927 protein-coding genes, 1 tRNA gene, 1 other RNA gene, 6 pseudogenes, 11 riboswitches and 3 other annotated features (2 of these 949 only partly in view) are annotated in these 922,746 nt (G+C 42.1%); of the genes and pseudogenes, 251 read left to right on the top strand and 684 right to left on the bottom strand.

What is annotated here, in order from left to right; translation table 11 throughout:
* Together P8596_RS13380 and P8596_RS13375 are read left to right on the top strand one after the other, a co-directional pair.
* On the top strand, positions 1 to 231 hold the 3' portion of the coding sequence (locus tag P8596_RS13380; protein WP_224519789.1) for a hypothetical protein. The gene continues 255 nt to the left of window position 1, outside the view; the window shows 231 of its 486 coding nt (coding positions 256-486); its start codon lies off the left edge, out of view; it ends in the stop codon at positions 229 to 231.
* The gene (locus tag P8596_RS13375) at positions 215 to 706 is read left to right on the top strand and encodes a hypothetical protein (protein WP_279724118.1); all 492 of its coding nucleotides are present in this window, start codon (positions 215 to 217) and stop codon (positions 704 to 706) included. Before P8596_RS13380 ends, P8596_RS13375 begins: the two co-directional genes overlap by 17 nt.
* A gap of 48 nt (positions 707 to 754) precedes the next feature.
* Here the strand turns inward: P8596_RS13375 and P8596_RS13370 are convergent, their stop codons facing one another.
* A complete protein-coding gene (locus P8596_RS13370) occupies positions 755 to 1,609 on the bottom strand; it encodes an STAS domain-containing protein (RefSeq protein ID WP_061809915.1) in 855 nt (284 codons plus the stop codon).
* A gap of 197 nt (positions 1,610 to 1,806) precedes the next feature.
* Here P8596_RS13370 and P8596_RS13365 point away from each other — a divergent pair, with 197 nt between their 5' ends.
* Positions 1,807 to 2,196 carry a thiol-disulfide oxidoreductase DCC family protein gene (locus P8596_RS13365; RefSeq protein WP_224519790.1) on the top strand — a complete coding sequence of 130 codons (390 nt, stop codon included), beginning with the start codon at positions 1,807 to 1,809 and terminating at the stop codon, positions 2,194 to 2,196.
* A 102-nt stretch (positions 2,197 to 2,298) separates the two neighbouring features.
* Here the strand turns inward: P8596_RS13365 and P8596_RS13360 are convergent, their stop codons facing one another.
* The 5 genes from P8596_RS13360 to P8596_RS13340 all read right to left on the bottom strand — a co-directional run bounded on the left by P8596_RS13360 (position 2,299) and on the right by P8596_RS13340 (position 5,296).
* Positions 2,299 to 2,706, bottom strand: coding sequence for a secondary thiamine-phosphate synthase enzyme YjbQ (locus P8596_RS13360; protein WP_034758849.1), 408 nt, complete (start codon positions 2,704 to 2,706; stop codon positions 2,299 to 2,301).
* 55 nt (positions 2,707 to 2,761) lie between these two features.
* Positions 2,762 to 3,283: a 2'-5' RNA ligase family protein gene (locus tag P8596_RS13355; protein WP_224519791.1), complete on the bottom strand. Its 522-nt coding sequence runs from the start codon at positions 3,281 to 3,283 to the stop codon at positions 2,762 to 2,764.
* A gap of 9 nt (positions 3,284 to 3,292) precedes the next feature.
* A complete protein-coding gene (locus P8596_RS13350; protein WP_224519792.1) occupies positions 3,293 to 3,586 on the bottom strand; it encodes a hypothetical protein in 294 nt (97 codons plus the stop codon).
* 47 nt (positions 3,587 to 3,633) lie between these two features.
* Positions 3,634 to 4,359 (bottom strand): LamB/YcsF family protein, encoded by a 726-nt coding sequence (locus tag P8596_RS13345; RefSeq protein WP_224519793.1) that lies wholly within the window; start codon positions 4,357 to 4,359, stop codon positions 3,634 to 3,636.
* Positions 4,360 to 5,110: 751 nt separating this feature from the next.
* Positions 5,111 to 5,296 carry a hypothetical protein gene (locus P8596_RS13340; RefSeq protein ID WP_079531878.1) on the bottom strand — a complete coding sequence of 62 codons (186 nt, stop codon included), beginning with the start codon at positions 5,294 to 5,296 and terminating at the stop codon, positions 5,111 to 5,113.
* A gap of 375 nt (positions 5,297 to 5,671) precedes the next feature.
* Here P8596_RS13340 and P8596_RS13335 point away from each other — a divergent pair, with 375 nt between their 5' ends.
* On the top strand, positions 5,672 to 6,349 hold the full coding sequence (locus P8596_RS13335) for a response regulator transcription factor (RefSeq protein WP_061809909.1): 678 nt from the start codon (positions 5,672 to 5,674) through the stop codon (positions 6,347 to 6,349).
* A complete protein-coding gene (locus P8596_RS13330) occupies positions 6,346 to 7,755 on the top strand; it encodes a HAMP domain-containing sensor histidine kinase (protein WP_079531877.1) in 1,410 nt (469 codons plus the stop codon). Before P8596_RS13335 ends, P8596_RS13330 begins: the two co-directional genes overlap by 4 nt.
* A 13-nt stretch (positions 7,756 to 7,768) precedes the next feature.
* On the opposite strand, the gene P8596_RS13325 is transcribed toward P8596_RS13330, so the two are convergent.
* A complete protein-coding gene (locus P8596_RS13325) occupies positions 7,769 to 8,281 on the bottom strand; it encodes a spore coat protein (protein ID WP_034758876.1) in 513 nt (170 codons plus the stop codon).
* A 553-nt stretch (positions 8,282 to 8,834) separates the two neighbouring features.
* On the opposite strand from P8596_RS13325, the gene P8596_RS13320 reads away from it, so the two are divergent.
* The 3 genes from P8596_RS13320 to P8596_RS13310 all read left to right on the top strand — a co-directional run bounded on the left by P8596_RS13320 (position 8,835) and on the right by P8596_RS13310 (position 13,243).
* The gene (locus tag P8596_RS13320; RefSeq protein ID WP_224519796.1) at positions 8,835 to 11,681 is read left to right on the top strand and encodes a 2-oxoglutarate dehydrogenase E1 component; all 2,847 of its coding nucleotides are present in this window, start codon (positions 8,835 to 8,837) and stop codon (positions 11,679 to 11,681) included.
* 19 nt (positions 11,682 to 11,700) lie between these two features.
* On the top strand, positions 11,701 to 12,933 hold the full coding sequence (gene odhB, locus P8596_RS13315; RefSeq protein WP_279724117.1) for a 2-oxoglutarate dehydrogenase complex dihydrolipoyllysine-residue succinyltransferase: 1,233 nt from the start codon (positions 11,701 to 11,703) through the stop codon (positions 12,931 to 12,933).
* Positions 12,934 to 13,105: 172 nt separating this feature from the next.
* Positions 13,106 to 13,243, top strand: a complete 138-nt coding sequence (locus tag P8596_RS13310; protein WP_156030008.1) for a hypothetical protein — start codon at positions 13,106 to 13,108, stop codon at positions 13,241 to 13,243.
* A 71-nt stretch (positions 13,244 to 13,314) separates the two neighbouring features.
* Here the strand turns inward: P8596_RS13310 and sda are convergent, their stop codons facing one another.
* Entirely contained in the window at positions 13,315 to 13,449 is a 135-nt protein-coding gene (gene sda / locus P8596_RS13305; RefSeq protein WP_034758885.1) for a sporulation histidine kinase inhibitor Sda, read from the bottom strand.
* 373 nt (positions 13,450 to 13,822) lie between these two features.
* On the opposite strand from sda, the gene P8596_RS13300 reads away from it, so the two are divergent.
* The 3 genes from P8596_RS13300 (at position 13,823) to P8596_RS13290 (ending at position 17,261) form a co-directional block, all read left to right on the top strand.
* On the top strand, positions 13,823 to 15,457 hold the full coding sequence (locus P8596_RS13300; protein WP_224521071.1) for an AMP-binding protein: 1,635 nt from the start codon (positions 13,823 to 13,825) through the stop codon (positions 15,455 to 15,457).
* A 192-nt stretch (positions 15,458 to 15,649) separates the two neighbouring features.
* On the top strand, positions 15,650 to 16,525 hold the full coding sequence (locus P8596_RS13295) for a gamma-glutamylcyclotransferase family protein (RefSeq protein ID WP_224519797.1): 876 nt from the start codon (positions 15,650 to 15,652) through the stop codon (positions 16,523 to 16,525).
* A 118-nt stretch (positions 16,526 to 16,643) separates the two neighbouring features.
* Positions 16,644 to 17,261 carry a DedA family protein gene (locus P8596_RS13290; protein ID WP_079531869.1) on the top strand — a complete coding sequence of 206 codons (618 nt, stop codon included), beginning with the start codon at positions 16,644 to 16,646 and terminating at the stop codon, positions 17,259 to 17,261.
* 25 nt (positions 17,262 to 17,286) lie between these two features.
* On the opposite strand, the gene P8596_RS13285 is transcribed toward P8596_RS13290, so the two are convergent.
* The gene (locus P8596_RS13285) at positions 17,287 to 17,616 is read right to left on the bottom strand and encodes a hypothetical protein (RefSeq protein WP_034758887.1); all 330 of its coding nucleotides are present in this window, start codon (positions 17,614 to 17,616) and stop codon (positions 17,287 to 17,289) included.
* A gap of 209 nt (positions 17,617 to 17,825) precedes the next feature.
* Here P8596_RS13285 and P8596_RS13280 point away from each other — a divergent pair, with 209 nt between their 5' ends.
* The 5 genes from P8596_RS13280 (at position 17,826) to P8596_RS13260 (ending at position 23,828) form a co-directional block, all read left to right on the top strand.
* Positions 17,826 to 18,029: a DUF6501 family protein gene (locus tag P8596_RS13280; RefSeq protein ID WP_079531868.1), complete on the top strand. Its 204-nt coding sequence runs from the start codon at positions 17,826 to 17,828 to the stop codon at positions 18,027 to 18,029.
* 142 nt (positions 18,030 to 18,171) lie between these two features.
* Positions 18,172 to 19,077: a GNAT family N-acetyltransferase gene (locus P8596_RS13275; RefSeq protein ID WP_224519799.1), complete on the top strand. Its 906-nt coding sequence runs from the start codon at positions 18,172 to 18,174 to the stop codon at positions 19,075 to 19,077.
* Between the two features lie 132 nt (positions 19,078 to 19,209).
* Positions 19,210 to 20,091, top strand: a complete 882-nt coding sequence (locus P8596_RS13270) for an ATP-binding protein (RefSeq protein WP_224519801.1) — start codon at positions 19,210 to 19,212, stop codon at positions 20,089 to 20,091.
* 10 nt (positions 20,092 to 20,101) lie between these two features.
* Positions 20,102 to 22,021 (top strand): vWA domain-containing protein, encoded by a 1,920-nt coding sequence (locus tag P8596_RS13265; RefSeq protein WP_224519802.1) that lies wholly within the window; start codon positions 20,102 to 20,104, stop codon positions 22,019 to 22,021.
* Positions 22,022 to 22,253: 232 nt separating this feature from the next.
* Positions 22,254 to 23,828 carry a cation:proton antiporter domain-containing protein gene (locus P8596_RS13260; protein WP_224519803.1) on the top strand — a complete coding sequence of 525 codons (1,575 nt, stop codon included), beginning with the start codon at positions 22,254 to 22,256 and terminating at the stop codon, positions 23,826 to 23,828.
* A gap of 151 nt (positions 23,829 to 23,979) precedes the next feature.
* Here P8596_RS13260 and P8596_RS13255 read toward each other — a convergent pair whose 3' ends face one another.
* The 3 genes from P8596_RS13255 to P8596_RS13245 all read right to left on the bottom strand — a co-directional run bounded on the left by P8596_RS13255 (position 23,980) and on the right by P8596_RS13245 (position 27,355).
* Positions 23,980 to 25,287, bottom strand: coding sequence for an aldehyde dehydrogenase (locus P8596_RS13255; protein ID WP_279724116.1), 1,308 nt, complete (start codon positions 25,285 to 25,287; stop codon positions 23,980 to 23,982).
* Positions 25,288 to 25,568: 281 nt separating this feature from the next.
* Entirely contained in the window at positions 25,569 to 26,711 is a 1,143-nt protein-coding gene (locus P8596_RS13250; RefSeq protein WP_279724115.1) for a toxic anion resistance protein, read from the bottom strand.
* A 14-nt stretch (positions 26,712 to 26,725) separates the two neighbouring features.
* The gene (locus P8596_RS13245) at positions 26,726 to 27,355 is read right to left on the bottom strand and encodes a 5-bromo-4-chloroindolyl phosphate hydrolysis family protein (RefSeq protein ID WP_034758906.1); all 630 of its coding nucleotides are present in this window, start codon (positions 27,353 to 27,355) and stop codon (positions 26,726 to 26,728) included.
* Positions 27,356 to 27,614: 259 nt separating this feature from the next.
* Here P8596_RS13245 and P8596_RS13240 point away from each other — a divergent pair, with 259 nt between their 5' ends.
* The gene (locus P8596_RS13240; RefSeq protein WP_254651636.1) at positions 27,615 to 28,775 is read left to right on the top strand and encodes a D-alanyl-D-alanine carboxypeptidase family protein; all 1,161 of its coding nucleotides are present in this window, start codon (positions 27,615 to 27,617) and stop codon (positions 28,773 to 28,775) included.
* 43 nt (positions 28,776 to 28,818) lie between these two features.
* Here P8596_RS13240 and yidC read toward each other — a convergent pair whose 3' ends face one another.
* From yidC to P8596_RS13225, 3 genes are all read right to left on the bottom strand, one after another.
* Positions 28,819 to 29,580, bottom strand: a complete 762-nt coding sequence (yidC, locus tag P8596_RS13235; protein ID WP_034758912.1) for a membrane protein insertase YidC — start codon at positions 29,578 to 29,580, stop codon at positions 28,819 to 28,821.
* 32 nt (positions 29,581 to 29,612) lie between these two features.
* A complete protein-coding gene (locus tag P8596_RS13230) occupies positions 29,613 to 29,894 on the bottom strand; it encodes a hypothetical protein (protein WP_254651635.1) in 282 nt (93 codons plus the stop codon).
* Between the two features lie 220 nt (positions 29,895 to 30,114).
* Positions 30,115 to 30,570 (bottom strand): cupredoxin domain-containing protein, encoded by a 456-nt coding sequence (locus P8596_RS13225; protein WP_224519809.1) that lies wholly within the window; start codon positions 30,568 to 30,570, stop codon positions 30,115 to 30,117.
* 161 nt (positions 30,571 to 30,731) lie between these two features.
* On the opposite strand from P8596_RS13225, the gene P8596_RS13220 reads away from it, so the two are divergent.
* The gene (locus tag P8596_RS13220) at positions 30,732 to 31,079 is read left to right on the top strand and encodes a DUF1033 family protein (protein ID WP_224519810.1); all 348 of its coding nucleotides are present in this window, start codon (positions 30,732 to 30,734) and stop codon (positions 31,077 to 31,079) included.
* Between the two features lie 34 nt (positions 31,080 to 31,113).
* On the opposite strand, the gene P8596_RS13215 is transcribed toward P8596_RS13220, so the two are convergent.
* From P8596_RS13215 to P8596_RS13205, 3 genes are read right to left on the bottom strand one after another with little or no spacing between them, the layout of a single operon-like run.
* Positions 31,114 to 32,253, bottom strand: coding sequence for a Ger(x)C family spore germination protein (locus tag P8596_RS13215; protein ID WP_254651634.1), 1,140 nt, complete (start codon positions 32,251 to 32,253; stop codon positions 31,114 to 31,116).
* Positions 32,250 to 33,362 carry a GerAB/ArcD/ProY family transporter gene (locus P8596_RS13210; protein ID WP_224519812.1) on the bottom strand — a complete coding sequence of 371 codons (1,113 nt, stop codon included), beginning with the start codon at positions 33,360 to 33,362 and terminating at the stop codon, positions 32,250 to 32,252. Before P8596_RS13210 ends, P8596_RS13215 begins: the two co-directional genes overlap by 4 nt.
* Positions 33,363 to 33,374: 12 nt before the next feature.
* Entirely contained in the window at positions 33,375 to 34,871 is a 1,497-nt protein-coding gene (locus P8596_RS13205) for a spore germination protein (protein ID WP_254651632.1), read from the bottom strand.
* A 162-nt stretch (positions 34,872 to 35,033) separates the two neighbouring features.
* On the opposite strand from P8596_RS13205, the gene P8596_RS13200 reads away from it, so the two are divergent.
* From P8596_RS13200 to recQ, 5 genes are all read left to right on the top strand, one after another.
* The gene (locus P8596_RS13200) at positions 35,034 to 35,165 is read left to right on the top strand and encodes a YuzL family protein (protein ID WP_094075162.1); all 132 of its coding nucleotides are present in this window, start codon (positions 35,034 to 35,036) and stop codon (positions 35,163 to 35,165) included.
* A gap of 218 nt (positions 35,166 to 35,383) precedes the next feature.
* On the top strand, positions 35,384 to 35,599 hold the full coding sequence (locus P8596_RS13195) for a cold-inducible protein YdjO-related protein (RefSeq protein WP_034758928.1): 216 nt from the start codon (positions 35,384 to 35,386) through the stop codon (positions 35,597 to 35,599).
* A 143-nt stretch (positions 35,600 to 35,742) separates the two neighbouring features.
* Positions 35,743 to 35,877 (top strand): hypothetical protein, encoded by a 135-nt coding sequence (locus tag P8596_RS13190; RefSeq protein WP_256503879.1) that lies wholly within the window; start codon positions 35,743 to 35,745, stop codon positions 35,875 to 35,877.
* A gap of 111 nt (positions 35,878 to 35,988) precedes the next feature.
* Positions 35,989 to 37,590 (top strand): amidohydrolase, encoded by a 1,602-nt coding sequence (locus P8596_RS13185; RefSeq protein WP_279724114.1) that lies wholly within the window; start codon positions 35,989 to 35,991, stop codon positions 37,588 to 37,590.
* A gap of 132 nt (positions 37,591 to 37,722) precedes the next feature.
* Positions 37,723 to 39,852 carry a DNA helicase RecQ gene (gene recQ / locus P8596_RS13180; protein ID WP_279724113.1) on the top strand — a complete coding sequence of 710 codons (2,130 nt, stop codon included), beginning with the start codon at positions 37,723 to 37,725 and terminating at the stop codon, positions 39,850 to 39,852.
* A gap of 68 nt (positions 39,853 to 39,920) precedes the next feature.
* Here recQ and P8596_RS13175 read toward each other — a convergent pair whose 3' ends face one another.
* Positions 39,921 to 41,522, bottom strand: a complete 1,602-nt coding sequence (locus P8596_RS13175; RefSeq protein ID WP_034758938.1) for an ABC-F family ATP-binding cassette domain-containing protein — start codon at positions 41,520 to 41,522, stop codon at positions 39,921 to 39,923.
* 385 nt (positions 41,523 to 41,907) lie between these two features.
* Between P8596_RS13175 and P8596_RS13170 the strand changes: the two genes are divergently transcribed.
* The 3 genes from P8596_RS13170 to P8596_RS13160 all read left to right on the top strand — a co-directional run bounded on the left by P8596_RS13170 (position 41,908) and on the right by P8596_RS13160 (position 45,109).
* On the top strand, positions 41,908 to 42,186 hold the full coding sequence (locus tag P8596_RS13170; RefSeq protein ID WP_279724112.1) for a YkvA family protein: 279 nt from the start codon (positions 41,908 to 41,910) through the stop codon (positions 42,184 to 42,186).
* Positions 42,187 to 42,324: 138 nt separating this feature from the next.
* A complete protein-coding gene (locus P8596_RS13165; RefSeq protein ID WP_279724111.1) occupies positions 42,325 to 42,753 on the top strand; it encodes a DUF4395 domain-containing protein in 429 nt (142 codons plus the stop codon).
* A gap of 424 nt (positions 42,754 to 43,177) precedes the next feature.
* Positions 43,178 to 45,109, top strand: coding sequence for an endonuclease MutS2 (locus P8596_RS13160; RefSeq protein ID WP_279724110.1), 1,932 nt, complete (start codon positions 43,178 to 43,180; stop codon positions 45,107 to 45,109).
* A 62-nt stretch (positions 45,110 to 45,171) separates the two neighbouring features.
* On the opposite strand, the gene P8596_RS13155 is transcribed toward P8596_RS13160, so the two are convergent.
* Positions 45,172 to 45,900, bottom strand: coding sequence for a ZIP family metal transporter (locus tag P8596_RS13155; RefSeq protein ID WP_224519821.1), 729 nt, complete (start codon positions 45,898 to 45,900; stop codon positions 45,172 to 45,174).
* A gap of 136 nt (positions 45,901 to 46,036) precedes the next feature.
* On the opposite strand from P8596_RS13155, the gene P8596_RS13150 reads away from it, so the two are divergent.
* Together P8596_RS13150 and P8596_RS13145 are read left to right on the top strand one after the other, a co-directional pair.
* A complete protein-coding gene (locus P8596_RS13150) occupies positions 46,037 to 46,552 on the top strand; it encodes a YhcN/YlaJ family sporulation lipoprotein (RefSeq protein ID WP_224519822.1) in 516 nt (171 codons plus the stop codon).
* Between the two features lie 115 nt (positions 46,553 to 46,667).
* A complete protein-coding gene (locus tag P8596_RS13145) occupies positions 46,668 to 47,882 on the top strand; it encodes an MFS transporter (RefSeq protein WP_279724109.1) in 1,215 nt (404 codons plus the stop codon).
* Positions 47,883 to 48,644: 762 nt separating this feature from the next.
* Here the strand turns inward: P8596_RS13145 and P8596_RS13140 are convergent.
* The gene (locus tag P8596_RS13140; protein WP_279724108.1) at positions 48,645 to 49,925 is read right to left on the bottom strand and encodes an IS110 family RNA-guided transposase; all 1,281 of its coding nucleotides are present in this window, start codon (positions 49,923 to 49,925) and stop codon (positions 48,645 to 48,647) included.
* A gap of 244 nt (positions 49,926 to 50,169) precedes the next feature.
* Positions 50,170 to 51,462, bottom strand: a complete 1,293-nt coding sequence (locus tag P8596_RS13135) for an NCS2 family permease (RefSeq protein WP_061809891.1) — start codon at positions 51,460 to 51,462, stop codon at positions 50,170 to 50,172.
* A gap of 86 nt (positions 51,463 to 51,548) precedes the next feature.
* Positions 51,549 to 51,649, bottom strand: a riboswitch (purine riboswitch).
* A 215-nt stretch (positions 51,650 to 51,864) separates the two neighbouring features.
* On the opposite strand from P8596_RS13135, the gene P8596_RS13130 reads away from it, so the two are divergent.
* Positions 51,865 to 52,722 (top strand): CvfB family protein, encoded by an 858-nt coding sequence (locus P8596_RS13130; protein ID WP_279724107.1) that lies wholly within the window; start codon positions 51,865 to 51,867, stop codon positions 52,720 to 52,722.
* Positions 52,723 to 52,775: 53 nt separating this feature from the next.
* Here the strand turns inward: P8596_RS13130 and P8596_RS13125 are convergent, their stop codons facing one another.
* Entirely contained in the window at positions 52,776 to 53,996 is a 1,221-nt protein-coding gene (locus P8596_RS13125) for an MFS transporter (RefSeq protein ID WP_279724106.1), read from the bottom strand.
* 224 nt (positions 53,997 to 54,220) lie between these two features.
* Here P8596_RS13125 and P8596_RS13120 point away from each other — a divergent pair, with 224 nt between their 5' ends.
* Positions 54,221 to 55,282, top strand: coding sequence for a C45 family autoproteolytic acyltransferase/hydrolase (locus P8596_RS13120; RefSeq protein ID WP_279724105.1), 1,062 nt, complete (start codon positions 54,221 to 54,223; stop codon positions 55,280 to 55,282).
* A 180-nt stretch (positions 55,283 to 55,462) separates the two neighbouring features.
* Here P8596_RS13120 and P8596_RS13115 read toward each other — a convergent pair whose 3' ends face one another.
* The 3 genes from P8596_RS13115 to msrA all read right to left on the bottom strand — a co-directional run bounded on the left by P8596_RS13115 (position 55,463) and on the right by msrA (position 57,409).
* Positions 55,463 to 56,578, bottom strand: coding sequence for a glycosyltransferase family 2 protein (locus P8596_RS13115; protein WP_279724104.1), 1,116 nt, complete (start codon positions 56,576 to 56,578; stop codon positions 55,463 to 55,465).
* Positions 56,579 to 56,672: 94 nt separating this feature from the next.
* Complete coding sequence (locus tag P8596_RS13110) at positions 56,673 to 56,825, bottom strand: hypothetical protein (RefSeq protein ID WP_224519829.1); 153 nt, start codon at positions 56,823 to 56,825, stop codon at positions 56,673 to 56,675.
* 53 nt (positions 56,826 to 56,878) lie between these two features.
* Positions 56,879 to 57,409, bottom strand: a complete 531-nt coding sequence (gene msrA / locus P8596_RS13105) for a peptide-methionine (S)-S-oxide reductase MsrA (protein WP_279724103.1) — start codon at positions 57,407 to 57,409, stop codon at positions 56,879 to 56,881.
* 219 nt (positions 57,410 to 57,628) lie between these two features.
* Positions 57,629 to 57,827, top strand: a riboswitch (cobalamin riboswitch).
* Positions 57,828 to 57,962: 135 nt separating this feature from the next.
* Between msrA and P8596_RS13100 the strand changes: the two genes are divergently transcribed.
* The 14 genes from P8596_RS13100 (at position 57,963) to P8596_RS13040 (ending at position 70,533) form a co-directional block, all read left to right on the top strand.
* Positions 57,963 to 58,928, top strand: a complete 966-nt coding sequence (locus P8596_RS13100) for an ABC transporter substrate-binding protein (protein WP_279724102.1) — start codon at positions 57,963 to 57,965, stop codon at positions 58,926 to 58,928.
* A complete protein-coding gene (locus P8596_RS13095) occupies positions 58,891 to 59,949 on the top strand; it encodes a FecCD family ABC transporter permease (protein ID WP_224519833.1) in 1,059 nt (352 codons plus the stop codon). The genes P8596_RS13100 and P8596_RS13095 overlap by 38 nt, the downstream gene beginning before the upstream one ends.
* A complete protein-coding gene (locus tag P8596_RS13090) occupies positions 59,946 to 61,397 on the top strand; it encodes an adenosylcobinamide amidohydrolase (protein ID WP_224519835.1) in 1,452 nt (483 codons plus the stop codon). The genes P8596_RS13095 and P8596_RS13090 overlap by 4 nt, the downstream gene beginning before the upstream one ends.
* Before the next feature lie 36 nt (positions 61,398 to 61,433).
* Positions 61,434 to 61,988, top strand: a complete 555-nt coding sequence (locus P8596_RS13085; RefSeq protein ID WP_254651618.1) for a bifunctional adenosylcobinamide kinase/adenosylcobinamide-phosphate guanylyltransferase — start codon at positions 61,434 to 61,436, stop codon at positions 61,986 to 61,988.
* Positions 61,985 to 62,773 (top strand): adenosylcobinamide-GDP ribazoletransferase, encoded by a 789-nt coding sequence (gene cobS, locus P8596_RS13080; protein WP_279724101.1) that lies wholly within the window; start codon positions 61,985 to 61,987, stop codon positions 62,771 to 62,773. The genes P8596_RS13085 and cobS overlap by 4 nt, the downstream gene beginning before the upstream one ends.
* On the top strand, positions 62,731 to 63,360 hold the full coding sequence (locus P8596_RS23905) for a histidine phosphatase family protein (RefSeq protein ID WP_481900297.1): 630 nt from the start codon (positions 62,731 to 62,733) through the stop codon (positions 63,358 to 63,360). Before cobS ends, P8596_RS23905 begins: the two co-directional genes overlap by 43 nt.
* A complete protein-coding gene (locus P8596_RS13075; protein ID WP_279724100.1) occupies positions 63,312 to 63,740 on the top strand; it encodes a bifunctional adenosylcobinamide kinase/adenosylcobinamide-phosphate guanylyltransferase in 429 nt (142 codons plus the stop codon). The genes P8596_RS23905 and P8596_RS13075 overlap by 49 nt, the downstream gene beginning before the upstream one ends.
* A 14-nt stretch (positions 63,741 to 63,754) precedes the next feature.
* Positions 63,755 to 64,342: a cob(I)yrinic acid a,c-diamide adenosyltransferase gene (locus tag P8596_RS13070; RefSeq protein WP_279724099.1), complete on the top strand. Its 588-nt coding sequence runs from the start codon at positions 63,755 to 63,757 to the stop codon at positions 64,340 to 64,342.
* On the top strand, positions 64,335 to 64,820 hold the full coding sequence (locus tag P8596_RS13065) for an ECF transporter S component (RefSeq protein WP_279724098.1): 486 nt from the start codon (positions 64,335 to 64,337) through the stop codon (positions 64,818 to 64,820). Before P8596_RS13070 ends, P8596_RS13065 begins: the two co-directional genes overlap by 8 nt.
* Positions 64,817 to 65,545 carry an ATP-binding protein gene (locus P8596_RS13060; RefSeq protein ID WP_279724097.1) on the top strand — a complete coding sequence of 243 codons (729 nt, stop codon included), beginning with the start codon at positions 64,817 to 64,819 and terminating at the stop codon, positions 65,543 to 65,545. The genes P8596_RS13065 and P8596_RS13060 overlap by 4 nt, the downstream gene beginning before the upstream one ends.
* 163 nt (positions 65,546 to 65,708) lie before the next feature.
* Positions 65,709 to 66,662 carry an LCP family protein gene (locus tag P8596_RS13055; protein ID WP_279724096.1) on the top strand — a complete coding sequence of 318 codons (954 nt, stop codon included), beginning with the start codon at positions 65,709 to 65,711 and terminating at the stop codon, positions 66,660 to 66,662.
* Positions 66,663 to 67,126: 464 nt separating this feature from the next.
* Positions 67,127 to 67,972 carry a pyrroline-5-carboxylate reductase gene (gene proC, locus P8596_RS13050; RefSeq protein ID WP_159362086.1) on the top strand — a complete coding sequence of 282 codons (846 nt, stop codon included), beginning with the start codon at positions 67,127 to 67,129 and terminating at the stop codon, positions 67,970 to 67,972.
* A gap of 121 nt (positions 67,973 to 68,093) precedes the next feature.
* On the top strand, positions 68,094 to 69,203 hold the full coding sequence (gene proB, locus P8596_RS13045) for a glutamate 5-kinase (protein ID WP_079531829.1): 1,110 nt from the start codon (positions 68,094 to 68,096) through the stop codon (positions 69,201 to 69,203).
* A gap of 67 nt (positions 69,204 to 69,270) precedes the next feature.
* Positions 69,271 to 70,533 carry a glutamate-5-semialdehyde dehydrogenase gene (locus P8596_RS13040; protein WP_279724095.1) on the top strand — a complete coding sequence of 421 codons (1,263 nt, stop codon included), beginning with the start codon at positions 69,271 to 69,273 and terminating at the stop codon, positions 70,531 to 70,533.
* A 55-nt stretch (positions 70,534 to 70,588) separates the two neighbouring features.
* On the opposite strand, the gene P8596_RS13035 is transcribed toward P8596_RS13040, so the two are convergent.
* The 8 genes from P8596_RS13035 to P8596_RS13000 form a co-directional block, all read right to left on the bottom strand.
* A complete protein-coding gene (locus P8596_RS13035) occupies positions 70,589 to 71,335 on the bottom strand; it encodes a 3'-5' exonuclease (RefSeq protein WP_229592742.1) in 747 nt (248 codons plus the stop codon).
* Positions 71,335 to 73,251, bottom strand: coding sequence for a DUF294 nucleotidyltransferase-like domain-containing protein (locus tag P8596_RS13030; RefSeq protein WP_279724094.1), 1,917 nt, complete (start codon positions 73,249 to 73,251; stop codon positions 71,335 to 71,337). The genes P8596_RS13035 and P8596_RS13030 overlap by 1 nt, the downstream gene beginning before the upstream one ends.
* A gap of 166 nt (positions 73,252 to 73,417) precedes the next feature.
* Complete coding sequence (locus P8596_RS13025) at positions 73,418 to 75,574, bottom strand: MMPL family transporter (protein WP_279724093.1); 2,157 nt, start codon at positions 75,572 to 75,574, stop codon at positions 73,418 to 73,420.
* Between the two features lie 143 nt (positions 75,575 to 75,717).
* A complete protein-coding gene (locus P8596_RS13020; RefSeq protein ID WP_279727002.1) occupies positions 75,718 to 76,254 on the bottom strand; it encodes a D-glycero-alpha-D-manno-heptose-1,7-bisphosphate 7-phosphatase in 537 nt (178 codons plus the stop codon).
* Positions 76,255 to 76,399: 145 nt separating this feature from the next.
* Complete coding sequence (locus P8596_RS13015; RefSeq protein ID WP_279724092.1) at positions 76,400 to 77,593, bottom strand: class I SAM-dependent rRNA methyltransferase; 1,194 nt, start codon at positions 77,591 to 77,593, stop codon at positions 76,400 to 76,402.
* 112 nt (positions 77,594 to 77,705) lie between these two features.
* On the bottom strand, positions 77,706 to 78,542 hold the full coding sequence (locus P8596_RS13010; RefSeq protein WP_224519854.1) for an alpha/beta hydrolase: 837 nt from the start codon (positions 78,540 to 78,542) through the stop codon (positions 77,706 to 77,708).
* A gap of 225 nt (positions 78,543 to 78,767) precedes the next feature.
* Complete coding sequence (locus P8596_RS13005) at positions 78,768 to 80,000, bottom strand: aminopeptidase (protein WP_279724091.1); 1,233 nt, start codon at positions 79,998 to 80,000, stop codon at positions 78,768 to 78,770.
* A gap of 929 nt (positions 80,001 to 80,929) precedes the next feature.
* Positions 80,930 to 82,186 (bottom strand): helix-turn-helix domain-containing protein, encoded by a 1,257-nt coding sequence (locus tag P8596_RS13000; protein ID WP_279724090.1) that lies wholly within the window; start codon positions 82,184 to 82,186, stop codon positions 80,930 to 80,932.
* A gap of 229 nt (positions 82,187 to 82,415) precedes the next feature.
* On the opposite strand from P8596_RS13000, the gene P8596_RS12995 reads away from it, so the two are divergent.
* A complete protein-coding gene (locus tag P8596_RS12995; protein WP_279724089.1) occupies positions 82,416 to 83,435 on the top strand; it encodes a threonine aldolase family protein in 1,020 nt (339 codons plus the stop codon).
* Between the two features lie 64 nt (positions 83,436 to 83,499).
* On the opposite strand, the gene P8596_RS12990 is transcribed toward P8596_RS12995, so the two are convergent.
* Positions 83,500 to 83,835, bottom strand: coding sequence for a YckD family protein (locus P8596_RS12990; RefSeq protein ID WP_254651606.1), 336 nt, complete (start codon positions 83,833 to 83,835; stop codon positions 83,500 to 83,502).
* Between the two features lie 133 nt (positions 83,836 to 83,968).
* On the opposite strand from P8596_RS12990, the gene P8596_RS12985 reads away from it, so the two are divergent.
* From P8596_RS12985 to P8596_RS12930, 12 genes are all read left to right on the top strand, one after another.
* Positions 83,969 to 84,373 carry a sporulation protein gene (locus P8596_RS12985; RefSeq protein WP_224519862.1) on the top strand — a complete coding sequence of 135 codons (405 nt, stop codon included), beginning with the start codon at positions 83,969 to 83,971 and terminating at the stop codon, positions 84,371 to 84,373.
* 204 nt (positions 84,374 to 84,577) lie between these two features.
* Positions 84,578 to 86,317, top strand: coding sequence for a carbon starvation CstA family protein (locus P8596_RS12980; RefSeq protein ID WP_034759035.1), 1,740 nt, complete (start codon positions 84,578 to 84,580; stop codon positions 86,315 to 86,317).
* A gap of 70 nt (positions 86,318 to 86,387) precedes the next feature.
* Positions 86,388 to 86,645, top strand: coding sequence for a cory-CC-star protein (locus P8596_RS12975; RefSeq protein ID WP_034760674.1), 258 nt, complete (start codon positions 86,388 to 86,390; stop codon positions 86,643 to 86,645).
* A gap of 19 nt (positions 86,646 to 86,664) precedes the next feature.
* Positions 86,665 to 87,624: an ArsA family ATPase gene (locus P8596_RS12970; protein ID WP_279724088.1), complete on the top strand. Its 960-nt coding sequence runs from the start codon at positions 86,665 to 86,667 to the stop codon at positions 87,622 to 87,624.
* Between the two features lie 131 nt (positions 87,625 to 87,755).
* A complete protein-coding gene (locus tag P8596_RS12965) occupies positions 87,756 to 89,009 on the top strand; it encodes a M24 family metallopeptidase (protein ID WP_224519865.1) in 1,254 nt (417 codons plus the stop codon).
* 182 nt (positions 89,010 to 89,191) lie between these two features.
* A complete protein-coding gene (locus tag P8596_RS12960) occupies positions 89,192 to 89,452 on the top strand; it encodes a metal-sensitive transcriptional regulator (protein WP_079531819.1) in 261 nt (86 codons plus the stop codon).
* Positions 89,453 to 89,528: 76 nt separating this feature from the next.
* Entirely contained in the window at positions 89,529 to 89,756 is a 228-nt protein-coding gene (locus tag P8596_RS12955; RefSeq protein ID WP_034759045.1) for a sulfurtransferase TusA family protein, read from the top strand.
* Positions 89,757 to 89,805: 49 nt separating this feature from the next.
* Positions 89,806 to 90,285, top strand: a complete 480-nt coding sequence (locus tag P8596_RS12950; RefSeq protein WP_034759048.1) for a DsrE/DsrF/DrsH-like family protein — start codon at positions 89,806 to 89,808, stop codon at positions 90,283 to 90,285.
* Between the two features lie 48 nt (positions 90,286 to 90,333).
* Positions 90,334 to 90,906 carry a sulfurtransferase TusA family protein gene (locus P8596_RS12945; RefSeq protein WP_229592770.1) on the top strand — a complete coding sequence of 191 codons (573 nt, stop codon included), beginning with the start codon at positions 90,334 to 90,336 and terminating at the stop codon, positions 90,904 to 90,906.
* Between the two features lie 24 nt (positions 90,907 to 90,930).
* Positions 90,931 to 92,058, top strand: coding sequence for an MBL fold metallo-hydrolase (locus P8596_RS12940; RefSeq protein WP_279724087.1), 1,128 nt, complete (start codon positions 90,931 to 90,933; stop codon positions 92,056 to 92,058).
* A gap of 78 nt (positions 92,059 to 92,136) precedes the next feature.
* Positions 92,137 to 92,913: a sulfite exporter TauE/SafE family protein gene (locus tag P8596_RS12935; RefSeq protein ID WP_279724086.1), complete on the top strand. Its 777-nt coding sequence runs from the start codon at positions 92,137 to 92,139 to the stop codon at positions 92,911 to 92,913.
* A 241-nt stretch (positions 92,914 to 93,154) separates the two neighbouring features.
* On the top strand, positions 93,155 to 94,075 hold the full coding sequence (locus P8596_RS12930) for a DUF1002 domain-containing protein (RefSeq protein ID WP_224519872.1): 921 nt from the start codon (positions 93,155 to 93,157) through the stop codon (positions 94,073 to 94,075).
* Positions 94,076 to 94,112: 37 nt separating this feature from the next.
* On the opposite strand, the gene P8596_RS12925 is transcribed toward P8596_RS12930, so the two are convergent.
* On the bottom strand, positions 94,113 to 95,516 hold the full coding sequence (locus tag P8596_RS12925; RefSeq protein ID WP_279724085.1) for a sensor histidine kinase: 1,404 nt from the start codon (positions 95,514 to 95,516) through the stop codon (positions 94,113 to 94,115).
* Positions 95,513 to 96,193, bottom strand: coding sequence for a response regulator transcription factor (locus P8596_RS12920; protein ID WP_254653770.1), 681 nt, complete (start codon positions 96,191 to 96,193; stop codon positions 95,513 to 95,515). The genes P8596_RS12925 and P8596_RS12920 overlap by 4 nt, the downstream gene beginning before the upstream one ends.
* A 236-nt stretch (positions 96,194 to 96,429) precedes the next feature.
* Between P8596_RS12920 and P8596_RS12915 the strand changes: the two genes are divergently transcribed.
* The 5 genes from P8596_RS12915 to P8596_RS12895 all read left to right on the top strand — a co-directional run bounded on the left by P8596_RS12915 (position 96,430) and on the right by P8596_RS12895 (position 99,357).
* Positions 96,430 to 96,801 (top strand): hypothetical protein, encoded by a 372-nt coding sequence (locus P8596_RS12915; protein WP_061811291.1) that lies wholly within the window; start codon positions 96,430 to 96,432, stop codon positions 96,799 to 96,801.
* 155 nt (positions 96,802 to 96,956) lie between these two features.
* A complete protein-coding gene (locus tag P8596_RS12910) occupies positions 96,957 to 97,322 on the top strand; it encodes a rhodanese-like domain-containing protein (RefSeq protein WP_224519875.1) in 366 nt (121 codons plus the stop codon).
* A 39-nt stretch (positions 97,323 to 97,361) separates the two neighbouring features.
* A complete protein-coding gene (locus P8596_RS12905; RefSeq protein WP_254651599.1) occupies positions 97,362 to 97,658 on the top strand; it encodes a rhodanese-like domain-containing protein in 297 nt (98 codons plus the stop codon).
* Between the two features lie 125 nt (positions 97,659 to 97,783).
* Positions 97,784 to 98,911: an MBL fold metallo-hydrolase gene (locus tag P8596_RS12900; protein WP_279724084.1), complete on the top strand. Its 1,128-nt coding sequence runs from the start codon at positions 97,784 to 97,786 to the stop codon at positions 98,909 to 98,911.
* 89 nt (positions 98,912 to 99,000) lie between these two features.
* Positions 99,001 to 99,357, top strand: coding sequence for a YidH family protein (locus tag P8596_RS12895; RefSeq protein ID WP_034759077.1), 357 nt, complete (start codon positions 99,001 to 99,003; stop codon positions 99,355 to 99,357).
* A gap of 43 nt (positions 99,358 to 99,400) precedes the next feature.
* On the opposite strand, the gene P8596_RS12890 is transcribed toward P8596_RS12895, so the two are convergent.
* Positions 99,401 to 99,661 (bottom strand): hypothetical protein, encoded by a 261-nt coding sequence (locus tag P8596_RS12890; protein WP_224519881.1) that lies wholly within the window; start codon positions 99,659 to 99,661, stop codon positions 99,401 to 99,403.
* Positions 99,662 to 99,830: 169 nt separating this feature from the next.
* Between P8596_RS12890 and P8596_RS12885 the strand changes: the two genes are divergently transcribed.
* On the top strand, positions 99,831 to 100,712 hold the full coding sequence (locus P8596_RS12885; protein WP_224519883.1) for an NAD(P)-dependent oxidoreductase: 882 nt from the start codon (positions 99,831 to 99,833) through the stop codon (positions 100,710 to 100,712).
* Positions 100,713 to 101,767: 1,055 nt separating this feature from the next.
* Positions 101,768 to 102,289 carry a type 1 glutamine amidotransferase domain-containing protein gene (locus P8596_RS12880; RefSeq protein ID WP_279724083.1) on the top strand — a complete coding sequence of 174 codons (522 nt, stop codon included), beginning with the start codon at positions 101,768 to 101,770 and terminating at the stop codon, positions 102,287 to 102,289.
* Between the two features lie 58 nt (positions 102,290 to 102,347).
* On the opposite strand, the gene P8596_RS12875 is transcribed toward P8596_RS12880, so the two are convergent.
* Entirely contained in the window at positions 102,348 to 102,644 is a 297-nt protein-coding gene (locus P8596_RS12875; protein WP_051758260.1) for a phage holin family protein, read from the bottom strand.
* Between the two features lie 189 nt (positions 102,645 to 102,833).
* On the opposite strand from P8596_RS12875, the gene P8596_RS12870 reads away from it, so the two are divergent.
* Both P8596_RS12870 and ssrS read left to right on the top strand, forming a co-directional pair.
* Positions 102,834 to 103,271 carry a peptidylprolyl isomerase gene (locus P8596_RS12870; protein ID WP_034759086.1) on the top strand — a complete coding sequence of 146 codons (438 nt, stop codon included), beginning with the start codon at positions 102,834 to 102,836 and terminating at the stop codon, positions 103,269 to 103,271.
* A 97-nt stretch (positions 103,272 to 103,368) separates the two neighbouring features.
* Positions 103,369 to 103,556: non-coding RNA, 6S RNA (gene ssrS / locus P8596_RS12865), on the top strand.
* Positions 103,557 to 103,805: 249 nt separating this feature from the next.
* Here ssrS and P8596_RS12860 read toward each other — a convergent pair.
* Both P8596_RS12860 and P8596_RS12855 read right to left on the bottom strand, forming a co-directional pair.
* Positions 103,806 to 104,446, bottom strand: a pseudogene (locus tag P8596_RS12860) (MtnX-like HAD-IB family phosphatase).
* Between the two features lie 141 nt (positions 104,447 to 104,587).
* Positions 104,588 to 104,884, bottom strand: a complete 297-nt coding sequence (locus P8596_RS12855) for a DUF948 domain-containing protein (RefSeq protein WP_224519888.1) — start codon at positions 104,882 to 104,884, stop codon at positions 104,588 to 104,590.
* Positions 104,885 to 105,035: 151 nt separating this feature from the next.
* Between P8596_RS12855 and P8596_RS12850 the strand changes: the two genes are divergently transcribed.
* From P8596_RS12850 to P8596_RS12835, 4 genes are all read left to right on the top strand, one after another.
* Positions 105,036 to 105,827 (top strand): HAD family hydrolase, encoded by a 792-nt coding sequence (locus P8596_RS12850; protein ID WP_279724082.1) that lies wholly within the window; start codon positions 105,036 to 105,038, stop codon positions 105,825 to 105,827.
* A 162-nt stretch (positions 105,828 to 105,989) separates the two neighbouring features.
* A complete protein-coding gene (locus P8596_RS12845; RefSeq protein ID WP_279724081.1) occupies positions 105,990 to 106,436 on the top strand; it encodes an SRPBCC family protein in 447 nt (148 codons plus the stop codon).
* A gap of 164 nt (positions 106,437 to 106,600) precedes the next feature.
* Entirely contained in the window at positions 106,601 to 109,180 is a 2,580-nt protein-coding gene (locus P8596_RS12840) for a helicase-related protein (protein WP_279724080.1), read from the top strand.
* Positions 109,181 to 109,265: 85 nt separating this feature from the next.
* Positions 109,266 to 109,985, top strand: coding sequence for a DsbA family oxidoreductase (locus P8596_RS12835; RefSeq protein WP_224519895.1), 720 nt, complete (start codon positions 109,266 to 109,268; stop codon positions 109,983 to 109,985).
* A gap of 115 nt (positions 109,986 to 110,100) precedes the next feature.
* Here the strand turns inward: P8596_RS12835 and P8596_RS12830 are convergent, their stop codons facing one another.
* On the bottom strand, positions 110,101 to 111,231 hold the full coding sequence (locus P8596_RS12830) for a CAP domain-containing protein (protein ID WP_279724079.1): 1,131 nt from the start codon (positions 111,229 to 111,231) through the stop codon (positions 110,101 to 110,103).
* 191 nt (positions 111,232 to 111,422) lie between these two features.
* Here P8596_RS12830 and speD point away from each other — a divergent pair, with 191 nt between their 5' ends.
* From speD to P8596_RS12795, 7 genes are all read left to right on the top strand, one after another.
* Complete coding sequence (gene speD / locus P8596_RS12825) at positions 111,423 to 112,235, top strand: adenosylmethionine decarboxylase (RefSeq protein WP_224519899.1); 813 nt, start codon at positions 111,423 to 111,425, stop codon at positions 112,233 to 112,235.
* Positions 112,236 to 112,384: 149 nt separating this feature from the next.
* Positions 112,385 to 113,182, top strand: a complete 798-nt coding sequence (locus tag P8596_RS12820; protein WP_224519901.1) for a TIGR00266 family protein — start codon at positions 112,385 to 112,387, stop codon at positions 113,180 to 113,182.
* A gap of 269 nt (positions 113,183 to 113,451) precedes the next feature.
* Positions 113,452 to 114,546, top strand: a complete 1,095-nt coding sequence (locus P8596_RS12815) for a PRK06851 family protein (RefSeq protein WP_254651592.1) — start codon at positions 113,452 to 113,454, stop codon at positions 114,544 to 114,546.
* A gap of 129 nt (positions 114,547 to 114,675) precedes the next feature.
* Complete coding sequence (locus P8596_RS12810) at positions 114,676 to 114,975, top strand: rhodanese-like domain-containing protein (RefSeq protein WP_224519903.1); 300 nt, start codon at positions 114,676 to 114,678, stop codon at positions 114,973 to 114,975.
* Positions 114,976 to 115,047: 72 nt separating this feature from the next.
* A complete protein-coding gene (locus tag P8596_RS12805) occupies positions 115,048 to 115,443 on the top strand; it encodes a DsrE/DsrF/DrsH-like family protein (RefSeq protein ID WP_224519904.1) in 396 nt (131 codons plus the stop codon).
* Between the two features lie 207 nt (positions 115,444 to 115,650).
* Positions 115,651 to 116,403: an exodeoxyribonuclease III gene (locus P8596_RS12800; protein WP_279724078.1), complete on the top strand. Its 753-nt coding sequence runs from the start codon at positions 115,651 to 115,653 to the stop codon at positions 116,401 to 116,403.
* Positions 116,404 to 116,446: 43 nt separating this feature from the next.
* A complete protein-coding gene (locus tag P8596_RS12795; RefSeq protein ID WP_279724077.1) occupies positions 116,447 to 117,034 on the top strand; it encodes a branched-chain amino acid aminotransferase in 588 nt (195 codons plus the stop codon).
* Between the two features lie 36 nt (positions 117,035 to 117,070).
* Here P8596_RS12795 and P8596_RS12790 read toward each other — a convergent pair whose 3' ends face one another.
* Entirely contained in the window at positions 117,071 to 117,625 is a 555-nt protein-coding gene (locus P8596_RS12790) for a hypothetical protein (RefSeq protein ID WP_279724076.1), read from the bottom strand.
* 97 nt (positions 117,626 to 117,722) lie between these two features.
* Here P8596_RS12790 and P8596_RS12785 point away from each other — a divergent pair, with 97 nt between their 5' ends.
* On the top strand, positions 117,723 to 118,637 hold the full coding sequence (locus P8596_RS12785; protein ID WP_279724075.1) for a phosphatidate cytidylyltransferase: 915 nt from the start codon (positions 117,723 to 117,725) through the stop codon (positions 118,635 to 118,637).
* 49 nt (positions 118,638 to 118,686) lie between these two features.
* Here P8596_RS12785 and P8596_RS12780 read toward each other — a convergent pair whose 3' ends face one another.
* Positions 118,687 to 118,995 (bottom strand): protein YxiS, encoded by a 309-nt coding sequence (locus P8596_RS12780; protein WP_279724074.1) that lies wholly within the window; start codon positions 118,993 to 118,995, stop codon positions 118,687 to 118,689.
* A gap of 172 nt (positions 118,996 to 119,167) precedes the next feature.
* Between P8596_RS12780 and P8596_RS12775 the strand changes: the two genes are divergently transcribed.
* From P8596_RS12775 to P8596_RS12580, 40 genes are all read left to right on the top strand, one after another.
* Positions 119,168 to 119,449 carry a DUF6509 family protein gene (locus tag P8596_RS12775; RefSeq protein ID WP_034759138.1) on the top strand — a complete coding sequence of 94 codons (282 nt, stop codon included), beginning with the start codon at positions 119,168 to 119,170 and terminating at the stop codon, positions 119,447 to 119,449.
* A 198-nt stretch (positions 119,450 to 119,647) separates the two neighbouring features.
* Positions 119,648 to 122,179 (top strand): cyanophycinase, encoded by a 2,532-nt coding sequence (locus P8596_RS12770; protein ID WP_279724073.1) that lies wholly within the window; start codon positions 119,648 to 119,650, stop codon positions 122,177 to 122,179.
* 158 nt (positions 122,180 to 122,337) lie between these two features.
* Entirely contained in the window at positions 122,338 to 122,535 is a 198-nt protein-coding gene (locus tag P8596_RS12765; RefSeq protein WP_279724072.1) for a hypothetical protein, read from the top strand.
* Positions 122,536 to 122,659: 124 nt separating this feature from the next.
* Positions 122,660 to 123,796, top strand: a complete 1,137-nt coding sequence (locus P8596_RS12760; RefSeq protein WP_224519913.1) for a sensor histidine kinase — start codon at positions 122,660 to 122,662, stop codon at positions 123,794 to 123,796.
* Positions 123,793 to 124,392, top strand: a complete 600-nt coding sequence (locus P8596_RS12755; protein WP_098354525.1) for a response regulator transcription factor — start codon at positions 123,793 to 123,795, stop codon at positions 124,390 to 124,392. The genes P8596_RS12760 and P8596_RS12755 overlap by 4 nt, the downstream gene beginning before the upstream one ends.
* Before the next feature lie 267 nt (positions 124,393 to 124,659).
* Positions 124,660 to 124,767, top strand: a riboswitch (TPP riboswitch).
* A gap of 118 nt (positions 124,768 to 124,885) precedes the next feature.
* On the top strand, positions 124,886 to 125,593 hold the full coding sequence (tenA, locus tag P8596_RS12750; RefSeq protein WP_279724071.1) for a thiaminase II: 708 nt from the start codon (positions 124,886 to 124,888) through the stop codon (positions 125,591 to 125,593).
* A complete protein-coding gene (locus P8596_RS12745) occupies positions 125,586 to 126,164 on the top strand; it encodes an ECF transporter S component (protein ID WP_279724070.1) in 579 nt (192 codons plus the stop codon). The genes tenA and P8596_RS12745 overlap by 8 nt, the downstream gene beginning before the upstream one ends.
* A gap of 14 nt (positions 126,165 to 126,178) precedes the next feature.
* Complete coding sequence (locus P8596_RS12740) at positions 126,179 to 127,606, top strand: ABC transporter ATP-binding protein (protein WP_279724069.1); 1,428 nt, start codon at positions 126,179 to 126,181, stop codon at positions 127,604 to 127,606.
* Positions 127,603 to 128,406 carry an energy-coupling factor transporter transmembrane component T family protein gene (locus tag P8596_RS12735; RefSeq protein ID WP_279724068.1) on the top strand — a complete coding sequence of 268 codons (804 nt, stop codon included), beginning with the start codon at positions 127,603 to 127,605 and terminating at the stop codon, positions 128,404 to 128,406. Before P8596_RS12740 ends, P8596_RS12735 begins: the two co-directional genes overlap by 4 nt.
* Positions 128,396 to 129,037: a thiamine phosphate synthase gene (locus tag P8596_RS12730; protein ID WP_279724067.1), complete on the top strand. Its 642-nt coding sequence runs from the start codon at positions 128,396 to 128,398 to the stop codon at positions 129,035 to 129,037. Before P8596_RS12735 ends, P8596_RS12730 begins: the two co-directional genes overlap by 11 nt.
* Positions 129,021 to 130,118, top strand: coding sequence for a glycine oxidase ThiO (gene thiO, locus P8596_RS12725; protein ID WP_279724066.1), 1,098 nt, complete (start codon positions 129,021 to 129,023; stop codon positions 130,116 to 130,118). Before P8596_RS12730 ends, thiO begins: the two co-directional genes overlap by 17 nt.
* Positions 130,119 to 130,122: 4 nt before the next feature.
* Positions 130,123 to 130,326 carry a sulfur carrier protein ThiS gene (gene thiS, locus P8596_RS12720; protein WP_034759167.1) on the top strand — a complete coding sequence of 68 codons (204 nt, stop codon included), beginning with the start codon at positions 130,123 to 130,125 and terminating at the stop codon, positions 130,324 to 130,326.
* Between the two features lies 1 nt (position 130,327).
* Positions 130,328 to 131,092, top strand: coding sequence for a thiazole synthase (locus P8596_RS12715; RefSeq protein ID WP_279724065.1), 765 nt, complete (start codon positions 130,328 to 130,330; stop codon positions 131,090 to 131,092).
* Positions 131,089 to 132,111 (top strand): thiazole biosynthesis adenylyltransferase ThiF, encoded by a 1,023-nt coding sequence (locus tag P8596_RS12710; RefSeq protein ID WP_279724064.1) that lies wholly within the window; start codon positions 131,089 to 131,091, stop codon positions 132,109 to 132,111. Before P8596_RS12715 ends, P8596_RS12710 begins: the two co-directional genes overlap by 4 nt.
* Before the next feature lie 16 nt (positions 132,112 to 132,127).
* On the top strand, positions 132,128 to 132,937 hold the full coding sequence (gene thiD / locus P8596_RS12705) for a bifunctional hydroxymethylpyrimidine kinase/phosphomethylpyrimidine kinase (protein ID WP_254651577.1): 810 nt from the start codon (positions 132,128 to 132,130) through the stop codon (positions 132,935 to 132,937).
* Entirely contained in the window at positions 132,934 to 133,578 is a 645-nt protein-coding gene (gene thiE, locus P8596_RS12700) for a thiamine phosphate synthase (RefSeq protein WP_279724063.1), read from the top strand. The genes thiD and thiE overlap by 4 nt, the downstream gene beginning before the upstream one ends.
* Before the next feature lie 104 nt (positions 133,579 to 133,682).
* Complete coding sequence (locus tag P8596_RS12695; RefSeq protein WP_279724062.1) at positions 133,683 to 135,068, top strand: L-cystine transporter; 1,386 nt, start codon at positions 133,683 to 133,685, stop codon at positions 135,066 to 135,068.
* A gap of 175 nt (positions 135,069 to 135,243) precedes the next feature.
* On the top strand, positions 135,244 to 136,017 hold the full coding sequence (locus P8596_RS12690) for an SDR family oxidoreductase (protein ID WP_254651574.1): 774 nt from the start codon (positions 135,244 to 135,246) through the stop codon (positions 136,015 to 136,017).
* Positions 136,018 to 136,050: 33 nt separating this feature from the next.
* Positions 136,051 to 137,280: an acyl-CoA dehydrogenase family protein gene (locus P8596_RS12685; RefSeq protein WP_279724061.1), complete on the top strand. Its 1,230-nt coding sequence runs from the start codon at positions 136,051 to 136,053 to the stop codon at positions 137,278 to 137,280.
* A gap of 19 nt (positions 137,281 to 137,299) precedes the next feature.
* On the top strand, positions 137,300 to 138,049 hold the full coding sequence (locus tag P8596_RS12680) for an SDR family NAD(P)-dependent oxidoreductase (RefSeq protein WP_279727001.1): 750 nt from the start codon (positions 137,300 to 137,302) through the stop codon (positions 138,047 to 138,049).
* 45 nt (positions 138,050 to 138,094) lie between these two features.
* Positions 138,095 to 139,690 carry a long-chain-fatty-acid--CoA ligase gene (locus P8596_RS12675; RefSeq protein ID WP_279724060.1) on the top strand — a complete coding sequence of 532 codons (1,596 nt, stop codon included), beginning with the start codon at positions 138,095 to 138,097 and terminating at the stop codon, positions 139,688 to 139,690.
* A 34-nt stretch (positions 139,691 to 139,724) separates the two neighbouring features.
* The gene (locus P8596_RS12670; protein WP_034759188.1) at positions 139,725 to 140,291 is read left to right on the top strand and encodes a TetR/AcrR family transcriptional regulator; all 567 of its coding nucleotides are present in this window, start codon (positions 139,725 to 139,727) and stop codon (positions 140,289 to 140,291) included.
* 77 nt (positions 140,292 to 140,368) lie between these two features.
* A complete protein-coding gene (locus P8596_RS12665; protein ID WP_061809223.1) occupies positions 140,369 to 140,785 on the top strand; it encodes an acyl-CoA thioesterase in 417 nt (138 codons plus the stop codon).
* Between the two features lie 16 nt (positions 140,786 to 140,801).
* Entirely contained in the window at positions 140,802 to 141,884 is a 1,083-nt protein-coding gene (locus tag P8596_RS12660; RefSeq protein WP_279724059.1) for a phosphotransferase family protein, read from the top strand.
* 13 nt (positions 141,885 to 141,897) lie between these two features.
* Positions 141,898 to 142,671: an enoyl-CoA hydratase/isomerase family protein gene (locus P8596_RS12655; RefSeq protein ID WP_279724058.1), complete on the top strand. Its 774-nt coding sequence runs from the start codon at positions 141,898 to 141,900 to the stop codon at positions 142,669 to 142,671.
* An 11-nt stretch (positions 142,672 to 142,682) separates the two neighbouring features.
* Complete coding sequence (locus P8596_RS12650; RefSeq protein ID WP_279724057.1) at positions 142,683 to 143,657, top strand: quinone oxidoreductase family protein; 975 nt, start codon at positions 142,683 to 142,685, stop codon at positions 143,655 to 143,657.
* 26 nt (positions 143,658 to 143,683) lie between these two features.
* Positions 143,684 to 144,859, top strand: coding sequence for an acyl-CoA dehydrogenase family protein (locus P8596_RS12645; RefSeq protein ID WP_061809227.1), 1,176 nt, complete (start codon positions 143,684 to 143,686; stop codon positions 144,857 to 144,859).
* A gap of 21 nt (positions 144,860 to 144,880) precedes the next feature.
* Positions 144,881 to 145,639, top strand: a complete 759-nt coding sequence (gene fabG, locus P8596_RS12640; RefSeq protein ID WP_254651568.1) for a 3-oxoacyl-ACP reductase FabG — start codon at positions 144,881 to 144,883, stop codon at positions 145,637 to 145,639.
* Between the two features lie 24 nt (positions 145,640 to 145,663).
* The gene (locus tag P8596_RS12635) at positions 145,664 to 146,113 is read left to right on the top strand and encodes a MaoC family dehydratase N-terminal domain-containing protein (RefSeq protein WP_224519931.1); all 450 of its coding nucleotides are present in this window, start codon (positions 145,664 to 145,666) and stop codon (positions 146,111 to 146,113) included.
* Positions 146,110 to 146,514 (top strand): MaoC/PaaZ C-terminal domain-containing protein, encoded by a 405-nt coding sequence (locus P8596_RS12630; RefSeq protein WP_224519932.1) that lies wholly within the window; start codon positions 146,110 to 146,112, stop codon positions 146,512 to 146,514. Before P8596_RS12635 ends, P8596_RS12630 begins: the two co-directional genes overlap by 4 nt.
* 165 nt (positions 146,515 to 146,679) lie before the next feature.
* Positions 146,680 to 146,785, top strand: a riboswitch (SAM riboswitch).
* 77 nt (positions 146,786 to 146,862) lie between these two features.
* Positions 146,863 to 147,018: a YezD family protein gene (locus P8596_RS12625; RefSeq protein ID WP_224519933.1), complete on the top strand. Its 156-nt coding sequence runs from the start codon at positions 146,863 to 146,865 to the stop codon at positions 147,016 to 147,018.
* A 103-nt stretch (positions 147,019 to 147,121) separates the two neighbouring features.
* On the top strand, positions 147,122 to 147,820 hold the full coding sequence (locus tag P8596_RS12620; protein ID WP_224519934.1) for a phosphoadenylyl-sulfate reductase: 699 nt from the start codon (positions 147,122 to 147,124) through the stop codon (positions 147,818 to 147,820).
* 57 nt (positions 147,821 to 147,877) lie between these two features.
* Positions 147,878 to 148,900: a sulfate permease gene (locus tag P8596_RS12615; RefSeq protein ID WP_279727000.1), complete on the top strand. Its 1,023-nt coding sequence runs from the start codon at positions 147,878 to 147,880 to the stop codon at positions 148,898 to 148,900.
* 43 nt (positions 148,901 to 148,943) lie between these two features.
* Positions 148,944 to 150,080, top strand: a complete 1,137-nt coding sequence (gene sat, locus P8596_RS12610; protein ID WP_224519935.1) for a sulfate adenylyltransferase — start codon at positions 148,944 to 148,946, stop codon at positions 150,078 to 150,080.
* A 21-nt stretch (positions 150,081 to 150,101) separates the two neighbouring features.
* On the top strand, positions 150,102 to 150,704 hold the full coding sequence (gene cysC, locus P8596_RS12605) for an adenylyl-sulfate kinase (RefSeq protein ID WP_279724056.1): 603 nt from the start codon (positions 150,102 to 150,104) through the stop codon (positions 150,702 to 150,704).
* 12 nt (positions 150,705 to 150,716) lie between these two features.
* Complete coding sequence (locus P8596_RS12600) at positions 150,717 to 152,327, top strand: nitrite/sulfite reductase (protein ID WP_279724055.1); 1,611 nt, start codon at positions 150,717 to 150,719, stop codon at positions 152,325 to 152,327.
* Positions 152,328 to 152,341: 14 nt separating this feature from the next.
* Positions 152,342 to 152,566, top strand: coding sequence for a DUF3906 family protein (locus P8596_RS12595; protein ID WP_279724054.1), 225 nt, complete (start codon positions 152,342 to 152,344; stop codon positions 152,564 to 152,566).
* A gap of 11 nt (positions 152,567 to 152,577) precedes the next feature.
* Positions 152,578 to 153,342 carry a uroporphyrinogen-III C-methyltransferase gene (gene cobA / locus P8596_RS12590; RefSeq protein WP_279724053.1) on the top strand — a complete coding sequence of 255 codons (765 nt, stop codon included), beginning with the start codon at positions 152,578 to 152,580 and terminating at the stop codon, positions 153,340 to 153,342.
* Positions 153,343 to 154,098: a sirohydrochlorin chelatase gene (locus P8596_RS12585; protein WP_279724052.1), complete on the top strand. Its 756-nt coding sequence runs from the start codon at positions 153,343 to 153,345 to the stop codon at positions 154,096 to 154,098. It begins immediately after the preceding gene.
* On the top strand, positions 154,079 to 154,648 hold the full coding sequence (locus P8596_RS12580) for a precorrin-2 dehydrogenase/sirohydrochlorin ferrochelatase family protein (RefSeq protein WP_279724051.1): 570 nt from the start codon (positions 154,079 to 154,081) through the stop codon (positions 154,646 to 154,648). Before P8596_RS12585 ends, P8596_RS12580 begins: the two co-directional genes overlap by 20 nt.
* A gap of 52 nt (positions 154,649 to 154,700) precedes the next feature.
* On the opposite strand, the gene P8596_RS12575 is transcribed toward P8596_RS12580, so the two are convergent.
* Positions 154,701 to 154,949, bottom strand: a complete 249-nt coding sequence (locus tag P8596_RS12575) for a hypothetical protein (protein WP_254651563.1) — start codon at positions 154,947 to 154,949, stop codon at positions 154,701 to 154,703.
* A 246-nt stretch (positions 154,950 to 155,195) separates the two neighbouring features.
* Positions 155,196 to 155,297, top strand: a riboswitch (purine riboswitch).
* 112 nt (positions 155,298 to 155,409) lie between these two features.
* Here P8596_RS12575 and P8596_RS12570 point away from each other — a divergent pair.
* The 3 genes from P8596_RS12570 (at position 155,410) to P8596_RS12560 (ending at position 159,026) form a co-directional block, all read left to right on the top strand.
* The gene (locus tag P8596_RS12570) at positions 155,410 to 156,000 is read left to right on the top strand and encodes a xanthine phosphoribosyltransferase (RefSeq protein ID WP_261750811.1); all 591 of its coding nucleotides are present in this window, start codon (positions 155,410 to 155,412) and stop codon (positions 155,998 to 156,000) included.
* Complete coding sequence (locus tag P8596_RS12565; protein ID WP_279724050.1) at positions 155,997 to 157,301, top strand: nucleobase:cation symporter-2 family protein; 1,305 nt, start codon at positions 155,997 to 155,999, stop codon at positions 157,299 to 157,301. Before P8596_RS12570 ends, P8596_RS12565 begins: the two co-directional genes overlap by 4 nt.
* Before the next feature lie 165 nt (positions 157,302 to 157,466).
* A complete protein-coding gene (locus P8596_RS12560; protein ID WP_279724049.1) occupies positions 157,467 to 159,026 on the top strand; it encodes a long-chain-fatty-acid--CoA ligase in 1,560 nt (519 codons plus the stop codon).
* 175 nt (positions 159,027 to 159,201) lie between these two features.
* On the opposite strand, the gene P8596_RS12555 is transcribed toward P8596_RS12560, so the two are convergent.
* Positions 159,202 to 159,738, bottom strand: a complete 537-nt coding sequence (locus P8596_RS12555) for a ribonuclease H-like YkuK family protein (RefSeq protein WP_224519945.1) — start codon at positions 159,736 to 159,738, stop codon at positions 159,202 to 159,204.
* Positions 159,739 to 159,944: 206 nt separating this feature from the next.
* Here P8596_RS12555 and P8596_RS12550 point away from each other — a divergent pair, with 206 nt between their 5' ends.
* The gene (locus P8596_RS12550; protein WP_254651559.1) at positions 159,945 to 160,916 is read left to right on the top strand and encodes an LAGLIDADG family homing endonuclease; all 972 of its coding nucleotides are present in this window, start codon (positions 159,945 to 159,947) and stop codon (positions 160,914 to 160,916) included.
* A gap of 546 nt (positions 160,917 to 161,462) precedes the next feature.
* Here the strand turns inward: P8596_RS12550 and P8596_RS12545 are convergent.
* From P8596_RS12545 to P8596_RS12500, 10 genes are all read right to left on the bottom strand, one after another.
* Positions 161,463 to 161,921: a staygreen family protein gene (locus tag P8596_RS12545; protein WP_279724048.1), complete on the bottom strand. Its 459-nt coding sequence runs from the start codon at positions 161,919 to 161,921 to the stop codon at positions 161,463 to 161,465.
* A gap of 67 nt (positions 161,922 to 161,988) precedes the next feature.
* Positions 161,989 to 162,753, bottom strand: a complete 765-nt coding sequence (locus P8596_RS12540) for a YybI family spore inner coat protein (protein WP_279724047.1) — start codon at positions 162,751 to 162,753, stop codon at positions 161,989 to 161,991.
* A 138-nt stretch (positions 162,754 to 162,891) separates the two neighbouring features.
* Entirely contained in the window at positions 162,892 to 164,316 is a 1,425-nt protein-coding gene (locus tag P8596_RS12535) for an alanine/glycine:cation symporter family protein (RefSeq protein WP_279724046.1), read from the bottom strand.
* A gap of 260 nt (positions 164,317 to 164,576) precedes the next feature.
* A complete protein-coding gene (gene parC, locus P8596_RS12530; protein WP_279724045.1) occupies positions 164,577 to 167,015 on the bottom strand; it encodes a DNA topoisomerase IV subunit A in 2,439 nt (812 codons plus the stop codon).
* A 3-nt stretch (positions 167,016 to 167,018) separates the two neighbouring features.
* Positions 167,019 to 168,989 (bottom strand): DNA topoisomerase IV subunit B, encoded by a 1,971-nt coding sequence (parE, locus tag P8596_RS12525; RefSeq protein WP_279724044.1) that lies wholly within the window; start codon positions 168,987 to 168,989, stop codon positions 167,019 to 167,021.
* A gap of 289 nt (positions 168,990 to 169,278) precedes the next feature.
* On the bottom strand, positions 169,279 to 169,686 hold the full coding sequence (locus tag P8596_RS12520) for a CoA-binding protein (RefSeq protein ID WP_224519949.1): 408 nt from the start codon (positions 169,684 to 169,686) through the stop codon (positions 169,279 to 169,281).
* Positions 169,687 to 169,888: 202 nt separating this feature from the next.
* Positions 169,889 to 170,788, bottom strand: a complete 900-nt coding sequence (locus P8596_RS12515; protein WP_279724043.1) for an ABC transporter substrate-binding protein — start codon at positions 170,786 to 170,788, stop codon at positions 169,889 to 169,891.
* Between the two features lie 24 nt (positions 170,789 to 170,812).
* Entirely contained in the window at positions 170,813 to 171,469 is a 657-nt protein-coding gene (locus P8596_RS12510) for an ABC transporter permease (RefSeq protein WP_224519951.1), read from the bottom strand.
* Positions 171,466 to 172,449, bottom strand: coding sequence for an ABC transporter ATP-binding protein (locus P8596_RS12505; RefSeq protein ID WP_224519952.1), 984 nt, complete (start codon positions 172,447 to 172,449; stop codon positions 171,466 to 171,468). Before P8596_RS12505 ends, P8596_RS12510 begins: the two co-directional genes overlap by 4 nt.
* 173 nt (positions 172,450 to 172,622) lie before the next feature.
* Positions 172,623 to 173,903 (bottom strand): purine/pyrimidine permease, encoded by a 1,281-nt coding sequence (locus tag P8596_RS12500; RefSeq protein ID WP_034759276.1) that lies wholly within the window; start codon positions 173,901 to 173,903, stop codon positions 172,623 to 172,625.
* 198 nt (positions 173,904 to 174,101) lie between these two features.
* On the opposite strand from P8596_RS12500, the gene plsY reads away from it, so the two are divergent.
* Together plsY and P8596_RS12490 are read left to right on the top strand one after the other, a co-directional pair.
* Positions 174,102 to 174,686 carry a glycerol-3-phosphate 1-O-acyltransferase PlsY gene (plsY, locus tag P8596_RS12495; RefSeq protein ID WP_224519954.1) on the top strand — a complete coding sequence of 195 codons (585 nt, stop codon included), beginning with the start codon at positions 174,102 to 174,104 and terminating at the stop codon, positions 174,684 to 174,686.
* A gap of 224 nt (positions 174,687 to 174,910) precedes the next feature.
* Positions 174,911 to 176,068, top strand: a complete 1,158-nt coding sequence (locus P8596_RS12490; RefSeq protein ID WP_224519955.1) for a CapA family protein — start codon at positions 174,911 to 174,913, stop codon at positions 176,066 to 176,068.
* Positions 176,069 to 176,132: 64 nt separating this feature from the next.
* Here P8596_RS12490 and P8596_RS12485 read toward each other — a convergent pair whose 3' ends face one another.
* On the bottom strand, positions 176,133 to 176,396 hold the full coding sequence (locus P8596_RS12485) for a hypothetical protein (RefSeq protein WP_224519956.1): 264 nt from the start codon (positions 176,394 to 176,396) through the stop codon (positions 176,133 to 176,135).
* Between the two features lie 120 nt (positions 176,397 to 176,516).
* On the opposite strand from P8596_RS12485, the gene P8596_RS12480 reads away from it, so the two are divergent.
* Entirely contained in the window at positions 176,517 to 176,807 is a 291-nt protein-coding gene (locus P8596_RS12480; protein ID WP_061809243.1) for a HesB/YadR/YfhF family protein, read from the top strand.
* A 52-nt stretch (positions 176,808 to 176,859) separates the two neighbouring features.
* On the opposite strand, the gene P8596_RS12475 is transcribed toward P8596_RS12480, so the two are convergent.
* The 7 genes from P8596_RS12475 to acnA all read right to left on the bottom strand — a co-directional run bounded on the left by P8596_RS12475 (position 176,860) and on the right by acnA (position 182,107).
* A complete protein-coding gene (locus P8596_RS12475; protein ID WP_279724042.1) occupies positions 176,860 to 177,165 on the bottom strand; it encodes a hypothetical protein in 306 nt (101 codons plus the stop codon).
* Between the two features lie 58 nt (positions 177,166 to 177,223).
* Entirely contained in the window at positions 177,224 to 177,640 is a 417-nt protein-coding gene (locus tag P8596_RS12470; RefSeq protein ID WP_034759291.1) for an acyl-CoA thioesterase, read from the bottom strand.
* Positions 177,641 to 177,820: 180 nt separating this feature from the next.
* Positions 177,821 to 178,048: a small acid-soluble spore protein Tlp gene (gene tlp, locus P8596_RS12465; protein ID WP_034759293.1), complete on the bottom strand. Its 228-nt coding sequence runs from the start codon at positions 178,046 to 178,048 to the stop codon at positions 177,821 to 177,823.
* Positions 178,049 to 178,128: 80 nt separating this feature from the next.
* On the bottom strand, positions 178,129 to 178,272 hold the full coding sequence (locus P8596_RS12460; RefSeq protein ID WP_034759295.1) for an acid-soluble spore protein N: 144 nt from the start codon (positions 178,270 to 178,272) through the stop codon (positions 178,129 to 178,131).
* Between the two features lie 104 nt (positions 178,273 to 178,376).
* Positions 178,377 to 178,523 carry an FbpB family small basic protein gene (locus P8596_RS12455; RefSeq protein ID WP_079532604.1) on the bottom strand — a complete coding sequence of 49 codons (147 nt, stop codon included), beginning with the start codon at positions 178,521 to 178,523 and terminating at the stop codon, positions 178,377 to 178,379.
* Between the two features lie 143 nt (positions 178,524 to 178,666).
* Positions 178,667 to 179,254, bottom strand: a complete 588-nt coding sequence (locus P8596_RS12450; protein ID WP_279724041.1) for a peroxiredoxin family protein — start codon at positions 179,252 to 179,254, stop codon at positions 178,667 to 178,669.
* 141 nt (positions 179,255 to 179,395) lie between these two features.
* On the bottom strand, positions 179,396 to 182,107 hold the full coding sequence (acnA, locus tag P8596_RS12445) for an aconitate hydratase AcnA (RefSeq protein WP_034759297.1): 2,712 nt from the start codon (positions 182,105 to 182,107) through the stop codon (positions 179,396 to 179,398).
* A gap of 320 nt (positions 182,108 to 182,427) precedes the next feature.
* On the opposite strand from acnA, the gene sspO reads away from it, so the two are divergent.
* Complete coding sequence (sspO, locus tag P8596_RS12440) at positions 182,428 to 182,577, top strand: small acid-soluble spore protein SspO (protein WP_034759300.1); 150 nt, start codon at positions 182,428 to 182,430, stop codon at positions 182,575 to 182,577.
* 175 nt (positions 182,578 to 182,752) lie between these two features.
* On the opposite strand, the gene P8596_RS12435 is transcribed toward sspO, so the two are convergent.
* Positions 182,753 to 183,010 (bottom strand): hypothetical protein, encoded by a 258-nt coding sequence (locus P8596_RS12435; RefSeq protein ID WP_034759302.1) that lies wholly within the window; start codon positions 183,008 to 183,010, stop codon positions 182,753 to 182,755.
* A gap of 118 nt (positions 183,011 to 183,128) precedes the next feature.
* On the opposite strand from P8596_RS12435, the gene P8596_RS12430 reads away from it, so the two are divergent.
* Positions 183,129 to 183,266: a small acid-soluble spore protein P gene (locus tag P8596_RS12430; protein WP_034759304.1), complete on the top strand. Its 138-nt coding sequence runs from the start codon at positions 183,129 to 183,131 to the stop codon at positions 183,264 to 183,266.
* 44 nt (positions 183,267 to 183,310) lie between these two features.
* Here P8596_RS12430 and selA read toward each other — a convergent pair whose 3' ends face one another.
* Positions 183,311 to 184,753, bottom strand: coding sequence for an L-seryl-tRNA(Sec) selenium transferase (gene selA / locus P8596_RS12425; RefSeq protein ID WP_279724040.1), 1,443 nt, complete (start codon positions 184,751 to 184,753; stop codon positions 183,311 to 183,313).
* A gap of 69 nt (positions 184,754 to 184,822) precedes the next feature.
* Between selA and P8596_RS12420 the strand changes: the two genes are divergently transcribed.
* Positions 184,823 to 185,215 (top strand): Hsp20/alpha crystallin family protein, encoded by a 393-nt coding sequence (locus P8596_RS12420; protein ID WP_061809248.1) that lies wholly within the window; start codon positions 184,823 to 184,825, stop codon positions 185,213 to 185,215.
* 62 nt (positions 185,216 to 185,277) lie between these two features.
* Here P8596_RS12420 and P8596_RS23840 read toward each other — a convergent pair.
* Positions 185,278 to 185,463: pseudogene (locus tag P8596_RS23840) on the bottom strand (Rdx family protein); the annotation flags it as partial.
* A 230-nt stretch (positions 185,464 to 185,693) separates the two neighbouring features.
* On the opposite strand from P8596_RS23840, the gene selD reads away from it, so the two are divergent.
* Positions 185,694 to 186,746, top strand: coding sequence for a selenide, water dikinase SelD (selD, locus tag P8596_RS12415; RefSeq protein WP_279724039.1), 1,053 nt, complete (start codon positions 185,694 to 185,696; stop codon positions 186,744 to 186,746).
* Positions 186,747 to 186,799: 53 nt separating this feature from the next.
* Here the strand turns inward: selD and P8596_RS12410 are convergent, their stop codons facing one another.
* The 6 genes and pseudogenes from P8596_RS12410 to P8596_RS12385 all read right to left on the bottom strand — a co-directional run bounded on the left by P8596_RS12410 (position 186,800) and on the right by P8596_RS12385 (position 194,254).
* Complete coding sequence (locus tag P8596_RS12410; protein ID WP_279724038.1) at positions 186,800 to 189,022, bottom strand: DEAD/DEAH box helicase; 2,223 nt, start codon at positions 189,020 to 189,022, stop codon at positions 186,800 to 186,802.
* Positions 189,023 to 189,145: 123 nt separating this feature from the next.
* Complete coding sequence (locus tag P8596_RS12405) at positions 189,146 to 189,787, bottom strand: lytic transglycosylase domain-containing protein (RefSeq protein ID WP_254651549.1); 642 nt, start codon at positions 189,785 to 189,787, stop codon at positions 189,146 to 189,148.
* 147 nt (positions 189,788 to 189,934) lie between these two features.
* Positions 189,935 to 190,015, bottom strand: a pseudogene (locus P8596_RS12400) (YjcZ family sporulation protein); the annotation flags it as partial.
* A gap of 276 nt (positions 190,016 to 190,291) precedes the next feature.
* Entirely contained in the window at positions 190,292 to 191,821 is a 1,530-nt protein-coding gene (locus tag P8596_RS12395; RefSeq protein WP_034759323.1) for a glycine betaine uptake BCCT transporter, read from the bottom strand.
* Positions 191,822 to 192,563: 742 nt separating this feature from the next.
* Entirely contained in the window at positions 192,564 to 193,136 is a 573-nt protein-coding gene (locus P8596_RS12390) for a 3D domain-containing protein (RefSeq protein WP_279724037.1), read from the bottom strand.
* A gap of 305 nt (positions 193,137 to 193,441) precedes the next feature.
* Positions 193,442 to 194,254: a 3D domain-containing protein gene (locus P8596_RS12385; protein WP_279724036.1), complete on the bottom strand. Its 813-nt coding sequence runs from the start codon at positions 194,252 to 194,254 to the stop codon at positions 193,442 to 193,444.
* 403 nt (positions 194,255 to 194,657) lie between these two features.
* On the opposite strand from P8596_RS12385, the gene P8596_RS12380 reads away from it, so the two are divergent.
* Complete coding sequence (locus P8596_RS12380) at positions 194,658 to 194,813, top strand: DUF8096 family protein (protein WP_098440347.1); 156 nt, start codon at positions 194,658 to 194,660, stop codon at positions 194,811 to 194,813.
* 48 nt (positions 194,814 to 194,861) lie between these two features.
* On the opposite strand, the gene P8596_RS12375 is transcribed toward P8596_RS12380, so the two are convergent.
* The 8 genes from P8596_RS12375 to P8596_RS12340 form a co-directional block, all read right to left on the bottom strand.
* Positions 194,862 to 196,148 carry a globin-coupled sensor protein gene (locus P8596_RS12375; protein WP_224519964.1) on the bottom strand — a complete coding sequence of 429 codons (1,287 nt, stop codon included), beginning with the start codon at positions 196,146 to 196,148 and terminating at the stop codon, positions 194,862 to 194,864.
* A 308-nt stretch (positions 196,149 to 196,456) separates the two neighbouring features.
* A complete protein-coding gene (map, locus tag P8596_RS12370) occupies positions 196,457 to 197,200 on the bottom strand; it encodes a type I methionyl aminopeptidase (RefSeq protein ID WP_224519965.1) in 744 nt (247 codons plus the stop codon).
* 163 nt (positions 197,201 to 197,363) lie between these two features.
* Entirely contained in the window at positions 197,364 to 198,050 is a 687-nt protein-coding gene (locus P8596_RS12365) for an LrgB family protein (protein ID WP_279724035.1), read from the bottom strand.
* The gene (locus P8596_RS12360) at positions 198,034 to 198,414 is read right to left on the bottom strand and encodes a CidA/LrgA family protein (RefSeq protein WP_279724034.1); all 381 of its coding nucleotides are present in this window, start codon (positions 198,412 to 198,414) and stop codon (positions 198,034 to 198,036) included. Before P8596_RS12360 ends, P8596_RS12365 begins: the two co-directional genes overlap by 17 nt.
* 110 nt (positions 198,415 to 198,524) lie before the next feature.
* Positions 198,525 to 199,178 (bottom strand): type 1 glutamine amidotransferase domain-containing protein, encoded by a 654-nt coding sequence (locus tag P8596_RS12355; RefSeq protein ID WP_371928676.1) that lies wholly within the window; start codon positions 199,176 to 199,178, stop codon positions 198,525 to 198,527.
* Positions 199,179 to 199,325: 147 nt separating this feature from the next.
* Positions 199,326 to 201,488 carry a DNA topoisomerase III gene (locus P8596_RS12350; protein WP_279724033.1) on the bottom strand — a complete coding sequence of 721 codons (2,163 nt, stop codon included), beginning with the start codon at positions 201,486 to 201,488 and terminating at the stop codon, positions 199,326 to 199,328.
* 185 nt (positions 201,489 to 201,673) lie between these two features.
* A complete protein-coding gene (locus P8596_RS12345; RefSeq protein WP_279724032.1) occupies positions 201,674 to 202,117 on the bottom strand; it encodes a DUF6376 family protein in 444 nt (147 codons plus the stop codon).
* A gap of 151 nt (positions 202,118 to 202,268) precedes the next feature.
* Positions 202,269 to 203,366, bottom strand: a complete 1,098-nt coding sequence (locus tag P8596_RS12340; RefSeq protein ID WP_279724031.1) for a M24 family metallopeptidase — start codon at positions 203,364 to 203,366, stop codon at positions 202,269 to 202,271.
* Positions 203,367 to 203,606: 240 nt separating this feature from the next.
* Here P8596_RS12340 and P8596_RS23900 point away from each other — a divergent pair, with 240 nt between their 5' ends.
* Positions 203,607 to 203,714 carry a putative holin-like toxin gene (locus tag P8596_RS23900; protein ID WP_411388011.1) on the top strand — a complete coding sequence of 36 codons (108 nt, stop codon included), beginning with the start codon at positions 203,607 to 203,609 and terminating at the stop codon, positions 203,712 to 203,714.
* Positions 203,715 to 203,941: 227 nt separating this feature from the next.
* Here the strand turns inward: P8596_RS23900 and P8596_RS12330 are convergent, their stop codons facing one another.
* From P8596_RS12330 to P8596_RS12290, 9 genes are all read right to left on the bottom strand, one after another.
* A complete protein-coding gene (locus P8596_RS12330; protein WP_082197404.1) occupies positions 203,942 to 204,385 on the bottom strand; it encodes a DUF4064 domain-containing protein in 444 nt (147 codons plus the stop codon).
* A gap of 28 nt (positions 204,386 to 204,413) precedes the next feature.
* Positions 204,414 to 204,827, bottom strand: coding sequence for an NUDIX domain-containing protein (locus tag P8596_RS12325; protein WP_079532580.1), 414 nt, complete (start codon positions 204,825 to 204,827; stop codon positions 204,414 to 204,416).
* A gap of 446 nt (positions 204,828 to 205,273) precedes the next feature.
* The gene (locus P8596_RS12320; protein WP_279724030.1) at positions 205,274 to 206,938 is read right to left on the bottom strand and encodes a glycerol-3-phosphate dehydrogenase/oxidase; all 1,665 of its coding nucleotides are present in this window, start codon (positions 206,936 to 206,938) and stop codon (positions 205,274 to 205,276) included.
* 173 nt (positions 206,939 to 207,111) lie between these two features.
* Complete coding sequence (glpK, locus tag P8596_RS12315; RefSeq protein ID WP_224519974.1) at positions 207,112 to 208,602, bottom strand: glycerol kinase GlpK; 1,491 nt, start codon at positions 208,600 to 208,602, stop codon at positions 207,112 to 207,114.
* Between the two features lie 18 nt (positions 208,603 to 208,620).
* Positions 208,621 to 209,451, bottom strand: coding sequence for an MIP/aquaporin family protein (locus P8596_RS12310; protein ID WP_061809260.1), 831 nt, complete (start codon positions 209,449 to 209,451; stop codon positions 208,621 to 208,623).
* 331 nt (positions 209,452 to 209,782) lie between these two features.
* Positions 209,783 to 210,340: a glycerol-3-phosphate responsive antiterminator gene (locus P8596_RS12305; RefSeq protein WP_034759363.1), complete on the bottom strand. Its 558-nt coding sequence runs from the start codon at positions 210,338 to 210,340 to the stop codon at positions 209,783 to 209,785.
* A 183-nt stretch (positions 210,341 to 210,523) separates the two neighbouring features.
* Positions 210,524 to 210,904: a DUF805 domain-containing protein gene (locus tag P8596_RS12300; RefSeq protein WP_034760701.1), complete on the bottom strand. Its 381-nt coding sequence runs from the start codon at positions 210,902 to 210,904 to the stop codon at positions 210,524 to 210,526.
* Positions 210,905 to 211,126: 222 nt separating this feature from the next.
* On the bottom strand, positions 211,127 to 212,368 hold the full coding sequence (locus tag P8596_RS12295; protein WP_279724029.1) for an aminopeptidase: 1,242 nt from the start codon (positions 212,366 to 212,368) through the stop codon (positions 211,127 to 211,129).
* Between the two features lie 11 nt (positions 212,369 to 212,379).
* On the bottom strand, positions 212,380 to 212,811 hold the full coding sequence (locus tag P8596_RS12290; RefSeq protein WP_279724028.1) for an HIT family protein: 432 nt from the start codon (positions 212,809 to 212,811) through the stop codon (positions 212,380 to 212,382).
* Positions 212,812 to 212,936: 125 nt separating this feature from the next.
* Between P8596_RS12290 and P8596_RS12285 the strand changes: the two genes are divergently transcribed.
* Positions 212,937 to 213,443: a GNAT family N-acetyltransferase gene (locus P8596_RS12285; protein WP_279724027.1), complete on the top strand. Its 507-nt coding sequence runs from the start codon at positions 212,937 to 212,939 to the stop codon at positions 213,441 to 213,443.
* Between the two features lie 72 nt (positions 213,444 to 213,515).
* Here P8596_RS12285 and P8596_RS12280 read toward each other — a convergent pair whose 3' ends face one another.
* From P8596_RS12280 to P8596_RS12260, 5 genes are all read right to left on the bottom strand, one after another.
* Complete coding sequence (locus tag P8596_RS12280) at positions 213,516 to 214,016, bottom strand: CBO0543 family protein (protein WP_279724026.1); 501 nt, start codon at positions 214,014 to 214,016, stop codon at positions 213,516 to 213,518.
* 89 nt (positions 214,017 to 214,105) lie between these two features.
* Entirely contained in the window at positions 214,106 to 215,134 is a 1,029-nt protein-coding gene (locus tag P8596_RS12275) for a serine hydrolase domain-containing protein (protein ID WP_279724025.1), read from the bottom strand.
* Positions 215,131 to 215,676, bottom strand: coding sequence for a GNAT family N-acetyltransferase (locus P8596_RS12270; protein ID WP_279724024.1), 546 nt, complete (start codon positions 215,674 to 215,676; stop codon positions 215,131 to 215,133). Before P8596_RS12270 ends, P8596_RS12275 begins: the two co-directional genes overlap by 4 nt.
* A 12-nt stretch (positions 215,677 to 215,688) precedes the next feature.
* Positions 215,689 to 216,609, bottom strand: coding sequence for an alpha/beta fold hydrolase (locus P8596_RS12265; protein WP_279724023.1), 921 nt, complete (start codon positions 216,607 to 216,609; stop codon positions 215,689 to 215,691).
* A 104-nt stretch (positions 216,610 to 216,713) separates the two neighbouring features.
* Positions 216,714 to 217,727, bottom strand: coding sequence for a S66 family peptidase (locus P8596_RS12260; protein ID WP_279724022.1), 1,014 nt, complete (start codon positions 217,725 to 217,727; stop codon positions 216,714 to 216,716).
* Positions 217,728 to 217,997: 270 nt separating this feature from the next.
* Here P8596_RS12260 and P8596_RS12255 point away from each other — a divergent pair, with 270 nt between their 5' ends.
* Together P8596_RS12255 and P8596_RS12250 are read left to right on the top strand one after the other, a co-directional pair.
* Positions 217,998 to 219,311, top strand: a complete 1,314-nt coding sequence (locus tag P8596_RS12255; protein WP_254651532.1) for a D-alanyl-D-alanine carboxypeptidase family protein — start codon at positions 217,998 to 218,000, stop codon at positions 219,309 to 219,311.
* A gap of 102 nt (positions 219,312 to 219,413) precedes the next feature.
* Entirely contained in the window at positions 219,414 to 219,809 is a 396-nt protein-coding gene (locus P8596_RS12250; RefSeq protein ID WP_279724021.1) for an SET domain-containing protein, read from the top strand.
* A 121-nt stretch (positions 219,810 to 219,930) separates the two neighbouring features.
* Here P8596_RS12250 and P8596_RS12245 read toward each other — a convergent pair whose 3' ends face one another.
* The 7 genes from P8596_RS12245 to P8596_RS12215 form a co-directional block, all read right to left on the bottom strand.
* Positions 219,931 to 220,752 (bottom strand): EcsC family protein, encoded by an 822-nt coding sequence (locus tag P8596_RS12245; RefSeq protein ID WP_279724020.1) that lies wholly within the window; start codon positions 220,750 to 220,752, stop codon positions 219,931 to 219,933.
* Positions 220,753 to 220,815: 63 nt separating this feature from the next.
* A complete protein-coding gene (locus tag P8596_RS12240) occupies positions 220,816 to 222,084 on the bottom strand; it encodes a hemolysin family protein (protein WP_034759390.1) in 1,269 nt (422 codons plus the stop codon).
* Between the two features lie 42 nt (positions 222,085 to 222,126).
* Positions 222,127 to 222,537, bottom strand: coding sequence for a MerR family transcriptional regulator (locus P8596_RS12235; RefSeq protein WP_279724019.1), 411 nt, complete (start codon positions 222,535 to 222,537; stop codon positions 222,127 to 222,129).
* A 168-nt stretch (positions 222,538 to 222,705) separates the two neighbouring features.
* A complete protein-coding gene (locus P8596_RS12230) occupies positions 222,706 to 223,185 on the bottom strand; it encodes a YjdJ family protein (RefSeq protein ID WP_279724018.1) in 480 nt (159 codons plus the stop codon).
* Between the two features lie 119 nt (positions 223,186 to 223,304).
* Positions 223,305 to 223,871, bottom strand: coding sequence for a nucleotidyltransferase family protein (locus P8596_RS12225; protein WP_279724017.1), 567 nt, complete (start codon positions 223,869 to 223,871; stop codon positions 223,305 to 223,307).
* 152 nt (positions 223,872 to 224,023) lie between these two features.
* Positions 224,024 to 224,188 carry a hypothetical protein gene (locus P8596_RS12220; RefSeq protein WP_279724016.1) on the bottom strand — a complete coding sequence of 55 codons (165 nt, stop codon included), beginning with the start codon at positions 224,186 to 224,188 and terminating at the stop codon, positions 224,024 to 224,026.
* An 80-nt stretch (positions 224,189 to 224,268) separates the two neighbouring features.
* Positions 224,269 to 226,401 carry a peptidoglycan D,D-transpeptidase FtsI family protein gene (locus tag P8596_RS12215; RefSeq protein ID WP_279726999.1) on the bottom strand — a complete coding sequence of 711 codons (2,133 nt, stop codon included), beginning with the start codon at positions 226,399 to 226,401 and terminating at the stop codon, positions 224,269 to 224,271.
* 366 nt (positions 226,402 to 226,767) lie between these two features.
* On the opposite strand from P8596_RS12215, the gene P8596_RS12210 reads away from it, so the two are divergent.
* Positions 226,768 to 227,148 (top strand): sporulation protein, encoded by a 381-nt coding sequence (locus P8596_RS12210; RefSeq protein WP_061809274.1) that lies wholly within the window; start codon positions 226,768 to 226,770, stop codon positions 227,146 to 227,148.
* 52 nt (positions 227,149 to 227,200) lie between these two features.
* Here P8596_RS12210 and P8596_RS12205 read toward each other — a convergent pair whose 3' ends face one another.
* From P8596_RS12205 to P8596_RS12190, 4 genes are read right to left on the bottom strand one after another with little or no spacing between them, the layout of a single operon-like run.
* Entirely contained in the window at positions 227,201 to 227,914 is a 714-nt protein-coding gene (locus P8596_RS12205) for a nucleotidyltransferase domain-containing protein (RefSeq protein ID WP_279724015.1), read from the bottom strand.
* Complete coding sequence (locus P8596_RS12200; RefSeq protein ID WP_224519991.1) at positions 227,892 to 228,656, bottom strand: HAD family hydrolase; 765 nt, start codon at positions 228,654 to 228,656, stop codon at positions 227,892 to 227,894. Before P8596_RS12200 ends, P8596_RS12205 begins: the two co-directional genes overlap by 23 nt.
* A gap of 34 nt (positions 228,657 to 228,690) precedes the next feature.
* The gene (locus tag P8596_RS12195; RefSeq protein WP_279724014.1) at positions 228,691 to 228,861 is read right to left on the bottom strand and encodes a tRNA U-34 5-methylaminomethyl-2-thiouridine biosynthesis protein; all 171 of its coding nucleotides are present in this window, start codon (positions 228,859 to 228,861) and stop codon (positions 228,691 to 228,693) included.
* A gap of 15 nt (positions 228,862 to 228,876) precedes the next feature.
* Positions 228,877 to 229,080 carry a hypothetical protein gene (locus tag P8596_RS12190; RefSeq protein WP_034759413.1) on the bottom strand — a complete coding sequence of 68 codons (204 nt, stop codon included), beginning with the start codon at positions 229,078 to 229,080 and terminating at the stop codon, positions 228,877 to 228,879.
* A gap of 222 nt (positions 229,081 to 229,302) precedes the next feature.
* On the opposite strand from P8596_RS12190, the gene safA reads away from it, so the two are divergent.
* Complete coding sequence (safA, locus tag P8596_RS12185) at positions 229,303 to 229,932, top strand: SafA/ExsA family spore coat assembly protein (protein WP_279724013.1); 630 nt, start codon at positions 229,303 to 229,305, stop codon at positions 229,930 to 229,932.
* Positions 229,933 to 229,996: 64 nt separating this feature from the next.
* Here the strand turns inward: safA and P8596_RS12180 are convergent, their stop codons facing one another.
* The 3 genes from P8596_RS12180 to P8596_RS12170 all read right to left on the bottom strand — a co-directional run bounded on the left by P8596_RS12180 (position 229,997) and on the right by P8596_RS12170 (position 231,563).
* Positions 229,997 to 230,182, bottom strand: a complete 186-nt coding sequence (locus tag P8596_RS12180) for a hypothetical protein (protein ID WP_279724012.1) — start codon at positions 230,180 to 230,182, stop codon at positions 229,997 to 229,999.
* A 121-nt stretch (positions 230,183 to 230,303) separates the two neighbouring features.
* A complete protein-coding gene (locus tag P8596_RS12175) occupies positions 230,304 to 230,939 on the bottom strand; it encodes an FMN-dependent NADH-azoreductase (RefSeq protein WP_034759423.1) in 636 nt (211 codons plus the stop codon).
* Between the two features lie 198 nt (positions 230,940 to 231,137).
* On the bottom strand, positions 231,138 to 231,563 hold the full coding sequence (locus P8596_RS12170; protein ID WP_279724011.1) for a DUF1801 domain-containing protein: 426 nt from the start codon (positions 231,561 to 231,563) through the stop codon (positions 231,138 to 231,140).
* Positions 231,564 to 231,911: 348 nt separating this feature from the next.
* On the opposite strand from P8596_RS12170, the gene P8596_RS12165 reads away from it, so the two are divergent.
* The gene (locus P8596_RS12165) at positions 231,912 to 232,046 is read left to right on the top strand and encodes an FbpB family small basic protein (protein ID WP_079532558.1); all 135 of its coding nucleotides are present in this window, start codon (positions 231,912 to 231,914) and stop codon (positions 232,044 to 232,046) included.
* A complete protein-coding gene (locus P8596_RS12160) occupies positions 232,046 to 232,432 on the top strand; it encodes a sporulation protein (RefSeq protein ID WP_229595208.1) in 387 nt (128 codons plus the stop codon). The genes P8596_RS12165 and P8596_RS12160 overlap by 1 nt, the downstream gene beginning before the upstream one ends.
* Positions 232,433 to 232,467: 35 nt before the next feature.
* Here the strand turns inward: P8596_RS12160 and P8596_RS12155 are convergent, their stop codons facing one another.
* From P8596_RS12155 to P8596_RS12115, 9 genes are all read right to left on the bottom strand, one after another.
* Positions 232,468 to 232,608 carry a hypothetical protein gene (locus tag P8596_RS12155; protein WP_156477296.1) on the bottom strand — a complete coding sequence of 47 codons (141 nt, stop codon included), beginning with the start codon at positions 232,606 to 232,608 and terminating at the stop codon, positions 232,468 to 232,470.
* A gap of 16 nt (positions 232,609 to 232,624) precedes the next feature.
* A complete protein-coding gene (locus P8596_RS12150; protein ID WP_279724010.1) occupies positions 232,625 to 233,050 on the bottom strand; it encodes a GNAT family N-acetyltransferase in 426 nt (141 codons plus the stop codon).
* A gap of 195 nt (positions 233,051 to 233,245) precedes the next feature.
* A complete protein-coding gene (locus P8596_RS12145; protein ID WP_279724009.1) occupies positions 233,246 to 233,710 on the bottom strand; it encodes a GNAT family N-acetyltransferase in 465 nt (154 codons plus the stop codon).
* 19 nt (positions 233,711 to 233,729) lie between these two features.
* The gene (locus tag P8596_RS12140; protein ID WP_279726998.1) at positions 233,730 to 234,560 is read right to left on the bottom strand and encodes an alpha/beta fold hydrolase; all 831 of its coding nucleotides are present in this window, start codon (positions 234,558 to 234,560) and stop codon (positions 233,730 to 233,732) included.
* A gap of 151 nt (positions 234,561 to 234,711) precedes the next feature.
* A complete protein-coding gene (locus P8596_RS12135) occupies positions 234,712 to 235,581 on the bottom strand; it encodes a cation diffusion facilitator family transporter (protein ID WP_279724008.1) in 870 nt (289 codons plus the stop codon).
* Positions 235,582 to 235,898: 317 nt separating this feature from the next.
* On the bottom strand, positions 235,899 to 236,450 hold the full coding sequence (locus P8596_RS12130) for an Hsp70 family protein (protein ID WP_224520001.1): 552 nt from the start codon (positions 236,448 to 236,450) through the stop codon (positions 235,899 to 235,901).
* Positions 236,451 to 236,807: 357 nt separating this feature from the next.
* The gene (locus P8596_RS12125; RefSeq protein WP_279724007.1) at positions 236,808 to 238,490 is read right to left on the bottom strand and encodes an acyl-CoA dehydrogenase family protein; all 1,683 of its coding nucleotides are present in this window, start codon (positions 238,488 to 238,490) and stop codon (positions 236,808 to 236,810) included.
* Complete coding sequence (locus P8596_RS12120) at positions 238,487 to 240,007, bottom strand: class I adenylate-forming enzyme family protein (protein WP_279724006.1); 1,521 nt, start codon at positions 240,005 to 240,007, stop codon at positions 238,487 to 238,489. The genes P8596_RS12125 and P8596_RS12120 overlap by 4 nt, the downstream gene beginning before the upstream one ends.
* Positions 240,004 to 240,429 (bottom strand): MerR family transcriptional regulator, encoded by a 426-nt coding sequence (locus tag P8596_RS12115; RefSeq protein WP_397545319.1) that lies wholly within the window; start codon positions 240,427 to 240,429, stop codon positions 240,004 to 240,006. The genes P8596_RS12120 and P8596_RS12115 overlap by 4 nt, the downstream gene beginning before the upstream one ends.
* Positions 240,430 to 240,583: 154 nt before the next feature.
* Between P8596_RS12115 and cypC the strand changes: the two genes are divergently transcribed.
* Positions 240,584 to 241,831, top strand: coding sequence for a CYP152 family fatty-acid peroxygenase CypC (cypC, locus tag P8596_RS12110; RefSeq protein ID WP_254651515.1), 1,248 nt, complete (start codon positions 240,584 to 240,586; stop codon positions 241,829 to 241,831).
* 87 nt (positions 241,832 to 241,918) lie between these two features.
* Here cypC and P8596_RS12105 read toward each other — a convergent pair whose 3' ends face one another.
* Positions 241,919 to 242,467, bottom strand: coding sequence for a 2'-5' RNA ligase family protein (locus P8596_RS12105; RefSeq protein ID WP_279724005.1), 549 nt, complete (start codon positions 242,465 to 242,467; stop codon positions 241,919 to 241,921).
* Positions 242,468 to 242,705: 238 nt separating this feature from the next.
* Between P8596_RS12105 and guaC the strand changes: the two genes are divergently transcribed.
* Positions 242,706 to 243,689, top strand: a complete 984-nt coding sequence (guaC, locus tag P8596_RS12100) for a GMP reductase (RefSeq protein WP_305882345.1) — start codon at positions 242,706 to 242,708, stop codon at positions 243,687 to 243,689.
* A gap of 50 nt (positions 243,690 to 243,739) precedes the next feature.
* On the opposite strand, the gene P8596_RS12095 is transcribed toward guaC, so the two are convergent.
* The gene (locus tag P8596_RS12095) at positions 243,740 to 244,294 is read right to left on the bottom strand and encodes an STM3941 family protein (RefSeq protein WP_224520006.1); all 555 of its coding nucleotides are present in this window, start codon (positions 244,292 to 244,294) and stop codon (positions 243,740 to 243,742) included.
* A gap of 211 nt (positions 244,295 to 244,505) precedes the next feature.
* On the opposite strand from P8596_RS12095, the gene P8596_RS12090 reads away from it, so the two are divergent.
* Together P8596_RS12090 and P8596_RS12085 are read left to right on the top strand one after the other, a co-directional pair.
* Positions 244,506 to 244,832, top strand: coding sequence for a hypothetical protein (locus P8596_RS12090; RefSeq protein WP_279724004.1), 327 nt, complete (start codon positions 244,506 to 244,508; stop codon positions 244,830 to 244,832).
* A 153-nt stretch (positions 244,833 to 244,985) separates the two neighbouring features.
* Entirely contained in the window at positions 244,986 to 245,186 is a 201-nt protein-coding gene (locus P8596_RS12085) for a twin-arginine translocase TatA/TatE family subunit (protein ID WP_254651512.1), read from the top strand.
* Between the two features lie 87 nt (positions 245,187 to 245,273).
* On the opposite strand, the gene P8596_RS12080 is transcribed toward P8596_RS12085, so the two are convergent.
* Both P8596_RS12080 and P8596_RS12075 read right to left on the bottom strand, forming a co-directional pair.
* Entirely contained in the window at positions 245,274 to 245,549 is a 276-nt protein-coding gene (locus P8596_RS12080; protein ID WP_279724003.1) for a hypothetical protein, read from the bottom strand.
* Between the two features lie 85 nt (positions 245,550 to 245,634).
* Entirely contained in the window at positions 245,635 to 248,712 is a 3,078-nt protein-coding gene (locus P8596_RS12075; protein WP_279724002.1) for a GNAT family N-acetyltransferase, read from the bottom strand.
* 256 nt (positions 248,713 to 248,968) lie between these two features.
* Here P8596_RS12075 and P8596_RS12070 point away from each other — a divergent pair, with 256 nt between their 5' ends.
* The gene (locus tag P8596_RS12070; RefSeq protein WP_397545320.1) at positions 248,969 to 249,313 is read left to right on the top strand and encodes a DUF3889 domain-containing protein; all 345 of its coding nucleotides are present in this window, start codon (positions 248,969 to 248,971) and stop codon (positions 249,311 to 249,313) included.
* A 74-nt stretch (positions 249,314 to 249,387) separates the two neighbouring features.
* On the opposite strand, the gene P8596_RS12065 is transcribed toward P8596_RS12070, so the two are convergent.
* Entirely contained in the window at positions 249,388 to 249,933 is a 546-nt protein-coding gene (locus P8596_RS12065; protein WP_224520011.1) for a helix-turn-helix domain-containing protein, read from the bottom strand.
* Positions 249,934 to 250,235: 302 nt separating this feature from the next.
* On the opposite strand from P8596_RS12065, the gene P8596_RS12060 reads away from it, so the two are divergent.
* Positions 250,236 to 251,060 carry an STAS domain-containing protein gene (locus P8596_RS12060; RefSeq protein ID WP_279724001.1) on the top strand — a complete coding sequence of 275 codons (825 nt, stop codon included), beginning with the start codon at positions 250,236 to 250,238 and terminating at the stop codon, positions 251,058 to 251,060.
* A gap of 160 nt (positions 251,061 to 251,220) precedes the next feature.
* Complete coding sequence (locus P8596_RS12055) at positions 251,221 to 252,222, top strand: DUF3231 family protein (RefSeq protein WP_279724000.1); 1,002 nt, start codon at positions 251,221 to 251,223, stop codon at positions 252,220 to 252,222.
* A 75-nt stretch (positions 252,223 to 252,297) separates the two neighbouring features.
* Here the strand turns inward: P8596_RS12055 and P8596_RS12050 are convergent, their stop codons facing one another.
* The 15 genes from P8596_RS12050 to P8596_RS11980 all read right to left on the bottom strand — a co-directional run bounded on the left by P8596_RS12050 (position 252,298) and on the right by P8596_RS11980 (position 266,399).
* Positions 252,298 to 253,086 carry a serine hydrolase gene (locus tag P8596_RS12050; protein WP_279723999.1) on the bottom strand — a complete coding sequence of 263 codons (789 nt, stop codon included), beginning with the start codon at positions 253,084 to 253,086 and terminating at the stop codon, positions 252,298 to 252,300.
* Positions 253,087 to 253,103: 17 nt separating this feature from the next.
* Positions 253,104 to 254,108 (bottom strand): ABC transporter ATP-binding protein, encoded by a 1,005-nt coding sequence (locus tag P8596_RS12045; RefSeq protein WP_279723998.1) that lies wholly within the window; start codon positions 254,106 to 254,108, stop codon positions 253,104 to 253,106.
* The gene (locus tag P8596_RS12040) at positions 254,105 to 255,028 is read right to left on the bottom strand and encodes a C40 family peptidase (protein WP_279723997.1); all 924 of its coding nucleotides are present in this window, start codon (positions 255,026 to 255,028) and stop codon (positions 254,105 to 254,107) included. The genes P8596_RS12045 and P8596_RS12040 overlap by 4 nt, the downstream gene beginning before the upstream one ends.
* Before the next feature lie 17 nt (positions 255,029 to 255,045).
* Positions 255,046 to 256,125 (bottom strand): mandelate racemase/muconate lactonizing enzyme family protein, encoded by a 1,080-nt coding sequence (locus P8596_RS12035; RefSeq protein ID WP_279723996.1) that lies wholly within the window; start codon positions 256,123 to 256,125, stop codon positions 255,046 to 255,048.
* On the bottom strand, positions 256,122 to 257,060 hold the full coding sequence (locus tag P8596_RS12030; RefSeq protein ID WP_279723995.1) for a S66 peptidase family protein: 939 nt from the start codon (positions 257,058 to 257,060) through the stop codon (positions 256,122 to 256,124). The genes P8596_RS12035 and P8596_RS12030 overlap by 4 nt, the downstream gene beginning before the upstream one ends.
* Before the next feature lie 93 nt (positions 257,061 to 257,153).
* A complete protein-coding gene (locus P8596_RS12025) occupies positions 257,154 to 258,779 on the bottom strand; it encodes a peptide ABC transporter substrate-binding protein (RefSeq protein WP_279723994.1) in 1,626 nt (541 codons plus the stop codon).
* A gap of 42 nt (positions 258,780 to 258,821) precedes the next feature.
* Entirely contained in the window at positions 258,822 to 259,835 is a 1,014-nt protein-coding gene (locus tag P8596_RS12020) for an ABC transporter ATP-binding protein (protein ID WP_279723993.1), read from the bottom strand.
* Positions 259,836 to 259,840: 5 nt separating this feature from the next.
* Positions 259,841 to 260,794, bottom strand: coding sequence for an ABC transporter permease (locus P8596_RS12015; RefSeq protein WP_279726997.1), 954 nt, complete (start codon positions 260,792 to 260,794; stop codon positions 259,841 to 259,843).
* Positions 260,794 to 261,726: an ABC transporter permease gene (locus tag P8596_RS12010; RefSeq protein ID WP_079533849.1), complete on the bottom strand. Its 933-nt coding sequence runs from the start codon at positions 261,724 to 261,726 to the stop codon at positions 260,794 to 260,796. Before P8596_RS12010 ends, P8596_RS12015 begins: the two co-directional genes overlap by 1 nt.
* A gap of 14 nt (positions 261,727 to 261,740) precedes the next feature.
* A complete protein-coding gene (locus tag P8596_RS12005) occupies positions 261,741 to 262,565 on the bottom strand; it encodes a M55 family metallopeptidase (RefSeq protein ID WP_279723992.1) in 825 nt (274 codons plus the stop codon).
* Between the two features lie 780 nt (positions 262,566 to 263,345).
* A complete protein-coding gene (locus P8596_RS12000) occupies positions 263,346 to 263,531 on the bottom strand; it encodes a hypothetical protein (protein ID WP_034759495.1) in 186 nt (61 codons plus the stop codon).
* Between the two features lie 115 nt (positions 263,532 to 263,646).
* Positions 263,647 to 264,183: a histidine phosphatase family protein gene (locus P8596_RS11995; RefSeq protein WP_279723991.1), complete on the bottom strand. Its 537-nt coding sequence runs from the start codon at positions 264,181 to 264,183 to the stop codon at positions 263,647 to 263,649.
* 19 nt (positions 264,184 to 264,202) lie between these two features.
* Positions 264,203 to 264,400, bottom strand: a complete 198-nt coding sequence (locus P8596_RS11990; RefSeq protein WP_279723990.1) for a hypothetical protein — start codon at positions 264,398 to 264,400, stop codon at positions 264,203 to 264,205.
* A gap of 92 nt (positions 264,401 to 264,492) precedes the next feature.
* The gene (locus tag P8596_RS11985; protein ID WP_279726996.1) at positions 264,493 to 265,665 is read right to left on the bottom strand and encodes a TraB/GumN family protein; all 1,173 of its coding nucleotides are present in this window, start codon (positions 265,663 to 265,665) and stop codon (positions 264,493 to 264,495) included.
* 146 nt (positions 265,666 to 265,811) lie between these two features.
* The gene (locus P8596_RS11980; RefSeq protein WP_224520022.1) at positions 265,812 to 266,399 is read right to left on the bottom strand and encodes a vWA domain-containing protein; all 588 of its coding nucleotides are present in this window, start codon (positions 266,397 to 266,399) and stop codon (positions 265,812 to 265,814) included.
* A 93-nt stretch (positions 266,400 to 266,492) separates the two neighbouring features.
* Between P8596_RS11980 and P8596_RS11975 the strand changes: the two genes are divergently transcribed.
* Positions 266,493 to 266,972, top strand: coding sequence for a hypothetical protein (locus P8596_RS11975; protein WP_279723989.1), 480 nt, complete (start codon positions 266,493 to 266,495; stop codon positions 266,970 to 266,972).
* A 37-nt stretch (positions 266,973 to 267,009) separates the two neighbouring features.
* On the opposite strand, the gene P8596_RS11970 is transcribed toward P8596_RS11975, so the two are convergent.
* The 10 genes from P8596_RS11970 to P8596_RS11925 all read right to left on the bottom strand — a co-directional run bounded on the left by P8596_RS11970 (position 267,010) and on the right by P8596_RS11925 (position 274,167).
* Entirely contained in the window at positions 267,010 to 267,699 is a 690-nt protein-coding gene (locus tag P8596_RS11970) for a DUF4145 domain-containing protein (RefSeq protein ID WP_061809293.1), read from the bottom strand.
* A 185-nt stretch (positions 267,700 to 267,884) separates the two neighbouring features.
* Positions 267,885 to 268,970 carry an NAD(P)H-dependent flavin oxidoreductase gene (locus tag P8596_RS11965; RefSeq protein WP_279723988.1) on the bottom strand — a complete coding sequence of 362 codons (1,086 nt, stop codon included), beginning with the start codon at positions 268,968 to 268,970 and terminating at the stop codon, positions 267,885 to 267,887.
* A 141-nt stretch (positions 268,971 to 269,111) separates the two neighbouring features.
* The gene (locus tag P8596_RS11960; protein WP_279726944.1) at positions 269,112 to 269,786 is read right to left on the bottom strand and encodes a serine/threonine protein kinase; all 675 of its coding nucleotides are present in this window, start codon (positions 269,784 to 269,786) and stop codon (positions 269,112 to 269,114) included.
* A 176-nt stretch (positions 269,787 to 269,962) separates the two neighbouring features.
* The gene (locus tag P8596_RS11955; RefSeq protein ID WP_279726943.1) at positions 269,963 to 271,234 is read right to left on the bottom strand and encodes an MDR family MFS transporter; all 1,272 of its coding nucleotides are present in this window, start codon (positions 271,232 to 271,234) and stop codon (positions 269,963 to 269,965) included.
* A gap of 39 nt (positions 271,235 to 271,273) precedes the next feature.
* On the bottom strand, positions 271,274 to 271,549 hold the full coding sequence (locus P8596_RS11950) for a helix-turn-helix transcriptional regulator (RefSeq protein ID WP_279726942.1): 276 nt from the start codon (positions 271,547 to 271,549) through the stop codon (positions 271,274 to 271,276).
* Positions 271,550 to 271,793: 244 nt separating this feature from the next.
* Complete coding sequence (locus P8596_RS11945) at positions 271,794 to 272,021, bottom strand: hypothetical protein (RefSeq protein ID WP_034759521.1); 228 nt, start codon at positions 272,019 to 272,021, stop codon at positions 271,794 to 271,796.
* Positions 272,022 to 272,183: 162 nt separating this feature from the next.
* Positions 272,184 to 272,846, bottom strand: coding sequence for an HAD family hydrolase (locus P8596_RS11940; protein WP_279726941.1), 663 nt, complete (start codon positions 272,844 to 272,846; stop codon positions 272,184 to 272,186).
* A 99-nt stretch (positions 272,847 to 272,945) separates the two neighbouring features.
* Positions 272,946 to 273,440: an NUDIX domain-containing protein gene (locus P8596_RS11935; RefSeq protein ID WP_279726995.1), complete on the bottom strand. Its 495-nt coding sequence runs from the start codon at positions 273,438 to 273,440 to the stop codon at positions 272,946 to 272,948.
* Between the two features lie 54 nt (positions 273,441 to 273,494).
* A complete protein-coding gene (locus tag P8596_RS11930; RefSeq protein ID WP_224520029.1) occupies positions 273,495 to 273,680 on the bottom strand; it encodes a hypothetical protein in 186 nt (61 codons plus the stop codon).
* Positions 273,681 to 273,714: 34 nt separating this feature from the next.
* Entirely contained in the window at positions 273,715 to 274,167 is a 453-nt protein-coding gene (locus tag P8596_RS11925) for an NUDIX domain-containing protein (protein ID WP_279726940.1), read from the bottom strand.
* Positions 274,168 to 274,331: 164 nt separating this feature from the next.
* On the opposite strand from P8596_RS11925, the gene P8596_RS11920 reads away from it, so the two are divergent.
* Entirely contained in the window at positions 274,332 to 275,432 is a 1,101-nt protein-coding gene (locus P8596_RS11920) for a serine hydrolase domain-containing protein (RefSeq protein ID WP_347815211.1), read from the top strand.
* 126 nt (positions 275,433 to 275,558) lie between these two features.
* Here P8596_RS11920 and P8596_RS11915 read toward each other — a convergent pair whose 3' ends face one another.
* Positions 275,559 to 275,849, bottom strand: coding sequence for a hypothetical protein (locus tag P8596_RS11915; protein WP_229595169.1), 291 nt, complete (start codon positions 275,847 to 275,849; stop codon positions 275,559 to 275,561).
* Positions 275,850 to 276,109: 260 nt separating this feature from the next.
* Between P8596_RS11915 and P8596_RS11910 the strand changes: the two genes are divergently transcribed.
* Positions 276,110 to 276,598 carry a sigma-70 family RNA polymerase sigma factor gene (locus tag P8596_RS11910; protein ID WP_079533827.1) on the top strand — a complete coding sequence of 163 codons (489 nt, stop codon included), beginning with the start codon at positions 276,110 to 276,112 and terminating at the stop codon, positions 276,596 to 276,598.
* 51 nt (positions 276,599 to 276,649) lie between these two features.
* On the opposite strand, the gene P8596_RS11905 is transcribed toward P8596_RS11910, so the two are convergent.
* From P8596_RS11905 to P8596_RS11890, 4 genes are all read right to left on the bottom strand, one after another.
* On the bottom strand, positions 276,650 to 277,147 hold the full coding sequence (locus tag P8596_RS11905) for a GNAT family N-acetyltransferase (protein WP_279726939.1): 498 nt from the start codon (positions 277,145 to 277,147) through the stop codon (positions 276,650 to 276,652).
* 123 nt (positions 277,148 to 277,270) lie between these two features.
* Complete coding sequence (locus P8596_RS11900) at positions 277,271 to 278,014, bottom strand: ABC transporter permease (RefSeq protein WP_224520034.1); 744 nt, start codon at positions 278,012 to 278,014, stop codon at positions 277,271 to 277,273.
* A 15-nt stretch (positions 278,015 to 278,029) separates the two neighbouring features.
* Positions 278,030 to 278,941, bottom strand: a complete 912-nt coding sequence (locus P8596_RS11895; RefSeq protein WP_279726938.1) for an ABC transporter ATP-binding protein — start codon at positions 278,939 to 278,941, stop codon at positions 278,030 to 278,032.
* 283 nt (positions 278,942 to 279,224) lie between these two features.
* Positions 279,225 to 279,872, bottom strand: a complete 648-nt coding sequence (locus P8596_RS11890) for a pentapeptide repeat-containing protein (RefSeq protein ID WP_279726937.1) — start codon at positions 279,870 to 279,872, stop codon at positions 279,225 to 279,227.
* Positions 279,873 to 280,085: 213 nt separating this feature from the next.
* Between P8596_RS11890 and P8596_RS11885 the strand changes: the two genes are divergently transcribed.
* Positions 280,086 to 280,592 (top strand): GNAT family N-acetyltransferase, encoded by a 507-nt coding sequence (locus P8596_RS11885; RefSeq protein ID WP_224521087.1) that lies wholly within the window; start codon positions 280,086 to 280,088, stop codon positions 280,590 to 280,592.
* Positions 280,593 to 280,698: 106 nt separating this feature from the next.
* Here P8596_RS11885 and P8596_RS11880 read toward each other — a convergent pair whose 3' ends face one another.
* From P8596_RS11880 to P8596_RS11870, 3 genes are all read right to left on the bottom strand, one after another.
* The gene (locus P8596_RS11880; RefSeq protein ID WP_279726936.1) at positions 280,699 to 281,175 is read right to left on the bottom strand and encodes an NUDIX hydrolase; all 477 of its coding nucleotides are present in this window, start codon (positions 281,173 to 281,175) and stop codon (positions 280,699 to 280,701) included.
* Between the two features lie 72 nt (positions 281,176 to 281,247).
* The gene (locus P8596_RS11875) at positions 281,248 to 281,604 is read right to left on the bottom strand and encodes a VOC family protein (RefSeq protein ID WP_279726935.1); all 357 of its coding nucleotides are present in this window, start codon (positions 281,602 to 281,604) and stop codon (positions 281,248 to 281,250) included.
* A gap of 183 nt (positions 281,605 to 281,787) precedes the next feature.
* Positions 281,788 to 282,873: a citrate synthase/methylcitrate synthase gene (locus tag P8596_RS11870; protein WP_279726934.1), complete on the bottom strand. Its 1,086-nt coding sequence runs from the start codon at positions 282,871 to 282,873 to the stop codon at positions 281,788 to 281,790.
* A gap of 112 nt (positions 282,874 to 282,985) precedes the next feature.
* On the opposite strand from P8596_RS11870, the gene P8596_RS11865 reads away from it, so the two are divergent.
* The gene (locus P8596_RS11865; RefSeq protein ID WP_061811310.1) at positions 282,986 to 283,864 is read left to right on the top strand and encodes a LysR family transcriptional regulator; all 879 of its coding nucleotides are present in this window, start codon (positions 282,986 to 282,988) and stop codon (positions 283,862 to 283,864) included.
* 50 nt (positions 283,865 to 283,914) lie between these two features.
* Here the strand turns inward: P8596_RS11865 and P8596_RS11860 are convergent, their stop codons facing one another.
* Together P8596_RS11860 and P8596_RS11855 are read right to left on the bottom strand one after the other, a co-directional pair.
* On the bottom strand, positions 283,915 to 284,619 hold the full coding sequence (locus P8596_RS11860; protein ID WP_279726933.1) for a class I SAM-dependent methyltransferase: 705 nt from the start codon (positions 284,617 to 284,619) through the stop codon (positions 283,915 to 283,917).
* 333 nt (positions 284,620 to 284,952) lie between these two features.
* The gene (locus P8596_RS11855; protein ID WP_224520042.1) at positions 284,953 to 285,477 is read right to left on the bottom strand and encodes a GNAT family N-acetyltransferase; all 525 of its coding nucleotides are present in this window, start codon (positions 285,475 to 285,477) and stop codon (positions 284,953 to 284,955) included.
* 176 nt (positions 285,478 to 285,653) lie between these two features.
* Here P8596_RS11855 and P8596_RS11850 point away from each other — a divergent pair, with 176 nt between their 5' ends.
* Both P8596_RS11850 and P8596_RS11845 read left to right on the top strand, forming a co-directional pair.
* Complete coding sequence (locus tag P8596_RS11850) at positions 285,654 to 286,205, top strand: MEDS domain-containing protein (RefSeq protein WP_279726993.1); 552 nt, start codon at positions 285,654 to 285,656, stop codon at positions 286,203 to 286,205.
* A 216-nt stretch (positions 286,206 to 286,421) separates the two neighbouring features.
* Positions 286,422 to 286,877 (top strand): hypothetical protein, encoded by a 456-nt coding sequence (locus P8596_RS11845; RefSeq protein WP_224520043.1) that lies wholly within the window; start codon positions 286,422 to 286,424, stop codon positions 286,875 to 286,877.
* 51 nt (positions 286,878 to 286,928) lie between these two features.
* Here the strand turns inward: P8596_RS11845 and P8596_RS11840 are convergent, their stop codons facing one another.
* The 4 genes from P8596_RS11840 to P8596_RS11825 all read right to left on the bottom strand — a co-directional run bounded on the left by P8596_RS11840 (position 286,929) and on the right by P8596_RS11825 (position 291,167).
* On the bottom strand, positions 286,929 to 287,303 hold the full coding sequence (locus P8596_RS11840) for a nucleotide excision repair endonuclease (RefSeq protein ID WP_224520044.1): 375 nt from the start codon (positions 287,301 to 287,303) through the stop codon (positions 286,929 to 286,931).
* A gap of 123 nt (positions 287,304 to 287,426) precedes the next feature.
* Positions 287,427 to 288,314, bottom strand: coding sequence for a diacylglycerol/lipid kinase family protein (locus P8596_RS11835; protein WP_279726932.1), 888 nt, complete (start codon positions 288,312 to 288,314; stop codon positions 287,427 to 287,429).
* Positions 288,315 to 288,440: 126 nt separating this feature from the next.
* Positions 288,441 to 290,597 (bottom strand): YhgE/Pip family protein, encoded by a 2,157-nt coding sequence (locus P8596_RS11830; RefSeq protein ID WP_279726931.1) that lies wholly within the window; start codon positions 290,595 to 290,597, stop codon positions 288,441 to 288,443.
* A 198-nt stretch (positions 290,598 to 290,795) separates the two neighbouring features.
* Positions 290,796 to 291,167, bottom strand: coding sequence for a MerR family transcriptional regulator (locus P8596_RS11825; protein WP_254651483.1), 372 nt, complete (start codon positions 291,165 to 291,167; stop codon positions 290,796 to 290,798).
* A 91-nt stretch (positions 291,168 to 291,258) separates the two neighbouring features.
* On the opposite strand from P8596_RS11825, the gene P8596_RS11820 reads away from it, so the two are divergent.
* Complete coding sequence (locus tag P8596_RS11820) at positions 291,259 to 292,020, top strand: SDR family NAD(P)-dependent oxidoreductase (protein WP_254651482.1); 762 nt, start codon at positions 291,259 to 291,261, stop codon at positions 292,018 to 292,020.
* A gap of 212 nt (positions 292,021 to 292,232) precedes the next feature.
* Positions 292,233 to 293,252 (top strand): STAS domain-containing protein, encoded by a 1,020-nt coding sequence (locus tag P8596_RS11815; protein WP_279726930.1) that lies wholly within the window; start codon positions 292,233 to 292,235, stop codon positions 293,250 to 293,252.
* A gap of 42 nt (positions 293,253 to 293,294) precedes the next feature.
* Here the strand turns inward: P8596_RS11815 and P8596_RS11810 are convergent, their stop codons facing one another.
* A complete protein-coding gene (locus P8596_RS11810; RefSeq protein ID WP_279726929.1) occupies positions 293,295 to 294,137 on the bottom strand; it encodes a nucleotidyltransferase domain-containing protein in 843 nt (280 codons plus the stop codon).
* 171 nt (positions 294,138 to 294,308) lie between these two features.
* Positions 294,309 to 295,697, bottom strand: a complete 1,389-nt coding sequence (locus P8596_RS11805) for a protoporphyrinogen oxidase (RefSeq protein WP_279726928.1) — start codon at positions 295,695 to 295,697, stop codon at positions 294,309 to 294,311.
* A gap of 205 nt (positions 295,698 to 295,902) precedes the next feature.
* A riboswitch (SAM riboswitch) is annotated at positions 295,903 to 296,010 on the top strand.
* Between the two features lie 107 nt (positions 296,011 to 296,117).
* Between P8596_RS11805 and P8596_RS11800 the strand changes: the two genes are divergently transcribed.
* Positions 296,118 to 296,333 carry a Fur-regulated basic protein FbpA gene (locus P8596_RS11800; protein WP_224520052.1) on the top strand — a complete coding sequence of 72 codons (216 nt, stop codon included), beginning with the start codon at positions 296,118 to 296,120 and terminating at the stop codon, positions 296,331 to 296,333.
* Between the two features lie 74 nt (positions 296,334 to 296,407).
* On the opposite strand, the gene spoIIP is transcribed toward P8596_RS11800, so the two are convergent.
* Together spoIIP and P8596_RS11790 are read right to left on the bottom strand one after the other, a co-directional pair.
* The gene (gene spoIIP / locus P8596_RS11795; RefSeq protein WP_254651477.1) at positions 296,408 to 297,574 is read right to left on the bottom strand and encodes a stage II sporulation protein P; all 1,167 of its coding nucleotides are present in this window, start codon (positions 297,572 to 297,574) and stop codon (positions 296,408 to 296,410) included.
* Positions 297,575 to 297,746: 172 nt separating this feature from the next.
* Positions 297,747 to 299,222, bottom strand: a complete 1,476-nt coding sequence (locus tag P8596_RS11790; protein ID WP_279726927.1) for a flavin monoamine oxidase family protein — start codon at positions 299,220 to 299,222, stop codon at positions 297,747 to 297,749.
* Between the two features lie 204 nt (positions 299,223 to 299,426).
* Here P8596_RS11790 and P8596_RS11785 point away from each other — a divergent pair, with 204 nt between their 5' ends.
* Both P8596_RS11785 and P8596_RS11780 read left to right on the top strand, forming a co-directional pair.
* Positions 299,427 to 299,663 carry a hypothetical protein gene (locus P8596_RS11785; protein ID WP_229595130.1) on the top strand — a complete coding sequence of 79 codons (237 nt, stop codon included), beginning with the start codon at positions 299,427 to 299,429 and terminating at the stop codon, positions 299,661 to 299,663.
* A 94-nt stretch (positions 299,664 to 299,757) separates the two neighbouring features.
* Positions 299,758 to 300,519, top strand: coding sequence for an AAA family ATPase (locus P8596_RS11780; protein WP_279726926.1), 762 nt, complete (start codon positions 299,758 to 299,760; stop codon positions 300,517 to 300,519).
* Positions 300,520 to 300,575: 56 nt separating this feature from the next.
* On the opposite strand, the gene P8596_RS11775 is transcribed toward P8596_RS11780, so the two are convergent.
* Positions 300,576 to 300,890, bottom strand: coding sequence for a DUF3892 domain-containing protein (locus P8596_RS11775; protein WP_229595126.1), 315 nt, complete (start codon positions 300,888 to 300,890; stop codon positions 300,576 to 300,578).
* A gap of 146 nt (positions 300,891 to 301,036) precedes the next feature.
* Positions 301,037 to 302,449: an N-acetylmuramoyl-L-alanine amidase gene (locus tag P8596_RS11770; RefSeq protein ID WP_279726925.1), complete on the bottom strand. Its 1,413-nt coding sequence runs from the start codon at positions 302,447 to 302,449 to the stop codon at positions 301,037 to 301,039.
* Positions 302,450 to 303,075: 626 nt separating this feature from the next.
* Between P8596_RS11770 and P8596_RS11765 the strand changes: the two genes are divergently transcribed.
* Positions 303,076 to 303,717: a glycosyltransferase gene (locus P8596_RS11765; protein ID WP_481900340.1), complete on the top strand. Its 642-nt coding sequence runs from the start codon at positions 303,076 to 303,078 to the stop codon at positions 303,715 to 303,717.
* A 55-nt stretch (positions 303,718 to 303,772) separates the two neighbouring features.
* Here P8596_RS11765 and P8596_RS11760 read toward each other — a convergent pair whose 3' ends face one another.
* From P8596_RS11760 to P8596_RS11750, 3 genes are all read right to left on the bottom strand, one after another.
* On the bottom strand, positions 303,773 to 304,345 hold the full coding sequence (locus P8596_RS11760) for a sugar O-acetyltransferase (protein WP_224520060.1): 573 nt from the start codon (positions 304,343 to 304,345) through the stop codon (positions 303,773 to 303,775).
* Positions 304,346 to 304,566: 221 nt separating this feature from the next.
* Positions 304,567 to 305,868 carry a M20 family metallo-hydrolase gene (locus P8596_RS11755; RefSeq protein ID WP_224521089.1) on the bottom strand — a complete coding sequence of 434 codons (1,302 nt, stop codon included), beginning with the start codon at positions 305,866 to 305,868 and terminating at the stop codon, positions 304,567 to 304,569.
* A 223-nt stretch (positions 305,869 to 306,091) separates the two neighbouring features.
* Positions 306,092 to 306,961: a sulfite exporter TauE/SafE family protein gene (locus P8596_RS11750; protein WP_254651469.1), complete on the bottom strand. Its 870-nt coding sequence runs from the start codon at positions 306,959 to 306,961 to the stop codon at positions 306,092 to 306,094.
* Positions 306,962 to 307,040: 79 nt separating this feature from the next.
* Here P8596_RS11750 and P8596_RS11745 point away from each other — a divergent pair, with 79 nt between their 5' ends.
* A complete protein-coding gene (locus P8596_RS11745; protein ID WP_279726923.1) occupies positions 307,041 to 307,883 on the top strand; it encodes a LysR family transcriptional regulator in 843 nt (280 codons plus the stop codon).
* Positions 307,884 to 307,925: 42 nt separating this feature from the next.
* Here the strand turns inward: P8596_RS11745 and P8596_RS11740 are convergent, their stop codons facing one another.
* The 10 genes from P8596_RS11740 to P8596_RS11695 form a co-directional block, all read right to left on the bottom strand.
* The gene (locus P8596_RS11740; protein WP_224520063.1) at positions 307,926 to 309,149 is read right to left on the bottom strand and encodes a dicarboxylate/amino acid:cation symporter; all 1,224 of its coding nucleotides are present in this window, start codon (positions 309,147 to 309,149) and stop codon (positions 307,926 to 307,928) included.
* A 108-nt stretch (positions 309,150 to 309,257) separates the two neighbouring features.
* The gene (gene abc-f / locus P8596_RS11735) at positions 309,258 to 310,931 is read right to left on the bottom strand and encodes a ribosomal protection-like ABC-F family protein (RefSeq protein ID WP_224520064.1); all 1,674 of its coding nucleotides are present in this window, start codon (positions 310,929 to 310,931) and stop codon (positions 309,258 to 309,260) included.
* 473 nt (positions 310,932 to 311,404) lie between these two features.
* Positions 311,405 to 312,184, bottom strand: a complete 780-nt coding sequence (locus P8596_RS11730; protein WP_279726922.1) for an SDR family oxidoreductase — start codon at positions 312,182 to 312,184, stop codon at positions 311,405 to 311,407.
* 48 nt (positions 312,185 to 312,232) lie between these two features.
* Positions 312,233 to 312,613 carry a VOC family protein gene (locus tag P8596_RS11725; RefSeq protein WP_254651466.1) on the bottom strand — a complete coding sequence of 127 codons (381 nt, stop codon included), beginning with the start codon at positions 312,611 to 312,613 and terminating at the stop codon, positions 312,233 to 312,235.
* Positions 312,614 to 312,797: 184 nt separating this feature from the next.
* Positions 312,798 to 312,980, bottom strand: coding sequence for a hypothetical protein (locus P8596_RS11720; protein WP_229595114.1), 183 nt, complete (start codon positions 312,978 to 312,980; stop codon positions 312,798 to 312,800).
* A 120-nt stretch (positions 312,981 to 313,100) separates the two neighbouring features.
* Entirely contained in the window at positions 313,101 to 313,520 is a 420-nt protein-coding gene (locus P8596_RS11715) for a GNAT family N-acetyltransferase (protein WP_224520068.1), read from the bottom strand.
* Positions 313,521 to 313,702: 182 nt separating this feature from the next.
* Entirely contained in the window at positions 313,703 to 314,632 is a 930-nt protein-coding gene (locus P8596_RS11710) for a sigma-70 family RNA polymerase sigma factor (protein ID WP_279726921.1), read from the bottom strand.
* 202 nt (positions 314,633 to 314,834) lie between these two features.
* Positions 314,835 to 315,068, bottom strand: a complete 234-nt coding sequence (locus tag P8596_RS11705; RefSeq protein WP_279726920.1) for a hypothetical protein — start codon at positions 315,066 to 315,068, stop codon at positions 314,835 to 314,837.
* 77 nt (positions 315,069 to 315,145) lie between these two features.
* Positions 315,146 to 316,303, bottom strand: a complete 1,158-nt coding sequence (locus P8596_RS11700; protein WP_224520071.1) for an ABC transporter permease — start codon at positions 316,301 to 316,303, stop codon at positions 315,146 to 315,148.
* Entirely contained in the window at positions 316,293 to 317,045 is a 753-nt protein-coding gene (locus tag P8596_RS11695) for an ABC transporter ATP-binding protein (RefSeq protein WP_034759629.1), read from the bottom strand. The genes P8596_RS11700 and P8596_RS11695 overlap by 11 nt, the downstream gene beginning before the upstream one ends.
* A gap of 165 nt (positions 317,046 to 317,210) precedes the next feature.
* On the opposite strand from P8596_RS11695, the gene P8596_RS11690 reads away from it, so the two are divergent.
* Together P8596_RS11690 and P8596_RS11685 are read left to right on the top strand one after the other, a co-directional pair.
* Positions 317,211 to 317,909 carry a LytR/AlgR family response regulator transcription factor gene (locus P8596_RS11690; RefSeq protein ID WP_279726919.1) on the top strand — a complete coding sequence of 233 codons (699 nt, stop codon included), beginning with the start codon at positions 317,211 to 317,213 and terminating at the stop codon, positions 317,907 to 317,909.
* 24 nt (positions 317,910 to 317,933) lie between these two features.
* Entirely contained in the window at positions 317,934 to 318,902 is a 969-nt protein-coding gene (locus P8596_RS11685; protein ID WP_279726992.1) for a sensor histidine kinase, read from the top strand.
* Between the two features lie 365 nt (positions 318,903 to 319,267).
* Here the strand turns inward: P8596_RS11685 and P8596_RS11680 are convergent, their stop codons facing one another.
* The 17 genes from P8596_RS11680 to P8596_RS11600 all read right to left on the bottom strand — a co-directional run bounded on the left by P8596_RS11680 (position 319,268) and on the right by P8596_RS11600 (position 333,751).
* A complete protein-coding gene (locus P8596_RS11680; RefSeq protein WP_279726918.1) occupies positions 319,268 to 319,723 on the bottom strand; it encodes a GNAT family N-acetyltransferase in 456 nt (151 codons plus the stop codon).
* A gap of 50 nt (positions 319,724 to 319,773) precedes the next feature.
* Complete coding sequence (locus P8596_RS11675) at positions 319,774 to 320,787, bottom strand: serine hydrolase domain-containing protein (protein ID WP_279726917.1); 1,014 nt, start codon at positions 320,785 to 320,787, stop codon at positions 319,774 to 319,776.
* Positions 320,762 to 321,373, bottom strand: a complete 612-nt coding sequence (locus P8596_RS11670) for a GNAT family N-acetyltransferase (protein ID WP_279726916.1) — start codon at positions 321,371 to 321,373, stop codon at positions 320,762 to 320,764. Before P8596_RS11670 ends, P8596_RS11675 begins: the two co-directional genes overlap by 26 nt.
* Positions 321,374 to 321,417: 44 nt before the next feature.
* Positions 321,418 to 321,939 carry a DinB family protein gene (locus P8596_RS11665; RefSeq protein WP_279726914.1) on the bottom strand — a complete coding sequence of 174 codons (522 nt, stop codon included), beginning with the start codon at positions 321,937 to 321,939 and terminating at the stop codon, positions 321,418 to 321,420.
* 29 nt (positions 321,940 to 321,968) lie between these two features.
* Positions 321,969 to 323,093, bottom strand: a complete 1,125-nt coding sequence (locus tag P8596_RS11660) for a metallophosphoesterase (RefSeq protein WP_279726913.1) — start codon at positions 323,091 to 323,093, stop codon at positions 321,969 to 321,971.
* Between the two features lie 25 nt (positions 323,094 to 323,118).
* The gene (locus P8596_RS11655) at positions 323,119 to 323,535 is read right to left on the bottom strand and encodes a nucleoside 2-deoxyribosyltransferase (protein ID WP_347815210.1); all 417 of its coding nucleotides are present in this window, start codon (positions 323,533 to 323,535) and stop codon (positions 323,119 to 323,121) included.
* 398 nt (positions 323,536 to 323,933) lie between these two features.
* Complete coding sequence (locus tag P8596_RS11650) at positions 323,934 to 324,635, bottom strand: DUF421 domain-containing protein (protein WP_279726912.1); 702 nt, start codon at positions 324,633 to 324,635, stop codon at positions 323,934 to 323,936.
* Between the two features lie 107 nt (positions 324,636 to 324,742).
* Complete coding sequence (locus tag P8596_RS11645; RefSeq protein ID WP_279726990.1) at positions 324,743 to 325,321, bottom strand: kinase; 579 nt, start codon at positions 325,319 to 325,321, stop codon at positions 324,743 to 324,745.
* Between the two features lie 153 nt (positions 325,322 to 325,474).
* Positions 325,475 to 327,769 carry an RNA polymerase recycling motor HelD gene (gene helD, locus P8596_RS11640; RefSeq protein ID WP_279726910.1) on the bottom strand — a complete coding sequence of 765 codons (2,295 nt, stop codon included), beginning with the start codon at positions 327,767 to 327,769 and terminating at the stop codon, positions 325,475 to 325,477.
* 220 nt (positions 327,770 to 327,989) lie between these two features.
* Positions 327,990 to 328,382: a nuclear transport factor 2 family protein gene (locus tag P8596_RS11635; protein ID WP_279726909.1), complete on the bottom strand. Its 393-nt coding sequence runs from the start codon at positions 328,380 to 328,382 to the stop codon at positions 327,990 to 327,992.
* 43 nt (positions 328,383 to 328,425) lie between these two features.
* A complete protein-coding gene (locus P8596_RS11630) occupies positions 328,426 to 328,626 on the bottom strand; it encodes a hypothetical protein (protein WP_034759644.1) in 201 nt (66 codons plus the stop codon).
* Positions 328,627 to 328,662: 36 nt separating this feature from the next.
* Positions 328,663 to 329,370 carry a M48 family metallopeptidase gene (locus P8596_RS11625; protein ID WP_279726908.1) on the bottom strand — a complete coding sequence of 236 codons (708 nt, stop codon included), beginning with the start codon at positions 329,368 to 329,370 and terminating at the stop codon, positions 328,663 to 328,665.
* Between the two features lie 3 nt (positions 329,371 to 329,373).
* Positions 329,374 to 329,874 carry a YehS family protein gene (locus tag P8596_RS11620; RefSeq protein ID WP_279726906.1) on the bottom strand — a complete coding sequence of 167 codons (501 nt, stop codon included), beginning with the start codon at positions 329,872 to 329,874 and terminating at the stop codon, positions 329,374 to 329,376.
* A 168-nt stretch (positions 329,875 to 330,042) separates the two neighbouring features.
* Positions 330,043 to 330,660, bottom strand: coding sequence for an HAD family hydrolase (locus tag P8596_RS11615; protein WP_254651456.1), 618 nt, complete (start codon positions 330,658 to 330,660; stop codon positions 330,043 to 330,045).
* A gap of 82 nt (positions 330,661 to 330,742) precedes the next feature.
* Positions 330,743 to 331,294 (bottom strand): signal peptidase I, encoded by a 552-nt coding sequence (gene lepB, locus P8596_RS11610; protein ID WP_397545321.1) that lies wholly within the window; start codon positions 331,292 to 331,294, stop codon positions 330,743 to 330,745.
* 160 nt (positions 331,295 to 331,454) lie between these two features.
* Positions 331,455 to 332,366, bottom strand: coding sequence for a cupin domain-containing protein (locus P8596_RS11605; RefSeq protein WP_279726905.1), 912 nt, complete (start codon positions 332,364 to 332,366; stop codon positions 331,455 to 331,457).
* An 80-nt stretch (positions 332,367 to 332,446) separates the two neighbouring features.
* Positions 332,447 to 333,751 (bottom strand): D-serine ammonia-lyase, encoded by a 1,305-nt coding sequence (locus tag P8596_RS11600; protein ID WP_279726904.1) that lies wholly within the window; start codon positions 333,749 to 333,751, stop codon positions 332,447 to 332,449.
* A 115-nt stretch (positions 333,752 to 333,866) separates the two neighbouring features.
* Here P8596_RS11600 and P8596_RS11595 point away from each other — a divergent pair, with 115 nt between their 5' ends.
* Positions 333,867 to 334,643 carry a putative hydro-lyase gene (locus tag P8596_RS11595; RefSeq protein WP_279726903.1) on the top strand — a complete coding sequence of 259 codons (777 nt, stop codon included), beginning with the start codon at positions 333,867 to 333,869 and terminating at the stop codon, positions 334,641 to 334,643.
* A gap of 48 nt (positions 334,644 to 334,691) precedes the next feature.
* Here P8596_RS11595 and P8596_RS11590 read toward each other — a convergent pair whose 3' ends face one another.
* From P8596_RS11590 to P8596_RS11550, 9 genes are all read right to left on the bottom strand, one after another.
* Positions 334,692 to 336,107 (bottom strand): MDR family MFS transporter, encoded by a 1,416-nt coding sequence (locus P8596_RS11590; protein ID WP_279726902.1) that lies wholly within the window; start codon positions 336,105 to 336,107, stop codon positions 334,692 to 334,694.
* A 22-nt stretch (positions 336,108 to 336,129) separates the two neighbouring features.
* The gene (locus P8596_RS11585; RefSeq protein ID WP_224520088.1) at positions 336,130 to 336,750 is read right to left on the bottom strand and encodes a TetR/AcrR family transcriptional regulator; all 621 of its coding nucleotides are present in this window, start codon (positions 336,748 to 336,750) and stop codon (positions 336,130 to 336,132) included.
* 197 nt (positions 336,751 to 336,947) lie between these two features.
* Positions 336,948 to 338,150, bottom strand: a complete 1,203-nt coding sequence (locus tag P8596_RS11580) for a glycosyltransferase family 4 protein (protein ID WP_279726901.1) — start codon at positions 338,148 to 338,150, stop codon at positions 336,948 to 336,950.
* A gap of 15 nt (positions 338,151 to 338,165) precedes the next feature.
* The gene (locus tag P8596_RS11575) at positions 338,166 to 338,903 is read right to left on the bottom strand and encodes a glycosyltransferase family 2 protein (protein ID WP_279726899.1); all 738 of its coding nucleotides are present in this window, start codon (positions 338,901 to 338,903) and stop codon (positions 338,166 to 338,168) included.
* A gap of 152 nt (positions 338,904 to 339,055) precedes the next feature.
* On the bottom strand, positions 339,056 to 339,961 hold the full coding sequence (locus P8596_RS11570) for an ABC transporter substrate-binding protein (protein ID WP_279726897.1): 906 nt from the start codon (positions 339,959 to 339,961) through the stop codon (positions 339,056 to 339,058).
* A gap of 24 nt (positions 339,962 to 339,985) precedes the next feature.
* Positions 339,986 to 340,723, bottom strand: a complete 738-nt coding sequence (locus tag P8596_RS11565) for an ABC transporter permease (RefSeq protein WP_224520092.1) — start codon at positions 340,721 to 340,723, stop codon at positions 339,986 to 339,988.
* A gap of 4 nt (positions 340,724 to 340,727) precedes the next feature.
* The gene (locus tag P8596_RS11560) at positions 340,728 to 341,720 is read right to left on the bottom strand and encodes an ABC transporter ATP-binding protein (RefSeq protein WP_224520093.1); all 993 of its coding nucleotides are present in this window, start codon (positions 341,718 to 341,720) and stop codon (positions 340,728 to 340,730) included.
* 18 nt (positions 341,721 to 341,738) lie between these two features.
* Positions 341,739 to 342,389 (bottom strand): ABC transporter permease, encoded by a 651-nt coding sequence (locus tag P8596_RS11555; RefSeq protein WP_279726895.1) that lies wholly within the window; start codon positions 342,387 to 342,389, stop codon positions 341,739 to 341,741.
* A 263-nt stretch (positions 342,390 to 342,652) separates the two neighbouring features.
* Positions 342,653 to 343,525, bottom strand: coding sequence for a TetR/AcrR family transcriptional regulator (locus tag P8596_RS11550; protein ID WP_229595090.1), 873 nt, complete (start codon positions 343,523 to 343,525; stop codon positions 342,653 to 342,655).
* A 214-nt stretch (positions 343,526 to 343,739) separates the two neighbouring features.
* Between P8596_RS11550 and P8596_RS11545 the strand changes: the two genes are divergently transcribed.
* From P8596_RS11545 to P8596_RS11535, 3 genes are all read left to right on the top strand, one after another.
* On the top strand, positions 343,740 to 346,799 hold the full coding sequence (locus tag P8596_RS11545; protein ID WP_279726894.1) for an efflux RND transporter permease subunit: 3,060 nt from the start codon (positions 343,740 to 343,742) through the stop codon (positions 346,797 to 346,799).
* Positions 346,800 to 346,992: 193 nt separating this feature from the next.
* A complete protein-coding gene (locus P8596_RS11540; protein WP_279726892.1) occupies positions 346,993 to 348,432 on the top strand; it encodes an MDR family MFS transporter in 1,440 nt (479 codons plus the stop codon).
* A gap of 854 nt (positions 348,433 to 349,286) precedes the next feature.
* A complete protein-coding gene (locus P8596_RS11535; protein WP_279726891.1) occupies positions 349,287 to 349,781 on the top strand; it encodes a DinB family protein in 495 nt (164 codons plus the stop codon).
* 58 nt (positions 349,782 to 349,839) lie between these two features.
* Here P8596_RS11535 and P8596_RS11530 read toward each other — a convergent pair whose 3' ends face one another.
* The 8 genes from P8596_RS11530 to P8596_RS11495 form a co-directional block, all read right to left on the bottom strand.
* A complete protein-coding gene (locus P8596_RS11530) occupies positions 349,840 to 350,634 on the bottom strand; it encodes an ABC transporter permease subunit (RefSeq protein WP_279726889.1) in 795 nt (264 codons plus the stop codon).
* 14 nt (positions 350,635 to 350,648) lie between these two features.
* Positions 350,649 to 351,440: an ABC transporter permease subunit gene (locus P8596_RS11525; RefSeq protein WP_279726888.1), complete on the bottom strand. Its 792-nt coding sequence runs from the start codon at positions 351,438 to 351,440 to the stop codon at positions 350,649 to 350,651.
* A 6-nt stretch (positions 351,441 to 351,446) separates the two neighbouring features.
* The gene (locus P8596_RS11520) at positions 351,447 to 352,331 is read right to left on the bottom strand and encodes an ABC transporter ATP-binding protein (protein WP_224520100.1); all 885 of its coding nucleotides are present in this window, start codon (positions 352,329 to 352,331) and stop codon (positions 351,447 to 351,449) included.
* Positions 352,332 to 352,354: 23 nt separating this feature from the next.
* On the bottom strand, positions 352,355 to 352,975 hold the full coding sequence (locus P8596_RS11515; protein WP_279726886.1) for a TetR/AcrR family transcriptional regulator: 621 nt from the start codon (positions 352,973 to 352,975) through the stop codon (positions 352,355 to 352,357).
* A 222-nt stretch (positions 352,976 to 353,197) separates the two neighbouring features.
* Positions 353,198 to 353,554: a fluoride efflux transporter CrcB gene (gene crcB / locus P8596_RS11510; protein WP_279726989.1), complete on the bottom strand. Its 357-nt coding sequence runs from the start codon at positions 353,552 to 353,554 to the stop codon at positions 353,198 to 353,200.
* 5 nt (positions 353,555 to 353,559) lie between these two features.
* The gene (crcB, locus tag P8596_RS11505) at positions 353,560 to 353,958 is read right to left on the bottom strand and encodes a fluoride efflux transporter CrcB (protein ID WP_279726885.1); all 399 of its coding nucleotides are present in this window, start codon (positions 353,956 to 353,958) and stop codon (positions 353,560 to 353,562) included.
* 153 nt (positions 353,959 to 354,111) lie between these two features.
* Positions 354,112 to 355,470: a magnesium transporter gene (gene mgtE, locus P8596_RS11500; RefSeq protein ID WP_224520103.1), complete on the bottom strand. Its 1,359-nt coding sequence runs from the start codon at positions 355,468 to 355,470 to the stop codon at positions 354,112 to 354,114.
* A gap of 120 nt (positions 355,471 to 355,590) precedes the next feature.
* On the bottom strand, positions 355,591 to 358,614 hold the full coding sequence (locus P8596_RS11495) for an SNF2 helicase associated domain-containing protein (RefSeq protein ID WP_347815209.1): 3,024 nt from the start codon (positions 358,612 to 358,614) through the stop codon (positions 355,591 to 355,593).
* 680 nt (positions 358,615 to 359,294) lie between these two features.
* Here P8596_RS11495 and P8596_RS11490 point away from each other — a divergent pair.
* The gene (locus P8596_RS11490) at positions 359,295 to 359,912 is read left to right on the top strand and encodes an acetate uptake transporter (RefSeq protein WP_224520105.1); all 618 of its coding nucleotides are present in this window, start codon (positions 359,295 to 359,297) and stop codon (positions 359,910 to 359,912) included.
* 77 nt (positions 359,913 to 359,989) lie between these two features.
* Here P8596_RS11490 and P8596_RS11485 read toward each other — a convergent pair whose 3' ends face one another.
* From P8596_RS11485 to P8596_RS11460, 6 genes are all read right to left on the bottom strand, one after another.
* The gene (locus tag P8596_RS11485) at positions 359,990 to 360,904 is read right to left on the bottom strand and encodes a ferritin family protein (protein ID WP_224520106.1); all 915 of its coding nucleotides are present in this window, start codon (positions 360,902 to 360,904) and stop codon (positions 359,990 to 359,992) included.
* Positions 360,905 to 360,975: 71 nt separating this feature from the next.
* Positions 360,976 to 361,944 carry a GNAT family N-acetyltransferase gene (locus P8596_RS11480; protein ID WP_224520107.1) on the bottom strand — a complete coding sequence of 323 codons (969 nt, stop codon included), beginning with the start codon at positions 361,942 to 361,944 and terminating at the stop codon, positions 360,976 to 360,978.
* 16 nt (positions 361,945 to 361,960) lie between these two features.
* Positions 361,961 to 362,983 (bottom strand): serine hydrolase domain-containing protein, encoded by a 1,023-nt coding sequence (locus P8596_RS11475; RefSeq protein WP_397545333.1) that lies wholly within the window; start codon positions 362,981 to 362,983, stop codon positions 361,961 to 361,963.
* A gap of 97 nt (positions 362,984 to 363,080) precedes the next feature.
* Positions 363,081 to 364,337, bottom strand: coding sequence for a tyrosine--tRNA ligase (tyrS, locus tag P8596_RS11470; RefSeq protein ID WP_224520109.1), 1,257 nt, complete (start codon positions 364,335 to 364,337; stop codon positions 363,081 to 363,083).
* Positions 364,338 to 364,459: 122 nt separating this feature from the next.
* Positions 364,460 to 364,669: a binding site (T-box leader), on the bottom strand.
* Positions 364,670 to 364,729: 60 nt separating this feature from the next.
* Complete coding sequence (locus tag P8596_RS11465) at positions 364,730 to 365,383, bottom strand: O-methyltransferase (RefSeq protein ID WP_224520110.1); 654 nt, start codon at positions 365,381 to 365,383, stop codon at positions 364,730 to 364,732.
* 66 nt (positions 365,384 to 365,449) lie between these two features.
* Positions 365,450 to 366,358: an SMP-30/gluconolactonase/LRE family protein gene (locus P8596_RS11460; RefSeq protein ID WP_224520111.1), complete on the bottom strand. Its 909-nt coding sequence runs from the start codon at positions 366,356 to 366,358 to the stop codon at positions 365,450 to 365,452.
* 184 nt (positions 366,359 to 366,542) lie between these two features.
* Between P8596_RS11460 and P8596_RS11455 the strand changes: the two are divergent.
* Positions 366,543 to 368,215 (top strand): annotated as a pseudogene (locus tag P8596_RS11455) (ribonuclease J).
* Positions 368,216 to 368,275: 60 nt separating this feature from the next.
* Here P8596_RS11455 and P8596_RS11450 read toward each other — a convergent pair.
* From P8596_RS11450 to P8596_RS11390, 13 genes are all read right to left on the bottom strand, one after another.
* Entirely contained in the window at positions 368,276 to 368,572 is a 297-nt protein-coding gene (locus P8596_RS11450; protein ID WP_034759722.1) for a putative quinol monooxygenase, read from the bottom strand.
* A 19-nt stretch (positions 368,573 to 368,591) separates the two neighbouring features.
* Complete coding sequence (locus tag P8596_RS11445; protein WP_279726881.1) at positions 368,592 to 369,227, bottom strand: nitroreductase family protein; 636 nt, start codon at positions 369,225 to 369,227, stop codon at positions 368,592 to 368,594.
* A 27-nt stretch (positions 369,228 to 369,254) separates the two neighbouring features.
* On the bottom strand, positions 369,255 to 369,689 hold the full coding sequence (locus P8596_RS11440; protein WP_061810271.1) for a MarR family winged helix-turn-helix transcriptional regulator: 435 nt from the start codon (positions 369,687 to 369,689) through the stop codon (positions 369,255 to 369,257).
* A gap of 136 nt (positions 369,690 to 369,825) precedes the next feature.
* The gene (locus tag P8596_RS11435) at positions 369,826 to 370,608 is read right to left on the bottom strand and encodes an HAD-IIB family hydrolase (RefSeq protein ID WP_224520113.1); all 783 of its coding nucleotides are present in this window, start codon (positions 370,606 to 370,608) and stop codon (positions 369,826 to 369,828) included.
* Between the two features lie 69 nt (positions 370,609 to 370,677).
* Positions 370,678 to 370,869 (bottom strand): hypothetical protein, encoded by a 192-nt coding sequence (locus P8596_RS11430; protein ID WP_034759734.1) that lies wholly within the window; start codon positions 370,867 to 370,869, stop codon positions 370,678 to 370,680.
* Positions 370,870 to 370,990: 121 nt separating this feature from the next.
* Positions 370,991 to 371,275, bottom strand: coding sequence for a hypothetical protein (locus P8596_RS11425; RefSeq protein ID WP_034759736.1), 285 nt, complete (start codon positions 371,273 to 371,275; stop codon positions 370,991 to 370,993).
* A 21-nt stretch (positions 371,276 to 371,296) separates the two neighbouring features.
* Positions 371,297 to 371,731, bottom strand: a complete 435-nt coding sequence (locus P8596_RS11420; RefSeq protein WP_224520115.1) for a hypothetical protein — start codon at positions 371,729 to 371,731, stop codon at positions 371,297 to 371,299.
* Between the two features lie 148 nt (positions 371,732 to 371,879).
* Complete coding sequence (locus P8596_RS11415) at positions 371,880 to 373,244, bottom strand: NAD(FAD)-utilizing dehydrogenase (protein WP_224520116.1); 1,365 nt, start codon at positions 373,242 to 373,244, stop codon at positions 371,880 to 371,882.
* A 111-nt stretch (positions 373,245 to 373,355) separates the two neighbouring features.
* Positions 373,356 to 374,582 carry an MFS transporter gene (locus tag P8596_RS11410; RefSeq protein WP_224520117.1) on the bottom strand — a complete coding sequence of 409 codons (1,227 nt, stop codon included), beginning with the start codon at positions 374,580 to 374,582 and terminating at the stop codon, positions 373,356 to 373,358.
* Between the two features lie 13 nt (positions 374,583 to 374,595).
* Complete coding sequence (locus P8596_RS11405) at positions 374,596 to 375,642, bottom strand: ArsR/SmtB family transcription factor (protein ID WP_279726879.1); 1,047 nt, start codon at positions 375,640 to 375,642, stop codon at positions 374,596 to 374,598.
* 158 nt (positions 375,643 to 375,800) lie between these two features.
* Entirely contained in the window at positions 375,801 to 376,871 is a 1,071-nt protein-coding gene (gene rlmN, locus P8596_RS11400) for a dual-specificity RNA methyltransferase RlmN (protein WP_034759748.1), read from the bottom strand.
* Between the two features lie 162 nt (positions 376,872 to 377,033).
* Complete coding sequence (locus P8596_RS11395; RefSeq protein ID WP_224520119.1) at positions 377,034 to 377,672, bottom strand: FusB/FusC family EF-G-binding protein; 639 nt, start codon at positions 377,670 to 377,672, stop codon at positions 377,034 to 377,036.
* A 154-nt stretch (positions 377,673 to 377,826) separates the two neighbouring features.
* On the bottom strand, positions 377,827 to 378,093 hold the full coding sequence (locus P8596_RS11390) for a CD3324 family protein (protein ID WP_224520120.1): 267 nt from the start codon (positions 378,091 to 378,093) through the stop codon (positions 377,827 to 377,829).
* 300 nt (positions 378,094 to 378,393) lie between these two features.
* Here P8596_RS11390 and P8596_RS11385 point away from each other — a divergent pair, with 300 nt between their 5' ends.
* On the top strand, positions 378,394 to 378,939 hold the full coding sequence (locus tag P8596_RS11385) for a GNAT family N-acetyltransferase (RefSeq protein WP_224520121.1): 546 nt from the start codon (positions 378,394 to 378,396) through the stop codon (positions 378,937 to 378,939).
* 182 nt (positions 378,940 to 379,121) lie between these two features.
* Here the strand turns inward: P8596_RS11385 and P8596_RS11380 are convergent, their stop codons facing one another.
* Both P8596_RS11380 and P8596_RS11375 read right to left on the bottom strand, forming a co-directional pair.
* A complete protein-coding gene (locus P8596_RS11380) occupies positions 379,122 to 379,943 on the bottom strand; it encodes an MBL fold metallo-hydrolase (protein WP_061810262.1) in 822 nt (273 codons plus the stop codon).
* Between the two features lie 82 nt (positions 379,944 to 380,025).
* On the bottom strand, positions 380,026 to 380,601 hold the full coding sequence (locus P8596_RS11375; protein WP_224520122.1) for a GNAT family N-acetyltransferase: 576 nt from the start codon (positions 380,599 to 380,601) through the stop codon (positions 380,026 to 380,028).
* 330 nt (positions 380,602 to 380,931) lie between these two features.
* Here P8596_RS11375 and P8596_RS11370 point away from each other — a divergent pair, with 330 nt between their 5' ends.
* On the top strand, positions 380,932 to 381,747 hold the full coding sequence (locus P8596_RS11370) for an STAS domain-containing protein (RefSeq protein WP_224520123.1): 816 nt from the start codon (positions 380,932 to 380,934) through the stop codon (positions 381,745 to 381,747).
* A gap of 90 nt (positions 381,748 to 381,837) precedes the next feature.
* Here P8596_RS11370 and P8596_RS11365 read toward each other — a convergent pair whose 3' ends face one another.
* From P8596_RS11365 to P8596_RS11345, 5 genes are all read right to left on the bottom strand, one after another.
* Positions 381,838 to 382,578, bottom strand: coding sequence for a class I SAM-dependent methyltransferase (locus tag P8596_RS11365; RefSeq protein ID WP_224521096.1), 741 nt, complete (start codon positions 382,576 to 382,578; stop codon positions 381,838 to 381,840).
* A 34-nt stretch (positions 382,579 to 382,612) separates the two neighbouring features.
* Entirely contained in the window at positions 382,613 to 383,287 is a 675-nt protein-coding gene (locus P8596_RS11360; RefSeq protein WP_224520124.1) for a Type 1 glutamine amidotransferase-like domain-containing protein, read from the bottom strand.
* A gap of 120 nt (positions 383,288 to 383,407) precedes the next feature.
* Positions 383,408 to 384,178: an alpha/beta hydrolase gene (locus P8596_RS11355; RefSeq protein WP_224520125.1), complete on the bottom strand. Its 771-nt coding sequence runs from the start codon at positions 384,176 to 384,178 to the stop codon at positions 383,408 to 383,410.
* Positions 384,179 to 384,350: 172 nt separating this feature from the next.
* Complete coding sequence (locus P8596_RS11350; protein WP_279726878.1) at positions 384,351 to 385,400, bottom strand: M14 family metallopeptidase; 1,050 nt, start codon at positions 385,398 to 385,400, stop codon at positions 384,351 to 384,353.
* A 262-nt stretch (positions 385,401 to 385,662) separates the two neighbouring features.
* Positions 385,663 to 387,141 carry a lipase family alpha/beta hydrolase gene (locus P8596_RS11345; protein ID WP_224520127.1) on the bottom strand — a complete coding sequence of 493 codons (1,479 nt, stop codon included), beginning with the start codon at positions 387,139 to 387,141 and terminating at the stop codon, positions 385,663 to 385,665.
* Positions 387,142 to 387,429: 288 nt separating this feature from the next.
* On the opposite strand from P8596_RS11345, the gene P8596_RS11340 reads away from it, so the two are divergent.
* Entirely contained in the window at positions 387,430 to 387,738 is a 309-nt protein-coding gene (locus P8596_RS11340) for a PadR family transcriptional regulator (RefSeq protein WP_224520128.1), read from the top strand.
* A gap of 17 nt (positions 387,739 to 387,755) precedes the next feature.
* On the top strand, positions 387,756 to 388,940 hold the full coding sequence (locus tag P8596_RS11335; protein ID WP_224520129.1) for a chromate transporter: 1,185 nt from the start codon (positions 387,756 to 387,758) through the stop codon (positions 388,938 to 388,940).
* Positions 388,941 to 389,023: 83 nt separating this feature from the next.
* Here the strand turns inward: P8596_RS11335 and pssA are convergent, their stop codons facing one another.
* Entirely contained in the window at positions 389,024 to 389,698 is a 675-nt protein-coding gene (pssA, locus tag P8596_RS11330) for a CDP-diacylglycerol--serine O-phosphatidyltransferase (RefSeq protein WP_034759788.1), read from the bottom strand.
* 208 nt (positions 389,699 to 389,906) lie between these two features.
* Here pssA and P8596_RS11325 point away from each other — a divergent pair, with 208 nt between their 5' ends.
* Entirely contained in the window at positions 389,907 to 390,353 is a 447-nt protein-coding gene (locus tag P8596_RS11325) for a DUF2062 domain-containing protein (protein ID WP_224520130.1), read from the top strand.
* A 201-nt stretch (positions 390,354 to 390,554) separates the two neighbouring features.
* Positions 390,555 to 390,779, top strand: a complete 225-nt coding sequence (locus tag P8596_RS11320) for a hypothetical protein (protein ID WP_034759793.1) — start codon at positions 390,555 to 390,557, stop codon at positions 390,777 to 390,779.
* A 50-nt stretch (positions 390,780 to 390,829) separates the two neighbouring features.
* Here the strand turns inward: P8596_RS11320 and P8596_RS11315 are convergent, their stop codons facing one another.
* From P8596_RS11315 to P8596_RS11300, 4 genes are all read right to left on the bottom strand, one after another.
* Complete coding sequence (locus P8596_RS11315; protein WP_397545322.1) at positions 390,830 to 391,249, bottom strand: GNAT family N-acetyltransferase; 420 nt, start codon at positions 391,247 to 391,249, stop codon at positions 390,830 to 390,832.
* A 68-nt stretch (positions 391,250 to 391,317) separates the two neighbouring features.
* Entirely contained in the window at positions 391,318 to 392,523 is a 1,206-nt protein-coding gene (gene thrS, locus P8596_RS11310) for a threonine--tRNA ligase (RefSeq protein WP_224520131.1), read from the bottom strand.
* Between the two features lie 602 nt (positions 392,524 to 393,125).
* A complete protein-coding gene (locus P8596_RS11305; RefSeq protein ID WP_224520132.1) occupies positions 393,126 to 393,947 on the bottom strand; it encodes an undecaprenyl-diphosphate phosphatase in 822 nt (273 codons plus the stop codon).
* A 246-nt stretch (positions 393,948 to 394,193) separates the two neighbouring features.
* A complete protein-coding gene (locus P8596_RS11300; protein ID WP_371928759.1) occupies positions 394,194 to 395,051 on the bottom strand; it encodes a YitT family protein in 858 nt (285 codons plus the stop codon).
* A 437-nt stretch (positions 395,052 to 395,488) separates the two neighbouring features.
* On the opposite strand from P8596_RS11300, the gene P8596_RS11295 reads away from it, so the two are divergent.
* A complete protein-coding gene (locus tag P8596_RS11295) occupies positions 395,489 to 396,736 on the top strand; it encodes an ATP-binding protein (protein WP_224520133.1) in 1,248 nt (415 codons plus the stop codon).
* Positions 396,737 to 396,867: 131 nt separating this feature from the next.
* Positions 396,868 to 397,215 carry a hypothetical protein gene (locus P8596_RS11290; RefSeq protein WP_224520134.1) on the top strand — a complete coding sequence of 116 codons (348 nt, stop codon included), beginning with the start codon at positions 396,868 to 396,870 and terminating at the stop codon, positions 397,213 to 397,215.
* 103 nt (positions 397,216 to 397,318) lie between these two features.
* On the opposite strand, the gene P8596_RS11285 is transcribed toward P8596_RS11290, so the two are convergent.
* The 6 genes from P8596_RS11285 to P8596_RS11260 all read right to left on the bottom strand — a co-directional run bounded on the left by P8596_RS11285 (position 397,319) and on the right by P8596_RS11260 (position 404,462).
* Complete coding sequence (locus tag P8596_RS11285; protein WP_279726877.1) at positions 397,319 to 399,172, bottom strand: LTA synthase family protein; 1,854 nt, start codon at positions 399,170 to 399,172, stop codon at positions 397,319 to 397,321.
* Entirely contained in the window at positions 399,169 to 400,779 is a 1,611-nt protein-coding gene (locus P8596_RS11280) for an aminotransferase class V-fold PLP-dependent enzyme (protein WP_279726876.1), read from the bottom strand. The genes P8596_RS11285 and P8596_RS11280 overlap by 4 nt, the downstream gene beginning before the upstream one ends.
* A gap of 11 nt (positions 400,780 to 400,790) precedes the next feature.
* The gene (locus P8596_RS11275) at positions 400,791 to 401,366 is read right to left on the bottom strand and encodes a glycerol-3-phosphate acyltransferase (protein ID WP_224520137.1); all 576 of its coding nucleotides are present in this window, start codon (positions 401,364 to 401,366) and stop codon (positions 400,791 to 400,793) included.
* A gap of 62 nt (positions 401,367 to 401,428) precedes the next feature.
* A complete protein-coding gene (locus tag P8596_RS11270; protein ID WP_279726875.1) occupies positions 401,429 to 402,187 on the bottom strand; it encodes a YwaF family protein in 759 nt (252 codons plus the stop codon).
* 221 nt (positions 402,188 to 402,408) lie between these two features.
* A complete protein-coding gene (locus P8596_RS11265; protein ID WP_224520139.1) occupies positions 402,409 to 403,203 on the bottom strand; it encodes an alpha/beta fold hydrolase in 795 nt (264 codons plus the stop codon).
* 257 nt (positions 403,204 to 403,460) lie between these two features.
* Entirely contained in the window at positions 403,461 to 404,462 is a 1,002-nt protein-coding gene (locus P8596_RS11260; protein ID WP_254651423.1) for a DUF3231 family protein, read from the bottom strand.
* 198 nt (positions 404,463 to 404,660) lie between these two features.
* Between P8596_RS11260 and P8596_RS11255 the strand changes: the two genes are divergently transcribed.
* Complete coding sequence (locus tag P8596_RS11255; protein WP_279726874.1) at positions 404,661 to 405,554, top strand: glycerophosphodiester phosphodiesterase; 894 nt, start codon at positions 404,661 to 404,663, stop codon at positions 405,552 to 405,554.
* Positions 405,555 to 405,600: 46 nt separating this feature from the next.
* Here the strand turns inward: P8596_RS11255 and P8596_RS11250 are convergent, their stop codons facing one another.
* Complete coding sequence (locus P8596_RS11250; RefSeq protein ID WP_279726872.1) at positions 405,601 to 405,897, bottom strand: TIGR04104 family putative zinc finger protein; 297 nt, start codon at positions 405,895 to 405,897, stop codon at positions 405,601 to 405,603.
* 172 nt (positions 405,898 to 406,069) lie between these two features.
* Here P8596_RS11250 and P8596_RS11245 point away from each other — a divergent pair, with 172 nt between their 5' ends.
* The gene (locus P8596_RS11245) at positions 406,070 to 406,846 is read left to right on the top strand and encodes an MBL fold metallo-hydrolase (RefSeq protein ID WP_279726871.1); all 777 of its coding nucleotides are present in this window, start codon (positions 406,070 to 406,072) and stop codon (positions 406,844 to 406,846) included.
* Between the two features lie 39 nt (positions 406,847 to 406,885).
* On the opposite strand, the gene P8596_RS11240 is transcribed toward P8596_RS11245, so the two are convergent.
* Positions 406,886 to 407,491 carry a YitT family protein gene (locus P8596_RS11240; RefSeq protein WP_279726869.1) on the bottom strand — a complete coding sequence of 202 codons (606 nt, stop codon included), beginning with the start codon at positions 407,489 to 407,491 and terminating at the stop codon, positions 406,886 to 406,888.
* A 122-nt stretch (positions 407,492 to 407,613) separates the two neighbouring features.
* Positions 407,614 to 408,684: a bifunctional transcriptional activator/DNA repair enzyme AdaA gene (locus P8596_RS11235; protein ID WP_224520145.1), complete on the bottom strand. Its 1,071-nt coding sequence runs from the start codon at positions 408,682 to 408,684 to the stop codon at positions 407,614 to 407,616.
* A gap of 191 nt (positions 408,685 to 408,875) precedes the next feature.
* On the opposite strand from P8596_RS11235, the gene P8596_RS11230 reads away from it, so the two are divergent.
* Entirely contained in the window at positions 408,876 to 409,793 is a 918-nt protein-coding gene (locus P8596_RS11230; RefSeq protein ID WP_224520146.1) for a hypothetical protein, read from the top strand.
* Positions 409,794 to 409,864: 71 nt separating this feature from the next.
* On the opposite strand, the gene P8596_RS11225 is transcribed toward P8596_RS11230, so the two are convergent.
* The 25 genes from P8596_RS11225 to P8596_RS11105 form a co-directional block, all read right to left on the bottom strand.
* Positions 409,865 to 410,470 (bottom strand): alpha/beta hydrolase, encoded by a 606-nt coding sequence (locus P8596_RS11225; protein WP_224520147.1) that lies wholly within the window; start codon positions 410,468 to 410,470, stop codon positions 409,865 to 409,867.
* Positions 410,471 to 410,483: 13 nt separating this feature from the next.
* Positions 410,484 to 411,464 (bottom strand): ring-cleaving dioxygenase, encoded by a 981-nt coding sequence (locus tag P8596_RS11220; RefSeq protein WP_224520148.1) that lies wholly within the window; start codon positions 411,462 to 411,464, stop codon positions 410,484 to 410,486.
* A gap of 179 nt (positions 411,465 to 411,643) precedes the next feature.
* Complete coding sequence (locus tag P8596_RS11215; RefSeq protein ID WP_224520149.1) at positions 411,644 to 412,486, bottom strand: STAS domain-containing protein; 843 nt, start codon at positions 412,484 to 412,486, stop codon at positions 411,644 to 411,646.
* Between the two features lie 827 nt (positions 412,487 to 413,313).
* Positions 413,314 to 416,760 (bottom strand): methionine synthase, encoded by a 3,447-nt coding sequence (gene metH, locus P8596_RS11210; RefSeq protein ID WP_279726868.1) that lies wholly within the window; start codon positions 416,758 to 416,760, stop codon positions 413,314 to 413,316.
* On the bottom strand, positions 416,741 to 418,588 hold the full coding sequence (locus P8596_RS11205) for a bifunctional homocysteine S-methyltransferase/methylenetetrahydrofolate reductase (RefSeq protein ID WP_224521099.1): 1,848 nt from the start codon (positions 418,586 to 418,588) through the stop codon (positions 416,741 to 416,743). The genes metH and P8596_RS11205 overlap by 20 nt, the downstream gene beginning before the upstream one ends.
* Positions 418,589 to 418,607: 19 nt before the next feature.
* Complete coding sequence (metC, locus tag P8596_RS11200) at positions 418,608 to 419,792, bottom strand: cystathionine beta-lyase (RefSeq protein ID WP_254651415.1); 1,185 nt, start codon at positions 419,790 to 419,792, stop codon at positions 418,608 to 418,610.
* Positions 419,785 to 420,909 carry a methionine biosynthesis PLP-dependent protein gene (locus P8596_RS11195; RefSeq protein ID WP_279726866.1) on the bottom strand — a complete coding sequence of 375 codons (1,125 nt, stop codon included), beginning with the start codon at positions 420,907 to 420,909 and terminating at the stop codon, positions 419,785 to 419,787. The genes metC and P8596_RS11195 overlap by 8 nt, the downstream gene beginning before the upstream one ends.
* Before the next feature lie 91 nt (positions 420,910 to 421,000).
* Positions 421,001 to 421,110: riboswitch (SAM riboswitch) on the bottom strand.
* A gap of 108 nt (positions 421,111 to 421,218) precedes the next feature.
* A complete protein-coding gene (locus P8596_RS11190; protein ID WP_279726864.1) occupies positions 421,219 to 422,217 on the bottom strand; it encodes a tryptophan--tRNA ligase in 999 nt (332 codons plus the stop codon).
* A 61-nt stretch (positions 422,218 to 422,278) separates the two neighbouring features.
* Positions 422,279 to 422,520 (bottom strand) — a binding site (T-box leader).
* 67 nt (positions 422,521 to 422,587) lie between these two features.
* Complete coding sequence (locus tag P8596_RS11185; protein ID WP_224520154.1) at positions 422,588 to 423,214, bottom strand: metal-dependent hydrolase; 627 nt, start codon at positions 423,212 to 423,214, stop codon at positions 422,588 to 422,590.
* A 94-nt stretch (positions 423,215 to 423,308) separates the two neighbouring features.
* Positions 423,309 to 423,935 carry an NUDIX hydrolase gene (locus P8596_RS11180; RefSeq protein ID WP_254651412.1) on the bottom strand — a complete coding sequence of 209 codons (627 nt, stop codon included), beginning with the start codon at positions 423,933 to 423,935 and terminating at the stop codon, positions 423,309 to 423,311.
* A 22-nt stretch (positions 423,936 to 423,957) separates the two neighbouring features.
* Positions 423,958 to 424,614 carry an HAD family hydrolase gene (locus P8596_RS11175; RefSeq protein ID WP_254651411.1) on the bottom strand — a complete coding sequence of 219 codons (657 nt, stop codon included), beginning with the start codon at positions 424,612 to 424,614 and terminating at the stop codon, positions 423,958 to 423,960.
* 216 nt (positions 424,615 to 424,830) lie between these two features.
* Positions 424,831 to 425,010: a hypothetical protein gene (locus P8596_RS11170; RefSeq protein WP_034759848.1), complete on the bottom strand. Its 180-nt coding sequence runs from the start codon at positions 425,008 to 425,010 to the stop codon at positions 424,831 to 424,833.
* Between the two features lie 114 nt (positions 425,011 to 425,124).
* On the bottom strand, positions 425,125 to 426,336 hold the full coding sequence (gene cls / locus P8596_RS11165; protein WP_254651410.1) for a cardiolipin synthase: 1,212 nt from the start codon (positions 426,334 to 426,336) through the stop codon (positions 425,125 to 425,127).
* Between the two features lie 130 nt (positions 426,337 to 426,466).
* On the bottom strand, positions 426,467 to 427,018 hold the full coding sequence (locus tag P8596_RS11160) for a VanZ family protein (RefSeq protein WP_229595020.1): 552 nt from the start codon (positions 427,016 to 427,018) through the stop codon (positions 426,467 to 426,469).
* 94 nt (positions 427,019 to 427,112) lie between these two features.
* Positions 427,113 to 429,002 carry a selenocysteine-specific translation elongation factor gene (gene selB, locus P8596_RS11155; RefSeq protein WP_254651409.1) on the bottom strand — a complete coding sequence of 630 codons (1,890 nt, stop codon included), beginning with the start codon at positions 429,000 to 429,002 and terminating at the stop codon, positions 427,113 to 427,115.
* A gap of 203 nt (positions 429,003 to 429,205) precedes the next feature.
* Positions 429,206 to 429,742 carry a GNAT family N-acetyltransferase gene (locus tag P8596_RS11150; RefSeq protein WP_254651407.1) on the bottom strand — a complete coding sequence of 179 codons (537 nt, stop codon included), beginning with the start codon at positions 429,740 to 429,742 and terminating at the stop codon, positions 429,206 to 429,208.
* Between the two features lie 112 nt (positions 429,743 to 429,854).
* Positions 429,855 to 430,451, bottom strand: a complete 597-nt coding sequence (locus tag P8596_RS11145) for an SCO family protein (RefSeq protein WP_254651406.1) — start codon at positions 430,449 to 430,451, stop codon at positions 429,855 to 429,857.
* A gap of 133 nt (positions 430,452 to 430,584) precedes the next feature.
* Positions 430,585 to 430,881 (bottom strand): hypothetical protein, encoded by a 297-nt coding sequence (locus P8596_RS11140; RefSeq protein WP_224520162.1) that lies wholly within the window; start codon positions 430,879 to 430,881, stop codon positions 430,585 to 430,587.
* A gap of 107 nt (positions 430,882 to 430,988) precedes the next feature.
* On the bottom strand, positions 430,989 to 432,149 hold the full coding sequence (locus P8596_RS11135) for a Ger(x)C family spore germination protein (protein ID WP_279726863.1): 1,161 nt from the start codon (positions 432,147 to 432,149) through the stop codon (positions 430,989 to 430,991).
* Entirely contained in the window at positions 432,130 to 433,608 is a 1,479-nt protein-coding gene (locus tag P8596_RS11130; RefSeq protein ID WP_254651404.1) for a spore germination protein, read from the bottom strand. The genes P8596_RS11135 and P8596_RS11130 overlap by 20 nt, the downstream gene beginning before the upstream one ends.
* Before the next feature lie 55 nt (positions 433,609 to 433,663).
* Entirely contained in the window at positions 433,664 to 434,743 is a 1,080-nt protein-coding gene (locus tag P8596_RS11125) for an endospore germination permease (RefSeq protein WP_254651403.1), read from the bottom strand.
* Between the two features lie 146 nt (positions 434,744 to 434,889).
* Entirely contained in the window at positions 434,890 to 438,024 is a 3,135-nt protein-coding gene (locus tag P8596_RS11120; RefSeq protein WP_279726862.1) for an AAA family ATPase, read from the bottom strand.
* Positions 438,021 to 439,166: an exonuclease SbcCD subunit D gene (locus P8596_RS11115; RefSeq protein WP_279726860.1), complete on the bottom strand. Its 1,146-nt coding sequence runs from the start codon at positions 439,164 to 439,166 to the stop codon at positions 438,021 to 438,023. The genes P8596_RS11120 and P8596_RS11115 overlap by 4 nt, the downstream gene beginning before the upstream one ends.
* 153 nt (positions 439,167 to 439,319) lie before the next feature.
* Complete coding sequence (locus P8596_RS11110; RefSeq protein WP_034759872.1) at positions 439,320 to 439,457, bottom strand: YvrJ family protein; 138 nt, start codon at positions 439,455 to 439,457, stop codon at positions 439,320 to 439,322.
* A gap of 135 nt (positions 439,458 to 439,592) precedes the next feature.
* Positions 439,593 to 440,117: a hypothetical protein gene (locus P8596_RS11105; protein WP_279726859.1), complete on the bottom strand. Its 525-nt coding sequence runs from the start codon at positions 440,115 to 440,117 to the stop codon at positions 439,593 to 439,595.
* Positions 440,118 to 440,412: 295 nt separating this feature from the next.
* On the opposite strand from P8596_RS11105, the gene P8596_RS11100 reads away from it, so the two are divergent.
* Positions 440,413 to 440,508: transfer RNA gene (locus tag P8596_RS11100), tRNA-Sec, on the top strand.
* Positions 440,509 to 440,573: 65 nt separating this feature from the next.
* On the opposite strand, the gene P8596_RS11095 is transcribed toward P8596_RS11100, so the two are convergent.
* Positions 440,574 to 441,896, bottom strand: a complete 1,323-nt coding sequence (locus P8596_RS11095) for an ATP-binding protein (protein WP_224520169.1) — start codon at positions 441,894 to 441,896, stop codon at positions 440,574 to 440,576.
* 197 nt (positions 441,897 to 442,093) lie between these two features.
* On the opposite strand from P8596_RS11095, the gene P8596_RS11090 reads away from it, so the two are divergent.
* A complete protein-coding gene (locus tag P8596_RS11090) occupies positions 442,094 to 442,519 on the top strand; it encodes a DUF2621 domain-containing protein (protein ID WP_034759880.1) in 426 nt (141 codons plus the stop codon).
* 151 nt (positions 442,520 to 442,670) lie between these two features.
* On the opposite strand, the gene P8596_RS11085 is transcribed toward P8596_RS11090, so the two are convergent.
* The 4 genes from P8596_RS11085 to P8596_RS11070 all read right to left on the bottom strand — a co-directional run bounded on the left by P8596_RS11085 (position 442,671) and on the right by P8596_RS11070 (position 445,109).
* Entirely contained in the window at positions 442,671 to 443,150 is a 480-nt protein-coding gene (locus P8596_RS11085) for a site-2 protease family protein (RefSeq protein ID WP_034759883.1), read from the bottom strand.
* Between the two features lie 169 nt (positions 443,151 to 443,319).
* Positions 443,320 to 443,799: a CcdC family protein gene (locus P8596_RS11080; protein ID WP_279726858.1), complete on the bottom strand. Its 480-nt coding sequence runs from the start codon at positions 443,797 to 443,799 to the stop codon at positions 443,320 to 443,322.
* Positions 443,800 to 443,919: 120 nt separating this feature from the next.
* Positions 443,920 to 444,279 (bottom strand): response regulator, encoded by a 360-nt coding sequence (locus tag P8596_RS11075; protein WP_224520171.1) that lies wholly within the window; start codon positions 444,277 to 444,279, stop codon positions 443,920 to 443,922.
* A gap of 122 nt (positions 444,280 to 444,401) precedes the next feature.
* Positions 444,402 to 445,109 (bottom strand): cytochrome c biogenesis CcdA family protein, encoded by a 708-nt coding sequence (locus P8596_RS11070; RefSeq protein WP_034759892.1) that lies wholly within the window; start codon positions 445,107 to 445,109, stop codon positions 444,402 to 444,404.
* Between the two features lie 265 nt (positions 445,110 to 445,374).
* Here P8596_RS11070 and P8596_RS11065 point away from each other — a divergent pair, with 265 nt between their 5' ends.
* Positions 445,375 to 445,554: an aspartyl-phosphate phosphatase Spo0E family protein gene (locus P8596_RS11065; RefSeq protein WP_061811297.1), complete on the top strand. Its 180-nt coding sequence runs from the start codon at positions 445,375 to 445,377 to the stop codon at positions 445,552 to 445,554.
* Between the two features lie 94 nt (positions 445,555 to 445,648).
* Here the strand turns inward: P8596_RS11065 and P8596_RS11060 are convergent, their stop codons facing one another.
* The 4 genes from P8596_RS11060 to P8596_RS11045 form a co-directional block, all read right to left on the bottom strand.
* A complete protein-coding gene (locus P8596_RS11060) occupies positions 445,649 to 447,454 on the bottom strand; it encodes an ABC transporter ATP-binding protein (RefSeq protein WP_279726857.1) in 1,806 nt (601 codons plus the stop codon).
* A 3-nt stretch (positions 447,455 to 447,457) separates the two neighbouring features.
* Positions 447,458 to 449,203 carry an ABC transporter transmembrane domain-containing protein gene (locus tag P8596_RS11055; protein ID WP_279726855.1) on the bottom strand — a complete coding sequence of 582 codons (1,746 nt, stop codon included), beginning with the start codon at positions 449,201 to 449,203 and terminating at the stop codon, positions 447,458 to 447,460.
* 148 nt (positions 449,204 to 449,351) lie between these two features.
* Positions 449,352 to 450,473 (bottom strand): CamS family sex pheromone protein, encoded by a 1,122-nt coding sequence (locus P8596_RS11050; RefSeq protein WP_224520174.1) that lies wholly within the window; start codon positions 450,471 to 450,473, stop codon positions 449,352 to 449,354.
* A gap of 406 nt (positions 450,474 to 450,879) precedes the next feature.
* Positions 450,880 to 451,077, bottom strand: a complete 198-nt coding sequence (locus P8596_RS11045) for a helix-turn-helix domain-containing protein (protein WP_279726854.1) — start codon at positions 451,075 to 451,077, stop codon at positions 450,880 to 450,882.
* A 183-nt stretch (positions 451,078 to 451,260) separates the two neighbouring features.
* Here P8596_RS11045 and P8596_RS11040 point away from each other — a divergent pair, with 183 nt between their 5' ends.
* On the top strand, positions 451,261 to 451,626 hold the full coding sequence (locus P8596_RS11040) for a hypothetical protein (RefSeq protein WP_279726852.1): 366 nt from the start codon (positions 451,261 to 451,263) through the stop codon (positions 451,624 to 451,626).
* A gap of 154 nt (positions 451,627 to 451,780) precedes the next feature.
* Here P8596_RS11040 and P8596_RS11035 read toward each other — a convergent pair whose 3' ends face one another.
* Positions 451,781 to 452,608, bottom strand: a complete 828-nt coding sequence (locus P8596_RS11035; RefSeq protein ID WP_279726851.1) for a hypothetical protein — start codon at positions 452,606 to 452,608, stop codon at positions 451,781 to 451,783.
* A gap of 383 nt (positions 452,609 to 452,991) precedes the next feature.
* Between P8596_RS11035 and P8596_RS11030 the strand changes: the two genes are divergently transcribed.
* The gene (locus P8596_RS11030; protein WP_279726849.1) at positions 452,992 to 454,107 is read left to right on the top strand and encodes a DUF4236 domain-containing protein; all 1,116 of its coding nucleotides are present in this window, start codon (positions 452,992 to 452,994) and stop codon (positions 454,105 to 454,107) included.
* Between the two features lie 156 nt (positions 454,108 to 454,263).
* On the opposite strand, the gene P8596_RS11025 is transcribed toward P8596_RS11030, so the two are convergent.
* Positions 454,264 to 454,557: a hypothetical protein gene (locus tag P8596_RS11025; RefSeq protein WP_279726847.1), complete on the bottom strand. Its 294-nt coding sequence runs from the start codon at positions 454,555 to 454,557 to the stop codon at positions 454,264 to 454,266.
* A 422-nt stretch (positions 454,558 to 454,979) separates the two neighbouring features.
* On the opposite strand from P8596_RS11025, the gene P8596_RS11020 reads away from it, so the two are divergent.
* The 4 genes from P8596_RS11020 (at position 454,980) to P8596_RS11005 (ending at position 456,014) form a co-directional block, all read left to right on the top strand.
* Positions 454,980 to 455,192, top strand: a complete 213-nt coding sequence (locus tag P8596_RS11020; RefSeq protein ID WP_279726846.1) for a helix-turn-helix transcriptional regulator — start codon at positions 454,980 to 454,982, stop codon at positions 455,190 to 455,192.
* Between the two features lie 223 nt (positions 455,193 to 455,415).
* Positions 455,416 to 455,607: a hypothetical protein gene (locus tag P8596_RS11015; protein WP_279726845.1), complete on the top strand. Its 192-nt coding sequence runs from the start codon at positions 455,416 to 455,418 to the stop codon at positions 455,605 to 455,607.
* Positions 455,597 to 455,845 carry a hypothetical protein gene (locus P8596_RS11010; RefSeq protein ID WP_279726844.1) on the top strand — a complete coding sequence of 83 codons (249 nt, stop codon included), beginning with the start codon at positions 455,597 to 455,599 and terminating at the stop codon, positions 455,843 to 455,845. The genes P8596_RS11015 and P8596_RS11010 overlap by 11 nt, the downstream gene beginning before the upstream one ends.
* 16 nt (positions 455,846 to 455,861) lie before the next feature.
* The gene (locus P8596_RS11005) at positions 455,862 to 456,014 is read left to right on the top strand and encodes a hypothetical protein (protein ID WP_279726843.1); all 153 of its coding nucleotides are present in this window, start codon (positions 455,862 to 455,864) and stop codon (positions 456,012 to 456,014) included.
* 34 nt (positions 456,015 to 456,048) lie between these two features.
* Here the strand turns inward: P8596_RS11005 and P8596_RS11000 are convergent, their stop codons facing one another.
* The 26 genes from P8596_RS11000 to P8596_RS10880 all read right to left on the bottom strand — a co-directional run bounded on the left by P8596_RS11000 (position 456,049) and on the right by P8596_RS10880 (position 477,085).
* Positions 456,049 to 457,008 carry an N-acetylmuramoyl-L-alanine amidase gene (locus P8596_RS11000; protein ID WP_279726841.1) on the bottom strand — a complete coding sequence of 320 codons (960 nt, stop codon included), beginning with the start codon at positions 457,006 to 457,008 and terminating at the stop codon, positions 456,049 to 456,051.
* The gene (locus tag P8596_RS10995) at positions 457,008 to 457,265 is read right to left on the bottom strand and encodes a hypothetical protein (protein WP_279726840.1); all 258 of its coding nucleotides are present in this window, start codon (positions 457,263 to 457,265) and stop codon (positions 457,008 to 457,010) included. The genes P8596_RS11000 and P8596_RS10995 overlap by 1 nt, the downstream gene beginning before the upstream one ends.
* Complete coding sequence (locus tag P8596_RS10990) at positions 457,266 to 457,460, bottom strand: hemolysin XhlA family protein (RefSeq protein WP_279726838.1); 195 nt, start codon at positions 457,458 to 457,460, stop codon at positions 457,266 to 457,268.
* A gap of 63 nt (positions 457,461 to 457,523) precedes the next feature.
* Positions 457,524 to 457,670 (bottom strand): hypothetical protein, encoded by a 147-nt coding sequence (locus P8596_RS10985; protein WP_279726837.1) that lies wholly within the window; start codon positions 457,668 to 457,670, stop codon positions 457,524 to 457,526.
* Positions 457,671 to 457,749: 79 nt separating this feature from the next.
* Positions 457,750 to 457,950, bottom strand: a complete 201-nt coding sequence (locus P8596_RS10980) for a hypothetical protein (RefSeq protein WP_279726836.1) — start codon at positions 457,948 to 457,950, stop codon at positions 457,750 to 457,752.
* Positions 457,947 to 458,096, bottom strand: coding sequence for a hypothetical protein (locus P8596_RS10975; protein WP_279726835.1), 150 nt, complete (start codon positions 458,094 to 458,096; stop codon positions 457,947 to 457,949). Before P8596_RS10975 ends, P8596_RS10980 begins: the two co-directional genes overlap by 4 nt.
* Positions 458,068 to 462,228, bottom strand: coding sequence for a phage tail spike protein (locus P8596_RS10970; RefSeq protein WP_279726833.1), 4,161 nt, complete (start codon positions 462,226 to 462,228; stop codon positions 458,068 to 458,070). The genes P8596_RS10975 and P8596_RS10970 overlap by 29 nt, the downstream gene beginning before the upstream one ends.
* The gene (locus P8596_RS10965) at positions 462,225 to 463,661 is read right to left on the bottom strand and encodes a distal tail protein Dit (RefSeq protein ID WP_279726832.1); all 1,437 of its coding nucleotides are present in this window, start codon (positions 463,659 to 463,661) and stop codon (positions 462,225 to 462,227) included. The genes P8596_RS10970 and P8596_RS10965 overlap by 4 nt, the downstream gene beginning before the upstream one ends.
* Complete coding sequence (locus P8596_RS10960; RefSeq protein WP_279726831.1) at positions 463,662 to 467,078, bottom strand: phage tail tape measure protein; 3,417 nt, start codon at positions 467,076 to 467,078, stop codon at positions 463,662 to 463,664. It lies immediately after the preceding gene.
* Between the two features lie 179 nt (positions 467,079 to 467,257).
* Positions 467,258 to 467,548 (bottom strand): phage tail assembly chaperone G, encoded by a 291-nt coding sequence (gene gpG / locus P8596_RS10955; protein ID WP_279726830.1) that lies wholly within the window; start codon positions 467,546 to 467,548, stop codon positions 467,258 to 467,260.
* A gap of 65 nt (positions 467,549 to 467,613) precedes the next feature.
* Positions 467,614 to 468,165 carry a major tail protein gene (locus tag P8596_RS10950; RefSeq protein WP_279726829.1) on the bottom strand — a complete coding sequence of 184 codons (552 nt, stop codon included), beginning with the start codon at positions 468,163 to 468,165 and terminating at the stop codon, positions 467,614 to 467,616.
* Between the two features lie 12 nt (positions 468,166 to 468,177).
* Entirely contained in the window at positions 468,178 to 468,510 is a 333-nt protein-coding gene (locus P8596_RS10945; RefSeq protein ID WP_279726828.1) for a hypothetical protein, read from the bottom strand.
* The gene (locus P8596_RS10940; protein ID WP_279726826.1) at positions 468,507 to 468,866 is read right to left on the bottom strand and encodes an HK97-gp10 family putative phage morphogenesis protein; all 360 of its coding nucleotides are present in this window, start codon (positions 468,864 to 468,866) and stop codon (positions 468,507 to 468,509) included. The genes P8596_RS10945 and P8596_RS10940 overlap by 4 nt, the downstream gene beginning before the upstream one ends.
* On the bottom strand, positions 468,866 to 469,204 hold the full coding sequence (locus P8596_RS10935) for a phage head closure protein (protein ID WP_279726825.1): 339 nt from the start codon (positions 469,202 to 469,204) through the stop codon (positions 468,866 to 468,868). The genes P8596_RS10940 and P8596_RS10935 overlap by 1 nt, the downstream gene beginning before the upstream one ends.
* A complete protein-coding gene (locus P8596_RS10930) occupies positions 469,201 to 469,500 on the bottom strand; it encodes a head-tail connector protein (RefSeq protein ID WP_279726824.1) in 300 nt (99 codons plus the stop codon). Before P8596_RS10930 ends, P8596_RS10935 begins: the two co-directional genes overlap by 4 nt.
* 18 nt (positions 469,501 to 469,518) lie before the next feature.
* Entirely contained in the window at positions 469,519 to 470,619 is a 1,101-nt protein-coding gene (locus tag P8596_RS10925; protein WP_279726823.1) for a phage major capsid protein, read from the bottom strand.
* 38 nt (positions 470,620 to 470,657) lie between these two features.
* Positions 470,658 to 471,362 carry a head maturation protease, ClpP-related gene (locus tag P8596_RS10920; RefSeq protein ID WP_279726821.1) on the bottom strand — a complete coding sequence of 235 codons (705 nt, stop codon included), beginning with the start codon at positions 471,360 to 471,362 and terminating at the stop codon, positions 470,658 to 470,660.
* Positions 471,343 to 472,602 (bottom strand): phage portal protein, encoded by a 1,260-nt coding sequence (locus P8596_RS10915; protein ID WP_279726820.1) that lies wholly within the window; start codon positions 472,600 to 472,602, stop codon positions 471,343 to 471,345. The genes P8596_RS10920 and P8596_RS10915 overlap by 20 nt, the downstream gene beginning before the upstream one ends.
* 20 nt (positions 472,603 to 472,622) lie before the next feature.
* Entirely contained in the window at positions 472,623 to 474,350 is a 1,728-nt protein-coding gene (locus tag P8596_RS10910) for a terminase large subunit (protein WP_279726819.1), read from the bottom strand.
* Positions 474,347 to 474,838 carry a phage terminase small subunit P27 family gene (locus P8596_RS10905; RefSeq protein ID WP_279726818.1) on the bottom strand — a complete coding sequence of 164 codons (492 nt, stop codon included), beginning with the start codon at positions 474,836 to 474,838 and terminating at the stop codon, positions 474,347 to 474,349. Before P8596_RS10905 ends, P8596_RS10910 begins: the two co-directional genes overlap by 4 nt.
* Before the next feature lie 110 nt (positions 474,839 to 474,948).
* Positions 474,949 to 475,131, bottom strand: coding sequence for an HNH endonuclease signature motif containing protein (locus P8596_RS23895; protein WP_481900339.1), 183 nt, complete (start codon positions 475,129 to 475,131; stop codon positions 474,949 to 474,951).
* Between the two features lie 188 nt (positions 475,132 to 475,319).
* Positions 475,320 to 475,745 (bottom strand): hypothetical protein, encoded by a 426-nt coding sequence (locus P8596_RS10900; protein ID WP_279726817.1) that lies wholly within the window; start codon positions 475,743 to 475,745, stop codon positions 475,320 to 475,322.
* Position 475,746: 1 nt separating this feature from the next.
* The gene (locus P8596_RS10895; RefSeq protein ID WP_279726816.1) at positions 475,747 to 475,974 is read right to left on the bottom strand and encodes a hypothetical protein; all 228 of its coding nucleotides are present in this window, start codon (positions 475,972 to 475,974) and stop codon (positions 475,747 to 475,749) included.
* Complete coding sequence (locus P8596_RS10890) at positions 475,965 to 476,291, bottom strand: hypothetical protein (RefSeq protein WP_279726815.1); 327 nt, start codon at positions 476,289 to 476,291, stop codon at positions 475,965 to 475,967. The genes P8596_RS10895 and P8596_RS10890 overlap by 10 nt, the downstream gene beginning before the upstream one ends.
* A 69-nt stretch (positions 476,292 to 476,360) precedes the next feature.
* Complete coding sequence (locus tag P8596_RS10885) at positions 476,361 to 476,771, bottom strand: hypothetical protein (RefSeq protein ID WP_279726813.1); 411 nt, start codon at positions 476,769 to 476,771, stop codon at positions 476,361 to 476,363.
* Positions 476,772 to 476,872: 101 nt separating this feature from the next.
* Complete coding sequence (locus P8596_RS10880) at positions 476,873 to 477,085, bottom strand: hypothetical protein (RefSeq protein WP_279726811.1); 213 nt, start codon at positions 477,083 to 477,085, stop codon at positions 476,873 to 476,875.
* A gap of 168 nt (positions 477,086 to 477,253) precedes the next feature.
* Here P8596_RS10880 and P8596_RS10875 point away from each other — a divergent pair, with 168 nt between their 5' ends.
* Positions 477,254 to 477,517, top strand: coding sequence for a hypothetical protein (locus tag P8596_RS10875; RefSeq protein WP_279726809.1), 264 nt, complete (start codon positions 477,254 to 477,256; stop codon positions 477,515 to 477,517).
* A gap of 88 nt (positions 477,518 to 477,605) precedes the next feature.
* Here P8596_RS10875 and P8596_RS10870 read toward each other — a convergent pair whose 3' ends face one another.
* The gene (locus P8596_RS10870; protein ID WP_279726808.1) at positions 477,606 to 477,866 is read right to left on the bottom strand and encodes a hypothetical protein; all 261 of its coding nucleotides are present in this window, start codon (positions 477,864 to 477,866) and stop codon (positions 477,606 to 477,608) included.
* Positions 477,867 to 477,963: 97 nt separating this feature from the next.
* Here P8596_RS10870 and P8596_RS10865 point away from each other — a divergent pair, with 97 nt between their 5' ends.
* Positions 477,964 to 478,209, top strand: a complete 246-nt coding sequence (locus P8596_RS10865) for a hypothetical protein (RefSeq protein ID WP_279726806.1) — start codon at positions 477,964 to 477,966, stop codon at positions 478,207 to 478,209.
* A gap of 339 nt (positions 478,210 to 478,548) precedes the next feature.
* On the opposite strand, the gene P8596_RS10860 is transcribed toward P8596_RS10865, so the two are convergent.
* The 8 genes from P8596_RS10860 to P8596_RS10825 all read right to left on the bottom strand — a co-directional run bounded on the left by P8596_RS10860 (position 478,549) and on the right by P8596_RS10825 (position 487,160).
* A complete protein-coding gene (locus P8596_RS10860) occupies positions 478,549 to 479,400 on the bottom strand; it encodes a hypothetical protein (protein ID WP_279726804.1) in 852 nt (283 codons plus the stop codon).
* A 159-nt stretch (positions 479,401 to 479,559) separates the two neighbouring features.
* Positions 479,560 to 480,084 carry a hypothetical protein gene (locus tag P8596_RS10855; protein WP_279726803.1) on the bottom strand — a complete coding sequence of 175 codons (525 nt, stop codon included), beginning with the start codon at positions 480,082 to 480,084 and terminating at the stop codon, positions 479,560 to 479,562.
* Positions 480,085 to 480,173: 89 nt separating this feature from the next.
* Positions 480,174 to 480,380 (bottom strand): hypothetical protein, encoded by a 207-nt coding sequence (locus P8596_RS10850; RefSeq protein ID WP_279726802.1) that lies wholly within the window; start codon positions 480,378 to 480,380, stop codon positions 480,174 to 480,176.
* Between the two features lie 207 nt (positions 480,381 to 480,587).
* Positions 480,588 to 481,394 carry a hypothetical protein gene (locus tag P8596_RS10845; RefSeq protein WP_279726800.1) on the bottom strand — a complete coding sequence of 269 codons (807 nt, stop codon included), beginning with the start codon at positions 481,392 to 481,394 and terminating at the stop codon, positions 480,588 to 480,590.
* Between the two features lie 488 nt (positions 481,395 to 481,882).
* The gene (locus P8596_RS10840; RefSeq protein ID WP_279726799.1) at positions 481,883 to 484,666 is read right to left on the bottom strand and encodes a hypothetical protein; all 2,784 of its coding nucleotides are present in this window, start codon (positions 484,664 to 484,666) and stop codon (positions 481,883 to 481,885) included.
* A 452-nt stretch (positions 484,667 to 485,118) separates the two neighbouring features.
* Entirely contained in the window at positions 485,119 to 485,802 is a 684-nt protein-coding gene (locus tag P8596_RS10835) for a hypothetical protein (RefSeq protein WP_279726798.1), read from the bottom strand.
* 609 nt (positions 485,803 to 486,411) lie between these two features.
* Complete coding sequence (locus P8596_RS10830) at positions 486,412 to 486,630, bottom strand: hypothetical protein (protein ID WP_279726797.1); 219 nt, start codon at positions 486,628 to 486,630, stop codon at positions 486,412 to 486,414.
* A gap of 38 nt (positions 486,631 to 486,668) precedes the next feature.
* Positions 486,669 to 487,160, bottom strand: coding sequence for a hypothetical protein (locus P8596_RS10825; RefSeq protein WP_279726795.1), 492 nt, complete (start codon positions 487,158 to 487,160; stop codon positions 486,669 to 486,671).
* A 132-nt stretch (positions 487,161 to 487,292) separates the two neighbouring features.
* Here P8596_RS10825 and P8596_RS10820 point away from each other — a divergent pair, with 132 nt between their 5' ends.
* On the top strand, positions 487,293 to 487,547 hold the full coding sequence (locus tag P8596_RS10820) for a helix-turn-helix domain-containing protein (RefSeq protein WP_279726794.1): 255 nt from the start codon (positions 487,293 to 487,295) through the stop codon (positions 487,545 to 487,547).
* Positions 487,548 to 487,920: 373 nt separating this feature from the next.
* Here the strand turns inward: P8596_RS10820 and P8596_RS10815 are convergent, their stop codons facing one another.
* The 11 genes from P8596_RS10815 to yneA all read right to left on the bottom strand — a co-directional run bounded on the left by P8596_RS10815 (position 487,921) and on the right by yneA (position 496,816).
* Positions 487,921 to 488,166 (bottom strand): hypothetical protein, encoded by a 246-nt coding sequence (locus P8596_RS10815; protein WP_279726793.1) that lies wholly within the window; start codon positions 488,164 to 488,166, stop codon positions 487,921 to 487,923.
* 36 nt (positions 488,167 to 488,202) lie between these two features.
* Positions 488,203 to 488,826, bottom strand: a complete 624-nt coding sequence (locus tag P8596_RS10810) for a DUF8453 domain-containing protein (RefSeq protein ID WP_279726792.1) — start codon at positions 488,824 to 488,826, stop codon at positions 488,203 to 488,205.
* A 480-nt stretch (positions 488,827 to 489,306) separates the two neighbouring features.
* The gene (locus P8596_RS10805; RefSeq protein WP_279726791.1) at positions 489,307 to 490,017 is read right to left on the bottom strand and encodes a hypothetical protein; all 711 of its coding nucleotides are present in this window, start codon (positions 490,015 to 490,017) and stop codon (positions 489,307 to 489,309) included.
* A 64-nt stretch (positions 490,018 to 490,081) separates the two neighbouring features.
* Positions 490,082 to 490,825, bottom strand: coding sequence for a helix-turn-helix domain-containing protein (locus P8596_RS10800; protein ID WP_279726790.1), 744 nt, complete (start codon positions 490,823 to 490,825; stop codon positions 490,082 to 490,084).
* 344 nt (positions 490,826 to 491,169) lie between these two features.
* On the bottom strand, positions 491,170 to 492,105 hold the full coding sequence (locus P8596_RS10795) for a tyrosine-type recombinase/integrase (protein ID WP_279726786.1): 936 nt from the start codon (positions 492,103 to 492,105) through the stop codon (positions 491,170 to 491,172).
* 194 nt (positions 492,106 to 492,299) lie between these two features.
* Positions 492,300 to 492,521, bottom strand: a complete 222-nt coding sequence (locus tag P8596_RS10790; protein ID WP_034759902.1) for a YneF family protein — start codon at positions 492,519 to 492,521, stop codon at positions 492,300 to 492,302.
* Between the two features lie 84 nt (positions 492,522 to 492,605).
* Positions 492,606 to 493,043 (bottom strand): sporulation inhibitor of replication protein SirA, encoded by a 438-nt coding sequence (sirA, locus tag P8596_RS10785; protein WP_034759904.1) that lies wholly within the window; start codon positions 493,041 to 493,043, stop codon positions 492,606 to 492,608.
* A 254-nt stretch (positions 493,044 to 493,297) separates the two neighbouring features.
* Positions 493,298 to 495,301: a transketolase gene (gene tkt, locus P8596_RS10780; RefSeq protein ID WP_279726784.1), complete on the bottom strand. Its 2,004-nt coding sequence runs from the start codon at positions 495,299 to 495,301 to the stop codon at positions 493,298 to 493,300.
* Between the two features lie 188 nt (positions 495,302 to 495,489).
* Positions 495,490 to 495,723: a DUF896 domain-containing protein gene (locus P8596_RS10775; protein WP_061811332.1), complete on the bottom strand. Its 234-nt coding sequence runs from the start codon at positions 495,721 to 495,723 to the stop codon at positions 495,490 to 495,492.
* A gap of 104 nt (positions 495,724 to 495,827) precedes the next feature.
* A complete protein-coding gene (locus P8596_RS10770) occupies positions 495,828 to 496,478 on the bottom strand; it encodes a YneB family resolvase-like protein (RefSeq protein ID WP_034759910.1) in 651 nt (216 codons plus the stop codon).
* 11 nt (positions 496,479 to 496,489) lie between these two features.
* Positions 496,490 to 496,816 carry a cell division suppressor protein YneA gene (yneA, locus tag P8596_RS10765; protein ID WP_279726783.1) on the bottom strand — a complete coding sequence of 109 codons (327 nt, stop codon included), beginning with the start codon at positions 496,814 to 496,816 and terminating at the stop codon, positions 496,490 to 496,492.
* A gap of 155 nt (positions 496,817 to 496,971) precedes the next feature.
* Between yneA and lexA the strand changes: the two genes are divergently transcribed.
* On the top strand, positions 496,972 to 497,592 hold the full coding sequence (gene lexA, locus P8596_RS10760) for a transcriptional repressor LexA (protein WP_034759911.1): 621 nt from the start codon (positions 496,972 to 496,974) through the stop codon (positions 497,590 to 497,592).
* A gap of 177 nt (positions 497,593 to 497,769) precedes the next feature.
* On the opposite strand, the gene glnA is transcribed toward lexA, so the two are convergent.
* The 4 genes from glnA to hflX form a co-directional block, all read right to left on the bottom strand.
* Positions 497,770 to 499,104, bottom strand: coding sequence for a type I glutamate--ammonia ligase (gene glnA / locus P8596_RS10755; protein WP_034759913.1), 1,335 nt, complete (start codon positions 499,102 to 499,104; stop codon positions 497,770 to 497,772).
* Between the two features lie 37 nt (positions 499,105 to 499,141).
* Positions 499,142 to 499,558: a MerR family transcriptional regulator gene (locus tag P8596_RS10750; RefSeq protein ID WP_034759914.1), complete on the bottom strand. Its 417-nt coding sequence runs from the start codon at positions 499,556 to 499,558 to the stop codon at positions 499,142 to 499,144.
* A gap of 148 nt (positions 499,559 to 499,706) precedes the next feature.
* Positions 499,707 to 500,975, bottom strand: a complete 1,269-nt coding sequence (locus P8596_RS10745) for a methionine gamma-lyase family protein (protein WP_034759915.1) — start codon at positions 500,973 to 500,975, stop codon at positions 499,707 to 499,709.
* A 17-nt stretch (positions 500,976 to 500,992) separates the two neighbouring features.
* On the bottom strand, positions 500,993 to 502,246 hold the full coding sequence (gene hflX, locus P8596_RS10740; RefSeq protein WP_279726781.1) for a GTPase HflX: 1,254 nt from the start codon (positions 502,244 to 502,246) through the stop codon (positions 500,993 to 500,995).
* Between the two features lie 203 nt (positions 502,247 to 502,449).
* Between hflX and P8596_RS10735 the strand changes: the two genes are divergently transcribed.
* Positions 502,450 to 503,058, top strand: coding sequence for a trimeric intracellular cation channel family protein (locus P8596_RS10735; RefSeq protein ID WP_061811329.1), 609 nt, complete (start codon positions 502,450 to 502,452; stop codon positions 503,056 to 503,058).
* A gap of 49 nt (positions 503,059 to 503,107) precedes the next feature.
* Here P8596_RS10735 and spoVK read toward each other — a convergent pair whose 3' ends face one another.
* The 5 genes from spoVK to P8596_RS10710 form a co-directional block, all read right to left on the bottom strand.
* Positions 503,108 to 504,064: a stage V sporulation protein K gene (gene spoVK / locus P8596_RS10730; RefSeq protein ID WP_061811328.1), complete on the bottom strand. Its 957-nt coding sequence runs from the start codon at positions 504,062 to 504,064 to the stop codon at positions 503,108 to 503,110.
* Positions 504,065 to 504,450: 386 nt separating this feature from the next.
* Positions 504,451 to 504,684 carry an RNA chaperone Hfq gene (hfq, locus tag P8596_RS10725; RefSeq protein ID WP_079534150.1) on the bottom strand — a complete coding sequence of 78 codons (234 nt, stop codon included), beginning with the start codon at positions 504,682 to 504,684 and terminating at the stop codon, positions 504,451 to 504,453.
* 27 nt (positions 504,685 to 504,711) lie between these two features.
* Complete coding sequence (gene miaA, locus P8596_RS10720) at positions 504,712 to 505,671, bottom strand: tRNA (adenosine(37)-N6)-dimethylallyltransferase MiaA (RefSeq protein WP_279726779.1); 960 nt, start codon at positions 505,669 to 505,671, stop codon at positions 504,712 to 504,714.
* A gap of 224 nt (positions 505,672 to 505,895) precedes the next feature.
* Positions 505,896 to 508,265, bottom strand: coding sequence for a penicillin acylase family protein (locus tag P8596_RS10715; protein WP_279726988.1), 2,370 nt, complete (start codon positions 508,263 to 508,265; stop codon positions 505,896 to 505,898).
* Positions 508,266 to 508,453: 188 nt separating this feature from the next.
* Positions 508,454 to 509,491: a class I SAM-dependent methyltransferase gene (locus tag P8596_RS10710; protein ID WP_224520181.1), complete on the bottom strand. Its 1,038-nt coding sequence runs from the start codon at positions 509,489 to 509,491 to the stop codon at positions 508,454 to 508,456.
* Between the two features lie 190 nt (positions 509,492 to 509,681).
* On the opposite strand from P8596_RS10710, the gene P8596_RS10705 reads away from it, so the two are divergent.
* Entirely contained in the window at positions 509,682 to 510,128 is a 447-nt protein-coding gene (locus tag P8596_RS10705; protein ID WP_034759932.1) for a DUF4385 domain-containing protein, read from the top strand.
* A gap of 41 nt (positions 510,129 to 510,169) precedes the next feature.
* Here the strand turns inward: P8596_RS10705 and mutL are convergent, their stop codons facing one another.
* The 4 genes from mutL to P8596_RS10685 form a co-directional block, all read right to left on the bottom strand.
* On the bottom strand, positions 510,170 to 512,035 hold the full coding sequence (gene mutL, locus P8596_RS10700; protein ID WP_224520182.1) for a DNA mismatch repair endonuclease MutL: 1,866 nt from the start codon (positions 512,033 to 512,035) through the stop codon (positions 510,170 to 510,172).
* 12 nt (positions 512,036 to 512,047) lie between these two features.
* The gene (gene mutS, locus P8596_RS10695; protein ID WP_224520183.1) at positions 512,048 to 514,669 is read right to left on the bottom strand and encodes a DNA mismatch repair protein MutS; all 2,622 of its coding nucleotides are present in this window, start codon (positions 514,667 to 514,669) and stop codon (positions 512,048 to 512,050) included.
* A 162-nt stretch (positions 514,670 to 514,831) separates the two neighbouring features.
* Positions 514,832 to 515,434: a DedA family protein gene (locus P8596_RS10690; RefSeq protein WP_224520184.1), complete on the bottom strand. Its 603-nt coding sequence runs from the start codon at positions 515,432 to 515,434 to the stop codon at positions 514,832 to 514,834.
* A gap of 132 nt (positions 515,435 to 515,566) precedes the next feature.
* On the bottom strand, positions 515,567 to 516,385 hold the full coding sequence (locus P8596_RS10685) for a hypothetical protein (protein ID WP_279726778.1): 819 nt from the start codon (positions 516,383 to 516,385) through the stop codon (positions 515,567 to 515,569).
* A gap of 131 nt (positions 516,386 to 516,516) precedes the next feature.
* Here P8596_RS10685 and P8596_RS10680 point away from each other — a divergent pair, with 131 nt between their 5' ends.
* Complete coding sequence (locus P8596_RS10680; RefSeq protein WP_254651388.1) at positions 516,517 to 517,443, top strand: VanW family protein; 927 nt, start codon at positions 516,517 to 516,519, stop codon at positions 517,441 to 517,443.
* A gap of 33 nt (positions 517,444 to 517,476) precedes the next feature.
* Here the strand turns inward: P8596_RS10680 and P8596_RS10675 are convergent, their stop codons facing one another.
* The 13 genes from P8596_RS10675 to P8596_RS10615 all read right to left on the bottom strand — a co-directional run bounded on the left by P8596_RS10675 (position 517,477) and on the right by P8596_RS10615 (position 534,164).
* Positions 517,477 to 518,832 carry an aspartate aminotransferase family protein gene (locus P8596_RS10675; RefSeq protein WP_279726777.1) on the bottom strand — a complete coding sequence of 452 codons (1,356 nt, stop codon included), beginning with the start codon at positions 518,830 to 518,832 and terminating at the stop codon, positions 517,477 to 517,479.
* Between the two features lie 21 nt (positions 518,833 to 518,853).
* Positions 518,854 to 520,320: a CoA-acylating methylmalonate-semialdehyde dehydrogenase gene (locus tag P8596_RS10670; RefSeq protein WP_279726776.1), complete on the bottom strand. Its 1,467-nt coding sequence runs from the start codon at positions 520,318 to 520,320 to the stop codon at positions 518,854 to 518,856.
* Between the two features lie 160 nt (positions 520,321 to 520,480).
* Complete coding sequence (locus P8596_RS10665; protein WP_254651386.1) at positions 520,481 to 522,082, bottom strand: PucR family transcriptional regulator; 1,602 nt, start codon at positions 522,080 to 522,082, stop codon at positions 520,481 to 520,483.
* Between the two features lie 61 nt (positions 522,083 to 522,143).
* Positions 522,144 to 522,323 carry a hypothetical protein gene (locus tag P8596_RS10660; protein WP_224520190.1) on the bottom strand — a complete coding sequence of 60 codons (180 nt, stop codon included), beginning with the start codon at positions 522,321 to 522,323 and terminating at the stop codon, positions 522,144 to 522,146.
* Between the two features lie 16 nt (positions 522,324 to 522,339).
* Entirely contained in the window at positions 522,340 to 522,549 is a 210-nt protein-coding gene (locus tag P8596_RS10655; RefSeq protein WP_034759965.1) for a hypothetical protein, read from the bottom strand.
* A gap of 44 nt (positions 522,550 to 522,593) precedes the next feature.
* Positions 522,594 to 524,066: an NCS1 family transporter gene (locus P8596_RS10650; RefSeq protein WP_034759968.1), complete on the bottom strand. Its 1,473-nt coding sequence runs from the start codon at positions 524,064 to 524,066 to the stop codon at positions 522,594 to 522,596.
* Positions 524,067 to 524,198: 132 nt separating this feature from the next.
* Positions 524,199 to 525,626, bottom strand: coding sequence for a dihydropyrimidinase (gene hydA, locus P8596_RS10645; RefSeq protein WP_279726774.1), 1,428 nt, complete (start codon positions 525,624 to 525,626; stop codon positions 524,199 to 524,201).
* A 16-nt stretch (positions 525,627 to 525,642) separates the two neighbouring features.
* Entirely contained in the window at positions 525,643 to 526,929 is a 1,287-nt protein-coding gene (gene preA / locus P8596_RS10640) for an NAD-dependent dihydropyrimidine dehydrogenase subunit PreA (RefSeq protein WP_224520192.1), read from the bottom strand.
* Between the two features lie 24 nt (positions 526,930 to 526,953).
* Positions 526,954 to 528,309, bottom strand: coding sequence for an NAD(P)-dependent oxidoreductase (locus P8596_RS10635; protein WP_279726773.1), 1,356 nt, complete (start codon positions 528,307 to 528,309; stop codon positions 526,954 to 526,956).
* Between the two features lie 71 nt (positions 528,310 to 528,380).
* On the bottom strand, positions 528,381 to 529,271 hold the full coding sequence (locus P8596_RS10630) for a nitrilase-related carbon-nitrogen hydrolase (protein WP_034759979.1): 891 nt from the start codon (positions 529,269 to 529,271) through the stop codon (positions 528,381 to 528,383).
* Positions 529,272 to 529,697: 426 nt separating this feature from the next.
* A complete protein-coding gene (locus P8596_RS10625; RefSeq protein ID WP_279726987.1) occupies positions 529,698 to 531,152 on the bottom strand; it encodes a carbon starvation CstA family protein in 1,455 nt (484 codons plus the stop codon).
* Between the two features lie 224 nt (positions 531,153 to 531,376).
* Entirely contained in the window at positions 531,377 to 531,895 is a 519-nt protein-coding gene (locus P8596_RS10620) for an ankyrin repeat domain-containing protein (RefSeq protein WP_279726771.1), read from the bottom strand.
* Between the two features lie 100 nt (positions 531,896 to 531,995).
* A complete protein-coding gene (locus P8596_RS10615; RefSeq protein ID WP_279726770.1) occupies positions 531,996 to 534,164 on the bottom strand; it encodes a DNA topoisomerase III in 2,169 nt (722 codons plus the stop codon).
* Between the two features lie 150 nt (positions 534,165 to 534,314).
* On the opposite strand from P8596_RS10615, the gene P8596_RS10610 reads away from it, so the two are divergent.
* Complete coding sequence (locus P8596_RS10610; protein WP_224520197.1) at positions 534,315 to 535,304, top strand: YeiH family protein; 990 nt, start codon at positions 534,315 to 534,317, stop codon at positions 535,302 to 535,304.
* Between the two features lie 129 nt (positions 535,305 to 535,433).
* On the opposite strand, the gene P8596_RS10605 is transcribed toward P8596_RS10610, so the two are convergent.
* The 3 genes from P8596_RS10605 to miaB all read right to left on the bottom strand — a co-directional run bounded on the left by P8596_RS10605 (position 535,434) and on the right by miaB (position 538,228).
* A complete protein-coding gene (locus tag P8596_RS10605; protein ID WP_034759992.1) occupies positions 535,434 to 535,970 on the bottom strand; it encodes an outer spore coat protein CotE in 537 nt (178 codons plus the stop codon).
* Positions 535,971 to 536,229: 259 nt separating this feature from the next.
* Complete coding sequence (locus tag P8596_RS10600) at positions 536,230 to 536,661, bottom strand: YlbF/YmcA family competence regulator (protein ID WP_034759994.1); 432 nt, start codon at positions 536,659 to 536,661, stop codon at positions 536,230 to 536,232.
* 1 nt (position 536,662) lies between these two features.
* Positions 536,663 to 538,228 (bottom strand): tRNA (N6-isopentenyl adenosine(37)-C2)-methylthiotransferase MiaB, encoded by a 1,566-nt coding sequence (gene miaB / locus P8596_RS10595; protein WP_224520198.1) that lies wholly within the window; start codon positions 538,226 to 538,228, stop codon positions 536,663 to 536,665.
* Positions 538,229 to 538,598: 370 nt separating this feature from the next.
* Between miaB and P8596_RS10590 the strand changes: the two genes are divergently transcribed.
* Complete coding sequence (locus P8596_RS10590) at positions 538,599 to 539,174, top strand: CotY/CotZ family spore coat protein (RefSeq protein WP_224520199.1); 576 nt, start codon at positions 538,599 to 538,601, stop codon at positions 539,172 to 539,174.
* Positions 539,175 to 539,219: 45 nt separating this feature from the next.
* Here P8596_RS10590 and P8596_RS10585 read toward each other — a convergent pair whose 3' ends face one another.
* Both P8596_RS10585 and P8596_RS10580 read right to left on the bottom strand, forming a co-directional pair.
* Positions 539,220 to 539,606, bottom strand: a complete 387-nt coding sequence (locus tag P8596_RS10585) for a hypothetical protein (protein WP_224520200.1) — start codon at positions 539,604 to 539,606, stop codon at positions 539,220 to 539,222.
* Between the two features lie 12 nt (positions 539,607 to 539,618).
* Positions 539,619 to 540,800 (bottom strand): ParM/StbA family protein, encoded by a 1,182-nt coding sequence (locus tag P8596_RS10580; protein WP_224520201.1) that lies wholly within the window; start codon positions 540,798 to 540,800, stop codon positions 539,619 to 539,621.
* A 228-nt stretch (positions 540,801 to 541,028) separates the two neighbouring features.
* Between P8596_RS10580 and P8596_RS10575 the strand changes: the two genes are divergently transcribed.
* The 3 genes from P8596_RS10575 to P8596_RS10565 all read left to right on the top strand — a co-directional run bounded on the left by P8596_RS10575 (position 541,029) and on the right by P8596_RS10565 (position 544,330).
* On the top strand, positions 541,029 to 541,796 hold the full coding sequence (locus tag P8596_RS10575; RefSeq protein WP_224520202.1) for a CsxC family protein: 768 nt from the start codon (positions 541,029 to 541,031) through the stop codon (positions 541,794 to 541,796).
* A gap of 197 nt (positions 541,797 to 541,993) precedes the next feature.
* Positions 541,994 to 542,749, top strand: a complete 756-nt coding sequence (locus tag P8596_RS10570; protein WP_224520203.1) for a CsxC family protein — start codon at positions 541,994 to 541,996, stop codon at positions 542,747 to 542,749.
* 45 nt (positions 542,750 to 542,794) lie between these two features.
* Complete coding sequence (locus P8596_RS10565; protein WP_224520204.1) at positions 542,795 to 544,330, top strand: hypothetical protein; 1,536 nt, start codon at positions 542,795 to 542,797, stop codon at positions 544,328 to 544,330.
* Positions 544,331 to 544,479: 149 nt separating this feature from the next.
* On the opposite strand, the gene P8596_RS10560 is transcribed toward P8596_RS10565, so the two are convergent.
* Complete coding sequence (locus tag P8596_RS10560; RefSeq protein ID WP_224520205.1) at positions 544,480 to 545,238, bottom strand: CsxC family protein; 759 nt, start codon at positions 545,236 to 545,238, stop codon at positions 544,480 to 544,482.
* Between the two features lie 322 nt (positions 545,239 to 545,560).
* Here P8596_RS10560 and P8596_RS10555 point away from each other — a divergent pair, with 322 nt between their 5' ends.
* Positions 545,561 to 546,628 (top strand): coiled-coil domain-containing protein, encoded by a 1,068-nt coding sequence (locus P8596_RS10555; protein ID WP_279726768.1) that lies wholly within the window; start codon positions 545,561 to 545,563, stop codon positions 546,626 to 546,628.
* A 41-nt stretch (positions 546,629 to 546,669) separates the two neighbouring features.
* On the opposite strand, the gene P8596_RS10550 is transcribed toward P8596_RS10555, so the two are convergent.
* Positions 546,670 to 547,872, bottom strand: a complete 1,203-nt coding sequence (locus P8596_RS10550; RefSeq protein WP_224520207.1) for a hypothetical protein — start codon at positions 547,870 to 547,872, stop codon at positions 546,670 to 546,672.
* Between the two features lie 265 nt (positions 547,873 to 548,137).
* Here P8596_RS10550 and sat (P8596_RS10545) point away from each other — a divergent pair, with 265 nt between their 5' ends.
* The 5 genes from sat (P8596_RS10545) to P8596_RS10525 all read left to right on the top strand — a co-directional run bounded on the left by sat (P8596_RS10545) (position 548,138) and on the right by P8596_RS10525 (position 553,493).
* Complete coding sequence (gene sat, locus P8596_RS10545; RefSeq protein WP_224520208.1) at positions 548,138 to 549,298, top strand: sulfate adenylyltransferase; 1,161 nt, start codon at positions 548,138 to 548,140, stop codon at positions 549,296 to 549,298.
* A 13-nt stretch (positions 549,299 to 549,311) separates the two neighbouring features.
* Positions 549,312 to 551,069, top strand: coding sequence for an SLC13 family permease (locus P8596_RS10540; protein ID WP_279726766.1), 1,758 nt, complete (start codon positions 549,312 to 549,314; stop codon positions 551,067 to 551,069).
* Between the two features lie 26 nt (positions 551,070 to 551,095).
* A complete protein-coding gene (gene cysC, locus P8596_RS10535) occupies positions 551,096 to 551,692 on the top strand; it encodes an adenylyl-sulfate kinase (protein WP_224520210.1) in 597 nt (198 codons plus the stop codon).
* A 46-nt stretch (positions 551,693 to 551,738) separates the two neighbouring features.
* Complete coding sequence (cysQ, locus tag P8596_RS10530) at positions 551,739 to 552,512, top strand: 3'(2'),5'-bisphosphate nucleotidase CysQ (protein WP_224520211.1); 774 nt, start codon at positions 551,739 to 551,741, stop codon at positions 552,510 to 552,512.
* A 99-nt stretch (positions 552,513 to 552,611) separates the two neighbouring features.
* Positions 552,612 to 553,493, top strand: coding sequence for a glycosyltransferase family 2 protein (locus tag P8596_RS10525; RefSeq protein WP_224520212.1), 882 nt, complete (start codon positions 552,612 to 552,614; stop codon positions 553,491 to 553,493).
* Positions 553,494 to 553,549: 56 nt separating this feature from the next.
* Here the strand turns inward: P8596_RS10525 and P8596_RS10520 are convergent, their stop codons facing one another.
* From P8596_RS10520 to P8596_RS10490, 7 genes are all read right to left on the bottom strand, one after another.
* On the bottom strand, positions 553,550 to 554,431 hold the full coding sequence (locus P8596_RS10520; RefSeq protein ID WP_224520213.1) for a GDP-mannose 4,6-dehydratase: 882 nt from the start codon (positions 554,429 to 554,431) through the stop codon (positions 553,550 to 553,552).
* Positions 554,428 to 555,249: a dTDP-4-dehydrorhamnose reductase family protein gene (locus P8596_RS10515; protein WP_224520214.1), complete on the bottom strand. Its 822-nt coding sequence runs from the start codon at positions 555,247 to 555,249 to the stop codon at positions 554,428 to 554,430. Before P8596_RS10515 ends, P8596_RS10520 begins: the two co-directional genes overlap by 4 nt.
* Positions 555,246 to 556,238 carry an SDR family NAD(P)-dependent oxidoreductase gene (locus P8596_RS10510; protein WP_224520215.1) on the bottom strand — a complete coding sequence of 331 codons (993 nt, stop codon included), beginning with the start codon at positions 556,236 to 556,238 and terminating at the stop codon, positions 555,246 to 555,248. Before P8596_RS10510 ends, P8596_RS10515 begins: the two co-directional genes overlap by 4 nt.
* A complete protein-coding gene (gene wecB / locus P8596_RS10505; protein ID WP_224520216.1) occupies positions 556,228 to 557,322 on the bottom strand; it encodes a non-hydrolyzing UDP-N-acetylglucosamine 2-epimerase in 1,095 nt (364 codons plus the stop codon). Before wecB ends, P8596_RS10510 begins: the two co-directional genes overlap by 11 nt.
* A gap of 117 nt (positions 557,323 to 557,439) precedes the next feature.
* Positions 557,440 to 558,252, bottom strand: a complete 813-nt coding sequence (locus P8596_RS10500; RefSeq protein WP_224520217.1) for a sulfotransferase family 2 domain-containing protein — start codon at positions 558,250 to 558,252, stop codon at positions 557,440 to 557,442.
* 231 nt (positions 558,253 to 558,483) lie between these two features.
* A complete protein-coding gene (locus P8596_RS10495; RefSeq protein WP_224520218.1) occupies positions 558,484 to 558,864 on the bottom strand; it encodes a hypothetical protein in 381 nt (126 codons plus the stop codon).
* Positions 558,865 to 558,903: 39 nt separating this feature from the next.
* Positions 558,904 to 559,374: a hypothetical protein gene (locus P8596_RS10490; protein WP_224520219.1), complete on the bottom strand. Its 471-nt coding sequence runs from the start codon at positions 559,372 to 559,374 to the stop codon at positions 558,904 to 558,906.
* 295 nt (positions 559,375 to 559,669) lie between these two features.
* Between P8596_RS10490 and P8596_RS10485 the strand changes: the two genes are divergently transcribed.
* Positions 559,670 to 560,737 (top strand): glycosyltransferase family 4 protein, encoded by a 1,068-nt coding sequence (locus P8596_RS10485; RefSeq protein WP_224520220.1) that lies wholly within the window; start codon positions 559,670 to 559,672, stop codon positions 560,735 to 560,737.
* 93 nt (positions 560,738 to 560,830) lie between these two features.
* Positions 560,831 to 561,733 (top strand): NAD-dependent epimerase/dehydratase family protein, encoded by a 903-nt coding sequence (locus P8596_RS10480; protein WP_318020900.1) that lies wholly within the window; start codon positions 560,831 to 560,833, stop codon positions 561,731 to 561,733.
* Between the two features lie 56 nt (positions 561,734 to 561,789).
* Here the strand turns inward: P8596_RS10480 and P8596_RS10475 are convergent, their stop codons facing one another.
* From P8596_RS10475 to P8596_RS10460, 4 genes are all read right to left on the bottom strand, one after another.
* Positions 561,790 to 562,491 (bottom strand): glycosyltransferase family 2 protein, encoded by a 702-nt coding sequence (locus tag P8596_RS10475; RefSeq protein ID WP_224520222.1) that lies wholly within the window; start codon positions 562,489 to 562,491, stop codon positions 561,790 to 561,792.
* 357 nt (positions 562,492 to 562,848) lie between these two features.
* The gene (locus P8596_RS10470) at positions 562,849 to 563,238 is read right to left on the bottom strand and encodes a M67 family metallopeptidase (protein WP_224521103.1); all 390 of its coding nucleotides are present in this window, start codon (positions 563,236 to 563,238) and stop codon (positions 562,849 to 562,851) included.
* Positions 563,239 to 563,403: 165 nt separating this feature from the next.
* Complete coding sequence (locus tag P8596_RS10465) at positions 563,404 to 564,438, bottom strand: coiled-coil domain-containing protein (protein ID WP_224520223.1); 1,035 nt, start codon at positions 564,436 to 564,438, stop codon at positions 563,404 to 563,406.
* 264 nt (positions 564,439 to 564,702) lie between these two features.
* Positions 564,703 to 565,875, bottom strand: a complete 1,173-nt coding sequence (locus tag P8596_RS10460; RefSeq protein ID WP_224520224.1) for a BMQ_0737 family morphogenetic spore coat protein — start codon at positions 565,873 to 565,875, stop codon at positions 564,703 to 564,705.
* 494 nt (positions 565,876 to 566,369) lie between these two features.
* Here P8596_RS10460 and P8596_RS10455 point away from each other — a divergent pair, with 494 nt between their 5' ends.
* Positions 566,370 to 567,377 (top strand): hypothetical protein, encoded by a 1,008-nt coding sequence (locus tag P8596_RS10455; protein WP_279726764.1) that lies wholly within the window; start codon positions 566,370 to 566,372, stop codon positions 567,375 to 567,377.
* A gap of 23 nt (positions 567,378 to 567,400) precedes the next feature.
* On the opposite strand, the gene P8596_RS10450 is transcribed toward P8596_RS10455, so the two are convergent.
* From P8596_RS10450 to P8596_RS09760, 138 genes are all read right to left on the bottom strand, one after another.
* On the bottom strand, positions 567,401 to 568,267 hold the full coding sequence (locus P8596_RS10450) for a 2-oxoacid:ferredoxin oxidoreductase subunit beta (RefSeq protein ID WP_224520226.1): 867 nt from the start codon (positions 568,265 to 568,267) through the stop codon (positions 567,401 to 567,403).
* Between the two features lie 3 nt (positions 568,268 to 568,270).
* Positions 568,271 to 570,013: a 2-oxoacid:acceptor oxidoreductase subunit alpha gene (locus P8596_RS10445; protein ID WP_224520227.1), complete on the bottom strand. Its 1,743-nt coding sequence runs from the start codon at positions 570,011 to 570,013 to the stop codon at positions 568,271 to 568,273.
* An 853-nt stretch (positions 570,014 to 570,866) separates the two neighbouring features.
* Entirely contained in the window at positions 570,867 to 571,790 is a 924-nt protein-coding gene (locus P8596_RS10435; RefSeq protein ID WP_279726762.1) for a dipeptidase, read from the bottom strand.
* A 101-nt stretch (positions 571,791 to 571,891) separates the two neighbouring features.
* Positions 571,892 to 572,152 carry a stage V sporulation protein SpoVS gene (gene spoVS / locus P8596_RS10430; RefSeq protein ID WP_034760060.1) on the bottom strand — a complete coding sequence of 87 codons (261 nt, stop codon included), beginning with the start codon at positions 572,150 to 572,152 and terminating at the stop codon, positions 571,892 to 571,894.
* Positions 572,153 to 572,288: 136 nt separating this feature from the next.
* Positions 572,289 to 573,092, bottom strand: a complete 804-nt coding sequence (locus P8596_RS10425) for a TIGR00282 family metallophosphoesterase (RefSeq protein WP_061809970.1) — start codon at positions 573,090 to 573,092, stop codon at positions 572,289 to 572,291.
* Positions 573,093 to 573,253: 161 nt separating this feature from the next.
* The gene (rny, locus tag P8596_RS10420) at positions 573,254 to 574,813 is read right to left on the bottom strand and encodes a ribonuclease Y (RefSeq protein WP_224520229.1); all 1,560 of its coding nucleotides are present in this window, start codon (positions 574,811 to 574,813) and stop codon (positions 573,254 to 573,256) included.
* A gap of 445 nt (positions 574,814 to 575,258) precedes the next feature.
* Complete coding sequence (gene recA / locus P8596_RS10415) at positions 575,259 to 576,296, bottom strand: recombinase RecA (RefSeq protein ID WP_034760069.1); 1,038 nt, start codon at positions 576,294 to 576,296, stop codon at positions 575,259 to 575,261.
* A gap of 197 nt (positions 576,297 to 576,493) precedes the next feature.
* Positions 576,494 to 577,729, bottom strand: coding sequence for a competence/damage-inducible protein A (locus P8596_RS10410; RefSeq protein WP_224520230.1), 1,236 nt, complete (start codon positions 577,727 to 577,729; stop codon positions 576,494 to 576,496).
* Between the two features lie 71 nt (positions 577,730 to 577,800).
* A complete protein-coding gene (gene pgsA / locus P8596_RS10405) occupies positions 577,801 to 578,379 on the bottom strand; it encodes a CDP-diacylglycerol--glycerol-3-phosphate 3-phosphatidyltransferase (RefSeq protein ID WP_034760074.1) in 579 nt (192 codons plus the stop codon).
* A gap of 81 nt (positions 578,380 to 578,460) precedes the next feature.
* Positions 578,461 to 579,360, bottom strand: coding sequence for a helix-turn-helix domain-containing protein (locus P8596_RS10400; protein WP_224520231.1), 900 nt, complete (start codon positions 579,358 to 579,360; stop codon positions 578,461 to 578,463).
* A 19-nt stretch (positions 579,361 to 579,379) separates the two neighbouring features.
* Positions 579,380 to 580,171: a DUF3388 domain-containing protein gene (locus tag P8596_RS10395; RefSeq protein WP_034760078.1), complete on the bottom strand. Its 792-nt coding sequence runs from the start codon at positions 580,169 to 580,171 to the stop codon at positions 579,380 to 579,382.
* Between the two features lie 231 nt (positions 580,172 to 580,402).
* Positions 580,403 to 580,660 carry a DUF3243 domain-containing protein gene (locus P8596_RS10390; protein ID WP_224520232.1) on the bottom strand — a complete coding sequence of 86 codons (258 nt, stop codon included), beginning with the start codon at positions 580,658 to 580,660 and terminating at the stop codon, positions 580,403 to 580,405.
* Between the two features lie 88 nt (positions 580,661 to 580,748).
* A complete protein-coding gene (gene ymfI / locus P8596_RS10385) occupies positions 580,749 to 581,465 on the bottom strand; it encodes an elongation factor P 5-aminopentanone reductase (RefSeq protein WP_224520233.1) in 717 nt (238 codons plus the stop codon).
* Positions 581,466 to 581,533: 68 nt separating this feature from the next.
* Positions 581,534 to 582,823, bottom strand: coding sequence for an EF-P 5-aminopentanol modification-associated protein YfmH (yfmH, locus tag P8596_RS10380; protein ID WP_034760085.1), 1,290 nt, complete (start codon positions 582,821 to 582,823; stop codon positions 581,534 to 581,536).
* Between the two features lie 2 nt (positions 582,824 to 582,825).
* Complete coding sequence (gene yfmF, locus P8596_RS10375) at positions 582,826 to 584,100, bottom strand: EF-P 5-aminopentanol modification-associated protein YfmF (RefSeq protein ID WP_224520234.1); 1,275 nt, start codon at positions 584,098 to 584,100, stop codon at positions 582,826 to 582,828.
* A 271-nt stretch (positions 584,101 to 584,371) separates the two neighbouring features.
* A complete protein-coding gene (locus P8596_RS10370; RefSeq protein ID WP_034760090.1) occupies positions 584,372 to 585,331 on the bottom strand; it encodes an ABC transporter permease in 960 nt (319 codons plus the stop codon).
* Positions 585,332 to 586,381, bottom strand: coding sequence for an ABC transporter permease (locus P8596_RS10365; RefSeq protein WP_034760092.1), 1,050 nt, complete (start codon positions 586,379 to 586,381; stop codon positions 585,332 to 585,334).
* Positions 586,374 to 587,909, bottom strand: coding sequence for an ABC transporter ATP-binding protein (locus P8596_RS10360; RefSeq protein WP_279726761.1), 1,536 nt, complete (start codon positions 587,907 to 587,909; stop codon positions 586,374 to 586,376). Before P8596_RS10360 ends, P8596_RS10365 begins: the two co-directional genes overlap by 8 nt.
* Positions 587,910 to 588,120: 211 nt before the next feature.
* A complete protein-coding gene (locus P8596_RS10355; RefSeq protein WP_034760098.1) occupies positions 588,121 to 589,215 on the bottom strand; it encodes a BMP family lipoprotein in 1,095 nt (364 codons plus the stop codon).
* A gap of 50 nt (positions 589,216 to 589,265) precedes the next feature.
* Positions 589,266 to 589,991: a GntR family transcriptional regulator gene (locus P8596_RS10350; RefSeq protein WP_224520236.1), complete on the bottom strand. Its 726-nt coding sequence runs from the start codon at positions 589,989 to 589,991 to the stop codon at positions 589,266 to 589,268.
* 425 nt (positions 589,992 to 590,416) lie between these two features.
* Entirely contained in the window at positions 590,417 to 592,777 is a 2,361-nt protein-coding gene (locus P8596_RS10345; protein ID WP_279726759.1) for a DNA translocase FtsK, read from the bottom strand.
* A gap of 184 nt (positions 592,778 to 592,961) precedes the next feature.
* Positions 592,962 to 593,168 carry a YlzJ-like family protein gene (locus tag P8596_RS10340; RefSeq protein WP_034760106.1) on the bottom strand — a complete coding sequence of 69 codons (207 nt, stop codon included), beginning with the start codon at positions 593,166 to 593,168 and terminating at the stop codon, positions 592,962 to 592,964.
* Positions 593,165 to 593,899, bottom strand: a complete 735-nt coding sequence (locus P8596_RS10335) for a ClpP family protease (protein WP_098441884.1) — start codon at positions 593,897 to 593,899, stop codon at positions 593,165 to 593,167. The genes P8596_RS10340 and P8596_RS10335 overlap by 4 nt, the downstream gene beginning before the upstream one ends.
* A gap of 144 nt (positions 593,900 to 594,043) precedes the next feature.
* Complete coding sequence (locus P8596_RS10330) at positions 594,044 to 595,711, bottom strand: ribonuclease J (RefSeq protein ID WP_279726986.1); 1,668 nt, start codon at positions 595,709 to 595,711, stop codon at positions 594,044 to 594,046.
* A gap of 286 nt (positions 595,712 to 595,997) precedes the next feature.
* On the bottom strand, positions 595,998 to 596,870 hold the full coding sequence (gene dapA / locus P8596_RS10325; RefSeq protein WP_397545323.1) for a 4-hydroxy-tetrahydrodipicolinate synthase: 873 nt from the start codon (positions 596,868 to 596,870) through the stop codon (positions 595,998 to 596,000).
* A 22-nt stretch (positions 596,871 to 596,892) separates the two neighbouring features.
* Positions 596,893 to 598,131, bottom strand: coding sequence for an aspartate kinase (gene dapG, locus P8596_RS10320; protein ID WP_224520240.1), 1,239 nt, complete (start codon positions 598,129 to 598,131; stop codon positions 596,893 to 596,895).
* 88 nt (positions 598,132 to 598,219) lie between these two features.
* Positions 598,220 to 599,269 carry an aspartate-semialdehyde dehydrogenase gene (asd, locus tag P8596_RS10315; protein ID WP_224521104.1) on the bottom strand — a complete coding sequence of 350 codons (1,050 nt, stop codon included), beginning with the start codon at positions 599,267 to 599,269 and terminating at the stop codon, positions 598,220 to 598,222.
* A gap of 199 nt (positions 599,270 to 599,468) precedes the next feature.
* Complete coding sequence (gene dpaB / locus P8596_RS10310; RefSeq protein WP_224520241.1) at positions 599,469 to 600,062, bottom strand: dipicolinate synthase subunit B; 594 nt, start codon at positions 600,060 to 600,062, stop codon at positions 599,469 to 599,471.
* On the bottom strand, positions 600,059 to 600,961 hold the full coding sequence (gene dpaA, locus P8596_RS10305; protein ID WP_224520242.1) for a dipicolinic acid synthetase subunit A: 903 nt from the start codon (positions 600,959 to 600,961) through the stop codon (positions 600,059 to 600,061). Before dpaA ends, dpaB begins: the two co-directional genes overlap by 4 nt.
* Before the next feature lie 169 nt (positions 600,962 to 601,130).
* Positions 601,131 to 601,364, bottom strand: a complete 234-nt coding sequence (locus P8596_RS10300) for a YlmC/YmxH family sporulation protein (RefSeq protein WP_034760116.1) — start codon at positions 601,362 to 601,364, stop codon at positions 601,131 to 601,133.
* A gap of 119 nt (positions 601,365 to 601,483) precedes the next feature.
* Positions 601,484 to 602,725 carry a M16 family metallopeptidase gene (locus P8596_RS10295; protein WP_279726757.1) on the bottom strand — a complete coding sequence of 414 codons (1,242 nt, stop codon included), beginning with the start codon at positions 602,723 to 602,725 and terminating at the stop codon, positions 601,484 to 601,486.
* 28 nt (positions 602,726 to 602,753) lie between these two features.
* Positions 602,754 to 603,758 (bottom strand): polysaccharide deacetylase family protein, encoded by a 1,005-nt coding sequence (locus P8596_RS10290; RefSeq protein WP_061809962.1) that lies wholly within the window; start codon positions 603,756 to 603,758, stop codon positions 602,754 to 602,756.
* Between the two features lie 143 nt (positions 603,759 to 603,901).
* Positions 603,902 to 606,025, bottom strand: a complete 2,124-nt coding sequence (gene pnp, locus P8596_RS10285) for a polyribonucleotide nucleotidyltransferase (RefSeq protein ID WP_061809961.1) — start codon at positions 606,023 to 606,025, stop codon at positions 603,902 to 603,904.
* Between the two features lie 347 nt (positions 606,026 to 606,372).
* Positions 606,373 to 606,642, bottom strand: a complete 270-nt coding sequence (rpsO, locus tag P8596_RS10280; RefSeq protein WP_034760125.1) for a 30S ribosomal protein S15 — start codon at positions 606,640 to 606,642, stop codon at positions 606,373 to 606,375.
* Positions 606,643 to 606,777: 135 nt separating this feature from the next.
* Positions 606,778 to 607,728 (bottom strand): bifunctional riboflavin kinase/FAD synthetase, encoded by a 951-nt coding sequence (gene ribF, locus P8596_RS10275; protein WP_224520243.1) that lies wholly within the window; start codon positions 607,726 to 607,728, stop codon positions 606,778 to 606,780.
* 18 nt (positions 607,729 to 607,746) lie between these two features.
* Complete coding sequence (truB, locus tag P8596_RS10270; RefSeq protein ID WP_224520244.1) at positions 607,747 to 608,652, bottom strand: tRNA pseudouridine(55) synthase TruB; 906 nt, start codon at positions 608,650 to 608,652, stop codon at positions 607,747 to 607,749.
* Positions 608,653 to 608,752: 100 nt separating this feature from the next.
* A complete protein-coding gene (gene rbfA, locus P8596_RS10265; protein ID WP_060669663.1) occupies positions 608,753 to 609,121 on the bottom strand; it encodes a 30S ribosome-binding factor RbfA in 369 nt (122 codons plus the stop codon).
* 53 nt (positions 609,122 to 609,174) lie between these two features.
* Complete coding sequence (locus P8596_RS10260; protein WP_061809958.1) at positions 609,175 to 609,453, bottom strand: DUF503 domain-containing protein; 279 nt, start codon at positions 609,451 to 609,453, stop codon at positions 609,175 to 609,177.
* Complete coding sequence (gene infB, locus P8596_RS10255; RefSeq protein ID WP_224520245.1) at positions 609,450 to 611,627, bottom strand: translation initiation factor IF-2; 2,178 nt, start codon at positions 611,625 to 611,627, stop codon at positions 609,450 to 609,452. Before infB ends, P8596_RS10260 begins: the two co-directional genes overlap by 4 nt.
* A 20-nt stretch (positions 611,628 to 611,647) precedes the next feature.
* Complete coding sequence (locus P8596_RS10250; protein WP_061809956.1) at positions 611,648 to 611,950, bottom strand: YlxQ family RNA-binding protein; 303 nt, start codon at positions 611,948 to 611,950, stop codon at positions 611,648 to 611,650.
* A 10-nt stretch (positions 611,951 to 611,960) separates the two neighbouring features.
* Positions 611,961 to 612,230 (bottom strand): RNase P modulator RnpM, encoded by a 270-nt coding sequence (gene rnpM / locus P8596_RS10245; RefSeq protein ID WP_034760146.1) that lies wholly within the window; start codon positions 612,228 to 612,230, stop codon positions 611,961 to 611,963.
* A 12-nt stretch (positions 612,231 to 612,242) separates the two neighbouring features.
* Positions 612,243 to 613,376: a transcription termination factor NusA gene (nusA, locus tag P8596_RS10240; protein ID WP_061809955.1), complete on the bottom strand. Its 1,134-nt coding sequence runs from the start codon at positions 613,374 to 613,376 to the stop codon at positions 612,243 to 612,245.
* Between the two features lie 35 nt (positions 613,377 to 613,411).
* Entirely contained in the window at positions 613,412 to 613,882 is a 471-nt protein-coding gene (rimP, locus tag P8596_RS10235; RefSeq protein ID WP_034760152.1) for a ribosome maturation factor RimP, read from the bottom strand.
* 187 nt (positions 613,883 to 614,069) lie between these two features.
* Positions 614,070 to 618,389 (bottom strand): PolC-type DNA polymerase III, encoded by a 4,320-nt coding sequence (locus P8596_RS10230; protein WP_159361879.1) that lies wholly within the window; start codon positions 618,387 to 618,389, stop codon positions 614,070 to 614,072.
* 100 nt (positions 618,390 to 618,489) lie between these two features.
* A complete protein-coding gene (locus P8596_RS10225; RefSeq protein WP_279726756.1) occupies positions 618,490 to 620,193 on the bottom strand; it encodes a proline--tRNA ligase in 1,704 nt (567 codons plus the stop codon).
* A gap of 143 nt (positions 620,194 to 620,336) precedes the next feature.
* On the bottom strand, positions 620,337 to 621,593 hold the full coding sequence (gene rseP / locus P8596_RS10220; RefSeq protein WP_224520246.1) for an RIP metalloprotease RseP: 1,257 nt from the start codon (positions 621,591 to 621,593) through the stop codon (positions 620,337 to 620,339).
* A 121-nt stretch (positions 621,594 to 621,714) separates the two neighbouring features.
* Positions 621,715 to 622,857: a 1-deoxy-D-xylulose-5-phosphate reductoisomerase gene (gene dxr / locus P8596_RS10215; protein ID WP_224521105.1), complete on the bottom strand. Its 1,143-nt coding sequence runs from the start codon at positions 622,855 to 622,857 to the stop codon at positions 621,715 to 621,717.
* Between the two features lie 46 nt (positions 622,858 to 622,903).
* Positions 622,904 to 623,686 (bottom strand): phosphatidate cytidylyltransferase, encoded by a 783-nt coding sequence (locus tag P8596_RS10210; protein ID WP_079531434.1) that lies wholly within the window; start codon positions 623,684 to 623,686, stop codon positions 622,904 to 622,906.
* Positions 623,686 to 624,477 (bottom strand): undecaprenyl pyrophosphate synthase, encoded by a 792-nt coding sequence (locus P8596_RS10205; protein WP_224520247.1) that lies wholly within the window; start codon positions 624,475 to 624,477, stop codon positions 623,686 to 623,688. Before P8596_RS10205 ends, P8596_RS10210 begins: the two co-directional genes overlap by 1 nt.
* Before the next feature lie 267 nt (positions 624,478 to 624,744).
* On the bottom strand, positions 624,745 to 625,302 hold the full coding sequence (gene frr / locus P8596_RS10200) for a ribosome recycling factor (RefSeq protein WP_034760171.1): 558 nt from the start codon (positions 625,300 to 625,302) through the stop codon (positions 624,745 to 624,747).
* Positions 625,302 to 626,027 carry a UMP kinase gene (pyrH, locus tag P8596_RS10195; protein ID WP_034760174.1) on the bottom strand — a complete coding sequence of 242 codons (726 nt, stop codon included), beginning with the start codon at positions 626,025 to 626,027 and terminating at the stop codon, positions 625,302 to 625,304. The genes frr and pyrH overlap by 1 nt, the downstream gene beginning before the upstream one ends.
* A gap of 88 nt (positions 626,028 to 626,115) precedes the next feature.
* On the bottom strand, positions 626,116 to 626,997 hold the full coding sequence (gene tsf, locus P8596_RS10190) for a translation elongation factor Ts (protein ID WP_224520248.1): 882 nt from the start codon (positions 626,995 to 626,997) through the stop codon (positions 626,116 to 626,118).
* A 150-nt stretch (positions 626,998 to 627,147) separates the two neighbouring features.
* Positions 627,148 to 627,855, bottom strand: a complete 708-nt coding sequence (gene rpsB, locus P8596_RS10185; RefSeq protein WP_034760179.1) for a 30S ribosomal protein S2 — start codon at positions 627,853 to 627,855, stop codon at positions 627,148 to 627,150.
* 160 nt (positions 627,856 to 628,015) lie between these two features.
* Complete coding sequence (locus tag P8596_RS10180; protein WP_279726754.1) at positions 628,016 to 628,525, bottom strand: DUF6115 domain-containing protein; 510 nt, start codon at positions 628,523 to 628,525, stop codon at positions 628,016 to 628,018.
* Positions 628,526 to 628,675: 150 nt separating this feature from the next.
* A complete protein-coding gene (locus P8596_RS10175; protein ID WP_224520250.1) occupies positions 628,676 to 629,434 on the bottom strand; it encodes a FliA/WhiG family RNA polymerase sigma factor in 759 nt (252 codons plus the stop codon).
* Positions 629,435 to 629,509: 75 nt separating this feature from the next.
* A complete protein-coding gene (locus P8596_RS10170) occupies positions 629,510 to 630,007 on the bottom strand; it encodes a chemotaxis protein CheD (protein ID WP_279726753.1) in 498 nt (165 codons plus the stop codon).
* Entirely contained in the window at positions 630,004 to 630,639 is a 636-nt protein-coding gene (locus P8596_RS10165; RefSeq protein WP_224520251.1) for a chemotaxis protein CheC, read from the bottom strand. The genes P8596_RS10170 and P8596_RS10165 overlap by 4 nt, the downstream gene beginning before the upstream one ends.
* 14 nt (positions 630,640 to 630,653) lie before the next feature.
* A complete protein-coding gene (locus tag P8596_RS10160; protein ID WP_279726751.1) occupies positions 630,654 to 631,100 on the bottom strand; it encodes a chemotaxis protein CheW in 447 nt (148 codons plus the stop codon).
* Positions 631,101 to 631,112: 12 nt separating this feature from the next.
* A complete protein-coding gene (locus P8596_RS10155) occupies positions 631,113 to 633,149 on the bottom strand; it encodes a chemotaxis protein CheA (protein WP_224520252.1) in 2,037 nt (678 codons plus the stop codon).
* Positions 633,150 to 633,164: 15 nt separating this feature from the next.
* The gene (locus tag P8596_RS10150; protein ID WP_224520253.1) at positions 633,165 to 634,241 is read right to left on the bottom strand and encodes a protein-glutamate methylesterase/protein-glutamine glutaminase; all 1,077 of its coding nucleotides are present in this window, start codon (positions 634,239 to 634,241) and stop codon (positions 633,165 to 633,167) included.
* A gap of 9 nt (positions 634,242 to 634,250) precedes the next feature.
* Positions 634,251 to 635,078 carry a MinD/ParA family protein gene (locus P8596_RS10145; protein ID WP_279726750.1) on the bottom strand — a complete coding sequence of 276 codons (828 nt, stop codon included), beginning with the start codon at positions 635,076 to 635,078 and terminating at the stop codon, positions 634,251 to 634,253.
* Between the two features lie 13 nt (positions 635,079 to 635,091).
* Positions 635,092 to 636,252, bottom strand: coding sequence for a flagellar biosynthesis GTPase FlhF (gene flhF / locus P8596_RS10140; RefSeq protein WP_224520255.1), 1,161 nt, complete (start codon positions 636,250 to 636,252; stop codon positions 635,092 to 635,094).
* Complete coding sequence (gene flhA / locus P8596_RS10135; protein ID WP_034760203.1) at positions 636,249 to 638,285, bottom strand: flagellar biosynthesis protein FlhA; 2,037 nt, start codon at positions 638,283 to 638,285, stop codon at positions 636,249 to 636,251. The genes flhF and flhA overlap by 4 nt, the downstream gene beginning before the upstream one ends.
* Before the next feature lie 18 nt (positions 638,286 to 638,303).
* A complete protein-coding gene (gene flhB / locus P8596_RS10130) occupies positions 638,304 to 639,386 on the bottom strand; it encodes a flagellar biosynthesis protein FlhB (protein WP_224520256.1) in 1,083 nt (360 codons plus the stop codon).
* Position 639,387: 1 nt separating this feature from the next.
* Positions 639,388 to 640,164, bottom strand: coding sequence for a flagellar biosynthetic protein FliR (gene fliR, locus P8596_RS10125; protein ID WP_060669711.1), 777 nt, complete (start codon positions 640,162 to 640,164; stop codon positions 639,388 to 639,390).
* A gap of 4 nt (positions 640,165 to 640,168) precedes the next feature.
* A complete protein-coding gene (gene fliQ, locus P8596_RS10120; RefSeq protein ID WP_034760208.1) occupies positions 640,169 to 640,438 on the bottom strand; it encodes a flagellar biosynthesis protein FliQ in 270 nt (89 codons plus the stop codon).
* Between the two features lie 14 nt (positions 640,439 to 640,452).
* Positions 640,453 to 641,118, bottom strand: coding sequence for a flagellar type III secretion system pore protein FliP (fliP, locus tag P8596_RS10115; RefSeq protein WP_034760209.1), 666 nt, complete (start codon positions 641,116 to 641,118; stop codon positions 640,453 to 640,455).
* Entirely contained in the window at positions 641,111 to 641,749 is a 639-nt protein-coding gene (locus P8596_RS10110; protein WP_224520257.1) for a flagellar biosynthetic protein FliO, read from the bottom strand. The genes fliP and P8596_RS10110 overlap by 8 nt, the downstream gene beginning before the upstream one ends.
* 23 nt (positions 641,750 to 641,772) lie before the next feature.
* A complete protein-coding gene (locus tag P8596_RS10105; RefSeq protein ID WP_034760212.1) occupies positions 641,773 to 642,135 on the bottom strand; it encodes a response regulator in 363 nt (120 codons plus the stop codon).
* A gap of 38 nt (positions 642,136 to 642,173) precedes the next feature.
* Complete coding sequence (gene fliY / locus P8596_RS10100; RefSeq protein ID WP_279726748.1) at positions 642,174 to 643,334, bottom strand: flagellar motor switch phosphatase FliY; 1,161 nt, start codon at positions 643,332 to 643,334, stop codon at positions 642,174 to 642,176.
* Entirely contained in the window at positions 643,327 to 644,325 is a 999-nt protein-coding gene (gene fliM / locus P8596_RS10095; RefSeq protein WP_229595508.1) for a flagellar motor switch protein FliM, read from the bottom strand. Before fliM ends, fliY begins: the two co-directional genes overlap by 8 nt.
* A gap of 28 nt (positions 644,326 to 644,353) precedes the next feature.
* On the bottom strand, positions 644,354 to 644,764 hold the full coding sequence (gene fliL, locus P8596_RS10090; protein WP_279726985.1) for a flagellar basal body-associated protein FliL: 411 nt from the start codon (positions 644,762 to 644,764) through the stop codon (positions 644,354 to 644,356).
* A gap of 11 nt (positions 644,765 to 644,775) precedes the next feature.
* Positions 644,776 to 644,991 carry a flagellar FlbD family protein gene (locus P8596_RS10085; protein ID WP_034760220.1) on the bottom strand — a complete coding sequence of 72 codons (216 nt, stop codon included), beginning with the start codon at positions 644,989 to 644,991 and terminating at the stop codon, positions 644,776 to 644,778.
* Between the two features lie 56 nt (positions 644,992 to 645,047).
* Complete coding sequence (gene flgF / locus P8596_RS10080) at positions 645,048 to 646,286, bottom strand: flagellar basal-body rod protein FlgF (protein ID WP_279726747.1); 1,239 nt, start codon at positions 646,284 to 646,286, stop codon at positions 645,048 to 645,050.
* 72 nt (positions 646,287 to 646,358) lie between these two features.
* Positions 646,359 to 646,748 (bottom strand): TIGR02530 family flagellar biosynthesis protein, encoded by a 390-nt coding sequence (locus tag P8596_RS10075; protein WP_224520261.1) that lies wholly within the window; start codon positions 646,746 to 646,748, stop codon positions 646,359 to 646,361.
* Positions 646,749 to 646,759: 11 nt separating this feature from the next.
* Entirely contained in the window at positions 646,760 to 647,389 is a 630-nt protein-coding gene (gene flgD, locus P8596_RS10070) for a flagellar hook assembly protein FlgD (RefSeq protein WP_254651327.1), read from the bottom strand.
* Between the two features lie 8 nt (positions 647,390 to 647,397).
* The gene (locus tag P8596_RS10065) at positions 647,398 to 648,663 is read right to left on the bottom strand and encodes a flagellar hook-length control protein FliK (RefSeq protein WP_279726746.1); all 1,266 of its coding nucleotides are present in this window, start codon (positions 648,661 to 648,663) and stop codon (positions 647,398 to 647,400) included.
* 31 nt (positions 648,664 to 648,694) lie between these two features.
* Positions 648,695 to 649,285 (bottom strand): MotE family protein, encoded by a 591-nt coding sequence (locus tag P8596_RS10060; protein ID WP_229595502.1) that lies wholly within the window; start codon positions 649,283 to 649,285, stop codon positions 648,695 to 648,697.
* Between the two features lie 4 nt (positions 649,286 to 649,289).
* Positions 649,290 to 649,736 carry a flagellar export protein FliJ gene (gene fliJ / locus P8596_RS10055; RefSeq protein ID WP_279726744.1) on the bottom strand — a complete coding sequence of 149 codons (447 nt, stop codon included), beginning with the start codon at positions 649,734 to 649,736 and terminating at the stop codon, positions 649,290 to 649,292.
* 5 nt (positions 649,737 to 649,741) lie between these two features.
* Positions 649,742 to 651,061 carry a flagellar protein export ATPase FliI gene (gene fliI / locus P8596_RS10050; RefSeq protein ID WP_279726742.1) on the bottom strand — a complete coding sequence of 440 codons (1,320 nt, stop codon included), beginning with the start codon at positions 651,059 to 651,061 and terminating at the stop codon, positions 649,742 to 649,744.
* On the bottom strand, positions 651,058 to 651,831 hold the full coding sequence (gene fliH, locus P8596_RS10045; protein WP_279726741.1) for a flagellar assembly protein FliH: 774 nt from the start codon (positions 651,829 to 651,831) through the stop codon (positions 651,058 to 651,060). The genes fliI and fliH overlap by 4 nt, the downstream gene beginning before the upstream one ends.
* The gene (gene fliG / locus P8596_RS10040; RefSeq protein ID WP_224520268.1) at positions 651,824 to 652,837 is read right to left on the bottom strand and encodes a flagellar motor switch protein FliG; all 1,014 of its coding nucleotides are present in this window, start codon (positions 652,835 to 652,837) and stop codon (positions 651,824 to 651,826) included. Before fliG ends, fliH begins: the two co-directional genes overlap by 8 nt.
* An 11-nt stretch (positions 652,838 to 652,848) precedes the next feature.
* Complete coding sequence (gene fliF, locus P8596_RS10035; RefSeq protein WP_254651321.1) at positions 652,849 to 654,447, bottom strand: flagellar basal-body MS-ring/collar protein FliF; 1,599 nt, start codon at positions 654,445 to 654,447, stop codon at positions 652,849 to 652,851.
* Between the two features lie 33 nt (positions 654,448 to 654,480).
* Complete coding sequence (gene fliE / locus P8596_RS10030; protein ID WP_224520270.1) at positions 654,481 to 654,786, bottom strand: flagellar hook-basal body complex protein FliE; 306 nt, start codon at positions 654,784 to 654,786, stop codon at positions 654,481 to 654,483.
* A 17-nt stretch (positions 654,787 to 654,803) separates the two neighbouring features.
* Positions 654,804 to 655,265 carry a flagellar basal body rod protein FlgC gene (gene flgC, locus P8596_RS10025; protein ID WP_279726739.1) on the bottom strand — a complete coding sequence of 154 codons (462 nt, stop codon included), beginning with the start codon at positions 655,263 to 655,265 and terminating at the stop codon, positions 654,804 to 654,806.
* Positions 655,266 to 655,267: 2 nt separating this feature from the next.
* Positions 655,268 to 655,657 (bottom strand): flagellar basal body rod protein FlgB, encoded by a 390-nt coding sequence (gene flgB / locus P8596_RS10020; protein WP_279726737.1) that lies wholly within the window; start codon positions 655,655 to 655,657, stop codon positions 655,268 to 655,270.
* A 1,294-nt stretch (positions 655,658 to 656,951) separates the two neighbouring features.
* Positions 656,952 to 657,731, bottom strand: coding sequence for a GTP-sensing pleiotropic transcriptional regulator CodY (codY, locus tag P8596_RS10015; RefSeq protein WP_034755633.1), 780 nt, complete (start codon positions 657,729 to 657,731; stop codon positions 656,952 to 656,954).
* Positions 657,732 to 657,827: 96 nt separating this feature from the next.
* Positions 657,828 to 659,240, bottom strand: coding sequence for an ATP-dependent protease ATPase subunit HslU (gene hslU / locus P8596_RS10010; protein ID WP_159363246.1), 1,413 nt, complete (start codon positions 659,238 to 659,240; stop codon positions 657,828 to 657,830).
* Between the two features lie 62 nt (positions 659,241 to 659,302).
* On the bottom strand, positions 659,303 to 659,845 hold the full coding sequence (gene hslV, locus P8596_RS10005) for an ATP-dependent protease subunit HslV (RefSeq protein ID WP_034755638.1): 543 nt from the start codon (positions 659,843 to 659,845) through the stop codon (positions 659,303 to 659,305).
* Between the two features lie 20 nt (positions 659,846 to 659,865).
* Positions 659,866 to 660,765: a tyrosine recombinase XerC gene (gene xerC, locus P8596_RS10000; protein WP_061809806.1), complete on the bottom strand. Its 900-nt coding sequence runs from the start codon at positions 660,763 to 660,765 to the stop codon at positions 659,866 to 659,868.
* A gap of 61 nt (positions 660,766 to 660,826) precedes the next feature.
* On the bottom strand, positions 660,827 to 662,125 hold the full coding sequence (gene trmFO / locus P8596_RS09995) for an FADH(2)-oxidizing methylenetetrahydrofolate--tRNA-(uracil(54)-C(5))-methyltransferase TrmFO (RefSeq protein ID WP_279726736.1): 1,299 nt from the start codon (positions 662,123 to 662,125) through the stop codon (positions 660,827 to 660,829).
* Between the two features lie 228 nt (positions 662,126 to 662,353).
* A complete protein-coding gene (topA, locus tag P8596_RS09990) occupies positions 662,354 to 664,429 on the bottom strand; it encodes a type I DNA topoisomerase (RefSeq protein ID WP_034755646.1) in 2,076 nt (691 codons plus the stop codon).
* Positions 664,430 to 664,730: 301 nt separating this feature from the next.
* On the bottom strand, positions 664,731 to 665,606 hold the full coding sequence (gene dprA, locus P8596_RS09985) for a DNA-processing protein DprA (protein WP_279726735.1): 876 nt from the start codon (positions 665,604 to 665,606) through the stop codon (positions 664,731 to 664,733).
* Between the two features lie 73 nt (positions 665,607 to 665,679).
* Positions 665,680 to 666,582: a succinate--CoA ligase subunit alpha gene (gene sucD / locus P8596_RS09980; RefSeq protein ID WP_034755649.1), complete on the bottom strand. Its 903-nt coding sequence runs from the start codon at positions 666,580 to 666,582 to the stop codon at positions 665,680 to 665,682.
* Between the two features lie 16 nt (positions 666,583 to 666,598).
* Complete coding sequence (sucC, locus tag P8596_RS09975) at positions 666,599 to 667,759, bottom strand: ADP-forming succinate--CoA ligase subunit beta (protein WP_034755652.1); 1,161 nt, start codon at positions 667,757 to 667,759, stop codon at positions 666,599 to 666,601.
* Positions 667,760 to 668,005: 246 nt separating this feature from the next.
* Positions 668,006 to 668,287 carry an EscU/YscU/HrcU family type III secretion system export apparatus switch protein gene (locus P8596_RS09970; protein WP_224520275.1) on the bottom strand — a complete coding sequence of 94 codons (282 nt, stop codon included), beginning with the start codon at positions 668,285 to 668,287 and terminating at the stop codon, positions 668,006 to 668,008.
* Positions 668,284 to 670,029, bottom strand: a complete 1,746-nt coding sequence (locus P8596_RS09965; protein WP_279726734.1) for a TP0910 N-terminal domain-containing protein — start codon at positions 670,027 to 670,029, stop codon at positions 668,284 to 668,286. Before P8596_RS09965 ends, P8596_RS09970 begins: the two co-directional genes overlap by 4 nt.
* A 50-nt stretch (positions 670,030 to 670,079) precedes the next feature.
* Positions 670,080 to 670,862, bottom strand: coding sequence for a ribonuclease HII (locus P8596_RS09960; protein WP_279726733.1), 783 nt, complete (start codon positions 670,860 to 670,862; stop codon positions 670,080 to 670,082).
* A 90-nt stretch (positions 670,863 to 670,952) separates the two neighbouring features.
* Positions 670,953 to 671,819, bottom strand: a complete 867-nt coding sequence (gene ylqF, locus P8596_RS09955) for a ribosome biogenesis GTPase YlqF (RefSeq protein ID WP_279726732.1) — start codon at positions 671,817 to 671,819, stop codon at positions 670,953 to 670,955.
* Between the two features lie 27 nt (positions 671,820 to 671,846).
* A complete protein-coding gene (gene lepB, locus P8596_RS09950; RefSeq protein WP_034755663.1) occupies positions 671,847 to 672,386 on the bottom strand; it encodes a signal peptidase I in 540 nt (179 codons plus the stop codon).
* A 175-nt stretch (positions 672,387 to 672,561) separates the two neighbouring features.
* Positions 672,562 to 672,906 carry a 50S ribosomal protein L19 gene (gene rplS / locus P8596_RS09945; RefSeq protein WP_032088854.1) on the bottom strand — a complete coding sequence of 115 codons (345 nt, stop codon included), beginning with the start codon at positions 672,904 to 672,906 and terminating at the stop codon, positions 672,562 to 672,564.
* 136 nt (positions 672,907 to 673,042) lie between these two features.
* The gene (gene trmD, locus P8596_RS09940) at positions 673,043 to 673,777 is read right to left on the bottom strand and encodes a tRNA (guanosine(37)-N1)-methyltransferase TrmD (protein WP_279726984.1); all 735 of its coding nucleotides are present in this window, start codon (positions 673,775 to 673,777) and stop codon (positions 673,043 to 673,045) included.
* Positions 673,777 to 674,292 carry a ribosome maturation factor RimM gene (gene rimM / locus P8596_RS09935; protein WP_224520280.1) on the bottom strand — a complete coding sequence of 172 codons (516 nt, stop codon included), beginning with the start codon at positions 674,290 to 674,292 and terminating at the stop codon, positions 673,777 to 673,779. Before rimM ends, trmD begins: the two co-directional genes overlap by 1 nt.
* A gap of 17 nt (positions 674,293 to 674,309) precedes the next feature.
* Entirely contained in the window at positions 674,310 to 674,696 is a 387-nt protein-coding gene (locus tag P8596_RS09930; RefSeq protein WP_224520281.1) for a YlqD family protein, read from the bottom strand.
* Between the two features lie 231 nt (positions 674,697 to 674,927).
* Complete coding sequence (locus tag P8596_RS09925; protein WP_034755686.1) at positions 674,928 to 675,161, bottom strand: KH domain-containing protein; 234 nt, start codon at positions 675,159 to 675,161, stop codon at positions 674,928 to 674,930.
* A gap of 12 nt (positions 675,162 to 675,173) precedes the next feature.
* The gene (rpsP, locus tag P8596_RS09920; protein ID WP_034755689.1) at positions 675,174 to 675,446 is read right to left on the bottom strand and encodes a 30S ribosomal protein S16; all 273 of its coding nucleotides are present in this window, start codon (positions 675,444 to 675,446) and stop codon (positions 675,174 to 675,176) included.
* 118 nt (positions 675,447 to 675,564) lie between these two features.
* Positions 675,565 to 676,908: a signal recognition particle protein gene (ffh, locus tag P8596_RS09915; protein WP_224520282.1), complete on the bottom strand. Its 1,344-nt coding sequence runs from the start codon at positions 676,906 to 676,908 to the stop codon at positions 675,565 to 675,567.
* A 12-nt stretch (positions 676,909 to 676,920) separates the two neighbouring features.
* Complete coding sequence (locus P8596_RS09910) at positions 676,921 to 677,232, bottom strand: putative DNA-binding protein (protein WP_371928757.1); 312 nt, start codon at positions 677,230 to 677,232, stop codon at positions 676,921 to 676,923.
* A 177-nt stretch (positions 677,233 to 677,409) separates the two neighbouring features.
* Positions 677,410 to 678,396, bottom strand: coding sequence for a signal recognition particle-docking protein FtsY (ftsY, locus tag P8596_RS09905; RefSeq protein WP_159361863.1), 987 nt, complete (start codon positions 678,394 to 678,396; stop codon positions 677,410 to 677,412).
* 16 nt (positions 678,397 to 678,412) lie between these two features.
* Positions 678,413 to 681,979 carry a chromosome segregation protein SMC gene (smc, locus tag P8596_RS09900; RefSeq protein ID WP_279726731.1) on the bottom strand — a complete coding sequence of 1,189 codons (3,567 nt, stop codon included), beginning with the start codon at positions 681,977 to 681,979 and terminating at the stop codon, positions 678,413 to 678,415.
* 11 nt (positions 681,980 to 681,990) lie between these two features.
* Complete coding sequence (gene rnc / locus P8596_RS09895; protein ID WP_034755710.1) at positions 681,991 to 682,737, bottom strand: ribonuclease III; 747 nt, start codon at positions 682,735 to 682,737, stop codon at positions 681,991 to 681,993.
* 192 nt (positions 682,738 to 682,929) lie between these two features.
* Complete coding sequence (acpP, locus tag P8596_RS09890) at positions 682,930 to 683,163, bottom strand: acyl carrier protein (RefSeq protein ID WP_034755712.1); 234 nt, start codon at positions 683,161 to 683,163, stop codon at positions 682,930 to 682,932.
* 94 nt (positions 683,164 to 683,257) lie between these two features.
* Positions 683,258 to 684,001, bottom strand: a complete 744-nt coding sequence (gene fabG, locus P8596_RS09885; RefSeq protein ID WP_224520284.1) for a 3-oxoacyl-[acyl-carrier-protein] reductase — start codon at positions 683,999 to 684,001, stop codon at positions 683,258 to 683,260.
* On the bottom strand, positions 684,002 to 684,946 hold the full coding sequence (gene fabD, locus P8596_RS09880; RefSeq protein WP_279726730.1) for an ACP S-malonyltransferase: 945 nt from the start codon (positions 684,944 to 684,946) through the stop codon (positions 684,002 to 684,004). It abuts the gene before it with no gap.
* Between the two features lies 1 nt (position 684,947).
* Positions 684,948 to 685,937, bottom strand: coding sequence for a phosphate acyltransferase PlsX (plsX, locus tag P8596_RS09875; RefSeq protein ID WP_279726729.1), 990 nt, complete (start codon positions 685,935 to 685,937; stop codon positions 684,948 to 684,950).
* Positions 685,938 to 686,519, bottom strand: coding sequence for a transcription factor FapR (fapR, locus tag P8596_RS09870; RefSeq protein WP_279726728.1), 582 nt, complete (start codon positions 686,517 to 686,519; stop codon positions 685,938 to 685,940).
* Between the two features lie 92 nt (positions 686,520 to 686,611).
* Positions 686,612 to 688,663 carry an ATP-dependent DNA helicase RecG gene (gene recG / locus P8596_RS09865; RefSeq protein ID WP_481900325.1) on the bottom strand — a complete coding sequence of 684 codons (2,052 nt, stop codon included), beginning with the start codon at positions 688,661 to 688,663 and terminating at the stop codon, positions 686,612 to 686,614.
* Positions 688,650 to 689,543, bottom strand: a complete 894-nt coding sequence (sdaAA, locus tag P8596_RS09860) for an L-serine ammonia-lyase, iron-sulfur-dependent, subunit alpha (protein ID WP_034755730.1) — start codon at positions 689,541 to 689,543, stop codon at positions 688,650 to 688,652. Before sdaAA ends, recG begins: the two co-directional genes overlap by 14 nt.
* A gap of 46 nt (positions 689,544 to 689,589) precedes the next feature.
* Entirely contained in the window at positions 689,590 to 690,252 is a 663-nt protein-coding gene (gene sdaAB, locus P8596_RS09855) for an L-serine ammonia-lyase, iron-sulfur-dependent subunit beta (RefSeq protein ID WP_079531476.1), read from the bottom strand.
* 96 nt (positions 690,253 to 690,348) lie between these two features.
* On the bottom strand, positions 690,349 to 692,013 hold the full coding sequence (locus P8596_RS09850; protein WP_224520289.1) for a DAK2 domain-containing protein: 1,665 nt from the start codon (positions 692,011 to 692,013) through the stop codon (positions 690,349 to 690,351).
* Between the two features lie 15 nt (positions 692,014 to 692,028).
* The gene (locus tag P8596_RS09845; RefSeq protein WP_034755738.1) at positions 692,029 to 692,391 is read right to left on the bottom strand and encodes an Asp23/Gls24 family envelope stress response protein; all 363 of its coding nucleotides are present in this window, start codon (positions 692,389 to 692,391) and stop codon (positions 692,029 to 692,031) included.
* Between the two features lie 223 nt (positions 692,392 to 692,614).
* Positions 692,615 to 692,803, bottom strand: a complete 189-nt coding sequence (rpmB, locus tag P8596_RS09840; RefSeq protein ID WP_034755741.1) for a 50S ribosomal protein L28 — start codon at positions 692,801 to 692,803, stop codon at positions 692,615 to 692,617.
* Positions 692,804 to 693,147: 344 nt separating this feature from the next.
* Entirely contained in the window at positions 693,148 to 693,228 is an 81-nt protein-coding gene (gene spoVM, locus P8596_RS09835; RefSeq protein WP_032088878.1) for a stage V sporulation protein SpoVM, read from the bottom strand.
* A 101-nt stretch (positions 693,229 to 693,329) separates the two neighbouring features.
* Positions 693,330 to 693,989 carry a thiamine diphosphokinase gene (locus P8596_RS09830; RefSeq protein WP_279726727.1) on the bottom strand — a complete coding sequence of 220 codons (660 nt, stop codon included), beginning with the start codon at positions 693,987 to 693,989 and terminating at the stop codon, positions 693,330 to 693,332.
* Between the two features lie 57 nt (positions 693,990 to 694,046).
* Positions 694,047 to 694,697: a ribulose-phosphate 3-epimerase gene (gene rpe, locus P8596_RS09825; protein ID WP_224520291.1), complete on the bottom strand. Its 651-nt coding sequence runs from the start codon at positions 694,695 to 694,697 to the stop codon at positions 694,047 to 694,049.
* Between the two features lie 2 nt (positions 694,698 to 694,699).
* Positions 694,700 to 695,581, bottom strand: coding sequence for a ribosome small subunit-dependent GTPase A (rsgA, locus tag P8596_RS09820; protein ID WP_224520292.1), 882 nt, complete (start codon positions 695,579 to 695,581; stop codon positions 694,700 to 694,702).
* 154 nt (positions 695,582 to 695,735) lie between these two features.
* Positions 695,736 to 697,733 (bottom strand): Stk1 family PASTA domain-containing Ser/Thr kinase, encoded by a 1,998-nt coding sequence (gene pknB, locus P8596_RS09815; protein ID WP_279726726.1) that lies wholly within the window; start codon positions 697,731 to 697,733, stop codon positions 695,736 to 695,738.
* A 4-nt stretch (positions 697,734 to 697,737) separates the two neighbouring features.
* On the bottom strand, positions 697,738 to 698,487 hold the full coding sequence (locus tag P8596_RS09810) for a Stp1/IreP family PP2C-type Ser/Thr phosphatase (RefSeq protein WP_034755754.1): 750 nt from the start codon (positions 698,485 to 698,487) through the stop codon (positions 697,738 to 697,740).
* 138 nt (positions 698,488 to 698,625) lie between these two features.
* Complete coding sequence (gene rsmB / locus P8596_RS09805; protein ID WP_279726725.1) at positions 698,626 to 699,963, bottom strand: 16S rRNA (cytosine(967)-C(5))-methyltransferase RsmB; 1,338 nt, start codon at positions 699,961 to 699,963, stop codon at positions 698,626 to 698,628.
* Positions 699,956 to 700,906, bottom strand: coding sequence for a methionyl-tRNA formyltransferase (gene fmt, locus P8596_RS09800; protein WP_279726724.1), 951 nt, complete (start codon positions 700,904 to 700,906; stop codon positions 699,956 to 699,958). Before fmt ends, rsmB begins: the two co-directional genes overlap by 8 nt.
* Entirely contained in the window at positions 700,906 to 701,388 is a 483-nt protein-coding gene (gene def / locus P8596_RS09795) for a peptide deformylase (RefSeq protein WP_034755763.1), read from the bottom strand. The genes fmt and def (P8596_RS09795) overlap by 1 nt, the downstream gene beginning before the upstream one ends.
* Before the next feature lie 31 nt (positions 701,389 to 701,419).
* Positions 701,420 to 703,843 carry a primosomal protein N' gene (gene priA / locus P8596_RS09790; RefSeq protein ID WP_279726723.1) on the bottom strand — a complete coding sequence of 808 codons (2,424 nt, stop codon included), beginning with the start codon at positions 703,841 to 703,843 and terminating at the stop codon, positions 701,420 to 701,422.
* On the bottom strand, positions 703,830 to 705,059 hold the full coding sequence (coaBC, locus tag P8596_RS09785; protein ID WP_034755768.1) for a bifunctional phosphopantothenoylcysteine decarboxylase/phosphopantothenate--cysteine ligase CoaBC: 1,230 nt from the start codon (positions 705,057 to 705,059) through the stop codon (positions 703,830 to 703,832). The genes priA and coaBC overlap by 14 nt, the downstream gene beginning before the upstream one ends.
* Positions 705,060 to 705,193: 134 nt before the next feature.
* Positions 705,194 to 705,415, bottom strand: a complete 222-nt coding sequence (rpoZ, locus tag P8596_RS09780; protein WP_034755771.1) for a DNA-directed RNA polymerase subunit omega — start codon at positions 705,413 to 705,415, stop codon at positions 705,194 to 705,196.
* Positions 705,416 to 706,030, bottom strand: a complete 615-nt coding sequence (gmk, locus tag P8596_RS09775; protein WP_279726722.1) for a guanylate kinase — start codon at positions 706,028 to 706,030, stop codon at positions 705,416 to 705,418.
* Positions 706,031 to 706,303 carry an extracellular matrix/biofilm regulator RemA gene (remA, locus tag P8596_RS09770; RefSeq protein WP_034755776.1) on the bottom strand — a complete coding sequence of 91 codons (273 nt, stop codon included), beginning with the start codon at positions 706,301 to 706,303 and terminating at the stop codon, positions 706,031 to 706,033.
* 56 nt (positions 706,304 to 706,359) lie between these two features.
* On the bottom strand, positions 706,360 to 707,235 hold the full coding sequence (locus P8596_RS09765) for a YicC/YloC family endoribonuclease (RefSeq protein WP_159363244.1): 876 nt from the start codon (positions 707,233 to 707,235) through the stop codon (positions 706,360 to 706,362).
* 170 nt (positions 707,236 to 707,405) lie between these two features.
* The gene (locus P8596_RS09760) at positions 707,406 to 710,087 is read right to left on the bottom strand and encodes a calcium-translocating P-type ATPase, SERCA-type (RefSeq protein WP_224520297.1); all 2,682 of its coding nucleotides are present in this window, start codon (positions 710,085 to 710,087) and stop codon (positions 707,406 to 707,408) included.
* A gap of 214 nt (positions 710,088 to 710,301) precedes the next feature.
* Between P8596_RS09760 and P8596_RS09755 the strand changes: the two genes are divergently transcribed.
* Positions 710,302 to 712,005, top strand: coding sequence for an Rqc2 family fibronectin-binding protein (locus tag P8596_RS09755; protein ID WP_279726720.1), 1,704 nt, complete (start codon positions 710,302 to 710,304; stop codon positions 712,003 to 712,005).
* A 104-nt stretch (positions 712,006 to 712,109) separates the two neighbouring features.
* Here the strand turns inward: P8596_RS09755 and pyrE are convergent, their stop codons facing one another.
* The 46 genes from pyrE to P8596_RS09525 form a co-directional block, all read right to left on the bottom strand.
* On the bottom strand, positions 712,110 to 712,733 hold the full coding sequence (pyrE, locus tag P8596_RS09750) for an orotate phosphoribosyltransferase (protein WP_061809819.1): 624 nt from the start codon (positions 712,731 to 712,733) through the stop codon (positions 712,110 to 712,112).
* Entirely contained in the window at positions 712,730 to 713,440 is a 711-nt protein-coding gene (pyrF, locus tag P8596_RS09745) for an orotidine-5'-phosphate decarboxylase (RefSeq protein ID WP_279726719.1), read from the bottom strand. Before pyrF ends, pyrE begins: the two co-directional genes overlap by 4 nt.
* A complete protein-coding gene (locus tag P8596_RS09740) occupies positions 713,412 to 714,353 on the bottom strand; it encodes a dihydroorotate dehydrogenase (protein ID WP_224520299.1) in 942 nt (313 codons plus the stop codon). Before P8596_RS09740 ends, pyrF begins: the two co-directional genes overlap by 29 nt.
* The gene (locus tag P8596_RS09735; RefSeq protein WP_224520300.1) at positions 714,350 to 715,123 is read right to left on the bottom strand and encodes a dihydroorotate dehydrogenase electron transfer subunit; all 774 of its coding nucleotides are present in this window, start codon (positions 715,121 to 715,123) and stop codon (positions 714,350 to 714,352) included. Before P8596_RS09735 ends, P8596_RS09740 begins: the two co-directional genes overlap by 4 nt.
* Positions 715,120 to 718,332 carry a carbamoyl-phosphate synthase large subunit gene (gene carB / locus P8596_RS09730; protein ID WP_279726718.1) on the bottom strand — a complete coding sequence of 1,071 codons (3,213 nt, stop codon included), beginning with the start codon at positions 718,330 to 718,332 and terminating at the stop codon, positions 715,120 to 715,122. The genes P8596_RS09735 and carB overlap by 4 nt, the downstream gene beginning before the upstream one ends.
* A complete protein-coding gene (locus P8596_RS09725) occupies positions 718,325 to 719,416 on the bottom strand; it encodes a carbamoyl phosphate synthase small subunit (RefSeq protein WP_279726717.1) in 1,092 nt (363 codons plus the stop codon). Before P8596_RS09725 ends, carB begins: the two co-directional genes overlap by 8 nt.
* Positions 719,413 to 720,699 (bottom strand): dihydroorotase, encoded by a 1,287-nt coding sequence (locus tag P8596_RS09720; protein ID WP_279726716.1) that lies wholly within the window; start codon positions 720,697 to 720,699, stop codon positions 719,413 to 719,415. Before P8596_RS09720 ends, P8596_RS09725 begins: the two co-directional genes overlap by 4 nt.
* A 16-nt stretch (positions 720,700 to 720,715) precedes the next feature.
* Positions 720,716 to 721,594: an aspartate carbamoyltransferase catalytic subunit gene (locus P8596_RS09715; RefSeq protein ID WP_279726982.1), complete on the bottom strand. Its 879-nt coding sequence runs from the start codon at positions 721,592 to 721,594 to the stop codon at positions 720,716 to 720,718.
* Positions 721,595 to 721,759: 165 nt separating this feature from the next.
* Positions 721,760 to 723,088 (bottom strand): solute carrier family 23 protein, encoded by a 1,329-nt coding sequence (locus P8596_RS09710; RefSeq protein ID WP_224520302.1) that lies wholly within the window; start codon positions 723,086 to 723,088, stop codon positions 721,760 to 721,762.
* 148 nt (positions 723,089 to 723,236) lie between these two features.
* Positions 723,237 to 723,782 carry a bifunctional pyr operon transcriptional regulator/uracil phosphoribosyltransferase PyrR gene (gene pyrR, locus P8596_RS09705; protein ID WP_034755802.1) on the bottom strand — a complete coding sequence of 182 codons (546 nt, stop codon included), beginning with the start codon at positions 723,780 to 723,782 and terminating at the stop codon, positions 723,237 to 723,239.
* Between the two features lie 194 nt (positions 723,783 to 723,976).
* A complete protein-coding gene (locus P8596_RS09700; protein ID WP_279726715.1) occupies positions 723,977 to 724,888 on the bottom strand; it encodes an RluA family pseudouridine synthase in 912 nt (303 codons plus the stop codon).
* Positions 724,860 to 725,354: a signal peptidase II gene (gene lspA, locus P8596_RS09695; RefSeq protein ID WP_224520303.1), complete on the bottom strand. Its 495-nt coding sequence runs from the start codon at positions 725,352 to 725,354 to the stop codon at positions 724,860 to 724,862. Before lspA ends, P8596_RS09700 begins: the two co-directional genes overlap by 29 nt.
* Positions 725,355 to 725,460: 106 nt before the next feature.
* Positions 725,461 to 725,742 (bottom strand): hypothetical protein, encoded by a 282-nt coding sequence (locus tag P8596_RS09690; protein ID WP_254651300.1) that lies wholly within the window; start codon positions 725,740 to 725,742, stop codon positions 725,461 to 725,463.
* A 138-nt stretch (positions 725,743 to 725,880) separates the two neighbouring features.
* Positions 725,881 to 728,652, bottom strand: a complete 2,772-nt coding sequence (ileS, locus tag P8596_RS09685) for an isoleucine--tRNA ligase (RefSeq protein ID WP_224520305.1) — start codon at positions 728,650 to 728,652, stop codon at positions 725,881 to 725,883.
* A 120-nt stretch (positions 728,653 to 728,772) separates the two neighbouring features.
* Positions 728,773 to 729,006: a binding site (T-box leader), on the bottom strand.
* 48 nt (positions 729,007 to 729,054) lie between these two features.
* The gene (locus P8596_RS09680) at positions 729,055 to 729,570 is read right to left on the bottom strand and encodes a DivIVA domain-containing protein (protein ID WP_034755815.1); all 516 of its coding nucleotides are present in this window, start codon (positions 729,568 to 729,570) and stop codon (positions 729,055 to 729,057) included.
* Positions 729,571 to 729,659: 89 nt separating this feature from the next.
* Positions 729,660 to 730,430 (bottom strand): YlmH family RNA-binding protein, encoded by a 771-nt coding sequence (locus P8596_RS09675; RefSeq protein WP_279726713.1) that lies wholly within the window; start codon positions 730,428 to 730,430, stop codon positions 729,660 to 729,662.
* A 98-nt stretch (positions 730,431 to 730,528) separates the two neighbouring features.
* The gene (locus P8596_RS09670; protein ID WP_034755819.1) at positions 730,529 to 730,792 is read right to left on the bottom strand and encodes a YggT family protein; all 264 of its coding nucleotides are present in this window, start codon (positions 730,790 to 730,792) and stop codon (positions 730,529 to 730,531) included.
* A gap of 8 nt (positions 730,793 to 730,800) precedes the next feature.
* Positions 730,801 to 731,244 (bottom strand): cell division protein SepF, encoded by a 444-nt coding sequence (locus tag P8596_RS09665; RefSeq protein WP_034755821.1) that lies wholly within the window; start codon positions 731,242 to 731,244, stop codon positions 730,801 to 730,803.
* A 16-nt stretch (positions 731,245 to 731,260) separates the two neighbouring features.
* Positions 731,261 to 731,935, bottom strand: coding sequence for a YggS family pyridoxal phosphate-dependent enzyme (locus P8596_RS09660; RefSeq protein WP_034755823.1), 675 nt, complete (start codon positions 731,933 to 731,935; stop codon positions 731,261 to 731,263).
* A 1-nt stretch (position 731,936) separates the two neighbouring features.
* On the bottom strand, positions 731,937 to 732,758 hold the full coding sequence (gene pgeF / locus P8596_RS09655; RefSeq protein WP_279726712.1) for a peptidoglycan editing factor PgeF: 822 nt from the start codon (positions 732,756 to 732,758) through the stop codon (positions 731,937 to 731,939).
* A 51-nt stretch (positions 732,759 to 732,809) separates the two neighbouring features.
* Entirely contained in the window at positions 732,810 to 733,097 is a 288-nt protein-coding gene (locus P8596_RS09650; protein ID WP_034755825.1) for a YlmC/YmxH family sporulation protein, read from the bottom strand.
* 517 nt (positions 733,098 to 733,614) lie between these two features.
* Positions 733,615 to 734,391 carry an RNA polymerase sporulation sigma factor SigG gene (sigG, locus tag P8596_RS09645; RefSeq protein WP_060669863.1) on the bottom strand — a complete coding sequence of 259 codons (777 nt, stop codon included), beginning with the start codon at positions 734,389 to 734,391 and terminating at the stop codon, positions 733,615 to 733,617.
* A gap of 199 nt (positions 734,392 to 734,590) precedes the next feature.
* On the bottom strand, positions 734,591 to 735,310 hold the full coding sequence (gene sigE, locus P8596_RS09640; RefSeq protein WP_034755828.1) for an RNA polymerase sporulation sigma factor SigE: 720 nt from the start codon (positions 735,308 to 735,310) through the stop codon (positions 734,591 to 734,593).
* A gap of 53 nt (positions 735,311 to 735,363) precedes the next feature.
* Positions 735,364 to 736,290, bottom strand: coding sequence for a sigma-E processing peptidase SpoIIGA (spoIIGA, locus tag P8596_RS09635; RefSeq protein ID WP_279726710.1), 927 nt, complete (start codon positions 736,288 to 736,290; stop codon positions 735,364 to 735,366).
* A gap of 284 nt (positions 736,291 to 736,574) precedes the next feature.
* On the bottom strand, positions 736,575 to 737,738 hold the full coding sequence (gene ftsZ / locus P8596_RS09630) for a cell division protein FtsZ (RefSeq protein WP_279726709.1): 1,164 nt from the start codon (positions 737,736 to 737,738) through the stop codon (positions 736,575 to 736,577).
* A gap of 41 nt (positions 737,739 to 737,779) precedes the next feature.
* The gene (gene ftsA / locus P8596_RS09625) at positions 737,780 to 739,078 is read right to left on the bottom strand and encodes a cell division protein FtsA (protein ID WP_061809829.1); all 1,299 of its coding nucleotides are present in this window, start codon (positions 739,076 to 739,078) and stop codon (positions 737,780 to 737,782) included.
* A 115-nt stretch (positions 739,079 to 739,193) separates the two neighbouring features.
* The gene (locus P8596_RS09620; protein ID WP_034755840.1) at positions 739,194 to 739,556 is read right to left on the bottom strand and encodes a small basic family protein; all 363 of its coding nucleotides are present in this window, start codon (positions 739,554 to 739,556) and stop codon (positions 739,194 to 739,196) included.
* 1 nt (position 739,557) lies between these two features.
* Positions 739,558 to 740,286, bottom strand: coding sequence for a DUF881 domain-containing protein (locus P8596_RS09615; protein ID WP_034755843.1), 729 nt, complete (start codon positions 740,284 to 740,286; stop codon positions 739,558 to 739,560).
* A gap of 63 nt (positions 740,287 to 740,349) precedes the next feature.
* A complete protein-coding gene (locus P8596_RS09610; RefSeq protein ID WP_034755846.1) occupies positions 740,350 to 741,060 on the bottom strand; it encodes a DUF881 domain-containing protein in 711 nt (236 codons plus the stop codon).
* The gene (locus P8596_RS09605; RefSeq protein WP_034755849.1) at positions 741,035 to 741,820 is read right to left on the bottom strand and encodes a cell division protein FtsQ/DivIB; all 786 of its coding nucleotides are present in this window, start codon (positions 741,818 to 741,820) and stop codon (positions 741,035 to 741,037) included. The genes P8596_RS09610 and P8596_RS09605 overlap by 26 nt, the downstream gene beginning before the upstream one ends.
* Before the next feature lie 632 nt (positions 741,821 to 742,452).
* Positions 742,453 to 743,553, bottom strand: a complete 1,101-nt coding sequence (spoVE, locus tag P8596_RS09600) for a stage V sporulation protein E (RefSeq protein WP_060669878.1) — start codon at positions 743,551 to 743,553, stop codon at positions 742,453 to 742,455.
* A gap of 113 nt (positions 743,554 to 743,666) precedes the next feature.
* A complete protein-coding gene (gene murD, locus P8596_RS09595) occupies positions 743,667 to 745,016 on the bottom strand; it encodes a UDP-N-acetylmuramoyl-L-alanine--D-glutamate ligase (protein ID WP_279726708.1) in 1,350 nt (449 codons plus the stop codon).
* Positions 745,017 to 745,991: a phospho-N-acetylmuramoyl-pentapeptide-transferase gene (gene mraY, locus P8596_RS09590; RefSeq protein WP_034755857.1), complete on the bottom strand. Its 975-nt coding sequence runs from the start codon at positions 745,989 to 745,991 to the stop codon at positions 745,017 to 745,019.
* 2 nt (positions 745,992 to 745,993) lie between these two features.
* Positions 745,994 to 746,314 carry a hypothetical protein gene (locus P8596_RS09585; protein ID WP_224520310.1) on the bottom strand — a complete coding sequence of 107 codons (321 nt, stop codon included), beginning with the start codon at positions 746,312 to 746,314 and terminating at the stop codon, positions 745,994 to 745,996.
* Between the two features lie 104 nt (positions 746,315 to 746,418).
* A complete protein-coding gene (locus P8596_RS09580; protein WP_279726707.1) occupies positions 746,419 to 747,879 on the bottom strand; it encodes a UDP-N-acetylmuramoyl-L-alanyl-D-glutamate--2,6-diaminopimelate ligase in 1,461 nt (486 codons plus the stop codon).
* A gap of 206 nt (positions 747,880 to 748,085) precedes the next feature.
* A complete protein-coding gene (locus P8596_RS09575) occupies positions 748,086 to 750,005 on the bottom strand; it encodes a stage V sporulation protein D (protein WP_279726706.1) in 1,920 nt (639 codons plus the stop codon).
* Positions 750,006 to 750,166: 161 nt separating this feature from the next.
* Complete coding sequence (locus tag P8596_RS09570) at positions 750,167 to 752,359, bottom strand: penicillin-binding protein (protein WP_279726705.1); 2,193 nt, start codon at positions 752,357 to 752,359, stop codon at positions 750,167 to 750,169.
* Entirely contained in the window at positions 752,359 to 752,727 is a 369-nt protein-coding gene (ftsL, locus tag P8596_RS09565; protein ID WP_224520313.1) for a cell division protein FtsL, read from the bottom strand. The genes P8596_RS09570 and ftsL overlap by 1 nt, the downstream gene beginning before the upstream one ends.
* 25 nt (positions 752,728 to 752,752) lie before the next feature.
* The gene (gene rsmH, locus P8596_RS09560; protein WP_159361839.1) at positions 752,753 to 753,688 is read right to left on the bottom strand and encodes a 16S rRNA (cytosine(1402)-N(4))-methyltransferase RsmH; all 936 of its coding nucleotides are present in this window, start codon (positions 753,686 to 753,688) and stop codon (positions 752,753 to 752,755) included.
* A gap of 38 nt (positions 753,689 to 753,726) precedes the next feature.
* Positions 753,727 to 754,158 carry a division/cell wall cluster transcriptional repressor MraZ gene (gene mraZ / locus P8596_RS09555; RefSeq protein WP_254653743.1) on the bottom strand — a complete coding sequence of 144 codons (432 nt, stop codon included), beginning with the start codon at positions 754,156 to 754,158 and terminating at the stop codon, positions 753,727 to 753,729.
* A gap of 219 nt (positions 754,159 to 754,377) precedes the next feature.
* The gene (gene bshC / locus P8596_RS09550; protein ID WP_254651294.1) at positions 754,378 to 755,997 is read right to left on the bottom strand and encodes a bacillithiol biosynthesis cysteine-adding enzyme BshC; all 1,620 of its coding nucleotides are present in this window, start codon (positions 755,995 to 755,997) and stop codon (positions 754,378 to 754,380) included.
* 88 nt (positions 755,998 to 756,085) lie between these two features.
* On the bottom strand, positions 756,086 to 756,472 hold the full coding sequence (locus P8596_RS09545; RefSeq protein ID WP_279726703.1) for a DUF3397 domain-containing protein: 387 nt from the start codon (positions 756,470 to 756,472) through the stop codon (positions 756,086 to 756,088).
* Between the two features lies 1 nt (position 756,473).
* Positions 756,474 to 757,370: a 2-dehydropantoate 2-reductase gene (locus P8596_RS09540; RefSeq protein ID WP_254651293.1), complete on the bottom strand. Its 897-nt coding sequence runs from the start codon at positions 757,368 to 757,370 to the stop codon at positions 756,474 to 756,476.
* 139 nt (positions 757,371 to 757,509) lie between these two features.
* Positions 757,510 to 759,051 carry an acyl-CoA carboxylase subunit beta gene (locus P8596_RS09535; RefSeq protein WP_034755884.1) on the bottom strand — a complete coding sequence of 514 codons (1,542 nt, stop codon included), beginning with the start codon at positions 759,049 to 759,051 and terminating at the stop codon, positions 757,510 to 757,512.
* Positions 759,052 to 759,145: 94 nt separating this feature from the next.
* Positions 759,146 to 759,361, bottom strand: a complete 216-nt coding sequence (locus P8596_RS09530; protein ID WP_034755887.1) for a biotin/lipoyl-binding carrier protein — start codon at positions 759,359 to 759,361, stop codon at positions 759,146 to 759,148.
* 62 nt (positions 759,362 to 759,423) lie between these two features.
* The gene (locus P8596_RS09525; RefSeq protein WP_254651292.1) at positions 759,424 to 760,773 is read right to left on the bottom strand and encodes an acetyl-CoA carboxylase biotin carboxylase subunit; all 1,350 of its coding nucleotides are present in this window, start codon (positions 760,771 to 760,773) and stop codon (positions 759,424 to 759,426) included.
* A gap of 232 nt (positions 760,774 to 761,005) precedes the next feature.
* Between P8596_RS09525 and P8596_RS09520 the strand changes: the two genes are divergently transcribed.
* Positions 761,006 to 761,482, top strand: coding sequence for an N-acetyltransferase (locus tag P8596_RS09520; RefSeq protein ID WP_034755893.1), 477 nt, complete (start codon positions 761,006 to 761,008; stop codon positions 761,480 to 761,482).
* Between the two features lie 48 nt (positions 761,483 to 761,530).
* Here the strand turns inward: P8596_RS09520 and P8596_RS09515 are convergent, their stop codons facing one another.
* The 4 genes from P8596_RS09515 to P8596_RS09500 all read right to left on the bottom strand — a co-directional run bounded on the left by P8596_RS09515 (position 761,531) and on the right by P8596_RS09500 (position 763,939).
* Positions 761,531 to 762,142 carry an RsfA family transcriptional regulator gene (locus P8596_RS09515; RefSeq protein WP_034755895.1) on the bottom strand — a complete coding sequence of 204 codons (612 nt, stop codon included), beginning with the start codon at positions 762,140 to 762,142 and terminating at the stop codon, positions 761,531 to 761,533.
* Between the two features lie 127 nt (positions 762,143 to 762,269).
* On the bottom strand, positions 762,270 to 763,028 hold the full coding sequence (locus tag P8596_RS09510; RefSeq protein WP_224520318.1) for an enoyl-CoA hydratase/isomerase family protein: 759 nt from the start codon (positions 763,026 to 763,028) through the stop codon (positions 762,270 to 762,272).
* A 130-nt stretch (positions 763,029 to 763,158) separates the two neighbouring features.
* Positions 763,159 to 763,332, bottom strand: coding sequence for a 50S ribosomal protein L32 (rpmF, locus tag P8596_RS09505; protein WP_034755898.1), 174 nt, complete (start codon positions 763,330 to 763,332; stop codon positions 763,159 to 763,161).
* 64 nt (positions 763,333 to 763,396) lie between these two features.
* On the bottom strand, positions 763,397 to 763,939 hold the full coding sequence (locus tag P8596_RS09500; protein WP_224520319.1) for a YceD family protein: 543 nt from the start codon (positions 763,937 to 763,939) through the stop codon (positions 763,397 to 763,399).
* Positions 763,940 to 764,343: 404 nt separating this feature from the next.
* Here P8596_RS09500 and P8596_RS09495 point away from each other — a divergent pair, with 404 nt between their 5' ends.
* Positions 764,344 to 765,579: a nucleotidyltransferase gene (locus tag P8596_RS09495; RefSeq protein WP_347815208.1), complete on the top strand. Its 1,236-nt coding sequence runs from the start codon at positions 764,344 to 764,346 to the stop codon at positions 765,577 to 765,579.
* Positions 765,580 to 765,632: 53 nt separating this feature from the next.
* Here the strand turns inward: P8596_RS09495 and P8596_RS09490 are convergent, their stop codons facing one another.
* Both P8596_RS09490 and P8596_RS09485 read right to left on the bottom strand, forming a co-directional pair.
* Entirely contained in the window at positions 765,633 to 766,676 is a 1,044-nt protein-coding gene (locus P8596_RS09490; protein WP_279726701.1) for a SepM family pheromone-processing serine protease, read from the bottom strand.
* Between the two features lie 7 nt (positions 766,677 to 766,683).
* On the bottom strand, positions 766,684 to 767,463 hold the full coding sequence (locus tag P8596_RS09485) for a patatin-like phospholipase family protein (protein WP_034755906.1): 780 nt from the start codon (positions 767,461 to 767,463) through the stop codon (positions 766,684 to 766,686).
* A 174-nt stretch (positions 767,464 to 767,637) separates the two neighbouring features.
* Here P8596_RS09485 and ylbJ point away from each other — a divergent pair, with 174 nt between their 5' ends.
* On the top strand, positions 767,638 to 768,858 hold the full coding sequence (ylbJ, locus tag P8596_RS09480; RefSeq protein ID WP_224520320.1) for a sporulation integral membrane protein YlbJ: 1,221 nt from the start codon (positions 767,638 to 767,640) through the stop codon (positions 768,856 to 768,858).
* A 78-nt stretch (positions 768,859 to 768,936) separates the two neighbouring features.
* On the opposite strand, the gene coaD is transcribed toward ylbJ, so the two are convergent.
* From coaD to P8596_RS09460, 4 genes are all read right to left on the bottom strand, one after another.
* Entirely contained in the window at positions 768,937 to 769,422 is a 486-nt protein-coding gene (gene coaD, locus P8596_RS09475) for a pantetheine-phosphate adenylyltransferase (protein WP_034755912.1), read from the bottom strand.
* A 34-nt stretch (positions 769,423 to 769,456) separates the two neighbouring features.
* Positions 769,457 to 770,011, bottom strand: a complete 555-nt coding sequence (rsmD, locus tag P8596_RS09470; protein WP_034755913.1) for a 16S rRNA (guanine(966)-N(2))-methyltransferase RsmD — start codon at positions 770,009 to 770,011, stop codon at positions 769,457 to 769,459.
* A 262-nt stretch (positions 770,012 to 770,273) separates the two neighbouring features.
* Complete coding sequence (locus P8596_RS09465) at positions 770,274 to 771,680, bottom strand: hypothetical protein (protein ID WP_279726699.1); 1,407 nt, start codon at positions 771,678 to 771,680, stop codon at positions 770,274 to 770,276.
* Between the two features lie 835 nt (positions 771,681 to 772,515).
* Positions 772,516 to 773,796, bottom strand: a complete 1,281-nt coding sequence (locus P8596_RS09460; RefSeq protein WP_279724108.1) for an IS110 family RNA-guided transposase — start codon at positions 773,794 to 773,796, stop codon at positions 772,516 to 772,518.
* Between the two features lie 317 nt (positions 773,797 to 774,113).
* Between P8596_RS09460 and P8596_RS09455 the strand changes: the two genes are divergently transcribed.
* A complete protein-coding gene (locus P8596_RS09455; RefSeq protein ID WP_224520323.1) occupies positions 774,114 to 774,503 on the top strand; it encodes a DUF7147 family protein in 390 nt (129 codons plus the stop codon).
* Positions 774,504 to 774,584: 81 nt separating this feature from the next.
* On the opposite strand, the gene P8596_RS09450 is transcribed toward P8596_RS09455, so the two are convergent.
* Positions 774,585 to 774,860, bottom strand: a complete 276-nt coding sequence (locus P8596_RS09450; RefSeq protein WP_224520324.1) for a YlbG family protein — start codon at positions 774,858 to 774,860, stop codon at positions 774,585 to 774,587.
* A gap of 135 nt (positions 774,861 to 774,995) precedes the next feature.
* Here P8596_RS09450 and P8596_RS09445 point away from each other — a divergent pair, with 135 nt between their 5' ends.
* Complete coding sequence (locus tag P8596_RS09445) at positions 774,996 to 775,310, top strand: hypothetical protein (RefSeq protein ID WP_224520325.1); 315 nt, start codon at positions 774,996 to 774,998, stop codon at positions 775,308 to 775,310.
* 67 nt (positions 775,311 to 775,377) lie between these two features.
* Here the strand turns inward: P8596_RS09445 and P8596_RS09440 are convergent, their stop codons facing one another.
* The 4 genes from P8596_RS09440 to P8596_RS09425 form a co-directional block, all read right to left on the bottom strand.
* Complete coding sequence (locus P8596_RS09440) at positions 775,378 to 775,824, bottom strand: YlbF/YmcA family competence regulator (RefSeq protein ID WP_034755927.1); 447 nt, start codon at positions 775,822 to 775,824, stop codon at positions 775,378 to 775,380.
* A 135-nt stretch (positions 775,825 to 775,959) separates the two neighbouring features.
* Positions 775,960 to 776,352, bottom strand: a complete 393-nt coding sequence (locus P8596_RS09435; RefSeq protein WP_051758155.1) for a hypothetical protein — start codon at positions 776,350 to 776,352, stop codon at positions 775,960 to 775,962.
* Between the two features lie 93 nt (positions 776,353 to 776,445).
* Complete coding sequence (locus P8596_RS09430; protein WP_224520327.1) at positions 776,446 to 776,688, bottom strand: YlbE-like family protein; 243 nt, start codon at positions 776,686 to 776,688, stop codon at positions 776,446 to 776,448.
* A gap of 10 nt (positions 776,689 to 776,698) precedes the next feature.
* A complete protein-coding gene (locus tag P8596_RS09425) occupies positions 776,699 to 777,121 on the bottom strand; it encodes a YlbD family protein (protein WP_224520328.1) in 423 nt (140 codons plus the stop codon).
* Positions 777,122 to 777,283: 162 nt separating this feature from the next.
* Between P8596_RS09425 and P8596_RS09420 the strand changes: the two genes are divergently transcribed.
* Positions 777,284 to 777,772: a PaaI family thioesterase gene (locus P8596_RS09420; protein WP_279726697.1), complete on the top strand. Its 489-nt coding sequence runs from the start codon at positions 777,284 to 777,286 to the stop codon at positions 777,770 to 777,772.
* Between the two features lie 36 nt (positions 777,773 to 777,808).
* Here the strand turns inward: P8596_RS09420 and P8596_RS09415 are convergent, their stop codons facing one another.
* Both P8596_RS09415 and P8596_RS09410 read right to left on the bottom strand, forming a co-directional pair.
* Positions 777,809 to 778,738, bottom strand: coding sequence for a CAP domain-containing protein (locus tag P8596_RS09415; RefSeq protein ID WP_279726696.1), 930 nt, complete (start codon positions 778,736 to 778,738; stop codon positions 777,809 to 777,811).
* A gap of 251 nt (positions 778,739 to 778,989) precedes the next feature.
* Entirely contained in the window at positions 778,990 to 779,523 is a 534-nt protein-coding gene (locus P8596_RS09410; protein ID WP_347815207.1) for a CBS domain-containing protein, read from the bottom strand.
* Between the two features lie 252 nt (positions 779,524 to 779,775).
* Here P8596_RS09410 and P8596_RS09405 point away from each other — a divergent pair, with 252 nt between their 5' ends.
* Positions 779,776 to 780,135 carry a YugN family protein gene (locus P8596_RS09405; RefSeq protein WP_034755941.1) on the top strand — a complete coding sequence of 120 codons (360 nt, stop codon included), beginning with the start codon at positions 779,776 to 779,778 and terminating at the stop codon, positions 780,133 to 780,135.
* Between the two features lie 194 nt (positions 780,136 to 780,329).
* Positions 780,330 to 781,388, top strand: a complete 1,059-nt coding sequence (gene ytvI / locus P8596_RS09400; RefSeq protein ID WP_034755943.1) for a sporulation integral membrane protein YtvI — start codon at positions 780,330 to 780,332, stop codon at positions 781,386 to 781,388.
* Between the two features lie 78 nt (positions 781,389 to 781,466).
* On the opposite strand, the gene P8596_RS09395 is transcribed toward ytvI, so the two are convergent.
* From P8596_RS09395 to cyoE, 7 genes are all read right to left on the bottom strand, one after another.
* Positions 781,467 to 781,928: a DUF420 domain-containing protein gene (locus tag P8596_RS09395; protein WP_034755946.1), complete on the bottom strand. Its 462-nt coding sequence runs from the start codon at positions 781,926 to 781,928 to the stop codon at positions 781,467 to 781,469.
* A 100-nt stretch (positions 781,929 to 782,028) separates the two neighbouring features.
* Positions 782,029 to 782,937, bottom strand: a complete 909-nt coding sequence (gene ctaG, locus P8596_RS09390) for a cytochrome c oxidase assembly factor CtaG (protein ID WP_279726695.1) — start codon at positions 782,935 to 782,937, stop codon at positions 782,029 to 782,031.
* A gap of 287 nt (positions 782,938 to 783,224) precedes the next feature.
* Positions 783,225 to 783,557 carry a cytochrome c oxidase subunit IVB gene (ctaF, locus tag P8596_RS09385; protein WP_034755952.1) on the bottom strand — a complete coding sequence of 111 codons (333 nt, stop codon included), beginning with the start codon at positions 783,555 to 783,557 and terminating at the stop codon, positions 783,225 to 783,227.
* A 4-nt stretch (positions 783,558 to 783,561) separates the two neighbouring features.
* Positions 783,562 to 784,191, bottom strand: a complete 630-nt coding sequence (locus P8596_RS09380; protein WP_061811140.1) for a cytochrome (ubi)quinol oxidase subunit III — start codon at positions 784,189 to 784,191, stop codon at positions 783,562 to 783,564.
* Entirely contained in the window at positions 784,191 to 786,059 is a 1,869-nt protein-coding gene (gene ctaD / locus P8596_RS09375) for a cytochrome c oxidase subunit I (protein WP_034755956.1), read from the bottom strand. The genes P8596_RS09380 and ctaD overlap by 1 nt, the downstream gene beginning before the upstream one ends.
* A 29-nt stretch (positions 786,060 to 786,088) precedes the next feature.
* Positions 786,089 to 787,165: a cytochrome c oxidase subunit II gene (gene coxB, locus P8596_RS09370; protein WP_034755959.1), complete on the bottom strand. Its 1,077-nt coding sequence runs from the start codon at positions 787,163 to 787,165 to the stop codon at positions 786,089 to 786,091.
* Between the two features lie 101 nt (positions 787,166 to 787,266).
* A complete protein-coding gene (gene cyoE, locus P8596_RS09365) occupies positions 787,267 to 788,181 on the bottom strand; it encodes a heme o synthase (protein ID WP_034755961.1) in 915 nt (304 codons plus the stop codon).
* A gap of 478 nt (positions 788,182 to 788,659) precedes the next feature.
* Here cyoE and P8596_RS09360 point away from each other — a divergent pair, with 478 nt between their 5' ends.
* Positions 788,660 to 789,577: a COX15/CtaA family protein gene (locus P8596_RS09360; RefSeq protein WP_034755964.1), complete on the top strand. Its 918-nt coding sequence runs from the start codon at positions 788,660 to 788,662 to the stop codon at positions 789,575 to 789,577.
* A 40-nt stretch (positions 789,578 to 789,617) separates the two neighbouring features.
* Here P8596_RS09360 and pyc read toward each other — a convergent pair whose 3' ends face one another.
* The 4 genes from pyc to glsA form a co-directional block, all read right to left on the bottom strand.
* Complete coding sequence (gene pyc / locus P8596_RS09355) at positions 789,618 to 793,100, bottom strand: pyruvate carboxylase (protein ID WP_279726694.1); 3,483 nt, start codon at positions 793,098 to 793,100, stop codon at positions 789,618 to 789,620.
* A 100-nt stretch (positions 793,101 to 793,200) separates the two neighbouring features.
* Positions 793,201 to 794,418 (bottom strand): FtsW/RodA/SpoVE family cell cycle protein, encoded by a 1,218-nt coding sequence (locus tag P8596_RS09350; protein ID WP_034755970.1) that lies wholly within the window; start codon positions 794,416 to 794,418, stop codon positions 793,201 to 793,203.
* A 110-nt stretch (positions 794,419 to 794,528) separates the two neighbouring features.
* Positions 794,529 to 794,810 (bottom strand): Fpa/YlaN family protein, encoded by a 282-nt coding sequence (locus P8596_RS09345; RefSeq protein WP_034755973.1) that lies wholly within the window; start codon positions 794,808 to 794,810, stop codon positions 794,529 to 794,531.
* A gap of 194 nt (positions 794,811 to 795,004) precedes the next feature.
* The gene (gene glsA / locus P8596_RS09340; protein ID WP_224520335.1) at positions 795,005 to 795,928 is read right to left on the bottom strand and encodes a glutaminase A; all 924 of its coding nucleotides are present in this window, start codon (positions 795,926 to 795,928) and stop codon (positions 795,005 to 795,007) included.
* 139 nt (positions 795,929 to 796,067) lie between these two features.
* Here glsA and P8596_RS09335 point away from each other — a divergent pair, with 139 nt between their 5' ends.
* Complete coding sequence (locus P8596_RS09335) at positions 796,068 to 796,565, top strand: peptidyl-prolyl cis-trans isomerase (protein ID WP_224520336.1); 498 nt, start codon at positions 796,068 to 796,070, stop codon at positions 796,563 to 796,565.
* A gap of 72 nt (positions 796,566 to 796,637) precedes the next feature.
* On the opposite strand, the gene P8596_RS09330 is transcribed toward P8596_RS09335, so the two are convergent.
* A complete protein-coding gene (locus P8596_RS09330; RefSeq protein ID WP_034755978.1) occupies positions 796,638 to 797,966 on the bottom strand; it encodes a PhoH family protein in 1,329 nt (442 codons plus the stop codon).
* A 178-nt stretch (positions 797,967 to 798,144) separates the two neighbouring features.
* Here P8596_RS09330 and P8596_RS09325 point away from each other — a divergent pair, with 178 nt between their 5' ends.
* Complete coding sequence (locus P8596_RS09325; RefSeq protein WP_034755981.1) at positions 798,145 to 798,747, top strand: YhcN/YlaJ family sporulation lipoprotein; 603 nt, start codon at positions 798,145 to 798,147, stop codon at positions 798,745 to 798,747.
* Positions 798,748 to 798,798: 51 nt separating this feature from the next.
* Here P8596_RS09325 and P8596_RS09320 read toward each other — a convergent pair whose 3' ends face one another.
* The gene (locus P8596_RS09320; protein ID WP_224520337.1) at positions 798,799 to 799,254 is read right to left on the bottom strand and encodes a pyridoxamine 5'-phosphate oxidase family protein; all 456 of its coding nucleotides are present in this window, start codon (positions 799,252 to 799,254) and stop codon (positions 798,799 to 798,801) included.
* Positions 799,255 to 799,427: 173 nt separating this feature from the next.
* On the opposite strand from P8596_RS09320, the gene P8596_RS09315 reads away from it, so the two are divergent.
* Both P8596_RS09315 and P8596_RS09310 read left to right on the top strand, forming a co-directional pair.
* Complete coding sequence (locus P8596_RS09315) at positions 799,428 to 799,628, top strand: YlaI family protein (RefSeq protein WP_224520338.1); 201 nt, start codon at positions 799,428 to 799,430, stop codon at positions 799,626 to 799,628.
* A gap of 37 nt (positions 799,629 to 799,665) precedes the next feature.
* Complete coding sequence (locus P8596_RS09310) at positions 799,666 to 800,058, top strand: hypothetical protein (RefSeq protein ID WP_279726692.1); 393 nt, start codon at positions 799,666 to 799,668, stop codon at positions 800,056 to 800,058.
* 44 nt (positions 800,059 to 800,102) lie between these two features.
* Here the strand turns inward: P8596_RS09310 and P8596_RS09305 are convergent, their stop codons facing one another.
* Complete coding sequence (locus tag P8596_RS09305; protein WP_034755992.1) at positions 800,103 to 800,411, bottom strand: YlaH-like family protein; 309 nt, start codon at positions 800,409 to 800,411, stop codon at positions 800,103 to 800,105.
* A gap of 23 nt (positions 800,412 to 800,434) precedes the next feature.
* Positions 800,435 to 802,273 (bottom strand): translational GTPase TypA, encoded by a 1,839-nt coding sequence (gene typA / locus P8596_RS09300; protein ID WP_098440889.1) that lies wholly within the window; start codon positions 802,271 to 802,273, stop codon positions 800,435 to 800,437.
* A gap of 288 nt (positions 802,274 to 802,561) precedes the next feature.
* Between typA and P8596_RS09295 the strand changes: the two genes are divergently transcribed.
* Positions 802,562 to 802,747: a YlaF family protein gene (locus tag P8596_RS09295; protein WP_034756006.1), complete on the top strand. Its 186-nt coding sequence runs from the start codon at positions 802,562 to 802,564 to the stop codon at positions 802,745 to 802,747.
* A 49-nt stretch (positions 802,748 to 802,796) separates the two neighbouring features.
* Here the strand turns inward: P8596_RS09295 and P8596_RS09290 are convergent, their stop codons facing one another.
* A complete protein-coding gene (locus P8596_RS09290) occupies positions 802,797 to 803,594 on the bottom strand; it encodes an inositol monophosphatase family protein (protein ID WP_224520341.1) in 798 nt (265 codons plus the stop codon).
* Between the two features lie 222 nt (positions 803,595 to 803,816).
* Positions 803,817 to 804,011: a YkzI domain-containing protein gene (locus P8596_RS09285; protein WP_034756016.1), complete on the bottom strand. Its 195-nt coding sequence runs from the start codon at positions 804,009 to 804,011 to the stop codon at positions 803,817 to 803,819.
* A 179-nt stretch (positions 804,012 to 804,190) separates the two neighbouring features.
* Here P8596_RS09285 and P8596_RS09280 point away from each other — a divergent pair, with 179 nt between their 5' ends.
* A complete protein-coding gene (locus tag P8596_RS09280) occupies positions 804,191 to 804,811 on the top strand; it encodes a YktB family protein (protein WP_279726690.1) in 621 nt (206 codons plus the stop codon).
* Positions 804,812 to 804,871: 60 nt separating this feature from the next.
* Here the strand turns inward: P8596_RS09280 and P8596_RS09275 are convergent, their stop codons facing one another.
* Together P8596_RS09275 and P8596_RS09270 are read right to left on the bottom strand one after the other, a co-directional pair.
* Complete coding sequence (locus P8596_RS09275; protein ID WP_034756022.1) at positions 804,872 to 805,144, bottom strand: UPF0223 family protein; 273 nt, start codon at positions 805,142 to 805,144, stop codon at positions 804,872 to 804,874.
* Between the two features lie 29 nt (positions 805,145 to 805,173).
* Positions 805,174 to 806,130, bottom strand: coding sequence for an NAD(P)H-dependent flavin oxidoreductase (locus tag P8596_RS09270; RefSeq protein ID WP_279726689.1), 957 nt, complete (start codon positions 806,128 to 806,130; stop codon positions 805,174 to 805,176).
* Positions 806,131 to 806,619: 489 nt separating this feature from the next.
* On the opposite strand from P8596_RS09270, the gene P8596_RS09265 reads away from it, so the two are divergent.
* Positions 806,620 to 808,089, top strand: a complete 1,470-nt coding sequence (locus tag P8596_RS09265; protein WP_279726687.1) for an aminotransferase class I/II-fold pyridoxal phosphate-dependent enzyme — start codon at positions 806,620 to 806,622, stop codon at positions 808,087 to 808,089.
* 100 nt (positions 808,090 to 808,189) lie between these two features.
* Here the strand turns inward: P8596_RS09265 and P8596_RS09260 are convergent, their stop codons facing one another.
* Both P8596_RS09260 and P8596_RS09255 read right to left on the bottom strand, forming a co-directional pair.
* The gene (locus P8596_RS09260; RefSeq protein ID WP_082051137.1) at positions 808,190 to 808,309 is read right to left on the bottom strand and encodes a GapA-binding peptide SR1P; all 120 of its coding nucleotides are present in this window, start codon (positions 808,307 to 808,309) and stop codon (positions 808,190 to 808,192) included.
* A 231-nt stretch (positions 808,310 to 808,540) separates the two neighbouring features.
* Positions 808,541 to 809,380 (bottom strand): polysaccharide deacetylase family protein, encoded by an 840-nt coding sequence (locus P8596_RS09255; protein WP_279726685.1) that lies wholly within the window; start codon positions 809,378 to 809,380, stop codon positions 808,541 to 808,543.
* Positions 809,381 to 809,984: 604 nt separating this feature from the next.
* Here P8596_RS09255 and P8596_RS09250 point away from each other — a divergent pair.
* Entirely contained in the window at positions 809,985 to 810,377 is a 393-nt protein-coding gene (locus tag P8596_RS09250) for a small peptidoglycan-associated lipoprotein (protein ID WP_279726683.1), read from the top strand.
* Between the two features lie 107 nt (positions 810,378 to 810,484).
* Here P8596_RS09250 and lpdA read toward each other — a convergent pair whose 3' ends face one another.
* The 5 genes from lpdA to P8596_RS09225 all read right to left on the bottom strand — a co-directional run bounded on the left by lpdA (position 810,485) and on the right by P8596_RS09225 (position 816,612).
* Positions 810,485 to 811,894 carry a dihydrolipoyl dehydrogenase gene (gene lpdA, locus P8596_RS09245; RefSeq protein ID WP_034756034.1) on the bottom strand — a complete coding sequence of 470 codons (1,410 nt, stop codon included), beginning with the start codon at positions 811,892 to 811,894 and terminating at the stop codon, positions 810,485 to 810,487.
* Between the two features lie 4 nt (positions 811,895 to 811,898).
* Positions 811,899 to 813,236 (bottom strand): dihydrolipoamide acetyltransferase family protein, encoded by a 1,338-nt coding sequence (locus P8596_RS09240; protein ID WP_034756037.1) that lies wholly within the window; start codon positions 813,234 to 813,236, stop codon positions 811,899 to 811,901.
* 154 nt (positions 813,237 to 813,390) lie between these two features.
* Positions 813,391 to 814,368: an alpha-ketoacid dehydrogenase subunit beta gene (locus tag P8596_RS09235; protein WP_279726682.1), complete on the bottom strand. Its 978-nt coding sequence runs from the start codon at positions 814,366 to 814,368 to the stop codon at positions 813,391 to 813,393.
* A 3-nt stretch (positions 814,369 to 814,371) separates the two neighbouring features.
* The gene (gene pdhA / locus P8596_RS09230) at positions 814,372 to 815,487 is read right to left on the bottom strand and encodes a pyruvate dehydrogenase (acetyl-transferring) E1 component subunit alpha (protein ID WP_034756042.1); all 1,116 of its coding nucleotides are present in this window, start codon (positions 815,485 to 815,487) and stop codon (positions 814,372 to 814,374) included.
* Between the two features lie 465 nt (positions 815,488 to 815,952).
* A complete protein-coding gene (locus P8596_RS09225; RefSeq protein WP_254651281.1) occupies positions 815,953 to 816,612 on the bottom strand; it encodes a YkyA family protein in 660 nt (219 codons plus the stop codon).
* 325 nt (positions 816,613 to 816,937) lie between these two features.
* Between P8596_RS09225 and def (P8596_RS09220) the strand changes: the two genes are divergently transcribed.
* Positions 816,938 to 817,492, top strand: a complete 555-nt coding sequence (gene def, locus P8596_RS09220; protein ID WP_279726681.1) for a peptide deformylase — start codon at positions 816,938 to 816,940, stop codon at positions 817,490 to 817,492.
* Positions 817,493 to 817,543: 51 nt separating this feature from the next.
* Here the strand turns inward: def (P8596_RS09220) and P8596_RS09215 are convergent, their stop codons facing one another.
* Entirely contained in the window at positions 817,544 to 818,317 is a 774-nt protein-coding gene (locus P8596_RS09215) for a Cof-type HAD-IIB family hydrolase (RefSeq protein WP_224521114.1), read from the bottom strand.
* A 647-nt stretch (positions 818,318 to 818,964) separates the two neighbouring features.
* On the opposite strand from P8596_RS09215, the gene P8596_RS09210 reads away from it, so the two are divergent.
* The gene (locus P8596_RS09210) at positions 818,965 to 819,171 is read left to right on the top strand and encodes a DNA-dependent RNA polymerase subunit epsilon (protein WP_034756052.1); all 207 of its coding nucleotides are present in this window, start codon (positions 818,965 to 818,967) and stop codon (positions 819,169 to 819,171) included.
* A 3-nt stretch (positions 819,172 to 819,174) separates the two neighbouring features.
* Positions 819,175 to 820,842: a ribonuclease J1 gene (gene rnjA, locus P8596_RS09205; RefSeq protein ID WP_079531628.1), complete on the top strand. Its 1,668-nt coding sequence runs from the start codon at positions 819,175 to 819,177 to the stop codon at positions 820,840 to 820,842.
* 45 nt (positions 820,843 to 820,887) lie between these two features.
* On the opposite strand, the gene P8596_RS09200 is transcribed toward rnjA, so the two are convergent.
* The 7 genes from P8596_RS09200 to P8596_RS09170 all read right to left on the bottom strand — a co-directional run bounded on the left by P8596_RS09200 (position 820,888) and on the right by P8596_RS09170 (position 829,184).
* Positions 820,888 to 821,547, bottom strand: a complete 660-nt coding sequence (locus P8596_RS09200; RefSeq protein WP_034756057.1) for a potassium channel family protein — start codon at positions 821,545 to 821,547, stop codon at positions 820,888 to 820,890.
* A 103-nt stretch (positions 821,548 to 821,650) separates the two neighbouring features.
* A complete protein-coding gene (locus tag P8596_RS09195) occupies positions 821,651 to 822,664 on the bottom strand; it encodes a cytochrome d ubiquinol oxidase subunit II (RefSeq protein WP_279726679.1) in 1,014 nt (337 codons plus the stop codon).
* A 60-nt stretch (positions 822,665 to 822,724) separates the two neighbouring features.
* The gene (locus P8596_RS09190) at positions 822,725 to 824,062 is read right to left on the bottom strand and encodes a cytochrome ubiquinol oxidase subunit I (RefSeq protein ID WP_279726677.1); all 1,338 of its coding nucleotides are present in this window, start codon (positions 824,060 to 824,062) and stop codon (positions 822,725 to 822,727) included.
* A 239-nt stretch (positions 824,063 to 824,301) separates the two neighbouring features.
* Entirely contained in the window at positions 824,302 to 826,125 is a 1,824-nt protein-coding gene (locus P8596_RS09185; RefSeq protein WP_254651279.1) for an ABC transporter ATP-binding protein, read from the bottom strand.
* A gap of 10 nt (positions 826,126 to 826,135) precedes the next feature.
* A complete protein-coding gene (locus P8596_RS09180; protein WP_279726675.1) occupies positions 826,136 to 827,890 on the bottom strand; it encodes an ABC transporter ATP-binding protein in 1,755 nt (584 codons plus the stop codon).
* Between the two features lie 205 nt (positions 827,891 to 828,095).
* Positions 828,096 to 828,551 carry a TlpA family protein disulfide reductase gene (locus tag P8596_RS09175; protein WP_034756071.1) on the bottom strand — a complete coding sequence of 152 codons (456 nt, stop codon included), beginning with the start codon at positions 828,549 to 828,551 and terminating at the stop codon, positions 828,096 to 828,098.
* A 90-nt stretch (positions 828,552 to 828,641) separates the two neighbouring features.
* Positions 828,642 to 829,184 carry a peroxiredoxin gene (locus P8596_RS09170; protein ID WP_034756074.1) on the bottom strand — a complete coding sequence of 181 codons (543 nt, stop codon included), beginning with the start codon at positions 829,182 to 829,184 and terminating at the stop codon, positions 828,642 to 828,644.
* 354 nt (positions 829,185 to 829,538) lie between these two features.
* Here P8596_RS09170 and P8596_RS09165 point away from each other — a divergent pair, with 354 nt between their 5' ends.
* The gene (locus P8596_RS09165) at positions 829,539 to 830,405 is read left to right on the top strand and encodes a mechanosensitive ion channel family protein (protein WP_254651276.1); all 867 of its coding nucleotides are present in this window, start codon (positions 829,539 to 829,541) and stop codon (positions 830,403 to 830,405) included.
* Positions 830,406 to 830,441: 36 nt separating this feature from the next.
* On the opposite strand, the gene P8596_RS09160 is transcribed toward P8596_RS09165, so the two are convergent.
* The 11 genes from P8596_RS09160 to P8596_RS09110 all read right to left on the bottom strand — a co-directional run bounded on the left by P8596_RS09160 (position 830,442) and on the right by P8596_RS09110 (position 845,660).
* Positions 830,442 to 833,216: a VWA domain-containing protein gene (locus P8596_RS09160; protein WP_279726674.1), complete on the bottom strand. Its 2,775-nt coding sequence runs from the start codon at positions 833,214 to 833,216 to the stop codon at positions 830,442 to 830,444.
* Positions 833,200 to 834,960 (bottom strand): vWA domain-containing protein, encoded by a 1,761-nt coding sequence (locus P8596_RS09155; RefSeq protein WP_279726672.1) that lies wholly within the window; start codon positions 834,958 to 834,960, stop codon positions 833,200 to 833,202. The genes P8596_RS09160 and P8596_RS09155 overlap by 17 nt, the downstream gene beginning before the upstream one ends.
* A gap of 9 nt (positions 834,961 to 834,969) precedes the next feature.
* The gene (locus tag P8596_RS09150; RefSeq protein WP_279726671.1) at positions 834,970 to 835,833 is read right to left on the bottom strand and encodes a DUF58 domain-containing protein; all 864 of its coding nucleotides are present in this window, start codon (positions 835,831 to 835,833) and stop codon (positions 834,970 to 834,972) included.
* Positions 835,830 to 836,831: an AAA family ATPase gene (locus tag P8596_RS09145; protein WP_279726670.1), complete on the bottom strand. Its 1,002-nt coding sequence runs from the start codon at positions 836,829 to 836,831 to the stop codon at positions 835,830 to 835,832. Before P8596_RS09145 ends, P8596_RS09150 begins: the two co-directional genes overlap by 4 nt.
* 5 nt (positions 836,832 to 836,836) lie before the next feature.
* Positions 836,837 to 838,327: a DUF8809 domain-containing protein gene (locus P8596_RS09140; RefSeq protein WP_279726668.1), complete on the bottom strand. Its 1,491-nt coding sequence runs from the start codon at positions 838,325 to 838,327 to the stop codon at positions 836,837 to 836,839.
* Positions 838,328 to 838,331: 4 nt separating this feature from the next.
* The gene (locus P8596_RS09135) at positions 838,332 to 839,183 is read right to left on the bottom strand and encodes an ABC transporter permease (protein WP_279726666.1); all 852 of its coding nucleotides are present in this window, start codon (positions 839,181 to 839,183) and stop codon (positions 838,332 to 838,334) included.
* Positions 839,180 to 840,115 carry an ABC transporter ATP-binding protein gene (locus P8596_RS09130; protein ID WP_279726664.1) on the bottom strand — a complete coding sequence of 312 codons (936 nt, stop codon included), beginning with the start codon at positions 840,113 to 840,115 and terminating at the stop codon, positions 839,180 to 839,182. Before P8596_RS09130 ends, P8596_RS09135 begins: the two co-directional genes overlap by 4 nt.
* A complete protein-coding gene (locus P8596_RS09125; protein WP_279726663.1) occupies positions 840,112 to 842,511 on the bottom strand; it encodes a DUF8725 domain-containing protein in 2,400 nt (799 codons plus the stop codon). The genes P8596_RS09130 and P8596_RS09125 overlap by 4 nt, the downstream gene beginning before the upstream one ends.
* A gap of 234 nt (positions 842,512 to 842,745) precedes the next feature.
* A complete protein-coding gene (locus P8596_RS09120) occupies positions 842,746 to 843,864 on the bottom strand; it encodes an N-acetyldiaminopimelate deacetylase (RefSeq protein WP_279726662.1) in 1,119 nt (372 codons plus the stop codon).
* A gap of 114 nt (positions 843,865 to 843,978) precedes the next feature.
* On the bottom strand, positions 843,979 to 844,686 hold the full coding sequence (dapD, locus tag P8596_RS09115) for a 2,3,4,5-tetrahydropyridine-2,6-dicarboxylate N-acetyltransferase (protein ID WP_034756098.1): 708 nt from the start codon (positions 844,684 to 844,686) through the stop codon (positions 843,979 to 843,981).
* Positions 844,687 to 844,781: 95 nt separating this feature from the next.
* Entirely contained in the window at positions 844,782 to 845,660 is an 879-nt protein-coding gene (locus P8596_RS09110) for a transcriptional regulator CcpC (RefSeq protein ID WP_034756101.1), read from the bottom strand.
* A 110-nt stretch (positions 845,661 to 845,770) separates the two neighbouring features.
* Between P8596_RS09110 and P8596_RS09105 the strand changes: the two genes are divergently transcribed.
* Positions 845,771 to 846,496, top strand: coding sequence for a sulfite exporter TauE/SafE family protein (locus P8596_RS09105; protein WP_279726660.1), 726 nt, complete (start codon positions 845,771 to 845,773; stop codon positions 846,494 to 846,496).
* Positions 846,497 to 846,627: 131 nt separating this feature from the next.
* On the opposite strand, the gene cbpB is transcribed toward P8596_RS09105, so the two are convergent.
* Together cbpB and P8596_RS09095 are read right to left on the bottom strand one after the other, a co-directional pair.
* Positions 846,628 to 847,068 carry a cyclic-di-AMP-binding protein CbpB gene (gene cbpB / locus P8596_RS09100; RefSeq protein WP_034756107.1) on the bottom strand — a complete coding sequence of 147 codons (441 nt, stop codon included), beginning with the start codon at positions 847,066 to 847,068 and terminating at the stop codon, positions 846,628 to 846,630.
* 154 nt (positions 847,069 to 847,222) lie between these two features.
* The gene (locus tag P8596_RS09095) at positions 847,223 to 847,468 is read right to left on the bottom strand and encodes a YkuJ family protein (RefSeq protein ID WP_034756109.1); all 246 of its coding nucleotides are present in this window, start codon (positions 847,466 to 847,468) and stop codon (positions 847,223 to 847,225) included.
* 155 nt (positions 847,469 to 847,623) lie between these two features.
* On the opposite strand from P8596_RS09095, the gene P8596_RS09090 reads away from it, so the two are divergent.
* Both P8596_RS09090 and P8596_RS09085 read left to right on the top strand, forming a co-directional pair.
* Positions 847,624 to 848,577 (top strand): MBL fold metallo-hydrolase, encoded by a 954-nt coding sequence (locus P8596_RS09090; protein WP_279726658.1) that lies wholly within the window; start codon positions 847,624 to 847,626, stop codon positions 848,575 to 848,577.
* On the top strand, positions 848,574 to 848,807 hold the full coding sequence (locus P8596_RS09085; RefSeq protein ID WP_224520364.1) for a glutaredoxin family protein: 234 nt from the start codon (positions 848,574 to 848,576) through the stop codon (positions 848,805 to 848,807). Before P8596_RS09090 ends, P8596_RS09085 begins: the two co-directional genes overlap by 4 nt.
* A 66-nt stretch (positions 848,808 to 848,873) precedes the next feature.
* Here P8596_RS09085 and P8596_RS09080 read toward each other — a convergent pair whose 3' ends face one another.
* From P8596_RS09080 to P8596_RS09055, 6 genes are all read right to left on the bottom strand, one after another.
* Complete coding sequence (locus P8596_RS09080; protein WP_279726656.1) at positions 848,874 to 849,380, bottom strand: DUF3993 domain-containing protein; 507 nt, start codon at positions 849,378 to 849,380, stop codon at positions 848,874 to 848,876.
* Positions 849,381 to 849,592: 212 nt separating this feature from the next.
* The gene (locus P8596_RS09075; protein WP_224520366.1) at positions 849,593 to 849,832 is read right to left on the bottom strand and encodes a hypothetical protein; all 240 of its coding nucleotides are present in this window, start codon (positions 849,830 to 849,832) and stop codon (positions 849,593 to 849,595) included.
* Between the two features lie 73 nt (positions 849,833 to 849,905).
* Complete coding sequence (locus tag P8596_RS09070; protein WP_279726655.1) at positions 849,906 to 851,129, bottom strand: EAL domain-containing protein; 1,224 nt, start codon at positions 851,127 to 851,129, stop codon at positions 849,906 to 849,908.
* Between the two features lie 160 nt (positions 851,130 to 851,289).
* Complete coding sequence (gene fadH / locus P8596_RS09065) at positions 851,290 to 852,057, bottom strand: 2,4-dienoyl-CoA reductase (protein ID WP_224520368.1); 768 nt, start codon at positions 852,055 to 852,057, stop codon at positions 851,290 to 851,292.
* Positions 852,058 to 852,177: 120 nt separating this feature from the next.
* Complete coding sequence (locus tag P8596_RS09060) at positions 852,178 to 852,396, bottom strand: hypothetical protein (RefSeq protein ID WP_098440924.1); 219 nt, start codon at positions 852,394 to 852,396, stop codon at positions 852,178 to 852,180.
* A gap of 170 nt (positions 852,397 to 852,566) precedes the next feature.
* Complete coding sequence (locus tag P8596_RS09055) at positions 852,567 to 854,657, bottom strand: sensor domain-containing protein (RefSeq protein WP_279726652.1); 2,091 nt, start codon at positions 854,655 to 854,657, stop codon at positions 852,567 to 852,569.
* Between the two features lie 213 nt (positions 854,658 to 854,870).
* Here P8596_RS09055 and P8596_RS23890 point away from each other — a divergent pair.
* Both P8596_RS23890 and P8596_RS09050 read left to right on the top strand, forming a co-directional pair.
* Positions 854,871 to 855,092: pseudogene (locus P8596_RS23890) on the top strand (hypothetical protein); the annotation flags it as partial.
* A gap of 243 nt (positions 855,093 to 855,335) precedes the next feature.
* Positions 855,336 to 855,803, top strand: coding sequence for a YkyB family protein (locus P8596_RS09050; protein WP_279726651.1), 468 nt, complete (start codon positions 855,336 to 855,338; stop codon positions 855,801 to 855,803).
* A gap of 78 nt (positions 855,804 to 855,881) precedes the next feature.
* Here the strand turns inward: P8596_RS09050 and P8596_RS09045 are convergent, their stop codons facing one another.
* Entirely contained in the window at positions 855,882 to 856,802 is a 921-nt protein-coding gene (locus P8596_RS09045; RefSeq protein WP_279726649.1) for a chemotaxis protein, read from the bottom strand.
* A gap of 117 nt (positions 856,803 to 856,919) precedes the next feature.
* Between P8596_RS09045 and P8596_RS09040 the strand changes: the two genes are divergently transcribed.
* Positions 856,920 to 857,108, top strand: a complete 189-nt coding sequence (locus P8596_RS09040; protein WP_079531651.1) for a hypothetical protein — start codon at positions 856,920 to 856,922, stop codon at positions 857,106 to 857,108.
* A 57-nt stretch (positions 857,109 to 857,165) separates the two neighbouring features.
* Here the strand turns inward: P8596_RS09040 and queE are convergent, their stop codons facing one another.
* The 4 genes from queE to corA form a co-directional block, all read right to left on the bottom strand.
* Positions 857,166 to 857,891: a 7-carboxy-7-deazaguanine synthase QueE gene (gene queE, locus P8596_RS09035; protein ID WP_279726981.1), complete on the bottom strand. Its 726-nt coding sequence runs from the start codon at positions 857,889 to 857,891 to the stop codon at positions 857,166 to 857,168.
* Entirely contained in the window at positions 857,885 to 858,319 is a 435-nt protein-coding gene (gene queD / locus P8596_RS09030) for a 6-carboxytetrahydropterin synthase QueD (protein ID WP_079531654.1), read from the bottom strand. The genes queE and queD overlap by 7 nt, the downstream gene beginning before the upstream one ends.
* On the bottom strand, positions 858,316 to 858,981 hold the full coding sequence (queC, locus tag P8596_RS09025) for a 7-cyano-7-deazaguanine synthase QueC (RefSeq protein WP_279726648.1): 666 nt from the start codon (positions 858,979 to 858,981) through the stop codon (positions 858,316 to 858,318). Before queC ends, queD begins: the two co-directional genes overlap by 4 nt.
* A 123-nt stretch (positions 858,982 to 859,104) precedes the next feature.
* Positions 859,105 to 859,149, bottom strand: a riboswitch (PreQ1 riboswitch).
* A gap of 119 nt (positions 859,150 to 859,268) precedes the next feature.
* A complete protein-coding gene (gene corA, locus P8596_RS09020) occupies positions 859,269 to 860,264 on the bottom strand; it encodes a magnesium/cobalt transporter CorA (protein WP_079531658.1) in 996 nt (331 codons plus the stop codon).
* 131 nt (positions 860,265 to 860,395) lie between these two features.
* Here corA and P8596_RS09015 point away from each other — a divergent pair, with 131 nt between their 5' ends.
* The gene (locus tag P8596_RS09015; RefSeq protein WP_279726647.1) at positions 860,396 to 861,547 is read left to right on the top strand and encodes an aminotransferase A; all 1,152 of its coding nucleotides are present in this window, start codon (positions 860,396 to 860,398) and stop codon (positions 861,545 to 861,547) included.
* 44 nt (positions 861,548 to 861,591) lie between these two features.
* Here P8596_RS09015 and P8596_RS09010 read toward each other — a convergent pair whose 3' ends face one another.
* The 13 genes from P8596_RS09010 to P8596_RS08950 all read right to left on the bottom strand — a co-directional run bounded on the left by P8596_RS09010 (position 861,592) and on the right by P8596_RS08950 (position 872,147).
* Positions 861,592 to 861,768, bottom strand: a complete 177-nt coding sequence (locus P8596_RS09010) for a hypothetical protein (protein WP_167562111.1) — start codon at positions 861,766 to 861,768, stop codon at positions 861,592 to 861,594.
* A gap of 591 nt (positions 861,769 to 862,359) precedes the next feature.
* Positions 862,360 to 864,081 carry a phosphoenolpyruvate--protein phosphotransferase gene (gene ptsP / locus P8596_RS09005; RefSeq protein ID WP_224520374.1) on the bottom strand — a complete coding sequence of 574 codons (1,722 nt, stop codon included), beginning with the start codon at positions 864,079 to 864,081 and terminating at the stop codon, positions 862,360 to 862,362.
* The gene (locus P8596_RS09000; RefSeq protein ID WP_034756145.1) at positions 864,081 to 864,347 is read right to left on the bottom strand and encodes a phosphocarrier protein HPr; all 267 of its coding nucleotides are present in this window, start codon (positions 864,345 to 864,347) and stop codon (positions 864,081 to 864,083) included. The genes ptsP and P8596_RS09000 overlap by 1 nt, the downstream gene beginning before the upstream one ends.
* Positions 864,348 to 864,663: 316 nt before the next feature.
* On the bottom strand, positions 864,664 to 864,921 hold the full coding sequence (locus P8596_RS08995) for a hypothetical protein (RefSeq protein ID WP_279726646.1): 258 nt from the start codon (positions 864,919 to 864,921) through the stop codon (positions 864,664 to 864,666).
* A gap of 72 nt (positions 864,922 to 864,993) precedes the next feature.
* Positions 864,994 to 865,776, bottom strand: coding sequence for an ABC transporter permease (locus tag P8596_RS08990; protein WP_279726645.1), 783 nt, complete (start codon positions 865,774 to 865,776; stop codon positions 864,994 to 864,996).
* 18 nt (positions 865,777 to 865,794) lie between these two features.
* Positions 865,795 to 866,409 (bottom strand): ABC transporter ATP-binding protein, encoded by a 615-nt coding sequence (locus P8596_RS08985; RefSeq protein ID WP_279726644.1) that lies wholly within the window; start codon positions 866,407 to 866,409, stop codon positions 865,795 to 865,797.
* A gap of 94 nt (positions 866,410 to 866,503) precedes the next feature.
* Positions 866,504 to 867,760 carry a hypothetical protein gene (locus P8596_RS08980; RefSeq protein ID WP_279726642.1) on the bottom strand — a complete coding sequence of 419 codons (1,257 nt, stop codon included), beginning with the start codon at positions 867,758 to 867,760 and terminating at the stop codon, positions 866,504 to 866,506.
* Positions 867,730 to 868,923 carry a DUF58 domain-containing protein gene (locus P8596_RS08975; protein ID WP_279726641.1) on the bottom strand — a complete coding sequence of 398 codons (1,194 nt, stop codon included), beginning with the start codon at positions 868,921 to 868,923 and terminating at the stop codon, positions 867,730 to 867,732. The genes P8596_RS08980 and P8596_RS08975 overlap by 31 nt, the downstream gene beginning before the upstream one ends.
* Entirely contained in the window at positions 868,923 to 869,861 is a 939-nt protein-coding gene (locus tag P8596_RS08970) for an AAA family ATPase (RefSeq protein ID WP_279726639.1), read from the bottom strand. The genes P8596_RS08975 and P8596_RS08970 overlap by 1 nt, the downstream gene beginning before the upstream one ends.
* Positions 869,862 to 870,008: 147 nt before the next feature.
* Positions 870,009 to 870,746, bottom strand: a complete 738-nt coding sequence (locus tag P8596_RS08965; protein WP_224520380.1) for an SDR family NAD(P)-dependent oxidoreductase — start codon at positions 870,744 to 870,746, stop codon at positions 870,009 to 870,011.
* 142 nt (positions 870,747 to 870,888) lie between these two features.
* Positions 870,889 to 871,068, bottom strand: coding sequence for an aspartyl-phosphate phosphatase Spo0E family protein (locus P8596_RS08960; RefSeq protein ID WP_034756166.1), 180 nt, complete (start codon positions 871,066 to 871,068; stop codon positions 870,889 to 870,891).
* Between the two features lie 98 nt (positions 871,069 to 871,166).
* Entirely contained in the window at positions 871,167 to 871,757 is a 591-nt protein-coding gene (locus tag P8596_RS08955) for a cell wall hydrolase (RefSeq protein ID WP_254653640.1), read from the bottom strand.
* 195 nt (positions 871,758 to 871,952) lie between these two features.
* Positions 871,953 to 872,147, bottom strand: coding sequence for a hypothetical protein (locus P8596_RS08950; RefSeq protein ID WP_224520383.1), 195 nt, complete (start codon positions 872,145 to 872,147; stop codon positions 871,953 to 871,955).
* Positions 872,148 to 872,313: 166 nt separating this feature from the next.
* Here P8596_RS08950 and P8596_RS08945 point away from each other — a divergent pair, with 166 nt between their 5' ends.
* Positions 872,314 to 872,493, top strand: a complete 180-nt coding sequence (locus tag P8596_RS08945; protein WP_034756175.1) for a YkvS family protein — start codon at positions 872,314 to 872,316, stop codon at positions 872,491 to 872,493.
* A gap of 133 nt (positions 872,494 to 872,626) precedes the next feature.
* Positions 872,627 to 874,012, top strand: coding sequence for a DUF2254 domain-containing protein (locus tag P8596_RS08940; RefSeq protein WP_279726638.1), 1,386 nt, complete (start codon positions 872,627 to 872,629; stop codon positions 874,010 to 874,012).
* A gap of 40 nt (positions 874,013 to 874,052) precedes the next feature.
* Here the strand turns inward: P8596_RS08940 and P8596_RS08935 are convergent, their stop codons facing one another.
* The 10 genes from P8596_RS08935 to P8596_RS08890 form a co-directional block, all read right to left on the bottom strand.
* The gene (locus tag P8596_RS08935) at positions 874,053 to 874,172 is read right to left on the bottom strand and encodes a DUF6254 family protein (RefSeq protein WP_219169248.1); all 120 of its coding nucleotides are present in this window, start codon (positions 874,170 to 874,172) and stop codon (positions 874,053 to 874,055) included.
* Between the two features lie 70 nt (positions 874,173 to 874,242).
* Positions 874,243 to 875,274: a YkvI family membrane protein gene (locus P8596_RS08930; protein ID WP_224520385.1), complete on the bottom strand. Its 1,032-nt coding sequence runs from the start codon at positions 875,272 to 875,274 to the stop codon at positions 874,243 to 874,245.
* A gap of 125 nt (positions 875,275 to 875,399) precedes the next feature.
* Complete coding sequence (locus P8596_RS08925) at positions 875,400 to 877,094, bottom strand: M3 family oligoendopeptidase (protein WP_279726637.1); 1,695 nt, start codon at positions 877,092 to 877,094, stop codon at positions 875,400 to 875,402.
* 827 nt (positions 877,095 to 877,921) lie between these two features.
* Positions 877,922 to 878,380, bottom strand: a complete 459-nt coding sequence (locus tag P8596_RS08920) for a MarR family winged helix-turn-helix transcriptional regulator (protein ID WP_481900324.1) — start codon at positions 878,378 to 878,380, stop codon at positions 877,922 to 877,924.
* Between the two features lie 234 nt (positions 878,381 to 878,614).
* Complete coding sequence (locus P8596_RS08915; RefSeq protein ID WP_079534195.1) at positions 878,615 to 878,860, bottom strand: aspartyl-phosphate phosphatase Spo0E family protein; 246 nt, start codon at positions 878,858 to 878,860, stop codon at positions 878,615 to 878,617.
* 205 nt (positions 878,861 to 879,065) lie between these two features.
* A complete protein-coding gene (locus tag P8596_RS08910; RefSeq protein ID WP_159361788.1) occupies positions 879,066 to 879,578 on the bottom strand; it encodes a 1,2-dihydroxy-3-keto-5-methylthiopentene dioxygenase in 513 nt (170 codons plus the stop codon).
* Positions 879,575 to 880,222 carry a methylthioribulose 1-phosphate dehydratase gene (locus P8596_RS08905; RefSeq protein ID WP_279726635.1) on the bottom strand — a complete coding sequence of 216 codons (648 nt, stop codon included), beginning with the start codon at positions 880,220 to 880,222 and terminating at the stop codon, positions 879,575 to 879,577. The genes P8596_RS08910 and P8596_RS08905 overlap by 4 nt, the downstream gene beginning before the upstream one ends.
* Positions 880,219 to 880,878 (bottom strand): 2-hydroxy-3-keto-5-methylthiopentenyl-1-phosphate phosphatase, encoded by a 660-nt coding sequence (locus tag P8596_RS08900; protein ID WP_279726634.1) that lies wholly within the window; start codon positions 880,876 to 880,878, stop codon positions 880,219 to 880,221. The genes P8596_RS08905 and P8596_RS08900 overlap by 4 nt, the downstream gene beginning before the upstream one ends.
* On the bottom strand, positions 880,878 to 882,089 hold the full coding sequence (locus P8596_RS08895; RefSeq protein ID WP_279726632.1) for a 2,3-diketo-5-methylthiopentyl-1-phosphate enolase: 1,212 nt from the start codon (positions 882,087 to 882,089) through the stop codon (positions 880,878 to 880,880). Before P8596_RS08895 ends, P8596_RS08900 begins: the two co-directional genes overlap by 1 nt.
* A gap of 106 nt (positions 882,090 to 882,195) precedes the next feature.
* Positions 882,196 to 882,298: riboswitch (SAM riboswitch) on the bottom strand.
* Positions 882,299 to 882,346: 48 nt separating this feature from the next.
* Positions 882,347 to 883,531 carry a pyridoxal phosphate-dependent aminotransferase gene (locus tag P8596_RS08890; protein WP_224520391.1) on the bottom strand — a complete coding sequence of 395 codons (1,185 nt, stop codon included), beginning with the start codon at positions 883,529 to 883,531 and terminating at the stop codon, positions 882,347 to 882,349.
* Positions 883,532 to 883,652: 121 nt separating this feature from the next.
* Here P8596_RS08890 and P8596_RS08885 point away from each other — a divergent pair, with 121 nt between their 5' ends.
* The 3 genes from P8596_RS08885 (at position 883,653) to mtnA (ending at position 887,054) form a co-directional block, all read left to right on the top strand.
* The gene (locus tag P8596_RS08885; protein WP_279726630.1) at positions 883,653 to 884,435 is read left to right on the top strand and encodes a carbon-nitrogen family hydrolase; all 783 of its coding nucleotides are present in this window, start codon (positions 883,653 to 883,655) and stop codon (positions 884,433 to 884,435) included.
* Between the two features lie 95 nt (positions 884,436 to 884,530).
* A riboswitch (SAM riboswitch) is annotated at positions 884,531 to 884,686 on the top strand.
* Between the two features lie 115 nt (positions 884,687 to 884,801).
* Positions 884,802 to 885,986 carry an S-methyl-5-thioribose kinase gene (gene mtnK, locus P8596_RS08880; RefSeq protein ID WP_279726629.1) on the top strand — a complete coding sequence of 395 codons (1,185 nt, stop codon included), beginning with the start codon at positions 884,802 to 884,804 and terminating at the stop codon, positions 885,984 to 885,986.
* Positions 885,987 to 886,001: 15 nt separating this feature from the next.
* Positions 886,002 to 887,054, top strand: coding sequence for an S-methyl-5-thioribose-1-phosphate isomerase (gene mtnA / locus P8596_RS08875; RefSeq protein ID WP_254653631.1), 1,053 nt, complete (start codon positions 886,002 to 886,004; stop codon positions 887,052 to 887,054).
* Positions 887,055 to 887,095: 41 nt separating this feature from the next.
* On the opposite strand, the pseudogene P8596_RS08870 reads toward mtnA, so the two are convergent.
* From P8596_RS08870 to P8596_RS08860, 3 genes and pseudogenes are all read right to left on the bottom strand, one after another.
* Positions 887,096 to 887,690 (bottom strand): annotated as a pseudogene (locus tag P8596_RS08870) (DUF2087 domain-containing protein).
* A gap of 158 nt (positions 887,691 to 887,848) precedes the next feature.
* The gene (locus P8596_RS08865) at positions 887,849 to 888,304 is read right to left on the bottom strand and encodes a methylated-DNA--[protein]-cysteine S-methyltransferase (RefSeq protein ID WP_224520396.1); all 456 of its coding nucleotides are present in this window, start codon (positions 888,302 to 888,304) and stop codon (positions 887,849 to 887,851) included.
* Between the two features lie 14 nt (positions 888,305 to 888,318).
* Positions 888,319 to 890,472: a PAS domain S-box protein gene (locus tag P8596_RS08860; RefSeq protein ID WP_224520397.1), complete on the bottom strand. Its 2,154-nt coding sequence runs from the start codon at positions 890,470 to 890,472 to the stop codon at positions 888,319 to 888,321.
* Between the two features lie 169 nt (positions 890,473 to 890,641).
* On the opposite strand from P8596_RS08860, the gene P8596_RS08855 reads away from it, so the two are divergent.
* Together P8596_RS08855 and P8596_RS08850 are read left to right on the top strand one after the other, a co-directional pair.
* Entirely contained in the window at positions 890,642 to 891,667 is a 1,026-nt protein-coding gene (locus tag P8596_RS08855; RefSeq protein WP_279726628.1) for an acyltransferase family protein, read from the top strand.
* Between the two features lie 344 nt (positions 891,668 to 892,011).
* The gene (locus P8596_RS08850) at positions 892,012 to 893,739 is read left to right on the top strand and encodes a B12-binding domain-containing radical SAM protein (RefSeq protein WP_279726626.1); all 1,728 of its coding nucleotides are present in this window, start codon (positions 892,012 to 892,014) and stop codon (positions 893,737 to 893,739) included.
* Between the two features lie 29 nt (positions 893,740 to 893,768).
* Here the strand turns inward: P8596_RS08850 and P8596_RS08845 are convergent, their stop codons facing one another.
* Both P8596_RS08845 and P8596_RS08840 read right to left on the bottom strand, forming a co-directional pair.
* Positions 893,769 to 893,894 carry a hypothetical protein gene (locus tag P8596_RS08845; protein ID WP_256504075.1) on the bottom strand — a complete coding sequence of 42 codons (126 nt, stop codon included), beginning with the start codon at positions 893,892 to 893,894 and terminating at the stop codon, positions 893,769 to 893,771.
* The gene (locus tag P8596_RS08840) at positions 893,894 to 894,052 is read right to left on the bottom strand and encodes a protein YkzP (RefSeq protein WP_034763624.1); all 159 of its coding nucleotides are present in this window, start codon (positions 894,050 to 894,052) and stop codon (positions 893,894 to 893,896) included. Before P8596_RS08840 ends, P8596_RS08845 begins: the two co-directional genes overlap by 1 nt.
* Positions 894,053 to 894,186: 134 nt before the next feature.
* Here P8596_RS08840 and P8596_RS08835 point away from each other — a divergent pair, with 134 nt between their 5' ends.
* Positions 894,187 to 894,711 (top strand): hypothetical protein, encoded by a 525-nt coding sequence (locus tag P8596_RS08835; protein ID WP_224520400.1) that lies wholly within the window; start codon positions 894,187 to 894,189, stop codon positions 894,709 to 894,711.
* 510 nt (positions 894,712 to 895,221) lie between these two features.
* Here P8596_RS08835 and P8596_RS08830 read toward each other — a convergent pair.
* Entirely contained in the window at positions 895,222 to 896,574 is a 1,353-nt protein-coding gene (locus tag P8596_RS08830) for a TrkH family potassium uptake protein (protein ID WP_279726624.1), read from the bottom strand.
* 266 nt (positions 896,575 to 896,840) lie between these two features.
* On the opposite strand from P8596_RS08830, the gene P8596_RS08825 reads away from it, so the two are divergent.
* On the top strand, positions 896,841 to 897,041 hold the full coding sequence (locus P8596_RS08825) for an alpha/beta-type small acid-soluble spore protein (protein WP_034763616.1): 201 nt from the start codon (positions 896,841 to 896,843) through the stop codon (positions 897,039 to 897,041).
* Positions 897,042 to 897,133: 92 nt separating this feature from the next.
* Here the strand turns inward: P8596_RS08825 and P8596_RS08820 are convergent, their stop codons facing one another.
* From P8596_RS08820 to P8596_RS08790, 7 genes are all read right to left on the bottom strand, one after another.
* A complete protein-coding gene (locus tag P8596_RS08820; protein WP_224520402.1) occupies positions 897,134 to 898,264 on the bottom strand; it encodes an anti-sigma factor domain-containing protein in 1,131 nt (376 codons plus the stop codon).
* Positions 898,261 to 899,016, bottom strand: a complete 756-nt coding sequence (sigI, locus tag P8596_RS08815; RefSeq protein WP_224520403.1) for an RNA polymerase sigma factor SigI — start codon at positions 899,014 to 899,016, stop codon at positions 898,261 to 898,263. Before sigI ends, P8596_RS08820 begins: the two co-directional genes overlap by 4 nt.
* A gap of 131 nt (positions 899,017 to 899,147) precedes the next feature.
* Positions 899,148 to 900,362: a DUF5667 domain-containing protein gene (locus P8596_RS08810; protein WP_279726623.1), complete on the bottom strand. Its 1,215-nt coding sequence runs from the start codon at positions 900,360 to 900,362 to the stop codon at positions 899,148 to 899,150.
* Between the two features lie 241 nt (positions 900,363 to 900,603).
* Entirely contained in the window at positions 900,604 to 901,389 is a 786-nt protein-coding gene (locus tag P8596_RS08805) for a TerC family protein (RefSeq protein WP_279726622.1), read from the bottom strand.
* A gap of 100 nt (positions 901,390 to 901,489) precedes the next feature.
* Positions 901,490 to 901,585, bottom strand: a riboswitch (yybP-ykoY riboswitch).
* Between the two features lie 61 nt (positions 901,586 to 901,646).
* A complete protein-coding gene (locus tag P8596_RS08800) occupies positions 901,647 to 902,108 on the bottom strand; it encodes a hypothetical protein (protein WP_279726621.1) in 462 nt (153 codons plus the stop codon).
* 197 nt (positions 902,109 to 902,305) lie between these two features.
* Positions 902,306 to 903,394, bottom strand: coding sequence for an SDR family oxidoreductase (locus P8596_RS08795; RefSeq protein ID WP_279726620.1), 1,089 nt, complete (start codon positions 903,392 to 903,394; stop codon positions 902,306 to 902,308).
* A gap of 122 nt (positions 903,395 to 903,516) precedes the next feature.
* The gene (locus P8596_RS08790) at positions 903,517 to 906,606 is read right to left on the bottom strand and encodes an efflux RND transporter permease subunit (protein ID WP_279726618.1); all 3,090 of its coding nucleotides are present in this window, start codon (positions 906,604 to 906,606) and stop codon (positions 903,517 to 903,519) included.
* A gap of 187 nt (positions 906,607 to 906,793) precedes the next feature.
* Here P8596_RS08790 and P8596_RS08785 point away from each other — a divergent pair, with 187 nt between their 5' ends.
* Positions 906,794 to 907,666 (top strand): hypothetical protein, encoded by an 873-nt coding sequence (locus P8596_RS08785; RefSeq protein WP_279726616.1) that lies wholly within the window; start codon positions 906,794 to 906,796, stop codon positions 907,664 to 907,666.
* A 62-nt stretch (positions 907,667 to 907,728) separates the two neighbouring features.
* On the opposite strand, the gene nhaC is transcribed toward P8596_RS08785, so the two are convergent.
* From nhaC to P8596_RS08765, 4 genes are all read right to left on the bottom strand, one after another.
* Complete coding sequence (gene nhaC, locus P8596_RS08780) at positions 907,729 to 909,138, bottom strand: Na+/H+ antiporter NhaC (protein WP_279726615.1); 1,410 nt, start codon at positions 909,136 to 909,138, stop codon at positions 907,729 to 907,731.
* Between the two features lie 502 nt (positions 909,139 to 909,640).
* Positions 909,641 to 910,672, bottom strand: a complete 1,032-nt coding sequence (locus P8596_RS08775) for an EAL domain-containing protein (protein WP_347815206.1) — start codon at positions 910,670 to 910,672, stop codon at positions 909,641 to 909,643.
* Between the two features lie 715 nt (positions 910,673 to 911,387).
* A complete protein-coding gene (locus tag P8596_RS08770; protein ID WP_079534265.1) occupies positions 911,388 to 912,956 on the bottom strand; it encodes a peptide chain release factor 3 in 1,569 nt (522 codons plus the stop codon).
* Positions 912,957 to 913,075: 119 nt separating this feature from the next.
* A complete protein-coding gene (locus tag P8596_RS08765) occupies positions 913,076 to 913,309 on the bottom strand; it encodes a YueH family protein (protein ID WP_034763588.1) in 234 nt (77 codons plus the stop codon).
* A 171-nt stretch (positions 913,310 to 913,480) separates the two neighbouring features.
* Between P8596_RS08765 and P8596_RS08760 the strand changes: the two genes are divergently transcribed.
* Complete coding sequence (locus P8596_RS08760) at positions 913,481 to 914,698, top strand: NupC/NupG family nucleoside CNT transporter (protein WP_034763586.1); 1,218 nt, start codon at positions 913,481 to 913,483, stop codon at positions 914,696 to 914,698.
* 28 nt (positions 914,699 to 914,726) lie between these two features.
* On the opposite strand, the gene P8596_RS08755 is transcribed toward P8596_RS08760, so the two are convergent.
* The 3 genes from P8596_RS08755 to P8596_RS08745 form a co-directional block, all read right to left on the bottom strand.
* A complete protein-coding gene (locus tag P8596_RS08755; protein ID WP_279726613.1) occupies positions 914,727 to 915,809 on the bottom strand; it encodes a GGDEF domain-containing protein in 1,083 nt (360 codons plus the stop codon).
* A 124-nt stretch (positions 915,810 to 915,933) separates the two neighbouring features.
* Positions 915,934 to 917,409 carry a UDP-N-acetylmuramoyl-L-alanyl-D-glutamate--2,6-diaminopimelate ligase gene (locus P8596_RS08750; RefSeq protein ID WP_224520413.1) on the bottom strand — a complete coding sequence of 492 codons (1,476 nt, stop codon included), beginning with the start codon at positions 917,407 to 917,409 and terminating at the stop codon, positions 915,934 to 915,936.
* 186 nt (positions 917,410 to 917,595) lie between these two features.
* On the bottom strand, positions 917,596 to 918,651 hold the full coding sequence (locus P8596_RS08745) for a M42 family metallopeptidase (protein WP_279726612.1): 1,056 nt from the start codon (positions 918,649 to 918,651) through the stop codon (positions 917,596 to 917,598).
* 418 nt (positions 918,652 to 919,069) lie between these two features.
* On the opposite strand from P8596_RS08745, the gene P8596_RS08740 reads away from it, so the two are divergent.
* A complete protein-coding gene (locus P8596_RS08740; RefSeq protein ID WP_224520415.1) occupies positions 919,070 to 920,461 on the top strand; it encodes a peptide MFS transporter in 1,392 nt (463 codons plus the stop codon).
* 37 nt (positions 920,462 to 920,498) lie between these two features.
* Here P8596_RS08740 and P8596_RS08735 read toward each other — a convergent pair whose 3' ends face one another.
* A complete protein-coding gene (locus P8596_RS08735; RefSeq protein ID WP_279726611.1) occupies positions 920,499 to 921,311 on the bottom strand; it encodes a YihY/virulence factor BrkB family protein in 813 nt (270 codons plus the stop codon).
* Positions 921,312 to 921,568: 257 nt separating this feature from the next.
* On the opposite strand from P8596_RS08735, the gene kynA reads away from it, so the two are divergent.
* Entirely contained in the window at positions 921,569 to 922,408 is an 840-nt protein-coding gene (gene kynA, locus P8596_RS08730; protein WP_224520417.1) for a tryptophan 2,3-dioxygenase, read from the top strand.
* 243 nt (positions 922,409 to 922,651) lie between these two features.
* On the top strand, positions 922,652 to 922,746 hold the beginning of the coding sequence (locus P8596_RS08725; RefSeq protein WP_034763568.1) for a cold-shock protein. 106 nt of this gene lie beyond the right edge of the window; 95 of the gene's 201 nt are visible here — the first part of the coding sequence; it begins with the start codon at positions 922,652 to 922,654; the stop codon falls past the right edge of the window.

Below are 922,746 nucleotides of genomic sequence, written 5' to 3'. Positions count from 1 at the left end.
TTGAATTATAATAAAAGAAGCGGAAAAATCCTTTATTATGTAAGTCTTTTGTTGTTAATAAATGTATTGGACATCCTACACGTGCATTTTCATTCTCTTTCCTATCCGGACTGGAGTCTTTTTAATACTGTCATCGTCAATGCGTTGTATTTAGTATTCTGTATTTGGTTGGGGAAGGGGCTATATTATTTCCAGAAGAAGGAGGAGGGAAGACGTGGACAGGATATATGAGAGATCCTTTGATTTAAATGAATGGTTCATCATCATTAGTCTGATCGGTCTTCTATTGCTGATATGGGTTACTCCGAAGATCTTCTCCTTTCTTGAAGGGATGAGTTATTTCGTTTATGGAATCTCGGTGGGTATGTTCTATGATCATACCATCAGCATCCCGCCATGGGACTTTTATGATGTAAACGATAGTTCCGCCTATCAGGGAATTGATTTTATCAGTTATATTATGTATGGGCCCTATAGTTATTTTTTTATTTATATCTATCGTAAATTGAGAATCAACGGAATCATGAACCTAACGTACATATTAATCTGGACCGCTTTCTCCCTCTTAATGGAGTGGTTTACAGTAAAAATCGGAATCTTCCACTTCGACAAGGGATATAAGATGTATTGGTCCATCCCTATCTACATGGCAGTTCAAAGCATTCAACTGCTAGTACATCACCAGATAAAAAAAGACTGTCGATAGCTTTTAAATAGAAAACCGGAAACCCTGCTGGCAGGATTTCCGGTTTTTTTAGACGGAGAGAACCGCTTCGTATTGAGTGAAGCCGATATCTTCCAGGGCTTTTTTCAGGCTTGAGCTTGTTTTCAGATCCTCAAAGGTAATACCGAGGTTCCCCAATGTATGAGCCACTTCTGGCCGGATACCGGTTAAGACGGATTGAACACCCATCATTTTAAGAGCATTGATGATCTGATAAATATTATGGGATACCATCGTGTCCATGATGGCAACACCGGAAATATCTATAAATAGATAGTCTAATTGCAGATCAGAGCTTTTTTTCAACGCCGTTTCCATGATGGCACTTGCTCTGTGGGTATCAATTTCCCCGATAAGTGGCAGGATCGCAATCTTCTCGGCAATGGGTACAACCGGGGCAGATAGTTCATCCATGGCAGTGTGGATGAGGGCAATCTGATCCTTTTCTTGGGTGCGGAATACTTCGTTTAGCTGGTACGCAATTTCATCAAGAATGGGATTGATTTCTTTATTGACTTGAAGCATAAGGGAGGCTGAGATTTGATCATCATTCAACTGTTCCATGAATATATCCCAAATGGCAGTACGGAACCCTGATAGGGTTTTTAGGGATTCATTGAGAGCCATTCCATTTTCAATAGCCACTTCCCCGACTTTCCCAGTCCATTCCTTTACTTTACGGGATGATTCTACTTTGTCTTCGTACAAAGATTGTCCGAGCATTTCAATTAATTGCATGCGCCATTCAGTGACTTGTTCCATTTTCAGTACCGATAACGTAAGCTGATCAGAAAATTTCTGTTCCTGGTAGCGAATGACACCCTGAGCGATTTCGGATTTATGGGAAACAATTTGTTTACCCAGATATAATAATTCGTCTCTCATTTTCTTCAGCCAACTCCTTATACTGCATGTTTATTTATTTTATTTCTAAGTAATCTCTATTAATGGTAATATAGTATACCACAGAATCTAGTAAAATTATACTTCTCTTTAAGGAGGCACAACCTGTTCGCGTCTTTTGTTTGAGTGTATGATAGTATAAGGGAATGGAAATTCGACTATGACGAAGGGTGATTTACTTGCGGATCATTTTGTTCGACGGCATATGCAATTTTTGCAATAAAAGTGTCCGGTTTATCATTAAGCGTGATGCAAAAGGGGAATTTCGCTTTGCCTCGCTACAAAGTGAGACGGGACAGAAGTTATTAGAGAAGCACAACATACCTGAAACGACGGACAGCTTCGTATTGGTTGATGGGGAGCAGGCTTCCGTTGAATCAACAGCTGCCCTGAAAGTATCTTCTAAACTGAAATGGCCATGGAAGATTTTCGCTCTGTTGCTCGTCATTCCGAAGCCTATAAGAGACAGCATATATCGTATTATTGCAAGGAATCGATACAGGTGGTTCGGGAAACAGGAATCATGCATGATTCCTTCAAAGGAGATCAGGGAACGATTCATAGAATAAGCGAAATTGTGTTGGAGAATGTGATGAGGAAAAGAATCAAACCATTAAAAAAGACCCTGGACGAGTGCCCGGGTCTATTTACCATTCAAATGGTATTATCTCTTACTCACTTTGAATCGTTTTAACGGAAACTTTTCTTCCTGAACGGGGACCATCAAATTCACAAAGGTATATTCCTTGCCATGTCCCCAATAGTAGTTCACCATCTGACACGATGACCGTCTGACTGTGGCCGACGGTACTGGTTTTCAAATGAGCAGCTGTATTTCCTTCTCCATGCAGATCAGACGAGTGGTGCCATGGGTAAAGCTCGTCTAATCGGCGAATGAAGTCGGTTTTCACATCAGGATCGGCATTCTCGTTTACCGTGATACCCGCTGTTGTGTGTAAAGACTGCACCACCACAAGACCTTCTGTCATTCCCGACCGATTAATGATATCTTGTACGTAACGAGTAATGTCGATCATTTCATCACGCTTCTTGGTATCAATGGATAATGTTTTGATCATAATTAATCCCTTCCCTTATTAGACCTATTCGTTTACATTCCACAAAGCGTCCAATTTAAAACCTGTTATCCTTAAGAGGGACACGACCGATGACGTTGGACACATCGTCTTCACCTATTTCTTCTAACGTAATTTCCTTTACAACCGTATGATAGGATTCCCTCAAATCCTTACACTTTTCAAGGGCACTGCTATATTCTTCGCTGTTTCCAGGCCGTCCAAGTGTGATGTGTGGCGAGTATGTAAAATGGGGGTTTCGATAAGGCGCAAGAATTCCTTCATACAACTGATCATGTAATTGTATAAGGAAGTCGTTGCCTTCCTTAACATTCAAGAATAAAAATTCTCCGCCGGAACCTGTCACATCCCTTAAGGTCATGGGGAATGGAGAAATATGCTCTGCTACCGACTTAATATGAACCAGGATATCAACTGAGGGGATGGAAGATTCAAAAGGGAAAACGAGGGTAATATGGGGAGGTATTTTATCCGATAGAGGGTCATACCTATGTCTGATCTCCTGGATTTTATCTACTGAATGAAATGAAGGAAAGATATGGATCGCTCTTTTCATCATGATGCTCCTTTACTGACAAGGGGATTCCTGATTTTCAATGAGTGTATACGTTGTTCGTTCGAATGATGCCCTGAAACACGTTCCTTCTTTTGTTTTATAGAGAGCCCGGTAGATTTTATCATGGCTCTTTGTGGTATGGGTCTGAATGATCCCCACAACGGTCGAACCCGGTGCCACCGTGCGAATGGAGGATTGAATAGTGTTGTGCAAAATGCTCCGCTTGTATACGTATACTACAATGACAAAAGCGATAAGGAAGATGAACATCCACCTTAACCCGTTTAATAGAAATGTCTTATTCACGGTTCAGCCCTCATCTCCCTTATAGCTTATTCTTTCAAAATACTTCCCTAACGTAACTTTTGTGATAGGCGCTTGGCCAGGGATAGTGCCGCTTCATTATCTCCATGGAGACAAATCGTGTCTGCCTGGATGGATACGGTCTTCCCATCAATAGATACCACTTCTTGTTTTTCTACCATTCGAAGCACCTGTTTTTCCACTTCGTCCCCGTCATGAAGTACAGCATGAGGAAGAGAGCGAGGAGTTAATGTACCATCGGATTGATAGGCGCGATCGGCAAATACTTCATGAGCTACGCGCAATCCTGCTTCTTCACCAGCCCTTGTAAGTTCACTTTGTGAAAGGCCGAATAGGGTGAGGGTGGGGTCAAGGTCGTAAACGGCTTCGGCAATCGCTTGAGCCAGTTTGGGATCCTTTGCAGCCATATTGTACAGTGCTCCATGTGGTTTTACATGGGATAGCGTCCCGCCTTGGGCTTTGATAAAAGCGTATAAAGCCCCTATCTGGTATTGAATGAGGGCATAGGTCTCCTCGGGGGAGATCTGCATCATTCTTCTTCCAAATCCCTGGATGTCTGGCAGCCCGGGATGGGCCCCCATTTTCACTCCATGCTTCATTGCGTTTGAAACAGTTTGTTTCATTACAAGGGGATCTCCCGCATGAAAACCGCAAGCGATATTGACGGATGTGACATAGTTCATCATTTCTTCATCTTTTCCTATCGTATATGCACCAAAACTTTCACCTAAATCACAATTTAAATCAATTTTCATTTTTTCATCCTTTCGAGCATGAGAATGTATTGTAACATTCTGAATTCTTATTCATCATATCATAAAAGTACGTCCTTTTGTTTGCTCTTTAAATAGACTTCTGGTAAACAAATGCATTTTCTCATCAAATTTTAATCTTGTTTTAATTGAGTTCACTTTTTCGGGCGTTACAATGAATCTTGCTTATGAATAAGGATTTATCACTCCCTAAACAGATTGAAAGTGGGGTAGCTTTCTAATCTGTTTAAATCTTTATTATGTAAGACCCATTCTAATTTCTTTCCTTTGAAGACAAAAGCCTTGCTGAAGCTTTTGTCTTCTTTTTTTATATTATTAGACTCTTTTAGCAAAGAATCTATATTATGCCGAAGCAAGTAGTGGTTGATTTCCGCTGCAGGTGCTCGCTTTCCGCGGGGCGTGAGTTGAGCCTCCTCGGGCGCTGCCCTGCGGGGTCTCAAGATCCAGCTACGGTGGCTAGCCCCTCGAGGTCATAAGCTAAATGGTCCAAGAAGGCAAAAGAACGCTTTCTTAGCCCATTCAGCTTATGCTTGTCGGGGCTGAGCAAGCCACCTCCGCTTTTCAGGCTTTCCCGCGTTTCCCGCAGGAGTCGAGCACCTTCCGCTCCAATCAACTATCTTTGAAAGTTTTAATACACAAAGATAACAGAGAAAGAAAATCATAGTTTTGTTGAAATAGCTACAAAAGTTCTTTTTTTAAATAAAAAAATAGACAGGGAAGATATCTTCGCCTGTCAGTGGTTTTGTTGCCCGTTATGGGGTTTTAGTTTCATTTTATAGAGCCATTCTTTCATTTTTCCTGCATTTCTTTTTCTCTCAGGCTGGTTCTCCATAATCCTGGTCCTTAAAAAGTGATAAACCAATTCTTCCGCCAGGATGATGAGGATAAAGAAAGAAACAATCACCGCGATCCAAGTCATACAATTTCCCCCTTTTGCTTCTTAACCATGTTTATGGATATATCTACCACATTATGAAGAGAATGAAACATGATCAGGAATAACAAACAGGGTAATGTAGATGATTATAATATGATTATGTAAATTGGTTCATCTCTTAATGAAAACTCACCTTTTTCTCATTTTATTTTAATGATGGAGGAGCAGAATGAAAGTAGTGATAAAAGGGAGGTTAGAACCATGTGGATTCGAATTATTCCTATTTTATTTTTCAGTTTTACCGCGTTAACATTAATGACGTATCAAGGCATTGAAATATTCCATGCCCTAAACGATTTTATTTTCAACAAAAGTAAATTAAAATAAAGGGTATTAAGATTTAGAGCAGGTGATTGTGTGAAAAGAATCTTAGTCATTGAAGATGAAAAGAATCTCTCCCGATTCATCGAATTAGAACTGAAATACGAAGGGTACGAAGTCGGCCTGGCCTATGATGGGAGAGATGGCCTGGATCAAGCCCTTAACGAAGAATGGGACATCATCCTCCTGGATCTGATGCTTCCCGGCTTAAATGGATTGGAAGTATGCAGAAGAGTCAGGCAGGTCAAAGCCATCCCGATCCTGATGATTACGGCAAGGGATAGCGTAATGGACCGTGTATCGGGGCTTGACAGCGGGGCGGATGATTATATCGTCAAACCCTTTGCCATTGAAGAGTTGTTAGCAAGGCTAAGGGCTGTGTTCAGACGCGCAGTAAAAGAGGATCCCGCTCAACAAACCTCGTTTCAATTTCGGGATATCATCGTATATAAGGAGTCCAGGCAAGTTTTTAAGCTTGAAGATGAAATTGACGTGACCAAACGGGAGTATGACCTTTTACTTGCTTTTTTAGAGAACAAGAATATTGTCCTGACCCGTGAAGTCCTCCTCAACAAAGTATGGGGATACGATACGGAAGTGGAAACGAATGTTGTGGACGTTTACGTTAGGTACTTAAGGAATAAAATAGATTCCCCAGGCGAAGAGAGTTATATCCAGACCGTACGTGGAACCGGCTATGTGATGAGGACATGAATACATTCATCAATCGACTTAAGCCTTCTTCCCTAAAGGTGAAGTGGGCATTTGCAGCCGGGTCGGCCATATTCCTTGCCTTTTTTTTGTTCAGTTTTTTTCAATATCACGCCATTAATAAATGGATGCTTGATGAAGAAGAAAGTAACTTTGGGCGGGTATTGGATGAAATTACTGTCTTCTTTAAACAGAGAGGGAACGATATCCAGCTTCAGGACATATATGATAGCCGGGACCTAATGAAACAAATAGCTGAAAAAGACCAGACCATACGGATATTGGATCATCAAGGGGAACAGGTATTGGAAATCAGGGGAGAAAATGAGTCTGCCTTTTATGTGCCCTTTCAACCTGTCAATGATAAATCTGTGGAATTGATAGAATCTGAAGGCAAGAAGATGCTCATTGGGCGTTCACCCATCAAATCGACCCGATTTAATGGGTATGTCGAAATCATACAGCCATTGAACCGGTATGCAAACATCATGAAGAATCTTTTTTGGATGATGACCATCACGGGCATCTTGGCTCTATTGATCAGTGCTGTCATTGGGTATTCTATGGCGAAAAGCTTTGTCCGCCCATTGAATAAACTTTCTGAAACAATGAGGTCCATCGAAAGAAAAGGATTTCACGAAAGAGTGGAGATTGTAAAGGCCCATGATGAAATTAGTGACTTATCCCAGATTTTCAATAAAATGATGAGTCAGATCGAAAAATCATTTCAACAGCAGCAGCAATTTGTGGAAGATGCTTCACATGAATTGAGAACCCCCATCCAGGTACTTGAAGGGCATCTTGCATTATTGAACCGTTGGGGGAAAAAAGATCCAACCATACTGGAGGAGTCTTTACAAGTATCATTAGATGAACTTGAGAGAATAAAACGCCTTGTAGGTGAATTACTGGAGCTTTCCAGAGCGGACAGGGAAAAATTCGATTTGGAAAACGCCAGGGCAAATGTACAGAAAGTAGTGGATAAAGTAATGAGGGACTTTAGGTTTCTTCATCAGGAATACACTTTTTCTTGTTTTGATGATTTAAACCAAGAAGCGTTGGTAACCATTATGCCGAGGCACCTGGAGCAGATCATGATCATCCTGTTGGATAATGCCGTGAAGTATTCTGATGAGCATTCCACTATTGAAGTGAAGCTAATGGACTCTCAGGAAGACATTATCATAGAAGTCAAGGATGAGGGGATCGGTATTCCCGAGGAAGACCTTCCGAAAATCTTTGACCGCTTCTATCGCGTGGATAAAGCAAGAAGCCGCGAGAAAGGTGGATATGGACTGGGATTGGCCATCGCTTCGAAGCTGGTCCAAAACTATGACGGGGAGATCACGGCCATTGGAAACAATCCTCACGGGACCATCATTCGACTATCCCTTAAACAAATCCATTAAATTTACAGACGTCTCAATATTTTTCTGAGACGTCTATTTCTGTGTACTGCATGTCAATGCTTTTAGGGATTTTCAGTTCAAGGATCCCATCTTTGTATTGAGCAACAGCGCCTTTTTTCTTTACGAGACAAGGGAGGGTGATCACTTGTCTTTCGTCACAGCCGGGTATGTTTTCTATGATTGCCTGATTTGACGTGTGAAAAATCTTCAGATGCTTCATCCATTCCTCATTAGGTACTTGGAAACGAATATAGATATCTTCAAAGGTTTCAAACACATTGGTAGGAATTGCGGAATTGGACCTGGGTGCTTCCTCGCGTTTCGTTTGCTGCCCCTGGTTGCCCATCGGATTCATAAAGGATTGTGCCCCATTCATCATATCATTCGGATTCATCATGCTATCCCACCCGCCAGGAAACATCTTCTTCATCATACCTTGAATATAGTTATCCATATCTTTGGGGTTCATTTGATTCATTTGATCTTTCATGTTTTTATTGAAAGGGAATAAACTCCATGGGAACATGTGAACCACCTCACTTTAAACATAATAAATAGCCCCTTTGTTTCCTTCTGGTTCTATCCTATGCATTGGGTGGGCGATGAGTTCATTTCTGGAGGTGCAAGAGGAAGGTTGGGAATGAAAAATCTTTATCTATGACTCTGATAACCTAGTACTAAACAAAAAATCGTGGAAAATAACAAAAAATATTTGGTTTTTTTAGGTAACAGTAGTAAGATGGTTTATGAAAAAAGTACCCTTACATAGGGATACAAGAAGGTGAAAGAGAAAGCGCTTAATAAAATATTATTTCAGAATAGTCGTTATTCAGAAAGGTTTTCATGTATTTTATTATGGGAATATAAGTAATATCCCCATAAGAAGTAAGGAAAACAAAATTTAAAGAAATTTGTTATAAAGACTTTATCTTACTACTGCACAGTGATAAAATGTCCTTGTAAGCGTTTTTATGTATTAAAAATTACTATTCTTGCATAATGAATACCGTTGATTGAATTGTAAGAATACATGATACCCAAATTATACTAACTGGCAAAATAGTTGGAGGTTTTTCACAATGAAAAAGCAATCTGCAAAAGGGGAACCGTGGCAATCGTTTTACGGACCAAACCTTGGTTATGTAATGGAGGTTTATGAACAATTCCTTGAAGATCCAACGGAAGTGGATCCAGAACTAAAGGAATTATTCGAACAATGGGGGCCTCCCACCGTTGAAGACGTAAAGGTGATCGCGAGCGCCCAGCACGGTGATTCATCGTTTACACTACCCGAACAGCCTACTGCCTTGAGTAAAATGGTGGCTGCGGTTAAATTAGCAGATAATATTCGTACATATGGTCACTTAGCTGCGGATATTAATCCCCTGAATGACCGGAATAAGGATACAAGAAGAATTGAACTTTCTGAGTTTAATTTAACGGAAGAAGATTTGAAACAGATACCTGTCGATTTCTTATGTCCGAATGCACCTTCTCATATTAAAGACGGTCTTCAGGCCATTCAGCACTTAAGACAGGTATACACAAATAAGCTGGCATTCGAATATGCTCATGTTCATGAGCTTGAAGAGAAAAATTGGTTAAGGGAAAAGATCGAGTCGGAATCCTATTTCATCCCGCTTTCCAAAGAGAAGAAATTGGCGTTATTGAAACGTCTTGCCCAAGTGGACGGATTTGAAAAATATGTTCATCGCACCTTTGTTGGTCAAAAGCGCTTCTCAATTGAAGGATTGGACACGATGGTTCCATTATTGGACGAGATGGTTCGTTATTCTGTTGAATCAGGTGCTAAAACCGTCAATATCGGAATGGCTCATCGAGGACGCCTGAATGTTCTGGCACATGTCATCGGGAAACCATACGAAATGATTTTTGCAGAATTCCAACACGCTCCGAGTAAGGACTTGATTCCTTCTGAGGGATCAATCGGCATTACGTTTGGATGGACGGGAGACGTTAAGTACCACTTGGGGGCAGACCGTGAAATTTCTCCACAGCAGTCACCGACAGCCCGTGCACGGGTGACGCTTGCCAACAACCCGAGTCACCTGGAAGTTGTCAGTCCGATCGTTGCAGGATACACGCGTGCAGCCCAGGAAGTACGTGAAGATAAAGGCTACCCTGAGCAGTCCCCTGAAGCATCATATGCCGTCATGATACATGGGGATGCTGCCTTCCCGGGTCAGGGTGTCGTAGCCGAAACATTAAATATGAGTCAACTTCGCGGATACAATACAGGGGGATCCATTCATCTGATCGCCAACAACATGATAGGATTCACAACTGAAAGCCGTGATTCACGTTCAACTAAGTATGCATCAGATACGGCCAAGGGCTTTGAAGTTCCGATTGTGCATGTCAATGCAGATGATCCCGAAGCATGTCTTGCTGCAGCAGTCCTTGCCTATGAATATCGTAAAACATTCGGTAAAGACTTTGTCATTGATTTAATCGGCTACAGACGTTTTGGTCATAATGAAATGGACGAACCGATGGTAACGAATCCATTGATGTATTCTGTCATTCAGAATCATCCAAACGTCAAGAAGATGTACGCTGACAAGCTCATCTCTGAGGGCATCGTAACGGATGCAGATGTAGAGAAGATGGATTCTGAAATCGAGGAAGAATTAAAAGCAGCCTATAACAAAGTACCAGCCAAAGACGATGATCCAGATACGGTCCTTGCTCCACCTGAATACGTGGCGAATGGCCTTCCGGAAATCAACACAAGCGTCGATTTCGATAAGCTGGAAGGGTTGAACAGCGAACTGCTCCAATGGCCAGAAGGCTTCAATGTGTTCAAGAAATTAGATCGTATCCTGAAGAGACGCAGCCAGGTATTCGAAGGAAAAGGGAAAATTGATTGGGCGCATGCCGAAACATTGGCTTTTGCTTCCATCCTTAAAGATGGAACGCCAATCCGACTGACCGGACAGGACTCTGAAAGGGGAACATTTGCTCAACGTCACCTGGTACTACATGATGAGAAGTCAGGTGAAGAATATATCCCGTTACACAACTTGAAGGATAGCCATGCGTCATTCGTCGTCCATAACAGTCCTCTTACCGAAACCGCCGTAGTTGGTTACGAGTATGGATACAATGTTTTCGCACCTGAAACCCTTGTCCTATGGGAAGCTCAATTCGGTGACTTCTCGAATATGGCACAAGTGATGTTTGATCAGTTCATCTCGGCGGGGCGCGCGAAATGGGGTCAAAAAACAGGTCTTGTCATGCTTCTGCCACATGGTTATGAAGGACAGGGTCCTGAACACTCCAGCGCCCGTCTGGAGCGCTTCTTACAGCTTGGCGGGGAATATAACTGGACAGTCGCCAACTGTTCAACAGCGGGTCAATACTTCCATATCCTAAGACGTCAAGCCGCTATCTTACAAAAAGAAGAAGTAAGGCCGCTTGTCATCATGACTCCAAAAAGCCTGCTGAGAAATCAGTTTGCAGCTGTAACGGCAGAAGAATTAGCCAATGGGGAATTTCATTCAGTCCTTGAGCAAAAGGGTCTTGGGGATAGCCCGGATACTGTAGAAAGAGTTGTGTTATGCAGCGGCAAGATTGCGATTGATGTAGAAGAGAAGCTTCAGGATCTCGATGATAAAGACTGGTTGCACGTTCTAAGGGTGGAAGAAATCTATCCTTTCCCTAAAGGGGATATTACAGCCATCTTAGAAAGGTATCCAAACCTTAAAGAATTGGTCTGGATCCAGGAGGAACCTAAGAATATGGGTGCATGGACATTTGCGGAACCAAGACTCCGTGACATTGCCCCTCAGGGTGTCGATGTGCATTATATCGGGCGTCGCAGGCGTTCAAGCCCATCCGAAGGAGAACCGACTGTACACAAAAAAGAACAATCCAGGATCATAAACGAAGCGTTAACCCGATAAGAAAGAGGAGGACATCACAGTGGCAGAAATTAAAGTTCCAGAATTAGCAGAATCAATTACAGAAGGTACGATTGCACAATGGCTGAAGCAGCCCGGGGATTATGTTGAGAAAGGCGAATATATCGTCGAGCTTGAAACCGATAAAGTAAACGTGGAAGTCATTTCAGAAGAAGCCGGTACAATCCAGGAGCTTAAAGCTGATGAAGGCGATACGGTTGAAGTTGGACAAGTGATTGCCATTGTAGGTGCAGGCGGAGAAGCCAATGCCACTTCAGATGCAAAGGAAGAAGCGCCTAAGAAGGAAGAGAAGACGGAAGAAGCACCAGTTGAAGAAACACCAGTCAAAGATGAGAAAAAGAATCGTCCGATCGCTTCTCCGGCAGCTCGCAAGTTAGCCCGTGAGAAAGGCATCGATCTGTCCGATGTTCCAACAGATCCACTTGGACGTGTTCGTAAACAGGACATAGAAGCCTATAGCAATAAACCTGCAGAGGCTCCTTCTAAACCTTCTGCACAGGAGAAGAAGGCTCCAGCAAAGAAAGATGATGGAAAGCCAGCGGTACGTGAGAAAATGTCTCGCCGACGTCAAACCATCGCGAAACGATTAGTCGAGGTTCAGCAGACAGCTGCCATGCTGACGACATTCAATGAAATTGATATGAGTAAAGTCATGGAGTTACGGAAACGCAAGAAGGACAAATTCTTTGATGACCATGATGTAAGACTTGGATTCATGAGTTTCTTTACTAAGGCAGTGGTAGCGGCGCTTAAGAAATTCCCTTATGTAAACGCTGAAATTGATGGGGATGAAATCGTCCTTAAGAAGTTCTACGATGTCGGCGTGGCCGTATCCACGGATGATGGATTGGTTGTACCTGTCGTACGTGACTGTGAACGAAAGAATTTCGCAGAAATTGAAGGGGAAATCATGGAACTGGCTACTAAGGCCAGAAACAATAAGTTATCCCTTGGAGACCTGCAAGGTGGGTCATTCACCATTACAAATGGTGGGGTATTCGGCTCATTACTTTCCACTCCGATCTTAAATGGACCACAGGTTGGAATTCTCGGGATGCATAAAATCCAACTTCGTCCTGTAGCCATTGATAAGGACACAATGGAGAATCGTCCGATGATGTACATTGCTTTATCATATGATCATAGAATCATTGATGGAAAAGAAGCGGTTGGATTCCTGGCAATGGTTAAAGACTTACTTGAAAACCCTGAAGATTTACTTCTTGAAGGGTAAACCACTCTGATTGAATAGTGATAGATGAATGTTTGGCTGATTCATATGACCCCTGGTGGTATATGAGTCAGCCTTTTTTTCACATATTTTAACCAAGAGCATAAAATGTGGTTAAACAAAATAAAGTTTCCTTAAGGAAAATTGTGGACAACAGCCGGAGAGGGTGGGGGAAATGAACGCTTATCACTCAAAAAAAGTGCTTCAATATTCTTATTTATTTCATAAGATCGGACTTCTGGATCACGATCAATTTAAGCAAATAGAGGAATACCATGGATTAAAAGTCATGAAAAAAGACAGACTCAAATGAACGTGAGTCTGTCATCAATATCTCAGGGGGTGAGATCGTTTGATTTTTAATTTTTTTGTTTATTTACAGCGTCAAGATTTCCTAAAAGGTTTCAATCCACGGTTACGAATTTCTTTCTTAAGAAGCGATATCCAGTCTTGATCATTCCCTTGTTTCTCAGCATCACGATAAGCTGCCACCAACTGTTCATTACTTAAGATTTTCATGACCAACCTCCCAGGAAATGTATAAAATATAGAATTTTCTATATTTTCTATTTATTCTACAGAGAAAACATTCATTTGAAAAGTGTTTTTTCATAAATTCCTTCTAAAGTTGTATTTTTAGGTGTTTTGTTGAAACTGGTTTAAAGAAGGCGCTTTTTGTCTTGTGAGACCAAGGAGGAATTGTTGGATTTTGTCGACAGGGTGAGACCGGACTATTTATCCTGTATTAGAGGTATGAAGTAATTAGTTTGAAAATTTAAATTTTTGTGATAATATACACGCATAAGGAACTGAAATGTCACCTCTTGAATCACTTACGGAAGGTTCCGGTTTATACAGGGTCATACTAAAGGGGGAATATCATTTGTCGGAGATTTTACACACTACAGTAGGGGATCTTCTCGAAGAAAAAGCACGCATTCAGCCGAACAATGAAGCGGTCGTCTATGCTGACAGGGGGTTAAGATGGTCCTATCATGAATTTAACCAATTATGCAGACAGGCCGCAAAAGGATTCATGAAACTTGGCATCAATAAAGGGGATCATATAGCCATTTGGGCATCGAACACACCTGAATGGTTAGTGAGCCAGTTCTCCACCGGTAAAATGGGTGCCGTACTGGTCACAGTGAACACAAATTATCGAAGTGCTGAATTAGAATATTTACTAAGACAATCAGATAGTCAGACGATTATTTTGATGGAAGAATTCAGAGGTGCGTCATATATTGACATGCTCTATGAAATCTGTCCGGAATTGAAATATTCTGAGCCTGGAGAGCTGAAAAGTGCCAAACTGCCTTTCTTGAAAAATGTGATTGTTCTAGGGGATAATTCCTATCCGGGTACATATAGCTGGGAGGACATCATGGAGAAAGGGAAGGAAGTGGAAGAGAATGATCTTGACGTAAGACTTTCCAGCCTATCCCCTCATGATGTCATCAATATGCAATATACGTCAGGGACGACAGGGTTTCCGAAAGGGGTCATGCTCACTCATTCCAATATCGTAAATAACGGGTATAATATCGCAGGATGCATGAGACTCGGCAATGAGGATCGTTTGTGCATTCCAGTTCCATTCTTTCATTGCTTCGGGTGCGTGCTGGGGGTCCTGGCTTGTGTTTCTGTAGGAGCCACAATGGTCCCCTTACAGGAATTCGATCCCCGTCGGGTCTTGAAGACGGTCCAGGATGAAAAGTGCACAGGCCTTCATGGAGTGCCTACCATGTTCATTTCCGAGTTGAATCTCCCGGATTTCGATCAATATGACCTATCCCATCTTCGCACAGGTATCATGGCAGGCAGTAATTGTCCGATTGAAGTGATGAAAGGGGTCATGGACAAAATGGGAGCAGATGAGATTACGATCGCCTATGGGCAGACAGAGTCATCTCCCGTGATCACCCAGACACGTACCCATGATCCGATTGAATTAAAGGTCGAAACCGTAGGGAAATCACTGCCTAATGTCGAAGTGAAAATTGTGGAGCCCGGTTCAAATCGGGAAATCCCTTATGGAGTCCAGGGAGAATTGTGTACCCGTGGATACCATGTCATGAAAGGGTACTATAAGAATGAAGAAGCGACAAGGCTTGCCATTGACGATGAAGGATGGCTTCATACGGGTGATTTAGCCGTCATGGATGAACATGGTTATTGCAGGATTACAGGTAGATTAAAAGATATGATCATTCGAGGTGGTGAGAATATTTATCCGAGAGAGATTGAAGAATTTCTTTATTCCCATCCTAAGGTCTTGGATGTACAGGTCATTGGGATTCCGGATGAGGTTTATGGTGAAGAGGTCATGGCCTGGATCATATTGAAGGAAGGACAAACTGCGACCTCTGAAGAGATCAGGGAGTATTGCACCGGAAAGATTTCACGGCATAAAATCCCAAGATATATCGAATTTACTGATGCCTACCCGATGACTGCTTCAGGAAAAATCCAAAAGTTCCGTTTAAGGGAGCAGGCGAAGCAAACCGCCATCCCCAAAAAGTAAATGAAAAATTGAAAGCGTTTCCTCTTAAAGGACATCTCTACCGTTATGGTGGAAATGTCCTTTTTTATGAATATTTGTATAAGGAAAGCAGAGGATACTGAAATTTGAAAGATCATTTGATAAAATATAATAAAGCTAGTTTAGTTGATTAACTGTAATGAAGTTATGTTAACAAGAGAAAGGGGTAACAGGGTGTACGTTTTTGTCTATGGTACGTTAAGAAGACACGAAAGTAATCATTCCTTACTAAAGGATGCTTCATTGGTCAGGGAACAAGCCTGGGTAGAAGGAATTCTATATGAAACGAATAAAGGTTATCCAGCCCTGAAAGAAGGCAATGGAACAGCCTATGGCGAAGTATATAAGATCGACTCCGACATCTTATTGAAGATCGATGAGCTTGAGGATTTTCTGGAAGATCGTGAAAAGAACCTATTTATCCGAAAACTTAAAGAAGTGGAAACAGACACCGGAACCCGGGAAGCATTTGTCTACTATTCCCAAGACAAAGCATTATTTCAAGAAGAAATTCCTTCAGGAGACTGGAAGGTTCATCAATTTCTTAAGGAAAAACCAGAAAGTACACTATATTTCGCATACGGATCCTGTATGGATGATGATCGATTTAAAAAAGCACAGGTGGATCACCATTTTAAGGATTGCCTTGGAGCGGGTGTATTGGAAGGATATACAATGAAATATCTCTTTCAGGTACATGATGGAGGCCGTGGAGATATTATTGAAGATGGAGGAACGATGGAAGGGGTTGTATATGATATCCCCAAAGAGGCTGTAGAGTACCTGTTTACAAGGGAGGGGGTCACCCCGGGTTGGTACAGGGCGGCTTTCATCGACTTACTGATAAACGGCAAAACGTATGAAGATGTACTGACCTTTATCGTAAAGGTGAAATACGATGAAACATGTCCTCCCGATCATTACGCCAGGGAAATCCTCAGGGGAAGCCTTCCACATGTAAGTCGGTCTTATCATGAAAAACTACAAAAACAGTTATTGGAAATAGGTATGACGAAAGATCAAGTGGAGAAGCTCCTTACGTTAAGTTAAGGTACGGGCGCTTCACGAATCATGAGTGGTTTTCGTCTTAATCCGATAGGGTATTTAATGAGTGACCAGGTGGGTTCAGGGAGAGACACAAAATGCATTGTGTGAAAAGAGGTGTGTGATGGACTTTTTACTTCATTTGGTCGATCAGTTTGGTTATATTGCCATGTTCCTATTCAGTTGGGTTGTGTTTGTTGGTTTACCGGTACCTAACGAACTGGCTGCCGCATTAGCCGGATATCTCTCTGAATGGAGACATTTTAATCCGTACACCTCTTTTTTGTTTATGTATAGTGGATTGATCTCCTATGGAATTTTTGCCTTCATGAATGGACGATATTTTGGCACTAAGCTAACATCCCGGATGAGGAATGGGAACAGATCCAAAAAGCTCATTGAAAACGGAGAAGCCTGGCTGAACAAATTTGGTCCATTGGCCATTTCATTCAGCTATTTTATACCCGGTATCAGGTTAGTCATGCCATATATTGCAGGGACAACAAGAGGGATCTCCTTCATGAAGTATCTTCTTTATGCCCTTCCATCAGCTTTCGTATGGGGAATCGTCTATTTTCAGATTGGACGGTACTTCCCTAAGAGCTTTCAGGTGCTGTTAGAGGAAATAAGCCTAAAAGCGGGGATCATTTTCGTCATTCTTTTTGTTACACTGATTATTTACGGACTCTTCTTCACTATGAAAAAAAAGCAACAGTTCAGCAAAGTAAGGTATCGGAAATAATAAAAGACTGATGGAGGTATTGTCATCAGCCTTGTTCATCGATCATGATTGTGAAATACTTTCCGAATATCCCTATCGCTTTAACCGTGATTCTGGAACCTTGCTCATCCTCATAGATCTTGCCGATCGTGTTAAACAGCAAGTACCCATTCTTAATATTTGATCCTGTTTCAATCAGGGTTGTATAGGAATTCCCCTCCATTTTTTTTGTGCAGGTTATGGAAGCGTGGCATTCGATATCGTATTCATTTAATAGCCAAGAGTAAAACTGTTCTTCATTCGGCCGGTGCGTGCTCATATAGAATAGTAGAAGGATGGAGAAAATCATCCCTATTCTGATTAATCCTTTTTTCACGAATATCGAACCTCTCCCAATATGTTATCTCCTATAATATACCATATAACGATTGTTCGGTGTGTCAAAATCCATAAAAAATCGACAAAAAACTATATAACGGGCGTCGGAGATCGGTTCAACAGAATTCCGGTTTAGATAGTAGTTGAACTAATGCGCCTGTAAGAATATACTAGTAGCATAGTTCCATTGAAAAGGAGGTTATCGACTTGATCCATAAAACTTGGACGGAGAATCATTCGAATAAAAAGATAAAGTGTGTACATACGGACGCAAAGAAATACACAGTTGCGAATGTCCTTACAGTTGGAAAAGAATATGAAGTGAAAAACGAATCAGAAGAATACTACTTTGTCATCGATGAAAGTGGCAAAATGGGAGGATTCTACAAAGAATACTTCGAAGAGGTCTAAACCATCCTCCAGCTGATTTTTTCCTGAACGGAAGAAATCAGCTTTTTTCATGTTAACTTAACGAAAGAAATATTCATGAACTTCATATTAATATTGCATTGTTCAAAGTGCTTGAAAATCGGGATGGATGGGGGGACGAGAAATGAAGAAATCTTTTAGTAAACGGGTGGTTACTCTACAGGACATGTCATCACTGAAAGAATTATTTATGAACTATGAACGGAAGGCATTTGGAGAAAGGCAAACGAGCGAAGAAGAAATACAAGAGATGGTGGAATCGATTCCGGAAACGGATCGCATAGGTCTTTGGCATAATGGGGAATTGGCTGCCCTCTCCATTTTGACTGAAAAAGATCATCGCCTGCCCTCTTTAATTCTTGCTAAACCAAATGAACATATGGATCATTATATAAAGGAAATGGTAAAAGAATTAGTATCATCGGCTAGAACCCGGAAAATGATGAATGGTGAAAACAAAACGATCATCTTATCTGCAAATCTTGAAGTAGAGAAAAAGACTCTCGAACAATGTGGGTTTACGGCAACCCGCTTCTGGTTTCAGATGAAAAAGGATCTTGAAGATTTGACGAATTCCTCCATTCCTTCTTCTTATCAGATAACAAGTTTCAATCCCGATACTGAAACTCATTGTCTTCATGAACTGTTCGAAGAGGTTTTTTCGGACCATTTTGATTATCACCCGACTGAATTGGAAGAATTCAAGAAGCGTTTTCTTCGTCCTACATTCGATCCTACTCTTTGGTACCTATTGAAAGAAGAAGACCATCTTATTGGATTTATCCTTTGTACTGTCAATGAAGAGACCAGGATGGGGGAAATCACTCATCTGGGTATACAGAGAAACGTGCGTCGCAGGGGACTTGCCCATCATTTACTTCATTACGCCTTCCACAAGCTGAAAGAACGCGGGATGAAAACTGCAGCCCTATCCGTAGACAGCGACAGCTACACCGATGCTACAATTGTCTATCAAAAAGCCGGCATGTATGTCTATAGGGGATTCACCAGATATGATTTGAACATATAAAAGTTTATCACACCCGGAAAAGGGTGTTTTTTTCTTGATCTGCCGAAATAATAAATGTGTGCAGACCCTTTGCAGTGTAAGCGCTATTACATGTAGAATGACTAGTATGTGAATTGGAAAGGATGTCAAAGCATGAATTTGGAAAGAGAACTACCGGAATCGGTCACTCGTATAATAAATGAAAGAAAACAAGCATTCGCTCGTACTGAGAACCACTCATTGATCGGGGAAGGGGGATATACGGCAAGTGAAGATTACATCATTGAGGACAGCATCATCTCCCTTTCCCTGGGGAAAAACCTTCTCCTTAAAGGACCTACGGGGTCTGGGAAAACAAAGCTTTCCGATACATTATCATCGATTTTTTCTCAGCCGATGCACAGTATCAACTGCTCTGTTGATCTCGATGCAGAAGCATTATTAGGATATAAAACGATCAGCGAAAAGGATGGGAAAAATACCATCGATTTCATTGAAGGACCTGTGATTCAAGCAATGAAAAATGGTCACCTGCTCTATATCGACGAAATCAATATGGCCAAACCTGAAACATTGCCGATTTTAAACGGTGTGTTGGATTATAGAAGAAGTATTACAAACCCATTTACAGGTGAAGTCGTGAAAGCTGCTCCCTCATTTGGTGTTGTAGCCGCTATCAATGAAGGGTATGTAGGTACGGTTCCGTTAAATGAGGCCCTTAAAAATCGCTTTGTCGTCATAGACGTACCTTATATTGAAGGGGATACGCTGAAGAGTGTCATTGAAAGTCAGAGTAATCTTGTGGATGACAAGCTCATCTCCCAATTTGTAAATTTGTCTTCGGATTTATTGATCCAGGTGAAAAATGGACAAATTTCAGAAGAAGCAGCATCGATCCGTGCTCTCCTTGATGCCTGTGACTTGGCTCTGTATCTCCCTGCCAAACGTGCGATACAGAGGGGAATTGTTGATAAGCTTGAAGATGAACGTGAGAAAGCGGCTATTTTGAATATAGCAGAAACCTTATTTGAATGAGGGATTTGTAATGCACCGATTTATTCAATTTAATGATGAAAATATTGATTCATTTTTAGTGATGGAAATGGCTGATCTTACAAAGACACTGTCTAAGAATGGGGATATGAACCTGAAATATGGTCCATTTTCTTATTTGGACTATAAAGAGGAAACGGTCTATGTCAGTCATTTCTGGGATCATCGAAAAAGAGATGATGAAGTCCATGGGTTGAAAAGTGATATCTACTTGAGGACCATCGGTAACCTCCATGAGACCGTGAAAGAAGATGTGATAAATTACATTGAAAAAGTAAAAAATACTTCGGTCCCCCGATTTGCAAAGCAATTATTTGTCATCGGGGAAGAGATACGATTAGAGGAAATTTGTAAATCCAAACGCCCGGGCACCAAGAAATCATTTGGCACGAGAAGAACATTATACCGTCAGCACTTTGAAGCCCAGCTTAAAGTGAATTTGACGAAAAGCGTGTTTACAGATGCTCTGTTCAATTCGGTTTACCTTCTTCTTCACGCCCAATCCCCGTTGGAACAACCGGTGAAGATCAATGAGGATATCGACCTGGCCATGCCGTTTATCCATGGCCAGATTACCCGGTTTTATGAGACCCGTCAGACGAAGGATGTCGTGAGGGTAGCTTTGGAGATTGTAGAGGTTGTGGATGAAATTGTTCAAAAAGATATGTTGAATGAATACTTCCATCTGCCTGAGGACGTCTATGAGATAGAAAAAACGTCCGGTGAAACATTTGACGATCTAAAAAGGAAAGACCCTCTGGAGAATCAGGATGTACTGGAAGAAGAAAGCACAGGGGAAGAAGAGATCATGGATGAAGAATTCCGTACATGGCACAGGGAAACAAGTGACAAAGGAGAATCATTCCTGCAGTTCGATCTGGATCAAGGTTCGCAATCCGACCTCATGGGAGAAGGTGTACGTGAAGGAGATGATGGTGATCAGGCGTTGGCAATGGTTCAAGGCTCTATGCAGGAGACAGAACGGGAGCAGTACCATGATGTGAAAGCCGAGGAGCAGGAGAGGGAAGATTCAGCAGGGGGAGAAAGTGAGTATGGAAAGGACAATCGATTCGCCATACCTCACTTTCTTACCCCGTCTGTTCCCACTTCTGAAGAAAAGCTAAAGTATAGTCAGAACAAAGCAATGGTAGCGCCGTTTCAAAAAAAGCTTCAGAAGATGATTGAGAAAACACTGGAACATAAGCGTATACAACCGCGCAGCGATCTGCATTTCGGCAGATTGAACAACAAGTTATTACGGTTCATAACAGACGATAATCCAAGACTTTTTTACAAAAAGCAGAATCCTTCCTCAGAGATAGACGCAGTGTTTTCTCTATTGGTCGATTGTTCAGGCTCCATGTATGACAAAATGGATCAGACGAAGCTCGGTATCACGTTGTTTCATGAGTCGTTAAAATCAGTCAGGGTCCCACATGAAGTCGTCGGCTTCTGGGAAGACACGAATCGTGCGTCCAAGACCAGTCAGCCGAATTACTTAAATCCTGTGCTCGATTTCTATACTTCACTGAAACCAGGCAGTGGTTCTGAAATCATGCAGCTCCAGCCGGAAGAAGACAATCGGGATGGTTTTGCGATTCGTTTGATGACAGAAAGAATTCTGATGCGGAATGAAAAACAAAAATTCCTTCTTGTTTTCTCAGATGGTGAGCCTGCAGCCATGGAGTACGAACAAAATGGAATTGTCGATACCCACGAAGCCGTTCTGGATGCAAGGAAAAAGGGAATTGAAGTTATCAACGTCTTTTTATCAAACGGTGAAATCGATGAATCCCAAAGAAAAACCATCCAAAATATTTATGGGAATTACAGCATCCTTGTTTCAGATGTGGAAGAACTCCCGGAAGTATTATTTCCTTTACTTAGAAAGCTCCTATATAAGAGTATTTAATTGATAAAATGACGACTACCAGGTTACGCTGTAGTCGTCATTTTTTTGCGTTTCCTTGTTATCCTTTTTCAATGTATGGAATGTATTTTAATATCCAAGGAAATTTCTGTATACTAAAGGAAGATGAGTGTAGGTTTCTGTTAAGAATTGGTGGGAAGATGAGTCTTGGGTAGGTTAGTAAATAAATAAGATAGGGAAATGATAATAGTGTACAAGGGAGGAGGAGACATTTATGGGAGAGCTGGATATGCATCATATTTTCGAACTCGGTCTTATATTAGTCATGATTGCAGCCGGTATTACGGCGATATCTAAGAAATTCAAGCAGCCCTATCCGATTGCCCTCGTGATCGTTGGAGCGTTGATCGGGTTATTCAATATACCTGTATTGGAGCCGCTTAAGGCTTTCATTACAGAAGGTGAAGTCTTTAATTTCGTCATTATCACCTTGTTTTTACCAGCTCTTTTGGGAGAAGCGGCATTGAAGCTACCCTATTCCCATCTAAGGGCCAATAAAGAACCGATCATCGCATTAGCTTTCGGTGGAACGTTGATTTCATTTTTAATCGTCGGTTTTTCAGCGTATTATTTCTTTGATTTCTCTATTCAGGCAGCTTTTGTATTCGGAGCCCTGATGAGTGCAACGGATCCTGTCAGTGTATTAAGCATTTTCAAGAGTGTTGGCGTTAAGAAGAGATTGGCCGTTGTGATTGAAGGCGAAAGCTTATTCAATGATGGTCTAGCTGTTGTATTATTCAATATTTCCGCCTTTTATCTTGTGTCATATATCGATGCTGGATGGGCGGGCCTTGGGAGCGGTTTGTGGGAGTTCATCAGGGTGGTCTCATTGGGACTGATCATCGGTGGTTCCCTGGGGTATGCCTTTTCGATTTTAACGAAGTACTACGATGATTATCCACTTGAAATCATTTTTAGTGTCATCCTATTTTACGGTTCCTTCCTTCTTGCGGAAAGTGTTCATGCTTCAGGAGTCATCGCCGTGGTCATTGCAGCACTGATTTTTGGGAATTTCGGCGGGAAGATCGGAATGAGTCCCACTACCAAGTTGAATATCAACAGTTTTTGGGATGTGGCAGCATTACTAGCGAATTCTTTGGTTTTCCTAATGGTCGGTCTTGAGATAACAAGGATCGACCTCCTCGAGAAATGGCCATACATATTCGCAGCCATACTTGTCGTATTAGTGGCAAGGAGTATAGCCGTTTATACAAGCTTGTCCCTTATCGGGAACTTCCCGCATATGTGGAAGCACATATTGAATTGGGGAGGATTGAAAGGATCTCTCTCGATTGCTCTTGTACTGAGTCTGCCACGGGACTTCCCAGGCAGGGAGGACGTGTTGATCCTTGGCTTTAGTGTTGTCTTATTCAGCCTGGTTGTCCAGGGACTTACCATCAAACCGTTAATCAATGTATTGGGCATTAAGCCGAAAGAGGAAGGAAATGAGGAATTCGAGAAATTACTTAGTCAGCTTCATCGTTATGAAATGGCGATATCAGAGATTCATCGTGTGAAACAAAAGCTCTACATCACTGACCCAATTTCGAAGGAGCTCATTGATACATACGAAAAAAGAATCGATATGCTGAAAGCACAATTGGATGACTTATTTGAACGCAACCCGGTTCTTAAAGAAAAACAGCTCTCTACACTTAGAAAACACGCCATGTATGCAGAATATGAGGCGGTTGCAAAGCTAGAAAAAGAAGAAATCATCAGTAGTGCCATTGCGGAGAATGAATATGACAGTATTACGGACAACATCGTGCATAACGAGGAGAAATAAATCAAATTACGTGGATAAAAGGATTTCCCGGCATAAGTAGTAAGGGACCATGGGCTCTTAAAAGATGAAGAGCCCATGGTCCCTTTATTGCTATCGAAAGAATGAATCTCCAGTCTTACCAAGATGAAGCAAAATCATAAAGGTAACATGATCATTTAAGATTCTCACGTTTCAAGATGCTCTTGAAATGTGAGAATGTATCGAAACTTGCTTTACCATGATACGCACCCATTCCGCTGGCGCCAACCCCACCAAAAGGAAGATAGTGAGATGTCATGTGGTTGATTGTATCATTGATCGCGCCGCCTCCAAATGAGATATTGGTCAATATTTCATCCTGAAGGGTTTCATTTTCAGAGAAAAGATAAAGTGCCAACGGCTTCGGACGCTTCACAATTTGATCAATCACTTCAGAAGTGTCTTCATATTCAATGATCGGGAGGATCGGTCCGAAAATTTCATCCTGCATGATCGGATCTTCCCATGAAATCGAATCAAGAATCGTCGGTTCAATGACGAGATTTTCACGGTCTGAGGCTCCACCGGTAACAATGCTCCCATTGTCCAGAAAGCTTTTCAGGCGATCAAAATGCCTTGTGCTAACAATGTGGCCAAAATCTGGGTTATGAATGATATCGTCCCCGTAACTGGCATGGATGGCTACTTTGAGTTTTTCCAACAGCTCGTTCTTTACTTCAGGATGGACGAGAACATAATCCGGAGCGACACATGTTTGACCCGCATTCGCAAATTTCCCTCTTGCAATTCGTTTCGCCGCTTCATCAATGTCCGCATCTGAATGTACAATTGTAGGACTTTTACCACCAAGTTCAAGCGTCACGGGTGTTAAATGCTTGGCTGCAGCTTCAGCCACGATTTTCCCGACACCCGTGCTTCCTGTGAAGAAAATGTAATCGAAATTTTCCTTGAGCAATGCTGTGCTTGTTTCAACTTCTCCTTCGACGACATGTAGATACTCTTCCTGGAAGTGGTCATTGATCATGCCTGCAAGCAGTCTTGAAGTGTTCGGGGTCAATTCCGATGGTTTCAGGACAGCGGTATTGCCGGCAGCGATCGCTCCAACAAGGGGTGCCACGGCAAGTTGGAATGGATAGTTCCATGGAGCGATGACAAGGATCGATCCATAGGGCTCTGGATAAATAAAGCTCTTTGCCCCTGAATGTGTATCAGGTGTTTGAACTTCCCCAGGTGACGCCCATCCAGTAAGATTCTCTAAGGTGAAGTCGATCTCACCAAGAACAAGGCTGATTTCTGCCCGCTTAGCTTCAATTTCGGACTTATTCAAATCTTCCTTTACAGCATAGATTATGTCATGTTCATGCGTTTGGATAAGATCCTTTAACTTAGTCAAAGCTTCTATCCTGAAGTTGGTATCCTTTGTAATACCAGTACGAAAGAATGTTTGCTGTTTATGGATAAGTTCTTGGTAGTTTTCCATATTAAAAACTCCTCTTCTCTTTGATGAATAGTAACACTTATGCTTTTCCCGTATTGTACCCATATACTCTTGGGAACTTTTTCTTGTGTTTCAATAAAATTGTGTGCAATTTATTGAGGTATCAATTATTTGCATGTGGAGAATGATAGTATAATCAAATCAGATATGCAAGGTATATGATTCAGGAATCGAAAGACGAAGAATATAATGCTGGGATAAATGAAAGGCCATTTCCACGATAGATTCGCAGGAATGGCCAGTGCTCATATTTATTAATTTGGTTACTTTCTGATTTCGATGAGTTTTTGTTTCAAATCATTTTCCATTGTGACCATTTCCTGTTCGGCCTGTTGTCGCTTTTGTCTGCCTTCCGCCTGGATGGCCAAGGTTTCTTCAATGGTGGAGATCAGGTTTTCCTGGGTTTTCTTGAGGGTGTCGATATCTATGATTCCCCGTTCGTTTTCTTTAGCGGTCTCGATGCTGTTTGTTTTGAGCATCTCGGAATTCTTTAATAGCAGCTCGTTAGTCGTGCGTGATACCTGCTTTTGAGCGGCTACAGCCTTCTGTTGATTCAGAAGGGTCAGGGCGATGGCGATTTGATTCTTCCAAAGAGGAATCGCTGTAAGGACAGAAGCTTGAATTTTTTCTGCCAATGCCTGATTTGTATTTTGTATCAAACGGATTTGAGGGGCGGACTGAATCGTCATTTGTCTGCTCAGCTTTAAATCATGGATTCGTTTATCCAATCGATCAAGGAACTGCATGGTATCATTGACTTCCTGGTAGATCAGCTCATCATCGGTTTCTTCTGCTTTCTTACGCAAAGAGGGGAGGAGATTGTGGTGGATTTCTTCCCGTTTGATTTCAGCAGCGGCAATATACATATTAAGGGCTTGAAAATAGTCTTTATTTTTTTCATATAAGGTTTCCAATAATCGGTTATCGTCAAGCAGGGTCTTTTTCGAATGCTCGAGTCTGACTGAAATCCGATCAATCTGAGATCCGATTTTTTGGTATTTAGAAAGCACTTCCTGTAAAGAGGATGAAACTTTTCGAAAAAGCTTTTTAAATACGCCTTTTTGTTTCGTATTAAGCTCATCGGGATTCATTTGCTCGAGCTTCTTCATTAAATCGCCTAACACGTCACCGATCGGTCCGATATCCCGTTTTTGCACATGATCCAACATCGAATGTGAGAATGTCGACAGTTGGGTCTGAGCCGCTGTTCCATATTTTAGAATGGCTTCATAGTCCTTGTAGTCGATTTGTGCTGCTAATTGTTTGGCTTTTTCCTGCTGTTCCTTTGGCAAACGGTCAAGTAACAGGGGGGACTTTGTTTGTTCGTTCACCGCAGGGATTTCTTCCCCGAACGGGTTTGAAAGCAATAAATCCAGTTCTGATTGTTCATTTCGTTGTTCCATCATAAAACCTCCGACATTTATTTGAGATCTTTTTTGTGCGATAAATGCTGATTGGCGAAATTCAGTTCAAATTGCAGGTGATCCATGTCATCAGCCAGGACTTTCTGTAAATCATTTTCCAAAGAACCTGTTAAATCGTCCAGTGTCGTACGGGTTTGCTGGAGAGACAGGAAGGTTTCTTTATTTTTACCAGGCTGGGAAGCCAGGAACGTATACTTCTCGGTAATTTCCACGACAGAATCTAAATGGTAGAAGAAGAAGGACTCAGCTGAAAAAAATCTCTTGGGTTCTTTTCTTACAAGTTGATAAATTCTTCGGCTTAATCGGTTGATCTCAAGGATTTGCTTGAAAGCTCCAAGCGATCTTACCCTTAACTGCTGACGTTGCAGCCGTTTTACCTTTTCTTTTGCTTCCTTTAAATTTCTGTTTATATATCGAAACTCCTGTCCGGAAAGACCATTTTTATTCAACCACCATTTTTTTTGAAGAGCCTTAACGACCATGAAAAAGAGTACCCCGGTACCTACACCCGATAAGAGTGTAAGAGGAAATCCCATGTCAAAGAGGAGTAAGTAAGCGATAAAACTGCTGGTCCCCATACTGAAAGAGATGACCGCCCTTAATAAAAATTGCAGAAATGTGTTCATTTCATCTACCCCTTAATAAAGATGCTTATCTTACTTACGGTTCATTGTGTAAAAGGTTTCATATTCATACTCTCATTTTAGTGGAAACGGAGGGAAAATGGAAATAAAGTATCAGTGATGGAAGAAAAATCGGGGAGATTTGTAAGGAATTAGCATCATTCTTTCAATTTCTTAACATTTATTAATGGAGTGATTATAGGAAATCTTTTTTTGGTAGAATGGGGAAGTGAGACCAATGACAAGACAGGTGTGTGGATATATGAAAAAGGTTATTGTGCTGATCTTACTTTGCTTCATAACCCCAAGTGTTTCAGCTCAACAAAATGGAGTAAAAAAACCAGGACATATTTATAGTGATTCGGCTATTATAATAGATTCTAAAACCGGGAGTATCCTGTACTCTAAAAATGGTACTAAACGAATGAACCCTGCAAGTATTACAAAAATTGCCACAGCGATTTATGCAATTCAGCATAGCGATCTCCGTGATCAGGTGAAAATCAGTGAGAAGGCAAGCCGTACCGAGGGTTCTACTGTGTATTTAGCTCCCGGTGAAACATTGAGTATGGAGCAGCTGCTTCAAGGATTGATGGTGAACTCAGGGAATGATGCCGCCGTTGCCATCGCTGAACATACAGAAGGATCTGTAAAAACGTTTGTCGATAAATTGAATCTCTTTCTTAAGGAGGAAGTGGGGGTCCGGGATACACATTTTGAAAATCCTCATGGACTTTATGGAAAAAATCATTATACAACCGCCTATGATATGGCTAAAATCACAAGCTACGCGTTACAGGATGAACAATTTAGAGAGTTATTTGATATAGACTCCCTGGACTGGAAGGCTGAAGGGTGGAATACCACCCTATATAATCATCACAAGATGGTGAAAGGGGAAATCCCCTATCCTGAAGTGACGGGAGGTAAGAATGGGTTTATAGACGAATCCCGTCACACCTTGGTGACGTCAGCGGAAAATGATAAACTTTCCATCGTGGTCGTCACGATGAAGGCACAGTCCAAAAGGGCCATTTATTCGGATACGAGGAAACTGCTTGATTATGGGTTGAATCAGTTTGAAAGGAATTATATCCCTAAAGAGACCGTATTCCAATTGGACGGCACTTCTTATGATTTGAAAAAGGATATTCCATTTACTCAGCCTGTAGACGGGAAGATCACTCAGAAGCTTGCCGCAAGTGGGGAGTTGACTCTTTATAACCAGGATCATGAAGAAATGCTGTCAACCACTTTGACACCGGTGAAAGGAACACCTGTAACCCACACCGAAGCAGTTGCTTCGAGTGAGCACAAAGGGCAGTTTTCCGAGCAACTTTTATTTTACCCGTTTATCATTTACATGGCCCTTCTATTCATTGCAGGGGTGTCCGTGTTTCGGCCAGGGTCTTTAAATAAGTAAGAGTTGAATATAGAACAAAAGGGAGCCGGCCGGCTCCCTTTTGTTATTGACTTTCCTGTTTTTCTAATGCTGGCTGCTGATGGTAAAGGGTCTTGCCGATCAGGGTCTGCAAGATGAGGAATGCGCCTCCGACCGTCCAATATAATGGAAGTGCAGCAGGTGCGTTCAGTGAAAAGATGAAGATCATGACCGGGGACAGAAGCCCCATTATTTTCATCTGTGCCTGCTGCTCTGCAGGGATGTTCATCAAGGAAACGCGTGATTGGGCCAAGTACACAACCCCGGCAATAATCGCCATGATATGGTCCGGTTGTCCAAGGTTGAACCATAGGAAAGAGTGACTGGCAATCTCTGAAGATGAACGGATGGCATAATAGAGTCCAATCAGGATGGGCGTCTGGATCAATAAAGGCAAACATCCCATATTGAGAGGATTTACACCGTTTTTTTGATAGAGCATCATCAATTCCTGCTGAAGCTTTTTCTGCTCTTCTTTATCCTTCGTTTCTTTAATCTTCTTTTGGATCGCAGACATCTCGGGTTTGATCAACGCCATTTTCCCTTTCATATCCTGCTGATTCTTATACGTTTTAAGCATAAAAGGCAGAAGAACAAGACGAATAAGAAGGGTGATCACAATAATGGCCACGCCAAAATTCCCGCCAAGGAAGGTTCCTATTTCATGGATGAGAAATGAAAATGGATTGACAAGATAATCATGAAAGAATGCCCCTTCAGTGGTAGCAGACTGGCATCCGGTCAATGTTAATAATAGTAAAACGAAAATGAATGAAATTTTTTTCAATGTTTTTCCTCCTCTGTATATATGCTTTTCTTTTACATATATACAGAAGAGGATTCTTCATCATTATCAGTATGATAGAATTGAAACTTCATACAGGTTGTAAACCAGACCCTGACAGGTAAGGCCTCATTTTCCGCAACCTCGCTGACAATGAGGTTGTTTCCTTCCAGTTTTTTATCATAATATTGTGTATAGAGATGGAATGGTGATGGACACCGATCCCAGATCAATGCCAGTATGAATAAAAATACGATACTGACATGCAAAGGACTTAAGTAAAAATCCAATAAGTCTTGTAAAATAATGTATGTCAATGGAGAAGACTCCTTTTACTATTCTAGTTGCATCCATAATAGATGAAAGAACATTTTATCACATTTACAGTATACTGCGAAACCCGGATAGAATCCATGGTAATTGTTTATACGATTTTGTGAACAATTGGTTTCATTGAAAAAAATGTATTTGAGAGCAAGTTAAAAGGTCTCTAAGTGACAAACCACTTTAGAGACCTCTCATTTCAGTGATATTCCGCTAATCGACAACGATATACGCAATCATCGGACCGTTATTCTCGATGGTTTCATGCATTTCACAAATAAGCCTGTACGTTCCTTCTTTTGAAAAAGTTACATCTACAACGGTTTCTTTCCCTTTTTTTACAGTACCTTTAATATCCGTGCCCTCGATGTAAAATGGGTGTTCCATGCCGTTCACTCCGTAAATGCGCAGTTCGACCTCTTTGCCTTTTTCCACCACAATCGTCCCGGGGTCCCAACGATATGCTTCGATTTCCTTGCCGTCGGCTGTCTTCGATTTGAATTCACCGGTTACAAGCTGAATGACTTGTTTTTCTCCTGTTTTCTCCGATAGCGACACTGTCGGGTATGAGTTTTTCGAAGATAGAGACCAAATCGTCCCGACAGTAATCACCAGGATTGTCACCAGTATGGCAATGATGGAACCTTTCTTCAAAACAATGAAATTCAAATGATTTCCCTCCTCGGTCAGAAAGCATAGTACTTTTCTATTAAACCTATGCTTGTACGGCAGGGAACTTGTCAATAATTTTATAGAGGGAAAAGTTAAATATTTTTCTTTCCGGTCCATTTTATGTACAATTTGGACATGGTAGCAAGGAGGGTGAAGCATTGAATACTACATGGAGAGTTATAACGACGAAAAGTGATGCAGAGCCATGGTGGTTCTTTGAAGGCTGGGAAAAGGATATCAGGAGAGATTGGACGTTTGATAGCAGGGAAGAAGCCGTTGAAACCTTTTTAACGGAACTGAAACGATTCAGTGAACGTTATCCAAAGGCAAAGACGAAGAAGTTTCACTCCATAGCATTCTGGGATCCGGAAGAGGTGTATTTTTGCGAAGCGTGTGATGATGATCTTCAGGTCTATTACGGTTTGGTCATCTTTGAGAACGATCAGCCGATGGAAATCAAGGATGACTTGATCATCACGGAAATCACCGATAGAATGGAACAATAGGTCTATCCGATGTTGGATAGACCTATTCCTGCTATTAATCGATAACACCTGTACGGATGATTTTGCTATTCACTTTCACATCAAAGGTAGCCTCTTTATACAGTTTGTCCCACTGCTTCCTTGTCAAATCCTCGTGTCCTCTGACACTCCTGTACTCCATTCCAAATCCAATCGGATCTGTTCCTTCCTCCTGCAGCATCAGGAGGGTATCCTTAATGTTCTCTTCAATATATTTCTCAACTTCCTCTTCAACCAATTGCAGGGCCTTTGGTTTAGACAGCTCCAATTCTTCGGTCATTTCAAGTATCCGTGACTCAAGGTTCAATTCGACCTTGAATGAAGCCCGCTCTTTTTTCTCTGTCTGGATCTTATGGGAAGATTTGATGCTGTCGATCATCAAATATACTTTGTTGTGTTCGGGGGCTGCAGGAAGGCTCGATAAGTATGGCTTGAACTTATCCAGAGGTAATTCAACCTCCACACTCCCTGCGTTGTAGTTTTCCATTAACGAACGGATGAAGAAGATCCTGTCTTTTTTAATTTCCTTAATGAACCTATCTCTGGTGAATAGTGCGAAGCCATCTACCCCGACTTTTCCATTTGCAGCCGTCAATAATGGAAGGATGGGGTCTTTACCGACGCTTCCGTAATCAGTGATGAATTCCTGCAAGGTTGGGGAAACAATCATCTCTGATTCAACGTTTTGCCTGACTAAGTTGTAAAGATAGGTCCCCCTGTTCGAAGGTTTTTCCTCCGTCTGATACCTCAATACCTCTTCAGCAGTCGTATCGGCTATCGTTAAATACACCATATTACCGATTGCGGAATCCCTTTCAAGCGTATCGACCAGGTGGGAAATCCCTCTGGCTGCCAGCTCCCGGCCATAAACAACGAGCCTCAACTGGCCGGACACAAGCTTGTGATCAGACTCCAGATTCTGTGATAACCGGATGCCTTTACTCGTTTTAGACGTGGTGGAGAGGATTTTTTCAACATCCTCCATGGCAGGGTTGAATTGATAAAGTACAAGCGTCCCCGTGATTTTGTCATCTTCAGCCTGGTCATAGCCGACGGCTGTGATCAGACCGAGCTTTTCTAAATATTTCGTTTCCACACAGCTGCTTAAGAAAACAGAGGGGAGACAGACCAAAATAAGTAACAAGACTTTATTCATAAGTCTACACCTTTTTTCCTGTTGCCGATATGTTTTAATTTAACCAGGATAAACAGGAGAGCGGGATACATGAAAGAAAGAAAAAAACTTGCAGTACCCACCTTATCCGTAATGGTATTCATTGTTATTCGTTCCTGAACGAATAGTGATAAAATCCATAGCGTGGCTGCGAAGAGATAGATGGCTTTCTTTTGAGAAAAATGAAAGACTCTCTTCATCCCCCTGGTCGCCACCCAAAAGTACAGGCATATGTTAGGGAGGATGACTAACATCCAGAAGGAGACGGCAATGAACTCAAAGCGCTCCAGGTTTGGTATCCTCAAGATTTTAAACATGGATAGAACGGGCCAGATTGTCTTTAACAAAGCGTCCTCTGAGAAAAAACCGATGCTTACAACGGTGACCACGGTGAATAAAAAGGTTGAATATCCGGTGCCGATGAGAGCGTATTTTAATACTTTTTTCTTTTCCTTTATATAAGGATAGACAAATAGCACCAAGTCAAAGCCAATGATGGTAAAGCTCGTTTTATAAGCACCCATCATGAGCTCCTTTGGAGAGGAAGTCATGACCGGCAGAAGGTGATTGAAGTCCATGAATTTAACCGGGGTGTATATCATGAATAATAGCCAAAATGCCAATATCAGACCTAAAAACGCAATTCCCACGACTACTCTGATCCCTCCAAGAACAGCATAAACAAGTAAGAAGAGGAGCAGTCCCATCAAAAGCCAAGTCGGCATTCTCGGGAAGATCCAAGCCTGCACCATCTCGATGTAATTCATCAGGATGACATAGGTCACGCCCAGATAGAAAAGGATATAGAGGATATTCATTCCTTTACTAATCCACTTACCGTATACGTCCATATGAATCCCATATAAATCTGCACTATCATAGGTTTCAAGTGTTTTAACCATGAGGAATAACACAAAGGAAACAAGAATGCCGGCAATGATCACCGATATCCAGGCATCTCTATTCGCCTCCATGTAAATGATCCTTGGTAAGCCGGCAATTCCCACCCCGGTTTGGGCAGTATGTAAAATAAACATAAGTAAAAACGCATTAAACATCAGCCGCTCTTTAGGATTCACATTGATCTCCACACATATCACCCTTTACTCATCGACGTCTTTTTTCATTTTGGCTTTTTTGATCGGGATACGTCCCTTGTCAATGGGATGATTGGATACGGGACGTTTGACTAAATACTGATATGGCATGCGGAATATGCTGTATTTCAAATCTGAAAATCTGAATGGATAGATGGGAGATAAGTAGGGTCTTCCCAATGTTGTGATCTTCAGTAAATGAATCAAGATAAAGCAAAAGCAAAACATGATTCCGACCCCGCCATATAATCCTGCCATGACGATGATTGGGAAACGTATGATCCGAACGGCAGTCCCGATGGCATAGCTGGGGGCAGTAAAGGATCCAAGCGCGGAAATCGCAATGATGATAATCAGGATATTACTGGTGAATCCCGCTTGAACGGACGCCTGTCCGATGACAATACCACCCACGATTCCCATCGTCTGTCCTACCTTGGTTGGCAACCTGGCTCCGGCTTCCCTTAATAATTCAATGATAAATTCCAATAACAAGGCTTCGAAGACAGGGGGGAAAGGCACATTCGACCGTGATTGCCCCAATGAAACTAAGAGAGCAGAAGGAATGACTTCGTAATGATACGTTAGGACGGCTACATAAGCCGGAGTCAAAAGAATAGAAAAAAAGATCGCTACAAAGCGGATGAAACGGAGAAATGTCCCCATATTCCATCTCATATAAATATCTTCTGTGGATTCGAAGAAATTTATGAACGTGGAAGGTCCGATTATCGCAGTCGGACTGCGATCCACGAGTAAAGCGATTTTACCGTGTAGAAGGGAAATGGTGCACCGGTCGGGCAGCTCTGTAGTAATGAATTGCGGGAAGAAAGTGAAAGAATTATCCTCAATCAATTGTGCAAGTACAGTTGAATCCACAATGCTGTCAATTTCAATATCTGTCATCCGTTGTCTGAACGTATTGACGTTTTCTTCCTCTGCAATGTCCTTTATATAAACCATTTGCACCTTTTTTTTCGTTCTGGATCCGACCATAAAGGTCTCGACGCATAATTTAGGATCGTTGATGTTTGAGCGAATTAAATTGAGATTCTTCGTTATGGATTCAGTGAATGAGATTTTCGGCCCAAACACCAATGATTCGGTTTCCGCCTTTTCAAGTGCCCGTGTGCCTTTATCTGCCACATCCGCTAATACCCCATGGGTATCCCCCTCTTTAAAGATATAAGCGGTCCCATTCACAAGATTATCGACTACATCAGTAATGGCATTCGTGGTTGTAAGCTTTGCAATATTAATCGTATTTTTGATCAGATGATAGTTCAGATCGTCGCTTGATTCCTCAAGTGGCCTGACAATGCTATCCTGCATGGAGGTGGGGTTAATCAAATCGTCAAAATAAGCCACTGCGATTTTTTGATCCCCTTTGGTGATGACCCTGAATACTAAGTCTTCACTGTTGCTCACCATAGCAAGTAATTCCTTGTGGAAGTCCTCGATATTAAAGCTGTGGGGGGGACCTTGATCTATACTCTTCTTCATTTCTCTTCGTTTGAACACAGACCTCAACACCCTAAAACCTTAATTTAATGATTAGATTTCCCATGTCCCCGTTTCTTACTCATTGAAAGGGCCGATTGAATTTATTTGTGATGTACATAAAATAAGAGGTTCATGGGAACGGTAGAAAGGGAGGTGATTTCGATGAGTAACAGAAAAAAGGATGCATCTAAAGCCACTCTCGGTTCTTCTCAAGTAGAAGGGCAAGGTACGACAAGCCAGGAGATGCCAGGTGGAGTAAAGGCGCCATCCTCAAGGAACAAAAAGAAAAAATGATTCGGGTCTTTCCATCTTTACATAAAGCCCATACTTTCGTGTTGATATATTAAAATGGAGTCAAGTATGGTATAATGGAAATAATCGATGCATTTTATCCGATTATTAACGTACTATTACTGACCACATACTATCTGCAGCATAAATTACCACAATCAATATTTTCCTGTTAGAAAGCATAGCAAGGAAATCCTACTTACCTTAAAGGAGGACGTTCAATGGCTTTTGGTCGTAGAAATCAAGTTGAGGAAGAAATAAAAACAGAGGAAACAAAGATTTGGGCTTGTTCCGCTGAAGATTGTAAGGGCTGGATGAGAGATAATTTCAAGAGTGAAGATACACCTAAGTGTCCGCTTTGTAAAGAAGATATGGTGACTTCCACTAAAGTATTGCAAGTGGTGGATAATCCCCATCCAACAATGAAATCATCCTGATTGAACGTAAAGAACCAATCCCCGAATTGGTTCTTTTTTCTGTCCGGATCGTAACTGTTTCAAGAATTGCGAAAAAATGATTAAACTCTTTTTTTACATTTGAATAGTATGTAATGTATTTATGTATTAAAGGAGGGAGCATCATGTCCAAGAAAGAGAAAGAAGTGAAAAGTACTACCGTTGAAAATGAGCGTAAAGAAACTGTATGGGACGGTTTTTGGAAGCTGTCCAAACCAGTTGACGAAAATAAAGAAGAAAAAACAGTAAGATGGTTCTGATTCATTGAAGAGGCTGTACATGCGACTATGCATGTACAGCTTTTTTACGTTTAATCGAATCGGGTTGAGGTATAAACAAGAGTATACCCAACTTTAAGGAGGAAGTGTCTAGTGAAGATTTCGAATGTTCGATTATATGACGGTCATGAATATACCAACCCGACTAAGAAGTATAGTGTGACGATCGAGGAGGGAAGGATAACCAGGATCAAAGAAGAAGAAAGAAAAACCGAAAACGGGGAAACGGTCGATGGGATGGAAAGAGTGCTGTCCCCGGCATTTCATGATTCACACATGCATTTTTTACGGTATGGATTAATGAAGAGGGAACTCGACCTTAGACATGTGACAAGCTGGGAAGAAATGAAAAAGGAAGTTCTTGAATATTATCCTGAAATGGAGAATGGGGATTGGGTCGTAGGAAGAGGCCTTGATGATAGTGAGTTTAAGGATCGAAATGATCTTTTGACCGGTAAAGATCTGGATGAATTGCATTTACATACGTATATGTTTTTTCTTCATCAGGACGGTCATGAATGCATTGTGAATCATAAGGTCATGGATTTGTTAAAGGATGAAGAGGAATTCAACGAAATTCCAGATGCTTTCAAAGAAACAGATGACAGCGGGGAATGGACAGGCCGTTTCAAGGATAGTGCTGTACACTTCATCAAAAATCATTTCCGGGGCAGAAGTAGTGAAGATGCCAAGGATGCAATCAAACACGGGATTCCTCATATGCTCAAGTATGGGATTACCACCATTCATACGGACGACCTGAATTTCATTGGTTCTTATGACCGGTTGTGGAATGCCTATACCGGGTTGGAAGAAGAAGGGGAATTACCGATCAGAGTATATTTACATCATTACATCTTTAAAAGACAGCATCTGCACGATTTTCTCGAGCGCCATCAAGAACGGACAGGCGAAGGAACAGAACACGTGAAAGTGGGCGCTGTAAAGATATTCCTTGATGGGACTCAACGTCTTCATACCTCGGCCATGAGGATCCCTTATAAGGACCAGCCTGATACAAACGGTATCTTGATCTATACCCAGGAAGAGTTGAATGAGTTGGTAAGGGTGGCAGGTGAAAATCGAATGCAGGTAGCCATGCATGCCATCGGTGATCAAGCGGTTGAACAGGCGATTACCGCACTCGAACAGAAAGAAGCCCGAACCGATACGTATCATCACAGGATCATCCATGCTCAAACCTTGGGGGAGGACTTACTATACCGATTGGAAAAACTCAAACCCACGATTGAAACTCAGCCTTCTTTCTTGATGGGGGAATGGGACCAAAAAGTAAAATGGGTAGGGGAGGATCTTGCTCCCTACTGCGATGCATTTAAAAGTATCGTAAATCGGGGAATCCCTTATACATTAAGCTCGGACTTGCCTATTGGTTCCATTGATCCCTTCGAGGGTATGTTTGCAGCCGTGAACAGGACCGACCTTACTGGAAATCCATCAGGTGGCTGGCAGCCCCAGGAAAAGCTGACAGTGAATGAAGCGTATAGGGGATATACATCCATGCCCACCATCATCGAATTAAATGAACCACATAATTCAGGAACCCTCTCGGAAGGAGAACGTGCAGATTTCATCCTGCTGGATCGGCATCCCATGGAGGTTTCTAGCGATGAATTAAACAACATCAGGGTTGTAGAAACATGGCATAATGGTAAGAAGGTCTATTCGTTATAAGTATTTGGAATCGCCCTCCTCAATACGGAGAGTAAGAGAGGGGCTTTTTTTGGGAACTTTGGACTTCCTATTGGCACTTCCCGTTTTCTTTAATACAATATAGGGAAAGGACATCATTTGGAGGGAAGATAGTTGATCACAGAAGCAAAAAAAGTATTAAAGCAATACTTTGGTTATGATGAATTCAGGGATGGTCAAGCAAGTATCATTCAATACATACTAGACGGAAAAAACACAGTCGGCATTATGCCCACTGGTGGTGGGAAATCACTTTGTTACCAGATTCCCGCACTGATGCTCGATGGCGTGACCCTGGTAATCTCACCCCTTATCTCCTTGATGAAGGACCAGGTGGATTCATTGGTTCATCAAGGCATTCCCGCTACCTTTATTAATAGTACCCTATCAAACAGTGAAGTAGAGAATAGAATGGAAGAGATATCATCAGGGAAATACAAGCTTGTTTATATTGCCCCAGAGCGATTGGAATCGTATGGTTTTATTCGTTTCCTGAATACCTTGCCCATTCCCCTTGTAGCTGTAGACGAAGCCCATTGCTTATCCCAATGGGGACATGATTTCAGACCCAGCTATTTAGGAATCTACAACGCAGTGAACCAGCTCCGTTCAAATCCAGCGATTCTTGCTCTTACAGCAACAGCCACTCCCCAGGTGCAATCCGATATCCTTCATCACCTGCACATTCCGGAAAAATACAAAGTATTAACTGGCTTTCAGAGGACGAACTTATTTTTCCAGGTAGTAAAAGGAGAAGATCGAAAGCGTTGGGTAGAAGGGTATGTAAAAAAGAATCAGCAGCATTCGGGTATAATCTATTGCGCGACACGCAAAGAAGTGGAAAACCTTTATCTATTTTTTGAAAAAAAAGGAGTAGCCGTCGGGAAATATCATGGCGGGCTTTCTGACATATTAAGGCAGGAACAGCAGGAAGCTTTCCTGAATGATTCCATTACGATCATGATAGCGACCAATGCGTTTGGAATGGGAATCAATAAGTCGAATGTCCGTTTCGTGATTCACTATCAAATTCCGAAGAATATGGAAGGATACTATCAAGAGGCCGGCAGGGCAGGCCGGGATGGAGTGGATAGCGAGTGTGTGTTATTGTTTTCCCCCCAGGATATCCAGACGCAGCGGTACATCATTGATCAAAATATCATCAATCCGGAATTGCATCAGAACGAAATGCAGAAATTACGTGACATGGTCGATTTTGTTCATACCGAATCCTGTTTACAGAACTACATTCTGACATATTTCGGGGAGCGCGTAGAGGAAGCCTGCGGCCATTGCAGCAATTGCCTGGATGAGAGAGAATCCGAAGATGTCACAAAGGAAGCACAAATGGTCTTATCCTGTATGATGAGGATGAATGAGAGGTTTGGAACCTCCCTTATCAGTGGAGTGTTAACGGGATCAAAGAATAAGAAAATACTTGACTGGGGATTTGACCGGTTATCCACCTATGGATTAATGAAGGATCAATCTCAGAAAGAAGTCGGACTGTTCATCGATTATTTGATTTCTGAAGGGATCATTCAGGTGGAGGGTGGCAGTTTTCCCGTTCTGAAGGTGTCATCCAAGGGAAAAGAGGTATTGATGGGAGAAAGAACCGTATCCAGAAAGGTACAGCCTACGGTTTCTGCCATTATCCCTAAGGAAGATGGTTTATTTCAGACCCTCAGAGCCCTCCGGAAATCCATTGCAGAATCAGAAGGGGTCCCGCCCTTTGTCATTTTCTCGGATAAGGCATTACAGGATATGTGTGTGAAACTGCCAAAAACCTCAGAGGAATTTCTTCAGGTAAGTGGAGTGGGGGAAAGTAAGAAGGATCGCTATGGAGAAATGTTCATAGAGGAAATCTCAGCATTCCTAGAAGAAAATCCAACACATCAGGTGGAAACAGTCAAACCTGCGCCTGCACGGAAGGTGAATCATTCTGAAACGGCATCTTATTTAATCAGCTATGCCTTATTTAAGGATCACAAAGGAATTAAAGAAATTGCGAAAGAGCGGGGTATGAGTACGGCTACGATTGAAAATCATATCATCCGTACCTATCAGGAAGGCATCCTTGATGATTGGAGCATCCTATTTACTGATGAAGAGGAGAGCCTGATTGAAGAAGCGGTTTCAAAGGTAGGGACGGACCTGTTGAAACCAATTAAAGAAGAGCTGCCGAAAGACATCAGCTATTTTCAAATCAAAGGGTACTTAGTCAAGAGCGGACAAAGCTCATAACCCTTTTCACACATAACAAAAAAAGCAGATACCGATTTTTCGGCATCTGCTTTTTTGTTTAGACCTTGTTACGCCTTCATGGCAGCTTTCATTTCCAGGAATTCATCATAGGTTGTTTCTTTATCGATGACACCGTCTTCGGTGATTTCGATAATGCGATTCGCGATTGTTTGAATGAACTGATGGTCATGGGATGCGAAAATCATTGCCCCTTTGAAGTTGATCAAACCGTTATTCAATGCCGTGATGGACTCCAAATCTAAGTGGTTGGTAGGTTCATCAAGCAGAAGGACGTTTGACCCGCTAAGCATCATCTTCGATAACATACAGCGGACTTTTTCCCCTCCGGAAAGAACACTCGGTTTCTTTAATACTTCTTCACCTGAGAATAGCATGCGACCCAGGAATCCGCGAAGGAATGTCTCACTCTCATCTTCCGGTGAGTATTGACGTAACCAGTCCACAAGGGAAGGTTCATTTCCTTCAAAGTACTTGGAGTTTTCATTCGGGAAGTAAGCTTGGGATGTCGTCACTCCCCACTTGAATGTGCCGCTATCGGGTTCCATTTCCCCGGCAAGGATTTTGAAAAGAGTGGTCTTGGCAATTTCATTTGCTCCGACAAGTGCGATTTTGTCTTCTTTATTCAGAATAAAGGAAACATTGTTCAAGACCTTTACTCCGTCAACCGTTTTTGTAAGACCTTCAACACGGAGAACATCGTTACCGATTTCACGCTCCGGCTTGAATTGTACATATGGATAACGACGTGAGCTTGGTTTGATGTCATCCAATGAAATTTTCTCCAACGATTTTTTACGTGAAGTGGCTTGTTTCGATTTAGATGCATTTGCACTGAACCGGGCAACGAATGCCTGAAGCTCTTTGATCTTTTCTTCCTTCTTCTTATTCTGATCCTGAGCCATTTTCAGAGCTAATTGACTGGATTCATACCAGAAATCATAGTTCCCGACATATACTTGGATTTTCCCGAAGTCAAGGTCGGCAATGTGCGTACATACTTTGTTTAAGAAGTGACGGTCATGTGATACAACGATCACCGTGTTCTCGAAATTGATCAAGAAGTCTTCTAACCACTGAATCGCCTGGATGTCCAAGTGGTTGGTAGGCTCATCGAGTAAAAGGACATCCGGCTTGCCGAATAGTGCTTGTGCCAGTAATACTTTTACTTTTTCTCCACCGGTCAGTTCGGACATTTGTTTCGTGTGAAGGTCTTCGTTGATTCCCAAGCCTTTTAGTAGGATGGCTGCTTCTGATTCAGCTTCCCAACCGTTAAGCTCGGCGAATTCACCTTCTAATTCCGCCGCTCTCATGCCGTCTTCATCAGAAAAATCTTCTTTCATGTAGATGGCATCTTTTTCCTGCATGACTTCATATAAACGGGTATGCCCCATTATGACAACTTTCAGCACTTCATATTCTTCATATTCGAAGTGATCCTGCTTTAAGACAGCAAGTCGCTCTCCTGACCCCATGGATACATGGCCGGTCTGTGCTTCGATTTCTCCTGAAAGAATCTTTAAGAATGTTGATTTACCAGCACCGTTTGCTCCGATAAGTCCGTAGCAATTCCCTGGATTAAACTTTATATTCACGTCTTCGAATAGCTTTCTATCACCAAAACGTAAGCTTACATCTGATACCTGAATCATATGTGAAATACCTCCTAATACTCAATCTAAAAGATTATAACACGCAAGTATGCTAAAAAGATAGAGTGTTAGCAGGAACAGTGATAAATTTACGGGGTATTTACATAAGGGGAGAGGGGATTGGAAGAAGAATAAAAGGCAACATAGTATATTATTTTTTACCAAGTGATTTTTGGCTCATTTCCCCAAGTGACACAAAGCCCCGGGCTCAAATGCATTTGAGCCCGGGGCTTTGTGTCACTTGGAGACCTTTCAGCTTTTACTGAAAGGCGAGGGAAACGTTCGTTTCCCTCGAATGAGCCAAAAATCGATGCTCTGTAGTAATTGATACTTCCAGTTGGTTTGTGTGCTATGATAACGAAAAAAACAAACAGGTGATGATGTGATGATAAGGTTTGTGAAGCGGGTGCGGTTTCTGTTTAATGTTCGTAGATCGGTTCCGTTTTTGGTTGATTTTTTTCGTTCCAGTGATGTTTCCGCGGGGAAGAAGGGTTTATCGGTGGGGTTGGTTGCATTTTATATCTGGCTGCCGTTGGACTTGATCCCGGATGTGTTCTTAGTGCTGGGGATTGTCGATGATCTGGCGGTGTTTACCTTCATACTTCAACTGATGGTAAAGATGGCTCCTCTAGAGTTACAAAAAAAATATGAGTTGAAGAAATGATCAGACGTTTCGTCCGTATAGTGAAAACCGAAACCGGCCAAAAATGGGCAGCCGGTTTCGGTTTTTTCTTTTGATTTTTTCATCTCTATCCCATACACTATAATTACACTAATTCCAATCAGAAAGGTATGAATTAATATGAGTACAGCTCCAGCCAATTCAATACCAAAACCATTAGTTCAGTTGAATCAATGGTTCATCGTAACAACTGTTGCTCTTTCATGGTTGTCCCAGATAGAATTTTTCTTGCTGCTTCCGTTCTTGGTCGGAATTTCAGCTTTACTTTTTAAGTATAATCCCGTCATGCAGGCAGGGAAGCTTTTCTTAAAGAAAGAACCTTCCGCGTATCCACCGGAAGACGCTGAGCAGCAACGTTTCAACAATATCATTGCAGTCAGCTGTCTGGGAGGCTCCATCATAAGTAGTCTGGCAGGATGGAATACGGGTGTTTATCTCTTCTCAGGAATGGTCTTTGTGGCTGCGTCCGTCGCCCTTGCAGGATTCTGCATAGGATGTTTCATCCGCTTTCAATGGAAAAGGTTCCAATATAAACGTTCATTACAGTAACCTATTGACAATAGATGGAATACGTCGTAAACTAATGTTGAATTTAAATAGTGTATACAAAGGGAGTATGAAATATGTTAGGTGTCGTTCTTAACTAACCGTGAAATGAATACGGACATTTTGCAGGCAGTGGCCTTTTAATTCAGGCTACTGAATAAGCTTATTTACCTGTGCCTTCAAAATGTAGTTAAGAACAATGGTCATAGCATACTCAACCCTTAATCAGGAGAGCTGTGTCTTTGTGCACAGCTCTTTTTTGTGCATAATTCCGCAAATGAGAACTTCTTTTCACGTAGGTGATCGGGAGGCTGTTTTGCGTTTACACGTGCGCTATTATGATGGGGAGGATTGTATACGAGTGAAGGGAGACCACGATGGACATTGTTCGTTGTGGTCTATTTTTGTATATTCGGAGGGAAATGAAATGAATGAAAAAACGTTTCAAACACTTGAGTTTAACTCAGTTAAAGAAGAATTAATGGGATTTGCTCTGACGGAAGAAGGTAAAAAGGAATTGTGGAAGTTACGGCCATCCACAAACATCCGTCAAATTGAAATGCGCCTTGATGAGGTGACAGAAGCTGTAAACATCTTAAAGAAAAGTGCCAGTGTACCTATCCACGCATTAGACGGGGTGGAGAATATCATGGGGAATCTAAATAAAGGTGTTCCCCTGAGGCAGGATCAGCTTACATGTTTATATTATTTTCTCGATGCATGTAAAAAGCTGAAAAAATATATGGAGGATAAACTATGGCTCGCACCGAGGGTTTCTTCCTATGTTTATTCCATTGAAGAGATCCCCGATCTCGGAGAGGAAATCAACCGATGCATCAGGAATGGCAGAGTCGATGATTATGCGAGTAAAGAATTGTTGAGGATTCGAAAGCAGGCGGGAATCCAGGAAGAACGGCTAAAGGATAAAGTACAATCGATTGTAAAATCGGCTAAGTATAAATCATTTCTACAAGAAGCGATTGTTAGTCAGCGGAACGGGCGATATGTCATTCCCATCAAGAAAGAATTCAGGGGGAAGATGAAAGGTGCCGTTCTGGATTCTTCAGCCTCGGGTTCAACCCTGTATATCGAGCCGGAGGAGTTGAGCAAACAACAGGATCAGCTCCTCACTCTAAAATTTGAAGAAGATCATGAAGTTGAAAATATTCTATGGACATTGACTGGAATGGTGCAATCATACGAGCCACAACTAAGACTTGCGGTTGAAACGATGGTCCACTATGATGTATTATTCGCCAAAGCAAAATATAGTCGCGCCTATGATGGAGTGAAGGCGAGTGTAAATGAAGAACAGAGGATTCACTTGATCAATGCGGTTCATCCTCTGCTCGGGAAACAGGCAGTCCCGCTATCGATCAAGATGGGGGAGGGATTTTATGCATTGGTCATCACCGGCCCCAACACCGGAGGGAAAACCGTAACCATAAAGACGGTGGGGCTCCTCACCCTCATGACCCAGTGCGGTTTGCATATTCCAGCAGCCGAGGGAAGTGAAATCAGTATATATCAACAAATACTCCTGGACATCGGGGATGGGCAGAGCCTTCAACAAAACTTGAGTACATTCAGTTCTCATATAAAAAATATCATCAATATACTAAAGGATACAAACGACCGGTCACTTGTCCTGTTGGATGAACTCGGCTCCGGTACAGATCCTATGGAGGGAATGGGTCTTGCCACGGCTATCCTGGATCAATTATATGAAAAGGGTGCCACGCTTATTGCGACTACACACTATAGTGAGATCAAACATTTTGCAGAGGAGCATGAAGGCTTTATGAATGGCAGTATGGAGTTTAACATCGACACCTTGCAGCCAACGTATAAACTGATTGTTGGTCAGGGTGGGGATAGTCAGGCATTTTCCATTGCATTGAAGCTTGGAATGCACCCAGAGATCATTGAAAAAGCACATGAAATCACCTATAAGCAGAAGAAAATATATAGGCTTGGAGAAATCGACTACAGTGAAAAAAAGGAAATGCAGAAACAAATGATCGTTAACAAGCATAAAAAAAGGAATCACGGAAAAATCCAAAAAGAAACAAGGAGCATCATCTCCTTTGCCAAAGGAGATAATGTCCAGATCTCCCCGGAAGGAGAATTTGGCATTGTCTATGAAGGCCCTGATGGTATAGGGAATTACACCGTACAGATCAAAGGGGAAAAAAGATCTGTGAGTCATAAACGGCTCCGTCTGTATGTATCCGCCAAGGAATTGTATCCAGAGGAATATGATTTCGATATTATCTTCAATAGCAAAGAAAATCGTAAAAAGGATAAGCTCATGGGAAAACGATTTGTAGAAGGCTTGACCATTGATCATGAAGAATAATTGAAGAAACGTACTCAGGGTTGAACTTGAGTACGTTTTTTTCTGATGCATGCTTCTAACATCTATGACATATGTGTCAGTACAAAGGAAAGGATGATTCCCAGGGATGAAAGGAAACCGACAATGGGTCCGCCTTCCTCATATGCTTCCGGCATCATCGTTGAAGACGCCATAGCGAGCAGCCCCCCGGCCCCGAAAGCTCCGATAATGTATGAAGTGCTTTCAGGGGCATTCTGCAGTAATGTATACCCAAGCAAAGAACTGAAGGAAGAAAGGATGACGACACTTCCCCATAAATAAAGTATTTTCTTCGTGCTGTAATGATCGAGCTTTAACCCTATACTGCTCGATAATGATTCAGGCAAATTACTGATGAATATAGCGATGATGAAGACCCATTGCATGGATTGACTTTCAATAAAGCTGACGCCGATGATGATGGATTCGGGTATCGCATCCATGATGGTACCGACATAAATGGCAAGCCCCGAGTGGCCATGGGGATTCTTCTTCGACCGTTTTCTTTCGCTTCCACCTTTTTTAGAAATGAACATTTCAAATAATGTAAAAATGAGGGCACCCAGAAGGAACATGGAAATGAGGTAAACCAAATCCGCTTTTCCTTCTGCTTCACTTAAGAGATCAAAAGTAGCGGATCCGATGATCAGGCCAGTACCTAAGGCCATAATAAACGCTACCACTTTTTTTGGTATATGAAAAAATATTGCCATGAACGCCCCGATTAAGAGGGAGAGACTGGCTACCCCTCCCCACAAAGCTGCCTGGAACAATGATCCTACCTCCCTAAATCGTTTTCATATCGAGTTTTCCCTAATGTAGTAAATGATTAAACATAAACCGATTCCTTGTATAGATCCAGGGAGCCCTGGGGAAAGTAAGACTGAATAAATTTTAGGAGGCAAAGAAATGAAAAAATATCTATTGATTACAACTATTGGATTGATGTTCATGATCACTGCTGCCGGGTGTGGCACAAGCAATAACATGAATGAAGAAGGACAGCAAATGAACAACCGTAACCTGGAGAGAGTGAACTACAAGAATGATCAGGCGAACCGGGATTATGTGAATGACGGGATGATGAGAGAAAATTACTCACTTGCTGACAGAGAAGCGGGGAAAGTGGCAGAACTTAAAGAAGTGAGAAGTGCTTATGTGCTGACGACTGATCAAAACGCATATGTTGCTGCTGTATTAGAAGACGATAAGAATGGAAATGTTTCAAAGGAATTGGAAAAGAAAATCTCGGATCAAGTGAAAAAAGAAAATGGCAGTATCAATAATGTGTACGTGTCAACAAATCCTGATTTCGTAGACCGCATGAGAGGGTATGCCGATAAAGCCAGAAATGGGAAACCGATTGAAGGATTTGGTGAAGAGATAGCCGATATGGTGAAACGAGTATTCCCGAACAGAGGATAATGCAAGTGGAAAAAGTCGAACTCAGTTTCGGCTTTTTTTATTTACCCATAGGAAATGTTCGAATGATTCAGTATACTATTTAGAGTGACGAAATAAATGGAAGGGAGAGATGGACATGGCCCAGACAGCATCCAAAACGGCCGTGAATCCTACTATATATGGAATTCTATTAGCCATCAGTTCGGGTCATTTTATCAATGACACACTCCAGGCCGTTGTACCGGCTATGTTCCCGATCATTGAGAAGTCATTGGGACTGAGTTATATGCAAATCGGCTGGATTGCCTTCTCACTCAATATGACGTCTTCTTTATTGCAGCCGGCCTTCGGGTTTTATGCCGATATACGTTCAAAGCCGTACCTGCTTCCATTGGGGATGTTGTCCAGCTTAGCAGGGTTGATTGGTTTTGCCCTCTCAGGTCATTTCATATGGATCATCGTTTCTGTATTATTTATCGGATTCGGTTCTGCCATTTTCCATCCTGAAGGATCAAGGGTGGCCTACATGGCTGCCGGAAATCGAAGGGGACTGGCTCAGTCGATCTATCAGGTGGGTGGAAATACCGGCCAGGCGCTTGCGCCGTTGATTACTGCCTTTGTCTTTGTCCCTTTTGGTCAGATAGGTGCTTTATGGTTTACGATCGTGGCCATTATTGGAGTTCTTGTCTTGTTCAGGGTCTCTAATTGGTATTCAGATCAATTGCGTTTCAATGAAAGAAGCAAGAGGAAAAAGAATGAAGAGGGAAGAAAAACCCCAATTAACCCGAAAATCAAGTGGGCGATGGTGTTTGTTGTATTCCTTGTGTTTGCAAGGTCATGGTACGGAGCAGGGTTATCAAATTATTACCAGTTTTACTTGATCGAGGACTACGGTCTTACCATTAAAAAAGCCCAGGCCTACATATTTGCCTTTATGTTTGCAGGAGTCTTGGGAACCTTCTTGGGTGGGCCGCTTGCCGATCGTTTCGGAAAGAGGAACATCATCTTCTTTTCTATGCTCGGAGCTGCACCTCTGACCCTTGCACTACCTTATTTACCGCTCTCCGTTGTCTTTCCGTTCATTTTTTGTATCGGCTTTATTTTATCGTCAAGTTTCAGTGTCATCGTGGTATATGCACAAGAACTGATGCCAAGTAAAATCGGGATGGTTTCCGGTTTGACCGTTGGATTGGCATTCGGCATGGGAGCTGTCGGAGCAGTCATCTTTGGAGGACTGGCCGATCTTTACACCATCCGATTCGTCATGATCCTATGCAGCTTCCTTCCTCTGCTCGGGATGATGACATTCTTCCTCCCATCAGATGAAGCAGTAAGAAACTTTCATAAATAACAAAAGGTTTGGACCTAACTAAATCCATGTTTTAAGACATAAAAAGGTAATTTGGTTTGGATCTCTTGTTACACCGCTGTTGATTTCCGTGCAAGACTTCGCTTTCCTCGGGCGTTCGGCTAGCCTTCTCGTCACTGACGCTCCTGCGGGGTCTTACCTATTCCGCTTTTCCCGTAGGAGTCTCCGTCTTGCACTCCAATCAACAGCTAGAACCGTTTAAATACACTTTATATGTTTTAACAAAAACAAAAATCCGAACGAATTTCGATATTCAATAAAGAATTTCGAATTCGTTCGGATTTTTTTTGCTTGTCTTTATATCTAATAGTAGGTAAAAACGCACGCTTGGAATGTTGATTGGAGCGGAAGGTGCTCGACTCCCTCGGGAAAGGTTATTATATCAGGGCTTACAACCGGTTTATTCTCTTTTAAAAATTTTTTAAATATCATATTAGATAAACGCATTCCCTTTTTTTCTTATTTGTTCAAAATAAAGGGATTTACGCTTACGCGTTGCGTTAAGAGACTGGAAGGGTCTCCCTTATATTCAGTGATGGGCACTTTTGATCTCTGCTTGTTTAGGTAGACTTACCCTCCCATATCTCCTGGCATCGAGTGCCTACATTCCTTCGTTGGGTCTTTCCCTAACGCAGAGGCCAGCGTATGCTCCTGCATGGACTGATCAGTAGATCGTCGAAAGTCGTGTATGGGCCGGCTTCTCAGTGTCTGGGTTGTAGAAGAACTACGTTCTAATTCAAATAGTTAGGCTGCTTTGAGATGAGAGAGGAAAGGCATATCTCGCATCATGCGCTCTAAATCAAAGGTCGTTTCATAATGGCTGAGTCCGTGACAAATTTGAAGTAATTTACGACACAGAATCACAAGTGCTTCTTTTTTCGTTACTGGTTTCTCGCGATCATTGCTGTAGTAGTCATAAAGTGCTCGAAACGCCGAGTTTGAGTGTAGTAAAGGGAACACTGCTTTGTACAATAAAGCTCGAAGCCTTCTTCGCCCTCGCTTAGATATTCTTTTTCTACCCTTTGATTCACCAGAAGAATTCGTTACCAGTGTTAATCCCGCGAGTTTAAATAATTGGCGTGGATCCTTGTAACGTTTGAGTGAACCTGTCTCGGAGAGTAGCTCCAATACGGTTGTTTCACTAATTCCGGGAATCGATGTTAGGTAATCAAAGTCAGGCAATTGGCGGGCAAGGGTGACAAGGTTTTCAGTAAGCTCTTGGATCTGTGATTCATACATGAATAACTGGTCAAGCAACATTCTGATTTCCATGCGTGCCATTTCAGGACTGTCTTTCAATCCTATAGACTGCTCTGCCACTTGAAGGAGTCGCTCTACTTTATTCTTTGACAGATAGCGAACACCCTTTGTCTGAAGAAAGTCAATCAGCTCTTCAGGCGAGAAGATCACAAGATCTTCTGGTAAAGGGGCATATTTTAAGATAGCTTGAGCCTGTTTTCCAAGACCTTTGATGACGGAAGCGAACTCAGGGAAGTAAAGGTCGATCCATCGTCGGATGCGGTTTTGAATAGAGGCCGATTCTTCTTTTAAACGGACTCGATAGGCCGTCCCCCGACGAAGTTCAGAATCGATTTGAGTCATTTCCCTTGGCATACTGTAATATCCTTGTGGCATCATTTTTGCGATGACCCGGGCATCTTTCAGATCATTTTTACTCTGTAGGTTATCGTCTAGCTCTTTGGTTTGTTTAACGTGAAGAGGATTGACAAGGACATATGGAATGCCATGATCTGTTAGAAAAGCTGCGAGATTCATCCAGTAATGGCCGGTAGGCTCAAAACCAATGATGACTTCCTTTTTATTATGAATACTTATTAGCTTTAGGATAGTAGCGTAAAAGCTTTCAAATCCTTGAAGGGATTGGCGAATGACAAAGCTTTTCTTGAGTTCACGTCCACGCTCATCTACGGCACAGGCGTAATGATTCCGCTTCGCTATGTCAATACCAACAACCAGTGTAGTTTCAGAAATTTGATTAATACGTTGATTTCGATTATCATGCATGTGAAGATCCTCCTTAGTTATGAGCGATTGGTTAGCACCTGCATCATAACGGAGGGTCTTTTTTTATGCAATAGATGAATTCTCACCTCACAGGAATAGCTCCTGCGGGAAACGCGGGAAAGTTGAGACCCCGCAGGGCAAAGCCCGAGGAGGCTCAACTCACGCCCCGCGGAAAGCGAGCACCTGGAGCGGAAATCAACCACTTCACGCTTGTTCAGAAGCACAAAGTTTACAAAAATAAACTTTAAGAAAAAGCAAAGTAAATGATGAATAATCCACAAAGGATGTACATGATTGGATGAACTTCCTTCCACTTTTTCAATGAAATCATCGCAAAAGGATAAAGAATGAAGCCTAATGCGATTCCCGTTGCAACACTGAAGGTTAAAGGCATCATAATAATCGTCACAAAAGAAGGAATGACCACTTCAAGTCGATTCCAATTGATATGTCTGACTTCCGTAGCCATCAATGCACCGACAATGATAAGTGCAGGGGCAGTCACTTCTGGAGTGATGACCGATAAGATGGGGGAAAAGAACAGGGCGACGGAGAAACAGATGGCAATCACGATAGACGTGAATCCGGTTCTTCCCCCGACGGCCACTCCGGCAGAGGACTCGACGAATGATGCTGTTGTTGAGGTTCCGAATATCGCTCCTGCCACTCCCGATGCAGAGTCAGCCAGGAGAGCCCGGCCAGCGTTCGGAATCTGATTATCCTTCATGATCCCTGCTTGACTGGCAACCGCAATCAAGGCACCTGCCGTATCAAAGAAAGCCACAAACAGAAAGGTAAAGATCACCGCCATGATTTCAAGAGTGAATATATCCCCTAAATGGTTGAATACCACTCCGAATGTCGGCTCGAGACTAGGGACTCCGCCAATAATGGAATGAGGCACTGAGATTTGCCCCGTGACCATCCCGATGATGGTCGTTGCAACCATCCCATAGAATATTCCGCCTTTAATTCCCTTTACCAACATCATCAGGGTAATGATAAAACCAAACACAGCAAGTAGTGTCGGAGGGGAAGAAAGGTTCCCGATCGACACAAATGTTTCAGGGTTGGCAACGACGAGTCCCGCATTTTTAAAACCTATGAATGCTACGAAAAAGCCGATGCCGCCGGCAATGGCGAATTTTAAATCCTGGGGGATGACATTGATGATTTTTTCACGGATCTTCATCACACTTAAAATCATAAAGATGATACCAGCAATAAATACTCCTGTCAGGGCGATTTCCCAGTCGACTCCCATTCCGATGCATACCGAAAACGTAAAGAACGAGTTAAGTCCCATGCTGGGGGCGATCCCGATCGGAAAGTTAGCCAGTAGACCGATTAACAGGGATCCGACAATCGCTGACAGGGCAGTGGCTGTGAATAATGCCCCTTTGTCCATTCCGGCCTGACTTAGGATGATGGGGTTCACAACCAGAATATAAGCCATTGATAGGAAAGTTGTTACACCTGCTAACGTTTCTCTTCTATAATTTGTCCCTCTTTCATCAAATTGAAAGAATGTTTTCATACATAACCCTCCGTGTAGATAAGATAAAATAAAAAAACTCCGGTGACTGAATCAACCAGAGTGTATCTACAGGATAAAATAATTCCATTGGTCTTACTTTATCTTGTAGACAAGCCATTTAAGGTAGCTGGTAGAAACGTTCAAGCCATATTCTTGAACTTATACAAGGTGCATCTATATTTGGTATAATTGAATTAGGAGAATCATAACAACTGACTATCCTCCGGTCAATGGAACCGGTAAAAGTTCGTGAATTCATTATTTTCTAAATTGATGATTTATTATTAAAAATTGCATACGCCCTATACATCATTCCTGAAAAAAGCTATATTTAGTGAATACAAACAATGAGTAGAGAAAACGTAAGTTAATACGTGAATGAATATTGGAGGAATAAATATAATGTCTTCTTTAAAACCAGGTACAGTAGAGGATTTATACGTTGATCACGAAGTGCCATACGGTTTCTTTCTAACGAATGATATCGATCGTGTACTTCTGCATCACTCTGAAATAACAGAAGAGATCCAAGAGGGAGATACGGTTAAAGTATTTCTTTATCATGATAAGGACGTGCGCTTGACGGCGACTATGAGAATCCCGAAGGTGCAGGTCGGTGCATACGGTTGGGCAGAAGTCGTCGATAAGCGGGAAGATTTAGGCGTATTTGTGAATATTGGTCTGCCCAAGGATATTTTGGTGTCATCTGATGACCTTCCGAAATTTCAGGAGCTTTGGCCGAATCCTGGCGATCAGCTGTTCCTTACCTTGAATCGTGATAAACAAGACCGTTTATACGGAAGATTGGCCACTGAAAATATCATTGAACAGGTGTCAAGAAGAGCTTCTGCTGAAATGATGAATGCTAAAGTACAGGGACGGGTGTATCGACTTCTGAGGGTAGGAACCTTCTTCTTATCTGAACAAGGATATCGATGTTTTGTTCACATGAATGAGCGTGAAGCGGAGCCAAGGCTCGGTGAACTGGTTGAAGGCAGAGTCATCGACGTGAAGGATGACGGAAACCTGAATGTTTCGTTCTTACCATTGAAGCAGGATAAAATGCTGGATGATGCTGAAGTCATCCTTGAGTATCTGGCAGTTCGGAACGGTGCGATACCATTTTGGGATAAGAGCCAGCCGGAGGAAATCAAAGATCGTTTCAATATGAGTAAAGCGGCTTTTAAAAGGGCGCTGGGAAAATTGATGAAAGAAGATAAAGTGTATCAAGAAGAGGGATGGACGTATCTTAAGAAATAATCAATCTCCACAAGAAGAAAGAGTGCTGACAGATTGTCAGCACTCTTTCACATTTAAAGGGAAGCGCTTTGTTTGATCTTTAGACTTTCCTTCGTGTTAACAGGTCTGATCGGTAAAAGGGTTCCAACCAGTGCAATAAAGGCACACCCAATGAGTACGTATGAATAGCCATTCAACGCAATCGTTGAGAGCACTCCGAACACAACAAGGTCCAAGCCCGAATCCACAATGGAAAGCAAGGAGATGGTCGTCGCCCTGACCCCGGACGGAATTAAGTCATTGCTTAATTGTGAATAAATGGGATAACGGATTGCCCGGACAAGCCTTAACAAGAAAAATGAACCTAATACAATCCATAAAGAAGATCCGAACAAGCCGGAAATAAATAACCCAGCTACCGCTGATAAACCTGAAATATTCATGAGCATCACCCTGGAAAAGCGAGCTGTCATCCAGCCGATGGAATTCGATGCGATATAGCCAAGAATGGCAGAAATGGCATAAAAGACCCCGATCAGATAGACAGGAACGCCTGCATCCTGTAAAAGCGGTTGATCAAAGTACTGGTAAACGGCACCAGCCGGAATGAAGACCAATGTTACGTTTAAAAACATCAACAATAACTGGGGTGCCTGGCGTATTACACGGATACCACTCTTTATTTGGGAAAAAGGATTTTCTTTCTGAAATGAATCAACAGACGGCTGCTTGACTGAAAGGATTAAAAATAGTTCGATAAGGTGAAAGGCCAATCCCAGTAAGATAAGCAGAGTGAATTGACTGTCCACCAGATCCTTCGCCATATAGGAACCGAAAAGGACAGCAATCAGCATACTGATAAATGAGGCTGATTGGATCTTTCCCATAGCATGGTCCATACGATTTTCTTCATTTGATTCTTTGAGTGAATCATAGATTAATGCTTCATCCGCCCCAGAAAAAAAGGTTACACTGAATCCATTGATGAAGCTGTATATGAAGAACATCCAAGGTTCATAGGCGAATAAAAGCAGTGTAATACTAAGGAACTTAAGGAAAGAACCGAATAGGAATGAATATTTTGCACCAAACCGATCTGCAAATATTCCAGTCGGTACCTCCCCGAGTAAGACGGCACCGCTCCAGAACATGAGCACAATTAAAATATCAGAAGAGGTTAGCCCTCTTTCGAAATAGAATAACGTTAATACGGGTTGAAGAAAACTGATTGTACCAAAAAAAGAAATCCAAAATAGCACCCGGATGTTATGGGTGGCAAGTGTTGAGTTTGTCATAATTTGTCTCCTGCTTCCTGTGTTTTTATATATACCGGAAGAAGGAGCGTCGTTTCATTAATTCAGAACGTTCACTCCTTCTTGAAATAGTGAAAGTGTTTTGAATGTTTTTTGCATGATATTTCCTCCTCGTATTTTATGAATCAAGTGTAGCATAACAGGGAGAAAAAGAAGAAGATATTTATTCGACATTATCCTTTATTCGCAGAAAGGGGCGTGGAACAATGAAAGAGGTTGTGGTAGACGTATTGCAGTCCAGAGGGAACTATTATGAGATTGGTGTTCGATTCGGACAGAAACTTCGGTCGTCGCCACTCTATTCTCATCATGAAAAGAGACGAAAGAAGTCATTGAGAGATTACAATGTAAAGCTGCTTGAAGTCGAGGGACTACTCCGGCAATTTGCACCCGGATTATGGGATGAATTAATTGGACTATCCCATGGTTTACAGTGGTCATTGGAAGATACCATACATGAATATTCGGGATTTCAACAGGAATGGAAGGAGTCAGGATGTTCGTCATTGGCAAAAGACGGTATATACGTGAGGAATTATGATTATCACCCGAAAACATATGAAGGCCGGCTGTTACTCGTCGAGCCGGCGGGGGGCTATGCATCTATCGGATTTTCAGGAAGGGGAATCGGACGGATTGACGGGTTGAACGAAAAAGGATTGGCTGTTGGTTTTCATTTCGTGAATCGAATAAAGCCGGGAGATGGATTCATTTGTACGACAATCGCCCGCATCCTCCTGGACACATGTAAGAATACAGACGAGGCCATCGAAGTGTTGCGCAGGCTGCCTCACCGACACAGTTTCAACTATTCTTTATATGACCAAGGTGGCAAAGCTGCTGTGGTAGAAGCTTCCCCGAGGGGAATAGGGGTGTATCACCATTCAACATTAAGTTGTACCAACCATTTTCAAATGAATCATATGAAAAAGGATAACCGACATTATTTAAAGGACTCTCAAAAAAGGCTGGACCTGTTACATTCAGTACATGAAAAGGAATTAACCATAGATGGGGCATTCAAACTGTTTAACCGGGGAGACAGCCCGATTTTCAAGAAAGCGTATGATGCTTGGGCAGGGACGATTCATACATGTATCTTTCAATGTACATCACTGAGATGCTTAATCGGCTTCGGGGAAAGTTCCGATGGATTGGTGGTGGACTTTCAGGAATGGGTCAGGGGAAGAAATATTCCCGTCCGGAAAATGTCAGGGAAGTTCGATACAAATGAGCCGTTTTTATTTATGGAAGAAGTGACGGAATAAGGGGGAACCGAGCAAATCAAGGGATTAACGGCTTATCATTCGTGGAGGACTTCCTCGGTTCTTATTAATAAAATGCGCAAATTCATAGAAATGTATGTATGATTTGTAACATTCTCAAAAATGTGGTGACTTGGCAGGTGGTGCAGGTTTATATTTATGAAGTGATATTCACTAACAGGATCATTTCATCTTCTCGTTCTTTCCTTTCTCTATATATACATAACGATCTTTCCAAGTGGTCCTTTTCCTGAAAAAGGTATTCAAAAATGAATGAATAAAGGTCGCTAGGAAAAATAGGATGTGAACCGGAAATAATAATGTCTCGAACACGCTGAAATTACCGATCCTTCTCACTAAGAAATAGAAATAACCCCCTAATAGGATGTATTGGATGATAAATAAATAGGGATATTCCCAAATCATTTCCGGTGCGTGAATGACCAGCGTAATAAGCGAAGCCATCCACAAAGAAGAAAGCCCTAGGAGTAGGATGTTTGTCGACTTAGCTCCTGAAGCGAAGCTCTTTGACCACCCGTTGAATACATCACCTATTCCTTCCCCATACATCCTCATGGAAATGGCATTCCTGCCACTTACCGCTTCTACCGATTCCCCGCATTTCTTCGCCCATTGACTCAAGGCAAAATGTTCCACCATTTCCCCTTTGATGGCTTCATGACCTCCGACTCGCTCATAAACGGCCCTCGAACATAAGAAAAATTGCCCGAAACCGCCTGAAGGCGTGCACAACCATGAAAAGAGATGGGTGATACTGGTTGAGGCAAACACCATTAAATGAAACAGCATGGAGAATGTTTCATGAAAGGATTCCATTTTATGAAACGGATGAATGGTCAATACTCCTTGACATTGTTGCATTTTATACGTTTCGCATATCTTTAACAGACCTGCTTGTTCGAGCCAGGTATCACTATCCACAAACAATAGGAATTCTCCTTTAGACTCTTTCGCTCCATTCCAGCATGCCCATGATTTTCCGTTCCATCCATTAGGCAAAGGGGGTGCATCAATTACAATTGCACCCTCGTTTAAGGCAATAGCCTTCGTTTGATCTGTTGATCCATCATTCACAACAATGACTTCCAATGGCTGTATGAACTGCATCCGAATACTGGATAAAAGCCTCTCGATCGTCTTTTCTTCATTTCTTGCAGGAATGATGATGGAACATTTCTTGACCAGATAACTATTCCGTACATGAACGGAATTCTTCACTGTCGGAATTCTCGTAAAAAGGAAAATGGTAAAGCCCAATGCGACAATCCAGAAATACATTTGTTTTCACCTTCTTTGACAAAATTCTGCTGTATCGCCATTCTAACCATAATATTTACCCATGATACGCATAGCGCGTTTTTTAGCTAATGTCTCATTGGGATGGATGGGGATCGACGGTATCTGAGTTATTTGCGTTTTCTTCCTTCTCATCAGGATAAGGGTCAAAGAAATTAACTACTTTTCCCGGTCCAGAGAATCCTATCACTTGTTCTTTATCATCTTTCGCCTTGTCGGATTTCTTCATAAAAAAACTCCTTTCTAGCCATTAGTTTGGCGAAAGAAGTTTTTTTCATGCCACTATTTGTTTTTCCAATGTCCATCTATGAATTCATCGCGCCCTGACTTTGCGCGATCTTGTTTGTATTCCTCCGGATTCGTTTTGTAGAACTTTTGATGATACTCTTCTGCCGGATAAAAGGTTGAGGCAGGAAGGACTTTGGTGACGATCGGCTTCTTGAATCGCCCGCTTCCTTCTATCGTGTTTTTTGAATCCTCAGCCAATTGTTTCTGGTGTTCATTGTGATAGAAGATAGCTGTTCGATACTGTTCACCGCGATCGTGGAATTGACCCCCGTCATCAGTCGGGTCAATCTGAGGCCAGTATAACTCCAATAGCCTTTCATAAGGAAACAGAGCGGGATCATAGGTGATCTGAACCACTTCATAATGGCCGCTGCCACCGGCTTTAATATCCTCATATGAAGGATTCTCAAGATGACCTCCAGAATATCCCGATACGACATCAATAATCCCCGGAAGCTCATCGAACGGCTTTACCATGCACCAAAAACATCCGCCTGCAAAAGTAGCGACTTCTCTATCATTCATTTAGCAAACCTCCTGTACCATATGTACTCCTCTAAAGCAGTAAAGCAATAGCTTGAACAGATTCTACCATGAAAGCTTAAAAGGAACAATCAAAATAGCTTGTCTGCTTCAGCTGTGCCGACTTTACGATTAATCGTTTTCTACAATTTTCAACAAATTCATTAAAATTCATTTCCTAACGGATGGAATTTGTGTATAATTCCTTTGTACGGAACAATTTCATACGTTACGAAATCAGGTGAAGTGTAAGATGTGAATCTTCTTAGCTTCTTAATAGGGAAGTTGGTGTAAATCCAACGCGGTCCCGCCACTGTAAATGGTAGTGAGCTGAACATTTACCACTGTGCAAACAAGCACGGGAAGGTATCAGCAAACTATGACCATGAGCCAGGAGACCTGCCTGATTTTAAGCGCACCAATTCTACGCGGATAGAAAGGTGTAATATGCATGGTTCACTTGAATATAAACCTATATGCATCTTACACAACATCTCTAGTCCACTGGAGATGTTTTTTTGTCTGTCAAAATGTTAATCAACAGGGGGAAAAAGAAATGAAACACACAGTAAAAGCCTTACTTGCATTGTTGGTAGCCATCGGATTCCTGACAGCATGCGGAACGAATGACGGGGAACAAACGAAGAAAAAGGAAACAGCAGAAGTAAACCAAAATGAATCCGGATATCCTTTATCATTGACTGACGCACTTGATAATAAAGTCACCCTGGAAGAACAACCTAAACATATCGTTTCGTTAATTCCCAGTAATACGGAGATTTTATTCGAGCTTGGGCTCAATAAGGAAATCGTCGGAGTGTCAGACTTTGATAACTTCCCGAAAGAAGCCGCCGATAAAGAGAAGATCGGTGGAATGGAGTTTAACGTAGAGAAAATCGTCAGCTTAGAGCCGGACCTGGTCCTGGCCCATGAATCCACAGCAAAGTCAGCAGAAGAAGGTTTGAATCAACTGAAAGATGCAGGGGTGAACGTATTCATCGTTCAAGACGCTAAAAGCTTTGAAGAAGTATATAACACAATTCAGGACATCGGGACACTAGTCGGTAAAAAAGGTCAGGCAGATTCCGTTGTTTCTGAAATGAAATCAGATTTAAAATCCATCCAGGAAAAAGCAAGTGAAGTAACGGAAAAGAAAAGAGTCTATGTGGAAGTTTCCCCTTCCCCTGACATTTATTCAACAGGTAAGAACACGTTCATCGATCAAATGCTATCTATGGTCAATGCTGAAAATGTCATGAGCGATCAGGAAGGCTGGGTACAGGTGAACCAGGAAGCGGTCATCTCGTCTAACCCTGATTCAATCATCACTACATATGGTTATTACAGTGAAAATCCGAAAGAACAGATAATGGGAAGAAAAGGATGGGAAGATGTAACGGCAGTTAAGAATGGGGATGTTCACGATGTCCATTCTGATTTAGTCACACGGACAGGTCCAAGATTGGTTGAAGGAGTAGAGGAAATTGCAAAGTCGATCTATCCAGAGGTATTTGCAGAATAAGATAGGGATCACATACGGATTGGCAGGGCTATTTATACTCACGGCGGTGCTTGCAGGTGTTTCGATCGGTACAATAGCCATTCCACCGATGGATATCCTATACATCGTCGGTTATAAGTGGTTCGGTTTTCAAATGCCTGATACGGTTAATCCCATGTTTGTGAACATCGTCTATACGATCCGGCTTCCAAGAGTATTGTTGGCTTTATTGGTCGGCAGCTCCTTAGCCATTGCCGGAGCTTCTTTTCAAGGGCTGTTACGCAATCCTCTGGCTGATCCCTACACATTGGGAGTGTCATCAGGTGCATCGGTCGGGGCGGTCATCACATTGTTTTTTCATTGGAGCATCCCTTTCATCGGGAAGTTTACGCTTCCCTTTTTCAGTATTGTTTGTTCGATCATCACCGTATTTCTCGTATTATGGTTCGCACAAAAGGTTGAAAGGACCATGAAGGTCGAAACCATTATACTGACAGGAATCATCTTCAGCTCGTTTCTGGGCTCGGTGATTTCCTTGATGATCGCACTCACAGGTGAGGAACTGAGGCAGATCATCGGCTGGCTTCTTGGAAGTGTATCCATGAGAGGGTGGGATTACATTGCGATCATCTTGCCTTTCTTCCTTATTGGGGTGGTGTTGCTCCTACTGAACAGCAAGGAATTGAACGGCATGAGCTTCGGGGAGGAACAGGCCCGTCATATCGGTATCTCGGTTCAAAAAAGGAAGCTGATCATTTTGATTGCCGGAAGCATCCTGACGGGGGCAGCAGTGGCCGTGTCCGGAACGATCGGATTTGTCGGCCTTGTGGTTCCTCATTTTCTACGAAGAATGATCGGACATGATCATAAGCATCTCCTTCCCCTATCAATCCTTGTAGGAGGAGGGTTCCTTGTTCTCGCCGACCTGCTTTCCAGAACGATCATCGCTCCGACCGAACTTCCGATTGGAGTGATCACCGCCTTGATCGGCGCACCGATGTTTGCTTATATTCTTTTAAAGAAAAGGGGTCTTTCATCATGATCGATGTAAACGGGGTGTCAGTAGGATACGGCGATCAAAAGATCGTGGAAGACATGAATTTTCATATTGACAAGGGAGAGTTCTTTGGAATACTTGGCCCAAATGGAAGTGGTAAAACGACGTTACTGAAAGCCATGACGGGTCTCCTTCCTTTAATGGATGGAGTGATTACCTTGAAAGGGAAGCCGCTTCATCAGTTTTCTTCGAGAGAATTGGCTACCCATGTCGCGGTATTGCCCCAGATATCGACTGAAGCATTTTCGTATCAAGTGAGGGAGACGGTGATGCTTGGAAGATATGCTCACCAGAAAGGTTTCTTTAAGGGTACGACCGACCGGGACAAAGAGATGGTGGACAAAGTGATGGAGCAGACGGGAATTTCTGCGTTTCAGAACCGATACCTGCATGAATTGTCAGGTGGTGAGCGACAACGGGTGTTCCTGGCACAGGCTCTAGCCCAGGAACCTCACATCCTCCTTCTGGATGAGCCCACTAATCATCTTGATCTTTCCTACCAGAAGTCCCTATTGGATTTGATTAAAAGTCAAACAGATCAGGGGACATTAACGGTCGTGGCCATTTTTCACGATTTGAATTTAGCTAGCCTATACTGTGACCGTTTACTCTTACTGGACCAGGGCACAACGAAACTTCTCCATCATCCGGAAGAAGTGTTGAAAGAAGAACATATCGAAGAAGTCTATCAAACAAAGGTCCAGAAACAGGCTCATCCTTTGGTGGCCAAACCTCAAATGGTAATCGTGCCTGAAGGATCCCTCACTGAAAACCTGCTATTAGATGAAAGGTATATGACATTGAACGAAGATTGCATCCTTTATTCTGCCCCTTTCCCGTTGAAGTGTATGTCCTCGGGTATTATCGGAGCGGGAATTGGTTGGTACTCTCACTTCATGAACCGACGGGTACCCGTTGATTATGACTGCCGGGATTACAAACAAGATATGAAGGAGTTTCTCATTACGAAAGAACTGGATCCGTCTTTATCTGTCGGTATGATGACGGCTCTCGATTTGTCTAACATGATATGTGAGCGTTTTGAGATGATGGGGAAATCGGTTTTCGTCATCGTGACCGCCGGTGTCGGAAATGCCATGGATGTATCAACGAGCTTTCAATATGATATTGATTCTAAACCGGGTACGATCAATACCTGGGTTTTCATTAATGGGAATTTATCTGATGAGGCCTATATCGAAGCCCTCGTCACTTCCACGGAGGCAAAGGTAAAAGCACTGAATGATATGGAAGTAAGGGACAAAAGAAACGGAAACCTTGCAACCGGAACGCCTACAGACAGCATTCTGATTGCTTCCAGTCAAAAAGGGGAGCTCGAACCATTTGCAGGACCGATCACTCCGATAGGTAAGTTGATCGGCAAAGGAGTATATGAAGTAACAAAAAAAGCCATCCAACGTTATATGGGTTAAAAAGAGGGCTTTCATCGTAAGGAGGCACATTTTCGCATGGGAAGACTTTTTTTTATAACCGGAGGGGTTAGATGCGGGAAAAGTTCCTATGCAGAAAAGCTTGCATCGGAACTGAAAACATCGAATGAGATCTTGATCTATCTTGCGTGTGGAGTGAGTACGGACCGGGAAATGGAAAACAGGATTTTAAAACACCGACTGGATCGCCGATCTTCTCATGAAAAGTGGACGACCATTGAAAGGCCACTGGCTATCGGTGATATCGTCGATACTATACCATCCAATGCCATTGTTCTATTAGATTGTCTCACGACTCTCCTGACAAACGAATTGTTCAATGGGGATATGGAGGGCGGAAGGTATGTAGAGGATAGTATCTATGAATCTGTCATTCAATTAGCAGATAGAGTAAAAGCATTACTTGTTGTAAGTAATGAATTATTTCATGATATTCCACCGAAAACAGACGAAATACTCCAATTCCAAAGGACGCTGGGAAGATTACATAGAAGATTGGTGGAGAAGTCGTATATAGCGATCGATATGATGGTTGGAATCCCGGTTATGAAGAAAGGGATTTCAATGAAATGAGATTAGTAAAGAGTCTACTCCTTAATATACAGTTTTTTACAGTACTTCCAGTACGAAAAGAATTCTCGCTTGGAAAAAGTGAAATGAGATGGATGGTACGCACATTTCCTTTATTGGGTTTATTGATCGGAATGTTTCTCTCAAGTGGTTATGTGTTACTGGCATCCTTTACACCCATGAGCTCATTGGCATTATCATTTTATATTTGGGTGATGCCTATTCTCCTTACCGGTGGAATTCATTTGGACGGTTATATGGATGCAAGCGACGCCTACTTTTCCTACCGGGATCTAAAGAAGCGTTTAGAGATCATGAAAGACCCCCGTATCGGTGCATTTGGTACCCTATCTCTAGTGGTATTGCTCTCCTCCCGCTTTTTATTTATATATGAATCCGTCCGCTATTCTGATACTGCTACGATTTGTTTGGTTCTGCTGTCGATCCCCATTTTCAGCCGTATCGTCATGGGAGTGAGTCTCATTCTTATCCCCGCTGCCCATAAATCCGGTATGGGGTATAGCTTCAGTAAAGATACGAAATGGAACGATGTTTTGTGGATGCTGGCCTCTTTGATAGGGATCGTAGTGGCAGGCGTCCTCCTGAATAGCCTTTTTCTTTATGCTGCCTTCACAATTGTAACGGCCGGATTTTGCCTGTTTGTTCACTCGAAAAGCATAAAGTGGTTTGGAGGCATGACTGGTGACACAGTCGGATCAAGTGTAGAAGGGGTGGAGTCGATTTTATGGATGACTATATGGCTATTGCTTTTATTCGACATGGTTTAACAGATGCAAATGAGAGAGGGAAATACATCGGTTGGTCAAACCCGAGCTTATCACGAAAAGGAATCGATAAGCTTAAACAGATAAAGCGATCCTACAAGCCATATGAGGGATGTTTTTCAAGCGACCTAAACCGATGTTTGGAGACCTCGCATTTTTTGTTTCCTGAAGCCTCTATCATTTCATCTCCTCTGTTAAGAGAATTACATTTTGGAAAATGGGAAGGCTTGACCTACGAGGATTTGAAGGGAAATGAAGAGTATCAGTATTGGTTAACCGATCCCTCTAAATCTCCTCCAGGAGGGGAAGGGATACATCAATTTATAAAACGAGTCGAAGTTGCCTGGGAGCAAATCAAAGGACAAATCGATTCACTTAATGGGGATCGGTACTCAGTCATAACCCATGGTGGAGTCATTCGGCACCTGTTAACTTCTCTATCCCCCAAAAGTGATCATAGATCTTTTTGGGATTGGGAGGTCTTCCACGGAAACGGATACGAATTGGGTTGGAAAACAGAAGAGGATTGGAGGGACCAGAATTGTACTTCATTACGGGAGGTTCCTTTAATGGCAAGGGCCAATGGGTAAGAAAGCATCTTGGTTTGAAGAGAAGCGACACAGAATGGGTCCGGTTATTTACAGAAGGTTTGGAAGAAGTCCATCCATCAAAGCCCATCCTCGTGTTGGAGGGGCTTGAGTATGCCGTTCGATCTGCCCTTTTACGTGGAAACCGTTACGTTAGGAAAGAATTCTTCCAACGGATGGAGGAGTTGAAGAAGTGGGAAGAAGAATATCCAGAACGAAAAGTGATCTGGATCGGATCAGAAATAGGGAAAGGAATTGTACCTATCGATCACATTTCAAGGGAATGGAGAGATGTGACGGGATGGGTTTATCAGGACCTTGCCCAAAAGTCGCATAAGGTATGGCTTGTTTGGTATGGCATGGCTACATCAATAAAAGGGTAAGGGAGGAAATAATAATGCAACTATACACAAGAACAGGAGACAAAGGACAGACAAGTTTAATCGGGGGTAGGGTCGATAAGGACGATATCAGGGTGGAAGCATACGGGACACTAGATGAAGTCAATAGTTTCGTTGGTCAGGCTATTTGTGAATTAAATCATGAGCGCTTTGACGATATCGTAAAGGACTTAGTTACAATTCAGCATGAACTCTTTGACTGCGGGGGAGATTTATCCAATGTCTCAAAAAAGAGAGGGAGCAAGCTTCAAATGGATTCCGTCCTCGCTTTGGAAGAAAAAATAGACGATTTGGTCAGAGAAGCTCCACCTCTTGAAAAATTCATACTGCCGGGTGGTGTAAAAGCTTCTGCGAGTATTCATATTGCACGGACCGTTGCGAGAAGGGCAGAGAGATGCATGGTTACCCTTTCAAAGGCAGACCCCGACTTTCCGGTAGTTTCGTTGCAATACATCAATCGATTATCAGACTACTTCTTTGCTCTGGCACGCGTGATCAATCACAGAAGCAGTGTCAAAGACGTTGAATACCTCCGCAGTGCCAACGTATTCTCTACACGTAAAATTCAGAAACACAATGAGTAGTAGTTTAAAGTCCATTTTGTTACTATCATTGTTTTTGGCTTTTGCTGCCATTGGAGGAATGGTGAAGATTCCGGCGATCATCGGGACCATTGCCCTTGACAGTATGCCGGCATTATTAATCGCTTCTTTATACAATGGAAGGAAGGGAGCGCTGGTGGCAGGGGGAGGACATATACTTTCAAGCCTGTATGCAGGTTTCCCCCTCGGTCCGCTCCATTTTCTCATTGCCGTGGAAATGGCTCTCCTTGTCTGGCTTTTCGGCTATGTATTTTCATGTGGGCATCGTGTATTGGCAGCTGCGCTTTTTCTGGTAGGGAATGGTGTATTGGCAGCTTTGCCCTTTGTTTTTATCCTGAGTCCTTCTTTTTACATCACAATCGTTCCTTCTTTATTAGTAGGGAGCTTCATCAATTTAACAATGGCTCACTTTCTTTATCCTCCTCTAGCTTCCAGATTACCAAGGGGTGAATTAGAATGATTGGAAATCGAGATGCGCTGTCCATCTCCATCACTGATAAAGATGAACTGATCATTGCCTCTGACTGCAGCGGTGGGATCGGACATAAGCCCGATGACGCCGTGCAGGTTGATTCTGAAATGGTGGGATATTTCGGTTTTCGAGTCGCGGTGATGGAATGTTTATCAGCCGGTGCCCGCCTCATGGCCGTTCAATTAATGAACTTCACAGGAGATAGCGAGTGGGAGGGGTATGCCTCGGGAGTGCGGATGGGTTTGAAGGAACTTGATATGGAGGATATTCCCCTGACGGGAAGTTCAGAATCCAATTTCAACCTAAACCAGTCTGCACTCGGTGTAACCTGTATCGGTATGAGAAGGAAGGAGCGGCACTTTCTTCCCAAAAAAGATCTTTCATATGCTCTTATCGGCATTCCTTTAGTGGGGAAAGAAGTATTAGTACACAGATCATCCATAGCCCCATTGAGTCTGTTTCATACATGCAATCACCATCCTTCCATAATCGATATTTTACCTGTAGGTTCAAAAGGTGTGCGTCATGAACTGTCTCTGCTTATTGGGAAACCGTTGAAAAGGGGAGATGTAGACTCCACGCAAGACTTGGATAAATCAAGCGGGCCCGCCACTTCATTTATCATTTCGTACAACAAGGAAGAAGAACAGAATATAAGGAAACTTACCGGTGGACATTTCCAATCTTTGACCTTATTTGACGGGAACAATTAAATACTTTTATAGATATTTGTGGTAAACTATATTCTCGGGGTGGACCGGTATGGAGAAAAGTGTTAGTTTATCCAGTATTCTGTGATTGTCAATTTCAATTGCATAGAGTACTATTTCATATTATCATCGGTTCATCATGAATGTCATAAAAGTAGGTGAAGAAATGGAGTCACGACTAGATCGAAAGACCAAGAGGAAAAAACGTGGTAGAAAAGTGATTTTGGTATTATTAATCCTTATTTTCAGTTTGATCGGTTACGCTGCTTTTCAATTTTACAGTGGTTATAAAATGGCTGGTGAAGACCAGATGCAGGAAGATTATAAATTTAATGGAGTAAAAGATGAAAACGGGAAGGTTAACGTTTTGTTATTGGGAGTCGATAGCAGGGGCGAGAAGAAATCAAGGACAGATACCATGATGCTCGCGCAAATCGATCCAAAAACGAATGAAACCAAACTCGTTTCGTTTATGAGGGATATATATGCTGAAATCCCTGGATATAAAAACTATAAGCTAAATACCGCTTTTTATTTAGGCGGACCGGAATTGCTTCGAAAGACAATCAAGCAGAACTTTGATCTTGATATTCAATACTACATGATTGTTGATTTTAAAGGTTTTGAACAGTCAGTCGACATCCTTGCACCAGAAGGAATTGAAATGGATGTTGAAAAGGCCATGTCAGAAAACATCGGTGTTTCCCTCGAACCTGGTGTCCAAAACCTGAACGGAAAGGAATTACTCGGCTATGCCAGATTCCGTCATGATGAAAATGGTGACTTTGGAAGGGTTGAAAGACAGCAAAAAGTGATTGCGGCCCTTAAAGATGAAGCCTTATCCATCGGAGGCGTAACAAAGCTTCCGAAAATGGCAGGATCCATTCAGCCATATATTCAGACGAATATGAGCAAACTGGATCAAATCTCAATCGCGAAAGATATCCTGCTCAGCAACACCAGTGACATGGACAAGCTAACCTTGCCAGTAGAAGGTTCATATACAAATGGAAGTTATAGCGGAGTGGGATCCGTTCTCGAAATAGACCTCGAAGAAAATATTCAAGCTTTAAAAGACTTCCTGAGTGGAAAAAGCCCAGACGACACTGCAAACGAATAAATCTGAAAATCCCGTTAAGCCTATGATAGCTTAACGGGATTTTTTTGCTTTTAGAATGGACTTGTTGGAACGTGCTCTCCGAACTGCGCTGACAGGGGGCAGGGCCAAAAAATCAATCTACTCCCATTCGTATCCTTAAATTATAAATTCTGATTATACGCTTTCTCAGCCAATCTAGGGCCTTCAGAAGGAATCTGAATAACATAAACGGTAATGATAACGCTTCCACTAGCTATTTCGGCTAATTCCTTACTACTTCCTATAATGCCCTTGATATCATTCCTCAGCATGTTACGATTATTAACGTTGTGAACAAAACACACGCCAATCAAGGTTTTTGGCGACCTGAAACAACTATTATCTTAATTATTTTTTCTTGATTATTACATTAAATGTACAACTAAAAACGAAATACGTGTTTTGAGAAAAACTTACTATAAAATAAGGAACGGGAGCGGATATGATTGTTAAATAATAAAACGATAGCATTTCTTGGTGCAGGTAATATGGCTGAAGCAATGATCTCAGGGACAGTACAGAGTGGCAAGATTCCAGCTGAGCAAATCATTGTTTCGAATCGAAGCAATTATGGAAGACTTCAAGAAATGAAAGCTAAATATGATATCACAGCAATTACGAAAGACGATCTGCCCTTTGATGAAATAGATATTCTCATTCTTGCCATGAAGCCAAAGGATATCGATAAGGCATTAGATTCCATCAATCATCTTGTCAGGAACGATACGGTGATCATGTCGGTACTGGCAGGGATTACGACTTCTCATATGGAAGAACAGTTACCTGGAGGTCAGCCTGTCATCCGTGTCATGCCAAATACGTCAAGTATGCTGAAGGAATCTGCAACGGCTATCAGTGCCGGAAGGTTCACTTCAAGAGAAGATATGGAGAACGCAGAAGAGTTACTATCAAGCATCGGAGAAGTATTCGTCATCGAAGAAAGCCAGATGGACATTTTCACCGGAATTGCCGGGAGCGGTCCAGCTTACTTCTACTATTTAATGGAACATATCGAAAAGACGGGTGCTGAAGCAGGATTAGACCCGAAATTGGCTCGTAAAATCGGAGCTCAAACCATTTTCGGAGCAGCCAAAATGATGCTGGAGCGAGAAGAATCACCAACTCAACTTAGAGAAAATGTAACATCCCCAAACGGTACTACGGCTGCAGGACTTGATGCATTAGCTCAGTTCGGTGGAGGTAAAGCCATCTCAGAAGCTGTTAAGGGAGCAGAAAAGCGTTCGAAAGAAATCAGCTCATCCTTACAGTCTAAAGAATTAGTCACAAGCTAATAACCCAACAAATACCAAACACCCCATATAAATTATGTTACCAACCAAACTTGAAATACAGGTCTGTCCCTGCATATAGAAAGAGGGGCAAGGGACGGACCTTATTACTAGGAGTGATTGAATGTCCCAAGATAAGAAACGTATCGTGATTAAGATTGGAAGTAGTTCATTGACAAGCTTACATGGAGAAATGAGCCGCAGGAAGCTTGAGAGACTTGTGGATGAGGTTGTCCGTTTAAAGGATGACGGTCATGAAGTCTTGCTTGTTTCATCAGGAGCAGTTGCTGCAGGTTATCGTAAATTGGGTTGCTTGACACGCCCAAGTTCGCTGCCTGAGAAACAGGCAGCAGCAGCTATTGGTCAAGGGCTATTAATCGAAGCGTATTCTGATCTATTAATTTCAAATGGATATGTGGCTTCTCAAATTCTGATCACTCGTAGTGATTTTTCTGATGAAGATCGATACAATAATGCCAGAAATACGATTAATGTCCTGCTCGAAAGAGGGATTATTCCGATTGTAAATGAAAATGATACCGTAACGATTGACCGTTTGAAGTTTGGAGATAATGACACACTATCCGCTAAAGTCGCAGCACTCGTGGATGCTGATCAACTCATCATCCTATCAGATATTGATGGGCTATATGATTCAGATCCCCGCAAAAATCCAGATGCTGAACTGCTGGAGAGTGTGACTGAAATCACGGAAGATATTGAAGACATGGCGGGAGAGCCTGGAAGCTCAGTCGGTACCGGCGGCATGAGATCAAAGATCGATGCATTCAAGATTACAATGGCATCAGGCATCCCTGCGTTCCTGGGTAAATCAGGACATTCTAACATCATTTATGATGCTGTCCAGCATACGGCTAAAGGAACCTATTTTGAATCGACGGAAGATTCGGTTAATCTCGATTCCAAAAAGCAATGGATTGCGTTCAATTCCGGTCCAGAAGGTGAAATCACCATCGATGCAGATGCGAAAGACCGTATTTTAGAGCGGAAAGAAAGTTTGACGATCGATGATATTTATACTGTGAAAGGCCGTTTTGATAAGGGTGCAGTCGTACGTATCCTGGATAACCGCAACGAGGAAATCGGTCTTGGAATGGTCAACTATCGCTCTGGTCAACTGAAGAACCCTACAAATATAAAAGCCGATGAAATCGCAGTAGAAATTGATCAGCTCGTATGCCATGTAGAAGTTCCCATTCCAGTAGGTGTTTAGTTGAACATTATTCTGTAATTGATTCATTTAAGTATATAGCTTTTCAAAATAATCAGGAGGTATTTGGATGACTTTAACTGTAGAAAAAACCGATGTGAAAAAACAGGCGATATTGGCTAAAAAAGCTTCTAAAACCTTAAGCATGCTGACAACGGAACAAAAAAATAAAGCCCTTCATATTCTTGCCGACCATCTAGAGGCATACTACGACTCCATTCTAAAACAGAACGAAAAAGACCTTGAAAGAGGCCGGGAAAAAGGATTTGAAGAGGCCTTTATGGATCGCTTATCTCTTTCTAAAGAGCGCGTTGAAGACTTTGCAAACGGTCTTCGCCAAGTGGCTGACCTGGAAGATCCGACTGGTAAAGTGGTTTCTGATTGGACCTTGGAAAATCAGCTGCAAGTTCAAAAAGTGACCGTTCCGCTCGGTGTCATCGGAATGATTTATGAAGCCCGCCCAAACGTGACGGTGGACGCTACAGGTCTTGCATTAAAATCAGGTAATGCTATCATCCTGAAAGGTGGATCGAATGCCATCACGTCAAATAAAGCCATTGTGGATGTAATGCATGAGGCGTTGGAACAAACAGATATTCCAAAAGATGCCGTACAATTCATCAACACAACAGATCGTGAGGCGACAAGTGAATTATTCACAATGAAAGAACATATTGATGTGCTGATTCCCCGTGGTGGCGGCGCATTGATCAACGCTGTCGTCAATAACGCAACGGTTCCTGTCCTCGAGACAGGTGTAGGGAATTGTCATATTTACATCGACAAGGAAGCTGAACTGGAAAAAGCATTAAACATCATCATAAATGCCAAAACGGATCGTCCGGCGGTTTGTAATGCGGCTGAAACCGTCATTCTCCATGAGAATTGGTTTGATGAACACAAGGATGCCTTTGTTGAAAAACTGAAAGAGCATAACGTTTCCATTCATGGGGACGAAAAAGTGGTTGAAGTGATCAAAGATGCTAAACTTGCAGGTGAAGAAGATTGGGCAAACGAATATTTAAGTCTTGATATTGCCGTGAAAGTGGTGTCTTCACTTGATGAAGCCGTGGATCATATTGAACAATACGGTACCAAACATTCAGAAGCGATTGTGACGGAAAACAATGAAACGGCGAAAAAGTTCATGATGCTGGTTGATGCTGCTGCTTTATATCACAATGCTTCCACACGTTTCACAGATGGAGGAGCATTAGGATTCGGTGCTGAAATTGGCATTTCAACTCAGAAGCTCCATGCAAGGGGACCGATGGGTCTTCCGGCGCTAACCACAGTGAAGTATATGATGCATGGAACCGGACAAATTCGATAATATGTAAAAACGCATGAGGTCTACTCCTCATGCGTTTTTTATATTCTTTCGACTGTCAGCCTGAATCCTGAAGCAGGAATTCATGCAATCCTCGTATTGTATGAACTTCTTGTTGATAACATAATGTCAAAAGTCGTTCGAAAATCTCGGCCGTCATGATCGCATCATTTAAAGCATGGTGGCGTGTCCGGTCTTGAATATCGAATTTCTTTATAAGAACATCCAAATAGCAGTCATCCCTGCCAAGTAAGCTATTGGCCAATGAAAAGGAATCGACAAATTCTGGATCGAAAGAAGGCAGTTCCCACTTATTTATCCTTTTTTGAAGAAAGTTAATGTCGAAGCTCGCGGGATGTGCCACCAGAATCGTCCCTTTACTGAACTCCAAAAAACGTTCCAACCCTATAGGCAGCGTCACACCATTTAAAAAATCTTTACGTCTTAGTCCCGTAAACCTCTTCGTTTCCCTGGACACTGTTTGAAGAGGGTCGATCACCTGATAGAATGTCTCGTCCCTTTGAACTTTTCCTTCTTTCAGCTTTACAGCTCCTATCGAAATGATTTCATCTCCAACTTCAGGAAAAAAACCAGTGGTTTCAAGGTCGAAAATCGTAAAGGTGCAATGGAAGAGATGCTTCTTTTGAAGAGTCGGTTTTTCTTCTTCAAATTGTTTAAGGCCACGGGAAAGTTTATGATAGGAAAGCTTTTCTTTTTCCCGCTTCACTTGATGGCGGAAGATGAATCGCTGCCATAAATAATACTTCAGTATCCGGTAGCCTACATTAATACCTATATTATCCATTAAACCACCCGGTTCCTATTGAAACTGATTTCCATCACTTGCTGCAGTCGGTTGGCAATTTGGATGGATTCTTTTAATTTTTGGCGATCCTCTTTCGAAAGGGTGCGGACATCGATGTCATTACTTAAAGGCTTTCCCTCACTAAGTTCACGCAGATTCTGTTGCGTTCTCAAGGAAAGGAGGATATGCATGGCCGTTTTAACGTTTTCGGCATCCCTTGGGTGAAAGGCTTGTAACTTTTTCAATGCCTGTACCCTTTTGATGGTGTTCACTTCTTTTATCCCATACTTTACCGAATGAATCCGGATCATATTGACGATTTGTAAGAGTCCTGACTTTTTGATATTGAATAGATGGTTTTTCGGCTTCAAGTTCACCCGGCCCAATGGACCAACGGGGAGTTTGAAACGAAGGGCATCTTTTCGTAAGAGTTGCTGCATATTCAGGGATCGTTTCGATTTTTCAGTCAGGTAATTCCGGATCTCTTCTGCGATGGAATAGTCTCCGTAAATTGGACGGAAGTCATAGAACATCGTGATGTTCTGGATTTCCTGTGCATCCATTTCGTGGAGCCACTCATCAATGGCCTTTTTCCAGTCCGTATACGACCTTTTCCATTTTTGTTCCTTGGCCATGATCCCGCCTGTACATTCAGGGAAACCACATGCAGCAAGCTTTAAATTAAGCTTCTCGGTGAAGGCCTGAAAATAGAGATCAACTTTTTTCAGGTCAGATAAATGATTATAATCATCAAGGATGATCCCATTATCCTGGTCGGTATGGAATCCCTGTTCACTGCGTCCCTGACTGCCCATGACAATGAAACAATAATTGATCGGAGCAGAACCGTAACCTTCCTGCCTCATTTCCTTTTCGCTCAATTGAATGATTTTCCGGTGGAGCCGATCATTGTAGTTTGATATCACTTCACAAATATCGAATCCAAAGCTGTCCTGTCCAAGAAGGTCTTGAATGAACTGTTGGAACGTCTCGCTCTTCACCGTAGCCAGTTCAACCAGTTCATCATTTGACACGGCCTTTTGAATTTTATAAGAAAGATCCAGATAATTCGAATCCTGAATATTGAGAAATGATGTACTGGTTAGAATTCCAACCACTACATCATTTCGAATGATAGGGACGAAATCCACTTCTTCATGTTTAAAGTAGGAGAGGGCTTCATAAGCGAAGGACTCATCCCTGATCCAAAAAGGCTTTTCCTTCATCCAGTCTTTCACCTTTTCAGCGTTACATGGATTGGTTAGATAAGACAGGATTTCCCGCTGCGTAAGGATGCCAAGCATTTTTTTATTCTGATCCACCACGACTAACCCATATGTGTCATGTTCTTTCATCTTTTTGGCTGCGGCTATGATGGTAGCATTTCCATTGATGAAAGTAGGGCTGTCCATGAGAGTATGAACTTTTGTGCGGAACAGATTGATGTTTTCATCATCGGTCTCAGTGGCTGACTTTACCTTGATTTCATCGTAAAGGGTCTTCATCCGATTGCCGATGCTTTCAAATATGATTTTTGAAAAATCATTGTTTTTGGTCATGATTTCTAAAATCCGGTCTTTCTGAATCCGGAATACCGTACAATCTTCTATTGCCTGGACTGAAAAAGTCATTTGTCCGCTCGTAAGCATGATCATGATACCAATCAAGTCACCAGGGTAATAGAAGCGGAGTGAATATTGCTTTCCGCTGGAACGATGGAGGACATTTTTGGCAAGTCCGGAGACAAGGAAGTAAATATCCAGTTCTTCCACCGTTTCATCTTCATGAAAGAGAAACTCCCCTTTCTTGAAAGTTGTGTATGTTGAACCGGAAATAATATAATCCAACTGTTCCGCTGATAGGACATCAAATGGATAGTGATCTCGAATAATATGTAGTAATTCCTGCTGGTTCATCAAATACCTCCCGTTCGTGCTGGTTCCATAGTACTTTACCATAGAATCCCCTAATTTGAAAACGATAAAACAGGCCGTCATACATAACAAGACACCCCGATATCAGGGTGTCTTGTTCAACATTCGATTTGGTTCTCTATCAGCAGCAGTTTAAATAAATCCCGGGTCAAGAGGCTTTATGGGCTTTTACAACCTGTTTTTCCTTCTTCATGAAAGGCATCCACCAGTTCCAGTCTCCAAGTAGCTTCATTAACGAAGGGACCAGTACCATTCTGACGATGGTTGCATCAATGAAAATGGCGATGGCAATCCCAACCCCGATCTGTTTGACAGGCATCACACCAGTAAAAGCGAAAGCCCCCGTTATGACAATCATGATAAGAGCTGCCGAGGTGATGATCTTACTTGTTGAAGTAAGTCCTTCAATGGTGGAACGTGTGTTGTCACCGGTTTCTTGATAAATTTCATGGATCCTGGAAATGAGGAATACCTCATAGTCCATGCTAAGGCCAAACACAAGGCTGAATACCAGTACCGGAAGCACAAGGGCAATATCCGATTCAGGGATTCCAAAGTGGCCTCCCTGGAAAATCCATACTAAAATTCCGAATGTCGATGTCAGACTGATGATGTTCATCAAAATGGCCTTCAATGGAATGATGATGGAGCGGAATGCAATCATCAGAATTAGGTAGGTAGAACCTAAAATGATGCCAAGGCATAATCCTACTTTTTGATAGATTTCATCAAAGATTTCCTGATTGAATTTCACCTGTCCCCCGAACTGGAGGGGGTGGGACCATTCTTTTTGACTCCATTTGTTCACCAGTTCCTGAGCAGCGGATGATGATGAATCCAACGATAAGTGAACTGGAATCAGCGCTTTGTCTCCCTGAATAAAACGATCCAGTGCAGGATCAATCATCTTCTTGGATTCCGGCTGCTGAATGGCACCGAATAATTTTTTCGGAGAGTCGATATTGGTGGCTTTGAAGATAGAGTCCACTGAAGTCACAGCTGATTCCTGATTGAATTCTGAAAGGAGGTCATTCAAATCCTCCAATCCATCTTTGGTCTTCCAGCCATTCTCCCGTTTGGCAATCACATAAACCGTACTGCCCTCATCTGTCTTAAACTCCTCCTGAATGGTATCCATCGCCTGACGGGATTCAAATGTAACAGGTAATGCCTCCGTATCAGGAATGGCCAGATTCATAGAGCGGACAGGCAAAATGCCGATCACTAAGACAATTAGGGCGAGGAGGGCAAGCATCACGGGCCTTTTCATGATAAACCCGGCAAATATCCTCCATTTCCCCTGGTCATTCTTCTTCTGTTTAATCAGCGTCCATTTATTTATAGACTTACCGAGGAGTAGAAGAACGGAAGGGAGGAGAGATAATGCAGATACCACTGCAAGCATGACGACAACCATGCCTCCGATGGCAATCGTCTGGAATATATCGATTTCAATAAGCATCATGGCTCCTAAACCGATGAAAACACATAATGCAGAGAAAATGATTGATTTTCCTGCCGTTTGAATAGTGGTATGGATTGCTTCCGATATGGATCTCGTAGCCAGTTCTTCACGGTAGCGGTTAATGAACAATAGAGAGAAGTCAATGCTCAGGGCAAGACCAATCATTGGGACTACATTCAGCAGGAAAACCGATAATTCCATGCTACCGCCAATCAGAGCGAGAATCCCGAATGCCGTCACGACCGTCACCACTCCAATGATGATGGGAACAAGCGAAGCAACAACCGAGCCGAATGCAAATAACAGGACAAGGAGAGCGAAAGGTAATCCTATCAATTCGGCCCGTTTCAGATCATCCTGACTGGCCATATTAATATCTGAACTAATAATGGAAGCCCCGGTCAATGATTGACCTGGATTTTCTTTTATTAGTGCTTTAACTTTTTTTGTTTCGTTGGTGATATCAGACTCATCGAAGGATAAAACGGCGTAAGCCACGTCGTCTTTCACTAATTTTTCATCTTGTAACGGTGATTGTATAGAAGAGGTGACACCCAAGTTTTCTATGCTCTCAATCGTTTTCTTAATCGATGCCTGGAACCCTTCTGGAGATTGGGAATCCTGCTTTTCCATAAGAAGCAAAATCGATGATTCGGGAAAATCAAACGAATCGGTCAATTCATCGTTCACTTTTTCAAACTGTCCGTCTGTCCTAAAACCATCACCGCCTAGTATGGTGGGTAAGTCTGTTGCAAAATAAGCGAATATTCCCGCTATCATCACCCAAAGTACAATGATCCATTTATACCATCGGGTGATCCCTTTACCGAGCAGGTTCATCTCATCACACTCCTTCATTGAAAGTCTTACAACCTGACTTTCCACTATTTCTTACGTTAAAAAAGAATCACTCATTCAGTTTAATAGGTGGAGTCAGCAGGTGCAATAACTAAATATTCGAATTGATGATAAGGGAACGATCATTAAGATCCCTTCGTGTTGAGGATGAATGTCGAAGCGCTCAATAAATCTGGAAATATGTAGTCAGCGTTATACGATGGGGAAGAGTTGCCATTTAGTAAAATCGTGGTGCATCCAGCTTTGTTGCCTGCTTCTATGTCTACATCACGATCCCCGATCATGAATGATTCAGCAAGATCAATCCTGTATTTTTCTGCCAGTTCAAAAAGCATCCCGGGTTCGGGCTTTCTGCATGAACAACCCGCATGGGGTTTGTGAGTGCAGCAGGAAACTTCCTGAATGAAACCGCCTGCTTGTTTGATTTCATGTACCATATAATCATGGATGGACTCCAGCTCATCATGGGAAAGATAGCCTAATCCAACACCACCTTGATTTGTAACGACAAAAAGAAGGAATCCGGATTGGGATAAAGCCTTTATGGCTTCGGGGGCTCCTTTCAGGAAATAAAATTGATCCGGCCGGTTCACAAAGCGGACTCTATTGGTTTTCACCTCGTTGATTACCCCATCACGGTCAAGAAAAACAGCTTTATTCATCATAAATCCTCCTTATTCGATAACTTTCATCAAGAAACACCGTGTATATGTCGCTTCTTGCGGTTTCCGAGGAAATAATGACAGAGTATTCTGTCATTTATTCTTAATCGGTAGGGACGGACCTTGGAAGGTCCGTCCCTTTCCTTTATAGTTTGCGGATAAAAACGACTTTTAAGTAGTCACTCTGCTTGTATTGACTGAGGGTTTTAAAATCTTCAGGAAGAGTGTATTCTTCGAGTATCTTATATTTCCCGTCGGTTTCCTTGAATGCTGCATCAATAAAACCTTTGAATTTTTTCATATTGAAGGTGCTGCAGTTTGTGGAAGCCACGATGATCCCGTTCTTTTCAGTGATGGCTATCGCTTCTTTCAACAAATCCTTATAATCCTTTGCAGCACTGAATGTGTGTTTTTTGGAACGGGCAAAGCTTGGTGGGTCTAATATCACCATATCGAATGAAAGCTGTTTTTTAACAGCATATTTGAAGTACTTGAAGACATCTTCCACAATGATGTCTTGAGCCTCATAATCGATTCCGTTTATGCTGAATTGTTCAATCGTTTTGCTTAAACTGCGATTTGCAAGGTCCACACTGGTGGTGTGAGAGGCACCGCCGAGAGCAGCATACACAGAGAATGCACCGGTGTAAGAGAAGGTATTCAATACCCTCTTGCCTTCTGAGTATGCGTCACGAATTCTTTTCCTTACTTCGCGTTGATCGAGAAATACTCCGACCATCGCTCCGTCATTTAAATAGATGGCAAATTGTACGCCGTTTTCTTTCACGAGGAGAGGGAAGGAAGGGCGTGTACCTTCGACAAAATCGTCTTCTTCAACGTATTTCCCTGCCTGTGCGAACCTTTTCTTCTGGTAAATACCTTTATATTCGGTTAATGCCCGTATCGATTCCACCACTTCTTCATGAAAAGAATAGGCACCCCTTGAATACCACTGAATGAGATAATATCCATCAAAGTAGTCAATGGTTACACCCCCGAAACCATCGCCTTCACCATTGAACAACCTGAATGCCGTCGTATCTTCACTATAGTAGAAGTGGAGACGTTGATTAATGGCAGCCTGGATCTTTTTATAAATGAACTCCTTGTCTATATCTTCATGTTCTTTCCAGCTCAGAAGCCAGCCAATCCCTTTATTCTGGAGTCCGTAGTACCCTTTTGCAATAAAGCGACCATCGGTATCTACAAGCTTCAGGATGTCACCGTCCTCGGCATCTTCAATCGAAGTCGTGACATTTTCATTATTTAAAAGAGGAAACCCTTTTAGAAATAGTTGTATGTATTTGGGGCTTGCTTTTACGATTTTTTCTTTCGTCATTCCACTCATCCTAACCTATTGGTTTAGTCTTGTGTAGTATAGAACGTTACGGGCGTTTACGCAACTGCATAAAAAAATCCCCTCAGGTCCGAAGAGGGGAAAGGTGTTTGAATTATTTACTCCATAAGTAATCTCCTACAAGACGATCCACTTTCATCGTTTCATGTAATCCGCTATGAGAAATCGTTGGATCATATACAATTTTGGACTGAAAAGGATTTCTTTCAAAAAATGATCGACTCTCCAGTGCACTCTGTACATTTACCACATCATCACCTGAACCAGCGATGGAAAGCACTTGTATTTCAGAAGGAATCAAATGACGATTGAGATACATTTTTTTCAACGCGCGAGAGCCAGGCTTTAAATCAATCACAGCTGCACCGGTATTGATTTGCCCATAAGACTCTTTCGTGACTCCCTGAAATGGAGTGGCAATCGTAATGAATTTATGGGTTTTTGGAACAAACGATTCTTTACTGGTATTCTCTAAATATTGGGTTGAAGCAAGGCCACCCATAGAGTGGGCGACAATATTGACAGTAGAAACATTGAATTGGTGATGCAGCAGCTTCATGGCATTTTCTAGCCAAATCGCCTGTTTATCCAAGGAAGCCCGATTGTCTTCAAAAATGACTTGAACAAGTGGGGGAGAACTCGGGTTTTTAGGGAGAGCCCCTTTGTATCTTATACTGCCGGAATCTGATACGGATATTTCCAGCGTTTTTTGACCCCATCCATGTCTATTCTCAAAACGGTCCAACATGGTCCTGAAGGAATTATATGTACCTTTGTATCCGTGCACGAAGACGGTTGGATATTTCTCCTCGGCGGTTAAAGGTTTTTCACTTGATTGGACATTCGTCGTCCGGAAAATAGTATATAAAGTGAAGAAGGCAACGATAAAGAGCCCGCTCCAGAAAAATGATCGTTTTGACTTTATTGACAAGAAAATCGCTCCTTTAAAAAGGTATACTTCTATTGTAAGGGATTCGTGAAGTATTGAATATGTTAAAAAAGAAATTTATTTGTCATATTATATGTAATTTTTACCTCATTTGGTACTATGTTTCTATTTATTCATTTTCTCTAGTCAGGAAAAGCAAGGACCATAAGAAAAAGGCTTAAATGAACATTTAAGCCTCCAACGTTATTTTGCCATTAATAGTAAAAATTAAACCCAATCACCAGCTTTGAAAATTGGTTCAATCGTGCCATCCGCCTTTTCACCGTCGATATCCAATTGTGATGAGCCGATCATGAAGTCCACATGAATCATGCTTTCGTTAAATCCAATCTCCTGTAACTGTTCACTCGTCATCGTCTTACCATCCTCTACACATACAGAAAGAGCCCTGCCCAATGCAATATGACACGAAGCATTTTCATCAAAAAGAGTGTTATTGAAAACGATATTCGTATTGGAAATTGGGGAATCGTGAGGTACCAATGCAACCTCACCCAAATAAGATGCACCTTCATCCGTTTCGAGTAAGTTCTTTAACGTTTCATAGCCTTCTTCAGCCGTGTAATCAATGACTTTCCCTTCCTTGAAGGTCAACGAGAAATTCTTGATAAGGGTGCCGCTATAATTAAGAGGCTTTGTACTCGAAACAACACCGTTCACGCCATATTTATCTGGAATTGAAAACACTTCTTCCGTCGGGAGGTTCGGGACGAATGGAATCCCTTTATCATTGGTGAATTGGGCACTGATCCATTTGGTTTTAGGGTGGAATTCGATGGTCAGGTCTGTTCCAGGTCCTTTATAATGAAGCTTTTTATAGTTCCCCTTGTTTAAACGATCGGCGTTTTTATTAAGGTTTTCGATATGCGATTCCCATAATTCGACAGTATTTTCCTGATCCGTTCTGGTGGTGTAAAAGATGTTCTCCCACAGTTTGGTAAAAGCGTCTTCTTGAGAAAGATCGGGAAAAACGGTCTGAGCCCATTCCACTGTTGGTATCGCAGCGATCAACCAGCTGATCTTTCCGCCTCCGATATAAGCTGAAAAGTCTTTCATCGCTTCTGCAGAAGTTTTGTTCAACATAGCGACACGCGTAGGGTCTGAGTCCCTTAATAGAGAAGGATTCGGGGCAGCTAAGTTCAATAATGCCACATTGTTCTCTGCCATCTCAATGTATCCTTTTGCCTTCCATTCAGGGAACGCTTTCAAGCCTTCTTCGGCAGATTTCTCCAGGCGGATCTTTTTCAATTCATCATCATAGAAATCCGTTAACACATTCAGTGCTCCTGCTTCGTATGCTTTTTCTGTTATCAGGCGGACAAACTCAAATGATGTTATAGGTGCTGATATCATCAGTTCCTGTCCCTTTTGCAGATTCAATCCGACTTCTACGATCAGATCTGCATATCGTCCTAAATTTCTCTCAAATGCTTCATTCATTTGTGAATCCCCCTTATATATGTATTCAATCATAACTATATCTCTTTTTTCAGAAAATTTCATTGAATAAGATCATTTAATTTAAATAAGACCGAGGCAGGGACTAAGGTGTTTAGTTAAAAGAAAATCCGAACGATCATTCGAGATTCTTTTTGAGAATCGAGATCGTTCGGATTTATCATTTGGATGTTTACATAAATATTGTTGCTTTTGACCCAGTGAGTAGTGGTTGATTTCCGCTTCAGGTGCTCGCTTTCCGCGGGGCTGGCGGTGAGCCTCCTCGGGCTTTGCCCTGCGGGGTCTCACCTGTCCAGCGTTTCCCGCAGGAGTCGAGCACCTTCCGCTTCAATCAACTGTCGAAGTGTAAGTCTTTCACAATAACACTGTAATGTGGAGATTGCTTCATTTCATACACTAACAGTTATTGTATTAGGGAAGTGACAGATATCCATTAATAATATAAATACTCTTTCTTATCGGATGTGAATGACTCATTCTGCTCCGAGACAACCCAAATGATCGAACATACGAAAACTACAATTTGTGTATGAATAACAAATGCTTTATTGAAATGGATCTTTTAGTTAGTATTGCTAAAGCATATTCAGAGTATATAACAGTATCTAGCTATTGATTGGAGTGCAAGACGAAGACTCCTACGGGAAAGCGGAATAGGTAAGACCCCGCAGGAGCGACAGTGACGAGGAGGCTTGCCTTCCGCCCGAGGAAAGCGAAGTCTTGCACGGAAATCTATAGCGGTGTAACAAGTGATTCCAACTAATTTTTTAAGATTATGTTTATAGTTTAGTTGAGAACGGCGGGAATTCTTCTTCATTTGAGTTAATGACTACCACACCTGAAAGGGCCATGGCGGTGAGGCTGGTGATGATCAATAATTTTCTCAGCTTTTTCATTTTTTAACCACCTCCTTATAAAGGCAGCATTTCTTCATAAATGATATTGGCTTCATTTAGATGGAATGCAGCAAGTTTGTATTTTCTAATTCTTTGATAATATTGGCCAAGGAATTTAGAATACTCAGCATATAATAGAAGAGAACCGTTTTTCTTAAAGTAAGCCAGTGCATACTCCTTCATAAAATACTCAAATCCATTAGGAAATTCATTCAGTGCAAATTGATAATAAGATAATTGATAAAATTTATCGGGATATCTTTCTTTTGAACAAAGCTCCAATCCTTTTGATAACCAGAATTGAACTTCTGAACGTTGATTCAGTTTATAATGCTCTTTGACAAGTGAAAGAATCGAATAGAGTTTTCCTTCGTCGTCAGATTCCTTTAATTCAATGCTTCTCACAAAATGCTGGATGGCTTCATCGCTTTTATTCATGAAAGATTTAAGGTATCCGAAATTTTGCTCGATTTTGGAATGCAATGACGTATACTGAATGGACTGAGAGATGAAGTTAGCCCATTCATAATGCTTTACGGCGTCCTCACCATTCCGGATTCTCCGATAGCAGATGCCCAACAATAAATGCACCTCTGCGCACCTTTTCTGGTAGTAAACCCCCTGAAAAATGGAGAGGGCTTTTTCACCGTAGTAAATCGCTAAACGATACATGTGTAAACGTGTCAGGACTAAACTGAATAGATAAAATAAATCTGCCCTTTCTTCTTCATTTACAACATTTCCAAGCACAAAGTAAGTTTCGGCTTCTTTCAACTCACCTTTGGCTTTTTCGTATTCCTTCATTAGATAGTAGTAATTTCCTTTATACTTATGAAAGTAAAATTTATGCTTGTCGGATAGGTCCTTATAATTCGTTTGAATATGGCTCAAATGACTGAAAGCTTCCGTTAGATCGCCCCTTAATAATTGAACCCGGAAGCAGAGGATTTTATAAAAAAAATGGGACGATAGATCATCGGTTTGATCAAGATCCCTTTGGATGAGCTTGTGAGTGGAACGTGCTTCATCCTCTTTATTCCAAAGCAGAGCATGATTCCACTTTTCAAGAAGCTCATTCAACTGGTTAGGGCGATCAACTGGATGATTTAACCCCAGGCGCTCGCATAGTAAATGGACGATATCATCTGATGGTGTCACTTGGTTATTTTCGAGTTTCGATAGATAAGATATTGAAATGATGCCTTTAGATAGATTTTCTTGAGTTAACTTTTGTTTGAGTCTGTGGAAACGGATCTTAGAACCAATCTTCATATGATTCTTCTCCTCTTGAAGGATATAAATTTCCAACCTATGAACCAGAATATTGAACATAATAACATAAATGAAGCCGGAAGATTTGGAATATTCCTATAATTATATTTTTTCATGGGTAGAAAGGAGGTATTTTGGTTATTTGAATGGTTTTATTTCACAATGATTCACCTATAAATATCCTTTGTTATAATAAATCTAGTAAAAGTGATAAAGGAGGATGGTCATTGTGATTGATTTACGAAGTGATACGGTAACAAAACCAACGGAGGAAATGAGAAGGGCAGCTTATGAGGCTGAAGTGGGGGATGATGTGTATGGTGAAGACCCTACTATCCTAAGGCTTGAAAAGGAAGCAGCACGTCTTCTTGGGAAAGAGGAAGCATTATTCGTCACAAGCGGGACCCAGGGGAACCAGATTGCGGTATTGACCCATACCAGACCAGGAAATGAAATTCTATTAGAAACGGATTCGCATATCTTTTACTACGAATCAGGAGCAGTTGCGGCTTTCGCAGGCGTTCAAACCCGGACGATTAAAGGGACCAATGGAGAAATGGATCCTGGTGAAATAGAAGCTGCAATTCGTACGGAAGATCAGCATTTTCCTGAAACGGGTTTGATTTGTCTGGAAAATACCCATAACCGTGCGGGAGGGGCAATCGTTTCTCCGGAAAACATGCAAGCCATTCATTCCATTGCCAGGAAGCACTCCATTCCGGTACATATTGATGGAGCCAGGCTCTTTAATGCCGTTGCCGCAAGTGGTCGTGACGTAAAGGAGTTCACGGTTCACTGTGATACCGTTCAAATTTGTTTATCGAAAGGCTTGGGTGCACCGGTAGGTTCAATCATTGCAGGTGACAAACACTTTATTAAGAAGGCTAGAAAGTGGAGAAAACGTCTTGGTGGGGGACTTAGACAAGCCGGGGTGATTGCGGCTCCAGGATTGATTGCCTTAAATAAGATGAGAGGACGTTTGTCAGAAGATCATGAGAAAGCAAGAATCCTCAAAGAAACCTTTCAAACATGTAACGGGATTGAAATCATCAATGAAGTGGATACTAATATTGTAGTGGCTGATGTATCGGGCACAGGGATGACAGCAGCACAGTTTGTAGAAGAATTAGAGAGAAAAGGAATATTGGCCGTGACGTTTGGACCGACCCTGGTCCGCTTCACGACTCATTATGATGTCTCTATGGAGGACATAGGGGAAGTGTCCCGGATACTTAAGGCTCAATTTTAGCCAATCAATTCCTGTGGCTGGTTTTAGGAAACGGAATAGGGCAGGACTTGCCCTATTTCCACCTTTATTCTTTGTGATCAAGTTGTTTTCCATGATGAGGATGAGGATGCCATCTCATCATATAACCATTTTCTTTTAGCTTTTGATGTTTTGCTTCCATCATGTTCAGCACTTTATCGCCTTGTTCTTTTGTAAAAACACCGTACTCCACGTATTTCTTCACAAGTTCTTTTTTCGTTGAATACATCTGTTCGTGCAATTTACCAAGCTCTGCTTTTTGGTCTTCTGTCAGATTCACCTTTTGTCCAGGCGCCTGACCTTGACCTTCTGCAGAGACGATGGAACTGAATCCAAGGCTGATGATGAAGGCTGCTGCAATTGAAACCACTATCTTTTTCATATTTATTTCCTCCTTCCTGAAGATTCTCTTATATTCTTTGCAGTGTATTAGAAGAATATGTAAGAGTGGACGAATCGGCAGGGGAATTGCTAGTATTAGATGGAGTAGAACCAGAATGAGGGGGTTAGGATCAATGTTAAATAAGTTTTTATCTAGTATCGGTATAGGTCATGTGAAGGTGGATACCATCGTGCACACGACAGAGATTTCACCCGGCGACCACATCAAGGGGGATGTCGTCTTAAAAGGGGGAATGGCCGATCAGCCGGTAAACGAAGTTCAACTATTACTTCTCCTAAAGTATGAACAAGATAAACAGGATAGTGATTTTTCTTATCATGAGAAGGATTTAAATACGATCACACTGGACAGCATAGGGACAATTAAGGCTGGGGAGGAAAAAAGGATTCCATTTGAATTCCCTACAAATGCCCGACACCCTAAGACGACTGACACGGAACAAACCATTTTAAGGACAACGGTGGATATACCCCAAGCCGTGGATCCCACAGATGAAGATAGTATATTCGTTCGATGATTCCAAAAAAAGGACCGATTCTCCAAATGAATCGGTCCTTTTTTGAATGTTTTAATGGATGCAGGAGTAATGAATGTCGTGACAAAGAGTACTAAGTTCTTATTGAAATCCATAAAAACCCAATGTAAAATGTAGTAAGCGCATACATTCAAAAAATTCAGACATTTAATGTGTGTAAAATCTATTGGATAAAGGAGGAATTTGATGGGAGGAATTTGGTTAGCGGTCATAGGGGGTATCGTGTTTCTGGTAGGGTATAGATATTATTCAACTCTTATTGCGGAGAGAGTGTACAGGCTCGACCCGAATTACGTGACACCCTCTCACCAGTATAAAGACGGAGTCGACTTCGTGCCGACGAATAAATTTGTTCTTTGGGGTCACCATTTCACTTCCGTTGCAGGTGCTGCTCCTATCGTAGGACCTGCTATAGCCGTGTATTGGGGATGGCTTCCCGCTTTTCTTTGGGTCATTTTCGGTACCGTGTTTGCAGCAGGTGTCCATGATTTCGGGACTTTGGTGCTGTCGGTTCGAAATAAAGGACAATCCGTTGGCTCATTAGCCAATAAGTTGATTGGAAAGAGGGCAAAAGTACTTTTTTTATTCATTATTTTAATTCTGGTGTTAATGGTGAATGCGGTTTTTGCCTGGGTCATTGCCAATTTATTCATTACGTTCCCAGCAAGTGTATTATCAGTGTTTATCCAAATTCCGCTGGCTGTCTGGATCGGATATTCCGTATACAAACGTAATGGGAGCATGTTATTGCCATCAATCGTGGCTCTCGGTGTCATGTATGCATCAGCGGTCATCGCAAGCCGGGTAGATTTTCTGCAAATCGATCTGGTCCGATATTTCGGTGGGCAGGAAGCGACTTCATTATTCGGTTTAAGCTCCACGAGCATGGCTTTCCTTGTGTGGATCGTTATTCTGATGATTTACGTGTACATAGCTTCCATTCTTCCCGTATGGAAACTATTACAGCCTCGTGATTATATCAATTCACATCAACTGATCGTGGGTCTTGGATTGCTGTATCTCGGTCTGCTGTTCACTAATCCAGAGATCACTGCACCGATGACAAATGGATCTGCAGATGTATCATGGTTCCCTTTATTATTTATTACGATTGCGTGCGGTGCGATTTCAGGTTTCCACGGACTGGTGTCATCAGGTACCTCCTCAAAGCAGCTGAACAAGGAAACAGATGCCCGCTTCGTCGGTTATTTAGGAGCGGTAGGGGAAGGGGCACTTGCCCTGATTGCCATCATTGCCTGTATTACATTTTTCCCTAATGTGGAAGAATTCCAAGCGACCTACAGTGGATTTGCAGCAGCAAGTGGAGCGGGATTGGGCGTATTCATTAAAGGTGCTGGACAACTTGCGACAGGAGTGGGGATTCCGGCGGATATTGCCGCAACGATCGTTTCCGTCATCATTGTAAGTTTCGCGGCCACAACCCTGGATTCATCTGTCCGTCTGATGCGATACATCATCTCTGAATTGGGTGAGGAGTACAAAGTACTTTCATTAACGAACGCACACGTTGCGACTACGATTGCAGTGGTTTCAAGTGCGGCTTTGACATTATTGCCTCAGGGCCCTAAAGGATTCGGATCAGGTGGATATCTCCTATGGCCTTTGTTTGGAACCTCGAATCAGTTGTTGGCAGGAATCAGTCTACTTCTGATTACCATTTGGCTCAAGCGACAGGGGAGAAATTACCTGGCTACATTGATCCCGATGTTATTTCTGATGTTTATGACGCTTTGGGCCATGATCAATCAGGTTGTCTTTGAATGGTCAGGTGCCGGGGAATCGGAAGGGAATATGCTCCTTTTCATTTTTGGAAGCATCATCTTGATCTTTACCCTGTGGATTCTCATCACAGCAGCATCTTCCCTGTCTAAAAAAGGTGATGATCCTTCTCAGTTCTCGGTGTAAGCATGGAAGTCAGGGGACTCGAATCGGGGTCCCCTTTTTAGTAGGAAGGAGGGTTCACTTGGATACAACCATGATGGACAAATTTAAAAGGGTAATGAAATTATATGATGATATGATCCGTCTTCCCCACAAAACGGAAATCGCCAGGGAGTTGAGGGACGAAGAGGATTTATTCTTATTACTGCTCTATTCGGATATGATCGGGATACCTAACCCTGTATTTTATTACACGCTGGAACTCTATCCATATATGATCGAAAAATTTCATGATTGGCATTTACGAATGGGGATGGAACATTCTCCACTGGATGGAATCAGATGCTGCTAAAATGAAAGGAGGGGAATTCATGAATGATTTACTGAATCAATCCATTCTATTTGTGGGGGGCAAAGGAGGAGTCGGAAAATCGACTACGGCATCTGCACTGGCCGTCATGTTTGCAAAGATGGGGAAGAAAACGCTGATCGTCTCAACAGATCCCGCTCATAACCTTGGGGATATATTTCACAGGGAAATTAACAGGTATGCTACTCCGTTATCGGACGATCTATGGGGGATCGAAATTGATCCAGATGCGGAAACACGTCAATACATCAACGGGGTGAAAGGGAATCTTAAAGGGATGGTAAAGTCAAATATGGTGAGTGAAGTCCACCGGCAAATTGATATGGCTTCTTCAGCACCAGGGGCTGAAGAAGCTGCCTTATTTGATCGGATCGTTTCGATCATCCTGGAAGAAGGAAATGAATATGATAAAATCATTTTCGACACAGCCCCTACAGGACACACGATCCGACTATTATCTCTACCGGAATTAATGGGAGTCTGGATGGATGGAATGCTTGAGAGAAGAAAGAAGACAAATAAAAATTATTCACAGCTTTTGAATGATGGTGAACCGGTTGAGGACCCCATTTACGATATCCTCCAAAAACGCCGGGAAAAGTTTTCGAAAGTAAGAGAGATTCTGCTTGATCGAAAAAAAACAGGTTTTATTTTCGTTCTTATACCAGAAAGACTGCCGATTCTTGAAACAGAAAAAGCGATTGAATTGATGTCCTCTCATTCACTTAATATTGGCGGGCTGATTGTGAATAAAATCCTGCCGAATCAAGCGGATGGAGAGTTCTTGCAGAAAAGAAGAGAACAGGAAAAAGTCTACTTGCATATGATGCAGGAAAGATTCACAGACCAATCACTATACGAAGTCCCTCTATTAGAAGAAGATATCTGTACGCTTTCTCATCTGGAAGGATTTGCATCCCATCTTCAGAAATCCATTTACAAAGAAGAGGGAATCTACTGATTCGGGAGGTATACATAATTAATGAGCGTGACCATTGGGGAAGTTCTTCAATGGTCATTTTTGCGTTGGGAAGGGAAAATAGATGATTTTGTCGAAAGTGTAATGATCCATAAAACAAGGGAGTCGTTCACATGGAAAGTGAGAATAAATATCTATCTGCCATTCTCCCCTTAAAAAAGAGGGAAGAAACACAAAATCGCTGGCTGTTTCATCGTCTGAATACCCTGTTACCTGCTTTAATGAAAAAACACAAGGTAGACATGTGGATCACGGCAGGGAGGGAATATAACGAAGATCCTGTCCTGAAGAGTCTATACCCTACCTCAGTTGACGGTTCGAGAAGATTGACCATCCTTGTATTTTATTTGGATGATGGCCAGCACCTAAAAAAATGGGTTTTGCATCCCAATCCGAATTTTGAGCCGTTTTATGAAAGAGCATGGAATCCGGAAGAGTGTGATCAATGGGAATGCCTTAAACGTCTTGTGGATGAGTACAATCCTGATTCAATCGCATTGAATTATTCATCGACATTTGCCGCTGCGGATGGTTTGAGTCATTCCTGTTATCAGCAGCTGAGTATGCTGTTAGATGAGCACTCACATAAATTTGTATCTGCTCAACATGTCATTGTGGATTGGCTATCGATCAGAACCACCAAGGAATTAGTGGCATACCCTGCAATTGCCGAGCTTGGGAGGATGATAGCGGAAGAAGCGTTATCCCGGAGAGTGATTCACCCTGGGATCACCACTACAGAAGATGTTGTTGACTGGATACGACAACGGGTATTGGACGCTGGTTTGGATACCTCCTTTTATCCTACTGTGGATCTGCAAAGAATGGGTTCGGTGATGGATCGATTAGAGGGAGAGATTATTCGTTTTGGAGATATCGTGCATCTGGATTTTGGCATTCGATATCTGGGCCTCGCAACGGATACCCAACAGCTTGCATATGTCCTTCATCCGGGTGAGGAGCAAGCTCCTGAAGGACTTCAATCTGCATTCCAAACCGCGTTAAGGTTCGAAGATATCATAACCGGGGAAATGAAAGTCGGAAGAACGGGGAATGAAGTATTTCAAAGAGCAATGAAAAAGGCAAGAGAGGAAGAAATCGAGGCGATGCTGTATTCACATCCACTGGGAAATCACTGTCATGAAGCCGGTGCTTTAATCGGCTTATATGATCAGCAAAGTGATATTCCCATCAAAGGCGATCTGCCCCTCACCGCCAATACCTGTTATGCACTGGAGTTCAATATAGAACAATATATTCCTGAGTGGGATCAAATCATCCCCATATATCTGGAGGAGCCGGTTGCATTCATCCAGCACCGACTGGAATATATGGCGAAAAGACAAACCACGTTTTATCTGATCTAATCAGTTTCCCTTACAGGAGAAATAAGACTGATGGCACGGAATGATTGTAATCAGTCTTATATGCCCCTGCCTAATAATGATCATTTTGAAAAAAATGTGATTCTCCCCCTTGACTTAATACCTAGTAGGGTATATTATAGTGAATGTAGCAAGAAAACAACAAGCCAACAGGAGGTGTCTTGATGGAATACAATGCACAAATTAAGAATCGAATCAAACGTGTGGAAGGGCAGCTCCGGGGTATTGTAAGAATGATGGAGCAAGGGGAAGATTGTAAAGACGTCATCACGCAGCTTTCCGCAGCCAAAACAGCTCTTGACCGATCCGTAGGTTTGATTGTCAGTATGAATCTTGTTGAGTGTGTAACAGACTCCCATGAATCCGGGGAAAGTACAGAAGCACTCGTGAAAGAAGCGGTAAATCTATTAGTGAAAAGTCGATAACGAAAAAGGTTGACATCTTTTTTTATATTGTATATTATACCCTTATGGGTATTTAAAAAACGAGGAGGAAACACACATGAACGCAGATAAAGTATTAGATGCAAAGGGACTTGCTTGTCCGATGCCAATCGTAAAAACCCGAAAGGCTATTAAAGAAATCGAATCCGGCCAAATCCTGGAGGTTCAAACAACAGATAAAGGTGCAAAAAGTGATCTTACAGCATGGGCTAAGTCTACAGGACATGAATTACTCGATTCGAATGAAGAAAATGATGTATTTACATTTTGGATAAAAAAAGGCTAAATTTTTTTGAGGGGGAATATACCCCCTGTAGTAAATAGGAGGGGACACAATGTCAGAGAGAAAAACAACCAATATTATTCTATTTAGTGGCGATTACGATAAAGCGATGGCAGCCTATATCATTGCCAACGGTGCTGCAGCATATGATCATGAAGTAACGATCTTCCATACGTTCTGGGGATTGAATGCTTTGAGAAAAGAAGAAATGGTACCCGTTAAAAAAGGATTCATGGAAAAAATGTTTGGAAAAATGATGCCTCGTGGAGCTGATAAAATGGGGTTGTCAAACATGAACTTTATGGGCATGGGTCCAAAAATGATCAAAGGTGTCATGAAAAAGCATAATGCCATGCCTCTGCCTGATTTGATCGATATGGCAAGAGAACAGGAAATTAAATTGGTTGCATGTACCATGACCATGGATCTGTTGGGGTTACACAAGGATGAATTATTGGAAGAAATCGAATACGCTGGGGTAGCAGCTTATTTGGCAGATGCCGAAAATGGAAACGTGAATTTATTCATTTAATTTTTTTTGAAAACAAATATACCCTATGAGGTAAATGGAGGTTTCTATATGAATAATCTTGAATCGAACTTCGTATTGGATGCAAAAGGACTCGCTTGTCCGATGCCGATTGTAAAAACAAAAAAAGCGATGAATAACCTGGAAGCAGGACAGGTGATTGAAATTCAGGCTACCGATAAAGGATCAAAGGCGGATCTTCAAGCATGGGCAAAGAGTTCCGGCCATGATTATCTAGGTACCATCGAAGAAGGGGACGTCCTTAAGCATTTCGTCCGAAAATCAAGCGGTGAAGAGACAGTTGAGCGTAAACACGAGGCTGTTACAGACAACGCCACACTGGCAGGGAAATTAAGCGATGAAAATGTGATCGTTCTGGATGTCCGCGAAAAAGCGGAATATGCCTTTAATCATATACCGGGGGCTGTTTCGATACCCCTAGGGGAACTTGAAAACCGTGTGAATGAACTGAATAAAGACAAAGAAGTTTATGTTGTATGCCGTACAGGAAACAGAAGTGACATGGCAGCTCAACTATTAGATGAAAAAGGATTTGCGAATGTATTCAATGTGGTTCCGGGTATGAGCGATTGGTCTGGGGATTTGGAGTCGGATATTAAATAATTCATTTTTCAGGAGGGTTAAATAATGGCTGTAAAACCAATGAATTCAAAAGAAGTAGCACAAAAAGTAATGAAAAAAGAAGAATTATTCATCTTAGATGTTCGTAACGTGGATGCATTTGAAGATTGGAAAATCGAAGGTGAAAAAGTTGAATATTTGAATATTCCTTATTTCGACCTTTTAGACGGCGTGGAAGAAATCTTGGATAAGCTGCCTGAAGATAAAGATATTCTTGTGGTTTGTGCTAAAGAAGGCTCTTCCATCATGGTTGCAGAAATGCTTTCAGATGAGGGGAAGGACGTGTCTTATCTGGAGGGTGGCATGAAGGCTTGGAGTGAACATTTAGAGCCGGTTAAGGTAGGGGACCTATCGAATGATGGAGAGCTTTATCAATTTGTGCGTCTGGGTAAAGGGTGTCTTTCCTATATGGTCGTATCAAATGGTGAAGCCGCGATTGTAGATGCCACACGTATGGCCGATGTGTTCATCGATTTCGCTAAAGCAAAAAATGTAAAGATCACTAATGTATTCGATACACACCTACATGCTGATCATATTTCTGGTGGCCGTACCATTGCAGAAAGAACCGGAGCAACGTATTGGTTACCATCCAAAGATGCTGAAGAGGTAACATTTGAATATGCGGCACTGGAAGATGGAAATAAAGTACAGATCGGAAATACAACCATCGATATTAATGCTTTATACTCACCAGGGCATACAATTGGTTCTACCTCATTCGTGATTGATGAGAAATATTTATTATCAGGTGACATTTTGTTTATTGATAGTATCGGACGCCCTGATCTTGCTGGAAAAGCAGAAGACTGGGTAGGGGACTTACGAGAAAGTCTGTACAAACGCTACAAAGATCTTTCTATGGATCTGACCGTTTTACCCGCTCACTTCATGATTATTGAAGAATTAAATGAGGACGGTTCTGTAGGTGAGAAACTTGGCACATTATATGCCAAGAATCATGGACTGAACATTGAGAGCGAAGATGAATTCAGAAGTCTTGTGTCTGAAAATCTGCCTCCCCAACCGAATGCTTATCAGGAAATACGTGAAACCAATATGGGAAAAGTGACGCCGGATGAAGAAAAGCAGCGGGAGATGGAAATCGGACCAAATCGCTGTGCTGTTCGATAATTGACGATGATGATATAAATATTTCCAATGGGAACTTGCATGAGCGGTTCCCATTTTATTAGAAGAGGAGGGCTCAAAATGGATTTGGCATTTATTTTAACTATATTTCTAATCGGCTTCGTCGGTTCTTATATATCAGGAATGGTTGGAATCGGAGGAAGTATCATTAAATATCCAATGCTTTTATATATTCCGCCTTTGTTGGGAGTAGCTACATTTTCCGCTCATGAAGTTTCCGGCATCAGTGCCGTTCAAGTATTCTTTGCAACGCTTGGCGGAGTGTGGGCATACCGAAAAGGGGGCTACCTGAATAAATCACTCATTACGTATATGGGGGTAAGTATATTAATCGGTAGTTTCATCGGTGGGTATGGATCAAAATTCATGAGTGAAGTGGGAATTAACATCGTGTATGGAATTCTTGCTCTCATTGCAGCCATCATGATGTTCATTCCTAAAAAAGGGATAGATGATGTGAAGCTGGAAGATGTTTCTTTTAATAAATGGCTCGCTGCCATACTAGCCCTCATCGTGGGAGTGGGTGCAGGTATTGTAGGTGCAGCAGGTGCCTTTCTATTAGTTCCCATCATGCTTGTTGTGCTGAAAATACCGACGAGAATGACGATTGCTTCCTCTCTTGCCATTACGTTGATTTCTTCCATCGGGTCGACTGTGGGGAAAATCACCACCGGGCAAGTGGATTACCTGCCAGCCATGATCATGGTAGTGGCAAGTCTGATTGCCTCTCCACTTGGAGCGATGGCAGGGAAGAAAATGAACACCAAGATTCTACAAATGATATTAGCACTATTGATTTTAGGAACGGCTATTAAGATCTGGATAGATATCCTTTAGAATGCTGCTTAGCACTGTATACCGTGACTCTTCTTACAGAAGAAGAATCGTGGTACATGGAGCTAAGCTTTTTTTTGTGGTAATGTATCAATGGGCCTTGTAACTTTCTGAAGGTCTCTTTCGTCTAATGAATAGATAGAAATAAGACTCTGGATGGATGAACGTATTCATGAGTAGCGGTACAATGTAAGAATGAATGTGTTCTAAGATTTTATCCATCATGAAAAAAGGGAGAATACACATGAAAAAGATTATTGGAATCATCTTACTATGTTCATTAATGGTTAGCGGACTTCAACCGGCATCGGCCGCGGATAATGATAAAGCAAGCATTAATGAAAAATTCGGACTGCCCATCGTTGTATATGGAGAAACACTCTCCAGCCAGCAAAAAAAAGAGGTTCAAAAACAATTGGGTATGGATGAGGGAACTGAAGTGGAGGAGTTTACGGCCACTGGTGAGGATCTTGTAAAATATATTGACGGAGAAAACAGGAACGCCCGCATGTTCTCTTCAGCCATGATCACCCGTAAGGAAAAGGGTGAAGGATTAAAGGTTAATATTGTGACTCCGGAGAATATTACCGAGGTTACGAATTCCATGTATTCAAATGCACTATTAACAGCGGGAGTCGAAAATGCAGTAGTGGATGTTGCCTCCCCGGTTAAGGTGAGCGGTCATTCCGCTTTAGTAGGTATTTATAAAGCGTATGATGTGAGTGGAGAGAAGCTTGATACGGTTCGGATGGAAGTGGCCAATGAAGAATTATCCGTTGCTACTGAACTCGCGAAAGAGTCAGGTATTGATAAGGAAGAAGTCAGTAAATTGTTAACCGAGATCAAAAAGGAAATTGCTGAACAAGATCCTGCGACGAAAGAGGAAGTCGAGAAGATCGTCGAAGACAAGCTCCAATCATTGAACATAGAACTAAGTCCAGAGGATCGTCAGTTGTTGATTGATCTATTTGAAAAGATGAGATCCCTTGATATAAATTTTGATAATGTTCAACAGCAGCTGGATGACTTAACGAAAGATATCCAAACCACCATTAAGGAAATTGTGAACGATGAAGGTTTTGGACAGAAAGTGTCAGATTTCTTTACCGGGTTATTAGAGGCAATTGGGAATTTCTTTAAATCAATCAAAAATTTATTTGGATAATGCGAAGATAAAAGACTGAGTCATTCGACTCAGTCTTTTATAATTCCAGCAAAGGAAACGTTAAATATACCGTCGTTCCTTTGCCTTCTTCACTTTCGATGGAGAAGGAACCTTTATGCTTATGCATGATTTCCTTGGCGATGGATAAACCAAGTCCATATCCACCGGTGTTCCTTTGCCGTGACAGATCAGATCTGTAGAATCGTTCACCTATTTGGGATAATGAGTCGCCCGGAATGCCAATCCCATGATCCTTAATCTTCACAACCGCCTTACCATCTTTCTCATAGGAGTGGATGGAGATAGAGGTCCCTTCCGGGGAATATTTCAGGGCATTGTCCAAAATATTGTAAAACACCTGCATCACTCGGTTTGGATCTCCGTTAATGATCGATTCCTCATTTAAAGTATGTTTAATATCTATATGCTTCAATTCTGCTTGTGGACGGATCAGTGTTAAAGAGTCCATAATGAATTGGGACATCACCATCGGTTCAATATCCAATGAAAATGCAGCATCTTCCAATTTATTCAATTCAAGGAGTTCCGTAATTAATTTCTGCATCCGCACCGACTCTTTTTGAATCAGGTGTAGGCTTTTTTCTATTTCTTCCGGATTTGTTTGTACCCGGTCGGTCAACGCTTTTGCATACCCTCCGATGTACGTGAGGGGAGTCCTTAGTTCATGGGCGACATTCGAAAGGAATTGTCTCTTACGATCCTCCTGGTGCTGCAAAGAGTCAACCATACTGTTGAACGTGAGTGCCAGTTCAGCCATTTCATCTTTAGTGGTGACCTCCAGACGCTCCGTAAAGTTTCCGTTGGCTACTTGATTAGAGAACCTTTGCATTTCCCTGACAGGTTTGAACAAGGAGTCCAGTGAAGACTGAATGATCAAAAAAAGCACGAAATAAAACATGACCCCTGCCAATATTAAAATGGGGATACCTTTGCTGAACACTTCCGTCATTTCAGCAAGAGGGATATAAATAAACAAATATCCCATTAACTTATCCTCATTCATAAGTGGAAAGACGGCTCCTATCACTTTCCGATTGAATTCGTCTACATATCCTTCTTTCATGACATGATTGCCCTTCGCCAATTCTTTTCTATCCATGCGGTTGATGAGGGGCTTTTGATCAATTAGAAAAGGGAAGCTCTTCCCTAATTCATCAAGGTTCTCCACAACCGAAACTTCATAGGGAGAGATGACGTTATACCAGAGGATCTTGTCCTTGATATTTCCGCTTACATCCCCATAATGATAGTGGGCAGCGGTCCTCTGCCCCTGATAAAGGAGTGAATCCTTCACGGTCCCTATATAGAGGTCTTTGTAGAGATAGTGAATGAAGAGAAACGAAAAGACAATCGTTAAAAATAGACTGCTTAACAACAGGATAGAGACTTTTTTATTGAGGGTCAGGTTTACGTTTTTCAAAGAGATCCCTCATATTTATAACCAAGTCCCCATACCGTCTCGATCAACGGCCCGTAATTTTTTAATTTCAGCCGCAATGTTTTTATATGGGTATCAACCGTTCGATCACTTCCTTCGTAATCTCTTCCCCAAACTTGATCCAGAAGTTGATCCCTTTTATATACTCGTCCCTGATTCCGTGCGAGAAATAAGAAAAGTTCATATTCCTTTAAAGTCAAACGGGGAGAATGATCACCGACGGACACGGTCCTGGATGCCAAATTAAATGTAACAGGCCCAAACCTTTCGACCATGGAACGTGTCTGTACACCATATGATCTTCTTAGAATGGTTTCAATGCGCGCCACAAGCTCATCAGCGTTGAAAGGTTTAACCATATAATCATCACTACCAAGTTTAAGCCCCTTTACCTTGTCCAGGTCATCCCCCTTGGCAGATAGGAAGATAAAGGGGATTTGACTATGATCCCTTACTTCTTCCAGCAATCGGAAACCATCCATGAACGGCATCATTATATCCACGATCATCAGATCGACATGTGTTTTATTCAATTGATCAAGAGCAGCCAAACCGTTTTCGGCTTCAATACAGAAATAATTCTCCTTGTTTAAATACAATGAGATCAGCTGTCTCATTTCCGGTTCATCATCTACAATCAGTACATTCCATTTTTTCATCATCTTCACACCCAGCCTTATGACATAAGAATTGCATCAAATTTTATTATAGAGATAAATAGTGAATTATTTGTGAGATTCCAGATTTTTTTGATTTGTATTTCTTCCAACATTTTAACATGGAAAACTTAGAGGTTGAACTTTTGCCGCTTTGTCCTATACTTTTCCGAAAACAAGGGCATTTGCCCTTCCCCTTTTTCCTTTTCATAATAGGCTAATAAAGAGGAGTGACGAACATGTATGAGAGGAGTACCATATATAGAAAGAATTTAATGCCCTTTTTTAACTCAGGCTCTTTCCCTAACCTTGGGAACGGAGGGGATTATCTCAGCGGGGCACAGGGATATGGTCCTGTGGGGGCTCAAAACACACCCTATTTTCAAGGACCTTATGCCACACCGCAAGTTTACGGTCCACAGGGTTATCCGCCGCAAGGATACCCGCAGGCGGGCTTTGGTCCTGTCCCCTATGGTCCGGCGGGTGGTTATGGGTATGGTATAAACCCAATCGGAGCAGGATTGATTGGACTGGGCTTAGGGTTTCTCGGGGGACAGCTCGTGAACACCCCGTTTAAAGGTCCCCATAAACGCTACTATTATTATTGGTAAAGTGATTAAACCGACTCATCTTATTGAGCCGGTTTTTTTATGTTTCCGTTCATATTAACAATAGATATATTCCTTGACATAATACCTATAGGGGTATAATATAGACGTAGGAAGCAAGTGGACATTGTCCATGCTTATCAAGAAATGAGGTGCTTATGTTGGAATTTTTCGGATTAATTATGTTAATCATACTTATTTATGTGTATGTATTGATCAAGAAACCAGGTAAGAATATCAAGCAAATATCTACAAGTGAATTGAAAACGACTTTACGAGATAAGAACAGGCAATTCATCGATGTACGTTCACCTGGGGAATACAATCACGGTCATATTAAACAATTTAAAAATATGCCGTTACAATCGTTACATCAAACCGCTGACACTCTAAACAAAGACAAAGAAATCATTGTCATTTGTCAAAGTGGTATGAGGAGTGCAAATGCATGCAAAATTCTTAAAAAGAAAGGATTCACCTCTGTAACGAACGTTAAGGGAGGAATGAATTCCTGGTCCCATTAAGTGTGATGAAAACCATTATGGAGAGAGAGGAATTTTAATATGAAAACGATCCTGAGCAATGAAGTGAAGCGGAGATTATCGGCGGGGGAACAAGTTAATATCATCGACGTACGGGAGCCGGCTGAAGTGCTGAATGGGAAAATCCCTACGAGTACCAATATTCCTTTAGGTCTGCTGGAATTTCGTATGAATGAATTGGATAAGAAAAAAGAGTACATCATAGTCTGTCAATCAGGGGGCAGAAGCAGCCGTGCCGTGAAGTTTCTTGCTTATCACGGCTATGAGGTCACCAACATGGAAGGCGGCATGCTTGCATGGGATGGAAAAGTTGAGTAAGCCTTTTCCTCGATTCCTTAAATTGCGTATTTCCTGAAAATGAATACCCCTATAGGTTTAAAAGTCGGATTTTAGGATAATGTAAATATGAAGAGAAATAATAAATCTAAGGGAGGAAATAGGTTATGACAACTTCAGTAAAGAATTTGACAGCAGGGGAACTCACCCAAAAAATCATGAATGGAGATAGAATGTTCATTTTGGATGTTCGTCCCAAGGACGCATTTGACGATTGGAAAGTGGAAGGGAAAAACGTGAAGATCATCAACAAACCCTTTTCAGAGTTGAAGGATAATCTTGAATCGGTTCAATCCATTTTACCAGACAATGAAGCCATTTATGTCATCTGTGCAAAAGGGAATACTTCGACTAAAACGGCTGAGATGCTTGCCGGTGCAGGAATGAATAATATCTATTCAGTTGAAGGTGGTATGCAGGCATGGAGCGAATACCTTGAACCTGTAAAAATCGGTGATGTGTCTGGGGGTGTCCTTTATCAATTCATACGGATAGGGAAAGGGTGCTTATCTTATGCGATTGTATCCAAAGGCGAGGTTGCTTTCATTGATCCAAGCCGCCTGATAGAGCCTTATAAGAAGTTCATTCAACATCACGATCTATCAGTAAAAGCAGTACTGGATACCCATCTCCATGCAGATCACATTTCCGGTGGCCGATCCTTAAGTAACGAATTTGATGCACCATATTATTTGCCACCGAAAGATGCAGAAGAAGTACAGTATACCTATAAAGAAGTCAAAGATGAAACGGGCATCAAGGTGGGTGATACAATGATCGAAGCGGTATACTCACCAGGGCATACGATCGGAAGTACCTCTTTTATTGTCGATCGGCATTATTTACTCACTGGGGACATTCTCTTTATTGATTCCATTGGTAGACCTGATTTAGCCGGTAAAGCAGAGGACTGGGTAGGGGACTTGCGGGAAACATTGTATTCAAGATATAAAAACCTTAACGATGACTTGATTGTCCTGCCAGCCCACTATATGACGATAGATGAAATGAATGATGACGGTTCAATCTCACATCGTCTGAGAGACTTATATGCTGAGAATCATGGATTGAACATAGAGGATGAAGAGGAATTCAGAAAAACAGTCACAGAAAACCTCCCTCCTCAACCAAACAGCTATGAGAAAATCCGTGAAACGAATATGGGTAAAATCAATCCTGATGAAGATGAAAAACGTGAAATGGAAACAGGCCCAAATAGATGTGCCGTGCGCTGATGAGATTCATACGTCATAAGTAAAGAAGGCAAACATCCTAACATAATGGGATGTTTGCCTGCAATGGTATAATTGAGGAAGTGAACAACATGAATGAAATAAATGAATCAAAATATATACAGCAGCACCTGGCTAATGAACGGACGTTCTTGGCTTGGATCCGTACAGCCATTGCCATAATCGGAATTGGATTTTTAACGACAAGTTTACATTTTAATTCCCTTCAAGGGAACCCTGTTCAAGACCGGATTGCCGCCGGAATAAGTGTGATTTCGATTTTCATCGGGTTTGCCATCATCATTGGCTCTACCATCAATTATTACAGGACAAGAAGACACATCAATACACAAACATTCGTGTCAGCAGATGTCTTTATCAAAATGATGACAGTAGTGGCCACCATCGTTCTTTTACTTGTGACTGTTTATTTCTTTTCATTAAATTAAATAAGCTGAACGCAAAAGGATAAATCCCTGCGTTCAGCTTATTTTAATCCTGTTTTTGTTCATTGTAGTATTGAACGGATGTCATGGCTCCTTCACTTACCATGGAGTTGTCTTCTATATTTGAAGGATCCGGATTTCCGCCTTTATCAACAGGTAGATCTTCTTTTCTTTTCTTTTTAAACTTCGTAACCAATCCTTCTTTCACATTGTGCAGCTGATTACGTTTTTCTTTCGATGATAGAATCCATCCAAGTGAACCAGCCGTAACGGTTGCACCAACAAGTAACGTTTTATTTACTTTCATATTCATTCTCCTCCATTCAAGTGATTCGTTTATTTAGTATGTTCTTTGTATTCCCGACGCACATGAATTTAAACATAGGGGAGGGGTGCCAAAATAATGAAGGAGTGGACAATCCTCTCAATATGGATGAAAATAAACATGGATGGTAGACAAAGAGAGGGTGGATGGAATGAAAAGACTGACGAAAGAGACGGTCATCGGATTTATTGGAACAGGAGTAATGGGGAAAAGTATGGCTGGTCATATTCTGGAGGCAGGATTTCCGCTGGTTATTTATAACCGCACAAAACATAAAGCCTCGGATCTCTTAGATCGTGGTGCAAAATGGGCAGACACACCAAAGGATCTAGCTGAAGCTTCAGATCTCGTGATCACGATTGTAGGTTACCCTTCAGATGTTGAAGAACTGTACCTTGGTGAGGACGGTATACTGCACCATTTAAGACAGGGATCGGTTGCCATTGATATGACCACTTCTTCACCGGCACTCGCAGATGCAATCTTTAAATCGGGGGAGGAGAAGGGCATATCGACATTGGATGCTCCCGTTTCGGGAGGGGATATCGGAGCTAAAGAAGCCAGGCTTTCCATTATGGTGGGAGGGGAAGAAAACACGTTCAATCTGGCAAAACCACTTTTGGAACTCCTGGGTACGAATGTTGTCTATCAAGGAAAACCAGGAGCGGGTCAGCATACAAAGATGTGTAACCAAATCACCATTGCTTCGAACATGATGGGAGTAAGTGAAGCATTACTTTACGCAAAGAAATCTGGCTTGGATCCAGACACTGTACTGAAAAGCATTACATCAGGGGCAGCGGGCAGCTGGTCCCTCAGTAACCTGGTTCCCCGCATGATCGAGCAGGATTATGCTCCAGGGTTTTACGTTAAACATTTTATCAAGGACCTTAAGATTGCCCTGCATTCAGCTAAAGAGATGGAACTCCGGACACCCGGTCTTGAACTTGCTCTCTCATTATATGAGCAACTTGCTGCAGAAGGCGAAGAAAATAGTGGCACTCAAGCATTAATCAAACTATTGGAAGCTTAGGATTAAAAGGCTGGGAAATATCTAAATTCATTCCCTCTAAAGATGAACATTCAAAAAAATAGTTAGGAACACTTGTTACACCGCTTTTGATTTCCTTGCAAGACTTCGCTTTTCTCGGGCGGAAGGCAAGCCTCCTCGTCACTGACGCTCCTGCGGGGTCTTCGTCTTGCACTCCAATCAAAAGCTAGATCCTGTTTTATACAGTGTATATAATTTAGCAATAATATTAAAAGTCCCGTTTCACCATGTTTGTAGTAATTCATACAAAGACTATTGTTTTCTAATGTTTGGCAATTGGGGTGGATCTTAGCAAAAGGGTCATTCACATCAGGTAAGTAAAAGTATTTATTTTATAACTCTAATCTGTTACTGAACCTAAAAGGATAAGAGTCGTTGTATGCCAATGGTGAAGCAATCTCATCGCTACACTGTTCTACACTGTTATAGTAAATCACTTACGCTTTGAAAGTTGATTGGAGTGGAAGGTGCTCGACTCCTGCGGGAAACGCTGGATAGGTGAGACCCCGCAGGGCTTTAGCCCGAGGAGGCTCACCGCCAGCCCCGCGGAAAGCGAGCACCTGGAGCGGAAATCAACCACCACTTGCTACATTAAAAGCAACAATATTTTCATAAACAGATAAATCCGAACGAATTCGATACTCAAAAAAATGAATCTCGAATGATCGTTCGGATTTTCTTTTTTACTATAGATTTTTCCGATGAAGTCAGATTCTTATTAACTACGCTATATGCCTGAAAGTAATGTCCACTTCCCTTTATATTTCAATCCAATATGGGAATAATAGGTGAGCATGCATTAATTTACTGAAAGTATGGTGATTATCTTGAAAAAAAATTCATTCAGGCAATTTTCCAGATTGATATACATATTTGGTACCATAATGACCGTGGTTGCCTTCTTTGTCTCCTATTTCCAAACGAAGACCATCATTAACGCGATAAAGAAATATAGTCCATACAATTAAGGTTATCGGTTGCAATATGGGTTGATTCCTTAGACAATAATCGTGTACATAATAGAGGAGGGAATCAAAATGAAGTTAGTCGGAAAAAAAATCATCCAATTGGTCAGTGCAGACTTCGAGGACCTGGAACTATGGTATCCGGTCCTGCGTTTGAGGGAAGAGGGAGCGACGGTTCATATTGTCGGAGAAAAGGCCAATGAGGAGTATATCGGCAAATATGGAGTGCCGATTGTTTCTGAATATGCATTTAAAGACATAAATCCGGAAAATTATGATGCCATTCTTGTTCCGGGAGGCTGGTCCCCGGATAAGCTTCGTCGGTATGAAGAGGTCATTGCCATGGTGAAATCCATGAATGAACGTAAGAAACCAATCGGCCAAATCTGCCATGCAGGATGGGTCTTGATTTCAGCGAAGATTCTTCAGGGTGTAAAAGTCACAAGCACACCTGGAATAAAGGACGACATGGAAAATGCAGGGGCTATCTGGATGAATGAACCGGTCGTGACAGACGGCCATATCGTTTCCAGTCGAAGACCACCTGATCTGCCTGATTATATGAGAGAATTCATTGACACGCTGGCTAAATAATGAAAAAGGACTGGCCGGGGGAACTCTGATCGTTCCCTGTAGGCCAGTCTTTTTTTCTTTATTTCTTCTTGTCTCTCTTATTTCGATCATTCACCCTTTCGAAAAAGGTCTGTTTGACTGATTGATGGGTGGTGATGGCAGCCCCCGTTGCGATAAATCCATTTGCGATCCCGTTAAAGTCAAATCCTAACGTCCATCCGCTCGCTCCAACACCCACCAGTAAAAGAATCCAGATGATGAGCCAGTCCGGGATATGGGGGGTCCGCTTCAAAGCATACCCAAGTACCCATAACACGGGAACGAGCACGGTGACTTGAGGATCAATGGAAATGCCGCTTAATAAGTTTTCAATCATTTGGTCCACTCCCTATAATGATAAATGACTTCTATATAGCTTATTCACACCCCCGGGAGCTTCATGACAACCAGTTACGCTGTAAGGAAAAATAAAAAGGATAGGGTACAGGCTAACCTTTAAAGTGACATGAGAAATGTTCAATGATATTATATTGATTGACCTATAATAAAAAAGGAGCTGTTTAATATGGCGAAAAAAGGATACATACAATTCCAAACAGGTGAAAAAATTGAATTTGATTTATTTCCAAATGAAGCACCTGGAACAGTGGCAAACTTCGAAAAATTGGCAAACGAAGGTTTTTACAACGGTTTAAGCTTTCACCGTGTCATCCCTGGTTTCGTAAGCCAAGGAGGATGCCCGAACGGTAACGGTATGGGTGGTCCTGGTTACACAATCAAATGTGAAACAGAAGGGAATCCGCATAAGCATGAAGAAGGTTCTTTATCAATGGCCCATGCCGGTAAAGATACAGGAGGCAGCCAATTCTTCATCGTACATGAGCCACAGCCTCACCTTAACGGCGTTCATACTGTCTTCGGAAAAGTGACTTCAGGGATCGACATCGCCAAATCAATGAAAAACGGCGACGTAATGGAGAAAGTCGAAGTATTTGATGCATAATTGTTGAGGGACGGACCTTGCTTCGTTCGCATCACTCTGAATCAACTAGAAGAAAAACAACAGTTGAAATAATTTAATTGATGTTGTATCATACTAATACAGGCTGCGTTGTTCGTAATCATAACGAAGTTTTAACCTTTAAACTGTAATAGGGAGTTTTACATCGAAGTTGGAATGTCAAGCCTCCACGACTGAGGACGACAGGAAACCTTCTGCAAACACCCACTTTGAGGAGTGGTGGTTTAAAACTTTCTTATATCACATTACGGCAACTGTGGCTCAAACCTTAGTATCTCAAGTCAGTTCCCAATCGGGGGCTGGCTTTTTTATTTTATTGCGTTAAATGCCAGCATCACCATAACAAGAACACTATTCAACCTAAAAAAGACTGAATCCAAAAATGATGGACTCAGTCTTTGTTTTTAGTATATCGAGGCCCCTCCCGTCCGTACATGGTTAAGTGTCCCGCAACAAGCGAATGTCCGGGAGAGGCAGATTAAGTGTATCATGCATGAAATAAAAGTGCAAAGTGGTTTACTTTAATACACCTCTATCTGTTAAATGACGGTCTATGTCATAGAAATCATTTACTTTAATAAATGGGGTCCCGCGTTCCTCAAGGATCCCCTGCAGTGCTTCCATGGCAAAGGTGACATCCGCCACCTCAGCCGGGTGGCTATCCGGCTCGCTATCACCGGCAAAGTAAATCGTCTCATACTCTTCTTTAAGCTCAGAAATCACTGTGGACTTGTCAATCTCATAACGCTCTGAGTAATGGGGATGATCCGGATCGATCTTCATGTGTACATTCTTTTCCATATAATAGCCTTCATTTGAGAAAACATTCACATCCGTGATTCCGTATTTTTGAAGAATATGGTGGATATAATAATCCGTTCCCGCACTGAGGATATAGAAATCCCCTCCTTGAGCCTGGACTTTACGGATGAAGGCAGTGACATGTTCATCGATTTCTAATGAATGGATATCCTCAATGATTTGAGTTTCGTCTTGATGAATCGATGAAAAGACGGTAGACAAAAAATCGATGTCCTTCATTTCACCAGCCTTCCATTTGGTAAATAAGGCCTCTCCTTCATGAAAATATTTCTCCATGACGAAATGGTTTTTGAAATGGTTCCATCGAAGTCTGAAACAAATGCCCATTTTTTCACAGCTTTTCCTCCTCGTAACGAATGTAGTCGATTGTATCATGAATACGTGGGGGGAGGAAAGGAACTCTATCAATCATAATAATATTATGTAAACTTTATGTGGAATAAAAATCACCCTGCATCAAGCAAGGTGACAGAACACTATCTTTTCATACTCTTAACAAATTCTTTTAATACTTCAGGCGTACGTTTTACCTCTTGGATGGTATCTGTAAAAGTGGACTTTTTATATTCGATATCATGTTGAATCTCTCCCTGGGTTTCCTGTAGCTGAGTTGATTCTGAAGAGATTTTTTCCATCCTCGATTGAATAGTGGCTACCCTTTGATTCATTTCATTCACAATGGGACGTGTGGTCTTGAGGGTCCTCATCAATGATACACCCAGCATAATCAGGGAAATGACAAATAAGGCAATGCTTGCATAAACGATCCACATATTGATTTCACCTCGTTTTACTCTGTTTTTAGTTATATTCCCTATTACTTTTGAAAATAACGCAATAAATTATTTTATCCTTCTGGTTTACTATTTCACATTTAGCTAGTAATCTAAATGATAAGTTGAATACGCTAAGGGAGAGATGAGAGTGATCAAAGCCATCCTGTTTGATTTAGATGACACTTTACTATGGGATTCGAAAAGCATTGAAGAAGCCTTCAAAGCAACGTGCCACTATGCACACCAGAAGGCGGGGACCGATCCAGAAGCTCTGGAGTCAAGCGTCAGGGAAGCAGCCAGGGAGCTGTATGCCACATATGATACATATGAGTTCACGCAGAATATTGGAATTAACCCTTTTGAAGGCCTTTGGGGGGATTTCCTCGATGAACATGATGAGAATTTCCTGAAGATGAAAGAAACCGTCCCTTCCTACCGCAAAGAATCATGGACCAGGGGATTGAATTCTATGGGTATCACGGATTCCGTATTTGGTGAAGAATTATCCGAGAAATTTCGACAAGAACGAAAACAAAGACCATATGTATATGAAGATACGTTCCTGGTTTTAAATGAAATGAAGGAAAACTACCAACTGTTATTATTAACGAATGGTTCCCCTCATTTACAAAATACAAAGCTCGATAAAACTCCTGAACTTCTCCCTTATTTCAAAGAAATCATCATCTCTGGGGATATCGGTAAAGGAAAACCGGATCCTGCCATGTTCCATCTTGCATTAGAGAGGCTGAAGCTTCATAAGGATGAAGTGATTATGGTTGGAGATAACTTAAACACGGATATCCTGGGGGCTTCAAGGATCGGTATCAAAACGATATGGATTAATCGACGGGGGCAAACACCACAAAAGGTTGTCCCGGATTATGAAGTGAAAGCACTGAAAGAAGTGCCCCGCATTGTCCGGAACATCATCAAATAACAAATAGAGAGGCTCCGATTTGTCGGTGCCTCTCTATTTAGTAGGTTCACCAGTCATAATGATCCATTCCCATTCATACTATTCATCAAAGTCCCGGCAACATATACGGGAAAAATGAGGTGAATGAGGTAATGATCTCATTATATAAAGGGGAGATGACTTATGGGGAATGGAATACATCAAGTGAATGTCCATGCATCGCGATCAGATGTATGGACTTTTATTCGTGATATGAATGCTTGGGCTCCACTAGTGCCCGGCTACAAGGAGCATACTATTTATTCCAATAATCAATCAACGTGGAAATTCACCGTTCATTACGGGATGGTGACAAAAAAGATCCATGTGAATGTGAGAATTACAGATTGGCAGGAACCATCTGAAGTGAAGTTCACGTTAAAGGGCGTAAATCAAAGGTTCACGGGTTCAGGATTTTTCAAAGCGGATGAAGTAGACACCTGTTTAACAAGAATGACAGGAAGCTTATCCATTGTATCCACAAGCCCTGTTGCAAAGATGCTTCAACATGCATTCGATAAAATGGTTGCCGAACTTACCAGGGATTTAACGATTGCCGTAGGAGAAGCCATTGAAAGAAGTGAAAATTGATTCGCGTCAACCTACACCTGAACTCCCAATTAGTCATGATAGAAGTTTTGCATATGTGATATAATGACTTATTTGAGCAAGTGATTTGTTAGATGGAGAAGAAATACATACACTATAAAATAAATAGTAGCGGAATCTGTATTACGATAAAAAGGGGTCTTACCATGCAAAAGCTTCACATACTTCGAGAAGAAGCAATAGAGGAAACGAAACGAAAAATCGAGGAGGATATGACACTTTTCCTGGAGAAACACGAAAAATGTCCTTCATTTCAGGATTATTTGAAGGAAAGGAGTGCTTTCTTTCATCAAATATGGCTGAATATTTGGCTTAATAAAGTAACCAATGATGTCTTGCGGAGTCATAAAAAAGCATTTTTGCGAGATAAAGGGTACGATATTGAAGGTACGGATAAAAAATTGATCAACAAATTGTTCCGGAATGAAATCAGAGAGTATCAACCTTTCCATATTTTAAACTGGATACAGGATCATCCTATATCCGAAGAAGATTGGACTAAAAGACATCGTGAAATCCGCAAAACATTTGTGAAGAATCAAGAAGAAAAAAAGAAGGCTGTCCTTCAAAAAGAGAGTCAAAAAAAGATTCTTTCTTTCATCAACCAACAAATGGACAAGATAGAGACTCATTGGTATGTGGAATTGCGATTTTTATTCGCCAATAAATGGATGAGTGATATCCGGACCAAAACCAAATTCCGATCGGTTGAACCGTATATGTTGGAAGTGAAATTAGAAGAAGAAGGACGCTATACAAAGGACTCCTTTGTCACCGTTTCCGATTTTCTTACCGAATTCACAGGTTCGATTCACAAAAAGAGTGAGCATTGGGATGGACATGTGTGGGAATATGAAACCTATTTCTATCCCTATGAACGCTTTGTCTTTTATCACACAGAGCAGGTGGTTTATCGGTCTTTATCCGAGCTTATGCCCGAAGAATTAAGGAAGGGATATGAGATGGTGTACGGCCAGGAACTTACAGAAGAAAGGCTGAGCTGGCTCAGTCACCATTTTCTCCTGACGCTGAAATCCAACTTTTTCAGCATGATTCAAGAGGAGTATATGGATGATTTATACAGACTGACAGAAATTCCTTTTGATACAGATGTTCATCTTTCATTATATGAAAAAGATCTCAAGAAGCGCGAGGAAAGAAAAGCAGCTGAACTCGCTGAATTAAAACGGAAGCAAGAGGAAGAGGCACGAATACTGGAAGAAATCTTCGGACGGGAATATAGCCCTTCGTTCAGAGGTGATATCCATTATATCCTTCATATCGGTGAAACCAACACAGGGAAAACGCATCATGCAATCAGCCGAATGAAAGAAGCCAGAAGCGGTATGTATTTGGCCCCCCTCCGTTTACTCGCTCTGGAAGTATTCGATAAATTGAATGCAGACGGCGTCCCGTGTAATCTGAAAACAGGCGAAGAAGAGAAAGAAGTTCCTTCTGCACACCATGTTTCATCAACAGTTGAAATGTTTCGTGAAAAAGATGAATATGAAGTGATCGTGATCGATGAGGCCCAAATGCTTGCCGATCAGGATAGAGGATTCTCCTGGTATCGTGCCATTACGAAGGCGAGAGCCAAAGAGGTCCATATCATCGGGAGTGAAAACGTCCGGGATCTATTGATGGGATTGGTGGGGGAAGGCAACGTCGAGATTCATCATTACAAAAGAGACATCCCCCTTGAGGTCGAATCAAAAGAATTTCAATTGAGACATGCTAAAAAAGGAGACGCAGTGGTTTGTTTTTCAAGGAAGAAAGTGTTGGATACCGCTTCAAGATTACAAAATAATGGACATAAAGTCAGCATGATCTACGGAAGTATGCCTCCTGAAACAAGGAAGAGGCAGATGATGCAGTTCATTAAAGGGAAAACGAATATGATTGTTGCGACCGATGCAATCGGGATGGGACTGAACCTGCCGATACGCAGAATCGTCTTCCTGGAAACGGATAAATTTGATGGGACGAGGAGGAGAAGGCTGACTTCACAGGAAGTTAAGCAAATTGCCGGCCGGGCAGGGAGAAAAGGAATTTACAATGAGGGGAAAGTAGCTTTCTCAAAGGATATTAAGGTGATGAAGCAGCTCCTCGAAAAGCCTGACCAAGCCCTCGAAACATTTGCCATCGCCCCAACGAGTGGTGTGTTTGAACGTTTTCAAAGACATTACCATGACATGGACACGTTCTTCTTCTTATGGGACAAGTTCAAAAGTCCATTCGGCACGGAAAAAGCGACCCTTTTTGAAGAAAGGGAACTATATGAATTAATTCGGGGAACTGAAATCGAGGCTAAACTTTCATTAAATGACCTATACGGCTTTCTCCATCTTCCTTTCTCCAAGAAGGAAACACAGTTAACGGAGCAGTGGCTCCAGTGCATGCAAGCGATTGTAGAGGGTGAAGAACTGCCTGAACCACAGTTGAAGAGTACGAACCTAGAGCAAAAAGAAGTTTCATATAAAGCTGTCGGGCTTCATCTATTATTTTTATACCGATTGGGCAGACAGACGGAAGCTTACTATTGGGAACGGATCAGGAGTGAAATTGCCGATGGTGTTCACGAAAGCCTGCGGACAGAAGTCACAAGTTTAACACAGTCGTGCAGGCAATGCGGAAAAAAACTTCCTCCGAACTTCGGTTTTCCTATCTGTGATCGCTGTCATGCTGCGAGGGTTAAAAGAAGGACGAAGGGGAAACCGCGATATTAGTGAATCGTGAGCAAATCATATGTAAGATGAAAGGTTATGTGATACGATCTAGTACGAACTGAAAACGATGATTGAGGTGGTAAGATTGAAAATTGAAGTATGGTCAGATTATGTATGTCCATTCTGCTATATAGGAAAACGTCATTTAGAGAAGGCTCTGGAGCATTTCCCTCAGAGGGATACTGTTCAAATTGAATTTAAAAGCTTTGAACTCGATCCCGGCGCTCCGGTCAACACAGAATATAGTATTCAAGAACTCCTTTCCAAAAAGTACGGAACATCTCTTGAGGAAGCTAAAAACATGACCGATGGCATGAGCCGGCAAGCAGCCTCTGTGGGACTTGATTTCCGGTTTGACTCAAGCATACCGACTAATACGTTTGATGCCCACCGCCTGACTAAATATGCGAAAACAGCAGGGAAAGAAGCAGAGATGACTGAAATCCTGTTATATGCCCACTTTACTCTTTCTAAACATATTGGTGACAAAGAAACGCTCGTGGAATTAGCGAAACAGGCTGGACTGGATGAAGCGGAGACGGTTTCCGTCCTTGAAGGCAGTGATTTCTCAGAAGAGGTTCGCCGGGATGAGGAAGAGGCGAGGCAAATCGGTGTCCAAGGTGTGCCGTTCTTTGTTATCAATCGTAAGTATGCCATTTCAGGTGCTCAACCAAGTGATGTATTTTTGAATTCCATACAAAAGGTGTGGGAAGAGGAAAATGAACCTTCAGCTCTTCAGCCCCTTGGAACGGATGGAATGGCATGTGATGAAAACGGATGTGAGATTCCTCCATCCAAGTCATGATCCTTACAGTGCACATTCAATAAACCAAAAAAACAAGCGGGAGAAAGCACCCGCTTGTTTTTTTGGTTTTCATGAAATTCCAGCGGCCATGGGCGGCAAGGCGCTGGAGATATTGTCAGTTACTATAAAAATTCTCTGTATAATAAGGCTGGGACTTTTCGTTAAAGGCTACCCCTATACCTAAATGTTCGTAGTGTGGCTGGAGGATATTTTCTCTATGACCTTTGGAATTCATCAGTCCTTCGTGGGCGAAAATCGAACTTAACTGACCGTAGGCGAGGTTTTCCCCAGCAGTGCGAAAGGCTACCTGATCTTCTTCCATGCGATCAAATGGTGACTGACCATCAAGGTTCGTGTGACTGAAATAGTCCTGTTCCACCATATCCAGACTATGTTTACGTGCTGTATCCCTCACTAGACTGTCCCATGAAAGGACATTCAGTCCTTTCTCTACACGGGTGGCATTCGTAAGGTCGAACAGTTGGAATTCAAACCCTTCTTTCAATTCAGAGCTTGCCTTGGTATAGAAGTTTTTCTTATTCGCTTCCAGGTTCCCGTCAATGATCTGGATGGCGGTGACGGTATCATTTTCATGCTTATCATAAAAGATCGTCACATAGCTCCCATCGATCTGGTACACATCCTGTTCCCCATTATTTTGCAACTGATATAATGTCAGTCCTTTCCGGATATTGGTCAGTGGCTCACCCAGTTCATTCTGTACCACCTCTTTGGAAACGCCCATCTTGATCCCTGAATCAGAGGAGAGAAGATCTTGATTGGTGAACAGTCCATTAACCTGTTGGTTTTGATCATAGGAGACCATGAAGAAGTTCCGGTAATTTTCATGATAGGCATACCATGAAACCCCGTATTCATTGCTGGATTTTCTCTTGGCATCGCCGACTTCTTCCTCGACACTTTTTTTGGAATCCCCGAGTTCAATATTATAGATAGAAAACGTTTGATCGCTTGGGACTGTTAAAGCCGGCTTCTCCACAGGGTCTTCTTTCTTCGTATCATTGGTGTTCTCGAGGTCACGGAACGACTCGTCCAGCTTTACCAGGAGCAGGTTCACTTCCTGATAGAGTTGATCAAAGGCATCCTGAACCTTAGGGTTGTTCTTCATTTCTTCGATTTTGGAGAGGACAGTGTCAAAACCTGACGCTTCCACTTTCTCTTCCCAGACGGGTTTTGATATATAGGCAACCACAATAATCATGATAAGTATAAATAATCGTCTCAAATGCTAACACTCCATTCTACCTTCCATTGTATCCAAAATAATATAGAAGTAAAAAGAGAAAGGCTACTCTCTTTGCTCAGTACCCATTCTACACCATTTTCAATCAGTTCTGCCTGTTTTAGTTTGGATGGCTCTGGGTAAGATAATTAAATAGGGTATCTTCACCATTTACATAAAGGGGGAAAATAGCAATGAAATTATCTCATGAAGAACGGATTCAACTGCATGAATTCAATAACTTAACGAAGTCGTTGAGTTTTAATATGTATGATATCTGTTATACAAAGACCCGTGAAGAACGGGAAGCCTATATTGAATACATTGATGAGCAATACAACGCCGATAGATTGACGAAAATCCTCACCCATGTTTCGGATATCATCGGGGCACATGTACTGAACGTATCGAAACAGGACTATGTTCCCCAGGGGGCAAGTGTCACCATCCTGGTATCGGAAGGGCCGATTGTCGAAGTGCCGACGGAGCATTTTGATGAATCACCCGGTCCTTTGCCTTCAACTGTGACGATGCATCTTGATAAAAGCCATATTACGGTCCATACCTACCCGGAGTATCATCCACATGAAGGGATCTCTACATTCAGGGCAGATATCGATGTTTCTACATGCGGGGAAATTTCTCCCCTGAAGGCATTGAATTATTTAATTCACTCCTTCGACACCGATATCATGACAATGGATTATCGCGTGAGAGGATTCACCAGGGATATTAATGGAAGGAAACTATTCATCGACCATGACATCAATTCCATTCAGAATTATATTCCGGAAGAAATTAAGGATGAGTATGACATGATCGATGTGAATGTCTATCCTCAAAACATCTTCCACACAAAATGTAAATTGAAAGAATTTGATTTGAACAATTACTTATTTGGCTATACAAAGGACAGACTGGAAGAGAATGAGGTCGACGAAATTACAGACAAACTAAAAATGGAAATGGATGAAATCTTTTATGGTAAGAATATTCCCCGACCGTAAAAGTAATCATTGAAACCCCCTTTGCGATCATATGCGCAAAGGGGGTTTCTTCATGATTTCTAATTATTATGAAAATGGGATTTGAGAAGGGAAATCCCTCCCTCTTGAAGAATAGGTAAATATGCATGTTTATAGAGGAGGAAAAAGGAATGAATTCACATGAAATAGAATACAAATTGCACGGGGATGATATGCAATTTGTCGAGATAGAATTAGATCCGGGAGAAAGTGCAGTGGCTGAAGCTGGTGGCATGATGATGATGGAAGATGGTATCGGTATGGAAACAATCTTTGGTGATGGCTCTCAAGGAGGCGGGACTGGAGGTTTTCTTGGGAAGCTTGTGGGAGCAGGAAAACGTATATTGACAGGGGAAAGCTTATTCATGACCGTCTTCACCAATGAGGGAATGGGAAAAAAGCATGTATCTTTCGCAGCTCCTTATCCGGGAAAAATCATTCCGGTCGATTTAAGTGAATTAGGCGGTAAAGTGATTTGTCAAAAGGATGCCTTTCTTTGTGCGGCTAAAGGAGTGTCTGTCGGAATCGATTTTCAAAAGAAATTGGGAACCGGCTTCTTTGGTGGAGAAGGTTTCATTATGCAGAAACTTGAAGGGGACGGTTTAGCCTTTCTTCATGCAGGGGGGACGATTTATAGAAGAGAGCTCCAGCCGGGGGAAGTGCTGCGGGTGGATACGGGTTGTTTAGTGGCCATGACAAAAGAAGTGGACTACAACATTGAATATGTCGGCAAAATCAAGTCGGCTTTCCTTGGTGGAGAGGGTCTGTTTTTTGCTACTGTCCGTGGACCGGGTACGGTATGGATACAGTCTCTTCCGTTCAGCCGGTTAGCGGAACGGATCTATGCAAACGCTCCAGGTGGAGGGCGTTCGACGGGTGAGGGAAGTATACTTGGTGGAATCGGGGATTTCCTAAACGGAGATGATTGATTCACGTATAATCATATAAAAGAGCATTTCCATTCGTGGAAATGCTTTTTTTTACGTGCAAGCCGCTTCCGCTTTTGTTTCATCCAGCTCCAGCGGCTAGAGGCTCGAGGTCATAAGGTGAACATGCCAAAAAGGCAAAGGGCGCCTTTCCAGCATGTTCATCTTATGCTGGTCGCCTCTGTTCAAGCCGCTTCCGCTTTAGTTGTGGGTATTCACCTATTTAGCTCCCGCTTCATATGTTTAAATAAATGATGTGAAAGGGTGATTTCATGACAGGGAAGATTCGTCATTACTATGCTGGAGGGAATACGGCAAAAGGATTCTACAGTCTATATGATTCAGTACTCGATGGATTAGAGCGGATATATATCTTAAAGGGTGGTCCTGGAACAGGTAAATCCTCATTGATGAAAACGATTGGAAAACGTTTTGAAGAAAATGGGTTAAACGTGGACTATTTACATTGTGCTTCCGATAATCAATCCATCGACGGTGTTCTCCTCCCTGAATTCGGTGTGGGGATTGTAGATGGGACAGCTCCTCATATTATTGAACCAAAAGCACCCGGTGTGATCGAAGAGTATGTGAATGTAGGAGTGGCATGGGACCGTGATGAACTGACCGGGCACAAGGAAGAAATCCTTGCCTTAAATGATCACATTGCCTCACTCTTTCAGAAAGCTTATCATACCTTTGCGTCATCCCTGAGTGCCCATGATGACATTGAAGACATCTACATTGCGAACATGGACTTCGAAAAAGCCAATGAATTGACAAACGAGTTAACTTCACTCTTTTTTGAAGAAAACAGCCTTCCTAAATCCTCCACAGTCAAACATCGGTTCTTGGGTGCCGCTACTCCTGATGGGGCAGTTGACTACATTCAGAATTTAACGGAGGATGTCGGGAAGCGCTACTTTATCAAAGGGCGAGCAGGTTCCGGAAAGTCAACGATGTTAAAGAAAATTGCTTCTGCTGCAGAAGAGAAAGGATTTGACGTAGAAGTTTATCATTGCGGATTTGACCCCAATAGTCTTGATATGCTGATCATCAGAGAAAAAGGGATCGCTATATTTGATAGCACAGCACCACATGAATATTTTCCTGATCGGGAATCAGACGAAATCATCGATATGTATGAAAGATGCATTACCGAGGGGACAGATGAAAAATATGCTGTCGATATCGAACGGACGACAAAAGCTTATAAGGATAAAATGAATGAAGCAATCTCATATCTAAAAGAAGCTAAGAAGCTTCGTGAACAACTCGAATCCATCTATATAGGGGCCATGGACTTTGCAAAGGTGAATATGATTAGAGAAGAGATCTTTCAGGAAATAAGTGAGTATATAAAGAAGTAGTGTGTAGAGGAAAGGGCCATGCGTGGTGATCATTATGTCATCACGTTTTTATTTGGTTGACAAAATACCCATGCAGGTATATTATATGTACATACAGTTATTCATATCAGAGAATTGGGAGGAATCATTATGAAAGAATTAACCGCAAAACAAGTTGAAGAATTAGTAACTGAAGGCAATCAATCTTTAAACATAATAGACGTTCGTGAAGATGAAGAAGTCGCTTCAGGAATGATTCCGGCTGCTAAACATATTCCGTTGGGTTCGATTGAAAGTCGTATGGGTGAGTTAGATAAGACGAAAGAATATATCATGGTATGCCGTTCTGGAGGAAGAAGTGGACAAGCTTCACAATTTCTTGAGAGTCAGGGGTTCAATGTCATTAATATGACAGGTGGAATGATGTCTTGGGAAGGTCCTACGAAATAATCTTCTTTATTGAAACCACATGGGTCACAACAAAAATAAGAAGAATAAAACCGAAATCTGGAGGAATGGAAAATGAGTAAAAAAGTAGCGATCATCGCAAGTAACGGTGGATTATTTGATGCGTATAAAGTATTTAATATTGCAACTGCGGCGGCAGCCACCGATCAGGAAGTAGCCATTTTCTTTACATTTGAAGGATTAAATCTTATCCATAAAGAAGGTCACAAACAGCTTCCGATGCCCGAAGGAAAAGAACACTTCCAAGAGGGATTTGCCAAGGCCAATGTACCCGGTATTCCCGAGTTAGTGGAAATGGCACAAGAGATGGGGGTTTCCTTTATTGGTTGCCAAATGACGATGGATGTAATGGGCTTGGATAAAGAAGCATTTGTGGATGGAATCGAAGTGGGTGGAGCAGTCACATTCCTTGAATTCGCAAAGGACGCAGATGTCACATTAACATTCTAATCCATTGAAATAAATCAGTATAAACGATAAAAACCATGCGGAAGCATGGTTTTTATTATGCAAAAGTTTCAACGGAAGGACATAGTTATATTGAAATAGTATTGGGTAAAACGGTATGTTATATCAGTATAATGAATAACGTGTATTGATTTTATGGTAGGATAATAAGGGATGAAAGTTATGTATAAAGGAGTTAAATAGATTACTATGAAATTAGTATCATGGAATGTAAACGGAATTAGAGCGTGTGTGAAAAAGGGGTTTTTAGATTATTTTCACAGCATAGATGCAGATATTTTCTGTCTTCAGGAAACCAAGCTTCAAGAAGGGCAAATCTCCTTGGATTTAAAGGGGTACCACCAATATTGGAATTATGCTTTACGGAAGGGATATTCAGGCACTGCCGTGTTCACTAAAAAGAAACCTATGACAGTCTCGTATGGTTTCAATCAAAATCATTTGGAACCTGAAGGGAGAATCATTACATGTGAATATGGTTCTTTTTACTTGGTGAATGTCTATACACCTAACTCGAAAAGAGATCTTTCGAGGATCAAGGAACGTCTTGAATGGGAGGATGCCTTGAGAGACTATCTCTCGGATTTGAATCTTCATAAACCGGTCATTTTTTGCGGTGATTTAAATGTTGCGCATACGGAGATTGACCTGAAAAATGATAAGTCAAACCGTGGAAATTCAGGTTTCACCGATGAAGAAAGAGGGAAAATGGGACTGTTGCTAAAAGAAGGCTTCGTCGATAGTTTTCGCTATCTATACCCTGAAAAGGATGACGCTTTCAGTTGGTGGTCCTATATGAGTAAAGTACGTGAACGAAATATCGGCTGGAGGATTGATTACTTTATCGTCTCCGAACAATTAGCCCCTTCTATAGCAAAAGCCGAAATTCACTCGGATATTCACGGAAGTGATCATTGTCCTGTATACTTGGAGTTAGAGTAGTACATAAAGGAAATATAGAAGTAATCCATGTGGAGGGAATTGAATGTTACAGAAAAGAGTACAGCAGTATGTTGATGAAATGAAAGGATCAGACATTCCTGTTCACTTGTTTAAACAAGAGAGAGACTATGTGTTGAATCACGGTTTACTGGATGCTGACGAGGTTGCCGTCCCGGAAGCGGATTCACGTTTTCGGGATGCATATATCGAGCGTTGTGATAAAGAAACCGAAGAACTGATCGGGGAAGAATCTGATGACTTTCTGGGTCAGCACATGACTTATTTGAAAGAACATAAAAACGAGTTCATTTACCTTGAATCCAAATGGTTCGCTTTGATTGGAGTGGACGCCGTTTCTGTGGAAGTGGATGACGTATTTGGTACATATGATGCGATGTTGGGGTTAAAACTGCAAAAGAAGTATCTGAGTCAGATAGAGAGTTATTTAGACGGGTCTCTTGAAGGTGAATCATCTTATGATCTGTTGTTTAATGGAGAAGATGGGTTATGGGACTTGAATTTCACTTTGAATGACCACTGTGATTTTGATGAAAGTCAGACCATGCTTACGGTTTACGAGCTTATTTATGATTTTCTATTCAACCTTCTTCAAACTGTGGATGAGTCCTAAAAGAACGATCCCTCTCGAACAAATCCGAGGGGGATTTTATTTTGCCCTTTTTTGTTTGACCGGCTCGTAATCGAACAACTTTCCTTCATAGACCAGGTGGAATTGGGGGTGCTTTCTGAAATCTTCCGGAGTGATCAGCGCAGGCAGCTTATCCCAAAGTTTGATACCGGAACGTTGAAGAATCTCTGCTACGAACTGGGAACAAAAGTAGGAGTTGCTGAATTCGACAGGCTCATTCATGGATACACCGAACACCCCAAGAATATTATAGAGGAATTTTTTGCGGCTCCTTTTAAAGACGTTTAATACCCGCTTCATTTTTTCAATATCCCTATCCGTTACCTCCAATTGATAAATTACGCAAGTGGTATGTGGATATTTGCTGTATGTTCCATGAAAGATATCCTCTCTGACAAATCCTCCATTTATGGGGTTGTTAGGATGTTTCCGGCCAAAGCTGTATAACTCGGTCAGTTCACGGTCGAAGGAAATGGACGCATGATTGTATGGGGCTTTTGTGTACTTTTTGATGGACTTTGTAAACAGGGTTCCTGTATCCGTCAGTAAAATAAAAATATATTTACTCTCCATAGCTCATTCCCTCTTTTAAAGTAGTAGAATTTCCCATATGCTTAATTATACAATAAATGCACCGTTTGAATATGGTCATTTGAGGAGGGGGATGAAAATGGATTCGGCCATTTGGACTTTATTTATTATTTTTTCAGGATTGGTCATTGTCAACGTCTTGTTTTTACAAATAAAAAGAAACCAAAGGGGAAAAGACTTCTCCGGGATATCTCTAAGAGTGAAAGCATGGTGGGGAATGTTCGTGGTATTTTGTTTGGCGACTTTATTTAATCCTGTTATATCCATGTTTTCGTTAATGGTTCTATGTTTCTTTTCCCTCAAAGAGTATTTCTCCATGATGAAGACACGGAAAGCCGACAGGCGGATATTCTTATGGGCTTATGTATCGATCCCGATTCAGTTTTACTGGATCTATATAGGATGGTATGGCATGTTCATAGTGTTTATTCCCGTTTACGTATTTCTACTGCTTCCCCTGCCCCGGCTTTTAGGAAAAGGGACACTCGGATTCCTGCGCTCCGTAAGCTCAACCCAATGGGGGATTATGCTGATGGTGTTTGGTTTAAGTCACCTCGCATATTACCAGATTGCAAGCCCTGAATATGGGGCTAATCTTGTCCTTTTCCTGGTCGTGCTAACCCAGGTGAGCGATATCGTTCAATTTGTTGTCTCCATGTATATCGGAAAGAGGAAGGTGGTTCCTACTTCAAATCCGTACATTACATGGGAAGGGTTTCTATCGGCGATGGTGGTTACAACCGGAGTGTCATATTTCTTGTATCCTTTTTTAACCCCCCTTGACATTCGATTTGGCATTCTGTCTGGGCTCATCATCAGCATCAGCGGTTTTGTTGGAAGCTTGACAATATCCGTATTGAAGCGTGACCTTCTCATCGGCAATCAAGAAAGAGTAGCTGCGCTAAAAGAAAGCTACCTCAATCGTGTCGACAGCCTCGCTTATACATCGCCCATCTTCTTTCACATCATTCGTTATTACTTTGACTTTATGTGAAAATAACAGAGGGACGGACCTTGTTAAAGGTCCGTCCCTCTATGTGAATTTATCGTTTTTCTTTCGTACGTTTGCTGATTTCTTCCGTTACTACATGAGCCAGGTCATCGTTCCCGAATAGGGATAGGACACCTAGTATAGTGGTGTCTGGAATTTCTTCAGACTCTTCTTTTGAAACGGTCAAGTCGATTCCTTGCTGCAGGGCGGGATTATCTCCCTGTTGGGGATACGCCCTTTGATAAAGTTCAGTGGGATCGAGGTCGTGATTCACACACCATTGTGCAAACACAAGGATCATCATATGTTCGTCCTTCTGATAATTCTGGATGATTTTTTCCTGCATTTCTTTAGAGTTCACTTCAAATCTCTCCTTAAACAGTAGATCTATCATTATTATAGCGGAGTTTGGGAAGGAAGCCTATTTATATCCTTTAGTGGACAGATAGGAATACATTTTTAAATGGGGGACGGAACGTGTATAATAGGTGGATAAGCAGAAACTTGTTTGATAGTGAAAGGAAGATAGATAAATGAATATTACCAATCATCATGTGGAAGAACTTAAAGACCCAACAGGGATTTTAAGTGGGGATCGTTATGAAGTGATGCTGGATGTTGAAGTACCCGAAGACGATGAACTGTATTCGGAACAGGGTATTTATATAAAAGCCATCTTTGTCCGGGACGAAAATGGAGCAAGGCTCGTACAATCTGCGATCATTGAAAGAAACACGGAGTCCTTCCTGGACTTTGAATTGGAAGAAGACGAAGAAAGGCTCCTTCTTGCTTACTGCGAAGAACATATTGCGTAAAGTGTATCGAAAGCATCATCCCCTTCATTTCTGAAGAAAGGGGATGGTGCTTTTTGTTATTGGGTAAAGTCTTGGTCACCAGAAAGATCCAATTAGAACCCATTCCTGCATTTTTGACTGATAATTCGGAGATTTCAGAGTTGGCATGAAATTTGCATGTTACCTTTATGAAAGAATGATTGGAAGGGAGAATGGTTGATGATTGGTTATTGGGGGAAAGTGAAGAAAGGAATCGTTGTATTGACTGTTTTGGCATTGATCGGGAGTATGGCTACTACTGGAATCATGGCCAAAAAGAATGAAAAGAACATTAAAGGGAACCTGGTGATTGTTGGAGGGGCATTAGGGAGCAGTAACTCGCATGTGTATGAAAAGTTCATTGAATTATCCGGAGGAAAGAAGGAAGCTAAAATAGGGATCATTCCATCCGCTTCCGGTTCTATGAAGTCTTCCGTTCAATTCAAAGAAGATTTGATCTCATATGGAGTGGATGAAAAATCCATTGAAATCCTTCCTTTTTCTTCTCATGATTTCAAAGGGACAGAAGAGGATGAAAGTAAATGGAAGAAAAACGCTGAAAATCATCACATCACCAAAAGGATAAAAAAACTCACAGGTATTTGGTTTGTCGGTGGTGACCAGCTGAAAATAACCGATACATTAATGAAAGAGAATGGGGAAAGGACAAAAGCACTGGAAGAAATATGGGGGATTTACCGGAAAGGTGCCGTACTTGGCGGGACAAGCGCCGGAGCCGCCATCATGAGTGACGTGATGATAACGGGTGGAGACAGCTTAGGGGGCCTCCGTCAGGAATTTACAACAGAGGACGTATCTAATCCGGAAGACGAATATGCACCAGTTTATATTGAGAAGGGACTGGGATTCTTTCAATGGGGCATTGTCGATCAACATTTCAATGAACGCTCCCGCCTTGGCAGGTTAGCCGCCACGGCCTTACGTTATAAAACGGCTGATGAAAAATTAGCCTATGGAATCGATGAGGATACGGCGATGGTTGTGAACAATCAGGAAGGGACCATTTCCGTATTGGGTAGATCCAATGTGACCATTGTAGATACTTCTGGCTCAACTACAACCGGAAGCGGGATTCGTGATCTTGATATCAGCTATCTCTCCCCAGGTGATAAGCTACAGGTGAAAACGAAAGAATTCACCATAGCTGAGGATAAGGTCGAAACAAAGGAATATGAATATTACAACTTTAAACCTCTTCCTGCCACCGGGGTCTTATCGTCGTATGGGACATTGCCGTACTATCTTTCATATTCGTTGGTAGACAATGAAGCGGTAGAAGAAGTATCCAGCTATCTTTATGATAGTAAAGGAAATGGATTTGAGCTTATATTCAAACAAACGGATGAAACAAATGGCTACTGGGGTTATGAGGATGGTCAAAAAGATTCTTATTCCATTCTTCATGTGAAAATGGATGTATCTCCTGTGAAAGTCAATTTTAGTGATAAAGATCGTCTACAACAAGACTTTAAGAAATCTACGCTCGACGTTCCCGAGAGTTCTTTTGATCCTGAAACAAAAGGAAGCTTGGTGATTGTCGGCGGGGCTTTAGGCAGCAGCAATGAAGAAGTTTATAATGAATTCATTAATCGTGCGGGTGAAAATGGGAAAATCGGGATCGTCCCGGCAGCAAGTTCCAGCTTGAAGTCCTCACATGCCTTTAAAGAAGATTTGACCTCATATGGAGTACAGGCGGACAACATCGATATCCTTCCTATATCCAATCATGACTTTAAAGGGACGGAAGAAAATGAAGAAGATTGGATGGACAATAAGAATGATTCTGGTCTTGCAAAACGCATCCTGGAGTATGATGGGATCTGGTTTGTGGGAGGCGATCAAACGAATATCACACAATCTTTATTGAACGAAGACGGAACGAAATCACAGGCGCTCAGCAATATGTGGGAAATTTACCGAAATGGAGCAGTTCTTGGTGGTACAAGTGCAGGAGCCGCCATCATGAGTGATGTGATGATTGCAGGCGGTGGAAGCTACGACACACTATCAAAAGGGTTTACGGAAACGTATGATGGCATGTCCCAGCAAGAAGGCGGACCCGGGTATCTTGAGCAGGGGCTTGGATTCTTCCCATATGGCATCGTTGACCAGCACTTTGATAAAAAAGCACGATTGGGACGTCTGATTGCAACGGCAGCAGTCTATGGAAAAGAAAATGAATTATCTTATGGAATCGACGAGGACACCGCAATGATCGTGGATAACGCATCCAAAACGGTTGAAGTAAAAGGAAGAGGCGGTGTATCACTAGTGGATTTAAGTCAGTCAGAGCTGTCGCCATCAACTCATACGTATAAAGATATCCGTTTATCTTGGATCACATCAGGTGATCAATACAATGTAGAATCGAAAGTATTCACAATCAGCGACCACAAAATGTCGACAAAAGACTACGAATACTACGAATATAACGCGGCACCACATACGGGAGTATTAACTCCGCACCCGGCACTTGCAAAGTACTTAAGCCATAGTCTGCTTGATAATTATGGTCAGGATGAAGTGAAAAGCTTTAGCTTTTCTCAAGATGAAGGATTTCAACTTACCTTCAGAAAAGGAAATCAGACAGAAGGCTTCTGGGGGTACCGGGACGGGAACAAAGATGATTATTCATTCCTCGAAGTTAAGATGGATATCGATCCGGTAACAGTCACGATTGAAGACAACTAATATGGGAAAACAGCCCGGGAGAAATTTGCCCGGGCTGTTTTGCTATTCCAAGATAAATATGACAATTGAACTGTATGTATATGTGATATCATCTGATATACTTGTGATAACAAAGTGCTAGCAGATGATATCACATTGATAGAATAGGAGGGCGAACCTTGTCAGATCAAGGAAGAATGCAACTTAATGTAAGGGTTGATAAAGAAACGTCGGAGAAATTGGATGAAATTGTAGAATACTATCAGCAGAACACAAAAATTGGTAGAGTCTATAAAGGTGACGTCTTAACAGACATCATTCAGAAATCCTATGAGATCATGGAGAAGCAAAAAAGAATTCAAAACCGAAAATACTAGTATTCAGACACCCCTGAAGACCAATAAATACTCAAAGGCAACATGTGAAAATCAGGTTCATATATGTCATAATATAGGAAACATATTCAAAACATTGAAAACAAAAGAGGTATTCAGCGTGCAAATGCCGAAAAAATTAATCAATATTCAAAGAGGTTCAGGTATTTCCCCCTACATATGGAGTATTATCAGCATTCTGCCATTTTACTTTATCTTTCAATCTTCTTCTACGATTGAAATTGCGGTGGGGATTTTCTTGACCATTACATTTTTTATTTCTTTACGCTTTGCTTTTCTCTCGAAGGATTGGCCGGTTTATTTATGGACATCGATATTGATTGCGATATCTATCACCATGACCATCCAGTTTAATTTTATTTATTTTGCTTTTTACATTGCTTACTATAACGGGAATATAAAAAACCGGGTTGCATTTTTGACCCTTTACATCATTCATCTAGTCCTGACGACGGCATCTATCAATTATAACTTCGTGCTGCAGGACGAATTATTCATTTCCCAGTTTCCCTTCATTCTGATTATCTGGATCAGCGTCATCCTGCTTCCATTCAATATTTATAATCGAAATAAACAGGTCCAGCTGGAAGACCAACTGGAAGATGCTAATAAGCGGATATCGGATCTTGTCAAACAGGAAGAGCGTCAGAGAATTGCCAGGGATCTGCACGATACACTTGGTCAAAAGCTTTCATTGATCGGACTGAAAAGTGATCTTGCGAGAAAATTGGTGTACAAGGATCCGGAGCAGGCCAGAAGTGAATTACAGGACGTCCAGCAAACGGCAAGAACCGCATTGAGTGAGGTCAGGACGATGGTCTCCCAGATGAGGGGGATTCGATTGAAAGATGAAATCGTCAGGATCAAGCAGCTCCTGAAGGCAGCTGAGATCGAATTCCGTATGACTGAGGACACCACCCTTCCTCAAACCTCACTCTTTTTAGAAAACATCTTAAGCATGTGCTTGAAAGAGGCTGTCACCAATGTAGTAAAACACAGCAAGGCTTCCACTTGTGAATTGATCATCGAGGAATCGGATAAAGAGATGACCATTGTGGTGAAGGATGATGGTGTGGGGATCGGGAGTGACTATACTCAGTCCAAAGGCAGTGGTCTGATCGGGATGAGAGAGCGGTTGGAATTTGTCAACGGAAGCCTTGAAATCGTTTCGGTGGATGGTACCACCTTGATCATGAGGGTTCCGAAAGTAATCAAGCAGACAGACAGGGAGGGAATGGAATGATTCGAATTGTGATTGCAGAAGATCAGCGGATGCTGTTGGGCGCATTGGGGTCTCTATTGAGCCTTGAAGATGATATGGAAGTGGTAGGAAAAGCAGGCAATGGAGAAGAAGCCATTTCCCTCGTTCATGAACTGAAGCCGGATATTTGTATCATGGATATTGAAATGCCTGAAAAAACGGGGCTTGAAGCGGCAGAGGAATTAAAAGGGGAAGATTGTAAGGTGATCATCCTTACCACTTTTGCCAGATCAGGCTACTTTCAGCGGGCATTAAAGGGTGGAGTGAAAGGGTATTTGTTGAAGGACAGTCCGAGTGAGGAACTGGCGAACTCTATCCGGCTTGTGATGGATGGTAAGCGTATCTATGCACCGGAGCTGATGGATGATGTCTACAGCGAAGAAAATCCCCTCACAGACCGTGAAAAAGAAGTACTCGAGCTCGTTGCCGATGGAAAAAACACAAAGGAAATCGCCGATGAACTAAAGCTTAAAACAGGTACTGTAAGGAACTATATCTCCACTATACTCGACAAGCTGGAAGTGAAAAACCGAATCGAAGCCATCACACAATCCAAAGAAAAAGGATGGTTTAAATAAACCGAGGGACGGACCTTTTTGAAGGTCCGTCCCCTTTTTATAACAATTCATTACATTGAATGTTTATTCATAATTAATAAGAAGAGGAAAATGGATAGACAAACTTATTTCAAAAATAATTTTCTGTAGAATTAATCATACTGAACCTCTGGCTGTCATTGAGTCCGACAGCTAATTTGAAATCGTGTTAGAATCGAGATTTACTTTTTTTAAGTTGACAACTATTTGAATCATGATACGATAACATCGAAAACAAAATTTCATAAGACGATCCACTAGGGGTGCCTTCGAAAAGGCTGAGATTAAAGTGTGACTTTAAGACCCTTTGAACCTGATCTGGTTGAGACCAGCGTAGGGAAGTGGTGTTTGACGGTCACATAGAATATAATTCTATTATTCTGATCTCAAGCCACTTTCTGTATGCTGTATGCATAATGGAAAGTGGCTTTTTTTGTTGCCCATTTCGGGTCGTCTGGAAAAGGAGCAGGAAATCATGACATTTTCAACAGCGTTACGAAACGAAGTCAACGACATTTGGGACGCAAGCTTCGATCATCCTTTCGTCAAAGGGATCGGGGATGGGACTCTCCCCATCGAGAAGTTCAAGTACTACCTCTTGCAAGATGCCTATTACCTTTCACATTTCTCGAAGGTGCAGGCGCTTGGTGCTGCAAAAGCATTGGACTTACATACCACATCACGAATGGCATCCCACGCTGTAGGAACCAATGAAGCAGAGCTTTCTCTTCATGAAAATTTCTCTAAACGTTTAGGGATCGCGGATGAAGAAAAAAAGAATTTCAAACCGGCTCCTACAGCGTACGCTTATACGTCCCATATGTATCGTTCCGCAAGATATGGGGGCTTAGCTGATATCCTGGCGGCGATCCTCCCATGTTACTGGCTCTATTATGAGATCGGGGAACGCTTGAAATCATGCACGCCGGAACAACCGGTGTATCAGGAATGGATTGAGGCATACGGTGGGGAATGGTTTAAAGAGTTAGTGGAGGAACAAATCAATCGTCTTGATGAATTGGCAGAAACAATGACCCAACACGATAAAGAAAGAATGAAAGAAAATTTCATTTTGAGCAGCATTTATGAATGGCAGTTTTGGGAGATGGCTTACACCCTTGAAAAATGGCCGTTTCAGCATGCACTGGATGCAGGGAAAGAAATGAGCGGACACCATGTCTAAATTAAAACTAACCGATGTTTTAGTGACGGTGGTCATTTCCATCATGTTCGGGGTCATTTATAAGCTTTGGGGCCCATTTTATAACTTGTTGAAGCCGATCGGGTTGCATGCAGACCAACTCATCTATGGAATGTGGTTCATGGCGGCCACAGTAGCATTCTTGATCATCCGTAAACCCGGCTTCGCCCTTTTAGCCGAAATCGCCGCTTCTTCAGGAGAGTTTCTCATGGGCTCTGAATGGGGACTCGAGGTCCTTTTATTCGGAGTCATTCAAGGGTTAATGGCAGAATCGGTTTTCTTCCTGACGAAATATAGACGCTATGATCTTTCGATTATATGTTTTGCTGCGTTCGGTTCTGCATGGGGATCCATCTTCATGGATTACATGAAAGGGTATATGGGAGATTTAGTCCTTTGGAATCTGTCATTGTTTATCTTTGCAAGATTACTGGGATCGATTGTCATCGCAGGTGCAGGATCATTTTATTTGGTCAGGGCCCTCGAGAAAACCGGAGTCACAAGTCTGGTCAGACGTGCAAGTCAGGATGATTACGATGTATTGAACCAGTAAAGGGGATGATGCTTATGCATGTCGAAAACCTTCGACTTACCTATCCCGGAACAGGGAAACGGATGTTTAATGAAGTCAGTCTTTCTATCAATGAAGGGGAGAAAGTATTGCTATTGGGTCCATCAGGATGCGGGAAGTCAACACTTTTACATGTTTTATCCGGAGTGATCCCCCGCTCCGTGGATGTTCCCATGAGGGCTGCAAAATTGGAGGTGTCTGATTCCTATGGCTATGTATTCCAAGATCCGGATTCGCAATTTTGTATGCCATTTGTGGATGAAGAATTAGCCTTTGTGCTGGAGAATTTACAGACTCCCCGTGAAGAGATGAAAGGGGAAATACAATGGCTGCTATCGGAGGTGGGACTGGAACTTGAGGATCCCCATACGAAAATCTCAACATTATCAGGAGGCATGAAGCAGAAATTGGCCATTGCTTCTGCGCTTGCCCTGAGACCCGATACCTTGTTCCTGGACGAACCGACTTCATTATTGGATGAGGAAAGTACAAAGTCTGTCTGGAAAACAATCAAAGAAATCGGTTTAGATAAGACCCTGGTGATCGTAGAGCATAAACTTGATCACGTTCTTGACATGATCGATCGAATCATTCTTTTCGATGCCGATGGAACCATTATGGCGGATGGAGCGAAAGAGTGGATCCTGAACCAAAACAAAGATTCGTTGAAGAACTTGGGTGTCTGGTACTCGGGCGCATGGGAGGAATATCTGTCATCCCGTCAGATGAGGGAGAGTCCCTCATTCGGACCTGTGATTGCAAGAATGGAGGACTTTAAAGGCTATATTCAAAAGAAAGAGAAGATTCACCTGCCCTATGCCGTGATCCGCGAAGGGGAATGGATTGCTATTACAGGAAGGAATGGTGCAGGGAAATCAACATTACTGCACAGCTTAATGAAATTCAACCGTACTAGCGGGACGTACGAATTAAACGGAGTACAGATGAAAGGGAAAAAGATTTCTCAAGAATGTGCCTTCGTTTTTCAAAATCCCGAATTACAATTTGTCACCCATTCCGTTTTTGACGAAGTGGCCTATAGTTACCGGCTAAAGGATTTGAGCGAAGAAAGCATAGAGAGAAAGGTTTATGAGCTACTCCAGCGATTCAATCTTCGTTCATGTAAGGTACAACATCCTTATTCGTTATCCGTGGGTCAAAAACGCAGACTGAGTGTTGCAGCTTCCATCGTTCCCGGTAAGGAGATTCTGTTATTGGATGAACCAACTTTCGGACAGGACGCTCACAATACATTTGAATTGCTCGAGATGCTACTTGAATTACAGTGTGAAGGCGTCACCATCTTGATGGTGACTCACGATATCAGAATCATCCAACACTATGCAACCAGGATTTGGACCGTCGAAGAAGGAAGAGTGGTTCAGGATGCGGATGTAGAAGCAGCGAGGAGTGAAGCATTATGAACATGGAAATAGCTCATAAACACACCTGGCTACATCGCATTAACCCGAGTATGAAATTGATCGTAATGGTTGCGCTTTTTCTGTTTTTACTTTTCGTTCATTACCTGAACTGGCTCGTGTATTTGACCTTGTTCACTTTCCTTTTATTGTGGTCATTCTCTGGATATTCAAAGAGGTTAGTGACGCTGATGGCCATGCCATTTTTCCTTGTCTTTCTCTCTACGGCATCCTCGATGATCATGTTTGGGAAAGGAGAGACGACGTGGTTTACCTGGGGGATGATCCATGTAACAGAGGAAAGTTTTTATAGGGGGTTTCACATTGGTTTAAGGGCATTCCTATTCGCTGTTTTAGGCCTAATGTTTGCTTTGACGACGAGACCTGTCCTCCTGTTTTATTCACTTATGCAACAATTGGGCCTTAAGCCGAAGTACGCTTATAGTTTTATGGCCGGTATAAGGCTGATCCCCATCATGATCGAAGAATTCACTACCATTCGGAATGCACTGAAAGTCAGGGGCACCCGTGAACGAACGGGCTATACGAAACTTTTCCATACCATACAGTCTTATTCCATCCCCTTGCTGGCACAAAGTATCAGGAGGGCTCACAGAATTGCAGTTGCCATGGATACGAAAGGCTTTGAGGGTGATGGGGAGAGAACCTATTTCTACAAAGTCGGATTATCGAAATTTGATGGCTATTTTATGGGGAGCATCATACTCATGGTTTCCATAAGTTACATTCTTTCTATTTATCTACCACTATTTCCGACGGGAGATGTTCGCTATGGAAATTGAAAAGAGAAGACGGCTACATGTCATTTCCACTGGTCAGCAATCAAGGGAAGTATTGGTGGAAATATCGAAAACCATCCACCCCTATATCGATATGCTTCATATCCGTGAAAAAACCTGGACAACTGCGGAGTTGATTGAAACCGTTGATGAATTAACAGCTGCTGGTATTCCGTTAAGGAAGCTGTGCATCAATGATCGTGCAGACATCGCTTGGATGAAACATGTGAGAGGAGTCCAGCTTTCGCATCATAGTGCTCCTGTTGCTCTTGTGAAGGAACGTTTTCCATCTTTGAAGGTCGGTTCATCGGTGCACAGCATGCAAGAAGCACTTTGGGCATGTGACGAAGGAGCCGATTTTCTCCTATATGGGAATATCTATGAAACAATGTCGAAACCAGGGAAGCAAGGCACAGGGATTGTCAATTTGGAAGACATCGTATTGAACATTCCCCTTCCCATTATCGCCATCGGGGGGATTACACCCGGACGGGTTGAGGACATTTTGAGAACCGGGGCTAAAGGTATCGCGGTATTATCGGGGATCTTTCTTTCAGAAGACCCTCTTGAAGCAGTACGGGCTTATTATCAGGCAATCCATAAGGAGGTGAAACAGCTTGGCGAAAGCATATGATGTGGTGATTGTTGGGGGAGGTGTGATCGGCTGCTCGATTCTGTATCAGCTTTCCAAAAGAGGAAAAAAAGGATTGCTGATTGAGAAGGAACAATTGGCATCCAGAGCCTCAAAAGCTGCAGCGGGGATGCTAGGGGTCCATACGGAGCTCAATGGGGGAAGCCCCCTCTATCGCCTGGCGCAGAAAAGCCGGAATATGTACCCTGCCCTTGCACAGGAATTAAAAGAACTAACCGGTATGGATATAGAGTATGTGGAAAATGGAATGATCAAACTGGCAAGGACAGAGGAAGAGGCACAGACGTTAGTAAGTGTTGCTTCCAAAATGGATCAGGATGAAGGGGTTGAATGGCTATCCTCTCCAAAACTATCAACCTTCGAACCTTATCTCTCTAAGCAGGCAACCGGCGGTTTGTTCATTCCGCGTGACGGGAACGTGTCGGCCGCAAAGCTGACAAAAGCACTGGGCCACGCGTCAGTCAGACTAGGGGCTGATATCAAGGAGTATACGGAAGTCCATGACTTTATTGTTAAAGGAAGCAGGATAGTGGGAGTCCAAACATCGATCTGCCCCTATTATGCATCTGAAATCATCGTTGCAGGCGGTGCGTGGAGTCAATCACTACTGGAGAGAGTCGGCTTGACACTTCACTCTTTTCCAGTTAAAGGTGAATGCTTTTCGGTGAAATACTCCAGGAAATTGGTGGAGAGGACCATTTTCACCGAGGGCTGCTACATTGTCCCAAAGGTGGGTGGCCGATTTTTAATAGGAGCAACAGAACATGCGCACACCTTTGATGAAACCATTTCCGTTAGTGGAATGATGAGTTTAATGCAGAAAGCTACAGAAATTTTACCAGACCTGATCCATGCCGATTGGGAAAGAGCCTGGTCAGGGATACGGCCTCAAACAAAAGGAGGACTGCCTGTCATCGAAAGGAGCGAAAGCTTTGAAGGGCTTTCCATTGCAACGGGCCACTACCGGAATGGCATCCTCCTTGCTCCCATAACGGGAGTCATGATGGCAGACCTGATGGAAGGCAAAGAGAATCCATTACTACATTCACACATGGGGAGTTGAGAAAGTGGAATTAAGGATTAATGGACAGCTGGTAACCGTGCCAGACACAGTCAAGACGATAGACGATCTTATACACCATTATAAATTGAAGAATCGTACAATCATGGTCGAAAAAAATCACATTATATTACGGGCATACGAGCATGAAAAGGCAACAGTTGAAAATGGAGATACCATTGAATTGGTCCAATTTGTAGGAGGCGGTTGAGATGTTGAAAATCGGAAATTATACATTTCATTCAAGATTATTGTTAGGGACAGGGAAGTATCCTGATTTTGATATACAGAAGGAAGCGGTGGAGGTTTCTGGGGCAGAGATTCTTACGTTCACGGTAAGGAGAATGAATATATTCGAGCCCAATCAACCAAACTTCCTGGAAAAGCTCGACTTGGAGAGCTACTCATTATTACCGAACACGGCTGGCGCAAAAACTGCTGGTGAAGCGGTGCGGCATGCACAGTTAGCCAGGGCATCGGGACTTTGTGACATGATTAAAGTGGAAGTAATCGGTTGTGATAAAACACTATTGCCGGACCCGGTTGAAACCCTGAAAGCAACGGAAGAACTGCTCAAAGAAGGATTTACCGTCCTCCCATATACTTCCGATGATGTGGTTCTTGCGAGAAAATTGGAAGAGTTGGGCGCACATGCCATTATGCCCGGTGCATCCCCGATCGGATCGGGGCAGGGAATTGTGAACCCCGTAAACCTCCGTTTCATTATTGAGCAGGCAAAGGTACCGGTCATCGTTGATGCTGGAATCGGATCTCCTGCTGATGCTGCTTATGCTATGGAACTGGGTGCAGATGCTGTGTTGTTGAACACGGCGGTATCACAGGCGAAAGATCCTGTTAAAATGGCCAATGCCATGAGGCTTGCAATTGAAGGTGGCCGTTTTGGATATGAAGCCGGAAGAATCCCCCGAAAGCCCTATGCTTCAGCGAGCAGCCCGAAGGAGGGGATGAGTGTTTGAATAAGGAGAGGTATTCAAGACAAATTTTATTTTCACCCATTGGAAGTGAAGGTCAGGAAAGAATAAGGGATAAACATGTACTGGTCATTGGAGCAGGAGCTTTGGGCACGGGGAACGCAGAAGTCCTCGTTCGTGCCGGAATTGGAAAGCTGACGATCGTGGACCGTGATTACGTCGAATGGAGCAATCTGCAACGACAGCAGCTCTACAATGAGGAAGATGCAAAAAGTCGACTACCGAAGGCGATCGCTGCTAAAAAGAGACTGGGGGAAATTAATTCAACAGTTGATATCGAAGCACATATTCTCGATGTCATGCCTGAAGAGTTAGTGAACTTGGCCATGGGTGCAGACCTGATCATCGATGCTACAGATAACTTTGAAACGAGGATGATCATAAATGATGTATCTCAAAAATATTCCATTCCCTGGATCTATGGAGCATGCGTGGGGAGTTATGGCATTTCATTCAGCATTCTCCCCGGTGTCACACCTTGCCTTCACTGTTTAATCGATGAAGTTCCGATAGGGGGCTTGACCTGTGATACAGCAGGAATCATCAGTCCTGCCGTCTCCCAGGTGGTCACCCATCAAACGACCGAGGCACTGAAAATGTTGGTGGAAGATTATGAATCTCTCAGCCATAGGGTCGTCTCTTTCGATTTATGGAAAAATGAACATACGTCTCTTGATGTAAGGAAGTTGAAAAAAGAAGAGTGTCCCTCGTGTGGTGTTCATCGAATGTACCCAAGTCTTCGATATGAGAATCAAACGAAAACGGCCGTCCTATGTGGACGGGATTCCGTGCAAATCCGGCCAGCGTCAAGGCACGCTGTTAATCTCTTGGACATTTCAAAAACACTTGAGAACCAGGGCAAGCAAGTGGAAAGGAATCCTTATTTGATCCGATTCAAGGTCGATTCCCTCCAAATAGTCTTATTTTATGACGGACGGGCGCTTATCCATGGAACGAAAGAAATGAAGGAAGCAAAATCAATTTATCATCGTTATTTTGGTTAATAGAGGAGTGGGACAGATGGTATATAAAGCATTGACGATTGCAGGGTCGGATAGTGGTGGTGGCGCCGGCATTCAGGCGGATCTAAAAACGTTTCAAGAGTGTCATGTCTATGGGATGTCTGCCGTAACAGCCGTGACAGCTCAAAATACAAAAGGGGTGCAGGGTGTATTTCCATCGTCGGCATCAGAAGTCTTGGAACAATTGACTTCCATTAATGAAGATTTGCCGCCCCAAGCCGTAAAAACCGGAATGTTGGTGAATGAAGAGATCATTGCTTCTGTTGCGGATTTCGCCAGCTCCTCCGGATGGGAGAAGCTTATAGTGGATCCTGTGATGATTGCCAAAGGGGGAGCTTCTTTATTAGGAGAAAAATCCATTGAAGCGTTGATCAATCGTCTGATCCCGGTTGCTTACGTCATCACACCCAATATCCCTGAAGCAGAAGCTTTAACGGGAAGAGAGATACGGGATGTTGGTGTTTGCCGGAAAGCTGCTGAGGATCTATACGGGATGGGGGCCAAACATGTGATCATTAAAGGCGGTCACCAATCACAATCTCAATCATCTTATGCGACTGACATTCTTTATGATGGGAAAGAATTCTTTGAGTTTACAAGTCCAAGAATTTCTACACCCCATACGCATGGAACGGGCTGTACGTTCTCTGCGGTCATCACGGCAGAATTGGCAAAAGGGAACACCGTCTTTGATTCAGTCCATACTGCCAAGGGATTTATTACAGCTGCCATCTCACATTCACTCGGGATCGGGAGTGGACATGGGCCAACGAATCATTGGGCCTATCATGAAGGAGTCAAACTATGAATCTTAGAGACTCCTTAAAGCTATATTTCGTGATGGGCAGTCAAAATTGTGAAAGATCTCCTGTCGATGTTTTGGAAGAAGCACTCTCGGGCGGGGTTACCATGTTTCAATTTCGGGAAAAGGGGACTCGTTGTCTGGAGGGAAAGCCCATGATGGAACTGGCTCTTGAACTCCAGCATGTATGTCAAAAGTACAGGGTTCCCTTTATTATCAATGATGATGTGGAGTTGGCTTTGACAATGGGTGCAGATGGTGTACATATAGGACAGGAGGACGAATCAATCGGAGTGGTCCGAAAGAAGTTGGGTGATAAAATACTTGGTATTTCCGCTCATAATGTGAGGGAAGCACAACTCGCTTTAGAATCGGGAGCGGATTATCTGGGTGTGGGTCCCATGTTTCAAACTACAACTAAGAATGATTGCAGACCCGTCCAAGGACCAAAGGTGATTGAATCTATGAGAAAAACGGGGATCCGTCTCCCCGTGGTCGGAATTGGAGGCATCCATTCGGGAAATGTCCATAAAGTAATGGAAGCAGGATCCGATGGTGTGGCTGTCATCTCGGCGATTTCAAAACATCCGGAGCGTACCCATACTCTCTTTCAAGGGGTTCAGGATAGTTTGTTAAAATCTTTCTAGAAAATCACCGGACAAAACAACATATCCTGCCCTCTTCTATCATACGATACAGTAGACCCCGGTCTAACTTGTATCACTATCAACGATAAGAGGGAGGGTTTAGAATGAATGTCTGGTTTGTTTTGTTGAACATTTTGGTGTTTCTTGTTCTCATTGGTGTACTATTTCATATGCAAAGAAAAAATGTTTCGTTTTCAAAACGGGTGTTTGCTGCACTCGGACTGGGAATTGTTTTCGGTCTCGGTTTACAGTGGGTGTATGAAGCAGGGGATGAAAATGTCACCCAATCGATTGAATGGTTCAATATTGTGGGAACGGGTTATATTAAGCTGCTTCAGATGATAGTCATGCCACTCGTATTCGTATCGATCCTTTCAGCCTTTTCAAAATTAAAACGATCTTCCAATCTCGGTAAAATTTCTGTATTGATCATCGGATTGCTTGTGGGGACGACTGCAGTCGCGGCTGCAGTAGGTATTGCGACAACTGCAGCATTCGACCTGGAAGCCATCCAAATTGATCAAGGAAATGCCGAAGCGGCAAGGGGTGTTCAGCTGGAGGAGAGGGCAGCGGCTTTAGAAGGCCAAAGCTATCCTCAAAAAATCCTGGAACTCCTGCCTCAGAATCCTTTCCTTGATTTAACCGGAGAAAGAGCCACGTCGACCATAGCTGTTGTAATTTTTGCAGCCTTCATCGGCATCGCCTATTTAGGGGTTCAGCGAAAGGAACCTGAAGCGGCGGAATTTTTCAAGAAAATCGTGGATTCCATCTATGCTGTCGTCATGAGAATTGTGACCCTGGTATTGAGGCTGACGCCATTCGGTGTGCTGGCCATCATGGCTAAAACAGTCGCACTGAGTGATTTCGATGCCATCATGAAACTGGGTGAATTTGTAGGGGCGTCCTATGTTGCCCTTATTATTATGTTCTTGATCCATTTAGTATTATTGACGCTTACAGGACTGAATCCGGTCACATACGTGAAAAAAGTACTTCCCGTATTGGCTTTTGCCTTTACCTCAAGATCCAGTGCAGGGACGTTGCCCCTTAATATTCAAACCCAGAAAAATAAACTGGGTGTTTCTGAAGGGATCGCCAACTTTTCGGGATCTTTCGGATTATCCATCGGGCAAAACGGATGTGCCGGCGTGTACCCGGCTATGCTTGCCGTCATGATCGCACCTACGGTTGGCATCAATCCCTTTACCCCAACATTTATTTTCACGCTCATTGCCATTGTTGCCATCAGCTCCTTCGGTGTCGCAGGAGTTGGCGGCGGTGCCACATTTGCTGCTATCCTCGTCCTTTCTGCCATGGACCTGCCGGTGGCGTTAGCGGGTCTTTTGATTTCAATCGAACCTTTAATCGACATGGGCCGGACAGCCGTTAATGTGAGTGGTGCGATGACATCTGGAATCATCACGAGTAAGGTAACGGGAGAACTGGATACGGAAACCTATAATAAAGAAATGATCGAAGCTGAAGCTTAAATGGCGGGCCGGCTCATTTTTGGTGAGTCGGCTTTTTTATTGGAAAAGGAAATTTTACATGTTTTTAAGTGTTTATGATTGAAAATTCAGACTATATTATTTACTATAGAAGTAACATACCGACCGGTTAGTATCTTGGTGTGTGAATGACTGTATGAAAGAGGGAGGCAGGAAAATGCATGTAAAGGAATTGTTTGATTTATCCGGTAAGGTGGCACTGGTGACTGGTGGAGGCAGGGGTCTTGGAAAGCAGATTGCAACCTGTTTTGCGGAAGCAGGAGCAAATGTTGTCATCTGTTCAAGAAATGTAGAAGCATGTGATGAAGTCAAAAAGAATTTAGAGGGTATGGGTGTACAAGCACTTTCCTTTCAATGTGATGTCACGGATCCGGAAGACGTCGCGAGGGTTGTGGATGAAAGCCAAAAAGCATTTGGACGAATTGACATCCTGGTGAATAACAGCGGAGCTTCATGGGGGGCTCCTGCAGAAGAAATGCCCCTCGAGGCATGGCATAAAGTCATGAACGTAAATGTGAACGGGACCTTCATTATGTCACAGGCCGTAGGAAAGCTGATGTTAGCACAGAATGAAGGGAAAATCATCAATATCGCGTCTGTAGCGGGTCTTCAAGGAACGGACCCAAGATATATGGATGCCATCGGCTATAGTACAAGTAAAGCAGCAGTCATCAACTTCACCAAGGATCTTGCCGTGAAATGGGGCTCTCGCGGAGTCCATGTTAACGCAATCGCACCAGGCTTCTTTCCGACAAAAATGTCAAAGGGGATCCTCTCCCATGCCGGGGAAGCCATTTTAGAAGGTACGCCGTTAAATCGATTCGGAAGCGAAGATGATTTAAAAGGGGCGGCTCTTTTCCTTGCTTCCCGTGCCTCTGATTTTGTAACAGGTTCGGTCCTTGTGGTGGATGGCGGCTCATCAGCGATGTAAAAAGATTACTTCTAAAAAGGAAGGTTGGATGTCATGGAGTTCTCCTATTCTCCAAAAGTACAAGAATATCAAAATAAACTCTCCCGCTTTATGGAAGAGTTCGTATACCCGAATGAATCCCTTTATGAACAGCAATTAAACAAGCAGGACACCCGATGGAGTTCAGTCCCGCCCATCATGGAAGAATTAAAAGAAGAAGCAAGGAAACAAGGGTTATGGAACTTATTTCTACCAGAAAGTGAATATGGGGCGGGATTAAGTAATGTGGAATATGCACCGCTTTGCGAAATCATGGGCAGGTCTTTGATCGGTCCGGAAGTATTCAACTGCAACGCTCCCGATACCGGTAATATGGAAGTGTTGGAGCGGTATGGAACCCCTGCCCAAAAGGAGCGATACCTGATCCCCCTCCTGAATGGTGAGATCCGCTCCTGTTTCTCGATGACGGAGCCGGAAGTCGCTTCATCCGATGCCACAAATATCAAGGCAAGCATCGTTCGGGATGGGGATGAATACGTCATCAATGCCAGGAAATGGTGGTCTTCCGGCGCTGGGGATCCCCGGTGCACTTTCTCCATCTTAATGGGGAAAACAGACCCTGATGCAAGACGACATGAGCAGCAATCGATGATCATCGTCCCATTGGACGCGGAGGGTGTGAAAATCGAACGGATGCTTCCGGTCTTTGGATACGATCATGCTCCTCATGGTCATGGAGAAATCACCTTTACCGATGTGCGGGTGCCCCTGGAAAATATGATCTGGGCGGAAGGGAAAGGTTTTGCCATTGCTCAAGGGCGATTAGGACCAGGCAGGATCCATCATTGCATGCGTTTGATCGGTGCAGCGGAAAGGGCGCTTGAAGAATTATGTAAGCGTGTTCAAAACAGGGAAGCATTCGGAAAGACGCTCTCAAGTCAGGGGGTCGTGATGGAATGGATCGCTGATTCACGTATTGAAATCGAGCAGGCTCGCCTTCTGACCATGAAAGCTGCTTATATGATGGACACCGTAGGGAATAAATTGGCCAAACAGGAAATCGCGATGATCAAGGTAGTGGCCCCTTCCATGGCGTTACGGGTGTTAGACCGGGCCATTCAGGCATTTGGGGCGGCCGGGGTATCAGGTGATCATTCGATGGCGGCACAGTGGGCGAACGCCCGTACATTACGACTTGCCGACGGACCTGATGAAGTACACCGTGCCCAACTCGCAAAATTAGAACTGAGAAAATATCAAAAAGCCTCTCCGGTAGAGAGCTAGGAAGCGAGAGTGATTGAATATGAGGCTATCGGGAATGGTTTCGATCATCACTGGAGGAGGCGGTGGAATAGGACGTGCGACCGCTTTAAGATTTTCTGAAGAAGGGGCATCAGTCGTTGTGGCAGATCTGGATGAATCTAGGGGGGAGGAAACGGTAAGACTCATCAGGGAAAAGAATGGGCATGCGATGTATGTAAGGACGAATGTCAGAGACAGTGAAAGCATGCAAGAGCTCGTACATAAAACGGTCGAGCATTTCGGAAGTTTGGACATCCTCGTTAATAATGCCGGAATCGGGCAGTCAGAGGTAAGGAGTATCGATTTAGAAGAAACAGAATGGGATGATGTCGTTGATACCAACTTAAAGAGTATATTCCTGGGGATGAAGTATAGTGTACCGGAACTTATGAAAAAAGGCGGGGTCATTGTGAACGTTTCAAGCCTTCTTGGATTGAAGGGGAGAAAATACGTATCAGCCTATAATGCTGCAAAAGGCGGAGTGGTGTTGTTGACGCAAAATGCCGCTCTGGAGTACGGAAAAGATGGAATCCGGGTAAATGCTATAGCTCCCGGTGTCATCGATACAAACATTATTGAAGGGTGGAAACAGGATGAACGGAAATGGTCGGTGATTTCTCATTCGAATGCCCTCAGGAGGATTGGAAACCCGGATGAAGTGGCTTCAGCGATCTTGTTCCTGGCATCGGATGAAGCCTCCTTTATTACCGGATCCACATTATCTGTAGATGGTGGTGGATTGATCTATTGAGACCGTGCAGTTGCATCAGAATAAAAAAATGAAAGGAATGATTTTGTGACAACTAAATCCTGGCACGTTCATTATCCTGAATCGTTCGATACTGATATACCAGCAATTGATTTCTCAATACCCCATATGCTTCAACAAACCGTATCAAGTTACCCTGAATACCCGTGTATAAGCTTCTATCAAAAGCGCATGACGTATCGTGAACTTCAAGGTGCCGTCACATTGTTTTCCTCGTCCCTCCAGCATATCGGGACGGAAAAAGGAGACCGGGTTGCCATCATGCTCCCTAACTGTCCCCAATATGTCATTTCTTATTATGGGATCCTTACCACTGGCGGAATTGTTACCCAGGTTAATCCAATGTCTGTAGAAAGGGAACTCATTCATTTACTGAATGACTCCGGGGCGGAAACGATCATTTTATTGGACCGCTTTTATCCCATTATTCAATCCATTCAAAAGGAAACCAAGGTGAAAACGATCATTGTCGTCAGCTTCCAAGGGGAGGATCATGAGACGGATTACACGTTTAATGAATTTTTGAAGCTTGGGGACGGTCGGGTTTCACCCATTTCAATAGAGCCGGAAGATGTTGCGGTTCTTCAATACACAGGAGGAACAACCGGCGTGTCCAAGGGTGTGATGCTCACTCATAGCAATATCCTTTCAAATGTCATGCAAAGTCAGCGGTTTTTTAAAGAAAGCATTCAAACAGGGGAAGAAAGAAGTCTGAGTGTAATTCCCTTCTTTCATGTATTTGGAATGAATTCATGCATGAATCTTTCCATTTATACAGCAAATGAAATGATCCTGCTGCCACGTTTTGAGCTCTCAGAAGTATTATCAACCATTAAGAGGGAGAAACCCACATTGTTCCCTGGAGTGCCGACCATGTATGTGGCGATTACGAATCATCCTTCTGCAGAAGACTATGGGATTCATTCGATCAAGCTATGTAACAGCGGCAGTGCCCCCATGCCTGTTGAACTCTTAAATCAGTTCGAGAAGAAAACAGGGGCAAAGATATTGGAAGGGTATGGTTTGTCCGAAGCCTCGCCGACGACCCATTGTAATCCCGCCTTTGCAGAAAGAAAGCCTGGAACTGTCGGAATCGGCCTCCCGTCTACAGATTATAAGGTAGTGGATATAGCGACCGGCATGAAGGAAGTACCTCCGGGAGAGATTGGAGAGCTGATCATCAAAGGTCCCCAAGTCATGAAGGGGTACTGGAATTTACCTGAAGAAACCGCCAATGCCCTTCGTGACGGATGGCTATACACAGGAGACATTGCCCGGATGGATGATGAAGGGTATGTATCGATAGTGGATCGAAAGAAAGATATGATCATTGCTTCAGGATATAACGTGTATCCCCGGGAAGTGGAAGAAGTCATCTATGAACATCCCTCTGTACAGGAAGCGGTCGTAATCGGGGTCCCTGACTCCTATCGTGGAGAAACCGTGAAAGCCGTGATTGTCCTTAAGGCTGGGGAAAAGGTGTCAGAACAGGAATTGATGGGGTTCTGTCAGGAGAATATGTCTTCATTCAAAGTCCCAAGGATTATTGAATTCCGGGATGAACTTCCAAAGACGAGTGTAGGGAAGATACTAAGAAGGGCCCTCCGGGAAAATGTGATATAATTCAGGGGATATTTGCAGATTGAGGGGACTTCATATGAAAGAAAAAATGACAGAGCAAGCAGTACGATTATTTGATCAAAAAGGCTTTACCGTCACGTCCATTCAGGATATCGTTGAATCGATCGGGGTGACAAAAGGAACATTCTACTATTACTTTTCTAGTAAAGAAGAGCTTCTAAAGGAAATTCATATGAGATATATCGATGGCTTATTGTCCAAGCAGGAAAGAATTCTGGAAGATGGGAGTAAATCTTTCCGCGAGAAACTTTTTGACATCATTCATCTTTCCATCGTGGACATCAAAGAACAAGGAGCCAGTGCCAAAGTGTTTTTCAGGGAGATGAGACACTTAAGCCATGAAAGTGTGGACCAAATCGAACCCAAGCGGGATATGTACCGATACAATATTGAAAAGCTCTTGAAAGAAGGAAGAAAGTCCGGGGATTTCCGAAACGACTTTGATGTTTCCGTTGTAGCCTTCGGTATACTCGGGATGATGAACTGGAGCTATCAATGGTATAAGCCTGACGGTGCGAAGACGGATGAAGAAATCGCAGGCACGTTTGTCGATATGGTCTTGAAAGGAATTCAAACACAATAGAGGGGAAGCGGTTTTAGCATTTCCTCTTCCTTTAACATACCGACTGGTTAGTATTTATAATGAAAGAAGGCGGATAAATGGATTCTATCACCGTAAGAAGTAGATTCTGCGAAACAGATGCACTGGGGCATATTAACAATACCACTTACTTTGTCTATTTAGAGGAAGCGCGAATTAAATTCTTTCAAACAATCGGATTCGATATGGACGTGAAGGATTGGCAGTTTATCCTGGCTTCCACCAAATGTGATTTCGTATCACAGGGTTATTTCAATCAAGAACTTGTTATCACCACCGATGTTTCCAAAATCGGATCCAAGAGTTTTCAGTTAGACCATGATATCCTGTGTGCGGAGACTCATCAACTGATCGCAAGGGGAAACGCGGTCATTGTATATTTTGACTTTCAGGAACAACGGAGCAAAGCAATCCCTGATCTATTAAAAGCTCAGTTAAACAATCATTTTCGTTCTGAAAAAACTGAATATTCTTGAATCTAGGAGGGGTAACATGGCGGAGCGAATGGAATATGAAACGGTTTCAGTCCGAAAAGGAGAAGAATTAAATAAAAGGAAATTACATGACTTCCTGGTTGAGCATTTTCCTGATCTGCAACAAGAAAAGTTGAGCATTAAACAGTTTTCTGCAGGTCACTCAAATCTAACGTATTTGCTTTCAATGGGAGAATGGGAAGGAGTTTTAAGACGTCCCCCCTTAGGGCCCGTCGCACCGAAGGCACATGATATGAAAAGAGAATTCAGGATCCTTTCAGAGATCCACCCTTTATTCGACGTTACACCAAAACCCTATGTATTCTCTGAAGATGAAGGGATAGTCGGAAGCCCATTCTTCATCATGGAACGAAAAAGGGGGGAAGTATTCGATACATCATTTCCCCCCCATCTGAATGTAACGCCTGAGGTGTGCAAGAAAATCTCGGAAGAAATGGTTTCAAGAATGGTTGAGCTTCATTCCATTGACCATACCAAAACCTCACTACATGAAATCAGTAAACCCGAACACTTTATGGAGAGACAGGTTCACGGGTGGATCAATCGCTATGAACGTGCCAAAACAAGTGAGATTCGTGATGTAAAACATCTCACACAATGGTTGATCAGAAACGTTCCGGAAAATGCTGAGTCCACGATCATTCATTATGACTTTAAATTAAACAATAGTATGTTTTCTGAAGACCTGACATCCATGGTGGGTTTATTCGATTGGGAGATGGCGACCGTCGGAGACCCCCTTGCAGATCTGGGTGTCGCCATGGGGTATTGGATCCAGCAAGATGATCCTGAATTGTTAAAGTACGGTCTCGGGAAGCCTCCAGTGACCATCATGGACGGTTTTTACAGCAGAAGAGAGTTTATTGAAAAATATGCAGAAAAAAGCGGCAGGGACGTAAATCACATTCATTTCTATTTGTCTTTTGCCTACTTTAAGCTGGCGGTTATTGTGCAGCAAATTTATTACCGTTTTAAGATGGGTCAGACAAGTGATGCCCGTTTTTCCGGGTTCGATCGGTTTGCCGAGTCTTTAATTACCCTGGGTAATCAGGCAGCATTTGATTTCAGGGAACAAATATAAGGGGATGAATAGGATGCAATCATTATTAGTCGAAATGAATGACCGGGTGTTGAATGTTACCTTGAATCGACCAGACAGCTTAAACTCATTTGATGAGAATATGCTTACCGGATTGATAGAAGCGGTAGAAGAGGCTGGGCGGAATCAGGAGATCCGGGCAATCGTGATCCGCGGTGCCGGAAGGTCATTCTCTGCTGGTGGCGACGTAAAAACGATGGGAAGTGCCACATCAGCCCAAGTCTATGAACATATCGGAATACTGAATTCATGTATCAAAGCCATCAAAACAATAGAAAAGCCGGTCATTGCCTCCGTCCATGGTTTCGCCGCAGGTGCCGGATTTAATTTAGCATTGGCATGTGATCTAATCATTGCTACAGAAACCAGTCAATTTGCACTGAGCTTCTCCAAAGTAGGGCTCATTTCGGATGGAGGGGGTTCTTATTTTCTCCCAAGGTTGATCGGCCCTCATCTTGCAAAGGAGTTCTTTTTTACCGGAGAACCTGTGTCTGCCCTGAGGATGTATGAATTAGGGGTGATTAATAGGCTGGTGCCCGCTGATCGTCTGGAAGAAAAAACATATGAGCTGGCTTCTACCCTCGCTTCGGGTCCAAGCAAAGCCTACGGCATGATGAAGAAAATGATTGATCGTTCATTCACCACTACCCTGGATGAAATACTGGAGCAGGAAAGAATCACTCAAACCCTGATGATCTCAACGGAAGATCATGTAGAAGGAGTTTCAGCGTTTAAAGAAAAAAGGACCCCCTCTTTTTCGGGGAATTAGGAGGAGTATAGATGAAAGCGATCCAATTTAGGGAGTTCGGTGGTCCTGATGTGTTGAAGAATGTGGACATTGATATGCCTTCACCCCGTGGGAGGGAGGTATTGATCAAAGTGCATGCCTCTGCTGTCAATTATGCGGATACGGCCAGGAGAGAAGGTCAATATGTGGTAAAGACCCCCCTTCCTTACATTCCCGGTGCGGAAGTCTCAGGCATCGTAACCGAAGTCGGAGAAGATGTGACCAGGATCAAAAAAGGAGACCGGGTCGTAGCGATGATGGATTCAGGCGGGTATGCAGAATATGCCATGACAGATGAACGATCCATCATCCCCCTTCCATATGGCTTGGATTTTAAAGAAGCGGCTGCAATACCTGTACAGGGACTGAGTGCGTATCATATTTTGAAAACACTTGGGAGACTCGAGCAGGGTGAGACGGTCCTCATTCATGCGGCTGCAGGTGGTGTAGGGCTCTTAGCCGTTCAACTCGCAAAGCGATTCGGTGCAGGTAAAGTGATCGCCACTGCAAGCACCGAGGAGAAGCTTCGCTTAGCAGAAGATATGGGAGCAGATGTACTGGTCAATTATACAGAGGAAGAATGGGAGAAAAAAGTTCTGGATGCTACAAGTGGAAAGGGTGTGCATCTTGCGCTGGAGATGGCAGGTGGTGACGTCTTTTACAAAACATTAAAATGCCTTGCCCACTTCGGGAGAATGATCATCTACGGTGTAGCAAGCGGGGAGCAAAGCAGATTCTATCCCTCTTCCTTAATGGAAAAGAATCAATCGGTCACCGGTTTTTTCCTTCCTCCTCTGATGAGGGACACTGAGTTGACCCAAAAAACCCTTCATGAAATCTTTCATTACGTGGCGAACGGAGATTTAAAGGTCACAGTGGGGCACGTGTTCCCATTGGAAGAAGCGGCAAAGGTCCACTCCCTCATGCAGGGAAGACAGACAGTGGGAAAAGTGATCCTGAAGCCATAATTTTATCTTATTAGGGGGGAATAAAAATGAACTTACGCTTGTCAGATGAACAAAAGATGATCCAAAAGACCATCCGGAAATTTGTAGAGAAAGAATTGATTCCTTTAGAAAATGAAGTGCTGCGAAATGAAAGGGAGGGAAAGCCCAGCCTCTCTCCGGAAAAAAAGAAAGAGCTGCAAATGAAGGCCAAGGATGCAGGTTTCTGGGGAATCAACACTCCCGAGGAATACGGAGGGGCTGATCTCGGTCAAATGATGATGGCCATCGTCTATATGGAAATCTCCAAGACCTTTGTTCCGTTCTCCTTTGGAGGATATGCGGATAACATTCTGTACTACGCCAACGATGAGCAGAAGAAAAACTATTTGATACCGACAATCAATGGAGAAAAGAAATCATGTTTTGCCATGACCGAACCCGGAGCGGGATCTGATACCCGTAATATCCGGACCACAGCCGTGAAAGACGGAAACGAATGGATATTAAATGGTGAGAAAACGTTCATTACCGGTGGAAACGAAGCAGATTTCGTCATGGTCATGGCCGTGACGGATAAAGAAAAACATCGTCGGACAGGTCGGGAAGGAGTCACTTGTTTCATCGCCGATCGAAGCATGGGCTGGAAATCCGAATATATCCATACAATGGGGGAATGGGGCCCGGCAAGTCTTTTCTTTGATGATGTAAGGGTTCCTGAAGAGAATATCCTTGGTGAAATCGATGGCGGCTACAATCTGGGATTGGAGTGGATCGGATTTGCCCGCTGGATTGTAGGGGCCCAGGCGGTGGGAGCAGCAGAACGACTTCTTCAAATGGCCATCGACTATTCGAAAGAAAGAGAAACATTTGGAAAACCTATCGCGGACCGGCAGGCGATTCAGTGGCAGATTGCGGATTCAGCCGTGGAAATTGAAGCGGCCCGCTGGCTCGTGTTAAATGCAGCATTCACACTCGATCAAGGGGAAGACAATCGTCACGTTGCGTCGATGGCCAAGCTATATGGATCCAATATGGGGAATCGGGTCGTAGATCGCGTCCTCCAGATCCATGGTGGTATGGGCTATACAAGAGAGCTGCCAATCGAACGATGGTACCGGGAGGCAAGGTTATGGCGCATTTATGATGGAACCGATGAAATTCAAAAACTGATCATTTCAAGGAATTTATTAAAAGGTCATGTGAAACTTGGGCAATTTGTATAAACAGAAATGGAGGCAGACGAAATGGGAGAGCGATTCAGAGGAAAAGTGGCTTTAGTTACAGGTGGAAGCAGAGGGATCGGCAGGGCGATTGCCGGATTACTGGCTGAAGAAGGGGCCAAGGTGGCCATCATCGACGTCAATGAGGATGCGTTGAATGAAGCGAGTGAGGTATTTAAACAATATGAATTGTATACAAAAGTGGCAAATGTCGTAGAATCCCGGGAAGTTGAAAATGCGATGAAGGAAGTATATGAATCTTTTGGTTCCCTGGACATTGTGGTGAATAATGCAGGGGTCATCAGGGATAATCTGTTATTCAAAATGACCGAAAACGATTGGGAGACGGTCATGGATGTGCATTTAAAGGGTTCATTCAATGTAGTGAAGGCAGCCCAACAATACATGGTCAAACAAAAGTACGGACGCATCATCAATATTTCATCCACCTCAGCATTGGGAAATCGCGGGCAGGCAAACTACGCAACGGCTAAAGCAGGTCTTCAAGGCTTGACGAAAACCCTTGCCATAGAACTTGGTCCATTCGGAATCACCACGAATGCTGTAGCACCGGGCTTTATTGAAACCGATATGACGAAAGAAACTGCGAAACGGATCGGGATCACTTTCGATCAATTAGTGGAAGCAAGTCTCCAGGGAATCCCTGTTGGAAGAAGCGGGACTCCTGAAGATATTGCAAATGCCGTCGCTTTTTTTGCAGATGAAAAATCTTCATTCGTCAATGGTCAGGTTCTCTACGTTGCTGGAGGGCCGAAAGCCTGAATAAAGAAGAAAGAGGTGAAGAATATGTTTGAATCCTATATCGGAAAGAGGTCTACTTCCACCCGGAATGCAGTGGAAAGAGGAGCGGTTCGGAAATTTGCAGACGCCATTGGCGATCCCCATCCCTTTTATGTGGATGAAGATGCCGGGAAGTCCTCCTCTTATGGGGGGAACATTGCCCCTCCCACCTTTCCGAGAGTGTTCGACTATGGTTCGATCGAAGGCTTTCATTTACCGAATGATGGGTTGATTCACGGTGAACAATCCTTTCATTATGAAAGACCTTTGAAGGTAGGGGAAACGATTCAATGTTATACGGAAATAAAAAACTATTATGAACGGGAAGGTACCGGGGGGAAACTGGGATTCCTTGTCATCGAAGATGTCGGGGAAGATTCTCGTGGGGAAAGAATCTTCACTTCCCAGGCGATTGTCATTATTACAGAAGAAGTCAGAAAGAGGTTGAGTAAATGACAATACTACAATCATTCGGAATAGGAGATACACTCCCCCCGGTTGAACTCGCTCCGGTCACGAGGATGGACCTGATCAAATACGCAGGAGCTTCCGGAGACTACAATCCGATACACACCATCGATGATGAAGCCTTGAAGCTGGGTCTTCCAGGAATCATCGCTCATGGAATGTGGACGATGGGCAATGTGTCCAAACTTTTCAGCCCACACTATGAGGAAGGCTTTATCCAGGATTACTCGGTACGATTTAAAGGGATGGTCATGTTACATGATGTGGTGACATTACGGGCAGAATTGACGGACAAACAGGAAAACCTCCTTCATTTTAAGGTTTTAGCCACAAACCAAGCCGGGAAGAACGTAATTGAGGGTAACGTCGCGTTTAGGGTCCTTGAATAGTTGCGCAATGCTTTATGAAAAATTGTCGTAGAACCACCCCCAATCGAATAAACATGTATGGAATGATGTTTGAATAAAATAAGACAAAAGACATAAATCCGATCGAAAAACTCGGGTTGACTTCTGCTGTAATTGTGATATTATTTAGAATATTAAAATGAATAACTCTTATCCAGAGTGGTGGAGGGATCTGGCCCTGCGAAGCCCAGCAACCTACGTATTGTAAGGTGCTAATTCCAGCAAAATGTGAAGTCATTTTGGAAGATAAGGTAACCTTACCTGAACAACTTTCCAAAATGGGAAGTTGTTTTTTTCTGATCTGGATAAGAAGAAAATTGGGGGTATCATGTGAAAAAAGAGAAGAACCAGCATGTACAGTTTGACTTGGTAGCAGAGAAAATCCAGTCCATGCTTGAAACCATGAGCTTTGGTTCAATCACGATTATCGTACAGGATGGAAAAGTCATTCAATTAGAGAAAAATGAGAAAGTCCGAATAAAATAAGCTGACTAGACAAACTAGAGGCGCGTAGCAAAAATATAGGGACTCCTTATATTTTGTTACCGCCTCTTTTTCTTTGGATAAGCGTCAGGGAATGGGGTGTACTATGTTAACGTATCAGACTTGGAAACAGCCATCCATGGAATTTGAAGTGGATCCTGTCTATAAAGGAGCGCTTAACGTCCTGAAATGGACATATGATCATTATGGTGACGAGGTTGTATATGCGTGCAGTTTCGGGATAGAAGGCATTGTGCTTATCGATCTCATATCCAAGGTGAAACCGCAGGCAACCATTGTATTCCTTGATACAGGGGTTCATTTCAAGGAAACGTATGAAATCATCGAGAAAGTGAAGAAGGCGTATCCCGAGTTGACCATCCATATGAAAAAGCCTCAGTTGACCCTCAAGGAGCAGGCAGAGGCATATGGGGATAAGTTATGGGAAACCAAACCAAACCAATGCTGTCAAATTCGGAAGCTTGACCCGTTAAAAGAAACATTATCCAAGGGGCACGCATGGATTTCAGGATTAAGGAGGGAACAATCCCCAACAAGACAACATGTTGAATTCATCAATAAAGATGACAAATTTCAATCCGTTAAAATCTGTCCGCTGATTCACTGGACGTGGAAGGAGATCTGGCGTTATACCCATAAGCATAATCTTTCTTATAACCCCCTTCACGATCAAGGGTATCCGAGCATTGGCTGCTTCCATTGCACCACACCGGCTATTGATGTCAATGATCTTCGCTCCGGAAGATGGAAAGGAAAAGGAAAGACAGAATGCGGTCTCCATTAGATAGGGTGACGGGATTTGCTTGAAATCTCGGCCCTTCTGATCAGCTTGTTCTTCGCCATGAACATTGGTGCCAGCGGAGCGGCAGCGTCAATGGGAGTGGCATATGGTGCAGGCGCAATAAAAAACATCCGGACAGCGCTATGGATATGCGCGGCAGGTGTCCTGAGTGGAGCGGTTCTGGGTGGTGGAGAGGTTGTAAAGACAATCAGTTCTGGGATCATCCCACAGAATCTATTGTCGATAAAGGTCGTTCTCATTATTTTGTTATCCGCAACGATTTCATTGTTTCTTGCGAATGTGATCGGCATTCCGCTATCTACGAGTGAAGTAACGGTTGGCGCGGTTGTAGGAGTCGGGGTAGCTTATCAGGTTCTGTATGTAAAATCACTTATTACGATCATGTCTTTCTGGGTGATCGTCCCTGTCATCGCCTTTTTCGTAACATGGCTTGCGGGATTGGGTTTAGTTCAGCTTGAAAAGCGGGGGTATCATTTTGATAAACAGTGGCTTGCTTATCTGTTGATCATCGCTGGATTCTTTGAAGCTTTCTCAGCAGGCATGAATAATGTTGCCAATGCCGTTGGTCCTTTGGTGGGGGCAGGGCTGATATCACCTTCACGTGGAATCTTGATTGGTGGTGCATTTGTTGCACTGGGAGCTGTTTTACTGGGAAAGAAAGTAGTCGAAACAAACGGCAAGAAAATTACGCAATATTCTAAAGCTGAAGGAATTGTCATTTCCTCAACAGGAGCCTTCCTCGTCATCTTGAGCTCTCTGTATGGATTGCCGATCCCTCTGACACAGGTTACGTCCTCTTCCATTATTGGTTTGGGTGTATCTAAAAACGGCAAGCACATGCTGCAAAAGAAAATCGTCAAAAAAATCGTCAAAATCTGGGTGGTCTCCCCTTTGATTTCACTCAGTATTTCATACTTTTTGGTCAAATTGTTGATCGATAGTGATCTGTACTCAATTGTTGTACCGATAAGCGTCATTATTGCCACAGTAGGTGCGTTGTCCCTGATGAGGGTCATTCATGAGGAAAGACGGTCTGTCCACGAAGAAGGAGGAGGCATTTGATTTTAATCCCGATTAAACAAATATGTTAAGGAGGATATTTTACATGAGTTTACAGCCACACGGAGGAGTACTGGTCCAATCTTATTTACCTGAAAAATCCTATAAGGACATCGTACACGAATTGCCACTGGACGACATCGCATTGAGTGACCTGGAACTGATTGCAATCGGTGCTTACAGTCCCTTAGAAGGATTCTTGTCCAATCGGGATTATCAGACCGTGGTGGAATCATTACGGCTTGAGAGCGGATGTGTATGGAGCATTCCCATCACTTTGCCCATCGATAAGGAGCAGGCTGGTTTTGTACAGATAGGGAAAAGGAGCAGACTGGTCTATAAAGGAGTAACATACGGGGTTATCGACGTAGAGGATATCTACGAACCTGACAAATATAAAGAAGCCCTTCTTGTCTATGGAACGACGGACGGGGAACATCCCGGAGTAAAGAAGCTATTCGAGCGCGGTGATGTGTATGTCGGAGGTAAGATTACACTAGTGAAAAGGCTCTCCAAGCCTTTCAGGGAGTATACCTTCGATCCAGTTGAAACACGTAAAAGGTTCAATGATAAGGGATGGAGAACGATTGTTGGTTTCCAGACAAGAAACCCTGTTCACAGGGCGCATGAATACATTCAGAAAACGGCTTTGGAAACGGTGGATGCCTTATTTTTAAATCCGCTGGTGGGTGAAACGAAAGCGGATGATATTTCTGCTGAAATCCGGATGAAGAGCTATGACGTTCTCCTGAGGAACTATTACCCGAAAGACCGTGTATTTCTCGGCGTCTTTCCTGCTGCTATGAGATATGCAGGGCCTAGAGAAGCCATTTTTCATGCGTTAGTGAGAAAAAATTATGGATGTACTCACTTCATTGTCGGGAGGGATCATGCAGGGGTTGGTGATTATTATGGAACCTATGATGCCCAAAAGATTTTTGATCAGTTTACGGAAGAAGAGATCGGGATTACCCCTCTTCGCTTCGAACATAGCTTCTATTGTGAGAAATGTGAGGGGATGGCGACGACAAAAACCTGTCCCCATGGAAAAGAGCATCACGTCATCCTATCCGGAACAAAAGTAAGGGGAATGCTGAGGAACGGGGAAGTCCCTCCTTCAACATTCAGTCGTCCAGAGGTCATTGATGTATTGATCAAGGGTCTCAAACAAGAATCCAAATAATCGGCCGGGGAGGAAGATAGCTTGAGTGAAAAACAAGAAAACATTGTATGGCATGAATCAACAATCACCAAGCAGCATAGAAGGAAAAAGAATGGTCATCAAAGTTTCATTCTCTGGTTCACAGGATTATCCGCTTCAGGTAAATCGACAGTGGCGAATGCACTTGCTGCCTCCCTTTTTAATCAGGGAAAGCAGGTGTACGTTCTGGATGGAGATAACGTCCGTCATGGATTGAATCAGGATTTGGGCTTTAACGAGGACGACCGTAAAGAAAACATCAGACGGATAGGTGAAGTGTCGAAACTTTTCATTGATAGCGGTCAAATTGTGCTCACCGCGTTTATATCACCTTTCAGAAAAGACCGGGATCTTGTGAGAAGCCTGGTCGGCCCTGAAGAATTCCTGGAAATATACGTACATTGTTCCCTGGAGGAATGTGAAAAGCGGGATCCAAAAGGGCTGTATAAAAAAGCCCGTAAACAAGAAATCACCCATTTCACGGGAATCAGTGCTCCGTATGAAGAACCGGAAAATCCGGAAATCGTCCTGGATACAGAAAAGAACTCAATTGAACAATGTGTAGAAATTCTTTTGACGGAATTAAAGCAAAGACAATTGATATAAGGAGAGGAAATCATGGCATATAAGAAAGCTTGGGAGTCAAATGAAAAATTGAACAAAACGGAACAATGGAAGCTTGAAAAAGATGGTTTGAAGATTTTCGATGATATTCCGTATTATGCAGAAAACGGATTCTCATCCATCCCGAAAGAAGAATGGGATAAATTCAAATGGGCAGGACTTTACCTTCAAAGACCAAAGGAAGACGGGTATTTCATGATGAGGGTCAATGTCCCTTCCGGCATATTATCGTACGATCAGGCAAGGGAGCTTGCTTCCATCTGTAAGGAATACGGCAGGGGTGTGTATGATATCACTACCCGCCAGGCCATCCAGTTCCACTGGTTGAAGATTGAACAAATCCCTGATATCTTCAAGCGTCTGGAAAAAGTCGGATTGTCTTCTGCAGGGGCATGTGGGGATATCACACGTAACATCGTCGGAAACCCTCTTGCTGGCATCGATCCGGATGAACTCTTTGACACAAGAGCCGTTGTGAAGGAAGTCTATGACTTTTTCCAGCATAACGAAGACTTTTCAAATTTACCGAGAAAGTATAAAGTCGCGATTTCCGCCAATCTCAATAATGCAGCGAATGCCGAAATCAACTGTGTTTCTTTCCTTCCGGCGAAAAAGCAGATAGACGGGAAAGAGAAGAACGGATTTCACCTGAAGGTCGGAGGTGGTTTGTCTTCGAGACCTCTTCTGGCACAAGAATTGGACGTATTCGTCCTTCCCCATCAGGTGAAAGACGTAACGATTGCCCTTACGACCATTTTTCGCGACTACGGATATCGTGAAAAACGGCATTTAGCCCGTTTGAAATTCTTAATGGCCGACTGGGGGCCTGAGAAGTTCAAGAAAAAACTGCTGGAGTATGTAGAGCTTCTTCCGGCAGGGACAGACGCAGTGAAAGGATGGAACGCTGGATACTTCTACGGGGTCCACCCACAGAAACAGGAAGGACTTAATTACGTGGGGCTGAATGTTCCTGTCGGCAGGCTGAACTCCGATGAAGTGTTCGAGCTTGCAAGGATCTCAAAGAAATATGGAAATGGTGAACTCAGAAACTGTAATTCTCAGAATCTCATCATTCCGAATATCCCCGATGAGCATGTGGATGCTTTGCTTAACGAAAAGATCTTTGACCGGATTTCAACGAGCCCTTTATCTTTCATCGGGTACTCTGTATCGTGCACAGGAATCGAATATTGCAATCTTGCTTTGGTAGAGACAAAGGAGCGGATGAGACAGATCGCCAATGACTTGGATCAGGAATTGACGTTGGATGTCCCAGTGAGGATCCATATGGTGGGTTGCCCCAATTCATGCGGTCAGCGACAAATTGCAGACATCGGTCTCCAGGGGATCAAAATGAGGACGAAAGATAAGAAAATGATCGAAGCCTTTGAAATCTATGTAGGGGGTACCCTTCAGGACGGCGGGAAATTGAATGAAAAGCTGAAAGGGAAAGTGGAAGCCGCCAATCTGTCCGAAGTCGTCAAGCAACTCTTGATTCATTTCAAACAAACAAAGGAACAAGGGGAAACGTTCTTTGACTATATCAACCGAGTCGGTACCACTCCTCTTCAGGAATCGTTGGATCAACTGCTGCAGGAAGCATAAGGAGGCAATGAGAGATGAATTTATATCGATTTGAAGTCACTGCCCATGATTTAGTCACGATTGTCGTCATAGCAGCTGATACAGATGAGAAAGCTTTTGACCTGGTTGAGATCGAACTTGAGAAGTATTTCTTGAAAAAGCCGGATGTCAGGGATATCTCCCTTTATGAAAAAAAGAGAATCCGCGGAAATGGTGCAGGATTTGTCCTGCACGAACAGGAAACCATCATTACATCCTGAGGAGGGAAACAATGGGAAAGGTATATTTAGTCGGAGCGGGACCCGGAGATCCGGAACTGATCACGGTAAAAGCGCTGAAATCCATACAAAAAGCAGACGTCATTCTTTATGATCGCCTGGTGAACAAGGAACTTCTCACATACGCGAAGAAAGGGGCAGATTTGATCTACTGTGGAAAACTGCCAAACTATCATACGATGAAACAAGACACGATCAATCATTTTCTGGTACGCTACGCGGCAAGCGGAAAAGTGGTGGTCAGGTTAAAGGGGGGAGATCCCTTTGTATTCGGAAGAGGCGGTGAAGAAGCGGAAGCATGCGCGAAAAAAGGGATTCCTTTTGAAATCATTCCGGGTATCACGTCAGGAATCGCAGCCGCTGCCTATGCAGGGATACCCGTCACTCACAGGGATGCAAGCTCAAGCGTTGCATTTGTGACGGGGCATAAACAAAACAATCAACTTGAAGATGAAAAATGGGAAGGCTTATCGAAAGGAATCGATACCCTGGCCATCTATATGGGAGTCAGCAACCTCCCTTATATCAGAGAAAAGCTCATACAATATGGCAAATCCAAGCATACCCCTGTGGCACTTGTTCACTGGGGGACGACAGAAGTGCAAAAGACCGTTACAGGGACCCTTGATACGATCATTGATATCGTGAAAGAGGAAAAAATAGAAAATCCAAGTATGATCATCGTAGGCGAAGTGGTACGGTACCGTGAGAAAATTCAATGGTTTGAAAAGAAAATGATCATGAGCGAGGCTTTATAGATGAAACGTGCGGTATTGTATGTGTGCCATGGCAGTCGTTTGGTGAAAGCCCGTGAAGAAGCTGTTGCCTTCATCAAGCGATGTCAGAAACATGTCGAGGCGGATATTCAGGAAATAAGCTTCCTTGAACTTGCCAGCCCTTCCATTGTAGAAGGATTCCGTTCATGCGTAGACAGAGGGGCCACTCACCTGACTGTCGTACCGCTCCTTCTTCTGACGGCGGTCCATGCCAAGAAGGATATCCCTGATGAAATCCAAAGATGCATGGGGTTATATCCTCATATCAAGGTGAAATACGGACGTCCAATCGGCGTACACGAACGGATGGTCGAAAGTGTCATTAATAAAATCGAGGAGTCTGCCCCACTTCATTCATCAACATCGGTCATCCTAATAGGAAGGGGGAGTTCAGATCCGGATGTCAAGAGGGATTTCGGTGCACTAGCTGAGCATGTCCATCGAAAAACAGCGATAAGCGAAGTAAGAACATGCTATTTAACGGCAGCCTCACCGAGCTTTACAGAGACTCTGGAGTCCTTAAAAAATACAGAGGGAAACGTTGTCTTCGTGCCTTATCTCCTATTCACCGGGTTATTGATGAAAGGGATCGAGAAAGAAATCAGCAGAACCCATAATCAACATATCCTCCTGGCGAACTATTTAGGGTATGACCCTCTTGTGGAGCAGGCATTTCTGGACCGGGTAAATGAATCTCTGTGGGTCAAAGGAGAAGACTATGCTGCCAATCATGATTGATGTGAAGGATAAGCAAGTGACGATTATAGGTGGAGGAAAAGTGGCGCGTCGTAAGCTCTCTATATTTCTTGAGCAGGGAGCAAATATTACCATCATCAGTCCTGAAGTGGTCGATGAGATCAGAGTACTACATGAAGAGAAGAAAATAGTCTGGATCAAGAGAGAAGTGCTGGAAGATGATGTAAATGAAGCGTTCATCGTCATCGCTGCCACGAATAAGCGATCGGTGAACGAGCAGGTGAAAAAGTACTCCGACAGAAATCAGCTTCTATGTGTAGTGGACGATGGGGATTGTGGAAATATGCAGATGGTCTCCTTTACACAAAAAGGGACTTTCACCATTGCTGTTTCTACAGGCGGTGCTAGTCCATTCTTAGCAAAGAAGCTTACGAATCAACTGTCTCAATCATTTGATGATTCCTTCATTGAGAAGCTTGCAATCATTTCATCTGAGAGAAAGGATATCAAAGCATCGGATTTACCTGAATGGGAAAAAAGAAAGCTGTTAAGAGAACTTTCGTATAAGCTTGAGGTAATGGAAAATGAGTAAAGCATGGGGAGTATAGTTTCCCCATGCTTTACTCATTTGTCATCTATGAAGATTATGATCCGCCCTCTACAAGGCTCTGATTTATTTTTTGCTGATTCAAATGTACAAGCTCACTTAATCCTAAGAAAAACATCGTTGCTCCCAAAGAAAGAAGATATAGCAGCCAAATGGCAGATGTCATATCCTCGATCCCGAAAATACCGGATTTAGAAACATCCAATTTCATTGCGGTAATACTACCGGCAAAAAATAAAAACCATGCAAATACTTTAAGACCTATGGCAACGGCATTTTGTTTCATAAAATCCCTCCTGTTTTCCAATAAAGATGAAAAAATCACTACATAATATGATTATAGTTCTGACCATTGAAGATATGACTTTTTATCTATTTTATCAATGAGATATTTTCTGAACCTATTTCCCTTTGTAAAGGGAATCGTTAGAAAACACTTCTTTTTTCACGAACATTTAACTTTGAATTTGTTTTAATGTTAGGAAATGAGTCTTTACAAAAGGATAAGTTGACGGTATACTAACCACTATCAAAACAATCTTACTTTTTCACTCATATAATAGCGGGGATATGGCCCGCAAGTTTCTACCGGATTACCGTAAATGGTCCGACTATGGGTGAGCAATGATAGGTGCGTCTTTATGGACGCTCTTTGCCTAACCCAAAGGTCATTGTCTCACTCTGATGTGAGCACAATATCCTTTGGGTTTTTTAGTATCTACAACAGGTAAAGGAGCGGTTCATACATGAATGTATTAAAAAATAAGATCAAAGCGGAGGGTGTCGTCCTTTCAGAAACGGTATTAAAGGTCGATTCATTCCTTAATCATCAAGTGGATCCGGAACTGATGATGGAAATTGGAAAAGAATTTGCGCATCGTTTCAAAGAGGAAGGAATTACGAAGATACTGACCATTGAATCGTCAGGGATCGCCCCAGGTGTGATGGCTGCCCTTTACTTGAATGTTCCACTTGTCTTTGCACGAAAAAAGAAATCGTTGACGCTTACAGAGGGAGTTCTTACTTCAAAGGTGTATTCATTCACAAAGCAAGAAGAAAATACCATTTCCATCTCGAGGGAGTACATACAAAAAAATGATCGAGTCTTATTGATCGATGATTTCCTGGCAAACGGGCAGGCAGCATTGGGGTTGATCGACTTAGTGAAACAGGCGGAAGCGGTTGTCGCCGGAATCGGGATAGTCATTGAAAAGTCATTTCAAAATGGCGGGAAAATCGTTCGGGATACTGGCTATAGAGTGGAATCTTTAGCTGAAATAGAGTCCCTTGAAAACGGAGAAGTACAATTTAAGGAAGAGGAGGCGACTGTATCATGAAGAATCAGCCTCTTAAACTGGCTTCACTTGGTATCCAGCATGTTCTTGCCATGTATGCAGGTGCGGTCATTGTCCCCTTGATCGTCGGAGGGGCCCTTGGACTTTCGGGAGAACAGCTTACGTATCTTGTATCCATCGATATTTTTATGTGTGGAATCGCGACCCTGCTGCAAGTGTGGAGTAATCGATTCTTCGGGATCGGACTACCGGTTGTTCTCGGATGTACGTTCACCGCAGTCGGCCCTATGATCGCGATTGGAGGTCAATATGGGATCTCAGCCATCTATGGATCGATTCTCGTTTCAGGTCTTTTCGTCATTGTGATCAGTAAATATTTTGGGAAGCTTGTCCGCTTTTTCCCGCCAGTCGTGACGGGTTCTGTCGTGACGATTATTGGAATCACACTGATCCCTGTTGCCATGAATAATATGGCAGGCGGTCAGGGAAGTGCCGATTTTGGTTCATTGGAAAATTTGTCATTAGCATTTGGAACGTTGGTATTCATATTATTCTTATATAAATTCTTTACAGGTTTTGTCCGCTCAGTATCCATTTTACTCGGACTGATGGCAGGAACGGTTGTCGCTTTCGTTCTCGGAAAAGTCGATTTCAGTGCTGTTGGCGATGCTTCGTGGTTTCATATGGCTAAACCATTCTACTTCGGGATGCCGACCTTTGAAATAACAGCCATCCTCACGATGATTCTTGTAGCCATGGTCAGCCTGGTAGAGTCAACGGGCGTGTATTTCGCCCTTGGGGATATCACTGATAAAAAGATTTCAGAAGAAGATTTAGCAAAAGGGTATCGTGCAGAAGGACTGGCCATCGTCCTCGGTGGATTATTCAATGCATTTCCGTATACGGCGTATTCTCAGAATGTCGGATTGGTTCAGCTTTCGGGTGTGAAGCGGAATAATGTGATATATGCAACGGGTGCTTTCCTTGTGATCCTTGGTTTGGTCCCAAAAATCGGTGCACTTACCACTGTGATTCCTGCTTCCGTATTGGGAGGTGCGATGGTCGCCATGTTCGGTATGGTGGTCGCGTACGGAATTAAAATGCTGAGTCACGTGAATTTTGCTTCACAGGAGAACCTATTGATCATCGCGTGTTCTGTAGGAATGGGACTTGGGGTAACGGCTGTCCCTGAATTGTTTGCTCAAATGCCAACAAGCATCCGCATCTTGACGGATAACGGAATCGTGGCCGGCAGTTTAACCGCGATTGGGCTGAATATCTTTTTTAATGTGTTATCTAAACGTAAGTTGAATGTTGTGGTGAGGGAGCAAAAAGCTTCATAATTTTGATAAAACCGTCATTTCTATTCCATTTAGAGATGACGGTTTTTTCTTCATGTTATATTTCTGAATTATCTGATATCAAGGAGGGGAAAAGGACACCGGTCACGAACATTATGGGTAGGGAATGTGTCAGAATGGAACACCTTACTTAGAAGGAGGAAGAAAATGTACGCAACCACTGGATCTATTTTTGACCAAACGGTAATGAAATTCCGCAATAAGGAGGCAATCGTAGAAGAGAAGACTGGTAAACGGTTGACCTTTGGGGAGTGGCAGGATGAAGTACATCGTGTGGCCAATGCCCTCTTGGAAGCAGGCGTAAGGAAAGGGGACCGGGTTTCTACTTATCTATTCAATACATTGGAGTTAGCCAATGTCTATTTTGCATGCGGGAAAATCGGTGCCGTGATCAATCCGATAAACTTCCGGCTGAAAGGGAAGGAAATACACTTTATATTGGAAGATGCAGAACCTAAGGTCGTACTGTTTGAAGAAGCTCTTTCCCAACCGATTGATGGGATATCCAAGAACTTTCCTCGGACCCTTTTTTGGTATGTGGGGGACAACACGCCAGCATTTGCTCAAAGCTATCATGAGGTAGTGAGTCCTTGTTCCACGGCACTTGCTGATTTTTCAGTAGAAGACACGGACATATATGCCATCATGTACACGAGCGGTACCACCGGCAGACCAAAAGGAGTGCTCCACAGACACCGGGATATGGCGGAGCAAAGCTTGATTTGTACATCGGTTATGGGGCTTACACCAAATGATATCGGACTTGTGACAGCGCCCATGTTCCATTGTGCCGAACTTCATTGTTGTTTCCTTCCACGGGTACAAGCGGGAGCGAAAAATATCATCGTTCATCAGTTCAATCCCCAGACGGTATTGGAGGTCATACAACGTGAGAAAGTCACCAATCTTTTCGCGGCACCGACCATGTGGAATATGCTTCTCCAGCATGGGGTGGAGGAGTATGATACATCATCACTCCGGGTCGGTCTCTACGGGGCTGCCCCAATGGCACCTGTTCTTGTCAGGGCTCTACAAGAAACAATGAATGTGGACCTGATCCAGGCGTATGGTCAGACGGAAATGGGGCCAGCGGTTACGTTCCTGCTACAGGATGAACAGCTGACGAAGGCTGGTTCCGCCGGTCGTGCCGCTTATAACCATGAAATACGAGTGGTAAGACCCAATGAGAACGTTCCTTCTGATCCTGACGATATGTGTAAACCCGGTGAAGTCGGGGAAATCATTGTCAGGGGCTCATGCACGATGCTTGAATACTTTAACCGAAAGGAAGCGACGGAAAAAGCGTTGTATAAAGGCTGGTACCACTCCAGTGACTTAGGTTTCATGGATGAGGAAGGATACTTGTATGTGGCCGACAGGGTAGATGATATGGTGATTACAGGAGGGGAGAACGTCTATCCCCGTGAGGTAGAGGACGCCCTCCATGTTCATGAAGATGTGTTGGATGTCGCCGTCCTCGGTCAGCCTGATGAAACATGGGGAGAGCAGGTTTTGGCAGTAGTGGTATCGAAAAATCCTTCTCTTTCATCGGGGGATCTAGATTTATTTTTGAAGAATGGTGATCTGTTGGCAGATTATAAGAGGCCACGGGAATATGTATTTGTGAATGAGCTTCCACGTAATGCAAGTGGGAAAATTCAAAAGTTCCTGCTGAGGGAAAATTTTAAACACCAGGAAAAACAATGATAAAGGGCTGTCGAATCGAAATGGAACGTATGTTCTTTTTGGGAAGATAAGCATATAGGGTAGAAAACAAGAGATATATGAAGAATTTTAAAGATAATGAAATTCAAAACGCCTGGAAATACTTTTCCAGGCGTTTTGTTATGAGGGTTTGAAGAAGTGAGGGAGGATAGATGGCTCATTTTGTATAACGGTTGGCATAGCTCGAAGCCACGAAAGCATCAGGTTTAATCTTCGGTTCCACACCAGTGGCTTCCATCCTTGAAACCATCTCTTTTACAAACTTACTCGTTTTATTCTGCTTCCCATTTCCGATGTCAATATGCCCCTCCATAGTAAACGAGGCTCCGGCATAAATGTAAGGAAGGACGATATCGATTAACTGAGTTTTTCTTTCCTCAGTAAACAACGAAACAATTTCTTCGGATAATGATAACTCGTATGAGATCCGCTCATGCAATTGCAGCATTCTTCTTGGGATTATCAGTTTTCTTATACATGCCCACACACCTTTTCCTTCATTTAAGATGACAATTCCTGTTATGAAGGTCGTATGTGAGTGATGAACTTGAGAATCAGTCCCAACCATTAATCGATAGTGGCCGTTTGGCTCTGATTGCATGAATTTCACAATATGTTCAAAGACCTGGTCAAATGACATCCCGATTTCCTGTAGATTTTGAAATGAAAAGTGATGATGTTTACCGTTTTTCATCTTTTCAATCACAGCTTTCTTAACCGATTTGTGAGTGTAAGGTGTAGATTTTATCTATATTCTATGATGAGAATTTATTTAGTGTGAGATGATTACCTATGATTATGATTTTACCTAAGTCTATAAATATTTTGAGTTTCTATCTTTGATAATAGAACGTTTGTTCGGTAAAATAGAGGTACATATGAATAAAGGTGGTGCTTTATATGACTAGAAATAAGAAATGCACCCTAGAAAAATCTGAAATTATAAAGATGTATGAAGAAGGTGAAAGAACAGCTGAAATTGCCCGGAGAGCGAATGTATCCGCCCGTTATATCAATTCAGTATTACAAAAGAATAAAGTGGTCAGAAACCCACACGGGAGCTGGAAACGAAAATACAGGGTTAATGAGGATTACTTTAAGACCTGGAGCAACAACATGGCCTATATACTCGGGTTTTTTGCTGCAGACGGGTATATCAGCAGCAGCAATCATACGGTTTGTTTTTCTCAAAAGGATCCCGATATACTAGAGCAGATTCGGGAGGAACTTCAGTCAAATCATCCATTAGTGATGAATAATACGGATGTATATACACTTATTATTGGGAGCAAGGTTATGAAATATGACTTGATGAACCTGCACGGAATGACCAGTGACAAATCAAATGCACTTCAGATACCGGAAATTCCAGAAAAGTATTTGAGTCATTTTGTGAGAGGGTACTTTGATGGGGATGGGAATGTGAACTATGAAGGGTATACGGTAACCTTCGTGGGCAATTCCTTAGGCTTTCTGTTATCTTTGAAGTCAGTATTTGACCTGAGAGGCTTCACAACAAAACTGAAGTTAGTCAGAAATCATTACAGACTATTCATTGTGAGTAGATTATCATTAAAAATGTTTGCTGATTGGATCTACAGAGAAAAAGAAATATATTTAGAACGGAAGTATTCAGAATTTGAAAAGGAATCTTTAGAAGCTACAGAACTTATCAATAAAATCAGTATGGCGAAAACAATTTTAGAAAAAAAGAAGAACTTCTTAGAGTTGTATAGCCATTGTATTGATGTAAATAAAGCATGTAATGGAATTGGAATAGATCTAAAAACATTGGATATATGGTTAAGGAATGATTTAGAATTCGAGGACCAATTCAATCTGATTAAAAAGGTGGTAAGAGACTTCACTTAATAATAGTGAAGTTTTTTTATTTCATTTACTAAGCAGGTGAATTTACGCTAAGCAGGTGAATTTACGCAATGTCATTTTTCTAGTTACCATAATGTAAATTATAGGAACCTAAATAAAATCACTCATTTCAGTCTCGTATCACAAGTATACTGTTTATAATGAGACAGAAGAAAAAATAAGGATGATCAATCATGATTATCTGTAATTTGTTATATCGTTATCAAATGTTTCAATCCTATCAGTAGTTATCTGGCTATAAATCCAAAGCAAGTTATAAAGAATCAATTCTTATCACCATTCAAATGCTATTATCTGACTCTTTAAGTTTCCAATCGAAATATTTAAGCATTCTTGTTATTTTAATGTTCCTTTCCTAATTACTGGATTCTGTCTATTCAGCTACTTTAGTTTACATAATATCGGAGTGACGATTCATACTCCCCATATGATTTTTCGTCCAATAATCGATCACATTTCCTGATTCGATGGTAATTCCCACTATAAAAAAAGCATAAAGAGTCTCTCGGTCCTCTCTATGCTTATGCATTATTTAATGAGATATTGTCTTGGTGTTCCGAAATAAAGCGTTTGCTGATATTCAGGGAATATGGATTCAAAACAGATGATAATGGGTGCATCAAGAAGCCATGGATAATACGTGTAAAAGCCTTTATCCCCGTTTACCATTGCTGCGAGGGCCAGTGGCAGCTCCTTCTTAAAGATCATGAATCGTACATTGGAAAGCTGCTGATCGAATTCCCCCCCACTGATATATACAGTCCCGGTCAGCGTATATTGACCGAGATTCCGTCTCCATTCTCCCAACACTTCGTCCCTCATGGTCATATTGATCTTTTCAAGATCATAGCGGCAGCCGATACTTAAGTATAGTTCGCCTGTCGTATCGGAATGGGTTAACGTGTACTTCCTGTTATCAATGGGATTAAAGACGGACGCAGGCGGCAGATATTGAACCGTTAACTTTTCAGGCTTAAATTCACTCATGCATAAGCCTCCTTTACAGTAATGGGCTTACTACAGAGTATGACGTTTGCCTAGAAACGGTTCTCTTTCAATTTTCTTTCCACTTGATTTTGATCAACTTCCATTCACCTTTTTCATAATACCAATAAGAAGTGGCTGTACCGATACCATCAGCATGGTAGGCACCACTGATTTGCTGATATCCCTTCAGCCCTTTTCCGCGTTTCCCAAGGATTTTGACCGGTTCGAAAAACGCATACGGTCCCACCATTAATTCCATAGGTTCATTTAGATTGCCGTCGGTATAAATTCCCAGTCTTTCGTATTCCTCTTTCCGATCGCTTAAATCCACTGTGTAGGATTGGTTTGTATCCACAAACGTAATGGATGCCTTGTATTGATCTTCAAATTGAGCTTGAATCGTAATGGGCTCAGGCAATCCGATATTGACGAGCTTATTGTCGGCCAATGTATCGAGAGCCATATTGTATAGGCCGCCGCTGCCACCTGTTGCAGCTGAATACAGCATATCCTTAATACCATCATGATTTAGATCGACAAATTGAATTTTCGGTTCATAACCACCCTCATAATCAATCCGGATGTCGCTTCCCTTGGACGTCTTGATATCCGCCCAAATTTGTTTGAGAAACAGGGCATCAGGAGAAAAAGGAATCGCTTTGAGTGTGATCGTATCTTTCTTACCATCACCGGTTACATCTTTTTTATATACTTTTAAAGTCATTTCATTTACTGGTTGTTTTTCCATCGGTTCAGTGGAATAGTTCCCGGCAATGGCATGGAGCGACATAATAAAAAAGGCACCGAATGCAAATAGTAATTCTTTTCTCATGATTCTCTCTCCTCAGTGGAAAATTATTCATCATTATTTTCTCCAGAGAAGGTAATTCTATGTAATCAATATCCATCTTATTATTCCTTTTACATAATAAGAAAAAGACCGGCCCCTATTCAGGCCGGTCCATTCTTGCTATTGTTGTTCTCTTACTTCAGGCTTTGCTTCCCAGCTTTCAATGCCCTTTAACCCACTAATCGAATCAGAGTAGAAAACAGGATCTTTCCCCTGCCTTTTTTGCTCTCTATAATCCCTTAATGCAGCAATGGCAATCTTGGCTAGTAATGTAATGGCAATCAAGTTGATGATGGCCATCAGACCCATGAATAAATCGGCTAAGCTCCATACGATATCGAGTTTCACAACGGCTCCGAATATCACCATGCCAAGAACAGCGATTCGATAGATAAACAGGGAGACCGGACTGTATTTAATGAATTCGATATTGGTTTCCCCGTAATAGTAGTTTCCGATGATTGAACTGAAAGCGAACAGGAATATGGCGACAGCGACAAAGGTATCCGCCCATGCACCCACATGGAAGCTCAAAGCTGCCTGAGTCAGTTGAATGCCATCGATCCCGGTTGTATATTGATCGGATAAGATGATCATGAAGGCAGTTGCCGTACAGATCAGTAACGTATCTGTGAAGACACCCAGCGTTTGGATCAATCCTTGTTTAACAGGGTGCGTAACCCCTGCAGAAGCCGCTGCGTTAGGTGCACTACCCATACCCGCTTCATTCGAGAATAATCCACGCTTGATTCCCATCATGATGGCTGCTCCTACTCCGCCGCTTGCTACTTCTCGAATACCGAATGCATTCTCAAAGATGACCACAAACATGTCTGGAAGCATGGTGATGTTGGTGACCAGAATATAGAAAGCAAGGATCAGATAAAGAACGGCCATGATCGGAACGACGATTTGAGTGACACTCGCGATCCGCTTGACACCACCGAAAATGACGAGTGCAGTTAGCACTGCCAGAATGATGCCGACTGTCATTCGATCGAATGAATAGGCTTCTTCCATAGCAAGTGATATGGTATTGGATTGGACAGAGTTAAATACAAGACCAAAACAGAAGGTGATGATGATGGCAAACAGAATCCCCATCCAACGAGCATTTAGTCCTTTTTCCATGTAGTAAGCAGGCCCACCACGATAACCGTCCTTTCCGTCTTTCACTTTGTAGATCTGAGCGAGTGTACTTTCCACGAAACTGGTTGCTCCACCGAGTAAGGCGATCAGCCACATCCAGAACACAGCTCCTGGCCCTCCGCCTGCGATCGCTGTTGCCACACCGGCAAGGTTACCGGTACCGACTCGCGAAGCCGTACTGATGGTGAATGCCTGGAAAGAAGAAATCCCTCGTTTTCCTTCTGAAGAAATGGTCGTTTTATCCGTTAATAGTCTCCCCATTTCTCCTAAATAACGGAACTGTGCGAATCGTGTGCGTAGCGAGAAATATAATCCGAGTCCGATTAATGCCACGATTAGTATGTATGACCACATATAATCATTCAAGGTGCCTACGATACTTGTTAATAACTCCATAAATGTTCCCCCTAGTTGTTTTATTTTTACAAATAATGGTTGGGCCATTGTATGTTTACCCATTCAGACATTGTTTTAATCTATCAAAAAAAAGGTTTTTCTTCAACAGATAGATTCATATTTTTGAAATAATATGAATTGTAGTACAATCCAATACCGGCATTGTACTACAATATTGAATGAATATACATTCAATATTCATCCTTACCCTTATGATGGAAAAAAGCGACCAGAAATAATTCTGGTCGCTTTTTGAATGTCTATTCTTTTACTTCGGATGTACGGGATTCTGCCCAGGTTTCACAAACGGAGCCGCTCTCCCCTTCATCAATCACAAATGAACCATTTGAATAGCGGTCATTTGGTCGAAGGTCTGAAACATTTACCTCTTCTGCTTTCCCTTTAGTTGTTAGTAGCCCTACTTTATCTGTATCTTTCACTGCTTCTATGCTCACTACACGATGAGGATTGGATTTCAATTCCCGAAGCATAATGACTCCGCGTTTAGCACGTGACGTTTTTTCGAATTCCGCCAGTTTCATTTTCTTCACGGCCCCACGCTGCGTAGCCAGGAAAATGAAGTCTTTCGCTGGGTCTCTTATGATCTTACCGGATACGACAAAGTCGTCATCCTTGAGGTTGACCCCTTTCACTCCCGCTGCCCTTGGTCCGACGATGTTCACATCTTCTTCTGCGAACCAAAGGCCGTAGCTTAAGTGCGTGGCAATGAAAACATCATGTGATCCATCTGTTATATGGACATCAACGAGCTCATCGTCACCTTTAAGATTGATTCCCACCAGCGGACGGGAATATCGTTGTGCTTTATATTGAGGCAGCTCTGACCTCTTGATCATACCGTTCTTGGTGACAAACAGTAAGTAGTGCGACGGATCAAATTCCTTAATCGGAATCGCTTTAAGAACCTGCTCATCCCGGTCGATCGGGACAATATTCCCTACATGCTGACCTAGATCCTTCCATCTGATATCCGGAAGCTCATGGACAGGGCAATAAATATAGTTCCCTTTGTTTGTAAATACGAGAAGGACATCTGTCGTATTCATTTCATATTGTCCCAGGAGCCTGTCTGTTTCTTTCATGGCAAGATCCTGACCATTCGATGCAGAATAAGAACGAAGGCTGGTTCGTTTCATATATCCATCCCGGGTCACGGTGACCATGACATCTTCACTGGCAATCAGCACTTCCAGATTGATTTTGATTTCTTCGATTTTTTCCTCGATTTGAGTTCGTCTGGAGTCAGCAAATTGCTTTTTGATGGCTTTTAGTTCTTTTTTGATCACACTGTAAAGTTTGCTTTCACTTTCCAGTATTGCCGTAAGTTCTTCGATCGTTTTCGCCAATTCTTCCGCTTCTGCTTGAAGGGCGGTAATGTCTGTATTCGTCAAACGATAAAGCTGCAAGCTGACTATCGCTTCAGACTGTGCTTCTGTAAACTGGAACTTCTGAATTAAGTTATCCTTTGCATCACGCTTATCCTTTGAAGCCCGGATAGTTGCAATCACCTGATCCAATATAGACAGTGCTTTCATAAGACCTTCAACGATATGCTGGCGGTCCTTTGCTTTAGTTAGATCATGCCTGGTCCGGTTGGTCACCACTTCTTTTTGATGCTGTATGTAAGCATCGAGCAGTTCACGTAATCCCATCAACTTAGGACGTCTATTATGTATGGCAACCATATTGAAGTTATAGGTGATTTGAAGATCACTGTTTTTATACAGGTAGTTTAAGACACCTGATGCATCCGCATCTTTTTTCAGTTCAATGACGATGCGCATCCCATCGCGATCCGTTTCATCGCGGACTTCTGCAATCCCTTCCACTTTTCGGTCCACACGGAATTCATCCATCTTTTTGACGAGATTGGCTTTATTGATTTCATAAGGGATTTCCGTAATGACGATCTGTTGTTTGCTGCCACGGATATTTTCGATATCTGCTTTCCCTCTGACGACAACCTTTCCTTTTCCGGTTTCATAGGCTTTCCGGATGCCATCAACCCCTTGGATGATGCCCCCTGTCGGGAAGTCCGGTCCTTTTAAGACCGTCATAAGGTCATCGACTGTACTCTCAGGCTTGACCATCCGCATGATGGCTGCATCAATCACTTCACCGAGGTGATGAGGCGGGATATCCGTTGCATAACCTGCCGAAATACCGGTGGAACCGTTGACGAGTAAGTTCGGGAACCGTGACGGCAAAACAGTCGGTTCACTTGATGTATCATCGAAGTTCGGAACAAACTCCACGGTTTTTTTATCGATGTCACGAAGAAGCTCCATGGATATCGCAGAAAGACGGGCTTCAGTGTAACGCATCGCTGCCGGCGGATCTCCGTCCACGCTCCCGTTGTTCCCATGCATTTCAACCAGGTAGTTACGTACCTTCCACGTTTGACTCATCCGTACCATGGCATCATACACAGATGTATCACCATGGGGATGATAGTTACCAATAACGTTACCGACGGTTTTCGCTGATTTCCGGAACCCTTTCTCCTGAGTGTTCCCATCCACATACATGGCGTAAAGAATACGCCTTTGTACCGGTTTCAATCCATCACGTGCATCCGGTAAAGCACGCTCCTGGATGATGTATTTACTATAACGTCCAAATCGGTCGCCAAGCACCTCTTCCAGAGGTAAGTCTTGATATCTTTCTACAGTTGTCATTGATTACCCCTCCTCTCGGACCGTAATGTTTTCGTTTTCGAGAATGCTTCCGTCTTCTTCCAATCCAAAGGCTACATTGCTTTCAATCCATTTACGGCGAGGTTCTACTTTGTCACCCATAAGAGTGGTCACACGGCGTTCTGCTCGTGCAGCATCATCAATGCGTACCCGGATCAACGCCCGTGTTTCGGGGTCCATCGTCGTCTCCCACAGTTGATCTGCGTTCATCTCTCCAAGACCTTTATAACGCTGGATCATATATCCTTTACCCACTTTGGAGATGGCCCCTTGAAGCTCATCATCCGTCCATGCATATTCAAGTTTCTGTTTCTTTCCGGTTCCCTTGCTCACTTTGTACAGGGGTGGAAGGGCGATATACACTTTTCCTGCTTCTAACAATGGTTTCATATACCGGTAAAAGAAGGTCAGTAAGAGTACCTGTATATGCGCTCCATCCGTGTCCGCATCGGTCATGATGACAATCTTGTCATAATTGATGTCGTCCACATTGAATTCAGGACCGACTCCACCGCCTATGGCATGGATGATCGTGTTGATTTCTTCATTTTTGAAGATGTCCTGAAGTTTGGCTTTTTCCGTATTGATGACTTTTCCCCGAAGTGGAAGAATCGCCTGGAATTTGCGGTCGCGTCCTTGTTTTGCAGAACCTCCTGCTGAATCTCCCTCTACCAGATAAAGTTCGTTACGCTGGGGGTTTCTGGATTGGGCCGGTGTTAACTTACCGGATAGGACGGTTTCAGAACGCTTCCGCTTCTTTCCATTTCGTGCATCTTCCCTTGCTTTACGTGCCGCTTCACGGGCCTGGGCCGCTTTAATGGATTTCTTGATAAGAAGGGAACTCGTATCAGGGTTCTCTTCTAAGAAATAGAGAAGATGTTCTGACACGACTGCATCAACGGCTGATCGTGCTTCGCTTGTCCCCAGTTTCCCTTTTGTCTGCCCTTCGAATTGAAGAAGATGTTCTGGTATACGTACAGAAACGATACTCGCCAGTCCTTCACGAATGTCGGTCCCTTCAAGATTTTTATCCCTGTCCTTTAAAATCCCCGCTTTACGGGCGTACTCATTAAAGACACGGGTCATGGCCGTCTTCGCGCCGGCTTCGTGGGTTCCTCCGTCTTTAGTACGGACATTGTTTACAAAGGATAATATGTTCTCTGAAAATCCATCATTGAATTGAAAAGAAAACTCCACTTCAATCGTATGATGTTCCCCTTCAAAGAAGGCTACGTTATGAAGGACGTCTTTTTCTTCGTTCAAGTATTGAACAAATGCCTGGATCCCGCTTTCGAAATGAAAGACTTCTTTCTGATCATGACGTTCATCAATGATTTCGATTTTTAACCCTTTTAACAGGAATGCAGATTCCCGCAGGCGTTCACATAGTGTTTCGTAATTATAAGTGGTATTACTGAAAATCTCGGGATCGGGTTTGAAATGGATACATGTGCCTGATTTTTTGGTCTTTCCGATCTTTTCGAGGGTGGTTTCAGGCTTACCGCCATTAGTGAAACGCTGTTCATATTTCATGCCATCCCGTTCGATCGTGACGACAAGCCACTCGGACAGTGCATTTACAACAGAAGCCCCTACACCATGGAGTCCACCACTTGTTTTATAGCCTCCCTGCCCGAATTTCCCTCCTGCATGAAGAACAGTCAGAATAACTTCAGGTGTCGGCTTCCCGAGCTTATGCATTCCTGTCGGCATACCCCGGCCTTTATCTTGTACTGAAATGCTATTATCTTTATGTATCGTAACAATAATCTCATTCCCGAAGCCTGCTAATGCTTCATCCACTGAGTTATCGACAATTTCGTATACTAAATGATGCAAGCCTCTTGAATCGGTAGAGCCTATATACATACCAGGTCTCTTACGAACGGCTTCTAAGCCTTCTAATACTTGAATGGCATCATCATTGTAATCCATGGTCTTATTCTGGTTGGCCACGAACATTCCCCTTTCAAAACTTCTCTAACCGTAATAGTGTGGTTCTTGTAAGCTATTATTGGTTATGTCTCTATTAACTATAACACAAGAACATCTGTTCGTTTACCTGTTTTGATCAATCTCTAAGGTAAACCACTATTGCTTATTGTAGCGTTTTATTTGATTTTCGCAAATGGATTTTCCGTGAACCCCTTAAAATATGTCCTGTTTCCACAGGATTATTCCCATTGTCAATGTGAGGTCTGGACGAAAAAAACAAGCGGTCAGAGCCGCTTGTTACGAGTGAGGATTATTTGGTTAAAGCATGTTCAACCTTAATACAGCGATCCATAATGACTGTATACCCACGTTCCTTTAAAAAGCGATATGCCTCTTCATTCATGACACCAAGTTGCGCCCAAAATACGTTTGAATCGATCTGGTCGAATTCTTCCGCGATTTCAGGTAAAAATTCTGAGCGGCGAAATACATTGACGATATCAACAGGTCCTTCGATCTCCTTCAGGGTGGATACAGCCTTTACACCCAATGCCGACTCGATGGTAGGGTTAACGGGAATGATCTCATATCCCTGGTCCTGCATGGCTTTAGACACCATATAGGATGTCCGTTCAGGATTATCACTTAAACCAATGACGGCGATGCGTTTTGATTGTTTCAGGATGTTTCCAATTTCTTGTCGTGATGGATTTTCCATGGTTGTTTACCACTCCTTCATTGATCCTTAACGATAAATGCTTGCACTGTTTCTTAAGTCCTATTCTTCTTTTATACCATATTTCCCTTTAATTTTTCAAAATTTTATAAAATTATCTAAATAAAAGGAAGTGTCAAGAGAAAGGTCAGGGAGCGTTTTTGCCATCCCTGCACCTTCTTCCCCATTGACACTCCCGTTTTACTTACTTATTGATCAAGCCTTTGGATATTAGGAATTCACGTGCGACATCTTTGGGATCTTGTTTATCCATATCCACTTTAGCATTCATTTCGCTCATTTCTTCTTCCGAGATTTTGCCTGATAATTCATTCAACACTTTCTTTACTTCAGGATGCTCTTTCAGTACTTCTTGACGAATGATCGGCGCAGCATCGTATGGTGGGAAGAATCCTTTATCATCTTCTGTCGTTTTTAACTTATAACGCTGAATCCGTCCATCGGTTGTAAAAGCAGGAATAATGTCAACATCCCCGTTCTTAACGGCTTCATACATAATGTTCGGGTCAAAGCTTTTCTTTTCTTTGAATTCGAATCCATATGCTTCACTGAAGGCATCGTATCCGTCCCCTTCGCGTTCATAGAACTGGTGGGGTGCACCGAAGCTCAAGTCTTTGGAAAGTGGCACGATATCTGAGAAAGTCTTTGCATCGAAGTCCTGATCCCCGGTATAAGCAAGCGTATACGTATTTTCAAAGCCAAGTGGCTTCAACCAGGTGACATCGAACTTTTTCTCATAGCCTTTACGCACTTGTGAAAGGATTTCATCTGCTGAAGCGCCTTCTTTTGCTTGTTCTTTCAAGACCGCTTCAAGGCCGGTACCTGTATATTCCACATAGACATCAATGTCGCCTTTTTCAAGGGCTGGTGTGAGAATCGATACTTCCCCTAACCCTTCTTCGACTTTTATATCAAGATCTGTCTTTTCTTTGAGAAGTTCAGCCATCATTTGCGTAAGGATGAACTGCTCTGTCCACATCTTTCCTGAAACGGTGATGGTATCTTTATCCCCGCCATTTCCGCACCCTGCGATGAGGATGGATAATACAGTGAGTATGATAAAACCTTGTAATTTCTTTTTCATTCTTACTCTCCTTTGGATATTGCTTTATTTTCGTGCTTTCAGTCCTTTAGGTGTGGTCAATTTCTCCAGGATTTTTAATATGAAATCAAAACCTAATGCAAGGAGTGCCGCTGGGATGGCCCCGGCAAGGACCAGTGCATTATTCCATGTGGAAAGTCCTCGGTAGATAAGGTCTCCAAGTCCCCCTGCACCTACAAAGGTGGCAAGTGTGGCGACCCCTACTGTCAGTACGGTAGCAGTGCGGATCCCTGCCATGATAAACGGCAGGGCAAGCGGCAGCTCCACTTTGAATAACAGCTGGGAGTTGGTCATCCCCATTCCTCTACCTGCCTCGATCACGCCTTCATCCACCCCGATTATGCCTGTGTATGTGTTCCTCAGGATCGGAAGAAGTGCGTAAACCGTCAGGGCAATGATCGCTGTGATACTGCCCGTACCAAGGAGGGGAATAAGAAATCCGAAAAGGGCAAGACTTGGTATGGTTTGAAAAACAGCTGTGATCCCGATGAAAAATTCGGCCGATTGCTTCTTTCGTGATATGTAAATACCCAGAGGCAGGGATATCGCAATCGCAATAAAAATCGACACAAAAGATAAATAAAGATGTTCAAATAATCCTGTTAAGATAGCATCCGACCGGTTTGAAATGGTTTGGATGAACAGGAGGGAAAATGTATTCATACAGAACTCGCCTCCTTATTTCCTTCTGAGGCGACATTCTTAAGAATGTCACTGGATGTAACGGTCCCGATCTTCCTGTCGTCTTTTATCACCATAAGATATGGTTTACCGGATGACAGGAGCAGCCTTGCCGCTTCATGGATGGAGGCATCAAATGGTATCAATGAGTATTCCTGTTCCTCAAGGAGGACGTGGAAATGCCTCTCATCATCCCTCATGATGTCAGATACCTTTTTATGCCGCTTATGAACGCTCAGTCGGTTTTCACCGATGAAGGCGCGTACGAATTCATTGGCGGGTTCTGATAGAAGGTCAGCGGGTGCTGCGATCTGTTCGATTTTACCATCACGCATGACAGCAATCACATCCGCGATTTTTAATGCCTCATCAATATCATGAGTGACGAACACAATGGTTTTATGTATCGTATTTTGAATGCTTTTCAGTTCATCCTGGAGCTGTTCCCTGCTGATCGGGTCCAGGGCGCTGAATGGTTCATCCATGAGGATGATCGGTGGTTCCGCTGCAAGGGCACGTATCACCCCGACCCGCTGCTGCTGTCCACCGCTCAATTCGAGTGGATACCTTTTCTTGTATACTTCGGGTTCAAGGCCAACGAGATGAAGAAGCTCATTGACTCTTCCTTCATATTTTTCCTTCTTCCATCCTTTTAGACGGGGGATGAGACTGATGTTTTCTTCAATCGTCATATGAGGCAGAAGTCCGATCCGCTGAATGACATACCCGATGTTCCGCCTGAGCTCCACTTCATCCGTTTCTGAAATGTCCCTTCCATCAATCCGGATGGTACCCCCTGATGGTGCTATCAGTTTATTGATCATCTTCATCGTTGTCGTTTTCCCGCATCCGCTCGGACCGATCAACGCAACAAGCTTTCCTTTTGGAATCGTGAGGTCGATGCCCTTAATGGCTTCTGTCCCATCCTCGTAGACTTTCGTGACATTTTGGAATTCAATCATTTTTACACCTGCTTTATGTACTGAGAAATTTTACTAAACATAGAAGGGATACCCTCATTATACAAAAGGTAAACATGTTGTAAAAGAAAATGCCCTTGTCCCCATTAGTTTGTGATGAATGGGGCTTGGGCATACAGCTTACTTCCTTTTCAAAAGATAAAAAGTCCAGCACACTATCGGTTGCTGGACTTTTTGATGATGTATTGTTCCACTAGGATTGCTGTTATCGTCCCCAGTATCAATCCATTATTCAAAATGGAAGCAACGACGACCGGCATGTCCTTGAAGGCCGCTGCCGGAACAAACATGGCTCCGACCCCGACAATGAGTGAGATCCCCGCTACAAAGTGGATTCTTTCTATGTCTTCCTCTTTACGGTATTCGGATAGTGCGAGTCCGACCATCTTGATGAAAATGACCGTCGTCACGGCATACCCTACAGGTGCAGGGAGACTGGCGAACAGATTCATGATCTTTGGAATCAGGCTGATGACCATGATGATCCCGCTGCCTATGATGAAGGGGATGATGGAATACATTCGTGTCGCTGCGACAAAGCCTGCAGACCCCGAAATGGGAACTGAGCCGATAGCAGAAAACACTCCCCCGAACAGCTGATTCAGCCCTGATGCGAACCCGCTCTTCGTATACCGTCCATATGTAGGCTGTCCCTTTGCTCTCATCACCTCTTCCATCACCCGGATGGAAGCGATCATATTCGTCGTTAACAGGAAGGTGATGAAAATGGAAGTCACGATGACACCCGTATCAAACACTGGTGCCCCGAATACGAACACATGAGGTAAAGAAAACCAGCTGTCTGAAACGGAAGTACTCTCAGAAAGCCCCATGATGATGAATATGAGCCATCCTGCGATCAAGGCAAGAATGATGGAATATTGTTGGATCCACTTTACCTTATGGCTTGAAAAGTATAAGGCTGCAAGGATCGTCAGAATACTTCCCAGTAGGACTAGAGGATCCATTGATTGTCCTTCATGCTGGATGCCGAACATCCCTTTAATGAAAGATCCGCTTAATTGCAGAATTAATAGCATCAAATAAATGAACGTAATGGTTGGAGTGAATAAAGAGGATAACCGTTTTAAAAGTCCTGTGGAAGAGAGAATGAAAAAAATCACCCCACTGACGATCATCCCCCCCTGCAGTACAGTCAGAACTTCTTCATGACTGCTGTAAAGAGTTCCGGAAAACCCTGCATAAATGGCAAAAACGCCCCACCACAGTCCTGCAGGCCCTTCATTGATCGGAAGTTTATGACCAAAGAGTGCCTGGATCAGGCTCGCGAGTCCCAAAACGAATATGGTCCGCTGAATGAATCCGGCTGTATCGGCAGGAGACAATTGGAACAAGTCAGCAATCGCGATGGGTGCCGCGATGGATCCCGCCACCATGAAGGCCACCCATTGAAAAGCTGATAAAAGTATTTGCATCTGTGTACACCTTCATTTCAACTATGTAAAGTGTGTTCATTTTACCATACTTCGTCTCATAAGATGACGGTGAAGGAGGAATTTTAAGTTATAATATCTACTTTTATGAACAGGTACTAATTTTTTCGCTTATTTTCTCCCCATTGGAGGGAAAACATGTTAAAATAAGAACGGATTAGTTATTTCAAAGGAGCAGTGATGATGATTTTTGCCCTTATACTCATACTTTCTTATTTACTGGGTTCCATTCCATCAGGTTTACTGATCGGTAAGACCTTCTACGGCAAAGATATCCGTGAACATGGGAGCGGAAACCTTGGGGGAACGAACACGTTCAGGACCCTGGGTGTGAAAGCCGGTATGATTGTGACGATCATGGATATTCTTAAAGGGACCCTGGCCACTTTGCTGCCATTGATGTTTGCAAGTGACGTACATATGCTGCTTGCAGGGGTATTCGCCGTCATCGGTCATATGTATCCCGTTTTCGCAAACTTCAGGGGAGGAAAAGCAGTTGCAACCTCTGCTGGTGTCCTTCTGGGATACAATTACATTCTTTTCTTAATCTTACTGGCTGTCTTTTTTATTTGCTTGTATGCAACGAAATATGTGTCCCTATCCTCTATGATTGCAGCGGTACTGGCCTTTGCGTACTCGGTCTTCACTGGCGATATTCCACTCATCATTGTTGTGGGCATCCTGACCATCTTTGTCATCTACAGACACAGGGCAAATATTGTCCGGATCAAAAATAAAACCGAACCGAAAATTAAATGGCTTTAGCGAAAAAGCAACCTTGCACGGGCTACCGGACTCTCGGATACCTTTGCATAGGTGGCTTTTTTTAGTGTGACGTACCAGGTATACACATTCTCTCATTTGAGAAAGATGATGAATAAAAACCGTGTCCAAAAAATGATAATATTCTTCAGAATTCTCTAAATTTCTCCCCATTTCTACTTCTTTTTTTGTAAAATGGAAGTAGAGCATAATAAAGGATGATGAATATGAATAAAAAGCGAATAATGACAGGGATGATTCTCTGTATTCCATTCCTGCTGATGATCGGTTTCCTGCTAAACAGGCAGTATGCCGACTGGAATACCACAACAAAAGGAGTAGAAGCAACTTCCCTCCTTCATGCAACCAGAGAGGTGCAGGCATCGGGCAAATCGATCAAAGCCAATGCTTCCATCGCTGCAATCGGGGATATCCTCATTCATGATACCGTCTATAATGACGCAAAGAAACAAAATGGATATGATTTTACACCGATGTTCTCTCCCATTAAGGATATGCTTTCTGCACCGGATTTTCTGATTGCCAACCAGGAATCAACCCCGGGTGGTGTGGAGCTTGGCGTTTCAAGCTACCCTCTATTCAACAGTCCGCAGGAAGTGGTTAAAACACTCCAGGAGGTTGGAGTGGATGCTGTGACCACCGCCAATAATCATTCGTTGGATCAGGGCGAAGAAGGTCTATTGAATGCGATTGATTACTATGGGGAGATATCGATGCCGTATGTCGGGTCATTTAAAAGCCCGGAAGACCAAAGCCGGATCCGTACATTTAATGTGAATGGAATCAAATTTGCCCTTCTTTCTTATACGTATGGGACAAATGGGATTCCTGTCCCTGAAGGAAAAGAGTATTTGGTTAATGTAATAGACGAACAAAAAATGATCGGGGAAATCCGGAAAGCCAAAAATTTGGACGTTGATTTAGTGGTCATGAGCCTTCACTGGGGAAATGAATACCAACGATTCCCTACGGAGGAACAGCAAAGACTTGCCAAGGTGCTGACGAATAATGGGGTCGACATCATTTTCGGACACCATCCACATGTCCTGCAGCCGATCCAAACCTATAAAACGAGTGATGGACGGGAAGCGGTTGTCATTTATTCTCTTGGGAATTTTCTTTCCGGTCAAAAGGATGATTTCAAGGATATCGGTGGCATGGTGACGGTTCAGGTTGAGAAAACAATGAATCCGACGGGTTCCAAAATCAACTTCCCTTCCATTGGATTCCAACCTACGTTTGTGTCAGAGAATCATTATAAAAACTACCGCATCTACCCTCTCGATTTTGCCAGGAAAAATGGCATGATTGCCTATACGGAAGAAGAAATGGTATCCCATATGGTGAACGGGGTGCCGGAATAGCTGGCAGGTTTATGTATGAACGGAAAGAACGAGCTTCCTTATGCTCATAAGGAAGCTCGTTCTTTTAATGTCCACCGAATATCATTGAATTGAAAAATATGCCAGCTAGAGCCACAATAGCCAACAAAGTATTAGCCACCAAGAACGTTTTACGGGTACCCTTAAAGTACAGAGTCACCATTCCATAATAAATGACTGCAGCAATGACAATAAAGGTCCCTGCTTCGATCTGATATTTGGCTTCATGCAATTGTAATAGGGTTAAAATACTTAATCCGGCAAAGATAAAGGCACCAATGTAATATAATAATGTTTGTGTTTTCATCATTCTCACCCTTCGTACGTATTAGTAGATGTTCCTGCTTCATTATGTTTATAATAGGAAATGAAACTTTCTTTGTCCAGGATCACTCTGGAAAAATACCAAGTAGAGAAAGGAGTCTCACCAATGAACATACATATTTCAGAAGAAGCTCTTACGTGGTTTAAAGACGAGATGCTTGTGGAGGAAGGAGAACAAGTCCGTTTTTATGTACGATATGGAGGTTCCAGTCCTCTCCACGATGGTTTTTCATTAGGAGTGAACAAAGACGAACCAGTGGATGCTGGTGAACGGATCGAAATCGACAAACGGGAATTTTTTATAGAAGAAGGAGATTTATGGTTCTTTGATGGTCATGATTTATACGTTGAGTTTGATGAAAAGCTTCAAGAACCATCATATGAGTACAAGAAATAAGGAATGAATTTAGGCTGGCATATGCCAGCCTTTCTACTTTAGGGTCTGCCCCTTACCTTTTTACAAAACGGGAAATATGGTCCTGAAGGCCTTCCTTCATCAAGATTTCATATTGAATATCCCCTAACAAATCAAAATGTGGAAAGCCGTCTTTCCTTTGATGGATCCATTCCTTTTTCAAGCCATACTTCTGTCCCCAACGGGATAATGCATCAATGTTACAGCAGCCTACTTTCGTTACAGAGCGCACATCGGGAAATCGTTCATCCAGCCAGTAGTGGGTAAGGAAGGCAATCTGCCCATTCCTCACCTGTTGTTTCCATCCGTTTAGTTCTTGTTTGGTTAATCCGAAAGCCATGGCCCTCTTCCTTTCCCACTTTAAAAAAGTTCTCCGTAAAATCCACTGTATGTAATCCTTATTTTTTTGCCTTTTCATAGGCGTCGTGCCAATCCGGGAACATCTTCCGAATGGAAATCGGGCGGAAATTCTCTTGCTTGACGCATACATGTTTCGACTGCCCGGTAATGGCCAGCTGGTTCTGTCCGTTATAAATTTCGTAAGCATATGTAATCCTGAGGCCATCATATTCTTCTACCCATGTTTTAATAAATGCTTTTTCGCCGTAGCGAACAGGTGACTTATAGCTTACATTCAGGTCAATGACCGGAGAAAGAATTCCTTCTTTTTCGATATCCGCATATCTGAAGCCCAGATCTTCAATCAATTGTGTACGACCAAGCTCCATCCAAACAAGGTAGTTCGCATGATAAACAACCCCCATTTGATCCGTCTCGGCATAACGCACTTCAATCGTTTTTTCTGCAATTTGCATTCCTTACACCCTCTTCATCTAATCAGTATCCTATCCCATTTTATCATACAAGCCACAGGCATAGAATTAATCGGCTCGAACGAAAGTCAGATAGGTGAGGACAAAGTGGCAATGAACATCATGACCCGGACAGAAAGGTATATAAGCACCTTTCTGTCCGGGTCATTGAAACTTTATCCTTTATTGCTTTGTTTGATTCGCTTCATCTTTTATTTCATTACGGAAAGCCTCTAGACTCTCGCGGCGGCGTTCATTCTTTGCCTGTATGGACTGAAGCTGCTCTTCACTGTCCGTACAGGCCATCGACTCTTCAGCCCGGTCCATATTCTCAATCGTATGCTGAACCATACCCTGAAGCTTCTCTACATTATCACTGCGATCATCCGGATTCGGTTTATCCCATGCCATCCTGCATTCCTCCTGTGCCTAATAGTATGAGTAGTATGAGGGACGGACCTCTATGGCTGCTCCCTCTTCAAGCTGGTGAATTATTCACCCTTCGTTTGAATCACTTGTGCATGCTTACCTGATTTATCCTGCATTTGTTTCCCTTTGTTGCCTCCAGCTGACCTCGATTGTGTCCCGATATGGTTAGGTGCGAAGTGATTCGGACTTCCCTTTGAATTACTCATAAATATCCCCCCTTACTAATATGATTACCAAAATGACAAGGAAGAATAGGCGTAATAATTGGCAGTAATAATGTCAGGGCAAAAAAAATAAGCCTCGTAATTTCTTACTCGGCTTTGCTTACTGGACGCTTTATTTCAAGTCTTGCATCAATGCGCTCTTCAATGGCATCAATGGCATCCTGATCCAACAGAAGCTGTTGTTTGTTCTCTTTCACCAGATCTGCAAATGATTTTTTGCGTGGTCTGCGCAATACAATCCCCTCGCTCTCTATTGTGGTTTGTATAAATAGTATATCCAAATGTCAGATATTTTAAACAAAGGTCACAATTGAGAGTGGGGATTGATTGGGGGCTGGCATGAGATAAGCGGTTCCAATGATTAGAGGTCCGTCCCTCACTTAATCAGTGCTGTGAGGGAATCAATATTGGTGATTGCCCCGATTTGTTTGTGGGTGATGATGCCTTTTTCGTTGATGACGAACGTGGTGGGGACGGTCAGGATGTCATAGGCATTATTGATTTTGTCATCATTGTCCAATAGGATCGGGAATGAGAGTCCCAGTGATTTCTGGTATTCCTTGACGTTGTATTGTGGATCGATGTTGATGGCAAGGACTTCAACATCCTTCCCGTATTTCGTATAAAACTCCTGTATGACAGGCATTTCTTCTTTGCAGGGAGGACACCATGTAGCCCAGAAGTTTACAATCACTTTCTTTCCCTTCAGTTCAGATAAGGTAATCGATTTACCATCCAAGGTATCCAGCTTAAAGTCAATGGCTCGTTCCCCGACATTCGGTCCAGGTACATTTTCCACTGGAGTGGTTTCAGAAACCTCTCCTTCTTCAATGTCGATTAATTGGTCGTAAGCCTCGGCTTGTTGAAACGAGCTTTTTGATAATGATGAGGGGTCGGATTTATTCTCAATATAGAATGAGAAGACTAATAAGGTGACAAGTAAAACGCCAAATACGGATTTCAAAGGAGTGCTCTCCTCTCATGTAAATGATTTTACTATCATCATATGTAGGCTTGTCTCCCTTTAGTCATATATATTTTTTCCCCTTCTATATGAGGAAATGAGAAAAAGCCCCGGGTATTTCCCCGGGGCTTTCAGCATGTATTATGCTTGTAATTTATTACGAAGAACCATCTGTAGGATACCACCGTGACGGTAGTAGTCTACTTCTACATCGGAATCAAAACGGGCCAGTACTTCGAATTCAGTCTTAGAACCGTCTTCAGCCACAGCTGTCACCGTTAGGATATCACGAGGTTTTACATCGTTTGTTACATTTACGGAAATTGTTTCTCTACCCGTCAATCCTAATGATTCAGCGCTGTCACCCTTCTTGAATTGAAGTGGAAGAACGCCCATCATCACAAGGTTCGAACGGTGAATACGCTCATAGCTTTCAGCGATGACAGTCTTGATACCAAGTAGATTTGTCCCTTTCGCTGCCCAGTCACGAGAAGATCCCATACCGTAATCTTTTCCTGCAAGAACAACTAATCCAGTTCCATCTTGTTGATACTTCATGCATGCATCATACATCGGCATCACTTCATCTTCCGGCCAGTAAGTGGTGAATCCACCTTCTGTACCAGGAGCGATTTGGTTACGGATACGGATATTTGCAAATGTACCGCGCATCATCACTTCATGGTTACCACGACGGGAACCATAGGAGTTAAAGTCACGTGGCTCTACATTGTTCGCACGAAGATATTTGCCTGCTGGTGTATCTTTACCGATTGCACCTGCTGGAGAAATATGGTCCGTTGTGACAGAATCCCCAAATTTACCGACTACGCGAAGTCCGTTCAAGCCTTGGATGTCTTCAGGAGTAGTCGCAAGTCCTGTAAAGAACGTTGGATTCTGGATGTAAGTCGAATTTTCATCGAAGCTGTAAAGTGGTTCGTTACTTGTCTTAATTTCATTCCAGCGCTCGTTTTCAGAGAAAACGTGCTCATATTCTTTACGGAATAATTCAGGTGTAACGGTTGATTTGACAGCATCTTTCACTTCATCCTGTGAAGGCCAGATATCTTTGAAGAACACGTCATTTCCATCTTTGTCCTTACCTAAAGAATCTTTTTGAAGATCGATGTCCACAGTACCTGCCAGTGCATATGCAACAACGAGTGGTGGTGAAGCAAGGTAGTTTGCTTTCACAAGTGGATGGATACGACCTTCAAAGTTTCGGTTACCTGACAGGACGGATGTTAATAATAGGTCAGCATCTGAAACAGCCTTTTCGATTTCAGGGCGAAGTGGACCGGAGTTACCGATACAAGTCGTACAACCATATCCGACAAGGTTGAATCCGATATCTTCAAGATAAGATAAAAGACCTGAATCCCTTAAGTATCCTGTTACAACTTTAGATCCCGGTGCAAGAGATGTCTTGACATAATCAGGAACATTCATACCAAGTTCCACTGCTTTTTTCGCAACTAAACCGGCACCCAACATAACATATGGATTCGATGTGTTTGTACAAGATGTGATGGCAGCGATTCCGATTGCACCAGTTGGCATCTCGACATCTTTACCATCTTCAGTTGTATATTTGGCCGTTTTGTTGATTTCAGATGCGTCCAGCCCAAAGCCTTGAACGCCTTCTTTAGCCGTGATGGACTTATGGAAAGCTTCTTTCATATCAGATAGAGGAATTAAATCCTGTGGACGTTTTGGTCCTGAAAGATTCGGTTCCACTGCTGAAAGATCGATTTCCACTACATCCGTGTAAGTTGGTTCTTCTTTTTCAGGAGTGAAGAACATCTCATTTTTCTTTAAGTATTCTTCAACCATTTTGATATGTGTTTCGTCACGGCCAGTCAGACGCAGATAATCCAATGATTCTGAATCAACCGGGAAGAATCCGCAAGTCGCACCATATTCAGGAGCCATGTTGGCAATCGTTGCACGGTCGGCAAGTGGAAGAGTTGCTACACCTGTACCGAAGTACTCGACAAATTTCCCAACTACCCCTTTTTGACGCAGTACTTGTGTCACTTTAAGGGCTAAGTCTGTAGCGGTCGCTCCATTAGGAAGCTCACCAGTCATTTTGACCCCGATAACTTCAGGGATCGGGAAGTATGAAGGCTGACCAAGCATTCCAGCTTCCGCTTCAATACCGCCAACACCCCATCCAAGTACACCGATTCCATTGATCATAGTTGTATGAGAGTCAGTACCGACCAATGTATCAGGGTATGTTTCAAAATCGCCTTCTGTTGTTTCAACAGCGTGAACGACATTGGCTAGATATTCTAAGTTTACCTGGTGAACGATACCTGTTGCCGGTGGGACAGCACGATAGTTTTCAAATGCTTTTTGAGCCCAGCTAAGGAACTGGTAACGCTCAGCGTTTCGTTCAAATTCAAGGTCCATATTGGCCTGCAGTGCGTTAGCCGTACCATATTTATCAACCTGTACTGAGTGGTCGATTACCAGGTCTACAGGGATTTCAGGATTGATCTTTTGTGGATCTCCACCGATATCTGCCATTGCTTTGCGTAGAGACGCTAAATCAACTACAGCCGGAACACCGGTGAAATCCTGAAGGATAACACGTGAAGGTTTGAAAGGAACTTCTGCATCCTTCACTTCAGTTGATCCCCAGTTTGCCAGATTTTCAACGTGGTCTTTGTTAATGACACGTCCGTCAAATTGACGAAGTACACTTTCCAAGAGTACCTTCACACTGTAAGGTAAGCGGTTAATTTTTGTTACTCCTGCTTCTTCAAGCGCTTTTAAACGATAATAATGATAACGTTTTCCTTCTAGTTCGAAAGAAGATCGTGCATTAAATACATCGTTCTTTGCCATTTCGATTCCCCCTCTAAACTGCATCAAACAATAAGTCGAAAAGTTTTCGTTCTAAACGAACTTTTCTCACATTTACATCTTAATACAAGCGATTACATAAGTAAATAACAATAAAGTTATTGTTTTTGATAAGTTTTACTTATCTAAATGATTAAACTCCTTAAGGTTTCTAGAAAAATATTGGTATAACAACATTTCTGGCCTTGTCAAATCGTGTCAGCTTGTCTAAAACATTATTTTAAAAAAGTGAATCTGTTAGCGATTCCCTATTATAGATGGTCACAGATGGTGGCATTCTATCCTTATGGAGGTGTTCTACAATGGCAAAACGTAAAGCAAACCATGTAATAAATGGAATGAATGCAGCAAAAGGACAAGGCCAAGGTGCCGGTTACAATGAAGAATATTCGAATGAACCATTGACTGCAGCACAACGTCAATTCAATAAAAAAAGAAAAACCAATCAGTAAGAAATAATAGGGTGGCTATTTTCGTTCTGCAAAAAAATTGTAGATATGGTCACCCTCCCTCCTTTGGAACTATTTCATCTATCTTCCCCTACCCTCTTCGTTCAAATATAAAACCCACCCTTATCATTCAGCAGGGTGGGTTTAATTTTTGGGCGGAGCCAGAAGGTTGATTCTGTTATTGTTCATTCACTTCATTCACAATGGATGACAAGTCGGATTTGAATTGTTGAAGTTGTGCCCGTTGAGTATCCGATGCCACTTCAAGTGCATTTTCTATTTGTTGATAAGCCTCATTCACCTCATTTTTGAGATGGGCCAATTGAGAGCCGTAGCTTGCTCCATCCAGTACCAGTTCGTTGATGGTATGCTGTACTTCCGTCACGCTTTGCTCGGCAGCCTGGAAGGCTTGTTGTTTATTTTTATTGTAAGGCATTGATGATCTCTCCTTATTCATAAATTAGCTTCTTTAGTTTAACCAAACCACCAGGAACCTATACGCGTGAATAAACGGATCATCAACTTAGCATCCTAATGGGTAGGAGGGATGATACATGAACAAAAATGATGGCAAAGATATGCGTAAGAATGCTCCGAAGCAATCAGGACAGCCGGAGCCGTTAAGTGGTTCACATAAAGTGAAGAACCGTAATCATACCCGTCAGAAAAATAATAGTAACCACGATATGTAAGAGATGATACAGGGAGTGCCGGCGCTTTATGCCTGCACTCCCTTTCAGTCTGTTCCTTGTATGGTCTTTAAAGCGTGGAGGATTTCCATCTGCTCGTCCATGGAAACGGTCCGCAGATCAAAGAGGGCGACACCGTCCTGTACCCTTGTAAGAATGGAAGGATTCCCCCTTCTGAGCTTTTCGTGAATGAGCTGTGGCGAATCAAAAGCGTGGGAGACTGCGACAATGTACGTGTCTAATTCCACATCCGGCATTGTTCCTCCCCCGATTTGACTTTGACCTTCAACGATGGTGGATGTGTAACCGTTCCCGAGTCCCTGGACACCCTCAACAAACGTCCGGGACTGAAGGAGGATTTCTTCTTTGGTCCGTGTGATGGCAGCGATGGTTGGATTTTTCTCTTGTTCCTCCCCCTTTATATAGTGTAAGAGGGTCATCTCCAGGGCTGCCAATGTCATTTTATCGACCCTGAGGACGCGGGCAAGCTGATGTTTCTTTAATTGATCGATCAAACTCTTTTGCCCTGCTATGATTCCTGCCTGAGGTCCCCCCAATAATTTGTCTCCACTGAATGAGACGATGTCTGCCCCTTTATCCAGCACCGATTTAACCAGAGGCTCATTACCGATACCGAATCGGGCGAAATCATAAAGGGCACCGCTTCCTAAATCTTCATAATAATGGACATGGGAATGAAGGCGGGATAATTCAGCCAATTCTTCCGTCGGTACAGAAGCAGTAAATCCTTTCATGACAAAATTACTTTGATGAACCTTCATGATCATTCTTGTTTCATCCGTCACCGCTTCTTCATAGTCCCTTAAATGGGTCTTGTTCGTTGTCCCCACCTCGCGAAGGAGAGCACCGCTTTCTTCCATAATGGAAGATATCCGAAATGATCCGCCGATCTCCACCAGTTCACCCCGTGAAACAATCACTTCTTTTTGCTTAGCAAGAGCAGTGAGGATAAGAAAAACGGCGGCTGCATTATTATTGACAACCATGGCTGACTCCGCCCCTGTCAATTCACATAGGAGCTTTTCTGCATGACTATGTCTGGATCCCCTGCCCCCTTCCTCGATGTTATATTCGAGATTGCTGTAATGACAAGATGCACCCAGGACGTGGTTCATCGTTTCCTGACCTAGCCGAGCGCGCCCAAGGTTCGTATGTAAGATGGTCCCCGTTGCATTTATGATCCTCCTGAGAGACAGGGAATGAGATTTGCTTGCCAAAACTTCAGTTTGGCCAAATACCTTATCAATGAAATCTTTTGAAGATGGATGAGGTCCCTCCCACTCTTCATTCAAGATGCTCGCCCTGCTAATCGCGATCACCTTTTTCAAGAGGTCCGTCCCTCTTTCCGTCGAAAGGTTGTGATGATGCAGGAACGTATGGAATTGTTTGGTCTGCTTCAGTTCGTGTATGGATGGAATGTGCCTGACAAGATGGTTCATGACTTTTGCCCCTTCTTTCTTTTCCCTCATTATAACACCCTCACCATTTATAGTAGAAAGAATACTATATGTAAAAGAGTTGTTGGGGGTCAGGTGTAAATGAGTAAGGATAAGGAGGATTTCTATTTAGAGAAATGGGAGGAGAGTATGAAGGATTGGTTATTGGATCCTGCAACGGTTCAGTTGGATGAACAAGAATTCCGTGTGGATTTTCTTGATACGACGGAATCGTTCATAGTGGAGATCGAGACAGAAAATATTTGTCCCGAAGAGTTGATTATTAAAAAAAAGGATACGCAATTGCTGGTATTGATCATGCTGAAAGACGAAAGTAAAATCAGAAAACGCTCCATTCGTTTTCCTTTCTGCTTAAAACAGCGGGCCATTACCTATTCCATTGAGCATCATACAATCGAAATCAATGTGCCTAAAAAGGCATGTTCCACCCCCTCATCCATCGTGATTCGAGTTCAGGGATTGTCGAGTGAATAACCGTCATTCTTTAAATAGAAGAAAAGGTCATCAGCCCGTGCTGATGACCTTTTCTATGTGTTTTACTGCGATTCAATGATTGAAATGGTTTCGTTGATATCGGGAAAAACGCCTGTATCGAGTTTGGAGTATATCTTTTTCCCGTCTACAGTAATTTCGAATGCCCCTCCGGAAGACGGTACTAACGTCAGTTCCTTGATATCGGATCTGAAATGGTTGAATAATTGTTCCGCGAAACTCGCGGCTTTAGGTGCATAGTTTCACATCATACAGAATTCAATCGTCATTTTCACAGCTTTCATCAATATCTGCCTCCTTTTAGGATCACTCCCACGTGTATGTTCATTTTATTATAGGTGAGAATACTTGTGCAAATATTCAGTTCTCTCCATCATTCCCATTTCTCCTTACTTCTTCTTTGCTCAATTGTATTTTTATCCTGTACAATGAATTTATCCTACATAAAGAGGTGAATAGAATGAGCAAGGAAGAGATCATCCGTTTAACAGAACTTTCTTCAAAAGCTGGCTGAGGCTGTAAACTTAGTCCTAGTGACTTGACGCAAGTTTTGCGTCAACTACCCCCTCAACCATTTACGAAAGAATTATTAGTAGGGAATGAATCATCCGATGACGGCGGCATCTTTCAGCTAACAGATGACCTCGCCATGGTTCAAACGGTTGATTATTTCACTCCGATTGTGGACGACCCTTATCAATTTGGTCAAATTGCTGCAGCAAATGCTCTAAGCGATGTGTATGCAATGGGTGGAACACCGAAAACCGTTTTAAACATAGTAGGCTTCCCCATTAAAAAGCTGGGAAGCGAGATGCTAGCGGCTATCCTTAAAGGGGCACAATGCAAGGTGATCGAAGCCGGCGCTGTGACCGTAGGAGGACATTCCATTGACGATCAAGAGCCTAAATTCGGACTGAGCGTGACAGGAATCGTCCATCCGAAAAAGTATTGGACTAATACGGGTGCACAAGAAGGGGATGTCATTGTATTGACAAAACCATTGGGTGTGGGAATCCTGACAACAGGAATCAAGCGCCAGGCAGTGACTCCCGCCCAGGAAGCGTCTGTCATCGAGGTGATGAGCATGCTGAATAAAACGGCTGCAGAATTGCTTCAGAAATTTCATCCGAATGCCGTGACCGATGTAACAGGGTTTGGATTGATGGGACATGCATATGAAATGGCGAAAGGCAGTAACGTATCAATCGAATTCTCTTATTCCTCCATCCCGCTATTAGAAGGGACGAAGGAATTAGCAGATCAGGGAGTCATTCCCGGGGGATCGAAAGCGAATGCCACTTGGCTTCAAGACATGGTGCATTATGAAGCTGGTCTTAACCAGGAAGAACGATGGATCCTCTCTGATGCCATCACTTCCGGAGGTTTACTTGTCAGCCTGCCTATTTCTGAAGGGCAAAAATATGTAGAGGACCTTCAGCGCCATTCCATCTCCGCAGGGATCATTGGTCATGTCCGACCACAGCAAACATGGAGTATAGCGGTAGAAAGATAAGAAAACGGTGATTCCTTTGAGGAAGAAAGCAACTCAGGAGGATCACCGTTTATTTATTCTTCAATTATTTTGAAGAACTGGCGGATTATTTTTTTTGATAAGATTCTCACCTGGAAAGGAAATCGATTCGCTTCCTTTGTGAAAGAATTGAACCAGATTACTTTTTCATCGAAAGCGATAAATGGTATCTGGGTGGTGGATTTTTTTATTTTGACACTTGAAGACAAATGGGAACCGCTGCCTGTTTGACTGAAGATCGTCACCTGTTTATCCTTTGCTGCCATTTGTAAAACACGCATCATATCATGTGGGATTTCTTTTAAATCCCTGACATTCACTATGATTTCAGATTTTGCAGCTTCCATATCTTTACTGAGCTTATGATGGTCACCACTTCTGAACCACTTCATTTTCTTTATAGAAGTTGGAATGAGTGATGCGCTCGTTTCGTTATGGACTTCCTGCTTAAGGTGAGAAATGAATTGATGTACAGCTTTAGAAGGATGAGTCTTTTCCTGAATGAATCCATCATTCCCCACTAAAATGAATTTCCCCTTGGCGCGGGTGACGGCTACGTTGATCAGCCTCTCGCTGCCCTTCCGGGTAATCAACGTACCCGGACTGCCATGGGATTCCCCGTCGACTAAATCGAATAGGATCATATCATTTTCCGACCCTTGAAATCCATGTACAGTGGCGGCGTATAAGTCGGCTGAAGGGGCAATACTCTTTACCAGTTCATCCAGTAAGAGATTATACCATTTGGCTTGGGCCCGATACGGGGTCACAATCCCAATGGAAAGTAACCCATCATGGATGGACTGAAGCGCCAGCTGAATCGTGACTAAGCTGGACAACAGATTCCATCTTGATCCTTTTTGAGTATCTGCCCACTCCGTCCCTTCTCTCAGGGAAAATAGCACCGCTCCATGTGACGGGAAAGGTTTCTTATTTGTAATGTTCTCCCGAATCGTTTTGATCGAATGATGATCCCCCACCCTTGAATGATAAATATATCGATTGGTGAATGCCGAAATGCTAGGGTGCATCCTCCTTTGTTCCGGGAGTAGTAAGAGATGCGGGTGATCCAACCCTTTTGCTACGGATCCTGCCACTCCGGCTGCATGAAAGATGTCCTCCTTCAGCCATTTGGCTGCCAGGGGATGAAAGGAAGTGGAGATGGGTGGAAGTTGTTTGAAATCTCCACATATGATGATCTTCTTCCCCAGGGATGCAGCGAATGCAACTTGAGGTATATAGGCCATGCTTGCCTCATCCACAATCACTAAATCGAATTCCTCTTCATACAGAAGTCGGTCAATGGCCGCCTTTGAGAGGGTGGTTCCGATCACTTTTGCCTCCGAAACCAACTCTCCTTCCCTTCTCTTAAATGTTTCCTTGATTTTTTGATAGTGTACCTCTAGATGGGACAATCTCTCTGAATCATAGGAAGAATAGGTTTTCGACAGTTTGTTTTTTAACCTTCTCCTGTACTTTTCTACCTTCTCTTTTTCCTCGGAAAGAGTCGGATCCTGTTGTTCCAGTAATTGAAGGGCGCTTAAATCCGTCACATCGGCACTATAGGTTTTCCTGCTTGTACCGTACCGGATCACCTCTCCAGGGGTCCAACGGTCATGGCTGCTTAGAAAGTGATGCATTTCTTCTATTAATACATCCACTGCTGCATTACTATGGGAGAGAAGCAGCACTTTCTTCCCTTCTGAATAATGATAAGACGCCACTCTTGCCAGGGTATAAGTCTTGCCTGTTCCAGGTGGTCCCCACAGATACGTTACAGGATTATATTTACTTCTTACATAAGCTTCATGCAATGGGGTCTTGTATTCGACTGCTGGATGCCTTTGAGCATGATCTGGAAACATCACCTTCCGGATTCGCTGGGTTTTCCCGTGTCGTTCCCTTGCTTCATCCAACCGTTCCATCAGCTTCTCAAGAATATCCCAGGGTTCGTGAAGGATCTGTCCGTATGATACTGTATCCCCGAGGAACTGATCGAGCTCTATGATGCATTCCCGTTCCTCTGAATTAATCACGACCCCCTGGGTTGAAGAATGTTTCCGTTTATATATGACGCTTCCACCTTCAGGCAGCGAGGTGGGATAGTGAAGGGTGAACCAGTAAATATAGGTACCTTCTTCTTTACGGATGCATCTTCCCTCCTCGATGAGGATCCCGTTCGTTTCCCGTTTTTTCAACTGCAGGATCTCCATATCCAAAGCAGATTTCCACTCTTCTATCATGTCTGTTATCTTCATTGTAATCACCTTTGTCATCCGATAAAAGTTCAAGACCTTTATCATAACAATTTATTGAGAGAGTGTATAGGAATTCAAAAAAGAACCATTTCAAAGAAATGATTCTTTCTGATGATTCCCCCATTACATTGGTTGTCCAGTATTTTCCTCTTCCTCTTCCACGAATCGGTCTGCATAATACAGGACATCTTCAACATATTGTTCGCTGTGGTTATATGCATATACAGCTTGTTCAAGCTTTCCGTCAGCGGCTCCGTTATGAGCGAGATAGTTGGCGGCACTGAATATGGCATCCTCCATCTGAAAAGGATCGGCTTTTCCATCCCCGTTTGCATCCACGCCATATCCGCCATATTTTTCTATGACGGCAGGGTCCGTTTTTTGATCTGGTGGGATATCCCCTTTTCCAAGTCCAGAACAACTAGGATGGGACCAGCCCACAAAGGTACAGGGCATAAACTGCATGTGGCCCTCTGCCCCCGCTGGAGAGACGAGGGACTTCATGGTCGAGAATTTCGTTTCAACCCTGTGGTGGGCAGCTAGTAGATACCAGGGTACTCCGTATTCCTCTTCAGCTGCCTTATAGATGGGGATATACTCAGAAGGTATCTCATCTTTTCCGATGGATGAGAGATTAAATGATGGGTCGTCATAATTGAGGGCATAATAAATAGCTAAAATGGTGATGGGGATGAGAAGGATTCTAAAGGGTGATGATTGCTTTTTTTTACTGGACTGCTTTTTTCTGGCCGGTTTTTTTGTCATTGAAGTCGATCCTTTACAAGGTTTTGGCTGCTCTTTGTATTCTAATATGAGAATGCATTTATGACAATCCATTATGTATAAAAAAAGATGCCCCTAAGCAGAAGGCTCTCTGCAGCTAAGGGGCATCTATCCATTATCTATTTATTGTTAACAAACAAACGCTGCTCCAACGATAATTAAAAGGATGAATAAAACTACGATTAACGCGAAACCACCAGCGTAGCCACCACCACCGCAGCCATATCCATATCCAGGGTATCCATATCCATACATCATCAGTCACCTCCAGTTATCTTACTACGATATTAATGTATGTAGTGGACAAAATGTAGGTTAATTAAAATCATCCACCACTTTTTATCAATGTTCTGTAAACGGCTTAAAGTATGCATGAATAAAGGCTTTTTAATCTATTATTGAATGAAAAAATGAGTAAAATGTCTAGTTGAACCTTATCAGGACATAAATAAAGCGCCTGGAAATATCCAGGCGCTTTTAAGTCGTTTACATATGTTCCTTAGGTTCTTTTGTTTTTCTTGGCTTCGGTTTAATGTATAAACCAAGTTCCTTTTTCTCCTGGTTCAGTGACTTGTACAGAGAAACCATCATAAGTGCCATGATCACAGAGAATGGCAGTGCTGCGACGATCAATGCATTCTGTAAAGCCTGTAACCCACCGCTGTAAAGCAAAATTAATGCAACGGTAGACTGTGCCAGTCCCCAAGTTAATTTTACATAGTTTGGAGGTGTTAATGAACCATAAGTCGTTTGCATCCCTAACACGAATGTAGCCGAGTCGGCAGATGTGATAAAGAAAGTTCCAATCAGTGTGATGGCAATGACTGAAAGGATCGTTGACCATTCAAATCCGTTAAAGACGGCAAACAGTACCTCTTCTGTTTTCAAATCAGAAAGAGCCGCGCCGGCTTGCTGAACTTCAATGGCGGATGTCCCAAAGGTTGCGAACCAGATGAAGCTGACTAGAGCCGGTAATAATAATACCCCAATCAGGAATTCACGAATCGTTCTACCTCTTGAGACACGTGCGATGAAGATACCCACGAACGGTGACCATGAAATCCACCAAGCCCAGTAGAAAATGGTCCAACCATTGATCCATGTGCGGTGCTCTTCATTTAATGGAGCGATCCTGAAGCTCATTGCTGCGATATTTTGAATATAGGCTCCGATTGTGTCAGTAAACATGTTGAGGATTAATAAAGTAGGTCCAATAAAGAATACCAATACGAGAAGTAATACGGCGAGAACCATATTTGTATTGGATAAGTACTTGATTCCTTTACTTAACCCTGACCATGCAGAAATCATGAACAGCACTGTCACAACCCCGATGATGATTGCCTGGACTGTGAAGTTATTCGGGATGTCCAATAGATAAGATAATCCACCGTTGATTTGTGCCGCCCCAAACCCAAGGGTTGTGGCTACCCCTACAACCGTAGCAAATACAGCCAGAACATCGATGATTGTCCCAAGTGGCCCATTCATCTTATCGCCAAAGATCGGCTTCAAAGTCGCCGAGATTAAACCAGGCTCATCTTTACGGAATTTAGAGTATGCAAGTGCTAAAGCAACGATCGCATAGATCCCCCATGCGTGAATCCCCCAGTGGAAGAACGTATAACGCATCGATTCCTTGATCGCAAGGTCGGTTCCCCCTTCTGCCGTTGGCGGGGTCATATAGTGAGACAGCGGTTCGGCTGCCCCCCAGAATACTAAACCAATTCCCATTCCTGCACTAAACAACATGGCGAACCATGTTCCTCTTGTGTACTCAGGTTTCTCATCCGGTTTTCCTAATCGAATCGTTCCCATTGGACTAAAGATTAAGAACACACAGAAGATGACGATCACTGTAACTAAAATAAGATAATACCAACCAAAAGTTGAAGTGATGAAAGTTTGCATTTTTGCTGTTACCGTTTCAAACGAATTTGGTGCGATGGCTCCATATGCAACGGAAGCAGCAACCAAAATGACGGTAATCCAAAAAACATTTGATATCCTCTTCATAAAATTCTCCTTTCCATATTCAGGTTTTTGTTTTGGCTCTTTCCTAACGAAGGGAACTACAGTGGGATTCGAGGTGTTCTGGAAACTGTATGTACACCTACTGTACTAGACCCCTCATCGAAGAGCCCCGGTTAATGCAAATGGGAAAATGTGCATTCTGAGGATGAGGGAATGATTACTTATTACCTATTCCCTTGTCACTCTCTTATAAAACCAACATTTGTTACCCTATCAGAAAGAAGTTTAACTTTGCAAGTGAAAACCATCATTATTTTTATTAGTATTTGTCAATTTCTCGTTTTCATTCCCTTTCTTTTAGATGGCTTTCCGTCTTATTATCACTATTTTTAAATGGCGTTTGATTGGAAATGAAAACGCTGTATAAACAATGGTCATTGTTATGACTTGGTGAGAGTTTATTGCTATATAGGGTGGTCTATAGCGAAAGGGAACACAATCAGTGCCGGATATTGAAAAGAATGAATTGGTAATTTTGACATGAATTTAGTGTGGTGAAACCTCTCTCTTGGTGGAACAAATAAAAAGAACAATGTGAGGAGGAAATCCGATGAAAAATAATAACAAACGAACACAGCATGAAGCAGCAAAAAAATTGGCACAACAGCAGATGGGTGAGGAAATCGAATTGAAATCCGTCGCTCCCTCCGCTAAAAAAGGACTTAAGTAAAGCATGGAGGAAAAGAAAATCAATAAAAAAGGACGCTGATCAGCGTCCTTTTGGCTATTCTTTAATGATTTTGACTTTCACATCTCTTACACCATATTGAAGGGCATCTTTTTCTTTTTCCATATAGATATCGATGCGGTTCCCTTTGATCGCTCCACCGGTATCTTCGGCACGGGCATAACCGTATCCTTCAATATATACTTTGGAACCTAGTGGAATGACGCTTGGATCAACAGCAATGACTCTGGCATCAGGATTCTCAATCAGATCCACACCTGTCTTCGTAATACCGATACACCCTTCACAATGAGCGGTATAAGCGGTTGCTGTGATATCTAATTCTTTCACGACATTATTTTTCTCTTGATCGGGAGTCTTTGCAGCTTTTACTGCTTCCCCGTTTTTAGAATCATCATTCACAGAATACCCTTCTTCTAACAATTGTTTGCGCGTGCCGACCTCGTCGACGGAAACATGATATCGGTTGGCGATTTCCCAAAGGATATCGCCTTCTTCTATATTATGATAATCATTGATAGCAGTATCATTACTCTCTGCAGAAGCAGAAGCAAGTCCGATTGAAAGAAAAACTGCGAAGGAAAAAATGGAAAATAAACCTTTTTTCATCTTGTCAAATTCCTCCTTTTATGTTTAGTCCTTGGACCAACAGTTGAAATAGTAACATAGCCTTACCTCATACACATAACAAACTGTTTATAAAGCAATAACAATTAGATGACAAGCGTGTAATATTTCTACTATTCCGAAGAAAACGGCAGCCACTTCCCTACTTATTTCATGTAAAGGGAATAAATGTTGGAATCAGAGGCGTTTCTTTGAAAAGAAATATAATAGAAGGAATGTTGAAAAAACACCATGCGGGAATAAATAAAAAAAAACCACCGGGACATGTCCCGGTGGTTTGTCATCTATTAGTTTGTTTCAAGAATTTTTACATTTACTGTTTTTCTTCCAAAATCAACAGCTTGATCCTTTGATGGGATGAAAACATCGATTCGGTTCCCTTTGATCGCTCCACCAGTATCTTCTGCAGTAGCATAGCCGTAGCCTTCAACATATACTTTAGATCCAAGTGGGATGACATTAGGGTCTACTGCAATCACTTTCGCATCCGGATTTTCTTTAAGGTTCACACCGGTTGCTGTTGTACCTGAACAACCTGCACAATCGGCCGTATAGGCAGTTGCTTCTACTGTTAGTTCTTTTACTGCCTTATCTTCTGTAGCAGGTTCAGCTTGTGCTGGTTTTGCTTCTGCTGTTTCCGCTGCAGGTGCTTCAGCTTCTGGAGCTACTTCTGCTTTTGGTTCTGGAGCAGGAGCTTCTGCCTTCTCAGAAGTATGTGCAGTAGCTGAAGGTGCTTTATCGTCTAAGTTGATGACTAATTCTTGTCCAGGGACAATCAGGTCACTTTCAAGTGCGTTCCATCCTTGTAAGCTGTCTACTGAAATGCCATATAGAGATGAAATTGCCCAAAGAGTGTCACCTTTTTTCACTGTATAGTATTCCTTTGAAGAAACCTGTAATTCCTGATCAGGATAAATGATGGATGAACCCAGGTTATTCCATGTCATGAGTTGATCAACAGTTGTTCCGTATTCTTTTGCAAGTCCCCATAAAGTGTCGCCTTTTTTTACTTCTATGTCTTGTGCTGAAGCGCTAGCTCCACCAGATACTGCAAGTGTTGTAAATGCAGCCACAGAAATAATCGATTTTTTTAGTTTCATAGAAAAATTCCTCCTTATGTAGCTAGCGGTTTATTTATTTTTGCTAACAGGGAAAATACTAACATAGTAAAATCTCAATTCAATAACAGGAACTTTAACATCGTGCGTCAAGAATATTTCACTACTGTAATAGAAAGCGATTTCCTGTATAAACTATCATGTAGAGGAATACTATGGAAAAATGTTTAGAATAATATAGATATTAAGGATATTTATGGATTTAATGTTGGGGAGTATTCGTACTTAGTTAACTGGGAATTAGGAGAGACAAGGCCGCTTAGCGGCATAAAATCTTTGAAGGAATCGTATTTATTAGCGGATCGTGACGATTTTTCCTTAACAAGCTTGACTGTTCCCTCTATACTATAAAAAGAAGAATGGTTTGCAATGGAGGAGTACTGGAATGGAAAACCAAGAAGAGATTGTAGTTCTTTATAAAGATGATCCCGACGAGCATAGTGGCCGTTGCGAGTGTGGAAATAATATTTTCAAATCAAGAGTACTGGATGGGAAGTTTTATCGTAAGTGCCAGGAATGCGGGAAAACCAAAATCGTATAGCAAGGAAAAGAAAGGGGAAACCGGTTGAATCCGGTTTCCCCTTTCTTTCTATTTGTTTATTTTCTGAATGATGGTTGAAGCAAATTGAACCAACTCGTCTGTAGTATGATTGATCTTCTTGATTGCTTCTACGATATGATTTAATTCTGATTGGTTTCTTTTAAACATATCCATATAGTTTTCCATTTCCATCTGGACCGTCATGATCCCGCTTTGCACATTCCCGATTTCCTTGCGGGAGTTTTCGGTCAGGTCGGTCATGTTCCGAACACGATTTGAGACAACTCCGATTTGTTTATTGCTTTCGTTCACCAATTGATGAATGGACGTGCTGAGTTCTTTGGAATCTTCGGCAAGCTTTCGCACCTCCGATGCAACGACTGCAAATCCCCTGCCCTCATTTCCTGCACGTGCTGCTTCAATGGATGCATTTAATGCTAGAAGATTCGTCTGCTCAGCAATTTGCTGGATTGAGTTGGAGAGAGGCGTGATTTGTTCTGCAATGTTTTTTACCCCCTGAATTTCTTTGAGGAGCGTGTTGATTTGCTCTGTGATGACGCCAAAGCTTTCTATCATGTGATCCGTTTGATCTTTATTCATTTTTGAAAGTTGAAGAAGATTTTTACTGCTTTTTTCGGTATTTTCCGATTCTGCACGTATGCTTTCAGCTTTTTTGGCAGTTTCATTCAGGCTTTGTTCCGTTTGGCTGAGTGATGAACCCAGTTCTGTATTCATATTGAGCATTTCCAGTTGCAATGCCTGGTTTTCCTGATGCAGCTTTTCAAGCTCGTCCATCCTGCTCTGAATATAGTATTCTGAAACAATGCTTGCATCCAAATGGATACCATGGTCGATTGCTACAAGGACAGATGCAAGTTTAGAAGGTTCGTTTTGGTACAGTTCTACAATTTTTGGGATAAGTAAATGTTGAATGGTAGTGTAAGTCGAAATAAACCAATCGATTGTAACCCCATTCCGATTATGGGTTTTTCCCATACGTTCCCTCATTGAGAAATACTCTTCATTCAACTCACCTGAAAATAAAGAACGGAAATAATCGTTGAATACGGATTTTAATCGCTCCCGGCTTGAATGATTCTCGGCAATCTCCACTAAGCTTGGATGCTTGTATAAATGATCAAGTACAGTATCGAGCAAGGTATCGGAAATTTGATCGTAGACAGGGAGGATTTCTTTTAATTCCTGTAAATGGTGCTCCTGAAACTGCATGTAATGAAGCCGTTCATTCAGCTTCTGATCGTTTAAGACAATGACATTTGATTTAGGTATCACTACGGGTTCGGTCTTAGGTTTTCTTGAAAATAATACAGCCATTTTGGGGGTGCCTCCGATTTTTCAGTTAGTATGTATAAATTTTGTACAATATCAATATCTTTACTTTACCCCAACTTTTTTCCTATGACAATCATTTTGTTTGTAAAATTTCAAAAATTTCAATGTCCTGATACAATGGATTATATTAGTCCTCCCCACCCTTCATGATACCCTGGGGACATTTATTGGGCAGGATTCCCCACTTGCCTCACGATCCCGTGCATGGTTGTACAAAACATATACAAAGAGAGGGACGTACCTTGACTCCCAGGAGCTGCTCCTGGGAATCGAGGTACGTCCCTCACGCCTTATTCTGTGATGATGATGGGTTCGTTTTGGGTGATGATGATGGTGTGTTCAATTTGGGCGACCAGGCTGTTGTCTGGTGTGATGTAAGTCCAACCGTCCCCTTTCTCCACTACGTTTTGCGCTTTGGTGGAGATGAATGGTTCAAAGGCTATGACCATGCCCTCCTTCAAGAGAGCGTTATCCCATGGATCGAAGTAATTAAGGATATGATCAGGCTTCTCGTGCAGGGAACGCCCCACACCATGACCGGTCAGGTTCATGATGACCGTATAGCCATTTTTTCTGGCTTCATTATTCACGGCTTTTCCAATCCCATTTTGTTTAGAACCGGCTTTTGCCTTTTGAAGACCTGCCTGGAAAGACTTTAATGCAGCGTCGCATAAATCTTGAAGCTTGGGATCACCCATTCCGACAACAAATGAAATGCCTGTATCCGCATAATATCCATTTTTTGATCCTGAAACGTCTATATTGACAAGATCCCCTTCGTTAATCACTCTTTCTCCGGGAATCCCGTGGGCAACTTCTTCATTTACACTAATACATGTATACCCCGGGAAGTCATATTCTCCTTTAGGACCTGAAATCGCACCATTTTCTTCAAACATTTTCCCTGCGATATCATCAAGTTCCTTCGTGGTTACGCCGGGCTTTGTTTGAGAGCGCAATTCATCGCGGATCATTGCGACAATACGGCCAATTTCTTTTAATGCTTGTAAATCTTCATCAGTTTTGACAATCATAATATCTTCCTTCTCTTTTTGAATTTCCTTCCCTTACTATACAGAAACCTCATTCATTTTTAAAGGGAAAGCCCCTGTGTTGATGAATATGTATCACTTCCTGGCAAGCCCTGTTTCCTGCTTTGAGGTGCATTCTATCAGTAGCTTCCTCCGTGGAGAATAATTAAATCAATAGAAAGAGTAAGGGAATGACAAAGGACATGATGGTAGCGGTCAACGCCATGGCGGCACCACTGACGGCTCCTTCTTTTTCCCCTTCTTTGATGGCTTGTGCCGTACCAACCCCATGGGAGATGACTCCGAATGGGAGTCCCCTGGCAATGGGGTGCTTGATTCCCATCACTTTCAAGAGGGACGGGATGATCATGGCCCCTATCATCCCTGTAACGATGACGACCGTGGGGATGACCTCGATCTTAGCCCCGATTACGTTTCCGATCTCAACTGCGACAGGCGTTGTAATGGTCTTGATCAGCAATGAACGGTTCCACTCATCCGGAATCCCCAACCACATGCTGAAGGTATAGGATACTAGCATGGACAAGCCGCTTCCAAACAGGATGCCCACCAGGATCGGCTGGAAGTTTTTCATAAGCAATTGCCGGTGTTGATAAAGGGGATATGCAAGAGATACTGTTGCAGGGCCAAGCAAATACGTGATGAATGATGTGTCATGGGCAAATTTTTTATAGGATATATCTAAAGTAAGTAATGTGGCAATCATCGCAATCGTACTTAAAAATATTGGAATCGTTAAAGGATTCGGCCAGCGTTTATGAATCTTTACACCCAAAGAAAAATAAAGGAGAGTAATTCCTATTGTAAGTAGAGAATTAATAAGACCGGTCATATTTTCTTTTCTCCTTCCATTTAATGAACCCTTCTGCTGACATGGAAGTGGCCAAAAAGCCAACCAGCCCGCTGACAATGAGAATGATAAGGAGTTTCCAGCCATAGTCGATAAAATAGGGTCCCAGAATAATCGCACTGACAGATAAGGGCAGGAAAAAGAAGGAGAAGTGCCTTAGAAAGAATCCTGAACCGTCCAACAGAAGGCGTTCATTCAGTACACCTATTACTAACAGTAGGAATAATAATAGCATCCCGATAATGCTGCCGGGTATCGGTAAATGGAAGAAGGCGGTACACCATTTTCCTGCTTCATAAAATAAACAAAGAATCGCCATTTGGATAAGGACCCGGATTGCCTGCATATGCTTCACCCTTCAACTATATTCTTCTCCTGATTTTATCACATTGATGGGGAGTATGAGTGTAATAAAAAAGAGCATGGACCTGGTCCACGCTCTGTAATCGTAATGTATTATAATACTTTAATGAACGCTTCTGCTGCTGCTTGACTCGATTGTGGATTTTGTCCTGTCACAAACTTACCGTCAGTGATGACATGATTGCTCCATGCATCCGATTTTTCGAATTGAGCTCCCTGTTCCCTCAATTTTGTTTCTAATAAGAACGGCATCAGTGAATCAAGACCGGTTTGCTGTTCTTCTTCATTTGTGAAGGCAGTCAAGCTTTTTCCTTCAACCAGCCATTTACCATTGGATAATTTCGTCCCGACAAACCCAGCCGGACCGTGGCAGACGGAACCGATCGCTTTATCATTCTCAGCAAAGTGGACTAATGCCTGTTGAAGTTCAGGGCTTTCAGGCAGGTCAAACATCGTCCCGTGTCCACCTGGTAAGAAGATACCGACATATTCATTTACATTTAATTGGGAAAGGACCAGCGTTTGATCCAGTTCTTTCGTGACCCCTTTCCATTTCTCCACTTGTTCATCATCAAGGCTGTTCGGATCCAATGGGATGCGACCACCTTTTAAACTTGCCACATCCACCCCAAAACCTTGGTTCTTAAATTCTTCGTATGGTTCTGCGAACTCGGATAACCACAGACCAGTTTCATGTTCGTCATCAATCTTACTTTCATTTGTTAAGACCATTAATATCTTTTTCAATGTATACCCTCCATTTAATTCTCTGTTTTCTTATCACTCTATTGTTTTATCCATTTCACATAAAATTAAACTTCTTTTGAAGCATTGGTGACTTAATAGGGGTTCTGATATAAGAAAACGACCCTTACAGGAAGGAGTCGTTTTACACTAGTTGATATCAAATTGGAATTGGATTTTTTTCTGATTGGCATCCCAGCTCAGGTAAGCGGAGAATTCCTTTTCGCCTTTTTTAAATCCGTCGATTCGATCGGATTTGCCTTCGGTTAATACTTGTTTTGCGATTTTCTGGGTAATTCTTTTTGATAAGATAGTTTTGGAGATGGTAAAGCTGCACTTCGTACGTTGATAATTGGAGCATCCATAGAATTTCCCTTTATCAATCACTTTCCCGCCACATTTCAAGCAGTTACCGATACTTGTTTTGGAAGCTCGTTTTCCGCCTCGTCCCTTCGTTCTCTGTATAGAATCTGTATCCAAATCCTCAAACGTCCATGCGGTGGATTCCTGGAGGGCGTTTTGAACGAGTCGTTCACTTAATTTCTTCACTTGCTCCATGAATTCAGGAGCAGATGCCCGTCCTTTTCCTATTTCCTGGAGGCGCTGCTCCCACTTAGCCGTCATTTCTGCAGAAGCTAACACATTATCTCCTATGGCTCGTATCAATACCTTTGCTTTATCAGTGGGAAAGACTATATTTTTTTGGATATCAATGTACTTGCGATCTTTGAGCATGGTGATGATGCCTGCCCGGGTCGCTTCCGTCCCAAGGCCCTCTGTTTGTTTCAACACTTTTTCAAGCTCATCATTGTCCATATATTTACCGGCCGTCTTCATTAAGGTGATGAGTTGTCCTTCTGTGTACCGTTTCGGGGGCTGTGTTTTCCCTTCTTTGGTCACGACCTTCTTTACGACGCCTTTATCCTGTTCTTCGACAGGTGGCAGGAGAGGTTCCTCTTCTTTTTCGTTTTGCATGAGAACCTTACGCCAGCCTTCCTGTAAAATCTGCTTCCCTTTCGAAACAAACTCAGCTCGTTCATCTACTACCGTTGAGATGGTCGTGTAATGGATGATCGCTTTGTCGTGGTGTGCCGCGATAAAGCGTTTAACGACGACATCATAGATCTTCCGTTCATCATCTGATAGGGAATCGGGATCTGTTACTTGCTCAGTAGGGATAATCGCGTAGTGATCCGATACCTTTGCTTCATTCACAAAACGTTTATTGTTCATGATGCTTGCATGGGGAGTTGGGATCCAATGATTATAAGGGCTGAACTCTTTCAGTTTGTTCAATATTTCAGGAAAGCTTTCAGCTTCACCTTTCGTGACATATTGTGAATCAGATCTTGGATAAGAGACGATCCCTTTTTGATACAGTTTCTGCAGCACATCCAATGTTTTCTTAGGGGAGAACTTATACATTTTATTAATGGTTGCCTGCAGGGCTGAAAGATTGAATAGTAAGGGTGGTGCGAACTCTTTCCTTTCGGTGTTCAATTTACTGACCGTTGCAGGTTTGTTTTGACAAAAAGAAGCGATTCTTTCAGCAAGCTCCCGTGATTGAATCCGGCTTTCTCCATCTTTCTGCCATACCCCTTCATAAGTGTGATCGCCGATGTGAAAGGTTGCTTTCACTTCCCAAAAGGGTTCGCTCTTAAATTGGTCAATCTCTTCTTCCCTTCTCACGATGAGGGCCAGAGTGGGAGTTTGAACCCTGCCTGCAGAAAATACATCGGACATACCCTGCTCTTTTAGCAGGATACTGTACACCCTTGAAGCATTCATACCCACAAGCCAATCGGCACATGCCCTGGAATAGGCTTCATAATATAAGCTTCTCATTTCTGCTTCTTCCCGCAGACTCTCGAATCCTTGAATGATGGCTTTCTCAGTCAGGGATGAAATCCATAGTCGCTTCATGGGCTTCTGAACCTTGGACATGGAAATGATATTCCGGATGATTAATTCCCCTTCACGCCCCGCATCACCTGCATGAATGATCTCTGTGACTTCGTTTTTTTTAAGAAGCTCTTTGATGACGGAGAATTGTTTCGCTTTCGCCCTCTGCAACTCATATTGAAACCTGATAGGAATGATCGGAAGGTCGTTCAGTGTCCATTTCTTCCATTTGCTTTCATACTTCTCAGGGGCTTGAAGCTGAAAAAGATGTCCTACTGCCCACGTAATATAAGCACCTTTCGGGAACACATCGTTTGGATGGATCTCGATATATCCTTGTCGTTTCCTATGAGAAAAAGGCTTGGCAAGGGTCGCTCCCTGGTCGGGTTTTTCAGCTATTACGACTTTCATAACATTCTCCTTTTCACTTTATTGATTTTATCATTATACCATTTTTTAAGAACGGCTGTTCTATAAAAATGAAAATCAGACGTGTATGTCATGAATCATAAGCCCGTTGTTCCATATGAGGGTTCTACCTGTTCATTCAGTATGTAAAAAGGTGTTACAGACTTTGTATCTGTAACACCCGTCGATTATTGCCCTAGATTTTCCAAGTTTCCTTTGATGTCTTGTAATTGGTTGAATGTATTCACGATTTCAAGATTCTTGAGCTCGGATATTTGAACTTCCCCTTTATCAATTTCGACTAGAGCCCGATCGATTCCTTCCAACGCTTGTTGGTTATATCCCTCCACTTTTTGGTGAATATCGTCAGCTAGCTTAGGAGGATTCAAATCATTGATTTCCTTGATTTCATTTTTCATATCAATAAGTCTCGTCTCAAGTTCTGGAATAGAAGATGAATCAGCAGCAGCATTTTCCATTAAAGCGGGAAGATCATTGGCAAATTGTTCTGCCTCGTTCAGGTAGTCGGTCATTTTGTCTACATAGGTTAAACTGTTATTGGCCTCTTCCAATATGCCGCAGCCAGTCAGTGTAATGAAACTGAATGATATGAGAATCAGTAATTTTTTCATGTACTCGGTCCTCCCTGTTATGTTCCTTCCCCTGTATGTACGCACGTTCTCGTTAAAAGTTTCACTTATTTTGGTGTAAGGTCGATCTATATGAAGATTCGGGGTCATGCAAAAAAAAGAAGGCCAACGCTTATACGTTAGCCTTCTGTGTTTATTCAATGATTCGAAGTTCTTTTGGGTAGTTGGTTAAAGTAGTATGCCCGTCCTTTGTGATGAGGACGTCATCTTCAATCCTGACACCACCGATTTCCGGCACGTAAATACCTGGCTCTATTGTGTATGTCATGCCTTCTTTTAATATGCCATCATTTAAATGACTCATGGAAGGGAATTCATGGACGTTGATACCTAATCCATGCCCGATTCGATGGGGGAAGTAGTCACCGTATCCTGCATCTGTAATGATGTCACGTGCAACTTGATCCAGATCGCCTATGCGATTACCCGGCTTGCTTGCTTCTAAGGAAGCGAGCTCCGCTTTTAAAACAGTGTTGTAGATTTCCTTCTGTTTATCAGACACTGACTTATAAGCGACTGTACGGGTGATATCAGACGTATATCCTTCCAGGACAACCCCGAGATCAAACAGGACTAAGTCTCCGGCTTTCAGTTTACGGTCTCCCGGATTACCATGTGGATCTCCAGCCTTCTCACCGAAGAGAACCATTGTAGAGAATGACATTTCACGGATTCCCTTTTTCTTTAATTCATACTCAATCTTCGCAAGGACTTCCATTTCAGTAATGCCTTCTTGAAGTGCGCTCACACCTACTTCTACCCCATAGTCAGCCATTTCCGCTGCTCGGCGCATGATCGCAATCTCACCCTCATCCTTGACTAAGCGCATTTCATTTAATTTGTCTTCAACGTTCACCACATGTGGTGAATCGAATATGTTTAAAAACGCCTGACTGCGTCCATAAGTGACGACCTCATTCTCAAATGCCACTTTTTTGCCGGTGATTTTTCTTGCCTGAATGGCTTCCGAAATAAAGTCCCAGGGATTTTCGTGGTCTGAGTAGCCAATTACTTCGTTATCCCAACCGGCATCCTTCACCTGTCTCGCTTCCATTCCTGGAACCACTACAAAAGGTTCGGCTTCCGGAAATACGAACAATCCCATTAATCTTTCATGTGGATCTGTGTGGAAATTTGTTAAGTAAAATACGTTTTCAGTTGAATTGATAAATGCTGCCTCAATGTTCTCTTCTTTCAACCAATTTTTCAACATTTCTATGCGGTGTTTCAATGTGTATTCCTCCTTGAGTGTCATGATGTTATGTAATCGTTTAATGTGAGCATATCTATGCTAACATATTTCGAGGAAAGTTTGAAATGATTCTAGTGTGGGAAAGGTCTTGCCGGGTGTGTGTTTTTGATGAGGCAGGCTTTTCCTACCTCTTGCCTATAAAGGATGGAGGGCGTTTGTGATATAATCTGATTATACAGTGAATGTAGGGTGGGAGTGGCCACTTCCTTATAGAAGGAGGTGGTGCTTATAGTGACAACGTATGAGGCGTTAACGCTAATGATTACCTTTGGCTCTTTAATTGTCTCCATCATTGCCATAGTTATTTCACATGACAAAAAGAAATAACCCCACCCTCATGAAGCGCCTAAACTTTGAAGGGTAGAGTTATATTCCTTTCTCTATTGGGCCACTGCTTTCCTTGCAGTTTGCTGTGTAGCAAGAGACATTGGTTGCCGCCAGTGTCTCTTGTTTTACTTTATACTCTCCTTTTAAGATAGTATATTTTCTAACGGAAAGCAAGATATGGACGAGTAAAAAAAGAAGCTCAGAGAGGATTCCCTAAGCTATTCACTTTAATAAACAGTTTCGGTTCTTTTGGGTTTACGAACAAAGGCCATGATGCCTGCGATTAAGAATAAAAGTCCAGGAATGAACCCGAATCCTATTGTTCCAAGTCCGACCACAAGTGCGGCAAGGATAAACATGATACCGGATAGTACAGGCTTTTTATTTTTGACAATGGTCATAACAGCAATGATACCAAGGATGGATGCAATGATTCCTAATATCACCAGATAAGAACCCATTGATTCAGCCGTTTCCATGATGGCACTCATATCCCCTGCAGTCATCCCTGATTCCTGCAAATTCGGGTCACTTTCCATTCCTTCTTCGATTTGGGACATCACTTCCGGGCTGTTCATGCCCATGTTCAGTACGATTCCAATGATGGAAAATAATGCGGATAAGACAATTCCGATCACTCCCATAATGACTTCACCAGTACGCTTCACCATTCAAATCTCTCCTTAATAATTGAGTTCTCTATAGTATATTGTGTTTCTTGCTCATATAGGCCTCCAGGATGGATTGATCCTCAGGAAAGCCCAGGGGCAGATCTTTTAACTCTTGGAGGGAGATCCATTCAATTCTATGTATTAATTGATCGGGATCTTGAAGCGTGGCTACTCCTCCAAGAAGTTGGACTTCATAATAGTGAATGGTAGTGGAAATCCTGCCTTCACACCCCCACTTGGTATAAAGGTGTTTTCCTACATCCACCCTATAGCCGGTCTCTTCCCAAACTTCCCGCTTACAACACTCCCTGAGGGTTTCCCCTTTTTCAAGACCACCAGAAGGGACCGACCATCGTTTCTCTTCCTCTTCTTTTCCCTGTAAAACCATTAATAAACGCCCTTCATTCATACATAGGGCAGATGCCCCTTTCCATTCGTTCATTCATTCACCTCACTTCAGATTGAATCTCCTTAATTCATATTCGCCCTATTGACAAAATTCTCCTTTATCAGGATAAAATTCTTTATTTTCAGACTTCAACCCGTTCCTTTTCATCCCTTTATTAATTTAGCCATTACTGGTTCGTTCACTGAGATACGTTAGTAGTTAGAATACAAAAAAAGGGCAGGCTTCATCCCATTGAAGCCTGCCTTTTAACGAGGAGTCGTGTCAATTTCTACTCTTACTCTACCGTAACGGCCCCGTTCCCTCAACTTCCCTCTGCACGGATCTAAAGTTCTCTCAATAAATGAAATGCACGGTTTAGGCGGTTTCAGCTTCATTTCATATATTTATATAATTGTAAGCATAATTCATCATGCATGTTTGATGAAGGTGATCGAATGACTAAAAAAACGGCAGAAAATTTTTTCTGCCGTTTTTTAACCTTATGACTGCAAATCTACTGGAACTACTGCATTTTTTAATTCCTCGTTTAAATCAGCAGTGTATTTGTCCTTCTGTACCGAAGTCCAATTCAACAATTTGGACATCATCTCAATGACTGGTTCCTTCCACTTCTCTACCCACTCACGGTCAAAGAACAATGCGCCCGTCCGTCGAATGAAGAAATCCACGGGTGTAGCAGCCATCTCTTCCTGAATCGCATAAATCAGCTGGGCGTACAAGTAAGGAGGGACGGACCTTTCATCCGTTGATCCACTGTAGGCATGAGCTAGCTTGAATAGTTGATCCACATTAGAACCGTACATTCCTGCGAGCTTCCTGCCCTCGGCCTCTGATAAACCATATTGAAGGGCTTCCCCTGCCTTTTGGTCAATGAAGGATTGGAAATTCTTCGAGCCCCCTACATGACCGCCGGATATCGGCATATGCTTCGTCGCAGAAGCAGGGAATTTCTGTTTTCTCTCTTCTTTTAGCCGTTTAGAAACAAGATCGACAACATGTTCCCCCATTTTACGGTACCCCGTCAGCTTACCGCCTGCAATGGTGATCAGTCCGCTTTCCGCTTCCCACACTTCATCTTTACGCGAAATCTCAGAAGGATCCTTTCCTTTTTCGAATATCAGTGGGCGCACGCCTGCCCAGCTGGATTCCACATCCTCTTTCCCCACTGACACATCGGGGAACATGAAGTGAATCGCATTCAAGATATAATCCCTGTCTTCTGATGTCATATGAGGAGATGCTTTATCAGAGTCAAAGAATGTATCCGTAGTCCCTACATACGCTTTCCCATCACGAGGAATCGCAAATACCATACGTCCATCAGGTGTATCAAAATAGACGGCCTGTTGAAGAGGGAATTTGCTTTGATCGATGACAAGGTGGACTCCCTTGGTCAGGCGGAGTTGTTTATTATTCGTACTGTAATCCTTGCCACGGACATCATCGACCCAAGGACCTGCAGCGTTGACGATTTTTGATCCGCGAATGTCGATCGTTTCCCCTGATACCAGGTCTTCTGCTTCTATCCCGACAACTTTCTTGTTGTCATACAGGAATCTTTGGGATTTCATGTAGTTTAGAACCGTTGCCCCATGTGCAACTGCTTCCTTCATGACTTCAATGGTTAAACGGGCATCGTCGGTACGATATTCTACATAATAACCTCCGCCCTTCAACCCATCCTTTTTGACGAGTGGCTCTTTCGTTAATGTTTCTGATACCGACAGCATGGATCGCCTTTCACTTCTTTTGACACCCGCAAGATAGTCATAGACCTTCAAGCCGATTGATGTGCTGAATTTACCGAATGTTCCTCCTTTATGAAGGGGTAACAGCATCCATTCAGGAGTAGTGACATGTGGCCCGTTTTCATATACGATTTCACGTTCTTTTCCCACTTCAGCCACCATTTTGACTTCGAATTGTTTTAAGTAACGAAGTCCGCCGTGAACCAATTTTGTGGAACGGCTGGATGTACCAGCGGCAAAATCCTGCATTTCCACAAGGGCGACTTTCATTCCACGCTTGGATGCATCAAGGGCAATCCCTGCACCTGTAATACCTCCCCCGATTACAATCAGGTCGAAATGATTGGATGACAGTGTATGTTTTACTTCTTCTCGTGCAGTACTTGAAAATGTCATAGTTGGTTCCTCCTAAGAATTAAAGAAATGATTTCTGCTCTTACTCTACTGTTTAACCATAAAAAAAGAGACCGAAACTAACATCATGGCCTAAATGTGCCATAATGCGAGTTTGGTCTCTCTTGATCTCTAACCGTTTTATTAACTTGGGTTCATTATATCATAAGTTCTAATTATTTAAAAGCCATAGCTGCTTTTACAGCTTTTTTCCAGCCGCCATATAGTTCTTCCTGTGTCTCAACGGCCATTTCCGGTTCGAACTGTTTATCTTTATTCCACTGTTTGGAGATTTCTTCGCGATCTTTCCAGAAACCGACGGCAAGCCCTGCAAGGTAGGCAGCACCTAATGCGGTGGTTTCATTGACCACTGGACGCTCTACCGGTACGGATAGTAAGTCACTTTGGAATTGCATTAAGAAATCATTCTTGACTGCCCCTCCATCGACTCTCAGTTTCTTAAGGGAAATTCCTGAATCGGCTTCCATGGCTGTCAATACATCCTTTGTCTGATAAGCAAGGGATTCCAATGTGGCTCTTACAAAATGTTCCTTAGAGGTACCGCGGGTTAATCCAAACACTGCACCCCGGACGTCACTATCCCAATAAGGAGTGCCCAGGCCAACGAATGCAGGGACAACATATACGCCATCTGTTGAGTCCACTTTCTCTGCATACTCCTGGCTATCCTTCGCATCTTTCAGCATCCGGAGTCCATCGCGAAGCCACTGGATGGCAGAACCGGCAACGAAAATACTGCCTTCAAGGGCATATTCCACCTTTCCGTCGATTCCCCATGCCAGGGTCGTTAATAGACCATTGTCAGACTTCACCGCTTTCTCACCTGTATTCATGAGCATAAAGCAGCCTGTCCCGTACGTATTCTTCGCCATCCCTTTCTCATAACAGGCCTGTCCGAATAATGCGGCCTGCTGATCCCCTGCAGCACCTGCAATCGGGATTTCTCTACCAAAGAAATGATACGGAACCGTTTTCCCATACACTTCTGATGAGGGACGGACCTCTGGAAGCATACTTGCAGGTACACCGAGAATATCAAGGAGCTCTTCGTCCCATTTCAAGTCATGGATATTATACATAAGGGTACGTGAAGCGTTTGAGTAGTCCGTTACGTGAGCCGTTCCACCAGACATTTTCCAGATCAGCCACGTGTCGATCGTTCCGAACAGAAGCTTTCCTTCTTCCGCCTTTTGCTTTACACCTTCGACATTGTCGAGGATCCATTTCACCTTCGTACCGGAGAAATAGGCATCAATCAGCAATCCGGTTTTATCACGGAAGGTATCGTTTAGTCCCTGTGATTTTAATTCCTCACAGATCCCGGCGGTTTGTCGTGATTGCCACACGATCGCATTATATACCGGGTCGCCTGTCTCTTTATCCCATACAACGGTTGTTTCACGTTGGTTCGTGATTCCGATTCCTTCGATTTGATCGGGTTTCACACTGGATTCCGATAAAACGCTTGCAATGACGGCAAGGACAGATCCCCAAATTTCATTTGCACTATGTTCTACCCAGCCCGGTTTAGGAAAATGCTGAGTAAACTCCTTTTGAGCAGTATGAACGATTTCCCCTTTTTTATTAAAAAGGATGGCTCTTGAGCTTGTAGTTCCCTGATCCAAAGATAAAATAAACTTTTCCATTGATAACCCCTCCAATGATTAATTTTCAGTAGATAATTGATGTACTTTTTTAGCTAAACTGGTCTTTCTGTCACTTGCATAGGCAAGTCCAAGCACGGCTAGAAGAATCACAAGAACCACCCAGAAGCTTGTCGTAACTTGTCCAATGAAAACCGCTTTATAAAAGACGCCTCCAAAAGATCCCCCTAATACTGGTCCTACTACAGGAACCCATGAATATCCCCAGTTGGATGGTCCCTTTCCGGGAATCGGAAGGATGAAGTGAGCGATACGCGGTCCAAGATCACGAGCCGGGTTAATCGCATATCCTGTTGTACCGCCAAGTGATATACCGATCGCGATGATCAGGAATCCGACGATAAATGGATTTAATCCGTCTGTAAAGGTATTCGCCCCTATGGATAATAATCCTACTACTAATACAAAAGTTCCAATGATTTCACTCAATAAATTTGAAAAATAATGCGGAATGGCTGGACCTGTAGCAAAAACTCCTAATTTCACGCCAGGGTCCTTTGTTGCGTGCCAATGGGGTAAAAAGTGTAAATATGTGATGGTTGCCCCAATGATTGCCCCGATCATTTGTGCGAGGATATACTCTGGTACATCTCTCCATGGGAAATCACCATTGAACGCCAGTCCCAATGTGACGGCAGGATTTAAATGTGCACCACTAAACTGCCCTACGGCGTATACACTCATGGCCACACCCAATCCCCAGCCAAATGTAATGACGATCCAACCGGCGTTATACGCAAATGATTTCTTCAAGTTTACATTGGCGCAAACCCCGGCACCGAAAATAATGAGCAATGCTGTACCTACCACTTCTCCTATAAATGCATTCATGCATCATCCCTCATTTCAATAAGATTTTGCTTTGAATCACGATGAGCCGACATCATCAATCTCTTTCCATACACGAAGAACTTGCACTACCATCGATTTTCGTGCTTGTACGGGGCTTTTTAGCTCGTTTACCCCATAAATGCTTATGATAATCCTATCAGTCACTCACCATGTCATCAGAGCCCGTTGAATCAAAAATAAAGAGACTCACGGAATATGCCCCTCAATTGCAGGCACTTCACGTGAGTCTCTTCATCTCTTTCACAACGTATTAACTTGTCATTCATATTACTCCACTATGAAAGCGGTGTCAATGGGTTTTCATGATTTTTTATCTGTCAAAATGTTTCCATAGGACTCGATCAGAGGTAGTAATGGCCGTCGCTCCTGCCTCAAGTGCTGCTTCCACTTCTTCCACTGTATCAATGAGCCCGCCGGCAAAGATGGGCTTACCTGTCTTGGTACCTATTTCCTTAATGATTTTCGGAACCACACCAGGAAGGACCTCAATGAAATCCGGGTCCGTCTTTTGGATTAATTCAATACTTCGGTTCATGGCGCTCGAATCTATGACAAACATTCGCTGGGTGGCATAAACGCCCTTTTGCCTTGCCTTTTTTATGACGTTTCCCTTAGTGGATATGATCCCGTATGGTTTGATTTCCTGACAGACATATTCTGCTGCGTATTCATCACTGGATAAACCATGAATGAGATCCAGATGCAAAAACATCTTCCGATTTTCGTTCCGGGCATATTCAAAAACACTTTTCAGCATTCCGACATGAAGGTCGAGGAACACCCCGTACTGGAAAGAGGTTTCGAGCATTTTATCAAAGTCCTTCATGGACCTTATGGCAGGTAATATGTTTTGACCTTCAAAACTCAATGTCTTTCACTCCTTATGTATATGCTTGCATTTAAATTGATTTTACCACAAATGTCATGGGGTGTAGGCTCAATCATTATAGGCTATTAACCAGATGAATATAAACAACTGTTCATAAACGTACTAGATGGAAAAATAAACAAAAAAGAGAACCCACATGGTTTAGGGTTCTCCCTTCGAAACCTACGTCGTGACTGTGATGTTCTCAAAGTTTTTCGGAGTCGGTCCGTATTGATTGCTCCCATGATCACTATCAAAACACATAAAGACAAGTAAAACGATAGCTCCTACAAAAGGAACAAAAGCAATGAAGTACCACGCACCACTCCTGCCTGTATCATGCAGACGCCTGACTGAGACGGCCAAAGAAGGGACGAAAACAGCTAATGCATAAATCCCGTACAGTACCATGAAGATAGTGCCTGAGGAATCGACTAAGTTAGCTACAAAACTAAGTACGAACATAATAACGAAATTGACCAATGAAAACATCCAGAATTCCTTTCTCCTCGACCTACCTGTGAAATCAGCATACTTCTTTAATGCGGTTAAGTACCAATGCATTTTCAAATCCTTCCTCCTTATTTGTTGTTTAATAGAGTTAACAAAATTTACAATTAATTGAATTATTTCCGATTTACCTCTTTTAATAATGATATAAACCTTTTTTACCATTTTTATAGAATGTATTGAAAATCAATTGAAAAACCCTGTCACTTGATGACAGGGTTTTTGCTCTTCTTCAATTTTTTCGACGTATACCGAAACATAAAGAACGTACTAAACTTATATCGCCCAATTACCATTACGGAAAATGGCAACATTTCTACCATCGCGGCAAACCCCGTCAATATTCATCGTGGCAGAACCGATCATGAAGTCTTCATGCACCACACTTTCATTGAGACCCTTTTCTTCCCGTTCCTCGTCAGATAATATGCTTCCATCTTTAATACATGTCGGATATGAGGAACCGATCGCTAAATGATTTGATGCATTTTCATCAAACAATGTATTAAAGAATAAGACACCGGAATCTGAGATAGGTGAATGGTGAGGAACAAGCGCCACCTCTCCAAGATAAGCTGCCCCTTCATCGGTATCAATTAATTTACGTAGTATTTCTTCTCCTTCTTCAGCGGAGACTTCCTTAATTTCTCCGTCAACGAATGTGAGAGTGAAACCGTCTATCACATTTCCATTGTAAGCAAGTGGCTTGGTACTTGTAACGGTCCCATTCACTCCTGTTTTCACAGGAACTGTATATACCTCTTCTGTCGGCATATTGGCAATGAAGTTGGTTCCCTGTGGGGTCTTGCTTGCGCCAGTAAGCCATATATGGTCTTCATGCAGTTCAATGGAAAGGTCCGTCCCTATCGCGCTGTAGTGAAGGCTTTCTAGATGGAGTGCGTTAAGTTGGGTGGCTTTATCGGTTAAGGTTTGGATATGGGATTTCCATGCGGAGACAGGATCTGGTTGATCGATGCGGACCGAAGTGAAAATCCGTTCCCACAGACTGGCGACTCTTTCTGATGGTGGGAGTTCAGGGAACACTTTATCCGCCCATTTCTGTGAGGGAATGGCGACGATGGACCAGCTGATTTCATCCTTTTCAATCGCTTCATAGAATCGATCAAGTGCATCCCCACTCGCTTTCTCGTAATTGAGGATCCTGTCAGGATCGATGCCTTTCAGAAGGTCCGGATCATTGGCTTCTATTTGCAGGAACGCTCCTTTTAGATCCACTACCCATTCATGAGCAGCAGCGAGCCAGCTCGGATATTCATAGAACACATCATGTGGTGCAGATTCATAATGCATTCTCATAATTTCTTCATCGTACCATTGAACATGTACAATTCTTGCGCCAGCAAGATAGGCTTCTTTTACCACAAAGCGAACAAAGTCTTCTGTTCCGAGCGGTGCCGAGATCCACAACGGTTGATCTTCTTGTACGTTCACCCCTACCTTAACCGCCAGCTCTGCATATTGTTTAACTTTTTCTTGAAAATCTTTATGTATAGTCATTTTGAATTCTCCTATTCCAGTATTCTAGTGATGTAGTTCTTCATCTTTTCGTGAGTTTCCTCCAACGCTTCGGAGGGTTCATCTACATGGGCATGTCCATAAAACATGGCACCAAATTGATCTGCTTCTTCATTACGGGGAATGACATGCATGTGGTAATGTGTCAACTCACTGTAAATTCCCCCATTTTGACAAATTGTCACGCCATTCGGTTCATATAATGCATGGATGGTACGTGCAACCAATTGTGAGGCTGTGATAACAGAGAGACTTTCCTGTTCGTCCAGTTCTGTCACTTCCACTTTATGTTTCTTTGGAAGGATTAGTGTATGACCTGCATGGAGGGGAACATGATCCAGTATACAGGTGACAAATTCATTTTCATATATGATATGTACGTTCTCTTCCTGATTGGAAAGTCGGCAACCAAGACAGTATTCCATTCGAATTCCTCCAATAAACAGTGAATGTAAAAGGTTTTTTTATAAATATGTCGAACATTGTATAGGTGCAATCACAACATTTCTCCTATCATCATATCACGTAAAGGAAGGGATATCAGAAAATAATGGAAATTACATTACTTAATGAAACACATGCGGAAGATTATTGGAACCTTAGGTTAGAGATGCTGAAGCAGAGTCCTACAAGCTTTGGCAGCAGCTATGAAGAGGCACTTGAACGCCAAAATCCAGTTGAACTGACAAAAAAGAGGCTTTCAAGCGAAGAAAGTATCACCTTTGGCTGCTTTGTTGAAGAAAAACTGTCAGGTGCAGTCACGATGGTACGGGAATCGGCATTGAAAATGAAACATAAAGCTTCCATTTTTGCTATGTATGTCACGCCGGCACATAGGGGGCGGGGATTGGCAAGACGACTTCTGGAAAGGGCCATAAACCATGCAAAGGAAACAGAAGGTATTGAACAGTTGATGATCACAGTCGTCACCACCAATGAAACAGCAAAAGGACTTTATCTTTCTTGTGGTTTTAAACCATATGGTACTGAAAAGAGAGCATTGAAATATAATGAGGAGTACTACGATGAAGAGTTGATGGTTATGTTTTTATCGTGATGCTCTGATTGAAAAAGCGGATGGTGCATCATTTTTAAAACGGTGGGTCTCAAAAAAGAGATTCACCGTTTTTCATAATACATGGTAATCGAAGCTGATTAAAAGAAAAGTGACAACGAAAATGGATGCAATAAAGGCCTTTATCGGATTCAGGTAGTGAAGGCGAAGCATTGGGAACATAATACAATAAAAGAGCACCGTCCACCATAGATTCCATCCTTCAAAATATTCTATGGAATCGGTTATCCCCGCAGCCCATTCAATCAACGTGGCAACACCGATATATTTCAGATAATAGACGAACTTGATTCTCCATTCTTCAGGATAATGGCTCAAGAAAAGAACGACAAGGCAAGGATAAGCAACCATTGTATAAAGCGTATCCGTCACAAACATATTGACAAAAAAACCGTCTAATTCCCACACGGCCTTCACTGTGTAGCTCAGATACTGATAAAACATATTAAAAAAACTAAAATAGTAGATGGTGGGAAGAAATTCCCTCCACCTACTCCAAGATCCCCATTTCAAGGAACTAAGAACAACCAATACAATCACGGCAATATGAAACATGGGATCCCCCCATAGTATGATACATATAATTGGTCATAGTGTACCCTTCAATATGGAAATTCATTCCCAAATTTGAATTTGGGTTATTTTCACGGCTGCTCGCTGCCTGTAAATAAATCCGCTACTTTGTTGCTGAACTCTCTTAGGTAGTGAAGATAGTCCTCCCCACCGTAGTTATAGCGCTTATTATACATCTTTGCCACCACAACGTTTAAAGATGGGATGACAAGAAGTGTTGGTCCCGTCACACCAAGTATTTGATACGAATCACGGGGTACCCGTTCCCCCATTTCGCTTCTCGCTCGTGCATCTCCTTGTACATACCAAAAAAGGCCATTATCGGGGAGCGACGGGTCATGATACGATCCATTTTGGATCGAGGTAGATAACTCGATCACCTGGGGTGGAACAACCTGTTCATCGTGCATCCTGCCCTTTTGCAGATGGAGTTGTCCCCAAAGGGCAAATTCCCGCGCCGAAACGAATAGATTTTTTTCTTTACCATCATTGGTCGTCCCCAATCCGGAAAGAGACGGTTCCGTTACTTCTCCGATAATGTTCACAAGGTTTGCGGCGGGTTCAGTTCGCCAGCCCGTTTCTTTTAATCCGATACGTGAAAATATCCGTTCGTCCAATAGTTGAGGAAACCCTTTTCCGTAAAGTCGCTGAATCATTTCGGTCAAGATCTCCACTCCGATGTTACGATAAGCCCAGCCGGTCCCTGCCTCGAATTCTCTGTACCAATCCCCCTTCTCATCGATATGAAGTCCGTGAGAATGAGTGACAAGGTGCCTGATGGTCGTACCACTCACCTTGTCAGGATCCAATTCAGGCATGTAATTAGAAATGGGATCGTCTAAGCTCTCGATGTATTTTTCAAACAACGCAAGGGAAACGGCAAGTCCTAAATAGCTCTTTCGTGCAGAAGCCACATTGAATTGTGAATCGGCTTGGACATTCCTCGCATCCTCTTCGTGGGAATGATGTCCGCTATAATGCTCAACGACTACATGATTATCTTTAAGGATATAGAGTGCGCCGGCAGAGCTTCCATTTTTTTCTTTGATATCTTCCACCCAGGAAATCAGTTCCTCTGCACGGTGTTCGATTTCATTCACTCTCTTCCCCATTCTTCCGCTAACATTCCATAAACAACATGATCTACATAGTGATCGTAAAGCCATTCCCTCTGTCTCAGCTTCCCTTCCTCTACAAATCCGAGCCTTTCCGGGATGCTGCGGCTCCGTTTGTTAAATTCAGCAGCGGTTATTTCGACTTTATTCATTTTATAATAATCAAAGGCATAGCTCGTCAGCCCTTTTGCAACGGTCGTCATGATTCCTTTCCCTTGATAGCCTTCCCCCAGCCAATAGCCGATATAGGCGACATTATTAGACCAATTCAGTTCATTGAATCCCGCAACACCGACGATTTCATTTTGATAAACGATCGCAGTTGTCAAACTCTTATTATTGGCAAAACCTTGACGGGTCGCCTTAATGAATTCCTTCGAATCCTCCACCGTTTTTGAGTAGTCCACCCAAGGGAGCCACTCGCGTAAATAGGAGCGGGAGCCATCTGTCAGTTCGAATAACCTTTCTGCGTCTTGTACATCAAGTAGTCTTAATTCCAGTTTATCGCTTAATTTATAGGTAAACATCTTTATTTCCCCTTATCTCTGTTTTATAAGATTATTGGTGTTTATGAACCTCTTCACCACTTCTGTGAAGCGATTTGCTTCTTCGTAATGCGGTGTGTGACCGCTATGTTTAAAATGGACCCTTTTACCGTTAACGGCATCCAGTTGAAACGTTTGTATATGTTCATCACATGTGACCGGGTCATATTCCCCTGTTAGAAGGAGCATGGGAAGTTTGATGGCTTTAATCTTCTCTAATAAGTTAGAAAAGATGATTCCTTCTTCACGAAGAAGTTGGTAGTGATAATCCGAACGGTCGTAGAAGGTATCCCACTCTTCATCTGTATAGGTAGAATAGTAATCTGTTGGGTTATCAAAATTATGGGTGTAGATTTCCATTCTGTGTTCTTTGAGCTCATCACTGAGACTCATATAGATTTCTGTGAATCCTTTCGGAGAAAGCTCTTTATCCACAAGACTCATCGCTTTATCTTGAAGCTCAGGTTGATTGTACTTCCCGAATAAGCCTGCCGTTTTCTTGAGAAGCCCCTTAGAAGTCAAGGTGAAGTCGAATGTCGGACATTCAAAGATAAGGCTGTCGATGGAGTCTTGATACTTTGATCCATAAGCAAGAGCAAGGAACCCTCCAAATGAATGCCCCAGGACAGACCAGCGATCAATCCCCAGCTCCCTCCTCAATGATTCACAGTCTTCAACAAGATCTTGAAAGCCAAAAGGTTCTCCTTCCTCAATGGCTTCCGACCGGCAGACACCCCGCTGGTCAATTGCGACAACAAATAAATCCTTTCCGAGCCTTTCACCCTGATGAAACGAGAAATCATAACAGCTCTCCCCCGGTCCACCATGTAAATACAACAAAGCCGGGTTCTCAATAGATCCGTACGTTTCAACATGAAGACCCTTTCCCCGGACCCTCATCATATTCGCCTTCATTTCATAAACCTCCTATTTTAAGAGGGACGGACCTTCATACTTCATACTTTTAATTATGGTAAACTGCAACTGTTTCATGAAGGTCCGTCCCTCTAATTGAATGTTTATCGGAAGGTTTGTGTTACCTTCCCTTGTCCCTCTTGAACTTCTACTTTCCCGTAAGCCCCATTGATGAATGTAATCTGTGGAGGCTGATGACCACAGTCGATATCATATACAACCGGAATTTGTAATTCGTCGGCGATTTCATGATAAACATCTTCTGCTGTATAGCCGTCCACCGTGGTATTTGCGGCACTTCTTCCGAATAACAGCCCCGCAGTATGGTCTAACCATCCTGCGAGTTTCATTTGTACCAGTGTACGGCGTAAATCTGCCGTATTGATCTCACAGTTTTCGAAATACCACATAATCGGCTCATTGATTATATGTTTCTCCCTGAAAGAAGCCACATCCCCATACGGTGTACCGATAAGGTTTCTGATCACATCAATGCAGCCTCCAAGAACTCGCCCTTCCATCTCTACCTTCCCGTCTCCGATGGTTTTCCATACTGTGGGCTCCGTTAAATGAAATACATGTGGTGAAGGCTTTTCATGATTCCATTCTTTTTGATACTTCTGGGATGAGAATTGGGTGACTGAAGAGCCTCTTTCTGTGGAAAGGACATTCTCCCATTGTTTAGTTGTAGGATCAGTTGCCTCTCCTCTCAAGTCAATGAGGTTGGTCCCATGTGCCGTCGCCATCCCTGTCTTTAAAGTTAATGCAAGTAAGAGGGCACTGATGTCGGAATATCCAAGTACCCACTTAGGCTTGATTTGTTGATAATCGATTAAGTCTAGGACCTCTATAAGGAGCTCTCCTCCCCATGGAGGAATGATGAGTGAAATTGAATCATCCTGAAGCATTTTATTTAACTCGGCCGCTCTCTCGTGAGCAGGAGCAGACTTTGCCTTGTGCTGCTTCCAAACGGTTTCACCACATTCTATGCTGTACCCCTCTTCATCCATTTTTGCTATCGCTTTCTTCAGTGAATCGTGGAGCTCATGTGGCACGCCAGAAGAAGGTGCTGTTACGCCCACAGTAGAATGTTTCTTAAGTATTGGATATGTAATCAACTCTATTCCCTCCCAGTGGTTTACCCGATTTTACCAGATTGGCAGAAAGGGGACAAGAATTATTTTCCATTTTGAGGGACGGACCTTCTCCGTTCATATTATGGTAAACCCAGATTGATAGATGAATGTCCGTCCCCCAGTACACTCAGTACAACAATTATTTACAATAATTTGAACGATTTGAAAAGGTTCATGGGATTTGGGGTGTTTGGGAGGTTTGTATGGTAGAATGATTTGGTTGCGTAAAATTGGTTTTATGGAGGTACTATTTTGGAAAAGAAGACGGTGAAACAAAGCCTGGCGGTTTTGATGATATCATTTATGGCCATGACGCCCTTTCAGCAGACGGCGCATGGTAAATCAACAGTTGAAATCAATGCAGATGCTGCAATATTAGTAGAAGCAGATACAGGAAAGATAGTTTATAGTGAACATGAGGACAAGGCACTCGGTATCGCGAGCATGACGAAAATGATGACGGAGTACCTTGTGTTAGAATCGATTGAAAAAGGAAAGATAACATGGGATCAAACGTATAAAGTAAGCGATAAAGTTTATCAATTAGCCAATGCCCCCGGATTAAGCAATGTTCCATTGAGGGCAAATGAAGAATATACAGTAAGGGAATTGTATGATGCCATGGTCATCAAGTCCGGCAATGGTGCCGCGATTGCGCTTTCTGAGGTTGTGGCAGGTTCTGAAGGGAAATTTGTGAAGATGATGAATGCCAAGGCGAAGGAACTTGGCTTTGAACATTATCAATTCGTCAATTCCTCCGGGCTCAGTAACTACGATATGCTGGGGATGTATCCTGAAGGAACCGATGTGAATGATGAAAATATGGTATCAGCAGAAGATATGGCAACCCTTGCCTATTACCTCATTCATGATTTTCCGGAAGTATTGGAAACATCAAGTCTCACTTCTAAAGTATTCAGACCTGGGACGAGTGAAGAACTGGTGATGAAAAATACAAATGGTCTGTTAAAGGGTAAATCCTATCACTACAAGGGCGCAGACGGTCTGAAGACCGGTACGACTCCATTTGCCGGTTCCACCTTTACCGGAACGGCAAAAAGAAATGGTGTTCGTTACATTACTGTCATTCTTGACGCCAAGGATGAGTATGGACAGCCAAGCAGTGCACAACGATTTATTCAAGCAAGAGAACTCCTCGATTACGGTTTTGATGAATTTAAGACTGTAACCTATGACTTGGACAGCATCGAAAAGAAAAAGAAGCATAGCCTACCAGTTCCGAACGGTAAAGAGCAGGAAGTGACAATAAAGGTTGATAAACCCCTCTCTATCCGCTTAACGGATGAGGAGAAAGACAAGGTGAAAACCACACTGAATCTTGATGAACAAAAAGTCAACGAGGATGGGTCCCTTCAAGCTCCTATTGAAAAAGGAGAAAAAATTGGGGAATTGGTTATTGATACAAATGAAAAAGAAGAATATATCTTTGACAGGAAGACCTCAGATTATAAAGTGGATGTATATGCTGCAGAAGCCGTTAAGAAAGCGAGCTGGATTGTCCGAAGTGCACGTGGCATCCAGGATTTTTTCGGTAATCTCTTCTAACGGACAGGCCAACCTTATTGTACGGGTTAGATTTAGTGTTTGCTTTTCTATCCCGTTCGTGTCAAACTTATTTAGTCAAGGATTTAGAAAGCAGGTGGCATAATGATCGAAGTAAAACTATCGTCTCTTAGCGACGGAGATCTTAATCGTGGAGTTTTTGCAAAAAGAGATATAGCCAAAGGAGAACTGGTTCATGAAGCACCAGTCATCCCATACCCAAACGAGGAACATGAACATATTGAGAAGACGTTCCTGGCGGATTACGTATTTGAATATGGAATCAACCACACAGCACTTCTACTGGGATACGGAATGTTGTTCAACCATTCATATACACCGAATACAGTTTACGAAATCAATTTTGATAATCATACTTTCGACTTTTATGCTTATAAGGATATTCAAGCCGGAGAAGAACTGCTTATTAACTACAATGGTGAAGTGGATAATGATGAACCACTTTGGTTTAATAAAGATAAGGATGAAGAAGAAGAATAAAGAAAAAGGGACTTCCATGTGGAGGTCCCTTTTTTCATTTATAAAGGGACGGACCTCAATAAATGCGAAAGATGCGATTAAGAATCCCGATAAAACCTGAATTCATCATAAAAATAGTATGTTAATTAGAGGTCCGTCCCTCTTCCAGCTTCGCGAGGATCCTTCGTTTACGGTATAGCATGCGACCGGTCTCTCCTATGTCTTTGATCATGGATTTGTTGATGAAGGAGCCGAAGAGGATACCGGCGATGGGAATCATCTGAAAGAGTTTTTTCCATCCAAAGTTGTCACGAAAGCTGATCATCACTTCCCTCCACCCCTGAAGCTGGGACAGAGTTTGCTCTCTTTTATCCTTCTTCTCGCCATTAAAATCTTCCAGTTCTTGAAGGATGGCTTGTTTCCCGACAATGTCTGATGAAACAAATTGTAGGCATTTGATGATAAAAATGCGCTCCTCTTGATTATTGGGATCATAACCGTAGCACAGGGCTATTTCCTGAAGGGTTTTAAGTGATATGCCCAGAATGAATGGGATATCGATACTTAATGTAAGAAAACCACCGATCCCTGTAGTGGCACCTTGAGTCATCGCTACCTTTTTTCTCAGATCCACAATTCCTTCGCTCACTTCGTCCATGTAGTTAAGGGGAAGCACTCCTATTTTCTTTAGAGTTAAATCAGACTCTCCCGTTTTTTTGATGAATCGATTTAGGACTTCTTTCTCACTTGTGAGATGACTCCCGCCTTTTTGGATGTAGCTTCCTATCTCATCCAAGGCCTGCCCGATTTTATTATGTACCATTTGAGGGGTGATCCGATCAAGAATCATGAATGGAATCCTGCCGAGTTTCTCCCAGAACCATAATCCTTTTTGATCATCCGCCCATTTATTGACAATCTCAAGTTCCTTTAAGAGCACATCCTTCGTTTCTTCTTGACGCATGTTATAGCTCCTTTCGATTGCGTATAAAAAAACAGGCATTTCAGCCTGTTTTTTTAACGTATTTTAAACCAGGTCTCCGGTTTTTTCTTCTAAGATCTCCACTTTGATTGTCCGTACCCGACGGTTATCCACTTCTTCAACGCTCACCTTTAAGTTTTCATAATCGAAGCTGTCACCTTCTGATGGGAGGTCTTCGAAGCTTTCAACGACCCATCCCCCAAGTGTATGGTAAGAGCTTTCAGGCTCTGGTACGTCGAGTAACTCTGTAAATTCATCCAATTGATATTGAGAATCAAATCGATATTCTTTATCGCTGATTTTCCTCATGGAATGAGTTTTCTCATCCTGCTCATCCCAAATTTCCCCTACAATCTCTTCCAGGATATCTTCAAGGGTGATGATTCCCGTGGTCCCACCAAATTCATCCACAACAATGGCCATGTGCACATTGTTCTTTTGAAGTTTAGTAAGAAGGGAAGAGATTTTAACAGATTCAAAAATGAACATTGGTTCCCGGATCAATTCACGTATGTTTACTTCACCGAACTTGATCAAGTGAGTAAAGAACTCTTTTTCCGAGAGAATTCCGATAATGTTATCGATATGATCCTCGTATACAGGAATCCGCGAAAATCGTTCTTCAAAGAACATTTCCTTGATTTCTTCAATCGGCTGATTCACTTCAACGGCCTTGACATCGATACGGGGAGTCAGGACCTCGGTAGCAAGGATATCATCAAAGTCCATGGAGCGATGAATCAGCTCCCTTTCTTCTTTATCGATGACTCCTTCTTCTTCACTAATATCAAGCATTACCTTTAACTCTTCCTCTGTGACAGACGGCATCTCGTGATCTTTCGAGAAGAATTTCGAAACCAGCTCTTTTAATTTAATAAAAAAGAAGTTGATAGGTGTAAGGACCTTGATTAAGAAAAAAAGCACGCCGGATATGGTCAGGGAATACGTTTCTGCATTTTCTTTAGCCAATGATTTCGGAAGGATTTCTCCGAAAATCAGTATTAACAGCGTCATGACAAACGTACTGATGACGAGACCCGTGTTCCCTCCGAAAATATCAGTCGCAAGCTTTGCTGAAATACTAGCTGCCGCGATGTTCACGATATTGTTCCCGACTAATATCGTAGACAGGGCTTTGTCAAAATTCTCAGCAATATAATGTGCTTTAATGCTTCCTCTTCTGCCTTCACTTACGAAATTCTTAAGTCTGATCTTATTTACGCTTGAATAAGCCGTTTCCGCCGATGAGAAAAAGGCAGATAAAAGGATTAATGCTCCCAGTAATACTAATGAATTCAGTGGTATATCGTCCAAAAAAAAGTCACTCTCCTGTAGTTGCTTATCTATTATGCTGGATTAACCAGAAAAAACCATTAATGTTTGAAATAAGGCTAAAGCCTGTGGGGAAACCTGCTTCAACATGCGCTTCTTATCTTCATCCCCTAATGTATCCATCGCCTGAAGGACTTCATGCAATTCATTATGCAAATGCTTCATTTCATTTCGTATATGTTTTACCTGCTTTTCAAGCACGGATTGATCCACCTGATTGGATTTCAATAAAATCATACGATCTTTGATTTCATGTAAGGTCATTTTCATCTGCTGACATTGTTCAATCAGTTTCAAGTCAGCTAATGCCTCTTCATGATAATATCGATAATTATTATGGGACCTGCCGCATTTTAATAAACCCATTTTCGTGTAATAATCAATCGTTCGCTTTGAAACTTCACTTAATTTCGACAGCTCGCCTATTCGATACAACTTCCCAAGTGATCACCTCTAGAGTAGTATACTGCATTTTAACAAAACCGTACAGTTAAACGTTACGGTTTAGGGACGGACCTCAAAAATCCATCTGTTTTTATGGGTAAATGCTTTATTTCAAAGGATTTATACTTGAAATGGTGAAGTATTTTGAGGTCCGTCCCTCTATTGGTTGTATGGCCTTCTCAATCGTAAGAATGGAAATAAGTAAATGATGCAAGCTGCTACAACCATCAATACTCCTACCAATAGGAACCACCAGAATAATGTGTTCCCACCCGCAGTAGGTGATGAGGAAATGATAACACATGACGCAAGGTAGATCACTCCAAGTAGTGCGAGGGAAAGCCGGAAACCTGTTTGTCTGAATAACCTAAATCCAATCAGTATGAAAAGATAGCTGGCACTGATGATCATCATCCCCGGGTACAGTGGCGAGAACTTCGCCGCATATACAAAGAAATCAAGGGCTACAATATCACTCGAACCCGTCACACTTCCATGAACCATCTCACTAAAAGGAGTCGAATACCTCCACTCCCAGGAATGGTCCAACAAAGCACTCCCCTCATACCAACTAACCAGAGTCGAAAAACCGAGGACAAGTAATCCGATTCCTACCTGTGACCAATATTTAATAGACATAACCTTCTCCTTTCCTTTGAGGGACGGAACTCAATAATTGCTGTATTTATGTAAGGAAGTCCTTTTATACTAGGGGTTCAACCCCACATAAAGTGCTCAATTGAGGTCCGTCCCTCAATTCAGATACTATGAACTTTCACCTTTGGCCATTTGGTATCCCATTGTTTTTCCAGCACTCTTTTTTCATAAATGGATGACAGTGCCTCTTTTTCTTTAAATGGTGGAGTCGGCTTTATTTGTAAAGAAATCAAGTCTTCTATCCCCCAAGGGGCTGCCAATATAAGCTCATCTTTCTCGTTCAGCTTCAGAGCAATAGAGGTAGCAGTCTCCGGAAAACGGGTAACGGCATCAATCGTGGATGTATATGGGGCTTCTCCATTTTTAATATGCATCCTTGCCTGGTTTTTCACAGACCACGGTTCGGAGGGAGCTTCCTCCTTCAATCGGGATTCTATATATTTCTCATATTGTTCATCTGTATTTGAAGCATCAAAATACACGACATCAATATCAGGCAAGTTCGTTTTGTTTGAATACCCATGCAGTGTATCCCACACTTTCGTCCTGACAAAACCTGCGCAGACCCACCAGTCAGGCAGGTGCATTTTATGTGCTGTTTTAAGGATTTCCATCATCCAGGAATCTTGTTCAACGAGCTCCAATATATCATGTTCTGACTTGATCACATTCTTCTCTCCTCGTTCAATTTCTACATACTTTTGAAGTCATTCGATTGACTTTGAATTTATGATTCATATACATTATGTATTGGTTTTAGGTACAGCCTTCAATATTGTCAAAAGAAAATGCCAGGAAGCTTTTCCTGGCATTTTTCCTATCACTGCCCACCGTTAAACCAACTGCTCGCTTTCACACGTTCTTCTTCCTGCAGTTGCCTTTCATGTTGATTACCAGCTTCGAATGTATTTTTGGAGAACTTACTTCTAAGAAGACCACTAATTATACCGAAAACAACGGCAATTCCTATAATCCACCATAGCATGTGCACTGCACCTCCATAAGGAATACTTTCCTTATCTATATATACGTTTGAAGAAACGGCAGGTTTCATATTTGACAGAATTATTCTTCTGTTGTTTCAGGATCTTCAGTGTTTTCAAGCTGGTCAGCATTACGAACTTTCTCTTCTGTTGAAGAGTTGTAGTACCCTTGTTTTTCGTATTGCTTTTTTAATTCGAAGTATTTGTCCATGACGCGTTTGGCAATCGTTTTATTTACGTATGGATCTTTGTCTTGATGTGAATATGGGAGAACCACTGAGAATGCTACTTCAGGATTGTCATAAGGTGCATAGCCGATTAAAGTCGTGTTATAGGTTTTGTATTGTTTTTTTTCCGCAGGACTATAATAGAAAGCTTGAGCGGTACCGGATTTAGCGGCTGCATCGTAAGGAGCTGTTCTAAAATTATTTGCTGTTCCATTTGCACCATGAGCAACTTGATAGAAGCCTCGCTGTACTTGTTGGATTTGTCTTTCCGTTGCATCGATTCGATTTAAGACCTGAGCTTCATTTTCGTAAATCAAAGGCCCAACCTTATCCCTCTCCTGACTTGGTTCCCGAACTTCTTTCATTAAATGAGGTTCCATCCTGAAACCTCCGTTGGCGATTGTAGATGCATATTGCACAAGTTGCATGGGTGTATACAAATCGTATTGTCCAATGGCGAAATCCATTAACATACCTGGCTTTCGTCCGGTCCCTTTTAATCCTTCTACTTCTCCAGGGAGATCAATGCCCGTTTTCACACCAAGCCCGAATTGACTATAATAATTTCGCATAGTATCAAACGCTTTTGGATCCATATCAATTGGCTGGTCCTTTCTGTATACACCACCTGCAATTTTGATTGCTGTTTTAAACATGTACGCGTTTGAAGAGATCTCCAGGGCATCAATATCATTTAAGTACATTGGCCCTCTTGAAAGGTTAAACCATGATCGTTTAACGGGAGTCCCCTTTATTGCAATCGCTTCATCATACAAAACATCTCCAACATTCAACGCCCCAGTCATATACCCCGTCAATACAGTAGCACCTTTTACAGCAGATCCTACCCCATATTCAGAAGTATACGTTCCTAAAGCATAATCCTGTAGTTCCGTCTTTCCGTTTTCATCCTTACCATACTTCTTTCCTACCATGGAGAGGATCTCACCTGTGTTAGGATTCATCATGACGACGAATGCGCGGTCCAGGAACGGAGATTCCCAATATTTTGAGGCTTGTTTGCTAAGCTCTTCCTCAACAATCTTTTCAATTTCTTTCTGGAGCTGTAAGTCAATTGTCAACACAACATCCTTACCACTATGTCCTTCGCTTACAAGCTGTGTATCAAGTACGCTACCATTTTTCGTAATGTACTCGATTTCTTCCTTTTGTCCTTTAAGTATATTTTCATACTCAGATTCAAAATAACTCGTTCCAACTCGATCATTCAAAGCATATCCTTGAGCTTTATATTCTTTTACAAGTTCGCTTGGCAGCCCCTGTTGTGAGGTGGAAACCCTACCCAAAATAGTCCGCAGCGTACTATCATTCACATACTTTCTTTCCCAGTCCGTAGTGACGTTCACACCGGGCATTTCAGATAATCGTTCACTCACTCTCGCCATCTCTTCCATCGATACATCTTTATTCTTGATGATCTGTGGGCTAAGGGCATATCCCGTATTGAATTCACGGAAAATTGCCAGTACTTCCTCTTCCTGTTTCGAAAAGGAGTTGATATCCTTTTCAGTGATTCTCTCAAGCTGCATTTCGTAAATTTTCTTGTTCCTCTCATCCTCCGCCAGTTCTTCATCATCTTCCAGCTTCTTTATTTCTTCTTTTGAAACCAGCTTTTCCGCTTTATCAGGATGAGTGAGAAGCCAGAAATCCTGACGGTCACGATCGGTAATCTTACCCGTATCCATTTCAATCAATTCAGCTAATTTCTCAGCGACCTTCAGCATATCTTTAGGCTTCGTCGTTTGCGTTCTCGTGTAGGTAATGGCATTCAGTGGAACGTTGTCGACGATGACATTCCGGTATCGGTCATAGATTTTCCCTCTCGGCGGTGTTCCATTATGTGATTTGACATTTTCAGTTCTTGCGACTTCTGCTTCATAATGGTTCCCCTGCACGATTTGTACAATTCCAAGACGAAGAATCAGAAGTGAAAATAGAAAAAAGACCGAAATAAACAATAAATTCATTCTCAATGGGACATGGGTTTTTTTCTTTTTCTTCTTTTCCTTCAATTTGTATAACCCCTTTTAAGCTCGTATTTTACCAAAATATGATAATGTTCTAGTCCTATTTTATAGAAAATTCGACTATATTTCTACCTCTATATGGAATAAAACCCATTAATTTTACTTCGTTGGATATTGATGGTGAAATACAGGGGTTAATATGCATATGTGTGAAGGTTAACTGCGAAAAATGTCGAAGAAGGAGTATAGACAAATCGGTTCCGTTTCTTTTAGAATATAGTCGTATTCAAAGCAATAAAAATGAAACCAAAGCTCTCCTTAATGCGTAGAATTGGTAACTAGATGATTGAGAGGTTGAAGGCTGTTATGTTTAGCAAACTGATGTGCAGGTTCGGTATTGGAGCTACAAAAATTGATTTGGTATTGAATAAGAAGGAGTTTCGACCAGGAGATGTCATCAAGGGTGAATATGAACTCACCGGCGGTCGGGTAGAGCAGAAATTAAAGAGGATTGAGACAGATCTTTTACAATACGATGATAAACGTTCTTCTGTTCTTCATCAGAATACCATATTAAGCTCATCAACGATGAAAGCAAACGAGCAACGCACCATTCACTTTTCGTGCAGACTTTCAGATGCATTTCCACCAAGCAGTGAGACGGTTTCTTATAAGTTCGTCACCCGACTTGTCTTTGATGATGGTGTCAACAGCGTCGATCACGATGAATTTCAGATTCTTGTATAATGATAGACATGTGAGCCCTTCTATTCGGAAGGGCTTTTGAGTGTTAACTAGTTTAATGATCTTTTCCAACCGAAAATCCTTCAAATAATCTTCCACCATGGATTTGGAGAACAGAATCGACCAGCCTCACAATTTCCATTTTGTCATCTTCCCTATAAAATTGTTCGAAAGCATATACAAATTCCTTGGCAAACTGCGGGTCATACTCATGTAATGCACGGACGATCCATTTTGAAGAGCCTATCCAATGACGATTCGATCTGAGCACAAATTCATGAAGTAATTCCCCAATCGAGTTCGCAATGAAAATACTTTCCCCTCTATTCGTCGAGCCGATTAAATCATCAAGGGCATCTGTAAGAAAATATCTCTTCATCCGAACGGTTTCTGCTGACCATTCGGGAGGTCCGTCCCTCAACATATGATTCGCCTCTCGTTTGATTGTGTCGATGATTGGGTGGTCAACGAGTGGAATTCCTTCTGACACCATCTTTTGTAAGGAGGGTCGGGCCCGTTTGTAATCCGATTGGAAATAGTGTCGGAGGGTTTTCATATTGTGAACGAATACTTCTATCGGCCATCCGTTGGAAATAAGGGATTCACGGTACTCGGTCTGGAGGTGTTCATCGATGACGACAATATCAAGATCCGATGTTGCTGTCTCTTCTCCTCTTACGACACTTCCTCCGAGAAGGGCGGCTTGACAGGTGGGAAATTGTTCATGGATGAAAAGCTTTGCGGCTTCAATCGGTGATAGTCTTATCATATCTAGCCTTCCCTTCTCCCTGTATGATAAGTTCATGCAAATCTAACACATGTTTGATAGTATAGGCAGGGTGAACTTCTTTTGGAATTTCATAATCATATCTATTAATCCAAACTGTATCCATGCCAATGGAATCTGCCCCCAAAATATCAGTGAAGTAGTTATCTCCTATAAAGAGGGTTCTCTTAGCCTCTGAGTTAAAGACATCCAGCGCATGTTGAAATATCTCTTCATGTGGTTTGGAGTAACCGATCCTCTCAGAAATAATGACAGAGGATTCAGGGAAAATATCCGATAATTCCAGACACTCAATTTTTCCATACGCATTAAACGCAGTACCGTTCGTCACAATCCCAATCATTACCTTTTCCATTAAGTCATTTAGGAACATCTTTACCTCTATATTAGGTTTGATGGAAAGGAGATAGGTGGCTTGAAAGGTCTTTACTATTTGTTTAGTAACCGTATCAGTGACACTTATATTGAAATCAGCTAGAGTGTTCTCCATTCTCATGATTGAAAATTCCTGAAAACTCAACTCGTTAGAGGAAAACCCTGGCCAAAGACGATGATTATGGTTTGAAAATGTCCTCAAAAATTCAAATTGATCGAGTTCCTCCAGAATAGGGAACTGACGGATAGTTTCATACACTCCTCTATTATAAGCAGCTGAGTGATCGAACAACGTATCATCCAGATCAAATAACACTAAATCATATCTTTCCAATGATAAATGCTTCATATGAGTATACTTCCCTGTCATCCAGACATGCCTTTCACATGGATTCTGTAAACTCTTCTTTTTCCTTTCTACGCCCTATACTGTGTCCGATCACGATTCCTATGATCAGGATAAACAGATAGTCTGTTTCAAAACCTTTCGTGAAAAAACCCGTGATTCCCCATCCCAGGATTGCGCCAAATATGACTAAGAAAAGGGATTTCATATCATTTCATCCTTCCTAATAGAATCCGACCATCGTAAGGAGTCCGACTCCGATGATGGTGGTTAAACCGCCTGAGACCATTGCAATAAAAAGGGGTCGTATTTGACGCGTTTCAACCCATATACTGAAGGCAACCACGATGGTGAGGATGATCCCGAAAAAAACGGCAACATATGGATTGGACGGGGCTAAAAGGTCATTCCAATTCAACCAGTTCATTCGCTACACTCCTTTAGTATGTATCCCGGCTATCTAAACATCATTATTAATAAGTATATCAAAGAAAGACCATAATATGGGATTAATTTGTACTGTTCTGATTAGAAAGTAACCGTCGAATGATCCTAGTAAAATTTACTATATATTGATAACACGGGTTTCCCTTCATAGTGGTAACAACTACCTGTTTAAAAATTAACAGAATTATATTTCAATAGAACTATGAAAACTTTAAAACTTTTATCTATCTTATTGTTGTCTGTCACTTTTGTCATTGGATTTGGTCATTCTTCCAAGGTTGCCGCTGCTGGTACCTACACGGTCACTTATGGGGATACGATGTGGAAGATTGCCGTAAAACATCAGGTTGGGGTATCCGAGCTGATTTCAGCAAATCCCGGGATCAGTAATCCGAATATGATTTATCCTGGTCAAAGCTTAAATATCCCAGGAGCAAATGCCACTGCTGAAAGTTATACATATGAAGTAGTGAAATTCGTAAACATGGAGCGTTCAAAAGTGGGTTTACCCCCATTGAAGGAAAATTGGGAGTTGTCCCGTGTCGCTCGCTATAAGTCGGAAGACATGATTGCGAAGAACTACTTCAGTCATACATCCCCGACATACGGATCCCCATTCCAAATGATGAAGGATTTCGGGATTTCCTACCAGGCAGCAGGAGAAAATATCGCTGCAGGTCAAAGGACTCCATCTGAAGTGGTAGAAGCGTGGATGAACAGCGAAGGTCATAGAAAAAATATCCTCTCCCCGACTTATACAGAAATTGGAGTAGGCTATGTGAAAGGTGGATCGTACGGTCATTATTGGACTCAAATGTTCATAAAAAGATAATGAATGATAATTGTAGACCCTGGTACTGTACCGGGGTCTCTTTTTAATGTTTTCCCTCTTTCATCTAGTAAGTGCTGCGGCTGATTTCAAGAATAACCGTGAAGCCATTGTCATATGTAGATATAACTTCTTGAACATAAACGGCATGCGTCCCTATTTCTTCCCTCTTATGGGTCACAATCGTTTGTAACAGGGCTGCGAGTGATTCATCTTCCCCTAACACAATATCAATAAATTCCTGATCCTTCATTTATTCCACTCCCTTTCCTCTCTCTATACGAATAAATCGTGGCAGGAGTTTCGCATTTTTTTAAAAAAATTTAAATAAATGGAAAAAAGAGAGCCAACATAATCGTTGACTCCCTTTATTATTAAAATGTATGTGCTAAATCTTTTGCTCTTGCGATGGCATTTTCTTTGATTTCAGCCGCTTTATCAGGCATGGCTGCATGTCCTTCTACAAATAATCCTTCGAATGAAGGAACGCCATAGAATTGCATCATTACTTCCAGGTAGCGGTGTCCCATTTCCATTGCGGCTGCCGGTCCCTCTGAGTAGATTCCTCCACGTGCTTGAATGTGAAGCGCTTTTTTGTCTGTCAGTAGTCCAACCGGTCCCTGCTCTGTATATTTGAAGGCTTTACCTGCAACTGATACAGAGTCAATATATGCTTTCATTACTGGAGGGAATGAGAAGTTCCAAAATGGTGTAACGAAAATATATTTATCAGCTTCGACAAACTGATCCGATAATTCACCAAGTCGGCCAACCTTTGCCTGTTCTTCTTGAGAAAGTTCTTCGAATCCTTTACCTGATTGCAGTTTGCCCCAGCCGCTGAATACGTCAGCATCGATTTGTGGGATGTTTTCCTTGTATAAGTCCAAAGTAATAACTTCGTGACCAGGATTTGCTTCTTTATACGTATCGATAAATGCCTTCCCTACAGCCATGCTGTAAGATTGTGTGTCATCGTGTGGATGTGCTGTAATATATAATACCTTCGTCATGTTGAATCGTCCCTTTCTGAATGTAAAATGATCCTTATCAAGGTTTTGCAATGATTTGAAATCATGTATCTCGAACCGTGATAGTTTTAATTCAAGATTAATATTATAGGATATTATCTTTAATTACAAATAAAAAGCTTTCAGTCAAAAAAAATAAGGAATTAGTCACATGAACAAGACTGATTCCCTATTAAAAACTTAATTATTGTCAGGATATGTTTTTTGTAAAAAGGCCCCAGACTGTTGAATCAATTGCTTTAACACCGATTCATCAATGTCTGCTACTTTATTTATGTACACACACGCCTTACCGGATGTATGCTTCCCGAATGACTTTAGAAGTTTCTCTCTTTCACTGTCCCCTGTGGCAAAATATAAGCTTATCTTGGCCTTTCTCGGTGAAAACCCCACTAATGGAGCATCTCCCTCGTGACCCGTCTTGTATTTATAATGATAAGAACCAAATCCGATAATACTTGGCCCCCACATCTTTGCTTCAAAGCCGGTTGTTTCGCTGAAAATATCCAGTAGCCTATAAGCATCCTCCTTTTTTTGGGGGTGATCCACTCCCTCAATAAATTCTATGACACTCGCATCATTTTGTTTCATTTTCAATTCATACATATGACTAGCTCCTTTTTCCATTTCATCCTAACCCACTACTTCTCTTTTCGTCCTCGAGTTTCCTGCATGGAGTCTTATATATAGAAATGATATATGTTTCTCATATCCGTTGACATCGATCCCTGTTTCAATTATGATTGTGTCATAATTCAATATTCTCCTAAAGGGGAGTAGCTGTAACAATAAAGTCGTCATTACAGAGTGCACGCTCTCGGCTTTATTGACAACCATGTTGTTAGCGAGACCTTTACCAGTTGGTGAAGGCTTATATATGTCCAGAAAAGACCTTTACCTCCATTGGTAAAGGTCTTTTCTTTATTATTTCACTCTGAAAGGAAGTAATGGACAATGAAAAAATTAAAATCAAACCTCTCTCAATTAATAGAAGAAAACAAAGAAGAAATTATTAGAAATCGACGGGAGATGGATAAAATCGAAGAAAAAATCGATAAGAAATATACTAGCAAAAAGGAGCATGCCTAATGATACTGCGTAAATATATGTCGCTCTTCGGTATTGGGTCTGCGAAAATTGATCTTGTGCTGCCTAAAACTTCATTTAGACAAGGTGAGCTCCTGCATGGTTATTTCTTTTTAGAGGGTGGCATCATTGAACAAAAGCTTAAACGGGTTGAATGTGATTTGGTTATGATTGATAAGAATGGAAAGGAAGAAATGCTCATTGATTCGACCACTGTATTAAAATCGGATATCATCCGGGCAGATGAATGCAACAAACTGTCATTTACCTATCGAATTCCTATGGGAGTCCCATATTCTGAAGATGGCGTGCGTTATTTATTCAAGACAAAGTTGACGTTTGATCAGGGGGTAGAAAGCGTGGATGAAGATTATATTTCAATTGTTTAGAAAGTTGGCTCGCAATTATCTGCGAGCCATTTTTATCAAGTGTTTTCTTTCTTAATGTCTTCAAGTAGTGAAATGATCCTTTCATTCTGCTCGATCATCGTCTGATTTTGCTTCCTGAATTTCGTGAAATCAAACGAGAAAATAAGAAGAAACACAGCTAATACCATGATCATCAATTTTAGTCCCCCAATCTCATTGATTCTCTTTATATTTAAAATAAATCAGCTCAGGATCTCCAGGGTCCAGGTTTTCTATCATTCCGCTTGGAGTGTATCCATTCTTTTGAAAAACTTTTTGCATCTCAATGTTTGACTGATTAGTAGATGAAAAGATTTTTTCCGTTGGGGAATTCTTCTCAAAATATTTCAATAAGGATGACGCATACCCTTTTCTTCTCTCCTCGGGAGCAATGATGACCAGGGAGACAAACGCGTTCCCATAAAACTGGGTATTGAATAAGAGAAAGCCAGTAGCCTTTCCTTCTTTGATGACCAGACATGCTTGATTCCTTATCGCCTTCTCGATTTCTCCCCTCCTGTTTGCATGCCCGATGATTTGTTGATCAATCGCCACGATCGGTTCCAGATCTGATAATTGAGCATATTTTACCTCTATCATAACAGTCACGACCTTCTTTTCATTAATAATATGTAAATAAATACCAAGACCAAGATGAGAGCTATATTAAGTATCACTGCATCTCCAATAAAGAAATAACTGTCATCAAAACGATATGTTTCTTTTACAGCCGTCATGGTGAAAGATCCCCCTCTATGTGGAAAAGGACACCGTATGAACAGGTGCCCTTTTGTTTTAAAGCGATTTGGACATTAACACATTTGTTACTTCATAACCTGTTTTTTGATACAAGGATATAGCTATTTTGTTATGACCGAATACATGGAGGGATATTTTCGGGATACCCTTTTCCCTGGCAAACGAGTCCAATGACGCTAAAGCTCCCTTCCCATAACCTGATCCCCTTTTACTTTCATGGATCTTAATATCATATATAAATATTTCCTTTGCTTCATCATTTAAATGAACCCATAAGTTGCCTACTATTTCCTCCCTTTCTTCATGAAACAGGGTAAATAAATAATGATCTTTTGTTTCCCTTCCCTCCGGTAATAGTTTATTGAATTCCTCCTCTGCTTGATCCAGGGACGTTTCTTTCTTGAAATTGCCTGCCTTCGTTTTTTCTTCTGCATATTCCTTGATGGACTCTTCTATCCAATCATGATATTCGTTCTCTGTCATCGTTTTTAATGTAATCATAGAGTGATTCCTCCTTTACTTATTTCCAGCGCTGTCTTATTTCCCTTACTACTATTTCAGGACGGTCCCAATGAAGAAGGTGGGTCGTATCCGGAATGCACTTTACTTCTCCCCTTACCTGTACCTTAAAGTTGTCGGCTGTCTTTTTACGGGTTTCAGCAAGATTTTCAGGAAGGGATGCTCTTAATAATAAAACCGGATTTTCAATTTTGTGATAAATATCCTCCGCCTCATCTTTGTGCATGGCACGGATGATGTGAGCAGCTGTCTCCCCACGGGCATGCCAATAATATTGCTGGTCATGATAAAGGGAAAGATCTTGAGCGGCCACCATCTTTAAAGAAGACCAATTTAACGTTTCACTCTTAACGAGGGTGAGGAAATCTTCCCAGGTTCCCCATGTCTGTTCAAAATCTTTTTCATAATAAGCGACTTCTTCTTCTACGGTTTGTTGTGAATGCCGTTTTCCCTGATAACCTCCATCGATCAACATCAATGCGCTGATCTTATCGGGATATTTGGCTGCATAAAATAGCGCTACAAAGCTCCCCCATGAATGAGACAGGAAATAGAATGAATCGATTTCAAGGAGCTCAATCACTTCATTCAGCCATTCGGCCATGTTATTCATTTCATAATTTTCCCCGCGTTCAAATGGGGCAGTCTTTCCATGACCAGGTGCATCGATGGAAATGATTCTATAGTCTTTCTCTAAATCGTTCGCTATTTCTATAAAGCTGAGTCCTGTGCTTCCCAATCCATGAAGACAAAAAATCACTGGTTTCGCAGGATCTCCCCATTCCGATATGTGTATTTGCTGGAGTTGTTTTTGAATAAAATAACGTTTTATGGTGTTCATCCCCTATGTATTTCTTTCCGTCTCTTATTCTTTTATCTTACCATTATCATCCAACATATTCATGCTAAGTTTTGAAAAAAGGGTTGAAATGGATTTGAACCTAAAAAAGACCCTAAGCAGGGCCTTTCGAAGTGAAGCGCTTTTAATTCGGCTCCACATGAACGTGCACATCATACACCTCATGCTTATTCATCAATTCTTCTTCTACCTCGCTTGAAATATCATGTGCCTGTTTTATATCGAGGGTGGACCTCACCAGAATCACTACATCCACGACAGTGTTGTTTCCATAATTTCTTGCCCGAATATCTTTTACACCTTTAACCCCGGGGAGATCGAGGACGGTCTTTTCGTACGATTCTATAAGCTCTTCATCGAATCCGTCCGTTAAGTAATGGGAAGCTTCTATAAAAATGCCCCATGCGGTTTTACAGATGAGAAGGCCGACAATGACTGCCGTGAGGGGATCCAACCAAGGCAGATAAAATTGAGCACCAAGGATACCGATCACCGTGCCGATGCTTACCCATGCATCTGAGAGATTATCTTTTGCTGCAGCCATAAGGGATTGACTATTAATTTTCTGTGCTAATTTTTTGTTGTATCTATAGACAAGGTACATGACGATTGCAGCCCCAATACCAGTCCATGCGGAAATTAGATCCGGTGCCTGGGTTTTTCCGTCAAATACAGATTGAATCGCATTGTATAGCACCTGTATCCCCACTACCATCATAATAAAGGATGCCAGTAAAGAGGCTACACTTTCCGCTTTCCAATGCCCATAAGGATGATCTTGATCGGCTGGCTTCCTTGAATACCTTAGGCCGATAAGTACCGCAACGGAAGCCACGATATCCGTGGCATTGTTCAAGCCGTCAGCACGTAATGCCTCCGACCCTGCTGATGTTCCAATGAGGAATTTAATAATTGATAACATTATATAGGCGATAATGCTTATCAGTGCACCACGTTCACCCAGTTTTAACTGATCATATTTTTCTTGGTTCACGATCATTTTCCTCCACATTTAATATGTACCTGAATATCATAGCAACCTCTTCCCATGTGGGTCTATAGCAACCTTCTTTAGTGAAGCTATCTTAATATGAAGAGGTGAACAATGTTTCCAGGAGCAAACTTTTGTGAAGGTATAAAAAATAGGCCTGCGTATGCAGTCCTAAAATAGATATATATACTATAACGATTTTTGATTCATTTAGCCTTTCTACACGGGCTACTTTTCAGCTTTGCTGAAAAGCGGGCGAAACTTTAGTTTCGCCCGAATGAGTCAAAAATCTGAGTCTAATCTATATTTTTTCTGTACTATTAATCTACAATATCAGCTGAAAAACTAGGCTTAGTCAATCCAGCTTCTTCATAAACTGCAGCCATTTTTTCTTCAAATGATGCAAATTGTTCATCAGATTCTGTGTATTCTGCGTTTGCTTCGTCTGAAAGATTTGCAGCTCTGGTTTCATATGATTTTGCAAGATCGTCCAATGCGCCTTGAATTTCGTCTTTCTTTGAATCCAACGCAGCAGGTACTTCCAGCCCTTGAACGTCTTCAGCTACGGTTTTAGCAGAACTTTCAGCATCGGTTTTAAGTTTGGCAATCTCTTCTGCACTTGGTTTATCCTCTTCTTTAGCTTTTGCCGATTCAAACGTGTAAATAGCTGAATCATTGGCATTCACTGTGTTGATGATTTCTTTTTGAAAGTCTAATAGAGCGGATTTCATTTCCATCTCGTCCGATTTTGCACTTTCTTCAGTTGCTTCAGTGTTTGACTCTTTTTCCTCTGTACTACCTTCATCACTACTGCATGCAGCAATAAATAAACTCATAGATAGCAAGAAAAAGGGTAGCATCAATTTTTTCATCTGTAATTCCTCCCCATTCATTCGTTCCTACAATTACATATATTACCTTATAACTTAATATTTGTAAACAAATGGATATCATTTAGTATTAATTGTAATTTTTTTATGTAGACATGCTGATTTCCGTACTTTGACGTTAACTATTAACACGTGGGTATTCTGTTTCTAAAATGTGTATGGAATTCAGTGTTTTGGAAACGATGAATAATAACCTATTGCATAAAGGAGGTGTCATTCTTGGTAAAGAAAGAATGTCCTTGTGACCGCTGTACGTGTAAAACGAAAAAAGAATGTGATTGTCCCTGCTGCTGTGAAAAATAAAAAGAAATCCCTGGACGTTGCCCGGGATTTTTTTATTTAAACCATTACTTTTCCCCCGACTATTTCGTCGAAGTATTGAACGGATTTCATTTCTTCATCCATCCATTCTGTTGTTTTCCATGTGTGCTCGATAAAAACCTCTGCAATCATACGTTTTCTTTTTCCGCCAAACGTATAGGCATCTTTAAGTGCCACTACACTTTCGAAAATATGGACCATCAGTTCTGCTATCCTCTTCGCATGATAGGTTTGTGTATCATGATTGGACGTGGTCACTAGTGTCAATAGTTGTTCCAGTTTTAAGATCCCTTCTGTCACGGGAATCGTTAACAAAATGAATTCTTCTGGAACAAGGGATAGCTCTTTTTTCATTTTGGCTAAAAAGTATACATGAGCCCGGTGTTTATTCATTAATCTCAGAACTTCGAGTCCTAGAATATTGGCTGTACCTTCCCATACCGTCAATACCTGGGCATCCCTGAGTAAACGCGGAAGGACGAAATCTTCAATGTACCCATTTCCACCATGAAGTTCGATTGCTTCATGAGAAAAGTGAATCGCCTGCTCCGCTGATTCTTTCTTCAGTATGGCAATCAGCAAACGATGTAGAACAGATTCTTCCTCTGTTGTAGGAATGTCATCGGACACGACTCGATCATACAAGTGAACGAGATGGAACACGGCACTGGTTTCCACTTCCTGTTTAGAGGCAAGACGGGTCAAAGATTCTTTTATCATCGGAAAGTGAGCCAGAGGCTGTTCGAACGCTTCACGATGGAATGCGTAATTTCTTGCTTCGAGATAGGCTCTTCTCATAATGCCGATCGATGCAATGGCATTGCAAATCCGGGATAAATTAAGTGCTTCCATCATATAGTAGATGCCTCTATCCGGTTCTCCAACCAGATAGGCGTTTGCACCTTTGAACTCCACCTCCGCTGAAGGCACTGCCCGGACACCCAACTTATCCTTCAGCCTTCGAATGTGGATCCCATTTAGGGAGCCATCATCGTTTCTCCACGGGACAGCAAATAAGCTAAGTCCCTTTGTTCCTTTACCGGATCCCTCTATCCGAGCGAGCACCATTGTCACTCCACACATCCCTGAATTGGAGGCAAAATATTTTTCTCCCCATAGCTGATAGGATTCACCATCTTGAAGGGCCTTTGTTTCATTTGCGCCGACATCAGACCCTCCCTGTCTCTCAGTTAAAAAAGTCGCCCCCTCATATAATTCAACTTCTCCCGATGAAAGGACATGTGGAAGGAACCTGGCTTTCACATCAGGAGATGCATACCTCTCAAGAAGGAGGGCCGTTGCCATGGAAAGGGTGACCGGGCAATAGAAACCGGGCTCGCTTTGAGATAAAAGATATCCCTGGGCATAGGAATACATATAATTTCCTTTCGTCCCAAGCCCGGGTATTTCTTTATGGATATACCCGACAATTCCTTTATTGTATGTTTGTTCAACTGTTTTCTTATATCCTTCATTCACCCAGACTTCAGAAATCTCTTCTCCGAATCTGTTGTATTTAATAAGCTTAGGCTGTCCCTCACGATCCGTATGGACGGCCCGTTCATCAATTTCACCTGCACAAAGCTCGCCGAAAGTGTTCAGCTCATGGTCGGCCCACGTAAAAAAATCTTTATCCAGATAGCTTTCAAGGATTTCTTTTAAATGAGGATCTTCCTGATAAAAATTTTCCAGCTTTCTCATAGATTCACCTCCTGAATCATATCCCGTAAAGGCTGTTTCAGTATTTTGCCTGTTGCATTACGCGGGAGTGCATGCAAGGATTCATAGAGTTTTGGAGTTTTATAACTTGCCAGTTTACCCTTCAGGAATTCATTACATACCGTGGAAAGTTCATTCGAGGATAGCGAACTGACGACATACGCTTTAACAGTTTCCCCCCACTCAGGATGGGGGACTCCAACGACTGCCACCTCAGAAATAGCCGGATGCTCCACAAGCAGTTCTTCAATTTCTTTAGGATAAACGTTTACCCCACCGGAAATGATCATATCCTTCTTGCGGTCCACCACCCATATATATCCTTGTTCATCCACTCTGGCAAGATCTCCCGTTTTCAACCATCCATTGATAAAGGCTTCTTCCGTCTTCTCCGGATCTTTATAGTATCCTTTCATATTACCTTCTCCATATAGGAGAATTTCTCCCACCTCATTCGTGTCCACTGGCTTCCCCGCTTCGTTAACAATCTTAATTTCTGTTCCGAGGGCCCCTCTCTTCCCGATACTCCCCCCTTTTTGGTGATGTTCATCTGCTGCTAACAGGGTTCCGCTGGGTCCAGCTTCTGTCAGACCATAAACACAATGGAGGAGGTCCGTCCCCAACCTTTCTTTAATATATGCAATTTCTGCACCGGAGACGGGTGCTCCGCCATAGACCCAATATTTCATAGAAGAAAGATTATACGTATGGATGTTAGGCAGTTTAGATGTAAATAAGTAGGCGACCGGCGCGCCGAAAAAGTGGGTGATCTGTTCTTGCTCTACCAACTTAAGTAGATTCTCAGGGGTAAAGGTCGGTGATAATATATGGGTGGTTCCTACATATGTACCCGCTATCAGGAATAGATGAAGTGGAGCAGAATGACTGAGAGGCATCATATGGAGAATCCTGCTCTCGGGTTTCATCTCAAATTCCACACACATCATGATGGATACCGTTAAAATGTTTCGGTAAGTGAAGAGTACGCCTTTTGGTTGACCTGTCGTACCGGAAGTATAAAGGATGGTAGCATCATCCTCTTCACTCATTGTGCAGTCAACTTCTTCTTTACTCCCTTCATTCAAGATATCCACAAATGACTTCCATGATCCCCGTGTCTTCCCTGTCTTCACACATAAGAGATTACCGGGATCAATGCTTTCTACCGTTTCCCAAACCCGCTCATGGGCAAGGATGGCTCGGGCATCGCTGTGATGGACTATGAATGATAATTCATCAGAAGAAAGCTTTGCATTAACAGGGACTATGATCGCCCCCAACCGCAGGACTGCGAAGTAGCTGAGGACAAATTCCGCTGTGTTCGGCATGAACAGCATCACTTTATCCCCAACACCTATCCCCCGCATTTTCAAGCTATTGGCCAACTGATTGACTTTTTCATTCAACTCCCTGTAAGTCATCTCTTCGCCCTCTGTGACAACCGCTTTCCGTGTTGGATATTTCCTGGAATTTCGAGATAATAATTCTGAGATATTCATTCTCGGTTCTCCCCTGACTCGTTTAATTTTTTAAGGAAGTCATCCCTTAAGTCTTCCATTTCATTTCTCATTGTTTCTAGTTCTTGTATGAAAGTGGTTATCTCCTTTATTTTCATGTTCCCATATTCGACTGTGCGTTCCAATTGCTTCCTTCCACTTCGATCTTGATCAAACAGGTGAATCATTTCCTTGATTTGCTCTAAAGTAAAACCGAAGCGCTTTCCACGGAATATTAATGTAAGTCTGGTGACATCACTCTTGGAGTATAGTCTCCTCCCTGAATCACTCCTTTCAGGCTTTAATAAACGAAGTTCCTCATAATATCTGATAGTACGTGTCGTTACGTTGAACTCCTTTGCTAATTGGGAAATGGTATAAGGCATCATCATCAACTCTTTGTTTGAAAATTTTGATACTTTCATTTTATCATTGACGTTGACGTAAAGTTCAACCGATTTTTTAAAAATAACTACTTTTCGGTCTCCCAAAAAATGAATAGCTTAAGAGTGGGGTTTATTTTCATAAGAAAGGTGGGAAAGTACAAAATAATCAAATAGAAGGGGATGTGAATACATAATGCCAGTTCAAGTACCGAAAGATAAAGGAATTGACCGAACATTGTCGATCTTTATGGATGGTTATGAGTTTATTCAAAAACGTACTCAGAAGCATCATCTAGATGTGTATGAAACAAAAGTTCTTGGTAAGAAGGTCGCTCTTCTAAGCGGTGAATCAGGTGTGAAACTGTTCTATGATAATGAAAAGATGAAGAGGAATGGAGCGATGCCTCCTCACATACTGAACACACTCTTTGGAAAAGGCGGGGTCCAGACGTTAGATGGAAAGTCTCATGAACACAGGAAACGTTTGTTTATGTCACTGATGACACCAGAAGGACTCGATGAATTGCACAAATTGACGACTCGACAGTGGGATGCATATACACGTAAGTGGGAGAAAAAGAATAAAGTCAATCTTTTCAAGGAATCCCTGGAGTTACTTACAAAGGTTGGATGTGAATGGGCTGGTATACCAATCGAAGAGAAAGCAGTACCAAAACGCTCCAAAGATTTAAACAGATTAATTGAAGGTGCATCAAAAATCGGCCCCCAGTATCTTGCAAGTCTACGGGCAAGGAATCGATTGGAAAAATGGATTGAAAGCGTCATTCATATGGTGCGTCAAGGGCAGCAAGAAACCAGGAAAGGGTCTGCCCTCTACGAAATGGCTTTCCACCAAGACCTGAACGGGGACCTTCTTGATAAACAAGTGGCAGCAGTCGAATTAATAAATGTCATTCGCCCTCTTGTAGCCATATCACGTTATCTGGTGTTTGGCGCTGTTGCACTTGAGGAAAATCCGGAGTGGAAAGAAAAGATTCATTCTCATGACGAAGACCTCCGATGTTTCGTTCAGGAAGTGCGTCGCTACTACCCCTTCTTCCCTTTTCTGGCTGCCCTGACAACCAAGGATTTTGAATGGCAGCAATATCATTTTAAAAAAGGTCAAATGGTGATGCTTGATTTGTATGGTACGAATCATGATCCCCGGATCTGGGAGAACCCTGATCATTTCGAACCCGGGCGGTTCAAGGATTACAAGGGCAGTATCTATGAACTGGTCCCACAAGGCGGTGGAGATTATGATACCGGTCATCGTTGTCCAGGTGAATGGCCGACAATTGAAGTCATGAAAGCGAGCTTCTCCTTCATGAGTAAGCATCTTAACTATGAGCTGCCGAAGCAGGATATGAGCTATAGTCTCCGGGAAATCCCAACGCTTCCGAAAAGTGGTTTCGTGATGAAGAAGGTATACAATAAATAACTTTGTTGCGTTTGCACTCTGCAATATCAAACAGCGAGAGGCGGGGTATCATTCCGCCTCTCGCTGTTTGATACAAAATATTGCACTCTACCTAAATGATTTAGTATAGATGATGGGAGCATTCATACAATCCTCTGGATCATCCAATAATTCTATAATGGCTACACCATTTATCTTTGCTTTAATCGTGTCTCCCCTTCCTAAACAGTGCTCGAATCCCTCGGCTAATTTTTCAGGGGAAAGTTTATTGGCCAAAGTACAGTGTGGAATCCAATTTCCAGGAAGATAAAGTGGATTGGCCTTCCGTTTAAAAGAATGAAAATAATCGTAATGAGACGAGTGAAAGTCCAGAAGCTCCCTCGTAACGGTTGGGGAAAGAAAAAGAGTGCCGAAGTTCAAAAAAGATCCTACTGTATTAAATGTGATGCGGAAAGATGCGGTATGTTCATAAAAGGTTTCTAAAGAATCTATGTATGCCTCTTTGTCTAATTCCGTGTAACTGCCTAATGTAATATGAGGACGGGCATCTTTGATTTCTTCTTCATAATAAGAAATGTCCTTAACCGCTAGTTCTTTCCAAATCCCTTTAATCAGCTCTTCTGTTTGCTCATCGAATAGAGCGATGACCCAATACATAGGCAAACCACCTTTCTTCACATACGGAATGTAACATATCCGGTATGTCTAACTCTAACACAGTCTCCCTCAAGATAAACCAAATGTAAACGCTTAAAGATTTACTACATGAATAGTTTGTATATATCCTAAAATTTAATAAAATCTTTGACATCGGTAAGAAAATGATGTAAATTACCTTATGGACGAACATTTATAAAATAAACAAACTTTAATATTCGTGTTTAGGGGTGTAATGATGGAAAATGTATTTGATTACGAAGATATTCAATTAATTCCTGCAAAATGTGTGGTTAACAGCCGTTCTGAATGTGATACGAGTGTAACACTGGGTGGACATACGTTTAAACTGCCAGTAGTCCCAGCCAATATGCAAACCATTATTGATGAAAAAATCGCTGTCTATTTAGCTGAAAATAATTATTTCTATATTATGCATCGTTTTAATCCTGAAGAGCGTGTGTCATTCATTAAAGATATGAAGTCACGTGGATTGATCTCTTCTATTTCAGTAGGGGTAAAGGAAGAAGAGTACGTCTTTGTCGAACAGCTTGCTGAAGAAAAGCTTGTCCCTGAATTCATTACGATCGATATTGCACACGGCCATTCCAATGCCGTCATCAATATGATTCAACATATTAAAAAGCATGTACCTGAAAGCTTTGTGATTGCCGGGAATGTTGGTACACCAGAAGCCGTAAGAGAATTAGAACATGCCGGGGCCGATGCTACCAAGGTTGGAATCGGACCGGGTAAGGTTTGTATTACAAAGATCAAAACAGGCTTTGGTACAGGTGGATGGCAGCTGGCTGCACTGAGATGGTGCGCTAAAGCGGCTACTAAACCTATCATCGCGGATGGAGGCATCCGTACCCATGGTGATGTTGCAAAATCAATCCGCTTTGGTTCCACTATGGTGATGATCGGATCCCTTTTTGCCGGCCATGAAGAATCTCCTGGAGAAACGATTGAAAAAGACGGTAAACTATTCAAAGAATACTTTGGATCTGCATCCGAATTTCAAAAAGGTGAAAAGAAAAACGTTGAAGGAAAGAAAATGTATGTTGAACATAAAGGTTCATTAGAACACACCCTGATTGAAATGGAACAAGATCTTCAATCCTCCATTTCCTATGCCGGGGGAACAAAACTTGAATCCATCCGTACTGTAGATTACGTCGTGGTTAAGAATTCGATCTTTAATGGGGATAAAGTATATTAATCTTTAAAAGGTGAAAGGTGGGCAATGTTTGCTCACCTTTTTTGGTTATATCACAATGAATTCGTAGGAGAAACAGTCTTTCCTGCAGTAACCACATTCGCATGAGGAATTCGACTATTCAATTCTTGGAGTAATTTTTGTGGCTTTTTTAAATTTCCTATTACAATATTGTATTGTGGATACCCCATTTTCACATTCATCCTGGACATGCGTTTTAGCTTATCAGGCATCTTGTCGCGGTATTCCTCTTCATCGATCAGAACGAGCCCAATAAAAGAATTCCGGTAAATTTCGTAAGGAACATAGCTTTCAATATCTTCCCAGCGAATGTGAACGGGTTCATCAGGCAACACATATAAAACCAAATGCTCCATAGTCATGCTTACATGAGGTACATCATTAGAGAGCTTCTTAAAGATCTGAATCAAACAAAAGAGAAAAAACACTCCTCCTAACGCAACAATCCCCCCTATCATATAGTTCGTATCAATAAAGAAAAACTCATACGTTAAATACAAACACAATAGAACAAACAACACACATCCAACCGCAATCAAACTCAACTTCTTCTTAGATTCATAAAAATCAACAACCTTCTCCTCCATGACCAGTCCCCTTCCATAAATATACATATCCAATCTCTTATACCCGAAATTACTATATTTAAACCTAACATTTGAGGGACGGACCTCTGAAGGATTGAAGGCGGGCTCTTTCCTTCCTTCTTCCCGAGGTCCGTCCCTCTGAATGTTTATAGACACCAAAAAAATTATAGCTATAATTAAGTGTAATATGATCTTGGGAGGTGAAGGAACAATGGCGAGACTTATGTTAATGGTGCTTTTGTGTATGGCATTTATGACCAATCCGATTCAACAACAGTCACATCAATCCATATTATCAAGCTTTGATGATGAGCCTACCATTTCGGATCACCTGTTTCTAGCAGATGAAGCCATGATTCCCGACACGGCCCCTTCTCTCGTCCATAAACAAGATGATATTCCTCTTAATAAAATGACCATTACCTTTGACTCGGACTTCGGCATGAAGGCTTTCGAACAACGTCCATTTTGCTTTGAAGTTCTTCCCGATTCGTTGGGTTTTCTAGAAGTGGTCAGGTCCCATTCAAATTACCTCTGAACCTTACATTCCTTTTTCATCATTGTTAATAAGTTTGTTTCTGACAGAAAAGAGATTATTTGTCCTGCATTTTACTAATATAAATTGAAGATATTCGACTGGAGATAGATGAATGTTAAATTATACGACTTTCAATAAAGCGAGGAATATACGATGAATCTGGGATTCGGTGAAATAGCGATTATACTGTTTGTTGCGCTTTTATTCTTTGGACCAAGCAAACTGCCAGAGCTTGGAAAAGCCGCCGGTGCTACCCTCAAAGAATTCAAAAAGGCAGTAAGTGGAATAATGGAAGACGAAGAACAACAAAATCAGCCGCCTTCAAATCAGGAAGACAAGAACAATAATATGTAACCATTACAAGGGACGGACCTCTAGGAGTGATGATTCTTTCGTCATTATTATTCTCTAAGAGGTCCGTCCCTATTTTATTCCTTTCCGCTATTTTTTCTCTGCAATGATTGTGAATAAACCAGGTATGTTATCTTCAATTCCTATAGGCGCTTTGGCTGGAAACGCCCATCTTATTCCGGCTTCCTCTTCTAATTGAGTAATGGTTAAGCCGGTAGTGCCGATTGCTGTGATGATATCACCAAGTGTCCACCTGCGAATTCTATTCTTAGCTGATGGGTGCAGTGGATCGGTCTTCAATAGTTTCCGGAATGCAACACCCACTTCCTGTGCACCACTATCAAAATAATCGCGTGCTGCCACCATTTTCGTCCCCTCAAGCGTCAATAGCTTGGAAGCCTCCCCTCTAAAAAACACGAACCTGCCTGAGTGCAGGCAAGTTCGTGCTGAATTAATTGAATTTGATGTTTTGTAATGTTTTAATGCTTTGGGTATCCTTCAGTTCTCCGTAGAAGAGGATACTTGGATCTACCTTTATGATTTTCCCAGTGGGAGAAGACCACTCTTTAGTGGATGCTACTAAAAGCGCGTCTTGGTTAATATACGCTTCTGACATCTTTCTATTAGCTGGATGAACAAACGTTATCATCTCTTCCCGTTCGTCAGATCCCAACACGGCAAACGGTGTATCCCTTAAGACGAATTCTTCCGCTCCTCCATAGTATTTATGGAAGATTCCCTCCGAAGGAAGTGTAATGTAACTGGTTTGTAACGTTTCTCCCAACTTGAAGAAAGCATCCAGATCGAGTAATTCTTTCTCAATCGTTTGCCCTGAATGTTGATGAATTTCTGCATAAACGGTAAGCACCGGTACTTCCGGCAGGGTCAAGGCGTATTGGTGAAGAATGACACCTTTCATTTTCTCATGCTGCTTAAACTCTGTAGTTAAACAGAGGCCTGACCAACGATGACCGTTATGATCCACCTTCGTCACTGATTCAATCGTTGTCTTCTCTTTCAGCATGGAATACGCACTGATATTTCGGAAGGAGTAGGCAATCCCACCGCCCCATGGGTTCCACCAGGCACGGGGTCCCGGGGTCGGGTATTGATGATCGAGTGCTTCCCTTCCATTCATACTTAATGAATAAATTCCAGGATAGTAATCCGATGAGGCCTTAAACGACACCACCCCATTATCAACAGACCAAATATCATTATGTTGTCCGATCTTCACATCGCTTTTTCCTTTAACAAATTTCAAGGAATCCACCCTCGCCGTTTGACTGTTAGACGAAAAATCTCCGGAGATCCATTTTACTCCAGGGGAATTATGTTCAACTTCCACAGTCACTTGAGTGAGAGCATCATCTTTCAATACTTCCTTCACAAGCGTACCACCCTCGTGCCCAACAGTTAAAGTCCCCTGAATATAAGGGGTCATCATGGAATTGAATGAATAATCCTCTATGGCACCGATAGTAGAAACAACATCTCCATTTGCTTTTCCGAAAGTATAAAGAGGGAGTTCCTTCCGCTCGGTTTCATCTCCTACAATGAATTCACGCCACTTCGACCAGTGTTTTGAAGTGTTGATCCCAACCTGGATCGGACCTAAACATAGCTCCTCATGGGCAGGAATCAAATCCATATCATATTCCAAACCTATTCGCCAATCATCTTTTCTGGCAATGGCATTCTCAGGCCAGGATAAACCGATTGTATCCCCTATGGATGCTTCGAGAAACATCCATCGCTCTGAAATAGCTTTATCATCAATATACTCGACGAATGGAACCAGGGACTCATTACACTTCAAGACCCCTTCATTTTGAGGTACTGACAGGCCTTCCAGACTTGTGAACACCGGCTGAATCAAAGAAAGATTCTTCTTTTCCTGATCCCCTGTATTGACCACCTCATGCTTGACTTCCACTAATCCCTCTCCATATATCTTGAAATATGAATTCAGTAATACGGAAGGAAAGGCTTCTGAAATGAGTGATGTTTTCACAACCAATGCCTCAGATAACTCGATGAATTCAATGGAAGAGGCTTCTTTTTTTGAAAACTCTTCGCTATATGGTTTACCCAATTTGGGAGTGAAAAAGGAAATGGGATCCCTGGTGAAAGCAGTGGAGCCGATTTTCACCATATGATTTCTTTTTTCGATCTCTACATAGTGCGGTCCATTATATCCAAACCAGTGCTCGTCTGTTTCCCCGCCGAATTTCGCCCCGAACCCGGGAAATGCAAATTTCAAAGTAGTCGTAAAGGTAGAGAGGTGTCCGTTTTCCCACTTGACCTCTACGACTATTTCTTCTGATAAAAACCCATTTTTCAACAGTTCAACAGGTATTGGGATGGAAACTCTCCCCTTGGCGCCGATCTTCTCGTTCACCTCATGCTCTTCCCAAGAGATCACTTTATTCTCAGGTAATTTGACTGTCCAAGTGGTATCTTCGCGCACCTGACTTTCAAGGTCGAGATAAACGATTCCCTTACTGTGGGGTCTCCAATTCTTTTTAACAGATCTTATGTTCACTTTGCCTGCCTGCTTAGGATATACCCCCATTTTCAGCGAAAGAGCTTGATTATTTATTTTGATTTCCGCCCCAATCGTGGGGTGGGTTTTCCATGGACCTGGGTCACTTTGAGGCATAGAAACCTTCGCTGTATAATCCCTGATCCATTTGTTTTCGACCTTATAGGTATCTTCGAAATCATGTTCAGCTATCGATGAGGAAACACCTTTAATTGAAACTTCAATCGGCTCCTTGCTGCGATTTTCAACATGATAGTTTACATAATGGTCTTCATTTTCCAAAAGTTTGAATTCCGGTACGTTCATTTGAACTAAATAATCCTGTGTTTCAATTAAACGAATACCCCGTCCCGTTCGTTCAAATTGAATGCGGACGAACTCTTCATCGGCTTCCCACTTGTATTCATAATACGTATGTTCATTAACCTTCAAAGCATCCGGTTTGACTTCAATTAAACGCTGACTGGTTTGATACCAATCATGTTTCTCGAAAAAAGGCTTCAATAGATCGAGTTGAAGCACCATTGGGATGAAATTCATTAAATGAACGGTATCATCACGGTCTTCCCAGAAAAATCCGCATTTCTTATAAAGTGGGACAGCTTTTGTATTTCCAGGCCAGGTAAACAAGTCTAATCGTGGCCACTGTAATTCCACCGTCTTCTCAATGGCTTTTAAGACAAGCTGTTTACCTATCTTTAACCCTTGATATTTAGGATGGACATTCAGTAACGGAATGTATAATGCACCTACATCTTCACGATATTCAGAAAGTCCGCAGTATCCTGCAACCTCGTCCCCTACCATGGCTAAAAATAGATGAAGATTGGTGGAACTCTCTTCCTTGTCCTTCACATCCTGTTCTGTTGTAACGGTGGAATCCCCGCCCCAGTTTTCACGACTTTCATTCCACATTTTGGCGATTCCTTTTGCTAATCCTTCATGATATTCTACGATTTTCACTTGCTGAAGCGTTGTCTTCATAATATCCTCCCAGGCTATGTTTTAATTGAAAGAACCTCATAATCATTGATATTTTGACTTGCATCGACGATTGAAATCATCGTCATCGCCTCCTTTCAATGTGTTGGAAAGATTTTCTTCCCACATCCACAGTGTAAGATTTTATGCGGATTAAGTAAAGAATATTCTAACTAAAAAAATAATTCATTAGTCTTCAAATCATAAAAAGGGAATAATTTCAGACAGACAAGACAACCTACAAGATAAAAAGAGGGTAATGCTTTTGAAATGGATCAGGTTAGTTTCAATTGTTCTTTGTTTGATGGTCATGCCGAACCTGTCAATCGGGGACGGTACTCATATCCTTCATGCTCAGCAGGAAATTCCGTCTTATGCAAAATGGGGAAGTCTGGCTGTGAGAAAAACGAAAGAAAGGTATCCTAATGCTGAGATCGTGGATTACCTTCACATTGGAAAAGAGCATGGAACGAAGATTTCAACCGAAAAGTTCAAGTTATGGTTAAGGCAGAATGGTAAAGAATTCGGAGTGTTTATTGATATTCAGTTTGAAACGGAAACCGAGAAACTTCTCGATATTAAATTTAGGGAAACGGATCGCTAGTTTTTTTCAAAAAAAGAGATCAAAGGATTCTTCATCCTTCGATCTCTTTTTGCCACTTTCACCGCCCATATCAATTAGATCTCTTCATTAGGTCTGTTCTTATGTATTTCGGTTGAAGCAGTGGCAACTCCAATAATGGCACCATCCTCGTTTAGAAGGGGGTGAGCATAAACATTGTATGTGATCTCACCAGATGGCAACGGAAGGGTAATGACACGACTGATGGGCATTTTTTCAATCAATACTTCTTCCTTCAGTTTCATCAGGGCACGATTCCCTTCATTATCATCCAGCTCCACATCTGTTTTTCCGATATGATCTTCGGGAATGAGATCAGGAGTATTAAAAATCCATGTGTACCGTAATTGTGTATCACAATGAGCCAGTATGACAGGGGCATTTTGTAAGGCGATGGAGAATGGATTCTCCTCCAGGTTAAAACTTGAAGCATGAAAATCCAGCACTTGACCTAACTTGATCGTCACTTCAGCACTGGGTTTCCGGATTCCATTTTCAATTTGGGCATAATAGGATCTTTCAATAAAGGCTTTTGCAGCTACTTCCTGCTGGGTCATCTTTTTCCTTTTTCTCAACTTAGTAAGCCAAGTTCTTTTATTCAACCCTCAATCCCCCTTCTGAACCATAATGACAGAACAACAAATGAATACTGCATGTTAGAAAGTGTCTAAACAGACACTTTTTTGAGTGCGAATCTTCTGTATAATAAATAGGTAGGAATATATCAAACATCATTCCTTCACCTCTTCAATGAAACACCTTACTTCCTCAAATAGTAACATTGCTTTTGTACTCTTTATTAAAAATCATAACATAGAATCCAAGGTTACCTCTATTCTTTTTTCCAAATATATTTACATAATTAGACAACCCTCAAAGTTGATTAATAGTAGGAGGTTATCATATGCCTATGAAGGCCGTTCAGGACGAAGATAAATATCTTGATTTCATTAATCGTATCGTCGAGTCAAAATCAGGGCTGATTCAGGAGAGAGCGAATATAGACCCTTCCTATTCGAATATTGTCGAAGTATCCATTAGAAAGTGGAGAGGCGATTCCATCGAGGTACTGGCTGATTCATTGCGAATGGCTAAGCATCCAGGAAACATCGAAAAGTGGGCTTGTTCTTCTGTTACGCTATTCAAGCAGCTGGACGTTTCTCTTGAAGTTGCGATAAACGATCTTCATTACTTTCGCAAAATGATCGGAGAAGTGATTAAAGCAGAGGCGATCGATCAGGAGCTGTCGATTGAAACGTTCTACGATTTACTTTCTCACTTTCATACAGGGGTGGACCTGGCCATTTTTCGAATCACAATCGCTTATTCTCATCCCCTTTCGGATTCAATCAGTGCTGAGCTGTCCATCCCCATCGTCAAGGTGACCAATTCGATTGCCATTCTTCCACTTATTGGAGACATTGATGCCTCACGATCGAAAGATTTAATGGAAAGGGCCCTCACAAAAGGGTCTGCAATGGATTTACACTATCTGATTATTGATCTATCGGGTGTTACGGTTGTTGACACGATGGTGGCAGACCAATTATTTAAAGTGGTGGCAGCCCTTAAATTAGCCGGAATTCAGGCAGTTTTGACAGGGATTCGACCAGAAATTGCTCAAACCATGGTTAATCTGGGAATTGTCATCACGCATATCCCAACATTCGCCAGTCTCCATACTGCCCTCATACATTTACAAAAAAGCAAGAGCATCCATAAGGGTTAGGGTGCTCTTGCTTTTTTCATGCTCCATCACAAATCAAATTTTGCCTTCGCTATCTAATACATTAGAGAATATTTTTTAGTTCAAGAGGAAAAATGAGGATATGAAATTTCCAGGAACCATGATCAACTCGGAATGAAATGAATGAAAAAGGATGGTGTGCATGACTGATAAGAAAGCGCTATGTTCAAGTGAGCTGGCTACTTTGTGGATGACATATCAACAAAAGACAATGACTCAGCGTATACTTGAGTATTTAATAGAGAAAGCGGACGATGAGGAAGCAAAACATATCCTGGTTGATACACATACAAATGTGAAAGAATACGTCGGAAGGCTAACCTCTTTGTTCGAAGAGGAGGGATGTGTGATTCCCCGCGGGTTTAACGAAGAGGATGTAAATCCCGGGGTTCCTAAACTATTTGATCACCATTTCGATATTGTGTTTCTTAGGCAGCTTAAAGCCATCAGTATGGGCTTACATACGTTACACGTCAATATGTCATACCGGAAAGATCTTATCCTCTTATACAAAGAGTTGACCGGCTTCACTCAATCTGTATATGAAAAGTGCATGGACTACTTACGCCAAAAGGATGTTCTACCTGGGTCTCCTGCCGTGACACTCCCAAAATCGATCGAATTTGCTCAAAGTCCTAATTATATGGCTGGTTTCAACATCTTTTCGGATAAAAGGGTGTTGAATACGGTAGAAGTTGCCTACCTTTATTTTGGGATAGAATCAAATACATTGGGAATGCAGATGATGACGGGCTTTGCCCAGGTGGCAAATGAATCGGAAGTAAAGAAATACTTCATTAAAGGAAAAGAATTATCAAAGAAAATCGTAAGCGACTATTCTAAACTGCTGCTGGAAAGTGATATCCAAGCCCCTTCTTCACCCGGAGCGAAAGCAACCGATTCAACGGTTGCGCCCTTTTCAGATAAGCTCATGATGTATTGCACCTCCCTTTTCACTAATTTCGGCTTGGGGAGCAATGCCCTGGGGACTGCTTTCAGCTTACGCAGCGATCTTCCAGTCAAGCTGGCGTCGACTGCAAAGGACATTTTAGCTTATGGGCATGATGGAGGTAAAATAATGGCCAAGAACGGTTGGATGGAACAGCCTCCAAGTATGGAAGATCGAAATAAGCTATTTAAATAGTTTGTATTGTTTTTGTTTTCGCCATAAAACAGACAAAAGCAGATGTGCCATCATTCATATGGCTCACCTGCTTTTTTAGCTGTTATCTTTGATTAAAAAATCGTAAATCATTTTCCCGATCTGAGCAATCGTGTCTTTCCCTGATTCGGTCTCTCCTAGTCCATCGATAAGTACCGCTATATAAGCCGTTTTCTCCCGGAACTTGATAATGGCGCAATCATGCTCAACCCCGGGCAATTCTCCTGTCTTGTTTCCGATATATACTGCTTCCCTGTCCATTCTCGATGGGATTTTGGTATCAAATTGTTGCTGCCCTAAAATATGCAGCATTTTCACCCTGCTCGTCTGACAGTATTCCTTACCAATGTCCAATACCTTCAAACAGGTAATGATATCGAGTGCCGAGGTATAGTTATTCACCCCATGCTCCAAAGCTTCGAAATCCATCATTTTCCTAAGAAACCTGGTATGCTTTAATTTTAATGAATGGCAAAGCTCTTGTATGGCATTCGAACCAAGCCGATCGATAAGAAAATTTGTGGCAGTATTATCGGAAACGATGATCATAAGCGTAACAAGGTCCTCTATAGTTAGGGTAAGTTGATCTGAAAGTGACACAAGAACTCCAGCCCCGCCAACTCTCCCCTCTTTAGGAATCGTAACTATATCACTAAGGAAAATGTCCCCTTCCTGTGCTTGACGGAAAGCTTCGAGTAAAATGGGGATCTTAATTAAACTGGCAGCTGAATAAGAGCGGTCCCCATCAATGTGGAAGGAGTGGGATGGAAGCTCAACGGCCACGCTCACCCTTCCTTTACAGCGAACCATTATTTCCCTTATTTTATATTCCAGTACATTCTTCATTTATTTTCTTCATTCCCTTACTTTGTGACTGCCACTTCGTCATGTTTCATTGTGATTTCCTTGTCGTAAAGGTGACAAGCTACAAAATGCCTTTCCTCTACTTCCTGCCATTTAGGTTTATGGGTGGCACACGCTTCCATGGCTGCCGGGCAGCGGGTTCTGAACACGCAGCCAGTCGGGGGATTGATCGGACTTGGTATTTCTCCCTGTATGATCATCCTTTCACGTGAATCCTCCACATCCGGATCGGGAATCGGTATCGCGGAAAGCAATGCCTGAGTATAGGGGTGGAGAGGTTTCTTATATAACTCTTTACTTTCGGTAAGTTCAACGATATGGCCTAGATACATCACACCTATACGGTTACTGATGTGTTTGACCATCGAAAGGTCATGTGCAATAAAGAGAAAGGTGAGGCCCTTTTCTTTTTGCAGTTTCGTTAGCAAATTTACAATTTGTGCCTGTACAGAAACATCAAGTGCAGAAATAGGCTCGTCTGCAATAATGAAATCCGGATCAAGGGCAAGTGCCCTTGCAATGCCAATACGTTGACGCTGTCCCCCGCTGAATTCGTGAGGATAACGATTGGCATGATCACGATTAAGCCCTACGTCCTCCAGAAGTTGATAAATGCGTTCCATCTGCTTTCTTTTATCCTTGAATAAGTTGTGTGCCTCCATAGGTTCAGCGATGATTTCCCTTACGGTTGAGCGGGGGTTCAGAGATGCATATGGATCTTGGAAGATCATCTGCATATTCCTGTAAAATGATTGTTTCTCCTTATCCGAAAGTCTGTGTACGTTTTTACCGTCATAGAAGACCTCCCCTTCTGTCCGGTCGTATAAACCGATAATGGTGCGACCGGTCGTGGACTTTCCACAACCGGATTCCCCCACCAATCCGAAGGTTTCTCCTTTATATATATCAAATGAAATACCGTCCACGGCTTTTAATGTCTTTCCCTTTTCCAGGTGGAAGTATTTCTTCAATTCTTTCACTTCGAGTAACGCATGATTCGTCATGGGGATTCCTCCGTTTCTTCCCAGTAGCGTCTGGCTGCGCACAACTCTTTTTCATAATACGTTCCATTAAATGATAGAATCTCTATTGTTTTCCCGGTGTTGGGGGAGTGTATCATCTTACCTTCACCATAATAGATGGCAACGTGATGAATGCTGCCTTTTCCTTCCTCGTATGCGAAGAACAAGAGGTCACCAGGTAATAAGCGATCCAACGGTACCTCTCTCCCCTCCTTTGCCTGGTCATTCGCATCCCGTGGAATCAAGTACCCCTGTGTTTTGCACATCGTGTAGCTGAATCCAGAGCAATCAAACCCGTAGCTTGACATCCCGCCCCATAAATAAGGAAGATCAAGGAATAATTCTCCTGATGAGACGATGTCCTGGCCACTTCCCCTTCGATCATTCACTTTCGATTTAGATACCATGATATCTGTCTGCCTTAAAAACCTTGTGCCCAAAGGAGTCTCCACTTCTATTAATTCATCATGCTCTTTCACAATCGGTAAAATGGTTTGAAAGCTGAGTTCTAATTCGGCTTCATTCTCTTTATTGATCAAGTCCGTGAATTTACTTATGACAATGGCATATGTGTCCGCTTGGGCTGACTCTCCCGGTATTAGCTGAACACTCGGGATCCAGCCGGGGTACCCGCGTCCGTCTTTTGAAGATGATTGATCCGGTATGAGGACATGGGACCAACCGTTACTCTCTTCCAACACGAATACTTCCTGACCGAATAATGCTTGAGATTGTACACGGTTCTCATCACAAAGTGCTAAGCGCGTATCATACGTTAAAGAGTCCAACCAATCTGTAATATGAGCAGGATTGGTTATGGCGGGTGTATCCAAGTCACGTGCAGAATCACTATTTGTCCATAGAGTTGCTACAGGTACTGCAATTTGTGCCTTAGTCGTCATTTGATTTCCCCCTCTATTCATACTTTTACTCTCTCTATTCCAAGACCGGCTTTTGTCGGCAACGTAATCTTCCGGCCGTTATAAAGTATTCCCCCGACTACGATATCATCAGCCAGCATGAGTGGTGCATCGAAATCAAACCGAGTGACATTTTTCCTGCTTGCCGCAAAGTGGGCTGCAGCCGTTATTCCCAGTCTGGTTTCAATCATGCTGCCCACCATACATTCAACTCCGCACACTTCCGCTAGGTCGTTTATTTTCTGAGCCTGATAGATTCCCCCCGCTTTCATGAGTTTAATATTGATGAGATCGGCACTTCGTGTTTTTAATACTTCAAAGGCTTCATACGGAGTGAACACACTTTCATCAGCCATGATCAGGGTTTCGACCTCATCCGTGACCATCTTCAAGCCTTCAATGTCATGCGCGGGGACTGGCTGCTCAACTAATTCGATATTCAGGTCAAGATCCTCCATCTTGCGAATCGCTCTGATTGCGGCTTTTGATTCCCATCCTTGATTGGCATCAAGGCGGATTTTGACATCATAACCGATTCGTTGGCGGATTTCGTGAATTCTTTTTATATCTGTTTCGATTTCATCTTTGCCTACCTTCACTTTCAGTACATCAAACCCTTTATTTACATAAGCTGCTGCGTCATCACCCATTTCTTTCGGGTTGTTCACACTCACCGTATAATCTGTCTCAAGCTCATCCCTGTACCCTCCCAGAAATTGATAGAGTGGCAAGTGACAATGTTGAGCCAGGCAATCATAAATGGCCATATCCACTGCAGCCTTCGCACTGGTATTCCTGATGAGTAGCGAGTGAAGATGTTGAAAAAGATTCTCATGGTTTAATAGGTTTTTGCCCATTATCGCGGGTTTGATTACTTGTTGGATGCTATGTTCGATGCTGGATAAACTTTCTCCCGTAATTACCACGGTAGGAGGTGCCTCCCCCCAGCCGATGACCCCGTTGTCGCAAGTCAGTTTGACAACGATGGCTTCCGCCACTGTCACCGTACGCAAAGCGGTCTTAAAAGGGGTATGTAAAGGGACGGCTGTCCTGAACGTTTCAAGTTGATGGATCTTCACTCGTTCTCACCCTCGCTTATGCCTGATTCGATTATAAATGAATGTTCAAATGTATTCATTGTTCCAATACTGCCCACCGGAATGGCTATATTAGGTGAAGAATGACCGATATTAAAACCTTTTAGAGCAGGTTTTCCGGCATTCGCAATATGTTCTGTCAGAACTTCATCAAGAGTCAGGGAACGTTCACGCTTCTTAGGCACGCAGTTCTTAAAGTCACCAATGATGATTCCGGAAGCATCTTTGAATTTATTGGCCATTTTCAACTGATTCAGCATTCGATCGACTTGATAGGGCTCCTCATCGATATCTTCAATAAAAATGATCTTTCCCTTGGTATTCACTTCGAAGGGTGTCCCCAATGTGCTCACAAGCAGGGTGAGGTTCCCGCCAATCACGTGGCCGGTCGATACACCTTCTGAGACCGTCTCAAGTTTGGTTTTGTCATACGTATAGTCAATATCTTCCGTATGAAACAACTGTCGGAAAGATTCCTTTGAGGCTTCATGGACGTCCTCGAGTCCGATATCGGAACTTAGCATCGGTCCATGGAAGGTCACGAGACCTGTTTGTTGATGAATGGCCGTATGTAAAAAAGTAATATCACTGTATCCCCAAAAAATTTTCGGGTTTTGACGGATCAGTTCGAAATCCAATCTTGAAACAATACGTCCCGTTCCAAAACCTCCACATGCACAGAAAATGGCTTTCACATCCTGATCTGCAAACATCTTATGGATATCATCTATTCTCTCTGTGTCGTTACCTGCTAAGTACCCATATTTCTTATGTACCGAGTTCCCAACCTTTACTTCCAATCCTAATTCTTCAAGGAACCGGATTCCTTTTTTCAATGGTTCTGATTTTGGCGGGCTTGCAGGAGCTATGACCCCTACCTTATCCCCTTTTTTTAGTTTAGAAGGTTTCATCATCATATGTTCCGGACCCCTTTCGTAGAAAAAGAGGGAGTGGGCGCATGGCCATAAAGTGTGCCGACGCGCCCCTCCACTCATCTTGTATGACAATCTTTATTTTTTATCAGCCCACTTTAATTCCATGTAGCCGACCGGGTGACGGACGATGCCTGTCAAATCTTCATTTTGTAGATACACATGATTATAGAAGTGAATCGGGATGATCGGCATTTCATCCATTAGGATTTTTTCTGCTTCATACATCATTTCGAATCGTTTTGTTTCATCCGCTTCATTCTTTGCTTGTTGGATCAGCTTGTCATAATTCTCATTACCCCACCCTGTCCGGTTCATGGAATGTCCCGTCTGGAAGTTTTCCAGGAAGTTGATCGGATCAGCATAGTCCGCTAAGAAAGAACTACGTGATAACTGGAACTTCAACGCCTTTTGTTCATCCTGGAATACGTTCCACTCCATATTGGCCAACTTTACATCGACATCTAAGTTTTCCTTGAACATTTGTTGAAGGGCTTCAGCAATTTTTTGATGAGTATCACTAGTGCTGTATGTTAAAGTGACTTCCGGTAATTTGTCGTATCCCTCTTCTTCCATCCCCTTTTTCAAGAGGGCTTTTGCTTCTTCCACATCCGTTTTCACCAAGTCTCCGTTTGCTTCACGGAAGTCCTTGCCTGCCGGATCTTTAAACCCTTTTGAAACGAATCCGTAAGCTGGTTTTTCTTTATTCTTTGTTACAAAGTCAACCATTTGCTGTTGATCCACAGCCATGGCGAATGCTTTTCGGATGTTTTGATTTTGGAAAGGCTCTTTTTCTAGATTGAAACGATAAAAGTACGTTCCAGCCTGGTCTTCAACATTCACTTTACCTTCTTCAAATAACTGTTTACTTAAATCCGCCGGTACGTCAGCTGTATCCAGTTCACCGGTTTTGTATAATTGATAATCCGTATTGGTATCGTTTACCATGGCCCAATGAACTTTATCCAATTTCACAGAGTCTTTATCCCAATATTGATCATTCTTTTCCATGACGAAATGGCTGTCATGCTCCCATTCCGTCAGTTTGAACGGACCGTTGGCAACGAACGTATCCGCTTCTGCAAACCATTCCGGATTCTCAGTAGCAACCTTCTCATTGATAGGGAAGAATGCAGGATTGGCAATGACGCTCAAGAAATAGGCTTGTGGACTTGTCAGTGTGACCTCGAATGTTTTCTCATCCTTCGCCGCCACTTTCACTTCGTCAGCTGAACCCTTTCCAGTGTTGAATGCCTCGCCACCTTCAATGAAATATCCAAGGAAAGCAGCCGGTGAACCTGTGTCTGGATTTAATAGGCGTTTCCACGCGAATACAAAATCTCCGGCAGTGACATCATCACCGTTTGACCATTTGGCATTGTCCCTGATGTGGAAGGTATATACTTTCCCATCTTCCGAGACATCCCATTTTTCAGCCATGGCAGCTTCAGGTTCATGATTGGCATTTAGACGGGTCATCCCTTCCATTAAATTGTTCAATGCTGTCCAGGAATAGGAATCAAATCCGATTGGTGGATCGAACGACGTTGGTTCTGCTCCATTATTCAGATGGAGGACCTTTCCTGCGTCTTCTTTCTTACTGTCCCCGCTGCTTGACTCACTGCCTGCATCCCTCGTGGCCGTACAAGCTGCCAACATGAACAGGAGCATCCCCACTAGGAAGACCGATAATAGCTTTTTCATAATTTTCCCCCTCTAATTCTATTTTTCTATCAAACGATCAATTTAACGAATGGTTAAGCTGACCGATGAAAGCTTCACTTTGTTGGCTCGTTTATCCTGAAGCCAGCAGTCGACATGGTGTTCATCCGTTAATTGTGTCTTCACAGGATACACACGGTCGCATACTTCCATGGCTTTTTCACAACGTGGGACAAATGGGCACCCGACAGGAGGAGAAAAGAGATCTGGCGGAGAACCGGGAATCGGTATCAGGTCTTCCCCATCAAGATCAAGCCTTGGAACGGATCCCAGTAGACCTTGAGTATACGGGTGTTGTGAATGATAAAAAATTTCTCTCCTGTTTCCTTCTTCTACTATCTTCCCTGCATACATGACGGCGATCCGGTCAGCCACTTGAGCCACGACTCCTAAGTCATGCGTGATTAATATAATCGATACACCCGTCTTCTTCTGGATCTCTTTAAACAATTCAAGTATTTGGGCTTGTATGGTAACATCAAGGGCCGTTGTCGGTTCATCCGCAATCAAGACATCCGGTTCACATACAAGGGACATGGCAATCACAATACGCTGGCGCATCCCTCCGCTGAATTGATGAGGATATTGCTTTAACCTTTCCTCCGGATTTGGAATGCTCACAAGCTTAAGCATGTCGATTGCTTTTTGTTTCGCATCTTTCTTGGATACATCGTTGTGTTGCAAAATCCCTTCCATGATTTGTTCACCAATGGTCAACGTAGGATTAAGTGCCGTCATCGGATCCTGAAAGATCATGGAAATATCGGCTCCCCGCACTTTCCTCATTTGGGGTTCGGTTACCTTTAAAAGGTCCCTTCCCTTAAAAAGGATCCTGCCTCCAGTCACTTTCCCGGGTGGATTCGGGATCAGTCTCATAATGCTTTGTGATGTCACACTCTTCCCGCATCCGGATTCGCCTACAATCGCCAGCGTCTCCCCCTTATGTAAATCAAAGCTTACTCCCCTGACCGCCTTGACCTCTCCACCATAGGTTGTAAAGGAGACATGGAGATCTTGTACAGATAAAACTTTACTCATGGTGATTACCTCCTTAATTTCGGATCCAGTGCATCCTGTAATCCGTCTCCCAACACATTGAATGAAAACATAGTCAATGAAATGAATAGTGCAGGAAAGAATAAACGCCACCAGTACCCTGATAGGATCGTAGATAACCCATCATTGGCCATCACTCCCCAGCTTGCATAGGGTGCTTGAATGCCGAGTCCAAGAAAGCTTAAGAAAGCTTCAGCAAAGATCGCGCTGGGTATCGTCAATGTCATTTGTACGATAATCGGGCCCATTGTATTAGGGAGCAGATTCTTTCTGATGATGCGTGCGGTTTTCGTCCCGAATGTTTTTGAAGCCAAAATAAATTCATAGTTTTTAATCTGAAGCACCTGTCCCCTTACGATCCTGGCCATTCCGATCCACCCGGTCACCGTTAAGGCTACGATGATCGTCAAGAGACCCGGCCCCATAACTACCATCAATAGAATGACGACAAGCAGATATGGTAACCCGTATAATATTTCAACAATACGCATCATGACATTATCCGTTTTTCCGCCCTTATAACCTGCAATGCCACCGTATACAATCCCGATCACAAAGTCGATAAGCGCTGCCATGAACCCTACAAACAACGAAATTCGTGCACCATACCAAGTACGGGTGAATACATCTCTGCCCATATCGTCCGTACCAAACCAGTGTTGACCAGAAGGTGGGAGATTTTGATTTGAGAGCGTTTGCTTAGTGACGTCGTGTGGAGAAATAATCGGGCCGACGACCGCCATGATGATTAAAGTAGTTAAGAATACTAATCCAAGCATGGCCAGTTTATTTTTCACGAGGCGCTTCCAGGCATCCTGCCAATAGGAAAGACTGGGTCTAACCACTGCTTCAGCATCCTCTTTATTCCTCTTCTTGGGTGCGAACCATTCATCCCTGACATCTGGAGTCACGAGTGGCTCTTGTTGATTTGGGACTCCCATCATTTTGCCTCCTTCTTGTGTAACTTTATCCGTGGATCAAGGAAACCATATGCCAGGTCGACTAAAAATAGCATGACGATAAGAAAGGCACTGTAAAATACCGTTGTTCCCATAATGACGGGATAATCTCGTTGGTTAATGCTTTCGACAAAGTATTTTCCCATACCTGGAATGGCAAAGATCTGTTCAATGACGAAGGTTCCTGTCAAGATTCCAGCAGCAAGTGTACCCAGGACAGTGACCACCGGCAGCAATGCATTTCTCAACGCATGCTTAACGACAATCTTGAATGGTGACAATCCCTTAGCGCGTGCTGTCCGTATATAATCCTGAGTCAACACTTCCAGCATACTCGAGCGGGTAAGACGTGCAATGATGGCCATGGGCCCTGTGGCTAATGCAAGAGTCGGGAGAATCATGTGTCGCCAGCTTGTCCATGTGGCAACCGGGAGGATTCCCCACGTTACAGCCACTTGTTGAATCAATAATGTCGCCATGACGAAATTAGGAATTGAAATGCCAAGTACGGCAAATGTCATCGCCATATAGTCAATGATCCCATTATGCCTAAGGGCTGCTAATACCCCGAGGATAATTCCTGAAAGCACTGCGATGATCAGTGTTGTCATACCGAGTTCAAATGAAATTGGAAATCCCCTCCCCAGTAAATCATTCACTGTTTGGGATGGCTGCGTGATAGAAGGACCAAAGTCCAATGAAATAAGCGATTTTAAATATAGAAAATACTGCACCATCAGGGGCTCGTTCAAATGATAATGGGCTTCTAAATTTTGTTGTACCATTTCACTCGTATTCCGTTCTTCATTGAAGGGGGATCCGGGTATGGTATGCATCAGGAAAAAAGTTAATGTCACAATCAGCCAGAGGGTTATGACCATGGCCAGTAGTCGTTTCAATAAATATGTACTCATTGATCAAACACTTCCTAACAGAATGTTGTTCTCATCGCGAGTTCAGTCATGACAAGCATGGCTCTATAGGCTTCAAGGATATCCCCGGCCTTAAATCTCACAATCGTTGTATCTTCTTCATGAATGGTACCCGGCATGAGACTTGCCCACTCCGCCTGTCCGTAATTCGCAAACTCGATACGTAAAGTAGGATGTTCAGGAGGAGTAAGTGGTTGTACATTTTTCTTATTATGTATCGCTTCTTCTGTTTTCTTTTTTAATAATTGTCTTGATTTCTCCGGGGTTAGGCTCTTCGCAACAGATCGGGAAATCGTTTCCTTCACCACGGCAGTTGTCACATTTGGAATGAATGCTTCTGCTTCCAGCGCAGCCTGATCATCCCCTGCAACCAGTAATACAGGAACACCGTAGTACCCTGCAACGTATGCATTGAATCCCAATTCCCCAACGGCCACATCATTGATGTACATGTTTCTCACCCCAAAGATCATGGAATGGGACATCACCCCTTTCATGGAAGCCCGGGCATGATAACCAACAAAAAAAGCCCCATCAAACGTCTTATCCAGTCCTTGAACCATGGAATATGGTTTCACTCCACCGGATATCAGTTTCGTTTCAGGGTGCAGTTTTTCTATTAACAAATTGTTCATTTGTGAATGACTGTCATTTACCAATACTTCCTTACAGCCCGACTCAAAGGCAGTAGTCACAATGGCATTGGCCTCTTCTGTCATAATGATTCTTCCGCGTTCATAATTATGCTTATCTGATGAGACATGAGTATGATCAACCAGTCCAGTTATACCCTCCATATCAACTGACATATATACGTTCATAAAGTGTTCCCTCCTTTCTTAGGAAATATTTATTAAATTTTCTTAATATTATAATTATTATAGCATTTAATTACAATCATTTTTTGAATAAAAAGGAATATATTCCTATTTTCATAAAAAAAGGAAGTATGGACTATAAAACGTTATTTTCAACTGTATCTTTCTCCATGAAGGAAAACGGAATAGTTCAATGGAATGATAAAAACGGATTAAAATAAATAAATGCGATGGATTTCCTAATCGAAATCACACCGCATTCTTTTTCTATATATATGTCAAATATCATCGATGTACAGTATTCAATGAGGGACATAAGACTTAGCTTTATTTTATTGATATATTATTTATTTCGCTGTTAAACCTTATTCGTATGAAGACTTTCATAAGAAAAAGACCTGGGGGTACTCATCTCTCCAGGTCTTAAACTCGGTGCATGTATGTTAGCTTATTTTATTCTTCAATTTTTCTGAGTGCTGAGAGCCCATCTCTGCCACTAAATCAAGTAATTCTGCTTTCGTTGTCTCATCTAGGCCTTTATAAATAAGGAAAGCTTGCGTTGCATCAGAAGTAATCAACTTTCTGTATAACTTTGAGATTCTTTTACTCCTGTGGGTGTCCATTAGATCCTCCTCTATAAATCCTTTCTGTTATTATAATAAATATAAGCTTGTATTTTCAATATATTCTTCAAAATTTAATTATGTAACAAAAATGAATAAATCTATGATAAGTCAACCTTGGAGGAGAAAATAATTTTCTTAGACCTTTAACCCTAGGTGATTATCTTAAAGATAAATCAGGTGATAACTTTCCAAATTCTAGTGCTTCGAGGATGATTTCCTCAGAGAATCCTGTGTACTGAGAGAGCATTTGAATGGTAATCTTCTGAGAAGTACGGGAAGCCTGGTTTCTTGCCATATAGGTTTGATACAAAACAATGGAGTATCTGTCATGTATATTGAGCAACGATCGTCACAGCTCCTATTATTCTCTCCTCACAAGGTCGCGGGTAAAGGTTAACTACTATTTACCCAAAGATCCATTTTGAAAACGTGGCTGTGCAGTTACATTTTAGGCTTGATCATTTTCTTGCCGTGAATCCATACTGCTTATATTCGCCATTATCGGAAGAGAGTTTTACTATATTTTGGTCATCTGGTATTCCGTTAAAAAAAGCCCCAATTGCACCTGTAGTGCATCTATGCCCCGAAATCAGAATGTTTTTATCTTCCTTGCCATGTAATGTTTCTAACTCTGCCATGAAGTGTTTTATCCTTTTCATAAACTCCATAGGGTTTTCCACCCCACTATAGGAAGCTGAATCAGGCAATGGTCCATCCATCTTCACTTCCCTTTTAAAAAGTCCATCTGCTTCCCCTAAATCATATACATCCAACCGGGAGTCTGTAATGCATGCGACCCCGGTGGTAATTTCAGCCGTTTCCTGTGCTCTTTTCTGTGGAGATGAAAAGACGTAATCGAAGCTGATATGACTCAGTTGCTGTTTTAAATTTTCGGCTTGTCTTACGCCTTCTTCATTTAAAGGGAGTCCTCTTCTACCTTGAAGTCTCCCTTCTTTATTCCAGTCCGTCTGACCGTGTCTTATGACGTAGATCATGTAGCTCCTCCTTCCATTATTATTTACTATTCTTCCTCTTCTGTCCTTCCATAAGGATGACCAGATAGGTTACTCCCAAAAATCCTACTATTCCAAATATGCCTGCAATGACTCCTTGAGCCGAAGATGTAAATATGGTAAATCCCATTCCCATACTCAACCCCGTGATAAGAAGAAGGAGCCAATGGCCATATCGATTGATGAATTCAGTTATCATGATCCCCTCCAAAGCTTTTGTAAGCTTATTCTAACATAATATTCCAATATTTTCCGAAAAAAAAGCCATCCAGAAGGATGACCCATTTTTTTCTATATATTTTCCAAAAATAATCTTACGACGTCTGCTCCACCAATGACCGTCCCCAGTGTACTTCCTAAATTGGCAAGTACGACAATGAGCAGGACGCGGGTTACTTTGTTTCTCCAGAATCCTTTAATACTCAGGACATCTTCAGGGAGAGAGTCAAAGTCACCGACATTGGGTCTGCGGAAATAGGCTTGAACGAATCCTGCAAACCACCCCGCTGCCAGAAGCGGATTCAAGGATGTGATAGGTGCTGCGACGAATGCTGTCAATATGGCTAATGGATGGCCCATGCCGATGGCTACCCCCAAGGCCGAGAATCCCCCATTCCATAATATCCAACTGATCCCCTGCTGTATGCCTGCATCGGGGTTTGATATGAACGTGTAGGCAATGACGGCCAGAATCATGATAGGGATGGTCCACCCGATGATTTTAGGACATTTTGATTTAGCAGGTCGTTCATTGAGTTTATCCAGATTATGTTCGTTATGGATTTCTTGCGTGATCCCCGGAACGTGTGCGGCACCAAGGACGGCTACAATCTTTTTCCCAGGTGCTTCCTTGATTTTTTGGGCAAGGTATTGGTCACGTTCATCAATCAAAGGTGTTTTCAGTTTAGGAAACACCTGGGTGAATTCATTCAACATCGAATCAAGCATATCCTGTGATTTGATTTTCTCGAGTTCTTCCTCAGTAATCGTATCAGTACTGAAAATGCTGTAGATGATTTGAGTCAACAGCTTGGCTTTCCCACTGAAACCGACGCTGTTCCATATCCGGGAAAATGTCACCTGGATGTTGCGGTCAGCAAGGACAAGTTCTGCGTTAAGTTCTTTCGCGGATTCAATTCCCTGGATCATTTCCTGTCCCGGTTTGATGCCGAACTGTTTGGCCATTCTTCGCTGAAATGATCCTATCGCAAGGTTCATAAGCAGTAAGGTCGCTTTCTTATCCTTGATTACTTGAAAGATATCCGTGTCCCTCCACTTATCTCCTTCAACGATGGATTGATACCTCGGTTCGTCCAGCTCAACACATACCGTATCCGGGCGTTCAGCTTCAATCACTTCTTTCACCTGCTCAGCACTCTGACGTGACACATGAGCGGTTCCGATGAGAATAAATTCCTTCCCATCCATATGTATTCTCGTAATATTCTTTTCGTTTTCTGTCATCATCGTGTACCTTCCTTTAATTCCCTTGACTTCCGAATAAATTGAATCTACCTCACTATGATAAACTAGTTTTGGCAAAATTTAAATAAATACTGATCAGAATAACGAAAAAATCCCATCAAAAAGATGGGACACCGACATCACGATTACCATTTATTTCTTCTTTCACACACAGCTTCACTCACCACATCATACATCGCTTCAACTCCTTTAGAAGAAGCTTCAAATTGGTACGCACTTCCTTTGTCTATGCCGATGTTTATTGCTTCTTCAGCTGCATTGATATTTGCTCCCAGAAAGATGAACTCCCAATTGTATCGTTGCTGTTGCTGATTGATAAGGTCCTTCACCTGACTAGAAGAGAACTCCACACTGGCGTTTTCCATACCATCGGTTGTGATGACGAAGATGACTTTACCCGGTCTTTGCCCTTCAGCCATACGGGATAGACGATGACCCACTTCAATGATCGTTTTACCTACAGCATCCATTAATGCCGTGCACCCCCGTACGAAGTACTCTTCCCTTGTGAGCCGAACCTTACCAGCCTCAACCCCACTCCATAACTGCTCGACCTTGTCATCAAAGAGAACGGTCGTGACAAGTGTTTGCCCGGACAGCTTGCGCTGCTTCTTGATAAAAGAGTTGTAACCTCCAATCGTCTCTTGTTCAAGTCCGCTCATCGACCCGCTTCTATCCAATAAAAAAATGATTTCAGTGTATTCTCGATTCATTTTTTCTCATCCCCTCCATATTGTTCTGATATAATCATATCCAAATAGAGTATGAGATTGGTCGCTTTGAAAGCGACATTTGGAGGTGATGCTATGCTTAGCGAACAGATTTTGAAGGAGCTTCTTGATTTTGTGGAGGCAAGCGGAGACTTACGGGTATATGATATACATAAAGAAGACACCATTTTGAGTGATGCAGTCTACGCAAATGAGCTAGAAGCGTTTATTGAGATGCATCATTCGTCGTCTTTTTCAGAAAGGCTATTTCACCATATCGATGAACGGGGTTTGACAGATGCTTCCGTTTACAAAAAAGCCGGAGTAGACCGGAAGCTTTTTTCCAAAATAAGATCGCTTCCTGATTATAAGCCCAGTAAACGGACAGTGGTAGCCTTGTGTCTTTCTATGAAATTGTCTGAGGAAGATACCGTAGAGATGTTGAATGCCGCTGGTTTCTCCCTGTCTAACAATGACCGATTCGATCTCGTCATTCAGTTTTGTTTAGAGAAGGAAATTCACGACATGGATGAAGTCAACCAGGCACTGTATTCCCTCGGGTTAAAACCATTATAAAAAAAGGTAGAGTGCCAGTTTCGGCACTCTACTCCCCCTAATACTTCTTTTCAATTCTTTCCTGTAATGTTTCAATTTTTTCCGGAAGCACATAAAGGTATTCTATCAAACCTTCCAATAACTCAATGAGCAGGCCGGCAGTTTCATCGTCTATTTCCCGTTCCAATTCCAACATCTCATAAAATGCTGATTTAGGATGAACAAGATGGCTGAGGGCCTGGATCGGTTTTGACAGATCTACATTCTTCGGCAGTTGATCGAATTGTTCCGACAGGGATTGACCTGATGATTGATCTCCATTGAAATTCTTCAGGACACTCTCTAACACGCGCTTTGACATTACGGCGGTTGCGGAGTTATCTTTGGACTGGCTGACATTCAATGCAGAACGGAACGAACGGACAAGGTCCTGGGGGATCCGTTTATTCCCCTGGATTTGATCCAAAGGTCCATTTGTAGCCAGGGGATCATAAATATAAAGGCCCGCTTCCTCCTTGTGATGAATCGAATCATCATTCAACATGATAACGAAAACAGCCGGTTTCTTACACTCCGAACAGTTTGCCTCTGCGAACAACCCTGTTTTATTTACTTGATAGAAGTTGGCTTTCAGCACAAATTCACTGGTCTTAGAGCAACTTGGACATTGACTTTTGACTTTCTTGGGAACTTTTTGATACCCGTACTGAATGTGAGACAATATGGATCCCGGTAAAATTTCTCTCATGTGAACCTCCTAGAAAATGCACCTCGAAAAATGAATTTTAATTATTATGAAAATTTACGTTAAATAAAAAAGCGCTTTCCTTATATCAAAATTATACCTTTGCTAGAAAGTATTACAAGGTTAAATAATGGGAAAAGAAGATTTGTGATAATGGGACTAAAGAGAATAAATGGTATTGAAATCCTCTATAACCGTAACTGCCCGGTCAATCTGTGTATACCTTTTTCCACTTCCATTACCAGGGAATCCATCAATTCATGTACATTAACGTCCTTACTTAGCCGCGGACTTTGGCCAGACCATAATGACATAAATTCAGGGTTACGTTGATTGCCGGCTTCCCTTCTCAATTCTTTCGTCAAGGCGTTTTGCACAGGGTAAGGAAGGATTTGATTCTCATACTCTTTCATCATGTGTATGAATGAGTTTGTTATGCCCCTTGCCGGTTTACCGCTGAATGCAGATGTGAGGGTTGTACTTGTTTCTTCAGCTTGTAAAATAGCTTTTTTGTGTATCTCTTTTGCCCCGCTTTCTTTATTGGTAAGAAAAGCCGTACCCATCTGAACTCCTTTTGCACCCAAAGCCAGTGCAGCTACCACGCCTCTTCCATCCATTACTCCCCCTGCAGCTATGACCGGTACTTCCACAGCATCCACTACTTGTGGAAGTAGAGAGAACGTCCCAATCATCGATTCATCATATGTACCAAGAAATGTACCTCTGTGACCACCCGCCTCACTTCCCTGCGCGACAATCAAATCCACTCCACATTCTTGATTGATCAACGCTTCTTCCACCGTCGTTGCAGTTCCAATCACTTGAATACTTTCCTTTTTCAACTCTTTCATTATTTCCTTTGGCGGGATTCCAAATGTAAAGCTGCAGACAGGGACTCTTTCCTCTATAATTGATTCAATCTGTCTTTCAAAATCAATTTGTTTTAAAGTGAATGGATCATCATTGAATAGATTCAATTCTTTCATAGATGGTTTCAGTAATTCTTGCATTTGATTTATTTGGTCTTCAGTATATTCCGGTTCCTCTGGAATGAATACATTCACCCCAAATGGAAGGTTCGTTTGCTTCTTTACTTGTTTAATACTTTCATTGAGGTCCGTGACAGACATATAGCCTGCGCCAATCGTTCCCAGCCCCCCGGAATTTGATACAGAAGCAACCAGTTCAGGGGTAGTGACCCCTCCGGCCATCCCTGCTTGGATGATAGGATATTTCGTACGGAGATTCTTCGTTACATCATTTTTATACCACATAGTCTCCCTCCTGTTTCTTTCATATTCTATATTGAATTATGTCAAAGGAAAGCATGTTGTACAACTTATCCGTGTCCATCATGACCTCTTCTTCATCATGAAAGCGTTCAAAGCAAATGCCTTGAACGCTTTTTTTGGGACTTATTTAAAGGAAGTGAAATGTGCTACTCTTTTCACGAACTCCTCATATGAACTAAAATGCTTATTCCATGAGTTATACCATTTTCGAATGGTCTCCAACAGCCAAAATGGCAATGCCCGACCTTCTATAAGGTGGTAATGATCGTCGTAAGCTTTCTTTAAATGCTCCCACCTGAAATCATTTCCAGGCTGGATATATTCCGACACATCAATGATTTTGGCTCTGCCATTTTGCAATAAAATGTTTTTCAAGTGAATATCACGCGGATTCATTCCTTGATCTCGAACATATTGTCTTGCATGTTCAACGTCTTCAATCACTTGTTCTGGAATGTTGACCCCCTGCAGCAAACAATCGAAAAGGGTTGGGCCTTCTTCAAAACTTAACACCAGTAACGTATCATAAGCTTCATAGCACGTGGAGAAATAAGGGGACTCTCCGATGGTTTGATAAACTTTTTCTTCACTCTTTATTTTAGATCTTTTATCTTCAGCGTACAATTTGAAAGCAAAGTCGGGTGCATAAATGGATTGAAAGACTGCCGCGTCTGTTCCGACGCCAATGCAACGTAATGTTTCATCTCCGCCATGGATGGTGACAGGTTCGTTATTTGCATTTGATGAGACTGACATCTGAGATAATGAAGGTAGTGCGACTTCCCATTTCTTATCCATAGGCTCTCCCTTCGTACGATTTAATTCTTCTAAAGATATGAACGTAATTCGTACCTTATTCAGGATAATATAGCATCTGCCCATTTAAAATATCAACTCAAAGCCTACTCATCTTTCTAGTAATTTTATACAAACCCTGAATGAACCTTCCCATAGTCTATTTTGCCTTGAATATCCTAACCTGCCTTAACAGCTTCATGGTTCTGTTTTAGATCTGCGGCTTCTTTTCGCCTGTCCAATTCTGGAGAAATGATTTTTAATAGCACCGTACCAGTAAGTCCAATGGTGAGAATGATCCCGGTCATGATGACCGATGGAAGAATCGCTCCGAGTGTTACGGTGATGGATGCAATCAACATGGACAGGTTAAACTTCAGACCACTAAATGCCATATAGGAGCTGCGGGCATCGTCAGGTGGAATGGCTGCCAAATATGATTGCTCTACCGGCACGCGGAAGACTTCTCCGATAGTGAGTACCCCCATCATCAAAAATAGGATGAACACGTTATTTGAATAAGCAAGTGCCGCGTACCCTATCGAAAAGAAGAAACAACTCCATACTAAAACGGTCTTGTCTTTTAATGAATGCGGAATCCTTGTGACAAAAAGCATGAGGAGGACGACCAGAATCGTATTTTCACTTCGTAAGATCCCCATGGTTTGTACGCCGTCTATGTCCCAGAATAGGAACGGTTGCGAAGGCATTTCTTCACTTAGTCGAATGCCGATGTAATTCGTGAGCTGGAACTCCATGGACAGAATGAGCACACCTGCAATGGTAAAAAGAACAAACAGCTTGTCATGCATCACTTTTCCGTAGTTTGAAATAAGTTGTTTAACATGTTGAGAGGGTGTCAACTCGGATTCCGATACCGTATGGCTCTCATCAATGAAGAATGCGACCAAGATTGCGGTAATGGCGGACGCAACACTCAATGCAAGAAAGAGCTCGAAAAGGTAATCCTTGAATAAGAAAGCCCCTATGATTCCTCCGATCGCGATGGACAGATTGTTCGCCCAGTAGGTAATCGAATACATGAGTTTCCGTTGTGATGGTGTGCTGACGTCGATCATCATAGCCTGATTGGCAGGTCCTGCAAGGCCCCAGCAAATGCTGTTGACCGTCATCATGGCAAAGGTGACAGCGGCTGATTCAAACCAGGGCGAGTTACAAACCATCATGGTGAGGAAAGCCAGAAACCTGAGCGATTCTGCGAATAACATAATTTTTTTGCGGCCAAATTGATCGGCGAAATATCCTCCAAGAAAATTGATTCCTATTCCTACAAACACATTGATCAAAAGTAATAATCCTGCTACCTTTGTTCCAAAATGAACAGCCAGGTAGATGGACATAAACGGAAAGATCATGCTCCCAATAAAGCGGCTCATAAATGTTTCAATGATGCGTATTTTAATATTTTTATGAAAATCTCTGAATCTCATATGTATTCCTTCTCTCTTTCAATTGGGCGTTCGTTCATTTCATTCGTCCAGAAGCTTTGTCAGTCGGGAAATATTAACCCCCAATGCTTCTATTATTTCTCTACAAGTGATATCACTTACCTTTTCCTTGCCTCCTTCAAGTCTTTTAATGGTTTGTGTAGATACATTTGCTTTTTGAGCCAGCTCCTCTTGTGTCAGTTGAGATTTCACACGCAGTAAGGATACAATTTCACCCATATTTCGTTCATCTAAAGACGAATTCTCATTTGTGAAACAGGAATTAATGGAGTTACAAAATTTCTTCATGTCTTTCATAGATAGCTACCTCCAACATTTGGTAAAATCACATTTACTAAATATAAAGAAATTTCTACATATTATCAAGGGGATTATTTCATTTCTATTTATACTATATTGATATGGCAGGGGCATATCATGGTCATTTTAGATGAAAGGATATAAGACTTTAGGATGAAGTTCATGATCGACACATGCTTTTAAGAAAAAAGCACATAAAAAAAAGCACCATGTAGATGCTTTTTACTGAAAGTATAGATCGTTATAATGCGAGGAATAAATCCCATCTAAGTGAATAATAAACGGTACCGATTCCAACGAACACGACGATAAGGCCAATGATATTTTCTATGAATTTTTCTGGTAACTTAATGAATTTAAGTACCGTATATATAAGTGTGGTAAGCGATATGGTGACGATCGAAACAATTGCTATATTGATGGCAACTGTTTTTACTGGTTCTGTTAATAATTTACTGAATTCTAACAATTTAGACCCTCCTGATTTGATTCAATTCCAGTCCGTTACACTGAATATGTAGTATCAAGAAGACTATTATACTAGAAATTTCATGAATTTAATAGTGGTAGCTTTGCCTAAATAAGTATGTTAGATGGGGGGATTCACCCTTAAAATTGCCTAATAAAGAAATTATAAGCTCCTTAAGTAGCGTGGTAAGTCAGACAAATCATCAATCACAGCATCTGCATGCTTTACACCGGTCCAATAGGGATCTTTTTTCCAAATACCCTTCATCCCTATTTTTTGGGCACTGTACACATCATACTCAGGATGGTCCCCGACAAAAATACATTCTTCAGGTTTTACCTGTAATCTTTTTATCGCCCTCTTAAAAATCTCAGGGTCGGGCTTTTTCAATCCTTCCCATTCAGAGATAAGAATTTCTTGAAAATAAGGTTCGATTTCAAGGGCCAGTATGTTGTCCATTTGAAATCTGCCGAAGCCGTTTGTGATCATCCCCAATTGTATGCCACAAGCCTGTAATTCATCCAGCATATGATGTAGATGAGGAAACGGTACACAGCTGTGTTTAAATTGAGTGACATAATCATCGAGCAGTTCTTCCCAAGTTAATTCCAGGATCGAAAATTCTTCGATCAGCTGCTTATACACACTGTCTTTCCACACATACCCCCTCTGATCCAATTCAATGAATCTGGATGTATATAAATCCGCCGGGATATGGTGGAGCCATTGGCAGAATCGTTCATATTGGTCTTTGATGAATACTTGGACAGACGCATCCCTGTTTAAAAGAGTCCCATCAAGATCGAATAGTGCAGCTTTAATCATAAATAACCATCTCCACCCCTCTACATTTAATAACCTTTGAAAATAAATTAACTTTATCGTAAGAATTCAACTTGTTGGAATTCCACTTCATATAAAAACCTACACATTAATTTTACGGGTGTGAGAAAGAATCTCCTCATACACTCCGTTCCATCCGGAATAATAATCGGCTACTTGATCTGGATCGATCCAACATCGCTCAGCAGATTCATATTCTGTTTCGAATGTATATATTTCTTCGACGTCCACTCTATAAAAAAGTTGAAAGCCTACTTTTGGATAAGGGCTTTGTTCATTCCAGTGAAGATTATCATGATGATCCACAATCAGATAACCCAAAAAGTGAGAAGAGCCGGATACATAGGCTTCCTCCATCACTTCCCTCTTCAAGCATCCTTCAGGGGACTCACCCTTTTCCAGATGTCCACCTGGAAAATCCCAGCCTCGCTTCTGAAGGTTCACCAAGTGCATCTTTCCATCTTTTAAGCAGAATCCATGCACACTGGTGACTCGCGATGTGTCAGGAAGGATCGAATCTTGCCTCCATGTCAACTTCACTTTGGATTCCCCCCACCATACATATGTAGAATCCATCATTATCACTCCGTTTACTATAGACTTTTACGGATATTCTCCCGAAGAGCTCAGTCAGGATTCCCTCGACTTTTTGATGGATGGGAGGCTGTGTAATAAAAGCCCCGTCCCGATCGTTAACAGCGCTAAGATGAAGGCACTGTAAAGGGAATTCAAGCTGTAGTCCTGTTCAAAACCATCTAACACACTTGAATAAATGCCTGCCAATATACCTGTCAAAATAAAAGTACTTATTCTCATCACTCATCCCCCTCTTTATTTGAATGAAATAGAACTAATTAATGTCCCCCAGATATACTCTGGTCGATTTATTGACTAAATACGATTCTATTTCTCTAGGATAATATCTATATTCTTTCAGTTTACTCAGATCAATCCATTCCACCCCTACTTGATGACTATCGGGGTTAGATGGAGTTTGATCATTGTTCCATTCGTGGATGAGCGTACAGGTAAAATAAAACTCCATTTGATGCAAGTCGGAATCAAATGCTGCATGTTCATGGTTCTTACCGATATACTCCCTAACATGGATTAGTTCCCCTACTGACACTTCGCATCCGATTTCCTCAAGGCATTCCCTTTTTAAAGTCTCATGAAGTGTTTCACCATGTTCCTGTCCACCACCGGGGAAAAGGTAAAAAATACTGGCTTCGTCTTTGTTTTTAGTCAAAAGTAGTTTGTTGTCTTTGATAATGATGGCTTTTGCTGAGTTACGAATCGGCATCGGATCATTCTCCTTCTATTTCTCTCGATTTCACATATGTATAAAACATACTATATGACACTCACTATCTATTTAGTGGATCTATAGCATTAAAAAAATACTAACTATATTCTTTTCAATATAAAACCGCTTAAATCCTGCTTTATGCTTAAAAGCAATTGCATATGGCAGGTGTTTTCTTTATCAAACCAAGACTTGAAAGGATGATTTCTTTGAAGGATCCTGCTTTACTGAAAAAAACTGTCCAATACTTTCGTGATAGATACAGGATTCCAGGTATATCGTTGTGTCTGACTGATTCTTCCGGAGAAGACTATATAATGGCAGCAGGCGTTCGAAACCTTCTTCAAGATACGTTATTAGATCCTTATGATCATCAGCGGGTTGGAAGCTTATCAAACATTGTAACAAGTGTGGTGATTTTAAAACTTCAGGAAGAAGGCATGCTTTCACTGGAGCAAACGGTAGAATCCATCTTACCCGGTATCCTGAAAGAAGGCAGTCGTATAGCCGTGAGACAACTGCTCCAGCATAGAAGCGGTCTTAAGGATTATTTATGGATGGACGTTGCAGGAACAAAATGTATTCAGCACGCTGTTTCAAGTCCCCGGGATTTCTTTTCCTCTCGAAGTCTTGTCAGACTTATTGCAAACCACGACCTTGAATTTGAACCTGGTACTGCGTTCAAATACTCTAATACAAATGGTATCCTGTTGGGACTGATCGTCGAAGAATGTTCAGGAAAAAAGTTTGAAGATGCAGTCTATCAATGGATCACCCAACCTCTTCAACTGGAGAGAACATACTTCCCTTGTTCCAATGATCTCCGGCTCCCCTTTGCCACCGGGCATTCGAAAGCGACGCCTGACTTGACTGACCTATCAGATGATATAACACCTATTACAGATCTCAATGTTTCAATCATGGGGACATCAGGGGCACTCGTTTCCAACTCCGTAGAAATCCAAGCATTCATGAAGGCCCTTTTTGCCGGCTCCCTCCTATCTCAGGTGTCCATGAAACAAATGCTTGTATTTCATGAAACGGATGATCCTGAGCGATTTTACGGTTTGGGTTTATACAAGTATACATTTGAAAATGGAATGACGGCATATGGTCATCATAGTGGCATCCATGGGTATGAATCCGTGACACTTTATTATCCCGATGATGAAATTTTTACGACGGTCATCGTGAATCAGATGCCTGTAGGAGCTGTGTCACTTGCTCATCAACTGTTAAAAAGAAATTTAGTAAGTAGATAATTGACAAGGAAGATAAGCCTTATCCCTAAGGGTTCTCTTCCTGAGCTATCTGAGGCATACCGTTATACGCTTTTTTCTGTGTTGTACTTAATTTACATAATATTGTTATGGTTTCTCTGTTGTCATTTAGCCATTTTTATTCTTTATTTGTTCCCGGATGTTTTCTAACTCCTCAAGAGATAACCTGTTCAAAGACTTTTTAATCTCATCTTCCAGCTTCTTTTTGTTTTTCTCCCGGTAGCTATCCCACCATTCCCGGAGGTTATCTGTATTTGTAAGAAGATATTCGATATCAATTTCTTCGATTTCATCATCTGATAAGTAGTGAAGGACGGCGGATAACATCTCTTCAAGCTTTTCAATCTCTTCATTTTTCTGACCGAGGACATCGTTGCTTTCATCTTTTTTATTAGGCATACCAGGACCTCCTTGTAAGTGGATGGTCCTTTTAGTATTGCTATTGGTGGGTAAAGTTAAACTCAAGTAATTCACCACACTAAAAATTCCAGCATAACTGTCAGTTCCCTACCGATAAATGATGATGACTAACCTTGGTAATGCTAGGTTTCTTCCATGAAAACGAGTGTTATCCCCTTTTGTCAAAAAGCCAAGTTCCTTTGTAAGGTTAAGCTACCTGGGAATACAAAGAACGGCGCGCCGGTCAAAAGGATACTGACTTGGAGAAATTCGAAAAGCTTCATATGCAATATGACAGAATGATTCACAAGATCATTCATTCTCTGCACATTTATAAAAACAAACCTGAATACTATCAGACCGGTCTCATTGCACTTTGGGAGGCACATCAAAAATTCGATCCGGAAAAAGGGGCATTTCCTGCTTATGCTTATTCATATGTTCGAGGCAGAATACTTTCTCAATTAACAAGTGAAAGTCGAAATGAAGAGAAAAGTATTTTCAAAGAGACGGAGTTTTTTGACATGATCGAAGATGAGCATATCAACGAAGGACTGGCCGAAGAATTATTGTTCAGTTACTGTGGGGACTTAACTGCGAACCAAAGAAAATGGGTCATGTATACTTGTCTGCATATGCTGACAGTCAGTGAAATTGCAGAGGTAGAGAATGTGTCCATATCCGCCGTGAAAAAGTGGCGGAAGGGAGCAAAGGAAAAGGTTCGAGGGATATTGGACATTAACGGGTGAATAATAAGCCGTTTGCTCAAGAGGTATTAGAAAAGGGGATTTAATGCAAGCTCAAAAAGGGCCAAGCGTTTTTGGCCCTTTTGAAATATCTTTGTTAATCGTTACTTCTTTCACTACCGCCATTTCCCTGCCGAATCGGTCACCGTGATCGACAAACCCCAAACTCGCATATAAGCGGTGAGCCCCATGGTTTTCAGGATGATATCCTACTATGATTTTATTTATACCATAGGTTTCTATCATTTCATTCATCATCAGATCTGTTGCGGCTTTTCCGATGCCTCTACCTTGATGGTTTTTATCCACCATGATTCTGTAAACCCAATAAGCATCCAGTTCTTCAGGTACAGAGTTGAACATTAAAAACCCAACGATTTTATCTTCAAAATAAATGGCGAATGGTTTTAAAGTAGTTTCGAATTTCGATTGAGCAATCGAAATGGCATTAGGCTCAATAAATTCCTGTTGCTCCCTGGAAAGTTCCAGTTGACAACACTCGTACCAATTTTCTGCGTTTACTTCTGCGATTTTCACTTGATTCTTATTCAAGTATGTTCCCCTTTCAATCTACGAAGATCTTGTATTTCAGACCATAGAATCATACCATAAATTTCAAGAATTAAGGAGAGGATTTTCATTTTTAAAAATAAATAGAAAATTTCCCATCTGTCTTTAACTCTTGGAGGTACGAAGAAACCGTGGATAGGCAGCGATGGCAATCAAGCCACCAGATATTCCTGCAATGACCAATATCATAATATTGAATAAGACATCTAATATGGTTCCATCTTCTAAAATGATCTCTTTGTACCCTTCAATTGCCCAGTATTGAGGAAGTAACTTACTGATTGTTTGCATGAACTCCGGCATCAAATCGACTGGTAACCACAATCCCCCAAGCATTGCACCACCAAGAGCTATGATCTGGGTCATGGCAATACCCATATTTTCCGTTTTCACGAGTACGGCGAGCGCCATGCCCCAACCGGTTACAATAAACGCCAAAGAAATGGATAAAATGATCAGTCCAAGGGGATCCCCTAAAGGAAGGTCATACACAACGACGCCAAATCCAAATAATACAGCAATCTGAATCAACACGATCACCATGAAAGGAATCCATTTCCCTATAAAATAGCTCATGATAGGAAGTGGCGTACTGGCAATCCTCGCAACCATTCCTTTATCCCTATCCTTCACTAGTCCGATGACCATTGAAATCATAATATAAAAAGCGAACATGATGGTATAGCCTGGAATGATTTGAGTGACGACTTCTTTGTAACTCGTATTTTCATCACCTGAAAAAATGGAAACAAAGGCAATGATAAAGACGATCGGTAAGATAAATGTCCAAAACCACAAGCCTTTATCCTGTATATTTTTCTTAAATTCCATTTTGGCAATGGCCCACATATCATCCTCCCCTTTCTATGAATCTCGAAGTTGCGTTCCAGTTAATGTGAAAAAGATATCCTCCAGTTTCGGTTGATATAACTCTAGCCTTCCTGGCAAAATGTTATAGATGCGGAACTCGGCAATCAATTTTTCCAATGTCATCAAAGGATCATCACTTCGCAGAATAAATCCGTTTCCTTTCGATTCGACCTCTCCATGTTTGGATAAACCAACATTATCTAAACCTTCTCCGGAAACAAACAATGACGGTTTATTATATTTTTGCTGCAACTCACCCAGAGATCCACATTCAATTAATGAACCCTTATCAATCAGTCCGATGCTGTCACAAAGCTGCTCTACTTCCTCCATATAGTGACTCGAATAAATGATTGTACTTCCCTTCTCTTTTAGTTCATGTATGAATGAAAAAATTGAGTTTCTTGATTGAGGATCAATTCCCACTGTCGGTTCATCCATGATGATAATGGAGGGAGCATGCAGAATGGCACAGCCAATGTTCAACCGGCGCTTCATCCCCCCTGAAAAGGTGCTGACTTTGTCTTTCCCTCGTTCTTCTAAACCGATTTGCTGTAACACTTTCCCGGTTCGATCTTGAAGGTCTTTTCCTTTCAGACCATAAAGGCTACCAAAATACAATAAATTATCCTTGGCAGTAAGGGATTCTTCCAAACAGATTTCTTGAGGTATGTAGCCGATCAGCTTTTTTACCTTTACTCTATCTTTCTTGACAGATAGGCCCTGGACATTGATGTCCCCATTAAAGTTTTGCAATACACCGGAAAAGATTTTCATCAAAGTGGATTTTCCCGCACCATTGGGTCCTACAAGGCCGAAACAAGAGCCTTCCTGAATCGAGAAATGAATGTCGTTTAGCGCTTGAAGTGAATCATATCGCTTGCTTACGTTATCAACCATGATCATGAATTTACCTCCTCCAAACAGTTCCTCATAATAATAAGATGTACGAATCATAATTGGTAAAAGTTTCAACTAATAGTAAGAAACGAAAGAAATAGGAGTGGGATTATCTTCCACTCCTTTCGTTTTTCAATATCTTTCGGATGAATTGACAACGCCAGTCCCTTCGAATTGAAAGCAGGTAGGTGTTATTGATACATAGTTATTCTCGTTTGAATCATTTCATGCCTTGTACCGTATTTAAACCCCTAGATGAAGGTCGTTATGAATAACAACAGCCTTTATATTACTCCTTCACTTTCAATCCCAATAAGCTTGCAAACCCGATCGCCTGCTCAGGTGAAATTTCACAACCGGAAAGATTTTCAAGAGCTACATTGATGCGTGTAAACTTGCAAGTACTAATATCGATACCCTTGAGGTCAGTTTGAGTGAAGTCAATATCATTAAGATTGCACTGATTAAAGCTGACCTTAAGCAGTTCACAGTCAGAGTAATTGGCATTTTGTAAAAAGGTCTCGTTAAATGTTACTTGTTTTAATCGTGTTTCAACAAAGTCACTCATATTCGCCAGGCACTCTTCAAAACGGACATTTCCTAAATGAGCACCGGTAAAATTCACACCCAATAATTTGCATTCTTTGAAGATGACCCGATGAATGATTCCTTCACTGAAGTTTGCATTCGACAGGTCACAGTTTTCAAACACAACATCTGTCATGTCGATACGGGGGAAAGATGCACCGGTGAAGGAGACATTTTTAAACATGACTTTTGAAATCACGAGCAGATCGATTTCTTCCCCTTCCAATCCTATATTTTCGATCAAACCATTTGATAGGAACGGATCTTCTTCATAAAAGATATCTTGAAAATTGGCAGAGCTTAAACGAGCAGGGATTTTTGGGTCTTCGATTTTAAATTTGTGCGCCATGATTACACCTCGGATTATCTTCATTTTGTATAAAGAAACTATATCATGAAGAAAATTGAATTGTAGTCTTGGATTTTTATTAGGTGTGTGTCTCGCCATGATGTTAGTCGTCAAGTTTATAGTATGGAGCATTGTTGAATGAAAATAATCGATTTCCTCTCTTATATATTTCAAGTACAATAAGGTGGAGTGATAAGAAATGGGGTGTTCCTTATGAAAATTACAGAAACAAATCGCCTCTCCCTTAGATGGGTGGAGGAGTCGGATGCAGGATTTATTTTAACATTATTGAATGAGCCTGGATGGCTTCAATACATTGGAGATAAAGGGGTTCATACTTTAGAAGATGCAAATCTTTATATTTTGAATGGTCCGAGAGCCATGTATGAGCAAAAAGGATTTGGATTATTCTTGGCAGAACGAAAACTTGATCATACACCAATCGGTTTGTGTGGACTGATTAAGCGAGACGGACTGGAAGACGTGGATATTGGCTTTGCCTTTCTATCTGCCTATCAATCTCAGGGGTATGCGTATGAAGCTGCATGCGCTACGGTGGAGTTTGCTAAAGAATCGGGGATTAAACGGCTCGTAGCGATTACGTCAAAAGATAATGAACCTTCTTCTAAACTTCTTGAAAAGTTGGGTATGACGTTTGACGGTTATGTGACATTGCCCAATGATACAGAAGAATTGAAAAAATACGGATTGAAAATCTAACTAAAAGGAAATGTACTAAACGTAATTCACGTTTTCTCATATCGAAAAGAGCTGGGTCATAATAAACCGACAGCTCTTTTCCATACCCTATACCGGGTAAGCGTATCTATTCGTATAATTTCTTTAATTCTTCCAAAACATAGTTTTCCCTTTTGATCCATCGATTGTTCTCATACTTGTCCATCAGCCTCTCATTCCCGTCAATGGCTTCATCCAAGGTGATCCATCGGGGAGCCATTTCCAACTCCGACTCGTATTCCTCTAATTGTTGAGGTATTTTATCAAAGTCTGATAGTTCGCAATGAAAATAATGTGAAGTCATTTCGAATATTGTATCTTCATCATATAAGTCTAGATGCCTTTGTATCACGATACCTACAGGCTCTTTAACCTGACAGTGTATGTAGCCGGTCTCTTCGGCCACTTCCCTTATCAGGGCAGCAGGCAGACTTTCATCTTCTTCGACTCCTCCTCCTGGAAATTTATAATCTCCCCTGTTGGAATGCATAAGAAGAATTTTACCATCTTGTATGATGACTGCCTTAACGGCGGTTCTATATTTCATTTTGTATTCAGTTACCAAGCTTTTGGGTTTTCCTAATTCAGTTTCAAACAAGGTTGTCTCACTCTCCCTTCTACTATGTTGATTTATTTCCTATTTGTTTTCAATCAATCCAATCCCAACACCGGTGGGGTCCACTAAGTACGCAAGGAAAAAATGCTCGAATTCCATCCTGTCTCTTACCACCATTGCTCCATTTTCTTTAGCTGCAGAAATGGTTTCTTCAATGGATTCTACTTCAATTTGAATTCGTGTACCGTGTGGATGATCATGGGGTCCCTTGCTAATCCCCCCATTAATTCCATCTTTGTGTCCGGTCGAGACTGTATGGTAGTCCCACTTGGGTTTATCCACTTCCCACCCGAAAACATTTGAATAAAAGGCTGCTGCTTTTTCTGGAGCCTGACTGCTTATTTCAAAGCCAACCACTTTTCCATTTCGATTTTTCACATTCATTCCCTCCACATTTCTTATCATGTTAAATTGACCTCACTTAAAGATGATCCCTGATACCATTACGCACTATTTACAATTCGACAAAATTTCCCATTATCCTTCACGTGAATGAAGTATTCCAAAGAAAAAACGCTTAGAGGACTCTAAGCGTTTACCAAAAAGTAGACAGGAGTTTCTTTATGCGTTTCGTATTCCTATATATTCAGACTGTGGCCTGAATATTGTATTATTTTCAGCCTGCTCCAATACATGGGCTGTCCAACCAACGATGCGAGCGGCCGTAAAAGTCGGTGTGAATAGATCAGTTGGCAGATTAATCGATTTCATGATGGCTGCTGCATAAAATTCTACATTGGTGTACAGAGATCTTCCCGGCTTCAATTCAGCTAACAATTCAATCGCCTTCTTCTCGACAAATAGTGCCAGATCCAAAGAGGAATCACCACCCTTATTTTCTAGCAGCTTTGTTCTTAAAGCAAGGGCTCTTGGATCATGAGTCTTATATACCCGATGACCGAATCCCATCAGCTTCTCACCTTTCAGCAATTTTTCTCTAATGATTGTTTCGGCTCTTTCAGCCACACCTATTTCGTTCAATAAATCAATGACCCCGGATGGTGCCCCACCGTGGAGGGGTCCTTTCATTGTCCCGATCGCTGAAGTGATGGCTGAAACAAGATCAGATTCCGTTGATGCCGTGACTCTTGCCGAGAAGGCCGAAGCATTCATTCCATGTTCCATCGTAAGTACCATATACGTTTCAATTGCATCCGCAACTGCCTTAGACGGCCTTTTTCCTGTTAGCATAAATAGATAATTCTCTACATGGTTTAACTCGGTATCACTCTCAAATAAAGGTCCACCCATCAGCATATTAAATCGATGGGCAATGATGGTCGGTATGACAGCTGTCAATCGCAAAGATTGCTCTATTGTCGGCTTCCAGTTGTATTCTGATCCTCCTATGGAAGAGATAACCGTCCTTAATACACCCATCATATCCATTTCTTCTGGTAGTGAATGAAGAATTTCCTTCATTGCAGGTGTCAGAGTGCGATAGGTGCTCAATTTCTTCTTGATTTCCACTGCATCCTCCTTTTTCGGAAGATCCCCATACCACAACAAAAACGCAGCTTCTTCAAATGACAGATGACTGAGATCTCCGATTTCATATCCCCTATAAATGAGGACACCTTCATTTCCATCAATGTGACTGATCGACGTTTGAGCTGCCACAATCCCTTTTAACCCTTCACTAAACATTCCCAACATCCCCTTTTCGCTTAATTACAATGATTGTATAATGGATTTATAATTAAGAAAATTAAATATATTTAATTGAATTGATTACATTTTATAATAAGGGGTGGGTCTAGTGGATTTGAGTATTATTAAAACATTTATTATTGCAGCTGAATTCAACCATTTCAGGAAAGCTGCCGAGCGATTATATATTTCACAACCGACCGTCACGGTACATATTAAACAACTTGAAAAAGAACTCGGGGTGATCCTATTCGAAAGAGATGGGAAGAAAATCAAACTGACAGAAGCGGGGAGATCCTATTTACAAAATGCGAAGAGATTGATCGAGGTGTATGAGGAAGGGATTACAGATATACAATCCTTTAGTCAGGGTTACACAACCACACTTAAAATGGCTATCTCCCCCTTGATTGCTGATAATGTCCTGCCTTTTGTATTAAAGCAGTATCTTGAGAATCATCCCCAGGTGGAAATTTCGGTTGAAATCATTGAATCCGCGGAAATAGAGAAGGCAGTTTTGGAAGAAAGGGTGGATATCGGACTTTCCTGTCTCCCCTGTTTTAGTCCTGAACTTGAACAGACTCTCTTATTCTCAGATAAGGTCATTTTGGTGGCTCCTCATGATGGAAGGGATTTTGAATCAGCACCACCCCTGGACGAAGAAGAGTTATTGGCATCGAATTACTTATTGACCCACAATCACCCTTCCTATTGGGATGAACTCTGTTATACCATTAAACAATTTTATCCGACAACAAGGATGATGAGAGTTTCGCAGACACATATTACGAAACGGTTCATTGCAGAAGGACTTGGCGTATCCTATCTTCCTTCCTCTTCAGTCAGGAGAGAGCTTTTGGAAGGGAGGCTGCTAGAAGTTCATACAAGTGCTTTTCCCATGCCGGAAGCTAAGACCTTCGCACTTACAAAATACCAACATAAAACACAAAACGAATTTTTACGTTTTCTGTCCCGATTTAGAGTGTAAAAAAGGATACCATGGGCACGATTTAGTGTCCATGGCATCCTTTGGATAGATTACCTTTTTTGAAAAAGACCTGTCAGTAAGTCAGATGCTCCGAACATGTTATCTGAACCTATTTTATCGATCATTTTCCTGATTTCAATGGGATTTAATGATTGAAAGACTCTCATTAAACGTTCTTCTGTATACCCTAATCCTCCCATCAGAGATCCTTTTTTATACACTTCCCAATCAGATAGATCAGATCCGCCTAGTTTACCACCCTTATAAAAACACGTTATGCCAAAGTATCCTCCTTCCCTTAATGCTCTTTCAATTAGATTTATGTAACTTATCCTTCTGTGGGGAGCGATATGGTGAAAACATCCTGAATCGTATATGAAATCGTACTTTTCTTTGGTGAGGTCACAATCAAATATATTTTGATGTAGAAAGTTGATGGTCAAATTTCTTTCATCAGCCCGTTCCCTTGCCCAATCAAGGGACGTTTTGGATAGATCGACTGCGTCAACCTCTAATCCATGTTCTGCTAAAAAAATGGCATTCCTGCCTGGTCCACAGCCAAGCTCGAGTACCTTTCCCCTTGTGATGATTCCACGTTCTATATAAGAAACTAAGTTTTCGTCGGGTGCATTTACAAAGATAGGTACTGGTTTCTCGCGGTCAGAAAAAAACTCATCCCAAAATGGTTCAGGTTCCCGTAAAAATGAATCAAGCATGGTTAATAAATCATCGTAATTACGAATACTTTCTTGCATATGGTTCCCTCCTTCATCATCTGATTACAGTATACTTTATTACAAGATTAGGTAGGTTACCACGATTTTACAAATATATTTTTTCGCTGAGGAACCAGAGGTGAAGTTTACGATTCTATCTGCTTATATGGGTTCACAACCCCCTAATTAAGTTCCCTTTATGCATATTAATGGAAGGGGTATCCAAATGTGTTATCATCCAACCTGAGGGATTCTGATTGAATTGAGGTAAGGGGTTGAATTCTGTTGGAATACCATTATTGTCATAATTGTTACAAAAATGAAATAAATAAAAATGCATTCGGTATGGTCGCCCTCTAAATTTTTATAAAATCAAACCAGGACTTTCTCCATGCGGATATCGGACCACATTTTTTCATTCCAATAGGTGAAATCCGGGATCCTGCCTATTACCTGATAACCCATCTGACTGTATAGCTTATGTGCCTGAGCGTTAAACTCAAAAACACCAAGTTCTATTCTGGCCAGTCCTTGTTCTTTTATTTCCTTTTCCAAATACCGGATGGCTTCATACCCTATTCCCTTCCCCCGTGCATCAGGATCGCCAATCGTAATCCCTACCCAGGCAGTTCCCCTCACTTTTTTAAATAGATGAGGGGGGTCAATCATATAATTCATTTCCCCTACAAGTTTATTTTCCACGTATATAAGAAACATAGGATGAGATTCCAATCGATCTTTCAACTCATCCATGTCCATGTTCCTACATTGCTCAAGCTCTTCCCTGTTCCGATTGGGCCGAATGAAAGGAATCAAATCGGGATGGTTATCCCATTTATTTAAAGCATTAAGGATATCACTATTTGGGTGGGTTAATTTTTCAATATGAAGATTCATGTCTCTTCCTCTCTTTCTCATCCTGTAAATATGGTGAAATGAACACGGAATGTATCAGGTGGACAATTGTTAGAATATTCAAACTTAAATGTATATAGCTTCATACACGTTTATGTTATGCTTAAAGTAGAATAAAGGCAATATTTTCTTGGGACGAGAGGTGAGGATATTTGGAAGTGTTAAATGATGTGAAGCTCGCAACGTTACAGAAAGGTCATATTTTCTACCCCTTTCAACAGGAGGAAGCCTACATTCGAAATCTGATGTTATTTATTCGGGCTGGCTTGGAAAACAATCAACATATGCTTATTATTGAAAGCATGAGAAATATCACCAAGGTCAAGCATAGAATGAACAGATTGTATACAGAGGAACAGCTCTCATCCATTTCATTAGTTGATAATTTTGACTACTATTATTTAAACGGGGATTTTAACACTCAGCATATTCTCAACGCTTTCCAGAAGGATCTCTCTGTCATAAAGAAATTGAACCCTTCCATAAGAACCTGGGGCCATGTCGAATGGATTTCGAAAGAACCGAACGCAAACTTAATCAAGGAATTTGAATCGATCGCGGATGATTATGTCCTTCAAGAAGGTATGCTATCTGTTTGTGCATATCCAAGTCACAGATTATCAAGTACGTTGACAGAAACATTGGAGATGGTTCATCAGTATGTGTTGACAGATGAGGATCTTCGATTATCCATTGCTTATAGAAGATAGTAAACTATTAAGATCCTTCTTTTACGAAGGGTCTTTTATTTTGAACTGCTCGGTGCTCTTACATTATGGCTTTACCGATAGATAGTCATCTTCAGATATCCTTCTCTATGATTCTTTAAAAATGGATCAGTTGTTTTTTCTCATGGTTCTATGAGTGACACCCCTCCAATAACTATAACTATAAGGCTTTCTATCTTTATTACAGGAGGGGCTCTTGTGAACGGAACCATAAATCCCATCAAATTGAATGAAGTCATTGAGTATGAGGATCTTTTTCATGAAACATATTCCGGAACTTCTTTAAAGGCAGGGCGCATTGTGCAAATCGTGTACTGGATTAATCCCGGGGAATCTTTTATAACATATGATATCCTGGATCATAAAAAGAAATATGTGAATATTGAAGATTCCCTCTCGCCCCCATCCATCCAAAGACAGGAAATCAGCTTTGAAACGTTATTTGACCTGAAGCAACCGGTTGATATTGAGATAGCCGGGGTAAAGAGACCTTCTGTAATCGTATCGATCACCATTCATTGGAGTGAGGAAGGAACCGAGGTTTCTTATGGGGTGACTGATCGGACGGATACAACCTATTTTGGAGTTCGGGAAGAATTGTTGGTTAATTGGAATCCACATTTACCCGCTAGAAGCTTAAATACATCTCTATAAATCAAAAAGGTACCAGGGTCCTTAAACGGAGCCTGGTACCTTTTTGATTTCTTACTTATAGAATACTTTGTCTACATTATATTTCGCTTGAAGTTTATTGATGATGTATGTTTCATAAATGTCACGATCCATCGCGTCTTCTACGATGGATACATCGATTCGGTAGACTTCATCTCTGTGATTACGCAGTGGTGATACAGTATCCTCAAGATGCTTCTTCACTCTTTGTCGCAGCTTTCTGGCTTTCCCAACGAATAGAAGTTCATCATTGATATTATAAAATAAGATGATTCCGCCCTTATCTCTTGGAATTTCGTGAAGATCGATAAAGCCCTGGATGCTTTTGATCTTTGGTTCTTCTGAGTCTTTTGCTTGTTTTCGTTCCGTTATGGAAATATCCGCTTGAGGGATTTGAATGTTTATCATGAATGGTCACGTCCTTTGTTTGCTCTAAGAAGTAATGGTAACACAAAAAGGATAGAAATACTATACTACGGAGCACTTCCCTTAAATAAGGATAGCCCCCTGTAAGTTTCCTTATGTGGATGCTTATTGTTGAACGGGAACGAGAATGTCCAGATGCTGTTTCAAATTTTCTATCGTAATAGGGAGTTTGTCTCCCTGGTCCCCATCAACGTTGGCTATCATCTCATAGGTGGAGTTCGCCTGAAGTTTGGTCACTTTCATATAGTGTACATGTTCACTTTCCGCTAATTCACCCAGCAGGATTTTAGGAAGTAATAAAAGGAACTTGGGGAGAGCCATATCTTTAATGATAAAGACATGAAGCTGTCCATCATTCACCTTGGCTTCCGGTGCGATGGTTTCCATTCCCCCCACAGAATTGGTCAGGGCAACAAGCATAAGAAGGGCTTCCCCTTCCCAATCATGATCGGATTGGACCTTAAGCTCAAACGGTTGCTTCTCTTTCATTTTCTTCATTCCTTCTATAATATAGGCAAGTGGACCAAGCTTTGATTTCTGCTCAACAGGTGTAGAAAAGGAAGCCTCTGCCAATGCTCCGACTGCCACAATATTGATGAAGTATCGATCATTGATCTTTCCGACGTCGGTTTTTTGGACATGATTTTGTTTAAAGATATCGATTGCTTCTTCAGGTTTCATTGGAATATTAAGAGCGCGTGCAAAATCATTGACTGTACCGAGCGGGATGAGGCCGAAAATAGGCCGGTATTCCTGTTCTGCCATCCCATTGATAGCCTCATTGATCGTGCCATCCCCGCCCATCGCGGCAAGGAAATCATATCTTTTCTCACAAGCTTCCCTCGCAAATTCCATTGCGTCCCCCTCTCCTTTCGTCAATCGTAAAACAGTCTCATATCCCATCTCCTTCATCGTTTTAAGTGCATGGTCACTATATTGTTCACCCAATTCCTTCCCAGAAGATGGATTGACGATTAACATGGCTTGCTTCACACTATTTCCTCCCTTTTACATTATGTATTTATTAGGCTTTACCCTAATTGTAAAGAGAGGAATCCTTTTCCATCGCTAAAAAGCAGGGAAGCGAATTGAAAACCGATTTCTATATCCTCAATATCTTCAATGAAACAACCCGGACTCTTTGGATTTCTTCATAAAAGCTTTTGTCCTTTTACTTAGCGGCCCTTTGAAAAATGTGCCGAATAATAAACCAATAAGGCCAAATAAGCTTAGAATTAATAGATCTCTGAACACTCTCTCCCAGACGATCCCGCCAACCGCTTCCCTCATGAGATCGATGCTATAAGAAAATGGGAGGAAGGGATGGATGGTTTGGAAAAAAGCCGGCAAAAGGGGCACGGGATAAGTCCCGCCGGCTCCTGCAATCTGCAGGACCAGAAGGACGATGGCCATCGCTTTTCCGATATTCCCAAATACCGATACCAACGTATACACCACAATCATAAAAACAATACTGATGAATAATCCGAAGCCAATAAACCAACCAGGTTCTGCGATATGAACCCCCAGGATAAAAATGTCTCCAACTGTTACAATCATGGCTTGTATGAACCCAATGCCGAGAAACGTCAGCAGTTTACCAAAATAGATTTCCCTTTCAGTAAACTCATGTGGAGCGATGATTTCCGTTGCTAATAGCGAGATTAACAAAAGTGCACCTACCCAGATGGCTAACACAGTATAAAACGGGGTCATGGCAGCCCCATAATTCCGGATTGGAAATAAACTATTTTTATTTAAGACAACCGGTTCTTCAAAGAAGCTTTTCTCTGCATTGGGATCATTCCGAAGGAGATCGATGATTTCATTTATATCGGTTTCCCCCTGGATATCCCTGATACGTCCGGCAAGCTGGCTGATTTTGTCTTTTATATACGGAAATTGACTTGAAACGCTTTGGAGGGTTTCGGTTCCTTTGTCGATGTTCTTATCTGTATTAGAGAGAATCCTTTCCACTTCCGGAATGGTCCCTTGGATGTCTTGAAGGATGTTCCTTGCTTCATTCAAGGTTCCCTTTGCATTAGCTACCTCACCTAATACCGCCGGTTCAATTGTTTGTTTGTATCTTTTTATAAGTTCACCCATATCATTATCCGTTTTACGGGCACGATCTTTGATGCCCTTGATCAATTCGTTCACGTCTTGTTGCTTTGTTGTAATGAAATCATTTAGTTTCTGACCTTCATTTTGAATTTTCTGCATTTCCACCTTAACTTCTTCCAGCTGATTCAGGGCCTGTTCAATTTGTTCCTGATTTGGATTTTCTTCATTCTTCTGTAACGATTGTAAGGAACCTTCAACCGTTTCAATCGTCTGAATGGAGGAGGTAAGCTTATCAGCAATTCCCTTGTTGATGGCTTCTGCTCCACTAAGGTCTACGGAAGAGGTTTGGATTTGACCCAGGAAATCATTGACCTTGGAAGACATTTCCTGTACCTGTTCTAAACCTTCTTGAATGGTTGGAGCCAACTCATTTAATTCATTTTCAGCTTTGTTGAGAAAATCCGTTGTTTGATCGATCGTATCAAGTCCCTGATTCGTCACACGTTTCACATCTGGGATTTCAGCCTGCGCTTTCTGAATGATCTTCTTGGCACTCTCGGCATCCGACAACGATTCATTCAGGGCAGCACCGATTCCCGGTAACTTTCGATCTACTGTAAATACATAATCTTCAAACCTTTTGATGTCAGGGAGGTCCTTTTGAATCTCAATTCCCAGCTCATTAAACAGTTCAAATATGGTCCCATTGACAGTAGATATAAACGAACCTGTTATTTTATCAACGATCCCACCTGCCCCGGATTCTGTAATTTTCGGTGCGATGGCATTGATCTTTTCATTTACGTAATATTCCAAGGTCGCCTTTTCAGGTTTATCGTCTATGACAGTTGCCAACTTCCCCGAGAAGTCGTCGGGAATGATGATGACTGCGAAATACTCACCGTATTCCACGCGGTCCATCGCTTTTTTTCTGTCATCAAACTTCCAGTTCATATCATCATTTTTCTTTAATTCCTTTACAAGGTCTTCCCCGATATTCAGTTTCTCCCCGTTGATTTCCGCTCCCTTATCTTCATTCACGATCCCGACCGGAAGCTGATCGGTCTTACTGTATGGGTCCCAGGAAGCACCGATATTAAACCAGGCATAAAGAGATGGTAATAACATCAAGCCGCCTATCAGGAATGCAGCCACCCAGTTCCTGGATCCATTTTTTATGTCCCTAGTGAAAATTTTCCAGATGTTTTGCATATAAATTCCGCCTTTGTCCCTAATCTGTCATTTGAAACTTAGTTTACCCAACCCGTGTTTTGCCACTACGGATGCTTGAAAATAAGTGATGATTTCGCAAAAAAAGGCCCTGACATATGAAGTCAGGTACCCTTTCCATTTTCATACTATAGGATTCAGAACCATAAATGTAGGCTTACCATCACGAAAAAGGGAACTTCAACTATCTGATGTGTGTTCCGTCATAACTCTCTTATACGAACCAATCTTATTGTTCAACATTTCATTAGTAGACGATAAAGTTTGAAGCTGCTCCTGTATATTTCGTTGATGTTCTTCCAGTAATAACAATCTCTCTTCCATGGTGTGATCCCCTTCCAAGAACAACGCGGTATACTTTTTAATGGTTGATATGGGCATTTGAGTCTCCCTTAGTTTCAACACAAATTTCAGCCATTTCATATGGGATTCAGTATATTCCCTAACACCTGATGGTGATCGGTCTGGAGTGATGATTCCTTCTTTTTCATAATAACGAAGGGAGTGCGGAGTGACCCCCAGTTCTGAAGACGCTTCACTAATACTATACATTCCGCTTTCCTCCAATGCATAAACAGTTGACTTAGAGTCCACTCTAAGCTTTAGGATTGTAGTGTAACATAAATAGTCAGGAGGAGAAAATATGAACTACACAGTCATTACTGGAGCAAGCTCGGGAATCGGATACGAGGCATCACTTGCCTTCGCAGCCAGAGGGAAGAATATCATAGCTGTCGCCAGACGAGAGGGAAAATTAAGTGAGCTGAAGAATGAGATTACGGCTGCATACCCAGAGGTTGATGTCATAATCATGCCTGTGGATTTGTCCATCAGCGAAAACGTCTACCAACTTTATGAAAACTTGAAACAATACCAGATTCAAACGTTGATTAATAATGCGGGATTTGGGAACTTCGATTCCGTATCTGAGCAGAATCTTACAAAAATCCAAAATATGTTGAACCTTAATATAGAGGCATTGACCTTATTATCTTCCCTATTTGTAAGGGATTATGAACATGTAGCCGGTACTCAACTGATCAATGTTTCTTCAGGTGGTGGATACACAATTGTTGCAGATGCCGTAACTTATTGTGCTACGAAGTTCTATGTGAGTGCATTCACCGAAGGGCTCGCACAGGAGCTTGCTTCAAAAGGTTCACAGATGAAAGCGAAAGTATTGGCACCAGCAGCGACAGAAACCGAGTTCGCCCAACGATCATTTGATGTACCTGATTTCAATTATGATGGCACTGTGCCGCAATATCATACAGCCAAGGAAATGGCACAATTCATGTTGGATCTGTATGACAGTGACAAAGTGGTGGGGATTGTTAATGGAGAGACATATGAGTTCAATCTAATGGATCCCATTTATCCATATGCCAATCGGACATCTAAATAGTGACCTAATCTTCTTACAGTATCACGAAGGATCTTTTCTTCGTGGTACTGTCATTTCTTCCCGTAATTATGACATACGTGAATCCCCCATTTCCCCTTTGATCTATACTTCCTAATTAAATGGTTTAGGTAATATTTGATTGGGGTAAAAGAGTAGTATTTGACTTAATAATACATAAAAAATCTATTCTGGTATCCATGGGGGTTAATGTGATGACAAAGTATGATATTGATGTGAATGGTTCATTATTTGATTGGGACTTGGATAAGGGATCCATAACATTTGAAAATGATGAGGTTGTATTATTTTGGGTTAATACAGCGTTTAAAACGCTGATCGATTCCATCGAGGAAATAGCCGGGGAAAAAGAGGCAAGATTGGTCCTAGAGACAGCAGGCTACCGAACCGGCCTGATCGTCAGTGACTTTTATTTGAAATCCATCGGCAAACCGGAAGAAATCCTGGATAAACTCCCTAATACTTATGTAACGGCTGGTTGGGGAATTACAGAAATCTTATCGTATTCCATTGAAGAAAAAAAGGCAGTCGTGCAATTTTGCAATGGGTGGGAGTATAAAGTGAATGTTGCACAGGGAAAAGAAGAAGAAGGAACATTCATACCAGGTCATTGGGCTGGTGTACTGACTGGAATATTCGGCTCTAAAGTTTGGTACCAAGTGATCAAAAGTCAGATCAGTGGTGACGACTGTAGCGTATATGAGTTTTTCGCATCTGATATTTCTCCTTCTTTGAATGTGAATGCTCTAATGGAAGAGCAAACCATAGCAGCCCAAGAAGAATTGGATCGTATCACGAAGCAGAGAACCGAAGTGTTATCCGAGATCATCAAAGAAATTTCTTCACCGATCATTCCTGTATTGGACTCGATTCTCGTGGTCCCTCTTGTAGGTCGCTATAATGAAATTCGAGCTGAAGAATTGCTGAATAAAACACTTCTCAATCTGCCGCGTTACAAAGCTGAATTCCTGATTATCGATTTGACCAGTCTCAGCAGGGTGGATGATTATACGTTATCTTTCATTCAAAAATTCGTAAGTGCAGCCTCCCTATTGGGAACTAAGTGTTTACTTGTGGGGATTTCTTCTGAACTGAGTATTAAGGTCACACAGAGGGGTTATCGGATGAACCATATTCCCTGCTTTTCAATCCTGCAACAGGGAATCAACTACGCCCTGGATCAATTAGGGATGGAGATCATCAAGAAGGTGTAGGGCATGAAAAGGCAGGATCATTTCCTGCCTTTTACTTGTACCCTAGCGTTGAATAGGATGTTCCATTTTCTTCTCATTGCAATGGGCTATCACATATTTTAAAAACTTTATGGTCTGCTTTACCCGGATCTCATTTAAGGCTGAATCAAATCCTTTCAACCCTGAACGGATGTTCATCGCTTCCCTTATCAGGCTATGCCACTCTTCAGGAAGCTCCTGCAATCCATACTGGCCGGCATCCTGCTTGGAAATGATGGACGCTTCTTTCAATGTGTAATATTGACGAAGAATACCAAGGACCGACCACTCTATTTCAGCATCAATCATAGTGGTGGGATAATGCTTTACCTCATATAGAGATTCTTCGAAGGAATGAAGTCTTCCAGCCCAATACGTATTCATATTTTGAAGGACATATTGGTACAATTCCTCTGCGGATGGTCCTGAAAAAGATGAGGAAATTTCAGGTCCTACAACTCTAATCTCGTTATGCTTCACTAAATACCATGTGATAGGGTTAAAGTTGAAATATTCCCCAAATTTCAATTCACCATTGTTATAGTATGCGTACATTTCGGTATCCTCTTCACAGCTTGGACCCATCCTCCCGAAATCTTCTTTCAAAATATATACCCCGTCCATTTCCGGCTTTTGAAACGTCTGCTGTAGTGTTGTATGAATACGATTAAGAGCGTCGTAATCTTCTGTGGTTAGTCTGCGGTTGGTGACCGTAATAAAATCAATGTCACTGGAATCACTCACAAATGCACCGAGGGCAACGGACCCATGTAAATACAATCCTTCGAGTGTTCCCGGTAAATAAGTATTCAATAGTCTAATATATTCCTCCAGCACGCTGTTTACGATTCTTGGTACGTTTGCCATGTGATGTATTCCCCCAATGAATGATTTTGTGGAAGGCTCTAGCATCTACATTCCTCAATAACCAATTATTTCAAATAATGGAAGGTCATTCAATAGATATTTTCATTTTGGTGTTAACTATATTGATTTTTCAACATGAAAAGAAGCTTGACCCCTCTGAGGTCAAGCTCCTTACACGATGTCTTCTATTATCGATTCTGCTATTTTCTTTCCGTTCTGAATACAGGCGCCTATCCCCACGCCGTAGTAGGAGGCTCCGGCCAGTTTCACTCTTGGCATTTCAGTTGTGATCACCTTCTCCAAAGCCTGCACGGCCTGATTATGCGAAAGATGATAATTCGGCATTAAATCTTTCCAATTGGTCACTTCCACTGAAATGGGATCCGCATTGATTCCGACGCTCTCCTTAATATCATCCAGTGCCACTTTTGTCAGTTCGTCCTCTTCTAAATGCTTTAACTGCCCGTAATGAGCATTCGAGCTCTTATAAAAAAGTCTTACCAGAAGATTATGGTTTCGAGATGTGTGTTTCCATTTACGGCTCGTCCATGTACATGCATCGCACTTCACTTCGCTGCCTTTAGAAACAATAAACCCTGTACCATCAGCCGGGAGCTCCTCGTCAGGAACATTGAAACCCAGGTAGATGGAGATCAAGGAAGAGTTCCTTAAGGTATTAAAATCTTCATTTAATGTTGCACGATTTAAAATCTGTTGAGTCACATCATGAGGTGTCGCAAAAATGACAGCATCTGCTTGAATGCTTTCATGTCCTTTTAACGTGAGCTCATATTTGTCAGCACACATTTGGAGATTTGTTGTCGCTGTTCCTTTTAGAATCGTCGCATCACCGCACTCTTCTTCCAGACGGTGGATAATGGTGGATAATCCATGCCTAAAGGAAATGAACTTTTTATTGGAAGATCCCTTGAATTTCTGCTTGTTCGCAGATAATCCTTGGATGATGCTCCCATACTCATTTTTATAATCCAGGAGATATGGAAGAGTCGAGGCCATGGTCAGCTTATACAGGTTCCCTGAATAAACCCCTGATAATACAGGTGCGATCTGATTCTCCACTAGTTCTTTCCCGAGGAATGCTTCCAGAAATTCTCCGATGGAGCTTTCCTTCGTGAATACAGTATTTTTCGTCTCCAGGTCCAGAAGGGCCGCTTTCTTTCCGGCTTCAGAAATCAGAGTGCTTTCATTAAGTGCTTCTATGCTCATGGGAATACCGAAGATTGTGTCGGGAGGTATTCTATGCAGTTCACCATTTGTGTATATGTAAGATGTTCCTGTTTCGTTATATACCAGTTCGTTTTGAAGTTGAAGGTCATTGACCAATGGAAGCACTCCCCCATTACGGGCCACAATGGAATCTGCACCAGCTTCCATAATAAAGTCACCTTCCGTTATCGTCCTGATCTTACCACCGAGCTGTTGATCCCGTTCAATTAACACTAACTCAATATCCAGATTTTGTTCCCTGGATATTTTTTGCAGATTATAGAGAGCCGTTAAGCCTGTAATGCCCCCACCTACGATAACCACTTTCTTCATACTATCCACTCCATTAATTACGTGTATGTATACAGATTATCATGTTTTAGGCAGATTAGAAAAAGAAACTGTGTCTGAAAAAGGAATATGATATGTAATTAGAATAAGGAGTTCATTTTTTGATCCTGGTGTCACGTTTAATTCAAAGTTGACAACTAGGAATAGTTTGATATAACATATAATAGAATTCTGATAACCACATAGCCACTTATCCAGAGAGGTAGAGGGACTGGCCCGATGATACCTCAGCAACAGATTCTAATTTCTAGAACACTGTGCTAATTCCACAAGCATCAAGCTTGAAAGATAAGTTGAAGTTTTTTCCGTTAAAGCCTTCTTCTTATCTTACTAGGAAGTAGGCTTTTTTACATGAAAAAGTCTCTTTCTCTGTTTATTCATATTATAAGAGGAGTGATCATAATGGGAGAAAATCTCCAGGAAGCAATTAATAAAAGAAGAAATGAGTTAATTAACAAATTGATCGTCCATAACATTTTCAAAAAAGGAAATAAACAATTATTCGAGCTGACACTTAGAGAACTTGAGGATGAGTATCACTATATTCAGAAGGATTGCCATCCGCATAGTGATGTCGGCTCTATTCACTGGAAAAATTGCACGAAGTTAACCAGTTAGAAGCCTGGTTTATCTTTTCGGAAATGGCCAAACAATAAAATGACGCGGGCATATGGCTCACGTCATTTCAATAGTTATTGAGCGTTTACCTCAACTGCATCCTTCTTATAATAAGCTGCAAAGATTTCCGCAAATGCTTCGGTGGAATTATATAATTCCACTAAGTTATTTTCCACTCCGCCAAACTCAAGGAGCATCGCCCTTTCTGTTAGATCCTGATTGTAGACCCCATTTCCTTCTGCTTTTGTTTTAACGAAAACCCCCCTGCTGATTCCAGGGTACTTCTCTTCTAATTTAGCATTTAATTCTTTCGCGATTTTGAGATTCTTTTCAAAATTCTTATTTTCTTTCCCTACGATAAAAAATAGGCGTGCATAGTCCTTGCCATTGATCGTTTTGGTCGTAATATTTCGGGGTTGGGAGTCCCGGTGAATATCTATTAAATAGGTTAAATCGTCATCTTGTGCAAGGGCTTCTTGAACCAATCCCCTTGTCAGCTTATAGGATTCAAAATAGGTCCATGATTTGTTTTTCAATGCTTGGTTTACATCTGTCTTGTCTTGCACTGCCCCGATTCCTCGTGATTCGAGTTCCTGTTTCAATTTTGAACCAACCGCAATGACATTGACCTTTTCATTCGTACTGGCCGGATCTTTTGAATCGTTGTTTTTAATTAGAGGGCTAAAGGCTTCCCAGCTGTGGGAGTGATAAATGAACACAGACTTTTCTTCAATCTCCTGCACACCGTCACCTGAGTTATGATTGGCTTGATCGACTTGGTTCTGATCGATTTCCTGATCCTTCAGCTGGTCCTCCGTTGGAGCTGGCGACTCATTAGGTAAATTGGTAATGTCCGTCCCTTTACCGGCAACGGCTATATGCGTATGATAATTTTCTATTCCAGGGATTTCTCGTCCAAATAGACTCCTTGGGTCAAGCAGTGATACATTCGTCACGCTTTCCAACCAATCAAAGTCGGTATTCATGGCCTCTTTATTCTCGATGCGCAGACCTGTCATTTCCTGTGACAGAAGCATAAGGAATGTCTCTTTCGGTACAAGCTCTGATACCGAAGTATAGAAAAGGCTGTCCACCCTCAATTTAATGGCCGTCGACGAAATCAGCCATACCATGACATACATCATGATGATCCCTATCAATACTACCCGGATGACGGCTTTCATAGATACGAATACTAGCGGGACTAAGCTATTATTATTTCGAGACTTATACGACATCATCAGTACCCCTATATAAAGTATTTAATAGTTAACTTTATGCAGAGTGTCGATAGAGTAGAAGGTTTTTTCAGGATTCGGTCTGATTTCCTATAGGACAGGACACAAATGGAAAATCATTTTTCTAAAAACGACCTGAACGTAAACAAAACGCATGATGAGATGCGTCTTTGGTTTATCGCCCATTCACTTCATATGCAGCCCTTATACCGGATTCCACCGCACCTTCTATCCAACCATGAAAAGAGGACGTGTGTTCGCCTGCAAAATGGAGCCTGCCTTCGGGTGTACGGACATAATCCCCGATGTCAGCTGCCTGACCAGGTGTATATAGAGTAAAACATCCTGCCGAGAAAGGATTTCTGCTCCAATTATAAACAAAATAATTCAGTAGTTCTGTATAAACCCGATTTCCATAAACCCTGGAAAGATCCTTCAACACTTCTGAAATGATTGCTTCCTTCGATTTACTATTCCATAAGAGAGCGTTTTGACCCCAACTGTAGCTTGCCAGCATCACACTAGGTTTGTTGCTCCCTATGTCATGACTTGGCATATAAGTAAATCGGGTGGGAAGATCGGATACAATGTTTCCGTAATTCATTTCCTCCCAAAAACGACTTCTGAACTCGATACCGATTTTTACAGATGGAATATTGGTCACTTCACGGATCGCCTGCCATTTTTTGAAAGAAATCGAGTTATATGGGACGACATCAATAAATTGAAAAACGGTAAAAGGAACAGTGACAATCACATAGTCAGCTTGATACTCCCTATACGTCCCATCCAATGGGTTAACCGTTTGTACGTTGACAACTGAACTAGACTGTATGATACGGGTCACTTTTTGGTTCATATAAATATGGGCCTGTAGCTCACCCATAAATGAATACGGCAATTGGTCATTCCCACCTGTTATTTCATAAAACTTCGTCTCTTTTCTAAAGATAGGAAAAATAATATCTTTTAATATATCAACAAATGAAAACTCAGGAAATCCCTCGATTCCGAGAATGACATTTATTTTCCGGATGGCATTCAACGATAAGGATTTTCCGAACGGGTTGTTGGACAGGAATTGCCCCACTGAATAATTCGAATACTTTTTTATTAAGTTCAATTGTTCACTGTGTTCACTGTTATTATACAAATCTATAAAAGGCTTGGTGGCTTCAAGAAAGAGCTCAGAAGCGGTTTTCCCCCTTTCACTTTCGGGGAGAGGATATTGCAGAATATCCGGATCAGCTTCGTACTCTTTTCTCGTCACTAAAATGTTATTTACTAAAAACAAGTCTTTAGAAGAGGAATTTTGAAATGGTTGAAATGGCAGATTGAATTTACGTATATACTCAAATACCAATCGATGATTATCGGGGATCCTCATGGCACCGGCATCCATATAATTCCCTGAGGTAAATGGCTTCCGAACGGTATAAACCCTTCCCCCGATCCTTTTGTTTCCTTCAAGAATCACGACATTATGCCCGGCCTTTTTTAAAGTCGAGGCTGCAACCACTCCACTCATCCCGGCCCCTATGATGATAATCTTTTTGGATGTGGAGGGGTTTAATCCCTCTCGAATGATGGAAAGCATATCATCCGGATACTTCAATTCTAAAGGGGAATCCCTCATTAATCGATCGTCCATTCTTCACCTACCTCCCTTGCTCTTTCATCATATGAATTCATCTAGGGAGGTATACATTTGTTTCCTGTGACATAATGATCATTTCCAGTTGTTTTCAGAACGCACGTTTCTATTTATCCAATTCTATGTTATACTTGAAGTTCAATGGGTCTACGAGACTGTATTTAGTCAATCCCTCTAGCAAGTAGAAGGGAGACATGTTAAATGTCACTTGAAAATATCGTAACCATGCTCAAGACTCTTAAGGAATTCAAGGAAAGTGAGATTGTTCATACGATTTCTGACCATGAGCACTCACCTGTTATGACTGTTACTTACCATCTGGACACGGAATGTTTTCGCATTACTTATGTGGATACAATGAAAGTGGAAGAATTTACTGATATCAGCCTATTGGCGTCGACTATAGAAAGTGTAGTACTGCTTGAACCTTCAAGATAACGTGAAACGAACTGCCTTTACTCCGGTAATGGCAGTTTTTTGTATATGTATCATGATCCTTTATGGTACTCTAAAGATAAAAAGGAGCTAGACCATGTCGTTTTATCACCAACCTTACATACGGTCAGTGTCGCTCAAGAGAGAAGACCTCCCCTCATTACACTCTTATCCTTTTAATATTCCAAGTATACGTTACTTAAAGGATCTTTCCCTTCATCCAAATGTCACGTTCATCGTCGGAGAAAATGGAATGGGTAAATCCACGTTATTAGAAGCTATTGCCATGGCCATTGGATTTAACCCTGAGGGAGGGTCGCTTAATTTTACTTTTTCTACGTATGATTCCTACTCAAACCTGGATCAATACATGAAGGTGGTAAGGGGGATCGATCGTCCTCAAGACGGTTTTTTCCTAAGGGCGGAAAGCTTTTATAATGTAGCGACGAATATTGAAGAAATGGACCGGGACCCTTTAACAGCTCCAAAGGTAATCGACTCGTTTGGAGGGAAATCCCTGCATGAGCAATCTCACGGGGAAGCATTCTTTTCGACCTTCATGAACAGATTTCGAGGAAAAGGTCTTTATATTCTGGATGAGCCGGAAGCTGCACTTTCTCCTTTGAGACAATTATCCATGCTTTCCCGCATACATGAATTGGTCAACGATCATTCTCAATTTATAATCGCTACACACTCTCCCATTTTAATGGCCTATCCATCATCGAAACTCATTCAGCTAACTGATAATGGTTTAAGTGCAGCAAACATTGAAGACACGAGTCATTACCAGATCATGAAGCAATTTTTTGAAGATCGAGAACGCATGTTGCACCATTTATTAAAGGAGGAAGAATGAGGGCCCGTCCCTCACAAACAAGCATACCCTATTATTGGGTATGCTTGTTTTTCCCGTTAAAATGAAGGAAGTTCACTAAGATTATTTTCTTTCAGCCCGTCCGGCTCACTTCGTATGACATCCCTGCCATAGCGATGAATCACATCGACATGGGCGAGCTTTCCGGCTTTTGCCTCTTCTAGAGCGGTTATATAATCCAGTTCCCGACCACTCTCGGTCTTGAAGGCGATAAGGTCATTGTCATTATTTCTTCTGACAGCAACAATTTGTTCTGCCCCTGTAGAAAGTTCATCAGCGATTTCCATTTTCGCCTGAACCTTACCTTGTTGCTTGTATTCTTCATAAATTTGTTCAAAATTCTTATTTTCCATTGTACTCACCTCCCGAACATACGTTTAGTATTTGCGTTCCATTCCATCCATATGTACGGACTGACTAATGTATTTGTAGAACATAGATTGTGTATTTTATTATAAATAAAATGAAGAGTGCCGTTCATACAGCACTCTTTTTACGCCTAATTCAGTTTATCCAGTGCATTATTCAGCAATATTCTCTGATTTTCAATCGATTGAAGGGCATCTTCAATATTTCTTTTATATATAGAAAGAATACTCTGACCATAGGTAGTTCCTGGAACAGCCCACTTTCCATTCAGGTCCGTCCAGTTCGTTGCAGAACCTCTTGTGACCAGGGTAAACCGCGGGTCCACAAGTGGTGCTCCTTTAGGGAGTGGTTTAGTCGATGCATACGCGTAAAGGTGCTGGATATGAGCAAGTACCCCCTGTTCAGGCGTGGTGAATGAAGCCCCATCATTTCCGGGTCCGGTGGTACCAATCCCTGCATAGTTATTTTGAGAAGGTTTCACTTGTCCTGTGAATCTGAAATAATTGGTTTCATGAATGGCTTGTGCATATGCGATATCTCCCCGGATGCCGTAAAGGTCCCCATAGAAAGTGTAAAATTTCCCCACTAAGGGTGCGGAAGGATTCACTGCTTTCACAAATTCATCTAATTGTTGGGCTTGGATAATAGATGTTCCCATAATGGAATAATCAATACCAGGAGGCTGTGGGGGCTTAGTAGGTTCTGGTGGAACGGTTGGCGGAGGGTCCGTCGGCACAGGAGCTGGCACAGCCTCTTCTCTTAAAAGGAAGGCATCGATCCCCACCCGGCTTAATGCTATTATTTGATCTTCTGCATTTTCCCTCACTGAAAAAGCCCCAGTTTGAACCCGGAAATACGTTTTGCCGGAAACGACTACCACATCTATAAACGCTTCAAATGAAACAGCTTTCAACTCTTTCACCCGGTCTTCTGCATTTTTCCTTTCTGTAAATGACCCTGCGATCACTTTGAAAAGTGGCTGATTGCCCGAAACTTTTGCCGGGAGTGCAAGTACTTTGGCAACGCCTTTTGCAAGCGAAATTCCTACTGCCTGTCTGAACTTTGTATCATTCAAGAGTGCAACGTCCTTTGGATTGTCAACAAACAACACTTCCACCAACACCGATGGCATTTTGGTTTCACGGAGCACATGAAAATTTGCTCTCTTCTTCCCTCTATCTGTTACGTTGAATGGCTGAACGGCTTCTATTACTTTTTCGTGGATGGTTTTTTGATATGATAACGTCTGTGTCGGTACACTCCCATTGTATACATAGCTTTCAAACCCTGTCCCTCCACCTGCATTATGGTGGATGGATAAATACAAATCCAGGTTTGAGCGATTGGCAAGGTCGGATCTATCTGAAAGAGATAAGGTTTGATCCCCGGTCCTCGTCATTAACACCTTCACATTGTAATTCGACACTAAATAATCCCTGACCACAACGGCCGTCAAAAGATTGAAGTTCTTTTCTTCGTTTCCTTTATATGTGGCACCAGGATCAGATCCTCCATGTCCCGGATCAATCATGATGGTTTTCAATTAATTTCCTCCTAAAAGCTTGACATATAGTACTATATTCTCAAATGGACAAGCATGCTTGGACAATTTCCTATCGCCACCTCTCTTCAATATAAAAAAGGTTCCCTGCTAAGGAACAGGAAACACTTTTTTACGGACGATTCTATATTCATGGAGGGGACTTTCTTATAGGGTTTAGTTTTTTCTTTCTCTCTATTGTATTGCGAAAAACACGATCTTATTCACTTTATTCATTATCATTGTATTTCTTGACCGGCGGAGTTCTATACTGTGTTCGCTTCGATTTTTTCAGTATGAACTGTTGATCTTATAATCATTGTTTTTTACCTTAATATGGGGCCTAAGGGTTACCCCAAACTGTGCAACGTACGGATTCGAGAGGGAAGGAGATCCCATTTCTAAATTGGCATGAGTTACGGATGGACTGAGAAAAAGATATTGTAATATTTTTCTTGCCAATGCATCACCTCCATAGAACACTTTATGTCGAAAGTGTCGGGTTGGTGAGGACAAGCAACTCAATTTTTTTTAAAATGAACAACTTTTTTCATGTTATCATTCCTTACCATCATATCTGATTGAATGTTTTTCTTAAATAAACGAATGATAAATATAGAACAATTATGATGGGAGGTATTCAGTTGAAAAAATATGCGGTTTTATTGTTCGTTGTGATGGCGTCACTCTTTTCATTGCCTGGGGTGGCAGCAGCCAAGCAGGATTCCTGTATAAGTGAAGCGAGTATGAAGGCCCGGGAAGATATGAGGACATTATGGACCGATCATGTATTCTACACAAGGAATTACATCATTAGTGCAGTGGATGGGTTGGAAGACACCGATATAGTACTGGCAAGGTTGCTTCAGAACCAGAAAGATATCGGGAGTGCAATCAAGCCCTATTATGGGGAAAAAGCAGGTAACCAATTAGCGGATTTATTGACAGAACATATTGTACTTGCGGGAAAAATCGTAGAAGCTGCTAAGGCTGGCAAATCAGCTGACGTAGAGCAGCTTAATAAAGAATGGTATCGAAATGCCGACGATATTGCCCGATTCCTAGCAAGAGCCAATCCCTATTGGTCTGAAAAAAAATTAAAAGATTTGCTATACATGCATCTACAGTTCGTGACCGATGAAGCAGTGGCACGGATTAAAAAAGATTGGAAAGCTAATATCAAAAGCTTTGATGATGGTAGAGCACATATCCTTCATTTGTCTGATTCTCTATCTGATGGAATCGTGAAGCAATTTCCTGATAAATTTTAATGAAAGGAGCTGGGAGTATCGTTTCCCAGCTCCTTTTAACATTTTATTCCTATCGTTATCTTATCTCTTCCACTTCAATTTCCTTGATGATGCGGGCAGGATTACCACCAATCACTACGTTGGATGGAACATCTTTTGTCACAACAGCACCAGAAGCAATGACTACATTATCCCCAATGCTCACTCCTGGGTTAATGATTGCTCCGCCGCCAATCCAGCAGTTGTCCCCGATAGTGACAGGCTTACCAAATTCAGGTCCCTTATTTCTCTCTATGGGATTTACAGGATGAGTAGCTGTGTATATATGTACCCCGGGTGCAAGCATACAATTATTTCCGATACTGACCTTGCACACATCCAATATCACGCAGTCAAAATTAGCAAAGAAATTGTCTCCTACGTGAATGTTATATCCATAATCGCATCGAAAGTTTGGTTCTAAATAAACGGTTTCTCCCGTTGAACCGAATAGCTGTTTTAGTGTAGAAACTCTTTTTTCCCCTTCTTCCTCCGTTGTAAGATTTAACTTTCGCGTTAAATAGCGGGCTCTTTTTCTCTCTTCGATTAATTGTGGATCCCAGGGTTCATAAAGTTCACCCTGGAGCATTTTTTGTTTTTCCGTTTTCATGTAGACCTCCATCAATAAGTAGCTTTGAATTTATATTATCTAATCTTTTTATGATGTGCAAGCGATTGCATCATCGCTGGATTTTACCTATTTGAGTTATTGGATTGACAATACGTAAATGGGGCTATCCCCTAACTTAGGTAAGAGATAGCCTGGCCAGATGAAAGTATACCTTTGTCTTAGAAAGACAACTGACAGAAGTACCATCGAATGGTTACTCTTTAGTTATTATCAACCGAAGAATACCCGACTTTATTCTGAACAAGGTCATCGACTCTTTTTTCCTGACTAATTCGCAGGGCTGTGGCGTATAGGAGCTGCACACCTTTTTCGATATCATCCATCTCGGCAAACTCTAAAGGGTTGTGACTGATCCCTTTTTCACAGCGGACAAAGATCATTCCATAATCACTGATATAGGACATAATCAGGGCATCATGGAACGGTCCGCTCATCAAGGTAGGAGAATCGAAACCGAGCTTCTCGTCTTCTTCTTTCATGACTTTTTTGATCCAATCTGCACAATACCTTGGTTCACTTCTTGTATCTTCATTGATATCGTATTTGAGATGATAAGTAGAAGCGGTTTCTTCGATCAGTTGATAAAGTTTTTGCTCGAGTTTGGTCCGTGCTTCAAGATCGATATCACGCAGGTCAATAGTAAACTCTACCTTTTCAGCAATAATGTTTCTGGAATTTGGAAACACCTGCATACTTCCCACTGTCCCAACCGTTGTATCGGTTCCTTCTTCTTTAACCAGTTCATCGAATTTGCGAATAATTTCTGATGCACCGACAAGAGCATCCTGTCTCATTTTCATCGGAACGGATCCGGCATGGCCGGCAAATCCTTCGAGTGTTATCGTCAACCAAATAGGCCCTGAAATTCCTGAAACAATTCCTACCGGCTTATCTTTTCCTTCAAGCACTGGTCCTTGTTCGATATGAAGCTCCAGGAAGGCGGCGATATCTCCCTTTTTATATACAGGGCTTTGTGTCAGGTCTGTATCGACACCAAACTCCTTCAGTGCTTCCCTTCTTGTAACCCCAGCCTTGTCTTTTCGCTCAAGTTCACCCTCCTCAAGCATTCCTGCCAAAGCCCTTACGCCAAAGATGCCTTTATTGAAACGGCTTCCTTCTTCATCAGAAAAACATATCACTTCAATGGTCCGTTCAGGAATGATTCCATTGTCCATCATGGTATGAACCACTTCGATTGCTCCCAGCGCTCCCGCCGTCCCATCGAATCTGCCCCCATAAGGCTGTGAATCGATGTGTGATCCAAGAATAAGGATTGGTTTAGTATTATCCTTTCCTTCGAGCCTGCCAATCAGATTACCAAATCCATCAATCTTTGTCGTTAAACCAGCCACTTCCATCCACTCTTTAACTTTGTCCACGCCCTGCCGATCCTCTTTCGAGTGAGCCAGGCGGCAAACGCCAGTTTCTCCAATTTTTCCGATTTCAGCTAACTCTTGCAGATGATGGTTTAATCTTGTTCGATTGATCGTCAATAGAATCATCCTTTGCAAATAAATTTTAGACTTATTACCATTGTACGGTCTATTGTCCCGCTAATCATTAGACAAATTGTCAAAGAATAGTGAAGCAAGAAAGGAGCAGTAAGGATCTATACTCACTTCAAATCTTCCTTATAAAAATAGGTTCCCTGCCTTGTCAACTTTATCCTTCTTCCTTTTAAAAATAAAAAAAGAGAGGGGAATCCCCTCTCCAAAAATTGCCTCGTCAGTAGTTTGCTGTCCTTTTGGAATGCTGAACTGAATAAATCAGCATTCCAAAGAAAACGAGTACCGCTCCAAGAATCAAACCGAGTGAGACAGTTGCGATTGATAGCATCTTAAAGAATACGCTCACTGCAACGACCATATAAAGTACGGCAAGCATCCGCTTGACGATGACGCCTGAGAATCGTTTGAGCTGGATGGAACCGATCGGTGTCCCGATCAAAGCACCGATGATCAGCAAAATTCCGTGGCGATAGTCAAGTGACTCCCCTGTGTACATATATGAGGTGATCCCGGACAATACGATAATGGAAGCAGCAGATATACTGGTTCCAATTGCTTTGTTCAGATCAAGTTTGAGCCATTTCGTAAGTAAGGGAGTCATGACAAATCCCCCGCTAACACCCATAAGGGATGAAATCATTCCCGTAAATAAACCTATGACGGGAGCTGCAAAGACCCCTTTAGGCTTCGAGTCCTGTTGTCGTTTGCTTAAAAACTGGTAAGAAAACCAACTTAATATGGCAATATAGACAATTGAGATGAACGTCGATGCCCCGTTGATGGCATCAAGCCATTTTACAAATGGTACAGTCACTACAGAGCCTATGACTCCGAAAACTCCAAGGAAAACCGCTAACTTTTTGGACACATTCTTTAAACGCAGATGTGACAGTGTACCTGTTACCGTAGATCCCAGAGTAAGCATCAAGGATAAGATGATGGCCTGACTAGGCTCATATCCAAGGACCAGTAAGGTAGGAGTCAGAACAATTCCGCCCCCTATCCCGAAAAAACCTGAGATGACACCGATGACGGCGCCACCTATCATAAATAAAATCCATTCCATGTCGTACGTCACTTCCTTCATAGAACATTATACCTCTATATAAGTTATAATAGAAATGAATAATGATAATATAGTCGATTACGTTTATTAATGGAGGTATATGATGCAACTGGACTGGATCCGTACGTTTGTCACTCTTGCCCAACTTCAGCATTTCACCAAGACAAGTGAATACCTGAATTTATCTCAACCTACTGTCAGCGTCCACCTTAAAAAGTTGGAGCAAGCCCTTGGTGCAGCACTCATTCACCGTTCCTCCACCAATCAGCTGTTTGAATTGACGCCTGCAGGTGAACGGGTATTTGAGCAAGGGAAAGAGATGCTGGAACTATGGAGGACAATGGAACAAGTGAATCAAGCAAAGCAGGAAATTCAATTACGGATTGGTTCCACTCACACCGTCAGTGATGTTTTGCTTCCCGATTTTGTCAAAAAGATCAAGGTCTTGTACCCTCAAGTCCGTTTACAATTGATGATTCACAATCACGAGACGATAGTGGAAGCTTTGAATACAAACAATCTCGATCTTGCCCTCGTAGAAGGAACAAAAGGTTTAGAGCCCTTTCAGGTAGAGGTGATCAGTCGGGATGAGCTCCGCTTCTTCGCTAGCAACAGGATGAACCTCCATTCCTCCCCCTTCATCCTCAGGGAAAAAGGATCTGGGACGAGGGAATATGCGGATGAGTTCTTAAAGTCAGAGCGAATCGTACCGGTTGAAGTCCTTGAAGCAAGCAGTCATTTCTTAATCAAACAACTTGCTGTAAGGGGACTCGGGATCGCATTTCTTTCAAGCTCCATGGTCAAAGACGAGGTGCTCCAAGGCAAACTCGTCCCCATTGAGCCATACATTGTCCACCGCCCCATTTATGCGGTTCATCCTGAAACAGCGACTTCAGATCCAGTTATAAAGGAACTGATTTCCTTGATTGAGCATCCAAATTAAATAGAGGGACGGACCTTGTTTTCAAGGTCCGTCCCTCTTTGTTTAGCCGTTTTTTTCTTCTGAGCGATCTACGACAGCTGCACCGACAATGTCGCCGGTTACATTAGATGCTGTTCCACCCATTCCAATTATGGCATCGACTCCTGCAATGAGGGCGACTATTTCGAGTGGTAAACCGAACATCGTTAAGACCGCAGATAATGTAACCAACCCTGCAGCAGGAACTCCAGATGTTCCTATAGACAGTAAAGTCCCGACCAGCACAATCATCAACAGGTCGGTAACGGAAAGGTGCAGGTTCGTCACATTTGCTGCGAATACAATCGATACACCCATTCGTAAAGCTCCACCGTCTGAATTAAAGATAGCGCCTAATGGTAACGCGAAATTCGCCGTTTTCTCAGAGATCCCCGCTTTTTTGGCAGACTGAATGGCTACCGGTAAAGATGCGATACTGCTTGATGTAAAGAAAGCAGTGCTGTATGCTTCTTTCGTCTGTTTGAAGAAAGTGATGACAGAGTTACCTGTCAACTTTAAGAATCCAGCATATACGACAACCCAAAGAAGAAGAAGTCCAAGATAAAAGACCCCGACAAACTTCAGTAGGGATTGGATTGTTTCCCACCCCTGCTGACCAAATGTAGCCGCACTGATGGCAAACACCCCGATGGGAGCATAAGCCAACACCCCTCTAAGAAGGATATAAAACATTTCGTTAAAGGCTGTAAAAACTTTATCCAATAGTCCCCCATATTCCTGCATCTTACTATCTGCAGAAAATTTCATCCATGAAATGGCTATCCCCATGATGATGGCCAGGAACATAATGGCCAGTGTATCCCCCCCGGCAAAAGCCTGGAACAGGTTATCAGGAATAATTTGCAGCAAAACATCCCCAAACTGCGGTGCTTGCGGTTCTTCCACTTGCGTATTAGGCAGTTCCAAATTGGTTCCAGGGTTGAACAGGAACGCCAAACCAAGTCCGATGAAGACAGCGGCTGCCGTGGTGGCTGCATAATAAAGAATCAGCTTCCACCCCATCCGACCAAGCTGCCTCATACTCATCTTGTTCACTGCTTGCACTACGGTGAGGAATATCACTGGAATGGCAATCAAGCTAAGAAGGTGAATAAGCACCGTCCCAAATGGTTTCAGAATCTCAGCATCTGATTTAAAGACAAGACCGACGATGATCCCTAAAAGGAACCCGACGGACATCTTCAAAACAAAAGGCACTTTCATATATTGCTTCCATATGTACTTCATTTCATCTACGTCCTTACCTATATTTTTTTCAGATATTCATTATATCACTTTTACAGGAATAGGGACGGACCTTGTTTTCAAGGTCCGTCCCCCACAATTAAAAGTCTCTTACTCTTTTCTCCGCTTTTCCATTTCACTTTTATAATCATCATAATTGCCACTGTAGCTTTTTAATGTGTAATCTTCAACGGCAATGATCCTTTGTGCCATTCTATTGATAAAGTAGCGGTCGTGGGAGATGAAGAAAATGGTACCACTGAATTCGTCCAGGGCTTCCTCAATCGTTTCGATCGTATCGATATCCAGATGGTTCGTCGGTTCATCCAGAATCAATAGATTAATATCCTTAAACAGTAACTGAGCAAGTTTTAATCGGATTCGTTCTCCCCCTGAAAGGTGTTTTACTTTCTTGAACACACTTCCTTTGTAAAACATGAACTTTGAAAGGTATTCCCGCGCCTTTCCTTCCAGAATAAAGATGTCTTCCCGGAAAGCATCTAGAACGGTGGCTTCTTCGTTCTTAAATGTAATGATTTGAGGTAAATAGGCCGATTTTACATTTGCTCCAAACTGGATGACGCCTTCATCAGGTTGATCTTCGCCGATGAGCATCTTTAGAAAAGTGGTTTTTCCGCATCCATTTGGCCCAAGCATTCCCACTCTTTCTCCGTGACGCACCATGATATCACTATTGGTAAATATCAATTTATCCCCAAACTGTTTCGACAATCCAACTCCTTTAATGGTCTCTTTACCCGATCTTCCCGAAGCTTTCACGTCAAGCTGCATGTTCCTTCTTTCAAAAACGGGTTTATCGATATGCTCGATCTTGGATAACTTTTTCTGAACGCTTGCGGCCCTTTTAAAGAACTTCGTATTATCCGCTCTCATTGCCCAATCTCGTAAGCTTATGACCGTATTTTCCAATCGTTTGATCTTCTTTTGCTGCTCTTTGAAATGTTCGTATTGGATTCTCATATTCTCTTCTTTTTGAAGCACAAAAGAACTGTAATTCCCTTTATAGGAAATCGATTTCTTATCTTCAATTTCCACAATTTTGGTGACTACATTATCTAAGAAATAGCGATCATGGGAGACAATGAGGACCATACCTTTATAGCTCTTCAGGTAACCCTCCAGCCATTCGATCGATGACATATCCAGGTGATTCGTCGGTTCATCCAGGAGCAGGATGTCCGGCTGATGGATCAACAGCTTCCCTAACCCGACGGTTGTTTTTTCTCCTCCGCTTAACAAGTCAAAGTCACGCTCTAACAGGCTTTCTGTAAGCTGCAGTCCCGTACAGACCTTGCTTACCTTCTCATCCCTCTCATAACCACCCTTTACTTCAAATAATTGAATGAGGTTACTATATCGGTCCATTGCTCTAGCAAGGTCATTCCCTTCCAGCACACTCATGTCATGTTCCAATTTGCGCATATCTGATTCAATTCGATCCACTTCCTCAAATGCTGAATAAAGGACATCCCTCGCCTTCAATCCTGCTGGGTATTTTGGCGATTGTTCAAGGTAGGCACTAGTTGCGCCATTCGAGATGTGGATGAGACCTTCATCGTATCCGTAGCTTGAAGTCTGGGGGTACCCAGGATAATAATTCATGGGCTCTATGCCTGCAATCACCTTTAAGACTGTACTTTTTCCGGATCCATTCTCCCCGACGATTCCCACTTTGTCTCCTTGAAAAACTTCAATTGAAACATCTTCAACAACAAGTGTCGCTTCCATATATTTTTTGATTCCATTAACTTTTAACTCCAACATATACGTCCCTTCTTTCATTAACATGAAGTTACGCTAGTTATGGACAGGTTAAAAAAGGCTTACTTCTATTCACTTATGCAATAAAAAAAGACCATAAGAAGGGAATCCTTCCTACAGTCTTGTATCATAATCAACATCTGATCCATAAAGAAGACACACCAAGTCATACAAATTACTGCTGACGTCGCATTCCTCTTCATGAAAATATCAACTTGATATCAGGAAAGTAAGTTTCCTTCTAATTGCCTGATCCCATAAAGAGCATAACAAATAAACCCATCTTCCATAGGCACTTTTAGCTCCATACAAAATCCGTATTAATTTAAAAATAAATTAATCAGCAATTAGTTGGTTCCATAAACTTACTATCCCTCCCCGCAACATTTTCATTATTATCTCATTATTAGATAATTTTGTAAATAGAGGGACGGACCTATATTTCTAAAAGTCAGGTCCGTCCCTCTCTAAAACCATCACTTGCCTATAAAGCCGCCTTCTGATTTGATCAATTGTCCTGTAATCCATCTGGATTCTTCACTGGCAAGGAAGTTGATCAGTCTTGCAGCGTCTTCTGGTTCCCCGATACGGCCGCTTGGAAACATGGGGAGCAAATGATTTCTGATTTCATCAGTGATCCACCCTGAATCTGTCGGGCCGGGATCGATTGAATTTACTGTGATCCCAACAGGAGCAAGTCCGACTGATAGCGGTTCCGTTATGGCAATCAACATTCCTTTTGACGCAATATATGCTAAATTATTTGGGTCCGGTCCTTTAGAAACCATGTTGATAATCCGACCATGACTGTCCCCCGGGAAAGCGCGCTCATATCGCCCTGCAAATTCCATTGTTAACAATATAGTACCGCTATTGTTCACCTGGTAATGCTTATCAAGAATGCTTTTATCAAGTGTACGGAAGTTTGCCGGCGCTTCGTATGTTGCATTGTTCACTAATATTGCAGGTGTGCCTAGAATTTCCTGTACTTGGTCCATCAATCGTAAAGGAGCTGTTTCATCACTTAGATCCAGCTCCATATGAGCAGCACGCACTCCCGTATTGAGTAACTCCTCACATAGAAGTTGAGGAAAGCTATGTTCTACTCCTGTTCCACTCATATCATCAAATGAACTCAAATGAGTAAAAAAGACATCAGCACCTGCACGTGCAAGCGAACGACAAATGGCTGCCCCAATGCCCTTGTCCCGGCTTGCTCCCGTCACGATGGCTATTTTACCTGTCAGATTGGTCATAATATGTTATACCTCCTATTAATAGAAGAAAAGATACTCGTTAGTCCCCTAAATATTTTCATAGATTTCCAGTAACGCACCCTCAGGATCACGAAAATGAGCGACCTTCATCCCCCACTCCAATTTCTCCATGGGACTGGTGATGAATTCCACCTTTTCTTTCAGTTTTTCATATGTATCCTCGACACTCGCCACCTCAAAAATTAAAGCAAAACGTTCACCTTGCTCCCCTCCTACAATGTATCCGGAGTTGAGGGCATCCGTCATCTGTTTCCTCTCAAATATCCCTAAGTGTGTTTGTCCAACTTTAAATTGTCCATACAGGGAGTTTTCATCACCCCACGATACTTCAAAGCCCAGGACGTCTCTGTAAAAAAGAAAGCATTTTCTATAATTGTCCACCAATAATCTGGTATGTGTTAATTTCAATTCAAAAACCTCCCTTAACGATCTATTTCTACCAATTATTTCAAACCACTTTATTTCTGGCAATCTTTTTATAGATTTCAAATAGATTTCTAAAGTGAAGAACTAGTTTGAAATTACAAAAAGCCCAGTCAACCTAAACTGGACTTTCTGAAATGGTGAAAGTTTCAAGTTTGCCAGGGTCCCATCATTGCCCTGTCCCTCCACCTGAATCCCGTCCGCCACCCATGGTGTAGTTACGGTCTTCCCCTGGTTTCGCTCCGGGGTCTATGCCAGGTGTGTGGCGGTCGTTCCCTCTTCGCTTGCGTCTGATGTCAATGGCTAACGCAAATACTAAGGTTCCTGCAATTAAAACAAAAAACCACAGCATTTATATCTCCCCCTTATCATCATATGTTGAGGATGGAATTCAAATGCAGTCCTCGTTTCAGATATGATCAGGCAGTGAAAATGGTTATTCGTTCGTAGCAGTCTTGGAAAATATATCTGATTAATGTTCCGCGAAGGTCTTTCTGAATCCATAAAACGGTCTGTATCCTTTTTGTTCATAATAGGTATGAGAAGACGTGTTGGTCAGCATCTCAATTCTCGTCTTTGGAAATAGCCCATGAACGTATTTGAGCATAGCATCTCCGATTCCCAACCCGCGGAAATCTGCGTGGACCAGCAGTTCACAAATAAACAATGTTACAGATTGATCCGTAAGTCCTCGGATATAGCCGATGACACGCCCATTACACTCTGCTACATATGCAATGTTCGAATGCTCCCAAGCATCCTTTGTACTTTCCATGTTTTCCACTAGATTATTCCATTTTTCTTCTCTATTTAAAGTATGTATATTGAAAAAGTCCTCCGTTTCGTATGCCCTTATTTCTATGTGGTTTTCATTTTTCAAGCGTATTTGCATCTTGAATTTCCTCCCATTGTTTAGTCCGATAAAATCTCTCTAACTCTCTACCAAAATACTTCATTCCAACGTTCATCAAAAAATAAAAGAAAGTTATGACTTTACTTTAACATAATTATCCATCCACTCGGATGTTTTTAAAAAAAGAAGCTCAATCATCAGATTGGCTTCTTTTACTCCTATCAATTCCATTCCACTACAGGCTTGTCGATTTGAGGTGGAATCCCTAATTCTTCACCAGCGGCAAATATCAATTCTTTTCTAAAGTAGTAACTAATATGGTGCACAATCTTCCCATTCTCCACTTCCTGGTACTGGATATCATGAATTTCAGGTCCATTCGTACCCTCAGAAAGCATGACTATGACATGACGGCCCCATAAGCAGTATTCCACAGCCCTCATACCAGGGAGACCATATTTCATGGATCCGGAACGCATCTCCCCCTTGCTGTATTCCTGGAAACCGAGGACAGCCTCATTGTGGGCTTCTTCACTGATTAATGCCATAACAGCTTCAATATCACCTTCATTCATTGCATTCAGGTAGGCTTGGATGACAGGATGAGTGTCAGATACCGGATGTTGAGACTTGCTCTCGAGTAGGTCGACAGATTGCAACTTCTCTTTCATCCGACGGACCGTTGCATAGACCGCTCCCGGAGTGGTCCTGACCATCCCTGCCACTTCCCTGGCATCGAATCTGAACACTTCTTTTAACAGAAAGACCGACACCTGCCTCGGGTAAAAAAGATCAAAAAGGATGTGTAAGGCTTCCTCTGCCTCCAGACCATCTGTGAAGTTTTCTTGAGGAAGTTCATCTTCCTCAAGGAGACCGACATGTCTTTTTTCTTTACGGCACTGGTCAATCCACGTGGTTGTCGCCATTCGATACAAATAGGCTTTCGGGTTAGTCGGGTGCCAACGCTGGTAATAACCTCCGAATGCTTTTAGCATGGTATCTTGAAATAAATCCTCTCCATCCCAGGGTGAGCCCGTTAAATAACGACAATACCTCCACAAGCCTTCTTTGAATTCTTCGATCATGGAATGGAATTCCATCGCCAATTCCCTGTTTTTTTCCGTAAAAGATTCTTTCATTTTTCCCTGCATGGTCATCCCCCTCTATTTGATCATTCATATGTAAAACGTTTAGACAATGCAAAATTATACGGAAACAACCAAAATATTTTTTGAAAAAAACTATATATCCCTTTATATTTTACCATAATATTCAAAATACTAGCATAATAGAAAAAGAGGGACTCCCCGATTAGGAAATCCTCCTATAAAAATTGATTACTAATATGTGCATTCAATTCTTCTGTTCATTTCCCCTTTTAAAATTACCCGTCACTTTTGCCATAATTAACTGCATCCCTTTTTCATCATGGGCTTCTTTCATTTTCTTCAAGAATTTATCCGCTTCTCTTCCTTTTAAGCTTTTCACCTGCTTACCTTCATACTCGATAAATACGGTTTGATCTTTGAGGACCCGGTATTGAAAAGGAGAATCATCCAGTCGGTTTCGTTTATCGATATTGTCCATCCCTTGTTTTCCCTTCTTTTCATAATTGTTCGTGTTGTTTCTTTTTAGGATTAGAGCCGTGTTTGTATCATTTCTTATTAATTCATCACCCATTTATCCTTCATAAATAGAACTCTGCCAATGGCAAAGATGATTACCATGATCACCAGATTGCTTCCTATCGTAATCGCGATGTGCTGATAATCGACCACACCCATCAACAGTTCTTTAAATTGGCTGAATAAGTTTAGAATCGGTATGGCAAAATGTTTGAAGGTGAGCTCATTTAGTCCGACATTTGTGATAATCATGCCTGGAAACGCCGCAAGCATCATAATTGGCGCACTGTAGCTACCGGCTTCTTTAACGGTTTTCCCCAGAATGCTTGTGATCATCTGCAGGGAAGCGATGAACACGGCATACACAATAGTTAGCAGTAGGGAAATCCCTATAATGACATAGACATTCTCTCCAAAGGATACGGCTTCTTTTAAGTTTTCTGTAAACAGGCTGATCTCCATCGCGAGGACAATAAGCGTGACAAGACCTGTAATGACACCTACTGAAGCAATGGTCAACCATTTAGAAAGCATTAATGTGGAGCGTTTGACGGGTGTCATGAGTAATGCTTCCATCGTTTTCTTTTCTTTTTCCCCAGCAAATAAGTCAGCTGCCGATGGGGCGGTTCCCACTCCTATGGATATAGCCAGGATTAGCGGAACAAGAAAAGATAACAGGAACATACTCCCCTCTTCATCTGACACTTCCTGTTTTGTGATGGTGAATGGCTGAATGACAGAAAGGTCCGTCCCTTCAGCTCTCAACCTTTCTGACGTAACCACTTTCTCAAAGGCGGTGAGAGAGTTGGTAACTGCATTCATCAGGTTGCTGGAGTTCTGGCTGAAGGAATCTCCGATCAAGGTGATATCAGCTTGCTTTCCTTCATTGATATTTTGAATGAAATCACTGCTCACAATCATGGCAACAAGTGCTTCTCCCTCTTCAACGGCTTTCCTGGGATCGTCTGTTTTCACTAATTCAATCGTTTCATTTCCTGAGAAAATTTGAGTGACGTCCTTACTGACATTGGAGTCGACTGCGAGGGCATACGTTTCACCTTCTCCACTTGAAACCATATTTTCATAGAAGAAAACGAGTCCACTCATCATAAAAATCGGAAGAAAGACGGTCAAAAGAAGAGTTCTCCTGTCTCTGAAGCTGTCTTTCAATTCTTTTAAATAGATACTAAGAAGCATAATGTTCATCCCCTCTCACCAGTTTACTCATAAAGATATAATTAAGATCCCTGCTCTTTTCAGTCTTATATAATTCTTCGATATCCCCCTGGTACACCAATTCCCCTTTATGCATCATGGCTACTTTGTCACATAGCATGGAGACTTCTTCCATGATGTGACTGGAGAAGAGGATGGTCTTTCCTTCTCGTTTTAATTGATGTACAAGTTGGCGGAATACATTCGAAGAAGTGATGTCGAGACCAGTCGTCGGTTCGTCAAACAAAATGATTTCGGGATTATGAATCAGGGTTCTGGCAATGGCTACCTTCTGACGCATACCTTTGGAGAAACCTCCCACTCTTCTGTCAAGATAGTCTCTCATCCCGAACATCCGGGAGAGGTCGTCGATTCTCACCTTTGTTTCATGTTTGCTTAATCCGTATAATCGAGCAAAGTATTGAAGATTCTCCCTTGCAGATAATCGGTCATATAAACCGGTTTCCCCACCAAATAATACACCGATCTTGGTTTTGATTTCGTTTGGTTCTTTTAAGGTATCGTGACCTGCAACTTCTATTGAACCCTCGGTGGGTGTCAATAAGGTGGCAATCGTTCTAAGAAGTGTCGTCTTTCCGGCACCATTTTCGCCTAACAGCCCGACCACTTCACCTTTTTGAATCGAAAGAGAAACATGTTTTAATGCGGTTACATATTTTTTCTTATCTTTAAACTGTTTTGTAACTTCATGAATATAAATCAATTTTCTCACCTCATTAAGTATGATTGTAATGTCATCTTACAAATAATTGGTGATGGAATCTTTACTTATGTCGTGAAATGTCCTTTTCTTGTCGTGAAAATGCCAAATTCTTCATGAAAGATGGTAAAATGAAGGAGAACTTCAGAAGATGCGAGGGGAATGGAAATGAAGATTGGTCTCGTAGACGATCGAATGATTGACTTAGATAAATTAAATGGCATCGTTTCCCGTGCCGAGGGACTGGAAATCGTCTTTTCCACCACCTCCGCCGAGGAAGCCTATGACCAAATCAAGAAAGAAACCATCGACGTATTGATTGCAGATATTGAGATGCCCCACCTATCCGGATATGAATTGGCAGACATCATCCACTCACATGCTCTCAACATATCGGTGATCTTCGTGACGGCAAACAGTGGATATGCTGTCCATGCCTTTGAATTGAACGTCCATGACTATATTATGAAGCCATATACAAATGATCGCCTGATGAAATCCATCGAGCGACTTATGGAAAAGTCGAGAACGGCAGAATTGAAGGGCCGACTCTATTTAAAGCAAAAAAATGATATTCATATCATTCAAAAGAAAGATATCGTCTTCATTGAAAGATCTGGCCGGGCAACGACGATTTACACGAAAGAGGAAAGCATCAAAACCTATCTGACCTTAAATGAATTAGAAGGTGAATTACGGGAAAGGGATTTTATCCGTTCCCACCGTTCCTTCATCATCAATATACACTTTGTAAAGAATTTCTCACTCTATGCGAAGAATTCATATGTGATTACATTTGAAGGAATCGAGGCACAGGCAATGATCACAAAGGAAAAAGTAGAGTATCTGCAACAACATTATTTCTAAAAGGTGGACCCCGGTGTGAAACAAATGAAAATTTATTGGTTAATTCTTTCCCTATTTGCCTTTATACATATTCACGCATTATTAACGAACCTACAATGGGATCTGCCCGTTTATTTCACTTATGCAGCAGTCTTTTTCGTAACGTATCTGTGTTATAGAAAAACGAAAATACAGTCTTTTGGATTCAATCAGAAATGGGGTAACCTGCTTTCCCTCACACAACTATTTCTGTTACTTCCGTATTTGATCATTGATTCGACATGGTTACCACCGATCTTTTTTATGATTTTTATCGGGATTGAGTTGTTCCGATGGGATGTCTCCTCCAAATTTATTAGGCTTCAGAATGATATTGAGCAGTTCGAGATGGAACGACTTCATTTATCCGAAACATTTCGGGTTGTACGAAGTGAGCGGCATGATTTCCTCAAACATATTTCGTCCATTCACTATATGCTCGAACATCACCATCACGAAGAGGCAGCTGCCTATTTAGACGATTTGGTGGACGGGTATGAAGAAACCAACCTTTCCATTAAAGGGGAACGTGGAAGTGTGGCCGGAATTCTCCACCAGATGTACAATCGAGGAAAGACTTGCGGGGTGACGATGATATATGATGTAGATATGCCCATTTCCACGTTGCCCCTCCCAGATAAGAAAATAGTGACACTCCTTGGGAATCTGTTGTCCAATAGTATTGAGGCTTCAGCCGAATGGCTTGAACATTACGATAATGGAGCAAGCGTCAGCCTCCAGTTTTATAAACGAAGCGGGCTTTATATGCTGGTTTGCAAGAACCCTTCCCTCCCGATATCGCCATCGATCCTTGATGAACTGTATCAAAGCTACGGACATATAACAAAGGAAGGCCACGAAGGTCTTGGCACCAAGATCATTCAGGAAACCGTAAAAGAGTATAATGGTTTTCTGGATTTTGTGTATAAGGAAGAAGAATTTACGGTGAAAATTAAAATCCCGGCGATTCATTAGGGAAACCCAATTGACCAATAGATATTGCTAACGAAATGGTAAAGGTTGTAACATCTGAACATTCATTTTCATAAACAAAACACATTCATACGTTTCAGCAAACTTGTAGAGGGGAATATTTTTATGAATGAATCGAGAGGAGGAACCTCAATGAGTGGAGCATCTGGAGCTGTTTTGTTTATAATTATTCCTCTATTAATTATTGCGGTCATTATTGGAATAACGATTAGTTACTTTAGAAAAAAAGCGAAAAAAAATAAAAATTTCTAGGATTAATTGTTTAATTGACTTGAGAAAAAGGCTTGGTAGTACGAGCCTTTTTTTGTTTCATATACAACTAAAAAACAAATAAATGATCAAGGCATTTATCGATGACCATCTCTGCGCGCTTGAATATAACCATAGTACGCGCATGTGCCATTTTCAGTTAAGTCTTTCACCTCGAATCCACAGGTTTCATAGAACTTAAAATTGTTTGCAGAGGTATGGGCAAACCAATCTCCATGTGGTAATTTGTTTACACAGAGCTCAACAAGTTTTTTCCCTATCCCCCTGCCCCGATATTCTGATAATACCACTAGGTCCATGATATTGGCGGCCATGATCTTGTCTGATATGACCCTGACCATGGCAATCATCTTGTCTTGATCCCAAACCGTGAATGCCCAGGTCGAGTTAGTGAATATCAAGGAAAACTTTTCTTTCTGCCATGAAGGTGTGTTTCTAGCCCAACCGGCATCTTCAAATAATGCTTCAACATAATGTTCAGGCACTCCCTCCGTTCCTTCTCGAATGACAAAACCGTTGAAATACTGATACATTTTCAGTTCCCCCAATTCTTTTCAAATGGATCTCTCCATTTTTAGAACTATTAATAATATGCTCTGTATACTTCACCAATGAGCCCCTTTAGCTGATGGATACCTGTGTCTGTATTCGTCATGATCACGAGACCCGCTTCTTCATATGGATATGCAACCATCATACCTTGAAAGCCGACTCCCCATCCCAGTGAGGAAACTTCTAACCCTTTTTCATGAGTATCACGAAAAACACCAAGCCCCATCCACTCTTTTTCAAATTGAGGGGCAATCATCTCTTTAGCACTGACCGAAGAGAGAAGATTACTTTCGCCTTTGATTGCTTTCATCCATTCAGTAATCAATAGAGCAACATCCGTTGGGGTGGTCCATAATCCTGAAGCTGCAGGATAGGGGTATATGGGGTATTCTCCGGTTACCAAGCCACCATCCTTGGTATGGCCACAGGAGAACTGATCTTTGGATGCCGGCAGCTGAAAAGTACTATTCTTTAACTGTAGGGGCAGGAATAAATATTTTTCCATTACCCCTTCGAATGATTCTCCCATAATATCCTCTATCACAAGCTGGATGACGCAGAAGCCGGCATCGGAATAGGAAAATTCGCTTCCAGGCTTATATTTCACTTCGATTGGAATCTCACAATAGGGTGTTTTCCCTTCCAAGATGTCGACCATGGAAGGGGTATCAGACATAGATAAGATTTCAGAAAAAGAGCCTTCCGGATCCACAATTCCTGAATGGTGACTGAGTAAATGCCTCAATGTTATGATTCCGAGAGAATTCCCGGGAACTTTCCATGATGACAGGTACTCATTAATATTTCTATCTATATCCAGAATGCCCTGTTCAGATAAAGTCATCACTAACATGGAGGTGAAAAACTTACTGATTGAACACGCATGAAAGATTGAGTCATGTTCCACTCGTCTATTTGTTCCTACCTCAAGAAAACCAAAGCAGTCGGTTTTACTGATGCAGGCGCCTTCAATTGTAGCCATGCTGACTCCGACAATCTGGTGATCTTTCATTTTTTTTTCAAAGTTGATCGTTTGTGGTTTCATAGGATCCCCCACTATTTTTATCATTAAGAATTCCCCTGAAAATGATGGGAACATCTTTCATTTTCCTTCTCCAAACCATGTGATCCGAACCTTCACCCCAGTAATCCTTCAACCAATAATCGGGATATCCCAATTTTCTTGTCCATATCGTTTGAGCGCTAGCATATCCACTATCCATGCAAAACTCTTCAATCCCCCGATTTAGAAACGTAAGAAGCATCGTGTTCAAAAGGAGCGAACCAATCCCACATCTTTGGTAACCGGGATGAACAAAAACCGTTCCTATCTCATATACATCCCTTAGAGCGCCACCGGTAGTGCGATTGATGAGCTCAGTGGAATGACCGTATTCGATGGTACCTACTATCTCTTGACCATCTTTTGCTATTAGGAAATACCGTTCTGTCCCATTACTATCAAAGTCAGATTGTAAGTAGGCATTCTTGGTTTCTAGTTCATTCTTTAAATCTTCATGGAACAAAGAGATCCCTTCTTTGGCAAAGGTATCTTGAATAACCGTTGTAAAAAATTGGGTCAGTTTTTGTTTATCGGTTGATTTTGGTCTGCAAATTTCAATTCTATTCATAGTCGTTCACCCCTGAATTAGGCTACCAAATCACAACAACTGGATCAAAATGCATTCTTTTCAGTGAGCATTCTTCTAATCAGCCGGATTTGGCCCCTGTGATTGATCTCATCCTCGAATACATGAAACCAGATGAAATAATGGTTGGAAGGCTGATTATCCCATAATCTGCTTTCAAAGAGCCATTCATCATTACGCACGGAAAACTCCTGGAATGTTTTCTTTCTGACCTCCCCAAGTTTTGTCAGATAAAATTCAAGAGGGTTCCCATTTATATTCTTTCGACCTTTTTCTCCTAGGCTATAGGCTGCACCCCATTCAGCCATTTCCTGTTCGTTTGGCCTTCTCCCATCAAATAGTTCTATTTGAAACCCTTTTTCTACCGCCGCCATATGGAGCAATAGAGCTCCGATACTGTTAGCACCTTCACACGGTAAAAAGTCCAGTTCAGAGGGGGTTAATCCTCTCACACTGTCCAATGTCGTTTTTCTGGCATAGTCCATCTGAGAGACCAGGTAACTGATTTGCGGACTATAACCCTTTCGTGAGTCTATTTTATATTCCATAGATTATCGCACCTTATCTGTCATATTAATTAAACGACTGGATTCGAGAGCCGCTGTTTCACTGGGAAAACGTCTTTAGGTACCCATCCTTCTTCGCCATTTTTCTTGATTAAGTCATATCCTGTGCAACTACTGTCAACAACCGATATGATATCTCCAATATCTACAGAGATCTGAGCACATGAAAGATCCGTTTTTGCTGAATATGTTCCCTTTTCACTTTCATGAATGTACTCATTTTTAACATATAATAGATCATCCGTTCCAACTTGTTTGCACAGTGTAAAATGCTCAAATGGTTGAAGGGGTATCAATTCGTAGTTTGGGTAGGAAATGGACCCCGACATGATTGGTTCTGATATGTAGCCCTTCACCACTTCACATGTTAAGTGATGATGGGTATAGGTTTGGGAAAAGCTGTCCCCGTTCTTGGTTCTATGTATGATAAATGCATTTAACTGACCTGTCGATTTAATGACATTCCCGCCGTCAATGGAGATGATTTTCTTATCTTCCCTTACAACCGGATTATTGGAAGGAATGTCACTGGAATAATTGACAACAGGCCAATGGCCGACAATGACATATTTCCCTGATCGATGTGATTTCTCGAGGAATGCAGGCATCGTGATCGCTGCTATTCGATCCGTTTCTCTCCAATCCTCACCATCATCAAGACCTGCATGGACGAAAATATAGTCGTCTGTTTCGATGGCAGTCGGTAACTCCATCAGCCATTGTATTTCATGGGGGAAATGGCGTGTAAGGATCTCTTTCACCTCCTGAACCGCAGTATCCTCTTTGAGTTCAAATCCTACTTCATCAAGCCACTCTTTCAATATGGAATGTTTTCTTGATCTGATATAGTTCATCAATTTAGGATTCTCTTCAAGAAGATCTTCTACTACAGTGTCGCAATTTCCCTCCGTTACATGAACATTCGGGTTCCTCTTTGTTAATTCCATGATATATCGGACAGTCCCTTTACTGTTGCTTCCTTTTTCACAAAGATCACCATTTATGAATAGATGGTCTTCTGAACTGAAATTCACTTTTTGTAGGAGCTTGATAAAAAGATTCAGTTCTCCATGTATGTCCGAGATTACTATGACTCTGCCTTGATTTGGTAAGATCACTCGTTTGATTTTCTTCAATGTCGTCTCCTTCCTCGAGCAATGGTCAATCGCTCCTATTCATTTCGCTGTGAATTCCGCTTTCTAGAATATATTCCAATAACCCCTCTATACTTCCCGAATACTTTTCCACTTCAGGTAAGTGGTAAAATGTAGTCGTGTTTGCAAGATCATATACCTCACCTTTGGGGGAATACAGGATGGTGCGCTTTCCAAGTCCCAGCGCTATTCCCAGTTCGACGTGACTTCCTTTTCCTCCAGGAAGTATAATGATGACCACATTTGATTCAGTGATGGCATCTTTTTCATTCTGTCCGATATGCTGAAGGTCTTTCAATGATGATGCGCGATCATTCCTGGTCCAATCATATGTATGGCTAAAGCCTTTCTGTTCAAGTCGATCACTTACATGTCGCACAAGGTCCTTATTTGCAAAGCTTGAGCCAATATAAAACTTCATCATTAACACCCTCTTTAGATTGAATACTAGTTTCGATACAATTTAGCTGCTGTTATTGTTACCCCATTACGGATAGATAAAAAGATAAAAAATCAGTTTTTATTTACTCACTAACCCATCATGAGGAAAAGGATCAATACAAGTCCAGTGAACATATAAGTTGAATATTTTTTTCTGTCGATTCCTATCCTAAGTTCCCAAAGACCGACTGTAATTAAATACGCTCCCAGCAGTCCCATGACAAAAGGCAGTATGATAAACAATAGCAATTCAACTCCCCCATTCCTAATACAGCTATTGATAGTACGAACGCATATTCCAATTATTCCAAATTATTTAATAAAACACAATCCTTTCCAAAATTAAAAGGTGCCACCCTAATGTAAGGGTTGACACCTTCTCTACTCCTTTAACCGGTCCCGACGCCGATCAATGTAAAGTGTTCCATTTTCCTGCAACTCAACATAAAATGCATCTTGAAGTTTCACTTGAAAGTGGTGCAGCTGATTTCGAAGCCACTCTTCAGATATGCCCACTTCCTTTAAATTCTGATACAGGATGTTCCCATCAACGATTAATTCTGTTGGGATGTATGTAGGTTTACCGGTTATGATATCCTGATCCTTTTTGGTTAATGGTTGATTGTCGGATTTTAAAAACACGGTTAATTTCCCATCAGGTTCGAAGATGGCGGTATCAACTTCGTTAGTAGAAAATACATTTTTTTCTCTTAGGAGCATGCTTAAATCGTCCATATTCAGATGATGTTTCCCTAACGTATCTTCAAGAATTTTACCATTCTTCATGACAATGACCGGTTGCCCATCCATCACTACCCGTGCTCTCGGTGATTTGAGTCCGATATATCCAACCAGGAGTGTTAAGACACTCCACCAGACAAGGCTGGTGAGTCCTTCAAAAAAAGGCATCTTCGATTCACCTGCAATATCTGCTGCAATGGAACCGATGGTGATCCCTGTTATATAGTTAAAAAAAGTTAACTGGCTCAATTGTTTCCTTCCGAGCAAACGGGCGACAAGGAGGAGAACCAGGAAGCTTGCTGTTGAACGAGCAATCATTTCAAAGTAATCAACGTGAATCAATTCGGTTCGACTCCTACAGGTATTTTCTATTAGTATTGTTTAATAAGTATCTAATATACTTTACCCCGTCACCATGCATTTGAAAAACCCCGCTACCGCATAACGGCTTATGAAGTTATCATGATATCTGCCGATTCTGCAGGATGATACCGATTGATATAATAATCTTCTGCTTTCCAATATCTATTTTCGAATTTTGACCTATTCTTTTTCGTTTCGTTTGATTCGCGGTTAAACCTCGTCTCCCTCGAACAGTCCAAATAGATAATCTTATCAAAAAAATGTCTCCACTCTTCCCTCTGAAGAAATACTCCTTCAATAATGATGAAACCTTTCTTTGGCAACAGAATGGTTCTGTCGTCATGAGTGTCTCGCGAGCCTTCATAAAATGGGAGAGTGATCTGTTCCTCTGCTTTCAATTTCTGAAAGAAGTGATTTGAAAGCCATTCTACATCCCACTGCAAATGAAAATATTCCTGCCTTTCTTCTGACCCAGTATGATAACGGCGTGCCCGTTCAACGATAAAATCATCCAGATGAAAAATTTGATAGGGACGATCTTCTTTCTCTAATTCAAAGCGTAATTGTTGAACCAAAGTAGTCTTCCCCGAACGACTTAATCCGTCTATCCCCAACACAAATCTCGAATTACCATGGTGGGCACCCATACTATTCAACAAATCCATATAGGAATTCAACTTATCCACTCCTCTACCTCTTAGTTAATTCCACATCATATTCTACCATTATTTTCATAAAAGAGGGACGGACCTCTCTTTTCAGAACAAAATCCTTTTGTATAAGGATTCTTTCTGAAAAATGGAGGTCCGTCCCTCATTCTATACTTGGATGAAGTGGGTTGGTTTGCCTATGCTGTAGAGCGTTAGTTCGTGCATGGCTCGTGTGCATGCGGTGTAGAATAGTCTTCGTAGACTTTCTTCATCGTATGTTTGGGCTGATGCGTCGTAAATAATGACGGCGTCGAATTCGATTCCTTTGGCTAAGTAAGCAGGTATCACGACAACGCCTTGTTCATATTCAAGGGAGACGCTTTTCATTAGTTTCAGGTCCTCGACTTGGTTTAATGAACCAAATACACGTTCACTTTCTTCAGCGGTTTTGCATATGACGGCGATTGAATGGTACCCATGCGCCTTCCACTTCTCAATTGTTCCGGTAATTTGATCATGCAGGTCATCATGGTCTGTGACTGTCGTTATGACAGGATTTGCTCCATCCCGCTCGAAAGCGGAGATATGTTCCCCGCCGGGAACCAGCCTTCGTGTAAAATCTATGATTGGTTTAGTGGACCGGTAGCTCTCGGTCAGGTTAATCTGATCTGTTTCATCCGGACCATACAATTCTGTCAAATTACTGAAATCAACATGTTCGTTTGCATGCGCAAAGATAGCCTGATTAAAATCTCCGAGGACGGTCAATTTCGCTGAAGGAAACAGCCTCTTGATGAACTCAAATTGAAATGGAGAATAATCCTGTGCTTCGTCGATGAGAACATGCTTAATGGATGTATTTGTTTGGAAACCGAGGATCAGCTCTTTTAATAGTAAGAAAGGCGTCGCATCTTCGTAATAAAGTTTCCCTTCGTCAAGCATTCTCAACGTCAAACGGCATATATATTCCCATTTCCCAGGTGTATTCCTACTCATTAAAGAACGAATCATCAGAGGATCTGTAAAGAGCTGCTGATAAACCCCTTTTACATCCACATATTGGAGGGTCTTGATCCATTTGCGTAGCTTCTTGAACTTTTTTCGTACAACCAATCTTCTCAACGCTTCGTACTCTACTTCGTAATCATCGGCGATATTTCTCTTCCTAAAATACTTACGCGCCTTATGGTATTGCTCATTGCTCATCAACTCAATCGCTTCTTCCACCCAAGGCTCCACCCGTTCTCGTTTCTCTGCCTGATCGATTTGAATGTTTAGCCATTCAGTCAGCTTTTCGATCCTGTTATGGAAACGAAGTGATGTGTCACATGAATAAAAACGTTCGGTGATCTCTTCAGACGTAACGATCGTCCTTCCCCTGAACATGATTCCTTTGAACTTCATCCCTGAACCCTCTAAGAATTCCCTGTATGATTTGATTGCTTCAAAGAAATCGGTAGATGCCTTGAATTGGATACTTGCCGTACGTGTTTCATACGTTTGGCGGTTGTCTGCTTTCCTCAACACGTACTCGAGCTGATCGTATGGACCCTCAACCTGGAATTCCTTGCTTAATCGGTGGTCCAAATACTCCTGGAAAGTTACCTGTTCCATGTTTTCTTCCCCAAGTTCAGGTAGAACTTGAGAAACATAACTGTTGAACATAGAGTTAGGTGAGAACAGAACGATTTGATCTGCTTTCAAGGTTTCCCTATATTTATATAATAAGTACGCGATACGCTGAAGGGCAGCAGATGTTTTCCCACTCCCAGCTGCTCCTTGAACAATGAGGAGCCTGCCCTGGTCATGCCTGATAATCTGATTCTGCTTCTGTTGAATCGTAGCGACAATGCTATGCATGTGATTGTCTGTTCGTTTACCGAGTACCTCCTGTAAAATCTCATCGCCGATCGTGAGGCTCGTATCGAACATGGACTGAATCACACCATCCCTGATGAGATACTGCCACTTGCTTTCCACTACCCCACGGATGATGCCCCCCGGGGTGGTGTATTCGGCCTGCCCTGGTGGATAATCATAATAAACACTTGAAATCGGTGCCCGCCAATCGTAAATAAGAAAGTCATTACCTGTTTGATCAGTCAGGGTCGATATCCCGATATAAACCCTTTCAGTGGATTCCCCCTCTTCAGTAAAATCAATGCGCCCGAAATAGGGCTTCCCTTTCATCCTGTGCAAAGCCGATAATTTTTTAAGTGCCTGCTTGTGAGTACTCTCCGAAACGGTTAACGATTGCGCCTGCTGCCTTAAGGCAATAACGGTTTCCAGAAAATCATCGAAGGTATCTGTGTTTACCTTTACCTCATCCCAGAAATGATTTCGGGTCTCCGCCACTTCCTCCTTGCGCCTTCCTGTTTCGGTTTCCAGGGTCTCAATCTGTTGCAAGATATTATCAATCACATCGTCCACTCGCTTTTGCTCATGTCTCATTTCAGATTTCATCTAAGCACTCCTTCAGCTATAAAATTCAGGGTTGACTAACGAGGATATTATGTTGTATAATTATTATTGAGGGGATATGAATATTTTTACCCCAATAAAAGTGTTTCTGTACTAATTTATCATAATCACAAGACATTTACAATAACAAATTGAAACCTGCACCTACTATTTATCCTAGTGGTGCAGGTTTTTGTGTAGATAGATATGCTGCTCTCCCGTTCTAAAATACCCCATTCTCGTTCACAGGATTCTCCGGAATCGGTTGACCTACGTCCCATAATTCTACGATTCTTCCATTTTCAAATCGAAAAATGTGGACAACCGCTGCCCCTGCATCCTCGGGGTTCTGCCTTACATAGGAATGAACCGCTACTGTCTCTTCATCTGCCATCGCTCGTTTCACTTCAAATCTCTTGTCGGGATTTTTAATAGCATTGTCTTCCATGGCGATCATAAGCGAATCCGGGTCACCACGAAAATAGGGGTTGTGATGACAAAAATCATTTCCTGTGTAATCCTTAAACGCTCCCCGGACATCTCCTGAGGCAACTCGTTCCAGAAACGAAACGGCTATTTCTTTTTTGGACATTGCATATGATTCAGACACTTCCATCACCCTTTCACTATTTATCACTTAGTTTATTGAACACTCTTCCCTAACTCATTAGTACATCATAAAAAGTCCCATTAAAAAATAAAGTGATGTCCCCTATCGTTCCAATGCAAAAAAAGGTGAAATAATAGGTTGCCTTTGTCACTTCTTTTTTGAAAAGCTCTTTACATGCTTGAATAAAAAGCCGATCAAATTTAAACCAACTGAGTATCCAGGCAATGATAAGGAAACTGGCAATCGTCATTTTCCATCCCTCCCAATATCTCGCTGACATGACTCACTATACGGTCATCTTCCAACTTGTACTTGCCAGCCATTTCTCTTTCTCTTTATAATCAGGTACAATCTTCCCAACCAACCTCCAGAAAGATCGATCGTGGTTGAGGTGGATCATATGGCACATTTCATGGACCACGACATAGTCGATGACCTCCTGTGGGGCCATGGCCAATTTCCAATTAAAAGTCAGCTGCCTTCTACCGTCGCATGTCCCCCATGTCTTTTGACTATCCGATATGCGTACCGACCGGGGCTTGTTCTTAAAATGGTGCTGATGATGAGCGATGCTGCTCTCTACCATGGACTTGCACCTCTTGTAGTAAAAACGTTTCAACGCCTGCTTTACCCGTTCATCTTCAAGCTCTCTGACCTGGATTTTTAGCGTATCCCCGCTAAAAGTGACAGAGTCTTTTGTGATGTCAGGGGTATGAAGAACTTCAATGGGGAAGCTTTTTCCGAGATACAGGAAAGGTTCTCCATGTTGGTAGGACTTCATCTGAGGGCCATTTAAACGCTCCTTCAATTCTTTCGATTTCTGAAGAATCCCATCCCAATGATGCTCAAGCAATCGAATGACAGATTCTTCATCCGTCCCTTTAGGTGCTTGGACTTCAATATTCCCATAGCTATCTAGGAAAATGCCGATTGATTTACGGTTTTTACACTTAAGTTCAAATTGAATCGTCTCTCCTGCATACGTATGATTCATCTTCTAACCCCTATATCGGATTGCCAATCCCTTTAAGAAGTTCCGCGCGTAGCGATCGCCGCATATACGGTAGTTTTTATGTCCTTCTCTTCGAAAAATCGCACCTAATTCCCCTTTGGTGATATGTACGTCAGCCAATTCCAGGATTTCAATCATATCCTCACTGGTTAAGGAAAGTGCAATCTTTATTTTCTTTAAAAGAAGATTATTCACATGTTCATACGTTAATTCCGGTCTTTCCGCCTGTCCAGGCTTCACTTCCCGCTTCCCTCTTTTAAACGTGATAAAACCATTCAAAAAGGATTCGAACATCTCATCGTCACAATGTATATGATCGTCCCCTTCATTCAACCCTTCTTCATCCATTGACTTCGTCAGCACTTTCATCACTTCATCTTTTGATAATTCTATTCCACCAAGCTTGAAGATGTCTACCATTTCTGTATTTTTAAGATCGAGAGCGTACCGCAATCGAATTAAGATATCGTTATTATCAATATTCATTTGAATGCCTCCTGAGATTTTGCGTTTACTAAATCATTAGCTTACCATCTTAACGGCATAAAAAGAAGCTTGCAAGATAAGATTCTCAAAAAGCATAGGCAAAATAGATCTTCTTTCTAATTCATTCAGAAAAAAATGAAAGGTCCGTCCCTCAAAGAGAACAGACCTTTAAAAGATGTTTAATAATTCATCAAATGATTGAATCTTATAGTCATATGACTCTACTTTTCCAAATCCATACGATGCATATACAAAGGGGATGCCTGCTTCTTTGGCTGCTTTACGATCGCCTTCTGTATCTCCAATATAGACAGGTTCCTTTAATTGGTTTCGGTCAATGATGAGTTTAATGTTTTCCCCTTTTGAAAGACCAGTCCTCCCTGGATTCTCGTAATCATTGAAATGCCTGTCCAGCCCATGATATTCATAGAATGCTTCGATATAACCGTCCTGACAGTTGCTTACGATGAATAAATCGTATTTCTCAGAAAGCTTCTCCAACACTTTCTCTACATGGTCATATATTTGACCACCGTTCTTACTCAGGTGGGGAATTTCATGATAGGAAAGGTCTTTCAATAATTGTTCCCTTTCCTCTTCATTCAATTCCGGGAACAACTTCTTACCAATTTCTTTCATTTGAAGCCCCATGGTACCCTCTAAGTGCCTTCTGGTGATTCCATGCTCTAATTGCTCATGTTCGATGATTGTCTTATTCCAAGCTTCCAGTACCGACTCGATCGGGTCCCACAAGGTACCATCCAGATCAAAGATGATGCTGTCCATATTTCCATCCTCCAGACTCTTTGTATTTTCTGATTTTCTGCATTTGAAAATCTGCCAAGTTGATGATCGCCATTTCTATCATCTAATGATGAATGATCTTCATCTCCTTAACCGGCCAATACACAATATTCGTCGTTCCCACTACTTTATTGATCGGGATCGAGCCGATCTGACGACTGTCCTTGCTGAACCTCCTGTTGTCACCCATGACGAATAATTCACCTTCCGGAACCGTTAGTTGTTTTAAAGGGGTATCCTGTAAAGTGAAATCAGGGGTTAACGCCCCTACCGTCACTTCCTTTTGTTCATCCAGATAAGGCTCATCATATGCTTTACCATTTATGTATAACGTATCGTTTTTATATTCAATCTTGTCACCAGGCAGCCCGATTACACGTTTAATATAATCTTCTGTTTCAGTTGCGTGAAATACGATAATATCAAACCGCTCAGGTTCATCCATTTTGTTTACGATCATGCGGTCATGATCCAGTAAAGTGGTATTCATCGAAGCTCCTTCAACCACAATGGGTATCACGATAAAGGAACGAATAATGACGGCTAACGCTATCCCAATTATCAAAGGCTGTGCCCATCCCATAATCTTTTTGCTTTTATTCACCAATCGATTCATCCTCTCACTTGCAAACTCTCATTCTATTCATCCTCACTGCTTCATTTTAACATATTATTCCTGAATTTTTGTCAACAAATATGAAAGGAGTGGAACAGATAGTTTCATTATAAAGGATGTGAAATCCGACCGATTCCACATCCTTTTTATTAAAGTCAGTTTAATAGTGGCTATGCCCTTCCTCAGCCGCAATTGCGTCAGCCTTGGTTGCATGTACCGTTCCCCGGGGATGGTGTGGAGGTGCATATATCGAGTACAACTTGATAGGCGTATTTCCGGTATTGATGACATTATGCCAGGTACCTGCCGGGATCATGATCGCAAAATCCTGACTTACTTTTTTCTCATAGGTTAAGTTATCCTGGCGATCACCCATTCTCACAATTCCTTCTCCCTGTTCAAGACGGAGGAATTGATCAGTATTGGGGTGGATTTCCATACCGATGTCGTCCCCGGGATTGATGCTCATAAGCGTTACCTGCAGATGTTCACCCGTCCATAAAGCCGTGCGGAACGTGTCATTATTAACCGTCACCTCATCAATGTTCACGGTATACGGGTATGGTCCATAATCCTTAGACAACATCCGATTGTCTTCTTCTGCACCTAACATACTCAATCTTTCGGCATGCCCCCATTCATCCCTGCACGTATTCACGAGGACCTCGTATACCGTGGAATGCTGTGCCTGCATACTGCATATCCGATACAGCTCATAATCTGCAAGCTCCGCTTCATAGCCTCTTTGCAGGCCATCCCGATAGGAATGAAAAGGAATTCTTTCTACATGATAGGAAGGCTGGGTATCGGTAAGGGAAGTGTATAAATTGGTTAATTCCCACCAATGCCTCTCCTCGTCTTCCTTCATCCGCATTAGATTTTGACGTTCCTCACTAGTTGGTGCTGCCCAGGCCAATCGGTCGTATAAATCTGCAGTTGATGCCTTTCTGCTTATACCGTTAAGCAGGGTATTCACTAAGTGCTGAGGATTATCTTCACTTCTTGGTGCAGCGTCTGTAAAGGTTTGGGGGTATGATGAATAGGTCATCGGCACATTGTACATTCTGATCATTCCCTTCTGCTTTTTACCACGATATCATATGCGTGGTTTCAGAAGGTGTGCATCCGCCCAGTTCCAAACTAACCCTCAACTCAGTCAACCAAATAATCCTTTCCTTCTTTCACATACTCTTCCATGATGGCTTCCGGCACTAGATTTCCTCCTGTGGCCCAAACTACATGGGTGGCATGTGATAAGTCCACGTCAAGAGAGGAAAGGTGTTCCTGCACATCCGGTAGGAAAGAACCAATCATCCCCGCCACTGCCGACGGCTCGACGAAGATGGATTCTGATTGATGCAGCAGGGCAAGCAATTTGAAAAGGTTCTTATCGCTTACCGTATATACCCCGTTCACCAATTCATGAATCATTCTACCTGCAAGGGCAGAGGGTCTGCCCACCGCCAAACCATCCGCTTCCGTACGATTGTTCAATCCAATATCATGGACTGAAATCCCTTCATGTCTGCCGGATGCAAGTCCAAGGAGCATACAAGGGGAATTGACAGGTTCTGCAAAGTAACAATGGACATGTTCGCCGAATACATGCTTCAAACCATAGGTCACCCCACCTGGACCACCGCCCACCCCGCATGGCAAATATACAATTAAGGGGTGATCATGATCTACTTTAATCCCCTCTTCTTCAAACTGTTTCTTAAGCCTGAGAGCCGCGACTGAATAGCCCATGAATAAATCCTTTGAATTTTCATCATCAATGAAGAAACAATCTGGATCCAACTCACACTGCTTTCTTCCTTCAGCAACCGCGTGGGAGAAATCTTGTTCATGTTCTATAACGTTAACCCCCTTCTCTCTCAGGAGTTCCTTTTTCCACCCTCTCGCATCCCGGGACATATGGACAGTGACCTTGAAACCGAGTGAAGCCCCCACGATTCCTATACTCAAGCCAAGGTTTCCCGTTGAACCGACGGCGATGGAATACCGTGAAAAAAGCTTCTTGAAACGACTCGATGCCAGCACCGAATAGTCGTCTGTCTCTTGGATCCAGTTCTGTTCCAAAGCAACCGTTTCCGCGATTTTTAATACTTCATAAATGCCTCCCCTGGCTTTGATCGAGCCTGCAATCGGGAGCTCGTTATCACATTTGAGGACCAGCTGACCTTGTATCGTTGTTTTAAAATAATCTTGAAGCTCAGTTTGCATGTTTCCCAGTCGCTTGATAGGGGACTCGATGATCCCGTTTACGACTTCAGGAAAGACCTTTTTTATATAGGGAGCAAAACGGGCGAGCCGCTGCTCCGCTTCAACGATTTCCTGGAAGCCACCCCCTGGGATATTACCGGAATTGACTAACGGGTTGGTCCATAAAATTTCTTTATGAGACTGTAAATCCGATAATATTTTCGGATCCATGCCGTGTAGATTGTGAGACATATTGTATTCCCCCTGACTGATATGATTAATTACTGATAACGTAGCACAAATATATGATAAAATGGATACCAATCTTCAGACTATTAAAATTTCAATTAAAGGAGAGCCTGTTCCCATGTTACCTTCAGAACTAAGAACGAGCATCAGATGCGGAAAGCACCAAACTCACACTTCAGGTGTCTGCCAGGATTATGTACAAGCCAACCTGGTTGTTCTTCCTAAGGAATATGCCTTTGACTTTTTATTATTCACCATGCGCAATCCAAAATCCTGTCCGATTGTAGAAGTGTTGGAACCCGGGCAATTCCGATCCAAGTATGCAAAAAATTCAGATATCCGCACTGACATCCCTCTGTACCATGTATATGAACATGGGCGATTGGTTGAAAAGAAACATCGGATTGATGAAATATGGAGGGATGATCTAGTGAGCTTTCTCATTGGGTGCAGTTTTACATTCGAGAGTCAGCTCATCAAAGGGGACATTCCTCTGCGTCATATAGAGGAAAATAAAAACGTAGCTATGTATCAGACTAGTATTCAGACAGTAAAAGCCGGAGTATTTGAAGGGCCGATGGTCGTTTCCATGAGACCGATACCTGATTCACTCGTACAGAAAGCAACAGATATAACAACCCTATTCCCTAAAATGCATGGTGGTCCTGTTCATATTGGTAATCCTGCTGAAATTGGCATTCTGGATATCACGAAGCCTGATTACGGTGACTTTGTCGGTATCAGGAAAGGAGAAACTCCAATGTTCTGGGCTTGCGGAGTTACCCCTCAGGCAGTGGCACTTCATGCGAAAATCCCCTACATGCTGACCCATTCCCCTGGCTGTATGTTTGTTACCGATTGGGAAAACGAAGAATATTTGCAAGAAAGCAAATAAAATGAGGGACGGACCAGGTCACAAGAAAGGTCCGTCCCTCTATTACCTTCAATCATTGCTTCTAACCTTCGCAGGTCGCCCGCTCTTGATGAAAAAGGAGAGTAGAAGTCCTGCAATGGCCGTAATGCCGGCAACGATAAATGAGACATTGACTCCATGGATCATCCCTTCGAGTCCTCTGGCGGGATCGGCACTCGTTGTCATCACGGTTACAAGAAGTGCTGTTCCGACGGCACCTGAGACTTGTCTCATCGTATTGTTCATGGCTGTTCCGTGCGGGATCAGGCTCCTGTCCAACTGATTCAGCCCGGCAGTGGTTACCGGCATCATGACCATGGCAACCCCGAACATCCTGATGGCATTGACTGTGGCCAAGTACATAAACGATGTGTCTGTCGATAAATTCGTAAACATGAACGTCGTGATCGTAAGAATGGTCAACCCGATAATGGCAAGCCACCGGGCTCCGAACTTATCAAATATCCTCCCGGTAATAGGGTTCATCAGCCCCATCAGGAGAGCCCCTGGGAGGAGCATAAGTCCTGATTCAAAGGCGGAGAAACCCAGCATATTCTGCATAAGAAGAGGAAGGACCGTTGCCGCTCCGATCATCGCGATAAACACGACCATTCCCAGCACTGTCGTTAATGTGAACATCTTATTTTGAAACACGCGGAATTCGAGAATCGGCTGCTTCAACTTAAACTGTCTTGTGATGAACCAGAAGAGTGTCACACTTCCCACAATCATCGAAACGATAACCTGAACACTCCCCCACCCTTGGCTTCCTGCAATACTGAAGCCATACAATAAACCACCGAATCCCAGTGAAGAGAGAATGATGGAAAGGATATCGAGTTTCGGATACGTTTGTTTGGTCACGTTCTTTAAAATGAAATACGCAACGATAAAATCGACGATGACGATCGGTAAAATCACATAGAACAAACTTCTCCAAGGGAATTGTTCAACAAGCCATCCTGAAAGGGTCGGTCCGATTGCCGGAGCGAACGAAATGACCAGCCCGAACATTCCCATGGCCGCTCCCCTTTTCTCAACAGGGTAAATAAGAAAGAGGATGGTTTGCATAAGTGGCATGATTATACCTGCTCCCGAAGCCTGAATGATTCTCCCGACCATCAGGAACCCGAAGTTAGGTGCAATGGCGCATATGAGCGTCCCTCCTGCAAATAAGCCCATTGCACTCAGGAATAAGGCCCTTGTCGTGAAGCGCTCGATCAGGAATGCCGTAATCGGGATCATCACCCCGTTTACGAGCATAAAGATCGACGTCAGCCACTGGGCTGTACTCGCATCCAGATTCAAATCGGTCATAATATGAGGGAGAGCCGTCCCAAGCAACGTTTGATTGAGAATAGCTGCGAACGCCCCTGATATGAGGACTATAAGCAAAGGAGTTTTGTTAAAGGTTTCAGATTGGGTATTGGAATCTCTGTTATTCATGTTCTCCCTTCTTTCTATTCAATTATGAAGAGGATTTACATAATCCTCTTTTAATCATGTTTATTTCTTTATCGTATTTTCCCAACGCTTCTTCAAGAGTCAATTCATCAGCAATGCTCTGAACAAGATTATGGAATGTGACGGCCGAAAGGATTTGCAACACATGATACAAATCCGATTTATTATCAATGGCAAATTGATTTTTATTTACTAAAAGGAAGATTTCCTCATAGCGCTGGTCGATGGTTTCCCTGGTTAGTGTCTGTGTAAACGTTTTTTCTATTTTGTAATTCATATTCAAGAGGACGTTACGAATAAAATTATTTTGTCCATTTTCATACGAAAATGAAAGCATTGTATGAAACATGACCCTTGTCGCTTCGAACAAATCCCCATCATGAGTTTCCAACAAAGCAATAAAGGTTTCAAACCGTTTCCGGGCATGCTCCCCCACGAGGTAAAAAAAGGCATCCTCTTTATTCTCAAAGTACTGATAGAAGCTTCCCCTCGGAATTCCAGCCGTCTTCAGGATGTTTGCAATGGAAGCATCATATAATGACACTCTAGAAAACTCCTTTTTTGCTGCTTCAACCAGTATGTTTCTCTTTTCTTCATTTAAATTAAAGAATGTAGGTTTAGGCAATTCATGTGTACCTCCTCCCCAAAAAATGACACGGTGTCACACTGGACTTAGTCTACTTTATGTGACACCGTGTCATATGTCAACTAATAAGACTGTTCTTTCTGGTTTTCAAAGAAAAAATTAAGTTGCCCTAAAGCATATGACTCCCACTTTATTTCAAACATATTTTTTCTCCGCCCGGTACACTACTAAAAACTTCATACCATGGTCGATTCATAAAGCGCCAACATGTTTGTTGTCATAGAATCAAGCGACCATTTCTGTTCCGCCCATTGTCGCGAACGACTACCCATTTGAACGCGAAGATGTTCATTATCTAATAATTCCCGTATTCTGATGCTTAATGCCTTACTGTTTCCAGCTGGGACGATATAGCCATTATGACCTTGCTGAACCATTTCAGGAAGCCCTCCGGCATCACTTACAATAACTGGAACCCCTGCAAATTGAGCTTCAACTACTGATAAAGGCTGAGTATCCTGAAGGCTGGGCATGACGAGAATGTCGGCCTTCGCTAAGGTTGCCTCCATTGAAGATTTTAATCCCTTAAATGCAACATAATTAGAGAGACCATATAAATCACTTAATTCCTTCAATTTATTTTCCATAGTTCCTTCACCGACGATCCAACATTCCCAATCGGTTCTTGATTCTCTCAATATTTTTAAAGCCTCCATCAGAAACGTGACACCTTTTAAATATACAAGTCTTCCAGAAAAAAGTATGATTTTCTTCTGATTTCTTCTTCTCACTGGTGAATTGAATTGGGTATTCTGAATTCCGAGAGGGAAAGAGATGACTTTATCAACCGGTACGGAGAAATTATTGATTATTTCTCGTTTCATCCAATTAGATTGTGTATGGATATATCGGCTGGATTTGTAGCCGTGTGTTTCATTGTATTTATAATAATAGTAGTCAAATCCCTCTAATATTTTTCGATCTGTCCAAGTTGGATAAATGTCCTTAAATGTGAAGAAAATTTCCTTGGTGAGACTACCGTGGGCACTTGTGATGAGCGGGGGATGTGGAATAATCCATTCACCGATCGTTCTAGCTGCAGTAACGTCTTGTGCATGAATGACATCATACCTTTTAAGGTCTAATTGTTTCAGGGTAAAATCAAAATTCAGTCGATAACTTTCGGCACTATATACCCCAGCATGACTAATACATTCGGGATAACTTTGTTTTATTCTCTTTGTAATATCAACTTGTTGCTGTTTCATCGTGGTCATGGCACCATGTCCCATAAGCCTGTAACCGCTGAGATCTGGAAATTGTGCAAAGATATCCACTGAGTGTCCCAATGCTATTAGTTTCGATTGAAGATTCGACACCACTTTCCAAAGGCCTCCTGGATAGGGCAATGGATAATAGGATACAAGTAATATTCTCATGTTTCTTCTCCCTTTTTAGAACTTGATATTTTTTAACCAGGCTGAATGTTGGACCATAAATTGTTGAATCTTAGAATGATAGTAATGCTTAATAACACGAACTTCCTTCTTCATTTTGTCAGAGTGCTTACTGGTACCAGATTCAGGGTGAGATCGATATTTCAATAATACTTCGTCCAAGTAATACATGACATAACCATTAATCAGCATGCGGCACCACATCTCATAGTCTTGAGTGAACCTCAGATTTGGACTGAAATAACCCACATCTTTAAACACATCTTTATGAAGCATGACAGAGCACCCATTGATTGGATTAATGTTCGTGATAGAGAGGTAGATTTCTTTTGCATTCGAGAACCTTTTTCCAACAAAAGGAAGCAATACTTCATTATCTTTATTTACAAAATCATAATTATGGAAACTGGCCTTTGCACCTCTATTAAGCATAAATCTCAATTGTTTCTCTACCTTTTGTTGATTAAAATGATCATCAGAACTCAACCAGCAGATATACTCTCCTTTTGCTTTCTTTACCCCTTCATTGACGGCAGTCGCAGTCCCGCCGTTATCCTTTCTTATATACGTAATCCGATTCATGAAAGGGGTTAATCTTTCAAGCTCTTTTGTTGAACCATCGTCAACAACAATGACCTCAGTATTCGGGTAGGTTTGACTCAATGCACTTCGAATTGCCTGATCCACGTACGAACAATTATAAAAGGGGATCACAATTGATACAATTGGCTTCATTCTTATTCCTCCATTACTGCCTTGGACAAGACGTGATTACTATAGATTATTCATTCCTCTGATTTCTGATTAGACGGATGCGCTAGGCAAAGCATTTTTAATTCAAAAAAAGAGGACTGAACCAAAGAAGGTTCAGTCCTCTAAAACTTTTCTTATTCTTTTATTAAGTCGTTCTCCACCAACCAGTCATGGGCCACAACGGATACACTATTTCCTTCGATATCCACTTTGTAATTCAGTTCCCGCATAATATCACTGTTTAGTTTATCTGCCAATTTCGCAGTGATTTTTTTGATTTCGGGATACTTTTTATTTACCTCTTTGTTGATACTGACAGCTGCCCTGTAAGGCGGGAAGAAATTCTTATCATCCTTTAAGGTTACAAGATCATAATCCACGATGGTTGCATCCGTTTCAAAGGCAACCGATACGTCCACCTGACGGTTATTTAGAGCTCTTTGAGTCAAGCCAAGATCCATCTGCTTAATCTGTCCCGAACCGAATTTGAAGCCGTATTTCTCCTCCACACCTGGAAGGCCATCGGCTCGATTGGCAAATTCAGCATCCGATGCCATTGTTAGTTCACCGGGATGATTATTGATGTATTGTGCCAAATCACTGATTGATTTGATTCCCAATTCCTTTGCCTGGTCTTTATTCATGGCAAGGGCGTATGTGTTATTCACATTGGACATATTCATCCAATGGATTCCTTTTTTTGCATCAAGTTCTTTCACTTTCTCGAATGTTTTTTCGGGATCTGACATCGGTTCCTGCCCCATATAGGTGATCAAGGCTGTCCCTGTGTATTCCCACATCATATCCACCTGTTCGTTTTCCAGTGCCTTGCGTACGACGGTACTTCCAAGATTATTCATTTGCTTGACTTTAAAACCCTCTTCTTTTAAAAGAAAGGCCGTCATCTCAGAAAGCAGGTATTGCTCGGTAAAGTTCTTTCCACCGACGGATATCTGTTTACCACCTATCCCTACGTTTGAACAAGCGGAAAGCATAAGTATAAGGGTCACGATGCCAACCCATTTCAGCTTCTGTTTCATGAATTTCACCTCCTGCTTTAACCATTACATTTCCATTGTTTGCTTGGTACCTTTAGGAACCACCAGCCGCTCGATAAGTCTCAAGAGTAAATCAACCAGAATGGCAAGTATCGTTACCGGAATGGCTCCTGATATTAAATAGCCATTATCGAATAACTGAATTCCCGTAAAGATCCAGACGCCTAATCCCCCGCCGCCTACGACATAAGCGAGAGCTGCCGTTCCAATATTCAATACTACGGCTGTCCTGATTCCTGCAAGGATTGAATACGCTGCATTCGGCAATTCAATACGGAAAAGGATTTGATGGGGCTTCATCCCCATCCCTCTTGCTGCATCTATGAGATTATCGTCAATCGAGTCAATTCCGGCAACCGTATTTCGGTAAATCGGTAAAAGAGAATAAATAAACAGTGCAAAGATAGCTGTTTTAAACCCGATGCCCAAAATACTGATCATCAGGGCAAGAACGGCCAAACTTGGAATGGTTTGACCAAAGTTAACTGTATTGGATACAATCCACTCGGCTCTCCTGAACTGCTTTCGGGTAATCAGGATCCCCACTGGAACAGCAACCACAAGGGCAAGCAACGAAGACACCAGGACGAGCTGCAGATGTTGCTTCAATAAGTGGAGAAACGTATTGGATTGACTGAACATATAGTCAAAATAATGATTCTTTATCGCCCAGACAAAGAACAGGATGACCAGCGCATACACCACATACCGGACAATATTACTGACAACCTTCTTGGTATTCACCGAATCATCCTTTCTGAACCGCGTTCGATTTTCCTTTGATTTCATAATGAAGATACTTCTGAACAAGATCGATGGTAATCGCACCTAATTTAGTGCCCGCATCGTCGGTTACAATCACTTGATCAGCTTCCTGATTCAAAAGCATCGACAACGTATTTCTGAGGTCATGCCGCACGTTGATGGTCTTCGTATCGGGAATTGCTTCATCAAAATCTGCCAGTCCTATGATATTTTTCAAATCGGATATCGTATGGAGACTGAGGCTCTTTATGGCACGGTCTTTTCCGAAAAACTCATACACAAAGTCACTCTTCGGACGGACAAGCATCTCTGAAGGCGTATCATACTGCATGATTTCCCCTCCGCGCAATAATACGATCTTGTCTGCCATCTTGATCGCTTCATCAATATCATGACTTACAAACAGGATGGTTTTCTTCACTTCCCGTTGAATCTGCAGGAACTCATCCTGAATCTTCTCACGGATGATCGGATCGAGTGCCCCGAACGGCTCATCCATCAACATGACGGGAGGATCCGCTGCCAAAGCACGAATGACGCCGATACGCTGTTGCTGTCCACCGGATAATTCATGAGGATATCGTTTACCGAATTTATCCCCGTCAAGTCCGATCATCTCCATCAGCTTGTTGAAACGCTCCTTCTTCTCCTTTTTGCCCCACCCTAACATGTCAGGGACAATCATGACGTTTTCTTCTATCGTCATATTCGGGAAAAGTCCATTACTCTGAATGACGTAACCGATTTTTCTGCGAAGCTCGATTTGGTTTAATTCCATTGAATCCTGTCCGTCTATGATGATTTTACCGTCAGTAATTGATTCAAGTCGATTTACCATTCGTAATAAAGTCGTCTTCCCGCAACCGGATGGTCCTAGTAGTACGACGATGTGACCTTCTTCCACGGTAAAGTCGACACCTTTCACCGCCGTCACACCACCTTCATAGGTCTTTGTAGTCTGATCAAACGTAATCATCTCTTCACCTCTTTCACTTTATGCAATGCTTTTACGTGTATAGCGTTTTTGAATCCATAACAAGATCGCGTCAGCAATCATGGCAAGTATCGCTACTGCAACAGATCCGCTGATGATCAGGTAATTGTCACCTCTGGAAATCCCTTGAGTGATCAGGACACCAAGTCCTCCTGCACCTATATAAGCTGCGATCACTCCAATTCCGATATTCATGACGACAGCTGTCCGGATTCCTGCCATTATGACCGGAAAGGCATTTGGAATTTCGACTCTTAACAGTCGCTGGTGGGTCTTCATCCCGACTCCCTTTGCTGCATCGCGCATCTCGGGGCTCACGTTCCGGATTGCTGTATATGTATTCCGTATAATCGGAAGCTGGGAATAAAGAACCAAGGCTACAAATGCTGGCACAAATCCTATTCCCTGATTGATGATGGAAAAGATCGGAATCATGACGCCAAACAGGGCAATACTCGGAATTGTCAGCATGACGGATGCAATTTGCAACACCGTCTCCGCCAGATAATCGTTGGTCGTTAAATAAATGCCTAAAGGTACCCCAATCAATAAAGCTACGATAATGGCTAGACCTACGAGCACCGCATGCTCTATCGTGAGATCAAGAATCCGAGGGGCATTGACTTCCAGAAACTTCATCCATTTATCCACAATTTCACCCTCCTCAATATATGTATTTTTGGCCATAATAAAAGCCGTTCAGGATCTAGTATCGTCCTGACGACCCACGGAATTAGTATTACCGTATAAATGCGCCAACATTCCTTTACCCTTTCTGTCGTTTTTTGAAACATTCTGTCACGGAATAGAAATAATGTTGAAAAATATCATCATTCTTTTAAGGTCTCAACTTCCGTTAATAGACGTAGTCAGAAAATTTCTTCATTTCTCATTAAAAAACAGCTCCTTCCCTATCATTTGGGAAGGAGCTGTTTTTCTAACTCTTCAGCTTCCAATTTTATATCTTCATCATCCATTAATAATCTGAATAATCCTTTAATGATCAACTTGTCCATATCCGATTCCCGGCATTCCTCTGAAATCCGATTCGCTATGTGCATATAATATTTACTATTGTCGAGTCCCTTGATCTTTTCATACAGTGACTTCCAGGCATTCTCCCTTTTTTCAAAAGAGATGAAGGCACCTTCTTTGTCCATACTGACAGTAAAGGATTTCATCATGTCATCATTCAATTGCGGAGAGCTTTTTCCACTTAGGAAGTCATTTGCGAGAAGAGTGATCTGTCTTACTAAATGCGTCCCCAGTCGTGAGGGATCAAGGGTATCATCCTGAGAAATCATCAGCATCATATAAGACGAATAAATGGACTGAGTCATCCACATCAAATCCCATTTGTATGGCCTGATTTCTTCCCCATATACATCCAGGAGATTTTGTTCCAGCCAGCTGAACAGACGCCCCCTCATACGGTGCTCCATGGCCGCCAGCTTTTCACTATTTTTCGTGGACTCCCCTCTCATATGCATTTTCATATAAGACTTATAATCCAATATCCCTTCGAATTGTACTTGGAACTGTTTTGCAAACCTCTCCATAGGCGGCAGATTCCCATCCAGTCCTACTACGAATGCCCGCTCAAATACAAGTTGTTGATAATGTTCATAAATAGAAATGATCAAATCTTCCTTTGATTGAAAATAAGAGTAAAGGGAGCCTTTTGATATACCGACACTTTCGGCAATTTGTTGCATGGACGTATGATTGTAACCATGTGCTCCAAAGAGTTCCACTGCTGATTCGAGTATTGCGTTCCGCTTATCCATTTTCTACACCTCTATATCCAGAGAAAAATATCCCTTTTTCATTTTAACCATACTCAGTAAAAATGAGAAGAGCATTATTTCTTGACTAGATGATTTTTTTAGGTAAAATGACTATTGAGTCAACTAAATATATGACTGTTATATCAATGATTCAACACTTCCAGAAACAAACGGATGACCCACGGGTCAAACATTATCAAAGGAGGATGAAACCATGTTAAAAGCTATTTTGAATCGTTCGAAAATCGTCCTGATCTTCATCTTATTATTTGTGATCATCGGAATTTTCACCTTTATTCAATTGCCACAACGGGAAATACCGGAAACCAGTGTCAACATCGGTACAGTCACAATTGTATATCCCGGGGCTACTGTTGATTCCGTTGAAAGGACCATTACAAATCCGATAGAATCCTCTCTCCAATCGATAGGAGGGATTAAAGAAATCAGCTCTTCTTCTGCAGCCGGCTTCTCTACTATTATTGTAGAGGTTGAAGATGGGGAAGACAAAAAAGAAGTGTTCGGGGATGTGCGCCAAGCTGTCTCTGATGCATCTACCTCTTTTCCCGAAGAGGTGTTCGACCCTGAAGTGAATGAATCCACTGTCAAAATGCCCATCGTATCTTATCATTTAGTCAGTGTTGATAAGGAATCGCTACTTAAAATGGACGAAGAGGTCAGCAGATGGAAAGAGGAAGTAGAGGACCTATCCGGGGTTTCAAGTGTCACCGTCAAAGGTCTTCCCGAAGAAGAAATCAAGATCGAATTAAAGAAAGAGGAACTCAAGGCTTCAGGCCTGAACCCCTCTTCTGTTATGAATGCCATCAATGATGAATATTATCCTACCCCACTTGGAAAGCAGGAAGTGGATAATGAAGTTGTTCAACTGACTGTCGATCATTTCACTACCTTAGATGAAATGAAGGAACTCTTTGTCGGGAAAAATCCCAAAGGCGAATCGATCTTACTCGGAGACATTGCCAATGTGAAAGTGTCCCCTAAAGAAGTCAAAGATATTGTAACGTTTGAAGGAAAACCTTCACTATCATTTACTGCATTTGTACAGCCTGGTGAGGATATCCCAACGGTCGATGAAAGAGTGAGCGATAAAGTGGATGAACTGTCGGACTCCCTCCCAGCCGGTGTAGAACTTGTACCTTACTATTCTCAAGCCTCCACTGTAACGGACATTTTCGATGGGTTGTTTAAGTCCCTCGCTATTTCCGTTGTGGCTGTTATCTTGACTACAGCTCTTGGACTGACAATCTCAGGTGCTTTTGTAGTGGCACTAGCCGTACCGATTTCCGTATTGATGGGATTGATTCCCCTTCCATTTGCCGGAGTGGATCTTAATCAGATCTCGGTCATCGGAGCTATCATTGCCCTAGGGATCCTGGTCGATGATTCCATCGTAGTAAACGACAATATTCAACGCAGATATAAACTCGGGGACGGTGCTCTCATGGGTGCAATTACCGGTGTGAAGGAAATATGGGTGTCAATCGTGACCTCCTCCCTTGCCATTGTATTCACATTCCTTCCGCTCATATTCTTATCAGGCGGAAACGGAGCGTTCATCAGGGCTCTTCCGACAGTATTGATTACAACGATCATTGCATCGACATTGGTTGCTCTGATTTTCGTTCCTATTATGAGATACTTTCTTTATAGCAAAACGAAGAAAAAAGTTCCCGATGCCCCAGGGCTGCTGGGTAAACCATTAAATAAAATCGCGGATTTCTATGCCGATACTGTGCTGAAAAAATTCTTAAAAAGGCCGTTCGTCGTATCTGCCATTGGCCTGGTGTTCACGACTGCGATCTTTGGTCTGATCGCTCTAACACCTTTTGAATTCTTCCCGTCTGCCGATCGTGAAGAAGTGACAGTCGATGTAACATTACCGATCGGTACGCCGATCGAAGAAACCTCCAATACGCTGGAAGAAATAGAAAAGCTTTTAAAAACAGATGAAGGTGTCTATGAAACATCTTCCTTTGCAGGTACAGGATTACCGAATCTGTTCAACAGTTCATTATCCAATTCTGGTCAAAATACAGGTCAATTGGTCGCAAGGGTGGATCGTAAAAATCAGACTGCCCAAGGATTGATCGATGAATGGACAGACAAATTGCGAAAAGAGTACCCTGAAGCAAAGATTTTCATGGAAACAATCCAGCAAGGTCCGCCGGCAGGGGCTCCTGTGACGGTGACTGTCTCAGGTCCGGATATGGATCGATTAATAGAAATAAGAGATAAAATTTCCACTGAAATAAATTCATTGGATACTGAATTGGTCGTTGATAACGTAGGAAAAATGGAACCTACTATTGTATATGAGCCTAATCGCGAAAAACTTAAAGAAAATGGCATAACGATTAATGATGTCAGTCAGCAGCTGCGCTTGGCTACTGAAGGTATTCCGATGAAATCTTTTGATAATGGTGTGACAAAGCGCGATATGACTCTCTTACTGGAAGGAAATGAAGGTGAAGTAGATCTTTCTTCCCTGGAAGTTCCGACTCAAAGTACAAACCCTGCCGGACCACCGAAATTGGTTTCACTTGATGAGCTGGTGACACCTGAGAAGAAGGAAGAGCTTCAACTCATCCCTCATAAGGATGGAGAGCGTGCCATTACGATACGCGCCTTCCCTGGTGAAGAAGAGAATTATAAAGAAAATGTACAAGAAATTGTGAAAGATGTCAGGAAGGATTTGGATGACAATAACTACTCCATTACTCTAGGCGGGGAAAATGAAGCACAAAATGATTTCTTTGCGGAAATCACCATACTGTTTATCATCGTGATTTTCCTAGTGTATTTGTTAATTGCGCTTCAGTTCAATTCTTTATCGCTTCCATTCCTTGTCCTGGTTGCAGTTTACCTGGCGATCGCAGGAGCGATTCTCGGATTATTTGTCACTCAGACTCCGATCAGCTTCCTTGCCGTTATGGGAATGGTTTCCCTAACCGGGATTGTAGTACGGAATTCAGTCGTGTTAATTGAGTTTATTGAACAAGGATTACAAAGTGGTATGAGTGTGAAAGAAGCAGTCGTTGAATCCGGTCGTACACGACTACGCCCTATCCTACTCACAGCCCTTACCTCGATTGTCGCCCTGATTCCAGTGGCAGTCAGTGGTGATGCTCTATTCACCCCATTGGCGGTCACCATCATATCAGGTATTCTGTTCTCAGCTGTATTAACGCTGATCATCGTACCTATGATGTACATGGTCTTCCACCGCTTCAGAAGAAAAAAACGTGAAGCATAAATCATAATATCCTGAGGGGAGACATGGTCTCCTCTCTTTTTTATTTTTATCATGATAGAGACAACGGATTATGTACAGTTTATTGATTGATAGGTGACTGTTTGTTATGATTCAAACTTTCCCCTTGAGATATTTCACTTCATCAAGCATTATAGATAAGTGTTACATTTTATACTTTATTTGGAGGAACAACATGACAAATAAACTAAATTCAAAAGCAATCCTCATAACATTTATGATCGGTGCTTTTTTTGCGATTTTAAATGAAACGTTACTAAATATCGCCCTCACAGAATTAATGGCCGTCTTTCACGTGGACGCCCCCACCGTCCAATGGCTAGCCACAGGATTCATGCTGGTGATGGGGGTATTGATGCCTATCTCCGCCCTGTTGATTCAGTGGTTCACAACTAGACAGATGTTCATCGGTGTCATGAGTGTATTTCTCCTCGGCACAGTCATCGCAGCATGTGCCCTGAATTTCCCCATGCTCCTTGTAGGGAGGATGATTCAGGCTGTTGGAACAGGTTTGTTGATCCCCGTCATTATGAACGCCCTGCTTCTGATTTACCGCCCTGAAGTCCGCGGTAAAATTATGGGTACATTTGGTTTGGTGATTATGTTCGCACCAGCCATCGGGCCGACTCTGTCTGGAGTGATCGTCGATTTTCTAGGCTGGAGATGGTTGTTTATCACCGTCATCCCATTTGCCGTATTTTCAATTCTGTTTGCTCTGAAATACTTACAGAATGTCGGTGAGGTTTCCCGTCCCGCGGTCGATGTATTTTCAATCATCCTCTCTTCCATAGGGATCGGCGGCATCGTTTATGGCTTCAGTGCAGCTGGCGAAGAAGAAGCAGGATTTACATCGGTGAAAATCATTGCCATCATCGCCATATCTGTAATCAGTGTCATCCTCTTTGTCCTGCGACAATTGAAGCTTGATGAACCACTCCTTGATGTAAGGGTATTCCGGTACAAGAGCTATACGAGAGGTGTGACCATCTTCGTCATCGTCATTATGGCCATGTTCGCTTCCGAAATCGTGATGCCGATGTACCTTCAAGGTCCTCTCGGGTTTTCTGCAAAAGCAGCTGGATTATTGCTGCTTCCAGGAGCACTGCTGAATGGCCTGATGTCTCCTACCATGGGCTCCCTTTTCGATAAATACGGCCCTAGGAAACTCATCATACCCGGCACGCTCACATTGGTGGGAGTCATGATATTCTTTAGCGGCATCAATCCGGCTACACCCATTTGGTTATTTGTACTGGTCTACATGATTCTCATGTTATCGATATCCGCTATCATGATGCCTGCTCAAACCAATGGATTGAATGAACTGCCGAAGCACTTATACCCGCACGGAACCGCCATTGCCAACACATTGCAGCCGGTTGCCGGTGCCCTTGGGGTTTCCATCTTTGTCAGCATCATGACCCAAAGTCAGAAAGGATACATTGAAGAACAAGCAGGTGAGGTAACGGAAGGAATCCTTCATAATGCCATGACCTATGGTGTTCATCATGCCTATTGGTTTGCCCTTGCCTTGGCCGGGATTGCATTCTTGATTTCATTGTTTATCCGAAAAGCGATTGCACCGGATTTTGACGAAGTGAAGTCAGAAGCTTAATAGATGAAATAACCTACAAAAAAGACTGAGACAAAAGTATTTAGTTAAAAAGAAATCCGAACGATCATTCGAAATTCTTATTGAAGGTCGAGATCGTTCGGATTTCTTATTTGCTATTTAAGTAATTATCGTTGCTTTTGGATGTAGTGAGTGGTGGTTGTTTTCCGCTCCAGTTGCTCGCTTTCCGCGGGGCTGGCGGTGAGCCTCCTCGGGCTAAAGCCCTGCGGGGTCTCACCTGTCCAGCTTTTCCCACAGGAGTCGAGCAACTTCCGCTCCAATCAACTTTCCAGGCGTAAGTGTTTCACTATTACATGGTAGCGTCCACCATTGCAAACACCCACTCTTATTCTATTAGTTGCAGTGACCGATTACCTATACTTATACCAATACTATCACTTACCTTATGCGAAAGACTCATTAACCTCCGACACACCCCATATGACTGCACTTTCGAAAACTATAGTCTGGGTACGAACAACAACCTTGGTGAAATTTTTCTTTTGTTAGTATTGCTAAAGCATATTTAATGTATATAGCAGAATCCAGCTATTGATTGGAGTGCAAGACGAAGACTCCTACGGGAAAAGCGGAATAGGTAAGACCCCGCAGGAGCGTCAGCGACGAGGAGGCTTGCCTTCCGCCCCAAGGAAAGCGAAGTCTTGCACGGAAATCAATAGCGGTGTAATAAGTGATCCTATCTAGTTACTTGATTGTTTTTCTTTAGAGGAAATGGATTTAGTTTTGTTACAGCCTCGTTTTTTATTCAATAATCTACCGCTTAAAGTGCTATTACTGTACGCGCCCCCTCTACAAGAGTAAAATGAGCTTGAAAGAAAGTATGAGGAGGATTTGGCATGGAGAAAGAAATAAAGATCATTGAGGATATTCGCTCTGAATTACTAAATAGTGTGAATGACCTATCAGACGAGGAATGTAACAAAGAGGTCGAAGAAGGTCGCTGGACGATCATGCAAGTATTGGATCATCTTTATTTAATGGAGAGATCTCTTACCAAAACGATTCAGTTGACCCTTGCAAAAGGCGAAGAACAGCAGGTGGATTCTAAACCGATTCACTATGCGGTAAATCGATCGACCAAGGTTGATGCCCCTCCTTTTGTGGTCCCTTCAGAAGAAAAGCAGACTCTTCAGCAAATGAAGGAAAAACTGGAAGCATCTCGCAAAGATCTTCTCCAATTCATTGGAACAACCAGCAAGGAAGATTTACAGAAAAAAGCGTATCCTCACCCTATTTTCGGGCAAATCCGTTTAGATGAGTGGGTACCGTTTATTGGGTATCATGAGAAGAGGCACTTAGAACAAATTGAAGAGTTGAAATCAACATTATAAACCTGGATGAATAGGATCTGTTTCTGTTTGAAACAGATCCTTATTTATAAAAACATCTCTATATTTTTAGATCTCTCTTTTCAAAAAATAAAAATGTCGCAACGCTCAAAATGACGATCAACCCGAATGATATCCCGACATAAGCAGATTCCAATCCTCCCCCATACATTATCTTTTCAGCTTCAAAGTATTTAAAGGGTGTGAGGTATTTCAATGCCTCAATACTTTCGTTCAAGTCTATGGCGAATGACAGGATGAATGTCAGTAATAATACGCCTGATGCGACTGCAGCTGACTTTGCAGGCTTTTTACTATAAGCTGCCACGGCCGTTCCAATCATTAAAAAGAGTACTTGTAAAATAATCATTCCGACTACCGTCACTCCAATATCTGAAGCTACCGACACATCACTATAATGACCTACAATCACTAAGGAGAAAACCCAGGTAATCAATGCGAGTATCCCGATTTGAGTAAGTGCGGCGGCAAGCTTAAGACCTATGATTTTCTTCCTTGGAAGGGGTTTGACAAACAGAAACTCGGCTGTCTTATCCCTTTCTTCCTTGGAAATGATGGTCGCACCGGTCAATGCTGCATGGATGGTTGCAAGTAGTACGATATAAAGAAAGAGCACTCCGTAATATCCACTTGCTGTCTCCATATCAAGACTGCCGATTCCGAAAATGGCTTGCATAGACTTAGGAAGCCCCTCCATCAACTCGTTCATGGATTGACCTGACGACGAGAAGCCTGCATACTTCCCCATCCCGGATCCAATCAATGCAATCATTCCGATGCACCAGATGATCAGGGATTTACGATGAGCCCTCATTTCTCTTACGTATACATTCATGACATTCCCTCCTTCTATACCGTATGAATGTCTTTTTTATTATAGATGATGAAGCTTAGTATCATGGCGACGGCGCTCAGTGTAATACCTGCCACCAGGAATGACCATTCATATGAAGCATGATTCATTATATATGTGTAGTCAAAGTACTTGAATGGTGTGACATAACGCCCCGCTTCTTCCGTTGCAGCCACCATCCCCATGATGAAGAAGGCAAATACGATACCAAGTGAGAGCGTAAGGACAGATTTCACCCTTGACCATACGACAGCGATAAGCATTCCCAAGGCAAACATGATGAATTGCGTGAGCAGGAGAGTGCATGAAATCAATAGGAATATATTCAGGCTAAACGATTCCACTTTTACCAGGTTGGCGACAATGATCGCCGTAATCACGTAAACAATATTCGTAAGCAGCATAGAAGCAATAGCTGCAAATACCTTCGATGAAAGGATCTTCGTACGGGTAACAGGCTTGGTAAGAAGAAATTCCGCCGTCTTTTCCCTGATTTCCTTCGAAAAGATCGAAATGGCCAGATTCATTGCCTGTATGGCACCGCATAGTGTTATATAAAGGAAGAAATACGAATAATAACCGTTTAGAGATCCTATACTATCGATCTGTATTCCCAATGCTTTCCGAACCCCCTCCGGAAACCCCTCCAGAAGCCTTTTGAATTCGTCGATTTCTTTAGAAATGGAAGGAAACAAGGACATGAACAGAATCATCAATGACGTAAGGGCCAAAGTCCATATCATAGTCGACTTTCGATAAGCCTTTAGCTCATAAAGAAAGATATTCATAAAGGGTCAAGCCTCCTTTTCATAATAGTGCATAAAGATTTCTTCTAAGTCAGGCTCCTCGATCCATAGATTCGTTATGTCGATATCAGCAATCTTCCTCATGACCTTGTTGATATCCCCCCTGAACAGGAAGCTGATTTGGCGGGCTTTTATTTCCAGTTTGCTTACGCCTTCCATTTCAAAATCAGAAGGTTCGACGTCCTCTTTCGTCTCTATCTTGAATTTCTTATGATTCTTTTCTTTTAGCGTACTGATTTTCTCAACTTGCACGATCCTTCCTTCTTTGATGATTGCAACCCGATCACACATTCTCTGAACTTCACTCAATATATGTGATGAAAATAAGATGGTAGCTCCTCTCTTATTTTCAGCTTGAAGCAATTCAAAGAATTTCTGTTGCATAAGGGGATCCAAGCCTGAAGTAGGTTCATCCAATATGATCAGCTTAGGTTCGTGAAGCAGTCCCTGAATGATCCCGACCTTCTTCTTATTACCAAGAGATAGATCATCAATCTTCTTCGTGACGTCCAGATTTAACATATCAGCCAATTCCTTGATTCTTTTTGTGCAATCCTTTTTATAAAAGCTGGCAGAATACTTTAAAAGGTCGATTACCTTCATATTGTCATAATAAAATACTTCAGAAGGCAGGTATCCCACTTCCTTTGCAATCTCAGGGGCAGATTCAATGCAATCCATACCGAAGATCGTTGCGCTGCCTGCGGACGGATGGATCAATGAAAGAAGGGTCCGGATGGTCGTTGATTTCCCCGCACCATTTGGCCCGATGAACCCAAAGATCTCCCCTTCTTCAACATGAAAACTGACGTCGCTGATTCCCCTGGATTTCCCATAGTTTTTAGTCAATGAGTGAATTTCAATCACATTCATCAAATGATCCTCCCTTTTTCTTTCTATTTGTAAAAAGAAATCTTCAATAATTCGATATAGGCGTCGATTTCTGTCAGCACTTCTTCTTGATTGATTTCAGCTACAGATCGTGACTTCGCTTTCTGTTGTTGTTGATTAGCCATTCCTTCGAAGGTCCAATAAATAACCTGAATCGATTTATTTACGTCGATTCCTTCTTTGAATTTAGAAGTATCGATATTGGAGAATAAAGTGGCAAAGCTACTCTCCACCATCCTCGTTTTATACTTCTCGATTTCTTCTTTTACTTCGGGAGCTTCTTCTGAGAAGGCGCTGGTAAGGAAATTGATTAGATCAGGATAGACAGAGAATAGTTCAAACTTGATCAATGTCACCGAGCGGATCGTAACGAAAATATCATGCTCATTCCAGTCGAGTTTTTCATATATTTTTTCTGTAAACAAATCCGAGAGATATTCATAAAGAGAAACATACAGTTCTTTTTTACTATTAAAATAATGAAACAGAATCCCCTTGGAAATTTTCGCTTCCTTTACGATGGCATTAGTCGAGGCTTTTTCATATCCACTTTCGGCGAAAACCCGGGTGGCGGCTCTAATGATTCGATCTTCTTTTTCTGAGTCGATATTCAATGACTTAAACAAGCTTTTTTGACCTCCTTTTAAAGGACACGCATTTGACCAATATGGTCAATTCCATTTTAATCCCTTTGACCACTGTGGTCAATATTATTTTTATATAATGGCTTCCTTTTCTCATTTTCTTCTTTTCACACTATACATGATGATTCCGTGAATGAAAAAAAAAGCTCAGGCGACCTGAGCTTCTGAATGAAAGATATAGAACTGTGAATTGTCTTCTCTTCTTTACACTTTGCCTAAAGCCATCCCTATAAAAGCGAATAAAATACCAACCGTATAGCTGATCAGGAGATAAGTAATCAGGGGCTTCCATTTTTTATCGGCATGAAGTTGAATGATTTCCAATTTAAAAGTGGAAAAAGTCGTAAAGGATCCAAGAAAACCAGTCCCAAGAAGAAGAATACCAGTTTCAACGATGTCCGATCCGATTACATACCCAAGAAGAAATGATCCAACCAGATTAACAAATAGGGTAGCGTATGGAAAGTCAGAATGATCATATTTCTTGAACAAACGGCTGATCCCAAAGCGGGATATTGCCCCAAAGAACCCCCCGATCGCGACCATCATACCCTGTACGATCATCTTTAGCCCCCCTTTTGCTTATACAGATTATATTGTTGCTTTCCTATCGTAAAGCCTGCCCATGACATAAATAAACCACCGAACATGCTTCCTAATATATAAATAAGTGCCAGAACCAAATGAGAATGAGTAAGAAGGTTGACAGTCTCGACACTGAATGTGGAAAAAGTAGTGAAAGATCCAATCATCCCTGTCCCAATGGCTGTGGCTGTCATTGAATGGACCTTCTCCATCCGAAATATGTACATTGTGACATATCCCAACGCGAAGCTTCCAATCATATTGGCAAGAAATGTCCCCACAGGAAACGTATAATCCCACCATTCACCGGCAAAGATCCCAAGATAATATCGCAGAAGGGCACCCACCATACCAGCTGCACCAACTAATAAATAGATCATATACTTCCACCTCTAAACATACAAGTTCTTTCATGAAAGAGACTCCTACCGATACATGAGTATCAGTAGGAGTCCCTCATTGTTCAGTGATCATGCTAACTCCCTTGACGTTCACTGACTATTTTACCACAGGAATTTTGTCGGCCAAATCCTTTACATCAATTTTGTAATAAACATGGTGGCAATGCCAAAATAGATCAGAAGGGATAGAATATCATTGATCGTTGTGATCAAAGGGCCTGAAGCAACGGCAGGGTCTACGTTAAATTTATATAGGATGAGAGGGATGATGGTTCCTGCCAATGTCCCGATAATTAGTGTAATCAGTAAGGAACTTCCCACCACGAGTCCTAAAACAATATTTCCCTGCCACACAAAGGCAATCAGGGCAATCATGACGGCACAAGTCACACCGATGATGATGCCTACCCATAATTCCCGGAAAACGAGCTTTATGACTTGTTTTATATCCAAATCATTCGAGACCAACCCTCTGACGACAACGGCCAGTGATTGCGTACCCGTGTTCCCGGTCATCCCCGCAATCATCGGCATAAAGAACGCAAGGGCCACGACCTGTTCCAGGGTTGCAGAGAATCTGTCAATGATGCTTCCCGAAACGAGTCCTATGAACAGTAATAAAACAAGCCATGGAAGACGTCGATAGGCTGCAACAAATGGTTTGGTCGTAAAGTCGATGGATTTACCCGATGCAGATAACTTCTCAATATCTTCATTGGCTTCTTGAATGACCACATCAATGATGTCATCGACGGTGATGACCCCGACAAGCCTTCCGTCTTCTTCAATGACCGGAAGTGTGATGAAATCATAGCGGCTGATCAATTTGGCCACTTCTTCCTGGTCGGTATGGACATCAACTTTAACCACACGGCTGTACATAATATCTTCAATTTTATCTACTAATTCACTAAGTAATAAATCCTTGTAGGATATGACTCCTATCAATTTCTTTTCGTCGTCAATGACATAGAGATAGTTCAAATATTCGGCGAGTTCCGCGAAATGCTTCAGTTTATCCACTGCTTCACGGACCGTATAATGTTTAGGTATCCACACATAGCGGTTGTTCATGATCCGGCCGGCTGTTTCCGGTTCGTATGTCATGAGATTCTGAACGACCTGAGACTCTGCCTGGTTCATCTCTGAGAGTAATTCCTCTATCTTCTCGGGCTCTAAATCCGTCAGCAATGTGGCCAGGTTGTCATTTTCCATCAGATCGAGGACCTTTGTAGATTTTTCTATACCGAGCTTCTCCAAAACGAGCAACTGGTCTTCCCTTTCTATCTCCTGAATGAATTCAGTGAGTTCTTCAAGAGGTAAATACAAAAGGAATTTATTCCGGTGCTTGGACGGGATATGTAGATATTGTTGAGCGATGTCGTAGGGCTGAAGCTCTTCGATTATATCTAAAAAAATGCTTTTCTTTCCATCTTTCAAGCTTTGGATAATGGCAAGGGTGATTTCATTTTCCGTCATGGCTAATGTCATTGAGGGTGCTCCTTATAATATGTTTCTTTTCAGTTCGCACGATGAGATACCGAGAAGGGTACTCATCACCCTACTAGTATCTCCCGAATCCTGCGTTCATGCCAATTTCTATTGTACTCGTTATTGATCTATGGATAAGATTTCTTTCAATTCCTCTTCGGTTAAGGTCTGAACCACCTTTTCGTCAGGTTCCATGATATCCCTGATCAGGTTCCTCTTCTTATCCTGTAGCTCGTTCATCTTCTCTTCGATCGTTCCTTTGGCAATCAGCTTCAGCACTTTCACCGTATTTTCCTGTCCCATGCGATGTGCCCTGTCCGCTGCTTGTTCTTCTACAGCGGGATTCCACCATGTATCATATAGAATCACCGTATCGGCACTCGTTAAATTCAGCCCCGTTCCACCTGCCTTTAGAGAGATGAGAAAGAGATTCCGTTCCCCTTCATTAAATCGACTGCACATCTTAACCCTCTCTTCTGACGGAGTGGTTCCATTCAGGTAAAAGTAGGATTGTCCTTTGAGTGTCAGCTCTCTGCCGATCATCTCTAGCATTTTCGTAAATTGCGAAAAGACCAGGACCCTTCTGCCTGACAACCTGGACTCCTCCAACAACTCCATCAGCTCTAAGAATTTTGCTGATGAGCCATGATAACCATCTACAAATAATCCGGGATGGCAACAGATTTGTCTTAAACGGGTCAATCCGGCGAGAATTTTAATTTTGTTTTTTCTCAATGTATTCTTATCCAAATGCTTCATCGTATCGTGTTTCAGCTTGGCTAGGTATGCCGCATACAATTCTTTTTGCTGGGGCAGAAGCTCTGAATAATGGGTAATTTCTTCTTTTCCGGGAAGTTCAGATAACACGTCTTCTTTCATTCTGCGAAGAACGAATGGTTTGATTCTTTTCGCTATATCTTTTCTTGTTAAGCGGCTGTAATCCTTAAGTCCTTTGAATAATCCCGGAAATACAACGTGGAAGATGGACCATAATTCTTCAAGTGAATTCTCTACAGGTGTTCCGGACAAGGCGAAGCGATGATTCGCTTCTATCTTCTTCACACTTCTTGCCGTTTGGGTGAGTGGATTTTTGAAAGCCTGTGCCTCATCAAAAAATACTGTATGGAATTTCTGCCGTTCATACCACATACTGTCGCTTCTCAGTAAAGGATAGGAAGTGATGATGACATCCGCATCCCTTATACCTTTCTGTTTCTTCTTTCGTACAGCCTGGTTACCGTCCATGATGAGGACATTGACCTCGGGGGCAAATTTCCCACATTCGCTTTTCCAGTTATATGTCAGGGAAGAGGGACAGACAATCAGGGCCGGAAGCTTCTTTTCCCTGATTTCTTCAAGTACCGATACGATAAACGTGATGCTCTGAACCGTTTTCCCAAGCCCCATATCATCAGCCAGGATTCCGCCCAACCCATATTCGGAAAGAGTCTTCATCCATCGAAAGCCTGTCTTCTGGTAGTTTCTCAGCCGCTCGTCTAATAGGGGTGGCACCGAAATTTCCCGGCTGTCAGGGTTCATAAGCTGCCCGTACAATTCCTGGAAGGAATGTTCAAAAGTAAATGAATGCCCCCCATCAACCGTATCCAGCAGGTGTAGGCTTTGATGCAATGGTAGCTCGAGCCCCTTCACGAGATCTTTCTTCTCTGCTTGTGACGTATGCATAAAGCGCTGAATATCTTGAAATTCCTTTGATTCCAGTGACAAGAGTGAGCCGTTTCGCATCCTGTAATACTTCCGCTTTTCTTCCAATGCCCCTAGGATCTCCATGATCTGTCTATCCGGGATGCCATCCATTTCAAAGGTGAATCCCAGCCAGTTCATTCGTTCCTTTTTTACTTTGATCCTTATTTTTGGGTGATGATTTTCTTTGGAAACCCTGTTTCTAACAGCGGTTGTGGCATAAATTTGAACATCTTTTTGAAGCTTCGTCACTCCATAGGTTAAAAATTCATATTCCAAATCCTCATTGTGTAAGTAGTAACCACCTTCTGTTTTACCGAATGCAAACTCGTCCATCCATTCCAGAATGGTATTTTCTTTCTCTACATTTCGTATCAAAAGAGAACCTGATGGCGCTTGCCGGTTTTCAAGGGGATGAATAACGATTTGATCATAATGGAATTCAAGTCCGGCTAACAATCGGTTCTTTACCCGGTCAAGATAAAGGTTCGCAACAAGCGGTGCCGATTCCAACCTTTCCGCAATGTCATCTGATATTTGAACTTCCCCTAATTTCTTCAATCCCACAGCTACTTTTTCAAGGAAAAAGCCGATCTGGTCCGGGGAAATCGGGATGAACCGTGACCCTGAATGGCCTAACAATCTCTTTAATTCAGAAAGTCTTTTCCCATCCATGCTGTCAAGCTGTGTGAAAATACCATCATGAATGACGGTTTGATATTCTTCCAAAATCGTCATATTATCCAGGCCGGAAATGTATAACCTGTAACCTACAGCCTGGGCCTGCTTAAAATGGAATTGTAGTGGAAGAGGCAGCTCCCCTTGTGTAAATCCTTCATGTGTTCTTGCGTTATGCTGCAAATTAACGTCTTTAGCAAGTTTAAGTAGTGGAATGAGATTATCCCATAATGATGGAGGAATAAGCAAATAGCCATCATCGTTTTTATTACCTGAACCCTTTGACACGTTCACAAGGTATTGAATGACAGCTGCTGTATCAGTCTCAAAACAATGAAACTCCGGATTGAATATGAATGAGTCTGAAACATGAAAGGGTTTCCCTTCATTTATATATTCCAAAAAGGATCGAATCGGCTTTAGCTTATATCCCTCTATCATACATTCAATTCCAAGCATGTCTCCCCCATCTTGGGTAGACGTTGGATGAATCAGAAATTCACATGGCACAATCTGTCTGTTTTCAAAATGACGGAGCTTAGCCGGGGAACGGAAGGATTCTTCCTGGAACAATGTGAAAAACTCCTCTGTTACGCCTTCTTCATTCCTTTTCATCCTTCGCTCTTCATTTTCCATTTTCAAAAGCACAGCAGCTATATGCTGACAATCCTTATCAAATGATGCAAGCTTCGGGCAGCTGCAACTGGCTTCGATTTCACCTTTTGAATCCTCTTGAATGGTAACGTGAAATTCTTCTTCCCCCATTACAGTCCCTCGACAATATTGTCTTGAATATTTGTCTAATGTTACCTTATTGGAGCGGTAATACGCCTCTCCCCGTTTGAAGGAAACAGTACCGCAGCGTTCTTTTATGAGTTTTTGATGTATAGCCTTCAAGGATCTGATTCCTTCCATGAATATGTATAGTAATGACCGATTAATTTTTTTGTGTTCAACATTCTAATGATAACAACAATTTTCGGATTTAGAAACATCCTGAGAGGATTAGTATTTTCATAGAAACGTATAATGAAGGATAAAGCGACATAGAATATAAGGGAAACAGAAAAAAAATCCGCACTATGAGGCCAGTCATAGTCCGGAAAATGTTCATGTCTTTTTCTACTTATCAATGTGGTTCAGTAAAGAAATGAAGAAGCTGCCGGCTTGAAAAATGAGCATGAAAATGAAATATTCTTCCATCCTTTTCACCTCCTGTTGAGGGAAGAAATTTGTCCCCACTTGATATCTATGTAAGATTGACTCAGTTCATGCGTTTTTTTGTTGTGAATTGGATATTCTGATAGGGGAAAACGAAATCCCGGATGATCATTCAATGATTATCCGGGATTTTGTATGAAAGTTTCGCTTACATGATATTTTCTATTGCATACCCACACTTTTTTATGTAAATTAGTCAGGTATGTTTAATAGGAGGTATCATCATGAATCACACACAAACCACTCAACGGGTTCAGATTGCGACAGCTGATCCATCTGCCCTTGGACTTTTCGGACTGGCCATGGTCACCCTTGTAGCTTCATCTGCAAAACTCGGATGGACTGACGGCGTGTCGTTCGTCTTGCCTTGGGCGATTTTCCTCGGAGGCATTGCCCAATTGATGGCAAGCTTTGGAGATGCAAAGCACAATAATACATTCGGTATGACGGCATTCGGTGCGTTCGGATTATTCTGGCTGGGGGTTGGGACTTCCTGGTTGATTTCATTCGGGGTATTCGGAGAAGCAGCGGCTGCTGCAATAGATCCAAGTCAGCTCGGCATAGCCTATATAGGCTATCTGATATTCAGTATCTTCATGACAGTTGGTGCCATGGAGACTCATAAAGTCTTATTCATCATTTTTGTCCTGATTGATTTCTTATTCATCGGCCTTTCCCTGTCTACACTGGGAGTCGCTCCTGAAGCTACGCACAAATTAGCAGCGATCTCTGAACTGTTCATTGCCCTTTTCAGCTTTTACGGTTCAGCTGCAAGTGTGTTGAATACACACTTCGGGAAAGAAACGCTTCCTGTAGGAAAGCCATTCGGAATTTTTAAGTAAGCACAAAGAAGAGAGAGATGAGCGACTCATCTCTCTCTTCTTCATTAGGGATCAGAATATCATGTCCAGTGTTTTTGTTATCTTGCCAGTCCTCTCTCAAATGCAGCTAAATGATTCTGTGAAGCATTTCTCAATTGTGTGAAGACAATCCTCACATCCTGAGGCAGATTAAACGTCAAAAACCGATCATACATAGCGATATTCTCAATCTCCCCTTGAACCCCTGCTGCATAGGCACTTTTTAATGAATCCGGAGTGGTTGTGTACGATTGGGATTGATCTTCAGGAAGCGGCAATCCGTAGCGTTGGAACAAAGTCTGCAATGCGGTAATATGACGCAACTCTGCTTCTTTGATCTGTAAAAAAGTGCGGACATTCCCAAAATTCTCTAAGATCCGATCGTATCGGGCCTGGGCAAGGTATTCGTCCTGCATGGCATAATTGAGCATCTGGGGAACTGAAAGGGCAGAGGCAGCAAGTGCTCCTTTTGCCCCGTAGTCCACTTGTCTTGATGCTCCCCTGCTGCCTTTATTCTGCATGGCATAATATAAAAACCATACGGCGTGATTCTGTTCATCAACAGCTGCACGACGAAATGTCTCTTTTATAAAGGCATCCTGTACACCATCCGAAACGCTATAATAAAAATCCACCGTATCCTGCTCATCCCGAAAGGCAAAATCCAATCCCTTTTTATACGAGTTGGGACAACCTTCCTGCAATTGAGGACTGGACTCCATCCCTGTCAAATTTCTATAGATGTCAGTGAATGACTTCAAATGTCTTTTTTCGTCCTTACGAATTTCAAGGATCCGTTTTCTTTCATCCTCTGTAGGGGCCATTTTCGCAAGTTTTTCATAACAAATAATGGCGCTATATTCACCATTGATGGCTTTTTGAAGATTTGACTCCAAAGATTGATTCCCCGGTGTCCGGGAATAGCCATCAAGATAAAAAGGTTTAAATTGTCGGTAAAATTGATATGGGTTCATTCTTAGTAACACCTCTTTTATTCAGTCAATACCTATAATATGATTGGATGAATAATGGGTGTCTGTGCAATTTAATCTTTCCTTTTGCCCTGAACTGATTCGTATGCTTCCATGAGATCCTCCACTGATATGCCATTGATCTTCATACGGGTTACATCACAGTTTGAAATTTCGACATGGTTCAAATTGCAGTTATCAAACCTACTACCATGCAAGTCGCATCGTTCAAACCTGATGTGCTCGTTCTTTTCGCCGAGGTTTGTGTCATGAACGTGTACTCCCCCCAGTGTAACATGAGCCAGTTCACTTTGAGACATGTTAAGGTCTGCAATCAACGCTTTTTGAAGATTGATATTTTGAAATCGGGACTCACTGAGATTGCAATTGTTGAACCGAACGCCCATCAAGTTGCTGTTGCTATAAGTGGAAAAACTTCCATTGATCCCATAGAAATCGGTTTCTTTCATATTACTGTATTCCACCTGTAGTCCAGAAAGGTCCCCGTCGTTTAATATATCACCATGAATGGTGATCTCCCTTGACTCACCACCCACAAAGGCCCCTTCTTTCATTTTTTTCTCATAGCAGAATTCATTATCCGTTTCATAGATCTTCTTGTAACCCATTTTTTCATAAAAACGGTGATTATTCAGTTGTCGACTTGAGGTCTCAAGCTCCCATGTCATCACTTCTGGATACTCAGTTTCCATACATTTCATCACCATAGTGCCGATTCCTTTTCCTTGGAATAAGGGATCAACGAATATCCGGTCGATTCTGCCGTGGCGTTTACCGACCACTGTTAGAATCAATCCTCCTACAAGCATCCCTTCATAAAGGACCTTGAAATAATTCATTTCCCTGATCATGTACTTAGTCATTTCGATTGAATCGTAGCCTGGCGGCTGGATATTGTGATCCACGATACCATCCTGACTCCCTAGCCACTTTTCTTTTTCCGTATCGAACACGTTCTTTTTTAGTCCGGTAAGGATTAATGCATCTTCAATATTAGCCTTTTCTATTTTAACAGTACCCATTGTGATACCCCTTTTATCAATTGAAATAGCTTTCTATCAATTTCATAATAGCGAAAGCACCTGAACTCTCGTTTGAGAGAATGACTGTTTTTATATTCTCTTTCGGATAATAGGCAGAATGAAAGCTCACCCCTGGGTCATACCCCATCACGTGATGCTTATGGGGTAGATTCAACCACATTCCATACCCGTAGTTCACCCCTTCTTTGACTCTAACATGAGGTTTAGAAATGAGCCTTGTACTCTCTTCATTAAGGAGCTTATTTGTTAAAAGAGCTTCCCAGAACGAAAGCATATCAGGACCCGTGACATATGCCCCGCCGTCCGCCCCACCCTGGATCGGAATGGAATACATATTGGTTCTCCATGAGCTGTCTGGCTCATCAATGTACCCATAAGCCGTATTCTCAGGTAATCGATCCAGACGAAAATACCCAGATGTATTCATATTCGCCGGTTCAAAGATATGCTTATTGATGTACTCTTGCACCGTCATCCCAGAAAGCTTCTCGATCATCAACCCCAGAATGATGTAACCCGCATTGTTATAATGAAACCTTTCTCCCGGAGAAAATTTCATAAGGCCATTTTGAAAGAGGGGCAGAAAATCTTCCCCTTTTCTCATTAAGTACATTGGGGTTTGCTTCCACAAGTCTTCAAAATCATCCATCACTTCCTCATCAAAATAATCAGGAATTCCAGAGGTATGGGTAAGTAAATGATGGATGGTCACATTGCCATCAAAATGTGGAAAAGCACCTTCAAAATATTCTTTTACTGGTGTATGAAATGAAACTTCTCCCTTTTCTATAAGTTGACAGATGGCTACAGCAGTAAACAATTTACAACCCGATGCAATACCAAATCGTGTATTTGTGGTGTTTTTTCTTCCTTCGTTGCGATCTGCAAACCCAAATGCCGATTCTAAGAGACTCTCACTGTCCCGCTTTACCACAACCGTTCCGGAAAATCGCTCCGTTTCTGCATGTTCTTTGATCAAGTTATGTAGTTCATTCATCGTAAACACCCATTCTATCATTTGTTTATATGGAAAATTATAGCACAAAAGACTAGTCACGAAGAGTCCCCATGACTCCCCATGACCACGTTGCTGGATTCAGTCTAATTATTTTATCTTATTTTTCGTTTTGCACTTTTACCCTTATGAACCTTCTCTTCCCTACTTGCAGAACCATGCCATCTTTCATTTCCACGTTTGACTGCACATCCAGAACCTTTTCTGAATTGATCCTGATTCCTCCATTTAGGATCATACGGCGTGCCTCACTTTTAGAGCTTTGCATATTTAAGGCTACAAGGAGATCGACTACGGAAACATTCTTTTCACCCGTCCATTCCTCCTCAGGAATATCTTCAGGAAGTGCCCCCTTTTGAAAGACCTCCTTAAATTGGTTCTCTGCCAGTTCCGCTGCATCTATTCCGTGATACATTCTGACAATCGTTTTCCCTAGAAGGACTTTGGCATCCCTCGGGTGAAGGGCACCATTTTCAACTTCAAGAGCTAACCTCTCCTTTTCTTCTAACGATAAATCGGTGATCAAATTAAAGTATTTTGTTATCAGTTCATCTGGGATCGACATCGTTTTCCCAAACATTTGATTGGGATCTTCATGTATTCCGATGTAATTATGTTTCGATTTTGACATTTTATCAACGCCGTCAAGCCCTTCAAGTAATGGCAGTAATATGACCACTTGTTTTTCCTGGTTGTAATGCTCCTGAAGATGTCTCCCCATCAGGACATTAAACTGCTGATCCGTGCCCCCAAGCTCCACATCACTCTCAAGGGCGACGGAATCATACCCCTGCATCAAAGGGTAGAACAGCTCGTGAAGTGAAATCGGTTTCTTTGCTGCTAACCGTTTGGAGAAATCGTTTCGCTCAATCAACCGTGCGACGGTGATCTTTGAAGATAAGTGCATCACATCTTCAAGGTTCAACGTGGATAGCCAGCTTGAATTGTAGTGAAGCTCAACTTTTTCCTTGTCCAGTACCTTTCCAAATTGTTCAAAATATGTCTGTGCATTTCTTTTCACTTCTTCATCCGTCAACTGCTTCCTTGCAACTGATTTCCCTGTGGGATCACCGATTTTCCCAGTAAAATCTCCGATAATCAGCTGGACGATATGACCGTTTTCCTGAAACTGTCTTAACTTATTCAGTACCACTGTATGTCCGATGTGAACGTCCGGAGCAGTTGGATCCAGCCCCAGTTTGATTTTTAAAGGATGGCCAGTGGAGATTGATTTCACCAGTTTGTGTTTCAACTCTGCTTCTGGAATGATTTCATGCACTCCGTTTTTATATTGCAGGAGCTGCCTTTCGACTTCTTGCTGCTGAGCTTTTGAAAGAGATTCCCATTTCTGATCCATGATTGTTCCTCCTTGATTGTTGATAGAGATAAGTAGATTTTTGGATCTAACCGATAAATCAACTGATCTACTCCCTCCATTTCATAATGTTTTACGTCATAAACAAAAAACCACGCCCCTATTAAAGGGACGTGGTTTACGCGGTACCACCCTCATTGAAGATCTCTCTTCCACTCGATTCGGATAACGGACCGGCCGTTCTCTGCTACTTTTGTGTTCACAAAGAATGTTCAAGGAGGTAATTCGTGCTTATCTGTGTGCTGATTTCCACCAAGCATCAGCTCTCTAAGACAGGGAGATAAGTCACTACTGATTCCTATCATGACATGTATGATTTAGAATTTTCATTTATTTTACAGAAAAAAGGAGATCATTACAATAGAATTCTTCTTTTATTTCACAATTCCCATTACAAACCCATCGTACCCTTTCGAGCCGACTGTTTGAACGACTGTTGAATCGATCCTGTCTTCTCGAGACAACATCTCGGCAAATGACCTGACACCCTGAACGCTTTCATCTTCACTGTTTTCGTCAATCACCCTTCCGCCACGAACCACATTATCTGTAATGATGACCGCCCCAGGCTGGGCCAGTTTAAGTGCCCACTTTAAATAATTGGCATTGTTTTGTTTATCGGCGTCTATGAAAATGAAATCGAATGGACCTTCGAGAGACGGCAGGGTATCAAGAGCTGCACCCACTTTGATTTCCACCTTGTCTTCTACCCCCGCATTGCGAATATTTCGTGCAGCAACCCTTGCATGCTTTTCACTGAACTCAAGGGTGACCAGACGTCCATCTTCCGGCAGTGCCCTTGCTAGCCAAATCGTGCTGTACCCACCCAGGGTCCCTATTTCAAGAATGCTTTTTGCTCCTTTAAGCTGGGCAAGTAAGGAAAGGAACTTCCCCTGATTCGGAGAGACATCGATTGCAGGAAGTCCGGCTTCACTATTTTCTTTCAAAACAGACTCCATAATGGAATCCGATTTTTGTAGTTTACTAGCATAATATTGATCGACTTGTGTCCAAGTATTGGTTGACATGAATTTCTTCACTCCTTAAAAAAATACTCTTGTCATCATAGCATAATTTTCCATATTTACATATCCTTAATCTGTCAATTGAGTGACATGTTCATTCTTTTTTTCTTGAAAGACAAAATTCTCTATTCCTCTAATATTAGTCTTTAAGATGTACACCCCACCAGCATGTGGATATTCATTCAGTTGTTCATCCGTCATTCGCGTCCTTGCCGTGGTAATATACATTTCGTTTAGTTCCGGTCCACCGAATGCACAGGACGTTACATTCACAGCGGGAACTGCAATGAATTCAAGCTGCTTCCCGTTATAGGGATTCCATCTCGATATCCCCTTACCACCCCAATGGGCAATCCAAAGCATTCCATCCTCATCGATGGTCATGCCATCCGGAAATCCAGCACCTTCAGGAAAGTTTATTACTACCTCCGGGCATTCGATATGCCCCGTAGTTACATCGTATCGATATTGAACGACTTGTTTAGTCGGGGTATCGATGAAATACATAAATCGGTTGCATGGTGACCAAGCCAAACCGTTGGAAGTTCCCACGTTTTCAACCTTTTTCGTTGTTCGTAAATGTGAACCTAGAGCGTATAAAGCACCCTTTCCGTTAACTCCTCCTAGTGTATCCGTCGTTCCTGCCCAAAACCTTCCTGCAGAATCGCATTTTCCATCATTGAATCGATTTTCTTCCAAGTGACTTTCAGGGTCTCCTACTTTCTCTAAAAGACCTGACTTCCAGTTAAAAAAATAGATGCCTTGTTGAAGACCAAGGATTAAACGTCCCCTGTCAGTAAGAGAAAGACAGCCGACAAATTGATCCATTTTAACTGATTGTAATTTTCTATCCATTGGGTTGAATTTTAATATTTCTTTCTCGATGATATCCACCCAATATAGTAAATTTTTATTTGTATCCCAACAGGGACTCTCTCCTAAAGTGTTTTTTGAATCAACAAACAATTTAACTGACATAGATAATCTCCTTTATAAGAATAGTTTCCCTGTACCTACTTCTAGGAAGGGCCAGGAATTCCCTTCCATTTAATAAGTGTGATTGATTAGACAGGCATTTCTAAATCAATTGAAAGCTGAATTCTCTAATTGAAACAATCAAATTCGGGAATAGTAAGAAAAACTTGTCTTGGAGGGTTCTTTCTTGGAAACAAATGAACAGGGTTTGACTATTTTTGCACTGGGTGGATTGAATGAAATTGGAAAAACATGTATGTAGTGAAATATGGTGATGATATCGTCATCATTGACTGCGGGGGTAAGTTCCCCGATGAGAGTCTCTTAGGAATCGATTTAATTATTCCCGACGTTTCCTATCTTGAGAAAAACAAAGACAAAATCCGGGGTCTCATTGTCACGCATGGGCATGAGGATCATATTGGAGGGATTCCCTACCTTCTCAAAAAAATCAACATCCCTATTTATGCTACTCATTTCACACTGGGATTAATCCAATTAAAGTTAGAAGAGCATAAGCTCGTCCGGGATACAAAACTTTTAACGATTGATGCTGAGAGTTCAATCAATTTGGGATCCATCGATGTTTCTTTCTTCAAGGTCAGTCACAGCATACCCGATTGTCTGGGAATTGTCTTTCATACGCCGGAAGGAAAGGTCGTTCATACAGGAGACTTTAAATTTGATCTAACTCCTGCCAATCACCAATATGCAGATATTCATAAAATGGCACGGATTGGAGATGAAGGTGTTCTGGTACTGCTTTCTGAAAGCACGAATGCAGAACGGAGAGGGTTTACACCATCAGAACATATGGTAGGTAACCATATGGATGAAGCATTCTTTAAAGCGCGTGGCAAGATCTTCGTTTCCACTTTTGCTTCCAATGTGAATCGTGTACAGCAAGTGGTGGACTCTTCCGTCAAGACGAATCGGAAGCTGGCGTTATTAGGTCGAAGCATGATTAATGTAGTATCTGTTGCAATGGATCGGGGGTATTTGACGGTTCCTGAGGGCATGCTGATTGATGCAGGTGAAATCGATGCGTTACCTCCAGAAAAAGTAGCCATTTTATGTACAGGGAGTCAAGGGGAAGCCATGGCTGCCCTCGGCCGATTATCGACCGGAAACTTCCGTGGAGTATCCATTTATCCCGGTGATACGGTCATTCTTGCAGCTTCACCCATACCCGGTAACGAGAAAGACGTTTCCCGTATCATTGATAACCTGTTTCAACTCGGTGCCCACGTTGTTTATGGGAGTGGAAGCTCAACAGGGATGCATGTTTCCGGTCATGGTTATCAGGAAGATTTAAAGCTCATGCTGACACTGATGAAACCAACTTACTTTATCCCCATTCACGGGGAATATCGAATGCTCCACCATCATCGTTTACTTGCTGAATCGGTGGGCGTGGAGAATGGGAATACATTTATCATCAAAAACGGGGAAGCCGTTGATATTAAAAATTCCATCGCTCGTCAAACCCGATCTCATCAAGCGGGTGATACCTATGTGGACGGCTTGAGTGTTGGAGATATTGGTTCGATTGTCCTGCGCGATCGCAAGCAGCTTTCAGAAGATGGGATGCTGATAATCGTCGTAACCCTCAGTAAATCTGATCATACCATTATCTCCGGTCCAGATACGATTTCAAGGGGATTTGTATTTGTTCGTGATTCAGAAGAACTCCTTAAAGATATTAACCTCTTAGTAAAAAAAGTAGTAGATGAATTGACTGAAGCGAATATTCGGGATTGGAAAGAAATGAAACAAGCAATCAAAAAAGACGTTGGTCAATTTTTATTCAAGCAGTTAAGAAGAAAGCCTGTACTACTGCCAATCATTATTGAGATTTAGTGAAGATGCATATTTATCATAATAAAAGCACCCAGCTCATGCCGGGTGCTTCTCAAACCATTATTTTTCTACTTTAGTTCCCTCATAAATCTTCACGTCTAACGGAGCCGCTAAATACTCAGGTGCCCTTCCAACGAATGAAGTGAAATGTTCGCTGGAATTATGGCTCTCAACAGCAGATGGATCTTTCCAAACCTCTACCATCGTATACACACTTTCTCTCTCCGTATCCTTCATTAAATCATAAGAAATATTGCCTTCCTCCGCCCTGGATGAAGCTACCAGAGGGCGGATCTCTTCTAAAAATGCCTGTTCTTTCACTGGGTTGATCTGAAATTCTGCATGTATAATAATCATGTCTATTCTCCTCGTTGATTTATTTCCATTCCGCAATGGATTCGATTGGTAATCTGACTGATTTGTATCCCGCATCGGCAGCTTTCCCGATAGAAATCAACATGACAGGATAATAACGTTCTTTGTCCATACCATATGCTTCGGCAATTTGATCTTTTTCATATCCACCTATCGGATTGGTATCATATCCGTGGGCACGTGCAGCAAGCATCAATTGCATGGATACTAATCCTGCATCAATAAGATTCATTTCCCTGAACTGATCTCGAGGCATCGTTTCAAGTAATCCTTTAATGGCTGGCAGCTGTCTGTCTCTAACTTCTGCAGGCATTAGTCCTTCTTCAACAGCTTTGTTGTATATTTCATCTGCATAGTCGAGGCTGTTCATATCAACAAATACAGCGATGACTGCAGAGGATGTTTTCACCTGGGTTTGGTTGAATTTGGCAAGTGGTGCAAGGGTTTCTTTTCCTTCTGCACTGTCGATGACAACAAAACGCCAAGGCTGCAGGTTAACAGAAGACGGTGCAAGAGTAGCCTCCGTAAGAATTTCTGTCATTTCTTCTTTGCTGATTTTCACAGATGGGTCATAGTTTCGGATGGAACGGCGACCTGTGATAATTTCATTGAAATCATTGATTTTTGTTGTATTCATGATGCATTCTCCTTTATGTGTTTTTATTTAGTATTCGATGTCTTGTACATTATCCTGAATTCTGTTCAGCATTCCAGATAAAATCGAACGTTCTTCTTCAGTGAAGGTCTTGAAGACTTTAGAGATGAAAATCTCTTTCTCTTCCCTGTAAGCTTCAATCTTCATTCTTCCTTCTTCTGTCAGTCGAACATAAGTAAAACGGTTATCCGCAGGATTCTTACGACGGGAAACCATTCCTTTTCCTTCAAGCTGTTTCAGGTGCCTGGTCACGGCGGCACTGTCAATATTCACTTCACGCTGAAGTGCGGTCTGACTGATTTCTTCCACTTCAAACAGTCTGTGCAGCAGGTCCAGGCGAGATTGACTGATCCCTGTACAACGCTCAAATTTCGGACTCATTTGCTTATATATATCATTGAGTTGAACAATGATTTTCTCTTCTTCGCGGCACGAGTTGGACAAAGCATCCTCCTCCTTATATATAATTGATAGGTCAATTGTTGACCCGTCAATTAATATAATATATTTCATCCTGATAGTCAATCATTTGGTTTCCGACGTAATAAAAGCCGGCTAAAAGGATTTCTCCTGAGCCAGCTTACTTCGTTCCTATAGTAATGTCATTATATACTAATGTCAATTCCTTCAACTTCCTAATGATTTCCTCTTCATAATCACCTGTAAGAGGGATTTGTTCATCGGCAAAGCTCGAAAGTCCTTCATGGTACCCTATCATGACAGCATGTTTTGCTTTTTGGAACATATTGATGTCATTGGCATCATTACCAAATGCAATAAAATCTCCTTCATCCACTCCAAATTCCGAAAGCGCGCTCCATTTATGAATATTGAAAGGGCTGATATCCACTACGTTTTCATTTGTATGGATATTTACGACGATATCCAAGTCTTGCAATTCATCAATTAATTCTTGAAAGTTAGATGCTGATAACAACAATATCTTCACAATAGAATTCAGTGAAGCGACTGGATGCCTCTGGGCAAGATTGTCGGGATCAAGGAAATTGAGGATTGGATGGTCGAGAGGACCTGTATATGCGTAATCCCACTCGCTATCGATCAAATAGGTTGACTTATATTGCTCGATAAGGCCATAAATTTTTTTAAGGTCTTTTTCATGAAAAGAAGTTGAATGAATCACTTCACCTTTATGATAAAGAAGAGAACCGTTCCCACCAATTAAAGGAAAGGAATGGAATCGTGCATCCAGTACAGGGAGCATATCACGAATCGGTCTGGCAGATGCAAATAATACTTCGTGACCATCCGATTTCAACTCAAGTAAACATTGGACGATTCTTGTTGATATCGGCTTCCCTTTAAAGCAAATCGTCCCATCTAAGTCAAATACAAATTTCAAAATGAACACCCTCTCAAAATATGTTTGATCAAAGGTACATGCAAGGAACCATTTAACACAAAAAAAGACTTACTCCTTTGGTAAGTCCAGTGCCTGATACGCAGCCTGAAATTTCCCGCCATCCGCTACTTCTGAATGATAAAGGGCTTTGAGGGCAAATGTTCTCTCTAAATTCATTTCTTCCATCAATACTTTCAATCTTCCTTGTAATTCTTTATTGTCCCTGACTAACAGTTTCATTTGTGATTTCATATATCTCATACGGCTTTTATTCCCCTTTTCAACATGCTCATTCCATCAATTATATCACTGATCTCTATAGTACTAAAGGGATTTCTATTTGAGCATCTATTTGTAAACCTTCCTATCCCTCACGCTTCCCTTATTCCAGAAACAGCCCAGTTACAATGATCCCTATCCCATTCAAAGCAAAAAAAGCGCCATAAATCATCATGAGCATTCCTGTTCCAAATCCATATGGATCAAATGGGCTTACAGATAAACCGGTCAAGAAAAAAACCACAGGTGTGAGCAATATACAGAATATTCCTGACCAAATTCTCTTCTTTTTATTTTTACCTGAAATCTTCATAACCAAAATGTTTGTCAAGGACAAGATGGTCATAATGATCAGAAATAAGAGAAACAAAACTCCCCAGTCAGACAACGCATTTCCTCCTCATCATCTTTAATGATACGCCATATAAAATGAAATCCCCCAGCTTAGTACTAGAAACAAGAAACTTGCAATCAAATAAGGACTTTTATTAGAAGTACTTGCGGATTCATAGTCATACTTAAATTGGTTATTCGTGATGAACTTAGCGGCCGTTGACGCCTGATTGATTCCAGCACGTTTTGAAATATTGGTAAACCACCCCAGCGCAAAAAAGCAAAGACTTGAAATGAATGCCGTATCCATCAGCCTGAACCCTGTTAATGAACTGATCATCAACGTAGCGGATGTCATGAGTGTAAATAGGATCAAGATGATCGTAAGGGTTAATAATTTTTGGGGGATCCACTTCTCTAGTTGTTTACTGAAATGATCAATGAAAAACGCCACTCCAGTTCCGACGATAAGGATGATAATCGTTAACAAGAGATTATAATAGTAATACATCTAAAGATTCCTCCCCTCATAATTCTAATAAAAGACTAGAGTTTAAATCTTCCTCCACTATTCCTAACCAAAAAAAAATCCTTTCTGCCTGTTCTTATCTTCTAGTACGAAAAAACAGACAAAAAGGTTTCAAATTATTCTAAAATTATCATTTATTGGAAATATGATTAATGAAGTATTTTCCTAGATATACACCGCTTGCCGCTGCCTGGGACAGGGAATGAGTTTCGCCTGAACAATCACCAACCAAAAATAGATTTGATATATCCGTTTCAAATTTCTCATCCGTCGGTAATTTAGGTTCATGAAATTTCGCATCCAACCCGTACAGAAGCGTATCAGGATGGATCGGTTCCCCAATAAGAGTTTCCAGAGAACCTAAAAACTCAGTAAGGGCCATCCCATACAATTCCGGGACCTCTTCTCGCATATTTCCGCATTCCCCATCGAGGGACGGACCTATCAAATTCCCCTCCAACGATTCAGTACGTCTTTGGAGTTTAAAGTCCTCCAATCGCTGTACGACAATCCTCCCTCGTCCTTGATTGATTCCACCTATGATCTCCCCTGCATACTTCATTGCCTCATCATGGGATTGAAAATAACGTGGAACAAATAAACTGAAGTTCAGGTTCGCACTCGGTGTATCCTCTTCTCGAGCATTTTGTCCATCCGGCATCACTAATCCATGCTGGTGCTTCCGGATAATCCTCCCATGTGGATTCATACAGTAAGTTGTGGCACTGAATGTGTCCCTTTCGATTTGCAGCTTTGTTTCAAAGGTGTCCTGTAGAATGGATTGAAGCTGATCACCTTTCATTTCCACGCGAATCCCCATATCCAGGCGCGTCTTTCCCGGAAAAAGGCCAAGTGATGCTGCTTGTTCCTTAAGCCATTTGCTTCCACTCATGCCCGTACCAATCACCAATTTTTCTGTGGTGAAAGGACCGCTTGTCGATGTTAAGTGAAAGGCCCCATCCTTTTTAGAAATGGTCTCGACACGTGTTTCAAAACTGAAAGTAACACGGGTTTTCAGTACTTCATACATCTTCTCGAAAATCTCGCTCGCCAGACGTGTTCCCAAATGACGGACCTCCGTGGAAAGAACCTTCAAGCCCGCCTCACTGCCTCTACTTGAAAGCTCTTCATTTCTCGTACTATAGGAGTGTATGCTATCACCTCCAAATTCACAGAGAATATTGTCAACTTCCCTCATCAAATCAAGAGTGTTTTGCGGTCCGATTTTCCTGCCAAGTTCCCCGCCAAAATCATTCGTATAATTAAATTTGCCCTCGGATTTTCCAAGACCTGCAAACCCTATGTATTTACTGCACACTCCTTCACACGTACAGGTTCCTTCCTCATCTAAACCGCATGTACGTTCACTCAGTTCCTTCCCGAGATCAATCATGTGGATGGAAACATGTTCATTTTGGTTCATCAAGGTATAAGCAAGAAAAATACTGCTTACTCCTGCACCGATGATGGTGATGTCATGGTGATTCGATTGCATCCCTTTTCCCCTTTCTGAGTTGCGTTATTTCATAATGAATAAAACCTTCATGTCTATACCAATAATATGTTACTCCCATCCTACCATAATGACCGTATGAGGTCCGTCCCTCTACTGATCTTTTAAGCTATGATGCAGGTAAGGTATGGAGGCGAGTGTCGAGATCGCTCCGGCAAGTACGATGGTGAGGTTGGTTCCCATTGCTTCTGCTAGTATCCCTGCCAGAAATGCGGCAATCGGCATGAGGACCCACGTCATAAGACGGCTCGTTGCCTGCACCCTCCCCAATAAGTGATCGGGGGACAGAGTTTGTCGGATCGTAATGATGCAGGGACTCATCATTGAAGCACAAAAGGTCCCTACTGCGTTCATGACCACGAGCCAGAAATACGATTCCATCAATCCGAAAGATAGAATCGAAAGTCCGCCGACCACAGAGGCCGTAAATAATATGCTTCTATAAGAAAACCATTTCCGAAAGAAGGTAGACGTCACCGCACCTATAATGGCACCCACTCCGCCAGCTGATAACAACCAGCCTATCATAACCGTATTCATATTCATGGAATCTTTCAAGTGAAACACTATTAATGTAAGGAACAACGTTGTTCCAAATACGGAAGATACCATGGCAAGGTTTGTATACAAAATCGGTTTGGTCTTTAGAACGAATTCAAATCCCTCCTTGATCTCCCCCCATACGGAAGCTCTCGATGAATCTCTCTCATTCCTCTTCATCCTGAGACTTGCAATGGCAAGAAATGAGACGAGAAAACTGACGCTGTTCACCAACAGGGCATACCCTGGATTAAAAAAAGAAATGATCAACCCACCTATACCTGGTGCTAAAAATAGAGCTGAATTAAACATCCCGGAATTCAGTGAATTCACGGCTTGAAGGTCCTTTCTTCTTACCAGACCTGGAATTGAAGCAAATTGAGAAGTATTATAGATTTGACTTAGTGATCCAATACCAAAGACCACTGGATATACCATCCACATCTCCAGCGTACCCTTTATAAATAGAATCCCGATGATCCCGACAAGTATGCACCGCCCTAAATCGCAAAAAAGCAGCAGACGCTTCCGGTTGAATCGATCGGACAAAACTCCTGCGAAAGGCTGCAACAGAATCGGTAATCTCTCAAGTGCCGCTACAATCCCCATGCTCACAGGTGACCCCGTTATAGATAAAACCATAAGTGGAATGGCAATGAAATAGATCTGATCTCCGAAAAATGAAATCAAATTTCCACCCATAAACCTGAAAACAGGATAATTTTTCTTTAAAGGTGGGAAATCTCCCCATTCACTCAGCTTGACCGCACGCTCTCCCATTCTGGACACCCCTTTATTCCTTCTTTAAATAGTGCTTCAATTCATTGGATAACGATTGAACGGCATTCTCTTTCAGGCGATACTTCCCATCAAGGGTTTCAACGAGCCTGGCAGATCTGAGAATTTTTAAATGGTGGTGGACCGTTGATTTCCCCATGCCCAGTTCATTGGTGATTTCCTGGAGCGTCCGTTCTGACCCCTTCAAGAATTTCACCATTCGCAAGCGGGCTTCATCCCCAAGTGCCTTATGCTTCTGGACGAGAAAATAACTTGGCATATCCTTGTCATCGGGATAGATACTTTCGTTGGCGACAGGATAATAAAACACCTTGACTCCTTCAACATCCCCTTCGACATTCCAAGGACGGTAAATGGACTGGGGAATGAGGAGTACTGTGTGGACAGCCGGCTCGGGTAAATAGGTGATGCCGCCGGTGGCCCATTCCACCAAAGCCTCGGGATTGAGCTTTTCACTCATCTCCACCTTTGACTGTCTATCCCTTGTCAATATTGCAGATAGCGTTTCTTGTTCAGGTAGAATCACTTCTTCATACCATCTGGTCATTACACCCATTAAGTGCTTCTTAAGTTTGTGGACATTCGTCGTGCAAATGAATTCAATATAGCCTGGATAATATGGGTTATCATCCGTCTGGTCCTTTAATCTGTTCCGTGATGGCACATCACCCTTTGATGCAAGCATTCGAAGTTCCTGAAATTTAAGCCCTATGTAGGGTATGCAGAGGTATTTAATTTCTTCATCTTCCAAATCATCTAAAAACGTGATGAACTCTTGTAAGGAACCATATCCTCTTTGATGCAATAACAGGAGAAGGGATTTCCAAGTATTATTCTTTTCTACATAATCTAACTCCCGGATCAGGGATTTAGATAGAGACTTTTTTAATTTATCCCATGATGCTTTTGGTTTTTCCAGCGTATCAATGAGCCTAGTGTTGGTGATGGCGGCAATTCCTAAAGCACTCTCCCATAGAAGGGATGATTCGATTCTCACCTCGTATGTTTCTCTCTTCCGACTGGTCATATGAAGTACATCCATATTCAAACACCCCTTTTCCAAAAATTTCTTTCTAGATACATTCTATAATTATAGAATGTTAAATTCAATATTAATCGAACAAAAGTTTCAACTTTTTAAAATCATAAAAAAAAGCACATAAATCCCAATTAGGAATTCATGTGCTCCATATATACATATTACGATTTTACTTTATCCTTCTTGATTTGTTTACTTCTCAACTGACCACAGGCAGCGTCGATATCTGTCCCCTGCTCAACACGTACGCCACAGTTGATGCCATGTTCCAGTAAGGTACCATAGAATTCAACGATGGCTTCTTTCGTACTACGTTGATATTGATTGTGTTCGTCGACCGGATTGTAAGGAATCAGGTTGACGTATGAAAGATGACGCTTATTCTTCAGTAGTTTCGCCAACTGGAGAGCTTCTTCCTTATGATCGTTAACATCACTCAACAAGATATATTCAAATGTTATGCGTCGATTTGTTTTTTCTAAATAGTAATCAATCGCTGGCATTAACTTCTCGAGCGGATACGCACGGTTGATCTTCATGATCCTTGTACGCAATTCGTTGTTTGGTGCGTGAAGAGATACGGCCAGGTTGATTTGAATATTCTCATCGGCAAATTTGTAAATTTTATCAGCCAGTCCACTTGTGGAAACGGTAATATGGCGCGCTCCGATGGAAAGGCCCTTCTGATCATTCACGACACGGAAGAAGTCCATCATATTATCGTAGTTATCGAATGGTTCACCAATCCCCATCACCACGATGTGACTGACACGCTCTCCATTTCCTGCTTCATCTAAATGATGTTGAACATTCATGATCTGTTCGACAATCTCGCCGCTTGATAAATCACGGTTCTTCTTCAAGAGTCCACTTGCACAGAATGTACAACCGATGTTACAGCCCACTTGTGTCGTGACACACACACTCAAGCCATAGTTAAAACGCATCAGAACGGTCTCGATCAGATTACCATCTTCAAGTTTAAACAAGAATTTGATCGTACCGTCCTTCGATTCCTGTTTAACCTCTTGTGTAAGCGTGTGAAGATAGAAGTGATCGTCCAGTAGCTGAACACAGTCAGCGTTCAAATTCTTCATATCCGCAAAGTTTGTCACTCTCTTTTTATATAGCCAATCCCACACTTGAGCCGCACGGAATTTCTTTTGTCCATTTTCAACAAGCCAAGTTGTCAGTTGATCTAATGTTAATCCATATATGGATTTCTTTTCCATTTAAAACCCTCATTTCGAAACTCTACAATTTTCTACTTATCTATACTACTTAAAGTATGGGAATGTTTCAAGGGATTTATAAGTGTTGAGAAGAATTGGAATTCCGTAATATAGTATAAAGATAAAAAAACATACGCCGGGAACTTTACCCGGCGTATGGTCTTAATGATTGATCCGTTGGATAAAATCATCCAATTTCTCTTTATCTTTCAGCTTTTCATTACATTCATCACTATCCTGACAAATATAATTCCCCTTCTTAACAAAGGTTCCATGAGCAGTCGTTTTGGATTCGGAAAGGTAAAACCCTATGCTTCCAAACGTGTTACATATCGTACAAATCCCTTTCTTGCTGCTGTTTTTGAATGTCCCTTTGAACCCTCTCATCTTCCCTTCGTATTCTGCAACGATATATTTCCTTTCCTGACCGTAATCGTTCCAGCCTAGATAGGAAATATCTTTTAACTCTATTTCATCCAATGCAGGTGTTTTTAACTTTTTTACCTTAGGAAATAATTTTTTCACTGCGGAATCACTCAATGCAGGAAAAGGGATCACGAATGGCTTTAGTCCAATCAGAAAATCCTCTGCTTGTTCTGTATCACGGATAGTAACAATCGATTGGAGTTCCTTTTTCTGCAATGGGGATAATTCTTCGAATAGATTCATCACTTTATCGTACACGAGTCCCCTCAATGCTTCGAGAACACCAAGATCATTTACGGTTGAATACCCGTTAATCAGCGCCTGTGTTTGATACTTAATAAAATTGTATTGATCATTTCGAATAAATGGATCCATCGTTATCGCTCCTAAATCTAAAACATTTTGCACTCTTTTCAGCCATGCAGATACGCATGTGCTCTCTTATATACTATATACCCTTATATGCTTTCTGGGTATGTAGAGTTTCTTTTAGAACTAATCTATACACTGAAAAAAGCACTGATACAACTCAGTGCTTTTTGTAGACAATTTTCTTGATTGTTTCACTTGAAAGATAATATTCACAGGCCAATTCTTGGATCGGCTTTCCATTTGAGAAAGCGGCTTTGATGTTGGCATTTCGTTCATCAATGATCCTTCTGCTTCCGGAACGGCTCCCCCACTTTCGGTGCTCCGCTTTCGGTTTGGGTATATAAAGGGTTTCCCCCTGTACATATTTTTGGATCTCTTTTACCAATGATTGAGGTAACACGCTTTCCGCTTTTACATATTTCATTTCAGTCAGCTCCTTATCTTCTATCTGAATTCAGTCAATAAGGTGCAAAGCCGACTTACTAGAAATGAACTTTCAGGGCGATCAAATTAGATACCATCCCATGCAAAGTGTCGCCTTTCTAATAATAGGCTTTGCATGAGACGCTTGAGACTCTGGCAAGATCGATCTCATTACCATGTCGCCACCTCCTTCAACTATTTTCTACTATTATAAAATAAATCCCCTTTATATCCATACAATTTGTTCTACGAATCAACAAACATGGTATAATTTTCTAAATATTATAAAGGAGATGTTCCCATGTTTTCATTTACAGTAGATAAAGAGATTTCAATCGAGCTATTTCAACAGCACCATAAGGAGGAATTATATGAACTGATTGATTCGAACCGGGATCATCTTCGTCCGTGGCTTCTGTGGGTCGATAAACGCCGATCACCAGAGGATCTAGAGCCGGTCATCCCTATTTGGATCCGGAATTATGCGGATAACAACGGATTTGATGCAGGGATACGTTATCATGGGAGGTTGGTCGGTATGATCGGGTTGCATTATATCGATTGGAGAAATCGGAGCACGAGCATCGGATATCTCCTCACAGAAGAAGCACAAGGAAAAGGAATCATCACACGTGCTGTTTCTTCCTTGTTAAACTATTTATTTAACGAATTGGATCTGAACAGGGTGGAAATCCAATGTGCCCTCAACAATGAGAAAAGCATAGGGATTCCAGTCCGATTAGGTTTCACAAAAGAAGGGATCACACGGGATGGGCAGTGGTTATATGATCATTATGAAGACCTTGTAACCTATAGTATGTTAAAAAAAGATTGGCCGGTTTCATAAAATCAACGGAATAAAACAACCGGTTTTTTTGAAGAAAACCGGTTGTTTTATGTTCTGTCCGCTTTAATCAATCCATATGACTCGTTACCTCTTCCCCGATCATGTTCATGACTTTATCCAAAGCAGCTCATTTAATAGATGCACCCTCACAGTGAAGCAACCCATTCAATATCGGTTTAATTTCATGTCTTAAACCATGTACCTTCCAAGGCGCTTACGTAACGTTGGGCAGACTCCTGCACTCTTTCATGTGCATTTTCCTTAACAATCCGATGGAAGGCATTATATAAACGGGCGAACTTCATTTCATCCACTTTTAACGCGATCTCTTTTACTTTTGAAGCCGGAAGGGGAATAAGGTTGGGATAACTGTACATGAAGCTGACCCACTCCCGGTCTGCCACTACCTGGATAATGTCCCCTGTTAGAAGGATGCCTTTACCATTGAAACCTGATTCCCATTCCAGGACGGAACCTCCTTTGAAGTGCCCACCAAGTCGATGGATGGTGAGTCCGTTATGTATATGAATAGATTCACCTGACCAATAAACGATGTGATCACTTTTCCTCATCACCCATTCCCGGTCATCCTCGTGAATATAGATGGGTACGTCAAAAACTTCCGCCCACTCTATTTGAGTAGAATAATAATGTGGGTGGGATAATGCAATGGCGTCCAACCCTCCCAATCTAGTGAACTCACTGATTGTTTCTTCATCAAGATATGAAATGCAGTCCCATAATAAGTTGAATCCTTCGTGTTGAACGAGATAAGCAGTCTGTCCGATCGCAAAATCCGGGGATGTTTTCACACTGTATAGACCAGTTTCTTCCAGAATGATCTTATTTCTGAAAGATTCAGCCTTCATGTTTTCCAATGTGGTCCAGGATTGACCAGTGGGGTTGACATATTGCCTCTCTTCCTCACAAATCATACAATGCTCTGGGATTTCAGACGTTTTTTCATACTGAACTCCACATGTTTTACAGATGTATTGTTGCAAAAGTAAACCTCCTTTTTGAAATATTGGAAATTACTACATTATCATTCTATAAAACGGTCTTTGCATTTGCAAAGGCATTCCATCATGTCATTCTGCTTCCGGATATTTTCCCATACACACATGTATCCGTTAATCGTTCTCCATCAACTGACAGGTCTTCATTTCGAAGGATCCCTTCCAATTCATAGCCGAGTCTTTCAGGAACCGCCCTGCTTTTGTCATTCGTCGATTCACATCTTATCTCGACTCTTTTTCCATTCAGCTCATTAAGAGCCATTTCGGTTAGCTTCCCGACCGCTTCAGCCATATATCCATTTCCACTCATCCGGGTGTCGATCCAATATCCGATTTCGAATTTCGGGACACTCCAATCAATATTGTGAAAACCTGTAGAACCGACGAATTCATTGGTATCTTTCAAAAAGATCAAATACCTTAGGCTTTCCCTGGTAATGAACTTGGCGTGCGCTTCACGGGTGTTCGTCTCCGTTTCTTCAACAGAGGGGTTACTTCGGGCGAAGCCGAGCCACGGCTGTAATTCTGATAAAGAAGCCTTGATCGCTGCATTGACTGCACGGCCGTCACCCGGTTGAGGCATCCTTAGTTCCAGTCTTTCTGTTTCGATCAATGTAGGAACATCAAATAATACGGTATTCATTTCTAAACACTCCCCTGAATTAAATAAAAAAACCTCCTCCTAAAAGAACTGAATCTTACGGACGAGAGTCACCACCTCAGTTATCTTCACCACCTCAGTTATCTTCATCGTACGATTCCAACCTTAATGGATTTAACAACACAGTTCCTATATAGGTCTGATTTTAACAACCCTCTGATCGAATCGTTTAATTTGGAAATATTATAAATTATTGAAATTATATGGTAAAATTGACCTCTTTGTCAATATACCTGGTATACTATTATTCACCTATACTAAATAGGCATAATACTCTATACTAAAGGAAAAAGATTCAACTGGAGGATGAAAATGACTCACCATACAATCACCACTTCCATAGGGGATCAATTGTTTGAAAGAAAATGGGAAATCGCCAACTCGATCTTTTCTAAACTTGCAACATCGTACCCCGACCTCTATATCGAAGAAAGAAGAAATGACAGTCTGCCATATTTTGTTCAGCTCATTGAACTCATTGGCAATGGATTACTGAAAGGGGAAAGCTTTGAGAGTCATTCAAGGAATTGGGGAAAAGAGGTTGGAAGACTTGCTTGCGGTCAAGGAATCCCTCTCAATATGTCAATAAGTAAAGTCTCTTTGTATAAAAAAGCGATATTGGAAGATGTAATCCTTCAAAATGATGAAACTCTGACAAAAGAGATCCTTCTGGAGATTACACATGATATCGACGAATCGTTCACAACAATGATTTCCGCTTTTTGTGAAGCGTATAGTGAATTTGCAGATGAGCAGTTGAAGATCTCTGAGGAAAAATATCTTTCCTTATCTACGCCGGTCGTCCCCATCTTCTCAGACTTGGCTGTACTGCCATTAATAGGTCAAGTCGATGAAGTTCGTGGAGAAATGATGGCAGAGCATGTTCTTCTCGAGTGCAAAAAGCTTTCCATACAACAATTGATCATTGACCTTTCCGGTGTGTATGAAGTGAATCCGTTATTTCAACAAGGGGTCATGAAACTGATTGACAGCCTTAAATTACTTGGAATTGAACCAATTTTATCAGGCATGCGCCCCGAAATGAGTATCGAATTTGTGCAAATGGGAATTAATATTTCAACAATTAAAGTCTATCAAACACTTAATAAAGCAGTAGAAGCACATTAATTGCTCCTGTATAGATAAAAAAGGACATCACAAGCTGAGGTCCTTTTTTATTTGTATATCAGATACTTATCCTGCGTTCAGATTAGACGATCAGTCTGTTTTCCTTGATCTAATAATAAGAAATGACGGCCTTCGTTCTTCATTTTTCAAACTTGGCATGAGATCGATCCCTTCCTTAGTGGGCAGGGGCTCCAGCATCTTTTCCAACATGAAACCATGATCGGTTAGCCCATTAACCAAGGTCGGTATTGTCCTGTGATATTTGATCACTCCGTCTACATACCAATGTTGTTCCCGTTTCCCTTCTTCCCGGTAATGATCAAGTGCCCAGTGCAGCCGGTCCCCTTCTGCATTTTGCCACCAATTTTTCATGTCCTTTCTGGCGGTTACGACCGGGTGCTCAGTTGAATAGATCAACACCCCGCCAGGCTTTAAAAAGGAATGGAGCTTTTGGATCAAAGATTCATAGTCTTCTATATAATGGATCGCGAGTGAACTTACAATCAAATCGAAAAGTTCTGATGGAAGGGATAGATCTTCAATCGGACTGCAAACGTATGTAATATTCTCGTCTCTATTTTCTACTAATGCCCTGGAGATCATCTTTTCAGAAATATCCACCCCTACGACAGCTGATGCACCCATTTCAATACAGTATTTCGACATCCCGCCGGTTCCGCATCCAAGATCCATTACCCTTTTCCCTTTCAGATCTGGAAGCGTATCTTTCATTGCAGGCTGTTCTAGGAAATCATTATAGGTCATTTTGGAATCGCGCAAATTCATATATCCTTCAAAAAATGTGGGGTTATCATAAATGTTTTGCTTCATCATTCTCCTTCTTTCTCTTATTATTCATGAGCTTTCAAATAGGTCGACCAGGCTCAAAAACCCGTTTCATCAGATTCCTATCAAAAATATGGACGGGCTTAGTACCCAGTACTTCCATTTTGCCACTCTTGATTTTCAGACCGGTCTCTTCACTCAGGGCTATGACAGGCTTACGGTATGCCTGAATAAATTGATGGATCAACGGGTCATTTTCTTCCTCGTAATGACACCATATCGAAAAGTCATTTAGAAAAGACAATCCACCTCTCGTCTTGAGCTGGACATCATTATCATCCATATGGATGCACGTTGCTATATGACTGCCCATGACAATTGCACCTGCACTGCCGCCGTAAATCATGCCGCCTTCTTCTTTGAAAGCGGACAAGTGAACGTGGAAATCCGATTGAAGAATGTGATGCATTAAACTGAACGTGTTCCCACCTCCTATATACACTGCAGAGTATCTCTTTAGGTCTGCCATGGTCTTCCCCTTAAAATCCACCCACATTGTAATGTCTTGAAACCCCAAAGGTGCAAACACACTCTTAATCCACTCATAACACGCCTCATACGAAATATCATCCGGATCCATAGCCATCGGCAGATATAATAACGACTTCCCCCCGGTCAACTCACCTGCAAACTCCCTATCAATCAACAACGTCTGATCCCTATCCCCACCGCCAGAAAGATACAAAGCACCCAATATAACCACCTCTTTCTATTGGAGGGACGGACCTCCAATTTCACCAACCTGATTTCCTTGATGATAGCAATAATCAGGGTCCGTTCAATCCTCTATCATAAAGTTCGAGGTCCGTCCCTCTTAATCCTTGAACAGGTATTCAAAAATCATCGGCACCCTTTCTCTCCATGCTATTTCGTTGTGCTCCGCACCATCAATTATTTCAAAGCGGCAGTCCTGAACTTTTTCTTTAAGTATACGATAAACATCCCTGCTTGAATCGATGTAGGTCAAATCATCAATGGTTTCTGTATTTTCTTTTGTGCCTATATCAATGTAAAAACGTTTCACCTGTGATAGATCACTCTCTTTGATCAATTCCTCGATTTCCAATTGATTGAACCAATAAGCAGATGAAATAGATGCTACTTTTTTAAAAATATGAGGATACTTACACGCGGCATAGGTCGATATCAGTCCACCCATTGAACTTCCAGCCATACTTGTTTCTTCAGGATTCGTCCGGTATGTACGATCGATGAGGGGCTTTAATTCATTTACGATAAATTCGATATACTCCTTGCCCTCTCCCCCTATCGATGTGCGATCTGCTGAAAACACATCAGTCATTTCCGTACTTTCCCACGGCCCATATTCGTCCAACCTTTTTAATCCATCATTGCAGTCAATCCCTACTACAATAAGATCCACCTTTTCCTTATCTAGATACTCTCCGATTCTCCATGCCATTCCATATCCAGCATCTTCGTCCCGGTAAAGATTTTGCCCATCATGCATGTAAAGTACTTTGTACCTTTTGGTTTCCATTTCATGATAATCATCTGGTAAATAAACACGTACTGTTCTCTTACGATTTAAAGGTGTTATGTTTACTTCAAAATGCTCATACATACGTTTAACTCCTCTAATGTTTTTATGTAAAGTGTACCATGAATAGTAGAATATGGGTCTATATATTTCGGAATGTAAAAAAAGAGAAAGGGAATGAAGTAGTCAGATAATTCATGTCCAATCCATTAAAAAGGTGCATCTTCTCTAAAGAAGTGCACCCGATAAACATTCCTTATTCACTTTCACTTCGATTATATGAGCTTTCAGGGAGCGTATCCCAGAAAGACGTATCCACCTCTTCAATGGAGCCATCAGCAATCGCCTTTGCCGTCGCCTCTAAACTAATGACCGCCTGCTTTATAAGATATCCATTGCTCTTCTGCCCGAGGACATAATCCTCTCTATAGTGATCAGCCATCCCCCTCATCTCAAAAAGGAGGGTCGCAATCCCGTATTCAGCCGCAAGTCCATTTCGGCTAATCGTTTGAGCGGAATCGCCAATGTATTTAGAGAGGGTCCCGAATCCGCGGCTTTCAACCGTGTTATATAAGACTGCACCAAGCTGCTTTGATTTTTCTACGACTTCGGGATCTACTTCTTCATTAGTCGGGTATAAAATGGAACCGGAGACAAGCTCGTCTGTATCTCCGAGAGTGGTTTCTGCACCTTGATGATGAAGGTCAATCATGTAATCGGGCATATATTCTTGGAGGACGTTTTCATGAAGAGCCCTCGTTTCAGGCTGATTTCGATCGACATGATCACGATTCAAATCCACCCCATTCGCATTGTATCGTGTGTGAGTGCCCGCCACATAATCATCCAACGAAAAATCCACGTCTCCTTCTGCCCCATCTACATTTAAGCGGGGAACAACCAGTATGTTCACGTTTTCTAACAATTCCTTCACTTCTTTTGAGTTCGATGTCAGCTGTTTGATAAACTGAAGAGCTCCTTCAGTCGTCAATGTTTCATTTCCGTGCTGCTGAGTTAAATAAAGGACTGTTGGATTATCCTCATTGTTCCCGAATTTTGCCAGATAAAGATCTCTGCCTTTGACAGACTGTCCGAACACTTCCAGTGATAGAGCATCTGATTTCTGATCCAAATGTTGCAGCATGTTCGCCATTTCCTCGTAACTATGAAGACGCTCGTTTTTAATCGTCTCGTTTCCTTTATAATCTGGGCCATCCGCAAGAACCGATACTCCCGGGGCAGTGTAGGATATTCCTGACGCCACCAACACACTTGAAAGAGCACCAATCATTAGTTTCTTCTTCATTATGTATTCCTCCTCATATATTTCGTCTCCCTCATACTAATTAGAGGTTAAAAGATCGAAACCCTTTTCCAATTATTAAAATGAAACAATGGGACCGAGTTCCGGAATGTCGTATAGATAATCAGTCCTATCATTTTCAAAAAATGTTTACTTTTGTCAAACTATTGAAGCGAGACGAATGGTTCAGTATCTCTTTGCCTGTATTCCACAAAAAAAGAGAAGCCCACTATCATCAGCTTCTCTAAACTCCTATTCTCCCTTTTTACTGCGCAAACACCTTACCTGTTGAATCGACATAAATCGTCTTGACGATCGTTCGATTAAACTTATTTTTGTGCTTTTCCCCATCTAAATCAATGGTTATATTATAAACCCCTTCTCCGAGCTTCGGCAGTTTTAACGAGCCATTTTTGCCTTTCACATTATGCTCTTTCAACTTTCCATTTTTATAGTATTCCAGTGTCATATCGTGAATCAGATCAACCTTTTTGTCCTTTTTATTCAAAATGATTTCATCCTGGACTATATTCACTTCTACGCTATCATTCAATACACTGTCAAAGGAAACGACCATAAGGTATTTTTCAGGTGATGAAGGGTGTGATTCCAAGATCCACTCACCAGATGAGGGTTTTTGAATCGTAATGGTGTGATGATAAGCCCCATTGAAATATTCACTGTCGTCTTTTTTCACTTGGAAAGAAGAAGACATTTCCCCTGAGGGATCTTTCAAAGCCAATTGAGAGGAAGAGCTATCACTGATCCAGTCAAAGGTGACCGACTCTGCACCAGCTTCAACCATGACTTTTTCTACTTTCTTTCCACTGGTTTCCCCTCCTTTGATAAACGAACCTGCCTCAGTGTTGAAGGACTCCTTACTTAGAGTCTTTGAACCCGTTGAATTTATGGTGGTTTCATTTAAGTAATCCTTAAATAGATTGAATGTAGACGACCCCTCCTTGATATTGAAATGATTCCAGTCCCCTACCCTCAATTCTGTGGCATAAGACAGTCTTGAACTATTGACCGTAACCGCCCCGTCATTGCTTCCATAAGGTCTCAGATATAATCCCCCCCAATACAAGGAACTTCCAAAGCTCCCCCACTTTGTCCCTCCGAACGTATAGATCGGATTTTTATTGACATTAACATGCTGATCGGTTTCGGAGCGGAAATAAGCCATATACCCTGTTTGCAATGAGTAGGTGGCATCATTCTTATTGCCAAGGATACCAGCAAGCCAACCCGCCCAACTGCTATAAGCTAAGTCCGCCAATTGGGAGCCGTGATGAGGTGTAGAAAGGGTGATCACTCTTGACACATAAGGAAAGGCACCATAGTGAACGAGAGCCGATTGAGTATCGATTCCTCCTTTACTGTGGGCGACAACCACCACCTTCTCTCCGTAGTAATTATAAATTTCTCGTATTTTTTGCGCCAGGAGCGCGCCGTTGTCCCACATATTCTTTGTAGGATACAAATCGATAAAAGCGGTTTCATATCCATTTTGGTAGGCCGTGTCGTACATATTGTTTTCGTTCCACCATGTATTGGAAGAGCTGTTTAAACCATGAACAAAAAGGATCGGTTGCTTAGATGGAGCCACATACGAAGGGGTCGTACCTACATACCACTGCCCCGGAACTCCAGAAGGATCATCATTTCCGAAAGATCCCGCCTGACTCCAGGATGGCAGGAGTAAAAACAGTGCCAAAATCGACATACTAATCTTTTTGATCATATCCTCTCTCCTTTACCGCTGAACTAAACCTGTAAAGTATATCGACACGAATCAGAAGATATGCCCGGTTTAAGTAATATGTGAAGAAAGATCTAAAAGGTGGTGGAAGATTAGTAAGAATGACTCAGATGGATAATTTCACTATTTGATAGGCAACCATTCCACTCATATTAAGCTTGTTTAAATGTGTTTGTTCATTCTATTATTATCGAAAAACCTATGCTATAGTATGAGCAATTGATTTCGATTATCGATATCGGTTATCGATATTAAACGGAGGTGATTACAGTGGAAGATAAAGTATTACGGAAACTATTCCTCGGTTTCATTCAAATACACATTCTTCATCATGCCAAAGAGGAGCCCATTTATGGGACATGGATGCTGGAGGAACTGAGAGAGCATGGTTATAGCATCAGCTCGGGTACTTTGTATCCAATCCTGCATTCGATGGAAACCGACGGCCTGTTAATAAAAGAAGATAAAAACGTGGACGGGAAAATCAGGAAATATTATTCCACAACTGACAAAGGAAGTGCAGTTCTGATTGAGGCCCGTAACAAAGCGTTCGAGCTTTTTAAAGAAATCAAAGATTGATAAGAAGGTGAATAATCATGAAATCAGCATTGAATCTTAAAACACTATTGGAAATTCTTATTATTTCAACCAGACTTGGCTTCACCTCATTTGGAGGACCGGTTGCCCATCTTGGTTATTTCCATGAAGAATATGTTCGCAAAAGGAAATGGATGGACGAAAAAAGCTATGCCGATCTCGTTGCCCTTTGTCAGTTCCTGCCTGGACCGGCAAGCAGTCAGGTTGGGATGGGTATAGGCATTATGCGCGCCGGGGTGCTTGGAGGTATGGTTTCTTTTCTTGGATTCACTCTTCCTTCGGTCGTTGCATTAGTACTCTTTGCCCTCTTCCTTCAGGGGGTGGGTGTAACTGATGCCGGATGGATACACGGATTGAAAATCGTTGCAGTTGCAGTAGTCGGTCATGCGATCTTAGGAATGGCACAAAAGTTGACGCCGGACTTAAAAAGAAAAGCCATTGCCCTATTCGCTCTGGTTGTCATCTTGATGTGGCAGACCGCCATCTCCCAGGTGGCAGTCATCCTTTTGTCTGCCCTGATCGGCTTCCTATTTTATAAACATCATGCTTCAGATCAGGAAATAAGAGTGAAGATCCCGATTTCCCGCAGATTAGCGGTGATTTGCTTATCGATATTCTTTGGATTATTAATTCTCCTTCCGATTTTCCGGGAAGCAACCACATTGGAATGGGTGGCACTCTTTGATAGTTTCTATAGATCCGGGGCTCTGGTCTTTGGTGGAGGGCATGTTGTATTACCGTTGTTGGAACGTGAATTTGTCCCGACAGGGTGGCTGACTGAAGAACAGTTCCTAGCAGGGTATGGAGCAGCCCAGGCAGTTCCGGGTCCCCTTTTCACCTTTGCCGCTTATATTGGGGCTGTTATTAACGGATGGAAAGGTGGGATGCTTGCGACGGTTGCCATTTTCCTTCCTGCATTCCTGTTGATTACAGGGGCCTTGCCGTTCTGGGATTCCCTTCGCCAGAACCCAAAGATAAAAGGCGGATTGATGGGGGTGAATGCAGCAGTAGTCGGGATTCTGATAGCGGCATTCTATCACCCCATCTGGACATCCTCGATCCTTGCTCCTGTCGATTTTGCTTTAGCGTCTATTCTCTTCAGTATGTTGGTGTTCTGGAAGCTGCCGCCTTGGATGGTGGTAATGGCAGGGGCACTAGGTGGGCTTGTAATAAAAATTATGTAGTAAAATACAGAAATGAGCCAGGCAGATCGCCTGGCTCATTTCAATTTATTCCTATCTTCTGTTTTTCGAATGTAAGGGGAAACTCATCTTCTTATAAACCGGTACGCCAGATAAGCAATATATAAAGGCGTTGCAATGTAAATTAAATAAGGAAATTCTTCATATGTCCCCTTGAAGATGACATACAATAATGCCCCTATAAAGATTGTCACAATCGTCCCATACTTAGGTAATGGAACTTCTTTCAGACTCGGTATCCTGATCCTGCTCACCATCAGAAAGCACATCGCTGTAAAAATGACCGTTGTTACGATATTCGGAATCCAGTTACCGAACAATGTTAGAATGGCTAGGATTCCACCCGCAGCCGTTATAGGGACTCCCACAAAATAGTGAAGAGATGATTTCGGCGGACTTGTGTTGAATCGTGCAAGACGGTACGCACCGAATAAAGGGAATAAACCAGCCACTATGAACCCTAATAGTCCGAATTGAAAAAAGTATGTATAATACACAAGGAATGATGGTGCAACTCCGAAGGTCACGATGTCCGCCAATGAATCCAATTCCTTACCAAGAACACTGTCTGCATTTAGCATCCTCGCAAGCCTACCGTCCATACTGTCGAGCATCATGCCTATAATGATTAAAACTGCTGCATTTTTAAATTGACCATTTGCTGCAAATCCAATGGATAAGAATCCGCAATATAAATTCCCCAAGGTCACCATGTTGGGGATTTTTTTCGTTAGTTTCATTTTTAGTCCTCGCTCTGCCAAATATTCTATTAGTATTAGAATACCATTTTATTCATCTTCATAAAGCTGTGTCATAAAAAAACTTCAATAATTCCTATAAAAAACCTCATTTTCAATTTACAAACTTCAAAATTAGACATACTATAAACAAGGATGATAATAACACAATTATATGAATCGCATTCTAATATTATATGGTGATGATCAAATGATTAGAAAAAAACTAAGAGAATTAAAGTGCCTGACTTTAAAACTATTGAGGCTTAAAGATAATGCGCATAGCATCGCTTTGGGATTCACGGTTGGCTTATTGATTAATTTCGTGCCTTCCTTCGGTATCGGTCCTGTCATTTCTACAGCCAGTGCAAAGATATTCAAAGGAAACCCGTTCGCCGGTTTAGTTGGCGGGGTCTCTTTAATCTGGGCTTTCCCTTTCTTCTTTTACTTGAACCTTGTGGTAGGACATCTCTTCTTTCCGCTTGATTCCTCGGGTGATGCAGTAGGGGTCGGATTGCAAATAGGAAAAGCATTCTTTACAGGTATGATGATCAACATCCCCTTATGCGGGATCCTGACCTATGCCATCATGAATTCTGCCGTTAAAAAATACCGGGGGACATTGCTGACATTTGTTCAAAGAAAGTGGAACGTATAACCTTCTCTCTTTTTGCAGATTTCCGGGTCAATTCCACTCTATTACTTTCAATTTTTTGAAACTCTTTCACGGATTCATTCGTATATATTTTTATAATGAATTCTTACTTATGATTACCACATTTTATTCTATTTCATCTCGCACTTTGTTATAATTTAACTATCACAAGTCGAGCATAAAATGAGAAAGAGGAGGATTGAAATGACTGGAACAATAGCTGTAATCATGATTTTTTCCATCCCCATTCTTGGTATCATTACAGACCATTTCCAAAAACAATCCAAGCTGAAACAAAAAATGATAGAAGATGAACTCGAACTTGAAAAACTCAAACATGAAAATTTTGTCATAGAAACCCAAAAAATGAGGCTTGAATTAGAAAAAATGAACCTCGAAGATCCCAAGGAGAAGACGCATACGATTTGAAGATATGCAGTGAAAGAGCCGGTCACATAGTGGCTGGCTCTTTTCCATGATTATGTTAAATACTCCTCAGCAAGGGATGGGTTGAGATACCTTGCCATTCCCGTCTTCAAACTTTTCATGCCGTGCTTTCTATAAAAAGCTTCATTGCCCGTAGTCGAGATCAATAAGACACAAGACACATCCGCCAGTTGTTCTAATAAGTCCTTCATAATATGAGATGCAATCCCCTTGCGTTGATAATCACGGTGGACGACCATATCATAGATCGTTGCATTGAAGACACCATCCGTCAAGGCTCTTCCCACTCCCACAATACGCCCTTCTAAAATGGCCAAAGATACGATATCACTTCTGTGAAATATTTTGTATATCACCTCGTTTGTATGCTTTTTCCAGCCTACCGAATGGTAAACATCTTTCATTTCATCCAGCCTATCCGGTTCGAATCGATTCAGGATTCTAACTTCCACCGTCAACCCCCCTTTATTTTCTGTTATTACTCGACTGTTTCCTTTTTAAAACACGAATAGGAATTCATTCACTGCCCCATTTCCGCTTTCAACTTTTGAATTACATCACTCACTTGAAGTACTCCCACGTTACCCTCCTTCCTTTTTCTGAGTGACACCGATTGTTGCTGGATTTCTTTATCCCCTACCACCATCATATAAGGAACTTTCTGCATCTCGGCTTCCCTGATTTTCAGCCCCATTTTCTGAACGCGATCGTCCAGTTCCACTCTGAATCCTTCTCTTTCAAGCTTTGACTTCACTTCTTGGGCATACGGGACATGAGCTTCAGCTATAGGAAGGATCTTCACTTGATGGGGAGCCAACCAGAGGGGGAAATCTCCTCCGAAATGCTCAATGATAATGGCCATGAACCGTTCGATCGATCCATAAATGGCCCGATGGATCATGATCGGTCTCTCTACCCCGTTATCTTCACCGATATATTCACAATGGAATTTTTCAGGCATTTGAAAATCAAGTTGAACTGTTCCGCACTGCCAGCTTCTACCCAGACAATCCAGAATGTGAAAGTCGATCTTCGGTCCGTAGAAGGCCCCATCACCATGATTGATGTGATAATCGACGCCCCTTTCTTCTAATACTCCTTCCAGGTCCCCTTCCGCTTGATTCCATAGGTCAACTGACCCCATAAAATCTTCCGGTCGAGTTGATAGTTCGACTTTGTATTCGAAACCGAATTTTCCATAAAAACGATCAATGAGATCGAGTACTTTATGGAGCTCTGCACGAATCTGATCTTCCCTTACAAACAGATGGGCATCATCTTGAGTGAAAGAACGGACTCTCAGTAATCCGCTTAACGATCCTGAAAGCTCATGACGATGAACCAACCCAAGCTCTCCGTAACGAATAGGTAATTCCCGATAGCTTCGCCGCTTACTTTTATAAATCAGGACAGCTCCAGGACAGCTCATTGGCTTAATGGCATATTTCTGATCATCCACCTCTGAGAAATACATGTTTTCATGATAATGATCCCAGTGTCCCGACTTCTCCCATAATTCCTGTTTCATCATGATGGGTGTCCTGATTTCCTGATAGCCTGCCTTCAGGTGCTCCTTTTTCCAAAATTCCTCCAGCTCATTCCGCAAGAGCATCCCCTTTGGTAAATAAAACGGCATCCCTGGTGCTTCTTCCATGGAGATGAATAATTCCAGCTCTTGACCCAATTTCCTGTGATTTCTTTTTTCCACCTCTGATTGAATAGACATGTCTTTTCCTCCTTGAAATTTTGTATATAAAAAACCGCACCCATCCCTAACCAAGGGACGAATGCGGTCGTGGTACCACCCTAATTCCGAAGTCCAAAATTCAATTGGTCCTTCGCTCAAAGTTGATAACGGTTTTCCCGATTATGGATACTGTCATTTCCCCATAATAGCTCCAAGGTGGTAAGTCATTTTCCTTTCTTCAGGGCTTGCAGCCAGGTGACCCTGTTCTCTGGTAAGAAAGTGGAAATGATTCGTGTCCTCTTCATAGCGCACAGCTTCATTCAATTAAAAAAACCGCACTCATCCCTAACCAAGGGACGAGTGCGGTCGTGGTTCCACCCTAATTTCGAAGTGTAAATAAAACGCTTCGCTTAAGTAAGATAACGGTTTTCCCGATCATGGATACTGACTTTCCCCATGATAGCTCCGAGGTGGTAAGACATTCAATCCTCTTCAGGGCTCTCAGCCGGTGACCCTGTTCTCTGATCAAGAAAATAGTGAATGAATCATGTCCTCTTCTTTGCTTTCGTATAGTATATTCTCATTCTGATAAAAGTGTTATTGAAATTATATGGGAGTATTTTCTACCTGTCAAGGTTTCATTATACAAAAATCAGTAAAATAATGGCCACAAGAACCAGACGGTAAATGGCAAATGGGATTAACTTGACTTTATTGATCACTTTTAAGAAAAAGCGGATTGATAAATAAGCAAACAGGAACGCGCTGATGAATCCAACAAGTAAGAAAGGCATGAATTCAGCATTAACATACATCCAGTTTTTCATCAGGGAAAGAGCGCTTGCACCCAGCATGATCGGTACAGCCATAATAAAAGTAAAATCAGAAGCTGCACGGTAGCTTAATCCAAGCAATACACCGCCTGATATGGTAGAACCAGACCTTGAAAAACCCGGCCATAACGACAGACATTGTATCAGGCCGATCAATAACGCCTTCTTGTGGGTGATCTCATCAACGGTCTCCACCGCCTGTACCTTTGGCCGGAACACATCGGCAGCGATCATAAGGAAAGCGCCTATGGCTAACCCTGCAAGGACCGTATTTAGCGAAAAAAGATGTTCATCGATGTAGTCTTCAAATAGTAAGCCGAGGATGACTGCCGGGAGCAACCCGACCAATATATGTGATAGTTTTAGTTTTGATGAACTTTTTTCTTTACGGGGATTCAGCCCCAGTAAATCCTTGAATCTGTCCCGAAACACAATGACTACCGCAAGAATGGATCCAAGTTGAATCACTACTTTAAACGTATTGGCAGGATACTTCCCCAACACTTCTTTGGATTTAATCCAGAGATCGTCCACTACGATCATATGGCCTGTAGAGGATACTGGAGCAAACTCCGTCAAACCTTCTACCATACCGAGAATAAAGGCTTTAATCAGTATTACAAGTTCCATGCATATGTTCTCCTCTACTGAAGATGATATTTTTTACTGACTTGATGGAAGGTTACTCATTGAATGTTCTGAATCTATTTAAAACGAGTACTTTCTTCCTCGCAATCTAGATAATAGTACTACAAGGACATGTAGACGACAATAAGATATTTACATAACTAGGTACAGAAAAAATATAAAAAAGCACAGAACCGGGAGTATTTCCTGTTCTGTGCAACTTACATGGAGCTTTCATATCACTTTAGGTCAATGAATGTCTTTTTTCTTAAACCTCCCACCCCTTACCTCTGCGATATCCGCTATCGCCAGAAACGCGGCGGGATCATGCTCAGCCACGATGTCCTTCAACTTTGCCTCCTCAAGTCGAGTGATGACACAGAAAATGACCTTTTTGTCATCTCCTGAAAAGGCACCTTCCCCTTTTAAATAAGTTACACCTCTGCCTAACCGATGAAGGAGTGCGTCTCCAATCTCTTCGTAATTCTCACTGATGATCCAGACGGATTTAGATTCATCCAGTCCTTTTATCGTGATATCTATAAGCTTAAATGCAACATAATAAGCGAGTAGAGAATACATGGCCCTATCCCAGCTGAAGACAAAGCCTGCACTCGCTAAAATGAATAGATTCACAAACATGATGATTTCCCCAACAGAAAAGGGAAGCCTTTTACTTGATAGAATGGCGAGGATTTCAGTTCCGTCCAGGGAACCCCCGTATCGGATGACCATCCCGACCCCTATGCCGAGAACGATGCCCCCAAATAAGGATGCCAACAGAATATCTTGTGTAAATGCTGCAACCGGATGTAGGAAGGTTGTAGAAATCGAAAGAATGATAATGCCATAAAGCGTAGAAAATGCGAAGGTTTTACCGATTTGTTTGTAACCGATGAAGAAAAAGGGGATGTTCAGAATAAAGATAAAAAGTCCCAGCTTAATGCCCGTTATGTGGGAAAGCATAATGGAAACGCCGACAATCCCTCCATCGATGACCTGGTTGGGAACAAGAAAAATCTCAAGACCGACAGCCATGATCACAGCTCCTATAGTAATCAGGAACGCTCTCTTCACCACTTCTTTTAAAGGGATTTTCTTATGCATGACCTTCACCTGCTGCCGTTGATGCAAGACCTGTCCTTCCATCATCTTCACTCCTCCTCATGGGGATACTCTAACAGAACGGCCGAACTACCCTATGCACTTGGCAACACCCACCTATGTATCATACCCATTCATCCACTGCCCGAAAAATAAGCCTCTATAACCTATATATTCGATTCTCCCTACTAAAATACCTGCTTATAGAGAGGGACGGACCTCGGAATAAGTCACATTTAGGACCTCAAACTTGCTTATAACATGCTTCAACCCTACATTTTATCATCATGATTGCTTAAAAATTCAAGCGATTTAAAGGTCCGTCCCTGAAATTTGACTAATATGGAGAAATAAAGTATTTTTAATATTTGTATGTTCGTGTGTTATCAGACAGGGAGCCTTTGGTGTTCCTTTAGTCAATTAGTTTTGGGGGCTTTTCTTTGATTACATTAATCAAAACTTTATTGGTCAATATTACGATATTATTTTCTTTTACTTATAATGCAAATGTTCTATTTCCATTTAAAGAAAAACAGGATTCTATCTTCAAACATAAAATCACGTATGGTTTAGTTGGATCATTTGGAGCACTTTTGTGCATGTTGTATCCCATCGAAACGCTTGGGGCCACCCATTTTGATTTACGAATGATTGCAATCCTGATTTCAACCATCTATGCAGGATTATTATCAGGTTCCATCGTGCTCGGGTGTGTCATCATCGTCCGTTATTTAATCGGAGGTCCGTACGTCGGAGTGGGTATCGCCGTTTCAGTATTGGCTCTCTTGATGGGAATGATCTTTCGTAAGATGTTATTGAAGACACAGTACAAATTTTTAGGAAGCACACTTATTTTTCTGATCCACTCCATTTTCTACATTACGATTATTAACGTCTATATTCCAATTCTTCATTTGCCTTTTTATATCATTTATTTTTCTGTTTTTTATTTCACCTTTCTATCATTAGTGTTCATTATCGAGCACTTGATTCGAACGAATAAACAGATTGAAGAAATGGTATATCTTGATAAACTGAATATGGTTGGACAGATGGCGGCTTCGATCGCTCATGAAATCCGTAATCCCCTTGCAACAGTAAGAGGTTTCATACAACATCTAAGCGAGGATTCACAGGATAAAAGGTTAAAAAGGTACTCCCCCCTCATCCTTAATGAATTGGATCGAACGAACAAAATTATCACGGACTACCTGAGCGTAGCAAAACCAAGCGGATTTCAACTGTCAAAGCTTAACATTGAAGATGTCATCGGGGATTGTGTGGATCTGTTAAGACCTTTTGCAGCTTACTCCAACACTTCCATCGTATATCACAGAAATGGCTCCCATCATATTAAAGGTGATGAGGACCATTTGAAGCAAGCTATCATGAACGTTATTAAAAATGGTATCGAATCCATTGAGAATCAAGGTGAAATTTCAATCACACTAAAAGAAGACCCCTTCTCCCGCTCTATTTATATCAGAATCTCGGATAACGGAAAGGGGATGACCCCGGATGAGTTAAAGAAAATCGGCTTACCCTTTTATACAACGAAAACCAAAGGAACAGGATTGGGTAGTATGGTGACAAATAAACTTATCCGTGAAATGGGCGGAATGATTGAATATGAAAGTGAAGTGAAAAAGGGGACTGTGGTAAGAATCAAACTGCCCCTTCTTCCTTAAATATGAAACTTTGAAAAGAGCTTGGGCCCCAAGCTCTTTTCTTATGGTGTTTTTCACCCTTCTCCCGCAAACTGTGATAAACTGATTTTATCAGTATTTTCCAACACTTATTTGAAAGAAGGAATCGAACAATGAACAAAAGATGGACGTTTCTTTTTGTCATGGCTGTAATCATTGCACTTAGTATGGTTACGATTCTCAACAGACCATCGGAAAAAGATTTTGAAAGATGGCTCCAGGATGAGTATATGATCGATTGCAACGAAGATTGTTCAATCATCGAAATGAAAAGTGTTAATGGAGATATAACAGAGAGGATTAAATTCGATGATATAAGAGGCACCTATTCCCCCGGACTGTTCACTTTACGTATAAGCAGACAGTATAAGAGCCTCGACGATCCCTTGCATATCATACATATCGATGTGATTGGTTTCAATGGTAGATTTTATCCCCTTCATACTGACGATGGAAGATAAAGAATCACATATTTTGTTTACATAATAAAATTATTGTCATTATATACTGATTTTCATATCAAAAAACCCCCGGCACCACTTTAGCCGGGGGTTTACATTGCTTCTATTCCAGAAATCTCAATAAGTCCCCATACAAAATGTCATCTGATAACCTCAACTCTTTTCTGACCGTTTGCTTAAATGGATCGCACAAGGTGTCACTGACAGACTCTTCACTCTTTTTATTGTAGCAGACATTATCCTGGAAAATGTACTTTTCTGTAATGAAATCCCCATCCCGGAAAATAACGGGATGACTTTCATTTCGTGTGAATATGCTATGACCAAATGAGAGAGCATTCTTTGTGTCTATGCCCATCAAATGAAGGACTGTTGCCCGGATATCGATCTCCCCTCCAATGGTGTCGATCGTCCTTGGGTCTTCTCCCGGAACATGGATGATCAGGGGAACCTGCTGGAGCTTGGCATGGTTGACGGGGGTATCCTTCTGCCCCAATAGCTCAAATACACCCGGTTCGTATTTCTCGGAAATCCCATAATGATCCCCATAAAGGACCACGACCGTATTCTTATACATCCCATTAGCCTTAAGTTTTTCAAATAATGTTTTGATCGCTTCATCCTCATAGCGGACCGTTGTGACATAGCGGTTTACAACATCTTCACTCGTAGAAGCTGTATCGATGAATTGATCATCTTCTTCCAATAAAAAAGGGAAATGGTTCGTCAGTGTAATGAGACGCGTATAAAAGGGCTGTGGAATCTTCTCGAGATGGGAAATGGTCTGCTCAAAAAAAGGAATGTCTTTTATCCCATAATTGATCGAATTGTCTTCCGTTACCGAATAATCCCGCTTTGAAAAATATCGATCGTACCCCAGGGAATCATACATCATTTCCCGGTTCCAAAATGTCCGATCATTCCCATGAAAAACGGCTGCATAGTAATCTTTCTTCCTTTTCAGCATATGTGGAAGGCTAGCGTAGGTATTATCCGGTTTTCTCACAAAAGCTGATCCGCTTGATAATGGGTACAGCCCGGTATCGATCATGAACTCGGCATCCGACGTTTTCCCTTGTGCCGTCTGATCGTATATATTACTGAAGTAAAAACTGTCCTTTATCAGGGAATTCAAAAATGGGGTAATTTCTTCTCCATTCACTTTTGTATTGATAACGAAGTTCTGGGTGGATTCCATGCTGACTAAGATCAGGTTTTTCCCCTCAGCCACCCCGAATAAGTCAGAAGGGTCTTGCTTTGTTGATTGAGTATACTCCATGGATGCCTTGGTGTCGGATTTGCTCGCAAGCAGATGGGAGAATGGGTTCGTTGCGGCAATTCCGATGTCAAACATATGATAATTATAAGGGCCAACGGATTTAACCATTTGTTCCCTATCATAGGACTCGGCAAATAAATAGGGGGATTTCAGTAATCCCATTCCGATGGAGAGCACCAATAGGGAGAGACTCATTACGATATAGGTCAACTTCCATCTACGGGACAATGTGTCAGAAGCTGCCCTGCCTTTCTTCATCATCCATCCTGCAATGATGATATCGACCAATAAGAGGGAATCCCACGGACTCATCAATTCAAACGTGCTTGGTCCGATGCCCCCAACATTCTTAAATTGAAAAAGAATGGGGACCGTTACGAAATCAGAATAAAATCGAAAGTAAAGAAGATCGCCATAAAGGAGACCGGTCGCAATCCCCATAAAAAGGACAACAAGGATTGTCTTGATCCTTTTAAAGAAAAAAAAGCTGAATCCAATCAATATCATTATGGAACCAACCGGATTCAATAATATGAGCAATACGTCCAGAAATGTCTCTACGTGAAGATTGAACCCTATCAGGGAGACCAGAACGGTTTTGATCCATAAGGAAAGCAGGGCAAACCCAACCAGTTTATTTGTCTTAAAACGCGAAAAGAAAACTTTCATCTTACTCATTTCACTACCTTTGTTCCGATCATACTGTTATATTCTCTGATGAGCATTGTCATGGCATTCAAAACCTCTCGTTCATTGTGTTCACCCATGAGTGCCACCTGCACCCAATTCCTTTTGATCAAATATTCACTTTCATAGCTTAATAAGATACCCCTCCTTTTGCAGGCATCGCCGAATTGTCTACTACACTGTTCCCTATTTAGTGCAATGGTAATCACACCGGGGGTATAATCTTCACCCCCGAGGATTTGAAAGCCTCCATCGATCAACAATCGCCTTACAGCTTGAGAAGTGTTAAACACGCCAGGATAGTCAATCAACTGGAGGGCTTCTTTTAAAGCGACCAGTAGATTTGAAGAATGCGTATAAGGAACACTTCCATTAAAAACATACATGCCCACATCCAGATATCTGGGAATTGAATCATTTGGTTCGATTCTTTCACGGTGAAAAATCAGGGCGAGTCCTGGATAAGACCCAAGTCCTTTTCCGCTGACCGAGGTGGCGAGAAACACGTTATTAAAATCTACTGGAATCGTTCCGACTGAACTGCATGCATCGATACAAAGTTCTACATTGTATTTTTGACAGAGTGAAAGAATTTCTTCTATATTATATAAATAACCTGTTGATGTCTCGCAATGAACCGTCCAAAGCCATTTTATGTCGGGGTCACATTGAAGGACGGTTTCGATTTCTTCCATCGTTATGTGTTCATTCCACTCCTTTTCGAGTGTGTGATAGGATAAATCGAATCGTTTACCATGATCCATCAATCTGCTGCCAAATTCTCCATTTGAAAGAATCAAACCTTTTCCCGGAATCCTTTTCAACTGAGCTGCCACCATATCATTCGCTAACGTTCCCGTTCCCACTGCCACCTGTACATGATTCGCCTCCGTCATATCACGTAAACCCTTTCTTACTACTTCCATTTCATGAAGAAAGGAGCTGCATCTATGAGAAGTTGCGTCCCTCTTGAATGCAGCCTCCACTTTTGAATGCCGCGGTACTGGACCTGGCAGGAAAGACCGGGTTCTTAGTGCACCGGTTTTACGGATCATCAAGCGCTGAAATGCTTTTGTTGAATTCTCGAAGCTGTCACGTGTCAGATACATAGGTTGAAACCTTGCTTCCTCTTCTCCCACAAGTTCAGCAAACGGAAGAAAGCCGATCCGCTTATAAAGTTTAAGCTGACGCACCGTGCCGGAAATCAGTGCCATAGTGAATCCCTGCTCCAAACAATAGGACACAAGGCGGTCACATAATTGATAAAAGACCCTTGTACTTCTATACTCTTCCTTAACTGAAAGGAGCCTGACTTCACAAGGGACTGCCTGATCAGATAGATACTCATCCAAATTGCCCAGCTTTTGATCCAACGAAAAGGGCCGTTTCGACCTTACGGCAATCATCCCGACTACTTCCTCATCAGCTTTTGCAATCACATATGTATTCTCATCGTGAAATTTATCCACCAGCATACAAGTATCATTTTCTTCGTGCTGAGGGATTTCTTCCACGAACGTTTGATAATTTAATGCGTATATTTGTTGAAATTCATCCGCTTCGCATGCAATTTTATATTGTAGAGTATCATTATTCATTCTCGTACCTCCTATGTTTCGACTGAATGATGAAATGATCGGTTATGGAACAATAGGACAATTATAAATAAAGCCCCGAGGCCAATAGATTTTGTGAATGAACCTTCAATCACAAAGGCAGTCAGCGGGATGGTACCCATTGAAAGAAAACCAGAGAATGTGTATCTCCTAATGATGAGGTATGATCCGCCCATCATCATAGCGAAAACACCAATACTTAACGGACAGAGAAATAATGCTGAAGCCAAATAGGCTACAACCCCCTTTCCTCCGTGAAATCCGAGTTGAAGGGGAAACAGGTGTCCAATCATGATCGATAACGAGCTTATGATTAAATAGCCCTCCCCATCCGTCAGTATCGACGTGAAGGAAAGTGCCACTAAGACTTTACCTGCGTCTATAAGGAGAGTCAGTAAAAACCCTTTCTTCCCTGCCACTCTGCCTGCATTCGTTGCACCTACGTTGCCGCTTCCGATCTTACGAATATCCTTACCAGTAAACCATTTCACTACATAATAAGCGCCTGTGATGCTTCCCAAACCGTAAGAAACCAAAACGATCACACTTAAGATAATTAGTTGACTCATCAAACCTGCTCCCTGCTTTATATGTTAATAGACGAATGAAGACAAAGGAAAGTTTCATCTATTTACCTTTCACTCTTCCGATTCTTTTTAAAAAGATAAAAAGGAGCATAAAGAAGTAAAAATAATAAAAGACTCACCCCTTCGAGTGAAAGGAGATACCAGGGATACTCCCCTAAATAATCGATCGGGCTTGCGTTATACGGTTTATGCATGAGAAACATGTAATTAGCTCCAACCACTTTGTTTACTGCATACGCTATGACTGCGATTCCATTCAATGCTGCAAACGCCCTCATCAGGGACCCGAATGTCAATCTGTACCCTTCTATCCAAACCATATACAAACATGAGAGAACAATAGACAAATGGGCGAGAAAGAATTGAAAATACCGAAAATGGGGAAATCCAAAAAATAATTCAGGGGTGATAATGGCAATAAATGCCCCTGACATACTGGAAAAAAAACTAATTTCAAATATTCTATAATTGTTGCTGATAAGCATGATGGTACAAAGATATAAAGATAAAGAGCATAATTGAAAAGGTAAATTTATCGTTACATCCCACTGATCATTCAAACCATACCAAAACTGGAAAGACACTTCGCTTAATACGAGCAAAATAACCAGCCACCATTTCAACCAACTCTTCGCCATGCCCTCTAGACGATTTCTAAAGATAAATAAGCCCGCCATGCATCCTACAGTAAAAATGATCGCTGCCAAATGAGAACCTGAAAACAACTCAAACGGATACTCCTCATACCTGAAATTCAAAACCTCACGAATCAAAACCTCAAATCCCCCCCAACCTACACCCATCTATACTATATTCTCCCAACACGCCTCCATTTCCTTTAAAGGGAGGGACCTTGATTTTACCCCTTACTTTCCTGATTTAACGCCTTTTATACGCCATTCTTAAGGGACGGACCTTTCAACTCTATTACACAGCATTCGGTATGTATATTCCATCAACTCATTCTATTCCAAAGAAATGCACAAAAAATCTCCCATTTCGATTATGAAATGGGAGATGCAAATTATTGAACCTTCTGCAGAAGGACCTGTTTAGTATGAATAAAATCAAGCGCCAACCGATTAAATTCAGTCGGCCTTTCAACATTGCAGACATGTCCGCAACCGTCAAGGAATACCTTCATGGCTGAAGGGTCTCCTTTTGTATCTTCATCAAGTGAACGGACAAACAAATGATCTTCTTTTCCTGTAATGTACAGTTTGGGGATATGTGAGGCTCTTTCCTGTACAGATGCATAGGTCGATTTCACATATGGGGTAAGCTGGTACCACCCAAGAAAATCTTTCCGTTTCATTTTCTTTGCTTCTCGAATAAATAACTTTCTTGAAATTCTATGATTTCTTTTGGGCATCATGACGTATGCGAATAATTTATATAACCACATGAATGGAATCATGCCTTTAATCGCATGTCCCGCCTGCAGCAATGTGTTAGATAATAAATTAAAACGAGTGATGCAGCCTCCAAGAACAGCCGTTTGCACCCTATCTGGAACTTGTTGCATCAATTCATGAATAACCACTGAACCAAGAGATATCCCGATAAAATGAGCTTGTCCAACCCCAATTTCATCCAGTACTTTTACGATCTCACGAACAATTAAATTGATTGTGAACGGCTCATTATAAGTATCAACTCCTGGTGAATTCCCATGACCAGGCAAGTGAACCGTCACGACGTTATAATGTTTTTTAAAGGTTCCCATTTGTTTGCAGAAGATACTTGAGGTCCCTCCGATTCCATGAAGGAAAACCACATACTCTTTGCCGACTCCCTGATGTACGTTGTATTCTAGCATCCATTTCTCCTTATAAACAGCACAACCTACCAAAAACCTGGAATGAATCAGGTAATCGATCAAGCACCGTCTTCCTCTTCTTAAATCCTCTTTAATAGGAAAACCGTATTTCCCAATCGAATCACATGATACTCTCAACGCTTTTGAAGCCTTACCTTAATGTATCTTATATTCTATCCTATCCAAACGTCCTTTGTCATACAGAAAAAAAAGAATTTCTGAACATTTTGTGATGAGTGAAGGGTTACCGGTGACCCTTATTTACTCAAGTCTTTTCGGTCTTCCTGTTGTGGAGGCTGCTCCATCCATCCGCGTTCAACTAAAAGCTTGAGACCCGCCGCCCCATATTTCATGATTTCAGTCACAAATAGCATGTAGTGAACGGCTAAGTCCTTTCTCGTCGACATTGTGATGGCATGACATAATGTAGAAAGGCCGACTGAATTAGAAGATGAAATGAAAAACAACATCAGTTTTTCCGAAAACGGCGCTATAGTCGAATCTGTCACTTCCATAGAGACCGGATAAGTGGGAAATGCATCATCTTTTACCAGTACGTTATTGAATGCTGTAATTTGCTTCTCACTCAGTTTCTTCCCCTTTTTAAGATATTCTTTTACTTCCTTGTCTCTGGACGTTTGGATGAACCCCTTCAATAATATGATGCCAATACAATTCCGCTCAATCACAAAGAATAGTTCGCTTAGTTCCAATGCATTAAGAGGCCTTGTTTCCCCAAGCCAGGTTTCCAATAAAGACGGCTGATGGTCAATATATTCAATGGACTTGGGATAATTTATCTTTGGGGGACGATCATAGATCCCCTTTTCCAACATCAGTTGAAGTGATCGTTTATACAGGGAGAGAGCTTTCGTCAAGCACTTTTCGAAAAAGTCATACACATCGGAACGGGCAACAGAGCTTACGATGGTCGTAAAGTGGCTGCTTGTAACCTGTCCTCCCCGATAAACAAAGCTGAGTACAAATATATCCGTGTATAGAGGCGGCGCAGACGTATCCACATCCTTCTCGGTGAAACCTGAGGGAATGGGGAATCCCTCTGAAACACATAGCTTCTCGATTTCCCTCATTGTTTCAACATTGGTTTTCAAGCTGTCTTCAATGAGGGAAATAATACTCTCATCTCTCAGGTACGTAAGAAAGTGAGTATAAAAACAATTCAGTGCCGAGGATTTAATGTACGTCGTCCATAAAGCGGAGATTTCTGATGTAGTCAATCTGATATCCTGTTGCTCCATCTGACGGCTCCTTTTCTTTTTGTTATAGTGTTTTCCTTATGTTGTAAATTATTCTGGCATCTTTGGACATACGTCTTTCGCCTCAGCTGTCATATTCCATTTATACAATCTTCACATACCCTTTTCATTCTTCTCCATTTCCATTCACATTCATTTTATATCCTTTAGATGAGCTTATATCAGAAGGGAGAAGATAAAATGAATACACTGGTTAGAAATATTTGTTTATCAGCAGCAATGATAGGAATCGGGGCCGGTACGGTTCAGACTGTCTCTGCACAATCAGGCCACCCACCGATGAATGACAACAAATTTCTGAACATAGCACACAGAGGGGGATCAGGTTACGCCCCTGAACACACGCTGCCATCCTATCAATTGGGTGACGAAATGGGCGGGGACTACATAGAACTTGATCTCCAAATGACGAAAGATGGCAAGTTGATTGCCATGCATGACGAAACACTTGATCGAACAACGAATGGGACCGGACTTGTTAAGGATTATACATTGGACCAAATCAAAGAATTGGATGCGGGTTCATGGTTCAATAGGATGTATCCGAATAAGGCTAAGTCAGAATATAACGGCCTTAAAGTACAGACTCTTGAAGAAATCATACAACATTTCGGAAAAGACAAGCATTATTATATTGAAACAAAGTCACCTGAAGTATATCCCGGCATGGAGGAAAAATTACTTAAGATATTGGAAGACTATAATCTGACTAGACAGAACGGCCCATCCAGCAGAGTGATCATCCAATCTTTTAGTGAAGCAAGCCTTCAAAAAGTTCATGGCATGAATGCAAACATCCCTCTTGTCCAGTTAATTGATTACAAAAAGGATGCAACCATCACGGACGAGGAGCTTGACCATTATGAAGAATACGCCGTTGGTCTTGGAATGAGTTATAAAAAAATCGATGAACAATATGTAGAAAAAGTACGGGAACATGATCTTCTTATCCATCCTTACACTGTCCTTGAAAAAGAAGATATGAAAAGGTTGATTGAGTGGGGAGTGACGGGAATGTTTACGAACTATCCTGATCGGTTAGAGGAAGTGTTAAAAGAAATGAAGAAGAAATAGCCAATGATTATAGAAGAGAGCTGCCATGATAGGCAGCTCTCTCTATTTATCTTTGCTTATATTCATATTTAACAAATAACGGAAGAAAAAGCGAAATAACAAACGCCATGAGAACGATAAGGCCGAATGTCAACGGCTTTGAAAGCCCTTGGGCAGGTGCGATTAATAAACCGAATACTACAGCCGGTACGATAATAAGGAGGGAAACAATGAACTTTGAAACAAAATTGATTGTATGCCTCTTTCCACAATGGCTGCACTCAATCGGTTTATAGGAACCCCAAATTGAAAACACTATCTCTTTCCACTTAAATTGATTACTACATACATAACATTTCTGCAAAACGTTGCCCCCTATATCAAACCACTACTTTTTCTCTAGTTTACCATTTTCAGCATGCGAGTAATAGCTGATATTTGAGGTCCGTCCCTGGAAAAGATGTAGATACAAGCAGGGATTTTCACATTTTATTCGAATATTGTACTATAACACTAATTGGTAAGGAGTAACTGCGTTGATACAATCTTTCAAATTAAATGTTCAAACCTTTGGTCAAAAAATGCCCGTTTATATTTTTCAGGTCGATGACGTTCTTGTAGATACGGGGCCTTATAGTATGAAAAACGAAGTTCGTACCATTTTCAAAGAGCTTCCAATCAAGCGGGTCATCCACACCCATCACCATGAAGATCATACCGGCAATAGTGCTTGGATTGAACGATTTTATTCCCTTCCACAATGGATTCATCCCCTGGGAATCGATAAGTGCAATCATAGTACCAAGTTGCCTTTCTACCGGGCCATGTTTTGGCATAACCGCCCTTCGTTTCATCCGAAGGCTCTTCAAGAGACTACATTTGAGACCGAGCACCACTCGTTTCAAATCGTCCATACTCCCGGGCATGCTGAAGATCATATTGTCCTGATCGATGAGGAAAAAGGGGTTTGCTTCTCCGGAGATTTATATTTATTTCATTCTCCCACATCTAATTTCTCGTTCGAATCGGTACCAGAACTGATTCGTTCCATAAACAATGTCCTGACGTATTCCTTTGAAGAGGTGTATTGTTCTCATCAAGGCTACCTGAAGCACGGTAGAAAGCTGCTGGTGAAGAAACGGGATTACCTTATCCGCCTCCAGGAATCTGTCACGAAAGCTCATCAGGAGGGGAAATCAGCCAAAGAAATACGGAAAAACCTCCTGCCGAAAAACAAACTGTTTCAATACATCTCTTTCTTTGAAAATTCTCCTACACATACCGTCAATTCGATCATCAAAGAAATATCCTAAATGAAAGGTCCGTCCCTCACAGAGGGACGGACCTTTCATTTACACATTTTCGATATGTGGAAGGCTCCGCCTGATATCAATCTTGTTGATGATATCCAAGATTCTTGTCGCGATGAATTGACACGCTATGGCGAATAGAATGATTTTCAGATCCACTACGATCCCTGTTAAGAGTAATACACTGCCATTAATGGCGAATAACGTCTTCCCGGGTGAGTATCCTTTCAGCTTGGAAATGATTAAGGCTAAAATGTCCATGCCCCCGGAGGATGCACCCATCCTGAATAGGACTCCGACGCCGATTCCAAAAAGGATGCTTCCAATGAGAAGATCCACAAATACAAATGAAACAGTACCCGTCATCAATGGATCTGCCGCATCCACCACCACTGATGTGACTGTTACACAATACATGGTCCAGAAGGCATTTTCCTTCCCGAGCCACTTCACAGCTGCCCCCAGTAAAAACGCGTTCATTACCCACAAGGTAACCGCAAACGGGACATGCAGTAAATAGTTTAATAGTACACTCACACTTGCTGCACCACCGGAAGGGATGAAGTGGGGAAACAAAAACACGGCCATAGCCAAACCTTGTATGGTTGATGCCAACCCTAAAATGACTGCTTTTCTCAACACACCCATATGTACATTGCTCCCAATTCTGTAAGAACTCTATTTCATAGTCTAGTAGCTCTTAAGAGAATCTGCAACACCTAATTACTCATGGAAGCATTGAATTTTGTACATATGAGAGAATAATTGCTTCATATCAATAACTGCCCCTTCTTATCTGCCACCTTCCTTTCATGCTCAATCAACCATTTTTTCCGGTTAAGACCTCCCGCATATCCCGCAAGATCACCATTTGCCCTAATCACTCTGTGACAAGGTATAATGATGGCAAGTTGATTACATCCATTTGCCCTTGCCACTGCACGAACGGCGGCAGGGTGATCTATATTTTGGGCGACCTCGGTATAAGATCTTGTTTCTCCGATTGGAATTCTTTTCAGCTCCCTCCATACATTTCTTTGGAATGAAGATCCACTCATATGCACAGGAGTGGTAAACGCTGACAAGTTCCCGTTAAAGTAAGCATCCAGTTCCTTTTCAATGGAACGAAGTGGTTCTGATGAGCCCGGGATGATGGCTGACTTTGTTTTATGCCTCAACCTTTCCACTTCCCGTTCCAGTCCCCGTCTGTCAACAAACTCTAATAAATGAAGTTCCTTTTCATCAGAAATCCCGATCATCGGCCCAAGTTTGGTATCGATCCACGCTGTTTTCAACACAGTATTGCGTTCGGAGCAAGCCGGGGCTGAACCCATTATTTTTGAAAAAGCGTCTCTAAATCCGCTTGCTGATTCATAACCGGTTACATGTTGAGCGTCAATGACCTTGACACCAGATCTGATTTCTTTCATGGCCAGCCCCATCCTGCGGGCTCTCGCATATTCAACAAATGTCATACCAAATCTTTTCTTAAATTGGCGCCGGGCAGTGGATGCATCAACCGATAATTGTTGAAAATCTTTATCCTTCCAACGCTTTTCCGGATTTTCCTCAACAGCCTCCACTAACATTTTCACCACTTCCGATACACTATTCGGGTGAGATAATGGCTTACATCTTTTACAAGGACGATAAGATGAAAGCAATGCTTGTTCTGCTGTCTCAAAGAATTCACAGTTCTCAAATTTCGGTTTTCTGGCTGGACAAGAAGGTCGGCAAAACACTCCGGTTGTTTTCACCCCGACGAAAAATACACCTTCATAATCTGGTCTCTTGTCTACCAGTGCCTTATAATACTCTGTTTGCAATTTAAACGAAATCACCCTTAAGTTCCCCCCTACATCCATTTCATAATCCTATTATACATTCATCCAAATCCGATGCAGCCGAAAATCAGGCATCGATTTTTTTAGAGGGACGGACCTATGAGTTTTTCACTTAATAAGCAGGGATTCTCCCCCCCAATCGTTAATCTATTACTATAACCAATTATTTAATATAAGGAGTTTTTCATATGAACCTTTCCCCCGGGCAATGGAAAAAGGCAAAAGATTATATCCGACAGAATGCCAGGCCTCTTGAACAGAAGTTATTCGACTATCACTTTGAAGAAGGAAGTAAGGACGCAGCCATTCATGAGTTATCTTGCTATCAAAATGAGGACGGGGGATTCGGTCAGTCAATCGAACCTGACTTTCGACTGGACAGTTCCTCTCCACTTGCTACCACCATTGGGTTACAAAGAGCAAAAGAATTAAGACTCACCGGCAGTCACCCTATCGTTCAAAAGGCTATGAATTATTTACAGAATGAATACGATGAAAAAAACGAAGGTTGGAATGCTGTACCCGAAGAGGTCAATTCAGTGCCTCACGCACCATGGTGGCATTTCGACCCAGAAAAAGGTCATTGCGGCGTCCAAACGACTTGGGCAAATCCAAACGCAGAAATCGTAGGATATTTCCATCGGTTTCAACCCGATCATCCCCGTCTTCAAGAATGGACTGAAAAGGCCATCAGTGAACTTACTGGATTAGTCGAGCCAATCGACATGCATGATTTCCTCTGTTACGAAAGGTTATTAAATGAAGTGGAAGGGAACACTAAATCCACTCTATTCAACATCCTCTCGACGAATGTGCGCAAAACGGTTTGCACGGATCCTGAGAGGTGGAATGAATATGTGGCAAAACCGCTTCAGGTAGCAAGTGAACCTTCATCACCCTTTTATGAGATATTGAAGGATGTCGTACAGGTACAATTGGTGAAGGAGTTAGAATCCCAACACCATGACGGGTTCTGGCAGCCCACTTGGTCATGGTTTGGGCACTACGAAGAAACATGGCCGGATGCGGAAACGGAATGGCGGGGAATTTTGACGCTGGAAATGGTAAAAGTCTTCAAGGCACATCAGATGATTGTTACCACTTAAAAGATAGGGTTCTTCTATTGTAATCTACAAAAAAACTCCGTTAGACAACTGTCTTCCGGAGTTTTTCACCATCACTTAAAATTCTTTTCGAACCACTTCTTCGCTTCCTCCACCTCTTCCCGACGAAGCTCATGACCTCCATCTGTCCAGAACTCCGTAACGGGAGAATGGGCCTCTTTCAGGTTTTCCACCAGTTCCTTTGTTTCATTCATGGGGATGAGGGGATCCCGCTTACCGGCACCAATAAAGACCGGTACACCAGATAAATCCGGCAGTTCGATCCCGCGTCTTGGTACCATGGCATGAAACAGGATACCGGCCTTCAATGATTCTTTTATATGGTACATCATACTTGCTGCTATGTTTGCTCCATTGGAATAGCCCAAGGCTACCACATTTCCACGGTCAAATTCATAGTCAATCGCGCTTTCATCAATGAATTGCTTCAATTCATTAGTTCGGAATACTAAATCCTCTTCATCAAAGACACCTTCACGTAAGCGGGCAAAAAAACGGGCCATTCCATTCTCGTCCACGTTCCCTTTCACGCTTAAAACAGAGGCTTCGGGTGCAATCATTTCGGCAAGGGGAAGTAAATCACGTTCATCTCCCCCTGTACCATGCAGCAATAAAAGTGTAGGGAGTTCATTGTTTCCTTGCTTAAAGATATGTTTCAAGAAATTGTCCTCCTTATTCTTTCGTATCCAATGGTTTTAACTTCGCTTCAATCGATTCTCTTTGGGCTTCGAAATATGGTGGAAGTGATAAATTTTGTCCTAACGTAGTAAAGTCCTCATCCGTTTCAAAGCCTGGACCATCTGTTGCAAGTTCGAATAGAATACCATTTGGTTCACGGAAATAGAGTGAACGGAAATAGTAGCGCTCCACAAAACCTGAGTTCGGCAGGCGGTTTTCTGTAATCCAGTTTACCCATTTTTGCAACTCCGTTTCATCTTCAACCCGGAATGCTACGTGGTGTACGCTTCCTCTTCCAGGTCTTTCCGCGGGAAGGTCATTTCTTTCTTCAAGATACACTTCTCCACCTGTTCCGCCTTCCCCTGTTTCAAATACCCGGATATCGGCCTGGCCTTCAATGTCTGAAGGAAAGCTTCCAGTTTCTTTAAAGCCGAGTACATCTTTGAGTACAGCCGCTGTGTTCTCTCCACGGGCGACGGTCAATGTGATAGGACCTAAACCGACAACCCCATGTTCAACTGGAACCGGACTCTTATCCCAAGGCTTCCCGCCGGGCACTCCTTCATTCGTTTCATCGGATACTAGCATGAGACGCTGACCTTCGAAATCACGGAAACGTAACGTAGATCGGCCTGTGTGATGAGATATATCATCATGGTCCACTCCTAACTCTGCAAAACGTTTTTTCCAATAAGACAGTGAGTCATCCGTCTTTACCCTTAGTGCCGTCAATGAAATACTGTTCGTTCCTTTATATGTGTGTCCTGCATGTGGAATCTCAAAAAATGTAAGGTCCGTCCCTGGATTCCCTCTTTCATCTGCATAAAACAGGTGATATACAGAGGTGTCATCTTGATTGATGGATTTTTTTACTAATCTTAATCCCAGGGTTTTCGTGTAGAATTCATAGTTTTTCTTTGCATTTGCTGTTATGGCAGAAACATGATGCTGCCCTTTTAATGGTTTTAAGTTCATTTTATTTTCACTCCTTAAGAGATAGTATTTACCTTATAGTTGTATCATACACGATAATTATCTTTAATTCAAGATATTTAATTTCAGAGTTTTTATTGTTCCTTATGATCGTGAAGGGGAACGCACTGAATGTAAAAAAACATCCATACACAATGTACGGATGCTTTTAATCGGTTTGATCATATCTCATTGTTTTTGATTGTTAAAGCTTGTGACAATGTCGAGGTGATAGTGAGGTGTTCGAAATTCAATCCAAGTTGAACGGCCGTTTGAGCGATTTCAGGTCGCAGCCCTGAAAGAATTGGTTTCACCCCAATCAATTGAAGTGCGTCGATCAGCTGGAAAATTTGATGAGCTACCATCGTATCGATTAATACGACACCGGATAAATCGATGAACAATTGGGAAACTTCCATATCTACACATTGAGCCAAGGCATTTTCTAAGATGAGTTCCGCCCTTGTAGGATCAATGTTACCTACTAGTGGCAAAAGAGCGGTATGTGAATTCAGGGATATGACCGGCGAGCTGAGTTCATTAATAATTTCCTGCTGATTTTGGAGCTGTTGTTCCACAACTTCAGACTGTAACTCCACAAAACGTATCATGACCCGGTCGAATGCTTCTATAATCACCTTGCTCCATAAATTAAATTGATTAAATATACCCTCATCTAAATGAGAATCTGCAAATTCTTTCAAAAAATCCAGGTATTGATTTCTTACCCTCATAAATTCCTTAAGGATATGATGAGTGGGGGTATCTAAATGTTCCTTATCATTCGCAAGGTTTAAGACCCATTCATCAATATTCTTTCTGAATGTTTCCCGATCCTCCGCAAATACATTGCAAAGGATTCCATGAAATTCAAAATTTTGCTTCTTTAATGTTTCAATTACTTTCGGATCAGTTGAAGAATAAACGCCACTGGTAGCACTTTTATCCAGGGATTCATACCATTCATCTGTCAATTGACGAGCCTTCCCCAATAAAAATGTATGTACTTCTTTGTTTCTATGCATGTATGATTCCTCCTATAATATCCATCAAAATGTTCCATTTCCTCTTCCCCTTCTGACGTTATGAGTAGTCTGGAAATCATACTCTTTTCAAGTAAAATGTTCAAAACTATCTTATCTCTCCTTCTATTATATAACACATTCATGCATCAATGTCATTTAGAGCCACCCCGGGAATGAATACAATATGAAATGGCAAGGTAAAAAAATCGTCTCATGTGCTGGAAAAATAAAAAAGTATGAATAATAAGCATTTTCAAATAATATTACATTATTTTGTAAATAACCTCTACAATTCACAATATAAAGTGTATAATGGGGGTATTACCAGAGAAGCAGACAGCAAGGGTATGTCTCGATATACTATTTTGATGTATAGGGATCTCCTATTAGAAACCAACCTCTAATCTTAATATGATGTCGTATTCTTACTACTTAGTCATATGTCAAAATAGTTGGGAGCTGATGAGAGAATGAATAACAATCTGACAAGAAAGTGTATCGAAACGCTTGCTATCCAAAGTGCCTATCATTTTTGCGAGACTATCGGTCTCAAACCTAGTTTACTTAATTTAACGATGATCACAGGATTTTCTGAGGAAAAGATTCTCGAAATACTTGAAACCAAGTTTAGTAATCAAAGTGTAAAAACAGAAGATCATTCTTTCTAACTCTGTATTTCCCCTTTATTACTCTACAGGCCGATTTCCCTTCATCTCTAACGTTACGTTCTGCCATTGCCAACCTATCCATGAATAGCAGTCCACTTTCAGTCATGACCATAAAGAAAAAGGCAGCTCCATTTCTGGAAGTTGCCTTTTTATAGATGATCATAATACATTAAAATATCTTGCTTCCGGATGAGCGAAGACCATGGCCGTTACCGATGCTTCAGGTTCCATCATGCATCCGTCTGTTAGCTGGATTCCAATTTTTTCAGGCTCGAGAAGCTTAAACAGCTTCTTCTGATCCTCAAGCTCAGGACATGCGGGGTACCCAAATGAAAACCGTTGACCTTGATAATGGGTACGGAAACGGTCCTGCATCGTAAAGTCTACTGGATCCGGGAAACCCCATCTGCTTCTCATCATTTCATGAACTCTTTCAGCCAAGCCTTCAGCTGTTTCCAAGGCAATGGCCTGCAATGCATGACTTTCCAGGAACCGCCCTTCCTCTTTCAACTCCTTAGCCCACTGCCTGATTTTCACCCCGGCCGTTACGGCGAAGAATCCGACATAATCCATTTCCCCACTTTCAACCGATTTTAAGTAATCCGCCAAACACAGATGCTGATTCCCCGATTGCCTAGGAAAATGAAATCGTTCTATCTCTTTTGATAGATCTTCCGAGTGATAAATGACAACATCATCACCATCGGACTGAGCAGGAAAGAATTGATATCGTGCAGATGCAAGGATCATTCCTTGCCTTTTTGCTTTTTGGAACAACTCATCCGTGACGGCTTTCAGACGAATCGTTCGTTCATCCCCTTCCTCCAGCAATCTTGAAATTTTCCCTTTAATGCCAAGGTGATGACCAAGAAGCATTTGCTGATTGATATAGGGGTGGATTTGGTCCAGTGAAAATTCCTTTATCGTATGGGGTATCAAGTCTGATGGAACATGAACCTTAACTTCTTTAGAAACGGTAGAACGTACTTTCACTGCAACGGATGATGTGGCTCGACTAGACCGTTCTTCATGTACATCTAGTCGGCTTTGTTTCTCACGGCTTTCCTCTTCCAGTTGCACTCTTGTTTCTTCATGTTGAATTCCATTCATGATACTCAATCCATCCATTGCATCCTTGGCATAAAGCACCAGCCCGTCGTACTCCCTGCCGATTTTGTTTGTAGTGAACTTTCGGGTAAGGGCTGCTCCCCCAACTACAAGAGGAACTGAAATATCGGACTGCTTTAAATCTTGAGCCGTGATGACCATTTGTTGTGCAGACTTTACCAGGAGACCGGACAACCCTACAATGTCGGGCCTTTCTTCCCTAATGACTTGAATCAGTTCCTGGGGAGTTACTTTAATACCTAAATCAATCACTTCATACCCATTATTGCTGAGGATGATATCAACAAGATTTTTACCGATATCATGAACATCCCCCTTAACCGTAGCCAAAATCACTTTGCCCTTGGAAGAGGAACTTTCCGTTTGTTCCATATATGGTTCCAGGTGAGCGACGGACGCTTTCATGACCTCGGCACTCTGTAATACCTCGGCAACGATCAGCTGATTATCGTTAAATAATCTTCCAACTTCGCTCATTCCGGCCATAAGCGGACCATTGATGATATCAAGGGGAGCCTCGTATTTTTCAAGAGCAATGTTTAAATCAGCTACCAACCCCTCTTTCGTGCCTTCCACTACATAATGGGCCAAACGTTCTTCTAACGTCATTGTGTTTACTGGAGCCTTTACTTCTTTCTTTTTCCCCCTATAAAATGCTGTAAATTCAGCAAGTGATTCATCCGTCGTTTCAAATAAAAGCTTCTCAGCCATTCGGACTTCTTCCTGAGGAATAGAGGCAAAGCGCTCTAACTTCTCCGTGTTGACTATTGCATAGTCGAGTCCAGCCTTTGTACAGTGATAAAGATACACAGCGTTGAGGACTTCCCTTCCGACAGGGGGCAGCCCGAAAGAAACATTGCTGACACCAAGTATATGAGGGCAATCAGGCAAGGCTTCTTTAATCTTCTTGATCCCTTCCACCGTACTATTGGCTGATCCTATATATTGCTGATCCCCCGTACCGACCGGGAATACGAGAGGGTCAAAGATGATATCTTCAGAAGCAATCCCATATTTCTCCGTTAACAATTTATGTGAACGAAGGGCAATGTCCACCTTTCGCTCCACTGACACCCCCATTCCCTTTTCATCGATCGTCCCGACCACCACTGCCGCTCCGTAGGCTTTCATCAATTTAGCGACCTTAGCAAATCTTTCTTCTCCGTCTTCCAGGTTAATTGAATTAATGATCACTTTTCCTTGAGAAAATTTCAAAGCGGCCTCAAGCACCTTCTCATCCGTTGAATCGATGACAAGTGGGACCTTAACCTTCTTCACCACTTCCTGGATAAAAACATTCATGTCCTCTACTTCTTCCCGGTCAGGGTCAGCAAGGCAGATATCGATTACCTGGGCACCGTTTTTCACCTGAGCCCTTGCAATCTCAGAAGCTTCTTCTATCTTATTCTCTGCAATCAATCGTTTGAATTTACGTGAACCGATGACATTCGTCCGTTCTCCGACCAGAATCGGTCTTCTGTCTTCATCCTCATAGATGAAGGCTTCAATTCCCGACACCGCATGGGGATGAGACACATTGGGTTTTCGTGGCGGGAATCCCTTCACAACCTCTGAAAGGGCACGTATATGCTCCGGTGTCGTCCCGCAGCACCCTCCTACAAGATTCAGCCACCCTTTCTCAGCGAAACCTTTCATCTTTACACTGAGGGAATCAGCTGTCTCATTGTAGTTCCCTTCTTCATCCGGAAGACCGGCATTCGGATAACAGCTTACATAGGTAGTGGCCAAATCCGATAACGAACGGACGTGGTCACGCATGAATTCAGGCCCCGTTGCACAGTTAAGGCCAACGACCAAAGGGTTTAAATGTTCAAGGGATAAATAAAATGATTCAATCGTTTGACCGGCTAGTGTAGTGCCCATAGGCTCAATGGTTCCGGATAACAGAATCGGGATTTCTTTCCTTCTGGATTCAAAAGCCGTTCGAATGCCGATGTTCGCTGCTTTTACATTTAAAGCATCCTGACTCGTTTCAAGTAATAGCACATCAACTCCGCCATCGAGAAGGCCTTCTGCTTGGACACGGTAGTTATCTGCCATTTCATCAAAGCTCACTCCACCTGTCACGGATAACGTTTTAGTAGTAGGACCAAGCGATCCTGCAACGAATCTTGGCCAATCAGAAGTCGAGACATCTTCTACTGCTTTCCTGGCGATTTCAGCAGCTACTTTATTGATTTCGTATGCTTTATAGCCTAAATCATATTCGTCCAGTACGATGGGGGTTGCGCCAAAGGTATTCGTTTCAACCACATCAGCCCCCGCTTTCAAATATTCATGATGGATCTGATAGATAACCTCCGGCGCTGTCAATACAAGATTTTCATTACATCCTTCCAGTTCTTCCCCTCCGAAATCCTCCTGCGATAAATTTGCTTGTTGAAGCATCGTCCCCATTGCTCCATCAAGTACGAGTATTTTCTTTCTAAGCTGTTCTTCAAACAATGTGATGGCCATAGGGAACCTCTCTTTCCGTGTTGGTTTTCTCTTGTATATGATGAAACAGTTCAATGCTCATATCATATCTTACAAAAGGTGTAATCAGATATATTCCATTAAACAGCTGGATTGCCGTATCCAGCAAGTCTTTGGCTATCTCCATTCCGACTGCTCCAGCTATGACGGGATCATTACCCGCTTCCTTCATTCTTTGTCTCGTTTCTTCCGGCACATTGATTCCTGGTACTTCATGGTGAAGGAATTCTGCGTTTCTTGAACTGATCAACGGCATGACACCGATGAAAATCGGAATTTCCAGATGCTTCGTCGCTTCATATACTTGGATCAGTTGTTCTTTCCCAAAGATCGGTTGAGAAATAAAATAGTCGGCTCCGGCTTTCTTTTTCTTTTCCAGTCTTTTCACAGAAGCGTCTAAATGACGGAAGTTCGGATTAAAGGCTGCCCCAACTGAAAATTGAGTCCGCTCCCGCAGTGACTTACCGGAAAACGATATTCCCTCATTATTTTGTTTAATGAGTTCTATAAGTTCCAGGGAAGAAAGGTCATATACGGATGCAGCACCTGGAAAGTCCCCGATTTTGGCAGGATCACCCGTTATCGCTAATAAGTTGTGTATCCCTAATGTGTGCAGGCCCATTAAATGGGATTGAAGTCCAATCAGGTTTCGATCCCGGCAAGTGATGTGAACGAGAGGTGTAAGATCGTATTTCGACTTTACCATGCTCCCGATTGCATCATTACTAATCCTTGGCGATGCCAGCGGATTGTCGGCAAGGGTGAGAGCGTCAATGCCGGCTTCCTTAAGCGCCGCCGCTCCTTGGAAAAACAATTTCGTGTCAAGATGCTTGGGTGGATCGAGTTCAACGATGACCGTTTTCTTTTCTCTCACTTGCTCATGCAGCAAGCTTCCACTGATGGATGGTGAAGATAACTGAACTACTTTTTTCTTTTTCACCTTTTTTTCCTTCACAGGCTCCCGGCTTTTCAATCTTGCAGCTACAGAACGAATGTGATCGGGTGTGGTTCCACAACATCCCCCAATGATTCTTGCACCCTGAAGACGCAGTTCATTGCTGATATCCCCAAAGTAATCTGGCTCAGCGGAGTAATAGAATCGACCTTCTTCATAGTTTGGGAGACTCGCGTTAGGATAGACGGATAGAAAGGCCCTTTTCGGTAAGGGCACTTCCTCTAATGAATTCACCATATGAAATGGTCCCATCCTGCAATTGATGCCGACGACATCCGCCCCCAATAATTCCAATTGTTGAAGGGCATCTTTGATTTCCATTCCATTTTGAAGGACTCCTGTTTCATGAAGGGAAACCTGAGCAATGACGGGAATATCCGCTTCACGTTTAGCAATGTTCAGCACTGTGGTCAATTCCTCGAAATCATAATAGGTTTCCAGCAGAATGCCATCTACACCCTCTAATAATAAACAGTAAAGCTGTTCACGAAAGCTTCTTTTGATTTCTTCGAGGGACACATTTTGTTTAATGCCCCTGATTCCCCCGATCGTGCCTAGAATATAGGTGTTCTCTCCCGCTGCTTTTCTTGCCAGACGCACTGCAGCTGTATTAATTTCTTTAACCGAATCCTCCAATCCGTATCTGGAAAGCTTTTGATAATTGGCCCCGTACGTATTGGTCTGTATGATATCGGCTCCGGCATCGATATACTCTTTATGGACTTTCAACACTTCATTTGGGTGAGAAAGATTCAGTTCTTCAAAGCATCTGTCCACACCATATGAATACAACAATGTTCCGATCGCTCCATCTGCAATCAAGATTCTCTCTTTCAATGCCTCCAGCAATGGCATCATGCCCCATCCTCCCCCTTTACAAATTGATCACGTTGTTTCGATTGATTTTTTGTATACTATCTAAACCATTTTGAAGATCCTTTATTAATTCATCCGCGTTTTCAAGACCAACGGATAAGCGCAATAACCCATCTGTAATCCCTCTTCTCTCTCTTTCAGCCTTAGGCATGGAAGCATGTGACATTCTTGATGGATAGGATAGAATCGATTCGACAGCTCCTAAACTGACGGCGAATACAGGAATGTTTACATGTTTGATGAGTTGCTTCACTTCCTCTTCCCCTTTTAACCGGAAGGATAGTACTGCCCCGGGACCCTCTGCCTGCCGGACTTGAATTTCACGACCGGGATGATAGCTCAAGCCCGGGTAATACACTTCTTCTACTTCCTTTCTGCCTTCTAGGAAGCTTGCAATCTTATAAGCTGACTCCGATGATTCCTTCAATCGGACATGCAATGTTTTCAGCCCCCTTAAGAGCAGCCAGCAATCCTGTACCCCGAGTACCGCCCCAAACGAATTCTGCAGGAAAGCAAGTTTCCCCGCAATCTCTTCATCTCCCGTTACCGCAAGTCCTGCTAAGACGTCACTATGTCCGGCAAGAAACTTCGTTGCACTGTGCAGGACAACATCCACTCCTAGACTGATTGGCCTTTGCAGCAATGGCGTCATGAATGTATTATCCAGAAATGTTAAGCAGTCATTTGCCTTGGCAAGCTTTACGACCCCTTCAATATCGGTGATATTCAATAAGGGGTTCGACGGGGTTTCCATATAAATCACCTTCGTATTGTGCTTAATTGCACAAGCCACCTCATGAAGATCTTTCATATTCACAAAAGAGTATTCGATATCAAATTTAGTAAGGACTTCCGTGATCATCCTGTATGTCCCCCCATATACTTCCTCCGAGACGAGTACGTGATCCCCACTCGACAATAATAGAAAGCTTGTTGAGATGGCAGCCATACCGGATGAAAAGGCAAAACCCCTTACCCCGCCTTCTAATTCCGCTATCGTTTCTTCGACTGTTTCCCTTGTTGGATTCCCCGAACGGCTGTAGTCATACGTACCATACTGATCAAAATCCTGTTGATGAAAGGTTGTAGCATGATGAATCGGCGTAGAAACAGCTCCTGTCTCTTTATCAAATCCGCGGGAATGGATGAGTGACGTCTGAAGTGAAAATGGTTTTTTACTCATACGTTAACACCTCTTTTTCCAATTGTTGAAAAACATTCTCCAAGTCTTCGATCAGGTCGTCGATAAATTCTATTCCTACGGAAAACCTGAGCAATCTGTTACAGATGCCAAGTCTATTTCGTTCTTCTTCAGGAATGTCGGCATGGGTCTGGGTGGCAGGATAGGTAATAAAGCTTTCAACCCCTCCTAAACTTTCAGCAAACGTTATAACCTTTAGATGTTGGAGGAATGGACCGATCCATTCTTCCTTGGCAATGCGAAAGGAAAGCATGCCCCCTTTCCCGGGATATAAGACGTCCGCTACACAGTCATGCCCTTTAAGATACTGGGCTAATTTTCGTGCATTCTTTTCATGCTGGGCCATTCTTAGACTAAGGGTCTTCAACCCTCTTATTAAGAGCCAACAATCAAATGGTGCAAGGACTGCGCCGATTGAATTTTGAATCGTATAGATCCTTTCAGCCAAGTCCTCTGTGTTGACTATGACAACTCCGGCCAGAACGTCATTATGGCCCCCTAAGTATTTGGTAGCGCTGTGAATGACCAGGTCTGCTCCCTCTTTGAGCGGTTTTTGCAGAACTGGTGTATAAAAGGTATTATCCACGATTAAAAGTAATCCACTCGCCTTTGAAATGGCTGCGACCTCAGAAATATTTGCTTCATTCATTAATGGATTGGTTGGTGTTTCAAGAAAAATAGCCTTCGTCCTCTTCGATATGTGCTCTTCTATAGAATGAGTATCACTTGTATTAACAAAATGAAATTTGATATTATATTGGGCTTCATACTGAACGAATAAGCGGTAGCTTCCTCCGTAAAGATCCTTCGATACAATCAATTCATCCCCACTTGAGAATAAACCCAGAATTGCCTGAATCGCAGCCATTCCCGAACTGAATGCAAATCCTCTATGCCCCTCTTCCAATTGAGCCAGTAGTTCTTCAAGGGTCGCCCTGGTTGGGTTTCCTGTTCTCGTATAATCATAACCGGTTGATTCACCGATTCCTCTATGTTCATATGCTGTCGATAAATGAATGGGCAGACTTACGGCACCAGTAGCTGAATCCTTCCGATTGCCTGCCTGGACAAGCAAAGTATCAATATGTTTTTTCAACATCCTTCTCTCCTTTTCGTCCCTAGAAAATGAAAAGGGGAAAAAACAAAAAACCTTCTTATGAAAATAAGAAGGTTTTATACGTTCGTTCTCCCTCTTATCGCCCAAGTTGACATCAACTTGCTGGAATTAGCACCATACCTGTTACTGTGGCTGGTTGCTGAGGTGTCTTCGGGCCAGTCCCTCTACCTCTCTTGATAAGAAACAATATGAAATTGTTAAAATGCTTTCTCATAACTTATAACAAAGACATAGAAATGTCAATGACAATTATGAATTATCTGAAAAACATCATGATCATTTTATTCTATTTCAATGATACATTCCTATTTTCCTTTTAATCTCTTTCATGAATGGGATTGTTTTTTTTCGTGCTTTTATGGCTCCATTCAGTAAGATGGCATCCAGTCTATCCCGATTGTTCAATAGGTCTTCATATTCCGACCTTGGTACTTCGATGAATGAATTCATTACGTCGAAAAGTTCTTTCTTCGCTTCCCCCCAGCCTATTCCTTGTTGAAATCTCCTTCTCATTTCTTCCGATTGATCAGTGGTTGCAAATTCTTTGTAAAGACCAAAAATGATTGAATCGTCAGGATCCTTAGGCTCTTCAGGAAGTGAAGAATCCGTTTTGATTTTATTGATCAATTTTTGAAGCTTTTTTGGTTCTTCAAATAAAGGAATGGTGTTATTATAACTTTTACTCATCTTGCGGCCGTCCAGTCCCGGTAGAACGGCCGTTTCTTCTTGGATGACGTATTCAGGGATGACAAATGTTTCTCCATATTGATTGTTAAAGCTTTCAGCTATGTCTCTGGCAATTTCCACATGCTGTATTTGATCTTTTCCGACAGGGACCAATTCGGTTTGGAAAAGGAGGATATCCGCAGCCATTAAAATGGGATACGTAAATAATCCCATATTGACTCCAGCATCAACATTTCTGCCGCTTTCTTTATTTTCTTCAACCATTGATTTATATGCGTGAGACCGGTTTAATAATCCTTTTGGTGCAAAACAAGAAAGGATCCAGCTCAGCTCAAAGATTTCAGGCACATCAGATTGACGGTAAAAAATCGCTGAATCAGGATTCAACCCTAACGCTAACCACGCTGCCGCCACCCCATATGAAAGCTCCTTCATTTCAATGGGATCATGGATTTTTGTTAAACCATGATAATCCGCAACAAAATAAGCAGTGTTATATGATTGGTTCTCCGCCAATCCCAATGCCGGTTTAATCACCCCAATATAATTCCCCAAATGTATACGGCCAGTTGGCTTGATACCAGTCAGAACTTGTTTTTTCATCCCCATCATACCCTCCGTTGAAAAATAATCAGAAAACACAAAAAGGGCTTACCGTCCTCTAAAAAAGGACGGGAAACCCGTGGTGCCACCTTCATTCGCTTACACTTCAGTAAACGCACTCATCTGTACAGAAGTCGCCTTCGATACATCGTCCCTTTTATCGGTGAGACCTTCCGCCAGAACCTACTTTATTTCAGCCTGGATGCTCAAAAGCCCATTCAACGATTCCCCATACTGATTCTCACCATCCATCAGCTCTCTTAAATGTTTCGATCGTCTACTCTTCTTCTTCATCGCAATTAACCATTTATTGTGTTCCCATTATTTTAATGTATAGGTAAATAATGGTCAAGTAGGTATAAACACATTTTTACATTTCTTTTGACGAAAGAGGAAGGAAGAGCTTTATGCCTCTCTTATTAAAAGGGAGAAACTTCATATCCGCGATCAAATGACTCGCATATCCGATGACACATGCTTCAAATACTCCATCAATCAGAATAGAAGTCTCGAGATAACGAGCGATGATAGCATAGTATATCAACCCCAGTACAGAGTGGGTATAACTGCGATGTGACACGAAGGAAGCAATAAATATATAGATGCCCAATAACCATAACCATATTTCATTTAATTGCCATCCACATGCCGTCACACCTATGCCAGTAATCATCAGCATCCTTCTCTGGGTGATGAAGCTTGTGAGTAACATCATTCCTGCCCCATAGCCAATCCCAAGCCACCGTTCTTTCCCACTGCCTTCCAGGTAGCTGTACACCATCATGAGAAAGCCGATGATTTGCGCCACCGACCTGATCATTTTGGGGGAGAAAGTAACTTTGTTACTAAGCTTTCCGTCAATATCCAAATCCGGCATGAGTCCGGATACACCGCCGATTGCTACAAGTGCGGCTGTCGCACCCGGACCGGATCCAAATGAATTCGCCACGATAAAACCTGTTGCTGCTCCAATTGCCATGTGCGCTGTGCCGTTCAATGTTTCTCCTACTCTCTTTCACAGTATGTATGTACCAAATATTCATGATAGCCTTCATCATCCATTTCCGCTATGGGAAAGAGGGATTATTTTCTTACATTTTCTGTTCTATACGATCGATGATTTTGATAAGGTAGGGCCTTTCATGAGGGACGAAATGATGATAACCAGCCTTTTTGCTGATATCGTTCTTAACCCCATCCTTGGTGACAACAAATCCTTCAAGTTCGATTTCTGCTTTATCACGTTGAATAAGCGATTTGAAATCGGACAGGCATGAACGTAAAATACCTGAAACTTCCTCCGTCTGAAGCTGAAATTCCTCGAATGAGACCGGCTTGGTATAGAGGAATACATTGGTATGCTCCCTGTCTATCATATTTTCTTGAATGAGTTCCCCTTTTACCACCCCCAAAGCCTCCAATTCCTCAAACTTGACCTTGATTCCCAACTCTTCGTGGACTTCCCTCACACCGTCTTCAATCTTCTCATCGGACAAAATATGTCCCGCGGCCGTTATATCCAAAAGACCGGGGAAATCTTTCTTATCGTCACTTCTTAACTGAAAATAGATGAAGGTTTCCTTCAAATCCTCGTCATAATGAACAAACCAGCAGTGAAAGGTCTCATGCCAGTAACCCTTCGCGTGCACCTCCGAACGGCTCGTGACCCCTAACCTATCTCCACTCTCATTCAATATGGCCAGTTTTTCCTCCTCCACTCGATCACTCCTCTCTCTTATTTCATTTCACCTTCTCTAAATATTCTCTGATTTCAATCAAGTCACCGACCACGATGTCTGCTTCATGTAACTCATTTTCCTGAGAAAAATCAAAAGCACATCCGATGGAGAGGAACTCATTCGCCTCGGCTCCTTTAAAGTCAGATCGTCTGTCTCCGATCACAATTCCGTGACTGAGATCATGATCGACCTTCACTTTCCGAATGAGTTCCCCCTTATCCTCAGAGTCAATATCCTCAATACTATAGCAGGATAAAATCCATCGATCCAACCCATAATATTCCACGATTGTCTCGAGATAACGTGGATAGCCGTTACTTGCCACAAAAATCGGAAATCCCCTTTCGGACAAATAGGCTAAGAGGTCTTCTGTATGGGTATAGAGGGCGCCCATTCCATCCAGTATGTTTTGAATCAATTTATCCTGAAATACTTCATTTACTCTTTCATGTGTATGCAAGGGATGCAGGGGCAATAGGGTCCTCCACACATCAGAAAGGGGGACACCCATTATTTCTCTATATTTTTCGAGAGGTGTATCCCCCTCCCACATTTCTTCATCTCTAAGTAATTGGAAGGTATCATGAAGTGAAGCCTCAAGTATGCGGTCTGTTTGAAATAATGTACCATCCATATCAAAAATCATTGCTGCTTTCATCTATATTCTCCTTTATTGCCATACGCACAGTCAGTATCCATGATGATTCGATCTTTCCACGAGCTTTCATTAAGCCATATCTAATCATATCAAATTTCTGCCCACTGTGAGGCAAACAATCTATAAGTAGGGTTTGGTCCACCATCCTCAGACATAAAAAAAAGACACGTGAGACCTTCCTCTTGTGTCTTTTGCTTTTTCAGTATTCTCCGTTTTCTAAGAAGCGTTCGGAAGGTAAAGAAGGACCGCCAACATCATGCCGATCACAGAGAAGATGACAATTGTGACTGCTATCGACTTGTGATACTTTGAAACATGTTTCTTCTTTGACACATTAAAAAACGTAAATGCCATTAACGAAAGAACAAACAAAGCTATAAACAAGAGCTCGCTCATGGACAATCCCTTTCTTTATTAAGGTGTTTATATCTAAACTATATGAGAACACTTTACCATATTTTCTTATTCAACAAAAATTTTTACCTCCGTACATCATGAATCCAGATTGAACTAGAAGTAATAATAAAGCCAGGGGGGTGTCTTTTGTAAGGCTTTTTCCCAGGAGGGCAGCTCATCGAAAGCTTCCATGGTCAGCTTTTCACTATCCTTCATATCATTTTCAATTAGGGATTCCAAATGTTTCGCCACTTTTTCGTCCCGAATGATGCAGTTGCTCTCATCATTTAAGTAAAAGCTGCGCGGATCCCAATTGGCTGTCCCTACGTCGGCCCATGCATGATCTACAACCATCACCTTACCGTGAAAAAACCCCTTCTGATACAGATATAATTTCACTCCTTCTTCTAAAAGGCTCTTTTCTATTCTGTAACTAACGGGTTTGGTGAACCAGGCATCCGTATCATCCGGTACAAGGATATTCACCTCGACCCCTCTCTTCACCGCATCTTTCAATGCGGTGATAAGCTTATTGGTGGGGATAAAATATGGGGTTGTGATGGTCACACTCGTTTCTGCTTCATTTATCCAGTCAATGGTTCTTTCAATAAGAGGATCTCCAGTAGAAAAAATGAAATGAACACTGCCTTCAGAGCTTGTTGACGTATATGGTCGCGCAGCACTCTTTAAACTCTCGCCACCGTCCTCTGTCCAATCTTTTTTGAACTGCTTATATACTTCTTTCCCCGCATCGCCTGCCAACCGAATATGGTAGTCCCTCCAGTAGCCAAGCTTTGGATCTTTTCCGAGATATTCATCCCCCATGTTGAATCCTCCAATATAGGCAATGCTTTCATCAATGGAAATAAGCCTGCGATGGTTCCGATGGTGAAGGGAATAGAAAATATTCTTAAATTTAATGGGTCTGCTTTTCGTAACCTTTACTCCGGCCTTTTCCAGCCTCTTGATGGACTCTTTATGAATATCTGACCCAAGAAAGTCAACAGATAGACGGACATCCACACCCGTTTGAGCTTTTTTCGTCAATACATCAAAAAACTCTTGAGAGACTTCGTCATCCCGAATGATAAAGAAGTGGATCCAAACATATTGTTCAGCGGACTCAATATCCTTAAAAAGGTTTTGATAAAAGCTTTTTCCTGTATTATAAACGTCAATTGAAGCATTACTTGAAAGGGTCTCTGTCATCGGGTGGGTTCTCGTATAGTTTTTCACCCCTTGTTTTACATCCCATTGCATGATGAGAATCAATACCACGGATATCGCGGTCACGGCCATCATGGCTATTATTATTTTCTTCAACACGAGAATCCCCCCTTTCATGGTATTGATAGCTTTTGTTTATAGGGAAGGACTATACATCCGTGGTCAAAGTTTATGGATGAACAGGCTTAATGAGAAGTAATAAAAGAGCGTCAACATAACGTCGACGCTCTTACTTGATTTTCTTATTGATCTTCAACAATGTATAGATATAGCGAGCGATGACGAACAGGATGCCTCCTATAAATGATCCCATTGTGTTCATGATCCAATCATCAATATCCGTTGCTCTTCCTAAAGGCAAGTAGTATTGAGCCAACTCAATTCCAAATGAAAAGATCCCCCCAAGGAAAGTGACCATCAATATTAATTGTTTGGATTGTCTCATCCACCAGGCAAGAAAAAAGGTGAATGGAATAAACAATATAATATTGGCAAGGAGATTACGGATCGGTACATCCAAATGATTACGGTACAATAGATTCAACTTTAAATTGGAGAAAGGATCGAAATTCACTGATCCCTCTGAAACGTTTTCCAATGGAGTCAAGGTGATCAGACAGATGCCACCGATTGAAATACATGTAAATAATACAGGGAGTAAGTTCAGCCACCTGCCCTTACCCCTTCTTTTCTTCCAAAAGGAGATCGCAAAGATAAGGGTAACTGTCACAATGATCATTATCGGAAGCACCCAGCCAAATGCGCTCCATAACTCTTTCATAATTTCCTATCCTACTTTCTACTATGCCACAGAATGATCAGCAGCAATTTGTACTTTAGTTATGTTGATCAACCAGAATGTACTTCCTTCCCACTTATTCTTTATCTTTAAAGCCAATCCATTTTCGTTTCCCTTCTATGCGAAGCGTCAATCCTTCTTTATCAAGTTTTTCCAGGAAAGGAATCATATATTTTCTGGATAAGCCGAGTACTTCTTTTGCTTCACCTACCTGAAATGCATCATCTGTATGCTTCCTTAAGCGAATGGTTGCGTCGTTAAACACCCCAAAGGAATAAGCTTTCTTTTCGTCCAAAGGTACTATTTTCTTCTCCTGAACGAAGAATCGAGTGAAGTCCGAGTGCCACTTCTCCGGTATTCCTACCTTCTCAAAGTACTCTACCATGTCTTTTACCTGTGTACCGTCCCTTTCCAGTAAATCGAGTAGCTGATTACATCTCTTCTCCCATGCAGGTGGCAGATGGGGTGTGAATCCAACTAAACGAACGAGACCTTTTCCCTCGACCCAATTCCCGTCCTCCAACACATAATCTGCCAGACTTTCAGGATATTCACTCAAACGTTGCTTCAATTCTGCACGATTAACTCCCTTTAATAATGGGAATTTCTCATGAAACGTCAAGAGGAAATGGTTCATCGCATTTCGGCATTCTTGAACGATCTTACAATGGGTTATGGTTGTATCAGAAAGTTGAACCCATTCCTGTTCCTCGAGTAACTCAGTCATACATTCTTCTGAAATGGATCCTTCCTTTTTCAACATTTCCCTATCAAGGGATTTATATCGATCAAGTACTCTTAGCGCCCGTTCAGCCGGGGTACCTTCAATCAGGGATTGAAGGTACCCGATCGTTTCTTCTCCAAACCGGTAATTGCCTCCGTTTGGCTGTATGATCCACCCTCCACCGATGGTTTCAACGGGTGAGGGCCTCCTGAGGATAAAACGGTCTCCCCTTTTAACCATGATGGATTCATCAAGGCGTACCTGGCATAGAATCATATCTGTGTCTATACCTGCATCCACTTTATTACGATCAAAGAACACGAGCTTCCCCAAGACCTCAGAGGTACCTGTATGAATCATGACCCGCATTCTCTGTTTGATTTCATATCGCACAGTATGTAACACTTTTATGCAAACGTCCATTGTGTTTGTCATAAAAAGGGAAGAGGCTGAGACAAGTACATTTCCCCGTTTAAGGGATTTATGGTCCACACCGGGGAGATTGACAGCAGCCCGTTGACCGGCGTATCCCATTTCTGCCTTTCGGTGGTGAACCTGAATTTGTTTCGCTTTTGTATGTATCCCTAATGGGAGAATGGTCAGATCTTGACCCGTCTCCACACTTCCTTCATAAATCGTTCCTCTCACCACCGTTCCCTGCCCCTTTACAGTAAAGACCTGATCAACAGGCAATCGAAAATCCCCTGCAGTATTCCTTGAAGGCAGACCTTTCAAGGAGGAAATGATGGTTTCTTTAAGGGCCTTCACTCCTTCGCCTGTCAATCCGTCGACCGATAGTATGGGAGAGCCTTCGAATTCGGTTCCGATCAATTCTTCGCTGACATCTTCCCAGGCGATATCTCTCAAATCTTCTTCGACTTTAGAAATTTTCGTCAAGACGACAATGCATTGACTTATTCCAAGAAGGGACAGAATATCAAGATGCTCTTTCGTTTGCGGCATCACTCCTTCATCAGCTGCAACTGCGAGTACAACAAGATCGATTCCCGCTACACCTGCAATCATTTGACGGATGAAGCGTTCGTGACCCGGCACATCCACTACAGAAATCTCAATCGTATCATCCTCATACAAAGGGGCGAATCCAGGTTCAATTGAAATACTCCGCTCCTTTTCCTCTTTAAGCCGATCGGTGTCAACCGAAGTCAGTGCCTTTGTGAGAGTGGTTTTTCCATGATCGATATGTCCGGCCATACCAATCGTATAATGGTCCTTTCTCATCCTCTCACCACTTTCTATCTTTTCTTCTTGAATCTGAATACCAGTACCCCTGCCATGATGGCAAAACAAACGGCAAACAGAACTCCCTTCCATACTTCCCCGTCTGAAAAGGATTTCACTACCCATATAAATATGAATAATGTGATCAGTATGTCAACTATCAGCATTCCCTTAGAATTTCGAATTTGTACTCACCTGCTGTTCTATAATTTAGCTGTAGATTCCTTAACATTATCATATTCCCTCTTAACAGCACCACCCGGACGAAATCTCGCCATGCAATATTCCCCCGCAAATCGACCATTCTGAACAATGGAGCCTTGTTTGAACCCCTCTTCTTCAAATCCCAATCTCTCATATAAAGCTTTTGCTTTGTTATTAACGTCTATGACTGTCAGCTCAATACGCTCGATCATCAACCAATTATCCGCTAAATCGATGGCATTTTGAATGAGGCTGGTTCCGATTCCCCTCCCATGATATTGCTCATCAATAAATACGAATAAACTTCCTGTGTGGGAACGTCTGCCAAGGCCTTGGCTTAACCCGCAAAGCCCCACTACTATCCCATCCACTTCTGCTATAAAATCATGCTGGTTGGTTGAAGGGTTCTTCAATCTCGATTCAAACTTCTCGACCCTTAAGCTCGGTAACGCGATGATATTGGGTAATACCGTCTTTTGGCGCATGATTTCTACTATTCTTTCAGCATCTTTTACTTCGATCGGACGAATCTTCATCTTTTCAGCTCCCCATTCCTTTTCATCATTATAATCGTTGCCATCCTAATATTGGAATGGGAAATCGCAAAAAAAAAGAGAATCACGCATCCGGTGATTCTCTTTAGAGGAATTATTCAGATCCTTCTTTCATTAATGTTTCCATATCCTGAACGATTTCATCATACGGAACATCACTGTTGCCACTGTATGTCTTAACGACGGTGCCTTCCTGGTTCACCAGATAGAAGCTGGTCCCATGAATCATCTGATCGGAATTGGGGTCGTCCGCTACGATTGAACGGAAGGAGTGTTCCGCAAGGTCCTTCACTTCATCGAACTCATAGCCCGTTAAAAGCTCCCATTTACTTGTGTCTGCTTCGAAGTTTGATATGTACTCTTTTAATGCGTCTGGTGTATCTGTTTCCGGATCGACACTGAAGGAAACGATTTTATAATCCTTTACCCCTTCTTCTTTTAACTTCTTTTGCAGCTTTGTCAAGTTGAATGTCATTGGCGGGCAAACTGTTTCGCAACTGGTAAAGATGAAATCGGCGATCCAGACCTGTCCCTTTAAATCTTTTAAGCTTACTTGTTTATTATCCTGGTTCGTATAGGAAAATTCCTTCACTTTATAATCCGTTTCCGCTTGAAAGTCACTATTGCTGCAACCTGCAAGGAGTACCCCGATGATGGTCATCACCACAATGAATGATTTGGTTCTTGACATCTTTATCTCCTCCGAATTTATCTGTCTCTTCCATTCTATGTTAGTAAAAAGAGGATAAAAAAACAATTCCTGCAGAGAGGATTCATTGTCTATTTTGTGAAACCTCTGTCACTGGCAATTTCCTCTCTGGCATTCATTCTTCCCTCTCTCTCATTTTCTTCTTTGAAAAAAGATAATGCAGGATAAACCCATGAACGACCATTATCGTAAGGAAGGCAAGGAAATAATAGAATACGCCCATCACCCCGTCTGAAATATCCTCTGTTATGAGCCACCATACCGAGGCAAAGGCAAGAAAAACGAATTGCAGTGCGACTCCTTCTAAAAATGGTTTCTTATAGGAATTAAAATCCAGTAATCTCTTCCAGCTCCAACTGATCGCAACGACAGCAGATACTACTAATAACAATATATAAATGCTTATTTGCATAGTGATGGTTCCCCTTTCTGTCGACCTACCTTCATGTTATGCAATCCAATTGGAAAAAGAAAGAGAAAAAGGAAATTTATTTGGTGATTTCCTTTTCACTTTCTTTTTTATCTCGTTTCTTTGATATACCGATAGGCATTGAAATGTTTGATCTCAACCTTTACCTTTACTTTTTTTAGCGAACTGTCTGACAGGTAAAATCCGTCACCACTATTCTCCAATTCATGAAACTTGTCAGGATGGGAACGATACCACCGTCCACCAACATCGAAAAGATCCATCTTTTTCTCGAAACCAAGTTGATAAACCTTCGTTATTTTTTCTTCTAACGATTTTTGAAGCTTAGCATGTAATTCCTTGAAAGGCACATCATTTATCTTTTCTAACAATTCAGCTTCCACGCTTATTTCCAACGAAAATTCTGGGAAATTCGCGTGATCTTCATGATATTTCACTTTCGGTTCATCTGCTGTTAATTTAAATGTTGACAGGAGTTCACCTTCTTCATATAAAGCATAATCGAGAGAATTTTTCTTATTCTGAAGCCAGTCCACAGTCATGGAATCACTCGCCGAAATTTCCCCTTTGAATGTTTCATCTTGAAAGACACTATATCCATCCAGATAAAGAGAAGCGACTTCCCCATCTGAATGCCATGATTGCCGGTCGATTGTTATATTTGGAATCAGCGTAGTACCCATCGGTTCATAATATTCCCTTAAGAAGTGCATCAAGCTTGTTGAATCGATGTCATTTTCGATTCCCTCTGATTTTTCTTCGGTCAGCAGAACCGTGTATACAGGCGGGTAATCAAATAATCCCTTCGCACTAAAAATATCTTCAATATTCGTATCTGTTACAAACAGTTCAAGGCTAGGCCTCAGGGAACGGTTTCTACCAACGTCCTCTAATACTTCTTTGAATTTATACTTCAATAGATTCTTGGACAAGACAAGCGTTTTGGTGTGTCCAAAAAACAATGGCGGTCTCGATACTTTATATAAGTTACTGACTGCCATGTTCAAGGTCTTCCCTTTTGCAGAGCCTACGAAGGTTGGGATCGGATCTGTCGACCTGCTTCCCTCTTGCTTCGCGACATTTGCAAAATTCAATCCTTGGATGTACGCAGTATATTCATCTTTCGTTTCATCATAGTCCAAACCAATGGCGACAATATAGGTTAAGTCCTGGATGTTTTTTGATCCAGTACAACCCGATAAAGCAAGCATCAAAAGAATGATAATGAATTTAGTTATCTTGTTGTTCATTTGGATGATTACCTTTCCTCGTTTGGTCTACGGGATTAGTGGAAGAGGTTCGATGCTTATAGAACTGGATCGGCATCCTAAGAAAGGATCGTATAGCTTCGTTCCATCCAATAGGTGCAACCGTTCCTAAATAAGGTGCTCCAAAAGACGAGAGTGTGGATAAGTAAATGACCGTCAGGATGAAGATCATGACTACACCAAATAAACCAAAGAACGTACTTACCAGTAACACAATAAACCTCAGGACCGTCGTTCCATATTTAAGGGATTGATTGACGAGAGTAAAGGACGATATATACGTTATCGCACCAATGACCAGCATGGTGGGAGATGTCATTCCTGCCCTAATGGCCGCGTCTCCTACAATCAAGCCGCCTAACACCGAAACGGTCTGCCCGATCGCCCTCGGAAGGCGCACACCGGCTTCATTGAAAAACTCGAACAAGAATAGCACGATGAACATTTCAACCGGAGCCGATAGAGGAAGGCCAAACCTTGACATCGAGATGGTTGCCACAAGGAGATATGGGATTTGTTCAATGTTATACGCAGAGAAAGCCACCCAAAGCCCAGGTAAGAATGCAGAAATTAATATTCCCACCATCCTTATGATTCTTTCAAGAGACACATACACATAATTGATGCTTGAGTCTTCCGGTGACTTAATTTGCAGCAATAAGTTGACCGGGGCTAAAGAGATGGTCGGAAAACCATCTACAATCAGGGCAAACCTGCCCTGATTTAACGAGTCTACGATGAAATCGGGCCTGCCTGTATAATCAAAACTTGTGAATATCGAATAAGGATTATCATCAATGAGTGATTCAAGATGTTGATTCCCTGTCAACACGTCGATGTCTATCTTATCAAGCCTTGTGTATAATTCATTCAGGACATTCTGGTCAATGACATCATCCAGATACAAAATCGCTATGTCAGTGTGGGACCTTGTGCCAATTTTATATTTTTCCACACAGAGAGAGGGAGTGAACAATCTCCTTCTAATTAAAGAAATATTTGTATTCAAGTCTTCAACGAAACCGTCTTTAGGTCCCCGAATCGATGTTTCCAAAGATGATTCTTCCGGCAATCTTTTCGGTAGATTTCCTGCGTGGATGGATAAAACCCTTTCATCAACAAAGAAGAGGACAAATCCTGAAAATAGAGCGGAAGCCAATTCTTCTATGGAGCCCTCTGTGATTTCCTCTGCCTGAAACAAATTCATGATATTTTCTGAAAAGGTTATATGTGCGACTTCTTCAATCTTTGGAAAAATATATTGATCCAGATAATGCCGGTCCACCAGGCTATCAAAATAAACAATGGTCGTCTCCGTTCCATGAAAGAGATGGGCCTTTATCACCAGATCCTGACTGTGTGAAAATAATTCCCTCACTTCTTCCAGGGTGGCTCCTTTTGATTCCTTACTTGTTGTCTTTTCTTTAGAGGCTTTCTTCATTGAAAACATCCTTTACTTAGCTCGCTCTGTTTTTATTCATAATGAATCCATCTTTTTATTTTACCAATCGTAAAATGATGGCTGAAACGATGATTTGACCCATGAAGAGGATGACCGTCAATGGGAAAAATAGATGAAACAAAAATAGATAAAAATCATATGTATCAATACTGAACAGTGCCAGTCCGAAAAAAATGATAAAAATCGGTATCAATACCTTTAAAGAGATCCGATGTTGATCCTTCTTTTTCATAAGGAGTGCACCCAAAAGGAACATAAACAGACTGATTCTGATCAATGCTCCACACAACCACTGATAGAGGGCAAAGAAATCCAGGTGGGTGATGAATTCCCCTATGGAAAGAATCCTCCATTGCTCATACGCAGGGTATCTCAAGTTCGCTGATTCTACTGGCCCGAATTCCATAATGGATGCTGTAAGGGGACCGAACATCAGGCCCATAAAGATCAAGCCAAGAACGATTAAATGATGCATCTTTATTTTCCCCTCACTATACGGCTGAATCAAGACAATTAAATATAGCTCGAGGAGCCCGCTCAATACATAAATCATTCCTTTTATGATCGGCTCATATCCATTACTCATAATTGGAAACAATAAGCTTGGATCCTTTAAATTCGTATTGGTAATCGCTATGAAAAACCCGAAGATCATGACAAGGGGTAACAGGATTCCGCTGGCAATCGCCATGTGTTTAATTCCTGCCCATGTGATCAGGAAACAAATGATAAAAATACCTCCCCAGACAATGAAAGAGGGCACATCAGCCAGAAAGTAAGCACTTAGCCATAGTATTAAATCAACAAAGGTTATGTATGCACTTGAAAGTAAAAATAAACCGATTGGTAAAGAAAACAATAAGACGGCCCATCTCGGCCATTTCTGTTGAAGCAAATGAAAGAAGCCTTCCTTGGGGGAGTGCTTGATGATGTAAAAGATTAGAAACGTCATGAGAAGGAGTATGGGATAGGCAGCAAGGATACTGATCCACCCATCCCGTCCGGCTGCCTGAAAGATACTCGGGATCAACATGACATGATTTAGTAAGCCTGTTGAGAGGATCAACAGCAACAATAACTGTCTCGGAATTAAGATTTTACGAATACTCTTCATTTGAATTCTCCACTTGATTAGTCGTTATCCTCTATTTATGTCCCAGTCACCGCATTTAAAAACATCAAGCGCGATCATCTACTCAAATTTCATATAAAAAAGGTCAAGGATGATGATCCTTGACCTTTTTCTTGAGTGGCATTGCCTTACGCTAAAAACTGGAATTCCGTCCGGCTTCCATTCTGTGATGAAATGACTTCCAGGCGTGCATCAATTCTCTCTTTCAGCTCTGGAACATGCGATATTAAACCTACTAATCGCCCGCTGCTTTGTATATCCATTAATGCTTCGATTGCCTGATCAAGTGATTCCGGATCGAGTGTCCCGAACCCTTCATCAATGAACATCGTCTCTAATGATACTCCCCCGGCGTATTGCTGCACCACATCAGCAAGTCCAAGTGCTAAAGCCAGGGACGCCTTGAAGCTTTCCCCTCCTGATAATGTTTTGACATGTCGCTCCTGCCCTGTATATTGGTCAAAGACCAGGAGTTCCAATCCGCTCTGAACATTACCCTTGCTTCGGTCCGTTTTCCGGATCAACTGATACCGGCCTGAAGTCATCTTGATTAATCTCTCATTTGCGACTCTAAGGATGTCTTCAAGGAATGATGCCAGAACATACCTTTCAAATGTGATCCGGTTGGCATTCTGACCCCTTGCAACTTCTGCTAAATGTCCGACCGTTTGATATCTTGATTCTAAATCCCTGATTCCTTCATTTATGGCTGTCACCCTCGTGAGGATGAGCTCATTTTCCTTTCTGTTTGTCATGACCCTGTTTAGATGATTATTTACCTCCTTCAATTCAGCTGTAACCTTGATGATGTCTTCTTCGATCCTTTGAATGTCCGGCCGCTGTTTATCTTTTAAGATTTGATCAATATCGGATAAACGGTCAGTAACTGAGCGAAGGTCCTCCCCGTACTTCTTCACTTTTTCCTGAAGGACCGTGACTTCCGATTCTGACTTTTTTGCTTCCAGAAAGGCTTTATAGTGGGAGAAGCCCTGTTCTGTGAGTAGCGTAAGGAAGGCTACTCGTTCAGCTTTCATCTCCCCATTCACATTCTCTATATGGATCTCTTTATCTTTGACTTGAGACTCCTTTACACTGTTTTGGTTCAACAGCTCATAGTACTGTTTTTGAGCCCGTTCAAAGGATGTCTTTAATTCTTTTAATCTTTGTTTTTCTTTCTGTAACACTTGATCAAATTGAGCTTTTGTCCTGAGTTCCAGGGGAATGGATTCCTTCACCTTTTCCAAGGTCGTATTTTTAGTGTGAAAGAGAGTATTAAGTTCTTGGAGCATTTCTTGGTTCTTCCCTCTTGCCCCTTCAAGTTCTTCAAGCTTTTCCCTTCCCTTTCTAATCTCTTCTCCCATGACTTTTACCTGTTCCACTTCTTTTTTCTTCGAAGCGATGTTTGTCTTCAAAGATTCGATTTCTTTCATCAGAAGCGATTGGGTCTCCTCGGTTTCAAACTGTTTAAAGTCACGTTTCTTTTCCCTTATTTTCTTGTTAATATTTTCGATCTGCTCTTGCATGCCTTGTATTTTCGTTTCCTCCTGGGCAATGACGAGGCTTAATTTTTTCTCTTCTGTTTCCAATTCCTGCTGCTTCCCTTTGGCAACCTTAAGATCTTCGCCGGATGGAATAGTATCTGCCTCTACAGCAGGCTTTGGATGGTGTTCAGATCCACAGACCGGGCAGGGAGCATCATCTGCCAATCCTTTCGCGAGCAATGCCGCCTGAGCAGAATTCCACTTTCTCTCCAAAAATGTCAGGGTTTCAGACGCATCCTGAAGACGATCCTCAAGTTGACTATATCGGGTCTTTAATTGATCACGCTCCGTTTTGACACGCTGAAGATTTTGTTCCAATTGATTCATGTCATTTATCTGTTCCAACAGGGAAAGTTTCTCTTGTACGTTTTTTTCAAGTTGAAAAACATGTTCCTGACCACTTTCTCCTGCTTTGACACGTATTTCCCGTTCCTTTATACCTTTTTGTAAAAATGAAATCTGCTCGTTTTGTTTGGTTACAATACCCTGCTGTTTTTCGTATCTTTCTTTCAATTCACTCGTTTCGTTCATTAACGTATCCAACGAGTCTATATCTTTTTCCATATTTTCAAGTTGAGTCACTCTTTTTGAGGCTTGCTCCCTGAGAGGTTCATTGTATGTTTCTTCTTCAAAAATCTTTGTGGCTGTCAGTAGCTTTTCTGTGATTGTTTGTTTCTCTTCGTATAATGTGGCTAATTGACTCTTCAGTTCATTGAGATTCCGATTAAGTTTGTGGCAATATTCATCTTGTTGAACCAAATGGGAAGCTCTCCTGGCCAGTACAATCTCGTGATCGATCGATTCAATTTCAGGCTTCAATGCTAAAAGCGATTCTTTCTGATTCTTAAGTTTTTCCTGAAGATTGTATTGATCAACCAGACTTTTAGCCTCTGCCAAATCCTTCTGATAGGCATCCCTTTTCTCTTGAACATTCTCATATTGTTGTCTGAGCTTCTTCTCTTTCTTTTCCATTTCTTCAATATGTGGGGCTAGAAGGTTCAGAATGCGATGATCATTTAACGGATTTTCCAATAAAAGAGATTGAAGTTCTTCATTTTCTTCAAAATGGATTCTTACTAATTCCCTTGTTCGTTCTTCTATGGAAGATTCAACAGACCTTTTCAACTCGTCGGCCTCGGATTTCAATTTTTCCTGGATCGTCTTGTAAAGTTCCGTATGAAAGAGGCGTTGCAATATGAGTTCTTTATCTTTACTATCCGATGTAAGGAGTTTCCGAAACTCCCCTTGTGGAATCATAAGGATCTGTCTGAATTGATTGGCATCGAGTTGGATCAATTTTTTGATCTTCTCATCCACCTCTCTCACGTTTGCCGCAAGAAGCTGTTCTTTCCCCTCTTCATCATATACATATAATTCAGAACGGGCATTGATGGTAGTATAGCCCTCCCCCCTTGCTTTCTTTTTTTCCTGCTGGGGTGAACGCCAAATTCGATACGTTCTACCGCGTAAACTGAATAGAAGATCGACTTCTGTACTATCATCATGATTGGCAAATTGGCTTCTTAATTCTGTCGGATTTCGGTCTTCCCCGCTGGCTTTTCCGTAAATCGCGTAGGAAATCCCATCGAAAATCGTTGTCTTACCAGCCCCTGTTTTACCGGAAATCACAAACATGGTGCGGTTATCCAGCTCTCGGAAGTCGATGGTTTCTCTACCCGCATACGGTCCAAACGCCTGCATCACTATTTTAAGTGGTTTCATGCATGATCAACCTCCCTTCTGGCGATATCAATCACATTCCGTACCACATCTTCCTTTTCACCGTTGAATTCACCTGTGGTCATGTCCTTGTAAAATTCTTTAAATAAGTCCAGTTCGGACCGTTTTTTATCGTTTAATATTTGGAACGAGTTCTTCTTTTTTGCATCGGTCAAATCTCTCTTTCGCTCTAGATGAAGCACGTTTGGATAGACTTGCCTCAGTTGATTAATTGGATCGATTAATGTGCCTTCATCATGAAGGGTAATCTTTAGATAGTCATTCACCTTTTGAGACTGATAGAAAGCGGGATCGAGCAACTCTTCCATATGACCCTGCAGTTCCCTCATATCCTGTTTAGGCTGAAGCACCTTTTCCCGCAATTCAAAGGTCCCATCTTCCCCCATTTCTACAATGCTGACAGATTTCCTCTGAGAAGCTTCTGAAAAAGAGTATTTCAACAGCGAACCTGAATACCTGATTGTTTCATGCCTAATGGCGTCTGGACTATGAAGGTGACCTAAGGCGGTGTAATGGAATGGCCTGAATACGTCTGCCCCTACACAACCGGACCCCCCGACTGAAAGAGTCCTCTCAGAATCCGTCGTTTTTCCTCCCAGTACAAATGCATGTCCAACAAAAACATGTGGTTCATTTGGGTTCATGTGCTCTTCGATTCTATTGACGATGGCTTCCATTGCTGCATGATGACTATTGATTGAGTCATCATCAAGGACTTGTCTGACGGTACCAGGCTCAGCGTATGGAACGCAGTGAAAGTTCACCCCTTTAATATGGATGGGTGTGAAATCAGCCGAGATCTTGCCCTTTAAATAAAATTGACTATGCTTGTACCACGAAGACCCAAATGACAGCCTCTCTGCACTATCATGGTTGCCTGAAACGGCTACAATCGGTGTGTCGAGCTCTACATTTATCCGGAATAATACTTCATCTAATAGCTCCACTGCTTCTGTAGGTGGTACAGACCGATCATAGAGATCGCCCGCAATGACGACTGCATCGGGCTCTTCCTCTTTCACAAGTTCTATGAATTCCTCCAATATGTATCGTTGTTCTTCTGTCATATATATGCCATGCACCAATTTACCCAGGTGCCAATCAGCGGTATGAATGAATTTCACTACTATTTTCTCCTCTCCGGACATGCTGGTTTCTATCTGAATTATATCAAACTCACAGGGTCTCCGTGTAAGGAAAACATTGAAAGTGGCGCGTAGCTATCCTTTTCACAATCTTCATAAAAAATAGGACCACTAGTAGCGGTCCCATTCCCATTATTCTTTGAGTTGCCGAGGTAGCGTTTGAATTGAAGTGATGACAGCATCAAGCTTTGTCTCGATTCGATAAAGAAGATACATCGTGACCACAATCGGAAACCCTACTTCAGACACAAAGGAAATAATCGACTCCATTCTCTCCCTCCTCTCATCCTATATATAGGCAGTTGGAGAGAAAATGGGTACCTGGACAGAAAAAAGCGAATCCTGGACAAATCGGATTCGCTTTTCACAATTATAAGTGGTCCCAATAGACCTTTTACTTTAGTATTAACCGTTTAAATCACTGATCAGGCTTGAACTTACCAGGCCAGCTTCATCTAACACTTTTTTGATTTGGTTTTCTGCTTCGTTCAATTTTTCATCGGCTGCTGTGAAATCTGCTTCGCCTTCTTTAGCCAGTTCATCAGCTTTCATATTATACGATTCTGCCAGTGTGGATTGGAAAGTTTCAACTGCATCCTTTTGGTCTCCAAGACCATCGGGGATCTCCATTCCTTCAACTGCTTCTGCAGATGCTTTCGCTGATGCTTGAGCAGATTCTTTCAATGTTGCCAATTCGTCCCCGGCTGGAGGCTCTTCACCTGCCATCGCTTCTTCATAACCATTTAAATCAATATCAACACCGTTAACGGTCGTAGTTAAATTCAAGTAATAATCCATTAATTCCCCAGCGGTATCCGTGTTCTCTTCAGCCTTTGATGCCTCATCCTTCTTCTCCTTATCCGAACCGGAGTCAGAACATCCTGCAAGTGCCAATGATAACCCAAGACCTAATACCCATACTTTTTTCATGTTTGTTTCCCCTCTCTGTCTATATCTATAAGTTCAAGTACAATAAGCAGCTCCAACAGGAAACGCTTACTTCGTCTATAATAAGCCGGCAAAAAGTATCTTATCACGGAGATAAACCAATGGTAAAGAAATATTTGCAGATTTCTCCAAAGTTTAAATCTTGTAAATATTTCAAATAAACAGCATACATCTCCCTCTGATACTCTAACTTAACTAGGTCATTAGTATGAATGCCTTTCTTAAACATTTGAACAAGTTTACTTCCCATGGTATAACTTATATATACTTACTTTACGGGGCTGATTGTTGAGCTGGTGCTTGCCCAAGTCTTCAAAACTTTCGGGAGGCGCGTGCCGTCTCCGCTGGGTTCGATTCCCAGGCAGTCCCGCCATATAGAAGAATACATCCATAAACATATAAAAGAACCCTTACTTTAGCCATAAGGGTTCTTTTTCTCTATCTCTGGAGCACTTCCCGTTTCTTCCTCTCAGACGACTGAACACCGTCAAACATAATATGAAAGGTTGTGCCCTCTCCCTGTTCACTTTGCACCCGGATATCCGCACCATGATCGCGAAGGATCCGAAGGCATATAGTAAGGCCGAGACCTGTTCCTTTTGTTTTTGTCGTGAAGAATGGCTCTCCCAGTTTATCCAGGGTTTCCTTCTTCATCCCTACCCCCTCATCCTTAAACATCAATTGAACCTTATTATGGGAATTGAAATCTGCATGAATGGTAATCGTCCCTCCATGAGGCATCGCTTCTATCGCATTTTTTATTAAGTTAATAAAAACCTGCTTTAATTGATTTTCATCACCGCGGATATACAGCTCTCTCTCATGAAACTCCGTTTGGATTTCGATATTATATAAGATGGCATTCGTATTCAGTAATTTCGAAACATGATCCAGTGTTTCGATAATATTAATTCGTTTATACGTAACGGATTGCGGTTTAGCAAGGATCAACAACTCGCTCAATACAAGTTCGATCCGCTTGATTTCAGAAAAGACAATCCCTAAGTATTCCTTCGTCTTCTCGTCGGCTTCATCTCTTAAAAGCTGTAGAAATCCATTGATTGAAGTCAAGGGGTTGCGGACTTCGTGAGCAATCCCTGCAGCTAATTGACCGGCAACTGAAAGTTTTTGAGATTCAATAGCCAGGGTTTCATTCATTTCCATCAATTCTTCCTCGTTATGTACTCTTTCGGTAATGTCTGAAATGGTCCCCACTGTACCCAGCAACTCACCATTCCCATTATAGTTCAGTTTAATATTGACCTCTCCCCATCGAAACTGTCCGTCCCTTTTTTGATAGGGGATGTCCATCCTGGTTTTCTCCCTATGTAAACCGATGCTTTGCCTTACCAATCGGAGGATTTCATGACGTTCATGGAGGGAAATGAAATGGAGGGCATTCTTATGCAGACTTTCTTTGACCGTGTATCCCGTAAACTCTTCCCAGGATTGATTGAGGAATTGAAATTCTCCCTTGGCATTTGTGTGAAACACCACTTCATCAATACTTTGAAGGACGTGCTGCATTTCTTCATTCAGCAGCTTCACCCTTTCTTCACTCGTTCTGAGGGCCGCCAACGTCGTATGGCTGATATCATAACTTTTCCCCATATAATAGCTGATAAAAAGGATTAGGATAGTAAACACCATATCCACCTTTAAATCCACGGGATAATGTAGAACAAAGTAATAAATAAAGTCCCACGTAATGATTAATAAAAGTCCAGTAAGTAACGATACGATCCTGCCGGTATACTTCATCCTGCTAGCCTCCTATTTACACAAGCTTAAAAAACAATCGAAATAGAAAGAATTTTCACGATATTTGTTATTTATTAGTATATCATTTCTAATTAAGAACAGTATAGAGTTCTTTATAAAATCTGTGATATTCTTGTCACATGCTAAGTCCTTGTCTATAATTGAATAAGATATGCTTTTAAACTGAGGTGAAAAACATGCTAGAAGGTTGGTTCTTATATTTCATCCTTTTTTGGGTCGTTTTTTTAGTGGCTTCGTTCGCGATCGGTGGATTCTTCATGTTTCGTAAATTCTTAAAGAGATTCCCTAAGGAAGATGGCAAATCTGACTTGGATTGGGAAGAACATTATGTGAATGAAACCATCCATTTATGGGGGGAAGATGAAAAGAAAATGCTGAATGAGCTGGTTACTCCGGTTCCGGAATTATTCAGGGATGTTGCAAAACAGAAAATCGCCGGAAAGATCGGTGAATTGGCTTTAAAAGAAAGAGCTGCAGCCATAACGAAAGAATTAGTCATCAGAGGATATATTTTGGCGACTCCAAAGCGAGATCATAAATTTTTGAGAAAAAAACTTGATGAAATGCAGATAGAAGTAACACCCTATGAGCATTTATTCTAATAAAACAGGCAGGGAATAAAATGGGATCGATACTTGTCATTCCAATTGTATTATATGTAATCTTTATTGTTGGGGCTGCTATTTTGTATGTGAAATGGAAGAATGCAAAAAAAGGTAAACGTTAAACGTTTACCTTTTTTTATATGGTCACTTAATCAATGGGATCCTCTGCTTTTCCAAAGCGAATGACGTCTAGAATCGCTTGGCCATCACTCGGTTTTCCATCCCCGTTCCTGTAAGGAAACAATGAGAAAAAGATAAAGTACACCGAAAAATATACAAATTGATAGAAAAAGATGTGAACAGGTATCACACCTTCATAAATCAAATAGTTAATGAATAGTATCGCCACCAGGTTGAATAAGCTTCCCGATAAATAGATCAGGACATGCACCCATACCTTGTTGTATTTCAACTCCCGGTATTGACACCACCCCTCCATAAAGTACATTCTCTTCACTTCTAAAGGGCCAATATTTATCAGGTGTTTACCGGTTCCGATGGCAAACTTGATCTTCGCACCAAATATTCGTGCAATCAAGATATGACCCAATTCGTGTACAATGGTGACAAGTGGCAATGTCAGGAAGAAGGCCAGGAAAAAAGTCCAGATATCTGCTAATGTAAACAATCGTAATCCCACCAATATCATTTGTTATTCATTCATCTTCTCCCTCTTTGCCCTAAAAGATCGACTTTTATTCATATTCGCCTGCATTGTCACAAAAACGTCACCTTCCCGTAAAATACACAAAATAAAAAAGCAGGGTATGTTTGTCTCCCTGCTTTTTAGCGGTGTATTAAATGGAATTCGTTGTTAAGTCCTGATTTTCCTGATGCAGCTTTCTATATTGAAAATACATAGTTATCCTCCATGGAACGATCATACCAAAAGCAAGTATCCAGAACATCCCGCTTAGTTCTCCGTAATCAATTGAAGTACTAAGGATCGACTTTGCTACAATTCGAATTAACAGAAGTCCGATCAAAATGAAAGCAAACGCTTTGGAACGCTTTAAATAAATATCATTTTCACGGATTTCAAACTTGGATGTCTTGATTAACAACAGAGAGAAGACCATTCCGACAGTAATCGCCTCTAAAAACTCACTCACGTTGACCCGAAAGACAGGAAATAAGAACATCAACGCACCCGTACTCATAAAGAGTGGAGGTAAAATAATCTTCATACCGCTTACCGGCCTTTTCTGAGCCTTCATCCTGATAAATATCACCATAAATCCCATGCAAATCGCTACAATGGATGAAGCAATCATCATAAAGCATCATCATCCTTTTATAATCTACTTTCATACCTTCCCTTATTATAGCCCAAATGCAGGAAAAACGAAAACAGAAAAAAGAGAGAATGAATGGAAGATTCAATCTCTCTCTGTTTATCAGCCTAATACTCTTTTGATGGCTTCGTCTACACGCGCTTCGTCAAATGGCTTAACGATAAAGTCCTTCGCCCCAGCTTCAATTGCTTCCACTACCACCTTTTGTTGTCCCATCGCGGAACACATAATGATCTTGGCTAGAGGAAACTCGGTAAGGATCTTCCTAACCGCCTCAATTCCATTCATATCCGGCATGGTGATATCCATCGTTACCAGGTCAGGGTGAAGCTCACGATACTTCTCCACGGCAATCATGCCATTTTCAGCTTCCCCAACGACTTCATGCCCGCTGGATGAAAGCATGTTTCCAAGGGTCAATCTCATAAATTTCGCATCATCCACTACAAGTATCGTTGCCACAGATGTTTCCTCCTCGTACACACTATCGATGTCTTTTGAGTCTTTTTACCTAATTCATCCAATTAAACTATACCATAAATCGTAATATTTATTCAATTTATTCTGTTAAACATTACTATATATTAAAATCCCTGAAAGCCTCCGAACACCGATGTAAAGTAAGCAAGGATGACGGTCATCCAGTCAAAGAACAGCATGATCCCTACAGCAATCATGACGTATCCCCCTACTTTTACAATCCTTCCACTGTTCTTTCTGATCCACTGCATCCGCCCTATGAAGAATGAAAGAATGAAGAAAGGAATGGCAAAGCCTAATACGTATGCTGTCATGTACATCACACCAGACCCGGGATTTGTTGCGGCAAGGGCAAGAACCGAAGCAAGGATCGGACCTGTACAGGGTGTCCATCCTGCGGCAAATGCCATTCCGATCAAGATGGAACCGATAAAGCCCGCAGGCCGATTCTTGAATTCAAATCTGCGATCCTTCATCAAGGATTCCGGGGTGAACACTCCAATGACGACTAAGCCAAATATGACGATGAAAATAGCGCCGAGCTGTCGAATAAGATCTTTATAATTTAAAAAGAAGTTGCCAATAAAGGAAGCCCCAAAACCAATCGCAATAAAGATGGCTGAGAAACCAACTAAGAAAAATAATGTATGCAGTAAACTTCTCCTCTGCAACATGGCATTATCCGTTTTCAATTCATTGACACTCATGCCGGTTATGTATGAAAGAAAGGCGGGATATAAAGGTAAGCAGCACGGTGATATGAAGCTTAGGAACCCTGCCCCGAATGCTAAAAAAATATTAATATCAGACATTTCCACATCTCCTACAATTCAGTATATATGTCTATTCTATCAAACAATGGGTCAAACTATGAGGGATGTTTATGTGAAAGATTTGTGACCATCTTATTACAATCATCTTTTACTCTTTCATTTGTATTAAAGTCTCTTTTCTTTTTTTAAATCCGTTAATTTTACTTTGAAAAAATGGTCCATTTTCGTTATACTAATAAAAAGTTACAGTTATTACTAGTTTTGTATTCCACTTGTCAGGACATACAAAAGAAAGGAAACAGCCGTGTCTAAAAAAGAGCTTCTAGAACGAATTGAAAAAAAGCGTGCTCAATTAATTGATATTGTTGCTGAAAATGGACTGACGTCACCTCAAGCTATTCAATTTAGTCAGGAACTTGATCGTCTGTTAAATAGCTACAACTCTCAATACATAAAAAAATGCTACACACCCCAAATGAGCTGAACTAACCCTTCATTCAAATAAATGATATTAATATAATGCTAAATATGAACAGGGAGACCCCAATCAGGGTCTCCCTGTTAAATGAGCTCCCTATTTACCTTTCTGATGTGGCATCCTCCATATCCTCGACCAAACCATTCTGAAGAAGATACATTTTATGATAAATCCCTTTTTGATGAAGTAACTCCTGATGGCTGCCACGCTCTACTATTTCCCCTTGCTGCAATACCAGGATGAGATCCGCATCCTGTATGGTTGAAAGCCTATGAGCAATGGCAATGGTTGTTCTGCCTTTTCTCATTCTCCTCAGGGCATTTTGGATCTGTTCTTCCGTTTCTGTATCGATATTCGCAGTTGCTTCATCGAGGACAAGGATCTTCGGTTTGGTCGCCATCGTCCGGGCGAATGCAATCAATTGGCGCTGTCCACTTGATAGTGTCGAACCCCTTTCGACCACAGGATGAGCATACCCGCCAGGAAGTTTCTCAATAAACGTTTTCGCCTGTACAAATTCAGCTGCTTCTTCCACTTCCTTATTAGACATTTTCTCGTCATGAAGCTTAATATTTCCCTTTATATCCCCATAGAATAGGAATGGATCCTGAAGGACCAATCCCATCTTTTTCCTAAGTTCTGCCATTGGATACATTTTGATGCTTATTCCATCTACTAAAATGTCACCCTGATCGAATTCATAGAACCTCATAAGTAAATTGATGATCGAACTCTTTCCGCTTCCTGTATGCCCGACAAGTGCGACGGTTTCACCAGGCTTTGCTGAAAAAGAGATTTTCTTAAGGACATCATTCTCCCCATCATAAGAAAATGATACATTGTCAAAGGTAATTTCCCCTTTCCCGATCATTTCACTTTTTCCGTTTTCTATGGTTTGTACCGGGGACAGCTCTTCTTCATCCAACAGCTTGAATACGCGTGAAGACGCTATGATCGCTTGTTGAAACATAGATAATCTCATCATGATTTGATTGACTGGTTCAAAAAAACGGTCCAAATAGTTAATAAATGCATACAGCACACCAATTTCAATCGGCTGAGTGAATGAGGTTATTCCGAAATAGCTCAATACCACAATTAAGGCAGCAACATATACAAGATCGATTGCCGGTCTCAATAATAACCCATCCACCTTAATATTCTTCATGCCAGCCCAATAGTGTTTTTCATTAATATCACCGAACTCAAGTCTAAGTCTTTTTTCCTGCCTGAATACTTGGATGATTGACATTCCCTGCAGCGATTCACTTATCTTGGCATTCAGTTGACTCAATCTTTCACGCATGTCCTGATAGAAGATGGAGCTATATGCACGATACATTTTCATAATGATAAAAATAACAGGGAGTATGAATAGGCAAAAGAAGGCTAATTTGGTATTCAGGACAAACATGGCAATGAAGATCCCCGTTAACAGAAATACCCCTTGAATGAATGATACCAATACACTTACGAACATATCCTTAATCGCTTCCGTATCATTCGTTACCCGGGAGACCACACCTCCGGCAGGGGTATGATCAAAGTACCTCATTCCAAGCCCTTGAACCTTCGTAAACACATCCACCCTCAATTGTTGAATGATCCTGAGGGCGATTTCCTGAAACTTCAGTAACTGAAAGTAGGAAATCAATACATTCCCAATCTGAATCAATATATATGCGGCAGCCAAACCGGCAAGTGGACCATACGGAAACACCCTGGGAGTTAAATAATCATCAATGAAGATCTTGATGATGATCGGTCCAAAGACGTCTCCAATCGTTGTGAGAAGCAATAAAGAAAAAGCGGCCATTAACGACCTTTTGTATGGCTTTGTATATCCCATGAGGCGGTAAAAGATTTTCCGCTGCTCTTTAGGTGTCATAGTCTGTATACGGTCCATTTCTTACCCTCCCCGTTCTACAAGTTCTTCCAACTGTTGCCTGAGATACATTTCTCTGTACCTGTCTTTATTTTTCATCAGGTGAAAGTGCGTGCCTTTCTCGACGAGCTTTCCTTCTTCAAGGACTATGATCAGGTCAGCATGTTGAATTGCACTTAGCCGATGTGAAGTGATCACCGTTGTCCTCCCTGCTCGATTCTGCTTCAGGGAAGTCAGGATCGATTCTTCTGTCCTGGCATCTACGGCTGACAGGGAATCATCCAGGATAAGTACTTCAGGATCCGTTAAGAGAGCCCTCGCAATCGATATCCTCTGCTTCTGACCACCCGACAAAGAAACTCCTCTTTCCCCGACGACTGTGGCATAGCCTAATGGGAATCGGCTGATGTCATCATGGATGTGAGCAAGTAAAGCTGCCTCCTCCACCTTTTCCCTTGAAGATAGCGGATTTGCGAACGCAATATTTTCAAAAATCGTGGCAGAAAATAGGAAGTGATCCTGAGGCACGTATCCGATGGATTCACGCAAATGATTTAATTTATACTCCTGAATCAAACTCCCCCCAAATTCCACCTTCCCCTTATACCCTTCAAATTCCCTCAGGAGAAGTTTTAGAAGAGTCGTCTTTCCCGCACCCGTTTTTCCAACGATTCCGATGGTTTGACCTTTTTTCATGGTAAACTGAACATCTTCCAGGGCAGGCATCTCTTCACCCGGATATGAAAAAGAAGAAATCTGGAATTCAATATCTCCTGTCGGGGCGTGCTCCAATTCCCCAGCATCCTCTATATCTATCTTTTCATTCAATAACCCTGCCACACGATCATAAGAAGCACGGCCCCTCTCCACAATGTTAAATAGCCACCCGAATGCAAGCATCGGCCAGATTAAGAGTCCGAGATATGTGGTGAAGGAAATCAAGTCTCCAATCGTCAGCTCCCCTTCTATGACATATTTTGAACCGAACACTATCGATAAAAAGAAGGAGATGCCGACAATGATCGAGATGGTGGGATCAAATAACGAATCCACTCTTGCAACAGAGATATTCTTCTGAACCACTTCTTCCGATTGTTTCCTGAACGACTCAATATCCTCTTTCTCCTGCCCAAAGGTTTTCAGGACTTTCATTCCCGCTACACTTTCCTGCGTCTTATCATTCAGAGCCGAAAATGCTTCTTGAGCTTTATGAAAGCGTTTATGTAGTAATGTTCCATAATAACTAGTCAAAACCGCCATGAACGGCATCGGAATCAGTGCAATAAGGGTCAGCTTCCAACTGATTGTAAACGCCATGGCCGCAATGACAAATCCTCCAGTTGACAGGGAATCAACAAAAGTCAATACCCCTACTCCCGCAGTCTGTTGAACCGCTTGAATGTCATTTGTTGCGTGAGCCATCAAATCCCCGATCCGCTTCTTTTGATAGAAAGCCGGGGACATTTTGGTAAAGTGATGATAAAGTTCGTCCCTCAGCAACCTGGAAAGCTTGGTGGCCGAACCGAAAATCATGATTCTCCATACAAAACGGAGACCATACATGGCTAGAGCGGTGAATATCAGGATCAGGATCCATTTCAACATATCTTCTGTGGTCAACGAATGTGCCTTTATACGGTCGACCACGATCCCTACAATCTTAGGTGGAATCAATTGCAGGAACGCCACCAATAATAGAAGGATGGTTCCTGTTATATATGACTTTTTCTCCTGAAGAAAAAACCATTTCAAATCATAAAAGACTTTCATACTGTCTCCCCCGCCTCATGATTAAATCGACTCTTTATTTTACCAAATTTCATAATAATGAGAAATCTTTTTTTAGAAAACATTTCAAGGGACTATACGAAAGAGCCTCCCTAATTAGATAAGGGAGGCTCTTTCGTAAAGAAATATACTAATGTATTTGTACAAATGGTTCCTGGTCCACTTCTTTGACGATGGTGGCTTTAAGGCCTTTAGGGGTTTTTACATAAAGGTAAACCGGTGTGTGTGGGAAGTAATCGACGATTTCAGGACCAATCGCCTGTGCAAACCCTATTAATTCGGTTTCTTTCACCATTCCTGTATGTACATCGATGACCAGTTTATTTAGCGTTTCCTTCTGATACAATCCTTTACCGACAAACTCAATATCCTGATGAGAGAAATACTTTGACACATAATCTTCCAGATCCCGGATTCGGTTATATAAATCGCGGTCTTTCTCTTCGCCTTCATCACTCGGGAAGTAATAATATTTGTCGGAAACATCGTCCCACTTTTTGACTTTCCTATCGTTCTCATCTAAATAGGTCGTGGCAATATAGTTTCCAGGAACAACACTGTTTAAAGGTTGTAGTTTGAAAATCGAAATCATGATGGGTACATTTTTCAATTCTTTGTTTGCCCTTACACGACTGGCGACTGTACCGGCTACCTTCTTTCCGTATTCTTCCATCATCTTCTCGTTAATATTGGCTTCGTCAAAATGCATCAGCTTCTTATCATCTTCCACCCTGATATAATCGATGGAATTCATCGCAAGGCCAAGGGAAATCCCCTTGATTTTCCCTTCTGAATCCACATAATTCTGCTCATGAATATAAGCAAGGTACATTGGATTTTTCTTTTCCATCTCCATCTGCTGTTCCCATGTCATATCATCGGTGATCTTCAATTCAGGGTTAAGGCCCGCCTTATTGGTTTTAGACTTTCTCCCTAACCATGAGTTTAAATTCTTTAAATACTGACCTTCCTGGTAGACATATTTTTCAGGGGAAAAATGTTCGGTGGATAAAGACATAAGGCCCGTCTCAATTTCATCCATATCACTGCGGTTGTTGATCGTCATTGTAATCAGGCCGCGATTGACCGATTTTTTTTCTTTGTTTACTTTATAGTTTAAATATTCACGTGCATCGCTTGCTGCACTATTTTGAATTTCAAGCGTTTCATCATCTATCACTTCTTGAGGCTTATTGCTGCATCCGGCAATAAGAATCAAAAGGGACAGAGATACAATCATCCATTTTTTCATATGACTCCCTCCGGACTATATTTTATCATACATTACATTTCAATCCGCCTGATAATCTTTAAGTTTTTATGAATTCACGAAAATAATACCATTATCCTACCTGATCTTTAATCCTTCTCTACACTCCATGAGATCAGGATGCCCGAACAATAGAAAAAGCACTCATCACCTGAGTGCTTCCATCTATTACTTCATGTTCTTATTCATTGCATTCATCATTTGATTGATTTTCTTCTGGGATGGTTTTAAAAATACCACCCAAAACATTGGTATATCAACGTTTATCAAAGGTTCTCGATCACTTTTCCTATTATGGAAAATATACCATGAGATTGGATAATTGTCTACTGAAAAATAAATCATTGATACATGATTGGTTAATTTTCTTCTATTATATAAACAAAGATTACTCCCTGTCCTCACCATCCAGCCATCGAAGAAAACTGACCTTCGATATTTTATAAATTTTCCCGATCCTCACCACATTAAACGGTGGATTCTCCATCATCTCATATGATTGTCTACGACCAATCCCTAAAAATTGCTGCACATGTTTAACTGTCATCACATCAGGAAGCTCTTTCCTTGTTAGTTTATTATCCATGATGTCCCTCCTTCATAAATAGTGATTTTATTATGTGCAAATGAAAAAGTCAAAATTTATAGAATTATATAAAATAGTTAAATATAATATTAATATATTTATATTCTAATATTTATATTTAATTGAAAAAAATGGAATGTTATACTATTTTAGTGTTTCAATTAAACAATATGGAGGTTAATCATGAAAAAGAAAATTCTAATCGTTCTATCTGTTTTCATTGTAGCTTTTGCACTAACAGCCAATTCTGTTTTCGCAAAAGAAAGTGTATTTGCAAATGTTATTCCAGGAGATTGGTTTGATTACTCAGGCTATCTTTACTTAGATCCCGGTGAGACTTTACATGTGGTAGTAGAAGCTCATAATAGTGCTAATGTTTATTACGAAGTTTCTGATAACTTAGGCAATGTCGTCTCAACAGGAAGTGTTACTGATGGTGGACGAAAAGCCTATGCGAAGGGAGCACCAGTTGGTAAATATAAGATTACTTTATGGTGTGATAGTTGGGGACCAGTTTGTTTCGCAGAAGCAGAAATAAAAGATTATTAGACTATTAAAAACCCCTCCCATAAGTGAGGGGTTTAATTTTCACTTCAGTGAAAAATAAATAGTAATATCTGTATCATGCGACTCAAATAATGAATGCAGACAATTTCCTTTCGTTAAACCATCACACCAGATAGAGGGAGAACAATTCACTTATTTAGAGTTTGTTTAATATTAGGATTGATCTATTATGTAAAGTTTTTAATATATTATCCAAGCAACTCCGTAATTCATTTGCATTTGTAGGTAAAGGCTTCTCTAAAGATTGACCTTTAAAAAACGGCGTACCAATCATTTTACCATTTTCATTAATTTGAAAGAACTCTTGTAAATAGCATTTCTCTCTATTTTCTATTAACCACATTTTGTATTCTTTAAGTGTTGCTACATCTATTGAATTATTGTCATATTTTAACTCTTCAGTGGTTTCAATACACTTTTCAATTTTATTAATCATCAAAGGCAGAAAATCTTTTACATCTGCACATTGACCTTTTGCCATATTAAAGGATGACGCTGGACATGGTGCAAAATTAACTACTGCATGACACACGCTTGCCAATTCATTTATCTGTGGATAATTGTCTTGTAAATTCCTTACGATTATTTTAATATCTGAGTTTTCACTCCTTTTAAGGTAATTGTTTGCAAAATAACTTTTCTTAATATAACTTTTATTTAATTGCACACTCTTATTGTTGTCTGAGAATTCATAATAACATCTCCTCAATTTCTTTTCTTCTGCTAAAAATTCATTTGTTATTGCTAAACCACATAGGAAAACATTCCAAAAAGAGTTAATTACATCAAATTTATTATAATTATCGAACCCTAAAAATGCATATGCACTCTCTGTAAACTTTGAATTTTCAATGTCCTGGTTACCTCCACTAAAAAAAGTCATTATTCTATCTAAAGGTTTTTCTCGAATATCGTTTACTTTTTTAATGTCATAAAATAAATTATCATGATTAAGTACTGGCATTCGGTCACTCTCCACATATCGTAGTTGAAGAACCATCTATTTATGAAAGACGCCTCCTCAGTGCCTTTTATCGTCAATATTGCTACTTTTTTTAAATACTCTTTCACAAACTGTAACGTACTTAGAACATTAATTAGTCCAAAGTAATTAACTTCGTTCCAAAATGAAGGAACATCTCTCCCATATAAAATCCAGTTTCTATCAATAATATCTAACCTTGAATCTGTAAATTTGTGTGATTTAAATAACAAACTCTCTAAAAAATTGGTTAATGAAAAAAAAGAATCTTATAACAAATGCCTAAATGATGCAAATTTCATCTAATGACAAGAAATGGATATTAGTTTATCATTATATTAAATTAATAAACAGGAGATGATCAAATGGGATTTGGATTTAGGAAGAGTTTCAAAGTTGCACCGGGTGTCCGATTAAATGTTTCTTCAAGAGGTGTTGGGGCGAGTGTAGGAACAAAGGGATTAAGATATTCTGTTAATTCTAGAGGTCAGAGAAGAACCACAGTAAGTATTCCGGGTTCTGGATTATCCTACTCAAGTTACAGCTCATCTGGATCTAGGAGTTCTTCAGGTAGGAATTATCAAAGTAGAGCTTACCAAAATCAACAAATCCTATTGAGACAACAAAGAGAAGCAGAAAAATTAGAGGAGTTAGAAAGAAATAAAAATGAAGTTGAGCTTTTTGAAAATAAAATTGAGATGATTAAATCAATCCACAAAGAATGTGATGACATATTTGATTGGGTATCGATTAGTAAGACTCCTCATGAATATGATAAAAATGGAATTGGAGTGCATGAAGAAGAGGCAATTCAAAAGTACAAATCTTTTAAGCCAAGCTTTATGCAAAACGTATTTAAAAAAGGCGATACAGAAAGGGATAAGCTTGCTTCTAAAATAGAGGAAGCTAAGAAATTAGATAAAGAAGAGTATGATGGAGTGGTAAGGTCTAGAAATATTGCTTTTAGAGTGCTTGAAAAGGATGTGGAGACTTACTTTAAGGTGATTGATGAATTGTCTCCATTGGATGATTTATTAGAATTTGGAAGTGGATTTGAATTCTTTGTAGAAGATCCCGATGTATTGGAGGTAGAATTTGATGTTCATTCTGATAGAGTTGTTCCAAAGCAAATGAAGTCACTTACAAAGACAGGAAAACTTACTATTAAGGATATGCCTAAAAGTAAGTTTTACGATATTATGCAGGATTATGTTTGTAGTTGTGCAATCAGGATAGCTAGAGACATGTTTGCCATATTACCATTTAAAACAGTTATAGTACATGCCATGGATGAACAACTGAACACAGGTACAGGACATAAAGAAAAGATATCTGTACTCTCAGTAAGGTTTGAAAAGAATAAGTTAAATACTTTAAACTTTGAAACCATTGATTGCTCAGATTCAATGATTAATTTTGATCATAATATGAACTTTAAAAAGACAAAAGGATTCTTGCCTGTTTCAAAATTAGAAGTATAGTTTATCAATCCAGTCATTTAGACTGGATTTTTATTATAAAATAACAACTAAATTTACATTTTTCAATTTGTATTCCTCCTGGGTCTTAAGAAGCGCATATACAAATTGTAACAATTAAAAACAAAAGATAGAAAATTACTTCACACTCCTCAGGAATTAAATCATTATTGCAAGTACGATAAATCCTACAAGTAAATACAGATGAATTTTTTCTTCATTGGAAAGCCATTTCCTCTTTACTTTGAAAGTACCGTAACTATTTCTTACTTTGACTAGTCTAATTTCTTTAACCGATTCTAATCGAGATGCCGCCTGTTTCTTTTCTTTGGTAAACCTGCCCTTCTCGTCTCTGGATCGTTTCGTCACGTCTATTTGACTTGCTCTCGACTTTTCCTCGTTCAACATTTCCATTAAGGTTCTTAATTGACGTCTTTCTTCTAGACTCATCATATGACGCCTTTCCCTTCCCTTCTATTGTCGAGCTGCTTTCCAACCATAAACCATGATCTGATAGGCTCCACATAGGGGAGGAAGGAGGGACGTCACCTTTTTTATAGTTACTAATGATGGATTGAAATTCTTCCGAATGAGCTGCAACAAATAGTGCCATTCTTATTATCTGATTCCTATCTAAAGTTGTGGCATGAAAAATTTTATCAACGTATTTCTTATATAGATTTGGATATCTAACGGTAGGTCTATACATTGACGTCTCCCCCTCCATTTTGGCGTCTTGTTGACGTCCTTAATAGTATTTATGCTCTTCTGCACAATATATATCTTGTCCTCGTAAAAAAGTTTGGGAATAGCCTATCCTTTTCTTTGAAGGGGAAAACACGTTCGGTGTAGAATACCTTATTGAGGTGATCTAAATGGCATATAAATGTAGATTAAAAGTTATATTTGCTGAAAATAACATTAAACATGGTCAGTTTGCAGATTTGATTGGAATAGATAAATCAACAATGTCTTCAATAGTTAATGGGAAATCATTACCTTCTTTTGACACCTTATATGATATAGTTGAAGAAATAAGGAAAATAAATCCAGATGTTCGACTTAACGACATTTGGAGAAAGGAATAAAAGATGATTGAAGGCTTCAGCTTACCATTTGTAAGTATGAGAGAGATGACAATACACGATAATCACCTCGGTCAGGTTAAATTGGATATACTTCAAAGAACTGATGGTGAGTTTGTTGTCATTTCCTCAATACATAACAATTTGATTGAGGGTTATGGGAATACAGAGAAGGATGCTTTTAAAATGTTCTTAGGTAAGTTAAAACGAAAGGTGATAAATAACAATGGGTACGAATGAAGCATTAACTCTTAAATCAGGCATTAACGAGGTAAAGCTACGGTTATTAAACTTAGGAATGACAATTGAAAGTGGGACAGTAAAACGAGACGAGGTTATGGGTGAGGTATTGAAATGTATTAATGATTTAGAAGGAATTGATGATTTAATAAAGGTAGGGTTTACTAGTGAGATTTAATCTAAGTGTTAGTTTGAGCATTGATGGGATTGGCAATAAAGCTGGCGGTACTTTCTATGCTAGAGCTAATAATGAAGTGGTCAAAGTAGCATACGACTATGTCCGAAGCATAAAGATGCAGACTGGTATGAGGCATACAGTAATTGAAGAAGTAATTGTTAATAGTGAACATGATATTACTGAGGATGTTAAAAATTATCGGGAATATGATCCTGACTTTGATAATTTACCATTTTAGAAAGGGAGTGTTTTTTATGACCAAAGAGAACGATTATTGCAAGTGTAGTGTTGTTAATGGTGTTTATGCAGAACTAGACCACTGGGGTTATTGGGATTGTTGTACAGAGTGCAATAAGAAGCTTGAAGATGGTTTTCATTATCATGATGAACCAGAAGGTTTTTACTAAAAGTAGCCCCTCCAATTTAGGAAGGGCTAAATTATTATTCTGGTATATCTAAGATTTTAAATCCGTCTTTCAAGAGGCTTTCAATCAACGCTTTATTCCCAGTATCGAATAACTTCGCCAAACGGTATTTATCAGAACTTTTCTCAGGGATATTGCTCTTCTGTAGTATCATACTGTCTTGAATAGCCTTAACCATTGCCCTACCAACTGAAGAAGTGTAGATTGCATCTTGCCTTAGTCCGTGATCTTTCTGAAAAGATTTTAACGCTGCCTCGGTATACTGGTCAAACAAGTCATCAGTTTTTTGTGTATATTCCAATGTGTTAAGCATTTTGTTCAAAAGTTTGACGTTCGGACCTTTTTCACCACGTACCAACTTACCATCTGCTGAATCAGATTGAACAATTGTATCAACTGATTTCCCCTTCACCTTTAAGCCGTAGCAATCAACAATACCTTTTGCAATAGCTTCACCAGTTTCTTTAAGGTAATTATCATCACGTAGCTTTTTGATGTCGTACACTGAATCCATAAAGAAAGATTCTGTTAAAACTGATGCACAATTCTTGGTCTCTCGAAGTACATGGAAATTTGCTTCTTTCATTCCTCTATCAGTGTTTCTGGTTGCTTTTATAAGGTGAGCATGAATATGCCTTTGAAGCTTTTCACTTTTTGGATTTGAACCAACGTAAGTGAATGATTCCATACCTTGATGATTGTCCCAATGATCATCCATAGCGTTATTATGAAAGGACACGTAAGCATCTGCACCAAAAGCATTACTCCTATCTGTACGTTCATCTAAAGGAACATCCCGTTGACCTAATGGATCATCTACACGAAGAATATTCACACCTTCATAATTAGATAAATATCTTTGACAGGCTAACAACTGTTTATTATTAAATAACCATTCGTGTTCACCATCCGGTGTTCGTTTTCCTCGTGTATGAAGTCCATGACCTGCATCCAAGACTAATTTTAAAAAACTCATTACTTATCCTCTCCTTTTCTTTCTAAGGCGTATTTAATACCAGCGACTGAACCTATACCCAACAACGCATATTGAAGTCCAGTCATCATCACATCAAATGAAAAAGAGCCACTCTCTAATAGTGAGAAAGCGACTCCTAAGACGATTGCTACTGCAGGTATGTATTTATTTGATAATCCGGTGGCTTGCCTGACAGCGTATAGAATGATTGCTAATCCTATATAAGCTGTAAATTCAATTGATAATAGTGCTTCCAATTAGATCCCTCCTTTAAAAATAAGTCCTAACAATCCAAGAACAATTACCCCCAAAATCAATCTTAAAATCCATGATGTATTATCTTTAATTGTAGAAAGGTACTCTTTGATGTCCTGAATATTTGATTCAGCAACAGCTACCCTTGTCTCTAAACTTGTTACTCTCCCTTCAAGCTTTGAAATCCTTTCGTCCATTAGGAATCCCTCCTTTTAGCAAAATAAAAAGAGCCACCGAAGTGACTCTTACTTTGAAGTTATTTATCTGTCTAATGCTTTTGATAATTCTCTCTCGAAAAATTCTTCTTTGTCTTCTAAATCAAGATTAGGGTACATTGAATCAATTCCATCTTCAGCTTCTGCTGAGCATTTTTTACAATCGCAATATAAATCGTGGTCATTTAACATCAATAATTCCCCCTAGAACTTTGGTAGGCGGATATTATACCATAAATTTCAAATAATTAAACGTAATATTTTATATAAGCTATGATACTATCTCATCTAAAGATTCATCACTCTCTTCAACCACTTGCTTTAACTGTTGGATTTCAGCTTTCAACTGATCAATTTCTTGTTTCTGCTGAATTGAGTATGCTTGTACAACCGCCTTCTCTTTGGAAAGGTTAGCGATTTGATTGGACATGTTCTCCAATACTAAGTCAATATTCACGGGATTTTGCGTCATATGATTTCACCTTCTTCCCTACTGTTTGTATTTAACCATTCTTCATTAATCCGTTCTTCTGAACCTACTATTATTCCAGTGACTACACCTTCAGCATTGACTGTCTCAACGGTTTTTCTAGGAGACCTGGTTAACCAATAGCTCATTTGTGATATCCTCCTCTGTGAATTGATCTAAATCAGCATAGAAGATACCTTTAAATCCAATACGTTCTCCTATAATGCGAATGTCTGCGTTCCCGGTTCCTTTAACGATGATGTAGTCAATTCCTTTCTCGATAATTTCCCCGACATTTGGAAAGGCTGCCCAATGTTCAACCGTCTTTAGGTATGTTTCATCGATGAAGATTTTCGTCCCTTGTTCACTAAGAGGCACCGCGAATTCGATGTATTCAAGGAGCACCTGTGGACTATCAATAGGAGACATTCCAAGGTTTCTGCCATCAACTTCGACAGATCCACCACTCTTAGTTCCGTCTAAATTAAATACATGACGAACACTTCCACCTTGATAAAACATGATTTTATCTGAGCTTTGGTATATATAGTTTGAATTATCTTTCGACCACCGTGGAGTACCGCCTGTTGTATCTACCTTAGCACTTCCGATAGTAGTGACATTTCCACCTATTTCTACTCCACCGTAGAAATCACTTGCATAGTTGATGATTAGCTTTCCGCCAACCCCCTTAACAAGTGCCCTTGATTCACCGGTATTACCTCTGGATGAGTCACCCCTGTTCAATCTCAAATCAGTACCACCGAAGTACACGTTACCTGATGTCTGGAGGCTACCCCCGATATCGATTAAAAGCCCTCCCGAAGTTCCGCTTGAATGTTCTACTATTAGCTTTCTTGTGTTGGTGGAATCACTCTCACCGGAAATTCGCACTTCTCCAGTGTTGTACCATGTACCTCCACTGGCGCCTGTCACATAACCTGTAGACAAAAGGAGATTGGAAAGTCCATATTCATTACGTAAATCGACAAGTTTGGATCTTACATTCGTAGAAAAGAATTCTGTTCCAGATAATTGACTAAAGTCGCCGTGCATACCAGTGATATATGCACCTTCGATATCCACTGCAATTAACTTCCCTGCCTCAACGATTCCTAAATCAGAGGTAATAGCCGATAATTTAGTTACACTCAACTTCTCAGCAGTGATTGCTCCATCGACAATGAGTTCAGCGCTGGACATACGGTGTATGCGGATGTTATCAAGATAGAACGAATTCGTAGTTTCCCCATTATTGGTGAAGGTTAGGAATATCCGAAGATACCCGACACCACTCGGAACTGTAAATACTCCATCCCTTTTTGTGAATGATGTAGGCTTATCAATCCATTGAGCCACTTTATGCCACGAATTAATGGCTTGACGCTTCTTATCGTATGTTCTAAAACCAACGGCTCCAATTCCATTTCCGGCAGTGGTGCTAAATCTTCCTTCTCCTTCGAGGTAGAATTTTTGACCTTCTGTAACAGGTATAAGGTTCTCACCATATATATCAACATTTCTATCACTGTGAGCAGGAAACGCTAAACATCTACTTGACCCATTTCCGTTAGCCCAACCGCTACAATCGGCAACCTTAACCCCGTCAGTGGCTACACTGTACCCCCTCGGTACGGAGTTAATAGCATCTAACTCAAAGTCAGGATTCTCACAAAGGTTCGTGAAATCTGCTAACATCATTTGTTTGGCGAATATGGATTGCGTTTTGATTCTTCCACCGTCTATCTCCGTTGTACCCGTTGCTTTCCAGGTGTCCACATAACTGTAATAATCCTTGATTGCGTTTGCTTTGTTAGTCGCATCCGTTGAAGCCGCAGAGATAGCATCACTTTTAGCTTTATCTGCTTTCGCTTGAGAAGCTGCCGCAGTTTCGATTGTCTTCCACTGAGACCACTGTGAATCTGTACCATCCCATGTAATACGCATCCAGGCGCCTGTTAAGTTTTCCATGCGGTGAGGAGTGTACGTTTGTGTAATTGAAGTCCCTCCACTTTTCTCTACCTTTAGCGTTCCATAATTATAAGTCCCTCCCGGAAAGTTTGGAGTAGAAGGATCTAAATTACCGACACGGTATATTCCAATGGTCTTAATGGAATTCCAGTCACCGTAAGGTACATTACCTCGATCAACTAAAGCGATGTTTTTTACAGCGTCTACTTTCGCCTGAGCAATATTATCAACTGCCTCTTCAAACCTTTTCCCTAGACTACTCAACTTCGATTTGTAATCAGCAAACTTAACATCCACGTTACTCTTTTCGGAAGGCATTGTTTTGCCATCTGCAATCGCTGCATTAATAGCGCTGATAAGATTATTATGGCTGGTATCATAAGCTGACTTCGCTGAAGAAAGGTTAATCTTAGATAAGGTTGATAAACTCGTATTGTTATAGATTTCAGTGTACCGGGTATCGAGATCAGATTTCTCCGTGCTTAAGGAATTAATATACTTCTCAATGGATTTTGCTTCAGCTTGTGAGATCACCGAATCTTGAAATGATCCGTCAACGTAATTGTCCAGTTCTGTCAAGTCTGTACGCACGGATGCAATGTCTCCATCGATGGATTTCTTCAATGTATCAGCGTATTCTTTTGCCCTGCTCTCAGCAGTATTTGCCTTGTCTTGAGCTATCTTATCTATGGCATTCTCAAATGAAGTAGCAACATTTTGAATGGCTATGTTGTAAGCCGTAAATTTACTGTTAACATCACTGACTTCGGTTGAAGTGGCTTTGCCATCCGATATGGTTGCATTGATGGAGTTCACCAAGTTTGTGTATGCCGTATCAAAAGAGCCTTTCTTAGATAGGAGGTCCGCCTTTTCTGTTCCGGCTAAATGAGGATTATAATATACAACCAGGAAACGTGAATCCACATCACCTTTTTCCACTGATAGTGAATTCAGATGTTGCTTGATGGCTTTAGCCTCAGCCTCTGATACAAGACCGTCCTTAAATGAACCGTCCACGTAAGTATCTAAGCTGTTAACCTGACTCTTTAATGCCGTAATGTCACCATCCACGCTTGTCTTTAAACCGTCTGCATACTTTTTCGCTTCTTCTTCAGCCGTGGCTGATACCTGATCAGCATAGTAGGTCGCATCATCGAATAAGGAAGAATCTTGTTGATCCACATATTCTTTTACAGCTTGAATGTCTTCGGCTGCAGCCTTCTGAGCCACCAATGTTTTTAGAAGTCGGAATGCCTTCATGACATCTTCTTCTTTGTATTCGATGAAATCACCTAACACAAAGGTCTTCTGGCTGGGATCTGATATGGATCGTTCCACTGATATGATTCTGGCATCCAAGTAGAGTGGAGGCACCCAACTAGTATCCTTAATTCGATTGGTATCGCCAATCCGAACCTTTTCATGTTCGTACCCGAAGATGTGCTCGATGCTTGCCGCATCCGCTTCATACTCTACGGTCGTATTGATACGCTTGTCTAGTTCGACTCTGGTCAAATCTCTTAGTATCTGGTCATTAAGATTTTCATCTAATGAAGTTGGCTCATAAATATCCCACAAATGACGACCGTCTTTTCCCCAACGTTGAAGAGCGTCTTTATCTTCTACCCTAACGATCAACCGGGTGCCATCGGATTGCTCTTGACCCAAACCAATTAATCCAGTGATAAGGTTGGAGCTGACTTCTCTACGCTTGACACCGATAAGATCCTTGCCAAGTTCGATTTCCTTCTTACTTTCAACACCCACCCGGTTGATAAGATCTACATATCGACCAATAACACGACCCGATTTTTTCACGATTCGGAAACGAAGTTCCAGACCAAATTGACTAGCAATATAGCGAAGGGCATCCAATCCCCTTGTATGAGTATCAAACGTAAGAGTCCGAGTACCTGCATACTCTGTTTCGCCTCGTTCCCATCCCGTTAAATCCAAAGCGAAGTCAAGAGAAGTATTGACCGTCTGTCCTTGTAACACAATAGGATCAATTATTTTCAATTTATTCAGCTCTAAATAGGAGGCACTTGTGTACATTTCTTTTTCTTTGCTAGTTTGGTATACTTCTGTAATGATAAACTCTCGGAGATATCCGTCTTCATCCGGAATGATCACACGATTCTGTTTGCTGAAATGTTCAGCTGCAGGAACGTTGGAGGGCATGATGAAATCAAATTTCTCTTTATTTTCTTTGAGGTTGATGGAATGTTTGTCTCCCCAAAATATTTTATTTTCACTATTATCCAACCAATCTAATACTTTATCCGTTTGATAATCAAGCACATGTATCATTTAAATGCCTCCCTCCATGTTAAATTGGTAGACACTTTTCCTTCAGGTAAGATAAAAAGATTGTTTCGTCCCTTTTTAAACGTAAAAAAAGAAGCCCCAAAATCTTTTAGGTCTTTCCTCTCTTCACCATTTATTAAAATCTCACTTTTTTTGAAGTCGATATCAATCTTGTCTCCTTGTAGTGCGATATAGGGAACTTCCTTGCTTGCAGGCTGATTCACCTTAGATACTTTGATTCGTTGAAAGGCTTGCGAGGGAGCTGAGTCCGTACCATAACATCCTAAGTGCAGTTGCACTTGTGCGACTTTCCCTTGAAACTTCTTGTCTAGATCATCAAATCCTGTATGCCAAATACGAAAGTGCTTACTGGCTGAATCTCTCGTGATATTAGCTACATAAGCAAAAAACTTGGTCCCAATTCTCTCAAGGCGAACAACACCTTGAAAGTTGTTCCACCATGTATCCGTTTCACCGGAAGTATTAATCATGTAGTTATTATTGGAAGTGTCACCTAACCGGACTTCCGCACGGTTTTTCGGCATGTTTTTCCATGCATCAGCCATCGCAAGTTTAGCAATCACATTATTGTTTATATCCAAAAGATATAGTTCCACTCTGCCTGTGTCTTTCGGATTTACGTATGCTGCCTGACGAAAGTAGCATTCTACTTTAAAATCCTGTAACTGTTGTGGAAGAGATTTTTTGACTGATGGTCCGTGCCATGCCGAACCATTTCCATAATCAGAAGCGATGAAGTCATTACTGTTTAGTACACTCATTTGACCTGCCACTATTCCCCCATCAACCGAACTTGCAGGACCCCAGCCCGTTAAAGTACTCATGTTGTCATTTAGGATGATCGTCTCCGGCTCAAATGGGGTTTCCTCGACAGTATAAGGGTCACCGATACGCATATATCCATTGTCTCCTACAATATCCAAGTGAGTAATAGGGGCGAGGACATCGAATGAGAAGGTTGGCTTTGTTTCTGCCGTCCCATTATAATCGATGTACCCAGCATCATTGGAGATAGTTCCAATTCGCTCTGGCCCATACTTATAGGAGTCCGGAATAATAAACGTAATAACTCCTTTCCCATAATTCACAATCTCTTCAGGATCAAAACTCCCTTCAACTATTGCATACATTACTCTATCAGGCTCATCGTCAAAGATTAATTCTTTTGGCTCTTCATGCAATAACCAATCAGCTAAATCTTCTTTAAGTTGTTGTAAGTGAGAAATGCTATTTCCATTAATAAGTACAGGGATATTGTATACTTTCACTTTTGTCTTAACTTTCGATACTAAGGAACCCGCTCGACCGGGGATATCTATCCACTCAATTTCTCTTGGTGCCCAAGAAGGTCGATTACTTCCTTTTAAAACTTGAAGGTACTGTCTTGATTCACCATTAAAAGTTAATTGATTCATTCACCCCTTCGCCCTTTCTTGAAATTCTGTAATTAATTTATATTGACCTCTAGCAATCTCACGATTATCAAAATATATACGTGGTTCAACAATAATAGGTTGTTGATGGTTGAAATTATTTTGATTAGTGTTGGTATTTGAGGACAAAGGAGAAGTACTAGCCCCTCTCATATCGATCAATTCTTTACCACGTTCCCCCACATAAGCCATACCTGATGATAATGTTATTCCACCTTTAGCAAGCATTGGGATATTCCAATTACGAAGGATTGCCTCAGTTTGAGCATTAGGTATTACTTTTGCACCTTTGTTGAGATGTACTAGCTCAGGTCCATTCTCTCCAACCAGTGCCATCCCTTCAGGAGCATTTCGTGTACCTGTAGCAAATCCCGGTATCTTACTTAACAATTTGACACCAACACTAACTGAACTAGGTACTAAGCTCGCCAATGTATTTAATAAAGACAATTTAACACCTTTGGTTGCTTTCTTTTCAGCATCCTTTTGGATCTTATTATTGCCTCCATTATCATCAATCTTGACGTTTTTGTGAGCACCTTTTTCTGATTCCTTATGTAGTTTCTTAGCTCCACCTTTATCATCAATGTCCACTTCTTTAGTGACACCTTTACCTGCTTCTTTAGTAAGCTCTTTAGCCTTTCCTGTACCTTCATCTATCCTTCGATTGACTTCAGATTGTTCACCCTGCATATCAATAATTTCGCCTTTAGCGTTTTGATATTGACCAAGAGCAGCACTTAAATTTTTCAACTCTTCTTCTTGCTTTGCATTAAGTCCACCCTGTGCTTCCTTAATGAGAAGAAGATTATTTATTTTGCCTTGGGTTTTAGCAATCGAGCTATCCAGTTGAGCAATACCCTTTTCACCATGTTCATTAATACCAACTTGAGCTAGTTGGAGATCAATCATTTTATCGTATAATTCTACCGTCTTATCAATCTCTTTTTGAGTTTCAGAAACAGATTCTTGTTGCTTTGTTACCTTATCTGTTAACTTAGAAACTTGTTGATTTTGCCCTGATAACACTGCTTCCTGTCTCTCAATTTCTAATTCAGTTGCTACAGCAGCACGTTCGTCACCTTCACTCAGTTCTTTTTGTCTCTTTAACTTAAGATCGAAGATACTTTGTTCAATTTCATCACGTAACTGTACTGCTTCATTTCTCTCTTGTTCTTTCTCTTTCAACTCATCAATTGCTTTTATGTAGTTACGAATATTCTCGTCCATATTAGCTTCGTTTTTAATCTTTTGATTCTCTAATTCAAGACGGATACTTTCAGCAAGTGCACCATTCACCTCGTCAATTGCACCCTTACTTTCAATAATAGCTTGACCACGATCAGAGAAGGATTTCTTAACATCAGGAGTAAGTTTAATGATGTCATCATTCAGTTTAAGCATTTCACTCATTTCATCGTTACTTAAACCTGACTTTTCCCTTAAACCATCAGCTTCTTGAGTCAGTTTATTAATTTCATCAGCAGATGTGGCTAAATCTAATTCACTCTGAATATCTCTGAACCTCAATAGTTCATCATTGGAAAGTTGATTCTTATCTCTCAATACATCATATTTCGAAGCAAGTCCCTCAAGTGAATTCTTTTGCTTAATCAGTGTTTCAGCATATTCTAAGTTAACCTCTTTAGCCTTCTCGGTAGCTTCCTTAATTCCTATAAATGCAGTTGTTGCCAAAGCTAAACCGCCAGCAACTAATCCAATTGGTCCGGGAATTCTTGTTAGGACGCCAGTTAATCCTGCACCTCTTCCTAAAGTAGACAATAGAGGCGTCGTTATTTTTATGACTGATCCTATTCCTTTACTTAGAAATCCTAATCCCACCAATGTTGGTCCTGCTGCCGCTGCTATTCCCGCAACTGATAAAGCCACTTTCTTCCCTTCTGGACTCAAATCATTAAATGCATCTGTTAGGTCTTCTACTGTATCAGCAACTTTCGGCAGTACATCTTCAGCGATATCGAGTAAAGTCTCGCCAACAGGTTCTAAATCTTTTTGAAACTCTCTCCATACCTTAGTTGCTCTAGTACCAAAGTTATCTCTGACTGCATCACTTGTTTTCTTTGTGGCTCCTTCTACATCTTTTAAACCATCTGTAGTTGCTAACATTGCATCGAAGGCTTTTTCACCTAAATCTTCGTATTGTGTGCCGAAGAGACCTGCAGATACTGTATTCCTTACAGTTTCGTCATCTGTACTTTGGAGAGCTTTGACAACCTTTTCAAAAGCTTTCTTACCTTTTTCTCCGCCCTCATTAAACTGCTTGGTCATTTCTTTAGCGTTAAGTCCCAGTGCTTCAAATGCTTCTGTACTGGTCTTCGAGCCATCCTTCGCTCTTAGCGTGAATTCCTTCATAGAGTCACCGATCTTATCCATTTGGAAAACGCCTGATTCCGCACCAGATTTGAACTTTGCAAACATATCGTCAGCAGATAGACCTATCTCAGAATAATATCCTGCGTATTCAGAGATTGAATCCAAGAATTCTCCACTGAAATCCAAGTTTTCTTGAAATCCTCTTGTTATGTAATCTGTTGCTTCTTTTGCAGACAGACCAAACTTCTCCATTAATACTTTGAGTGCTCTTAACGCTTCTTGTTGATCTCCCCAACCTTTTGACTCGAATAAATCAAGCCCCTTGGTTACATAAGACAAATCAGCCTTATTTAAATCACCAAGACTTTTTGTGACACCTGCAATGTTTCGTGAAACATCTTGAAGACTCTCACCAAAACCATCTTCCCATAACTCTTTAGCAGTAGAGTGAAGTTCTTCAGCACGCTTTTTTGATACACCTAATTCTGATTGAATCGAACCTGCTGATTTATCAAAATCTAATGCCACCTTACCTGCTGCAGTAGCAAATCCAAGAAGTGGCAAAGTGACTCCAGTGGTTAAACTTTGACCAGTATCCTTCATTTTTGAGCCTACGTCTTGTAATGAACCACCTAATCTATTGGCTGTCCTCTCAAATCTTCTGTAGGAGTCTTCTGCTTCATCCAGTTCACGTTGGTGTCTATTCAACGCTTCATTTACTCCAGATAACTCAGTTTCAGTTCTTGTATATTGAGCAATCAATCTGTTTAATGCCGCTGCTTGCCTTTGGGCTTGAACAGATCCTTCACCATGTTCTCTAACCAATTCTCGATGTTTTTCTGCTGCTTTTTGAACCTTAACCTCTTGTAGGCGAAGGATATTCGTCAATACTCTCTGCTTTTCAGATAACCCCTCTAGAGAATTCCCCCATTCTTTCCCTCTATTTCGAATGATTGCCATTTCTCCACCAAGAGTTCTTAAGTTACGTTGAACTTGATCGGTCGATCGGTTAATATTAGTGGCATCCATCGATACTCTTACAGATAAGTCACCTAATCTATTCATGTTTTACACCTCCTATAACCACGGTACTTGTTCAGCATATACAATCGTTTTCTTCTCCTCTTCGGAAAATAAATCAAACAAATAAAAGATATCCATAGCATCAATCTCATGAAGCTTATAACCCTGTTTCATGAGATTTTTCCATGTAGACTTATTCATTTCATCCATTTCTTTATAGGTTACTTTTTTCCGTTTCCCTCTTCATCAGGGGAATCCGAAGGTGCAAATAATTCATCAATAGTTAATAGCACTTTATCTTGTGGAACACCCATGTAGACTTGCTCACGAGAGAATTTACCACCATATGCAAATACAACTAAATCAACTAACTCGTCTACCTCTTCAGGATCTAAATTATCCATGTCCATTCTTGCTTTCATCTCAATAAATTTTCTCCATACCATTCCATTAATAAATGGAACTGTAAAATCTTTATTTTCACCATCAATTAGTAATGTAATTTTCTTCATAAAAATCCTCCTTTAAAAATTAAAAGAGACGGTTTTAGCCGCCTCTAGATTGAATGCCTTATGTGTTAGACTTCTGGTGTTGGTTTGTAAACAGAATCAAACCATGCTGCCGCTACTGCACTTGATCCATCTGCATCAACTACGTGCGCTCTCCATTTCCCATCTTCTCGTGCCATAAATTTCCCTGAGATAGTTGGTGTTTGGAATTCCACACTTCCACCTTTAGTGTTGTGTGTGCTACCCGGTGGTTGGAATCTACCTTTGAAGTACGTATAGTATTTAAAACCACCATTCTCTAAAGGTAAACGGAATGATAACGCCCCATAGGGTGCTACATCGTCCACACTATCCTCAATTACTCCATCAGCATTTTTCGTTGTACCCATTAGCAAATCATAATCTTCAGGTGTTAAATCTGTAGTATTAATTTGGATATCAATATCTCCTAATGCATTTGCCACAGCTACCGCTCGATCATCTCCATATAAAGTTGTAACCGTATAGTTTGGAGTGATTGTTGCTGTAATTGCATCACTTAATTTCTTAGGAACATCGTACTCTCCATCTGCCATACCTTTAGCAAAATGTAAATCACGTAAACCGATTGCATAACTCATAAATAATTCCTCCTAGTTTCTTGAAAAGTAAAAGAAGCGAAGTAATTTGTGATAAGTAATCACACTTTCCGCTTCCTCATACATTTCTGTTTCATAAATTTTTGTAAATCCCAATTGCTTTAATTTATCTTTCACTTGATTAGTCAATTGTGTGTAATCACCTTTTGACCAAATATCTACTTGAATTGAATGTCTCGTTATCTGCTCATCATCATCAGCATTAAGGGCTGACCCCTGATTGTACTCAAAAAAGGTTATGTAAGTATCGGCTTTTCCTGTATATTTCTGAAATGATGTGGGAGCAAAGCCTTTTAAATTATTGATAATTATTGGATTAATACTCATAGTCCAAGCTCTCTTCTGAGAACTTCTGCCATAGCTTCTTCAGTTTTATCAACTTCATTTTCAAAGGTGGGACTGATTACTGGTTTAGGACTCATCTTTGAAGTACCGAATTCGGAAAACTTCATGTAATAATGATCTTTATCATATCCAACTTCCCTGTGATTTCCTTCTTTATCAATGACCACATTATCAGCCGCATGTTGATGATTGATATTACTTCGAACAGTATTTGCCGATAACTTTCTCTTGAAGTGCTCAGCTCCTGCATCAAGTGCCTTTTCTTTAGCTTGTTGATTATTGCCTATTGATTCGATTCTTCTCATGATTTCTTGTAATCCATCAAACTGAAAATCCATCACACTACCTCCTTTGCAACAATAGTTAGAGTGACATTCTTTTCATCGTCATTAATCAAAGGAGACACAATCTCGTACTTCTTACCCTTATGTAAAATACGCATATCAGAATCTAATCCATTTCCAGCACTATACCTAATAACAAATCTGGATGTCATTTCAGCCTTTGTAGTATTGGACTGTTGAAATTCTGACCCTTTAAGCGTCCTGATCATAGCCCATACCGTTTTAACATCTGAGTAACGCTCTGATTCATCAACAGGAAAACCATTTTCATTGACTGCATTCTCATCATACTTTTGGAATGTGATACGTTTATCAAAGCGCCCTGGATTCATAGCACATCACCCGAATAACAGTTTTCAATCTGAAGCAAAATACTCTTCAAACTAAACTCTAGATTCTTCGAGACACTTCCGGTACTTACCGCTTCACGATTCTCATACCAATGACTAATTAAAATGAAAATTGCTAACCTATGAAGACCATTAGAGTCATCCACCACTACAGATGTAGCATTTTTCACATATTCTTTAGCTGCAAGAATTAGATTACTGAGGAAAGGATCTTCCTCAGTGTAATCTACTTCAATTCGTAAATATTCTTTTGTTTCATTTAATAATTCCTGTGACATAAGGAATCAACTCCTTAATTAAACGACTGTAAGCTCACCAAACACATAGCTTGCTTTATCTGCATCAATAACATCGAATTGCTCAATTACACGCATAAGCGTTTGGTTCTTCTTGAATGCTGCATGCTCAGAAGCATCAATCTTTAATTGGTTACGATCAACAAAAGTTATACCATCTTGAGTGCTACCATAGAAAATAGGTGCTTTCTTAGTAGTTGTTCCAGTTGTAGGAAGCTCAGTGTTTGAGAATACTTCAATTGGATGTCCGTTGAACATTTTCTGAGTTGGGTTAACTGGGTTAGGTTGAAGGATTGGACGCCCCTGATTATCTTCTGCTGCATCCAGAACATCAAATCCATCTTGGTTAGTAACGATTTTTACATCAACAAATGCTGGGTCTAAGTCTACATTCAAGGATTTCTTCAGTGCTTTCCAATCAGCTAGTGCCTTTGCAGTCTTACCTGATTTCAATTGAGCAAAGATTTTCCCATTCTCAGTACGGATTGCTTTACGGTTGAACCATTGTCCAAGGTAAGGTACAAGTCCACCATCTTCATTTTGAAGAAGACGATTAGAAATTGGTAATGTAGCACCATAGTCCTTAATTGAGTAAGACACATTCACAAATTTAGGTTCGTTAGATTCTCCAATGTCTGCACCATCAGTAAAGTTAGACAGTTCAGTAACTGTTGAAGCATCCTCATAAACGAAAGATCCAGTTAGAGTAGATGTTGGGTAGTAACCTACAACAGAACGAGCAGACTTGTACTGTCTTCGAAGCTCGTTAATTTGTGTTTGGATATCTTTTGGTACGATTAGGTCTTCACCATTCGCTCCACCTGTTAACATTGCGTTTTCAGCTTCAGTTAGAGACTCACCACGTAATGCTTTGTAGAAAGCTTTTACAGAATCGATGTCTCCACCTTTGTTTTCAACTTGCTTAACCATTTCTTTTTCCTCCTCGTAAAGGGCAGATGCGATATCAAATTCTTTCTGCATATCTTTAATTTCATTGGTTAGTGCTTGTGCTTCATCTAGTTTCTTTTCACCTAGAAGATTCTTAGCTTCTGTCTTCTTCTCGTTGATTTTATTAAGTAGTTCACGTAATTCTTTTGGCATTTTAATATTCCTCCTGATTTTGGACACAAAAAAAGAACTTAGATTAACTCTAGTTCTAATTCCAGTGCCTTAATTTTATTTTGTATTAGTCGATCTTCTTCTTGTTTCTCTGCTTCTTTTTCCTGTTCTAAAACTGATTGAGGTGTATTTTTAAACTCATTCAATTTATCAGATACGTAGGCTACCGCTTTATTCTCTTCACCTACCGTGATGTTGAAATAGTTTGCTGCTTCCTTACCATTAAGCCAAGTTTCATCTTGAACCATTTGACGAACGGTTTCAATATCCACACCATCTTTAAGATTTTCTGCATAGACATTAATAATTCCCTCTTCAATTGCATCAAGATCATCAGCCATTTTCCTGAAGTCATTTGAATTACCCATCATTCCATTCCAAGGTTTATGTATCATAACAAAAGCGTTTGACGGTACGACTACTTCATCACCTGCAAGCATAATCACTGAAGCAATAGAAGCACTCAATCCATCTACAATCACTCGTTTATGTCCTTGATGACGCTTAAGCATATTATAAATGGCGATACCTGCAAACACTGATCCTCCACCACTATTGATGTAGATATTCAAATCCTTACCTTTCACACCATCAAGAAAATTCCTTATGTTCTCTGGATATTGATCAGAATCATCCCACGCTCCATACCAATCACTCACAATGTCTCCATAAAAATAAAGATCTGCTGAGTTATCACTCTGGTTTTTAACCTTCATCCAATCCATTCTCATCACCACCTTTCGACGTATCTACACCGTATTGCTTACCTACATCTTCAAGTTTTATGTATGTACCATTGACAATAAGCTTATCTCCAAACTCTTCAAACGGCATATCAAGCATTTCCCTTCCTTCATTAGGTGTTAGAATACCAGTACTAACATAACGTGAAATACCCTCAGATTGAGTCTTGAAGTCAGCCCTCAGTATTCCATTCACATTCCATTTGAGCTTAAATCCATTGTTAATTTCATCATTAGAGAGTAGCTTGTATGAAATCTCTTCCTCATATGATTTGAGATTATATAATAATGTATTTACATAGAAATCTCTCTGCTGAGTCTCAACATTTGCATAGTTACCCTTATCATAATTGTTTATCATGGAAGGCTTAATACCGAAAGCCCCAGCAATTTGTAAGGCTGTATGCTTTGTAATCTCAAGGAACTGAGCATCCGTCATATTAATATTTAGTGGTTGCAATTGAAATCCAACAGGTAGAGGCACAATTTTTCCGGCTTTGTCTGTTCCGCTTGCGAAATCTTCAATCCTCTCGGTCATTTTACGTGCTGCTTTATTGTCAAGTTCACCTGAGTAGTAAACAACCGCTTTACCCATTAATCCATTCTTGTAATAATTATTTAGATAACTAGAATTCCTTTGAGCATTCTCAATCGGTATCTTCAGGATACCCTTGACAGATAAGCCGCTAATTCCATCTAATGATACTGATGTTTTGAAGTGCAGGATCTCATCATGCCTATATTTGTACACTTTGCCTGACTTTTTGTCAGTATATAGATACCAAATAGCATTCTTTTTGCTAAATATCCCACCATCATCTACCCAAATTTGTACTTGATCACTCGGTAATATCCATAAATTTTTAATTCCTGACCTGTTTGCATCCACTAAAACATAAGCATTTCCATAGTGATTTCGATTAATCTCTACAGATGACCAAAAATTACTTGCTGTCATATATGGATTAGGTCGCTTTAATAATGGATATAAAGGGTGATTCATTACTTTTACTGTCCCTTGAGATGTATCTTGGTACAATTTCAAAGGTAATTTAGCCAAACTCTCACTGAGCAAACGTAAACATGTAAAATAAGTGATTTCACCTAACTTACTACCTGATACATCAGTGGGAATCCCAAGCATCCTAAATACCTCATCTGAATTTAATGAATAAGAGTTATTAGGCTTGAATGCGTTTTTCATTTTGTCCATAAATCCCATATAGTCACCTCCCTCCTGATCTACCAACCTAGTTTGTCTAGATATTCATCTGTGATGTATTGATTTAGATCTAGTTCTTCCTGCATAGCAGCCTTCCATGCATCAATAACTGCATCAACTGGATCAATTCGTTTCTGTTTTAAATCTTTATTAACCTTAATTTCTCCGTATGAATTAGAAACAGTTTTCGCATTTACAACAGACCAAGTTAGAAGTTTATTTCGTTTATCATACTCAACATTTCCAGCTTTAACTTCTAGTCTAAAATCGACTGTTGCATCATTTAAACTCTTTGCAGTCTGTGTAATTGGTATAGAATCATACCCTAAATCCTCTAAATCATATAAGAATGCACTTGCATTATGAGGATCATAACAAATCACTTGTAAATCAATGTCATACTCAGAAATCAAGTTCTTCAAATACTGGATTATGTACTTATAATCTGTTTTGATTCCACTTAGTGTTTCAGTGACTGTAATTAACTTCTCTCTAATCCACATATCATAAGGAGCACGATCTGTTTTTATGTGTTCCTGGACTGTTAACTTCGGCATAAAGGAATGTGAATGAACGAAGTATTTTTTATTTCCCTCATTATTGTAATATGGAAAAACTAAACTTAAGCTTGTTAAATCTCCACCTGAACTTAAATCCAAACCTGCCCAAGCCTTTTTACCACGCATATCTTCTAATGTTTTATCAGATTCACACTCTTTCCATTTCTCCATGTCTATATATTGATCATCAGAAAATTGCACCCATATATTTAATGACTTAGTTAAGAAGTCTTTTAATTCTTCTCCGCCCATATCTTGTGCTTTTACTGCATCTGCTCTAAGGCTTGTTAACGTTTCTGGTGTCCATAAGGGATTTGCCTTTTCCCAAACCTTTTCATCGAATGGGTCATCATCTTTATCTAATTGAGCAATAAAAATAAATTGAGTTTCATCCACTGAAACACCATGAAGTATCTGTACACAGAAGTCATAAAGCTCTTTACAGGGGCTATTTAATTCAAAGCCAGCAGTTGTAATAACGCTCACTAGACCTGATTTTAATTTCTTCATTCCACCAGTAAGTAATTTGTACATCTGGTTTGTTTTGTGCTTGTGATATTCATCGACCGAACCGAAATAAGGTCTGAACCCATCAATTGAATCAGTATCTCGTCCAAGTGCTTTAATTAATCCAGTTGTTAAGTTACATTCAATTTCAGATTTGTAATCTTTAATAGTGAACAAGCCTTTTCTTGTCTTTGTGCCGCATAACTCTTCATCAGCATTGATGAACTTATAGCATTCTTTCACAACAATTTTTGCTTGTAATTCTTTTGTAGCAGTTGCATAAACCTGTGGGTATTGATAGCCAGCGAAATTACCATAGTACATTGACGGAACTGCATTACCTACAGATTTACCGTTTTGTCTTGCTACCTGAACATAGCTAGTCCGGAATCTTCTATGTCCTTCTAAGGTTAACCAGCCGTTCCATGAGCCAAAGATAAAGCATTGAAACGGATATAATTTCATTGGTGCTGGTTCTTCTCCCTCAGCTAAGGTTAGGGATTCAGCAAAGTCAATTATGTGATTAGCTTTCTCCACGCTCCAGATATAAGGAAATTCATCTGTTCCTTGACGCTCTAAGTCATTCAGATGACGTTTACAGGCTAATATTTCTAAATTTCCTGCAACTTTCTTACCTTCAACTACATCTTTAGCGTACTGTGTTGCTCTATCAAAAATCATAGAAACTTATCCCACTTACTTGGTGGAGCGTCATCTTTATTTGAATTGTTTGGAACAACTAATTTACACCTTGATGAGATAGTTAATCCTAAATCACTTGCTGCTTGTCTACATTGTTTAAACAATTTATCCTGATTAATAAGAGTCTTAGAATAAGCACCATTTTCATAAATCGAACCATCTTCTTCAATAATTATTGGTTTCAGTTTCAGCAATTGTTTAGTAATATCTTCATACATCTTTTGAGATAAAACAAAACGAGCTAAGGCATCTATATCCAAGTTGGACATTATTTCGATACCAGTTAGCTCGCTTGCAAGTTCATTAAATTTTTCTTTTAATCTCTTTGTGTTCAAATAGGAAGGAGGCTCAATATTATCGCTCGGTGCTTTTATTTCCTGTGCTCTCCGATCCTCTATTTCCTGCTTAGTCAGATTCTTTTTTCCTTTATGTAAAATTAGATCAACAGGTTGTCGCTGTCCTGCCATGATTTGCCCTCCTTCCTTAGTTTTCAGAATTTTTTCGTAGGGAGTTTTTGCGTGAGAAAAGTGGGCGTTCGTTCACAGAGTAAAAATTAAATAGTTTTTTACGCACCCCCCTATCCATAATTCCTTTTATCTTCAAAAGACTTTTGATTATGGCAACTCAAACAGAGCATCTGCAGGTTTGATATCGTCAATCTCAAGCTCCAATCGATTCGCAATGGCACAATATGATCACATATCTTAGCTGCAGTTATCTTCTTATTAGCTAAACACCTACAGCATAAATTTGAACTCATCTGTTTCACTGTCTCACGTACTGCTCTCCATTCCTTTGCCTTATAAAACTTCGTATACTTATCATCACGCTTATTATTGTATGTCTTGTCACTCTCTTGTTTGTACTGGTCATGTCTAGCCTGACACTCCTCACATCTACCTAACTCATACGGTATCTTCTTACCACAGTTACAAAGCTTTAGTAACATTATTTTACTTCATCAGCATACAGATGCTTCTCAAACCATTTCTTAAATATTAAGTCTAATGTCTTTGAGTTAAAGCAAACTGATCGGCTTTTACGTTTATCAAATTGAATAAGATATCCGTCATGCTCTTTACTAATAACACAAACCAATTCAGTTATTCGTTGAAAACTAGAGCGATCTTGTTTATGACTTAATACTTCAATGTCACCTGATGATATGTCTTCCATTTTTAATTCATTGAAGTTAAGACCAAATGTAAATATATGTGATTCTGTATGTTCATTAGGGTTGACTGATACATAATCCTGTACCTCACCATTAATACCAATAGGATTCGCTAACTCCACCAAACCATCATTAAACACTTTAACTACTTCATTAGTGTGAGACATTCTATCTCGTACATACTTAGTCTTCCAGCACATATTACATGCTCCCCTTCAAATAACTGTTATAAATAATCCTCATAGCTTCTAACTCATCTATCCCAAACTGATTCATTAAGCCATTAATACACTTATCTAATTCTTCCTTTTCCTCAGCGAACAGATCCTCATGATACTTCAAGCACCTCTTAGCTTCCTCTAATGTTTCACCTGATAACATCCTGATATAAAGTTCTTTCACTGCATCAAATAAAGTATCTAAAGCCACGGTTTAACCTCCTTCATTCTTCTCTCCTGCTCAGCCAACAACTTATCAACTCTTGCACTAATCTCCTGTTGCTTCTTCAATCTATAATCAACCGGATCACCCTTGTACTCATTAATCTTTTCCTCAACACAATAGTTAACTAAGTCCTCAATATCAATGGCATATAAGTAAAACAATGATCCATTAATATAGTTCTTATCCTCTTCTTTAAGTTTATTAAACTCATCATTTTTATAAATTGAGTCATAATACCCCATACCTGAATCAATACTGTGCTCAATCTCATCCAGTAACTTATGTAATCGTACACTTTCCATTTAAGCATCTCCCTTTCAGATTTAAATAAATAAAAAAAGCTACCTATATAAGGTAGCACTCAGTTCATTTCAATAATGGCTGAATTTATTAATTAGGTATACGACATTTAGTCTTTTTTCGTTAATGACTTTATACAAGTCGTGAAATTCCTCAACTATTTTTGTCTTTTCATCTCCACTTGAACAAGTATTAATCTTAGTCGTGTAAATTAAATTCGCTTTGAGATATAGATTCCTAATTAATTGTTCTCTTTCCTTTGCAACAGTAACAAGAATGTCTTTAAAATCATACATAGGGTCATACTGACCTTCGCCGTCTTTGTAAGTAATAGCTTTAGTTTCATAAAATTTAACTTTGTATTCATCAAGATTGAATTTACTCATTGCTTCAATCTCAATTTCTTGATCAATATTCTCTAGTTGCTTGTAAATTTGTTTAAATGTAGGAAATTTAATTTCAGTAATTAACTCACTGTTCATTATCATCACCTCACTTTCCATCTATTTACATTCGACAGAAGTTGAAATAATCCTTCATCCCATGTATTTTATTGCGACCTAAAAAGAACACTCATAATGCCCTAAATATTACTTTTTCTATTTTCTTCTACAACAAACTTTACTGCCTGGGATATAGCTATATTTCTAGAATCATTCGAAATGAATGCTTTATAACTTGATTTAGTATCAACCTGTTCACAATGAACATTGGTCACTCCATCAGATATCCAAATATCTAAAGCAAATACTCCAGTTTCAGTGTACTGAATAATCCTTTCTGGTTTATAGAACATTACACAACACTCTCCAATCGAATAATTTATCCTCACTGATCATTTCGACAGTCTGTAAAGCCACACCTGCAAAATTTGTAAAATAATGAAATAATGTTAGGTAATATGATATAATTGGTAATCGCTACTATAGCATCAACTAACTAGGATTTAAGGAGGTAACACATAATGAGACGATATAGAGGTGGATTCTTTTTAGTTGGTTCAATAATCTTAGTAACTTGGATGCTATTCCCTTTTATCATAGGAGCTATTACTACCCCTTTACAATTAATAGTTAACTATGCTGAATTTGGTCATGATAAATTTGGATTCCAAAACAGAACATTAATGATGTATCTTTGGGTATTCTGGCCGCTAATAATAATCTATTTACTGGCTCTGCGCTCATCACGTAAAGATAAAATCAGAAAGCAAAATGCAAATAATTGAGAGTGGTCAGAAAACCTCTCTTTTTTATTTCATTAACTTTTTACCTAAAATATAAATGAGCCACTAATTATAGTGACTCTGCAAGTGGTTAGTTTTCTGATCTAGCCATTGAACGATTCGAATGCTGAAACTCATCTAGTTCTTCTTCACTCATTGCTATCCCAATAAAGGTAACTTCACTTTTAAGAATTTGGTAATTAACAAAATCAGATTGAAAGTGATACCACTTTCCATTTCCAATATCCAGTAGATCATTTATTATTTCTTCCCGTTCTCCTGCTTGCTGAAAAAAGCTAAATTCTTTACCAGTTGTTAAACCGATATGTACTTGAAATTCTTTACTCATCATAATCACCTCACTCTCCAACTAAATTACAATATTCAACACCAAAGAAGGAATATCCTTCCTTTTTGACGAATATTGTAAGAAAAGGAGGTGTTTCAAAATGGCTGATACTGTCAAAGTTAAACCTACACCAATTCAAAGAAATGAATTTGATGTAGCAATGGAATTGTTTAATTATCACATTAATAATTATCCAACTACAGAAGAAGAGGTCGAAACTGTCTTTGCTAAGTATTATTCCTTAGCTAAATATCTTAGCAATAACTCTGGATCTAAATTAGAATCACTTGTTGATGAAGATATTGTTTCTAAAGTTGGAAGCTTAAAGAGTAGTAGTTCTTGGTAAGAGTTAGGAGAGGTCATACGATCTCTCTTTTCTATTTCCCCAAAATAAAAAAGCCACCTATCAGTGACTCTTCTCTTCCTTGCTCATCTCATAAGCACACAAATCGCACAACAATATCTCCAACGCTTCAAAAATTTCAATGTCTGTATCATGGAACGGATCTCCACATTTGATACATTTCAACGTATACAAACTATTGCCCACTTTATCACTCCTCGAATAGTTATTATTACCTATTCAATGAAATAATGTAAATGTCCTTCTACAAACACAAATATATTTGTAATATATCACTAACTAAAAATGGGTAGTTGCACAGTTACAACCACCCTCACTTTTTTAAGCTAATTCAAGATCCTTAATTACAAAAGGATAATAAGCTGTTATTATTACATCGGATGAATATTTTGTAAGAAAATATTCAAGTACGTAACTTACTATTTCAATAATAACGTATGCCCACAAGCTCGGATACATTTTCTGTAAATAATCTGAACCAGTCGATATACCAACTTCTATAATAAAATCGACAACTTTCTTAGTAAGAGAGAATTCATAAGTATACCAATGAAATTCAATATCATTCTCTCCAAACTCTACATTTTCAGGATACATACATTTAGTTGGAGGACAATCGGGATCAATTTCATCCCCATCAGGATTAATGGCAGTCATTTTAATTACATTATTACTAGCACTTGATGTAGTAAACTCCATTACCCTGATTGCTTGGTTAGTAATTGACATTTGGTCTACAACTTTTTGTGCTTCTTCCTCACCAATCTCATTCTTCAGTGCTGCTAAATCTGTATCTGAGATTACAAAACTGTAATAATACGGGTCTGGAAACTCATAATTATTTGTACCTGCACTGGTAACCGAAAAAACAGGATCTACTGGAGGTGGATTCTTTGGATCAATCTTTGGGTCTACCGGAATAATTTCACCGTCTACTGGGTCGTCAGTACCAGTTCCCGTACCCGAGTCATCGACTTCTGGAATCGGTGTGTAAGAGCCTTTGGTTTTTATGTATTTGTCTGCTGCAGCTATGGTTTGATCTGATAACACTTGATTTGATTCAGCCTTAACTTTCACATCACCAATCATTTTGAGTGGAGATAAAACGAAACCCAACATAATAATTAACACACACAAACTCCGAAATGATTTCTTGCTTACTAATTTCTCCAAATAGTAAAACCTCCAATATTCTAATTTTACAACCATTGGATGTTTATCCTACTTCTGGAAATTATAAACCTATTTTTTCAAAATTATTAATATTATTACAATTTATTTCTAATTCCCACGAACACGAAAAAGACCCACCATAGTTAATGGTGAGTCGATTTATTCAGCACTTGCTGCTATTTCAATACTTTTGACTTCACTAATCCATTGATCTAGTACTTCCTTTTCTTTACGTACTTCACAAGTTTCGAACATATATGGAATATCTAGCCGATTTATGTTTGCAGTAAGAAGTCTGAATCCCCAAAGCTCATCCTCTTCATTATTATTCAAGCAGTGAGACCTAAGTCTATCCATAATAATATCTTCAATAGAAATAATATTAATGTGAGTGTCTTTAGAGATTTGCAATCTAATAATTTTTGATTCATCGCCCGCCAAATAATTATCAGGAATTTCAATTGCCACTTCAATTTCTTTATGGTAAAAGTGTCTTCCATCTTTTACAAATTCTAATTTTGTTAATATATCTGAGATAATGTGATAGCCATCTGATACAAAGTCTATGTCACGAGTAGCATATTCATTCTGAGTATAAATATCTACAGAGAATCCACCAACCACAATTGGTTGTATACCTTCTTGCTCTAAGAGGGAAGTAATAATTGCAGCAGTGTTTAACATTGTGTCGTATTTTTCTCTATCTTTTAAGGTTGATAATTTCAGTTTTGCTTCTTCAATTGTAAAGATTGCTAATCCACCACTTTTATCAATTATTTTTTAGAGAACATTGACAGAATTTTAGCTTCAGTAGGATGTTTGGGTCTAACTCTTCCTTTTACCGTATTCTTTGATTTAGCTTTCTTTTCAAACTTAGTCAAGACATCTCGATATTTTCTGTTATTAGACCTAACACTTGTTTCTAATTCAGCTAAAGTCATTGTAGTCATTTTGTCTCCACCTCTTTTTTTCTTACTCATAGCATATACACTCTCCATTTCTCACTTTTGAGAAATGTATATGCCTTCTTAGATAGAATTATAACATAAAGTCTATTAGATAGAGTAATAGAAAGTTACAATTTTAATAGATTTAATTATCTTCAAGTGAAAACCCGTTGAGTCAGCTAAGTAATAAAGAAAGGACTGTAAGTTACTTCACAACCCTCTGTTATGTATTCTTATGTATTAATCAGTAACTTCAACTATGTAATTCAGCATCGCTTCATAAAGATTATCTGGAATTTGCATCTTATACTCTTCAGCAATATCCTTAATAACCTGTTCTTTATACTCCTTATAAACCTCAAACGCTTGTGAAGGTGAATCAAATCTTCCTAAATACTCACGACCACCTTTATTATCACAGCACCTTACCTCATACTTATTATCATATCTGCTACATGTCTTGATTCCGATTGGTAAATTACCTCTCAAAGCCTTCCTCCCAATAAACAATCCATTTATAAACTGTGGTACAAATGCACATGTATCCGGACTATATACTCTATTCCCTTTAACCAGTATATCCTTATCTAAATGCATTCTGTTACCTTCAACTTCATAATAATTTTCATCGTACCAGTCAGCAAATGTTTGAAAACAATGCCATTCTTCACAAACTGTTACATCTTTGTATGTAGGATGATCCTCTTGAAATTTCTTCGAGTAACATCTCATCAGCATACCTGACCAAGTTAAAAACTTATCAGTGTACCTGTCATTTTCTCTAATTGTATGTTTACCTTCACCTATGTAACCTACTCCAAATTTACTCTTATCATATATGTTTCTAACGCTTCCTGAAATAAATTGATTCCATGTAGTCTTAACTGTATTACCATGCTCTACAAAGCGTACAGTGACGTCTTGAGAGCCATTATATTGATCAACGACCATTACTGATCCTAATCTGTTCTTATTGGTTTCTCCAACTCGACTCCAAGCCATCTCCTTGAATCGTTGTCTCTTTTCCTTTGGTGATAATTCTTGCATATCCATTATCCTCTCTGCTTTTTTAGGAAGCCTAACCTATATATTTAGAAGCTTTTAAGCCTCTACAAACAACCTCAACTAAAGAAATGAAGGGAGATGACATTCCAATAATCAAGATTGTTTGTACAGACTTAAAATAATTTAATTAATTTTATTGACATTAGTGACTTTTATGATATGATTTAATTACGGTATCGTTTATAAATTTTTAAAAAAATAAAAAGAAGCCAATCATTCTACCCATCCCCTCCCAATAGATTGAGTGATCAGCGATAATTTAAAATAAACAAATGTAATAATGGAAAGAGGAATTTCTGGCTATCTACTTCGACTTTAAGTTACTCTGTCGTTCGACCACATAATGAGTACTCTTGTGTTTCACCATCCTCTCCCATTAAGGAAGGAATTTAGATAATCAAAAAGCCTTATATCTCAATGGATACAAGGCTTTTCAGTATGTAATTCTTGGGAAAAAGTCTATTTTTTTATTACTTTTTCATTAAGTTTAAGAATGTTGTCTTATGATTTCTGTATAATGCATTTAATAAATGAATTGCAACATTTGAATATTCCCCAGTTTTCTCTTGTTTAGATGACTTTTTATCATAACACTGAGCTACTAAACAAAGTAATTTATACATGGTCATCTTCTTTATCTTTTTCTTGCTGATCTTATCATCTAAACTGTTGTAAGCATCTTCGATCAATGTCATTCTTTCCTGGCACTTCTTATCTGAACTTTCCACTGAGTTTGTTTCTTTAATCTTTTTATCAAACCCTTTAACTAATTTCATTATGTCTCCAATTTGTTTAGAGTCTGCTTCAATCCGTTCTTCCCTTGGCATTTCAATTAATAGTTCACTTAAGGATAAGTTTTTACGATAGTTGGATTTTTCAATATTATTAATGTGATCTATAAGTAAATCCATTGGACAATCATATTCAACCGATTCAGAATCTCCAGAAGTAACATACTTCCAAAACTTAGGCTTTTTGCGTGACATAAGTCGTTTACCATCAAGAACTTTAACAGCATTTGATGATCGAATTCCTCTTAGTGCTTTATCCACATCTACTTCAACAATCTTCTTAGAATAGTCAATAGCCACATTAGATAGTACTACCAACACAGCAACATTAGAAAGGATGTCTTTAATTTTATCTTCTTTTTCCTGCCCTTCTTTATCATTATTTATTACATCCCATAAAACACTAACTTGAAATTGTGCAGCGTTTGTAACCTGGCCGATCCATTTCTGTGACTTAGACGTCTTCTCATCAATTTGTGCAATGTTTTCTTCTGTGAATTCAACCGGATTAGGTTTGGATTGAATTTTATTTAAAATAATTGGATAGTTTCTCTTATGCAATGTTTTATCAATCACACGATTAAACTCTCTGTCGCTGAATATCAGGGTTGTATCAGAGTCCATGTCCATACCATTTAAACGATCCAAGATAGGATTATTAATTGAATTGATAACTACAATATTTTTAGTGAAATTAAAATAGTCATCAAGTAATTCATTATGTACATTGATTGCTTTAACAAAGTTATTCATTGCATTATGTGGGTTACGAACCAAAGTATATTCTTCATTGAAAGGATGGAGAGTTGTATAAATCTCATTCCCCTTTATTGTTATTGCTTTATGTATTTTATTATCACTTCTCTTCCCCTCTATAAGGCTCTCCAGCATCTCATATGGGTTTGAAACAACTGTACAATAGTCAGCCTCTAATCGAAGCTTCCCACCCTTTATTTTGGTTCTATAATTGCTTATTTGCTTTGTTCTGTAATCTCTAAACATTTTAGTTCGGACAATTTCAGGATTGATTCGATACATCTCATATAGCAACTCATAAGCATTGGTTAACTCTTTATTATTCTTCAAATAGTTAATGTAAGGCATCTCATTAAATACTCCATCATCAACTTTTCTACCCTGTAAATTTTTAATAAATTCATGCTCAAATTTAGCAAGGGCTTTAATGTCTTCCCCATTAGCATTAAGAGTGTTAATCATTTGATATGAAGTTAAGGAGCGATCACCATATTTAGAGGATTTCTCATGCTTACAGATACCAAATATATTCCCATCCTTTTTAACATGTTTGATCCATTTAGCATATGCCTTTTTCTTATTTCCTTTTGCATACTTTAGAAACTTAAGTGAACTTGGTGTAGTTATTAAAAGGATGTCTTTGGCTGCCACTTTGTTTCCGAACATGTCAGTAAGCTTCCATTCTTCATAAGGTATTTCTTCTGGACAATTATCTTGCAGGAATTTTTGAATATTGCTGTTGAACATGCAAGACTTGAAGAAATGTTGTCTAAGTAATGCCATACCTTTATCAGATTTACCAATTGACTCAAACAACGATTTATCCATCAACCCTTGACCATCCCATATATCATTCTTGATTACAGCTTTATCATTAGATATAGCTTTCAATTTGTTCCCAACTTCGATGGCAGGAAGCTCAAATTCACTAAATTTGTCATCTATAATGAAGATGTTTTTAGGATTAATCTCAATTGTCGATTCAAGAGAACTTGATACTAAGCTTTCATAAGCCAATAAAGAAGCAACATCGATTTTCCCACTAAGATCCAATCCCATGTGTGACCATTCTTTCATTTTGTCGTACAACTCATCTAAGATAAACAAAGCTTGTGACTGTCTGGATTTTGAGGCAGTACGTTTATAAAACCGATAATGTCTATTTTTAAAGGTAATTCCTTTAGTGTAAAGTTGATTCCTCAATTCAGGTGCTTTCATTTCTTGATAAATGTCATTATCTTCGTCACCTTGAATTCGCTCAATATGTCCTTGTAGTAATTTTTGTTTATTCTCTAAATAATTTAGACTCTTTTTCAGTTTATCTATTTCACGTTTATTAACTGATTTTTCAATTTCTGATTTTTTATCATTTATTGCCTTCTCTAAAGATTCAAATTGTATATTTAACCTATTCATTAAATTATCGTAACCTCGAACAAATGAAGTGATTTCCTTACCAGCCTTAATTTTATTTTTAAATTTCACATTAATGATGGCATCAGACTGATATTTGACTTTACTGTTCTTCTCAATATCCTTTTGACCAAATACCCTTTTGAATGAACGCAATTTGATCAATTCAAGTGAGTAGGGAATCTGACCAATATAATCGTATTTCATTACATTTTCTAAACCTCTAACGCTCATATCATAAATCTCTTCTGCCTCAATGGAAGGAATATAACAACCCTTAGTATTTTCTTTCATTCAGTACAACTCCCTTTAAATTATTTTATTCAATGTTCATGTTTTAACTGAAATTAACCTGATTTTCTATGTATTAAATTTAATTGTTCGTGTTTTTACCAAAATTAAATATAAAATTTGACCACCTATGATTTCGTGATCTGATGTTCGGATTATGTAATATGTGATTAAAATTTGATGCCGATTATGTATGATATTTTCCAAGGGTGAGCAAACTCGTTTTGCGTAACCCAAATACTGTATCTTAACTTGTATCTTCTAATGTATCTTTACTGTATTTTTTATTTTCTAAGTCTTTCTATATACAGTACCGACAATGCCAGCACACTGGATACTTTGACTCTGCATTCTGAGTAATCTACCTCTGCATTTCTAAACTCTACCTCTGCATTCTGAAACGTTACCTCTGCATGGAGAGTACTTAGGTCGAAAATGGCTTTAAATCAGCTTTCTTAAAAGAGTGAATTTGCCACGTAATAATGATTATTGTAACGGTCAAAAACTAACTCATCATTTTCATTAAATTGGTCATCATGTCCAAGTTGATACTTTACGACTTTCACTAACTTTAATTTCTTTAATTGCTCATTAGCTTCCTTAATTTTAGTTCGTGACACCCTTAACCTCTCCACTAATGTTTCATAGCCCACAAAGCAGAATGACCTATCCACTTTTTTATCTTTCATCTTCGTATTAATATGACTCTTATAATAGAAGATTTGTCTGAAGGCATATTCATCAATCCTGCTATCTGATTGAGTGTCTGTCTGACCGTTATTAAAATAGGAGAATATCTCTGCTGCCAGCTTGGTGAACATTACCCCTTCCTTGAAGTAATCAGTATTCATTTCAATGGGTAAAGCTCCTTTAGTGGGTAGCTTATTGACTTCATTGAGTATTAACTTAGCTTCATATAATGCTTTCAATCTTTTCTTGAATGTTCTAGTGTCATTAATAAGGCAAAAGCTCATTAGTTTCTTGTGATCAACCTGCATCTCTTCCCTTCCATAATTTCTAAAGTGTAGGAAACATAGACGAGCGTAGAGGATGAATTCGTCATTGGAGATGTAAATGTCCTCATTCCTTACAATTGACGTTGGTACTTTTACAAACAGTTTGTCTTTCTTTTCTCCCATATTTATTCTCCCTTCGATATTTAGGTTATCTACAAGCTGTAGAAAGTCTATTATTCTGTTGTCAATGTGCGACGTCACAACCTATGACTTTGATTAAAACCTTCGTTTTATTCGGTTCTATATCCCTAATACTTGTTGTACTCTATACAACTTGGAATCATTCAATCTAGAAAATACGCTGTTGTTGATTCCACATTCTTTGGCAACATACATTTTCTTCAAGCCTTTCTGATCAATCAAAACCTTAGCTTCTGATGGCATAATCATTTTTTGACACCTCCCTCCAAATAATTGTTGACGGATAATCGTTTAGCATGTACAATTAATAGCAGTTGGACATGCAAAGATTATTTTGCGAAAAGAGTATAAAAAATACAGGCTATGAATAGCCCTATTTGCGTTTATACACCTGCACATTTTAGACTATATCACGCTCACAATTTAGCGTTTGTGTTAATTGAAATTTATTCATTTTCCAACTATTGCTTATTGTAGCGTTTTATTTGATTTTCGCAAACAAAATTTCGATTTTCCTTAAAATAATTTATTCAATAGCCAAAGATCGATGTATAAGGTTGGTAGCCGACATCCATCTTTGGCTATTTTTATTTAAACTAACTGTTCTTCCAATTCTTCGGTTTCCCACTTACAACCATCCACCATTTCCACTTTCAGTGAAACAGTCTCTCCGTTTGGCATAAGAAGTTGTAATTGACCAACTACGAAATGCTGCAGATCATTTGACTCCAAAAATTCTTGTACACCTTTATCAGTTTGACCAGATACAGTAAGCTCGACATTGCCGACTACTAATTTATCATTCTTCATTTTTTATCCCCTTTTATGTAAGCTCTTTTAGGCATATTTCATAAGATTAACTTGACATCACGAAAACCTAATCTTTTAGCCCACCTATAGCCCTTTCGATACTGGAAATAGTCAATATTGAATTTCATCCCTTCATTTAGGAGGTAACAATAATACTTAACCTCAACTAATTTATACCACTCCTGGTACGCTTCTTGATAATAGTCATGAGCGAATTCAAATTCTTGTGAATCTCGATCAAACTGCTCCTCAATGCTTTTCATCTTATCATAAGTGTATTTCACAACTGGATCTAACTGCATGAATCCCTGAGTCAAATCTTCTATTACAGGAAGATAGTTAATTTCTTTAAGAGTGCATTCCATTTTGATCAACTCCCTTAAATTTGGTTTGTCTTTGACATTCCGAGGAACAAGCCGTACCCAAAACTCATTAGGATTGTAACTCCAATTAGAATTGTCGAGAACATTTGTGATCACCTCATTTCCATTTCTTAACTCTATAATACCTACTTCAGGAGTAGTGGTCAACAGTTATTTTCCAAATTTTTAAAATCAATTACATTTTTATAGGCATATTGGATAATTTATGAAACCGATAGTGATTCAGGAGCGTAGATAAAGTATAATTAAATTAATTTAAATAAGCCGGGAGAATACAAAATGACATTCGAATTCAAATTAGATCAAGTCCTTGAAGAATTAGAGATATCCAAGACTAAACTATCTAACCTTAGTGGAATTAGACCAGCCACAGTTATTGATTTATCAAAGGGCAAACTAAAGAGACTTGAGTTGAAAACAATGAACCCTATATTGGATACACTAAACATCGTTGCTAAAGAGAAGGGCATTGCTAAACTTTATACTTTGGACAGCATAGTTGAATATTATCCTGTGGAAGAAGCAGATAAATAAAAAAACAGAGATATTTATTTACCCCTGTTTTTACTCTAGTAACTGAGCCTGCCTCAATCGGTAGGCTATTTTTTATATTTCCCATTTATAGAATATCACCTTCTCTGTGTACTTTATAAACGTAATCAATCAATTCATTCTTATTTTCTATATTTGTTGATTTTAGATAAATCTCTAGTTCGAGTGCTTCCTCTTTAGTAAATTTATGCTCTGGGTATACATTGGGTAAATCCAATCTTTTTTTAATTTTATTAGTAAGTTTTAGAAGTTCAGGATGTAATTTAAAATGATCATGTATTAATATGTTACTTAGTTGAAGAGCCAGTCTAGTATTATGAATAGTTCTCTCACCTCCTTTTATTAAAAATACGATCTAATCCCATTCTTTCCACTCATGGAGGACTTTATCTCTTACCTTCTCCGGTAGATCTTCAAAAGTAATTTGTTTCCCATTATCAGTTTCATACGCTGTCGTGATATCCATAGCAAAGAATACATCAGCATCTTCAGAGGCAACAATTTCCCAAATCTCTTCATTAGCTACTTTAAATGTGATCGTATACCTTTCGTCCTCTTCGTTTGGATTGTCATATACTTTGAGTAGATTAATATTCTCCAAAAGTGCCACTCCTTTTTTTGAGATGAAACAGTTCTTCTATTCCATCTCTCTTCTTATTTTTTCTAGTTCAGTTGCTATCGCATGTAAACCTTTATCATTCACTCTTCTGGTCCCTTTGTACATATTGAGGTCTAGAGTGTATGAGTCAGTGTAGTTTTCACCTTGTTTATCACTGTAGGTTATTTCAACTTCAAAGCAAGGAAACAGTCTGTCATCATCTAAAATGTTAAAGAACATATCTACAAAAGTAATTAACTCTTGATTAGGTGCTATTGTAGTTACAGGATTATGAAGAAAGTATGTGTCCTTCAAAAAATTCCCTTTTAAGTTTCCTCTAACTAGTTCTAGGTTGGTCTTAACATTAATAGCAGGAGAATTCCCATTATTTCTTAGAATAAAGTTTAAAATGTTTCCCCTTCCCTCATTGAAATACGCTACCATTTCAGGTTTTTTTACTTCCTTCAAATTTTTATTGCTGATCTCAACACTTTCATTAGTAGCAATCATCATTCTTTTCGTGTACACAACATAGAAAAAAGTAAGAATAAACATTCCTAATGTACCTATATTATTGAATATCCATTTCAATAATACCCAAGCGTATAATCCAAAAACATAAATTAATTCTGCCATACTATTAATTGGATATATTTCCGCCATTCTCCACCTCCATATGAAATCATTATTTCATCCAATTAACCAGAAATATACTCCACCCATAATAAACCACAACCAGAATATACTGAGTAAACTTTTTAAATTAAACTCAATTTTCCTGTATTTTCATCAACATAAAATATATCTTTTCTGTGACTAATTATAAAATACGGAAGCAATAAAGCGAATAGATAATCAGCAATAATATATAGCATTTTAATATCCTCTCTTAAGCATTATCATTATTTATTTTACCATATTCTTCATACTCTTACGTATTACAAACCAACTCTCACCCCACAGTTGCTTAATGCGAACAGTTTTCAGCCTACGCTTAATACCATTGAATTCCCTATTTATAGACACAACCTTACCTAACCCCTTCATCTTCCTCACAAGTTGCTATAAAGCATAATAAGGACGAAATGAATGGACATAGAAAACACCCTCAAATTAATGAGAGTGTTTAATTTGAGGGTGTAATTAATCTTGAATTGTCTCTAAGATACCATCAGAAAAATATAGGTATGTATAATTTGCATAAACCCATTGTTCATCTGTACCATACTTTGTAATAGTCCTATTTATATCAGATGGTTCTCCCCAACGTTCTCTTACCTCATCAGCTGTCATACCGATTTTTACTTTACTCCACTCTTCTTGCTTCTCTCTCTGTTCGGCTAATTCATTTTTAGCCCTTTCATTTTCTGTTTTTGTATACTCATTCACAAATTCAATAAAAGGCTGCACAGTTTGAGGGGTGAGTATTTGATTGTTTTCATCTTTTATCTGGAAAATATTTTCAATGTCCCAGCTTGGATTAAACTGTAGTACAACATTATCTTTTTCAAAAACCAAGAATTCACAAGTTTGATTATCTTCACAAATAAAACTATATTGTTGATTGTCCTTATCCAATTTTCTAAGAGCCTCAGGTCTTTTATGATAACTAGCAGACACGCCTAGGTAACTGTCAAACGTTTCAATAACATATCCCTGATCCTCTAAATACTTGATTAAATCGGAGTTTAGTAAATCGGTCTCCTCTTCCTTACCAGGTACTTCATCAGTCACGCCAACTGCTTCAACAACATTTGAATCTATTGCTACTTCTTTCCCATTTGAATCATTTTCAGCACATGCAGAAAGAAACATGCAAATTCCAAATAACAATAATAAAAATCCCCTAAACAAAGCTATCCCTCCTGAACACAAGTAGTTATATTTTACCACTATCACAAGAAAAGACTAGGGTATTTTAATTAATTGGGTTCAAAGTATTCCAGCACTCTTCCCACAAATGTTTAATCCTTGCTGATCTCATTCGTTTACGACACACACCATTAAAGTAGCCACAGACATTTGAAATAGGCTTAGATTTTAATTTAGCTATAAGCACCTTCAGACATTCCAAACTAAGGGATTTCGCTGTCTTTTCGCATATAGAATTGATTCTGGAGTGTATGATTGCGATTTTCTTAAGTTCGCTGATTGTTTTGTGATCATGAAAGAAAATTGAAGCATATTTTTCGAATTGATCAACGTATTCGGTACGTATATCTTTTATGTTTTTTGTTAAAGATGGAGTTGTCTTTTTGGTAGGACAATTTTCCACTTTATTCTCTTGCTCTTGTTGGACATCTTCTTCAATCGGTAGGATTTGGATCACATTAGATGACTGCCTCATATCGCTTTTACGTTTTGTTTCAAGCTGTTTAATGATAGCTAAGTCTTCAAGTACCCTACAGGCTCTTTGTACTGTTTTACGGCTTATATCCAATGATTTAGCGATATTATTCTTTGTTCGGAATGATACACCTAAATAAACACAGGAGTATCTGTGGAGTTGATCAAGAACCAGTAATGTGCTCTTTGTTAACTTGGTATGAAATTTCTCTTTATAATAACGAACAGTCTTATTCAATTCTTCTATGGAATCAAATGTGGCTAAATTACTATAGCTTTCTCCACCAGCTATGATTGTTATAGCTTTTTTGGACATAAAATTACCCTCCCTACGATATTCCGCAAGAGGGGTTTGGACATATTCGAATAAACCAACCACCTTTAATTGATTTTTCATGGTGATTAGCATATACTATAAGTACAAATTGACTGTCCTCTTACGGACAACGGGATGAACCAGTTGCAGCTGATTCATCCTTTTTTATTTGTTTTTATTTATTTCATTTAGGATAAGTTTCGAAAGTTCAATATGTGAATCATCAGGAATTCATAGAATACTCTTATCAAGCTCTGTAATTAGCTCACAGAGCCATTTAACACGTTCTAATACCTCGTTGTCACTCTGTGAACCCTCCTAGGTGTGTAGAATGGTCTAGTGACTTACCTGAGCTTACCTTTTCTAATTCCTCCAGTATTCATTAATGGACTGCTTGAAATGGCTTTATTGGATAACTGCTCCTCACTGAGAGAAGCCAAATATATCTGTGTAGTTTGAATTTCTGAATGCCCAAGTAGTCGAGAAAGACTATGCAAATCTAAATGACCATCAGAGAGCGTTGTTACTGAATAATAATGACGTAGATTATGCGGTTTAACTTTATGTCTGTCAATTCCAGCTCTCCTACCAGCCTCTTTAACTAAGTTATCTAATCCAATATGAGATAATCCCCTACCTACATAATTCAAAAAGTAATAATCCTCCTCTATCAACCGTTCTTGAAAGTATTCTCTCTTTAATCGCTCGTAGCGAATAAGAATCTTTTTTAGTGCAGGGCTGATATAAACAAAACGTTCCTTGTTTCCTTTACCATGGACCAAGATTGCTGTTTCTTTTACATCTTCATTTATAATTCCTCTGACTTCCATTGCACGTAATCCACAATCAGCCATCATTGCGATAATAGCCTTATTCCTAGCCTCAAGATAATTTTTATATGAGAAGGAGTTAATCATGGCTTGAACCTCTGAAGTAGTTAGTCCTTCAAATATTCGCTTAGGTACTTTGGGTAATTCTACTTTCTTGGCTATGTTCTCTGGTATGTACTCTTCTTTTTCACACCAAGAAAAGAATGCCCTGACCATTTTAAATAGGGATACAATACTCTGAGGTTTGAGTCCGGATTGATGTTTATACCTTACATAAGCTTTAAGATCATGTATTGTGACACTTTCCAAAGTTTTTAGCCCACGTTTATTCTGCAAATACTCTTTTGCCTGATTTAATTCGAATCGTTTATTAATCATTGTTTTCTTAGTGAAACCTTTTGCCATACAGTGGTATAAATATTCCTGTATCACATCGTCAAGTAACAACAAAAAAGACCACTCCCCCTGCTTAATTTTTCAACAGGAAAAGTGGTCTTATTTTTGATAACGTGAAAGATAAACCAATTTGAATGAAATTTGCTAAGAAAGATTAACCAAACAACATTTTTATGGCTTATCTTTTTAGTCTACCAATCATCAGAAGGTCAATGAACCTTGATGTAATAGGCTTGTGCTTCCATCTATTACTTCATGTTCTTATTCATTGCATTCATCATTTGATTGATTTTCTTCTGGGATGGTTTTTGCCCCATTTGCATCATCATCATGCGTAACATTTGCTCGTTAATTGGTGGATTTTTCTTTAGGTAGCTCATCATGTATTTACGAGCAATGAAAAATCCTAGTGCAACTCCGGCAAGTAATGCCAGAACTCCTACTAGAATAAGTAATCCAGTCGTTCCCATACTCTTACTTCCTCCTTCATGTTGTCCTTTTAAAAGTGTACTAAACCCTGAAACATTATACAATATTTTGGTCAAAATTTCATATTAATATATAAACTTTCTTTGTTTTATCGGTTTTAACCAGCCAAAACGTTCATTTTTGATATCCATTGCCAGTAGCTGGCCCATATTCCTCCGTAAAATTTCAAAAAAGATATATTCAGATTCATCGTGCCCCCAGGCATTCAAAGACATCGACTTTTCATTCAAGACGAGTGTCGCACCTGATTCTTCTCTTTCGATTGTCGCAACGGAGTTTATCCAGGCTGCCCCTTCAACCTTCGTAATTTCGTGTTGAAGGAGTCTTTGGGTAGGAAGGTATGGAATCGGTTTGGTAATGTAATCTACTTGTTTCGAGACGATATCGTGAAGATCACCTGTACTCGCTTCCCAATCAGAAAACAATTGATAGAACATTCTTTCACGACCATAGTAATGTTGAACAAACAACTCTTCAATCCAATAGATTTGATAATTTCGCACCTTTACTCCCTCCTACCTTTCTTTCATATAGTATAAATCAACTAGAAGGGAGTCATTGTCATAAATTGTTGAAAATCTGCACTAGTTTTGTCGAACCTATTCTATCTCCCCTGAATGTTAAGGGATGTATCGTAGGATTTATACATTACTTGTTCTATACCCAATCTCTTCCACCTTTACTCCTATTGTACTTACCCAAAAGAAAAAGGCCAACTCCTTAGAGAGTGTAAGGAGCCGACCTTTTCCATTCACGATTATTGAAGTAAAGCTTTGATTCTAGATACTACATTTTCAGAAGTGAAGCCATATTCTTCCATCACTTTGGCTCCTGGGGCAGATGCACCATAACCATTGATCGCCAGGATGTCACCTTCATCGCCAACGTATCGATCCCAGCCCATTGGAGATCCCATTTCGATAGCCAGGCGTTTTTTCACGCTCTTAGGCAGGATGGATTCTTTGTATTCTTTTGATTGCTTTTCGAAACGATCCCAAGAAGGCATGCTCACAACTGAAACACTGATACCGTCTTTTTCAAGGGCATTTTGCGCTTCTACCGCAAGATGTACTTCAGAACCAGTTGCAATCAACAGGGCATCAGGCTGTTCTTTACCTGAAGCAGAGACAACATAAGCACCTTTGTTTACCCCGTTGTAGGCCTTATCAGCCGTACCTTTAAGCGTTGGAAGGTCCTGACGGGACAGAACAAGCATCGTAGGCTGATCTTTCGATTCTAACGATAACCTCCAGGCTGCAGCCACTTCATTTCCGTCACCAGGGCGAATCACTGACAGGTTAGGCATGGCACGAAGGGATGCAAGCTGTTCAACAGGTTCATGGGTAGGTCCGTCTTCTCCCACAGCGATACTATCGTGTGTGAACACATAGGTCACAGGTAAGCCCATTAGAGCCGCCAAACGGATAGCAGGTCTTAGATAGTCACTGAATACGAAGAATGTTCCACCAAATACATGAAGTCCTCCGTGTAGAGCCATACCATTCATGGCACCACCCATACCGAATTCACGGACTCCGAACCAGATATTTCTGCCTTCATAGGATTCAGGCATGAAATCTTTCTCATCTTTGATCATCGTTTTGTTGGAACCGGCAAGGTCAGCGGAACCACCGATGAATGAAGGAAGATTTTGGGCAATGGCGTTTAACACTTCCCCGGAAGAAGCTCGGCTTGCCAATGCTTTTCCTTCTTCATATACCGGGATGTCCTTATCCCATCCTTGCGGTAGTTCACCTTTGATTGCCGCTTCTAATTGAGTGGCCAGTTCAGGGTGTTCCTCTTTGTATTTAATGAATTGGTTGGCCCAATCCTGTTCTTTCTCAGAGCCAGCTTGTTGGATTTTTTCCTCAAAACGACTGTAAACCTCATCAGGCACGTGGAAATCCTGATCGAATGTCCACTTGTAGGCTTCTTTGGTAAGCTTCATTTCATCTTCACCCAGAGGTGCACCATGAACGGCAGATTTACCTGATTTATTCGGGGCTCCGTACCCAATTACGGTCTTGACCTCAATCATTGTCGGGCGGGTTGTGTCTCCTTGACCTTCTTCGATTGCCTTGGAAATTTCTTCAAGATCATTTCCATCTTCAACACGGATATACTGCCATCCGTAGGATTCAAATCGTCCCTTAACACTCTCAGAGAAGGACTTATCCAAGTCTCCGTCAAGTGAAATATCATTGGAATCATAAAGAACAACAAGGCGTCCTAATTTTAAATGTGCAGCCAATGAAGCAGCTTCAGAGGAAACACCTTCCATTAAGTCACCATCTCCACAAATGGAGTATGTAAAGTGATCGACCATATTATATTGGTCTTTGTTATATGTAGTGGCCAAATGTCTTTCAGCTAATGCCATACCAACTGCCATAGCAATCCCCTGTCCAAGCGGACCAGTTGTTGCTTCTACACCAGGAGTGTGTTTGTACTCTGGATGTCCTGGAGTCTTACTTCCCCATTGGCGGAAATTTTTAAGATCTTCCATAGAAACATCATACCCAGATAGATGAAGTAGGCTGTATAACAGCATCGAACCGTGTCCCGCAGATAAGACAAAACGGTCGCGGTTGAACCATTCTGGATTTTTAGGGTTATGATTCATGAATCTTGTCCAAAGTGCATACGCCATTGGAGCTGCCCCCATAGGCATTCCCGGGTGCCCGGAACCTGCTTTTTCAATCGCATCGATTGATAATGTACGAATTGTATTAATTGCTAATTGATCTGTGTTATCAAACATATGTCAGACATCCTTCCTTTTAATGTACCTTATTAATATTAATCTTCTTTGATAGTTTATACAACTATCTTGAATGATAACATGACTTTATGATCGTTGAAAATAAAAAACCCTTTAAATATCATAAGGGAGTAAAATGAATCAAAAAACTTCCAGGACCTTTCAAAGTTGGCCTGGAAGTTTTTTGATTAATGCATTTTTTTCTTAGTCTGTATATCTTGGATCTTTTTAGGTGTGACTTCATTTCCTTCCGGATCAAAGATTCGTGTATTTTCAATTGTTCCCTTCATCGATTGACGGAACGTTTCTAGATATTCTTTTCTAAGTTTAGTCTGTTCTTTCGCTTCCTGCTCAGTGAGTCCACTACTTTTGGACTTTTTGGCAAGTTCGTTGATTCTATTCATTTTTGATTTTGAAAGCATCTATAAAAACTCCTTTATTGCATAGTTTGCAAACTCTAAAACATTCTAGAAGCAGTGTATCACACTACCGTCATGTTACTAGAATAAAGGAGATAAAACAAGGGTTATGCATGATCACGGGACGTCATATATTCCTTGAAGCGTCTATGTACCGTAGCTTTGGATACATCGTATCCGAATCCCCTGAGAGTAGCTGCAATCTCAGCGAAGGTTAATTCATTTTTCCTTAATCGCACGATTTCCTCGACCGGGACTTCAATGCGTTCCCTTCCTTCAACATTTCCTTTGTTTTTTAAATTTTTATGAGGCTGAAAGCCATTTTCCACAGCACGCTTCATGCCCCGCTTAATCTTAAGGTTATGAAGCTTGCGTTGATATTCCTCCACCATGCTGACAATGTTGATGACCATAGAATCGGATTCGGATAAATGTAATTCACCACTATGAGTCTGACTGATGATTTTTACTTCTTCTTTTAACAGACAGTGGATAAGGGCGATCTTGGCATTTCCCCTGCCGATTCTTGTTTCGTCCTGGATAAGCACTGCCTCGATTGATTTATCCCTGACCAGATCCAAAAGTTCCAAAACACCTGGACGGTCCAATTCAAAGCCGCTCGCCTGATCCCTGATGACCGCACTTACTTCATAATGATGTTCGTTTGCCAATTTAACCAGTTCTTCTTCCTGCCGCTCCAATGATGTTTCCTGTGTGTTTTTCTTGGTACTTACCCTGCAGTATATGACTGCTTTCATCTTCTATCCCTCTATTCTTCGTTCATGACCAGTTCGAAATCTGATTGAGTTGATATTGTTTGATTTTCAATAGGTAAAACAAGTGATTCACCAGGCTTGATGGCAAAAGAATTCAATTCGTTCTCTTCCCCAACCCAGGCGATAAATTCTTCCACTGTCATAGAATATTCTTCATTATACTGTTTGGCAATAGTCCAAAGAGTATCACCCTCCTCTACTGTGATACTTTTGTAGGAAGGCTGATTAGTCATATTGATTAATAAATAGCAAGCTGCCGAAAGGACTAAAACAAATAATATAATAATGTAAGAGAATCGATTCCAAATATGTGTTAACATAAATATTACCCCCATACGAATGTTTGTTCTGTTTTGTTGATTTCATTGTAATACGAACACTCGTTTGGTGTCAACAAAATTCGAACTTATGTTTGTATCAATAATCGTGACATGCTATAATGGGAACATAAGATCTATAATAGAGGTGCGTGAACATGACAAAATTGTCGAAGAGACAGCAGGACATACTACAATATATTAAAGTTGCAGTCAGAGAAAAAGGGTATCCCCCTTCCGTACGTGAAATCGGGGAAGCTGTCGGACTTGCTTCCAGTTCCACTGTACACGGACATTTAGCGAGGCTTGAAAGTAAGGGTCTGATCCGTCGTGATCCGACTAAACCGAGAGCGATCGAAATTCTGGACCTTGAAGAAGATACGATTCCGCGACAACGTGTAGTAAACGTTCCTTTAATCGGTAAAGTTACAGCAGGTCAACCGATTACGGCTGTTGAAAATGTGGAAGAATTTTTCCCATTGCCCGAGCGGATGGCCCCTTCTGATGAGCAGGTCTTCATGCTTGAAATCATGGGTGACAGTATGATCGAAGCCGGCATATTGGATGGGGATTTTGTCATTGTTCGCCAGCAGCAGACAGCGAACAACGGAGATATCGTCGTTGCCATGACCGATGAAGATGAAGCAACGGTAAAACGTTTCTTTAAAGAAAAGGATTATGTACGTCTGCAGCCAGAGAACTCAACAATGGAACCAATCATTTTGCGAAACGTCTCCATTTTGGGTAAAGTGGTAGGGGTGTATCGTCAAGTTCACTGATAATAGCATCGGTATGCATGGATAAGACGCTTATCATTATAATGAAAAAGCCTGAGGTTGGAAGCCGAAATTTCCATCCTCAGGCTTTTTTCATATCGTTTCCTTCCCAGATTCCCTTCTCAACCCGAACTTCGTGCAAAAAACCCTCAACGATATATCGTTGAGGGTTTCTGGTCATTAATACATTTGAATGTACTGTTCACGCTCCCAAGGGTGTACTTGTGTACGGAACATATCCCACTCGATTTCCTTCGCTTCCACGAAGTGTTCGAATATATGTTCGCCAAGGGACTTAACAATGACTTCATTTGTTTTTAATGTTTCAAGAGCCGCATGTAATGTTGCAGGAAGATCCACGATACCTGCTTCTTCACGCTCTTTTTTGTCCATTACATAGATGTTGCGGTCAATCGGCTTAGGAGCCGGTAGGTTATTCTTGATTCCATCTAATCCTGCGGCAAGTAATACAGCCATAGCAAGGTAAGGGTTTGCTGCAGGGTCGACACTTCGGACCTCAACGCGTGTACTTAACCCACGGGAAGCCGGGATACGGATTAACGGGCTACGGTTACGTGCAGACCAGGCAACATAACAAGGTGCTTCGTATCCTGGAACTAAACGCTTGTATGAGTTGACAGTCGGGTTCGTGATAGCTGTAAAAGCAGTGGCATGCTTAATGATACCAGCAAGGAATTGACGGGCAGTATCACTTAGTTGCAAGTCACCTTTTTCATCAAAGAAAGAGTTCACTCCATTTTTGAACAGGGACATATTACAGTGCATTCCTGAACCATTTACACCGAATAATGGTTTCGGCATGAATGTAGCGTGCAAACCGTGTTTACGGGCAATCGTTTTAACTACCAGTTTGAATGTCTGAATATCATCACAAGCTTTTAATGCATTTGCATATTTGAAATCGATCTCATGTTGTCCAGGAGCTACTTCATGGTGAGATGCTTCAATTTCAAAGCCCATTTCTTCAAGTTCTAAAGCGATATCACGACGGCAGTTCTCCCCTAAATCGGTAGGGGCGAGGTCGAAATAGCCACCGTTATCATTTAATTCCAATGTTGGTTCGCCATTTACATCTAATTTAAAGAGGAAGAATTCCGGCTCTGGCCCAAGATTGAAGTCAGTGAACCCAAGTTCCTCCATTTCACCTAAAATACGTTTTAGGTTATTACGGGGATCTCCCTCAAACGGAGTGCCATCCGGATTGTAAATATCACAGATCAGACGGGCTACCTTCCCTTTTTCAGCTGTCCAAGGGAAAACCAACCATGTGTCTAAATCAGGGAAAAGATACATATCTGATTCTTCGATACGGACAAATCCTTCAATGGAAGAACCATCAAACATCATTTTGTTATCTAAAGCTTTTTCAAGCTGACTAAGAGGGATTTCTACGTTCTTGATCGTCCCTAAAATGTCGGTGAATTGTAGTCGAATAAACTTAACTCCCTCTTCATTCGCTAATCTTAACACATCATCTCTAGTATACTTTGCCATTTACGTAATTCCTCCTCAAGTTTATTAAAGGGTTTATTTAATGAAAGAAGCGGGACATATCTCCTTGACGCAGAGATGATCGATTGAACCGACCGGAATGGATCAATTCATTGCGAAGTAATTTACGCAGCTCGTCGTCAGATAGATCCTGTCTTGCTTTTTCTTCCTTTTCATTACTTACGTCAGATACGACTTTGTTTTCATTATGGCCGGACACAGAAAAGATCTTCTTAATCCCTGCCATGTTGATACCTTGATCTAACAGATCCTTTACTTCTAATAACTTATCAATGTCATTCAAGGAAAAGAGCCGACGATTCCCCTCGGTCCTTGCCGGGTTTATCAGTTGATGCTCTTCATAGTATCGAATCTGACGAGCCGTTAAGTCCGTGAGCTGCATGACAATACTGATTGGAAATAATGCCATCGTTCGACGAATTTCACTTCCGCTCATCTTGATTCCTCCTTTTATTTTCCTTCTTGAATTCATTATATGTAATGTCAGGAGTTCTGTCAATCAAATGTTAGATTTTCTTACATAAGTAATCAAAAGAATTGGATAGTCCACTTTAGACTATCCAATTACTCCTTTAATATCCTTTTTATATGGTGATTAAACCTTTTTCAATTAAGTTGTCCACCGCTGAGCAAACGGCGATTTTCACATGGGAGTATGTCAACCCGCCTTGAACATAAGCTATATAAGGTGGTCTTATAGGTCCATCCGCCGATAGTTCAATGCTTGCTCCCTGAATGAACGTACCCGCGGCCATGATGACATCGTCCTCATAGCCCGGCATATAGTTCGGATACGGTGTGAAATGAGAATTGATCGGTGAGGCTGATTGGATTGCCTGACAGAAAGCGATCATCTTTTCCCTGTCATCAAATTGCACCGATTGTATTAAGTCCGTGCGCCTGGCATGAGGCGAAGGGTCTGTATTCATGCCAAGACCGGTCAGTAGTGCAGACGTGAAAACCGCTCCCTTTAATGATTGTGCGACCACATGAGGCGCCAAAAAGAATCCTTGATACATTTCTTGAAGACTGTAGAGAGATGCCCCTGCCTCCGCTCCGATTCCCGGCGAGGTCATCCTGAAGGAACATGCTTCTACATATTCTTTCTTTCCGACGATATATCCACCTGTTTTCGCAAGGCCACCACCAGGATTTTTAATAAGGGAGCCCGCCATTAGATCCGCCCCGACGTGACAGGGTTCTTTCACTTCGACAAATTCCCCGTAGCAGTTATCTACGAATACCACAATTCCTGGATCAATTTCTTTAATGAAATCAATCATTTCCTTTATTTCTTCAATTGTAAAGGATGGGCGGTTGGCATACCCTTTTGATCTCTGGATCCCAACCATCTTTGTCTTTGTAGTAATGGTCGTTGCCACCTTTTCAAAATCGACTTTTCCAGACTCATCTAAATCAACGCTCTGATAGTCGATATGGAAGTCTTTGAGTGAACCTGTACCCTTCCCTCGGCTTCCTACAATTTCTTCTAATGTATCATATGGTTTCCCTGTTATGTACACGAGTTCATCTCCCGGCCGGAGTATACCGAACAAAGCGATGGAGATGGCATGGGTACCAGAAATGATCTGAGGTCGCACAAGTCCTGCCTCGCCTCCAAACACGTCTGCGTATATGCTTTCCAGGGTGTCCCTTCCTGTATCGTCATAGCCATATCCTGTGGAAGGGATGAAGTGAGAATCGCTTACCCGGTGCTTCTGAAACGCTCTCAAAACGTTGAACTGGTTGCTTTCAGACCGTTCATCGATTTTTTTATGTATGTCTTTGATCTCTGCTTCCACTTTCGTCACAAGTGATTGTAATGCCGTTCCATTTACTAATTGTTCAAACATTTGGTGTTGTTTCCCTTCTACTTTTGAAATTTCTTGATGCTTCCTGATATCGGATGATCTTCAAGGTGAAATCCGGTCATTTCATATACTTGACTCGCTTCTTGGAATTCCAATTTTCTCAAGATGGTTTCACTCTTTAATTGGGATAGCAGCTTCCCTTCATTCACAGGGATAAGTACATGATAAGGTATCATTTGATTCTTTACGATTTCTTCTATCTTAATCAGCAGCTTCCCTCGGTCTTCTTCGTTCAAGGCACTTATGAGGATGGTGTCTGATTCACTGTCGGGAACAAATTCGGGATCCATCGCATCCCGCTTGTTGTATACCGTTAGCTGCTGCAGTCCATCCATTTCCAGGTCTTTCAATAAGGATTGCACTGTCTTTTCGTGCTGACTGTAGTCAGGATTTGAACTATCCACAATATGAAGAAGGAGATCTGCCTCCTTTACTTCTTCAAGGGTAGATCGAAATGCCGCAACCAATGTGGTCGGTAAATCTTGAATGAACCCTACGGTATCTGTCAGTAACGTGGAATATCCACTTGGCAAAGGCATTTTCCTCGTCATCGGATCCAAGGTAGCAAATAATTGATTTTCTTCATAGGAATCAGCCATTGAAATCCGATTGAACAACGTGGATTTTCCAGCGTTTGTATATCCGACGAGTGCAATCTGGAAAGCTTTGTTCCGTTTCCTTCTCCCGCGGTACCTTTCTCTATGATCAACTATGGTTTGTAATTGCTTCTTAATATCGTCAATCCTCTTATGGATGTGTCGACGATCACTTTCGAGCTTCGTTTCACCTGGCCCCCTGGTGCCTATCCCGCCGCCCAGCCTTGAGAGGGACGCCCCCTGCCCGATGAGTCTCGGCAGCAAGTACTGAAGCTGTGCAAGTTCTACTTGTAATTTCCCCTCTCTTGAGCGGGCACGCTGTGCAAAAATGTCCAATATCAGTTGTGTCCGGTCAATCACCCTGCCGTTTAGTTCCTTTGATAAGTTCCGAATCTGACTGGGGGATAGTTCATCATTAAATATGATGATGTCCGCTTCAAATTGTTCTTCCAACAGGACCAGTTCCTCCAGTTTACCCTTTCCGATATACGTACTTGGATGGACCCTGTCACGCTTTTGAATCAAGGTGGCGGCAACTTTTCCTTGAGCTGTTGCTGTCAGCTCCTCAAGTTCCATTAAACTATACTGAAAACGCAGGTCATCATCGTCCAGTTGACATCCCACCAGAATGACTTTTTCTAGATTTTCATTCTTCAAAAAACAACCTTCTTTCTTTCCGTTTCATTCTATTTTCCATCATATCAAATCCGCATCGTAATCTCTATGTAAAAAGCAATGAAAAATGGTTGCAAATAAGCACATACGTGTTAAAATCAGTATGTTTGATTATGACATAACACCACTTCAAGATTCTACATAATGGCATGTAGCATATTGTAATAGGGTGAGGAGGAATGTGTATGACGTGGGAAGTACTGAGTATCATCGGTACCATTGCTTTTGCTATTTCAGGAGCTATCATTGCCATGGAAGAGGAATATGATATCCTCGGTGTTTATATATTAGGGATTGTCACGGCATTCGGTGGAGGCGCCATCCGGAATTTACTGATTGGTGTTCCCGTTTCCGCTTTATGGGAGCAGGGAATGTTGTTTCAGATTGCCCTTCTCTCGATTACAGCGGTCTTTCTGTTCCCCAATAACCTTTTAAAACATTGGAGGAAGTGGGGGAATTTCTTTGACGCGATCGGTCTATCGGCTTTTGCGATTCAGGGGGCGTTATATGCTTCTGAAATGAACCACCCCATCAGTGCAATCATCGTGGCTGCCGTTTTAACCGGTAGTGGTGGTGGAATGATCCGTGACCTTCTGGCTGGACGGAAACCTTTAGTCCTCAGATCGGAAATATATGCAGTATGGGCAGTTTTATGTGGAGCTGCGATTGGACTTGGTATAGTCAATTCAGCGTTAGAGCTATATACCCTTTTCATCATTACAACCGCTTTACGGGTGCTCTCCTACCTATATAAATGGAGGTTACCGAATAGAAGTTTACGGGCTCATGTTTAATCATAAAAATGCATTCACAAGTGAATGCATTTTTTTGTTTTTCGATTTACTAAGTATGGTGATCCGACGCTGTTTTAGTAAAGACCAGGTCATTGCTGCGTATGGTTAATAAATCATGTCGATCGTAGCAATTCTCCAACAACAGCCTCATCGCTTGAGATCGTATCGATTTTTCAAGTACATTCCGAACATACCGCCCATTTGAAAACGCCATTGGAGATAATGTGTTTTTCGCTGCACTTAAATGTTCACGGATCTTTCTTTCGGCATCATGACTCAATAAATATTGCTTTTCATCCAGCATCCTTTTGCCGATTTCCATCAACTGATCCACAGAATAATCAGGGAAATGAAACACAAGGGGAAATCGTGATTGGAGACCCGGATTCAAGGTAAGGAAGTGCTCCATTTCCCTTGAATACCCTGCCAGGATCAGGATAAAATCATGCTGCCTATCTTCCATATGTTTCACAAGAGTATCGATGGCCTCTTTTCCAAAATCCTTTTCTCCACCTCTGCCCAGTGAATATGCCTCATCAATGAATAGGATCCCTCCCAGTGCTTTTTTTACCAAATCCCTTGTTTTCTGTGCCGTATGACCAATATACTCTCCGACCAGGTCAGCCCTCTCTGCCTCGATTAAGTGTCCTTTCGAAAGCACATTCATCTTTAAGAACAGTTTTCCGATGATTCTCGCCACCGTCGTTTTACCAGTGCCCGGATTCCCTTTAAACATCATATGAAGAGCTTGTTTCCCTGCCTTCAGACCCATGGCTTCCCGTTTTTTATTCACATATATCCATGCATAAATTTCTTTCACCATTTTTTTCATTTCTTCCATTCCGACAAGGGAGCCAAGTTCTTCTTCAATTTCTTTCAACGCTACATGTTCTTGTGGAAGGGACTGAGGAGCCGAATCTACCGTTTCGCGTACTGAACTTCTTTTTTGTGAATTCAATACTATACTGATTTGACCGTTATTTTTCATTCTCATTGGTTGATCCAAAGATTTCACCTCACCATTCTAAAGACAATATACACATCTAAGATATAAGGGTGATAAACGCCTGTCGTTTTATCTTATTTTTTTCGACAAATAAAAAGAATCCTGTCTATTCCTGCGCTTTCCCGAGAAATAAATAGAATTACGCTGTGAATGCATTTTTCATTTCGGACTCACTTATCTTTTGGAATACAATTTGATACTCTACAAAAGCCCCTTGGTGATTACTTTTCAGGGTCGATTTTTTTATTTTTAAAGACATAGGGTGATGAAGATTTAAGCCTCTCTATTATCCTATTCACTTACTGTACATTTCATTAATTATTCTTGCATTCAACAATCGGACCCAATATAAAAAGCTGCCACAGAGGGCAGCTTTCACACGAACATTAATTTTGTTCTTCAAAATTTATTTGAACATTTCGCTGCGGGGCGAATGTTGAAATGGCATGTTTATATACCAGTTGCTGTTTACCTTCTGTTTCAAAAAGGACGGTAAAATTATCAAACCCCTTTACCTGACCGCGAATCTGGAAGCCATTTAAAAGGAATACCGTTACGAGTGAACCGTCTTTTCGCAATTGATTTAGGAATTGATCTTGGATATTAATGGATTGTTTCATGGTTAGTCCTCCTCTTCTATCTCTACATTACTTATTCGACTTTAATTGAAGCTTTCCTGCAATAAATTCTGAAATGTCCTCAATATTTTTGCTGTGCAAACTTTCTTCTGTCATATCGTACCAGGCAACATCCATTTTGTTTCGGAACCAGGTAAGCTGGCGTTTGGCGTACCTTCTGGAGTTTTGCTTAAGGTTCTCTATGGCCGTCTCCAGGCTGACGGTACCTTCGAAGTAGTCATAAAGTTCTTTATATCCTATCGCCTGTACAGATTGAACGCCTCTCAGGCCACCATCATATAACGCTTTCACTTCTTCTAAAAGTCCTTCTTGCATCATCAGGTCTACTCGAAGATCGATTCTATCATACAGTTTCTCCCGATCCATGGTTAAACCAATTAACGCAACATCATATTGCAGCTCATGGGTTTGGGAGCTTTGATACTCACTCATCGTCTTACCGGTACAATGTAAAATCTCCAATGCACGGATCACACGCCTCGTATTATTAGGATGAATGTTCCCAGCTGAAACCGGGTCCACCTTAACCAGCTTATGATGAAGACGATCTGTTCCATGCTTTTCAAGCTCTGCTTCTAACTTTGCACGATAATGTTCATCGCCTGGTGTTTCTGTGAATTGATAATCATATAGGACTGACTGGATGTAAAGACCCGTTCCACCCACAATCAAAGGGATTTTCCCCCGTGAATGAATGTCGGATATTTTCTTTCTTACAAGATTTTGAAACTCCGCCACTGAAAAAGAGTCTTCTGGGTCTTTTATATCGATCAAGTGGTGGGGTACACCTTCCATCTCTTCTTCCCTGATTTTTGCAGTTCCGATGTCCATCTTCTTATAGATTTGCATGGAGTCCCCACTAATGACTTCCCCATCGAATCTTTTTGCAAGGCTTATGCTTGTACTGGTTTTCCCTACAGCAGTCGGACCAATAAGGACAATCACTTTCTCTTTATTCATTCTTGTCATACGTTCACTGCTTTCTATGTAACTGTTTCTTTACATATTATCGTACCATAATAATAGAAGGTTTGAAATCACATCTTGTCAGTATTTCCATTTACACCGGTCTTATTCAAAAACAATTTGCCATGGAGTGAATGTACCCTTTACTTACCATAATAAAACGTTCTGATTGTACCGAGAAAAATAAAACTGCTTAAAGGGAATTCCCTTTTAGCAGTTTAGACTTGTTATGGTTTTAGTATCAATTGATCTCCTTTCGAGCCTGCAAGTGAGGTTTTATGATAATCTCCATTTACCCAAGCGTCAATTTGATCTTGATACCATTCACTCTTGTAATGACCCGCCTGTCCCGGGCCGACAATATGATAGCCGTTCTCCATATCGGAAGTATCGATCGCGAATCTCCATGAAGCTCCGTGATTCACGATACCTTCGTCATTATAACTTGCAGCTTCCACTGTGACCCTGCTCCCACCTACAGGTACAGGATCTTTTTCATTTAAGAACCTTTTTAAAATAGGGGAAGCGCTTGACAATGGATGTTCGAAGTAGACTCTATGGTACATTCCCCACTCCCATTCTTCCATGGAAGATCCATATGCTTCCTCAAGCTCGCTCAGTGCACCTCCAAGGGATTTAGCCAAAAATGTCTCGTATCCTTCTTGATCTGCAAACCACTCGGACTCCTCTCCTTTATGAGCTTTTCGGATGAGTTCATCCACAACACTTTGACGCCCTTCAAAGAGCTTCATCATATCATCCGGTACATCCTTTTCAAAAAGTCCCGTTGATATTTCGTTCATCCACTGATGAAAGATCAGGGGTGCAGCCAAATCTTTATCATCCAAATAATTCCATGATTTCAACATCTCAATGGCTTTCCTTTGATCACCATTCAATGAAACGGATTCCATATCCTTAATAAGGATAGGAACAAATTCCCGTGCATGCAAATTCAATTGATCCATTTGCAATGCTTTCATATCAGAAATCGTCAGATCACTTTTTCCTTCTAAGTATTCTGAGATTCTCATATATCGATACGGTTGTGCCCAGTGATGACTGATATGGTAAGGATAATCATCTGTTACAACTTTATTATTCGCTGTTGCCACATAGCCTGATTCAGGGTTGATCACTTTCGGAAGTTCGTCAAAGGGAATGAAGCCCTGCCAGTCATAATCAGGGTCCCATCCTGGAACAGGCAGTAGCCCATCCCCTTTTTTCCTGATCGGAATCTTTCCATTTGCCTTGTATGCAATCGTGCCATCTTTAGAAGCAAATACGAAATTCTGGGTAGGAACATGAAAGTCTTCCAAGGCTTCTTCGAATTCGTCCCAGTTCTTCGCCTTATTGATATTGATGATGGCGGAGAGCTCAAGACTCGGATCCAAAGCGGTCCATCTCATGGACATTACTTCTTTTGCCTCATCTTGATGAGCAAACTCCGAAATCACCGGCCCATGCCTCGTTATGGTGACTTTATAAGGTATGGTCCCACCATCTTTTACCTTGATCGGTTCTTGTACGATGGTTGCCTTTTCCCATTTCCCATCATACAAAAACAGATTGGGATCTTCCTCGCTACGCTTTTCAATATACAAGTCCTGTACATCGGGACCTGTGTTGGTGACCCCCCATGCAATCTGTTCATTATGGCCCAGGATAATCCCGGGAATTCCGGCAAAGATCACTCCACTTACATTGACTTCAGGTGATTCGAGCTGCATTTGATACCATATGGAAGGTGTCCCCAGTGATAGATGTGGATCATCTGCCAGTAATGGCTTTCCGCTTTTTGTCTTATCTCCGCTGACAACCCAGTTATTGCTTCCGTTAAATTCCGGCGGTATGACTGCTGCAGCGAATGATTGCTTGAAATCAATCTGTGGCTCTCCTATATCTGAGAGAATGGTAGGCGCATCTTTCGGATAAGTCGGAAACAGGTCATAAGCCTTCTCCTTCGACAGATTATCCAGCGCCCAATACCTGAAGGCCTGGCCCTGCCAATGCCCCCCCAAGTCGAAAGCCATATATTTCCCTATGGTCAAAGAATCAATCGGTGTCCATTTCTCAGGTTTGTAGCCTAATAGAGTGAATTCAATAGGGAGCCTTCCCCCATCCTGGGCTTCTTCCATGTATGCATTGACTCCCTCGGCATACCATTCCAGAAGCTGCTTTGCTTCGTCAGGGTAGGCTGTAAAGGATACCTCCGCTGCCCTCCTCAAACCAAATGTCCGGAAGAACTTGTCCCGATCAACCGCCTTCTCTCCGACGACTTCACTCAATCTTCCCGATGCCTGGCGCCTGCTTAAATCCATTTGGAACAAACGATCCTGCGCTTGAACATACCCTTGTGCCATATAAAGATCTTTTTCATTTTGAGCCTGAATATGTGGTACGCCATCTTTGTCTCTTATGATTGTCACTTCCTTTGATAATCCCTTCAGTGTAAGGGTTCCGGTTGTAACGGGAAGAGACCTGTCAATATAATAATTTGCAAAGATCAACAGTCCGAGGAGGATAAACAATATACTCCCTGCGGTCCACAGCGTTATTTTCAAACGTTTATTCTTTTTCTGATGCTGAAGCTCAATGCCTCCATCCATTCTAATTTCCCCCAGTTTATATATAGAATTTTCTGAAAAATAATTATATCTTTAATATTAGCCTTTCAGGAGAAAAATCCTGCTCTCAAAAGGGAGAATTTTCATAGTGGACGAATCAACAGCAAAATAATAAAAGCATTCGATTGAATGGGGATCAATTGAATGCTTATTATTTCTTACCTTATTTTAGCAATGATTCCATTATGAACTTTAATGTACCCGTGCTGTAAAATATCCGCCCCATTTTCATATAAATACAGACCCATCTGTTCGATGGTCATCAATTCCCTGTACGTGTGGTTCATCACATCCGCCATCACTTCGTAATAGACTTTGGATTTAAGCTGAGCCCTTGGTGTAGTCAGGACCATGTATCCATTTGGCTTCAAAAATTTCCGATGCCACTCTATCACTTCTGACTTATAATCATCGGGAAAATGTTCTAATAGCCCAACACTCAAAACGATGTCAAACTCCCTTCCGAACGATAAGTCCCTGATATCCGAGACGATGTATGTTGTCTTAAAGTCACCTTTATAATACGTTTTCCATCCACCTGTGGAGGGATTTGGCCCGAGGAATGGGTACGTTTCCGGAAATTCCCGATACCGGATATCACGACAAAACGAATCATAATCGACCATCACGATTTCACTGCCGGGATAGAGGGCTGAAAGCTGCATGGCTTCATACCCTTCAGCTGCCCCTAAAAATAATATTTTCGGCTTAACGACATCCAGTCCGCTGAATAAGGCCCTCTTCCCCCTGGGATCCCACACACCATCCTGAATTCTGTGCACATAATTCCAGAGATGCAGCCTGAAGTGATCCCCTAATGCTTCCGTGGATTCTTTTATATTTAATTTCAAAGCATTCCTGACGATGCGACTTCTACTTTCCTTCGTTTCTGCAGGCACATCTTTCACAAACCATTCATGGAAAGAGCGATTAAACATTTCCCAAGACGTATGGACGGGTAGTGATTTTCCTTTTTCTTTTTCCCAATCCTTTTTTTCTTTAGCAAAGGACGTCACCTCATAAGGCCGACCAACGTCCTTCCAAGTTAATGTGGACCAATCCCTGACCCCCTTCAACTTTACAAATTTATTATATTCCTTTTCAGAAAACTGCCTTTTATCCACTCGATAAGATGCCGTCAAATATGTTTCTTCCTGAACAGATTCATTGTTTAAAGACGTTTCAACTTCAATCATACTTCTTCCCCCTCAAAAAAAGAGCGCTTACATCCTTTCTATATACATTAAAGAAAAGACTTGAAAATCCTCTATTAGCATGAATTTTCATCTGGTTACCATAATATTATTATTGTAACTTTTCATAGAAACTCCTCTTCGTTTATCCGTATTAGGATTATGGGTAGAAGATAGTTAGGAGGTGAGGGTCTTGAGTTTTGATTATGACATGGATTTTGATTCCATTGATTTTCGTAAACACCCTGAAAAATACCGTGTAGGCCGCGGGGAACAAGGCGTTTTACTTGTAGAGCCCTATAAAAGCGAAATCCTTCCAGAATGGCGTTTTAAAACACCGGATATTGCAGAAGAATCCTCAAGTACCATTTATCGCATGTTTCTTCAATATAAGGAGGAGAATGATTTTGTGGGAATGGATATGGCAAGGAAATTCCTTCAGATGGGCTATACGAGGGCCAGAAGGTACGCCAATTATCCTGGGGGAAAAAAATACGATAACGATGGGGATATCAATGATCGAAAGATAGATGAACAGAAAGCTGAATCAGCCGCCATATTTGAGGAGAAATGGAAATTGGCGAGAGAGGATGAAGACTATCTGACAAGAAAAAAGGAACATCAAAACAAATATGGTTGAATGGGGATGAACCTTGTAAAGGCTCATCCCCATTCATTCCATTACATAATCCGTTTAAACATTTTTTCCATTTCATAGGTGGAATAATGAATGATAATCGGTCGACCGTGAGGACAGGTAAATGGATCGCTGGTTCTTCTTAATTCATCCAGCAGCGCCTGCATATCCTCATTCCTCAAATGATGATTTGCTTTAATGGATCCCTTGCAACTCATCATAATGGCTGCTTCTTCCCTGAGCTTTTTAATATCGACCTTGTTCATCTTGATGATCTGCTCAATCATGTCTTCGATGGTTTCCTGCTCTTCCCCTTTAGGAAACCACTGTGGATGGGCACGTACGATGAAACTGTTGTATCCGAAGTCCTCAAGGAAAACCCCTACTTCTTCAAGGAGAGAACGTGATTCATTGATCTTTATATACTCATCCGTGGAGAACTCAAGTGTAAGGGGAACAAGGAGTTCCTGAAGCTCTTTCGCGACCTGCCCCACTTTCTCTTTATAAAATTCATACTTTATCCGTTCCTGAGCCGCATGCTGATCAATGATATAAAGACCACGTTCATTTTGGGCGAATATATACGTACCATGCATTTGCCCGACAAGATAAAGAGTGGGAACCCTGGGTGTTTCCTTTTCCTCGTCGATATCTTGTATAGGTTGTTCCCGGGATTCTTCTTTCTCGACAGGGTACCGTTGAAGAGGTTCTTCATTTGATCCGATGCTGTCTTCCGCCTCAATGACAGGTGGCTGCGGCTCATACAGCTTCACCATCTCTTCTTTAGACAGCAACGGCTCCCGGACGGAGTCACTGTTCCCATATCTACCTTCTGGTCGCTTAGCGGCGTGATCGAGATTCATGTATGTCTGCTCCGACTTCGGTTGAGCCAGTTTAGGTGAGAGGGCTCCTGACGGAATCAGTTCCTTTCCTTTAAACACCCTCTTGATTCCTTCCGTCACCAACGCATTGAGCTCTGCTTCCTTACTGATGCGGACCTCCATTTTCGATGGATGCACATTCACATCCACCAGGATCGGGTCCATCTCGATACTAAGGAGCACGATGGGATGTCGTCCGATGGGGAGAAGTGTGTGATATCCTTCCCCGATCGCTTTCGCCAGTGCATAGTTCTTGATGAATCTCCCGTTGATCATCGTCGAAATGTAATTCCTTGATGCCCGGGTGACCTCAGGAAGGGAAATGAATCCTTTTACTTTAAAATCAAGGGACTCCACTTCGATCGGTACCATCTTCTTCGCTATCCCGACTCCGTAAATCGCGGCAAGGACCTGCCGGACATCCCCATTTCCATTCGTGTGCAAAAGCGATTTACCGTTATGGAGAAGCTTGATCGAGACAAAAGGATGGGCAAGGGCAATCCGATTCACTACATCCGTTATATTCCCAAGCTCCGTATGAATGGTTTTCATGTATTTTAACCGTGCAGGTGTATTGAAGAACAGTTGTGAAACTGTGATGTCCGTTCCTTTTCTGGACGACGTGCTTTCGATCGAATGGACTTCTCCACCTTGGAGTTCAATACTCGTACCGGGACCTTCACCCGTACTGGTTTTCAATGTGAAATAAGAAACAGAAGCAATACTCGGAAGTGCTTCTCCCCTGAACCCCAACGTACGGATCCGGAATAGATCATTTTCGTCTTTGATCTTACTCGTTGCATGCCGCTTAAAGGCTGTTTGGACATCTTCCTTCTCAATTCCATCGCCATTATCAATGATGCGTATGGATTGTAAACCAGCTTCCTCGATATGGATTTCGATGACGGTCCCACCTGCATCGATGCTATTTTCAAGGAGTTCTTTCACCACAGAAGCCGGTCGTTCCACCACTTCCCCTGCTGCGATTTTATTAGAAAGGGAATCATCAAGCTGAAATATTTTCACCACAGTTCCACCTCCTTATTGCTTTAACTTCTTTTGGATCCCGTATAATGTATTCATAGCATCTAATGGCGTCATTTCAAGGATATCCAATTTTTTCAATTCCTCTATACATTTCTTTTCTTTGGAATTCAGTTTCTCCTTCTTTTCCGATTTTTCTTCTCCAAAAAAGGATAGCTGAGCCAAATCTTCTTCACTTGTTCCCCGCTTTTCTACAAACGACTCCCTTGAAGCCGCTACTTCATTGGAAGATGAAGGTTCTTCCTTCCGTTCAAGCTCAAGAAGAATTTCATTCGCTCTCTGAATGAGGGCCTGTGGCAGTTCAGCGAGTTCTGCAACATGTATTCCATAACTTTTGTCCGCCGCACCCTCTTTGATTTTATGAAGAAAAACAAGTTTTCCATTTTGCTCCATCGCACTTACATGAACATTTTTCACTTTTGCCAACTCTTCCTCAAGAACCGTTAATTCATGGTAGTGAGTGGAGAATAAGGTTTTTGCCCCGATATGTTCATGGATGTACTCAATGATTGCCTGTGCCAATGCCATCCCGTCATAAGTGGATGTGCCTCGTCCAATTTCATCGAACAGAATCAGACTTTGTTGAGTCGCGTGAATGATGGCATTCTTCGCCTCAAGCATTTCTACCATGAATGTACTCTGACCGGAGATCAAATCATCCGCAGCTCCAATGCGGGTGAATACCTGATCGAATACAGGAAGATTTGCCTCACTTGCAGGCACATAACACCCGATCTGGGCCAGGATGCTCGTTAGGGCCACCTGTCTCATATAGGTGCTTTTACCCGACATATTGGGTCCAGTGATGAGAAAGACTTCTCTTTCCTCGTCCATATAACAATCATTCGGAACGTACTCCTGGGCACCCATCACCTTTTCCACCACGGGATGCCGTCCATCCTTCAGGATGATCCTTCTTTCGTCATTGAAAATAGGCCGGGTGTAATGACGTTTCTCGCTGACTGTAGCAAAGCACTGTAGAACGTCCAGTTCACTGACAAGTTTCGCCAGTTTTTGCAGGCGCGGGATAAATTCCTTTACCCTTTCTCGTATTCCAATGAATAATTCATATTCTAAATCCACACTCTTTTCATCAGCCTGGAGGATGAGGGATTCTTTCTCTTTCAATTCCGGGGTGATGAACCGCTCCGCATTGGTTAAAGTCTGTTTCCGTTCATAACGTCCTTCTTCCAAGTGCTGCAGATTCGCTCTCGTTACTTCGATATAGTAACCAAATACCCGATTGAATCCTACTTTAAGTGACCTTATTCCTGTCCTTTCCCTTTCATCGCGTTCAAGCTTCGCAATCCACGACTTACCATTTTTACTCGCATCACGATATTGATCCAGTTCCTCATGATATCCATCCTGAATCAAACTTCCTTCTTTTATAGACAAGGGGGGATTTTCGATCAATGCCTTTTCGAGAAGATCTGTCAACTCTTCACAAGGGTCGAGCCTTGCGACAAGCTCATCCGTTGCATCATTTTCCAGCGATTGGATCAATTGCTTTAAGACGGGGATCTGTTGCAGGGATTTTTTCAATTGGATCAAATCACGTCCATTTACATTTCCGAAGGCGACGCGGCCAGCCAGCCTCTCGAGATCATACACTTCTTTCAGTCGTTCTCTCAGATCCTGCCTTTCAAAGAAGCGTTCCATTAACACCTCCACCACTGTCTGACGCCTTTCGATTTCCTGTTTGTTTATGAGGGGTCGATCGATCCATTGCTTCAAAAGTCGGGCACCCATCGCGGTCATCGTTTCATCCAACAACCAAAGAAGTGACCCTTTCTTTCCTTTGGAACGGATGGTTTCTGTCAGCTCCAGGTTCCGCTTCGAATAATAATCCATTTTCATAAACTGGTGAAGCTGATACGTTTCCACGATTTGCAGGTGATCCAAACTCCTTTTCTGTGTTCGGAATAAATAATGGAACAGGAGTGAAGAAGCTTGGATGAGTTTCCCTTGCTTCAGTGGTTCCACCAGATGGGTGAAAGCATGTCCTGGATTCGATTCCTGCTCAAAGGATAAGGTAACATCGGTTCTTTCTTTGATCCTGCCCTGAATTTCATCAGAAAGATCAGGATGGATGACCACTTCTTTCGCCCCGATGGTGGCTAATTCATTCATCAACGCCTGGAGTCCTTCTGAAACGACCGTCACCTTGGTTTCACCTGTTGTAAGGTCACTATAGGCAAGTCCATACGTATCATCATCAAAAGCGGTGACGGAAGCAATATAGTTATTTTCTTTGTCATTCAGACCTTTCCCATCCATCACCGTGCCTGGTGTAATGAGCTGGACGACTTCCCTTCTCACTACCCCTTTGGCTTGCTTAGGATCTTCGGTCTGTTCGCATATCGCTACTTTAAATCCTTTATCGATGAGCTGCTCTATGTAATTAGGAGCAGAATGATAGGGTACACCGCACATGGGAATTCGTTCCTTTCCACCCCCATCACGGCTTGTTAAGGTTATTTCAAGTTCCTGGGATGCCTTGACGGCATCATCAAAAAACATTTCATAAAAATCGCCTAAACGAAAAAATAAAAAGGCATCCTGGTATTCTGCCTTTACTTGTAAGTATTGTTTTATCATTGGAGTATATTGTGTCATGGTTTCATTCAAACCTTTCCAAGTAAATCTGCTATTCTCGACTATTCATTATATCATACAGATCAGGGTTGAAGCATGTAGTAGATTGAGGAAGCACATGATGTATTGTCCTGTAATCAAAAAAAATCCGCTTCCCATTTTCAGAAGCGAACTTTCCTTTATTTATTCAGCTTGCTTGGCGATAGTTGCTTCATCTTGTAAACAAGCGGACTTTGATTTTGGTTTATACACGAACTTATATAGCAGGTACCCAATCAGGAGCACAGCCCCTCCGATGAGAAGATAGGTCTGAATATGACTCATCAAGGATTGAACGGACTTCAAGTTACCATTTTTCCCGACTATTAACATCGTAAGGGTGATCGGGAATATCCCTATAAAGGTTAATCCTCCAAATTTCCACTTATTCACTTTACTGATACCTGCAACATAGGAGACATAGTTACCGATGCCGAGGGGTCTCGTAATCGCAATACTCCACAATCCACATTTCCGAAACCACTTCTGCCCCTTTTCAATTTTCTTCGAACTGGTTTTTTCCTTGATCTTATCCTTCAGTTTAAACCCGATACCATAAGGGATGAAACTAAAAATGGTATAGATGGCACTGCTGGTGAGCGCTAATATTAATAGCTTCATCGGGGATGGATCCAAGACGTATCCATAAGTCAGCGTCACAAGGGCGCCTGGAAAAGGCAATGAGGACGCTTCAATGGCATTTCCAGCGAATAACCCCCACATTCCCAACTCCTTAATTAATTTCATGACAAACTCCAACATCGGTCTTTCCCTCCACGATTCATTTATATACTCTTTTCCCTCTATCACCTAATGAAAACTCATATAAAGGATAAGATTTCACCCACTGGAGGGAATTAATGTTAGCTGACTCGTACATTAATGGATTTCATCAGCGAATGTTGGACCATCTATTTTCCATTGATCCTCCAATGAATCCCTGTGTATATAAAAAACAGCATCCTTTTCCCCCTGTGAATGATTAGACCTGATCCATTTCACCTTGAATGGTACTTTCATCGCCACAAGAGCAGGCAAGTCCTCAACGGGGAGTATGGATCTTTGGGTAATCCGGAAATGTTCCACCGAAGCAAGTGCCTTTTTAATTGAACGTTTGTTTCCCGTCATTACTTTTGAAAGAAGTCCTTCATCGTGCTGATTAATGGCAATCTCAAGTACACTGATCAATTCATATGGATCCATGCGGTACAGGAAACTGTCCAATTCCCCACCTGCTTTCAATATCATGACTTTATGGGCTAAGTCAGGTGTGGGGGTCTTATGCGTCGTACTTCCGTAGAAATGGACACAGAAGTGCCCTGGAAAATTATTTTGGAGTGCTCCGGCACCATGAGGCATTCCATTCATGGAGGCAGAGATGAGCTGGTCATGAACCAGTACCAGAATGGCACGACGATCCCAACTCCACTTTCCCCCATAAATGGCTTTCATTATTTTCGTGTCTTTTTCTGTGACCGGCTGAACATCCGCATGTTTACTTCCTGCCCTTCTCTGCACGTTGAAAGACAATCCTGTATCTATATCAATAATCGTAAAATAAGAGTGGTTTGGAATGATTTCCTTTACTTGTTCCCATGGAAGTACCTCTACTTGAAAACTCGGAAAGGCATCGGCGGATTTTACTCCAAAGGCAAGGAACATGGACAGGACGATTGTGAATCTCATCATAAAAAGCATGTACGAAACCTCATTTTTTCTCTTAGTTTTGGTCACCTTGTTGGAGGTTCATTCGCTCAATTTTTGGAAATGGCAGTTGAACATGAAATAGCTTTTTTATACGGATACTACCCATGAAAGGGAGGATTCATATGCTTTTACTTAAACTGACTGCGATTGGTATGCTAGTGTTTCCGGCAATGGGAAGTCATGATCACTTACATATCCAGTCACCAAATGACACACCCATTTCAGTTGACCGCCACTACCTGAAAGTACCATTACTGGATGAGCCATTAATGAATGAGAAACACTATGAAGATGTTGTTTCAAACGTCCAGAATAGGGTCTACACCCCTCCACAAAATGCCTATATAAATAATCATAACCGGATCGTACCCGAAGAAGCCGGTTATAAGCTTCATGAAAGAAAATTCCGTGGTCTGGTCGAAGGTTTCCTGTTATCAAAGGGATCGGGAGTGATCGAACCTCCTTTGTTGACGTTATATCCAAAAGTGGACAGTGAAATCCTCTCTCACATACGAACACAAAAGATCGGGCAGTATGTTACGTTCTTTAATAAACGTAATGAAGAGCGAACGCAAAATATTACCCTGGCAACCAAAAAAATCAACAATACGGTCGTGTTTCCAGGGGAAGTATTCTCTTTTAATGGCGTGGTAGGAAAAAGAACGAAAGAAAAGGGGTATAAAAAAGCCCCAGTCATTGTAAGGGGGGAACTTTCAGAAGATATCGGGGGTGGTATCTGCCAGGTATCATCAACCTTATATAATGCCGTAGATCAAGCGGGCGTAACCATATTGGAAAGGTATCACCACTCAAAACGAGTGCCTTATGTCCCTGAGGGCAGAGATGCTACCGTGAGCTGGTACGGACCCGATTTCACCTTTAAAAATGCTTATAATCAGCCCCTTCTCATCCGGGCAAAAATTGCAGGTGGGCAAGTGATCATAACCGTGCATTCATCTGACCTTATCAATGTAAAAAAAAGAAAGGTCCCAAGCGCCTCACGGGAATTACCCCAGGAAAAACAAGTCGATCATTCCATACAAAATTAAAGGCATCTGCACTTGCAGATGCCTTTAACCAAATTATTTAAGGTGTTGAATCCCCTTGATCACAGTCGATACCAGTCGTTCCAGATCTTCTTCTTCGATGTTTAACGGAGGTGATATGGTCAGGACATTGTTGAATCCTGCCACGGTCGCACCATTTTTTCCGATGATGACTCCATTCTGTTTACAATATCCTATGACTGCGTTAACTTTATCCAGTTCTAATGGCTTCTTGGTATCCTTATGAGTCACCATCTCAATTCCGATCAATAATCCCTTCCCTCTGACATCCCCTACATAGGGGTGATCCTGGAGGTGATTTTTCAAGGAATTCAATGTTTTTTCCCCCAGGTCTTTTGACCGTTCAAAGAGTTTCTCATTTTCCATGATTTCAATGTTCTTTAAAGCCAGTCCACAGGCTGCAGGATTTCCACCGAATGTGTTGATATGACGAAAATAATCATATTCTTCAGATCCCTTAAAGGCTTCATAGATCTCACGCTTTACAGCAGTGGCGGATAACGGAAGATAGGCACTGGTGATACCCTTGGCCATTGTGATGATATCTGGCTTTACGTCATAATTCATAAAGCCGAATGCCTTTCCGGTCCGTCCAAAACCACAAATCACTTCATCTACTATTAAAAGAGCACCGTGCTTCACACACACCTCTTTGGCCGCCTTCATATAGCCATCCTGCGGCATTAGGATTCCACCGCCAGTAATAATTGGTTCCATGATCAATGCCGCGACTGTTTCACTTAGTTCCCATGTCATGGCCTGATCAATCGCCTTCACTCCTGGAAGATCGTGGGGATCCTCCCCTGTCACTTCATCACGGTATGCGTCGGGAGGAGCAATGTGATGAAATCCAGGCGCTAATGGTTCATACTTGAATTTACGCTGAGCCTGCCCTGTAGCAGCCAGGGCCCCCATGGAATTACCGTGATATCCTCTATACCGGGAGAAAATTTTATATCTTCCGTGCTCACCGTTTTGTTGATGATATTGGCGGGCGATCTTAAAGGCCGTTTCATTGGCTTCAGATCCACTGTTGGAGAAGAAAATCACATATTCATCACCAAGTAATTGATTTAACTTCTCTGCAAGTTCAATGGCCGGCTGATGACTTTGTGTAAGAGGAAAGTAAGCCATTTTCTTTAGCTGTTCGTAAGCTGCCTCTGCTAACTCCTGTCGTCCATACCCAACGTTAACACACCATAATCCTGCCATACCATCAAGATACTTCTGTCCATCCTGATCAGTTATCCACGATCCGTGAGATTCCGTCACAACCATCGTTCCCTCGGGATTATATGGTTTCATGGAGTGCCAAATGAGTTTCTCGTCCTGCTTCAACCATACATCTTGAGAGTGACCTGCTTTTACCATGAAAATTCCCCCTAACCTTGATTAAAAATCAAATCGAGAAGTGATCATTTTCTTCCTAGTATAGAAATTTACTCCGTCCTTCCCATTTACATGCATATCTCCATAGAAAGAGTCTTTCCACCCTGAAAACGGGAAGAATGCCATTGTCGCAGGAACCCCCACATTAATACCCAGCATCCCTGCGTCTGCTTCCTCCCTGAACTGTCGGACGGCGCCGGCGTCTTTCGTGTAGATCGTAGCCCCATTACCATATCTTGACTGGCGGATGTAATCCAGTCCCCCGTCCAGATCTTCAGCTCTTAGAAGGCTGAGGATAGGTGCAAACATTTCTTCTTTTGAAATCGTCATTTCTGGTGTCACATGGTCAAAGATCGTTGCCCCCAAGAAGTTCCCTTCCTTGAAATCTTCCATCTCTTTACGGCCATCCCTAATGAGTGACGCTCCTTCCTGTATGCCTTTTTCTATATAACCGAGAGTCTTCTCCCGATTTTCCTTTCGAATGACCGGAGTCAGCAGCACTTCCTCATCCATCCCGTTCCCTATACATAATTCGTCTGCCTTTTTATTTAAAGCCTTTACAAACTCTTCGTTGTCTCCAACCACCACTACTGCACTGCATGCCATGCATCTCTGTCCTGCACTGCCGAATGCTGAACTGATTATATGTTCAGCCGCTTTATTGAAATCTGCATCAGGCATGACGATATGATGGTTCTTTGCCCCTGATAGTGCCTGCACCCTTTTTCCTTGTGAGGCGGCTTGTTGATATACATATTTCGCAACAGGCTGGCTTCCGACAAATGATATGGCCGCAATGTCCTTGTTCTCCAGTAAGCCATTTACCACATCGTGGGCACCGTGCACTACGTTGAAGACCCCATCAGGCATTCCCGCCTCTGTTAACAGCTCTGCAAGTCTATTGGCTAAGATCGGGGTTCTTTCAGATGGCTTCAATACGAACGTATTTCCACAGGCGATGGCAAGGGGGAACATCCATAACGGGACCATCATCGGGAAGTTGAACGGAGTAATCCCCCCTACAACACCTAGTGGATAGCGGAACATTTCGGAGTCAATATCTTCCGCTATCCCACTGAGCGTCTCTCCCATCATGAGAGTGGGTGCTCCGCAAGCGAATTCCACACATTCTAGTCCACGCTGTACTTCACCATACGCTTCTTTGAATGATTTCCCATTCTCCTGCACCACCAATCTGGCCAGTTCATCGTGATTGTCTGAAAGCAGTGTATGATATTTATACAGAATTCGGGCACGTTTTGGCACCGGGGTCTTCTTCCATGTTTCTGAAGCATGCTTCGCAGCTTTTACCGCCATCGCCACGTCTTCTTTAGTAGATATCGGAACCCTCGCAATTTCTTCATTTGTGGCTGGATTTAAGACTTCCAATGTTTGTGAGCTGAGGGAATCCACCCACTTACCTCCAATGTAATTTTTCAATACTGCTACCTCTTTTTTTATTACAGTCATATTCAGTTCCTCCTTATTATTTTTTAAAAATACCCCAAAGAAGTTCAGAAATTTCTGTATACTCGATAGTTTCATTATGAAAGAAAACGTCAGGTCATTCATTAGACATTGTGTAACATAACCCGGGAGTCACGTTTGACACTTTATCTGAAAGCTGCCTCTAATGTATCTTTGCCTTCTTCAATAAACTTTGAGGCTGCAAATATTCATGAGCCGCCAATAGAAATTCGATGGTCACCCGTTTATCCGATCTCATGAAATCCTCGCCAAGCATATCTTCTATTTTCTTCAGTCGATGATAGAGTGTTTGTCTCACGATAAATAATTTTTTGGAGGTTTCTTGCTTTGACCCCTGACAAGACAGGAAAACTTTAAGTGTTTTCAATAAATCCCCATCGTGGTCCCTGTCGTATTTTATTAACGGGGAAAGAAATTCTTCTATCATTTCCCACATGTTCACATTCTCGTTGACGATTGAAATCAATCTAAATAAATGAAGGTCATCAAAGAAACAATATTGGTCTCCTCCATCGACTTTCGTTCGAAACGCAAGGGTATCTTTCGCCGTTTCATAGCTTCTATGAATATCCATCATCTCGAGCTGATATTTACCTGTGGCAAATATGGCACCTGACGACTTTCTGAAAAATCCTGATTTTAAAATCTTTTCATAAGCACTGATCAATCGTGCCTTCCAATCACCGGTTCTCCGGGTATCAAGGAGAATAAAGACTAAATCATGATCGATCCTTTCGGGCACCACTTTGAATCCATATTGTTCAAATATGCTTTTTGTTACTAGATTGAAGAAGGTTAAGTCAAGCATTTCTTTATCAGCCAGTGTATTCATCTTGCAAATACATACGACACCACCATGAATCGATACGTTTAGGTCATCCATGAAAGCGGCAAGTCCCTCGTATGATTGATCTCCTTTTAACCAGGACATGATCCACTTTGATTCTTCCAAGCGTTTTTGTTCATCAAAATACAATTCCCTCATCCAATATTGAGCAAGGGCGGTGGATGTCCGGTCAAGTATGAGCAGCTCATATTCACTAAACGGATGATTGTACCTGCAGATGCAAAGCTCTGCATACTCCTGATCAAATAGGATGACCTTCGTTGAAGCAACGTGATGATCTTTACTGTCTTTGCTTTTATAATAGTTTTGCAGGAAGAGCTCTTCTTCAGACGAACACATTAAGGGATGAACCTTAACATCTTGTTCTTTCAATTGAAAAAGTACCGGTACATTCAATTCTTTATGTAATACTTGAAGGATATCCCTGCAGTGCTTGACTGACAACAGCAATTTATTCAGGTTTTGAGCATAGAAATCAAGTTTCTTGATCATCTCATATTGCTGATTGATGATTACGGCGTGTATATCCTGGGTGATACTGACAAACGGGACTTCTTTTTCGAAAACAATGATGGGAAAATCAAATTCATCCGCCCATTCCAATACAGCTGCTGGTATGGTAGAGATATTCGTATCAAGTTCGATACAAAGGGCCGCTGCATCACAAGCTCCCAACTGTTGAATCAATGATAGGAAACTCCCTTCCTCCTTCAAGGCAAGACCAGTTGAAAGAATCAATTCATTCCCGTTAAGAAGATTTTTAATAGAAGTGACTTCGACAATGTGTACCCATTTTACTTGTCTGGAGAGACCTCTGTGTCCAGCCATCACCTTAGCGTGTTCAAAGTACTTTCTTTCCAGGATATCTTTCACTGAAAAATAGAAATGACTTTTCATCCTTCTCTCCCTTTTTGTTTGGCGTAGTAAATGGAGAAAAAGGATTGGTAGAACCAATCCTTCACTCCTCTTCGGTATGGGGGATTGCAAACTGTATCTCCTCCCCCCACCACTTCACTAATTGTTCGTCAGTCAAGTGATTAGAAGACAAGACGGATAATACCCAATGTATTAATTCATCCGTCGTTTGCATATTTCCGGGGGCAACCGTCAACTCTTTGTCTGCGGGCAGATCCCTCATGCCGCTCGGCCCCCTTTCAATGTTGTGCTTGAAATAATAGATTTGAAAAATACTTTCGTGCATTCGCCGTTTTTACATGCAAAGTGGCGCTTCTCTTATTTTCAGTATGTTTAAATACAACAAAAGCCCCACTGAGATTTTCAGTGACCTTTTCTATTTTAAAACCCTTTTGCAGAAGAAAATCTATCTTGTCTCTTTCGCTTAAGAACTCTTGATAATCGGACATTTCGACACCCTTTCATCATCCTATTTGGTACCACTTTCGCCCATTCAAGATAAACTTGTACCTGTTGGGGATTTTTCGATAACGTTTTCCTCTGCTTCTTCAATGATCCAATCACGGCCTACGGACATTCCCAGATACTTCTCATCACTGGGATCGGAAAGTTCTGCCTGCTCATACTTCTTGAACCACCAATACTTAGCCAAAACGTAATAGCAGAGGGCTCCTATACCAAATCCAACCAGAAACGAGAAGTTAGGAACGAAATATGAAGCGACTGCCCCAAGGATCCATGATATGAAGCCAGCAAGATTGATACCTTTCATATAGCTGAATTGTCCCCTGTCTTCATATAATGCGGGGACATTGACCCGGCGTTTTCTTATAAAATAGTAATCTGATATCAATATTCCGACGATGGCGGATAATATCCCCCCTACAAACAGCAGAACGGGAATGATGATATCGAAAAGGTTCCATGGCTGGACTATCGTCCCCACGACCCCGGCTGTTAACACTCCAGCCCAAAAAGGAAATTTGGGTCCCCCTACATTTGAAAAAATGGTGGCTGCAGGTACTATATTAGCCGCAATATTAGTAGACCATTGTGCCAGGACGATCATCAGGAGCAGGACACCTAAAACAAATCCGCTTGCCGCCTCCTGCAGGGCAACTACAGGATCATAATTCAGTACGGCTATATACGAAATACCGCCGATTAATACCATAAATGCTTGTGTAATCGGAAGGGCTATAAGATTACCTATGAGTGCACTCCGATTTCTCTTGAACCAATTCCTTTCATTGCTTGGAGCCTTCATGAAGCGTGAAATGGAAGGAATATCTGCTGAAAGTGTGGCCCAAAATCCCATATTACTAAAAATCACAACAAGGAAAGCAGTGAATGTGGCTGCCCCCGTCACCGGACTTTCAACCCAGCTCCAGATATCTCTTCCCTGGGAGGCTGCGGAGTCTGATAATGATGAATACATCCATACTGAGATGAGAATGATGACTGGAGCGGCAAGGTCCGCAAAACGTTCCACAGCTTTAATTCCAAGTGCCGTATTCACCAATTGAAGAATCGCAAAAATCATGAAGCAAACAAACCAGTTATCAAAACCTGATAATATATTAAGAATTCCGTTCATCGCGGTAGCCCCGAAGTATGTGTTGATTCCGAACCACATGGAAGCAGCCAGCCCTCGAACCACGGATGGAATATGCGTCCCGATCGTTCCGAAGGGCGCTCTCATGTATACAGGGAAGGATAAACCATGTTCGATCCCTATATCGCCTGTTAAGGTAATAAATAATCCAATGGCAAGGGATCCTATGATGGTGGCTAAAACAACAAGGGGTAATGGTAACGATACGACGCCTGCCCCACCAATTGCGAAGGTTGCAAGTACGACGACCATCCCCACCCACATAAAGGAATAGCCAAGCTTTGTAACTTTCCTTTCACTTTCTTTGATAGGCAATAGATCAGGAGACTTTAAGTAACTTCTTTTCAACATGAACACCCCACTTTGTTTGCTTCGAATGGCTTTACCAATCTTCTTAACAAGAGAGGCGAGCGGGCGCAGTCCCTGCACCCGTCTCGCGAGGAGTCGTTCTAGGATTAGGATGGATGTTTATCTATATGGTTTTCAGCTCTTAGAGGATTGAAGTGCTGCACTCTCTTCATTTACCAGCAGGTCACCGTATTTCGCTCTCTTAATATATTTGCCGGTACCCTGCTTTCCTACAAACTTTTTATCTTTGATGACATATTCACCCCTGGATAATACAGAAACCGGTTCGCCTTTGATTTTCATGCCTTCAAACGGGTTATAATCTGCTGCCATATGATGGGTCGCAGCAGAGATGACTCTTTCTGCATCCGGATCAAAGATGACGATATCTGCATCCGATCCAACGGCAACGGTCCCTTTCTGAGGATACAATCCAAACAATTTGGCACTCCTTGTTGACATGATATCTACAAACTGATTCAAGTTTATGCGTCCTTTTTCCACCCCTTCTGAGAATAATATGGATACACGGTCCTCAATGATCGGTCCGCCATTCGGAATTTTAGTGAAATCTTCTTTTCCTAGATCCTTCTGTCCCTGGAAATCAAAAGAACATTGATCAGATCCCAATGTTTGGAGCTGCCCGCTTTTCAATGCATTCCATAAAACGTCCTGATGCCACTTTTCCCTGAGTGGAGGTGACCATACGTATTTGGCCCCTTCAAAGTTGGGGCGCTCTAAATAGGTTTGGTCAAGTACAAGGTATTGTGGACATGTCTCCCCCCATACATTCAACCCTTTACTCCTCGCCGCTGAAATCTGTTCCACAGCCTCCGAGCACGAAACATGAACAACATATAATTGGGAATCGGCTAATCCCGTTAATTTAGCTGCTCTGCCGGTAGCTTCCCCTTCAAGTTCAGGAGGTCTCGTCAAAGCATGATAAATCGGTTCCGTTTTCCCTTCATCTAATGCCTTCTCGGTTAAGTACTCAATGACATCTCCATTCTCTGCGTGAACCATGACGAGTCCCCCGAGTTCCCTTGCAGCAACCAGTGTTCTGAATAGGGTTTCATCATCTGCCTGAAATACATTTTTGTACGCCATAAACACTTTGAACGAGGTGATGCCTTCCTGCTGTATGACATCAGGCAGCTGAGAGAGTACCTCTTGATTGATCTCCCCGATCATCAGGTGGAAGCTATAATCGATAACGGCTTTATCCTTTGATTTTGCATGCCATGTATCGATGGCACTTTGAAGAGTTTCTCCTTTATTCGTTAAACAGAAATCTATGAGGGTCGTTGTCCCACCAAATGCAGCGGCGATTGTTCCCGTTTCAAAGTCATCCTTTGAAACCGTGCCACCAAATGGCATTTCCAGATGTGTATGGGGATCGACACCTCCTGGAAAAATGAATTTCCCACTTGCATCGATCACTTCAGCCTCTCCTGGATCAAACCCTTTTCCAATCGTTGCAATCTTTCCGTCTTGTATCAAGATATCTGCTTTATACGTATCGGTTGCTGTGACAATCGTTCCATTTTGAATGATCTTTTCCATTACGGTACCTCCTGGGTTATTTTACTGCATTTACTTTAGAGCCCGACAGGTTACTCATGACTGCTTGACGTTGGTTCCAGGTCATCGGCATCTGACCACTCGGAACTTCAATCATGTCTATGGCACCATCAACCGGACAGACAATCGAGCATAGGTTACATCCGACACAATCTTCCTCCCGCACCTTTAGATAGCTATTTCCATCAGGATCCTTCAGCATATCAATACACTGATGAGATGTATCTTCACATGCAATGTGACACTTATTACAATTGATGCATACGTCATTATTGATCTGGGCAACTACGCTATAATTCAGATCCAGATTACCCCAATCGGAAAATCTAGGCACTGACTTCCCGACGATCTCCTGAACGCTTGATATTCCTTTTTCATCTAAATAATTACTCAATCCATCCAGCATATCCTCGACAATCCTGAAACCGTGGTGCATGGCAGCTGTGCATACTTGCACCCCGGAAGCACCCATGAGCATGAACTCAACGGCGTCCTGCCAGTTCGACACTCCCCCCATGCCTGAAATCGGGACATTGATCCTCGGATTCCTGGCACATTCTGCCACCATGTTCAAGGAAATAGGTTTCACTGCAGGCCCGCAATAGCCACCGTGAGCTCCCTTACCGGCTACATGAGGAATGGTGTTCCAAGAGTCCAGATCCACTCCCGCAAGACTATTGATCGTATTGATCATACTGACAGCATCCGCTCCGCCTCGGACGGCTGCTTCGGCTGTCACGGTGATATCTGTTATATTGGGTGTCAGTTTAACAATGACCGGTGTCCTGGCCACTTCCTTTGCCCAATGAGTTTGCTTCTCGACCAGCTCAGGTACTTGACCGGAGGCCGACCCCATCCCGCGTTCAGCCATCCCATGGGGACATCCGAAATTCAGTTCCAATCCATCAACGCCTACATCCTCCACTTTTTTGACGATTTCATGCCACTTTTCCTGCTTCGGCTCCACCATTAGTGAAGCAATGATGGCATGATTCGGGAATCTCTTCTTGGTTTCATATATCTCTTTTAAGTTCACTTCCAATGGACGATCCGTAATCAGTTCGATATTGTTGAAACCCGCTACCCTCTGGCCGTTAAAGCTTACGGCTGCGAACCTGGAAGAAACATTTATGATAGGTTCACCCAACGTTTTCCAAACCGCACCTCCCCAACCAGCCTCGAAAGCCCTTTGAACCTGATACCCTGAGTTCGTTGGCGGAGCAGATGCCAACCAAAATGGATTAGGTGATTTGATCCCCGCTAAATCTATGCTTAAATTCGCCATGGAATTCCCCCCTCTTTAACAGTTTTAATTCATTTTTACTGTCGAACAGATCTCATGTAAATGGTATGCTGCCTGCTTCCCTTGCTCTGCTGCCGTAACAACCATCGCCTCCCCGATACCTTTACCGAATACAATGTCCCCACAGGCAAAAATCGTAGGATTCGACGTTTGAAAAGTACCGGGATCAACCTTCACCACTCCTTCAGAGTGGTCCAACCCGAATTGTTCAATGAGTGTAAGATGACGGGTCTGTCCTATGGCTTTAATGACGACGTCAACGGGCAAAATGAATTCGGATCCGTTAACTGGAATGGGGCGCCTTCTTCCATCAGTCCCTTGTTCACCAAGCTCCATCTTGATACATTCAATCCCTGTAACCTCTCCTTTTTCATTTCCGATGATTCTTTGGGGTGCCGTCAACCAACGAAATTCCACACCTTCCTGCTTGGCAAATTCGTATTCGAAATCATAAGCTGTCATTTCTTCTTGAGTACGCCGGTATAATATTTTCACATTTTCTGCACCTAGTCGAATGGAGCATGTGGCTCCATCAATGGCTGTGTTTCCTGCACCGATCACCACTACTTTTTTACCGATGTACTCGTCATTCAACTTGCCGCTTTTGGTGGTTTTCACAAACTCGATGGCATCATGCACGCCTAGCAGTTCTTCTCCTTCAATCCGTAAGTCCGGTACACTTGACATTCCTGCAGCCAGGATGACAAAGTCATGGTTCATTAGGATTTCCTCGGCAGAAATATCCTGACCCACTTTTACACTTGTACGGATCTTTACATTCAGTTTCTTTACCTGTTCCACTTCCCAATAAGAAATGCTCTGAGGAAGGCGGAACGAAACGATGCCATAAGTATTTAAGCCCCCCGCTTCGTTTTCAGCCTCATAAATCGTTACATCATATCCAAATCGCGCAAGTTCCCTTGCTGCAGAAAGCCCTGCCGGTCCCCCTCCGATGATTCCGACTTTCTTTCCGTTAGGCTCTCCCGCTTCAAAGAGCACAGTGTCATTATGTCTTGCCCAATCTGTTGCATAGCGCTGAAGATCGCCGATCATAATGGGTTTGGTTGAAGAATTAAGTACGCATGCTCCTTCACATAGCTCCTCTATCGGACAGACCCTTGAGCAGCTCGCCCCAACGGGATTGGCAGACATGATTGTCTTAGCGGAACCCTTTAAATTCCCTGAGGCAATCTTTTTGATAAATGATGGTATATCGATGCTTGTCGGGCAGGCTTGAATACAAGGTGCATCATAACAGTACAAACATCGATTCGCTTCCTCCAATGCCTCCCTACCCGTTAATCCCTTATGGGTTTCCTGAAAATTCTTCTCGAGATTGAGTAATGAAAGTGTGTTAGACAAACTGACTTCCCCCTCTTCATTTCCGATTAATGAATCAAAATGATGGAGCACTCCTTATCGTTCCAGCTTGGTTAAGGAAGTAACGCCGTCATATCGTTATAGGTTTCGGGTCTCCTGTCACGGTAAAACTGCCACGTGTCCCTTACTTCCCTTAATAACTTTTTATTCATTTCCCCGATGATCACTTCATCCTGATCCCTGCTTCCAACTGAAACAAAGCTCCCTCTCGGATCGACGAGATAGGACTGACCGTAGAATTCACCCATATTCCAGGGACCTTCATATCCGACACGATTGATTGCTCCCAAATAGTACCCATTTGCCACTGCATGCGCAGGTTGTTCAAGTTTCCATAAGTATTCGGAAAGACCCGCTACGGTCGCTGACGGATTAAAGACAATTTCTGCCCCCTTCAACCCTAATAAACGTGCTCCTTCAGGGAAATGCCTGTCATAACAAATGTAGACCCCTACCTTGGCATAAGCCGTATCAAATACCGGATACCCGAGGTTTCCAGGTTTGAAATAATATTTCTCCCAGAACCCGTATCCTTCCTCCCCGACACCCACGTGAGGGATATGCTGCTTTCGATATTTGCCCAAGTATGTTCCATCTGCGTCGATGACAGCTGCCGTATTATAGTAGGTTGCTATTCCTTCCCTCTCATAGATCGGCAGGACGATGACCACACTCAGCTCTTTGGCCAACTCCTGGAATTGTTTTGTAGTCGGACCATTCGGAATTTCTTCTGCAGAGTCATACCATTTAGGATTTTGCTCTGAACAAAAGTACGGCCCATAGAATATCTCCTGCAAGCATATGATTTGAGCACCTTTTTTCGCTGCATCCCTCACTAGTTCCACATGCTTTTTGATTGCATTCTTTTTATGGACGTCCACTGTTTCATTCCCGTCCACATCATGAGAAGCCTGAATGAGTCCGATTGTAACCAAATCTGACATTCCAATTCCCCCATTACATTAAGATTTTTTATAAAATAGTAAGCGCTTTCATTGTTATAGTTTCATATGTGAACACTTACTAGAATTCACTGCCTTTAAATGAATTCTGAATTTTTATTATTTTCACTTAATTTTAACCCGTACGAAAAAAGATTGCATTACACGTTTTGTAAAACGAAATACCCTCATCATTTGTCATTATGTATTGTCATTAATGTTTGAGCACTCTTGTCCGTTTCTCATAAGGTATCATACGTACTCTGCGAAATTTGTAGAATAATTTATTTAAATCTTATAAAAATTCAGTTTTCAATCGACAAAGTTCACAATTCTTCCTTTTTCCTTCTTTTATGAAAAAAAGAATTCACACGGTTTTAAGCACGTACAAAAAAACAGCCTTCTCAAATGAAAAGGCTGTTTCTTCGATTAACGGTATGAATTGACTGATTTCATTTTCAGTGACTGCTGTCTTTCCGGTCTGTACTTAACTACTTGTCCAATAAACCAGATCAATACGGCTAACCAGATGATGGCACCAAGAACCATGGAGGTTGAATAGGAAAGACCGAACCCTTCAGGTGCATAAAAAATATACGAACCTACCACTCCAGTCATAAACAGTGCAGGAAGGCTGCAAATCCAGTGAAATCTTGCTTTCTGCAATAAATAGATGGAAGCGGTCCAAAGCATGACCGTCGCAACTACTTGATTCGACCAGCCCACATATCTCCAAAGAAAAGTATAATCGATTTGGGTCAGCAGGAAAGTAGGTACTGCAACAGGGATGACGAGTAACCCTGGAAGCCATTTCCCTTTCATTTCTTTCTTCCTAAAATCGCTCAGTAAATCTGAGAGCATCATACGTGACGATCTGAGGGCGGTATCCCCTGTCGTCACCGGGAGTATGATGACACCAAGGACGGCCAGTATCCCGCCGAGAGTCCCAAGTGTCGTTTTGCTGATCTCATTAACCACCCCTGCAGGTCCTCCTGAAGCGAGTGCTTCTTGCAAACCGGCTGTTCCATTAAAGAATGCCATCCCTGCAGCAGCCCAGATAAGCGCTATGATTCCTTCAGCAACCATCGCCCCATAAAATACTTTCCGACCTTCGCTCTCCCGTTTCAGAGTCCTGGCCAAGATCGGACTTTGAGTGGAGTGGAAGCCGGAAATGGCTCCGCATGACACGGTGACCATTAAGAGAGGCCATAAAGGCAGGTCGCCTGGATGCATGTTCTCAAATGTTAAATTCGGGACCGGGTGTTCAAAGAAGAATAATCCGATTCCGATTGCCACCGCCATAAATATAAGTATCGCACCGAAAATCGGATAAATCCTACCGATGATTTTATTGATCGGTAAAACTGTTGCAATCAGAAAATATGTAAAGATCATAACCAGAGACGTCATAAAGTTAAGTGGCGTCACCTCTGCCATAAGTTGCGCCGGGCCAGATGTAAAGGCTGCCGCTACCAGGATCATTAACACGATGGACAAAATGTTCATGACGGACTGAACGGGTTTCCCTAAATATTTCCCTACGATTGTCGGGAACTGTGCCCCATTATGTCTGAGAGAAAGCATCCCGGAAAAATAATCATGTACGGCTCCAGCGAACAATGTTCCTATCACAATCCACAGAAATGCGACGGGACCGTATAAAGCACCCAGGATCGCACCGAAGATCGGACCCAATCCCGCAATGTTCAAGAGTTGTACGAGACTTGCTTTCCACCAGCTCATGGGCATATAATCCAAGCCGTCTTTTTTTGCATATGCAGGTGTGATATTGGAATCATCCACCCCGAAAATCTTTTCTACCACCTTCGAATAAAAGAAATAACCAACTACCAGAATACAGATGGATGCAAGAAATGTGAGCATCACGATGTCCTCCCTTCACTATTTGAAATTAACGTTTATTCTAATACGAAAAACGACAAATAACAACAGAATTTTCTAAAAACATTATTTTTTCAGAATATACAATCATAAGTAGATTCAGATAAAGCTTATCAAACTAACAATGAAACCGTGTACAACTTATAAAAAATTTTTTCAATATAGCAAAAAACGCACCCCCACTTTGGAATGCGCCTCATCGTATTCTATATTTTCGTTTTAACAAATTTCTCGTGAGCCTTCAAGAAATCCTTATTATTTCGTTCAGTAGCGATCTCCAAAGGAGATTGGGTATCTTCTGATTGGTTGGCTCGATCGTCTCCATAAGCCAGTAACAATGACACAATCTCAGCAGAACCATCGAATGCAGCAATATGTAATGGTGTATGGCCGGATGAATCACTCTGATTTACATTCGCTCCCTGATCGAGCAGGAATTCCACTAATTCTTTTGACGCTTTACCGGCAATTCCTGCATGTAATGCTGTGTTGGATGGAATGTAGGATACCTTTGAATTCGAAACGGAATTGATGTCTGCACCAAAATTCAAGAGAATCTCCACAATTTCCTTTTGATCAAAATGCGACGCCACCCCGAGTGCGGTTAAACCTTGTTCATTCTCTGCATTACAAAGATTTGTATCATTTCTTAACGTTTGTTCGACTACCGCTTTATCGCCCGTTTCGATTGCCTCGAAAAACTCTTCAATTGTAAAGGATATCACTGATTTCACCTCGTTTTTTCATAATTACAAATATTCTACCAATTAATTATGATAAAAGATAGGGATGATTGCCAAAATAGGCACTCATCCCCAGGAATGGCTACTGATCTAATTTTAATTTTGCCAATGCATCAGCTAATGCTGTATTGACCGGCTCTTCCGTCTGCTGTGTTTTTAAATATTTATTAACATCCCTTTTTGTCGCTTTACTATTCTTTTCTTTTTTTCTTCTATCATTGAATGTCGATAATTTTTCTCTATGTCCACAAACACAAGTGAATGTCTGGCCTTCCCCTTCTCCTCTTAAGTCCAGGCGTTTATGGCAATTCGGACACCGGGCATTCGTTTTCTTGCTGATATTTTTCCGGTGACCACATTCCCTGTCTTGGCAAACCAGTTTCTTTCCATGCTTATTCTTAATTTCCAACATTAAATTCCCACAGTCCGGACATTTGGTACCTGTCAGGTTATCATGGGTGAATTTTTGAGTTGAATGTTTAATTTCACTGACGGACTTCTTCGTATAATCCTTGATTTCTTTCAGAAATTCCTGCTTTTTCAGGGAGCCGTTGGCGATTTTTTCAAGCTTTTGCTCCCACACCGCTGTCAAGGTAGGTGACCTGAGATCCAGAGGTGCAAGTTCCAATAGTTGCTTCCCTTTGGAAGTTATATGAATATCTTTTCCTTTTGACTCTATTACCCCTGAATTGAAGAGTTTTTCAATAATATCTGCCCTAGTTGCGACAGTTCCAAGGCCGCCTGCCTCAGAAATTGTAGCGAGCAGGTCTTTATTGCTTTCTTTCATGAACTTCTTAGGGTTCTCCATGGCAGACAACAGTGTTCCCTCATTAAATCTTCCTGGAGGATTGGTTTGTCCTTCCGTTTCTTTAATTGACAGAACCGGATAGGCAGTCCCCTCTTCCATTCTGGAAAGAAGTTGGTCCGCTTCTGTGTTGTGATCATAGAGTTCTTTCCATCCGGAGTCTACAATCCGCTTCCCTTTTGTTTGAAATGTTTCTGACCCGATTGAGGCATCTACAGTCGTTTGTTCGTACTGATAGGGAGGAAGGAATACGGCTAGGAAACGCTTGACGATCAAATCATATATTTTTATTTCCCTGTCCTGCAGCTTCTGAATAAAAGGTGTTTCTTCCGTAGGGATGATCGCATGGTGATCTGTCACCTTTTGATCATCTACATAAGCTTTTGACAATTGCACCGAGCCCTGTAACGCCCTGTGGGCCACCTTTCGGTAAGGTTGAACGTTCACCGCTTTCAATCTGTCCTTGAGTGTTGAAACCATATCACTTGATAAATGTTTACTATCTGTCCTTGGATACGTCACCAATTTATGCTGCTCATACAATTTCTGCATGATAGAAAGCGTTTCTTTAGCAGAAAATCCAAAGATCTTATGGGCATCTCTTTGTAATTCAGTCAAATCATAAAGGGAAGGTGCAACATTTTTCTTCAATGTTTTCTTCACAGACTGAATGACGATTTCCTTCCTGTCTTTTAATGACTCCATGATTGAAGTGATTTCTTCTTTGGAGAACGTTTTCGTATCATTGTTTTTCCTGTTGGACCACACAAAGGTCCCTTTATCCGTCACTGCTTGTATTCCGTAAAAAGGTCTGGGGGTGAAATTCTTTATTTCCTCCTCTCGCTGCGCAATGATACTTATCGTCGGTGTTTGTACACGTCCGCAAGACAATTGGGCATTGTGCTTGGTGGTCAAGGCTCTTGTTGCATTCATCCCCACGTACCAATCAGCTTCGGATCGTGCCTCGGCGGCAGCATATAAATTTTCGAAGCTTTTCGCATCTTTCAGTCTTTTGAATCCATCCTTGATGGCCTTATCGGTGACAGATGAAATCCATAACCGTTTTAGCGGCTTATTCACCCGGGCTTTTTCAATGATCCAACGGGCGACAAGCTCCCCTTCACGACCAGCATCGGTGGCAATGACGATCTCTTTTACATCAGGACGGTTCATTTGCGCTTTGACCGTGCTGAATTGTTTCCCTGTTTTCTTAATCACGACAAGATTAAGGGACGGTGGGAGCATGGGAAGATCCTCGAGCTTCCATGATTTATATCGATCGTCATAGCTTTCAGGTTCTGCAAGGGTCACCAGGTGTCCAAGAGCCCAAGTGACGATATAATCATTCCCTTCCAAGAATCCATTTCCACTTTTCGTACATTGAAGTACTCTGGCAATATCTCTACCGACAGAAGGTTTTTCTGCCAGGACCAAAATCTTTTTCATGTAAAAAATCCTTTCATTACTGGGTCTATATTTTCTATATCTTTTCTATTTTAACATACAATAAATAGAGTAGTGCATTTTGGTTCACGCCATTAGGGAGATTGTACTATACTTATACATGGTCGATTTTAATAAAGGAGCTAATGAATTTTGCAACATGACAAACACAAAGGCTCCATTCTTCCGAGGGAAGCCTGGGGCCTCTTCATCATCCTATTAATCAGTTTATTATCAAGGGGGTTGGGCATTCTTTTTCCACTGATCGGCAGCTTGTTATTTGCGATCTTGATCGGGGCGATCCTCCAAAACACAATAAAACTCCCAAAAGCTTTCGATCCGGGAATACAGTTTACTTTGAAGGTTCTATTGAAAGTGGCTATCGTTTTTCTGGGTGTCGGATTGAGCCTTTACGATATCCTCCATATCGGTCAAAGAGCTCTATGGGTGATATTTTTCTCTGTTACCATAGGTATTTCAGTAACTTATGTTGTCGGGAAATGGCTCCGTATCGATAAAAGGTTGAGCTTATTGATCGGGATCGGCACCAGCATATGTGGAGCCACAGCGATCTCAGCCGTTAAAGGGATCGTCGGCGCTAAAGAGGATGAAACCGCTTATGCATTATCCACGATCGTCTTCTTTAATTTAATTGCATTTGTTACGTATCCCATAATCGGTCAACTTCTCGACATGTCTGATCTATCGTTTGGGATCTGGGCGGGTACCGCCGTACATGATACTTCTTCGGCGGTTGCCGTTGGTTATGCATATGGAGACGAAGCAGGTGAAGTTGCGACGACGGTGAAGCTTGCCAGAACATTATTCCTGATTCCTGTGATGTTCATCCTTCCGTTTATCTTAAGGAAGAAAAGCACAGGGGGATCTCATTATAAGAAGGCCTTTCCGTGGTTCATATTTTTGTTCCTTGCGGTGTCACTGCTCCATACGTTTGGATTGATTCCAATGACCATGGAGTCATACCTGAAGAGTTCCTCCAAGTTCATGATCATCATGGTGATGACGGCTGTGGGTCTTCAAGTAAAAGGAAAAGATATCATCCGTCTGGGAATTAAACCTCTCCTGACGGGATTGATCGCTTCTATCACATGCGCTGTCATCAGTTTATTGCTTATCCTCTAAGCGAAAACAGTAACGACATTTCCATAAAAAAAGAGCATCTGCACAGATGCCCGTTGGTTCATATCCATTTTCCGACTGCTTACGTGCTAAGAAGAAAAAACTAGGAAGAGGCCGTCTTCCTAGTCTATTTTATTCTTCGTCGCCTTCTAAGAAGTCTGGATCTAACTCTTCAAATTCTTCATCATCCAAGTCGCAATCCCAGTCTTCATCGTCACAACCTTCAGGATTCACTAGGACACATACTTTCGTTTCTCCGATAACTTCCACCAGGAATTCACGTTCGACGTGAACGATGATTTTGTTACCGTTCGGTGAAATGACCGCTTCGCAGCAATTTGGCTGTTGCAGTACTCTCGCACATACTTCAATGTCATCTAAGCAGTCTGGATCACGGTATTTTAATTTAATGCAATCTGTATATTCTACTCTCTCGGTTACAACCGAAGTTTTCGTGTTGTCACTGTGGGAGTACCATACGTTGATTTCGTAAAAACCGTGAACTTCAACCTTCTTGCCGACTTTGTGTGCTTCATACTGATGGTTAATGATCCAGCAGCCTAAAATGCTCGATGGATTATGCGGTGGGCAAATCGTATGATGAGACTGTGTAAATTTACGTCCCTTCGCTACGACCGCTTTAGTGATAATCTCTCTATATTCTGCCATTCGAGCGAACCTCCTCATTCATTTTCAATTCATCTTATGCGACTATCTAGGTGTTTGTGCGAGTAAATTTTATTACATAATGGGATTGTTGCTTAGATAATGTATTGTATGCGAATCCCAAATGAATGTTCCGGAATGCGCTTGAAGGGAATGGTGAAATAACAAACAAAAAAAAACGATCTATACAGGAAAGGGAGATCCCTTTCCTGTATAGATCGTTATGACCTGAAATCGTCTTGCATTTACTATGATTCCTGAATCAGGAACAGCTGCCAGGGGCTGAATTTTTCACATGTGATCCTGTTTCCCCACGGAGTAAGTCACCACCAGTAGTCTCGATGATATGATCTGTCACATTATTTGAGATCACAGATGCAACGATTTGGAGTAAATCATTCACATCCGTTTGGGATTCCTTAAATTGTTGAACAACCGGAATCTCATCGATTTCCTTTTCAAGGTTTTCAATTTTCGCCTCAACCATTTTCAGGGCTTCGATTTTCCCGTAGTGTTGGAAGTTAACGGCTTGTTTTTGTAAACTCTTGATACTTGCGATCATTTCACGAACTTTTTGATTTTCGTGGATCTGTGCTTCCGCCCGCTTGAAGAAATCCACTTCTTCCGTTTCAGCAATCATCGTTGCCAGCTCTTCTGCACGTTTCATAATATCGTCTTTTGTATACTTTGCCATATTATTTCACCTCTACTGCTTCCTGGAATTCTGTTCCGATTTGGCCTTCTCCTACCATTTCCCCATCCAATGACCAGGACTTGGCATCTGTGATCTTCACTTTCACTATTTTCCCAATGGCTGTTTTAGGAGCCTTGAAGTTTACGAGCTTACTGCGTCTTGTGTAGCCTGCCAGAATGTCAGGATTTTTCTTGCTTTCCCCATCCACAAGTACTTCAACGATTCGACCTGTATATTTCTTCATCGCTTCAGCAGAATACTCTTTCACCACTGCATTCAGCCTTTGAAGGCGTTCTTTCTTCACTTCCATCGGCACGTTGTCATTCATCTTCGCTGCAGGGGTACCTTCCCGTGGAGAGTAGATGTAAGTATATGCTGATTCAAAGCCAACTTCCTTATATAAAGAAAGGGTTTCTTCAAATTGTTCATTGGTCTCATTGGGATAGCCAACGATAATATCTGTCGTAAGCGCCACGTCCGGCATGGCTTTTTTAATTTTACCCACTAATTCCAGGAATTGTTCCCTTGTATACTTTCGTGCCATGATTTTCAGGACATCTGTCGAACCTGATTGAACAGGTAAATGAATGTGCTCGACCAGATTTCCTTTCTTGGCAAGAACTTCGATTAAATGATCATCGAAATCCCTTGGATGACTGGTAGTGAACCGGATACGTGGAATATCCACCTTACGAAGATCATCCATTAAGTCACCCAACCCATACTGAAGGTCTTCAATATCCTTACCGTATGCGTTGACGTTTTGACCAAGGAGAGTGATTTCCTGGTATCCTTGTGCAGCCAGATGGCGGACTTCCTGAATGATTTCTTCAGGACGGCGGCTTCTTTCTTTCCCTCGTGTATACGGTACGATACAGTATGTACAGAACTTGTCACATCCGTACATGATATTGACCCATGCCTTGATATTGCCACGACGGACTTTCGGAAGGTTCTCAATGACGTCCCCTTCTTTCGACCAGACCTCAACGACCATCGCCTTGGACATATAAGCATCTGATAATATTTGAGGAAGACGATGAATATTATGCGTTCCAAAGATCATGTCCACCTGTTGATAGGTTTTCAGGATTTTGTTGACAACCGATTCTTCCTGGGACATACATCCGCATACTCCAATTAATAGATCAGGCTTTTCCCGTTTTAAATGTTTTAGGTGTCCTAATTCGCCGAACACCTTATTCTCAGCATTTTCACGAATGGCACAGGTATTCAATAGGATGACATCCGCATCATCTGTCGAATTCGTTGCTTCATAGCCGAGTGCCATGAAGATCCCTGCCATCACTTCTGTATCATGTTCATTCATTTGACAACCATAGGTACGGATATAGAATTTCTTTCCTTCCCCGAGTCCTCTATATTGATCATCGATTGTAAAGTCATTATGGTATTTAATTTCTTCTTTCCCACGCTTCTTGGCATCTTTTAACGACGGCGGGATATAGACACTTTCAAAGTACTTGCTGTAATCCTTATCAGATTTTTGGTCTGGTGGTGATACAGACTTCGATTGTTGTCCATGTTTTCGCTGTTCTTCGTTCATGAATAATCCCCTTTCTACCTCTATAACCAAACCGTTTTCTTCTATATATAAAGCCGGCCGAATTAACAGGATAAACATTGTTGCACATTACTATAGTATAAAGGTTTTCAACCTTACATACAATAGAGTCGCTTAAGTGTTGAAAAATGTTTTCATTCCTATCATAGCTACTGATTGTATCGTTTCATTACATATATTTTCTCCTTTCAGCCACTCAGGGAAACACATTCTTCTATCAAATCCTATACACTGATTAACTACCAAATATGTACCTGAAATCTATTTTTATCACTTTAGGCTAGAGGCTCAATCGAATATTCCCTTGTGAACGTATGATAATTAGTAGTAAATTGTAAAGGAGTGTTAAATAATGAGTTATAGTAAGAAATCAAATGCTCAGGACAACTATTTCCATGAAGATTATCAAATGCACAAATGCCATGACTCCCGTTCCAGGCATTATAATCATTGTGTTGAAGACGTTTTAGAAGCAATCCTTGAAGCTCAGAAAAAAGTAAAAAAAGATCATGGTTGTGATACTTCGTGTAAAAAGTCGATTGAGGATTTACTTTGTGAAAAAAAGAAACACAAAAAAAATACCATCCCTTTCATTTTATATTGTGGATGCGAGCCATTTAAGGGCACTGGTGTCACTACCTATCATTGTCATTCGAAAAAGAAAAAAACCTTCAAATGCATCGAGACCTACGTCTTTAAGTTAATAGACCTTGATCATAAATGTGCGACTCTTGAATTACTAACATTTAAATCCGACCACCACAAAGGCGATTCCCATTCTCATCATGAAAGTAAATGCGCACTTTCTTCACCTTGTAAACAGATCGACCACAAAAGTGTGGATGACTTGATGGGAACCGGTATTTGTATAACTGTAGACTTGTCTTGTTTCTGTGCTATTACCTGCCTGCCTGCCGTTCATTTATAGATGCATCCCCAATGAAAAAAGGTGAACGAAAGTCGTTCACCTTTTTCATCCTCCAAAAGCTTCAAGCAAATCGTCAATTTCTTTCATTCCAACGGAAGTATGATCCTGTTCTTTTGGACTTTTGACGGTGTATTCGTTCAAGTTTTTGGAGGAATCATTTCCATGTTGAAGCAGCAGTCTCTTTAATTCCAATAATTCTTCTAATATGGCATGTTCGGATTGTCTATGAACTTGAACCGGTTTAACGTGGTGCAGGTAATCATGCAGTGCAGAAAAAACAAGATGATTCAATGTATTATTCTTTGCATGATAGGCGACTTGCTCTACAACCTTTGAAGTGATGGCTTTCGTTTCACCAGTTTTAACATTTACGAAGCTCTCGGGGATCGTTAGAATTGTATCCTGAAAGTAATCTGCATATTTTTTAGGCATATTCATCACCCTTTAGCTTTTTGTATATTCAATATGCGCAGGATTATTTTTTAGTTGATTTAATTTTGCAAGGATCATTAATCCTGATACATTTAATCTTTCCATATTTTGCGGGAAGAATAATTCAATAGGGCGTCCTCTTTCTGCCCATTTCACGGCCGCTTCCCTAATATGGGATTCGGCTATTTTTGCGGCACCGCCAACTGCAATGTATTTGACCGCCCCTTTGATTTCATTTGAGCTGTTCCTGACCCGATCGAAATGTTCCAAGTATTTAATGGCCAATGATTTTAACTGAGGAATGATATATTTACTTATATCTTTTTTCACACCGGCGAATGGTTCTACATACCACTCGGATTGACCTGCGACCAGTTTCTCCTCAAGCTCAGACCTTGAGTCGAACTTGTATAGCTCATACTTACTTACCTTTTGTATGATATGATCTAAAAACTGGTTGATCCCGAAAGGCTCTCCCTCAATGGAGGCTACTGGCTTATTGTGTTTAATCCCTACAAAATCCACTGAATCTCCTCCCAGATCACCGATTAGGATCCCTTTGGCAGAGTCATGTAAGAGAGATTCATCTTTAACCCCCAGTGTCTCACTATCCCGTGTTAACGCCAGGTATGCACAGGCTCCTTCAGCCCCGATAATGACATCTTTTATCTGAAGTCTTACAATGATTTCTTTGGGGGCAATCATTCCAGGAACCTTGTGTAGATATACTGTATGGGTTCCGATTAAACGGCTTTTTAACGTATCTTTCCGCTCTTTATACTGAGTGGTCGGCAGGGAGACCGCCAATTGATCGATTTCAAAGGATAGATCTGTATCAGATTGGCTGTTCATTACAGCATGATGGGCCAACATGCCAAATAAAAGGGTGTACGTACGGTCTTCATCTACCTTCTGATTATTAAAGGATGTCAAACTCACATTTCGCTGCCTGGCCGCCGCCTTACCGATATAATATGGATCCCTTTTTTCATGAAGTGCTGAACTGTTCACTTCCACAATCAAATTGTCTTGTAGTATAACATCCTCGTCGTCGTAAGGTCTCTCATAAAATTCTTCATCAAATAACGCAATTGCATTTGGCATGGAATACTCTCTCACTTCACCTTTAGTCGATACAATGGCTTTATAAAAGCTGTTACCCAAGTCCACTGCTGCATAATTATGCCTATCCATTACATCCTCCTCCTTCCCTAAAGCTTATGCCGGGATAGAAAACATCTGTGCACGTACCCAGTCATAAATTTTTCATGGCGGTAACGTAATATGGATTCATTTCCGCTAATACTTTTTCTCTATTAAATTTCCACTCTTATACTGATTCATATATCCACTCTTAATAGATTCTGTCAGCATACTATAAAGTGTAGTTTAAATATTGTTTATTAAATAGGAGGAAAAAAAATGAGTGATTATAATAAGAATAAAAATTGTGTGAACGTAGACAAGTCTGCTTCACTCGATCACTGCGACAACACAACAGTCGATCCCATTCTAACCCCGGCAGGTGAAAGAATTGTCCATGTTCCAGTAGATTTAGGTGTATATCGTGTATCAAGTAACCTTGAAGCACACATTACATTTCCAGAGCCTGTAATGGAAATCAAAGATGTAAAAAAGAAAGTCGAAATCGTACAATGCCGTTTAATGACGATCCCAACAAGCGATGACGACTTCAGTGCTGCTGGTGCACAATTTCCCCTGCTATTATCAGGATATGTGCGCAAGAACATTCAATATGCAACACCTAGTGGAGGATCGGGTTTCGACGGATCCTGTATATCTTCTGACATTAAATCTTTAACAGTCCGTGTACCTTTCAAATGCATGACGACGATCACACTGGATTCTCCAGTCCAGCTCCCAAGAACAAATAACCGTCAGGAATTTGACTTCTTCAGAGCTCAAGACTTAGGGACAGGCTATCCAGAGAAGGATCAATATTTATCGAATGATATTTCCCAATTCCATCAATACAGCAATCAATACTACAATCAACTTCCTTATTGTGAATTGCTTTCAAGCAGCATTTTAGAGTGGGATGAATCAACAGATCGTGTATCCGAAGGTCCTGTAGGTGAAGGATATTTCTACAATATGCTAGAAAAAATGTCCCTCAACTTTACCATTAAAGTATTACAAAAACAGCAAATCCGTCTTACTGCAGAATAAGCAGTAACCTACCATCATCAGCACTCCCCCTACTGTTATCGATAACAGTAGGGGGAGTGCATTTTCTTTCTGTACAATATTCTCATCAGTATTTGTGGCAGGCTTTCCATAATTAGTCTCTATACATATAGGCTCAGGCCCAAACAACTATCAATCTAAATCATAAGATGGCATTATCTTGCTCTAGGAGGCCACTTATGTTTGATAATCATAATAAAATGTCCGATTGTCATGCAACGTCAAATACGCATGATTGTAAAAACCATTGTCACCACCCAAAAGTCAGTATCGGAAAAATCGTGACCAAGGTACCTGTCGTATTGGCTGAACTGACCCTACAGGTAAATGTAGATGCAACGATTACCTTTCCAGAAGCCGTTCTGGAAATTAAGGATATTAAAAAGACAATAAAATTAACACAGTGCAGACTGCTTCTTCCTTCTAATAAACTTTTTGTAAAAGGGTTTGTACGAAAAAACATCCAATATGCAAGCCCATGTAAAGAAATTGAAGAAACGTCCCTTTCTTCGATTGCTTCAGATCTTCACTCATACACAGTGGATATACCATTTCAATGTGTGACAGACATTAAGCATTTCTTATCAATGCCTGTCATGCCGGAAGTGAATAACCGTCAGGAATTTGATTTCCTCATTTCAAAACCGCTGCCTTCCGGATATCCGGAAAAAGATGAACTACAAACCCATGATTTATCTCAATTCCATCAGGAAAGCCATCAATTCTATAACGAAATCCCTTATTGCGAGTTGGTTTCTAGCAAAATCATCGAGTGGGATGAAGCCATCGACCGGTGTCCCCTCCCTCATTCCGGTCCTATTGGAGAAGGATACTTCCGTACAATCGAAGAGAAAATGGTCATAGATATATGTGTAAAAGTCCTACAGAATCAACAAATACGGGTTATCTCCACCACGAATGATGATTGCGAATGAACATGACTATTCAATCATTTTTAGAGAGGAGGTAAATGATTAGGTGTGATGTTAAAGCGCACCGATATCACCATGATTATGAGAGAAGACAATAATGATATAGAAAGCTATTTTCTGAACAAAATGAATGAAAATGAAAAAAACAGCCGAAAATCTCCATCATTTTCTTTATTTAACCTTACTCAGAAGCAAGATCTTTCCTTACAAGATCATGTGACGAATAAAAAAAGTCCCATAAAAGATAACGACCTGCCAAAGGGATCTCAGGAAAAAATTCATTCCCACCCGACGTTTTTCCCTCCACCTAAGGTGATGGATATGGCGGTAAACCAAGAAAATAAACTGAGCAAAATCGATGGTTCAGCTGATGAGCAGGAACAAGGGGACTTGAAGTCCGATAAAACTGTAAAGGAATTATCTGAAACCCTGAACAATACCGCCCCTTCGAATTCAAATGAAAAGAATGAGATCGAGCCCTCCGTGGAGGAAGAAGTTCTTATTGAGGGTTCTGAAGCAGGAAATGAACCTGTATCGATCCGGGAAGAGATATTCATGATGCTGGAGGAAGAGCTGGAGGAACAACGAAATCTCTATCAAGACCAAGAAAACCATCACGAACGAAATCAGAATCCCACCGATGCTTCTCCTCCTGCACTTGAAGAAGAAATGCTTTATTCGGATCATGAATTTGATCATAATGGAAATCACCTACCTTCATTTAGTCATTACTTAGAAACAATATATTGTGAAAATAAATCAAGTCCGCTGACAAGTAAGCAGACTGATTTCGTTCATTGCATTGGTTCCTTAACCTCGGTTCTCAAAAAAATTTCCACAGAGCGGGAAACGTTCATGGAGCATGAAGAGGATATCAGGGACGATAAACATGAACATCAAGAGGAGACCGATGAAGTCAAGCATGCACCTCAAGAAGATATCGAGGAAACCGAACCCCAACACCCAAGTCTGACGGCATTAAAAGAGCGTTTCGAAAATGAACTATTTTCAGAAGATCAACACCTGGAAAGTGGCACTGAAACCTCTGTACCCGACTCTCGCTCTTTAACTGTAAAGATTCCCGTTGTACTGTCCACTTTGCAGATTGAGGTCGCCATCTTGGAAGACGTTGAATTACCGTTTCCAATTGAACATATACTCTCTATAAATTGGTCTATCCAATCTCTAAAAACGAATATTCCCATTCCTGCTGGAGTTGTGTTTGTGAAAGGGACGCTTGTTGCTTCGATTCAATTTGTAGATCCAGGAGAAACAGCTTCTATACACTCTATCAAAATTCCGATTCAATGGGATCGCACCATTCCCATTCGTTGGATACTTCCGCCTACTATCCCTGTGAGTGAGAAGAGAGAATACACATTCCTGGCAGAAAACACCCAAGAACCAAGCACTCATCATGAATGTCATCATTCCTTCTGTGAACCAATTGAACATTTTCTACAAAATTTCACGTTTATCAGTCACCATGAATCCTTTAAGCAGAATGGCGAGTCAACTTTAAAGATTCAAGGTTGTTTACAGGTAAGCCTTCATTTAACACAAGAACAATTTGTGCACGTTTAGTCAGATGATCTGGTTCAATGATATGTAAAAAGAGGAAGGGGTTCACCTTCAAGGTGAACCCCTTTTCAACTCGTCACTCTGCCCTCTCACAGTTATCTTCATAATCTCTTACAATGCCTTTCAAGAAAGCATGCACCATCATTTAGTCATTATTGTTGGATGATATTTCTGAAACGATTATAGACTACTTCTGGACCTTGCTCTTCTCCTCCACCTGTATCCCCGTCTCCAGCCATTTGCTGTTTCTTCTGAGTTAATTTGATTAGAAGATTGATGTCCATTTTTTCTGTAATTTTATTAAATCGTCCCCAATTGTCAAAGTTCTCGGTAATATCCCACTGATTAACAGCAGAAGCAAGAAGCTTGCATTTAATCGGCTCATTATTGATTTCAAACGTCAATGATCCAAATTCGCAGCGGTTAGCTCCCATTCCGTCTTTGGCAAGTTCTCTTCTTTGCAACACATTCTTCTTAATGCTGAAGTCAATTCCGAACGGATTGTTGACAGGGGTAGCCAGTCTCACTCGATCATACGCTTTAAAAGGAATATCAACACTATAATCCTTTACTACTCCATAGGAACCTTCTACATATTGAATGTTCTTATGGACAATCCCTTCTACAAATAATTTCACGTAATCCGGAAACCCTGGTACAGGAATTGCTTTACATTGTGTGAGCGAGACGTTTTTCTCGATGTTTTTAATGGCACTAGCATAAGTTGGCAGATAAATATCCGCTTCTGTTAAAGATTGAAGAAATACATCTCCAAGAACAACTGTTACTTCTTCTAAATCAAGCTCCGGTACGAATGTTTCTGTAAATAAGCTTTTTGATTTTGCTTTATCGCTTGATGGTTGTGGAGGGCATCCTTGATGACCAAATCCGCAGCCTGTATTCTTTTTCATATCCATTCACTCCTGATAGTCATAAATTAATCAATGGAAAAGGTCATAGTTGTAATAAAAACAGTGAGAATTCCTTTTCTATTGACTTACTATAATCTATGAATTTTTTGAAGAAATGAGTGGACGACTGTCGGTAGGCTTAAACATATTTCTAGCACTCCTTCTAGTAATCTATGAAACAAGTTATGAACTCATACACAGTAAGCTATTAATCAATCTAGACAGCTTGGGTACTTGTAACGTTTAGCCAATTGGGTCCATACAATAGAGTAAAAGTCTTTAGGAGGAGATTATCATAAGGGAGGATGCGAAATTACCACCGATGTACACCATTTCCGATCAAGAGATCCTCTATTTGAAATCTGAGATCGAGAACTTGAATAAAACGATCCGAACTTTGAAAAGCAGTTATTTGTATGCTGAAAATGAGTACCATAAGGAACAACTTCAGAAGGCGCAGGAGGAATTAACGCTTGCTTACCGCCGGATCGATGAGAACGAAACCGTTGAGAGGGAACTTATAAAAGACCGAAACCTGTTTAAAGAAGGCAAAGAGAAGCTGGAAAGTCAGGTAAGGGCACTTCATGACGCCCTACACGGCAAGGATGAGCTGTTGCAGCAGTCGCAAGTGAGCCAAAATGACCTTCAACAGGAACTCCTTTCCATCAAGCTTGAAAAAAAACAATTATCTCATAAAATAACGGAAATCGAGAAGGAGCAACGAGATCTCTTCAGTAAAAATCAATCCCTATTGGAGGAAAACATCCTGCACCTAAGAAAAATAGACAGCTTAAACAGTGAACTGCAAGGAAAAAAACTTCATATTTCAGATTTAAACTCAGCTCTGGCCCATTCAGAAGATACGAAAAAAGAAATATTCTTTAACCTGATAGCTAAAACCGAAGAGTTGGAAAAGGCCTTGTCAGAAAGGAAACATACCCTTGATTCATTGCAATTTGCAAAGGAGCAACTAATTCAAGCAGAAAAGCAAAAGATGGAGTATATTAAAACATTCATCAGTCAATATCAAAAACATTTTGAAGAAAATGAATGGTGGCTTTCCTCCCAATTTGCTGATATCGATCAACGTACCAAACTGCAGGATGAACGAATCGAAGCGGTTGAACAAGAACAGGACATTCACTTTACTCTACAGAATGAGGTACTCGAGGGGAAATTTGAGCAAGTGGAGCAAAAGTTTATTGATTTTCTTGAGGAGGTCGACTCTATACGGGAATATAATGTAACCTTGACCCACAGTTTATTGGAGCTCAAACGGCTGGTAGAGAGCCAAAAACGCAGGCAGGCTCCTATCATTACAACACGTCAAACTGCAGAAAAACTCCCAGCTCCGATGGATTATTACTTCATGAAAAATGAAAAGGAATGAAAAAACGATGCCACAGTCGATTCCGTGGCATCGTCTTCTTGTTAAAATGTAATTTTTATCTTGTTATTTGAGCTTAGCTGAAGCTCCTGCTCTTCAAATAGTACAAACCCTAAAATGGTTGAAACTTCCTGTTCCTCAAGAGGTTCAATCGTAAATTGCAGTCCCTCCACTGCTATCGTTTCACCAGGGGGGATGAATGATTCCTGAATCGATTCTATCCAGTATTCTCCTGTGGAATAGGCCTTTTCTAACCAATCCTTCCCCATATACTTCCATCCTTGTGCCCCGTTTTGACCTTGCAGGGAAAAGATTTCGCTCATTTCAGGTGGGAGGATCTGTCCTCCTATTTCAATCTTATCAGGCGGATCCATTCGAAAGCAGATCTTCGGATTCATCAGGTCTACATTTCCTGTGTTCTTTATGAAGAAATCAGCTTTAATGGAATAGCGTTCTGATTTTCGATTGGGTATGACATTGTAATCAAAATATATTTCCGCATATGGCTTTTTTTCCTGAGCCTTTGGAACTTTACGGTTTGCATTTCGCATTTTGATTTCTTCGTACGTTTTATCATCCATTTGGATATCTTTACTTGGCTTCTTCTGAACTTTATGACTGCTTGATTCCCCTGTCTGATTACTTACCGTTTGGAATAGGTGAAGAATATTAAGATCCAGTAAACTTGGCTTCTGATTTCCAAGTAATGTTTTAAGCACACAATGGGTTAGTAAAACAGGACTTTCTTTTAACAGAAATTCTTCATCTTTACACTTAATCGAGCATCTCAGATGGGGAATGGAATGGTGTTCAGGTATCAAATAGTATCCCTTGAAGGGCAGTTCCTTCTTATATATTGAGAGATTTTTCTTTACATTGATGGAATTTAGCCTTTCATTATAACCGACCGAAACAGACTTGCCCTCACCCTGTGATTGACTTGACACTAATTCAACAAACAAATCCCCCTCCCTAATCGTGCCTGTATCTCGTTTTGATGAAACGACAATCCCATAATCGGTTAATAAGCCTATCACTTTTTCATGTATTTCATTGTTTATATTTGCATTCTTTGTATTCACTGATAGCCATACTTTCTTTCCATGAAGGGAACTTTTCACTTCCACCCTCTGTGCTTCTTCATCCAAATGAAATTGATGATTATTCTCCGCACAATAAAATTGGATGGCAGCTACGGAATGTGATGGAATCGTTCCCCAATCATGGTTGTTGATAGATAATTTCATGTACAGGCTCACCACCCTTTTGTTGTAGTCTATGTATCTTATGAATACGGGAGTGAAAATATGAACTTCTTAAGCCTCTTCCGCTTTCATTTCTAGGCAGATGCTTGTTTTATTAAACAGCCCTCTCCCGCTGGCAGATCAACACATAAACTAGTAAAAGCAAGATTGTTAGGTCTTTATAAAGCGAAAATTGAGCCGTAGATCAGATGAATTCTGGTCATCAACTGCTTTATTACATTTATTCTAATTGAAAGGAGAAATTATAATGATATCCCCACACGGAGGTATGCTTGTTGATCAAGTTGTTATAGGGAAAGAACGCGATGAGCTACTTAAAAAGTCATCCACTCTCCCATCAATTACACTCGATTCCTGGGGTCTGTCCGACTTAGTTCTGATCTCAACGGGAGCCTTTAGCCCTTTAACGGGTTTCATGAATCAAAAAGACTATTTACACGTATTGAAAGACATGAGGTTATCGAATGGGTTGGTTTGGAGTTTGCCCATTACACTCCCCGTTCCCAAAAGAGTGAGTAAGTCATTTTCCATCGGGGAAACCGTTTCACTTAAAGGAAAAGATGGGGTGATCTACGGCACATTAGATATTGAAGAAATATATGAATATAGTAAAGAAGCGGAAGCCCTTTTCGTATATAGAACATTGGACAACCTTCATCCTGGGGTTCAAAAGACGTATAAGAAAGAAGACGTGTATGTCTCAGGTCCGGTCAAACTTCTTCGGTTCCCTGCCATTTTCAAAAAAGATTTTCAAACGCCGAAACAGCTTAGAGAGCGATTTAATGAATTGGGTTGGAACACAGTCGTAGCATTTCAAACGCGAAATCCCATTCACAGGGCTCATGAATATCTGCAAAAAACAGCCCTCGAACTAGTCGATGGTCTATTGATACACCCTTTGGTAGGCGACACAAAGCAAGATGATATTCCCGCAGACATTCGTATGAAAAGCTATCGGGTTTTACTCGACGAGTACTATCCCAAAGAGAGAGTCCTTTTATCCACATTCCCTGCTGCCATGAGATATGCCGGACCAAGGGAAGCCTTATTCCACAGTATAGTAAGAAAAAACTTTGGATGCACCCATTTTATTGTTGGCAGGGATCACGCAGGTGTCGGGGATTATTATGGAACGTATGATGCACAGGAAATCTTCAATCAATTTTCAAGAGAAGAGATCGGTATCGAGATATTGAAGTTCGAGCATGCCTTCCATTGTATGAAGTGTGGGGCGATGGCTACTTCAAAAACATGCCCTCATGATGAACTATTTCATATCCACCTTAGCGGTACAAAAGTGCGAAAAATGTTAAGAGACGGAACGATGCCTCCAAAAGAATTTTCCAGGCCAGAAGTGATAGATGTACTTCTTAATGAAATGGGTGAAGGTTCTCAAAGGGAGAGCTGAAGGAGATTACATCATGATTGAATTTTATATTGTCATCATAGGAATGATCGTTATGCTCTCATTACTGGTCTTTGAGGTGGAGCGGCCTGAAATCATTCTTCCATCCACTCTCCTCCTTTTCGTCATGACTGGTGTCATTACGCCACAGGAAGCCATAAAGGGGTTCTCAAACGAAGGGATGTTGACCATCGGTTTATTGTTCATCATTGCGGGAAGTATTCAAAACAGTGGAATTGTCAATCATGCCTTCAAGAAGTTATTAAACCGGTCAACTTCAAGGAAACACATGCTTGCCAAGCTCCTCTTCCCCATCTCTCTTCTTTCTGCGTTCCTGAACAATACTCCCATCGTCATCGCTTTTACGCCACTTGTAAAAAAATGGTGTGAAGATCATCATCTCTCCCCTTCAAAATATTTGATCCCCATTTCATATGCAACGATCCTTGGAGGTACCATAACCATTATTGGTACTTCCACAAATCTCGTGGTCCATGGTTTGCTTCTTGACTCGAACCTGCCTGGGTTCACCTTTTTCGAACTGGGTAAAATAGGGATACCGATTACTCTCATAGGCCTATGTTATCTCATATTTTTCAGTTCTTCCTTACTTCCTGAGAGAAGAAGCAGACCTGTCAATATTGAGTCCTTAAGAGAGTTCACTGGAGAGATTTTGATACTCGATGACTTCCCTTTTATACAAAAAACGGTTGAACAAGCCAGGTTAAGAAGCTTAAAAGGACTATTTCTTGTTAGTATCATCAGGGAAGATGAGACCATTACTCCTGTATCGAATACAACATTATTAAAGGCACATGACCGCTTGATTTTCACCGGAGATATTACCACCATCACAGAACTTCAATCACATAAAGGCCTCCTGTTACAAAGTAATGGCGGCTCCTCATTTCCAAAACACCATCAGTTGACGGAGGCGGTGGTTTCCCATCATTCTTCCTTACTATATAAGAAGATTAAGGATACCAATTTCAGGAGCAGATTCAATGCAGCAGTCATAGCTGTTCATAGACAAAATCAACGGTTGAAATATAAAATTGGCGATATCATTTTAAGACCGGGAGATATCTTACTACTTGCCACAGGAACTGATTTTTATAAGAAAGCCAACACGAATGACTTCTATATTGCCACTACACTGGACAAGACCATGATGACCCGTAAACAGACATTGAACGGGTGGATCTCCGTCGCATTACTGGGAACGATGATCCTTATAGTGACATTAGGATATATGTCGATGCTAACGGGAATGGCGTTTGTGACAGTGTTATTACTTTCATTAAGGATCGCCACTCCCCTGCAGGCAAAGAATGCCATTCAATGGAATGTACTGATGGTGGTATCCTGCTCGTTCGGTATCGGGTATGCGATGATCGAATCGGGTGTCGCCTCTTTCCTTGCCGACCTACTGATGCAAGCTTCAAAGCCGTTTGGCCTTTTTGCCATCGTTATAGCAATCTATCTCCTTACGAATCTATTTACAGAAATGATGACGAACAGCGCTGCTGCCGTCCTCATGTTCCCCATTATCCTGGAAGTTTCGAATACTCTGGATTTAAATCCAACAGCATTGGCCGTAACGGTAACCATTGCCGCTTCCGCAAGCTTTGCAACACCGATCGGTTATCAGACCAACTTGATCGTATATGGCCCGGGCGGTTATCGATTCAAAGATTATTTGAAGGTGGGGATCCCCTTGAATATCCTGACAATGATCACCACAGTAATACTGGTCTATTACTTTTGGTTATGACTAACCATAACATTAGAGGTGATGAGATGAATCAGAAAAATATTACTTGGCACGAGGGCAAAGTCCAGAAAGCTGACAGGCAAAATTTAAATGGGCATAAAAGCGCATTGCTTTGGTTTACAGGGTTGTCCGGTTCCGGGAAGTCCACAATCTCAGTGGAAGTAGAAAAGAAATTACATGTGCTTGGCCATCACACTTACCGTCTTGACGGAGATAATATACGTCACGGTTTAAATGGGGACTTAGCATTCTCAGAAGAAGATCGTACGGAAAACATCCGAAGAATCGGTGAGGTATCGAAGCTTTTTGTCGATGCCGGTATCATAACCTTGGCTGCCTTTATTTCCCCCTATAAAAAAGATCGGGCATTTGCCAGATCACTATTACCCGATGGGGAATTTATAGAAATATATGTACAGGCGAGCATTGAGACATGCGCGAGTCGAGACCCGAAAGGCCTTTATAAGAAGGTGAAAAAAGGTGAGTTAAAAAATTTTAGTGGAATCGATTCTCCTTATGAAATCCCTGAATCCCCTGAAATCATAATTGATACAGAGAATCAACGAATAGATGAATCCGCCCTGCAAATTGTAAACTATTTAAAGAATAAGGGATTCATATAATTGTAATTAAGAGTTATTTCTATTTAATACGAGGAGTAGATAAATCATGCTGAATGAAGTGATTAAAATTGCGATCGGGGCAGGGAAAAAAGTATTGGAAGTATACGATGATGCCTATACGATCCATGAGAAAGAGGATCGGTCCCCCCTCACCATCGCAGATCAGTTGTCACACGAACATATAAAAACTGAATTAAGCAAACTTTCTCCCAGCATTCCCATACTGAGTGAAGAAGGGGCCAGTATCCCTTATAATGAGAGAAAGAACTGGTCATCTTTTTGGCTCGTGGATCCTCTGGACGGGACGAAAGAATTCATTAAGAAAAATGGCGAATTCACAGTCAATATTGCCCTTATCCAAGAAAACAGACCAGTATTGGGGATCATTTATGCACCTGTAACAGATACTCTTTATTACGCCGAAAAGAATAAAGGAGCATATAAACTCATGACTGCCAGTTCTTTGGAGAAAAGAAAGCAGGTAAAGATCAATACCGCATCATCTGGTGTAAAGAAAATCGTGATCTCTAGATCTCACTTGTCGGACGCGACTCAGAAGTACATCGAAGACCTTCAACGGCAAGAAGGAAAACTTGAATTCACTTCGATTGGAAGTTCATTGAAGTTTTGTTTGATTGCAGACGGAAGCGCACACTATTATCCCCGACTCGCCCCTACAATGGAATGGGATACAGCTGCCGGTCAGATGATTGTTGAGGAAGCAAATGGACAGGTGATTAAATATGAGACGGGTAATCCAATGGTTTATAACAAGAAAGACCTTACGAACCCCTCTTTCCTCTGTTCAATAAAATACTGAAGAATACTGCGGCACTCGTCGCAGTCTCTTTCATTATTCACGGAAAATCCCTATTTACATACACTAACGTAGAATATTTCAGTTTAAGGGAGCGAGATTATGGGAAACAAGCCTCCAAAGGTATCCATCATTTTCCCGGTGCGTAATGAAGGAACGAATGTAAAGATGACACTGGACTCTTTGTTCACTATAAAGACCAATATAGAGTTGGAAGCCGTTATCGTGGATGATGCTTCAACTGATCAATGCTGTCATTTTCTAAACCACTATCCATACCGCGACAAAGTAACGTATATTAGGACGAACGGGGTGGGACCGGCTAATGCCAGAAACATGGGAGCAGCGAGAGCCCGCCATCCATATTTAGCATTCTGTGATGCGCATATGACCTTTGAAAATTTCTGGATTGATCGTTTGGTCTTCCACATTGTCAAGGGGACAAGCGACGCCGTATGCCCTGCCATCGGATCTATCCAAGACCCCGCGGTAAAAGGATACGGCCAGTCCCTCACTCCTTCACTTAAGATCAAATGGCATCAGAAACGAAGATCCCTATTTGAAACGGTTGTTCTGCCAGGTGCCTGCATTATTACCTCCAAACAGGTGTTTGATGATGTAGGTGGATTTGAAACAGGCTTTGCCACATGGGGCCATGAAGATGTTGAATTATCCCTCAAGTTTTGGCTGTTTGGGTATCGATGTCATTGTGAGCCGAATGTCACCGTACTACACTTGTTTAGAACAACTCATCCGTACACAGTAAACTATGAAGGAATATATTATAATTTACTAAGGATGGCCTATCTTCATTTTGATGATAAAAGAATCAAGAAAGCCAAATCACTGGTCGTACATGGATCGGCAGCAACTATAGAAAAAAAGGTGCTCAAAGATGGTGTATTACGAAAAAGGGGTCAATATATAAAAAGAAGAAAAATGGATATTGATGACTTATTTAAGAAATTCAATATTTACTTTTAATAAAACAAAAAATTCATGACAGCTGAAAGGAATTTCAGCTGTCATGAGATACAAGATTATTGCTCCTGATAATAAAGGAGGGTATCCTTCAAACTTTGCTTTAGGGATATGGTTTGTTTCCAGGAGAGACTCTCTAGTTTTTCAATCGCATATTGAACGCCAGGGGTAGATAGAAAATGTTCGGTCGTTAATGGCAGGTCGCTTTGAGATAACCTCTTCAATTCTTTAGCTACCTCGATAAACTTGTACGTTTTTCCTGAAGCAACGACGTACGTTTCATTTTTACAGCCCTTTTGGAGAATGCAGTCATACGCACTTACCGCATCCCTTACATCCAGGAAATCTCGGCGGTCCAGAATGTTATGGAAGTGAAAACCTTTCCCCTCCCCGTTGCGATGTTGCACGCATTTTTGCGCAAGAAGAGCGCAAATACCATTTGAATGGCCGGGACCGATTAAATTGGACGTCTTGGCAATCCGAATATCCAGATCATAAAATGATGACCAGCTTGTGGATAGGAGCGTCTGAATATACTTAGATAATCCATATGGGTGATTGGGTACTATAGAGTGGCATGGATTGAATTCAATGACAGAGCCAATGATGAGAATTCGTGCGGAAGGAATTGTTCCCTTAACGCCTTCCAGTAGATTCATCGTCCCTATTACATTCGTATTTATGGTGGAAATCGGATCATCCCATGATTGTCCGGTATGATTTTGAGCTGCAAGATGAAGAATCATGTCCGGTTGGATATTTTCAAATAATACCTTCATTCCTTTTGCATCCATTAGATCACACAGCACACTTCGAACTTCTTTTATGGGATGAAGATGACTGCGTACAGCTCCAAAAACCTCATAGCCCCTTTTGATGAAATATTCACATGCATGGATGCCTGTAAAGCCTGTAGCCCCAGTGATGAATACTTTATTCATCTCCCCTTCATCCAATCACGAAGTTCAAGGAGCATCTCCCTGTAACCTGGGACGGAGTATTTATAATCATTCCGTGTGTGTATGAGGGTTTTATCATGGACCGGTTTTGCCACTGGTATGATGACCACCCCATTGTTTCCGAATATTTCCTTAAAGAGAAGCAGAAGATCATATTTAGAAATCTTTTGATCTACACTCAGATGATACATTCCTGAAACCTCATTCGTTATGAATGAGTGTATCGCTTTAGCGAGTTCCAGTGTAGTCACTCCATTCCAGAAGACGTTCTGATAACCATTGATCCTCCCTTTCTGCTGAAGGAACCAGTGGAGAAGGCCAATACCTTCTTTTTTTAGTTCTGGCCCTATGATAGAAGTGCGAACAGTCAGATGAGGTGGGTGATCAATCTCTCCCAAGGACTTTGACTTAGAATAGATGTTAGTCCCATCTTTCACGTCATGCTCTGTATACCTCCCTTTCTCTCCTGAAAACACGCAATCTGTACTAATATGAATCAATTTGCCACCGTATTCATTTATCATTCCCACCAATGCGTGAGGTAAAAGACTGTTTACCTGGACCGATTCCATTACATGGGTTTCAGCATAGTCATTTAGTAGACCCGTCGCATTGATAACGATATCCGCACTTTGCTCACTCAAAACCTTCCTCACACTGTCAAGATCCCTAACATCTAATCGAATTCCTAGAGGATCTTCTTTTCTAACAGTATAAGACACCTCATGGCCACATCCCTTCATATATTCAACGATGACATGACCAGCCATTCCATGTCCCCCTAGAACGAGAATCTTCATTCTAGAAACCCTCCATCCTTCAGCATCGTCTTTATCTGATCATAAGGGATGATGTTATCACTGGAAGAATACGTATCAAGGTCTACTTGAGGAAAATCTTCATAATATTCCATGAGCCCTTTAATCGGAATGGTTGGTAGGATGACAAAATACTCATTGTCATAAACGATGGTATTATGGCTTTCAAATTCCGTTAAAAGTAGTTCATGCAATTTTTCTCCAGGACGAATTCCCAGTTCCTCAATGATCACTTCTTTATCAGGTGAATATTGATCGATTAGTACATGTGCAAGATCGATGATTTTACATGTAGGCATTTTCATGACGAAAATTTCTCCTCCATGACTTTCATAGGTTGCCTTGAATAACAGTTTGATGGCATCTTTTATGGTCAGAAAAAAACGTGTCATTTTTTTATCAGTGATCCCGATTTTAGACTTTGTTTTGATTCCATGCTTGAATACGTGAATGACGCTGCCGTTTGTGCCTAATACGTTTCCTCCGCGTACACAGACAAACTTTGTTTTATCTGTTAACACATTAGCATTGATGATCAACTTTTCTCCCATAGCTTTTGTGAATCCATAAAAATTGGAGGGGTTCGCTGCTTTATCCGTAGAAATATTAATGACTTTTTCAACATTATTTTCGATTGCAGCGTCAATGATATTCTGTGTACCCATTACATTCGTCTTCAATGCTTCCAATGGCTGAAATTCACACACCGGGACATGCTTTAGGGCAGCGAGGTGAAAGATATAATCAACCTTTTGTGAAGCTTCTATAACAGCTTCCTTGTCCCTCACATCTCCTATGACGAACGTTAACTTGGGGTGATTTTCAAACTTTTGCTTCATTAATACCTGACTCGTTTCATTACGTGAGAAAATACGAATCTCCTTCGGGTCTTTTTCAAGCAGTTGACTCACCAGTTCATTTCCCCATGATCCGGTACCACCGGTGACTAGAATGGTCTTATTAGTAAACAATGTCGGAACCTCCTAATAAAATATTTATCACTTTATCTGAAACATTTCTATCCAGATACTCTGCCGGACATGTCCAGTTGGAAATTTTCGAAGTCATCACCTTAACCCCAGTTAAGATGTTATCTTCCTTTAACCCTGATATAAAATTACTCCCACAATCCACGGTTTCCGGTCTCTCTGTTGTCTTCCTGATGGTTACGGTAGGAATGTGAAAAATACAACATTCTTCTTGTACGGTTCCGCTGTCCGTTAATGTGCAATAAGCATTTTTCTCAAGCTTAATGAAGTCAAAAAACCCGAAAGGTTCGTGAAGTTCTATTAGAGGATGTAAAGATAATTGAGGGGCTGATTGAAGCTTTGACCGGGTTCTGGGATGTGTACTCAAAATAATTCTTTTACCATACGTGTCTGCTAGTTTGTTCAAGGCATTGATTATGGAAGTAAAATGAACGGGATTGTCGACGTTTTCAGCGCGGTGAATGGTTGCAAGGAAGTAGTCTTGATTTCCCAAATTTAAATCCTGAAGAATGAGACTATCCTCTATTTGCTCTCGGTAGTGGGTAAGCACTTCAAAAATCGGATTGCCCGTAATGATGATTTTGCTGGATGTCATTCCTTCATTAAGCAAATTGGTTTTACTGTAAGGAGTATATACAAGATTGTAAGATGAGACCGCATCAATGATTTTTCGATTCTTTTCCTCTGGTACATTTAAATCAAAACAGCGGTTCCCAGCTTCCATGTGTACAACGGGAATCATCATTCTTTCAGCAAGGATGGCACTAAGACCACTATTTGTATCTCCCAGCACAAGTACTTTATCCGGCTTCTCTTTGAGTAAAATCTTTTCTAGCTCGGAAAATAAGGATGATAGTTGTTCACCCAAAGATTGCTGTTTATCCGCCAGTACATAATCTGGTTCCCTTAAACCGAGTTCCTTAAAAAAGACACCATTTAAGGAATGAGTAAAATTTTGACCTGAGTGGACAATGATATGTTCATCTGCAAGTAGATCCAGTTTCTTCATAATGAGACTCAACCGGATGATTTCAGGTCTCGTTCCTAAAACAGTCACTATCTTCATGATCACCTCTCCTTTTTCATTCTCTTATTATGTTTATGTTCGTATCGTGGACATGCCCTAGGCTGGTCTCTCTATTTTTTAAAAAGACTCGGGACCAGTATATGGTCCCTTTCAGGCTCATAATATTTCTTTTCCATATTGGTAATACTGAAAATCGTCGTGAAAAACATGCTGGCACAATGCAATCGTTTCTTTGTCGTACAAGGACTTATATTTCGGTAATGGACCATGGATTAGCTGGGTATAACTCAATATTGTATCTGAGTTGACTTCTGTTTCAGTCATTTGGGGAGAGAATGAGTGAGGTGATGTCAGTATTTTATCTGATGAAGAGAGTAGGTTATATCCACTTTCAATTTCTTTTATTTCCGTATTGAAGTTCTCTAATTTTATTAGTTTTGGAGATAAACACTCTTCACCCAGACAATACTGTTTGGCAATATGACCATCCACGTTTGTATAATCCGCTCCAACTATTGATAAATAAATCAAAAATTGTTTGAAAGAGATTCCTTTATAAGTGGTATTAGGATAAAACATTGCTGAGATCCTTTCTTTATCCTTATCCATTGGTGAGTCGGGGGAACCACTCGAATAACAATAAGTCGCAATAGTGAAGTAACTGCTTACTGCCCTCTTATAAGGATTTCTCACTAATTTATAAACGACCTTCTTATTTAAACCATCATTTAGGACAGCTTCCATATAACGTTTCTGCTTGAAGTAGACTGCATTTTTATAAACATGTATGGATGGATGATATTCAAGTGCTGTATCCAATAAACCCGTTTGATAGAAAAACCAACGTGCAAAAGTTGTGCATCCGGCTTTTGGGGTCCACATCAACATTAAAGGGAAATTTTGATGGTAGAGTGGTGTTTTGTAATAATTCATTAAATTCTCTATCAATTGTCTCCTATGCATTATCATGTTCACCTCCTCCTATTTCAGGTTGATCTAGTATACTTAATGCTTGCCATGTCAGGTATTGAAGTACAGAAGTGTAATAGATGCCTTTAATATATTTTCATCCCACCTCTCTCCCCACCGTTATAGCAACTACACACATTTGATTCCTTACATTTTGTTTCTACATAAGTAACAAGACGTTCACTCCCATGAAAATTGAACATTTCGATCAATAAATTGAATAAATCACGTTCATGTTTTGGTCTTCAAGGTTTTTTTCCATAACAGCGTGTTCGACTGAATATTATAACAAGCGAGCCTTGTAGGTATGACACCATAATCACCAACATAATATGTTGTCCCATCCTCTTTTTCTCTACGGGATGGTCGTATACGCGAAAACCCAACCAGAATCAATTCATCTGATAGTGGTTTAATCCCCCTCCACCAACCGATTGCCTCTTCATGCTTACTTATTTCAACCAGATTCACCTCGCGTTCCACCTTTAAAGTTGCGGAGTTTACTACGATTACCCTTCTATCCACCTGAGTGAAATAAATTTTCCCATTATGGGTTTCACCGTCATGAATAAGCTGACTACCAATGATAATTTGTTTTTTCCTGTCATTCAAACATATCGCGTCCTTTTGCAGGCATCTCGTTACCCACACTTACCCATTCCGTTCAAAGACAAAATTGGGGTGTGACATATGAGGATTTGTGTTGGCGATCTTTCTATAATCAATGTCTGGACTGAAGCGGTTCCACAGGTCGTCCCCCATTACATCCCATAGGTTTACCACCTGACCCTTTCGATCCAGTTCCGCTACCAAATCCAGTCCCGTGTTAGCGACCAGGAGATTTCCATTCTTCCTGAGGGTCACTTGATGAACATCATTGAATAACGGCAAACTAACATAATCGATCATCTTTCTGGAAAGGCAATCGAATATGAGAACCTCGGTCCTTGTACCCACATATAAACAGATGTCAATTAATGTACCAGCCGTGAATGAAATCGAGGCGTTCTTATCAGCATAAACGTCTGCTGGTGACAAATATTCGATGATTTTTGTTATTTCTTTTGTCGAGACATCCATCTTTAATACAACCGCTTTTTTGTATTGCTCCCAAACATTCATAACTTTCGATTTCTGTTCCGCTCCGACAAGGAATTAAACCTTCAACTATTATCACCTCATTATGATGAATATTTCACTAATGACGGCATGCTTGGATAAAGATATTGTTTGGTTCTTATCATATTTATGCTTCTCGATATACTATGTACAGCTTGTTTCTTTTGACATACATATTTAACAAAATAGGAATTCCTTAGTAAAAATAGCCGTATAGCCCTCTACAAAACCGTTCCTTTCACATATAAAAGTAATAAGATTGTTTTATTAGATCGTACATTTGATTGGAGGATGACAGATGAAAGTCTTATTTGTCTTTTACGTACCGAGTGGAGGCGTAGAAACGTTAAACAGACAGAGATCCATAGCACTCAAACAAGTGGGAATCACTTGTGACTTTTTGTATTATAGTAAACGGAGAAAATTACTGAATCACGAGAATTCAAATGTTTTTATCACTAATAATGATCAAGAGATACAAAATATCCTTAGAAAAGAGAACTATGATGCGGTCGTTATCACGTCGGATTATGCAGCAATGGAACGATTTCGGAAGTTGGGATTCAAAGGGAAAATCATACTCGAAATACAAGGGTTCGGTCCACAGGCTGTGGCCAGACAGCAATTGCAACTTGCCATTCCCTATGTACAAAACTATTGTGATGCTCTCTTATATCCCAAAACTCCACATATTGGTGCAATCTTCAGGGAGTTCTTTAAAACGACTCCAATCTTTGAATTTAATAACTGCTTTGATCACAAGGCATTCACCTATCAAAAATTGCCTAAGCCATCAAAGCCGATTGTGGCATGGATCGGAAGACTTGAGGACAATAAAAATTGGCGCGAATTCTTATACATTGGTCAACAATTAATCATGAAGAGACCTGAAATCGATTTATACATGTTTGAAGATCCGAGTCTATCTACCCAGCAAGAACGAAACGATTTTATCCAGTTGAAAAGTAGATTAGGCTTGGATAAACACATTCATCTGTTACAAAACGTACCCAACAATCAGATGGCTGCTTATTACTCCAGAATTGGTGACTCAGGTGGATTCTTGTGCTCCACATCTAAAGTTGAAGGTGCTCCTTATTCTTTATTGGAAGCGATGAGTTGCAGGTGTCCAGTCCTTACGACAGATTCTGATGGGGTCAGAAGTTCGATCTTGCACAATCAATCCGGGAAATACTATCAAATCGGGAATATTCAACATGCGGTACAACAAGCTGAAGAATTGATGAATGATACTAAACTTCGTCTTTACATCATTGAGAACGGATTACTCCATTTACAATCGCAATTTAGCCACCAACAATACAGCCGGCATTTCTCCAGGATGCTTAAGGTTATAAATGCTTAGTTTCGACCATATCTCGGGCGAGTGTTCCATCAAAGATCTTACCTTTTGCATATGTTATTAAAAAAGGAAAAGGTGAGATGCCAATTGAAAGCAATGGTGACAGGAGGAGCTGGTTTTATCGGCTCCCATCTAGTTGATACGTTAATTTCCAGGGGCTATTGTGTACATGTGATCGACAATCTAAGCAGTGGGAAGATGGAGTATTTGAATCCATCAGCCATTTTCCACAACATGGATATCACTTCATCAGAAGCGTATGACGTCCTATTGTCGGAAAGTCCGGAATATGTTTTCCATTTAGCTGCTCAGGCTGATGTTTCACGTTCCACAAAGCGGCCATTCGAGGATATGCAAACCAACATTGCGGGGACACTTAATTTACTGGAGGCGTGCAGACATTTCCCTGTAAAGAGCTTTGTATTTTCATCTACATCTGCCGTCTATGGAAATGCTCCCACAGATTTCATTGACGAAACCTGCCCCCCTTCTCCTATATCCTTCTATGGATTATCGAAATTCACCTCAGAAAGTTATATTAAATTGTACGGAGACACCTTTGGAATACCATTCTCCATACTCAGGTATGGAAATGTCTACGGCCCCAGGCAAACGTCCAAAGGGGAAGGAGGGGTTATTGCTGTATTTCTTGAGACCCTCATGAAGAATGAAAGCCTGAAAATAAACGGGGATGGACTTCAGACGCGAGATTATGTATATGTCCAGGATGTCGTAGAAGCAAATATTCTAGCTGCAGCTAAGGGGAACCAACAAATTATGCAAATTAGTACAGGCGAAAAGACATCTATCCTGCAATTGATTAACTTATTACAAGATGTACATTCAAAAAAAATAACTTCCTTTCATGCGCAAGACCGTCAGGGAGATATCAAGCATAGCTGCCTTGATAATAGGTCTGCTAAACGTATATTGACTTGGGATCCTCAATTCCCAATTAAAGATGGGCTTAGAAAAACGTACTGGTCCTATACAAGTTGAGAATATGTACAAAAAAGACATCAAACAGATTCGATTGATGTCTCTTTGTTTTGTTGTTAAAAACCTTTTTTTCTTGCCATCTTAAAGAATTGTCGATATTTATTCTGGATGTGCAGTGATTCCCTTGCCATCCCCGCACCATTTTTTGCAGAACCCATTTCGGAATGTACCCGGTATAACACTAGCACTTCATCGAGGTAGTGCATATGTGTATGAAGAGTCAACCGGCACCACATTTCATAATCCTGAGTGTATTTCAACCTTTCATCAAACCAACCTGCCTGCTTTATCAAATCCGTTTCGGCAATCACAGTGCAGCCATTTACTGGACATGCCTTAAGCAGGAGTTTTTGCAACACATTTCTACTCATTCTACGTGAATGGATTTCATTGACAACTTTATTATTTTGATCAATCGTTTTAAATGCCGTATACGATAGCCTCGCTCCTACCGTCTGCATGTAGGCAAGTTGCTTCGCCACCTTACTTTCCATGAACATATCATCTGAACTCAGCCATGCAAAGTATTTCCCGGTTGCATGCCTTAAACCCGTATTCAGTGCAGAAGCAGTTCCTCCATTTGCTTTCCTGATATATTTGATTCTGTTCTTGAATGGTTGAATTTTTTCAACATACTGAGTTGAACCATCATCCACAACGATTACTTCGATATCCTTATAGGTTTGACGAAGTGCACTATTAATGGCATGATCGATATAAGCACAATTATAAAATGGAATAATGATTGATACTTTCACTTTCGTTCACCGCTTTCATAGGAAGTGATACTATTATATGTCGCTGCTTTCATATTGCTTGTACCACTACCCAATAAAGAGGCTGGGACATATCTAAATCCATTTCCTCTAAAGACGAACAATCTAAAAATTGGTTAGGATCAAATGATACACAGCTTTTGATTTCCGTCCATGGCCTCGCTTTCCTCGGGCTGGCGGCAAGCGAGCACCTGGAGCGCAAACCAACCACTACTCCATATTCAAAAGCAAGAGTATTTACGTAAATAGCTAAATGACAAATCCGAACGACGTCGATTTTCAAAAATGAATTTCAATGATCGTTCGGATTTTCTTTTAGCTAAACTCTTTTGTCCCAGCCTATTTAATCAAAATTTCAATATGTTTAACTTTTCCATTATTAATTTTGTAACAGCGTAGCTCTTCCTCTCTCCCACCTACGGAAGCAATAAAGTAATATACATCAGGATATATGGAATATGCTACATCATCCTTAGAAGGAACTGGCCTTCCAAATGGGTGAGAATGATAAATCCCTTTAAACGATTCATTTCGTCCAAGCATACGGGATATGATTAATTCCTGTTCATCTGGATTTATGGCGAAAGAATATGGGGTTGCTTCCATATTTTGCATTGGCCAAACCGTCAAACATCTGTTTTCCAGCCCGGAAATCAGCCCACAAGATTCATTGGGTAGATCTTTTTTCACTTCCAGCATGATCCTGGTATAGACACGACGGGAAAGGATGACCGATTCTTTAGGCGTTGCACCCGCATCCTTTATATTTAAATTTCGTCCTTTTGGCTTCCATTTGGATTCTTTCTTCTTTTTTAATTCCCAAGGGTATACTTTTTTTCTGCTTGTAAATTTTATTCAAATCTTTGGATTGCATGATTATCCCCCCTTTCAAATTCACCTCATGTATTTATTTGGATTAAACATGGTTCGCTTTGAATCCGAAGACATTGGAATATTGCCGTATTCATCGAATTGAGGATTGACCTGTGGAGCTTGTTTTTTTACAGTACTCTGTCGCTTCATTTTATTGTACAATTCATTCTTTTTATTTGATTGAGCTTGGATATCCTTTCGTAGCTGTGATAATTCCTTTTCAAGCTCTATTTCACGTTGATTTTTTTCTTTTTGTTTCCCTGAATATTTATCATTGAGCAGTTCCACTTGTCTTTCAAGCTCATGTTCTCTTTGTTTACACTCTTCTACCTGTGACTTCAATCCAAGAATTTTTTCTTCATAAAACCCTTCGATTTTTTTTAATTCTTCATATAGAGCATTCACTTGGTTCAAATAGTCTTGGGTTGTATCCGCCCTTTTTTTATTTTGATCCAGGGAATCCTTTACTTCGTTGAATTTATCTGAATAAGACATCAAATGATCCTCGATCAAATCAAGTTTCTTAATAATTTCTGGATGATTGTTTTCCTCTTCCTTGCCCCATAAGAATTTCCACACTTTATGATGCCACCTTTCTTTTTTTGGTTCCTTAAAAGGATGTTTTTGCATTTGTAGCCAGCCTAAATACGTATAAAAAGCTTGTTGATACATCTCAAACTCATTGGACTGTTTATCTTCCGATAAGAAATATTTATTCGCCTCCATTAAAAGTAAAATAACTTTATTCTTTAAAGATTCGAGACTGGATTTCCCTTCACTTGAATAACTTTCATAAATGACTCTTATTTCAGGGATGAAGGAGGGAATAAAAGGGATGTCACTCTCTGAGTTAACACCTTCTTGAGTATCCGTCTCTACAGTTTTTAATTCATCCTGAGATTTATCAAGCAAGGTTTCTCTAGGTGATAAAGAGGCTCGATCTACCTGTTGTTGGATTTGGAGAATTAGCTCATGTTTCACTTCCATTTCTTGAAGTAAATAATCAATTTGTTCGGTTAAGGTCTGAATAGTATGATGGTTTTCAGCAATTTCCAACTGATAGACCCTGTGTTTTGATCTCTCTCTGGACAATTCCTCTGACACATTTCGGATCCGATTTGAATAATGAGTATAGAGTGCCTCTAAATCATTCGAAAGAACTTGAATGTCATGAATGATGTCATGATCTTCCAGGTTCGTATTGGATATATGATCCTCCTCAATCATTTTTGTCACCCCCGTTGGCATTTTTTATTATCATATGTACGGTTTGTTTACATGTTAAAAAAAAGGAGAGAGATGACTCTCTCCCTCATTTAATTAAGCGTCCATGTCTCCAAGTAAGTCAGCGAATGTTTCACATTCACCAAACTCGACTAGTGCATCTACTACCCCACTATCAAAGATTACAACGTTCGCTGTATTTCTAAGGATTAAGCGGAAACCTTCAGTTGGTGCATCAAAGATTTGCAGTTCATAGAATAATTGCTCAGGTGCTCCGTCAAAGTAACGGATTCCTTCTCCAACTGCAGTAAGAGCATCGGTACCACATGTAACTCTGTCGATCGAAGATGGATCGAATGTGAAGCTGAAATCAGGCTGGAAGCCAGTAGCTGTAGGAGCTGGTGTAGGACCGACTTCCGTATCTGTGAAGGAGTAGGAGAATGTACTGTCTCCAAGAGAACATTCCTGACAAATTTCTGCTCTCAATGTGGACAGACCTGTTACGATGTCAGCTGATCCTCCAGTACCGAATGTTGCTTCAGTATCTTCATTTCTTGCAAGAGCTGTTCCTTGACATTCACAGTTAGCAACCGGGAATAATCCAGGACATTGTCGAGGGAATTCTAGTAAACTAAGATCGCACTGAAGTCTTTCTTCTGGTACTGGAATGTTATTCGGACGTGGGAAACAGAATTTCGCCAATACTTCCAATTTAACAGGGTATTCGACTTGAACATCTTTACAAAGAACTACTTTCAGTGGAATCATCGGTCCAAATGGATCTGGTCCCATCAATACTCCACCAGAAGTTGCAATGACCTGTGTCGCTCTGATGTTTAAGTTTGCATTCGTAATTCCGACTGGTACACAAAGCATGATTTCGTCAGTGAATTGTGTACGGACAGTAAACGAACACTCGGCAACTCCATTAATCAAGATTGTAACCTCTACCGGAACTGTCCAAACAATTAGAACTTTACCAGGGTTACCATTTTCAATGATGGAACCAGAGACGCTTACGTCAGCTGGATCAACTGGAGCCGTCTGTACCTCTACTCGCTGACCTGCTGCAAGTGCTGCACTAACTGCTGCACGACATGCTTCATCAGGAATGAAGTTCTTGTTTTCGTATTTATTCGCATAGAACACCCAGTCATATACTTTGTCTACGCGGATACATTCCGGTGCTAAGTCATTGGGATCCAAAGGGATTGGTGACGGTGATGGTGTAGGAGTCTGGGAACCCCTAATTTGTTTACGCTTCTTCAAACAAATCTTCCTTTCTGTTAATGAATATTTATATCACACTATATCCTATGGACGAGAAAGAATTTGGTATAGAGTAAACACCTATTTATGCAAAAAAAAATTAATAGGCGTCTTACTAGTTTTTTATAATCTTTTAAAAATAGGCTGATTATATAGACGTTTGACAGTACAACATCTTCAAAACCGTCATATCATATACCATAAGGAAAGGAGGAATAAAACAAAATATATTGTATAAACATGCAACATTATGAACATGACGATTAAACTTAAACTTTCATATATAGTGTGATTCAATAATAATGGTTACGCTGCTTCCTTTAAATGAATATTACGAACGTGAACAAGCAACTATCATTGCAATGATATTAATTATATATATAAAAGCCATGTAAACGCTGGGAAGTTTACATGGCTTCTTTCATGGACAAATACCGTTCATCCTGATTCTTACATATACATAATAGAAAAACGGCCGAAAGGAGCTTAGGTACATGAGACAACTTTCGAATATCCAACTCCAACAGCAAATCATCCATTACAAATCTGAAATGGAAAAGTACAAAAACAAATGTGAAAGATTAGAAAGCGGAAGCCATGCCCAACGTTATGTCTCCATCAAAAAAGAAAACGATCTATTACAAAGCCGGATACAAACCTATCTTCAGGAGCTTGAAATCCAAGCTGCTGAAAGAAACACCGAAACCTCAAGATATCAAGCCCTTTTGTCTGCACAGGAAAGGGAAGTGAAAAAGCTCCGGTACATCCTGAACCAGGTCAAGGACCAACTACGGACATTCACGAATCATTATGTATCGAATACAAAGAAACAAACGGAACACTTCCTTGATTCAAGAAGTTCCCTTGAACACGAAAATCTGTCCTTACAAGTTGAGAACAGTTACTTATTAAAAGAGAAGGATCTTCTATTAAAGGCTAACCAAGAAGTACAAAAACAATTATATAAAAAAGAAATCCAAATATGGGAGCTTGAGGCGCTACTTGAAGAAGTGAGAATAGAGGCGGCGTTACGGGAGCACCAATTGCTTATGGAGAAGTGTTTTAATGAAGACACTATTCATTGTCTCCTGTCTGACAATGAAATGTTAATAAATCGCCTATACTCAAATGAGGTCGAGTTATATGAGTCAAATAATCTTTTCACGGAATCCAAGATACTATATGAATCGGTCAACAAGCAACATAAAGAAAATTTGGATCGTGCAGGGCAAGTTCAGAAGGATAATGAGTTATCCATTCAAGTGTTACAGGAAGAATTAAAAAGAATGCAGGAGGATAAAAACGTCTTTACCCGTTCACTTCAATCCGTCAGAATGAACATCAAAGACTTGAAGGATAAAGTATCCGTATACGATGCAGAAGATTCCATCGCCACGAAAGACACTCTGAAAAAGTATGAAAATACCATCCATCATCTTCAATTCACCAATTCCCTCTTGAATGAAGAAATCAATAAATTAAAAAATAAACCGGGCCCCTAAAAAAAGGAGTCCGGTTTCTTCCATTACATAAATTCTTTCACTAATTCATCAAATTTACTTTCCTCTAATCTTAAATCATGAGTACTGAGAGGCTCTTCGGAATAACCTGACACAAGGTCCTGATACGATGGCTGTTCATTGTTTTGATAAATCAAACCAGTAACCAGTCCATCCTTCTCCATGAGTGTATTCATGGCCTGCTCCCGATTTGACGGGTCATAACCTTCTACATCAGCGAGCTTTGTAAGGTTCTCTTTAAACCAATCGTACGTATTAATTTTATTATATGTGACACAAGGGCTGAACACATTGATCAAGGAGAAACCTTTATGGTTAAGTCCCGCTTCGATTAAGGCCGTCAGTTCTTTCAAGTCAGAAGAGAAGCTTTGAGCGACAAAGGTTGCTCCTGCCGAAAGGGCCATTTCCATTGGGGAAAGCGCCTGTTCGATCGATCCCTGTGGCGTAGACTTGGTTTTGAAACCGGCAGACGAACGCGGTGACGTTTGTCCTTTTGTTAATCCATAAATTTGATTGTCCATTACAATGTATGTGACATCCACATTCCGGCGAATGGCATGGATCGTATGCCCAAGACCGATGGCGAATCCATCCCCATCCCCGCCTGAAGCGATGACGGTCAAGTCTTTATTGGCCATTTTCAATCCCTGAGCAATTGGAAGTGACCGCCCGTGGATTCCGTGAAAGCCGTAAGAATTGATGTATCCGGATATACGCCCTGAACATCCGATCCCTGAAACGACCGCTAACTGTTCCGGATCAAGTCCCACATTGGCAGAAGCCCGTTGGATCGCAGCCTGTACCGAGAAGTCCCCACATCCAGGACACCAGTTTGGTTTCACATTATTCCTGAAATCTTTGAAGGTAGCCATGGATCAGTTCAACTCCTTACATCTTGAATGAATTTCATTTGGTAAGTATGGTGTTCCATCATACTTTGTCATTTTAACGATTTTATTCCCGAAGCCTACATTCATTTTGATAATGTTGGCTAATTGACCGGTAGCGTTATTTTCAATCACGACCACTTTCTTCGCTGAATGTATAAGTGGCTCCAATTCATCGGACGGAAAAGGATGGATCAAACGGATATGAGCATGATTCACTTTCAATCCATCGGCTTCCAAACGACTCATCGATTCCTCAATTACCCCGCGTGTAGAGTTGAAACCTACTAATAACAAGTCAGCCTCTTCATGAGGGGCATGTGTGTGTATTGGATTTTGGAATTTGATATTCTCAAGTTTACGCATACGTTTATCCATCTGGGCCTGTCTGTTCACAGGAGATTCGGATGGCTTTCCGGTTTCATCGTGCTCAACGCCTGTAACATGATGGATCCCATTTTTCATTCCGGGGATGACGCGAGGTGATACCCCATCTTCCGTCACTTCAAAGCGCTTATAATATTTCTTTGGTTCTAATTCTTCTAATTCAGATTCATTAGCCGCAAGCTTACCTCTGCGTATTTCCACTTTACTGTAATCAAGGGGTTCTACAGTTTGTTTACCCAAAGAAAGTTGTAGATCCGAAAGAATGATGACCGGGCATTGATACTCTTCTGCCAGGTTAAAAGCTTCCACTGTATCATAAAACGCTTCCTGAACGGTACTTGGTGCCAGGACGATTTTAGGAATTTCACCGTGAGTACCGTAAATCATCGCCATTAAATCGGATTGTTCCTGTTTCGTAGGCAACCCTGTAGACGGTCCCCCGCGCTGCGTATCCACCACAACAAGCGGCTGTTCTGTCATTCCGGATAGCCCGATCGCTTCCATCATAAGTGAAAGACCTGGTCCTGCTGAAGCCGTGAAGGAACGGATACCTCCGTAGTTCGCCCCGATTGCCATTGTAGCAGCTGCGATTTCATCCTCCGTTTGGATGACGGTCCCGCCGACCATCGGCAGCTTCTTGATGAGATACTCCATGATTTCAGATGCCGGCGTAATCGGATAAGCCGCCATCAATCGAACGCCTCCTGCGAGTGCACCCAGAGCTATGGCGTCGTTTCCGATCATAAACATACGTTTATTCCCGTCTGCTTCTTTCAGTTGCAGGGAACCTACCTTGTCACCGAGTTCTGTTTTCATCGCAGCGAATCCCTGCTTGATCGCTTCCATATTTTTCTCAACGACCGTTTCACCTTTGCGACCAAAGATCTCTTCCACTACTTCCTTGAAAACGATTGGATCTAGATTGAGAACGGCACAGGTAGCCCCCACTGCCACCATGTTCTTCATGAGGGAAGTCCCGAGCTCCGTCGCTAATTCAGTGAAGGGAACAATGTAAAGGGAGGCATCTGTATCTTCAGGTTTCACAGGTTTGAACTTTGCATCGGCTATAATAACGCCATCGCTATGTAATTCTTTGTAATTCACATCAATCGTTTCCTGGTCAAATGCAACCAAAATATCTAAATCGTCCGCAATCGCACGTACTTGAGTGGTGCTTACACGAATCTTATTGTTTGTATGTCCGCCTTTAATACGAGAGGAGAAATGGCGATAACCATATAAGAAATACCCAAGGCGATTGAGGGCCATGGAAAAGATTTCACCTGTACTCTCAATACCTTCACCTTGCTGTCCGCCAACTTTCCATGAAAGCTGTTCCTTCATTCATTACACCCCTTCAATCATTATTTGCAACATCTATTATTGAAGCATATTCTCTTCATTAGTATCAATCATCTATTAGCGATGCAGCATTTTCATATCATTTACTCTATCAGTTTATCACTTTTCTCTTTAAATCACTACTGTATTGAAGAGATTATCAATCGGAACACATTCATATTGCGCAAATGAGGATGGAACATAACTAATTCCAGTTCCTCTAAAGACGCACAATCAAACAAATAGTTAGGATCACTTGTTACACCGCTGTTGATTTCCGTGCAAGACTTCGCTTTCCTCGGGCGTTCGGCTAGCCTCCTCGTCACTGACGTTCCTGCGGGGTCTTACCTATTCCGCTTTTCCCGTAGGAGTCTTCGTCTTGCACTCCAATCAACAGCTAGAACCTGCTATATACATTGATTGCTATAGCAAGAATAACTTAGGCCCGGGATGTCGGAGCAGTATGGATCATTCACATCAGATAAGAAAGAGTATGTGTGTGATTAACTGAAATTCGTCACTGAAACTAATAGAATAGAAGTTGGCGTATGCAATGGTGGAGCAATTATAGTGAGACGCTTTCGCTTGGAAAGTTGATTGGAGTGGAAGGTGCTCGACTCCTGCGGGAATTGCGGGAAAGTTGAGACCCCGCAGGGCTAAGCCCGAGGAGGCTCAACTCACGCCCCGCGGAAAGCGAGCACCTGGAACGGAAATCAACCACTACTCACTACATCTAAAAATATGTACGCAAACAGCCAGATGATGAATTCGAACGATCTGATTTCAAAAAAGAATTTCAAATGATCGTTCGGACTATCTTTTTAACTAAACAATTTTATCCCATCTTCATTTGTAATCAATCAGGCAGTCTCTTAAAGAAGTTCTGGAATAAGAATTTTTTCACTTGTTTTTCACTGTAGTATCGTTGGAGGGTGTTGATTAAGTTATCATAATGAATGTATGAGGATAGACCTTGGACGGTTTCTGTTATGCCGTCGAAATCGGAGCCAAATCCGATATGGTCCTCACCTCCGAGACTGCAGACATGTTCGATATGGCGGACTACATCGGAAATTTCCGCTGTCCCTTTCTTGTTTAAAAATGGTGGGACAAAGGTGATGCCCATTACGCTGTTCTTCTTGATGAGTGCCTCAATCTGATCATTTTTCAAGTTTCGTGGATTAGGACAGATCGAGTAGGCATTTGAGTGGGATGCTATCGGATATTCAGCTGAATCCATCACATCCCAGAATGCTTTTTCACATAGATGGGACACATCTGTCCAAAGTCTTTTCTCATTTAAGAAAGAGACGATTTCCTCCCCAAAGTTGGTCAGCCCGCCCCCTCTCGGTTCAAGGGCGCCATCTGCTGCTGCATTGGCCCAATTCCACGTCAAACCGACCGACCGGACTCCCAGCCTGTAAAGGATTTCGAGCTTAGTAAGATCCTCCTCCACTGCTTCTATACCTTCCAGTGTCAGCATTGCCCCTATTTCACCTTCTGAAAGACGCTCGATATCCTTTTTAGATGTAACGAATTTCATCTTTGGGTTTGGCTTAAGGATCCTATTATGAAAAATATTCACCATTTCAAGTGCTGCTTGAAACCGTTGCCCCGGCTTCAGGTAGGATGGGATATAGATTGCGAACAATTGTATTTTACTGCTGCTTTGAATGAGTTGAGGATACGTAATATGTAAGGAACTCTTCGATTGAAAGGCCCCACTCCCCGGCTCTAAATATAGCTTCATCAACACATCACAGTGTGCATCAAATATCATATTGGGTCTTCCTTTCCGTTTTTCTTCATAATATGTATATTTGTTCATAGTATAAAGGCTGTCCACTAAAGGGTCCCCTTTAATGAACAGCCTATGGTTTATTATCTTGGTTCCACAATTAACTTTATCGCCGTACGTTCTTCTCCATCGATCAGAATATCCGTAAATGCCGGGATACATATTAAATCTAAACCACTGGGAGCCACAAAGCCTCTTGCAATGGCGACAGCCTTGACTGCTTGATTTAAAGCTCCTGCACCGATTGCTTGAATTTCAGCTCCTCCTCTCTCACGAAGAACACCGGCGAGTGCACCAGCTACAGAATTAGGATTAGATTTTGCTGAAACTTTTAATATTTCCATTCCTTTTCCTCCTTGTCATTTCCCCCATACCGTATGTCCGTGGTAAAGAACAAACTTGGTATAAATGATTCCACTGATACTATATTCAGGAAATGGACAAATCATTCCGGTCACACCAAAAAAGGAAGGAAAACATTTAATATTCTGCCATAAATGGATGGTCTTCGTTAATCAATATACGCTCGATTTTTTTCGCTTTCCCCGACTTCTGATCAATGTCAATTAAACAAGCACTCAGGATTTTACGTCCGGCCTTCGGTACTTCAAAACGAACAGGTAAACTGGTCTGAAATCTCCTTAGAACGGAATCCTTACTCATTCCAAGTACCTCATCGTATGGTCCCGTCATACCAACGTCACACATAAAGGCAGTCCCATTGGGAAGGATCCGGTTGTCCGCCGTTTGAACATGAGTGTGCGTTCCTATCACTGCAGACACGCGGCCATCCAGAAACCAGCCTACAGCCTGCTTCTCACTTGTTGCCTCTGCATGAAAATCAACGAATATGACGGATGTTCTCTTTTTGGCCTCATCAACAAGCTCATCAAGAGCTTTAAAAGGATCATCGAGTGGAGGCATAAATGTCCTTCCTTGAGCGTTGATAACGGCAACCTCTTTACCATATACTTCCGCAAACACTAAACCGCTCCCCGGCGTACCTTCAGGGAAATTAGCCGGCCTCACCATTTGTTTGGATGAATCGATAAAATTAAAGATATCCTTATTGTCCCATGTGTGATTTCCCAGGGTGACCATATTGGCCCCATCCTGTAAGAATTGTTTATATATTTTCTCAGTAATCCCTCTGCCTGATGCAGCATTCTCTCCATTTACGATTGTAAAATCCGGTGAATGCTTTTTCTTTAACTTAGGCAGGTATTCTGTAATCATCTCACGGCCCATTGAACCGACTACGTCTCCAACAAATAATATTTTCATGAAAGTTCCCTTCTCTATATGTATTAAGTCTTGTCGTTATTGTATCACAAATAACTTGTCGCCTATTCATCCTATTAGAATCCATCATCGATTCTGTAACGGAAATCATAGAAAGAGATAAAAAAAGCTGACTCGAAGGGAATATCCCTCGAGTCAACCTCTTATTTTGCGTATTCGACGGCCCTTGTTTCACGGATGACCGTGACTTTAATATGGCCCGGATAGTCAAGCTCATCTTCAATACGTTTACGGATATCCCTTGCCAATCTGTGTGATTCCAGATCGTCAATGGCTTCCGGTCTTACCATGATGCGTACTTCACGTCCTGCCTGGATTGCGAATGATTTCTCAACGCCTTCATATGACTCTGAGATTTCTTCCAGTTTCTCCAATCGACGGATGTAGTTCTCAAGCGTCTCACTTCTTGCTCCAGGTCTTGCAGCAGATAAAGCATCAGCTGCAGCAACCAGTACGGCAATGATGGACGTCGGCTCTGTGTCTCCATGGTGAGAAGCAATACTGTTGATGACAACAGGGTGCTCTTTGTACTTCGTTGCAAGTTCTACACCAATTTCGACGTGGCTTCCTTCCACTTCGTGATCGATCGCCTTACCGATATCATGTAGCAATCCGGCGCGTTTGGCGAGTCTTTCATCCTCACCAAGCTCTGCTGCCAATAATCCGGACAGATAGGCCACTTCCATCGAGTGTTTTAAAACGTTCTGACCGTAACTTGTACGATACTTCAAACGTCCCAGGATCTTGATCAAATCCGGATGAAGCCCATGAACGCCTACTTCGAAAGTAGTCTGTTCACCAATTTCCCGGATATACTCATCCACTTCACGGCGGGATTTATCCACCATTTCTTCAATTCGTGCAGGGTGGATACGTCCATCCTGAACTAATTTCTCTAATGCAATTCGAGCCGTTTCTCTACGAATCGGATCAAAACCAGAAAGAATAACCGCTTCAGGAGTATCATCAATAATCAAATCGATACCCGTAAGTGTTTCCAGCGTACGAATGTTACGTCCTTCCCGCCCAATAATTCGACCTTTCATCTCATCATTCGGTAGATTCACAACACTGACCGTTGTTTCTGCCACATGTTCAGCAGCACAACGTTGAATAGCCAGTGAAAGGACTTCTTTCGCCTTCTTATCTGCATCTTCCTTCGCACGGGTTTCATGTTCTCTGACCATGATGGCGATATCATGGGAGAGTTCATTTTCTACGCGGTCAAGGATGATCCCTTTCGCTTCATCACGAGTCAGGCTTGAGATACGTTCTAGCTCTGTTTGCTGTGATCGTACCATCTCGTCCACTTTGCTTTCCATCTCTTCAATATGTTGTTGTCTCTCGTTAAGAGTCCCCTCTTTTCTCTCGAGTAAGCCTTCACGCTTATCAAGCGTTTCATCTTTCCGATCGAGGTTTTCCTCTTTTTGCATCAAACGATTTTCTTGTTTTTGCAATTCATTTCTTCGTTCACGAAGGTCGTTTTCCATTTCAGTGCGAAGTTTATGATTTTCGTCCTTTGCTTCCAAAAGTGCTTCTTTCTTCAGAGCATCTGCCTCGCGCTTCGCATCTTCTAAAATCTGCTCCGCTGAACCTTTAGCACCAGCAATCTTTGCTTCAGCAATGGACTTACGAATTAGGTATCCAACAACTACACCGACGATTAGGCCAAGCAAAATGGAGATGATTGTTATGGGTTGCATTATTTCACCTCCTCTTGCTATGAACTGTCATGTTTTTTACATGTCGGCTTGTACATTGCTCACTTGAACAAAATATACAGCGCTAGGCTTTCAAATATTCATTCGAAAAATTTGTAAAATATACATGTTAATTTTAAATCTCTGAAAATTTATTGTCAAGGGGTTGAGCCCTCTATCACTAGATTTCTCAAGGGTTTTTTTGCAATCGACAAAAATTGACACTGTCGCATTGGGCTTGTGGATGATTTTTAAGCAAAACCAACTTTTTCATTTAATTTTGAGAAGTTTGGAGACAAACAGTGATTCACGGTATGTATAACCTGGTTGATATCGATTACCCACCATTTTAAGAGAAAAGGGCTTGCTACTATTTTCCACCAAAACGCCTATTCCCATACATAATAAAGAGAAGCAAACCAAATCACGTCTGCTTCTCTTTCCTCACTTAGTCTTCCAGAAGACTCAATTCACCTTGATCGTCCGTTTCGGCACGGCCTGTATCCAACCCGTAATGTTCACGGATCTTCAGCATGATTTCATTACGGATCTCAGGATTCTCTTTCAGGAAGATCTTTGCGTTCTCACGTCCTTGACCTAGGCGCTCTTCGTTGTAGGAGTACCAGGCTCCGCTCTTTTGGACGATGTCCAATTCAGACCCAAGATCGACGATTTCACCTTCTTTGGAGATTCCTTCCCCGTACATGATGTCCACTTCGGCTACACGGAAAGGTGGAGCCACTTTATTTTTCACTACTTTGATCTTTGTTTTATTCCCTACCATTTCATTCCCCTGCTTAAGGGTTTCGGCACGACGGACTTCCAAACGTACGGAAGAATAGAACTTCAGTGCGCGTCCACCGGGAGTCGTTTCAGGGTTACCGAACATGACACCGACCTTCTCACGGATCTGGTTAATGAAGATCGCGATGGTCTTCGACTTATTGATGGCACCGGAAAGTTTACGAAGGGCCTGTGACATTAAACGGGCTTGAAGACCTACGTGAGCATCTCCCATCTCCCCTTCGATTTCCGCTTTCGGTACAAGGGCAGCCACAGAGTCGACAACGATGGCATCCACCGCTCCGCTTCGTACAAGTGCTTCAGCGATTTCCAATGCCTGTTCACCTGTATCTGGTTGTGAAAGCAATAATTCATCTATGTTTACCCCAAGCTTTTGAGCATACTCGGGATCAAGTGCGTGCTCAGCATCGATGAATGCTGCCTGCCCGCCCTGAGCCTGAACCTCTGCTATCGCATGAAGGGCTACTGTTGTTTTACCGGATGATTCGGGACCATATACCTCAATGATCCTTCCACGTGGATATCCGCCTATTCCAAGAGCAGCGTCCAGTGCAAGTGAACCACTTGGACATGTTACTACGTTTCTGTCCGTTTTCTCCCCAAGCTTCATGATTGAGCCTTTACCAAACTGTTTTTCTATTTGTTTTAACGCCATATCTAAGGCTGCTTTACGATCGCTCACAAATCTTCCTCCTTTGAATATAAATCTTGTAATCGACAACTTATAAGTTTGTCTCAAATCCAACCTATCTATACTATAAACGTTTTTATTAGAGAAAACAAGAAAAAAATCGAACATTCATTCGGTTTTTTTCTTTCGGTGTGCCGGAATAAAAAAAGATAAAAAGCTGCCTTCAAAAAGAAGACAGCCTCTTCAAACTAACTCAGTTCTTTAATTAAATAGTGCCAACCATACTTCGCCGTCCTCATCCGGTTCCCATTCCGGCCACCGCCAAGGTTTAATAGATATGCCTTGGTCGTTCCATCCTTCATAGATAATCCAATCCAGACGGTCCCTGCAGGATGACCTTCGTGAGCGTCGGGTCCTGCTACACCTGTAAAGCTGATCCCTATGTCAGTGGAAAACAGCTCTCTAACGTTTTCAGCCAGTTCCCGTGCACATTGCTCACTGACTGCTGAATGCTGTTTCAGTGTACGGTCATTAACAGATAGAATCCTTTTTTTGATCTCATCCTGATAGCAGATCACCCCGCCGCTCAAAACGTCCGATGCCCCGGGAATAGACGTCAGTTGAGCCTGAAACAGTCCACCAGTCAAACTTTCTGCGCATGATAGGGTAAGTCCCTTCTCTTTTAATAAATGGACCCCCACTTCAACAAGGGAATCCTGGTTATAACCGTAGAAATATTCCCCCACCCTGTTCAAGATCTTTTCTTCAACCGAATCCAATAATGACACGGCAATATCCCTTGACTCGTGCTTAGCCGTAAGCCTCAAGGTCACTTCCCCGTCACCAGCGAGAGGGGCGATAGTCGGATTGGTTTGCCTGTCGATCAGATCTTCTAATTCCGTTTCGAGCTCTGCTTCCCCGATGCCAAAGAAACGAAGTACCCGTGAATGGATGACTTCTTTCTTCTTCATCAAGTTCAGGATTGCCTGTTTGCCGTGCTTATCGAACATCGGCCTCATTTCAGACGGCGGACCGGGGAGAAGCATATAGGCATTCCCGTCCTTTTTCAACAGCATCCCCGGAGCCATGCCGTGTTCGTTCTTCAATACATAGGCCCCGGATAATATGAGGGCTTGTTTTTCATTATTGGGAGTCATTTCACGATTGACCTTCTGAAAATAGCCTTTTATCGATTCCAATGCGTCATGATCCATGCTTAAAGTCGTTCCTAAAGCATGGGCGATCGTTTCTTTCGTCAGATCATCCTTTGTGGGTCCAAGGCCTCCAGTAAAGATCAATATGTCCGCCCGCTTCTTTGCTACCTCAATGACCTGCTGTAAACGGGCAGGGTTATCCCCCACACTCGTGTGATAATATACGTTCACTCCCATCTCAGCCAACTGTTCGGAAATGAATTGTGCATTGGAATTGACGATTTGTCCGAGCAATAATTCGGACCCAACCGCTATTATTTCTGCATTCATCTGTATTCCCCCTAAAATATGGTGAAAAGAAGGGGATGATTCTATTTGAATCAATCCCCTGGTGTACACTGTTATTTCGAATTCACAAATGCTTTTTTATTATGTTTAAAATAATCCCATCCCGACCAAATGGTAAAGAACATAGCCACCCATAGAGCGATCGTAGCAAATGGGAGATTGATCAGTTCGAAAATGGCGTTATGAAGAAGAAGGGCTGATATGGCAATGATCTGTGCCCAGGTCTTGATCTTACCGAGTTGACCTGCAGCAACCACTTCCCCTTCCCCGGCTAATACGAGACGAAGCCCTGTTACGGCAAACTCACGACTGATGATGATGATGACAATCCACGATGGAGCAAGACCCATCTCGACAAGTACGATTAAAGCAGCCGATACAAGCAGTTTATCTGCCAGCGGATCCAAGAATTTCCCCAGATTTGTAACAAGGTCAAGTTTCCTGGCATAATACCCGTCGATCCAATCCGTCGTTGCCGCTATGATAAAAATCAAGGCTCCTACAAAATGCTTTACCGGCATTTCCGCCCCAAGAAACATCATCTCTCCCCAATTTAACGGTGCAAGCATGATGATTAAAAATAATGGAATTAAAAATATCCTTGATACTGTAATCTTATTAGGTAAGTTCACCTTTCTACCTCCAATGCTTTAAAAACGCGTATACCATTAGTATGTAAGAAAAAGGAGTTATTAAAACTCCTCCCGTTTCAATTATTGTTCTTGCGGTGCGTAATTGATGATGATATCCTGCCTGACGACATCAGTTGCAGAAACTTTATATTCAAGCTTTTTACCGTTAACGAGGATATCTGTATTTGACGCATTACCGATGACAAGGTAAGCCTGTTTATCAGAGGAAAGGTCAAATTCCTTTTTATTATCCTTTTTCAGCAATCCTTCAAATAGCAATTCATCTTCGGTATTATACACTCCTACCCATGTATCTCCGCCCGCAGCCAACTGAAGCTTGAATTCATCGGCGTTTTTCAGCTCATAGGTCGTTTTATAACCTGAGGTATTCACTGCTTCTAAGGATTGTTCCGTCTTTTGGTCCTTCTCTTGATCAGCTTCTTGATCGTCTGATGATTTCGGTTCTTCGGTCTGTTCTTGATCATTTGTTTCATCTTCAGGCTTCTCGCCCTCAGCACTCTTATTCTCATCAACATCTACTTGTGTCTGGTTTTCTTCCTGATTGGACTCAGGGGCCTTGTCCCCTACTTTCCCTTGCCAAAATACCCACACTGCAACAAGTGCACCGATGACAAACAGTGCAATGAGGAGCTTCGGTAAAAAGTCAAATACCTTTGTCGAGCTCTCTGAAACACTCTTACGGGACTGCACCCTTGAAAGGGAAACTGGTATTTCATCTTCATAGGTCGTCGGGATTTCAGCCTTGTGTTCCTCAAAAATCACTTCAGGAGGAAGTCCGACCGCTTCACAATATTGCTTAATGAATGCGCGCACGTAGAATTTACCCGGCATTGCATCATAATTGCCTTCTTCGATCCCGATCAAATAGCGTTTTTGAATTTTTGTTATCCTTTGTAAATCATCAAGGCTGTAATCCTTAGCCTCTCGAGCTTCCTTTAAACGATTTCCTAATTCCGTCACTACTTAACACCTTCCAATATTAAAAATCAAAACCTCCAAAATCGGAATTTTGAAATAGATTATTTTGTTCCACTAATTCGTATGTAATTTCTTCATCAGGATCGTTTCTAAGTTCAATGATATAATCAAAATCTTCAAGTGAATATTCAGAGTTTTGAACGAATACATCAGGATGTTCGATTACTTTCACAGCAGGTAACCTCATGATTTCCCTCACCAGCTGCCAATGCTTCTCACTTGCACGGCGTGTAGAAACGATGCCGTCTATAATAAACAAGTTCTCAGCGGAATACTCGTCTTCGATGAGTTTGCTCCGTATCGTTTGCTTTAATAAAGTAGAAGAGACAAAAAGCCACTTCTTATTGGCACATACACTTGATGCCACGATTGATTCTGTCTTCCCTACCCGGGGCATCCCTCTGATCCCGACAAGCTTGTGACCTTCCTGCTTAAATAATTCAGCCAAAAAATCAACCAGTAAACCGAGCTCATCACGAACAAATCGAAACGTTTTCTTGTCGTCGGCATCTCGCTGGATATAACGACCGTGACGCACAGCAAGCCGGTCTCTTAATTTAGGTTCCCGGAGTTTTGTCACATTGATTGTATCCATCGTTTGAAGGATGGACTCAAGCCTCATGATCTGTTCATCATTATTGGCAAGGAGAAGCATTCCCCTTCTTCCTTCATCCACACCATTTATCGTCACTATATTGATAGAAAGCATTCCTAATAATGAGGAAATATCACCTAAGAGGCCGGGACGATTTTTTTGTATTTCGTATTCTAAATACCATTCTTTGCGTTCCATCGTTTACCTCCCCGGAAAAATGTGACATCCCATTTCGATATAAATTGACATATTTCGAAAAGTTATTTTAACATCTAGGTATTATAATAAATGATTTCCTGCTAATAGAAAAGCAAAACCTACATAAATATGTACAATTTCTCATTCATACGAAAAATGATAACTTGAAGTCCAATATTGTATTGGGGTGAGTCATTCCCCATAAGAAAAAGGAGAGGGAAATCCCTCTCCTTAACGACCACCGTTATTATTAACAAGCTTAACCATCATATTGGCGATGGCGTGTTGCTCTTCTGGAGACGCGACTGACCATAAATCCGCTAATACTTTTTCCTGATCGTTCTTAGCTTCAACTTGATTGGCTAAGTAATCACCAATTTGGTAAGCCAAGTCATTTACCGTTTCGTGCTCCATGCCGCTGTGTTCTGCCTGGTTTAGGCGATCCCCTAAAAAGTTTTTCCAATCAGACCAGTTATCTAATACAGACATTTGTCATGACCTCCTTTATTGAAATACAACCTTAGTTTGTATCCCGGAGGAAAAATTATGCGCTGGAATCATTTGATTGAAAAATTTTTTATGTGTGCCATCCCCCGTTGACGGAAAGGGTCTGGCCGGTAATATAAGAAGCCCTGGACGAAAGAAGGAACTGAATGGAGTCAGCAATTTCACCCGGATAAGCAAACCGGCCCATAGGGATTTCTTCTCGGATCGTATCTTTATCTTCATCCGTAAACGCGTCCATCATGGACGTATCAACGGCCCCGGGAGCAACGGCGTTTATCCTTACACCGCTTAATGCAAGCTCTTTACCCAAGGATTTTACAAATGCTATTTGGGCCCCTTTGACAGTTGAATATACAACTTCACAGGCAGCTCCTATCTGTCCCCAGATCGAACTCACCACGACGACCGCTCCTTTACGGTCAATCAGCTTCGGCAGGAGTTTTTGAACGAGGAGCAACGGACTTTTGACATGAAGGTTGATCATCTGATCCAGATCGTCTTCTGCAAGGTCCTGGAAGAGCCCCCAGGTAGAATTTCCGCTGCAGTATATGATCGCATCGAGCCGGAATATGGAATGGACAAGGTCCCCCACTTCATCCGGGTTGGCAAGATTCCCCTGGATGGGGATTGCCTCCACCCCTAACGCTTCGACTTTATGAACCAAGTCCTTCATTGCCCCTTCATTTGAATGATAATGCAAGTATAGATTCCATCCCTCTTCTGCCAAAAGAAGAGCAGTACTACTCCCGATTCCACCAGATGCTCCTGTAATTAATGCATATTTCATTGGTTTCACTCCAAACGTCATTCACATAAATAGAGGAACTATCCAATTAAAGGATAGCTCCCCTTCCATCATGATTTAGGTACGACCTGACATACAGTAAATCGTTCTTCACTGATAATGGACTCCGCAACCGCCTGTATATCATCATATTTCAACGTTTCAAGGGTAGGCACGACTTCAAATAAATCCATCTCATTAAAGGCATAGCGGGTAAATTGATTCGCAATATACTCAGGGGAATTAATGGCACGCAGGAATGCCCCAATCTTCTTCTTCTTGGTTCTCTCAAGACCTTCCTCAGTAAAAAGAGATTCCCCTTTCGCTTTTAGAAGCAGCGATTGAACCTTCTCGGAAAGCTCATCCGGCTTTTCCGTATCTCCACCGACCGTAAGGAAACCAAAGCCATTTTCCTGAGTATAGTCATAATGGAATGTTTCATCGATCAATCCATCATTATAAAGTTCGGAATAGTACGGTGAACTCTTTCCGAACAGCATATCAAGGAAAACATTCATGGAAAGCTCCTGTCTAAGCATTTCCCGACCCTGCTGGATTGGTTCCGGGGCTTTCAGACCGACGAGACACTTAGGACTTTGGACGTTCATCTTAAGGACCTGTTTTTTCTCCGCTACCGTCTCTGGTTCATCCTCGAATTTACGCTTGATTTCAGGCATTTTTTCATAATCCTTCTTTTCCTGATTCGAACGGACTTGATTCATGATCTGTTCGGGATCGACTGACCCAACCACGAATAAGAGCATATTGCTTGGATGGTAGAATGTATTATAACACTGATAGAGCATATCCTTTGTTATCGGGGTGATGGATTCGATCGTTCCTGCAATATCGATCTTCACAGGATGATTTTTGTACATATTCTGGATGACCCCGAAGTATAATCGCCAATCGGGATTATCATCATACATGGTAATTTCCTGACCGATGATGCCTTTTTCCTTTTCCACCGTTTTCTCTGTAAAATACGGATCTTGAACGAAATCGATGAGTGTTTCTAAATTCCGTTCTACGTTGGTCGTACTCGAGAACAGATAAGCTGTCCTTGTAAACGAAGTGAACGCATTGGCGGATGCCCCTTGCTTACTGAATTGCTGGAAGACATCTCCATCTTCCTTTTCAAATAGTTTATGCTCTAAGAAATGGGCGATTCCATCGGGCACTTTCACGAATTCATCTTCATCCAAAGGGACAAAATGATTGTCGATGCTTCCATATTTCGTTGTAAATGTTGCATACGTCTTGTTAAAACCTTTTTTCGGGAGGATGTATACGTCCAACCCATTAGACATTTTTTCATAATACAAATTCTCTTGTAATTGATCGAAGGAAATTTTCTTCATCTTTATCCCTCCATTCCTGTTAGAAAGTAGATCGTATCAAGTTCAACTTTATTTGCGGCTTTTACGATATCTTCTTTAGTTGTCTTTTCAATCTCATCCAACCAATGTTTCAGGTCGATCTCTTCATGGGCTACGGCATTATGGTAAAGTACTTCGACCAACCCTCTTGAGGTATCGATGGTTTCAAGGAGCTGGTTACGGATGACCGCTTTTGTCTGGTCGATTTCCCCATCGGTGAAGTCTCCATCCTTCATTGCCTGGAGCTGTTCGTTAATGATTCCTACCGCTTGATCATACTTCTCAAATTCGATTCCGGACATGACCATCAATAAACCTTTATGACTTTCGAGGCGGCTCGCAGCATAATATGCGAGGCTCGCTTTCTCCCTCACATTGATGAACAATTTGGAATGGGAGAATCCACCGAATATTCCATTGAATACTTGAAGCGCGAAATAATCTTCGTCGCCATATTGAGTATGTGTACGGTAGCCCATGTTCAGCTTCCCTTGTTTCACATCCTGCTTTTCTTTTACGACGTTTTCATTTTCCTTTTGCTTCACAAGAGAAGCATCCACTTGTTGAGGAGTACGTTCATTCAATTGGAGTAATTGATCACAAAGGCTTTCAACCTCTTTAACATCGACATCACCGATTACATAAATGTCAAACTGATCTTCGGCCATCACTTTTTGATAATATTCATATAAACTCTTCGCAGTAGTGGACTCCACTTCTTCACTTACACCGTTTACATGGAGGGCGAAACGTTCACCTTTACACATTTCTTCCACCAGTCGTGAATTGGCATAGCGCATTTTATCGTCATATACTGCTTGGATTCTAACCTTTTGGTTCCGTTTTTCTTTTTCGACTGTTTTCTTGTCAAACTCGTTATTTTCAATATGAGGGTTCTGAAGGACATCTGCAAGGAATTCGATTCCTTTTTGAAGCAGGGGTTCAGAATCCTTCAAAAACTTTTCGTTGGCGATTTCAACAGACATACTGACCACATGGTACTCACCTTTTTTACCTAAATCCACAAAGAAGTTCGCTCCATATAACTCATCCAGATGGGAACGTAACTCCGTAGTGCTCTGATAGGTCTTCGTGCTGCTCTGCATCACGTGAGGCAGCAATCCCCGTAAAGTGACTGTTTCGGGGTCGAGGGGGGCTTTCATCTTTAATACGAGGCTATTGGTTTTATACTTATCCGTTTGAACGATATGTAGCGTGTAACCAGGCTTCTTCTTCACTATTTCGTTTATGGCTGTCATCGTACCGTCCTCCTTAGTTCCATACTTCCATCGATTTACATGCAAAATTAATAAACACCTTTATTGTGCGGTATTTATGTATAACTATACATGTAGAGAGAGATTGATTTCAAGCATCTTCCTCTGTTGGTAAAATACACTTTTGAATAAACCATTATATGCATATGAATTTCCCTTTATGTTTGAATCAAAAACCACTTGAAACACAGTTAAAACAAAGAAAAAGGATATCCCTATTTTCAGGATATCCTTTCATTTATTCATGATACTATTAACGATTTCCTTTGATATATGGTGTACCTAGAGCTTTAGGTGCATCTGCACGACCGATGAAGCCGGTTAGTGCGAGGATGGTAAGCACATATGGCGCGATTAATAGGAATACACTTGGGATGTTTTCAAACAACGGGATACTGGATCCGATGATGCTTAAACTTTGGGCGAAACCGAAGAACAGGGCCGCTCCCATGGCTCCAAGAGGATGCCATTTCCCAAAGATCAAGGCTGCAAGGGCCATGAACCCCTGTCCACTGATCGTGGCGTGGCTAAAGTCCGAGGAAATCGCCTGGGCGTATACTCCCCCGCCGACACCTGCAAAAGCACCGGAAATGATGACACCGATATAGCGCATTTTCGTTACATTGATTCCCATGGTATCTGCCGCCATAGGATGCTCACCTACAGAACGCAATCGTAAACCGAACGGGGTTTTGAACATAATGAACCAAACAATGAAAGACACAAGTATCGCGACGAATGGCGGCCAGTATGTGTTGGAAAAGAAGATATCTCCAATGACCGGGATTTTGTGAAGCAAAGGAACATCGACCTTCCCGAATCCTTCAGAGATGATATCCGTTTGACCCTTTCCATAGATACGTTTGACTAAGAAAAGAGTCAACCCTACAGCCAGCAAGTTGATGGCTACACCTGATACAACCTGGTCAGCCCTGAATGTAATGGAAGCAACGGCATGCAGGATAGCAAGCAGGCCACCCATCACCATGGCCACAAGCAGTGCGACCCAAGGAGTCGCTGCACCGAAAGTATCTGCAAAAGCAAGGTTGAATACAATACTTGAGAATGCTCCGATGACCATAAGGCCTTCGAGTCCAATATTTACTACACCTGAACGCTCTGAGAACGCCCCTCCCAAAGCAGTGAAAATAAGTGGTGTTGCCCAAAGCAATGTTGATGGGATGAGTATTGTCAAAATATCAATGAAACCCACTTATTTCACCCCCTTTTTACTAAATCGTTGAATCAGATAACGGATCATATAACCAGATGCTACAAAGAATATGATAAGGGCAATAATAATATCTACCAGTTCATTTGGAATCCCTGCATCGAGAGGCATATTCAGTGCCCCTACTTTAAGTCCTCCAAATAGAAGAGCGGCGAATACAACTCCGATGGCCGCATTCCCACCAAGAAGGGCTACAGCGATCCCATCGAATCCGACACCTGTAAATCCTCCCTTGATTGAAGCATAGCCGAATGTCCCAAGCCCTTCCATCGCTCCTGCAAGGCCAGCAAACGCTCCAGAGATGACCATGGAAAGGATGATGTTCCCATTCACGTTCATACCGGCATATTGCGAAGCATGCTGGTTGAATCCTACAGAACGCAGCTCATATCCACGCGTTGTCTTTTCAAGCAGGAACCACATGATGAATACACATGCAAGGGCGATGAAAATCCCCCAGTGCAATCGGGAGTAATCTGTCAAACTTTCAAAGAAAGGAGACTTCAATGAAGCTGTATCCGCAATCATATCCGTTCGGTCTTTACGGTCAGTAATGACATCACGGATAATGGCATTTGTTACGTGAAGTGCAATATAGTTCATCATGATCGTGACAATGACTTCATGTACGCGGAATTTCGCTTTCAGAAGTCCAGGGATAAAGCCCCATAGCGCCCCTGCCATTGCGGCAGCAATGATGGCAAGGGGTAAATGGATCAGCTTAGGTAAATCATCAAAGGCAACCCCTACCCATACAGCTGCAAGCCATCCCACAATCAATTGACCTTCCACACCGATGTTAAAGAGACCCGTTCTAAAAGCAAAGGCAACAGCCAGTCCTGCTAAAATATATGGTGTGACCTGACGGATCGTTTCTCCTACATAATAGATCTCCCCGAAGATCCCATTCCATAATGCAGCGTATCCTGCAATCGGGTCATACCCACTCACAAGCATGATGATCGTTCCGACAATGATACCTAAAAGGACTGAGATTACCGGGATTAATATATTTGTTAAGCGGTTAGACATGTGACTTCCCTCCCGTTTCCTTCCTCTTCGAACCAGCCATTAAAAGTCCAAGTTCTTGTTCGGTTGTTTCCCTCGGATTAACAATCGCCACAATTTGACCTTCGTAGATAACGGCGATACGGTCACTAACATTCATGATTTCATCGAGTTCAAATGAAAGTAGAAGAACCGCTTTTCCATTGTCTCTTTGTTCGATCAGACGTTTATGGATGAACTCGATCGCCCCTACATCAAGACCCCTGGTCGGCTGGGCAGCAATCAATAGATCCGGATCCCGGTCAACCTCACGGCCGATGATCGCTTTTTGCTGATTTCCCCCGGATAAAGCACGGGCAAGGGTGAATTCTGTTGGAGTCCTGACATCAAATTCCGCTATCAATTTTCTTGCCTGATTGTAAATATTTTTATAACTAAGTACCCCTTTGTTGGAATACGGCTTCTGGTAATAGGTCTGAAGAACCATGTTTTCCCCGATAGGAAAATCAAGTACCAGGCCGTGTTTATGCCTATCCTGAGGAATATGACCTACACCTGACTCATAAATTTTACGGGGTTTCATATTTGCGATTTCTTTTCCATTCAGTTTGATTGAACCACTGTCGACTTTATGAAGACCTGTGATCGCCTCAATCAATTCACTTTGTCCGTTTCCATCCACACCGGCTATGCCAAGGATTTCCCCAGCTTTCACCTCAAGGTTCAAGCCCTTTACAACAGGGACACTTCGCTGATCTTTTACGTTTAAGTCACGGACCTCGAGAACATTATCACCAGGTGAAGCTTCTTTCTTCTCTGTTTTAAATGTGACCTCACGTCCCACCATCAGACTGGCAAGGTGATTCGGATCAGTTTCCGAGACCTTCACAGTGCCGATCCCCTTCCCTTTTCTGATAACGGTTACATTATCACACACCTCCATAATCTCTTTAAGCTTGTGAGTGATAAGGATGATTGATTTACCTTCTTTAATCAATGTTTTCATGATTTGTATCAGTTCTTTAATCTCCTGAGGCGTCAATACAGCGGTCGGCTCATCAAAGATCAGGATTTCTGCTCCACGATAAAGTGTTTTCAATATTTCCACACGCTGCTGCATACCTACTGAAATTTCTGAAATTTTAGCGTTTGGATCTACTTTCAGACCATACTTTTCAGATATATCCAGGATATCTTTTTCAGCTTTTTTAGTATCCACTGTCGCCCCGGACTTTGGCTCTCTTCCGAGAATGATATTCTCCGTTACAGTGAATGTATCGACGAGCATAAAATGCTGATGGACCATCCCGATTCCAAGATCGTTGGCAATGTTCGGGTTGGTAATATTCACTTTTTGCCCTTTCACACGGATTTCTCCCTGCTCAGGCTGGTATAAGCCGAATAACACGTTCATCAAAGTCGACTTACCTGCTCCATTTTCACCAAGAAGCGCATGAATTTCACCTTTTTCGAGCTGGAGGGTAATGTTGTCATTTGCTACGATGCCTGGAAATTCTTTACGGATATTCAGCATCTCAATTACATAATCCATTGCTAATCACTCCTTGCATAGACTAGGGATATTTATCTAGTAGTTAGAGGTCAGACCTTCACTACTCAGAAAAAAAAGGGTTTCCCCGAATAAAAATCTAAATGAAAGATAGAAATTTTCTATACTTCAATTAAATTTCTATTAATGTATGAATCTATTTTCAGGAGGATAAGCGGCCGGATATCCCCCGGCCACTTTCCTTCTTGTTCGATTAGTTAGCTGAGAAAGCTTCCGCATCTTTAATAGATTCTGGAACTTTTACATCTCCGCTAGTAATCTTTTCTTTCCATTCATCTACTTTTTTCATGACTTCATCTTTATTGGAAAGTTCGTCATTTAATTCAGCAAGTCCTACGCCGTCTTCTTTAAGTCCGTAAAGGATTTGCTCCCCACCAGGGAAATTTCCTTCTTTCGCTTTAGTGGACAGATCCACTACCGCGTTATCAACGCGCTTAAGAGCCGATGTAAGGATGATATTATGATCTCCTACTTTACCTTCTGCTGATTGGTCGGAGTCAACACCGATTGCCCAAAGTTCACGGGAAGGATCTTTTTCTTTCAGGTCGCGTGCTTCTTTGAATAAACCATTACCCGTTCCACCAGCTGCGTGGAAGATTACGTCAACATCTTGAGTGTACATTTTTGAAGCGATTGTTTGTCCAAGTTCAGCTTTGTCGAAAGCACCTGCATAATCTGCAACGATTTCTGCATCAGGATTGACCGCTTTAACACCAGCGATGAAACCTGAATGGAAGCGTTCGATTACCGGAATTTCCATACCGCCGATGAATCCGATTTTGTTTGTTTTAGTCGCAAGTCCTGCAGTAACACCAGCAAGGAAAGAAGCTTCCTGCTCCTTGAACATGATGCTTGCAACGTTTGGTTGATCAACAACAGCATCAACGATTGCGAAGTGTGAATCTTTTTGTTGTTGTGCAATTTCAGTGATTGCACCTTCCATAAGGAAACCGATACCATATACTAAGTCAAAATCTTGACGAGCTAATTTGTTTAAGTTCGTAGCATAGTCAGCATCTGATTGTGACTGTAAGTAGTCAAATCCATCTTTACCTTTTTCCATGTCGTTCTCTTTACCGAAGGCTTTCAGACCTTCCCATGCTGATTGGTTGAAAGACTTATCATCTACTCCACCAACATCTGTAACCATTGCTACTGTAAATTGATCTTCTTTCTTGCCATCGCCACTAGATGCACCTTCTTTGTCCTCGCTTGTTCCACAAGCACCTAATAATGTACCTGCTGCCAGAACAAATGATAACGCTAAACCGAATTTACGTTTTTTCACCTAGAGTACCCCCTATTATTGTAATAAATTAGTAGTAAGATGGATTGCTGTTATACGCGCTTTCTTAATACTTGGAAGCTAAATTTGTCTGACCTGAAGTAGTTTACGGAATACAGGATCGGCTCATCGTTTTCATCAAAATGCATTTGCTTCAAAACGAGTAAGGCCGTTTCCGGCTCGCAATTTAGAATAGGGGAGATTTTATCGTGATATCCCATTGGTTCAATTTGTGCCACTGCATGGGTAATTCTCTTATTCTCCCGTTTTTCTAAAACAGTGAAAATCGAATTATCCTCATGTGTGAAATTCCTCGGCATGACATTCTCAGGAATTTTGTCCACACAATATACAACCGGTTCCCCGTTTGCCGTCCGAACCCTTTCAATAAGGATCACGTCGTCCTCTTCATTGCAAGTAAACCTCTTCACATCATCCTCAGTAGCTTCTTGAGTTGTTGAGCTTAAGAAAATGGTCCCTGGCTCCATACCAGCCTGCTTGATCATGTTCGTTACACTGTTCAGCTGCTCGATACCAGAAGTGAAGAGCGGCTTGGCGTTTACAAATGTACCTACACCATGACGTCGTACGATGACACTTTCTTCCTCAAGAATTCTGAGAGCTTCCCTAAGAGTAGCCCTACTTACACCCAATTGTTTGGAAAGATCGAATTCAGATGGGAGTTTTTCTTTTTCTTTGTATATTCCCGCCTCGATATCCTTCTTCAAACGGTCAATTACTTGTAAGTATAAATGCCGATTGTCTGTTTTTATTGTCACTGGAACCACCACCACATTTTCTCAAGACATCAGACCTCTGATGTATATCTTTCCTACTAATCGAAAATACTATAACACTTTTCTTTTGATAAAGGAATAGCATTGTGTGATTTTGTCGAAAAAAATGATTAGAATGACAATTTAAAATCCTTTTCTGTAAAAATATTGAAAATATAGGTGATTAAATAAGCTTAAATGGGATATATTAACTACTTTTTTACAGTGGTACCGTTTTCCGTTATCTTTTTTTACATACTCTCAACAAAGACATTACAAATGTAAACGCTTTTAATAGTATAACACATTCGTGGATAAATCCGTATCCCTTTCGTTAAAGCGTTTTCAAATGGGATGTCATCCCTCATTTCCCTCACAAAAAAAGGCATGTTACCCCATTCAATTAGAATAGAGTAACACACCTTGGGTTAGGAACTTTGCTCTTCTGATGGCTTGCCGACCAGGACGGTTCTGGGCTTACTGCCTTCATAAGGACCTACGACTCCCCTTACTTCCATTTCATCGATCAATCTTGCGGCCCTCGTGTAGCCGATCCGGAATCTTCTTTGAAGCATAGAAACGGATGCTGTCTGCATTTCCGCGATCAACTGGACGGCATCATGATATAATTCGTCTTCAGCTTCCCCTGACTTCTCATCCTCCTGAACTTCATCGGGAATCATTTCCTCCTGATATTGAGCCTTTTGCTGGGAGATGACAAAGTCTACGATTTCTTCCACTTCTTCATCTGATAAAAACGCACCTTGCACCCTTGTTGGCTTGGATGCCCCTACAGGCATGAAGAGCATATCTCCCCTTCCCAATAGCTTTTCAGCTCCACCGGAATCCAGGATCGTTCTGGAATCGGTTTGGGACGATACGGCGAAGGCAATCCGTGACGGAATATTGGCTTTGATGACCCCTGTGATGACGTCTACCGATGGACGCTGCGTCGCAATGATAAGATGGATCCCGGCAGCACGTGCCATCTGTGCAAGCCTTGTGATGGCATCCTCCACGTCGCTCGAGGCTACCATCATGAGATCCGCCAGCTCGTCTACAATCACTACGATATAAGGTAGCAGAGGCTGTTTATCTTCATTTTCTATATTCTGTCTCTTAACGTAGTCATTGTACCCTTCAATATTCCTGGTTCCCGTATGAGAGAATAACTCATACCTGCGCTCCATCTCACTAACAACCTTCTTTAAAGCCTGGGACGCTTTCTTGGCATCTGTTACAACGGGTGCCAGGAGATGTGGAACTCCATTGTATACGTTCAGTTCAACCATTTTCGGGTCGATCATCATCAGTTTAACTTCATGGGGCTTTGCCCTCATGAGTATACTTGTGATGATCCCATTGATACATACACTCTTACCGCTCCCTGTTGCTCCCGCTACCAGTAAATGAGGCATCTTATTCAGCTCAGCGAGTACCGCTTCACCGGTGATATCACGCCCCAAGCCAATTTGCAGTTTCGCATCGGGTTTGTTGTGCTCCTTCGCTTCAAGAACCTCCCGCAGGGATACCATGGCCACTTCCGAGTTCGGAACCTCAATACCGATGGCCGACTTACCCGGAATCGGAGCTTCAATTCGAATATCTTTCGCTGCAAGGGCCAGCGCCAGATCATCACTCAGGTTGACGATCCTGCTTACTTTCACGCCTACATCTGGATGTACTTCATACTTTGTGACTGCTGGGCCAAGATGGACTTGCGTCACTTTCGCCTTTACCCCGAAGCTTTGGAATGTTCTTTCAAGCTTTGCCGCGTTGGCATGAATCAATTGATATTCGTTACTCTGATCCGTTTTTCTAGGAGTTTTTAATAAAGAGATCGATGGAAGCTTGTAATCTTTATTTTCCACTTCTGTAAAGGTGATTGGCGGGGCTGCTTCTGCTTCCCCTTCCGTATCGCCCTCTTTCCCTGACGAAGCCTCTTTATCATTACTTGTCCCGTCCCCTGGAGTTACGGCCTCTTCTTTTGATGGTGATCCGCCATATGCACGCTCTGCGAAATTCGAGATGATCGGTTCCCGCGTTTCTTCTTCCTCGGAGACCATTGGTTCAGGCGATTCTTTCTTTTTCATTGGTTCATCTTTCTTTTTCTTCTCTTTGACTTCTTTTTTCTTGGATTGCTCTTCCTTCCAGTCGCTCATCTCCTGTTTAAATGCTGACCATTGCCCACTCATGAAGGCACCAAAGCGTTTCCCTGCTCTTCCAAGTACGTCCCCGATGGATTTACCAGTCACAAGGATGATGCCGATCATAATGAACGTTGCGCTGACGATCCTTGCCCCCTGTGAATCAAATAGGAAGTAGGAAACCGCAAACAGGATGCTGCCTATCATCCCTCCTCCAAGATCGGACGTACTGGATTCACCGTTGACGTCCATCCAATATAAGTCCCACGTATTCATGATGACACTGGGATTAGCGAATGATCCGCCATTTGAAAGGAGATCGAATAACTTTACATGACTTAATAGGAGGAAACTGGCAATGATGATGTATACCCCCACAAGCCTCCTGCTGAACAACATCGGTACCTCCCGCTTAATCATCAGGTAGCCTGCTACATACAGCATCCATAAAAGGGCAATCATATACCATTCCCCAAGGAAGAAACGATAAAAATATACAAGTGCCTTTCCAACGGCCCCAAGCTCAATGATGGATATCAAACTTAATGCGGATAGGATCAATCCGATGATCTCATATTTGATTGTCTGCTTCAGTGCAGAGCCGGATTGAGAGCGTTTTTTTCTTTTTTTTCGTTTTGCCAAACCATTCACCTAAATTCTGTTGAAGTCTATCAGATTTATGTACTAGAAGATGAAGAAAGGGCTGACCCTTTGGGGCAATGTATGTGCCTAAGGTGTCAAACCCTTCCCGTGAACTTTTTGTATATACTGTCTTCTGAGTAATATTATAGCATAACCACTATTTCGGGAAAATCCTCTTTCTCACTTAATTGTTTAGATATTCCCCTGGGCAAATTTGATCATTTAAGTAGTGGGCGGGGTCACTGCTCATAACCCTGATGATTCGATATTTGTTTTCCTCCTGCTGAACCAGGAGGGGAACGCCCTGATAGTTTATCATCATTTGACCGCTGAATTCACTTCCATCGGTGGGAAACACCAGATCATTGGGAACCATTGTATAGAGAATCATTGAACCAGACCCTCTTGTGAATCTGCCTGCTTCTTCATCTCGATCAATTCATTGATCTTCCTGATTGCCGACCCGATGCCGCCAATTCCATCGATCAATCCGTACTCCACGGCATCATCCCCCACCACATTCGTACCTATATCCCTTGTGAGGTTTCCTTTCGCAAACATAAGGTCTTTAAAATCCTCTTCCGTGATATTGCTGTGCTTAGTGACAAAGCTGACTACCCGATCCTGCATTTTATCTAGATACTCAAATGTTTGGGGCACACCTATGACTAAACCGGTTAATCGAACGGGGTGGATCGTCATGGTAGCCGTACTTGCAATGAATGAGAAGTCGCAAGATACAGCAATTGGAACCCCGATGCTATGTCCTCCCCCAAGCACGACAGAAACAGTAGGTTTGGATAAAGAGGCGATCATTTCGGAAATGGCCAGACCCGCTTCTACATCTCCCCCGACCGTATTCAGAATTACAACCAGCCCCTCGATCTTGGGATTTTGTTCAATGGCGACAAGTTGGGGGATGACATGCTCATACTTTGTTGTTTTATTTTGAGGCGGAAGCTGCATATGTCCTTCTATCTGGCCTACAATGGTGAGGCAGTGAATATTGGAGTCTTGAGAAAGTTGTGGAACATTGGTTTGACCCAGCTGTTGAATCTTTTCCATCAATCCAGACGGTTTGTCTTTCTGATCATCCTGACCTTTATTTGGCTCATCCTGCATATGTTCACGATATTGTTCCATGAAAACATCTCCTTTTCATTCCCATTCTCTTGTTATTATTTTAATATGGGAGTGTTTTCATACTTTATTCTTTAGGTTCAAATAAATATAGGGCTATTTGTTCAAAACAAATAGCCCCACACATTATACTTCCATGATGATCGGTAGAATCATCGGTCTTCTTCGTGTTTTGTTAAATAGGTAATAATTTAATTGATCCCGGATGTCCTGCTTGATTGCCGTCCATTCAAAAGAACCTTTTTGCAGATAGGAATGGACCACATCCGTCACGATTCCCCCTGCCCCATCGATCAATTCCTCGGACTCTCTAACATATACGAATCCCCTGGAGATGATTTCAGGTCCTGAGACGATAGACTTGGACCTTCTGTTGATGGTGATGACAACCGTAAACACACCGTCTTCCGATAACAGCTTACGATCACGAAGGACAATATTCCCTACGTCCCCGATACCGATCCCATCGATCAATACATTTCCCGCCTGAACACGGCCGCTCATTCTCATCTTACCATCCTTATATTGAAGCACGTCTCCCTTATCCATGATAAAGATCTGCTTATAAGGCAGTCCGGTATCGTGGGCGAGCTGGGTATGAGCGACGAGCATTTTATATTCACCCTGGATCGGTATGAAGTACTTTGGTTTCATGATATTCAACATGAACTTTAAGTCTTCCTGACTCCCATGACCTGACACATGAACTTTTTTCGACGCGGTCAATACATTTGCCCCGGCTCTATAAAGCATATCGATCGTCCTCCCGACGATCACTTCCATGCCTGGGGAAGGCGTGGCGGTTATGAGGACCGTATCACCTTCTTCAATGTTTACTAGACGATGGGAACGCTTGGACATCCGTTGAAGCGCTTCAAACGGTTCCCCTTGAGTTCCTGTAGCTATGATGAGGACTTCATCTTTAGGATAATCCTCTATTTCGTCAATTCCGATGATCATTTCATCCCGGACATGAAGGTATCCGAGCTTCAAGGCCACATCATAGACTCTCTTTAAACTCTTCCCGACCACAGCCACTTTTCGATTATTCTGCTCAGCTGCATCAAATACCTGCTGAAGTCGAATTAAATTCGAAGCGAAGCATGCTACGATCACTCTCCCTGATGCTTTCCTCAGGGCGTTCGTGATATGTTGTTCGATTACCGACTCTGATGTTGTAAACCCTGGTCTCTCGGCTTCTTTACTATCAGACATTAGACAAAGGACACCCTTCTCACCGATTTGCGCCATCTTTCCTAAATCCGGCCGGTAAAGATGCTTTGCCGATTGATCGAACTTGAATTCGCCAGTATGGACGATGACCCCTTCAGATGTATGTATGCAAACCCCGACTGAATCAGGAATACTGTGTGTGGTTTTAAAGAACGTCACATTCACACCATCAAAAGTAAGATTGCTATCAGAATGAATCGTATAGAACTTCACATCATCCCTGATATGTTCATCCTTCAGACGTGCTTTTACCAGTGCATTCGTCAAGCGTGTTCCATAGACTGGAGCCTTGATCTTGGTTAATACATATGAAATCGCACCAATACTGTCTTCATGTCCATGAGTCAGGAAAATCCCTTTTACCCGCTCTTTATTTTCAATCAAATATTGAATGTCAGGAATGACGACATCGATCCCTAGCATTTCATTTTCGGGAAACATAAGTCCTGCGTCAATCACGAATATTTCATGGTCGACTTCAATCACGTACATGTTCTTGCCTATCTCTCCCACTCCCCCGAGTGGTATCACCTTAATGCTTTCATTCTTTATCTTACTCACCATTATGTCCTCCTATGCTGTTCCTTCCCCGATCTTCAATCAGTTATATTCATTATACTTGATACCATTTTGGTAGTACAACCAATTTTATCCTACATATTCAGGATTAGGAAAAAGACTGCAAACATTTATTCTACGTTACTATTTCGATACGGTAAGAATAAATCCTTCTTCTTTTGAAGAATTATCTCTTTCAGAGGACAAATGGATTTAGCCCTATTACAAAGAACAAAAGACCGTGAAGGACATAGCTTCACAGTCTTTAGGATATAGCATAAGAGTTAATTTAAGATAAGGCTTCGAGCAAGTGAGAGAGTTTTGCCCTTTCTACTTCTGTCAGTGGGATCAGTGGCAATCTCACAGAGCCAACATCCAGGCCTTTCATCTGGAGGGCCGTTTTGACCGGAGTGGGATTCGGGCTCGTGAACAGGCCTTTCATGATCGGAAGGAGCTTTTGATGCAGTTGTGCTGCCTGGGTGATGTTCCCTCCTAAAAAGGATGAAACCATTTCCTGCATCTCATTTCCGATGACGTGGGAAGCCACTGACACAATTCCAGCCCCGCCAATGGATAATACCGGCAGTGTAAGGCCATCATCACCACTGTACAACATAAAATCATCCGTTGTATGGGAAATGATGTCAGTCATGCTGTCCAGATCCCCGCTTGCTTCTTTCACAGCAACGATGTTCTCAATCTTTGAGAGACGAATAATCGTTTCAGGTGAGACATTGACGCTTGACCTGCCCGGAATATTATACAGCATGACAGGTAAGGAAGTTGATTCTGCAATCACCTTGAAATGCTGGTACATCCCTTCCTGACTCGGCTTATTATAATAAGGCGCTACAAGCATGACGGCATCCACGCCTGCTTCCTCCGCCTTCTTAGTAAGTTCGATCGAAGCATGGGTGTTGTTGCTTCCAGTCCCGGCAATGACCGGAATTCTGCCATTCACCACTTTCACGACATGACGGAATAGTGCGATCTTTTCTTCTTTCGTTAAGGTGGGAGACTCCCCGGTAGTGCCTGCTACTACTAATGAATCCGATCCATTCTCGATCAGATAATGGATTAATTGAGTCGTTTTCGTAAAATCAATATTTCCTTTACGGTCAAATGGTGTAACCATCGCCGTAGAAACGCGGCCAAAATTCAATCTAGTCACTCTCCTCGTAAGTTTATCCCACTCTGAATGTAGCATTTCTTTCTTGTAATTGGAATGTATCATGAAGGGCATTGATGGCATTGATCAAGTCCATTTCCTTCACCAGTACCCAGATGGTCGTATGACTGTCTGCTGATTGAAGTATGCGGATCCCTTCGTTAGAAAGGGAAGAAACAATGGCAGATGTCACCCCGGGTACCCCCGTCATTCCTGCTCCCACCACTGAGATCTTGGCACACTCCGATTCTATGATCGGGTTATGCCCGATCTTTCTTAAAACCCTGATGGCATCATCCGCTAGCGAAGAACCCACCGTGTACACGACACCTCTCGGGGAAATGTTAATGAAATCAACGCTGATCCCCTCTTTGGCCATGGCTTTGAACACTTCTGCCTGAAGATTGTACTGATCTTCCTTGGCAAATACTTTAATTTGGGTGAGATTGGATACGTGAGCGATCCCTGTGACGGGGTGACTCCTGAACTCTTTATGCGCCTTCGTATTTTCAAGTGTCGTCACAAGAGTTCCTTCTCCATTTGAATAGGTTGAACGAATCCGTATCGGCACATTCGAATTCATGGCAATTTCAACCGCCCTTGGATGAATGACCTTCGCTCCCTGATATGCCATATTACACACTTCATTATATGAAACCACCGTTATCGGTCTTGCTTTGGAAGAAATACGCGGATCCGCAGTCATGACCCCTTCCACATCTGTAAAAATATCGATGTAGTCCGCTTTTAATGCGACACCAAGAGCAGAGGCTGAGGTATCGCTCCCCCCTCTTCCAATGGTCGTCACATCCCCGTCCTTGGTCGCTCCCTGAAAGCCTGCCACTACGACGGCATCATGATGTTCCAGTTCCCTTACCAACCGGCTGCATTTCATCTCTATAATTTTTGCGTTGTTAAAATCGTTATTCGTCCGGAACCCTGCCTGGGCACCAGTCAGGGCTGTCGAACTGATTCCTTGCTCAAGGAGCATATTGGAAAAAACCAGACTCGAAATGATTTCTCCACAGGATAGTAAGAGGTCCTGTTCCCGTTTACTGATTGAAGTGTTTCTGCCACCGATCAAGGACAACAGGGAATCTGTGGCGTAGGGTTCCCCTTTTCTTCCCATTGCTGAGACGACCACCACCACTTTATACCCTTTATCGATTGCTTGCTTCGTGTGGGAGATTGCCTTCAAACGACTTGCTTCATCACGTACAGAAGTTCCACCAAATTTTTGAACGATCAGTTTCATGACTACACCTCATTGTCATATTCAAGAGGTATCTGAAAAACGATTAGTGGAAATATGCAGAGTTAATTGCTGATATGATCCCTCTCCGTTACTTAATTAGCCCCAGATTCATTAAACTTTCTGCAATTTGAACAGAGTTCCATGCAGCTCCCTTCAGTAAGTTGTCAGAGACAACCCACATATGGAACCCTCTTTCTTCATCAAGATCTTTGCGGACGCGGCCAACAAATACATCCGGCTTACCTACGGCATGAGCAGGCATTGGATAGATCTGTTCTTCAGGTACGTCTTCCAGGGTTACCCCGGGTGCATCTTTAAGAAGTGCATGGATATCCTTCACCGAAACAGAATCCTTCTCAATTTCAATATATACACTTTCGGAGTGACCTGTTACAACCGGTAATCTGACACATGTCGCTGATACCTTCAGAGAAGGCATATGCATGATCTTTTTCGTTTCATTGATCATTTTCATTTCTTCGTAAGTAAAGCCGTTGTCCTGAAATGTATCAATTTGAGGAATGGCATTGTAAGCAATCTGATAATGCTTTTTGTCGCCTTTTACAGGTAACACACCCGGTTCAAATGATTCACCGGATAAAATGGCCTGTGATTGGGCGTGAAGTTCATCAATGGCAACAGCACCGGCACCTGAAACGGCTTGATAAGTGGATACGATTACTTTCTTCAAGCCATACTGCTTACGGATCGGCTCGAGTGCTGCAACCATTTGAATCGTCGAACAGTTCGGATTGGCAATGATTCCATTGTGAAGCTTCATGTCCTCTTCGTTCACTTCCGGGACGACAAGTGGAACATCCGGATCCATTCGATATGCACTCGTATTGTCGACTACGACTGCCCCGCGTTTTACGGCTTCAGGAGCAAGAAGTTTTGATACACTTCCACCTGCACTAAATAAAGCGATATCGACCCCTTCGAAGCTTTCAGGCTTCGCTTCTTCAACCGTCCATTCTTTGCCTTTAAATATGACAGTGGAACCTGCAGAACGTGCTGATGATAGTAATGTCAATTGTTTTATTGGAAAATCCCTTTTTTCTAATGTTTGAAGCATTTGTTGTCCGACGGCACCGGTGGCACCCACAACAGCTACATGAAATCCCGTTGTATTCAAAATCTTCTCTCCTTCCAACCATTCAATATTTTCATAGTACAATAGGTAAGTTAATTTAGTCTATTACTATAATAAAGAATATTTTAACATAAACAATTATTCGACAATAGGATTTTTTATTGATGATTCCGGGTTCGTCTATCTTTACATGCATGAAAAGAAGGTCATCTGAATTTCCCGTGGGGATGACCTTCTTCTTGAATTAATCTAAATATCTTTCGATGACGACGGGTTGTAGCTGATGCCCTTCCATGGCCGCTTCGATCGTTTCTTGAATCAATGTCATCCTGGCAACCATTGACTTTGGTTTACTTTCAGGTGCATCCTGCCCAAACGGAATAAAATAAATATCTTTCGTTGAAATCAATCTCATCAGATTAACACCATTTAACCCCAGAGCATCATTTGTGGAAATTCCGAGTACTACAGGGCGGTGGTTACGCAGTGTTGCTTTGGCTGCCATTAACACAGGGGAATCGGTCATTGCATTGGCAAACTTACTCATAGAATTACCCGTCAATGGGGCAATAACCATGCAATCCAGTGGAATCTTTGGCCCAAGTGGTTCTGCTTTGACGATTGAATCGATCACTTTATGTCCGGTTACGTCTTCGATACGTTTGATCCAGTCTTCTCCCTTACCGAATCTTGTTTCCGTCTTCATAACGGTAGATGTCACAATCGGCATGACTTCCGCTCCATTATTCACTAATCTCTCAATTTCCGGGAACACGGCATCATACGTACAATGAGAGCCTGTGAGACCAAACCCTATACGTTTTCCTTTCACACTCATGATGAACTCTCCTTTCCTGAATCAAAATCTTCCTCTAATAATTGACAAAGAACATTCGCCAGGATCTGTCCTGCCGTCTTCGGTGCTACGATCCCTGGGAGCCCAGGGGCTAATAATGCTTTAATTCCGCGCTTTTCTGCATAACGAAAATCTGTACCACCAGGCTTTGAAGCCAAATCGATAATTAATGTATGGGCAGGCATTTTGGCTATGACGCCAGCCTTCACAATGTGAACTGGAATTGTATTAATACAAATATCACAATTCTCAACTTCTTTTTCCAAATTATCCAAATGGAATGGCACTAGCCCCATTTCTGTCACCCTGGCCAAGTGCTCGCTTTTGCGTACTCCGACCTTCACCCTTCCACCTAAATGATGAAAGGTCCTGGCCACGCTCATACCCACTCTTCCAAGACCCAATATCACGATGTCGGATCCGTGGATCGTAAAGTCTGTATGTTGAATAGCCATCATAATCGTTCCCTCTACTGTAGGGATGGAGTTATAGATGGCAACGTCGTCTCTTTCAAACAACTGAACAAGTTTGCGGTTCGTTGAAGACATGATTTGGTCCAAATACGCATTACTAATTCCTGAATAGATCGTACAGTGCTCTGGCGTTTCGGATACAATTTCTTCCGTTAACGTGATTTTCTCATTTGAAAAAATCGTATCGATTTCTCCTTGTAGATTCGTGCCGGGTACAGGTAAGATAATGGCATCTATCACTGAAAAGTCCACTTCATCGAGTTTTTCCTTTGTTGCTCCTGTAAAGGCATGATCTAATTGTTCAAAACCTACGAGTGATATTTTGGCATCCAACTCCGTAAGCTTTCGAATAATCTCAAGTTGACGAGCATCTCCGCCTAGAACTGCGATCTGCATTCCGGTCAGCATCACTGATTTCACCTACTTTTTACATAATCGCTATTCTAAATCCCTTTTCACTTCAACAGTGTATGTTGCACCCACCCAATGGGTGAGAATAAAAGCACGTATGGTCCCTTGGAAAGCAGGCAAAATAAAAAACGGGTCAGGACCCGTTTCGTTTTGTTGCAGTATTGAATTAGTCATCCGAGACTTCCAAAATGATCATATCGGCCCCGATTGTCCTGATCTGATGCCAGGGAACCCTAATTTCTCCCCCCTGCTTCCTCAGCCATTTCCCCGTGGGGATGATCAGTGCACTGATGCTGCCTGACTTATCATTAAATTCAAGATCTGTCTGCCCCAGGATGCCAAGCCGCTCCGCCTTTTTATAATCAACGATTTCCTTCCCGCTCAATTCACTTAACCTCATGATCGTATCCTCCTAAAAATAGCTGTGTAGTACAATGTATACACTGTCCACCTTCTTTAGAAGAAAAACTTTACCGTTCCATAAAGAAAAGCAGACCTCCTGAGGTCTGCTTTTCACATTCATTTTTTCATGTTTTGAGGCAGGTTTCCATCCGGGCTGATGAGCGATGAAGCATAGTCATCAGTGAAGATGTCCAAAGCCAGACGATTGACTTTATCCATGGTCACCCCATCGATTTCTTCTACGATTTCGTCAAGGGTCCGGTGTCGTTTCAGCAGTAATTCATTCTTTCCGTTCCTGCTCATACGGCTATTGGTGCTTTCTAAGCTCAGCATAAGGTTTCCTTTTAACTGCTCTTTGCTGTTTTGCAGTTCTTTAGAGGTGATCCCTTCTGCTTTAAGAGCTTGCAATGTACTGTCGATGGTATCAAATAATTGATCTAATTGATTGGCCCCCGTTCCCCCATAAATGGTCACCATCCCGCTGTCTTCGTAAGCGGAATGATAGGAAAATACGGAATAGGCAAGTCCTCTCTGTTCCCTTACCTCCTGGAACAGTCGGGAAGACATACTGCCACCCAATACGTTATTCAACACAATCAAATTGTAAATGTCGGGGTGACCGATCTCAAGACCATCGAACCCTAGGCATAAATGTGCCTGTTCCGTATCTTTCTTACGGGCAAGCTTATTGTAATGGAAAGCAGGTTTGATCCTATCTTCCGGCCCTTTTCCACCTTCATATGAACCGAATAACTTTTCAACTTCTTTGATGAATGACTCATCCACATTTCCGGCAACGGATACCACAACTCGATCCGGTGTGTACATATCATGCATGTATTCCTTCAGTTTAGACTGATTAAATGTGTTTAGTGTATCTTCCGTTCCCAGGATTGGATACCCCAGTGGATGCTCTTCATAAATGGCTTTACTGAGTAGATCATGTACAATATCGTCAGGTGTGTCTTCATACATTTTAATTTCCTCATACACCACATTTTTTTCTTTATTCAATTCCTCTTCTACATAAGTGGAATTGAAAAACATATCTGACAGTGTATGTAATGCATAATCTGCATGATTGTCCAATACTTTTGCATAATAGCACGTATATTCCTTTGAAGTAAACGCATTAACCTGTCCGCCTATGCTATCAAAGGACTCAGCTATTTCACGTGCCGTCTTGGTCTTTGTACCTTTAAAAAACATATGCTCAAGAAAATGGGAGATCCCATTATTTTGTTCGGTTTCATTACGTGAGCCGGTACCAATCCAGACCCCTATCGCTACGGATCGAACGTGTGGAATCTCTTCCAGTACGATTCGCAATCCATTTTGGCATGTATATTTCTTAATCAAGAAAGTTCCTCCTATTCATGATGCGAAGTTACTGCTTCTTCTTACTATCTCCTTGTTGTGGCGAATTATCTGCCTTTTCTACGATTCTCTCTTCTTTCACTAAGCTTGAAATCGTACCAAGCCTTAGGTTTTTTTCTTTTATTTGAAGGATCAGCGTGTTCAATGAATTGGCTGTTGAAGCAGTTGGATGCATGAGCACAATCGCTCCTTTGTGCATCTTACCCATTACACGATCAATCAGCACATTGGGTTGTGGTTTTTGCCAATCAATCGTGTCCACACTCCACATGATCGTCCTCATATTCATTTCATCTGCAATATGAACGACTTCATCCCTGTAGCTGCCGCTTGGGGGAGCAAACCATTTTACTTTTTCGCCCGTGGTCACTTCAATCATTTCATTTGTTTTTTTCAATTCTTCTCTTACCTTGGTGGCTTCAAGCACTTTCATATCAGGATGGGAATACGAGTGATTCCCCACCTCATGCCCTGCATCCACAATCATCTTCGCCAAGTCAGGGTTATTCTTCACCCATCTCCCCTCTAGAAAGAACGTAGCATATACCTGATGCTTTTTCAAAGTTGCAAGCATATCAGGGATGTATTCATTCCCCCACGCTACATTGATAATAAAGGACACCATGGGCTTATCAGGATTCCCCCGATAGACGGGAGAGGCAGGTAAATCAGGCAAATGCTTTTCAGGAGGGATTTGTTTGTAGATCAGCTTGTCTTCATCAAACGATTTCCCTTTCTTCATGTTTTGTAAAGACGCCTCTACATCTACTTTCAATCCATTATATCCAGGTGTTGCTTTCCATACGGTATCTATCACAGCATCCTGAGCCGGTATCTCTCTTGATTTGGCTTCCTCTTTTATCATACGGGTGAGGTCGTTTGTGCTGTTTACACCATTCACTACTACCGCCTCTTGTTTTAACCCGTTTACATACTGATCTGAGAGAGGATTCTCCACAACTACTAAAGTCAGAATAGCAATTAGACTAATTCCAATCAAGTATTTTTTTTCCATCCCTGTCCACCTTCCTTCTCCTACAAACATATGTAAGAAAAGAACACGGTAGAACATGGGGCATTATAGCTCATCGAACAGATAAAAAAAGCTGTCCCGGAGGAGAGTTTGCTCCCTACAGGACAGCCTGCCAATCTTAAAGATTAACCCTGGTTTTGTTCTTCCTTTTCGCGCTGTTCCTTAAGAACTGCTTTTCGTGATAAATTGACTCTTCCTTGATTATCGATATCCAGAACCTTTACAAGGATCTCGTCACCGATCGCCACTACATCTTCCACCTTGCGGATGCGTTCTTCTGCAAGTTCAGAGATATGGACAAGTCCATCTTTACCACTGAAGATTTCTACAAATGCACCGAATTTCTCAATTCGTTTCACTTTCCCAAGATACATTTGTCCAGCTTCCACTTCTCTTACGATATCTTCAATCGTTTTCTTAGCCACTTTATTCATCTCTTCATCAGTAGATGAGATGAAGATCGTTCCGTCCTGCTCAATATCAATCTTAACGCCTGTTTCGTCGATGATCTTATTGATCTGCTTACCACTTGGTCCGATGACGTCGCGGATTTTATCAGGATTAATATGCATGGTCAGGATTTTCGGAGCGTATTGGGACAGGCTCGTTCTTGCTTCACCGATTGTCGCTAACATGCTATCAAGAATCTGCATTCTTCCCTTTTTCGCTTGTTGAAGTGCTTCTTCCAGAATTTCACGGGATAACCCATCAATTTTGATATCCATTTGAAGAGCGGTTACACCTTTGGAAGTACCGGCTACTTTAAAGTCCATGTCCCCAAGGTGGTCTTCCATTCCTTGAATATCTGTCAGGATGGAATAGTTTTCACCTGACTTGATCAGACCCATTGCGATCCCTGCTACTGGTGCTTTAATAGGAACACCGGCGTCCATCATCGCGAGGGTACTTGCACAAATGCTTGCCTGAGAAGTTGAACCATTTGATTCGAGTACTTCTGATACAAGTCGGATTGTATAAGGGAAGTCTTTTTCGTTTGGAATAATTGGATCCAGAGCCTTTTCTCCCAGAGCTCCATGTCCGATTTCACGACGGCCCGGTCCTCTGATCGGTCCTGTTTCCCCTACACTGAATTGAGGGAAATTGTAATGATGCATGAATCGTTTAGATTCTTCGATCCCTAAACCATCAAGGACCTGTACATCTCCAAGAGCACCCAATGTACAAATGCTTAATGCCTGGGTTTGTCCGCGTGTGAACAATCCTGAACCATGCGTTCTAGGAAGTAATCCAACCTCTGAAGAAAGTGGACGGATTTCATCGACTTTACGGCCATCCGGACGCACTTTGTCTTCTGTTATGAGACGACGAACTTCATTCTTCACAAGTTTGTCCATTACTTTCTTCACTTGCTTCAGGGTAGCTTCATCCGCTTCCTTCTCTTCTTCATATACAGCCATCACTTTATTCTTTACTGCTTTGATTGCTTCTTCACGGGCATGCTTTTCTTGAACCTGAATGGCAGGAATCAATTCACTTTCACATAAGGAACGAACTTCTGCTTCAACGTCTTGATCTAATTCAACAAGTTGAATTTCAGATTTTTCTTTCCCGACTTTAGCGACGATTTCCTCCTGGAAAGCAACCAGACGCTTAATTTCTTCATGACCGAACATGATCGCTTCAAGCATCGTCTCTTCCGGAACCTCATCCGCTCCTGCTTCTACCATATTAATGGCATCTTTCGTACCGGCAACGGATAAATGAATCTCACTCTTCTCCAATTGCTCGACAGAAGGGTTAATGATGAATTCTCCATCAACAAGACCAACGATGACTCCTGCAATAGGACCTTCGAACGGAATATCTGAAACCGACAGCGCTAATGAAGAACCAAACATAGCTGCCATTTCGGATGAACAATTCTGGTCTACACTCATCACAATGCTGATTACTTGAACTTCATTACGGAAACCATCTGCGAACAATGGTCGGATGGGACGATCTATTAAACGGCTCGCAAGGATGGCTTTCTCACTCGGGCGGCCTTCGCGTTTAATGAATCCTCCAGGGATTTTACCCACTGCATATAATCTCTCTTCATAGTTCACGGTTAATGGGAAGAAATCCAAAGGCTTTGGCTCTTTAGATGCTGTAGCACTGCTAAGTACCGCAGTATCTCCATAACGTACCATTACCGCTCCATTCGCTTGTTTGGCAAATTGGCCAACTTCGACCGTCAATTCTCTTCCGGCCCAATCGATGGAAAAGGTTTGTTTAGTTTGTTCCATAAAGTGTACCCCTCTCTTTATATATCACTAAAAGGTTCGGCCTGTACCTAACCCGGATAAACATAAAAAATTAATCTATATCATGCACAAATGCGCTGTTATATTCGTTTGATTTGAATCCCTGCTGACTATGTAAATACAGGATGTTGTATCAAGGGGGATGCCTGACCCGTTGTACGGTGGGTCTCCTTCCACATTGTATACATATTATGTATTTTAGACAAAAACGAGAAAAATGAATACTTTAAATGATGAAAATGTATAAAAAGAAGTGGAGGATCATACAAAGATTTCCACTTATGAAAGCTAAAGAAAAAGCGGGACATAATCCCGCTTCCTTTGTCTGTTTATCGACGTAAACCTAATTTGTTAATTAACTCACGGTAGCGTTGTACATCTTTCTTACGTAAGTAAGATAATAGATTACGACGGTGACCTACCATTTTAAGAAGACCGCGACGAGAGTGGTGATCTTTCTTGTGAACGCGTAAGTGATCGTTCAAGTTGTTAATTTCTTCAGTTAGGACAGCAATTTGAACTTCTGGAGATCCAGTATCGTTCTCATGTACTTTGTATTCACTGATAAGTTCGTTTTTACGCTCTTTAGTGATAGCCATCCTTTTCACCTCCTAGTAATTTCTTTCAAATCCCCTGTTACCGAGCAACCGTTGGTGAATCGTGATGCCAAGCAAAGGTTCATTTCATACGATATTTAGAATACTACTCTTTTAAATAAAAATCAAGTGTAATCCTCAATTTTTCGCAAAGTAGTCTATCGCCTGGTCCTTATCTTTCTGGATTTGGGAGATTAACTCCTCTATTCCTGAGAATTTTTGTTCGTCCCTTATTCTATCATACCATTCAATGAACACTTCTTCTCCGTAAATGGAAGTGTGGAAATCGAAAAGATGGACTTCGATTGTCAAAGAATAGTCGTCGGGATTTTTAAAGGTTGGCTTGTACCCGATGTTGCACACACCATCGAACCATTTATCATGAATTTTCATCCTGACCGCATAAACCCCCACCTTAGGGGTCAGATAGTCATCGGAGAGTTCGATATTAGCTGTAGGGAATCCGATTTTCCTCCCTCTTTTATCTCCGTGAATGACCGTTCCCTTCATTTTGAACGGTCTTCCAAGGAGATTTTTCACCCTGGATACGTCGCCTTCTTTAAGGTTCTCCCTTATCAAGGAAGAACTCACTTTCAAATCGAGATCAGCATCTGTCAACTTTGTAACGGTCGTGGAGGCGAACATATCGCGGGAATGGAAGGGCAGGGTCTCCATCGTCCCCTTCCCCATCCTGCCATATGAATAATCATATCCTGCTACGACATGCCTTACGTTAAGGCCGATAATATATTGATCGACGAAGTCCTGCGGAGTCAGATTTGCAAATTCTGACGTAAACCGGACAATGAATAAATAATCCACACCAAGTTCCTTTATGATTTCTTTCTTATCTTCCAAGGGTGTTATGTAGTGGATATGCTTGTGTTTATGACCCAGTACAACGGAAGGATGGGGATCAAATGTCATGACCGCGCTCGAAACGTCCTGTTCCTTCGCTTCTTCCACTGCTGACCTGATTACCCTTTGATGTCCTTTATGAACGCCATCGAAGTATCCCAGAGCGAGTACCAGGGGTGGAAATTCATTCTTACTAATTGAATGGGGATGATGTACAGTTATTACTTTCACAGTATTTCACCTTTTTCACTAGTCGTTGAAAAGCACTTTGACAGGCTTGATGATCCCAGGCTTGTCAGGATGCCTCTGATAAATGGCGATGGCCTTGCCTTTATGCTCCATCACTACGGAACCGTCCTGCCAGTCCTCAGGCTCTTCAAGGCGTGCTCCGTTCTTCACTTTCTCTGCTAATGTATCACTAATCAGCATTTTCGGCAAATGAGAAAGCCCCATCTCCAGAGGAAGAAGAAGGTTTTGTGGATCTTCATTCTGAACAAACTCTTGTATCTGTTCAAACGTGAAACAATCTTCTTTTCTAAAACTGGCTGATTGCGTACGCGTAAGGGCGGACATATGAGCCGGATACCCCAGTCCATTCCCGATTTCAACGGCAAGCGTCCTCACATAAGTCCCTTTCCCACACACCACTTCAAAGGTGAATGAGGGATGATCAAGGTCTAACTCATTCCACTCCTCCAGTAATTGCAGCTTGTGGATATGTACAGTCCTTGAAGGTCTTTCGACTTCTATGCCCTGTCTCGCATATTCATATAACCGCTTTCCATTCACTTTGACTGCCGAAAACATAGGAGGGGTCTGGAAGATGTCCCCAGTCAGACTTTGCAGGATTTCTTCGACCTCCTTCCTCCTGATGATCCGGTCCACCTTCTTTTCTTCAACCTTCTCTCCCCAAGCGTCTTCAGTTGTGGTGGAATACCCGATCGTGACTTCTCCTTCATAGGTCTTTCCGGATGCTGTTATATACTCCGCTATCTTGGTTGCGCGCCCGATGCAAATGGGCAGGACACCGGAGACTTCAGGGTCCAGGGTACCGGTATGGCCGACTTTTTTTGTTTTGAGGAGTTTCCTTAACTTAAAGACACAATCATGGGACGTCATTCCCCTGGGCTTCCATAAGGGCAGGATACCATTCATCTGTATTTCCTCCAGTATGTATTGTATTTGGTCCATATCTATAAAACATAAAGGGCTGATCCTCTGGAATTGTACTTCCGTCCGGATCAGCCCTTTCTTATTACTCTTCTGTATCTTTAGACTCTTCTGGTTCATCTTGAACTTTTCTTAATAAAGATTCAATATGGTTACCATAATCAATCGATTCATCAAACTCAAAAATAATTTCAGGTGTTTTACGCAGGCGAATTCTCTGTCCCACTTCAGAACGGATGAAACCTTTTGCCTTTGCAAGACCTTTAAGAGTATTCTCTCTTTGGTCTTCCCCACCCAGAACGGTAATATACACTTTTGCCTGTTGTAAGTCCCCGGATACTTGTACATCTGTAACCGTTACAAAGCCAATACGTGGATCCTTTATTTTTCGTCCGATAATATCGCTGAGCTCTTTCTTCATTTGCTCGCTAACACGATTCGCACGATGGCTCATCAATATCACCTCTTATATGTCGTTAATGGTTATACGTTGATATAAGGCGTTCCTTATAGTGACTCGATTTGGGTTTCCAGTCGTTCCCACTCAGGAAAAGAATCAATGAATTTCAATGCATGTTCAATCTCTCTTTCACTCGCTCCTTTGGAAGAAGCCACAGTGACGATGGCAATCCTTGTACGTTGCCATACATCCTGATGTCCGATTTCAGAAACCGATACATTGAATTTTTGTTTAAGACGTGACATGACCCTTTGAAGGACGGCCCGCTTATCTTTTAATGAGTGGGAGTCATAAATCATGCACTCACATTCAACATATGTGATCATTTACGTGTAATTTCCTCCATGATGAAGGCTTCGATGACGTCGCCTTCCTTCACATCATTGAAGTTCTTGATTGTAATTCCACATTCGTAACCTCTGGCTACGTCTTTTGCATCATCCTTAAAGCGCTTAAGGGCATCGAGTTCCCCTTCAAAGATAACGATTCCGTCACGAATCAGACGAACTCCACTATCGCGTGAAATCTTACCTTCTGTTACATAGCTTCCCGCAATCGTACCGACTTTAGACACTTTAAATGTTTGACGCACTTCCGCCTGACCGATGATCTTCTCTTCAAACTCAGGGTCAAGCATCCCTTGCATGGCTGCTTCGATCTCTTCCATTACCTTATAGATAATGCGGTGCAATCGAATTTCTACACCCTCTGCTTCGGCAGTACGCTTGGCATTGACGTCAGGTCGCACATTAAATCCTATTACGATAGCATTTGAAGCGGACGCCAGTGTAATATCTGATTCATTAATCGCCCCTACGCCTGTATGGATGATCCGGATATTAACACCTTCCACTTCAATCTTCATTAATGAAGCGGCCAGTGCCTCAACCGATCCTTGAACATCCGCTTTAAGCACAAGGTTAAGATCCTTCATTTCTCCCTGTTTCATTTGTTCGAACAGGTTCTCAAGACTGACCTTAGATTTCTCTCCACGCTGGGCTTGAAGCGCCTGGGATGCACGGGCTTCCCCAACGGAACGAGCTGTTTTCTCATCCTCGAATACGACGAAGCGATCCCCTGCTTGAGGAACATCATTCAATCCCGTGATTTCTACAGGAGCAGAAGGGCCAGCTTCTTTCACACGGCGACCAAGGTCATTGACCATAGCACGGACACGCCCGAATGTATTACCTACTACAATTGGATCTCCTACTTTTAACGTTCCGTTTTGAACGAGTAAAGTCGCAACCGATCCACGGCCTTTATCCAATTGAGCTTCAATGACTGTTCCTTGTGCAAGACGATCCGGATTTGCTTTAAGCTCTTCCACTTCACTTACAAGAACGATCATTTCAAGTAGATTGTCGATTCCTTCTCCAGATAATGCGGATAATGGAACGAAGATTGTATCTCCACCCCATGCTTCAGGAACCAATTCATATTCTGTAAGCTCCTGCATGACACGATCCGGGTTGGCAGCTTCTTTATCCATTTTATTGACAGCAATGATGATCGGAACTTCAGCCGCTTTCGCATGGTTGATTGCTTCAACCGTTTGAGGCATGACACCGTCATCGGCAGCTACTACAATGATAGCAATATCCGTCACTTTGGCACCGCGTGCACGCATAGTCGTGAAGGCAGCATGCCCAGGAGTATCAAGGAATGTGATTTTCTTTCCGTCCACTTCTACTTGATAAGCCCCGATATGCTGGGTGATTCCGCCAGCTTCCCCAGCTGTCACTTTCGTGTTTCGGATTGAGTCAAGAAGCGTTGTTTTACCATGATCGACGTGACCCATGATGGTTACGACAGATGGACGTTCCACTGTTTGCTCTTCTGTATCTTCAGTGAAATACACTTCAAGATCCGTAGCGTCTACCTTGATTTCTTCTTCCACTTCGACTCCGTATTCACCTGCGATCAATTCAATCGAATCTTTATCCAGTTCCTGATTGATGGTTGCCATGACACCAAGCATGAACAGTTTTTTGATGATTTCAGATGGTTCTTTGTGAAGCTTTTTGGCAAGTTCTGAAACCGTCAATGATTCTGAGAAAGTGATCTTTGATGGAAGTTCTTTTTTCTTCGCAGGCGTTTGCTGTTGAGGAGCCTGTTTGAAGTTTTTGTTCTGCTTATTATTTTGTTTGTTGTTTCTGTTTTTGTTGTTGTTGTTATTATTATTGAAGACCTTCTTCTCCTTTGATTGGTTCTGTTGATCGTGTTTTTTTCCTTCACGACTTTTCGGTGCTGTCTTTACTTTTTCCTTGTTTGGAGCTTCGTCTGACTTGGATGCACTTGATTTAGATTCTTTCGCGGCTTTATTTCCCTGCCCTTTTGAATCACCTTTATACATTGCATCTAATTTTGTTACTGCGTCATCTTCTATAGTTGCCATATGGTTTGATACCTCAATATTCAGTTGCTTTAATTTTTCGATCACATCTTTACTTGAAACGTTGTATTTCTTTGCATATTCATATACACGCATCTTGCTCATATGTTCACCCCCACTGAGATTCAATCGAGCAGTTCGGATAATTTTTTAGCAAAGCCGGCATCCATTACGGCGACGACCACCCTGGCTTCTTTTCCAATGGCTTGACCTAAGTCATGCCTGTTTTCCACTAAGCATACCGGGACATGATACGATTTACATTTGTCCGTGATCTTCTTGTTTGTATTAGCAGAAGCATCTTTGGAAAGAATGACAAGTTTCGCTCGTCCACTACGAACTTCTTTAATAACAAGCTCTTCACCTGAAATAATCTTACGTGCCCGATTCGCCAATCCTAAAAGTGACATCCAACGATTCTGATTCATACGCTAAACGTTACTCCTTCTCTACAAGGCTAATCAATTCATCGTAAAGAGATTCATCTATTTTCGCTTGTAATTGATTGGCTAAAGTATTTTTCTTTTTAGCTAATAAAATGACGTCTTTATCCTTCGAGAGATAGGCTCCACGTCCTGATTTCTTACCGGTAGGATCGATGGAAACCTCCCCTTCTTTAGATCTGACAATACGTATCATTTCTTTTTTCGGCTTCATTTCACCCGTTGCCACACATTTGCGCAAGGGGATCTTCTTATTTACACCCATCATGCCCACCTCTTAATCTTGATTTTCGAAATCAATATTTAAAGGCTCGTTGTCATACTCTTCCTCTTCATCCTGAGGCAAAAAGGCCTCTTCACGAGGATATAATCCTAATTCGCGTGCATCTGTTTCACTCTTGATATCAATCTTCCAGTTTGTCAATTTAGCTGCAAGACGAGCGTTTTGACCACGTTTACCGATTGCAAGGGAAAGTTGATAGTCAGGAACCACGACTCTGGTTGCCTTATCTTCTTCATTCACCTGTACATCCAGTACTTTAGATGGACTTAGAGCATTGGCTACGAATGTCACGGGATCTTCCGACCACTGGACGATATCGATCTTTTCACCTTTTAATTCGTTCACGATCGCCTGTACACGGGCACCTTTGGTTCCCACACATGCACCTACAGGATCCACTTCAGGATTTTCAGCGTGAACCGAAATCTTAGATCGGTCCCCGGCTTCGCGTGCAACCGATTTGATTTCTACCGTTCCGTCAAAGATTTCAGGAACCTCGATTTCAAATAGTCGCTTCAATAAGCCCGGGTGTGTTCGTGAAACAAAGATTTGAGGGCCTTTGGTCGTCTTTTCCACCTTTGTGATGAATACCTTGATCCGGTCATGAGGTTTGTATGTTTCGTTAGGCATTTGCTCACTGACCGGCAGGAGGGCTTCAATCTTCCCTAATGCCACATAGATGAATCGGTTATCCTGACGTTGAACGATACCTGTCATGATGTCTTCTTCACGGTCCACAAATTCAGAATAGATAATTCCTCTCTCTGCTTCCCTCACTCGCTGAGTCACAACCTGCTTTGCCGTCTGAGCAGCAATGCGCCCGAAATCCTTAGGAGTCACTTCAAGTTCAACAACGTCTCCCACTTCGTAGCTTGGGTTGATTTCCCCGGCGTCTTCGACCGAGATCTCAAGACGGGAATCGAACACTTCATCCACGACTTCCTTACGGGCGAATACTCTCATCGTCCCCGTATCGAGGTTAAGGTCTACACGGACATTTTGTGCCTGGTTGAAATTTCGTTTGTAAGCTGACACAAGTGCCGCTTCAATGGCTTCAATGATGACATCTCTTGCAATGCCTTTTTCTTTCTCTAAAACAGTTAGAGCATCTAATAACTGAGTGCTCATGGTGGTTTCATCCCCCTTTATAGTGCGGTTAGTTCCTATGAAAATGTAACAGCCAATCGTGCGATGGCTATCTTATCTGTTGGAATTTCAACCTTCTTTTTTCGAGTCTTAATGGTTACTTCTAATGATAATTGGTCTGAAGTATAGGAAAGAAGTGTTCCCTCGAATGCCTTTTCGCCGTTCAATGGCTCATATGTCTTCACATAAACATTTTTGCCGATGGCTTTCTCGAAGTCCTTGTCTTTCTTTAAAGGACGTTCAGCACCCGGTGAAGAAACTTCTAAAAAGTAATTATGAGGAATTGGGTCAATTTCATCTAACTTTTCACTAAGTCTTTCACTTACTATTCCACATTCTTCAATGTCAACACCGGAATCTTTGTCGATGAATATCCGAAGAAACCAGTTGGATCCTTCTTTAACATATTCCATATCGATGAGTTCCAAAGACATGTCATCTAAGATTGGTGTCACAATTTCTTCTACTAGTGTTGTTATTTTGCTCATACTTACCTCCTGGTCTATATGAAAATCTTGCACCAAGACTAGAAATGATAGTTCAAAAAATGTCCATGTAATAACGAAAGAGTGGGGTGCGACCCCACTCTTCTACCTTTAGAGCTATCTTTAGTATTTCCAATAAAAATATACCATAATCAACATTTTTATGCAAACAATTCCCGTCGTATCGCTCTTAAAAGAGGGATAATTGGTTCTTATCCGGCAAGGCTTCAAGGCAGCCGTGATTATCCAGATATTCAATGATCGTCTTGGATACACGTCCCCTTTGCTGCAGATCTTCTTTCGAGAGGAATTCACCGGCCTGCCTCGCATTAACAATATTGATGGCGGCATTCGTTCCAAGTCCCGGGATGGAGTTGAATGGCGGGATCAAAGTATCTCCATCAATGACAAATTCAGCAGCCTCTGAACGGTAGAGATCTACTTTCTGGAACTTATAGCCCCTTTCGCACATTTCAAGTGCCAACTCCAGAACCGTTAAAGTGTTCTTTTCTTTCGGTGATGCGTCAAGACCTTTACTATTGATTTCCTCTATCTTGGCCCTTACAGCCTGCGATCCTCTTACCATCGCTTCGATATCGAAATCTTCCGCTCGAACGGTAAAATAAGCGGCGTAATAAAGTAGTGCATGATGCACCTTAAAGTACGCAATACGAACAGCCATTAATACATAGGCGGCAGCATGAGCTTTCGGGAACATATACTTGATCTTCAGGCAGGAATCGATATACCAATCCGGTACCCCGTTCTTCTTCATTTCCTCTACCCATTCATCCTGCAAACCTTTACCTTTACGAACAAATTCCATGATCTTAAAGGCAAGTGAAGGCTCGAGTCCCTGATAGATCAGGTATACCATGATATCATCACGACACCCGATTACTTCGCTCAGATTACAGATGTTGTTATGGATGAGCTCTTGTGCATTCCCCAGCCATACGTCGGTACCGTGGGAAAGACCTGAAATCTGGACCAGCTCGGAGAACGTTGTCGGCTTTGTATCTTCAAGCATCTGTCGGACGAATCTTGTACCGAATTCAGGGATTCCGAGTGTACCGGTCTTACACATGATTTGATCTTCCGTCACACCAAGGGATTCGGTACCGCTGAAGATCTTCATCACTTCAGGGTCGTCGGTAGGGATCGTCTTGGGATCGATCCCGGATAAATCTTGAAGCATACGGATGACAGTAGGGTCATCATGTCCCAGAATATCCAGCTTCAGTAGATTGTCATGGATGGAATGGAAATCAAAATGCGTCGTTTTCCATTCGGAATTCGAATCATCCGCAGGAAATTGGATAGGTGAGAAATCAAAGATATCCATATAATCAGGTACAACGATTATTCCTCCAGGATGCTGCCCGGTTGTTCTCTTGACACCCGTGCATCCACTTACCAAACGGTCAATTTCGGCTCCACGGATCTGAAGCTGATGATCATTCGCATATCCTTTTACATACCCGTAGGCCGTCTTTTCTGCCACAGTCCCGATCGTACCTGCTCGATATACATTATCTTCCCCGAAAAGAACCTTTGTATAATTATGGGCGTTCGGCTGATATTCCCCTGAGAAGTTCAGATCGATATCCGGAACCTTGTCTCCTTTGAATCCCAGGAAGGTTTCAAAAGGTATATCATGACCGTCTTTCTTATAAGGAACCCCGCAATCCGGACAGTCCTTGTTCGGCAGATCGAAGCCCGATCCGACTGAACCATCATCGAAGAACTCAGATTTCTTACAGGACGGACAGACGTAATGAGGAGGCAGTGGATTCACTTCGGTGATCTCTGTCATCGTCGCTACGAAAGAAGATCCGACCGATCCACGTGAACCAACGAGATAACCATCGTCCAACGATTTCTTAACCAGCTTATGAGAGATCAGATAGATGACCGCGAAACCGTGTCCGATGATACTTTTTAACTCTTTTTCGATCCTGGCTTCGACGATTTCCGGAAGATCTTCTCCATAGATGCTTTTCGCCATGGCATAACTCATCCGGCGCATTTCCTCGTCGGCACCTTCGATTTTCGGTGTATAGAGATCGTCCCTGATCGGCTTAATGACATCTACCATATCGGCGATCTTATTCGAATTATCCACTACGATTTCTTTAGCCGTCTCTTTACCAAGGAAAGAGAAAGCATCGAGCATTTCATTCGTTGTCCTAAAGTGGACATCAGGAAGTTCATGACGATTCAGTGGATTGGCTCCACCTTGTGATCCCACGAGGATCTTCCGGTATATTTTATCCGTTTCATTTAAGTAATGAACGTTACCAGTCGCCACAACAGGCTTATCCAGTTTCCTTCCCAGCTCAACGATGTTTTGGATGATATCTTCCAGGTTCTTCTGACTTTGCACGAGATCTAATTCAATCAAATGCTGGTACACTTCTTTAGGATGAACTTCCAGGTAATCGTAGAAATGGGCCTTTTCCTCTACCTCTTCTTTCCCTTTCTGCATCATCCCTTCGAATACTTCTCCCTTGTCACAACCTGAACCTACGAGGATTCCCGTACGGTACTTTTGCAGTTGGGAACGCGGAATGCGTGGTACCCGGAAGAAATAATTCATGTGAGAAATGGAAACAAGTTTATAAAGATTTTTCAACCCTTCTTCCGTCTGGGCAATCAATGTACAGTGATATGGCCTTGAGCGTTTGTACGCATCACCCTTCCCCATATAATCATTGAATTGATTATGGTTCGTGATCCCTTTTTCGACTGCATCTTTCAACATCTTCAAAAGGAGATACCCAGTTGTTTCTGCATCATAGATGGCCCGGTGATGCTGGGTCAGTTCGATATCGAATTTCTTCGCCAGTGTATTCAGACGGTGATTCTTAAATTGCGGATAAAGCAGTCTTGCTAGCTCCAATGTATCAATGACGGGGTTGGAAGCTTTCTCGATACCGGCTTTTTGATACCCGGCATTCAAGAACCCCATATCAAAGGAAGCATTATGGGCGACCAGAATATCATCCCCTACCCATTTATGATATCTGATGAGGACATCATTGATCTCTGGAGCAGTCTGTACCATGTCGTCCGTAATACCCGTCAATTCAATCGTCGTGGCAGACAAAGGGTGGTGAGGGTTCGCAAATGACTCGAATTTATCAATGACCTCTCCATCTTTAATTTTCACCGCGGCGAGTTCAATGATGGTGTCGTATACTGCGGAAAGCCCCGTCGTTTCCACGTCAAATACAATATAGGTGCTGTCTTCGAGGGGAAGGTCGCGATCATTGTAGGCGATCGGTACCCCATCATCCACAAGATTGGCTTCCACACCATATAACAGTTTAATATCGTTTTTCTTACTTGCGTTATATGCTTCCGGGAAGGATTGCGCAACGGCATGATCTGTTATCGCAACCGCTTTATGACCCCATTTCTTCGCTTGGGATACAAGACTAGCAACAGAAGAGACGGCATCCATTTGACTCATTGGAGTATGCATGTGCAGCTCCACTCTTTTTTCATCGGCCGGGGCAGTATCAAGTCTAAGAACCGGCTTGATTTCATTCACATCATTGGCAATCATCACAAGGTCCCGAACAAATGTATCGTTTTGTATGCTTCCGCGGCAGCGGACCCACATACCTTTTTTCATGTTGTTCATGACTGCTGCGTCCTCTTTATCCCTGGAGAACATTTTGACCAGTATCGAGCTTGAGTAATCGGTCACCTTAAAAGTAAGCAGGGTGCGTCCGCTTCTGAGTTCTCTTGTTTCACAGTCGAACACATAACCCTCAATGGCGATACGGCGCTCTTCGTCATAAATTTCTTCGATTTTTCGGAAGTCAGCATCGTCCTTGATCGTAAGACCAAGCATGAATGGCCCACTCGGTGCATCACTTGGACCCTCTTTTTCTGCTTTTTCCATTTCAATAAGTGCCTGTTTTGCTCGTTCCTGATCCTCTTTTAGCTTTTCTTCCAAAAATTTCTCATATTCATTGCTTTGTTCTTCCACTTGACTTACCTCGGCATCCAGAACGAATCTGGGAAACCCGAAGTTTTCGAAAGTGGAGGTGATGATATCTCCGTATTTTCTTTTAAGCTGTGTTGCTTCTGTATCATTTGAAGCCTGAACAATGATTTTGTTTCCATTGATCTTCGGCTTTTGGGTATTTAATAATTTTAATAAGGGTGGTGAGATCCCTTGAATTTCTTTTACGCAGTCCTGCCAATAATCTAAAATATGCTGATCCGTCACATTGGGATTCAACACTTTGATCGAATAGCCTACATTGGCAATATGCTTAAAGGATGTCTGCAGTGCAATGGAAAATTTACTCCACACGTTACAAGGGATGATTTCTTCAAACGTGAAGTAAAAATGCCATTTCTTTTCCTTGCGGTACACTGCCAATTTCTCAATCTCAGCATGTCTGAAGTACTGCACAAAGGCATCCTCTGTTAAGCCTAACTGTTGCAGCAGTAATTGAAACCTTTCCCTTTTGCCCAGGGGCTTTTCTTCCATATTCCTTTCCCCCATTTCTACTCTTGGATCATTTTGTTTACAGAATAAAAAGGGCTGACAGCAAAAGGATGGCCTCCTTTAAAGTCGAGCCCTTTTAGATTTAAGAAAGAGTCTTGAATAGTTCTTGCAGCTTGGCGAGAAGTTCATCTTTATGAACCTCCAGCATTTCACCGGTTTTTCTAACTTTCACTTCAACGATTCCTTCTCCGGCTTTCTTCCCGACCGTTACGCGGATCGGCAGGCCGATCAAGTCTGAATCGGCAAACTTCACTCCAGGACGTTCAGCCCGATCATCCATTAATACATCATATCTGTTTTCTTTAAATGTGTCATAAAGTTCGTTCGATAGTGCGGCCTGTGCTTCATCCTTCATATTGATTGGGATTAAATGAAGGTCGTATGGAGACAGATTCGTTGGCCATAAAAGACCCCTGTCATCGTTGAATTGTTCTGCAACCGCAGCTAAGGTACGGGAGACTCCTATACCGTAACAGCCCATAATGACGGATTGAGAACGGCCATTTTCATCAAGGAATGAGCTTCCTAATGCATCTGAATACCTGGTTCCAAGTTTGAAAACATGTCCCACTTCTATTCCCTTTGCGAACATGATCGTCCCATTTCCGTCAGGAGAAGGATCCCCTTCTTGAATGAAACGCAGGTCTGCATACTGGGATACCTCGAAATCACGTTCAGGATTCACATTGGTAAGATGATATCCTGTCTCATTTGCTCCTGTAACACCATTAAGAATGTATTTGACTGCCTGATCAGCTACAATCTTCACATTTGACGAGCAGGGACCGACAGATCCAATTTCGCAACCTGTGACCTCTTTCGTTTCTTCAGCTGAAGCAAGCTCAACCACGCTTGCATGTAGAAGATTCTTCACTTTAATATCATTGATTTCGTGATCACCACGGGATAATACCAAAACAAATTCATCATCCACTTTAAATAAAAGCGACTTAATACATTGATCTTTCTCTACGGATAAGAAAGAGGATACTTCTTCAATGGATTTGACGTCAGGTGTTGATACCTTTTCCATTTTATGCATCTCTTCTGTGGATTGGGTGTAGGCATCCACCACTTCAGCCATCTCGATGTTGGCGGCATAATCAGATGAATCGGAATAGGCGATCGTATCTTCACCAACTTCTGATAGCACCATGAATTCATGTGTATCTTTACCGCCCATGGCACCTGAATCAGCAATGACCGCCCTGAAATTCAAACCGCACCGGCTGAATATGTTGGAATACGCTTTGAATAATGCATTATACGTCTCGTCCAGACTTTCAAATGATGAATGGAAAGAGTACGCATCCTTCATGATGAATTCCCTTCCCCTCAATAGTCCAAAGCGGGGACGTTTCTCATCCCGGAATTTCGTTTGGATCTGATACATGGTAAGGGGCAGGCGTTTGTACGATTTAATTTCATCCCTCACTAAGCTGGTGATGACTTCCTCGTGGGTGGCTCCCAGGGCAAACTCACGATCATGACGATCATTCATACGCATCAATTCCGGTCCGTATGTTCCCCAGCGCCCGGATTCCTTCCAGAGTTCGGAAGGTTGAAGGGCAGGCATAAGCAGTTCAACAGCACCTGCTGCATCCAATTCCTCACGGATGATTTGTTCTACTTTTTTCAACACTTTATTTCCCAGTGGCAGAAAGCTATAGATCCCGCTGGCATTTTGTCTGATGAATCCCGCACGCATGAGAAGCTGATGACTTTTGATTTCTGCATCAGCAGGTGTTTCCCTCAGTGTCGGGATGAATGTATTTTGTTGCTTCATTTACTAGCACCTCATACCGTAAAATTATTTATGTAGTGTAAGAATTTCCTTCTCACTATTTTAACTTAAATGAACAGGCAGTAACACCCTCATTTTTTGATTGAAAAGGGAGAAACTGCCTGTTTTGGTTCATTCGTTGAATTCTAAAGGAAAAATCTTTGTATGTCATTCCATGTGACGACGAGCATGAGTACCATGAGAAGGGCGAATCCAACGAAGTGGACCATTCCTTCCATTTGACGATCTACAGGTTTTCCTCTGACCGCTTCTACGGCGAAGAATAGTAGTCTGCCTCCATCAAGGGCAGGGATCGGTAGTAGATTCATGATTCCCAGGTTGATGCTAAGGATGGCAGCCCATCTCATCAGATAGTATATTCCTGATTTCGCTACGACATCTGTCGATTGATAGATTCCGACAGGTCCTGATAATGCATCAATGGAAAATTCTCCAGATACAAGCTTCCCTAAAAGGACAAAAATCATTTTGGTCCATTCATAGGTTTGCTGGGCACTGTTGGAGACTACCTTGAGTGGCGACTTCTCCACGGGGCTGTGAACGCCGATGATCCCGATCTCTTTCCCCTCGATTTCCTGAGGTTTTGGAGTGACAGGGATTTCAGTATCGGAGCCATCCCGGTCAACATTGAATCTCAGTTCATCCCCCGGATGCTTCTGAATAATCGTCACGATATCATCCCAGGTGGATATTTCTTTCCCGTCGATACTCATGACGATGTCATTCTTTTGAAGACCTGCCTCTTTTGCTGCCCCGTCTTCGGTCAATTCCCCAAGTACTGGGTCGTTTGTAGGTACACCCTGTAATAGACCGACCAGGATAAAGATAAAGAAAGCCAAAATGAAATTAAATAATGGTCCGGCAAAGATGGCCAATGCCCTTTGGGGAAGGGTCTTGGAAGCGAACTGTCGATCCCATGGGGCTATTTGCGTTTCCACACCATCTTCAATGAATACCGCATCTCGTGAAATCGGGAAGGTTTTCAATTCTTCCTCGTCTTCCTCGTATCCACGGATATGCAGTCTATGTTCGAGATCTGCTTCTTCCACTTCGATGACACGAATATTAGGATAGCGATCTTTATTATTCATGACAATTTTAACGATCTTTTCATGCTGATCGAGTACAAGCCCCACACGATGACCGGCCTTAAGCTCCACCATTTCCGGATCTTCTCCCGCCATCCGTACAAAGCCCCCCAGAGGCAGTAAACGAATGGTGTAGGTTGTTTCATCCTTTTTATAAGAGAATATTTTAGGACCAAACCCTATGGCAAATTCACGGCATAGGATCCCTGCACGTTTAGCGAAGATTAAATGCCCAAGTTCATGAAAAAATACTAAAGCCCCAAAAATAACAATAAAGGCAATCACCGTTTGCAAATAAAAAACCACCTTTTTTATAACCTGTTGGTAACAGATTTAAATGTTAAAGTATCCCGTAAAAAACATGTCCACAATCATTCTACGTCACAATCTGTGTAAACATGCTAAAGACCGTTGCCTACACCCAGCCTGAAACGAGTCGACGGGTCTCGAGATCGATTTGATGTATGGTTTCAAGGTCAGGTCTATGTATAACCTGGTGGGCATTCATAGCCTTTTCGATATATGTTTCTATGTCGAGGAAGGATATTTTATTATCCAGGAACAGCGCCACGCTTGCTTCATTTGCTGCATTCAGAACCGTCGTCATACTTCCGCCGATCCTTCCCGCTTCGTATGCAAAAGCCAGGCACCGGAAACGGTTTAAATCCATTTCTTCAAAATGGAGTTTTCCTATTTCTACAAGGTCCAGCCTTTTTCCGGGTCTTTGAAGCCTGTCCGGATAGGTAAGGGCGTATTGAATGGGAACGCGCATGTCCGGTGTACCCAGTTGGGCCATGACAGATGAGTCATGAAATTGAATCATCGAGTGAATGATGCTTTCCCTGTGTTGCACAACATCAATCCGATCGTATGGGATATCGAACAACCAATGAGCTTCGATGACCTCTAACCCTTTGTTCATCATGGACGCCGAGTCGATGGTGATCTTAGCCCCCATTGACCAATTTGGATGATTCAACGCTTCATGAACCGTGACACCGACCAATTCTTCCCTCGTACGATCTCTGAAACTTCCACCTGACGCCGTAATGATTAACTTTTCTATATTCTTTTCACGTTCTCCCTGAAGGGCCTGGAAGATAGCGGAATGTTCACTATCCACAGGCAGCAGGGACGTCCCTTTGGCCCTTGCCGCTTCCATAACCAGATGACCGGCTGTCACCAGGGTTTCTTTGTTGGCAATCGCAATCGTTTTACCGGCCTCAATGGCTTGAAGGGTAGGATATAATCCTACACTCCCAAGTACCGCATTCACAAGGATATCGGCATCCTGGTGACAAGCTACCTCCACTAATCCTTCATCACCATGAAGGACTTTTACAGAAGAAGGAAACTCTCTCGATAAGGTTTCAGCATCTTCTTTACGCTGGACAGATACGAGCCTGGGATTGAATTCAGTGATCATCTTCCTGGCTTCTTCTATATTTTTGCCGACAGACATAGCTGTCAGTCTAAATTCTTCAGGATGTTCCCGAATGACATCCAGGGTTTGTGTCCCGATCGACCCTGTAGCACCCATTAAGCTGATTTTCTTCAACAACTACACTCCTCCCGATTACGACCTTCCTCACCTTCATTCCACCCTATAACAGAAAGTGAAGGAGGGGTAAAACAAATAACAAGCTATCGAAACGATCCAGCATACCACCGTGGCCCGGCAGTAAATGTCCTGAATCCTTCACTTTGTAATGCCTTTTGAGAGCAGACTCCACCAAGTCCCCCACTTGCCCAAAAATAGATAGAATCGCTGTCACGATCACCAGTTTAGGGAGGGACATTTCAAGATCGGTGAAGAACGTCATGATGACGCCCACGATGACGGCACAAATGATGCCTCCAACGAAGCCTTCAACGGTCTTATTCGGGCTGATTTCCGGCCATAGCTTCTTTTTCCCCATTGCCCTGCCGATGAAATAAGCACCCGAGTCGGTTGCCCAAATGATAAATAACGCATAAAAAACAAATTGCACGCCTTCCAGACGGATTTCCATGAAATAATAGAAACCGATCCCAACATATAAAACGCTTAAAAGTGAAAACGCCACATCATCAAAATTGAAACGATTCTTGGTCGCCACTGTATACGTTAAAAATAATAACACGGCAAGAAAGGCAAGCTCAATCTTGGAGTAACCGAAATCTTCAATGATTCCGATCGTTTCCGTCGGAATGAGGAACACCCATAAAAGAGCAAGGGACAACAAGCCCGGGATGCTGAAAATCCATCGGCCCCTCATCTTTAAAGCCTCGTATAAACTTATGGAAGCAATCAGATACATTAAAATGATGAATGGCGTTTCACCAAAAATGATGATTGGTAAAAATATTGCTGCCGCTACCACTGCTGTAATAATTCTTTGTTTCATTAGGATTCCTCGCTTTGTAACCCACCAAATCTTCTTGAACGACCTTGATAAGCCTCGATGGCTTCAACTAAATGTTCCTTACCGAAATCCGGCCACAGTACATCTGTAAAAAAGAATTCCGTATAAGCCAATTGCCAAAGCATAAAGTTACTTAAACGGATTTCTCCACTCGTTCGAATAAGCAGGTCTGGATCTTTTAAATCTTTTGTCATTAAATAACTTGAAAATAATTCTTCGTTTAAATCACTCTCATCTAGTATTCCATTCTGGACATCTTTTAAGACATGCTTCATAGAATCGATGATTTCTGACCGGCTGCCGTAGTTCAATGCAAAGTTAAGGATAAGCCCGTCATTGTGCTTAGTTGCATCCATGGCCTTTTTAACGGCTGTTTTCGTATGGACTGGCAAGGCATCCGGAGACCCCATCATCTTCACCTGTACATTTTCTTCAACCAATTCGGGAAGAAACGTCCCGAGAAATTCCTCTGGTAATTTCATAAGGAACTCGACTTCCATTTTAGGGCGTTTCCAGTTCTCTGTAGAAAAAGCATATAGAGTCAAGGCTTCTAGTCCAAGTTCATTTGCCAATTTGGTAATCCTGCGGACACACTTCATGCCTTCATGGTGTCCTGCAACCCTTGGCAACGCCCTTTTTTTGGCCCATCGTCCATTACCGTCCATTATGATCGCTATATGACCCGGAATCGGGTGTTTTAGTAATTCCTGAAATCGATCATCCACTTCCTCGGAAGTTTGCTGTCGTTTCCATTGCTTAAGCTTGTTTAGCATAAAAAATCCTCCACCAACAATCCAAAAAATATTTACCTTTACTATCATATCAAAAAACAAGGAAGATATCTTTAAGAAAATAGATTATGTATATTCTATAAATATTCATGTCGTTTTTCCAGGTCGTTCGCCCAAACACGCCCGGAACAAAACGCTCCTCAGAGAAAAGGAAAGCTATGTATGGCCTTCTATTAAAACAAAGGGACCGGCCCATAAGGAATATGAGTTCACTTACAGGACAGCCCCTAATGATTCGTTTATGAGAGATTACACTTCCAGCATTTCTTGTTCTTTATCTTTTGCAATGTTATCAATTTTGACGATACTTTCATCCGTCGCTTTTTGAACATCATCAGAGTAACCACGAAGATCATCTTCAGTGATGTCACCGTTCTTCTCTTTTTTCTTCAATTCATCGTTAGCATCACGGCGAATATTACGGATGGCAACCTTGGCCTCTTCCGCTTCTTTTTTGACAAGCTTCACAAGTTCCTTGCGTCGCTCTTCCGTTAAAGCAGGAACGACGATACGGATGATGTTTCCGTCACTTGTAGGCGTAATCCCAAGATCCGACTTCAGGATTGCCTTTTCGATGTCCCCTAAAGCTGATTTGTCATAAGGCTGTATGACAAGCATACGGGCTTCAGGAATGGAGATTCCGGCTAATTGATTGACTGGTGTAGGTGCACCATAGTAATCAACCGAGATCTTATCGAGCAGGGAAGCATTAGCTCTTCCCGCACGGATGCTCGCTAATTCACGAGAAAATGTTTGAATGGCTTTGGACATTCTTTCTTTTGCATTTGTGATGATTGTGTTTGGCATTATGATTTCCCCCTTACGATTGTACCTATATTTTCACCAGTGATGGCTCTCTTGATATTCCCATTCTCCATGATGGAGAATACAATAAGCGGAATATCATTGTCCATACATAGAGAAGACGCTGTTGAATCCATGACGGCCAAGCCTTCCTTCAGAACATCCAAATAGGAGAGTTCTTCATATTTAACAGCCGTTTCGTCCTTCTTAGGATCTGCTGAGTATACACCATCTACGTTGTTCTTAGCCATAAGAATCACTTCTGCTTCGATTTCCGCCGCTCGGAGCGCAGCTGTAGTATCCGTCGAGAAGTATGGATTACCTGTGCCAGCCGCAAAGATGACAACCCGTTTCTTCTCTAGATGACGGATGGCTCTGCGTCTAATGTATGGCTCTGCCACTTGGCGCATATCAATGGATGTTTGAACCCTTGTCTCGATGCCCAGCTGTTCAAGGCTGTCTTGAAGAGCCAAAGAGTTCATGACGGTCGCAAGCATCCCCATATAGTCTGCAGATGCACGATCCATACCCATTTCACTACCTATTTTACCACGCCAGATATTTCCTCCGCCAACGACAACTGCTACTTCTACATCAAGTTCAGCGATTTCTTTTACTTCTTCTGCTACATTTTTAATGACAGAAGGATTAATTCCGAAGCCATCATCACCAGCTAATGCTTCTCCACTAAGTTTAAGAACGACACGTTTATATTTTGGAACGCTCATGGGAACCTCCATAAAAATAGAATTTTTCTTGAAAAATAGGGAACACACTAGGTGTTCCCTACTAAATAATGTTCAACTTTAGCTGATCTTATTTGTTAACTTGGTTCATTACTTCTTCAGCGAAGTTTTCTTGACGCTTCTCAAGACCTTCTCCTACTTCGTAACGAGTGAAATCAGTTAAAGTAGCTTTGTTTGCTTCCAGGTATTGACGTACTTTTTGGTCTGGATTCTTAACGAATGTTTGATCCAGGATGCAGATATCTTCAAAGTATTTACCAAGGCGGCCTTCTACCATTTTTTCAACGATGTTTTCAGGCTTTCCTTCGTTTAGTGCTTGTTGTTTAAGTACTTCACGCTCACGTTCTACTTCTTCAGCAGAAACCTGGTCGCGGGAAACATACTTAGGATTTAGTGCTGCAGCGTGCATGGCAACATCTTTCGCTACACTTGCATCAGTCGTACCTTCCACTACTGTAAGAACAGCAATGCGGCCACCCATGTGCAGGTATTCACCGAATGCAGCGTTATCATCTTTCGTGCGGATCTCAAAACGGCGAAGAGTGATCTTTTCACCGATTTTAGCGATGGCAGCGTTGATGAATTCATTTACAGTTGAACCATTTGCCATTTTTTGCTCAAGGGCTTCTTCAACAGATGCCGGCTTGTTAGCAAGAAGGTGATCAGATAGTTCTTTAACAAGGTTTTGGAAGTTTTCGTTTTTCGCAACGAAATCTGTTTCTGCGTTCACTTCAAGAATGATTGCAGTGTTTCCTTCGCTTGCAATGTAAGTAGTTCCTTCAGCTGCGATACGGTCCGCTTTTTTAGCTGCTTTCGCGATTCCTTTTTCACGCAGGAAGTCAATTGCTTTGTCCATATCTCCGTCAGTTTCTGTTAACGCTTTTTTACAATCCATCATTCCAGCGCCAGTTTTTTCACGAAGTTCTTTAACCATTTGTGCAGTAATTGCCATAGTGGGTTTCCTCCTTAGTTTGACTATGTAGACTTCAGGGACCAATAGGTATGAGTCATAAACGTACCAACGCTCTTTTAGAGTGCGGTACATGTGAATATTCTTTAAAAAAAGGTGATAAGGGTAAGCCCTCTTATCACCTTTCGTTGATTACTCAGCTGCTACAGCTGCTTCTTCACCTTGCTTAGCTTCTAAAATAGCATCCGCCATTTTACCTGTTAGAAGCTTAACCGCGCGGATCGCATCATCATTCGCAGGAATGACAACATCGATTTCATCCGGATCACAGTTTGTATCAACGATACCCACGATAGGGATATGAAGTTTACGAGCTTCTGCTACTGCGATACGCTCTTTACGAGGGTCGATGATGAATAATGCATCAGGTAGCGTGTTCATATCTTTGATTCCGCCTAAGAATTTAACTAAGCGCTCATGTTCTTTTTTAAGTTGTACAACTTCTTTCTTCGGAAGTACTTCAAACGTACCGTCTTCTTCCATCTTTTCGATGTTTTTAAGACGTGTGATACGTTTTTGGATTGTTTCGAAGTTTGTAAGTGTTCCACCTAACCAACGTTGGTTGATGTAGTACATACCTGCACGTTCTGCTTCTTCTTTAACAGACTCCTGTGCTTGTTTCTTTGTTCCTACGAAAAGAACTTTACCGCCGTTACCAGCTAGCTCTTTCACGAAGTTATAAGCTTCTTCAACCTTTTTAACTGTTTTTTGAAGGTCGATGATGTAGATGCCGTTACGCTCAGTGAAGATGTATCTCTTCATTTTTGGGTTCCAACGGCGAGTTTGGTGTCCGAAATGTACACCAGCTTCAAGCAATTGTTTCATAGAAATTACTGACATGTGTGTTTCCTCCTAAATGGTTTTTGTTTTTCTCCTCCGTTTCCGTCATCTGGAAAGTAGAAACTATTCTACAGAATAGCACCATCTACCCCACTCGGGAAACGTGTGTAATCACACCATGAATACTATAGCATACCTATCCCCGACAGGCAAGGACTTCCTACATAATTTGACGAAATTTCAGCAGGAGCTCGATTTCTGTTTGACCTTTTCCAAGAGATTCGGCAATATCTTCAATTGACATCCCCTTTTCCTTTAAAGTCAGTACTTTTTTCAGGAGGGGGTCTTGTTCCGACTCTTTGGTTTGATCATCGGGGTCCGGTCCATGGTCCTTCATCTGTTTATAAGCTTGTGAGGAACGCTTATATCCGGCACCTGTCCACTTTGTGACCTTTTCAGATGTCCCGGGATCCCCTTGTTTATTTTCTTCGGTGTGAAGGATGTTTTCTTTGTCGTTATGTACTTGTGTATTAATCTTACGCATGAATTCATCATTTTCTTCTTTCATTTCAATCAGATAAGCTGAAATGATATCTTCCATTTCACTGATGATCTTCTTTTGCTCTCTTTCCATGTTTACAAATCGGTTTTGCCTGGAGTATAAAATGACGATTGAAAGCAGGGAAACAATATTTAGAAGAAAAGATATAAAAAGTAGAAACGTAACCATGTCCTCACCCTATTTTGTTTGATTTAATTCATTCTTTCAGCTTGATTTTCCCTTCAAGTAAAAGGACTGCTCCCATATGCGCATGTTGCAGGGACAGTCCATCCGTGTGTAATCTTTTTTAGGTTATAGCAACCTCATTTTTCACAGCATTTATGAGCCCAGGAGATTTCGTAATTTGAAAATGGATTTTGAATGGATCTGAGAAATCCTGGATGTAGACAAGCTCATGACTTCACCGATTTCCGTCAGCGTCAGTTCTTCCTTATAGAATAAACTTAACACAAGCTGTTCTTTCTCTGAAAGGGTCAAGATCGTTTTCTCTAATTCATTCAGTTTTTCACCTTTCAATACTTCCTCTTCGGGTGAAATCGTTTTATGATCTTTGATGGAATAGTTTTGAGATTCGTGATCGTCATCCGTCAATTGCTCATCCATGGAAAGGACATTGGCAAAGAAATGCTCATTTGTGGTCTGGTACACTTCATCAGGTGTCATTTCCAATGAAGCGGCCACTTCCTCTGCGGTCACGTGGCGTAATAGCGTTTGTTCAAGCTCCACGGTCCTGGCCTCGATCTTCTTTGCCCGGTCCCTTGTAGACCGGGGAAGCCAGTCTTCCTTTCTCAGCCCATCAAGGATGGCGCCTCTGACCCGGAACGACGCATATGTATCAAACTTTAAATCCCTTGAAGGATCAAACTTCTGAAGTGCATCCAGCAACCCCATCAAACCAAGACTCTTAATATCTTCTCTCGAGACGTTCCTTGGCAGGCCAACGGAAATCCGCTGCACATGATACGACACAAGTGGCATGTACTTTTTCACCAACATATCTCCGGCTTCTGTATCACGACTGTTGATCCATTTCTCCCAATATTGTTGTTCATCTGTTCGAGTGGAATGTTGAGACATAAGAATCCTCCTTGCTGACTAATTCTTTCATGGAACCGCTTAGTGATTGATTTTACCTGAGCAGAATGAATGACCTCACAATTCCTTTGTACCTTCATTTACTGTTCGCACCTGTAGAATCCCGGTGGACGTAAAGAATTCGATCGTTCTTCCTTTGTTGCCGCCTAAATCCTCGGAAACCACAGGCACTCCATGCTTTGAAAGGGCCACTTTTACAGCTTCCACATTCCTTGGGCCGATCCTCATGACGTCACTCTTCGATTGAAATTGAAACATTTGCGCACCACCGGCCAATTTGCATTGAAGCCGTTTAACACATGCCCCACGGTTTCTTAGCAGTCTTATGAGTTCTTCGATTCCCGTGTCGGCGTATTTAGCGGGATTCGGTTTGGTTTCATTTCCGATCGAGGAGTGAGGGAGCATCACATGAACCATCCCGGCAAGCTTAAGATGTTCATCGTATAAAACGACCCCTACGCACGACCCAAGGCCAGAGGTGCGGATCGAGCCTCCGTCCTCGACGATATTCATATCCGCAATTCCGACCCTTACAACAGTGCTTGTACCCATCATAGGCTTACACCCAATGACTGAAAAATGATTTCAAAGGAATCGGGATCCGGCAGGAGAAAGAAATGACCCTTCACACTTTCCGATTCCTCACCTTCCTCTTCTTTCAGGGCAGTGTCTATGACGATTGCATAATCGCTCACCTGGGATATTTCCAGTAATCCAAACCCGATGATCGCACCTGCCATGTCAACGGATAGAGCAGGAACAGATGGGAGAAGCTTAAGATTTGTAAAGTCCGACAGGGAGGATAAATATGAACCAGAAAGAATATTCCCAAGTTCCTGCATGGCAGACAGCCCCAGTTCTGAATAAGGGGGGGCATTGAACGAGAAGGAACGGTCCTGGATCATGCTTCGGATATACATGGAAGCCTGTTCAAGTGGCAATAGGAAGAACATGCTTCCCGGCGCCTCCCCTTCAATCCGTAAGAATACGCTTACGACCACATTGTCAGGACCACCTGCCATGTCCATCATTTGATCAAATGATACGATTTGAACGCTCGGTACTTTCATATCAATCTTTTTATCAAGCAGGGTGGAAAGGGCAGTCGCAGCATGCCCCGCCCCTATATTACCGATTTCTTTTAATATATCTAAATGCATCGATGTTATCTTTTTTTCATAGCCCAAACGATTCTCTCCCCTTAGATGGATTGAAGTATTTTATCTAAATGGAGGATGATCAGCAGGCGTTTGTTTTGCTTTACGACTCCACCGATGTACTCTACTTCGACGACTCCCACAACTTCCGGGGAGGGTTCAATCGATTCTCTCGCAACGTCCAGTACATCATTGGCGGCATCCACGATCAGACCAACTTCTTTGTCTTCTAAGCCTGCAATGATCACACGTGTACTGTCAGTCGGCTCTGAAACCGGTAAATCGAATCGGCTCCTTAAGTCGATGATAGGAGTCACAACCCCGCGCAGGTTGATCACGCCTTTAACATAGGAAGCGGTTCTAGGAACTCTTGTAATATGTTCGAGCTTCTCGATGGATCGCACCTGGTGCACTGGAATGGCGTATTCCTTATCCACCAATTGAAATACGATAAGCTTTAGATCTTCCACGGCATCTATGATTTCACTCATTATCCTTACCTCCTATTTTATTAACGCATTGCAATCAACGATCAGCGCTACTTGCCCGTCTCCTAAAATGGTGGCACCAGAGATCGCAAATACATCGTTTAAATAATTCCCTAACGATTTCAATACAACTTCCTGCTGTCCAATAAAGGAATCGACGACTAACCCGGCCATTTTTTCACCTTTTCGCACTATGACAACAGAATACAATTCTTCATCCTTGGCATGTTTCGGTACCTCAAATACATCCTCAAGAAACAGCAATGGTACGACTTTTCCTCTGAAATCGATCACTCTCTGATTGTGAGCTTTCATGATTTCTTCCTTTTTCACAATTGCCGTCTCAATGATCGAAGAAAGAGGAATGGCATACTTTTCTTCCTGGATTTCTACCAGCATGACGGAAATAATGGATAGAGTGAGTGGCAATTGAATAGAAAACAATGACCCCTGCCCCACCGTTGAATCAATCGTAATGGAGCCGCCTAAAGACTCGATCGTCGCTTTTACTACATCCAATCCGACTCCTCTTCCGGAGATATCCGAAATTTGTTCGGCTGTTGAGAACCCTGAAGCAAGTATCAGTTCATAAATTTGTCGATCGGTTAATGTATGAGCGGCTTCCTCTGCGACGATTCCTTTCTGGATTGCTTTCTCGAGGACCCTCTCTTTGTTGATGCCTGCTCCATCGTCTTCCAGTTCGATAAAGACATGATTCCCACTATGATACGCTTTCAGCTTGACGGTTCCCTGTTCAGGCTTTCCATTTTTCACACGGAGTTCCGGCATTTCGATACCATGATCCAATGCATTTCGTATCAAGTGAACAAGGGGATCCCCTATTTCATCTATTACCGTTCGGTCAAGTTCCGTTTCTGCACCGATGATTTCTAATTCGATTTTTTTATTCAAATCCCGTGCAAGCTGTCTGACCATTCGTGGAAAACGATTGAATACAGTTTCAACAGGAACCATACGCATATTCAGGATGATGTTCTGCAAGTCCCCTGATATTCTTGTCATTCTTTCAACAGTTTCATTTAACTCAGGATTATTCAAATCCTTGGAGATTTGTTCTAATCTCCCTCTATCAATGACCAGCTCCTCAAAAAGGTTCATAAGGACATCCAGTCGTTCAATGTTGACACGAATCGTTTTATTGGAAGGATTCGAATGCTTCGTCACGTTGCCGGCAGGTTTAGAAGTCTCCTGTCCTTTTACTTCCACTTCTTTCTGAGCAGGTTCTGTATCGGTAGCTTCTACTTGATTCTGATTCTCGAGATGCTGGCTCGTGAGTTCCACAACAGAGACTTCGTCCACTTCAGAAACTTTACGCACCGCATTCTCTATATGGACGGCATCTTCTTTCGACACAACGGCAATAACGAAGGAATGGTCGAACTGCTCCTCCTCAAGTTGATCTACTGTCGGAAGGGACTTGATGACTTCACCTAATTTCCCCAACACCTCAAAGACCATATACACCCGTGCAGCTTTAAGCAGGCAATCCTCCCGGAGTGAAACGGAAATTTCAAAACAGCGGAATCCTTGTTCTTGGGATTGTTGGATGACCGTTTGCTCAAAGGCTTCATATTGCATGGATAATGTCTGTCTTTCAACCACTTCCGCAGTAGCAGCCACCTCACTGTCTACAAGTGCTGCGTGTAGACTTTCCCCTTTTTCTATGGACTCAAGCATCGCTACCACTTCTGTGACATCCCGCTTACCATCTCCTCCATCGGCAATGGAGAGCACCATGGCTTCAAGATCATCCACGGATTTAAACACAACATCCAGTATTTCAGGTGACACCTTTATTTTTTCATTACGGATGGCATCAAGAACATTTTCCATTTTATGGGTTAAATTTGCTAAATCCTCATATCCCATAGTGGCAGACATTCCTTTAAGTGTATGTGCAGATCGAAAAATTTCATTGACAATCGTAAGATCTTCCGGGTTTTTCTCCAATTCAAGCAATTGCTCATTGCAGGTTTGCAGATTTTCTTTACTTTCTTCTATAAACACTTCTAAGTATTGACTAAGCTCCATGTGCTCCACACCTCTCTACACCATGTACGTCATTATTGATCGGGGGATATCCCCGATATGCTCCACCCTGTCCACTAACTCTGTAGCGATAGCCGATTTCGGCATACCGAACACAATACAAGTCTCCCTTGATTCTGCAATGGCTTTCACTTCGCCTTGCTCTTTAAGCTTGACCAGTCCTTCTGAACCATCCGCTCCCATCCCAGTCAAAACCACAGCTATTTTGGCATAGTTTCGAATCAGGCTTGCAGACTTGAACAAGATGTCAACCGAAGGTCTATGACCATTTTTCGGTTCCTCTTTCGACAGTTGGATCGATAATTGCCCTCCGTTTTCAACCACCTTTGTATGTACACCACCCGGGGCAATATAGGCCGTTCCCTTCTCAAGGATTTCACCGTGTTCGGCTTCCTTCACATGGATCGAGGCTTGACCATCCAAACGGTTGGCGAGTGATCTTGTAAATCCCGGCGGCATATGCTGAACGACAACGATTGGCGCATCCAGCTGACGGGGTAATCCTGTTAATACGTTTTGTAATGCCCGGGGGCCGCCCGTCGAAGTTCCTATCAGAATCATCTTAGGGGAATTCACACCCCATGTACGATCAACCGGTAATTTTCCTGTCCTTTCAACTGAGCCGATTCCAGCGTCAATTGCTGACTCCCTCTGAAACGCCCTGGTTATTTTCGCCACATTCACCTTGCTTGCAGCCACTACTTTTTCCACCATTTCATCTTGAATCTTATGAAGATCCAATGAAATGGTCCCTGATGGTTTCGCAACGAAATCAACAGCTCCAAGTTCCATGGCCTTAACAGTCTCATCCGCACCGTCAATGGTAGTGGAAGAAAGCATGACGACAGGGACAGGACACTCTTCCATAATTCTCTTTAACGCATCTATCCCATTCATCTTCGGCATTTCTACATCAAGGGTTACGACATCGGGTCGAAGTCTCTTAATCTTAGCAATCGCGTCTTCTCCATTCCTTGCAATCCCTATCACTTCTAGCTGTTTGCTGCTCGTTAAAAATTCACTGATAAGTTTCCTCATAAATGCTGAATCATCTACAACTAGAACCTTTTTCATTCAGGGCTTTTACCTCCCAAAAAATAATTTTCGAATTGTCCTTACAAATCCCGTCCCTTTACGTTCCTTAGACTCCCTCGTACCTGTCAGGCTATGAACCATCGTATGCAGGCTCAGTGTCATGGCTGATGCAGGATATCCCACAACGATCGGCGTTTGGTGAACGACGGCCTTCCTGACAGCTGAATCCTCTGGAAGTACCCCCAGGGATACGATTTCCTTGTGAAGGAATTTCCTCACTGTTTCTTGTAATCTAGTAATGGTTTGAAGCCCTTCATTCTTGAATTCCGCCCGATTACATAAGAGGTAGAATGGTTTTTCCCCGTCCTTCATGTAGATGTATTTCATCATAGAATAGGCATCGGTAATGGAGGTCGGTTCTGGAGTGGTGACAACAATGATTTCATCCATGGCGAGGAGAAATTCAAGAGTTTCCTTCGTTGCACCCGCCCCCATATCGAATAGAATATACTCATACTTATGAATCGCATATTCCATTACTTCGAAAAAGCGTTCCATCTGTTTTTCTTTCCACTCCACAATATTTTTTAGGCCATTACCCCCACTTATGTAAGAGATACCATGAATGTTTTCACATATAATCGTGTCGATATCTAGTTCTTTTTCCTCAAGGTAATCCATGATGGAGTATGAATGATGACTTCCAAGTAAAATATGAATATTTCCCATCCCTATATCCATATCAAATAATAGTACCTTCTTATTCTCTTTACCAAGGAGGATGGAGAGGTTTGTAGATATATTCGATTTCCCGACCCCTCCCTTTCCACTTACGATCGCGATCGTTTTAGCAGGTTCAGAATCAGTGTGGAGCATTTTCCTCCTCAGGTTATATGCTTGATCTTTCATAGCTGAATCCTTTCATGAGCATACTTACGATCTCATCCTCTTTCACCTCGGTAATATCCTCGGGGACATCCTGACCATTCGTTACATATGCTGCACCGATCTTCGCCTCAGACATCAAATTGATCATGGAACCGTAGCTTGATGTCTCGTCTGATTTAGTAAAGATGAAACGGTCAATATCAATAGAAGAAAATTGAGAAATGATTTCCCTCATATCCCGCTCTTTACTTGTCAATGACAGAACCAGGTAGGTTTCCATATGATGATCGAAATCGATGATTTTTTGCAAATCCTCTACGTATTTCCTTTCCCTGAAGTTACGACCTGCTGTATCAATGAATACATGATCGTAGTCCACGAACTTCTCGATTGCTTTTTTGAAGTCTTCCATTTTATAGACCACTTCAACAGGGACGTTTAGTAGGCCCGCATAAGTTTTCAATTGTTCGATCGCAGCAATCCGGTAGGTGTCCGTAGTGATAAAGGCTATTTTCATGCGTTTCTCTATCACGGCTTCAGCGGCCATTTTGGCAAGCGTCGTCGTTTTCCCCACACCCGTAGGGCCAATGACATTGATATATTTCCGGTTATAACTTATGCCGCCAAAGGTGATTTCTTTTAAAAATTGATAAAAAAAGCGTTTCACTTCTTTATAAGCCCATTCATCCTTATTGACTGTTTGAACCGATTCACTTTTGATTTTCTCTTCCATCGCATCTCCTAATTGAAACAGGGTAGCGTCACTAACGTCCTGTTTCTTCAGGTGAAGCAGAACTTCCTTTACATCATCACTGAATTTCTCAAAATGGTTCCTGGAATTCATGGAAGAAATCATTTGCTTTAATTCCTTTAATTCCGTTTCTACCAATCGATTGGAATCGTGCTGTTCTTTTTCCAAGGCAGGTTGAATGACCCCAGTTGAAGCTTGCTTCGTTTTCACCCGGCTGATTTCAAGCTTTTCATTTTCAACCTCCGGGTCAATGGCTGCGATGACTTGAATCATTTTTTTCTTGAACAATCCGATAAAGCCTCCTGTGTATGAGACTTTGGAATTTAAAATGACTGCATCTTCACCAAGTTCAGCCCTGACCTTCTTCATTGCTTCATTCATGGATGGAGCCGTGTACTTCTTTACTTTCATCCTACATTCACCACCCCTAAACTTTGTACTTCAACATTTGCTTCTAATTCGTTATACGAAATGATTGGGACCTGAGGAAAATATCTTTCCGTTAACTGTCTTACATACATTCTCACAGCAGGAGAACAGAGAATGACGGGGGATTCCTCCATAAGGGAAAGCTGTTCCACTTGAGAGGCGACAGCTTCCAGAATGCCCTGCGAGTCATTGGGATCCATGGATAAATAGTTGCCGTGCTCTGTCTGCTGAATGGCATCGGCAATCATTTTCTCCACCTTGCCGCTCATGGTGACGACTTTTAAAGTAGTGTCCCCTTGAACATATTGGTTCGTGATTTGTCTTGCGAGTGACTGTCTTACATACTCTGCTAACAGATCTGTATCTGAACTCATCTTCCCGTAATCGGCAAGTGTCTCGAAGATGATCGGTAAATTCCGGATGGAAACATTTTCTTTTAATAGCTTGGAGAGTACTTTTTGCACTTCCCCTACGGTCAATGGATTCGGTGTCACTTCCTCCACAAGTATCGGATAAGATTCCTGCAGATGATCGATGAGCTGCTTCGTTTCCTGCCTGCCAAGAAGTTCGTGTGCATTATTCTTGATCATCTCCGTGATGTGGGTTGACACCACAGAAGGAGGATCTACTACGGTATATCCGAATATCTCTGCCTGTTCCTTCATATCTTCTGCTATCCATTTAGCTGGGAGACCGAAAGACGGCTCGATTGTATCGATCCCTTCAATGGATTCATCTTCCACCCCTGGACTCATCGCTAAATAATGATCTAAGAGAAGTTCCCCACGGGCCATTTCATTTCCTTTGATCTTCAACCGGTATTCGTTCGGCTGAAGCTGGATATTATCCCGGATCCTGACAACAGGGATGACCAGGCCAAGCTCGATGGCCAATTGTCGTCTGATCATCACGATCCTGTCAAGAAGGTCTCCCCCCTGGTTTGTATCTGCAAGTGGAATCAATCCATATCCGAACTCAAATTCAATCGGATCGACATTGAGAAGGTTTACGACGCTTTCAGGACTCTTCATTTCGTCCTGCTCCACCTCTTCCTCCATTTCCATCATGTCCGTTTCACTTTCTTTAGGCGTCCTTGACAACATATAGCCACCGATCCCGAGTAGGGCTGCTACCGGTATCGTCAAAATATCGTTGATTGGCGTGGCTATGCCCAGCATGAAAATGGTGAACCCTGAAACATAGAGCATGACAGGATATGCCAGAAGCTGATTCATGATATCCTGTCCCAGATTTCCTTCAGACGCAGCCCTCGTCACGACAATTCCTGTTGCTGTCGATATTAACAGAGCCGGGATTTGACTGACGATTCCGTCGCCAACTGTCAGAAGTGAGTAACGGGTTGCTGCCTCTGCGATAGGGAGCCCTTGTTGGGTCATTCCGATGATGATCCCAAATATCAGGTTGATCAAGACGATGACGATCCCTGCGATGGCATCACCTTTTACAAATTTGGATGCTCCGTCCATCGCTCCGTAGAAATCCGCTTCTCTCCCTACTTTTTCACGGCGGTTTCTTGCATCGTGCTCAGAAATCATCCCGGCATTCAAATCAGCATCGATACTCATTTGTTTCCCGGGCATGGCATCGAGTGTAAAACGGGCGGCAACCTCAGACACCCGCTCGGAACCTTTCGTGATGACAATAAATTGTATGACGATCAATATGATGAATACAACAAGTCCTACAAGGATATTCCCACCTACAACGAATGTTCCAAAGGTTTCCACAACGTCCCCCGCTTCACCCTTACTAAGGATCGATCTCGTTGTGGAAACATTTAGACCCAATCTGAAAAGCGTCAATAATAATAATAGGGAAGGAAATATAGAAAACTGTAACGGTTCATTCATATTCATGGAGATTAGGAGGACAAGTAATGCAAGTGAAATATTCATGATGATCAATAAGCTCAATAACCAGGATGGGAATGGAATAATAAGCATGGCAACGATTAGTATGACACTTGCTAAAACGGATAAATCTCTTGCTGACATTGTTTCTCTCCTAACTGCTTACATCTGGTTTTTGATTCGGTAAACATAAGCTAAAATTTCTGCTACTGCCTTGAAAAATTCTTCTGGTACGCTATCGCCGATTTCTGCCGAGTCATAGAGCGAACGGGCGAGCGGCCGGTTTTCTACCATGATGACGTCATTTTCACCTGCGATGTATTTTATTTTCTGTGCCAGGTAATCAACACCCTTTGCCACGACGTATGGGGCATCCATTTTATCCTCATCATATTTAAGGGCAATGGCAAAGTGGGTCGGATTGGTGATCACAACATCTGCCTCGGGTACTTCCTGCATCATGCGCCGCATGGCCATTTCACGCTGTCTTTGCTTAATTTTAGACTTGATGAGGGGGTCCCCTTCAACGTTTTTATGTTCGTCTTTCAGGTCCTGTTTCGACATCCGTATGTTCTTCTCAAAATCGTATTTCTGATATAGAAAATCAAAGAGGGATAAGAATAATAACGCAAGGGATGCTGCAATCCCCATCTGGATCGTCAGACTTGCCATGGTCGTCAAGGAATCCCCCACCGATTTAAAGGACAGACTCAACACCCGGTCAATGTTCATCCATAGAACGACAAAGGTAATGGCCCCAACAAATGAAATTTTCAGGATGGATTTTAATAATTCGACAATGGCACGCAGGGAAAAAATTCGCTTAAATCCCTTAATGGGATCGATTTTCTCCAGCTTAGGCTGCAAGGGCTCTGTCGTGAACATGACACCCACTTGTATATAATTGGAGATCAAGCCGGCAACAAGGGCGACCAGCATAATCGGACCAAGCAGCAGAGCGATCTCCTTCATCAGGTCCATGGTAATGACTTGCACGGTATTTTCAGTCAGATCCATGAGCATGTATTCCTGAAACGTTTGATGAAATAAATCAAACACGATGTCCCCTATATAGGAAGCACTGAAAGTCAGAAATAAAAAGACAGCCAGCAGAATGATGGCCGTATTGACATCCTGACTTTTCGCTGTTTGACCTTTTTTTCTGGCGTCATCCCTTTTTTTGGGAGTTGCTTTCTCTGTCTTTTCCCCACTGAAATACTGTAGGTCTAATGATAGCCACTGCAATTTATGTGCCTCCAATGATTTTCATTAAATCCCTCATGGTTACAAACATCATTTCAAACAATTTCTGCATGACCGTAAATGTGACTCCCATGACTATGAATAGCACGATGAAGGCTACTCCGATTTTAATGGGGAACCCAACCACAAAGATATTTAACTGTGGCACGGTCCTCGCTACGATGCCTAATGCCACATCTACAAGGAAAAGAGTCGCAACCACAGGAATGGACATCTGAAAAGCGATGATGAACATGGAATTAAAGGACGTAATGACATATTCGATTAAGTTCTCATTTCCAAACGGAATCCAAGGGGAATCGATCGGAATCAATTGATAACTGTAAAAAATCCCATCGAGCAGTAAATGATGACCATTAAGGGCGAGTAATAACAAAAGGGCGAATGTGTACAAGTATTGCCCCGTCAAAGGACTTTGGGCTCCCGTTTGAGGGTCGATCACGTTCGCAATGGCAAACCCCATCTGAAAATCAATGAACCCCCCCGCTATTTGAATAGCTGTTACAATCATGTAGGCAACAAACCCGATCAAAAGACCGATCATGGCTTCTTTCATGATCAACAGGAAGTATTGTCCGTTGATTTCAAATGCCTTTGAATCGATCGTATAGTACATGACCCATGATAGTACCACTGAAAAGGCGATTCGATGCTGTGCAGGTATATTTCGATATGAAAACAGCGGCATCGTGACAAAAAATGCCGAAACCCTCACAAAAACGAGTAGATATACCGATAGTATAGGTACGAGCTCTTCCATTCTACTACCCTACGAACCTTGTTAAATCTGAAAAAATCTGCGAAGTATACGTCACAAGCTTCGTTAACATCCAAGGCCCAAAGAAAACGATGCCGATCAGTACAGCAACAATTTTCGGAATGAATGCAAGTGTCTGTTCTTGAATTTGGGTTGTCGCTTGGAAAATACTGACAATCAACCCTACAACCAGGGCCAGTAGCAGTAATGGGCCTGATACAACGAGAGTAACGTAGATACCCCTCTCTGCTATGGCAATTACGGATTCAGCATTCATGGTAACTCACCTACTTAAAAGCTTTGTAAAAGAGATTTTATTACTAAATACCAGCCATCCACTAAAACAAACAGTAAAATTTTGAACGGCAATGAAATCATGACAGGTGGCAGCATCATCATACCCATCGACATCAAGACACTCGCTACGACCATATCGATGACCAAAAATGGGATGAAAATCATAAATCCTATCTGAAAAGCCGTCTTGATCTCACTCAATGCGAAAGCCGGCACTAAGGATGTGAGAGGAATATCTTTCACTGACTCTGGACGATCAGCTCCTGAATATTCAAGAAACAATTCCAGATCCTTCTGTCTCGTCTGTTTACTCATAAATTCTTTAAAAGGAATTGAAGCTTTCGTGTATGCTTCTTCCAGATTGATCTCTTCATTAAATAGAGGTGTCAACGCTTCATCATTCACCTCTTGAAAAGTAGGAGCCATGATAAAGAAAGTAAGAAATAAAGAAAGTCCGATCAACACCTGATTCGGTGGCATTTGCTGAGTGGCAAGGGACGTACGGACGAAGGACAGGACGATCATGATCCGGGTAAAAGATGTCATCAATATCAGGATACTGGGTGCAAGGGATAAGACGGTAAAGAGTAACAGCAGCTTTACACTGGTCGACACATCATCTGCTGAGCTACTATTGAAAAACTCCATGAATTCATTCATCAGACTGTTTCCCCTTATTCTTTAACTCCTCGAGCATCTTTTTCCTACCCTTGTTCATTTCCTCAAACTGTGACTTCAACTGAGCTTGAAATGATCTGTCCGTTTTATTCGGCGAAGATCCTTTGACTCTGTTCATCAAGCCAGAAACGGCATATTTGGTATCCGGAAACTGGGATTCTTCATAATAAGAAAGAATTTCTTCTTTCTCCTTTTCATCCCTTACCTCTTTCAAAAGCTGAATATCTTCACCCACACCCAGGACCAGTACCTGTTTGCCTACCTTTACGATCTGTACGGAACGGTTCCCCCCAAGTGGGGTCCCGCCTAAATGGTTGATTAATTTTGTTTGCTGAAATGATCTTCCTTTTTGATTAATGAACTTTAATAAAAAATATATGAGTGCCACTACAAAGATAAGGGCAACGATCATCTTAAGGTAATCTAAAAACGTAACGGAAGTGGCAAGCCCTGATTCAGAACCTTCCACTCCATCCGTTTGCTGCCCCTCGCATGTATCCGGATGCTCTATGCAGTCTTTCACATTATTCACTTCAGCAAATGCTTTCATGTCTCCGGCGGCTGCCGTGAAGATGAAAAGCACTATAGCAAATAGAATTTGAAACTTTTTCAATACATGCACCTTCTTATTAACTGTTAGCTTAACGCTTTCTGGATCGCTTCGATTACACGATCAGCCTGGAACGGCTTTACGATAAAATCCTTCGCACCAGCTTGAATCGCATCGATGACCATGGCTTGTTGGCCCATGGCAGAACACATGATGATTTTCGCAGAAGCATCAATCGACTTGATTTCCTTTAAGGCCGCTATACCATCTTTTTCAGGCATGGTAATATCCATCGTCACAAGATCGGGTTTTAATTCTTTATATTTATCCACAGCCTGACTTCCATCTGCTGCTTCCCCTACTACGTCAAATCCATTTTTCGTTAAAATATCTTTGATCATCATTCTCATAAAGGCTGCATCATCTACAATTAGAATCTTATTCGCCATTACCCTCATCCTCCATTATCTCTAATAAAATTCTTCTATTATTTTAGTTTTTTAATTCGATCACTCTGACTAACAATGTCGGTGATCCTGACACCGAAGTTCTCATCGATGACAACGACTTCCCCTTTGGCCATCAACTGGCTGTTTACAAGGATATCGACCGGCTCTCCCGCTAACTTATCCAGTTCGATGATCGAACCAGACGACAACTCAAGGATGTCTCTGACTGATCGATTCGTTCTTCCGAGCTCCACTGTCACTTGAAGTGGTATATCCAACAGCATATTTAGATTCTTACTTTCCTGTTGTCCCAGTGCAGCAGGCTCGAAACTGCTGAATGTAGCCGGTTGTACATGGACGGGCTCAGAATGTCCGCTTTGTCCCCCCAGATGCTGAGAGTGAGACTGGTGAGGTGGGTTCGTACTTTCATGGATCCCGCTATATACCGGTTCAGGAACGGAATCCGGTGCTTCCACCATACTTGGCGCCGATGTAGCCGCCACTTCCTCTGTGGCACCGCCATTCATTAATTCATCCACTAAGCTTCTCGCAAAGGATAGCGGAAGGAGCTGCATGATATTAGAATCGATCAGATCTCCAATTTTCAACGAAAACGAAACTTTAACAAGCAGGTCTTGATCTGGGATGTTTTCTTCCCCTTCTCCCCGGGGAATGTACATGAGATCAATGGATGGAGGTGAAATATCCACTTTCTTACTGAATACAGTCGACATGGATGTAGCAGCTGAACCCATCATCTGATTCATGGCCTCCTGTACAGCGCTGAGCTGGATTTCACCGAGATCCCCGGATGGGTTTCTTCCATCCCCGCCAAGCATCAAGTCGGCAATGATGGACGCATCCGATTGTTTGATGACGAGCAAATTCACACCGGAGAACCCTTCCGTATACTGAACCTGAATGGCTACATAAGGATGAGGAAATTCCTCTTCTAAATAGTTCTTATCGATGATAGTCACTTTAGGGGTCGTAATTTCCACCTTCTGATTTAATAAGGTGGAAAGTGCGGTTGCAGAACTTCCAAACGAAATGTTCCCGATTTCACCCAAAGCATCTTCTTCTATGGAGCTGATATAATCACTCATCTTAATTTCTTTGCGTTCTTCTACTTTCTCTTCTGGCTCCGCAGAACCACGAAGTAACGCATCTATTTCATCTTGCGATAACATATCACTCATCTTCGTCGTCTCCCCCTTTCAACGAATCTAAAATTTGCACGGCCATTTTTTTATTTGATTTACCAGGCTGTGCAGTGAATTTAGGAATCTCACCTATTTTTATAGTTAAAGGATCATCGATTCGTGTGTTCATTTCAATCACATCACCAATCGAAAGCATAAGGAACTCCTCGATGGTGATGTCTGATTGTCCCAATTCAGCTACGATCGGAACTTGTGCCCTCTTGATTCTTCTCTCCAGCTGAGCGGTTTCTTCAGGGTTGCTTTCTTTACGCTTTGATTCCATCCAATAACTGCCGGATAGTTTCGGAAGGATCGGTTCCAATACAACGTGAGGAATGCAAATATTGATCATTCCACTGGTCTCACCAATCGTTGTATTCAAAGAAATGACCACTACAGTTTCATTGGGAGAGACCATTTGCAGAAACTGTGGATTCACTTCGAATTCAGTAAACAAAGGATCGACGTCCACCACTGTGCTCCAGGCTTCCCTGAGATTTTCAAACGCCTTTTCAAATAGTTGACTCATGATCCTCGTTTCAATTTCCGTTAAGCTTTCCACTTTATTGACACTGATCCCTCTGCCTCCCATGACACGATCCATCATTGAATAAGCAATATTCGGGTTGATTTCCATGAGGATCCTACCATCCAGTGGCGGCAGTTCATATACATTCAAAATCGTCATTTTCGGTACGGAACGAATAAACTCCTCATAAGGGATCTGATCAGCAGACGCTACATTGATTTGAACGTACGTTCTTAGCTGGGCAGAGAAATAGGTCGTTAAAATCCTTGCAAAATTCTCATGGATCCTCGTTAAGCTTCTGATCTGGTCTTTCGAAAAGCGCAGGGCTCTCTTAAAATCATAAACTTTGACTTTCTTCTCTTCTTCTTCTTTCTTGAAATCATCCGCACTCATCTCCCCGGTATTGAGGGCTGATAGCAGGGCATCAATTTCACTTTGAGACAATATTTCACTAGCCATCCCTTCACCTCCAAACCTTCAGGCCAATTTATTGAATCATCATAGAGGTGATATATACTCTTTCAACCGCGCCTTCCTGCATGAGGGAGTTCACTTTGTCTTTCACCTTTGTCTCGACCAATTCTTTCCCTTTTTTCCCTTGCAGTTCTTCTGCTTTCAATTCTGAAAGCTCTTCTATGATGATATTATTCACTTGAAAATCCCTTTTCGCTAATTCTTTCTTCGCTTTCTTACTATCCGTTTGAATCTTAAAAGAGATACGAATAAAGTCGTTGCTCATTAAATTCGTGGTCATTTCAGGTATGTCCACCGAGTTTTCAATCACTTCTTCAATGGAGGGACCTTTTGCTTCCTCATCCCCGGAAAACTTCAGCAATACCACCAGTGCTATGACACCGACGAGGGTAATGGTCGCCAATGAAATCATCATGATCGTCATGGTTTTACTCTTCAATTTGTATTACCTCCCTCCTGGGGCAGATGAAGCAGATTCACTTTTTGAAAAAAGGTAAGTGAGCGGGAATTGACCTCATCCACTGATTCTTTCACAACATACCGTCTACCATTTGTTAATAGAATGGTAGTATCGGGAAATGCTTCGACTGTTTCTATGTATAGGGCATTCAACGTAAACGATTTACCATTCAGCCTGGTCAATGTAATCATTCATTTATTGGGAGGGACTGATCTCCTCAGCCACTCCCTTCCTCCCTTTCAAGGAATTAACGTTTCAAGTTTACAAGTTCCTGCAGGATTTCATCAGACGTTGTGATGATCCGTGTATTTGCCTGGAATCCACGTTGAGCTGTAATCATCTCGGTGAATTCTTCGGAAAGGTCTACATTGGACATTTCAAGTGATCCTGACTGAAGGGCTCCCCGTCCTTCCCCTGCTACACCCTGGTTTGGAAGTCCCGAATTATTGGAAGCCTGGAACAGATTATTACCTGCCTTTGTTAATCCGCCGGGATTAGAGAATGTAGCAAGAGACAGCTGACTCAACACTCTCACTTCTCCGTTTGAAAATACTCCGTTCACTTCTCCTGAAGAACCAATGTTGAAACTTTCAAGATATCCTTCTGAGTTTCCATTAACCGTATCTACATTTGCAGAGGAAGAGCTGTCGAACTGAGTGATCTTGGAGAAATCAAGATCGATCGTTTGGGTTGCACTAGCACCTGTACTGTTATCAAGACTCAACTTGAAAGGAACATATCCTGTCGGAGGCGCAATAACTTTTCCTTCATTATCAAATTTAATAACTGCAGAAGTGGTGGCGGTATTAACAGAAACGTCATCTGTTAAACTTGAGATGTCAACACTCCACTCGTTCATTCCCGTTTTTTCCATAATCAGTTTCAAACTGATATCCTTACCAAGTGAATCCTTAACTTTGGTCTCCAATTCCACTTTCGTCCCATCAGCGGCACTGGACTTCAAATTCCCATTATAAGTAGCTTTAGTTGTAGCCTGCGGCGCCATCGTTGTATTCGTATCAATCTTAATATCAGCCGTACCACTCTTATTGACTACACCACTTGCATCAACGGGATACCCCTGCACCAAATTCCCCTGACCCGTTACTAGATTTCCGTTTGAATCCAGGTAAAAGTTCCCGGCACGAGTGTACATTTCGTTATTTCCTTGTCTCACAACGAAGTATCCATCTCCTGATATGGCGACATCCAATGAACGTCCGGTAGTTTGAAGACTTCCCTGTGTCTGGATTGTATCGATGGAGGATAATGACGATCCAAGCCCTACTTGCTTTGCATTTTGCCCGCCCCGGTTGTCTGTTGCCCTGCTGGCACCGGACACGGTTTGATTCATGAGATCCTGGAATGTGACCCGGCCCTTTTTATATCCGTACGTATTGACATTGGCGATATTATTACCGATTACATCTAATTTGGTTTGAAAGTTTTTCATTCCACTTATACCTGAATACATTGAACGTAGCATGAATGTTTTCCCCTTTCGTATGTGCTGTTTCAGTCATTCCACAGCATATAGGCTTCCTTTTCGAGGTCCGGCCTATGAATCGATTAATATGGTTCCATTAATGTTGGTGAATATTTGAGAATGTGCCTCTTCACGGTCCAAAGCGGTGATCACCGTTTGGTTCTTGGCACTTACAATCAATGCGGCATCTTTCAGAATAACCAGTGAGTCCTGTACACCCTTATTCTTTGCTTCTTTCACTTTTTCCCCAATCTTTTCCCAGGTTTCAGAAGGAATCGAGATTCCCCTTTGTTCCATCCTTATTTTCGCATGTTTACTGATTTGCAATGGAGAGACACCTTTGATCGCCTTATCCAATTGAGTCGCAAATGATGTAGAAGAGCGGGCAGATCGATTAACTGCTTTATTATGATAATTAGACGTGATAGGTTGCGGTGAGCGGTGAAAGAACGTTTTTTCCATAAAACCACTCCCTAGGATTCAATTTTTAACAATGCTTTACTGGAGATTTTTTCACCTGAATCGGTATGTATCCATATTTGGGAATCCTTCTTCGAAACGGATTGAACCACTCCGCTTAGTTCCCCATCTTCCCCACTCCATGTCACCTTCTTGCCTATTAAGAGGGATGCGCTTACGAGAGATGACTCCCCGCTTCCTGAGGTATTGACTTGAGAAATATTCCCCGGATTCAGGATCGTTCCATCTTCCATGATGAATTCAACCGAATCACCTTTAAAACGGACACCCTTAACGAGTCCTTGTCCTTCTTGAATTTCAGGTACTTCATCTGATTCTGATTCAACAACCTTATGCCATGTCACTTCTTTCCCTACAAATTGATTATAAGAAATCAGTTGGGTCTGACTTTGTGTATCCACGAACTTCTCCATCGTCTTGGTCAGATTGGTCATTTGCTCCAGAGAAGAAAATGTCGCCATTTGTGCGATGAAATCCTTGTCCTGCATGGGATTCATCGGGTCTTGATTTTGTAATTGAGTCATGAGGATTTTAAGGAAATCATCTTTCCCTAAAATATCCCCCCCTGTTTCACGCTTAGCCTGAACGTTGGAATATAATAAACTGGGATCTATTTTCGTCATGTCATCACCTATATTTCAGTATTTACGAGATAATCTTTGAAGGATTGAGTCTCCTCTTCATGGGTCTTTTGGGGTTGATCGGATTGTTTATGCTGATGGGACCCCTGACCGGATTGCCCTTTATGCTGACGCTCAGTTTCCGTGAACGCCTGTGAGATTTCAATCTTCTCAACGTTCAGGTTCTGCGCACTGAAAGCATGTTTCAATCCATGAATCTGTGAATCCAGCATTTCTTTCGCACCTGAGGTAGAAGCAAGGATTTTCGCTGTCATTACCCCATTCTGCTGCAATAATTCAATCCTTAAAGAACCCAATTGCTCTGGATACAGTTTAATCAGCAGCTTACTCATATTTGGTTGGGTTATCATATTTGATTTACCCAGGATGTTCTGAAATTCTTTAACAAATTGCTCGTATTGAAGGGAGCGGCCGGTCGATGGCAGATTCATTGAAAAGGTTTCAGCCTTAGGCAGAACAAAATGAAGATTCGTTCCTTGAACCGGTTGAATTCCTTTCTTTTCGGCCGTGGAGCCATGCATATCAGGATTCTGATCCATCGTTTCTTCAGGTACCCGACGCGTATAGGCTTCTCGCAGAATCCTTGACCAGTCACCTGACGTTTGTTGCAGTTTTGGTATGGTACCCTCTATCCCAGATTGAATATTCTTCACCACTTCTTTTAATTCTGCTGCTTTCGATGAATCTGTGACATGCATATCCCGATTACGAGCAAAAAGGTCCAATACCTTTGCCAATTTGACGACGCCTTCTATTTGACCCTGGCCATTTAATGCTTTCAAAGAATTTTCTACAGAAGTCTTCCCGGCCTTGGTATCCTTTGAAAGAGCGGACTGTAATAGATGAAGTGTTCCAAGAAGGTCCTCATAAACATCCTCAACCTGCTCCGGATCGACAGGTGATCCCGTTCCCAACATGACTGACTTCAATTCAGAAAAAAGTGTTTTGATTCCATCAGTACTTACGCCAAGAATGTCTGCAATCTGATTAACATCAAGTTCTTTCACTTTTGATAGTTGATCCAACTGCTCTTGTGTGAGGCCGAGATCCTCCAATTTACCAGCTGCCAGGATCGCTTCAAGATTTACGAGAAATGACGGAGCATCCACTGACTTGACTTCCTTCAATTCACTGCTTTGGTTGGCGACAAACCCCAAAAGATGCTGTGAAAAGCCCGTTTCTTTTTTGGGAAGATTCGCTTCCTTATTCACAGGTGATACAGTGCTTACCCTTTGTGTAGCGATTCCGATTTCCATTCATTCACCTCCTTTAAAGAATTAAAACAGATCATTCCTCTGCTGATAGAAGACTTGTGTATCTTGCAGCATCCACAGCAGGCATCTTTTCTAAAATGTCTGCCAGCGTATCTGGCTTTATAGTTGAAAGGATCTTCATCGCCTCTTCATCTTCCATGTTCATGAGAACCGGAGCGGCGCTTTTCGCAGACATTGCTTCAAAGGTATTGACTACCTCCTTAAAAGCCCGTTTGTTGTCTTCACCAATCTGCCTTAATTCATTCATTTCCTCATTCTGTTGCTGGATGGTTGCCTGAAGTTGTTCGTTATCACTGTCTTTTTTATCTATTTCACTTTGAAGCTGGGCAATTTTGGCCTCTTGATCTTCCATCGACGCGTTTAATGAAATGATTCTCTCTTGTAATTGTTTCCTGTCCTCTTCATCATCTGAAGGGATGACCTTTGCCAAAAAAGGAATGTCCGATCCCAGTGATTGCGCTTTTTCAAAGATATTGATTCCCGCAAATGTCATGATGACCAGAGCAAAAGTGATAGCAAACAAGAGAGGAATGACGATGATAAAAATGAATCTTTGAAACCGATTATGCGAGTCTTTCTTTTCCTCTTCGATTACCTTTGCCATGAAATCACCTAGCTCCCCGTTTCAAATATTGAACAACCGACACTTCGTCTAATTGCTTATCTTCCATCGATTGGATGTTTTGAAGAAACCGCTCTAAATCTTTTTCCTTCATTTTTTCGTATTTTTTCACTTCCACATTCATATCCACCAGTTTTTCTTCATACCAATTCATCCGATTCCTCGCTTGGATCACAAGATCCTGATAATAAGAGATAGTCTTTTCAAGATTGGTGATGAATTGTTGATGATGACGGATATCCTGTACAGATAATCCACCCTGTAATTTGCTCTCCTGATAAAGCTCCAGGGTTTCTTTCTTTTTCAAACATTCATATAGCTTCCCTGCAACAGTTTCAAACTTTTCAATGGAACCCCTGTACATTTCCTGGACTTCATCTTTTTCTTTTTCTTTCAAGGTTAGAATTCGTTGGAATTTATAGTGATAACTCATTCGGATCATCCACCTTTTTCCGATAGCTTGATAAGCTCATCAACACTAGAGGCTAGAGAGATCTGTTCATATACACCTTGCTTCAGGAAGGAGATGATTCCCGGATAATAGTTGATGGCTTCATCCACTTCACGGGAAGTCCCCTTTTTGTATGCCCCTATTTGAATCAAGTCTTCTGAGTTCATATAGGTACTCAATAACTCTCTTATTCTAGTGGCAGCTTGTAAATGTTCTTTAGAGGCAAGGTGATTCATTAACCGGCTGACACTCTTAAGAATATTGATGGCAGGGTATTGGCCACGATTCGAAATCTGACGGTCGAGAACGATATGACCATCGAGTATCCCCCTCACTGTATCTGAAATAGGTTCATTCAAATCATCACCATCTACGAGAACGGTATAAAACGCCGTAATGCTTCCATGAAGGTTTGTTCCGGTTCTCTCGAGCAGCTTTGGTAAAATAGCGAAAACGGAAGGAGTATAGCCTTTGGTTGTCGGCGGTTCCCCAACCGCCAACCCGATTTCCCTCTGTGCCATGGCTACCCGGGTGGCAGAATCCATCATCAGCATGACGTTCATTCCTTTATCACGGAAGTATTCCGCAATCGCTGTTGCCGTAAAGGCACCTTTAATTCTCATAAGAGCAGGCTGGTCGGATGTGGCAGCCACTACAATCGTTCTCTGCAATCCTTCTTCACCTAAATCTCTTTCAATGAATTCTCTTACTTCCCGGCCGCGTTCCCCTACCAATGCGATGACGTTTAAATCGGCTTTCGTGTTTCTTGCGATCATTCCAAGTAATGTGCTTTTCCCCACACCACTTCCGGCAAAGATTCCTACCCTTTGGCCCTTACCGACGGTCAGCATGCTGTCGATGGCTTTTACGCCAACTTCCATTTTTTCATCAATGGGAGGTCTTGATAGCGGATTGGGTGGTTCCTGTTCTGTATAGGCAGTGCTTAATCCAGAAGGTAATTGACTTCCATCAAGGGGATGACCCAAGGAATCTATCACCTTACCGATGAGAGATGGCCCGATTTTGATTTCCAATGGCTTTGCCGTTGCTTCTACTAAACTGCCTGGTGATATATCCTGCATATTGGTATATGGCATAAGGATGACCAAATCATCATTAAACCCGACGACCTCTGCTTGTATCACCTTCTTTTTACCTCGGGAGAGAATATGGATTTGACACACTTCACCTACTGAGCTTTCAGGACCTTGGGATTCGATCATCAATCCGATTACCCGTTTCACTTTCCCGAACTTTTTGAATGTTGGGATATTGGGAATCTGAGTGATAAGATCTGCTGCTCTCATTCGACATCACCTTCAAGAAGATGGTGGAGCTTCAGCTTCAATTCTTTCAATTGAGAATCCACACTGACAATGACCCGCCCTTGATTCGTTTCAATGTAGCATTCTTCAGGGAGAAGGTCATCGTTTGCATAGATGAAGCATTGAATATCAGTTGGGAACATGACCTCAAGTTCAGACTTGTTCTCGGCAAGGAGCTTATGTCTCGTTGGATGCACATGTATCTGGATATGAGGCAGATCCCTCACTTCCTTTAGCCCCCGTTCCACGATGGAAAGGAATAGATCAGGTTCATCCTTCAATTTTTGATTCATGATTTTCCCGGCACATGCTACCCCAAGATCTATAATGACTTTCTCTGCCCTTTGGATGTAACCGTCATACTGAGCCCTGTTGTTCTCAGTGATCTCGTTTGCTTCTTGCAATTTGTTCTCATATTCCTGGTAGCCTTTCTTTCTGCCTTCTTCCTCTCCTTGCAGGAATCCGGCATTATATGCCTCTTGAATAAGCTGCTCCCGTTCAGTTATCCATCTTTCTTTATCAAGTAACAACCTTTCTTCCTCGCGACGAATCTCCTCATTTGCTTCTCGGATGATTCGTTCTGCTTCAATGCTTGCTTGCTCTATGATTTGATCCCTTCGAAACGAGGCATTCCCTATTAACCTATCTTCCTCTGGGGATGCGTCTTCCACCCTCTTCATTCTCTTAAGAGAGATCACTTTCCCCTTGTCTTCAATAGATTGGGCTACGGTAGACTTTATGATCCTAGACAATGATATCGTCTCCTCCACCACGGGCGATGATGATTTCACCTGAATCCTCTAACCTTCTTATGACTGCTACAATCCGTGACTGTGCTTCTTCAACATCCCGTAATCGGACAGGACCCATGAATTCCATTTCTTCTTTAAGGGTCTCAACCATCCGGTTCGACATGTTCCTGAATACCACTTCTTTCACTTCTTCACTCGACACTTTAAGAGAGAGAAGCAGATCTTCATTATCACAATCCCTGATCACACGCTGGATGGAACGGCCATCGAGTGTGACAATATCTTCAAATACAAACATCCTCTTCTTGATTTCTTCGGCTAGTTCCGGGTCTTGGATTTCCAAGGCATCAAGTATCGTTTTCTCTGTTGAACGATCTACCCCGTTCAATACTTCCACTACCGCTTCCACTCCGCCGGTTTGTGTATAATCCTGTGTGACGGTCGCTGAAAGCTTCCTTTCAAGTATGGCTTCCACCTCGCTGATCACTTCAGGAGAGGTTCCATCCATCACCGCAATCCTTCTCGCGATATCCGCCTGGACTTCCTGTGGAAGCTCAGAAAGTATCTGACCTGCTTGTTGAGGGTCAAGATAGGATAGAATCAATGCAATCGTCTGAGGATGTTCATTCTGGATGAAGTTAAGAATTTGAGCTGCATCGGCTCTTCTTGCAAAGTCAAAGGGTTTGACCTGTAAGGAAGAGGTCAGGCGATTAATGATCGCCGTTGCCTGCTCAGATCCAAGAGCCTTCTCCAGTACCGTCTTCGCATAGCCGATCCCACCCTGTGAGATATAGTCCTGTGCAATGGCAATTTGATGAAACTCCTCTAAGATGTCTTCTTTCGCTTCCGTTTCCACCTTTTTCACTCCGGAAATCTCTAATGTTAATTTCTCGATATCTTCTTCCGACAAATGCTTGTAAACGGATGCTGATACATCTGGACCAAGAGAGATCAGGAGGATGGCCGCCTTTTGTTTACCTGTTAAACCTTTCTCTCTTCTAACCATGTTCATTCCTCCTAATCCTCTGCTAACCAGGTGCGTAACAGTTTCGCAAATTCTTCCGGTTTATCTTTAGCCATTTTTTCCAGCTGTTTACGGCGAATCGACCCTTCTGTCTCTTCTTTAGGTTCAATATCCGGGATCTGGACTGGCTCTCTTGTTTCTTCATATTCCATTTCTTCAATCGATTCTTTCTTTCTTGAACGTAATAAGAAAAATACTAAGAGAAGAATCACTACAAGGAGTACGCCTCCTACAACATAGGTCCACCAAGGCAGGACAGGCTTCTCTTCAGATGCGACATCCACTTTCCCATTGAACGGCTGAACCGAGACGACTACCTTTTCTGCAATCGCGTCATCCGTGAGTTCAGGATTCGCTTCCTTATCAATGGACGTGCGTACAATCGTGGATAAAACTTGGCGTATATCATCGACCCTGTTCTGTGGTAAGGACGATTCTTTTTCGGGATCAGGCGGTTCCACCATGACCTGTATCCCAAGGTCCCTAATCTTGTATGGACTTTCTACAATCTCTTTTTTGATTCGGTTGACTTCATTATTAATGGTTTCTTCCATCCGTTCATAATCACCATTCGATTCTGAACTGGAGCCGTATGTAACACCGCTGTTCGTCGGCTCATTGGCATCACCGGCCCCTGGTGTTCCTCCAGGAGCGGCACCTTCACCGGAGAACGTTTCCGTAATACGCTGAGCACTGACTGCGATTCCTTCCATATTTTCTTCATCGACAGGTGTCACAATGTTTTCTTCGCGGTTTTCCTGGGTAAAGTCAATATCAGTGGTCACGGAAACCACTACTTTATTAAAGCCGATCAGCGTACCGAGCATGTTTTGAACCTGACGTTGAATATCACGCTCGACTTCTTTCTTTACATTCATTTGCTGGGCAAAATTTCCGCTTCCCGTAGAATTATTTTGAGATTCTAAATCAAAATACTCAAAATATTGATTCATGATGGCGATATTCTCAGTAGGAAGGTCTGGAACACTTTTCGAAACAAGATGATAAAGTGATTTAATTTGCTTTTGATCAAATGTGAAACCCGGCTTCGTATCCAGGACAATGGAGGCAGATGCATTTTGCACATCATCATTTAGGAAAATCTGTTTTTCAGGAAGATTGATCATGACTTTTGCATCCTGGATCCCGTCTATCCCCTTCATCAAATTGGCTAATTCCGTTTGCATGGCGTCCAATTTCATGACGTTGAACTCGTTATCGGTCATACCGAATCCGGCATTTTGACTGAAGAAAGAATAGTCGATGCTCCCAGAGTTAGGTATCCCTTCTGCAGCCAGTTCAACTTTCAGTGTATCCACCTGCTCTTTAGGGACCATGATGGTCGATCCACTATCGGTAATTTCTGAAGGGATTCCCCTGCCATCCAGATTCTCTTTGATGGTTCCCGTTTCTGAAGGTGACAAATTACTATATAAGGGTTCGAGAGTCGTCCGCGTTGAAAAATAACTAACCGCACCGATCAGGATGACGGTAATCAGAAAGATGGCTCCCATGCTGATTTTTTGTTTTTTTGTTCTACTTGTCCAATAAGTCTTTATTTGCTCTGTATATTTCTTAAACGATTCATTCATTACAATCCTCCGGTACTCGACTGCATGAGCCTACTACATTGGCATTCTCATTATCTCTTGATATGCTTCCACTACTTTGTTACGGACTTCCATTGTCGTTTGCAGGGTGATGCTTGCCTTTTGTGAAGCGATCATCACCTGATGAAGATCAACGTTTTCACCCCGGACAAGTTTTTCCGTTAATTGATCTGACTGGACTTGCATCTTATTGACTTCGTCGATGGACTTTTTAAGTAATTGACTGAAGTTTTCCGTTGCATCTGAAGGAGAACTGTTTTTTTTATCAAATGACGGACTTATAACTGAAGGAGTTACCGAACTTATATTGTGTATGGCCATAGAACTACAACCTTTCTTTATTTACCGATTTCTAATGACTTCATTAACATTGCTTTATTTGCATTAAACACTGTCACATTTGCTTCATAGGACCGTGTAGCTGAAATGAGGTCTACCATTTCCCTCAAGGGATCTACATTCGGCAGGCGTACATATCCATCATCATTTGCATCGGCGTGCTGAGGGTCATACACCATTTTAAATGGCGTTTTATCGTCCTCTTCAATCCGTGAAACTTTCACTCCGCTTCCAATTGAGTGGTTGCCCCTTTTGTTCATGGCCTGGTTTAAAAAAGAAGAAAACTGATCTTCCTTTGGTGCCATCACGACAGACTTGCGTTGATAAGGCTGCCATTCACCATCCACCATTTTCCCTCTCGTTGTATCCACATTGGCCATGTTGGACGAAATGACGTCCATCCTCAAACGCTGGGCGGTTAATGCAGAAGCCGTTGTGTTCATCCCTGTAAATAATCCCATTCTTACTTGCCACCCCTTATGACTGATTGCAGACTGTTAAACTTCCCATTTATTCGGTCTGACAGGGCATTAAAATAAATTTGATTGGTTGCCATCTCTGACATTTCCTGATCCAGATCCACACCATTTCCATTATGATTGTATTGAAAAGAGGATTCCGTCCTTACCGCAGGGTGTTGACTATAAAGTCCAAAGGTAAAATGACGTTGATTCGTTCTTTTCGCTTCCAATTGTTGAGTAGATTGATCCAATAACGACTTAAACTCTACTTTTTTCGCTTTATAATTTGGTGTATCGACATTCGCAATATTTTGAGAAATCACTTTCTGATTTAACGAGGCGTAGTTCAGCCCGTTTTCGAGTGTTGAGAAGGTGTTGGAAAAAAGTTTCACTTTAGGCACCTCTATCCGTTTTTTTGACATGTTTCAACTATTTTTGACATATTTATCATGCAACAGTATTTATTGTAATGTTTAGCAAGATTAGTGTCTATGAATATTCCGTAAATTTTAAAGAAAGATGGCGATATTCATCGAATTCGTGACTTTTCATCCATGTTTAAACCTAATATTCCCATGGATATTTTTTACAAATAAATGTGGTTTTTCCCTCGGTTTGTTACATTCATATTACAGAAATAGAGATAAGTAAGAAGCAAGATACCATACATATCCGTCATTCAGCGCTCCATTGAGAAAATTTTTTCGCAAACTACATAAGAAAACTTCACCTAAAGTCAGGTGAATCCATAAACCTCTATATTTGTCACTCATCTTGGAATGATGTCGAATCTGGTCGTAACATTGTTGTAACTTTATTGTACTATCACCATCATAGATGACAATACGAAAAGAACAATTGCCGATAGTCCATTCGACTTATTTTCCCTAAACACTCTGACATTTCACTACAAACCACCTATATAAGGTGAGAAGGCATCGGACTGGCATTAATCATTTCAATATAATTTAAAAATAGGCTGGGACTTAACTAAATCCATTCCCTCTATTGACGAATAATCAAATTAATAATTAGGATCACTTGTTACACCGCCATTGATTTCCGTGCAAGAACTTCGCTTTCCTCGGGCGTAAGGCAAGCCTCCTCACAGCTGACGCTCCTGCGGGGGTCTTACCTATTCCGCTTTTTTCGCAGGAGTCTTCGTCTTGCACTCCAATCAATAGCTAGACCCTGCTATATATTGAATATGCTTTAGCAACAATAGTAAAATGCTCGTTTCACCAAGGCTTTTGTTATTCATACTCGGACAATAGTTTTCGAACGTTCTGTCATTAAGGTAAGACAGATTAAGAGTTGGTGTAAGCAATGTTGTAGCCACCACGCCATTACAAAGTTATAGTGACACTTACACTTGTAAAGTTGATTGTAGCGGAAGGTGCTCGACTCCTGCGGGAAACGCTGGACAGGTGAGACCCCGCAGGGCTTTAGCCCGAGGAGGCTCACCGCCAGCCCCGCGGAAAGCGAGCACCTGGAGCGGAAATCAACCACTACTCACTTCATTCAATAGCAACAGTATTTACGAAAATAGCCAAATGATAGAACGATTTCGATTTTAATAATGAATTTCGGATACGTTCGGATTTTCTTTTAACAAAGCACTCTTGTCCCAGCATCAATTAATACAAAAAAAAGCTGCTTCCCCGAGGGGGAAACAGCTTTTTTGTATTAGTTTGTACGTAATTTATCTAATTCCACCAAGAATTTATTATTTAATACCTTGATGTAAGTACCTTTCATTCCAAGGGAACGGGATTCGATCACGCCTGCACTTTCCAGCTTGCGAAGGGCGTTGACGATCACTGAGCGGGTAATTCCGACTCTATCTGCGATTTTAGAAGCAACCAGAAGTCCTTCATTTCCATTTAGCTCTTCAAAGATGTGTTCAATGGCTTCTAACTCACTGTATGAAAGGGAGCTGATTGCCATTTGGACAACAGCCTTGCTTCTCGCTTCCACTTCGATTTCTTCCGCTTTTTCACGAAGGATCTCCATTCCTACTACCGTTGCACCATATTCAGCGAGAATAAGATCATCATCTTCAAAGCTTGCTTCAAGACGAGCAAGGATTAATGTTCCTAATCTTTCCCCCCCACCGATGATAGGGACGATGGTCGTTAAACCATTTTTGAAGAACTCTCTATTTTCAACAGGGAAAGCGGTATATTCGCTATTCACATCCAAGTTGGGAGATGTTTCTTGTACATTAAATAAATTTTGAGTATATTCCTCAGGGAATTGACGGTCAGCAAGCATCTGCTTCATTCGCTCATTTTCGATTTGTTGATTGATGGCGTAGCCAAGTAGTTTTCCACGACGGCTAACCACGAAAACATTCGCCTCAATCACCTGACTTAATGTTTCGGACATTTCTTTGAAGTTCACCGGTTTCCCAGCAGCTTTTTGCAACATGGCATTGATCGTTCTTGTTTTACCTAATAAATTCATTACGTTTCCTCCTACTACAACTAAAGTGTATCTATTATTTAATTTTATATGATCCTTAATCCATCTACCTATACCCCATAAAGGGTAAGGAAAAACTTAAAGGATGAACTGACTCAGATCTTTATCTTTTGAAATGGCGCCAAGCTTATCATCCACATATTGCGGTGTGATCTTTACCGTCTCCAGGGTGATATCAGGCGCTTCAAAGGATAGGTCTTCAAGTAGTTTTTCCATGATTGTATGAAGTCTTCTGGCCCCGATATTATCAGTATTCTGATTCACATCATAAGCGATTTCAGCAAGTCTACGAATAGCATCGTCAGAAAATTCAATTTGTATACCTTCTGTTTCCATTAAAGCGATATATTGTTTAATGATGGCATTATCCGGTTCGATAAGGATCCGCACGAAGTCGTCTGTAGACAACTTCTGAAGTTCAACCCTGATCGGGAAACGTCCCTGCAATTCAGGGATTAAATCGGAAGGTTTACTCATGTGGAAGGCACCGGCTGCAATGAACAGGACATGATCCGTCTTCACTGATCCATATTTCGTGACAATGGTCGATCCTTCCACAACCGGAAGGATGTCACGTTGAACACCTTCCCTGGATACATCAGCAGAAGATTGTCCTGAGCTCTTGCTGGCAATTTTATCGATTTCATCGATGAAGATGATCCCGGATTGCTCTGCACGAATGATTGCCTCCTGGGTTACTTCATCCATGTCAATAAGCTTTTGAGCTTCCTCATTTGTCAGCACCACTCTTGCTTCTTTCACCTTCAGTTTACGCTTTTTCTTTTTCTTCGGCATGAAATTACTCAGGGCATCCTGCATATTCATCCCCATTTGTTCCATTCCCGATCCTTGAAGCATATCAAACATGGATGCTTGCTGCTCCTCGACTTCAATCGTGATGAATTCTTCTTCCAATTCACCATTTTCAAGTCTTTTTTCCATTCTTCTTCTTTGCTCTTGGAGAGAAATCTCTTCCTGCTTTTCTTCCTCTTCTTCAGATGTCCCTTGTGCCCCGTTACCTCCGAAGATCATTTCGAATGGGTTCTTATAAGACGATGATTTCTTTTTGGACGGCACCACAAGCTCTACCAGACGGCGACTTGCATTTTCAGCTGCCCTTTCCCGGACACCGACCATTTTCTCCTCTTTCACCAGACGGACAGATGTCTCCACCAGATCTCTGACCATCGATTCAACATCACGTCCAACATAACCCACTTCCGTAAATTTGGTTGCCTCCACTTTTACAAATGGGGCACGGACCAATTTTGCGATCCTTCTGGCTATTTCCGTTTTACCGACACCTGTTGGACCCATCATTAGGATATTCTTTGGAATCACTTCATCTTTCAATACATCGGACAGAAGGCTCCGTCTATAACGATTTCTCAGGGCTACGGCAACCGCTCTTTTGGCGTCCTTCTGGCCAACAATATATTGATCCAATCGTTCAACTATTTGCCTTGGGGTTAAGTGATCAGTACTCTTCATCAAATGGCACACTCCTTACTTTCTTATAGTGTGAGAGAATATCAATTCTTATCTGAAGTATCTTAAAGCTCTTCAACGATAATTTGGTTATTCGTATATACACATATATCGGCAGCGATCTGAAGGGAAGAACGGGCGATTTCCTTAGCAGTCAAGTGGTCTCCGGCATACTGTTTTAATGCCCTCCCGGCGGATAATGCATAATTCCCACCGGAACCGATTGCCAGAATCCCATCATCCGGTTCGATCACTTCACCTGTCCCTGAAATCAACAGCAGGTGGCTTTCATCCATAACAATCAACATCGCTTCAAGCTTTCTCAGTACTTTATCGCTCCTCCACTGTTTCGCGAGCTCGACTGCAGCTCTTGGAAGATTTCCGTTAAACTCCTGAAGCTTCCCTTCAAACATTTCAGACAAAGTAAACGCATCGGCAACAGATCCCGCGAATCCAGCCAATACTTTTCCATTAAAAAGCTTTCGTACTTTTTTTGCCGTATGCTTCATGACAACTGAATTACCGAATGTAACCTGCCCGTCACCGGACATCGCACACTTGCCATTATGCTGTACGGCAAATATAGTGGTTGCGTGGAATTGATCCATTTCCTAAACCTCCAACTCTTCTAAGCACGTGGGTGATGTGCTAAATACGTTTTTCGTAACTGATCCTTGGATACATGGGTATACAGCTGGGTGGATGAAAGCTGAGCGTGTCCAAGAAGTTCCTGAACCGTCCTTAAATCGGCACCATTATTTAATAAATGGGTTGCAAATGTGTGACGCAGCTTATGGGGATGTATCTTCCCCGTCAAAGATGCTTTCTCGATCATCTTATTTAAGATGAGACGGATGCCTCTTTGGGTTAATGCTCCACCACGATGGTTGACCAGCAATTGAGTATGGGAAACATCCTTCGCAAGCTTCGGCCGGGAATGTAATATGTATTGTTCTAAGGCATCATGGGCAAAGCTCCCAAATGGCACATACCTTTCTTTTTTCCCTTTCCCTTTGACCAGCAGCGTGGACATCCCAAGGTCCACGTCACCTAACTGTATATTCGTACACTCACTTACACGGATCCCCGTCGCATAAAGAAGTTCGAATATGGCCAGGTTACGCATCTCTAATGGCGTCTCCCCATTACAAGCATCCAGCAACGCCTGTATTTCCTCCTCATAAAAAAAGGCCGGCAATCGCTGTTCCTTCTTCGGAAGATTAACAAACGAAAAGGGGTTATCGAGTAGTTGCTTTTCCCGATTTAAATAACGGTAAAAGCTTCTAATGCTCGAAACCTTCCTTGAGACGGAAGACCTCTTTAAACCGTGATCATGCAGCTTAGTTAAAAAAAGTCGTGCATCAGAATACTCGACATCTTTTAATGAACGTAAACCTTGTTCTTTCATAAATACGTAAAACTCTTCGATATCATGACGATATTGTTCAAATGTATGAACAGAATAATGTTTTTCTATTTGTAAATATTCAGTAAAGGAATGTAATTGTTCATCTAATTGCTTATTCATGTTTAACACCTCACAAGGGCTACTAAATAGTAACACAACCGGGGGACCCTTGCAACGAATTTTACACTTTTTTCACAAAGTTCTGAATTGTTTCCAAGGCCCTGCTTGCATGCTGCTCATTGCGTTCTTTTTTCCCTTTTACCTTTTTGGGCAATTCCGGGAAAAGACCGAAATTGGCATTCATCGGTTGAAAGTTATGTTTATTCGCTGTAGTGATATATCTTGCCATACTTCCCATGGCGGTTTCGTATGGAAACACGACGGGTTCTTCTCGCGCTGCGAGTTTGGCTGCATTGATACCTGCAATCAATCCGCTGGCAGCAGATTCCACATATCCTTCCACACCTGTCATTTGCCCTGCGAAAAACAGATTCTCATGATTCTTTAATTGATACGTATCCTTCAGAACATTGGGTGAATTGATGAAGGTATTCCTGTGCATGACGCCGTACCGTACAATATCGGCATTCTCCAGGCCAGGGATCAATTGAAGAACTTCTTTCTGAGGTCCCCACTTTAAATGGGTTTGGAATCCCACAATATTGTAAAGGGTCCCCGCTGCATCATCCTGTCTTAATTGTACAACAGCATATGGACGTTTACCTGTTTTAGGATCCTCAAGTCCGACCGGCTTAAGGGGGCCGAATAACATCGTCTTCTTCCCGCGGGAAGCCATTACCTCGATGGGCATGCATCCTTCAAAGAAAACCTCTTTCTCAAATTCTTTCAACGGAACCGTCTCAGCAGAAATAAGGGCTTCATAGAATCGATTGAACTCACTCTCGGTCATGGGGCAGTTCAAATATGCAGCTTCCCCTTTGTCATACCGGGACTTTAAATATACTTTGTCCATATTGATGGAGTCCTTCTCTATGATCGGGGCAGCCGCGTCATAGAAGTATAAATGTTCTTCCCCTGTCAGTCGTTTGATTTGATTTGAAAGACCTTCACTCGTCAGCGGCCCGGTAGCAACAATGGTGATCCCCTCCGGTAGATCCGTTACTTCCTCATTAAACACGGTAACATTCGGGTGGTTCTTCACTTTGTTTGTGACAAGTGCTGCAAATTCATGACGATCAACGGCGAGTGCGCCACCAGCCGGTACAGAGCAGGCATCCGCTGCTGACATGATGACTGAATCCAACCGTCTCATTTCTTCTTTTAATACACCGACTGCATTCGTAAGTGTATTCGCTCTAAGCGAATTACTACACACCAGTTCTGCAAATTTATCTGTATGGTGGGCAGGGGTTTTAATGATGGGTCTCATTTCGAAAAGGTTGACCTTTATTCCCCTTTTCGCAATCTGCCAAGCCGCTTCACTTCCTGCTAACCCTGCTCCAATAACATTTACTGACATTTATCTGTTGACCTCCTACATTCCGAACGCTTTATCCAATTTGCATTGTACACCAAGGGACAATGATAAGAAAGATAATTGTATATTGAAAATATGTATCATTTGTTACAAAGATTCAGAGAAAACATAAAAGGGCTGACCCACCAGGTAATAGAGAAATCACCTGTTGGGACAGTCCCTCGTTCCATTGTATTCCTTCATTGTTCAACAATCAATCGTTTTTGATCACTATTTCTGAGGTTCTTCTTTATAATCACAATTCGTACATTGAATTTGATTACCCTTTTTAAGCTTCTTCTCCACGAGCAGCTCTGAACATTTCGGACATTTCCGTTCAATCGGTTTATCCCATGATAAGAAATCACATTCAGGATACTGGTCACACCCGTAGAAAATACGCTTTTTCTTGCTTTTACGCTCGATGATATTCCCTTTTTCACATTTAGGACATTTCACACCGATTTCTTTCACGATCGGCTTGGTATTACGACAATCAGGAAAATTGCTGCATGCCATGAACTTGCCGTATCGTCCCATCTTGAATACCATTGCGTGACCGCATTCTTCACAGTCTTCACCGGCAGGTTCATCACGGATTTCAATTTTCTCCATTTCATTTTCCGCTTTTTCGAGATGCTTTTCAAAATCCTGATAAAACCGGTCAATGATTCTTTCCCACTTCACATTGCCATCCTCAATGTCATCCAGGCTCCGTTCCATGTTAGCCGTGAACTCGACATCGATGATATCAGGAAAGAATTCCCTCACTAACTCTAACACGATTTCTCCAAGTTCCGTCGGGATAAATCGCTTGTTATCCAGAGTAACGTACCCTCTCCTTTGAATCGTATCAAGTGTAGGAGCGTATGTGGACGGTCTTCCGATACCGAGTTCTTCCAATGTTTTGACGAGTCTTGCCTCGGTGTATCTTGGCGGCGGCTGTGTGAAATGCTGATTTGGATCAATGTTTTCACTTTTCACCTTATCGTTTTCTTCAAGTGCTGGAAGGAAATTGTCCTTTTCTTCTTTTTGATCATCCGACCCCTCGACGTATACTTTCATAAAACCGGGGAATTTCACTTTCGAACCTGATGCCCTGAACATGACGGAGCCGTTTACGAGATCTACACTCATCGTATCCATGATCGCAGGTGCCATCTCACTCGCTACGAAACGTTCCCAAATCAATTTATACAGGCGATACTGGTCTCTTGAAAGGAACTGCTTAACCGATGACGGATCCCTCAGGGTACTGGTCGGCCGGACGGCTTCATGGGCATCCTGGGCTTTTTGCTGTTTTTTCTCTTTACGCTCAGACTGCTTGATAAAATCCTCGCCATATTTATTCACGATATATTCATTGGCTTCTTTCTGAGCTACTTCAGAAATCCGGGTGGAGTCCGTTCTCATGTATGTGATAAATCCGACAGTTCCTTGTTTCCCCATTTCGATTCCTTCGTATAATTGCTGTGCAAGCATCATCGTCTTCTTTGCCCGGAAATTCAATTTACGGGCTGCCTCCTGCTGGAGTGATGAAGTAGTAAACGGTGGTGCAGGATTTCTCTTTCTTTCTTTCTTTGTGACTTTATTCACTTCGAAAGACTTCCCTTTCACCTTACCAAGAACATCCTTTACTTCTTCTTCGTTTTTCAATTCCACCTTTTTACCGTCAATGCCATAAAATGATGCCTGAAATGTATCGTTACCTTTTGTGAATTCCGCTTCGATGGACCAATACTCTTCCGGAGTGAAGGCTTTGATTTCATTTTCCCTGTCGATGATCAACCGGACCGCAACGGACTGGACCCGACCTGCACTTAGTCCCTTTTTCACCTTTTTCCATAATAATGGGCTGATGTTGTAACCAACTAACCGGTCCAGGATCCTTCTTGCCTGCTGGGCATCCACTAGGTCCATATTGATTGCACGTGGGTGCTTGAATGATTCTTTGATCGCATCCTTCGTGATTTCGTTGAATACGACCCGGCATTCTGACGTGGTATCCATATCAAGGCTATGAGCCAAGTGCCATGCAATTGCTTCCCCTTCTCTGTCGGGGTCGGCAGCCAGAAAGATTCTTTTCACTTTTTTCGCAGCGGTTTTTAATTCTTTTAATACGGGTCCTTTACCGCGTATGGTGATATACTTTGGTTCGAATTCATTTTCGACATCGACGCCCATCTGACTTTTTGGCAAGTCCCTGACGTGTCCCATTGATGCCCTGACCTTATATTTTTTACCTAAATAACGTTCAATCGTTTTCGCCTTAGCCGGCGATTCCACTATTACTAAATAATCTGCCATCCAATTAGCCTCCTTAAAGAGGAAAATAATCACTGTTTTATAGCACCTTGGAATGTTCTTTCTACAAGTACAAACGGAAACGTTTACACTTACATTCACATAGGTGTAAGAATGAATTCAGTGTAGAGAAGTACTGCTCTTATCTATTTATTTCTCTTATATACAGTTTTTGATACCTGTTGCAAAATGTATAACAGTTTTACCATAAATGCAACCATTTTGTATGAATTACATGTGATATTCGCTGTTTCATGTTCACAAAAACCCTTTATTAATAGATTTTACATCATATTTTTGAAGTTTATACACTGAGCTCTGAGAATATGTCTTCTATTGACAGAACCATTTTGGCACCTTCTTGTATCAGGGTGTTTGTTCCTTCTGCCAACGGATCGTGTATGGACCCTGGTAAACACAGGACTTCTCTCCCCTCATTCAATGCATAATCAGCCGTGATGAACGTACCGCTCTTTTTTGTCGCTTCGGTGACAAGTACCGCATCACTGAGGCCACTGATGATTCGATTTCTAAATGGAAAATGCCATCTTTCAGGTTTGATATAAGGGGGATATTCCGAAAGGAGGAGGTGATGGTCCATCATATGATTGGCCAAATCAACATTTTGCTTAGGATAAATATGCTGGAATCCTCCTCCGAGCACACCGATCGTTCTGCCACCTGACCTTATCGCTTCTTTATGAGCGATTGTGTCAGCCCCTTTAGCCAGTCCGCTTACGATCACAACTTCACGTTTGACCAGTTGTGGAATCATGGTGTGAAGTACTTTTTCTGTGTAGGAAGTGGCGTTTCTGGAGCCTATGACAGCCAATTTTGGAGAAGCGTGGAGAAGTTTCCTGTCCCCTTTTAAAAAGAGTAGAAATGGCGGATCATATACATTTTTCAACAAGGCGGGATAATCTTCATCAAACACGGTGATCCACTCTATATGGTTCTCGGCATAGAGCTCCATATAGCGCTTTGAAGGAAAGGAATGGAGGTCTTTAAAGAAGGTTTCTAGATTCGTAGTAGTAGCATGGGTTATTTGTTGGAGCTTTGATTTAGGGAGTCGAAGGACAGAGTAAAGATCCTGATGGGTTTGAACCAATCGTTTGATTCCTTTCAAGCCGATTCCTCGGCAGTGATGAATATGAAAGACAAGGTGACGGTTTCCTTCCATTAAAAGCCTCCTAACGATCATTTATATAGATAAAACTGAGACTGACAGCCAAGCCGTCAGTCTCAGTAAAAGATTAATGCGTTTTACATTTATCGAGAATTCCTTCTTCTTTAAGAACCGTAATCAATGTTTCACCCATATCAGATGGAGTCGGCGCAACTTGAATTCCACATTCGTTCATGACGCGGATTTTCTCATCTGCCGTCCCTTTACCACCTGAAATAATCGCACCGGCATGACCCATACGTTTCCCTGGAGGGGCCGTACGTCCACCGATGAAGCCTACTACTGGCTTCGTCATGTTAGCCTTGATCCACTCAGCGGCTTCTTCCTCTGCAGTACCTCCGATTTCACCGATCATGATCACGGCATACGTATCCTCATCTTCATTGAATGCTTTCAATACGTCGATGAAATCTGTACCGTTTACAGGATCTCCACCGATACCTACTGCCGTAGACTGTCCGATTCCAGCTTGTGAAAGTTGGTGAACGGCTTCATACGTCAGTGTACCAGAACGGGAAACAACCCCAACGTGGCCTTTTGTATGGATGTAGCCAGGCATGATTCCGATCTTACACTCATCAGGAGTGATGACTCCAGGACAGTTAGGCCCGACAAGGCGTGTTTTCTTGCCTTCCATATAACGCTTTACCTTCACCATATCCAATACAGGGATATGCTCTGTGATACAAATGGCCAAATCAAGCTCGGCATCTACCGCTTCCATGATTGCATCTGCTGCAAATGGAGCAGGAACATAAATAACGGAAGCATTTACGCCAGTTGCTTTCTTCGCTTCTTCCACAGTATTGAAAACAGGTACGCCTTCAACCTCTGTTCCGCCTTTTCCAGGTGTAACACCTGCCACGATCTGTGTACCGTATTCAAGCATTTGCTTTGTATGGAAAAGAGCTGTTGATCCTGTAATTCCTTGTACAACAACCTTGGTATCTTTATTAATAAATACGCTCATTAGTCCCCCGCCTTTCTCAGCCTACTTGCTCAACGATTTTTTGTGCGCCGTCTGCCATGGATTCAGCTGCAATAATATTCAATCCTGACTCATTAAGGATTTCTTTCCCTAAGTCAACATTCGTCCCTTCAAGACGAACCACAAGTGGTACTTGAAGACCGATCTGCTTAGCTGCTTCAACAACACCTGTTGCAATGACGTCACACTTCATGATTCCACCGAAGATATTGACGAATATACCTTTAACGTTTTCATCAGAAAGGATGATTTTGAATGCTTCCGTTACCTTCTCTGCCGTTGCACCGCCCCCAACGTCCAGGAAGTTAGCGGGATCTCCGCCATAGTGCTTCACGATGTCCATCGTTGCCATGGCAAGTCCTGCTCCGTTAACCATACAGCCGATATTACCATCAAGGGAAATATAGCTCAGGTCATATTTGGAAGCTTCGATTTCTTTTGCATCTTCTTCTTCTAGATCTCGTAATTCGATGACATCCTTTTGACGGTATAATGCATTTGAATCGAAGTTGAACTTCGCATCAAGTGCCATGACGTCTCCATCACCTGTCACGACTAACGGGTTGATTTCAACAATGGAAGCATCCTTTTGGATATACACATTGTAAAGACCCATCATGAACTTAGCTGCTTTCCCTACAAGTTTTTGAGGGATATTGATATTGAATGCAATACGTCTCGCTTGGAAACCTGTTAATCCAACCACTGGATCGATGTACTCTTTAAAGATTTTCTCAGGTGTTTGTTCCGCTACTTCTTCGATTTCCGTTCCGCCTTCTTCAGAAGCCATCAGGACAACCTGTGAAGTTGCACGGTCGAGTACAAGACCTACATAGTACTCTTTCTTAATATCACAGCCTTCTTCGATAAGTAAGCGCTTTACTTCCTTACCTTCAGGACCCGTTTGGTGAGTAACTAAAGTTTTTCCGATTAATTCCTCTGCATATGTACGCACTTCGTCAAGGCTCTTGGCGATTTTGACTCCGCCAGCTTTACCCCGGCCACCTGCGTGGATTTGCGCCTTTACAACATATACGCTAGAATCTAACGTCTTCGCCGCTTCTACTGCCTCTTCAGCTGTAAAAGCCACTTTACCATTTGGTACGGATACCCCGTAATTTCTGAGGATTTCTTTACCTTGATATTCATGGATATTCATTTTCCATCCTCCTATCAAACTCTTCAAAAAATAGACTGCGCTTTCATTGTATAAAATGACAGTATATATGTCTACCATTATGCTAAAAATATTATATTAATTTAAAAATTCTGAACATATTTTGATAGAATCCATCCATATCAAGCCATTTTCACTAGGAGAAACGCACATAAATTATTATACTCAAAAAATATATTTCACCTAATAAATCTAGCAGCCTTCATCTTCACGGTGACTTGCATCCGGTTATTCTTTCCTGGATATGTCTCTGTCCAAACGGTAGATAAACGCAAACACTTCCGCCACGGCCCCGTATAATTCCTCCGGGATGGATTCACCGATATCCAGGTTGCCGAGCAGGGATAAAAGACTCTTATCCTCTTGAACAGGCACTCCATGCTCCCCCGCTTTTGACAGGATGTTTTCAGCGATCATCCCTTTTCCTTTTGCCACGACTTTCGGGGCCGACCCGTCCTGCTGATTATAACCCAGAGCGATCGCTTCTTTTCTCTCGTGCCGGCTTTTCATATCCTAACATCAACTCCGGAAAATGTCTGATTGAACTCATCCCCTAAGATTCTTTCTGAGAGGCTTTCGTGTTTATCGGGTTTCTTCACCTTTACGGCGGATAACTGATAGTCCAATTTCTCGAGGGCCTGTTTCAAATCAGGAATGAGAGGCTGGGACAGCGCTTCTGCTGCTGGATGGTCATTCCAAACGGTAAGTGAAATGACACGGTGCTGAACCTGCATATCGATCAGGGTTTCATCCATTTCCTTCATATTCAGGTAAAATAAAACTCTACAATAGTCACCGTCAATGACTCCCTTTTCTTTCTCTTTTCCTGTCCATTGTAAGGTGATATCCGTGTTTCGTCCAAACAGGTACATTGGAAACTGTTGCACGATTGTTAGGAGAGGGGATGGATCCTGGGAATGCAGCACTTGATGGTTCATTCTCAGAACAATGTCATCGGCTAATTGGCGAATGTCCGACGCCGGATGGTTCTGGCTTAGCCCGATAAGATGCTCCTTCAGTGTCTGGCCCTGGACGTCATATCCTTTATGGACCTGAGCTTCATAGTTGATTCCAAAGTCACCGATCACCCTTTTTAACACTTTGACCAATTCATCTCCCTGAATTTGTTCCGTCAGGTCCGATACCGTCTGGTGGTGAAGCATCTGAAAGATTTTTGCCTGATTGGAGGAAGGGGCACCTTTCCCCCATATCTGTTCAAGCCTGCTAACGTTCACTTCCACTAGCCTTTCTTTCCCTGCTAATTCGATGAGCTGTCTCGCCGCTGCTTCAGGCGTCTCCTCTTCGATTCCCTCCAGGCGGGTTTGTGAGCCTGTAAGGACGTTCATCCATTTATGCACAAGGGAGGAAGCTTGCTTTGTGGATTCTTGGCCGGATCCTGAAGCCTGGCTACGACCGCTTCGAAGCCCTTCAGATGACGGCAGCTCGACCTCCATATCTGATATCACCCTATCAAGGAACATACCCGATAATCCTTCCTTCCATTGATTCATGACCGTTTCACCCGGGATGAATCCAAGGGACTTCAATACATCGAAGTGTCCCAAACGGGTAGCGTAGGTCTGGGAGGAATCCGCTAAACCCGTCAAGGCTTTGATGAGAAGATTTTCAGCTATATTTCTTCTCAACGGTTCCTGAAGCCTTTGAATCATTTGAAGAGTGCCTCCATCTCCTCCCACTTCTTTTAACCTTGAAGAAAGAGTATCAAGCATGGAAATAAAATCACCCTTTTCCCCGGCTTTCATCGAAAGGAATACCCGGTCTGTAAATGGCATGTTTCTCTTAGCCATTTCCACGATGATCTTTGAATGAAGAGGTGCATCTTTCCCTGTCACATGCTTCCCTGCAAGCGCCAGCATCTCTTTATGGATCGGTATCTTATCCTTCACAAGCTCCTTGACCAAAGAAGTCATTTCTTTTTCATCGCCCGAAACGGATAGATGATTCAGGAGCTTAGAAGCCATACCCTCACCATGGCTTTTAGGAGACGGGATCAATTTGAGGCTGATTCCTGTCTCTGTCTGCTTCACTTCCACCCATTGACGCTCTCCTTCTTTCAAAGGAGATTCAAGCTTTGCCAAGAACCGCTGGCCGTTTGCAGAAACTTCTGCCAGATCGTCACCCATCAACTTATGTACCTTTATATAGATAATCCTTCCTCCCTGGACCGAAAATGGTTTTCCACCAAGGGAGGACAGTGTCTGATTCCTTGCTGTACCGTGAATGTGGGTCATTCTCTCATCCCCTGTCCCATGGTATTCATCCTACAATTTGTTAAAAACGCTTATCCCTTTGTCTGCAGAAGCTCCTTTACCGGTGCGAAGCTTTTCCGGTGAAGTGGAGTCACTCCTAATTGCTCAAGCCCATTTAAATGGTCTCTTGTCCCATACCCTGCATTTTTCTCGAAAGCATAGCCGGGATATTTTTCCGCATATTCCTTCATCATCCTGTCTCTCGTAACCTTTGCGATAATGGAAGCTGCCGCAATGGATATGCTTTTCGAATCCCCTTTGATGATTGACTGACTCGGATACGGCGATACAATCTTCATTGCGTCGATCAATAAGTAATCAGGCTGAACCGGTAGCTTTACGATTGCTTCATTCATCGCTTTTTTCGTTGCTTGATAAATATTGATGGAATCGATCTCCTCCGCGTGGACCATTCCAAGTCCAATTGAAATCGCATGATGTTGGATGTATTCATAATACTCTTCTCTTTTACCTTCTGAAAGTTTCTTGCTGTCATTCAATCCTGCCAGGTAGAAGTCTTGGGGAAGGATGACGGCCGCCGTTACGACCGGCCCTGCAAGAGGTCCCCTTCCCACTTCGTCTATCCCGGCGATACGGGTAAACCCTTGAAGACGCAGCTCCTGCTCATATCGTGTGAGGTCTTGAAACTCCTTTTTCTCCTTAGCCTGTTTCTTTCGTTCCCTTTCGATCTGAAGCAGCAGTTTCTGAACACCTTTTCTCTCGTCCAGTTTCAATTCTTCCAAAATCGGATCAGACTCTTTCAGTGTCCCGATCAATTGTTTGATTTCACTGATCGTTCTATGTACTTTCGTCACGTATGTTCCTCCTCATCTATATCGGATATCCCGCACAAAAATAAAGAGGCTGTGTCAAAGAGATCCATTCCCTTTATACAGCCTCTGCCATTATTCACTATCTGTTTCAGCTTCACCAATAAAATCAAATGTCATGGGTCCTAACTGAACATTGCGTATATCCCTGACGATGATTTCAGAAGTCTTGTCATAATTGACTTCTCCACCCGCCATCAGACAGCCTCTTTTAGCCCCGATCTTATCAAAGCTATCCACTACCTCTTCAGATATCCCTTCGAGGCCGTAACGCTCCTCTAATCGCTCTGGATAATGCTCTGCAAGAAAACGAAGGCCATATACGGCAATGTCCTGCAAATTCAGGATGGTATCTTTGATTGCTCCCGTCAATGCAAGTTTATAGCCTACTTTGGGATCCTCGAACTTCGGCCATAAAATGCCGGGGGTGTCGAGCAGTTCAAGCTCTTTACCGGCCTTGATCCATTGCTGGGCTTTCGTCACACCAGGAGTATTTCCTGTTTTGGCGATGTTCTTCTTCGCCAACCTGTTGATCAAGGTGGATTTACCCACGTTTGGAATTCCCACGATCATTGCCCTGATCGCCCGGGGTCTCATTCCCCTGGACTTCATGCGATCGAATTTATCTTTCAGGATCTCTTTAGCAGCCTGCACGATGACTTGAAGACCTTTGCCGGCTTGTGCATTGACCGCAAGTGCGGTGATCCCCTGCTCTTTAAAGTAGGCAATCCACTGATTGGTCCTGTTTGCGTCTGCCATGTCTGCCTTATTTAATAAGACGAGTCGCGGCTTTTGACCGATGATTTCTTCAATCATCGGATTTCTCGATGATAACGGTATTCTTGCATCTACTAATTCAATCACTATGTCTACAAGTTTTAATTTCTCAGTAACTTGTCTACGAGCTTTAGCCATATGCCCTGGAAACCATTGTATCGTCATATGACCACCTCCAAACACTTTTTTCTATTATTTCACCAAACCGAAATCTTTAACAGGCCAATAGATCACTTTCGTGTCCCCGATTACCTCATCGGTCGAGACCGTCCCGATATGACGGCTATCTTTACTGAATCGACGGTTATCCCCCATAACAAAAATTTCTCCATCCGGTACTCTTTCTTCACCGGTTATATCCTTTAATGAGAAATCTTCGGTTAAGACACCGCCGTCCAATTGATCTTTGTATTCCTTGAGATATGGTTCAGTATAGGCTTTTCCATTTATATATAATGTATCATTTTTATACTCTACTTTATCCCCCGGCAGGCCGATGACCCGTTTGATATAATCCTTTTGCTCAGGGGCATGGAAAACGACGATATCGAAGCGCTCAGGCTCCCCCAGTTTACTTACAATCATTCGGTCACCATTATGTAAAGTAGGCATCATTGATAATCCGTCAACTACGATGGGGGCAAATAAAAAGAATCTGATGATAGCTGCTAATCCAACTGCGATTAACAGGGCCTTCATCCATTCCCACCACTCGTTTTTTTCTTTAACCACATCTCCACCACCCATGATTTTTTCTATCTTTTTCTATTCTACTAGAAATTCTTCTAATTCTCATTAAAAATTGGTGGTTTCCCGAAAATAGTCGATATTCTCTTTTCTTTCCCTTGAACGAAGGGTTTTAGAAAAAGGAAAAGGAGCTTGTCTCCAAGCTCCTTTTCTTACGTTCTTATCGAATTTCTTTAATACGAGCCGCTTTACCACGTAGATTACGTAGGTAGTAAAGTTTCGCACGACGGACTTTACCGCGACGAATAACTTCTAATTTAGCGATTTTAGGTGTGTGTACTGGGAAAGTACGCTCAACACCTACACCGTAAGAAATTTTACGAACAGTAAATGTTTCGCTGATACCGCCACCACGGCGTTTGATTACTACTCCTTCGTATACCTGAATACGTTCACGAGTACCCTCAACGATGTTAACGTGTACACGTACTGTATCACCAGGACGGAAAGATGGTAGATCAGAGCGAAGTTGTTCTTTCGTAATATCTTCGATTAATTTGTGCATCTTATTCAACTCCTTCCAACAGATGCTCTTACAAAAGCGATTGATTGCAGCGGAACATCGGGATCCATGACTTCAGGAATTAACTCCTCAAGCCACAAAGAATATAATATCATACAGGCATTCAGGATGCAATAGCCTATTTAGAGTTTCTCCATTCCTCTATCCACGCCTTCTGTCGATCTGTGAGGGGATAACTCTCTAATAGATCCGGTCTTCTCTCATAGGTCCTTCTCAGGCTCTCTTTCTCTCTCCATTCATCAATCAGACGATGGTTTCCAGAAATCAGCTCTCCAGGTACCTTCATCCCTCTGAAATCGGAAGGTCGGGTGTAATGAGGATGCTCTAAGAGACCTGAAGAGAACGAATCCAGTATGGGGGAATCCTCATTCCCAAGGACTCCCGGAAGCAGACGGACAACACTATCTATGACTACCATCGCACCGAGTTCCCCACCGGTCAACACATAGTCACCAATGGAGATTTCGTCGGTTACCACGTGCTCTCTGATTCGTTCATCATATCCTTCATAATGACCGCAAATAAACACGAGGTGATCTTCTTTCGACAGTTCCTCAGCCTTTTGCTGGGTATATCGTTCTCCCTGTGGGCACATGAGGATGACCCGCGGCGTAGATTCCTCTTCTTTTTTCAAGGCATCGACTGCATCGAATATGGGCTGAGGCTTCAACACCATTCCAGCCCCCCCGCCGTAAGGGTAATCATCCACTTGATTATGTTTGTTATCAGCGTACTCACGGAAGTTAATCACATTATACGTAACGGCTGCTTTCTCAGTGGCCTTTTTTAAGATGGAATCACCAAAGATCCCTTCGAACATACCAGGGAATAAAGAGAGGACGTCAATTCTCATCATGACAAGAGACCTTCCATCGGCTCAATGGTAATAAGCTGATCTTCAATATCAACCATTTTCACGATATCCTCTATGTAGGGGATGAGGTACTCTTTCCCTCGCTCACCCTTCACTACCCATACGTCATTCGCACCCGGACTTAAAATCTCCTTGACGGTACCCAGCTCTTCTCCTGCAGTCGTCACTACCCTACAGCCGACGATTTCATGGAGATAGTATTCTCCTTCGTCCAGTTCCTGTAACTGGTCTTCCTGCACCTTCAGGATGCCTTCTTTAAACTTCTCGACATCATTGATATTTTCATACCCTTCAAACGTAAGTAAATCAAAACTTTTATGGTTTCTGTGAGATTTGATCACGAGACCGAGGGGTTCCTGGCCATTCCGGAACAAATAAAGAGTGTTCCCTTTCTGATAACGCTCTTCGGGGAAATCTGTCGTCGAAACGACCTTCACTTCCCCTTTCACTCCATGAGTGTTGACAATCTTACCTACATTAAACCACTTTTCCATCGCATTCACCTCTTGCATTAACGTATTTCTTTCACTATGCCGTCTTCTATGACAATCGTCTTTGAAAGGGTTTCTTCCTCCCAATTGTCACCAACTTGAATCTCCATCATACCCTGGACTTCCTTTTCCTTTAGCTCGCTGCCGATCGGGAGGATATTCAGCTGTTCCATTTGAAAATCCAACAGCTTGATTTTTTCTGCCCGTTCATTCAATTCTCTTTCAAAATGCTGATTTAATTTATGAGTGGGGTATTTCTTGCCGCGTTCAATCTTTTTCATTTCGAACTGGAGCTGATCACTTTCCTTTTTTAGATGAAACTTTTGATTTTCATAGCGTTTCATTAACAGGTCCTTACTCTTTTTTGTGAGGACTTGTTTTATGGTTATCGTATGTATCACGTTCAACGTCTTTCCTCCTCCTTTTATTCACCCCTCACTGATGTCATGGTCTTAAGGGTGTTCTTAGGGGAGAAACGGCTTGTATGGGGCTTTCAGAACCCTTCTGACGATAGTATACCATTACACGGCGGTCAACCCTATGAAAAAGGGGACTGACGTCTTAAGGCTAAGTAGTAACCTTTGTGGGTCAGTCCCCTGATTCTTAGAGCTTGTTGTAATGAGCTTAAGGAAGCTTTCTTACTCCACTATCTCTAAGAAAATTTTCTTCTGTTGTGAAGATCCTGCTGCAGCGTATACCACAGTTCGAATCGATTTAGCTACTCGCCCCTGTTTCCCAATGACCTTACCCATATCCTCGGGGTGAACAGATAACTTATAAGTTAACCCGTTCGTTCCTTCATCCAAATCGACGCGGACAGAGTCCGGATGGTCAACCAAGGGTTTCACAATCGTTAGAATAAGATCTTTCATCGATCTAATCGATTACTTGCTGTTTTTAGCATTGTGGAATTTTTCCATAATGCCTTGGTTTGAGAATAGGTTACGAACTGTGTCAGATGGCTTAGCACCATTTGATAACCATTTAAGAGCTAACTCTTCATCGATTTTCACTTCAGCTGGTTTAGCAACCGGGTTGTAAGTTCCAACTGTTTCGATTTGACGTCCATCACGTGGTGAACGAGAATCTGCAACTACGATACGATAGAAAGGAGATTTTTTTGCTCCCATACGTTTTAATCTGATTTTTACTGCCATAATTAAAGCACCTCCGAATAGTTTCACACAAGTTAGTATAATATCAAATGTGTATTTTGTTTGTAAAGTGTTTTTTCTTAACAGTTCAATTTTTCTTTCGAAAAACCGAACGGATTGCTTACATAAATGGGAATTTCATCCCTTTTTTCTTGCCTTTTCCTTGCATCCCACTCATCTGTTTCATCATTTTCTTCATGTCCTCGAATTGTTTCAGAAGACGGTTCACCTCTTGAATGGATGTACCGCTCCCTTTTGCAATCCGTTTACGACGAGAAGCATTGATTGTTTCCGGGTGGGTTTTTTCATCACCTGTCATGGATTGGATGATGGCCTCTACGTGACTGATCTGCTTGTCATCGACTTGAATCTTATCCAGACCCTTCATCTTGTTTGCTCCAGGCATCATTTTGAGAAGCTCGTCCAATGGCCCCATCTGCCTCACTTGACCTAGTTGATCAAGGAAATCATCAAAGGTGAAAGACATGGTGCGCATTTTTTGTTCCAATTCTTTGGCCTTCTCTTCATCCACGTTGGCCTGAGCCTTTTCAATGAGAGATAACACATCTCCCATACCAAGGATCCGTGATGCCATACGCTCAGGATGGAAGGCTTCCAAGGCATCCATTTTCTCACCCATACCTACAAATTTAATAGGCTTTTCAGTGACGGAACGGATGGATAACGCTGCACCACCCCGGGTGTCACCGTCGAGTTTTGTCAGGACAACACCCGAAATGCCAAGAGCATCATCGAAGCTTTGAGCAACATTTACTGCATCTTGACCGGTCATGGCATCCACCACGAGGAAAATCTCGTCCGGATTGGAGAGTTCTTTGATTTCCTTCAGTTCTCCCATCAGGTTTTCATCAATGTGAAGTCGACCTGCCGTATCAATCAGAACATAATCGTGATGTTCTTCTTTTGCCTTTTCGATTGCTTTTTTCGCAATTTCAACCGGGCTTACCTGATCCCCAAGTGAAAACACGGGAAGGCTTAATTGCTTTCCGATCGTTTCCAGCTGTTTAATGGCAGCGGGACGGTAAATATCAGCCGCCGCCAACAGCGGTTTGCGGTTATGTTTCTTTCGAAGCAGGTTCGCAAGCTTACCAGTGGTCGTCGTTTTACCTGCACCTTGTAAACCTACCATCATAATGACAGTCGGTGGACGTTTAGCGACGGCAATCTGACTTTGTTCGCCACCCATCAAGTTCGTAAGCTCTTCCTGAACAACTTTAATGACCTGTTGACCCGGTGTAAGGCTCTTCATGACTTCTTGTCCGACAGCCCGTTCACTTACTTTCTTGACGAATTGCTTCACCACTTTAAAATTAACGTCTGCTTCTAAAAGAGCAAGACGAACTTCACGCATCATTTCTTTAACATCCGCTTCTGAGATCTTTCCTTTTCCGCGGATTTTTTGTATTGTACCTTGCAGTCGGTCGGCTAATCCTTCAAATGCCATTCATGCCGCCTCCTAATCCAATATTTCAAGATCATCAATGAGTTTTAAACAATGAGAAGAATCGATTGATGGCTCTTCTATTTTTTGTCTGAGTTGATCAAGAATCTCGTTGCGTTCTTGAAATTTCTTAAATAATAAAAGTTTTTCTTCGTACTCCTCGATCATGGCCTCTGTCCGCTTGATGTTATCGTACACTGCCTGACGGCTGACATTATATTCCTCAGCGATTTCACCTAAAGAGAAATCATCCAGATAATAGAGGGACATATAGCTTCTCTGCTTGGGAGTTAACAAAGATTGATAAAAATCGTAGAGATAATTCATTCTGGTCGTTTTCTCCAGCACGGATATCCCTCCTTGTTAAGTGAAAAACCTTTACATATGAAGAATACAGTGTTTACGGGCGATTGTCAAGGTTAGTAGCGGATTTTTCATAGAGAAAAGTAGAGCAGCCTGCCAGACTAAACGAATAGTCTGGCAGGCTCTCTTGTGGATCATGATCTATTCTTCTTCATCAACGAGGGTTGAGAATAAACCATATACATACTTTTCTGCATCGAACGGTTGGAGGTCATCCATTTTTTCTCCCAGACCCACATATTTCACGGGGATTTCGAGCTCGTTCCGGATGGCGAGCACGATTCCGCCTTTAGCGGTCCCATCAAGCTTCGTCAGGACGATACCTGAGACGTTTGTGGCTTCTTTAAAGGTTTTCGCCTGCACCATGGCATTTTGACCTGTGGTGGCATCAAGAACGAGTAATACTTCGTGAGGGGCTCCTGGAATTTCTCGTTCAATGACCCGTTTCACCTTTTCAAGCTCTTTCATCAAATTCACTTTGTTTTGCAATCTTCCTGCCGTATCACAAATGAGTATGTCCGCCTTTTTCGCTTTGGCAGATTGGACGGCATCGAACATCACAGCCGCAGGATCGCTTCCCGCCGCCTGCTTAATGACCGGGACCCCGACACGTTCACCCCATACTTCAAGCTGCTCGATGGCTCCTGCACGGAACGTATCCCCTGCAGCAAGAACCACATTTTTGCCCTGTTCCTTGAACATATGAGCCATTTTCCCGATGGTGGTCGTCTTCCCTACCCCGTTCACACCGACAAATAGCAATACCGTCAGTTGATCGTTTTGGATATTCAGGGTACTGTCCTCTTCGCGATCGCCCTGGTAGATCTCAACAAGCTTCTCTGAAATGACGGATTGGACATCTTCCGTATCTTGAATATTCTTTCGCTTCACTTCAAGTTTAAGTTCATCAATGAGCTCCATGACGGTATCAAATCCGACATCCGCTCCGATCAGGATTTCTTCCAGCTCTTCAAAGAATTCTTCATCGACTTTACGGTATCTGGCCACCAGGTCATTCACCTTTGACGTGAAGTTGTTTCTTGTTTTACTCAACCCATCTTTAAATTTCTCAGTGACATTATCACTGGACTGCGTAAATTTATCTTTAAGCTTCTTAAAAAAACTCACTTTTCCACACCCTTATTTAAGTTTCAAGTAGTTCCTTTGTTTCCTGTAGCCTTACTGATACCAGTTTAGACACTCCGGATTCCTGCATCGTAACCCCGTACAATACATGGGCTTCTTCCATGGTACCTTTACGGTGGGTGATGACAATGAATTGTGTTTCATCACTGAATTTCTTTAAATATTGACTGAATCTCTGCACATTCGCTTCGTCCAGGGCCGCTTCCACTTCATCCAGTATACAGAATGGGACAGGGCGGATCTTCAAAATGGAAAACAGTAGGGCAATGGCCGTCAAAGCCCGTTCCCCACCTGACATAAGCCCCAGGTTCTGCAGCTTCTTCCCGGGCGGCTGGGCTACGATATCCACACCAGTATGAAGCAGATCAGACGGATCGGTCAGCTTCAACTCTGCTCTTCCACCGCCGAACAAGGCTTTGAATACACCTTCAAATTCCTCTTGAATACTCGTGAAGGTTTGATCGAAACGTTTGATCATTTCGGTATCCATTTCATTAATGACCAGGTACAGAGTGTCCTTCGCTTCCGTCAGATCATTCTTCTGATCAACCAAGAATTCGTATCTTTCCTTCACTCGTTCATATTCATCGATCGCACCCAGATTGACGGTCCCGAGCTCTTCCAGTGCTAATTTCACAAGTTTCACTTTTTTCCTTGCCTCTTCCACCTCGATGGAGAGGGGGTAGTCCTCTTTTGCCGCTTCAAATGAAAGCATGTATTCATCCCGTAAATGATCAAGACGGTTCTCAAGTTCTACATCAAGACGATTGATTTTCACTTCCTCATCCCGGAGAGCACCGACCAAACCTTTATGAAGACGCTTCAATTCTTTTAACTCCATCTCCTCATCATCGACAATCTGCTGAAGCTTGGAGCGCTCGTCCCTGCGGACAGCAATCAACTTGGACGTTTCTTCCTTTTGCACGGCACACTCGTCTGCTTTTATTCCAAGCTGCTCTTCACCCGAGAAGTTATCCTTCATTTCTGTCTGCAACCATTCCAGGTCTTCCTGGAGACTTATCTTTCGCCTGTTTGTCTCAGCCATCGTATCCTGCACCCGGTTCAGTTGCTGTCGGCTGTTCACCAACTGTTCATTCCGTGCGGCAAGATTCGCTTTAATGTCACTGATTTCATTCAACAAAGCGTCTTTGGACGTCCGTTCACTATTTTTCTGTAGAGTCAGCTCATTGATCTTTTGATCAAGCTGAGTAACCTCTTCCCCTATCTTCCTGAGAGAAGCTTCCAATTCTTTTGTTCTGGAATCATGCTTTTCTTTGATTGAGGTAAAATCCTTTTTCTCCAGGTCATACAGGGACAGTCTTTCATCCAGGTTCTGCTGGGAAAGTTCAATTTCACGAAGTTGGGAGAGAAGTTCCTGTTCTTTGAGACGCAATCTCTCCCCCTTCACTCTCAATTCTTCCAGTTTCTTCTCGCGAAAACTGCTTTCTTCTTTAAGAGATTTTACTTGGGATTGAAGCTGTGCTGTCTGAACTTCCATACTGGAAAGCTTTTCTTTCATCTCTTCCAGCTCCCCTTTTCTTGATAGAAGGGAATTTTTCTTCTGTTTCACCGTACCCCCGGACATGGATCCCCCGGGATTGACAACATCTCCATCCAGCGTAACCAATCGATAGCGATATTGAACAAGCTTTGCAATTTCATTTGCACCCTTTAGATCCTTTGTGATGATGACATTTCCCACAAGGCTTGAAATCACCAATTGAAAGCGATCATCAAAATGCAATAGATCAGCTCCCACGCCTACAAAGGAAGGATGTCCTTTCAGCATATTCTTTTGGCTTTCAGGTATGGATTTCCCTTTGATTACGTTCATCGGCAGGAACGTGGCACGGCCATATTGATGTTTCTTCAAAAAGGCAATGGCTTTACGTCCATCTTCTTCTGTATCGACTACGATATGCTGCATCGAAGCAGCAAGAGCCGTTTCCATAGCCGTTTCATATGATTTAGGAACCGTTATTAGCTCCGCTACCGCCCCTTGAATACCGGTTAATTGACCCGACCGCTCCTTCAGGACTTCTTTTACCCCCTGGAAGAAACCTGAATAGTCTTCTTCCATTTCTTCGAGCATCTCTTTCCTGGACTTCGCTTGTTGCAGGAATTGGAACGCCTGATAAAGCGTCTTCTCCTGCTTTTCATACTTGGATTTCACGGATTCAAGCTTCTTTTGTTCCTCACGATACAAGAAGATGTGCTCATCGATCTGTTCTTTTTGTCCTTGAAGTTCTTTCGATCGTTCCCTGTGACGCAAGTGTAGTTCTTCACGTTGAGAAACATACTTTTCATTTTCCGCTTCTAATCGACCGCTGCGACTGGACTGCTGTTCCAGCTGCTGTTTGAGATACTGAATCTCATTTTTTGCAGAGGCCTGTTGATTGAGCTTTTCAATGTAATCACTTTTAAACGATTCAATCACATCTTCAATATTTTCGTTATAGTGCTTGAATTGATTCTGCTTCGTGACAAGGAGTTCTTTTAAACCGGACACTTCAGAATCGATCCTCTTGAAGTCGCGGTTTGCTTTTTCTTTTTCAGAAACTAAACGTTCGATTTGATTTTCAGCTTCTTCAATCGATTGCTTCAACTGTGATTCATTGGTGGACGAATTTTTCTTCCGCTCAACCAGTACTTGCTTCCTGCCCTCAAGTTTCTCTAATTCTTCACTTGTAGATAGGAGCACTTCCTGTAAGTTTGAAATCGACTCATCGAGAGCGGCAATTTTATCCCTTGTTTGTGTCAGGACGGCTTCTTTCTTCTGAATGCGGGAGGAAAGGACCAATTCTTCCTGTCCATGCTGTTCGAATTCTCCGCTCAGCTTCTCCCACTGCTTATGTAAGTCCTCAATATCATACACAGTCAAGGCGACTTCGAACTTCTCCAGCTCCTCTTTCTTCTCCAGATAATCACGGGCCATGGAAGCTTGGAGCTTCAGGGGTTCTACCTGTCCTTCCAATTCATGAAGGATGTCATTGACACGATTAAGATTTTCTTGTGTTTCAAATAGCTTATTTTCAGCTTTTTTCTTCCGTGATTTATACTTCAATACCCCGGCAGCCTCTTCGAAGATGGTTCTTCTTTCTTCCGGCTTACTGTTCAGGATTTCTTCCACTTTGCCCTGACTGATAATCGAGAAAGCTTCTTTTCCTAACCCTGAATCCATAAACAGTTCAATGATATCCTTCAACCTGCACGGCTGTTTATTCAGTAGATATTCACTATCTCCCGAACGGTAGACTCTCCTTGTGACACTGACCTCACTATAATCGATGGGCAGTGCGCCGTCTTCGTTGTCCAAGACAAGGGTCACTTCCGCTATATTGAGGGCTTTCCTTGAATCGCTTCCGGCAAAAATGACGTCTTCCATTTTCGACCCGCGCAGGCTTTTTGCTGATTGTTCACCAAGCACCCACCTGATTGCGTCTATAATATTGCTTTTTCCGCTGCCATTTGGTCCAACAACAGCCGTGACACCCGGGACAAACTCCACGGATATTCTTTCTGCAAAAGATTTAAACCCCATTACTTCTAGTTGTTTGAGGAACATCTTCTTTCCCCCTATTTCGCGTCCAGCTTTTGTTTTAACTTTTCCAGAGCTTTCTGTGCGGCTTTTTGTTCAGCCTCTTTTTTTGACCGGCCATTTCCAATGCCCAACTCTTCATCATTTAAACTCACCCTTGAAATAAACTGACGATTGTGGGCAGGGCCGCTTTCTTCCAGGATACTATATTCGATCATTCCTGCACTGCCCCTTTGAACCAGCTCTTGTAACTGACTCTTATAATCCATCACATGAGAAAAAGCACCGACATTGATTTTTGGGTAGACCACTTTTTCAAGGACAGAGATGACTGTTTCTAATCCTTGATCTAAGTATACTGCCCCGATAAACGCTTCAAAGACATCGGCGAGTAAAGCCGGTCTCTCACGTCCCCCCGTCATTTCTTCACCTTTACCCAATAGGATGAGTTCACCGAAATTCAGTTCAATTGAGAACTTCACCAGGGAAGGTTCACATACGATGGCCGCCCTTAACTTGGTAAGTTCCCCTTCACTCATCATGGGGTATTTCTTGAAAAGAAATTGAGATACCGTAAGTTCCAGAACGGCGTCCCCGAGAAATTCTAAGCGTTCATTATCTTCATATGGTTTTCGACGATGCTCATTCACATAGGATGAATGAGTAAAAGCTTGTTTAAGGAGTTTTTCATCTTTAAATTGAATTCCCATTTGATTTTGAAATGTCTTGAATTTCAAATCATTTTTATGTTTAGATAATCCATTACTTCTGTTTTGCTTCCGCATCAGGCACTCCACCTTGCTAATATGTTCTCATTGTATACTAATCAAGTTTATTCTAAAAAAATCATTTACGCAAAAAATTTCTTAAACAATGATGTTAGAACACAAATAAACTTGGTAGGGGTTCAACCCCTACCAAGTTTCAAATGGTTAGAATATAAGATGGGTCACCCATCCCTCTATTCAATCTAACGATTAAGCCTTTGCTTGTATGTAGTTCACAGCATCACCTACTGTGCCGATTTTTTCAGCATCATCGTCAGAAATTTCCATATCGAATTCATCTTCAAGTTCCATAACCAGCTCAACTACATCAAGGGAGTCAGCTCCTAGATCTTCTTTGAAAGAAGCTTCAAGAGTTACTTGAGATTCATCTACACCTAGACGATCAACGATAATTTTTGTTACACGATCTAATACTTCTGCCATTTTTGTCACCTCCCCTCAAGTATTATAGAGCATTTCCACCTCTAATGAAAAGAGTATACATGAAAACGATGAATAAATTATTTCATTCTTCCCATTACATGACCATTCCGCCGTCAATATGAAGCGTTTGCCCCGTCATATACGATGCGGAATCGGATGCAACAAATGTCACTACTTTCGCAATATCCCCGGGAGCGCCAAAACGGCTTAACGGGATTTGTTTTAACATTTCACTACGTACATCTTCAGGAAGCTGATCGGTCATATCCGTCGAGATGAAGCCAGGGGCAACGGCATTCACTGTGATTCCACGGGGAGCAAGTTCTCTCGCTGTCGTTTTCGTCAAACCGATCACACCTGATTTGGCTGCTACATAATTTGCTTGTCCCGGATTCCCGCTCACTCCGACAATGGATGAAATATTGATGATTCGACCACTTCTTTGTTTCATCATTTGACGTGTAACGGCCTTCGTACACAGGAATACACCTTTCAGATTGATGTTGATGACATCATCCCATTCTGTTTCTTTCATTCTCATCAACAGATTATCTTTGGTGATGCCGGCATTGTTCACAAGGATATCGATGGACCCAAATTCACCGATCGTTTCCTTAACCATAGCCTGAACACCTTCAGCATCCGATACATTACATTGTACGGCGATTGCTTCTCTGCCCAAACTCTTGATTTCATCCACGACTTCGTTTGCTTTCGCTTCACTACCTGCGTAATTCACGGCGACATTACAGCCTTCACGGGCAAGTTCAAGAGCGATCTCCCGTCCGATTCCACGGGATGCTCCCGTCACCAGTGCCACTTTACCTTCTAAATTCATTTAAGCTTCCTCCTTCAGCGCTTGAATGGTTTGTTGTAAGGACGCTTCATCTTGAACAGCATATGTCTTCACACGTCTGTTCACTTTTTTCACTAAACCTGAAAGGACTTTACCTGGTCCCACTTCGATGAATGTATCCACACCCAGTTCAAGAAGCTTCTCGACTGTATCTTCCCATTGTACGGGCGAATACAATTGTTCAATTAATAAACGCTTGATCTCTTCATGTCCTGTTACAGGCTCTGCAGTCACATTCGCAATGACGGGTACGTCTGCGTCTTTGATCGTGATTGAATCAAGGATTGAAACGAACTGTTCAGCAGCAGGTTTCATCAATTGAGAATGGAAAGGCCCGCTAACCTGAAGCGGGATGACCCGCTTCGCTCCGGCTTCCTTCGCTTTCTCTGAAGCGAGCTCTACTCCCTTTACCGTACCTGAAATGACAATCTGACCAGGACAATTCAAGTTCGCTAGTCCAACGGGATGGCCATCCTCCGTTACAAGGTCTGTCACTTCTTTCAATGGTTCCCGGCCCAAACCAAGGACGGCCGCCATCGTTCCTTCTCCGCTTGGTACTGCTTCTTCCATGAATTCCCCTCTTTTACGAACGGTATACACAGCATCCTCAAATCCGATGGCACCTGCAGCCACCAGGGCAGAATATTCCCCTAAGCTGTGACCTGCTGTGTAATCTGCTGCAATCCCCTCGGCTTTCAAGCGCTCAAGGATGGCCATGCTTGTCGTCAGGAGAGCCGGCTGAGCGTTCGTTGTCTGGGTAAGCTCTTCCTGGGGACCTTCAAAGATGATCGATGAAAGCTTGGTGTCTAATCGTTCATCGGCTTTACTGAAATAGGATTGCACTTCAGGATATTGCCCGGCTAATTCTTTCCCCATCCCCACTGTTTGGGAACCTTGACCAGGAAAGATAAACGCGATTTTACTCATATTATTCCACACTCCCCTTAATAGCATCTTTTATCGTATTGGAAACGTCGTGCTTCACCATTTCCCTTGCTTGTCTCATGGCATTATACAGGGCCACTTCATTGGAAGAACCATGAGCTTTGATTACGGGTGCCTTCAGGCCGAACAGGCCGGCCCCGCCGTACTCTGTATAATCGAGCATATTCTTTAATTGCTTCAGGTCATTCTTCACAAGTCCTGCGGCAAGTTTGTTTTTCGTTGAGGACGTGAACGTTTTTTTCAACATGGAGAAGACGGACAGGGCAGTCCCTTCAATCGTCTTCAGTACCATATTCCCGGTAAACCCATCCGTCACGACAACATCGGCCGGCCCGTCCAGCAGGTCTCTGGATTCCACATTCCCTACAAAATTGATAGGGAGCTCCTTTAATAACTGAAAGGTTTTCTTTGTTAATTCATTTCCCTTTTTATCTTCCGTTCCGATGTTCAATAAGCCCACACGCGGGTGATTGATCCCTCTTACTTTCTCAGAATAAATGCTTCCCATGACTGCGTATTGTGCAAGATGCTCGGGTTTCGCATCGACATTCGCCCCAAGGTCAAGCATGAGGAATCCTTTACCATCAAGGGTCGGAAGGGTCGGTGCCAATGCAGGCCGCTCAATCCCATCAATTCTCCCTACAATGAACAATCCCGCCGTCATAAGGGCACCTGTATTTCCTGCTGAAATGCAGGCATCGGCTTCCCCATTTTTCACGGCTTGAGCCATCAGTACCATCGAAGCATTCTTCTTACGTTTCACCGCTCTGACAGGTTCATCCGTCCCTTCAATCACTTCATCGGTGTGGACGATCGTCAGGCGATCTTCCGGGGTGACATACTGTTTGATCTGCTTTTCATCCCCGTATAAAAGCACTTCAATATCATTGAATTCACGTAATGCGCGCTTCACTCCAAGAACGATTTCTTTCGGGGCGTGGTCTCCGCCCATTGCATCAACGGCTAATTTCATCTACTCTTCATCCTCTACAGATTTTTTAGAGCGATACATTTCAAATTCACCGGTAAACACGAGCTCACCACCGACTAAACTTTGAACTTCTACCGTTGTTCGGTCTTTTTGATCTTTCATATGTATCACTTTCGCTTTCGCCACCACCCGATCGCCTTCCTTTACAGGGCGGGTAAAACGGATGTTTGACTTCGCAGTTAATGCCAAGTCGTCATTTATGACAGCCACTGCAAGGGAATTCGCCTGAGCAAACAAGTGGTGTCCCCTCGCAATCCCATTCCTGATGAACACATGCTCCCGCTTCACATCAAAAATGGATATCGCACTATGATCCAGCTCTATATCAATAATTTCTCCAATAATCTCTTCAATAGGCAACGATTTCACTTCGTCTTCAAACGATTTCTCTGCCACGTACTTAATTCGTTCACGAAGCTCGGGTATCGATAATTCCATTCGATCCAGCCGGATTGTCTGGACGCTTACACGAAACCGTTCAGCCAATTCTTCATCTGTTATAAAAGGATTCACTTTGATTGTGTCCGTAAGGTTTCCCTGTCTTTCTTTTTTCGAAAGTCTCAATTTTAACACCGTCCAGTATTAGTACTAGGTACTAATAGTAGTATATAATCTAAAAAAGCAGATTGCAAGAAATAATCTCACAATCTGCCTTTCTAGTCCAGCTTTTCACCCTCTAAGATCCCCGATCCGGATAAATACTTCCTGAGCGGTTCAAACTCTGGATCACTCCAGAATTGAGCGGATGCGATCAACACTTGAGCATCGTCCCTTGCTACTTCCAGCGCACGGTAATCGTGCACCATGTCTGCCACCTTAAACTCCGGGAGCCCGCTCTGCTTTCTTCCGAAGAAGTCGCCTGGTCCCCTCAGTTCGAGATCTTTTTCACTAAGGACAAAACCATCATTCGTTTCTGTCATGATTTTCATGCGTTCTTTCCCTACTTCGGTCTTCGGTTCCGCAAGGAGAATACAATACGATTGATGTTCACCACGCCCTACCCTTCCTCTCAGCTGATGAAGCTGACTCAACCCGAACCGTTCCGCATCATAGATGAGCATGAAAGTGGCATTGGGCACGTTCACTCCGACCTCAACCACCGTGGTGGAAACAAGCACTTGAAGGTGGTTCGCACTGAATTCCCTCATGACTCCATCCTTATCCTCAGGATGTAGTCTTCCGTGCATCAGACCGACTTTGTATCGCCCTTCAAAATAGTGGACCAATTGATTATAGACATCAATGGCATTTTGCACATCCAGTTTGTCGGATTCCTCGATCAATGGACAAATCACATAAGCCTGGCGTCCCTGGTCTAACTCCTTATCCATGAACGAAAGGACTCTGGATAGCATATCCGCTTTCGCCCAATAGGTTTCTATCGACTTCCTGCCTGCAGGCATCTGATCGATGATACTCACATCCATCTCACCAAATACGGTGATGGCAAGTGTTCTCGGGATCGGAGTCGCTGTCATAAATAATACATCAGGACTTTCCCCTTTTTCCCTGAGGACCCTTCTTTGGTTGACACCAAACCTGTGCTGTTCGTCGGTGACGACTAGGCCCAGGTGCTTGAATTCGACTTCTTCCTGTATGAGGGCATGGGTACCAATGAGAATATCAATCTCGCCCTCTTTCAGTTTATCCAATAAAAGACGACGCTTCTTCCCTTTCACAGAGCTGGTTAATAGGGCAACGGAAAGCCCCATCGGCCCGAGCAGTTCGCTGAGGGAATTCGCATGCTGTTCAGCCAGTATTTCCGTCGGGACCATTAATGCTCCCTGATAACCCGCTGTTACACTTGAATACAAGGCTATGGCGGAAACGACTGTCTTACCGGACCCCACATCCCCTTGGAGAAGGCGATTCATGCGATAGGGAGATTTCATATCTGCTGAAATCTCATTCACCACCCGTTTTTGCGCATCGGTCAATGGGAACGGTAAAGAATCAATGAACGATTTGACTTTTTCCAAATCATAATGTTGAGACATGCCGCTTGAATGCTCCCGTTCAAACTTTCTCAAAGCCTGCATCTTCAACTGAAACAACAGGAATTCCTCATAAACAAATCGTCTTCTTGCCTGCTTCATATCTTCGGTGGAGTCGGGAAAGTGAAGATGATACAGGGCATCTTTCCGACTTGAAAGCTTATACTTTTCCATTAAATGACCCGGAAGGTTTTCATGGATCAAATGACCGTAATCACTAAAAGCCTTCTTGATGAATTTCCTGAGTGTATTGTTTTTCACCGAGCCTTTCAAAGAATATACGGGTTCAAAATCCCCCTGTTTATCATGAGGGCCAGACTGAAAATACTGGACCGTAATGATTTGCCTGTTTTTATCCCATTTCCCAGTCACCGTCACCGTATCATGAAGATTGATTTTCTTTTTCAAATAAGGCTGATTAAAAAATACCGCTTGAACCAGATTCCTCCCTATGAGAATCCGCAGGGTCAAACGGGATTTCTTTCTCCCATAAAACATCAGTGCGGGTTCCGAGTGAACTTTCCCCTCAACCGTGACGCGTTCATCATGGGCTACTTCTTCCAGGTCCCTAAGACGGTAATCCTCATAGCGGTAAGGCAGATATTCCAACAGATCCAGAACGGAATGAATCCCCATTGCATTCAGCTGTAAAGCTGTTTCTTCACCAATCCCCTTAATGTTCTGGATTGTCAGTCCTTCATTATGAGTCTTCACGTTTATTCAGGGAAACCCCAAAGATTTTCGCTTCAAGCTCTCTACCTGTCGGCGTAGCCGCCAGTCCCCCTTGAGCCGTTTCACGAAGAGCTACCGGCATGGTTTGACCGATCTTGTACATAGCATCGATCACTTCATCACACGGAATACGGCTCGTGATCCCTGCAAGGGCCATATCCGCCGCAACCATGGCATTAGCAGCTCCCATAGCATTCCGTTTCACACAAGGTACTTCCACCAGTCCAGCAACAGGATCACATACGAGACCCAGCATGTTCTTCAATGTGATCGCCATGGCTTCTGCCGATTGACCAGGGGTCCCCCCGGCCATCTCCACGATGGCAGCCGCAGCCATACCGCTTGCAGATCCCACCTCTGCCTGACAACCGCCAGCCGCACCTGAGATAGATGCGTTATTCGCCACCACGAAACCAAAGGCACCGGATGCAAATAAGAAGCGGATCATCTCATCTTTCGTTGGATTCAACTTATTCTTTACAGCAAACAATGTTCCGGGTACCACTCCGGCAGATCCCGCAGTAGGCGTAGCACAAATCGTTCCCATCGCTGCATTCACTTCGTTCGTTGCCACTGCTTTACTCACTGCATCCAAAATCGTATCACCACACAGGGAACGACCTGAATCAATGTATTTCTGTAATAACACGGCATCGCCGCCAGTAAGTCCTGAATGGGACTTGACCCCTTCGAGACCCCTGGCTACTGCCTGCTCCATCACTTCCAGGTTTTTCTCCATCTGACTATAAACCTGTTCAAATGTCTTTCCCGTAAACTCGATTTCCTGTTCGATCATAATGTCAGAAATTTTCTTGTTCTGACTTTCTGCAAGTTCAACCAACTCTGCAACATTTCGAAACATGTAAATACCCTCCTCTTTATGCAAACGCTATCATTATTGTAATTGATTAATCGGAAATCCGTGTTACTTGTGTAATGTTCGGCAGTGAAGTCAACTCGTTTATCACCGCTTCATCTATCGGTTGATCAACCTCGATGGTCATCAAAGCCATTTGACCTTTTTCTTTCCGGGAAACATCCATATGCCCGATGTTCAGTTGATGCTTGGCAATGACATTGGAGACAGATGCAATCGCTCCGAACCGGTCATCATGGACGACAAGTATGGCGGGATGATGGCCAGAGAGTTTAAGTTCAAAGCCGTTAAGTTCAATGATTTCCACTTTCCCTCCACCAATCGAAATACCGACCAATTCGATTTCACCTTGATCATCCCCCATGCGGATGCGGGCTGTATTCGGATGATCCGTAATGGCATCTTCTTCTTGAAATTTGATCTTTATCCCTTTTTTCTTAGCTACATTGATTGATTCGATAATCCGTTCATCATATGTATCATAATCAAGGATTCCGCCTACAATGGCTACGTCTGTTCCATGGCCCTTATATGTTTTTGCAAACGATCCATAAAAGGAGATCGTCGCCCATTTGGGTTCCCGGCGAAACAGGTTTCTCGCTATCCTTCCTATTCTGGCAGCACCAGCCGTATGAGAACTGGATGGCCCAATCATCACAGGACCGATAATATCAAATACACTTTTGTATTTCATGACTTTTCCCCCTTACCTAACATCCGATTCATACTACCATTCTAACATAATTGAAGGGGACAAACTCCTTTTAGAGCTGCCCCCTTCCTTTAATCCTTATTCAACTGAGAATATATAGGAGTAAAGTGGTTGTTTACCATTATGAACTTCCACTTCTACATCTTCATAGTGTTGTTCCACATACTCTCTGAGTGACTCAACATCCTCTTCGGTCACATCTTCACCGTATAGAATCGTCAAGATCTCAGAGTCAGCATCAAGCATAGTCTCCAACAGAGTTTGAGCAGACTTTTGACGGTCGGAATCCGAAACGACAATCTTGCCTTCTTCAATTCCCATAAAGTCATCTTTTGAAATCGAAACGCCATCGATGGACGTATCTCTCACAGCAAATGTGACTTGACCCGTTTTCACCTGTTTAGACGCCTCGGTCATCAACTGCTTATTGTCTTCAACAGAAGCTGATGGATTAAAGGCAAGTAACGCAGCCATTCCCTGCGGTACGGTCTTCGTCGGGACAACGGCTACTTCCATTTCAAGAACCTCAGCCGCTTGTTCGGCAGCCATGATGATGTTCTTGTTATTCGGCATGATGATGACTTTCTTCGCATTCACTTCTTCTACAGCTTTCACGATATCCTCCGTACTCGGATTCATCGTCTGACCGCCTTCGATCACAGAAGTTGCGCCGATGCTCTTAAATAATTCGGCAATCCCTTCACCCATTGATACAGTCACGATGGCAAAGTCGACTTCCTTGGCCTGAGTCGGAGCTTCTGCTACAGCAGGCTTGGATTCTCCTACAATGCTACTGTGCTGCTGTCTCATGTTTTCAATTTTAATATTGATGAGACTTCCGTATTGATGTCCATATGTCAATACATCCCCCGGCTGTTCGGAGTGGATATGTACTTTGGCTAATTCATCGTCACTGATGACAAGCAGGGAATCACCGAACTTGCTTAAATCCTGGCGAAAGTCTTCTTCTACAAATGACTGTTTATCATTTTCGAATCGGACCATGAATTCTGTACAATATCCAAATTCAATATCTTCTGTACTCATGAAATCCTGTGCCGCCTTATGATGCTCTGCACTCACAAGATCATTCATGGATGGCAGTGAAGCCTGATCGGAAACCTTTTCCCCTTTTAGTTCAGCAAGGAAACCTTCATAAACGAACAGAAGTCCCTGACCCCCACTATCGACTACTCCCACTTCCTTCAATACAGGAAGTAAATCAGGTGTACGATTCAATGAAGCCTGCGCTTCGTCGACAATTGCCTGCATAAGCTTTACGAAATCACTTTCAGTCTCAGCTACAGAAACACCTTTTCTCGCAGCATCTTTCGCAACCGTTAGAATCGTTCCTTCCACAGGTTTCATAACCGCTTTATAAGCCGTTTCCACCCCTGTTTGAAGTGCATTGGCAAACTCTGCACTCGTTAAGGATTCTTTCCCTTCAATCGCCTTACCAAAGCCTCTGAACAATTGGGATAAGATAACACCTGAGTTACCTCTTGCCCCCATCAACAAGCCTTTTGAAAGGGCAGTAGCCACATTTCCAATATGATCTTGAATATGGTTTTGAACTTCCTTTGCACCGGAAGTCATTGATAAATTCATATTTGTTCCAGTATCACCATCAGGAACAGGAAAAACGTTCAGCGCGTCAACCAGCTGCGCATTGGCAGATAATTTGGTGGCACCTTGTATCACCATCTGGGCAAAACGTTTTCCTTCCAAAGATGTAATCGACACGAATCTTCCTCCTCACTACGGGTTCGTGACACGAACCCCCTGCACAAAAATATTTACTGAATCTACCGCCAAGCCGACGGTCTTATCAAGAGTATATTTAACCTTGGATTGTACATTATGGGCAATCTCAGAAATTTTTGTACCATAACTCACAATAATATACATATCAATATGTACTTCCTCTTCATCTTGACGAACGATCACTCCGCGAGTGAAATTTTCTTTACGTAAGATATCTGTGAAACCGTCTTTAATTTGGTTCTTTGAAGCCATTCCAACAATTCCGTAGCAATCCACCGCTGCACCTCCAGCAATCATTGCAATGACATCATTCGTAATATCAATTTGTCCGTACTGCGTTTTCAATTCGATGGACATGGAATGTTTTCCCCCTTTAATTACATGCTTGGCTAAAAACATTTTACTATAAGTATACTGTTTTTGAAAGCTAAACTATTATCACAAGCGTCATTTGTTGGGTTTACCCTCTATATTTTCCTTATTATTCAAAGATTAATCATCGGCTTACATAAGGATCTTTACAAGAAATGCCTTTTAATGAAAAAAGGCGCCTAGATTAGGCGCCTTCCCATTTTAAGTATTATACGCGTTCTACTTTACCAGATTTCAACGCTCTTGCAGAAACCCATACTTTCTTAGGCTTTCCGTCCACAAGAATTCGAACTTTTTGCAGGTTTGCACCCCAAGTACGCTTGTTCGCATTCATTGCGTGAGAGCGAGCGTTACCTGAGCTAGCTTTACGGCCTGTTACTACGCATTGTTTTGCCATAATATATTCCCTCCTCACTAACAAGAAGCTGAAGTTAATTTCAGTTCCACATTTCGCTTATTATCATAAAGATACTTTAATAATTTATCACACAACTTTCCATAATGCAATACTACAATTAAAACCTTTCAAGAAAAAATACTTTACACCCAGAAAAGCGGAGGCGGCTTGCCCAGAGGCGACAAGCATAAGATGAATTGACCGGAAAGGCGTTCTTTGCCTTTTTGGTCAATTTAACTTATGACCTCGAGCCTCTAGCCGCCGGAGCTGGACATCGCAGAGAAGCGGAGGCTCCTAGCTAATAAAAAAAGAAGATGGCACCGACGCCATCCCCAACAACCCATTTATTCTTTTTTAAACGTTCCTAACATCGCCCTCACAAGTCCACCCAAGAATTTCGGTAATTTAATTGTATAAAAGCGCATTTAAAGTCCCTCCCCACAATCTAAAGAACGTAATGTTTCGCTTGACAACAGTTCAGTCTATTCAAGCAGTTTCAGTTAAGTACATCTTCTTTTCTGCCTGGTCACGAGAAGCTTTCATCACTGCTTCTTATCACCATTAATATGCCATTTGAAAAGGAAAAAGTACCAGATGATTGTATAAGTTCATTACTAATACATAGTGTGGATCCTCTTGAAATATTCCGATTTTTTAATGGATATTTAAAGCCGGTGAGGGTGATCCCATCGACATTTTCGGTGACTGGAACAAAGGAAATATACTGTAATTCCGGGCTTTTTTCAACGTTATGCTCCCCGGGTTCGGCAAGGGATAATCGATTTTGCACGTCGATCATTTCCACTTTGATGCGGGCTTCTAAAAGTTTCGGTGTCATTAATAACTGCAGGTTACCCATGAAGTGATCAAGCCTTCCCCCGGTGGCACCGAAGATGGAAATTTTATCGGGTTTCTGATCGATCGCCCAGTTCAGGGCAAGCTCGAGGTCGGTCTCGTCCTTTTCCGGCTGATAGCGATTGACTTCCCGGACTTTTTCCTGGATCAGCTCCCACTCTTCCGTGTTCACTGAATCAAAATCCCCGAATGCAATGGACGGTTCGATCTTCTGCTCCAATAAAGTGTAAACGCCACGGTCTACGCCAACCCAGTTGACTTCATCATTACTATATTTGTTCAATGCCGGTATGTATCGATCCGGTCCGCCGGCAACGATATTGATTTCCATTTCCTCCACTCCCATTTTATAAAAATAGGCTGACCCTATAGGATCAGCCTTCGTCTCTTATACGAGAGATTTCTTCAACTCTTCGATTGCTGCCCCTCGGTCACTCTTATTGTAGATGGCAGATCCAGCTACAAATACGTCTGCACCCGCTTCGGCACAAACGGCAGCCGTTTCAGGATTGATGCCACCGTCCACTTCGATTTCGAGTGAAGGATTGACTTCATTTGCCCATTCACGGATCTGCTTGATTTTCGGTACGACCGACGGGATGAATGATTGCCCGCCAAATCCCGGGTTCACGGTCATCAAGAGGACCATATCGACATCTTGCAAGACAGGTCTGAGCGATTCTGCCGGAGTACCTGGATTCAGGACGACACCCGCCTTGACTCCTTTGCTTTTGATCATTTGGATCGTTCTATGCAGATGGGGGTCTGCTTCTACATGGACGGTAATATAGTCAGCCCCTGCATCAGCAAATGCTCCGATGTATTGACTCGGGTTTTCAATCATGAGATGTACGTCCAACGGCAACGTTGTTAGTGGACGGATCGCTTTTACAATCATCGGCCCGAGCGTAATATTCGGTACGAAGTGACCATCCATGACGTCTACATGGATATAGTCCGCTCCCCCTTTTTCAACATCTTTAATTTCATTGCCCAGCTCTGCAAAATTGGCTGAAAGAATGGATGGTGCGATTTTCATATTTAGTACCTCGGCTTTCTTTCTTTTATTTCTTTATGGAAAGTCAAATAGTGATCGTAGCGGTAATCAGGGATCGTTCCCGCTTCAACGGCGGATTTTACGGCACATTTTGGTTCATTGATATGAAGGCAGCCCCTGAATTTACATTCTTCGGCTACCTCGACCATTTCCGGAAAGCATTGCGGCAGTTCTTCTATTTCAAGCTCTGAAAACTCCAGTGAACTGAATCCCGGGGTATCTGCGACCAGCCCATCCTTTATATCAATGAGTTCGACATGGCGGGTCGTATGTTTCCCCCGGCCCAAGTGGGAAGAAATCATGGCCGTCTTCAGCTCCAGATCGGGGTTCAATGCATTTAAAAGGGACGACTTCCCCACTCCGGACTGACCGGCAAACACCGAAATTTTATCTTTCAAATACGGAGTCAGCTCTTCAAGGCCATGTTCTGTTTTGGAAGACGTCATCAAAACTTCATATCCAAAAGAGCGGTACTCACTCACATATTGTTCGATTTTTTCTGCTTCTTCCGATGTCACTAAGTCCATTTTGGTCACGCAGATAAGCGGTTCGATTTCTTTACTCTCCACCAATACAAGAAAACGATCCAGGAGCGCAGGACTGAAATCCGGTTCACTGGCTGAAAAGACCAAAATCGCCTGATCGACGTTTGCGATCGGTGGGCGTACCAATTCATTCTTCCGATCCAAGACCTTCAGAATGTACCCATCCGTTTTGTTCTCTGCTTGAAATTCGACATAATCACCAACAAGGGGCGTGATTTTATTTTTACGGAAATTGCCCCGGCCCCTGCATTGCGTCACACTGCCTTCTGAGAGCACATAGTAAAATCCACTTAATGCTTTTACGATTTTTCCTTCAGGCATTCGAAACCTCCTATTCCATACGTTTATCTAAATAATTCCGTTATCTTCATTATGTATCATTCCCATTATAAAGGAAAACAAGAGGACTGTCCCGTAGGTTCTTGTAAAAACCCGGGTACAGCCCCTTGGCAAGTGAATGTTATTTTTCCTCAGGTTACTCGACAGTACCTCTCTTATACTCTTCACCGTCGACTAAAATAAGATATTCCCCTTTTGTTCCTTCTTCTAACGTAAAGGTCATTGTAATGGTCGTATCCTCATAAATTCCTTGGACTTGGTCAGCATCACTATCGTCAAGATTACTGTCCTTATCGTCGATGAATATCTCCACGGATTGAGGTTTTCCTTCTTGTCCCTTATAAGGGATGGTTACGTCTTCGGTAACCTCCTTAGTCGGTACTTCCTTTGGCGGTTCAGGACCCTTAGACATAATCACATAAACCGTATCCCCTTTTGTGATAGGGGTACTTGCCACCGGCTTATGGGAAATCACCTTGCCCTCTTCTACTTCTGAAGAGAATTTTTCACTTTGTACAATGATGTTTATCCCTTTTGATGCTTCATATTTATCGAGTGCAGTTTGATCGAACCCTTCCAAACTGTCAAGATCAAAGGATTCCCGCCCCTTACTGACCGTAAAGGTTATCGTCGTCTCCTCAGCCACGACTTCGTCCCCAGGTGATGGTTCCTGATCCGTGATCGTCCCCTGGGCCTCGTCCTCATCAAACTCTTCTTTTTTCTCTACAGTGAATCCCTTTTCTTCCAAATCAGCAGACACTTCTTCAAAATCTTTCCCGACATAATCATCGACTTCCACTTTTTCTTTACCAGTACTGACATAGATATCGACAGCCGATCCTTCATTTGCCATTCGTCCTGATTTTGGATTGGTCTTGATCACATATTCTTCGGGAATTTCTTCATCGGGTACCTTCTTGGTTTCACCAACCACAAAACCAGCCGAGATGATCGTCGAAATCGCTTCGGTTTGATCCATTTCAGAAACGTCCGGTACTTCTATCTCTTTCGGTCCCAATAAACCAGGTACCATCGTAACAGCAGCGACCCCTAAGAGGATCAATAAAAAGAATAAACCAATGATCACCATCGGCCACTTCTTCTTACTTTTACCCTTAGGCGGTTTTGTTTTATCTTTTTTACCCTTCTTCCCCTGTTTAAGGGGAGGGGTCGGCTTCGTTTGCACGTCGTCTGTCTGATGATGGACAATCGTATCATCTAAATTCGAGTACGCCTTTTGATCCGTTATGACAGGGATCGCTTTTGTCGCTTCATCATCGAGAGGAACGGCGAATTTAGGTTCGTTCATGCGATCGGCATCAAGGGCCGTCGACAAGTCTTCATCCATTTCTTCCAGGCTTTCGTAACGTCTGAAAGGATCCTTTGCCGTTGCTTTCAGTACGATATTTTCCACGCTTTGTGGAATGTCAGGGTTCCACCTTTTCAAGGAAGGTGTTTCCGATTGCAGATGCTTTAAGGCAATCGAAACAGCCGACTCCCCCGAGAAAGGCAATCTGCCCGTCAACAATTCGAACATGACGATCCCAAGAGAATAGATGTCCGATTTCTTTGTGGCCATCCCGCCTCTCGCCTGCTCAGGAGAAAGGTAGTGTACCGACCCTAGAACCGAATTGGTCTGTGTGATCGAGGTGGCACTGAGTGCCATCGCGATCCCGAAATCGGTTATTTTCACATTTCCTTCTTCATCAAGAAGGATATTATGAGGCTTGATGTCCCGGTGCACGATATGATTCTGATGAGCATGAGACATGGCGATTGTCAGTTGCTTCATGATATCGATCGCCTTGTCGACATTGACAGGCGAGTGTTGCTGTATGTATTGCTTTAGCGTCATGCCATGAACATATTCCATGACGATATAATAGAGATCATCCTCTTCTCCTACATCATAAATGCTCACAATATTAGGGTGGGCAAGACTAGTAGCAGATTGGGCTTCCCGTTGGAATCGTTTAATGAATTCCTCTTCATTGGCAAAGTCGATCCGGAGCATTTTAATGGCCACTTCACGATCAAGAATCACATCGTGAGCTAAATAAACGTTGGCCATTCCCCCTCCACCAATGAGTTTAATAATTCTGTAACGCCCACTGATGCGCTTACCTTCCATCATGTTATCACCCGCTTTCCGTTTCAGCGGCAAACTCGACAATCACTACGGTAATATTATCTTCACCGCCATATTCATTGGCTAAATGAACGAGCGACTCCCCTTTATTTTCCAGGGAGTGGTCCCGGGCCAATACCTCTTTCATTTCTTTTTCAGAGACTTTATTTGAAAGGCCGTCTGAACATAGAAGAATGACATCTTCCTCTTCGAACATGATCGTTTTAATATCCATCGTAATTGAAGCTTCCGTACCGATCGCTCTTAAAATGACATTTTTTCTCGGATGATGCTCTGCATCTTCCTTTGAAATTTCACCGCTTCTCACCAATTCATTGACAAGCGTATGGTCTTCCGTCAATTGATGAAATCCGTTTTCATTCAGGATGTACCCTCTGCTGTCACCGATATTGACTATGGTTGCAAATAAAGAAGTACAGATGGCTCCGACGAGAGTCGTACCCATCCCTTCGCATTCGGAATTGGATTGAGAATAAGTATATACTTCTTTGTTTACTTCGTTAATAGTTGATTTTAACCAATTTTCTGCTTCATCAGCGGTGTGAAATTTCTCGGTTTTCTCCCATAAGTCCTTTAAGATGGAAATGGTAAGTTCACTGGCAACGTCCCCTGCTCTGTGGCCGCCCATCCCATCTGCTACAACAGCTAAATGATCTCCATGCTGATTCACGAATACACCGGCACTATCTTCATTCAGCTGCCGCACTTTCCCTTTGTCCGTAAAATAAACCGTCTTCACTTAGGTCACCTCTTCTCTTCTTCTGCACCTGTTTCAAGTAGTTCCTTCTACACATTCCATACTAAAAGGTCTGTTGTACTTTTACGACTTCTACAACGGATTTTCCTGCTTTACTTTCAACATTTGATGAATATCGACTCAATCCTTTTTCAGGAAACACGAAATATAGAATCCGTCCCCTCCGAAATCCTGTGGGAAAATTTGCATTTGGTTCCCGTCAATGAACGGTCTCACTGTTTCCGGCAGTTGATCGAGTTGATGAAACTCAAAGTCAGGGTGATCATTCAGAAAGGCCGAAACGGTTCCTTCGTTTTCGTTGCGGTCGACCGTACATGTGCTATAAACCAGTAATCCACCTTTTTTCAGCAAGGGTGCAACGGCCGAGAGGATATCGAGCTGGATCTTTTGAAGGGATTGAAGATCTGCCTCTTTCTTTGCATATTTAATATCCGGTTTTCTCCTGAGAACACCTAAACCTGAACATGGTGCATCGACCAGTATCCGATCGAAACTTCCCTTTTCAAATTTCTCTCCTGCTTTCCTGCTATCAAGGGCAGCGGTGTGTACATTGAAAAGACCGAGCCGGGAAGCGTTCTCGTCGATTAATTTGACTTTATGCTTATGGAGATCCAAGGCATGGACTTCGCCGGTTCCGGAGAGTTTCTCTGCGATATGCGTCGTTTTCCCTCCAGGTGCTGCACACGCATCCAGCACTTTCATCCCTTTTTCAAGCTTTAAAGCATAAGAAACAAGCATCGAGCTTTCATCCTGTATCGTACATAACCCATTGCGGTATGCATCTGTTTTCGCAAGATTCCCCCGCAGAGACTGGACTGCTTCCGGTACGATGGAACTTCCCTTCACTTCATTTCCGCTGTCCGCCAATTGCTGTAAGAGCTCTTCACGGCTGACCCTGGTGGTATTCACACGGGCCGTTTGGTTTGGAGCGATCAAGTTGGTTTCGCACATTTCTTTCGTCTTGTCTAAACCAAATTGTTCTGTCCATCTCTTGACCAGCCAGTATGGATGACTTGTTTCGATGGCGACCCTTTCGACCGGGTCCTTGATGGAATCAAGAGTCGGAAGGCCTTTCCTCTGTACAGACCTTAATACCCCATTGACTAATCCTGAGATTCCCTTATGTCCTCTTTTTTTAGCGATTTCGACTGCTTCATAGAATACGGCGCGATCCGGTATCCGGTCTAAGTAGACCAGCTGATAAAGGGATAATCGTAACAATTGACGAACCCAATCATCCAGCTTCCCCTTGATGAATGGGGCTAAATAGAAATCCAGCGTCATTTTGCGTTGAATGGTCCCGTATGTCAATTCCGTCAATAAACCGATATCCTTACCCGGCAGTTCGTTTTTTTCGATCACTGAATGAAGCAGTAAATTGCTGTATGATTGATTTTTCTCCACTGCCTCGATGACATCGAGTGCTGCTTCCCGTACGGTTTTATTTCGTTTACTCATGTTCTTCTCCTAACATCAGACCAGCTTCTAAATGTGAGCCCGCTCCCCGAAGGTAGTCCTTTGCACTCATCCTTTTCTTGCCGGAAGGCTGTAAATCGGTGATTTTGATCCCTGTTGAATTGCCCGTGGACACCACGAAACCATCCTCTTCAATCCCGATGATTTTCCCGGGTGATGACGGGGGCAAGTTCACTTTCTCTCCCCACCATACTTTCATGACCGAGCCGTCCAATGTGGTATACGCTACCGGCCACGGATGGAGTCCCCTGATATGATTGTAGATTTCTTCCCCGTCACGCGTCCAGTCTATCTTCTCTTGTTCACGCTTGATATTCCGTGCGAATGTAGCTTTTGAATCATCCTGTTTTACGGGGGAGATTTCCCCTTTCAGTAATGGAGGGATGGTGTCGATCAGTAATTTAGCACCTGCTGCACTCAGTTTGTCGTGAAGTGTACCTACATGATCTCGCTCTTCGATCTCCACTTCCACTTGGCTGATGATATCCCCAGCGTCCAGCTTTTCCACCATGTACATAATGGTGATGCCTGTTTTCTCTTTTCCCTGGAGAATGGAATAATGGATTGGCGCGCCTCCACGGAGTTCAGGTAGCAGGGAAGCATGAACATTGATGCATCCATGTTTAGGTGCCTCAAGCAGAGCGTTCGGAAGAATCTGTCCGAAAGCAGCCGTCACGATAAGATCCGGTTTTAAATCCAGGACCTGGTTTAGCTCATCTTCATTCTTTATCTTCTCGGGCTGGTAGACCGGGATGCCGTGCTTTTCAGCGGCCACTTTGACAGGTGGTGGCGTGAGGATCCTTTTCCTTCCGACGGGGCGATCCGGTTGTGTCACAACGGCGATCACATCATATTTTTCATCTATTAGAGATTGGAGAACAGGAACCGAGAAATCGGGTGTTCCCATAAAGATCACTTTCGTCATTAAGCTTCATACCCTTCTAATTCTTCTTCTGTAATATACTTTTCTACTTTTGTTGTAAATAAAATGCCGTGCAGGTGATCGATTTCATGCTGGATGGCCCTGGCCAGAAAATCCTGGGCTTGAAATTCAACCGTTCTTCCTTTACGGTCCTGTGTTCTAACCCTGATCGAGTATGGGCGTGTCACTTCTCCATAGAGGCCCGGGAAGCTGAGGCATCCTTCGAGGTCGGTTTGAGAACCTTCTGACTCGATGATTTCAGGATTGATCAGTTCGATCGTCCCTGAGTCATCGCCGATGTCGACGATCGCTACCTGAAGATCGATGCCCACTTGAGGGGCTGCGAGCCCGACTCCGTCCGCCTCGATCATGGTATCATACATATTTACTAGTAATTTCTTTAACTTTTTATCAAAATCCGTTACCTTCTCACATTCTTTTTCGAGAATGGCATCCGGATGCATGACGATTGGAAGTATTGCCATAACTGTCCTCCATTTTTCTATATGAATAGTGTTACATCATCATATAAGGGTTCACATCTATGGAGATGGTTAACCCCTGTGATGCATATTGCTGCTGAAATTGATCCAGTACTGTTTTCAACGTACTAGCAAGATTTGGTTCACGCTTGTATTTTATCAAACATTGATAGCGGTATCTATTCTTGATCCTGGGAATGGGCGATGCAACCGGCCCAAGGATGATCGTTGTATCGGATAGCTTTGAACGGATGAAAGCCGTCATTTTCTCTGAAATATCCACAACCTTCATTAGATCTTCATGACTTAATGTGATCAGCGTGATGAAGTAAAAAGGAGGATAGGAACCCATTTTTCTCATCATCATTTCCTGCTGATAGAAACGATTATAATCATGATTGGATGCTAATTCGATCGAGTAGTGCTCAGGTGTGTACGTTTGTATGACCACTTCCCCCGGCAGCGTATGCCTGCCAGCCCTTCCACTTACTTGAGTCAATAATTGGAACGTCTTTTCCGTTGCCCTGAAATCAGGCAGATGGAGCATCGTATCCGCACTGAGTACACCTACCAGGGTGATATTCGGAAAGTCCAGGCCCTTTGCGATCATTTGCGTACCGAGCAGGATATCTGCCTTACCTTCCCCGAAAGCCGTTAACAGTTTTTCATGTGAGCCTTTCCGGGTTGTGGTATCGACATCCATACGTATGATCCTTGCATCTGGGAGGAGCTTCGTCAATTCCTCCTCAACCTTCTGTGTACCTGTCCCAAAATAACGGATATGCTCACTTGTGCATTCAGGACAAGTGGATGGGACCCCTTCTTCATACCCGCAATAATGGCATTTCATCCCATTGGAAAATCGATGATAGGTCAAGGAGATATCGCAATTGGGGCATTGCAGGACAAAGCCGCAATCTCTGCACATGATGAACGATGAGTGCCCCCTGCGATTTAGAAAGAGGACGGTTTGCTCTCCCTTTTCAAGCCTGCCTTGGAGCTTTTCGAACAGGTTTGTTGAAAACATGGAACGGTTTCCCTTCCTGAGTTCCTCTCTCATATCCACGATATCTACAGATGGAAGCGGCCCGTCATTCATCCGTTTATCAAGCGTCAAAAGTCCGTACACCCCTTTTGAAGACCTGGCGAAGGATTCCAGGGAAGGCGTCGCACTGCCTAAGATCACCGGGCATTGATGAAATTCCCCTCGATAGATGGCAACGTCCCGTGCGTGATAACGTGGATTTTCCTCTTGTTTGTAGCTGGTTTCATGCTCTTCATCGATGATGATGATCCCGATATTTTCAAAAGGGGCAAAAACGGCAGAGCGCGCTCCGACCACCACTTTCACTTCCTTGCGCTGAATCTTTCTCCACTCATCATATTTTTCCCCGACTGATAATCCACTGTGAAGGACGGCGACATCGTCACCAAACCTTCCTTTAAAGCGGTGTACCATCTGAGGGGTAAGGGAAATCTCTGGGACTAGCACGATTGCTTCTTTCCCTTCCTCGAGTACCCGTTGGATGGATTGCAGATAAATCTCTGTCTTCCCGCTCCCTGTAACACCGTAAAGGAGAAATGTGTGATGCTTCTCTTGATCGATGGTACTCAAAATGGGACCGATCGCCTCTTCCTGTTGGGAAGTCAATGAGAGGGGGAATGTCTTCTCAAATGTTCTATTTTCGAAAGGATCACGGTACATTTCCACGTTTTTCTCAACAAGGATCCCTTTATGGACTAAAGACTTTACGGTACTTGAAGTCGTGGACATCACTTCCGTCAGGGTGGATGCGAGTATTCCATCACCACCAGGAGCCGCATCCATCATATATTCGATGATTTGTTTTTGCTTACTGGCCTGGGGAGGCAACCCATCTTTCACTTCATCCACTTGATCGATTGGTACGTTCAGATAAAGCTTTCGTACTGTTTTCTTATTCCCTTTGGCTTTCACCCTGTAGATGACTTCGACAGAGCCTTTTTTCACCTCTTTATGTACGAGGGGGAGCATGCCGCTTTCTTCGATTGCATTCCAGGAGACCTCTTTTCCATCCTTGAAAAAGCGTTGGAGGGAGAGATGAAGTTCCCCCGGATTCCTGCCTTCTTCCAGTCGAAGGAATTTTTCATACTTCGCTTTCATGGCTGCTGGAAGCATCGCTTGAAAGGCGGAAATTTTAAAGCAGAGGGTCTTCTCGGTCAACCAGCTCCCGAGTGCAAGTAACTCTTTATTCAGGACGGGTACGAGATCCATCGGCTCGACGATCGATTTGAGTTTCGAGACTTCCCCTTTTTCCTTTAATTCAATGACAAAGCCTTGGATTTTCCTCGGACCAAAAGGCACGACGACCCTCATACCGGGAACGATGCTGCCCTTCCATTCATCCGGGATACTGTAATCATACGTTCGATCCGTCTGCATGGCAGGAACGTCGACAATGACGCTAGCTACGTTCATGTGAGGAACCCTTCTTCATATGCCGGATGGCTTCTTTATAGATTTCTTTGGCTACCTCAAACTTTGATAATAAAGGCAGCTCGCGAGCGTCTCCCCCGCTCGTGACAATCGATACCTTATTTGTATCTGTTCCGAACCCGGCTCCCGTTTCTTTCACATTATTTGCGACGATCATATCTGCCCGCTTTTTCACAAGCTTCGCCTTGGCATATGCTTCGACGTTTGTCGTCTCGGCAGCAAACCCTATGAGGTATTGGTGAGTTTTCCTTTCACCAAGGCTCATTAAAATATCCTTTGTACGCTCAAATTCGATCACTAGATTTCCATCTTTTTTCTTTAACTTATCTTCAAATATTTCTTTAGGGCGGTAATCGGCGACTGCTGCACTCTTTACGACGATATCTGCAGATGGAAATAGATCATGCACCCTATGATACATTTCTTCAGCAGTCGTCACGGAGACAAATTCAACACCTGCTGGAATCGGTAACACAGAAGGTCCGGAGATCAAAACGACATCAGCTCCAAGGGAAACAGCCGCTTCAGCAAGGGCGTATCCCATCTTTCCGGTTGAACGATTGGAAAAGAATCGCACAGGATCCACCATCTCCCTCGTCGGACCGGCCGTGATCACTACTTTTCTCCCCTCAAGGAGCTTTTTATCACTGTCGCGTTCCTGGAAAAAACGATCAACCAGCTCCACTACCTTCTCTGGTTCTTCCAATCTTCCCTTGCCGATATACCCACAGGCTAAATACCCTTCACTTGGTTCGACAAATTGATAACCGAACCCAAAAAGGGTTTCAATATTCCTTTTCACTGCTGGATGATCATACATATGTACATTCATGGCCGGGGCGATCCACACCTGTGCCGTCGTTGCAAGAATCGTCGTTGTAATCATGTCATCTGCAATCCCATTTGCAAGCTTCCCGATGATGTTTGCCGTGGCAGGTGCCACCAGTACGAGGTCAGCCCAATCCGCCAAGTCGATATGAGCAATTTTTGATGAATCTTTTTCATCAAAGGTGTCCCAATACACATCTTGGCGGGATAGGGCCTGAAAGGTGAGAGGGGCCACAAATTTGCGTGCCGACTCCGTCATGATCACCTTCACTTCAGCACCGCCCTGCACCAGCTTGCTGGTCAAGGCTGCCGCTTTGTATACAGCTATTCCGCCAGATACACATAATAGTATTCTTTTCCCCTGCATCATTCTACTTTCCCCCATTATTCTTTATCCTTCTTATATTATGAAGGATATTGATAGAAAAAGAAAATAGGGTTGTCCCGAAAGATGATGAAATCTTCCGAGTCAACCCCTGGAGTTATTCAATAAGATCCGCCGGCCTATTCATCAGAATAAACGGCTTTGGCATCTCTTTCTTTCATAGATAGCTGACCGGCATGAATTTCTTCAAGGGCCTTACCTACGAATTTATGAGAATCATAACGGTTCAAACGGTAATCCCCCGTATCTTGCAGGTTTCTTGCACGCTTAGCCGCAATACTGACTAACGAATATTTAGAATCAATCTTCTTCATTAATGAATCAATGGATGGGTTTAACATTTATTCAGCCTCCAGCATATTTAAGTATCGTTGTTGCACTCGTTCCCGTTTGCAGTGTTCTGCCTGAACGATGGATTTAATCTTATCTACCGCATGTTCAATCTGGTCATTTTCAACAATGTAATCGTATAAATTCATCATTTCGATTTCTTTTCTTGCGGTATTCATCCTGCCCCTGATCAAATCATCTGTCTCAGTGCCTCTTGTCACAAGGCGGTTCTGAAGTTCAGAAAGACTTGGGGGTGCCAGGAAGATAAATAAACCTTCGGGGAATTTATCCCTGACCTGTTGTGCACCTTGTACCTCGATTTCAAGAAAGACATCTCTTCCTGCATCCAGGGTTTCCCGGACATAATCTACAGGGGTTCCATAATAGTTCCCTACAAACTCTGCATACTCCAACAGTTTCCCCTGGTCGATCAGCACTTCGAAATCCTCTCTTGATTTAAAGAAATAATCTACACCATCCACTTCTCCTTCACGGGGTTTCCGCGTAGTCATGGAGATGGAATATTCAAACCTTGTATCTTCCTGGGAAAAAATCGCTTTACGAACTGTTCCTTTCCCTACACCTGATGGTCCGGAAAGAACGATCAGCAATCCTTTTTCTTTCATTTATTTACCCTGCCCTTCTTCTACTAAATCCTCTTTATCTGTCAAACGATGAGCAACGGTTTCGGGTTGAACAGCTGAAAGAATAACGTGGTCGCTATCCGTAATGATGACCGCTCTTGTTCTTCTTCCGTATGTAGCATCAACGAGTGTTCCCCGGTCCCTTGCATCTTGTATCAAGCGTTTGATCGGGGCTGATTCCGGACTTACGATTGAAATGATCCGGTTGGCTGAAACGATATTTCCAAAACCTATATTGATGAGCTTGATCGACATAACGCTCCTCCTAATCAATAGTTTAGTTTCGCCTGAATGATAGGAAACTAAACTTCTTATTCTACATTTTGCACTTGTTCCCTCAGCTTCTCAAGTGTTGATTTCAGTTCCACTACAATGGTTGCGATGAGGGAATCATTTGCTTTCGACCCAATCGTATTCACTTCCCTGTTCATTTCCTGGATCATGAAATCCAGTTTCCTGCCTACAGGACCACAATCGATTAATGTGGAGTGAAAGTACTGAATATGACTTTTAAGTCTTGTCAATTCTTCCGTTATGTCAGACTTATCGGCAAAGATGGCCACTTCCGTAAGCAAACGGCTTTCATCGAAAGAGGTTTCGTTGTATTCGGAAATTCTCTTTCTTAGTCGTTCTCTATATTGATTGACCACTTCCGGAGCATGACTGGACAGTTCAATGATATTCTTTTCAAACTGACTAAGATGGATGAGAAAATCTTTCTTGAGAAGTTCCCCTTCTTTCTCCCTCATCACTTTAAGGTCCAGCGCTGCTTCATCCACAGCTTTTAAAACCAGATTCTCAAGCTCTTCATTTTCTTCCTCCATCTCTTCGATCATGATGAATTCTTCTCTGTTCAGGAGATGGGATAATTGCACTTCATCTTTTAATGAAAAGGTTTCTTTCACTTCATTTACTAACTGATAATAATCTTGAATGAGCTTCCAGTCAATATGAAGATTTTTATGCACAAGGCCGTCCCCTGTGATGGTAATGAAAATATCAACTTTTCCTCTTTTTACATGGTGGGATACTTGCTTTTTGATTTTATCCTCTAGCTTCATTAATTGTCGCGGCATTCTTATGTAACATTCACTGAATCTGTGATTCACGGATTTCATTTCAACCGTTACAGTATGTTGTTCAGAGTCTGATTTGCTTCTTCCAAAGCCTGTCATACTGACAACCATTACGATCACATCCAATCCTTTGACGGTATTCGTATGTAAGATAACCGAATTCACTATCATCTCGTGCTGATAGATTGAGAAGGGAAGCCCTCACTTATGTACAACATATCGCTTTATATAAAAAAGGTAATAGAGGATTTTCTCTATTACCTTTTGGATTATACCACATTTCACTGTTTTTTTCTTGCAAAAAATGACCCTGCCAGTAAAAAGGTTGGAACGGAGCTTAAACCAATGATCAAGAGCCAATCTTTCAATACGATCGGTACTGTATGGAAGATCGGTTGCAGGGAAGGGATATAGATGACTAAGAGCATTAATATGAGTGAAGATAATACGGCAAAAACGAGATACATGTTCCCGAACGGATTTCTTGAAAACACCGATACTTCACTTCGGCAGTCGAACACATGGATCAGTTGTGCCATGACCAAAGTGGCGAACGCGACGGTTTGGGCATACGCCAGGTGATCTGGATGGGTCTTATACGATAGCATGAACGCAAGCAGCGTCGCCCCGCCGATCAAGAATCCCCTGGATACCACTTTCCACCCGAGCCCCCTTGCAAACACACCTTCTTTTGGATGTCTCGGTTTTCTTCTCATGACATCATCTTCCGGCTTATCAAGACCCAGTGCCATGGCAGGGAGGCCATCCGTCACCAGGTTCACCCACAAAATCTGAATCGGTACCAATGGAAGCGGGAGCGCCAGAATCATGGCAAACAACATGACGAGAATTTCACCTACGTTCGAAGCTAACAGATACCGTATGAATTTGCGGATATTTTCATAGATGTTCCTTCCTTCCTGTATGGCTGATTTAATCGTAGCGAAGTTATCATCCAACAGGACTAGCGAAGAAGATTCCTTTGATACATCCGTGCCTGTAATCCCCATGGCGACTCCAATATCAGAGGATTTTATGGCAGGGGCATCATTGACCCCATCCCCTGTCATCGCCACGACATGCCCCCTGTTTTGCAGGGCTTTGACGATTTTTAGCTTATGCTCAGGTGATACCCGGGCAAACACTGACACTTCATCTACTATTTCTTCCAGTTCATGCACTTCCATTGCGTTTAATTCTTTCCCATCCATGACGCGATCTTTATTTTTCAAGATGCCGAGCTGTTTGGCAATGGCTTTCGCCGTCAGAACATGGTCCCCGGTGATCATGACCGTCTTGATCCCTGCAGCACGACACTCTTTCACCGCCTGCTTCACTTCAGGTCTCGGAGGGTCGATCATTCCTTGTAAACCGATGAAGGTAACCCCTTCTTCCACGTCCTCTTCCACTAACGCTTCAACAGCACGTTCCTTGATCGGTTTATACGCAATCGCAATGTTTCGTAAAGCGTTGGATGACATCTCACTGATGGCCCCTTCTACTTTTTCAGTGACCTCAGGTGATTTCGGTTGAAGCCTTCCCTCCCACAGGATCGATTCGCTTTTCCCGACCAATACATCAGGAGCACCTTTCGTTACAGAAAAGTGCTTTCCATTCTGGTCGACCACGATGATACTCATCATCTTCCTTGTGGAATCAAAAGGGAACTCTTTGACAATCGTGAATTTTTTCTGCAATGATTCCCTGGAAAGCCCTGCCTTTAATCCTGCTACAAGAAGAGCCCCTTCAGTGGGGTCACCATCGACGATAAAGGTTTTATCACGGGTTACAAGCTCTGCATGATTGCACAGCATCCCGAAAGTCAGCAGCTGCTGGAGTGCATTCTCACTGTGAGGCGTCACCCGTTTTTCCCCGGTATAAAATTGGCCGTCTGGTTCATATCCGGTGCCGGTGACGGTCCACGTCCTTCCTCCACTCCACAGATGGGTGACCGTCATCTTATTCTGGGTCAAGGTTCCGGTTTTATCAGAACAAATCACCGATGCACAGCCTAATGTTTCCACTGCCGGCAACTTTCGGACGATGGCTTTCTTCTTGATCATCCTTTGAACACCTAGGGAAAGGGCAACCGTCACAATGGCAGGCAACCCTTCAGGTATGGCTGCTACGGCCAATGAAACCCCGGCTAAGAACATCGTATACATATCATGGCCCTGGATCACGCCGATTCCTACAACCAATCCTGTCAGTACAAGAGCAACCGTAATGAGGATCTTTCCTAACTCTTCCAGTCTTCTCTGAAGAGGAGTGGTCATGGTTTCTGCGTTTTGGATCATATCGGCGATTTGCCCCATTGCCGTTTTCATACCGATCGAAGTCACGACACCAATTCCATTTCCCCTCGTGACCATCGTTCCCATAAATGCCATGTTCTCCAAGTCCCCGAGACTCATATTTTCTCCATTTACAGGGTTTGTGGATTTGGTGACGGGTAAAGACTCCCCGGTCAGGGCGGATTCTTCTATTTCAAGATTATTGGCTTCAATGAGACGAACATCCGCCCCGATCCGGTCTCCACTTGCAAAGCGGATGACATCCCCAATGATGACATCCTTCGAAACGATTTTTACCCACTTACCGTCCCTTAACACTGAAACCTGGGGTGCAGAGAGCTCCTTTAAAGCCTGAAGCGACCTCTCGGCTTTCCGCTCTTGGAAAAAGCCTAAAAAGCCGTTAATGAACACAATGGCAATAATGGCGATGGCATCGATGTATTCACCGAGTAAACCTGAAATGAGCGTGGCTGCCAATAACACAAGAACCATAAAGTCCTTGAACTGACTGAAAAACAACAATAAAGCTGACTGCTTCTCAGCTTCTTCTAATTGATTGTACCCAAATTGTTTCCGTCTGATTGCAACCTCTTCTGTTGAAAGCCCTTCTTGATAATTGGTATTTAACGACTGCTCTATGTCCTCTTGTCTCATCTCATGAAATTTCATGCAACCATGTCACTCTCCTCCTACGATACGAAAAGTTGTCCTTCTCATAGCATTCTTATTCAGACTCGTCCTAAAAAATGATATGATTTAAGTATGTTTTGCATTTTCCCTTTCAGGGAGATAAAATCGGTTACATTTGATACACTTTTCAACCACTCCCTAGTCGGAAGAAATCAAACTATACTGAAATCGCATGAAGCAGAGGATGTTATATATGTCATTTGATGGATTATTCACAAGAAACATGACGAAAGAATTAAATGAAAACCTATTACACGGACGCATAAACAAAATACACCAACCTTATAAAAATGAAATCATTCTGGTTATCCGGGCAAATGGAAAGAACCATAAAGTGCTCTTATCCGCTCACCCAAGTTACTCACGTGTTCAATTGACGGCTGAGAATTATGACAACCCCTCGGTTCCACCGATGTTTTGTATGCTCTTGCGGAAACATCTTGAAGGATCGATCATTGAAGGGATCAGTCAGATTGAATTAGATCGGATGATTGTATTCGAAGTGAAGGGCAGAAACGAGATCGGGGATATATCTTATAAACAACTGATCATTGAAATAATGGGCCGGCACAGCAATATCATCCTGGTAGATAAAGAACGAAATATGATTCTTGACAGCATCAAGCATATTTCACCAAGCATGAACACCCATCGTACTGTATTGCCTGGCCATACCTACGTGTTGCCGCCTCAACAGGATAAAATCGATCCACTTGAAGCAGACACTGTAGATGTTTTACGTGCCCTTGATTTCAATTCGGGTAAGCTTGATAAACAGATCGTCCAATCCTTCGCCGGTATCTCACCGCTTTACGCGAAGGAAGTCGTACACCGTGCAGGGATCGGCAGCGGGGCAGCCATTGCCGAGTCATTCCTATCATTGATTGCTCATGCAAAAAACTTTGATATAGCGCCGACCCTGATCACAGCAGATAAGGAAACATTCTACTGGATGGACCTTCAACATCTTCAGGGTGAAAAACAAACATTCCCTTCCTTGAGTGAACTGCTTGACCGTTTCTTTTATCAGAAGGCTGCACGTGATCGAGTCAAGCAACAAGGAAATGACCTCGAGCGGTTCATTCGAAATGAAAGGGATAAGAACGTCAACAAAATAACGAAACTGGAGCGAACGCTTGACGATGCCCAACAGGCTGACCGCTATCAGCTGCTCGGTGAACTTCTTACTTCGAATCTATATGCCGTGGAACGTGGGATGACGGAGGTGAGCGTAGTCAATTATTATGACGAAAACGGGGAAAGTATCACGATTCCATTAAATCCTCAAAAGTCGCCTTCGGATAATGCACAGAATTATTTCTCACGTTATCAAAAAGCGAAGAATGCCATAAAGATCGTCCATGAACAAATTGAAAAAGCACAGGAAGAGATCGTGTATCTCGAACAATTACTGCAACAATTAGAATCTGCTTCAACGAAAGATGTGGAGGAAATCAGAGAGGAACTCGAAGAAGAGGGTTACCTGAAGGTCCGCAAGCAAACTAAAAAGAAAAAGGCCAATATGAAGCCCGTATTGGAACAATACACGTCAACTGACGGAACACAGATCCTGGTCGGTAAAAACAATAAGCAAAACGACTACTTGACCAACCGGGTTGCTGGAAGAGATGAAGTCTGGCTTCATACGAAGGATATTCCAGGTTCTCACGTTGTCATCAAGAGTTCCAACCCAACTGATGAAACGATCAAGGAAGCGGCCAATATTGCCGCATACTTCAGTAAAGCCCGTGAATCCAGCTCCGTACCCGTTGATTTTACCGAAGTCAAACAGGTCAAGAAACCTAAAGGTGCCAAACCCGGATTTGTCATATACGAAGGACAGCAAACCGTTTACGTGACACCGGATCTCGATTTGGTCCGATCGTTGAAAGATTGATATAGCAAAGATGCACTTTCATCCAGTAATGATTCCACCGGATGAAAGTGTTTTTATTTGGAAGAATGACAAAAAGCAACTCAAAAAACGAGTTGCTTTCCCCTTTACATCCCCCATGTCTCAGGGTCTTTTCTCCAAAGCTTCAATTGTTCCCATTCACTTTCACGGATGATCTCATTTTGGACCGCTACCTCAAGTAAGCTTGAATAATCAGAGAGGGCATAGGATGTAATGTTTTGTTCTTCAAGCATTCTTTTCCCTTTTTCCAATTCATATGTGAAGATCGCAACCACCCCTAATACGTCACATCCCGCTTCTCTTAAGGCGTCAACCGCAGTTATACAGCTGCCTCCCGTGGAGATCAGATCTTCAACGACGACAACCTTTTGTCCCGGTGCCGCGATCCCTTCAATCTGCTTTCCTTTTCCATGGGCTTTAGGCTTTGACCGGACATAACACATGGGAAGATTTAATTTCTCGCTCACCCACGCGGCATGTGGAATTCCCGCCGTCGCTGTTCCTGCGATGACTTCCGCTTCCGGAAAGTGCTTTCGGATCAACTCGGACAGTCCTGTTGAAATGCTGTCCCGCACTGAAGGATACGAAAGTGTCAGTCGATTATCACAATAAATCGGTGACTTTATGCCGGATGACCAAGTAAATGGCTCCGTCGGGTTTAAAAATACGGCTTCGATGTCGAGTAATTTCTTTGCGATTTCATGTTTCATTCTTTGCCCTCCCATTCATGTACGATCCGTTCATAAGCAAGGACCGGATTCGCAGCACCTGTAATGCTTCTTCCAACGACGATGTAGGAAGAACCCATTTCTTTAGCCATTTGCGGTGTAGTGACTCTTTTTTGATCTCCTATGTGATCTTCTGCTAACCTGATCCCGGGAGTGACCCGTAAAAAATCATTCCCGCAATGTTCTTTTATCAGACCCGATTCGTGGGGTGAACATACCACTCCATCAAGTCCCGCATGCTTTGCAAGGGTGGCATAATGCAGGACGGACTCATTAATGGTAGTGTGGATAAGCTGTTCTTCTTGCATCTGTTCTTCCGTTGTCGAGGTCAGTTGTGTGACGGCGATCAGATTTGGGCGCTTATGATTGGCAGGGGTTCCGGCATGGAGACCCTCCAGCGCCTTTTCCATCATCATGCTGCCGCCTGCAGCATGGACGTTGACTAGCTCCAAATCGAATCCTGCAAGTCCTTTCATGGCTCCGTATACTGTATGAGGGATATCATGAAGCTTTAGGTCCAGGAAAATCCGATGATTTTTATTCAATATCATCTCAAGGATCGCCGGACCATTTTGAAGGTACAACTCCATTCCGACTTTCACATTCAGACTTTCTGAAAATTGATCCAGGAAGGTTGAAGTCATCTCCCATGTAGGGAAATCAAGTGCTATGAACGGTGCTCGATTCATGTTTCCCCCAGCTCCTTCCGGTTAATTCGGATATATGTTCGACTCCGAGCTCCTCAAGTAGAGGCGGTAATTCATTGATGATCCGCTGACATACGAATGGGTCAACGAAATTCGCCGTCCCGACTGCAATGGCACTGGCTCCTGCATAAAAGTATTCAATCACATCTTCAGCTGATTGTATTCCCCCCATCCCGATAATCGGGAGATCCACCTGCTGGCTCACTTCATAGATCATCCTGATGGCAACCGGTTTGATGGCTGGGCCGGATAATCCGCCGGTCTTGTTCGCAAGAACCGGCTTGCCCGTCTTCATATCCAGTCTCATCCCAAGGAGTGTATTGATCATGGTCAGGCCGTCCGCCCCACCTGCCTCTACAGCCTTGGCCATGTCGACGATATTGGAGACATTCGGAGATAATTTCACATACAGCGGGACCTGTGAGACTTCTTTAACCTTCTCAGTCAACTCCTTAGCCACTTCAGGGATGGTCCCAAAAGCGATTCCTCCCGTTTTGACATTGGGACAGGAGATATTGAGTTCAAGTGCCTTTACATTTTCAGCAGAAGAAATGACCCTTGCCACTTCCACATAATCTTCCACTTGGGAACCTGCCACGTTTGCAATGATCGGTACATCAAATTGTGAAAGCCATGGAAGTTCGTTTTCCATCACACCTTTGAGTCCGGGATTTTGTAACCCGATTGCATTCAGCATACCCCCGTTTGTTTCAGCAACCCTTGGTGTAGGATTTCCAAAGCGGGCCTCTTCCGTCGTCGCTTTGATCATGATCGCTCCAAGCTCGCTCAAATCATAAAACTGACTATATTCACGACCGAAACCAAAGCAGCCTGATGCCGGCATGACCGGGTTCTTTAAAGACAAGCCTGGCAATTCGATTTGTAATGATTTCATAAAAGCACCGCCCCTACTGGAAATACCGGTCCGTCACTGCAAACCTTTACGTAACTCGACCCTTCAGGATCATCCTGTTTATGACATACGCAGGCGAAACAAGCCCCGATTCCGCATCCCATCCGCTCTTCTAATGAGATAAAACCGCGTTTGCCCTCCAATTGCCTTTCAAGAGCTTTCAGCATGGGTGTCGGTCCACAGGAATAAAACACATCAAAGTCCGGCTTCTCTTCAGAGATGACATCTGTTACAAATCCAACACTACCAAGGGAGCCGTCGACAGTGGCAACATATGTGAGCCCAAGTTCCCCGAACTTATCTTCATAAAAGCTGACTGATTCATTTTGAAAACCAAGAATGTGCTTCACTTCCCAACCGCTTTCTACAAGCTTCCTGGAAAGACCGTAGAGGGGAGGAACGCCAATCCCTCCACCTATTAACAGTGCGGTCTTACGTTGGCCTTCCACGGAGAAACCATTACCCAAAGGTCCTAACACGTCGACCCTATCACTACGATCCACCAGGGAAAGGAGTCGTGTCCCTTTCCCTTCAGCCCGGTAGATCAGGGTCATGGTATGTTGTTCAGGATCGTGGGAGGCGATGGAAATCGGCCTTCTCAGTAATGGGTCTATTCCCGTCCCGACTTTCACATGAACGAACTGTCCCGGGGCCTTTATTTCATCCACCAGGCTCCCTTGAAGAACGAGTTCATAAATGTTTTCAGCTATCCGTTCATGAGAAAGCACAACCATGTTTTCGTTAACGATCATTGATAAACCGCCTCTTTCACTTTCGGTAGTGAGTCAAGTGCCTCTGCTGAAAAAGTCATAGATTCAATCACTCTCAGGATGGCTTCAGCAGTATCCAGTGACGTAAGACATGGAATGCCGTTTTCGACCGATTCCCTTCGAATTCTGAATCCATCCCGGGCAGGCTGTTTTCCTTTTGTCAATGTATTGATGACAAGCTGGGTTTCACCGCTTTGGATGATATCCAATAATGTAGGACCGCTGGATCCGATCTTATCCACTTCACGGACCGTGATACCCGCCTTGGCCAGATGCTCTGCCGTACCCTTCGTTGCGAGGATTTGATAGCCGATATCGATAAACCGTTGTGCCAGGAGGACTGCTTCATCCTTGTCTTTATCTGCCACGGTCATGAGTACGGAGCCGTATTCCTTCATTTGCATCCCTGCAGCGACCATACCCTTGTAAAGTGCCTTTTCCAATGTCTGATCTTTTCCCATTACTTCCCCAGTAGATTTCATCTCAGGTCCGAGAGTTATGTCCACCCGTCTAAGTTTGGCAAAGGAGAAGACCGGGACTTTGACGTACACACCCTGTTTTTCAGGAACCAGGCCTGATTCATATCCTTGATCTTTCAGGGATATACCAAGGATGGACTTGGTTGCAATATTCGCCATTGGGACATTTGTGATTTTACTGATGAATGGCACTGTCCGGCTGGAACGGGGATTCACTTCCAGGACGTATACTTCGCCTTTTGAAATAACATACTGGATGTTCAGTAATCCAATAATGTTCAACCCTTTTGCCAGTCTCGTCGTATAATCGATAATGGTTTGTTTCTGTTCCTGTGTGAGTTGCTGAGGAGGATACACGGCGATGGAATCCCCTGAATGAACTCCCGCACGTTCGATATGCTCCATAATCCCCGGGATGACTACGTCTGATCCGTCTGAGATGGCATCCACCTCGATTTCCTTGCCGATCAGATAACGGTCGATCAATACCGGGTGCTGTGGATTGACCTTTACTGCATTTTTCATGTATTGAAGAAGCTCTTCTTCCCTGTAAACAATTTCCATTGCCCGTCCTCCGAGTACGTACGAAGGTCTTACCAATACCGGGTAACCGATGCTTTTTGCTATTTCAAGGGCCCCTTCTACGGAAACTGCCGTTTTACCTTCGGGTTGAGGAATGCCAAGCTCATTCAGAGTATGCTCGAATTTATCGCGATTCTCTGCGCGATCGAGATCCTCAAGTGAAGTACCCAGAATCTTGACGCCTCTTCTCACCAGCTCATCTGCCAGATTGATGGCCGTTTGTCCACCAAACTGGACGACGACTCCCTTTGGCTTTTCCAGGTCGATGATGTGCATGACATCTTCCACCGTCAGTGGCTCGAAATATAATTTGTCCGAGATACTGAAGTCGGTCGAGACCGTTTCGGGATTGTTATTCACGATGATGGCCTCATAACCCGCTTCCTTAATGGCCCAAACAGAGTGAACGGTCGCATAATCAAACTCCACTCCCTGTCCGATCCTGATCGGTCCCGAACCGAGGACGATGACACTCTCACGTTCTGTGACCCTTGATTCATTCTCATCTTCATAAGTGCCGTAGAAGTAGGGAGTTTCAGATTCGAACTCTGCTGCACAGGTATCTACCATTTTATATACCGGGATAAGGTCCTGCTCTTTTCTCCACGTATAGACATCAGCTTCAGAGCTTTCCCATAAACGTGCCATGGTGATATCCGAGAAGCCCATGCGCTTCGCTTTTTGTGCAAGCTCAAGGTTGAAGGGGTTCAACGCCAGTTCTTTTTCAAACTCTATGATTCTATTCATCTTATATAAGAAGAAGAGGTCGATTTTGCTCCATTCATGGATGGTCTCGATTGTCACTTTCCTTCTCAGCGCTTCGCCGATATAGAAGAGGCGCTCATCCCCTGCTTTTCTGATCCTTTTCTCAATCCATTCGTCCGTAAATTGATCCGCGTCACTCAATTCCATATGATACGTATTGCTTTCAAGGGACCGGATCGCTTTCAGAAGTGATTCTTCGAAGGTCCGGCCGATTGCCATCACTTCTCCGGTTGCTTTCATCTGAGTACCAAGGTTTCGTTTGGCCGCTTCAAATTTATCAAATGGCCATCTTGGGATCTTCGTCACAACATAATCCAGTGCGGGTTCGAATGATGCATACGTTTTACCCGTCACAGGATTCATCATTTCATCCAATGTCAGGCCGACGGCGATCTTTGCTGCAAGTTTTGCAATCGGATAGCCGGTCGCTTTGGATGCCAGTGCAGATGAACGGCTCACCCTGGGATTGACTTCTATGATGTAATACTGGAAACTGTCAGGGTCGAGGGCCAGCTGGACATTACAGCCTCCTTCGATTCCCAGCTCGCGGATGATATTCAGACTTGTATTACGGAGCATTTGATATTCACGGTCGCTTAATGTTTGACTTGGTGCTACCACGATGGAGTCTCCCGTATGGATCCCCACCGGATCTATATTCTCCATATTACATACCACGATGGCGTTATCGGCTGCATCCCGCATAACCTCGTATTCTACCTCTTTGAAGCCTGCAATGCTTTTTTCCAGAAGGCATTGTGTGACAGGGCTGTATTTCAGTCCCGAACTTACAATCTCGACCAACTCGTCTTCGTTGTGACAGATTCCCCCTCCGGTTCCACCCAAGGTGTAGGCTGGACGGACAATAACCGGATATCCAATTTCATTCACAAATTGATAGGCTTCATCCAGGGAATGGATGATTTCACTGTCCGGAACCGGTTCTCCCATTTCATTCATCAAGTTCCTGAACAAATCACGGTCTTCCGCTTTCTCGATGGCTGAAAGCTTCGTCCCGAGGATTTCAACTCCGCATTCTTCCAAGACCCCGGACTGGGCAAGTTCAACAGCCATATTCAATCCCGTTTGGCCACCTAATGTAGGCAGCAGCGCATCAGGACGTTCTTTACGGATGATCCTGCTGACGAATTCAAGTGTCAAAGGTTCGATGTATACTTTATCTGCCATTTCAGCGTCTGTCATGATCGTGGCAGGATTGGAGTTTACGAGGATGACCCTGTAACCTTCCTCTTTCAATGCGATGCAGGCTTGTGTTCCTGCGTAGTCAAACTCCGCCGCTTGTCCAATGATGATAGGTCCGCTTCCGATAACCAAGATGCTTTTAATGTCTGTACGTTTAGGCATGTTGAAGCTCCTTTCTTTTCTCTTCTTTCATTAATTGCAGGAAATCATCGAATAAGTAGTTGGAATCCTCGGGTCCCGGAGAAGCTTCAGGGTGATACTGCACCGTAAAGGCCGGAAAGTCCAAATGTTTCAATCCTTCTACCGTTCCATCATTTATGGCCAGGTGAGTGACCTGTAATCTCGACCCGGCTAAAGATTTTTCATCGACTGCATAGCCGTGGTTCTGTGAAGTCAGTGCGACCTTTCCGGATTTTAAATCTTTGACCGGATGGTTGCCGCCACGATGTCCAAATTTCATTTTGAAAGAGTCCCCTCCACACGCCAGGGCAAATAATTGATGTCCGAGGCAAATACCGAAGAGTGGAATTTCACCAAGCAATTCCTTGATCGTTTCAATCGCCTGGGGTACATCTTTCGGATCCCCCGGACCATTCGATAACATGATCCCGTCAGGCTGCAGGCGTCTGATTTCTTCCGCTGAAGTATCATAAGGAACCACAATCACATCACAATCCCGCTTGTTCAATTCCCTTAGAATCCCGTGCTTCATCCCGAAATCCATCAACACTACACGGTAACCTCTTCCAGGGCTTGCATAGGCCGTCTTCGTGGAAACCTGTTTGACCTGATCTGTTCGTAAATCTGTCCCATGGAGCTTATCAAGCATTGCCCCTAAATCCAGTTCAGCTGAACAAATGATGCCTTTCATGGCTCCATGCTTCCTGATGATCCTGGTTAACTTTCTCGTATCGATCCCTGATATTCCGGGAATTCCTTTTATTTTTAATAATTCATCCAATGTTGATTCATTTCTCCAGTTAGAAGGGAAGTCCGCCACTTCTCTCACAATGAACGCTTTGATGGCCGGGGTGATCGATTCAAAATCGTCCCGGTTGATGCCGTAGTTCCCTACAAGGGGATACGTCAAGGTGACAAGTTGGCCGCAGTAGGATGGATCTGAAAGGATTTCCTGGTAGCCGGTCATGCTCGTATTGAATACCACTTCACCTATACTTTCTTCATTTGCTCCGAATCCTTCTCCCACGAAAACCGTTCCATCGTCTAAAATGAGTTGTCTTTTCATTGTTCGTTTCCTCCTTCATTCCATACAAGAGATCCTTGATAAAAAGTTGCTTTCGGCCATCCTTTGCATTCCCATCCTTTGAATGGCGTGTTTTTCCCTTTGGACATAAATCCAGCCGGATTGATTTCCTTTTTTTCATGCAAATCGATGAGCGTAAAGTCTGCTTCTCCTCCTACTTCAAGTAGTCCAAACGGAAGATTAAATGCTTCACTTGGTTTGACGGTCATCCAGTCAACAAGCTGCTTCAGAGAGAAGATCCCTTTTTCCACAAAGTTTGTATAAAGCAGCGGAAAGGCGGTTTCCAACCCGACGATTCCGAACGGAGCGAGCTGCATCCCTTCCGACTTTTCGGCTTCCGTATGGGGCGCATGGTCGGTGGCGATGAAATCGATCGTTCCGTCCAGAAGACCCTCTATAAGAGCCTGTCGATCCTCTTTACTCCTTAGAGGAGGATTCATTTTGAAATTTGGGTCAAGCCCCGGGATATCGTCTTCACAGAGCAGAAGATGATGAGGTGTTACCTCAGCCGTCACGTTGATACCGGCCCTCTTCGCATCCCTGACCACCCGGACAGATTCTTTTGTTGATATATGGCAGACGTGGTAGTGTACACCGGCTGCTTCAGCTAATAGCACATCCCTGGATATATGTACAGCTTCACAGATGGAAGGAATGCCTGGCAGATTATGTTCTCTGGAGAATGTCCCATCATGGACCGCTCCTCCGTAAATCAAGGTGTTCTCTTCACAATGGGCGACGATGGAGGCATTGATTCCGGCTGCCATCTTCATGGCTTGATACATCATGTCGGCTGATTGTACCCCTACCCCGTCGTCTGTGAATGCAAATGCCCCGTTTTCTTTTAATGATGGTAAGTCATTAAGCGTATTCCCGATTTGTCTTTCCGTGATGGCAGCATACGGTAACACCCGAACACTCGCTGTTTCAGAGATCTTCTGATTCAGGGACTGAAGAGTTTCCACTGAGTCGGGTACAGGTCGGGTATTGGGCATTGCCGCGATGGTGGTGAAACCACCCTTTGCTGCTGATTTCGTTCCCGTTTCGATGGTTTCCTTATGTTCTCCGCCCGGTTCTCTCAGGTGGACATGCAGGTCGACAAAACCTGGTGAAATCACTGACCCTTCTGCTTGAAACTCCTCATGATCTTTCCCTTTCAGCCCTGAACCGATCTCGATGATCTTCTTATCCTCCACCTTTACATCCACAGTCTCAAGATCACCATTCTTTGTTACAATTCGTGCATTCCGGATTAACCAATTCATTTCAGATTCCCCCTAGTCAGTTGATTTCAAGTGCTCTTTTTAAAACGGCCATTCTCACGTATACTCCATTTTCCATTTGCTTGAAGATCCTTGATTGCTCACATTCGACCAGTGAGCCGGCTATTTCCACACAGCGGTTGACAGGTGCAGGATGAAGGATGATAGCGGATGGTTTCATCCTGTCTTTCCTGGATTCCGTCAGTCCAAAGCTTTCATGGTATTCCTCTGTCGTCAGGGTCGAAGTAATCGAGTGACGTTCATGCTGGATACGGAGAAGCATGATGACATCAGAATCGGTTATGCATTCATCTATAGGCAAATAGCGCTTTCGGTCTGTTGCTTTGAACCATTCTTTTGGGCCTGAGAAATTAACCTCTGCCCCGAGTTTTGTCAGTGCTTCCGCATTCGACCTGGCTACCCTGCTATGGGCGATATCTCCGATTATGGATACCTTGATTCCCTCGAATCGGCCAAATTCCTGATGGATGGTCAACAGATCTAACAGACATTGAGTCGGATGATTTCCACACCCATCCCCGCCATTGATCACACTTATGTTAAGAGGGGCCAGTTGATCAAAGTAGCGTTCAAGTGAATGACGGATGACGACCGTATCGACTCCTATGCTCTCTAATGTTTTCACCGTATCATACAGGCTTTCACCTTTTTGGATGCTTGATGTTTGCGCTTCGAAAGGAATGACTTCAAGACCAAGTTTCCTTTCCGCCATCTCAAAGCTGCATTTCGTGCGTGTGCTTGCTTCGAAGAAAAGATTGGCCGCGTATTTTCCGGTCCCTGACTCCCAGGTTTCCCCCTTTTGAAAACGTTCCGCCTGATTCAGTATGTGAATGATTTCTTCTTTTGATAAGTCATTCATCGTCAACAAGTTCTTCATCATGAGACAACCCTTTCCTCTCTTCTCTTCCAAAAAAACACCCTGTCATCTTACCGACAGGGTGTTTTTGAACATACTTACAGTGACAGTGCGGAATAATCCCGCATGTCTTGTTCAAATTCACCCTTCCTAGACTCTCTGGACCATGTTAAAAGGTGTTTCTATTTATGCAACATCTTGTTTAGCTTTCTCTTCCTCGAATAAGTTGGTACTTCCTTCACTTTCTTCCCTGCCTGGCAGGACAAGATTCAGGAACACCCCAACGATTGCTGCAAGGGCCATCCCCGATAGGGAAACCTGCTCGTTGATCTTTACGAATGCCCCTCCAACTCCGATGACAAGGATGACACTCGAGATGACTAAATTACGCTTGTTCCCTAAGTCTACTTTGTTATCGATCAACATACGGAGTCCACTTGAAGCGATGATACCGAATAGCAGGATGGATACCCCACCCATGACCGCTGATGGGATCGAACCGATCAAGGCCGTTATCTTGCCGACAAATCCGAACATGATGGCAAGTACCGCAGCGCCGCCGATGACGAATACGCTGAACACCCGTGTAATGGCAAGCACCCCGATGTTTTCACCGTACGTTGTATTTGGCGGTCCGCCCAGGAAGGAGGCGATCACAGTCGCTACCCCGTCCCCAAGGATGGAGCGGTGAAGACCCGGCTTTTCAATGAAATTTCGTCCTACGACCTTACTTAATACCATCTGGTCCCCTGTATGTTCTGCCAAGGTCACAAGTGCAACAGGCACCATGATCGATACGATTTCCCATGAGAAGCTCGGCGTGTAGTCCACAAACGGTACAAAGAAGTCCGGCATCTGGAAGAATGGAGCATCGATTACCTGTTGAAAATCCACCAGCCCTGCGAAAACCGCGATGACATATCCTCCGATGATACCTGCAAGAATCGGGACCATCCCGAGAAATCCTTTGAAGTAAATCGAACAGATGACCGTGATTCCCAATGTGGCAAGAGCCACCATGAAGTGCGTGTTACTGTAAACCAATTGTTCTGCTCCGGGATTTTCATACATGGCCATATTGACGGCGGTTCCGGCAAGACCCAATCCGATCACCATGATGACGGGCCCTACCACAACCGGAGGGAGGATCCTGATCAGCCATTTCAATCCAAGCTTTGATATTAGCAGCGCGACGATTCCATATACAATCCCTGCAAGGAAGCTTCCCATCATGGCAGCTTCCGGTCCTCCCAGGCTCTTGGCAGCGAGGATCGGTGCGATGAAAGCGAATGACGATCCAAGGTAAGCAGGGATCCTCCCCTTCGTGATCAGGAGATAGGCAAGTGTTCCGAGTCCGCTTGAGATCAAAGCAACCCCAGGGCTTAATCCAACCAGGAACGGGACCAGCACCGTTGCCCCGAACATGGCAAATAGATGTTGTATGCTAAGTGTAATCCATTTTCCTATATTAGGTACTTCTTCTACGTCTAACACGACTTGTTGATTTTGATTCATGTTTATTTCCTCCTCCAATACCCATTTTTACCCATTAAAAAACCCTCTTTATCCTAAAGAGGGCACAAAGAGGGTATAAGAAGGCCTGATTCTACCTTCATTCCCATCCTTTGTCAGCCTCACTGGACCACTCTTAAAAGGACTTCCATTATTCTTTTTCGTGTATGGCAACGATGTCTTCCTGATCGACTTCTGATAATGCGACCATGATCTTCTCAGAGCTTGATGTCGGAATATTCTTCCCGACGAAATCCGCCCGTATCGGTAATTCCCTATGTCCACGGTCAACCAGCACAGCCAGTTGAATCTGACTTGGCCTTCCGAGATCCATTAAGGCATCGAGCCCTGCCCGGACCGTTCTTCCAGTGAATAGGACATCATCCACCAAAATGACTTTCTTGTTTGTAATATCAACCGGAAGGTCAGAACCCTTCACTTCTGGTTCATGATCCTCTGTTTTCGTCGTTAAATCATCACGGTATAGGGTGATGTCGATTTCTCCGACCGGAATTTCTTCTCCTTCAATCGCATGAATCCGCTCGGCTAATCGATTGGCAATATAAATGCCCCTTGTTTTGATGCCTACTAAGATGCAATCTTCAATTCCTTTGTTTCGTTCGATGATTTCATGGGCGATCCGTGTGAGCGCTCTTCGAATGGCGGGTTGATCCAGTACTGTTGCTTTCTTTGTCATTTTCGCCACCTCATTTTCTTTTATTTCAATAAAAAATCCCTCTCACCGTAGAGATGAGAGGGCACACTTATCGTTATGATCTGATTGCACGCCAAAGAATTTTTGGTCGTACACTGCTCCTTCTCAGCCTCACGGGACCGTATTAAAGGTTATTTATTCAATTAACACTATCATAAAGGCAAGGTCGAAATTTGTCAACGGTTATTTTCAAGGTGCTTAACCAATTTCGTGAATTCTTCGGTTAACTCCGCATGGAACTCCATATATTCTTCCGTTCTGGGATGGACAAACCCAAGCACACCTGCATGAAGGGCCTGTCCTTCAATGCTCAACGTCTTTCGCGGTCCATATTTCGGATCACCCGCCAGCGGGAAACCGATGTATTTCATATGCACACGGATTTGATGGGTTCTGCCTGTCTCCAGTTCACATTCAACGAGGGTGAAATCTTTATATCGGTCCAACACTTTGAAATGCGTGACCGCTTGTTTGCCATTATCCACGACAGCCATACTTTGGCGGTCTTTAGGATCCCTGCCAATCGGGGCATCGATCGTCCCGTATTCGTGGGGGATCAGGCCATGTACGATGGCTGTATATTTTCTGGTAACGGACTTGTCCACAAGCTGATTCACCAAATGCTCGTGAGCCATGTCATTTTTCGCCACCATCAGCAATCCAGATGTATCCTTATCAATACGGTGTACTATACCTGGTCGCAGCACGCCATTGATTCCTGACAGGTCCTTACAGTGATGCATCAATCCATTCACCATAGTTCCGGAATAATGACCCGGTGCAGGGTGGACGACCATCCCTTTCGGCTTATTTACGACGATGACATCCCCGTCTTCATAGGCGATATCAAGGTTAAGATCTTCCGGCTCTACATCCAATTCTTCCGGTTCCGGAATCGATACAGTGATGACTGCATTCAACGGACACTTGAAGTTAGGTTTGACCGCTTCTTCATTTACTTTAATATGACCTTCTTTTATCCATTGTTGAACCTGGGAACGGGACCAATCCTTATTCAACTGGCTAACGACCTTGTCGATTCGTTCTCCCTGGTTTTCCTCAAGTATGTTGTGCTGAATTACTTCCATTTTTGTTCTCCTTCTTTGCTTTTCGTTCGTCTAAATACATATAAATCAGTAACAGTGCTACTCCAATGGTTAATGCTGCATCGGCAATATTAAAAATCGGGAAATCATAGGAAAAGATGTATGTATTTAAGAAATCGACCACTTCTTTTCTGAAGACACGGTCAAGAAAGTTTCCAATTGCACCGCCTAGCATGAAAGCAAGACTCAGACTAAACAATGAATGTCCTTTTGCATGGACTTGCATATAATACACGATACCTACAATCACTATTAATGTAATAATGTAAAAAAACCACATTTGTCCTTGGAGTATTCCCCATGCTGCACCTTGATTCCGATGAGAAGTAAGATAAAAGACATTATCTATGATCGAAATGCTTTCTCCCTCGGTCATTCTTCTTACAACCAACCATTTTGTTAATTGATCCAGTCCAATTACAACCAAAGCCATTAAATAATAATACACAAAGGCAACCTCCGAACATCTTTAAATGATTACCTTTGCATTTTAGCATAAAAGGGGAAATAAAGACACTTAAACTGGAGAAGAACGATGGAAACGCGGGAGAAATTTACGAATAGGATGAAATCTTCCCAAACCTTCTCCATTCGTATGCAGCTTCAATCGTCGTACAGGTTGGGTTCATCAACATGTAATCAAATGGGATTTCCTGCCCGCTCAATTCACAGTAACCGTATTGATTATCCCGGACACGACTCAGTGCCTGTTTCACTTCAGTGATCTCGTCGTTTATATATTGCTGGATTAAAGGGTGTTGAGATTGACTTGCTTCAAGCTCTTTCAAGGATTGTTTAAGCTCTTCTACAATGGATGTGTATCGGTCATATGTCATCTTGATCCCTCCACTTATAGTATGGGGGAAATGACCCTGAATATTGTGTTGCAAGATATAGCAATTATGGAATTTGAAATGCTGAGGTATAAAGACAAAAAAAGGGACCTGTCACATGACAGGTCACCTCCTACTTGATTATGCCAAATGAGAATAGCTTTCTTTCACAACGGATGCACAGCGTGTGCAAAGTGTTGGATGATCTTTATCCTCTCCTACTGTTGGTGTTACGATCCAACAGCGGTCACATGTTTCACCTTCAGCTTTTTCAACGACAATGTTGTTTTCACCTAGGCTTAACGCATGCTCCGGAGCCTCGTTCACCTTTCCGCCGATTTCAAAGGCTGATACAATGAACAGCTGTTTTAAGTCTTCTTTGATGGAATCAAGTAATCCTTTCGTTTCATCATTGACGTATAGGGTCACTTTAGCTGTCAATGACTTACCGATCACCTTCTGATTGCGTGCTTCCTCAAGTGCTTTTAAAACATCATCTCTTAATTCTAAGAATGTGTTCCATTTTTCCTTCAATTCATCCGCATTTGCGAGTTGTTGTACTTCAGGCATATCGGTCAGTTGGACACTTTCGCCCTCTGCACCCGGGATGTATGCCCAAACCTCATCTGCTGTATGGGAAAGGATCGGGGACATCAGTTTCGTAAGTGCTACCAGGCTTTCATACAATACCGTCTGAATCGCTCTGCGCTCATAGTGATTTTCTGACTCGATATACAGAACATCCTTTGCAAAGTCCAGGTAGAATGAACTCAAATCCAGTGTACAGAAATTATTGACTGCATGATAAATGCTCGCAAATTCATATTTATCGTACGAATTTTTCACATTCTTCACAAGATCATTCAGCTTCACGAGCATAAATTGATCCACTTCTCTTAATCCATCAAAGGATACCGCATCTGTTTCAGGATTAAAGTCAGAAAGGTTCCCCAACAAGAAACGATAGGTGTTACGGATCTTACGGTAGACTTCAGCCACCTGCTTCAAGATAGGGTCAGATACTCGAACATCTGCCTGATAATCAACAGACGCTACCCAAAGACGAAGGATATCGGCTCCAAGTTGTTTCATTACCTTTTCAGGGACAACGACGTTCCCTAATGATTTACTCATCTTTCTTCCATCGCCATCAAGAGCGAATCCGTGACTTAACACGCCTTTGTAAGGGGCTTTACCCGTTACGGCTACGCCTGTTGTCAATGAAGAGTTGAACCAACCACGATATTGGTCGGATCCTTCGAGATAAAGGTCTGCAGGACGCTGCAAGTCATCTCTTTCCTCAAGAACGGCCTGATGGGAAGATCCTGAATCGAACCACACGTCCATGATGTCCTGTTCTTTCGTGAATTTCCCATTGGGACTGCCTTCATGTGTAAATCCTTCAGGTAAGAGTTCTTTTGCCTCTTTCTCAAACCAAATATTTGATCCGTGATCACGGAAAAGTTTGGACACATGATCGATTGTCTCATCTGTGATGATTTCCTGACCATTCTCAGCATAGAATACCGGGATTGGCACTCCCCATGCACGCTGACGGGAAATGCACCAGTCTCCACGGTCTCTGACCATATTGAAAAGACGGGTTTCTCCCCATGCGGGAACCCATTTCGTATCCTTTACCGCCTGGAGTAATTCTTTACGGAATTTATCGATGGATGCAAACCACTGTGCCGTCGCCCGATAAATAACCGGCTTTTTCGTGCGCCAGTCATGTGGGTAAGAGTGGGTGATGAAGTTTAACTTCAATAATGCCCCCGCTTCCTGAAGCTTTTCTGTGATTGGTTTATTGGCCTTATCATAGAATAAACCTTCAAACCCAGGAGCTTCTGAAGTCATGACCCCTTTATCATCGACGGGACATAACACATCCAGTCCATATTTCTTCCCTACAAGGAAGTCATCCTCCCCGTGCCCTGGAGCTGTATGGACACAGCCAGTACCTGAATCAGTCGTAACATGCTCACCAAGGACCACAAGGGAGTCACGATCGTACAGTGGATGTTTTGCCACGATATGCTCGAGTTCTGCACCCTTGACCTTTTTGGTCACAGAATGATTTTCCCATTCAAGATTCTCGGCGACGTCTTCAAGCAAATCTTCGGCTACGACATAGCTGTTTTCCTTCACATTTACAACGACATAATTCAAGTCCGCATGTACGGCAATTCCCAGGTTCGCAGGGATCGTCCACGGTGTGGTCGTCCAGATGACGAGTTGGGTTCCTTCATCAAGGACACCCTTACCTTCTGTAACGGCAAAACCTACATAAATGGATGGGGAACGCTTGTCCTGATACTCGATTTCAGCTTCTGCAAGGGCTGATTCACTTGAGGGTGACCAGTAGACAGGCTTCTTCCCTTTATAGATATAACCCTTTTTCGCCATATCACCGAAAACTTTGATTTGCTGTGCTTCATATTCAGGCTTTAATGTGATATACGGATTTTCCCAATCTCCCCGTACACCTAATTGTTTGAATTGCTTGCGTTGATTATCGACTTGCTCATAAGCATACTCTTCACATAATTTACGGAACTCGGCAATCGTCATTTCTTTACGCTTTACGCCTTTATTCGTTAACGCCTGCTCAATCGGCAAACCGTGAGTGTCCCATCCTGGAACATACGGGGCATGGTAACCGCTCATGGACTTATAGCGTACGATAAAGTCTTTTAGGATCTTATTCAATGCGTGACCCATATGGATATTCCCATTGGCATATGGAGGTCCATCGTGAAGGACGAATAAAGGACGATCACTCGTTCTTTCCTGTACCTTTTGATAGATGTCCATCTCTTCCCACTTTTTCTGTGTATCCGGTTCACGCTTAGGTAAGTTCCCTCTCATCGGGAATTCCGTCTTCGGCATCAATAATGTATCTTTGTATTCCATGAAATCATCCTCCTAATCATATCTCTCTTAATTGCCATCTTTTCTATATCCTTCACTTCTTAATCAGGCAGGGTGAACTTTCATTTTTTCGAGAAATAAAAAAAAGCTTTCTCATCCCTGAATAGGGACGAGAAAGCCTTTCCCGCGGTACCACCCTCATAAAGACCGAATTTGGCCTTCACTTGTTGATTCGTAACGTGAATAAATCGCCACTCATTACTCTTCGGAGAGGAATTTCATGAGCAGGGCTCGAGGGTGATCTTCCGGGCTTCTTTCCTTGTCGGGCTTACACCGTCCCCGACTCGCTAGAAAGGATTCATGATAAGTACGTACTGTCCCTGTCTTAGCCTATTAATACAATTAAGATTGTTGTTCAATTATATGAAAGTATTGCTCTTTTCGTCAAGACAATGTCTCTTCTTCTTTTAAAGTTTTTAAATCCGTTGCATCCAAATCGAATTCCATTAACTGATCCCAGTCATTTGTATCAAGAAGATCAAGCTGTGCTTCGATCAACATTTTGAAACGAGTACGGAACACCTTTGACTGCTTCTTGAGTTCTTCTATCTCAATGGCAATCTTACGGGCTTTGGATAGTGATTCATTCACAATCCGATCTGCATTCTTCTCGGCTTCCTTAATGATCAGCTTTGATTCCTTCATTGCATTCCGTTTGACTTCTTCCCCTGCTTCTTGCGCAATGACGATTGACTTGTTTAACGTTTCCTCGATGCTTGTAAAATGACCTAAACGTTCATTCAAGGAGTTTAAACGTTCTTCCGTTTCTTTCTTCTCTCGGATCAGAATTTCGTAATCTTTAATAATCTGATCTAAAAATTCGTTAACCTCGTCCTCATCATAACCACGAAAGCCACGACTAAATTCTTTATTATGTATGTCTAATGGCGTTAAAGGCATGGGAGCCACCTCCAGTACTTGGTGAATTACATATTTATTATAACTAAAATTTCGACAGTTTGTGGGAGAATTCCTCTATTTTTCTTAAATTATTTCAGAATCCCCACAGAGATTCGCCATTTATCCCGTTTTGTTCTTCCTTCCACGGACAGTACCTTACTTCTTCCGTACCCTCTGGCAGATAGAACATCGGAAGCTTCGACTTCAAAGGAGGGATTTTCAACTGCTTTCCAATTCACTTTTACATGTCCGCTTTTGATCAAGGTTTGAGCCTTTTGGCGGGAATCATTATAGATGGCTGCAAGTACGACGTCCAGCCTCATTGAACTGACGGTAGTCGTTTTCTCCTGCCATTCTTCCCGGCTTTCCATTCGTTCACTCAGTGGAATATCCTTTAACGAAACCTTGGCTTTCCCTATTTGGGTCAGTTCCATCAGGACATAATCCGCAATTTCATCTGCAAGCATCAGCTGAATGGTATCCTCCCCTGTCAGGATATCCCCGAACTTATCCCTTTTCAATCCAATAGACATCAAGGTCCCTAAAACCTGTCTATGTTCTATTGTAACAAACTTCGAAGGGTACTGTATTTCAAAAACCCTCATTCCAAAATCTTCTTCCTTTGGCTGAAAATAAGGTGGGTACAATAAAGCTCGTTTCCGTTCCGTATTCTCAGGATAAAAGGATAAAAGGATTCCATCGTTTTGACCAATGATGGACCTGACAATATGCTGCTGTCTCGGGTCCAAAAAGTCCGTTCGTTTCGCTGTATATTGATCTTCCACTGTCTGCTTCCACTGGAGCACCGCATCTACAAATTCCTTCTCATCCGGCCTGAAATGTTGATAGATCGAAGACATACTCTTCACCCCCTCTGTGTTTTACCCAAAATAAAAGGACCGAAACTGTTTGACCGGTTTCAGCCCTTTATAGATATCTTTCCTTACCATAGTCCTGATTAAATAAGCCATCTAAATAATTGGTACAACCCGGATTGGGCAAGATTCAGCACAATGAATGCCACAATCGGTGAAATATCAATCATACCGATCGATGGGACAAATCGTCTGAACGGTTCTAAATACGGTTCACAGATCCTTGCAAGGAACTGTCCGATCGACGTCTCTCTGGCATTCGGGAACCAGGACATTAGAATATAAATGATTAACGCCCAGGAGTATAGTTGTATTAGTTTTGACAAAATTTCATAAAGCATTACCATAATTTACATTACCACCTCGAGTCTGCTAAATCTTCCTCTTTTAAGAATTCAGAAATATTCCCGCTCACTTCAACATTGTCAGGTGTGCAAAGGAAAATATTATCACCTACACGTTGAATGTCGCCGCCGATTGCATACACCGTCCCGCTGAGAAAGTCGACAATACGCTTCGCCTGGTCATGCTGTATCCGCTGCAGGTTTACCAATACAGAGCGTCGATTCTTTAGATGGTCTGCAATTTCCTGTGCCTCTGCATATACTCTAGGTTCTACAAGGATCATCTTGGAAGATTTCTGGACACTCTGAAGGCTCACAACATTTTGTTTTGTATTTGAAAGCTGCGACTTCATGGGCTTTTTCTCCTCGTATTCTTCTTCATACTTTTCTTCTTCATATTCGTATTCATCTTCATCCAGCAAAAAGAACGTTTTAAACTTTGACTTAATACCCATTTGTATTCATCCCCTCTCAGTCATTTCCAACTAATGCAGTTCCAATACGAATAAATGTGGCACCCTCTTCAATTGCAATCACATAATCGTTGCTCATTCCCATGGATAATTCTGTACATGGGGCATATGGAAGATTAAGTGAACGGATTTCTTCCTGAATGGTCTTCAGCTGCCTGAAACAAGACCTTAAGAAAGGTTCATCATCCGTATGTGGAGCCATTGTCATCAATCCTACGACTTTAATATTGGATAAGTCTTTTAAACTGCCGACAAATTCTTTCACTTCATCGGGAGAAATACCATGTTTGGATTCTTCTCCGGAAACATTCACTTGAACGAAGCAAGACACAGGCTTATCCGCTCTTTTGTGAATTTCTTTGGCCAATGACAGACGATCCAGGGAGTGTATGTATGATACTTTATCAATGATGTTTTTTACCTTCCTTGATTGCAGGGAACCGATGAAATGCCACCGGGCCTTGTCCCGTAAAACATCCCACTTGGAGGTCAGACCCTCATCCCGGTTTTCCCCTAAGTGAAGAAGCCCTGCTTCGACTGCTTCTTCTGCACGGTCGATGGATACGTATTTCGTGACCGCCACGACATGAACGTCTTCCATCCTTCTGCCGCTGCGTTCACAGGCACGTTGGATGTTTTCATTGATGTGTTGAATATTTTCAGATACCTTCATTTTATTTCTCCTTCCAGCCAATAAAACTCATCATTCTTCCCGTTTCTCCACCATCTCTTCTATAAGAGAAAAATTCATCGTGACAGGACGAACAAAAACTGGAAGTATGAATTTGATCAGAATGCAATCCGGACTGAACCAAGAGCTGATGATTTAATTTCTTCAGATCCAGATTGTACTGTCCCTCTTCCTTTAAATTATAGGGTAAGTTGTTTTCATCTTCTAGTGTTTTTTTCACTTTGTCAATCACATAATCATCCACAATATAGCAATCTTTACATATGGAAGGGCCTATCACCACTTCTATGGAAGACAGGGAGGAACCTTTCCCGATAAACGAACCGACCATTTTCGGCCCTATTTCAAGGACCGTCCCCTTCCATCCCGCATGAGCAAGACCAATTGTTCCAGTGGTTCTGTCAAGGAAATAAAGGGGAACGCAATCTGCATAGCACATCGTTAACAGAATGTTTTTTTTCCCTGTAACGAATCCGTCGGTATCTTTAATGCTGTTATGATAGTTCTCTGCACCTTTCCCTCTGTCCTCAGGGCTCACGAAAGAAATATTCTTCCCATGTGTCTGTTCAGCAGCCACAAAGGAATCAAGAGGCATATCCAGAGCGGATGCAAGAAGTGTGCGATTGTGAATGACGGATGTTTCCTTATCTCCTACATGAAGCCCCATGTTGAATGACAGAAAAGGACCTTCACTATTTCCGCCACGATTAGTGGTGATGCCCGCGACGAGTTCCGGGTTTTCTTTCGTCCATTTTCCAATGGAGTAATATGAGTTTGTCTCTGTTATAAAAGGCTCTTTCGACACGGTGAATCTCCCTCGTTTTTTATTTAGTGTACCATAGTCCATTGAGATTCGTCATGTATCGGGGGATTGTTTCGGTTCCTGAAGCTGTCCTTGTATATAATGGCTGTCTTTATATCGGACAAGAATGACGTCTTCCCCAATCTTTACGATACTGCTCCATGGAATCACGATATCTTCGTCCTTCCCGAAAAAACCCAATATTTTTCCCCCAGTGCCTATCACGATTGCCTCGATTCTTCCAGTATCAAGATTGATTTCAATGTCACCGATATTCCCCAATTTCCTCCCATCTGAAATACTGACAACATCCTTCACCTGGAACTCTGATATACGCACCATACTTCTTCACCCTCTTTTCATGAAGTTCCTTATCTTTTGATAGCGGTGATACACTTCACCTTTTTATAGTAGATATTATAAGTGTATGCATCAAAAAAAAAGGCAGACCTTCCCTCGGGAAATCTGCCTTTTTCTATGCTTGTCGTTGTCCAGCTACGGCGGCTAGCCCCTCGAGGTCACAACTGAAAAATCCCATAAGGCAAAGTACGCCTTTTGGGATTTTCCTGTTGTGCTTGTCGGGGCTGATCGAGCCGCCTCCGCTTTTCTTTTTGTCCAGCTACAGGGCTTAGAGGCTCGAGGTCATAAGTCAAACCATCCAAAAAGGCAAAGTACGCCTTTCCGGATGGTTCGTCTTATGCTTGTCGCCTCTGGGCAAAGCCCTTCCGCTTTTCTTTGTCCAGCTGCGGCGGCTAGCCCCTCGAGGTCACAACTGAAAAATCCCATAAGGCAAAGTACGCCTTTTGGGATTTTCCTGTTGTGCTTGTCGGGGCTGATCGAGCCGCCTCCGCTTTTCTTTTTACTGAATATTTTTGTTCATTTGTTTGATTGCTGCTTTTTCGAGTCTTGATACTTGTGCTTGGGAGATTCCGATTTCGTCTGCGACTTCCATTTGGGTTTTTCCTTGAAAGAAGCGTTTGCTGATAATGAGTTTTTCACGATCATTTAATCGTCTCATTCCTTCTTGAAGGGCAATTTCTTCGATCCAGTGAAAATCGCGATTCTTTTCGTCGCTCAGCTGATCCATAACGAATATGGGGTCTCCTCCATCATTATAGATGGGTTCAAACAGCGAAACGGGATCTTGTATGGCATCCAGTGCGAATACGATTTCTTCGTGAGAAACATCAAGAACTTTGGCTATTTCTTCCGCAGTCGGCTCCTTGGATGTCTCTCCCATTAATTTCTCCCTTACTTGCAGAGCTTTGTACGCAATATCCCGCAGTGAACGGGACACCCTTATCGGGTTATTGTCCCTCAAATATCGACGGATTTCCCCAATGATCATCGGTACCGCGTATGTAGAGAATCGAACGTTTTGACCCAAATCAAAATTATCGATGGATTTCATTAATCCGATACACCCTACTTGAAATAAATCATCAACATACTCACCACGGTTATTAAAGCGTTGAATTACACTTAAGACGAGGCGTAAATTCCCGTTGACCAGTTTTTCTCTCGCGGAAATATCACCCGCTTGCATTTCTTTGAATAAAATTCTCATTTCATCATTTTTGAGTACTGGTAATTTGGACGTATCCACACCACAAATCTCGACTTTATTACGTGTCATTCTTTCCCCTCCTTGTAGGAGCTGCTGTACAAAATTCAGTATTTCCTTGAAGAGGAAAAATATGCATTTCATTCTGACAGGCAGTGGCAGGTGCGTTCCAAATCCCTTACGATAACTGATTTAAAAAGCTAAAAATTTTTTTAATTCCTGGCCATATTAAAAAGCTGACCTTTTCAATTGAAAAAGTCAGCTTTAAAGGTTAAACCATTTTATTGAATTCCTTCTTCAGTCGCTTAATAATCCTTTTTTCCAAACGGGAAATGTAGGACTGGGAAATCCCAAGCATATCAGCTACATCTTTCTGGGTTTTTTCCTCTTCCCCCATCAATCCGAATCGAAGCTCCATTATTTGCTTTTCTCGATCTGAAAGCTGATGCAGGGCATTAAAGAGTAATTTTTTATCCACTGTTGCTTCAAGGTCTTTCGTAATGATGTCTTCATCCGTCCCGAGTACATCTGATAACAGCAGTTCATTTCCATCCCAATCGATATTAAGGGGTTCGTCAAATGAGACTTCCGAACGGATTTTGTTGTTCCTTCTTAGGTACATAAGAATTTCATTCTCTATACACCTAGAAGCGTAGGTCGCCAACTTGATTTTTTTCTCTGGATTGAAGGTATTTACTGCTTTAATAAGGCCGATGGTTCCGATACTGATCAGATCTTCTATATTGATGCCTGTGTTTTCAAACTTTCGGGCGATATAGACTACCAGTCTTAAATTACGTTCAATCAATAAGGATCGCGCTGCCTTGTCACCTTTAGGCAATTTATGGAGGAGGACTTCTTCCTCTTCCTTTGTCAACGGTGGAGGGAGCGCTTCACTACCACCTATGTAGTAAATTTCATCTGTCTTCAGGCCCAGCTTGATTAACAGTTTGTACCAGTAATATAAAAATTTGAATTTGAATTTTTTCATTGTTGCTCCCCCTTCTATTTCTTTAAATTGTGAGTATAGTAGTATTAATTGATTTACGAAACGTTAAGCACCGGCTTTCTTGCAGCCATTTTCGGATGGACGATCGCCCCGAAATTGCCATCCGCCGATAAGGGTTCTTCCCTAAAGGCGACTAACCCATTTGATATGGTCCATTCTGCCTCATGATCACTGAGTACCAATGAATCAGGCTTTATCGCTGCTAGAAGCTGACTGCTTCTTCCCACCGATTGTGCCGGGACGATACGCATCCTGTCAGACCAGCGGGTATCGATTTGTTTCTCACCCGAAAAAATGTCATCTACATCATGGCAAAGTGCCTTCATTTCATCCGGGATCTCACCCTCGATTTCTGCAATGGATAGAATCATCACCGGACTTTTTGAAATGGGATCCTGAAGTTGGTTCCCACTATCCACAAGACCGTTTACAGTACAATGGAAATCATCGATCTGGATCTTGACCTTCAGGAGCTGATCATATTGGAGCTTCACATGCTCGATACTATCCACCCTTCCCTTAGAAAAGTACCAGGCAAGCGGCAGGGCGAGCATCACAAATACCCAGCTTATCGGGTCACCAAACCCGCGTATGCTTGCAAGCAGCATGGATGATTCCGCGCTTGGATCGAAGCTGATAAAATAATGAGTCCCAATTAATATCCCACCCGTAAAAAAGGTGACGAAATAGAACATAAGAAGATTTGACATATAGTAGCGCCATCTTCTATAGCCAAAAGCTGAATACACCATGACAACGGAAAATAATAACTTGACTAAGGGGTTTCCAGTAAAGTGAGCAAATGGTGAAAAAGCGAGGAGAATAATGACTGAGCCTATCAGACTCCCGATCGCTATTCTCCAGAGGGTGTATTGTCTCTTTAAGATGATTCCTGTTAACCATAATAAGAAAAAGTCTACTAACAGATTTAACAACCAAATGACATCCAAGTATAAAGTCAATCTCTACCCTCCTTTTAACACCTCACAATTCGATTCTGATAAAGACCGGAATGACTTATCAGAAGTATATCGTACATCCTTTTTAAAGGTTGTCATTTTTTGTATGCTCCCACGGAAAAGTTTTCAGAGATATGAACGAAAAATGTCATTAAATATGGATGCAACAGACACCTCCAATATATGGTTTTTAGTTTGTATTTTGGGTCCGGATAATAAAGTATTCTATAGAAATAAAAATCCCCCAAGGCTTGATGCCTTGGGGGATTCCTATTTCTATTCGATTATTAACGACGACGGTTTCTATTGCGAAGGAAGGTTGGAATATCCAATGTTTCTTCCGCACCTTGATTCGAAGAGGTTCTCACAGGCTCCTGCTGTTGAGGCTGCTCTTCACGTTTAGGCTGTTCCCGTTTCACCGATTGGCTTGAATTAGGACTTTGATTTGGTTTCATCCCACCGAAAGTTGGACGGGTTTGTTTCGGAGGTTGAATGACCTCTTCATTGAACCCGGTTGCAATGACGGTAACGACGATATCATCTTTTAAATCTTCGTTGATGACGGAACCGAAGATCATATTTACTTCTTGATCAGATGCAGAGGCTACGATATCGGCAGCTTCCTGAACTTCGTAAAGGCTTAAGGAAGTCCCACCGGTGATATTCATCAGGACGCCTTGGGCACCATCGATGGATGTCTCAAGCAAAGGACTTGAAACGGCCTTTTTCGCGGCTTCTGTTGCACGGTTCTCTCCAGATGCTGCACCGATTCCCATTAGGGCTGAACCTTTGTTAGACATGATTGTCTTAACATCTGCAAAGTCCAGGTTGATGAGACCAGGTGTAGCGATAAGATCCGAGATACCTTGTACACCTTGACGCAGTACATTATCGGCTTCACGGAAAGCTTCAAGCATCGGAGTACTCTTATCTACGATCTCCAGAAGGCGATCGTTTGGAATGACGATAAGGGTATCCACGCCTTCTTTCATTGCAGCAATACCACCGCTTGCCTGATTTGAACGCTTTCTGCCTTCAAATGTAAACGGACGTGTCACGACACCGACCGTCAATGCGCCGATTTCGCGGGCAATTTGGGCAATGACAGGAGCTGCACCAGTTCCTGTTCCTCCACCCATTCCGGCAGTGACAAAGACCATATCAGCTCCTCTAAGGGCCTCTTCAATCTGCTCTTTACTCTCTTCAGCAGCTTTTTTACCTACTTCAGGATTCGCACCTGCTCCTAATCCCCTGGTTAATTTGCCACCGATTTGCATCTTTATTTCAGCTTTTGATAGATTCAAAGCCTGTGCATCCGTGTTGACAGCGATAAATTCAACACCTTGTACGCCGTGCTCGATCATGCGGTTTACGGCGTTGTTTCCTCCGCCACCGACACCAATAACTTTTATTGTCGCTAATGAATCTAAATTTGTATCAAACTCCAACATGACAAATCCTCCTAACTCGTCGAATCTATGGATTCCTTTATTTATTCAAAGAAGTATCCAAAGAACTTTTTCACTTTTGACATGGCCTTTTCATCTTCATGTTCTTCTTCTTTTACCTTTGCAGGCTTCGGCTTTTTATTCACAGGTTTTGATTGACGCTTCTCAGCGGCCTCTACAGGCACTGGTTCCGCGCTTACAGATCTTCCTTGCAATCTAGCATTCTTTTGAGCGTATTTAATCAATCCGACCGCTGTCGTATACTGGGGTTCCCGTACACCGATATAATCAGGAATTGCCACTCGTACACGATTTTGGAAAACGATTTGTGCTAATTCTAACACACCTGGAAGATTTGCTACACCACCAGTTAGAACATATCCACCCGGCAGGTCCCTGATTCCCAATCGTTTCAGCTCGTGGCTGATGAGGTCCAGGATCTCTTCAAGCCTTGCTTCTATGATATCAGAAATTTCTAATTGATTAAATTGCTGATGTTGGTCACTGCCAATAATTGGCACGCTGAACACTTCATCTTCTGACGCATGGTCATAGAATGCATGTCCATATTTAGTCTTGATTTTTTCTGCGTCGTCCGTTGAGGTCCGTAATCCGATCGACAAATCCTTCGTGATATGCTCCCCGCCTACGGGCAGCACGGTTGTCGCCTTCAGGTGTCCCTGTTCGAAAACGGCTATCGTCGTAGAACCGCCACCTATGTCTATCAGGGCAGCTCCAAGGTTCTTTTCATCCTTTGACAAAGCAACCGTACCTGCGGCTAAAGGCTGAAGGACGATATCGACAATTTCAAGTCCGGCTTTTTCTACACAACGGAGAGTATTATGTAAAATCGTCTTAGATCCCGTAATGATGGTGCCTTCCATTTCAAGTCGAACACCGATCATACCCCGTGGATCTGTAATCTCATCCAATCCATCAACGATGAATTGTCTTGGGATTACGTTGATGATTTCCCTTTCTGGAGGAATCGATACAACCTGGGCTGCATCCATCACTCTTAGAACGTCTTCATCGCCGATCTCCCTGTTGTCACTCGACACTGCCACCACACCATGACAGGATTGAAGCGACACATGGTTTCCTGTTATACCTACGATGACCTGGCTTATGGATAAACCGACCATCCTTTCAGCTTGTTCAACTGCCTTCTTGATTGTATGAACAGTTTCGTCTATATCTACGATGGAACCTTTTCTGATTCCTTCTGAGTTCACATTTCCTACACCGATTATGTTTAAGGAATCATTTGTCATTTCACCAATGATTACTTTCACTGTGGATGTACCGATGTCTAGGCTAACGTAAATTTCATTGCTGTTCACTCTATGGCACCTCCTTAAAGAATGTTTATTTGGAACAACAATCCTAGAAAAACATGATTCTAAGTATATCTTAATATGATATTCGTCGTAACAAAAACGATTCCCTTTTAAAATTCTAATTTTTTTCTCTTTTTTCTTGATTATTTGACCAATTGCTAATCATTATTCTTCTAATCACTGCAATGTTTTGGAATAACCTTACCCCAAAAGCAAAAACAGCCGCCAAATATAAGTCTACACCAAGATGTACACCCAGAAAAGCTAAACTTGCTGCTAGTAAAATATTAAAAAAGAATCCAGAAACAAAGACCTTGTCATCATAAATATTTTGAAGGTGGGCACGAATACCGCCAAATAATGTATCCAATGCTGCGAGGACCGCAATCGATAAATAATTGGAATACTCTTCTGGAATCCTAATATCTGTCAGAAGCCCCAGGACGACCCCTACTAGCAACCCTAAAACGGGAAGCCACATATTATTCGTTCCCTCCCCTTTCCTTAACCGGTTCCATGAAGCGGATCCGGATCGTATCTTTATATTCTGGAACCGTGAGCTTTTCTAAAGGCTTTGAGATGCTGACCCGGAGGTTATCGATAAAGAAGTCTTCAACGGATCTAGAAACCTGCATGCGGTTATACAGGTCCTTGGCTGCATTTACATCCTTGGTCAACACCCTGACTTCAAACGGTATTTTCTTGATTGAATTACCGTCCACCTTCGTTTCTCCATTGATATCCCGGATGACTGACGTATTGATTAGGCGATGGCCGTCAATCGCGATATCTACAGCATCATACTGATTCAGTTCATTTACAAGCCTCTCCAAAAGTTCTGGTGAGACATTCTGAACTTTTTCACCGAGGAGGATTTCCTCCATCGAAGGCTCTATCGTCAGGATAAGACCGGGACCCGTTTTTTCCGTCAGCCCCATTTCAGTCTTCAATTCCTCTAACGTTTGCTTTAAGGCCTGCTCGGGGCTTGATTGCTGCTCGGTTTTATACTGTTCCAGCTTCGCTTCCACAGAACGCGTTTCCGATAATAAATTGGAATTGACTTCCTTTTCTTTCAGAAGCGCTTCCCTCAGTTCCCAGATATCTCTGGTATCCCGGACAACTGGCTCTTTGACAGTCTGGAACTGAATGGCAATCATAAACCCGATGATGACCGTAATGACGGTAAAGCTGATTTTAAGTTTGTTGTCCATTTATTGCACCTTACTTTCGGGACCTGACCCTCGCCCGTATCATTTACTTCAATGGGAGCCGGCTCATGATTCGCCAATCGTGGGTTCGAGGATGACCGAATTTTCTTTTTTCATCTCAAATATGATATTTTCATTCACCAGCTGATCCTTCACTCCGCCTGTGATATTCATGGCGGAGGACAGCACTTCCGGATCTCCGATTGCCGTTATTTTGAATGGAGCAGGGTACTCGATGCCATCAATCTGGATGACTGGACCGTTACACAGTATGTATGAATCATGCTTAAGTCTTTGTCCGTTGATGGCAACCGCAGAGGCACCTGCTATATATAATTCATTGATCACCTTAAAGACGTGGTGTTCATGGACAATATAATTATTTGCGTTTTCTTCCTCCGGGTCATATTTCGCATCGGACAAGGTCACCGTCACCCCCGGCCCCTTCACTTTCGTTTTGCCTAGGTACATACGGTACTTCTCGGCATCCTCTGCCAGGTTGAAATAAATTTGCTTCTCTTTGGAGAATTCCTTCTCCATATTGCCGACCTTCTCCTGTTTCTCATAAAGCTTTTCCTGCAGGCGATTATTCTTCTGCTGGTACTCGAGGATTTGATCTCTTAACGTTTCTTCCTGTTTCCATTGACCATTTGTCCGGCTCCCGAGCTCATTTTGTTCTGTGTTTGCCAGACTGAATGAAAAAGCTAGGATGAAACCCAAAACCAGACATACAAGAGAGAGGACCACGTGCTTACCTCTCACCTTCATCCTCTTCATCCGTTTGTTCTCCTTCCGTTTCGTATGCTCTGAAGTAAGAACCGACCTCTAGGTCAATGACCCCTTTTACCGAAGGGTCTAATTGGCTGACGATCGAAGGATAATGCACCATCTTTTCAGAGAAGCTCCGGATGGTCGCACTCACTTCGAACCCATCATTCATAAATAGAGTCAAGTGATATTGGTCTGTCTTCTTGGGAACGAGGTTAATCTCTGAGATGAGATGCTGCACTTCTTTTGGAAGTTCCCCTAATTCGTTCACCATTTTGACCAGGACCTTATCTTCTTCGAATCCCCTCAATAGAGGTGCATCCACAGGAATCGATCCGGTCCCTTTATCCAGGACCTTCCCATTTTCCAAAATGACAAAAAATTTATTCCCCTTTGAGAGATATGCTTTTTTATCATATTCCTGAATGGTAATGTCGAATGAATTCGGAAAGGATAATTCCACTTTCGCATCCTTTACTTCAGGAAGTTTCTTTAATTGCTCGACCGTTTTCTCTTTGCTTACACTCCATACATTCATACCTTTGTCAATTCCACTTTTTTGAAGAACCGTCTTATTGGATATAAGTTCATTCCCATGAACGGACACTTTGTTTACATGACTCAAGGGCGATTGAAAGTATACAACCGACAATATCATCAGAAAGAATAAAGAAAGTAAAAACAGAAGCCTGCGGTTTGCTTTCTTTTTTCGGTGTTGTTTTAGTTTAGGAATACGATCTTCAAGGGAAACAACATTTTCTTTTTTCATTTCGTTCTCCTCAATTTCACTTTGAATTCATTATGCCATGAGTAAGCTGAACTCGTCATGTCTTATAATGAAAGTACTCTTTACATTGGGATACCTTCTATTCTATACGAAGGAATAACATGTTAAAAGAGGAATAGAACGTTATTTTCTGCCATATTGCCTAATAAAGACAAAAAAATGAGTGATGCAGGGTTAATGGCCTATTTTGGGAGAAATTGACCCACAGTCACCATAAGATGGATTGTCCATACCGCTTTTCGTATATGTACTTTCATTCACTTTCCAAAAGAAGGGCCATCCTATGTATTTCACTCTTGAACCCTATTTTAAACAACAATTGCACCATAATGAATGCATGTCATTGAATTGTAAAAGTTTTGGTTAACAAAAGTAACAAACTCTCCTTTATTTTGAAAAGGTATGATCAAAATGAATTACGTATATGTAATTTATTGTAACATCGAAAACGCAAATATCCTATCGTTATTTCATTCAACGGAAAGATTTTCTTCGTTGTGTAAGAGATACAAAAAAAGAGACCGACTGAGAAAAATGGGAAGGAGTGGTGAGGTCTTTTATGACCATGCACTTCTTTCTGCCATTTTTCATGTGTCAATCTCTTTAGTGGAGCATTAGTTCCTCGAATAGCGGCTTATATTCAACAGGACACCTACAGCCATGAGCATGAGGGTCAAAGAGGATCCCCCGTAGCTCAAGAATGGAAGTGTAATCCCGGTTACGGGCATCAGCCCCGTCACGACCCCTACGTTGATCATCACCTGGATGGCAATCATGGACACGATCCCCAGAGCCAGGAAGCTGCCAAATAAATCAGGTGCCCCCAATGCGATCCTGATCCCTCTCCACAAGATCAATGAAAACAGGATCAATACCAGGGTTCCCCCTATAAATCCAAGTTCCTCTGCTAAAATAGCAAATATAAAGTCGTTTTGAGGTTCCGGTAAATAAAAGAACTTCTGTCTGCTCTGTCCAAGACCTAAACCGAATAATCCACCAGGTCCGATAGCATACAGGGACTGAATGATCTGGAAACCGCTATTGAGCGGATCCTGCCAGGGATCTAAAAAGGATGTGATCCGTTTAATCCGGTAAGGAGCAGAAATGACGAGTCCTACAAACCCAAGCAAACCGATCATGCCGAGTCCTACGAAATGTTTGATCCGGGCCCCGGATATGAAGATCATCACAACAGAAGTCCCCACCATGACGGTACCCGTCCCCAAGTCCGGCTGGAGCATGATCATTCCAAAAGCCGTAAACACAAGTAAAAGTGCCGGAAGTACTCCTTTTCTAAAAGAAGTAATATACTTTTGGTTCTCAGATAAATACTTTGATAGAAAAGCGATCATGGCGAGTTTCATAAACTCCGAAGGCTGAATGGAGAAGGCCCCCACCCCAATCCAGCTCCTCGAACCGTTCCGGAGCACCCCTATGCCGGGAATGAGAACGAGCACAAGGAGGACGAAGCATATGATAATGATGATCTTTGACCAGTTTCTCCATGTCCAGTACTCTACGTTCATGATGAAAAACATGGCGAATAATCCTACACCTGCGAAGAGCACCTGTCTTTTTGCAAAGAAAAAGGAGTCATTAAATTTGTAATCTGCCCATACAGCACTCGCACTGTATACCATGACCAGTCCAATCGCAAGCAAAGTGAGCGTAACCACAATGAGTATAAAATCGGGAGTCGATTTTTTTAAAGGCAATCCTAAACACCTCGAATAGACAAATTTAGAGCCGTTCGAGCATAGAAAACTACTGATCCCGGATTGAATGACTGGTTGTGTAAGTATGGATGCTCTATATGGACAAGCCCTTATTAAAGCTTATGCACGGCCTCGATAAACATGTCACCGCGTTGTTCAAAAGTACGATATTGATCCCAGCTTGCACATGCAGGGGACAATAATACGATATCCCCTTCCCGTGCATGCTCATACGCAACCGGAACCGCCTTTTCAACATTATCGACAGGAATAATCGTTTGTATCCCTGCCTTTTCCCCAGTCTTCACGAACTTCTCAGAGGTCTCTCCAAAGGTGATCAATGTTTTGACGTTTCCGAGGAATGGAATCAGGTCATCAAATTCATTTCCGCGATCCAATCCCCCTGCAAGCAGTATAGTAGGGGATTCAAATGCTTTAAGCGCACTTTTCGTCGCCAGGCTGTTCGTTGCTTTAGAATCATTGTAGAATTTGATGCCATTCATTTCCCGGACGAATTGAGTCCGATGTTTCACTCCGCCGAACGTACTCAATACTTTTTTGATACTATCATTTGACACCCCATATATTTTACAGGCTGCAACGGCACATAGGATATTTTCAAGGTTATGCGCTCCAGGAAGGACGATGGAGGATAAACCCACCACTTTTTCGTCTTTGAAATAAATCGAACGATCCTTAATATAGGCACCGCCTTCTATTTCCTTTTCGGTTGAAAAGCGAATTACCTGGGCTTTTGTAAAGCTGACCGTATCTTGTACATGCTCTTGGTCCCCGTTAATGATGAGATAGTCTTTTTCCGTTTGGTTTTTTGTAATATTGGATTTTGCTTTCCAATATTCGTTCAAGTCTCCATGGTAATCCAGATGGGCATCATACAAATTTGTAATGATGGCAATGTGCGGAGCGAATTCCTGGGTCCCCATCAGTTGGAAGGAAGATAGTTCGACTACCATCTTTTCGTCCTCTTTCGCATCCTGGGCCACTTCAGAAGCAACGGTTCCAATATTCCCGGCGATCAGAGGCTTTTGGTTATCCTCTTTCAACATTTCGAATAACAGTGTCGTGGTGGTCGTTTTTCCATTGGTTCCCGTGATCCCGATCATTTCCGCCTCTGAAATGAGATAAGCGAGCTCGACTTCTGTTAAAACGGGAATGTTCTTCTCCATCGCTTTTTTTATCAATGGGTTATGATATGGGATACCCGGATTCTTTATGACATATTGAAAGCCTTCATCGAGAAGCTCGATGGGATGACTACCGCATATGACTTTAATCCCTTCCTGAAGGAGCCCTTGAGCTTCGGGATTTTCCGATAAAGGCTTTTGGTCATTGACCGTAACAAATGCTTCTAACTTATGTAGGAGAGAGGCAGCACTTACCCCACTTTTTGCCAAACCTAATACCAGTACTTTTTTATGTTTGAATTTTGTAATGTTTTTCACTTATAACCACACCTCAATATAGATTCCTAAAACGGCAAAAAGTAATCCCACAGTCCAAAACGTGACGACGACACGCCACTCCGACCATCCGACAAGCTCATAGTGGTGGTGCAATGGGCTCATTTTGAAAATTCGTTTTCCTGTTGTTTTAAAGCTTGCCACCTGTAAGATGACGGAAAGAGTCTCAATGACGAATACTCCCCCAATAAGGATTAATATGATTTCAAGCTTAGTTAGAATGGCGATCGTGGCGATTGCGCCTCCGAGTGCAAGTGAGCCCGTATCTCCCATGAATACTTTGGCAGGATGGGCATTGAAGACGAGGAAGCCAAGAACCGCCCCCACCACCGCTACTCCGAAGATGGCAACATCATATTGGGATTGGCTCCACGCAAGTACAGCCAGTGCGCCGAATGCAATGGCACTTGTTCCGGACACCAAACCGTCCAGACCATCCGTCAGATTGACTGCGTTTGAAAATCCAACAAGCCAAAAGATAATGAATAAGCAATAAAACCAGCCTAATTCAAACGAAATATCCGTCAGTGGTATCGAAACAGTGGTCGGAAAGTCGTTTTGTTTAAAGATAAGATAGAAGATCACCGATATGACAATCTGTCCCAGCAGCTTCTGCTTGGAGGTCAAACCTAAATTCCTTTTCATCACGACTTTTATAAAGTCATCCAGGAAACCCAATAAACCAAATCCAACAGTCACGAGGATCATTAAATACGTTTCAGGGCCCGGTTCTGAATATTTACCGGTCATAACAAACGTCGTGATGACGATGGATACTAGGAACACGATTCCACCCATCGTTGGTGTACCGGTCTTTTTTTGATGCGACTCGGGCCCTTCATCCCTGATGCTTTGTCCAAACTTCAATCTTCTGAGGAAAGGGATAAATAATGGGGCAAGCAATACGGTTATGAGAAACGCCATTATGATGGTAAAAAAGATCACTTGTTCCATCATCGTCATTCCCCTCCCATTCCATCGGTTGGATCCTGTATAGATCTCTCCATAGTCATATCATTTGTTTGATGCTGTTCAGATTCACTGCTAAAAATAAACTTCGTCATAATTTCCCACTTTTCTTGATTGTAATTTTGTTTGTAACTCTCTTGTAAGTCTACATAAGCCCTGTATACATCTTCAACTATAAATAACGGAAAGTGATTGGGGACAAATGATGGGATTTCTTCACCCTTTCGCCAAAGGGAAGCAATCGCTCCTTTTTCAATGCTCCTAAAAAGGTTCACTTCATCACCTGCAGGTATATATAGTCCTTTCTCCATTCCCATCCTAGTTGAATTTGAAACTACTAAAAAGGAGTAGCCAGGCAAATGGATTCCTCTGGTTTCCGGAAACTTTTTTCTAACCTCATCATAAAGGAGCATTTCTACATCCCCTTGATGAAGTGTTTTGCCACTTCCCGGTCATCAAAATCGTATACATGATTCCCGATGATCTGATAGGTTTCATGCCCTTTTCCGGCAATCAGGACGACATCTTCCGGTTTCGCAAGACTCAAGGCTTCTTTGATCGCGTCTTTGCGATCAACGATCAATTGATATTGCTTGCCGACCACTCCGGCTTCCATATCCTTCAAGATGGCCTCTGGATCCTCTGTCCTGGGATTATCAGAAGTGAAAATGGCATAATCGCCATAATCACAGGCAATCTCCGCCATGATCGGCCTCTTGATCCTATCCCTGTCCCCTCCGCATCCTACCACTACAATGACATGGCCGTTTGTAATCGTCCTGATGGTCTCTAACACATTCTTCAAGCCATCCGGAGTATGGGCATAGTCGACGATGACCGAAAAGGGCTGACCTTCTGAAATGGTTTCAAACCGTCCCCTGACCCCTTTGGCTTTTTCGAGGCTCCTTATACTTTCATCAATTGGTATACCCGCAGCAAACGCTGTCGCTATTGCAGCCAGGGCGTTGTATACATTAAACTTTCCTGCATACTTTAAAACCATTTCCCGTTCCCCAAATGGTGTGACAAGGGTGAAGACCGACTCTGTTGCCCTAAGGACCACATCTTTTGCATGGAAGTCAGCTGATGGAGACAGTCCATATGTAATGACATGGGCGGCTGTGGACTTGATGAAATAATCAGATGCATCATCGTCCTTATTAATAATGGCATACTTAGGGGATTTCTTGAAATAAGTATTCCCTAATTGAGAAAACAATAAGCCTTTTGCATTACGGTAGTCTTCCATTGTTTTATGATAATCCAGATGATCCTGGGTCAGGTTCGTAAACACTGCTATGTCATAGTCACACCCATGCACACGTCCTTGATCCAAAGCATGTGAAGAAACTTCCATGATGGCGGACCTCACCCCTTTATCGCAGAATCGTCTGAACGTCTGCTGAAGAGTTAAACTGTCAGGCGTGGTATTATGGCTGACCTCCAACTCCTCCCCCACTTTGATATGCAGGGTTCCAATCAATCCTGTCTTCATCCCACTTTGAGTAAAAACATGATCGATGAGATGGGTCGTCGTGGTTTTGCCATTCGTCCCCGTCACTCCGACCAGAAGCAGCTGATGGGAGGGCTGTTTATAAAAATGGTCCGCTAGAATCGCCATCGCTTTCTTCGTATCGGGAACAATGATGACAGGAATGCCTGCATCCAGTCTCCTTTCTGCAAGGATCGCTGCTGCACCATTCTTCTCTGCCACCTCTGCAAGAGAGTGGCTATCGATTTCCAATCCATTGATACAAATAAATAAATCACCATTCTTTACTTTCTTGTGGTGATTCGCGATGTTTGAAATATCCGGATTCCCTTCACCATGTACTGAGAAAAACGGTAGTACTTCCAGCAAAGTGTGCAATCTCATCCTTTCAACTCCTCACAGGCAGAAAGCAACCTTTTTATATTTTACAAAAAAATATGAATGAAAGCTATCAACCTTTTAACTTAGTTCGATATCTTTTTTACGTCACGAGGACTGACACTTTATACCCCGGGGATCCATCCGTCCAAATCCCCGGCATAAATGAAAAGTATATCATGAAATGACGATCGTGTAGACCTTCTGGGCCATTATTCTTCAGATAGGTAGACCCTAACCTTTGAACCCTGTTTTATTTTCACTCCCGGGTCCGGAGACTGACTTACCACCTTTTCACCGCTTCCGCTTACATCCAGGTCAAGATTCACCAATTGTTCCTGCAGTTCATTTTTCGTCAATCCGACCAGATCCGGGGTTTCAATCAACGGAGTGTCGGTCCACGTCATCTCTTTTTCAATTTGACCTTTACGCTTCGGTACCCCCATTGCCTCCAGACTATCACCTATGATACTCCCTCCGATCGGGGCTGCCACGACTCCACCGAATTGAATCGTCCCTTTCGGATTATCGACAGCGACATACACCACAATCTGAGGGTCATCTGCAGGAGCCACTCCCATGAAGGAAACGATATGATTGTTTTCCAGGTACTTACCATCCTTCGCCTTCTGCGCGGTCCCCGTCTTTCCCCCTACCCGGTAACCATCTACAAACGCTTTCTTTCCGCTTCCTTTGGCCACTACACTTTCCAACGCTTCACGAATCTGCTTTGACGTTTCTTCGGAAATGACCCTTTTCTTGATCTGAGGGCTCTTTCTCATGACCACTTCTCCGGTTGAAGGGTCGATAAGCTCTTTTGCGATATAGGGCTGATACAATATTCCTCCATTGACTGCCGCTGACACTGCTGCGACCTGTTGAATAGGGGTAACGGCCACCCCCTGGCCAAATGCGGTTGTCGCCTGTTCTACAGGCCCGACACGGTCGAGGTTAAAGAGAATCCCCTTCCCTTCCCCTTGCAGATCGATCCCCGTCTTCTCACCAAAACCAAAATCATGGATATAACTGAATAATTTTTCTTTCCCTAACCTTTGACCCAACTCGACAAATCCCGGGTTACATGAGTTCTGTACCACTTCAAGGAAGGTTTGTGTCCCGTGTCCCCCACGCTTCCAACAGTGAAGAGTCGACCCTGCCACTTCGATATGCCCTGGGTCATGAAAGGTTTCTTTATAGAGATCCACCTTTTTCTCTTCGAGGGCCGCTGCAAGCGTAATGATCTTGAACGTGGATCCTGGTTCATACGTGCTCCAAATCGGTAAATTCCGATTATAGATCTCCTGGGGTACATTACGGAAATTAGCCGGATCAAATGTCGGCCTGCTGGACATGGCGAGTATTTCACCATTCTTAGGATTCATGGCGATGGCGATGATGCCATCTGGATTATACGTCGCCTCTGCGATATCCAATTCACGCTCAACGATGGTTTGCACTTTGGTATCGATCGTTAACTTTAAATCCAATCCATTCTCCGGCTTTTCAAAATCATCGGCCATATCAGGCATTCTCTTTCCTTTGGCATCGGAGAAGAATTTCACATACCCTTTATCTCCACTAAGCTCTTCATCATAAGAAAGTTCGAGCCCCATGAGCCCTTGATTATCGATTCCTGCGAAGCCGAGTACATGGGATAAATAACTTCCATATGGATAATAACGCTTAGAATCCTCGCCTAAGTACACGCCTTTCAAATTTAAATCCCTTACCTCTTTCGCTTTTTCATACGAGATCTTCCTTGCTTCCTTTATCAGCACCATATTGGCTTTCTGTGTTACATATTTATATGCAGACTCAACTGAAATATTAAGAACGGCTGCCAGTTTATCCGCTGTTCCTTGAGGGTCCGTAATTTGTCGTGGAACGACAAATATAGTCGGTGCACTTTGATTCCCTGCGAGTTCTATTCCATTTCGGTCGACTATTTTCCCTCTCTCAGGTTGAAATGGGATATTTCGACTCCAGGAGTCTTTTGCCAAACCGGTAAGCCAGTCCCCTTTAAAAAACTGAACATACCCCAGCCGGATATCTATGATGGAGAAAATAAGGACTCCTACTATAAGCGCTACTGCCAACCTCTTCCTTACCGTTACATTGGATACTCTTTTCACAAATGGAACCTCCCCTTCTATGGCTCGTTCCATTATATGCTTGGACTCATGGTGGTATGTTTCAATTCAATGAAAGAGTCCGGGCTTTCGGCAGGGGAATAGGGTTTTATGAATGGATGGACAAAAAGGGATGACTCCGGTAATTGAGTCATCCCTTTTGGTTAATTCAGCTGTTCTTCTTCTTTTTCTTTCGGTGCCACCGCTTCTTCAGGGGTCTTGAAGTTGACGACGAGTGGCTCATCTTTCTTGACCTTTATCCCAGGCTGTATATTCTGACTGAAAGCATATCCATTTCCAACCATATTAATCTTCAGACCGGCGATATTGGCTACCTTAAAGACATCCCTTACAGACCACCCCTTCATATCGGGAATGGTAATGTCTCCATCGGTTTTGATCACGACTCTTTCCCCTTCAAGAGTGGCATTTCCGCCTTGAGGAAGCTGTTTGACCACTTGTGAACCATTTCCGACCACAACTGGAGTCACGCCTGCTTTTTCCAGTTCTTTTTTTGCTTCTTCCACGCTCATGTCCCTCGTTTCAGGGAGTGATTGTTTCTTTAGGCTCACTTTTTCCTGAGGTTTAATGTTCAGGTACTTTAAGCTGTTTTGCATGACGGGATTGAAGACCGCAGAGACCGGATCTGATCCGATTTCAGTCGGTTCCAGTTCAGGCTGTTGGACCCCGACATACACGATTAACTGAGGGTCGTCGATAGGGGCCATACCCATAAAGGAGAAAAGATAATTTTCCTTTCCGACCATATAACGGCCATTCGATGGATCAGGTATCTGACCCGAACCGGATTTACCGCCGACACGATATCCTTCTATTGCAAACTTCTGTCCTGTACCATGTTCAGATGTGACAGTCGTCTCCAGGTATTCCCTCGTCTTGATTGCCGTTTCCTTCGTGATGGGGCTTCCTGAAACTTCAGGCTTCGTCTCTTTGATGACTTTCTTTGTATTGGGATCGACGATCTTTGAAATGACATAAGGCTTCATCATTTTCCCATCATTGGCAATCGCCGACTCCGCCTGAATCATTTGAAGCGGTGTGACGGTCGTACCTTGACCAAAAATCGTCGTGTATTTTTCAATCGGGTAATGATACAATATCGAACCCGATGCCTCATTTGGCAGTCCTACGTCTGTCGCTTCACCAAATCCAAAGTCATGTAAATAGTTTTCATATTTCTTAAATCCGATTTTATCCAATAGGTTCGCAAATGCAACATTGGAAGATCTTTGAACGCCTTCAAGGAATGTAATCGTTCCCCAACCTTCTCCTCCATTGTGATCCCGGATCGGGTTTGGAACATTTTCCACATAATACTTACCAGATTCATAGGTTTCATTCGGATTGAACTTACCTTCATTCACTGCAGCTGCAAGGGAAAAAGACTTCATCGTGGAGCCTGGTTCATACGTATCTTCAACGATGATGTTGGTCCAGTTATCCAGGAGCCCCTCTCTTGTATCCGGGTGGAATGTAGGTCTTTGACTCATGGCAAGAATCTTCCCTGTTTTCGGGTCGGATACGATCGCAAACATTTTCTTAGGCTTATATTTTTTTTGGACTTCATTCATTGCTTCTTCCAGGAAGGTTTGAATCTTCTTATCGATGGTCAGATATAGGTCATCCCCATCTTCAGGCGGGGTAACATGTTCGTCTGAATTCGGCAGGAGATAGCCCCACACATCACTCTTATAAGAAACAGATCCATCCTTGCCTTTCAATACATCATTGAAACTTGCTTCCACTCCCATTTTACCCACGGTCGTAGAATCCCCATCGTCGTCGGTTTTTTTCTGTGCGAACCCGATAAGATGGGAGGCGAAAGAGCCGTTAGGATAAAATCGCTTCGCTTCCTTCCTGAATGTAACGCCAGGGATATCTTCTTCTTTAATGTCAAGCATCATCTGATGGGATAAATCTCTTCCTGCAGCACCGAATTCCACTTGATACGGACCTTTTTTGTTTAACCGGTCATAAATGTCACTTTCCTTCATATCAAGATACTTGGCGAGGACTTTGGCCGTTTTTTCAGGGTCTGTCACATGCTTGGGTTTCTTCGGATCACTGGTAATGCTTGGATCTAATATCGCAACCAGTGTATAGGCGGATGTATCCTCTGCGATGACTTCCCCTTTCCCGTCAAAAATGGTTCCTCTATGTGCTTCTAGAATATGACTTTTGATATATTTTTTTGCCGCTTGTGATGCCAGGACCTTCCCTTCCGCTTCTCCCGTGACCTGAATAGTGACGAAGCGGACCATTAATACAAAAAAGAGCAAGCCGAAAATCCCGAAAAGGATGGCTGCCCCTATGTTCATACTTGGCCTTTTTTTCATTATTGTTCAACAACCTTAACGTTCTTTTCTTTCAAGTTAAGTCCAAGTTCCTTTGCTTTTTCGAGAATACGCTCATACGTACTAAGTTCACTTACTTGGAGTTTCAGGTCATTGTTCGCCTTTTCCTGCTTTTCAATGGTCGTTTCTACGTGCTGAACCTCTTTGTTGACGTCATAAATGGCTGCCTGGGTCGAAACAATTTGAACCGCCAGGATACAAAATACCATTGCGAAGATGGCCACAAGGATTTTCTCACCCGGTGTGACAACGGACGTTCTTTCTTCATTCAGACGCTTGGGTTTGGCTTGAACGGACTGATAGGATTTCTCAACATTTTGCTGCTCATACTTTCTCGCTAAGTTACTCAAAATTCTCCCTCCTGTTTCCTTCTTTTTATATATTTTTTTCTGCGATTCTCAATTTAGCCGACCTGGCCCGATTATTTTCTTCTAATTCTTCTTCGCCAGGCAGGATCGGTTTTCTCGTAATCAGTTTAAGTTCTGCTTCATACCCCTCTGGGATAATAGGTAATCCTGGAGGCAAATCAGGTCCTGATGCTTTTTCCTTGAACATGGTCTTACAAATCCGATCTTCCAGCGAATGAAACGTAATGACGCTCACCCTTCCACCCTTATGAAGGAGCTGTATTGCCTGCTCCAAGGAATCTTCGAAAGCTCCCAGCTCATCGTTCACGGCAATACGGATTGCTTGAAACACCCTCTTAGCTGGATGGCCACCCTTTCGCCTTGCGGGTGCCGGAATTCCATCCTTGATCAATTCCACAAGTTCCCCCGTGGTTTCAATCGGTTTCACTTCACGCGCCGCTTCGATCTTTCTGGCGATTTGCTTCGAGAATTTTTCTTCTCCATATCGATAAAAGATCCTGACCAAATCTTCAAACGACCAATGGTTAACCACATCGAACGCAGTTACTTCCCCTTGTAAATCCATTCTCATGTCAAGAGGTGCATCATGGTGATAACTAAATCCCCTTTCTGGAGTATCCAGTTGAGGTGATGAAACACCAAGATCGTATAAAATCCCATCCACATTATGTACTCCGAGGTGTTCAAGTTCTTCTTTGATGTGTCGGAAATTTGACTGGACGAATGTCACTCTGTCCTTATAAGCAGAAAGCTTTTCTTTTGCATGGTTGATGGCTGTTTCATCCTGATCGAAGCAATACAGATGCCCTTCAGGCGATAGCTGACTGACGAGATATTCACTGTGCCCTGCACCGCCTAGCGTACAATCTACATATACTCCATCTTTTTTGATATCCAGGCCGTCTACGGTCTCTTTCAATAATACAGTTGTATGTTTAAACATGTTGACTTCACCTTTCCAATCGAACGTTTTGTGGGGGGCTAAATATCAAATCCCTCCATATTCTCTGCAAGCTCAGCAAATGAATCTTCAGACTGTGTGAAATAGTCTTCCCATAATGATTTACTCCAAATCTCAATTCGATTGGAAACTCCTAAAATAATGCATTCTTTATCCAATTGTGCATAATTCACAAGTGTAGCAGGAATATTCACCCTACCCGTTTTATCCAGTTCACTCTCGGTTGCCCCCGAGAAGAAGAACCGAGTGAAGGCACGGGCATCTTTTTTAGTCAGCGGCAGGGCTTTAAGCTTCTCCTCAAGGGATCGCCATTCATCCATGGGGTAACCAAATAAGCACTGATCAAGTCCCCGGGTGATGACAAATGAATCCCCGAGATGATCACGGAACTTGGCAGGTACAATTAAACGGCCTTTATTATCAATGTTATGTTGATATTCGCCCATGAACATATGCACTGCCCCCACTTTCTATCACAAATGTACCACATCCCCCCACTTTTCTCCACTCTTTTCTATATTCTTTCCTTACAAAATATTTCCTCTATTTTTCATTAGTGTTTTTCCTGCTTTTACAGACAAATTTCCAAGGTTGAATTTTGTCTGTAAACAACAGAAAAAGGACCAAATTCGCATATCAGAACGAATTTGGTCCTTTTTTCATTTGACCGATCAGATATAGATCACTTTATGAGTGCCATCAAAGGAATAATCGAGGGCGGTCAGGTCCCTTATGAAAGTGGGGCCATATTTATTTAGGAAGTAAAGGACATTCCAGGTTCTTTCCTGTGGTCCTTCATTTGGTCTGATACTGTTTTCCACTTTCGTGAATTGGGTGAAGATCAAGGAGTGCTTATCTTTTAACGCTTTATCAATTTTTTTGCGTAAATAATCGAACTGACCATGGTGGAATTCAAGATTCTTATCAAGGATCGGATTTAACCCCTGATCAATCGAGATGGCCTGTTTACGGATTTCCTCATATCGGCGTTCGAGTTCATCCTGAATGCTCTTCAGTTCCTTCTCTATCCCTGGTCGCTCAAGAGATTTCCAAAAGGCATCCCTGGCAGTTGCCACTCCTTCTGTAATGACTCCGTGAAGGGATAATTGGAGGTCTTCGATCCTCTTATTTATATCCCTTTCCACTATGGTGATATTCAACCTTGGTACAACAGGAGGCATCTTCAAATTTACATATTCAAACGCTCTTTTCAATTCTCCCCAGTAGGCTATTTCACCGGGGCCCGCGATGAACGCCAGGTTCGGGAATAACCATTCCTGCATCATTGGTCTTGTGACGACATTATTACTGAATGATTGGGGGCTTTTCTCCAAAATAGATAATAACTCAACGGAAGAGTATGTGTTTCCGCTATTTTTTTCAAAAAACGTATCCCCATCCCGATCTAACAAGGCCCGTTCATTCTGAACCTGCAGAAAAAGATTGGCGGCAGATGGAGAGATCTCCAGTTGAGTGTGAAAACCACTTTCCCGGATGTCACGCTGCTGCAGAAGGACCGCATCCGTTATCGACTGACTGTTTTCAATCAGATGACGAAAGTGTGCCGTTTCCAGTTTCCTTAGCGGAGGGTGGGAGGAATCAATGACCAGTAATCCGAAATCCTTGAATAGACTCATGACGATATGGGCAAAGAAGCGGACGATCGACTCTTCCTCATCGATCATCTGATGCAGCTCCTCTGAAAGCTGTTTTGAATGTTCCGTCTCCCCTAAAGCGACGAGAATGTCATCGAGCCATTTCTTCATCACTGATTTAGAATACGTTATGTGAGAGGTCATCTTTTTTTCCAATACTCTCTCGGGATACCCCACCTTTTCAAGCTTCGACCCTTTTTCAACGTATATATGATTCACTTCCTGATAATCATGGTCTTCACCTGCTATCCAAAAAACCGGTACAACCGGGTGCTTAAGGCGCGCTTCCTGCTGCCTGGCCAATTGGATGACTGAAATGATTTTATGTATGGTATAAAGAGGACCGGTCAATAGACCTGCCTGTTGACCTGCCACGACGGTAACCGCATTATCCCTCAGTTTCTCAAGTGCCCCTTCTACTTTATCTGAAGAAGGCAGGCCTTTCATATAGGAAGAGATACATTCTGAGAGACCCTCCCGAGGGAAAGTACGTGATCCTAAATCCTCCATCCGTTCCTCATAAACGGATGGTTTATTGATATTATAATGAAAAAAAGAAGTGACAGGCTCTTCTTGTTTTAAATATTTAGACGCAAACTGATTTATTGCTGGAATGTTTAAGCTTTCCAATTCCATATGAATTACTCCTTTTCTAGCTCTTGATATCCTAACGATGAGTATATCATTCCACATAAGGAAAAGGAAAAAACTTGCCTGCTGAATTTTAATACAGTTCCAGGATTCGGAGGACGAGGCCCGTAATCATCAATGTGATATAGGCAGTAAAAAATAAAAGGAAGTTCACCCGCCAGAATCCTCTGAGCACTTTTGGGTATTCGATCTCACCCTTTGCTTTCCAATACATGATGGCAAACAGCACCCCGATTGAACAGATCACAATAAATATGAGCCACAGATAGGACGTCCTCCATATGGCAATGACAATGAAATGAACAGATACAATCAAGAGAAATGTCGTAATATCAATGGCGATATGCACAGCTCTCCGGTGACTCTTTAAAATTTCCTTAGCAAGAATAAAACTGATGAAATACCCCAAAAATGGAATCATAACGAAAATGGCAATGATCGTCGAAAAAATGGAAGCCATTTTATCCCCCCAGACCTTCTCTTTCTATTCCTTTAACTAATTTGTAAAGTAGATTCATGATGGGTACAAAATGGTGTTCTTTTTGGGCTTTGTCCAGAAGGACGCCAATGATCGATTCAATTTCCGTCTTTCTTTGTGATTCTATGTCTTTTAACATGGAAGATCTGTTCTGATATGTATTCCGGCAGATATCGACTACTTTTTCGAAGGAAATATTCCCTTTCATTTGAGGAAATAAGAGAAGCATCTCGTTGAATAAATCCTTCTGCAAACCATGGAAATAAGGGTTTTCAACAAGCTTACCGTTCGTCACACCCGTTAAAGCTGTGAGCGGGTTGATTGATACATTGACGAATAACTTAGTCAGGAGCATTTTCTCGAAGTCTTTCCGGATTGAAAACCGGAAGGAATCAGTACTCTTTGATACTATTTCTTCTATCACATGCCAATTCCCTCTAATTAACGCAATATTCGTCTCTGCTTCCCCTAAATGGTGAACGGCGGCGTCATTTTCCTTCATGGCTCCATGATCCACCGAGCCCGCGACCAGATGCCGATGAGGTAATGATTTCACCCAATCAACATGACCTATTCCATTTTGAACAAACAGTAGGGGCACGTGAACTCCGAGTTCGACGAGTTCCTTTCTAAGAAACGGGAGATCATATTCCTTTACAGCTACAATCACAAGGTCGAATTCCTTCTCCGTTTCGGTTTCTTGTACGGCTCCTACCCTGGTTGTGATGGCCGACCCTTCTTTATAGATGGTAACCCCATTTTCCAACAGTGAGCGAACTTGAGACTCCCTCCGAACGATAAGGGTTACATCAAATAACCGGCCAAGATAACCGGCAAATAAAAGGCCGACCGCTCCTCCTCCAATGATTCCAATTTTCATACAAACTCCTTCTTTTTCATCGTTTATGAACATTTTACCAAATTTTTCTGAGTGAGAAAACGATTATAGGCAGAAAGAATCAATCCTTTTCGAAAGAAAGGGCCCGTTCAAAAGGAACGAGCCCGGCACTGATATGTCCTTATACAGGATATACAGGATGTTTTCTTTCACTGAACGTGACATCCTTTGTTTCATAAAGCTTATAACGCTGGATCAATACGGAGCGCAATTCATTCGGGGCGGTGATTTCATCTACAATTAATTCAGAAGCCAATTTATAAATGTCGATATGCTCTTTATATTCCTTCTGTTTTTCCTGGACATATTGAATTCTTTCTTTAGGATCTTCGATTGCCTGGATCTTGTTGGAATATACAGCATTTACCGCAGCCTCAGGACCCATTACGGCAATTTGAGCCGTAGGAAGGGCAATACAGACATCCGGGTCGAAAGCAGGACCTGCCATGGCATATAAACCTGCTCCATAAGCTTTCCTTACGATCACAGAAATTTTCGTTACCGTTGCCGAACTCATGGCTGCTATCAATTTTGCACCGTGGCGGATAATACCCGCTCTTTCCACCTTGGTCCCGATCATGAATCCAGGTACATCAGCAAGGAACAACAAAGGAATATGGAAAGCATCGCATAATTGAATGAATTTAGCGCCCTTATCCGCGGAATCATGGAAAAGGACTCCACCCTTCACTTTCGGTTGATTGGCAATGATCCCTACTACCTTACCGTCAAGTCGCCCGAAACCTGTAATCAATTCAGGAGCGAATAGCTTTTTCATTTCAAAGAAGCTTCCTTCATCAATCAACGTATCGATGCAATCATACATATTGAATGGAGCATTTTGATGTTCAGGGATGATGTCTTCGAGAAGCTTTTCATGTTTAGGCGCAAGTCCCTCAAGCACCTTGGGCTTCTGTTGGTAATTGGCCGGGAAATAACCTAAATACCTTTTCGCTTCTTCAATTGCCTCCTCTTCGGAAGCCGCAAGCAGGTCACCACAACCACTGACCGTACAATGCATTCTTGCACCGCCCATTTCTTCAAGGGTCACTTTCTCCCCAATCACCTTTTCAGCCATCCGAGGCGAGCCAAGATACATGGATGCATTCCCATCCACCATGATGACGATGTCGCAGAATGCAGGAATATATGCTCCTCCGGCTGCTGATGGTCCAAAAAGGACACAAATCTGCGGAACCATCCCGGACATCTTCACTTGGTTATGAAATATTTTGCCTGCCCCCCGACGATTCGGGAACATATCTAACTGATCGGTGATACGTGCGCCTGCAGAGTCCACTAAATAAAAGATAGGCACTTTTAAATTAAGGGCCGTTTCCTGGATCCGGATGATTTTCTCAACCGTCCTCGCACCCCAGGATCCGGCTTTAACCGTGGAATCATTGGCCATGACGCACACAGTCTGTCCCCCTACTTTTCCTATCGCCGTCACTACACCATCAGCCGGTAAGTCGTCCGCCTTATTATTGGCAAACATTCCATCTTCCTGATAATCCCCATTATCAAATAATTGTTGCAGGCGATCCCGGACAAACATCTTTTTCTGTTCTTTCAATTTCTCATGATATTTAGGCTGACCACCGGAAGCAATTCTTTCCCTTGTTTCTTCAAGAGTATTGATGATCGTTTTAGATGTTGACATATTATCCCCTCCGTCGTTTTATGTAAAAATACAAGAACGGCTCATAAACAAGCCAGAAACCGCAAACGATTTCTGACTCATTGTCTTACCCGGATCATCCTTCGATTATTAGTAATACATCGCCTTCATTCACGAAGTCCCCTACATTTACTTTAATCTCTGTGACTTTCCCGGCAGCTTCAGCTTCAACGGGAATTTCCATTTTCATAGATTCGAGCATTAGAACAGTATCTCCGCTCGACACCTCTCCACCTTGTTCCACTAATACATTCAGTACCGTCCCTGCCATTGTTGATGTGATTTCCTTCATGATTGATTCCTCCTGTTTGTCTTCTTATGTTTGATTGAGGTGCGGATCATTCCGCACCAACATTACGTACGGTTGGCTGTCAAAAAGTCCTGGAGCCATTTGGTCGTATATGATCCATCTTTAAACCCGTTGTCTTCAAGGATATCCCTGAAGAGACTGACATTGGTTTTGACCCCTTCAACCGTTACCCCCGCAAAGAAAAGCTTTGCCTTGTCCAGCGCATCCTGACGGTCATTCCCCTGGATGATACACTTGGATATCATCGGATCATAGAAGGGGGTCACATTGTTCCCCTTTTCGTATCCGCTGTCAATCCGGACACCTTCACCTTGACCCCATTCCAATTCTGTCAGCTTCCCTGGAGAGGGATAAAACGTCTTTGGATCTTCAGCATATACCCTGAACTCAATTGCATGACCGGCATTCTGGATTTCTTCCTGCCTGCAAAGGGGCAGAGGCTCTCCGCTTGCTACCAGCAGCTGCCATTTCACGAGATCGAGCCCCGTGATCGTTTCAGTGACCGGATGCTCTACTTGCAGACGGGTATTCATTTCAAGGAAGTAAAAATTCTCCTCTTCATCAACGATAAACTCCACCGTTCCTGCATTCGTATAATTCACTGCTTTTCCAGCCTTTATGGCAGCAGTGAACATCTTCTCCTTCGTTTCTTGAGATAGGGCGGGAGAAGGTGATTCCTCTATCACTTTCTGATTTCTTCGTTGTACGGAACAATTCCGCTCGAATAGATGAACGAGATTTCCATGGTGGTCACCAAAGATTTGTACTTCTACATGTCTCGCATTCTCTATACATTTCTCGAGGAAGACTTCCTCTTTCCCGAAATAGGCTTTAGCACGGTTTTTAGTAGAATCGAAGCTTTGAACGAGCGCTTGCTCATTTTCACAGCGGATCATACCGATCCCGCCGCCGCCACCACTTGCCTTCAGCATCACGGGGTAGCCGATGTCATTTGCCACCTCTTTAGCAGCCTCTATGGTATCGACTCCTCCGTCGCTTCCAGGTACTACAGGAACAGACGCATCCTGCATCACTCTTCTTGCCTCTACCTTATCTCCCATTTTCTCAATGATGTCATGGGCAGGACCAATAAAAGTAATCCCTTCTTCTGTCACCCTCTTCGCGAAGTCGGCATTTTCCGAGAGCAGGCCGTACCCGGGATGGATTCCATCCACTTTCTCCTTCTTTGCAACATCCAATATATTGTCCACCACTAAGTATGAACGGTTCACTTGTGATTCACCTATGCGGAATGCAACATCCGCTTCTTTCACAAAGGGCATATCCTGATCTGCATCTGAATAAACCGCGACTGTTTGAATGTTTAATTGTTTACATGTTTTGATGATCCTAGAAGCGATTTCTCCCCTGTTTGCAATTAATATCTTCTGCACAATCTCTCCCCTTTCTTCATGGAACACACCTGTTCATAATACGAATTCTACAAAAATCGTCGAAATCCTTCTTCTCCATTGTAAACGTTTTCTTAATTAAGTGCAGAATTTTTTGTTATTTTGTTATATAATAATAATAAATACTAGTTCTAATAGTAAATGAATTGCAAACGGATACAACATTCTTATTGTATTCAAAGAATCATTTTTCAGCATTTTAGGAGGTCATACTATGGCAGTAAAAGTGGAAAAATTAAAAGTTAACTATAAAACTCTTGAAGAGTTTAAAAAATTTAAAGAATATGGTGTACAGGAATTATCCATGCTTGAGGACCTGCAGGCGAATATCATTGAAAACGATAGCGAATCTCCGTTTTACGGAATTTACTTCGGGGATACTCTGGTTGCCAGAATGAGTCTTTATCAACGCAATGCCCGTTTTGATCAATACTTCGATCCTCCCCAAAATTACCTGGAGCTTTGGAAGCTTGAAGTATTGCCAAAATACCAGAATAAAAGCTACGGAAAAGAATTAGTGGAATTCGCCAAGACCTTTGGATTGCCGATCAAGACAAACTCTCGAATCAAATCTCAAGGTTTCTGGGAGAAGATGGGGTTTGAAGCCGTAACATACGAAGTGGAAAGAGATTTAGGTGAAAATCCATACGTATGGTTCCCTGAAGGGGTCAAAGAACAAAAAATCAGTTAATATACGAAAAAGGCTTGCTCAAGTACACTCGAGTCAGCCTTTTTCATTTCATTTATTCAATCGTTGTAAATTGCCGTTCTTATCCATCTGGAATTTTACTTTGTCTTCATTTCCTTGTAGCAGGGCCATCTTTCTCGCTTTTTCAAAGATGGCTAATAAAGATTTATGATCTTCTTCAAGGAGATTGAATTTTTCTTCATACTCTTTCAACTCTTCTTCTGTTGCTTTAAGCTTTTCCTGCAGTTGTGAGATTTGTTCGTGAAGCTGATTGTTTTCATTTCGTACTTTCTCCTCGTTACGGACGGCTTCCTCTGCTTTTTGAAGGTACTGTATCATGCTTCCCATCGAAAAAGCTTCCGGAGACTCCGACGCACATTCAACCGTCGGGATTTCCTGCTTCTCTTCAAAGGTCTTCTTTGGCGGAGAATATTTTTTTGATTGCTTTCTCTGTTTCTTTGCCAGTTCTATACCGGATTTATATTGTTTACGAACAAATGAATTCCAACGAAAGCCGCATGCCGCGGATGTCCTTGATAGTTTTTTTCCTACTTCTTCAAACGCTTGCAGCTGAGTCCCACCTTCACGTATATGACGCAATACCACTTCCGCTAACAACACATCTTCATCCTGGCTCCAGGCGTCCTGTCTATTTGAAGACATTTCCATCCCCCCTATTTCGTCAGTTTCTCCATACATATGCTCTTACTAGAGAAGATAGAATCAGCATCCCTATTTTTAACATACAAAAAAGGAACCGGTTTTCACCTGCTCCTTTTACCTTCATGAACTATTTAGATAAAAATCGATCGACTGCTTTGTGATGCTCATCCTGTGCCCACAGTTTGGAGCAGTGTTTGATTTCCTCCAGGATATTGGCTTCTATCCTCTTTGTATTCCATTGATTAAGGAGTTGCCGTTTATATGCCTTCAAGACTCCTGCAGACTTAGACGAAATCATCTGAATAAATGGTACTTCATGTACAGGTACCATTTCATCCACCACTTCATCTACGAACCCCATTTCATGAAGTGCTTCTGCCTGTTCCAGACGTGCCGTCATTAAAAGAGACATGGCTTTGGAGACAGGAATTCTTTCAAGGAGAAGGGTCCCTCCTCCCCATCCGGTGGTGATGGCAAGATTCCCTTGAACGAAGCCCATCTTCGCGGTTCTTCTTGCTACTCGGAAATCACACGCAGCGGCGATCTCACATCCCCCTCCAATGGCAGTGCCATTGATGAAGGCAATGGTAGGTTTCGGAAGAAAGGCGAGTCTCGTAAGGAGGCTGCCCATTTTACTGAGCATTTCGTAGCTTTCACCTTCTGTTTTCAGATTGTGGAACTGCGATAAGTCTCCCCCGGAACAAAAAGCACGATCTCCGCTTCCGGTTATGATGAGCGCTTTTACATGTTCGTTTTGAACGCACTCATCCATCACCTTCTGAAGTCCATTCATAATTTCGTAGCTAACAGCGTTTCGTTTATCCGGGCGATCAATGATAAACTCCAATATCCCTTCATTGTTCATATGTAATACATATTCTCCCACTTCTAAAGCCCCCTTTTATCTTACATTTAGTGTATGGCTTTTCCGATCCATTGAACAGACCTTTTCTATAGATACGACAAAAAAGCGTGAAGAGCCATGGTCTCTTCACGCTTTTTAGCGGTGTAAGCGATTATTTGCTTACAACTTCTTTTCCTTTATACGTTCCGCACTCTTTACAAACACGGTGTGCTAGTTTCATCTCACCACAGTTTGGGCATGCTACCATACCAGGTACACTTAGTTTGAAGTGTGTACGACGTTGTCTTTTTGCTGTTTTAGAAGTTCTTCTAAAAGGTACTGCCATTCTTCCCACCTCCTTAAAAGAGATTCATACTCATTATGAAGCCAGTCGAGCTGGTACTTCGCTTTTAAGAGTTCTTGTTTTGATCAAGAAGTTTTGCTAAGTCAGCGAGTCGAGGATCTACTTTCTTCTCTTCCTCTTGTTCGACTTCATGAGCCTGTTCTTCGGTCATCACTTCCCAGTTCTTACCGGAAGGCATCTCATCTTGTTCTCTCGCTTCATTACTAATTACCTGCATCGGAATCTCAAGTAACAGCAATTCTCTGATAGCCGGTTTTAAATCAATAACATCACCTTGTATACGATGTACTTCTTCTTCCTCATACTGATCATAATCAGCTTCATTTAGAAGATACGTTTCAATCGTATTGATGTCAACTGGTAAATCGACATCCACAAGGGTTCTTGAGCAAGGCAGGACTAACTTTCCTTCTATATGAAGATGAAAAGTGACACGGTTTGAACCGATATCCGCCTTTCCGGACACCCGAATAGGTGAGACTTCTATAATTTGGGGATCGACTTCTTTCAGTTCGTCCAAATTAATCGTTTCGTCTATGGAAAGTCCCTTGTCTCTGAATTTTTGTAATTGGATTATTGACCATTTCAATGTAATCACCTCAAGGCAACAAAGGTAATTATAGCTTTCATAATACCGTTTGTCAATATTTTTTCTTTACACTCTCTTTAACCATAGTGTTGTAATTATAACGTTTAAATATAAGGACTTTCAAATATTTTATTATATTCGTTATGAGTCATTCAATTGAGATGCTTAATTGGGCTTATAATAAAACAGTGACCGTTCCTCTCCGCTGCAGCCACTTGCTTTCCTCTATTTCCCGCAGGAGTCAAGTGGCTTCCGCTACGATCCACTCTTTGATTCTAAAGAATAGTCTTTCCAATCTAACTGAAAGGCAGAATCATTAAATATGTTATATTTAGTGAGATTCAATAAAAAATGATATTTAAGTAATTTTATTTTCTACTATTATAAAGAATATGAGACTGATTATGGAAAGGTTGTGGGTTTTTATGAAGGCGACAGGGGTAGTTGTGGAGTACAATCCGTTTCATAATGGACATTTGCATCATTTGAGGGAAACAAGGGCCGCTACCGGGGCGGATGTTGTGGTTGCCGTGATGAGTGGGCACTTCCTCCAGCGTGGTGAGCCTGCACTTGTTTCAAAATGGGCCCGTACGAGGATGGCACTGGAGTCAGGAGTGGATGTCGTGATAGAGCTTCCGTATTGTTTTGCGACACAGCATGCGGAAATTTTTTCAAAAGGGGCGATTTCACTCCTGGACCGATTTGGCTGTGAAAGCTTCTGTTTCGGTAGTGAAGATGGGGATATTGATGCGTTCTTAAAGACGATTCAATTCATCCAAACACACCAGGAGCAATACGATACGTACATAAAGGAATTTATCCAGGAAGGGATGAGCTATCCCTCAGCACTGGCCGGTGCCTTTCGGAAATTGGGAAATCAGGATTCTGTCATCGATTTAAGTAAACCCAACAATATTTTGGGATTTCACTATTTGGAGGCAAGGAATCAGCTTGGGTCTTCATTGGAAGCGTATACGATTACCCGGGAATCAGCCGGTTACCATGATGAACATTTCTCTTCCCCTTCCATTGCCAGTGCAACCAGCATTCGCAAAAGTATATTCAGTACCCGAGGGAACCACGAGATCGAATCTTATCTTCCTGCCAGTTCTGTGCAGGAACTGGAAAGATATAAAGGCGAGTTTGGTGGATTACACAGGTGGGAGAGTTATTGGACCCTGCTTCAATATAAGCTTCTTTCCTCTTCAAAATCTGAGTTGAGGGATATATATGAAATAGAAGAGGGAATAGAAAACCGGATGGTAGAGTATGCGAAGTCTTGCTTATCCTTTGAAGAATTCATGACGAAGCTTAAGACCAAGCGATACACGTGGACACGCCTTCAAAGAATGCTCCTTCATGTACTAACCGATACACATAAAGAAGAAATGAGGAGCCGGCATGACTCTCCTCGTTATATCCGTCTTCTCGGTATGAATACCAAGGGAAGGGAATTCATCCACTCCCGGAAAAAGAATCTGTCCCTCCCTTTGATCAGCAAGCTATCCAGTGCAGACCCACATGATATCCATTTAGATATCAAGGCTGCGGAAATCTATTCATTGGGCCTGCAGGATCCAGACGCACGCAAAAGACTTCTACGACAAGAATGGTCCCAACCCCCTATTATGATGTCATAACAATGTGATTCAAACAAAGAGACTGCCCCCCGTATTGAAGGCAGTCTCTTTGTTCAGTTTTCGATCGATTTGAGGAAGGACAATGCTTCATCAAATGTTTTTACGGGTATCACTTTCATATCCGTACCGATATCTTCAGCTGTTCGTTTCGCAGCGGTATAGTTGGATTCAAGATCAGGGTATTTTTTCTTCATTTCTTTTGTAATGGTTTCATCCGGTGCAAGGAAGTATTCGGCATCCGCTTTATCAGCAGCAATGATTTTTTGTTCGATGCCTCCGATACGACCGACCACACCATCCTCTGAAATCGTCCCGGTCCCGGCAATCCTGTGCCCTTTAGCCAGATCTCCCTTCGTCAGTTGGTCATAGATTTCCAAACTGAACATCAATCCGGCGGAAGGTCCCCCTATTTCCTCGGTCTGAAGCTTTACGGGTGGATCTGTTATGATTTCTTTATCATCACTTAATGTGATGCCGAGGCCAATCTTATCAGGGACATCGGGAAATGCTTCAAGCGGGATCGTTTCAACCTTTTCCTCTTTATTCCTGACGAATGTGATATCCACTTTATCCCCTTTTGTTTTCCCACTTACGTAATCAATGAATTCTTGTGACGACTGAAAAGTTTGACCGTCTATGGCGGTGATCCGGTCGCCAGGTTTCAACACTTTTTCAGCCGGCATATCCGGGTATATATTTAATACATAAATCCCTTTATATTTATATTCATACGGTTTGCCTGCTTTTTTATAGGCCACTTCAATGGCATGGGTTTGGGAATTATTCATGAGCTGAAGTTGGCGAAGGTTGTATTCTTCATCGCTTTCATGCGGACTTCTGATCTCCTCAACCGGAAAGATATATTCATATTTCCTTATGCTCGCCATCAGATAGGCATATATATTCGCCCTTCCCATCCTGACGGTTGTCAGCATCAGTTCCCCATCGTCATCATATCCATTCTCGACGTGGACGATTGGATCAAGTTCATGTGCATTCCCGGGTTTCGTAACATAGAAAGGAAGATAATAAAAAGAAGTGGCGACCATAATGAAGGTCATGATCAGCAGGGTTTTTATCAGCGTTTTTGTTTTCATAAATTTTTTACTCCTTCCAATTGTCCAGAGCTTCCTTGATGGAAGGAATAGCCTTCTTTGCTTCTTCTTCTCCCATATCGATGATTTCTTCAATGTTTTTAAAAGCTCTGGTGCTGTACATTTCTACATGTGGTCTGATCATGAAATCAGAAGCAAATTCACGGTGAGCGACGATTTCCAGTTGGAGGATATCAATGCTTTGCATGATCACGTCATAGATGGTGGTGATTTCTGCATTACGTTTCACATGGGATACATCGACCCCGATTACAATGTCCGCTCCCATTTCTTTCACCACGGAAACCGGCACCCGGTCAATGACCCCTCCGTCCACCAATAGACGGCCATTTATCCTTTCAGGCACAAAAATACCCGGTATAGCGATACTTGCCCGGACTGCGCTTGCTATTGGACCGGTGGTAAAGATGACTTTTTCTCCGTTTGTAATGTCAGTTGCCACAACACTTACAGGGATATTTAATTCTTCAATATTTTTATTATGGGTAAAGAGCTGAATGAACTCTTTTATTCTCTTGCCAGATATGAACCCCATTTTCGGAACGGTAAAGTCCAGATAATACTTCCTTCTGAAGGTAGTGGAAAGCTTGTATAGGTCTTCCATCTTGTGACCCACCCCATAAAAGCAGCCGACGAGCGCCCCCATGCTGCTGCCTGCAATCATATCAATCGGTATGTTGGCATCATCAAAGGCTTTCAAGACGCCTAAATGAGCAAATCCCCTTGCGCCACCCGAGCCGAGGGCTAATCCGATCTTTGGTCTACCCATGCCCTTCCCCCTTTTCCCGAGTCATCGGTCTATTCATCATATGGTCTATTTCAAGTATGTATGAGTATATTGGATAATATGAGGACAAGTTGAATTAATCTCATTTTATCATTCTTTTCCCATTTCACAAGGAATTGAAATAGAAGGAACTATTTTTTAGGGGAGGAAGTCCTGTTGTTCAAATCTAAAATCAAAACCTTGGCTTTATCCATAAGTGTGACGGTATTTGCCACCTCTCTCATCTTGATGCCCGGGGAATCATTGGAGGCATCCATCAGAGGTTTGGACATGTGGTGGGAAATCGTCTTTCCATCCCTATTGCCGTTTTTCATTGTATCTGAAATGCTGATCGGATTTGGGGTTGTCCGATTTATAGGTGTCATGCTTGAGCCCTTGATGAGACCATTATTCCGGGTTCCGGGAGTTGGTGGATTTGTGTGGGCGATGGGTATGGCATCAGGCTTTCCCGCAGGAGCTAAATTGACAGCCCGTTTGCGCCAGGAAAAACAGATTACAAAACTGGAAGGGGAAAGACTCGTTTCATTCACGAACTCTTCCAATCCGCTATTTATATTCGGGGCTGTTTCTGTCGGATTCTTCCAAAACGCGACCCTTGGGATTGTGTTAGCCGCTGCTCATTATATCGGGAATATATGCGTAGGCATCGTCATGAGATTCTACGGGGTTAAAGAGAAAGAGGAAATCAGAAGCCTCCAGACAAAAAGGAAGGGTTTCATCCTCCGGGAAGCATTCTCGGCACTTCACCGGACAAGGTTACAGGACAAACGTCCCATCGGCAAACTACTGGGGGATGCCGTCACTTCATCCATTCAAACGTTGTTAATGATCGGTGGATTCATCATCTTATTTTCTGTCATTAATAAAATGCTGTACCACTTAAACATCACGACCTTTTTTGCCGAAGGTCTATCGGCTTTATTTATCCTTCTGCAATTACCCGACCAATTAAGTATCCCATTTATTTCAGGACTCTTTGAAATCACATTGGGTTCAAAACTCACAAGCGGTGTAACGGAAGCCACCCTCCTCCACCAAGCGATCATCACAAGCTTTATATTAGGTTTCAGCGGTTTCAGCGTCCAGGCACAGGTCGCAAGTATCCTGGCAGATACGGATATTCGATTTAAGCCTTTCTTTTACGCTCGCATAGTTCACGGATTTGCCGCATCCGTCACGACCATTCTCATTTGGAAGCCCATTTATGAGAGGTTTTCCGATGAGCAGCTTTCCAACGCCATCCCGGTATTCGCCAGGCACAACGACGCATTTTGGACCGACATGCTCTATTGGTTCAAGACGGCAGGTCCCATCATCACGATTTCAAGTCTGATCCTATACATGGTTCTATATGCACGAAAACATGTGAATCATTGAAAAACAGGGTTGATCCACTTAGACCGATTTCACAGTTAGTGAAGAAATATGGTCAATAGTTGGATCAACCCTGTATGGTTAGTCACGCTGATATTTCGCCTTTAATGATTCTTCTACACGCTTCGGTACAAGCTCAGAGATATCGCCTCCGTATTTAGCCACTTCTTTGACAATACTCGAGCTTAAGAAAGAATACTGATTATTCGTCATGATGAAGAACGTTTCAATTTCATCATCCAGTACCCGGTTCATGGACGTAATCTGCATTTCATATTCGAAGTCCGATACCGCCCTTAATCCCCTGATGATTGCTTTTGCATTCACACTCTTCGCATAATCGACCAACAAGCCTTGAAATGAATCGACTACCACATTTGGTATATCCCTGGTCACTTCCCGAATCAATTCGATTCGTTCTTCAACCGAAAAGAGTGGTTTTTTAGAAGAATTATTTAATACTACCACGTACATTTCATCAAATACCTTGGCACCCCGTGTAATAATATCCAAATGTCCATATGTAATGGGATCAAAGCTTCCCGGACAAACTGCTATACTTGGCATATACTTACCTCCAGCTCTTTATCGTAATCCTCAATCATTCTCCCCTGGAAAATATCGATATCCTGATGATTCCATAGGTCTCTTCCCTTACCTTCTTCAAGCTCCCCACTTTATCTTCCAATGTTATTTCAGATCCATGTTCACACATCACGAAACCGCTTTCATTCAGAAGGTTGTGTTCTTCGATGAATTCCAGGAGTTGTTGAAGTTTCTGCTGTTTGTAAGGGGGATCCAGGAATATATAGTCAAAGACTATTTCTCTTTTTAGTATCGCCTTTAACGCTCTTGTAGCTTCATTTCGATATACTTCACTTTGGTCCATCAGATCACAGTCTTTAAGATTGGCCTTTACCGTTTGGAAAGCCTTCTGATCCCTATCCACAAAGATGACGGAATCGAGTCCACGGCTTAATGCTTCAATGCCCAGACCGCCGCTTCCTGCAAACAAATCCAATCCTGTCCCGCCTTCAAAATAGGGACCCAACATATTAAATATCGATTCTTTCACCTTATCTGTTGTGGGCCTTGTTCCACTTCCAGGAACAGCTTTTAACGGCCTGCCCTTTAACGTACCTGATATGACTCTCATAATCATCCACCATATATGTATTTTTTCCTCCCTATCCTATCATATCTCGACACATATCGCCACATTCAGAATTTGCATCAAAAATGTATAAAATCATTTTGATAGGTGATAATGAGAGTAACAGCATCCTAACTGATGTTGTTGCCAACCGCGGAGAAGACTTACGATTCCCCATAAGTTCTTCCTCCGGTTTCTCCTCTCCCTTTGCCTTCTTTCCAGAGATGGATATAGAAGGACCCTGCAGAAAGTTCTGCAGGGCTTTTTACGTTTCCTTTAAGATTTCGATTACATTTTTCTTGTTCTCCACTTCCGCATTGAACAATTTTTCAAACCAATGGACATCCATATAGGTGGTATCCCCTATCGTTTGAACCGGCTTTCCCAGTAATCCATAATTTTCTTCATTGTAAATAAAATAATCTTCATTTAGATAAAACCTTAAAGTATTTCCCTCTACTGTAGTGAAGTACACGCCAGGCTGCAGTTCTTTCATTTCGATCCCCATTGCCTCGACTGCCTCAGGGAATTGAACATATTCCTTTTGCTGATAAGAAACGTATGATAGCTGAATTGATTTTTGATTGACTATTATCGGCTTGCTCGCCTTCAAAATAAGAAAAGGATGCTCATTTCCTTTCACACTGTCAGCAAAAAATGAACAATTGAACCCTGTCACCTTACTGACTGTATCATCCAACATGTTACGGTCTACGGTTTGGTTCCTTACCCTGTCTCTAAGATCATCCCACTCGGAGGGGCTCAGACCTTCTTTTAACTGCTTGTATGCCCATGCCGGTTTGGCAGCGTTTGGAGGCTCATTGAGGAGGATACTGACAACCAATTCCTTCAACCAGGCATCTTCATCCCTTGAGGACAGTGTTTGGTACAATAAGCTTTGCCTTATCCTTTTCACTTCTTCTCCATAAGCATCATTCAACACGATGAGATGGGGGGACTTAAAAGGTTTAATTTTTTTTGAAATGAGAACAGTCACAAAGCCGTCAGCGGTTTCGAATGAATCCAGCTGATCAAGATCGACTGGATCCCCTTCCCCAGTCAATACCTTTACTGCTCGCGACCTGCTTTCTTTCAGCGATTCTTTTGTCCACACTAAATCTGAAGGTTCCCCTCTGCCACTGAAGAAATAGTAATCGATATAATCCAGCTTTTTATGGTTGGATGAAGGATACCCCGCAATCCATTTTCCGTTCCTTAAGCTCTTTTCCGTTAACTCAATGTCCGTTTTGAGGGTTGAAACCCCGGAAAGTACAGGATACCAATTTCTTAAAGGTACACTGTCAGCTTTCATCGAGTGCTTTAATGAATAGGTGATGGTGATTTCCTGAAGATCCTGATTCAAGGTCTTAACATAAAATTCACCGTTTTCTTTCGTCAAACAGTTGTTTTCTTCTTTATCATTACAGGCAAAGTTCCCTGCCCCCACCGGCCATTTGATCAGGAGGGGATCAGAAGGAATGCCCGATGGGAAATGAATCGTCTCAGTCACATCAAACGTATCTCCTTTATGAATGATGGAATAGTCTTGACTTACCTCAACGATACCCGACTCACCCGCACTCTCTGTCGTAAACCCCATCCATTGGAAGACGAGAATACCGGAACTAACCAGGATCATCAAAAAACCGAAAGTGAACACAAATCGTCTCATACTATACCCTTACCTCCGTTTACTACTTAAAGAATAGCAGAAGAATAAGGATAATAGTGGTACATATTTGTGAAATCCTTCAAAAATTGTTGTTTTTTCACTTCCTATGATCTGTAGCTCTGTCAACGAGTGTGAGCTACAGGGTGAGGGGAACTGCTTCGCTTTCCACGGACGTTCGGCCGAGCCTCCTCAGCACAATTCGCTTCCGGGGTCTCGACACGCCCGTTTTTTCCGTAGGAGTCTACGCAGTTCCCCACACCCTCTTATCAAGCTATTGGTGACAGAGCTAAATGCTTCTCAAAACTCTTTAAAGAATTAAGAGCATTTAACTTTAACAATTCTATAACTATAAACAATCACTTCAGCCTTAAAAAATTCGAAGTAATATAGACATTTATTCAAGTCGTTTAAAACATTTTTTAATAGTTGATTGGAGCGGAAGGTGCTCGACTCCCTCGGGAAAGGTTATTATATCAGGGCTTACAACCGGTTTATTCTCTTTTAAAAATTTTTTAAATATCATATTAGATAAACGCATTCCCTTTTTTTCTTATTTGTTCAAAATAAAGGGATTTACGCTTACGCGTTGCGTTAAGAGACTGGAAGGGTCTCCCTTATATTCAGTGATGGGCACTTTTGATCTCTGCTTGTTTAGGTAGACTTACCCTCCCATATCTCCTGGCATCGAGTGCCTACATTCCTTCGTTGGGTCTTTCCCTAACGCAGAGGCCAGCGTATGCTCCTGCATGGACTGATCAGTAGATCGTCGAAAGTCGTGTATGGGCCGGCTTCTCAGTGTCTGGGTTGTAGAAGAACTACGTTCTAATTCAAATAGTTAGGCTGCTTTGAGATGAGAGAGGAAAGGCATATCTCGCATCATGCGCTCTAAATCAAAGGTCGTTTCATAATGGCTGAGTCCGTGACAAATTTGAAGTAATTTACGACACAGAATCACAAGTGCTTCTTTTTTCGTTACTGGTTTCTCGCGATCATTGCTGTAGTAGTCATAAAGTGCTCGAAACGCCGAGTTTGAGTGTAGTAAAGGGAACACTGCTTTGTACAATAAAGCTCGAAGCCTTCTTCGCCCTCGCTTAGATATTCTTTTTCTACCCTTTGATTCACCAGAAGAATTCGTTACCAGTGTTAATCCCGCGAGTTTAAATAATTGGCGTGGATCCTTGTAACGTTTGAGTGAACCTGTCTCGGAGAGTAGCTCCAATACGGTTGTTTCACTAATTCCGGGAATCGATGTTAGGTAATCAAAGTCAGGCAATTGGCGGGCAAGGGTGACAAGGTTTTCAGTAAGCTCTTGGATCTGTGATTCATACATGAATAACTGGTCAAGCAACATTCTGATTTCCATGCGTGCCATTTCAGGACTGTCTTTCAATCCTATAGACTGCTCTGCCACTTGAAGGAGTCGCTCTACTTTATTCTTTGACAGATAGCGAACACCCTTTGTCTGAAGAAAGTCAATCAGCTCTTCAGGCGAGAAGATCACAAGATCTTCTGGTAAAGGGGCATATTTTAAGATAGCTTGAGCCTGTTTTCCAAGACCTTTGATGACGGAAGCGAACTCAGGGAAGTAAAGGTCGATCCATCGTCGGATGCGGTTTTGAATAGAGGCCGATTCTTCTTTTAAACGGACTCGATAGGCCGTCCCCCGACGAAGTTCAGAATCGATTTGAGTCATTTCCCTTGGCATACTGTAATATCCTTGTGGCATCATTTTTGCGATGACCCGGGCATCTTTCAGATCATTTTTACTCTGTAGGTTATCGTCTAGCTCTTTGGTTTGTTTAACGTGAAGAGGATTGACAAGGACATATGGAATGCCATGATCTGTTAGAAAAGCTGCGAGATTCATCCAGTAATGGCCGGTAGGCTCAAAACCAATGATGACTTCCTTTTTATTATGAATACTTATTAGCTTTAGGATAGTAGCGTAAAAGCTTTCAAATCCTTGAAGGGATTGGCGAATGACAAAGCTTTTCTTGAGTTCACGTCCACGCTCATCTACGGCACAGGCGTAATGATTCCGCTTCGCTATGTCAATACCAACAACCAGTGTAGTTTCAGAAATTTGATTAATACGTTGATTTCGATTATCATGCATGTGAAGATCCTCCTTAGTTATGAGCGATTGGTTAGCACCTGCATCATAACGGAGGGTCTTTTTTTATGCAATAGATGAATTCTCACCTCACAGGAATAGCTCCTGCGGGAAATGCTGGACAGGTGAGACCCCGGAAGGCGAAGCCTGAGGAGGCTCACCGCCAGCCCCGCGGAAAGCGAGCACCTGGAGCGGAAATCAACCACTACTCGCTTCTTCTAAAGCAAAACATGAGCGTCTAAAATAGCGTCTTTACTTATGTCTTTAGTTTTGAAATAATAAGGAATTGATGAACTTGGTAAGAAAAGGGGAATAATACAATGATTCAACGTTTTATTGAATTAGGAGAAGGTTATTCAGATATTTATGAGCTTTTGGAGCTTGCGAAAGCGAATGAAGAACGTTTGCAACATATGCTCGCATTCCATACCATTGTGAAGGACCGCGCTGTCACTTCTTTGGCCATTGTAATGAAACCGACGGAACAAGGAAAATTCCAGGCCATTTATGTATGCCGTGAAGGAATTCCCAATCCTAATATTACACCGAACCAGCGCTACTCACTATTTGAGGAGACAGCCGAGAAGCTTGGCAGGGTCATCATTCAAATGGATGTTAAGCCCTCGACTCTATTTCCGGAAAATGCACTGTACTATCAGCATTTGATTGCCATTTTGAGATTGAATCATTATATTCTGCCTCTGCAATGACCGGCGCCTCGCGACTTAAACAGATTGATGTGACAGTCCAATGAAAAAAGCTGCCAAAATAATATTCTTTGGCAGCCATTCTTAAAATCCCATTTTGTAATCGTATTCCTTCGCTTTATCAGGACGTGAATTTTCAAAGACGGACTTGATAAATGGCTTAAAGGAAGGATCGACTTTCTTCACGTATGAATAAGCAGAGATTCTTTCCATCACCGAGTCCAGTTCGTCCTGATTGCAATACAGCACCACATATTTCATTTTTTTCGATACATAGTGAACATTTCCAAATCGTCTAAGGGACTTGGCATGCTTCAAGCTATGTAACCAAACAACTAAACCTTGTCTTTCTGTTAACATATAGTTTCCCCTCTAGGAATCACTTTTTTTTAAGTCTAGCATAATAGCGTGTGGGTAAGCAATAAGTAATGGGATGATCTTTCCTTAAATGGAGTGTAAAGTAAATAGTGCATATCGAGAGAACGGAGGGCATACATGGACTTGAGCGTGATTTGGGACTATTTCATTGAACACCTGAAAGAAGAGGACGGAATTGAAGAAGCACAAGTAAAATGGAGTGCCGGCATTCCATTCATCTATATTCGATCAAAGAAACCGAAAAATGAAATTGAATACTGCATCAAGAAATGGTCGGCTAAAGCCATGCGTGGAAAGAGACTGCATTCTGATACTATTTTTTTCAGGGAGAAAGAATTTTTATATGTGTATCGCCACCGGTTCTTTGTTCCCCAGGAAAAAATGTTTTGCTGTGGGAATCTCTGTGTGGATTGTGTACGGTTAAAACAATAGGTGAAATCCCCTTGAAATAAAAGAAAGAGCAGACATATTCAGTCCGCTCTTTCTTTTATTTGTTTTGTCACGCCGAACAACCGCAGCTTCCACCTGAACCGCAGCCGCCTCCACAGGATCCCCCACTTGAGAAGAAAGGATTTCCTGATGGAACCTTCACATTTTTAGAGACGGAATGTCCGATCACAAGGCTCACCTGATCAAGGAGATCCTGCAACTCGTTTTCGGCTCTGCGGAATTCTGCCACATTCTCATCAAGATCCATCTCCCGCTTAACTTCCCGGATTTCTTTCATGATGGTTTTGTAGTCAGGATGGTATCTGCCAAAGCGTTGTACTTCTTCGTAACTCTCTTTCATCCGTGAAAAGGTTTGGACCTTTCGCTGGGTTTCAGAATTGTTACGCAGTTTATATAAAGACTTACGATAATTCTCTGCCACATCAGATTCTACTATCCACTGAGATAATTCGTCAGCTGAATCCAATATTTCCATTCTTTCAATAGTAGCAAGCATAACGCCCACCTCCGTAACGATATTTTAACATGTTTTACGGAAGGAAGCGAATAGGCAAATTCGATATTTTAAAATCGAAGGCATAAGACTAAAATAAAACACCGCCGAAATGTGGCGGTGAAGTTCTCGGGCGTCTTATTGAATGGTCACATAAAATTGTTCCTTCATCCCAAATGACTGGTTGTTTTTCCCTACAATTTCAACATTTAATAGGTGCACACCTTTGGGTAAACCTTTAATGACAAAGGCAGCCGTGTGATATTCTTTATATAAATTCCCTGTATTGGATCTGACAATGATTTTTCCTTTTTTGGCGCCCTTTTTTTCTGATGTGAATGTAACACCCGGCACAATGCACTCTATATACACTTGATTTCCCTGAACCATATGTTTGATGGAAACAGGCTTTTGCTCTCGATTGGCCGCCTCCACCTTATTAGCGAACGAGAAGCTTTCCGGTTCCGGCATCTTTTCCTTACAACCGCTTAATACTAGTAAAGCGAAGGCTAACATCATCATTTTCTTCATCGTTTACACCACTCCTTACCTATAGCCTTGCCCTATCGATCCCTTTTTTACTCAAATATTGCTTGTCCAAATGACGACAAAAAAAATAGCACCTTAATTGTCGGCACTATTCATTGATTGAAACATACTGATCATCATGGAAGCCATCTGTACTCCATTCGAAAATTTTTGAACCCTGTGTGGAATCGTTTTTTCAAAATGATTGATGGACGCGATTTCAAATTTCTCGAGTTCATTTGGATTTCGGGAAAGTGTGCGATACCACTGGGGTTGATCCCTTAGAAATAATTTCAGGTCTTCTTTACCGTAAATATATTCAATGATGTCCGATCTCATATTTTACCCCCTAATCTTTCCGGAAAGAAAATGGATGGGAAGGTTTGGATGGAGCTTCCGTTTTGGTCGCTGTACCGGATCCCCTATTGTTACCTGATTGAAATTGACTGAGAACTCCCTGAACGGTCCCAAGAGCTTCACTTAAGCTGTTGATATGCTGCTGCAATTGATTAGCGTCCATTTTCTTCACCATTTCTCCCACCTGGTCCATCCACCCTCCTTTACTTTCGGAATCGGTCGAAGTCTTTTCATTCTCTTTCTCTGACTCTGTCCTATATTTATCCCACCTTGTGTCATCTTCCCCAAGCAAATACCAGTCTTCAAAGAGATCCTGCCAGTTAGCATCGCCGTTTCGTACATCCTTAATGATTTTTGGATGCTTTTTCACAAAACCTTTAAATTCTTTGACTTTAGGGTGTAATGATTTCCCCATAATATGAACACCTCCATTACAGGCTTCTACCTACTATACTTTATGAAAAGCTGAAAAGAATGGTGATACATTCCTTTTTGTAGTAATATTTACATGTAATTGCCCACTCGTTGTCCCAACAGTTCAGTGCTGACTGTGAATACTTTAAAAGGATGTTTAAACATGAGAGAACAGGTAAAAAAATTATTTAATGAATGTATGACAGGAGCTACCGATGAAGATCTCCTGATTATGAACCAGCTGCTCGAAGGTATACAGCGGAAGAAAAACAGTGAAAATGGATCAATCATCGGCGGGATCTTCGCCATGGACAGAAAAATGACAGACGGGAACTTAGAGGTGAGCATACCGATCTCTCCCGTTACATATAACTCGCTTGAAATTGTACATGGTGGTGTCACCGCTACCCTCGTTGATACTGCTATGGGTACCCTGGCAAACATGATGCTTACCGAAGGATATGGCGCAGTGACGACAAACTTAAATGTCCACTACCTGGCACCCGGTGTAGGTGAACGCCTCACTGCCCATGCGACAGTCGTTCATCAAGGAAGCAAAACGATTGTAGTGGACGGTAAAGTCGTAAGTTCTAACGGTAAAATCGTAGCTCACTCAACCGGTTCTTTTTTTATTTTCAAAAAGAATCAATAAAAAAGGTGGATTCTCCGTTCTGGAGAATCCACCTTTTTATTCTTCTTCATTCATTTTCTCTATGAAATTCTGGGTGTAAAATCGTTTGTAAACACCTACGCCAAGATGGGTGAAATTCTTCTCCAGCAGGATCTTCCTGTGACCTTCTGAATTGAGCCAGCCGTGCACAGCTTCCGGGGCATCCATATATTGCGATGCGATGTTTTCCCCAGCTGTCTTAAAACGTACATCCCCTTGTTCCAATCGCTGAGTAAGATCCCCGAGGGTAGGTGAATCATGGGAGAAGTAATCCTCTTCATACATTTCTTTACTATGTCCCCTTGCTACCTCCGCCGTTTCCTCATCCCACTCGAGAGTTTCTTCATCAAACTGATGTCTGATTACATTCGTAATATCAAATATCTGCTGTTCACTTGCTGTATTCACTTTCTCCCATTCGTCTTCACTCGGTTCCGTTTCCTCAGCGAGCTCACCACGATACATCATTTCATACGGATGCATCTCGATCAATGTGCGGCTATCCAGAAATCGGATACTCGTCAGTCGGCCTGTGATTTTGTCCAAATAAAGCTGAGCATAGATATTTCCGAGGGGTACGAGAAGGCGTGTATTCAAATCTTCTTCATTCAATTCAAATTGGTAAGCTCCTGAATCATCGTTCACAACGATTTCAGATTCGACAATGGTAAAACGATAAATATCTTCCAGGCGCTGTCCAAGCTTATAAGGTGCCACATCCACCTGATTCCCGATGGCATATAAGGTAACCACCTTATCATTCACAACACCCATTTGTATGTATTGTTTAGTTGAAATCGGATAAACCCACCAATCATATCCGTACGGACTGGGTTCGACTCTTTCCGGGTCCCCAAATGATTCCTTTACCATTTTGGTATCTTTGCCTATCCAGGTGGATAAGCCTGAAGCGGGTCTTTCCCCTGGTGTCTCGATGGATTGATTCACCTGGTTCTCTTTGTCTTCCTTAAGAGTCTGGGTTTCTGGTCCCTTTAATGGTTTGTTTTCCTGCTTTTGACCTTGATAAATACCAATAATTAAAATAATGACAAATATGATCAAAACACGTAAAACGGTTTTCAGGATCTCCCCTCCTCTCTTTCCCCATGAAAAAATAGGTCAACGTTACTATGAATAGTATACACTAATCGGATTATTAATTTGTGTCTACCATAAAGAATAGCATATTTTTACCCGTACTAAAACTGACGTACTCTTTCAATCTTTTCACAAAAAATTTTACAAAAACAAAAATCCGAACGAATTCGATTTTCAATAAATGAATGTCGAATGATCGTCCGGATCTTCTTTTGACTAAAGTGAGGTTCCGATATATTTTCCAGTGCTGCATATGCCTCTTTACCTAACGTTTCCCTTATGGCGAGGTCGCCTAAGGATATCATTCCGATCAATCTCTCCCCTTCAACTACAGGAAGCCTCCTGATCTGATTTTCGGCCATCATATGGGCAGCTTCCTCAACTGAGGTTTCCGGCCCAGCGGTGATTAGGTGTTTACTCATAATATCCTCTACCTTAGAAGAAGCAGGATGCTTTTCAGCAATACATCGGAGGACTATATCCCGGTCCGTCATCACTCCCACTATTTTTTCTCCATCCAGAATGGGAATGGAACCAATATTATATTCTTTCATTTTAAGAGCCACCTCATATACATTGTCGAGTAATGAACAGGTCTCTACATCCTTCGTCATGATATCCTTGATTTGAGTCATCTTATCCCTCCTGTTATTCAAAATATTTCATTTCCTATTTTCCAGCTTTAACATGAAAGATATTCACCTTTTTAAAAATCACCCAATTCAAATGATTCAAGACATTGCAAGATAAAGTTTTTTCCACTATTATTAAGTATGAGACATACCGCATTTAGTATCAATGTACATAAATGCTTCTACGATACGGACAGCATGGGGATAGCAATGTATCCGTCACTCTCATGCAAGCCAATATAGGAGGAAAATATTATGCGTTTTGAAGCAACTGAATTTGAAAGCTTAAAAGTCGATTTAAACCGATTGGACGAAATCATGGAATCCCATGGATTGGTCCGTGCTGGTCAATGGGATTACGAGCGTGTAACCTATGACCGTAAATTTGAAATTAGAGAAGGCATTTTCTATTTACGGATCCAGGGCCTTGCAGTCGAGGGGGATGTCGGAAAGCATGATGCTGTTATCCAATTAATGACTCCTCTACTCGGGAAACATTACTACCCGCACGGAGTTGAATATGGCGAAGGTGAAGAGTTCCCTAAACATCTTGTCACTTCTTGCGAAAAGCTCTTAGCTGATGTAAAAAAAGATGCAACGAACTTTGCATGGTAATAGCCCATATAGAAAAGACTGTCCGCCTTGTGGACAGTCTTTTCTATATGGGCTTTTTGTACGAAAGGCACTTCATTACACCCTGTTCTAAACGGAAACAAAACCTTCAAAATTTCACTTTCTTCCCACTGTTCATTCTTCTCTGACTCTAATATAATAAAAGGAAGAGGTTCCTGTTAGAAAGGGGTACACCATTGTCCAAGTTTTTCACTAAAAAAGTATGGATGATCTCTTTGGTCATCTTACTGATAGCATTAATTGCATTTTTTATTCTGCCCGTTTCCGTAACATTGATCACTGCGATCATCACCGCTCTTTTTCTTGAGCCTGCTGTAGGTTTCATCCAAAAACGCTTTTCAACAAAACGGAGGTTCGCAGTCCTTTCCGTCTTCATTCTGTTTCTGCTCCTCATCAGTGTTACCTCGTTTTTCGTCACCACTAAAGTGGTCGGAGAAGGAATTAAGCTTATTGAAGATGCACCCAAATACGTTAATCAATTGAGCGATATCTGGCTGGATTATGAAGATCGATTGTTGAATGCAACCGAGGATCTTCCCGATGAATTGGTCAAGAGCTTCAGTGATGATGTCCAGAGCTTTCTGGAGAGTGGTAAAACAAAGATTCTGAACTCATTCAACATAGAAAGAATCAGCGTGTTTTTGTCGTATATACCGAATTACCTGGTAAGTTTTCTTGTCTACTTAATCGCACTTTTTCTATTCATGCTGGATCTGCCCAGGATCAAGAAATCCATTTATGGTCATCTGACAGAAAGAACAGCTGAGAAAGTAACCTTTATGACGTCCAGACTTACCTACGTGATATTTGGATTCTTTAAGGCGCAATTTCTCGTCAGTATCATCATCTTTATCGTTTCCTTGATCGGGCTTCTTTTCATAGCTCCTGATGTGGCGATTGTCATGTCCATCATCATCTGGGTGATTGACTTCATTCCACTGATCGGTTCCATCGTTGTATTGGGCCCATGGGCAATCTTCCATCTCTTGACTGGAAACATCGCTCTCGGAACCCAATTAGCGGTGCTGGCCGCCATATTGTTGATCATCAGACGAACAGTAGAGCCGAAGGTAATGGGAAGCCATATCGGATTGTCCCCCCTTGCTACGCTCATTGCCATGTACCTTGGCCTTAAGCTATTTGGGGTATTGGGATTCATTATCGGCCCATTGCTTCTCATTGTGTTTAACTCCGCTAAAGAAGCAGGAATCATTAAAACCAACTTCAAAGTATAAAAGGGCAAATCCCGCTGCTCGGGATTTGCTTTTTTATATACAAAAAACCGCTATGCTTATTTCGCATAGCGGTTTTTATTAATATCCCAGTATAGCCCTAATAACGGACGTTGTCTCTCCACCTTTGTAGAAAACGTAAAGCAGAAGATAAACCGCAACCCCTGTGATGGCCGTAAAAAACCAGATGAAGCTTGTAATCGGACCAAGCTTGCGATGGGTTTTCAGGCGATCCTTATACCCTGTCCAAAGGCTTAAGATGCCAAATACGGCGCCTGTGGTCGCGAGAGTAATATGAAAGACCAGAAAGATCGTATAATAGACCTTGATATCATCAGGACCGCCAAATGATGTGTTCCCGACAAAAATCGTCCTGCTCAAGTAAATAACGAAAAAGATAAGGGCGAAGATCCCCGCAAGCGTCATCGTTTTCTGATGTTGTTCAATCTTTCTTTGTTTAATCTGCCACCATCCTATTGCTACAGTGACAGCACTTAACACGATGAAACTCGTGCTAATGGTAGGTAAAATAGGTAAATCCATCTCGTTTCCTCTCTTTTCTAAAAAATTCTAACCGGTATTTTCAAGGCACCTATGTACATACAGGAATAACCACACTCCCGGATATCCCTGTATACGCAATTTATTGTTCTGGCAGAGTTGAATCAGCAACCGGATCATAGGAAAGCTTCTCTTGCTGCTCCTGATCCTTTCTATACCATTGGAAGAACAGATTAAATAGCACGACTCCAAACACGATCTCCTGAATAATCTTCATCAGGACCCCCCCAAGCTGTTGGTCATTGAGAGTCGACATGGACGTGAATAATTCCGGACCTGTAAGTGTCAACCCTTCTAGTGTATTCACAGGTACACATAGAGATAACGCTTGAAGCCATTCGTTTGGATCATAATAAGTCGCATACATCGGGTTTTCGGCGAAGATGATCAATCCGCATGCCGGGGTCAATAACACGGCGCTTCCCAAGATATACCCGATTCGTTTTAGACCACTTAATTCAATATCTTCATCCACCGGATTAATCAGTGGCCACCACATAAATACGGCAAGAATGAATAATATGAACGTGGTCAAAGCGTGTAGAGTGACATCCGTCCGTACGTTATCAAAAATTAACGGGATATGGTATATCGAAAAAACCAGATTGAATGACAATAAGGAAATCAGCGGCTTGGTCATAAAGCTGAATATCGGTTTAACGACCGGTAATTCAATCGTTGCCTTCCAAACCCAATCTGGTATTCCCAAAATCAATAATGGAGTAAAGACAAGATATAAAAAGGCCATCTGTGTCATATGGGCAGAAAACAATATCCCGCTCAGAACCTCAACAGGCGATCCCTTGGTGGCATATAATAAAACCATCGAAACAAGGAAAAACGCTGCTTCCTTCCCAGTCAGCTTCCTGCTATCCCTGAAGCTGTCCCTCCACTTTATCGTAATCAAAAAATAGAGTACCGTCATAAACACCAGCGTCAGAAGAAAAAACGGGCTCCATAACGCCATAAATCCAAAAATACCCAAAGGCATCTTCTCACCTCATTTCACAATTAACACCTACCCCCATTATACTGACAACCCTCCCCCACTTCAATGCGAGGTCATGACAAGTTCTTGAACAAATCGAAAAGCGGAGCCGACTGGGTTGGCCCGACAAGCATAAGATGAATGGGCCGGGAAGGCGTTCTTTGCCTTCTTGGACCATTTAGCTTATGACCTCGAGGGACAAGGAGGCGGAGCTGGACAATCTAAAAGCAGAGGCGCCTTGAACAGGCCCGACAAGCACAAAAAAAGCCAGCCAAACGGCTGACTTTTCTTTAGATCCATACAATTGTTAAAAATGTTAACACTGTGATAAATGCAACAAGTGCACCAGAATACAGGAACAATGAAGGAGCTTCATGACCCTTATGACTCATATGCATGAAGTAATACAGTTGAAACACCAGCTGAACGACTGCCAGTAGGAGAATGAATGGTACAACAAAGTACTTATCGAAATCCCCTGCTACAGCGATAAATGCCACCAATGTTAAGAAAATCATTAACATGAAGGATGTTAACTGCATTTTCATGTCTTCTGCATTCTTCTTACGACGATACTCGTAATCTACACTTGGGTTACCTGAAGTTGATTGTTGATTCGCCATCAGTTTATCCCACCATTCCCATTAAGTATACTACTGTAAAGATAAATACCCATACAACGTCGATGAAGTGCCAGTATAGTGAAGCTAAGTAGAACTTCGGAGCATTGTACAGATTCAAACCACGTTTCGCATTGCGAAGCATCAAGCTGACGATCCATAGAAGACCGAATGCAACGTGCCCCCCGTGGAATCCTACAAGTGTGTAAAAGGCTGAACCAAAGGCACTACTAGTAAAAGTATGCCCATATTCGTGTACGTAATGATTAAACTCATAAATCTCTAATCCAAGGAAGCCTGCACCTAAAAGCACAGTGATCAATAACCAGGCCTGCATCCTCTGGAAATTAAAGTTTTTCATATGATACATCGCATAGACACTTGTCAGCGAGCTTGTTAAAAGCAGCATCGTTGCTAAAAAGGAAAGCGGTAAATCAAAAAGATCAGTAGTGAGAGCATGGCTATCACTAGGAACTCTGTTTTTAAGAGCTAAATACGTTGCAAAAAGAGAGCCGAAAAGGACCGTTTCTCCACCAAGGAAAAACCAGAAGCCCATAAATTTATTTTTCCCCTCAAGGGTCGCCTTTTCAGGGGAGGCCGGCCAGGTCTTTGGCGTGAATTTTTCTTCAGCTTGCATTATGCCTTACCCCCTTTATCGTCATCCATTAAATCTTCTTTATGCACATGATAACCGTGGTCATCTACAACAGAACGAAGGAACATGGATCCCAATGTGATAAGCATACCGATGATGAGAACAGGCAGTGCCCATGCTTTATCATCTACGTGATACATGGCACCAAATGCCGCAATGAATAATCCCAGTGAGATAAAGAAAGGTAAAATGGAATTATTAGGCATATGGATATCACCGATAGGTTCAGCTGGAGTCAACCCTTTATTCCCTTCCATTTTCTCTAACCAATACGCGTCCAACCCACGGATAAGAGGTGTTTGTTTAAAGTTATAGAACGGTGGTGGTGACGGAATTGCCCATTCAATGGTACGTCCGTCTCCCCAAGGGTCGTTGGATACTTTTACACCTTTAACTTGTGTTGAAATGATATTGATGACATAAACGATTACAGCTACACCCATGAATCCTGCACCGATGGAGCTGATTAAGTTAGCCGTTTCGAATCCTTGACCAGGCAAGAATGTCCAAACACGACGCGGCATTCCCATCAGTCCAAGGAAATGCTGGATGAAGAACGTCAGGTGGAAGCCGATAAAGAATAACCAGAACGCGATCTTTCCTAAGAAATCGTTCAACATGGTTCCAAACATTTTTGGCCAGTAATAATGAGTACCTGCTAGTAGGGCAAATACTACCCCACCTACGATAACATAGTGGAAGTGGGCAACAACGAAATACGTATCATGGAACTGGTAATCTGCCGCGGCAGAAGCCAGCATGATTCCCGTTACCCCACCCGCTACGAAAGTAGGGATGAATGCTACAGCATATAGCATAGGAGTTGTGAATCTAAGACTTCCTCCCCACATAGTAAGGAGCCAGTTAAAGATCTTGATACCCGTCGGAACGGCAATTGCCATTGTAGCAACCGCGAATATAGCATTCGCGATAGGTCCTAAACCAACCGTGAACATGTGGTGGGCCCAAACCATGAATCCTAGGAAACCGATCAACACGGTCGCAAATACCATGGATGAGTAACCGAATAAGCGTTTTCTAGAGAAGTGTGGAATGATCTCTGAGAAAATCCCGAACGCAGGCAGTACAAGGATGTATACCTCAGGGTGACCGAAAATCCAGAAGAAGTGTTCCCAGATAATCGTATTCCCTCCATTTGCTACATCGAAGAAATTCGCTCCGAACATACGATCGAATAACATTAAGAACAAACCTACTGTCAAGGCAGGAAATGCGAATAAGATAAGTGCCGATGTAACAAATACTGTCCAGGTAAAAAGTGGCATACGCATATATGTCATTCCTGGAGCACGCATATTAATGATCGTTACAAGGAAGTTGATACCACCTATCAATGTCCCCGCACCGGCAATCTGTAACCCTAATACATAGAAGTCGATTCCATGACCCGGTGATGCCAGGGAAAGAGATGCATAAGATGTCCATCCTGCATCTGGAGCCCCTCCCATGAACCATGAAAGATTCAGGAATACTCCCCCTAGGAAGAATAACCAGAACCCTAATGAGTTTACGAAAGGAAACGCAACGTCACGGGCACCGATCTGCAGTGGTACAACAGCATTCATAAATGCAAATATCAGCGGCATGGCAGCCAGGAATATCATCGTCGTACCGTGCATCGTTAATAATTCGTTGTATAAACCAGCGCTAACAAAGTCGTTGTTAGGAACGGCAAGTTGTATACGAATGATAAGAGCTTCTAAACCACCGACAAGGAAGAAGAATCCCCCTGCCATTAGGTAAAGGATGGCGATCTTTTTATGGTCCACTGTTGTCATGTAGTCCCATACAGTCGCGCCGAAGCCTTTTTTCTGTGAATAGCTACTCACGATTAAACCTCCCTTTTACTAATCCCCAATTAATCTTGAACCTTTAAGCCCATTAAATACTCTGCAAGTGCATCAATTTCATCTTCCTGCAGGTTACCATATGTACCTGTCATTTTATTACCTGGTTTGTACTGCTCAGGATCTGAGATCCAATTTTTCAACTCTTCTTTATTGTGATCCAATACGCCAGCGATACGTGAACGCTCACCGAAGTTGGATAAGTTAGGAGCAAGTCGAGCAGATTCAGGTCTTCCATCCTGCGGTGATACCGCGTGACAGCTTAAGCATTTCTTGTTGAAGATTTCTTGTCCTTGTTGGGCTAAATCAGAAGTCGGTTTCGGTTCTCCTGCATTTTTCATATCTTCAACCCATGCTGTAAATTCTTCTTTAGGAAGCGCTTTAACTTTAAAGTCCATTAAAGCGTGGGAAGGACCACATAACTCGGCACATTTACCATAGAATAATCCGCCTGCTTCTTCGGCCTTTTTCCCGTCAAACTCAAGGAAGAATTTATTCACACCATCTACGTTTGTATCAATCTTTCCTCCTGCTGCTGGAATCCAGAATGAGTGTTTTACATCCGAAGCTGTCACATTGAAATATACCTTCTGGTCAGTCGGGACAACTAAGTCTTGAGATGTAATGATCTTTTCATCAGGATACTCGAACTCCCACCAGTAAAGGTTGGCACGTACATTTACGACCAATGCCTCACGATTTCCGTCTGCATCCTTTTTATCCATCGCCTTTGTATCCGCTAACTGGAACGTTGCGGTAACAGTCGGAACAGCAAGGATAAGAAGTAGGATGATCGGGATAACGGTCCACACAATTTCAAGTGTGTGACTCCCCTCTACCTGCTTAGGGATTTTTGTATCCCCTTTCTTTCTACGGAAACGAACGATCGCAACCATATAGACAACCATGACTACAATGATGACCAATACCATAATTAATGTAGCAAGTATCATCAAATCATATTGTGTCTGTGCTACTTCACCAGCTGGCTGCAGTGTGGAGAGAAATGGCTCTCCACAGCCAGATAGAACTAGCGCCAACATTGCTACAACTGAAAATAAGCGCCACTTAGATAGCCTTGCTTTCATAGCTTAATCAAACCCCTCTTTCATGTAATGTACTTTGAATAAAACAAGGACCCATAAAAATATCTATTTGGATTTCTTAACAGAAAGAATTCCCGCTAATCTTAAAGTACCGTAACGATGACCATCGCTACGAACAAGATAGTCAAGTAATTTAATGAATAGACAAACATAAGCTTTGACCACTTAATATCGTCTTTCATTTTATACCCTGCCAGACCAAGTGCCAGCCAGCCGATGTTAAAGGCCGTTGCCAGAATAAAGAAGAACATTCCGAGATCCATCAAGAAGAAAGGAAGGGGTAAAAGGGCTGCAACCCATGCTACGATATGGTGCTTCGTTGTAGCGAATCCTTTCACTACTGGAAGCATCGGTATACTAGCTGCTCTATATTCTTCCACTCTTTTCATCGCTAACGCGTAGAAATGAGGAGGCTGCCAGATAAACATCATCAGGAACAGTACCCAGGCGACTACATCCAGGTTTGCATCTACAGCTGCCCAGCCGATCAGCGGCGGAACCGCACCTGAGATACTTCCAACAATTGTGTTGCTTACATATTTTCTTTTTGACCACATTGTATATAATACAACGTAACTAAATACCCCGATCAACCCAATGACACCCGCAGTGACGGTTGTCATGAATAACATGATCAGACCGACCGCAATCATGATTAACCCAAGGGACAATGCCTTTGGTCCATTGATTTTGCCTGTTACGGTTGGCCGTTCCTTCGTTCTTTCCATCAGATGATCGATGTCCCGGTCATATACATTGTTAATGGAGCAGGACCCCGCAATAATCAGGGAAGAACCTATCAACGTAAGAAACATGATATCCAGGGAATTTAGAAAGTGTGTATTCGTAAAATAAAAGGCTAACCACATACCTGTAAAGGTTGTAATTAAATTGGAATTAACGATCCCAATTTTAATGAGCGCTAAAAAATCCTTCCAAGCAGTTGAAGCTGTCACATCTGCTTTTTCAACGTCTGTCATGATTCGACTGTTAGACATTTTCTCTCTCCTCTCTATAAAAGGCAAGAGGTTTGTTGCCACCTCTATACTATATAGGAAATGATTAACTATTTCTATATTCATCTGTAAAAACATCCACAGATAAGAAATAGTATATATGCTATCAATATTATATTAAACCATATATTTTTTCCTTTTTGGGGGAGAATTAGACAATTATGTGAAGAAATTGTGAAGAAAGGAAGACGCAGAAGTTTCTTCATATTTCTACAAACATTTTAATCCCATCATACCATAAAACACAGCTAAGCGCTTACAGATTTTGTTTTTACGCAAATTAGTCCTTCCCTACTATTACTATTCACTATTCTCCCTAGATAAATGCTCATAATTCTGTAACATTTTATCGGTTGAGTTTTTCACACCTATTATGTAATATCGTAGAGGCATATATATTTTTCTACTATATTTATTTATAGAAAGTGTGTAGAGTCTTTTAATTAAGAAGGTGAATAGATTGCAAAAAGGTGTTCACAAAGGATTAAAGTGGCTTGCCGTTCTGACTACCCTGGGTATGTTATTCGTGCTGTTAGGTGGAGCCCTGGTGACGAAGACGGAATCCGGCATGGGCTGCGGGCGATCTTGGCCCCTTTGTAACGGACAGTTCATTCCAAGTGATATTACATTTGAGCTTGTTATAGAATTAGCACATCGTGTTGTATCAGGCGGTGTGGGGTTATTGGTTCTGGCTTTATCGATCTGGTCATGGAGGTCAATCGGTTATAAACGGGAAACAAAATTCCTTGCAGCCCTTTCTTTCTTCTTTCTTGTATTGCAGGGACTAATCGGTGCTGCAGCTGTATTATGGGGGCAATCGGATTTCGTCCTGGCCATCCATTTCGGAATTTCCCTCATCTCTTTTGCTTCCATATTATTATTGACACTGCTGATTTTTGAAGTCGACCAGAAATTTGATGCGAATTCATTGGTCATCGACAGACGGATGAGATTTCATACGGTCGGGGTGACGATTTATAGTTATCTTGTTGTTTATACCGGCGCCCTCGTAAGGCATACGGAGTCCAGCCTGGTGTGCAAGGATTGGCCATTATGTGTCAACTCCTCCCCAAGTCTCCCCACTAACCTGTACGAATGGATCCAAATGGGGCACAGGGCAGCAGCAGGCTTCATCTTCTTATGGATTGCCTATATCACTTACATTGCCATTAAAGAGCATAAGCATCAGAAAGTGATCTACTGGGGCTGGATCATCGCCTTTACCCTGGTTTGTCTTCAAGTAATGAGTGGTGCACTCGTAGTGTTCACAAGACTGAACCTGGCGATTGCCTTAATGCATGCTTTGATCATTTCGTGTCTGTTTGGATTATTGTGTTACTTCAATCTTCTTGCTTCAAGAAGTAAACGGAAGCAATAGAAAAAAAGGATTCCGGTACCTGTACCGGAATCCTTTTTCATTATGCTTTATTCACTTCAATCAATAAATCCCCAGGGCTTATGGCATCCCCATTTTGCACATAGATATCTTTAACTGTTCCTGCAAAAGGCGCCTGTACGGTCGTTTCCATCTTCATGGCTTCAGTGATCATTAAATGATCTCCCTTTTCAACCGTTTCCCCTTTTTCTGCAATGACCCTTATAACCGTTCCCGGCATAGAAGCACCGATATGATTTTCATTTTTCGCATCAGCCTTCATTTTGGCCGCCACAGTGGATTTAATGCTTTCGTCCTTAATGACCACTTCACGGGCCTGGCCATTAAGTTCGAAGTAAACGATACGTGTACCATCTGCCTGAGCCTGTCCAATCGAGACAAGCTTCACGATGAGCGTCTTCCCTGTTTCGATTTCCACTTCAATTTCTTCACCCAGCCTCATCCCAAATAAGAATGTAGGGGTATCAAGGACCGAGATGTCCCCGAATTGATCCATTGTTCGTGCGTATTCCATGAATACTTTCGGATATAGGGCATATCCAAGGGCATCAAAACTCGTGACAGGACGCTCGAGGTCTTCAAAGAGTTTTTCTTTCAGGGCTGTGAAGTCCACATCATCCAGCAGTTCTCCAGGTCGCACCGTCAACGGATTGCGCCCTTTCAAGATCACGCTCTGCAATTCTTTCGGAAAGCCTCCGTGAGGTTGACCCAGTGATCCTTCAAATAATTCAACCACTGAATCAGGAAAATCGATTTTCTCCCCTTTTTCGAGCACGTCTGTTTCTGATAAATCGTTTTGAACCATAAACAAAGCCATGTCTCCGACCACTTTAGAAGAAGGAGTCACCTTGACGATGTCCCCGAAGAGATGATTGACCCTTGCATACATGTCTTTGACTTCTTCCCAGCGATGACCGAGCCCAACTGCTTTTGCCTGCTGCTGAAGGTTGCTGTACTGCCCCCCTGGCATCTCGTGTTTGTATACTTCTGAATGCGGTGACATCATCCCGCTTTCAAAGTCTGTATAATACTTCCGGACGTCTTCCCAATAGTGAGACAGGGTTTCCAGGGAATCAATGTTAACATTCGGTTCTCTTTCAGTCCCTTTTAACGCATAATACAACGTATTGGCACTAGGCTGGGACGTCAATCCGGACATGGTGCTAAGGGCCGTATCGACAATGTCGACACCCGCTTCGACGGCTCTTGCGTATGTGTAGATCCCGTTCCCGCTTGTATCGTGTGTATGCAGATGAATCGGCAGGCTCACTGTATCCTTCAGTTCGGAAATCAACCGGTAGGCTGACTGCGGCTTCAACAGCCCCGCCATATCCTTGATGGCCAGAATATGTGCCCCACTCGCTTCGAGCTCTTTGGCCATGTTTTTATAGTAATCGATATCATATTTTGTCCGTGTCGGGTCATCGATATCACCGGTATAGCATATGGCCGCTTCTGCGATTTTCCCGCTTTGTCTCACGGCGTCAATCGCCACTTCCATTCCCTTGATCCAGTTTAAGCTGTCAAAAATCCTGAAGACGTCGATACCGGCAAACGCTGATTTCTCGACGAATTCCCTGATTACATTATCCGGATAGTTCTTATACCCTACCGCATTGGATGCTCTAAGGAGCATTTGGAATAGTACATTAGGAATGCGCTCCCTCAAAGTCAACAATCGATTCCATGGGTCTTCCTTAAGAAAGCGGTAAGCCACATCGAATGTCGCTCCCCCCCACATTTCATAGGAGAACATATCTGGCAGCAACTGAGATGTCGGTGCTGCAATCTGTTTCAGATCATTTGTTCTGACACGCGTCGCCAGCAATGATTGATGGGCATCACGGAACGTTGTATCGGTGAGGAGGACTGAATTCTGTTCTTTGACCCAATTCACCAGACCGTCCGCCCCATGCTGATCAAGGATTTGTTTCGTTCCGGGTTGAAACTCTTTCTTTACATCAAGAGCCGGTACCCGCGGTTTTTGGAAGACAGGTTTTTTCTTTTTCTCTACTCCCGGGAATCCATTTACGGTGACGTTCCCGATATACGAAAGCATTTTCGTACCACGGTCTTTCCTTATCGGGAAAATGAATAGTTCAGGAGTCGTGTCGATAAACGAGGTATCATACTGTCCCGTAATGAAGTTTTCATGCTTGACGACATTTTCTAAAAACGGGATATTCGTCTTGATTCCCCGAATTCTAAATTCTTGAAGATTTCTGACCATTTTGGACGCAGCTTGTTCGAATGTAAGGGCCCACGTGGAAAGCTTCACGAGAAGGGAATCGTAATAAGGTGTAATGACCGCACCCTGGAATCCATTCCCGGCATCGAGGCGGACCCCGAAGCCACCACCTGAGCGGTAAGCCATGATTTTCCCGGTATCAGGCATAAAGTTGTTCAATGGGTCTTCCGTTGTCACGCGGGATTGAATGGCAAATCCATTTGTCCTGATATCATCCTGAAGAGGGATACCAAGCTTATCGCTGTGCAGGGCATATCCTTCGGCAATTATCAATTGTGATTGTACAATATCCACTCCCGTCACCATTTCCGTAATGGTGTGTTCCACTTGAACCCGTGGATTTACTTCGATGAAGTAGAATTGATCATTTGCTACAAGGAACTCAACGGTCCCGGCATTCACGTACTTGACATTATCCATTAACCGGACGGCTGCCGCGCAGATATCTTCCCTCAAGCGATCGCTCAACGATACGGAAGGCGCAATTTCCACTACCTTCTGATGGCGTCTTTGAATGGAACAATCACGCTCATACAGATGGACGATGTTACCATCATGATCTCCAAGAATCTGGACTTCAATGTGCTTCGGATTTTCAACAAATTTCTCTACATAAATTTCATCATTGCCAAAGGCTGCCTTCGCTTCTGATTTAGCCCGCTCATAGGCTTCTTTTAGGCTTTCAAGATTGCGGACGATGCGCATTCCCCGTCCACCGCCACCCAATGAGGCTTTGATGATGATAGGGAATCCGTTTTCCTTCCCGAAGCTGATGACTTCTTCCAATGTATCTACAGGTCCATCAGTACCCGGAATGACCGGAATATTCGCGAGCTGTGCCTGATGGCGTGCCTTCACTTTGTCACCAAACATATTCAAGTGCCCAGAATGTGGCCCTACAAAGGTGATTCCTTCTTCTTCACACCTTCTTGCAAAATGGATATTTTCAGACAGGAAGCCATATCCAGGGTGGATAGCGTCCACATCTGCATTCTTTGCAATTCGGATGATCCCTTCTATATCGAGATAGGCATCAATAGGCTTTTTCCCCTCACCTATCAGATAGGCTTCATCTGCTTTATAGCGATGATATGATCCTGAATCTTCTTTACTATAGATCGCTACGGTTCTAATATTAAGTTCCGTACATGCTCGGAATACACGGATGGCAATCTCTCCGCGGTTTGCTACCAGTACTTTTTTAATTCGTTTCAATACACTCTCTCCTTTTGGCTGTTCATGATTGAAATTCCCCATATTGAAGTCTATGAAAAAAGGGCTGACCCCAAAGATAATAAAGAAGTATCTTAGGGGGCAGACCCTAGACTTAGAGTTTTAGATACTCTATCAAAGTGACCTACATTTTTACACCATATATTTTTTTGCTATTATCCTTATTCTCCGAAGGATAGTCATTTTCCTTCTTTGTTTTATATTTTTCTTCAAATTTTACAAACATCGACACATTTACGAGGACACCCATCGACAAAGATAGCACTAAGAGGGACGATCCACCGTAACTGATGAACGGGAGTGGGACCCCAGTGATCGGTATTAAGCCGGATACCCCTCCAAGATTGATGAAAGCCTGAATGCCGATCATGCAGGAGATCCCGATTGCAAGCATCGTTCCAAACGGATCCTGGCATTTCACGCCTGTATAAATTCCCCTGAGGACAATATAGGAAAGGCCGAGGATGACAAAGCTTACCCCGAATACCCCTAACTCCTCAGCAATGATGGCCATGATGAAATCCGTTTGGGGCTCGGGTAAATAGCCAAGTTTTTGGACGCTTTGTCCTAATCCGAGACCTTTCACTCCCCCGGACCCGATTGCAAGGTAAGAATTCACCAAATGGTACCCTTCACCCTGTGCATATTTAAACGGGGAAAGATAGGCTTCAATCCTGCTAAGCCTTTCCTTTGTGAAAATGAAGCCCCTTGCCAGGTATATGACCGGGGAGAGGACAATTAAAAATCCCACTCCAAGCCCTGCAAGCTTGAAAAATGTTTTATAACTGATGCCCGAACAGGAAATGACGATGGCACCGATGGCAAAAATGATTGCTGCCGTACCGAAGTCAGGTTCCAGGAATACTAGGAAGCATATGAAGCCAAGAAACAGTAATGGAGGTGCAAGACCTTTATTGAAGTCATCTATGTATGCCTGCTTCTTGGAATAAACGGAACCAAGGTAAATGATGACGGCAAGTTTCGCAAATTCCGATGGCTGTATGGGCATGAACCCTAAGTTGATCCAACTTTTAGCGTTATTCACCTCATACCCAAAAATATGTACCGCAAGTAATAAACCGATGATCACAATCATCAGGCCTTTGATGATCTTACTTACTTGAAAGGCTTTATACGGAAACCACGCTGCTGCCGTAAAGGCAATAAAGCCGATGATGATATTGATCATCTGCCTTTTATAAAAGTGATCGCTATCCCAGCCAAACCGTTCCACTGCCATGACCATACTGGCACTATAAATCATGACGAGGCCAAATAAACAAAGAAATACATACACAGCGATTAAGGAATAATCGTAGGATTTTGCTATTTTTTTAATCATGACATTTCAATCCTTTTTCTCTTATATCATTTTCATCTTTCAAATCATCTTTCCTTAACAAAAAAACTCAAACAACAGATCTATGTATTGTTTGAGTTGTCATGACTATTTTACTTTTTTGTAGATGCTTCATGAAGGGCAGAAAGTTGTCTTTCCAAAGAATCAATCAGATCTTTTCCATCTTGATCATCTACAAGCCCTAAACGGACCGCAAATTCTATTTCACGAGATAATCCGAACATTTGGGTATCCAATACTTCCTCATATAGAGGACATTGGGGCATCGTTAAATTATCCATTTGCACTTTAATAAGTTGTAATATCTTTTCTGCGTCGGCCTTTAATAGTTCATAGGCTTTTTCCCGATGATTGATTGTCATTTCTGACGCCACAGTGATCCCCCCATTCCGAACAAATAACCTTCCTGTCTTAAAATTTTATCGTTAAACCCGATAAATTGCAAGAAAAATAAGTGTTTTTCCCGGGATTCAATGACAGAATTTCGAACATTTTTCATCTGGTAAATGGGGGTATTTCATCACGTAAGTCGCGCTCTTTTGCTGGAGGGATGAACCATTATTGCAGGTTAAAATATACTCCATGAGTGCTCATCACTGAGCATTTCGAGAAGCTTCAGCCCTGCAATGCTATTTCCAACATCATCGAGTGCCGGTCCGAAGATCCCTATTCCGCATTTACCGGGAACCGATCCCATGATGCCGCCTGATACGCCACTTTTAGCGGGGATCCCCACCTTAATAGCAAACTCCCCGGAGGTATTATACATCCCGCATGTCACCATGAAGGTTTTACATACCCTCGCCACATCCCTCGTAATCAATTCCCGGCCGCTCTCCGGATCGATCCCGTCATTGGCGAATACCGCCCCCATCTTGGCAAGATCCACACAGTTCATCTCCACGGCGCATTGCTTCGTGTAAAGGACGAGTAGATCCTCGACATTCCCCGTGATCACCCCATGCTGCTTCATGAAGTAGCAAAGGGATCGGTTCAGATTGGCCGTTTGGAGTTCTGAATAGGCCACATCTTCATTATATGAGACCGTTTCGCCTGTCATATGATTGATGAACTCGATTAAGCGATGCCATTTCTCCATTCCGGTGTTTCCCTTGATCATGTTCGTTACAGCCAGTGCCCCCGCATTGATCATCGGATTAAGGGGTTTTGACGGCTTGTGGGTTTCAAGCTTCGCTATGGAGTTGAATGGATCTCCTGTAGGTTCCATTCCAACCTTTGAAAAAACGTACTCTTCCCCGTAGTCCATTAATACGAGTGCAAGAGTGATGACCTTTGAGATGCTTTGGAGAGTGAATTTCTTCAAATGATCCCCCGCATAACAGGAGTTATTATCCAGAGTGTAAATGCTTATTGCAAGATCATGGGGGTTTTGATCCTTAAGTGCGGGTATGTACTCTGCAACCCTTCCTTCGGATGAAAAGGGTCTCGCCCTTTCAACTAATCCTTCCAACCATTCCTGAGTGTTTATCATATATCCAACATCTCCTTTTATCCTACTTATCATTTCCCTATTTTCATTCATTGAAAACGCTGAAAATGCTTTCATCAGAATGTGACAAACCCGCATTTAACATATATACTGATACTATCAGCGAGAGGAGGAATCAGTAGTGGAAAGTATCATACCGATAAAAGGGAAAGTGAAATTCCCCATTACAATGGATGCGGGAGTTTGGATATTTGATGATCGAAAAGTGGATTTAACTACATATTTTGATGATACAACAGAAAAAGTGGATGAGTTGGAGGAGTATACAAAAGCGGTTTCCAAGCACTGGTCCAGGGAGATACAGGAAGGTGCGACCTATCCGCCCACTTTGAAAACCGAGAAGAGATATGAGAAAGAAAAGATTCTTAACGGAACATTTGCCATTCCTTTTTCACCTTTTTTAAAAAATGCAGAGCCACTTCCTGAAGGGGCTTCCATCGTGATTGAAACCGAAAACGGGGATCACACTTTGGATATAAAAGAGGCTGACCAGCTGTTGATCGGATTTTCTAAAGAAGGCAAGCCACTCAGGGAAAACGGACCCGTTCACATTTATTTTACAGATGGTTCGAACAAGGACAACCCGATTACAGATGTCAGGGCATTTCGAGTGGAATAATAAACGTATGAAAACCGGTTCAGTAACATCTGAACCGGTTTTCATACGTTATCATTGTCTGATTCTAAATGCTTACAATATATCCGCCGCAAGCTGTGCCAATCCCGACCTTTCACCCTTCATGAGCTTCACATGTCCGGCTAATTTTTGATCTTTGAATTTCTCAACTACATATGTCAGTCCATTATTATATTCATCAAGATAAGGGTGATCGATTTGAGCCGGATCTCCCATCAACACAATTTTGCTCCGTTCCCCGACACGTGTCAGAATCGTTTTTACCTCATGCTTCGTCAGGTTCTGAGCTTCATCTATGATGATATATTGATCTGGAATGCTTCTACCTCGTATATACGTCAATGCTTCCACCTCGATGGACCCCATCCCGGCAAGGATATCATCCAGTTCACCCGGCTTTTTTGTATTGAACAGGTATTCGAGATTATCATAAATCGGCTGCATCCAAGGTCTTAACTTTTCTTGCTTTTCACCAGGAAGATAGCCTATATCTTTGCCAACCGGAACGATTGGGCGGGCAACGAGTAATTTGTTGAATTTATTAAAGTCTTCCGTTTGCAAAAGTCCGGCTGCCAGTGCCAGAAGCGTTTTACCGGTCCCGGCTTTCCCGATCATGGTCACTAACGAAATATCATCACGTAATAATAACTCCGTCGCCATCGTTTGTTGGACATTCCTCGCCTTAATCCCCCACATATGTTCTTGATCATAGACCAGTTTCTTCACCTTGAGTCCGGTGGAATCAACCATTCCGAGGGCCGACGCAGAACTTCCCAGGGCATCTTTCATAATGAGGAATTGATGGGAATAAAATCGTTGTTTCGTTATCTCCGTAAGGGTCAGTTCCCCTTTTTCATAAAATTTATTGAGGAATTCTCTCTCGGTATATAATTCGATGAATCCGGTATAAATATCATTCACTTCAATGACCCTGTCACTCAGGAAGTCTTCTGCCTGTAAACCCAAAGCATCCGCCTTGACCCTGACGAGGGTATCTTTACTGACAAGGATAACCGATTTCCCATCCTTTTTTGCTTCTTCTTCGAGTGAAAGATTCTTTGCTACGGCAATGATCCGATTATCGTTTGTTTTTTCAACAAATATATCTTGAAGCTGCTGAAAGGAGCGGTGATTTAGTTCAATCCGTAATGATCCACCTGTATATAGGGGGATTTTTTCATGGAGCTTTCCTTCCTGCCGTAAATTATCTATCAGTTTCGATACATGTCTTGCGTTTCTGCCGATCTCATCCATATAACGCTTTTTGGAGTCCACTTCTTCTAAAACGACTGCAGGTATAACCACCTCATTATCCTGGAAAGAAAAGATGGCTTGTGGATCTTGTAATAAGACATTGGTATCTAATACATAAATTTTATTCAAATCGATGCCTCCTGCTCCTGATTTCTTATTACTATTGTATGTAGCCAATGATGTTCCGGTTATTCCCAGCTACTCAAATAGGACGGCCCGTTTCTTAAAATATATGAATAAACGTATAAAGATAGAAGAAAATTACACAATAAGAAAAGATATTGATTCTAAATCGGGAGGTATTCACATGTTTAAGCTCATCTCTCTCTTAATGGTCACCATCATCCTTGGAGCTTGCGCCAACAAAAATGAGGTCGGGTATAACAATGATGCAAACAGTAAACATAATAAACCCATCACTGTCCAGGATAGCAATATTCAACAGGTCCAACGCAAGACAGGACAACAAATCTCGAAGCACCTCGTGGATTTGACCACAAGTGTACCGGATGTGAAAGATGCAACGGCTGTAGTCATCGGTAAATACGCATTTGTAGGGATCGATATCGATTCGGACGTCGAGCGTTCCCAAGTCGGATCCATTAAATATTCTGTCGCTGAAGCCCTTCAAAATGATCCATATGGGGCAGAGGCCATGGTCATCGCCGATCCGGATCTTTATGCCCGATTAAAGGAAATCAGTAAAGATATCCAACGAGGCGAACCGGTTCAGGGCATCATGAATGAATTGTCAGATATATCGGGCAGATTGATGCCGGAGATCCCTAAATCTTTAAAGCAGACAAATCCCGAAAATGCCCCGAACGAACCTAAGAAAAAAATGAATAACGCAAAAGAAAAACAGCTTAGAAAAAAACAAGAAGATCAAACATACGATAAAATCGATTGATTGGACAACCTTATTTAAAATTGAGAAAAAGCCATGAAAAAGCTTAGGATGCTAAGCTTTTTTCATGGCTTCAATTACTTGACGGTCCAAACGGTCTGCAGCCGTTTTATCATATGTCTTCTCATATACAGGCTCTGTGGAAATTTTCGATCCATAGAACATGACATCTCTCACTTCATTGATGACAAGTTGAAAAAGGGTAAGCTTTAAAGGCACTCCGGAAAGTTTCTCTTGATGTACTGAAGCTTTTCCGCCAATGGAATAGGTTGATTCATTCGCAATTAAGTTCACCACAACCAGCGGATTCCCTTTAATATTCTTGACAATTCTTGAGCGTTGATCCACGGCAAATAGTAAAGTCTGTTCGTCTTCGGCAAAAACCCACGATATTGCACTGACATTGGGGCCACCTGTTTCATGATCAACGGTAGCAAGTGTCACGAATCGCTCTGATTGCAGTTCATCAAACAATGCAGGAATTAAGCCGGGTTCTACTTGATTAGCCATACAATCCCCCCTGGTAACGTTTTGTCTCTACGTCTACATGTGATTATCTTGATTCTACTATACCAAACCCGATTGTAAAAGACATAATAGAATGTAAAATAAAGCGTTCGACCTCACTACATGATATACTGAAATGACCAGAGTTATGATTAGAACAAGTAGAGGTGTACAAAATGAGAGTAAAATGTGCTTTATGCGAAGTAATTGAAAATATTGACGACTATTCCCTGCAGGCGAAAAAACTGCGTAACAGACCCATTCATACGTATTTGTGTGAGAAATGCCATGACCGCATTAAAGAGAAGACAGAAGAACGTGTTTCGACGGGGAATTTCCGTTTTTATCGTTCTCCTTTAGTCGAAGATGACTTTTAAACAAATAGGTTTCGCTGTCGGAATAATCTCAGGCACAATGTTAGGACTATTCCTCAAGTGGATACAGGGACTTACCGGTATTAAAGTATATGTATTATTATTGAATGTTGACTTCATTCCAGTGTTTGCATCTACATTGCCTGAGTGGCTGGAGTTCTCATTCCATTTACTCGTTTCCTGCGGGATCGGTTTGGTATTTGTGTTTCTGATGGAGAAGCTGAATGTATCTGAGAGGGGAGCCTGGATCCTTTCCCTGCTGCTTACCTTCCCCACTGTCTTTCTATACTTCCCCCTTTCTTATCTCGCCGTACAGGATGTACCCGGTTTATTCGATGGAATGGCCATCACCTTTTGGACGATTGGCCATCTACTGTATGGATTAAGCCTGCCGCCACTCTATCAGTTTTTCACGAAGGCGAATCACAAATAGAAAAAAGCTGTAGTCCTAAATGTATGGACTACAGCTTTTTTTGCTTAAAACGTGCCTTTTTTCTTTTCATTCGTCAGGCGGATCTTGTATATTACTAAGATTAAAGCCGCAACGACCAACCCTTCAGCAACCGGAAGGAAAATGCCGAGAAACGTCAGCACCGTACATCCGAGTATGAGAAAAGTATAAATCAGGATCGATTTCATGACTGGCAGCTTTTTCGCAAAACCCAGCTTATAAACTAAGATTGAGAGCCCAACTATGGTTATATAAAGCAACCACATACCCATTTCCGCGTTCTGGTCAACCCGGTAAAGGGATGCGAAAAAGGACAAACGTTCTGTTACATCCATTTCCTACTCCCCCTTCACTTCGTTTATTGAGTAACCTTATTTTTCTTTTCTGCTCTTTCACGTTCATTCTTATCAAGAATTTTTTTGCGAAGACGGATCGATTCAGGTGTTACTTCACAATACTCGTCATCGTTCAGGTATTCAAGAGACTCTTCTAGTGTCATGATTCTTGCCTTTTTAATCGTAACAGTTTGATCTTTATTTGCAGAACGTACGTTAGTCGCCTGTTTCAGCTTTGTGATATTAACAGTGATATCATTTTCTCTCGTATGTTCCCCGACAATCATACCGCCATAAATTTCTGTACCGGACTCAACGAAGATGATTCCGCGGTCTTCCACCTGCATGATACCGTATTGTGACGCTTTACCTGTCTCCATGGAAACAAGCACACCTTGACGACGTCCGCCTACGCGGCCTTTTTGCAGTGGTTGATAGCCTTCGAATGTATGGTTGATGATACCATATCCACGAGTAAGAGTCATAAACTCCGTAGAATAACCGATTAGTCCACGTGCAGGAACCATAAACATTAAACGGACCTGGCCGTTACCGTTGTTCACCATATCCAGCATTTCACCTTTACGCTGACCAAGTGATTCGATTACGCCTCCCATATATTCTTCTGGGATATCGATTTGAACACGTTCTACAGGCTCGCTCTTCACGCCATCGACTTCTTTGATGATAACCTGTGGTTTTGATACTTGTAACTCGTACCCTTCACGACGCATGTTTTCGATCAGGATGGAAAGGTGAAGCTCTCCACGTCCCGAAACCGTCCATGCATCAGGTGAATCGGTTGGTTCAACACGTAAGCTTACATCTGTTTGAAGCTGAGCCAGTAAACGCTCTTCGATTTTTCTTGACGTAACGAATTTACCTTCTCTACCAGCAAATGGACTGTTGTTCACTAGGAACGTCATTTGAAGTGTCGGCTCGTCAATACGAAGAACCGGAAGTTGATCCTGATGTTCAACCGGACAAACCGTTTCACCGACGTTGATATCTTCCATTCCGGAAACAGCGATTAAATCCCCCGCTTTTGCCTCTTGGATTTCTTCACGTTTTAATCCGAAGAAACCAAAGATCTTTGTTACACGGAATTGTTTAACAGTGCCGTCAAGCTTCATAAGTGCTACCTGTTGGCCCACTTTCATCGTTCCTCTGAACACACGACCGATTCCGATACGCCCTACGTAATCATTGTAATCAAGAAGTGCAACCTGGAATTGAAGTGGATCTTCAGAGTTGTCGACCGGTGCAGGAATGTGCTCAATGATGGAATCATATAAACACTGCATGTTTTCATCCTGTTTTTCCGGATCCGGATCTGTACTAGCTGTACCGTTGATTGCAGAAGCATAAACAACCGGGAATTCAAGCTGCTCATCATTTGCATCCAGTTCTATGAATAACTCCAATACTTCATCGATGACTTCTTCAGGACGTGCTGAAGGTTTGTCGATTTTGTTTACAACAACGATTGGTGTAAGGTTCTGTTCCAGTGCTTTCTTGAGAACGAAGCGAGTCTGTGGCATACAACCTTCATACGCATCCACTACCAGTAATACACCATCTACCATTTTCATGATACGTTCTACTTCTCCACCGAAGTCAGCATGCCCTGGTGTATCAAGGATATTGATTCGGGAATCTTTATATTGAATCGCCGTATTTTTCGCAAGGATTGTAATACCGCGTTCTCTCTCTAAATCATTTGAATCCATCGCACGTTCCGAAACAGTTTCGTTTTCGCGGAAGATTCCAGATTGCTTTAAAAGCTCATCAACTAATGTCGTTTTGCCGTGGTCAACGTGAGCAATAATAGCAATATTTCTTAGGTCATTTCTTAATTTCATATTTCCACTCCTGAATATTGGATTTCTTTATAGTGTAAAGATAATATTTTTCAGTTCAACTAGACCATTATATCACAGCATTGACAAAAGCCCTAATAAATATTTCATCCCCCCTATTCATTCTTGCTAAAAGTTTCCTTACCGACTCGCATGTTCTGCTTCTTTGTCCCCGAAACCCATTGCGATTTATTGAATTGATAGGTAAAATTTAATAAGGGCAGCATAAGAAGCTGCGTCGAGAATCAGTAAAGAAACGAATCATCGTTTATTAATAATGGGGGTTACAGGATGGCAAATATAAAATGGATCTTTGTACTTTTTTCGATATTAGCGGCCGTTTCACTGATGGGCATAGCCATTTCCATCAGTTTGCAAAGTATATTGCTTGCAGCTGTAAGTATCGTTTGTTTATTCATTGTGATGGGATTTGGTTTTAAGACCAAGAAGAAATACAGAGAAGAAGGAAGATTGTAGTACAAAAAAAGGAGTGGCGGCCATCCAACGGCCACCACTCTTTTTTCATTTATTTATTTCTATGCAGATAGTCAGTCAAAATGGTTTCATGCAGACCAGGCTTCCCGACGAAGACAGAACTCTTGTTTAATGGATTCAATGGGTTACCATCAAGGTCAGTCACCACCCCACCAAGCTCTTCGATCATAATCTTTCCGGCTGCGAAATCCCACGGTGCAAGGCGCATTGTTAAGTATGCATCCAGCCTCCCTGAAGCCACATAAGCAAGCTCCATAGCTGCTGAACCATAGGACCGGGTCCCTCTCACATCCTGCACGAGTGGAGCCAGAATGGAGGAATCAATACGCTTGTTCTTTGTCACCCACAGTGCATTCAATGCAACAATCGCATCTTCCACAGGAACGGGATCAAGCTGCGGAAGCTTCACATCATTCATAAAGACACCTTTGCCTTTATTCGCAAAGTAAAGCTCGTCATGCACGACATCATATATGTATCCTAACTTCCCCTCATTTCCATCGTAAATTCCGATAGAAATGGCAAAGTTTCTCTGCTGATGGACAAAATTCATCGTTCCATCGATTGGGTCGATGATCCATGTTATTCCGGATAACTCTTTGAAATCATCACCATATCCTTCTTCTCCCAAAATTTGATGATCGGGGTAATTGGTTCGTATGTTTTCTGTAAAGTATCGCTCAGTCGCTTCATCCATATCGGTGACCAAGTCATTTCGGTTCGATTTCGTTTTAATATTCAGTTCGGTTTTAAATGACTGACGTATCCTCTCACCGGCTTCATGTATCCATGTTCTAACATTTTGATCTAGTTCGGTCCAATTTGTCATGTATTTTTAGCCTCCAATATGCTTAGCGAAAATCAGTGTAGTCATTACTAATATGGTCTTTTCAGATAATCTTAACTCCTAGGTTCGATTCATTCAAGAAAATAGGCTTCACCAAGTAAGGTCATTTTCCCATAAAAAAGCGAACTCTCCAACCACTACGAGCTCGCGTTCAAAAGTAGATTTTGTTATCAGCATACTTTAAACCATTGAATGTTATTTGCTCTATAAAGCCTTCATTTTCATTAGTTCTTCCCTGATGCTCATAAGTTTCTGCTTGGACTTGGTCTGGGTTTCTGTATTCTTCGTTTGGATTGCTTCAAACAATACGGCTAATTCATAATCCATTTCAAGTCTCAATACGTTCATTCTTTGCTGTTGGACATCACGTTTTTTAGAAGTGTTCATTACTTGTTTCATGGCCATACACCCCTTCCGAGTTTTCGATTTATCTGATTGTTCTGATAATATTTACTACATGTTATGAATTATCCTCTCATCTTGTAACTAAAATGTGCAGACACCTATAGATAATTCATTTGGCTACAAGCCTGTACCTCTTTATGGTAAGATATTGGTGGAAATAAGGAGGTTACAACATGACTTTTAACGGTTTCACTAAAGATGATTTTAATGTTTTTAAGATTGATGGTCTCGACGACCGGATGACGGCCATCGCAGAACAGATCAGGCCAAAGCTTACCTACCTGGGTGAACATTTCGCACCCGCTCTTAGTGCCCTGACAGGTGATGAGATGTTTTACCATGTGGCGAAACATGCAAGACGCTCAGTGAATCCTCCAGAGGACACGTGGGTTGCTTTTGCAAACAGCAAACGCGGTTACAAAAAACATCCTCATTTCCAAATCGGGTTATGGGAAACCCATGTATTTATTTGGTTTGCAATGATCTATGAAGCTCCAAATAAAGTTGAATTCGGTAAGAAAGCTGAAGAAAATGCAGATAAGATAAGGTCATTGATTCCCGGTCACTTTGTTTGGTCTGGAGATCATACTAAGCCGGATGCTGCATCCTTCTCCTCTTTGTCACAAGATGAATTCATTGCTTTAACTGAAAGAGTTCAAAATGTAAAGAAAGCTGAACTTCTATGCGGACTTCATCTGGATCGTGACTCTGCCATTAAGATGACCGGAGATGAATTGATCCAGGAAGTTGAAAGTGCCTTTGAAACACTTTTACCCCTTTATAAAATGAACTAAACCATATAACTGTAGGGAATAATGCAGAAAGAACGACTGCCGTTTACGGCAGTCGTTCCTTTAATTCATCGATATTTTGGCAGCGTCCTGCTGCTCTTTCATTTTTTTCACCACATGGTACGAAGAATAGCCACTGGATTCTTCAAATTCATTACAGATCCTTTTCTCTTCTGCTTTACCAGGGACGATTTCTTTAAATCGCTTATATCGATTCATCAGGTCCTCTCTTGAAACACCTTTTTCATATGCCTTTTCAATCGCTTCGAAAAAGGCAATGACGTCGATGACTTCCTCCGTGGACCAGTCTATATCGAAGGGGTATTGATATTCCATTTTGCACTGCAACTCCTTTGATGAATGTATTAACTCCACTTTTCACGAATGTTTTCACCTTGTGAAATCATTCGCCCAATGAGATCTTTAACCGACGGGATGTCCTGGATCAATCCCATCACCTGTCCTGCCCACGCAAAGCCTTCGTCTACTTCACCATCGTAAATATATCGTTTATTCGCCTCGCCGCTTATGTATGACTTTAATCCTTCATATCCCGGATTCGATGTTTCAGCAGCCAGGATTTGATTTGTCCAGGCATTTGATATCGCTCTGGCCGGGGCACCTAAAGATCGTTTAATGACTACTGTACCACTCTCTTCCCCTTCAATCAAGGCACGTTTATACACGTCTGAGGCGTGGACGCACTCTTTTGTCGCTATGAATCTTGTCCCCATCTCGACTCCTTCTGCGCCGAAGCTGAGGGCTGCCATCAAACCACGGCCGTCCCCAATACCTCCCGAGGCGATGACAGGGATGGATACAGCATCCACCACACGTGGAATCAAGACGAATGTCCCGATGTCATCCTTACCCAGATGTCCTCCCCCTTCTTGTCCAACGACCATGACGGCATCCGCCCCGAGTTCTTCAGCCTTCAGGGCCTGTCTTTTTGATGCGACCAATACAAGCTTCACCATATCTTCCCCTTCGATTTGTTGAAACAGGGGAGTCGGGTTTCCCCCTGTAACGGAGATGACCGGCACTTTTTCTTCTATGGCAATATCAACAAACCTGCTGAATGGGCGTCCATGCTGACCGATGGCAAAGTTCACTCCGAAGGGTTGATCTGTTAGTGATCTTACCTTTTTGATTTCTTGACGAAGCTGCTCAGGGTCATCGAGTGACATGGCAGTGATTTGGCCAAGGCCGCCTGCATTTGATACCGCCGCAGCCAGTTCTGCGTATGCCAGGTGGGCAAGCCCCCCTTGTATGATTGGATATTGAATGTTCAATAATTCTGTAACCCTCGTTTTCCATTTCATTTGAATCCCTCCATACATTCATTTATTCTCGATGGAGAGTGGGAAATCCTTTTCTTTGGTGTGGTGTATATTTATTAGAGATAAGGTCAGTCTTAGATGAGAGGATTGTATGTATTTAATTAATAAGTTAGGTAGATTTTTGGCTCATTCGGGTGAAACGGATGTTTCACCCGCCTTTCAGCTTTGCTGAAAGGTCGTCCTGTGTGAGAGTGACCGCCGGACCCAAGCGAGCTTGGTCCGGCGGTCACTCTCACACAGGACAGAAATGAGCCAAAAAATCAGGCAGTGTCATATCTTTTTTTGTGCTATGAAAAAAAATACACCTTCATGGGCGTATGTCACTATGCAAAGATTTTCTTAAGTGCTATAATTCTTTTGTTTGTTGAAAATATCGTAAGAAAATGTATGAAATTGTGGATTGAATCCTATATAATGATATCTTTAGTATGCATGTTGATTTATGAAGAATATAAAGAGGTGTTGAATGAATTGTCTCAAAATGAAACGCCGTTGTTTACCGGCTTAATTGAACATAGTAAAAAAAATCCCGTCCAGTTTCATATTCCCGGTCATAAGAAAGGTGCAGGGATGGATCCTGCCTTTAAGGAATTCATAGGAGATAATGCGCTTTCCATTGATTTGATTAATATCGGTCCTTTAGATGATCTGCATCAACCTAAAGGCATGATCAAGGAAGCTCAGGATTTGGCTGCCGAGGCATTCGGTGCGGATCATACTTTCTTCTCTGTTCAGGGGACGAGCGGAGCGATCATGACGATGGTCATGAGTGTGTGCGGACCTGGAGACAAGATCATTGTTCCAAGAAACGTGCATAAATCCGTTATGTCTGCAATTGTTTTCTCAGGGGCCACTCCTATCTTTATCCATCCGGATATTGATGAGGACCTTGGGATCTCACACGGCATCACGACAGACGCCGTTGCAAAAGCTTTGGAACAAAACCCTGATGCCAAAGGTGTATTAGTCATCAATCCGACCTATTTCGGGATTTCCGCAGACCTAAAGAAAATCGTGGAAATTGCCCATTCTTATCATGTTCCGGTACTCGTCGATGAAGCTCATGGGGTTCATATACACTTCCATGATGAACTTCCCCTGTCAGCCATGCAGGCAGGTGCTGACTTAGCAGCTACGAGTGTTCATAAGCTCGGGGGATCCATGACTCAAAGCTCAGTCCTCAATATGAAAGAAGGACTTGTATCTGCTAAGCGTGTGCAGACCATCTTAAGCATGCTGACGACGACTTCCACGTCATACTTACTCCTTGCATCCCTTGATGTTGCAAGAAAACGACTTGCCACTGAAGGACGGGAGCTCATCACCAAAACGATCGAACTCTCACAGAATATGAGAAGGCAAATTAACGAGATTGAAGGTTTATACTGTGTAGGGGAAGAAATCCTTGGAACGAAAGCCACCTATGCGTATGATCCGACCAAGCTGATTATATCCGTGAAGGACCTTGGAATCAGCGGGTTCGATGCGGAAAAGTGGTTAAGAGAAGCTCATAATATCGAGGTTGAAATGTCCGACCTGTATAATATCCTGTGCATCATCACACCTGGTGATACTGAATATGAAGGAAACCAATTGGTCACTGCTTTAAAAGAACTGGTTACGAGCCTTAAGAAACAAGGCGAGATGACCCCTGTTAAAGTGATGCTGCCTGACATTCCTGTTCTATCCATTACTCCGAGGGACGCTTTTTATGCTGATACGGAAGTCATTCCGATTGATGATTCCGTTGGAAGGACCATCGCTGAGTTCATCATGGTCTACCCTCCTGGTATCCCAATATTCATTCCAGGGGAGATCATCACTCAGGAAAACATCCATTATATCAAAACCAATATAGAAGCAGGACTTCCAGTACAAGGGCCTGAAGACTATGATTTACGACATTTAAGAGTCATCAAAGAGCATCGGGCCATTCGATGAAAAAAAGGATGAAGAAGAGTCCCCCTTCTTCATCCTTTTTATTCTTTATTTATAAGAACCCCTTTAAGACGCTATTCATACCCGCTCCCCTTAGCAGGCATTAATCGTCTAATTCTTTATCGTCGTTGCAGTCACAACAGTTAGAGAATAAAACAGAAACCTTCTCATCTTCATAATGCTCAATAGTACCTAGGCATGATTGACATACAATTGTTCCCATCTTTTTTCCTCTCCTTTAAATGGTTTTGTAAACGCTTTATCTTATCTGCTTCTATAATAATATAACACATTTAAAATATCAAGCCTAAATTGTATAACATATTTAAGTTTTTATCCTCACAATCAATCATACTTTTAATCATAAGAGTGTATGTAAGGGCTTTCCGGAATATGTAGGGTTCAATAAAAAAAGATGCATAAATGAAGTGATTCATCCATGCATCTTTTATCACTATTCTATTGTTTTAATCCTGTGTGGATCGAGGGTTTCATATCCCTTCGAACGAAGGCCGTTCACTATGTCCTTCAACGCTTCACTCGTCCATGTACGATCATGCATAAGGAGATTCGCTCCGTCATTCAAATATGGACTGTTTATCATGATATCTGTAATGGCTGCTTTCGTTTGATATTGCTTTTCCCAGTCATATCCATAAGTCCAATTCATCAAGGACATCTTTTCTTCAGCTGCAAGCTCGCGGCTGTAGTCCGTATTCTGGCCGAAAGGAGCCCTGAAGAATTGAGGCCTCTCCCCTGTGATGGATTCCACAAGGTCACTGACAGAGACGATTTCCTCTTTTTGCTCTTCCGGAGAAAGATCTCTCAAACTACTGTGACTATATGTATGGTTCCCGATCATAAATCCAAGATCATGAATCTTTTTTAACGTTTCTTTTTCCTCAGGCGTATCAAGGAAATGACCGTTCACAAAGAAAATGGCTGGTGCTTTCAACTCTTTTAGGTCTTTAGCCATTTGAAGTGCATGTTGGTCGGGTGCATCGTCAATCGTCAGGAGGACCACTTTAGGATTGGCTTTATCGATTGGTTCGATGCTCCAATTAGCCTCATTTATCTTGTAATCCTTGGTCTGCACCACTTCTTTAGCAGGTTCTTCCTTCTCGTGTGTTTCACTTTCTGATACTTCAGTTTCCGGGCCTTCACTTTGCGTCTGATCCACTTCTTTCACTTCAGTCTGGTTGGATTTTTCCGCTTCATGGCTGGACTCCGTTTGTTCACTTCCACAAGCAGTCAGGAGCAGGAGGGTTAATCCGGATGCTAAAATCTTTTTCATGTCTCTCACCTTTCCGTATTCACTTTGAATATTTTAACATATTCTAAAGGGAATCTGGGAAAGAATTAAAATATTTCCAATATATTTTCAAACGCCATTTTAAAAACAAAAAAGCATGACAGACTGAATGAAGTAATGAACAGCGTAAGCCTTCTTGATTGAACGATCTTCCTTGCAGCCATAAATGCAAGGTAAAAAAACAAGACAAACATAATCCATTTATATTCTATATGATCTTTTTCAGAAATCCATTCAGCTATTGAAAATACGCTCCATAAAATCATTTGGACCAAAAAAGCGATGTACGATTTCATGATAAAACATCCTTTAATAGATTTATTTACATTTACCCGCCCCACTATAATAAAAACTCTCGGATGGCTCTTATATATCTTTTTCAATCAAAAGCATGGTATTAACATAGTATATTCTTTTGAGATGACTTTCATTATGTATGACTTTTCAATTTTGTAACATTTTTATGACTTGGCGCTTTTTCATTTTTCCCTATGATAAAATGTGACGTAAGATACGTTAAATAGTAATTCATTTATAAATTTATAACTCCACGTTCATAGCATCGTTTAAGAAAAGAGGATGATGTATGAAACATATATTAGCTTTTGCGATACTTACTTCCACTATGCTGATTTTGACTTCGTGTGATGACATCTCATCCAATAAAGTGGTTTTGGCACAGGATCAATTTATAGAAAAACAGGTGATTTTTTTTACGGATGAAAGAAATGTTTCGAGGGAAATACCATACTACGATGCCATCATTGAGCTTAAAAAACTATACCCGGATCACTTTAAGCAACTAAAGGTTGTCAGTTTAAACACGAAGACGACAAATGATATCGCTGATACTCCACCCGCTTCTCCTGCCATCGTTGTGGTAGAGGACAATCAGATCGTATGTAAAGTGGAGGGGCCCAATTCTAAAGAGAATATAATCAAGCCTGTTTCCAGAGCCATTCAAACCTGGGGACAATAATGCATGAAATAATCATCGGGGGTCGAAGCCTTGTAGGCTTCGATCCTTTTCTTTTCCATAATAAAAAGGATGATCCCATCATAGGGATCATCCTTTTGTCATGCCTATTATTTGATAATGTGAATCGGGCTTCCCATTGCAACTTCTGCTGCTTCCATTGAAATTTCACCTAAAGTCGGGTGAGCATGAATCGTCATGGCAACATCTTCAGCTGTCATTCCGGATTCAATTGCAAGTCCTAATTCAGCGATCATGTCAGATGCACCAGAACCAACAATTTGAGCACCGATAATTAAACCGTCTTCTTTACGAGTGACAAGCTTCATAAAGCCATCACTTGCATTAAGAGCTAAAGCACGCCCATTTGCTGCAAATGGGAATTTAGCAGCAGTTACTTCAATGCCTTCTTCTTTCGCTTCTGCTTCTGAATAACCTACTGTTGCAAGTTCAGGATCTGTGAAGCAGACAGCAGGGATACCAAGGTAATCGATTTCTGCCGGCTCTCCTGAGATAACCTCTGCAGCGATCTTACCTTCGTACGAAGCTTTGTGAGCAAGTGGTGGTCCATCAACGATATCACCGATCGCAAAGATGTTCGGGATGTTCGTACGGCATTGTTTATCGATTTTGATAACTCCGCGGTCTGTCATCTCGATTCCAACTTCTTCAAGACCAATTTCATCTGTGTTTGGACGACGGCCAACCGTTACTAGAACATAATCAGCTTCAACCGATTTCTCTTCGCCCTTCACTTCATATTTCACAACGACGCCGCTGTCACTTTCTTCAACGCCTTTAGCCATAGCTTTCGTTACAACTTCAACGCCTTTTTTCTTAAGTTCTTTTTTCACGACAGATGTCATTTGCTTTTCGAATCCGCTAAGGATATCGTCGGCACCTTCCAAGATCGTTACTTCAGATCCAAGATTGGCATAAGCAGTACCAAGCTCGGTTCCGATATACCCTCCACCGATGACAACAAGCTTGCTTGGAATTTCTTCTAATGCAAGTGCGCCAGTAGAATCAAGCACGCGCTTAGAGAATTTGAAGCTTGGGATTTCAATCGGACGTGAACCAGTTGCAAGGATCAAGTTATTGAACTTGTATGTTTGAGCCGAGTTGTCGTCCATGACACGTAGTGTATTGGCATCTACCAGGTAAGCTTCACCGCGAACGATTTCAGCTTTATTCCCTTTAAGAAGTCCTTCAACACCGCCTGTTAATTTCTTAACGACTCCAGCTTTCCATTCTTGAACTTTATCGAAATTCACTTTTACGTTTTCAGCTACGATCCCCATATCATCAGAGTGTTGCGCCTGATGGAAACGGTGACCTGCTGTGATAAGAGCTTTGGATGGGATACAGCCAACATTCAAGCATACTCCACCCATGTTTTCTTTTTCGATGATTGTCACTTTTTGTCCAAGTTGAGCTGCACGGATTGCAGCTACATATCCTCCGGGACCTGAACCGACTACGATTGTATCTGTTTCAATTGGGAAATCTCCTACTACCATTGTATTACGCCTCCATTAATAATAATTCTGGATCGTTCAACAAACGCTTGATATGGTTAAGTGCATGTTGAGCAGTAGCTCCGTCAATCATGCGGTGATCGAAGCTCAATGATAATGCTAACACAGGTGCCGCTACAATTTCACCATTTTTAACCACAGGTTTTTCTGCAATGCGTCCAACACCAAGGATGGCAACCTCTGGATGGTTGATGACCGGAGTGAACCATTGTCCGCCGGCAGAACCGATATTCGTGATTGTGCAAGATGCACCTTTCATTTCATCGCCTGAAAGTTTACCATCACGTGCTTTTCCAGCCAGTTCATTGATTTCATTTGAAATGGAGAACATGGACTTACGGTCTGCATTTTTTACAACCGGTACTAATAGACCTTTATCCGTATCAGCCGCGATACCGATATTGTAATAATGTTTTTGTACGATTTCGCTTGTTGCATCATCAATCGATGTGTTCAGAGCTGGATACTCGCGTAATGCACTTGTCAATGCTTTGACGATGTAAGGTAGGAAAGTCAATTTCACACCTTTTTCAGCTGCAACTTCTTTGAACTTCTTGCGGTGGGCCCAAAGTTTCGTTACATCGATTTCGTCCATCAACGTTACGTGAGGAGCTGTATGTTTTGAGTTCACCATTGCTTTCGCAATCGCTTTACGCATTCCACTCATTTTCTCACGTGTTTCTGGGTATTCACCCTCAGGAGCTTTAGGTGCAGACGGTTTAGATTCTGATGCTGGAGCTTTTTCTTCCGTTTTCGCTTCTTCCTGGGTAGAAGCAGGCTTGCTGTCTCCACTTAGGAATGCATCGATATCTTCCTTCACGACACGTCCATTTTTACCTGAACCTGATACTTGACGGATTTCAACCCCGTTTTCCCTTGCGTACTTACGTACTGAAGGCATAGCGATCACTCGCTTATTAGGGTCAACTTCTGCATCGGATTTCTCTTCAGCAGCTTCTGGAGAAGCTTCTTTCTTTACGTCCTGGCCTTGTTCTGCAGTTGCTTGAACTTGACCTTCCGTCTTCTCTTCGGCTTTTTCTTCTTTCTTATCTTCTTCTCCACCTTTGAATTGCAGGTCCTCATAACCAGGTGCATCGAACTTGATAAGAGTATCGCCCACAACTGCTACAGTACCTTCGTCAACAAGAAGTTCTTCAACCGTTCCTGCTACCGGAGAAGGAATCTCAACAACAGCTTTATCGTTTTGCACTTCACATAGTACATCGTCTTCTTCCACTTTATCGCCTGGCTTTACAAACCACTTGACGATTTCACCTTCATGAATACCTTCACCAATGTCTGGTAATTTGAATTCGAATGACATGGACTCGACCTCCTGTATTGAATAATGAATATATAGATGAATGTTTGGTTATTTCTGTCTCTATTTCTTATATCTATAATTGGAAAAGAGAAGGGTGGCATGCCCTTCTGTTTTCACTTATCTATCAATGGAGGAGCTTCTCAGCTCCTTCCCATTAGAAATTAAGTACTTTTTTCGCCGTTTCGATGACGTCTTTGTGGTTTGGTAACCAGATAGGCTCTGCTTGAGAGAAAGAGAATACTGTATCCGGTGCCGCTACACGAAGAACCGGAGCTTCCAGGCTAAGGATCGCACGGTCATTGATTTCAGCCACTACATTCGCTGCGATACCCGCTTGTTTTTGAGCTTCTTGAACCACGATGGCACGGTTTGTTTTTTCAACAGATGCCATGATCGTGTCAATGTCCAGTGGACTTATAGTACGAAGATCGATTACTTCAACTGAGTGACCTTCTTTTTCAAGCTCATCTGCAGCTTTCAATGATTCGTGTACCATAGCTCCGTAAGAGATGATCGTAAGGTCTGTACCTTCACGTTTTACATCTGCTTTACCAAGTTCAATTGTGTATTCCTCTTCAGGAACCTCTTGACGGAATGAACGGTATAATTTCATATGCTCTAAGAAAATGACAGGGTCATTATCACGGATGGATGAAATCAATAGACCTTTAGCGTCGTATGGAGTTGATGGGATAACCACTTTAAGACCTGGTTGTTGAGCCATCAAACCTTCTAAACTGTCCGCATGAAGTTCTGGAGTATGTACTCCACCACCAAATGGGGAACGGATTGTGATAGGTGATGTATACGTACCACCTGAACGGTAACGCATACGTGCCATTTGTCCGCTTACTGAATCCATTACTTCGTATACGAAACCGAAGAACTGGATTTCAGGTACTGGACGGTACCCTTCTAATGCTAAACCGATTGCTAAACCACCGATTCCTGATTCTGCTAGTGGAGTATCGAATACGCGGTCTTCACCGAATTCTTTCTGAAGCCCTTCCGTTGCACGGAATACACCACCGTTTAGACCTACGTCTTCACCAAAAACTAATACGTCTTCGTTGTTGCGTAGTTCTGTGCGCAGTGCATCAGTGATCGCTTGAATCATTGTCATTTGCGCCATGGCTTATTTCGACTCCTTTTCTTTGTAGATTTCTAATTGTTCTTTTAGATTATAAGGAAGTTCTTCATACATGTTGTTGATGAAGTCAGTCACTTTTTGTTTTGGAGCTGAATCTGCTTCCTTGATCGCTTTTTTGATATCTTCTTTTGCTTCTTCGATCACTTCGTTTTCTTTCTCTTCACTCCATAACCCTTTACCTTCAAGGAATTTACGGAAACGTACCAAAGGATCTTTCTTTTCCCAATCTGTATCCATTTCTGATGTACGGTAACGAGTTGGATCATCACCAGCCATTGTATGTGGACCATAGCGGTAGCAAAGTGTTTCGATCAGTGAAGGACCTTCCCCATTCACTGCACGGTTACGCGCTTCTAGAGTGGCAGAATAAACCGCTAAAGGATCCATACCATCGACTAAGATACCAGGGATACCTGCAGCAACCGCTTTTTGAGCAATCGTGCGTCCTGCTGTTTGCTTGTCGCGAGGAGTAGAGATTGCAAATTGGTTGTTTTGTACGACGAAGATCGCAGGAGCTGCATAAGAACCTGCAAAGTTGATTCCTTCATAGAAATCACCCTGTGAAGATCCACCGTCTCCTGTATACGTAATGGCAACTGCTTTCTTACCACGTTTTTTAAGGCCAAGTGCCACACCGGCAGTTTGAATGTATTGAGCACCGATGATGATTTGTGGTGATAATACATTTACACCTTCTGGAGCCTGGTTACCTTGGAAATGTCCTCGTGAGAATAAGAATGCTTTCGCAAGTGGAAGACCGTGCCAGATGATTTGTGGAACATCACGGTATCCAGGAAGGATCCAGTCTTCCTTCTCAAGTGCGAAGTGAGAAGCAATCTGAGATGCCTCCTGTCCAGCTGTTGGTGCATAGAAACCTAATCGTCCCTGACGGTTCAGTGAGATTGATCTTTGATCTAGAATACGAGTGTAAACCATGCGACGCATTAACTCCTGCAGATCCTCATCAGAGATCTCAGGCATAGCATCTTCGTTCACTACTTCGCCTTCTTCGTTCAAAATTTGGAACATTTCAAACTTGTCTTCAATTTGTTCGAGCGTCTTAACTGCATCGAATTGTGCCTTCTTTGATTTAGAAGCCATCGAAGTCACCTATCCTTTCTTTATACATTTATTTTGGTTTTTTTACATACATAGTTTAGATTACCCAAATTCAGTATGACCTACCACAGTACCTGTGGAAAAACACACACTATAAGTAGTTTTCCACAAATACCAAGAAAGAAAACCCGAAATTACATTCGAGTTTATCTGTACCAGTCAAAAATCTTTATCGACTAATACAATTCATGAATACCTATCCTAGTTTACAATATTAAAAATCAGTTAGTCAACGACAAAGTATTATAAATTCTTGTTTCTTTCCAATCTTTTTGTAACGATCTACCATAAATTTTCAAAACTGTATTAATACTTGGAAACACTCTGTTATATATAAACATATCCTTATGACTCATCTGTTATAGAGTAAGAAGCCATCGAACAGCTTTAAAACATAAAAAAGATGAAGGTGGGCTTTACGCCTCCCTTCATCTTATATGTACCTGTTTATTCGGACTCTTTGACATCAAGTTCTGCCTTTGAGTAAAATTCTTGTTTAAGTTTATTGAATTCCTCTGTTTTTGTATTATAGTCCCCATTAAACTTCACTATCTTTTCGTATTGTTCGTTAATAGAGGAAATTTGCTTCTCAAGCTCTTCCATCGTAAGGTCTTTCTTTTTGAACATATTATATAGTTCTTTATCAAGAGAAAGGGCCTCTAAGTAAGAAGTTGTAAGCTTTTCATGCAGCTTATAACGTTCTTCCATCGTTTTTTTCAGCTTTTTCGCATCTTTTTTAAGATCATCACTTTCTAACTCATCAATGTATTCGTCTGCTTTAGCAAACTCTTTCTTTGCTGCACTCATGGACTCACGTTCTTTTTCAATATTCTCTTTTCTCTTATCGATGTTGTCCAGAGCTTCATCGGAAAGCTTTACAATCTGGTCAAACTCTTTCATTCCAAGATCCATGATTTTCGTATAGATTTCTTGTTCCTTTTCTTCCAACTCTTGAAGAGGCTTCTGAACTTTCTCATATTGACTTTCTTTGGCCACGGTTTCTTCAAGAACCTTATACACATCTTCCTCAGGTGTAGAACCACCGACACACCCCATTAATACAAAAATAACGGCTCCTAAAATGAAAGCAAAACGAAATTTCGACACAACTAGATCCCCCTTAACTATTTACCACCTTCTACTATATCTATGTCTACATCTTTTGACAATAGGGATTTACAACTGTGGAAAAAAATGTCGATTGGACTATTCTCCCTATTAAAATCATTATGTCTATTTGCCGCCGGGTATTCCTGTTAATATCGAATCTCATTCATTAACTTTTTCAAAGGAAAATGATAAACTAGTACCATACATAATAGAGAATCTTAATACGTAAAGTAGAGAAGGGATCAATTTGGATGGCCCTGTCTTTTTTGTGTCCTGACGGGGCCAGCTGTTTCTATCTCTATGTATCCTAGGAGGAAAAACAATGATTACGATGAATGACATCATCCGTGAGGGTCACCCCACATTAACCATGGTAGCTAAGGAAGTGCCCATCCCGCCATCCGAAGAAGACCGGGAAATCCTGAGAAACTTATTGGAATATGTAATAAACAGCCAAGATCCTGAAACGGCTGCCAAATATGGATTGAGACCAGGTATCGGCCTTGCAGCGCCCCAGATCAATGTTTCAAAACGGATGCTTGCCGTCAACGTTACAGACAATCAGGGGAAATTATACAGCTACGCATTATTCAATCCGAAAATCATCAGCCACTCCATAGAAAAAGCCTATTTAACTTCCGGGGAAGGTTGTTTATCCGTCGACCGGAACGTACCGGGCTTCGTACCCCGATATGCCAGAGTGACTGTAAGAGGCTGGGATGTGGACGGCAATGAAGTAAAACTTCGCCTCAAAGGTCTCCCGGCCATTGTGTTCCAGCACGAGATCGATCACCTGAATGGGATCATGTTCTATGACCATATCAATCCTGCTAATCCGTTTGAGCCGATCCCTGATGCCCTTGCCATTGAACGATAAACCCAAAGAAAGACTCCCACAGATATCTGTGGGAGTCTTTTTTGGCATGCCCTAGATCAATTCGAGTTCCTTCAATCCGTGGTAGATTCCATCATCATCCACGTGCTTTGTAATCAAATTTGCGTGTTTTTGGACTTCCTGCACGGCATTGCCCATTGCAACACCGGTGCCGACGGATTGAATCATCTCGATATCATTCAGTCCGTCCCCGAAAGCATAAACATCTTCCATGTTGAATCCAAGTTTGGCAATCATCTTTTTGATTCCCTCTGCTTTTGAACCGCCTTTCGGAAGAATGTCCATGGAGAATTGGTGCCATCGGATGAACGTGAAATCCCTATATTTCTCCCGGTAAAAATTCTCTTCTTCCTTTGTGCAGAATAGCAGGGATTGATAGATGTCCCTTCCTTTATAAAAGTCCGGGGCATATCCCGGGTGGGGAAACTTCAGGCTGTTCATACTCTTCTCGATATAGTCATGGTGCTTATGATTCGCTTTCATCGTTTCATGATTCAAATGAACGACAGGATGTTCCTTTGTATACGTATCCTCCAATAATTCCTCCAATGTATCAACTTGCAGAGGATTCGTGTAAATCACTTCATTCTCAAAAACCACATACTGCCCATTAAACGATACGAAGGACTCGATTCCCAATTCCTCTCTTAAACTTTCATACATAAATGGGGCCCTCCCAGTCGCAATCGCAACATACGTTCCGTTTGCCTGCAGTGTCCGAATGGCTTCTTTTGTGGCCTGTGGCAGTTTTTTATCGTGATCAAGCAGCGTGCCGTCTATATCAAAGAAAACTATTTTAGACATGATCGTTCTCCTTTTCTCAATATTCAATTGCGATTCTATTTTACCCGTTGTATAAGGTAATCCTTTACACGGAAAATGTCAATGAAGACAGTCAGACAGAACCATTTACCAAACTTAACCATGTAAGAGATTCCATAAATTCCGTACAATATAAGTAACACAACAGAGACGTCCGTATTATTGTTCCTTTACTTCAAAGGTAAATCTCGGTAAACTATTAATAAGGAGTGATCCACCATGTTAAAGAAGCTCAGGAAAAAGCTTTTAAAACAGTGGAAAGAATTGCTTAGAAAAAAGACGATTGCATAATCCCTCTGTTTCTCGTGAAATGATTTTTGGGGAAACACTATTAGAATCCATGACAATCGGATATACTGACATACAATTGCACAATGAATAGGGACTGACGCCACTAGTGAGCTTTTCCTCCATTGGCATTGGTCCCTCTTCTATTGTCATGATTTAGTACAGGATTATTCAAAAGCTTTATTTACACGGGAGAATCCTATATAATTTAATACATACATAACTAAATGATTCGTTCCTATAGGAATGATAGGCTATTATATAAGTTAATGTAAATGTAGTTGATAACTTTTTTATCATAGATGAAAGTTAGATTTTTTGAAAACGGATAAGGAGAGAGAAAAATGATTTTTAAAGTATTTTATCAAGAAAGTAAAGCAGAAGTGCCTGTTCGCGAATGCACTCAATCTCTTTACATGGAAGCAGAATCAGAACGTGAAGTACGCCTGAATTTAAAAGACAAACCGTATAACATCGAATTCGTACAAAAGCTTGAGGGCGCTTTTTTAGAGTATGAAAAAAACCACCATTCTTTCGAGATGGAGCAATAATTAATGAAATTTGTAAAGAATGACCAAACCGCTGTATTTGCCCTTGGCGGTTTAGGTGAAATCGGTAAAAACACATACGGCGTACAATTCCAAGACGAAATTATCCTGATCGATGCAGGAATCAAATTCCCTGAGGACGAACTGCTCGGTATCGATTACGTAATCCCTGATTACACGTATCTCGTGAAGAATGCAGATAAAATCAAGGGACTCTTCGTCACTCACGGACACGAAGACCATATCGGTGGAATCCCTTATTTACTTCGAGAGTTAAACATCCCAATATACGGTGGGAAACTTGCCCTTGGTCTTATTAAGAATAAGCTGGAAGAACACGGGTTATTACGCAATGCGAAATTAAATGTCATCCAGGAAGATGATGTTGTGAAATTCCGCAAAACATCTGTAACCTTCTTCAGAACGACACACAGTATCCCGGATTCTTACGGTATCGTTGTCAAAACACCACCTGGAAACGTTGTTCATACAGGTGACTTCAAATTCGATTTCACGCCGGTTGGTGAGCCCGCGAACTTAACCAAAATGGCTGAGATCGGAAAAGAAGGCGTTCTTTGCCTACTGTCTGACAGTACAAATGCTGAAGTTCCAAACTTCACGATGTCGGAACGTAAAGTCGGGGAAAGCATCAATGATATTTTCCGTAAAGTAGACGGAAGGGTCATCTTTGCTACATTCGCTTCGAATATTCACCGTCTTCAACAAGTGGTCGAAGCAGCAGTGTTCCATAACAGAAAGGTTGCTGTTTTCGGAAGAAGTATGGAAGCAGCCATCACGATTGGACAAGAATTAGGATATATCAACGCACCTAAGGATACATTCATTGAACATAACCAGATCAATCGCCTTCCAGCGAATGAAGTGGCTATTCTATGTACAGGTTCCCAAGGTGAACCGATGGCGGCATTATCAAGGATTGCAAACGGTACCCACCGTCAAATCCAGATTCAGCCTGGTGACACCGTTGTCTTCTCTTCTTCACCAATTCCAGGGAACACAATCAGTGTCAACCGTACGATCAACCTTTTATATCGTGCCGGTGCAGAAGTCATCCATGGACCATTAAGTGATATCCATACTTCCGGTCACGGTGGTCAGCAAGAGATGAAGCTGATGCTTCGTCTGATGAATCCTACCTTCTTTATGCCGATACACGGTGAGTTCCGTATGCAGAAGATGCACGCTCAGCTTGGTGTCGATTGTGGCGTCCAACCGGAAAACTGCTTCATCATGGATAACGGTGAAGTCCTTGCATTAAGCAATGACTCCGCACAGGTAGCCGGGAAGATCCCTTCTGGAAACGTCTATATCGATGGAAGCGGGATCGGCGACATCGGTAATATCGTCCTTCGTGACCGCCGCATCCTTTCAGAAGAAGGCCTTGTGATCGTCGTTGTCAGCATCGACATGAAGGATTTCAAGATCGCTTCCGGCCCTGACCTGATTTCAAGAGGATTCGTCTACATGCGTGAATCTGGCGATCTTATCAATGAAGCGCAGACGCTCATTTCAAAACACTTGAACAAAGTGCTTGAAAGAAGAACGTCCCAATGGTCAGAAATCAAGAATGAAATCACAGATACACTTGCTCCATTCTTATATGAAAAAACGAAACGTCGCCCGATGATCCTACCGATCATCATGGAGGTATAAAACGAAATAAGAGGCTGACCCAAATGGGTCAGCCTCTTCTGCGTTTTATAGTACCTTTTTTTCAAACCGGTTAATATCCGTATCGGCACCGATGACAATAAGGATGTCCCCAACCCGGATCTGTTCATCGGCTTGTGGGGAAACGATGATATCTTTTTCCCGCTTTATCGCCACGATATTGATTCCGAATTGAGCACGGATATCCAAATCGATAAGGGAGTTTCCACTCAGACGTTCACTCGCGACAATCTCCACGATCGAATGTTCATCTGACAACTCCAGATAATCCAGTACATTATTTGAAATGATATTGTGAGCAATCCTTCTTCCCATATCCCTCTCCGGATGAACGACCTGGTTGGCCCCAATTTTACGGAGGACCTTTTCATGATAATCATTTTGTGCTTTCACGGTAATTTTCTTGACGCCGATTTCCTTTAACATCAATGTCGTTAGTACACTGGACTGGATATCATCTCCAATCGCGACAATGACATGATCGAAATTACGGATCCCCAAGCTCTTCAATACGGATTCATCGGTTGAATCCGCAACAACCGCATGTGAAGCAATGGAAGAAAATTCATTCACTTTGTCCTCATCCTGATCAATGGCCATGACCTCCATGCCTTGATCCGTCAATGATCGTACGATACTGCCGCCAAATCGGCCCAAGCCAATAACTACAAACTCTTTTTTCACCATGTATCCCCCCGCAGTCTCTATAATCTATATTTTAGCATAAAAAAAAGGAGAAAATGACATTTCTCCCTTCCCTTTTTTTGTATTTCATTCAAGTTCCAACTCGTCACTTGTTCCCCTTAACGTAATCCGCATCAAATAAGAAAAGTCTCATCAAGAGATAAAGAGAGGGAATCAGCAATAACAGTCCTGCGATAAAGACCACGACCAGTGCCATCCCCATCGTTGGATTCGTGACACTCGTTTCAATCGTGATAAAAGGTTTCAGGATATATGGTAAATGTGACGCCCCGTAGCCAAAGAATGCAAAGAAGAATTGCAGCATGACCAGGGTGAATGCCAGGCCAAAACTCCTTCTCCTATAGATAAAAAATGAAGCGCCAAGAAAGCAGACAAGGGATAATCCGAACATCCACCAGATCTCGATGGCGCTATTAAAATGCTCGGGATTGTGTTCTCTTAAAGATACGAAAACCAGTAAACTCGCTAAAATCGTCGGCGGGCTCCAGAATAGTGAAAACTTTCTCAGTTCTTCTCTTGAATCCAAATCCCCCGCACGATTGGCATAATAGGTCAGGAATGTAGCACTGATGAATAAGACCGATACGATGGACAGGACGACCACGCTCCATGAATAAGGACTGGTAAACAATTCACGGGCCAGGAATACGACCTTATCACCCTGCTCTTCCAAAAAGCCTCCTTCAGAAATGGTCAATGCCGTAGACAGGGAAGCCGGGATCAGTAACCCTGTTGCCCCGTATAAAAACAGGTAAACGATATTGTCTTTGGAACCATAGTTTCCGAAAGCATAAAAGCTTCCCCTGATGGCAAGCAATATAATCGCGATACTCCCCGGAAGCAATAATGCCGTCCCGTAGTAATAGGCCGCGTCAGGAAAAAAACCGACCAAACCGACAAAAAAGAAGACAAAAAAGACGTTCGTTACTTCCCATACAGGAGAAAGATATCGACTGATCAACACATTTAACGTATGCTCTTTCCCTTTCATCCTACCGTAAAAGGCGAAGAAGCCGGCTCCAAAATCAATCGAAGCCACTATCAGATAACCATATAGGAAAATCCACAGGACGGTGATCCCCACGATTTCCAAACTCATATTCATTCCTCCCCCTTAACAAAATCAATCGGCCCCTTCTTTATAAGGAGCCTCATCATGCTAACTCGCTTTTTTAGGAAAGCGTTGTTCCAATTCAGCTTCTGCCGGCTTATTTTTAAACATTTTAATCAATACAAAGACACACAGGATGCCGAGGAGTATATAGAGACCCACAAATAGCGCGAACGTCAAGCCAACCCCATCTGCCTTTGTTGCCGCTTCCGCCACCTTCATATAACCACGCAAAATCCATGGCTGCCGTCCGACCTCAGCGTAAATCCAGCCAAATTCGATGGCAAGCATCGCAAGCGGTCCACTCGCAACAATCCCCCATAGCAATCCTTTATTCCATTCATTCCTTTTTTTCCACTTCCAGAATAAGATGAATGCCCCGGCAATGAAGATACTGTAAAACCCGATGGACACCATCAAATCAAACAGATAATGGACCCATAAAGGCGGCCGTTCGTCTTCCGGAAATTCATTTAAGCCGATGACCTCTGTATCAAACGAACTTCCCGCCAGGAAGCTCAGGAAACCTGGTAATCGTATCTCATTATGGACTTCATTGTTTTCATCAAGCGTCCCGAAAACGATTAAATCAGCATTCTCTTCCGACTCAAAATGCCACTCTGCAGCCGCAAGTTTCTCAGGCTGATATTCAGCCAGGAACTTGGCCGACAAATCCCCTGCGAGAGCAGAGCCAAAAGCGAAAATCAACGCAGATACCATCGTTAAACGAAGGGCTTTCTTATGGTAGTCCCCTCCCTTTTTACGGAGGATCGCAAATGCTGTGATAGCTGCCAGTATGAGGGCAGATGTTAAGTATGCCGTCGTCAGTACGTGAAACACTTTGGTTGGTGTTGCGGGATTCAGCATCGCTGCAATCGGATCGATATTGATCGCCTTTCCATTTTCCAATTCGAATCCCTGTGGTGTATTCATAAACGCGTTCACCGTCGTAATGAATAGTGCTGAAGCCGAAGAACCGATCATCACCGGTATCGTCAGAAGCCAGTGAATCCATTTATTCCTGAATCGATCCCACGTATAAAGATAAATCCCCAAGAAGATGGCCTCAAAGAAAAATGCAAATGTCTCCATGAATAAAGGCAGGGCAATCACCTGTCCAGCGACCTGCATAAATGATGGCCATAACAAGGACAGCTGAAGCCCTATCGCCGTTCCGGTCACCACCCCGACAGCCACCGTAATCGTAAATCCCCTTGCCCATCTTCGTGCCAGCAAAAGGTAATGAGGATCATTTCGTTTGATCCCCATGAACTCCGCTATGGATATCATAACCGGAACCCCTACCCCAATCGTTGCAAAAATAATATGGAATGCAAGGGTTGTCGACGTGAGCATCCTGCTTAAAATCACACTGTCCAAAACCATTCTTTACTCCCCCTACCGAATTACTTTTTATCGTAAACAGCTCTTTCCTACTGTTTATCACTTATTGTTCATTATAAAACCTGCAGGTGAGTTTGTGAAGTATTGAACAATGAATATTTTGTGACGTTTTTCACAAAGATTTTTTGTTTTTTAGTTTCTCCGACATGTGTACGAAGCCGTTTCACCACCATTCCACAAAAAAACCCCACACACCAGTGCGGGGTCCTCAATACTTCACATTACATCGCGTCCAACATCCTGAACTGTGACTTCACCAGTTCAAAATAGTCTCCTTCCTGTTCCATCAATTCGTCGTGATTTCCAGACTCTTTGATTCTGCCATTTTCAAGGACAAAAATATTGTCGGACTCACGGATTGTGGAAAGGCGGTGGGCGATGATGATCGCGGTACGACCGTTCAGTAATTTCTTCAATGCATTTTGGATCTTAACTTCTGTTTCTGTATCGATCGATGCTGTCGCTTCATCCAGGATGATGATGCGAGGATTTGCCAAAAGGGCACGTGCGAAGGACAATAGTTGTCTTTCACCTACAGATAACACATTCCCCCGTTCCTCGACTTCCGTTTCGTAACCGTTGGATAACTTTTCGATGAACTCGTTTGCCCCGATGGCTTCGGCTGCCTTCAAGACCTCTTCATCGGATGCACCCGGGCGTCCGAACCGGATATTATCCATGATCGTTCCAGAGAAGATGAATGTATCCTGCAGGACGATGCTGATTTGACTGCGTAAGCTTGAAACAGATGCATCCCGTAAATCCACTCCATCAATCTTTACCACGCCATTTGTCGGGTCGTAAAATCGGCTGATGAGATTCGCAATCGTCGTCTTACCAGAACCTGTATGTCCGACGAGTGCAACGGTTTGCCCGGCTTTCATTTCCAGATTGATGTCCCTAAGTGCTTTACGTTTATCATCATAAGAGAATTCAACATGTTCGAATTGGATTCTTCCCTTGATATCGGTCAGATTCAAGGCATTTTTCTTTTCGTTTACGATCGGTTGTTCATCGAGGAATTCAAAGATTCGCTCGGATGAAGCCATCCCGATCAACAGCTGATTATACACCTGCCCTAGTCTTGAAATTGGTTCCCAGAACATGCCCAGATAGAATGCAAATGAGACGAATTCACCAAGCTCCAGGGATCCATTTTGAATGAGGTGAGCCCCAAACCAAATCAGGACGGCAGTTCCGATGGCATTCGTTAATTCCACCAGTGGTCGGAACATGGCATTTTTCTTTGTGGCCGTTCTCCAGCTATCGAAGGTCTCTGTGTTTACCCCATCAAAGAAGGCCATATTTTCCTTTTCCTGGGTGAAGGATTGTGTCACCCTGATCCCCTGGATGCTTTCATTCAAATGGGAGTTAAGTTTTGATTGCTTGAGCCTTACCACCTGCCAGGATTTGCGTATTTTTTTGCGCAGGCTTGTAGAGATGAAGAACATGATAGGCAAAATGACCATGACGGCAAGCGTCAGTTCCGGACTTAACGTAAAGAGTATCACGATGATTCCGATGAGCAGAATGATATCCATCAATAGATTGATGACACCGTTCGTGAAGAGCTCCTGCAGGGAGTTGATGTCATTCATGATCCGGACAAGGATCGAGCCTGCTGAACGCTGATCAAAGAAACGATGGGAAAGCCATTGAACATGACTGAATAAATGTTTTCTCAGGTCATATATGACCCCCTGACCCAATTGATTCATCCATTTGATCCTGAGGACGTTGGCTATATAATTCAAAACATACAGTCCCGCTATGACTCCCACAAGGGTAAAGAGAAGATTTTCATCTTTTTGCCTGATTGCTTTATCGAGTGTGTATACCCCGATCAGGATCGGGATGATCAGGCGGACAGCCGTTGTGATCAAAACGGTAATGATAGACAAGGGCAAGAGTTTTTTTGAATATGGTTTTAAATATGTCAGTAGCCGATAGAGCTGTTCCCAGTTGAATGGCTTATCGATCACTTGATCAGTTGAGTAATGGAACCTGCTCAGAATGGTTTTATTCACTTTCTTTTTTTCGCTCAATCTCTTTCACCTACCCTTCCTGAGTTTGTAATATTTTTTTCTGGTCTTGGTATTGAATGTCATAAATTCGCTGATAGGGTCCATTATTTTTCAGTAAGAAATCGTGAACCCCTCGTTCAACCACTTTCCCATGCTCCAGGACGATGATTTCATCGGCATGCTTAAGGGATGAAATCCGGTGTGCGATGATGAAGGTCGTACGATCGGACATGACTTCTTTCAGCGCTTTTTGGATTCTGAATTCCGTTTCCATGTCGACGGCGCTTGTAGCATCATCGAGAATGAGGATCGACGGGTCCGTGCAGATCGCACGTGCTATGGCAATCCGTTGTTTCTGACCGCCTGAAAGACCCAATCCCCTTTCTCCCAGTCTTGTATCATACCCATCAGGCAAATCGGAGATGAAATCATGTGCTTCGGCACGTTTTGCTGCTTCGATGATTTCTTCCATGGATGCTTCCGGTCGACCATAAGAGATATTGGCTTTGATGGTAGAGGAGAATAAGAATGACTCCTGTAGGACGAACCCGATATTTTGACGGAGTGATTTTAGGGAGTAATCTTTTACTTCCCTTCCGTCAATGAGGATCTCGCCTTTATCCGGTTCATAGAAACGTGTGATCAGCTGGGTGATACTCGTTTTCCCTGATCCGGTCCCCCCGATCAGACCAATGACCTTGCCTGGTTCTGCCTTGAAGGAAATATCCTCCAGGGCTGCTTCGTCATGCACCGTGTAATTCAATGATACGTCCTTGAATTCCACTTCGCCTTTCAATCGATCCACATGGATGACACCACTATGATCCTTTATCTTCTCATCCACTTCCAAAATCTCCAATAATCGCTCTCCCGACGCCTTGGATTGGGAAAAAAGGTTGATGGTGAATCCAAGGTTCATGATCGGCCAGATGATATACCAGACCAGACTGTAGAAGGCGACAAGCTCACCTGGTTGTAAATTTCCATTCATGACGAGATATCCACCGTATGCAAGGAGTGTCACGACACTCACATTCCCTAAGAATTCCATGAGCGGGAAGTATTTTGCCCAAATGTCCGAGGTGAAAAGATACTTATCTTTATAATCACCATTGGACTGGTTGAATTTATTGATTTGAAAACTTTCACGGGACAGTGATTTCACCGTATTGATCCCTGAGATATTTTCTTGGACATTCGTATTCAGCTTTCCGAAGGACTTTCGGATACCGCGGAATGCAGGATGGACCGCCTTATCGAATTTGTATACGGCAATCGCCAGAAAAGGCAGGGAAACCAGGGTGACAAAAGTCAATGATGGTGAATAGTAGAACATCACCCCAAAACTGATCGTCACCAGCAGGAAGAAGCGGAGCAATTCCGAGAAACCAAATGATAAGAAAAAGCGGAAAGCTTCTACATCCGCCGTCAAGCGTGACATCAAATCCCCTGTCTTGGCGTTATCATAATAACTGAATGGGAGGAATTGAAGCTTTTCATACAATTCGTTCCTCAGACGGTAGACCGATGTGATTCCGAATAGGTCCCCGTTGTACTGTTGGATGAATGTGGCGATCCCTTTCACGACCATGATGCCGATAAATCCGAATGCAAGGTACGGAATCCATTTATATTCCCCTTGGAGGATAACATCATCAATTGTAATTTGTAAGATCATAGGATATACCACTGTAATCCCTGTAACAAAAATCAAGAAAATCATTGAAATGATAAAATGCCTTTTATAAGGCCAGTAAAAGGCTTTTAATTTTTTAAATGTATCCATATTTTCTCTCCCCTCCGTGTTCCATTAAAAAACAACGTACTACTAAATATATCGGCTTTCGAAATAATTATCTACCCTTTTTTTAGAATTTTTTCCTTTTTGTGAATTCTCCTTCAAATCTTACTATTCATCTATATTGTAAAAATGAAACCACAAAAAAAGATCGGTCTTTTGACCGATCTCTTCTCCATATTACGTTTGATCCCTACTCGCTTTTATTCATTTCATCCAGGACACGGTTCACACGCTTTTCAAGCATCTTCATGCCGCTTCCTCCTGCCTGGAAGTGACGGAGATTCCCGTCTTTATCAAATACATAATAAGCAGGGACATATTGATTTTCAAATGCATCTGTCAATTTATGCTCACTGTCCACAAAAATCGGTTGAGTGATATCGTGCTCCGCAGCCACCTTTTTGATTTCGTCCAGATTTAAATCCTCCTCTGAACGCGGCATATGAACAGCCATTACGTTCAGTTTATCACTATAGCGGTCACGGAATTCATTGACTTGGGGCATGGCTTCTTTACAGAGGTGGCAAGAAATCGACCAGAAGTGGATCAGGGTCGGTTTATCTCCAATGAGATCATTCTTTGTCACTTCTCCATTCAACCATTCAGTAGCGCCGGAGAGTTCCGGCATAGGTTCACGCAGTTTCATTCCGATTGCCTCCTTTAATTTCTGTTTAGATGGTCAATTGTGAGTAAAAAAAAGACCTAACAAACGGTTAGGCCTTTATTCATTTGAAAATTATAAAGTTTTTTGACCTGGTTTCCAGTTCGCCGGGCAAAGTCCGCCGGTTTGAAGCGCTTGAAGTACACGTAATGTTTCTTCCACGTCACGGCCGATATTGTTGTGGAATACAGCCTGGTACTGAAGTTCTCCTTCAGGGTTGATGATGTAAAGGCCACGAAGAGCCACACCTTCTTCTTCAATCAGAACACCATACTCACGGGATACAAAATGGTTTGTGTCTGCCGCAAGTGGATATTTCAGTTCACCGATTCCATTTGCATTGCGATCGGTGTTGATCCATGCTAAATGTGTATGGATAGTGTCTGTAGAGACACCAATGATTTCTGCATCTAAGTCTTCAAACTCATCGTATCGGTCTGACATTGCTGTGATTTCCGTCGGACATACAAAAGTGAAGTCCATTGGATAGAAGAACAATACTGTCCACTTATCGTTTTTCATATTTTCCTCTAAAGAAACTTTACCGAATTCTTTGTTTGGCATTACAGCGTCCATTTCGAAACGTGGAGCCTGTTTACCAACCATGCGTTCTGCCATGAATAAATCCCTCCAATGAGTGTTTGATGAAATAATGTCTGTGAAAGGATGGCTTTATAAGCCTGTCCATTTCAACTCACAAATATCATTATATAGGATTGGATTTTTTTAGTCAATTATAATTAATTCAATATTATAATAATTATAATTTGTTTCCATCATCCCTTAGTTGTTTTGCCCAAAACAGATGTCATTTAGTCTCTACTTGCATGAAAGATCTGCCAGGATTAAGTTTATTAATTATCCACCTGGGAATAAACCAGTATGCTTTTTAGGGGGATCTCCTTTGACATAACCTATGGGGTATTGTGTATACTAGTATGGTCATTATTTAATAGGAAAGGATGTTTTGGTTTGGATTACATAATTGGTTTAAACGCTTTAAGTGATCGACTATCCAATTTTAATTGGGGCGGTCTATTAGTGACGATCGGAATAGGGGCACTGCAAATTTTAGCGATTTGGATCGCTTTTATCATTGTAAAAGGTGCGGCGAACAAAGTGATTGAAAGGATCTTTGAAAAATATCGAAAGAGAAATGATGTATCAGTTGGTCGTGCTCAGACATTACAAAGTCTTTCAAAAAATATTGTCGGCTATATCCTGATATTCGTTTTCTTCGTAACGATCATGCAAATCTTCGGTATCCAGGTGACCGCGATTCTTGCAGGAGCCGGTATTGTCGGACTTGCCGTCGGTTTCGGGGCCCAGGGGTTAGTAAGTGACGTGGTCACCGGCTTTTTCATTCTTCTTGAGAAGCAGGTTGACGTTGGCGATTATGTGACAACGGGCAGCTTCTCAGGAATTGTGGAAGAGGTCGGTTTAAGGACGACTCATATCCGCGGCTTTGATGGGACCCTTCACTATGTGCCGAACAGGGAAATCACGAGTGTCAGCAATCATTCACGTGGAAACATGAGGGCCCTTGTCGATATCGGTATTTCTTATGATGATGACATCGATAAGGCAATGGTCGTACTTCAGCAAGTATGCGATACCATTGCACAGGAAGATGATAACATAGTCGATGGCCCGAATGTGCTAGGTGTTCAGACACTGGGTGCTTCTGATGTCGTACTCAGGGTATTATGCAAAACAAAGAACATGGAGCAATGGGGTGTGGAACGAAAGCTTCGTAAAGCATTGAAGGAAGCCCTCGATCAGAATGGGATCGAAATTCCTTATCCTCACCAGGTTTATATCGAGAAAAAAGAAGACTGATGTAACGGAAAAGAGAAGGCGCTGCCTTCTCTTTCTTTATTTCTCCCTTCTCTTTTTTGCCTCAAGAAGACGTTTCAGTCGCGCGTCATCACCATTTACTTCAGGTTCCGCTGTTTTCTTTTCCCGTTTCACCTTTTTGACGGATTCCCTATCTTCTTTGGTCACTTCCAAGGTTGGCTGACGGTCAGTTCTCTTCCGCTCATCATTCCAGCGCTCCTTGTTGACTTTTCTGCCAAGCTGTTCGATGCTTGTTTCCTCTTTCATCTCTTGCGGCGTCCTCCGTGGTTTAATCAGATCAACCACCATCATGATCGGTCCAACCCCGAATCTTCTTATAAAAATCTCACAAAAGAATAAAAGGAAGCCTGCTGTAATGAGAATGGTTTGAATGGACCGTTCTGAAAACGAGGGTTCATGCAGGTCCCTGAATGCCCCTTTCACGGAAGAAGTCTTCCTTCCGCCCGTCTCCTCTACGATTGTATCAAGTGACTGGTATCCTCCCTTGAAAGAATACTCTTTCGAATAAGGGACTGAGAAACCTGTCTGAAATGTGCTTTCACCATCCTCCCCCCTTTTGGCAATATTCATATTGTACAGACCGGGCGATAAATGTTCTTCAAATACGACCTCATAATCCCCCGGTGCCTTTATCCTGGTTGTTGCGGGAATCATTTTTCCATCTTCAGACAGGACCGTCACCTCAAGTGGTGAGATGTCCCCTTCGGACGATGACAACTTTAGACGGGTATTTTCGTTTTCTTCCTTCACATCGATGGAGTAAGGATTCGAACGAAGCTCAGGAAACGAGCGTGTGACCAGTTCATTGAGAAATGCCGGCCACCCCTGCCAACGAGCAAAATCACCCGTCCATTTCCCACTCGTGTCCGACGTAAAGGCGAATGATCGACCAAGACCATATCTCCAGGTAGCCAGTACCGGATCGTTCTTTCCGCTCTCCATTTCCATGCGGGCAGTCCCTTTCAGGGAGGTCGCAATATAAGCATTCATCTGAGGAACACCGTCTTTAAATAGGGGCGACCAATCCGATGATGTAATCCTTGGATAAAATGGTTGATCTTCTATATAGGTCCTTGTCGTGATCACCGTCTCTCTCGTCAAGATGCTCGGTATCACGCTGGCATCGGTGACATCATAGAATCTTCCTTTTCCCCACTGACTCAGATCGTTCAGCAAGCCTCTGTCAGCCCCTTCTCCTATTGAAACGGTGGATAAGGTGATTTGTTTATCATGGCCGTCTTCTACAAGTGTCTGGTAACTCCCTGAGGTGGCTGATTGTCCGTCTGTCAAAAGAATAATATGCTTTCTTTTTAATGGTAGATTCTCAAGACTCGCATAAGCCTGCTGAAGGGAGCTGTAGATTTCTGTCCCGCCTCCTGGCAAAATGGAACGAATCTTTTCTTCTGCTTTTTTACGATCAGTAAGCGGCTTCGTTTTGACGATATCCCATGGCCGGTCATCGAAGGCAATGACACCCAGCGTATCTTTATCTCTTAGGAGGGAAACGGTCCTGGCTGCTGCTTCTTTTGCAAGGGCCAGCTTTTGCCCGTCCATGCTGCCGGAGCGATCCAGAACGATCACCAGCCCAAGGGAAGGTAGTTCCTTCTTCCCCTTCACATCCATATCGACGGGAAGTATTCGTTCGATCGGTGTCTTAAAGTATCCCCCAAGGGCAAAGCTGTCACTACCACCGAACATAATGAATCCTCGCCCAAACTCTTTTACACTTTTTTCCATTAGAAGCATTTTTTCTTCAGGGATGCTTGTGGCAGCTACATTATCAAACAAGATGCTTTGATATTGCAGATAGGATGTCAGCTTGCCGGGCAGTTGTTCCGGTTTATATACATCGACGGTAAACCCGGCTGAGTTTAGTAATGGTGCCAATGCACTTTCCCCGCCGGCGTTTTCCACCAGCATGACTTTTGCGGCTCCTTCTGAGCGTGCCAGGTGGTAGAGTGTATTGTTTTCCGGACTCCCATCTCCCTTAGAGAACACTTCTGCCTTATACACGAGTAATCCGGATTGATCGACTACATGCTTAAACTGAAACTCGTTGTTGCCTTCTTGCACCTGAAGGTTTTCCTTAATGATCAATTGATCATTCAAAGTAATGCGCATTTCAATCTCTTTTTTGGTCGTGCTGTATGTATTGACATTGAGAGTTGTTTCTTCTCCTTTATATTGGACAGATGGAGCAGACACATCAGTTATGGAAACATCTTCCTTCGTATCGGAGGCGATGGGCATCCAGTCAACCTCGATCTTCTTTCCTTTTAATAAAGAAATGAGATCCTCCCCTTCCCCCATCGTTTCCTTCCCGTCTGTCATGGCGATGATCCTACCGCCACGGGGGAGGAGATTCGATGAGTATTCCAACCCTTCCTGAAGATTTGTATTTCCTTCCTTGATTTCCCCCACAAGTTCAGGATTCTCCCTCTCATCTGAAACCGTCTGTTCGATTGCCGCATTTTCACCAAATGAAACAATACCGTATCGGTCCCGTTCATGTTTGGAATGGACACCCCGGTTGATCTCATCAAGGATACGGTCTTCTTGCAGGGATACAGAAGCGGAGCGATCTGCCAAGAAGATGACCGGCTTTGCCTTTTCGGGTAAAACAAGGGACGGATTGGCAAGGGCAAAGATCAACAGGACCATGGCGCATCCTCTTAGTGCCAGGATGAGCCTTCTTTCCTTCCGATTCATCCCCTGTTTCGCAAAGAGAAAGAGAACCAACCCAAGTGGAATCAGGAGCAATAGCCAGAGTACTTCTTCAAACTCGATTCCCACGCCTGTACACCTCCCACTCTATAAATAAGATCAGGATCGCCAACACCAGAAACCAGGAAGAAAGGTTATGGGGAATAGTTTTTCTCTCTTCTTCTCCCTTATCTTCTGTTGGTTCCAATGAAAATGCCTCGCCTCCCGGCTTCTTTTCTCTGTCGTCAAGTACGACGCTAAAATACTTCGTCACGTCTCCTTGTACCGCTTGATAAACCCCTGGGGTCAGAGGAGCTTTAAACCAGTCCCCCCGGTCCAATTTCTTAATAAATTCATCATCGCCCGAGTAGATATCCCAATCCCCTGTGGCAAGTGGAACAGTCCTTTCTTCTCCCGGCTGAAGATACCCGATGAATCCTCCATCTTCTGATAAATATTGATAGGCATTGTGAAGAAAGAGCGGAAATCCCGGGTGCAGGGGAAAGTCTGTGTCAGTTAGATGAAGGTTCAGGACCACCATTTTCGCCCCGTTCATTTCACCTTTCTGAATAAGCGGTACGGAACCACTCTGGGCGGCGGTATTCAATTCTTTTAACCCGATGGAACCTGCTTTTTCAACAAATACTTTTTCAAAGTCAACATGCTTTAAAAGCGGGTCATCGCCATTCACTTCCACATCAGTTGTAAGAGCAGTGGACGTGTCCGATGGCCCAGGGATGATCAGGGCGGGGTTGGCGACCGATAGCTCTTTCCATTTCTTCTTCGTTGTCACAATGATTTCATTACCTGTTTTCATCTGGTTTTCTTCAATTGTCTTCACATTTACGCCAAGTGATTGAAAACCCTTTAGCAGGAAAGGATTGATCTCCCCCAGCACAAGGACGGCAGGTTTTGATGTTGCCTGAACACTGGTAAGGATGTCGTCTCCCCTATAATCATCCTGAAAGTCGATTTTTGCCTTTAATACCGGGCTTGAAGGTAATTCATCCAGGGGAATGACGGCTTCCTTCCCTGCACCGATCTTGAGTCGATTAGATATGACTTCTTTTTTATCATCATATATGGTGATCGTCCCTGATTGTAACTCGTCGCTTTGATTTTCAACGACGGCGACTCCCTTATAGGCCGTCCCCGATTTTTCCACTCCGAAGCTTGTAAGAGAAACATTCTTCGGATGGGGTATGAAGTTATGAACCTTGATCGGTGTATGTATTGTTTCTTCCTTATAATCGGCTTTTAATAACGAGTCAGAATAGACATGAATGACCGATGACGAGCCTTTCCCAAGTCCCTCACCCAATCGAAGAGCTTTCTTCATATCTTCATGATCATTTGTTACCGAAATATTCTCCAGTCGGTTGAATACCACTTGATCGTTTGATTCTTCTGAAACAACGGTGGAAATGGAATTCCCCACGGCCAAGATAGTGATGTCACCCTCACTTTCTTTTATCAGTGAGTTAATGTCCCTTTTAGCCAGTTCAAAGTGGGATACACCGTCCTGTGAGGCATTCATGGTGGCAGAGGTATCCAATATAATGATGACATGATCTTTTTTCTTCAAATCCTCGGTAGTATATGGTTTGACAAGGGCGAACATCAACAAGGACAGTATGAGCACCTGCAGGAGTAAAAGGAGATTTCTCTGTAATCGATGAAACCATGGTGATGCCTGCCATTCTTTCATGACCTCCTCCCATAATAGATTGGAAGGCACAATAAGAGCCCGGTACTGCTTCCGGAAAAAGTACATTAAAATGACGGCTGCTATGAAAATTGAAAAGAAAAAAAAGACCGGATTTCCTATTCCCATACCATCACCTCATCGAATCCATCCATTTTCTTTGAAATCCTTAAAGAATACTGTGTTCAATGGGGTCAGACAGTTTGTCCGGTTATAGCCGAATCCCCACTTCTTGCACAATGACTCAATCATTGTGTTGTGTTCCACTAAACGCTTCTGATATTGATCCACTTCATTGCGGTTCAATGTTACATTCACTTCCTGATGCTTTTCACTATCAATCAATTTCACATCACCCTCATAAGATGGCGAAAGCTCGTCCTCGTGCAACAGTTGAATGAAATAGGTCATTTCCCTTTTTATAGACAGCCTTCTAAGGGCATCCTCAATCCTAGAAATAGGTTCCATACCGTCCGAGATGATAAAGGAAATCGAGCGATTGTTCCTGACGCCTTTTATCATTTCCCCATAAAACGAGGGGACTCCGAGACTTTCAGGTGAAAGCTGTCCAATATCAAAGAGAATGCTTTTTGCGTCCCGGGGCCCTTTCTTCATGAAAGTCTTTCGGGCCCCTACACAATGCAGGGTGAGTCGGTCGTCATTTGACAGGGCGAGGAAGGAAAGTGCTCCTGCCAATTCTTTTGCTCTCTTCCATTTTCTATCTTCTGTTACCATGGAGTTGGTGCAATCAAGATAAATGTGAATCTTACATTCCCTCTCATCCAAATACCTCTTAATATAGACTTTTTCAGTCCTGGCATACACATTCCAATCGATTTGCCTGACATCGTCACCAAGTTCGTAGAGTTGATAATCGGAAAATTCAAGGGAACTGCCCTGGTAGTTTGCCAGGCGGGAGCCTTTATGGTGACCCATCATCAAGCTGGCACCGTTGATCCTGTGCCTTTTGAGCTGAGCTAAAAACTGGCTGTGAAAGTTCATAGATGATCACCCTTTTGAACAAAATCAATTAATTCCCGTATAAGGTCATCGGTATGCACATTCGTGGCTTCACCTTCGAAATTGAGGATGATCCGGTGTCTCAGAACGAGAGGGGCCACCTTTTTGATGTCTCCTGTTGACACATGGTATCTGCCTTGTGTCAACGCTCGGGCCTTTGCCATTAATATGACGTTCTGCAGCCCTCTGGGTCCACTCCCATACTCGACATATTGTTTGATTCCTCCGGTTGTTTTCTCGCAGGCCGGATGCGTGGCGTCAATGAGGTCGATGGCGAAATCAATCATTTCATCTGTTACGACAATTTCTTTCACAAGGGCCTGAATCGTCAGGAGCTCCCGTTGACTTAGCTTTTTCTCAAGAAAGACTTCCTCGGTTCCCGTTGTTCTCTTAATGATTTGTTTCAATTCTTGTTTAGAAGGATAGGAAACGAGTACTTTACTCATAAAACGGTCGACCTGTGCTTCGGGTAGAGGGTAGGTCCCTTCAAGGTCGATGGGATTCTGAGTTGCCAGGACAAAAAAGGGCTTCTCTAACGTCATCGTTTCCCCGACCACGGTCACCGTATGCTCGGCCATGGCCTCGAGTAAGGCACTTTGGGTTTTGGGCGTTGAACGATTAATCTCATCGGCCAATACCAGGTGATGGAACAATGGACCTTCATGAAAGGTAAAAGGATGGTCATCATCACGGGCTTGTTTCATGACCATGGTGCCTGTTATATCCGTAGGCATCAGGTCGGGGGTGAATTGTATGCGGGAGAAACTGAGATCCATCACATCGGAAAGAGACCTTACGAGCATGGTTTTCCCTACCCCCGGCAGTCCTTCAAGGAGAGTATGTCCTCCCGCCAGGATGGTCCAAAGCACCGCTTCTACAATATCCCCTTGTCCTACAATGAATCTCTGAACCTCTTCTTTTACTTCCTCTATCTTCTTTGATGCTTCCTTAAACTGTTGCTCCTTTTCTTCTATGTTCATCCTTTTCACTCTCCTGGATCAATCTCACTAAAATACGATTCGATGATATGCTCTAGATCTTTAGGGATGGTGGCTCGATCTGTTCCGCTCCGATACGAGGAATAGTACTGTTGATACACTTCTTCATATGGCCTCAGAGACCCTTTTTGAACCGGCCCATTGGCCTGGAACTGATCTCCCTTCTTCCCATCACCCAATTTTCCCGCATCAAGTTCTATACGACTTTCCCCGCCTGTTTTTTCAGGAACGGAAAGCCATTCCCTGTCCCCTTGTCCAAAGCCTGCCCCGGTCCCGTTTCCTTTGCCGCTGCTGCCTTTCCCGGTACCTGAACCCGTTCCTGCTCCCTGGCCATTTTGTCCGGAAGAGCTTGTAGCCACGCTCCCTTTAGTAGAAGAAGCATTATTTTTATTTGCTTCAGAACGGCTGTTGGGTTGTGTGGATGAAGCCGCCTCTCCCTTCTGTTTGGATGGCGTTTTTTGAGCTGCCTGTCCTTGATCAGTTGTCCTGCTCTTCCCGATTGCTTTACCTAAAAGGTCGGCTTCCTTCTGCATCTCTTCCTGAAGGTTGGCTATTTCATTTAGTTGGTTGGACCCCTCCGATTCCTTCAATACATTCGCCAATTCTTCTAAGGAGGCAATCCCCTGCTTTTCCATCACCTCAAGCAACTGACTTTTCTGTTCCTCTGATAGTTGATTAACCTTTTGCTGAAGTTTATCACTGTCGGTCTCTTGAATGGCTGCTTTTAAATCGGGGAAATCCAATCCATTCAACTCTTTCTTCACTTCCTGCAGCTTAGCCTTCTGTTTTTCCATCGTTTTCTTTTGAAGGGTCAGTTCTTTGACTTTTTTGTTTATTTCTTCATAACGTTCTGTCGCTGCCTTCTTTTTTTTAAGCTGTTCGTTTTCTTTTAACAGCCTTTCTTTGATAGAGGCATTCTCTTTCTTATTTGCCTGTTTGGTTATTCTGCTGTTTGATTGGGCAATGATCTCCTTTTCCTTCTCCATTCGTTTCGCTTCTTGAAATGTGGCATCCCGTTGAGTGAAAATCAGCAGGGATAAGAAAACAAGGAGCATGGTGGAAATCATCAACCTTGGCTGGATGATTCTTCTGCGGTACATGTTCATATCTGGAGGGGTTTCTCTCATCTTGACCAGTGCGTCCCGGATGATCAGCGGGGATAATACATGACCATTGTGAAGACTGCTATAAGCGGCTGTGACCCGATCATCCTCAACGAATCGATCATAAAACAGGGCACTTTCCTTCATGGTCACCCTTCTGGGAAAAGATATCACCACTCCGGAAACGACAATGAAAATGATACCGATCCAAAGCATTCTATCCCAATAGGGGATGATGATGACTGATGCCAAAGTGATCAAGCACAGGGCAAATGCCCCTGCGAAAACTAGCAGGAGCTGGAAGACATACCAAATTTGCCTGATCAAGAGCTTTTTTCTTAATTGGTTCAGTAATTGAAGAAAATTCGCGTCCATATTCTCACCCTTTATTTGTGCTTTTCACCTTCATGCTCGGTCTCAGCTTCATAATGCTTAGAGACAGGGAAATCACGGCAAGGATTGAATAGATCATCAGGAATGAGATCCAGAGCGGGAACGTGATCCCGCTGCGTGAATAAATTTCATCAATCGCCATCGGTTCAAAATGCCCCATGATGACAATCGCAGGATTGAACATGGCAATGAGATACGGAACCGGAGTGGTCTGATTCTGATAAGGTCCGTTACCGATTGCCATGGAAAGCATGAAGAGAAACAACGTCCCCCCGACCAGAAATAGAACCGTCGCATAGGTCGTTACCATGGACACAATCGTTTTCCTTATGACCGTTGAATAAAACACGCCGATCGAACCAAATGTAAAGACGAGAAACAAACTGTATCCAAACACAGTGAGTAAATCGGAAGGAGATACGCCTCCGAATAAGAAAACAAAGCTGTATAATGGCAAGCTTGATATCACAAGTAATAACAAATAAGAAACGGATGAAACGAGCTTGCTCAGGATGATGCTCATGGAGCTTTGTTCTGTCGTCAGCAGCATGCTTAACGTCTGTTTCTCTCTTTCACCGCTGATCACGCCTCCCGTTAAACCCGGGGTGATGAATAGTACGAGAGCAAGCTGCAAGAATGAGAGAATCATAAACATTACCCTGCTCTCTTCCGGGCGAAAATAGCCCGTATTGGAAAACCTGGTTTGCATATAAATGAAGCCGATCACCACGATCCCTACGGCAAGCAAGTAGCATAACATTCCGATGAACGCTTTAAATGAACGGAATCGAAGCTTGAATTCTTTATGCAGCATGGGATTGATGAGTAATTGTTTCATGAAAGGGTCACTCCTTTCGTGATTTCCATAAAGACATCCTCGAGGTTCGTCTCTGTTTCTCTGAAACTCAAGATGGGAATGTCATTCAGAATGGCTTTTTTGAGTAATTCTGTTTGTCCGGTCTCATCCCCTTTATAGAGAAATTGAAGAGTTTTGTCCTCTTCATTCACTTCGATCTTCGACACAAACGGATCATCTTCAAAAAATGCAACGGCACTTTCTACTAATCCCCTCACCTTCACTACGATCAACTTATCTGCCTGAAGTTGAAATTGGATATCTGCAACAGAACCTTGGGCCACAAGCCTTCCATTATCGATGACCCCGATTTCGTCACACATTTCTGCGAGCTCAGGAAGGATATGGGACGAGATCAAGATCGTTTTACCCATTTTCTTCAATTCCTTCAATATTTCCCTCATCTCGATTCTTGCCCTCGGATCCAGTCCCGAAGCCGGTTCATCGAGTATGAGAACCTCCGGATCATGAATGAGGCACCTGGCTAAACACAGTCGCTGCTTCATCCCCCTCGACAACAGGTCCACATAGGAATCTTTCTTATGTGTAAGATTCACCAATTCCAACAGCTGAGGGATGAGCTTTTTTCTCTGATCAGCCGGGATTTTATAGCTTGCACCATAGAAATCAAGATACTCTTCCGCTTTCAATTGATCATACACACCGAAGAAGTCGGGCATATATCCAATTTGTCTCCGGACCAATTTAGGCTCTTTACTAATATTGAATCCATTCACTGTGGCCGTTCCGGTCGTAGGAGCCAAAAGAGTGGCCAGTATGGAAAATGTCGTGGACTTGCCTGCTCCGTTCTGACCGACAAACCCAAATACGGTCCCTTTATCAATGGATAAATTCAGGTCGTCCAGGGCCAGAAATGACCCATAACGTTTCGATAAGTTGTGGATTTCGATCATGGTTGTACCTCCCCTTTCAATACAATGGCAGGAAGACGAACGAAAGGATCCCCTTGAGAGCGCTTTTCAAACTCAAAAACGATTTCCCCATTGCCATTCAAATAGTTGTTCATATTCTCATTCACTTCTATCGCTCCTGCAGATGTCTCTTCAAGAGGAAACTTTTCGCCGGTATAGGGCTCTACAAGTGAGAACTTTAGGACCCCTCCCGTATGAAGCGTCATATTTAAAGAATGAAGAGAGACCTTTGATAAATCGATTTGTTTAGGAAGTTGAATGGTCATTTCATACGTTCCATCTTCAAGCCCCATTTCATCTGCACCATTATGGGAATAATGCTCGATGATTTGCCCATCTACAGGCTTGACATCTGGGTCAAGCTGTTCACTCCGAAGAGTAAAGGCTCCCTTATAAGTGCCTAAAGAAGGAAAATGCTGATAAAGCAACGAGAAATTATCCGATTTTGATTTTTTATTTTTAATGCTCATATCGAATATCTCAGCTTCCGTATATCCAAAAATGACGGGTGAATTCGTTTCATTATCGGAAGAAATCATTTGTGATGCGAAGTTTTCCAAGCGTTCCTTCTTTTGCTGTTTCATGCTTTGTTGATTCGGGAACGGTGCCGCCATATTGGGATTACCGATCGGCGATGATAGATAGTCGGTCGAAAGCTTCTTATCGACACTAAGTGTTTCCCCTGCCTTCACTTCACCCAACCGGTAAATCCGGGATCCGGACCAAATATATACATCGGTGAAATCGTAAGGGAAATCATTTTGAATCGTACCCGAAATCGTCTTATCCTTCATATTTAATTCCGGGATGAATTTCCCCAGATCCTCTTTTTCACCGGTGCCCAAAACGGTTCTCGTCGACCAGTACTCGACATCCCTGAACGTGATCGTTCTTTGATCTTTGTTCAGTTCTTCAACGGCGAATTTATACTGATTGCCTCCACCCGGATTATTTCTCATCCTTGCCGGTGTAAGCTCCAGATGATTCCTGTCTGAAACAAAGTCGTAGTCCCCCCCTGTGTTGGAAAGGGCTGTGAAGGCTGAAATCCCATGGACACTCCCATCATCCTCCACTTTCAAGATGTTCATTTGATTCAAATGAGGCTTTGAAATTCTGTCTTTAGCTCCTGTAATAAATATTCCCGACGAGACAAGGATCGATATGGCAGGGATGATCCACCATGCCTGTTCACGTTTATCCATTTTCCTTAATAAGAAATAAAGGAGCGGCACGATAATGACCAAGTATATTATCAGGATGATAACTAATGTGCTTACTTTAAAATTTGTCGATGGGAAGAGTTCGTTACTATCTGCCACTTCATAATAAATTCTCTCAAGAAAACTTTGGTCACCATTGTTCTGGCCCAATAAGAAATAGGGCTCTGTTTTAGAAAGCATGTTTGCAAACCACTCATCATAGTCTTCCCAGTCGTTCAAAACAGGATCACCCAATGAAAAAGACGTTTGCCACACTTCCCCAAGACCTCTTGCGCTCTTAGCAACTATTGGGATCCCCCCTTGTTCGGCCACTACTTCCGCTTCTTGCTTCACCTCACCCTCAAAGACGGATAAGGAGCTGAATGAAGCCTTGATATTCTTCTTTACATTAAAGGATGACGTATCGGAAAGTGTCGTTTCTTTCTGTTGTGAAAGTGGAGCCATGTCAGCTACTGACCCAAGTGTATCTGCCAGATGAGGGGCAGCACCGATAAATAGGACCCCTCCATTTTCAACCCAGCTCTTCAGAACCCCCTGTTGTTCCTGACTGAGTCCCGTTACGTTGAATTCGTCTAAGACGATATAATCAAACATCTGAAGACCGCCCTGTTCCTCAGGAAATGTATCCTTTGAAAGTGTCAACGCCTCTACCCTGTTCCCTCCCATGGTCGAGCCCTTGATCCCTTTCAATCGATCAGGGTTCTCACTTAATAATCCAATGGTTGTATTATTGGTATAAATGAAATTAGGTGTTAAGCGTTTATCCCCCTTGAATGTCACTTCTTTCCCATTTTCCCATGAGCCCTCGAACAAATGGATGGTTTGAAGATTTGAATTATGTCTGATTTCATCATTGAAACCTGGAATGGAAAATGAGTATGTACGTTCGGAGTTGGCAGGAACATCAATGGATAATGCCCTCGCTCCCCCTGTTTGATAGGATGGCGCATAATCAAACAAAAGGTCTCCTTTAAAATCGGAACCTGTATTTTCTACTGTGACTTTAAGAGGAAATCCCCTGCCCTCCTTTACTTTTCCGGCAATTCCTTCTTCTACTGAAATTTTTATTTGTCCTTTTGCCAGTGTTGTGTCCTCTATGAACAGGAACATCAGTATTCCTAAGCACACAACGAATAATACTTTCCCCCACCTATTCACATGCATTCCCCTTCCTTTTTCTCTTTCTCTCTAAAACATAAACGAAATGTAAAAGGAAAAAGTTTCTTTTTTATTTTTTCCTTAATTACCCAACTTCTACAAGTGTAATTTTACACTATTTTCACATATTCGCAAGACTGTTTTTGAAATGAATGAAAAGTATTTTCTTTATGCCGGTCAAAAGCAAAAAAAATCACGGAACGTATCCTGGATACGTCCCGTGATTAAGAGAGATTATTTTAATGAACCAATATAATCCGTTAGAAGAGTGATGGCAAAGTCAATGGCATCTTCGTTCGGGTTTAATTTAGAATGATGGAGGCCGTATGGGGAGTCGACACCGAGCCAGAACATAAAGCCGGGTATTTCCTCAAGCATATAACCGAAGTCTTCCCCGGTCATCGCTTCTTTGCAGATAACAAGGTCCCGGTTGGTTTCACGCAGGAAAGACATAAAGTGATTTGTCCACTTGGAATCATTAAAGACCTGCCGGTACATGCTGCCATAACTTACTTCGATTTCACAGTCATAACTGATTCTCATTCCTTCGATCAATGCTTCCAGCCGCTTTTTCACACTCTGCATCGACTGTAGTGAGAGGGTACGGATGGTCCCTTCCAATCGTGCCGTTTCTGCAATGATATTCTGGACCGTACCACTTTCCATTTTTCCGACTGTGATGACCGCACTGTCCAGGGGATCAACGTTCCTTGAGACGATCGACTGCATTTGGGTGACAAAGGAGGAAGCCGCGACAATCATATCCTTTGTATGATGCGGGTAGGCGGCATGTCCACCCTTCCCTTTAAAGTCTATGAATAGTTCAGACGTATTGGCAAACAGCAGCCCCTCTTTTACGGCAACCGTCCCCACTTCGTATTCCGGGGCAATGTGCAGGGCAAATATACAATCCGGCTTCCATTCCTTCATGATTTCACTTTGGAGCATCGGCTCTGCGCCACCCGGCCCTTCCTCTGCCGGCTGAAAAATGAAGAGAAGGTCATCTTCGATTGGGTGGTGAACAAAATAGGTGAGGATCCCCAACTCGATCGTCATGTGAAAATCATGTCCACAGGCATGCATCTTCCCTTCATGTGAAGAAGGGAATTCAAGCTCCGTTTCCTCCTGGATCGGCAGTCCGTCAATATCCCCACGGTACCCGATCATCCTCGATGGCCTGGTACCGTGAACCTTAACAAAAAGGCCCGTTTTCCAAGTCTTGATCTCTAATCGGTTTGCAGGGAGTGTGCTCATATAATTCAGTAAGTATGCTTGCGTTTTAAACTCTTGAAACCCAAGTTCAGGAATTTGATGAAGATCTCTCCTGATTGCCTTAAAGTCTACTGTCGACATGGGTATCCTCCTTTAAGGGAAAACTAGAATGATGGATTGTGAAAACTGGAATCTACAAGAAAAGAACAGACGATGACCGTCCGTTCTTTCTTCTATCTTCTATGATCGAATGGATTACAGTTGACGTAATTCTTGTTTGATTTCTGTCTTTGATTTTGTTTTGTCATCGATATCTTTCAACTTCTTCGCAGGGGTACCGGCAACAACCGTGTATGGAGCAACATCGTCCACGACAATCGCTCCGGCTGCCACAACAGCCCCTTTACCGACCGTTACACCTTCGAGGACCACGGCATTGGCACCAATGACGACATCGTCTTCAATAACCACGGGCTTAGCAGATGGCGGTTCAATGACTCCTGCAAGCACAGCACCTGCTCCGATATGACAATTCTTACCTACCGTTGCACGTCCACCGAGTACAACATTCATATCAATCATGGTTCCTGCTCCTACTACAGAACCAATATTGATCATGGCCCCCATCATGATGACAGCATTGTCACCGATTTCGACCTGGTCGCGAATAACGGCACCCGGTTCGATACGGGCTTTTACGCCTTTAAGGTCCAGAAGAGGAATCGCAGAATTTCGGCGATCATTTTCCACTACATAGTCTTCAATTTTATCTTTATTCTCTTCAAGAATAGTAGAAAGCTCACTCCACTCTCCGAAAACAACCCCTGATGTCCCTTGAAGGAACGTTTGGGCAGAACCGAAGTTGATCCCATCCAGATCACCTTTCACATAAACCTTTACTGGAGTCGATTTAGTACTATTTTGAATAAAAGAAATAATTTCGTTTGCATCCATCATGTTCATGAAAATTCCCTCCGTAATTATGTATAAATTCAGAATTCGTTTCTTGAATTACTTTATCAGATTAAAGGGTGGAAGACAACCCATATTGTTGAATCCTATGAGTTTTCATGGATGAATCCGTTTACAACTTCGAGAAATGCTTCCACCTGTCGTAATTGGAAGGCAGACTCGTAACCAAGTAACCAAGTATCACGGTGGATGAGTGAATCGTGCTCATCGATGAGGGGGATTTTATAAATATTTTCTTCCATGCCGTCCAACGTGATGGCTGGCAGTATGGCGTAGCCGATCCCGTTTAGAGTCATCTGCTTACATGTTTCAATTTGGTCCACCACGATCGTCCGCTTCGGTGTGGTCTGGAATTGACGATGCCACCAATCTTGAATTTCCTGATAATAATTCGAATCACTTTTAAACTGGATAAAGGGACGATCCGTTTTCATGACTTCATCGATGGACTGGATCTCTCTATCGACCAAGTACAGTGTATCCTGAAATAAATGGTGTTTCGGCCCTTTCCAGTCCGGAGTGCCCCGGATGATCCCGATATGCACTTCGTCTTCATAAATGGCTTTAAGAATTTCACTGCTCCATCCGGTCATCAAAGAAATCTTGGCATGTGGATAGGTCTCCACAAAACGCTTAAGAACCTTCGGAAGCCAATTTTGCCCTACAATCGAGGCACAGGCGATCTTCAACGTTCCGTGCACTTCAGACTCAAGGGCCTGAATACGTTCCCTCACACTCTCTTCCTTCTGCAGCATCTCATCTGCAAGATTCACGACAAGTTCTCCGGCCGGTGTCAGTGAAAGGCCTTTTTGGGATCGGATAAATAATTTCGTCCCCCATTCCTTCTCAATCGTCTGCAGTCTCTGGGACAATGCAGGCTGAGATACAAATAACCGTTCAGCAGCTTTCCTCATATTCATTTCCTGGGCAAGTACATGGAGCAGCTGATATTCCGAAAATGCCATTGTGTTCACCTACATAAGTTTTTCTTATATTATATCTTAACTTTTATAAAATTTCATTATTAGCTGAAGTCGAATACACTGAGAGTAGATAGAAAAGAGGTGTGGTACGAATGGAAGTGATATTGTTTTTCACTGGTTTGATTGTAGCTCTTATCGGAACGCTTGCCGGAAGCGGCGGTCTGATCGGTATGCCCGTCATGCTCCTTTTGGGGTTACCGATTCATACCGCGATTGCAACGGCTAAATTTTCGAATATCATCAGTTCATTTTCGAGTTTCATTTACCTGGTGCGGGACCGGAAAATCACATGGAAGGAATCTTTGCCCATCCTTCCCATAGCACTCGCCGGGGGGCTGTCAGGAGCCTTTCTATCGGATAAAATATCCCCTTCCCTCCTTGAATGGATGGCTTTCTTCTTCCTTCTCTTTGCCCTGGCATTAAGCCTGCTGAAGGGATTCCAGCCAAAAGAAAGGACAAGGAAACATTACAGGGTCTACGGGTTTCTTTATTTCATCAGTACGTACGACGGATTGTTCGGACCAGGGCAGGCTACGATGCTCATGTACACACATTTATTTCATGGACTGTCTTATATAAAATCAGTGGCCCTTACCCGTTTTCAAACTTTTGTCAGTTGTTTAGGGGCATTCACAGTCTATTTTCAAAATGGTCACGTCGAATGGGGTGCAGCCGTTCCATTTGCCTTTGGGGCCCTAATAGGTGCTCAGTTGGCAGTAAGACTGGCATCAAGGCTTTCTATGAAACATCTCAAGATACTATTAAACATTTTGACATTCATTCTGATCCTGCAGCTCGGCAAGAATCTGTTCTTTTAAGAAGGTCCATGGAACGGCTAAAAAAAGTGAAGCGATCCATAATTCTTTTATCTTACTTAATGAAAGAATAAAGAGGATGACAAGTGTGCCATCCTCTACCATTTTTCCTGTATGTAACTGCCTTAAGGGGTTTAATCCCTTTTAAACAGCTGTCGTTGAAGTTGCTTTAATACAACTCTTCTTGTCATGATCCCTTCAAAATAGCCATCGTCGGAAACCACGCATAAGAATGGGTGGTCGACTAATAATTCCAAAGCCTTCTTGAAATCTGCTTGTAAAGAGATGATCGGAAAATCTGTCGTCATGACTTCCTCTACCTTTTTCTCTTCAAGTTTTTCAAACTCAAAGCGTTCGAGACCGAGAATTGAATCGGTAATTAAACTGGAACTGATCAACCCCTGAAAACGGAATGTTGGATCAAGGACAGGGATGGCTGAGTAACCGCTCTTTGTGAGTAATAGTAACGCATGTTCCAGGGAATTACCCACTTGAACGTGAGCCACCTTCTCAGAAGGAATAATGAAGTCCTTAATATTCGTTTCTAATAACTCCTTGCTACTCAATGAAATCATGTATAACCCCTCATTCAATCAATAAGAATTTGCTTGACGCTTACAGACAAAGAAACTGACACCTACCATTTTAACATACTGGAAGAAAAATGTATGTTAAAACGATCGGTTTAAAGACTAAAAAAGATAACCGTATGGTTACCTTTTGCTTGTTTTAATCTTGTTGGGCTTCCTGTAGAAGTTCGAAAATTTCAATGGCTGTAATGTCTATGTTATCAAAAGGAAAGCTGTTTCCTTTTTCATTCATGACTTCAATTTCGAATGTATCCTGCTTGGGAAGATACTTCACCTCACAGATTTTCTTACCATTGTATTCAAAAAATCGTTGTTGAGTTTCCCCTTGTTCACCTTGTTCTTGTAATGATTTTAATCTTTGTATAATTCCAAGAAGCTGAGACATAATCACTCTCTCCTTTCCTGTTCTAATTCTTGGTCATAGCTTTTGCATTGTACCAGATTCTATCCTGTGAAATCTAATGTTTTGTCCTTTTTCTGCATAAATTCCTTTATAATGAAAGGTGACTACTATCTTCTCTCACTGAAAGGATTGATTCGATGAGTATTTACCGTATAGATTCCCGTATATCATTAGTTGACCTAATGGATTTATCCTTAAAGGAACGCACAGGCAGTTATATCATAAACGAAGAGGCGCTGACCATAATCGAAACATCCGCCAGTCCTTCAATCCCTCATCTAAAAAAAGGTCTCTCTAAGTTAAACATTAATCTTGAAGATATTCAATACATAATTTTAACCCATATCCATCTTGATCATGCTGGAGGAGCAGGTCTTTTTCTAAAAGAGTGTCCAAACGCGAGGATTATCGTCCACCCGAAAGGACGGCGTCATCTCATTGATCCCACACGTTTGATTGCAGGAGCAAGAGCGGTTTATGGTGAAAAATTCGATGAACTATTCGACCCGATTGTACCGATTCCCGAAGAGAGGATCATGGTGATGGAGCATGGAGAAAAGCTCCATCTCAGTGATACGTGTACGCTGACGTTCTATCATACCCCGGGACATGCAGAACATCATCTCAGTATCTTTGATTCCGCTTCAAAGGGGATGTTCACCGGCGATACATGTGGAATTCAATACACCATAGGATCGAAGCGTTTTTATTTCCCTTCCACCTCTCCCAATCAATTTGATCCTGAAAAAATGAAGACTTCCATTCGCCTGTATAGAAGCCTTCATCTCGAACGGGTGTATTTTGGCCATTACGGGGTAAGCGAAGAAGTATCCTTTGCCCTTTCAGAAGTAGAAAAGTGGTTGGATCTTTTTCTAAAAAAGAGTGAGGAACAGTATTCTTCCCATGTTACAATGGAGGAGAATGTAAGGACTATCACCTCAGCACTGATTGACCTGACAAGAAGGGAATTGGTGCAAAAAGGGATCGATCCAAAGAACCCTATTTTCTCATTGTTGGAGTTGGATATGAACGTTTCTGCAATGGGAATCGTAGATTATTTCATAAAACAAAAAGGAGAGCGTTCATCATGAAGGAAGTCATACTATATTCACAACCCGAATGCCCACCCTGCGAAGTGGTCAAAATGTTCTTGAAAGAACATCATGTGAACTATAAAGAAGTCAATATAAAAAATGACGAGCAAGCAAGAAACTATCTTATCAATCAATTGAAGTCTTACTCCACTCCCACCGTCACCATTGATTCGGAAGTTATTTCAGGCTTCAACCTTGAAGCCCTGTCTGCTGCCTTAAACAAATAATCCCCTCTACTAAAAAGGTGGCCCGGAGATGCTTTCATCCTCAAAGCATCTCCGGGCCACCTTAACCTAATCGTGTGTTGGTTGAACGGATTCCGGTAATTCATACGTAATCGAGGAAACCTTCCAAGTTCCTTCTTCTTCACTCAACACCACGGCTTCGATGCCGTTTATGCTGGAAACCGGCCCCTCCTCATCTTCTGTTCTTTCTTCCCAGACATACCATTTCCCATCTATGTATTGTGCCCTTGTGGAATCATCATAATGGAAATATGGTACGTAGTGCGAGGCGAAATCAGAGCCGAATGTGATGTACCCACCATCTACCTCATATACGTTTTCACTCATAAAACCTTCTGTAAGACTATGTGTAAGATACTGTGAGAGTTTCTCCTCGATTTGATTCTTCGATTGTGGTTTTTCACTCAAGGATACTTGAGTTTGGAAAGCTTCCTTAACAAGGGATAAGGCATTGTCCTTCGTGAACCCGGATGCCTGTATTTGCCCCGCTTGCCCACAGGCGGCTGTTACAAGAACTAAAATGAAAAATAATAGCGATAATTTTTTCTTCCCCATATATATTCACTCCTTTTTTATATATGAAATGATTGTAGCAATGGAAAAATGTCTATGGGATACCATTTTGTCGTTAAATCACAACAATGACTGACATATTTTTTGGTTTGATTGTAAAATTCCCCCTGTCAGTGGCACTCAAACACGATTTTTGGTGGAACATTTAACCAAAAAAGGATGCCCCATGATGTTCATGCAGCATCCTTCAATGATTATGATAAATAACGTATCGACCAATAGATAATGAATAACGTAATCAGAATGGTCCCAACCAGTATGGATAAAAACACGGGATTACGGATGAACGGGTGCTCCTTAACGACGTCGGGAATGTCCGTATCAAAGTCCCCCTTCAACCGCTTCTCCTGCCCCGCAAGTTTAAAAGTATACACAAGTGAATAACCAGCAAGCGCCAAAACAATCAACGCAAGCACAATCATAAATATACTCAAAATAGCCCCTCCTTACAAAATGTCCTTTAGAATAATTTGTCCCAACAAGAGGTGGCTATTCAAGAAATGCATGTTAAAAAAGCAAACCGTCTTCTTCAAATAAAAATTCATACGAGAGATCCATGAAAAGATACAGTCCATTTCCGAACGGGTAGGAATACGTACGGATGGATTCTCCAGAATCAATGTCACTGTAAATATCAGAAAGCAAACCTTTTTTATCGATTCTCATCCGGATGATATTTTCCAGGAAGTACGGGCGCCAGCTCCAATTTTTCCCTTTGTACCTTGGTTCAATCGTCCAAACTTGATCGGATTTCACGACGTTACTCGTAACTTGAAACCCATTCTCATCGCAAATGTAAACCCGAAAACATTTATCCGTAAAATGCCTCGCCACTTCAAAAAGCAAAACATCAAATTCCACCGTTTGTTTCTTTAGAGTCATCAGTTTTTGACTGATTTCTTTATGAAGGACATCAGCGAATTCATAGCCTGCTTCCAGATGCTTCTTTTCATATCGGATATAGTCCTGGCATTTTTCTTTCAGCTTTTCTTTTAACAGATCCGGTTCGAGAAAGGAGTCGGAAGGATGCTTCAGATAAAAGCCCTGGTAATACCTGCCCCCATTCAGCCAGGCAAACTGGAGCTGGTAGTTGATTTCGATATTTTCGAACAACAGGGATGCCCCGATTTTTCTGGCAAGCATCGATAAGCTGTATAAAATATCTTTATACACTTTATTCCCGGCATCGTTACGAAGTTGATATAAATCCACTTTCAGTATATCCGGCGAATACTGTGATAGCCGGTCCAATTGACCGCTGTTACCACCGATATTATCGATGGCAATCTTTATTCCATATGTTTTGTAATAAAGGAGAAGATGGACCAATTGATCAAAATCGCCTACAAACGTCTTTTCTGACAATTCGATTACTGTCCGGCTTAAGTCCAACCCCATCTTTTCATATTCCAGGAGAAGCTCAAGGAAGGACTCTCCATGATCCAGCATAAGTAACCCGGCATTCCGGTTCAAGAATATGTAACCCTCTTGTTTCTCTGCTAAAAACTTTTCCAGTGCAAGACGTGTGACACGTTCATCCACTTCCATTTTATATTCATCAGGTATCTCATCGTCACCGAAGAATGGGCCAAGGCTTTCGACCCCATCATTCCCCATGTTTATTCTTCCAAATACCTCGTACCCGATGATCTTATGTTCATCTGCACTGAAGATCGGTTGAAAGTACGGAATCACTTTTTCTATATTGGATAGTATCTCTAATGCGTCCATTCGCACTCCCCCGCCATCGCTCATGTTTTTTTGCATAATTATAACACAACTATTCTGATGAATTAAAAAAGAAAAACCCAAAAAGCTTTCCCTTTCCTGCCACGTGAACAGGAATGGGGAAAGCTTCTTTAGGATTAGCGCTTTTTATGAAGGGGGTAGATCAAAATGGAAATGGGTTCAGCCATTGACCACCATCCATCGTGATGCATTCTCCATTAATATAGGCAGCTTTTTCAGATGCGAGGAAAAAGGCAAGTCCTGCAATTTCTTCCGGTGTACCCAAGCGTTTTAATGGTACACTGTCGATGGTCCTTTTGGCAGCTTCTTCCGAAATCCACAGCTTCTCAGCTCCTCCGGTCCGTTCGATCGGTCCCGGGGCAATCGCATTCGTGCGGATACCATACTTATGACCCCACTCAACGGCCAAGGTTCTTGTCAATGATAAAACCCCGGCTTTTGCCGCTGCCGAATGAGCGACACCCGCTCCCGCATTCCAAGCATATGTTGCCACCATATTGATGATGGATCCCTTTTGATCATGTTCTATCCAATAGTTCCCGACAGCATGTGAACATAAGAATGTTCCATTCAAAACGATGTCAATGACGGACTTCCACCCATTTGGAGTGAGCTTCTCAACAGGACATATAAAGTTTCCGGCTGCATTATTGATCAGAACATCGATTTTGCCGAATTTTTCTGCCGTAAACTCAACCATGGCCTTCACATGTTCCTGCTCCCTTACGTCCATTTGGAATACTTCGATTTTTCCTTTGAGAGAAGAGAACTCCTCCTTCACCGATTGAAGCCTCTCCTCATTTCTCCCCGTGACAACGACACTTGCCCCTGTTTCTACGAAGTGCTTTGCCATATACTTCCCCATACCATTCGAACCGCCTGTTACGATGACAACTTGTTCTTCTCCCATATGTAACTCCCCCTAGTAATGAATGAATACTCACTCATATTTTACCATACAACCATGTTTACCTCAAAAAAAGACTGATTATTAAGAAAATATCACTTCCTTAAAAATCAGTCTGCCGTGTTAACCATCCGGATTATTCACGATGAGCTCGTGTAACTGGGCAAGCGCCTTAATAATGGTTTTATTTCGCTTATATCCTTTTGCTTCAACTGAAACATCATTATATGAAACAACTACCTGACCTAAAGATCGAGGAGATTTAAATCCGTATACATACACCCTGATCGTTCCTCTTTCGGTAGGGAGAAAGAGGACTTCCATACGTTTTGTCTTTTTCATAATCCCTCTCCTTCATAAAGCATTAGGAACCGTGATTCATTTGGAAAGGTATCCTTCCCTAGTCCTTCTATGAACCTATTACTCTCCTCACTTTAAAATAAGTCATAGGAATTACTCTGTCAAACATTTGAGGTGATCCTCTGTATCACATGCACAACCGAACGATGCATTTACATGAGGACGAATTGCTGTTGCTCAATTTCTTTTGGCCCTATCGGTTCACTAAAAAAGTAACCTTGAGCCTTCTGACAATTTGCCTTCTTCAAAAAGTCGACTTGACCCTCGCGCTCCACTCCCTCTGCGATGACTTCCAGACCCAGACTGTGGGCAAGATGGATGATCGTAGTCGTAATGGCTGAGTCCTTATCATTCATCCCAATCTCCTTGACAAACGATTGGTCGATCTTTAATACGTCGATGGGAAATCGTTTTAAATAATGCAGGGAAGAGTAACCCGTACCAAAGTCGTCCACAGATATAAACACTCCAAGGTCTTTCAGTTTCTTCAGCACTTTCAAGGTTTGCTGAGTATCTTGCATGGCTCCCTCCGTAATTTCAATTTCTATGCAGCCAGCGGGAATCATATACGTGGATAAATAGAAATCGATTGTTTCCACCAATTGCTCTTGCAGAAATTGCTTCGGGGAAATGTTGACGGCCACCCGCACCGACCTGTACCCCTTGCCCCTCCATTTTTGCAACTGGATACAAACCTGCTCCAACACCCATTCACCGATTTGATGAATCAGTCCTGTTTCTTCTGCAAGCGGAATGAATTGGGCAGGTGACACGAAGCCAAATTTACGATTATTCCAGCGAATCAACGCTTCGAAGCTGTCGATGGCTCCAGTCGATAAATTGACTTGTGGCTGATAATGGACATACAACTCGCCTTTTTCTATCGCTTTTCTCAAATGGGATTCCATAATGATATAGTTTGGAAAACTTGATTTCATATGGGTTTGGTAAAACCGATAATGTGCCCTTCCTTTTTCTTTCACCTCAAAGAGAGCCTGTGCGGCTTTTTGAATGAGGGAATTGGAATCATAGCCGTCTGCAGGATAACAACTGATACCAATGGAAGGCGATATATAAAATTCCTGATTGTCGATTGTAAAATGGTCGATAAATAATGTCAGGATTTCTTCTGCTTTTGTCTTTGTCACTTCAAAGCTGCTGTTTTTCAAGAGGAAGATAAATTCATCTCCACCTTGCCTGTACAGTAAGCACTCCTCATTGGTGAGAGTAATCAGGCGCTCTGTGATCCTTTTCAGAAAACGGTCGCCACCCTTTAAACCCAATGTGTCATTCACAAATTTAAACCGGTCCAAATCCAGGTATAAAAGGGAAAGTTCTTCCCCCCTTTCTTCCATATTGTGAAGGATCATGGGGAGATGATCATCCAGAGCCTTCCTGTTCCATATTCCCGTCAGTTGATCATGAAGGGCCATATAATGGATCATTTCACTTTGTTCATGATGCTTGGTAATATCTTTCACGATGATATAACATCCGTCACACTTTTGATCTACCACGATGGGGACCATTTTCAATTGAGTGATTCTTTCATCGCCCTTTTTATTTACAAGAAGACAATAATCAATGGAAGACGGATCCCCCGATAACGTTTGGAAAAGAGCATCACGCAATTCCATACGATTCTGAGCCTTCATTAATTCAAAGATATTCATGTTGACGAGTGCCTCTTTTGAATACGCTGAAAGCAAACACCCTGCTCTATTCGAATCCTTAATGACTCCTTGTGAATCCAAAATAAAAATCGCATCAAGATTATGTTCAATGATGGATTTGTATCGTTCCTTGGCTTTCTTCAATTTCCTCTTTTCTTCAATTGAAGATGTAATATCCCGTGTAATGGACACGACATACTCTGCTTGTCCATATTCATTCATGATTGGTGTCAAAATGGACTCATTCACTACATGATTTCCATTTATGGCTTGAAATGTGTCCTGATAGGTCATGCTCTCACCCGTCTCCACTAATTCCGTATATCTCTTCTGTAAGTCGAGTGCCATATCCAAAGGCATCACATCCTCCAATAAGCGCCCCATATCCTCCTGTTGGATGGATGTATACCTTTTAGCAGACTCATTGACATAGGCGTACCTGAAAATGTTACCTTCTTCTACCTTCATAATGAAGATCATATCGTGGATATGGTCTAAAATGAATTCCTTCAAGACGGTATCGAGGTTCTTCTTATCTTGACTGATGATGGTATCGTCTGTCCATTTCATGGATTCGTCATCCTTTTATGCTGATGTTTTTATCTGTATCATATATCCCGATTCCATTTTACTAGTTCAGCCATGGTTTTCCTACATTCTTGTAGGAATATTCCTACTAGTTGAGAAACGTATATCCCCCTCTTAAGCCCATTATATCCGGGACAGGCGCGCAGGTTGATCATGAACCATAGAATAATTAGAGAGAGGAGGTTTTCTTTAATTATGTACCAATATGCATATTACCCACATCGAAGCTATCCGCCTTACAGAGGGGGCGATCAGCGTTTCTTCCCATTCTTTGGATTACCATTCTTAGCAGGAGGTTTAGCAGGATTGGCCATCAGTCCTTTGCTTTTCAACAGACCATGCTATGGTCCTGCGTGCTATCCGCCTTATCCGCCTTACGGAGGGTATCCTTATCCCGGCGGCTATCCACAACCCTATGGTGTCAACAGTTTTCAAGCTTCGCCGAATAACTTTACTGAGAATATTAATATATATCCCGGACGCTAATCAAAAGGCTCGCCTAACCTTCCATTGTTTAGGTAGAGCCTTTATTGTACTGCCTCACTGCATTCCCCATCGCAGCTCCTCTGACCTTTACCAATAAACTCCCTTCGGTACCCTTTGCAATCATAGGGAAAGGGGGTATAATAGAGAGGAATACACTAGAAAGGAGCCAATAACTTGAGAAACACTAGTAAATCCACCCCTTCTTCCACATCTGTCATTACCCTCTCTCAAGCTATTTTCACTGTGAATCGCCATGCGAAAACAGCAGGTAACCCAAAATACTTATATTCATTAAAAAAACGAGCGTTAATGAAAATGATCAGGGAAGGTAAGGCCAAAAAAGTGGGACTTCACTTCTCTAAAAATCCAAAGAACAGTCAGCAACAATCTGATGTCTTGATCGATTGCGGAGAATATACGTTCCATCTCCCTCCTTCCAAGGAAGATTTCAAAGAGCTTCAACATTTGGGATCACTCGATCAAAGCCTGCGTAACCCGAAATGTAAAATGGGATTACAACAGGCAAAAGGGATTCTGGAACAGTATACAGGAATGTCTGACCATACCGATCAGATACGGAAACCGGGAAAAAATCAATACCAAAAGCCTGTATTCAAAAAATTGGGCGACAGCTTCTTTTAATACCCACTGATTTTAGTACGGTAACGCATGTATCCTCTAAAGGGTTTTGACACTTGTCAGAACCCTTTTTTAGTTGGATTACAGAATGTACTGATCGATCTTTAAAATGAGCTCAGCGATTTCCGGTTTGCTGATCTGGTCTTCCGCCCCTACCATCTCGCCTTTATGCTTTAAATCATTTGTAATAAGAGATGAAAATATGATGACCGGGAGGGTATTGAGCTTTGGATGATTTTTGATTCTTTTTGTTAAATGATGCCCATCCATCTGTGGCATTTCAATATCCGTCAGTACAAGATGTACGCTTTCTTTCACGTCCTGATTTCCATCCACAATGGACTCTAAGTATTGAAAAGCATCGGCTCCATTTTCAAAGAACTCTACATCCTCATACCCTGCTTCTCTCAGTGTTTCGTTCAACAGCTTCCGAAGTAATGGGGAATCCTCCGCTGCCACAATTCTCTTGTTCCTTCTCTCTCTTGGACCTAATTTTTTCACTTGATCAACGCGGATTCCTGTTTCAGGATTAATCTCGAGCATGATGCTCTCAAAATCCAAAAGAAGAATCATACTTTCTTCCCGCTTGATCACCCCGATTATCCCCGAATGGACTCCAGAATACATTTCTGAAGGTTTCTCGATTTGATTCCAGGAAATGCGATGGATTTGAGTGACGTTATGGACATGAAAGATGACCTTCTGCTGATTGAATTCAGCTACAATGTATTTTGATTTCGTGGTTTCCTCTTCTTCCGCCCCAAGTACCCTCGCCATGTCTACCACCGGCAGTACTTCCCCTCTTAATTGAACAAGTCCCTTTACATGCGGGTGTGCGTGGGGAACCGGTGTCACCGCAGTCGGCTGGATGATTTCCTTCACTTTAATGACATTAATTCCAAATTTATTGTTTTGAACCTCGAATTCAACGATTTCAAGTTCATTTGTACCGCTTTCGAGAAGTATTCCGTTTGATTGATTCAATGGTTTTCGTCCTTCCATACATAATTGCCTTCCCTACTTATATCGAACAAACCAGGAACTTCTTTACATGCGAGCAGGAAAAATAACTGATTAGTAATGGATTCCTAATCCATACTAAGGAGAGGAGGTGTTGTTATGACGGATCGTGATGGCAGGGGCCTGCCTGATTTTGATGATATTACTGATCATATTCTGCCTGCACAGAATAATTTCCCTTTGATTGCTCTCGGGAAGAATGCAGAAGGCAAGGATGAACCGGATGAACTTTCGTATATTGAAGGGCAAAAGCGCCGGAATCAGGCAGATGAAGACCCCCGTGCTTAAGTGGATCACCCCAATGGAAAAAGCGATTGAATGGGAATCCATCAATCGCTTTTCTTCCTACACCCCTCGCTTGTTCCCCCATACCAATGTATGGAGCTGCGGGAGCACACGAACATGATTTAAATCTTTTCTTTCACACACTTTGTCTATGAGCGTTTCATAATCCAACAGCAAATCCGACACCAGCTTGGCTGTGTCACCTTCTGCAACAGCAGGATTGCCCGTTTGAATATAAAATGGTACACCGGGATAACGGTGATGAATGCGTGTGGCATATTCTAAATCGAGATCATCAAATACCACGACTTTTAAACTGAACTGTGAACGATTCTCACTTAATCGATCAACGATTTCATCAAGTTTCTCAAAGTCCGTCTTCATGCCGGAACTTGGCGGCTTCGGGGATATGGTCAAATCACTGATATCATAAAACCAATCCTGCCAACGGCTTCCCTGTGTTTCAAGGGCAGATTCAATACCATTTTCCTTTAACATATCAATAAGTTCCTTTAAGCTTGCCAACAGGGCAGGATTCCCACCTGAAATCGTTACATGGGAAAATCTGTCCCCACCCGCTTCCAGCAATCGATTCCAAATATCTTCTGCCGTCATGAGCATGATATCCTCTTTGGCGGATCCGTCCCATGTAAAGGCTGAGTCACACCAGGCACAGCTGTAATCACATCCTGCCGTCCTGACGAACATCGTTTTCTGGCCGATGACCATCCCTTCCCCTTGAATGGTTGGCCCGAATACTTCCAGTACGGGAATTTTCTTCATGATCGTTTCCTCTTAGGTCTGTATATACAATAGCTGGTAGGGGTTTCCCTTAAGAACACTTGAAGACACTGTGGTCGGTGGGGAAGCGTGTCTAAATGATCCTGGATGATCTCCCACATGACTTTCGCCACTACTTCCGTCGTTGGGAATTCCGTCCCTCTTTCTGAAGAAAACCGTTCATCCTCATTGATCATCGTATGATCAAATCGTTTATGGATGAGTTTTTTTATATGTTGGAAGTTAATGAGGAATCCTGAATCATCAAGTTGATCTCCACCAATCGTAATGTTGGCAAAGTACGTATGACCATGAACTTCCTGGCAGCTTCCTGCCTCCACATGGGGAATATAATGTGCAGCAGCAAAATGCATATCTTTATTTAATTCATATTCATAGGGATGATCGGGAACAGGGTATATCTGTTGAATCATGATCCCTTTCCTCCTTTATTGCCACTCGTATATTCTTCCAATCCCCTTTGTCTCAGTTCACAAGCAGGGCATTCCCCGCACCCGCTCCCTTTCAAACCGTTATAACATGTGAGGGTATTTTCCTGAATATATTGAAATGCTCCTAAGTCGTCGGCCATCTCCCACGTTTGGGCTTTATTGATCCACATAAGGGGGGTATGAATGACAAACTGTTCATCCATAGAAAGATTGAGGGATACATTCAAAGATTTCACAAAGATATCCCTGCAGTCCGGATACCCGCTGAAATCCGTTTCACATACACCCGTTACAATATGTTTCGCACCGATTTGCTTGGCTAAAATGCCCGCAAATGATAGGAATAATAAATTTCGCCCAGGAACAAATGTGGAAGGCAATTCCCCCTCAAGTTGGGTAATTTCTTCATCCGTTCTTGTAAGGGCACTCGGGGCCAGTTGGTTTAACAAACTCATATCTAAAATATGGTGTGGAACATTCAGATCTTCAGCAATCTCTTTCGCACAGTCAAGCTCTGCAACATGTCTCTGACCATAATTGAACGTCACTGCTTCTACTTCATTAAATGCTTTCTTTGCCCAAAACAAACACGTTGTACTATCTTGACCTCCGCTGAATACGACTAACGCTTTCTCTGTGTTCATAAAAGGTTCTCCTTTCTCTTCTACAGGCTTCTGCCATGAAAAGAAGAAAGAGATTCTGTCAGACTCTATAATATAGGCTTACGTTTGCCACTAACAAAAAAATAACGACACCTAAGGATGCCGTTTTCCTTAGTTTTTTATAGAGGGTTGTGCTAGAACCTCTCGGGTATGATACTTACGCCCAATTCTTCTTCTATTGTCCTCAACCAATATAACGCTTTTCCACAAAAAAATCTACATTTCACGTACAATTTATTCGAAAATATAGGGAAGCCATAGGGGCATGACTATTTTAACCGGAGAAGCCTTCTCCTTTTCCTTCTTTTTTTCGAGCCGAAACGCAGCCAGCCTATTTTCAAGAAGAACCCAAACATGATCAGTGCAATGAGTCCCATGATACCCAGGACGATGAAATACCCATTGGGTTCATCGAGTTCAGGCATGTTGACAAAGTTCATCCCATATAAACCTGCAATAAAGGTAAGGGGCATGAAAATCGTCGTGATGACAGTCAATGTCATCATGATGTTGTTCATTTTATCTGAATTGATCGATAAATAATTATCACGTATATCCGATGAGAATTCCCGATAAGATTCAAGCATTTCCACCAGCTTTATTAAATGATCATAGACGTCATTGAAGTATAGCTGCTCTTCCTTCAAGGCATTCAATCTGCCCGAATTACTGATGCGATACAATAGATCCCTCATCGGCACGAGGGTGCGACGCAGCTTTGACATATCGTGTCGGATATCAAATAATTCATCCATCAGATCACTATCGGCTTCTTCATTCGTGTTGTCTTCAATCGTATTAAGGCGGTCTTCTATCTTATACACGAGGGGAAAATAATCATCCACGAGCCGGTCGACGATTCTATGCATGATTTTGAACGGGCTCAGCTGGCCACCTTCTTCTTTCATCTCTTCCCATATTTGATTTAACTGACTGACAGGTTCTTTATGGAACGTAACGATAAACCTTGAATTCACAAACATATTCACCTCATGGGAATCAAGGGTTTGTGTATTGATTCCGTGCATGAGCACAAAGATGTATTGATCATAAAAATCAAGCTTGGGACGTTGACTGAAATCATCCAGACAATCCTCAATCGCAAGAGGATGAAATCGAAAATACAGCTTCAGCAATCTGATGTCCTTGCTTGAAGGCTCAGAGAAATCCACCCAGTACCATTTTACATCTTTTTCCTTAATTCTTGATAAGGGAACATCACTTTGGATCTCCCCGTTTTCCATGATTATACTTGTTCGGATCATATGGCTCTCCCTAACTGTCTTTTTTCATTTTTTATCCTTTCCCTATTTCTCCTCCATTCAAACAAAACCCCTGCGTTACCATTCAATTTAATGTTAAAATATGAATCAAACGATCAAAGTAGGTGTACATATTGGAACAGCATATTAACCCCAGGGTCAGGGACATACAAATTTCTGGTATACGACGATTTTTCAACATGGTATCAGACATCGACGATATGATTTCCCTGACAATCGGTCAGCCTGACTTCCCAACGCCCCAACATATTAAAGATGCAGGAAAAGCAGCCATTGATGGAGGTTTCACGTCTTATACCCATAATGCAGGATATATCGAATTACGTGAAGCGGCTGCTTCATTCGTCAAAGAAAAATACGATGTAGAATATGACCCTGCAACAGAAGTCATTGTCACAAATGGTGCGTCCCAGGGAATCGATGTGATTCTCCGTACGATCCTTTGTCAGGATGACGACTGCCTTCTTCCAGGGCCCGTATATCCTGGGTATGAACCCATCATCAAACTATGTGGTGCCAATCCGGTCCATATCGACATTACCCAAAATGAGTTTAAATTAGATGCAGCATTGATCAAGGACAGCCTGACCCCTTCAACCAAATGCATCATCCTCCCATACCCCTCGAATCCAACAGGGGTCAGCTTATCAAAGCAAGAGCTGAAAGAAATTGCCGAATTACTCAAGAGCCGGGACATTTTTGTATTGGCTGATGAAATATATAGTGAACTTACCTTTGATGGTTCACATCATTCCATTGCAGAGTATTTAAGAGAGCAAACGATCATCGTGAATGGATTATCAAAGTCACATAGTATGACAGGTTGGAGGATCGGGCTGATCTTCGCTCCTGAAGCCATTTCGAGGCACCTTCTGAAGGTGCACCAATATAATGTGTCCTGCGCTTCGTCCATCTCCCAAAAAGCGGCTTATGAAGCTTTGACAGCCGGGAAAGACGATGCTCTGGATATGAAGGTAGAGTATAAGAAACGAAGGGATTATGTATACGACAGGCTTGTTGATATGGGATTTGAGGGAATCGTCAAACCCCACGGTGCCTTTTACTTTTTCGTGAAAATACCCGATAACGTTCTGTTAAGCTCATTTGATTTCTCCCTTGCCCTGGCACAGGAAAAAAAGGTGGCTGTCGTCCCTGGCGATGCCTTTTCACCACTTGGAGAAGGGTACTTCCGTCTTTCTTATGCCTGTTCCATGGATCAACTGACAGAAGGACTCGACCGTCTTCAATCCTTTATTCAATCTTAACAAGAGGGACGGACCTTGCATCAAGGTCCGTCCCTCTTTGTTCATTACCCTTTATATTCACCATTGTTTTTAGGTGCTTTTTCTTTTTTCGCTTTGTCGTTGTGGATTTTATTTGTTGCTGCACTCCCTATTTCATGGGCAAATTCAGCATTGATCTTTGAAGAATCAAAGCCTTTTTTATTTTTCTGTTGCGGATCATTTTTCTTTGTTCTTTTAGCCATCGTTTATTTCCCCCTTTATTATAACTGCTGAACCGCTTAATCGATCAGCATTTGTTTATTATTCATCTTCATCTGAAGTCCTATTCAATGGACAAATATCAAAAAAAAGAACTAACTCAGTTAACTGAGTTAGTTCAATAAAAAAAGGAAAAGGGGGTGTTAGTGAGAAATTAATCTCCAATTTCATGCTTAGTAATAGAATACCCGCTTTTAAAGATGATAAACCATCTTTCTACTTTTTTTATAAAAATTTTTCATTCACCGAAGCGCCGCTCCACTGAACAAAAAATGTCTATTTATGGGCCTTCAAACAACCCAGGTACCCAAAAAAGTTATTTTAGTAAAACACTTTAAAAAAGCGCTTTCATACAGTATAATAAACAAGGGAATTCTGATATTGAAGTTTGACCATGACTTGCAGAATGGTAATCATTTTGTATAATCCCCTTTTGAAAAGAAAAAAAGGATTGAAAGAACCAAGCGCTCCTTCAATCCACAAGAAAGGGGGAAATGAGAATAAAAAGGCCCAAAGGGTGTGTGCCTTATTCTTCTCAGATATAATACCCTCATTTCCACCTTTTAAACCTATATTTATTCCATTGATGTGGCTTTTTTCACTGCAGAAATGACCGCATCATTGGTGTCTAGTTGTAGTGCCTGTTCAGCCAGTTCTTTCATTTCAGCGCGGTTCAACTGACGAATTTGAGAACGTGCCTTCAAAATGGATGTTGCACTCATTGAGAACTCATCCAAACCTAATCCAAGTAAGATCGGTACGGCAATCTCATCTCCAGCCATTTCTCCACACATACCTGCCCATTTTCCTTCCTTATGTGCCGCATCGATGACCATTTTCACAAGACGTAAAATGGCAGGGTTATACGGTTGATATAAGTAGGAAACGCGCTCGTTCATACGGTCGGCAGCCATTGTGTACTGAATCAGGTCGTTTGTCCCGATCGAGAAGAAATCAACTTCCTTGGCAAATACATCCGCCATGACGGCAGTTGAAGGAATTTCCACCATGATTCCCACTTCAATGTGATCAGCTACCGTTGTCCCATTTTCAAGTAGGGCCTTCTTCTCTTCTTCCAGGATCGCTTTCGCTTCTCTGAACTCTTGAAGATTTGAAATCATCGGGAACATGATTTTCAAGTTTCCAAATGGACTTGCCTTCAATAACGCTCTAAGCTGCGTACGGAAGATATCCTGCTCATCTAGACATAGACGGATCGCACGATACCCAAGGAAAGGGTTCATTTCTTTCGGCAGATTTAAGTAAGGAAGCTCTTTATCCCCACCGATGTCAAGGGTACGAACCACCACAGGTTTCCCTTCCATTCCTTCTAATACAGCCTTATATGCTTCGTATTGCTCATCTTCTGACGGTAATTCGTCACGACCCATGTATAGGAATTCTGTACGATACAGTCCTACACCTTCTCCACCGTGATTCTTAACGCCTTCAAGATCCTTAGGTGTCCCGATATTGGCAGCAAGTTCAACATGCTCCCCATCTTTGGATACCGTCGGTTCATTCACGAGCTTCGCCCATTCAGCCTTTTGTTCTTCATAACGGGCATGCTCTTTCTTGTACTCTTCGATGACTTCCGGAGTCGGATTAATATGTACTTCTCCATTTAATCCGTCAACGATGATCATATCACCATTTTCAACAGAGGAAGTAATGGATTTCGTCCCCACTACAGCCGGGATCTCCATTGAACGGGCCATAATGGCCGAATGTGATGTTCTTCCACCGATATCCGTTGTGAATCCTTTAACGAATTCACGGTTTAATTGTGCCGTGTCAGAAGGAGTTAGATCCTCTGCAATCACAATCACTTCTTCTGTTACCATGCTTGGGTTTGCAATCTGCACGCCCAATAGGTGTGAAAGGACACGTTTCGTCACGTCACGGATATCCGCCGCACGTTCCTTCATATACTCGTTATCCATGGATTCAAACATGGATACGAACATATCCGCTGTTTCTTTAAGTGCGGATTCAGCGTTTACATTTTCTGATTTTACTTTGTCTTCGATAGGTGTCAGTAGTTCTGGATCGCTTAAGACAAGAAGATGCGCTTCAAAGATTTGAGCTTTGTCTTCCCCTAAATCAACTCTCGCTTTATCACGGATCGCTTCAAGCTCTGATTTAGATGTCGCAATGGCATTCTGGAAGCGTGAAACTTCCTGTTCAGCATTGTCTACGCTTTTCTTCTCAAAGCTCAGGTCAGGTTCGACCAGGCGATACGCTTTTGCTATGGCAATACCATTTGATGCCGCAATACCTTTTAAGAGACTGGACATTACTCAGCTAAACCTTCTTTGTTCAATGTTTCCTGTAAGCTGTTTAACGCTTCTTCCTCGTCACTACCTTCAGTAATGATTGTGATTTCTGCACCTTTACCAACACCTAAAGACATAACACCCATGATCGATTTTAAGTTTACTTTCTTTTCTTTGTATTCTAGATGTACATCGCTGTCGAATTTGCTTGCCGTTTGAACCAATAGAGTTGCCGGACGAGCATGAATTCCTGTTTCAGCTGTAACTGTAAATGTTTTTTGTGCCATGTGAATCGACTCCTTCAATTATCTTGTTTTTAGTTGCTTCATAAAAGTAATGGATTATAAAGAAAACGTCAACTATTTCTAGTGATTAATCCAATATTCCTATAAAGCTGTTCAATAAAAAAGAATAGCATGCAATGAGGATATACACAATTGTAAAGCTTGATTTTTTTAGTATTTCATAAATTTGCCACTGTTATGAACCTAATTATGTAAAATTTGATGATTTATTGTAAACCCAAAAGAAGAAAACGCAGTAAAGACCCCATATCCATCTGATACGGAGTCTTTAGTATGAGTCATTCTTCGTGTTATCATACTATTCTTTTTCTACTGTTTCTGCCTTCATGATGTTATAGCCGATCTTTGCTTTGATGACCGTTCCCTTCAAGGTCATTTCATGATCTTCTGAGATATTGGAGTATACATTCACCAAGTCGCAAATACATCGGGAGAACAACTCAGACAGCTGCTTTAATTCCTGGACCTCATACTTCCTGTCTTCTTTCATCAATTCCTCCATCACATCGATGGCAAGACTTTTCACCCTCAGTGCCTGCTCGATTTCGTATTTCAAATGGAACTCTCCCCTTCCTATCATTCTTTCTCTAGCATATGCCGTGGAAACTAGATTAGAACGGGGAAGCTATCAAATGTTCAATTGGGCATCCTTTGTAAATAGTCGCTTATATGCCAGTAAAATAAACAGGACGACTGTCAATGCAACGCTTCCGACAATTCCTAACAGAATGGCAATCTGATATTCAATGGCTACCAGGGGGCTTACTCCTGAAAGAATTTGCCCAGTCATCATCCCAGGAAGAAAAATGATACCCATCCCCAGCATATTATTCAGAGTGGGGAGGATGGCAGAATCAAATGCATTATCCAAATACGTCTTAGAGGCTGCTTTAGGGGTTGCCCCCAGCATCAAAGCTCCTTCTACTTTTCCCCTCTGCTCTATCAATCCTCCAAGGAGGGTATTGATTCCAAGCGTTATGCCCGTCATCGCGTTCCCCACAATCATCCCTGCGATCGGAATGAAATATCTTGGTTCATACCATGGGGAGAAATGGATGACGACCATATTGAAATAAAACAAGCTGATCAGTGTACCTGCACATAATGAAATGGCAGCGATGCCTTTCAGCTTTCGATCCATTTCATATTTGACCTGCTTGAATATATTCCTTACTGCAAATACTTCCATTACGACTATGATACTCAAGGTTAGCCAAGGGCTTGGGTGATCAAAAATATATGTAAGGATGTATCCAGCGATAATCAATTGAATGGTCATCCGGAAAGAAGCGAGTATGATTTGTTTTTCCCTCGATATCCCTCTCCATTTCACGATAAATAACAAGAGAAGGACAAAGCCATACGCTGCAATGAATCTCCATAATTCTATATCGATAATTCCTTTTTCCAATGTCTAACCCTCCATCTGCTATTTTCTAATCGTAATGATTTCCTCGCCGTACTCTTCGGCCACATTTGTCGAATGAGTCACCATGATGATGGTTCCTCCATGCCCATTTGCACACGTAATAAAACTTTTCATCACTTCAATCTCTGTTTCTTCGTCAAGAGCCGACGTAGGTTCATCCAATAAATAAACAGCAGGCTTCATTACTAACACCCTGCCGAGGGATAATCGCTGGCGCTCTCCGCCAGACAACTGTTCTGCACGTGCATCCAGTGGTTTATCCAGCTTCACAATGCTCAACATCTTCAATAGCTCTTCCCGGCTAGCCAGTGGCTTTTCTGAAAAAACAAGCCCCTTCTGAAGATTTTCTTCCACTGTTTCTCCAAACAGAAGAGGGGTCTGGGAAATCATGACAGCTTCCCTCCGATGCTTCACCGGATCCACACTTTCCAGGGAATTTCCTTTATAACGGATTTGCCCCCTAGCTGGTATATTCATTTTATTCAACAATTTCAATAAAGTAGATTTCCCGGCACCACTTTCCCCAACAACGCAGGTCGTCCTGTGCTCAGAAATATCCATTTCCTTAATATGTAAAATATCTTTATAGTGTACATCCCTTAATTCATACAACATAAACGATACCTCCTCATCTCTATCATACCCCACCGAACAAAATTTAAAGAAGCTAATGCTTACATTAAATGATTCATGCAAGCACTAGCTTCTTCTATTGATCTTCCCGTTGTTTCAATTCACCAATATGATGTTCGATCTGTCTTGTGAAGTAATCGACTTCTTGCTGACTTGGAACGGATTGACCGTATCTGATACGTTCATAAAGAGAGAAAAAACGTTCCGATTCACTGAGGCCGATCCGGTTGAACCATAATTGAACGTTCTCATTCTGTTGTCTTCCCGCTCCCCATATGTGGGCTTCCCCTTCGAGCTTCTCCATGGATAGCCGGATGTCGTCCCTTGCTTTTGAATAAGAAAATTGTTCTATTTCAGGATCCTCGTCCAGGGTTACAATCTTTTTAGTCATCATGGTTGGAGAATTTTCTTCTTCCTTTGAGGTGTCAAAGGAAGATTTTCGTTTCTTCACCAAATAAATGATGACGGCTATAACAAATAGCCCCAGTAGAACCTCATTCACCCAGGAAAATGATAATCCCTGGCTAAGTTCATAATTCTGGGCCTCTAAGAAATCCTGTTTTTGAACTTCGCTTCCCTCCCCCTCCTGAGCATGCCTCGTACTTAAGAACCTGTCTCTTAATATTATTAACTGTTGATAAATTGGATCAACTAAGAAAGAAAATACCCAAAATCCCTTTTCTGCTACCCAATAAATCCCTTTACTTACCAAAGAGCTGAATACTGCCAGTAGCCCCCCTGCCAATGTTACTAAAAACCAGAATCCCATTGGTTTGAGCAGCACTTTTTTATGACCGGTTTTCACATCTCCGAGCATTCTTTGAATCGGCGTGAGCGTGATGATGATGGAAAATAAAATAAATAACAGACTGTAAATGATATACGTATTTCCCAATCCTCTTACAGAACCTGTCAATAATGATACTGACGAAATAAATAAAAAGATCAGGACAGACCCGCTGTTCACTTCGATGGATGCATCATTACTTTTTGTATAAGACGTGATTCTCCAATGTAAAAAAACAAGGACAGCCAACATCACCCACCATGCAGCAGAGAAGAAGTAGATACTTAATACAAGAGAAATAGCGAGTGCCCCTAACAACAGTTTGAAGACCCAAGGTTTTAACGTGCTTACTAAGAGAAATGTAAATATTATGATAAACACCATACAAAGGGCCGGTACGTAGCTGCTTAATAGTACTTCTTTGGAAAAAAGGAATGTGGCCATCAATAGGGCGAATAAAATATCGATTCCGACATAGAGCCCTATTTTCATCATGAGCATTAGTTTATGTTTGATCAAGAAGGAACTTTCAACGAACGATTCCATAATGTGACGACTCCTTGTTTTTGTTCTGAATTCAACTTATAAACTTGGATTTTCTGTTTCTCAATCTTTGTCAACAAAGCTTCTTCACGTGCCCCCAGTGCCCCTGCAGTAATAAATACAGAAGGTACCAATTGTCTGAGGTATAAATGCTTCAGTACAATATGGAATGGGATTGTAAACTCATCTGTCGATAAAGTAGAAAGCATTTCCATTCCTCTCTGCCTGTGAACCCTTCCTATTCCGGGCGGAAGATAATAATAAGGGGTCCCGCCCTGGGATCTCACGTTTAAGACAAGGGAGAAAGTGATATTTTGTTCTACCGCAAGCCTCATCATATAGGAGGCATATTGAATGATTTCTTCGAGCTGGTTGGTGATGGCATAGCGATCCGATAGATTGATGGCGATCATCCACTCTTTTTGAGTAGCTGGTGCATAGATCTTCGTTTGAAGGCTGCCCGTTCTGGCAGTTGCCTTCCAGTGAACATCCTGAAAGCGGTCTCCTTGAATGTAATCCCTTGTCCCTATCTGATGAAAGACATCATGAAATAATGAATGTTGGATGGGGACGTCTCCCTGTTTCCATGTAAGCTTTTGTTCGGCCATTTTCACGGGAGAATCTGAAGGAAATACGATAATGGTCGACGGGACATGATCGAGTAAATCCAAAAGTACTTTACCACTTCCGAATAAGTGGGGGATTTCCAGCTGCATATTGGTAATCTTGCATAATCCCCTTCTTTTTCCCATAACAGGTATAGAGATGCTCCCTTCCTCATTTTTACGGATGGAGAAGGGGATGGACACTTCAATTTTGTCCTCCACCCCTGACGAGTAGGGGTGCATAGTGGGGATGACGATATCTTTAAATGTGATTTTCAACGTCGCACCCCAAATGGACATGCCTTTATTTTGAAGTTGAAATTCCCACTTTTGCTCTTCATCGCAATGCAGCCTAATCCTCTTCGTGGTCCTTCCAATGCTGATGCCTTCACCAATTTTCATTAGATACCATTGATGGACCCTGAAATAGAGGATCATCAACAAAAAAATACCTAATCCTACATAGGAATGTACATAAAAGCTTGCTGCCCCAACGATGACAAGCAGGACCAGAGTCAAGGATATATAAGGATCTTCGACAATGTCACGTTTCCAATTCACTAAGCTTGCCTCGCTTCTACAGGAGTAACGGCCATTTCTACAATTTGCTCGATCACTTCTTCGGCCGTTCTCGTCAAGGAAGACTCTATCGTTAATTGGATCCGGTGCTGCAGTACATATGGGGCAACGGCTACGATATCCTGCGGTCTCACAAAATCCCTTCCTTCAAGGAATGCTTGAGCCTGAGAGGCCTTGAGAAGCGCAAGGCTCGCCCGTGGGCTTGCACCTACCTCCACCCATTCATGTTCCCTTGTTCCCCTCGTAATTTGAAGGATATATGTTTCAATATCCTCGGATATATGTACTTCTTTAACTTGGCGGGTCAATGATTGTAACTCATCAAGACTTAACACTTTGTTGACTGTATTTAATGGTTCGGCTGATTTAAAGCGATTTAATATTCCTCTTTCTTCTTCAAAATCAGGATACGTAAACGGAATTTTCAATAAAAATCGGTCCAGCTGAGCCGCAGGCAGTGGAAAAGTCCCCTGCTGGGATTCAATCGGATTCTGAGTGGCGACCACGATAAATGGTGGCTCTAATGGGACGGTTTCCCCGTCTATGGTGATTTGTTTTTCTTCCATTACTTCGAGTAAACTCGCCTGTGTTCTAGGAGTGGCTCTGTTAATCTCATCTGCCAAAAGGACATTCGTGACCACGGGTCCTGTCCTTAATTCGAATTCCTGTGTTTTCGGATTAAAAAACTGTATACCAGTCACATCACTCGGTAACACATCCGGTGTGAATTGGATCCTTTTGAACGCTCCATCGATACAGTGACTGAAAGTTTTGGCGAGCAAAGTCTTTCCTGTACCTGGGACACTTTCCAATAGAACGTGTCCTTCTTGAAGTAATGCAATTAACAATAGGTCGATTTCCTTGTCCTTCCCCACTAGCACTTTATTCATCTCTCTCTTGATTGAATCCAATCGATTCATTCTTTTTCCCCCTCATTGACTATATTGATTAAATTTTCTAAATATATTATTTTTTTATTCTATCATAACTCGTTGTTAAATTATCCCTTTTTCATAAAAAAAACGAACCACTTCACCAGGATAGGTGAACGGTTCGTTTTATTACCGTTAATGTTCATACATCATCTTCTTTGTCATTCCCCCATCAATCACGATGTTTTCACCTGTGATGAAATCATTATCGGGGTGGGCAAGGAATAAGCATGCCCTCGCTATATCTCCGGGTTTCCCTACCCTTCCGGAAGGGTGCTGACTGTGGTCGATGTCTCTCAAGGTGTCATAATCTTCTGTTTGAATCCATCCGGGACTGATGGAATTGACGCGGATCCCCACTTCGCTCAAAGTAATGGCCAGAGAATGGGTGAGGCTGACAATGCCTCCTTTTGTCGCTGAATAGGCTTCAGTATCCGGTTCAGACATAGTAGCTCTTGTTGAGGCCATATTTATGATGCATCCACCCTGATTCTTCATTAATGAAGCCGCTTCCCGGCTGCAATAAAATACGCTGCTTAAGTTTGAAGATAGAATGCTGTTCCAGTCGTCAGGTTCCATATCCCAGAAGGACATGAATCTGGAGACGCCTGCATTATTTATCAGAACGTCCAGCACCCCATGATCTTCTTTTATTTTATTGAAGACGCCTTTCACCTCATCGTGGACACCGACATCTGCTTCATGGAATCTCGTGGTATATCCCTCTGCATTAAGCCTGTTGGAATGTTCTCTCCCCTTTTCCACGTCCTTATCTATAAATTCAACCATGGCGCCCTCTCTGGCAAATTCTTCAACCAGGGTTTTCCCTATACCGCTGGCTCCCCCTGTGATACATACAATTCTGCTCTTCATTCTCTTCATCTCCCATTAAATGTTTATATAGAAGGATACCCTTCGCCCTGAAGGTTCAATCTCTTTTAATAGAAAAGGGTTAACCCGGTTGGAATTCTCTTTATAAAATAAGAGAGATTACCAAAGGTTAACCCTTTTCTATTTATTGAATCATTTTATTTTGAGTTGTTTTTTTTGTATCATTTCGCTGATGAATATTGATCAAGGCATCCAGCTCTTTACTAAGTTGGATTGTAGTGGGACTGTCCAGCCCTAAACGAAGGCCTGACTCTATCATTTTCCACCGTACCAACTCAATTTGAGCAACAATTGTCCCATTCATCAACATCACCTCTATTTCTTTTCTCTATTTTACTATTAATCCCACATAGAGGAAAGAAAAAAGATATCCGAACGCTCATTTATTATTTTCGATCAACCTTACTTTGCGAAACGGTGTTTTCCAATTGTCAGCAAGGTGTCCCTGCTCGTGATCCAGTCACTTGTAGATGTCACTGGATTATAGAAAAAGAGTGATCCCTTTCCTTGGCCTCTGAATGCCAGGGCTTCCTGGACCGCGTCCCTTGCTTCCTGTGAAGGCGCCTGGTTGATTTGTCCATTTTGTACAGGCGAAAAGGCATAATGTCCATTTGAAACCTGATAGATTACATGTTTGATAGTGTCAGGGAACTCAGTAGAGTCCACTCTGTTCAATACGACGGTTGCAACTGCGACTTTACCTGCATATGGCTCACCTTTTGCTTCAGCATGTACAAGCTTTGCAAGCAGCTCCCGATCTTCTGCTGTCACATTATTATCAGGTATTTTGATGGTTTGACCCGGTTGGATTTCATTGGATTTCAGATTATTTGCTTCCTTTAATTGAATGACGGATACGGATTTCTCTTTACCGATATCCCAAAGGGACTCACCCTTTTCTACAGTGTGTTCTCCCCCTGCAGCAAATGTTTGAGTAGAGAACGTAACAAAAGAAAGTGCTGCAATTCCTAACATAAAGCTCTTCTTGATCATATTTCTACCTCCCAAATAGCGTTCCCTCATAAGATAACAATGAATGGGGAGAATTTCAGCAGGTAATGGTTACCACCAATGGTGCACGCTTCTATACTAAATGAAGAAACCCGTTCATATAATGTTTTATATACAACAAGAACCCGGTGTCCATTTGCGAACAAAAAAAGCAGAGGATGATCTCCTCCACTTTGCTTAACTTCTTGGTGTATCAAGGTATTGAAAGAGGATATTCCCACCTTGTTTAGCGATCCCACGGAACTGTTTGAAGTCTCCCTGTTTTACCAGCACAGATCGGAAAGCAAGAAAATCTTCCTTCGATACCATTATTTCCTCTACTTCTCTTGTACGCAATGATTGCAGCTGTTCAAGAATTTCTGTTTCACTCATATCCACTACCTCCATCTTCACTGCTTCTATTGTAGTTTCAAAAGGCTACTGAGCTCAAGACATAATTTTTATATGCAATTTTTAGAAAACTCTTTACCTTTTCATGACTTTGCGTCAAAATATTAGTAATTGTTTGTAGAAATTTGCCAAAAAGGAGCGGCTTTTGATGAAAAAAGCAGAAATCGGGAATGTCATTGAATTTAGAGAAGGATTAAAAGGAATCGTTGAAAAAGTGAATGAAAATTCAGTAATCGTCGACTTAACTTATATGAAGAATTACCGCGAACTTGAATTAGAAGAAAAAACAGTGGTGAATCATAAAAATTATAAGATCGTAGAGGCATAATACTAAAAATATTTTTCTTATAGGTGGAGGACTTCCTCCTCCTTTTTTGATGTAGGACCAAAATAGAAAGGTTTACGGCGGCAGCTTTGAGGTTATTCTGATAGCATACTGTCTCGTAAGGTGGAACCCTGTTATGAACCTGAATATACATATATTGAATAAAGCACAAAAAAGCTTTTGGTTTGTGCCATTTTTATTTTCGCTGATCTCTTTGCTTCTTTCTCTTGTCACCTTTTATTTTGATTGGTGGTTAAGTCAGCATAACTATCCGATATTTCCAAAGGTTTTGTTCTCTAATTTTAATTTATCCATGACCATCATCAGTACGATTGCCTCATCCATCATGACAATGACGACCATTACCTTTTCAACCATCATGGTTGTCCTCACGACTTTTCTATCCCAGTATTCTCCGAGGACCTTACAGAATTTCATTAATGACCGCCCGACTCAGAGGGTGCTTGCCATCTTTGTATCCGGTGTGGTCTACTGCATAACCCTGCTGGTCCTCCTTCAGGATGAATCAGGTCAGAAATTATATATTTCCTCGGCTTTTGCCGGCATAGTGGCCGTTATTTGTTTATTTGTCTTCGTTTATTTCGTACATCATGTTTCCAACTGGGTGAAGGTAAGTAATTTAATCCACAATATCACCATTAAAACCAATAAAAAAATTGATAACAGCTACCTATATAGAAGAAATGCCATTCAAGAGGTACCATCTACATTCAATGACTCTTTCTTTAAAGAAACGGATCCGACTAATGTGTTCAGTGAAGCATCCGGATATCTGCAACAGATTGATATCGAAGGGATGATTAAAAAGGCCAAAAAGGACAAGAGTATTGTACGGATGGTGAAGACACCTGGCGAATACTTACTTGAAGGGACCCCCGTGATGACAATTTGGTCAACGAACGAAGACATTGACGCAGAAGACTACCTGGACCATCTAGTCTTGGGTCCTGATAAAGAGCCGATTGAAGACATTGAACTCGGAATCCGGAAGCTAGTAGAAATAGCCTTAAGGGCCATTTCCCCGGCCATCAACGACCCTAATACGGCTAAGAACTGCATTGAAGAAATCGGCATCATCCTGTCAAAGCTCGCTAAACATAAGCTTCCAAGCTCTTATTTGACAGATGATGAAAACCAGCTGCGTATCATTTTAGAACAGCCAACCTTTGTCGATTATTTATACAAAAGCTTTTATCAATTAAGGCATTACGGTAAACAAGATGTATCCATCATTGCAGAAATCTTCCGTTCCCTTAGAATGATTGGTGAAAACAACAGCAGTGAAACACAGCGGCTGGTCTGGACCTTCAAGAATTATATACTTGAAGGCATCGACTATGACAGCCTGCAGGACCTTGATATGCAGTACATCATGAGACATTTGGACGAATTGGCAGCAGCTTGTGGTAAAGACAATTGGGACAAGGATGAAGTACGAAATATATACTTCCCCGAGCAATACAAAACCGATGACTCTTATCATCATAAAAAAGACTTATAACCAAAAGAAAAACGGATGCCCTTTGGCATCCGTTTTCCTTTTATTGCTTTTCTTTCTTTCCTTCTGAGAGCTCTTTGAATGAAGAAACTTTACCGTGAGGATGCTGCTCCTCTTTTCTTACATTCCACTGTCTTTCTTTTTCATGTTTGGACTGTGTCATGTTTATCACTCCTTTTGATTTACTCTCTATTAACATGAGCTGCAGACACATTTTTTACTCTTTTTGAACATTATTTATTCGGTTTCATCCACAGAAGGATAATGAATAACAAACTCATATAGCCAAAAAGAGGGTACAAATAGGATAAGAGCTCACTGTACTCAAAGAAGCTCAAAGAATAAATCATCAGGAAAATCCCTGTAAAAGTCCATAAAGAAGAGCCTTTCCAATAGCTTCCGAGCTGTTTTTCGAGGCCGAATACACCACCGATGACGGAAGTGAAAATTTCACCATAAATAATGAGGATATAGATAAAGTAGAAACCTGATACGAATGACTTCATCACCACGGCCATGGGAATCTGATACTGGGTTACATTTGGAATCGTGACAAGGGTGATATGACTGGAGATCAAAATAAGTGTTAGAAAAAAACCGCCAAGATATCCCCCATATTTAATGGTTTCCCTATCTTTCACTGCTCCTGCAACTGGAACGAGAACAGCCTGTGCCATGGCGAGATTGAAGGCAACATATGAAAATGGGGCGACGACCGATTTCCATCCATCTTCCGCATGAGGGATCATGAGGAATGCTTCCATAAAATCCGCATGGCGAACGGAATACACCATCAGGAGCAGATTGAAGACAATCATAAGAGGAACGACAAACGTATTCACAGCAAATAAGCCTTTCATCCCTACCATCATCGTTAAAAAACCTAATGCGATGGTCAAAAGAATCCCTAACTGTTTGGATAATAGGAGCTGCTCCTGAAAAACGGCCCCTGCCCCTGAAAGCATGACGGCTGAAACTCCGATCAGCATGATCATCATGACGATATTCATGATCTTTGAAAACCATTTGCCAAATAGATATTCATTAAATTCCTCGAATGACTTCGCTTTAATATCATGGGATTTGAGCATGATCTTGGTCCCCATCGTAATAAATAAATATCCACTTAGTAATATGGCAATAAACCCGACAAAACCAAACCGGGTGAAAAACTCGACAATTTCCCTTCCCGTGGCAAATCCGGCTCCTATCACAGTTCCTACATATACTGCTGCAATCTGAAACGATCCAGCCAATCTTTTCATCCCATCACCTCTGACACCTTCTACTTCACCTTATGTACAAGCATGGAAAATCAGAAGCAAAAGAACAGAATTCTTTTATTAACGAAAAAAAAACAACCGCATAAAATGCGGTTGCCCAAATTCATTTATAGGGTTGTATCATCGATTCCATTTAACCACTGCCTGATTGGTTTGATTACTTTTTCGACCGTTGCCTCCTGGAATGGGGAGTCTAGATGGGCCGCTTCCACCAGTGCTGTGAATGAACGGCTTCCTCCCAGTTTACAAAGGGCAACATAGTCACTCCAGGCCCCTTCACGATCCTCATTCATTTTCTTCCAAAATTGAAAAGCACAGATTTGAGCTAACGTATAATCAATATAGTAGAATGGTGAATTGTAAATATGGGATTGACGCTGCCAGAACCCGCCATTTTCCAAATACGACACCCCATCATAGTCTTTATGCGGAAGATACTCTTTCTCGATCTTTCTCCAAGCTGCGTTCCGTTCAGCAGGTGTAGCTTCAGGATTCTCATACACAAAATGCTGGAATTCATCCACTGCTACACCGTACGGGAGAAACTGCAGCGCCTCACTCAAATGAGAGAATTGATACTTATCCGTATCCTCCTTAAAGAAATAGTTCATCCATGGCCATGTGAAGAATTCCATGCTCATGGAGTGGATCTCGCAGGCTTCGTACGTTGGCCAAATGTATTCCGGGATATCGAATCCACGGCTTGAATATACTTGGAAGGCATGGCCAGCTTCATGAGTCAATACATCGATATCGCCAGACGTCCCATTGAAATTCGAGAAGATATATGGCGCTTCATGCCCAGCAATATATGTGCAATATCCTCCTCCCGCTTTCCCCTTCTTCGCCTCTAAATCCATGAGGTTGCGTTCGATCATGAAATCAAAGAATTCCTTTGTCTCAGGTGATAACTCTTCATACATTTTCTTACCATTGTCAATGATCCACTGAGGGTCTCCTTTAGGGGATGCATTGCCGGATGTGAATTTAAATCCTTCATCATAAAACTTCATGGAGTCGATACCAATCCGCTTCCCCTGTCTTTCTTTCAGCTCTGTGGAAAGAGGGACGATATGCTCCTTCACCTGATCACGGAATGTTTTTACCATATCAGGTGTATAATCCGTTCTCGTCATGCGATAATATCCTAACTCAACAAAATTCTTATAACCTAAAGTCGTCGCTATGGTATGACGGACTTTCACTAACTCATCGAATAAACGATCTAATTCTTCCTGATTTTCTTCAAAGAAAGAAAGGGTGGCAAAGGCTGCCTCTTTCCTTGTCCCTCGATTGACAGATTGTGTAAAGGGACCCATTTGGGCCAATGTTCTCTCTTCTCCTTCAAATGGGATCTTGGCAGAAGCCATCAGTTTCGTATACTGTGAAGACAACTTATTTTCTTTTTGAAGCAGAGTGATAATTTCCGGGGAAAACGTTTTGATTTCACTCTCTGCCAGAGAAAACAACTGTGTTCCCCACTTCTCTTCCAATTCCTTCCGATATGGGGAATTCACCAGTTCCTGATAATATTCTGTGACCATGCCGGAAACCTCAGGCATCATATCATCGATGTACTCCTGCTCTTCTTTGTAAAACCTATCATTTGTATCGATGGAATGCCTGATATAGCATATATTCTGCATGGTGTCGATGGTCAGTCGGATTTCATTGATTTCCTTGATCGCTTCCATCTGTTCCGAAACATTTGAAGCTGCTTTAAACTTCTGAAGCACCTTTTCGAATGCCGGCTTAATCTCTTCCAGATTCGGTCTTTCATATGTATATTCTTCAAACTTCATAGTTTGTTCCTCCTCTTAAATTCATCCCGATTATAATAATTCGACTTCATAGCCCGAATCTCCTGTTGATATAAGGATCGATTTCATTAATATCTCCTTAAAAAAGGAGCTGGAACTAAAGTGTTGAGTATTAAAATAGAAGTCGTTCGGATTTATATTATGCTGTTTACTTATGTACTATTGCTTTTGATGTAGTGAGTAGTGGTTGATTTCCGCTTCAGGAGCTCGCTTTCCGCGGGGCTGGCGGTGAGCCTCCTCAGGCTTCGCCTTCCGGGGTCTCACCTGTCCAGCGTTTCCCGCAGGAGTCGAGCACCTTCCGCTTCAATCAACTTTCCAAGCGTAAGTGTTTCGCAAAAACACATCATGTCGAGAGTGCTATACCATTGAATACACCTACTCTTCCTCTACTTGTTTCGGCGACAGATTACACCTACCTGTTCTGAATGGCCCATTCTGTCCGACACCTCACAATTGACCGAACTATCGAAAATTATAGTCCGTGTATGAATAGCAACTACTTTGTCAAAGTGGGCCTTTTATTATTGCTAAAGGATATTTAGTAGATAGCATGTTCTAGCTGTTGATTGGAGTGCAAGACGAAGACTCCTACGGGAAAAGCGGAATAGGTGAGACCCCGGAGGAGCGTCAGCGACGAGGAGGCTCGCCTTCCGCCCGAGGAAAGCGAAGTCTTGCACGGAAATCAACAGCGGTGTATCAAGTAATCTTAATTTCTTGATTGCTCGTCTTTAAAGTAAAGAAATTTGAAAATGTACCAACCTTAAAAAATAAAAGCCCCGTCTATAATAGACAGGGCAGATTGATGTGGCCTAGTAGGAAAGATCTTTGATGGATAGTCCAAGCTTTTTCAGCATTTGAATGGTTTCTTCCTTTTCGTCTGTGGAAAGGGCAGACATCAATTCGTGTATCCGGTTCTCATGATTCGGGAAAATATCATCGATCAACCTTCTGCCATTTTCGGTAATCTGGGCGTAAGTGACACGACGATCCGTTGGACAGGCAACACGTTTAAGATATCCCTTTTTTTCAAGCTTATCGACTACATACGTGATGCTGCCTGAAGCTAGCAGGATCTTCCCTCCAATTTGTTGCAAAGGCTGGTCTCCCTTATGGTACAGAAGCTCCAACACGGCAAATTCTGTCGGGTTCAGACCATTTTCTTGAATGTTCTTAGTTATCTCTTCATTTAACGCTTTAAAAGCTCTGGAAAGGACAATGAAAAGTTTCAACGATTGTTTTGTATCTTGTTTCTCGGTCATGGCATTCATTCCTTTAAAAAATATATCTCAGTTTCAAAATATTATACAAATATATCTGGTCATTGTCAACTGTCAGAGTCTTTCTGCAGAAGGAAAAAGCAAAGGACGGCCCGCTTTTTGGCGAACCGTCCTTTACCTTTGAAATAACGACAAATTAGTTTTGTTCGTATGATGTGAATGTGGAATTGAACGGAGATTCTGTCTCTCATATGTCTGAGTGATGAGGGAATTCCTGGTGAGTGGTCAAGAAGCAGTGCGTTTCAATAAACTCTTAATGTATTGCCCTAATTCGCTTGATGATTCGTGCAGTGGCTCTGATCCAGCATTGCTTGTGCACTTTTCATAGTCGTTCAACAGCTGATCCAATTGCTGGCTGCATTTGATTGTTTCCTCAGCACATAATCCTAAGTTTACTCCCATTGATACCATTTCCGAGCGCTTGTGATTGATTTTCAATAATAGCCACTTCTGTTTTAATAAACGACCCATTTCTACTAAACTCCTTTTTTAGCTCCTAGTCTATTTAAAGTAAAATCATTACTTGAGCATTATCGCAAGTATTATCAGAAAAGTAAATAGATTCGCAAAACAAGACAAAATAACTAGTATTATTGCTGAATTAGACATTTTTCGCCAAACGTGCAAAAAAAAAGATAGACAATAGAAGAGATTCTTTGTCTATCCTGATGGATGATTAATAGATTGGTACCCAGCCTTCCTGGGTGACGAAAATGCGGACGGCCACTACCTGCTTATCATCACTTAAAGTGAAATAGTGGCGGATGTTTTCAGGCACGGAAATTAAGTCACCGGGATTCAGGTGTACCTCAAAGAAATCCCCGTCCTTCCCTTGAATGACGAAAACGCCATGTCCACTTACTATAAATCGGACCTCATCATCCGTATGATGATGCTCCTGTTGGAAATTCTTTAATAGCTCTTCAAGATTTGGAGTGCTTTCGGAAAGGGAAATCACATCCCTTGCCTGATACCCTCTGCGAGCTGAAATATCTTCAATCTCCTCTTTAAAGGTGGAGAGAATGGCCTCTTTATCCTCATCGGTTAAAGCGAATCGGTCCCGCAGTGATTCGTCCAGTTTATCCATGTTCCAATGTTCGTAGATAACCCCTTGGTCATTTAAATAATTTACTACCTCTTCCTGGTGATCGATGATCTGATTTTTCCCCTGAATGTGTATCGTTGTCATAATTTTACTCCTCCCTTGGAAATAGATTTCGAAGTTGTTAATGATAATAATGTAAGGTGATATTGGAACAGAAACTCACACGCTTCCAATAGTTTCTTAGCTTCAAATCCTGTACGTCCCCAAACGCTAATTCCATGATTGCGAATGAGTACGGCCCCTTTATCTCCATTAATGAAAGGAAGGAAGGAATCCGCCAAGGTTGGGATATGTGCATGATTATGGATGATGGGTATCGAGAGGGAATCATGTTCATCCCATTTGTCCCAGGCTTTAATCAGTTCCTGGTTTCTGAATGTGATGACACCTTCATCCCCATACAGTTCACTGATCACATTGTTGGCAACAGTATGGACATGCAAGCTGCATCCTGCTGAACTCCCACTGAATATGTGACTGTGGAGGAGGGTTTCGGCTGAGGGACGCAGTTGGGTTTCCTCCAAGGCCTCACCCTGCGCATTCACAAGGAGGAAGTCCTCTTTCGTGTGTTTTCTCTTATCCTTTCCACTTGCTGTAACCAGGAAAGATACAGGCGATGATTCCACACGTATCGCTAGATTCCCACTGGTTCCCATAAACCAGTCCCTCTCCGCCAATTCTCTTTTGATATCAGCGAGCTCTTCCCATTCGGATTGATACGACTTCATATTGTCACTCCTTTTTCTATCACTTTTATGCAATCGTGAAATGTTTCAAAAGGATGATACGGGATTTCCTTTTCTTCACACGTACGTGCGAGATAGTCCCTTGCGAGTACTGTATCGCCAAGCTTCGCCATCTCGATGTCTGTAACAGAGTCCCCTATTACAATCACCTCATGATCTTCCAGGGATAATGCCCTCAGAATGGAAGGCTTACAGCATCCACATCCTTTGTTTTCACAGTGCACGTCACATGGATATGGCCAATGAATGGTTATGTTCGAATCGTTAAAGATCGCTTCGTTACAATATACAGCCTTAAAAGGCCCGAATTCTTTCAGTAACGGGTGAACGAAGAAGTCTATTCCCCCACTCACAATATACAGGGGAATCTCATTGACTTTTGTATAGTCCACGAATGCCTTGAAGCCTTCACGAATAACCGCTGTTTCCATCAAATACTGAATCATCTCGTCTTTCTTTGAAGAAGGAATGAGTGAGAACAACTTGCTTACCCCTTCTTTGATCGAGATCGAGTGGCTTAAAATGTCCTCTTTTACAGGCTCCCATTCCGGTGGGGCAAAGGCTTTCATCAAAGAAATGATATTATCTGTTTCTGTGATCGTCCCATCAAAATCACAGAATATCACTGGAAGACTCATTATACTTTTACCTCCCCACCCCATAGGGACAGGGCTTTCTGCAGTTCTTCATGGGTTTTGGCTGCCTCCTGGAGTGACGTTCCGTTTAAAACAGCATCGATTGCTTGGCCAAATGCCATTCCTCCCCCACTTGCACCGTCCGGGTGACCGTGAATGCCTCCTCCGGCATTGATGACACAATCTGTCCCGAAATCTTTTACTAAAAGGGGTACAAGAGCCGGGTGTATGCCTGCTGATGGAACTGGCAATGTTCTCTTCAAATGTTCGTCATTCTTTGTTAATTCATGGCTTATGGATAGGACGTTGCCTTTCTCTAGTGCCACACTACCATACGGAGATGGAAATAATGAAAAATCAGCCCCGGACATCCGCAATAATTTACCCAACCATAAAGAGTAGCTCACTCCATATACTGGAGATGCTGCAACAGCCCCGGCAAAGGCAGGATGAGCCATGATCGGCAATGAAATCTCAGGGTCCTCCCTCAATTCCTGCAGAACATCGAGACCGTAGGAAAATACATTGAATAAAAGAGCATCTGCCCCAAGCTCCCTGGCTTTTCTTGCCTTGTCCCGTAACTGTGAGGTTTTCCCTGTCAGATTTATGGCATACAAGGTTCTCTTACCCGTTTCTTCAAAGACATCGTGCAACACTTTTTTTCCTAATCTCACTCTTTCAAAAAATGGAGTCAAGGAATTATCAAATAATATTTCATCATCTTTTACGACATTGACTCCGCCGAGGGCCTGAGCTCTTAACTGATTTTCAAGGAACGTGAGATCCCTGCCGATCACTCCTTTGAATATGCTCATTAACAGCGGTCGACCATGAACCCCTGTTAATTCCCTGATGCCCTCTATCCCAAAACGTGGACCGGGAAATGACTTTTTTAAGTCTTCTGAGAACTCCAGATCCAGTAATTTCACTTCACCATCGAGAGAAAGTTTGCCGAATACCGTTGTAAGGATAGCCGGAATATCACTGGAATAATTATGACCGGGATACCCAATCTTCACCTCACCCCAGGAGCCTTCGTCCTCCCTCTCTTCCACAGAAACGACTCTCCCCTTGTATTTTCTTAATTGTTCCTGTTCCAGTAGCGGCAGGTCCGTCCATGATCCGACCGTGAGTCCCAAAGCAATCCCTTCTGCCTTTTTCTCGTATGAACCACTCTTTCCCTTTAGTCGATATGTTGCAATCACTTCGCTCATTCATATTACCTCCCTATGTAAAAGCTCTTTTCCGCGTCTTGATTTCATCATGCCGGCAAACAAAAAAACCTCTTCCAGATAAGAAGAGGTTTACATTCGGCACTCTTTCTTATCTGTCAGCTGTATAGCTGCAAGAATTAGCACCGTGCTTAAATAAGTCGGTTGCCGGGCTTCATCGGGCTGGTCCCTCCGCCTGCTCTTGATAAGAATTTCATTATATTAATTCAGTTGGATTATTACACCAATTTCAGCATATGTCAATCCCTTTTGTGAAATAATTCTAAACTTTCTATACGGGAAATCGCCTCTTTTATCCGTTCATTTGTCGTTAAAAGACCGACCCGTACATACCCTTCTCCATATTCTCCAAATCCTACACCAGGAGCAACGGCCACTTTGATTTTTTCAAGTAAATAGGTTGAGAACTCAACAGATGTGAACCCTTCCGGCACCTTAAGCCAGGCAAAGAAGGAACCTTGTGGGGCTTTTACATCCCACCCAATTCCCTGTAGACCCGAGATCAGGAGTTGTCTTCGTTCTTCATATGTGGCAACCAGTTCCGTTACGCAATCCTGGGAACTCAGTAAAGCCGTAGTGGCTGCTTCTTGAATTGCGCCGAACAGGCTTACGTAAAGGTGATCCTGGAGGAGATTGATCGCTTCAATGACACTCTTATTCCCAACGGCAAAACCGACTCTCCAGCCTGCCATATTATAGGTTTTCGATAATGTATATATCTCAATCCCGACATCCTTTGCACCATCCGTCTCAAGAAAGCTCAGAGGCTTCTGTCCATCGAAACCGATCGCCCCGTAAGCAAAGTCATGCACCACACAAATATCATGCTTTGAAGCAAGTTCCACCGTGTCCTCGAAAAAGGATTTTGTGGCGGTAGCACCCGTTGGATTATTGGGGTAATTGAGGAACATTAATTTCGCCCTTTCCCATTCTTCACGGGAATGTACACGATAGTCCGGAAGAAACCCATTCTCCTCTTTCAACGGCATCTTGATCATACTGGCTTCTGCCAATGCGACCCCCGATACATAATCCGGATAACCAGGATCCGGGACAAATACTCCATCCCCGGGGTTCAATAAACATTGAGGGATCTCCACCAAACCTGCTTTTCCTCCGAAGAGAACCGCTACTTCGGTTTCGGGATCTATCTCCACACCGTATTCCCGCAAATAGAAAGCTGCAATCGCCTCCTTAAAGCTCGATAAACCACGAAATGGAGGATATTTATGGTTAGAAGGAGATTGAGCCGCTTCTGTTAGTTTTTCCACAATATGTGGAGGGGTCGGCTGATCTGGATTTCCCTGTCCCAAATTAATGACATCATGCCCCTCATTCACAACAGCATTCACAGTTCCTGCAAGGGAAGCGAAAAATTGTTCCGGTAATGATTCCAAGCGTTTTGCTTTTTCAAAGTGTTTCATACATTCACCAACTCATTTTTTTGAAAATTAATTACTTTCAAATTCTAATCACAAATGATATAACGGAACATAAAGAATGTAAAGGAATAAATGACAAAAAGTACATAACGAGGTGAAGGTAATGATTCAAAAGGTGGGTCTCGCCCAGATGGATATTGTGTTTGGGAATCCTGAAGAAAACAAGATGAGAGTGGAACAGTGGGTCAAAAAAGCAAAGGAAGAGGGATGCGGTGTCGTCGTTCTTCCTGAACTCTGGACGACAGGTTATGATCTGACACGGATAGATGAGATCGCAGATGAGGGAGCCGAAGATTCTTCCTCCTTCCTGACTTCCCTGTCAAAAAAATATTCCATTCACATCATAGGAGGCTCTGTTGCCAATAAATCAACAGATGGAGTTAGAAATACACTATTGGTGGCTGATGCATATGGCGTGTTGGTGAAACGGTATTCAAAGCTTCACTTATTCAAACTAATGAATGAACATCATTACCTACTTCCCGGAGAGGAAGACGGGGCGTTCTCTCTTGATGATACGATGATGGCAGGACTCATATGTTACGACATCCGTTTCCCTGAATGGTTCAGGAAACATGTCATGATGGGAGCGAAGATTGTCTTTGTGGTGGCTGAATGGCCGTCTGCCAGAATGGATCACTGGCAGACCCTCTTAAGGGCACGTGCGATTGAAAATCAATGCTTTGTGATTGCATGCAACCGTGTGGGGAGTGACCCTGACAATGAATTTGGCGGCTCCTCTCTTATCATCGATCCATGGGGGGAAATCCTTGCAAAAGGAACCCAAAGTGAACAGTTGGTCGCTGCTGAAATCAATTTACAGGAAGTAGAAAAGGTCCGTAAACAAATTCCGATCTTTCAAGACCGGAGACCAGATTTTTATTAGAAAATATTAAAAAACCGTTGACATGGAAAATACTTCAATGGTACCATTCAATTCAAATGAACATTCAGAATTTTAATTAAATAGGACATACGCAACTCTTATCAAGAGCTGGCTGAGGGATTTGGCCCTATGAAGCCCAGCAACCGACCATAATACCGTTGTAAAACGGGGCGCTGTATGCGCCGGATGATCAATCCAGTAAGGCACGGTGCTAATTCCAACAGAAAGATCATCTTTCTGGGAGATAAGAGGCGAAGAAGATGACTCTTCAAGCCTCTTTCGAACATGGAAAGAGGCTTTTCTTATGCCGCGGAAAAGCCTCCCTAACACCCTTTCTTAAAGGGTTCACTAAAAGGAGGAACGAAAATGGCAATCACTAAGCTCAATACGTATCAACCACTGACGGAACAGTCGGCCATTGCTATGGCCGTGAATGTAGGAATATTTGAAGACGGTTCACTTTTAACTTGTGAAGAAATCGGGGATGGGAACCTTAATCTCGTTTTTCATGTCGTTGAAAGGAATTCAGGTAAAGGAATCATCATCAAGCAAGCCCTCCCCTATGCAAAGGTTGTAGGTGAAAGCTGGCCACTTACGATCGAAAGGGCAAGGATTGAAGCGAGTGCCTTACACCTTCAGCGATCATTTGTAGGCGATCTCGTACCGGAAGTGTATCATTCTGATCCATCCCTTGCCGTCACAGTGATGGAGGATTTAAGCAACCTCACCATCGCACGTACCGGCCTGCTCAATGGGAATAAGTACCCAAAGCTATCAGACGACATTGGTACATTTCTTGCAAATACACTGTACTTCACCTCTGATTATGCCCTTCATCCATTTAAGAAAAAAGAATATGTGAAAGAATTTTCTAATCCTGAGCTATGCAAAATCACGGAGGACCTAGTATTCACGGATCCTTTTTTCAACAGTGAAACGAATGAGTTTGAGGAGGAATTATCCGGGGATGTCCAGAAATTATGGGATGATTTCACTGTAAAACTCGAGGTCGCAAAACTTAAAAAAAGCTTCCTTACCGAAGGGGAAGCCCTGCTTCATGGAGATCTCCATACAGGCAGCATCTTTGTGGATGACGAACACACCAAAGTCATTGACCCGGAATTTGCTTTTTATGGGCCGATCGGTTTCGATATCGGTCAGTTTATTGCCAATCTTATTTTCCAAGTGATCGCGAATCCAGGTGAAAAGGAATTCATCCTCCACCATATCGAAAATACTTGGAACGTCTTCTCTGCTACTTTCTCCAGACATTGGAAGGAAAGTGGTGACGCCTATACGAAGGTGAATGGGTACCTTGAGTATGTATTGGAAAAGAGTTTTCAGGACAGCATCGGTTTTGCAGGATGCGAGTGTATAAGAAGGACAATCGGTCTTGCACATGTGGAAGACCTCGAGAGCATCGAAGATAAAGAACAAAGATTAAAGGCAAAACGAGCATGCCTCAACCTCGGAAAGAAATTGATTGTAAATCGGAAACACATTCTTTCCATTGAAGAGCTTCTGACTTTAGTACGGTCACATTCTGAATAATTAAAGGAGATACTCATGACACATACACCGACCATTCCAACTTCACTCGAGTGGCATGAAGATCATTTACTGATTCTTAATCAACAAAAGCTGCCGAACACTGTGGAATATTTGACGCTAACGGACATTACAGACTATTATGAAGCCATCGTTTCGCTTAAAGTGCGAGGCGCCCCGGCGATCGGGATCACAGCCGCCTATGGATTGGCACATGCTGCTTCTCATTATGAAACAGACAATCTGACAGAATTCAATCACCTTTTCAGGAAGGATAAAGAATACCTCGCTGATTCAAGGCCGACGGCAGTCAATCTGTTCTGGGCATTGAATCGGTTGGAACAAGTTCTTGCCCATGCACAATCCGTGAATGAAGCCAAGACCAATCTGCTTCATTCTGCCATTCAGATCCATACGGAGGATGAGGAAATATGCAGGATGATCGGTGAACACGCATTGGATGCATTGGATGACAAGAGGAAGATCATGACCATCTGTAATGCGGGATCCATTGCCACGGGTAAATATGGAACGGCACTTGCCCCCTTTCACCTAGGCAGGGAAAGGGGAATAGGGTTCCAAGTATTCGCCTGTGAGACACGCCCTGTCCTTCAGGGCGCCCGACTCACTGCCTGGGAGCTTCAGCAATCAGGAGTCGACGTGACCCTCATTACTGACAGCATGGCCGCTCATACAATAAAGGAGAAAGGTGTGGAAGCTGTGATCGTCGGAGCCGACCGGATTTCTGCGAACGGGGATACCGCGAACAAAATCGGTACGTCCATGCTTGCAATCCTATGCCATCATTACAATATACCATTCTACGTGGCTGCTCCTTCTTCTACATTCGATCTCACCTCGAGAACAGGTGACGATATCCCGATTGAAGAAAGAGGGCCAGACGAAATCACGATGATGGGTGGCTCTATGATCGCACCCGAAAACATTCATGTTTATAATCCCGCTTTTGATGTGACTTCCCATGAATTGATTACCGGCATCATCACCGAAAAAGGTGTGCTGTATCCACGTTTTCAAGAAAGCATTCAACGGATTATAAATCAGGCATAAATAGATTGAAAGAGAAGGAATTCACCCTTCTCTTTCATTTTTCATTCTGCTAGTTTTGTAGATGCCCACATTTCCTTCGGATTCACCTCATAAATGCCGTTTTCCCGATACATGAACTGATGGATGATGAACTCTCTCCTCAAGGTGGCGAAATCTTCATGGAATTGTAGAATGTACTCATTCAGCTCTTTTTCCTTATACTTTTCCCCCACCTTCAGACCTTCCACGAGGTGTTCAAGAATGAATAGTTTTTTCTTTTGTTGGGCGGGAATACTTTTGATCCGTCCATTTTTCTCCAGAAAATTGTTCTTTCACCTTCTGTTTTTCCTTCACTAACTTCTCTGACATTGTCCTGTCCCCTTTCTCTTCTTGAGCAAACCTGTGCAGAACGTCCCCGTGATGACTTAATACTTTTTTATTCAAATGGTAGTAAACCGTGTTCTTCTCTTTCCGTGAATAAACAAGGTTGCACTCTTTCAGTTTCGTCAAATGATGGGAGATCGTTGGCGCAGTAAGTCCAAGCTTTCCTGCTATGGCCCCCACGTGCAAACTCTCTTCTGCCAATAAATAAACGATCTTGATGCGGGTCGCGTCCCCCATCGTTTTATGAAACGCGATCTGTTTGCTTAATTGCACCGTTCCACCTCCTACCTATTTAGATTATCATCTAATTAGATGATAATCTAAATAGAACAAATCATCAACTGTTATTTTCAGAATTTTCCCCTGCATGACCGTTTCGTGTCGCCAAAACCAAAAACAGGCATTCTCCACATGGAAAATGCCTGTTCCTGTTATTGTTCTAATGAGAGTAACGTTTCTTTTTTGTCTATCTGCTTTCCTGCATAACCGGTGAGTGTCTTATTTTTCCCAATGACACGGTGGCAAGGGATGATGACGGGAAAACGGTTGGCTTTATTCGCCTGCCCCACAGCCCGGACTGCTTTCGGTCTTTGAATGGCTTGTGCTACATCCTGATACGACCAGGTTTCGCCATAGGGTATTTCCTTGAGGATATTCCATACTTCTTTTTGGAACTCGGTCCCTTCGATTTTCAAAGGAAGATCAAATGCTCTTCTATCACCCTTAAAAAACTCCAGTATCTGTTCCTTTGCTCTAATCAAAATGGGATGATCCGTTTCGATGGACGCTTCTTCCTCCACGAACTGCACAGAAAGCAATTGAGTCGAATCGGCCGTAAGCTTTAGATTCCCGATGGGGCTGTCGATTACAATCGTATGAATGGTCATATTACAGGACTCCTTTATGATTTAGGCAGATAGATATGGAAAACGGTTCCTTCTCCAACGATGCTTTCAACCTGGACGCTGCCTTTATGTTCTTTAATAATCTTAAAGCTTACCATAAGCCCAAGTCCAGTCCCTCTTTCTTTTGTTGTATAAAAAGGTTCGCCGAGCTTCTTGATTTTATCCTTTGAGATTCCGCCTCCCTGGTCTTTAATTTCGATATGAATCAACCCGTCCTCGGTCTCCCCGATGCTGATGGAAATCACCCCTCCATCCGACATGACTTCAATTGCATTCTTAATGACATTGATGAATACCTGTTTTAACTGATTGGGTTCAGCTACTATGGTCGGGAGGTCTTCCTGATACCTTTCCTCATACTGAACATTATGCATGACAGCCTGTGCACTCAGCAATTCCACCGTATCCTTCATGATCCTGATTAAATTCGTTTCCTGGTATTGGATCGCCTGAGGTTTGGCCAACACGAGAAACTCCGTGATGATTGACTCAATACGCTGGAATTCAGAAGTGATCACATTAAAGTACATCTCATGATCCTTTCCGACGCTGTTCTCAAGCAGTTGGATGAATCCTTTAAGCGCCGTCATCGGGTTTCTGATTTCATGCGCGATCCCTGCCGCAAGCTCCCCTACCACACTTAATGTGTCAGACTTCCTCAGTTGTTCCTGCATCTCGATTTGATCTGTGATGTCCCGGATGATGGTTAAATTCAGATTAGAGAGCAAATTGTATTTCGACGATAATTCAACGTATTGAACCCTGTCCTTGGAGGATGTCAGCGTTTTTAAAAATGTTGCCTGACCTTCATCCTTCAATTGATGCAGATAATCCTCATAGGCTTCCTCACCCGGCTCAATATTCAATATCTCACGTACATCTTTACCAATGAGCTGATCTTTATCCAACTTAATGATGTTACTCACTTCAGGATTCGAATCAACGACGACATAATTGTGATTGGTCAAAAGCAGTCCGTCCAATGATCCTTCGAATATCTTCCGGAACCTTTCCTCACTCTCACGCAGTTCCTTCTCCATTTGATATCGTTCACTGACATTACGGAATATGGTCATATTATAACCATCCACGGAATGAAGCTTGGACGTGAATTCCAAATGTTTGAGCTGATTGTTCGGCATGAGGAACAACACCTCATCCCTTACAGCCCCGCTTCTATATAATTGTTCCATGACCAAATCAAACTTCTGGCTTTCCAAGGGATAAACGAAATCCCTGATTTTTTTTGAGAGGAGCTCGGAAAGTGTGCATTCAAATATCTTCAGTGCTGAAGAGTTCGCTTTAAGGACCCTTCCGTCCTGATCCCATAAGACAATGGCATCTATCGCTTCTTCAAACAACCCTTTGAACAATTCCTCATTACGCTTCAGCTGGATCTCCATCTGCCTTTTTTCCGTTACATCTCTGAGAATGGCCATGTGGAGTTTATGATGGACGTATGGACTTGTCGTAAATTCCACGATTGAAATACTTTGTGATTTCTTGATTGGAATTTCACCACGGGCTTTTTTATTTTGAGAAATCAATTCTTTGATTTTTTCAACCTTATAATGGGCATTCTCGGGAATGAAGGAACTGATATTCCTCTTGGTGATCTCATCCTTATCGAGTCCCACTTGCAAACTGAATGCATGATTCACATCATTGATATTTCCATCAATATCGAATAGCACGATCCCCTCTGAAGCATTCTGGAAAATGTTCGATAGTAAGTGTACATTTAAATGATCTTTGCGCTCCTTCTCCTTCAGTTCCGTTACATCCTTAAAATATAAATATGCATTAGGTGAAATGGTCGATTTTTTCAGCAAAAGTTCGACGTGGATGATTTTCTTCTCATTTACATTCATCAGGGTTTCGTCTTCCAAGGTTTTTCCCGTTTCCATTACTTCCTTATAATGGGCAACTATGGGCGCGGGCACTGAAGAGAAAAACGTGCTGAAGAGCTTCCCTACAACATTCTCATCATTTGACTCCAGGGTTTCATATGCTTCGGGGTTGGCATAAACGATTTTCAACTCTTTATTGATCACAAGCATCGGCATGGGTGAAGCTGAGCAAATTTCCCTATCGACGGGATGACATAAATCCCTATTTTGCTCTTCCTTCACATTACTACTATTAGTCATTTCCTCATCCCCCTACTAAATTAAAAGACGACCATTGGCTTAAATCTTACAGAATCCGCATAGCTCCCCGTACTTCTGGTGATAATTAACAATGAAAATCATGTTTTGCTCATTGTATCCTAGGGTAAGAATGAATTAGGATTAAACTTTTCTAAAAGATGGTGAAGATATGAAACAGCGCGACTATTACTTCGACAATGCCAAATTCATTTTGATCTTTTTAGTGGTATTTGGACATGTCATCCGATCCTATATCGAAAGCGATCCCTTTATCCTTTCACTGTATAAAACGATTTACACCTTCCACATGCCGGCCTTCATCCTTGTGGCAGGATTCTTCGCGAAAGGATTCTATAAAAAGGGATATATCCAGAAACTTGCTAAAAAGTTGATACTTCCTTACATTGTGTTTCAACTGATCTATACGGTGTACTATCATTTTCTGTATCAAAAATCAACATTCGAGGTGGATCCACTTAATCCTCACTGGTCATTGTGGTTCCTTATCAGCCTTTTCTGCTGGAACGCACTCCTTTATGCTTTCATCAAATGGTTTAAATTCAAACCTGGAATGGGCTTGACAGTGGCTTTTTCACTTGGACTGCTTGTAGGGTTCGCCGATGTTATTTCAAATTATCTAAGTCTGTCCCGAACATTTGTGTTCTTTCCTATATTCCTGATGGGGTACTACATGGAGAAGGAGCACTTCGAATATTTTAAAACGAGTAAAGTCCGTTTAGTGGCAGGTTCATTATTTGTAATCGTATTTTTAGGGATGTATTTTGTACCTGAATTCTCAGATAAATGGCTCCTTGGTTCCAAACCTTACGGAGATTTTGAATGGAACAACGTCATCAGCATGGGTGTCAGGGCGGCTGTCTACTTATTAAACGTCGTGATGATCTTCAGCTTTTTCACATTTGTTCCTACAAAAAGACAGTTTTTCACCAAGTGGGGGAAAAACACTCTCTATGTGTACTTACTCCACGGTTTTCTCATTCGGTTGTTCCGTGAAAGCCATCTTAAGGACACGATTGACCCTAACACCAGTCTTTTACTGTTACTCGGGGTATCCTTCGTACTGACGATGATATTTTCAACTAAATTCTTTACGAGCATCACACAACCTATCATCGAGTTTAGATCAACCAGGCTGCAGAAACTGTTTTCCAAAAGGGAAATGAAAACAAGATAAAATCTCACTAGAAAGGGCTGACCCCATTGTATTCACGGGTCAGTCCCTTTTTCATGATTAACTATTCGCTTTTGGTCGAGAATCAACTGGTTCATTATTCAACACAATTTTCAAAAAACGTATATTACCTTATATTATTCGCACCTTTTCCTAAAATTCCTTCTAATAGTTACAATAAATTTAAATTCATTTAAGACAAACATTGAGCTTTATCGCAAGCTTAGATAAAATGATAGTCAGGTTGGTTTATTACGTTGTACGAACAACTTGAAACAGATCCTCATTTGGTTACTGAAAGTCATATGACTGAGAGTCAAACGGACTTAGAATAAAGGAGAATATGAATGAAGAAAGTCGTCTTAAGTACGTTAAATGCAAAATACATTCACACGAATTTAGCTATTCGCTGTCTAAAGGCCTATGCCGAACCCCAACACGAAATTGAGCTCTCCGAGTACACGATAAAGGATCCCACCCTTAATATCGTTACCGACTTATTCTCTAAAAAGCCGGACATCATCGGATTCAGCTGCTACATCTGGAATATCGAAGAAACGATCAAAGTCATTCAGATCCTTCGAAAAATCATGCCTGATGTAACAATCATCCTCGGAGGTCCCGAAGTGACATATGACGTCCCATATTGGCTTGAGTGCCTTGAAGACATCGATTTCATTGTAATAGGCGAAGGAGAGGAATCCTTCAAGCAATTATTGGATCAGCTTGATGGTGATAAAGATTGGTCGAAGGTACATGGAGTGGCTTATTTAGATGGCGGAAAGCCTGTCATCAAGCCTCAACAAAATAAAATTGATTTAAGGGAAGTCCCTTCCCCATTCCGTTTTCAGGAAGATCTGCAAGAGCTCGGCAAAAGGGTGACTTATATCGAGACAAGCAGAGGATGCCCTTTCCGCTGTCAATTCTGTCTTTCTTCTATAGAAGTGGGTGTACGCTACTTTGACCGTGAAAAGGTAAAAGAAGATATCCGCTTCCTGATGAAACATGGGGCGAAGACCATTAAGTTTGTGGATCGGACCTTTAATATCAGCCGAAGCTATGCAATGGAAATGTTCCAATTCCTTATTGACGAGCACTTGCCGGGTACCGTCTTTCAATTTGAAATCACGGCAGACATCATGCGTCCCGAAGTGATTGAGTTCCTCAATGAACATGCACCACGGGGCCTATTCCGATTTGAGATCGGCATCCAATCAACCAACGATGAAACAAATGATCTGGTCATGAGAAAACAAAACTATAAAAAGCTCACTAGAACCGTCACTATGGTGAAAGAGGGTAAAAAAATCGATCAGCATCTGGATTTGATCGCTGGTCTTCCTGAAGAGGATTACCAATCATTCCGTAAAACGTTCAATGATGTGTTTGAAATGAGACCTGAAGAGCTACAATTAGGATTTCTTAAGATGCTGCGCGGGACCGGCCTTAGAATTCGTGCAAATGATCATCAGTATACGTATATGGATCACTCCCCTTATGAAATCTTGGGGAATAATGTATTGTCATTCGACGATATCGTTCGGATCAAGCAGGTGGAAGACGTATTGGAGAAATATTGGAACGATCACCGCATGGATCGAACGATTGAGTATCTGGTCACTGAATGCTTTGACACTCCATTTGATTTCTTCCAGCAGTTTGGTTCCTATTGGGAAAATCGCGGATGGTCCAGGATCGGCCATCAGTTGGAAGATCTGTTCAAACGACTACATGAGTTTTTATCCAATGAAACAAGATTTCACATTTCAGTCATTGAAGGTCTCATGAAGCTCGACTATTTAGACAATCAAAAATACAAACCAAGAAAACCATGGTGGACCCATGAGCTGACGAAGGAAGAGCGATCTGCCATTTATCAAAGCCTTTTAGCACAGCCAACCATTGCAGGCGATGCATTTGCCAGTCTTAAATTAAATGAAAAAGAGTTGTATAAACATACACTCCTCGAAACGATCCGTTCAAAAGAAGGTCAGGATCAGTACGTTCTTGCCTACTTTGAGCCCTCATCCGGTCAATCTACCGTATTCGAGTTTGACCGTCAACTTGTACAATGATAAAGAAGAAAAAATGTTAAGCGAATCGCTTAACATTTTTTCTTCTTTTCTTCTGTCTTTGATTGTTTTCGGGTTACTTCCATTATTTTGGCTGCATTGACATCTCCAAATTCCTGACCGAATTCTTCACGGAAAGACTGTTTTTTGTCTTTCATCAGCCTCTCCCTTTTTTACCTTTTGCTGAATTTCTATTCTTCCCTTTTGCCGGATCCTCACCTTGTGAGAATTCAGCAGAAAATTCAGTTTCCTGCTTATTTTTAAGTGGTGTTTGATTATTTTTTTCAGCAGCATCATACTGTGCTTTACGTTTCATTTATAACTCATCTCCTTTGACCTTATTTTTCCCACCTCACCCTTTTCCATTCTTCTAAAAATAGGTATTCACTCAACTGAATAATTCAACATTTACTCCGGAAACTAAGGGAAAATGGCGAATGAGGATAGGACATGATACTTATTTTTTTATTGGCATACGCTTTTTTAGGGTGGAAGTTTGGCAATTGGAAGGATTTTTACAGCTATTATCCCACTTTATTATTTTTCATTATCGGGGATTTACTTTCACAATTTCTGTTATTTGATTACTCCATGTGGGAGTTCCGTACTGTCACACCCTTTGGGGACTCTCTTCATTTGAATCACACCATGATTTCATTGAGCAAAATGGCGATTCAATATACAATCACCATTGCCATTTTTATCGGGAGACTACCGGCGGGCTTATGGGGACGGGTTGGTTGGGTCTTATTATGGACAGGCATCTATGGTTTGACAGAAGGCCTTTCCCACCTCATTGGCATGATGACATATCATAACGGATGGCATTTCGGCTGGGATCTTCTTTTTAATCTGATGATGTTCACAGTACTGATCGTCCATCATAAAAACCCGCTGCTAGGCTGGATCATCTCCATCCCCATCATCCTAATCCTTATGATCCACTTTCACGTACCCTACTCTGCCTTAAAATGAAGGTACCTTTCATTGGACAAAAAAAGAGGCTGGATATACTAAATCCATTCCTCTAAAGACGAGCAATTATAAAATTAGTTAGGATTGCTTGCTACACCGCTATTGATTTCCGTGCAAGACTTCGCTTTCCTCGGGCGGAAGGCGAGCCTCCTCGTCGCTGACGCTCCTCCGGGGTCTCACCTATTCCGCTTATCCCGCAGGAGTCTTCGTCTTGCACTCCAATCAATAGCTAGATCCTGCTATATACATTGAATATGCTTTTACCTATTTCAATGAGAGTAGGGTATGCAATGTGGAGGGAAATCTCAACATTACAATGTTAAAGTGAAAGAATTACGCTTCGAAAGTTGATTGGAGCGGAAGGTGCTCGACTCCTGCGGGAAACGCTGGACAGGTGAGAACCCACAGGGCTTTAGCCCGAGGAGGCTCACCGCCAGCCCCGCGGAAAGCGAGCACCTGGAGCGGAAATCAACCACTACTCGCTACATTAGCTTCTTTCCAAGGGGCTCATTAGCCAATAATGACCCGTTCTTTTGGATAGTGATATTTAGCTGTCTTTTCTTTTCCTCCTATCATGAAGAGGAAGGAAAGGATCCCCACCCGGCCAATGAACATCAGCACGATGATGACGCATTTTCCGATTGAGGAAAGCTCAGAAGTGATTCCCATGGATAATCCCGTGGTTCCGAATGCGGAAGCAACTTCAAAGACAATCTCCATAATGGAATGATCCTCTGTGAAAGTGAGAATGATGACAGATAGGAAGCAGATAAAGATGGCCATCATCGTCACGACCAGGGATTTAATGACATCCTGATGGTGAATTTCCCTTTTGAATATCTTAATGGTTTGATTTCCCTTTGCGAAATGGAACAAAAATAAAATATTCAGGGCGAATGTCGTGGTCCTGATCCCTCCACCAACCGAGCTTGGTGAAGCCCCGATGAACATAAGGGCACTCATGACCAATAAGGTGGGGGTAGAAAACTCTGCCACATTCATGGTGGCAAGTCCGCCGTTCCTTGTTGTAGCAGACTGGAAAAACGAATAGAAAAATGACTCATGCCACTCCATGCCAGCAAAAAAGCGGTTATATTCAAAGAGAAAGATGACCATTGTCCCGAATATCATTAATCCAAAGAACGTAACCGTCGTAATCTTTGAATATAAAGAAAAGTGGTGTTTGTTTCTCTTCTTGCTCATGAGATAATCTTTCGTCTCGATGAGAACGGGAAATCCAATGGCTCCGAGTGTCAATAAAATGATGGTGATGAACTGGACAAAGTAGTCATTCGCATAAGGAATGAGTGACTGACCCGTGATATCGAAGCCTGCATTCGTCGTGGCACTGACAGAGGCAAATAGTCCATGAATAAAAGCCTGCTGCCACGTGGGATAATAGCCTAAGAAATAGACACCTAAAATAAATGCCCCCACGATTTCAATGAAGATGATAAGTAATAAGATTTGTTTTAATAAACTTACAAGTCCGGCCAGGCTTGTCTGATTTTGATCTGTCATGATGAGGCGGCGTTCTTTCAAGCCGATTTTCTTTCCTACGATCAACCAGAAAAACGTACCGAGGGTCATGATCCCAATCCCACCGAATTGAAGAACAAACATTAAGATGAAAATTCCCGTTGTATTGAATGTGTCGACCGTACTTACAACGGTAAGCCCCGTAACGCTTACAGCACTTACGGCAGTAAAGATCGCATTCAAAAAGCTCCACTCTGCCCCGGATTTATGCGCAATGGGAAGACTGAGCAGAATGGTCGCAATCGTCACCGCCAAAAGATAATACGTTACGATCACTTGTGCAGGAGTTAATTTATTTAAATTCAATCTAAGCTTATACCACATGTATGTATTTCCCTTTCAACGTTATTTCCTTTTCTATCTTAAAGAATAAAACCGAAGAATGAAAGGAAAAATGATTAATTTCTTTAATGTTTATTCTTCCTTTAATGTAAGCCCCCTAAACCGAAAAGTATTTGATTCAAAGCATCTTTAAGCAAACAATACAATTTCGGTGAAATATTACCATTCATGTTCATGATGATATGACAAATAATATAGGTACTGAAACATACATTGTTTCAAGTATACCAGTAAGGAGGAAAACGACTATGGCTAGAAGTTCAAATAAACTGCTTGTTCCTGGTGTTGAACAGTACCTTGATCAAGTGAAATACGAAATCGCCCAGGAGTTTGGCGTGACGCTTGGATCTGATACAGTTGCCCGCTCTAATGGATCAGTTGGGGGAGAAATCACGAAGCGTCTTGTGAAACAAGCTCAATCTCAATTAACTGGACAACAAACTAAATAAATTGGAATACGGGTAGCTGGCATGTACCAGCTACCCTTTATCGTTTTCAATAACAAAGACCCATTCAGATGAATGAGCCTTTTCCTATCCTGTTAATCTTTTTTATTTTCTTTTCTGTTTTCATGATTCTGTTTCTTTTCTTCGTTTCGATTATTTTGATGATCATTACGCTTATTATTGTTTTCATGGTATCCTTGGTCATTTTGTGTAGAATGATCATGCCCTCTGTAAGGTTTGTCATTCCCTCGGTTCCCATTGTTACCATTTGAGGATTTCTCCATTTGTGACTTCTCGGATTTTCCCCTCTCCCCGCTCTTTTCAGGGTGAGGATTTTGACGTTGATCATGATTTTTTTGAGGTTTTTGAGCTTTATCCCCAGGTTGATTCTTCTCTTTTACTGGCGGATTCACCTTTTGATTCTCAGCTTTGATTTTTTCATCAATGATCGCTTTCTTTTGCTTCTCTTTTTCTTGTTTGATCATTTTTTCTTGAACTTCGTTATCTTCTTTTTTTGAATCATTTTTTACAGGCTCCGTTGTTCGAGTGGAGTCCTTCTGTTCTGTTTCACGAATCAGTGAGCCTGCAGTCATCCCTTTTTCAGATGCCTTTTCCCTGAATTCCCGGGATGTTTCTTTCATGATGATGTTCGTAGAATGATCAGAACCGTAGTCCTCCACAAACTCATTTAATTCATCCATTAATTCGGTTTCACGTTTAGGATCGGAATCATCAATGAAGGAAGAAGTAATGAAAACATTTTGAATTCCCTTTAAATACCCGAGTCTCTCACTTAAAAGGAAGATTTTCTCCGTCACTTCCCCCACATCTTCATTTTTCCAGTCTCTCAGTTCCTTTAAGAGAACCTCGGCATCACCATTATATGGCTTGATATTCAACACCTGTTGATCTTTATTTAATGTTAATTCCATACTGGGATTGATATCGACCGAGACATAGGCATACACCCGGTTGTTCTGCAGAACAGAACTTGAGAATAAGGCAATGATGACGACAAGAACTGTCAGCAAAGACGTCGACACTCTCCAATTCCACTTAGAAATCGTGTTTGGTTTATCAGCTCTTGAGCTCAGAGGAAAGAAAGGAATTTCTTCCCCTATCGCATACTGTTGATCGGGCTGCTTTCTTCCTGTAAGAAATTCTCCTTCTGGTGTCATCATCACCAGGATATCCTGTTTGATTTCCATAATGATCCCTTTTTTCATATCTCTAACCGCCCTTTTAAATAATCCCGTAAATAAACATAATCCCCTATAAGTATGAGAGAAATGGCTATAATATATTTTCTATTTCTCTCGATTGTTTTTCTGGTGACGTTCACCTGTTTTTCTAATTTTTTTATCGGTAATCGTCTTTTTTCTGTAAGATAATCTAAAAGTTCTGGTGAACTGACTACCTTTTTGGCGATTTCTATGGCATTCAATCTTGCATCTTCATGTTTGGGAGACTGTTCAACCAGATCGTGAAAGGACAACTTGTATTGAGCCAGTTGTTCCTGAAAGTAAAGAATCTCTTCCCGTCGTTTTCTGGCTTCCTCCTGTTTTCCGAATTCCTCTACGGACACAATCTGATCGATTGTTAAACCAGAAGAATCTTCTCCATTCTCAAATAAGCTAAAATCGAAGCTTATATCCTGGATCTTCCCATTCTTTCTGATATAATCGATTACTTTCCGCTTAATGATCACTTCAGAGAAACTGATGATGGAAGAGCCTCGTTGATGATTATACTTTAAAATGGCGTCATGAAAGGCAATCAGACCGATGCTGAATTCATCGTCACTTTCATAAATGAACCGTTTGCATACCGATGATACCGTTTTTTTTATAAATGGCTTATAGTCTTCGAGCACCATGTTCAATAATTGCTCATCACCATTTTGTATCTGGATCGCCATCTCTTCAAGCGATTGCTTTTTCTTTTGTTTAGCGAGTAGAAATAGTAGAACATTTAGCATCAGCCTCACCCCATCCTGCACACTATTATACTCATATGGTGTTGAATGTAAAAGGATATTAGGGAGAAAGGGTTGCTTTTACAACCCTTTCCTGACCGATGTGTCAATCACTTTAAGACTCTACATCGAAATCATGATTCTTTATGATGACCCTTAACACCTTCTTCTCGTTTGCCGTTCTCACTGTGCTGCTGATTTACTTTGACTGGTGCTGAATGTTGTTTTTTTACTTCTTTATTTTCGTGGCGGGCTTCTTTTACCTTATGTTTTTCTTGGTTACGTACTTCTTTTGCTTCTTGCTTCTCATGTTTACGTTCTTCTTTCGCTTCTTGCTTTAACTCTTTATGTTGATTTTTCCATTCTTTTTTTGCTTCTTTTTTCTCTACATGAGGAGTAACGTTTACTGGTGCAGCCTTTTCTTCTTTTACTTCTACTTCAGTGGTAGTTTCGCTAGTCTCATTAACTGACTCTTCCGCATCAACCTCTACTGCTTCAGAGTTTTCCACCGTTGTTTCTTCTGTATTTACCTCTTCTTCTGCTTCAACTTTTTCTTCTGCTTCAGCCTTTTTAGCTGCTTTTTCTTCGATTTTTGCAAGCTTTTCAGCTAATTTCAAATAGCTTTTTTCAATATTTTTCTGAAGAGCCGCTTTTGCTTTAGGGTTTTGTACTTTTTCTAAATTCGCTTTTAGAGACAGGATGTTTTGAGCCATCATTTCTTCCATTTCACTCATGTCATCCGATTTCTCTTCTGTTTTTTCTTCTGTATCAGTATCATCGGTTTTTTCTTCTTCTTTTACAGAATCTTCATCAGCAGCGTCGTCTTCTTCTACCACGGCTTCATCAGAATCAGCGTCTTCTTTATCTTCTACTGTTGAATCCTCTTCACTTTCATCATCCGACCACTGATCTTCAGATTGTTCAATCATCTCGATAGCGTTATTTAACGCATCGATGGCTTCTTCTTGTTTACCATCTTTAAAGAGCGCTTCCACTTCCGCCAATCTTTCTGATGCATATTCAGCTAACAACTTAGCTTCTTTTGCGTCATCCATAGTAAAGGCAAGATGGATTTTCTCAATAGCTACCTTTGCAAAATAGAAAAAGTCACCAGGAAGCAGGGAAGGAGTCTCTGCAGATTTCTCCAGATTTTCGATTTCATTTTTTGCAGAATTTAGCATGGCATCATCGTTCGCCACAACCGTTTCATTTGATGTCTCTTGTTCTAATTTGATGGAATCAAAGTTTTCGTCATTAGAATTGGCAAACGCTAATGAACTTGGAAAGCTGATAGAACTTGCTACAAGTACCGCTAAGGATGATTTCATGATTTTTGATTGTTTCTTCATATGTAACACCTCTGAAAAGTTTTTTGTTTTGGCCGATCGATCGCCTTATTAAAGGAGTTACGTTTGAAGATTTTTTTTTGAGGGGGTTTTATCCAAATTAAAGTTGAGAAGGTTCTGAAGGAAGAACTTACTTATTCCATAAATCAGCCAACCAACCCCGTGATGAAAGGGTTATCGCCTTAAATAAGATGGTATAATAAAAAAAGCTAACAGAGACATTCTCTGTTAGCTTTAAACCTATTTATTCAGCTTTAGCTTTTGTTTCAATTTCTGTTTCTGCTTGTTTTGCTTTTTTCCTGGATAGTACATATCCTCCGACAGAAAGCAGGATCAATACGCTCCAGAATACAAGCTTCCATGCTTTAGATTCCGGAAAGTGGTGATCCAGGATGGCCACATCAGGATGGGCAAGTGTAAACACTGCAAGCTTCACTCCTACCCACCCCACAATTAAAAAGGCCGCTGATTCTAAAGTAGGATATTTCTCCAGCAATTTAACAAACCAAGTCGCAGCAAAACGCATAATGACTAATCCGATGATCCCACCGAGGAACATGACAATAAACTGTCCTCCGTCAATTCCTCCTACATCGAACCACCCAGTCGGTTGCAGGGTTACGGCCAAAGCGACGGCAGCAAGCATGGAATCAACCGCGAATGCGATATCCGCTAGTTCCACCTTGAGTACCGTAGTCCAGAATCCAGAGCCTCTCGCCGGTTTTTCTTCTACTGCCCCGGTGTCTTTCCTTTTCTTCACAAAATGGTGAATGGCCACGTAGAATAAATAAATCGCCCCAATCGCCTGAACCTGCCACACATTGACTAAGAATGAAATGAGAAATAATGCAGCGAACCTAAAGACAAAGGCTCCTAATAGACCGTAAAAAAGTGCCTTCTTCCTTTGTTCCACAGGTAAATGTTTGACCATTACAGCCATTACCACCGCATTATCAGCAGCTAAAATCCCTTCAAGACCTACCAATATCAGCAGGACCCATCCATATTCCAATAACATCGAAGCATCCATACCTCTAGTCCCTCCCTATTTACATAGTTAGTTTTCCAATAGGCAAGGAATTTTATAAAAATAAAAAGACCCTTGCCTAAATAAGGCAAAGGTCTTGCTTAGCATACGGATATGCCAACAAAGCCGATGGCATACACCATGAATTGACGACTTTGTTTAGGTATGAAACCTATAGCTACTCCCCTTTGACAGGTAGAAAACGTTCATTTGTATAGATGTATTTTAACTCAAAAACACTTATCCGTAAAGAGAAAAAATTATTTAACCCGTATCAGGACGGCTCGCATCAACAACCCCAGCAACACTCCCGGAATCACAAACAACATCGGCAGAAAAATGGGTCCGATGAATTTTCCGAATAAATATACCTTCGGGGAATACATCAAACCAACCGTTACCGTATAGGCAGACATGACAAACGGTAAAAAGCTGTACTGCTCCTTTTGACCATCGGCTATTTTATACGCATCCCACATGGCAAACATATACAAACACGGATAAAACATGAGCCACTGATAATCAAGTATCTCCGCTGCTTTATGCGTTTCGCCTAAAAAACTGTACATGATCCCCAGATTGAAGTTACTTTGAATATTGATCATGATCTCAAGAAGGACAAACAACGTTCCCTTAAACCATAAACCGACTAACAACTGAGGAAAACCTGGCAGCGCAATACTCCAGAGGATGCCTTCTAATTTGGTAATGGATGCTTTCATATGCCCCCCGTAAACCAGGAGGAGTGGTAAAGTTCGATGTTTTTAATGGGCTTATGGTAAGGATTGTTTTTGTCTCGGCCAAGGTATAGCGTAAGGGAAAATGACATCTTGAGATTCCTCCTATTGATGCTTCTCCCTTTATTTTTACCATATCTCTCCCAATTATTACGATGATTGCTTGTGTTACATCCCTTTTTTTAATCGATCTTTACGTGCAATCGTTCATTGGAAGCATGTTCAACATAAAACTCAACCATTTTTTCAATCTGGCTGGAAAGGGAAGGACATCGTATCGATGGCCCTTCCAAGTCTTTTCGGGCATGTTCGCAATTGAATGTGCCTTGGAGTGTAAAATAGTCCAAGGCTTCCCGTTCGACTTTTAAATAACGTCGTATAAAACGGAATCCAAGTGCCCAATTAGAAAGGGATAACGGAATTCTCCCTTTTGGTTTCTTTTTTAACATATGCCATAAAATCTGTTCATACACTTCCCTTACCATCAGGGGTTCTGGATCGGTAAGATGATACGTCTTTCCATTGCCAGCCTCCTCATGCCCCAGATAAATGGATGCTTTCACCACATATTCGACGGGGACGATATTTATATAAGAGGTACCCTCACCAAGAAATGGAATCCACGGCAGGAAAGATAATCGGTTAAACATATTCATAATAAAATATGGTCCATCGAACTTCACGGTCTCTCCGGTTTCTGAGTTTCCCTTCACGATACCCGGTCGGATGATTGTGATGGGAAGCTTGTCCTTCCATTCATCCACCAGGACCTCTGCTTCATATTTAGTCCGTTCATAGAAGTTATGAAAACGCTCAGGACGGATCAATTCATTCTCCTTCAGTTCACCTTCACGTGATCCCGCAATAAAAGCAGTGGAAAAATACACGTATCTTTTTAATCGACGGAGGGTTTGACAGAAATCATTCACCTGACGTGTGCCTTCTACATTTACTTTCTGTGCAAGATCTTGGGGGACAGCAAGATCATAGATGGCTGCTAAGTGCCAAACATATTCCACTTCCTCCCTAATCTCAAAAATTTCCTCTTCTGCCATATCCAGATTGTTTCGGGTGATGTCCCCTTCTATCAGGATGATCTCTGCATCTGACAAAAATCTCAGTTTCCTCATTCCTTCTTCCGCCTGCTTCCTCATTGAATGAAGGTGAAGTAAGTAAACCTTGGATGCCTTTTCCTGTTTGAGTAATTCTCCCACGATATTTTGACTTAAAAAGCCCGGAAACCCCGTGATCAAATAGATTCCTTTTTCCATTTCGTTCTTCTCCCCCGCTTGTCACCATAATTTTAATAAAAAAGAGCTAACCATTCGGCCAAGGTACCACATCCTTTCAGGAGGTGACTGCTTAGCATTCGGGTTAACTCTCGTTGTGTGTTCTACTCTTTATATACGTATGTTTCTCTTGGTTTCTTCATTCTTCTTGTCTCTTTATCAAAGAAACTGTATACAATCGGTATGACATAAATGGTCAATAATGTCGAGCTGATCAGTCCGCCTATGACGGCAATGCCCATAGGCTGATTGATTTCGGTCCCTTCACCCAAACCGAGGGCCAGGGGCAATAAGCCGAGGATCGTCGTCAGTGCCGTCATGAAGATCGGCCTCGCCCGGTCCTGAACCGCTTCGACGATGCTGTCAAAGCTGCTCGTTCCCGCCTCTTTACGCTGATTGATGTAATCGACGATGACGATCGCATTATTGACGACGATACCAGCCAGTACAATCACTCCGATGATCGCCGATATGCTGATAGGTGTCTGTGTAATGGCCAGTGCGATTGCTACACCTATCACCATGAGCGGAACGGTGAACATGATGACAAATGGATATTTAAATGACTCGAATTGAGCAGCCATGACCATATAGACAAGGACGATGGCAAGCCCGAGTGCCAGGGCCATATCATCAATCGAATCCTCAAGAAGTTCTCTGTCTCCGCTGAATGAAACCAAGGTCTCGTTTGGAAGATCAAGTGAATCGATCTTCTCATCCACCGCCTTGGAAATGGCTCCAAGATTGGTTGATGATGAATAGTTGAGTGTGAATTGAACAGCATGCTGCTGGTCAATTCTCTGAATGCTGACAGGACCATCTTCAATTGAAAAGTCTACGACAGAATTTAGCTGAATATACTTCCCTTGTCCATTTGGAATGAGGAGTTTCTTTAAAGAATCCAGATTTTCCGTGATGTTCCTGTCATATTGAACAAGAACATTTATAACGTCAGAAGACCCTGTTACCATTTGGGTGGTCAGGACTCCCCGGGTTACATCCTGAACAAGCGTCCCGATCTGAGCCGGTGCCAAGCCTTGTTGAAGTGCTTTCTCCCGGTTTACCTTCATTTGTACTTCTTTCACCTTTTCCATCTGATCAGTTGAAACTTCCGTTACATCCTTCATTTCTCTCAACGAAGCGAATAACGTATCGACGGACTCCTTCAGTCGATTCTGATCCGTATCTCGCAAGTTAAACGTCAAGGTTTGAGGGCTGGAGCCGGATGTTGACTGTAAGTTAAACGAAACGTCAGCAGACTTATTCACCTTTTGTGCTGCTCTTTCCACTTCAGGTTTTACTTCATCCGCAAAGGTGAAAATCGATCTCTCCCGCTCATCGAGAGGCACCATTTTCACATAAACTTCTGCAATATTCCCTTTCCCGCTTCCTCTGAAGGATTCTTCCTGGGTCGTACCCACAAGACTTACGAAGACATCGACATCTTTTTCTTTTTTCAACCTGCCTTCAATCGCTTTGACGACTTTATTGGTCTCATTGACGGAAGCTCCATTATCCAATTCGACTCTCATATTGAAAAAACCTTCATCAGTTGGTGGTAAAAACTGTGTTCCTACCGTCGTAAGGCCAAGCCCGCCACCCACTAATGTAATGAGAGTGATGAATAATACGATGAAACGGTGACGAAGCGCCCATTTAACCGACCTTGCGAATGTCTTTCTGCTCTTAGAACGTCTCCGCTTTGCTTCGATATTCCCTTTTGGTTTCCTCAAGAGTCTGCTTGCGAGCATTGGGATGACCGTCAATGCCACAACTAGTGAAGCCAATAAACTAAATGATATCGTCAAGGCGAATTCGGTGAACAATTCCCCCAGTAAACCGGATATAAAGACAACCGGCAGGAATACCGCTACAGTGGTCAAGGTGGAAGCGGTGATGGCTCCCCCCACTTCTTTTGCCCCGATACTTGCAGCTTCCTTCGGATTTTTCCCCAGGGATAAATGGCGATAAATATTCTCAATGACTACGATCGCATTATCCACCAGCATCCCAATTCCAAGAGCGAGGGCTCCCAATGTCATGATATTCAATGCGAAATCTGCAAAAAACATCAGAACAAATGTAACAATGACGGAATAAGGAATGGCCACCCCGATGATAAGGGGACTCTTTACATTTTTCAAAAATAAGAAGAGCACAAGCATGGCAAACGCTCCACCTATCAGGAGGGAATTGGCGATATTCCCGATGGCTTGAGTGATGTAATCCCCCTGATCGAACAGGATATCAGCTTTGATTGATTTGTATTGATCCTGCTTAAGAAGGCGATCCAGCTCCTTTTGAAACGCTTTCGACACGGAGGCCGTGTTAGCATCCGATTGCTGCAGCACACTGAACAGGATGGCAGATTCTTCGTTTGCCCGTGTGATCGTGTTTGTATCCTGTTTTCTCTGTTCAACTTTTGCGACATCAGAAAGCTTAAGCTTCTTTCCGGTTTGCGGATTCACCTGAAGGACCAGTCCCTTTAATTCATCCACGGACTGGAGCTTGCTTACTACTCTTGTGGTCAAGGTTTGTCCATCTGTCTCGATCGTATCTCCTGGAGCTGTCACATTGTTGGCGCGGATTGAATTGACCACATCGCCTTGACTCAGACGATTATCTTTCAACTCTTGCTGATTCAATTCAATGACCACTTCATCCGTCAATGAACCTGAAACATTTACATTTGCGACACCTTCCACTCTTGTCAGTTCCTGTTTCAAATTCTCTGACAGTGTCTTTAGGTTGGACTCGTCCCCTTCTTCCCGTAAAGAAAATTGAATGATCGGGAACTGGGCGGGATCAAATTTGAGGAATCTTGGATTCTCTGCTCCATCGGGAAGTGGAGTTTGGTCGAGGCGTTGCAGGACATCGTTTTCAATCTCATCGATGGAGGTCGACCATGAAAATTCAAGGAGAATAAAGTTGGAACCTTCCCTGGAAGTCGATTGAAGGTTCTTCATCCCCGGCAAGGTGGACAGGCTTTCTTCAAGTGGTTTTGTTACCTTCTCCACCACTTCCTGAGGGCCCGCTCCAGGGTAATTGGTCACCACGACACCTACGGGTGGATTTAGGTCCGGGATGAGTTTCAATGGGATCCTAAGGAGCGAGACTCCTCCCAGAATAAGGATAAGCAGCATGGTGACAATGGTGAACACCGGTCGTCGTATGGAAAAATCACTGATTTTCAATGAAGTGCTCCCCTTTCTATATGTATAGCGTTCATTACGGTTTGGAAGGAGTTACTGTTAACTATAGTCTCTTCAGGAAGATCCTTCAATATTAAAGCGTCTGTGAATGATAAATATCGGTTAAAAATAAATAATTCCACCTTATCGGTATACACTATTTTTATACTGTAACGTAAGGAGCATTAAAATGGCGAACTGGGTTCCCTTTGTATTCCTTAGCCTCTTCAGCGTTTTCGCATTAACTTTGATCGTGATGAAGTATCGTCACATTTCTGGCCAAATCATCCTATTTTGGCTTTTCATTTCCGGGTTGGCTTATGTATTTGAATATGTCATCTTTGTATTATTTAACAGCTATACGTATCATCCCCATATTTTATCGAATGATTACAATGACAGCGTACTGGGATCAATCAGTTCACAGGCATTTTCGGTTCCGGTTGCGATAACCTATATTGTGTTGTATCGCTTGCCGGCATGGAGGATTGCGGTCATCATCGGTGTCTTCTTCCTCATTGAATCGTGGTTCATCCACACGAGGTTATACGAACATCATTGGTGGGAATCGTATTATACAACCTTTTTCCTTATCATTTCCGTTATACTGGCCAAAATCTGGTGGAGATTATTGGATGAGTCTGACAACCACTATGTTCAATTCATCACTTTGTTCTTTGCACTCTCCACCATCACTCTTTCTTTTGCCTGGATTCTCTCTTCCCTTTTAAAGCTGTATATCATCCCCCTGAATCATTTTTCCAATCCTGTCAGGGATTTAATTGCAGGGAATGCCATGTATTTTTGGTTCACGACCTATTTTTATAGCCTGGTTATTTTTTTTAGGAACGGGGATTGGAAATATTCATTATGGACCATTCTTTTTCTCTTGACCGTTGAGGTATTTATGGTGCAGGAAGGTGTATTATTGCTCAAGAATCCTTTGATGATCGGCGTGCTTCCCCTATTTCATTTAATCATGATATCTGCAGGGAGCCTGTATTACCAGCGGTATTTCGACACATATATTGAAATGCAACAAAAAGGACTGTCTTCTAAATGAATCATCCTCACACTAAGAGAGTGAATCATTCAGACTGACAGTCCTTTTTCATTGGCTGATTGTTATGAATTCGATATAGCAGGGTTATTCTCCGTAGGCTCTTTCTCAATGGTCCACCCTGTGAAACCATACAGGATGGTGATGACCGGAGAGATCAGGCAGAAAACTGCAAATGGTAGATATTCCATCGTTGAAACACCTAGTACATCTGTGAGGAATATTCCGCACACACTCCATGGAACAAGAGGATTCACCACTGTTCCTGCATCTTCCAATGTCCGGGATAAGGTTTTAGGATGAAGACCCAATTTCTTATATTGAGATTGAAATGCTTCACCAGTCAATAGAATGGACAGGTACTGCTCCCCTACTACAAGATTGATACCAATCGCTGATAAAGCAGTGGAAAGAATCGTTCTTCTTTCAGATTGAATGATTGCAGACACCTTCTGAAGCAGCGCCGGGATGATACCCAGTTTAAATAGTAATCCACCGAGACTCAGTGAGAGAATGACAAGGGAAATGGTAAACATCATGCTGTTCACTCCCCCTCTTGTCAACAGTGAGTCAACGGATTCCACCCCTGTCTTCGAGGTAAAGCCTTCGAATAGCACCTGGAATAATTCATTTACCTTCAACGTCCCGTGGAAAAAAGATAAGAACACAGAAACGGCTATCGTGATGGCCAGTGTGAATAATGCAGGTGTTTTGTATACGATCAGCACTACCAGCAGCACTAAAGGAACCAAGCTGTACCAGTGGATTAGGCCGGTCTGCATTAAACCTTTCTGCAACGCATCAAGCTGTGCCAAATCGATCTTACTGGTCCCGGGCGAAAGGAAACCAAATACAATCAATGTAATGATAAAGGCGGGTACGGTCGTCCAGGCCATATTTCGAATATGGGTAAACAGATCCACCTTGACGATGGATGACGCAAGATTGGTAGTATCCGATAAAGGAGACATCTTATCTCCAAAAAAAGCACCTGAAACGATGGCACCTGCCGTGATGGCCATGGATAATCCCATAGCCTCCCCGATTCCAATTAAAGCCACACCGATGGTCGCTGCCGTTGTCAGTGAGCTTCCGATTGCTACTCCACTTAAGGATGTAAGTAAAAAGGCAATCGCATAAAAATAATGAGGAGTGACAAATTCAAATCCGTAAAACATCAATGTGGGAATGGTCCCACTGATCAACCAGCTGCTTACAAGCAGTCCGATAAAGATAAATAATAGAATGGCACCTAACCCACCCTGCGCACCGGCAATCATCCCTTTTTCAATTTCTTTGAACTTCACTTTCCGTATCAGTCCATAGACCATCAAAAAGAATAGGGAAAGGATGATCGGAATATGAGGGACCGCTCCCACTCCGATGATGCTGACACTGATGATTCCCAGAACAGCAAGTAATACTGCGGATGCTTCTGGAACGGACGGTTTATGAACGCTCTGAATGTTTAACATATTAACACTTCCTTCTGTAAGATGTGACCGTGATGGGATTGTATGACAAAAAGAACCCTCCATCCCTGATAGGGACGAAGAGTTCTCCGCGTTACCACCCTAATTGAAATAAATCATGACATGCATAGAGTCGACTGATCCATGACATGATTTACTTCCACTTCATAAAGGTTGTCTTTGGATAAATCCCCCAAAACACTTAGAGAATTTATAAACAATGTAATTCGGAAAAAAGCGGACCTGGACTTCCAGCTGACGTCCAGTCTCTGTTTGCTGTCGCACTATTTCCTACTGCGTTGTTCAAGACAATGATATGTGATTGATTTGGTTTAAAGGTTCTACTATTCTTTTACCCTTAAACGCTTTTAAGCTTTTATGCACTAAAGTATTTTATAGTAATATAATATCATGTTCTTTCAAATTGTCAAGGAACGATTTCATCCCCAATATCCCCCTGACAAAAAGAAGCCCTCCCGAAAATAGGCAGGGAAGGGATTCACGATTAAACGAATTGAGTTTCTGCAAATGGTTCCAGCGCTTCTTCTTGTGGTTTGCCTATGAAATAGCCTTGCGCATAGTGGATCCCGATTTCTTTACAGAAAAGTAATTCTTCTTTTCTCTCAATCCCTTCTGCCAGGACCAAAATGTCCAATTCTCCGGCAATCTTCATCACTTCACGTAAAAATTCCTGATTCTCCTCATCCCGATCACAGTGGTTGATGAAGGATCGATCGATCTTTACATAGTCCGGCTGCAGCAGACTTAACATTTCAACCGTAGCAAAACCTGAACCTACGTCATCAAGGGCGACTTTCATCCCTTCTCTCTTATATACATCAAGTACCGACCTTAAATGTTCTACATCTTCAATCTTCTCCGTTTCTACCACTTCGAATACAAGATCTTTTGGATCCACTTTGCATTCATTCACAATCTTGAAGGTGTGGCGCAAACAAAATTCTGGATTATAGATCGTCGAAGGAAGAAAATTAATAAAACTCTTCGTACCAGGTTCCACTTGGCCCCTCCTCGACTCGATTGCTGATTTCCTTGCCTTCTGATCCAGCATGGAATGAAATCCTGTTCGCGAAGCGGCTTCAAACAACTCCCCTGGATTGATACGCTTATCGCCACTATTGGAGCGTAAGAGCGATTCATAGCCAAAAAGACTGAAATCGCTAAGATCAATGATTGGCTGGAGGTGACTTGTAAATTGCCCCCCTTGAATCAGCTTTACCATTTCTCTATATTTAATTAATTCCAGGAATTCTCGAGCAGGACGGAAGGGACCGGGCTCCTCTGAACAATTAAAACTGCATGTCCATTCTTCCTCAACTAATTCGGTCTCTATATCTGATAATTTCCCATAGACCTCATCAAGATTATCATATTGTAAAACATACATGCCTTCTTCTGTCCTATCAACTGATCCTGTCAGCGGTAAGTCCAACCTTTTTTCGTTATGTAAAAATAAATACCCTGCTTCATGATATTCCATCTCAATTCCACAGTTCGCACAAGCGTATTGCATCATATCTCTTCCTTCCCCTTTAACGTCAATAAATACCCATACCTACATACTAAGACTTAATACCCTGTTAACACCAGTAATATCCCTTTATTTTAGGAAAAATTACTTAATGATAGTGAATTTTACATAAATCAGCTGTTTCAGTTTTTCTCACGTATAGATTATCGTCATTTTAAGTTGATAAATGCTCTGCCAACTTAATATATGCTATAGGGTGAGGAGAACTGCTCCGCTTTCCACGGACGTTCGGCCGAGCCTCCTCAGCAAAAACCGCTTCCGGGGTCTCGACTCGCCCGTTTTTCCGTAGGAGTCTTCGCAGTTCACCTCACCCTTTAACTAAGCCTTATCTGACAGAGCTATATGAAATAGAATGAAATCAAGTTAAGAAAAAAGCACTAAAACAATTCACATGCATTGCTTCTTAATACTTTAAACTGATGGTATTAAAAACATTAAGTCGACTATATTTTTACTAGTATAAAATTCAACTCGGTCAGTTGATTGGAGCGGAAGGTGCTCGACTCCTGCGGGAAACGCGTGAAAGTTGAGACCCCGCAGGGCATAGCCCGAGGAGGCTCAACTCACGCCCCGCGGAAAGCGAGCACCTGTAGTGGAAATCAACCAGCAGGCGCTCATTCGAACGCACCACAACCAAAACATAAAACTTTATTAAATGGAAAAAGCACTTCTCCAGTGTCAGGAGAAGTGCTAAGTGTCATTACATTAGGCTATATAATCGGATATCAGGATTTTTATCATTGAACCATCTCATGGCAAAATCGTTTTCGAAAAGGAAAACAAGATTATCATGTCGATCCTTGACCAGCATGCTTCTGGAGCTTGACATAGTCTCCTTGACATCTTCTTCGTTTTCAATCCACCGGGCAATTTTAGACCCGATCGGTTCCATTTTCACATCAACGTTGTATTCATTCTTCATCCTGTGCTCAAATACTTCAAATTGAAGTTGACCAACCGCTCCAAGAATGATATCTTCCGTGCGTGTTTTATAATACTGGATGGCTCCTTCTTGTACGAGCTGAAGGATCCCTTTTTGGAAATGCTTCTGCTTCATCACGTTTTTAGCTGTGACACGGACAAAGAGTTCAGGGGTAAATTGAGGCAGCTTTTCATACTGAAAACCCTGCTTTCCCTGGACGAGTGTATCACCGATTTGATACGTACCCGTGTCATATACCCCGATGATATCCCCACTGACCGCTTCATTCACCGTACTCCGATCATCTGCAAGAAACTGGGTGGATTGCGCCAATTTAATCGACTTTCCTGTACGGGATAGATTGACCGTCATCCCCCTCTCGAATTGACCTGAGCAAATACGTACAAAGGCAATCCGGTCCCGGTGAGCAGGGTTCATATTGGCTTGAATCTTGAATACAAACCCGGAGAAATCCTCTGCTGTCGGCTCAATCTCTCCAGCATCGGAATTCCTTGGCTGCGGGGATGGAGCAAACTGTAAGTATGTTTCCAGAAATGTTTGAACACCGAAATTGGTTAATGCACTTCCGAAAAAGACTGGAGATAATTCTCCATTCGCTATGCGTTCACGGGAAAACTGGTTTCCAGCTTCATTCAGCAACAAAACATCTTCAAGAGTTTGATTATAGAGATTGCTTTCTTTAAGAGGATGTTCTCCCTCTATTTCACCTTCATCATTTAATGGAATAAAGCGATCATCTTCTTCTACTCGAAATTGCTCGATGCGATTATGGAAGCGATCATAGATTCCTAAGAATTCTTTCCCCATTCCTATCGGCCAGTTCATTGGATACGATTGAATTCCCAGTACTTCTTCAAGCTCTTCCAATAACTCAAGTGGTTCCCGACCTTGGCGATCAAGCTTATTGATGAAGGTGAAGATCGGAATGCCTCTCATTCGACAAACTTTGAATAGTTTCAAGGTTTGTGCTTCAATCCCTTTCGCTGAATCGATGATCATCACAGCGCTGTCAACCGCCATCAATGTTCTATAGGTGTCTTCGGAAAAGTCCTGGTGACCTGGTGTATCCAGGATATTCACACGATAATCATCATAATCGAAGGCCATGACAGAAGAAGTGACTGAAATCCCCCTCTGCTTCTCGATTTCCATCCAGTCAGAGGTTGCAAACTTACCTGATTTCTTTCCTTTAACTGTTCCAGCGGCGCGAATCGCTCCTCCGAATAATAGAAGTTGTTCTGTTAAGGTTGTTTTCCCAGCATCCGGGTGGGAAATGATGGCGAAAGTCCGTCTTGACTGAACTTCCTGTATAAAGTCTATTTTCATTCATAAAATCCTTTCTCGTCATTCTCACTTTCTCATCATATTCGTTCTAAAGTAACAATGCAACAAAGAATGGAATAAGAAGCCATGGTTTACCGCTTTCAAGAATGTTAAGTCGTTTGTTACATCTCAGTGGTCCATTGGACAATTCGAGAACTTAATGTCTCAGCTGTTTCCTTTGGAATCCTTTCCATTAATGAATGGAGTAATTTGGATTGGATCTCTTCATCCCCATAAAAGAAAGAATACGACCATTCGATGCTAGGTACCGCAATCAAAAAGAACTCTTCTTTCTTGTTTTCATATATATATACTTTTTGTTCCAATCCTTCCAAAAAATTTTTTCTGATCTTCATTATTGTATCCCCTTTCATGAAAACGCTGTATTTGCGCATACTATTGACGATGTTGTCCGTACAACTTTCGACAAATCTTGCAATTGTAGGTTGTCAGACGTCTGAAAGAATTGTAAAATAAAAACCCGAAAGCATCAAGTTTCAATCATACTTATCGAAGAGGTGAAAGAATTGCAATATTTATGGGGTATCATGGGTATTATTGTCGTTATGGGAATTGCATTTGCATTTTCTAAGAACAAAAAGCGGGTTAATGTCAGAACAGTCCTTGGAGGACTTGCCATACAGTTATTTTTCGCTTTTATTGTGTTAAAGACGTCTTGGGGACAGGACGCCCTTAAAGGATTGACCGAAGTGGTGAATGCCATCATCAATTATTCCAACGAGGGGATCACGTTCCTATTTGGAGGACTCTACACTGAGGAATCAAACATTGCGTTCATCTTTGCATTCAATGTCCTTCCTGTTGTTATTTTCTTCTCAGCTTTAATTTCAGTTCTTTATTATCTTAAAATCATGCAATTTTTCATTAAGATTTTAGGCGGCGGTTTGTCTAAACTGTTGGGAACAAGGAAAGCGGAATCATTGTCTGCCGCAGCGAATATTTTTGTCGGACAAACAGAAGCACCATTAGTCGTAAGGCCTTTCTTAGCGAAAATGACTGAATCTGAACTTTTCGCCGTCATGACAGGAGGATTGGCATCCGTAGCCGGATCTGTCCTGGTTGGTTACTCTCTTTTAGGAGTTCCACTGGAATACTTACTTGCTGCAAGCTTCATGGCTGCGCCTGCAGGACTTGTCATGGCCAAGTTATTCGTCCCTGAAACAGACGAATCTCCAGAACCTGAAGCGTTAGAAATGGAAGCGGATTCGGAATCAGCGAATGTGATCGATGCTGCCGCCAACGGTGCAAGCGTAGGTCTGCAACTGGCTTTAAACATCGGAGCTATGCTACTTGCCTTCATCGCTCTTGTCGCCTTGATCAATGGATTACTTGGATTAGTGGGTGGATGGTTTGGATTTGACAGCCTTTCACTTCAGCTTATTCTTGGTTACGTATTTGCACCACTTGCCTTCGCAATCGGAGTACCATGGCATGAAGCGGTTACAGCAGGAAACTTCATTGGGCAGAAACTTGTCATCAATGAATTTGTTGCGTATTCAGCTTTCGCTCCGGAAATCGGGAACCTGTCCGATAAAACAGTCGCGATTATTTCCTTCGCATTATGCGGTTTCGCCAATCTTTCCTCACTTGGGATTTTACTTGGCGGACTAGGTAACCTTGCACCAAACCGCAGAGGAGATATTGCCCGCTTAGGATTAAGAGCAGTCGCTGCAGGTGCACTTGCTTCATTATTAAGTGCTGCCATTGCCGGGATGTTCATTTAATTCACCGTCTCATCAAAGAAGCCATCCACTAGCGGATGGCTTCTTTTTCTTTATGGGGTTTAGGGTGACACGGCATGAACATTGCACCATTTGCCAGGCAGGTTCTTTTTTTGCCCGCATTTTTTGCCTGATACAATCGTTCGTCCGCAAGTGCGATCAGTCTTTCAGGTTCCAGGGTTTCGGCTGATTGAGACTGACCGAAGCTCATAGAGATGGCTATTGGCTCCAAATCTTTTAACTGTCCATATAATTCCTGAAGAAACCGTTTGATGTTACGCTCCTCCATCTCGGGTAAGATAAAGATAAACTCCTCTCCGCCATACCTGAAGGCTCTCCCATTGTATGCTTTGGCATGAAAACGAAAGATTTCCCCTGACTTCCGGATGACATCATCCCCCATCAAATGACCGTACTCATCATTCACTTTTTTGAAATCATCTATATCTCCCAGCAATAGGATAAAGGATTCCTTCTCTTCCAACTTACTTCTGAATCTTTCCTGAAACGAACGATGATTAAACAAACCTGATAAATAGTCCTTATGGGCAAGGTTATGGTAGGCTTCTTTTTGGACATATTGAGACCGCTCTCTTAACATGATCAATGCCCCGAATAAACCGATGATCCATAGAAAGAACAAGTTGGACGTCAAAGTGAAATAATGGTGGAATTGAAGGATGTTGACCGTCATAAAGCCCATCACGGCATACGCTACACTGAATACAGACAGGGAGATGAGTGCCCCCTTCGTCCTCCAGTAAATCGTCGCGTGCATCACGAATAAAATGGATATCGGATAAAGGGGACTGTGTATTCCCTGTGATAAGACCATCAGCCAAATCAGTGCCAGAAAATCAAAGACGATCCCTGCCTTCAGTATGAATTGAAGACTGCGCTTGTCCTCCCTCGCCCGTATCAATGCAATTTGAGTCACCAGCATATAAATGATTCCTGATACCAATAAATAAGGGAAGACCGTTTTGTTCGTTGTAATATTTTCTGAAAATGGAGGTATGTAAAAGATGAGCGTGGCAATCAGGACAAACAACCATCTCAAAGTGGAAAACAATTTTTCTGTTTCATAGTCATTTAAATATAAGGAAAACTTCATATGCTTCATTCTCTCATCTTTTAATATGTATTATAAATTTACCAAAGATTGTGAATTCCGTCTATCCTCATCCACAAAAAAAACAGACCAATAATTGTTGCATTGGTCTGTTCCATAGTCGGGATTATTCAGATATCCCGTATTTGAGTTTGCTTTCTTCCGCAGCAATCTCTTTATCGCTGTGGGGATATTTTGTATTCTCGATGATTTGATAATCCTCATGCCCTTTTCCTGCGAAGATGATGATATCTCCCGGTTCACTTACCTCGATGGCATGTTTAACGGCTTCAGCACGATCCCCTATGAGGGCATAATGTTCATGCTGCATGCCTTTTTCCAGATCGTTCAAGATACTGTCGTATTCTTCATACCTTGGATCATCGGTGGTCAGGATGACGTAGTCTGCGAGTGATGCTTTTTCTGCCATTGTCGGACGTTTTGTCTTATCACGATTTCCTCCTGTACCTACCAGGAAGATAATTTTATTCTCCTTGAAAGGAAGGACGGACTGAATGGCATTTTCAATCGCATCAGGTGTATGGGCGTAATCGATGTACACAGAAAGCGGTGCCTTGATGTCCACCTTTTCCATTCGCCCATTCACCGGAGGCAGGTCACGGATGATTTCCACAAGTCTTGTGATTTCCATGCCCCTTGCGTACAGACATGCCATGGCAGTCAGTACATTATAGACATTGAATTTCCCTAAGAGCTTCATCTCGACATCAAAGCTTCCTTGGGGTGAATTCAACGTGAACCTCGTCATATCATTGAAATATTCAATATCCACCGCCTTGAAGTCTGCATGAGCGTCAAGCCCGTAACTGATGACTTCATGTGGAGTCATGTAGCTGTATCGGTGGTACCATTCATCATCCGCATTCAGGATGACATACTTTGGATCTTGAAGGTCCTGCCCCAACTGGGAGAATAAGAGACCTTTCGCATATCCGTAATGCTCCATCGTCCCATGATAATCCAAGTGATCATGACTTAGGTTTGTAAATGCGACCACATCAAAGTCGATTCCCCATAACCTGCCGAGTGCCAGTCCGTGAGAGGATACCTCCAGGGTGAAGTTTTCAATCTTACGGTCCAGTGCACTTTGCATCATCTGTTGATTCGTTAAATTATCGCATGTCGTATTTTCACTGGGAAGCAATTCCCCATTCAGATTAAACCCGATCGTTCCGGATAATGCAGAACTCTGACCAGCTCGTTTTAGGATGGAATGGATCAGGTTACTGACCGTGGTCTTTCCATTTGTGCCCGTCACACCGAAAACGGTAAGTTTCTGAGAAGGATAATCATAGTATTTATTCGATAATTGAGCCAAAGCTTTGAAAGTATCCTTTACTACGACTAATGCCGCCTTACTTAAATCAATATCAAGCTGCTTTTCAGCCACGATTAAGGTCGCACCTTTTTCAACGGCCATTGCAGCGAAATCATGCCCATCCACTGTATAACCTCTCGTACATACAAACATGGTGCCTTCTGTCACTTTCCTGGAATCGACGTGAATGTCCGTTATCTCAGAAGGAAGTTCACCGTATACCGTTTTTAATTTAATGCTTTCTAACAGATTATATGTAATCATTCTTTTACCTCGTTTTAAGTTAATAGTGTTTTTATTTTATCTTAACATCTAAGCTTTGATAAGAGAAATACCTCCTAAAATCAAAACAAATTTTCATCACACAAATGTCACCATACCCGGTTTACATTTACCCCAAACAAAAAAAGCCTTCCATCACCTATAAGAAGATGATGGAAGGCTGCTTGTTCATTCAATGACCATCCTGGATCGAACATAATGCCAAAGCAAATTTTCCGTGTGAAGAATGGAGGATTCATGTGTGCGTTCGTATGCATGAGACGCATCAATCCCTGCCCCTATCAATCCATGGACAATATCAAACCCTGCCCGTATGGCAGCGGAGGCATCTGATCCATAGTAAGGATAAATATCCACTTTATATTCAATCCCATTCTCTTCAGCCAATGAGACTAAATGCTTGCGCAGACCATAGTGATAAGGTCCGCTTGAATCCTTCGCACAAATCGACACGGTAAACTCATCCGTGGATTGACCGTCACCGATCGCACCCATATCGACTGCCAGATATTCAATCGTTTCGTCAGGAATATTCGAATTTCCTCCATAACCGATTTCTTCATTATTTGAAATCAGAAAATGGGTCGTATATGGAAGCGTGATTCCTTCGGATTGAATATGGCGTATCAACTGCATAAGCATCCCTACACTTGCTTTATCATCCAGGTGACGGGATTTTATGAACCCGCTTTCCGTGATTTCAGCACGGGGATCGAATGAAACGAAATCCCCAACCTCTATTCCCAACTCTCTTACATCTTTAGCATTCCGTACTTTTTCGTCGATCCGAACTTCTATATTCGTTTCGTCCCGTTTTGCTTCGCCTGCATTTTTGTAGACATGGACAGAGGTTTGATGCATGAGGATCGTTCCACTGTAGGATTTGCCTGTAGATGTTTCTATCCTGCAGTACTCCCCTTCCACCGCATTCCATCTGAATCCACCAATCATGGATAACCGTAGACGTCCATCACTTTTGATTTCCTTGACCATGGCACCTAATGCATCGACATGTGCCGTGAGCATGCGATGCCTCGATGTATCTTCACCAGGCAGGGTGATGATGAGGGCACCTTTTCGATTCCTTTTCATTTCCACCTGTAAGTCGGTGAAATATTCCTCAACAAAATTCATGATTGTATCCGTGTTTCCTGAAGGACTTGGGATTTCCACAAGTTCCTTTATCAATTGAATGGTTTTCTTCGCATCTGGATATGTATTCATTTGTCTCCCTCCCTTCCCATATTATACCGCCAACTGCAACACGACTACAAATGCTGTTTACCGAATATTCCATCGAATGCCCGTCTTCATACCTTCCCTTTCGAACTTCTTTCGTTTCTTCTTAATAAATGGGTGAAGGAAACCACATTGATCACAGCTATACATGACCATATCCCCTCCCACTCTCTGTCCCGTAACGTTCCATTTTGCTTCTCCATACTCTTCTTTCATGTATAATTCGTTTTCTGTCAAACTAGAATGACCGCAATACAAACACCCAGTGAACAATTTTTCCACCGCCCTTTTTGTACATGCCTATGAAAAGAACGGGGATACTATGAAAGGATTTGGAAAAAAGTTTACTCATCTCCCTTTTCTGCCTGGCCTAATCACATGTTAAAAATACAGGAGTGATAACGTGAACTCATCTACATTAGAACGTTTACCTCAAGGTAAAAAACATCCCAAAGGTCTTTATCTGTTATTCTTTACAGAACTATGGGAACGGTATAGTTACTATGGAATGAGGGCGCTCCTCGTTCTGTACTTGACGACAGCCTTTGTAAGCGGTGGCTTGGGGGTCGATCCCGCAAAAGCATTGTCCATTTATGGTATTTATACCGGCAGTGTATACTTTACCCCTATATTAGGAGGATGGCTGACGGATCGATATATCGGGCTGCGGAAAGCGATCACCATTGGTGGAATCACCATGGCATGTGGGGATTTCACTATTTTCCTGACCCACTCCCAAATCGGCTTATATGCAGGACTTGCCCTCCTCGTTCTTGGGAACGGTTTTTTCAAACCGAATATTTCCACACTCGTAGGGGAGCTATACCCACGGAACGATAAACGAAAAGATGCCGCCTTTACCATTTTTTACATGGGAATCAACCTGGGAGCATTATTCGCTCCCCTCATTGCAGGTTTTCTTGCAGAGGACCTGTTCCTTACGACCATGACGGACGGAACGATGCATTATGGATTCAAATGGGCATTCCTTGCCTCTTCCATCGGAATGATCACCGGGCAGATCATCTTTAGTACGTTAAACAATAAATACCTGGGGGAAGTAGGGTTGAAACCAAATAAACTGTTGGCGGAAGAAGCCAATGAAGACAGGAATGTACCTTTGACCAAAAAGGAAAAGCAGCGTACCACTGCCATTCTCATCCTTGCATGCTTTGTCGTATTTTTCTGGGCAGGATTTGAACAGGCAGGGAGCTCTTTCACTCTTTACACAAAAAATTTCATTGATCGTGACGTGTTTGGTTATACCATTCCCGTTGCTTGGTTCCAGTCCGTCAATCCATTATTCATCGTCATCCTGGCACCGATCCTTTCAAGTGTCTGGTTACGACTTTCCCGATCAAAAAGAGGCGATTTAAATATGACCACAAAGATGGGAATCGGAATGATCCTACTCGGTCTGGGATTCATGGTCCTCATACCTGCGGTCATGCAAACCGGTTCAGATGAACAAAACATCACAGTAAAAGCCAATCTCCTGTTCATCGTCTTTACGTATTTGCTTCATACGCTGGGGGAATTATTTCTCTCCCCTGTCGGTTTATCTCTCGTCAGTAAAGTCGCCCCTGTAAAGATCGCCTCCCTCCTGATGGGGGTTTGGATGGCTGCCATAGGGGTGGCAAGCTTACTTGCAGGTCAACTTGCTTCCCTCACTGCAACACTGGGTTATTTAGAAATATTCGCCGTCATTGGCGCTGCCGCCATCATCTTGGGATTTGTATTGCTGACCATTTCCAAGAAACTCGTGATCATGATGAGGGAAGAAAATCATATATAAAAACAAGAAATCGCCCGGCACGATAGCCTGGCGATTTCTATTTCAATGTTTTCTCCGCTACACTACCGTTCAACAAGCCCCCGATCAGAAGGATTGTTGAGGATATATAAAACCAAACCACCAGCGTAATGACACTCCCCAGCTGACCGTAAAATTGGGAATAATCATTCAACTTCACATACGTTCCATACAGCCACGACACTCCCTGCCACCCGAATGTCGCAACCAATGCGCCAGGGATGACATGGTGAAGCGATATCCTTTTACTTGGAACGACCATATACAGAAAGACAAAGAGGATGAACATAAAGACAGAGCTCAATCCCCATTTGCCGATCACCCATGCCTGACTCCAATCTCCGTTAATTTTCCCTTCTGTGAATCGTGCATGCCGGACATACTCCTCGACAACCGGTACGATGAGGGAAAACGAAATGAGGATCATGAAGCCGACAGTCAATAGAAGATCATACAACAATGCGATGAAAAAAGGTTTCTTCCTTTCAATCCTATATGCCTGATTCAACGAACGGACCATCGATTGGACCGCCATCGAAGAAAGCCAGAAGGTGAAGAAAATGGAAACCGATAAGACGTCCCCTCTCTGGTCATATAGAATGCGTTCAATATTATCCTGGATGATGGCGTATGATTTATCAGGGGCAAATGGTTTGATCAAGAGCAGCACATTGGTCTCCGATATGGGCAGATAACTGATTAATGAAAACACGAAAATCAAAAATGGAAAAATGGATAACAATAAGTAATAGGCCAACTGCGCTGAATGATCGAAGAAGCGTTCCTTGAAAAATCGAGCAGTCACCGTCTTAATATGTTGTATGATCATCATGGTTTTAACTCCTACGCAGGAAAAGATACTATCATTTTCCCCTTTAAGATACGATTCAATCCACTTTGAACCGTTTTACTGAATTCATGGACCACATGGCGCATCCTCAATGACCATTCCATATTAAATGGAGGTTCTTAATAAAATACCGGCCTTAAAACCGAAGGAGGATTTACGTGTTCCCTTCAAGAAATATATATTAAAGGGGATCAATCAGTTGCATCTCTGAATCTACATAGAAGAAAGGGAGAATCTTTATGGTTAACAAGAACGATTCCATGGGGAATGAAGAAGTATATACGGATTTTATTAACAGAATGACGTATGGTGAATATTTGGGACTGGATACATTATTGGATAGTCAAAAGCGTTTATCCGGTCACCACGATGAAATGTTGTTCATCATCATTCATCAAGTAAGTGAACTATGGATGAAACTGATCCTGCATGAAACCAGGGCAAGCATCGCCTCCATTCAAAAAGGCGAACTGTCCCCTGCATTTAAAATGCTTGCCAGGGTTTCAAAGATACAATCCCAGATCATCCATGCATGGGACGTGTTATCGACCCTCACCCCATCAGAGTATATCCAATTCAGGGACAGCCTTGGTCAAGCCTCCGGGTTTCAATCCTATCAATACAGGATGATTGAATTCGCCCTGGGATATAAAACCAGCCATGTTCTTAAAATTTACAAAAAAGATCCCGAGTTATTGGCCCAGCTTACCGAAGCCTATGAGGCCCCTTCCCTTTATGATGTTTCCATCCTTGCTTTGGCGGGTGCAGGGTTGCCAATTCATGAAGATGTAAAGAATCGTGATTATACAAAACCCTACAGTGAAGACCAGTCGGTACTCGAAGCCTGGACAACCGTCTATAAAAATCCTGATCAGTATTGGGACCTTTATGAGTTGGCTGAAAAATTAATCGACATTGAGGATTGGCTTCAGCAATGGCGGTTCCGCCATATGAAAACAGTCGAAAGAATCATCGGTCATAAAATGGGTACCGGTGGCTCCAGCGGTGTCGGGTATTTAAAAAAAGTGCTTGACCACCGCTTTTTCCCTGAGCTTTGGAACGTGCGCACGAACCTTTGATTCAGCTTTAACACATACTTTTTAAACGTTTTCAGAATACATGTACTATTCACATTCTTTTAGCCTATTTTTATTTATGGTAATCCTCAGGGTTGCCATAAATAAATTTACCTGATAATATGTAATAGAATTATTTTTGTTCGGAATGGAAGGATGGACAAAGTTTTTAAAGCTTTTCGCCTTGAAGTTACATGAGCAAGAATAGTAATACATTGTGTGGAGAACACACGAGGAGGTAACATTATGTTAGAAGGTACAGTAAAATGGTTTAACGCAGAAAAAGGTTTCGGATTCATCGAGCGCGAAGGTGGAGACGACGTGTTCGTACACTTCTCAGC

It is taken from the genome of Rossellomorea sp. DA94 (assembly GCF_029834455.1).
In the GTDB taxonomy this organism is placed as follows: Bacteria; Bacillota; Bacilli; order Bacillales; family Bacillaceae_B; genus Rossellomorea; species Rossellomorea vietnamensis.
Note: the sequence above shows the minus strand (reverse complement) of the source record. Positions and strands in the feature narration are given on the sequence as shown.

Coding starts and splice junctions, on each gene's coding strand:
- P8596_RS13370 (WP_061809915.1), bottom strand. CDS start 1,609: ATGAGAGACGAATTATTATATCTGGGTAAACAAATTGTTTCCCATAAA.
- P8596_RS13360 (WP_034758849.1), bottom strand. CDS start 2,706: ATGATCAAAACATTATCCATTGATACCAAGAAGCGTGATGAAATGATC.
- P8596_RS13355 (WP_224519791.1), bottom strand. CDS start 3,283: ATGATGAAAAGAGCGATCCATATCTTTCCTTCATTTCATTCAGTAGAT.
- P8596_RS13345 (WP_224519793.1), bottom strand. CDS start 4,359: ATGAAAATTGATTTAAATTGTGATTTAGGTGAAAGTTTTGGTGCATAT.
- P8596_RS13340 (WP_079531878.1), bottom strand. CDS start 5,296: ATGACTTGGATCGCGGTGATTGTTTCTTTCTTTATCCTCATCATCCTG.
- P8596_RS13330 (WP_079531877.1), top strand. CDS start 6,346: ATGAATACATTCATCAATCGACTTAAGCCTTCTTCCCTAAAGGTGAAG.
- P8596_RS13325 (WP_034758876.1), bottom strand. CDS start 8,281: ATGTTCCCATGGAGTTTATTCCCTTTCAATAAAAACATGAAAGATCAA.
- P8596_RS13320 (WP_224519796.1), top strand. CDS start 8,835: ATGAAAAAGCAATCTGCAAAAGGGGAACCGTGGCAATCGTTTTACGGA.
- P8596_RS13310 (WP_156030008.1), top strand. CDS start 13,106: ATGAACGCTTATCACTCAAAAAAAGTGCTTCAATATTCTTATTTATTT.
- sda (WP_034758885.1), bottom strand. CDS start 13,449: ATGAAAATCTTAAGTAATGAACAGTTGGTGGCAGCTTATCGTGATGCT.
- P8596_RS13290 (WP_079531869.1), top strand. CDS start 16,644: ATGGACTTTTTACTTCATTTGGTCGATCAGTTTGGTTATATTGCCATG.
- P8596_RS13275 (WP_224519799.1), top strand. CDS start 18,172: ATGAAGAAATCTTTTAGTAAACGGGTGGTTACTCTACAGGACATGTCA.
- P8596_RS13270 (WP_224519801.1), top strand. CDS start 19,210: ATGAATTTGGAAAGAGAACTACCGGAATCGGTCACTCGTATAATAAAT.
- P8596_RS13265 (WP_224519802.1), top strand. CDS start 20,102: ATGCACCGATTTATTCAATTTAATGATGAAAATATTGATTCATTTTTA.
- P8596_RS13260 (WP_224519803.1), top strand. CDS start 22,254: ATGGGAGAGCTGGATATGCATCATATTTTCGAACTCGGTCTTATATTA.
- P8596_RS13255 (WP_279724116.1), bottom strand. CDS start 25,287: ATGGAAAACTACCAAGAACTTATCCATAAACAGCAAACATTCTTTCGT.
- P8596_RS13250 (WP_279724115.1), bottom strand. CDS start 26,711: ATGATGGAACAACGAAATGAACAATCAGAACTGGATTTATTGCTTTCA.
- P8596_RS13245 (WP_034758906.1), bottom strand. CDS start 27,355: ATGAACACATTTCTGCAATTTTTATTAAGGGCGGTCATCTCTTTCAGT.
- P8596_RS13240 (WP_254651636.1), top strand. CDS start 27,615: ATGAAAAAGGTTATTGTGCTGATCTTACTTTGCTTCATAACCCCAAGT.
- P8596_RS13215 (WP_254651634.1), bottom strand. CDS start 32,253: ATGAATAAAGTCTTGTTACTTATTTTGGTCTGTCTCCCCTCTGTTTTC.
- P8596_RS13205 (WP_254651632.1), bottom strand. CDS start 34,871: ATGAAGAAGAGTATAGATCAAGGTCCCCCCCACAGCTTTAATATCGAG.
- P8596_RS13200 (WP_094075162.1), top strand. CDS start 35,034: ATGAGTAACAGAAAAAAGGATGCATCTAAAGCCACTCTCGGTTCTTCT.
- P8596_RS13195 (WP_034758928.1), top strand. CDS start 35,384: ATGGCTTTTGGTCGTAGAAATCAAGTTGAGGAAGAAATAAAAACAGAG.
- P8596_RS13190 (WP_256503879.1), top strand. CDS start 35,743: ATGTCCAAGAAAGAGAAAGAAGTGAAAAGTACTACCGTTGAAAATGAG.
- P8596_RS13175 (WP_034758938.1), bottom strand. CDS start 41,522: ATGATTCAGGTATCAGATGTAAGCTTACGTTTTGGTGATAGAAAGCTA.
- P8596_RS13170 (WP_279724112.1), top strand. CDS start 41,908: ATGATAAGGTTTGTGAAGCGGGTGCGGTTTCTGTTTAATGTTCGTAGA.
- P8596_RS13165 (WP_279724111.1), top strand. CDS start 42,325: ATGAGTACAGCTCCAGCCAATTCAATACCAAAACCATTAGTTCAGTTG.
- P8596_RS13160 (WP_279724110.1), top strand. CDS start 43,178: ATGAATGAAAAAACGTTTCAAACACTTGAGTTTAACTCAGTTAAAGAA.
- P8596_RS13150 (WP_224519822.1), top strand. CDS start 46,037: ATGAAAAAATATCTATTGATTACAACTATTGGATTGATGTTCATGATC.
- P8596_RS13145 (WP_279724109.1), top strand. CDS start 46,668: ATGGCCCAGACAGCATCCAAAACGGCCGTGAATCCTACTATATATGGA.
- P8596_RS13140 (WP_279724108.1), bottom strand. CDS start 49,925: ATGCATGATAATCGAAATCAACGTATTAATCAAATTTCTGAAACTACA.
- P8596_RS13135 (WP_061809891.1), bottom strand. CDS start 51,462: ATGAAAACATTCTTTCAATTTGATGAAAGAGGGACAAATTATAGAAGA.
- P8596_RS13130 (WP_279724107.1), top strand. CDS start 51,865: ATGTCTTCTTTAAAACCAGGTACAGTAGAGGATTTATACGTTGATCAC.
- P8596_RS13125 (WP_279724106.1), bottom strand. CDS start 53,996: ATGACAAACTCAACACTTGCCACCCATAACATCCGGGTGCTATTTTGG.
- P8596_RS13120 (WP_279724105.1), top strand. CDS start 54,221: ATGAAAGAGGTTGTGGTAGACGTATTGCAGTCCAGAGGGAACTATTAT.
- P8596_RS13115 (WP_279724104.1), bottom strand. CDS start 56,578: ATGTATTTCTGGATTGTCGCATTGGGCTTTACCATTTTCCTTTTTACG.
- P8596_RS13110 (WP_224519829.1), bottom strand. CDS start 56,825: ATGAAGAAATCCGACAAGGCGAAAGATGATAAAGAACAAGTGATAGGA.
- msrA (WP_279724103.1), bottom strand. CDS start 57,409: ATGAATGATAGAGAAGTCGCTACTTTTGCAGGCGGATGTTTTTGGTGC.
- P8596_RS13100 (WP_279724102.1), top strand. CDS start 57,963: ATGAAACACACAGTAAAAGCCTTACTTGCATTGTTGGTAGCCATCGGA.
- P8596_RS13090 (WP_224519835.1), top strand. CDS start 59,946: ATGATCGATGTAAACGGGGTGTCAGTAGGATACGGCGATCAAAAGATC.
- P8596_RS13085 (WP_254651618.1), top strand. CDS start 61,434: ATGGGAAGACTTTTTTTTATAACCGGAGGGGTTAGATGCGGGAAAAGT.
- cobS (WP_279724101.1), top strand. CDS start 61,985: ATGAGATTAGTAAAGAGTCTACTCCTTAATATACAGTTTTTTACAGTA.
- P8596_RS23905 (WP_481900297.1), top strand. CDS start 62,731: ATGGATGACTATATGGCTATTGCTTTTATTCGACATGGTTTAACAGAT.
- P8596_RS13070 (WP_279724099.1), top strand. CDS start 63,755: ATGCAACTATACACAAGAACAGGAGACAAAGGACAGACAAGTTTAATC.
- P8596_RS13065 (WP_279724098.1), top strand. CDS start 64,335: ATGAGTAGTAGTTTAAAGTCCATTTTGTTACTATCATTGTTTTTGGCT.
- P8596_RS13060 (WP_279724097.1), top strand. CDS start 64,817: ATGATTGGAAATCGAGATGCGCTGTCCATCTCCATCACTGATAAAGAT.
- P8596_RS13055 (WP_279724096.1), top strand. CDS start 65,709: ATGGAGTCACGACTAGATCGAAAGACCAAGAGGAAAAAACGTGGTAGA.
- proB (WP_079531829.1), top strand. CDS start 68,094: ATGTCCCAAGATAAGAAACGTATCGTGATTAAGATTGGAAGTAGTTCA.
- P8596_RS13040 (WP_279724095.1), top strand. CDS start 69,271: ATGACTTTAACTGTAGAAAAAACCGATGTGAAAAAACAGGCGATATTG.
- P8596_RS13035 (WP_229592742.1), bottom strand. CDS start 71,335: ATGGATAATATAGGTATTAATGTAGGCTACCGGATACTGAAGTATTAT.
- P8596_RS13030 (WP_279724094.1), bottom strand. CDS start 73,251: ATGAACCAGCAGGAATTACTACATATTATTCGAGATCACTATCCATTT.
- P8596_RS13025 (WP_279724093.1), bottom strand. CDS start 75,574: ATGAACCTGCTCGGTAAAGGGATCACCCGATGGTATAAATGGATCATT.
- P8596_RS13020 (WP_279727002.1), bottom strand. CDS start 76,254: ATGAATAAAGCTGTTTTTCTTGACCGTGATGGGGTAATCAACGAGGTG.
- P8596_RS13015 (WP_279724092.1), bottom strand. CDS start 77,593: ATGACGAAAGAAAAAATCGTAAAAGCAAGCCCCAAATACATACAACTA.
- P8596_RS13005 (WP_279724091.1), bottom strand. CDS start 80,000: ATGAATGAAGCATTTGAGAGAAATTTAGGACGATATGCAGATCTGATC.
- P8596_RS13000 (WP_279724090.1), bottom strand. CDS start 82,186: ATGAAGATTGGTTCTAAGATCCGTTTCCACAGACTCAAACAAAAGTTA.
- P8596_RS12990 (WP_254651606.1), bottom strand. CDS start 83,835: ATGAAAAAGATAGTGGTTTCAATTGCAGCAGCCTTCATCATCAGCCTT.
- P8596_RS12985 (WP_224519862.1), top strand. CDS start 83,969: ATGTTAAATAAGTTTTTATCTAGTATCGGTATAGGTCATGTGAAGGTG.
- P8596_RS12980 (WP_034759035.1), top strand. CDS start 84,578: ATGGGAGGAATTTGGTTAGCGGTCATAGGGGGTATCGTGTTTCTGGTA.
- P8596_RS12975 (WP_034760674.1), top strand. CDS start 86,388: ATGATGGACAAATTTAAAAGGGTAATGAAATTATATGATGATATGATC.
- P8596_RS12970 (WP_279724088.1), top strand. CDS start 86,665: ATGAATGATTTACTGAATCAATCCATTCTATTTGTGGGGGGCAAAGGA.
- P8596_RS12965 (WP_224519865.1), top strand. CDS start 87,756: ATGGAAAGTGAGAATAAATATCTATCTGCCATTCTCCCCTTAAAAAAG.
- P8596_RS12960 (WP_079531819.1), top strand. CDS start 89,192: ATGGAATACAATGCACAAATTAAGAATCGAATCAAACGTGTGGAAGGG.
- P8596_RS12955 (WP_034759045.1), top strand. CDS start 89,529: ATGAACGCAGATAAAGTATTAGATGCAAAGGGACTTGCTTGTCCGATG.
- P8596_RS12950 (WP_034759048.1), top strand. CDS start 89,806: ATGTCAGAGAGAAAAACAACCAATATTATTCTATTTAGTGGCGATTAC.
- P8596_RS12945 (WP_229592770.1), top strand. CDS start 90,334: ATGAATAATCTTGAATCGAACTTCGTATTGGATGCAAAAGGACTCGCT.
- P8596_RS12940 (WP_279724087.1), top strand. CDS start 90,931: ATGGCTGTAAAACCAATGAATTCAAAAGAAGTAGCACAAAAAGTAATG.
- P8596_RS12935 (WP_279724086.1), top strand. CDS start 92,137: ATGGATTTGGCATTTATTTTAACTATATTTCTAATCGGCTTCGTCGGT.
- P8596_RS12930 (WP_224519872.1), top strand. CDS start 93,155: ATGAAAAAGATTATTGGAATCATCTTACTATGTTCATTAATGGTTAGC.
- P8596_RS12920 (WP_254653770.1), bottom strand. CDS start 96,193: ATGAAAAAATGGAATGTACTGATTGTAGATGATGAACCGGAAATGAGA.
- P8596_RS12915 (WP_061811291.1), top strand. CDS start 96,430: ATGTATGAGAGGAGTACCATATATAGAAAGAATTTAATGCCCTTTTTT.
- P8596_RS12910 (WP_224519875.1), top strand. CDS start 96,957: ATGTTGGAATTTTTCGGATTAATTATGTTAATCATACTTATTTATGTG.
- P8596_RS12905 (WP_254651599.1), top strand. CDS start 97,362: ATGAAAACGATCCTGAGCAATGAAGTGAAGCGGAGATTATCGGCGGGG.
- P8596_RS12900 (WP_279724084.1), top strand. CDS start 97,784: ATGACAACTTCAGTAAAGAATTTGACAGCAGGGGAACTCACCCAAAAA.
- P8596_RS12895 (WP_034759077.1), top strand. CDS start 99,001: ATGAATGAAATAAATGAATCAAAATATATACAGCAGCACCTGGCTAAT.
- P8596_RS12890 (WP_224519881.1), bottom strand. CDS start 99,661: ATGAAAGTAAATAAAACGTTACTTGTTGGTGCAACCGTTACGGCTGGT.
- P8596_RS12885 (WP_224519883.1), top strand. CDS start 99,831: ATGAAAAGACTGACGAAAGAGACGGTCATCGGATTTATTGGAACAGGA.
- P8596_RS12880 (WP_279724083.1), top strand. CDS start 101,768: ATGAAGTTAGTCGGAAAAAAAATCATCCAATTGGTCAGTGCAGACTTC.
- P8596_RS12875 (WP_051758260.1), bottom strand. CDS start 102,644: ATGATTGAAAACTTATTAAGCGGCATTTCCATTGATCCTCAAGTCACC.
- P8596_RS12870 (WP_034759086.1), top strand. CDS start 102,834: ATGGCGAAAAAAGGATACATACAATTCCAAACAGGTGAAAAAATTGAA.
- P8596_RS12855 (WP_224519888.1), bottom strand. CDS start 104,884: ATGTGGATCGTTTATGCAAGCATTGCCTTATTTGTCATTTCCCTGATT.
- P8596_RS12845 (WP_279724081.1), top strand. CDS start 105,990: ATGGGGAATGGAATACATCAAGTGAATGTCCATGCATCGCGATCAGAT.
- P8596_RS12840 (WP_279724080.1), top strand. CDS start 106,601: ATGCAAAAGCTTCACATACTTCGAGAAGAAGCAATAGAGGAAACGAAA.
- speD (WP_224519899.1), top strand. CDS start 111,423: ATGAAATTATCTCATGAAGAACGGATTCAACTGCATGAATTCAATAAC.
- P8596_RS12820 (WP_224519901.1), top strand. CDS start 112,385: ATGAATTCACATGAAATAGAATACAAATTGCACGGGGATGATATGCAA.
- P8596_RS12815 (WP_254651592.1), top strand. CDS start 113,452: ATGACAGGGAAGATTCGTCATTACTATGCTGGAGGGAATACGGCAAAA.
- P8596_RS12810 (WP_224519903.1), top strand. CDS start 114,676: ATGAAAGAATTAACCGCAAAACAAGTTGAAGAATTAGTAACTGAAGGC.
- P8596_RS12805 (WP_224519904.1), top strand. CDS start 115,048: ATGAGTAAAAAAGTAGCGATCATCGCAAGTAACGGTGGATTATTTGAT.
- P8596_RS12800 (WP_279724078.1), top strand. CDS start 115,651: ATGAAATTAGTATCATGGAATGTAAACGGAATTAGAGCGTGTGTGAAA.
- P8596_RS12795 (WP_279724077.1), top strand. CDS start 116,447: ATGTTACAGAAAAGAGTACAGCAGTATGTTGATGAAATGAAAGGATCA.
- P8596_RS12790 (WP_279724076.1), bottom strand. CDS start 117,625: ATGGAGAGTAAATATATTTTTATTTTACTGACGGATACAGGAACCCTG.
- P8596_RS12785 (WP_279724075.1), top strand. CDS start 117,723: ATGGATTCGGCCATTTGGACTTTATTTATTATTTTTTCAGGATTGGTC.
- P8596_RS12775 (WP_034759138.1), top strand. CDS start 119,168: ATGAATATTACCAATCATCATGTGGAAGAACTTAAAGACCCAACAGGG.
- P8596_RS12770 (WP_279724073.1), top strand. CDS start 119,648: ATGATTGGTTATTGGGGGAAAGTGAAGAAAGGAATCGTTGTATTGACT.
- P8596_RS12760 (WP_224519913.1), top strand. CDS start 122,660: ATGCCGAAAAAATTAATCAATATTCAAAGAGGTTCAGGTATTTCCCCC.
- P8596_RS12755 (WP_098354525.1), top strand. CDS start 123,793: ATGATTCGAATTGTGATTGCAGAAGATCAGCGGATGCTGTTGGGCGCA.
- tenA (WP_279724071.1), top strand. CDS start 124,886: ATGACATTTTCAACAGCGTTACGAAACGAAGTCAACGACATTTGGGAC.
- P8596_RS12745 (WP_279724070.1), top strand. CDS start 125,586: ATGTCTAAATTAAAACTAACCGATGTTTTAGTGACGGTGGTCATTTCC.
- P8596_RS12740 (WP_279724069.1), top strand. CDS start 126,179: ATGCATGTCGAAAACCTTCGACTTACCTATCCCGGAACAGGGAAACGG.
- P8596_RS12735 (WP_279724068.1), top strand. CDS start 127,603: ATGAACATGGAAATAGCTCATAAACACACCTGGCTACATCGCATTAAC.
- P8596_RS12730 (WP_279724067.1), top strand. CDS start 128,396: ATGGAAATTGAAAAGAGAAGACGGCTACATGTCATTTCCACTGGTCAG.
- P8596_RS12715 (WP_279724065.1), top strand. CDS start 130,328: ATGTTGAAAATCGGAAATTATACATTTCATTCAAGATTATTGTTAGGG.
- thiD (WP_254651577.1), top strand. CDS start 132,128: ATGGTATATAAAGCATTGACGATTGCAGGGTCGGATAGTGGTGGTGGC.
- thiE (WP_279724063.1), top strand. CDS start 132,934: ATGAATCTTAGAGACTCCTTAAAGCTATATTTCGTGATGGGCAGTCAA.
- P8596_RS12695 (WP_279724062.1), top strand. CDS start 133,683: ATGAATGTCTGGTTTGTTTTGTTGAACATTTTGGTGTTTCTTGTTCTC.
- P8596_RS12690 (WP_254651574.1), top strand. CDS start 135,244: ATGCATGTAAAGGAATTGTTTGATTTATCCGGTAAGGTGGCACTGGTG.
- P8596_RS12685 (WP_279724061.1), top strand. CDS start 136,051: ATGGAGTTCTCCTATTCTCCAAAAGTACAAGAATATCAAAATAAACTC.
- P8596_RS12680 (WP_279727001.1), top strand. CDS start 137,300: ATGAGGCTATCGGGAATGGTTTCGATCATCACTGGAGGAGGCGGTGGA.
- P8596_RS12670 (WP_034759188.1), top strand. CDS start 139,725: ATGAAAGAAAAAATGACAGAGCAAGCAGTACGATTATTTGATCAAAAA.
- P8596_RS12665 (WP_061809223.1), top strand. CDS start 140,369: ATGGATTCTATCACCGTAAGAAGTAGATTCTGCGAAACAGATGCACTG.
- P8596_RS12660 (WP_279724059.1), top strand. CDS start 140,802: ATGGCGGAGCGAATGGAATATGAAACGGTTTCAGTCCGAAAAGGAGAA.
- P8596_RS12655 (WP_279724058.1), top strand. CDS start 141,898: ATGCAATCATTATTAGTCGAAATGAATGACCGGGTGTTGAATGTTACC.
- P8596_RS12650 (WP_279724057.1), top strand. CDS start 142,683: ATGAAAGCGATCCAATTTAGGGAGTTCGGTGGTCCTGATGTGTTGAAG.
- P8596_RS12645 (WP_061809227.1), top strand. CDS start 143,684: ATGAACTTACGCTTGTCAGATGAACAAAAGATGATCCAAAAGACCATC.
- fabG (WP_254651568.1), top strand. CDS start 144,881: ATGGGAGAGCGATTCAGAGGAAAAGTGGCTTTAGTTACAGGTGGAAGC.
- P8596_RS12635 (WP_224519931.1), top strand. CDS start 145,664: ATGTTTGAATCCTATATCGGAAAGAGGTCTACTTCCACCCGGAATGCA.
- P8596_RS12630 (WP_224519932.1), top strand. CDS start 146,110: ATGACAATACTACAATCATTCGGAATAGGAGATACACTCCCCCCGGTT.
- P8596_RS12620 (WP_224519934.1), top strand. CDS start 147,122: ATGTTAACGTATCAGACTTGGAAACAGCCATCCATGGAATTTGAAGTG.
- P8596_RS12615 (WP_279727000.1), top strand. CDS start 147,878: ATGAACATTGGTGCCAGCGGAGCGGCAGCGTCAATGGGAGTGGCATAT.
- sat (WP_224519935.1), top strand. CDS start 148,944: ATGAGTTTACAGCCACACGGAGGAGTACTGGTCCAATCTTATTTACCT.
- P8596_RS12600 (WP_279724055.1), top strand. CDS start 150,717: ATGGCATATAAGAAAGCTTGGGAGTCAAATGAAAAATTGAACAAAACG.
- P8596_RS12595 (WP_279724054.1), top strand. CDS start 152,342: ATGAATTTATATCGATTTGAAGTCACTGCCCATGATTTAGTCACGATT.
- cobA (WP_279724053.1), top strand. CDS start 152,578: ATGGGAAAGGTATATTTAGTCGGAGCGGGACCCGGAGATCCGGAACTG.
- P8596_RS12585 (WP_279724052.1), top strand. CDS start 153,343: ATGAAACGTGCGGTATTGTATGTGTGCCATGGCAGTCGTTTGGTGAAA.
- P8596_RS12580 (WP_279724051.1), top strand. CDS start 154,079: ATGCTGCCAATCATGATTGATGTGAAGGATAAGCAAGTGACGATTATA.
- P8596_RS12575 (WP_254651563.1), bottom strand. CDS start 154,949: ATGAAACAAAATGCCGTTGCCATAGGTCTTAAAGTATTTGCATGGTTT.
- P8596_RS12570 (WP_261750811.1), top strand. CDS start 155,410: ATGAATGTATTAAAAAATAAGATCAAAGCGGAGGGTGTCGTCCTTTCA.
- P8596_RS12565 (WP_279724050.1), top strand. CDS start 155,997: ATGAAGAATCAGCCTCTTAAACTGGCTTCACTTGGTATCCAGCATGTT.
- P8596_RS12560 (WP_279724049.1), top strand. CDS start 157,467: ATGTACGCAACCACTGGATCTATTTTTGACCAAACGGTAATGAAATTC.
- P8596_RS12555 (WP_224519945.1), bottom strand. CDS start 159,738: ATGAAAAACGGTAAACATCATCACTTTTCATTTCAAAATCTACAGGAA.
- P8596_RS12550 (WP_254651559.1), top strand. CDS start 159,945: ATGACTAGAAATAAGAAATGCACCCTAGAAAAATCTGAAATTATAAAG.
- P8596_RS12545 (WP_279724048.1), bottom strand. CDS start 161,921: ATGAGTGAATTTAAGCCTGAAAAGTTAACGGTTCAATATCTGCCGCCT.
- P8596_RS12540 (WP_279724047.1), bottom strand. CDS start 162,753: ATGAGAAAAGAATTACTATTTGCATTCGGTGCCTTTTTTATTATGTCG.
- P8596_RS12535 (WP_279724046.1), bottom strand. CDS start 164,316: ATGGAGTTATTAACAAGTATCGTAGGCACCTTGAATGATTATATGTGG.
- parC (WP_279724045.1), bottom strand. CDS start 167,015: ATGACAACTGTAGAAAGATATCAAGACTTACCTCTGGAAGAGGTGCTT.
- P8596_RS12520 (WP_224519949.1), bottom strand. CDS start 169,686: ATGGAAAATCCATCACGACAAGAAATTGGAAACATCCTGAAACAATCA.
- P8596_RS12515 (WP_279724043.1), bottom strand. CDS start 170,788: ATGAAAAAGAAATTACAAGGTTTTATCATACTCACTGTATTATCCATC.
- P8596_RS12510 (WP_224519951.1), bottom strand. CDS start 171,469: ATGAATACATTTTCCCTCCTGTTCATCCAAACCATTTCAAACCGGTCG.
- P8596_RS12505 (WP_224519952.1), bottom strand. CDS start 172,449: ATGATTGAATTCCAAAATGTCACGAAAGTCTACGAGGATGGGACAGAA.
- P8596_RS12500 (WP_034759276.1), bottom strand. CDS start 173,903: ATGCAAATACTTTTATCAGCTTTTCAATGGGTGGCCTTCATGGTGGCG.
- plsY (WP_224519954.1), top strand. CDS start 174,102: ATGATGATTTTTGCCCTTATACTCATACTTTCTTATTTACTGGGTTCC.
- P8596_RS12490 (WP_224519955.1), top strand. CDS start 174,911: ATGAATAAAAAGCGAATAATGACAGGGATGATTCTCTGTATTCCATTC.
- P8596_RS12485 (WP_224519956.1), bottom strand. CDS start 176,396: ATGATGAAAACACAAACATTATTATATTACATTGGTGCCTTTATCTTT.
- P8596_RS12480 (WP_061809243.1), top strand. CDS start 176,517: ATGAACATACATATTTCAGAAGAAGCTCTTACGTGGTTTAAAGACGAG.
- P8596_RS12475 (WP_279724042.1), bottom strand. CDS start 177,165: ATGGCTTTCGGATTAACCAAACAAGAACTAAACGGATGGAAACAACAG.
- P8596_RS12470 (WP_034759291.1), bottom strand. CDS start 177,640: ATGCAAATTGCAGAAAAAACGATTGAAGTGCGTTATGCCGAGACGGAT.
- tlp (WP_034759293.1), bottom strand. CDS start 178,048: ATGGCATGGGATAAACCGAATCCGGATGATCGCAGTGATAATGTAGAG.
- P8596_RS12460 (WP_034759295.1), bottom strand. CDS start 178,272: ATGAGTAATTCAAAGGGAAGTCCGAATCACTTCGCACCTAACCATATC.
- acnA (WP_034759297.1), bottom strand. CDS start 182,107: ATGGCAAAGAACGATGTATTTAATGCACGATCTTCTTTCGAACTAGAA.
- sspO (WP_034759300.1), top strand. CDS start 182,428: ATGGCAAAACGTAAAGCAAACCATGTAATAAATGGAATGAATGCAGCA.
- P8596_RS12435 (WP_034759302.1), bottom strand. CDS start 183,010: ATGCCTTACAATAAAAATAAACAACAAGCCTTCCAGGCTGCCGAGCAA.
- P8596_RS12430 (WP_034759304.1), top strand. CDS start 183,129: ATGAACAAAAATGATGGCAAAGATATGCGTAAGAATGCTCCGAAGCAA.
- selA (WP_279724040.1), bottom strand. CDS start 184,753: ATGAGGGAAAAGAAAGAAGGGGCAAAAGTCATGAACCATCTTGTCAGG.
- P8596_RS12420 (WP_061809248.1), top strand. CDS start 184,823: ATGAGTAAGGATAAGGAGGATTTCTATTTAGAGAAATGGGAGGAGAGT.
- P8596_RS12410 (WP_279724038.1), bottom strand. CDS start 189,022: ATGAAGATAACAGACATGATAGAAGAGTGGAAATCTGCTTTGGATATG.
- P8596_RS12405 (WP_254651549.1), bottom strand. CDS start 189,787: ATGACAAAAAAACCGGCCAGAAAAAAGCAGTCCAGTAAAAAAAAGCAA.
- P8596_RS12395 (WP_034759323.1), bottom strand. CDS start 191,821: ATGAAGAGGATATCAAATGTTTTTTGGATTACCGTCATTTTGGTTGCT.
- P8596_RS12390 (WP_279724037.1), bottom strand. CDS start 193,136: ATGAAAAAAGGTTTATTTTCCATTTTTTCCTTCGCAGTTTTTCTTTCA.
- P8596_RS12385 (WP_279724036.1), bottom strand. CDS start 194,254: ATGAAACTAAAAAAATCGATTATTTCTGTGGCTGCATTTACAACACTT.
- P8596_RS12380 (WP_098440347.1), top strand. CDS start 194,658: ATGGAAAACCAAGAAGAGATTGTAGTTCTTTATAAAGATGATCCCGAC.
- P8596_RS12375 (WP_224519964.1), bottom strand. CDS start 196,148: ATGGCTGTATTATTTTCAAGAAAACCTAAGACCGAACCCGTAGTGATA.
- map (WP_224519965.1), bottom strand. CDS start 197,200: ATGATTGTCAAAACTGATGAAGATTTACAAGCATTAAAAGAAATTGGC.
- P8596_RS12365 (WP_279724035.1), bottom strand. CDS start 198,050: ATGACCGGTCTTATTAATTCTCTACTTACAATAGGAATTACTCTCCTT.
- P8596_RS12360 (WP_279724034.1), bottom strand. CDS start 198,414: ATGCAGGCAATCCGGGTCCTTATCCAAATGGCGATTCTTTGTTTATTT.
- P8596_RS12350 (WP_279724033.1), bottom strand. CDS start 201,488: ATGAAAGTCGTAATAGCTGAAAAACCCGACCAGGGAGCGACCCTTGCC.
- P8596_RS12345 (WP_279724032.1), bottom strand. CDS start 202,117: ATGAAAAAATTACTGATTCTCATATCATTCAGTTTCATTACACTGACT.
- P8596_RS12330 (WP_082197404.1), bottom strand. CDS start 204,385: ATGGTGAAGCGTACTGGTGAAGTCATTATGGGAGTGATCGGAATTGTC.
- P8596_RS12325 (WP_079532580.1), bottom strand. CDS start 204,827: ATGAACGAATGGAAAGGGGCATCTGCCCTATGTATGAATGAAGGGCGT.
- P8596_RS12320 (WP_279724030.1), bottom strand. CDS start 206,938: ATGACATTTTCAAGTACTGCACGAGAAGAAGTAAAACATACACTGTCA.
- glpK (WP_224519974.1), bottom strand. CDS start 208,602: ATGGAAAAGTTTATTTTATCTTTGGATCAGGGAACTACAAGCTCAAGA.
- P8596_RS12310 (WP_061809260.1), bottom strand. CDS start 209,451: ATGAATGCATTTATAGGAGAAGTGGTAGGTACAGCATTGCTCATTATT.
- P8596_RS12300 (WP_034760701.1), bottom strand. CDS start 210,904: ATGCATTGGTACTTAACCGCATTAAAGAAGTATGCTGATTTCACAGGT.
- P8596_RS12295 (WP_279724029.1), bottom strand. CDS start 212,368: ATGACTATACATAAAGATTTTCAAGAAAAAGTTAAACAATATGCAGAG.
- P8596_RS12290 (WP_279724028.1), bottom strand. CDS start 212,811: ATGGAATACTGTCTTGGTTGCCGACTTTCCAATCAGGAAGAGAACGTA.
- P8596_RS12285 (WP_279724027.1), top strand. CDS start 212,937: ATGGAAATTACATTACTTAATGAAACACATGCGGAAGATTATTGGAAC.
- P8596_RS12280 (WP_279724026.1), bottom strand. CDS start 214,016: ATGTTTCATATTGCCGTGATTGTATTGGTTGTTCTTAGTTCCTTGAAA.
- P8596_RS12270 (WP_279724024.1), bottom strand. CDS start 215,676: ATGTTTACCTATAAATTAAGCGATAAACTGGAATTAAGACTACTTGAT.
- P8596_RS12265 (WP_279724023.1), bottom strand. CDS start 216,609: ATGAAGGCGAATATGATGAGGGTCCGGGGAAAGGGTCTTCATGTTGAA.
- P8596_RS12250 (WP_279724021.1), top strand. CDS start 219,414: ATGATCGAAGTAAAACTATCGTCTCTTAGCGACGGAGATCTTAATCGT.
- P8596_RS12245 (WP_279724020.1), bottom strand. CDS start 220,752: ATGCGTCAAGAAGAAACGAAGGATGTGCTCTTAAAGGAACTTGAGATT.
- P8596_RS12230 (WP_279724018.1), bottom strand. CDS start 223,185: ATGTCTATTAAATATTGGTCACAGGTAGGAATCGGATTACTTGTCCTC.
- P8596_RS12220 (WP_279724016.1), bottom strand. CDS start 224,188: ATGCTATGGTGGATTATAGGAATTGCCGTTGTTTTCGGTATAATTAGT.
- P8596_RS12215 (WP_279726999.1), bottom strand. CDS start 226,401: ATGAATTTATTGTTTATTTCGGTCTTTTTTCTATTTTCACTTCTGATT.
- P8596_RS12210 (WP_061809274.1), top strand. CDS start 226,768: ATGTTTAGCAAACTGATGTGCAGGTTCGGTATTGGAGCTACAAAAATT.
- P8596_RS12205 (WP_279724015.1), bottom strand. CDS start 227,914: ATGATAAGACTATCACCGATTGAAGCCGCAAAGCTTTTCATCCATGAA.
- P8596_RS12200 (WP_224519991.1), bottom strand. CDS start 228,656: ATGAAGCATTTATCATTGGAAAGATATGATTTAGTGTTATTTGATCTG.
- P8596_RS12195 (WP_279724014.1), bottom strand. CDS start 228,861: ATGAAATCCCTTTTCTTAGTCATATTTGGCGCAATCCTGGGATGGGGA.
- P8596_RS12190 (WP_034759413.1), bottom strand. CDS start 229,080: ATGAACTGGTTGAATTGGAATGACCTTTTAGCCCCGTCCAATCCATAT.
- safA (WP_279724013.1), top strand. CDS start 229,303: ATGAAAACTTTAAAACTTTTATCTATCTTATTGTTGTCTGTCACTTTT.
- P8596_RS12180 (WP_279724012.1), bottom strand. CDS start 230,182: ATGAAGGATCAGGAATTTATTGATATTGTGTTAGGGGAAGATGAATCA.
- P8596_RS12175 (WP_034759423.1), bottom strand. CDS start 230,939: ATGACGAAGGTATTATATATTACAGCACATCCACACGATGACACACAA.
- P8596_RS12170 (WP_279724011.1), bottom strand. CDS start 231,563: ATGTATGAATTGAAAATGAAACAAAATGATGCGAGTGTCATAGAATTT.
- P8596_RS12165 (WP_079532558.1), top strand. CDS start 231,912: ATGAAAAAATTAAAATCAAACCTCTCTCAATTAATAGAAGAAAACAAA.
- P8596_RS12160 (WP_229595208.1), top strand. CDS start 232,046: ATGATACTGCGTAAATATATGTCGCTCTTCGGTATTGGGTCTGCGAAA.
- P8596_RS12150 (WP_279724010.1), bottom strand. CDS start 233,050: ATGATAGAGGTAAAATATGCTCAATTATCAGATCTGGAACCGATCGTG.
- P8596_RS12145 (WP_279724009.1), bottom strand. CDS start 233,710: ATGATTACATTAAAAACGATGACAGAGAACGAATATCATGATTGGATA.
- P8596_RS12130 (WP_224520001.1), bottom strand. CDS start 236,450: ATGAAAAAATTGATGCTACCCTTTTTCTTGCTATCTATGAGTTTATTT.
- P8596_RS12125 (WP_279724007.1), bottom strand. CDS start 238,490: ATGAGAAAGCTGGAAAATTTTTATCAGGAAGATCCTCATTTAAAAGAA.
- P8596_RS12120 (WP_279724006.1), bottom strand. CDS start 240,007: ATGAATATCTCAGAATTATTATCTCGAAATTCCAGGAAATATCCAACA.
- P8596_RS12115 (WP_397545319.1), bottom strand. CDS start 240,429: ATGAAAGTATCAAAATTTTCAAACAAAGAGTTGATGATGATGCCTTAT.
- cypC (WP_254651515.1), top strand. CDS start 240,584: ATGCCAGTTCAAGTACCGAAAGATAAAGGAATTGACCGAACATTGTCG.
- P8596_RS12105 (WP_279724005.1), bottom strand. CDS start 242,467: ATGTATTGGGTCATCGCTCTATTCGATGAGCAAACAGAAGAGCTGATT.
- guaC (WP_305882345.1), top strand. CDS start 242,706: ATGGAAAATGTATTTGATTACGAAGATATTCAATTAATTCCTGCAAAA.
- P8596_RS12095 (WP_224520006.1), bottom strand. CDS start 244,294: ATGGAGGAGAAGGTTGTTGATTTTTATGAATCTAAGAAGAAGTTGAGT.
- P8596_RS12090 (WP_279724004.1), top strand. CDS start 244,506: ATGGCGAGACTTATGTTAATGGTGCTTTTGTGTATGGCATTTATGACC.
- P8596_RS12085 (WP_254651512.1), top strand. CDS start 244,986: ATGAATCTGGGATTCGGTGAAATAGCGATTATACTGTTTGTTGCGCTT.
- P8596_RS12080 (WP_279724003.1), bottom strand. CDS start 245,549: ATGGTGGCAGCACGCGATTATTTTGATAGTGGTGCACAGGAAGTGGGT.
- P8596_RS12075 (WP_279724002.1), bottom strand. CDS start 248,712: ATGAAGACAACGCTTCAGCAAGTGAAAATCGTAGAATATCATGAAGGA.
- P8596_RS12070 (WP_397545320.1), top strand. CDS start 248,969: ATGCTTTTGAAATGGATCAGGTTAGTTTCAATTGTTCTTTGTTTGATG.
- P8596_RS12060 (WP_279724001.1), top strand. CDS start 250,236: ATGCCTATGAAGGCCGTTCAGGACGAAGATAAATATCTTGATTTCATT.
- P8596_RS12055 (WP_279724000.1), top strand. CDS start 251,221: ATGACTGATAAGAAAGCGCTATGTTCAAGTGAGCTGGCTACTTTGTGG.
- P8596_RS12050 (WP_279723999.1), bottom strand. CDS start 253,086: ATGAAGAATGTACTGGAATATAAAATAAGGGAAATAATGGTTCGCTGT.
- P8596_RS12045 (WP_279723998.1), bottom strand. CDS start 254,108: ATGACGAATCATGCGTTACTCGAAGTGAAAGAATTGAAGAAATACTTC.
- P8596_RS12040 (WP_279723997.1), bottom strand. CDS start 255,028: ATGACGACTAAGGCACAAATTGCAGTACCTGTAGCAACTCTATGGACA.
- P8596_RS12030 (WP_279723995.1), bottom strand. CDS start 257,060: ATGATGATGAAACCTTCTAAACTAAAAAAAGGGGATAAGGTAGGGGTC.
- P8596_RS12025 (WP_279723994.1), bottom strand. CDS start 258,779: ATGAAAAAGCTATTATCGGTCTTCCTAGTGGGGATGCTCCTGTTCATG.
- P8596_RS12020 (WP_279723993.1), bottom strand. CDS start 259,835: ATGAGTAAAGTTTTATCTGTACAAGATCTCCATGTCTCCTTTACAACC.
- P8596_RS12015 (WP_279726997.1), bottom strand. CDS start 260,794: ATGGGAGTCCCAAATCAACAAGAGCCACTCGTGACTCCAGATGTCAGG.
- P8596_RS12010 (WP_079533849.1), bottom strand. CDS start 261,726: ATGAGTACATATTTATTGAAACGACTACTGGCCATGGTCATAACCCTC.
- P8596_RS12005 (WP_279723992.1), bottom strand. CDS start 262,565: ATGAACGTATATATGTCAGTTGATATGGAGGGTATAACTGGACTGGTT.
- P8596_RS11995 (WP_279723991.1), bottom strand. CDS start 264,183: ATGATCTACGTCATAAGACACGGTCAGACGGACTGGAATAAAGAAGGG.
- P8596_RS11990 (WP_279723990.1), bottom strand. CDS start 264,400: ATGATAACTGAATTCATCAATCGATATGGCCATTGGCTCCTTCTTCTT.
- P8596_RS11985 (WP_279726996.1), bottom strand. CDS start 265,665: ATGACAGAAAACGAAAAGAATATTACGAGAATACATATGGATGGGAAG.
- P8596_RS11980 (WP_224520022.1), bottom strand. CDS start 266,399: ATGAATCGAGAATACACTGAAATCATTTTTTTATTGGATAGAAGCGGG.
- P8596_RS11975 (WP_279723989.1), top strand. CDS start 266,493: ATGCTTAGCGAACAGATTTTGAAGGAGCTTCTTGATTTTGTGGAGGCA.
- P8596_RS11970 (WP_061809293.1), bottom strand. CDS start 267,699: ATGAGAGAAATTTTACCGGGATCCATATTGTCTCACATTCAGTACGGG.
- P8596_RS11965 (WP_279723988.1), bottom strand. CDS start 268,970: ATGTGGTATAAAAATGATGTAACGAAGAATCTCCGTACGAAATATCCT.
- P8596_RS11960 (WP_279726944.1), bottom strand. CDS start 269,786: ATGGATAAGAAATGGGAAGTCGCACTACCTTCATTATCTCAGATGTCA.
- P8596_RS11955 (WP_279726943.1), bottom strand. CDS start 271,234: ATGAGATTCAGAGATTTTCATAAAAATATTAAAATACGCATCATTGAA.
- P8596_RS11950 (WP_279726942.1), bottom strand. CDS start 271,549: ATGAAAGACATGAAGAAATTTTGTAACTCCATTAATTCCTGTTTCACA.
- P8596_RS11940 (WP_279726941.1), bottom strand. CDS start 272,846: ATGATTAAAGCTGCACTATTCGATCTTGATGGGACTCTTTTAAACAGG.
- P8596_RS11935 (WP_279726995.1), bottom strand. CDS start 273,440: ATGGATTCTACATATGTATGGTGGGGGGAATCCAAAGTGAAGTTGACA.
- P8596_RS11930 (WP_224520029.1), bottom strand. CDS start 273,680: ATGAGAATAAGTACTTTTATTTTGACAGGTATATTGGCAGGCATTTAT.
- P8596_RS11925 (WP_279726940.1), bottom strand. CDS start 274,167: ATGCCGATTCGTAACTCAGCAAAAGCCATCATTATCAAAGACAACAAA.
- P8596_RS11920 (WP_347815211.1), top strand. CDS start 274,332: ATGGCAGGTGTTTTCTTTATCAAACCAAGACTTGAAAGGATGATTTCT.
- P8596_RS11915 (WP_229595169.1), bottom strand. CDS start 275,849: ATGCCTAATAAAAAAGATGAAAGCAACGATGTCCTCGGTCAGAAAAAT.
- P8596_RS11900 (WP_224520034.1), bottom strand. CDS start 278,014: ATGTGGGCCATTGCCAAAATGGAATTTAAGAAAAATATACAGGATAAA.
- P8596_RS11895 (WP_279726938.1), bottom strand. CDS start 278,941: ATGATCATGGTTGATAACGTAAGCAAGCGATATGATTCACTTCAAGCG.
- P8596_RS11890 (WP_279726937.1), bottom strand. CDS start 279,872: ATGGCGCACAAATTTAAAATCGAAGACCCAAAAATCCCTGCTCGTTTA.
- P8596_RS11885 (WP_224521087.1), top strand. CDS start 280,086: ATGAAAATTACAGAAACAAATCGCCTCTCCCTTAGATGGGTGGAGGAG.
- P8596_RS11870 (WP_279726934.1), bottom strand. CDS start 282,873: ATGTTTAGTGAAGGGTTAAAAGGGATTGTGGCAGCTCAAACGTCGATC.
- P8596_RS11860 (WP_279726933.1), bottom strand. CDS start 284,619: ATGCAAGAAAGTATTCGTAATTACGATGATTTATTAACCATGCTTGAT.
- P8596_RS11855 (WP_224520042.1), bottom strand. CDS start 285,477: ATGAATCTTCATATTGAAAAATTAACCCACCCAAATAGTGATATCCTT.
- P8596_RS11840 (WP_224520044.1), bottom strand. CDS start 287,303: ATGATAAACATTCAAATCCCTCAAGCGGATATTTCCATAACGGAACGA.
- P8596_RS11830 (WP_279726931.1), bottom strand. CDS start 290,597: ATGCAAAACATCTGGAAAATTTTCACTAGGGACATAAAAAATGGATCC.
- P8596_RS11825 (WP_254651483.1), bottom strand. CDS start 291,167: ATGTATAGTATTAGTGAAGCGTCTTCAGAACTGGGGGTCACTCCGCAC.
- P8596_RS11820 (WP_254651482.1), top strand. CDS start 291,259: ATGAACTACACAGTCATTACTGGAGCAAGCTCGGGAATCGGATACGAG.
- P8596_RS11815 (WP_279726930.1), top strand. CDS start 292,233: ATGACAAAGTATGATATTGATGTGAATGGTTCATTATTTGATTGGGAC.
- P8596_RS11810 (WP_279726929.1), bottom strand. CDS start 294,137: ATGGCAAACGTACCAAGAATCGTAAACAGCGTGCTGGAGGAATATATT.
- P8596_RS11805 (WP_279726928.1), bottom strand. CDS start 295,697: ATGAAGAAAGTGGTTATCGTAGGTGGGGGCATTACAGGCTTAACGGCT.
- P8596_RS11800 (WP_224520052.1), top strand. CDS start 296,118: ATGGGAGAAAATCTCCAGGAAGCAATTAATAAAAGAAGAAATGAGTTA.
- spoIIP (WP_254651477.1), bottom strand. CDS start 297,574: ATGATGTCGTATAAGTCTCGAAATAATAATAGCTTAGTCCCGCTAGTA.
- P8596_RS11790 (WP_279726927.1), bottom strand. CDS start 299,222: ATGGACGATCGATTAATGAGGGATTCCCCTTTAGAATTGAAGTATCCG.
- P8596_RS11785 (WP_229595130.1), top strand. CDS start 299,427: ATGTCACTTGAAAATATCGTAACCATGCTCAAGACTCTTAAGGAATTC.
- P8596_RS11780 (WP_279726926.1), top strand. CDS start 299,758: ATGTCGTTTTATCACCAACCTTACATACGGTCAGTGTCGCTCAAGAGA.
- P8596_RS11775 (WP_229595126.1), bottom strand. CDS start 300,890: ATGGAAAATAAGAATTTTGAACAAATTTATGAAGAATACAAGCAACAA.
- P8596_RS11765 (WP_481900340.1), top strand. CDS start 303,076: ATGGGAGGTATTCAGTTGAAAAAATATGCGGTTTTATTGTTCGTTGTG.
- P8596_RS11760 (WP_224520060.1), bottom strand. CDS start 304,345: ATGAAAACGGAAAAACAAAAAATGCTCCAGGGTGAACTTTATGAACCC.
- P8596_RS11755 (WP_224521089.1), bottom strand. CDS start 305,868: ATGATTCTATTGACGATCAATCGAACAAGATTAAACCATCATCTGCAA.
- P8596_RS11750 (WP_254651469.1), bottom strand. CDS start 306,961: ATGAAGGAAGTGACGTACGACATGGAATGGATTTTATTTATGATAGGT.
- P8596_RS11745 (WP_279726923.1), top strand. CDS start 307,041: ATGATGCAACTGGACTGGATCCGTACGTTTGTCACTCTTGCCCAACTT.
- P8596_RS11740 (WP_224520063.1), bottom strand. CDS start 309,149: ATGAAGTACATATGGAAGCAATATATGAAAGTGCCTTTTGTTTTGAAG.
- abc-f (WP_224520064.1), bottom strand. CDS start 310,931: ATGTTGGAGTTAAAAGTTAATGGAATCAAAAAATATATGGAAGCGACA.
- P8596_RS11730 (WP_279726922.1), bottom strand. CDS start 312,184: ATGACCAATCTGACAGGTAAAATAGCCATCGTGACGGGAGCAAGCCGG.
- P8596_RS11720 (WP_229595114.1), bottom strand. CDS start 312,980: ATGCTGTGGTTTTTTGTTTTAATTGCAGGAACCTTAGTATTTGCGTTA.
- P8596_RS11715 (WP_224520068.1), bottom strand. CDS start 313,520: ATGCAAATACGCTTGAAAAATGAAAACCACATAGAAATAAGGGCATAC.
- P8596_RS11710 (WP_279726921.1), bottom strand. CDS start 314,632: ATGCAGGGAAAAATGAAAGAATCTTTTACGGAAAAAAACAGGGAATTG.
- P8596_RS11705 (WP_279726920.1), bottom strand. CDS start 315,068: ATGGACAATATCGATAAACGAAACCGACTGGATGATTCTCCTTTTCAA.
- P8596_RS11700 (WP_224520071.1), bottom strand. CDS start 316,303: ATGCTTCTTAGTATCTATTTAAAAGAATTGAAAGACAGCTTCAGAGAC.
- P8596_RS11690 (WP_279726919.1), top strand. CDS start 317,211: ATGAAGATTGGTCTCGTAGACGATCGAATGATTGACTTAGATAAATTA.
- P8596_RS11685 (WP_279726992.1), top strand. CDS start 317,934: ATGAAAATTTATTGGTTAATTCTTTCCCTATTTGCCTTTATACATATT.
- P8596_RS11680 (WP_279726918.1), bottom strand. CDS start 319,723: ATGTATCAGTATTTCAACGGTTTTGTCATTCGAGAAGGAACGGAGGGA.
- P8596_RS11675 (WP_279726917.1), bottom strand. CDS start 320,787: ATGAAACCACAAACGATCAACTTTGAAAAAAAAATGAAAGATCACCAG.
- P8596_RS11670 (WP_279726916.1), bottom strand. CDS start 321,373: ATGAATAGAATTGAAATTTGCAGACCAAAATCAACCGATAAACAAAAA.
- P8596_RS11665 (WP_279726914.1), bottom strand. CDS start 321,939: ATGGAATATAAAATAGACTCACGAAAGGGTTATAGTCCGCAAATCAGT.
- P8596_RS11655 (WP_347815210.1), bottom strand. CDS start 323,535: ATGATGAAGTTTTATATTGGCTCAAGCTTTGCAAATAAGGACCTTGTG.
- P8596_RS11645 (WP_279726990.1), bottom strand. CDS start 325,321: ATGGATTTGTTGAATAGTATGGGTGCCCACCATGGTAATTCGAGATTT.
- helD (WP_279726910.1), bottom strand. CDS start 327,769: ATGAAATCTGAAATGAGACATGAGCAAAAGCGAGTGGACGATGTGATT.
- P8596_RS11635 (WP_279726909.1), bottom strand. CDS start 328,382: ATGGAAGTGTCTGAATCATATGCAATGTCCAAAAAAGAAATAGCCGTT.
- P8596_RS11630 (WP_034759644.1), bottom strand. CDS start 328,626: ATGACGATTGCCAGTTTCCTTATCATTGCCTGGATACTCAGTTGGTTT.
- P8596_RS11625 (WP_279726908.1), bottom strand. CDS start 329,370: ATGAATCATACGTATGCAGGAGAGACGATTCAATTTGAACTTAAGTGT.
- P8596_RS11620 (WP_279726906.1), bottom strand. CDS start 329,874: ATGAATATTGATAATAACGATATCTTAATTCGATTGCGGTACGCTCTC.
- P8596_RS11615 (WP_254651456.1), bottom strand. CDS start 330,660: ATGGACAGCATCATCTTTGATCTGGATGGTACCTTGTGGGACCCGATC.
- lepB (WP_397545321.1), bottom strand. CDS start 331,294: ATGAATCGATTGGTGAATAAAAGCAAAAAGATTATGGGATGGGCACAG.
- P8596_RS11605 (WP_279726905.1), bottom strand. CDS start 332,366: ATGATCAGAATGTACAATGTGCCGATGACCTATTCATCATACCCCCAA.
- P8596_RS11600 (WP_279726904.1), bottom strand. CDS start 333,751: ATGTCTCACAATCTACACGGCATGGATCCGAAAATATTATCGGATTTA.
- P8596_RS11595 (WP_279726903.1), top strand. CDS start 333,867: ATGTTACCTTCAGAACTAAGAACGAGCATCAGATGCGGAAAGCACCAA.
- P8596_RS11590 (WP_279726902.1), bottom strand. CDS start 336,107: ATGAATAACAGAGATTCCAATACCCAATCTGAAACCTTTAACAAAACT.
- P8596_RS11580 (WP_279726901.1), bottom strand. CDS start 338,150: ATGAGAATATTACTTGTATCCTATTATCCATTGCCCTATCCAGGAGGC.
- P8596_RS11575 (WP_279726899.1), bottom strand. CDS start 338,903: ATGAAGCCAATTGTATCAATTGTGATCCCCTTTTATAATTGTTCGTAC.
- P8596_RS11570 (WP_279726897.1), bottom strand. CDS start 339,961: ATGAAACAGAAGCTGAAATGGGTTGGCATCGTGACCCTTATACTTATG.
- P8596_RS11560 (WP_224520093.1), bottom strand. CDS start 341,720: ATGATTACGTTTGATCAGACTACAAAGACCTATGAAGGTGGTGTGACG.
- P8596_RS11550 (WP_229595090.1), bottom strand. CDS start 343,525: ATGGATAAGCGGAACGCAATACTCGAATCAGCAGTGGAACTCTTTGGA.
- P8596_RS11545 (WP_279726894.1), top strand. CDS start 343,740: ATGTTAAAAGCTATTTTGAATCGTTCGAAAATCGTCCTGATCTTCATC.
- P8596_RS11540 (WP_279726892.1), top strand. CDS start 346,993: ATGACAAATAAACTAAATTCAAAAGCAATCCTCATAACATTTATGATC.
- P8596_RS11535 (WP_279726891.1), top strand. CDS start 349,287: ATGGAGAAAGAAATAAAGATCATTGAGGATATTCGCTCTGAATTACTA.
- P8596_RS11530 (WP_279726889.1), bottom strand. CDS start 350,634: ATGAATGTATACGTAAGAGAAATGAGGGCTCATCGTAAATCCCTGATC.
- P8596_RS11525 (WP_279726888.1), bottom strand. CDS start 351,440: ATGAATATCTTTCTTTATGAGCTAAAGGCTTATCGAAAGTCGACTATG.
- P8596_RS11520 (WP_224520100.1), bottom strand. CDS start 352,331: ATGAATGTGATTGAAATTCACTCATTGACTAAAAACTATGGGAAATCC.
- crcB (WP_279726885.1), bottom strand. CDS start 353,958: ATGATCTATTTATTAGTTGGTGCAGCTGGTATGGTGGGTGCCCTTCTG.
- mgtE (WP_224520103.1), bottom strand. CDS start 355,470: ATGACATTAGCCATGACGGAAAATGAAATCACCCTTGCCATTATCCAA.
- P8596_RS11495 (WP_347815209.1), bottom strand. CDS start 358,614: ATGGGGGAAGAAGAATTTCACGTTACCATTCAAGAGGATTCAAAAGGT.
- P8596_RS11490 (WP_224520105.1), top strand. CDS start 359,295: ATGAATCACACACAAACCACTCAACGGGTTCAGATTGCGACAGCTGAT.
- P8596_RS11485 (WP_224520106.1), bottom strand. CDS start 360,904: ATGAACCCATATCAATTTTACCGACAATTTAAACCTTTTTATCTTGAT.
- P8596_RS11480 (WP_224520107.1), bottom strand. CDS start 361,944: ATGGGTACTGTTAAAATAGAAAAGGCTAATATTGAAGATGCATTAATC.
- P8596_RS11475 (WP_397545333.1), bottom strand. CDS start 362,983: ATGATAGAATGGGTGTTTACGATGAATGAACTACATAACTTGATCAAA.
- tyrS (WP_224520109.1), bottom strand. CDS start 364,337: ATGGATCAGAAATGGGAATCTCTTTCAAAAGCTCAGCAGCAAGAAGTC.
- P8596_RS11465 (WP_224520110.1), bottom strand. CDS start 365,383: ATGTCAACCAATACTTGGACACAAGTCGATCAATATTATGCTAGTAAA.
- P8596_RS11460 (WP_224520111.1), bottom strand. CDS start 366,358: ATGTCAGTTAAATTGTTTGTTGATTCAAAAAACACTTTAGGAGAGAGT.
- P8596_RS11450 (WP_034759722.1), bottom strand. CDS start 368,572: ATGATTATTATACATGCAGAATTTCAGATCAACCCAGTGAAAGAACAG.
- P8596_RS11445 (WP_279726881.1), bottom strand. CDS start 369,227: ATGAATACAACAAAAATCAATGATTTCAATGAAATTATCACAGGTCGC.
- P8596_RS11430 (WP_034759734.1), bottom strand. CDS start 370,869: ATGAGATATATGAAATCACAAATGAAACTGTTAGTCAGGGACAATAAA.
- P8596_RS11420 (WP_224520115.1), bottom strand. CDS start 371,731: ATGTATTACTATTATAATCTCTTGTTAACGATTATCATCCTTATCGTC.
- P8596_RS11415 (WP_224520116.1), bottom strand. CDS start 373,244: ATGCAATCGAATCACCATGACATCACCATCATCGGTGCAGGAGTAAGC.
- P8596_RS11410 (WP_224520117.1), bottom strand. CDS start 374,582: ATGGGAGAGCGTGCGGTCAAGCTGAGTGAATGGGGAGATTTCCCACCT.
- P8596_RS11405 (WP_279726879.1), bottom strand. CDS start 375,642: ATGGATGTACTTCATATGACCAGTCGGAAGAGAGAAACATACGAGGTG.
- rlmN (WP_034759748.1), bottom strand. CDS start 376,871: ATGGAAAAGAAATCCATATATGGATTAACATTAGATCAACTGACAACT.
- P8596_RS11395 (WP_224520119.1), bottom strand. CDS start 377,672: ATGGATCCATTTATTCGAAATGATCAATACAATTTTATTAAGTATCAA.
- P8596_RS11390 (WP_224520120.1), bottom strand. CDS start 378,093: ATGAAATATGTAAAAGCGGAAAGCGTGTTACCTCAATCATTGGTAAAA.
- P8596_RS11385 (WP_224520121.1), top strand. CDS start 378,394: ATGTTTTCATTTACAGTAGATAAAGAGATTTCAATCGAGCTATTTCAA.
- P8596_RS11375 (WP_224520122.1), bottom strand. CDS start 380,601: ATGAATACCGTATTATTTGATGTTCCTACATTGATCGAAACAGAAAGA.
- P8596_RS11370 (WP_224520123.1), top strand. CDS start 380,932: ATGACTCACCATACAATCACCACTTCCATAGGGGATCAATTGTTTGAA.
- P8596_RS11365 (WP_224521096.1), bottom strand. CDS start 382,578: ATGAAGCAAAACATTTATGATAACCCCACATTTTTTGAAGGATATATG.
- P8596_RS11355 (WP_224520125.1), bottom strand. CDS start 384,178: ATGTATGAGCATTTTGAAGTAAACATAACACCTTTAAATCGTAAGAGA.
- P8596_RS11350 (WP_279726878.1), bottom strand. CDS start 385,400: ATGAAGAAGAAACTAATGATTGGTGCTCTTTCAAGTGTGTTGGTGGCG.
- P8596_RS11345 (WP_224520127.1), bottom strand. CDS start 387,141: ATGATCAAAAAGATTAGTATGTCGATTTTGGCACTGTTTTTACTCCTG.
- P8596_RS11335 (WP_224520129.1), top strand. CDS start 387,756: ATGAAATCAGCATTGAATCTTAAAACACTATTGGAAATTCTTATTATT.
- pssA (WP_034759788.1), bottom strand. CDS start 389,698: ATGAAACTAACGAAAAAAATCCCCAACATGGTGACCTTGGGGAATTTA.
- P8596_RS11325 (WP_224520130.1), top strand. CDS start 389,907: ATGATTAGAAAAAAACTAAGAGAATTAAAGTGCCTGACTTTAAAACTA.
- P8596_RS11320 (WP_034759793.1), top strand. CDS start 390,555: ATGACTGGAACAATAGCTGTAATCATGATTTTTTCCATCCCCATTCTT.
- thrS (WP_224520131.1), bottom strand. CDS start 392,523: ATGTCTATTCAATCAGAGGTGGAAAAAAGAAATCACAGGAAATTGGGT.
- P8596_RS11305 (WP_224520132.1), bottom strand. CDS start 393,947: ATGGAACTTGTAATACTGATTAAAGCCTTTATTCTCGGTATGGTAGAA.
- P8596_RS11300 (WP_371928759.1), bottom strand. CDS start 395,051: ATGCATAAGAAAATCCCTTTAAAAGAAGTGGTGAAGAGAGCGTTCCTG.
- P8596_RS11290 (WP_224520134.1), top strand. CDS start 396,868: ATGAACAAAAGATGGACGTTTCTTTTTGTCATGGCTGTAATCATTGCA.
- P8596_RS11285 (WP_279726877.1), bottom strand. CDS start 399,172: ATGAGTAAGATGAAAGTTTTCTTTTCGCGTTTTAAGACAAATAAACTG.
- P8596_RS11280 (WP_279726876.1), bottom strand. CDS start 400,779: ATGAATAATGATACTCTACAATATAAAATTGCATGCGAAGCGGATGAA.
- P8596_RS11275 (WP_224520137.1), bottom strand. CDS start 401,366: ATGAGTCAACTAATTATCTTAAGTGTGATCGTTTTGGTTTCTTACGGT.
- P8596_RS11270 (WP_279726875.1), bottom strand. CDS start 402,187: ATGGGTGTAGGTTGGGGGGGATTTGAGGTTTTGATTCGTGAGGTTTTG.
- P8596_RS11265 (WP_224520139.1), bottom strand. CDS start 403,203: ATGCTAGAATACAACGTACATCAGGGAGTCGGCAAAGAGTATGTGGTT.
- P8596_RS11260 (WP_254651423.1), bottom strand. CDS start 404,462: ATGGAGCAACAGGATATCAGATTGACTACATCAGAAATCTCCGCTTTA.
- P8596_RS11255 (WP_279726874.1), top strand. CDS start 404,661: ATGAATACACTGGTTAGAAATATTTGTTTATCAGCAGCAATGATAGGA.
- P8596_RS11240 (WP_279726869.1), bottom strand. CDS start 407,491: ATGGGTGTGTTGAGAAAAGCAGTCATTTTAGGGTTGGCATCAACCATA.
- P8596_RS11230 (WP_224520146.1), top strand. CDS start 408,876: ATGAACCTTTCCCCCGGGCAATGGAAAAAGGCAAAAGATTATATCCGA.
- P8596_RS11220 (WP_224520148.1), bottom strand. CDS start 411,464: ATGAACTTAAAACCATTAAAAGGGCAGCATCATGTTTCTGCCATAACA.
- P8596_RS11215 (WP_224520149.1), bottom strand. CDS start 412,486: ATGCATAGAAACAAAGAAGTACATACATTTTTATTGGGGAAGGCTCGT.
- metH (WP_279726868.1), bottom strand. CDS start 416,760: ATGGCCATCACATTGTTTGAAGAACAGCTTAGAAAGAAAATACTCGTA.
- P8596_RS11205 (WP_224521099.1), bottom strand. CDS start 418,588: ATGCCATTGCTGGAGGCATTGAAAGAGAGAATCTTGATTGCAGATGGA.
- metC (WP_254651415.1), bottom strand. CDS start 419,792: ATGAGTAAAAAACCATTTTCACTTCAGACGTCACTCATCCATTCCCGC.
- P8596_RS11195 (WP_279726866.1), bottom strand. CDS start 420,909: ATGTTGAAAAAACATATTGATACTTTGCTTGTCCAGGCAGGCAATCGG.
- P8596_RS11190 (WP_279726864.1), bottom strand. CDS start 422,217: ATGAAAAAACAAGTTCTGACTGGTATCAAGCCAACTGGCCGTATACAT.
- P8596_RS11175 (WP_254651411.1), bottom strand. CDS start 424,614: ATGAAAGCAGCAATGATTTTTGATATGGATGGTACATTATTTCAAACA.
- P8596_RS11170 (WP_034759848.1), bottom strand. CDS start 425,010: ATGAGCGAGCTCTTGTTTATAGCTTTGTTTGTTCTTTCGTTAATGGCA.
- P8596_RS11160 (WP_229595020.1), bottom strand. CDS start 427,018: ATGAAAGAGTTATGGAGCGCATTTGGCTGGGTGCTTCCGATAATGATC.
- selB (WP_254651409.1), bottom strand. CDS start 429,002: ATGAGAAAGGACCATTATACGATTGGTATGGCCGGACATATCGATCAT.
- P8596_RS11150 (WP_254651407.1), bottom strand. CDS start 429,742: ATGAAGATTCGTCCGATCGAAGTAAAAGATGCTGAAAGAATAGTAGAA.
- P8596_RS11145 (WP_254651406.1), bottom strand. CDS start 430,451: ATGTCAAGAACCAAATCATTCATTGTGGTGATGACCATCATCGGGGTA.
- P8596_RS11140 (WP_224520162.1), bottom strand. CDS start 430,881: ATGCAAATAAGCATTTATATATTGTTATTAGTAGTATCTGCTGTCGTT.
- P8596_RS11135 (WP_279726863.1), bottom strand. CDS start 432,149: ATGAACAACAAGATAACTAAATTCATTATCATTCTTTTGATGCTTGCT.
- P8596_RS11130 (WP_254651404.1), bottom strand. CDS start 433,608: ATGAAGAAAGCCTCTAAAGAAAAGACAACAAGTAAGGAATCAAAAGGA.
- P8596_RS11125 (WP_254651403.1), bottom strand. CDS start 434,743: ATGAAGAGTATTCGTAAAATCTTAATTCCGAGACAGTTATTGTTGCTG.
- P8596_RS11120 (WP_279726862.1), bottom strand. CDS start 438,024: ATGAAACCACTTAAAATAGTGATGCAGGCGTTTGGACCGTATGCGGGT.
- P8596_RS11110 (WP_034759872.1), bottom strand. CDS start 439,457: ATGGAGTCGATTATTTCCTTTGTGTCTGAAGTAGGGTTTCCGATTGTG.
- P8596_RS11105 (WP_279726859.1), bottom strand. CDS start 440,117: ATGAAAAAAGTATGGGTATTAGGTCTTGGGTTATCATTGGCACTTGCA.
- P8596_RS11095 (WP_224520169.1), bottom strand. CDS start 441,896: ATGAAGTATACCGGCAGGATCGTATCGTTACTTACTGGACTTTTATTA.
- P8596_RS11090 (WP_034759880.1), top strand. CDS start 442,094: ATGCTAGAAGGTTGGTTCTTATATTTCATCCTTTTTTGGGTCGTTTTT.
- P8596_RS11080 (WP_279726858.1), bottom strand. CDS start 443,799: ATGATGATTGCTTCATCCATTGTAGCGATTTGCATGGGATTTATGGTG.
- P8596_RS11070 (WP_034759892.1), bottom strand. CDS start 445,109: ATGTCTGATATTAATATTTTTTTAGCATTCGGGGCAGGGTTCCTAAGC.
- P8596_RS11060 (WP_279726857.1), bottom strand. CDS start 447,454: ATGGACCGTATACAGACTATGACACCTAAAGAGCAGCGGAAAATCTTT.
- P8596_RS11055 (WP_279726855.1), bottom strand. CDS start 449,203: ATGAAAGTCTTTTATGATTTGAAATGGTTTTTTCTTCAGGAGAAAAAG.
- P8596_RS11050 (WP_224520174.1), bottom strand. CDS start 450,473: ATGAAAAAATGGATGATTGTATCTCTGTCCCTTTTGATTCTTATTGCC.
- P8596_RS11045 (WP_279726854.1), bottom strand. CDS start 451,077: ATGGATAATAAACTAACAAGGAAAGAGCTTCCTGATGTGATGACAGTT.
- P8596_RS11040 (WP_279726852.1), top strand. CDS start 451,261: ATGAAAAAGAAAATTCTAATCGTTCTATCTGTTTTCATTGTAGCTTTT.
- P8596_RS11035 (WP_279726851.1), bottom strand. CDS start 452,608: ATGCCAGTACTTAATCATGATAATTTATTTTATGACATTAAAAAAGTA.
- P8596_RS11030 (WP_279726849.1), top strand. CDS start 452,992: ATGGGATTTGGATTTAGGAAGAGTTTCAAAGTTGCACCGGGTGTCCGA.
- P8596_RS11025 (WP_279726847.1), bottom strand. CDS start 454,557: ATGATGAGTCTAGAAGAAAGACGTCAATTAAGAACCTTAATGGAAATG.
- P8596_RS11020 (WP_279726846.1), top strand. CDS start 454,980: ATGGCATATAAATGTAGATTAAAAGTTATATTTGCTGAAAATAACATT.
- P8596_RS11015 (WP_279726845.1), top strand. CDS start 455,416: ATGGGTACGAATGAAGCATTAACTCTTAAATCAGGCATTAACGAGGTA.
- P8596_RS11005 (WP_279726843.1), top strand. CDS start 455,862: ATGACCAAAGAGAACGATTATTGCAAGTGTAGTGTTGTTAATGGTGTT.
- P8596_RS11000 (WP_279726841.1), bottom strand. CDS start 457,008: ATGAGTTTTTTAAAATTAGTCTTGGATGCAGGTCATGGACTTCATACA.
- P8596_RS10990 (WP_279726838.1), bottom strand. CDS start 457,460: ATGGACGAAAGGATTTCAAAGCTTGAAGGGAGAGTAACAAGTTTAGAG.
- P8596_RS10985 (WP_279726837.1), bottom strand. CDS start 457,670: ATGTTAAATGACCACGATTTATATTGCGATTGTAAAAAATGCTCAGCA.
- P8596_RS10980 (WP_279726836.1), bottom strand. CDS start 457,950: ATGACGCAAAATCCCGTGAATATTGACTTAGTATTGGAGAACATGTCC.
- P8596_RS10975 (WP_279726835.1), bottom strand. CDS start 458,096: ATGAGCTATTGGTTAACCAGGTCTCCTAGAAAAACCGTTGAGACAGTC.
- P8596_RS10970 (WP_279726833.1), bottom strand. CDS start 462,228: ATGATACATGTGCTTGATTATCAAACGGATAAAGTATTAGATTGGTTG.
- P8596_RS10965 (WP_279726832.1), bottom strand. CDS start 463,661: ATGAATCAATTAACTTTTAATGGTGAATCAAGACAGTACCTTCAAGTT.
- P8596_RS10960 (WP_279726831.1), bottom strand. CDS start 467,078: ATGAATAGATTAGGTGACTTATCTGTAAGAGTATCGATGGATGCCACT.
- gpG (WP_279726830.1), bottom strand. CDS start 467,548: ATGAAGAAAATTACATTACTAATTGATGGTGAAAATAAAGATTTTACA.
- P8596_RS10950 (WP_279726829.1), bottom strand. CDS start 468,165: ATGAGTTATGCAATCGGTTTACGTGATTTACATTTTGCTAAAGGTATG.
- P8596_RS10945 (WP_279726828.1), bottom strand. CDS start 468,510: ATGAGTATTAATCCAATAATTATCAATAATTTAAAAGGCTTTGCTCCC.
- P8596_RS10940 (WP_279726826.1), bottom strand. CDS start 468,866: ATGGATTTTCAGTTTGATGGATTACAAGAAATCATGAGAAGAATCGAA.
- P8596_RS10935 (WP_279726825.1), bottom strand. CDS start 469,204: ATGAATCCAGGGCGCTTTGATAAACGTATCACATTCCAAAAGTATGAT.
- P8596_RS10930 (WP_279726824.1), bottom strand. CDS start 469,500: ATGTCACAGGAATTATTAAATGAAACAAAAGAATATTTACGAATTGAA.
- P8596_RS10925 (WP_279726823.1), bottom strand. CDS start 470,619: ATGCCAAAAGAATTACGTGAACTACTTAATAAAATCAACGAGAAGAAG.
- P8596_RS10920 (WP_279726821.1), bottom strand. CDS start 471,362: ATGGATTGGATGAAGGTTAAAAACCAGAGTGATAACTCAGCAGATCTT.
- P8596_RS10915 (WP_279726820.1), bottom strand. CDS start 472,602: ATGGGATTTATGGACAAAATGAAAAACGCATTCAAGCCTAATAACTCT.
- P8596_RS10910 (WP_279726819.1), bottom strand. CDS start 474,350: ATGATTTTTGATAGAGCAACACAGTACGCTAAAGATGTAGTTGAAGGT.
- P8596_RS10905 (WP_279726818.1), bottom strand. CDS start 474,838: ATGGCAGGACAGCGACAACCTGTTGATCTAATTTTACATAAAGGAAAA.
- P8596_RS23895 (WP_481900339.1), bottom strand. CDS start 475,131: ATGAGTTCAAATTTATGCTGTAGGTGTTTAGCTAATAAGAAGATAACT.
- P8596_RS10900 (WP_279726817.1), bottom strand. CDS start 475,745: ATGTGCTGGAAGACTAAGTATGTACGAGATAGAATGTCTCACACTAAT.
- P8596_RS10890 (WP_279726815.1), bottom strand. CDS start 476,291: ATGGAAAGTGTACGATTACATAAGTTACTGGATGAGATTGAGCACAGT.
- P8596_RS10885 (WP_279726813.1), bottom strand. CDS start 476,771: ATGAACAGTGAGTTAATTACTGAAATTAAATTTCCTACATTTAAACAA.
- P8596_RS10880 (WP_279726811.1), bottom strand. CDS start 477,085: ATGTTCTATAAACCAGAAAGGATTATTCAGTACACTGAAACTGGAGTA.
- P8596_RS10875 (WP_279726809.1), top strand. CDS start 477,254: ATGAGACGATATAGAGGTGGATTCTTTTTAGTTGGTTCAATAATCTTA.
- P8596_RS10870 (WP_279726808.1), bottom strand. CDS start 477,866: ATGATGAGTAAAGAATTTCAAGTACATATCGGTTTAACAACTGGTAAA.
- P8596_RS10865 (WP_279726806.1), top strand. CDS start 477,964: ATGGCTGATACTGTCAAAGTTAAACCTACACCAATTCAAAGAAATGAA.
- P8596_RS10855 (WP_279726803.1), bottom strand. CDS start 480,084: ATGTTAAACACTGCTGCAATTATTACTTCCCTCTTAGAGCAAGAAGGT.
- P8596_RS10850 (WP_279726802.1), bottom strand. CDS start 480,380: ATGAGTAAGAAAAAAAGAGGTGGAGACAAAATGACTACAATGACTTTA.
- P8596_RS10845 (WP_279726800.1), bottom strand. CDS start 481,394: ATGCAAGAATTATCACCAAAGGAAAAGAGACAACGATTCAAGGAGATG.
- P8596_RS10840 (WP_279726799.1), bottom strand. CDS start 484,666: ATGAAAGAAAATACTAAGGGTTGTTATATTCCTTCCATTGAGGCAGAA.
- P8596_RS10835 (WP_279726798.1), bottom strand. CDS start 485,802: ATGGGAGAAAAGAAAGACAAACTGTTTGTAAAAGTACCAACGTCAATT.
- P8596_RS10830 (WP_279726797.1), bottom strand. CDS start 486,630: ATGAAGAATGATAAATTAGTAGTCGGCAATGTCGAGCTTACTGTATCT.
- P8596_RS10820 (WP_279726794.1), top strand. CDS start 487,293: ATGACATTCGAATTCAAATTAGATCAAGTCCTTGAAGAATTAGAGATA.
- P8596_RS10810 (WP_279726792.1), bottom strand. CDS start 488,826: ATGGCGGAAATATATCCAATTAATAGTATGGCAGAATTAATTTATGTT.
- P8596_RS10800 (WP_279726790.1), bottom strand. CDS start 490,825: ATGTCCAAAAAAGCTATAACAATCATAGCTGGTGGAGAAAGCTATAGT.
- P8596_RS10790 (WP_034759902.1), bottom strand. CDS start 492,521: ATGGGAACGACTGGATTACTTATTCTAGTAGGAGTTCTGGCATTACTT.
- tkt (WP_279726784.1), bottom strand. CDS start 495,301: ATGTTTGATAACACAGATCAATTAGCAATTAATACAATTCGTACATTA.
- P8596_RS10775 (WP_061811332.1), bottom strand. CDS start 495,723: ATGCTTTCAAAATCAAAAATGAATAGAATCAACGAACTTGCCAAAAAG.
- P8596_RS10770 (WP_034759910.1), bottom strand. CDS start 496,478: ATGAAAGCAGTCATATACTGCAGGGTAAGTACCAAGAAAAACACACAG.
- yneA (WP_279726783.1), bottom strand. CDS start 496,816: ATGTTAACACATATTTGGAATCGATTCTCTTACATTATTATATTATTT.
- lexA (WP_034759911.1), top strand. CDS start 496,972: ATGACAAAATTGTCGAAGAGACAGCAGGACATACTACAATATATTAAA.
- glnA (WP_034759913.1), bottom strand. CDS start 499,104: ATGGCAAAGTATACTAGAGATGATGTGTTAAGATTAGCGAATGAAGAG.
- P8596_RS10750 (WP_034759914.1), bottom strand. CDS start 499,558: ATGAGCGGAAGTGAAATTCGTCGAACGATGGCATTATTTCCAATCAGT.
- P8596_RS10745 (WP_034759915.1), bottom strand. CDS start 500,975: ATGTTTGAACAATTAGTAAATGGAACGGCATTACAATCACTTGTGACG.
- P8596_RS10735 (WP_061811329.1), top strand. CDS start 502,450: ATGACGTGGGAAGTACTGAGTATCATCGGTACCATTGCTTTTGCTATT.
- hfq (WP_079534150.1), bottom strand. CDS start 504,684: ATGAAACAATCCATTAATATCCAAGATCAATTCCTAAATCAATTGCGA.
- miaA (WP_279726779.1), bottom strand. CDS start 505,671: ATGACAAGAATGAATAAAGAGAAAGTGATTGTCCTTATTGGTCCGACT.
- P8596_RS10710 (WP_224520181.1), bottom strand. CDS start 509,491: ATGATTGAAGTTGAAACGTCTTTAAACAATGAATCTGTTCAGGAAGAA.
- mutS (WP_224520183.1), bottom strand. CDS start 514,669: ATGACACAATATACTCCAATGATAAAACAATACTTACAAGTAAAGGCA.
- P8596_RS10690 (WP_224520184.1), bottom strand. CDS start 515,434: ATGAAATTAATTAAGGAGTTGGGAATGTGGGGGTTATTCGCTGGAAAT.
- P8596_RS10685 (WP_279726778.1), bottom strand. CDS start 516,385: ATGCTTTTTATGATGAGATTCACAATCGTCCTGTCCATGTTCCTTGCC.
- P8596_RS10680 (WP_254651388.1), top strand. CDS start 516,517: ATGCTTTTACTTAAACTGACTGCGATTGGTATGCTAGTGTTTCCGGCA.
- P8596_RS10675 (WP_279726777.1), bottom strand. CDS start 518,832: ATGGTAAAAGCAGGTCACTCTCAAGATGTATGGTTGAAGCAGGACGAG.
- P8596_RS10670 (WP_279726776.1), bottom strand. CDS start 520,320: ATGACTGTAATAAAAAAAGAGGTAGCAGTATTGAAAAATTACATTGGA.
- P8596_RS10665 (WP_254651386.1), bottom strand. CDS start 522,082: ATGAAAAGTCATTTCTATTTTTCAGTGAAAGATATCCTGGAAAGAAAG.
- P8596_RS10660 (WP_224520190.1), bottom strand. CDS start 522,323: ATGAGGGATCTGCCCGCAGACAAAGAGTTGACGGTTGCCCCCGGAAAT.
- P8596_RS10655 (WP_034759965.1), bottom strand. CDS start 522,549: ATGTCCGATTATCAAGAGTTCTTAAGCGAAAGAGACAAGATAGATTTT.
- P8596_RS10650 (WP_034759968.1), bottom strand. CDS start 524,066: ATGTTGAAAAGAAGTTACTTAAAGTCTCCTGATCTATTGCCTATCAAA.
- hydA (WP_279726774.1), bottom strand. CDS start 525,626: ATGGAAAAGATCATTCAAAATGGAACGATTGTCACAGCAACCGATACG.
- preA (WP_224520192.1), bottom strand. CDS start 526,929: ATGGCGAATTTAAGCATAGATTTAGCGGGGATCAAATCACCTAATCCA.
- P8596_RS10630 (WP_034759979.1), bottom strand. CDS start 529,271: ATGTCAGATTTGGTTACAATCGGACTCATTCAGGCTTCTCATGATGTG.
- P8596_RS10625 (WP_279726987.1), bottom strand. CDS start 531,152: ATGCTCACATTTCTTGCATCCATCTGTATTCTGGTAGTTGGTTATTTC.
- P8596_RS10615 (WP_279726770.1), bottom strand. CDS start 534,164: ATGAAAAAGATTTTGGTCCTGGCAGAAAAACCTTCTGTCGGTAGAGAT.
- P8596_RS10605 (WP_034759992.1), bottom strand. CDS start 535,970: ATGGCAGAATATAGAGAGATTATCACTAAAGCGGTCGTAGCGAAGGGA.
- P8596_RS10600 (WP_034759994.1), bottom strand. CDS start 536,661: ATGGCAAAGTATACAAAAGACGATATTATGAAACGTGCAGAAGAGCTG.
- miaB (WP_224520198.1), bottom strand. CDS start 538,228: ATGAACGAAGAACAGCGAAAACATGGACAACAATCGAAGTCTGTATCA.
- P8596_RS10590 (WP_224520199.1), top strand. CDS start 538,599: ATGAGTTATAGTAAGAAATCAAATGCTCAGGACAACTATTTCCATGAA.
- P8596_RS10585 (WP_224520200.1), bottom strand. CDS start 539,606: ATGCCTAAAAAATATGCAGATTACTTTCAGGATACAATTCTAACGATC.
- P8596_RS10580 (WP_224520201.1), bottom strand. CDS start 540,800: ATGGATAGGCATAATTATGCAGCAGTGGACTTGGGTAACAGCTTTTAT.
- P8596_RS10575 (WP_224520202.1), top strand. CDS start 541,029: ATGAGTGATTATAATAAGAATAAAAATTGTGTGAACGTAGACAAGTCT.
- P8596_RS10570 (WP_224520203.1), top strand. CDS start 541,994: ATGTTTGATAATCATAATAAAATGTCCGATTGTCATGCAACGTCAAAT.
- P8596_RS10560 (WP_224520205.1), bottom strand. CDS start 545,238: ATGAAAAAGAATACAGGCTGCGGATTTGGTCATCAAGGATGCCCTCCA.
- P8596_RS10555 (WP_279726768.1), top strand. CDS start 545,561: ATGTACACCATTTCCGATCAAGAGATCCTCTATTTGAAATCTGAGATC.
- P8596_RS10550 (WP_224520207.1), bottom strand. CDS start 547,872: ATGAAATTATCTATCAACAACCATGATTGGGGAACGATTCCATCACAT.
- sat (WP_224520208.1), top strand. CDS start 548,138: ATGATATCCCCACACGGAGGTATGCTTGTTGATCAAGTTGTTATAGGG.
- P8596_RS10540 (WP_279726766.1), top strand. CDS start 549,312: ATGATTGAATTTTATATTGTCATCATAGGAATGATCGTTATGCTCTCA.
- cysC (WP_224520210.1), top strand. CDS start 551,096: ATGAATCAGAAAAATATTACTTGGCACGAGGGCAAAGTCCAGAAAGCT.
- cysQ (WP_224520211.1), top strand. CDS start 551,739: ATGCTGAATGAAGTGATTAAAATTGCGATCGGGGCAGGGAAAAAAGTA.
- P8596_RS10525 (WP_224520212.1), top strand. CDS start 552,612: ATGGGAAACAAGCCTCCAAAGGTATCCATCATTTTCCCGGTGCGTAAT.
- P8596_RS10520 (WP_224520213.1), bottom strand. CDS start 554,431: ATGAATAAAGTATTCATCACTGGGGCTACAGGCTTTACAGGCATCCAT.
- P8596_RS10515 (WP_224520214.1), bottom strand. CDS start 555,249: ATGAAGATTCTCGTTCTAGGGGGACATGGAATGGCTGGTCATGTCATC.
- wecB (WP_224520216.1), bottom strand. CDS start 557,322: ATGAAGATAGTGACTGTTTTAGGAACGAGACCTGAAATCATCCGGTTG.
- P8596_RS10500 (WP_224520217.1), bottom strand. CDS start 558,252: ATGATAATGCATAGGAGACAATTGATAGAGAATTTAATGAATTATTAC.
- P8596_RS10490 (WP_224520219.1), bottom strand. CDS start 559,374: ATGAATGTTTGGGAGCAATACAAAAAAGCGGTTGTATTAAAGATGGAT.
- P8596_RS10485 (WP_224520220.1), top strand. CDS start 559,670: ATGAAAGTCTTATTTGTCTTTTACGTACCGAGTGGAGGCGTAGAAACG.
- P8596_RS10480 (WP_318020900.1), top strand. CDS start 560,831: ATGGTGACAGGAGGAGCTGGTTTTATCGGCTCCCATCTAGTTGATACG.
- P8596_RS10455 (WP_279726764.1), top strand. CDS start 566,370: ATGAGACAACTTTCGAATATCCAACTCCAACAGCAAATCATCCATTAC.
- P8596_RS10450 (WP_224520226.1), bottom strand. CDS start 568,267: ATGGCTACCTTCAAAGATTTCAGGAATAATGTGAAACCAAACTGGTGT.
- P8596_RS10445 (WP_224520227.1), bottom strand. CDS start 570,013: ATGAAGGAACAGCTTTCATGGAAAGTTGGCGGACAGCAAGGTGAAGGT.
- P8596_RS10435 (WP_279726762.1), bottom strand. CDS start 571,790: ATGATATTTGATGCACACTGTGATGTGTTGATGAAGCTATATTTAGAG.
- spoVS (WP_034760060.1), bottom strand. CDS start 572,152: ATGGAAATATTAAAAGTTTCAGCAAAATCTAATCCTAATTCTGTAGCT.
- P8596_RS10425 (WP_061809970.1), bottom strand. CDS start 573,092: ATGAAAATATTATTTGTTGGAGACGTAGTCGGTTCAATGGGCCGTGAG.
- rny (WP_224520229.1), bottom strand. CDS start 574,813: ATGCAACCCATAACAATCATCTCCATTTTGCTTGGCCTAATCGTCGGT.
- P8596_RS10410 (WP_224520230.1), bottom strand. CDS start 577,729: ATGAATGCAGAAATAATAGCGGTTGGGTCCGAATTATTGCTCGGACAA.
- P8596_RS10395 (WP_034760078.1), bottom strand. CDS start 580,171: ATGGAACGCAAAGAATGGTATTTAGAATACGAAATACAAAAAAATCGT.
- P8596_RS10390 (WP_224520232.1), bottom strand. CDS start 580,660: ATGTCTGTATTAGATAACTGGTCTGATTGGAAAAACTTTTTAGGGGAT.
- ymfI (WP_224520233.1), bottom strand. CDS start 581,465: ATGAAATATGCATTAATTACAGGAGCATCTGGTGGAATCGGGAGTAGT.
- yfmH (WP_034760085.1), bottom strand. CDS start 582,823: ATGAAGAAAATTTCCTTCGATCAATTACAAGAGAATTTGTATTATGAA.
- yfmF (WP_224520234.1), bottom strand. CDS start 584,100: ATGACAGCCATAAACGAAATAGTGAAGAAGAAGCCTGGTTACACGCTA.
- P8596_RS10365 (WP_034760092.1), bottom strand. CDS start 586,381: ATGTCTAACCGCTTAACAAATATATTAATCCCGGTAATCTCAGTCCTT.
- P8596_RS10360 (WP_279726761.1), bottom strand. CDS start 587,909: ATGGATTATGTAATTGAGATGCTGAATATCCGTAAAGAATTTCCAGGC.
- P8596_RS10340 (WP_034760106.1), bottom strand. CDS start 593,168: ATGATTCTCTATACAATGGTTCCCAATGATCTGGTGTTTCCCACCGAT.
- P8596_RS10335 (WP_098441884.1), bottom strand. CDS start 593,899: ATGCAGGATGAGCCAAATAAAGGTCAGGATGATCAGAAAGACAAACCG.
- dapG (WP_224520240.1), bottom strand. CDS start 598,131: ATGAAACTGATCGTTCAAAAATTTGGTGGAACTTCTGTACGTGATGAA.
- dpaB (WP_224520241.1), bottom strand. CDS start 600,062: ATGAGTGTGAAAGGAAAACGTATAGGGTTTGGTCTCACAGGCTCTCAT.
- dpaA (WP_224520242.1), bottom strand. CDS start 600,961: ATGCTGACCGGAATGCAGATCGCAGTTCTAGGCGGAGATGCTCGTCAA.
- P8596_RS10300 (WP_034760116.1), bottom strand. CDS start 601,364: ATGAGGTTAAGTGAATTGAGCGGGAAGGAAATCGTTGATTATAAAAAG.
- P8596_RS10290 (WP_061809962.1), bottom strand. CDS start 603,758: ATGGAAAAAAAATACTTGATTGGAATTAGTCTAATTGCTATTCTGACT.
- pnp (WP_061809961.1), bottom strand. CDS start 606,025: ATGGAACAAACTAAACAAACCTTTTCCATCGATTGGGCCGGAAGAGAA.
- rpsO (WP_034760125.1), bottom strand. CDS start 606,642: ATGGCTATCACTAAAGAGCGTAAAAACGAACTTATCAGTGAATACAAA.
- truB (WP_224520244.1), bottom strand. CDS start 608,652: ATGAATGGTATCCTGCCCTTATGGAAGCCCAGGGGAATGACGTCCCAT.
- rbfA (WP_060669663.1), bottom strand. CDS start 609,121: ATGAGCCATCGTGCGAATCGTGTTAGCGAGCAAATGAAGAAAGAGCTC.
- P8596_RS10260 (WP_061809958.1), bottom strand. CDS start 609,453: ATGATCACATATGTTGAATGTGAGTGCATGATTTATGACTCCCACTCA.
- infB (WP_224520245.1), bottom strand. CDS start 611,627: ATGAGCAAGATGCGTGTATATGAATATGCAAAGAAATACAACGTTTCA.
- P8596_RS10250 (WP_061809956.1), bottom strand. CDS start 611,950: ATGAATCAGAATCGTTGGATGTCACTTTTAGGATTGGCGAATCGGGCA.
- rnpM (WP_034760146.1), bottom strand. CDS start 612,230: ATGGGTGTAAATAAGAAGATCCCCTTGCGCAAATGTGTGGCAACGGGT.
- nusA (WP_061809955.1), bottom strand. CDS start 613,376: ATGAGCACTCAGTTATTAGATGCTCTAACTGTTTTAGAGAAAGAAAAA.
- rimP (WP_034760152.1), bottom strand. CDS start 613,882: ATGAGCAAAATAACAACACTAGTAGAAGAAATTGTGACACCAATCTTA.
- P8596_RS10230 (WP_159361879.1), bottom strand. CDS start 618,389: ATGGAAGAAAAGCCCCTGGGCAAAAGGGAAAGGTTTCAATTACTGCTG.
- P8596_RS10225 (WP_279726756.1), bottom strand. CDS start 620,193: ATGAAGCAACAAAATACATTCATCCCGACACTGAGGGAAACACCTGCT.
- P8596_RS10210 (WP_079531434.1), bottom strand. CDS start 623,686: ATGAAACAAAGAATTATTACAGCAGTGGTAGCGGCAGCAATATTTTTA.
- P8596_RS10205 (WP_224520247.1), bottom strand. CDS start 624,477: ATGCTAAACAAGCTTAAGCAATGGAAACGACAGCAAACTTCCGAGGAA.
- frr (WP_034760171.1), bottom strand. CDS start 625,302: ATGCCAAACACAATCATCACAAATGCAAAAGAAAGAATGTCCAAAGCC.
- pyrH (WP_034760174.1), bottom strand. CDS start 626,027: ATGAGCGTTCCAAAATATAAACGTGTCGTTCTTAAACTTAGTGGAGAA.
- tsf (WP_224520248.1), bottom strand. CDS start 626,997: ATGGCAATTACTGCACAAATGGTTAAAGAACTTCGTGAAAAAACTGGC.
- rpsB (WP_034760179.1), bottom strand. CDS start 627,855: ATGTCAGTAATTTCTATGAAACAATTGCTTGAAGCTGGTGTACATTTC.
- P8596_RS10180 (WP_279726754.1), bottom strand. CDS start 628,525: ATGGTTACGTTTCTACTTTTTATATCTTTTCTTCTAAATATTGTTTCC.
- P8596_RS10175 (WP_224520250.1), bottom strand. CDS start 629,434: ATGTCTCAACATTCCACTCGAACAGATGAACAACAATATTGGGAGAAA.
- P8596_RS10170 (WP_279726753.1), bottom strand. CDS start 630,007: ATGATGGGTACAAGCACTGTTGTAAGGGTCGGAATTGCGGATATGAAT.
- P8596_RS10160 (WP_279726751.1), bottom strand. CDS start 631,100: ATGAGTGAAATCATAGATGCCGTGGAAGATCTAAAGCTTATCGTATTT.
- P8596_RS10155 (WP_224520252.1), bottom strand. CDS start 633,149: ATGGAGCTTAGTCAATACTTAGAAGTGTTTATAGAAGAAAGTAAAGAA.
- P8596_RS10150 (WP_224520253.1), bottom strand. CDS start 634,241: ATGAAAAAGGTTCTAGTTGTAGATGATTCAGCATTTATGAGGAAACTT.
- P8596_RS10145 (WP_279726750.1), bottom strand. CDS start 635,078: ATGCTCCACACTGATTCTGAACCTGCTAAAACGATCGCGATCGTAAGT.
- flhF (WP_224520255.1), bottom strand. CDS start 636,252: ATGAAAGTAAAGAAGTACACGGCTCCATCCATGAATGAAGCAATGAAG.
- flhA (WP_034760203.1), bottom strand. CDS start 638,285: ATGTCAGCAAGAGATTTATCCGTTTTAGCAAGTGTCATACTAATCGTT.
- fliR (WP_060669711.1), bottom strand. CDS start 640,164: ATGGAAGAGCTCGTACCTATACTATCGGTATATCTACTCGTTTTTGTG.
- fliQ (WP_034760208.1), bottom strand. CDS start 640,438: ATGAATGCTGAATCCGTAATTGCCATAGCAGAGAGGGGTATCTACGTT.
- fliP (WP_034760209.1), bottom strand. CDS start 641,118: ATGAATGAATTCATGGAGTTTTTCAATAGTAGCTCAGCAGATGATGTG.
- P8596_RS10105 (WP_034760212.1), bottom strand. CDS start 642,135: ATGGCGAATAAGATTCTAATTGTAGATGATGCAGCCTTTATGAGAATG.
- fliY (WP_279726748.1), bottom strand. CDS start 643,334: ATGAGTGATATGTTATCGCAAGATGAAATAGATGCGTTACTTCGTGGT.
- fliM (WP_229595508.1), bottom strand. CDS start 644,325: ATGGCTAGTGAAATATTGTCTCAAAGTGAAATTGATGCCCTGCTATCA.
- fliL (WP_279726985.1), bottom strand. CDS start 644,764: ATGACGATCATGATGATTTCATTGGCGACCATTACCCTCGTCGGTGTC.
- P8596_RS10085 (WP_034760220.1), bottom strand. CDS start 644,991: ATGATTACATTGACCAGGCTGAATGGTAAATCGTTTACGTTGAATGCC.
- flgF (WP_279726747.1), bottom strand. CDS start 646,286: ATGCTACGTTCAATGTATTCAGGTATAAGTGGAATGAAAAACTTTCAA.
- P8596_RS10075 (WP_224520261.1), bottom strand. CDS start 646,748: ATGGAAAAAACGTTCTTTCACCGCTCACCGCAACCTATCACGTCTAAT.
- flgD (WP_254651327.1), bottom strand. CDS start 647,389: ATGACGAAAATAGATCCCAGTTTATTATATTCCAACGTTCAGGCTAAG.
- P8596_RS10065 (WP_279726746.1), bottom strand. CDS start 648,663: ATGGAAATCGGAATCGCTACACAAAGGGTAAGCACTGTATCACCTGTG.
- P8596_RS10060 (WP_229595502.1), bottom strand. CDS start 649,285: ATGGCAAAGGTAATCGAAGAGGAAAAGAAAGACTCGCATAATCGGTTT.
- fliJ (WP_279726744.1), bottom strand. CDS start 649,736: ATGAGTTATCACTATAAATTCCAACGAATTCTAACCTTGAAAGAAAAA.
- fliI (WP_279726742.1), bottom strand. CDS start 651,061: ATGAGAGCAGCAGATCTTATCACTCAGATTCCCAATATCCCAACATTC.
- fliG (WP_224520268.1), bottom strand. CDS start 652,837: ATGGTTAGAAGAGAGAAAGGTTTAACAGGTAAACAAAAGGCGGCCATC.
- fliF (WP_254651321.1), bottom strand. CDS start 654,447: ATGAATGAATCGTTTAAGAAATATACAGAGCAAATAAAGACTTATTGG.
- fliE (WP_224520270.1), bottom strand. CDS start 654,786: ATGGCCATACACAATATAAGTTCGGTAACTCCTTCAGTTATAAGTCCG.
- flgC (WP_279726739.1), bottom strand. CDS start 655,265: ATGGGATTATTTACAGGGATGAACACAACGGCTTCTGCATTAACCGCC.
- codY (WP_034755633.1), bottom strand. CDS start 657,731: ATGAATTTATTAGGTAAAACAAGAACGATCAATGCCATGTTGCAAAAA.
- hslU (WP_159363246.1), bottom strand. CDS start 659,240: ATGAAGAGTACTGATCACTTAACCCCAAGGCAAATAGTTGAACGATTG.
- hslV (WP_034755638.1), bottom strand. CDS start 659,845: ATGGATCAATTCCACGCAACCACTATATTTGCCGTACAGCATAATGGC.
- xerC (WP_061809806.1), bottom strand. CDS start 660,765: ATGAATAAGCAATTAGATGAACAATTACATTCCTTTACTGAATATTTA.
- trmFO (WP_279726736.1), bottom strand. CDS start 662,125: ATGTCAGTAAATGTTATTGGAGCAGGGTTAGCAGGAAGTGAAGCGGCT.
- topA (WP_034755646.1), bottom strand. CDS start 664,429: ATGGCAGATTATTTAGTAATAGTGGAATCGCCGGCTAAGGCGAAAACG.
- dprA (WP_279726735.1), bottom strand. CDS start 665,606: ATGGAAGGAAACCGTCACCTTGTCTTTCATATTCATCACTGCCGAGGA.
- sucD (WP_034755649.1), bottom strand. CDS start 666,582: ATGAGCGTATTTATTAATAAAGATACCAAGGTTGTTGTACAAGGAATT.
- sucC (WP_034755652.1), bottom strand. CDS start 667,759: ATGAATATCCATGAATATCAAGGTAAAGAAATCCTCAGAAATTACGGG.
- P8596_RS09970 (WP_224520275.1), bottom strand. CDS start 668,287: ATGAAAAGCCGGCACGAGAGAAAAGAAGCGATCGCTCTGGGTTATAAT.
- P8596_RS09965 (WP_279726734.1), bottom strand. CDS start 670,029: ATGACCCACATTCACGGTACAGCAAGGAATCAGACACTGTCCTCCCTT.
- ylqF (WP_279726732.1), bottom strand. CDS start 671,819: ATGACGATACAATGGTTTCCAGGGCATATGGCTAAAGCTCGTAGACAA.
- rplS (WP_032088854.1), bottom strand. CDS start 672,906: ATGCACAAATTAATCGAAGATATTACGAAAGAACAACTTCGCTCTGAT.
- trmD (WP_279726984.1), bottom strand. CDS start 673,777: ATGAGAATTGACGTCCTCTCTTTATTCCCTGGTATGTTCGAAGGGATC.
- rimM (WP_224520280.1), bottom strand. CDS start 674,292: ATGGAAAAGTGGTTTAATGTAGGTAAGATTGTCAACACTCATGGAGTG.
- P8596_RS09925 (WP_034755686.1), bottom strand. CDS start 675,161: ATGAAAGATCTTATTCTAACGATTGTGAAACCCTTGGTTGACCATCCG.
- rpsP (WP_034755689.1), bottom strand. CDS start 675,446: ATGGCAGTAAAAATCAGATTAAAACGTATGGGAGCAAAAAAATCTCCT.
- ffh (WP_224520282.1), bottom strand. CDS start 676,908: ATGGCATTTGAAGGATTAGCCGACCGACTGCAAGGTACAATACAAAAA.
- P8596_RS09910 (WP_371928757.1), bottom strand. CDS start 677,232: ATGAATTATCTCTACGATTTTTATCAATCTTTGTTAACTCCCAAGCAG.
- smc (WP_279726731.1), bottom strand. CDS start 681,979: ATGTTCCTCAAACAACTAGAAGTAATGGGGTTTAAATCTTTTGCAGAA.
- rnc (WP_034755710.1), bottom strand. CDS start 682,737: ATGCGGAAGCAAAACAGAAGTAATGGATTATCTAAACATAAAAATGAT.
- acpP (WP_034755712.1), bottom strand. CDS start 683,163: ATGGCAGAAGTATTAGATCGTGTAACAAAAATTATCGTTGATCGTCTA.
- fabG (WP_224520284.1), bottom strand. CDS start 684,001: ATGAATTTAGAAGGTAAAGTGGCACTGGTGACGGGAGCATCCCGTGGA.
- fabD (WP_279726730.1), bottom strand. CDS start 684,946: ATGAGTAAAATCGCGTTTATCTTTCCTGGTCAAGGTTCCCAAACAGTG.
- plsX (WP_279726729.1), bottom strand. CDS start 685,937: ATGAAATTAGCCGTTGATGCAATGGGCGGAGACCACGCCCCGAAAGAA.
- sdaAA (WP_034755730.1), bottom strand. CDS start 689,543: ATGTTTCGAAATGTTGCAGAGTTGGTTGAACTTGCAGAAAGTCAGAAC.
- sdaAB (WP_079531476.1), bottom strand. CDS start 690,252: ATGAAATACAAAAGTGTATTTGATATTATCGGTCCTGTGATGATTGGG.
- P8596_RS09845 (WP_034755738.1), bottom strand. CDS start 692,391: ATGTCCATCGAATTGAAAACGCAGTACGGACAAATTGATATTACGAAT.
- rpmB (WP_034755741.1), bottom strand. CDS start 692,803: ATGGCAAAACAATGCGTAGTAACAGGCCGTAAAGCTAGCTCAGGTAAC.
- spoVM (WP_032088878.1), bottom strand. CDS start 693,228: ATGCGCTTTTATACAATTAAATTACCGAAATTCTTGGGTGGACTTGTG.
- P8596_RS09830 (WP_279726727.1), bottom strand. CDS start 693,989: ATGGAAATCAATATCGTTGCCGGCGGACCGGATCGATACATACCGGCA.
- rpe (WP_224520291.1), bottom strand. CDS start 694,697: ATGAAAATCGCACCATCCATTCTTTCAGCCAATTTTGCAGAGCTGGGC.
- rsgA (WP_224520292.1), bottom strand. CDS start 695,581: ATGCCTGAAGGAAAAATCGTAAAAGCATTAAGTGGATTTTACTATGTG.
- pknB (WP_279726726.1), bottom strand. CDS start 697,733: ATGATGGAAGGTAAGCGCATCAGTGGGCGTTACAGAATTATTAAACTC.
- rsmB (WP_279726725.1), bottom strand. CDS start 699,963: ATGAGTAAACGAAATAAAACCGTACGGGAAGCAGCACTCGATGTCATC.
- fmt (WP_279726724.1), bottom strand. CDS start 700,906: ATGACGAAAGTGATCTTTATGGGAACACCCGATTTCTCGGTTCCTGTT.
- def (WP_034755763.1), bottom strand. CDS start 701,388: ATGGCAATACTTCCAATCGTCATGCATCCGGATGCCATTCTCGAAAAA.
- priA (WP_279726723.1), bottom strand. CDS start 703,843: ATGAACGTAGCTAGCGTCATTGTCGACGTTCCTGCCATGCAGACGGAT.
- coaBC (WP_034755768.1), bottom strand. CDS start 705,059: ATGATGCAGGGGAAAAGAATACTATTATGTGTATCTGGCGGAATAGCT.
- rpoZ (WP_034755771.1), bottom strand. CDS start 705,415: ATGTTAAACCCATCCATTGATTCATTAATGAAGAAGATTGATTCTAAA.
- gmk (WP_279726722.1), bottom strand. CDS start 706,030: ATGAAAGAAAAAGGATTGCTGATCGTTCTTTCCGGACCATCAGGTGTA.
- remA (WP_034755776.1), bottom strand. CDS start 706,303: ATGTCGATCAAGCTCATCAATATAGGTTTTGGAAATATCGTTTCAGCC.
- P8596_RS09765 (WP_159363244.1), bottom strand. CDS start 707,235: ATGGTTGTCAGTATGACAGGCTTTGGAAGAAGCAAATCAGACTCTGAA.
- P8596_RS09760 (WP_224520297.1), bottom strand. CDS start 710,087: ATGAAATTTCATGAGATGAGACAAGAGGACATAGAGCAGTCGTTAAAT.
- P8596_RS09755 (WP_279726720.1), top strand. CDS start 710,302: ATGTCATTTGATGGATTATTCACAAGAAACATGACGAAAGAATTAAAT.
- pyrE (WP_061809819.1), bottom strand. CDS start 712,733: ATGAAACATGAAATCGCAAAGAAATTACTCGACATCGAAGCCGTATTT.
- pyrF (WP_279726719.1), bottom strand. CDS start 713,440: ATGAATCGAGCACCGTTCATAGCACTTGATTTCCCTACATGGGAGATG.
- P8596_RS09740 (WP_224520299.1), bottom strand. CDS start 714,353: ATGAAATCATTACAAATCGAATTGCCAGGCTTGTCTTTAAAGAACCCG.
- P8596_RS09735 (WP_224520300.1), bottom strand. CDS start 715,123: ATGATCGTTAACGAAAACATGGTTGTGCTTTCTCATGAACGGATAGCT.
- carB (WP_279726718.1), bottom strand. CDS start 718,332: ATGCCTAAACGTACAGACATTAAAAGCATCTTGGTTATCGGAAGCGGA.
- P8596_RS09725 (WP_279726717.1), bottom strand. CDS start 719,416: ATGAAAAGACAACTCATTTTAGACGATGGAACGGTTTTCGTGGGAGAA.
- P8596_RS09720 (WP_279726716.1), bottom strand. CDS start 720,699: ATGAATTGGTTAATCCGGAATGCACGAATTGTAACAAAGAATGGTGAT.
- P8596_RS09715 (WP_279726982.1), bottom strand. CDS start 721,594: ATGAAGAACTTGTTGACGATGAATGACTTATCAAAAGAAGAAATCATT.
- P8596_RS09710 (WP_224520302.1), bottom strand. CDS start 723,088: ATGAATCAAAATCAACAAGTCGTGTTAGACGTAGAAGAAGTACCTAAT.
- pyrR (WP_034755802.1), bottom strand. CDS start 723,782: ATGACAAAGAAAGCAACAGTACTGGATCAACCCGCCATTCGAAGAGCG.
- P8596_RS09700 (WP_279726715.1), bottom strand. CDS start 724,888: ATGGAAGTAATTCAGCACAACATACTTGAGGAAAACCAGGGAGAACGA.
- P8596_RS09690 (WP_254651300.1), bottom strand. CDS start 725,742: ATGACATATGACCGATACACATCCATTGTAGAAGAGCTTAAACAATCC.
- ileS (WP_224520305.1), bottom strand. CDS start 728,652: ATGGAATACAAAGATACATTATTGATGCCGAAGACGGAATTCCCGATG.
- P8596_RS09680 (WP_034755815.1), bottom strand. CDS start 729,570: ATGCCTTTAACGCCATTAGACATACATAATAAAGAATTTAGTCGTGGC.
- P8596_RS09675 (WP_279726713.1), bottom strand. CDS start 730,430: ATGTCTTCGATCTATCAACATTTCAGGCCGGATGAGAAGGAATTTGTA.
- P8596_RS09670 (WP_034755819.1), bottom strand. CDS start 730,792: ATGGTAATGCTTTATGAAATTTTGTCAAAACTAATACAACTATACTCC.
- P8596_RS09665 (WP_034755821.1), bottom strand. CDS start 731,244: ATGGGTATTAAGTCAAAGTTTAAAACGTTCTTTTTGCTGGATGAAGAT.
- P8596_RS09660 (WP_034755823.1), bottom strand. CDS start 731,935: ATGAAGGTATCTGAAAATATTCAACACATCAATGAAAACATCCAACGT.
- P8596_RS09650 (WP_034755825.1), bottom strand. CDS start 733,097: ATGGTGCGTATATCAGAGTTCCAGGTGAAGGATGTTGTCAGTATTTCA.
- sigG (WP_060669863.1), bottom strand. CDS start 734,391: ATGACACGTAATAAAGTCGAGATTTGTGGTGTGGATACGTCCAAATTA.
- sigE (WP_034755828.1), bottom strand. CDS start 735,310: ATGAAAAAATTCAAATTCAAATTTTTATATTACTGGTACAAACTGTTA.
- ftsZ (WP_279726709.1), bottom strand. CDS start 737,738: ATGTTGGAGTTTGATACAAATTTAGATTCATTAGCGACAATAAAAGTT.
- P8596_RS09620 (WP_034755840.1), bottom strand. CDS start 739,556: ATGTGGCTTCCCGTTTTAGGGTTGCTAGTAGGGGTCGTCCTGGGGCTT.
- P8596_RS09615 (WP_034755843.1), bottom strand. CDS start 740,286: ATGGACAACAAACTTAAAATCAGCTTTACCGTCATTACGGTCATCATC.
- P8596_RS09610 (WP_034755846.1), bottom strand. CDS start 741,060: ATGAAGAGGATGAAGGTGAGAGGTAAGCACGTGGTCCTCTCTCTTGTA.
- P8596_RS09605 (WP_034755849.1), bottom strand. CDS start 741,820: ATGAAAAAAGAAAATGTTGTTTCCCTTGAAGATCGTATTCCTAAACTA.
- mraY (WP_034755857.1), bottom strand. CDS start 745,991: ATGATGGAACAAGTGATCTTTTTTACCATCATAATGGCGTTTCTCATA.
- P8596_RS09585 (WP_224520310.1), bottom strand. CDS start 746,314: ATGGAGAAAGGACTATATATACCTGCAGGTGATGAAGTGAACCTTTTT.
- P8596_RS09580 (WP_279726707.1), bottom strand. CDS start 747,879: ATGAGATTGCACACTTTGCTGGAAGTACTACCGTTTTTCTCAGTACAT.
- P8596_RS09570 (WP_279726705.1), bottom strand. CDS start 752,359: ATGAAAAAAAGGCCAAGTATGAACATAGGGGCAGCCATCCTTTTCGGG.
- rsmH (WP_159361839.1), bottom strand. CDS start 753,688: ATGTTTAAACATACAACTGTATTATTGAAAGAGACCGTAGACGGCCTG.
- mraZ (WP_254653743.1), bottom strand. CDS start 754,158: ATGTTCATGGGCGAATATCAACATAACATTGATAATAAAGGCCGTTTA.
- bshC (WP_254651294.1), bottom strand. CDS start 755,997: ATGGAATTGGAAAGCTTAAACATTCCAGCAATAAATCAGTTTGCGTCT.
- P8596_RS09545 (WP_279726703.1), bottom strand. CDS start 756,472: ATGGCTTCCATTTTTTCGACGATCATTGCCATTTTCGTTATGATTCCA.
- P8596_RS09540 (WP_254651293.1), bottom strand. CDS start 757,370: ATGAAAATTGGAATCATTGGAGGAGGAGCGGTCGGCCTTTTATTTGCC.
- P8596_RS09535 (WP_034755884.1), bottom strand. CDS start 759,051: ATGTCAACATCTAAAACGATCATCAATACTCTTGAAGAAACAAGGGAA.
- P8596_RS09530 (WP_034755887.1), bottom strand. CDS start 759,361: ATGAAGGAAATCACATCAACAATGGCAGGGACGGTACTGAATGTATTA.
- P8596_RS09520 (WP_034755893.1), top strand. CDS start 761,006: ATGGCAGTAAAAGTGGAAAAATTAAAAGTTAACTATAAAACTCTTGAA.
- P8596_RS09515 (WP_034755895.1), bottom strand. CDS start 762,142: ATGTCTTCAAATAGACAGGACGCCTGGAGCCAGGATGAAGATGTGTTG.
- rpmF (WP_034755898.1), bottom strand. CDS start 763,332: ATGGCAGTACCTTTTAGAAGAACTTCTAAAACAGCAAAAAGACAACGT.
- P8596_RS09495 (WP_347815208.1), top strand. CDS start 764,344: ATGGAAAGGTTGTGGGTTTTTATGAAGGCGACAGGGGTAGTTGTGGAG.
- P8596_RS09490 (WP_279726701.1), bottom strand. CDS start 766,676: ATGAAAACAAAAACGCTGATAAAAACCCTGCTGATCATGACCTTCATT.
- P8596_RS09485 (WP_034755906.1), bottom strand. CDS start 767,463: ATGGGTAGACCAAAGATCGGATTAGCCCTCGGCTCGGGTGGCGCAAGG.
- coaD (WP_034755912.1), bottom strand. CDS start 769,422: ATGCCAAGTATAGCAGTTTGTCCGGGAAGCTTTGATCCCATTACATAT.
- rsmD (WP_034755913.1), bottom strand. CDS start 770,011: ATGAGAGTCATATCAGGTACGTTAAAGGGCAGGCCGTTAAAAGCTGTT.
- P8596_RS09465 (WP_279726699.1), bottom strand. CDS start 771,680: ATGAGACGATTTGTGTTCACTTTCGGTTTTTTGATGATCCTGGTTAGT.
- P8596_RS09460 (WP_279724108.1), bottom strand. CDS start 773,796: ATGCATGATAATCGAAATCAACGTATTAATCAAATTTCTGAAACTACA.
- P8596_RS09455 (WP_224520323.1), top strand. CDS start 774,114: ATGATTCAACGTTTTATTGAATTAGGAGAAGGTTATTCAGATATTTAT.
- P8596_RS09450 (WP_224520324.1), bottom strand. CDS start 774,860: ATGTTAACAGAAAGACAAGGTTTAGTTGTTTGGTTACATAGCTTGAAG.
- P8596_RS09445 (WP_224520325.1), top strand. CDS start 774,996: ATGGACTTGAGCGTGATTTGGGACTATTTCATTGAACACCTGAAAGAA.
- P8596_RS09440 (WP_034755927.1), bottom strand. CDS start 775,824: ATGCTTGCTACTATTGAAAGAATGGAAATATTGGATTCAGCTGACGAA.
- P8596_RS09435 (WP_051758155.1), bottom strand. CDS start 776,352: ATGAAGAAAATGATGATGTTAGCCTTCGCTTTACTAGTATTAAGCGGT.
- P8596_RS09430 (WP_224520327.1), bottom strand. CDS start 776,688: ATGAGATCGGACATCATTGAATATATTTACGGTAAAGAAGACCTGAAA.
- P8596_RS09425 (WP_224520328.1), bottom strand. CDS start 777,121: ATGGGGAAATCATTACACCCTAAAGTCAAAGAATTTAAAGGTTTTGTG.
- P8596_RS09420 (WP_279726697.1), top strand. CDS start 777,284: ATGAGAGAACAGGTAAAAAAATTATTTAATGAATGTATGACAGGAGCT.
- P8596_RS09410 (WP_347815207.1), bottom strand. CDS start 779,523: ATGACTCAAATCAAGGATATCATGACGAAGGATGTAGAGACCTGTTCA.
- P8596_RS09405 (WP_034755941.1), top strand. CDS start 779,776: ATGCGTTTTGAAGCAACTGAATTTGAAAGCTTAAAAGTCGATTTAAAC.
- P8596_RS09395 (WP_034755946.1), bottom strand. CDS start 781,928: ATGGATTTACCTATTTTACCTACCATTAGCACGAGTTTCATCGTGTTA.
- ctaG (WP_279726695.1), bottom strand. CDS start 782,937: ATGCCTTTGGGTATTTTTGGATTTATGGCGTTATGGAGCCCGTTTTTT.
- ctaF (WP_034755952.1), bottom strand. CDS start 783,557: ATGGCGAATCAACAATCAACTTCAGGTAACCCAAGTGTAGATTACGAG.
- P8596_RS09380 (WP_061811140.1), bottom strand. CDS start 784,191: ATGCAAGCTGAAGAAAAATTCACGCCAAAGACCTGGCCGGCCTCCCCT.
- coxB (WP_034755959.1), bottom strand. CDS start 787,165: ATGAAAGCAAGGCTATCTAAGTGGCGCTTATTTTCAGTTGTAGCAATG.
- cyoE (WP_034755961.1), bottom strand. CDS start 788,181: ATGTCTAACAGTCGAATCATGACAGACGTTGAAAAAGCAGATGTGACA.
- pyc (WP_279726694.1), bottom strand. CDS start 793,100: ATGGGGAATTTCAATCATGAACAGCCAAAAGGAGAGAGTGTATTGAAA.
- P8596_RS09350 (WP_034755970.1), bottom strand. CDS start 794,418: ATGATTAAAAAAATAGCAAAATCCTACGATTATTCCTTAATCGCTGTG.
- glsA (WP_224520335.1), bottom strand. CDS start 795,928: ATGATAAACACTCAGGAATGGTTGGAAGGATTAGTTGAAAGGGCGAGA.
- P8596_RS09325 (WP_034755981.1), top strand. CDS start 798,145: ATGTTTAAGCTCATCTCTCTCTTAATGGTCACCATCATCCTTGGAGCT.
- P8596_RS09320 (WP_224520337.1), bottom strand. CDS start 799,254: ATGGCTAATCAAGTAGAACCCGGCTTAATTCCTGCATTGTTTGATGAA.
- P8596_RS09315 (WP_224520338.1), top strand. CDS start 799,428: ATGAGAGTAAAATGTGCTTTATGCGAAGTAATTGAAAATATTGACGAC.
- P8596_RS09310 (WP_279726692.1), top strand. CDS start 799,666: ATGTTAGGACTATTCCTCAAGTGGATACAGGGACTTACCGGTATTAAA.
- P8596_RS09305 (WP_034755992.1), bottom strand. CDS start 800,411: ATGGATGTAACAGAACGTTTGTCCTTTTTCGCATCCCTTTACCGGGTT.
- typA (WP_098440889.1), bottom strand. CDS start 802,273: ATGAAATTAAGAAATGACCTAAGAAATATTGCTATTATTGCTCACGTT.
- P8596_RS09295 (WP_034756006.1), top strand. CDS start 802,562: ATGGCAAATATAAAATGGATCTTTGTACTTTTTTCGATATTAGCGGCC.
- P8596_RS09290 (WP_224520341.1), bottom strand. CDS start 803,594: ATGACAAATTGGACCGAACTAGATCAAAATGTTAGAACATGGATACAT.
- P8596_RS09285 (WP_034756016.1), bottom strand. CDS start 804,011: ATGAAACAAGTAATGAACACTTCTAAAAAACGTGATGTCCAACAGCAA.
- P8596_RS09280 (WP_279726690.1), top strand. CDS start 804,191: ATGACTTTTAACGGTTTCACTAAAGATGATTTTAATGTTTTTAAGATT.
- P8596_RS09275 (WP_034756022.1), bottom strand. CDS start 805,144: ATGGAATATCAATACCCCTTCGATATAGACTGGTCCACGGAGGAAGTC.
- P8596_RS09270 (WP_279726689.1), bottom strand. CDS start 806,130: ATGAAATGGAAAACGAGGGTTACAGAATTATTGAACATTCAATATCCA.
- P8596_RS09260 (WP_082051137.1), bottom strand. CDS start 808,309: ATGGGAACAATTGTATGTCAATCATGCCTAGGTACTATTGAGCATTAT.
- P8596_RS09255 (WP_279726685.1), bottom strand. CDS start 809,380: ATGAAAAAGATTTTAGCATCCGGATTAACCCTCCTGCTCCTGACTGCT.
- P8596_RS09250 (WP_279726683.1), top strand. CDS start 809,985: ATGAAACATATATTAGCTTTTGCGATACTTACTTCCACTATGCTGATT.
- lpdA (WP_034756034.1), bottom strand. CDS start 811,894: ATGGTAGTAGGAGATTTCCCAATTGAAACAGATACAATCGTAGTCGGT.
- P8596_RS09240 (WP_034756037.1), bottom strand. CDS start 813,236: ATGTCATTCGAATTCAAATTACCAGACATTGGTGAAGGTATTCATGAA.
- P8596_RS09235 (WP_279726682.1), bottom strand. CDS start 814,368: ATGGCGCAAATGACAATGATTCAAGCGATCACTGATGCACTGCGCACA.
- pdhA (WP_034756042.1), bottom strand. CDS start 815,487: ATGGCTTCTAAATCAAAGAAGGCACAATTCGATGCAGTTAAGACGCTC.
- def (WP_279726681.1), top strand. CDS start 816,938: ATGATTACGATGAATGACATCATCCGTGAGGGTCACCCCACATTAACC.
- P8596_RS09210 (WP_034756052.1), top strand. CDS start 818,965: ATGATTTTTAAAGTATTTTATCAAGAAAGTAAAGCAGAAGTGCCTGTT.
- rnjA (WP_079531628.1), top strand. CDS start 819,175: ATGAAATTTGTAAAGAATGACCAAACCGCTGTATTTGCCCTTGGCGGT.
- P8596_RS09200 (WP_034756057.1), bottom strand. CDS start 821,547: ATGGTGAAAAAAGAGTTTGTAGTTATTGGCTTGGGCCGATTTGGCGGC.
- P8596_RS09195 (WP_279726679.1), bottom strand. CDS start 822,664: ATGAGTTTGGAAATCGTGGGGATCACCGTCCTGTGGATTTTCCTATAT.
- P8596_RS09190 (WP_279726677.1), bottom strand. CDS start 824,062: ATGGTTTTGGACAGTGTGATTTTAAGCAGGATGCTCACGTCGACAACC.
- P8596_RS09180 (WP_279726675.1), bottom strand. CDS start 827,890: ATGGATACATTTAAAAAATTAAAAGCCTTTTACTGGCCTTATAAAAGG.
- P8596_RS09175 (WP_034756071.1), bottom strand. CDS start 828,551: ATGAAACTGCGTGAACCTATGCCGGAACTCTCCGGCGCTACTGAATGG.
- P8596_RS09170 (WP_034756074.1), bottom strand. CDS start 829,184: ATGGCAGAACGCATGGTTGGTAAACAGGCTCCACGTTTCGAAATGGAC.
- P8596_RS09155 (WP_279726672.1), bottom strand. CDS start 834,960: ATGGGAATAGGAAATCCGGTCTTTTTTTTCTTTTCAATTTTCATAGCA.
- P8596_RS09150 (WP_279726671.1), bottom strand. CDS start 835,833: ATGAACTTTCACAGCCAGTTTTTAGCTCAGCTCAAAAGGCACAGGATC.
- P8596_RS09145 (WP_279726670.1), bottom strand. CDS start 836,831: ATGAACATAGAAGAAAAGGAGCAACAGTTTAAGGAAGCATCAAAGAAG.
- P8596_RS09140 (WP_279726668.1), bottom strand. CDS start 838,327: ATGGACGCGAATTTTCTTCAATTACTGAACCAATTAAGAAAAAAGCTC.
- P8596_RS09135 (WP_279726666.1), bottom strand. CDS start 839,183: ATGAAACAATTACTCATCAATCCCATGCTGCATAAAGAATTCAAGCTT.
- P8596_RS09130 (WP_279726664.1), bottom strand. CDS start 840,115: ATGATCGAAATCCACAACTTATCGAAACGTTATGGGTCATTTCTGGCC.
- P8596_RS09120 (WP_279726662.1), bottom strand. CDS start 843,864: ATGTCGACAGTAGACTTTAAGGCAATCAGGAGAGATCTTCATCAAATT.
- dapD (WP_034756098.1), bottom strand. CDS start 844,686: ATGAACATGATGGATGCAAACGAAATTATTTCTTTTATTCAAAATAGT.
- P8596_RS09110 (WP_034756101.1), bottom strand. CDS start 845,660: ATGGCATTTTCGGAATATCAGCTGCTCCATGTACTTGCCCAGGAAATG.
- P8596_RS09105 (WP_279726660.1), top strand. CDS start 845,771: ATGGAAGTGATATTGTTTTTCACTGGTTTGATTGTAGCTCTTATCGGA.
- cbpB (WP_034756107.1), bottom strand. CDS start 847,068: ATGATTTCATTGAGTAGCAAGGAGTTATTAGAAACGAATATTAAGGAC.
- P8596_RS09095 (WP_034756109.1), bottom strand. CDS start 847,468: ATGTCTCAGCTTCTTGGAATTATACAAAGATTAAAATCATTACAAGAA.
- P8596_RS09090 (WP_279726658.1), top strand. CDS start 847,624: ATGAGTATTTACCGTATAGATTCCCGTATATCATTAGTTGACCTAATG.
- P8596_RS09085 (WP_224520364.1), top strand. CDS start 848,574: ATGAAGGAAGTCATACTATATTCACAACCCGAATGCCCACCCTGCGAA.
- P8596_RS09080 (WP_279726656.1), bottom strand. CDS start 849,380: ATGGGGAAGAAAAAATTATCGCTATTATTTTTCATTTTAGTTCTTGTA.
- P8596_RS09070 (WP_279726655.1), bottom strand. CDS start 851,129: ATGGACGCATTAGAGATACTATCCAATATAGAAAAAGTGATTCCGTAC.
- fadH (WP_224520368.1), bottom strand. CDS start 852,057: ATGGGAGAAGAACAAGTTGTCATCGTAACAGGCGGTTCGAATGGTATG.
- P8596_RS09060 (WP_098440924.1), bottom strand. CDS start 852,396: ATGAAAAAGACAAAACGTATGGAAGTCCTCTTTCTCCCTACCGAAAGA.
- P8596_RS09055 (WP_279726652.1), bottom strand. CDS start 854,657: ATGAAATGGACAGACGATACCATCATCAGTCAAGATAAGAAGAACCTC.
- P8596_RS09045 (WP_279726649.1), bottom strand. CDS start 856,802: ATGGAAGGACGAAAACCATTGAATCAATCAAACGGAATACTTCTCGAA.
- P8596_RS09040 (WP_079531651.1), top strand. CDS start 856,920: ATGACGGATCGTGATGGCAGGGGCCTGCCTGATTTTGATGATATTACT.
- queD (WP_079531654.1), bottom strand. CDS start 858,319: ATGATTCAACAGATATACCCTGTTCCCGATCATCCCTATGAATATGAA.
- queC (WP_279726648.1), bottom strand. CDS start 858,981: ATGAACACAGAGAAAGCGTTAGTCGTATTCAGCGGAGGTCAAGATAGT.
- corA (WP_079531658.1), bottom strand. CDS start 860,264: ATGATCCGAACAAGTATAATCATGGAAAACGGGGAGATCCAAAGTGAT.
- P8596_RS09010 (WP_167562111.1), bottom strand. CDS start 861,768: ATGGCTAAAAGAACAAAGAAAAATGATCCGCAACAGAAAAATAAAAAA.
- ptsP (WP_224520374.1), bottom strand. CDS start 864,081: ATGTCCAGTCTCTTAAAAGGTATTGCGGCATCAAATGGTATTGCCATA.
- P8596_RS09000 (WP_034756145.1), bottom strand. CDS start 864,347: ATGGCACAAAAAACATTTACAGTTACAGCTGAAACAGGAATTCATGCT.
- P8596_RS08985 (WP_279726644.1), bottom strand. CDS start 866,409: ATGTTGTATGAATTAAGGGATGTACACTATAAAGATATTTTACATATT.
- P8596_RS08980 (WP_279726642.1), bottom strand. CDS start 867,760: ATGGAATCGTTCGTTGAAAGTTCCTTCTTGATCAAACATAAACTAATG.
- P8596_RS08970 (WP_279726639.1), bottom strand. CDS start 869,861: ATGAATCGATTGGATTCAATCAAGAGAGAGATGAATAAAGTGCTAGTG.
- P8596_RS08965 (WP_224520380.1), bottom strand. CDS start 870,746: ATGAAGAGCAGAATTGTATGTATCACAGGGGGAGCCAGCGGTATAGGG.
- P8596_RS08960 (WP_034756166.1), bottom strand. CDS start 871,068: ATGAATGGGACAATTGTTGCTCAAATTGAGTTGGTACGGTGGAAAATG.
- P8596_RS08955 (WP_254653640.1), bottom strand. CDS start 871,757: ATGATCAAGAAGAGCTTTATGTTAGGAATTGCAGCACTTTCTTTTGTT.
- P8596_RS08950 (WP_224520383.1), bottom strand. CDS start 872,147: ATGAGTGAAACAGAAATTCTTGAACAGCTGCAATCATTGCGTACAAGA.
- P8596_RS08945 (WP_034756175.1), top strand. CDS start 872,314: ATGAAAAAAGCAGAAATCGGGAATGTCATTGAATTTAGAGAAGGATTA.
- P8596_RS08940 (WP_279726638.1), top strand. CDS start 872,627: ATGAACCTGAATATACATATATTGAATAAAGCACAAAAAAGCTTTTGG.
- P8596_RS08935 (WP_219169248.1), bottom strand. CDS start 874,172: ATGACACAGTCCAAACATGAAAAAGAAAGACAGTGGAATGTAAGAAAA.
- P8596_RS08930 (WP_224520385.1), bottom strand. CDS start 875,274: ATGAAAAGATTGGCTGGATCGTTTCAGATTGCAGCAGTATATGTAGGA.
- P8596_RS08925 (WP_279726637.1), bottom strand. CDS start 877,094: ATGAAGTTTGAAGAATATACATATGAAAGACCGAATCTGGAAGAGATT.
- P8596_RS08920 (WP_481900324.1), bottom strand. CDS start 878,380: ATGAATGCCATGACCGAGAAACAAGATACAAAACAATCGTTGAAACTT.
- P8596_RS08915 (WP_079534195.1), bottom strand. CDS start 878,860: ATGGGTCGTTTATTAAAACAGAAGTGGCTATTATTGAAAATCAATCAC.
- P8596_RS08910 (WP_159361788.1), bottom strand. CDS start 879,578: ATGACAACGATACACATTCAGGGGAAAAATCAGATCATCGATCACCAG.
- P8596_RS08905 (WP_279726635.1), bottom strand. CDS start 880,222: ATGAAGTCGTATCAATCCGAATGGGAAGAGCTCGCTGATATCAAAAGA.
- P8596_RS08900 (WP_279726634.1), bottom strand. CDS start 880,878: ATGAGTCTTCCAGTGATATTCTGTGATTTTGATGGGACGATCACAGAA.
- P8596_RS08895 (WP_279726632.1), bottom strand. CDS start 882,089: ATGAGCGAAGTGATTGCAACATATCGACTAAAGGGAAAGAGTGGTTCA.
- P8596_RS08890 (WP_224520391.1), bottom strand. CDS start 883,531: ATGAAACACTTTGAAAAAGCAAAACGCTTGGAATCATTACCGGAACAA.
- P8596_RS08885 (WP_279726630.1), top strand. CDS start 883,653: ATGATTCAAAAGGTGGGTCTCGCCCAGATGGATATTGTGTTTGGGAAT.
- mtnK (WP_279726629.1), top strand. CDS start 884,802: ATGGCAATCACTAAGCTCAATACGTATCAACCACTGACGGAACAGTCG.
- mtnA (WP_254653631.1), top strand. CDS start 886,002: ATGACACATACACCGACCATTCCAACTTCACTCGAGTGGCATGAAGAT.
- P8596_RS08865 (WP_224520396.1), bottom strand. CDS start 888,304: ATGACCATTCATACGATTGTAATCGACAGCCCCATCGGGAATCTAAAG.
- P8596_RS08860 (WP_224520397.1), bottom strand. CDS start 890,472: ATGACTAATAGTAGTAATGTGAAGGAAGAGCAAAATAGGGATTTATGT.
- P8596_RS08855 (WP_279726628.1), top strand. CDS start 890,642: ATGAAACAGCGCGACTATTACTTCGACAATGCCAAATTCATTTTGATC.
- P8596_RS08850 (WP_279726626.1), top strand. CDS start 892,012: ATGAAGAAAGTCGTCTTAAGTACGTTAAATGCAAAATACATTCACACG.
- P8596_RS08845 (WP_256504075.1), bottom strand. CDS start 893,894: ATGAAAGACAAAAAACAGTCTTTCCGTGAAGAATTCGGTCAGGAATTT.
- P8596_RS08840 (WP_034763624.1), bottom strand. CDS start 894,052: ATGAAACGTAAAGCACAGTATGATGCTGCTGAAAAAAATAATCAAACA.
- P8596_RS08835 (WP_224520400.1), top strand. CDS start 894,187: ATGATACTTATTTTTTTATTGGCATACGCTTTTTTAGGGTGGAAGTTT.
- P8596_RS08830 (WP_279726624.1), bottom strand. CDS start 896,574: ATGTGGTATAAGCTTAGATTGAATTTAAATAAATTAACTCCTGCACAA.
- P8596_RS08825 (WP_034763616.1), top strand. CDS start 896,841: ATGGCTAGAAGTTCAAATAAACTGCTTGTTCCTGGTGTTGAACAGTAC.
- P8596_RS08820 (WP_224520402.1), bottom strand. CDS start 898,264: ATGAAAAAAGGGATCATTATGGAAATCAAACAGGATATCCTGGTGATG.
- sigI (WP_224520403.1), bottom strand. CDS start 899,016: ATGCTAAATGTTCTACTATTTCTACTCGCTAAACAAAAGAAAAAGCAA.
- P8596_RS08810 (WP_279726623.1), bottom strand. CDS start 900,362: ATGAAGAAACAATCAAAAATCATGAAATCATCCTTAGCGGTACTTGTA.
- P8596_RS08805 (WP_279726622.1), bottom strand. CDS start 901,389: ATGGATGCTTCGATGTTATTGGAATATGGATGGGTCCTGCTGATATTG.
- P8596_RS08800 (WP_279726621.1), bottom strand. CDS start 902,108: ATGAAAGCATCCATTACCAAATTAGAAGGCATCCTCTGGAGTATTGCG.
- P8596_RS08795 (WP_279726620.1), bottom strand. CDS start 903,394: ATGGAAAAAGGAATCTATTTGATCACGGGGTTTCCGGGCTTTTTAAGT.
- P8596_RS08785 (WP_279726616.1), top strand. CDS start 906,794: ATGGCGAACTGGGTTCCCTTTGTATTCCTTAGCCTCTTCAGCGTTTTC.
- nhaC (WP_279726615.1), bottom strand. CDS start 909,138: ATGTTAAACATTCAGAGCGTTCATAAACCGTCCGTTCCAGAAGCATCC.
- P8596_RS08775 (WP_347815206.1), bottom strand. CDS start 910,672: ATGATGCAATACGCTTGTGCGAACTGTGGAATTGAGATGGAATATCAT.
- P8596_RS08770 (WP_079534265.1), bottom strand. CDS start 912,956: ATGAAAATAGACTTTATACAGGAAGTTCAGTCAAGACGGACTTTCGCC.
- P8596_RS08765 (WP_034763588.1), bottom strand. CDS start 913,309: ATGAAGATCAGAAAAAATTTTTTGGAAGGATTGGAACAAAAAGTATAT.
- P8596_RS08755 (WP_279726613.1), bottom strand. CDS start 915,809: ATGAAGTTTTCCTTATATTTAAATGACTATGAAACAGAAAAATTGTTT.
- P8596_RS08750 (WP_224520413.1), bottom strand. CDS start 917,409: ATGATTACATATAATCTGTTAGAAAGCATTAAATTAAAAACGGTATAC.
- P8596_RS08745 (WP_279726612.1), bottom strand. CDS start 918,651: ATGAATACATATCCAGATGCGAAGAAAACCATTCAATTGATAAAGGAA.
- P8596_RS08735 (WP_279726611.1), bottom strand. CDS start 921,311: ATGATGATCATACAACATATTAAGACGGTGACTGCTCGATTTTTCAAG.
- kynA (WP_224520417.1), top strand. CDS start 921,569: ATGGTTAACAAGAACGATTCCATGGGGAATGAAGAAGTATATACGGAT.